The following is a 905884-nucleotide window of genomic DNA, read 5'->3' on the forward strand; positions in this document are numbered from 1 at the left end:
CGAGCGCACGGCGGATGGCGGCTGGGCCTCCGCCGAGTGAACCAGGACCAAGTCCGTACCAACCCTGCTGCAGGAACGTCGCACAACTCTCGGGGGTAAGAAGTTCGCTGAAGCCGTTCTCGCCGACAACAAGGAGCGGCTTGGCAAACGCAATGCCTCTCAGCGCCGAACCGCCCTGGCCGACGATCACATCGGCAGCCGCATAGGCGGGGCGAGGGTTTGAGAGTTCCCCGGTCAACATAATGAGTTCGCGACCGACCGACGAATTGATGTTGGCCGCTCGCTGGTCGACTTCAGCCCTTGCTCTGCCATCCCCAACGATGAGAAGCCGTACAGGTTTCCCTGCCCGGCAAAGTTCGCCCACAGCATCGCAGGTCGACAAGATGCCTTCTAGTTTGAGATCGGGAACGAGGCGGCAAATGATCGCGATCAAAATCTCGCTTGGCTGGATACCGGACTGCTCGCGAAAACCGTGTCCATCTACGAATGGGCTATCCGCGCTGGTATCCACGGGCGGCTCCAGGAGAAAGACCTGTTTGTGACCCGCGGCCAGGGCCGACTGACGGATCAGTTCGGTGCCGACCGTCAGAGGCACTTTCTTCGGGATGAAGGGCGCAACCGACATCGACATCACCGTCCCGATCACCGGACATCCGCTCAGGCCAGGTCCGGCAAAGGCCTCCAAGATTGGGGGCCATTCATGGCCATGAACGACGTCGATCTCTCGCTCCCGCACGAGTCGGCTAAGCATCCGGGCTACGGTGAAATCGGGACGACGCCGATGGGATGGAATTCCGACGTGCTCCAGTCCCAATGCCCTCACGTGCGCAACCAGCGGACCTGGCTCCGCGACGACCGTCAATTGGTGTCCGCGGTCCCGTAGCGCGCCCGCCAACTGAATCGCATTGAGCTGCGACCCGCCCAGCTCCATCGAATGTGGATATAAAGCAATTCGCAGCACTGGTTAATCCTCTACATTATGAAAAAGCTAAGGAAAACAGCTGACTCTTGCGCAAATGCTCGATGTTGCCATTCAATTTCATCCGCTTGATTAAATTATCGCTTTTCACGCCCGATTAATAGCTTTAATAATCTAGTTAATTGGTGAGACGAACGAGTGGTTCCGGGGATGGCTGTTTCCTCAAGGGTGATGACTGCCGGCGCCTGGCCTGATCTGGCGCGATCAATCCGTATGCTTGTCGCTGTCGCAAGCTATGGGACCGGCAATGACCAATATCTTCAGAAACTGATATCGACCTATCGCTCGATGACGATCGACGTCGATATTGTTGTGCTCTCGAACGTTAGCAAGAACGCTGGTGATGGCGTCCGTTGTCTGGTGGGGCTGCCGACCAAGAACCCGTGGTCATTGCCTTTCGGGCACAAGAAGCTGTTTGCTGAGAATGTCGACCGATATGATCTTTTCCTGTATTCTGAGGATGACATTCTCGTTACGGAACGGAATATCCGCGCGTTCCTCGAAGTATCCCAGGCGCTGCCTCCGGACGAGATCCCCGGCTTTCTGCGCATTGAGCAAGATGCGGATGGCCATGTGAACTACCCCGATTGGCAGGGGTATTTCCATTGGGATTGTGCGTCCGTTCGATCACGGGGAGAGTATGTCCTCGCGCACTTCACCAATGAACATGCCGCTTGCTACGTTCTCACACGATCGCAGTTGAAGGCGGCAATAGGTTCTGGCGGTTATTTGGTCGCGCCGCATGAAGGGAGATATGATCTTCTTTGTACTGCTGCGACGGACCCATACACCCAGTGCGGGATGAAAAAATTCATTCCCGTGTCGCATGTCGATGATTTCATTGTCCATCACATGTCAAACAGGTATTTGAACCTCATTGGCATCGGATCGGTTGAGTTCAAACGTCAACTGACCGCGCTATTGACGATTGAGCGCGACCGAAAACGCTCCGTTTCGCTTGTCAACACTGATACCAAGCTTACCAATGGATTGTATTCAAAAGGTTACTACGAGCCCCGGAGCAGCGATGTTCTCTCCGCAGTCCCGCCGTCGGTGAAACGCGTCTTGTCGGTGGGCTATTGTTCGGGGGGTAACGAACTTGCGCTGACCGAGCGAGGCGTAGATGTCACGGCCATTCCTCTTGATGCGGTTTGTGCGGCAAACGCTGTCGCAAACGGTGTGCGCGTAGTCGAGGGAAGTTTGGAAGAAGCATGCTCTAGCCTTGGCTCCGAAAAATTCGATTGCGTACTGTATCTCAACGTGCTCCATCTCGCGGAGAATCCACCTCAGATCATCTCGCTCCTTCGATCTGTGTGCGATCCGGGCGCGTCCATCGTCGTGCAATGCCCGAATATGCTAAGCGCTCAAGCGCTTCGACGGAATCTTCGCGATCGGCATTTGTTCAGCTCGCCTGACTTTGCCACGTCGCGCGCTCACAGAACGTCGGCCGCTATAGTCCACGACTGGTGTCGATCGGCGGGCTATGCGGTGGAGCGAACAAAGGGAGTGAACGGTAGGCCATTCGCTGGGCTTCGCGGGAGGGCCGGCAGCTTTTCTGATCTATTGATGTCGCCAGAGTTCGTCATCACGGCGAGGCAAATCGGAGGCGGGAATCCGTGAGCCCGGTGATGATATCGCGATTGGTGGGAACGGAGTGGTCATGATCGCACAACGCTCCCACTCGGTCGGGCTTCATCTGAACCATCCGCGATGTCGCTCGGGGGGGTTCGACATCGCTCGGATGTCAAACGTGAGAGGCATGACGTTGCGATCTGGCTCCTGCTGATAGGAATGATCCTGCCTGCTTGGGAAATGCAGGTTCAGATTGCCGGAGGAAAGTTTACGGTTGGAAGGGCAGGAGTCGCAATTCTCCTCATTCCCGCGCTTTTCCTGTTGTTGCGGCGTAACCGCCGCTTCCTGGTGGCAGACTGGTTCGCCGCCATGACTGCTGCCTGGGGTATCGCAGTCTCCGTCTATTCCCACGGTTTCACCTATTTGGCGACGGCCGGGGCCGTGAGCCTGGAATTCTTTGGAGGGTATGTTGCGGGCCGCGCATATTTGACCAATGTGCGCTCACTCGCGACGTTCATTCGGATCCTCAAGATCCTGATGCTGGCGGCGTTGGTCTTGGCGCTCGGGGACAATGTTACCAATAGCTGGATAACCCATGATATCGCGGGCAAGGTATTCGGGATGCCCGCGCTGCAACCCGTCTTCCGTGGCGGCATGATCAGGGCGACGGCGAGCTTCGACCATCCCATTCTGTTCGGAGTCTTCTGCTCGATCGTCGCCGGCATCTTGCTGTTCTGGGAGAAGACGTCGGCGCGGCGAATCATGTGGGTAAGCCTCTGCTTGGCTGGGTGCGTGCTATCGCAGTCATCGGCGTCTTTCATGTGCCTCATGCTGATCATTGCGGCTTATTCGTACGATCAGGTCATGGGTCATGTACCCGCACGGTGGACCGCATTCTGGTTGTTTGTGTTCGCGTTGTTCGTTGCCGTGATCGTCGTGACGGATAGTCCTCTGGGCTGGATCATCTCCCATCTGACACTGGATCCCGAGACAGGCTATTATCGTATTCTCATTTGGGAAAAGGCGTTCCAGTTCATCTCATACAACCCAATCACCGGCCATACCGGTCCGTTTGGCGATCAGATTCTGGACGCGACGATCGACTCGATCTGGTTGGTCTTTTCATTGGGGTATGGCGTACCGATGGTCGTCCTCCTGTTCCTGACCAATGTCGCGTCCATTGCCGCGGGCGGGAAGCATACCGCGAAGACGGGTCCACTTCAGGCTCGCATGCGTCTGGCGTTTAGCATCGTGCTCATCATATTTATGTTTGCGGGGCTGACTGTCTACTTCTGGAACTATATCTGGATATTCTGGGGAGTCTGCCTGGGCATCCGAACGTCGCTGGGCGAGTGGGCCGACCATGTCGAGGCAGGTGAGCCTTGGCGAGACCGACGTGAAACGCCTCTACGGGTGGGATCGGCGCTAACATGATAGTTTGTATCGCAGAGGACCGTGCTGCTTCGGAGGTAGCCGTAAAATTGCTGATACGCAGCATGGCGGAGCACTGCGGCGCGCTACCGACTGTATTGTTCTATCCACCCGCGGACGACTGCATCAAGGATTGGCTGAAAGACTTTCCGAACGTGCAATTGGAGACCAGGAGTCTCAGCCAGCGCGGTGGCTGGAACATAAAGCCGGACGCCCTGCTTGATTTGCTCAACAGAGGACATCAGGACGTCCTGTGGGTCGACTCTGACATCATCGTGACGCGTAACTTCCTTGACTTCTTCGATCACCTTGAGCCAGAGACATTGGTCGCGACTGAAGAGGCGCTCTGGGGGAGCTATTTGGACAGCGACGCCAGACGCGCTAGGGCGTGGGGATTCGAGGTCGGAAGAAATCTGCCTTTCACGGTAAATACAGCGGTCCTGCGCACGACTCCCGCCCATATTCCCCTGTTGGAGCGCTGGCGTTCGCTGCTTGCTGACGATGTTTATCATCAGGCGCAACAGCTAAAGCCGGCCGATCGGCCGGATCACTTGTTTGGAGACCAAGACGTATTGTCTGCTCTTCTGACCAGCGCCGAATTTTCACATATCAAGCTGAAGTTTCTAATGCGTGGCACCGACATTTTGCAGTATTTCGGTCCCAGTGGGTATACCTGTGCGGAAAGGGCGCGGAACATCCTTCGCGGTCCTCCTCGCTTCGTTCACTCCCAAGTGTTTAAGCCGTGGATCAAATTCCAAAGCTCCGAGAAGCCGTATGACTGGCGGACGTCGATGGATCTCCTGTATCTCGATCTATCGCCGTATACGCTCGCCGCAGCTCGCTATCAGCACGAAATAAAGCAGATGCGCGCATGGGCCCGGCCGCATTCCATATTGGCGCGTGTGCTGAGGTTCGCGGGGCTCTTCTATCCGCCATTGGTCGGCTTTCCCATCGCGTTCATCGCCGATGTGATCCGGCTCGCGGATCTGAAAGTCGCGAAACAGCTATATTTCCGAGCGACCGCGCCAAAAGCTACACGGGACGAACGAGCGTGTCACGTTGACGAACGTTCAAAAACCACGTGAAGGTCATGGGCCGCTTTGCCTCGCCGGGGCGAAACGCTCCATTGATGAAAGTAAAGGGCGCATAGCCCTGTTCTGAAAGGAGTTTGGTGACTTCATGCGACGGGAAAGCGCACAGCAATGCTGGATTGCATGCCTGTAAAGTGTGCCGGGCACCTCTCAGAATATCGAGTTCAGCGCCCTGCGCGTGAATCTTGATGAGACTCGGAGCGAATTCGTATGAATCAAGAGTGTCGCACCTTACGGAATATTCTTCTACCGACAGCTTTCCAGCGTCGAACTTATACATGCGACCTGGGTCGTCCAGCCAGTCGGTCGCCATTTTCAGACTTGTCGCAGCCATTCCGTCGCAATTCCATCTACCGTATCTGGGCGAAAAAAATGTAATGCTCGAGCTTTTGCTGCCAAGGGCGCGGTCGAAAAATGTAACGGATGGGTCGTTGCGGTAGCGCTGACTGAGCCTCTGCGCGCAGTTCGGATCTGGCTCAAACGCGACAATCCTGCTCTTCGGTGCCCATTTTCTTAGAGCGGAGATACTTTGTCCGCGATTGGCGCCGACGTCGATGATCAGACCCGTATCGATCCGGAGGTGGGCGGCGCCGGCATATTCGGGCTTCGCAAAGGCCGATGCAGTCACATCCATTGCACCGAAGCGCAGCCGAGCCAATCCCGGGACATGGGCATATAGGTAACGTGCGAGAGCCTTGGTACTCATGCAATTGGCCCTGTATTGCGGCGGCGCGCGTCGCGGAATTCGTCGAGCGCGCCAATATTAATATACGAAAATTAATGTGAATAAATATTTAATTTACGGTATCATACACATCGCTCCGGAGTTTGAGCGGGGGGACAGCGTCGTTCGCGCTGACGCATCGGTTTCGAAGCTTCGCGGGTGGAAGGTGAAATCATGTGCCCAGATGTGGCGGAAGTCGCCATCCTCGTCGTCGGCTACCGTAATGCAGCGGATATTGTCGGCTGCCTGGCCGCGCTGTCCGAAGCGGCGATCTCTCCACGGTTCGATGTTTTCATTTGCGAGAACGGAGGTCGAGACCCCTTTCTGCGGCTGGTCGAACAACTGACCGCGGCGCGGATATGTGAACGGTCTTCGCAGCCGTGCGACCTGAATCACGAGTTCGCAGAGGTCGAGTGTCTCAGACTGCGGGCACGTGCGGCCAAGGTTTGGGTGGCCCGTGCGCATTCAAACCTTGGCTACGCTGGCGGGATCAATGCCTGGCTGCGCCCATTGACCTTAGTTGCGGGTTGGAACGGAATATGGGTGCTGAATCCCGACACTGTGCCACAGCCGAATGCCCTGGCGGAACTCGTCGAACGCGCCGAGGGTGGAGGCAAAGCGATGGTAGGCAGCACGATTCTGGAAGCTGGAGAGGACAGCCGCGTTCGCTTCAGAGGAGGGCTCCGCTGGCAGACGTCATTGGCAAGGGTAGTGGCGATTGGATTGGGTGACTCGCTGTCCGCGGCACACGATCCTTCGGCTATCGAAGCGGTGATGGACAGCCCGTCAGGCGCGTCGATGTATGTGACACGATCATGTGTCGAGCACATCGGGCTGATGGATGACGCGTACTTTCTCTTCTATGAGGACATCGATTGGGGTGTCAGGGCCAAACCGCTTGGACTGGGATACGCGAGCAACTCTGTTGTCGGCCACAAGCGCGGTACGACGACAGGATCTTCTGGAACGCTGAAATCGGTTTCGGGGCTTTCGGTCTATCTAGAGCATCGTAATGGGATTCGCTTCGTGCGGCGGCATTTCCCGCACACGGTTTGGTTGAGGCTTGCGATTTCCTGTTGCTATGCGCTCAGATTTCTTCTGGCGGGATCGCCACGTAATTTCGGATTTGTAATTTCGGGATTGGTCGCGGGTTTACGCGGCGAAACCGGTCGGCCAAAATGGCACAGCGAGCCAGGATGAGAGGTGCGGCGATGGGCTCCGGCCCGAGGGATCCCCTTAAGTCCAATCGAATAGTGAGCCCTGGTCGAATGGTTGCTGCACTCGATGTATTTCTGCCGCTACCTCTGACGAAGCGTGGTCCCGCATATACATGCGGAATGTTGGCGCGTGAGATGGCCGGAGATGACCTTCAGATTCGAATTGTTACTCCACGCGCCCGGTCTCTTCCGGTGTATCCTGCAACGATATCGCAGACCCTACCCCTATGGGCGAGGTGCGTTCCATATCGGTGGGTTAAGCAGCGCGCCATCGATGAGTTCGACAGCCGGTTTCTTTCGCAGTTTGATATGCGTGAACATGACACGCAGGGAGTTTACGTGTGGCCCGACGCCAAATTGGAGACAGTTACCAAATTGCGCGATGCCGGCTTGAAGATTTTTCGTGAGATGATCAATTGTCATCGAGGAACCGCAAAGCAGGTACTCGACGACGCGTATCGCCGCATTGGTATTACTCCCAGTCATGGCATTTCCGGATTTTCAGTAGATCGCGAGCAGGAATTGCTGGAAGCGGCGGATTATATTTTTTGCTCGAACGTTATGGCCGAGCAGTCGATGGTCGACCACGGAATCGAAGGCAAGAAGATACTTAGCGCCAGCTACGGCTGGGATCCGCAGAGGTTCTCGGGTCAACATCGTCTGCTGCCGCCATCTGATGGAATAACATTCGTCTTTGTCGGATCGATTTGCGTACGGAAAGGGTGCCACCTTCTGCTGGAATATTGGACGCGGAGTAAAGTGAAGGGGCAATTGGTCCTGGCTGGCGAGATCGAGCCAGTAATCCGAACTAGATTTTCGACCTTGCTGGATCGCGAGGATGTCATCGTACTCGATTTTGTGGATGATATCGGCGCGCTTTATCGTTCAGCAGACGTGTTCGTCTTTGCCTCACTGGAGGAGGGGGGCCTCAGGTCACCTATGAAGCATGTGGCTGTGGATTACCTACGATCACGACCCCGATGGGCGCGGGCAGGGTTGTTCGCCACGGCATTGAGGGATTTGTTCTCGATCCATATGATCGGTCCGGCTGGGTGGCAGCCCTCGATGCCTTGGCCAGTGATGCAGATCTCCGCACGCGGATGGGGCGATCTGCCGAACAGCGTGCGCAGCCGTTTTGCTGGGATGCGGTCGCCGAGCGACGGAAGTGCCAGATCCTGCAATGCCTTGCGCGAGAAGTGAGCTAACGTTACGGGGGCATGGTTGATAAAAATCCTAGGAGACGATCGCTATGAGTGGTCCGATTCAAGCGGCTTTGCGCTGGTTGACCATTGGTATTGTCGCCGTGGTTGCTACGGTCGTCGAAGCAGGCCAGGAACGCGATCATGAGGGCGCAATCGAGGCGCGGAACTTTCCCGACGCGACGAGTGCCGGTGTACCTGCTGGCATATCGCTCAGGCAGTCAGGCGGACTAACGGTCACAACGGCTGGTGCGATGATCGAGGGACTCAACATTGTCGGGCAGGTCGTTATCAATGCGCCCAATGTGACGCTGCGCAACTGCAAAGTCACATCGAATTCGTTCGCCGTGATCCTCATCAAGGATGAGATCAGCGGGACGCTGATCAAGAATTGCGAGATCGATGGTCAGGGCGCTGGTGGTCAGGGGATTGCGGGGCAGGGAACATTTGTTGCCAATAATATTCACGACTGCGCAGATGGTATCGATGTTCGCGGCAACCATACGCGCATCCAGGATAACTTCATCCATAGTATGCGCGGAACGGAGAACTCGCATTTTGATGGCATTCAAGCAGATGGAAAAATTTCGGATCTGATCATAGAACACAACACTGTCATCAACGAGTTCGCGCAAACCTCTGCGTTGATGCTCGACAATTATTGGGGGCCGATTGATAATGTCAGGATTGAGAACAACCTTCTGATTGGGGGCGGGTATACTGTGTATTTGAACGAGGTAGGGAAGGGGCAACCGGGTGGCGGCCCGATGACGAATGTCGTTTTTGTCAATAACGTCCTCGGGAAGGGTCGCTGGGGATATTGGGATCTGAGATCTCAGCTCGGCAACAGGCCGACTTTGTCAGGAAATCTGGATAGGGTATCCGGTCGGCTACTGCCCGGTCAGGTACGGTTTGCTCGATGAACCTCGTGTGAGCAACTCTGCAAGCACTACCGGGGCATTTGCAATGGGACGGCGCGCGGAGTGTGGCGTTGAGGGGCATCCGCGATCTTACGGTGCGTATTTCAAACCGGCGGGACAGTGGTTTCGCAAATCGACGGACAGCACCTTCGCTAGAGTCCGATTTCCGTTCTATTGAAACGTTTAGAATTCAGGGCGAGGTCTTATTCGAGTGGTGGCTATTTGGGGGCTAGCATGGATGCCAAGGCTTATTCGCATGATCCGAATGACCCGCCCCTGAACTTTCATCCAGCGGCGATTAGAGTCTCGGCGGGATTGAAGTGCTCCCCAAAACTAGGCCAGCCGGAGCTGGAATTTTCCGGGGTTAGGCTCATGCCGGCGGGGGCGCCGATGAGCCATTCAACAGCGATATCGGCGCCTTGTTACCGATCCCGCTATGTGGCCGGACTTCGTTGTAGTCTCTACGCCAATCCTCCATTTTCTGCCGTGCGTCGTCAAGGCTCGGGAACCAGTGCGTGTTCAGGCATTCGCTTCTGAACTTGCCGTTGAAGGATTCGATGAAGCTGTTGTCCGTCGGCTTGCCTGGCCGCGAGAAGTCCAGCACGACGCCCTTCTGGTAAGCCCAGATATCGAGATCGCGAGAGATGAACTCTGATCCCTGGTCGACACGGATGGTCTTGGGGTAGCCAACGGTCTTGCAGATGCGTTCCAGCGTCAGCACAACGTCCTCGCCACGATAACTGAAACGCGGATCGACGGCGGGCGAAAAACGACTGAAGGTATCGACGATCGTCAGCACGCGGATCTTGCGGCCAGTGGCGAGCTGGTCGTGAACGAAGTCCATTGCCCAGCTCTCGTTGACCTGGACAGCATCTGTTCGATCCTCACGCAGCTTGGCCTTCACGCGACGCTTCGGCGTTTTGTTGCGCAATTGCAGGCTTAACTCCCTATAAAGGCGGTAGACAGTAAGCGTCGTCCCGGCCCCACCTTTCGGTTGACGTGCTGATCTGCGACGTTTCGGTTCGTTCGAACCGCTAGGCTTAGAATGGACACAGTGGATAGTGCTATCACCAAGCCGGTTCGGCGGCTGGAGGTGTTCACCGGTGCGGGGCGCCGGCGGACGTGGAGCGACGAGGACAAGGCGCGGGTCGTCGCGGAGATCGAAGCCAGTGGCGACTCTGTTTCTGGCGTGGCACGGCGGCACGGATTGTCGCCGCAGCAATTGTTTGGCTGGCGCCGGCGAGTCAGGGAAGCTCAGGCGGTCGTTTCCAAGGATGATGAACCACGGTTCGTCCCGGCGGTGGTTACCGCGGCACTGTGCGAGACTGCGGGATCTCGACAGCGCAAGGCGCGGCGGCAGCAGCGGGACGAACCGCTTGGCGGAACGATCGAGGTTGCGATCGACGGCGTGACGGTGCGCATCGGCGCGGGCGCTCCGTCGGACACCATCGCCGCGGTGTTGCGGGCGCTGAAAGCCGGAGCGTGATCGGCCCGACGGGCGCGGTCCGGGTGATGGTGGCGACCAGGCCTGTGGACTTCCGCAAGGGCGCCGATGGGTTGGCGGCCCTGGTGCGGGAGAGCATGGCGGCGGATCCGTTCTCGGGCGCGGTCTACGTGTTCCGTGCCAAGCGCGCGGATCGGATCAAGCTGGTGTATTGGGATGGCACGGGTCTGTGCCTGTTCGCCAAGCGGCTGGAGGACGACATCTTCCGCTGGCCGAAGATCGAAGATGGCGTGATCCATTTGTCGGCCGCGCAATTGTCGGCGCTGCTCGAAGGGTTGGATTGGCGGCGTGTCCACGCGGCGCGCGAGACGGTGACGCCGGCACAGCCCGGCTAACGCCTGGACGTTTGTTGCTGTGGCAAAGTGAATCAGCAGCATCGAGCACGTCGCAAAATGCCGGTAAATATGATCTAATGCGGTCATGCAGCGCGATGCATTGCCCGATGATTCCGAGACCTTGAAAGCGATGCTGCTCGCCGAGCGGGTGCAGAACGAACGGCTGCGTCAGATCATCAGGGACCTGCAGCGCCACCAGTTTGGCCGCCGGGCGGAGACGCTGCCCGAGGACCAGATGCAGCTCGGCCTGGAAGACTTCGAGCAGGCGGCGGCGCGTGACGCCGCGGAAGCTGAGCAGGCGACACCGGCAGCACGACAGGCCGGAGCTGCGAAGCGTCGGGCCAATCGCGGCGCGCTGCCGGCGCATCTGCCGCGGATCGAGACCACCATCGATATCGACGACAAGACCTGCCGCTGCTGCCAGGGCGCGTTGCACCGGATCGGCGAAGACAAGAGCGAGCGGCTGGATATCGTGCCGGCGCAGTTCCGGGTGCTGGTCACGATCCGGCCGAAATACGCTTGTCGCCAATGTGAGGATGGCGTCGTGCAGGCCCCAGCGCCGGCGCGGCTGATCGAGGGTGGGCTTCCGACCGAAGCCACCATCGCCCAGGTGCTGGTGTCCAAATATGCGGATCATCTGCCGCTGTATCGGCAGGCCCAGATCTATGGCCGCCAGGGCGTCAACCTAGACCGCTCGACGCTGGCAGACTGGGTGGGCCATGCCGCCTGGCATCTGCGTCCGCTGCACCAACGCCTGCTCGACAAGCTCAGAGAGCGGCCAAAACTGTTTGCCGATGAGACGACGTTGCCGGTGCTGGATCCTGGTCGTGGTCGCACCAAAACCGGCCAGTTGTGGGCCTATGCCGCCGACGACCGGCCATGGAACGGATCCGATCCGCCAGGCGTGGCCTATGTCTACGCCCCGGACCGCAAGGCCGAGCGGCCGATCGCCCATCTCGACAGCTTCAGGGGCATCTTGCAGGTCGATGGCTATGCCGGCTACCGCCGGCTGGCCGAGCGCGGCGACGTGCAGCCGGCGTTCTGCTGGGTCCATGTGCGGCGCAACTTCTACAAGCTCGCCACACCCGGACCTGCGCCGATCGCCAGCGAAGCGCTGCAGCGCATCGCCGCGCTCTATGCGATCGAGAACGACATCCGCGGCCGCACCGCCGAGGAGCGTCGGACCGTGCGGCAGCAGAAAAGCCGCTCGCTGGTCGACGCATTGGAGAGTTGGCTGCGCGCAAAACTCGGGCTGATCAGCCAGAAGGGCAAGCTCGCCGAGGCAATCCGCTATGCGCTGTCGCGCTGGGAGGGCCTCACCCGCTTCCTCGACGATGGCCGCATCGAACTCGACAACAACGCCGTCGAGCGTTCTATCCGACCGATCACACTGAACCGGAAAAACGCCTTGTTCGCGGGCTCCGACGGAGGTGCCGAGCACTGGGCCACCATCGCCTCGCTGATCGAGACCTGTAAACTCAATGATATCGATCCGCTCGGCTACCTGACAGACGTCCTTACCAGGATCGCCAGCGGTCATCCCAACCGCGACATCGACGCGCTCTTGCCGTGGGCCTACCAAAAGCAAGACCTCAGAGCCGTGGCCTGAGAACGACGCTTACGGTAGACACGCTTGACGTTGACGTCCCAGCCCTCAGGCAGCAGGAGGACATGGACCCGGCGATAGCCGTATCGCACCCGCGTCTCGCAGATCTCCCTGATCCGGCTCTTGAGAGCGGCCTGGTCGCCGCGCTTCGATTTGCAGACGTAAAGTGCGCGATCGATCCGGAGCGTCGAACAGCCTCGCCTGATCGAGACCTTCCAGTCGCCTCGCACCTTGTCGACAAGCTCACGCTTGCGGCCAGGCTTCAGAGCTTTTTTGAGAGCACATCCTGCAGCATGGCTTTGTCCAACGACAGATCGGCGACAATCCGCTTCAGCTTGCTGTTCTCCTCCTCAAGCTGACGCAGTCGCTTCATCTCTGAGGGCATCAGGCCCGCATACTTCTTCCGCCAGTTGTAAAACGTCGCCTCGCTGATCCCGGCCTTGCGGCAGACCTCTGCAACTGCCGAGCCGTCTTCCGCCTGCTTCAAAACGAATACGATCTGTGCCTCTGAAAATTTCGATGCCTTCATGGGACTCTCCTCGTCCCCGGTCAGGGGATCATAAATGGAAAATTCCAGTTCAGACTGGCCTAATTTGGCGGGGGCAGGTCACCCTGAAAAAATGTCGAAGGTGAATAAAATACGACCTAGATGACGAATTGAATTTAAAGTGCAAGTAAGAAGTGTCTGCCATACTAAGTTGAGCCGGTTAAAGTTTAAGCTCTTATAAAAGAGAAGCCGCTAGTCTGACCGTCGCAATCCGTTTGTCCCAAGTATTTGGACCGGCTTTTTTGTGAGATATCATGAAATAATCGGGCGCATTATAAAATTGAAATATCGTTTAATTCCGACGTGGTCTAAACACTCGATAGTTCTAAAATGACCCTTCTGAGGCCGTTCTGTGGTCCCAAAAAAGCCGCCGCTGCTCGGTCACTTCGACCAAGCTATCCGATCGAGCCGCGTAGGGACTGGTTGCACATTCATCGTATGCCCGGAGGGACCCGGGTAAATAAATACGAAAAGGGAATGTAGTCCCTCTTTTACCAAGTGCAGACATATGGAGAATTGTCTTGGCTTTATTTCCTGATGCAACGAATACCGGCGTTCCGGCGGGTGTGACGCTGACGCCGTCTGGGGACCTCATCATCAACACGCCGGGTGCTGTGATCCAGAACCTGGATATCAAGGGTCAGGTGATCATCAACGCCGCGAACGTCACCCTTCTGAATTGTAAGATCGCTTCTAACGCCTTTGATGTCGTGCTGATCAAGGAAGGTGTCACCGGCGCAGTTATCAAGAACTGCGACATTGACGGTCTTGGATCCGGCGGGCAGGGAATTGGCGGCCAGGGGACATTTGTCGCTAACAATATCCATGATTGTGCGGATGGCATTGACGTTCGCGGCGATAACACGGTCATCCAGGACAACTTCATCCACAATATGCGAGGCACGCCGGATTCTCATTTCGATGGTATTCAGGCTGATGGTGGCTTTTCGAACCTCGTTATCCAGCACAACACCGTGATCAACGAGGAAGGCCAGACCTCAGCGATCATGTTGGACAATTATTGGGGGGCGATCAACAACGTCCTTATCGATAATAACCTCCTGATTGGCGGCGGCTACACAGTTTATATCAACGAAATGCTCAATCAGGGCGGTGCCGTAACCAATGTCACGTATAGCAACAATCATGTAGGCAATGGCTATTGGGGTGATCTAAATCTCGTTACCCAACTTGGCAATCAGCCAAAGATGAGCGGAAACGTGAGTGACGGTGCGACAATCGTCGCCGGGTTGACAATGGACGGCCAGCCACCGGCCTCGACAGGCCAAACACCGGGTACGCCGGTCATTTCGTCGTTCTCGAATGACAGCGGAGTGCAGGGTGACGGGATCACCAACGACAATACCGTCACTCTGAACGGCACGGCGGTTCCAAACAGCACGATCAAGATACTCGACAGCACCAAGCAAATCGGCACCTCCACTGCTGACGCCAGCGGGAATTGGACGTTCAGCAGTTCCGCATTGACCGACGGGAGCCATAAATTCTCGGCAACCGCGACGACTTCCGCAGGAACGAGCGCCTCATCGGTTGCGCGTACTGTGGTGATAGATACAGCCGCTCCGGTCGCGCCGACGATGGCCGTGTCCACTTCGGCCGCGGCGCTCGCCTCCTCCCATGTGGCAGTGCTCACCGGCAATGCGGAAGCCAACAGCACTGTGAAGGTGTTCGACGGCGCCACGCAGATCGGCACTGCGACGGTGGGCAGCAACGGTGCTTGGACCTTCACCACGGGGAATCTTGCCACGGGCAGCCACAGTTTCATTGCCAGGGCGATGGATGCGGCCGGCAATACCGGAAACGCCTCGGCGGCTGTCCCCGTGACCATTTCGACCCCGACGACACCGAAGCCGGACGCTCCGACGGTCACCTCCTTCTCCAACGATAGCGGTACGAAGGGAGATGGCATCACCAACGACAATACGATCACGCTGACCGGGACCGCCGCAGCTAACAGCACGGTGAAAATCTCCGACGGTTCCACCCAGATGGGCAGTGTAAAGGCAGATTCCAGTGGATCCTGGAGCTATATCACGTCGGTCTTGACCGATGCGAAGCATACATTGACCGCGACGGCGACGAACAGCTCGGGACAGACCAGTGCCGCGTCTTCGGCCGTCGCGATTACAATCGATACCAAGGCTCCAGGCGCTCCGACGATCGCCGCAGTCGGATCGGTGAGCGCGGCGACTGCGGCCAGCGCGCAATCAACGTCCATTGCCAGCGGGACGACCGTGAACCTGAAAGGCACGGCGGAAGCCAAGAGCTCGGTCGCCATCTATGAGGGCGCTACTAAGATCGGTAACGTTACGGCCGGCACGGATGGCGTCTGGAGTTTTTCCACCGATAGCCTTTCCGCCGGCCAGCATACGCTGACGGCAAAGGCGACCGACGTCGCCGGCAATGCCGGGGCGACGTCTGCCGCAGTGAAGGTCAGCGTCAGCGCGCCGACCCCAACTCCGCCAGCGGCGCCCAAGATCGCGTCCTTTTCGAATGATACTGGCAAAGCGGGCGATGGCATCACCAGCGACAATACTCTGAAGCTGGATGGCACCGCGGCTGGCAACGTCAAGGTCACGATCTACGACGGCGTGCAGAAGCTCGGTACGGTCATGTCCGACGGCAGCGGCGCGTGGAGCTTCACGACTGCCGCAGTGAGCGACGGCTCGCATAACCTGACCGCCAAGGCAACCGATAGCGCAGGCCAGACCGGCGCGGCATCGTCGGTGACCAAAGTCACGATCGATACTCATGCGCCTAACGCGCCGACGCTGGGAGTCTTCTCGTCGGACGGCAAGGCGCTCAGCGGTTCGACGACGGTGGACGACTTCCTGCTGAAGGGCACGGCCGAGGCGAACAGCCTCGTCAAGCTCTACGATGCAGGCAAGCTGGTCGGTTCAGCGAATACCAAGAGCGACGGCACTTGGAGCTTCGATACGGGGCATTTGTCGGACGGCGATCACAAATATGCGGCGATCGCCTCGGATCTCGCTGGCAATGCAAGCGCGGCATCGGCGACGAAAGCGATCTCCGTGATCGATCCTCCGGCATCCTCGGAAGGGATCGACTTGACCAAAGTGTATCAAGGGTCGAATAACTCTTTTGTTATCAAGGGAACGGCCGATGCCTACAGTCAGATCAAGATCTTCGACGCGTCCAAGGAAATAGGCACGGTGAAGGCGCATGCGGACGGTAATTGGTGTTTCGGTACCGGTGCGGTGTCACCGAGCTACGTGCACACGTTCTCGGCCAAGGAGCTTGATAATTCCGGACATGTGGTTTCAACTTCGGGAAGTGCAATTGTCGGAACTTACGGCGCAAATACGCTCAAGGGGACGTCGGGCGACGATATTTTCACCGGCAACGGACATCCCGATACATTCGTTTTCACGCCGAATTTTGGGAACGATACTATCAAGGATTTCCAGGCGAGCGGTTCGGCGCATGACGTCGTGCAATTCAGCAAGAGCATGTTCGACAACTTCGCCGATATTTTGTCTCATGCTACGCAAAGCGCCCAGGATGTCGTTATCACGTCGGGCCACGACACGCTTACGCTGAAGAACACGCAGCTAGGGGCGCTGGATAGGTCGGACTTCCACTTCGCTTGATTATCTTGGGCGCTCGTTTTGCCCGATAGACTAGCTGACGCTTCGATCTGAGGGGCTCTGGATCGATCTATCGTGAGGGGGACCATGATGACCACCTTTGGAAGGCGGGGGGAGATGCCCCCGCCGGAGCGGGCACGATTTAGAAAGGCTCCTCGCTTTGCAGAGTTCTCGCGATTTTTCGGCGCGGGTAACAACGCGAAAGCGAAGCAGCCAGCCGATCGGAAGTCGCCGATGCCTTCGAATGGGGCAATCCCCAAGCCGTCTTCGAAGCGCAAGACATTCCTGAATGTGATCGAAATGGCCCGGCTGAAAATATTCTCGGGCAAAGCCCGGCCGGGGGACGACTATGCCGTGCCAAGGTCGGAGCTCGCGGGCTTTCTGAGCTCGTGCCGCCAGATTTTCTGGGCCCTGACGATATTCAGCGGCGTCAGCAATATCTTGATGCTGACAGGCTCGTTTTTCATGCTGCAGGTCTATGATCGTGTCCTGCCCAGCCGGAGCGTGCCGACGCTGATCGCCCTGCTCGCGCTCGCGATCCTGCTCTATCTTTTCCAGAGCGGGCTTGATCTCATTCGCGCCCGCATCAGCGCGCGCATGGGGCGCCACCTCGACGAGATGCTCAGCGGCCGCATATTCGATGCCGTTATTCGTCTCCCGCTGAAGACGCGGGGGGATGGCGATGGCCTGCAGCCTGTCCGTGATCTCGATCAGGTGCGGAGCTTCCTGGCGAGCGGCGGTCCATCTGCGCTGTTCGACATGCCATGGATGCCGGTTTATCTCGGGATCTGTTTCCTATTCCATTTCTGGATCGGCGTGACCGCATCGGTCGGCGCTCTGGTTCTTGTCGCCATCACGATACTGACCGAAATTCGCTCCCAGGAGCCCGCCAAGGCCTCGGCGCGGTTCGCCGTCGTGCGCAACTCGCTGGCGACCGAGGGGCGGCGCAATGCCGAGGCCCTTCACGCCATGGGTATGCGCCGGCTGGCTGCTGCACGCTGGCGTGAGGCTAATCAGAGATATCTTGCGGCCAACGAAGCTGCGAGCGACGTCGCCAGTGGGCTGGGCGGTACGTCGAAGGCGTTTAGGGCGATCTTGCAGTCCGCCGTTCTGGCGGTCGGAGCGTATCTCGTCATTAATCAAGAATCGACGGCAGGCATCATCATCGCCGGCTCGATCCTGACATCGCGAGCTTTGGCGCCCGTCGAATTAGCGATCGCCAATTGGAAGGGATTTGTGAGCGCGCGGCAATCGGGACAGCGGCTCGAACAGCTTCTGACGCTGTTGCCGAAGGAGGAGGAGCCGCTGGCGTTGCCGGCCCCCGTCGAGGCGATTGCAATGGAACACGTCTATGTCAACGCGCCGGCGTCTGATCGGGCCCTGCTCCACGACGTCTCTTTCAGCCTGAAAAGGGGCGAGGGCCTCGGCATCATCGGCCCGAGCGGATCCGGCAAGTCGTCACTGGCACGAGCGCTCGTCGGCGTGTGGCCGCAGATGCGGGGCAAGATCACCTTGGACAATGCCGCCCTGGGGCAGTGGTCCTCGGAAGCGCTGGGCAAGCATATCGGTTATCTGCCGCAGGATGTGGAGCTGTTCGACGGCAGTATCGCCGTCAATATCGCGCGCTTCGATCCCAATGCCAATCCCAAGGCCGTCCTCGCCGCAGCGCGCGCCGCAGGCGCGCATGAGCTGATCCTTTCATTCCCTGAGGGCTATGGCACGAAGATCGGGGAGAACGGTATGGCGCTCTCGGCTGGCCAGCGACAGCGCATCGGGCTCGCGCGCGCGTTCTACGGCGACCCGTTCCTCGTCGTTCTAGATGAGCCGACGTCCAATCTGGACGCCGATGGCGAAGCCGCATTGACCGAGGCCATCCTGAACGTGCGTCGTCGCAACGGCATCGTCGTGGTGATTGCGCATCGGCCGAAGGCGCTGGATGGCGTCGACCACGTTCTGGTGATTGCAGCGGGCAAAGTGCAGTCCTTTGGCAGCAAGGATGACGTGCTGACGAAGGTACTTCGGGGGGCACCTCCGTTGAAGGTGGTGGGAGATCGCGGATGACTAATGCGGGTACTCCGGCGCTGCATTCGATCCAGCGTTACATCATCGGCGGCGCGATCTTGGTCGTCCTGGTCACCTTCGGGATCGGCGGATGGGCCTCTACCACCGAGCTGTCGGGTGCGGTCGTCGCGCAGGGCGTGATCGTCGTCGATTCGAGCGTGAAGAAGGTCCAACATCCGACGGGCGGCATCGTCAGCGAATTGCGTGTAAAGGAAGGCGGCCGGGTCAAGGCCGGCGATATCCTAGTGCGCCTCGACGAGACCCAGACTCTTGCCAATGCGACTATCATCATCAAGAACTTCGATGAATTGCAGGCGCGGCAGGCCCGTCTGGAAGCGGAGCGCGATGGCGCAGACCAGATCATTTTCCCGGGTGTGCTCGTCGAACGCGCAAAGGATCCGGCATCTGAGGCAGCGCGCGCGATCGCTGCCGAGCGGAGCCTGTTCGATCTGCGGCGGCTGGCGCGTAGCGGACAGAAGGCCCAGCTCAAGGAACGCAGCTCCCAGCTCCAGAACGAAATTTCAGGTTATACGGGTCAGCTCGAGGCCAAGCAGAGGGAAGTGAACTTCGTCTATCAGGAGCTTGAGGGCGTTCGCACGCTCTGGCAGAAAAGTCTGGTGCCGATTACACGCTTGACCGCACTCGAGCGAGATACCGCACGCATTGAAGGCGAACGCAGCCAGTTGTCCGGAATGATCGCGCAGGCGAAGGGCAAGATCTCGGAGATCGGACTCCAGACCATTCAGATCGATCAGGATCTCCGCACCGAAGTCGGCAAGGACCTGATCGAGACACGCTCCAAGATCTCGGAGCTCTCCGAGCGGAGGACCGCCGCAGTGGATCAGCCGAATCGCATCGACATTAGGGCGCCTCAGAACGGACGTGTTCACCAGTTGACGGTCCATACGGTAGGTGGCGTCATCTCGCCCGGCGAGCAGATCATGCTCATAGTGCCCGACAACGACACGCTGGCGGTCGAGGTGAAGATTACGCCGCGCGATATCGACCAGCTCTATATCGGGCAATCGGCGTTCCTGCGTTTTGCCGCCCTCAATCAGAGGACCACGCCGGAGATCGAAGGCGATGTCGTCCTGGTTTCGGCGGATCTCACTCAGGATCAGCGCACCGGCACGAGCTACTATACTGCGCGCGTCTCGCTCAAACCCGATCAGGTCGCACGGTTGGGAGAGGCCAAGCTGGTGCCGGGCATGCCGGTCGACGTCTTCATCCAGACGCCCGGCCGGACTGCGTTCGCCTATCTGATCAAACCGCTCAAGGAGCAGGCCGAGCGCGCGCTCAAGGAACGATGATGCTGGGGCGGCGCCTCCGGCCCCCGACCGCAGCCGTAGCTAGAGGTGACGCATCGTTCCCTGGCGCATGGCTCCTTGCGGAGCCTGCGGGCTACGGTGCCTCCAAGGCATCGCTGCGATACCGTCGTCATGCTTTGCTTGCACGTCCTTGACTCGCGTTCTGCTGCCTGCAGTCCAGTCGCGGATATCGACTAGCGGCACGATATCCGGCCCTTCGATCATGACGCAGCTCAAGCGTCCCGTGGCGAAGGCTCCGGTATCGATGTTCACCCGATTTGACCGGACGTCGGGTTCGTTGACCGGCGTATGTCCATGGACGACGAATTTCTCGAACGGCGAGCCGTGATGCAGGAAGTCTTCGCGAATCCAAAGCAGGTCGTCCTCGGTCTGCTTGCGCAATGCGATTTCCGGACGAATTCCCGCATGGACGAAAAAGAAATCGCCACAGGTGAAGGACAGGGGCAGCGAATCGAAGAAAGAGAGATGCTGCGGTGGTAATGCAGCCAGCAGTTCCTGCGACAGTCGCTTATGGTCGCCACTGCGCTGACTAAGGGAAGGTCTCAGCCCGTATGATACCAGCGTCTCGAGACCGCCCAGAGATCGCCAGTCGCTCAAAGACTCAGGCACGTCGAGGAAGCGCCGGATGAAGGTCTCGTGATTACCCTTCAGGAACACGACTTCTCGCAACCGCGCACAGGCCAGTAGCAGATCGATTGTCCCCCGGGAGTCCGGTCCGCGGTCGATATAGTCACCGAGGAAGACGATGATCGAACGAGCGCACAGATAAAGCGAAGCATCGGCTTCGATCTGCGCGAGTTGAAGTGTGAGAAGGTCGGTGCGCCCGTGGATGTCGCCGATCGCGTAGACGCGAATACCGTCCGGCAGGCTTGCTTTCCTCGAAATTTTCGTTTCGCGGGAACGTTTCCACACGGTCGGTTCCTGTCGGCATGGGGGCGTTCAGCCCGATATCGGCAACAAATCAAATCTAACGGATCATATGTCAATATAATATCAAATAAGCCGAGCTCAAGAATTTAAATGATGAGCCTGAATAAGTGGCGTCCTTGGTGCGAATGCGCCGTTTAAATTTCGGTTAAGGGTTAATGGCCATACTCGGTGCGTCGCAACTTGGTCACTTGGTACTGGTATGACAATGTCGACAGCATCTGACGCGCAGCATCAGGGGTTCCTTGCGATCGAAGCCGCCGTGAAGGAAACAGCGCGGGGCCGCGCGTTTCTTGCCAATTTTGCGCGGCGCGTGCAGCAGTCCGATGCGCTGACCGCACTTGCAATGCTCGGCCGGCTGGAGCGGCTGTCCGATGAACTGGCGTCGCGCCTGGTTGAACTAGAGGCGGGCAAGGTCTTTCGTGCAAGCCAGCCAGCCCCCTCTAGCGCGAGCCGTTTGCAGCAGCGGCCAGCGCCGGCTCCAGCCCCGGAAGCGATATCCATGGCGGGGATGGACGATCGCCATCCCTTGAGTGATCGGGCTGCGGAAGTCCAATCCCATGCGTATCTGAACGGGCGCGATGGCGAGACGACGCAGCGCATCCACGAGCTTGCCCTGGTACTCGGCAGCCTGCACCGTCATGCGGTTCAACTAGCCTCTCACGGCGATGATGCCGACGCGGGAAGCGGTTTGGCATCGTCCATAGAGATCGACGCGCGCGCATTCGCCCCTCCAGATCCGGCCCCAGCGTCGTTCCGACCTGCACTGAATCAGGATCGCGAGGATGAAAAAGTGCTCGACAAAATCGCGCTGGCGCTTGCGCCGGCGCCCTAGCATTTCGCCTGCCGCGACCTTGCTGTATCCGATCGCGCCTGAGATCGCCGCTTAGTTCGCAGACCTCCGACATCTGCAGCCGACATCTCCCAACTGGATCGCTTTAGGCCGCCAATTGGGGCCGGAACAGCACGTCCACACCGTAACTCGTGGAATTGTAGGTGTTGGACGGGAAGAGCGAATTGGTCCCGTATGCATATACGCCGTTGCCGCCGATTAACGACGTCGAAGGAGCGGTAAGGGGTCCATTAGCGACCGAGTTGGCGAAAAGTCCCGGATCAGCAGAGTAATTGCCGGACGTATGATACGACGCGATGTATGTGGAGCCCGGCGCAATCGACACTGGCGTTGCGAAATCCACCTGTTGCCAGCCGCTCGCGGTTTCGTTGGTAAATGTCGCTGTGGCGAGCAGCGTGCCGGTGGCGGTCCAAAGATCGGCCATGTGAGTGCCGGTATTGAGCTCGCTTTTGTAGAAGCGGATGCCGGTGATGTCCCCGTTCGTCGATGCCTGGAATTTCAGTCCGAGCTCGACCGGGTTAGGATCGTTGACGGAGACTATGCTGGGTGCCGAGTTGGCGCTGAATAGGCTCACGGTGGTCGACGGATCGGTGACGTTCAACGTCACGCCAGCGCCAGCGGTGCCGCCCTGGCCGTCCGAGATCGTATAGCTGAAGCCGGCCGCTCCCACATATCCCGTGGTGGGAACGAAAGTGATGATGTGGGTCTGCGCATCGAAAGCCGCCGAGCCGTTCACCACGTCGCTGATGCCCGTAATCGCGAGGCTGTCATTGTTCGGATCGCTATCGTTCGCAAGCAATGCGGAAGCATTGATGGAGAGAGTCGCATTCTTTGCAATCGTAAATCCGCCGTCATTGATCGCGATGGGCGACTGGTTGGCGCCACCGCTCGCGGCGCTGAACAGGACGTCGACCCAGTAATTCGTTGCGCCGTAAGTGGAGGTCGGAAACAGGTTACCGTTGCCATAGGAGTAGAGGCCATTTCCGGAAGCCGGCGCTGTCAGAGGACCGGTGGTATGCGCAGCGGCGAAGTAACCGCTGGTCGATGCGTAATGCCCGTTGCTGTGATAGCTGGCCAAATAGGTGGTGCCAGCCGTCACCGTGACTGGACTGCTGAATGTGACTGTCTGCCAGCCACTGGACGTTTCGTTGGTGAAGGTGGCGGTCGCCAGCAGCGTGCCAGTGCTCGTCCATAGCGAACCGGTATGCGTTCCGGTATCGCCAGCACCCTTGTAGTATCGAATTCCCGTGATGGTGCCGGACTGTGACGTCACGAATTGCATGCCCAGATTGACCTGAACCGGATCCGGATCGGACAGGTTTGCGGGCGTATCCGAACTGGAGAACAGGCTCACGCCGGTTGCGGGCGGAATGACGTTCAAGCTCACACTCGCGGTCGCCGAGCCGCCATTTCCGTCGGACACGCTGTAGCTGAAGCTTGCGAGGCCAACATATCCCGCGGTCGGAACAAAGGTGATCGAGTTAGTTAGGGCATTGAAGGTCGCGATACCATTCGTCCCGCTCCCGGACACGATGCCGGTAATCGTCAGCGCATCACCATCCGCATCGGTGTCATTGGCCAGGAGGCTGGCTGCCTGGATGTTGAGGGCACCGTCCTGAACGGTAGCGAAACCGTTGTCAGTGTTTGCCACCGGGGCATGGTTCGGAGGCGCCGTGATGTTGAGGCTGACCGTACCGCTTGCGATGCCGCCATTTCCGTCGGAAATGGTGTAGATGAATGACGCAAGACCGGTATATCCTGCTGTGGGCGCGAAGGTCACGGTGTTGGTCTGCGCATCAAAGCTTGCAGTGCCATGAACGCCACCGCTGACGCTGGCAATGGTCACCGTGTCGCCATCGAGGTCGGTGTCGTTCGCAAGCAACGCGGAAGCGGCGATGCTCACGACTGTGTCCCGGACCGTGCTGAAGCCGTTGTCGTTGGTTGCAACCGGGGGATTGTTGGACGAAGCGGTGACAGTAAGATTCACGGTGCCGTTCGCCACGCCGCCTTGACCATCCGAGACGGCATAGGTGAAGGAGGCGGGGCCAGCATAGCCTGGTGTCGGCGTGAACGTGACCGAATTCGTGTTCGAGATCCAGGCTGCCGTGCCGTTGACGCCGAGGCCCGCGCCAGTGATCGTCAGGGTGTCGCCATCGGCGTCGGTATCATTAGCGAGCAGGTTGACGGCAGCGATGGTAAGCTGCGTGCCCTGCGGCGTGGTGAAGCCGCTGTCGTTCGTCGCAACAGGTGTATGGTTCGTCGTTGTAGTCGACCCCGAATTCAGGATGACGTCGACCCAGTAATTCGTCGAGCCATAGGTGCTGGTGGGGAACAGATTGTCGTTGCCATAGGCATAGACACCGTTCGCGCCGCCGGTTGCCGTCAACACGCCGCTGACATGATCGGACGTGAAGTAGTTACTGGTGGACACATAGTGACCATTGCTGTGGAAGCTAGCGACATAGGTCGTCTGCGCCGTGATCTCCACGGGACTGGAAAACGTCACCGTCTGCCAGCCGCTCGCGGTTTCGTTCGTGAATGTCGCGGTGGCGAGCAGGGTGCCGTTGATGCTCCAGAGGGAGCCTGTATGAGTGCCGGTGTCGTTGACGCCTTTATAATACTTGATCCCGGTGATGAAGCCCGATGACGACGACATAACCCGGACGCCGAGATTGACCTGGGACGTGTCGGTATCGCCGAGCGTCGCCGGCGTGTCGGATGCGCTGAACAGCGTGGCGTTGTTCGACGGCGCAGCGACGGACATGTTGACGATCGCCGAGCCTGTGCCGCCCCGACCGTCGGAAATGGCATAGCCGAACATGGCCGAACCGGTATAGCCGGCGTTAGGCGTGAAGGTGATGATGTTGGTCTGGCTGTCGAAACTGACCGTTCCGCCCGAGGCCGAGCCGACGCCGGTGATCGTCAGGATATCGCCATTCGGATCGGTATCGTTCGCAAGGAGCTGCGCGGCGGAGAAAGTCGTCGCAGTGTCGCGCGTGACGGTAAAGCCATTGTCATTCGTGCCGATAGGCGCCTGATTGACGGTGTTGATGGGGCTGAAGACGACGTCGATCCAGTAATTGGCACCGCCGGATGCCTGTGTCGGGTAGAGGGTGTCCTCACTATAGGTGTAATAGCCGTTGCCCGCGGCCGCCGTCAGCGGGCCATTCGTGTGCGCCGACGTGAAATAGTCAAGCGAGTCAGCATAGTGGCCGTTGCTGTGGTAGCTCGCGGTATAGGTCGTTCCGGCGGCAATCGATACCGGATTCGCAAATGTCACGGTCTGCCAACCGCTCGCGGTTTCTTGGGTGAAAGTGGCGGTGGCAAGCAGTAGGCCTGAGCTGCTCCAGAGCGAGCCGGTATGAGTGCCACCATCGCCGACGCTCTTGTAATATTTAAGCCCGACGATGGTGCCCGCCTGAGATGACGTGAAGCGAACGCCGAGATTGACGAAGCCGACGTCGCTGTCGGTCAGGATGGCCGGCACGTCAGAGGGAGCGAAAAGCGAGGTTGTCGGGGCTGCGGCGACGGTTATCGTCGTTCCAGCACCGTAGTGTTCCATATTCACGCTGTCGTCGACGGCGCGAGACAGGATGTTGTAAGTACCGCCGGCGAGCGGGGTCCAACTGTAGGTCCAGTTTTCGATGCCGGTGGCGCGGTGCCACGACACGCCGCTATCCGTCGAGACTTCGACGACCGCAAGGATGCCACCGCCGTTGTCAACGGCGGTACCGGTGATCGTAATCGGCTGGGCCGCGGTGTATGACCCGCTCGCAAGAGGCGACGTGATGGTCGACGTCGGAGCGGAGTGGTCCGTCGTCTGCGAGGCGATGGCGAGACTTGCCATCAGCGTTTGCGGCTGAATGCCCATGTCGGCAAAGAGATTGACCATTGCCTGCTGGACGTTCGGATCGGCCGGCGTCGCCTCGTTGTCGTGATGCGAATCCAGACCCCACGTCCAGTAAACGGTGCCGGCACCAAAGACCAGCGCGCCGCTGGTGGGATCGCGATACAGGGTGAGGCTGTGGGTGGCCGTTCCGGGTCCGGTCGTGTTGCCGTTGTCCAGCAGCAACGTGTTGACGTCGACAGTGGTTGACGACAGCGCGATGAGGCCGGCGGGGCGGAAGCCGTTGTCGACGTCCGAATCCCACTCGTAACCGAGAAGGTTCGGCACAAGCGAATAGGTCTGCCCGGACTGGATATTACCTACCGCCGTGTTGTTCCAGAAGCGAAATTGCGACAGATCGTAGGGGATTTGGATGGTGTCGAGACGATAGGAGTCCACCGTGAAGATAGTTCCCGTCAGGGCATTCTCAGGCATACCGGCGCCGTATTGCGGATCGCGCCAGGTGCCGGTAGTGTAGCCGGGATCGGTGTCGTCGTTGGACCACGTCTCCTTGTAGGAGACGAGCGTCTTGTAGGGCGTCCCGGAGCCATCGATGCTGTTTTCCCACCGGAACTCCCAATAGACTTCATTGCCGCTCAGAAACGCGAGGTTGACGCCGGAATCGCGGGCGGCTTCGACATTGGCGCGCTGGTCGGCTGACCAGTATTCGTCGTGCCCGACAGACAGAAACACTTTGCTGTTGAGCAGTTGCGCGCCATCGCGCGCGGTGTCGATGCCGGAAATGTAATTGATGTCGTATCCGTTCTGCTCGAGCCAGCGGATGGCCGGATATTCAGCGCCGAAGATAAAGTCCTGCGGCCCGGCCGAATAGCCGCCGTCGCGCGTGATGATTGGCCGGTTGTAGCTTACCGCGCTCGCGCGGCCCGCATGGCCGGCTGCATCGATGCCGCCGTAGAGATTGTAGCCGCCCCACCAATTATATGCTTGCCAGGTCGTATCGGAGGTCTGGAATGTGATGTCGCTGGCGACCTCATCGTCTCTGACGATGAACGGGATGATGTTCTGTCCGCCAGTATCTAGACGAGTGAGCTCGGCAAAATAGACGCCGGACACGGCATCGGCGGGGATGTCCCAAGAGGCCGACACGGACCAGTTCCCGGCATCGACGAGCTTCGTGGCCGGGTCGAACAAAGGCACAGGCTGAACCTGGGCCGTCGTGAGGTTGCTTGTGAAGCTGGTCATGAGGCGAGCGCCGTCGCCGCTATAGTAGCCTAGCCTGTAGATATCGACTCGATAGTTGGTGGCGTCCGTGTTAATCTTGAAATCTACCCGCTGGCCGTGGTCGATCGTGAATTGGGCGGCAAATCCCTCGATGCTTGAGTCGGCTTGGTCGATGAGCCAAACGCTCTCTGGCGTGCCGGGCTTCATGTTTTCGAGGACGATGGAATTTAGTGCTGCGGTCTGCACGGCCGTCTGGACCGCCGCCGGCGCGGCCAGCGTGGGGGCGCCGCTATCAGCAGCAAAGGACGGCTCCGGGGGTGGCGTAGCGGGTCCGCTTTGTGTCGATGCATCGGTCGAGCGCCCCTGCAGAGTCATGGCCGTCAGGTCGACGACGAGGGGCGCGATATCAGCAGGCACGCTGCTCGCTGTGTTGTAGTATTCGAGGATCTTGGGCGCATACCCGGAAGGCGTGCCGTCGGCCTTTGTCGATCCGCCGACCCGGATCGAGCACACTGTGCAAGCCCGTCCGGTACATGAACCGCAAGGCGTCTGCAGGGAGTCCTGCTGCCACTGCGTCATCCACGTATCGACGCTTGTGCTCGCGGAGCTTGCGTCAACGGAAACCGCCATCTTCATCTCCTCGCGTCGAGAGGCTAAGTTAATTTTTTATAAATCTAACATTATTAGAAATATTAAATATGTCACGCGACAAATTAAAAGAAGTCCACATTTTCGGTCTGTCTGTGGAGTTTTGTGCAGTACGGTACAATCGCTGCGCTAAGGCCTATTTTCGGGGATCTCGTGCACGCCGAGTGGTCGAAGTGGCGATAAACGCGAAGTTTTCATTTATTGACATATTTAAAATTAAATGACTTGATGTAACGACGGTGCCGGCTTCCGGGCCAACGTGGGCATTTTTGGGCGGGATGCGGCGCTGCGTCGCTGAACCACCGTCGGCAAGAACGCTGCAGCGTAGGTGGAAAGGATTGGGAGCAGGTGGCTGCCGATCGGCCGAAGCTGATTTTTCGAGAACGATTGAGATGCGACAAGATCACCAACCACGCCAAGAGCCGGGGCCCAACCATGTTGGGGGCGTGGTTGCCTTGCCGGAGAGCGGCCGTCAGCCCGTCGCCGGGCGAGTGCCCGAGCCGTCGCTCGGCGGCCCGAACGATCAACTGGATCTGAGCGTTGCCCAGATCGCGGTGATGTGGATTTTGCATTACGGGACGTCGCCGCCAAAGCCGCAGCGAACTCTGACGCGGGATATCGTCGAGTTCTATCCGGTCGCTCTCGATGTGATCTTGCGGGCGGAAATCATGCGGGGTGCCAAGCAGTCCGACCTGCGACTGATTTATTTCAAGGGATTGATCGTGGCTCAGACGCATCCGAAGCCGCAGATGGTCGATGCCATCCGGCGCGCGGACCGCGCGTTGGAGAGCGTCAGCACATCAGTTGAACAACCCGACGCATCCGCGCGGCGATCCCCTGGGGGCCAGCCATCGGAGGATCAGGACACCCTGGCCCATATCTCGGATGCGCTGGGACGTCCCTCCCGGTCTTCGTATTGAATGGCGAGCGCCCGGCTTGCGAGCGGCCTCCAGACTAACGACGATGGCTATACAAGTGCGGACGAGTTCGGCCGGGGCTGCCCGCGGTGAAATGCGGTCCGGTCTGAGTTTCGTGGAGCGCCGCCCTAGCGGCGGGCCGATTTAATGCTGGCCGTGAGCCGGTTGCCCGGCGCGTGCGGAGGAGCTGTTCGGATGAACGCCGACTTTAACAATCGTCGCGAAATTGCTGAAGAGAAAGAGGCCGATGAGTGGTTGATACGTGTGCGGCGCTATCTGCGGGTGCTGTCAATCCGCAAGAAGCAGCAGTTCAACCGCCGGGTGTCCATTGGCGATCTGTTGAGCGAACGCGCGGAGAACGCCGCGGCCTATGGCTTCGGCGAGGGGACTACGATGTACGACAACGTCCTTGTTCTCGGCCGGGTGGAGGTCGGCTGTCATACCTGGATAGGGCCTGGATGCATTCTCGACGGCTCGGGCGGCGGCCTCCGCATCGGCGATCACTGCTCAATATCGGCGGGCGTCCAGATCTATACACATCATACCGTTCAACGATCGCTGTCGATGGGTGTCGAGCCGATCGGATATGCGCCGACGAGGATCGGAGACGGGGTCTATCTCGGGCCGAACGTCGTGGTTCAGATGGGTATCACGATCGGCGACCGAACCGTTGTCGGCGCAAACTCGTTCGTGAACCGTGACATTGGCGACGGACTGAAAGCGTTTGGTACACCGGCTCGCATCAGGGGGCCGGTCGATTGACGAATTGCAATCATTGGTTTTATTTCAGTATGCGTATTTTTTCCTAAGGTAAGCCGTAATGTTCGAGGAAGTTTCGGGCTGTCGCATCGATGGAAGCAGGCTGTTGCTCTCGGGTGATCACCACCATTGGGGGAACCTGGAGCTTGACGGCGCTATGCTGTATCTGCGCGGAACGAGCAACGATTTGGTGGTGCGAACCATCACCGAGTTCGAAAATGTCTGGCTCGCCGGGGGCGAGAGGATCAGCGCCGAGATCTACGTCCGTCACACCCGTTATATCGACATGCCGACGCTGAGGCCTGTGAGTTTGGCGGAGAAATCGGCGACCAGATTTGCTATCTCGGCAGAGATCTCACTCGGAAGGCAGCATGTGTATGGATTCCAGGGCGAGGTATTTCTCGGGCGCGCCCAGCGAGTATTCCTGTATGTCGTATCTGCCGACAAGACGCGGGCGGCGGTCGAGTTTCATGGCGGCAACGACGCCAGCGGCGCTGCGCCCTTCGTCAACATTTCCGTCCAGCTTTCCTATGAAGTCTTCCAAACGACCTTCAGGCCATTGTGGCTGGGCGCGCCTCGCGCCGCCATCGACATAACCGTCGGGGTGTGCGGGTTCAGACAGGGAGGATCGTCGCCCGAGGACGAGGACGCGCGCGACTTCGTGATGGCGAGCGGAGCGTGGTCGGCAGAGCTGAAGTCGCTGAGCCTTGCCCTCAACGGCGCACCGTCCTGATCGCGGCCGTTGGCTGCCTGACTAAACCGTTAGTGGTGACGCGATGATCAGGACCGTCGGTCGACTACTTTATCGGTAGCGCGATCTTCCTACGCTGCATCTGCGGCACACCGACGTACCATATATTCCGTTCGCATCATTTGTCGCGGGAATATGCGTATCGTGTTGGACTGAGGCGCTTGACCTGATCGAGTTTGGGTGTGCGGTATCATGATATTGAACTGCAATACTTTAGCTTCGCGTCGTAAAAATGCGCAATGGAAAGCTCCAAAAATCAAAGCTGCCTTGGCAGATGCAGCTACCTATCCGGCATTTTTTGGTCTGCCGCGGCCTATCTGCTACGCCTTCTCCACGACGAGGAAACGGAAGCGGATCGACGTCGCATCAGAAATCGTGCCTCCGCTTGTTCCACGAGGCGCCGCATTTCCCAGAGCTGCGTGAGCTCGCGGCGGATCGTCGCGCGGTGCTCGATCAGGATCTTCAGTCGTTGATCGCATTCCTGGGCTCGGGAGATCATTTGGGTGACCGTGTTTCCGCCGCGTCTCCAAATATCGAATACGGATTTTCAGGAGCCGTCAAAGGTAGCTCGGCTTCAACCCTATTTTTTAATCTTAATATGTGAGGTAATCAGTCAGCGAGCGAACGGCGTACTTAGAATTGAGGCCACGATTCTGCTTCAATTCACCAGGCATCTATTTGCTGTCAGCCACGAGCAGGACATCCATGTTGGAACATCCTGCGGCGACGGGACGACGCTAGACAGCAAGACTGGCATCGCCCTGACGTCATAGCGCACCAAGAATGTGAAAATCAGCTTGCCGCTGAGTACTCCGGCCGTGCAGCTGGCCGCTGGCCGCAAGATCCGCATGCTTACGATCGTCGATACTACCTGACATTCTCGGATTCCCCGCCGTTTTGGTGTGGTTCCCGTTGCCGGCGCGAATGACGCCGAACCGAGGTGTCTCTTTCAAATCCCTTCCGGAACGTCCGGAGCTCCCGGCAGCCCTGTCCGATAAGTTGTAAGTGATGTTTTCAGGCCACGGCTCTGAGGTCTTGCTTTTGTCCTTGGCAGCAGGGCATTGATGTCGCGGTTGGGATGAGCGTTGGGGCACGCGCGGCGTCATGCAAAAATCAGCGAACCATCGATTTCCGGATCGTTGTCCGAACTCGGGTGCCTCCAACCTCAAATACTCTAAGTCGATTTCGTTTGTCGCGGTCCCACGGTCCGCAGCCACAGCCGCGGGAACGTCAGCTCCCGGTGCTCCGGTGTGGTGATCGTCGCGGATATCGGTGTTAGCATCGTTATTCTCCCAGGTATTCCAGCTTTCGACCTCCCTTGGCACCGTCCCGACCTCGCCCCCGATCCGGCAGGGACGCCGGAGTTTGCGTCGGTGGTCGCGCATCGAGCAGCAGGTCGTTCTGCATCAGGAGCGCGAGGACTTTGGCCACGTCTTCGGCGCGATCGAGGTCGACGGTCACAGTGCGCGTGTTGGTGTTGAGCCAAGCGAGCACGCGCTCTCGCGGTGGCCGTCGCCATCGTCGACCATCCGCGGGAATTGCCGTGCCTCGTCGCGGCCAGGCGGTTCGATCCTGATGACCTTGGCACCGAAATCGGCGAACGGTTTTCCGCAGTAGCTCGCTGTCGCCGGATCCGATTTCCACGACGCGCAAGTCCGATAATGCAGTTTCATTTCCGCCCGATCTTGTCCTTGCTTGCTCGCATCAAGTCGAGGCGCGTGGCGGTGTCAAGTCATCCGGGTCTGGACGGCATTCCGCGGTGCGGATTTGCCGAGCGCCAGCGACATCGCTGCAATCAGCGGCTTCATGAAGAAGGCGTCGTTCGCCGGATAGATGCCGGTGTGTAGGCCGAAGGATTTCAACTCGTCGGACACGACCGGTCCGACCGACGCAATCGGCGTGCCGGCCAGCGCTGCGCGCAATTGTTGGTCGCGGCCATGCGCTGTCGCCGCCTCGACGAGCCGGCGCACCTGACCCGAACTGGTCAGCGCGATGGCATCGATGCGGCCCGCGGCCATCTCGTCGATCGCGGCGACTATGTTGGCCTCCGCCGCCTTGGAGTCATAGACGTAGGGCGACACCGTATCGACCTCGGCGCCCCAGGCCTTGATGGCGTCGGTCAGTACGCTATGGTCCTTTTCGGGATAAAGCTGCAGGCCAAGACGGTGGCCCTTGAGGTCGAGCCGGGACAGCATTTCGGCGATGCCCTCCGAGGTCGGCTTCTCCGTGGTGATGTCGGGCTCCAGCCCGATTTCGCGCAACGCCCGTCCGGGCTTGGGGCCGCGGGTGAATTTTCTGGACTTGCCGACCGCGGCGACAAATTCCGCCTCGAGGCCCAGCCGCCGCACTACCTTCATCAGCCGGCGGAGCCCTTCGCCGGTCATCAGGACGAGGTCATCGAACGGACGGTCGATGCAGCGGCGGATCCAGGCTTCCACCGGGGCGGGGTCGGGGGCGTCGTGGATGGTGAACATCGGACATTGCAGCACGTCGGCGCCCTGTTCGGCGAGCAGCCGGGAAAACTGCGCCTCCTCGCGGGTCTCGAGGATCAGGATGCGGTAGCCGTCGAGCTTGCCAGCCATGAGGAGAACCCGTTCTTTGCCTGCGGAATCAAGCGTTTGGACCAATCGCGGTGGGCGCCATCTTGCAGCGCGGGACGGCATTGGCGCAAGGCCCGGCCGGGTGATAGGGAAGGGCCCTGTCAACGCCTTTCCTCCGGCCGAAATCTCATCCCATGCCTCATCATCAGTTCGTCCTGACGCTGTCCTGCCCCGATCGCCCGGGCATCGTCGCCGCTGTCACCACCTTCCTGTTCGACAACGGCCAGAACATTCTCGACGCCGCACAGTTCAACGACGTCGAGACTGGCCAGTTCTTCATGCGCGTGGTGTTCACCGCCTCCGATGTTCCGGTGGAATTGCCGGTGCTGAAAGACGGTTTCCGCACCATCGCCGAGCGCTTCGCGATGGACTGGAAGATGCGCGACCGCAAGACGCTGCGCCGGGTGATGCTGCTGGTGTCGAAGTCCGACCACTGCCTGGTCGATATCCTGTATCGCTGGCGCACCGGCGAGCTGGAGATGATCCCCACCGCGATCGTCTCCAACCATCCGCGCGAGACCTACAAGGACCTCGATTTCGGCGACATCCCGTTCCACTACATGCCGGTCACCAGGGAGACCAAGCAGCAGCAGGAGCAGGCGATCTGGGATCTGGTCAACGCGACCAAGACCGACCTCGTGGTGCTGGCGCGCTACATGCAGATCCTGTCCGACGAGATGTCGGCGCGGCTGTCCGGCCACTGCATCAACATTCATCACTCGTTCCTGCCCGGCTTCAAGGGCGCGCGGCCCTATCACCAGGCCCATGCGCGCGGCGTCAAGCTGATCGGCGCCACCGCGCATTATGTCACCAGCGATCTCGACGAAGGCCCGATCATCGACCAGGACGTCGAGCGCATCAGCCACCGCGACACGCCGGAGGACTTGGTGCGCAAGGGCCGCGACATCGAGCGCCGCGTGCTGGCCCGCGCCATCCGCTATCACCTCGAGGACCGTACCGTCCTTAACGGCAGCAAGACCGTGGTGTTCGTGGACTAAAACGCCGGATGGCCGCGGCTACGCAGGCCCCGCGGCCTCTGTCGTCAACATTCCGAGCAGCCGCCGCACCGCGGCCGGGATCGGCGCGACAATCGGCGCGTCGAACAGCGGCGCCAGCGCCATAGCGGCCTGGCCGAGCGGCCCGCCGCCGATGATGACCGCCTCGGCGCGGTCCTTTTCGAGGCAGGCGCGGACGGCATCGGCGAGCGCCGCCTGCAGCCGCTCGGGATCCGCGGCCAGTTCAACCGGATCGCCGGGCGTGAGGCGGACGCCGCTGAAGAGATGGCTGAGGTTGAGGCGCCGCGCGGCGTCCTCGATCGAATCCACCAGGTCCGGCGTCACGGTGGCGACGCCAAAGCGGCGGCCGGCTTCAGACGCCTCCAGCATCGAAGCTTCGCAGATCCCGACCACCGGGATGATGACGCGATCCTGCAAGCTCTTGAGTCCCGGATCGCCATAGGCGCCAACGATGATGCCGGCAAACCCGGCAGCCTCGCGCACGCCGATGTCCACCACCTCATTGGCGGAAGCCGCGAGCTCCACGGCTGTGGTGATCATTGCGGGGCTGTTTTGCGCGGTGGCGCCGACGATCTGCACATCGTCGGGCAAGCCCGCGGCGGCGATGCGCACCATCATCTCCGTAGTCTTGCCGGAGCTGTTGGGATTGATCAGCAGGATTTGTCGCATGATCGCTCAGGTAGTTTCCGGCAATGCCGCCACGTTGATGTCTTCCATGGACTTTCCATAGGTTTCCGGACCGAACTGGATGCAGGCGGCGAAGATGCCGTACATCACGGCGATCATCGTGAATACGCCGGGCAGGCCGTAGCCGTCCAGCACGCGGCCGGAGATCAGCGGCATGATGGCGCCCGCCGCGGTGCCGCTGGCCAGGATGAAGGCGACGCCGAAGGCGCGCGACCTGGTCGGGTACAGTTCCGGCGCATAGATCCAGATGGTGGTGTTGAGCACCAGCACGAAGAACTGGAACAGCGCGCCGAAGAACAGCAGCAGATAGATGTTGGCGCCGAGGAAGCCGAAGCACAGGGAGGCCAGGCACGCGCAGATCGCGCCCATGGTCAGGATGCGTTTGCGCGGGAATTTGTAGCCCAGGGCGGACGCCGCCACGGTGCCGAGGAAACTGCCGAACTGGATCACCATCGTATAAAACAGGCTGGCCGACAGCGTGTAGCCCTGTGCCACCATCATCATCGGCAGCAGCGTCAGCACCGAGAGCTGTGCGCCGTAGCTCATCAGGATGGCGATGGTCACGGGAATCGTGCGCGACGCATAGGGCGCCTTGAAGATCCCGGTCCAGTCGATGTCGGCGACAGGGAGCGGGGCACCGCCTTCGCTGAGATACGGTGTGACTACGAGGTTCTTCGGATTGAGCCGGCCGGAGGCCAGGATCGACAGCACCTTGTTGGCTTCGGCGGTCCGGTTCTGCGACAGCAGGTAGCGCGGCGTTTCCGGAATGTAGCGCCGGTAGAACACGATCAGCAACGACGGCAGCGCGAGGCTGAGGAACAGCCAGCGCCAGCCGTTGTCGCCGGGAAACAGCGTGAAGATCAGCAGGCCGAAGGCCGGCGCCAGGAAGTTGCCGAGTCCACCGGCGCCGACATTGACAAGGCCGACGGCCGTGCCGCGGAATTTCGCCGACGAGATTTCAGCCAGGATGGTGACGGCGGTGGAGATCTCACCGCCCAGGCCGAAGCCGACAATGGCGCGCCCGACGCAGAGCAGCCCGAAGGATGGCGCGGCTGCGCACAGCAGCGAGCCGATGGTGAACAGCAGCAGGTTGATGCCGAGCATCACCCGCCGGCCATACTTGTCGGAGATGATCCCCGACGCCAGCCGTCCGGTGGCCGCTGCGCCGAAGGTGATGGTGTTGAGAAATCCGATGTCGGCGCCGGTCAGCCCCCATTGCGCGCGCAGCATGGGCGCGGTGATGCCGACCGTGTTCTGTTCGAAACTGTCGAACAGGCAGCCGATCAAAATCAGGAACACGATCTTCTTATGCGTGACGGTGGTGCCGATGGCGTTGAGCGCGCCCTCGAGTTCGCGGACCTTCGGTGTGTCGCCAACTGACGTCGTAAGTGGCCCCATCGCCATGCATAGTTCCCCCCGTAGGTCCTGCAGCATGCAGGACGTGCTCAACGGGAACAAGTTGCATGATCTGTGCCGTGCGAGCGGCCTCGTTGGTTTGGCGGGCAGGATTGAGCATCGCCCGTGGCGGGCGTCCCTCCCAACGTTGCAAGACCAATTGAGCCCCGCTCAAGAATCGGAGTGCTCAGGCAGAATGCCGCCGCCGCACAGAAATTGCGCAGGGGACGGACTGGCCTTGCCTCGGTCGTAGCTCCCGGGGCGGGCGATGAATACGTTCAGGCCGTGCTCAGTGAATCGCCGTCGCCGACGATGGCGCGACGCCATTGGCGGCGTCCTGCGCAGCCTGCGCGGCCTGTTGCTGTCTGAGCCACTCGTCGTATTTCTCGGTGCCGGGACGGGGCGGCGCATCGGCCGGCAGGCCACCGGCCCAGGCCGGGATCAGGTCGCCCATGCTGCCCGCAACAAAAGAGCTGATCGAGCCGCAGCCCCCAAGGCTCGCAGCCATCAGCGTGACAGCGGTCAAAATGGAGACGCGACGAACCAGGGCCATGGACAACCATCGCTGCTGCACCACCGGGCCAACTTTACCAGATCCGGACATGCTGTCAGGCGATTTGTGGGGCGGCCGTTCCAACCTAAGCACGCCATCGCCGCATTGTGCGAAAACTATCATTTGTTTCATATATCCGGCTTGCGCTAGGTGCCTGTGAAGACGCGGTAGGTCATCTATAACCCAAGTGGTGATGAAACACTTACCTGCAAGATGCGGGCCTTGGCCGGACCGGTTGGTCATGTCAAGGTATTGAAATACCTGATAAATTGATCCGCCCTTCCAGGCGGCCGGGCAACGGTCGTTGCCGGGGGCGTCGGTTGGCCGCGGCGGGCAGGAGAGATCGGGTCCAAAGTTGCGATTGACGCGGACACGCGCAACTGAGACGCATGCGGCGGCATGAGGTGCGGTGCACGTCGTGACGAGGAATTTTCAGCCAGGGTTGCAGCAAGAACCGGCTCGACGCGGTTCGGCGACCCAAATGGACAGGGGAGGAGCGGCAGATGTTTAATCGCACCAGGACGATGTTGCAGGGGATCGCCGGCATGGCGCTGATGGCGGCGTCCGCCGTCACCGCGGCGCAGGCCCAGGAGACCGTCAAGATCGGTCTCATTGTGCCGATGACCGGAGGACAGGCCTCCACGGGCCAGCAGATCAACAACGCCATCAAGCTGTACATGCAGAAGAACGGCGACACCGTTGCCGGCAAGAAGATCGAGGTTATCCTCAAGGACGACGCGGCGTTGCCCGACAACACCAAGCGCATCGCCCAGGAACTGATCGTCAACGACAAGGTCAATGTCATCGCCGGCTTCGGCGTGACCCCCGCCGCGCTGGCCGCAGCGCCGCTGGCGACCCAGGCCAAGGTGCCGGAAATCGTCATGGCCGCCGGCACCTCGATCATCACCGAGCGCTCGCCCTATATCGTGCGGACCTCCTTCACGCTGGCGCAGTCGTCCACCATCATCGGCGACTGGGCCGCCAAGAACGGCATCAAGAAGGTCGCCACGCTGACCTCCGACTATGCGCCGGGCAACGACGCACTGCAGTTCTTCAAGGAGCACTTCGTCGCCGGCGGCGGTCAGGTGGTCGAAGAGGTCAAGGTGCCGCTGGCCAATCCGGACTTCGCGCCGTTCCTGCAGCGCATGAAGGATTCCAAGCCCGACGCGGTGTTCGTGTTCGTGCCGGCCGGACAGGGCGGCAACTTCATGAAGCAGTATGCCGAGCGCGGCCTCGACAAGTCCGGCATCAAGGTGATCGGACCCGGCGACGTCACCGACGACGACCTGCTCAACGGCATGGGCGACGCAGTGCTGGGCACCGTCACCGCGCACATCTACTCGGCAGCGCATCCCTCGGCGATGAACAAGTCTTTTGTCGCAGACTACAAGAAGGCCTACGGCACCCGCCCGGGCTTCATGGCCGTGGGCGGCTGGGACGGCATCCACCTGGTCTATGAGGCGCTGAAGAAGACCGGCGGCAAGGTCGACGGCGATGCGCTGATCGCGGCCATGAAGGGCATGTCCTGGGAGAGCCCGCGCGGCCCGATCTCGATCGATCCGGACACCCGTGACATCGTCCAGAACGTCTATATCCGTGAAGTGAAGAAGGTCGACGGCGAACTCTACAACGTCGAATTCGCAACCTTCGACGCCGTCAAGGATCCCGGCAAGACGAAGAAGTAGTATTAAGCGCGACGGCTGATGGTTTTCCTCCCCATGCGCAGCGAAGCTGCGCGGGGTGGGGAGGGTCGGCCGAACGAGGCGATGCGAGAGCATCGCCGAAGTGGAGGCCGGGGTGGGCGCCCCACACGCCGATCTCCATGCTGCACCCCCCCACCCGACCGGGTTTCGCTACGCTCCGCCCGGCCACCCTCCCCACCGCGAAGACGCGGGGGGAGGGATAAGCAAGAAAGCTCCCGCGCGACATGACCCTTCTCACCATCCTGTTCGACGGCGTCGCCTACGGCATGTTGCTGTTCGTGCTGGCCTGCGGCCTGGCGGTGACCATGGGCCTGATGAATTTCGTCAACCTCGCCCACGGCGCCTTCGCCATGGCCGGCGGCTATGTCTGCGCTATTCTCGTCAACCGCTCCGGCCTGCCGTTCTTCGCCGCATTGCCGATCGCCTTCCTGGTCAGCGCCGCCCTCGGTGCGCTGTTGGAGCGCACGCTGTATCGCCACCTCTACGCCCGCAGCCACCTCGACCAAGTGCTGTTCACCATCGGCCTCGTCTTCATGTCGGTGACCGCCTGCGATTATTTCATGGGGTCGTCGCAGACCTTCATCCACCTGCCGGACTATCTGCAGGGCCAGATCGACATTTTCGGCCTTGGCGTCGGGCGCTACCGGCTGATGATCATTGTGATCTGCGGCCTGCTTACGGTGGCGCTGCAACTGATCCTGTCGAAGACCCGGTTCGGCAGCCGGCTGCGCGCTGCCGTCGATGATCCCCGCGCCGCAAGCGGCCTCGGCATCAACGTGCCGCAGGTCTTTGCGCTGACCTTTGCGTTCGGCTGCGGCCTGGCCGGCTTCGGTGGCGCGCTCGGCGCGGAGATCCTTGGGCTCGATCCGTACTTCCCGCTGAAGTTCATGATCTACTTTCTGATCGTGGTCACCGTCGGCGGCTCCTCCAGTATCACCGGGCCGTTCCTGGCCTCATTGCTGCTGGGCATCGGCGACGTCGCCGGCAAGTACTACGTGCCGAAACTCGGGGCCTTCGTGATCTACACCATGATGATCGTGATCCTGATCTGGCGCCCGAACGGCCTGTTCGGCCGCGCCAACGCGCGGTGAGGGCGTCATGACCGTCAACGACACGCTTCGTTCCCAGGTCGGCCACTCCGCCATGCAGCGCGGCCGCTGGCGCTGGCCGGAGCTGGTGTTCTGGCTGCTTGCCGCGAGTTGCGTGTTCCTGTTTCCCAACCGCTATCTGATCCTCACCGAGATCGCCTGGCTGGCGCTGTTCGCGCTGTCGCTCGACCTGATCCTCGGCTATGCCGGCATCGTCTCGCTCGGCCACGCCGCCTTCTTCGGCTTCGGCGGCTACGCCGCGGGTCTGCTGGCGTTGCACCACATCGTCGATGAGCCGGTGCTGGCGCTGCTAGTCGCCGGCTTTGCGGCGATGGCATTGGGCTTCGTCACCAGCTTCCTGGTGATGCGCGGATCGGACCTCACGCGGCTGATGGTGACCCTGGGCATCGCGCTGCTGCTGCGCGAACTTGCCAACAAGTTTTCCAACATCACCGGTGGCTCCGACGGGTTGCAGGGCATCGAGATGGCGCCGATCCTCGGCCTGTATTCCTTCGACATCTTCGGCAAGGTCGGCTTCATCTATTGCCTCTGCGTGCTGTTCGTCATGTTCCTGCTGGCGCGGCGGATCGTGAATTCGCCGTTCGGCCTGTCGCTGCGCGCGATCCGCAACAATCCGCTGCGTGCCTCCGCCATCGGCATTCCCGTCGATCGCCGCCTGATCGCGATCTATACCGTCGCGGCCTTCTTCGCCGGCGTCGCCGGCGCGCTGTCGACCCAGACCACGGCGCTGGCCTCGCTCGACGGCTTTGCCTTCGACCGCTCGGCCGACCTGATGCTGGTACTGATCATCGGCGGCACCGGCTATCTCTATGGCGGGCTGATCGGCGCGGTGATCTTCAAACTGCTGCAGGAGTTGTTCTCGACCCTGACGCCGCAATACTGGCAATTCTGGATCGGCCTGGTGCTGGTGGTGATCGTGCTGGTCGGCCGCGAGCGCATGCACCGCTGGGCGCTGTACCTGCCGAACCTGGTGATGCGCCGCTTCGGGGCGAAGGCGCCGATCATGCTGCCGGAAGGTGACGCGCCATGACCATCGCCCTGGAAACCGTCAATCTGGAAAAGACGTTCGGCGGGCTCAAGGTGACCCGCGACCTCTCGCTGAAGATCGAGGCCGGCGCGCGCCACGCGCTGATCGGCCCCAACGGCGCTGGCAAGACCACGGTGATCAACCTGCTGACCGGCGTGCTGGCGCCGAATTCCGGCCGCATCCTGCTGGAAGGCCAGGACATCACCGCGCTGCCGGTGCACAAGCGCGTGCTGCGCGGGCTGTCGCGCACTTTCCAGATCAACCAGCTGTATGCGGACCTGACGCCGCTGGAGACCATCGGTCTCGCCGCATCCGAACATCTCGGACATGGCAGCGACTGGTGGCGCCGCATGGGCACCCGCACCGACGTCAACGATGAGATCGCCGAAAACCTCGCGCGCTTCCATCTGCTCGACGTCATGAACGAGCGGACCGCCACGCTGCCCTACGGCAAGCAGCGGCTGCTGGAGATCGCGGTGGCGATCGCCACCAAGCCGCGCGTGCTGCTGCTCGACGAGCCTGCCGCTGGCGTGCCGGAGAGCGAACGGCACGATATCCTGTCCGCGGTGGCCAGCCTGCCGCGCGACGTCACGGTGCTCTTGATCGAGCACGACATGGACCTGGTGTTCTCCTTTGCCGACCGCATCTCGGTGCTGGTCGCCGGCGCCATGCTGGTGGAGGGACCGCCCGACGAAGTCGCGCGCGATCCGCGGGTCAAGGCCGTCTATCTCGGCGAGGGTGCCGATGCCTGAATTGCTTGAAATCGATCAGCTGTGCGCCGGCTACGGCCAGGCCGTGGTGATCCCGAAGATGACACTGCAGCTCGGCGAGGGCCAGGTGCTGGCGCTGCTCGGCCGCAACGGCACCGGCAAGACCACCCTGATCAACTCGATTGTCGGCGTCACCCGCCGCTTCAGCGGCACCGTGAGGCTCGGCGGTCGCGACGTCACGTCGCTGCGGCCGGACCAGCGTGCCCGCCTTGGCATCGGCTGGGTGCCGCAGGAGCGCAATATCTTCCGTTCGCTGACCGTGGAAGAGAACATGACCGCGGTGGCGAAGTCCGGCGAGTGGACCGTGAAGAAGGTCTACGAGATGTTTCCGCGGCTGGAAGAGCGCAAGGCGAATTTCGGCAACCAGTCTGTCCGGCGGCGAGCAGCAGATGCTGGCGGTCGGGCGCGCGCTGGTGCTCAATCCGCAGGTGCTGCTGCTCGACGAGCCGACCGAGGGCCTCGCCCCGATCATCGTCGACGAACTGCTGGCGGCGCTCGGCAAGATCACCCGGGCGGGCGGCATTTGCTCGATCATCGTCGAACAGAATGCGCGAAAGATTCTCGGGCTGGCCGATCGTGTCGTGATATTAGAACGCGGGGGGATCGTTCATGACGCCGCCAGCGCCGCACTCAAGGCCGATCCGGACGTGCTGGAACGGTTCCTCGGGGTCGCAGGCGCGGCGAAACACTAGGATTGGGATGACGCGAAATAGACACTTGTCCCGGGCGCGCTGCGGCATTCTTATGCCGCTGCGCAGAACCGGGACCGTCTCAAACGCCGTCGCCCGTCATGGTCCCGGACGCAAGTTTTAGCTGATACGACAAGATCATTGAGGGAGTACGAAGACATGCTGAGAACAACTGCCCCGTTCCGTGCCGACGAAGTCGGCAGCCTGCTGCGCCCGCAGTCCATCAAGGATGCCCGCGCCAAGCTCGAGAAGGGCGAGATCTCCGCCGACGATCTGCGCAAGGTCGAGGACATGGAGATCGAGAAGGTCGTTCACAAGCAGTCCTCGCTCGGCCTCAAGCTGGCGACCGACGGCGAATTCCGCCGCTCGTGGTGGCACTTCGACTTCCTCGCCAAGCTGACCGGCTGTGAACTGTATCATCCCGACACCGGCATCCAGTTCGCCGGCGTCGAAACCCGCCACGATTCGGTGCGGGTCATCGGCAAGCTGGATTTCCCCGACGATCATCCGATGCTGGCGCACTTCAAGTTTCTCAAGCGCCACGCCGACATTGCCGGCGTCACCGCCAAGATGACCATCCCGTCGCCGGCGGTGCTGCATTTCCGCGGCGGCCGCAAGGCGATCTCCAAGGAGGTCTATCCGGACATCGAAGTGTTCTTCGAGGACCTCGCCAAGACCTACCGCAAGGCGGTGAAGGCGTTCTACGACTCCGGCTGCCGCTACCTGCAGCTCGACGATACCGTCTGGGCCTATCTGTGCTCGGAAGCCGAGTTGCAGAAGGTGCGCGACCGCGGCGAGGACGCCGACAACCTGCAGCAGATCTATTCGCGGATCATCAATTACGCGATCGCCGAGCGCCCGGCCGATATGGTGATCACCACCCATGTCTGCCGCGGCAACTTCCGCTCCACCTGGATTTCGTCGGGCGGCTATGAGCCGGTGGCGGAAACCCTGCTGGCCGGCACCAACTACGATGGCTACTTCCTGGAATACGATTCGGACCGCGCCGGCGGCTTCGAACCGCTGCGCTTCCTGCCGAAGGGCAAGAAGATTGTCGTGGTCGGTGTCATCACCTCGAAGGTCGGCGAGCTCGAGAAGAAGGAAGACATCAAGGCGCGCTTGACGGAGGCCGCTAAGTTCGCGCCGCTCGAGCAGCTCGCGGTGTCGCCGCAGTGCGGCTTCGCCTCGACGGAAGAAGGCAACATCCTCAGCGAGGAAGAGCAGTGGGCCAAGCTGCGGCTTGCCGTCGACGTCGCCAACGAGGTTTGGGGCAAGTAGTCCGAACCGCGTGTCTTGCCTTCCCGGTGGGGAGGCAAGGCGGCGGGGCGCGGTGGATTCGTCGAATCAGCGGCTGCTGACGACGATCAGCGGCTCGGCCGACCGCAGGGTCAGGTTGGCGGACAGCTGTGCGGCCACCATGAACAAGGCCATTGTCGCCGGTATGGAAACGAGTCTGATCAGTTGAATTGCTGAAAGCACGGCGGTCTCTCCGAGTGTGGTTTACCCCCGGGGAGACCTTGCGGGATTATGGTTAACAAAGCGTTCATGCGTGCGGATGGCCGCAACGCAACTGTCGCGGGTGCCCCTGCCGCGGCCCATTTGCTCTGGCAATACACCGATAGGGCGTCGCCGGCCGACAGGTGATCGCGCGTCGCCTCATGCAATCCGCCACGGCGTTTTCGGCTGAAATCGCGCTTTCAGGCATTCGACAAAGTGTGACACCCGCGCCGAGACGCCGCGGCGCGCCGGCACCAGCGCCAGAATATCGGCACCTTCGAACTCGTGGCTGGGGAAGAGCCGACGCAATTCCCCGCGCTTGACGGAAGGTGCCACGTCCCATTCCGAGCGGAGTGCGATACCCAGGCCGGCTGCAGCCCACGCGCGAACGACCTCGCCATTGTTGCTGGTCAGCGTCGGGCTTATCCGGAGGGGCTCCCAGCGTCGGGACGACGCGTTGCGATCCTTGTAACGCCAGAGCGTCACGTCTTCTTCGTTTTCGCGAACCGACAGGCAGGCGTGCTGCTGGAGGTCGCGGGGATGCATCGGCGTTCCGCATCGCTTGAGATAGGCGGGACTGGCGCAGACCCAGCGTGCATTGCGCGCGAGGAGATGAGCGATCCATGAGGAGTCGCGGATCGCGCCGATATGGACCACGACGTCGGCTTCCACACTGCCATTCCATGGCGCTTCCGCAAGATCCAGCGTCGCGCGCACCTGCGGATAATCGCGGGCAAACGCCGCCATGACAGGAGCGACGTGGACCCGGCCGAAACCGAACGGCGCCACGACCCGCAGCGATCCGGCAAATGCGCCGCCGCGCAGGCTGTCGGCGAGACCTTCGACACGGGACAATATCGACCTGGCTTCCTCCACGAGTTGCTCGCCTTCCGGCGTGAAGCGGAGTCCGCGGGAGTTGCGCACCACGAGATTGGCTTCGAGGCTGGCTTCCAGCCGCTTCAGGCGCATGGACAACGCGGGCGGCGTGACGTCCAGCGCTCTTGCGGCCGCGCTCAGCGACCCGGTCCGGCTCAGCGCCGCCACGAAGCGCAGGTCATCGAGCGAGATCATTCAATTTTCCTGAACAGATGAGGTAGTTCCATTTAAACACAACTGATGATCGGGATGATAGAGGTTCGACATGACCATGCCCCGCGCCGTTCTTTTCGATCTCCTCACCGCGCTGCTCGATTCCTGGAGCGCCTGGAATGCCGCAGCCGGATCCGAAGCCGCAGGCCGGACCTGGCGCGCGGAGTACCTGCGTCTGACCTACGGCTGCGGGGCCTATGTGCCCTACGAGGATCTGGTCCGGCAGGCCGCGCGCACGACGGGCCTTCCGGTTTCGGTTGCCGACGCGCTTGAGGCCAGTTGGGGCTCGTTGCCGGTGTGGAGCGGGGCCCAGGCGGCGCTCGACCGACTGGCGGGGCGGACCCGTCTGGCCGTGGTCACGAACTGCTCGGCGCGCCTCGGACGCATGGCCGCCGCGCGGCTTCAAACGCCATGGGATGTGGTGGTCACGGCGGAGGAAGCCGGCTTCTACAAGCCTGACCCGCGCCCCTATCGTCTCGCTCTGGACAGGTTGGGCGTTTCGGCTGCGGACGCCGCCTTCGTCGCAGGCTCGGGCTACGACGTGTTCGGCACGTCGGCTGTGGGGCTGCGCACCTATTGGCACAACCGCGTCGGCCTGGCGCGGCCCGAGGGGCGCCGGCGGCCGAAAAAGAATCTGCAAACCTGGATGATCTCGTTCCGTGGCTGGAGGATTTTTCATGAAATCTCGCTTACTCGCGGCTGCCTTCATCGTTGGATTGAACATCTCTGCGGCGACGGCGCAGGTTTTCCCCGACAGGCAACTGACGTTGATCGTGCCGTTTCCCGCCGGTGGCCCGAGCGATGCGCTCGGACGAAGCGTGGCCCAGGCCATGGCCGCGCACCTCAAGCAATCCATCGTGGTGGAGAACATCGGTGGCGCCAGCGGCACCATCGGCCTGACCAAGCTGATGAAGGCCCCGGCGGATGGATACACGCTCGGCTTCGGGACCATCGGGACCCATGTGGCGAATGTCGCGCTGTTCAAGAAGCTGCCGTACGATCCGGTCGCCGACTTTGAACCTGTCGGTCTTGCGGGGATGGCGTCGACGCTTCTGGTGGCGCGAAAAGACCTGCCCGCGTCCAGCCTGCAGGAATTCGTCGCCTATGCCCGCGCCAATCGCGAGAAGCTCACTTATGGCAGTGCCGGCGTCGGATCGATTTCGCACTATGCCTGCGTCGTCCTGCTGTCGAGCCTGAAGCTGAACATCACCCACGTTCCCTATCGCGGCGTGGCGCCGGCGATGAACGATCTGATGGGCGGTCACGTCGACTTCATGTGCGACCAGACCACCACCGCGCTGCCGCAGGTGCTGGGCGGGACCATCAAGGCCATCGCCGTGCTCGGCGATCAGACCCTGCCTCAGGCGCCGCAGGTCGCCACTGCGGCGGCAGCGGGCTATCCCGACGTCAACCTGCGCTCGTGGAATGCGATCTTCGTGCGCAAGGGGACATCCGCACCCATCGTGCAAAAGTTGAACGAGGCGCTGCGTGCGGCCATTGCCGATCCGGATGTCGCCCGGCAAATGACCGCGGTCGGCGTCGAGCTGCCGCAGGGCGCCAATCTCGAACCCGGCGCGGTCACCGCATTGATCGCACGGGGCCTGCAGCAGGACGTGCCCGTGCTGCGCGCCAAGGGCGAATACCTGGATTGAGCATGACATTTCTCCTCGATATCGAAACGCCGGCCGCCATCGTCGACGTCGCCCGCATGCAGCGCAACATCGCCCGCATGCAGGACCGCATGAATGCTTTCGGCGTCAGCTTCCGTCCGCATGTGAAAACGACGAAATGCGTCGCCGTCGCCGACAGGCAGCGCGCCGCGGGCGCGACCGGCATCACCGTCTCGACCTTGCGCGAAGCCGAAGAGTTCTTTGCCGCCGGCCACGACGACATCCTCTATGCGGTGTGCATCGCGCCGCATAAACTCGAGCGGGCAGGGCGGTTGCGCCAGCAGGGGTGCCGTCTCACCATTCTCGTCGACTCGATCGCGATCGCTCGAGCCGTCGTCGAAGCGCAAACACGTTGCGGACCTTTTGACTTTTTGATCGAGGTCGACAGCGACGGGCACCGCTCCGGGGTCGGTCCGGAGGATGCCGATCTGATCGAGATCGCCCGCATCCTTGACACCGGCGGTGCCACGCTTCGCGGCGTGCTGACCCATGCCGGCAACTCCTACGATCTGCACGATCCCGCTTCTCTGCAGCAACTGGCGGAGCAGGAGCGCGCCTTGAGCGTTCGTGCGGCGGAGCGGCTTCGTGCCGCCGGTTTTCCCTGTCCCGTCGTCAGCGTCGGATCGACCCCGACCGCGCTGTCGGCCCGCGCGCTGGACGGCGTGACGGAAGTGCGCTGCGGCGTCTATGTGTTCTTCGACCTGTTCATGACGAATGTCGGCGTCTGCGCGATCGACGATATCGCTTTGTCCGTGCTGACGACGGTGATCGGCCATCAGCCGGACAAGGGCTGGGTCATCGTGGATGCCGGATGGATGGCCATGAGCCGGGACCGCGGCACGGCCCGCCAGTCGCAGGATTATGGATACGGACTCGTATGCGATGCGGCGGGCAAGCCGATCGAGGAACGCCTGGTGATGATCGCCGCGAACCAGGAACACGGGATCCTGGCCGCGCCGGATGCCGCCGCCATGTCCGTTGCCAATCGCTTTCCGATCGGCACGCGGCTTCGCATCCTTCCAAACCACGCCTGCGCCACCGGCGCGCAGTTCTCTCAGTACCATGCTGTCGGCGATGCCGCCCCGGCCACCTGGAAGCGCTTCAATGGCTGGTGATAGCAACGTGAGCACGCTTCACGGATTGGCGGCTCCTGGAGGGCACTATCGCCATGCCATGCGCGCCGGCGACCTGGTGTTCGTGTCCGGGCAATTGCCCATAGCATCCGACGGCACAAGGCTGTCGGACCGGGATTTCGAGACGCAGGCGCGTCAGGCGCTGGCCAATGTCGCAGCCGCGCTGGCATCGGCAGGCACCGGGATCGATGCGCTCGTTCAGGTTCGCGTTTACATCACCGACATCAACGACTGGCCCGCCTTCGACCGGATTTATGCCGGATGGGCCGGCGCGGTCAGGCCGGCCCGCGCGGTTGTTCCCGTGCCCGCGCTTCACTACGGTTTCCGGATCGAGATCGAAGCCGTGGCGAGCGTGGTGTTATTGCCGGATTGATCGCGGCTGCGGAGTTCACGTGAATGAGACGCGTGTGGCCGGAAGCCTCACGCCTTCCCGCGCCCGACGCCCTCATACACAAACCCCGCCGCCGCCATCTCTTCCGGCCGGTAGACGTTGCGCAAATCCACCATCACCGCCTGCTTCATCGCCGCCTTGAGCCGGTCGAGATCCAGTGCGCGGAACTGGACCCATTCGGTGACGATCACCAGCGCGTCGGCGCCGTCGGCGCAGTCATAGGCATCGGCGCAATAGGTTATGTCGGGGAGTTCGGCCTTGGCCGCCTCCATGCCGACCGGGTCGAAGGCGCGCACTTTGGCGCCCATGTCGAGCAGGCCGGTGACCAGCGGGATCGACGGCGCCTCGCGCATGTCGTCGGTGTCGGGCTTGAAGGTCAGGCCGAGCACGGCGATCGTCTTGCCCCGCAGGTTGCCCCCGAGCGCGTGTGACACCTTGCGCGCCATCGCGCGCTTGCGGTTGTCGTTGACGGACAGCACGGCCTCGACGATGCGCAGCGGCACATCCTGGTCGAGCGCGATCTTGACCAGCGCACGGGTGTCCTTGGGAAAGCACGAGCCGCCGAAGCCGGGGCCGGCATGCAGGAATTTGCTGCCGATGCGGTTGTCCATGCCGATGCCGCGCGCCACGTCCTGAACGTCGGCGCCGACCTTCTCGGCGAGATCGGCGATTTCGTTGATGAAGGTGATCTTGGTCGCCAGAAATGCGTTGGCTGCGTATTTGATCAGCTCGGCGGTGCGCCGTGCGGTGTACATCACCGGCGCCTGGTTGAGCGACAGCGGCCGGTAGATCTCGCCGATCGCTTTTCGCGCGCGTTCATCAGAAGTGCCGACCACGATGCGGTCGGGGAACTTGAAGTCGCGGATGGCCGCGCCCTCGCGCAGGAATTCCGGATTGGAGGCGACCGCCACATCGGCCGCCGGATTGGTTTCCAGGATCAGTCGCTCGACCTCGTCGCCGGTGCCGACCGGCACGGTGGATTTGGTGATTACCACGGTGAAGCCTGACAGCGCTGCGGCAATCTCGCGCGCGGCGGCATAGACGTAAGAGAGGTCGGCGTGCCCGTCGCCGCGCCGCGACGGCGTACCGACGGCGATGAACACCGCGTCGGCCTGGCCGACCGGGCCGGTGAGGTCGGTGGTGAAATCGAGCCGGCCGGCCTTCACATTGGTCGCCACCAGCGCGTCGAGGCCGGGTTCGAAGATCGGGATCTCTCCCCCGCGAAGCGCCGCGATCTTGTCGGCGTCTTTGTCGACGCAGGTCACGTGGTGACCGAAGTCGGCAAAACAGGCGCCGGAGACAAGGCCGACATAGCCGGTGCCGATCATGGCGATGCGCATGGAAAACCTGTGGCTGGGGTGAGGGGGAGGGGGAATCCTGCGGACGGGTCTTAGCAGAAGCAGACGACTTTCACACGACGCTGCAATGCAGCAACGGTCCATTTCCATTGTGGGCAGATGGTGCTAGGAAGTGGGCTAGACCATTTTCTGCCCACCGGCTTGGCCTGTCCCCGCTGATGAAAAACGACCAGATCCTCGACCAGATTTCGGACTATTGCCGCCAGGTCGACATGGCGGAGTCGACCTTCGGGCGCCGTGCCGTCAATGACGGCAAGCTGGTGCACCGGCTGCGCGAGGGCAAGCGCATCACCATCGATACGCTGGACCGGATCAAGGCCTTCATCACCCAGTCGCTGCCCGAAGGGGCGCCGCCGCCGCGCGGACTGGAACCGCCGATCGAGCGGCGCGACCCCCGCAGCAATTTCCGCTTCTTCGAAAACCGTCAGAAATACCTGCTTTTCGTGCACACCTGCTCGGAGAAGCGGGTGATTGCCGACCGGGTCGGGCTGGAACTGGCCAGCATCCATCCGCGGCCGCCGGCGCTGCGGGTGTTCGACGCCGGGGTCGGCGACGGCACCGTGCTGGCGCGGGTGATGCGGTCGATGCACGGCCGTTTTCCGCATATGCCGTTCTACATCGCCGGCAAGGAACTCAGCCTCGAGGACGTCCGCCTGACTCTCGACAAGGTGCCCGACCGGCTGTTCGAGCACCCCGCCACGGTGTTCGTGCTGACCAACATGCATTACGCGGAAGCGCCGACCCTGACGCCGCTGTCGCCGGCAGCCGCCGCCGGGATGATCTGGCACGAGGTGCCGTTGCGCGGGGCGTCGTCCGGCGAGTTCGAGGCGCAGATCGCCGGACTTGGACCTTTTCTTGAGGATAACTGGCGCGCCAGCATCAACCCGCGATCGGGCATGCCGACCTATGAACGGCCGGTGGCGCTGGTGGTCTATCGCGAGGATCACCGCTTCCTGCTCGACTCGATCATTCCGCGCGCCGGCCGCACCGAGGCCAATTTCGACCTGATTATCGCCTCGCAGCCCTACCGGGCCAAATCCTCGGTGAGTTTCCGCGCCAAACGGATCATCGCACCACTGGCCCGCGCCTTGCGCGCCGGCGGGCGGCTGATCGGCATCCATTCCCATGGGCAGGACCCTGGTATGGAGATCGTGCAAGCCGTCTGGCCCAAAGAAAACCCTTTCGCTGTCAGCCGTCATGAGCTATTGCGCGCAGTGAAATACGAACTGGGCTCAGCGGCTCGCGATCTGAACTTCAATGCCTATTCCGATCAACGGTCGATCTTTCGCTACGCCATGGAGGCGCTGCCGAACGAGGTCACCGGGACGATCGGAACCTCGACGGCTTTTGCAGCATGGAACGCGGCGGTCTATGTCGCCCAGATCGAAGACGACCGTTTGACGGAAGTGACCCAAAGCGGCCGCTACCTGGATGCCACCCGAGAGGTTCTGCGCAAGCACAACGGCCTCTGGTTCTATGACGAATCCTACGTCATCTCGCGGCGTCGCGACTGACAATCTTGGACATTTTGATGAAAGGACCGCCGAGGTCTGGCGGAAAAGGGGTTGATTGATGCGCGCGTCCTATCTGTTCACCAGTGAATCGGTTTCCGAAGGCCATCCCGACAAGGTCTGCGACCGGATTTCCGACGAGATCGTCGACCTGTTCTTCCGCGAAGGCGCCAAGGCCGGCATGGACCCCTGGTCGATCCGTGCCGCCTGCGAAACGCTGGCCACCACCAACAAGGTGGTGATCGCCGGTGAAACCCGCGGTCCCAAGTCCGTCACGAACGATCACATCGAGGCCGTTGTACGCGCCGCGATCAAGGATATCGGCTACGAGCAGGAAGGCTTCCACTGGAAGACCGCCGACATCGAGATCCTGCTGCATCCGCAGTCGGCCGACATTGCGCAGGGCGTCGACGCCCTGCAGCCCGGTACCAACAAGGAAGAGGGCGCCGGCGACCAGGGCATCATGTTCGGTTACGCCGTCAACGAGACCCCGGAATTGATGCCGGCCCCGATCTTCTACGCGCACAAGATCCTGCGCCTGATCTCGGAGGCCCGTCATGCCGGCATCGAGAAGGTGCTCGGACCGGATTCCAAGAGCCAGGTGACCGTGCAGTACGAGAACGGCAAGCCGGTCGGCGTGCGCGAGATCGTCGTCTCCCACCAGCATCTGGTCGAGGACATGACCTCGCAGCAGGTGCGTGACTGCGTCGAGCCCTACGTGCGCCAGGCGCTGCCGGATGGCTGGATCTCCGACAAGACCATCTGGCACATCAATCCGACCGGCAAGTTCTTCATCGGCGGCCCCGATGGCGACGCCGGCCTGACCGGCCGCAAGATCATCGTCGACACCTACGGCGGCGCAGCCCCGCACGGCGGCGGCGCCTTCTCCGGCAAGGATTCCACCAAGGTCGACCGCTCGGCCGCCTATGCCGCCCGCTACGTCGCCAAGAACGTCGTCGCGGCCGGCCTCGCCGACCGCTGCACGCTGCAGCTCGCTTACGCCATCGGCGTGGCGCGGCCGCTGTCGATCTACATCGATACCCACGGCACCGGTAAGGTCGGCGACGAGGTGATCGAGAAGGCCGTCGCCGCTTCGATGGACCTGACCCCGCGCGGCATCCGCAAGCATCTCGACCTCAACAAGCCGATCTACGCCCGCACCTCCGCCTACGGCCACTTCGGCCGGACCCCGGACGCGGACGGCGGCTTCTCCTGGGAGAAGACCGACCTCGCCGAGGTGTTGAAGAGCAACGTCTAGTTACTTCCCCTCTCCCCCAGCGCTGCGAAGCAGCGCGCCGCGGGCGAGGGTGCGTAGGCGGCCTTTCGGCCGCCGTTCTAAATGGACGCCGATGCGTAGCATCGGCTACGGCGTAGCGAAGGCGGGAGAGGGCCTTTTAGAAAGCCCCCTCTCCCAAACGAGTTTGTAGTGACCGCCTCCGCAGCCCTCTCCCGCCTAGCGAAGCTTCGCTTCGCCTGGGGGAGAGGGCGCCACTATTAGCGTCCGGGAGCAGCTCTCGGACAGGAACAAGGATTAACCCATGACCGCCCCCGCAGGCTTCACCGACTACATCGTCAAGGACATCTCGCTCGCGCCATACGGCCGCAAGGAACTCTCGATCGCCGAGACGGAAATGCCCGGCCTGATGGCCACCCGCGAGGAATACGGCCCGAAGCAGGTGCTGAAGGGCGCCCGCATCGCAGGCTCCTTGCACATGACCATCCAGACCGGCGTGCTGATCGAGACGCTGGTTGCGCTCGGCGCCGACGTGCGCTGGGTGTCGTGCAACATCTACTCGACCCAGGACCACGCGGCAGCCGCCATCGCGGCCGCGGGCGTTCCGGTGTTCGCCATCAAGGGCGAGAGCCTCGAGGACTACTGGGACTACACCGCCCGCATGTTCGACTGGCATGGCGGTGGCTATCCCAACATGATCCTCGATGACGGCGGCGACGCCACCATGTACGTGCATCTCGGCCTGCGCGCCGAGAACGGCGACACCGCCTTCCTCGACAAGCCGGCCTCTGATGAAGAAGTGATCTTCTTCGCGCTGCTGAAGAAGCAGCTCAAGGAAAAGCCGAAGGGCTACTTCAAGGCCATCGCCGACTCGATCATGGGCGTCTCGGAAGAGACCACCACGGGCGTGCATCGCCTCTACGACATGCAGAAGGCCGGCACGCTGCTGTGGCCCGCGATCAACGTCAACGACTCGGTCACCAAGTCGAAGTTCGACAACCTGTACGGCTGCCGTGAATCGCTGGTCGACGGCATCCGCCGCGGCACCGACGTCATGATGTCCGGCAAGGTCGCCATGGTCGCCGGCTTCGGCGATGTAGGCAAGGGTTCGGCAGCCTCATTGCGTCACGCCGGCTGCCGCGTGCTGGTCTCCGAAGTCGATCCGATCTGCGCGCTGCAGGCGGCGATGGAAGGCTACGAGGTTGTGACCATGGAAGACGCGGCGCCTCGCGCCGACATCTTCGTCACCGCCACCGGCAACAAGGACATCATCACCATCGAGCACATGCGCGCGATGAAGGATCGTGCCATCGTCTGCAACATCGGCCACTTCGACAACGAGATCCAGATCGCGCATCTGAAGAACCTGAAGTGGGACAACATCAAACCGCAGGTCGACGAGATCACCTTCCCGGACGGCAAGCGGATGATCCTGCTGTCGGAAGGCCGCCTGGTGAACCTCGGCAATGCCACCGGCCATCCGTCCTTCGTGATGTCGGCCTCCTTCACCAACCAGACGCTGGCGCAGATCGAACTCTACGCCAACAACAAGGACGGCAAGTACAAGAAGGAAGTCTACGTGCTGCCGAAAGCACTGGACGAGAAGGTCGCCCGCCTGCATCTCGCCAAGATTGGCGTTAAACTGTCGGAGCTCAGCCCCGAGCAGGCCGCCTATATCGGCGTCAAGCCCGAGGGTCCGTTCAAGAGCGATCACTACCGCTACTGAGCGTCCGATCCGGGCGCCACGCGCGACCCATGAGTGTCACAAAACGGGGCTGGAGCGCCCCGTTTTTGTTGAGACTTTCTTTCCTGGCACGACTGACAGCGAGGCCATTCGATGTTCCCCAAGCCGCAGCCCGTTCTTGTTCCCAACACCTACGCCTATGAATCCGAGCCGATGGTGAAGGCCACCGGCTTTCGCGAATATGACGCGCGCTGGCTGTTCGGCAAGGAGATCAACCTGATGGGCGTGCAGGCGCTGGGCATGGGGCTCGGCGTGCTGATCCGCGAACTCGGCCAGAAGCCGGAGATCGTCACCGGCCACGACTTCCGCGGTTACTCGGCCTCGATCAAATACGCGCTGATGACCGGACTGATGGCCGCCGGCTGCAAGGTCCACGACATTGGCCTGGCGGTGACGCCGATGGCCTATTTCGCCCAGTTCGATCTCGACGTGCCCTGCGTCGCGATGGTCACGGCGTCGCATAACGACAATGGCTGGACCGGCGTCAAGATGGGCATCAACCGCCCGATGACCTTCGGACCGGACGAGATGAACCGGCTGAAGGAGATCGTGCTGGGCGCCGAGTTCGACAACAAGCCCGGCGGCTCCTATCAATTCCATGAAAACTATCCGGCCCGCTACATCGCCGACCTGACCCGCCGCCCGAAGCTGAAGCGCAAGCTCAAGGTGGTCGTCGCCTGCGGCAACGGCACCGCCGGCGCCTTCGCGCCGCAGGTGATGGAAGCAATCGGCTGTGAGGTGATCCCGCTCGACACCGAGCTCGACCACACCTTTCCGAAATACAATCCGAATCCGGAAGACATGGAGATGCTGCACGCGATCCGCGATGCGGTGCTCGAGCACAAGGCCGATGTCGGCCTCGGCTTCGACGGCGACGGCGATCGTTGCGGGGTGGTCGACAACACCGGCGAGGAGATTTTTGCCGACAAGGTCGGCGTGATGCTGGCGCGCGACATGTCGGCTGTCATCAAGGACGCCACCTTCGTGGTCGACGTGAAGTCGACCGGACTTTTCGTCACCGATCCGGTGCTGCAGGCGCAGGGCGCCAAGACCACCTACTGGAAGACCGGCCATTCCTACATGAAGCGCCGCACCTTCGAGACGAAGGCGCTGGCAGGCTTCGAGAAGTCCGGCCACTTCTTCTTCAACGCGCCGGTCGGCCGGGGCTACGACGATGGCCTGGTGTCGGCCATCGCCATCTGCGAGATGCTCGACCGCGCCCCCGGCAAGACCATGGCCGACCTCAAGGACGCGCTGCCAAAAACCTGGTCGTCGCCGACCATGTCACCGCATTGCGCCGACGAGACCAAATACGGCGTTGTCGCCGCCGTGGTGAAGCACTTCGAGGATGCGCAGAAGAATGGCGCCCAGGTCGCAGGACAAGCGATCCGCGATCTCGTCACCGTCAACGGCGTGCGCGTCACCTGCGCCGACGGCAGCCGGGGCCTGGTGCGGGCGTCATCGAACAAGCCCGAGCTGGTGGTGGTGGTTGAGAGCCCGGTGTCGGAGCAGCGCATGCACGACATGTTCGAGGCGATGAACGTGGTGCTGCGCACCCATCCCGAAGTCGGCGCGTATAACCAGACGATCTGAGCCGGGAAGGTCCGCCTCCGCCGCGCAGTTTTTTTACCCTCCCCTCGAGGGGGAGGGGCGCTGCACAGCGCGCGAAGCGCGTGTGCGGCGGGGTGGGGTGACAGCGCTGCTGCAACTCTCCGTTTCCCGGGCGCGCTGCAGCACAGGCGATGCGCAGCATCGCCGGCAGTGCTGCTGCGCAGACCCGGGACCCAGCTTGCTTAATGTCAACAAGCTGTGGGCCGGATCTGCGGCGCACCACGCCGCGCAGGCGCGGCGCGCTGCGCCGCGTCCGGGGAACGAGAGCCGCAACGGCGTCGCTCTCCTCTTGGCACAGCCCTTGCTCACCTCTCAGCCATTGTCGTCACCTTCACCTCAAGGAATTCCCCGCCATGTCCATCAGCACCATCGCCCTGAACCGCCGCCACTTCCTGCATACCGCGCTGGCCGGCGCGTCGGCGGCGACGTTCGGGGTGCGCGAGGTGCATGCGCAAGCGCGCGCCGAGACGCTGCTGATCGTGCAGGAGCTCGGCCCCAACTCGCTGGACATGCAGGGCGTCGGCTCCAACCAGACCGTCAACGGCCTGTCGTGGAATTGCTACGACCGCCTGCTGAGCTACGCCGCCAAGACGCTGCCCGACGGCACGCCGTCCTACGACCGCGAGAAGCTGACGCCGGAGCTGGCGGAGAGCTGGGAGGTGGCGGCCGATGGCATGTCATGCACCTTCAAGCTGCGCCGCGACGCGAAATTCCATGACGGCACGCCGGTCACCGCGAAGGACGTCAAATGGTCGTTCGACCGCGCGGTCAAGGTCGGCGGCTTCCCGACCTTCCAGATGTCGGCGGGCTCGCTGGAGAAGCCCGAACAGTTCGTGGCCGTCGACGATCACACCTTCCGCATCGACTACATCCGCAAGGACAAGATGCTGCTGTTCAACGTCGCAGTGGTGGTGCCGTTCGTCATCAACTCCGAACTGGCGAAGAAGAACGCGACGGCGGAGGATCCGTGGGCGCTGGCGTGGCTGCGCAACAACGAGGCCGGCGGCGGCGCCTACCGGATCGAGAGCTGGAAGCCCGGCACCGAGACCATCTTCGCGCGCTTCGACGACTGGAAGAGCGGCCCGCTGCCGAAGATCAGGCGCATCATCGCCCGCGACGTGCCCTCGGCCGGCACCCGCCGCGCCATGCTCGAGCGCGGCGATGCCGATTTCTCCAGCGGCTTCGCGCCGCGCGATTTCGACCAGATCATCAAGGACGCCAAAGTCAAGGTGTCCGGCGTGCCGATTCCCAACGCGCTGTGGTACGTCGCGCTCAACACCGCGAAGCCGCCGTTCGACAATGTGAAGCTGCGCCAGGCGGTGGCCTGGGCGATGCCCTACGAGCAGATCCAGTCGAGCGCGTTCTTCAACCGCGCGGTGCCGATGCATGGCGGTCCGGCGGAGGTCACCAGACCGGTCTGGCCGCAGCCGTTTCCCTATGTCACCGACCTCGACAGAGCGAAGGCGCTGATGAAGGAGGCCGGACTGGAATCCGGTTTCGAAACGACTTTGTCGCTCGACACCGGCACCGCGACGGTCGGCGAGCCCACCGTGCTGCTGATCCAGGAGAGCCTCGCCAAGATCGGCATCAAGGCGGCGATCGAGAAGATCCCCGGCGCCAACTGGCGCACCACGCTCAACAAGAAGGAGCTGCCGATGGCGCTGAACCGCTTCAGCGGCTGGCTCGATTATCCGGAATACTACTTCTTCTGGAATTTCCACGGCAACAATTCGATCTTCAACATCTCCTCGTACCAGAACAAGGCGATGGACGCGCTGATCGACAGAGCCCGCTTCACGACCGATCCGGCGGAGTACGACAAGACCGTCAAGGAGTTCATCTCGCTGTGCATGCGCGACGTGCCGATGGTGCCGCTCAACCAGCCGATTCACGACGTCGCCATGCAGAAGAACGTCTCCGGCTACGAGTTCTGGTTTCACCGCGAGCCGGACTTCCGGCAGTTTACCAAGGGGTGAGCGAGGCCGTGCTACAGCAGCCCCGTATCTTCCTCCTCGACCTTCTCGATCAGTTCTTCCGTCGCCACCGCGCCGCCGCGCGGTACCAGAAGGACCATGCAGGCGGCGCAGCCGCAGGACAGCACCACCAAAGCGATGTTGAGCGGCACCGGCGTGGCGAAATTGCCGCCCAGCCAGGCGCCGAACTGTGAGCACAGCGCCCCCAGGCCCATCTGTAGGAAACCCATCATGCCGGACGCCGAGCCGGCCGATTGCGGACGAATGCTGAGCGCGCCGGCGGCCGAGTTCGACATCACGAAGGCATTGCCGAACATCACGATCATATGGGTGAGGAAGAGCCAGGCCGGCTGCTGGTTCAGGCCGGTGAGGCCCCAGACCACATTGAGCAGGGCGCCGCCGAGCTGCAGCGTCAGGCCGAACCAGATCAGGTGCTCGATGCTCCGCCGCGGCGCGAAGCGCACGCAGCACAGGTTGCCCAGGAGATAAGCGAGGCCCGATGTCGCAAACCACGCGCCGTATTCGGCGGAGGTGCGGCCCATCTGGGTGACGACGACATAAGGGCCTCCGCCGGCAAAGGTGAAGATGATCCACGAAGCGATCACGTAGCAGAGCAGGTAGCCGATGAAGGCGCGGCTCCCGGTCAGCACCTTGACGTCGGCGACGAAGCCCGCGCCCGACACGTTGTCGCTGACGCGCCGGGTTTCCGGCAGCAGCACGGCGATGCCGACGATGACGGCGAGCGATGCGGCGGTGATGACATAGAGGATCGCACGCCAGCCGAGCCCAGTCTCCAGCAGGCCGCCGGCCAGCGGGCTCAGCATTTGCGCGATCATCATCACCGCGATCACCAGGCTGATCATCGCGCCGACGCGGTCGCGCGGATAGAGATCGCGAATGATGGCGCGGCTCATCACCATGCCGGTGGCGCCGCCGAGCGCCTGGAAGAACCGCGCCGCGATCAGTTGCGGCAGCGTCTCGGCGAAGATGCTGCCGACGCCGGCCAGCACCATCAGGCAGAGGCCGGCGAGCAGCACCGGGCGGCGCCCGAAGCGGTCCGACAGCGGCCCCATGATCAGCTGAGAGAAGGCGAGGCCGACCATGTACAGCGACACGGTCATCTGCGCGATGGAGATGTCGCGGCCGAACACCCGCGCCAGTTCCGGCAGCGCCGGCACCAGCATGTACAGCGAGATCGGCGCCACGCCGGTCATCGCCACCAGCAACAGCAGCATCACCCGCGATCTGGAATGGTCGATCACCTCGACGATGGGAGCGGGCGGGGGCGGGCTGTAGTTCACGTGGGCAGAATTCTTTCGTGTTGGCTACTGCGGGAGCGGCTCTGTTGCCGCATCGAGCCAGACCCGTGTGGCCTCGTCGTCGAGCAGCGGGCGCACCTCGCGCTTGACCCGGGCGTGGTAGTCGTCGATCCAGGCGCGCTCGTCGGCATTGATCAAAGCGAGGTCGATCAGCCGGCGATCGATCGGCGCCAGCGTCAGCGTCGCAAAGGCGTTCATCGGCTGCTCGGCGCCGGGGATGGTCGCTTCGACCACCAGTTCAAGATTTTCGATGCGGATGCCGAAGCCGTCGGTCTTGTAGTAGCCGGGCTCGTTGGACAGGATCATGCCGCGCTTCAGCGGCACCGTGCCGAGCTTGGAGATCCGGCCCGGCCCCTCATGCACCGAGAGGTAGCTGCCGACGCCGTGGCCGGTGCCGTGGCCGAAATCGAGGCCGGCCTGCCACAGGAACTGGCGCGCGAAACTGTCGAGCTGCGCGCCGGAGGTGCCGTCGGGAAACACCGCGCGGGCAATGGCGATGTGGCCGCGCAGCACGCGGGTGAAGCGGTCGCGCATTTCCGCGGTCGGCTCGCCCACGGCGATGGTGCGGGTAACGTCGGTGGTGCCGTCCTCATACTGCGCGCCGGAATCGATCAGCAAGAGGTCGCCGACCGCGATGCGGCGGTTGCTCTTGCGGGTGACGCGGTAATGCACGATGGCGCCGTTCGGCCCGGTGCCGGAGATGGTCGGGAACGAGACATCCTTGAGCGCGCCGGTGTCGCGACGAAACGTCTCCAGCGCCTCGACGGCGTCGATCTCGGTCAGCGCGCCCTTGGGCGCCTCGCGGTCGACCCAGGCGAGAAACCGGACCAGCGCCACAGCGTCGCGGCGATGCGCAGTTTGCGTACCCTTGATCTCGATCGGATTCTTGCTGGCCTTCAGCAGCGCCACCGGATCGTTGCCGCGCAGTGGCCGTCCGCCATGGGAAGTGACCAGCCGGCTCAGCGCATCGGCGGCGGTGGCGCTGTCCAGCGCGATGGCCGCGCCGCGCTCGGCCAGCGTGGTGAGTGCCGCGGTCAGCGCCTCCGGCTCCTCCACCGTGGCATTGGCCTCCAGATGGGCGCGCGCGCTATTGGAGAGCTTTCGCGCATCGATGAAGATCGAGGGGCGGCCATCCTTCGGCACCAGCGCATAGGACAGCGGCAGCGGCGTGTGCGAGACGTCGGCGCCGCGGATGTTGAAGGTCCAGGCCACCGCATGGGAATCCGACAGCACCAGCGCATCGGCGCCAAGCCTGATGATCTCGGCGCGGATCCGGCCGAGCTTGTCGGATTCGGACTCGCCGGCGAATTCGAGGCCGTGGATCGTGACCGGTCCGATCGGCGGCGCCGGCCGCTCGGCCCACACCGAATCCACCGGGTTGCTGTCGACCGCGACCAGTTCGGCCCCGGCCTTGGCGCAGGCCGCCGCCAGCCGCTCGGCTGCCGCGGAAGTGTGCAGCCAGGGGTCAAATCCGAGGCGGTCGCCGGCTGCCAGATGCTCGCCGAGCCAGCTTTCCGGTGGCGGCTCGACCAGCGACTGCACGCTCCAGGCCTTGCCGTCGACTTGCTTGGCGGCCTGCAGGGTGTAGCGGCCGTCGACGAACACCGCGGCCTCATGGAGAAGCACCGCCGCCATGCCGGCCGAACCGGTAAAGCCGGTCAGCCACGCCAGCCGCTCTTCGGACGGCGCGACATATTCGTTCTGCTGCTGATCGGCGCGGGGGATCACGAAGCCCGTCAGCTTCCGGCGCAGCAATTCCTCGCGAAACGCGGCCAGCCGCGCGGTCAGCGCCACGCCGCCTTCGGGCTCCTCGAATGTCTGGAAATGAGCTTCGAACATCGCTGGTCATCCTATGGTCGCCTTGCAGACCCGGCAATCGAAGGGCAGGGTTGCACGAAGCTGGCATAACTTATGCTTGCAATATTGCACTAGCGTTCAACCGGATGGAACATCCCGCTCCGGCATGCGTTCACCATGCGGTCTGATTCCTGCCGAGTGTTTCAACTCAACGAAGAGGGGATACACGATGCCTGCTTTTACGTTCGAGAAAATCTCGCCGCCGGTGCGCCGCGGCCCCATCCCACCAGTCGAGCAGAAACAACGTGGCGTCATCGTGCGGGTGCTCGGCCGTTTTGTGGAGGCCCGCATCCAGCGCGCCGAACGGGTCGAGCAGCAGAGCCAGACCGGCTCGGCCTATAAGCCCCCTGAATAGCCCTCAGCCGGCCCGCTGCATCAGCAGGCTGCTCCAGCCCTCCACGCGCAGATGGCGCAACAGCACCAGTCCGCGCGCCCGGTAGGCGGCGATGACCCCTGTCGTATGCGGCAGCAGCAGCCCAGACAGGATCACCATCGCGTTCGGGGCCAGATGCGCCTCCAGCGGCGTTGCCATTTGACGCAACGGGTTGGCGAGGATGTTGGCCAGCACCAGGTCGAACGGCGCCCGCGCCGCAAACTGCGGCGCCGAAAAGCCGGTGGCGCAGATCGACTCCACGAGATTGCCGACGCCGTTGAGCCGGGCATTCTCCCGCGCGACGCGCGTGGCCATCGGATCGATGTCACTGGCCAGCACGCGACGCTGGGTGGCCTTGGCGGCGGCGATGGCGAGCACGCCGGTGCCCGACCCCAGATCGAGCATGCGGGCCGGCGCTTTCGACTTCAGCACATGATCGAGCAGGAGCAGGCAGCCGCGCGTGGTGCCGTGATGGCCGGTGCCGAACGCCAGCGCCGCCTCGATCTCGATGCCCAGCTTGTTCGGCGGCACGCTGGCGCGGTCATGGGCGCCATGGACGATGAAACGCCCGGCGCGCACCGGCACCAGTCCTTCGAGGCTGGCCTTGACCCAGTCCTTGGCCTCCACCGTGTCGAACACGATGCTCTCGACCACCGCGTCGCCGGCGGCCAGCCGAACGAGATCGCGGATGGCGTCCTGGTCCGGCGGCTCGGCAAAATGCACGCTGATGTCCCAGCGGCCGTCCGGCCGTTCGAACGCCGCGATCGCCGCCTGGCCCTCGAAAAAGCTCTCGGTGAGCAGGTCGACCACATGCTTGGCGCTGCGCTCGTCGCCGATGGCGAAAATGGCGCGGGTGGTCGCGGGGGTGATGGTGGCGGTCATGAGGTGGTCCGGCAGGTTGGGCGCGATGCCTGTGTTCACCGGTTATTCGCTGTTCATGCAAGGGTTTTCAACAGGGACGTACCGGGGTTCTCCCGGGGTTCTCCATCGGATACCCACAGGCTTTTCCACAGGGCTGTCCCCAGGCTGTCGTTCCGGGCCACGGACACTGTCAGCCGACCGAGAAACCGGAATAACCGCGCAGTCTTATGCGAACAGCGCCCGGTGATCGCGCAGGATGGTCCGGGCCGCGTTGTGCCCGGGCGCGCCGGTGACACCGCCGCCGGGATGGGCGCCCGAGCCGCAGTGATAGAGTCCCTTCAGCGGCCCGCGGTAGTCGGCGTGGCCGAGCATCGGCCGCGCCGAGAACAGCCGGTTGAGACTCAGCGCGCCGTGGAAGATGTCGCCGCCGAGCAGCCCGAAATCGCGCTCCAGGTCGAGCGGCGACAGCGCCTGCCGGCCGATCACGCTACCGGCGAAGCCAGGAGCATAGCTGTCCACGGTGGCGATCATCAGGTCAGCGACCTCCGCGCGATGATCGTCCCACGACGCGCCGTTCGGAAGCTCTGGCGCCACGTGCTGGCAGAACAGGCTGGCGACGTGCTGGCCGGGCGGACTCAGCGAGTCGTCGATGGTGGAGGGGATCAGCAGTTCGACCACCGGCTGCCTGCTCCAGCCATGCTGCTTCGCGTCGCTCCAGGCCCGGTCCATATAGGCCAGGCTCGGCGCCAGGATGATGCCGGCGCTGAGATGATCGCCTTTGCCGGGGAGCGCGGTGAAGGAAGGCAGGGCGCTCAGCGCCACATTCATGCGGAAGGTGCCGGAGCCGTTGCGCCAGTTCTTGATGCGCGCGAGGAAGGGCGGCGGCAGGGCGTCGGCCGATATCAACCGCGTGTAGAGCAGTTTTGGATTGACGTTCGACACCACGTATTTGGCACGAACGCTTTCGCCGTTGTCGAGGATGACGCCGACCGCGCGGTCGCCCTCGACCAGCACTTCGCGCACGCCGTTGATCGTCTCGATGGCCACGCCGTGGCTGCGCGCGGCAGCGGCCATGGCCTGGGTGATGGCACCCATGCCGCCGATGGCATGGCCCCACACGCCCTTCTTGCCGTTCACCTCGCCGAAGGCATGGTGCAGCATCACATAGGCCGAGCCGGCGGCGTAGGGGCTGGCATAGTTGCCGACGATGGCGTCGAAGCCGAACAGCGCCTTGATCAGCTCGCTCTCGAAGATGTCATCGAGCATCTCGCCGGCTGAGCAGGTGAACAGGTCGAGCAGGATGCGCTGCTGCTCCAGTGTCAGCCCGCGCAGCACGTTGGCGGTGCCGAGCGCGTTGATGACTTCATGGATGCTGCGGGCGCCAAAGCCCGCGACCAGGTTCGGCGGCGCGCGCAGCACGAAGGCGCGCAGCACGTCGGCGATGACTTCGAGTTCCCCGGTGAAGGCGTTAAGACGGCCGGCATCGCGGGCGCTGAGTTTGGCGAGCGACTGCTGGGTGCGGCCTTCGCCGGTCAGCAGATAGCTGCCGTCCGGTGCCGGCAGGAAATTCTGCGCCTTGCGCTCGACGATCCTGAGGCCGTGATCGTGCAGCCTGAGATCGGCAATGATCTGCGGATTGAGCAGGCTGACGGTGTAGGCGGCCACCGAATTGCGGAAGCCGGGATGAAACTCCTGGGTCACCGCGGCGCCGCCGACCACGGCGCGGCGTTCCACCACCTTCACCCGCAACCCGCTCATGGCGAGATAGGCCGCGCAGGTGAGGCCGTTATGGCCGGCACCGATGATCAGAACGTCGATGTCAGAGGCGTCAGACATTCGTTGGGAACTTCATCAAAGGTTCATCCTGCGGTCTTTATCGAAGACGGCGACGTTGCGCACAAGGGGGCCGGCATGTTTTCGGCTCCATCGGCGCCGCATTGCCGGATACGGTAACCTATGCTCCATTCCGGCGCCCGGCGTCCTGCCGGATTCTGAAGCCCTTACGCCCGCCGAATCCCAGCCGGAGCTTTCATGAATTCGTCGTTGCCCGCCGCCGCCGATCCGGCCTCCACGTCCCGCAACCGCCTGCTGCTGGTGGTCTATACTGCCGCCATCTTCACCAGCGCGCTGCTGCTGTTCTCGGTGCAGCCGCTGTTCACCAAAATGGTGCTGCCGCGGCTCGGCGGCTCGCCGGCGGTGTGGTCGGTGGCGATGGTGTTTTTCCAGTCGCTGCTGCTCGGTGGCTACGCCTATGCGCATTATCTGATGCAGCTTCGCAGCCGGATCTGGCCGGTGGCGATTCATCTGGCGTTGCTGGCATTGGCGCTGCTGACGTTGCCGCTGTCGATTGCCGCGGGCTGGGGCGAGCCGCCATCGAGCGGCTATGCGTTCTGGCTGCTCGGGCTGTTCGCGGTGTCGATCGGCCTGCCGTTCTTTGCGCTGGCTGCGAACAATCCGCTGCTGCAGGCTTGGTTCGTGCGCACCGGCCATCCTCAGGGCCATGATCCGTATTTCCTCTATGCCTCGTCGAACATCGGCAGCTTCCTGGCGCTGCTGTCCTATCCGGTGCTGCTGGAGCCGATGTTCTCGCTGCACACCCAGAACATGATCTGGACCGGCGGCTACGGCCTGCTGATCCTGCTGATCGCCGGCTGCGGCGTGTTGCTGCTGCGCTCGCCGGCTTTTGTCTTCGTCGCCGATGCGGCGGACGAGGTCGATGCGCCGGCGCCGACACGGGCCTTGGCCGCGCGCTGGATCTTTCTGGCGGCGGTGCCGTCCGGCCTGCTGATCGCGGTCACCGCGCACATCTCAACCGACGTGGCCGCCGCGCCGTTGTTGTGGGTGTTGCCGTTGTCGCTGTATCTGCTGACCTGGGTGCTGGTGTTCCAGTCGCGCCCGTTGCTGCCCCACAAATGGATGCTGTTGCTGCAGCCGCTGGCGATCGCCGGTGTCATCGTGCTGCTGGCGGTCGGCGGCGAGCAGAACCTGCTGCTGACGCTTGGCGGTCATCTGCTGTGCTTCTTCATCATCGCCATGGCCTGCCACGGCGAGTTGGCGCAAGCGCGCCCGGCGGCGAAGTATCTCACCGGCTACTATGTGGCGCTGTCGTTCGGCGGCATGGTCGGCGGCTTGTTCGCAGGCCTGATCGCGCCGTTCACGTTCTCATGGATCGCGGAATACCCGATCCTGGTCGCGCTGGCCGTGCTGTGCCGTCCGTCCAGCGAGGAGCGTCTGCACCACTGGAACCGATGGTACTGGCCGTTGCTGGCGATTGTCGCGTTCGTGTTGATCGCGATCTCCTATTCCAGCGGCAAGACGTTCACCTGGGTCGATGACAAGCGGGTCTATGTGATCAGCGTCATTGCGGTGCTCGGCATGATCCTCGCATTGCTGGCACGCGCCGATCGCTTGAAGCTGCTGGCCGTCACCTTATTGGCGCTGGCCCTGATCCGCTTCTATCCGTCCGACGATGGCCGCGTCGAGACGGTGCGCAGCTTCTTCGGCGTGCACAAGATCGTGGTGACGCCGAACGGCCAGTATCACGTGCTGATGCACGGCACCACGATCCACGGCGCCGAGAAATTTCTCAACGACGACGGCACGCCGGTGACCGGCCGGCCCGAGCCGATTTCCTACTATCACAAGGATGGCGGCATCGGTCAGGCGATCACCGCGCTGCGCGCGCGCAAGGGGGCGCTGCTGCGTGTCGCCGTGATCGGGCTGGGCTCGGGCACGCTGGCCTGCGCCTCGCAGCCCGGCGAGGATTGGAAATTCTTCGAGATCGACCAGTCGATGGTCGATACCGCGCGCGATCCGAAGTATTTCAACTTCATCCAGCGCTGCGAACCGGACATGAAGCCGGTGATCGGCGATGCGCGGCTGACCTTCGCCAGGGAGCCGGACGGCGTCTATGACCTGATCATCGTCGATGCCTATTCATCCGATGCGATTCCGATCCACCTCGCGACCGAGGAAGCGATGGAAATCTACAAGGAGAAGCTGGCGCCTCAGGGTGCGGTGGTGATGCATGTGTCGAACCGGCATCTCGAACTGGCCAGCGTCGTGGTCGGCATCGCCGACGCCAATGATCTCAAGAGCTGGGTGTTCAACGAGGATTCCGGTCGTGACAGTGAGTACATCTTCTCGACCAATGTCGTGATATCGGCGCGCGAGCCCGCCGATATCGGCACGCTGGCATCGTCGGACAAGTGGGCGCTGACCGAGGCCGCGGACAACCAGCGGGTCTGGACCGATGACTATTCCAACGTGCTCGGCGCGGTATGGCGCCGGCTGCGGGATGGGGAGAACTAGCCGAACCGGAAAAGCCCCCGGGGATTCTGCAGGATTGCCGCGCGATCCTCCGCGTTCCCCACCATGTCGGTGAAGAAGGCGAGGGTCTTGCCGTAATTCTGCGAGCCCTCGAACTGGGTGTGCGGCCAGTCGCTGCCCCATAGCAGGCGATCGCGCCCGAGCGCGTCGCGCAGCACCGGGTAGGCGGCGCGGGCAATGCGTTCGCCGTCGGCGCCGGTGCGATAGGGCGCGGAAATCTTGACCCAGAGCCGGCGCGTCGCACCGAGCTTTGTCAGCGCGACGAAACCGGGATCGGAAATGCCCGACTGTGAATCGGGCAGGCCGTAATGGTCGATCACCACATCGACGCCTGAATTGAGCAGTTGCGAGACCAGCGCGGGGAGATCGGCCGCGGCGCGCTGCACCTCGACCTGCCATTGCAGCTTGTGCGCCTTGTCCAGCAAGCCGCGCCACAGCGGAGTTTCCAAGTCGGGAAGCGGTTTCCCGACGAGGTTCAGGCGTAGCCCGACCACGCCGGACTCGTTCAGCAGCTTGAGGTCATTGGTGCTGGCCTCCGGATCGACCACGGCGATGCCCCGCAACCGTCCTTTCGCTGCCGTTAGGCAGTCGACGAGATACGAGTTGTCGGTGCCGAGGAAGCTTGGTTGCACCAGCACGCCGTTGGTGATGCCGTTGTCGTCGAGCTGACGAAGATAGAGATCCAGCGGGGCATCATAAGCGGGCGCATATCTGCGGGCGTCGGCGAGCTTCAGCCCACGGTGAAAGACATGGGAGTGTGTATCGATCATGATCGGTTTCGTTGGGGCGGCCCTGGCCGCCGGTGAGGTGGCAAGGGCTATGGCAGTCGTGGCAGCCGCTTTCAACAAAAGGCGCCGGTTGACCGTGCCATCGGGACAGATGTTCCTCATCGCGCACCTGCATTCAGCGGCCCGGCGGTCACCGGGGCGGTGTCGGACAGGGCCTTGCCGCGGGTCTCCGGCAACAGCAGGACGGCGATCAGAACGAGAGAGTAGGCAAAGGCGGCGTCGATACCAATCGCAGCCCCAAGTCCGACATGCTGGCTGAGATAGCCGACCATGATCGGAAATCCGGCGGAGACGATGCGACCGAAATTGTAGCAGAAGCCGACGCCGGTTCCGCGCACGCCGGCAGGGTATAGTTCGCTGAACAGCGCCGCCATGCTGGCGGGGATGCCAGCCGAAAAGAAACCGAGCGGGAAGCCGAGGATCAGCATTTCGGTGTTGGTCAGCGGCGCGAATACGTAGACCAGCACGGTCACCACGCAGGCGGCCGCGAAAAAGCTGACGTTGGTGCGGCGGCCGAGCCGGTCGCTGAGAATGCCGCTGGCGATGCAGCCGCAGAAGAAAGCCACGATGATGACCGCGAGATAGCCGCCGGTCCCCAGCACGGAGAGATGGCGTTCTTCGCGCAGAAACGTCGGCAGGAAGGTGGTCAAAGCGGCGTAGCCGCCGTGCGCGCCAATGCCGAACAGCCCGCCGATCATCGTTGCCCGCAACACCTCGGGCTTGAATATGCCGAACAGGATGGTCCACGTCGACGGACCTTGTCCGGCCGCAGGAATAGTCCGTACCGGCTCGGGCACGCCGCGGCGGACATAAAAGATCAGCAGCGCGGGCAGCAGCCCGGCAGCGAACATGGCGCGCCATGCGATGTCAGCCGGCAGATACATGAACACGAACGTGGCGAGGATCACTGCCGCTCCCCAGCCGACGGCCCAGGCGCTTTGCACCGAGGCCAGTGCCTTGCCGCGATGCTGCGGGCGGATGATTTCCGCCATCAGAACTGCGCCAGCGGCCCATTCGCCGCCGAAGCCGATTCCCTGGATCGTCTTGAGCACGAGCAGCCGCGTGTAGCTTTGCGCGAAGGCGCAGGCAAAGGTGGCAAGCGCAAACCACAGGATGGTGATTTGCAACGCTTTGACCCGGCCGTAGCGGTCCGCCAATGCGCCGGCGATCCAGCCGCCGAAGGCGCCCGCGAATAGTGTCACCGATCCCAGCAGACCGGCTTCGGTCTTGCTGATCGCAAAGCTGGCGATCAAGGCGGGAATGGCGAGGCTGAACATCTGGACGTCAAGCGCATCGAGCGCCCAGCCCATGAAACATGCCCAGAACGTCTTGCGTTCGGGGGGCGAGCTCTCTTGGTACCAGTTCGACACGGTTTTCTCACCAATTGACGCCGGCCGTTTTCGGCTCGGCGTGACGTTTCATCGAATCTCGATGTGATAGCGAAACTTGTTGGCGGCCCCGCGCGAGCGCCGCCACTCCAGCGGCCGGTGCGTCAGATCGAAGGCGAGGCGTTCGATGACGATCAGCGGTGCGTCGGGCTGGAGCTGCAGCAGGCGGGCCTTCAGCGGATCGGCGGTCTCGACGGTCAGCGTCTCTTCCGCCGTGGTTACCACCTCGCCGCAGCATTCCTCGTAGAGCGGATACAGCAGGTCACCGAAATCCGCTTCGGCAAGGCCAAGCAGCTTTTCAAAGCGCGCGCGGGGCAGCCAGATGTCCTCCGCCAGCAGCGGGGTGCCGTCGATCAGACGCAGGCGCGAAAGGTGAATGACCTCGTCGTTCGGCCCGATCCGCAGCGCCGAGGCGACGGCGGAGGGCGCCTGCAGAACTTCACGGCGCAGAATCCGGCTCTCCGGAATCCGGCGTTCGCCGGCCTCCGATTGAAAACGGAAGAAGCGGAACATCGAGGCATTGAAGCGCGTGCGTTTGACGAAGGTGCCACGGCCCTGCCGGCGATCCAGCACGCCTTCGGCGACCAGCTGGTCGATAGCCTTCCGGACAGTCCCGATCGCAACCGAATACAGCCGCGACAGTTCGCTCTCGGACGGAATGGCTTCGCCCGCGCGCCACTCGCCATTCGAAATCGCTGTGGCGAAGGCATCGCGCAGCTGCTGGTATAGTGGTAGTCGTTGATCCGAATTCATTTAGTCATATAGATGACTAAATGAATTCGGGTCAAGTCGACGCCGGCCTCAGTAGTCTGAGGAAAAGAAACCGCGAGGCTGGTACGGCCGCGGCGCATAGACCTGCGGCTGGTAGGGCTGGGCGTAGCCGCGGCTGGCGTAATATTGCTGGGTCTCGGCCTCGGTCATGCGGCGATAGCCGCGAGGGGCTGGAAAACGCTGGCCATTGTCGTTGCCGTCGGCCGGATAGATGTAGCCGTCATCAGCCATTTGCGGTGCCGGACGCACGATGCGACGGTTTGGCATCACGGGCTGCGGCACCAGTTCGACCGGATTGCCGGCGGCATCGAACGACGGCTCGACCGGCGCGACGTTGCGGCGCGCGACGGCGGACGGCTTGGCCGGTCGCGGGTTGCGCGCCATCGCCACCTGCGCCGAGCCGGTCAGGGTGACGGTGGTGTTCAATACGCCGTCGGCTTTGACCATCGCGAACAGCGTCGCGGCGTTCTCGCGCGACAGGCGCACGCAGCCATGGGACGCCGGGGTGCCGAGCCGGCTCACCGAGTCGGTGCCGTGGATGGCGTGGCCCTGCTTGGTGAAAAAGATGGAATTCGGCATCGGCGCGTCGTCGAATTCCTTGGAGTAGTGGTCTTCCTCCATGCGGAAGGTGCGGAAGCTGCCGTTCGGCGTTTCGTGCGCGACGTCGCCCGACGAGACCGGCCAGCGATATTTTTCGACGCCGTCGACGGCGACGGTCATCTGCTGGACATCCTTGTCGATGGTGATCGCGATTTTGGCTTCAGCAGTGGTCGCGGCAGCAAAACAGGCCAGGCCGACCAGAGCGGCAAACATCGAACGCATTGTATTTCGGCCTCCGGCCATTCTGCACTGCAATATCACCCCGCCATTATATGCATGTCGGCGCGATCAAGTTCCAGTGACAGTTTCGTGCATCGTTAATGTCCCGGACGGCTTTCCTATGGCGCCGCGGGGGCAGAAAACCGGTCCGGCCTAGCGTCGTAAAATTGATCTGCGTCAGTGCAACTAATCAGTCACTTTGCCGTTATTGAGTTCCACGCGGTGATTGAACGAACGTGGTCATCCAGAGGAATTCAACATGAAGACCAAGACATCGATCCTGTCCGCCAGCCCGGTCGTGGCTAAACTCGCAATGCTGGCGGGCGTGCTCGCGGTGCTGGCAATTCCCCATGTGGCGCAGGCACAAGGCGTCATTCGCGGAGCCGATCAAGGCGCTCGTCAGGGCGTTCGTGAGGGCAACCGGGCGGCCGGTCCGGTTGGCGGGGTGGTCGGCGGCGCGCTCGGCTTGGGGGTCGGTGCAGCTGTGGGCGGCGTCAAGGGTGTGCTCGGCATTCCCGAAGGGCGTAGCCGCGAGTGCCGCGGCTACTACGACAGGCGTCATCGTTTCCACTGCTATCGTCGTTAATCTTTAAGCTGATTTAAAGCAAAACGGCCCGGATGATCCGGGCCGTTTTTATATCGCCGGCTGCTCGGTCTCAGTTCTTCAGCTTGTAGCCGGTCTTGAAGATCCACCACACGGCGATCATACAGGCCGCCAGGAAGAACAGCGTCACCGAAACGCTAAGCACCACGCTGACATCGGAAATCTCGTAGAAGCTCCAGCGGAAGCCGCTGATCAGGTAGACCACCGGATTGAGCAGCGTGATGGTGCGCCAGCCCGACGGCAGCATGCTCACCGAATAGAAGCTGCCGCCGAGAAACGTCAGCGGCGTCACCACCAGTAGCGGGATCGCCTGCAGCTTCTCGAAGCCGTCGGCCCAGATGCCGATGATGAAGCCGAACAGGCTGAATGTCACCGCGGTCAGCACCAGGAAAGTCAGCATCCACCACGGATGCAGAATGTGCAGCGGCACGAACAGCCCGGCAGTGGCCAGAATGATCAGACCGAGCAGGATCGACTTGGTGGCGGCTGCGCCGACATAGCCCAGTACGACCTCGACATAGGACACCGGCGCCGACAGCAGCTCATAGATGGTGCCGGTGAACTTCGGGAAATAGATTCCGAACGAGGCGTTGGAGATGCTCTGCGTCAGCACCGACAGCATCACCAGCCCGGGCACGATGAAGGTGCCGTAGCTGACGCCTTCGATGGAGGTGATGCGCGAGCCGATGGCGGCGCCAAACACCACGAAATACAGCGATGTCGAAATCACCGGCGAGACGATGCTTTGCAGCACGGTGCGCCAGGTGCGCGCCATTTCGAACAGATAGATGGCTTTGACGGCCCGGAAGTTCATGCTCATTTTTTCACCAGGCTAACAAAGATATCTTCCAGCGAACTCTGTGTGGTGTCGAGATCGAAAAACCGGATGCCGGCTTCGCGCAGGTCGCTCAGCAGGCTGGTAATCCCGGTGCGCTCGCTCTTGGTATCGTAGGTGTAGATCAGCTGTTCGCCGTCAGCGGCAAGCTCGAGATGATACGCCGAAAGACTCGCCGGAATCGCCGTGACCTTGCCCTGCAGGTGCAGCTTCAGGCGCTTCTTGCCGAGCTGCTGCATCAGTGCGTTCTTCTCCTCGACCAGGATGATCTCACCCTTGTTGATGACACCGATGCGGTCGGCCATCTCCTCGGCCTCTTCGATGTAGTGCGTGGTCAGGATCACCGTGACGCCGGCGGCGCGCAGCGTGCGCACCACCTCCCACATGCCCTTGCGCAGTTCGACATCGACGCCTGCGGTGGGCTCATCGAGAAACAGGATCTGCGGTTCGTGCGACAGTGCCTTGGCGATCATCACCCGGCGCTTCATGCCGCCGGACAGAGTGACGATCTTGCTGTCCTTCTTGTCCCACAGCGACAGGTCCTTGAGCACCTTCTCGATATGAGCGGGGTTCTTCGGCTTGCCGAACAGGCCGCGGCTGAAGGAGACCGTGGCCCACACCGTCTCGAAGGCGTCGGTGTGCAGTTCCTGCGGCACCAGGCCGATCGGCTGGCGCGCGGCGCGGAACGAGCCGACATTGTCGTGGCCGTCGACAACCACCTTGCCGGACGTCGCATTGGCGATGCCGCAGATGATGCTGATCAGCGTCGTCTTGCCGGCGCCGTTCGGCCCCAGCAGCGCGAAGATCTCGCCGCGGTTGATGTCGAGATCGATGCCTTTCAGGGCGGTGAAGCCCGAGGCATAGCTCTTGGTTAGGCTGGATATGGAGATGATGGGGGGCATGGGGTGCTTGTCGATTTGAATCGGGACGCGCCGGGCACGGTGTCAGTACATAGGAACGCGAAAGGGGGCGCGCAATCGCAGACATGGCAGATTTGCAGTTATTCTGCGGCGTCGTAGTCAATTTCGACGATCGTGCCGCCATCTGCTGCATCCGAAAATTGCGGATCGTTCTGCAACTGTTCAATGGTGCGCGGTATGGGAAGATCGGTAGTGCCGTCCGGATTTGTCCAGTCCCCTGCCACGGATTCAAGAGTCTCTTCGGCCTCTTCGATCGCTTCATCGAGACTGTCGCCAGCGGTGACAAGGCTTGGAAAATCGGGAAACGACACGCGAAAAGTGCCGCCGGAGTCCTTTTGAATCAACGCGATGTAGACCCGCACGTCACACCCGCTCGACAAAACTGTCGACGACCTTCTTCTCGCCGGCTTTCTCGAACGCAATCGTCAGCTTGTTGCCGTCGATTTTGGTCACCGCGCCGTAACCGAACTTCTGGTGGAAGACGCGATCCTGCAGCGTGAATGCCGACTCGGTGCCGGTCGATTTCGCGATCAGTTCGCCCTCGATGGTCATCGGGCCGTTCCTGCCGCGGGAGAAACCGCTGCCCGGCGCGTCGCTGCGTGACGACGAGAACGGCGACTGGCTTTCGTTGAAGCCGCCGCCGGCCTGTCCGCCGCCTTTGTTGCGCGACTTGTTGGCCTGGGCGCGCTGCCAGCCGGGCGTCGAATAGGTGGAGCCGAAGGATTCCACATTGTCGAAGCGCGACGGGCCGTAGCCGCTGTTGCCGCCCCAATTGTTGCCGCCCTTGGACTCGGTGATCTCGACATTGTCGGCCGGCAATTCGTCGAGGAAGCGCGACGGCAGCGTCGTGTTCCAGGTGCCATGGATGCGCCGGTTGGTGGCGAAATAGAGCTTGGCGCGTTTTCGGGCGCGGGTGATCCCCACATGAGCCAGCCGGCGCTCTTCTTCCAGTCCGGCGCGGCCCTGGTCGTCGAGCGCGCGCTGGTGCGGAAACAGGCCTTCTTCCCAGCCCGGCAGGAACACGTTGTCGAATTCCAGCCCCTTGGCCGAGTGCAGCGTCATGATCGACACCGCGTCCTCGTCGGCGCCGCCCTCGCGATCCATCACCAGCGATATATGTTCGAGAAACCCTTGCAGGTTCTCGAATTCTTCCATCGAGCGGACGAGTTCCTTGAGGTTCTCGAGCCGGCCGGCTGCGTCGGCGGAACGGTCCTTCTGCCACATCTCGGTGTAGCCGCTCTCGTCGAGCACGATCTCGGCGAGCTGGGTGTGGGTGATGGTATCGCGCTGCGTGCGCCAGCGCTCGAAGTTCATCATCAATTCGCGCAGGCTGCCGCGCGCCTTCGGCTTCATCTCGTCGGTGTCGACCACGAGACGGGCAGCTTCGGACAGCGGGATCTTCCGCTTGCGGGCGTGGTCGTGCAGCATCTGCACGGTGGCGTCGCCGAGCCCGCGCTTCGGCGTGTTGACGATGCGCTCGAAAGCCAGATCGTCGGCGGGCGAATTGATCACCCGCAGATAGGCCAGCGCATCGCGGATCTCGGCGCGCTCATAGAAGCGCGGGCCGCCGATCACGCGATAGGGCAGGCCGAGGGTGACGAAGCGATCTTCGAATTCGCGCATCTGGAACGAGGCGCGCACCAGGATGGCGATGTCGTTGAGCTTGTGGCCGCCGCGCTGCAGATCCTCGATTTCCTCGCCGATGGTGCGGGCTTCCTCTTCGGAATCCCAGCAGCCGGTGACGGTGACCTTTTCGCCGGCGACATCCTCGGTGCGCAGCGTCTTGCCGAGCCGGCCTTCGTTATGCGCGATCAGATGTGAGGCGGCGGCCAGGATATGGCCGGTGGAGCGATAGTTGCGCTCCAGCCGGATCACCTTGGCGCCGGGGAAATCGTGGTCGAAGCGCAGGATGTTGTCGACCTCGGCGCCGCGCCAGCCGTAGATCGACTGATCGTCGTCGCCGACGCAGCAGATGTTCTTGAGCCGCGCCGTCGATGGCGTCATCTCATCCTTCGAGACGCGCGAGCCTCGCCCGCGCTCCTCAGGGTGAGGGGACAACTCGGTGTGTGTGTCGGCAACGGTCTCTGCGCCCTCATCCTGAGGAGCCGCGCGAAGCGCGGCGTCTCGAAGGATGGGGGCATGGCTTTGCGAACCCGGTGTCTGCGACAGCAGCCGCAGCCACAGATATTGCGCGACGTTGGTGTCCTGATATTCGTCGACCAGGATGTATTTGAAGCGCTGCTGGTACTGCCGGAGCACGTCGGGATGTTCGCGGAACAGCCGGATGCCCTCGAGCAGCAGATCGCCGAAATCGGCCGCATTGAGGGTTTTGAGCCGGGCCTGATAGGCGGCGTAGAGCTTGCCGCCTTTGCCGTTGCCGAACACGGCGGCCTCGCCGGCCGGCACCTGCGACGGCGTCAGGCCGCGGTTCTTCCAGCCGTCGATCAGCCCTGCCAGCATCCGCGCCGGCCAGCGCTTGTCGTCGATGTTGTCGGCCGCCAGCAACTGCTTGAGCAGCCGGATCTGGTCGTCGGTGTCGAGCACGGTGAAATTCGAGGTCAGTTGCACCAGTTCGGCATGGATGCGCAGGATGCGGCCACCGATCGAGTGGAAGGTGCCGAGCCACGGCATGCCTTCGACGGCCTGGCCGAGCATCAGGCCGAGGCGGTGCTTCATCTCGCGCGCCGCCTTGTTAGTGAAGGTCACCGACAGGATCTCGGCGGGCCGGGCGCGGCCGGTGGTCAGGATATGCGCGATCCGCGAGGTCAGCACCTTGGTCTTGCCGGTGCCGGCGCCTGCCAGAACGAGAACCGGACCATCGAGGGTCTCGACGGCATCACGCTGCTCGGGGTTGAGGCCGGCCAGGTACTGGGCCGGCGCCGCCTGGGCGCGTGCACGCGCGCCAATGCCGCCCGCCGCCGGCTGGTAGGCAGGGAGATCGTTGGAGGGCGTCTTGTAGGGCTCGGTCATGCGAGATCGTCTTGTTCCCACGATGGCACCGCGGGGCCGTGAAGGGGAGCCTTCATAGCAGGGGTCACAGGCATATAGGGGGCGAAGCGGCGAGTTGACAGAGTTTTCCCGCGTCGGGGCAGGGCCAGATGCGGTTGAGCCGGCTGCCGGCGCTTGCGCTCGGCCCATCGGCCTACCACAGGCAGGGAACTTTCGTTCCCGTTGCGGCTTGTTTTCACGATCGACGCGCGGCGCTCAGGCCGCGTTCAACAGAACGAAAATTCGAGGTTGTGCCATGTTCGGCTGGGTTGTCACGTTTCTGATCGTCGCCCTGATCGCCGGTGTTCTGGGCTTTGGCGGCGTCGCCGGAGCCTCCATCGAGATCGCCAAGATCATCTTCTTCGTCGCGATCGTGCTGTTTCTGGTTTCGGCCGTTGTCGGTCTGGTCCGCGGTCGAACCCGGGCCTAGCGGTCGCTACTTCTTCGCGGGCATCCCGATGCTGCGGCCGATTCCCTCGGGCCGCGGCGCCGCCTGATGGGCGTTCGCCAGCGCCGCAATGTTGGCGCGGATATCCGACGGGAATGGCGCGACTTTTCGGGCATTCATGTCCATGTGGATGGACATGTTTTCCGAGGTCGCCGACACCCATCCTTCGGTGGCGTGGCGCAATTCCTCGAACGTGTGCAGCCGCTTGTCGTCAGCCGCGACCAGCAGGATCGACACCTGCGCGGGATCGCCGAGATGGATCTCACGCAGGTAGCGGACATGGCATTCCGCGGTGAATGTCGAGCCGCCGCGTGCTTTCATGTAAGCGGGGCCGATCCCGAGCTTGAGCCAGAGTTCGTCGATCGCGCGGTCGAACAGCACGTTGTAATAGGCCATGTTGAGATGGCCATTATAGTCGATCCATTGCGGTTCAATGGCCATCACCGACGACAGGAAGGCCACCGGCTGTAGCAGCAGGTCGTCAGGCATTGTCGCGTTCGTCATCGGCTATCCCCACTCCGGCAATTCATCATCACTTGACCCCATATACATCCTTTGTCACGGTCCCGCGCGCCGGAGGGACGGGCGTCCCCGGAGGGGCTGACGTGGGTACAATGAACAATAATCAGAAACGACCTGAGCCGGCGGCGCTGGCCACCACCATCGAAGCGCTTGCCGCGCGGTTCGGCAACCGGCTGGTGACCTCGCAGGCGGTGCGCGAACAGCACGGCCACACCACCACGTGGCTGCCAAACCAGCCGCCGGATGCGGTGGTGATGGCGCAGGAAACCGCCGATATCCAGGACGTGGTGCGGATTTGTGCGGCCAACGGCGTGCCGGTGATCGCGTTCGGGACCGGCACCTCGCTGGAAGGCCAGGTCAACGCGGCGGCCGGCGGTGTATGCATCGACCTGCGCGACATGAACCGTATCCTTGAAGTCCATGCCGAGGATCTGGATTGCGTGATCCAGCCCGGCGTCACCCGCAAGGCATTGAACGAGAATCTGCGCGATCAGGGGCTGTTCTTTCCGATCGACCCGGGCGCCGATGCCTCGCTTGGCGGCATGGCCTCGACCCGCGCTTCCGGCACCAATGCAGTGCGTTACGGCACCATGCGCGACAACGTGCTGGCGCTGAAGGTGGTGCGCGGCGACGGCGAGATCATCAAAACCGGCACGCGCGCCAAGAAATCCTCCGCCGGCTACGACCTGACCCATCTGTTCGTCGGCGCCGAAGGCACGCTGGGCATCATCAGCGAACTGACCATCAAGCTGCGCGGCATTCCGGACACCATTGCCGCAGCGTCCTGTTCGTTCGCGACGGTGGCGGGCGCCTGCCAGGCCACCATCCTGGCGGTGCAGACCGGCATTCCCCTGGCCCGGATCGAACTGCTCAACGAGGCGCAGGTCCGCTGCTGCAATGCCTACTCCAAACTGACGCTGCCGGAGACGCCGCTGTTGCTGCTGGAATTCCACGGCAGCGAGGCGGAGGTCGCCGAGCAGTCGAAGAATTTTCGCGAGATCGCGCTGGAATGCGGCGGCGGTGATTTCACCTGGACCACGCGACCGGAAGACCGCACCAAGCTCTGGCAGGCCCGCCATGACGCCTACTGGTCGGTGAAAAGCCTGCGGCCGGGCTCCGATGTGGCGGCCACCGACGTCTGCGTGCCGATTTCCCGTCTTGCGGAATGCGTCACCGAGACCGAGGAAGATCTCGCGCGCATGAACCTGGTGGCGCCGATTGTTGGCCATGTGGGCGACGGCAACTTCCATTGCTCGATGCTGTGTGATCGCAACGATGCCGAAGAAGTGGCGCGCGCAGAGGCCTTTATGCATCGCCTGGTCGGGCGTGCCCAGGCGATGGGCGGCACCTGCACCGGCGAGCACGGCATCGGGCAGGGCAAGCAGAAATACCTCAAGGCCGAGTTGGGTGTGGAGGCACTGGACGCCATGCGTGCGATCAAGCTGGCGATGGATCCGCAGAACATCTTCAATCCCGGCAAGATCCTTCCGGCACGCTGAAGCGCGACGGGCGATCGACGGATGACTCTCGCCATCCGGCGCAACGAAGCGTCGGCAAGTTCAAGGTTCAGCGGTTCCTGACGCGACGCGTGCGTCCAATCCAAAGGCCCGACATGCGGCTTCCGTTCTTCTACGGCTGGATCGTCATCGCCGTCACCTTCGTCACCATGGCTATTGGCGTCAACGCGCGGACCTCGTTCTCGCTGTTCTTTCCGCCCATCATCGAGGAGTTCGGCTGGGAGCGCGGCGTCACCGCCGGCGCCTTCTCGTTCGGCTTTTTGATCTCGGCGATCATGAGCCCGCTGATGGGACGGCTGATGGATCGCGCCGGGCCGCGCGCGGTGATGGAACTCGGCGTGGCCTTGATGGCTGCCGGCCTGTTGCTGGCGCCGCTGACCACGCAGCCCTGGCACCTCTATCTGACCATCGGTGTGCTGGTCGGGGCCGGCAGCGTCTGCCTCGGCTATTCCGGCCAATCGCTGTTCCTGCCCAACTGGTTCATTCGCAAGCGCGGACTTGCCATCGGTGTTGCCTTTGCCGGCGTCGGCATCGGATCGATCACCGTGCTGCCGTGGGTGCAGCACATGATCGAACAAAGCGGCTGGCGCACCGCATGTACGACCATTGGCATTCTGGTCCTGGTCGTTCTGCTCCCCATCAACCTGCTGCTGCGCAAGCGGCCGCAGGATATGGGGCTGCAGCCCGATGGCGACGACGCGCCGACCGCGGCATTCAAGCCAGTCTCGAATGTGGTCGACCACGCCTGGGTCAGCGTCGACTGGACACTACGCCGCGCGATGCGGACGGCGCGGTTCTGGTGGCTGGCCCTCGGCCTGTTCGGTGGGCTCTATGCCTGGTACGCGGTCCAGGTCCACCAGACCAAATACCTGATCGATATCGGCTTCAGCCCCGGTGTGGCCGCCTGGGCGCTGGGCATGGTCAGCCTGTTCGGCGTCCCCGGCCAGATCCTGCTCGGCCATCTCTCCGACCGGATCGGCCGCGAATGGATCTGGACTGTCAGCAGCGTCGGCTTCGCCATCTGCTTTGCGGCGTTGATCGGCCTCGAATATGCGCCGAGCCTGCCGCTTGTCTATGTGATGGTGATCTCGCAGGGGCTGCTCGGCTACGGCGTGACGTCGATCATGGGGGCAGTGGTCGCCGAGATCTTTCATGGCGAGCATTTCGGCAGCATTTTCGGCACCCTTATGCTCGCTGCGCTGGCCGGCGGCGCTGCCGGTCCGCTGGTCACCGGCATCATCCACGATATCTGCGGCACCTATGCACCGGCTTTCGCCATCGGAATCGTGGTGAGCGCCGTGGCCACCACCGCGATCTGGATGGCCTCCCCAGGCAAGGTCCGCGCCGTTGCCGGACGGCTGCACCGCGCTGCTGCCGCGCCGAACGCGCCGGAGCGGGCCACGTCCGAATCGCTTTAGACGGCGATTTACCGCAGGCCAGCTTGCAGCCGCTCACGCATGCTGTGACTTCGCCACAGTTATCCGTATATATAGCGGACTTTCGGGTGTGAGTTCAGTGCGACCATCGCGACGTTTGCGGGCGGCATCGCGAATGTGGGCGCGTTGGAATAGGCTTTGCTATGTGAAGCGGGCCGCATGTTGCCGGAACATGCTTAAGGGGAGATACCGTGCAGACGACGCTGCTCGGCTTGGCGATTGCCTTTATCATAGCGCTGGTCGCCGCACTGGTCGGCCCGTATTTCGTCGACTGGAATCAATTTCGGCCGCAGTTCGAAGCCGAGGCATCGCGCGTGCTCGGCGCGCCGGTGCGCGTCGCCGGTGCCCTGGATGCGCGGCTGTTGCCGGCGCCGTCGCTGCGGCTGCGTTCGGTGATGGTCGGCGGCGCCAACGATCGCGGCCGGATACGCGCCGACAAGCTCGACGTCGAGTTCAGTCTGAGCTCACTGATGCGCGGCGAATGGCGCGCCACCGAATTGACGATCAACGGCGCCGCACTGGATCTCGGCCTCGACGCCCAGGGGCGCATCGACCTGCCTACCTCCACCGGCCGCTTCAACCTCGGCACTCTGGCGATCGACCGGCTGAACCTGACTGGGCGTATTGCGCTGCACGATGCGGCCAGCCGTAGCACGCTGGAATTGAATGACATTGCCTTTAGCGGCGACGTGCGCTCCCTGGCCGGGGCGATCCGCGGCGACGGCAACTTCTCGCTGAACGGCGCGCGCTATCCGTTCCGTGTGTCGTCGGGCCAGACTGTTGACGGGAACGGTACCCGCGTTCATCTCACCATCGATCCCGGCCAGCGGCCGCTCTCCGTCGATCTCGACGGCACCTTGTTTTTCGACGGCCGCGCGCCGCGGTTCGAGGGCGGGCTGATCCTGGCCAGACCTGCCGGCCCCAAGGCGGAGCCTGCCACCGACCGTGCGCCGTCGCCGTGGCGGCTGTCGGCGCGGCTCAAGGCCGATCCGGCCGCAGCAAAGCTCGAGCAGATCGAAATCAGCTATGGTCCCGAGGATATGGCGCTGAAGCTTGCCGGCCTCGCGGAGGTCCGCTTCGGTCCGTCGCCGCTGCTCCATGCCGTGCTGTCGGCGCGGCAACTGGACGCCGACCGGCTGCTCGCCAGGGACGTCGCTGCAGGGGCGCCAGGTCGTCTGCTGCCGCAGCTCCGCAAGCTGTTCGCGGAATTTCCGCAGCCGCCGCTTGCGACCCAGGTCGAGGTCAGCGCGGAACAGATCATGCTGGGCGGTCGTCCGGTGCAGAATCTCGCCGCCGATCTGCATGGCGATGCAACGGCCTGGACCATCGACAGGCTGGATTTCCGCGCCCCGGGCGCGACCCGCGTCACGCTGAGCGGGATCGCCCCGGGCGCTGCGTCGGGCAACTTCAAGGGCGCGGTGAGTCTCGACTCCAACGACCCCGATACGCTGGCTGCCTGGCTGCAGGGCCGCAGCGAGGTCACCTACCGCAGCCAGAAGCCGCTCCGCCTGCGCGGCGACGTGAGCGTGGCCGCGGATCGTTTCGCGATCGACGCGATCAAGGCCGAGATCGATGGCGGCACCGTCGAGGGGCGGGTCGCGCTCTCGAATCCGGCGGGTAGCGCTTCGCGCTTCGAGGCGGATGTGAAGGCGGACCGGCTGGATGTCGATGCCGCAGCAGCGCTGCTGCGTTCGCTCGCGGGGCCGCCCGGTGATTGGCCGGACGTGGCCCAGCTCTCGCTGAACATTGATCGCGCCGTATCGGCCGGTCAGGAAATGCACCCTTTCGTCGCGCAGTTCGGTTACGGGCCGGAGACAATATCGCTGGACCGTCTCACAATCGGCGAAGCCAGCACGCTGTTGCTGGAAGGCAGCGGCTCGTTCAACCGGACCGAGGCGACCGGAACACTGGCGCTCAGCGCCGCGTCGGCATCGCTGACGAAAATGACAGCGCTGCTGGCGCCCCTTGCGCCTGCGGTGGCGGCGCGGCTGAACACGCTGTCGCCTGCACCAGGTAGAACGAATATCAAGCTGACCTTCGACCTCGGCCGGGATAGCAGCCAGCCCGACCGCGCAAGCGCGCGTGCCGTGGTTGATATCGCCGCGCCGCAGGTCAGCGGTGTGACGACTTTCACGGCGACGCCGTCCGTTGCGGCCATGCGGAGCCTCGATATCGACGCGCTGTCGCGCAGTGAAATCACCGTCGAATCCCGGCTTGCCGCGGACCGTGGATCGCAGCTGCTGACACTGCTCGGTCTCAATGGCGTGCTGGCTGCGGGAGATGCGCCGCTGGGGTTCGAGGGCTCTGCGACCGGGACGTGGCGCGCGCCGCTGCGCGTCAAGGTCAGGCTTGCAGGTACAGAGCTCGACGCCGACGCGCAGGGGACGGCCGAACCGTGGGCTGAGCAGCCGAAAGCCGTGCTCGCGCTCGCGGTCCGCCGTGCCAATGTCGCGCCGCTGTTCGATCTCAAGGCGTCCGACGCGCTGGCGCAGACGATTGGTTTTTCGGCCCGCGCGACCCTGGCCGCCAGCAAGCTCACGCTCGACGACATCGACAGCACAGTGGCGGGCGCGCGGCTGCGCGGTCGCCTCGCGCTCACCTTCGGCACCGAAAAGACCATCGACGGTCAGCTCGGAATGGATGCCATCGAACTCGCTCCGGCGTTCGGTCTCGTGGTTGGCGCCCGGGGGCATGATGCGACGGAACCGCTCGGCCGCGGCTTGCTGCAGGGCTGGCGCGGCCAGCTGGCGTTTCAGTCGCTGAGCGGCGCGTTGCCGGGCGGCATCGAACTGCGGCCGCTCAGCGGTGTCATCAAGAGCGACGGGCAGTCGCTCAGCATCGAGAGCATCAAGGGCAATGTCGGCGGCGGCGACGTCACCGCCGATATCGACATCAAGCCAGGCCTGACCGGCCTGGCTCTGAATGCCCGCATCCAGATGGCCAACGTCGATGGCGCAGCATTGCGCTATCGTGCACTGGCGATGCCGTCCGGTCGCGTGTCGCTGCGCGCGACTCTTGCTACCCAGGGCCGTACTGCATTCGGACTGGAGGGGGCACTGTCCGGCAACGGCTTGCTCTCCATCGACGCGGCACGGATCGCCGGGCTGAACCCCGACGCTTTCGATATTGCGATCCGTGCCAGCGACAGCGGGCAGGCCACAGACGACAACCGGTTGCGGCAGATCGTCGAACGGTCACTGGCGACCGCAGCGCTTCCGGTGACGGCCGCGCAGATTCCCTTCCTCATCAAGGACGGTCGCTTGCGGGTCGGCGCCACCACGCTCGATGGGGGCAGTGCGCGCGCCATCGTCTCGGGCGGCTACGACCTTGCTGCCGACCAGACCGACGTTCGCGTTGCGCTGACGTCGATGGCCGGCGCATCGGGAACCGCACGTCCCGAGATACAATTGTTTATGGCGGGATCGCCGGACCGGCTCGAGCGCACCTTGGACATCGCGGCGCTGTCGTCGTGGCTGGCAGTGCGGGCCATCGATCGCGAAACGCGCCGGCTGGATCTCGCTCGAACGCGGTGAAGTTCCGCCGGCCACGCTGCCCGCAGCGGTCGCGCCAATCGCACCGATTGTTCCCGCGGAAAAACCGCCGGAGCCTTCGGCTTCGCAATTGCTGGCCTTACCGCCGGCCGCGGACGTGCCGATTCCCGGTCGCGATCCGCGCCGGACGCCATCGCGGCCAGCGCTTCCACGCCCTGCAGCGTTGCCGCAGGATTCGACTACGCCATCGGTCAGCCCGCAGCTTGCGCCGTTGCCTGCGCCGATTGAAATCAGACCTGCTCCCGGTGCTGCACGCTCGCCAAGGCCGCGGCCCGCGCCTCCGCTTGTGCTGACGCCGCCGGCGAACTCAGCGCGACAGTAACTCGAGCTGGTCCCGGCGGCCTTGAGAGCGCACCGACGATGAACGCCTGCATCGGATCAGTTGAAGCAGGCGCCCGTTGCGCTCACATGGTGAGGCTGTGTTCCTGGGGGCGATGCGGAACAGCGCGCGTACGGAAGTAGTCCAGCACGAACAGTCGAATTGCAGAGGACAAATTGCCCTGCTGCCGATTCGTATCGATCTCGCCGACGAGCTCCGAGAGTGTCATGTCCCGAAGGTTCGAGATTTCCTTCATGCCGTTCCAGAACGCCTCTTCGAGGCTGACGCTGGTCTTGTGACCTGCGACGACGATTGAACGTTTAACTACGGGCGATTTCATGATGCGTCCTCGCCATCAATGTGATGCTGATCCAGCAAATTATTCGCACGGATTGTGCGTTGCTCTTGCAAATTACGCTCGGCTTTGGTCCGGCCGAACTGCGCACGATTTACCTCGGCTTGCTTGGCCGCTTCGTCTCGCGCGCTACGTTTCTTAAATCGGTTCAGATTGATCAGGTCGCCCATGATCTCTCCTGTCATTCAATAAAAATTCTTGAGCGATAACTTTCAGCTCACCATCCGGTAGTTGTACGTTCGAGCAGTAAATCTGGTTTCAAACACCAAATAATACTCCGTTATTCCACTCGACGTCACAAAATATATACCGTTGCGAATCCTTTCGCTGTCGTCTTCTGCTCTATCACGGTGAAAACCATCGACGATAGAGGTTCGGTCTAAGCACTTAGCCCTTATAAATTATAACTATTTCGGCGCCAGCGCATCCTCAATAAGAAGTTACTGTCGATTGCGCGTCTAGCCAGGGTGTATCATTTTGATCGGCTGAACGAGCCGGTCAAATTCTATGGGCGTTACGAAGCCCAGCCGGACAGCCTCTTCCTTCAACGTGGTTCCACTGTTGTGTGCAATTTTGGCCACCTTGGCGGCGTTATCATATCCGATCTTCGGCGCGAGGGCAGTGACGAGCATCAGCGATCGCTCCATCAGATCCTGTATTCTTTTCTCGTCGGCACGAATCCCGCTTACGCAGTTTTCCGTGAAGGAACGCGACACATCCGCCAGCAATTGGATGGACTGCATCATGCAATGCGCCATCACCGGCTTGTACACGTTAAGCTCGAAATGACCCTGGCTGCCGGCCACCGTGATGGCCGTGTGGTTCCCGAATACCTGGCAGCATACCATTGTCATCGCTTCACATTGTGTCGGATTTACCTTCCCCGGCATGATTGATGAGCCTGGCTCATTCTCCGGAAGGATCAGTTCGCCGAGCCCGGAACGGGGACCCGATCCGAGCAGGCGGATGTCGTTGGCGATCTTGAACAGGCCGGTCGCGACGGCGTTGATGGCGCCGTGCACGAAGACATATGCGTCGTTGGATGCAAGCGCCTCGAACTTGTTCGGCGCGCTGACGAAGGGAAGCTTGGTCAGCGCGGCCGCATGTTTGGCAAACAGCTTGGCGAACCGTGGTTTTGAATTGAGGCCGGTGCCGACTGCGGTGCCTCCCTGCGCCAGAGGGTAAAGATCCTTCACCGCGCTGCGCAGGCGCGCGATGCCGCTCTCGACTTGCGCCGCATAGCCGGAGAATTCCTGTCCCAATGTCAGGGGTGTCGCATCCTGCGTATGGGTGCGCCCGATCTTGACGATGGTCGCGAACGCCTTCTCCTTCTTGCGCAACGCAACTGATAGTTCATCCAAAGCGGGAATGAGTTGCTTCAATATACCTTCGGTTGCCGCGATGTGCATCGCTGTCGGAAACGAGTCATTCGACGACTGACTCATGTTGACGTGATCGTTGGGATGCACGGGCTTCTTGCTGCCGCGCTCGCCGCCGAGCAATTCGTTGGCGCGGTTGGCGATGACCTCGTTGAGGTTCATGTTGGTCTGCGTGCCAGAACCAGTCTGCCACACTACCAGGGGGAACTCTTCGTCGAGCTTGCCGTCGATCACCTCGCGTGCGGCGCGGACGATGGCGCGGGTACGCCGCTGGTCGAGCAGGCCGAGTTCGAGATTGGTTTGCGCTGCGGCGAGCTTGACGATGCCGAGGGCGCGGATGATCGGCATCGGCATCCGGTCATGGCCGATGCGGAAGTTCTGGCGCGATCGTTCGGTCTGCGCGCCCCAGTAGCGGTCGGCCGCCACCTCGATAGGACCGAAACTGTCAGTCTCGGTGCGGGTAGAGCCGGTGGTCTTCGAGGCGTGGGGCATGGGTTGCTGTCCGTTGCGGTGCCACACCAACGCCGGAGCGGCGCATAAGTTTAGTGCCGCTGCGCGGCGCGCGCATCCTTGATGGCCGGAAGGCTTATTTCTTGCGGAAACGATCTAGGCGAACGACCTCGGCGCCTTCGCTCGGCTTTGGAGACTCGTCGTCGCCCGGCGCCGGGGGAGCAGGGGGCGCTGGGTCCGCAGCCAAGCTGGCACTGGCCGTTTCTGCCGCGGTCTCGGACGGTTCGAACTGCAGGCCGAACTGCACGGACGGGTCGAAGAAGCTCTTGATCGAGTTGAACGGCACCACCAGGCGTTCCGGAATGCCGTTGAACGACAGCCCGACCTCGAAGCGGTCCTCGGTCACCACCAGATCCCAGAACTGGTGTTGCAGGATCACCGTCATTTCTTCCGGATACTGCGCCAGCAGCCTGGGCGACAGTTTCACGCCGTCGGCGGTGGAAACAAAGGTGATGAAGAAATGGTGCTCGCCCGGCAGGCCGTGTTCGGCGGCGTCGGTCAGCACGCGGCGCAGCACGCTGCGCAACGCGTCACGGGCCAAGACGTCGTATCGGATATGATCGGTAGCCATCAGGTCGGTCCCGTCGTTCAAAAGCCACACGCGGGCCGGCGGCGATACCGTGGCCGACTCGCGCCGTCTGTTTCATTCTATCCCGGCTTAAGCCCGAGGTCAGCACGCCAGGCAAGCCTGCAGCCCCAATATAGGACGGAAATAGAGGGGGATAAAGCCGCGCTGCCGTTGGACTCCGGCTTCTTCCCGCTGGCGCCTTGACGGCGGGCTGGCCTCCGGTTGATCGGAGGGGCCAGTCCTGGGGGCAGGTTTTGGTCTGTCCAGCGGCGATCGCGATCGGCCGTTGCCGCCGTTTTGTCGGTTGCCACGCGGCTCAACCCGCTATGGTTGTTGTGTGATGGCGTGGTGGGGACAGTTTTGGTTTCGCTGGCATTCTCCAATGAAAATCGCTAGGCAGGCTTGGTCTGGAGGCTGAATGAAGCCAACCAGAAGACGTGGGCGACAGGCTCGTTACAAGGGGGAACCGACCGATGAGTGATATGCCGAGCCATGTGCCGGAGGATTCAGTTCTGCCGAACTGGATCAAGGCACCGCAGGATTTTTTTGGCGGTCTCGCCCTGGTCGCGATTGCGGCGTTCGCACTTTGGGCTTCCAGCGACCTGCAGGGCATGCGGGGCTTCTCCTTTGGTGCCGGTACCGCGCCGCGGATGTTCGGCATCCTGCTGCTCGGGCTTGGCTTCGCCATCATGCTGGTCGGCGTGCTGACCGAAGGGCCGAGGCTCGCGGTTTATGCATGGCGCGGACCGCTGTTCGTCTCGCTGGCGATCCTGAGCTTCGCCGTCAGCATTCGCCCGATGGGCATGATCTTCGCCGCGATGGCGAGCTTCATGATCGCTGCGCTCGGCACCCATGAGACGCGGTGGAAGGAAACCTTCATCGTCGGCGTCTGCCTCACCGCGTTCTGCGCGATTCTGTTTCCCTATGGGCTGGGTCTGCCGATGCAGATGCTGCCGACGTTTCTGAACCGCTGAGGGCATCATGGGCGATCTTTTCTCCAATCTCGGCCTCGGCTTCGGCGTCGTTTTCCAGTTCGTGCAGTGGTCGCCGGCGTTCCTGCACGGCCTGTCGATTCCCGTTCCCATGAACATCCTGCTCTGCCTGATCGGCGCGCTGGTCGGCACGCTGGTCGGCGTGCTGCCGGGCATCGGCACCATCGCCACGGTGGCCATGCTGCTGCCGATCACCTTCGGCCTGCCGCCCGTCGGCGCGCTGATCATGCTCGCCGGCATCTATTACGGCGCGCAGTATGGCGGTTCCACCACCTCGATCCTGGTCAATATTCCCGGCGAGGCAGGCTCGGTCGTGACCGCGCTCGACGGTTTCCAGATGGCCAAGCAGGGCCGAGCCGGTCCGGCGCTGGCGATTGCGGCGATCGGCTCGTTCTTCGCCGGCTGCGTTGCGACCGTGCTGATCGCGGTGCTCGGCGCGCCGCTCACCAAGCTGGCGCTGGCGTTCGGACCTGCGGAATATTTCTCGCTGATGGTCCTCGGCCTGATCTTCGCGGTGGTGCTGGCCAAGGGCTCGGTGCTGAAGGCGATCGCGATGATCGTGTTCGGCCTGCTGCTGTCCATGGTCGGCTCCGACATCGAGACCGGCGCGTCGCGGATGTCGTTCAACATCCCCGAACTCGCCGACGGCCTTGGCTTTGCCACGGTGGCGATGGGCCTGTTCGGCTTTGCCGAGATCATCCGCAACCTCGATGCGGGCGGCGAGGGCGATCGCGAACTGGTTCAGCAGAAGGTCACCGGCCTGATGCCGACCCGCAAGGACATGAAGGATTCTGCCCCGGCGATCCTGCGCGGTACGGTGTTGGGCTCGATCCTCGGCATTCTGCCGGGCGGCGGCGCGGTGATCGCGTCGTTCGCTGCCTACACGCTGGAGAAAAAGCTCGCCAAGGATCCGTCGCGGTTCGGCCGCGGCGCGATCGAAGGTGTCGCGGCGCCTGAAAGCGCCAACAACGCCGCGGCGCAGACCTCGTTCATTCCGCTGCTGACGTTGGGCATTCCGCCCAACGCCGTCATGGCGCTGATGGTCGGCGCGATGACCATCCATGGCATCGTGCCCGGCCCGCAGGTCATGCAGAAGCAGCCCGAACTGGTCTGGGGCATGATCGCCTCGATGTGGGTCGGCAACCTGATGCTGCTGGTGATCAACCTGCCGCTGGTCGGAATCTGGGTCCGCCTGTTGCGCGTGCCCTACCGCCTGATGTTCCCGTCGATCGTGGTGTTCTGCTGCATCGGCATCTATTCGGTGAACAACGCGCCGATGGACGTGGTACTGGCCGGCATCTTCGGTCTGCTCGGCTACTGGCTGATCAAGCACGATTTCGAGCCGGCGCCGTTGCTGCTCGGCATGGTGCTGGGACCGCTGATGGAAGAGAACCTGCGCCGCGCCCTGCTGATCTCGCGCGGCGATGCGACGGTATTCTTCACCCGTCCGCTGTCGGCGAGCCTGATGGCGATCTCGGCCTTCCTGCTGGTGCTGGCGCTGCTTCCCTCCTTGCGGAAGAAGCGCGACGAGGTGTTCGTCGAATCCGAAAACTGACCTGCGGCGTTGCGCCGCGGCCCGAAGTCGAATGGACTTCGGGCCGCGGCGTGTATTCAGTTGCCCGGAATGTGTCGCGCTGGCGATGACATAAAATTTCGGGGAGAACGCCATGAACTACCTTCGTCGCACACTTGCGACCGCCGGTCTCGCGCTGGCCGGCCTCGGATCGATTGCCGCTTCCGCCCAGGCCCAGGACTATCCGACCCGCTCGATCACCATGATTGTGCCGTTCGCCGCCGGCGGACCGACCGACATCATTGCCCGCATCGTCACTGCCGAGATGGCCAAGACGCTGGGCCAGAGCATCATCATCGAGAACGTGGTGGGTGCAGGCGGCACCACCGCGACCACGCGCGCGGCGCGCGCCAATCCGGATGGCTACACGCTGATCACCGGCCACATGGGCACCCATGCCGCCGCGGTGCCGCTTTATCCGAAGCTGGCCTATCATCCCGAGAAGGATTTCGAGCCCGTCGCGCTGCTCGCCGGCACGCCGATCCTGATCCTTGCCAAGAAGGATTTTCCGGCCAAGGACCTCAAGGAATTCGTGGCTTACGTGAAGGCCAACACCGACAAGATGAACATGGCCCATGCCGGCATCGGCTCGGTCTCCTACTCGTCCTGCGAGTTGCTCAACTCGGTACTTGAGATCAAGCCGACCGGGGTTCCGTTCAACGGCACCGGGCCCGCAATGAACGCGCTGGTCGGCGGCCAGGTCGATTACATGTGCGACCAGATCGTCAACGCCGTGCCGCAGATCAATGGCGGCACCATCAAGGCCTATGCGGTGGCGACACCGGAGCGCAACCCGTCACTGCCGGACCTGCCGACCACCACCGAAGCCGGCCTGCCCAAGTATCAGGTGTCGGCCTGGAACGCGATCTTCGCCCCCAAGGGGACGCCCGCGCCGATCCTCGCCAAGCTGAACGCCGCCGCCGCCAAGGCACTGGACGACGAGAACGTCCGCAAGCGGCTGCTCGATCTGGGATCGGATATCCCGAAGGCGGAAGGCCGCACCCAGGCCGCGCTGGCAACCCTGGTGAAGAGCGAAGTCGCCAAATGGTCGGCGGTGCTCAAACCCACGATGTGACCACGCGCCAGATTGTGGCGTGATTTCAAGGGCCGGATCCCAGGATCCGGCCCTTGCCGTTTGCGGGGCAGGGGGCCATTTTCCAGGGTATAATTCGGTGTCAGCGTCGAATCGTGGCTGTCCAGTCGGCGATTGGGCGCTAGGTTCGCCGGCTCCCACGCCACTCCAAGGCTCGCAGTTGCCGACATGAATCAATATCACGACCTGCTTGAGCGGATCCTCGCCGACGGCGCGGAAAAACACGACCGCACCGGCACCGGCACGTTGTCGGTGTTCGGGCACCAGACGCGCTTCAACCTGGCGGCGGGCTTCCCGATGCTGACCACCAAGAAGCTGCCGCTAAAGGCGATCATCCACGAACTGCTGTGGTTTCTGGCCGGCGACACCAACATCAAGTATCTCAAGGATAACGGCGTCTCGATCTGGGACGAATGGGCCGATGCCAATGGCGATCTCGGCCCGGTCTACGGTTCGCAGTGGCGCTCGTGGCCGGCGGCCGACGGCCGGGCGATCGACCAGATCGCCAACGTGGTCGAAATGATCAAGCGCAATCCGGATTCGCGCCGGCTGATCGTGACGGCGTGGAATCCTGCCGACGTCGACAAGATGGCACTGCCGCCGTGCCACTGCCTGTTTCAGTTCTACGTGGCGAACGGCAAGCTGTCCTGCCAGTTGTACCAGCGCTCGGCCGACGTGTTTCTCGGCGTGCCCTTCAACATCGCCTCCTACGCGTTGCTGACGATGATGGTGGCGCAGGTCACCGGGCTGAAGCCTGGCGACTTCATCCACACGCTCGGTGACGCGCATCTGTATTCCAATCACCTCGAACAGGCGCGGCTGCAACTGACCCGCCCGGCGCGGCCGCTGCCGGTGATGACCATCAATCCCGAGGTGAAGGACATTTTTGCCTTCCGCTATGAGGACTTCACGTTGGAGGGGTACGACCCGCACCCGCATATCAAGGCCGAGGTCGCGGTTTGAACGCGACTAACAAGTCCAGCATCGCGATCGTCTTCGTCGTTGCTGTCGCCGAGAACGGCGTGATCGGGCAGGGCAACGCGATCCCGTGGCGGCTGAAGTCCGACATGCAGCGCTTCAAGGCGCTGACCATGAGCAAGCCCATCGTCATGGGCCGCAAAACCTTCGAGTCGCTGCCTCGGCTGCTGCCCGGGAGAACCCACATCGTCATCACGCGCGACGCGCAGTACCAGGCTGCGGGCGCTGTGGTCACGACCTCGATGGAAGCTGCCCGCATGGTGGCGCAGGGCGATGCGCTGCGGCGTTTAGCCACTGAGATTGCGGTGATCGGCGGCGCCGACATTTATGCGCAATGGATGGGGATCGCCGATCGGCTCGAAATCACCGAGGTTCATGCCAGGCCCGATGGCGACACCGTGTTTCCTGCCATTGATGCCGCGGAATGGGACGAAGTGGCGCGCATCAAGCATCCTGCCGGCCCGGATGACAGCGCCGATTTCTCCTATGTGACATATGAGCGGCATAAGAGCGGCCCCCGCGCCATATAGTCGCCCCGCCGGCATTAACCGCATCCGGCGATGTTCTGCATTGACAATCAGGGGGTTAAGCATAGCTCCTGCACGTAACGACCTGCGTTGTAAGGTGCCGGACGGTCCCCTATAAAGCCGTGCTGACCATGCGAGGCTGGACTTCGGTCCGGCGCCCGCGCCGAGGAGATTTGAATGCCGTGGAAGAATCAAGGCGGAGGCCCGTGGAGCTCTGGTCCGAAAGGACCCTGGGGTTCGGGTCCGCAATCGTCCGGCCCGAGGCCGCCTGATCTCGAGGATCTGCTGCGCCGCGGACAGGATCGTCTGCAGTCGCTGCTGCCCGGCGGCTTCGTCAGCGGCATGGGCATCCTGCTGGTGCTCGTCGCTGCGGTGGCGATCTGGGGCCTGTCCGGCTTCTTCCGCGTGCAGTCGGAAGAACTCGGCGTTGTCCTGCGCTTCGGCAAGCATGTGCGCACCGTGCAGCCCGGTCTGAACTATCATCTGCCTTATCCGATCGAGACCGTGCTGTTGCCGAAGGCGCTGCGCGTCTCGACGCTGAGCATCGGCATGACGCTGGGCGACGATCCCGGCCGGCGCGGACGCACCATGCGCGACGTGCCCGAGGAAAGCCTGATGCTGACCGGCGACGAGAACATCGTCGACGTCGATTTCACGGTGCTGTGGCGCATCAAGCCGGACGGCGTCGGCAACTTCCTGTTCAACATCCAGAACCCCGAAGGCACCGTGAAAGCGGTCGCCGAAAGCGCCATGCGTGAAGTGGTCGGTCGCGCCAACATCCAGCCGATCCTCACCGGCGCCCGTACCACCACCGAGGCCAACGTTCAGGAGCTGATGCAGAAGACGCTCGACAGCTATGGCGCCGGCATCCTGGTCCAGCAGGTGCAGATGCAGAAGGTCGATCCGCCGGCCCAGGTCATCGACGCGTTCCGCGACGTGCAGGCGGCGCGTGCCGATCTCGAGCGCCTGCAGAACGAAGCGCAGACCTACGCCAACCGTGTCGTTCCCGATGCGCGCGGTCGTGGCTCGCAAATCCTCCAGGTCGCCGAAGGCTACAAGGAGCAGGCGGTCGCCGAGGCCAAGGGCCAGAGCGCGCGCTTCCTGAAAGTCTACGACGAATACAAGAAGGCGCCCGAAGTGACCCGCCAGCGCATCTATCTCGAAACCATGGAGCGGATTCTCGGCGGCGCCGAGAAGCTGGTCTATGACGGCGGTGCCAACGCGCAGGGCGTTCTGCCCTATCTTCCCCTGAATGAACTGTCGCCGCGGCGGCAGCCCCCGGCGACACCTGTGCAGCCGCAACAGCAGAGCGGGAGCACCCGATGAAGTCCGGAATTTCAGGTATCGTTGCGCTCGTCGTCGCGCTGTTCGTCGTCGTCATCGGCTTCAGCTCGCTGTTCACCGTCAGCCAGACCGAACAGGTTCTGGTGGTTCGGCTCGGCGAGCCGGTCCGTGTCGTCACCGAGCCCGGCCTCAACTTCAAGGTGCCGTTCATCGACAGCGTGATCTCCATCGACAAGCGGATTCTCGATCTCGAGAATCCGGCGCAGGAAGTGATCGCCTCCGACCAGAAGCGCCTCGTGGTGGATGCGTTCGCGCGCTATCGCATCAAGAACGCGCTGCGTTTCTACCAGAGCATCGGGTCGATCCAGGCCGCCAACATCCAGCTGACGACGCTGCTCAACGCGTCGCTGCGCCGGGTGCTCGGCGAGGTCACCTTCATCCAGGTCGTGCGTGACGAACGCGAAGGCCTGATGAACAAGATCCGCGACCAGCTCGACAAGGAGGCCGACGGTTACGGCATTTCCGTCGTCGACGTCCGGATCCGTCGCGCCGATCTGCCCGAGCAGAACAGCCAGGCGGTCTATCAGCGGATGCAGACCGAGCGGCAGCGCGAGGCCGCCGAGTTCCGCGCCCAGGGTGGTCAGAAGGCCCAGGAGATCCGTTCCAAGGCGGATCGCGAAGCCACGGTGATCATCGCCGAGGCCAACTCGAAGGCGGAGCAGGTGCGCGGCGAGGGCGACGGCGAGCGCAACCGTCTGTTCGCCGAATCCTATGGCAAGGACGCCGACTTCTTCGCGTTCTACCGCTCCATGACCGCCTATGAGAACGGGCTCAAGAACAACGACACCCGCTTCCTGCTGCGGCCGGATTCGGAGTTCTTCCGCTTCTTTGCCCATCCGTCGGGCAAGCCGGCGGAGCCCGTCGCAGCCAAGCCGTAAGGCGCAAACATCGGCGTTTGTTCAGCATACGCCGATACCTGTTTTGCGTTCGACCGCACTCTGCTCTAAAGGATGGGGCGCGCCGCGGGCGATCCGGAGCCAACTCCGGATCGCTCCCGGCGCGTCGCACATATAAAAGCGTCCAGGGCGTGAACGGTCGGGAGTTGAAGTCGGATGAGGTCCATAGCGTTTGCCGACTTCCTCATCGGCCTCGGAATCCTGTTTGTGCTTGAAGGTATTCTCTTCCTGGCCATCCCCGGCTGGATGCGGCGCGCCATGAAGAGCGCACTGGCAACCCCGGATAACATGCTGCGGCTCGCCGGAATCGGCTCCGCGGTCGGCGGCCTGATCCTGATCTGGTACGTCCGGCGCTGACCGGGCTGCCCCTGAAAACCACTGCCTGATCAACGCGATCGTGCACCGCCGCTCTGCTTTTCGCCGCAATCGGCGACGCTGATGGTGGCCTGCCGCAGCCGCGCGATGCTTGCGCCAATGCTGCAAACGGGCGCAATCTGCCTTCAAATTCCCGAATCCCTTCAGGAGACGCTCCGCTCATGTCCATCGCGATTCCAGCCCTGAGCCGCCGCCTGCGCCCGCTGCTGACGGCGCTGTGCCTTGGCACGTCCGTCGCGGCGTTCACCGCACCGGCCTTTGCGCGCGGTCCTGACGGGATCGCCGACGTCGCCGAGAAGGTGATCGATGCGGTCGTCAATATCTCCACTACCCAGACCATCGAGGCCAAGGGCGGCGGCGACAAGAGCGACAGCGGTCGCGGTGCGATGCCGCAATTGCCGCCCGGTTCGCCGTTCGAGGAGTTCTTCGACGATTTCTTCAAGAACCGTCGCGGCGGTCCCGGCGGCGACAAGAATGGCGGCATGCAGCCGCGCAAGACCAATTCGCTCGGCTCCGGCTTCATCATCGACACCTCCGGCGTCGTGGTCACCAACAACCACGTCATCGCCGATGCCGACGAGATCAACGTCATCCTCAACGACGGCACCAAGATCAAGGCGACGCTGGTCGGCGTCGACAAGAAGACCGACCTTGCGGTGCTGAAGTTCACGCCGCCCAAGCCGCTGACCGCGGTGAAGTTCGGCGATTCCGAAAAACTGCGGCTCGGCGAATGGGTGATCGCCATCGGCAACCCGTTCTCGCTCGGCGGCACCGTCACCGCGGGCATCGTTTCGGCGCGCAACCGCGACATCAATTCCGGGCCCTATGACAGCTACATCCAGACCGACGCCTCGATCAACCGCGGCAATTCCGGCGGCCCGCTGTTCAACCTCGACGGCGAAGTCATTGGCGTCAACACACTGATCATCTCGCCGTCCGGCGGCTCCATCGGCATCGGCTTCGCCGTGCCGTCGAAGACCGTGGTCGGTGTGGTCGACTCGTTGCGCCAGTTCGGCGAGCTGCGTCGCGGCTGGCTCGGCGTCCGCATCCAGCAGGTCACCGACGAGATCGCCGAAAGCCTGAACATCAAGCCGGCGCGCGGTGCGCTGATCGCCGGCGTTGAGGACAAGGGGCCGGCAAAACCCGCCGGCATCGAGCCCGGCGATGTGGTGATCAAGTTCGACGGCAAGGACATCAAGGAGCCCAAGGACCTGTCGCGCGTGGTGGCTGACACCGCGGTCGGCAAGGCTGTCGATGTGGTGATCATCCGCAAGGGCAAGGAAGAGACCAAGCAGGTCACGCTGGGCCGTCTCGACGACGGCGAGAAGGCGCAGCCGGCCTCGGTGAAATCCGCACCGGAAGCCGAGAAGCCCGCGACCCAGAAGGCGCTCGGCCTCGACATCACCGGCCTCAGCAAGGACATGCGCGCCAAGTACAAGATCAAGGACAGTGTCAAGGGCGTGGTGGTCACCTCGGTGGATGCCGGCTCCGACGCCGCCGAGAAGCGCCTGGCCGCCGGCGACGTCATCGTCGAGGTCGCGCAGGAGGCGGTCAGCAATCCCGCCGACGTCAAGAAGCGCGTCGATGCGCTCAAGAAGGACGGCAAGAAGTCGGTGCTGCTGCTGGTGTCGAACGCCGAAGGTGAGCTGCGCTTTGTCGCGCTGAGCGTGCAGTAGGGGCCGTGCGCGCGTTGGCTCTTCTTACCCTCCCCCTCAAGGGGAGGGTAAAGATGCGCGTGCTGTCGCGCAGAACTGATTCAATTGTCAAACAGCCAAGTGCTCTCGTTCTCGCGGCGCATGATGCGTCCGAGGTGTGAGCAGTCCTCCCCTCCGGACATGAGGGGAGCGGCGCGCCGGCAGGCGCGGTTGTGGTGGTTGGGCGCGATCCGCACCGCCGTCGCAACGGCGAAGCAGGTCGCGGCGCCTGCGGGCGCGCCACCGCGGGGTTTATGGCAAGGGGACCGTGCTTCCGGGCTGGCACGTGAACTCCCTTTGGGAGCCACTCCGGCGGGATTTCGCCCGCCTTTCGCCATCCGCGTCCAGCCACTCAAGGCAGAGCCCCCGTAGTAGGGCCCGGACGGTGACCCCAGCCTCCCGGGATGCGCTTGCGAGGCGCATGCGCGGGACACCGCATCCTCCTCCACTCTCAAGGCGCCTCATGACAGCGCCCCTCGTTGAGCAGGGCGGAGGGATTATTAGTCCAAATTAGGATAATAGTCAATAGCGCTAATGAAGAGATTTGCCTTGTTCGCGCGTCCCAGCTTCCGTTTCCCGGACGCGCTGCGGCATGGCGATGCGCAGCATCGCATGCTGCTGCGCAGATCCGGGATCGTACCAGGGCGCCGATTGGGACGGCCCCGGATCTGCGAAGCACCACGCCGCAAGGCGGCGTAGTGCATCGCGTCCGGGGAACGGGCCAGCGCATTGCAATCGACGTGGTGCACCGCGTCCGGGGAACGAAGCCGTGCTCAGCGTTACCCGCCGACGAACTCGCTGCGCTTAAAACCCTGCGCATAAAGCAGCGCGCTGAGGTCGCCGAAATCGATGCGGCCGTGGGCGGCGGCGGCGACCGCCGGCTTGGCGTGGTAGGCGATGCCGAGGCCGGCCGACTGGATCATCGCCAGATCGTTGGCGCCGTCGCCGACCACCAGCGTGTCGATGTCGTCGACATCGAAGGATTCGCGCAGGTCAACCAGCGTGGCGAGTTTTGCGGCGCGGCCGAGGATCGGTTCGGCCACTTCGCCGGTCAGCTTGCCGTCGTTGACCAGCAATTCATTGGCGCGGTTTTCCTGAAACCCGATCAGTTCGGCAATCTTGCGCGAGAACAGGGTGAAGCCGCCGGAGACGAGGCAGGTATAGGCACCGTGCGCGCGCATGGTCTGCACCAGTTCGCGGCCGCCGGAATTCAGCGTGATGCGGCTGGCCAGCACCTCGTCGACGACGCCGACCGGCAGGCCCTTGAGCAGCGCCACGCGCTCGCGCAGCGCCGGTTCGAATTCGATCTCGCCGCGCATCGCGCGTTCGGTGATGGCCGCGACATGGGCCTTGAGCCCGGCGAAGTCGGCGAGCTCGTCGATGCATTCCTGGCCGATCATGGTGGAGTCCATGTCGGCCAGAAAAAGCTTCTTGCGCCGCGAGGCGGCAGGCTGCACGACGATGTCGATGGGCTGGTCGCCGCGCGACGCGCGCAGCCGCTCGGCGATCGCCAGCATGTCGTCGTCGCTGGCAAAGAAGATGTCGGCGGCGACGCCGTCGAACAGCCACTCGGCGTGGTTCGGACCCGGCAGCGCCGCGCGCGCGCCGTCCAGCACCGTGCTATCGAGGGCGGGATTGGCGGGATGGCAGATGAGCGTCGCAACGAGAGACATGGTGAATTCCGGGAGTGAGCGCAGAGCGCTGCTTATCGCAGGGCCGACCGCCAGCGGCAAGTCGGCGCTGGCGCTGCGCCTCGCGCAGGCGCACGATGGCGTGATCATCAATACCGACTCCATGCAGATCTATCGCGACCTGCGCATACTCACCGCCCGTCCGACGGCTGACGAGGAGGCGATGGCGCCGCATCGGCTTTATGGCACCGTCGACGCCGCGGTGAACTTTTCGGCCGGCGCATGGGTCGCCGAGGCCGCGCAGGTTTTGGCCGAGGTGCGCGCGCAAAATCGGCTGCCGATCTTCACCGGTGGCTCCGGGCTTTACTTCAAGGCGCTCACCGTCGGGCTGTCCGACGTGCCGCCGATTGCGGCGGAGGTCCGCGAGGACGTTCGCATGCGGCTCGAGCGCGACGGGCCGGAGGCGCTGCACATGGCGCTCAGCTTGCGCGATCCCGCATCGGCACAACGCCTCAATCCGCGCGACCGCAGCCGCGTGGCGCGGGCGCTGGAAGTGGTGGAGGCCACCGGGCGTTCGCTCACCGATTGGCATGCCGATGCGATGCCGCCGCTGCTGCCGCCGGATAGTTTTACGGCGGTGTTCCTGACGCCGGAGCGCGATGAGCTCTATGCGCGGATCGATGCGCGCTTTGATGTGATGCTGAGGGCAGGGGCGCTCGATGAAGTCGCCGCGCTGGCTGCGCGAAACCTCGATCCGCTGCTGCCGGCGATGAAGGCCCACGGCGTGCCGGCGCTGATCAGACATCTGCGCGGAGAACTCCCGCTGGAAGAAGCAGCCGTGATCGGCCGCGCCGATACCAGGCACTACGCCAAGCGGCAGTTCACCTGGTTCCGGCACCAACTGCCGCAGTTCGAATGGGTGACGCCGGAGGAGGCGGTGGGGAAGCTGGCGGGACCGTTGCACGAAGACCCATAGAGTGGTACATTAGCTCATCCGGGAGGTCCGGAATGATCGTGGGTTTTCGCGACGCATGGCTGCGGGCTTTCTTCGTAGACGATGTCCGCTTCCGGAATATTCCGGCAGACATCGAAAGCCGGCTGTTTCGTAAATTGCAGATGATCGATGACGCGACGACCGATCAGGATTTGCGCGTTCCGCCCAGCAATCATTTCGAGAAGCTGCGGGGCAGGCTGAGCGGCTTTCATTCGATTCGCATCAACGACCAATGGCGGCTGATCTTCCGGTGGGGCGGCCAGGGTGAAGCGTCGGACATCTATCTGGACGATCACAGCTACCGATGAGGCGACACATGGTGATGACCAAGCGCAAGCCGGCGACGGTCGGCGAAATACTGGTAGAGGAATTCATGCAACCCCTTGGGCTGACGCAGGCGGCGTTGGCCAAGGCGATGGGCGTCCAGCGCAAGCATGTGAACGAACTGTGCAACAACCGTCGCAATGTGACAGCGGCGACGGCGCTCATTCTGGCGCGCGTTTTCGGCAATGGCCCGGACTTCTGGCTGAACGTGCAGCGCCGCAACGACCTCTGGGAGGCGATGCACTCGCCGCAAGACCTTGCGCGGATCGAACGTGCGACGCCGTTGGTGAACGCGGCGTAGCGTTATGCGTGCGTTGCTGCGCGACCTGGGCAGGCTCGTGGTTCGAGACGGCGCTTCGCGCCCTCTCACCATAAGGGCGGCGATGGTCGGGCCGCGTTGCCGGCCCTACCGGGCGCAGGGCTGCCCGCCCCATTTTGCGCTCGCCGAACCCAAAAGACCCGGCTACGCTGCCAATTGGCGCGATATTGGCAACTTCGCTTGACTTCCGGCTTTGGCCAGCTATGTATTGCGCAACCTTTGGGATGCTGTGACGACAATATGCGCAACAAAATTACCAATCTTCTTATTCTCGTCGTAGCCAGGCGCACCGCCGGGGCTGGCTGAGGCCATCCCGCTACGGACGGTGCGCTGAGGGCCTTCACGGGGCCCTTTTTTATTTCCGAAACGATCTGCCAAAACGATCTGCCAAGCCGCGCCACAAGGCGCATCCGGAGCCAGCCAATGACCACCGCGAGCGATAACAAGCCTCACGATCCCAACCAGATGACCGGCGCCGCGATGATCGTCCGCGCGCTCGCCGACCACGGCGTCAAGCACATCTTCGGCTATCCCGGCGGTGCGGTGCTGCCGATCTATGACGAGATCTTCCAGCAGAGCGAGGTCGAGCACATCCTGGTGCGCCACGAGCAGGGCGCCGGACACGCCGCCGAGGGCTATGCGCGTTCCACCGGCCTGCCGGGCGTGGTGCTGGTGACCTCGGGGCCGGGCGCCACCAACATGGTGACACCGCTGGCCGACGCGCTGATGGATTCTATCCCGATGGTGTGCATCACCGGGCAGGTGCCGACGCATCTGATCGGCAACGACGCGTTCCAGGAATGCGACACCGTCGGCATCACGCGCCCCTGCACCAAGCACAACTGGCTGGTGCGCGACGTCAAGGACCTCGCCAAGGTGCTGCACGAGGCGTTCTACGTCGCCACCACCGGCCGGCCAGGTCCGGTCGTGGTCGATGTGCCCAAGGACGTTCAGTTCGCCACCGGCACCTATCACCCGCCGCGCAAGTCCGACGTGCACATCTCCTATTCGCCGCGGGTCAAGGGCGACGCCACGCAGATCCGCAAGGCGGTGGCGCTGCTGGCCGGTGCCAAGCGGCCGGTGATCTATTCCGGCGGCGGCGTGATCAATTCGGGCCTCTCGGCCTCGAAGCTGCTGCGCGAACTGGTGGAGGTCACCGGCTTTCCGATTACCTCGACGCTGATGGGGCTCGGCGCCTATCCGGCGTCGGGGCCGAACTGGCTCGGCATGCTCGGCATGCACGGCACCTACGAGGCCAACATGGCGATGCATGACTGCGACGTCATGCTGTGCGTCGGTGCGCGCTTCGATGACCGCATCACCGGCCGCACCGATGCGTTCTCGCCGAACTCCAAGAAGATCCACATCGACATCGATCCGTCGTCGATCAACAAGAACATCCGCGTCGACGTGCCGATCATCGGCGACTGCGGCAATGTGCTGGGCGACATCCTGCAGGTGTTCAAGGCCGAGGCGAAGAAGCCGGACACCAGGGCGTGGTGGAAGGACATCGCCGGCTGGCGGGCGCGCAATTCGCTGGCCTACAAGAAGAACAACGACGTGATCCTGCCGCAGTTCGCGATCCAGCGGCTGTTCGAGGCGACCAAGAATCTCGACACCTACATCACCACCGAGGTCGGTCAGCACCAGATGTGGGCGGCGCAGTTCTACGGCTTCGAGGAGCCGCATCGCTGGATGACCTCCGGCGGGTTGGGCACCATGGGCTACGGCCTGCCGGCGGCGCTCGGCGTGCAGGTCGCGCATCCGGATTCGCTGGTGATCGATATCGCCGGCGACGCCTCGGTGCAGATGACCATGCAGGAAATGTCGGCGGCGGTGCAGCACCGGCTGCCGATCAAGATCTTCATCCTGAACAACCAGTACATGGGCATGGTGCGGCAGTGGCAGCAGCTGCTGCACGGCAACCGGCTGTCGCATTCCTACTCCGAGGCACTGCCGGACTTCGTCAAGCTGGCGGAGGCCTATGGCGGCGTCGGCTTCCAGTGCAGCAAGCCGGGCGATCTCGACGGCGCCATCCACGAGATGATCAAGGTGAAGAAGCCGGTGCTGTTCGACTGCCGCGTGGCCAACCTGGAAAACTGCTTCCCGATGATCCCGTCGGGCAAGGCGCACAACGAGATGCTGTTGCCCGCCGAAGCCAACGACGAAGCCACCGCACTCGCCTTCGCCGGCGGCGGCGCGCTGGTGTGATATTCCACGGCTGTCGTCGCCCGGCCTGCGCGCAATTGCGCGCCTGGACCGGGCGACCCAGTAATCTCCGACGGTGGTGTCTATCATCGGCAGCGTCGGTTACTGGATCCCCGCTTTCGCGGGGATGACGAGACTGAGATGAGTTGAACTGATTGAGATCGACGAGGACGACAATGGAACAGCCCGCCTCCGCCTACTTCATGGAAGAGCGCCAAGACCCCAACGAGACCCACACGCTGTCCGTGCTGGTGCAGAACGAACCCGGAGTGCTGGCGCGGGTCATCGGCCTGTTCTCCGGCCGCGGCTACAACATCGAGAGCCTTACGGTCTCGGAGACAGAGAGCCAGAAGCACGTCTCGCGCATCACCATCGTCACCACGGGCACGCCGATGGTGATCCAGCAGATCAAGCACCAGCTCGACCGCATGATCCCGGTCTACCGCGTGGTCGACATGACCACCTCGGGCCGCTCAATCGAGCGCGAACTGGCGATGGTCAAGTTGCGCGGCACCGGCGATCACCGCGTCGAGGCGCTGCGGCTGGCGGAAGCGTTTCGCGCCCGGGTGATCGACGCGACCATCGAGAGCTTTGTGTTCGAGATCACCGGCAATTCGCAGAAGATCACCCAGTTCATCGATCTGATGCGGCCGCTCGGCCTGGTCGAGGTGGCCCGCACCGGCGTCGCCGCCATCGGCCGCGGCCCCGAGGGGATGTGACACTCGGCCCAACAGCAACATCATGAAACCGCTGGACATCGCCCTCGCCACCCTGGTGGCCGTGATCTGGGGTGTTGGCTTCGTGCTGACACGGCTGGCGCTCGACGAGATGTCGTCGACGTTGCTGACCGTGTTGCGCTTTGCCATCACCGCGCTGCCGTGCCTGGTGCTGCCGCGGCCCCGGATGTCGTGGCAGCCGGTGGTGGCGATCAGCTGGCTCCTGGTGAGCCAGTTCCTGGCGCAGACCTATGGCATCGCCCACGGCGTGCCGGCCGGGCTGACCGCGGTGATCGTGCAGAGCCAGGCGCTGTTCACGGTGGCCCTCGCCGCGCTGTTCCTGCGCGAACTGCCGACGCGCTGGCAGGTGGCCGGCATCGGCATCGCAAGTTGCGGCCTGCTGCTGATCTGTTTCACCGTCGGTTACGATTTCAGCGTGTTCGCCTTCGCGGTGCTGATGACCGCGCCGCTCAGCTTCGCCCTGTCCAATCTGCTGCTGCGCCGCGCCCGCGGCGTGCCGATGCTCGACCTGTTCGCCTGGATCGGCCTCGCGGGGCTGGCGCCGCTGTTGACCGTGCTGCTGTTCGTCGACGGTCCGCGCGTCACCTGGCTGGCCCTGACGCATATCTCGCTCGGCGGTGCCGCCTGCGTGCTGGCGCTGGCGGTGATCGGCAGCACGCTGGGCTACTGGATCTGGGGCCGGCTGTTGCACGACTACTCCGCGGCGCAGGTGGTGCCGTTCGCGCTGCTGGTGCCGTTCGTCGGCGCCGGCGCGTCGGCGCTGGTGTTCGGCGAGCAGTTCGGTCCGTTGCGGCTGGCCGGCATGATCGTCGTGGTGTGCGGCATCGCGGTGATGCTGCTGTCGCCGCGGCCGCCGGTTCTCGTGGAAGTGAGCTAATGGCCGTGTCCCAGCCATTGCTGATCGCCTTCGTGGTGTTCGCCGCCGTGATGTTCTTCACGCCGGGCCCGAACAACATCATGCTGCTGGCGTCGGGCTTGAATTTCGGCTTCCGCCGTACGCTGCCGCACATGGCCGGCGTGACCTTCGGCTTCGCCTTCATGATCGCGGTCACCGGGCTCGGACTTGGCGCGGTGTTCACCACTTACCCATGGCTACAGACGGTGCTGAAATATGCCGGCGCGGCCTATCTGGTCTATCTCGCAGTTGCGATAGGAATGGCCGGCCCGCCCGATCCCGGCGCGGTCGAGCAGCGCCGGCCGATGACGTTCTTCGGCGCGGCGCTGTTTCAATGGATCAACATCAAGGGCTGGGTGATGGCGATCGGCACCATCACCGCCTATGCGGCAATTGCCCGCTATCCGTGGAACGTGGTGGTGCAGGTGGCGCTGTCGCTGCTGCTCGGCCTCGGCTCCACGGTGAGCTGGGCGCTGGCCGGCACTGCGCTGCAATCGCTGGTAAAATCGCCCGCCGCCGTGCGCGTCTTCAACGTCACCATGGCCGTGCTGCTGCTGGCCTCGCTGTATCCGGTGCTGCACGAGCCATGAGCCGGATACATCGCACAAATCACCGTCGCGGGCTTGTCTCGCGGCTTTCGTCGCCCTAGAAACCGGCGGCAATTCATGGTCAGCGGCCGTTCGGCCTCTGACCGCTTCGAGCAGGCAACGCGACAGATAGTTGCCGAATAAAGGAACGACCCATGCGAGTTTATTACGATCGCGACGCCGACCTGAACCTGATCAAGGGCAAGAAGGTCTGCATCGTCGGCTACGGCAGCCAGGGCCACGCCCACGCGCTGAACCTGAAGGATTCCGGCGTCAAGGACGTGGCGATCGCGCTGCGCAAGGGCTCGACCTCGGCGCAGAAGGCCGAGGCCGCCGGCTTCAAGGTGATGGAAGTCGCCGAGGCCGCCAAGTGGGCCGACATCATGATGATGCTGACCCCCGACGAATTGCAGGGCGACATCTATCGCGAGCACATGCACGACAACATGAAGAACGGCGCGGCGCTGGTGTTCGCCCACGGTCTCAACGTGCACTTCAACCTGCTCGATCCGCGCGCCGATCTCGACGTGCTGATGATCGCGCCGAAGGGCCCGGGCCACACCGTGCGTTCGGAATATCAGCGCGGCGGCGGCGTGCCCTGCCTGATCGCGATCCACAAGGATGCCTCGGGCAACGCCCATGACCTTGGCCTGTCCTACGCTTCCGCCATCGGCGGCGGTCGTGCGGGCATCATCGAGACCTCGTTCAAGGAGGAATGCGAGACCGACCTGTTCGGCGAGCAGGTGGTTCTGTGCGGCGGCCTGGTCGAACTGATCAAAGGCGGCTTCGAAACGCTGGTGGAAGCCGGCTACGCGCCGGAGATGGCGTACTTCGAGTGCCTGCACGAAGTGAAGCTGATCGTCGACCTGATCTATGAAGGCGGCATCGCCAACATGAACTACTCGATCTCCAACACCGCGGAATACGGCGAATACGTCACCGGCCCGCGCATCGTCACCTCGGAGACCAAGGCCGAGATGAAGCGCGTGCTCGAGGACATCCAGGCCGGCAAGTTCGCCCGCGACTGGATGCTCGAGAACAAGGTCAACCAGACCTCGTTCAAGGCGACCCGCGCCAAGATGGCCAGCCACCAGATCGAGGAAGTCGGCGCCAAGCTGCGCGACATGATGCCCTGGATCAAGAAGGGCGCTCTGGTCGACAAGACCAAGAACTAAGATTTACAGCAACGGCTTGGTCGCCAGATAGCAACCGAGCAGCAAGAGCCCACCAAAGAAGGCCCGGCGGAACACTGCCGGGCCTATTTTGTTGCGCAACGCCTGGCCGAGAAACATGCCGCCGAGCGCGGGCGCCAAAGCGATCAGCGATGCGCCTGCTATCTCGGGCGACATGTCGCCGGTGGCGGCGATCGCCGGCGCCAGCGCGATGGTCGAGGTCAGGAACGACAGGCCCAGCGCCTGCACCAGCATGGCGCGCGACAGACCGAGGGCCTGCAGATAGGGCACTGCGGGGACCACGAAGACGCCGGTGCCCACCGTGACCAGCCCGGTCAGCACGCCGACCAGGGGGCCGGCCCAGCGCTCCGCGACAGGCGACACCTGCAGGTGCACGGCCGACAGGCCGATCAGCGCATAGACCGCCAGGATGATGCCGAGCGCGATGACGGCCCAGCGCGAGGTCCCGGCGGGCAGTGCCAGCGCGCCGAACAGCGTTCCCAGCACAATGCCGGCGAGCGTCGGCCACAGACGCCTGACCAGGGCCATCACCGGCTCGCCGATGGCCAGCTGCCAGATGTTGGTGACGAGGTTCGGGATCACCAGCAACGCTGCGGCCTGCAACGGCGTCATGATGAGGCCGAGCAGCCCGACCGAGATCGTCGGCAATCCAAGTCCGATCACGCCCTTGACGAAGCCGGCGAGGAGCAACACGGCGCCGCAGATGATCCAGATGCTGATGTCGAAGGTCATGGCGGGGTCTCCCGATGCGATTTGGAGACCCTTAATAGGGGGCGGGCTGCCGGGATGCTTCGGCCGCGGACGAAGCATGGGGCTGCACCGGCCGGGGCGACAAAGCGGGCGCCGCCCGGTCAGGAACGGCCGGACCGGAAGCCGTATTTGATCCAGATCCGCGATATCGCCAGATTCCGGCGCGACCGGTCGTCCGACCATGGCCGCCAATGGGTGGGCGCGATGTCCAGTCTCTTCCGGGTCGATACGCCGGTCCAAGCCTCGCCGTTCCAGCGGCAGGCCACGACCAGGGTCCGAACTCCACTGTCGTCGATGACCGACACTTCCACCGGCAGTCCCACGGGAGCAATGGAGACGGGAAGCCACCTGTCGGGACCATGCATGGAATGAAGCGTTGCCATGTCGCTTCAATAGAGTTGGGCTATCTGCGGGCTTTGATCTGGATCAATCCAGAGGCAGGCAGCGACCCGGTGCCGATGCGTGGCTTGTGCAGCGGCTGCGGACCACGGCAGAATACGGGGCAGGGCGTGTTGCCCGGCAAGCGACATAGCGGGGACCCATGCGATCTGTCGTCATCACCGGCGCTTCCACCGGCATCGGCCATGCCAGCGCGAAGCTGCTCATCGAACGCGGGTTTCGGGTGTTCGGCAGCGTCCGCAAGCCGACCGATGCCGCGCGGCTGCAGGCCGAGTTCGGCGCCAATTTCGTGCCGCTGCTGTTCGATGTCACCGACGAGGCGGCGGTGAATGCCGCCGCCGCCGTGGTGCGCGCCGAACTGGAGGGCACGACGCTAGCCGGCCTCGTCAACAATGCCGGCATCGCGGTGTCCGGCCCCTTGCTCGAACTGCCGGTGGCCGACTTCCGCCGCCAGATCGAGGTCAATGTGATGGGCCCGGTGATATCAACCAAGGCGTTCGCGCCGCTGCTCGGCGCCGATCCCGCCCTGACCGGGCCGCGCGGCCGCATCGTAATGATCAGTTCGGTGGCCGGCACCAACGGCAATCCGCTGATGTCGCCCTACAGCACCTCGAAACACGCGCTGGAGGGCCTGTCGGAAAGCCTGCGCCGGGAATTCATGCTGTTCGGCATCGACGTCATTGTCATCGCGCCCGGGGCGGTGAAGACGCCGATCTGGGACAAGGCCGAGGACATCGACATGGCCCGCTGGGCAAAATCGCCGTTCCTCCCCGTGCTGGAGCGGCTGCGCGGCGCCATGAAGACGCTGGCGGCCACTGGCCTGCCTGCCGAGACCATCGCCACGCTTGTGTACGACGCGCTGACGCTGCCGAAGCCGCCCGTGCGCACCCAGATCTCGCCGGAGCCGTTCCGCATGCTGATGATGCGGATCCTGCCGAAGCGGCTGCTCGACGGCATCATCGCCAAGCGGCTGGGACTGCTTCCCCGGGCTGAGGGCTAGTCGGACGTGCGGCTTGCAGCTGCCGTATCGTTGGGAACGCGCAGGCGCCGCGATTGCAGAGTCGCGGCAATCCTCAGTGTCATCACCGCTAGCAGCGGCAGCAGGAACCAGACGTAGTTCGGCATTTGCGGAACGCGCATGCCGAAGCTGATCATGAACTGGACCCAGAGATAGTAGATGCCGGATGTGTGCAGGATGCGCCAGGCGCGTGGACCCAGAATCGTCGCGGTCCGGTCGAAAGACGTGATCGTCATGGCGATGATGAAAGCGTAGCCGATGCTGCCGAAAATCAACGAGGCCGGCGAGGTGGCCTCCATGAACAGGGGCGGCGCCATGACCGCGAAGCAGATGATCGCAACGGCGTGAATGCCGTGCGAGATGGCGAAACTCACCCCGATATAGCGCCGATTGCGTCGCAGCCAGTGCGTGCCCGCCGCCGGCCACAGCCGCGCCAGGGATGAGGTAGCAAAGGCCAGACAGAACAGCAGCAGCGAGCTGCGTGCGGTGAACCGGACCACCATCCGGACGCCCTCGACCTCGAACTGCTGCATGGCGCCGATCCACAGGCTGAGGCCGGCGAGTACCAGCGCCAGCAGGCTGACCAGCCGCCATCCCTCAACCCAGTTGTGACGACGCTCGGCCATGGCAGACTCCTCGTTGCGGAACCAATGTAATCGGCAGTTACATATCGGTGGGGCGTCGTCGTCAATTGTGTATGCAGTGCTTACATTCACGTTCAGGTGATGGTAGAAACTGGCATGATCAAGAATGCGAAGCCAGCGTCGCGCAAGCCGGCCGTGCGAAAGGCGCCCGCCAAGCCCCGCCGCGCGGCGGAGCCTGCCGTCCTGTCACCGAAGGCCTATCACCACGGCGACCTCCGGCGCGTGCTGATCGAGGCGGCGTTGCGGCTGGTCGAGGAGGGGGGCCCCGACGCGGTGAGCGTGCGCGAGGCCGCCCGCCGCTCGGGGGTGTCGCCGGGCGCGCCGTTCCGCCACTTCCCCACCCGCAATGCCTTGATGACGGCCGTCGCCGAGGAGGCGCAGCGGCTGTTCCGCGCAGAACTCGCGGAGGCGATCGCCGATACCCCCACCACCGATCCGCTGGCGCGGTTTCGTGCCCTCGGCCTGGCTTACCTGCGTTGGGCGATCCAAAATCCCGCGCACTTCGAGGTCATCTCCAGCGGCAAGTATTTCACCCACGACCAATCTGCGGAGGTCAGCGCCGACAACGGCGAACTGGTCGGCATGACCGGCCGTCTGCTGGCGGAGGCGGCGGGGCAGGGCCAGCTTCGCGACGCCGATCTGCGGGCGATCGAGATCGCCGGTCGGGCCATGGTGTACGGTTTCGCCCGCATGAATATCGATGGTCATTTTCCGCGCTGGGGCATCGCCGAGGCCGAAGCCGGGGCGATGGCGGAGGCCATTCTCGCGGTGTTCATCGATGGCATCGCCAAGCGGGAGGCGGCGGGCGGGCCCATTCCGCAATAATTATCCGGGGAGTCCCGGGGTGCCCAAGTTCATTGCCTGTTCATGTCTATTCCATTACATTTTTATGACACGTCGCAGTGTCCGGCTGCGCCGTTCGCCTTCTGGCCGCCGCCAGCCGAGGCCGCCTCGCCGGTGGTGTTGCGTCCCGCCATGGCGGCTCCGCTCAATCCAGTGCCCTCCACGACCACAGCCGCCGCCGCCTCTATGGGGGTGTGGCGCCCGCTTGCCGTGGCAGTGCCGCATCTCGGCGCGATGCTGGTCATGTTCCAGACCGAGACCGATCTCGGCTCGCGGCTCGGCTTCGTGCTGGGCTGGGGCATCCTCAACTTCTTCTGGATCGCGCTGCTGCGCCGCCCGGCGCTGTCCGGCGCGCTGTCGCTGACGCTGGTGGTCATCCTGGTGCTGCTGTCGCGGCTGAAGCACGACGTGGTGCAGATGACCGCCAACTTCGTCGACCTGATGGTGATCGACCGCGACACCGCGGCCTTCCTGTTCACCATCTTCCCGAACCTGCGCTGGTCGGCCATCGGGGCGGCGGCACTGACCCTGCCGCTGATGTATGCGCTGTGGTGGCTGGATCCGTTCCGCATCCGCCGGCTGCCGGCGGTGGCGGCGATGCTGACCTGCCTGGCCGCCATGGTCGGCTATGCCTTCGTCTGGCCCGACGAAGCCTGGCGCGGTTATTACGACGATGGCTATCTCTCGAAGTTCGCCCGCTCCGGCGTCACTGCGGTGTCCGACTTCGTCAGTTACGGTTTCATGGAATCCGACGCCGTCGCCACCGACCGGCTGAAAATGCCGCTGGTGGATGCCTGCCATCCCGCGGCGCGGCGGCCGCACATCATCATGATCCATGACGAGTCGTCGTTCGACATTCGCGACGCGGCCGAGGTGAAGACCCCGGCCGGCTACGGCAATCACTTCAAGTCGTTCGACGGCAAGGCGCGCAAGTTCCTTGCCGAGAGCAATGGCGGACCGAGTTGGTACACCGAGTACAACGTGCTGGCCGGCCTGTCGGCGCGGTCGTTCGGCCGCTTCTCCTATTTCGTCACGCGGATCGCATCGGGGCGCGTCGAGCGCGGCCTGCCGCTGGCGCTGCGCCGCTGCGGCTACAACACCACGGCGCTGTATCCGGCGATCGGCGGCTTCATGAGCGCGCGCAATTTCCAGCTCACCACCGGCATGCAGAATTTCTTCGATGCCGACGATCTCGGCGCCAAGGCGGTGGAGCCCGACAGCTTCTTCTACGACAAGGCGGTGCAGAAGCTGGCGCAGCAGGATCCGGCGACGCCGCAATTCATGTTCGTCTATCTCGCCGCCAATCACTTTCCGTGGGAGACGAAGTTTCGGCCGGACCTGACGCCGGGCTGGCGCGCGCCCGGCAACGAGCCGGTGGTGGATGAATATCTGCGCCGCCAGGCCATGAGCGCGGACAATTACGGCGCCTTCATCACGCGGCTGAAGAAGCAGTTTCCGGCGCAGCCGTTCCTGATCGTGCGCTACGGCGACCACCAGCCGGAATTCTCGCCGCATGTGCTGGACCCCAAGCTCGACGAGGCCGGCGTGGGCAAGAAGCTGATGGCCTACGATCCGCGCTACTACGCGACCTACTACGCCATCGACGCCGTGAATTTCGAGCCGGTGAAGAGCCCGACCGCCATGGACACCGTCGACGGTCCCTATCTGCCGCTGGTGATCCAGGAAGCCGCCGGCATCCCGCTCGATCCGTCGTTCGAAGAGCAGAAGAAGATCATGTTGCGCTGTGGCGGCATGTTCTATGCGTGCCGCGACGGCGCCGAGGCGCGGCGCTTCAACCGCTTGCTGATCGACGCCGGGATGATCAAGAATTTGTAGGTCGCCGCTCTTTCTTCCCTTCGCCCCCGCGCGCAGCGAAGCTGCGCGAAGGCGGGAGAGGGTGGCTTGAACACGCGAAGCGGGTTCGAGCCGGGAGAGGGGGCGGGCACTGCGCTCCATCGCAAGCGGCCCTCTCCCGGCCCGGACTTCGTCCGGTCCACCCTCTCCCGCCTGCGCAAAGCTTCGCTTTGCTTGTGGGAGAGGGGACGATGGAGCCGCTCGTACAGAGTTTGAAGCGCGCTACTTCTTTCCCACCTTCTCCCACAGCCACCTTGCCACTGCTTCCGGCGAACTGGCGCCATCACCGCCCGCCGCGCGCAGATTGGCTTCGCGCATGGTGGCGATGTCGATGCGGCCGAGCAGCGGCTGCAGCGCGGCCTTCAATCGTTCATCGCCGGCGCGTTTCGGCGACAGCAGCAGGATCGCGTCATAGGGCGGGATCGCGGCCTTGGGATCGTCGAGCACCACCAGATCGTATTTGGCGATCAGCCCGTCGCTGGTGTAGCCAGCGATGGCGTCGACCTCGCCGGAGGCAACGGCCGCATACATGAAATCGGGCTGCATGGTTCGCTGCGCCCGGAACGCCAAACCGTAGGCCTTCTGCAATCCCGCCCATTCCGGCCGCGAGAAGAATTCATAGTCGCCGGCGATGGTCATGGCCGATGACCGCGCGGCGAGATCGGCGACGGTCCTGATGCCCAGCGTCTCGGCCTTGCTGCGCGGCATCACCAGCGCATAGGCATTGGCGAAGCCGAGTTCGCCGAGCAAAGTGATGTTGCTCTTTGCCAGCGTGGCCTTCAGCTCGGCGAGCAGTTTGTCGCGCGGCAGAATCTCGGTGCGGTGAAACTGGTTGGCCCATAGCGTGCCGGAATAGTCGACGTAGACGTCGATGTCGTTTGAGGCCAGCGCGTCATAGATCACGTTGGAGCCGAGGCCCTGCCGCGTGCCCGAGGAGAGCCCGGCGGCCTGCAGCCGCTGCGCCATCAGCGCGCCCAGCACATATTGCTCGGTGAAGGTCTTGGCGCCGACAATGTAGGTGGATTGGGCGCGGCCCAGTGCAGGCGCCAGTGTGGCGGCCACGAGGGCTGCGATACCGATGGTGCCGAGCGCCGCGCGGACGCGGCTGCGCAGCCTGATGCCGGTCTCGATCAGCGACAGCAGTTGATCGACGGCCAGCGCCAGCAAGGCCGCGGCGAAGCAGCCGAACAGCACGAACACCCAGTTCTGCGTCTGGAGTCCGGCAAAGATGTAGTTGCCGAGGCTGGTCTGGCCGATCGGCGTCGACAAAGTCGCGGTGCCGATCACCCACACCGCGGAGGTGCGGATGCCGGCCATCATCACCGGCAACGCCAGCGGCAGTTCGACCATGAACAGCGATTGGCGCGGCGTCATGCCGACGCCCTCAGCGGCTTCGGTCAGGGCGGGATCGACGCCGTCGAGCCCGGTGATGGTGTTGCGCAGCACCGGCAGCATCGAATACAGCGCCAGCGCCAGTACCGAGGGCAGGAAGCCGAACGCCGAGAAGCCGGCTCCGAACCATTGCAGCGAGAGCGCCGCCAGCGCCAGCAGCAGTGGATAGAATAGCGCCAGCAGCGCCAGCCCCGGCACCGTCTGCACCACACTGGCGACGCCGAGCAGGGCGCCGCGCAAAAATGGCCGGTGGCGCGCGATGATCGCCAGCGGCAGGCTGACGAGGAGGCCGAGCGCCAGCGCGGTGACGCTGACGCGGACGTGGTTGCCGAGATAGTCTGGCAGATGGCCGAGCGCCTCGCTCCAGCGTGGATCGGTGAACAGGCTCATGCGGCGCCCGTTCCGAGCAGCGCCGCCAACCGTTCGGCCTGGCGGCGCGGCGTGCGCATCAGCTCGCCGACGTAAGCGTCGGTGCTGCCGGAGAGATCGGCTGGCGTGCCTTCGGCCAGCAGCTTGCCGCTGCGCATCACCGCGACGCGGTCAGCGAGCAGGATCGCCTCGGTCATGTCATGGGTGATCATGACGGTGGTGAGGCCGAGCTTGTCGTGCAGCGCGCGATAGTCATCGCCCAGCGCGTCGCGGGTCAGCGGATCGAGCGCGCCAAAGGGTTCGTCCATCAGCACGATCCGTGGGCGTGCGGCGAGCGCGCGGGCGACGCCGACGCGCTGACGCTGGCCGCCGGACAGTTCATGCGGGAAGCGGTCGCGATGTTGCGCGCGGTCGAGGCGCATCAGATCGAGCAGTTCGTCGACGCGTGCGGCGATCGCGTCGGCGGGCGTACCCAGCAGTCTTGGCGTGATGCCGATATTGCCGGCGACGCTCATATGCGGAAACAGCCCGCCGCTCTGGAACACGTAGCCGATGCGGCGACGCAGGCTGATCGGATCGACGGATGTGACGTCTTCTCCGGCAACGGTGACGCGGCCGCGGTCGGCGTCGATCAGCCGGTTGGCCAGCCGGAGCAGGGTGGTCTTGCCGGAGCCGGAGCCGCCGACGATCGCCAGGAACTCGCCCTCGGCGACATCCAGCGTGACGTTGTCGACGGCCTTGATGCGCCCGCCGTCGAAGCTTTTTTCCAAGGCGGTGAAGCTGATGAGGGGCGTCATACTCGGCTGTCGTCCCCGCCAAGCGCGCCAACGGCGCGCGCGGGGCGGGGACCCATAACCGCCGTCCGTGAAATTGGATATTGGTCGTACCCACAGCGCAAAATTGTAACTCCGGAGGCTATGGATCCCCGCCTTCGCGGGGACGACCCATAGAGAGGTCGGAACGAACGCTGCCCGGTCGCAAGGCTAACATAGCCCTTTCAACCGACCAACCCGGGCCGCAGCCCGTTGAAATCTCCGCCCTGCGCGGCTAAGCCATCGGACGAAACATAAATCGGGGAACGCACGTGCAGGCACTGGCAGCCGCAACAACACCGGCGGTTGCGCTGGACAATGCCACGGTAGCGTTCGGTCTGGCCGATGCGCGCGTCTATACGGCCGTCGACAAGGCGACGCTGTCCGTTGCCGACGGCGAATTCGTCGCCATCGTCGGGCCCACCGGCTGCGGCAAATCCACACTGCTGAACGTCGCGGCGGGGCTGCTGAAGCCCGCCGGGGGAAGTGTGCGCATCTTCGATCGGCCGCTCAGCGGCCTCAATCCGCAGGCCGGCTACCTGTTCCAGGCCGACGCGCTGTTCCCCTGGAAGACCGCGCTCGACAATGTCGCCATCGGCCTCGAGATTTCCGGCGTGGCGCGCGCGGAGGCGCTGGAACGCGCGCAGGCATGGCTCACCTCGGTCGGGCTCGGTGCCTTCGGCAATCGCTATCCGCACATGATGTCCGGCGGCCAGCGCAAGCGCGTCGGCCTGGCGCAGGTGCTGATCCGCAATCCCAAGATCCTGCTGATGGACGAGCCGTTCGGGCCGCTCGACGCGCAGACCCGGCAGATCATGGGCAACCTGCTGCTGGACCTGTGGAACAGGGATCGCAAGGCGGTGCTGTTCGTCACCCACGATCTGGAAGAAGCGATCGCGCTGGCCGACCGCGTCGTCATCATGTCGGCGGGGCCGGCCTCGCGGATCATCGGGGACTGGCGCGTGGCGCTACCGCGGCCGCGCGACATCTTCGAAGTGCGGCTGCAGCACGACTTTCACGCCCTGCATCGCGAAATCTGGAACGTGCTGAAGGACGAAGTGATGAAGGGCTACGCGCAATCGGCGGGAGCCTTGTCATGAGCCGTTCGATGCTGCTGCTATGCCAGCTTCTCGTCGCTGTGGTGTTCTTCGGCCTGTGGCAATTGCTGACCAGCGTGCCGGTGTTCGGTCGCGTGCTGCTGCCGCCGTTCTTCTTTTCCAACCCGGTGGATGTCTTCAACCAGATCGTCGCCTGGTTCGCCTCCGGCGTGATCTGGAAGCATCTCGGCATCACGCTGCTGGAATCGATGCTGGCGTTCGTGATCGGCTCGACGCTGGGCGTGCTGGTAGGCTTCTGGTTCGCGCGCCAGCCTCGGGTCGCCGCCATCTTCGATCCCTATGTGAAGATGGCCAATGCGCTGCCACGCGTGGTACTGGCGCCGATCTTCGCGCTGTGGCTCGGGCTCGGCATCTGGTCCAAGGTGGCGCTCGGGGTCACGCTGGTGTTCTTCATCGTGTTCTTCAATGTCTATCAGGGCGTCAAGGAAGTCAGCACCACCGTTCTCAACAACGGCCGCATGCTTGGCATGAGCGAGCGGCAGCCGATGAAGCATGTGTTCTGGCCGTCGGCGCTGTCGTGGATGTTCTCGTCACTGCATACGTCGGTCGGATTTGCCGTGGTCGGCGCTGTCGTCGGCGAGTATCTCGGCTCCGCTGCCGGCCTCGGCTACCTGATCCAGCAGGCCGAGGGGGTGTTCGACGTCGCCGGCGTGTTTGCCGGCATGTTCGTGCTGTCGGCTTTCGTCATCCTGATCGATCTCGGGGTGACGGTGGTGGAAAAGCGCCTGCTGGTGTGGAAGCCGGATGCTGCGGAGGGCCGCGGCTAGGGCTGGTCGAGGATCGCGGACACCGGCCGCAAGATGCCGCGCAACAACTCCGGGTCCGGCCGTGCCCTCGCCAGAACGCGTATGCCGAGCAGGGTGCTGAGCAGCAGCCTCGCCAGATCCTCGGCAGTCTGCGACTGGGTGACGGTGCCGTCGGCCTGACCGGCGCGGGCGCAACGCAGGAAGAACTGCTCGATCCGCACCAGCACGCCGGCAATCTCACGCCCCAGCGTCCGGTCGTGCGGCGCGATCTCGATGGCCGAATTGACCAGCATGCAGCCCTTGCGTTTGCGGTCGTCCAGCGATCGGGTGATGATCTCCTCGAAGAACGCGGCGATTGCCTGCCTGGGCGGCAGATGATGCTCAAATCGCGCGACGCGGTCGCCAAAACTCTGCGCGACATAGCGATCGAGCGACTTGCGATACAGCGCGCGCTTGTCGCCGAAGGCGTTGTAGAGGCTGGCGCCCGTCAGTCCCATCGATCCGGCCAGTTCGCGCACCGAGGTGGCCTCGTAGCCACGCGTCCAGAAACACTGGATCGCCGCGTCGAGCACGTCAGCTTCGTCAAACTCCCGTGGTCTCGCCATCCCCAACCTCACCTGCACCGGCATCATATCAGCCACGCCGCAGCGGACGCTTGCATTATATAACAGTCGATCTAAAACGCAATTGCGGGGCATTCGAGGCGCGGAAAAGGGGCCGGTGTTTCCGCTGGAGCGGGTCGCGGCATGAGTATCGACGTCCTACCGGCAGCGCCGCCGGAGCGCCCCGTCGTCTCCGAAAGCCGGCGGCGCTTCGCAGGATTTCTGTGGGCTGCATTGTCGGTGTGCATCTTCTCCGGGTGGTTCGTGGTGACGCGGTTCAGCGTGACCCATGAACTGCGGATCTGGGACATCATGGCGCTGCGGTTCGGAATCGGCGGCGTGCTGCTGCTGCCGTTTCTGGTCGGTCGAAAGGCTGCGTTGCCGCGGGGCGCATGGCGGGAAGGCCTGCTGTTCGCCGTGCTGTGGGGCGCGCCGTTTGTGTTCCTCGTCGGGCTCGGCCTGCAACTGACATCGGCGGCCCAGGCGTCGGCGATATCACCGGCGCTGATGCCGGTGTTTGCCGGATTGCTGGCATGGCCGGCGCTGCGGGAGGCGCCGGGCCGTTGGCGATTGACCGGCTATCTGGTGATCGTGATCGGGCTGGCCGCCTTGGTGATCGGCAATGCCCGCATTCACGGTTGGCCCGATCCCTATGGAATCGCGTTGCTGGTCGGCGCCGGGCTGACCTGGGCGATCTACACCTTGCTGTTTCGCAGCAGCGGTCTGACGTCGCTGCAGGCCGGCGCACTGATCTGCTTCTGGTCGGCGGTGATTTACGTACCGCTCTATCTGTGGTTCGGCCTGTCGCGACTTGGGAGCGCGTCGCTGCCTGAACTGGCGTTCCAACTCATCTATCAGGGCGTGCTGATGAGCGTCGTGGCGACTATTGCCTTCAACAGGGCCGTGACCCTGCTGGGAGCAGCCGCGGCCACCGCGATCATTGCCTTGCTGCCGGTGATCGTCACGACACTGGCGGTCCCGGTGCTCGGCGAAATCCCGTCGTGGTTAGGGGGCATTGCCGTCGTTGTCATCGCGGCCGGCGTGTTCATGGCCGCGCGTCCGGCACCGGCCGACCCGTCATCTTCGCGCAGCGCCATTCAAAGCGAGAACTGACATGATCCGCTTCTATTTCCATACGTCGCCGAACACCGCATAAGCGGATTGCCCGGGCCGCCGCAAAGGCCTCCCGGGCAATTGCTCAATTCAGCATCTTGGTGTCATCCGGCGCCTGCGGCGGCGTCTTGATGGCGATCGACTTGAAGGGGCGGCCGTCGGGCTTGGTGCCGGCATGGGCGGTGCCCTTGGGGATTATCACCAGGTCGCCGGCCTTGACCGTCACTTCCTTGTCGCCGAGCCAGATCGTGCCGGTGCCTTCGAGGATGTACTGGATCTCGTTGGTGTTGGGATGCATGTGCTTGGGCACGTTGCCGTCCTGGATCGAGATAGTGGCGCCGTCCGCAGCCATAAACGTCTTGGAGCGGAAGCCCGTCGGCGAGGCGGGGCCAAGCGCATCGCCTGTCATTTCGGGGACGTGGATGACCTGCGCCGTGATGTTCTCGGCAGCAAAGGCCGGCAGCACCAGTTGATCGACGGCAACGCCGGCTGCAAAGGCCGCGCCGATGGACAAGATGGCAACGATTCGCTTCATGGTGTTTCCCCTCTTTGATGCCTGCGTCGTGTTGCGCGCAGTGCGCGGATGCTATGTCGCCGAACCTTCGCTGGCCAGTGCGCTTTCCAAGGTCGGCGCACTGCTCTATCCTGTCCGCAACAAAATTCTGGAGGATACCATGAAGACCATTTTCGGCCGGCTGGCCGCGCCGCTGCTGGCGATTGCGTTGATGTGCGGTTCCGCGGCGGCGCAGACCAAGGTGACGATCGCCATCGGCGGCGGCGCCTGCCTGTGCTACCTGCCCACCGTGCTGGCCAAGCAGCTTGGCGAATTCGAGAAGGCGGGCCTCGCTGTCGAATTGGTCGATCTCAAGGGCGGCTCGGATGCATTGAAGGCGGTGCTCGGCGGCAGCGCCGACGTGGTGTCCGGCTATTTCGACCATTGCGTCAATCTCGCCGCCAAGAAGCAGGACCTGCAGTCCTTCGTGGTCTATGACCGCTATCCCGGCCTGGTGCTGGTGGTGTCGCCGAAGCACACGACCGAGATCAAGTCGATCCAGGATCTCGCCGGCAAGAAGATCGGCGTCAGCGCGCCGGGCTCGTCGACCGACTTCTTCCTCAAATATCTGATGAAGAAGAACGGCGTCGACTCGTCGGGCGTGGCGGTGATCGGCGTCGGCCTCGGCGCCACCGCGGTGGCGGCCATGGAGCAGGGCCAGATCGATGCCGCGGTGATGCTCGATCCCGCGGTCACCGTGCTGCAGGGGACGCACGCCGACCTGCGGATCCTCAGCGACACGCGCACGCAGAAGGATACGCTGGACGTGTTCGGCGGCGACTATCCCGGCGGCGCGCTGTATAGCACCGCCGCCTGGGTTGCCGGGCACGACAAGGAAGTGCAGGCGCTGACCAATGCTATCGTCAATACGCTGACCTGGATCCATAGCCATTCGGCGGAAGAGATCATGGCCAAGATGCCCGAAGGCATCGTCGGCAAGGACAAGGCGCTGTATCTTGCCGCGTTGAAGAACACGATTCCGATGTATTCGCTGGATGGCAAGATGGATCCGAAGGGCGCGGCCGCCGTGCTCGCCGTTTTCAGCGAGAGTTCGCCGGAGATCGCCAAGGCGAACATCGATGTGAGCAAGACCTGGACCAACAAATATGTCGACCAGGCCGGCAAGACGTCGGGGACCAATGCCAAGTAGACGCCTGCGATGACCGCGCCGGTCATCCACCGGGTCGGGACGCTCGACCTGACCCGCGGCGACTGGTCCTGGCCATTCGCCCATGACCGGCGCGCCGAGATCGATACGCACTTTGCGCTGAAGCAGGCCGAGAAGCCGCAGATGTTCAATGGTCGCGTGTTGCTCGGGCGCAACGCGCGCTTCACTCCGGACTGCTTCAGCGCCGATTGTTTCGAAACCGATTTCGCCAGCTTTCTCGCCTGGCGCGATTGGGGCTTTCCCGATCGCGACGTATTCAACGGTTTCGGCATGGGCGCGGTGCGCAGCCGCGACGGCGCCTTTGTGCTCGGCGAAATGGGCGCGCATACCTCCAATGCCGGCAGGATCTATTTTGCGTCCGGCACGCCGGACCTCAGCGATCTCAAGGGCAAGGTGGTCGATATCGCCGGCAGCGTGGTCCGCGAAGTTGAAGAGGAGATCGGCCTGACCGTGGCCGACTACCGTCAGGGCGACCACTGGGACTGCGTCGTGACGCCGTTTTCGGTGGCGATGATGCGCCTGCTCGACGTGGACATGACCGGCGACGCCTTGCAGGCGCGGCTGCAGGCCGAACTGGCGCGGCAGGAGATGCCCGAACTCTGCGCCATCCATCTGGTACGCGGCGTCGACGATTTCAGATCGACCATGCCGGCCTTCGTCACCGCGTTTCTCGCAGCCCAATGGGCGGCGGCCTGACGCAGGCCATCTGGCGCGGCGCTGCCGCGCGCGGTAGCGTTGCACCCAGCAGCCGGGAGTTCCATCGACCATGAACGACAAGACGTCCAAAGCCTCGTTGAAGGCCTATGTCGATCCATTCCGCATCGACGGAGCGAAGGAGTTTCACCTCAAGGCGCATAAGCCTGGCGAGAAGGGGGATCTCAGCAAGGACGAAGCGCAGAAATTGCTGGCGGCCAACCGCGGCCGGATGCGCGAGTTGCAGGAAAAACTCTACGCGCAGGACCGTTGGTCGCTGCTGCTGATCTTCCAGGGCATGGATGCCGCCGGCAAGGACAGCGCCATCGAGGCGGTGTTCGAAGGGATCAATCCGCAGGGCTGCGAGGTGACCTCCTTCAAGCAGCCGTCGAGCAACGAACTCGACCATGATTTCATGTGGCGACACACCATCGACCTCCCGCAGCGCGGGCGTATCGGCATCTTCAACCGCTCCTATTACGAGGAGTGCCTGGTGGTCCGGGTGCATCCCGAAATCCTGGCGAAGCAGAAGATCCCGCCGTCGCTGGTTACAAAGAACATCTGGCGCGAACGCTTCGAGGACATTTCGGCGTTCGAGCGCTACCTCGCCCGCAACGGCACCGTGGTGCTGAAGTTCTTTCTCAACGTGTCGAAAGAAGAGCAGCGCAAGCGCTTCCTCGATCGTCTCGACGAGCCGTCGAAGAACTGGAAGTTCTCCATGGCCGACGTCGCCGAACGCGCGCTGTGGGACAAGTACCAGGCGGCCTATCAGGACATGATCCGCCATACGTCGAGCCCGGCGGCGCCCTGGATCGTGGTGCCCGCGGACCACAAATGGTTCAGCCGGCTGGTGATCAGTTCGGCCATCGTCGCCGCGTTGGAGAAGCTCGATCTGCACTTTCCAAAGGTCGACAAGGCGTCGCAGGAGGAATTCAAGGTCGTTCGTGCGGCGCTGCAAAACGAGAGCAAGCGTGGCACCAGCGCCCGTTCCGAGATGAAGAAAGCGCTGGCGGACAAGGCGTCGACGAAATTGAAGACCTGAGCGGATTCAGCTCAGTTCCAAAGCTTCGAGCGTCTGCGCAATCTTGCGCTTCGCCGTGTCCGGCAGCGGCAGGATCGGGCGCGGCGGCGGTGCATCGCTGATGCCGATGATATCGGCTGCTGCATACATTGCACGCAGGCTGGAGAATTCCTTGAACAGCTCCCACAGCGGCTGCATGGCGGCATTGAGCCGGCGGGCTTCGGCGGCATCGCCGGCCTGCGCGGCGCGCACGATGGCCAGACACGGCCCGGGAAACAGGCCCGCGGCGACGCTGTACCAGGCGTCGCCGCCCGCGATCAGCGCTTCGGTCGCGTTCCAATCGCCGGCATAGCCGACCGAGAAACCTGACGGCACGGCAGCGCGCAATTGCTTCAGGTTATCGGCGACGAGATCGGGCGTCGGGGCCGTGGCTTTCACCGACACAACGTGGGGAATGCGCGCGATGCGGCCGATCAGTTCCGGCGTGAATCGGAAATGCGTGGTGCCGAAATTGTCGTAGATCACGATCGGCAGGCCGCTCGCGGCGGCGACGGCGGAGAAATGTTCATATACTTCCGTCTCGGTGAGCGGCGTGTAGGACACCGCCGCCAGCAGCCCGGCGGAGGCGCCAGCGGCCTTGGCGTCCTGCGCCAGCGCAATGGCCTCGTCGGTGCGCAGCGCGCCGATGCCGACCAGCACCGGGATAGTGCCGTTGATTTCTTCCAGCGCCGCATCCGTCGCGCGGCGGCGCTCGGCGCGGGACAGGAACGGGTAGGTGCCGGTCGAGCCGAGCAGCCCGATGGAATCGACCTTGGCCGCGACCAGCGGTGCCAGCAGCCGCGCGAGTGCCGAAAGATCGACCTTGCCGCTGGCATCGGCCGGGGTGATCGGGAAGGCCGACAGGCCTTTCAAGAAGCTGGTCATGGATGTCCTCGCGATGTGGCTTACCCTCTCCTGGAGGGGGAGGGTCGGTGTGCGGCATGCGCAGCATGACGCATACCGGGGTGGGGTGACACTGCAGATGTGGGTCTCATTGCCGAACCTCCGCGCCGCCACCCCACCCCGATCAGCACGCGCTCCGCGCCTGCCGATCGACCCTCCCCCTGCAGGGGAGGGTGAAGAAAGGTCAGTCTTCCTGCCCTTCTTTACCCGTTGCGGCCTGCCACATTTTGCGTTTACAACGGCATCAGACGCGCAATCGGCAACGAACTCTCAATGGTTTGGGTCGAGGATGCGGTCTGAAGGTGTGGCAATGCTGATTCGCAGCGAAAATGTTGGAGTTCACGGGACGGTGGCGATTGCCGCTGGTGCCGAAGCGATTCCGGCTGCGCTGCTGTCCACCCTTCTCGGCGGGCTGCTTCTTCTTATCTGCCCCTGAGCGCCGTCTGGGCCTTTTTGGCCTGGGCACTCAGGGGACCGTGAGATCAACCAGCTCCCTTCAGCGCCCTGACAGCGGCGCCCCGACCAAAGGATTTTCTCCATGACCAGCACCACAGTGTCCGACAAGGACCGCGTCATCATTTTCGACACCACCCTGCGCGACGGCGAGCAGTGCCCCGGCGCCACCATGACCTTCGAGGAAAAGCTCGACATCGCTGCGATGCTGGACGACATGGGCGTCGACGTCATCGAGGCCGGCTTCCCGATCGCCTCCGACGGCGACTTCGAGGCGGTCCACGAAATCGCCAAACGCAGCAAGAACTCGGTGATCTGCGGATTGTCGCGCGCCGGCGCCAAGGACATCGACCGCTGCGCCGAGGCGATCAAGCCGGCCAAGCGCGGCCGTATCCATTCCTTCCTGTCCACCTCGCCGGTGCACATGAAGTTCAAGCTGCAGATGGAGCCCGATGCGGTCCACGACCTGGTGATCTCGTCGGTGACGCGCGCGCGCAACCACACCGACGACGTGGAGTGGTCGTCCGAAGACGGCACCCGCACCGAATTCGATTTCCTGTGCCGCTGCGTCGAATCCGCCATCAAGGCCGGCGCCACCACCATCAACATTCCCGACACCGTCGGCTATTCGGTGCCGGAGGAATATTACGACCTGTTCAAGCGGGTGCGCGAGAACGTGCCGAATTCTGACAAGGCGGTGTTCTCGGTGCATTGCCACAACGACCTCGGCATGGCCGTCGCCAACTCCATGGCCGGCATCCGCGGCGGCGCGCGGCAGATCGAATGCACCATCAACGGCATCGGCGAGCGCGCCGGCAACGCCGCGCTGGAAGAAGTCGTGATGGCCATGCGGGTGCGCAATGACAAGCTGCCCTACTGGAACAAGATCGACACCACCATGCTGACACGTGCGTCGAAGGTGGTCTCGGCGGCGACCTCGTTCCCGGTGCAGTACAACAAGGCCATCGTCGGCCGCAACGCCTTCGCCCATGAGAGCGGCATCCATCAGGACGGCATGCTGAAGAACGCCCAGACCTACGAGATCATGCTGCCGGAGACGGTGGGCGTGAAGCAGACCTCGCTGGTGATGGGCAAGCATTCCGGCCGCCATGCCTTCATCCACAAGCTGGAGGAGATGGGCCACAAGCTCGGCGCCAACCAGCTGGAAGACGCCTTCATCCGCTTCAAGGCGCTGGCCGACCGCAAGAAGGACATCTACGACGAGGATCTGGAAGCGCTGGTCGACCAGGAAATGACCGCCGCGCACGACCGCATCAAGCTGGCGTCGCTGACGGTGATCGCCGGCACCCATGGCCCGCAGCGCGCCACGATGAAACTGAACATCGATGGCGTGATCAAGATCGAGGAAGCCGAGGGCAACGGTCCGGTGGACGCGGTGTTCAACTGCATCAAGGCGCTGGTGCCGCACGAGGCCAAGCTGGAGCTGTACCAGGTTCATGCCGTCACCCAGGGCACCGACGCGCAGGCAGAAGTCTCGGTGCGGCTGGCCCACGAGGGCCGCTCGATGACCGCGCGCGCTGCCGATCCCGATACGCTGGTGGCGTCGGCCAAGGCCTATCTTGGTGCGCTGAACAAGATCGTCATGAAGCACCAGCGCGACATGCCGCAGGTCACGGCGGCGGAGTGAGCTGAGGCGACTCTTGCTTGACCTCTCCCCGCTTGCGGGGAGAGGTCAACGCGAAGGCGCGAAGTGCATTCGAGTCGGGTGAGGGGAGTCCGAGAGCCTCTCCGGCTCCCCCTCACCCGAAGCCTCGCTCACGCTCGGCTCCGACCTCTCCCCGCATGCGGGGAGAGGTGAAGTCATACATTTCGGGAAATTTTTGAGAAGATCGAAAACGCGGCGCCCCGGCGCCGCGTTTTGCGTTGCAGCAAGAATTTGCGCGGACCCCTGCGAACGGGCAATGGCATTTGCGGTCGCTTCTCTGTATTGCTGCAACTGGCATACAAGCGTGGGACCGTTCAATGAGTCCCGCTACGTCATTGGGAGAGAAACATGCGCAAGTTGATCCTGGCAGCGGCGTCGGTCGCGGCGCTCGCATTGATTGCACCGGCTGCGGCGCAGGCGCCGATCGTCATCAAGTTCAGCCACGTGGTGGCGCCGAACACGCCGAAGGGCCTGGCGGCGGAAAAATTCAAGGAACTCGCCGAGAAATACACCGACGGCAAGGTCAAGGTCGAGGTCTATCCGAACTCCCAGCTCTACAAGGACAAGGAAGAGCTCGAGGCGCTGCAGCTCGGTGCCGTGCAGATGCTGGCGCCCTCGAATTCCAAGTTCGGCCCGATCGGCATCAAGGAATTCGAGGTGTTCGATCTGCCCTACATCCTTCCGGACCTCGCCACCCTGCGCAAGGTCACCGACGGCCCGCTCGGCGCGCGGCTGCTCAAGCTGCTGGATGCCAAGGGCATGACGGGCCTGGCCTATTGGGACAACGGCTTCAAGCAGATGAGCGCCAACAAGAAGCTGCTGGCGCCGGCCGACTATCGCGGCATGAAGTTCCGCATCCAGTCGTCCAAGGTGCTGGAAGCCCAGTTCCGCGCGCTCGGCGCGATCCCGCAGGTGATGGCGTTCTCGGAAGTGTACCAGGCGCTGCAGACCGGCGTGGTCGATGGCCAGGAAAACACGGCCTCCAACATGTACACCCAGAAGATGCACGAGGTGCAGAAGTACACCATGCTGACCAATCACGGCTACATCGGCTACGTGGTGGTGGTGAACAAGAAGTTCTGGGACGGCATCCCCGCCGATACCCGAGCCCAGCTCGAGAAGGCGATGAAGGAAGCCACCGCCTATGGCAACGGCCAGTCGGCCAAGGAAAACGACGACGCGCTGGCCGAGATGAAGAAGTCCGGCAAGACCGAACTGGTGACGCTGACGCCGGAGCAGGACGCGGCCATGCGCAAGGCCGTGGAGCCGGTCTACAACGACGTCGCCGGCCGCGTCGGCAAGCCGCTGATCGAGGAATTCCTCAAGGAAACCCGCGGCACCACGAACTGAGGGCCGTTCCCCGGATGCTGCGCAGCGCGCTGCTCTTGCAGCGTGGTGCGCTGCAGATCCGGGGTCCCGGTTGTTGCCAAGAAGCCCGGATCCCGGATCTGCGCAGCAGCGTGAAGAACGCTGCAGCGCGTCCGGGAAGACCATCCTTCGTGATCGCTCTGCGTTTTTCTACTGGGGGAATTGATGTTTCTGCGCATCCTCGACCGGCTTGAGGAAACCCTGATCACCTGTCTGATCGGCGCCGCCACGGTGATCATCTTCATCGCGGTGGTGCACCGCTATCTGGTCGGCATTCCGTTCTTCTATCCCTTCCTGTTTCCCATCAACCTGTCCTGGGCGCAGGAGCTGTGCATCTACATGTTCGTGTGGATGGCCAAGTTCGGTGCGGCCTATGGCGTGCGCACCGGAATCCATGTGGGCGTCGACGTGCTGGTCAACCAGCTCGACGCGCGCTGGCGCAAGGCCACCATCCTGTTCGGCCTGTTCTGCGGCGCGTTCTTCACCGCGGTGATCGGCTCGATGGGCGCCAAATTCGTCTACGGCCTGATGCAGACCGACCAGGTCACCCCCGACATGGAGCTGCCGAGCTGGATCGTCTACCTCTGCATTCCCCTCGGCTCCTACCTGATGTGCTTCCGCTTCCTGCAGGTCGCCTGGCACTACTGGCGCGACAACGAACTGCCGCACCATGACCACGCTTACGTGGAGGGCATCGAGGTCGAAGCGCCCGTTGTCGGCAACGCGGGAGCCGTCCGATGAGCAGCGCCATGATCTTCGCGCTGCTGGTCGCGCTGATGCTGACCGGCATGCCGATCTCCATCGCGCTGGGCCTCACCGTGCTGTCGTTCATCTTCCTGATGACTTCGGTGCCGATCGAGTCGGTGGCGCTGAAGCTGTTCACCGGCATCGAGAACTTCGAGATCATGGCGATCCCGTTCTTCATCCTCGCCGGCAATTTCCTGACCCATGGCGGCGTCGCCCGCCGCATGATCAATTTTGCCACCTCGATGGTTGGGCACTGGTATGGCGGCCTCGGCCTCGCCGCGGTGATGGCCTGCGCGCTGTTCGCCGCGGTGTCCGGCTCGTCGCCGGCCACGGTGATCGCCATCGGCTCGATCATGATGCCGGCCATGGTGCGGCAGGGATTTCCAAAACAGTTCGGCGCCGGCGTCATCACCACTTCGGGCGCATTGGGCATCCTGATCCCGCCGTCCATCGTCATGGTGGTGTATTCGGTGGCCACCGGCGGCAGCGTGGCGCTCGACCCGTCGGGCGCACGGGTGTCGTCGGCCTCGGTCGGGCAGTTGTTCATGGCCGGCGTGATCCCCGGCATCATGCTGGCGACGCTGCTCGGCTTCACCACCTTCTATCGCGCCTGGAAGAACGACTATCCGCGGCTGCCGCGCGCCAGCTGGGCGCAGCGCTGGGTCGCGTTCCGCCGCTGCATCTGGGGCCTGCTGCTGATCCTGGTGGTGCTGGGCGGCATCTATGCCGGCTGGTTCACGCCGACCGAGGCCGCTGCGGTCAGCGCGGTCTATGCCTTCGTCATCGCGGTGTTCGTCTACAGGGACATGTCGCTGAAGGACGTGCCCAAGGTGCTGCTGTCCTCCGCCAACATGAGCGCGATGATTCTCTACATCATCACCAATGCGGTGCTGTTCTCGTTCCTGATGGCCAACGAGAATATCCCGCAGCAGATCGCCAACTGGATCACCAGCATCGGCGTCAACTGGGTGATCTTCCTGCTGATCGTCAACGTGCTGCTGCTGGTGGCCGGCAATGTGATGGAGGCGACGTCGATCGTGCTGATCATGGCGCCGATCCTGTTTCCGGTGGCGGTCAAGCTCGGCATCCATCCGGTGCATCTGGGTATCCTGATGGTGGTCAACATGGAGGTCGGCATGTGCCATCCCCCGGTCGGCCTCAATCTCTACGTGGCCTCCGGCATCGCCAAGATGGGCATCACCGAACTGACCATCGCGGTGCTGCCGTGGCTGATCACCATGATCGCCTTCCTCGGTGTCGTGACCTATGTGCCCGAACTGTCGCTGTGGCTGCCGCGAACCCTCGGCATGCTGTGAGCGGTGGCGCAGCATTACATCTTGGTAACAGAGCGCTTTCTGTCCAAAGCTTAAGTTGAAGGCGCGGGCAGGGGCGCTCATCCTCAGGCAACTTTCCATGGAGGTTCGCATGAAGAAGATTTTGCTCGCCAGCGCCGCCGTTCTCGTGCTTGCCGGCTCCACCGCCGTCTATGCCCAGCACCGTCCGTGGCATCACCACCACGCCCGGATGAATCCGGAAGATCGCGCCGCCTTCGCCGACGCGCGCATCGCCGCGGTGCATGCCGGGCTGAAGCTGACCCCGGACCAGGAAAAATTGTGGCCGCCGGTGGAAGCCGCCGCGAAGGACTTCGCCAAGCTGCGGATCGACCGCGCCAATGCCCGGATGGCCGAGCGCCAGGACGAATCGAAGGGCCCGCAGACCCCGGACAATCCGGTGGTCCGGCTGCAGCAGCGCGCCGACACCATGGCCGCCACGGCAGCCGCACTGAAGAAGATCGCCGAGACCGCCGATCCGCTCTACAAGACCCTCGATGACGGCCAGAAGCGCCGGCTGGCCATCCTGACCCACATGGACGGAGGCCGCTCCGGCGGCCGCGAGGGCATGCGCCACCGGGGCTTCGAGCATCGCATGGACCGCATGGGCGACCGCGACGACGAGCGCGGCGGCATGGATCGCGACCGGCCGGGCCGCGGCATGGACCATGATCGCGGTCCCGGCCCCGAGCGCATGTAAAGGCGCTCTTCCATCGACTTTTCCACACGACGAAGCCGCTGATTTTCAGCGGCTTTTTCGTTTTCGTGCAGTTTTTGTGACGACGCCGGATAATCTTCACCAGCTTGCTGGACATCCTGGAATCGCTTTGCTAAACGACGCCGTCCCCAAGGGGATGTGGACTTCCGGACTGGTTCCGGGCGCATAGCTCAGTTGGTAGAGCAGATGACTCTTAATCATCGGGTCCCAGGTTCGAGCCCTGGTGCGCCCACCACCCCTAAAGTGCTGATGCACAAGGGGTTTTAAGAAAACGCCTCCAAGTCAAAACGAGAACAAACCGCTCTATGCGACACCGTGCGACAAAATCTGTCGCACGCCATGCGACATTTGACAGATGTTCTCTAATTGTTCTTCATGCCCGCCGACAGGAGGCGAGCATGGTTTCGAAGTGGTCCCAGGAAGAACGGCGACGACGCAAGGCGGCGGCGGCGGCGCAAATCAGCACCGCCGACCTCGATATGCTGGAGCAGCTGCGGACCGTGCGGCGCTATGTCGGAGGTTCCCAACTGATCGATACGCCGCGCGCGATCGCTAGCTATGAACTCTGGTTAGCGATCGAGAAGTGGGCCGAGGTCGTCACCGGCCAGCCGCAGTATTTCTGGGACGTGCGAAATGGCTAGGGAGGAGCACCATCGAGCTAATTGCTGATCAACTTGAGCTTACGTTCGTTGATCCACTCCTCTAACACATTCGGTCCCCAACCAGACCACTGGTAAGGATCGAATGCCGTGACGAGGAAATTGTTTCGGGCGTCGAGCGCAGTGCGCAGCGCTCCGTAAAGAGCTTGAGGACCTACATCGGTCCAGCAGAGCCAAGTCGAGGCGCTAAAGCGAAACCAATCCCCGAAACGCTGAATGCAAAGCTCAACTGCTTCAACGTCAGTGAGATTTGCAGGACCAGGAACCCAGGAAACGCTAATTACATAAAATTGGTTCATGTTTTCTCGCCCTCAGCTTTGCCGATGGGCTGGGGCGGTGCGGTGTGGTCAATACTGATACCTTTCGCGGCCATGTCGATTGTCCGCCAGCGAACAAGCTCGGCGCCTTCTAACAGGGCTAGGTCTGGATGCGTGTGGGCGAACCAGAGAGATCCTAAGAAGAAGATGGCAAATAGGAGCAGGGTAATGCCGGCGACGAGCAGTAGGGCGTTAGTGTCTCGAAGCGAAAAGGCAACCATCAACAATACTAAAAATGCTGCACCTGCCACTGCGCTAGCTTTGCCGACGAAGCCTTGCGCAAGTCGAATTCGATCAAGTGATGATTCGCTGACGCCTGCGGCCTCAAGTGCCCTTTTTATTGGTTCAGGAAACATGCTGCAGTGTACCTGCAATTGAACAAAGAAAAAGCCCCTTGGAGAAAATCATCCCGTCATCCCTTCCTTGGTCATGAACGCCACCAGCCGGTCGATCGCGGCGTCGGCGCGGGCGGCGTTGCGGGCGCGGTAGTGCTTCATGATGGTCTGCGCCGACTGGTAGCTGTGGCCGGTGACGTCGCAGATCGACAGGAGGTCGTTGCCGGCGCGGTCGAGCAGCATGACGCAGGTGTCGCGCAGATCCTGATCGTGCTTGAAGTCCACCGCGCCGGAGTTCTCGTTGGTGAACGCCAGCGTCGGGCAGGGCGCCACGTCGCCGTGGCCCTTGATGGCGAGGTCGCGGATCTCTGCGAACAGATGTCGGTAGGTGTGCTCGTTGTAGGGCTTGCCGGTGTTCTCGTCGACGACGATGGTCTCCGGCATGTCGCGCAGGCCCAGCTTCATCTTGACCGCGGCGACGCGGATCTTTGCGGCGGCCATGCGGGCTGCGAGCTGTGGCGTCTCCTTGACCTCGACGATGGCGCCGGTCTTGCTCTGCACGAAGCGGCGCCGGCCCTCTGCTGTGAGCCCTGCATCCTTCAGGGCCAGCCGGTCAGTCTGACGCTGGCCGGTGAACAGGCCGAGATAGATGGCATCGCCGGCGGATGGGCGGTTGATCTCGGAACTGTCGGCGGCGGCGATCAGCGCCTGAAACTCCTCGAGCGAGATCAGCACCACGCGGCCGTCCGGCCGGTCGAATTGCATGTCGAGGCGCGGGTTGCGCAGCAGCCGCCATTTCGTGCTCTCGCGCCCCCACGTCATGGCGGCCGACAGCGCGGCAATCGCAGCCAGCGCCATGTGATGGCCGCGGGCGCCTTTCAGATAGTTGAAGAAGTCGCGCAGCTCCGGCGCGCCTATCGACGATGGCGGGGCCGAGGCGATCGGTTCGCGCGCGCGTTCGGGAATGGCGATGCCGAGCACCGCGGCGGCCCGCTCGCGCTCGCGGCGCTCCTTGGCCTCGGTGCGGCTCTCCGGCCGGAAGATCACCGCGCGCTTGGCCTTCTCATAGGATTTGATCGACGTCGGCTTGAGGGTCTGCACCTCGTCGGAGGCGAACCAGTCGTCGAGCAGGTCCTCGATCGTTGCCGGCCGAAGCGGCTTGGCTGGTTTCGCGGTGGCGCCTCCTGCGCGGGCGATCAGGATCTTGGCATGGTGCTCGGCCGATGCAGTTTCTGCCTCCTCATAGGTGAACCAGCGGCCGGCCGGCCCGTGGCGCAGGTCGCGATCGGCAAAGCCCAGCGCCCGTTCGCGGGGGCTGTGAGTAAGGCGCGGGCGGCCGTCGCGCCATTTGATCCAGGGAAGTTTGACGGTCATCGCAAAGGCTCCGGGTCGGGCGGAGGAGGATATGGCAGCGTCAGGCGCGATGGCGCGCCCTGTCAAGGGCTGGAACGGGCCTTACCGGGGCATAGGCGCGCGCCAGGCGCTGCCGGTGTTCGGCGTCGGTCGCCGCGTCCGGGGGCACCACAGGGTCGTTTGCGGGCGCCGGCGGGCGCATCGGGTGGTGACGCGTCAGCCAGGCGTCGAAGCCGGTGCGCTCGAATTTCAGCGGGCCGCGTTCGCAGATGGGGCGCGGCAGGCCGTCCCTGACGTGGCGGGTTTCGCGGGTGCGATAGAAGGTGTCGACGGAGAGGCCGAGCGCCTGGGCGACGTCGGCCGCGCTGTAGGGCTTAAGCATCGGCGCTGCTCCTAGCTGCAATTGTGCCGTAGACGTCATGGGCATGGATCCAGTAGCTGCGCTCGGTCTGCAGGTTCTTCACCCGGATCCGGTCGCGGTAGCCGTGCGCCAGCACGATGCCGAGGATCGGCTTGCCGCTTCCGCTGCGGCACCAGCGGATCTCGCTGCCCAGCGGAAACTGGACGCGCAGCAGGTCATTGATGCGGTAGTCCGCCGCCTCGCGCTCTTTCAGCAGCGCACGCAGCAGGGCGTATCGGTCGCTCATCAAAAACTCCCGTCGGCGCGAAAAGGGCGGTGCTGGACGTAGGTGACGACGGCGGCGCCGGCGTCGAGCAGGTAGGGATTGCCGTCGAGCATGACGACCTTGGGCATCTCGTCGGCGACCACCATGGTGATCTTCGCTTCGACTGTGCCGAGAATGTTGATCAGCACCGCGCGCACGGGACGGACGGCTGGCGCCTTGTCGGCGTGCGCGCGGGCCATCAGGCGGCCTCGCGACGCAGGATGACGCAGTCACCCGGCTGGTTCGGCCACAGTCGCGTCGCGCGCTGGGCGGCGATCAGGCGCTCGACGACGCTGTCGCCGACGCGGGTAGCGCCGAACCGCCATTCGCCGCTCCGGCGCACCAGCGCGCCGTGGCGCAGGAAGGCGAGCGCCTTGAAGTCGGTGCGGTTGAGCGGGGGCATCGGCGTCAGGCCAGCGCGGCAAGACGGTTCGCCATGGCACGCGCCGGCCGCACCAGCGCGCCGATCTGATCCGCGCTGTAGCCAAGCAGCTCCAGCCCTTCCTCTGTCAGCCCGCCCTCCCGGTAGACGGCCTCGCGCATGTCCTCGGCCATCCGCCGGGTGGCGGCGGCATCGCTCATGGCGGCCCGCGGGGCCACCAGGGAGCTGTCGATGATCGGTGAGATGGTGACGGTGGGGCGGATGGTGCTGATGCCGGGCAGCCGGCGGGTGCGTCGGATGGTTGCCATAGACTGTCTCCCGTGAGTGATTTCACGTGAAACAGTTTTTAACAGTTAAAACTGTTAAGTCAACAGGTGTACAATCCAGCCTGTTGCATCAGGAGGGGTCTTGTCGTCCGACAATGCGATGCGCCATCGCCCAGGTCTTTTTGGGCAGCGAAAAATCCGGCTTCTGGCCTGGAGGCGGATTGTGTTGCGTGACCTGCCAGGCGTCGCCGGTCGCGCGGCGCAGGCGTTTGACGGTCGCGCGGGCCTGCCCGGCCTCGTCCTGCGCATAGAAAATATAGGATTTGCCCCCAATGTGCGGGAGGTTCGGATTAACGACGGCGATCTGCCCGGCTTCGAACTCGGGGATCATGCTTTCGCCAACAATGTACATGCCGTAGGCGCCCTTGACGTGCTGAACCTCGATTGGACGAGGCCACCAGTCTACAGCATCAGGGGATCGGATAATCTCTCCAGGGCCGCCCTCGGCCGCCGAGTAGATCGGAAAATCGCGGGCGGCGTAGGGCGAGCCAACGGGGGCGGTCCCAGGCGGGTGGGAGGCCTCTGCAGGCAGGCCGATCGACTGCGGCGGTATTTCCAGTTCCTTGGCAATTTCCGGCAGGAACTTGCTGCGCTGGGTCTCGCCGCGCTCAATCGCGTCCAGCGACTGCTGCTTGACGCCGATCAGGCGGCCGAGTTGCGCCTGGGACAGGCCTTTAGCCTCCCGTGCAGCACGAACAATCTGGCCTAACTCTCTGGGATCCATGGGAGAAGTCTACAGGTTTACTTGTCAACAGAAATGACAAAAGAAACTGTTGCGAATCAACAAGCGCGCCTGTTACGGCTGGTGCATGGTTCGCGAACACATCCAAGAAGCTGTCCGGATCCTTGGCTCTCAGGCCAAGCTCGCCGCTGCCTGCGGCGTCACCCAGGCGTCCATCTGGCAGGCCATGCACGTGCAGCGATGCTCAGCTGAGCTGTCGATGGCGATCGAGCAGGCGACGGCCGGCGCAGTGAAGGCCAGAGCCATTCGGCCCGACCTTCCCTGGCCTGCTGCGAACCACCCGTCCTGCAACGGTGAATTTTCCGAGGTGAACTCATGAGCGGACCGGTAACGCGGCACCATGGTGCTGGCAAAAAGAGCGATTGCCGGATCCGGCAGTCAAAACCTCGCATCCGGCAGTCGATTTCGCCCGTCATGCAAAAAGTGAAGAGCTTACTGCCGTCGGCAAAAGCCGCGGCAACGCTACACATCCTGACGGATCAGCCGTTCTCGACATGCGAAAAAATGCTGTGCGGTGCGCGCCCCGAAAATGTCGAGCTGCTAACTGCGCTGCTGCGCTCCGACCTCGGCCGCGACGTGCTGTTCGCGCTGATGGGGGATGCCCGGCCGGAGTGGTTCAGCCGCTATCGCAAGCAGCTCGATGTCAACGCCGCCCGCCGGCAGCTGCTCGAAAGCCAGAAGCTCATCGAAAAACTGCAACAGGAGGCCGCCGATGAAGCGTGAGCGCATGCGTGCATTTGACCTTCCCGGCGCCGATCGCGCCGACCTCGGCCGCGCCGGGCTGCTGATCGGCTTGCTGCTGCTGGCCGGCATCGTCGCCAACGTCCTCGCCGCCGCAAGCTACGCCGGGATCTGACCATGACATCCTGTCCGCTCCCCAATCCACCTGTCGCCGCCGATACGCCGCACACGCGGCTGCCGGCCGACCTGCAACAGCAGCGCGCCGACATCAGCCGCGCCGGCTGCGTCGACTTCAAGGGCTGCAACGTCTCGACCGTGGTGCTGGCCTTCAACGAATACGATCACGCCAGGTTCGATGCGGGGCGCATCAGCCACAGCATCGAGACATGGCCCGACGATGCCAAGGCCAAGATGCGCAACGAGATCGACAGGTTTTCGGAGCGCAACGGCGGCGCAAAAATCATCGCCGTGACCATGGCAATCGCCCCGGATCCGCGCGGCTTCATCCTGGCGCTGCACTGGAGGCCGAAGGCATGAGCCAAACACCTCCCAGCGTCACCCGCGAACAGCTGAAGCGCTACCGCGATGTCATCGCCATGTGGATGGCACGCTTCGACACGCAATCGATCGCCGATCACACCGGCCTGCCGGAGCACCTGGTGGTGCGCTGGACGGCGAATTTTCAGGACCTCAAGCGCGAGGTTGCAGCATGAGCGACCATTGCACCGTGCTGCACAGGCTGATCATCGCCTCGGAGAATACGCTGCGGCTGCACGCACCCGGCACCGAGGAATTCCTGACGCAGCTGTCCGGCGACGTGGCGCGCGCCCTCGACCAGGCGGCCCCGGACGGCCGCGTCATCCACCCCTATGCCATGCTGCTGATGGGCGCGCTGGTGGAAGCCGGCGGCGCGATCCAGATCCACAACGCCGATGGCGCGCAAGTGTACTTCCGCATCATCGGCTGCCTGCTGCCCGACATCCGGGCCGACTTCGGCAGGGCGTTGGAACTGCGCAAGAGGCCGACGCCATGACGCAGATCGTCATCCTGCTCATCGCCCTGTTCGCCCTCGCTTTCAGCGGCGCCGGTCATTCTGGCGCGCCGGCCCGCACCGACATGGCCGGCTGCCTGGTGCGCGGCTGGGGCGGTCCGATCACTGCGCGCGAGGTCGCCGACTGCGCCGCTGACCGCGCCGCGTTCCGCCGCGAGGACGAAGAACAGCAGCCGATCAGCACTCACCGGCCGGAGGGCAAGCGATGAAGCTGCGCCCCATCAAGGCGATCAACTACGCGGACCTGAAACCAGCATCGTTCGACGGCGAGAAGCCGACGCTGCAATGGGTGGCGCCGACAGATCTGCTGGTCGATGCCACTTATCAGCGCGACCTGTCGGAGCGATCCGTGCGGCTGATCCGCAAGATGATCGAGAGCTTCGCCTGGAACAGGCTGAAGCCGCCTATCGTCGTCAAGGTCGGCGCCGGCCTGCACATCGTCGATGGCCAGCACACGGCGATCGTTGCGGCCTCGATCGGGATCCCGCAGATCCCGGTGTTCGTGGTCAAGGCGGAAGGCATCGACGAGCGCGCCCGCGCCTTTGTCGGCCATAACAGCGACCGGGTCGCGGTGTCGTCATTCGACATCTACCGGGCGCTGCTGGCTTCCGGAGACCCCGACGCGATCGACGTCGACAATGTCTGCCGGCGGGCCGGTGTGCGGATCCGCTACATCTCGCCATCGTCGGTGATCAGCGAAGGCGACACCGCGGCGATCGGGCGCGTGCGCAGCCTGGTCGCCCGCCGCGGCGTTATCCCGGCACGCAAGGTGCTGCAGTGCCTGGTCAAGGCAAAGCGCGCGCCGATCTCCGCCGTCGAGATCCAAGCCGTCGAGGAGCTGGTCTGCGTCGAGCAGCCCAACGTCGATCTCGACCTGCTCACGGCCGCGATCCGCATCGAGGGCGAAGCCGGTGTCACCAAGGCGCGCGCCAAGGCCAAGGCTGAACGCTCGCAGGCATGGCGGGCGCTGCTGCGACGATACGTCCTCCGCATGAACAGGAGCCCGGCATGACGTTTCGCGACGAATTCGTGGCGGCGCTCGAGGCGGAGATCGAGGCTCTGCAGGACAGGCTTGCTGCGCTCGAGGAGGTGATGGGCATGCGGATCGAAGTGCCCTTCATCCTGCAGCTCACGCGCCACGAGGCGCAACTGTTCGGCTTTCTATTGAAGCGCGACCTGATCACCAAAGAGCAGGGCATGACCGTGCTGTACGGCGATCGCGCCGGCGGCGAGGAAGTCGAGATAAAGATCATCGACGTGTTCGTCTGCAAAATCCGCAAGAAGCTGAAGCGTTTCGGCATCGAGATCGAGACGGTCTGGGGGCAGGGCTACCGCATGTCGGCCGCCTCAAAGGCGATCGTCGAAGATCTACTGCAGAAGGATCTAGCAGCATGAAGCAGCTATCAGCCTGTCAGCGGCCGGAGGGAACATGAGGACGCGCGATCGCCTGGCATCCGAACTCCGCAAGGTTGGCGCGCTGTCGACGCGGCATACCGCGACGTATGAGGCTTTCGCAAAGCGCGCCGAAACCGGCGAGTTCGACGACTACGCCGACACCTACGTCTGCCCGATCACCCAGCTCCACCAGGAGCTGACCGCCGCTGGTTTCGACAAGTTCGCGGCCCGCGTGGCCAACGGCGAATTCGATGCCACGAAGGAAGAGAGTGACGAGTGGGCACGTAGCCCATCGGGGCAAGAGGCCGCGCGCCAGCTTTCACCGGAGATGCGCAAAGTTCTTGGACTGGACCTACTCAACTAAGGAAATCGCGATGACCGAAGCTCAAATCAAATACCTCGTCGACCGCTTCCTGAATTGGCGCTTGCCGCGCGACTTCAACCCCGACGCCGGGATCAGCTATTCCCCGCCCTTGCGTGCCATCGCAGGGCCGTCGGACAGCGAAATGCCGAGCGGCACCAATCTGTTCGGTGCAAGCCAAGCGGATCAGATGGTGCGCCACATGATCGAGGGGATGCCAGTCGCGCCGGCTGAGCAAGCCATGAGCGACAAAGAGGCCGTCGACATGATGCGTCGTTGCAAAGAAGAGATCGTCAGCTTGCGGGCTACCATCGACCTCCTCAACCCGAAGGCAGACGCATACGACAAGCTGGCGATCGTGTTGGGTCTGCTGCCGCGCGCCAGCATGGGCATGGGCGAAAATATTGTCTGGACCATCGACAAGCGCATCCGGGAACTGACGCCAAAGACGGCCGCAGGGGTGTCGGAATGACCGATGAAACCCGACAGTCGCCGACGGAAAACGTGTCGCACACTGTCAAGGGCTGGGCTGTGTGGCACCCGGTGAAGGGCTTCGACGCCTACTGCTACGAGGGCGCAATCGCGTTCGCCGACGTCGGCGACGATCTCGTTGAGATGGTCAAGGATCTCAACGAGACCGACGGCACGAATAAGCGCAACGGCTGGCGAGCGGTTGCCGTGAACGTCACGCTGGCAGATCCCGCACCGGTAACCAGCTCTCAACGGCCGGAGCAGGGCTGATGGCGCTCACCATGCAAAAGCTGCTCGACGCCATGAAGCAGATCAAAGAGATCGATGTGTCGGCGCCGGGCGTGCCGTTCGGCGGCATGCAGGTGATCTGCGATCCCAATTGTCTGGAGACGACGACAGAGCGGCTGTTTCCGTATTCGCGACATCGATCGGCGCGGATCCGCAAGAAGCTGATCAGGCGGTTCGGTGGTGAGTTTCGTCAGCGGCCCGCGGTCTTCCAGGTCATGGGGAAGATCCACGCGCATCCGGTTCGCTATGCCGAACTGCAGCGTCAATTCAATGCCAACTGGCAGGGGGTCTGATCATGTACTGCGCAACCTGTGACCGATGGGAACATAGCGATCTAGGGCTCGACACCGAGACCTGCATGAAGTGCGGCGGCTATCTGTGCCAATCCGACGACGATGGTGATGACGAACCGCTATCCGTCGATCACCGGCCCGCGCCCGACGCGCCGCCGCAGCTCGGCGTCACGCCGGACAACTTCGATCAGCTGCTGTCCGACGTGCTCGCCGACATGAACGCCGACGATGAAGCGGCCGCCGCTTCAACTACACAAAAGGACGACAGCTTCTGATGGCTGACCAGCTCGACATCATTGCCGACACAGCGCTGCATGCAGACTACCTTGCTGGGGTCAAGGACAGTGCTTCGTCAAGCATTGCTATCAGCCGGGCAGGACAGTGCTTCGTCAAGCGTGACGCAAGGGCCGTCGAGGACAGTGCTTCGTCAAGCGTCAGCGGTCGCGTTGTGAAAATCAACCGGGCGCGCATTGCCGCGGGCATGTCGCACGAGGAACTCTGCCGCCGGGCGTGCGCGGGATCGCGCAACTGGTTTCGCATCCTTCGGGGCGAGCAGGCGGCCAGCAATGAATTGTTGAGCCGTTTTGAAGCGGCACTCGCAGAGCCGCGATCGACAAAGCCGGTGCAGGTTGTGGCCTCGTTCCATCGGCTGGTGATGCAGTTTCTAGCGATCCACCTCAGTTTCGACATTCCTACCTTGTTGGCCACTGACTTCACGGTGCAGCGGCCGTTCAACGCGCAATGGCTTGCGGCCGCGCGGATCCGGCAGATGGCGATCTACATCACCGCTGTCGAGCTGCAGGTCGGCAATGCCGAACTCGGCCGCGCGCTGGGGCTTACGCGCGCCAACATCAAATACGCCCGCGACGAGGTCGAGCAGCGCCGCGAGGACGGCAACGAGGTCGACCAGGCGCTGACCGCCGTGCTGCTGCAGGTGAAGGCGTGAGCATCGATCTGCGCACCAGGCAAGGCTTCGAGGACGTCAAGCGCCACCTCGACGATCGGCCGGACGAAGTGCTGGCCGTGTGCGGCATCACGCTGCCCGCCAGGCGCGGCGGCACAATCGTGATCGACGACCCGCGCGGGCAGGGGAAAAACAATTTCGCGCTGTGGCTGCGCGCCGACGGGCTGGCCTGGAAGAACTACACGACCGACGAAAAGGGCCGCTCGCTGGAGCTGATCGCCTATGTCAACGGCTGGTACCATCTCGACAAGCGGGGCGGCGTCGAGGCCGCGCGCTACGCTGTCGACCGTTTCGGTCTCGGCCGCATCAACAATGCGGATCTCGACCGCGATCGTGCGCTGGCGAAAGAGAAGGTCGAGCAGGCGCAGAAGGACGCCGGCGCCGAGCTGAAACGGGCGCAGGCCTGGGCGTTCAAGACGTTCATGGAAGCCCGGCCGATCCTCGACAGCGCCGGCGAGACCTATCTGCGCGAGGCGCGCGGCGTGGATCTGCGCGCCGCGCCCTTTATCGGCCCGCGCGGCGGCAATATCGCGCCGCACAGCCTGCGCTTCCTGCCGGAGCACCCTTACGTGCATCGCGACAAGGGGGGCAACATCACCGCCCGAACCAAGCCGCCGTGCATGATCGCCTGCTGCGTCGACAAGGACATGAAGATCGTGGCGCTGCACCAGACCTGGCTGCGCGCCGACGGCCGCGGCAAGGCTGTGTTCTCGCCCGCGCCCGACGGCACCGAGCAGCCCGCACGAAAAGTGTTTCCATCCTCCGCCGGCGCCGTGCTGCCGCTGTGGCGCGGCACGGGGCAGGGCGGTGTGGCGCAGGCGTTGGAGAGTTTCAAGACCGACGGCGTCGTCGAGACGCTGGTGCTGACCGAAGGCGTCGAGGATGGCCTGTCTGCCGTTCTGGCGCGGCCGCAATATCGCACCTGGGGAATGATCTCGCTGTCGAACATGGGCCACGTGGCCGGCCGGCTGCCGGAGTTCACCGACGCGGTGATCGTCCACCAGCAGAACGATTGGATGAAATCGGCCGCGGTCGCGCAATTCGAGCGCGGCATGTCGGCAATGCGGGCGACCGGGCGGATGGTCGCGACGGTGGCCGCCTATGGCGGCAAGGATCTGAACGACACCCTTCGAGGAGAAGACTGATGACGCCAGAAGAAATCGCAGCAAAATACCCGTCGAAGATTGCGCACGGGAAGGCCGTAACGATCGCCAAGGTCTGCCACCAGGCCAACAAAGCGCTGTGCGAGGCGTTCGGTGACTACTCGCAGCCTCATTGGGATGCCGCCCCCGACTGGCAGCGCCAGAGCGCCATCACTGGCGTCGAGTTCAATGTTGCCAATCCAACCGCGCCGGCCAGCGCGTCGCACGACAGCTGGCTCGAGGAAAAGCGCCGCACGGGCTGGCGATATGGCGACGTGAAGGACCCGGAGGCAAAAACGCATCCGTGCTTCGTCCCTTACGAGCAACTGCCGCGCGAGCAGCAGGCCAAGGATCACGTGTTCAAGGCTATCGTCGCAGCGATGGTCTGATCAACCGGCCGGGCATTGCGCCCGGCCATTTTCTCCCAGCCGCTGGAATGCACCTTGGCCGATACCACCAAAACAACTGCTGGCCAGCGCGCCAACGTCGTCGCCTTCGGCGCGGCCGAGCGCGAGATCAGGAAGCTGCGCGAGCAGCAGAGCCGCGATCCGCTGCCGTTCATTCCGCGCGGCAACGACGTGCATGCCGGACACTGGCAGCCGGATCTCTACGGCATGCCCAAGGATCCCGGCTGCGAAAGCCCGGTGGAGCCGATCGGCTATGAGGGCGACCTGTATTATTTCATCGACAGCCGCGGGCAGTTCCGCGCGCTGAAGGCGGAAAAGCTCAACCAGGTCGGCATCCAGGACCTGTTTTCAGCGACGCCGAACTACCCGAAGTTCATCCATCCGCGCTATTCCAAGCCGGTGTTCGCCAAGGACGGCAAGACCATCGTCAAGGAGAGCGAAATCGTCTCCTTCGAGGCTGATGACATCAAGGAAATGCTGTTTCTCGCCTGTTCGCGCAAAGGCTTCTTCTCGCCGGAAAACAGGATGCGCGGGCGCGGCAGCTGGACCTTCAAGTCCGGCAATCTCGTCTATCACGCCGGCGACTGCCTGTGGAAATGCGAGCGCGGCCGCTTCGTCGAGATGGCGACCGGCGTGCACGAAGGCAACCTTTATCCGCACCTGTCGCCGCTGCCCGCGCCCTGGACGGAAGAACTGACAGCCGAGGACAACCCGGCGCGCGCGCTGCTGGCCGGCTTCCGCAAGAGCAAGTGGCTGCGGCCCGACGTCGACCCGGTGCTGCTGCTCGGCTGGATCGGCGGCGCCTATCTCGGCGGCGCGTTGGACTGGCGCCCCTCGGCGCTGCTGCTCGGCGACAAGGGCACCGGCAAATCGACGCTGCAGAACACGCTCAAGGTGCTGTTCGGTGATGCGCTGTTTCATTCCAGCGACAGCACCGCGGCCGGCATCTACCAGGCCATGGGCCACGACAGCCGCGCCGTGGCGCTCGACGAAATGGAGCCAGGCATGGATGCCCGCAAGGCCAGCAACATCGCCGACCTGATGCGCTCCTCGGCGTCGGGCGCGATCGGCCGGCGCGGATCGTCGGACGGCACCGCCAACGCCTACCAGATGCGCTCGGCGTTCCTGTTCTCGGCGATCAACAACCCGCTGCACACCGCGGCGGACCTGTCGCGCGTCGCGGTGCTGCGGATGCTGCCGTTCGATAAGGACAGCGAGCGGCCGGAACCGATCAATGCCGAGACGGCAGGGCCGAAGGTGCTGGCCCAGATGATGCGCGCCTGGGGCGACAACGGGCAGGGCTTTCGCGACCAATATGAGCGCTTTGCCGAAGCGTTGAAGCAGGGCGGCCACGACAAGCGCGGCCAGGACACCTACGGCACGCTGCTGGCCTGCGCCGCCATGCTGCTGGGCGACGAGCTCGCCAGCGAGCTGGACGTGAAGGTGGGGCCGGAGGAGGAACGTTGGTGGACCGAGCACCTGTCGGTCGAGAACCTGCCGGAGACCGAGGACGCCACGCCGAACTACCGGCAGTGCCTCAACCGCATCCTGACCACCACGGTGCGGGACTGGCGCAACTCCGGCTACAACACCATCGGCCAGGTCATCCGCGCCTTGCGCACCACCGACGACGACGGCGCGACAATCCCTGAAGAAGCCCGCATGGACCGCGACAAGGCCAGGCAGGAGATCGACATCGCCGGCTTCGGCCTGCTCAACGTGCGCGAGGTGGTGGCGCCGGTGATCCGCAAGGCCGCCAAGAACGGCATCAACATCAAGATGGAAGCCGCGCTGCAGAAATACGGCCTGCCTGAGGCCGGCTGGGTGCTCGCGGTGCCCAACAAGTCGGTCAAGGTCTCCCGCCACCTCGAAGGCAGCGACTGGCACGCCGGCGGCTGGAACGACGCGCTGCGGCAATGCCCGGTGCCGGGCGTGATGATCGGCAACAGCGAAATCAACCGCGTGTGGATCTCCGGCGCCCAGGAGCGCTGCACGTTGATCGTTCTCGACCGCTACCACCTCGCCCCGGAGAAATAAGGATGAGCCTCATTGCGACGCTGCTGGATCCGCCATGGAAGGTTGCCACGCCGATCGGCGATGCTGAATGCCACGTCATCTATGACCACGGCATCGACCATCCTGCGCGCTATCACTGCTCGATCGACGCGACCGGCGAATTCTGGACCTTCACCCAGCCGGAGATCCGCCGCAACACCAACATCACCGAAGGCCGGACGCGGCTGACGCCGTTCTCTGCCGAGATCATGGCGCGGTTCGCGCCGATGCGCGCCGCGATCGAGCGACTGGAACGGCGGCGCCAGGCGCGGGAGAGGTGATGCAGGACGATCAACACCAACTCGGCTGGGGCAGGGTGTCCGAGCAGATGGCGCCGGCCGACTGGCGCGAGTGGCCAGAGCCCTATGCCAGCCACGCTCAGAAAACGCCTTGAGGAAGCGATGGCGGGCGCAGCAGCGCCCGCCATCGTCGCAACTAGAACGTCATGTTGCGCCAGGGCAGGCGGTTCACATCGACGCTGCCAAGCCACCCGACGATGTCCTTGCGTCCGTAAGTTCGATGCCGCTGCGCGCCCAAGAGCGCGACAGGAACACCGAGCTGGGCGGTCCAGATGCGAAGCTGATCTTCGCGCTGGTTCGGATGGTCGACGACGTGATCAGGAACGCACACAACGCCAAAGTTCACTCCTTGCTCTCTGATGAGAGCGATCTGACCGGTAGCCATTTTGGCTCCTTCAAATGCGGGGCTGACCTTGACGTCCTGGCAGATTCGGAGTCTAAACTTCGAAGCTCACTGCCAAGTGGCCCGCGATCAGCCCCTGTTGCTGGTTTGCGGGATCGGTGGCCGCCCTGGCGGGGGCGGCTGCCGACTCAACTTTCGATTAAGCATGATTCTGGGTTCCATAGCAATTTTGCCGCGACCGCAGCTCCCGCTTTTTTCAGCCAATATTAGCGATACTTAGCGTCGACCGTGGGCGGCTGAGCATTCACGGCTCTAGATCGTCTCGCCCTTCGGCTTCGGCTTTGGTCGTGGCATCGCTGGACGCGCCGAGTTGCGGCGGAAGGTGCGGACGGCCAGCACGAAGCCGGTCGCGGTCTGCAACGCGCGCTGCTCGATCTCCTGCTGCATCACCTGTTGCATCTCAGGACTTCCGGCGCTCATGGCGATCGCCAGCGGCCGCTGATGCACGCGGCAGAAAGCGACGACACCTATCGCGATGCTGCCAGCGTCCGATCGCCCGTCGTCCACCTTCTCAGCCGTGGCATGCATGCAGTCCATGTAGACTTTTGCGGCAGCCTGAGCGACCGGCGACAAACCCTGCTGCGCGCCCGCGCCCGATGCCATCAACGCCAGCGCCAGGCCGGCCACCACGCCTCGCATTGTCTGCCCTTCCTTGCTGCGCTTCCCGCGCCCTCGCCCATATCAGCCAAGGATCGGTCGCCTCGCAAGCCTTCCCGCGCCCTCGCCCCGTGACGTCAAAGAATGACTGCGCGAAATGCGCGATTGCATAGCTCGCGAATGCCGCACTTTCCGCGCCCCGCGCATCGCGCAGGCTCTCTTTGAAGAAGCGAGCAATGATCACAGCACGCTTGACGGCTTGCGAGGCGTGCCAGCGTCCTCCGGCGCTCGAAGCGAGGGCGACGGGCGCGGGTGGCAGACACCTAGCCGAGGTAGTGTCTGTTCAGGTGTCTGTTACCAAGCATCTGAACTATCAAAGCAATCTCCTGTGACAGACAAACAGACACCTAGACAGCCATAGCCCTAGCATATGCGCGCTCGCGCGCGCGCGCGTAAGGGGTGGTAGGTGTCTGTTTGTCTAGTTGTCTAGTAATAGAAAAAAGGAAGATGGAGCAAAGGTTTAGTAACAGACACTTCAACAGACACTCAACAGACACTTCGCCACGCTCTGCGCTGCTCGCATGACGACCGTCGCGTCGCCAATAAAATATGATCGTAAATTCAGGAGGTTCGGCGCGAATGACCAGAAGTCATGATGTTCGGGGAGAGATTGCGGCGGCGGCGGCGGCGGCGAAACCGGCCGAGGCCGAGCAGCTCGACCTGATGCCGCCGACCAGGTCGAACATGACGCCGGCCGAGATGGAGCGTGTCGAGCAGGCAGTGAAGCGCGATCGCGCCGGCCGGCCGCCAGGCGCGCAGAACAAGACCACGCGGGAAACACTGGATTTCATCCGCAAGGTCATCGGCTGCCCGATGATCGAGAGCGCGCGGCAGCTGATGCATACGCCAGAGACGCTGTCGATCGAGCTGGGCTGCACCAAGGGCGAGGCGTTCGACCGGCTGGAGAAGATCCGCACGGATCTCCGGCCGTATTTCTTCGCGAAACAGGCGCCTGTCGATACCGATGGCAAGCCGGTGCCTGGCTTGACGGTCGAGTTTCACGGGCAAGGTGCTGCTCGGATCGGGGCGGATGGCGCGCAGCTGCCGCCCTGGCTGTACCAGCAGGACGCGCCGACCGCCGATGCACCACATGAGCAAAATCAACGACTTATCGACGTCTCGCCAAGCGTGTCGCACGGCGTCATGTCGCACGATCCGAAGAAGTGAAACAACATCAGCGGCTTGTCCTCTCAGGGCCGCTGATCCCAAATCACCGGCCTGTGTCTCAAAGGGCAGGGCGGTGGTCGCGGCGCGGGGTCGGATCCGCTGCCGCACGGTCCGGATGCCGGCGCACGCTGCCGCCGGCATCCGGCCTTCGCGCAACAACGCAGGCCCACCCCCCGGCCTCGCCCGGACCCCGACCCCCAAAATCGCCAGCGCCCTCTCACCCCGGCTGCTCTCCTGAGATTTTTTCCGGCCATCGACCCAAGCCGCCTGTTGGCTAGACCGGCCATCAAAAAAAATCGCGACAGTTGTGAGGCGTCCACGGGGCGGGGGGAAGCCGCCCGATGACATCGAAGATCCCGCTAGCCGATACGTCGCTGGCCGATGCGCTGGGCAACGCCGACCCGTATCGGAACCAGATGAGCTACCTGGAAGCCGACGACGATTTCCGAAAACAGAACCCGGAGATCGTCGAGCAAATTCACAAGGGGGAGAAAACCGGGAAGATCAATCTGCTGCGCAGCGCCGGCCCGGTGTCCGACGCCTACATCCTCGGCACGCATCCCGTCAGCGTCATCTGCGGCCCGGTGGGCAGCGGCAAGACGATCGCCAGCGAGAAAAAGGGATTGGTCGAGGCTCAAAGGATCTATCCCGGGTCGGACGGGGTGCGCCGATACGTGCTCGGCAACTTCCGCCAAAAGTACGACGCGTTGTGGAAAGCCGCAATCCCCTCGCACTGGAAACTTTTCCCCAAGGACTTTGCCGGTTCGCACTGGCAAGGCGCCAGCCCGCGCGCGGCTCGTCACGACCTGTACTTCGACGACGCCTTCGGGCGCATCCACATGACGACGCAGTTTCTCGCCCATGGCGAGGACGCAGACCCTGAGGACCTGCGCGGCCTCGAATTCACCGATGTGCAGCTCGGCGAGATCGACACTCTGCCGGAGGAATTGCTGATCGGGCTCGGCCGTGCGGTCGGGCGCGAGCCGCCGCGCGAGGTGACCCGCCGCACCGGGCGCATCTTCGGCGACCTCAATGCGCCCGATGTCGAGAACTGGACCTATCCGACCTTCTGGGAAGATCCGCCGCCGGGCTTCATCCGCTACCAGCAGCCGGGCGGCATGGATGAAGGCGCGGAAAACCTGCAGGCGCACGGCGGCGACCGCGCCTATTACGAGCAGATCATCGCGGTCAACCACAAGAACCCCTGGTACGTCCGCCGCATGGTGGGCGCCAAGCCCGGCATCACGCGCGCGACGGATCTGGTCTACGACAAGTTCGACGAGGACCTGCACGTCTCCAAGGTCACGCTGCAGCCGGAGCCGGCGCTGCCGGTCATCGTCGGCTGCGACGGCGGGCTGACGCCGGCGGCGGTGTACGGGCAGGAGATGCCGGACGGCCGGCTGCGCGTGCTGCGCGAGATCGCGCTCGAGCGCGGCGGCATGGACGAACTGGCCAAGGCGATGCTGGTGCTCGAGGCGCGCGACTTTCGCGGCTGCGACTTCCACACTGTCTGCGATCCCGCGATGGTGGCGGGCGAGGACAAGGATCTGCAGGACAACGGCGACTGGGAAACCGAGCAGCAGGTCTCGAAGGGCTCCGATCGCCAGCGCCTGGCAAAGAAACTCGGCCGCAACGTCGAGCTGGCAGCCAGCAACGTCGCCAGCCGGCGCTGGGACGCGGTGCGCGACAAGATCGGCCCGCCCGGCCGGCAGTACCTGCTCGACCCGTCCTGCAAGGGCCTGCTGCGCGGCAAGCGCCAGACCTACCAGTTCCGCAAGCTGCAGGGCTCCAACGACCTGTCGTCGGTCAAGCCGTCCTTCGACACCCACGTCGCCGACGCCGAACAGTACATGGCGATGGAATGCGGCACCGATGCCGCCCGCAAGCGCAGGACCGACCGGCGCCAGGAACTGGCGAAGAAGCGCGAGGAGAACCGCGGCGCGAAGCGATACAACCCGGTGCGTCGCGCGCGCTGACCACGCTTGACGTCCGCCTGGCGGGTCTAGCTTCCGGCTCCTGATCTTCTCCGGAGCCGGATTATGGGTTTTTTCAGCTGGCTGATCGACGACGTGCTCGGCATCGACCTGCCGGATAGTTCCTCCAACGATGCGGCGGCAGCGGCGACGGCGCAACAGCAGCAGGACGCCAGGGACAGCGCGGCAGCGGCGTCAGCCAGTGCTGCGGCGACCCAGACCGCGCTGACCGAGCAAACCGCGGCACTCAAGTCTCAAACCGCGATCGCGCAGGCATCGTCCGACGCCGCGCTGGCCCAGCAGAAAAAGGCGCTGGCGGTCAGCGAGGCGGCGCTGATCCCGACAGTCGATAGCGAGAGCGCGCGCGTCGCCGGGGAGACCCGGCAGCGCAAGCTGACATCGACATCGCCGTTCGGTATCGGCCTGCAGAAGAAACTCGGCGCCGCGCCGACCGGCTTCCGCGTCCTGTCAGGCCAATAGCACATGACCGCCTGGAACGACGTCGAGCCAATCCAGTCGCAGATGGAAAGCGAGCGCCAGCGCGAGGAGGGCGCATGGCGCGATCTCGCGCGCTTCCTGCGGCCGGACAACCAGAGCTTCAACGCTACCGATCGCCGCGAGCGCGACGGCGCCGACGATCCGTTCGACAGTACGCCGCTCTATGCGCTGGACGATTTCGCCGGCGGTATGTTCGTCAAGTCGATCAATCCGGCGGAGCGCTGGTGCTCGCTGGGCATCGAGGACAGCGACCTCGCCGAATTCAAGCCGGTCAAGAAATGGCTGTGGGACTACACGAGCCAGATCTTCGCATCGCTCAATCCCGGTTACGATAATTTCTATCTGTCAGCGCCGGCCTGGTTCGCCGATATGGCGGCGTTCGGCAACGGCTTCCTGTGGCAGGAGGAGATGGTCGGCGCCGGCCGCATCATGTCGAATGCGCGGCCGATCGGCGAAATTTATAAGCTGGTCGACGCCAACGGTGAGACCATCGCGCTGCACCGCAAGTTCAAGCTCAACGGCCGTCAGGCGAAGATCGAGTTTCGCGGCAGCAACTCCCTGCAGATGCGCGACAACGAGGAAGCAGTGTTCATCCACTGCGTCTCGCGCAACGAGGACTATCAGCCGGGCATGCTCGGTCCGCGTGGCAAGCTGTGGAAAAGCTATGTGGTGTCGCCGGACAAGCGCGACTTTCATCAGCAGCGGCCGGGCTACAACGAGCTGCCGTGCCACGAGCTGCAGTGGAACATGCGCTCCGGCCGTTCCTGGGCAACCGGTCCCGGCCATAACGCGCTGGCCGACATGCGCGGCCTCGACGAGGCCGCGCGCTCCACCATCATCGGCATCCAGTTCGAGGCCGAGCCGATGATGTGGTCGGCCAACGAGGATATCATGACCGCCGCGGACATGATCCCCGGCAGCACGATCTATGGCGAGGCGCTGCAGGGCGGCAAGCCGCCGGTGGCACCGATCAAGCGCGGCGAAAACCCGCAGCTGGCGCTGGCCTATATCCAGCAGCCTGCGGCTGTCGGTGAAGAAGGCGTTTCGTTTCGGCCTGACCGACATCCTCGCGGCGCGTCCGCAGATGACCGCGGAAGAGGTGATGGGCTACAAATCCGACGAGCTGAAGCAGCTGGCGCCCAATCTTGTCCGCGTCTATCGCGGCATCGGCGGTTTCGTCGCGCGCCGCGCCAATATCATCGGCCGCATGCCGGGCATGATCGCGCCACCGCCGCCGGAGCTGCAGGGCCAGCCGATCTCGCCCAAATTTGTGTCGCCCTTCACCAAGGCGCAGAAATCGGAACGCGCCCAGGGTGTGCTCGGCTGGGTGCGGACGATCGAAGGCTTTGCCGCCAACTCGCAGGATCCCAGCTGGATGGACCATGTCGACGCCGACGGCGTTGTCAACGTGCTGCACGACGCCATGACCGGCGAACCCAACGTCAAACGCGATCCGCGCGAGGTCGAGCAGATCCGCAAGAGCCGCCAGGCCGCGCAGCAGCAGCAGGTCGAACTCTCCAACGCTGCGGCGCGATCCGAAGTTAACGCCAACAACGCCCATGCCGCCCAGGCGCAGACGCTGGCGCGCAGCAGGAAGGCCTCGTGATGCGCGGCGTCGCCTCGAAACTTTATGACCACGCCGTCAACTGGTTTGCCGCGACGTGGCCGGACGGCGGGCGCCGCCGCGTTGTGCTCGAGCAATACCGTGACCTCGGCAGCAAGCAAAAGCTGCTCGCCGACATCGCGCTGCGCGCCAACGTATTCGGCCCGATCAGGGCAGAGACCGACCGGCAGGCGTGGATCGAGGAAGGCCGCCGGCAGCTCGCGGTCGAGATTTTCAAGATGGCCAAAACCGACATCGACCTGCTGTGGGCGCAGATCGAGAAACGGCCATCCAAAGCAGGAGAGACGCGATGAATTTGTTGCAGAAGTACATGATGGGCGCGGCGTTTTTGCGCGCGCCGGAGGATGGCGGCGCAGGCGCTGGTGCAGCCGGCGGCGCCGGCGCGGCCGCCGCTGGATCCGGTACAGCGGGTGCAGCAGCTAGTGCCGGCGCGGGTGCAGGCGCAGGTGCAGGCGCAGGTGCAGGTGCAGGTGCCGGAGCCGGCGCGGGTCAGCAGCAGGCGCCCTGGTACGCCTCGCATAACTTCGACGCCGATACTACGGCGTGGATCGAGGAACGCAGGTTTCCGGATCTCAACGAAACTCTCAAGGCGGGTCGGGAAGGCTCGAAGCTGGCGCGCGACCGCAACGTCATCCCGAAGCCCGACCTGAAGAACGTCAAGGACTGGACCGGCTTTCAGGAACTCGGCTGGACCCCGGATCGTGAAAAATACGTCGTCAACAAACCGCAGATCGAACAGGGCGAGCAGTTCGACGACGGCTTCTTCAACAAGTTCACCGAGATCGCGCACGGCGCCAAGCTGCTGCCGTGGCAGGCCGAAGCGGTTTCCAATGCGCTCCACGCCGAGGAACGGCGGATCGCCAAGGAAGCCACGACGCGCGGCAACGCCGCCAAGCGCGAGCTTGAAGGCAAGCTGCGCACCGAATGGGGCGCCGACTACGACGCCAAGGTCGAGGGCGCCAAGCGCGCCTTCGCCTATCTCGGCGGCGAGGATTTCAAGCCGGAGGAAATCGAGGCCGCGATCGGTTCGCCGCGCACCGCCAAACTGTTCGCAAAGCTGCACGAGCTAATCGGCGAGGACAAGATGCCCGGCGCCGGTGCCGGATCCGATCTGCAGCGCGGCGAGACGGTCGGCGCGCTGTCGGCCGAACTCAACCGGCTCTGGGAGGATCCGGAGTGGAAGAAGGCCTTCAACGATCCGCGCAATGCGCGCCACGCCGACGTCAAGGCGCAGCGTGCCAACCTGCTGGAGCGCAAGGCCGCGCTCGAACTGAAAGCCCGCGGCAAATAAATAATTTGAACCTCGATGCAGCATAACTGGAGTGACCAGACATGACCGACAAGCAACTGAAGACGCTGCGCGAGCAGCTCGCCAAACTCGACGATGCCGGCCTGCGTAAATATGCGGAGGAAGCCCATGTCGACATCTCTGGCGCGACCACCCGCGACGACGTCGAGGCACTGATCGAGCGTGAGGCCGTCCGCAAGGCAGAGGCCGCCGCCGCCGCCAAATCGCCGCGGCAGCCGGTGAAGGCTGGCGGACGCGCCAAAACCGGTCGCCGCGCCATGGGTGAGGATCTGACCGACGAACATATCTCGGCGGTGCAGAAGGTCTGGGCGTGGTGGTCGCGCAACGTGCCGCAGACGGCGATGTCGCAGGGCGCGTGGACGCTCGATCGCGATGCACGCAAGGAGGCCACCGATCACGGCGTGCCCGATGGCGACTATCGCGTGCTCGGCGCCGACTGGATCCTGACCTTTGCCGGCGGTCGCTTCATCGAGGCCATCAAGGCGTCGCCGGAAACCCGCGCCGACAGCTACGCCAACGTGCCCGGTCAGGACGACAAGCTCTAACGCTTGACGGCGGCCAAGGCCGCCTATGGTCGCGTCCAGTTCATGAGTAAAACTGGTTGAGCCCCTCTTGGGTATTTCCTCCCCAGACTGGGCCGGCAGAAATGCCGGCCCCTTTGGAGCCCGCAACCCGGCGCAAGCCGGACCCGGCTGACCCGCGCGAAAGCCGCGCCGCTGACCCGAAGCGATACTCGGCAGGACGGACCCGCAGGCGACCCGCCTGCCGCAACCCGACCGAAGCAACCCTTTCCCCTTGTTTCGATCGGAGGCTGCAATGGCAGGCCCAGTTACCGATGCCCACCGCATCATCTACCGCGACCAGACGATCCTGGCGATCCAGGAGCACATGCGCCAGTTCGACGATAGCTTCAGCTATCTCGACGGCATGTCCGGCAAGCAGGTGACGATCACCGATATCATCGGCACCACCGATGCCCGCATCAACGCCCCGGAAGGCGGCGACACGCCGGACATCGAAAACACCCACGAACCGGTATGGGTCAAGCCGACCCGCATCGACTGGGGCAAGCTGATCAAGAAGGAAGATCAGATCAAGGCGCTGACCGACTTCAAGTCGGAATACGTTCAGTCCGGCGCCAATGCCTACATCCGCGCCCACAACGCCATCCTGGCCGCGGCGATCTTCGGTCCGCGGCTGATCGGCAACGAAGTGCCGTCGTCCTCGGCATGGGCCGGCCGCACCGTGCCCGTCGACCTGGTGGCGTCGGGCACGCCCGCCGGCATGTCGGTAAAGAAGATCCTCAACGCCATGCAGTTGATGGAGACCGACGACCTGACGCTGGAGGAGGAAAGCCTGACGCTGGCGATGACGGCCGTCGAGAACGAGCAGCTCTGGAACGATCTGACCCACATCTCGCGCGACTACCGCTCCAAGGCGCAGCTCGACGACATGAGCCAGCGGGTACGGACGATCTTCGATATCCCGGTGACCATCACCAAGCGGCTCGGCTCCTATGACGGGTCGACCTACCAGGCCGCTTTGTACTGCAAGAGCGCGATGCACTGGGGGCCGTTCATGCCGATGGATATCAAGTCGGCGCAGAACCCGTCGAAGCAGTTCCGCGAGCACGTCTACATCGAGGGCTGGGAAGCCGCGACGCGCTCCGAGGACTATAAGGTCGTCAAGATCCTCAACAAGAAATAACGCCAGCGCCGCGGGCAGCGATGCCCGCGGCTTCGCCATCTGCGCCATTCAATCACAGGAGGCCTTCATGGCCGTCGTCACCAAATATGCCGCCAGCGCCAACGATCCGTCTGCTTCTGCACTTCCCCCCGCCGTGCTCGCCGAGGCGCGCGATCGCACCATCCACGTCCCCGCCGTCGCCATCACGTCGGGCGACAGCATCGGTTCGAAATATGTTCTCGGCCGCATCGGCTCCGGCGATGTGCCGCGTGCTGGATCGGCCTCGCTGAAGCACGGCGCCGTCACCTCGGTGAACTCCGCTGATATCGGCCTGTACAAGGATGGCACGGTCGTCAACGCCAATCTGTTCGCTGCGGCGCTCGACATCTCGTCCGCCGGCACCAAGGATCCGTTTGCGGCCATCGTTGTCGGCACAGTCGGCAAGCGGATCTGGGAACTGCTCGGTCTCGCCAACGACCCCGGCAAGATCTACGACATCGTGCTGACCATCAACGTCGCGGCGACAGCAACGGCGAGCGTCGGCGGGCACATCAACTACAGCAAGAAGTAGTTCATGACCGCTCTCGGCGGCAGCGAGGAGTATGCGGCCAATCTCGCGATGGGTCATCTGGGCCAGCGCGAGATTGCCACGCTGACGGACAACAACACGCGCACGCGTGCGGTCCGGCAGTTCTTCGCCATCGCCCGCGATGCGACGCTGCGGCTGAAGTGGTGGAATTTTGCCACGGCCTGGGTGACGCCGGCGGCGGACGCCACAGCCTCCACGGGAACCCTGACCATCCGCCATCCCCTGCCGGCAGACTGCATCCGCGTCCGCTTCGTCGAGGGCGCCCATGACGACAGCCGGGCGATCGAGAGCGCCGCTATCACGGTCGGCGGCGTGCCGGTCGAGGCCTCCATCCTGGTGACGTCGATGGCGGCGCCGAATGTCTGCTACACCCGCCGCGTCGAGGCGCCGCGGCTGTGGGACGTGCTGTTCCTCGAACAGTTCGGCTATGAGCTGGCGGCCTGCTGCGCGCGCAAATGCGGCAAGTCCGCGGCCTATGCCTCGAACCTGCGCGCCATCGCGGCCGAAAAGCTGCGCATCGCCGGCGGCATCGACAGCAAGGAAAAGGCCCGCGAGACGCCGCGGCCCGAGACCGGCTGGGCCGCCGCCCGCCGCGGCCGCACGCGCGCGTACCGGTAGGGGCCACCATGGGCGGCCGCGGCCTCATCGATCGCATCACTTTCGCCGGCGGCGAGATGGGCCAGAAGCTCGTCGCGCGCGCCGACACGGCGAAATACCAGATCGCGTTCGAGAAGCAGGAGAACTTCGTCACTCTGGTCGAGGGCATCGTGACCCGCGCGCCGGGCACCCGCTTCGTGCTGGAGGTGAAGAACAACGACCAGCGCGGCCGGCTGCTGCCGTTTCGGGTGGCGTCGAACGATTACTACATGTTGGTGGTCAACGGCGGCGTCACGCGCCTAGTCCGGGAAGGCGGCTTCGTCCAGAACCCGAACACCTCGATCTTCGAATTCACCGTGCCGTGGGTCGAAGCCGACATGGCGAGCCTGCGGTCGGCGCCGGCGGGCAACCTGCTGTACGTCACCTCGCTGCAGCCGCCGCAGAAGCTGACGCGCAACGATCACACAGACTGGACCGTCGCGCTCTACGCGCCGGACAGCGGGCCGGTCGGGACCAAGAACCTCGATGTCGCCATCACGCTGCAGGCCAGTGCGGTGGCGCCCGGCGCGGTGACGCTCACCGGTATCGGATCGCCGCTCAAGGCCGAGTGGGTCGGCGGCGTGATCCGCATCGATGATCGCGACCTGTCGCTGACGCCGCAATGGAGTGCATCGGAAACGGCGATCGCGACCGGCCAGAAACGTCGCTGGAACGGCAACGTCTATGAGGCGGTTGCCGCCGCCAGCGATGCCGGCTCGAACGCGCCGGTTCACACCGAAGGCGACGTGTCGGCCGGCCAGGGCATGCAGACCTGGCGCTTCCTGCATAGCGGCTTCGGCTATATCCGCATCGGCGCCTTCACCAACGCCAACAGCGCGACCGGAACGATCCTGAGCCGGTTGCCCGACAGCGTCGCCTCGGCCGGCAGCTTCCGCTGGTATCCGCCGGCATGGAATTCGGCGGACGGCTGGCCGGAGCTGGTGACCTTCGTCAAATCGCGGCTCGGCTTTTTCCGCGGCGACAAGATCTGGCTATCGGCCGTCGACGATCCCGACGATCACGATCTCGGCCTGGCCGACGACGACAATGCGATCGCGCAGCGGCTGCGCGCGCCAGACGCGTCGCTGGTCGAGATCAAGTGGGCGCTGCCGTCCGGCGCGCTGATGCTCGGCACCGCCGACGGCGAGTGGGTGCTGCGGGGCCCCAACGTGTTCGATGCGCTGACGCCGAAGACTATCGACGCTTTCCCGGAGACCGGCGAAGGCTCGACGCCACATGTGCCGGTCCGTGTCGACGGCGGCGCGATGTTCGTCGGCAAGACCGGCAAGCGCATGCACTACGGCAAGTACGACCGCCAGAAGCAGCCGCTGGAAACCCAGGAGATTTCGGTGACGGCGCGCCACATCTTCGGCGAGGGCGTCGCCGAGATGGCCTGGCAGCGCGATCCGCACCGCATCCTGTGGATGGCGATGCAGGACGGCACGCTGGCCTCCGCCACCTTCATGCCGGAGCAGGAGATCATCGCCTTCGCGCGCCACCCGCGCACTAATTTCTTCGTCGAGAACATCGCTGCGATCCCCGGCGTCGCCAGTGGTGTCGATGAAGTTTACATGATCGTGCGCCGGACGATCGCCGGCGTCACCAAGCGCTATGTCGAGCAGCTCGCCGAATACTTCGAACCGGAGGATGCTGACGATGCTACGGCTATGGGCGCCTGGTTCGTCGATTGCGGGCTGCGCGCGACAGGCGCCAACCTGACCCAGATCTCGCAGCCGGTGCATCTCGAAGGGCAGGAGGTCGCGGTGTTCGCCGACGGCGCGATGCAGAACCGCAAGACCGTCACGCTGGGCACGATCCAGCTTGATCGACCGTCGAACGATGTCACGGTCGGCCTGCCCATCCGCGGCTATCTGCGCGACCTGCCGCGCAACCTGCAGGGCACATCCGCCAAACAGAAACGCATCGCCGAGGCCGACGTGCACATCCTGCATGCCGGCGGCGGCCAGATCCGCGCCTATGACCCGGAAAACCTCCTGCCATCGGACGCGACAGCCGCCCAGATCGCCGACGATCGCGACAGTTGGGAAGATCTCGTCGAGACCGGCGGCTACGATTACGACGCTGCCCCGCCGCTGATGACCGGCCAGTTCCGCATGAATGTCGAGGGCAGCGTGCGCGACGAAGCGCAGCTCGAGCTCGTCTGCGACGACGCCATGCCTTTTACCCTGCTCGGCCTCTCGCCGGTCATCGAGATCGAGGAGGACGACTGATGGATCCATTCACGATCGGCCTGGCGATGGCATCGACCGCGCTGTCGGCCTACGGCAAATTGTCCGGCGCGGCGTCGCAGGGCTTTGCCGACCAGGCGGAGGCGCAGAACACCGTCAGCGAAGGCAACATCACGCTGACCGAAGCGCAGCCGTCGCTGACGCAGGCGCAGCTTTACGGCATCAACGCCGAAACCGCCAAGAGCAATGTCGGGATCCTGACGACGCAGGCCGAGATAGCCGGCTTGGGCGAAGACTTCGCCTATGCCAAGGCGCGGCTGCAAAAGGGCCGCATCATCGAGCAGGGCCGGCAGACGCTGGCCACGCAACGCGCCACCTTCGCCGGCCGCAACCTCGATCCGGCATTCGGTTCGCCGCTGGTGACGCAGGCGCTCACCGCCGGCCGCATTGCGCAGGATCTTGACCTGACCGACGCCGGCGCCGCCGTCGAGGCCGCCGATGCGATCACCCGCAAATCGTCGATCATCAACCAGGCGGCCGGCGCGCAGGGCCAGGTGGTGTCGTCGATCGGTCAGCAGCTCGGATCGCAGCTCAAGGCCGGTTCGCAGTATGAGCGCGCCGGATCGCAATTCGGGAGGGCGCGGTCGCTGTTCTCGAAGTCGAATGACAGCGCCACGTCCGGCGTGATCGGCGCTGCGTCGGCCCTGCTGTCGGGTGCGTCCTCGATGGGCCGCGCCGGCGCGTTTGCCGGCGGATCAGGCGGCACCGCTGGAACGATGGACGTCGGCGGTAACAGCTACGTGGCTTTTGGGGCGTGACCGATGGCAAATGATCTCCCCGACTATCAGGACCGCGTCACGATCGGCAATGGTCCGACGCCCGGCATTTCGGCGATCCCGCTGGTCTCGGTGCCGGGCTCGCCCGGGCTGGTCGGTCCTGTGGCGCCCGTGCAATCGACGGCCGTGGCGTCCGCGCTGGGGGCGTTCGGCACCGAACTGGGGTCGATCGCGCAGAAGCTCAATGAGGGCATCCAGCACACCAAGGCGACGGAAGCCATGTCTGGCTTCCTCGACGACAATGACCGGCTGACGCAGCAATATCTGAAGGACCCGGACTACGCGACGTCCGAGGACAGGCTGCGCCAGGATCTCGAAGCCTCGAAGATGGCGCGGCTCGAAAACATCTCCGATCCGCAGCCGCGCTCGCGCACCGAACTGCAGATGAAGCGCGCCTCGATCGAGACCGCCGGCGCCATCCGCAACAACGTGGTGATCAAGCAAAAGGACATCACGGTCGCGGCGCTCGACACCTCCGCCGACAACGCGATGCGCCGGGCGATCAGCGCGCCGTCCGACGTCGCGCGCATGTCGGTCATTCAGGAATACGGGGCAGAGGTAAACCGGGCCGTCGAAGCCGGCTGGATCGACCAGCGCACCGCGGTGGCGCGAGGCAAGGCGTTCTCGACCCAGCTGCAGAACGCCGACGTCATGTCGGCGATCCAGAAGGACCCGGCATCCGCCCTTGTCCGCCTGCAGGATCCCGCGCAGTTTCCGGCGCTGGATCCGGTCACCCGGCAGTCTTACATCACCCATGCGATGGGGCAGGCCGACGTCAACCAGCAGACGACCCTCGTTGCCCGCGCTCCGTTTGATCCAGTCGGTACTGCGTTGACCGTCGGCCGGATCTCGACGCCGGATCAATCGCGAAAAATCTTCGATACCGGTATCCTCAAGATCGAGAACGCGACCGGGCAGGTCGATGCGGTCTCTGACAAGGGCGCGCTCGGCTTGGCGCAGCCGATGCCATCAACGGCGCGCGACGTCGCCCGTGCAACCGGCCGCGCCGATATCGCAGCGCTCTCCGATGAGGATCTGAAAGCGCGCCTTTTGAGCGACGGCGGGCTCAACGTGCAGCTCGGCCGCGCCTATTTCCAGCAGATGGCCGTTCGCTATGACGGCAATGTGGGGCTGGCTGCGGCCGCCTACAACGCCGGGCCCGGTAACGCTGATCGCTGGAAGGCGCTCGCGGAGCAGAAGTTCGGCTCGACCTTCAATGCGGCGCAGCTCGCCAGCGTCGTCGATTTCAAGGAAACGCGCGACTACATCGGCAAGCTCTACAAGAACGCCGGCGCGCCGATGGACGTCAATTTTGCGTCGCCGGCTTCGCTGCAGCGGACTGTCAACGGCATCGGCTCGGTGATCTCGCAGCAGCAGGCGCAGGAAGCGCATCTGCTGACCGCGCAGGCCTCGGCCGTCCGGCAGACCGAACCGGTGCTCGACCTGCTGCAGCAGGGGCTTAATGCCGATCCGGCGCGCATTGCCAGCTACCGCGCCACGCAACAGGCCGCGGCCGATAAGGGCGACGCGGCCGCCGCCGGCGCCGTGCGCTCGCTCGACCAGGCGCTGCAGATGCACCCCTATATCCAGCAGGCCTGGCGCACGGCCCCGGCGATGCTCGACGGGCTGATCGGCCGGCTGGAAACCGACGTCGCAAATTCGCCGAACGTGACGCCATCGCAGCAACAGCAGTTGCAGGCGTTCAAGGCGGTGCGTGACGAAGTCGTGAAGCGCCGCAACACCGACCCGATCTCGCTCGGCGAGCGCGGCGGCTACTATCCCGCGGTCGCGATCGACCCTTCGGCCAATCCGGAAGATCCGTCGTTCCGCGCCTCGCTGACGCAACGCGGCGTGCAGGCGGCGACCTCGGCCAAGGTCTATCTCGGCAGTGCTGCGGCGCTGAAGCCGGAAGAGGCGACGGCGCTGAAAGAGCGCTACGACAGCGCCGGCTCGGATGAGAAATTCCGCATCGTCCAGGCGCTCGCGGTGTCGCTGCCGGAAAACGTCTACACCGATACGCTGAAACAGGTCGCGGGCTCGGACGGCGGCACGCAATTCATCGGCCAGATCGCGCGGACGCGGCCGGAGCTGGCGCGCGAGATATTCAAGGGCCAGCAGCTCGGTCAGACCGAGGGCGTCAAGAACAAGATGGGCGACGTACGAACCGCGCTGTCGGCCAAGCTCGGCGGGCAACTCTACGTCAGCGCCGACCAGCAGGGCTCCGTGATCGATGCCGCGCTGGCTCTCTACACTGCGCGCCGCGGCGCATCTGGCCAGCTCTACGACGCGACCGACGGCGGCGCGATCGAGAAGGCGATCGAGGACGTCGCGGGACCCATCGTGAAGCGCAACGGCGGCAAGACCGCAGCGCCTCCCGGCATGACCGCGGGGCAGTTCACCGGGATCCTCGACAATCTCACCGACAGTTCATTCGACCAGTTCGGAGGCGCCTATGATCGCAACGGCAAGCCATACAGCGGAGCGTTTCTTTCGTCGCGGGCGCAGCTGCGCCAGCCGGAGCCGGGCGGTTCGCGCTATGTGGTGGTCCTGCCGCAGGGGCCGGGCGGTCGTGACGTTCCGGTGTGGCAATCGCCGGACCCGAACGTGCCGAACGCGCCGCTGGTCATCGACATGGCGACCCTGAAGAACGCGCCAACGGGGCAGCTATCTGCCTATCAGCGAGGCCGCGCCGGCTACCGCGCGGAGATCAATGACCGCATCCAGCAGACCCGCCGCGAAACCGACGGTATCGCGCCATGAGCTGGGAAAACGACGCCACGGGCTATCTCGCCGAACTGTCGCGCCAGACCGGCGGCCAGCAGCCGGCGACGATTGGCCAGGTGTGGGACAGCGAATGGAAACGCGGAGGCCTCGACACCATCGCCGGGGTTGGCCAGCCGTTCGGCGACGCGCGAGGCGAGCTCGTCACCGCGATCGAGACCGCGGCCGGCCGCCCGATCGAGGACTACGCAGCGCAGATGGGCGTCCGGCTCGGCAGCGGCGTGACGCAGGCCGAGGACATCCGGCTGCTCGGCGCACTGGCCGACACGCTGCCGGAGGACAAGCGCAAGTCGATTGAGCCGCTGAAGGATGTCCGGCTCAATGCCGCCCGGAAGGCCCAGAAGATCGAGGCGGATGCCGACGAGATCGGCAACGCCACCTATGGCCTGTCCGGCGTCGCCACGGCGTTCATCGCCGGCGTCGCGCGCCAGGCGGCGGATCCCGTCAACGTCGCCGCCATGGTGGCGACCGCGCCGCTCGGGGCCGCCCGCGGCGCATCGCTACTGATGACGGTCGGCCGCGAGGCCGGCGCCAATGCGGCGGCGCAAGCGGCGGTCGAGCCGATTGTCGAGCCCGCCCGCGAACGCCTGGGGCTGGACAGCGGCGTCGGCCGCGCCGTGGGCAATGTGCTGGAAGCCGGCATTGGCGGCGGCGTCCTGTCCGGCCTGTTTCACGTCGCCGGCCGCGGCCTGCGCACCCTGCGCGGGGAACGGCCTGCGGAGGCCGCTGGTACGTCGGCGCCGGCGGAGGGCGCCATCGTGTCGCCGGAGGGCGTTGCGCGCGCCAGTGACTCCGGCACCGCGCCCGTGGCCCGCCCCGCTCCGGCTCCGGCCGGACCGCTGGCGCCGGCCGGTCCGGCCGAACAATTCGCGCCGGACGATTTCCACGCTGCCGGCGATCTTGCCGAGCGCGACCACGTCATTGACGTCATGGCGCCGATTGATACGGCCGATGGCCGGTTAGATCATGCGGCAAAGGTAGATGCGGCTGCGGCCCGGATCGAAGTTGTCGGCGGCGTCAGCACTCCAGCTATGATCTACCGCGGCGAGGCACTGCCGAATGTCGGCGTCGTGCCGGCCAACATGGCTCCGGATGGCACGATTTACGTAGGCAAGAAAAATGGGCAGCACTTTCTAATCAGCGAAGAACATGGCGAGAGCGTGCGCCAGCAACTGGATTTGCAGCCCGGCCAATACACCTGGAAAGACACCGGCTTCGTCAATCCGCAAGGCGAATTTCTGAACCGCGCGCAGGCGCTGGAATGGGTGACTGCCAACGAGAAGAAGATCAGGCCATCCGAAAACATGGCGGGCGAGCTCGACGCGCTCGATTATCGAGATCAGGTACCAGAAGCGAAACGATCGAGCGGGGCGTCGTCGCTGGCAGCTCGTGCCAATGCGGCCGCCGCGGTCATGCAGATCGAGCCTCCCAAGAAGACCAATCGTGGCCGCAGCAATGCAGATCCGCAGAGCTGGTCGCTTAACGAATTCCTCGCCTCCAAGGGCGGGCTGAAGCCCGACCCGGAATTATCAGCCATCTTCGGCACGGAGAAAGGCCCGTTCGTGCCGGGCTTCGGACCGCTGGTGCGCAAGGGCGGCACGACGCTCGACGAGGCGTTGAAGGCTGCCAAGGAAGCCGGGTATCTGTTCGACGCCCGCGATCTCGACAGGCCGGACAACGGCACGCTCGGCCGCTCCGGCCGTACCGACATGGGACTGACGCCGAACGACCTGCTGGACCGGCTGGACGCCGAGAACCGCGGCCAGAAACTCTACCGTCACGACCGCGCGCCCGACCGCGCCATCGATGACGGCGAGGAAGCCCATGCCATCGTCGGCGCGCTGGAAAAGGAACTTTTCGACAGCGGCGGCGGCGACATTCGCGTCGACCAGGCCATTGCTGACCGGGTGGTGCAAATCGTCCGTCAGGAGAAAGAAACAGATCTGCTCGCCGCCTATGAACGTGCTATCATGGAGGACGCCGAGCGTTACGAGGGGCTGGCTGCGGCCAGAGCAAACGATGCCGAACTCGCAAAAATCCCCGGCTGGGACGCTGATGAACCCGGCGCAGCACCGCGCGATGGCGCGGCTGATCCTGCAAAACGCCGGCAAGCCGAACGCGCCGGACAAGGCGACGGCGGAAAAGATGGCGCAGAACCACGAGATGCTGGCCAAGGCGATCGAGCGCCGCGCCAGCTAGGCGATCCCGCACTCGCGGCCGATGCCGCCCGCGCGCTTGAGGACGCCGGCGGCGATTTCGAAATCACCCTGCAAAATCCTGACGGCACCACGCGTACATTGAAGGCGACCGACGCCCTGCGCGAGGTCGAGGACGATGTCCGCGCCGCCGATGAACTCAACGCCTGCATCGCGGGCGCAGCCGAGGAGGCTCCGTTTTGACCGCCCGTAAATGCTTTGTCCGCAAGATCTCCGCCGGCAAGGTGACGTCGGCCGCCGGCCGGCCGATCCTCGACATGCTCAACGCCTTCGAGGCCGAGCATCAAAAGACGCTGGGCGATGCCGCAGGCGCGCGCCAGGCCGCGCTTGATGCGGCCGAGATCGCGACAAGTGAAGCTGCCCGCAAGGCCGATCTGACGCGCGGCAGCATCATCGCGCAATCCGGCGTGCTGCGCGCTGCCGCCGCTTATGACGCAGAGGTCATACGCCTGCGCGAGACGCCGGGCGATCTTGGCTTCGGCAACAAGGCGCCGCCGACGCTCGGCAAGGAACAGTCGACGCTCGGTTTCGCCGTACGCTCGCTGCTGGCCCGCGACGCCTTCGAGATCTCCAGCCGGAACAACGTGCACTACCTCGCGCGCAACATCCGCGGGCAGGCGCATGCCGCCTTCGCCGACGCGATCGAATATCTGCGCCCGAAGAAACTCGGCTTCTCTCCGGAGGCAACGCGCGAGCTGGACGTGCTGCGCGCGGTCTATGGCGACGGGCAGGGCGCCAACATCCAGCCGGAGGCGGCGGCCGCGGCGAAGGCCTGGGGCGAAGTGGCCAAGAGCCTGGCCGATCAGTACCGCGCCGCCGGCGGCGCGCTGGGCGAGCGCCAGACATGGCGGCTGCCGAACCCGTCTATCGACCCGGCCAAGGCGCGCGCGCTCGGCGCCGATCGCTTCCGCCAGCCGGTGCGCGACAACGTCGACCGCAAGGACATGCTCGATTGGGACACCGGCAAGCCGATGAATGATGCGCGCTTCGCGCAACTGCTCGACAGCGTCACGGCTGACATCATCGACGGGCCACAGGGCGCCGTCACCGCCGCACGCTCCGGCCGACCGATGCTGGCTAACCAGCGCGACATGGCGCGGTTCTTTTCGTGGAAGGATGCGGAGAGCTGGCAGGCCGTGGCCGATGCGGTCGGCACGCATCAGAGCGTGTTCGAAACCATGACCAACCACATCAAGGGCATGGCCGACGACATCGCGGCATTGCGCGTGCTCGGCCCCAATCCGGAAGCTACCAAGACCTTTATCCACAACCTGTTCGACCGGGAGGCCGCGCGTCTGGCGCTGAAGGCCGCCGACGGCGCCACACCGAAGCAGATTGCCGACACCGTCAAGGCCAATAGATCCATCGAGAGCCGGGTGAAGCTGGAGAAGCGCCTGTTTGACGATCTCTATGCCGAGGTGACCGGCGCCAACCAGACGCCGGTCAACACGACGTTCGCGACCGCGATGGCCGACGCCCGGCACTGGTTGTCCGCCACTCAGCTCGGTAGCGCGATCATCTCATCGTTCACCGATCCCGGCTCGCTGGCCATGGTGGCGCGGTTCAACGGCCTGCCAGTGATGAACACGCTTAAGCGTGCGACCGACATGATGGTCGAGAAGGGCTCTGAGACCTTCATCGCGCAGCAGGGCCTGGTGATGGACAGCCTGGCGCATGCCGCCGGGCAGACCGACCGCATCATGGGTGAGGTGATCCGCACGGGCCTCGCGCAAAAACTCTCCAGCGCTAATATCCGCGCCTCCGGCCTGCGCCGCTGGACCGCGATGCTGCGCGGCGCCTTCGGGTTGGAGATGATGGCGCATGTGGCGCACGAACGCGGGCTGGCCTATGCCGGACTGTCCGACGAATTCCGCGGCGCGCTCGGCCGCTACGGCATTGCCGAGAGCGACTGGGATTTGATCCGCGCCACGCCTCCGCACGAGCCGCGGCCGAAGGCCACGCTGATCCGCCCGGTCGACATCCGCGAGGGCGCAACGCAGGCGCACGTCGCCGCGGCCGACAAGCTGCAGCGCATGATCGACACCGAAATGGACTATGCCGTGATCGAGGGCGATCCGGTGACGCGCGCCATGATGATCGGCGACAGCAAGCCCGGCTCGCTCGGCGGCGAAACCCGCCGCGCTGTCAGCATGTACCGATCTTTTCCCGCCACCTTCGTGATGATGCACTTTTCGCGGGCGACGGCGCGCGGCTGGGACGGCACGCGCCTCGGACATTCGGCGCTGGCCTTCGCCGTGATGACAGCCCTTGGCGTCGTCTCGATGCAAACCAAGGAACTGGCCAGCGGTCGCGATCCGCTGTCGCTGGATCCGACCACGGGCAACGGCCTGCGCGCATGGGGCAAGGCGACGCTGCAGGGCGGCGGCTTCGGCGTGTTCGGCGACATTCTTTTTCTGGACCAGACCAAGCAGGGCAACTCCTGGGCGGCGACCTTGGCCGGGCCGCTGGCGGCGTCCGCCGAAAGCATTCTGGGCGACTTTGTCATCAAGAACATCCAGCAGGCAGGCAAGGGGCAGGACACCCATTTCGCCGGCGACGCGCTCTATGCGCTGGGCCGCCATATCCCAGGCTCGTCGCTGTGGTTCACGCGGCTGGCTTTCCAGCGCGGCGTGCTCGACCAGCTCGCATTGATGGCCGATCCGCGTGCCCGCGAACGCTTCAGCCGGATCGAGCAGCAGGCGAAGAAAGATTGGGGCCAGAGCTACTGGCTGCCGCCGGGCCGGACTGAGGCCCGCCGCATGCCGGACTTCGGCGCTGTCATGGGCGCGCAGTAGGGCAGTAGGGCAGGCGCACGCTTGACGCCCGCCGGCTGCCGGTAGGTTGCTGGCATGACCGTGCCAACCGAAGCCGCTTATGCAGAACTGCTCTGGACCGGGGCCGAAACGGCGTTCACGCCGGGCTTCACGGCCGAGCGCACGGCCGATCTCGACGTCAGCTATCTCGACGCCGACGGCCTGCCGGTGCCGCTGACCGCTGGGGTGCACTATACCCCGTCGCTCGATGCCGCCTTCAACGTCACCGTCACGCCGCTCAGCCTCCCGGCAGCCTCGGTGGCGAGCCCAGTGACGCTGGTATTCGAGCGCGACACGCAGGCCGTCCAGGGCACCGACTTTGCCAACCTGCAGCGCTTCAACGCGACCGTGCACGGCGTATTGTTCGACCGCACCTTCCGCATCCTGGCCGAGCTGAAGTCGCGTGTGGTGCGCTCGGTCGGGCCGTTCTTCACGGCTGACGACGTGGTCGATTTTCGGCCGCGCCGCGTCATGGCGGCGGCGCCAGTCAACGATCAGGATCTCGCCACCAAGCTCTACGTGCTGACCGTCACCGGCATTATCAACCTGCAGAACTACGTGATCCAGTGCGCGGCCTCGGCCGTGGCCGCGGCTGCCTCGGCGCTGGAAGCGATGGGCTACAGTACGGCATCGGAAGCCGCGCGCGACAAGGCGCAGGCCTGGTCGGACATGGCCGAGAACACGCCAGTGCAAGCAGCAGAATATTCCGCCTATCACTGGTCGCGCAAGGCGCAGGCCTATGCCGCCTCCGTCGTCTACCTCCTCAACAACCCCGACGACGGCATCGCAGGTGATGCCGAGAGCGGGCCGATCGATGATGGGACCGCCTGATGTCCACCCGCCGACAGCATATCCGCAACACCCGCGCTTATCTCGATGCGTCGTTCACGCCGCTGCTGGCGGAATACCCCTATGACACCACGCTCAACACCATCCGCGTCGGCGACGGCGCCACGCTGGGCGGCTACCTGATCAAACGCTGGGGCCTAAGCTATCCGCTGGCGCCGGCGCAGATCACGGCCAACCAGAACGACTACAACCCGACCGACCTGTCGATCGCCGAGACCGTGCTGCTCAATTCCGACGCGGCACGCAACATCACCGGCCTGGCCGGCGGCAGCTTCGGCCGCAATATCAAGTTGATCAACCGCGGCAGCTTCGAGATCACGCTGAAGAATTCGGACGCCGGATCGACGGCGGCCAACCGCTTCCTGTTCGACGCCGACCTGGTGCTGCAGCCGCGCGGCTCGGTCGAACTGCAATGGTCCTCGACCGACAGCCGCTGGATGCGCACCTCCGGCGGCACAAAGTTCGCGACCGTGTCGCAGGAGCTGCTGCTGACCGGCGTCATCTCGCCGGCGCAGATCACCGCCAACCAGAACGACTATGCGCCGGCCGGCGTCGCCATCGCCACCACGCTGCGGCTGTCGACGGATGCGACGCGCAACCTGACCGGGCTTGTCGATGCCCGCGATGGCGCGATGAAGATGATCATCAATGTCGGCTCCAATTCGCTGGTGCTGAAGAACGCCGACGCCGGATCGACGGCCGCCAACCGCTTCGACTTCGGCGCCGATGTGACGCTGAACGGCAAGCAGGCGGCGCTCTTGCGCTATGACGGCACCGACAGCCGCTGGAAGCTGCTGTCGCAGACCGGCGGCAGCGCGGTCGCCGCCGGCGCCGTGACCGCGCAGACCGTGGGTGGCTCGGCGCTCGGCGCGCGCACAGGATTGATCAACGGCACGCTGGTGGAAAGCCGTTCGGCCGGCGCCGCCACCTTCGCCGTCAAGACGCTGGCCGGCGCAGACCCGTCGTCGGCCGATCCGGTGCTGGCGGTGTTCAACACCGGCGCCGGCGCCTATGCGGTGCGCACCATCAGCGCGGCGCTGTCGCTGACCATCTCGTCGGGATCGTCGATGGGTGTGGTGGCCAACAGCACGGCGTTCCGGCTGTGGCTGCTGCTGATCGACAATGCCGGCACGGCCGAGCTGGCCGCGGTCAACTGCACCGATGCCTCGGGCACCATGGCGCTGCATGACGGCATGACCGTCTCGACCACGGCGGAGGGCGGCGCCGGCGGCGCCGACAGCATCAAGACGATCTATTCGGCCGCGGCGCGCGCGTCGAAATATCCCTGCCTTGTCGGCCATGCCGACTATGACGGCGGCCTCGCCAGCGTCGGCGCCTGGTCGGTGGCGCCGAGCCGCATCATCCTTTACGGCCCCGGCGGCAAGAAGCCGGGCGAAGTCGTGCAGTCCGTCACAGCCACATTCGCCTCGTCGACGTCCACTGTGAGCAGCAGCTACGTCACCACGGGCCTGTCGGCCAGCATCACACCGACAGCCGCGCCCAACGTCATCCATGCCGAGGGTGGCGGCATCCTGCGCTCCTCCACGACCGGTATCCGCACAGCGCTGCGTTTCGCCCGCACCAGCAACGCCAACATGTTCGGCGAGGAGACGCTGTTCTACAACAATGCCAGCCTGCTCCAGATGGTACCGGCTCATGTTTGCGGCGACGACCTGCCGGGCACGGCCTCGGCGCTGACCTACTACCTGATGTTCAAGAGCGACGGCACCAACGCCTCGATCTTCGGGGACGGCGTCCTCAACACCCAGATGAAGCTGCAGGAGGTCATGGCATGAGCAGGATCGGTCCGACCTTTGCTGAGGAGATCGTCGCGGCCGGGCTGGCAAAACTGCCTATCTCCTGGACCGACGCGGGCGAGATCCACGGCTACGACGATCTCGACCCGGACGACCGCGCCGCGCTGGACGCGGTAATGGCCGCGCACGATCCCGACCGGTTGCTGCCTCAGCCTACGCCGCTGGAAAAACTCACGGCTGCCGGGCTGACGCCGGCCGACCTGCGCGCGGTGCTCGGATTTCCCCCACAATAGCACCGACGACACCCGTTGATGACGGCGGCGCCCCCTTTACACGCCGAGCGTGTGAGGGCTAGAATCTTCGTCGTTCGGAGGCCGCCTCATGCGATCGTTGCACGCTGAAGATTTTGCCGACGACGACGATGTGGCGGAGATGGACCGTCCCTTGTTCGATCCGCTGGTTGCGCTCAATAGCTGCGTTTATTTCGCCGCGTCGTTGCAGCTTGGCGCCGTCTGGTGGAAGGCCACGCTGATTGCCGTGATCATCGCCGTCCTGACCTGGCAGCATTACGGGCATCGCGCGCTAGCGCGGCTCGGGGTGCTCCTGCTGGTACTGACCCTTGCGCTGTGGTCCGACATCCTGCCGCCGGTGCAGCAATGGCAGGCGCTGATCGCGTCGATGACAGGCCGCACGGCCTGATCCTCCGTCACGCTTGACGGCAGGGATAAGGCCGCATTCTCGCTGATAGCGAGAGGGCCTGTCAGATGGAACCAGCATCGATCCGTTATAAAAATCCCGGCGCCATGTGGGGCAATGCCCTGGCGATCAAGTGGGGCGCCGCGCAGAAGGCCGTCACGCTCAATGACGGCAAGGGCCAGGGCAACAACATCGCCGTGTTCCCCACCTATGTGCAGGGCATCTGCGCGCAGCTCGACCTGTGGCGCACGTCGAAGAGCTATCGCAACAAGCGCTTCGCCGACGCCATCGCCACCTGGTCAGGGCACAATGAGGTGCCGTCCTACATCGCCTTCTGCAAGAAGCGTGTGCCGGGCCTGACCGAAAACACCATCATGAACGACACCTTCTGGAAGAGCCCGTCGGGCATCGCCTTCCTCAAGGCGCAGGCCTGGCACGAGGCCGGCAAGCCATATCCCGCCCCGGATGCCGACTGGATCGAGGCGCAGCGCCGCGTGTTCGCCGCCGCGCCGCCGGCCAAACCCGTCACGCCCGTGGCGGACACCACCAAGGCAGCCGGCGGCGCCGTCGTGGCCGTCACGGCAATGGCTGGCGTGCAGGCCGGCTGGCCGCTGTGGGTGTGGCTGGCACTGGCCGCTGCGGCGATCGCGCTCATCGTCGGTGGCTACTACGCCGTGCACTGGTGGCACAACCGCAAGGCCGCCGCGGTCATTGCCGCGCCGGTTGCGGAGCCATCTGCGGCGACCGCAGACGCGCTGCCGGCGCCGGCCGCGCTGTGGTCGACGCCGGAGGTGATGGCGACTGCGAAAGTCAAGGCCGTGCCGAAGCGCAAGGTATCGAAGAAAAAGACCACGAAAAAGCAGGCCGCCTGAGATGGCCGGCCTCGATCTCGGCAAGTGGTCATGGATCGCCGGCATGGCGGTCGACTTCGGCCTGCCGGTGCTCGGCACCGCGCTGGGCATTCCAGGCCCGGTGTCGGCCTTCGCCGTCAACGCCATCAAAAACGCGCTCAACCTGCCGAAGTCGGCCTCGGCCGATGACGTCAGCACGGCGATCGCCGCCGATCCCGACACGGCGCGCGCCGCGCTCGAGGCCGCGCAGTCAGACGTCGCGGCGAAGTACGCCTATCTGACGCGCCTGGCGGAAGTGAGGGGCGAGGTCGACAAGACCAACATCGCCGAAGTCAACGAAACCATGCGCCGGGAAATGGGCAGGGTGTCGTGGTGGCACTGGCGCCACCTGCTGGGCTACGTCATCGGCTTCCACATCCTCGCCTTTCCGGTGGCGACCTTCGCGGTGGTGATCTTCTCGTCGCCGGAAAAGACCAACGCCATCCTGAATTTTCCGCTCGTCGGCATTCTCGGCATCGGCGCCGGCCTGCTCGGCTTCGTGGCCAACGACACCACCAGGAAGGGGATGGCCGCGATGACCGGCGAGGCGCCCGAAGGCGTCGTCGCCTCGACGGTGCGTGCCGTGACCGGGCGGAAGAAGTAGCCGGTGGCGCGCGGAAAGCTGGACATCGCCGAGGTGACGCCGGAGCAGGAGGCCTTTTGGGTCGGCTTGACGTCGCAGCGCGTCGCCAACCTGTGGGCCGCTGCCGACGACTGGGCCGACCTGTCGCCGGAGGCCAAGGATTTCCTGCGCAAGGCGGATAAGGCCAAGATCAAGCAGCTCGACGCCACCATCAGCTTCATGAACGCCGCCGGCATCATCGGCAAGTTCCTGTGGATCGGCGCCGCCACCCTGTTCGGCCTGTTCATCGGCGTGTCGCAGCCGTGGAAGGCGTTCGGCGAGTTCTTCACGGTGAAGATCAAGTAAGCGCTGTGCCACAGCCGTGCGACAAACGCCGGAAATCGGCGGAAACGGCCCGCAATGCGACACGTAAGCCGTTGATGGATATGGCGAACAAGGTATCTCTTAATCATCGGGTCCCAGGTTCGAGCCCTGGTGCGCCCACCACCCCTAAAGTGCTGATGCACAAGGGGTTTTGAGAAACACCTCCAAGTCAAAACGAGAAAAAACGGCTCCGTGCCACGCGGTGCGACAGAATCTGTCGCAAGCCGTGCGACATGTGTTTCGACATAGAGTTCTCTTCAGTTCGGGTCGAAAGATCTGTCAGCGGCGGATGGTGCGCGTGCTCCGCGCTTTGCGGTCAAGCCCCGCAATAAAAAAGCCGGCATTGCTGCCGGCTTTTCGTCATTCGTGATCGCTGCGCCGTTCAATGCACGGCGTGCAAGGTTGCTTCTTCCTGCCGGGCGATGGTGCCCTTGACCGCGGTCTGCACCTTCTCGAAGGCGCGCACCTCGATCTGGCGGACGCGTTCGCGCGACACGCCGAACTCGGTGGCGAGGTCTTCCAGCGTCATCGGCTCGTCGGCGAGGCGACGCGCCTCGAAGATGCGCCGTTCGCGCGGGTTGAGCACGCCGATCGCGCCGTTCAGGGCCTGCCGGCGATGATCGAGCTCTTCGTGCTCGGCCATCACGGCCTCCTGGGTCGGGGTGTGATCGACCAGCCAGTCCTGCCATTCGCCGGCTTCGCCGTCGTCGCGGATCGGGGCGTTGAGCGACGCATCGCCGCCGAGGCGGCGGTTCATGTCGACCACGTCCTGCTCGGTGACGCCGAGTCGCTTGGCGATGATCTTGACCTGGTCGGGGCGCATATCGCCCTCATCCAGCGCCGAGATCTTGCTCTTCGCCTTGCGCAGGTTGAAGAACAGCTTCTTCTGGTTCGCGGTGGTTCCCATTTTGACAAGGGACCACGACCGCAAAATATACTCTTGAATAGAAGCCTTGATCCACCACATGGCGTAGGTGGCCAGACGGAAACCCTTCTCGGGCTCGAACCGCTTGACCGCCTGCATCAGACCGACGTTGCCTTCGGAGACGACTTCGGAAATCGGCAGGCCATAGCCGCGATAGCCCATGGCGATCTTCGCCACGAGTCGCAGATGGCTGGTCACCAGGTGATGCGCCGCGTCGCGATCGTCATGTTCGCGCCAGCGTTTGGCGAACATGTATTCCTGCTGGGGTTCCAGCATCGGAAACTTGCGGATCTCGGCGAGGTAGCGAGAAAGTCCGGATTCTCCGTTGAGAACCGGGAGTGTAGCTGTACGGGCCAATTTCGCGCCCTCCAGTGGTTCAGGCCCCCGATAGCGGCGGGCCAGGCAGACGGTCGCTTTGTTAAAGCCGCCCGCGCTGCGAAGTTCCGCGTTGGATATTCAACGCAGGTGCAACATACACTGAACTACGGGCGTAGTGGAAGTGAATTCCCTGTCACGTTCCGGTGTTGCCGCCATAAGCTTATGAATTGCCTAACTCTTTTTGATGCATCTGCGTCATTCCGTCGCCCTCAGGCGATCCCGCAATAATGCCAGATCGGCCGGCAGGTCGCTCAGCCACTCCAGAATCTCGCCGCTGCGGGGATGTTCGAGGGTCAGCATGTAGGCGTGCAGGGCCTGGCGGCCGAGGTCGGACAGCGCCGGCCGGCTGAGCGGGCCAAGCGCATTGGCCTTGGTCTTGAAGTGCGGGCCGTAGACGCTGTCGCCCATCAGGGGATGGCCGATATGGCCCATATGCACGCGGATCTGATGGGTGCGGCCGGTCTCCAGCCGACAGGCCAAAAGGCTCGCCACCGGCTTGCCGTGGCGGTCGTTGAAGGTTTCCGTCACCTCCCAGTGGGTCACGGCCTGCCGGCCGGTGTCGCGCACCGCCATCTTCTCGCGGGCATGGGGATGGCGGTCGATGGGGGCATCCACCGTGCCGGTCAGCCGCTTCGGCACGCCCCAGACGAAGGCCATGTAGCCGCGGCGCATCTCGTTGGTGCGGCCGTGGTCGGCAAACTGCTCGGTCAGCGATTTATGGGCAGCGTCGTTCTTGGCGACCACCATCAGCCCGGTGGTGTCCTTGTCCAGGCGGTGCACGATGCCCGGCCGGCGCACGCCGCCAATGCCCGACAGGGTGGCGCCGCAATGGGCGATCAGCGCATTGACCAGCGTGCCGGTCTCGTGGCCGGCGGCGGGATGCACCACCAGGCCCTTGGGCTTGTTGATGATGACGATGTCGTCGTCCTCGAACACGATATCGAGGGCGATATCCTCGCCTTCCGGCTCCGGTGCAACCGATGGCGGCACGTCGATTGTGATCGTATCGCCGGCATTCACATGATAAGCGGGGTCGCGAACGGGGGTATCGCCGATCGTGACCTGACCGGCGAGAATCAGCGCCTTCAGCCGCGAGCGCGACAGCTCCGGGCTGCGCACGGCGAGCACCCGATCGAGCCGGATCGAGCCTTCGTCGCCCAATACCGTGACGTCCAGCCGTCGATCGTTCATTCCCGCCGCTTCCTGAGTCAAAGAGTTTTGCATGACCGAACCTGTTACGCCGGATCCGCATCCCGAACAAACCGCAGCTCTGGTGGCACGGGTGCGGAAAATGATGCTGATTGCCGGCCTCACCACCGCCATCGGCGTCGGCGCGCTGCTCGTGGTCATCGGCTACAAGCTTTTCAAGGCCGAGGGAAGCACCACGGCCGCGGCGACCACCACGGCCACCTTGCCGAAAGGCACCAAAATCCTCTCCACCGCCGTGGCCGGGGACCGGCTGGTGCTGACGCTGGACGTGGCCGGTTCCATGGAAATCCGCACTTACGACGCCAAAACGCTGAAGCCGGCCGGCATCATGCGCTTCGCCAGCGAGCCCTAGGCGCGTGCCGGGGAAGCTCCCGGCATCGTTTCCGCCTTCCAGGGGTTTTAGCCGCCAATGGCATCTTGCAGAGGCGGTCTTTGCAAGGTATTGGCTACGCCCACGCTCCCTTCGTCTAGCGGTTAGGACGTCGCCCTCTCACGGCGAAAACAGCGGTTCGATTCCGCTAGGGAGCACCAATTATTTCAATGGCTTAGCAGCTGTCTCGAAATTTCGTCTAATATCCATCGAATGAACGCTGTGGGATCTGTGGGCCGCTTTGGTCGACCGCTCCTTGCCGATCGGCCGTCCTAATCTTGCAAAAGCCAGTATCTGCCCTTTGAAACGGGCGTGGTGGTCTGCCACAACCGGCTTTTAGTTACCTAAGGCCGGGGGGGTCATGGTGGAATTTCTCAAGAATCTACCTTGGTGGATTACTTATCGATTGCCCGGATCGATCTTCGAATTTCCCCGACAGAGCATGCCGGCCGGATACCTTCGCCGAGTGAAATGACAATGCAGTAGGAAAGAAGGTCAGTTTCCAGACCGCGCGTCATCCTGACCAAGTCCAAAGAAAAGTGCTAGGCATTTCCGTAGTCGGTTGATCGGCGGCTACGCTGCCTGCTCCATCGCCAGGGCGCTTGAAGCGGCGTCTTCATCGAGCAAAGCGTCCCAGTTGCCCGTCGCTAAATAAGCGACTGCGCGCGCCTTCATGTCAGCGCTGGCCTGCGTGCCCGAATCCATAAGGGAAACGTTGAAGGCAACCCGCTCGGCGCGATCCCGCAGCGGCTTAGTCGCGAGCATGAAATTATCGACGGTGGTATACTTCGATCTGTTGACCTTCCACTCCATCGAGATTTTGCGCACAGCGTCCCGAAGGATCTCAAATTTCGGAAGCATCCAGGCATCAAGCTCCGCATTGGTCATGGTGATCTACCGCCGTGCGACACAGCGCGACAATTCTTGGCGCATATCGTGATGGGTCATTGACGGAGGACGACGTCCGCAACCGATGCCGCCTAGTTCACGACGAGCCGCAATACGACCACTGCGATAACTCCAACGATGACGACCGCGATCAAAGGCAGTCGCCGCGCGGCGAGTATCGTTATCAAGGCAGCGACTGTTTCGGCCGGTCCGGTCGTGAGCACCGCTGGGGCGATGACGGATACGAGGACCGCCGCGGGGATCTCGTCGAATGCCACCTTGGCTCTGCCTTTGAGTTGAAGCTTGTCTGCAAAGAAAATCCCGCCGATCCGCGTGGCATATGTCACGATAGCCATGCCGACGATGGCAAGAATGGTCGACGCGGAGACGCTCATGGCGTCTGCTCGGGAGCGGCAACATAAACCGCCGCAATGCCTGCGATGGTCCCGATCAGGACGTGCCATGGCGCGCCGATGGTCACGAACGCGATCGCCGAGGCAACCGCACTGGAAACCACAGCACTTGCGGTGCTCTTTCCCTTCCAGAAGCCGGCGATAAGGCCGATGAAAAGCGCCGTAAACGCAAAATCGGCACCGAGGCGCCGAGGATCTCCCAAGAACGCGCCAGCAAGCGCACCAAGCGTGGTCCAGAAGACCCAATTTGTGTAGAGAACCCCGCCCATCGTGAGAAAATAGGCTGGGGTCAGTGGTTTCGCTCGGACGCGCCGTTCGCTCAGGGCCCAGTTCTCATCGGACAGGACGTAGAACCCGAGCAGCCGCTGCAAGGTTGTGAAAGAGGCAGTTTTCGGCGCCAGGGACGCGCTCATCAGCAGGTTGCGGAGGTTGACCAAAAGGGTGGAAAGCACGATCGCCGCGACGGGAACCGGCTGCCCCCAAATCTCGATTGAGGCAAACTGTGCGGCGCCGGCACAGACCGTGGCCGACATCAATGCGACTTCTATCGGCGAGAGTCCCTTTCCCACGCACAGTGCGCCAAACAACAGACCTATCGGGATCGCTGCGACGGCGGCCGGAAAAATATCGCGCAGGCCATCGCGGATTTCGTCGCGTGGACGAGTTGAAGCTACCGAGCCGGCTGTTGGCATTGCGGGCCTTTCTTCGCATCTCACGAAAGTTAGAATTCACGCAAGAAATCCGCAAGCACCGGTCTGCAAGCGTTCCTAGATCTTCATCTTCAGTCGATATGCATAGCTGTCGCCGCGGAACAGGCCCTCGACATATTCCAGCATCCGGTTGGTTGGATCATAGGTGCGGCGCTTGATCAGCAGTGAGGGCAGTGGCTCGGTGAAGCCGAATATCGAGCACTCCTCCTGATCGGGCGAAGTTGCTTCAATCGTCTGTTCGCAATGATCCGGCGGGGCGCCGTGCTCGGCGAGATAAGTATAAACCGAACCTGATAGGTCGGCATGTTCTAGGCTTTGGCAGGCATCAAGGCTGTACCACGCGACCTCGCGCGACAGGGGGATGCCATCTCCGAGACGCACGCGGACGAGCTTCAGAAACCGCGCTGTCGATGGTAGTCCGAAGATGGATGCGATCAATCGGTCGCTGACAGCCTGTCGCTCCAAAATCTTTGACGAGGGCGTGCGGCCGAGCTCTTTCATCTCCTGAGTAAAGCCCTTCAGGCGGTTCATGCCCGGCTCAAGAACGGTTTCCGGCTTCTGAACGATGTATCCGAGGCGACCGTGAGCGGCGAGCAGCCGCCGTTTGCGTAGCGCATCGTAGCAATGCTGCACTGTGGTCCGACTCAAGCGCAATTCAGCCGCCAGGTGGCGTTCTGCCGGCATCGTCGCGCCAGGAGCCAGCCGACCTTGCTCGATCATTGCTGCAAGTTGTTCTTCAAGCTGACGATAGAGCGGCATCGCCGTGTCTTCGCGGAGCTTGAGAACATCAATCAGGCTCTTGGGCTTTGGCTTGGAAATTTTGCTGCCGTTCAATTTTCTACATAACCGTTATAACATTGAAGGAAAAATAACCTGACAACGGGAGAGTTACACCAATTATCCTTGCCAAATCAATCTACGGACGGTCCATGCGAAGCAATATTCATCTCTTTGTCGTTGGTAGTTTTGTCGCTGCAAGTGCCGCCAAGGTCGAGAGACTTCCCAAACCCGGCGAATCCTTGACGGCGCACGCCTTTGCTCTGGAGCCTGGCGGCAAGGGTTTCAACCTTGCCGTTGCATGCAGGCGATTAGGCGCCAACGTGGACGGGGTCCTGCCGGTTGGCGACGATATGCTGTCCGGGCTTGCGGTGCCAGCGTTGGAACGCGCCAGGCTCCCTGGTGAGATGCTCCGCCGCCTTCCTGGTGCAACAGGCGCGGGCATCGGTTTCATCGATGCTCAAGGAGAGAATTGCCTGGCAGTTTTTCCGGGCGCGAATGGGCGCCTTGGCGCGGACGATGTGCGTGAAAAGCAAGCTGCCATCTCAAAGGCAAATATAACTCTGGCGCAGTTTGAGGTTGGTGATGAGCCAATCATCGCGGCTTTCGAGATCGCGCGCGAAGCGGGCAAAACGACGCTTCTCAATCCCTCTCCGTTTCGTAAACTGGACCATCGGCTTCTCGCGCTGACAACCATCCTGGTCCTCAACGCGAGTGAGGCTGCAGATATGGCTTCGGATCTGGCTGGAGCAAGCAGATCACCTTTTGATGCTCATGGGCTTACAGAGATCCAAACCTTCGCCGAAGCCGTGATGACGATGGGCCCCGCGATCGTCGTCGTGACACTGGGGCAGGGAGGCGCCGTCTTCTGCCGCAGCGGGGACCTGCCCCTCCACCAGCCGTGCTTTCCGGTTATCGCGATAGATACGTTGGGAGCGGGCGATGCTTTCGCAGCAGGGCTCGCGGTAAGCTTGGCTGAGGGGCAGCCCCGGGAAGAAGTCATGGCCTTTGCGAGCGCCTGTGGTGCCGTTCTCGCCAGCACCTGGGGTGTTTTCGATGCCTTCCCGGACCGGGCGATCGTCGATGCCTTCCTGCTCGACCATTGTTGACTAACGCGGCGACGCCCCACCAGCCCCAACGGGCTTCTCTTCCTCCTTATTCTCTCCACCGGCGGAAATTTAAAGACGTGGCTTGTTTTGGACCTCATTTGGATATTTAGTGGGTTCTTATCGAAGGGGCTGTTGTGAGTGCAGGTTCGGGCTTGGATACCTGAGCTGCTCGACGGATCATGGGAGGCAAAAGCATCCGAAATCCGAAATGAAGTGTTCGCACGCGCGATGTCTCCACCGAACGGTTGATGTGCTGTACTCGCGTTTTGAACGGCGTCGCGCCTGGTCCGGCTCTCCGTTTGGCTGCGGGAGCAACGTGGTGAAGTTGTAACTGATGTCTCGCGTCGCACGGCAACGGTTACAGACGAATTTCAGAACTGAACTGCAACAAGAATAGACATGGGGCTTTCTTCGGCCCCAATAATCTCAGTGCAAAAAACTGGATATGACATTGATCAGACCTGAACTTTTGTTCGGCGTTATAGACATGATTTACGCGGCAGCTTTCGAGCCGTCGCAGTGGCAGGTCGCTATCGATCAAGTTCGCGTCATGTTCCATGGCTCCGCGGCGTGCTTCGTCCGGAGCGGTCCGGACCTTGTGCCGACCGATGTCATCAACGCAAATCCTGATCCCACGTTCCAGCGTCGCTATATCGAGGAACATGCGGGGCGGTCCGACATCTATACCAGTGCGCTGGAGGCCGCTCCGGTCGGGTTGATTTACAGCGATAGCGAATTGATCGGCAATGACGTCTTGCGGCGCAGCCGCTTCTGGAATGAATGGATGGCGCCGCAGGATATGTATAGCGGTCTCGGTAGCAAATTGTTGGAATTTGGCCCGTCGTTCTGGTTCCTCGACGTTCAGCGCGGGCGCAACCAGCGGGCCTTTGACGCCGCTGATGCCGAATTGCTGCAATTCGTCGGGCAGCACGTCGCACGCGCGGCCGAGCTCGGCCGCAGATTTCAATCGGCGCAGATGTTGGCGTCAAGTTACGCGCACCTGCCGTTTGGCGTGCTGCTCGTCGATGCCCATCTGCGTATCGTGCATATGAACGAGGTAGCCGAGGATATCCTGATGCGCCAGGGAAGTCCGCTGCGGGCGAAATCTCGCGTGCTGGCAACAGCGGATGCCAGAAGCACGGTTACCCTGCAGAAGCTCGTCGCGGACACATGCGCTGTTCATAACGATGTCGCGCCCGGTCTTGGTGGTGATCTTCTGCTTCGCGCCGGCGAGGCCGACGATCCCGGCATCGATATTGTGCTGAGCGTCGGGCCGGCGGTGGGCAAAGGTGTATCCCGGGGCGGGCAGCCGCGGCACGCCGTCATCTATCTGCGCGAGATGTCGTTGGCGTTGCCCAGCGGCTTCGAAGATCACGCCCGCAAACTGTTCGAACTTACGCCCACTGAAGCCCGGCTTGCAGCGGGGCTTGCCAGAGGTCTGACGTTGAAGGATGCCGCGATCCATCAGGGCATTCGCTTCAGCACCGCACGTTTCTATCTCAATGACATCTTCCGCAAGACCCGTACCAATCAGCAAAGCCAGTTGGTCGCGCTGCTGAAGAGCACGCAGCCGCTGATCCGGCGCGGCTGAGTCTGCCGGCTGCGTGGCCGCTTTGTCACAGCCGATCGCAAAGTACCTCTGCCCCTAGCATATGTGAGGTGTTAGCGCCCGCCATCTTCGGAAACATTCGCTGCAGTCGCGCCGCTTGTCGGCGCCACGCAAAAAATGGGGTGAGGCGATAATGAAGAAGAGTCTGGTCACGGTTTTGGTACTTGGCATCGGTGCGGCCGGCGCTGCGCACGCAGCATCGAGTGACGACGTAGCGGCGCGGCTCACTGCGCTGGAGAAGGAAAATGCTACTATCCGCAAGGAAAACGCGGCGCTGCGCCAGAACAAGTCCCTGCGCGAGCAGAATGCAACGCTGAAGTCATCGACGGCGGCCACGCCTGTCGTGGCGGCGCAGCCGGGAGCCAAGCGCTCCGATCCGTTCGGCGCGTTCGCGGCCGATCTGCCGCTGGCCTACAAGGCGCGGCCGGTCGAATCGGCCGGTCAGTTCCGGGTATGGGGCGAAGGTGGCGCGATCTGGAGCGGCGGCGATCGGCTCGCGTCGGATTACAGCCTCCTCGATTTTAGCGGCTTGGGCGTCATAACCGGCGGCGTCAGTGTGCCTGGATCGTTCGATCTTACTCCCAAACTGGGCTGGGAGGCGGCGGCTGGCTTTGACTACCGCTTTGCTGCTTCGCCCTGGCATGTCAGCGGTCAGTTCCGTTACGGCGAAGGCAAGGCTTCCGGCTTCGCATCGTCCGCGGCTACGTTAGATGCGGCACAGCTTGCACAGCTTGCACAACAGCTTGGAGGGGGGGCTTGCTCTTGGTGGCGGCGCCAGCGCCAGCGCCAGTCAATCGTTCGGGGCGACGTACAAGGAAACGCACTGGCTGGCCGATATTGCTGTCGGGCGGGATATTCTCGGCGACGGCGCGTCCGCGATGCAGGTGAAATTCGGCCTGCGCCTGGCGGAATTCGTGGGCCAGACGAGCACAACGCAGAAGACCAATAACACTCAAAACTTCGGTAGGCCGGTTGCTTTTGGCGGCGGGGGGGGCTTATCAGTCAATTCTCAGTGAGTTCGACGGAAGCAACAGATCAGCGAAGCAGTTTTCTCGGCGCCGGTCCGCGTGTAGGCATTGAAGGCTCCATGCCCCTCGCGGGCAACTGGGCGTTCGACTACCTCGGCGATGCCGCCGTGCTGTTCGGAAACCAGAAGCTGGTGAGCACATCTACGAGCACGAGCGTCGTCGATCCGTCCTTTCTTGGTGGCGGCGGCAACTTTATGAACAGGTCGACCGACCAGCGTTTTGCCACCGTGTTTAACGCGGATATCCAAGTCGGCGTGTCCTACTGGATGACGCCAAACGTCAAGCTCAGCGCCAGCTACCGGCTGGATGCCTATTTCAATGTGCTGAACCAGAGCGTCGACCCGGACACCAAGCAGACCACCGATCGCTACATCCACGGTCCGCGCCTTGGCGTGAGTGCGACCTTCTAGGGAGTTTCCGGCGAAGGGGATGCCGGTTCGCGTGACGACGACGCGTCATAACGGGAATCCAGAGCTTCCGTTCGGACTTGATCGGAATGGAAGCTCTCGAGCCTGTCGCGGGCGGGAAGAGATGCATGTTCGCTCGATCCTGTTCTGCGGCAAGCTACAACTCTGATGCGTCCATTCGTACGGCAGCGATCTCAAGCGAGCGTCTTCGACCATCAAATCAAATGTAATCATCGACGGGAGTTACCCATGTTCAATGCAAGCCGGCGTCTTTTCATCGGAGCGTTCGCATTCGGGGCGACAAGTGTTGCAGCCAGCCGGTCGATGGCAGCACCCAGCGATGGGCATGCGGCTGGCTACGATGTGGCGCCTGCCTCGGACTTCGTGCGCACGATTCCGCGGAAACCCGGCGATCCCGTGATCTTCACCGCGTCTCTGGACAAGGCTCCGATCAAGGCGACGTCGGGCGGATGGGCGCGCGAGATCACGACGCGCGGATTGCCCATCGCGACCAATATCGCCGGGGCGCATCTGTTCATCAACGCGGGCGGCGCACGTGAGATGCATTGGCATAACTCCGCGGAGTGGGCCTACATTATCGACGGAAGCTGTCAGGTCACCGTCGTGGATCCGGAGGGCGTGACCGAGGTCGTGAATCTTGGGCAAGGTGATTTATGGTATTTCCCGCGGGGGCATAGCCATGCCATCCAGACGCTCGGCGCAAAACCCTGCCACGCGATCCTTGCGTTTGACGACGGCCTTTATTCCGAGCACGGAACTTTTGGAATCAGCGACTGGATGAGCCGCTACGATGCGGCCTCGCTCTCGCAGGCATTGGGTGTGTCTGCGAGCGCATTCACGACGGCTCCGAAGGCCGAGACCTACATCATGCAAGGCGAGGTGCTGGCTGTCGATGGACCGCAGGCGCGAATGGCGCGGTCGCTCGATCGCAATCGGAGCCACCGCTATGCGCTGATGGCACACAAGCCTAAAGTGGCCACCGCCGGTGGTGAACTCTACATCGCGTCGGAAAAAGAATTCCCACTCTCGACGACGCTGACGGGAATGGTTTTGAAGCTCAAAGCCGGAGCGATGCACGAACCTCACTGGCATCCTGATGCCAACGAGTGGCATTACGTGTTGAAGGGGCGAACTCAGGTCACACTTTTTGGAACCGACAAGCGTGTGGCCACTGCTGAATTGTCCGCAGGTGAGTGCGCCTATATTCCTCGCAACTGTGGTCACTCGATCAAGAATATCGGTACTGAGAACGCTGAGATGGTGGGTGTTCTCGATAGCGGAACCTATCGCGAGAGCAGTCTGGCCGATTGGGTGACCAAGGCACCGCGGCACCTGCTGGCGAACAATCTCGGTATTGCTGAAGCGGCTGTACCGTCGTTCCCGCGCTCAAGAATTATCGTGCCCGCGGCGGCGGGACCAAGCACCTGAAACGATCACATCAAATGCAATCTATCGACGTCGTGCTTCAGGCTCTGCAGATTTGTAGAAGCGCAGCTTGCGTTGGTATGATTTTGGATGCTTAATGGCTATTGTCGAGATTTGTCGTCGTCGATGGCCGGGCGTCATTGACGAACCTGGTGGCTGGTCGTTGGAGAAGACTGGTGGCGGTGATCTCCGGAGTTCAGGCAACGCCGAAAATTTCAACACCTTAGGGTGCTGATCGAGCCGGAGGCTTATCGACGACCTAAGCGGCTTTGACGATAGAAAGCGTAGCTGAAATGCCCAAGCCAGGCTCGACGAGCGCCGCCAGCGTAGCAGATGATCCGACAGAGCCCCAACTTATCTCCGATGCCATGGCGAGTCAGTTCACCGGCGTCGCGTCGAACCAATCATGGTCGCCATGAATGCGTGACTTGGGGATGAGCTTTGGAGACGTATGGTGTTGTTTGAGCCGTTTCGGATCAAGAATGTCGACTTCAGCAATCGCGTGCTTCGCTCATCAATGGGCGGACGAAACGCGTATTACGACGGGACCGTGTCTCCGGCCTGGACGCATTTCGAAAAACGATTTGCCGAAAGGGGCGTCGCCGGGATCATTTCGGCGACGATCAGCGTGAACGAAACGCGCATGTCGCCCCTCGAATATCCGGCGTTGCACAGCGACCGTTTCGTGCCGCCGCTGCGCAATGCGATCGGCGAGATTAGACAAGCGGGCAGTGTGTCCGGCGGGTGCAAATACATCATCCAGCTTGGCGATACCGGTGCGGCGACGCATACCAGCCTTCGGCCTCAGGATGGTGATCGGCTATCCGCCTCCTGGTTCTTCGATCTTCTGTACGGCTACCACAACAGCGCGTTGCCGATGAGTTCCGCACAGATCAAGGGGGCGATCCTGAATTTCAAGCAAGCCGCTCGGCGTGCTGCTGAGGCAGAGTGCGATGGCATCGAGATTACTGCGTCCAAGGGATATCTGATTCACCAGTTTCTCAACCCGGCAACCAATCGACGCAAGGACGCCTATGGCGGTTCGGTCGATAAGCGCTTCCGGCTGCTGCGGGATATTGTCGAAGCCGTGCGTGAGGCAATCGGCACGAATTTCCTTTTGGGCGTCCGCCTGTCGGCCAAGGACTTCAATTTCCTGCCGTTGAATCTGCGATTTCCTCCGGTGTGGCCGCTGCGGCAATACATCATGGGCAACGGACTGCCGGAAACCACATACTATGCACGGCAGCTGCAAGAGCTTGGCGTGGACTACCTGCACGTCGATAGTGGATTCGGCTTTCCCAATCCGATGGGAAGCCCGGGAGATTATCCCGACGAGGGCTTTCTGACCTTTGTTAATGCGACGCGCTATCTTAGTCGCAAGGCGAATGTTCGCGCCGGCATCTTCAATATCACGCCGGCCGCGATAAGAAAGAACCTGTTTGGTATCGGTTGGCGCTTTCGACCGGCGGCCAATGCCGATTTCGCCGCGGCCATTCGCGCCGAAGTCAGTATTCCCGTTATCACCAATGGCGGTTTTCAGGATCGCGATACGATCGATCGTACGCTTGCCGCAGGCAAATGTGACATGGTTGCGATTGCGCGCCCGCTGCTTGCGAATCCGGACTTGCTCGAGCAATTCGCACGCGGCGTGAAGCAACCGGATCGGCCTTGCTCCTTCTGCACGCTCTGTTGCGCCCAAACCGCCGTATTCCCCTTGGGTTGCTATGATCAGCGGCGCTTCGCTTCAACCGAAGCGATGATGGATCAGGTTCTGGCATGGAGCTCACCGAACGCGCCATTCTCGTTGCAGGGAACGCCGTTGACCGACGTATCGGAAAGCGCTGCGGGGAATTAGCAATGGACGGAACAGCATTTCGATCGGCAACCGAGCTGGCTGGTCTGATCAAGGCGAAAAAGATCAGCTCCGAGGAGTTGCTGGACCTCTATCTCGCGCGCATCGACAAGCACAACGCGCGCGTCAATGCGGTTGTCGCGACCGACATCCCGGGTGCGCGAAGGCGCGCAAGGGCCGCCGATACAGCACTGGCGAAGGGAGACGTCTGGGGCCCGTTGCACGGCGTTCCCGTCACGATCAAGGACAGCTTTGATCTCGCGGGCATGCCGGCAACCTGGGGGGTGCCGGAACTGAGGGATCATCGGCCGGCAACCAATGCACTGGCCGTGCAGAGATATATCGATGCCGGCGCCATTGCATTCGGGAAGACGAATGTCGCCGCCTATCTGGTCGGCTGGGCGACGCAAAATGAAATTTATGGCACGACAAGCAACCCTTGGGATCTTGACCGGTCACCGGGTGGCTCATCGGGCGGAGCGGCAGCGGCTCTGGCTGCAGGCCTCACCGGATTGGAGCTCGGTGTGGATTTCGGTGGCGGCGTTCGCAACGTCGCTCACTATTGTGGAATCTTCGGGCATAAATCGACCTATGGCATTACCAACTGGTCCGGTCACGTCATGCCCGGCATTGGCAGCAAGCCGGACCTCTGTGTCGCGGGGCCGTTGGCGCGGAGTGCCGACGATCTGAAGCTCGGCCTATCTCTGATCACGGGACCCATGCCCGAGGATGCTGTTGGCTGGAAGTTGAGCCTGCCGCCGCCGCGTATGAAAGATCTGAGCGAGCTACGTGTCGCGGTGATGCTGGACGACCCAAGCTTCCCCGTCGATCACGAGGTTCAGGAACGCCTCCAGGCCGTTGTCGATTTTCTTGTCAGTCGAAAAGCGAAGGTCAGCGAGCGCGCGCGTCCCGCGATCGATCCGGCGGTAGCGTTCCAGATCTTCGGTGGCCTGCTGATGGCCGGCCTCGCTACCCGGCAGCACGACGAAAAATTTTGGACCAGGCTGGCCCACTTGCGCGCGCGGTTCCTGACAATGGATGACGGCAAGGGCCCTGCAACCGAGAAGGTGTTCACCCACGCGGATTGGTCGGAGCTTGATACGGCGCGCAACCGGCTGCGTCAGGCTTGGCGTATGTTTTTCAACGATTGGGACGTGTTGTTGTGCCCGGCGGCGCCGACCGTCGCTGTTCCGCATGATCCGAAACACGCATGGCATGAGCGCAAGGTGATGGTGAAGGGGAAACCCACGTCTCCCGCCGACCCGACATTCTGGGGCGCCTATTTCACCGTCGCCCATTTGCCTGCGACGGTTGCGCCGGCAGGCCTGTCAAAAAGCGGGCTCCCAGTCGGCGTGCAAATCGTCGGTCCAGAATATGGCGATCTCACCTGCATCGAGGTGGCGCGGTTGCTCGAGCGGGAGTTTCAGGGCTTTGTGCCTCCCAAAGGATGGGATTAGCTTTGGTCGCCAAGATCACACGAACAGCAATGGTCCACTGACCCAGGCAGGCAATCAAATGCGACCCGAGACTCTCTCTGATATCATTGGCGCCGTTTACGACTGTGTGCTCGCGCCGGAGAACTGGTACCGCGCATTGCCACTGATCTCAACCTTTGGGGAAAGTGCTGCAAGCTCGATCGTGATCCAGGGCCGCAGTACGGTCGATGCTGCCAGTGTGTTTGAACATGGTGCCGAGCAATCATTCCTGCGGTTGTATTTCGAGAAGCTCGTCGCATCGCGATTGCCGGCGACGCATTCGACGACACTCGACAATGTCGGCGAAGTGGCCACCATGACGGTGCTGGCGGGCGAGCGCGAGCCGCTCAACAGCGATTTCTACATGAAATGGGTCAGGCCGCTCGGTCTGCGCGACGTCATCGGTGTGCTGGTCCTGAAATCTGGAAGGCGCGTGGCGTGGTTCTCAGTGACGAGATCCAGCGTGCAATCTCGTTTTACCGAGGAGGATCTGCAGCAGATGTCGCTGCTGTCGCCGCACATCTGCCGGGCGTTACTTATCTCGGATGCTTTGGATCTGCGCACCATCGCAGCCTCGCGCCTCGAACAGACCGTCGATCATCTCTCGACAGCCATTTTTCTCACCGAAGACGATGGTCGCATCTCCTATATGAACAGTTCTGCCGAGCGCATCCTGAAGGCGGGCGGCACCCTCAAGTCGACGAACGGCCGACTGATGGCCACGGATGCCGGGGCGCGGGATCGCCTCGCGCACGCCTTGGCGCAGAGCGTCGTCGGCAAGGCGCCGCGTTTCACAGGGAGGCATGCAGTTGCGCTGCCGGATGAGGAAGGCGGCGGTCTGATCGCTAACGTCCTGCCGCTGCGATGGCGAGACGGTCGCAACCCGCTGATGCCGTTGCCGGGGACCGCGGCTGTGTTCATCCAGGATCCCTCCGACGCGGCGCCACCGCTCACGCAAGCATTTGCCACGCTCTATGGACTGAGCGCGGCCGAAGAGCGCGTGCTCGAGAAAATTGTGAGAGGGCAAACACCTCAGGAGGCGGCGGATGACCTGGGCATCGGCTTCGCTACCGTAAAAACTCATCTGCTGAAAATCTTTGTCAAAACCAACACCGGACGCCAGTTGGAACTGGTTCACCTCTTCGAGAGATTGAAGCCACCGGTGCGAGCCAGACGGGAGTGACAGGATCTGGATTGTGATGGCGGCTGCCGACGCCGTTCGCGCTGCTGGGTGGTCGTGTTGCAGTGTGGCTGCATCATCGTTGGCCCAGCCAATGCGTCTTCGACCATGATGCGATGCCGTGCGAACTTACTAAAGACGAGTCGAAGCCTGAAGGTAAAGAACTCGCCACCGTGATTCCACCGAACGGTTGATGTGCCATCGGTTTATCTCCCCCAGTTTCTGATGCGGTTAATCGAAATGGGAGAGCGACAAATGCAGTCCGGAATTATTCGCCGAAACCAAACGACAGATACATGCGGGAGCGTGATTATCCACTCGCCCACTCTGGCCAAAACAGATTACTCGGACAGCGCACCGGCAAGCAGTGCCATCATTTTTGTCGCGCCGCTGCGTGCAATCTTGCGGCTTCCAGCGACATGGTGGCAACGCATCCGCTTCAGAGCGCAGTTGCGCGCGGATATGGTAGATGCAGCCGATTTTCTCCATGATATCGGTATCGATTTGTTCGATGCGCAAGTCGAAGCGATGCGTTTTTTCTGGGAACCGGTCACACTGATGCGCCCGCAATCGACCTCATCCGACATCGCACCTGGAGTTGGGATAGCACCTAGTCTTGGGATGGACAGCCTTAAGATGGACAGCCTTGGGATGAGCAATGAACAATGAACAATGAACAATGAACAATGAACAAGGATCTGCGATCGGGGAAGGGGCGCGCAAAGTTGATATCAAGGCGAATATTGCGCAGGCGTCGCGCTCCGAATCGAAGTCAGATCTTGAAGTAGGCTGATCGGTATTCAACGTGGACAATTCGGTATTCCGCGTCGATTGCCGAATTTGCCGTCTCGATCTTTCCGGCGCCATCGGCGATGGCGTCAGCCCGGAACCCGACTTGATCGCGTTATTCGTCATACGCATTCGAATGCGCAGCAGTCGGGTCGGTTGTACTTTGGCAACACACCGCAGAAAACGTTGGGCGGGAAGCTGATACCACCCTGGTCTCCACCAAACGGTTGATGCGCCACCGGCGTCTTGTCCGCAGTTTCGCTCCCGCATAACAAGGGGAGCGATGCGTTGTCACCCATACTCATTCATTCGACGACGATACGACGTCGTGGCCGCCAGACGAGGACCAACGGCCCGCATCTTGCCGTATTCTGTGGCGTTGTCCTTCGTGCCGGCGCGGGCGGCGACTGCGGCGCAGATATAACGGCTGTTCGGAATATACATTTTCGGCCGGCCAAGCTTGCAATCGGTGTCCTCGTATCCGCGGCGCTCTCCATGTTTGTCCTGGCGCTCGCTCCAGCGCCCGCTACCGCGCAATTCGTCTGCGGCCAGGCGGGCTCGGGCAGTTCCGCGGGCGCCACGGCAGGTAGCGCCGGCGATTCGGCCTGCGGCCCCAATGCACAAGCGCGTGGCATAGGCACGGCGACAGGCAATTCCGCCAACGCGACCGGCGGCAACGCCACGGCGACCGGCAACAACGCCACGGCGACCGGCGAATACAGTACGGCGACCGGCGATACCAGCAGTGCGACCGGCGTGTTCAGCACGGCAACCGGTCGGTCTAGTGCGGCACAGGGCGTGGGCAGCACCGCGACCGGTTCCAGCTCGAGGGCGACAGGCGACTACGGCACCGCGACCGGCTATGGCAGTTCAGCAAGCGGCGATTCCAGCACGGCAACTGGCCGCACGAGCAACGCAACCGGAACCAACAGCGTCGCCTATGGTGTGAGAGCCGCAGCGGGAGATAACTTCGTCGGCTCTGGGTTTCAGAATGCCGGGACGACGGCGATCGGCGGCGACTCACAGGCCGGCTCTACGGGCGCTGGACAAACCAACGCGACGGCGCTGGGTTACCAAGCAATGGCCAATGCAGTGAACGCTACCGCGCTTGGCAGTGGAACAACGGCGACCGGCGACAACAGCACAGCGGGTGGTGTCGGCAGTAGCGCGACCGGTGCCAACGCGAGCGCCTACGGACAGGGCAGCACTGCGAGCGGCGACTTCAGCACGGCGAGTGGAGCTTCCAGTACGGCGAGCGGCCTCAATAGCACGGCGACCGGCGTCCTCGGCACAGCGACCGGAGACTTCAGCACCGCTAACGGCATCCAGAGTACGGCGAGCGGAAATTCCAGCACCGCGAGCGGCGCGTTCAGTAGGGCGACGGGGTCCAGCAGTACAGCCTATGGGACGCAGAGCACGGCTTCAGGCGACTTCAGCACTGCGACCGGTAACGCCAGCACAGCTAGCGGAACGGCCGCGAGCGCTTATGGACTGAATAGTACGGCGAGCGCCGACCGCGCCACCGCAGTCGGCCAGGCGAGCGTGGCCAGCGCAGTGGGCGCGACGGCACTCGGCTCCAGCGCCCAGGCAACCGCAGCAGGCGCGGTCGCGGTGGGCCAGAATTCGGCGGCCACTGGTGTCGACGCCATCGCCATCGGTAACGGTGCCATTGCGACCGGATCGGTCGCGGTGGGCGCAGCCGCATCGGCCGCGAACGGGGGCGCCGCTTTCGGTGACGGTGCCGTCGCGACAGGTTCGCTCGCAACCGCGCTCGGGCCTAATTCCCGGGCACTTGCGGCCAATTCGGTCGCGATCGGATCCGGCTCGGTGGCGACGCTGGCCAATACGGTGTCGTTCGGCACCGCAGGCAATGAACGGCGGCTCACCAACGTCGCCGCCGGCATCAATCTAACCGACGCGGTCAATATGAGCCAGCTCTCGGGTCTGACTTCAGGATTCCAGTCGCAAATTTCCAGTTTGCAGTCGCAGATCGGGGACAACCGCACCGAAGCACGGCGCGGCATCGCCGCCGCCGTCGCAACGGCAAGCGCGCCGATGCCCTCCGCACCGGGCAAGACGACGTGGCAGGTGCGTGGTTCGGTGTTCCAGGGAGAAGGTGGATTCGGCTTCGGTGTTGCGCATCGTCTGAACATGGCTATCCCACTCAGCGTGGTTGCCGGCTACGGCAATGGAGGCGGCACTCAACACACGGCTTATGTCGGTCTTGGCGGCGAGTTTTGAGGCGCATACGGGGAGCGTGGTGCAAGGTCATGCGTGTCGTGCGCCTTGCTCTCGTTGCGATCGCGGTGGCATGCGCTCTGCCTTGCGGTCCAGCGCGAAGCCAGACGTCCAAGCCGGGCCAGCACGAGGCGACGGCAAAGCCGGCGCAGATTGACCGCAATGGCGTGCTGATCTTGATCCGGTCCTCGCTGCTGGCACTCGATCAGGCCAACAAGACCGGCAACTACACAGTGTTGCGCGACCTCGGCGCGCCTGGTTTTCAAACCAACACCGCCGCGCGGCTCGCCGAAATCTTTGTCAAGCAGCGCAACGACAATCTCGATCTGTCCGGCGTCGCGGCGATCGATCCGCAACTCACCTTGCTGCCGCAGATCGAACCGAACGGCCTGATGCGCATGGCCGGCCTGTTTCCTTCGGTGCCGTCGCAAGTCAATTTCGAACTCGCCTTTGCGCCGGTGAACGGGCAGTGGCGATTGTTCGGCATCTCGGTGTCGATCGGCCAGGCGGCGCCTGCCGCGCCGGGGCCACCCACGCCACAAGCACCACCAGGCGCCGCGATGCAGCCGGCCGCTCCGGCGGCGAAAAATCCTGCGCCAGCCGCCGCGCCCAAGGAGGCACCGAAGCGGCCGTGACAATGCTTGCCGATCCAACAGTGGCGGCTGTCGGAGATTCCTCGTCACTTGCTGCGCGTCTGGTGCCGGCGCTGCGACCGCACCGTCGAGATCCAGAAGTCCGACGCCGAGCGCTTGTACGACCCGCACGCTGCTTGAAAGGACCTCGGCCGCCAGGCTGAAGAACGAGCTGGCGCGTGCGCAGAGTTTTAATCGCTTCGCATTTGATAGTTTCTCATCCGTTTTTGCGATGCCGCCGTGACGCGCAATGAGATTCAAATTTTGATCTACGTTGTACGTCACACGCTGCATCACGCATCATCATCGAACTGTCATGCGATCACGCAAGGACGAAGCACTGCGGATAGAATGCGAGCGCAGTGTGCAGTAAAGACCGTTTTCCTGCTGCCGTGCTGATTTGCCCTGGCTGAACCCGGCGCATTTCCATTCCAACGCGAGCACCAATGATGAGCGGCACCCTTACTGGACTTCGCGACAAAACCGCATCGAAACCGATCGCGGTGAGCAAGCCTGGAAAAACGTGGAAACCGCTCCGGTTGGCTCCCCTCCATTTTCAGGCCAATCCCAATCCCATGAAGGGCAGGCGGCTCAGCCACAACCAGATTGAGCAGTTTGTCCAAGCGTCCGCAGTTGATCCGAGCATCATCGACTGCAAGATCGATTGGGACATCAACGGTTTCGTCGTGACCTTTCCGTCAATGAGCGATGAGCATCATGATGCGGATATTCGACTGGTAACACCGGTCAGAGCGCGAGGGACGGTTACTCCGACCGGCCCGTGCTGAAAAAGCCGTTCAAATATGAGGAACTCGCCGCGATACTTTCCCGCATCGAACTCGCACCGGTTGAGCGATAGTCGTTAAGGGACGGGCGGCATTGTTACGACCGGAGCATGGGGGTTCATGTTTCAATATGAGGAAGATTTCCACCTCGACTGCCTTTGATTCATGTCAACGCGGCGTTACCAAGAACGCGGAATAAAGTATCGCGGGATGCATCCAAGCCCTTTCCAAGCTTCGGAAGCTTCCGACGTCGTAGCCAATCGGCGATTGCGGCTGATCCGAATAAGGGAGATTCAGATATGTCACTTTGGACCATCATTCTGATTATTCTGGTGATCGCGCTGCTGGGCGGCTTCAGTGGAATCGGCGGCGGCCCTTTTTATGGTACAGGCTATTATGGGGGCGGCGGACTCGGACTCGTCATCGTCATCCTGGTGATATTGCTTTTGCTTGGCAAGCTTTAAACCGCGAAGATATCGCCATGGTGGACTGTGAGTTAGCGAGCAGGCTGATGGGCCTGCTCGAAACTAGTTATGAATTCGACTTCGCTTTTGCCCGGCTGAACAGCGCACGCGGCAAGACGGTCATTTTAGCTCATGAGGAGATTCGTGATGAAGGGATTTGTACAAAATATCGAGGCGCTGGCGACAAAGAACGCAAATTTTAGGCGCGTGCTCTATACAGCAAAAAGCTGCCAGCTTGTCGTAATGTCGCTAGATCCTGCTGAAGAGATTGGTATGGAGGTTCACAAGCTGGACCAGTTTTTTCGTGTGGAGGAAGGATCTGGAGAAGCTGTCCTCGATGGCGTCCGCAGTCCGATCAGCGCCGGCTTCGCTGTGCTCGTTCCTGCTGGAACCAAGCACAACATCGTCAATACGAGTGGAGCTCCACTGAAGCTTTACACGCTCTATGCTCCGCCAAACCACCGTGACGGCGTCGTTCATCGCACGCGCGCGGATGCCGAGAAGGACAACGAGCATTTCGATGGTAAGACGACGGAATAGGAGAAGTCTCCAGCATAATGCTCGACGTTCAGGTCAACAATCGGGCCGACGCTCGAGGGTCAATTCTCGCGCAGTTCCGACCGAGAGCGACGATTCTGGGAACGCGCGCCTCGGCCCGAGCAGGAGGTGAGGAAGCCCAAGTTGAAACCGGCGCGGATTCCGGCGCCAAGGCGTTTGTTGTCCCATCGGTCTTGCTGCAGCGGCTGCACGACGAGGCGCCGCGGGATCACGTTACCCTTGGCTGGCTAATGAGCCGCATGAACGGGCGCTCCTTCGGTCGAATCATGCTGCTGCTCGCTGTGGTCGCTATTGCACCGGTGTCTCGATCGTAGCCGGCCTGCCGCTCATGATCGCCGCGTTGTGCTGAGATTATCTCGGGAAGCTTGTCTATCCGCGCTGGCCCGCTCCGCTCGACGCCGTCCAAGTGTCTCGTCCGCACCGTCGTCGTGCTGTTCCTCTGAGCAACGTCGTCCCGCCCCCGTGATCGCGCTTATCCCGCTGGCCTAATTCGAGGAGGACGGGTTGTCCAGTGTCATCGTTCTGGCGGTCGAGTCTGCCGCAGTCTGGGAGACGATTATCGGCGCGGAAATGGATCTCCGGCTTGGTAGCTCATCGCGTCGTTTGGTCCTCAGATCCGCGGACTTTAATTGATCTCTGTCAAGAACCGTATGAGCGCAATCGGTCTTAGTGGGTAAGCCTCGTATTGAGGGCGCGTGTTCAATCTGAATATGGAGATACACCATGGACTGGAACCGAGTTGAAGGAAACTGGAAAGAGTTCCAAGGCAAAGTGAAGGAAAAATGGGGCAAGCTAACTGACGATGATCTCACCGCGATAAACGGCAAACGCGAGCAGCTTGAAGGCCGGCTTCAACAGCGATATGGGTTTGCAAAAGATCAGGTTCGCAAGGACATTGATAGTTGGTTCTCTTCCCTTAAGTAAGGTTGTTGATCGAGGCCGCTCATCGGCTTAGTCGATTTTCCCTTCAGCGGCCTCGCCTTCGCTTCACGATTCTTGCATTCGAAACCGTCAATTGGTGTCTTAGGTCGATGGCGCCATAAGCTAATTCGGCGAGCCGGTTTCCGGCACGCTGGGGTCGATGAGCCCGAATTGACGAGTGGTATCTGCATCGGCGTTGAGATGGATATAGATGCTTCACTTTCGCGCGCTGAACGCCCCGACGCCGTTTTTGTTTTTTACCGGCAAGGGCGGTGTCGGTAAGACCTCGCTTGCTTGCGCTACCGCCATCGCCCTCGCTGACCGCGGATTGCGGGTCTTGCTCGTTAGCACCGATCCTGCGTCAAACCTCGATGAGATGCTCGGGATTGCCCTGAGCGATAGCCCGACCCCGGTGCCGAGCGTCGCCGGGCTTTCGGCAATGAACATTGACCCGGAAGCTGCTGCCGAGAGTTATCGAACCCGTGTGCTTGAGCAACTTCGTCCCGAGACCACCGCTGGCGAGCGATCGACCGTGCGTGAGCAGCTCTCCGGCGCTTGCACCACCGAAATAGCCGCCTTCGACGAGTTCGTTGGACTTCTCGACGGCGATGAGGCGGGATTCGACCACATCATTTTCGATACCGCCCCGACCGGCCACACGCTGCGACTGCTTAGCCTGCCAAAGGCATGGACGGGCTTTCTAGCGGGCAATGACCGTGGTGCGTCCTGTCTCGGTCCGCATTCAGGTCTGCAGATGCAGGAGGACCGCTTTCGCCAGGCGCTTCAGGCGCTGGGCGATGCCAGGCGGACCACCATCATCCTGGTCACGCGCGCCGACCGGGGTGCGATCCGCGAGGCGGCCAGAACGTCCGGCGAGCTCGACGCGCTCGATCTCTCGAACCAGATAGTCGCCGTGAACGGACGCTTCCACGCCACGGACCCGACCGATGCCGTCGCAGTTGCGCTTGAGCGGGATCAGGACGAGGCCTTGGCCGACATGCCGGCGTCGCTGGCGAAACTGCCACGCGACGAAATCCCGCTGCTCGGTTTTGACATGGTCGGCCTTGCAGCGCTTAGGGCATTGTTGTCATCCTCCAATCCGCTGCCGCCGATCGCAAACGGGGAACAAACTGCCGGGCCGGTAGACCTGCCGGGCCTTGACCGGCTCGTCGACGACATCGCGCAAGGCGCCCATGGGCTCATCATGGTCATGGGCAAGGGCGGCGTCGGAAAGACGACGGTTGCCGCCGCCATTGCCGTTGGACTGGCCAAGCGGGGTCATGCCGTTCACCTCAGCACGACGGATCCGGCCGCTCATGTCGCTTTCGTCGTTGATGGCACAATGCCGAACCTGACGGTCGACCGGATCGATCCCCGGGTCGAGACGGAGCGGTATGTCGCAAAGATCATGGCGAGCCGCGGCCGTGACCTCGACGCGCAGGGCAGGGCGTTGCTGCTCGAGGATCTTGCTTCGCCATGCACCGAGGAAGTCGCCGTGTTCCATGCCTTTTCGCATGTTGTGGCGGAAGCGCGAAGCGCATTCGTGGTGCTTGACACGGCTCCTACCGGCCACACGCTGCTCCTGCTGGACGCGACCGGTGCCTATCATCGCCAGATGACGAGCCAGCTCGAACCGAGCGGAGCGGGTCGTATTGTTACCCCGCTGATGCGGCTACAGGATCCCACCCACACGAGGGTGATCTTGGTAACCCTGCCGGAGACAACGCCGGTTTCCGAGGCCGCTGATCTTCAGGAGGACCTGCGGCGGGCCGGTATCGAGCCGTTCGGTTGGATCATCAACAAATGCCTTGCCGCCTCGGGGACTCACGATCCGTTGCTGCGATTGCGTCTCGTTAGAGAGCGGACGCAGATCGCTCGCGTTCAGAACGGGCTGGCAAATCGAGCCTTCATGATCGGCTGGCGAACTAAGCCTCCGATAGGTGTTGGCGAACTTCAAACTTTGTCGTGAACGCTGAGGGACCGTTGGGTTGCCCATGGCCGCCTTTTGGCGGCGGCCGTTCGCCAGGGAGCGGCGTGGGGTCTGACGCTTGATCGGCGTCCACATCGACCCCCAGATGCGCGCCCAAAAGGGCCCCCTAATTGGACGACGGAGCAAGCCGCGAGCGAGCGAGCCATCCAATTGCGCTGTAGCGAGCGAGCGGCTTGCGGGCTTCAGGCGCGGCTCTTGAAACGCCAGCTGTCGTTGCCGGTCTCGACGATGTCGCAGTGATGGGTCAGCCGGTCGAGCAACGCGGTGGTCATCTTGGCGTCGCCGAACACGCTCGGCCATTCACCGAACGCCAGATTGGTGGTGACGACGATCGAGGTGCGCTCGTAGAGCCGGCTGACGAGGTGGAACAGGAGCTGGCCGCCGGCCTGGGCAAATGGCAGGTAGCCGAGTTCGTCGAGCACTATGAAGTCCATTCGGGTGAGATGCTCCGCGATCTGCCCTTTCCTGCCGTTGCGGGTCTCGGTCTCGAGCCGATTGACGAGGTCGACGACGTTGTAAAACCGGCCGCGAGCACCGGCGCGGATGCAGCTTCGCGCGACGGCGATGGCCAGACGCGTCTTGCCGGTCCCGGTGCCGCCGATCAGCACGACATTGCGCTGCTGTTCGATAAAGCCGCCGCCGCTGAGGTCGTGGACGAGCGTCTCGTTGATCGGCGTGCCGTCGAACTCGAAGCCGTCGAGATCCTTGGCAAGCGGCAATTTTGCGATAGTGAGCTGGTATTTGATCGAGCGCGCCTGCTTCTCGTTGATCTCGGCGCTGAGCAGATCGCCGACGATGCGCTGGGGCTCGTGCTGACGCTTGATTGCCGTGGCCATGATCTCGTCGTAGGAGGCCTTCATGTCATAGAGCTTGAGTTCGCCCATAAGCTCGAACAGTTGGGTGCGTTCCATCAGACGGTTCGGCACTGGCGCGGACCATGGCGAAGCTTCGAGGCCGTTGAGTTGGCTACCCGCGAACGGGTGGACTGATTCAACAACCGGCGGCCCTGGAACCCATCGGCAACATCCCGCCGGCCGAAGCCGAGCCGCGCTACTACGCTATGCGGAAAAAACCGGCCATCACTGCCTAACCTAAACCAAATGGCCTCCGAAAAAAACCGGGCGGTTCACAACTCCTCCGCCCTTACTCCAGCCAGGAACTCTGTTTTGAGCTCGCTCGAAGCGCTTTCGATTCGAGATCGCGGGGCTGTCGGCCGAATTGCCTCGATGAGTTGCTTGGCAATCTCCTGAAGGACACCGTCCGAAACGAGGCATGAAATCTGGAATGCCCGCCTCTTGAGTGAAGCTTCCCTACCCATTTCATCATCGTCGGGAAGCGCATCCGACCGCTTCTGGCGTCCATCGCCCAAGTTTCGTTGGGCTGGTCGCCGCTGTGCGATCGTCCCGTAGCTTGGCCTTCATCCGCAGACCGGCCGTATTCGGCAAGGGGCGTTGCCAACCCAGTGCACTCCGCTTTACACGGCGCAATAGCGATGTCGCAAATTCGGTAATGCGACCTCTGCCCTACCGGAGTGGTCAGCGCCGGTCGATGCGTTCACGATTGAAATGGGTCTCGTCGCTGCGAGCCAGGCGAGCGGAACTGCTCGTGCGCGATGCCGTCCGACAGGCGCATGCCATCGGTTTCGTGCACTAGCCGCTTGATCGAACTGTTGCCGTGGAACGAATTCGCCAGGATCTCTTCGACCAATCGGTCGATACCGGCTTCGAATTCGACGTCGGGTAGGCACTGGTTCGCCAGCCCGATGCGCTCGGCCTCGCGGCCGCCAATACGGCGACCGGTCGTCATCAGCTCAATCGCCTTGCTGGTGCCGACCCGGCGCGGCAGCCGTTGGGATCCGCCCCACATCGGGACCAACCCTAACCGGGCGTGAGTGTCGCCGAAGGTCGCCGACTCGCAGGTAACGATTAGATCGGCTGCCAGGGCAAGTTCGAGCCCGCCCGTGAAGCAGTAGCCATGTACTGCCGCGATCACGATCTGCGGAAGGCGTGAGAACAGCTCGAGGGTGCGAGACCCCTGGCGCAGCCAGGCCAGATCCACCGCGCCGACCACGTCGTGGAGATCGAGTCCCGCACAGAAGCTGCGGCCGGCCCCGCGCAGGATCACCACATGGATATGGTCCGCCTCGCCGGCTATCGCTTGCAGTTGAGCGCCGAACTGGTCGAACATCTCCGGTAGGATTGCATTGTGCTTCTCGGGTCTGTTGAGCGTAATCGTAGCGACGTGGCCGCGCGTTTCACGCAAAATCTGAGAGCCTGGGCTTGCGGAGTTCACTTCGCACCTTGGCAAGATGTGTAAAGTTCAGCCGCGAGGTGCTCGGCGTGCGCGTCGGCATCCCCGAACAGTTGATCGAGCACCTGGAGGCGCCGCAGGTAGTGTCCCACGGCGCACTCCTCAGTCACCCCCATGCCACCGTGGATCTGGACTGCGCCATGCATCACCTCGCGCGCGTTGCGCGCCACCGACAGCTTGGCGCGATGCAAGTCCGGCGCGGCCTCCTCACCATCCGGCTGGTCTACCGCAGAGGCGGCAGCCATAGCCATGCTACACGTCATCTCGAGGCATACGAGCATGTCGGCTGCGCGATGTCGAAGCGCCTGGTTCTCGCCGATTGCGCGGCCAAACTGCTTGCGCACACGCAGATAATCCATTGCGAGCTCGAAAGCACCTTGCGCGCCGCCGGCCATATCCGCGCAGGCGCCGGCTATACCGGCGGCGAGAGTGGCTTTCAGCGCTCTGAGCGCACGACTGCCGTCGTAGGGGTCGCCTAGTGGCTCGGCTACGGCGCCAAGCAGCGTCACCTCGCTGGCGCTGCTGTCGTCAACGAGTGTGAAATTACGCAGTTTCACGCCATCCTGCTTCGGATCCACGAGGAAAAGCGCCAGGCCTTCACTCTCGCTGCTGCTACCCGCTACTCGCGCGCTGACGACGAGTCGTCCGGCTAACGCCGCCGCCAGTACGGGCGACTTCAAGCCGCTCAGCACCCAGCGGCCATTCTTGCGCTCGGCGCGCGTTTCGATCCACACTGGCTCGTGACGCGCAGCCGGCTCATCATGGGCCCAGGCGAGGATGGTCTCGCCGGTTGCCACGCGAGGCAACACCCTCGCTTGCTGATCTTCGCGGCCCGCCAGACGTACGGCCGTAGCTCCCAGGACGCCGGTTGCCAGTACCGGTTCGAGCACGAGTGCACGCCCCAGAGATTGCATGACGGGCAGCAGATCGCGCGCGCCCCAATCGAAACCGCCGTGCGCCTGAGGCAAGGTTAGCGCGAGCACACCCATTTCCCCGAGTTTGGCCCACGTCTGAGTATCGTGCAATTGCCCAGCGGCCACCAGCGCCGCTCGAAAGAGTAGCGATCGACGAGCAGCCGCGACAGGCTGTCAGTTAATGCTGACTGTTGTTCGTTCAACTCGAAATTCACCTTCAGCCCTCTTTCATTCAACCCACGACCGTCTTCGCCAGGATGTCCTTCTGTATCTCGCTGCTGCCGCCATAGACCGAGGCCGCGCGGGAGTAGAAATAGCGCGCATTGACCGCGGCCAAGCTCGGTTCGGCCGGCGTCCGGCGCTCCAAACCGGCAGGGCCGGCGATCCGCGTCAACAACTGGTAGATTTCCTGCTGAATCTCGGTGCCCTTGAGTTTGAGAACGGAGGCGAAGGGCGGCAGCCGACGCTGCTCGCTTTCGGTGAGCAGGAATCTGGCGTTGGTGATCTCAAGCGCGCGGATTTCGGCATCCAGGACAGCGATCTCCCGGTGCAGCTTCACATCCTCAATGAGTGGCCGGCCGGCTTGAAGGGTATGAGAAGCGAGTTCGCGCGCATAGTCCAACCGTTCGCGGCAGAGGCCGACGTTGGCGATGCCTGTGCGCTCGTTGGCGAGCAAGAATTTCGCGCAATCCCAGCCCTTGTTCTCCTCGCCGACGAGATTGGTGACTGGTACCCGAACCTCGTCCAAGAACACCTCATTGAGATGATGGTCTCCGTCCAGCGTGATGATGGGCCGGACCGAAATGCCGCGCGTCTTCATATCGATCAACAGGAACGAGATCCCCAGCTGCTTTCGCGCTTCCGGATCTGTACGCACCAGTGCGAACATCCAGTCGGCGTAGTGCGCACTGCTGGTCCAGATCTTCTGGCCATTGATGACGTATTCGTCGCCCTCGCGCCGCGCGCTGGTGCGCAGGGAAGCCAGGTCCGAGCCGGCGCCAGGCTCAGAAAAACCCTGACAGAACCACAGATCCATGTTGAGCAGCTTGGGAAGGAAGAACTCTTTTTGAGCTTCCGTGCCATACTTCAGCAGCACCGGACCCAGCATGATGACGTTGAACACGGATGGGATAGGTGCCGGAGCACGGTAGATCTCGTCAAGCAGGATCAGCCGCTCCATTTGGCCAAGATCCGCTCCGCCGTAGCGCTTTGGCCAATGTGGCGCCGCCCAGCCGCGCTCGTTGAGGATGCGTTGCCACGTGACGATATCCTGCTTGCGCGGGAAGTTGCCGGCGCGCAGACGTTCGCGGATGTCGGCCGGCAGCCGGCTGCCAATGAAGGCGCGCACGTCGTCCCTGAAGGCGCGCTGGTCGGGGCTCAGGTTCAATTCCATGTTGCGAGTCCAATCCATCAGTTAGCTAACAGTATGGTTGAACCATTGATGTTTCAAGCTGATTCTCTCAGCGTGCCGGATCTGTCCGCGCGACTGGAGGGCTCGCGCCCCTCCGGTCCGAATTGGATCGCGTCTTGAGGGTGAAACGACTTATGCGGCGACGATGCTTATACTCTCACCACGACCTTGCCCAGCGCCTGGCGGCAGGCGAGCGTATTGAAGGCGTCACGGAAATCGACGAGGTCGAATACCTGTCCGACGGCGGGCTGCAGGCGTCGTTCGCTCAGGAGCCGGAATAAGTCGCTTGTGACGCGCAGATACGCTTCCGGCTCGCGCCGCGACACCTGCGCGAGATCTACGCCCATCAGCGTAGCCCCCTTCAGCAGCGGCAGGTTGAAAGGAAGCGCAGGAATGCTGCCGGAAGCGAACCCGATCACGAGGTGGCGCCCGTTCCAGGCGATAGATCTGAACGCCTCGAGCGAGACCGGACCGCCAACCGGATCGACGATCACATCGCATCCGTGGCCGCCGGTGAGGTCCTTGAGTTCGTTGCGCCAATCCGCGCGCGTGTAGTCGACCACCGCATCGGCTCCGAGCTCCAGGGCGAAGTGCCGCTTGTCTTCGGTGGAAGCCGCGGCGATGACGCGGGCGCCGAAAATCTTGCCGAGCTGGATGGCTGCCGTTCCGACGCCGCCGGCGGCGCCGAGCACGAGCAATTGCTCCCCGGCCCGCAGACAGGCTCGCTCGGTGAGCGAATAGTGCGCGGTGAGATAGTTCGCGCGGAAAGATGCGCCGGCTTCAGCCGACACGCCATCGGGCAGGCGGTGCAGGGCCTCGGGCGGAACCAAGACGTATTCGGCGAGCGCACCGGAGCGCATCATTCCCATCACCGGAGTGCCGGGCGGGTAGCCGGCAACGCCGTCTGCTGCCGCCTCTACTTCACCGGCGAATTCAGTGCCTGGAATGAACGGCAACGGATCCTTGGTCTGGTAGAGGCCCTGCACCTTTAGGCCATCGACGAAGCCGATACCGACTGCGCGTACGCGCACCCGCACCAAACCGGGGGAGAGATCGGGCATCGGGACCTCCTTCACCACGATCTGATCTATGGCCGTATAGTTCTCGACGACGACCGCTTTCATTGAGGTTCCCTCTATAACTCGCATGCCGTCGCACGATGTCCGACCTGGAATCCGTTGACTTGGTCTCACAACGGATAGATGGATTAAAGCTTGGCTTGATCAGTTGGTGTTGCTGCTTCCGACCTCGGCATCGACCAGCTCGTCGAGTGGCTGCCAGCGCTGGCCATCGAAGCGGATGAGTTGCATCTGCTCGACGGGGAAATAGTCTGTCGGGGACGTGTTGATCTTGATGCCAGGGAGCAGCATCGGAACGGTGAGATCCTTTATCGTCGTTGCCTGCCGCATCACGTTCTCGCGTGTAAGATCGTCGTTGCAGCGCTTGAGGATCTCGACCAGGGTCGCCGCTACGGCGTAACCGTAAACGGTGACCCGGTCCGCCTTGTCACCATCCGGGAGATACTTGTCCATGAAGGCGTTCCAGCTCCTAATTTCCGGATCATTCCTCCACGTCGGATCGGCAGGATCTTTCAAATAGGCGTTTGAGATGATGCCTTTAGCATTCTCCAGACCGGCCGGGCGTAGCACGCTTGCGACAGAGCTGGAGATCGACCCGAGAAAGAAGGTTGGCTTCCAGTCGAGCTCGGCGAGCTTGCGGATTGCCTGCGCGCTTGCCTTTGGCGTGCTCCAGGCCACGAAAATATCCGCGCCGGAGCTCTTCAGGCGGGCGAGGTGAGCGTCGATGGTTGGTTCGGACAATTCGAATGAGGCGTCGGCGACAATCATCGAGGCTCTGCTGCCGAGGCCATCGCGTAATCCCTTGAGCTGATCCTTTCCGCCATCGTCGTTCTGCCAGAGCACGGCGATCTTGCTGCTCGGATAGTTCTTCAAAATATACTTGGCGTAGGCGCGTCCCTCGCTTTGAAAGTTGGGTTGCCAGCCGATCGTCCACGGAAACCGTTCCGGATTGCCCCAGCGGGTCGCATTGCTGGCGACAAAGAGCTGCGGCACTTTGCGGGCATTTAGAAATTTCTGGATCGCCGCGTTCGAAGGAGTGCCGACAGACTGATAAATAAACAGGACCTCGTCGCTTTCAACCAGCTTGCGGACTTGCTCCACGGCTTTAGGAGGGCTGAAGCCATCGTCGTAGCTCACGAATTCGATCTTCCGGCCGTTGATACCGCCCTCATCGTTGACCATGCGAAAGTACGCCGCCGCGGTCCGGCCGCTAATGCCGTAGGCCGACGCCGGCCCGCTGTAGGGCGCGATGTTTCCGATCTTGATCTGGGTATCAGTCGCGCCGGGATCGTATTTCTTTTCTGCGGCGGGCGCCGAGGTCGCGATGAGAACGGCAGCCAAGGCGCCAGCGACAACGTGCGACAGGTGCTTCCTCGACATGAATCTTCCTCTGGCTCAATAATGCGGGAGATTTAAAAGGATTTGAGGCGATGGATGAACCGGGGCCTTTGGCTCAACCAACCGCGCCTACTTCCTTGAGGCGGGCGATATCGTCCGCGGAGTATCCGAGTTCTTCAAGGATCATCTGGCTATGCTGTCCCAGTTCGGGAGCGGGCCGCGGAGCTGTCTTGCTCACGCCTGAGATCCGGAACGGACTATCGATGGTCATACCGCGGCCCGGAATCCAGTCGGCGGCTACGAACGCACCTGCGTGGGTCATTTGCTCATCCTCGACGAGATCGCCGGCGCGCGCGACAACGGAAGCAGTAATATCTGCCGCCTGAAAGATGCGCTCCCATTCAGCGCTGTCGCGCCTGGCGAACACGTCGTCAAGTATGGCAACAAGCTGGGAGGCGTTACTGCGCCGGGGCGGCAGCGTCGCGAAACGAACGTCGTCGACGAGCTCTGGCACACCCATTGCTTCGCAGAACCGCGACCAGTCGCGCTCTTCCTGGACCAGGCTGATCATGAACCAGCGGTCGTCGGCACATCGATAGAAGCAGGTCAGCGCGTTGCGCGTTTCGGTCCGAGGCAGGCGATATTGGATTTCGCCGCCACAGAGCACGGCTTGAATCGAAGCCGCGTTGGCCCAGGCGCCGTTGGCGAGGAGCGAACTGGTGACGCAACTGCCGCGTCCGCTACGTTCGCGATGCAACAACGCCGTGACGATGGCGGCGTAGAGCGCGACTCCTGTCGGCTGGTCGCCCATGCCGAGGGTCGGGGCGGCGGGTGCACTGCGGACGTCGGGGCGAACGTTGTCGGCGAGACCCGAGCGCGCCCAGAACGCGTTGGCGTCGAAGCCGGGCCGCTCGGCGTCCGGGCCGGTCTCGCCGTAGCCTGTGAGCGCCGCGTAGACGAGCCGCGGGTTTAGGGCCGAAAGCTGCTCGTAGGTGATCCCAAGTCGCTCCCGCGAGGCAGGCGACTGGTTTGTAATGAACACGTCGGTGGTACGGACAAGCTGCGTCAAAATCGCGCGGCCGTTTTCCGTCTTCAGGTTCAACGCCATTCCTCGCTTGCTGCGCGCGGCGATGCTCCATGCGTAGTTGTGATCCGCCTTGGGGAGATTTGGCAGGTGTCCGAGCATCCGCTGCGGATCGCCTGGGGCGACGGGCTCAATCTTGATAACGTCCGCGCCAAAATCCGCAAAAATCACAGCTGCCGCAGGGCCGGCTACGAACGTCGCCGCATCGATGACTTTGAGACCTTGGAATATACCGGTCACTTCGTTTCTCCCTGGCGTCTGGCGCTTGCCCGCTTAGCAATGCCAGCATCGTTCTTTGGTTGGTCGTCACCTACCACACTTGACGCAAAGGTTCAACCATTAATAGGATGTGCATGGAAGCCGAAGGGCAACAATGGCATGTCGCCGATTTCTGCAGTGCACCGACGCTTCACGTCGGCGGAGGAATGGCACTCCGCTATCGAGCCGCACTTCGCGAGAAGCCGCTACACGAGGCGGGCGCATTCGTTCTCTGTGTGGGGACGACTTGAGCGACTGGGCGATGCACTGCTGGTTGACAACTATGTCGCCGCATCTGGACTGGGCCCCGCCAATGACACGTACGGATTTTCGATCGATCCGATTGAGACGGGAAGCTGCTTTATTTTGCTGCAGCGATTCGGAAGCGCATTCGTGAAGCAGTCTGATCGTTCGACGGAGCTCCGCGCAGGCGAATGGGCGATCTTTGACGCTTCCGTGCCGACTTCATTTCTGATTCCGGACGGAAGTCGGACGATCGGGGTGACCGTTAGTCACCGATATTGCGAGCATTGGCCGCGCCCTCAGCTTGGCGGAACCCGCCTGGCGAGGTCGGCCGAGAGCCGGGTTGCACTCTCAATGATTTCCGAGGCGTTGGGATCTGCCGACTGGCCGAATCTGCGCGTTCAGGCTTCGATGGAAGTTCTGTTTATGGACGCTGTGGAGGCAAGTCTGCCTGCGAGCGCCGCCGAACGGAGCACCTTCAACCCGAACGCTGCGAAAATAGAGCAGGTGAGACAGGCCATTGAGGTTCGGTTGAGTAATCCCGATCTCGGCCCTGACGAAATCGGCCGATTTGTCGGGCTCTCCCGCCGCTCCCTATACCGGCTAGTTCGCGAGATTGATCAGACCCCCATGAGTCTGGTTCAGGAGCTCCGCCTCGCGCGAGCTGCGCGATTGTTAAAAGACCGCGCGAAGGGGCATCGGAGCATCGCCGACGTGTCGTACCTCGTCGGCTTCGTCGACCCCGCGCATTTCAGCCGGGTGTTCCGGGCGCGGTACGGCCAATCGCCCAGGCAATGGACGTCGTCACCCACCGATGGGCATGCTCCTGCGAGTTAAACTTGGCACCGTACGTCAAGTGCTTGGCACTCAACGGCAGGTTTGACTTTGGTCTTGGTGTTAAGAAATTACAAAATAATCATAACATCTGGAGGAGACGATGGTCGAACGGATCGATGACCAGGTCGTAGACCCTGTCACGTACGGAACGCCCCACAAGTACGACGAAATCTTCGCCGAACTGCGGCGAAGCGACCCCGTGCGATGGACAGAACCTGCCGGCTATCGGCCGTTCTGGACCATCGCGAAGCACAGCGACATCCTCGAAATCGAGCGGCAGAACGACAAATTCATCAACGATCCGCGTACTAGCCTCGTGCCGATCGAGGAGGAAGAAAGACGAGTCCGCGCGGGGAACGCGAAATTAGTCAGGACGCTCATCACCATGGACGAGCCCGACCATCGTGCTTACCGAGGCATCACACAGGCGTGGTTCATGCCGGTGAACCTGCGCAAGATCGAGCATGAGATCAAGAATCTCGCCGGAGAGTTTGTCGCTTTGATGGACGAGCGCGGTGGCCGGTGCGATTTCGTCAACGACGTCGCGCTTTGGTACCCGCTGCGGATCATCATGACGATCCTCGGCGTTCCGCGCGAAGACGACGCCAAGCTGCTCAGGCTTACGCAAGCTCTGCTTGCTTCGTCGGACAAGGATTTGTCGGGAGGGAGCAACAATTTCCAAGGCCGCCAAGTCGCGGCTCAGGAGTTCTTTGCTTACTTCGGCGCTATCGCGGAGGACCGTCGCAGGAACCCGAAGGACGATCTCGCCTCGGTAATCGCCAATGCGTCGGTCGGCGGCAATCCGGCCGGAGTCTTCGAGAGCCTCTCGTACTACCTGGTGATTGCGACCGCGGGCCATGATACAACAAGTTCGGCAATGGCCGGTGGATTGCACGCGTTGATCGCGCATCCGGCGGAGTTCCGTCGGCTGCGCGAGTCGCCGGAGCTGCTGAATTCCGCAGTCGAAGAGATGTTGCGCTGGACCTCGCCGGTGAAGCACTTCTTCCGCACGGCGACTCAGGACTATCAACTTCGGGGCAAGCAGATCCGCGCCGGCGATTCGCTCATGATGTGCTTTCCCTCCGGTAATCGCGACGAGGAGGTTTTCGTCGATCCTTTCGCGTTCCGGGTCGATCGGACGCCCAACCGCCATATCGCTTTCGGCCACGGCGTGCACCAGTGCCTCGGCCTGAACCTTGCGCGGATGGAGATGAAGGCGCTGTTCACGGAAATTGTTGCTCGGGTGGACTCGATCGAACTGGCGGGGGAGCCTGCGTGGATTGAGGCCAATCTCGTTAGTGGCGCGAAACGGCTGCCGATCACGTACCGTATGAAGAGCTGCCCGGTGCAGTGATCGCGCCATCGCGTGCCGGATGGTCGGGGAGCCGTGCGTTGCCGCAGGCGCGCCCGGTCCTCTCTTTCAGACTGACAGCAGGAAACAGCGATGATTGAAGCGATTATCTTCGAGGCGATCCGCACGCCGCGAGGCAAGGGAAGGAGGGACGGCGCGCTGTACGAGGTTGGTCCCGTTCAACTGCTGGCCGGGCTGATGCAGGAGCTGGAGCGGCGGACTGCAATCGACACCGCGCTGATCAACGATGTTCTGATCGGCTGCGTGCAGCCGTATGGCGAGCAGGGCGGCGTGATTGCCAAGATCGCCTCGCTCGCCGCTGGATGGTCCTGGACGGGCCCGGGCCTTCAACTCAATCGCTATTGCGGCTCGGGCCTCGATGCCGTGAATCTGGCAGCGCAAAAGATCCGTTCCGGGTGGGACGAACTGATCGTCGCCGGCGGCGTGGAGTCAATGTCGCGCATGGGAATCGGCGCGGCGCCGAGTGTGCGCGATCATCAGCCGCGGCTGTCGTTCGAGCTGGGAATGATCCCGCAGGGCGTCAGTGCTGACTTGTTGGCGACGGTAGAGGGGCACGCGAGGGAGGAGGTCGACGACTATGCGCTGCGTTCGCAGCGCCTCGCGGCACAGTCGCGAGACGAGGGGCGTTTTGATCGTTCGCTGGTGCCGGTGCGCGATATCAACGGCGTCGTTTTGCTGGCTGCGGACGAGGCGATCCGGGCGGATGCGACCATGGAGGGATTGGCAAAGCTCGCGCCGTCCTTTGCCGACATGGGCGAATTCGGCGGCTTCGATGCGATCGCCCAATCGAAATATCCGCGGCTGGAAGAGATCAGGCACGTTCATACAGCCGGAAATTCCTCGGGCATCGTCGACGGGGCCGCACTGATGCTGATCGGCAGTCTCGAAAAAGGCCTCGAGCTGGGCCTGAAGCCGCGCGCGCGGATCGTTGCTACGGCGGCGCTGGGTGTCGAGCCGGCGATCATGCTCACCGGGCCTGCGCCCGTTACCGCTGCCGCGCTGCGCAAGGCCGGATTGAGCTTCGCAGACATCGATCTGTACGAGGTCAACGAAGCGTTTGCGAGTGTCGTGCTGCGCTTCATCGCGGAGACGCAAGTCCCGCTCGATAAGGTCAACGTTAATGGTGGCGCCATCGCGCTCGGTCATCCGCTCGGCGCCACCGGCTGCATGTTGCTCGGTACACTGCTCGACGAACTGGAACGGCGTGAACTGAACCGCGGCGTCGTCACGCTATGCGCTGCCGACGGTATGGGCGTCGCCACCGTCATCGAACGGATCTGATCGGGAGTTACCATGACCGCCATCGACTACGCCAAGGATGAGCAAGGCATCGTCACGCTGACGATGGACATGCCTGGTCAGGGCGCCAACACCATGAATCAGATATTCCGCGACGCTTACATTGCGGCCGCGGATCGGATCGAGCAGGAGCGCGATACGATTGCGGGGGTGGTCCTCACGTCTAACAAGCCGACTTTCTTCGCCGGCGGAGATCTCAAGGGACTGCTCGTCGCCGACGATGCCGCCGGGCTGTTTGCCCGCGCCGAAGCCATGAAGGCGACCATGCGCAGGTTCGAAAAACTCGGCAAGCCCGTGGTCGCGGCAATCAACGGCACGGCGCTTGGCGGCGGTTTTGAGCTTTGCCTCGCCTGTCATGCGCGCTTCGCTATCGACGACAAGTCCCTCGTGCTCGGCCTTCCGGAGACGGGGCTTGGGCTGATCCCGGGTGCCGGCGGCGTTGTACGTCTGGTCCGGATGCTCGGGCTCGAGACGGCGATGCCGCTGATTATCGAGGGCGCCGTGTTCGCCGCGCGGCGCGCACTCGACCTCAAGCTGCTGACCGGCGTTGCGCGTGACAAGGACGATCTGCTGGTGCAGGCGCGTGCCTGGATTCTCGACAATGCCGAGGCGGTGCAGCCGTGGGATCGCAAGGGGTTCTGCATCCCCGGCTCGACGCCGGTCGCGGCGGCGCCGCTCGCTTGGCTGCGAACCGCGCCGACGCTTCTGATGAAGAAGTCCCGCGCACGCTATCCTGCCTTGCAGGCCGCAATGTCGGCGGCAGTCGAAGGTGCTGCGGTCGACTTCGACACGGCTTGCCGGATTGAAAGCCGCTATCTGGCGCAAGTCGGGGTCGGGGGCGTCGCCAAGAACATGATCCACACGTTCTTCTTCCAGATGAACGAAATTAAGGCGCGCAAGAGCCGTCCGCAGGGTGTGCCGGATGCCAACTTCGCGCGGATCGGGATTCTTGGCGCTGGCCTGATGGGTCGCGGCATCGCACAAGTCGCCGCGCAGCGCGGCCTCGCCGTCGTGATGAAGGACGCGACGCAGGAGCAGGCCGACAGGGCCAAGTCGATGATCGCGAGCGGCTTGGGCAAGGAGGTCGAGAAAGGCCGGCTGGCGCCCGATCGCATGAATGCCGCGCTGGCCTTGATCAAGCCGACCGGGACGACGGCCGATCTCGCCGGCTCAGAACTAATCATCGAGGCGGTGTTCGAGGACCGCGATTTGAAACTAGGCATCACGCGGGAGGCGGAGCCGTATCTTTCGCCCGGCGGCATCTTCGCCTCCAACACGTCGACGCTGCCAATCACCAGCTTGGCGCAAGCCTCGGCCGCTCCGGCGAACTACATCGGGTTGCACTTCTTCTCGCCCGTCGATCGGATGCCGCTGGTTGAAGTCATCAAGGGCGCCTCTACATCACCGGAGACGCTGGCCCGAGCCTACGATTTCGTCTGCCAGATAGGCAAGACGCCGATCGTGGTGAACGATAGCCGCGGCTTTTTCACCAGCCGCGTGTTCGGGACGTTTACGCGCGAAGCGGGCGCCATGCTACTCAGTGGCGTCGACGCAGCGGAAATCGAAAGCGCCGCAATCTGGGCCGGCATGCCCGTCGGCCCCCTCGCGGTGATGGACGAGACGTCGCTGGCACTGGCCTGGAGCGTGCGGCAGCAGACAATCGCGGACTTCGAAGCCGTAGGCAAGACGGCGCCTCCGCATCCACATTGGGCTGTCGTCGACAGGATGGTCAACGCGCTGAAGCGCCCTGGCCGTGCCGGAGGCGGCGGCTTCTACGAGTATCCGCAAAGCGGCAAGAAGCGCATCTGGGCGGGGCTGCGCGAGGAATTTCCGCCGAGCGCGGAGCAGATCCCGCAAGACGAACTGTCCGAGCGCTTCCTCTACATCCAGGCGCTGGAGTCAGTGCGTTGCCTTGAGGAGAACGTTATCGAAAGTCCCAGAGACGCCAATATCGGTGCCGTGCTGGGCATCGGCTATCCGCGGTGGACCGGTGGTCCGCTGCAATACATCGATATGATCGGAAGCAGAGCGTTCGCGCGCCGGGCGTTGGAGCTGGCGGTCAAATACGGAGAGCGCTATGCGCCGCCGCCACTGTTACTGAAGACCGCGGAGCGCGACGGCCGCTTCTGCAGCTGATCAACGCCGCCGCGGAGCCTTTCTCCGATGGCGGGCAAGCGAGGCGCTTGATCGTCCTGGGTGTGCCGATCACTCGCGCGCACGTTGTTCTCGGCGCATCCGCCCCACCGATGCTGCGGTTGCTAACACCGCGAGACGGGTGAGGCGGACCGCGCTACGGCGTGTCGTGGTGCTGTACCGCCGATCGCGGCGCGTCAGGCCTGATCGATCCTGACCTGTGATGCGCACCGGGGCAGGCTTGCGGACGTCTCGAACATATTGTATCAATGGTACAACCAAAGCCAGGATTGGCATCAAAATCGCAGGGTGGAAACCGTGGCCAGATTGAGTTGGGCAGTTGCTTTCCTTGCCGGGTGGTCCGCTTCTGCAAGCGCAGAGCCGCTTAAGATCGGGGTGCTCACCGACATGTCGGGCGTAATAGCCGATACGGTGGGCAAGGGATCCGTGGTCGCCGCTGAGCTCGCCGTCGCCGATGCGGGTGGTTCAGTTCTAGGGCGTCCGATTCAGATCCTGTCCGCAGACCATCAATTCAAGCCGGATATCGGATTGACGATCGCGCGCCGGTGGTTCGACGAGGAACACGTCGAGGCGATTGCAGACGTGCCCGGATCAAATGTCGCCTTGGGAGTCCAAAATCTCGCCAAGTCGAAGGGCAAGATCGCTTTGATTTCCGGATCCGGCTCGCTCGATCTGTTCGGGAAGTCGTGTTCGCCGACCGGTTTCATCTGGAGCTTCGACACTACAGTGCTGCCCCGGGCGTCGGTGCTCAGCGGCGCGGCTGACGGCCTGAAGAAGTGGTTCGTCGTCGGTCCTGACTATGCATTCGGCCATCAGATGGAACGCGCGGTCACGGACACCGTGACGGAGATGGGTGGAACAGTCGTCGGCACCAGACGTTCGGCGATCGGAACCTCGGATTTTGCATCTCTGCTCCTCTCAGCGGCCGAGGCCAAGCCGCAGGTCATTGCATCGTCCTTCGCCGGTCACGACGGCGTATTGCTGATCGAAAATGCTTCCGAGTTCGGACTGCTGAAGGAGGGGATCAGGATTGCGAGCATGATGCTGTTCATCACTGACGTCCATAGTCTTGGTCTCGATCGCATGAAAGGTATCTACACCACGGCTGCGTTCTATTGGGATGACAACGACGACACCCGCGCTTTCAGCAAGCGGTTCGCGGAAAAGATGAAGCGCCCACCAACCTACCTTCAGGCTGGTGTCTACAGCTCGGTCAGCCACTACCTGAAGTCCGTCAAGGCCGCTGGTACCACGGAGGGCGTTGAGGTCGCAAAGAAGATGCGGGAGTTACCGGTTTCCGATTTAACGACGCCCTCGGCGACGATCCGAGCAGACGGTCGGGTGATGCGCGATATGCTGCTGGTACAGGTAAAATCGCCGGACGAGTCCCGTGGCCCGTGGGACTACTACAAAATCATCCGCCGGTTGAAGGCAAGCGAGCTGATGCCCGCGCAACCGAACCCCGACTGCGCTATTGAGCAACGTTAGCACCGTTTCGGAGGTGAAGCCGATATATCCGTGTTCGCCGGGTCGATCCATGCCTTGATCAAGGTTCATGCGTTGTTCAACGCCGGCTAATCATTCGTTTCAACTCAAAACAACGCCTGGATATGACAATGGGCTCGAAAACAATGTTCCTCGACAGGCGCGCCGTTCCGGTCGAAACAGTTCTGTCGAATGCGTCCAAAGCGGCGAGGGGGCTGCACATTCTCGGGGTGAGCGAGGGGGATACGGTCGCGCTGCTGCTCCGGAACGATTTCTCGTTCGTCGAAGCGACGCAAGCTGTCGCATTGCTGGGGGCCTATTGCGTGCCGATCAACTGGCACGGCAAGCCCAATGAGATTCAATATATCCTCAATGACGCAAAGCCCGTCGTGCTGGTGGCGCATGCGGATCTGCTGGCGCCGTCGCGCGACGCAATGCCTAGCGGCATGAGGGTGCTCAGCGTTCCGACCCCTCCGGAGATCTGCGCGCAATTCAACGTACCTGCCGATTTGGCGAGGCCCGCCCCGGGCGACGTATCGTGGCCTGACTGGCTAGCGCAGTTCGAGCCGTGGAGCGAACAGGCGAAGCGCAGCCGCGCAACTCTCATTTATACATCGGGAACGACGGGGCATCCGAAGGGTGTCAAACGCGAGCCTGCGACCGCGGAGCAGGCACAGGCCTATGCGGAACTGATGCGGAATGTGTATGGCGTTGTTCCAGGCGCTCGGGTTCTGATCGGCGGTCCACTCTATCATGCTTCGCCCAATGCATATTTGCGGCAGGCAGTCTCGCAAGCCGATGTCGTGTTACTGCAGTCGAAATTCGATCCTGAGGAGACGCTGGCCGCGATCGAACAACATGCCATTACCCATGCGGTAATGGTTCCGACGATGTTCGTGCGCCTGATGCGGCTGCCTGAGGCGGTTCGGGAGCGGTACAATATCAGTTCGCTGCGCTGGGTGATTCACACGGGTGCACCGTGTGCACCCGATATCAAGAAGGCTCTGATGCAATGGTGGGGGCCGGTGCTTTATGAAACGTATGGTGGCACCGAAGTCGGCGCGGTAATGATCTCCACCCCGCAGGATTGGCTGGATCATCCCGGTAGCGTCGGACAGCCCACGCCCGGGGCTCGGATCGCGATCTACGGGGATGATGGCAAGCAGGTGGCGCCCGGCGAGGTCGGGGAAATCTACATTCGCCAGCCGGCGCTTGCCGATTTCACATACCTTAATCAGGACGACAAGCGAAGGGCGATCGAGCGCGACGGACTTATCAGCGTCGGGGATATCGGGTATCTGAAAAATGGAAGGCTCTACCTCTGTGACCGTCGTTCCGACATGGTGATTTCCGCCGGCGTTAATATCTATCCGGCAGAAATCGAATCGGTTCTGATCCAGTGTCCCGGCGTTCGAGACTGCGCCGTCTTCGGCATTCCCGACGAAGAATTCGGCGAGACCCTGGTCGCTGCGGTGGAGCGTGCCTCGGATGAGGCGCCCTCGGCGCTGCAGGTGCGTGAATTCCTCGAGGCACGTATCGCCAAGTACAAGGTTCCGCGGCGGATTGACTTCCACGAAACACTACCTCGGGAGGAGAGCGGAAAGATATTCAAACGACGCTTGCGCGATCCGTTCTGGAATGCCGCCGGTCGGCAAATTTGATTGGGCTCAGGATCATTGACGATTGCTTGGCTGCCGGACGGAGAGCGCCGGCGTATGCGGAGAAAGTGACTATGGTTGAAGCGCACATGGTCTTCCGTCATTTTGCCAATTCGCGGATCCGCAGGCGAAATATCGCCAGGCCTGTCATCGTTGCGATCGGTCTGACGTTTCTCGCTTCCTCTGCTGCCATTGCCGACAAGAAATATGATTCGGGCGCTTCGGACGCTGAAATCAAGATTGGCCAGACCATGGCCTACAGCGGCCCTGCTTCAGCTTTTGCGCTGGTGGGACGGATAATGGTCGCCTACTTTAAGATGCTTAACCACGAGCACGGGGGCATCAACGGACGGAAGATCAATCTCATCTCGCTGGACGACGGCTACAGCCCGCCCAAGACGGTTGAGCAGACCCGCAGGCTAGTGGAGTCCGACGAGGTCCTGGCCATCACCTCGTCGATGGGCTCGCCCACGAATATCGCAGTTGCCAAGTATCTCAACGCCAAGAAGATCCCTCAGATCCTCGCACTGGCAGGAAATCCGAAGCTTGACGATCCCGTCGCGCTTCCGTGGACGACGACGTTTTACGCATCGGCTTACGTCGAGACGCAGATATATGCCCAATATATCTTGAAGAACAAGCCCGACGGCAGGATCGCAATCCTCTACCAGAACGACGATTTTGGTCGCAACTATCTGGTTGGCCTGAAGGCGGCACTTGGCAGCAGGGCATCGATGATTGTGAAGGAAATGAGTTACGATCTGACTGATCCGACAGCGGATTCGCAGATTTTGACACTGAAGTCGTCGGGAGCCGACATTTTCTTCATCGCTGCCACTCCGAAATTTTCGGCGCAGGCGATCCGTAAGACCTACGAGCTGGACTGGAAGGCCACGCGTATCGTCGTGACTGCGGGAAGCCAGATTCAGACAGTGCTGAAAGCTGCGGGTCTGGAGGCATCGAAAGATCTCCTGAGCTCGCAGTGGATCATGGCCGGCGGCGATCCCGCTTGGGAGAACGTGGCGGCCATGAAGGAGTTCGACGCCTTCATGGCGAAGTGGGTGCCAGATGCGCGCCCGGAGGATGCCAGCGCAACATACGCCTATTCAGGCGCACAACTACTCGCAGAAGTGCTCCGACGCTGCGGGGACGAATTGACACGAGAAAACCTGATCAGGCAAGCGACGACCATCAAGGACTATCGGCTGCCGTTGTTCATTCCTGGAGTCATGATCAATGTATCCCAAACAAGCCGGATAGGCTGGCGCCAGGGGCAGATGGAGCGATTCGATGGAAGGAATTGGGTGTTCTTTGGTGACATTATAACCGTGCCGGAAAGCGCTACAAAGATCGCGAACTGATGCACTTCGGCGGCGGTCGGACTTCGGCAAACGGGGGCTTTCCCCCGTGATATGTGAAGGCAGGGATGCACGATTGGTGTGCGTCACGCGTCCGGGAAGGCCTTATACCTCGCCGAAGGCACCACGTGCGGTGAGTTCCTCGATTTTGGATGAGGAATATCCGAGCATCTGTGTCAGCACCTCGTGGGTGTGCTGTCCAAGGGTGGGGGCTGCGACGGGGTCAGCGAGCGGCGTGTCCTTGAACTTCATGGGGGAGCCGATGTTCGGGATCTGTCCGGCCGTGGGATGCGGGATCGATGTCGCTAACGCACGTTCCGCCATATCGGATGATTGAAAAGCCCCCGCGACGGTGCGAACGGGCCCGGCGGGAACGCCTGCTCGCTGCATCTTGTCGGCCCAATACTCGCAGGAGTTTCCGGCGAGAATTCCCTCGATGACCTCCGTCAACTCTCCCCTGTTTGCGACACGTTCGGCATTTGTCGCAAATTGACTGTGCTCGACGAGATCCCGTCGCTCCAACACGTCCGTGACGAGGCGTCGATAGGTTCGATCGTTTGCGCAGGCGATGTATAGCGGCCCGTCCGCGGCATTAAAGACGCCAGTCGGGGCGCTATCCATGCTGCGATTGCCGAAACGCGTCGGATTCTGGCCAGTCGCAAGGTAGTTCATCGCGTGAAAGCCGAGCATGAGTGTCGCAGTATCGTGCAGCGACACTTCGACTTGCTGGCCGCGGCCGGTTCGCTCACGCGCAGCGATACCGCCCAGCACGGCGATCGCCGCAATCATGCCGGTCGATATGTCCATCACGGCCGGCCCGGTCCGGACCCCCGGCTGATCGGGATATCCGTTCAGGGACATGAAGCCGGTCTCTGCCTGAATCACCGGGTCGAAGCCCAGGCGATCGGCCAGGGCACCGTCGCGACCGTAGGCAGATACACTGCAATAGATCAGGCGCGGGTTGATTTCCTTGACCTGATCGAAGCCCAAACCAAAACGGTCCATGACTCCCTTGGAGAAGTTCTCGACCAGGACGTCGGCGCTGGCGATCAGATCTTTCGCGACGTCGCGCGCAGCATCCGTCGCCAAATCGAGTGCGATGCCTGACTTGTTTCTGTTAACCCAGAGGAATGGTACCGACTCGCCGCCGAGATAGGGCTGAAAGCGTCGAAAGTCGTCGCCCTTTGCTGCATTTTCGATCTTGATCACTTCCGCGCCCATGTCGCCGAGAAACAGGGTGCACATCGGTCCGGCAATAAAGTGCGAAAAATCGACCACGCGGAGGCCTTCGAGAGGCGTCGGCGCGCCGGCCACTCGGAGAAGCGGGGCCGGGAGATCCGGTCGTTCGTTCGCTGTTGCCATTATGGCATCCTTGCTAAGAGAATAGGACTGGAACAGATCAGCGCGGTAGGCCCAATCCGCGCTGCGCAATGATGCTGCGTTGAATTTCGTTGGTGCCGATACTGATGACCCACATGAGTGAATGGCGAAGGTTTTGCTCGATACGACCGCGCAAGATCGCGCCGGGGCTGCCTTCGGTCAGAGTTGCTTCGAGGCCCAGGATGTCGAGCGCAACTTCGCCGAAGCGTTCCATCAGTTCGCCCGAGTAGACCTTGCTTGCTGCGGCGTCGTGTGGCGGTGTCTCGCCGCTGTCGACTTGCTTGGCGCAATAAAGCATCATCTGCCGACCCGATTCGATCCGCGCCGCTAGATCCCCGATCTTTTGACGGACAATCGGGTCAAGCCGCATTGGCTTCCCGTCTGTCTCGACACCGCGCAGATAGGTGCACAACAGCTCAAACGCGTGCGCGACTTTGAGCACAATGCCGCCACCGATGAATCCGCGCTCCGTGGCCAGCGCTCCGGTCAGCACCTTCCAGCCGTTGCCCTCGTCGCCAACCATGTTCGCGGCTGGCACCTTTACGTTGTCGTAGAACACGTTGGCGAACGTGCCGCCATACATGGTCGTCGACGTCTGGATGGTGATGCCGGGGGTGTCCATCGGCACGATGAACATGCTGATGCCGGCATGAGCCGGTTTGGAGTCGGGATTTGTCCGCGCTGCGAGCAGCATATATTCGCCCCAATACGTCGTGGTCCAGATTTTCTGGCCATTGATGACGTAGTGGTCGCCGTCGCGGACCGCGCGGGTCCGCAGCGAGGCAAGATCGGAGCCGGAGTCGGGCTCGCTGTAGCCCATGCCGTAGATTGCTTTTCCGTTGAGGATCTCCGGCAAATATTTCCGCCGCTGCTCGGGGGTCCCATAGACTTGAAGCATTGCTGCCTGAACCGGGGCACCGGCACGCGGAGCTTCGGCCCGCTCCATCTCCTCCATAAGCGCCAGTTGCTCGAAAGCGCTGCGTTCTTGCCCGCCGAAATGCTTCCGCCATGCCAGGCCGATCCAGCCGGTTCGCCCCAGGTCGAGGGCAAAAGCGCGATCATATTCGCGTTCGGCGAATGGCGGCTGTTGATGTGCGGCGCGACGTTCGCCGCTCCAATGCTCCAGCAGCCACGCTCTAACCTCACCGCGGAACTCGTTAGCGGCGGGGCCGAGATCGTATTCAGGAAGGCGATCCGGGGTACCGCCGAGAAAGCGATCTGCCAGTTCGTCGCGGGCTGGACGCGCGCCGCCGTGACGCAGCACGTCGAGGTGTATCCGCTTGAAGTGTCGCGGCGCTTCGTGCTCCTCGCTGTAGCCGATCGCACCGAACGTGTGGTGGGTTTCCAACGAAACCTGGCGCAAAGCATCGCCGGCCAGTACGCATGCTGCTGCCGCGAACCAATGCCAGTCGCGCGCACCGGCGTCGTATTGCTTCGCCGCACTGCCGATTGTCAGCTCCACGCCCTGAAGGTCTATGTGGCAGTTCGCCAGTTTATGCTGGATCGCCTGAAAGCGGCCGATCGCCTGGCCAAATTGCTTGCGTTCCTTCGCATAAGCTACGGCGAGTTCGAATGCCCGTCTGGCCGCGCCATAGGCGCGCGCGGCATATCCCAATCGCGCGATAGCCACGAGATTGTCGACGCCGTCTTTGTTCAGCGGCACCCGCACAGTCGGTGCATCGGCGAACCGGACGCGCGACTGTCCGCCTAGGTGCATTGCTGTAGCCGCCTCGATCATGACGCCAGGTGCGTCGGCGTCGACGATGGTGAGGACCGGCCCCGCTGTGAAGACTGCGAAGTGGGTGGCGCCCTCCGCTCCTTCGACGAACGCGATATCGCCGGTCAGTCGGTCCGATCGCAGCGCCGGCCGGCCGGCGGAGCGGTCGCCGTCGAACTCGCCGAATGCCAGCGGGATGCAGTGGTCGCCGGTATGCATGCCGGCCAACACCGCCGCAACCCGCTCATCATTCGCTTGTTCCACGACACCAGAAAGGTTGAGGAGGGCGGCGGACAGCAGCGGTGATCCGCATCCCGCACGCCCCAGCTCCTCCTGTACGATCACGACTTCGCGTAAGCCGCCTTGGCCCGGATCGGTACCCAGGGCCGTCAACCCCAGGTTTGCCAACTGCTTCCAGAGCTGTCGTTCGGTCTGCCGGCCGGCGTCAACGGTTCGGGCGCCGGCGATGTGCTGACCGAGAAATCCGCGCACGGAACCACGCAGCATGTCGCGTTCCTCGTCGGTCGGTAGTTGGTCGTGGTTGGGCATGCTCGGATCCGGGGGAAGTCACCTGTAAAAGGTTGAACCATTGTAATAGGTGACTCTCTGACGCGTCAACCGACCGGTTCTTACGTGCTGCGCATCGGAACAATGCCTCTGTTTGATGGAACGATTAAGGTTGATCTGCTATGTTGGGCAAAAGGTCCGATCATTGTTACCCCGAGGTGCCATGACCATCGCTCGCCCGTCCGCAGGCCCCAAACCGGCTCAAGCTCCGTCCGCCACATTCCGGCGCATCCGCTCGGCCCGCGCTTTCGACGAAATCGCTGCCCAGATTCGCACCGAATTGGCTGAGGGGCGTCTCGCCGTCGGCACCCGATTGCCGTCCGAACGTGCTCTGTCCGAGCAGTTCGGTGTCTCGCGCAATACCCTGCGAGAGGCGCTACGTTCGTTGGAGCATGCGGGGCTGATCCGGTTGCAAAAGGGGGCGAGTGGCGGTGCGTTCATCAGCCAGCACAGCGACGAGGCCATCTCCACCGGGCTGATGGATATGTACCATGTCGGCTCGATCCAGCCTGCGCAGCTGACAGAAGCGCGAGATCTGGCTCGAATCGGTTGTCGTGCGGGAAGCGTGCCGGCGGGCAACGCCAGCGGACATCGATCTGCTCAACCGGACCATCGACGAAGCACAGGACGCGAAGGAGCGCGGAGACTTCGACGCGCGTGCAGAACGGCACATCGAGTTCCACCGCATCCTGGCGCGGATGACCAATAATCCGGTGATGGTCATCGTGATGAATGGCGTGCTGGACGTCTTGAGCCACTTCGTCCAGCGCATCGGTGAATACGACAACAATTTTGTTTTGCCGTCGCGCCGCCGCTTCATGAAACTCTTTTCCGAAGGGAATGCCGATGCAGCGGCTGCGGAGATGGAGACCTGCCTGAAGCGCTTGCAGCGCAGCTATTTGTCCCGAATTGAAGCCGACCGCGGTGAGGACACGGACGAGCCGATTTCGGCACCGAAACGCCGCGCCGTGGCCAAGACTCCACGCTAAGCCGTCTTCGCCCCTCACTATTTCCTCGAAACCGTCCGCCGTGCCCCTTTCAGCAGGGGGGCGCGGCTTGCGCGCGTCCATTCGATTGGGGACGGCGGCTCTACGCCCGCACCGTCCTCGACCGCAGGGTTTGACAGTCCGGACCATCGCGGTTAGGTTTTCCAATGGTTGAACCAAAAACGGATGGATGAGATGGACGCGGCGCCTTCCTTGGGTGAAAAACTGGCGGTGTTGTTGGCGCGGGACATGACTGACGGCGAAAAGGCCATCATCGGCACCAATTCCGATATCCAACTCGCGGCCTGCAATCTCGCGCGGAACATGCAGGCGCCACGGTTGTGGTGGATCTCCGGCCCCGGCGGAATGGTGAACCCGACCCGGGATCACCTTCTGTCCACGGCGGACTACGAGAACCTCGAGTCGGCAGAGGCGTGGATGGATCTGCCGAACATGATTGATTTCATTGACTGGCAGATCCACTTCTTCGATTTCGCCATCTTGTCGGCGTTGCAGGTCGATCGGTTCGGCAACATCAACACCGTGGTGGTGGGCGACCAACACAAGCCGCGTGTACGCGGTCCGGGTACTGTCGGTATCAGTGCCCTTTGTGGCCTCGCCAAGCGCTTTTATGTGTTTGTGACTCGCCATGACCGCAGTGCTTTCGTTCCTCGCGTCGACTTTCTGTGCGGCGCGGGGCACATGGAAGGCGGCAATTCCCGAGAACAGATGGGCCTGCCTCCAGGCGGTCCGAAGCTGGTACTGTCGCCGCTGGGCGTGTTCGATTTCGAGCCGCGCAGCAAGGCCATGCGTGTCCGGTCAGTCCATCCGGGGGTCACCCTGGAGCAGATCCACGAAGCAACCGCGTTTGATCTCATCGTCGATGGTACGCCTCCCGTTACGGACATGCCGACCGTCGAGGAATTACGCATTCTTCGGCAGGTCGTTGACCGCCGTGGCGATCTCCTCCGCAAGTTTCAATGATCGCTTCCTTCGTTGCCTTTGCAAGTTCCCGTTCAAAATAACCCGGTCAAAGCAAATATGAGCAAGAGCAAGATTATTTCCATCGACGAGGCGGTCGCCGATATTTCCGACGGCTCGAAAGTGGCTCTCGGTGGGTGGATATTCAACGCGCAGCCGATGGCACTGGTTCGCGCCCTGATACGCAAGGGCGCGCGGAATCTGGATTTGATCCCCGCACCCGGCTCGATCGCGCCGGATATGTTGATCGGCGCCGGTTGCGTACGCTCCACGGCTTGCGTTTTTATCAGTTTCGAGCACTTCGGTTTAGCGCCCCACTTCCGACGCCGGGCCGAGAGCGGTACGCTCAAAGTCTACGATCTCGACGGGCCTGCTATAGCCGGAGGATTGCGCGCCGGAATATGCGATCTTCCCTACATGCCGATTCCGGACCTCGGCACGGATTTACCGAAGCACGCGCCGGAACACTACTGGCCTTTGCCAACGGAGCCCGGGCAGCGGAAGTTACTGGCTGTCGCCGCGATCAAACCGGATGTATGCCTGATTCACGCGCAGCAGGCCGATGAGCACGGTAACGTGCAGCACCTTGGTCCGCCGTTCTTTGACGCCATGCTCGCTCAGGCATCGCGGCGGGTGATCGTCTCGGTGGACCGGATCGTCTCGACCGATACGATCCGGCGTGCCAATCATTTGACCAAGCTTCCAAGTGCAATGGTCGACGCGGTGGTCGAAGCGCCGTTCGGCGCTCATCCGACGGCTTCACCGTCGATCTATCGTTCCGATCAGGGACACCTCAAGGAATACGTCAAGAAAAGCGCGAACGACGATCTTTTCGCCGAATACCTGCGGCGCTATGTCCGCGATACACCGCGACATACGGACTATCTCGATGCCATCGGTGGCAGCCGCCTGGCTTCGCTCGCCGTGTCGGAAACCAATCTCGTTTGAAGCAGGTCCCTGATGAACATGTCCGCGCGTCCCGGAATTCTCGATGGTATTCGGGTTCTTGACTTTACCGCGGTAATGTCAGGACCTTACTGCACTCGGCTGCTGGCCGATCTTGGCGCGGAAGTGATCAAGGTGGAGCCTCCGGAAGGTGACCACATTCGCCTCCGGCCGCCGTTGCGCGACGGGCGTAGCGCTTATTTCGCGCAATTGAATGCCGGCAAGAACAGCATGGCGCTCAATCTCAAGAAGCCCGAGGCGCGCGCGTTGATTTGCGACCTGGTGCCGCAATGCGACGTCGTGGTTGAGAACTATCGGCCGGGGGTCATGAAGCGGCTCGGCCTCGACTACGAGGCGCTATCGAAGCTGAACCCGAAACTCGTGTATTGCTCGATCTCTGGATTTGGCCAGCAGGGCACGTGGTCCGGTCGGAGCGCCTACGCGCCGGTGCTGCATGCGACCAGCGGCTACGACATGGCCAATCTCGACTATCAGGAAGGCGACGTGGAGCGGCCATTGAAGAACGGGATCTTCGTGGCGGACGTCCTCGGCGGCTCGATGGCCTTCGGCGCTATCCAGGCCGCAATGTATCATGCGCTCAAGACCGGACAGGGAGAGCATATCGACGTGTCGCTGCTCGACGCGATGGTGGGACTGCTGGTCTATGAATGCCAGGAAGCCCAGTTTCCAGCGGAGCGACGCCGTCCGCTTTACCAGCCGACGCAAGCGAGGGACGGCTTCCTGCTGATCGCGCCGGTCAGCCAGAACAACTTCGAAGCGCTCGCGCAGGCCACCAACCATGCGGAATGGATTGTCGACGATCGCTTCGCGACTACCAGCAAGCGCGAACACAACTGGGGGGAGCTGATGCAACTGCTCGACCAGTGGGCGGGCTCGCGCACCGCGGCAGAGTGCGAGGCCATCCTGACAAAGGCCGGGGTGCCTTGTTCACAATATCTGGCGATTCGGGACACCATGAAGTTGCCACCAATCGTCGAACGCGGCGTGTTCGAGCCGATCGACGACGGTGCCGGTCCAATGCGGGTCCCGAATCCCGCTTTCAGGTTCGCGCGCAATGCCGCGCACGCCCGTAACAAGGTGCCGGCCCTGGGCGAGGACGGTGCGAGGCTGCTGCGGGATCTGCTGGGGCTCAGCGAGGCGCGGATTGCCGAGCTTGGCCGATGCGGAGCGCTCTGCCACACGCAGGAGTCGGCCGTCGCTGTCGCGACTTGATGCGGGCTGAATAGCCCGTGATCGGCTGCGGTTGCAGAAGTGCATATGGAGACCGGCTAAATGGCATCTGTCGACTTTCGAATTCCGCAAGAAATAGCTGCAAATCTCGTCGATCCCTCGGTCTACGGCGATCACCGACTTCATGAAACCTATCGCTGGTTACGTGCCAACCAGCCGTTAGGGGTTGCCGATGTCGACGGGTTTGCGCCGTTCTGGGTCGTGACCCGGCATGCCGATATTCAGTCCATCAGCCGTCAGAGTGAGCTGTTTCGCAGCAGCGACCGTCCGGTTGCGCTGTTGGGCGCGCGCGCCGAAGTCAAGCTGCGCGCGATGTCCGGTGGCCAGCCTGGTTTGCTGCGTGCGCTGGTGCAGATGGATGCTCCCGATCATCCGAAATACCGGGCGCTGAGCCAGAAGTGGTTTCTGCCGGGCAACCTCCGGCTGATTGAAGGGCGCATTCGGGCGACCGCACAGGAGTACGCGGAGCGTCTCGTCGCGCTTGGAGGTCGTTGCGATTTCGTCTCCGATGTTGCGCTCAGCTATCCCCTGCGCGTGGTGATGGGAATTCTTGGGGTTCCTCAAGAGGAGGAGCCGCGTATGCTGAGGCTGACGCAGGAATTCTTCGGGACAAAAGATCCTGACACTATCCGTGAGAAGGGGCGGGCGGACGTCGGCGCGCTGGCCGATGTGATCGACGAGTTCGGCAGATTCTTCGCGAAGATTGCACAGGACCGGCGAACGCATCCGCAGGACGATCTTGCCAGCGTTATCGCCAACGCGAGCGTGGACGGGGCACCAATTTCCGATCTCGATGTGCTTAGCTACTACGTCACGATTGCTACCGCCGGCCATGATACGACGTCGTCGTCGACGGCGGGGGGCATGTGGGCGCTGTGCGAAAATCAGGACCAGTTCCGGAGGCTGCAGCAGGATCCATCCCTGCTTGCCGGTTTCATTGACGAGGCGATCCGCTGGACGACGCCGGTCAAGCATTTCATGCGGAGTGCGGCCGCGGATACCGAGATCGACGGTCGCCCGATTCGTAAGGGCGACTGGTTGATGCTCTGCTATGCCTCCGGTAATCGCGACGAAGCAGTTTTTGACGATCCAGACACTTTCCGTATCGACCGTTCTCCGAACCGGCATCTCGCGTTTGGATACGGCGCACATCTGTGCCTCGGACAATACTTCGCAAAAATGGAAATGCGGATCTTGTTCGAGGAATTGATGCTGCGCCTGAAGTCGGTCGCGCTGGATGGTGAGCCGGCGATGTCCGTGTCTTGGTTCGTCAATGGCCCGAAGCGACTGCCTATCCGTTACGAATTGAATTGATCGCCGCAAACGCGACGTAAGAAAATTTCTAAGAAGCGGCGAGCAACGCCGACGTTGGTGTTTTGAATTGGGAGGACGAGCTTGACGCCGTCAATTTCGGAAACGCGCTGGATCCCGCAAGATCCGAGCGGGGTTCCGGTTCTCCTGGAGCCGGTCGAACCGCTTCCAATGCCGGCGGTGCTGGGCCGGGTCCCTGCGGATTCGGTGGTCTTCTGGCGTTGTCCTGCGGTGAACACTGCTGGAGCTACGCGGAGATGCGGATGCATGTCAGTCGCGCAGCGAGCAGGGGTGAGAGACAGATGAAAATCAAAGCCGCCGTTGCACGGGCTCCGGATCAACCGTTCGAGATCATCACGTGCGAGATCGGGGAACCGGGACCCGGGGAGGTGCTGGTGCGGGTCAAGGCCTGCGGCATCTGCCACACCGATCTCGCAGTCAAGCACCAGCATATTCCAGTGCCGTTGCCGAAGGTGCTCGGTCACGAAGGGGCCGGCATCATCGAGCGCGTCGGGATCGGCGTGGTCGAGCTTGCCGAGGGCGACGCCGTGCTGATGAGCTTCGGATCGTGCGGCGGGTGCCTGAATTGCCAGCAGGGAGCTCCATTCTATTGCGACGATTTCGGTACTATCAACATGTTCGGTCAGCGCAAAGGTGGATCGGCGCTTCGATACCGGGGGGCCGAGCTCAGCGGGCACTTTTTCGCGCAGTCGGCGTTCGCGACGCATGTCATCGCGACGACCCGCAATGTGGTGAAGATCGCTGCCGATCTGCCAATTGAGGTACTGGCCCCGCTCGGTTGCGGTATCCAGACCGGAGCTGGAGCGGTGTTGAATACACTCGCGCCGCGCGCCGGAACGTCGATTGCGGTGTTCGGTACGGGCGCGGTGGGCCTGGCTGCAATCATGGCTGCGAAGATCGTTGGCTGCACCACGATCATCGCAGTAGATATCAGGTCGGAACGCCTTGCGGCGGCGCGCGATGTGGGGGCGACCCACACCATCGACGGGCAATCTGGCGATGTCGCCAATCAGATCGTCAAGATCACTGGTCGCGGCACGCACTTTTCGCTGGATACCACGGGGCATCCTGCGGCGGTCGAGGCGTCGGTGAGTTGCCTGCGGCAGCGTGGATGCGCTGTGCAGGTTGCTGCACCCCCGCGGGGCACGCGCTATCCGGTCGAAGCGAGCGTAATCGTTGGCCGCGGCCTCACCATTCGCGGTGTCGTGGAAGGCGATGCGGTCCCGAATGTATTCATCCCGCAGCTGATCGACCTGTTCAGGAGCGGGCTTCTGCCGATCGATAGGCTCACGACGTTCTTTCCATTTGATGAGATCAATCGCGCAATTGACGAGATGGAAACCGGCGCTGTGATCAAGCCGGTCCTGGTGATGGAATAGGCGACAACAAGAAAGTTCGAGGGGAAACATCATGCGGGAATCAAACGTTGACGAAGCCATCGCCAATCACAAGACCTACGGCAGCCTGGAGCAACACCACGCGTTGTTTTCGATGCTGCGCAGCGAAGATCCTGTGCACTGGACCGAGCCAAATGGCTATCGTCCGTTCTGGACTATCTCGAAACATAAGGATGTGATCGAAGTCGAGCGGCAGAACGACAAGTTCATCAATGCGCCGCGGACCAAGCTGCTCTCGATCGAATTCAGAATCGAAGGTCAGGGAGGCCATGGGGGGGCGGCCGATGCTCGTCCGCGCCATTAACCAGATGGATAATCCCGACCACGCCAAGTACAAGAAGCTCACCCATGCCTGGTTCCAGCCTCGGCAGGTTCGCCTGCTCGAAGAGCGTATCAATCGGCTTGCGCGCGAAAGTGTCGATCGCATGCTCGCGCATGGCGGATCGTGCGACTTCTACAATGACGTCGTTGTTTGGTACCCGTTGAAGGTGATCATGCTGATCCTCGGCATCCCGGATAAGCATGGTCAGCATCTGCTCGACATTACACGGGCCTATTTCGGTGGCGGCGATCCTGAAATGCAGCGCGGCAGTGATTTGATCGATGCGACGCTCGCCTACATGGATTTCTTTCGCGGCGTCGCGCGGGAACGGCGCAACAATCCGACGGATGACGTTGCCACTCTGATTGCCACTGCCGAGGTCGATGGCACAGTTGTCGGCGAATTCGAGGCGTCGTCGTACTTCGTCGCTCTCGCCAGCGCCGGTCACGACACCACGAGTGCCACGCTTGCGGGTGGCCTGCTCGCGCTGATCCAGAACCCGCAGGAGATGCAAAAATTGAGGGCGAACCGGGCGCTAATTCCGGAGGCGGTCGACGAAATGGTGCGGTGGGTTTCACCGGTCAAACATTTCTTCCGCACGGCGACCGAGGAATACACATTGCGCGGCAAGACGATCAAGCCGGGCGATCACCTGATGATGGCCTATCCTTCGGCAAACCGGGATGAGGAGGCATTCGAACAGCCTTTCTCGTTCATCGCCGATCGCAGTCCAAATCGTCATGTCGGCTTCGGTTTTGGTATCCATGCCTGCATTGGCATGTACCTGGCGAAGATTGAGATGGTCGCGTTCTTCCGCGAGCTGCTGGCGCGGGTCGACACGATCGAGCTTGCCGGAGACCCGGCCTGGACTGAAACCTCATTTCTGGGCGGGCTGAAGCGGTTGCCCATCAGCTTCAAGATCTCTGAAACGGCGGCGGCATGACTGCTCGGCGAACCGTGACGGGGCGGGGTGCGTCCGACAGCATTTGCCGCGATTTAAATATCGCACGAGGCAATGTGACCCATGGACATCGTGGCGAAACTGGTACTGGGTCTCTGATGCGGCGCCGGTGCCTGAGGCGCACCGGAGCTTCCCACGATGATGTTGGTCGCCGCCGAGATCAGGGATGCGTGTCCTGATGCAGATCAGGGATGCTAGTCCTGAGGCAGGCGGGCAACCGCAGCCATATCGGGTGTTCCGCACGCAGCGACATATTCCGTGCGGAGGCGCCGGACAAGCGATTCGACGCTGGGCACATCGTTGATCAGGTCGATGCCCTGGCCCGCGCTCCAGATCGTTTTCCAGGGTTGCGCCGAACTCGGGAGGTGATCGTGCCGCATCCCCTTGCCGAGTGGCTCCGGCAGATTGTCCGGGTCAAGTCCGGCATTGCGAAGCGAGGGCGCGAGCCAGTTCGCGGGGACGCCCGCCACCTTGCCGGTGTAGATGAGATTCGATGACGTCTGCGATATGAGCATCCGCTTGTATTCGTCCGGAGCCATGGATTCGGCGGTAGCAATGAAACGTGTTCCGAGATAGGCGAGGTCGGCTCCTAGCACTTCGGCCGCCCGGATGGCAGCGCCATCCGAGATCGCGCCGGCCATGACGATCGTGCCGTCGAAGATCGATCGTACCTTGCGGATCAGGGCGAAATGGCTTGTCGTCCCCGAATGCCCGCCGCCGCCGGCACCGATGCAGATCAATCCGTCGACTCCGGCTGCTATGGCCTTCTCGGCGAAGCGGATGTCGGTGACGTCGTGGAAAAGTCTGACGCCTGCGTCGTGCGCATGACGGACCATGGTTGTAGGATCGCCACCGACGCTGATGATGATCTCGACCCCGTAACGGACGCAGAGCTCGAAATGTGCTCTCGCGTCCGCTTCGGCCATCCTGACGGCAAGATTGACTGCGACCGGCCCGGATCGCCTCCCGGTCTCCGCGGTATGCCGGTCCAGCGTTGTCCGAATTCGGTTAAGCCAGGCCTCGAATTCCGCGAACGTCCGCGCGTTTTGACGCGGCAGCGCCCCGATCAGCCCAGCCTTGCAGGCTTCCTCGACCAGTTCAGGGCCGCTGACGAGGAACATCGGGGCACAGATTGCCGGCAACACGAGTGAGTTCTTGATCCGTGCGTCCAGTGCCATCGTGGTACTTATCCTTAGGTTTGGGGCGCGGGCGCAGCGACAGCGTCCGCAGATAGATAGCGACTAATCGTTCGGCGTGAACATCGGTATCATCGCGCCGCCCTCTGCTGGCTTGAAAACGGCCTTGACCCGCTGTCCGATACGAAGGCTGTCCAAGTCGCAATCGACGATGTTGGTCAGCATCGTCACGCCTTCGTCGAGCCTGACATAGGCGATGGCGTAAGGAATTGGTCCGGCGCGCCGGGTCACGCTGACGCTGTAGATCGTGCCCTTGCCGGAGGCCTCGCGCCATTCGGTCTCGCCCAGGCAATAGGGACAAAGCAGGCGCGGATACCAATGCATCTTGTCGCAGCCGGTGCACCGCTTGAGGCGGAGCGACTGCTGCTGCGTCGCTTGCCAGAACGCGGAGGTCGCGGGATCGGACTCAGGCGCGGACAACGGCCGGTCTTGGGACATCGTGGTCATGATTTATGCTCGCTCCATGATCAAGGTCGCACTGCCGTGCCGGGAACCGAGCAGGCCGCCGGTGCCTTGGGCAAGCGCCAGCCTGCAATCGGGCACCTGGACCTTCGGATGGGCTTCGCCGCGCAACTGGCGCACGGCCTCGATCACCTTTGTGATGCCGCCGCGGTTCGCTGGATGATTGTTGCAGAGACCGCCGCCATCGGTATTGAAGGGCAGCTTGCCGATGCCGGAAATGAGATTGCCGTCGGCGACGAACCTGCCGCCCTGGCCTTTTGCGCAGAACCCCAGATCCTCGAGCTGCATCAGCACGGTAATGGTGAAGCTGTCGTAGATCGAGGCATACTGAATGTCCGCCGGCTTGACCGCGGCTTCCTCGAATGCGCGTGGTCCCGACAATGCGGCGCCGGACCAGGTGAGGTCGACCTGGCCGTTCTGCTGCCCCTTGATGGCCTCTCCGGTACCGAGCACGTTCACCACTGGCCGCTTCAGCGACCGCGCGATCTCGGGGCGCACCACTATCAGCGCGCCACCGCCGTCGCTGACGACACAGCAGTCGAGTCGGCGCAGTGGATCGGAGATCATCGGCGATTCGAGCACCTGCTCGACCGACACCGCTTCGCGCAGCATCGCGTTTGGATTGTGTTGTGCGTGGGCGGCGGCCGCGACCTTGATCCAGGCGAGTTGCTCGCTCGTTGTGCCATACTCGTACATGTGCCGGGCCGCCACCAGCGCATACATGTTCACGGTCAGCGGGCCGTAAGGCATTTCCCATGGGACATCGGGTGTGGCGGCCGTGACATTGCGCGGCGCGACGCCGCTGGAGCCGTCGCTGCGTGGGCGCCCGGCGAGGGTAATCAGGGCGACGTCACATTTGCCCAGCGTGATCGCCTGCGCGGCGTGGGCGACATGGATCAGGTAGGACGAGCCGCCCGTGTCGGTCGTGTCGATATGACGCGGCATCAGCCCGAGGTAGTCAGCCATGCTGTTGGCCCCGAGCCCGGGCGCGTCACCGGCGCAGAAGTAGCCGTCGACGTCGCGCAGCTCCAGGCCCGCATCTGCGAGCGCGCCCTTGGCGCATTCCGCGTGCAACTCGGCCACAGTCTTGTCCGGAGCCTTGCGGGTCGGATGTTCGAAAGCGCCTGCAATACAGGCCTTGCGTCGGATGCTCATCGGACAACTCCCCAATCGAATTCATAAAGCAGCTGGATCCATCCGTGACCCATCGGCCAGGAATCGTAGCGGCGCGTCCAGGTTGACCGGACCGTTTCAGGCTGTATATCATTGGTTCAACCAAAGACAACAGGCCCGCTGGCCCCCGGGGTGGTTTTTCCATGGTCGACTATCAGAAGACGCGGGCGTGGCGCTCGCCTGACGTGCCGCATCGTTACACGGCCAACGACACCATTCTTTATGCGCTCGGTGTGGGTGCGGGGGCCGATCCTTTGAGTGAAGACGTGCTCCGCCTGGTGTATGAGAGGAATCTCCTCGCGCTGCCCACCATGGCGTCGGTGCTGGCGTCGCCGGGGTTCTGGATGCGCGACAACAAGGAACTGGGGATCGACGCCCTCAAGCTCGTCCACGGCGAACAGTCGGTCCAGCTGCACGAGCCGTTGCCGGTGGCCACGACACTGATCGGCCAAAGTCGCGTCGTCCGCCTTGTCGACAAAGGGGAGGGCAAAGGCGCGATCATGCATGTTGAAAAGGTGCTACTCGACGAGACCGGCAAGCGAAAGATCGCGACCTGCGAACAAGTCCTCTTTTTGCGCGGCGACGGAGGTTTCTCCAGGCGGGGTGGTGGCGACGAGGCCGCTCCAGCCCCGCCAAATACGCCAGAGACCGCGCCCGAACGGGTCATCAGCTTGCCGACCCGAGCCGAGCAGGCTGTCCTCTATCGGCTGTCCGGAGATCTAAATCCACTCCACATCGATCCCTCGGTCGCGGCGAAGGCGGGCTTTCCGCGTCCGATACTGCATGGCCTTGCCACTTACGGCATCGCATGTCGCGGACTGGTAGAGGCATTCTGCAGCGGTGATGCAAACCGACTGACAGGCATCCGTGCGCGGTTGTCCGCGCCGGTTTACCCAGGCGAAACGATCAGCCTCGAATGCTGGCAGGTCGATGGCAACATCGCATTCCGGGGCCGCATCGTCGAACGCGACGCTCTGGTCCTGACCAATGGCTGGGCGACGATATGATTCCAGAATAGAGAAACGCTTTTATCGCGGCTTCCCCAAGTCGGATTGATCGGAAGCAGCCCGGCCAGCGCCCTCTAGTGATACTCCGCAACACTTTGCAACAGGATGAATACATGAACGATATGGTTACACTCGAAGGACGCACAGTGGTCGTCACCGGCGCGGCGCAGGGAATCGGCAAGGCGACCTCGGAGCTCGTGGTGGCGCTGGGCGGAAATGTTGTCGCGCTCGATCTGAACGGTACAGCGCTACGAGAGGCGCTTGCGCCGTTGCCGAGCGATCGCGTGATGGCCGTGACGGGAAGCGTCGTGGATGCCGATCTGGCCACGCGCACCGTTTCGGACGCAGTCTCGCGGTTCGGCGCGGTCCACGGGCTTGTCAACAATGCTGGCATCACCCGCCCCGCCATGATCGAGAAAATGTCCGCAGCTCAATGGCAGGACGTGATCGACGTTCACCTGACCGGCGCGTTCTACTGGACCCAGGCGGTGGGGCGTCACATGGTGCAGCGCGTCAAGGCCGGCGACCCGAGCGGCGGCTCGATTGTCAACATTTCGTCCGACGCCGGGCGCAAGGGCTCGATCGGGCAGATCAACTACGCTGCGGCCAAGGCCGGCCTGCTGGCGATGTCCATGACGGCGGCGCGCGAATGGGGCAAACACAACATCCGCGCCAATTCGCTATGCTTTGGTGTGGTCGAAACCCCCATGACCGAAGTCGTACGTGGAGACAAGTTCCGCAACGGAATACTGGCGCAGATTCCGCTCGGGCGGTGGGCGAAGCCGGAAGAGGTGGTCCGGACGATATGCTTCCTGCTGTCCGATGCGGCATCCTACGTCACGGGCCAGCACCTCGGCGTCAACGGCGGATTCCATATCAGTCTTTGATCGAGCATCTCAGATCTGACCGCCGCAAAAAAAATGCCGCGACGAGCGCCGCGGCAGTCTGGGAGAAAGAAGGCGCGCCGCGTGATCAGTAACCTGATCCGGCGCGCATCATTTCCCGCGCGATCACGATGCGCTGGATCTGATTGGTTCCCTCGAAGATCTGGTTGAGCTTGGCGTCGCGCATCATGCGCTCCACGGGATAATCCTTGACATAGCCGTAGCCGCCAAAGACCTGGACCGCGTCGGTGGTGACCTTCATCGCGACGTCGCTGGCGAAGCACTTGGCCATGCTGGCGTAGAGCGGGAGTCGATCGAAGTCGCCGGCATCGCCGATCCGCGCGCATTCGTAGACAAGCGCACGTGCAGCCTCGATCTGCATTTTCATATCAGCGAGCATGAACTGGATGCCCTGAAACTCAACGATCGGCCGCTTGAATTGGCGGCGCTGCTGGGCATAGGCAAAGGCTGCGTCGAGTGCGCCCTGGGCGAGGCCGACCGATGCGGCTGCGATCGCCGGTCGGTTAAGGTCGAGTGCTCGCATCGCTGAGCGAAATCCCTTGCCCTCCTGACCGAGCAGATTTTCGACGGGCACGCGAACGTTATCGAGATAGATCGGCACGTTGATCGTGCCTTTCATGCCCATCTTGCGCTCATTGCGGCCGAAGCTCAGGCCTGGGCTGTTCTTGACGTCGACGATGAAGGCGCTGATGTCGTTGGCGCCGCCGCCATCTCCGCTCTTGGCGAACATCATGATGTAGTCGGCGCGACTCCCGAAGGTACACCACTGTTTTTGTCCGTTGAGGACATAGCTGTCACCGTCGCGAACCGCACGCGTCCGCATGCCGCCGACATCCGAGCCACAATCGGGTTCGCTGATCGCGATCGCCGTCACGGTACGGCCCTTTGCCAGCAACGGCAGGAACCGGCGCTTCTGCTCATCGTTGCCGAAGTGCATCAGAGGAAGGGCGAACATGTTGTTCATACCTGCCATCAAGGCGCACGCTTCCGAAACCTTTGCGATTTCTTCGCGCGCCAGGCACACCATCGTAACGTTGCCGCCGGGACCGCCGTATTCCTCCGGTACCCACAACTGCAAAAGGCCCATGTCCCCGTAGATCGGGATCAGCTCCTCGGGAAACCGATCGGTTTCATCAATCTCGGCTGCGATCGGAACGACGTGCTGCTCGACCATGCGATGCACAGCGTCACGAAAGGCGTTCTGTTCTTCGGTGAGTTTCATTCGGGCGCTCCGTTGCCGAGTAAGACATCTGTCGCGCCGAGCATGAGGCGCAAGGGCGGAACCGCGAGGTACAAGGTTCGCCACTTGAGCCGGAAATTGACGGCGCGAAGCTTCACCTAATACAATGGTTGAACCAATGCAATAGTGAACGAGGCTGTGGAATTTGTATTGGGCCCCTCGTCGGAGCAAGACCCGTGACACCTTGCCGTGTTCCACGATGGGCGGGATTTCACGGAGAAAACTGTTGAATTCCAGCGAGTGTTAATGGTATGACCAATGCTGCGGCCACGGCCCTCAGCCTCTGGCTTGCTGGTCGGCGTAATTAAACAAAGAAACATTCAGCGGCGGGGAAAAGCTATCATGGGGGGCTGCTGGTTGATCTGGCTCGGCTGCGTGTCACGTTGATGGATATGCTTCCGCTATTGCCGCAGGCGGTGGCTGACGGGCTGCTAATGGGCTCTGTCTACGCGATTGTGTCAGTGGGTTTGACGCTCACATTTGGTGTGTTGCGGATCGTCAATTTCGCGCATGGCGACTTTCTGGCCATCGGATTGTATCTGACCTATCTCGGCGCAAAGCTTTTTGGGGTCGATCCGTATTGGTCGCTGGTGGCGGTCCTGCCGCTTGTCACGCTCGGAGCTGCGTTTACCTACAAAACGCTGATCGCCCCCGCCATGCATGCTCCGGAGCACAACCAGATTGTGGTTACGCTCGGCCTGTCGCTGATCCTGCAGAATGTGATGCTAGTGCTGTTTACCGCCGACGTTCATACTGTACCGTCGGTAATGTCGGCGCGGGTGGTGCAGGTCGGGGGTGTTTTCGTTCAAGTCGCCGCAATCCTTGCCAGCGTCGCCTCGGTGGTCGTTTGCCTTGCATTGTACTGGTTCCTGCATTCCACGGAAACTGGCCGGCGAATTCGCGCTGCGGCACAGGATCGCGATGCGGCGCTGATGTGCGGGGTCGATGTGGACCGCATGTATCTACTGGCATTCTGTATCGGGATCGGATCTCTCGGCCTGGTCGCACCGCTGATCGCTCCGTTCAATTATGTCAGCCCCGGAGTGGGCTCGAGCTTCACTTTGACGGCCTTCATCGTCGTCGTGCTCGGAAGTATGGGAAACTTTATGGGTGCTCTGGCCGGGGGATTCATCATCGGCGTAGTCGAGGCGGTGGGAGGCCTACTGACCGGCGGATCCATCAATTTTGTCATCACTTACGCGATCTTTATCCTGTTTTTGTTGTTCAAGCCGGAAGGCATGTTTGCAGTGCGGCGACTATGAAACCGGCGCTCGGTCTGATCGTTGCGGTTGCTGCGTTGGCTGCGCTCGTCCCGCTGCTTCCGATTTATGCGCAACATATCTTCATTCTGGTCGCACTTTACGGATCGATCGCACTCGCCTGGAATATTCTTGGTGGAATGGCCGGTCAGATGTCGCTGGGGCACTCACTGTTTGTTGGGGCGGGCGCGTATGTTGCGACGGCGCTCTATCTCAACCTCGGTGTCAACCCCTGGATCGGCCTTGTCTGCGCGGTACTCGTGGGCGCGGCGCTTGGAGCAATGCTGGGATACGTGGTGTTTCGGCGCAGGCTGTCGGGGGTCTATTTCGCGTTAGTGACTCTCGCCGTTGCGGAGATGGCAATGCACATCGTGAGTAATATACCGGCGCTCGGCGGAGCAAATGGCCTTGCGATTCCCTCACGACCGGACTTTTTCAATTTTCAGTTCGGTTCAAAGACCGGGTTCTGTTACGCGGCCCTTGGGGTTCTGGCGATCGTTTGCGCTGCGATCATCGCAATTCACCGGTCGCGTCTCGGTTATGTGTTCCTGTCGATCCGTGAGAATGAGCGGGCTGCCGCTGCACTTGGAATAGATGTGGTGCGAGGCAAGATCATTGCGGCGGCCCTGAGCGGGGGCTTGGCTGCGATGACGGGGCCGATCTACGCCAACTACGTGCTGTTCATCGACCCGGAATCGGTGCTCGGCGTTCCGGTGTCTATCGATGCTATTCTGTTTGCTTTTGTCGGCGGCCTGGGCTCGTTGTTCGGACCGCTGCTCGGTGCAGCGGTATTGGTGCCGCTGACGGAAGGCCTGCGCAACCTTCTGGGAGGGCAACTTGCTGGCGTGCATCTCATTGCTTATGGCGTAATCCTTATCCTGGTGATGCGTTTGGCTCCGAGAGGGCTCTGGGGTCTGCTCAGCGACGCGGTAGCGAGGACAGGAAAATGAGCGCGCCGTTGCTTCAAGTTCGCGGGGTTTCGCGTCGGTTCGGAGGGTTGCGCGCGGTCGACGACGTATCGTTCGATCTTCACAGCCATGAAATCCTCGGATTGATCGGTCCGAACGGAGCCGGCAAGACCACTTTGTTCGAGACGATTTCGGGGTTTCTTCAGCCGAGTGCGGGAAGCGTCACCTTCCATGGAAAAGATATCACCGGCCAGCCGGCCTATCGTCTCGCAAGGCTAGGAATTGGCCGGACCTTCCAGATTGTGCAGCCATTTCGAGACGTTTCCGTCCTTGAGAACGTCATCGCCGGTGTTTTGGGGCCGAACCGGCCTGTCGCAGATGCCCGGGGCGAGGCGCTTGCGGTGCTGGAAAAGGTCAAGCTCGATCACCGGTCGTCTGTGCTGGCGCGGAACCTGCCGCTACCCGAAAAAAAACGGCTCGAGGTGGCGCGCGCACTCGCAACCAAGCCACGGATTCTGTTGCTGGATGAGGTGATGGCCGGTCTCACGCCTGCCGAGATCGATGAGATCATGTTGATCCTGCAGGGGCTTCGTCGGGATGGAATTGCGTTGTTGATCGTCGAGCACGTGATGCGCGCGATCATGTCGCTGTCGGACCGACTGGTGGTGATGGCCAGCGGCAGGAAGATCGCCGAGGGGCCGCCGTCAGTCGTCGCGAACAACCCGGCCGTGATCGAGGCCTACTTAGGCAGGGGGCGACATGCCGCTGCTTGAAGTGAAGGGGCTTTTTGCCGGCTACGGTGACGTTCCCGTGCTGCGGGACGTCGAATTCGCGGTCGCCAGCGGCACGATCACCGCGTTGATCGGTGCCAACGGTGCAGGTAAGACCACGTTACTGCGGGCCATTTCCGGGATCAATCGTGCCAGCAGCGGGCAAATCCTTTTCGACGGTCGGGACATCGCGAGAATGCCGCCGCAGGATATTGTGGCGGCTGGCCTCGTCCAGGTGCCCGAAGGGCGGCGGCTGTTTCCCACGATGACGGTCCATGAGAACCTCTTGGTCGGATCCTCGTCTCCGACCGCTCACAGCAAGCGTGACCGAAACCTGGCGCTCGTGCTGGAGCTGTTCCCTAAGCTTCAGGAGCGGCGTTCCCAACTGGCCGGGACGCTCTCCGGCGGTGAACAGCAGATGGTTGCGATCGCACGTGCGCTGATGGCGTCGCCGCGCCTGCTATTGCTCGACGAGACCAGCCTCGGGCTCGCTCCGCGCGTTGTCGATGAAATTTTCGATGCGGTTCGCCTGCTTGCCGCGCAGGGGATGACCATCATGGTGGTCGAACAGAACACGGCGCTTGCGCTCGAAGTCGCGGACCGCGGTTACGTGCTGGAGCACGGGCATGTTGCGATCGACGGGCCGGCATCGGAATTGATGCGCGACCCCCGCGTTAAGCAGGCCTATCTCGGAATCTAGACAATGATCCAAAGGAGTAGAGCAATGGGACGGTCAATTAGTGCATTGCTGCTCGCGGCGCTTCTTGCACCAGGAACACAGGCGAATGCGGCGGAAACCGTCAAGATCGGCGCGGTTTACGCGTTGACCGGGCCGGGTGCTGTCGGTGGCGGTGACGGCATGCGAGGAACCGAGCTGGCGATCGCACAGATCAATGCCGCCGGCGGTCTGAAGAACCACGATGGAGCCCAGATCGAGCTGGTGAAGGGCGATTCGCAAAGCAAGCCGATCAACGCAGTTGGCGAGACCGAACGTCTGATCAATCAGGACAAGGTCGCCGTCATCATGGGGGCCGCGACATCCAACGAGACCGTTCCGCTGTCGCAAGTGGCCGAAAAATACGGCGTACCCCACATCAATACTATTCCGCAGCAAGAATCGCTCTCCAACGGCACGTTGAAGTGGACGTGGTCCACCACCTTGGTCGACAGCGACTACGTGACCGGTATCTTCCGTGCGCTGGAGATGATCCATCAGGCTGACCCGAAACTGACCAGGATCGCCGTGCTGTGTCCGGACAACGAATACGGCATCGAGATGGGCAAGCTGTTGAAGGCGGAACTATCAAAGCGCAAGGATCTCAGCCTCACCGCGTTCATCGAGTACGGCGCATCGGCACAGGAGCTGCTGCAGCCAGTGTTGAAGGTGAAGGCGTCGCGGCCAGACGTCGTCGTTCAGGTGGGGTATTTCCGCGCCGGCGTGCTGGCCGCGAAGGCCTACGAGCAGCTCGATTTCCATCCAGTGGTCATCGGGACCGGTGGAATGTCCGGCGACCCCAAGCTTCGCCCCGAGATCGGCAATCTGGTGCAGTGGCAATTCGCTGTGACGCCATTCTCCGAAGATCTGGCGGCGGCGAAACCGGTTGCCGAGGCCTTCAAGAAGAAGTTCGATCAGACGCTGACGCTGAATTCGGCCCTGGGGTATTTCGGCACGATGGTTGTCGTGAAGGCCATCGATGAAGCCAAAAGCTTCGCGGCGGCAGATATCGCCGACGCCTTGCGCAAGGTGAAGGTCAGGAAAGAAGACATGATCACCGCATCCGACTTTCTGGAATTCGATGCGAACGGCCGCAACAAGGGCCGCGATACCACTGTCACGCAGTTTCAGGGCGATCGACTCGTTACCGTTTGGCCTCCGGAGAAAGCCGCCGCGAAACCGGTCTTGAAGGGCTTCAATACGCCGTGAGCGCGAGGTGGCGCCGAACATGCAATGAGGGTGAAGATGGACAGAAGCGTCGCGATTGTCGGAGCCTCTGCCATTCCCGTCGGCAAATGGCAAAAGCCCAGGGATGCCGAAATCCAGGTGTTGGAGCATGAAGTTCTTGCCAAGGTGGTCCTTGCCGCAGTCGCTGAGGCGGGCGTAGACAAGCGCGAGATATCGACTCTCGCCTTCGCTCAGCCACGCCCTTACACGCAGCAGAAGTATTTCGCGACGTTCATTGCCAATTATTTGCGATTGCCATGCTCCGGCTCGGTTCTGGAATTGCTCGGCAATGGTATGACTGCGGCGCTTGCTTTCGAGGCCGCAGCGAATGATATCCGTCTGGGGCGCTCCAAAGTTGCGCTGGCGCTGGGCGTCAACTTCGAAACCGCGACGCCGGCTGTCGAGCACATGATGAACTCCATGCGTGCGACGGGCGATGTCGACTTCCACGCGCCGTTCGGCTTCACGCCGATCTCATGGTATGCGATGGACGCGGCGCGCTATATCCACGAGTTCGGTTCGTCGCGCAGGCAATTGGCAAGCGTGGCGGTCAAGAACCGCCGTCATGCGTCGCTGAATCCGCTCGCCCAGCTCCGTAAGCCAGTGACTCTCGACGAGATCCTCGCCCAGAAGCCGATCGTGGAGCCGTTGGGCCTCTACGAGGTTCCTCCACGTGGTGACGGTGCGGCTTGCATCGTGTTGGTCGACGAAGACATCGCAAAAGCGCTGGGAAAGCCTTACGTCCGCGTGCGCGGCAGAGGATTTTTTCACGAGGGGGCCCATCAGATCAACGAGGTCCCGAACGACATGATCGAACTGGTCGCCGCGCGGCGGGCCGGGGAGGCGGCCTATGCCGACGCAGGGATCACCGCCTCCGATGTCGACCTCGCTGAACTCTACGCGCCGTGCACCATCATCGAGGTGCTGGCCAGCGAATCTCTCGGGCTTCTGCCGCGAGGGCAAGGCGCGCTTCTTTGTGCTGAAGGCGTCACGTCGCTCGGCGGCCGCATCCCCATCTGCACATCGGGAGGACTGCAGTCGCGCGGCCATCCGGCACATGTGACGCCGTTCTACAGCTTTCTCGAGGTCCATGAGCAGCTGACCGGGCGAGCCGGAGAACGCCAGGTGACCGATGCCCGCCTTGCGATCACGAGTGCGGAACTCGGCAACTATAACGCGGCAATGGTGCATGTGCTGGAGGCGGTCCGATGATGTTACCGGTGCTGGCGGTCGACGGTGTCCGGGCGTTTCCACCGCGCGTCACCGAGTTCACCCTGCGGTTCTGGCAGGGCCTGGCATCCGGCCACTTCGAAACCACCCGCTGCGACGACTGCACCCGGCTGACATTCCCGCCGAAGCCATTTTGTCCGCATTGCTGGTCGGAGCGAATCGTCTGGGTGCCGCTCTGCGGTCGCGGAATACTTTATTCGCAGACCGTGGTGCACGCGGCACCGGCTGTGTTTCGCGATGAGGTCCCGTATCGCGTCGGCATCGTCGATCTCCACGAAGGGTTGCGCATCGCGACCCGCGTGTTGGCGAGCGACGAGCCACGACTTGATACTGCCGTTGAGATCGTCGTCCTCAGCTATCGCGACGGACCGATGTTCGTAGCGCGCCCGCTGTCCCGAGCAGGACTTACCTAAAGATCGAGAACCAGGATCGGAGATTTCGATCCGGAACAGCAGACCATGATCTGCCTGTTGTCAGCTTTTTCGTCATCGTTGAGAAAGGCATCGCGGTGATCCGGAATTCCGTCGATCACTTTGATTTCGCATGTTCCGCAGACGCCTTCGCTGCAGGCGTAGGAGACATTGACGCCGGCGTCGAGCAGGGCCTCGAGAATCGTCTTGCCCGGCGGTACGGGGACGTCACGTCCGCTGCGTTGCAGGTGGACGTCGAAACCGCCTTGCACGGCCGGTGCCTCCTTGGCGGAGAAATATTCGACATGGACGTTTCCTCGCGGGTGAGACTGGGCGGCGCGCTCGAATGCATCAAGCATCGGCAGCGGCCCGCAGCAATAGAGGTGGGCATCGGGCGCGGCGGCTTCGACGATCGCCGCGATGTCCAGCATATGGCTGCCGGGCTCCTGATCGAAGGTCAATTGCACGTCTGCATCGGATCCGGCATTGAGCGCCGCGAGTTGATCGAGGTAGGCGGCATCACGCCGGGTCCGCGCCGCGTAGTGAAGCCGCCACGGTTTCCGCAGCGCCGCGGCCCGCCGGATCATCGCCAGGATCGGCGTAATGCCGATCCCGCCGGCGACGAAGACCGAGCTCGGTGCATCTTCGTCGAATTCGAAATTGTTCGTCGGACGACTGATCGTAACCGTGTCGCCTGCGCGCAGCGTATCATGCACGAAACGTGAACCGCCTCGACCGCCGGCGTCGCGTTTGACCCCGATGACATATCGGCTGGTGTCGGAAGGATCGTTGAGCAGCGAATAACTGCGGATCATCCCGTTGCCGAGATGGAGATCGACGTGGGCTCCCGCGGTGAACGGCGGCAGCGCACCATCCACCGCCTGCAGCACGTACGAGTGAGTGTTCTCTGCCTCGAAGATGATGCTCTTGATACGGACGGAAATCGGTTCGCCTGTCACCGCGGTCATCCCGGCTACAACTGGTAGCCAAAGCCGGCACCGAGCGTTGCAGCCATATGCGGACGGCCGAATTCGATCCACGATGCCGTTTTCGGCAGGGTGAGGGACACCGCGCGAACCATGAATGCGTCGGGGTTCTCGACTCCGTTTGGCTTGGCGCCGCGGTCGCGGTAAGCGCCGGCTGCCTCCAGCAGCGTGCGTCGAGTCATGGCGATGCCGGTGTCGCTAGAACTCAGATGCTCCTTTGTGCGATCGAAGATCGGGCTGGTGCCACTCTGGCAGGCGCCGTCCTGCACCCAGAGGCCGGGTAGCCCGGAAAACCAGCTTTCGACCTGGCTCTGATAGTCGAACATGAAGCCGTTGTCGCGGGTGTATTTCGTCCAATAGTCGGCGTACGGTACCGTCGCATCACGCTTGACGAAGGAGTCCTGGCTGGCATGGGCCGACTCCCGTCCGTTGTGGCCGTGCTCGAACACCTCGCGCATTTTCGCCGGCAGCGGCTCCGCCGGATGGTAGGAGAACATCAGGCAAATCGTATGATTGTCGTCCATGGGGACCCAAGCGTGGCCGCTCAGCTCTGGAAACTTCGACTGCGGCGGCACCAGCGAATAGAATGGCAGCATGAACTGGTTGACGCGCCAGTAGTTGGTGTGTTCGTCGAGCTGCCGCTTTGCTGCGATGCTCATGCCGAAGTCCTGCCGGATGCATTCGAAGGTTGGGCGCAGGTCGCGCGTCGCGAGCCACTTGTTGATCGCGCCCTTGGAGTCTATGCGGCTGTGTAGGATCGGCGCATGGGCGGAGTCGATCTCCCCCTCCAGCGCCTGCAGCCAGTTGCACTCCTGAATTCTCATCGAGACATGGACGTTCTCTGCCGGCACCAGATTCCATTCGAGATTAGGTAGCGGCGGCAACTCGCCGGTTTGCGGTCCCATGTAGGTCCAGACGATGCCGTTGCGTTCCCGGCATGGATAGGCTGTGATCTTCACCTTATCCTTCAGCCGACTGTTGGCTGGTTCAGCCGGCATGTCCGTGGCGGCGCCGGTGACGTCGAACTTCCAACCGTGGTAGACGCAACGCAGACCGCAATCCTCATTGCGACCGAACATCATAGGCGCGCCGCGGTGAGCGCATGCATTGGCCATCAGGCCGACTCTTTGCTCTGAATCCCGGAATGCGACCAGGTCCTCTCCGAGAAGCATAATCCGCTTCGGCCGGTCGTTCGCGACAAGGTCCTTGGAGAAGAAGAAAGGGATCCAGTACAGCCTGAAGAGCGAGCCCATCGCGGTTTTTGGGCCGACCCGGACCAGGGTTTCATTGTCTTGGTGCGAAAGCATCGGCGTTCCTTTTCATATTTATTGATTTTGAGATGACGCTCAGCGCGCGGCGCCGGAGCTGGGTGCGTCCTGTGCGATCTGCGCAATGAGTTCTCGCTGCACGCCGGCTTCTGCCGCCACCCAGACGGGGTCGCAGTGCTGGAGAGGTGGGCGGGGAAGCGGTGGCATTTGTCCGCTGGCGACCATTGCGACGATGGTCTCGATTCGTAGCCGTTCGAGTTGCCGGAGAGCGTCTTCCACGACAAAGGCCTGGACGGCGCAACCTGGCAATTCCGGGTAGGAGACGTGGCTGCACCACAGGCCAGGAGAGACCTCGACCGTCTCGGCCTCCAGAATGTAAGGCACGGCGAGGTAATCCCTGATCCGCAAGACGCCCCCTTTGATGGTTATTCCAAATATAGTACGTATACGTAGTATCATTCCGAGCGGTGCAGAGCAAGGTGCTCGTCCTGCGCAACGCGCAGGTCGGTCCGGCGCCACGTGCGGGGGTCTAGGGAGTGTCGGCGTTCGAACCCGGCTCCGCCAAGAGCTTCATGCACTGCATGAAATGCGCCCGATCGGTGGGGGCGAGCGGGGCAAGCAGGGCACCTTGCAACTCGGCAACTGCAGCGACGATCTTCAGCAGCGCCGCTTTGCCGGCCGGTGCCAACAGTACCTCGGCGGAACGACGGTCGCTGCCGTTGCTGCGCCTCGTGACCAGGGACCGTTCGGCCATGCGGTTGATCATCTCCCCGAGTGTGCTGCGGTCGACGCGGATGTGCTTTGCGAGTTCCGTGAGGGTCAATGTTCCGCGCTGGTAGAGGGTCAGCAACGCGCCGAATTGCCTGGGTGTGATGTCACTCTGCGCGGTCAATTGCTCGTAGAGCAGGTTGACGCGCGTATCCAGCAGGCGAACAAGGAAGCCAAGCCCCTTATCCAGCTTGAGCGTTCGGGCAATGTCTTCAGGCGGTTGGTTGCCTTTGCCGGATTGCGCACTTGGCTTCGGCGAACTGGACTTCATAGACCCCTCTGGATGATAAAATAGGGTTCGCGACACGCTCCATTGATACTGGAGCACCTTCCGGAAACAAATGCTGTGTTTCTCCTAGCAAATTCCGTATTCATTTCGGGATTTTTCCCTGCCCCATCAAATCCATTCGGATCATTCAAGTCTGCGTCCTACCTCAGTGCTTGCCGACGAGAGGCAGTGCAGTCCATCAAACAGGCCGCAGCTTAAAGCGGGCTTCGAAAGACGAATTCGACCAGCGGGCTGTCGTCGCGGAGCAAAAAGCGGTCGATGCCCAAGGTATCGTACCCCGACCGCCTCAGCAAGTGCGCGGACGAGCACTGTCTTACCGACACCGCCTTTCTCCTGACCGACGAGCATAATCCGTGGCATCTTTACTTTCCCTTTCTGCAGAAACCGCGCCCGCAGGATCGCGTCGCGGCACCAGATTCTGAGTCACAACTCGCGGACTTTCCGTGAGTGTTTCAGAAGAAACGATACACCGCGCCTAGCAGTATTAGCTGCAGACTAATCGCAATCAGGGTGCCGGCGCGGGCATGGCAATGAGGGCATTCGCAGATCCCGAATTGGGGATGCGACTAGTCGGTGCGGCTGCCTGTAAATAAGCGCCCGAGAGTGACCCCTCGAACGTAAATTGTATCAATAGCTTATCGTGCCGATCGGCGTCGGATCCCAGCGCCGATTCACAGTTCGCAATTTGCGGTGGATGGCACGGCCCTCAACGCGTCGGCGGTACGTGCCTTGGACGAGGTTAAAACGGAAGAATAATTCATATCGTCCAACGTAGATCGGAGCCGTCAGCCCTTGCTGTCAGCCACTTTCTTCGCGACCACGAGGCTGATCCCGGGAGCGGAGCGAAGGGGTATGATCCGTTCTATGCCTAGCTGGGTTGGGGTAAGCCAGCCAGCGATCTGCTCCGCCGAAAAAGTGCCAGAGAGGCTGGTGATCGCAAAATAAAGATCGAGTAGAGCCCCTGTCTGACTGCCGACCTCCCGAGATGATTCCCGCAGTACATCGAGAATGACGATAAGGCCGTTCGGTCGAAGCGCATCCGCAGCTCGTTTAAGAAGGGAACGATTTTGGGCATCGCTGAAATGATGTACCAGATGGGAGACGAGAATGATGTCCCAAACGGCCCGGCCGAGATCCTCCGTCAATGCGTTTCCGGCCTTGTGAACGATCCGCTCTTCGAGGTCCTCCTCCGCCACAAGCGGGACGGCAACTTCAACTGCTTGGGGCAGGTCGAGGATGGTTGCCTTCAATTGAGGGTACCGGCGGCAGAAAGCCGCCGAATAAGCTCCATGCCCTCCCCCGACATCCAACATCGTCAGGGGATTTCCCAAGCAGGGTGTCCGAGCGGCGACCTCAGGTGCTGACAGGCGCGCCAGAGACCTCATGCCTCGCTGATAGACTGCCCACTGCTCGTCACGAATGAGGTCATGGACATCGAGAGCTTTGCCGGTACGCACGAATTCCTCGGTGGTTTCGATCGCCTGCCACTCAAGGAAGCGGAGAAGCATATTGTCGCGAATGGATCGCGGGCTGTCGCGCATCAACCATTTCCGGGCTAGGCGCGTCGGCGCAAAGCCCGCGGGCCCATTTTTCACGTAACCGATTGCGACGAGTACGTTTAGGAGCTTCTCGAGCGCAGCCGCATCCAGGCCGAGTTGCTTAGCAAGCTCAGTCGCGGAAAGCGGACGCGAGGCCAGCGAATCGAAGACATCGAGCTTGGTTGCGACCATCACGGCGCGGGCAACAATCACCGCGTTGAACGTGTCAATAAACGGAGTCGGTACGAGTCCGAACACCATGGCCAATCGTTCGAGCAGGTTTTCAGGGATGGCACCGATCTTCATGGAGCACCGTATGAACTGGCCACGCCGCCGCAAATCTGCGGCGATCCTCGACCTGTGAGGTAACTAGACGACTGTTAGATGGACGAAACCAAACATCATCCGTGCGCTTTCTGGAATGATGCACAGGATGCGTTGTCCTCGGTGGGCCTTGCCGGTCGACATCAGCTCATCGATCATGATGTACATCGCCGCGGAGCCGGTGTTTCCCTTGCTGCTAAGATTAGTGAACCATTTTTCTAAAGGAACTACAAAGCCGAGTTCCGCCAGCCCATTTTGGAGGGGTTGGCGGAACCATTGCGATGAATAGTGGGGGAGAATCCAATCGATATCGGCTGCGGCGAGCTTGTGTCGTTCGAGCAAACGGCCGAAGGCTACGCGCATGAGCTGCGGTAGACGTTCATTGAGGACTCTTATGTCCTGTGTAAGGCTCAAATAGCCTCCTCGAAAAAGATCGCCTTCATTGTCGACAGTTCTGAAACTTGAGGTCCTCCCGTCTGCATGCTTCTGCAAACCGAAATACATGCAGACGTCGGACTCGCTGGCGTAGGACGCGATGTCAACCCAGTCGATACGAAGGGACAGGGCGTCCGGCCTCGGCGTTGGGGTGATTAACAGGGCGCCAGCGCCATCGGAGAGCATCCAGCGCAGGAACTCGTTGCCGAAGGGTAGCCCGGGCTGGTCGGCCGAACCCTTGGTGTTCAATCTGATCTGGGGTTCGAAATGGGCTGACCGCAGGCTAGGCGAAGCCAACTCGGAGCCGGTAACGACGGCATTGTCGCAGGCTCCAGCAAGAACGTTGAGATAGCCGTATTTCAGAGCACTGACCCCCGAGCAGCAGACACCGCTAAGAGAGGCAATTTCACAGGGCGGAGAGCCGATCTCAGCATGCACCATGCTGGCATGGCTAGGGATGATCTGATCGGCACTGGAAGTGCCGCACGACAGGCATTGAATGTCCGCGGCTAAAAATCCTGAGGTTTGACAGAGATTCTTGATGGCCTCGGCGGTAAGACGGGCATTCGTGTGGGTAGCCGCGCCGGTCGCAGGGTCAATCGCATAGTAGCGGCGCGTGATACCGTTATTTATCAGAACACGGCGCTTTACCGCAGCCGACTGGGATTTCATGTGTCCCAGAACATCTTCGATCTGCTGATTTTCAATTGGAGCGTTGGGAAGGTACGCACCCCATCCACTGATATAGGCGCCGCGAGCCATATTTCTTCTCCACTTTGTCGAGAGTTCGCTTCGGCTCCCAGCCGCCATAAGCTTAATATGTGAAAAATTTGATCCGGTTCTATGAAGAATCCGATCCGACAGCTTTCTGATGACTAATTCCGGTCGGCTTTAACAGTTTCTTGACGTAAGCGTCCAGGTGTCGTCGCATGACTAACGAAGCGAGCGCCGTACCTGCGATCGCCAATGGGAGCCCGATCAGAATAAGCATGAGCAGAAAAATGGCGAACGCATAAACCCCCAATACCCGTAAAGCTGGATGGATACTCCCCAGCGCGCGAATTGCGACCGCCGAGCCATAGAAACAGTACGACGCCAACAGCTCCGGAACGACTAGCCAACGCGTGACCGAAAGCGCTGGTTCGCCACTTAGCAGCGACGCGCCGAAAGGTCGGTCGCTCTGGAGCCGCTGCCCCATGACCGCAGCCAGTCTGCGGATTCGAGCCCGCTCCGAATCTGCGACACCGGCCTTGGGGAAAACTCCAAGGAGGGAGTCCTTCCGACCGAACAACAGGGCACGGGGCGTACTGACGAGTGTGAGCAACGGCGATCCATGGTGAGTAACCACGACATTGTCGCAATGGACCGCTCCAGCGGTGGCGAGAAGGCCCTTAATTCGCTCAGAAGCCCTTTGCCACATGGCGCGACTGACGGTGATCGTCACGGTTTCGGTGCCACGCAAAACTTCGGCGTGCGGCAGGCGAAAGAAGGCCTGCACCGGTAACGCGGGAGACAAGAACCAGACGGGATAGACCAAAACCACCAGCCTAAAGCGGCTCGTCGGATCGTACCCTGGGAGCCGGATTGGCGGCGGTAGGCCAAGTACGCTCTCAGGCATGGCGTCGAAGAACCGGCGGATCGATCGCCAAGGGTAGGGGTAGGCGGTTTCTGGATCCAGCCGCTCGATCGTCACCTCGACTCCGGTCCCAGAGAGTTCAGTCGTAAACAGGCTTGCTATATCGGCTCCTTCGCCGGATTGTGAATAATAGAGGACGAGAACTCGGTCCACCTGACCTCCCAACGCGTCTGTCATGACGATGATCTATCACTTCGTTCCGAACTGCGGCAACTTTCCCGGTACGGCTCGGCACCGCATCGACTATCAACAGGCGAGATACTCATGGACAAGTCCTCTCCACGGGTCGTCGTTATCGGCGCCGGACCCACGGGTCTAACCTTGGCGCTCCTGCTTGCTCGAGCTGGCATCTCATCGACCTTAGTCGAAAAGAACGCCCGGCCTCAGGCACATCCTGCCGCCTGCATACTAAACACGCGTACGATGGAAGTCTTTCGCGAAATCGGCGTCGCTGACCTGATCATGCGCCAAGGCCAAAACGTCTTCGAGCGGGCTTACATCAGCTGGGTGACGTCGTTGGCGGGTCGCGAACTCGGCCGATGCTCTGCCATGCCGGAGGATCTCCCCTCGCTCCTGGCTCTTAGCCCCGTTCATGCGATGCAGTTCCCGCAGAACCGCCTTGAGCCGCTGCTTTGGCAAAAGGTGAGGGAGCACGAACTGATCCGCTTCCTTCCGGGGTGCGAATGTGTCTCCGTCGAACAGGACGGAGAAGCAGTCCATGCCTTACTCAAAGGCCCCGAAGCCGAACGTGTGTCGGGCGACTACCTCGTTGCCTGCGATGGGGCCTCCAGCCCGCTCCGGAGAGCAATGGACGTGAAGTGGGAGGGGCGATTGCTCCAGGACATGATCGGCGTTTACTTCACCGCAGACCTGACCGATCTGGTCGCGCACCGGAAAGGCATTCTGTACTGGATTATTAACCCCGCGGCGTTCGGCGTGCTTATCGCACATTGGATACCGCACGAATGGGTCCTGTTCACCCCCTATTTCCCTCCGCAGCAAGCGCCCGAGGACTTCACCGAAAAGAGGTGCCAAGCGCTGGTTGCGGCCGCAGTGGGCCGCCAACTGGCTGATTTAAGAATCAAGCTCATACGACCCTGGGCTGTGTCGGCCAAGCTCGCCTCGGCCTATCGCCGCGAGCGGATGTTCCTGGCCGGTGATGCGGCTCATAGCCTGCCGCCCACGGGCGGCCTTGGGCTCAACACAGGCGTTCAGGACGCCCATAATCTGGCATGGAAACTGTCTCACGCAATCCGCGGCTTGTCCGGTCCAAAGCTTCTCGACAGCTACGAGCGAGAACGGCGACCCGTAGCCCAAACCAACATTCGACATAGCGCGCAGAACTTTGATGAGATGAGCGATCTCCTAGAGGTCTGTGGGCTACATCTAAACGACCTCCGGCGGTTGCAAGCGCTTCAACGGTCAATCACCTTCCGCGTGCTGCCATTCGCTTGGCAGACTTCCCTGATCGACCGTCTCGTGAGCAAGGCGCTCAAGAAGACCGCTTTGCTTGACGCGGATGACAAGCGCGGCAAGCAGGCACGATCGGAGTTCATCCGAAGGATTCCTGGACAAACAAGGCACTATCATTTTCTCGGCCTCGATCTCGGTTTCATCTATCAGGATGGCGCCGTCATCGCCGAAGCTGGTCGTGTACCGCAGCCGATCGACCCCATTATCGACTATCAGCCGACAACATGGCCGGGAGCACGGCTTCCGCATTTCTGGATAAGGCGCGATGGGGTGATGCTTTCTATTCATGACGTGATCGCCGACGACAGCATGACGCTGCTGGTGAAGCCGGAGGCGAGGCGAGCTTGGCTTGACGCCGTTCAGAGCGTCGATAGTCATGGGCCGCTCGCTGTAAGGTGTCTGGTCATAGGTAGCGGACCAGATGCGGACTACGAAGATCCTCAACGCGCGTGGACTAATTTCTCCGGTACCGATGACTCCGGGGCGGTTCTTGTCCGACCCGATCGGCATGTTGCCTGGAGGAGCCGAACCTTGCCTCGCAACCCCGGCGAAGAACTCGACGTTGCGCTTCGCCAGATCCTCGACATGCATCCGTTAGGTGTGTGACCGGTTTGACCGAAGAACTGTCTGCTCGTCGTTCACGCCCATGTGCCCGAGGTCAAACCGATCCTTGCCTTCCCCGATGCAGTCTCCCGGATCATCTGCGCCACAACGCCGTTGAGGTTTCGAACAGATTGCGTCGGGCTCGCGCGCGAGCCAGACCATTGGCCGACGTAGAACTCGCATGTTGGGTGCCGCTGCGCTTGAGAACTCCGATCTGAATCGGCACCGAGTTCTCCGCCCATTACGTTATCGATCACGAAAACCCTCGTCGGCCTCAGTACCAGCGTTGAATTTATCCGCTTCATTCAGCGTGACGTCGCCTCGCGGGCCTAGCACCAACCCTCTGCTACAACACGCTCACAAATTTCAGAGAATAAGCCCATCGATGCCGAACCTTCTCCCGTCCACTAAAAGGTAATCCGCGACGATTCAGAAAAGAACGGAGAGAATCCGAGGACGGAATGTCACGAGCGCATAACACAACACGGCTACCCCGAAACAGCGCGAAACGGATTGACCCCGCGCCAGACCTCGTCGATCGCCCAAACGAAAAGACCGCCTTTGACAATAATTTCGAGGGGCAATCCTTAAGCGACCTAGGGGGTGCCAAACCCAGATCAAGACGCTCCCCACGATTACAACCCATAAAACGAAGTTCGGCGCCTGAGCAACCGTGATGGCGCCCGTCTTGCGATTTTGAAAGAACCAGAAAAAATCGGCGCATCATCGTAAACGCGTCTCCTTTGCCGGAGCTTAGAGTTTCGGCGCCCAGCGATGGCGTCCCGGTCAGATCCGTGTTGCGGGAATCACCCGACACCCATGGCAAAATCCCTGTCACTTATGTCACATCTCGGACGAGGGCGACGCTGCGGCGATCCAGTCCCCCAGATCCCGCTAATAATAATTGACCGTTACTACGAACAGGATACCTGTGGGCCGGCGGGCGTTGTATTGATGGCTTTTCTGCCATCGACCTTGCCCGCACCCGGATAGATGATCATTTTTCCTCCGAGGCTGCCGTCGAGGTGTTCGTCTGACAGAACGGATGCACCCACGCGCTTCGCGAAGTCGATAGTCGTCCGCTCACACCCGAGCCCCGGAGGAACAAACCGCGGGGTCCGCGGATTCACCGTCAAGAGAGGGGGCAAGATGCTGACGAGAGAACGGCCGGATTTCAGGACGGTGGACCGGTGGGCGATCGGCCTGCTGCTGGAGGCCGGCGCCATCCAAAAATGCGACCAGCACGGATGGGCGAAGGACCGGAGCGATCCCCACGCCCGGGAGGTGCTGGATTCGGTCGGGGCACCTGTCCCGAATGCAGGTGATGGAACCCCAGGCCGTCTGACCGATTGAATCGCCGTCTGGTGCAACGGAGTTCCAAGATGGCGCCGCGGGCGAACTGGAAGGGCTTTTTGCGGCTGTCGCTGGTGACCTGTCCGATCGCCTTGTTCTGGCGACCTCAGAGAGAGAAGGTCTCCTTCAATCAGATCAACAAGAACACCGGCCACCGCATCAAGTACGCGAAAGTAGATGCCGAGACCGGCGAAGAGGTGTCCAACGACGACAGAGCCCGTACCGATCCTGACCGTCGGCGACCTGAAATCCGAACTCAGCAAGCATGGCCGTGGAAACGGATGAGCCCGAAACAAAGCGGCGACTAAATCAACGATATCGGGCACAATGCGGTCACTTAATAGAGCATCACGTTCAGACGGAACGAAATTATTTAGATATTTCAATAACATAAGAGTTCGTAGTTTTATTCTGAATGGCGCACCATTCCTTTCCAGTTTTTATCCGCATCAGGATCGATGCAAACCGCTCACAACACGCGGAAGCCATGAGTGCCGTCGCGGGCAAGCTGTTCGACCAGGCCGAATTCCCAGTCGAGATAGGCCTGCATCGCCGCGGCGGCATTGTCGGTGCCCTCGTAGGGCCGCTTGTAGACGTCATCGACCTCCTCGAGGCTGTGCGGTACGCCGCGTTCGAGCGGCAGCCCTGCGGCCTTCCAGGCCTCCGTGCCGCCGGCGAGAACCGCGACCGCGCGGTCGGTGATGTCTGCGAGATCGGCGGCGGCGTAATGCGCCAGCGCGCCGTCGCAGGAGGTCAGCACCAGCCGGCCGGCCGGCAATCGCGGCAGCGCCTCCCTGAGTCGCGCGGGCACCACGAACCAGGCGCCGGGGACATGGCCGCTGGCATGGCGCGGACTGGTGGCGAGATCGATGACCACGGTCTGGTCGCGTTCTGCAGCAAGCGCTTGTGGCGTGATGGTTGCGATGGTGCCGGACGGCGAAGGCGGGTGGCGCGGTGCGCGCGGCCCGGTTTCGAGATGCCCGCCTTTGATGCCGCCATCGAGCACATGTACATCGCGCCATCCCATCTGGATCAGCCATGACGCGGCGAGGGTGGCACGGACGCCGTCATCATCGGCCAGCACGATGCGGCCATGGCGCACGCCGACCCATTCGTCGGTGGCCTGCACCAGTTGCCCGCCCGGCGCTGAGCGAAAGCCGGGCAGATGTCCGGCTTCGAATTCCGCTGGGGTGCGCACGTCGAGCAGATACAGCGTGACATCGCTCTGCTGCTGCCATTGCGAGACCGTTTCGGGACTGACGTTACGGACGCCGGCGCGTTCGGCGAGCGCTTGCGCGCGGGCCTGCGCGGCGGCCCGGGCGTCCGCCGACAGTTCAGGAAATCGCCGTTCGGCGCCACGGTCCAGTTCGAGTCCGGCCAGCGTCCAGCCGATGGTGCCGTTGCGCAGCGCAAACACCTTGTTGGGAATGCCGGCATTGATCAGCGACTGGGTGCCGATGATCGAGCGGGTGCGGCCGGCGCAGTTGACGATCACCGTGGTCTCGGGTCGCGGTGCCAGATCCTGCACGCGCAGCACCAGTTCGCCGCCGGGCACGCTGGTGCCTGATGGGATCGACATGGTGCGGTATTCCTCGAAGCGACGGGAATCCAGCACCACGATATCGGCCTTGTCGGCGATCAGGCGCTCGACTTCGTGTGCGGCCAGCGACGGCGTATGCCGCGTCGACTCCACCAGCTCGCCGAACGCCTTGCTGGGCACGTTGACGTCGATGAAGATCTCGCCGCCGGCGCGCCGCCAGCCATCGAGCCCGCCATCGAGCTGCGCGACGTTGCTGTAGCCGAGCTGCTGAAGCCGTGCTTCGGCGCGCGCCGCATATCCCTCGCCGTCATCATACACGACGATGGGCGCATCCCACCGGGGCACTAGATCAAGCACGCGGAGCTCGATCCGGCTCAGCGGCAGCGACACCGCAAACAAGGGATGGGCGCGCGAATAGGGGCCTTCCTCGCGCACGTCGAACAAGGCGATCTCGCGGCCTTCGATCAATGAGGCGCGAACCTCGGCGGTGGTGACGAGACGGGTCATGACGGGACTTTCTGGCAAGTGTCGCGGGATCGTTCAATCCCTGGAGCGATCCCACAGATTGGGGACGGTGGCGTTGGAGTAGCCCGAGATGAACGGCGTGGGCACGCCGCTTAGCGGATCGAACACCGAGCGCCTGACGGCGCCGATATTGCCACCATAGACGTGGATGGAGATCGACGGGCGGTCGTCATAGGCATTGGCGATGACATGAATATCGCCGATATCAGGCGAAACCGCCACCACTTCGCCACGCTCCAGGCGCTCCGCCGGACCGGTCTCGAAGCCGCCGCCGGGCTTTAGCGTATAGGCGACGCCGGTCTCGGCGCCGCGCAAAATGCCGACGATGCCCCACACGGTGTGGTCGTGGATCGGCGTCTTCTGCCCCGGTCCCCACACGAAGCTGACCACGGAGAAACGCTCCAGCGGGTCGGCGTGCAGCAGATACTGTTGATAGTGGTTTGCGCCCGGCTGCGAATAGGGCTCGGGCAGCCAGTCGTCGGTGGCAACAAGACGGGCCACCAGTTTGCGTCCTTCCACGAGAATCGCGGGTTCGTCGAGATGGCGGTCGATCAGCCGGGTGAAATCGATGACGAAGTCGCGGAGCCTGTGGCGTTCGGACATGGTGATTCTTCATTCGGGACGGGGATGTCTCCGCGGGCCTTGAGCGCCCGCGCGCAGAACGGCTTGCCTTGCGCTATCGCCGACCTGCACCGCAATGCTACGGCGCGGTGCGATGCAGTCAACAGAACCGGAGACTGTTGTTTGGTCGACGGCGGCAGAAGCGTGCTGCACGGCTGTTCGTCAACGAAAGAAATTTCTGGGGCGCCCGGTGCAGGGCAAGCCTGCGTCCGTGAGCCTTGTAGGGAGGCCTGGTGTCGGTGACCGTTGAAGTCCCCGACATCCTGGCCGGGCCGCTCCGGGATTTTGGGGACACGCCCCGCGAAAGGGCAATGGCGTGTCCCCGGGTCGCTTACTTGACGAAGGCCAGCAGCACGCCGTTGGCGGCGGCGGGCGGCACGCAAACGGCGCCGGCGCTGCGGACGCCGACTTTGCCTACCGCCTTTTCCGCTGTGGCGAGATCCGAGACGGCGATCACCAGCGCGGCGCCGCCGCGCTCGGGCAGGCCGTCCAGCGAAACGCCGGGATAGCGCGCGCCCAGCTGTTCCCTGGTGACGAATACGAAATCCGCGCGGTCGGATCCCGACGGCACCGCCACGGCGCCGTCCGGCTCAACCCTGACGTCGCGATCGATCATGCGCGACAGATGCGCGGCGTCCTTCGCCGCATCAGGCGACACGATCAGGGCCTGTCGCAGGCGCTGTGCGCCGTTGGCGTGCTTCATCAGTTCTGGGATCCAGACGGTTTCCCGCGTCTTGTGCTGGCAGGCGAAGATGCGCAGTCCACCCGGGGCCTCTTCGATCGGCCACTGGAAGACACGGAATTTTGCTGCCGACACGCTGCCGTCGGGCAGGGTGACCGGGCGCTCGAAATCGGTCGGGCCGAGCGGCTCGTAGCCACGGGCGCGGATCTCTTCGACACCGGCGGCGGAATCGACCGCCGTGAAGGCGATGCGTTCGATGCCTTCGCCGCGCTTGGCGAGGAACGCGCGGGTCGGCGTGTTGTGCTCGGTTTCGACGAGCACGCCGAGGAGTTCGATGTAATCCGGATCGAGCATGATGGTGTAATTGCCGGAGCCCATCTTGGCGCTGTGGGTGCCGCGCGGCGACACCGTGAAGCCAAGCTGCTTCCAGTTGGCGGCGGCCTTGTCGAGATCGCTGACCACGACGACGGCGTGGTCGATTCCGATGACATTCTTGAGTGACACTCTGTTATTTCCCCGGCGTGAATTGGCATCTAAGCTAAACAGATCGATCAGGCCCCGGCAACCCAACCTGCTGCAGGGGGCCCCGGCCCCAAAGGCCTTGATCGGCGGGAAAGGACGACGATGGATTCCGCAAATATGCGCTGGCCCGACTCGCTGTGGGCCGCGATGACACCGGCCGGGCCGCAATTGCCGCAATTTGCCGGCGATGTCTCTGCCGACGTGATCGTCATCGGTGCGGGCTTCACCGGCCTGTCCAGCGCGCTGCATCTGCGCGAGGCCGGCGTGGACGTTGCCGTGGTCGAGGCCGCGGAGCCGGGCTGGGGCGCGTCCGGCCGCAACAACGGCCAGGTGATCCCCACGCTGTCGCGACCCGATCCGGACGACATCATCGCCAGGCATGGCATCGTCGGCGAACGCTTCGTCGCGCTGTTGCGCGACAGCGCCTCGACGCTGTTCGACGTGGCGCGCCGTTACCAGATCCAGGCCGAGCAGGAGCAGGCCGGCTGGGTCCAGCCGGTGCATTCGCCCGGCCGCATGAAGATCGCCGAACGCCGCGTCCGGCAGTGGTCGAAATTTGGCGCGCCGGTGGAGATCCTGTCGCGCGACCAGACGCGGCAAATGCTCGGCTCCGATGCGTGGTATGGTGGTTTCTGGAACAGGACCGGTGGCCACATCAATCCGTTGGCGCTGGCGCGCGGTCTTGCGGCGGCACTGCTGCAGCGAGGCGGGCGCATTTTTGCCCGGTCGCCGGTGGTCAGCTTCGAACGCCTGAACAACCGCTGGGTCGTCAAGACGGCGAACGGGCAGATCAGCGGCCGCGCGCTGATCCTGGCCACCAACGCCTATACCGGCGAGTTCGCCAAAGCACTGGCGCCGGATATCGCCCATGAAGTGATGCCGATCCGTTCCTGGCAGATGGCAACGCAGCCGCTGTCCGACGCCGCCCGCAAGATCATCATTCCCGGCCGTCAGGCGATGTCCGATACCCATGGCGAGCTGTACTTCGCGCGTTACGATGCGCGCAATCGCCTGGTCACGGGCGGCGCGCTGATCAACACCAACGACGCGGTGGCGAAGCTGAAGTCCATGGTTGCCGAACGCCTGCAGCGGCTTTGGCCGGAGATCGGCGACGTCAAATTCGACTATGTCTGGAACGGCTATGTCGGCATGACCACGGACTTCCTGCCGCGCATCCACCGGCTCGGGCCGGACGCCTATGCCTGGGCCGGCTGCAACGGCCGCGCGGTGGCGCTGTCGATCGCGCTGGGCGACGAACTCTCCAAGGCGGTGCGTGGCGTGCCGGAGAGCGAGCTGGCGCTTCCGTTCTCCGAGCCGACACCGATCGTCGCGCATGGCTTGCTGCGCCATCTGGCGCCGCTGATGCTGGCGCTTTACCGCCGTCGCGATGCGCGGGAGATCTGACATGAACGAGCTGGAAAAGGCCGAGGCCGTGCTCGAAGCCCTGAAGGCCGCCGAGCAGGAGCTTCCGCAAGCCGCGTTGCCGATCCTCAACGGCATCGCCGGCCTCATCAAGGGTGACGGGGACGATACGCTCGAAGTCCAGGAGGCGCGCACCGACGCCTTCATGGCGATCTGTGAACTCGGCAAAGCGCTGCATCGCGGCCAGCCAGCCGATCAGCTGTGGGCGCCAGCATTCAGTGCGGCCCAGCGCTGGCGCGGGCTGGTCTAGCCGGCTACGGCCTCGCACGCTCGAAATTGCCGCCGGGGATCGAGGCGATCAGCGCCTTCGTGTAGGGATGCTGCGGCCGTCCAAGCACATCGCCAGCGAGGCCATGCTCCACCACTTCGCCGTCCTTCATCACCGCGACGAGATCGCAGATCTGCGCTGCGACGCGCAGGTCGTGGGTGATGAACACGATGGACAGGCCGAGGCGCTGGCGCAGTTCGGCCAGCAGCTTGAGCACCTGGGCCTGCACGGAGACGTCGAGCGCCGATACCGCTTCGTCAGCCACCAGAATTGCAGGTTGCAAGGCGAGCGCGCGGGCGAGGCCGATGCGCTGGCGCTGGCCGCCGGAGAACTCGTGCGGAAAACGATCGCTGGCGGCGGGATCGAGGCCGACCAGCGCGAACAGTTCGCGGGCGTCGGCCAGTGCCTTGGCGCGCGGCGTGCCGTGGATGATCGGCCCCTGCGCCACCAGCTCGCCGGCCTTGCGGCGCGGATTGAGCGAGGCGAACGGGTCCTGGAACACCATCTGGATGTGCCGCGTCTCGCGCCTCACGTTTTCCTTGGTCATCGTCGCCCAGTCCTTGCCGTCGGCCATGATCGATCCGGCATCGGGATCGATGAGGCGGACGAGGCAGCGGGCGAGGGTGGATTTGCCGGAGCCGGATTCGCCGACGATGCCCAGCGTGGCGCCGCGCGGCAGTTGCAGAGAGACGTTCTTCACCGCATGAGTCACGCGCGCGCCGCGGCCGAGAAAGCCGCCGGTGCGATAGGTTTTCGACACGTTGTCGATGGTCAGCACCATGTCCTCGGACAACGTCCGCGGCGGTGGCGCGGTCAGCGGCGGCACCGCGGCGAGCAGTTGCTTGGTATAGGCATGTTGCGGTTTCAGCAGGACGTCGCGGACGCTGCCCTGTTCGACGATCGACCCGTGCTGCATGACCGCCACGCGGTCGGCGATCTCCGCCACCACGCCGAAATCATGCGTGATGAACAGCACCGCGGTCCTGCGGCGTTGCTGCAATTCGCGGATCAGCTTGAGAATCTGCGCCTGCGTGGTGACGTCGAGCGCGGTGGTCGGCTCGTCGGCGATCAGCAGTTTCGGATCGAGCGCCAGCGCCATGGCGATCATGGCGCGCTGGCGTTGCCCGCCCGACAGCTCATGGGGATAGGCCCGCGCTGCCGCTTTGGGATCGGGAATGCGCACGTCTTCGAGCAGCGCCTGCACGCGGGCGCGAATGTCGGCCTTCGACAGGTCTGTGTGGATCGAGAACATCTCGCCGATCTGGTCGCCGATGGTGCGCAGCGGATTGAGCGCCGTCATCGGCTCCTGGAACACCATCGCGATGCCGGCGCCGCGCACCTTGCGCAGGTCGTTGATGCTCGCCGAAGCGAGGTCGATGCCCTCGAACAGCGCGCGGCCACCATCGATGCTGACGCCGCCGGGCAGCAGTCGCATGATGGCATTGGCCATCATCGATTTGCCGGAGCCGGACTCGCCGACCACGCAGAGAATCTCATCGGCGGCGATGGCCAGTGAGACGCCCGCCAGCGCGTGGGTCCGGTCCGCGCCATCGGGAAGTCTGACGCTCAGGTTATCGAGCCGCAGGACTGCGGTGGAAGTCTCGGTCATCGTCCCTTGAGCCTTGGATTAAGCGCGTCGTTGAGGCCCTGACCGACCAGCGACACCGCCAGCACGGTGACCAGGATGGCGATGCCGGGGATCGCCGAGACGTACCACTGCACGCGCAGCACGTCGCGGCCGAGCCCGATCAGGTTGCCCCAGGACGCAACGTTCGGATCGGACAGCCGCAGGAAGGCCAGCGCGCTTTCCAGCAGGATCGCCACAGCCATCACCACGCTGGCATAGACGATCACCGGCGGCAGCGCGTTGGGCAGGATCTCGCCGAGGATCAGCTGGATGTCCTTCATGCCGAGCGTGCGGCCGGCCTGGACGAATTCGCGGTTGCGCAGCGACAGGAATTCGGCCCGGGTCAGCCGCGCCGGCGCCGGCCACGACACGATGCCGACGGCGATGGTCACCGTGGTCAGCGTCGAGCCGAACACCGCGACCAGCACCAGCAGCAGCACGAAATTCGGCAGCGTCTGGAACGCCTCGGTGATGCGCATCAGAACGGTATCGACCCAGCCGCCGTAATAGCCGGCGAAGGCGCCGATCAGCACGCCGATGACCACCGCGATGGCGGTTGCGACCACGCCGATCAGCAACGAAATGCGCGCGCCGTAGAACAGCTGGGCCGCGATGTCGCGGCCGGAATTGTCGGTGCCGAGCAGGAAGCGCGGATTGGAGAACGGCCAGATCAGCGGCCGGCCGGCCAGCGCCAGCGGATCGCGCGGATACAGCCAGCCGGCGGAGATCGCCATGGCGATCACCAGCAGCAGCAGCACGAGGCCGACCAGAGCGGAGGGACTGCGGCAATAGCGTTTCACGGCGTCCATGGCTCAGCCCTCGGCCGTGATGCGCGGATCGAGCCGCGCATAGAGCAGATCGACGAAGAAGTTCACCACGATCACCAGCAGGGCTGAGACGAAGACAATGCCGAGCAGCGTGTTGAGGTCACGCTGCACGACGGATTCATAGGCGAGGCGACCGAGGCCCGGGAGCGAGAACACGCTTTCCACGACGACCGAGCCACCGAGCATGGTGCCGGCCTGGATGCCGATCAGGGTGACCATCGGGAGCAGGGCGTTGCGCAGCACGTGGCGGACCACCACACGGGTCTCGTCGAGGCCCTTGGCGCGCGCGGTGCGCACGAAGTCCAGGTTCAGCACCTCGAGCATGGAGGCCCGCATGATGCGCAGATAGATGGCGAGGAAGATCAGGCCCAGCGTCAGCGTCGGCAGCACCAGATGGCGGGCGATGTCGAGGGTACGCCACAGGCCGGTCTGCACCGCGCCGATATCCTCGAAGCCGCCGGCCGGCAGCCATTGCAGATAGATCGAAAACACCACGATGGCCATCAGCCCGAACCAGAACGACGGCGTCGCGTAGAAGATCAGGCCCAGCGTCGAGATCAGGGTGTCCGGCCATTTGTTGAAGCCGCGCGCGGCGATGACGCCCAGCACCAGTCCGAAGAAAAAGGCGAAGGACAGCGACGCCGTCATCAGCAGCAGCGTCGGCGGCAGACGTTCGAGAATGACGGTCGCGACCGGCTTGCCGTAGATCGAGGAGAAGCCGAGATCGAGGCGCACCAGCTTCCAGAGATAATTGCCGAGCTGCATGGGGATCGAGAGGTCGAGCCCATAGAATTTGCGCAACTCGCGCGCGGTGGCCGCGTCGCCGCCGCCCATCTGGGCCATCATCGCATCGACGGTGTCACCCGGCGCGAACTGCAGCAGCAGGAACACGCCGATCAGGATCAGGAACAGGGTCGGGATCGAGGCGGCGAGCCGCCGCCCCGCGAGAGTCAGAATACGCATCGGGCTATCCTGCCAGCCTTTGCGTCAGGCCGATAGCCACAGATCGTGCCAGCTCGAGGAGCCCCAGCGCGGCGTGTTGGAATGGTTGCGTGCCTTGGCGGTAATCACCGTGACGAAAATTTGTTCGATCGGCATCCACACCGGCAATGCGGTGTTCGCCTGCTTGACGAACTCGGCATACAGGGCCTTGCGCTTGGCCGGATCGATTTCGGTGGCGGCGTCGTCGATGACCTTGTCGATGGCTGCGTCTTCCCAACCCCACTGGTTGGTCCACGGTGCGCCCTTGGGCTGGCCGGAGCGATACCAGACGGTGGTCGAGACGGCAGGGTCGTTGCGGTACTGGTGCCAGCCGGTGGCAAGGTCGAAGGCATGGTCGTCATAGACCTGCTTGAGAAAGCCGCCGCCGTCGTTGCGCACGACCTCGACGGGGATGCCGACTTCGCCCAGCGACTGCTGGATGAAGGTGGCCCACAGCGAGATGTCCTCGCCCCACGGCGCCGGGAGCAGGCGCAGGCTGAAGCGGGTGCCGCCGGCGCCGGGCTTGAAGCCGGCCTCGTCGAGCAACGCGATCGCCTTCTTCTTGTCGTAGGGATATTGCGGCGTGTCGGCGCCGGGATAGAAGTCGGTGGACACTGACGGGATCGGCCCGGTGCCGAGCTTGGCGAAATCGCCCAAAAAATTCTCGATGAAGAACGGCACGTTGATCGCATGGGCGATGGCGCGGCGGACGCGGATGTCGGCCAGCTCCTTGCGGCGGAAGTTGAACTCGATGGTATTGGTACGGGCGTTGCCCTCGTTGCCCTTGGTGGACACGACGAAGCGCTTGTCCTTGCCGAGGCGCGCGGTGTCGGAAATCGTCAGGCCGGTGAACGGGCTGTAGTGCAGGTCGCCGGCCTCCATCTGCGCCGCGGCGGCCGCGCGGTCGGTGATGACGCGCCAGGTGATGCGGTCGAGATAGGGCGCGTTGGGCCGCCAGTAGTTCTCGTTGCGGTCGGCGATGATGTACTGGCCGCGCTCGTACTTGACGAACTTGAACGGCCCGGTGCCGACCGGTGCGAGGTTGGTCGGGTTCTGGCGGATGTCGCCGGACTCATAGAGGTGCTTGGCCGAGACGTAGCCAAGGTCAGGCAACGCGCGCAGCAGCAGGCCAAGCGGCATCGGCCGCTCGTATTTGAAGATGGCCGTGAGCGGGTCGGGGGTTTCGACGTCGGTCAGAAACAGTTGCAGCGTCGATCCGTAATTGAGGATCTTCTTCCACATGTTCATGGCAGTGAAGGCGACATCGGCCGAAGTGAACGGCTTGCCGTCGTGCCAGGTCACACCCTTGCGCAGCTTGAAGGTGATGGTCTTGCCGTCGGGCGTGGCTTCCCAGCTTTCCGCGAGAACGCCGACCGGCTGGCCGTTGGCGTCCAGATCGACCAGCGACTCCTGGATCTTGCCGCCGATGATGTAGACCCCGGTGGAGGCCTGGATGCTGGGATTGAGCTGGCGCTGCTCGGCCCCGTAATGGACGTTGAACACGCCACCCTTGCGTGGGGTCTCCTGGGCGAAGGCCCGCAAAGGATTGGCGACGTTGGCGGCAATGGCCGCCGATGTCAGCAGCGCGGTGCGGCGGGTGATCTCGAAACGCGAAAGTGTCATGTCTTCTCCAGGCGCATATCCGGTGCCGGCGGGACCTCGGCCGGCATGGAACCACGCTACGACGAACCCGACGGCCGAGTCATTTTCTATTTGTGTTTAGACCAGTTGGATTTGCCTACATGGGGCTGCCGACGTGCAATAGCGGCCGGTTGCATCTGCCGGTCCGCGCCCCGTCGTTCGACGTTTTGGAACCCAAAGAATCCAGGTTCCTCCCGCAACCAGCGAATTCCTTCGGCGTTATTCGGGGCAGGGAGAGAAAGGAAAATGTGATGAAGAAGACAGCAGTTATTTTGGCGACCGTCGCAGCGCTCGGCGCGGCGGCAGTGACGACGGCGCCCGCAGAGGCGCGCGGTCGCGGATGGGGCCCTGGCCCTGCCATCGGTCTGGGTCTGGCGGCGGGCGCGCTCGCCGCTGGCGCCTATGGTGCATACGGGCCCGGCTACGGCTACGGATACTACGGCCCCCGCTACTATCGTCCGCATTATTACGGCTATGGTTACGGCTACCGTCCGCGCTATGCCTATTACGGGCCGCGCTACTATCGTGGCTGGTAACCGCCCGCAGGACGAACCAGCCCGGAGCTTCGCTCCGGGCTTTTTCATAAGCGCTGCGCCATCGTGATCACCGGATTTGCGGCGGGAAACAATCGCTTCAATACGAAGTTAGCGATACGGCGGCTCGCTCGGGCCGTCGCCATGGAATCATCAAATGCACGTCGAACGGGTGTTACGCGAATACGGTCAGCTTCTGCGGCCGATGAACGAGGCCCCTCGCGACGGTAAGCGCATTCTTGGCCACCATCCCCGTACGCGGCGGTTGGTCCTCTGTTACTGGGAGACGGCCCCGGCCGCTCTGGTGGGTCCTGTCTGGATCGGTGAGCAGGACGGTCGTCGCGGCTATCTCGATCGCTATTTCGACGGCTGGCTCGATCCGCAGGACCTCCGGCTGCTCGACGCCGATGCGGTCAACCGGCTGCTGGTGGCCTATATCGATGACGCCCGTGCCGGCGATGACACTGCGGCGCTCAAGCTCCTGGAGCAAGCCTGAGCGGAGGCCAGCCGTGCTGCCATGAGGCCGAATCCGGCATTTCTGTCCCCTAGCGGAACAGCCTAGGAGGCGGTTGTGGTTTTCTTGGCGACGCCATTGAATTAGCTGGCAAAATCCGTAGGTTGCGCGGGTTCGCCGTCGTTGCGGACCAACAATCCTCACATCGCCGCCTTTCCATTCGCGCAGAACTGATCTCCTATGAACGCTCCCTTATCCAAGCCAACCGGAGCGCCCGTGCCCATCATCGACCCGCAGGGGCGCGCCATCATTTCCTTCGATGGCGTCAGCAAGATTTTCCCGGCGCGATCAGGCTCCGCCGAGGTGCGGGCGGTGGATAGCATCGACCTCAAGGTGCCCGAAGGCGCCATCGTCGGCGTGATCGGGCGCAGTGGCGCCGGCAAGTCGACGCTGATCCGGCTGATCAACGGCCTCGAACTGCCGACCTCCGGCAAGGTCAATGTCGACGGCCTCGACATCGGCGCGCTCGACGAGCGCAGCCTGCGCCAGGCGCGGCGTTCGATCGGCATGATTTTCCAGCATTTCAACCTGCTGTCGTCGCGCACCGCCTTCGACAATATCGCGCTGCCGCTGGAAATCGCCGGCGTGGCGCGTCGCGATATCCCGGGCATCGTCAATCCGCTGCTTGACATGGTCGGCCTCGCCGACAAGCGCGACCGCTATCCTGCCGAACTGTCCGGTGGCCAGAAGCAGCGCGTCGGCATTGCCCGCGCGCTGGCCACCAAGCCGAAAGTGCTTCTGTCCGACGAGGCCACGTCGGCGCTGGATCCGGAGACCACCAGCCAGATCCTGGCGCTGCTTAAGCAGATCAACGCCGACCTCAACCTCACCATCCTGTTCATCACTCACGAAATGTCGGTGGTGAAGAAGCTCGCCGACCATGTCGCCGTGATGGAAGGCGGTCGCATTGTCGAGCAGGGCACGACCTACGAGATCTTTGCCAACCCGCACCACGAGACCACCCGGCGTTTCGTCGGCGAGGTCACCGGCGGCAACGTGCCGGAATGGCTGCAGGCCAAGCTGAAGCCCGCTTACGCGCCCGGCATGCAGGCGGTGATCCGCATTGCCTTCACCGGCGCGGATGCCGACGAGCCGGTGCTGTCGCGGCTGACCCGCGCCTACAACGTCGATTTCAACATCATGCATGGCCAGATCGAATACGTCGCCGACCATCCGTCCGGCACGCTGATCGCATCCGTCGCCGCCGAGCCCGAATTGTTGGCGAAGCTGGTGGCCGAGCTGACCAGCACCCGCAACAAAGTGGAGCACCTTGGCTATGTCGCCTGAACTGTTGTCGCTGATTGCCTGGTCGACCCTGGACACGCTGACCATGGTGGCGCTGGCCGGCACCTTCGGCACGCTGGTCGGCCTGCCGCTCGGCATCTTTCTCGCCACCAGCCGCGCCAACGAACTATTCCCGGCGCCGATGGTCAATCGTCTGCTCGGCCTCGTAGTCAATGCCACGCGCTCGACGCCGTTCATCATCCTGGTGGTGGCCATCGTGCCGCTGACGCGGCTGATCGCCGGCACCTCGATTGGCACCAGCGCCGCGGTGGTGCCGTTGACCATCGCCGCAATTCCCTTCATTGCCCGCGTCATCGAGGGCGCGATCCGCGAAGTCGACCAGGGTCTGGTCGAAGCCGCGCGCGCCTTTGGCGCCAGCCCTCTGCAGATCGTGCAGAAGGTGCTGCTGCCGGAAGCCCTGCCGGCGGTGACGCTGGCGCTGACGCTGGCCACGGTCAGCCTGATTGGCTACTCCGCCATGGTCGGCGCGGTCGGCGGCGGCGGGCTTGGCGATCTCGGCATCCGCTACGGCTACCAGCGCTTCATGCCGGAGGTGATGGCCACCGTGGTCATCGTGCTGATCGTTCTGGTGCAGGGCGTGCAGACCATCGGCGACCGGCTCTCCCGCCGCCTCGACAAGCGCAACCGTCATTCGTGAGGTCACTTATGGGACGTGTCCCGGACGCAGTGCAGTGCGCCGCTTCTTAGCGGCATAGTGCACTGCTGAGCCGGGACCGTCAAAAACGCCGGCGATCGGTACGGTCCCGGATCTGCGAAGCAGCGTTGCACGCTGCGTCGCGTCCGGGACACGAACTGAACCGCTTCGATCAATCTTCAACACCACCACAGGAATCGAATATGTCGCTACGTTCTCTCGCTTTCTCCGCCGTTGCAGCCCTTGCGCTGACGGCCGCTGCTCATGCCGAGACCATCAAGGTCGGTGTCACCGCCGGGCCGCATGCCCAGATCATGGAGGCCGTGAAGGCGGTCGCCGCCAAGAAGGGCCTCGACATCCAGGTCGTCGAATTTTCCGACTATGTGGTGCCGAACGCGGCGCTGGAAGCCGGCGACCTGCAGGCCAATTCGTTCCAGCACCAGCCCTATCTCGATAACCAGATCGCCGACCGCAAGTACAAGATCGTATCCGTCGGCGGCACCGTTAACTTCCCGATGGGCATCTATTCGAAGAAGGTGAAGAGCTGGGACGAGATCAAGACCGGCGCCTCGTTGGCGATCCCCAATGACCCGACCAATGGCGGCCGCGTGCTGCTGCTGTTGCGCGACAAGGGCGTCATCAAGCTGAAGGACGGCGTCGGTTTCAAGCCGACCATGCTCGACATCACCGAGAACCCGAAGAAGCTGAAGATCATCGAGATCGATGCCGCGCAGACCCCGCGTACCCTCGACGACGTCGATGCCGCGGGCGTCAACACCAACTACGCCACCCAGTCCGGCCTCGACCCGGTCAGGGATGCGCTGCTGCGTGAAGATCCCAAGGGGCCCTACGCCAACGTCATCGCGGTGCGCATTGCCGACAAGGACAAGCCGTGGGTGAAGACGCTGGTGGAGAGCTATCAGTCGCCGGAGATCAAGGAATTTATCGCCACCAAGTTCAAGGGCGCGGTGCTGGCTACCTGGTAGGCTTCACCTCTCCCCGCTTGCGGGGAGAGGTCGTCTCGAAGGCGCGAAGCGCGTTCGAGGCGGGTGAGGGGAGCGTGCGTTTCACTCGCGGCTCCCCCTCACCCGAAGCCTTCGCTTCGCTCAGGCTCCGACCTCTCCCCGCAAGCGGGGAGAGGTAAGAAAGCGCGTCGCTCGTTGCCTAGTGTGTCAGGATCTTCGACAGGAACTGCTGCGCGCGGTCGCTGCGCGGGTGGCCGAAGAAGTCGTCTTTCTGGGCGTCTTCGACGATCTCGCCGGCATCCATGAAGATGACGCGGTTGGCGACCTTCTTGGCGAACCCCATTTCGTGGGTCACCACCATCATGGTCATGCCTTCCTTAGCGAGCTCGACCATGACGTCGAGCACCTCGTTGATCATTTCCGGATCCAGCGCCGAGGTCGGCTCGTCGAACAGCATGCAGATCGGGTCCATCACCAGCGCCCGCGCGATAGCGACGCGCTGCTGCTGACCGCCGGACAGCCGGCCGGGATATTTCTCGGCATGCGCGGTGAGGCCGACGCGCTCCAGCATCTTCATGGCCTTGGCGCGCGCGGCGTCCTCGGAGCGGCCGAGGACCTTGGTCTGGCCGAGGCACAGGTTCTCGACGATCCGCAGGTGGGGAAACAGTTCGAAGTGCTGGAACACCATGCCGACGCGCGAGCGCAGCTTCGGCAGGTCCTTTTTCATCGTGGTGACGTTGAGACCGTCGACCAGGATGGTGCCTTCCTGCACCGGCTCCAGCGCGTTCACGGTCTTGATCAGGGTCGATTTCCCCGAACCGGACGGACCGCAGACCACCACGACCTCGCCCTTGTCCACCGTGGTGCTGCAGTGCTTCAGCACCTGGAACGTGGGATTGTACCATTTGCTGACGTTGTCGATGGTGATCATGGGCATGGGGATCGACCGGATGTTGGAGGCACGGAAATGAAGGGCACGGCTATCGGATGATGCTGATGCGCTTTTGCAGGCGCTTGACGAAGAACGAGGCGGTGAAGCAGATCGCGAAATAGACCACCGCGGCGAACAGGTACATTTCGGTGAGGCGGCCGTCGCGCTGCGCCACCTTGGAGGCGGCGCCGAGGAAGTCGGTGATCGACAGCACGTAGACCAGCGACGTGTCCTGGAACAGCACGATGGTCTGGGTGAAGATCACCGGCAGCATGTTGCGGAAGGCCTGCGGCAGCACGACGTGCCGCATCACCTCGCGGTAGTTCAGGCCGATGGCGTAGCCGGCCATGACCTGGCCGCGCGGGATCGACTGGATGCCGGCGCGCATGATTTCGGAGAAATACGCCGCCTCGAACAGTGTGAAGGTGACGATGGTCGAGGTGTAGGCGCCGACCTGGACCGGCTGGTCGGCCCGCAATATCCACTGTCCGATATAGGGCATCAGGAAGTAGAACAGAAAGATCACCAGCACCAGCGGCAGCGAGCGCATCAGGTTGACGTAGCTCGCCGCAAAGGTCGACAGCGCGACGTTCGACGACAGTCGCATCAAGGCGACCAGCGTGCCGAGGATCAGTCCGCCGACGGTGGCTATCGCCGTCAGCGTCAGCGTGAAGGTCATGCCCTGCTCGAACAGGTAGGGCAGGCTGCGCCAGATGACGTTGAAATCGAAATCGCTGAACATTACGCCTTCCCCCCGTTAAAGCCGGGGATGACGAGGCGCTTCTCCGCATAGCGCATCCCGATTGTCACCACGGCGCTGAGGACAAGGTAGATCACGGTCGCGGCCGTGAAGGCCTCGAACACCTGGAACGAGAATTCCTGCATCGAGCGCGCCCGCGCGGTCAGTTCCATGACGCCGATGGTCAGTGCCACCGCGGTGTTCTTGATGGTGTTGAGAAACTCGGAGGTCAGCGGCGGGAAGATGATGCGATAGGCCAGCGGCAGCAGGATATAGCGATAGGTCTGCACGGTGGTGAGGCCGATCGCGGTGCCGGCCATGCGCTGGCCTTTTGGCAGCGAATTGATGCCGGCGCTGACCTGGGTGGCCACACGGGATGACATGTACAGGCCGATGCCGATGACCGCCGTATAGAACGGGCCGTTGCGCAACTGCTTGACCCAGGTGCCGAGATCCTTCGGCAGCAGTTCGGGAATGACGAAGAACCAGATGAAGAGCTGCACCAGCAGGGGGATATTGCGGAAGGTCTCGATATAGGCGTTGCCGAGCCGTTCCGACCATTTGGAGGGCAGGGTGCGGATGATGCCGATCAGCGAGCCGACCACGAAGGCGATCGTCCAGGCACACAGCGCAAGCAGGATTGTGACACCAAGCCCGCTCATCAGCGTGCTGAAGTAGGTGCCCGTCGCCTCCGGCGTCTGCTCCCAGAAGATGCCCCAATTCCAGTGATAGTTCACGAATTTACCCCCGCCCCACGCCTGTTGGCAAAAGGCTCATGCAATGGCCGGGCCATCGCATGAGCCTCGTGTCGTCCTTGCTTAGTTGGTGTAGGCGTCAGGATCGGCCGAATCCGACGGCTTCGCGAAGGCCTTGGCCTGCTCGGCGCCCATCGGCACGTTGAGGTTCAGGCCCTTCGGCGGGATCGCCGACATGAACCACTTGTCATACAGCTTCTTGCCGTCGGCGCTCTTGTAGAGAGCGGCGGTGGCGTCGTCGGCGACCTTCTTGAAAGCCGCGTCGTCCTTGCGCAGCATGATGCCGTAGGGCTCGGGCTTGGAGAACGCATCCTTGGAGATGACGTAGCCCGACGGATCCTTGGAGCCGGCGGCGAGGCTGGCGAGCAGGATGTCGTCCATGACGAAGGCGACGGCGCGGTCGGTCTCGACCATCAGGAACGCTTCGGCATGGTCCTTGGCGGCAATCACGTTGATGCCGAGGTTGCGCGCGGCGTTGGCTTCAGTGAGCTGCTTGATGTTGGTGGTGCCGGAGGTGGAGACCACCGACTTGCCCTTGAGATCGTCGATCGAGTTGATCTTGCTGGACTTCTTCGAGACGAAGCGGCTGGCGGTCAGGAAGTGGGTGTTGGTGAAGGAGACCTGCTTCTGGCGGTCGACGTTGTTGGTGGTCGAACCACATTCGAGGTCGACGGTACCGTTGGCGATCAGCGGAATGCGGGTGGCCGAGGTCACCGGGTTGAGCTTGACTTCGATCTTGTCGTTCTTCAGCTCTTTCTTCACGGCATCCACGATCTTGTAGCAGATGTCCATGGCGAAGCCGACCGGCTTCTGGTTGTCGTCCAGATAGGAGAACGGCACCGAGGAGTCACGGAACCCGATGGTGATCGCGCCACTGTCCTTGATTTTCTTCAATGTCCCGGTCAGCTCCTGCGCCGAAGCCGGTCCTGCGCAGAGCGCGGCGGCGATCAGAATGCCGGTCGCATGTTTATAGCCCATGGTGTTCTCCTTTGGATCACGCTGAATCTGAGATGTCCGCCATGAGCATGGCTGGCCTGCGCGGATCAATCAAGCCCGCATAAAGGTACATTTGATGCCGATCGGCCCCGGCGGGGTACGGTGCAACGCGCGAAGGCATCCCGAAAAATGCCCAGCAATTGTGAGGGTGCTGGTTAAACTATGGGCGTGCAATTTCGCAGCTTCGCCCAGGCCTGATCGGATGGCGCGCGCCGCTGGCCAAAAGGCAGGCGCTACCGGCTGAGGCCCGCCGGGGTTGGTGAGCGCGCTGGCCGGACGGCTCAGGCGATTTTTGTCGCGCCGAGCAGTCCGGCGAGACGTACGCCCACCGCCTGCGGCGTCACGCAGACGTGGGCGGCGCCGGCCCCGCGCAGTTCCTGCTCGTTGCCGTAACCATAGAGAACGCCGACCGGGGTCATGGCGTTGTTGCGGGCGCCGATCATGTCGAAGCTGCGGTCGCCGACCATGACTGCGCGATTCCCGGCGAGACCGCGCTGGTCGAGCGCGTAGTGCAGCAGCGCCGTCTTTTCGCCTCGGGTGCCGTCGAGCTCGGCGCCGTAGACATGCTCGAAATAGCCGGCCAGGCCGAAATGCTCGATGATGCGGCTGGCGAACACGTGGGCCTTGCTGGTGGCGACGAACAGCCGGGGCCCGGCCGCCTTCAGCCCTGTCAGCAGTTCGTGGATGCCGTCATAGAGCTTGTTTTCGTAGAGGCCGATGTCGGAGAACCGTTCGCGATACAGCGTCACCGCGCGTGCCGCACGGGCTTCGTCGCCGAGCATGGTGCGGAAACTGGTGATCAGCGGCGGGCCGATGCACCACAGCAGATCCTGCTCGGCGGGGACTGGTTGATCGAGGGCGGCGAGCGCGTGCTGGATGGAGCGGGTGATGCCGACTTTGGGGTCGGTCAGCGTGCCGTCGAGGTCGAGGAAGATGGCGTCCATGCCGGCTGGTCTAGAGGCATTTCCGGCAGCCCGCAACGGTCAGGCGCTCTCCGAGGACGGAGTCGACACTGCGGCCGTCGAGTGCCGCCTGCCTGTGTGCCGGGCCATTCGCATCCGGCATTGCGCCACTTGCCGCCCGCTGACGGCCGGCGCTCGGCCGACCCCGAGGGGCGATTCTCCGACGTCGCTCTAGCGTCCCGCGTCGGATCGGGCTTGTCGCAACTTTGTGAATGACTCCGCGCGCCGTTCTCGCGTGAAATACGCTTTTGCGCGCTAGAGGCGATTGCGAGACGCCGCGGGCGTCCGTATGATATTGTCTTCGTCATTCCATTCGCCCGGCTGTCGCGCCCCGACTGCCGGTAACTCCTTGCTGCGACCGCGAGTCGTGCGCCTGTGTCTGGAGATCGTCATGGCCTATAGTATCAATATCAATGGCGTGAGCCATTCGGTCGACGTCGACAGCGACACGCCTCTGCTCTGGGTGCTGCGCGACGTACTCGGCATGACCGGGACCAAGTTCGGCTGCGGTGAGGCCCTGTGCGGCGCCTGCACCGTGCACCAGGACGGCAGCGCCGTCCGCTCCTGCGTCACGCCGATCGACAGCGTCGGCGACTCCAGGATCACCACCATTGAGGCCATCGGCCAGACGCCGGCCGGCGCCCGGATCCAGAAGGCCTGGCTCGATCTTGAGGTGGTGCAATGCGGCTATTGCCAGTCCGGCCAGATCATGTCGGCAACGGCCTTGCTGGCGAGCAATCCCAGCCCGAAAGACAGCGATATCGACGATGCCATGGCGGGCAACATCTGTCGTTGCGGCACCTATGTCCGGATCCGCGAAGCCATCAAGCATGCCGCGGCGGCACCCGCGACCAACGGGCAGAAGGGCTGACACCATGTTCGACAAATTGATCGATCGCGACGCCATTTCTGAACCCAGGATGCCGCGCGTGCTGTCGCGCCGCACCGTGCTCACGGCGGGTGCGGCCGCCGGAGGCGGGCTGTTGCTCAGTATCAGCATGCCCGGATGGCCCGGCCGCGCCGATGCCGCCGACGCGGCCGCCTTCGCGCCCAATGCCTTCGTGCGGATCGACCGCGACGGCCAAGTCACGCTGGTGATGGCCCAGGTCGAGATGGGGCAGGGCACTTACACCTCGATGCCGATGCTGATTGCCGAAGAACTTGAAGTCGAACTGGCGAAGGTCAGGCTCGAGCACGCGCCGCCGGACGACAAACTGTACGTCAACCCCCTGATCGGCTTCCAGGTCACTGGCGGTTCGACCTCGGTACGGGGGTTCTGGAAGCCGCTGCGGATGGCCGGCGCTGCGGCGCGGACCATGCTGATCCAGGCCGCTGCGGCAGAGTGGAAGGTCGATCCTGCCACCTGTCGCGCCGTCAAGGGCGAGGTGATCCATACGCCCACCGGACGCAAGCTGGCCTATGGCAGGCTGGTCGATGCCGCCGCCAAGCTGCCGGTTCCTGCAGATGTCCCGCTGAAAACCCAAAAGGATTTTGCGCTGATCGGCACGCCGGCGAAGCGCCTCGACAGCGCCGGCAAGGTCAACGGTACCGCGGAATATGGCATCGATACCAAGGTGCCCGGGATGAAGGTCGCCACCGTGGCGGCGTGTCCGGTGATCGGTGGCAAACTCGGCAACGTCGACGACAGCAAGGCCACCGCGGTCAGGGGCGTGCGCCAGATCGTCAAGCTCGACAATGCCGTGGCGGTGATTGCCGATCACATGGGAGCGGCGAAGAAGGGACTCGAAGCGCTGGTGATCACCTGGGACGAGGGGGCTAGTGCACAGTTCTCCAGCGCCGACCTGGTGCAGCAGCTCAAGGATGCTTCGGACAGGGACGGCGTGGTGGCGGTGAAGCAGGGCGATGTCGCCAAGGCGATTGCCGGCGCCGCGACGAAAATGGACGCGGTCTACCAGATGCCGTTGCTGGCCCATGCGGCAATGGAGCCGATGAATTGCACCGTGCATGTGCGCAAGGATGGCTGCGACGTCTGGGTTGGCACCCAGGTGGTTTCGCGCGCGCAGGCGACGGCCGCTGCGGTCACCGGCCTGCCGCTCGACAAGGTCAAGGTACACAACCATCTGCTCGGCGGCGGTTTCGGGCGCCGTCTCGATGTCGACGGGATCACCCAGGCGGTGCAGATCGCCAAGCAGGTCGACTATCCCGTCAAGGTGATCTGGACCCGCGAGGAGGACATCCAGCACGACATCTACCGTCCCTACTACTACGACACGCTGAGCGCCGGTCTCGACGCCAGCGGCAGACCTGTGGCCTTCAACCATCGTGTCGTCGGCTCGTCGATCCTGGCGCGCTGGGCACCGCCCTTCTTCAAGGATGGTCTCGATTCCGATGCGGTGGAGGCCGGCTCCGGCCCCTACGGCTTCGATAACCTGCTGGTCGATTATGTCCGGCAGGAGCCGCCGGCCGGGCTCACAACCGGCTGGTGGCGCGGTGTCGGCACCACGCACAATGCCTTCATGGTTGAAGGCTTTGTCGATGAGCTGGCGGCGACCGCCAAACAGGATCCGGTCGCCTACCGCCGGGCGCTGCTCGACAAGGCCCCGCGCGCCAAAGCGGTGCTCGACCTCGCCGCCGACAAGGCGGGCTGGGGCAAGCCGATGCCGGCCGGCCGGGGCCGCGGCGTCAGCGTCGTGTTCGGCTTCGGCAGCTATATCGCCCAGGTCGCCGAGGTTTCGGTGGGGAAGGACGGTCAGGTCAGGGTCGAGCGCGTGGTCTGCGCCGTCGATTGCGGGCAGATGATCAACCCGGACACCATCAAGGCACAGATGGAGGGCGGCATCCTGTTCGGGTTGACCGCCGCGCTGTATGGCGAAATCACCCTGAAGAACGGTCGCGTCGAGCAGGGAAATTTCGACACCTATCAGGCGATGCGCATCAATGAAGTGCCGGTCATCGAAGTCCATCTAATCGACAGCCATGAGGAACCCGGCGGCATCGGCGAACCCGGCACCGCGACGATTGCGCCGGCCGTGGTCAATGCGATCTTCAACCTGACAGGCAAGCGCCTGCGTAAATTGCCGATTGATCCGGCGCAGCTGAAATCGGGGGCATAGGCGGCAGGAGCAACGACACGGCAACGTCGACGTCGCTGTTTCCTTCCAGCCCGGTTGCGGTCCGGCTCGCTGGCGCCAAAACCTGCGATACGAATCTTGCGAGAGGCCGGGGACAAAGGCAGTCTGCCTCCATCGATACGAGGACGGACCCGATGTCTCAGGCTGACCAAAACCAGAATCCGGCGTTAACGCCAGCGCAGCAGACCTGGCGCCGGCTGGCGATTCCGCTGGTGGCACTGGCGGCGGCGGTGACCTTCATCGTTGTCGCGACCCTGCGCTGGGATATCTGGATCGGCGGCATGGCGGTGCAGTCGACCAACGACGCCTATATCCGTGCCGAGACGACACGGCTGAGCAGCCGGGTGGCGGGCGCGGTGCTGGCGGTGCCCGTTCGGGATTTCCAGCGCGTCAAGGCCGGCGACCTGCTGGTGCAGATCGATCCCGCCGATTACGAGGCCCAGGTGGCGCAGGCGCAGGCCGCCGTCGCCGCCGCCCAGGCGGCGCTGGACAACCTCGCCAATCAGGTCGAGCTGCAATATGCCACCATCGCCCAGGCCGAGGCGCAGCGGGTGTCGGCGCAGGCGCTTGAGGTCGAGGCGCGGCAAGAGCAGGAGCGCCAGCAGTCGCTGACCCGGACCGAAGCCGGCACGCGGCAGAAGTTCGAGCAGGCGGTGGCCGCCTATGCCAAGGCGCAGGCCGATGTGAAGGCCAGTGCCGCGATCATCGCCGCGCAGCGCCATCAGCTCGAAGTGCTCGCCGGCACCAAGCAGCAGCGCGCCGCGGATCTGCTCGGCGCCAGGGCCGCGCTCGATGCCGCCAAATTGCGGCTCGGCTATACCAGGATCGTCGCGCCGTTCGACGGCGTCGTCGGGGAGCGTCAGGTGCAGGCGGGCGACTACGTCAATATCGGCTCGAGCCTGATCAGCGTGGTGCCGCTGCCGAACGTCTATGTGATCGCGAATTACAAGGAGACGCAGCCGACGCGGGTGCAGCCCGGCCAGCCGGTCGATATCATCGTCGATACCTTCTCCGACCAGCCGCTGCGCGGCCGGGTCGAGCGGATCTCGCCGGCCTCGGGATCGCAATTCGCGCTGTTGCCGCCGGACAACGCAACCGGCAACTTCACGAAAGTCGTGCAGCGCGTGCCGGTCCGCATCGAACTCGATCCCGGCCAGCGGCTGCAGCAACGGCTGCTCCCGGGCATGTCGGTCACCGCGCGCATCCACACCGACCAGCCCGCCGTTGCCACGCGCGGGGATGCGATCCATGGCACCAAGTAAGGTCATCGAGAGCGGCCCGGTCTCCACCGGCGGCGTCTCGCACCGCCCGATCTTCGCGGTAGGCGCGGTGTTGCTCGGCTCGTTCCTGGCCAACTTCGACACCCGCATCTTTTCGGTCGGGCTGCCGGACATCCGTGGCGCACTCTCGCTGAGCTTCGACGAGGGCGCCTGGCTCTCGACTGCGGCGACGGCGTCGCAGATCTTCATCGCCCCCGCGGTGGCCTGGATGGCCACGGTGTTCGGATTGCGCCGGGTGCTGGGCTTTCCGAGCTTGGTCTATGCGGTGATCTCGCTGCTGATCCCGCTCACGCACGACTACACCACGCTGCTGGTACTCAACGTCATCCATGGACTGCTGCTCGGCACCTTCGTGCCGGCCACCCTGCTGATCATCTTTCGCAACCTGCCGATGTTCTGGTGGCTGCCGGCGATCGCGATCTATTCGATCCGCGTCGGCTTCACGCTCAACTCCGGCATTTCGCTGGTCGGCTTCTATGTCGAGCACCTCGGCTGGCAATGGATGTTCTGGCAGGATGTCATCATCGCGCCGCTGATGGGCCTGTTCGTCTGGCTCGGCACGCCGCGCGAGCCGGTCAACACCTTCGTGCTGGATGAGGCCGACTGGGGCGGCATGCTGCTGCTCGGCGCGGGCATGGCAATGGTCTATGCCGGGCTTGACCAGGGCAACCGGCTGGACTGGCTCGGGTCAGGCACCGTCGTGGCGCTGCTGTTCGGCGGCGCGGCTCTGGTGGTCGGGTTCTTCATCAACGAGTCGCTGGTGCGGCGGCCCTGGGCCCATGCCGAGGTGATCCTGTCGCGCAACATCGGCCTCGCGCTGGCGACAATCCTTTTATACACGCTGACCAGCCTGTCGAATTCCTCGCTGGCGCCGAACTTTCTTGTCGTCATCGCGCAATTGCGGCCTGAGCAGTCGGGGATGTTGTTTCTCCTCTATGGCGTCGCGCCGATGATCGTGCTGCTGCCGCTTTCGATCACGCTGGTGCGATACTTCGACGTGCGCTGGCCGTTGATCATCGGCTTGTCGGCCTTCGCCATCGCCGGCCTCCTTGGGACCCGGCTCACTCATGACTGGGCGCTCGGCGACTTCATCCCGATAGTGCTGCTGCAGTCGCTCGGGCAATCCTTCACGCTGCTGCCCATCGTGATCATCGCGCTGTCGAATTCCGATCCGTCGCGCGCCACCGCCTTCGCCGCCTATATCCAGGTGATGCGCCTCGGCGGCGCCGAGATCGGCATCGCTCTGATGAGCACCTGGCTGCGGGTGCGGGAGCAGCTCTATTCTAACCTGCTGGGCCAGCACATCGCGACCGGCGACGCCGACGTCACCGGCATCCTCGCGCAACTGACCAGCCGCTTCGCGAGCCACGGCGCCGGCCTGGCGCAGGCGCGCAGCGTCGGCACGCTGGCGTCGCGGGTCGCCCGCGAGGCCAATACGCTGGCCTATATCGACGGCTTCTGGCTGACGGTGTGGTTCGCCATCGCGGCGCTGATCTGCGTTTCGCTGATGAGCGCCGCACCGCCGGGACCGTTCACGCCGAAGCCGCGCTCCTGACGTTTCCTCGCGACGAGCGCGGAGACGTCAAGACCAGGGGGCTACATCCCGCCGATAAATCCGCGGTTCCAGGTCGGGCTGATCAGCACTTCGTTGACGCAGACATGCGCAGGCATGCCGGCGATGAAGGCGATGGTCTTGCCGAGATCGGCAGGTTGCAGCATCCGCGCCATCACTTCTTCGCTGGGCGGCACCGGACGCTTCAGCATGATCGGTGTGGCGACCTCGCCGGGCGACAGGCAGCAGGCACGCAGCCCGTTGACGCATTCGTCCATGTTGAAGGAGTGGGTCAGCGCCAGCACCGCATGCTTGGTCGCGGTGTAGGCCGGCCCGGTCATCTTGGAGACGTGGCGGCCCGCCCACGAGGCGACGTTGATGATGCAGCCGTCCTTCTGCGCGCGCATCGCCGGCAACACCGCGCGCATGCAATACATGACGCCGTTGAGGTTGATGTCGACCAGCTGGTCCCAGCCGTCCAGCGAGAGGTCCTCCCAGCTACGCTTCGGCACGTTGACGCCGGCGCTATTGACCAGCAGATCGATGCGGCCGTGCCTGGCGAGAATTGCTTCCGCCACCTTTGTCACATCGGCCGATTTGCTGACGTCCAGCGCCATCGCCTCGATCGGCTTGCCGCCGGTGCCGAGTTCGTCGGTCACTTCCTTCAGCATTTCGGCGCGGCGGCCGGAAATAATCACCGTCCAGCCATCGGCGAGCAATGCCGCAGCACCTGCCTTGCCGATGCCGGTGCCGCCGCCGGTGACCCAGGCGATTTTCTTGTCTCCACTCACGATGCGCTCCCTTTTTTGATTGCAGGCGAACGTAGCGAAAGAACGCAGGTCTTCAAAGCCTTGATCCCGGCCAGGACCAGATCGCGCGCCCGTGGTGTTGTGGCATTCATCGGCATGCGGCGGTCTGCACAGCCCCGCTGGCGGGGCAGCCCGTGCTCAACCCATGCCTGCGCGATCCCGCCGTCGAGATGGACGTCAGCAAGGTGAAGAGTGACGTGCCGCCGTTATGCGCGGGCCATCGCCGCGGGAGCGGCGTTGTCGCTGGCGGCGAGATAAGCTTGCACCTTGCTGGCGGCCATCGGCCGGGCGAACAGGTAACCCTGCATGAAGCGGCAGCCTTCGTCGCGCAGCAACCGCATCTGCTGGGTCGTCTCGACACCTTCGACGACGCAATCGAGCTTCAGGTTGATGCACAGCCCTGCCAGGGTTCTCAGGATCATTTGCGATGCCGCGTCGGTCTCGACGTTCTGGACGAAGCTGCGGTCGATCTTGATCTTGTCGAGCGGCAGTTCGCGGATGCAGCTGAGGCTCGAATAGCCGGTGCCGAAATCGTCGAGCGAGATGCGTGCACCGAGCGCCTTCAGGGTCTTCAATGCTTCCGATGCCTGGGAACGGTTGCGCATCACCGCCGTCTCGGTGACCTCAAAATCGATCCTGTGGGCGTCGATGCCGCTCTGCTGCACGATGCCGATGATCTTCAGCACCGACAGGGGTGACGCCACGTCGAGTGCCGACAGGTTGAACGAGATGCGGACGTCGGCAGGCCATGATGCGGCGCCTTCCAGGGCCTTGCGCAGCAGGATCGGCGTAAGCTCACAGATCGAGCCGGAGCGTTCGGCGGCGGTGATGAAGCGCATCGGCGACACGTCGCCCAGCGTCGGGCTGCGCCATCGCGCCAGCGCCTCGAAGCAGACCGTGCGACCGCTATCGGTGTCGATAATGGGTTGATAGGCGATCCACAATTCGGTCTCAAGGTCCGCGTTGAGCAGCGCCTGGTCGATCAGGCTGGCCTCGCGGATGCTGGCCTGATGTTCCGCCGAGAAAATCACCGCACGGCCGCGATCGTGCTGCTTGACGAAATACAGCGCATAGTCGGCACATTCGAACAGGTCTTCGGCGGTGATGGCTACCGACGGGAAAGTGGCGAAGCCGATCGAAGAGCCGATGCGGATGGTGAGTTCGTCGATCTCGAACGGCGCCTGTAGCAGGTCGGCGATGGCCGTGCCGGCTTCGATGATACGCGCGCGACAGGTCTCGTTCTCATCGATGATGACGAACTCGTCGCCACCCAGCCGCGCCAGATAGATGGAAGGATCGAGTGCGGCGCGCAGCCGGAGGCTGGCGTCTATCAGCAGGCGATCGCCGGTCCGATGGCCGTGCACGTCGTTGATCGGCTTGAACCCGTCGAGATCGAGGATGCCGATGGTCAGGCTTCGGCCCTCTGCGGCGGCTTGCGCCATGCGTCGATCAAGTTCGGCAAAAAAATGACGCCGGTTCGGCAGGCCGGTGAGGCTGTCGATATTCGAATTCCTGAAATTGGTGTCGTTGAGCGCCTTCAGTTCTTCCTGCTTGATGAGCAGCGCCTTGGTCGAGTTGATGCTATTTTCGAAGTTCCGGTAGTTGATCAGCAGCACGTATCCGCAGGCAACGACTACCGTCACGAAGTTGATGGCGGTGGCGACGAACACCATGCTACCGGTAGATACGAAAAATATGGTGAAGGGGATCACCACCAGCGCCATGATCAGGAGCGCGGCGGAGCGCAGATGCATCAGGCAGAAGCCGATACCGATGGTGGTCGTCGCCAGGAAGAAAGCGACGTAGCTCTGGACATAGGCGTCGCCGTAGCGAAACAGGCTCAGGCTCCAGGCGCTGAAGCCGGCGCCGAGAATGCCGGCGGTGACGATGGTGCCGTGCAGTCGCGCGATGGCGTGCTCGGCGCTGAGAATCTTGCCGCGGGAGCGCCACCACAAGATCATGCGGAACAGGCAGACCGAGTTCAGGACCGACGGAATCACCACGGTCAACAGCCAAGGTGCGGAGCCATAATGCGTCACAGCGAGCGCCACGGTGTTAACCATCACGAGCGTGTACATGATCGGAATCTGTCGCGTGAATGCGGCCAGCTTGGCCTGGATCAGTTCGGGGTTCTCGCGTGGCAGACGCAGCACCGCCCGGACACGGGCTTGAAATGATTGAAGCTGACTGAGCATCGCGTCCTTCCTGGACATCGAAACGTTCGATCGGAGGAGGAGAGTTAGCCCAGATAGTTTAACAATGGCCTGCGAAAGAGCCGCCAGGCACAAGGACGTGTTCCATACAAGTTAAAGTAGTGTATGAATTTGCTGGGGAATTTGAGATTAATGTCCGGTTTCGGACGCTGGACGGTACTCTGCGGTGGTTGTCTGCCGCGCATCGGCGACGCCCTTTTTCAGGGGCTGTTTTACGTCTCAGAGTTCCCCCACCGCGGCACGGCGCCGCTTCTCTGATTCCTCGGCGTAGCGGCGCAAGGCGAAGGCCTCGGTGAGCACGCCGACGACGCGATTGCGGTCGTGGCTGTCGACCACTGCCAGCGATTCCGATTCCGCGCCGTCGAAGGCCGCCACCGCCTGCTGCACATTCATGTCCGGTGTGAGGGTGGCGCCACGGTTGCGCAGCATTCCCTGAAGACTGGTCTCGGGCTTGCGTTCGGGCTCATGGGCCTCGGCGACCAGCGCAATGCCGGCATAGCGACCGTGCTGGTCGATGGCGATCACCTGGGTCTTCGACCCCAGCGGAAACTGTTCGCGAAACGCGGCAATGCTGATGCCGGCATTTACCGTGACCATATCGGCGCGCATCATGCTGGCCACGGTGAGGTCGCGGATCCAGCCGACATCGGCGGCGCTGCGGATGGTCTCGCCGCGCAGGTGCAGTCGCCAGGTCGCGAAAGAATAGCCGAACAGCTCGCGCGTGGTCTGCGTCGAGACGATGACCGCGATCAGCACCGCGGTCGTCAGCCAAAGGTTGCCGGTGGCCTCCAGCGCGATGAAGGTCATGGTCAGCGGCCCGCCGATCACGGAGGCCGACAAAGCGCTCATACCGATCACCGCGTAGACGCTGGTGTCGAGCGCGAGCTGTGGAAGCAGCGCGGACGCGCCGGCGGCGAACAGGTGGCCGCCGAGCACGCCGAGCAGCAGGGAGGCGAAGAACAATCCGCCGCGGAAACCCGAGCCGAGCGACACCACCGAGGCCACCGTCTTCAGCGCGAAGACCATGGCGATCACCATGAGTGGCTCGCTGGTGTCGCCGCTGACATGCAGCGCGCCGTGACCCGACGACAGCACCTCCGGCGTTGCCAGCGCCAGCAGGCCGACCAGCAGCCCGCCGAGCATCGGCCGCAGCGGCGTCCACAGCCGGCTGCGCGTCAGCAGCGTCTCACACAGCGCCACGCCACGCATGATGGCGATGCCGAACAGCGCCGCCACCAGGCCGAGGAGGGCGGCCAACGCGAGGTCGGGGCCGCTGACCTCGCCGATCTGGTTGACGGAGATGCCGAGCGACAGCGGTGAAAATGCCCGCGTCGCGGCATAGCCGGCCACGGCGGCGACGCCGATCGGCGTCAGGCTCGCCGGTGTGTAGCCGCCGATGATCAGTTCGAAGGCGTAAAACGCGCCGGCCAATGGCGCGCCGAAGGCGCCGGCAATGGCCGCGGCGGCGCCGCAGCCGACCATGATGCGCTGGTCGGCGCGGCGCAGATGCAGCGCGCGACCGATCGAGGCGGCGACGCCGCTGGCGATCTGGGTGTAGCCGGCCTCGAGCCCGACCGAGCCGCCGACGCCGCTCGACCATACGGTCTGCAGCGCCACGATGATGCTGCCGCGGAACGACATCCTGCCGCCATGCAGCGCATTGGCCTCGATCGGATCGACCTCACGCCCCGGCCGCCAGCGCAGCAGCATCAGCAGTGCCACGCCGAGCACCAGCCCGCCCAGCGTCGGCACCAGGACGGCGCGAACCGGATCGATGGCAGTTTGGCTCGACAGGCGCTCGCCCAGCGCCAGATCGAACAGCGCTACGTGCATCAGGTTTACGGCGCCGCTCATCGCGGCCACCAGCAGACCGGCGATGCCCCCGATCAGTGCCGCCACCAATACGAGGCTGGTTTCGCGCGATCGGACGAAGGTACGCAGCGCGCGCGGAGCCTCGAGGAAATAGCCGGACGATGTCATGGCGGATATCTGCATGCGGAGGGGACGTCGGAGCGGGTTGTACGGTGCTTAGCCGGCGCAGGCCACTGGCAAATCCGATGAGCGGCGATGCCTGGTGCGGCCGGGTCAAGTTCCTTGTATGGTGGCCTCATGATCCACATCTGTTCTCTCGGCGGTCTCCATGCCGTCGCGGCCTCGCTCGACGACTTCGACCTGCTGACGCTGCTGTCGCCCACTCACGGTGCCGTCGACTGGAGCGGGCTGTCGCCAAACCGGCATCTGCACGTGTCGTTTCACGACATCGTCGAACCCGCGCCGGCGCTGGTCGCGCCCGACGCCAATGCCATGCGGCAGGTGCTTGCCTTTGGCGACGCCGCGCGCGGCCGTCCGTTGCTGGTTCATTGCTGGGCCGGCATCAGCCGTTCCAGCGCCGCGGCCTACGCGATCGCCTGCGCGCACAATCCCGGCTTCGAGCGCGAGATCGCCATGGAACTGCGCCACCGCGCGCCCGAAGCGACACCGAACCGGCTGATGGTGGCGCTGGCCGATGATTTGCTCGGCTGCAACGGTGTCATGGTCGATGCCGTCGCCAGCATCGGCCGCGGCGCCGAAGCCTTTGAGGGCAAGCCGTATCAGTTGCCGTTGCTGTGGCCACAAACTCCATCGTCATCCCAGCCGAAACGCAGTGCGTTTCGGCTGGGATGACGATGGTAGGAGGAGGGCGGATGAAGAAAGCGCCGTTTCGTCAGGCCAAAATTACCGCCGCGACGCCCAGCAGAAACCCGATCTCGAACACCTGCTCCACCGCGCCGAGCACGTCGCCGGTGTAGCCGCCGAGCAGGCGGCGCGACCATCTTGCCAGTAGCCAGGCCAGCAGCGCGCCACTACACCAGCCGGCCATCACCGCCCATAGCGAGATGAAGGCCAGCGGCAGCGCCGCCAGTGCTACAACGATGAGTGCAAAGCGCAATTCGTCGGATCGTACCGGCGCTTCGGCATAGGCGACCTTCATCGCCGCGGTGTCGCCGGCATAGGCCATGTTGTTCATGGCGAAGGCTGGCGCCGCGCGCGCCGCGGCATGGGTTGCGATCAGCGCGGCAGGGCCGGCCCACATCGGCAGGTCGGAAATCGCGGTGACCCGCAGCATCACGCCGAGGCCCAGCGCCAGCGCGCCATAGCTGCCGATGCGGCTGTCCTTCATGATGGCGAGGCGTTTTTCCACGCTCCAGCCGCCGCCGAAGGAATCCGCGGTGTCGGCGAGGCCGTCCTCGTGCAGCGCCGAGGTCAGCACAATGCTGGTCGTCACCGCCAGCAGCGCTGAGACCACCGGACTCCAGAACTCGTTGGCGAGCAGCAGCACCAGCGCCGATGCCGCGCCGATACCGGCGCCGATCACCGGAAAATACTTCATCGCCCGCGCGAGCCAGTCCGGCGCGCCAGCCGTTGCGGTGTCCGGCACCCGCACCACCGTGAGGAAGCGGATCGCATCATACAGGGCGCCCGGCAGTTGCATCAGATGTTTCCCGACAGCACGTCGCTGAGATCGGCGACATCGGTGAGCAGTCGCGCTGCGGCGCGGACCAGCGGCACCGCCAGCAGCGCTCCGGTGCCTTCCCCGAGCCGCAGCCCGAGATCGAGCAATGGCTTGGCATCGAGCGCCGCCAGCACCAGGTCGTGGCCCTTTTCCGCGGAGCGATGCGCGAACACGCAATAGCCGCGCGCCGCGGGCGCGAGACGGATCGCCAGCAGCGCCGCCGCCGTCGAGATGAAGCCATCGACAATCACCGGTCGTCGCTGCGATGCCGCGCCGAGAATCGCGCCGGCCATCATGGCGATCTCCAGTCCGCCGAATTCGCTGAGCACATCGAGCGGCGCGCTGGCGTCGCTGCGCGCGGCGGCCTTGTGAATCGCCGCGCGCTTTTTGGCCATGCCCGCATCGTCCTGCCCGGCGCCGACGCCGATGCAGTCGTCGAGCGGAGCCGGGGCGAGGCGATGTACCAGCAGCGCGGAGGAGGCGGTGTTGCCGATGCCCATCTCGCCGAGCGCGAGGATGTCGGCGCCGGCGCGAATTTCGCCGACGGCAATGCGGGCACCCGCTGCCAACGCGCCGGAGGCCTCATGAAATGTCATCGCCGGCTCGCGCGCGGCGTTGGCGGTGCCCATGCGGATCTTGGCGTCGAGCAGGCCGGGATGTACCGGCAGCTCAGCCGCGACGCCGGCATCGATGACGCGGACGGCGACGTTGTTGGCGGTGGCAAAGGCATTGGCGGTGGCGCGGCCGGCCAGATAGGTCATCACCATGGCCACGGTCACGGCCGAGGGATATTGCGACACGCCTTCCTCGACCAGCCCGTGATCGGCGGCGAACACCAGCAGCACGGCGTTCTCGCCGCGCGGTTCCCCGGGATGCCGGATCATGCCGAGCTGAACCGCAAGGTCCTCGATCCGGCCCAGCGAGCCCAGCGGTTTCGCCTTGCCGTCGATGCGGGCGCGCAGGGTCGCTTCCAGCGCGGGATCGAGGGGGACAATGGCGGGCGGCTGCCACAAAGGCGGGGTGTGGGCGGTCATGGTGGTCCTCTCGCGGTGGCGCGTACCTGACGCAACCGCCATCATCCGGTCAACAGCCTGCTTGCGCGGTTGACCCCGCAGCCCCCGGGGCTAGCGTCGTGCGCGATGGTCCTTCCGCGTGAAGGTGAATAGGGAAGCCGGTGCGAGCGGTCTCGATTGAGACTTCTCCAGGCCGGCGCTGCCCCCGCAACTGTAAGCGACGAGCCTGCACCGATGCCACTGGGAGATCCCGGGAAGGCGGCGCAGGCAGCGACTCGCGAGCCAGGAGACCTGCCATCACGAACTGTGCTTTGGAGGCGTCGTCGGGGCGGGGTGCACCGGACGGGAGCGAGCGCGACGGCCTGTGCCGTAGCGCGCGACCCAACAAAGCTCGCGGCCTTTCCAGGCCTTGATGTGAGCATGTGATGGATCGCGACAGCACGACCCTGCCGTCCGACGTAACGATGACCGAACCGCGGCGCAGCCATGCGCCAGCAGGTCCCGTCATCGTCAGCGTCTGCATCACCTGCAAATCCGCCGATGGCAGCGCCGTCGTGGGGCCGGAGATGTTCGACGCCGTGAAATCCGCGCTTGGCGTCAGCGACGTCATGGTGCGTCCGGTGCAGTGCCTTAGCGTCTGCAAGCGCCCGGCCACCGTCGCAGTCACCAGCCCCGACGGTTATACGTTCCTGTTCGGCGACCTGAAGACGGACAGCGGCAGCGCTGCGCTGGTGTCGTTCGTGCAGTCGTATCAGAAGTCGGACTATGGCTTGGTGCCGTGGCGCGAGCGCGCCGACGTGTTGCGAAAAGGCATGGTGGCGCGGGTGCCGCCGATGCGCTGGTCGCCCGACGACGGGCGCGCGCCGAAATGAAGATGCTGCAAACCACTCTGGTGCTCGGCGGCGCGCGCTCGGGCAAGTCGGTCTTCGCCGAGCAGCTGATCGATCACAGCGCGCTGCAGCGGATCTATCTCGCCACCGCCACCGCGGGGGAGGACGAGGAGATGAAGCAGCGTATCGCCCATCACCGCAATCGCCGCGCCGACGGCTGGACCACCGTCGAGGAGCCGCTGGCGCTGGTCGATGCGCTGACGCGCGAGGCGACGCGCGGCCGCGCCGTGCTGGTGGACTGCCTGACCCTGTGGCTGTCGAACGTGATGTTCGCCGGCCGCGATCCCGAGATCGAGGCGCGCCGGCTGACGCGCTTTCTCGGCGTCGCCAAATATCCCATCGTATTCGTCTCCAACGAGGTCGGCATGGGCCTGGTGCCGGAGACGCCGCTGGGCCGCGCCTTCCGCGATGCGCAGGGGCGCCTCAATCAGATTATCGCGGCCGCCGTGCCGCAAGTGGTTTTCATCGCCGCCGGGCTGCCGCTCTGGCTCAAACATTCGCCTGAGGAGTCGTAAATGTCCCGTGTTCCCGTCACCGTGCTCACCGGTTTCCTCGGCGCCGGCAAGACCACGCTGCTGCGCGCATTGCTGACCCAGGCCGACGGCCGCCGTATTGCTGTCATCGTCAACGAATTCGGCGATGCTGGTTTTGACGGCGGCCTGGTCCAGGAATGCGCCGCCAACGCCTGCGCGCCCGGCGACATAATCGAACTCACCAACGGCTGCATCTGCTGCACCGTGGCCGACGATTTTATCCCCACCATGGACAAGCTTCTGGCCCGCGATATTCCGCTCGACGCCATCGTCATCGAGACGTCGGGGCTCGCGCTGCCGCAGCCGTTGCTGAAAGCATTTGCGTGGCCAGCGGTCAAAACCCGCGCCACGGTCGACGGCGTCGTCACCGTGGTCGATGCGCTGGCGCTGTCGGAAGGCCGTGTCACGCTGGATGAGGACGCCGTCGCTGAACAGCGTGCGAAGGATGAGGGGATCGAACATGACGATCCGATCGAGGAAGTTTTCGAGGATCAGCTCGCCTGCGCCGATCTGGTGGTGCTGTCGAAGAGCGATCTGGTGACGGTTGCCCAGCTAGCGGAGATCGAAACGAAACTCAAAGCCATCCTGCGGCCGGGCGTACGTATCGTCCGCTCGAAGGGCGAGTTGGCGCCTGCCGTCCTGATCGGGATGAACGCCGAGGCCGAGAACGACATGAAAGCCCGTGCCGGCCATCATAGCGAGGAGGAAGAGCACGACCACGACGATTTCGACAGCATCGTAGTCTTGCCCTCGGCTTCCGTGACCGTGGAAGCCCTGCGCGCCCGTGTCAGCGATGCGTTGGGTCTGGAAGGCGTGTTGCGCGTCAAGGGGCACGCACGCATCAGCGACAAGGCCGCGCCGATCGTGGTGCAGGCGGTCGGCAGCCGCGTCGAACTGGCATTCGGCCGACCGGACGTCAAGCAGGCCGAGCATCTGGTGGTGATCGGGCTGAAGGGATTTGACGGCGACGCGGTGCGACGGGCGCTGCAGTAGCAATCTGGGCAAAGGCGGCGCCGTCTTTTCCCTCCCCCAAGCGCAGCGAAGCGGTGCGGGGTGGGGAGGGTGGCCGGGCGTAGCGCAGCGAAGCCCGGTCGGGTGGGGGGCGGTGCCACGGACTCTAAAGCGTGTGTGACGCCCCCACCCCGGCCTCCACTTCCGTCGATGCTATCGCATCGTCGTTCGTTCGGCCGACCCTCCCCACCGCAAAGACGCGGGGGAGGGATACCGCACCGTCATCGCGTTAACATGAAGGCTGCCAAACCCGCATGCATCTGAAGCTCGACACCTCCGGCACCATCGACGACGGCGACGTCGCCCGGGATCTCGGGCAGGACACCGCCGATATCGTCGTGCTGTCGGCGGCGGACAGCGATCTCGCTGCGTTCGGCGCTGCTCACAGAGCGTTGCCCAGCGACTTCCCCAGCGTGCGGCTGACCAACATGCTGGCACTCGGCCACAACGCGTCCGTCGATCTTTACGTCGAACGCACGCTACGCCATGCGAAGATCGTCGTGCTGCGCATGCTCGGCGGCGAGAGCTACTGGCCGCACGGCGTCGACAGCCTGCGCAGCGATGCGCTGCGTCGCGGCACGCAGTTCGTGTGTTTGCCCGGCGAAATGTACTGGAACGCCGACCTCGCGGCGCGCAGCACCGTCGGCGAAGAGGTCACGCAACAGTTCTGGCGCTATTGCAGCGAGGGTGGCGTCGACAATGCGCAATTGATGCTGCGCTACGCCGCGCATCTGATCGGCCAAGGCGATGCGCCGCCCTCGGCGCGGCCGATGCCCTCCGCCGGCTTCTGGCCCAGCGAACCCGCAATCTCCGAACGCCCCAACGCCATCGTTATCTTTTACCGCGCGTTGGTCGCCGGGGGCGACACCGCGGCGATCGCGGCGCTGCGCGTTGCGCTCAACGCCCGAGGCCTCAACGCCGTCTGCTTGTTCGTCACCAGCCTGAAGGACGAGCGCTCGGGCGCCTTTCTGCGCGCGGCATTGGCGGCGTATCCGCCGGATATCATCATCAACGCCACGGCCTTCGCCACGGCCACCGCCCATGACGATGCTGGGGTGCTGGCGGCGTCGGGCTGCCCGGTGCTGCAGGTGGCGCAGGCCGGCACCTCGCGCGAAAGCTGGGAGGCGTCATCGCGCGGGCTGACGCCGCGCGACCTCGCGATGCATGTGGTGCTGCCGGAAGTCGACGGCCGCATCTTCGCCAATGTCATCGCCTTCAAGGAGCGCGCCGACGGTGATGGCAGTTTCGAGCCGGTCACGTTCCAGCCGGTGCCGGATCGCGTCGATGCGACAGCCGATCTTGCGCGCGCCTGGGTCCGGTTGCGCCGCGCGAAGACGCCGGAGCGCCGCGTTGCCCTGATCCTCGCCAACTATCCCAACCGCGATGGCCGTCTCGCCAATGGCGTTGGCCTCGACACGCCGCAGAGTCTGATCGATGTGATGGCCGCGATGCGCGGCGCCGGTTATGCGATCGACGATGCGCCCGATGACGCCGCCGCGATGATGGCGCTGCTGCAACAGGGGCCGACCAACGCGCTGATCGATCGCGATGCGCGTCAAGGAGGTGCGACATGGCCGCTGGCGGACTATCAACTTGCCTTTGCCTCGCTACCGGTGAGCGTGCAGCGCGCAGTCGAGGCGCGTTGGGGCAAAGCGGCCGACGACGCGCATGTGCTCGACAGTAGCTTCCGCCTCGGCCTGCATCGCTACGGAAATGTGGTGGTTGGCGTGCAGCCGGCGCGCGGCTACAACATCGATCCCAAGGCGAGCTATCACGATCCTGATCTGGTGCCGCCGCATCATTATCTCGCCTTCTATCTCTGGCTGCGCCGCGAATTCGATACTCACGCCGTGGTGCATCTCGGCAAGCACGGCAATCTCGAATGGCTGCCGGGCAAGAGCACTGGCCTGTCCGCCGATTGCCTGCCCGATGCAGTGCTCGGACCGCTGCCGCATCTCTATCCGTTCATTGTCAACGATCCCGGCGAGGGCATCCAGGCCAAGCGCCGCGTCGCGGCCGTGATCGTCGATCACCTGACACCGCCTATGACCCGCGCCGAACTGCACGACGATCTGGCGCGGCTGGAGACGCTGGTCGACGAATACGCCGTCGCCGCCGATCTCGATCCGAGACGCGCCGCCGTCATTGCCGAGGACATTCTGTCGCTGGCCCGCGCGCAGCGTCTCGATGCCGACGTCAACATCGACCGGGACACGCCGGACCATGAAGCCCTGCGCGCGCTCGATGCGCATCTGTGCGATCTCAAGGAAATGCAGATCCGCGACGGCTTGCACATCTTCGGACGTACGCCGGAGGAGGCCCAGCGCAACGATCTGCTGGTCTCCATCGCGCGGCTGCCACGCTCGGAGACCAAGCCGCAGGATGCCTCGTTGCATCGGGCAATCGCTGCAGATCTGGCGCTCGATTTCGATCCGCTGACGCGGGAACTGGCAGATGACTATCTCGGCCCGCGGCCTGCGGTATTGGCTGATATCAGCGACGCGTTGTGGCGCACCACGGGCGATACGGTGGAGCGCATTGAAGCGCTAGCGCTGTGTCTGGTTGCCGAAGCAGCCGCCACAAACGCGGTGTCGTCCCCACCTAGTGCGCCTTCGGCGCACACGGGGCAGGGACCCATAGCCTCCGGCGAAGACACAGAAACACAGTCTTTGTCGTCGGGCGAACTTATCTCTACACGGTGTATGGGTCCCCGCCTTCGCGGGGACGACACGGAGTTTGCTGAAGCGCATTGGCCCGCCACCGCCGCTGTCCTCGCCTGGATCTCCGGCACCCTCCGTCCCGCCATCGATGTCTGCGGCGCCGCCGAGATGGCTGCGCTCCTGAAAGGCCTCGACGGCAACTTTATCCGCCCCGGCCCGTCCGGCGCGCCGACCCGTGGGCGGCCGGACGTGCTACCCACCGGTCGCAATTTCTTCGCGGTGGATGTCCGCGCGGTGCCGACGCCGTCGGCATGGCGGATCGGCCAGCTCGCCGCCGAGCGACTGGTGGAATCCTATTGGCAGGAGGCGGGCGAATGGCCGCGTTCGATCGCGCTGTCGGCCTGGGGCACCTCCAACATGCGCACCGGTGGCGACGACGTGGCGCAGGCGCTGGCCTTGATCGGCGCCCGGCCGTTGTGGGAGGAGACCTCCGGCCGCGTCACCGGCTTCGCCATCACGCCGCTGTCGGAGCTGAAGCGGCCGCGCGTCGATGTCACCTTTCGCGTGTCCGGCCTGTTTCGCGATGCCTTCCCGACGCAGATGGACATCATCGGCTCGGCGGTGGCGGCGATTGCCGCACTCGATGAGCCCGACGAGGCCAACCCCATCGCCGCGCATGTGCGCGCGCGTCGGCAGGCGCTGGAATCCGGCGGCATGACCTGCGAGGTGGCGCGCCGCCAGGCCATGCGTCGCGTGTTCGGCTCGAAGCCTGGCGCCTACGGGGCGGGGCTGCAGGCGTTGATGGACGAAGGCGGCTGGGGCGGTCGCGGCGATATCGCCGAGGTGTATCTCGACTGGGGCGGTTACGCCTATGGCAGCGGCATCGACGGCGAGGCGGCGCGCGACGAGTTTTCCGCGCAGCTCAAGGGCATCGATCTGGTGGCGCAAACCCAGGATAACCGCGAGCACGATATCCTCGACTCCGACGACTACTACCAGTTCATCGGCGGCCTCAGCGCCACCGTACAGTCTTTGCGCGGCGTGGCCCCCCGTATCGCGCATATCGACACCTCGCGGCCGGAGGTGCCGCTGGCGCGCCCGCTCAGCCATGAAATCTCCCGTGTGGTGCGCGGCCGTGCCGCCAATCCGAAATGGATCGCCGGCGTGATGCGCCATGGCTACAAGGGCGCCTTCGAGATCGCCGCCACGGTGGATTACCTGTTCGGCTTCGCCGCCTCGACAGAACGCGGTGGCGAACCATCATTTCGATCAGCTGTTCGCCTCCTATCTTGAGGACGACCGCGTGCGCGACTTCATGCACGAGGCCAATCCCGCCGCCCTGCGCGAGACCGCCGCGCGCTTTGCCGAAGCCATCCGCCGCGGCCTGTGGACGCCGCGCTCCAACCGCGCCGCCGACCTGATCGCCGAACTCCTGCCGATACGTGAGGAAACCGCATGACCGAGCTTTCGCCCGACGAGGAAAATGCCCGTCACAAGATCAAGGCCGCCAAGCACAAGGCCGCAAAAGACAAGATCATGGCCACCAAGATCGGCGAGAAGGGCCTCTTGATCGTCCATACCGGCACGGGCAAGGGCAAGACCTCCGCGGCGCTCGGCATGGTGTTCCGCCATATCGGCCACGGTTTTCCCGTCGGCATTGTGCAGTTCACCAAGTCGCCGGAATGGGACACCGGTGAAGCGCGCCTGTTGAAGACCTTTCCCGATCTCGTCACGCTGCACATCATGGGCGAGGGCTTTACCTGGATCACCCAGGACAGGGAACGCGACATCGCCGCCGCCACCGCCGGCTGGGAGCGCGCCAAGGAGATGATCCGTGACGACCGCCACCGCATGGTGCTGCTCGACGAACTCAACATCGTGCTGCGCTACGACTACCTGGATCTGGATGAGGTGCTGAAATTCCTGCGCGACGAGAAGCCGGCGGACAAGCACGTGGTGATCACTGGCAGGAATGCAAAACCGGAGCTGATCGAGATGGCCGATCTGGTCACCGAGATGACCTTGATCAAGCACCCGTTCCGCGCCGGCGTGAAGGGCCAGAAGGGCATCGAGTTTTGATGACGGTGCACTTTACCTCTCCCCGCTTGCGGGGAGAGGTCGGAGCCGAGCGATAGCTCGGCTCCGGGTGAGGGGGAGCCAATGTTTCACTCGCGGGCTGCCCCTCACCCGGCTCGAATGCGCTTCGCGCCTTCGAGCCACCCTCTCCCCGCAGGCGGGGAGAGGGAAGAGCGGCCGCATCGGAGTTGACGAATGACCACCACCCCCGCGCTCATGATCCAGGCCACCGGCTCCAATGCCGGCAAGTCGACTATTGTCGCGGGCCTTGCGCGCGCGCTGCTGCGCCGGGGCCTGAAGGTGGCGCCATTCAAGCCGCAGAACATGTCGAACAACGCCGCTGTCGCCGTCGACGGCGGCGAGATCGGGCGGGCACAGGCGGTGCAGGCGCGCGCCGCCAGAATGCCGCCGAGCGTGCACATGAACCCGGTGCTGCTAAAGCCGGAGACCGACACCGGCGCCCAGGTCATCGTGCAGGGCAAGCGCTGGGGCACCCTGCGCACGAAGAATTTTCTGGAGAAGAAAGCGGCGTTGATGCCAGCGGTGCTCGAGAGCTTCGCGCATATGTGCGATCGCGCCGACATCGTGCTGGTGGAGGGCGCGGGTTCGCCGGCGGAGATCAATCTGCGCGCCGGCGATATCGCCAATATGGGATTTGCGGCGGCTGCGAATGTGCCGGTGGTGCTGGTCGGCGACATCGACCGCGGCGGCGTCATTGCCAGCCTTGCCGGCACGCATCTCGTGCTCGCGCCCGAAGAACGCGCGCGCATCCATGGTTTCATCATCAACAAGTTTCGCGGCGATCCCGCGCTGTTCGACAGCGGCCTCACCGCCGTCACGCAGCTCACCGGCTGGCCGTCGCTCGGCGTGCTGCCGTGGCTACCGCAAGCAGCTCGGCTGCCGGCCGAAGACGCCGTCGATCTCGACCGTACGCATGCGTCGACATCGACGCGCATCGTCGCCGTGCCGGTGCTGGCGCGCATCGCCAATTTCGACGATCTCGATCCGCTTGGCATGGAGCCCGGCGTAAAACTGGTCTTCGTGCGGCCGGGCGAACCGATCCCGGGCGATGCAGATGTGGTCATCCTGCCGGGGTCGAAATCCACCATCGGCGATCTCGCCTTCCTGCGCGCGCAGGGCTGGGATATCGACATCAAGGCCCATGTGCGCCGTGGCGGCCATCTGCTCGGCATGTGCGGTGGCTATCAGATGCTCGGCCGGACCATTGCCGATCCCGATGGGGTCGACGGCGTGCCCGGCACGGTCGACGGTCTCGGCCTGCTGGCGATCGACACGCTGATGAGCGCGGACAAATCGACCACGCTAGTGCACGGCGAGCATTGTGCCACCGGTGCAGCCGTCGCCGGCTACGAGATCCATCTTGGCCGCAGCGAAGGCGCCGACTGCGCGCGGCCGTTGCTCATGATCGATGGCCGGCCCGATGGCGCCATCTCGCCGAGCGGTCGCGTCCAGGGCACCTATGTGCACGGCCTGTTCACCGGGGATGCCTTCCGCAAGGCCTGGCTGGCCAATCTCGGCATTGCCTCGTCACTGGCCTACGACGCACAGATCGAAGCCGCACTGGATGCGCTGGCCGATCATTTCGAACAGCATCTCGACATCGATGCGCTGCTCAAGATTGCGCGCAGCCGGTGAATGGCGATCTCGTCCCGGACGCGATGCAGCACGAAGTGCTGCCTCGCAGATCCGGGACCGCGCCGAACACTGGCGTTTTTGGCGGTTGCCGGCTCTGCAGCGCACTACGCCGCCTAACGGCGGCGCACTGCGCTGCGTCCGGGACAAGTATCCTTCGTCTAAAGCAGCACAGCCAACGCCGCATAGATCATCGCCTGCAGCGCGCAAGCGGCGACGAACAGCTGCAGGGCGCGGCCGATATCGGTGGGCGTGGCCGCCTTGCGTGCCTCGGCATTGAGGAAGGGGTCGTCGACCGCGCCTTCCGCATAGGCGCGGGGACCTGCCAGTGCGATGCCCAGTGCGCCCGCCATGGCGCTTTCCGGCCAGCCTGCATTGGGGGAGCGATGCTTCGACGCGTCGCGCAGCATGACATGGAACGCCGTCGCAAACGAGCCGCGGGCGATCGGCGCGACCAGCGCGATCAGCAGGCCGGATAGTCGTGCCGGCACGAGGTTGACGAGATCGTCGAGCCTTGCTGCCGCCCAGCCGAAGGATTCATAGCGTGGGCTGCGATGTCCGATCATGGAGTCGGCGGTGTTGATGGCCTTGTAGGCGATCAGGCCGGGCAGGCCGAGCAGCGCCAGCCAGAACACCGGCGCGACGATGCCATCGGAAAAATTCTCCGCAGTGGATTCGATGGCGGCGCGTGACACGCCGGCCGCGTCAAGGCGCTCCGGATCGCGGCCGACGATCCTTGCCACCGCCTGTCGTGCGCTGCCGAGGCCGCCGTCGGCGAACGCATCGCGGACGCGGGCGACGTGCTGATACAGGCTGCGCTGCGCCAGCAGCACCGAGGCCAGCAGGCCTTTGACCGCGGTGCCGATCCAGCCGTGCGGCAAAGCGATCTCAATCAGCAAGCCGATGAGCATGGCGCCGATCACCAGCCAGAGCACGGCGCCGATGCCGCCGATCTTGCGCTGTTGCGGCGACCACTCTGCCACGTTGAGGGCCTGTTCGAGGGCATCGATCGCCTTGCCGATCCACACCACCGGGTGCGGCACGCGCCGCCAGATCCAGTCGGGATCGCCGATCAGCGCGTCGAAGATGAGCGCCGCGACCACAATCGCAAGCGTATCGCTGGCGAACAGCATCAGCGATCCACCCGCACGAGTTCGGCGGCAAGCCGGTCCAGCGCTTCCGCCAGCGTCGGCCCGCCGCAGGTGGTGAGGCGTTCGGGCAGCACGATGCGCTTCGACGCCGGATAGAATCTTTCCAGCGCCGGATGCAGCAGGAAGGCGCGGCCTTCGTCCTCGGCGAAGCCGCTGTCGTCGGCGACCAGCAGGAAGTCCGGTCGTGCACTGACGATCGCCTCCAGCGAGGCATAACCGCCGGCCTTCAGCCCGAGCTCGCCGCCGGCATTGGCGAGGCCGACTGCCGCCAGCAGCGAGGTGTTGAGGTTGTCGCCGCCGGATACCCAGCCGCGTCGCGACACCGCCAGCACGCGCCGGGGTTTTTTCGCTGCCATCGTGCGGGCGCGGGCGATCGCATCATCGAGTTTGGCGATTTCTAGGACCGCGCGGTCGGGATGCCCGACCAATGCACCCATCTGGCGCAGCTGGTTCTTGACGTCGTCGAGCGAGCGCGCCGGGTTGAATTCGATCACGCGCAGGCCCTTGTCCTTGAGCAGTTCGCGCGTCGCCCGTTTGGTGAAGCGGCCGGCGACAACCGCGTCGGGCTTCAGCACTAGCACGTCCTCGGCCTCGCCCGATAGCTTCGGAAACTGCGCCGCCCTGACGGCGTCCCACGAACGGGCGGGATCGCGCGCATAGGGGCTGAGGCCGAGAATCTGGTCGGGATCGGCGAGGGTGACCAGCAGCCGATCGGTGCACAGGTTGATCGAGGCGAAGCGTGGCCCGGTGGCCTGCGCCTCTGAAACCGCGAACAGCAGCGTCAGCGCAGCCAAGCCCTGTCTTAACCCCTCGCACTTTGCGCGCGGTGATGGCATGAAGCGGCCATGAAACATGGTGGCGATCTGACCGAAGCAATGGCGCGCTATGGCGGCGATGCCGCCGACTGGCTCGACCTTTCGACCGGAATCAATCCCTGGGCCTATCCCGTCGGCGACATCCCCGATGTGGCCTGGCGCCGGCTGCCGTCTAAGGCCGATGCGAAGGCGCTGCTCGCTGCCGCGCGAACGGCCTATCGCGTGCCGGATGCTGTCGATGTTGTCGCCGCTCCCGGCACCCAGGCGCTGATCCAGTGGCTGCCGCATCTCGCAGCAAACGGGCCCGTTGCCATCGTCGGTCCGACCTATAACGAGCACGCACCGGCCTGGCAGAATGCCGGCCACCAGGTCATTGCGATTCCCGATCTCGCCGCGCTGCCCGACAACGCCGTGCATGCCGTGATCGTCAACCCCAATAATCCCGACGGCCGGATCGCTGACCATGCGACCCTCGCCGCCGTCGCCGCGAGGCTCCAGCAACGTGGCGGCTGGCTGCTGATCGACGAGGCCTTTGCCGATGTCGATCCGGCGATCGGCGCCGCTATGCTGTGCGAAAAACTGCCGGTGGTGATCCTGCGCTCGTTCGGGAAATTCTATGGCCTCGCGGGCCTCCGCCTCGGCTTCGCCATTGCCGCGCCAGAGACCATCAGGCGCATCGGCGCCGCGCTGGGTTCGTGGGGGGTGTCCGGCCCGGCCTTGCATGTCGGCGCGCGCGCGCTGGGCGATGCGGCGTGGGCCGACCGCATGCGCGAGCAACTTGCCGAGCACGCGACCCGGCTCGATTACATCCTGACGCAGGCCGGAGGCAAACTCATCGGAGGCACCTCGCTGTTTCGCTTCGTCCGCCATCCGGACGCCCGATACCTCCACGTCCAGCTCGCACGACAGCGCGTCTGGGTCCGCAAGTTCGACTGGGCCAGCGACCATTTGCGCTTCGGCCTGCCGCCCGACGATGTCGCACTGGGGCGGCTGGCAGATGCTCTGTTCTATGTGGACTAGCGCCATCGCTAGATGCCCGCCCAAGGCAGGATCACGGTCTCGTCGCGATGCGTGGCGCGGTAGGCTTTGACGCGGAACACATCGGCCATGATGGCGTCGGACAGCGCCTCGGCCGGCGGCGCCTGGGCCACCAGCCGGCCGTCCGCCATCACCAGCACGGTGTCGGCAAAACGCGCGGCCAGGCCGAGGTCGTGGGTCACCACGATCACCAGCACGTCGGCGTCGGCGACATCGCGCAAATTGGTCATGACGTCGAGCTGGTAGCGCGGATCGAGCGAGGCGGTCGGCTCATCCGCCAGCACGATCGGCGCTTCCACCGCCAGCACCCGTGCCAGTGCCACGCGGCTGCGCTCGCCGCCGGACAGTTCGGTCACGCGTCGCTCGGCGAAGCCGGTGACGTCGGTGGCCTGCATGGCGCGCCGCACCGCGGCTTCATCGTCCGGCGATAGCCGGCCGGGATCGGTGGCGCCATGCGGATAGCGGCCGAGCGCCACCACATCCTTCACATCGAGCGGCCAATGCACCACATGGCCCTGCGGCAGGTAGCCGAAACGTTTGGCGCGCTCGCGCAGCGATAGCGAGGACAGCGCGTCGCCGCCGACATGGATGGCGCCTGTGGATGGCAGCAGTCCCGCCAGCGCGCGCAGCAATGTGGTCTTGCCGGCGCCGTTCGGGCCGACCAGCGCCACCAGATGACCGGGCTGCAAGGCCAATGAGACGTCGTGCAGCACGGCGCGGCCCGACAGGGCAACGCCGAGGTGCTGCGCGGTGAGCAAAGCGGTTGCGCTCATGCCACGCCTCCGCCGAGCGCGCGGCGTTCGCGCACGATCAGATAGAGGAAGAACGGAACGCCAATGATCGAGGTCAGCACGCCGACCTTGATGTCGGTGTTGGACGGAATGATCCGCACGGCGATGTCGGCGGCGAGCAGCAGCGCCGCGCCGGTGAGCGCGCTGGGCACCAGCAGGCGCGCGGGATCGTGGCCGATCAACGGGCGCATCAGATGCGGTGCCACGAGGCCGATGAAGCCGATGGTGCCGGTGACGGCCACGGCACCGCCGACGCCCAGCGCCACGCCTGTTATCACCAGCAGCCGCAGGCGGCCGACATCGACACCGAGGCTCTGCGCAGTCTCTTCGCCGAGGCTGAGCGCGCGAAAGGCGCTACGCTGGCCCATCAGGATGACGGCGCCTGCGGCGATGAAGGGCAGCGCCAGTTCAACATGGCGGAAGCTGCGATCTTCCAGCGAGCCGAGCAGCCAGAAGGCGATCTCCAGCGCGGCGAACGGATTGGACGACAGGTTCATCACCAGCGCGGTGGCGGCGCCCGCGAGGCTGGAGATGGCGAGGCCGGCAAGGATCAGCAGCAGCAGTCCGGCATTGCGGCCGGCGATGCTGAGCAACACGAAGACCGACGCGAAGGCCATGCTGATGCCGGCGACCGGCAGCGCCCATGAGCGCACGTCGGCCCAGCCCAGTGCGATCATCAGCACCGCGCCGAAGGCGGCGGATTGCGGCGCGCCGAACAAAGACGGCGAAGCCAGGGGATTGCGCAGCAATCCCTGCAGCGCCGCGCCGGACAGGCCGAGAATGGCGCCGATGGCGAGGCCGAGGATGGCGCGGGGCAGGCGGATCTCGCGCACGATCACCTGCTGCACGTCGCTGCCGCCGCCCAACAATGCGTTGACCACGGTCAGCGGCGACATCCGCACTGGACCGGTGCCGAGCGAGCCCAGCGCCAGCAGCGCCACCAGCACGGCCAGTGCGGCCGTGACGATCAGCAGCCGTCGTGAGGGATTTGCGCTCACCATGTGGCGTTGAAACCGGCATAGGCCGCGGGGCCGGTGGTGCCGAAGTTCAGCGCCTCCTGATAGTGCGCGTTCAGGATATTCTCGCCTCGAGCAAAGACCTTCCAGTTGGCGTCGATCCTGTACTCGCTATAGAGGTCGACGCGGGTATAGGCGCCGAGCTCGCCGACCTGGTTGGCCTTGTCGAAGCGCTTGGACACCGTGGTGACGCGCGGCTCGATGGTCCAACGGTCGGTGGGCGTGATGGCCAGCGCAAAGCGTACCAGGTTCTTCGGGCGCCGCGCCAGGATCGATCCGTTGGCAAGATCGATGGCGTGCAGATAGGTGTAGGCGGCGTTGAATTTCAGCAGGCCTGGAACGATGTCGACGGTGCTGCCCACCTCGATGCCGCTGGTCTCGGCGCGGGCGACGTTGACGTAATAGCCGTTGGGGCGCGCGACATCGACGACGTAGTTGATCAGGTTGCTGAAGTCGTTGGCGAAGCCGGTCACCGAAAGCACCACGCGGCCGTTGAACAGCGACTGGTCGATGCCGGCGTCATAACCGAAGCTGGTCTCCGGGCTCAGTCCCGGGCTTGCCGTGAGCGGCGCGTAGAGCTGGTACAGGGTCGGCGCCTTGGCGCCGGTACCGGCACTGGCGCGGAGCTTGGTGCCGGTTTCCGCGATGCTGTAGGCGGCGGTGGCCCGCCAGGTTTCGAACCTTGCGACATCGGCGACATCGTCGACGCGCCCGCCGAGCGTGACGTTCAATCGCTCGCCGATCGGCACCTGCCACAGCGCAAAGATCGCGTTGGTGTCCTGCGATTTCGACAGGGCCGCCACCGGCGGGTTGGCGGCGGGCGCGCTGACTTGCCAGATGTCTGCTGTTTCGTGCTGGCTTTTGGCGCCGTAGACCAGCGATCCGAATGCGCCCAGTTTCAATGTGGCCTGATACTCGGCGGCGGCGCTGTTGGCCAAGTAGCTGGAGAAGGTGGTCGTCGTATTCTGCGGCAGGGTGTTTGTCTTGTAGGCGAACTCGTTAAACGAGCGTTCGACATGCGTCTCGGACAGCGTAACGCTGTGGGTGAGCAGGCCGTTCAGGCTGTCGAAGCTGGCTTTGCCCCACACCTGATCGAGCTGGCGCGTGGCGCTGTTTGGCGTATCCGGAAACTGGACGGTCTTCGAACTGGCATTGTATGCGGCGTCGTAGGCCGATCGCGTGAAGGTCGACAGGATGCCTGCTTCCAGCTTCAGGTCGCCGGCGTCATAGCTGATCCGCGCCGAGCCGCCGACGCGGTCGAAGCCGTCACGTTCCAGATTCGGGAACTTGGCCTCGAACGCCGGAATGCGATAGCCAAATCGCGAAAAGCCATTGCTGTGCTGGCCGCTTCCGGTGAAGGCATAGGACCAGGGGCCCTGCGAGCCGCTCAGGGAAGCGGCCGTGGAAGCGGTGCCATAGCTGCCACCCTCGCTGCGCACGTTGAACTGTGCCGGGCCTGTGCCGCTCCTGGTGATGATGTTGATCACCCCGGTCATGGCGTCGGAGCCGTAGAGTGCGCTCTGCGGGCCTTTCAGAACTTCGATGCGGTCGATGCTGCTCGGCGCAAACATGGCAAAGTCGTAGTCGCCAGACGCCGCGGTGGGATCGTTGATGCGGATGCCGTCGATCATCACCAGGGTCTGGCCGGTATTGCCGCCGCGCATGCGGATGTTGGTGGTGCCGCCCGGGCCGCCGCTCTCGGTGATGTCGAGGCCGGGCACGGTGCGCAACGCGTCGACCAGAGAGGTTGGATTGCTGGTGGCGATGGTATCGCTTTTCACGACGCTGATCGAACTTCCGGTGCGGCCAATCGGTTCTGCGCCTCTGTCCGCCGTGACCACCAGATCCGGCAATCGGTCCGGACTGGACTGCGCCCATACGGCGCCGTGATAACAGGACAACGCAACAACGGCTGCCGTACTGGCAGCAAGCTCCCGGATAGCCATCGATAACCCCTTCCGTCGACCCACCGTCGAACGAGTTGAAACTCGTCACCGGCCGGTCTCCTGGCTCGCGGTCGTCTTTCGATCCGCCTTCCCAAACCTGCGTACAGGTTCAGTGGCTTCATGGATCGAAAATGGCCGCTTACAGTTGCGGGGGCAGCCGCGGAATAGGGGAAAATCCCCGCACCGCATTCCCGTTTCACCTCCTTGCGGAGGCACCGATGACAAACCACAGGAAGCACAGCGCGGGGCAGCGTGCAACCGGAACCGGGTATCCTCAGCCCCGCAAGGCGGCGAGCACCTCGTCGGGCCGTTCCACCATCATCATGTGACCGGCGCCGGCCAGAATCACCGTGCGGGCATTGGGGAGTGCCGCCGCCAGCGCCTTGCCGGCTTTGGCAGGGGTCATCATGTCGCGCTCGCCGAGGATCAGGGTCACCGGAATCTTGATATCGGCGGCTGCGGCCAGGGCGTTCTGGTAGTTGTTGCAGGCGGTGAGGTCGGTAAACAACACGCCCGGTTTGCCGGCTTCGAGCACCCGTTGCGCGCCGCCATGCATCCACAGGCCCGGTGCCAGGCTGCCGCCCAGTTCGGCCTGATAGCCGAGGCCCCAGATCAACACCATGTCGATGGCGCCGTGGTCGTTGGCCTCGGCGTCCTTCAGCAGATCGGGACCGACCGTCATGGTGACCGCGGTGCCCATCAGGTCGAGCCGGGTGATTTTCTGCGGATGCCGCGCCGCGGTTTCCAGCGCGATGAGCGAGCCCATGGAATGGCCGATCAGGCGCGCGCTGGTGGCGCCGGCGGCGTCGATCAAAGCGGCGGTCCAGTCGGCGAGATCGGCGATCGTCGTGAGCGCCGTGCCCGCCGACCGGCCATGGCCGGGCAGGTCCGGCGCGAGCACGGAAAAGCCGTGATGCGCGAACCAGCGGTCGTGCAGCGCCCATGTCGAATGATCGAAGCCGGCGCCGTGGATCATCACCGCAGCCGGCAACGCCGGATCGAATCGACGTCCGCCGGTGCCGACGAAGGTATCAAAGCCGTTGACGGAGATCTGCATGGCTCAGGCCTTCTGCGAGGCGCGCAGCGCCTGGCCGAGATCGTCGATGATGTCTTGCGAGGCCTCGATGCCGACAGACAGCCGGATCAGTTCCTCGCCGATGCCCGATGCCTTGAGCTGTTCGGCATCCATCTGCTGGTGCGTCGTGCTGGCCGGATGGATGACCAGCGTCTTCGCGTCGCCGACATTGGCGAGGTGACTGACCAGTTTCAGCGCCTCGATGAATTTGCGGCCCGCGGTGCGACCGCCCTTGATGCCGAAGGAGATGATCGAGCCGGCGCCGTTGGGAAGCAGCTTTTTTGCGAGTTGGTGATCCGGATGGTTGTCGAGCGACGGGTGCAGCACCCAGTCCACAGCCTTGCTCGCGGTGAGAAAGGCCAGGACTGCATGGGTGTTGGCCATGTGGCGTTCCATGCGGATGCCGAGTGTCTCGACGCCCTGCAATAGCTGAAACGCATTGGTGGGCGACAGGCACGCGCCAAAATCGCGAAGACCTTCGGTGCGCGCCCGCATGATGAAGGCGGCGGGACCGAACTGCTCGTCAAAGACGATGCCGTGATAGCCGGCATAGGGTTCGGTCAGCACCGGAAACTTTCCGGAGCCGCGCCAGTCGAAACGGCCGCCATCGACCACCACGCCGCCGATGGCGATGCCGTGACCGCCGATCCATTTGGTGGCGGAGTTCATCACGATGTCGGCGCCGAGTTCGATCGGCCGGCTGAGATAGGGCGTGGCAAAGGTGTTGTCGATCAGCAGCGGGATCTTGGCGTCATGGGCGATGGCGGCAACCGCCGGAATGTCCAGCACCTCAAGGCCGGGATTGCCGATGGTCTCGCCGATCACCAGCCGCGTGTTCGGCTGGATGCTGCTGCGAAAGCCATCGAGGTCGCGCGGCCTGACGAAGGTGGTGGTGATGCCGAAGCGCGGCAGCGTGTGCGCCAGCAGGTTGATGGTGCCGCCATAGAGCGAGGAGGAGGCGACGATGTGGTCGCCGGCGCCGAGCAGAGTGGCGATGGCCAGATGCAGCGCCGCCATGCCGGACGCGGTGCACACCGCGCCGACGCCGCCTTCCAGCGCAGCGAGACGCTCCTCGAGCACCGCGGTCGTGGGATTGGAGATGCGGGTGTAGATGTGCCCGGCGCGCTCGAGATTGAACAGTGCCGCGGCGTGATCTGAATCCTGGAACACATACGAGGTGGTCTGATAGATCGGCACCGCGCGTGCGCCGGTCAGAGGATCCGGTCGCTGGCCGGCATGCAGGCTCAGGGTCTCGAAGGCAGGCGGCTTGGGGGCGGGCATGTGAGCGACATCCTGAACGCGAACGGGCGCCCTGTATGCCATGAATGATGCGGCGGCGTTAGCCGGCGCGGCGCGTATTCGTGCGGCTACAGCGGCGGCCAGTTGCGCAGCGCGAGGTCTGCGATCTTGCGCAGCTTGTCGCGCCCGGCGCCTCCGGCGGCCTGTACCGCCATGCCCTGCATGACCGCCGAGATATAGCAGGCCAGATCTGCGGCATCCGCGTCCGCCGGCAGATCGCCTTCGGCGATCGCACGCTCGAAGCGCTGGCGCAGATCGGCTTCGCCGGCAGCGCGTCGCGCCATCAGCTCCTGCTTGATGGTTTGCGCGGCCTCGCCGCAGCTCAGCGCGCCCTGCACCGCAAGGCAGCCCGGCGTGTCGGGATTGGTCAGGGCGTCAGCCGAATCGTAGAGCAGGCTGGACACAACTTCCTGCGCGGTCGGCTTCAGCAGCGCGGCTTGAAAATAGCCTCCGGGGCCATCGACATAGCGGTCGAGCGCCTTGCGGAACAATTCTTCCTTGTTGCCGAAGGCCGCGTAAAGACTGGGCTTGGTGATCCCCATGGCCTCCGTCAGGTCGGCCATCGACGCGCCCTCGTAGCCCTTGCGCCAGAAAACCTGCAGCGCGAGGTCGAGCACCTTCTCGCAATCGAATTCGCGCGGGCGGCCCATGATGGCCATGACGGCATGCCTCCTGAGTTTCGTACCTTTCGTTAGATAAGTCCCTTGACACCGGATGTCGATAGTCCATCTATACCGAACGTTACGGATGTGTGCGATGCAGCGCTTGCGCTGCAGCAACCGAAAGCGGCGATCGTCGCATCCAAGCTATTGAATTTATGGAACTTATCAAGTTCCGCGAGACGAACGGGGTTCGCTATGACCAACAATCTGCTTCGGAATGTCGCTTTGGGTGTGGGAATCGTGGTTGGGGCCACCGCAATCGGCGGCGGCGCAGCGCTGATGAACCTGTCCAGCTACGCCGCCCAGGCGGAGGCAGTCGCTGCGGTGCCGCCGGCGGTGCAGGCCTCGGTGGCCGTGGTGACGCCGCGCGAAACTGCGCCGTTCGACGAATTTTCCGGCCGGCTGGAGGCGGTCGAACGCGTCGAGATCCGTTCCCGGGTCGCCGGCGCGGTTCAGGAGATCCATTTTCGCGAGGGCGCGCTGGTGAAGAAGGGTGACCTGCTGGTGCTGATCGACCCGTCGCTTTATGCGGCGGAAGTCGATCGCGCGCAGGGCCAGGTGTCGGCGGCGCGGGCGCGGCTGATCCTGACCAAGGCCGATTTCGATCGCGGTCAGCAGCTCACCAGCTCCAGCATCACGCAGCGCGACCTCGACAGCCGCGTGAATGCATTCCGCGAGGCCGAAGCCAACCTCAAGGCCACCGAGGCGGCGCTGAAGACCGCGCAGCTCAATCTCAGCTACACCGAAGTCCGCGCGCCCGTCTCCGGCCGCGTCGGCAAGGTGGAGATCACCGTCGGCAATCTGATCGCCGCCGGTCCCGGTGCGCCGCTCCTGACCACTCTGGTCTCGGTCAATCCGATCTATGCCAGCTTCAACGCCGACGAGCAGGTGGTGACCCGCGCCCTGAAGACCCTCGTCGACGAGAAGACTCCGGCGGAGATCGACCGCATCCCGGTGCAGATGACCACCGGCGTCTCCACCGGCACGCCCTACAAGGGCAGGATGCAGTTCATCGACAACCAGGTCGACGCGAAGAGCGGCACGGTACGGGTGCGCGCGGAGTTCGACAATGCCGATGGCGGTCTCATGCCCGGCCAGTTCGTGCGGCTGCTGATGGGCCAGCCGAAGCCCGAGCGGACGCTGCTGATCAGCGAGCGCGCGGTCGGCACCGACCAGAACAAGAAATACGTCATGGTGGTCGGCGACAAGGACAAGGCGGAGTATCGCGAAGTCACGCTCGGCGTTTCCGTCGACGGCTTGCGCATCGTCACCGGCGGACTCAAGGCGGGCGAACGCATCGTCGTCAACGGCCTGCAGCGCGTTCGGCCGGGCGCCACCATCAAGCCCGAGATGGTGGCGATGGACGCCGCCTATGCCCAGGCGGCGACCAACGTCGCGGCGCGCTAGCGCGTTTTCACCCTCCCCTGGATGGGGAGGGTCGGTGCCCGGCATGCGAAGCATGATGGGCACCGGGGTGGGGTGACAGCGCCCCCGACTGACGCACCACTGCAACCAACTGCACCACCGTCACCCCACCCCGATCGCGCCTGACGGCGCGCTCGACCCTCCCCCTCCGGGGGAGGGTGAAGAAAGCTCCCGGCGGGGCGAACTGACAACCACGCCGCCCCATTGCGCTTGTAAGCGCTGCTTCTGAAAAGAAATCGCCATGAATTTCTCAAAATTCTTCATCGACCGGCCGATCTTCGCGGGCGTGCTGTCGACCGTCATCTTCCTCGCCGGCCTGCTGTCGCTGCCGGTGCTGCCGATCTCGGAATATCCGGAAGTGGCGCCGCCGACGGTGGTGGTGCGCGCGACCTATCCCGGCGCCAATCCCAAGGTGATCGCCGAAACGGTGGCGACGCCGATCGAGGAGCAGATCAACGGCGTCGAGGGCATGCTCTATATGAGCAGCCAAGCGACCACCGACGGCTTGATGACGCTCAACGTCACCTTCCGCCTCGGCACCGATCCCGACAAGGCGCAGCAGCCGGTGCAGAACCGGGTGTCGCAGGCCGAGCCGCGGCTGCCGCAGGAGGTCCGCACTTTGGGCGTGACCACCATCAAGAGCGCGCCCGATCTCACCATGGTCGTGCATCTGCTGTCGCCCAACGACCGCTACGACATGACCTATCTGCGTAACTACGCGGTGCTCAACGTCAAGGACCGGCTGGCGCGGATCGAGGGCGTCGGCCAGGTGCAGTTGTTCGGCTCCGGCGACTATTCCATGCGGGTCTGGCTCGATCCGCAGAAGGTCGCCGAGCGCGGCCTGTCGCCATCGGACGTGGTCAAGGAAATCCGCGCGCAGAACGTTCAGGCGGCAGCCGGCGTGGTCGGCGCGTCGCCGAGCGAAGCCGGCCTCGACCTGCAGCTCTCGATTAATGCCCAGGGCCGGCTGCAAACCGAGGAAGAATTCGGCGACATCATCGTCAAGAACGGCAGCAACGGCGAGGTGACGCGGCTGCGCGATATCGCGCGCATCGAACTCGGCGCTGCCGATTATTCATTGCGCTCGCTGCTGAACAACAAGTCGGCCGTCGCGGTTCCGATCTTCCAGTCGCCGGGCTCCAACGCCATCCAGATCTCCGACAACGTCCGCAAGACCATGGCCGAGCTGAAGCAGAACATGCCCGATGGCATGGACTACAGCATCGTCTACGATCCCACGCAGTTCGTCCGCGCCTCCATCGAGGCGGTGATCCACACCCTGCTGGAAGCCGTCGCGCTGGTGGTGCTGGTGGTGATCCTGTTCCTGCAGACCTGGCGCGCGTCGATCATCCCGCTGATCGCGGTGCCGGTGTCCATCGTCGGCACCTTCGCGGTGATGCATGTGTTCGGCTTCTCCATCAACGCACTGACCCTGTTCGGACTGGTGCTGGCGATCGGCATCGTGGTCGACGACGCCATCGTCGTGGTCGAGAATGTCGAGCGCAACATCGAGAAGGGCCTGTCGCCGAAGGACGCCGCCTATCAGGCGATGCGCGAGGTCACCGGTCCGATCATCGCCATCGCCCTGGTGCTGGTGGCAGTGTTCGTGCCGCTGGCCTTTATCACCGGCCTGACCGGGCAGTTCTATAAGCAGTTCGCGCTGACGGTGGCGATCTCCACGGTGATCTCTGCCTTCAACTCGCTGACCCTGTCGCCGGCGCTGGCGGCGCTGCTGCTGAAGGGCCATGACGCGCCAAAGGACGCGTTGACCCGCGGCATGGACTGGGTGCTCGGCGGCTTCTTCGCGCGCTTCAATCGCGCCTTCACCTGGAGCTCGAATGCCTATAGCGGCGGTGTCGGCCGTGTGATCTCGCGCCGCGGCATTGTCATGGTCGGCTATATCGCGTTGATCGGCGTCACCGCGTTGCTGTTCAAGGCAGTGCCCGGCGGCTTCGTGCCCGGTCAGGACAAGCAGTACCTGGTCGGTTTCGCGCAGCTGCCCGACGGCGCGACGCTGGACCGCACCGAAGAGGTGATCCGCCGCATGGGCGAGATCGCGCTGAAGACGCCGGGCGTCGAGGACGCGATCCAGTTTCCCGGCCTGTCGATCAACGGCTTCACCAACTCGTCCAATTCGGGAATCGTGTTCGTGTCGCTGAAGCCGTTCGAGGAGCGCAAGGACAAGTCGCTGTCCGGCGCGGCCATCGCCATGACGCTGAACGGCAAGTTCGCCGGTATCCAGGACGCCTTCATCGCCATGTTCCCGCCGCCACCGGTGTCCGGCCTCGGCACCATCGGCGGCTTCAAGCTGCAGATCGAGGATCGCGCCGGTCTCGGCTACGAAGCATTGTCCGAGGCGACCAAGGCATTTGTCGCCAAGGCCTCGCAGCAGAAGGAGCTGGCCGGGCTGTTCACCTCCTATCAGGTCAACGTGCCGCAGCTCTATGCGGACATCGACCGCACCAAGGCGCGGCAGCCGAGCGTGCCCGTCACCTCGGTGTTCGAGACCATGCAGATCTATCTGGGGTCGTTGTACGTCAACGACTTCAACAAGTTCGGCCGCACCTATTCGGTGCGGGTGCAGGCGGACGCAAAATATCGCGCCCGCGCCGATGATGTCGGCCTGCTCAAGGTGCGCTCCGACACCAACGAAATGGTGCCGCTGTCGACGCTGCTGAAGATCAAAGAGAGCTCGGGGCCGGAGCGCGCCATGCGCTACAATGGCTTCCTCACCGCCGATCTCAACGGCGGCGCCGCGCCGGGCTATTCCACCGGTCAGGCGCAGGCTGCCATTGCCCGCGTCGCCGCCGAGACCTTCCCGAAGGGCATCGGCTATGAATGGACCGAACTGACCTATCAGGAGATCATCGCCGGCAATTCGTCCTTCGTTGTGTTCCCGGTGGCGCTGCTGCTGGTGTTCCTGGTGCTCGCCGCGCAGTATGAGAGCCTGACGCTGCCGCTGTCGATCATCATGATCGTGCCGATGGGATTGCTGGCGGCGATGTTCGGTGTCTGGATCACCAAGGGCGACAACAACGTCTTCACCCAGATCGGTTTGATCGTGCTGGTGGGCCTGTCGGCGAAGAATGCCATCCTGATCGTCGAGTTTGCGCGCGAGCTTGAATTCGGCGGGCGCACGCCGATCCAGGCGGCCATCGAGGCCAGCCGTCTCAGGCTGCGGCCGATCCTGATGACCTCGCTGGCCTTCATCATGGGCGTGGTGCCGCTGGTGATCTCCACCGGCGCCGGCTCCGAGATGCGCCACGCCATGGGCGTCGCGGTGTTCTCCGGCATGATCGGCGTCACCGCCTTCGGCATCTTTTTCACGCCGATGTTCTACGTGCTGCTGCGCGCGCTGGCCGGCAACCGTCCGCTGACCCAGCACGGCGAGGCCACGGTGGATCATGTGGTGGTCAGCGCGCCGGTGGGGCATCACTGAGTGCGAGCAGGGCTCATGATGCGACGAACAGGACGCCCGCCGAAGCCTCAGCCGCCGGCGCCGATCTTTTCGGAGATCTGTCCGGCGGCGGTCAGCAGATGCTGCTTGATGCTCTCGGACTCGCTCGCCTGAATTTTCTCTTGCCGCAACAAAGGGACCGTCAAGGCCGCTACAGCGCGGCCCGACGCTTCGAGCACCGGGCAACTGAATGCGCGAAGCCGCGGACCAAGTCCTTCCTGCGGAAAGTCGCCACCGCGCGTGACAACTTTTGCCAGTTCGGCCACGACGCCCTTGATGGGTGAGCCGTCGTGTTTTGCTATCACCTCGGCCAATTCTCTGCGGCGGCCCTCATGCTGGAAAGCCGCCAAAACCTTGGCCGATGCATACTCCTGCGTCAGCGGAAAAACGGCTCCCAGCCTCACCGACCAGCCCATCTGCCACTCGGGGTCCATCTGCGCGATGACCATGAACTGGTGGCTGCTCAGCACGGCCATGTGGCACGATAGCCCGGTCTGGGACGTGAGCTTTTCCATCACCGGAAGGGCTGCCTGCTGCAGACGTTTTGTCGGAGGAAACTGCGCGGCGATCCGGAACAACTGCAGTGTCAGGGTATATTCCGCGGTGACGGGATCGCGCGAGACATAACCGCGCTCTTCGAGAACGCTGAGCATCCTGAAAATCTCGCCGACGGATCGGCCCACCCGCTCCGCAATCTGTTTCTGGCTCAATCCGCGGGACTCGGCGGCAAGAGCCTCGATAAGATCGAGGCCCTTCTCCAGTGCGGGCGCACCCGGTCGCACGATCTCGTCTTTTTCGGCCATTCGGCGTTCTAACAAGTTCCCCCTTGAAGCTCAACTTTCCAAGAGTGCCAGCCTGCTGCCGCCGCCGGGGAGTCCGGTCATGTCACGTTAGGCGACTGTCCCACCGGCATCGATGGTCCAGGCTGCCCCGTTGACATGAGATGCCTCGGCGGACAGCAGGAATGCGACGACGTTGGCGACGCTATCCGGCGATCCATAACTGGCGGCGCCAGCGCGCGCGAAGCCGTTCGATGCCTGGCTGTCGAGTGACTGTACCATCCGCGACTCGATCGGACCGGGCAGCACGGCATTGATCCGGATGGTCGTGCCGGCAACGTCGAGGGCCGCGACCCGCGTCAGGCCAAGCACAGCGTGCTTGCTGGCCACGTAGCCCGCGAGGCCGGCACGTCCACGGATCGCCGATGTGGACGCCGTATTGACGATGGCGCCTTTGCCGCGAACCATCATTTTCGCGATCACGTACTTCATCCCGAGAAACACGCCCTTGACGTTGACCTGCATCAGGCGATCGAACGCATCTTCCGGATAATCCTGAATGGGGGATACGACGCCTTCTATGCCGGCATTGTTGGCAAATGCACCGATCGGCCCAAGCAGGCGCTCGACCTGGTCGACATAGGTGGCTGTCGCCATCGCGTTTGACACGTCGGCGCGGATACAGACCGCATTGCACCCGATGTTGTTCAGGAGCCGGGCCGTCTCGGCACCGCTGGCCTCGTCGATATCCACGACTGCCACGCTCGCCCAGGTTTGTGCCAGCTTCAGTGCGATCGCTCGCCCGATATCGCCACCGCCGCCCGTGACCAGGGCGACGGCATTTTTCTTCGCAGTTTCCATCATGATTTCGAGAAGTCGCAACCACCCTCTGCCAAAGGTCTCCATGCCTCGTCCGGCGTAATGGTCTTGATGACCTTGTAGTAGTCCCACGGGTATTTAGACTCTTCGGGTTTCTTCACCTCGAACAGATACATGTTGTGCAGCTTGCGGCCGTCGCTGCGGATGCTGCCTTTGCCGAACAGCGGATCGTCGGTCGGCCGCTCCTTCATTTTGGCGATGACGGCTTTGCCGTCCGTTGAATTGTCGAGCGTATCGACCGTGCGCAGATAGTGAAGAACGGCGCTGTAGACTCCCGCATGGAGCGCGGTCGGATAGCGACCGTTGTTGCGTGGCGCGAAGCGCTTGCTCCAGGCGCGCGTTCCGTCGTTCAGATCCCAGTAGAACGACTCCGTGAACTGCAGCCCCTGCGCGACCGCCAGCCCAAGCGAGTGCACGTCGCTGAGGTACAGGACCGTTGCCACGACGCGCTGACCGCGGGCGCCGATCCCGAACTCGACGGACTGCTTGATCGAGTTGATGGTGTCGCCCCCGGCATTGATGAGGCCGACGACCTGGGCCTTCGAGGCCTGCGCCTGCAGGAGGAAGGACGAGAAGTCCTGTGTGTTGATCGGCGTTCGAACGCCGCCGACCACCGTTCCTCCGGTCTTCTGGATTGCGGTCTTGATGTCCTGCTCCATCGCGTGACCGAAAGCGTAGTCAGCCGTCAGTGTGAACCACGACTTTCCGCCGGACTCGACGACCGCACGCGCAACGCCGGTGGCCAGCGCATAGGTGTCGTAGGTCCAGTGGATGAGGTTGGGCGAGCAGGCCTTGCCGGTAAGGTCGGATGATGAGGCGCCGGTGACGAGCAGCGTGCGATTCTTGGTCTGCACGATGTTGCGAACCGCAAGGGCCACGGCCGAGTTCGGCGCATCGACGATGGCATCGACACCGTCGCGGTCCAGCCATTCGCGCGCAATGCCGGCGGCGACGTCGGCCTTGTTGAGATGATCCGCGCTGATCACCTCGACCGGGCGTGTCATGCGATGCGGCGACGCCAAAAATCCTCCACCGCCATCTTGGCGGCGATCACCGAGCCGGGGCCGGTGACATCGGCGTACAGGCTCGACATATCCGTGAGCACGCCAAGCTTGAGCGGTGGCTGCTGGGCATTGGCGCTGCTGCCAAGGGCCCACATCAAACAACCCAGGCTTCCTAGCAGCCGCATTCGGCCCGTCGACTTCCAGTTCAACATCTCATTTCCTCCCATGATGCGTGGTCTGATGCCACTGCTTGAGTTGTCAGGACGACTTGGCGTCAGACATCGAGACGCTTGATGAGCCGCCTGTCTTCGACGTCAAATCCGCCGCCGTAGACGCCGGAATACATGAAGCGCGCGCCGATGATTTCCGGATTGAGCTCGGTCAGAGGGTCGAATTCCGATGCGTGCAGTTTCATCTGGGCGCGGCCGGCCAGCGGTTGCGAATATTCCAGCGGGGTGCGTCGATAGACGACATCCGCATAGGCGGTGGCCAGGCGCTCCGGGTGCGGCAAGCGGCGCACGTGGATCTCGCCTGCCGGCTGCTCGTCACCGTCGACAAGACTCACCACCGGTGCCGCCGCATCGGGTACGAAGCTGAAGTCGGCAAGCGGCGTGTCCCGGCGCTTGACCCAGCCGACGATGGTATGGTCGGGCGCCTCCTCGAAGGCGTAGGTCGCGTCCTTCTTGGTGTAGCCGAAGACTTCGCGTCCCGCGCAGATGCCCATCGGGTCGCTGCAGTACATGTAGATGTGGGTATGCGTGAACAGACCCTCGCAGCGAACCGGCACCGTCACCATCAGATCGAACATCTGGCCGGCATGGACAGCGAGCGAGTGGCCCGGCGACACCATGTATTGGAAGGCGACGCGGTCGTTGACGAGTTCGAACGGCGTATCGGACAGCAGCGCGACAAGCTTCGCCTGATCGACGCGGGTGATGATCTGCAGCGTTCGCAACGTGCAGCCCCACTCCACCGGATAGGCCGGAGAGTAAGGTGGATTCACCCCGCTGTTGGGCTTGAGTTTATAATTCCCGAACATGTTCTGTCCTTTGGCTTCGCTGAAGCGATGACGAAAGCGCGACGCAGCGCGCGTGTCGGCGTCGTGGGGACCGACGGGCGTCTTGACGAGATCGGCTGCTCGCTGTGCTCGCAAGTTTCGAAGATTGTCGGTCCGTGATCGGATCGCGCCTTGCTTAGACAGGGCGCAACGCAATCCTCCTTGGTTCTCTCCCAATATTTTATTAGCGATATTCAGATTTCATCTATGAAATTACAGGCGGGGCTTGTCAAGCGGTGAAAATCCTGTCGAGTCCGCTTCCCGGTCGCCGTCGCAGAAGGCGCGAGGAGCCGTGGAACCAAACCCGTGGTTCGGCATTATGTTGCTGAAATTCATAGGAGATCGCCATGAATCGCATCGTCTTGGCCGCCGCCTTCATTGGGCTGTCGCTGTCGTTCGTCGCGGCCGAAGCGAAGGGCTGCATCAAGGGCGCCATCATCGGTGGCATTGCCGGGCATTATGCCGGACACGGCAAGGTGGGCGTCGTTGCCGGCTGCATCATTGGCCGGCACGAGGCCAACAAGGCCGATGCGGAGCGGGAGCGGGCGGCGACCCAGCGCTCGCGTCCGGGTCATACCGAGGACGACCGGATCTGACCGAAGCGGGACCGCTTGAACATCTTTAATTCGTCATTTTGATGTAACAGAATGTCAACCCTTGCGGGCTGGGGTTCTTTCTTTGGCGTGCAATCAACAACCTGGCGTCAAGCCGGAAACGGACATCTCTACGTGCTACATCGCGACATCTACTGGCTAGGTCGGCAATGGGCGGTCACCGGTTATGGCATCCAGGCCGTCAGCAACAAGCTCGAGATGAAATTCGACATCGAGGCGACGCGGATCTGGCAAGACGATCTGGACGCATCGATGCGGGGCGAGGCCTGGTTCGATGCGGCGGATTTTGCCGAGGCTCTCGCCGTCGCGCGCCGCCGCGCTCTGGAAAATCCCAAGACGTTCAGCACCCAGTTGACCGACGAGCGATAGCGCCCGGCGGTCGATGGTCGGGATGGCCGGCCGGCTGCCTGATAGCCAAGATATTTGCGATCCCCTAGGATGCTGTCGCGCGCCGTCGCACGTGCCGGCCAGTGGGGGATTCGAGCTTGGACTTCCGGCAACTGCGCTATGCGCTCTCGGTCTCGAAGGAACGCAGCTTCACCAAGGCGGCGAAGCGGTTGAACATCTCGCAATCGGCGGTCAGCGAGCAGGTCAAGCTGCTCGAGGAGGAGATCGGCTTCGAACTGTTCAGCCGGACCTCGCGCGGTATTGAATCCACCGACCGCGGCCGCACCTTCCTGTACGAATCCGAACGGGTGATGGGCGACCTGCTCAGCCTGACCGACACCGCGAAACGGCTGCGCGGCGCCATGCTGGACACCCTCACCATCGGCATGGGCTCGGGCATGGCCCAGTTGTTTATCCCCCGCCTGTTCGGCAACCTGAAAGCCGACTTGCCGGGCATTCGGCTGGAGATTTCGACGGCGCCGACCCGCAACATCTTCAGCGAGTTGCATGAGGAGCGCATCGATGCCGGCCTCGCCATCGAATCCGATCCCGACCGGCTGCCGGCCGGACTGGTGTTCGATCGCCTGGCCGATGCCGAGATGGCGTTGATCGTTCCGCCGAAACATCCGCTGGCGCGCGCCCGGCAGGCGGTGGACATCGGGCGGCTGGTGGCCGAGCCCTTCATCATGAGCGAGTTGACGGTCGGCTACGGCCAGGCGGTGTTCTCGCTGTTCACCGACCTCGGCATCCGGCCCAACGTTGTCGCTGTCGTCGACAACATCGAGACCATGAAGATCATCGTGCAGTCCGGCGGCGGCATCGCCGTCGTGCCGCGCGCCTGCGCGGAAAATGAGGTGGCGCTGGGCCTGTTGAAGGCACTCCCGATCGCGCCGGCGCGCAACGTCGCCTTCAGCCTGTTCCGCCGGCGGCAACCGCTGTCACGACGCAAGGAAGCCGCGCTGCTGAAGATCAGGGATCTGCTGAAGTGGTAGGGGCGACAAAATCCCGCCCCCTCGTTCCCGGACGCCGTGCAGCGTGAGGGACGATGCGCAGCATCGTCCGAAACACTGCTTCGCAGATCCGGGATCCCGGTTTGGGTGCGCGCCACGCGGGCCCCGGATCTGCGGCGCACCACGCCACTTCGTGGCGTATTGCGCCGCGTCCGGGGCACGCGGTGCCATCTGTTTTTCCGATAGCCGCATCAATAATCGGTTTTTGACTCCCGCCGCCGCTCCGACCCATCCTGCATGCGAACTCAGCAGGAACGGCGCGCATGACCCAGGTTTCTCCCCGCTTCCGGATCGGCATCGACACCGGCGGCACTTTTACCGACATCGTCGCGGTGGACGCGTCGACCGGCGCCATGTCGGTGACCAAGGTATCGAGCACGCCGTCGAACCCGGCGATCGGTCTGGTGCGCGGCGTCAACGACATCCTAGCCCAGGCCGGCGCCAGCCCCGCCGATGTCGCCGGTCTCGCCCATGGCACCACGGTGGCCACCAATGCGCTGCTGCAGGGCGGCATCTCCTCGCTCGGCCTGATCGTCACCGCGGGCTTCCGCCATCTGCTGGAGATCGCGCGGCAGTCGGTGCCCGACGGCTACGGCAATTCCTATTTCTGGGTGAAGCCGGAGCGGCTGGTGCCGCTGCAGTTCGTCCGTGAGGTCGCTGGACGCTTCGACTTCAAGGGCAAGGAACTGCGCCCGCTCGACGAGGACATGGTGCGCAACGCCGCACGTTATTTCAAAAGCTACAAGATCGAAGCCATCGGCATCTGCCTGATGCACTCTTACGCCAATGACAGCCATGAGCGCCGTGTCGCCGAGATCGTGGCCGAGGAGTATCCGGAGGCCACCCTGTCGCTGTCCTGCGTGGTGCTGCCGGAATACCGCGAATACGAGCGCGCGGTGACCACGCTGGTCGATGCCTTCGTGAAACCCTATCTCGATCGCTATCTCAAGCGCGTGCATGACGAGCTGGGTCCGCTGCAGAAGGTGCCGTTCCTGGTGATGCAGTCGAGCGGCGGCGTCGCCTCGTCCGAGCAGATCCTGCGAAAGCCCATCACCACGGCGTTGTCCGGGCCCGCCGCCGGCGCGCTCGGCAGCGCGGTGATTGCCGAAATCGCCGGCTTCCCCGATCTCGTCACGCTCGATGCCGGCGGCACCTCCACCGATTTCTGCCTGATCGAAGGCGCAAAACCGCAGCTCACCAATGGCGGCTCGGTCGGCGCCTTCCCGGTGCGGATTCCGATGATCGACATCACCACCATCGGCATTGGCGGCGGCTCGCTGGCCTGGATCAGCCGCGAGGGCCATCTCAAGGTCGGCCCGCGCAGCGCCGGCGCCGTGCCGGGGCCGATGTGCTATCCGAACGGCGGCGCAGAGCCGGCCATCACCGACGCCAATCTGGTGCTCGGGCGGCTGCCGCCGGCACTGATCGGCGGCGGCATTGCGCTGAATGTGGAGCGCGCCCGCGCCGGCATCGCTGCGCTGGCCGAAAAGCTGCCGGGCAACATGACAGCGGAGCAGCTTGCCGCGGGTATCATCGAGATCGCCAACTGGGCGCAGGCCAACGCGATCCGCCAGATGACCATCCAGCGCGGCATCGATCCCCGCGAATTCGCGCTGCTGTCGTTCGGCGGCGCGGGTCCCGTGCAGTCGCCGGCGGTGATGGACCTGTTGGGCATGAAGGCCTGCATCGTGCCGCCCAATCCCGGCAACCTCTCGGCCTTCGGCCTGCTTGCCGTGGACTGGCGCACCGATCACATCATCACCAAGGTGATGCATGAGGACGCCATCGATCTTGCCGATATCGCGTCACGCTATGCCGGGCTGGAGAAGGAAGCGGTCGCCAACCTCACGCGCGACGGCATCGCGGAATCGCAGATCCGCCTCGTGCGCGAAGCCGACCTACGTTACGCCGGACAGTCCATGGAGGTGCGGGTGACCGCGCCGTCGGGAGCGACCGATGCCACGTTCCTGGCCGGGCTGATCGGCGCCTTCCACGCCGCGCACAAAAAGACCTTCGGCTACGACTATGCGGGCCAGCAGAAGATCGAACTGGTCAATCTCTGCGTCTCCGGCTTCGGCGTGATCGAACGGCCGCAGATGCCGAAGCTCGACGCCGGCACCGGCCAGTTCGCGCCGAGCGGCACGCGGCCGGTGTATTTCGACGGCGGTTTTGTCGACACGCCGCTCTATGACCGCGCCATGCTGCCGCCGGGCGCGACGATTGTCGGCCCTGCGGTGGTCGAGGAATTCGGCTCCACCACCGTGGTGTTTCCGAACCAGCACCTCACCGTCGATCCGCACGGCATTCTCGTCATTCGCCCCGCAGCGCAGGAGTCCGCGCGATGAACATGCACAAGCCGCATCCCTGGCCGACCGCGCCCGTGCGCGAGGCCGCCCATGTCGATCCCATCGTGCTGCAGATCGTCGAGGGCACGCTGAATTCCATCGAGGCGGAAATCGAATACGCCATCGAGCGCACCGCGCGCTCGCCGATGATCCGCGAGGCCCATGACTTCCGTGTCGGGCTGTTCGACCGCTATTGCCGCAAGCTGACCGGGCGCTCCTATTCGGCGATGCCTAACGCCGTGGTGCGCGACTTTGCGCCGGAAACCATGAAGCCCGGCGACGTGTTCCTGATGAACGACACCTATCTCACCGAAGGCTCGATCGGCCATCTGCCGGATCTGTGCAGCACCGTGCCGGTGTTCTGCGACGGCATCGTGGTCGCCTATATCCAGGCCTTCGGCCATCACGACGACGTCGGCGGCAAGGTGCCGGGCTCGATGCCGGGCACCGCGGCTACGGTGTTCGAGGAAGGCATCGCGATCCCGCCGGTCAAGATCTACAGCGAGGGCGTCAAGAACGAGGCGGTGTTCACCATCATCAGGCGCAACACCCGCGTGCCCGAAATGCTGTCGGCCGATCTCGACAGCGAGGTGCAGGCCTGCCTGATGGGCGCGCGCCGCATGCAGGGGCTGTTCGAACGTTTCGGCAAGGATCAGGTCGAGGCCTGCTTCCAGGCCATCCTCGACAAGTGCCGCGACATCTACCGGAACGAACTGCTGAGCAAGATCGCCGACGGCGAATACGCCTGGGAGGATTACGTCGAGCACGACGGCATCACCGATCCCAAGTTGCACAAGATCGCGGTCAAGATGACCAAGACCGCGGGCAAGATTGTGCTGGATTTCAACGGCACCGATCCGCAGTCCACCGGCCCGATCAACTGGCCGACCGACTATGCCGACGGTGCCTTCCTGATCAAGTGGATTGCGCCGATCCTGCGCAACCTCGCCGACACGCCGGAGCGCGCCGCGGAGATCCATGTCAATGAAGGCGTCTGCGAGGTGTTCGAGATCGTGTTCCCGCCCAAGGGCACGCTGATCACGCCGGAATGGCCGGCGGCGACCAATGCCCGCTCCTTCGTGCTGCTGCGCAGCCTCGGCCTGCTGGCCGGCGTGGTGGCGAAGGCGGTGGACGGGCGGATGCCGGCGGACCAGGAGACCATCCGCTACACCGGCTTCTACGGCAATGACGCGGACGGCAAGCCGTTCCTGTCGCGCGAGGTGCTGGGCGGCGGCTCCGGCGGGCGCTATTACGCCGACGGCAACGATGCCATCCACATCGTGCCGGACTCCCGCAACCAGCCGGCGGAATTCACCGAGACTAGGTTTCCGGTGATGGTGGAAAAACTGGCGCTGTCGACGGATTCCGGCGGCGCCGGATTGCGCCGCGGCGGGCAGGGCTACGAGAAGCATTACCGCGCGCTGGTGGATTGCCGCACCATCGTCACCGCCGACCGCGTGCGGCTCGGCTGCTATGGCGTCAAGGGCGGCAAGGCCGGCGAACCGTTCTGCGTCACCGTGGATGCCGAGGGCGAGGCACGCAAGCTCGGCGGCCTGGTCGACGGTGCCAAGGTGCGGAAGGGGCAGGTGGTCAAGGTGGTCACCACCGGCGGCGGCGGTTGGGGCGATCCGCTGACCCGCGAACTGCCGCTGGTGCTGCGCGATGTCATCGAGGGCCGGGTCTCGGTCGCCGCGGCCATGCGCGACTATGGCGTGGTATTTTCTGCTGCAAGCACCGCTGAAGCGCCCGAGATCGACGAGGCCGCCACGCTGGCGCGCCGCGCCGAGCTGGCCGGCGCGCGCCCGGGCCCCCTGCCGATGATCGATCGCGGCGAGGGCTACGAAAAGATGCTGCGCGGCGAATTCAAGTCGCGGATGTGAGGGGGCGGCCGGTGACGGGCCACCGGCGGCGGTCGTAACCGGCACGAGTCTTGCTCTGAAAAAGGGCAGCCGCCGGTGACGGCGCGAGGGATTTTGCGGCGAGGGGGCTCGCCATCTGCATCACAGGAGCACGACGGATGAATTCGCTAAATCGACTGGTATTCGCTCTGGCAACCATCGCGGCCGTGGCCGGCTTGGCCACCGACCGGGCCTCGGCCCAGGACAAGGTCGCGGTCGGCGTGTTTCCGCTGAGCTCGTCGCTGCCGTATTTCGTCGCGCTCGAGAAGGGCTTCTTCAAGGAGCAGAACATCGAGCCGGAAATGACCAAGCTGATGAGCGGCCCGGCCAACGTCGCGGCGCTGATCACCGGCCAGATCGAGGTCGCGGCGGTGATGGTGACGCTCGACGGCATGAATGCCAACGTCAAGAAGCCGGGCGTCGCGATGTATATCGCGCTCAACAGCCAGACCCCGGTCTACAAGATGGAGCAGTTCGTCGTCCGCACCGGCGTCAAGGCCGACAAGATTTCCGACCTCAAAGGCATGAAGCTGATGTCGGCGCCGGGCCCCGCCAACATGAACGCCGCCAAGGGCGTCCTCGCCAAGAACGGCCTGAAGGAAGGCGACTATACGCTCGACCAGCTCGACATGAGCCAGCACGTCAATGTCATGACCGCCGGCACGTTCGACGGCGGCTATACGCTGGAGCCCAATGCCTCGATGATGATTAAGGCCGGCGTCGCCCGCACGCTGGAGGCCGGCGTGCTCTCGAAGTACATCCTCGGCGACGAGAAGGCCGACGCCTATGCCGCCGGCTGCGCCATCACCTCGGACTTCATCCAGAAGCGCCCGGACGTCGCCAAACGCTTTGCCATGGCTTGGTCGAAGGCGCTGGATTACATCAACAAGAACCCCGACGACGCACGAAAGTACCTCGCCAAGAACACCTTCACGCCGGACAACGTCGTCGACATGGTATCGATGCTTGGCTACGTGATGGCCAAGGACATGACGCCGAAGCAGCTCGGCGACCTGCAGAAGCTGGTGGATTTCGGCACGTCGATCGGCTCGATCCCGGAGAAGGTCGACGCCACCAAATTCCTGTACAAGTATTGAGGTCGGCGTGACCCTGCAGGGCGCAGCAACCAGGCCATTGTCAGACAACGCGCGGGCCGCAGCCGTGCGGACCGCGCCGCATGTGACGATCCGTGGCCTGTCGAAGAAATTCTCCGACGCCACGATCTACGATAACTTCGATTTCGACATCCCGCGCGGTAAGCTGATGTCGGTGTTCGGCCCCAACGGCTGCGGCAAGAGCACGCTGATCAACATGATCGCCGGGTTGTTTCCCGCCGACAGTGGCGAGATCCTGTTCGACGGCCAGCCGCTCAACAAGATCAAGTTTGGCTATGTGTTCCAGAACTATCGCGAGGCGGTGTTCCCCTGGCTCAATGCCTTCGACAACATCGCCTATCCCCTCAAGGTGATGGGCGTGCCGAAGGCCGACCGCAATCTCCGTGTCGAGAAGATCGTGGCTACGCTCAACGTCAAGATCGATCTGAAGCTGTATCCCTACCAGATGTCCGGTGGCCAGCAGCAGCCGGTGTCGATCATGCGGGCGCTGGTGGTCGATCCGGAAATCCTGTTCCTCGACGAGCCGTTCTCGGCGCTGGATTACGAGATGACCCTGTTCATGCGCGAGCAATTGCAGCGCGTGTTCCAGGAGACCCACACTACCACGGTGTTGGTGTCGCACGATCTGGAGGAGGCGGTGTACCTGTCCGACCGTATCCTGCTGCTGTCGCGGCATCCCGCGCGCGCTGTGGAATTCGTGCACTACGATGCGCCACGGCCGCGCACGGATAAGACCATGACGGAAGCGGATTTCATCCAGACCAAGGCGCATTGCCTGGAAATCTTCCAGCGCGAAGTGCGCAAGGGGTGATGCGATGAACTGGAAGCGTCTGGAAATCCTGTTGCCCTTCGTCGGCGTCATCGTGTTGCTGGTGGTGTGGTCGTTCACCGTGTGGATGCGCGTCGTCGATCCCGTGCTGCTGCCGTCGCCCGTCGCCACCTTCAAGGCGCTGTGGGCCGGCATGTTCCACGGCAAGCTTGGCGTCGATTTCCTCAAGACGGTGGAGCGCACCATCTACTCCACCGTCATCGCGGCGCTGATCGCCATTCCGCTCGGCATCCTGCTGGGCTCTTCCGAAAAGCTCTACCGTTCGGTGGAGTTCCTCATCGACTTCTTCCGTTCGACGCCGGCCTCCGCCATGTTTCCCCTGTTCCTGGTACTGTTCGGCGTCGGCGACCGCACCAAGATCTCCGTGGCCGCCTTCGGCGCCGCGCTGGTCATCCTGTTCAACGTCGCCTATGGCGTGATGAATGCGCGCAAGACCCGCCTGCTGGCCGCCAAGGTGATGGGCGCGTCGCGCGCCCGCGTGCTGTGGGACGTGATGCTCTGGGAATCCATGCCGGCGACTTTCGTCGGCCTGCGCAACGGCGTGTCGCTGGCGCTGGTCATTGTGGTGGTTGCCGAGATGTTCATCGGCTCCGTCGACGGCCTCGGCCAGCGCGTGTTCGAGGCGCAGCAGATGTTCGAGATGCCCGACATGTATGCCGCCATCTTCGCCGCCGGCGCGCTCGGCTACGGCCTCAACCTGCTGTTCCTGACCATCGAGCGCCGCTTCGTGCACTGGGCAGGGAAGTAGCATTCACCAACGCCCAGTTTCGTCATGGCCGGCGCATGCCGGCCATCCACGTCTGGCAGCGCAGAACATCGTGGATGGCCGGGACAAGCCCGGCCATGACGGGAGATCTCCATGTCCAACGATCTTTCAAGAAAATCCGCCTGTGAACTGGCGGCGTTGATCGCAAGCAGGGCCGTAAGTCCCGTCGAGGTGCTCGACGCGCATCTCGCTGTCATCGGCCGCATCAATCCGAAGCTCAATGCCATCGTCACGCTGGTCGCGGACAGCGCCAAGGTGCTGGCCAAGAAGGCTGAAGCTGCTGTGCTGCGCGGCGATCCACTCGGCGCGCTGCATGGCCTGCCTGTGGCTATCAAGGACATCACGCCGACGGCCGGTATCCGAACCACCTATGGCTCGCCGCGATTCAAGGATCATGTGCCGACCGAAGACGCCGAGGCGGTGCGCCGGCTGAAGGCCCATGGCGCCATCGTGCTGGGCAAGACCAACACCCCGGAATTCGCCGCCGGCGCCAACACTTTTAATGACGTGTTCGGCGTTACCCGCAATCCGTGGAATCCGGCGCTCAGCCCGTCAGGTTCGTCGGGCGGCTCGGCCGTGGCAGTGGCCACCGGCATGGTGCCGCTGGCGCAAGGTACCGACTTCGGCTGCTCGATCTCGTATGCCGGCGTCGTTCAACGGCATCTGCGGTATCCGCCCGACACCGGGGCTGACGCCCAATTATCCGATGCCGCTGGCCTGGGATCCCGGTCAGGTCCATGGGCCGCTGGCGCGCACGGCGGAAGACGCCGCTCTGATGCTCGACGCGCTGGTCGGCTACTCCCGGCGCTCGCCGATCTCCGTGGCGCCGCCCTGGGCCAGCGCCCGCGCTGTCGTGGCCGGGACGCATGACCTCAAGGGCCTGCGCATCGCCTATGTCTCGGATATCTCCGGCATCGGCGTAGATCCCGAGATCGACATGCTCTGCCGCGCCTGCGCGCTGTCGCTGGCGGATGCCGGCGCCAGCGTCGAGGAGATCGCCTTCGACATCTCCGATGGCAAGGCGCCGTATCAGGCTTGGCGCGGGCTGTGGATGGTCGGCCAGCAATATGAAAACCTCGATCACCTCGGCGAATTCGGCGTCAATCTCAAGGGCAATGTCGAGGCCGGTCTCAGGGTGACGGCGCTGGACTTCGCTGCGTCCGAGCAGAAACGTGCCGAACTGTTCCTGCGCTTCGCAAAATTCTTCGAGAGCTTCGATCTGCTGATCACCCCGCAATCGCCCGTCAAACAGTTCCCGGTGGAGATGAATTTTCCCACCGAAATCAACGGCAAAAAACTCGACAACTACACCGACTGGATCGCCGGCTCGTTCCTCATCACCCTGATGAGCCTGCCCGGCGGCGCGGTGCCGGCCGGCATGACGTCCGACGGCTTGCCGGTCGGCATCCAGATCGTCGGCCCGCGTTTCGAGGAGCCGCTGATTTTATCGGCGATGAAGATCGTGCAGCAGCCGCACCCCGTGGGCTGGCCGACGTTTGGGTGAGGCACGCTGCTCAAGTTTGTCATGGCCGGGCTTGACCCGGCCATCCACGACTTTCTCAGAATTCGACGACAACGAGCGACCTGCTCGCGACGAACGACGTGGATGGCCGGGTCAAGCCCGGCCATGACGTGGAGAGGTCATGCCTTTGGCTGGACGGCTACCCTTGCCGCAAACTCTGCCAGCGTCGTCGGTTTGCGCCCGAGCAGCCAGCCCAGCACGTTGGGATTGCCCTTCAGCCCGTCGCCGGCATAGGAAACGAACATCTTGGTCAGCACCGTCACCGTGTGCTCGTCCATGCCGTCGATGCGCGCGCGGGCCTGCCAGGCCTTGACCGATTCGGCTTCGGCACGCACCTCGCGGCCGAGCGCCGCCGCAAATGTTGCGGCGATCTCGTTCTGGTCGAGCGGCGCGGTGCCGACGAGTTCATAGGTGGCGAAGGCGTGGCCGTCCTCGGTCAGCACGCGGGCGGCGGCGGCGGCGACATCGTCGAGATCGACCAGGCTGAGCATGGTCTCCACCGGGTAGGGCACGCGGTAGAGTCCCTCGGTCGTCATGCGCTCACGCTCGCCGAGAATGTTCTGCATATAGGCGGTGGGCTGCAGGATGGTGAAGTTCAGCTCCGAGCTGAACAGCATTTCCTCGACGCGCATCTTGGCGAAATGATGCGGCATCGTTTCGATCTGCGGGTGCAGCACCGAGTGATAGACGAGCCGGGGCACTTCGGCGGCCTCCGCCGCGGCGATCACCGCGTCGGCATAGGCCACCTCGTGCGGGCTGGCATTGGGGCAGATATGATAGACCGCGTCGATGTCCTGCATCGCCCGCAGCAGCGCTGCGTCGTCGTCCAGCGCACCAATCGCCACATCGGCGGCGCCGATGCCTTTCAGCGCTTCGCTGTGTGCGGCGCTGCGTGCGAAGGCCCGCGCCGCGATACCGCGCGCCACCAGCGCAGCGATGACGGCGCGGCCGGTCTTGCCGCCGGCTGACGTAACCAGGATCATCAACGCACCTCTGTCGCCTTGCGGGTCAGTTCGAACAGCCGACTCGGGCTGAGCGGAATTTCCAGCAGTTCGACGCCTTTGGCGGCAAGGTCAAGCGCATCCTCGATGGCCTGCGCGAACAGGGCGCCGACCGGAATGGCACCGGCTTCGCCGGCGCCCTTGATGCCCATGGGATTGAGCGGCGACGGCGTCACCGTGTGGCTGAGTTCCATGCGCGGAACCTCCAGCGACGTCGGCAGCAGGTAGTCCGCCAGCGAGGCGTTGAGCAACTGGCCCTGATCGTCGAAGCAGAGTTTCTCATAGAAGGCGTTGCCGATGCCCTGGGCGACACCGCCCTGAATCTGGCCGGCCAGAATCAGCGGATTGAGCACGGTGCCGCAGTCATGCACCACGACGTATTTCAGGATCTTGAGGTCGAAGGTGCGCGGGTCCATCTCGACGATGATGGCTTGGACGCCGTTGGCGGTGGCGCCGCTTGGCGGGCCAAAGTACTGGGTCGATTCGAGGCCCGGCTCGGTGCCCGGCTTGACCGCGCCGCGCATGGGATTGGCCGATGCTGCAAGCTCGCCCATGGTGACGAACTGGCCGGGCACGCCGACCAGCGACACGCGGCCGTCGGCAATCACCAGATCGTCCTCGGAACATTCGAAGCGGTCGCTGGCCAGTTTCAGCGCCTTCTGCCGCACCACCTTGGCGGCTTCGTTCACCGCATTGCCGGCGACCACCGCGCCGCGGCTCGCGAATGTGCCGGCGCCCCAGTAGAACTGGTCGGTGTCGCCGGTGACTACGTCGATATCGCCGACCGCAATGCCGAGCTGATCGGCGGCGATCTGCGCGAACACCGTGAAATGGCCCTGGCCCTGGGTGCCGATGCCGGTGGCAATGGAGACGCGGCCGTTGGACTGCACCTGCACCTTGGCCCCTTCATAGGGGCCGATGCCGGTGCCTTCCACGTAGCAGGCGATGCCGAGGCCGATGTGCCGGCCCTGCGTACGCGCCGCAGCCTGTTCGTCCCGGAAGCCGGCATAGCCGATCGCCTCCAGCGCCATGTCCAGCACCGGCTCGTAATTGCCGCTGTCATAGCAGAGCGGCGCAAAATCCTGGTAGATGATCTCGTTGTTGTAGGGAAAGCCGTCGGCTGGAATGAGATTGATGCGGCGGATCTCGGCGCGGTCGATGCCGAGTTCGTTTGCGGCGAGATCGAGCAGCCGCTCCATCACGAACACGCCGTGCTGGCGGCCGGCGCCGCGATAGGGCGTCACGATCGGCAGGGTGGTGAACACCTGCGTAAACGTGCTGTCGTAGCTCGGCACCACATAGGGGCCGAGCAGGGTGCACTGGCTGTTGATCGGCACCGTCAGCCCGTAAGGATCGTAGGCGCCGCCGTCATGCAGGAACACATCCTTGACGCCGAGGATGCGGCCGTCTTTGCTCAGCGCCATTTCGGCATCGTGGATCTGGCCGCGCTCGTGCGTGGTGGCGAAGAAGTGCTCGAGCCGGTCCTCGATCCATTTGATGGGCCGGTTCAGCCGCATGGAGGCCCAGGGCAGCAGCAGTTCTTCCGGATAGAAGATCATGATCTTCGGGCCGAAGCCGCCGCCGACGAACGGCGCGATCACGCGGATGTTGCGTTCGTTGAGGCCGAGCATGGCGGCCAGCCCGTTGCGCATGAACACCGGCGCCTGCGTGGTGTCCCACACCGTCATCTGCCCGGCGCGGGCATCCCATTGCGCGACCACGCCGCGGGTCTCGATCGGCGACGAGATGCCGTGCTCGTAGTGAAAGCGCCGCTTGACGATGCAACCGGCCTTCGCGGCCGCTGCGGCGTAGTTGCCCTTGCTCTGCCGCACATGAGCGGCGACGTTGGAGTCGAGGTCGTCATGCACGCGCGCCGATCCCGGCGCCAGGGCGCGTTCGAGATCGACCACCGCGTCGAGCGTCTCGAGCTCGACGTCGATATCGTCGAGCGCGTCCTCGGCGATGTAGCGGCTTTCGGCGATCACGATCACCAGCGGCTCGCCGACATGGCGTACCTTGCCTTTGGCTAGCGGGCCGTGGGTGCGCGCATTGAAGACGGCGCCGGGGATCGGTGGCGGCGGCACCACCACCGCATTGGGCTTCCAGTAATCGCCGAGATCCTCCGCCGTATAGGCGGCGATCACGCCGGGCCGCTTCAGCGCCCGGGAGACGTCGATGCTGACGATGCGGGCATGCGCCACCTGGCTGCGCAGCAGCGCGGCGTGCAGCAGGCCGGGGAGTTCGACGTCGTCGACGAACAGCGCCTGGCCGGTCAGCAGCTTGCGGTCCTCGTTGCGCTTGACGGGTTCGCCGAGGGTGCGGGTGGACATGGCTCAGCCTCGCATCTTGTCGGCAGCATCCAGCACCGCATCGACGATGTGCTGATAGCCGGTGCAGCGGCACAGGTTGCCAGACAGCGCCTCGCGCGCCTCCTGTTCGCTGGGCGCGGGATGTTCGTCGAGAAACGCGGTCATGGTCATCAGGACGCCCGGCGTGCAGTAGCCGCATTGCAGGCCGTGATGGTCGTGCATGGCCTGCTGCAGCGGATGATAGGCGCCGTCGGGGCCGGCGAGCCCCTCGATGGTGGCGATGGCGCGGCCGTTGGCCTGCACCGCCAGCATCAGGCAGGCGCGCACCGGTTCGCCGTCGAGCTGGATGGTGCAGGCGCCACAGACGCCGTGTTCGCAGCCCACATGGGTGCCGGCCAGTCCGAGTTCGTGGCGCAGGAAGTCGCTGAGCAGCATCCGCGATTCCACGCGCTTGTTGTAGCTAATTCCGTTCACCGTGACGGTGATATCGTGAAAATCATTGTCCATGGCGGGCCCGCATGTGCGCCGTGGTCAGCGTCCGCTCCACCAGCACGCCGGCGATGTGGCGTTGATAGGCAGCGGTGGCGTGGACGCTGCCGGGTGGATCGAGCATGGCCTGCACCGCGGCGGCGACATCGCAGATAGCGGCGTCGGTGATGTCCGCTTGGCCGAGCAGCGCGTCCGCGGCGCCGCCGGCATCGACAGGCATCTCGCCGACGCCGCATAGCACCAGTCGCACGTTCGAACAGATGTAGTCGCCGTCCAGCGTCACCATGGCGGCCACGCCGGCAATGGCAAAATCGCCACGTCGACGTGCCACTTCCATGAAGCAGCCGCCGCTGCGCGCGGGCGCTGCCGGCAGTTCGATCTCCACCAGCATTTCGTCCGGCGCAAGCGCGGTGGTCAGGCCACCGAGAAAGAATTCGCTCGCCGGCAGCACGCGTTCGCCGTGCGCCGAGGCGATCCGCAGGCTGGCGCCGAGTGCCACCATGATGGCCGGCATTTCCGAGGCCGGATCGGCGTGGCACAGATTGCCGCCAAGCGTGCCGCGGTTGCGGATCTGCGGATGGGCGATTTCCGGCAGCGCTTCGCCGATCAGCGGAAAGCGCGCCTGGATCCCGGCGTCGCGCTCCAGCGCGCGGTAGCGCGTCAGCGCGCCGATCTGTGTGGCATGGTCGCTGCAGCGAACGCCGGCCAGCTCATTCACGCCGTTGATGTCGATCAGCACGGCCGGCCGCGCCAGCCGGAAATTCATGGTCGGCATCAGGCTCTGGCCGCCGGCGAGGAACTTGGCCTCATCGCCATGCTCCGCCTTCAGCGCCAGCGCGTGGCCGAGCGATGTCGCGGCGATGTATCGAAAGGCAGCCGGCTTCATGACGCTCGAAGGCAGGATTGCAGGACGGTCACGCAGCGTGACGCGCCCTGCGAAGTATGAGGTGGGCGCCGCGCCAAGTCAAAACAACACCGCGAATTCGACCCATCGGAAAAGCAGATAACGGCATGAACGACTCCGATAATGTATCTGCCCACGCGATGCACCTGCTGCGCAAACATTGAGCGCGCCGGTGCCGCGATAGTTTGACAGGATGCGTCGAGCTCGTCGCGCTTGCCGACCGCGTTGAAACGCGCCACCCTGAGCGCTACAGTGCAACCGGATGACGCCAATCATTCGCCAGCCATCCACCAATTGGGTCGAACCGTCGCGCATGAGCAACCTCGCCGAAGCAACGACCGTCCTCAACCCGCCGCCGCGGCGTCTGGCGGTCGATGTTTCCCATGTTTCATTGACGTTTCAGACCGCCGACGGCGCGGTCGATGCGCTATCCAATGTCAGCCTGGGGATCGCCGAGGGCGAGTTCGTGTCGTTCATCGGCCCCTCCGGCTGCGGCAAGACCACCATGCTGCGCGTCATCGCCGACCTGCAGCAGCCGACCTCCGGCGAACTCCGTGTCAACGGCATGAGCGCCGAGCAGGCGCGGCTGTCGCGCGCCTACGGTTACGTGTTCCAGGCGCCGGCCCTGTTTCCGTGGCGGACCATCGAGGCCAATCTGAAGCTGCCGCTCGAGATCATGGGTTTTTCCGATAGCGAGCAGACTGCACGCGCGGCGCGCTATCTGGCGCTGGTGAACCTCACCGGCTTCGAGCGCAAGTTTCCCTGGCAATTGTCCGGCGGCATGCAGCAGCGGGTGTCGATCGCCCGCGCGCTTTCGTTCGATCCGGCGCTGCTGCTGATGGACGAACCCTTCGGTGCGCTGGACGAGATCGTGCGCGATCATCTCAACGAGCAGCCGCTGCAATTGTGGGACAAGACCGGCAAGACCGTATTGTTCGTGACACATTCGATTCCGGAAGCGGTGTTCCTGTCGACCAAGATCGTGGTGATGTCGCCGCGGCCGGGCCGCATCACCGATATCATCGACTGCAATTTTCCGCGCGACCGCACCCTGGAGATCCGCGAGACGCCGGAATTCATCCGCATCGCGCAGCGCGTGCGCAACGGGTTGCGGGCAGGGCACTCCTATGACGAGTGACGCACTCGCCGTGCCTGTCGCTGTGCGCGGCCTGTCGCGCCATCCGCTGCTGCAGCGCGCGGCACCCATCGTCACGGTGGTCGCCGTTCTGATCGCCGTCTGGTACGTCGCTGCGGTGCTGATGAATCTCACGCTGGTGCGCGATGCCTTCGAGCGCGAGGAGACGCCCTATACGACGTCGGAACTGATTGCCGGCACCATGAGCGCCGAGCGGCCGTTGTTGCCGGCGCCGCATCAGGTGGTGGAAAGCTTTCTCGACGGCGTGTTCGGTTATGCGCCGAACGCGCCGCGCAGCCTCGTCTATCACTCGGCGGTGACATTGTCGGCGACCTTGCTCGGCTTCGTGCTCGGCGCGCTGCTCGGCGTCGCGCTGGCGCTGATGATCGTGCACAGCCGGGTGCTGGAGAAAAGCCTGCTGCCGTGGATCATCTGTTCGCAGATGGTGCCGATCCTGGCGCTGGCGCCGATCTTCATCGTGGTGCTCGGCGCCATCGGGCTGCAGGGCCTGCTGCCGAAATCGATCATCTCCGCCTATCTGAGCTTCTTCCCGGTCACCATCGGCATGGTCAAGGGCTTCACTGCGCCGGACCCGATGCAGATGGATCTGATGCGCACCTGGTCGGCCTCACAGCGACAGGTGCTGGCAAAGCTGCGCTGGCCCTCGGCGGTGCCGTATCTGTTCGCCAGCCTCAAGGTGGCGATCTCGATTTCGCTGATCGGCGCCATCGTCGCGGAATTGCCGACCGGCGGCGAGGCCGGCATCGGCGCGCGGCTGCTGGCCGGCTCCTATTACGGCCAGACCATCCAGATCTGGGCGGCGCTGCTGGCGGCGGCGGTGCTGGCCTCGGCGCTGATCGCGCTGGTCGGCCTCGCCGAGCGCATCACGGCACGCCGCATGGGAGTGCGGCCATGAACCCGCAAAAGCTTCGGCTCGGATTCATCGTCGCAACAGTCGCCGCGTTGCTGGGCTTCGTCCTGCCGCTGGCGTCAGACGCCGTGCCGCCGCTCGCAACGCGTCCACTGGCGATGTCGCTGGTGCTCGCCGCCGCCCTGCTGTTCGCCGTCGCGGCCGGCATCGGCGGCGTCATTGCCATCGTGCTCGGTCTCATGGGATCTGTCTGCGGTGCCGCCGCGACGATCACGCTGCTGCACGATGACGGCATCGCCGGCTCCGCGGCGACCGGCTTCTGGATGATCGTGCTTGCGGTGTGGCTCGGCGCCGCTCTGTGCGTGATGGCGCTGGCGGTGGTGCGTCCGGGCAGCAACGCGCGACGCAAATGGCTCGATCTTGCGGTCCCGCTGCTGTTCGGCGCGGTGGTGTTCTATCTGTGGGAAGTGCTGGTGCGCGGCTTCGGCGTGCCCAGCGTGTTGCTGCCGGCGCCGAGCGCGGCCGCTGCGAAATTCGCATCCTCGCTGCCGATCCTTGGCGCGGACTTCGTCCAGACTTTTGTGCGCGGCGTGCTGATCGGCTATGTCATCGGCTGTGGCGCCGGCCTCGCGGTGGCCATCGTCGCGCACCGCTTCGCCTTCCTCGGCCGCGGTCTGTTGCCGCTCGGCAATTTCTTCTCCGCGCTGCCGCTGGTTGGCGTCGCGCCGATCATGGTGATGTGGTTCGGCTTCGACTGGCCGTCCAAGGCCGCCGTGGTGGCGCTGGTGACGTTCTTCCCGATGCTGGTCAATGCGCTGGCCGGGCTCTCGGCGTCCGGCCATATCGAACGCGACCTGATGCGCTCCTATGGCGCCACCTATCGGCAGACCCTGACGCGATTGTATCTGCCGGCGGCGCTGCCGTTCATCTTTAACGCGCTGAAGATCAACGCGACGCTGGCGCTGATCGGCGCCATCGTCGCCGAATTCTTCGGCACGCCGACGCAGGGCATCGGCTTCCGGATTTCCACCGAGGCCGGGCGCATGGCGATCGACATGGTGTGGGCGGAGATCGCGCTGGCCGCGATCGCCGGCATGGCTTTCTACGGACTTGTCGCGCTGGCCGAACGCGCGACCACTTTCTGGCACCCATCCCATCGGACCTGATCGGCGGGTCCGCAGCCCCTGGAGTTATGCATGAAGAAAATTCTGGCACTGGCAACGACGGCGGCGATCGGGTTGTCGGCGGTTTCCGCTGAGGCGGCAGACAAGGTGACGATCCAGCTCAAATGGGTGGCGCAGGCACAGTTCGCCGGCTACTTCGTCGCCAAGGAGAAGGGGTTCTACAAGGACGCCGGTCTCGACGTCACCATCAAGCCGGGCGGCCCCGATGTCGCGCCGCCGCAGGTGATCGCCGGCGGCGGTGCCGACGTGGTGGTGGACTGGATGCCCTCGGCGCTGGCGTCGCGCGAGAAGGGCGTGCCGCTGGTCAACATCTCGCAGACCTTCAAGAAGTCCGGCCTGATGCTGACCTGCCGCGCCGAGACCGGCATCAAGAAGCCCGCGGACCTCAAGGGCCGGACCATCGGTGTCTGGTACGGCGGCAACGAATATCCGTTCCTGTCGTGGATGTCGAAGCTCGGCCTGAAGACCGACGGCTCCAAGGATGGCGTCAAGATCATCAAGCAGGGCTTTAACGTCGATCCGCTGTTGCAGAAGCAGGCCGACTGCGTCTCCACCATGACCTACAACGAATACTGGCAGGTGGTCGACGGCGGCTACAAGCCCAGCCAGCTGGTCGTGTTCAAGTATGAAGACGAAGGCGTCGCCACGCTGGAGGATGGTCTCTACGTGGTCGAGAAGAATTTGAAAGATCCCGTCTTCGTCGCCAAGATGGCGAAGTTCGTGAAGGCGTCGGAGAAGGGCTGGGACTACGCCAGGGCCAATCCCGACGAGGCCGTGAAGATCATCCTGGCCGGCGATTCCACCGGCGCCAAGACCGCCAAGGACCAGAAGCGCATGATGACCGAGGTGGCAAAGCTGCTCGGCCCCATGGACGGCAAGCTCGACCCCAAGGACTATGAGCGGACCGTTGCCACGTTGATGGCCGGCGGCTCCGATCCGGTGATCACGAAGAAGCCGGAAGGCGCGACCACGACGGCGGTGACCGACGCGATGAAGTAGGGTTCTTCATCGAAGATGCATAGGCAGCGGGGGCGACCGAGGCCGTCGCTCTCCTTGGCAGGGTGAGTCAAAAAGAGCCGTCACCCTGAGGAGTGCGCGCTTGCGCGCCTCGAAGGGCGGCGGCGGGAAGCTCGGCACTTGTGGCCTCATCCTTCGAGGCTCGCCCTGCGGGCGAGCGCCTCAGGATGACGGCTGTGGCGTTTATTCCGCCGCCTTCGCAGTCGTCGCCGTGAATACCCGTGTCGGCTCAGGAAATCCGCATGAGGTGCCGTCGGTGACCTTGACCTGGTCCTCCCACGGCAGCCGGTATGTCCCCGCCACCATGTCCTGCATGAAGGTGTAGGGGCAGTCCATCGCGCCGCCCTTCACCGCCACATAGCCGCGGTGCCAGAGCTGGTAGATGTTGTTCTCGACGCCCCAGTGGATGCGCGCCTCGCGCACCAGGTCGGGGCGCACCTCGGCGCTGATGATCTCGTCGGCGCGGCCGGTGGTGCCGTGAGCGATGACGCTGCCGTCGAAATTGACGATCATGCCTTCGCCCATGGAGTCGAACGAGCCGTCCGAGCCGCACATACAGACGTTCGCCGTCACCATCAGGTTCTGGAATGCGTTGGCCTGGTTGGTGAAGCGCCAGCCGTCGCGGATCGGCGCGGTGTAGCCGGCGGTGCGGATCATGATCTCGGCGCCCTTGTAGGCGCATTCCCGCGCCATCTCCGGGAACATGCCGTCGTGGCAGATGATCAGCGCCAGCTTCGCGCCGCGGGGGCCGTCGATCACGGGGATGCCGAGATTGCCGGGCTCCCACGGCTCCACCGGGATCCACGGATGCATCTTGCGGTAATACAGTTTGATGTCGCCATGGTCGTCGATGATCAGGCCGGAATTCCACGGATTGCCGTCCGGGTTGAACTCCATGATGGAGAAGCAGCCCCAGATCGCATTGTCGATGCAGGCCTGCTTGAACGCCGCCACTTCCGGCCCGTCCAGCCGGCACATGATGTCCGGATTGGTGTCCATGGACAGGCCGTGCAGCGCATATTCCGGAAATACCACCAGGTCCATGGTGCCGAGATTGCGCCGCGCCTTGCCGACCATATACACGATGCGGTCGGTCTGCCGCGCCAGGTCCTGCCGGGTTACCACCACCGGGAGCTGCAACTGCACCAGCCCGATCACCACGCCCTCAGGCGATTTGTTGAGGCCGCCCAATCCGTTCATGCCGGTGCTCCCTGTGCGTGCGTCTGGGCTGTGAACAAACCCGATTTGAGCGGCCCGCAACAGCGTATATTTCAGGCGGGGTTTTGCTGTTTTGCCGGGCAGGCGCTAGGGTCTGGACAAATCCCGTCGCGGGCGGGATTGTTCCCGCGTCAATCGACGGCTGCCCGCGGCCGCCATCTCCCCAGCATTCGAGACCCCCTTATGAGCCAGCTCATTGTCCATGTCGGCGACTTCTCCTTCAACGCGAAGTTCGAGGAGGAACTGGCGCCTAAGACCGTGGCTGCCTTCAAGAAGGCGATGCCGTTCGAGAGCCAGGCCATCCATGTGCGCTGGAGCGGCGAGGGCGTGTGGATGCCGCTCGGCGATCTCGATTTCGGCGTCGGCTACGAGAACCACACTTCCTATCCCGCGCCCGGCCACATCATCCTGTATCCCGGCGGCATCAGCGAGACCGAGATCCTGCTGGCCTATAGCGGCGTGCATTTCGCCAGCAAGATGGGCCAGCTCGCCGGCAACCATTTCATCACTTTGACCTCCGGCCTCGAGAACCTGCCGGCTATGGGCAAGACCGTGCTGTGGAAGGGCGCGCAAAAAGTCCGCTTCGAGATCGTCTGATGGCGGACGCCGCCTATCCCCGCGATCTGCGCGGCTACGGCCGCAATCCGCCCGATCCGCAATGGCCGGGCGGCGCCCGCATCGCGGTGCAGTTCGTGGTCAATTTCGAGGAAGGCGGCGAGAACAACATCTTGCACGGCGACCGCGCGTCGGAAGCCTTCCTGTCGGACGTGCTCGGCGCGCAGCCGTGGCCGGGCCAGCGCCACGCCAATATCGAATCGATGTTCGAATATGGCTCGCGCGCCGGGTTCTGGCGGCTGTGGCGGATGTTCACCGAACGCAGGATGCCGACCACGGTGTTCGGCGTCGCCACCGCGCTGAAGCGCAATCCGGAGATCGTCGCGGCCATGCAGGAGGCCGGCTGGGATATCGCCAGCCACAGCCTGAAATGGATCGAGCACAAGGACATGTCGGAGGTCGAGGAGCGCGCCGAAATCGCCGAGGCGATCCGCGTCCACACCGAGGCCACCGGTGCTCCGCCGCTCGGCTGGTACACCGGGCGCAGCTCCATCAACACCAACCGCCTGCTGATGGAAGCAGGCGGCCTGATGTATCTGTGCGACACCTATGCCGACGACCTGCCGTACTGGCTCAAGGGGCCGAACGGCCCGCAGCCGATGATCCCCTACAGTCTCGATGCCAACGACATGCGCTTCGTCAATCCGCAGGGATTTGGCGGCGGCGATGAGTTCTTCACCTATCTGAAGGACGCCTTCGACGTGCTCTATGCCGAAGGCGCGACGGCGCCGAAGATGATGACCGTCGGCCTGCATTGCCGCGTCGTCGGCCGTCCCGGCCGCGCCGCGTCGCTGATCCGCTTCCTCGACTACATCGGCAGCCACGACAAGGTCTGGGTGCCGACGCGGCTGCAGATCGCCGAACACTGGCACGCCCATCTCAAGCATCTCGCCGCCGACGCCCGCGAGGTCGGATAGGAATTTCGATGTCGCAGAAGTCGATCGCCGAACTGAACGCCTGCAGCAAGGACGATTTTGTCGCGGCGCTGGCCAACATCTTCGAATACTCGCCGTGGATCGCGGAAGCGGCCGCAGCGCAGCGGCCGTTCGCCGGCGTGACGGAGCTGTTCGCGGCGATGCGCAGCGTGGTCGAGGCGGCGGCGCCCGGTCAGCGGCTGGCGCTGATCCGGGTGCATCCCGATCTCGCCGACAAGACGAAAAAAGCCAGTGACCTCACGGCGGAATCCAACGCCGAGCAGGGGAGCCTCGGCCTCGACCGGCTGTCGGAAGCCGAATATGCCGCCTTCGATCGCGTCAACAGCGCCTACCGGGAAAAATTCGGCTTTCCCTATATCGTCTGCGCGCGGCGCCAGACCAAGGATCTCGGTGCTGCGCGATTTCGAGCGACGGCTGCCCAACGATGCCGCCACCGAGATGGCGGCGTCGCTCACTGAGATCTTCCGCATCGCGGCGTTGCGCACCGATCTGCTGGTCAGCGGCGATCATCCGCTGAAGGTGCACGGCCGGCTGTCGACCCATGTGCTCGATACCCATGGCGGCAGGCCGGCGGCCGGCATCGCGGTGGAGCTGATCGAACTGTCCGACCTCGGCGAAAACCGCATCATCGCCCGCACCATGACCAATGCCGACGGCCGCACCGATGCGCCGCTGATCGGCGGTCGCCCGGTGCCCATCGGCCGTTACGAGCTGCGCTTCCACACCGCCGCGCATTTCGTCGCCAACAATGTGCCGCTGTCCGACCCGCCGTTCCTCGACATCATCCCGCTGCGCTTCTCCGTGTTCGAGCCCGAAGGCCATCTCCACGTGCCGTTGCTGATGACGCCGTGGAGTTATGCGACGTATCGCGGAAGCTGAAGTTTTCACCCTCCCCCTCCAGGGGAGGGTGACGAGCGGCACTTGCACGCAACGTCATTTTAACTTCCAACAGACGGCCCTATGGCCTCTCTCCCCATCCTCATCTACCCTGCGACGCATCGCCACAGTGGCGGTGCCATCGTCGTCCGTCGCGGCGCGATGCAAGAAAAGCGGGAGAAACGTCATGCGTCGCATCACTCATGCGCTGCTGGGTGCAGCCATTTCATTCATCGGCGCCCAAGGCGCATTCGCCGCCGAGGTCCATGTGATGATCTCAGGCGGCTTCTCCGCGGCCTACAAGGAACTGGTGCCGGCGTTCGAGAAGGCCACCGGAAACACCGTGGTCACCGCCTACGGGCCGTCCATGGGCGAGACGCCGCAGGCGATTCCCATGCGGCTGTCGCGCGGTGAGCCCGCCGACGTGCTGATCATGGTCGGCTATGCGCTCGACGAGCTTGCCGCCAAGGGGAAGGTGGTCAGTGCCAGCCGCATGGCGCTGGCGGATTCGCTGATCGGCGTCGCGGTCAAGAGCGGAGCGCCGAAGCCCGACCTGTCGTCGCCGGAAACGCTGAAGGCGGCATTGCTGGCGAGCAAGACGATCGCCTATTCGGATTCCGCCAGCGGCGTCTATGTGAGCACCGAGATGTTCAAGAAGCTGGGCATCGCCGAGCAGATGAAGGACAAGGCGCGCAAGATTCCGGCGACGCCGGTCGGCGAGATCGTCGCCAGCGGCGCCGCCGAGATCGGCTTCCAGCAGATCAGCGAGCTGAAGCCTGTGCACGGTATCGACATCGTCGGCCCGCTGCCGCCGGCCCTGCAGCAGGTCACGGTATTCTCCGCCGGCCTCGCCAGCGCCGCGCCGCAGCCCGACGCCGGGAAGGAATTGATCGCCTTCCTGTCGTCGGCCCAGGCCGCGCCGGTGATCGCCAAGAGCGGGCTCGAGCCAAAGGTGAAGTAGGGCGCTTGCTTCCCTCGCCCCGCTTGCGGGGAGAGGGTGGCGCGACAAGCGATAGCTTGGCGCGTCGGGTGAGGGGGAGTCCGAGAGTCTCTCTGGCTCCCCCTCACCCGAAGGCTCCGCTTCGCTCGCCTTCGACCTCTCCCCGCAAGCGGGGAGAGGTTAGCCCTCAATGCGTCGCTGTCGCCGCCACGCCCGCAGCTTCCGCCTTGGCTTTCTCGGCGCTGCCGATGCCGTTGAAGAACGCATTCAGCAATACCGCCACCAGCGCGCACAGCAGGATGCCGGATTCCAGCAGCGGATGCAGGTCGTGCGGCAGCGCCTTGAAGAAGTTCGGCGACACCAGCGGGATCAGGCCGAAGCCGACCGAGATGGCGACGATGAACAGGTTGCGCTGGTTGGTCTTGAAATCCACCGCGGTGAGGATGCGCGCGCCGGTGGCCGCCACCATGCCGAACATCACGAGACCTGCGCCGCCGAGCACCACCTGCGGCACCGCCTCCACCAGCGCCGCCATCTTCGGCAACAACCCGAGCAGCAGCATGATGGCGCCGCCGGCGATGGTCACCCAGCGCGAGCGCACGCCGGTGACGCCGACCAGGCCGACATTCTGCGAGAACGACGTGTAAGGGAAGGTGTTGAAGACGCCGCCCAGCACGGTACCGACGCCGTCGGCGCGCAGGCCGCGGGTCAGCGCGTCACGGTCGACGGTTTTGCCGGTGATCTCGCCCAGCGCCAGGAACATGCCGAGGGATTCGATCATCACCACGATCATCACGATGCACATGGTGATGATCGGCACGAGATGGAATTGCGGCATGCCGAAGTGGAACGGGGTCACGATGTCGGCCCATGGCGCGCTGGCGACCTTCTCGAAGTGCATTACGCCGAGCACGCTGGCGAGAATGGCGCCGGCGATGATGCCGAGCAGCACCGAGATGTTGGCGACGAAGCCCTTTCCCCATTTGATCAGCGCGAGGATCACCAGCAGCACGAACAGCGCGATGCCGAGGCCCTGCAATTGCCCGTAGCCGGGATTGGGGAACGCACCGGGGACGCCGTCGACCACCTTGGTCAGGGTCGGCAATCCGCCACCGGCCCAGTTGATACCGACGCGCATCAGCGAGATGCCGATCACCATGATGATGGTGCCGGTTACCACCGGCGGAAACAGCGGCAGCATCCGGCTGATGAACGGCGCGACCAGGATGGCGAAGATGCCGGCTGATATCACCGAACCGTAGATGCCGAGCAGGCCGATTTCCGGCGACGCCGCCATCGACAGCATCGGGCCGACCGAGGCGAAGGTGACGCCCATCATGACAGGCAGGCGAATGCCGACGCCGGGAAAGCCGATGCACTGCACCAGAGTGGCGAGGCCGCAGGCGAACAGGTCGGCGGAGATCAGGAAGGCCACGTCCTGCGGCGGCAGTTTCAGCGCGCGCCCGATGATCAGCGGCACCGCCACCGCGCCGGCATACATCACCAGCACATGCTGCAGGCCGAGCGCGAGCAGGCGAGGGGTTGGCAGGATTTCATCGACCGGATGGACGGCTGTGGTCATGGGAGCCTCTTGGTGATGCAAATGCGATGTGGAATTGAATGCGAGTTCCCGGGTGGATACAAGCATCGTGCCACGGCAAGTCACCGGAATGTTGCGGTGGTCGCCGGTTTCCGGAGGTGCGGTATTGATGCGGAGCGCGCCGCTACTCTCCGTTTTCCCGGCGCGCGACAGTTTGCTCCGTGTCCCGGGCGCGCAGCAGCACCGGCGATGCGCAGCATCGCCGGTGCTGCTGCGCAGACCCAGGGACCCAGCTTGCTTGATGTCAACAAGCTGGGCCCCGGACGCGGTACACTGCGCCGCGCCTGCGCGGCGTGGTGCACCGCGTCCGGGGAACGGACCCCAACTCGAACTGCGATATTTTTTCCTAGCCCCATCTTGACGGAAATCGGTTTAGGTTTATAATCCATCGCATCCCGTCCCACCGAGAGGGGCGTATCGCGATCGTCAGGTTCGCGGGGCGGGGTGCGGTGGACGCGGCAGCGTCAGGCGCGGAATTCGGTTCAGGGCTCGCCAGAATGGCCAGTGAGAACTGAAGGAAGCGCAGACGACAGCGCTGCGCGGACGGCGAAGGCGTGTGGTCCTGGTGCCCCGCGTGAGCACCAAGCCCGGTGGAGAGTCCGCGGCAACCCGTCCGTGGAACACCCTCAACCGGAAGCGACGGCGACGAGAAACCGTGTCGGCCGCCGGGGAGAGCACGCAATAAGCCGTTAACACCACTGCGCGCGGAACGCCGGGCTGTTTCCCGGTGTGACCGTGGCAAGCCTTGTGCGCTTACTATACTTTGCGCACAAGCCCATGGGTGCATCGGGCACCCGGCGTTCCGCGCGACCTCTCGATTTCGAGGGGGCAAGGGAATGCAGCACAGCCCGGGCGCGCAAGCGTCGCGGGATTGTAGTTGCTTGGCTGTTTGACAATTGAATTAGGGAATCGAAACCACGCGTCGCATGCGGGCGGACTTCTCGTGTCCCGGACGCGCTGCAGCGCAGGCGATGCAGAGCATCGCCGCCACGCTGCTGCGCAGATCCGGCCACCTTGCTTGGTCCACAAGCTGGGCCGGATCTGCGGCGCACCACGCCGCGCAAGCGCGGCGCAGTGCACCGCGTCCGGGGAACAGAGAAAGCCTCGCTTACTTCGGCTGGCCGATGGCAAACTTCAGCGTGCCGATGCCGTCGACGCCGCATTCCACCTTGTCGCCGGGCTGCAACGCGGCGACGCCGGCCGGCGTGCCGGTGAGGATGACGTCGCCGGCGCCGAGTTCGACCTGGAGCGACAGTTTTGCGATGATCTCGGCGATGTTCCAGATCATCTCGGAGAGGTCGCCCTTCTGCCGTTCGGTGCCGTTGACCGACAGCCAGATCTTGCCTTTCGACGGATGGCCGACCTTGGCAGCCGGCACCAGCGCGCCTGATGGCGCCGACATGTCGAACGACTTGCCGATCTCCCAGGGCTGCTCTTTCTTGCGCGAGATGGTCTGCAGGTCGCGGCGGGTCAGGTCGACGCTGACGCCGTAGCCCCAGACATGGTCGAGCGCCTTGTCGGCGGGAATGTTGAGGCCGCCGCTCTTCAGCGCCACGATCAGTTCGACCTCGTGCTGCATGTCCTTGGTCAGCGTCGGGTAGGGGATCGTGGCGCCGTCCGGCGCGATCATGTCGGCATGCTTGGCGAAGAAGAAGGGAGGGTTGCGCTCGTCATTGCCGAGTTCGCGGATGTGCTCGAGATAGTTGCGGCCGACGCACCAGGTGCGGCGCACCGGAAACATCTTGTCGTCGCCCTGGACGGCGATGGCGGCCTGCGGCGGAGGGGCGATAACGAAGGATGCGGTCATGGACGGCTCTCGGGCTGGTGTGGAAGGCAGGATGCCGCTGTCAGGCGGCAGGAAGAGAAGGCACGGTGTTATGCCGGGGCATCGAGCGGCGCCAGCGGACTGGCATCGCGGTGCTGCAGCTTGAAGAACGAGGCGTAGCGGCCACTTTGCCGCAGCAGGTCGTCGTGGCGGCCGCGCTCGACGATCTCGCCGCCCTCGACCACCAGGATGGCGTCGGCATGCATGATGGTGTGCAGGCGATGGGCGATGACGATGGTGGTGCGGTTGCGGCACAGATGCTCGATGGCTTCCTGCACCGACTTCTCGGATTCGGAATCCAGCGCCGCGGTGGCTTCATCCAGCAGGATGATCGGCGCATTCCTGACCAGCGCGCGGGCAATGGCGACGCGCTGGCGCTGTCCGCCGGACAGCTGCGCGCCGTGCTCGCCGACCGGGGTGTCGTAACCCAGCGGAAAGCCCATGATGAAATCATGCGCGCAGGCCGCCTTGGCCGCCGCGACGATCTCGCTCTCGCTGGCGTTGACCTTGCCGAAGGCGATGTTCTCCCTGATGGTGCCGCGGAACAGATAGACGTCCTGGCCGACATAGGCGGTCTGCTGGCGCAGCGAGCGGCGCGAGACGCCCGATATCGACTGGCCGTCGATGACGATGTCGCCGTCGGTGACCTCGTAAAGCCGCAGCAGCAGCGCCAGCACCGTGGACTTGCCGCCGCCGGACGGGCCGACCAGCGCCGTCACCTTGCCGGGCTCGGCGACGAAGCTCATGCGGTTCAGCACCAGCTCGTTGGGCCGGTAGCGGAACGAGACGTCGCGCAGTTCGACGCGGGCGTCGGTGAGCGCCAGCGCCGGCTTGTCGTCGTCATTGGGTTCGGAGGCCGGGCTGTCGACGATCTCCAGCAGCATGCGGGCGCCGATCAGGCTGGAATGCAGGTCGATGTTGAGTCGCGCCAGCCGTTTGGCCGGCTCATAGGCCAGCAGGAAGGCGGTGACGAAGGAAAAGAACTGGCCGGGCTTGGCGCCCATCGCCACCACGGCATAGCCGCCATACATCAGCGAGCCGGCGATGGCCAGGCCGCCCAGCGTTTCCATGATCGGGCTGGAGCGGTTCGACACCCGCGCCATCTTGTTGGCGTTGCGCTCCACCGCGGCGATGCTGGCTTCCATGCGTTCCAGCATGGTCTGCTCGAGCGTGAACGCCTTGACGGTGCGGATGCCCTGCAGCGATTCCTGCATGGTCTCCATGATGTCGGCGGTGCCGGTGAACTGGTTGCGGGCGAGGCCCTTGATGCGCTTCACCAGCTTGCGCAGCATCAGCATCGCCGGCGGCGCGATCAGGAAGCCGAACAGCGCCATATAGGGATCCTGCATCAGCATGACGCCGATGAGGGCGATCAGCGTCAGCAGGTCGCGGCCGACCGCGTTGATCAGCAGGCTCAGCACCTGCGTCACCGAAGCGGCGCCGGCGTTGAGCCGGGCGAGGAATTCCGAGGAGTGCCGCGCCGAGAAGAAGCCGATCGATTCGCTCATCAGCTTGGCGAACAGCCGGCGCTGGTTGTTGGCGAGGATCGCATTGCTGATCTGCGACAGGATCACGGTCTGGCCGTAGGTCGCCACGCCCTTGACCAGGAAGATCAGCACCACGATGCCTGAGAACAGGGCGATGCGCGGGATGCTCTTGTCGATATAGGCCTGGTTGATGACCTCGCCGAGCATTTGCGCGGCGCCGGCGGTGGTGCCTGCGGAGATCGCCATCAGCGCGAACGCCATGACATAGCGGCGCCAGTGCACGGCGGCCTGTTCCATCAACAGGCGGCGGATGACCACCCAGGCGCCGGTGGGATCGTCGGTAATTTTACGAGGAATATCGGCCATCCGCGTTCCCCTGACGCCAAAGCAGGGATTGCCCGGCGTCAGTATTGGCTTGCGAAACAGCCGTCTCATTGCCCGCTATGGGCAGGTATTTCAAGCCAAAATCCGGTTTGCGGTCGGCTTTACTGGGGGGCCTTTCAGGCCGATCGGGCCAGCATGTCGCCGCCCGTCCGTTCGCGGGCCAGCTTCTCCTCCCAGGCCAGCGCATGCGCCGCTATGGTGTCGAGATCGTCGTAGCGCGGCGTCCAGTCCAGGGTCGAGCGAATCCGGGAGGTATCGGCAATCATGGTCACGATGTCGCCGGGCCGGCGCGGGCCCTCCTGAACCGCAAAATTGCGGCCGGAGACGCGCCGCACGGCTTCGATGGTCTCCAGCACCGAATAGCCGCGGCCATAGCCGCAATTCAGCGTGGTCGAGGGTCCGTCGCATTCGAGATAGGCCAACGCCGCGCGATGCGCCTGGGCGAGGTCGCTGACATGGATGAAGTCGCGGATGCAGCTGCCGTCCGGCGTCGGATAATCGGTGCCGAACACGTCGATCTTGGCACGCTGCCCGGTCGCCGCCTCGACGGCGATCTTCAGCAGATGCGTGGCCCCCATGGTGGCGAGCCCGGTGCGCGCCTGCGGATCGGCGCCGGCGACGTTGAAGTAGCGCAACACGACAAAGTCGAGGCCGTGAGCCCGGGCGGCATCGTGCAGCATGATCTCGCTCATCAGCTTCGACGAACCGTAGGGCGACAGGGGCCGTGTCGGCATCTCTTCGCTGACCGGCATCTGGTCGGGATTGCCGTAGACCGCCGCGGTCGACGAGAAGATGAAGCGCTTGACGCCGGATCTCACGGCAGCACTGAGCAGGCTGCGCGTGGTCATGGTGTTGTTGCGGTAATAGTCGAGCGGATCGCGCATCGAATCCGGCACCACCACCGAGCCGGCGAAATGGATGATGGCATCGACGCCATGTGCGGCGACGACGCCCATGACCAGGTTCTCGTCGGCTGCATCGCCGATGAACAACGGCACGCCCTCTGGCAGCGAGGTGGAGAAGCCGGTGGCCAGGTTGTCGATCACGACGACGTCTTCGCCGGCTTCCACCAGCGCGTAGACCATATGACTTCCAATGTAGCCGGCGCCGCCAGTCACGAGAATGGTCATCAACTCACCCACCTTTCGCTTGCAAAGCTATCCTCTCCGGGATGAAGAGTGGGTTTCCGTGCCGCCCAACTGGCGACTATGCTTAATGTTGCGTATAGGGACTGCATCAAAATGGAGCTGCGGGTGCCGATCGATCATCAATCAGGGCAGAAACTGCAGCCGATCGTCACCAATCTGCACTGGCGTTACTCCGGCGTGACCGCGACCAACCGCATGGTCGCTCCCAGGCTGGCCAGGATGTTTCGCGCCGCCTGGCTGGGTTCCGACGCGCCGGACGGCATTGAGCGGATGGGCGCGGCCGACCTTCTGAGGTTGTGGCGCCGCTCGACGCCGCTGATCTGGCACGCCCGACGCAACAACGAGATGATCGTCGGCGTGCTGCTGAAGGCGCTCGGCTGGCCACTGAAACTGGTGTTCACCTCGGCGGCGCAGCGCCATCACACCTGGATCACGCGCTGGCTGATCCGCCGGATGGACGCCATCATCGCAACCAGCACGGTCTCTGCCTCCTATCTGAAGGTGCCCTCGGTTGTCGTCACCCACGGCGTCGATGCGGAAACTTATGCGCCGCCCGCGGATCGCGCGGCAGCCTTCGCGGAAACCGGATTGCCGGGACGCCATGCGATCGGCTGCTTCGGACGGGTCCGCGCCCAGAAGGGAACCGATCTGTTTGTCGCGGCGATGTGCCGGCTACTGCCGCTCTATCCTGATTTCACCGCGGTCATCGTCGGTGAGATCAAGCCGGATCAGGCCGGCTTTGCCGATGAACTGCGCCGGCAGATCGCCGCAGCCGGACTGCAGTCGCGCATCGTCATCACCGGCGAATTGCCGATCGCGGAGGTGCAGCGCTGGTATCAGAGATTGACGATCTACGCCTTCACCTCGCGCAACGAGGGATTTGGGCTGACGCTGATCGAGGCCATGGCGGCCGGCGCTGCGCTGGTTGCGACGCGCGCCGGTGCGGCGGAACTGGTGGTCGATGACGGCGTCACCGGCGTGCTGGTGCCAATCGACGATGCCGATGCCCTGGCGGTCGCGCTGGGGCCGCTGCTGTGCGATCCCGCCAAGGCTGCAGCGATGGGCGCCCGCGGGCGTCAGCGCGTGCTGGACAAATTCAGTCTCGATGCCGAGGCCGCCGGGATTGCTGCGGTCTATCGCACGCTGACCTGACCCGTGAGAATGTCGGCGACAAATGCGTCGAGATCGCCGCCGGCAAACAGATAGCCCGGCAGGTCGACGGCGGTGGCGGCCTCGATATCGGTGGCGCGGTCGCCGATCACAAAACTGCCCGCGTGCTGCACCGGCCAGTGCTGCATCAAATCGAGGATCATGCCGGGGCTCGGTTTGCGCCAGTGGTGATCCTCGAGATAGCCGGCGACCGATCCCGCGGGGTGATGCGGGCAATAGCGGATGTCGTCGATGACCGCGCCCTGCGCCTTCAGTTCGGCGCGCATCCAGCCGAACAAGGTGAGCAACTCGTCCTCGGTGAAGTAGCCGCGCGCCACGCCGGACTGGTTGGAAAACAGGAAGACAAAATAGCCGGCGTCGTTGAGGCGTCGGATGGCCCTGGCCGCATTCGGCATCCAGCGGATGCGGTCCGCCGTGCCCATGTAGCCGTCGTCATGATTGATCACGCCGTCGCGGTCGAGGAAGGCGGCGGGCCGGGAGATGGCGCTGCCGCTCATGTCGCGTCGGTCCTGGCCACCAGCGCGCGCTCCACTTCGTCGCAGATACCGTGCGCGGCCGCGAGATGGATCTGCTGGACCACGGGCGTGTCGTCGCTCGGTGACACCAGCAGATGATCGCAGTCGGCGTGCATCGCATCGCCTTTGGTGCCGGTAAGGCCGACCGTGACGATTCCCATGGCGCGCGCCTTGCGCAGCGCGGCCAGAATGTTCGGCGACTTGCCGGACGTGGACAGGGCCAGCAGCACGTCGCCGCTTCGGCCGAGGCCTTCGACCTGGCGCGCGAAAACCTGTTCGAAGCCGTAGTCGTTGGCAATCGAGGTCAATGCCGACGTGTCGGTGGTCAGTGCGATCGCGGCCCAGCCGGGGCGATTCAGTTTGTAGCGGCCGACGATCTCGGCGGCGATGTGCTGGGCATCGGCGGCACTGCCGCCATTGCCGATCAGCAGCACCTTGTTGCCGGCGCGCAGCGCCGCGACGATCACGCCGGCAATGGTGTGGCATATTGCCAGCAAAGCGGGATCGCCGGCGGCGCGCTCCATCGCGGCGCGCGATTGTTCGAAATGAGCGGCGATCGGATCGTGGTTCACGGCAGTGTCCCGGTTGATTGCGAGGTTCTGGTAGCGGCCGGGCCGGATCGGCGCAAGCGCGACCGGCAGGATCAGTGCGCCAGTCGCGCGGTGGCTTCGGCCAGCACGCTGGCGGTGATGTCGGCCACCTCGATGGCTGGAATGTCGCGCATGCAGGCATGGTTGTTCATGGTGCAGACCGGCCTGTGGCAGGGCTGGCACGGCACCACGGTCTTGGTCTGGATGGTGGCGGCTAGGGGATTGAGCGGGCCCCACAGATGCGGGCTGGTCGGGCCGAAGATGCCGATCGTCGGCGTGCCCGCAGCGGCGGCGATATGCATCAGGCCGGAATCGTTGGTCGCCGCGACGCCCGCCGCGGCCATTGCCACCACGCCGTTGCGCAGGTCGGTCCCGGTCAGATCCCGCACCCTGGGGCCGCCGGTGGCAACGATCTCGTCCGCCAGCGCCTTTTCTCCGGGGCCGCCGATGACCCAGACGTCCAGCCCGCGCTCGGCCAGCAGTTTTGCCGCCTCGGCATACCAGCTCCAGCGCTTGGACGGGCCGACCGAGCCGGGCCCCAGCGCCACGGCAGGACCGTTGCCGAGGCCGTTGGCGAGGCGCCAGCGGGCGATCTCGTCGGCGGGTACCTGCAACTGCGGAACCGGCCATTCCGCGGGCGGGGTCGCCCCCTCCGGCAGTGCCAGCGCGCCCTTTTTGTCGATCATGCGGGGCAGGGCCTTCTCGCCCCAGCGCCAGCGGTTGAGCAGGCCGAAGCGGAACTCGCCGACAAAGCCGATCCGTTCCGGGATACCGGCCAGCGCCGGGGCGAGGGCGGACTTCCACGTCCGCGGCATCACCAGCACCGTCCGGTAGTGCCGGGCTCGCAGTTTCGCCGCCAGTTCCCACTGCTTGGCCAGCGCCAACCGGCGGCGCGGCAGGTCCCAGAGCACCCCGGCCCGCACCCCGGGCATATAATCGACCAGCGAGGCGACCTGGGAATTCACCAGGATGTCCACCGGGCGATTCGGCCAGCGCTGCTTGAGCAGCCGCACCACCGTGTGCCCGCGGACGAAGTCGCCGATCCACATATAGGGCACGATCAGAATCGGACTCGTGTCGTCCGCCTCGCCCCCCGCGGCGCCGTCATGTGTTGAATTTATATTCATAATTTAATGAATTCGCTGTTGGCAAACGACGTCTTGTCGGTACCTGCTCCCCGCAGGCGGGTAAAGTCACATCGAGACCAAGCCGTCGGCGGCGCAGGCCTCGCGGCGGTCCAAGTTGCCTGCCGGGCGCGACTGGGGCAAAGGTGGCGGCGCACAATCAGTTCGGGGATTCCATGCTGCTGGTGACCGGAGGAGCCGGTTTTATCGGATCGAATGTCGTGGCCGCGCTGAATGACGCCGGCCGCACGGACGTGGCCGTCTGTGACGTGCTCGGGCACGACGGCAAATGGCGCAATCTCGCCAAGCGCCAGCCGGCCGATATCGTGCCGCCGGCCGAACTGATGGGCTGGCTGCAGGGCCGCAAGCTCGATGCCGTGATCCACCTTGGTGCGATCTCGGAGACCACGGCGACCGATGGCGACTTAGTCATCGAGACCAATTTTCGCCTGTCGATGCGCCTGCTCGACTGGTGCACGGCCAGTGCGACGCCGCTGATCTACGCCTCGTCGGCCTCGACCTATGGCGACGGCGCCCAGGGATTTCGCGACGATGCGTCGTTGACCGCGCTGAAGGCGCTGCGGCCGATGAATCTCTATGGCTGGAGCAAGCATCTGTTCGACATGGCGGTGGCGGAGCGCGCGGCCCGCGGCGAAAAACTGCCGCCGCAATGGGCCGGCCTGAAATTCTTCAACGTGTTTGGTCCCAACGAGTATCACAAGGGCGGCATGATGAGCGTGCTGACCAAGCGCTTCGATGACATCAAGGCCGGCCGCACGATCGAGCTGTTCAAGTCGCATCGCGACGGCATCGCCGACGGCGACCAGCGCCGCGATTTCATCTATGTGGACGACGTGGTGCGGGTGATGACCTGGCTGCTGGCGACGCCGTCGGTAAGCGGGCTGTTCAATGTCGGCACCGGCACGGCGCGCAGCTTCAGGGACATGATGCTCGCCGCCTACAGCGCGCTCGGCAGCAAGCCGAACATCGCCTATGTCGACATGCCCGAGCAGATCCGCGGCAGTTACCAGTATTTCACGCAAAGCGATGGTGATCGCTTGCGCGGGGCCGGCTATAACGGCGGCTTCACCTCGCTGGAGGATGCGGTCGATCAATACGTCCGGGGCTTCCTCGACCAGCCCGATCGCTTCCGCTGAACGTGCCACAGGTAACAGCTTGATGTTCGATTTTGACGCCCTGTCGCATGCGATCGTCCGCCAGACCGTGCTGTGCGTCGGCGACCTCATGCTCGACGAATTCGTCTATGGCGAGGTCTCGCGGATCTCGCCGGAAGCGCCGGCGCCGGTGATCGCGGTCCAGCGCAGCGAGATCAATATCGGCGGCGCAGGCAATGTGGCGCGCAATATCGCGGCGCTCGGCGCGCGCTGCATCTTCGTCGGACTGGTCGGCGACGACCTTGCCGGCGCAACCCTCAAGGAGACACTGGCGCAGGAGAGCCTGATCGAGACGCTGCTGATCGTCGACCCTCAGCGGCCGACCACGCGCAAGGTGCGCTTCGTGTCGGAACATTTCTCGACCCATATGCTGCGCGCCGACTGGGAATTGGCGGCGCCGGCCGCCGCAGCCATCGAACAGCAACTGATCGATACGATCCTGCCGCAGCTTGCGCGCGCCGATATCGTGCTGCTGTCGGACTATGCCAAGGGCGTGCTGACGGCGCGGGTGATCCGCAACGTCATCGACGCCGCGAAGAAACTCGGCAAGCGGGTGATTGTCGATCCGAAGAGCGCCAATTTCGCGATCTATCGCGGCGCCACGCTGCTGACGCCGAACCGCAAGGAATTTTCTGAGGCCACCCGCAGCCGTGCCGGCAGCGAAGCAGGCATCGCGACGGCAGCTCAGGAGGCGATGCTGCTGGCGGACTGCGAAGCCATGCTGGTGACGCAGAGCGAGCATGGCATGACGCTGGTGCCGCGTGGCGGCGAGCCGATCCACGTGCCGGCGTTGCCGGCCAAGGTGCGCGACGTCTCCGGTGCCGGTGATACGGTGGCGGCGATGCTTGCGGTGACGCTGGCGGCTGGCGCCGACTGGGAGACCGCTTTGCGCACCGCGACGGCGGCGGCCGCGGTCGCGGTCAGCAAGAAGGGCACCGCGATCGTGACCCTTGCTGAACTGCGGCGCAGGATGCTGCCCGATGCGTTTCTCGCTGCCGAGGACAAGATCGCCATGGCGCCGGGCGATCTCGATGCAAGGCTGCAGGAATGGCGCAAGGCCGAGCTGCGCATCGGCTTCACCAATGGCTGTTTCGACATTCTACACCCCGGCCACGTCAAGGTGCTAACCGCCGCGCGGGCCACCTGCGACCGGCTGATCGTCGGTCTCAACAGCGACGCGTCGGTGAAGCGATTGAAGGGCCAGGACAGGCCCGTGCAGGACGAGCGTTCGCGTGCGGAGGTGCTGGCGGCGCTGGAGGCGGTCGATCTCGTCGTCATCTTCGAAGAGGATACCCCGCTGAAGTTGATCACGCAGATCCGGCCGAGCGTGCTGGTCAAGGGCGGCGACTACACCCGTGAGCAGGTGGTCGGGCACGAGGTCGTTGACGCCAACGGCGGGGAGGTTGTGCTGGTCGACATCCTGCAGGGCCACAGCACGACATCCCTGGTCAACCGCGCTCGCGGAGACCAAAGATGACACTCATCCCAATCTCACGATCGTTGGCACATTGATGGCCCGTATTTTTGCGTTTACCTGGCGAAACTGGCTGATTGCGATTCACGACGCAGGCGCGACCGCGGCGGCTGTGGTCCTGAGTTTCATGCTGCGTTTCGACGGCGAAAACCTGTGGGACCGGCTGCCGTTGCTGTTGACGATTCTGCCCTATTTCGTCGTCTTCAGTTTTTTCGTCTGCTACATGTTCCAGCTGACGACCACCAAGTGGCGCTTCATTTCGGTCCCCGACCTGTTCAATATCATCCGCGCCGCCACCGTGATGTCGGTCGCGCTGCTGGTGCTGGACTATATTTTCCTCGCCCCGAACGTCTACGGCACGTTCTTCTTGGGCAAGACGACGATCATCATCTACTGGTTCATCGAAATCTTCTTTCTCAGTGGATCGCGGCTGACCTATCGCTACTTTCGCTACACGCGCACGCGCAACCAGGCGCGCGCGATGGATGCCGCACCGACCTTGCTGATCGGCCGCGCTGCGGATGTTGAGGTCTTCCTGCGCGGCATCGAGAGCGGCGCGGTCAAGCGGCTGTGGCCGGTCGGGATTCTGTCGCCTGCGATGTCGGATCGCGGCCAGACCATCCGCGGCGTTCCCGTGCTGGGCGGGATCGACGACCTGCAGAATGTGGTCGAGGACTTTGCCAACCGCAGCCGACCGATCGAGCGCGTGGTGATGACGCCTTCGGCCTTCACGGATGAGGCCCATCCCGAAGCCGTCCTGATGCGGGCGCGGAAGCTTGGCCTCGTGGTTAGCCGGTTGCCGTCGCTGGAGGAAAGCCGGGACACGCCGCAACTCGCGCCAGTGGCCGTGGAAGACCTGCTGCTGCGTCCCAGCGTCAAGATCGACTACGCGCGGCTGGAAGCCTTCGTGCGCGGCAAGTCGGTTGTCGTGACCGGCGGCGGTGGCTCGATCGGCTATGAGATCTGCGACCGTGTCACCACCTTCGGCGCGGCGCGGCTGCTGATCATTGAAAACTCCGAGCCGGCACTTCATGCCGCTATGGAGAAGCTGTCGACCAAGGTCACCGGCGCGGTCGTTGACGGCCATATTGCCGATGTCCGCGATCGCGAGCGCATCCATCAGCCGATGATCGCATTCAAGCCGGACGTCGTGTTTCATGCGGCGGCGTTGAAGCATGTCCCGATTCTGGAGCGCGACTGGGGCGAGGGCGTCAAGACCAACATCTTCGGCTCGGTCAACGTCGCTGATGCGGCGCTGGCGTCGGGCGCGGATGCCATGGTGATGATCTCCACCGACAAGGCGATCGAGCCCGTGTCGATGCTCGGCCTCACCAAGCGCTTCGCCGAAATGTACTGCCAGGCACTCGACGGCGACGCCTCCAGCGGCTGTGACGCCAAGTCGCCGATGCGGCTGATCTCGGTGCGGTTCGGCAACGTGCTGGCGTCGAACGGCTCGGTGGTGCCGAAGTTCAAGGCGCAGATCGAGGCCGGCGGCCCGGTGACCGTGACCCATCCCGACATGGTGCGCTACTTCATGACCATCCGCGAGGCCTGCGATCTCGTGGTCACCGCTGCGACCCATGCGATGAATGCGCAGCACTCCGATGCTTCGGTCTACGTGCTGAGCATGGGGCAGCCGGTCAAGATCGTCGATCTCGCCGATCGCATGATCCGGCTGTCGGGACTGCAGCCGGGCTACGACATCGACATCGTTTTCACCGGCGTGCGTCCTGGCGAGCGGCTCAACGAGATTCTGTTTGCCAAGCAGGAGCCCACCAGCGAGATCGGCATTGCCGGCATTCTCGCGGCGCGGCCGCACGAACTGCCGCTGCCGACGCTCAAGTCGTGGCTGGCGGCCTTGCTCAGTGCCATCGCGGCCGATCAGCACGATGTGGTGGTGGCGATCCTGAAGGACGCCGTTCCGGAGTATCGGGCAGAGGCTGGCTGACGCAGGTTAGCGCTGTGGCGTGGAGAATTGCCGCAGCACGACCGCGACGATGACTGCACCCGCCGCAAGCAAGCCAAGATCCGCGCCGGTGGAATCGAGATAGATCGACAGGCCGGCCAGCATCGCCAGTCCGATGTTGAGGACGAATACCCGGCCGACGACCTGCAGGACCGTGAAGCCGTTGTCGGTCGCACGCTGGTAGAAATGCGAGCGGTGAGCGAGCCAGACAGCCTCGCGCTTCGCCAGCCTCCGCAGCAACGTGATCGTCGCATCGGCGAGATAATACAGCGGCAGAAGAATTGCAGCGGCCAGATGCTGCCGAAACGCCAGTTCCAGAAAGCACCAACCCAGCAGCAGGCCGATCGGCAGGCTGCCGACGTCGCCGAGAAAAACCCGGGCTACCGGGCGGTTGAACGGTGCGAAGCCTATCATTGCGCCACCCAATGCGGCGGCGACGAATGTGGCGGATGCAGGCAGTCCACCGAACAGACCGATCACGACCAGAGCGCCGGTGACCGGGACGACTTCGGCAACGGTCATCCAGTCCAGCCCGTCCATGAAGTTGACGAGGTTGACGAACCAGAGAGCGGCGAGCAACAGCACGCCGCGCTCGAGCCAGATTGGGAAATCATTGACGATCCGCAGATCGGCGGGGATGGCGAACAGGACGGCGCCAACGGCAATCGCCTGCATCGCCAAGCGTGGCGCCACCGATATCGGATGCAGATCGTCGGCGGCGCCAATGGCCGCGATCCCGACGGTCGCGCCAAACACCGTCCACAGCGCCAGCGGTTGAGCCCCCAATACCGACAGGATCGCGATCCCGGCGACCAGCAGCGTCGCGCCGATCACCGCGATCCCCGCGCCCTGTGGGGTGGGGACGACGTGCGACGACCGCGCATTGGGGCGTGCCAGTGCGTAGCGGACGAGCAGCGGTCGCAGGACTGGCGTCAGCGCAGCACAAAGCGCTGCAGCGGCTATTCCGACGGCCATGATCGCGAGTTCGAAATGTGACATTGAGATGATCAAACTTGATGTGGCGGGGGCATAACATAGCCGCGTTTCCGTTTCATATCCCAGTTTCAGGGAATCACCATCCAACTGGATGGCGACTTTTGAGCTGGATCTGCCCAATCTTGCGTTGAGGGGCTTCGCAGCATAAGGAGCGAGCTCCGGGTTGCTGCCGGTCAGGGCCGATGCTTGAATGCCACCGGAGGTCGAATGTCGGATGAACCAGTTCTGGTCACGGGCGCTGCGGGATTTATCGGATTTCACGTCGCGCAGCGATTGCTCGACGATGGTCGTCGCATCGTCGGGTTGGACAGCCTGAACGATTACTATGATCCGACCCTCAAACAAGCCCGGCTGGACATCCTGCAGAAACACCCCGGATTCGAGTTCGTGCACGCCAATCTGGCGGATCGAGCCGCCATCGCCGCGCTGTTTGCCAGGCATCGCTTCCCGGTTGTGATTCACCTCGCGGCGCAGGCGGGGGTGCGCTATTCGATCGAGCATCCGCATGCCTATGCCGACGCCAATCTGGAAGGCTTCCTCAACGTGCTGGAGGGTTGCCGTCACAACGATTGCCGGCATCTGCTCTATGCGTCATCATCATCGGTCTACGGCGCCAACAAGAAGATGCCGTTTTCGGTCGGCGACCGGGTCGACAACCCCATCAGCCTCTATGCCGCGACGAAGAAGGCCAATGAGCTGATGGCGCATTCCTATAGCCATCTCTATCGGCTTCCGACCACCGGGTTGCGGTTCTTCACCGTCTATGGGCCGTGGGGCCGGCCGGATATGGCGATTTTTCTGTTTACCAAGGCGATCGTCGAGGGCGTGCCGATCAAGCTTTTCAACCATGGGAAGATGCGCCGCGATTTCACCTATGTCGACGACGTCACGCGCGTGATCGATCGGCTGATTGACCATGTGCCCGAAGGCAGCGATGAACAGGCGCCCGCCAGGATCTACAATGTCGGCAACAACAAGCCGGAGGATCTGCTCGACGTGGTGACCGTGCTGGAAAAGGAACTCGGACGCGCGGCGCAGAAGACCATGCTGCCGATGCAGCCGGGCGATGTGCCGGAAACCTTCGCTGACGTGGATGATCTCATGCGGGATGTGGGCTTCAGGCCGGAAACCTCCATCGCGACCGGCATTCGCAACTTTGTCGCCTGGTATCGTCGGCACTACGACGTACGAGAAAATGCATAGCCAATCGATTTGAGGACCTTATGGACAAACGTATCATTCCACTGATCATGTGTGGTGGCGCCGGGACCCGGCTGTGGCCTTCGTCGCGCGAGGGGCGCCCGAAGCAATTCCTGCCGTTGTTCGGGCCGCGCTCGACGTTCCAGGACACCTTGCTGCGGGTCTCCGATCCCACATTGTTCGAACGGCCGATTGTCATCACCAACCAGGCCTACCGCTTCATGGTGCTGGAACAACTGGCGGACATCGGCGTCGAAGCGGATGTACTGCTGGAGCCCGCGCGGCGGGATTCCGGCCCGGCGATTGCTGCCGGCGCTGCGTTCGCATTGACGCGCGACGGCGAGGCCGTGGTGTTGGCGCTGGCTGCCGATCATGTGGTTGCAGATAACGCCGCCTTTATCGCCGCTTGCCGCCAGGGCTTGCCGGCCGCCAAGGCCGGACACGTCGTCACCTTCGGCGTCAAGCCGGAGCGGCCCGCGACGGAATATGGCTACATCTCTCCCGGCGCCCCCATTATGGGCGACGTCCAGGCTGTCGCGAAGTTTGTCGAGAAGCCCGACCCGGCGACGGCCGCCGATTACATCGAGGCGGGCTATCTCTGGAACAGCGGCAACTTCATGTTCAGCGCGGCCATGTTGCTCGACGAATACCGCCAGCTCGACGCAGCGAGTGTCGATGCCGTGACCGATGCCGTGGCCAAGGCGGGCCATGATCTTGGATTCGTGACGCTCGATCCGGAATCGTTCGGGGAGGCCAAGGCCATCTCGATCGACTACGCGGTGATGGAAAAGACGTCTCATGCTGCGGTCGTGCCGATGGCCTGCGGCTGGTCGGATGTCGGCTCATGGCATGCGGTGTGGGAACTGTCCGGCAAGGACGACCACGGCAATGCCGCGCAGGGCCTGGCGGTGTTCGAAGACTCCCGCAACTGCAATGTGTCCACCGACGGCGCAATCGTTGCGCTGGAAGGCGTCGACGATCTCGTCGTGGTGGCGACGCTCGATGCCGTGCTGGTGTCGCGCCAGAACGACGCCAACGGCATGAAGCGGCTGGTCGCCAAGCTCAGGGCCGTGGCGCCGAAGGTGACGGAGGATCACCTCAAGGTGCATCGCCCGTGGGGGTCCTACCAGTCGGTCGACAATGGCGAGCGTCACCAGGTCAAGCGCATCATCGTCAAGGCCGGCGGCCGGCTCTCCCTGCAGAAGCATCACCACCGCTCCGAGCACTGGATCGTGGTCCGCGGTGCAGCCCAGGTGACAGTCAACGAACTCGTCAAGGTCGTGCACGAGAACGAGTCGATCTACATCCCCATCGGTGCCACCCACCGTCTGGAAAACCCCGGCAAGATTCCGCTGGAACTGATCGAGGTCCAGACCGGCAGCTATCTCGGCGAGGACGACATCATCCGGATCGAGGATGACTATCAGCGGAAATAGTGACCGGGCGAGCGCCAACGGATAGCCAGAACCGCCTGTTCCTGCTCGTCGGGCGCAATGCGAGGCTGGCGTCCGTCGCCAACGCGCTACTTGGTCGGGGGCGTCGGTTTGACGTTCGGGAACCGGGTCAGCAGTGCCGTCTTCAGGAACTTGAAGTGCGGAATGCTGACGGCAAGCTCATCGAGCCGGCGCTGTCCGTTGGCGATCTCGCGCTCGAACAGGTCGAGATGCTCGCTGTCGATTTTTTCCCTTGTCAGGTACTCGTCGTTGCCGTTGCCGAACGAAACTGCCGCACGCGACAGCACGTCGTCGATACGTCGGGTCAGGCCGGCCTGTTCGACCTCGGCGCTGCGCACCGCCTCGTCGATGGATCGGATGACGGCCTCGATGCGCCCACGGTCCGTCTCGGCGTCGCGTTCCGCCGAGCGCGCCTTGAACTCGCGCTCGCCGATCATGCCGCGCAGAAAGGTGCTCGCCCGGGCCCGCCGGAACAGTTGGAACATGTGGCAACGTCCCATTGTAGGATCACCGAATAGACTGGCCTTCGGTTCTTGGCCCCTTCTTGGTTATCATCCGGTTAATGCCAGGTCGCGGCGACCGTAGCCGCCATGCGCTGGCTCAAGCCGTCGGCTTGACGTCAGGCATCCCGCTCAGCAGTGCCGCCTTCAGAAGCTTGTAGTGAACGATGCGGGCGGACAGGTCTTCGAGGCGGCGCTGGCTGTTCAGGACGTCGACTTCGATCAGGTCGGTGGATTGGCCGTGGCCGGCGACCTGGGCAACGGAATCGTTGCCGTCGTTGCCCAGCTTGAGCGCGGCTTGTGCCAGCACGTCGTCAATGCGTTTTCCAAGGCCGGCATATTCGGCCTCGGCGCCTCTCAGCGCGTCGTCGATCGCCCGCAAGATGGAATCATCGCGCAGCCGGTCGGTTTCAGAATCGCGATCGGCGGAGCGCGCCTTGAATTTAAGTCCCGCTGTGCGGGCCCGCAGCAGGCTTCGAATGCGCGCGCGCAAATACCATTGGGTCATGAAGGCGTCCCGTGCAGAGGATGACGATTCGCAGCAACGATCAGGTCGCAGCGCCTCTCTGAGAGATAGGTCAACTTCGCCGTTGCGGGAAGCCTCGGTTCGCCGGCAGGGAGCCAGGTCCCGGGCGTCGATTTGCGCAGGCGAGGCTGTGTGGACGGTTAAAATGCCTGTAATTCTTTGAATCAAAACGTGTTTGGGTATCTCGCTCCGCCATTCGCCACAATTGTGGCGGCATGCTAGGAGAACCAGCGCGCGGTTCATTCCATGAGCCGAACGTGTCATTTCGAGGTTTATTGATGGTTTCGAGAGAATCTGCAGCGGACGCGGGCCGCGTGCTTCGTGTCGGCGTCGTCGGCGCCGGCGTCATGGGCAGCAATCATGGGCGTGTGCTGGCCGGACTGCCCGGTATCGAGCTGATCGGCATCGTCGATCCCATGCTGGAACACCGCACCCGTGCGACCAAGCTGATCGGCTGCCCGACGTTTTCCGACCTGGAATCCCTGATCGCGGCAGGCGTCGATGCCGTCACCATTGCAGCACCGACCCATCTGCATCACCAGGTGGCGCTGGCCTGCATTGCCAAGGGCATCCACGTGCTGGTGGAGAAGCCGATCGCCTCCACCGTGGAGGAGGGTCGCGAGATCGTCGAGGCAGCCCGCAAGGCCGGCGTGACCCTGATGGTCGGCCATGTCGAACGCTTTAATCCGGCAGTCGCCGCCGTCAAGCAGGCCATCAAGGACGAGGATATCCTGTCCATCGCCATCACCCGCGTCGGCCCGTTTCCGCCGCGCATGTCCGATGTCGGCGTGGTCATCGATCTCGCGGTGCATGACATCGACCTGATCCGCTGGTTCACCGAATCAGACATCGTCGATGTGCAGTCGCGGCCGGCCAGCGCTGTCGCCGAGCGCGAGGACATTGCGCTGCTCCAGTTCCGCACCGAATCCGGCGTGCTCGCGCATATCAACACCAATTGGCTGACGCCGTTCAAGGCGCGCACCGTCACGGTGGCGACCCGCGGCAAATATGTGATGGGCGATCTCCTGACCCGCCAGGTCACCGAATGCTTCGGCTTCAAGACAGACGGCAGCTATTCCATGCGCCACCTGCCGGTTGGCCAGGACGAGCCGCTGCGCGCCGAACTGATGGCGTTCCTTTCCGCCGTACGCAGCGGCGGCGTGCCGGCCGTGACCGGCGAGGAGGGCGTCGCCTCGCTGGAGATCGCGATCCAGTGCCTGGACGCGCCGAAGAAGCCGGCCGCTACAGCGGCTCGCGCCGTACCGCGCCGCGTGGTCGGCTGACGCCGCCCGCCGCGCGACCACACCGCCATGACCAAGTCCGAGAGCCCAATGAACCAGCACACCCGCATTGATCCCGTTCCGTTCGTCGACATCGGCGCGCAGCGTCGCCGCCTCGGCCAGTCGATCGACGATGCGGTCGGCCGCGTGCTGACCCACTGCCAGTTCATCGGCGGGCCGGAAGTGGCCGAGCTTGAGGCCGCGCTGGCGGCCTATTGCGGCGCCAAGCATGTGATCGGCTGCGCCAGCGGCACCGACGCGCTGTTGATGGTGCTGATGGCCAAGAAGGTCGGCCCCGGCGACGCGGTGTTCTGTCCGTCCTTCACCTTCTGCGCCACCGGCGAGGCCGTGGCGCTGACCGGCGCCACGCCGGTGTTCGTCGACGTCGATGCGACCACGTTCAACATGGATACCGAATCGCTGAAGCGCGCGATCGGCACCGCGAAGAAGCTTGGCCTGACGCTCAAGGCGGTGATCCCGGTCGACCTGTTTGGCCAGCCCGCCGACCATGACGCCATCGGCGCCATCGCCGAGGCCGAAGGCATGTTCGTGCTCGACGACGCCGCGCAGGCGTTCGGCGCCACCATCCGGGGCAAGCGGCTCGGCACCGCGGCGCTGGCCACCGCCACCAGCTTCTTCCCGGCAAAGCCGCTCGGCTGCTACGGCGACGGCGGCGCCATCTTCACCGATGACGATCGGCTGGCCGCCGACCTGCGCAGCATCCGCGTCCACGGCCAGGGCTCCGACAAATACGACAATGTCCGCCTCGGACTCACCGGCCGGCTCGATACCATCCAGGCCGCGGTGCTGCTCGAGAAGCTGAAGATCTTTGACGACGAGATCGCCGCGCGCAACAAGGTGGCGGAGCGCTATGCGCGCAGCCTTGGCAACGTCGTCACCGTGCCGCGGGTCGCCGAAGGCAACACCTCGATCTGGGCCTGCTACACCATCCGCCTGCCCAAAGGCACCGACCGCGACGCTTTCGCCGCGGCGCTGAAGGCGCAAGGCGTGCCGACCGCTGTCTACTACGGCAAGTCCGTGCACATGCAGACCGCCTACGCAAACTATCCCGTCGCCGATGGCGGGCTGCCGGTGTGCGAAGCCATGTCCGCCGACGTCATCAGCCTGCCGGTGCACGCCTATCTCGACGAACCGACCCAGGACCGCGTCATCCAAGCCATCCGCGACGCGTTGGCGTAAGCTGTCACAATCACAACTGTCACCCACAAGTGTCATCGCCCGCGAAAGCGGGCGGTCCAGTATCCGGCATCGCCCGAGAGTATCGCCGGCAATGTCGTTTACTGGGTCACCCGGTCAAGCCGGGTGACGACAGCCCAGAGCTCATGCTGTAGAAGCGGCTGATGCTGAGACGTATTTTCACCGTCGGCGGATACACGCTGTTGTCGCGGATCACCGGATTCGCGCGCGACATCATGCTCGCCGCCATCCTTGGCGCGGGGCCCGTCGCCGACGCCTTCTTCGTGGCGCTGCGGCTGCCCAATCATTTCCGCGCCATCTTCGCAGAAGGCGCCTTCAACGCCGCCTTCGTGCCGGCCTATGCCCATGTCCACGGCGAGCATGGCGAAACCTCGGCGCGATTGTTCGCCGATCGCATCTTCACGCTGCTGTTCGCCTCGCAGGTGGTGCTGCTGGTGGCGGCCTGGCTGTTCATGCCGCAGGCCATGAGCATCCTGGCGCCCGGTTTCACCGATGACGCCGAGCAGCGCCGGCTGGCTATCGAGCTGACGCGCATCACCTTTCCCTACCTGCTGCTGATCACTTTGGTGACGCTGTACGGCGGCATCCTCAATGTGATGCAGCGCTTCGCCTCTGCTGCGGCGGCGTCGATCTTTCTCAACATTTCGATGATGGCCACGCTGGCTTTGGCGGCGTTCTTCCCCAGCGCCGGCCACGCCGCGGCATGGGGCGTGCTGATCTCCGGCTTCCTGCAATATTTCCTGCTGGCGGGCGATCTGGCCACGCATGGCGGGCTGCCGCGCTTTGCGCCGCTCCGGCTCGATGAGGACGTCCGCGCCTTCTTCCGCGCGCTCGGGCCGGCGACGCTGGGCTCTATGGGCACCCAGGTGGCGCTGTTCGCCGACACCATCATTGCCACGTTTCTTCCGGCCGGCGCGCTGTCGGCACTGTATTATGCCGACCGCCTCAACCGGCTGCCGATCGGCGTCATTGGCATCGCCATCGGCACCGTGCTGCTGCCGGAAATGTCGCGGCGGATCACCTCGGGCGACCATGCCGGCGCCATGGCGTCGCAGCGCCGCGCCTTCGAATTCACGCTGCTGTTTTCCGTGCCGTTCGTCGCCGCCTTCCTCAGCGTGTCCGACGTGATCATGCGCGCGATGTTCGCACGCGGCGCCTTCACCAAGGCCGACGCCGCCGCCGCCGGCGCGACGCTGGCCGCCTATGCGATCGCGCTGGTGCCGTTCGTGCTGATCCGCAGCGCCGTCGCCACGTTCTATGCGCGCAAGGACACTGCGACGCCGGTCAAGGCCGCATTGACCGGCATCGCCGTCAATGTGGTGCTGAAGATCCTGCTGGTGGGGGCATTGGCGCAGGTCGGCCTGGCGCTGGCCACGGCCATTGGCGCCTGGATCAATCTGCTGCTGGTGATCGGTTTCGCCGTGCGGTTCGGGTATCTGGAATTCGATCGTGCCTTCCTGCGCTCGCTGGCAAAATTCCTCGTCACCGGCCTGGTGCTGGCGGCGGCGCTTTGGCTGACAGCGCGGTTTGCTGCGGCGCAGTTCGCGCAACTGAGCGCCTTGCGCGACGAGATCGGCGCTGGCGGTGCTGATCGTGGTCGGCGCCGCGGTCTATGCGGCCTTGATTTTGCTGCTGTTCGGCCGCCGCTGGCTGGTGTCGCTGGTGCGCAGCTAGGCCGTTTGCGCTTCCCGCCGATCCGCTGCAATATGGAGCAAATCTAAACTGCAGACGGAAACACCATGGCTCCCATCAAATTCGGCGTCGGTCAAAGCGTGCTGCGCAAGGAAGACGATGCGCTGATCCGCGGCAAGGGCCGCTATACCGACGACCATGCGCCGGCCACGCTGCATGCGCTGGTACTGCGTTCGCCGCACGCCCATGCCACCTTCACCCTCGATGCCGGCCGCGCGCGCACCCTGCCGGGCGTTGCCACCATCCTGACGGCTGCGGACGTCAAGGATCTCGGCGGTCTGCCGTGCCTGTTCAATCTGCCGGACACGCCGTTCACCGGGCCGGACTATCCGATCCTCGCCGACAAGGAAGTGCGCCATGTCGGCGACGCCGTGGCCTTCGTGGTGGCCGAGACCATCGATCAGGCCCGCGATGCGGTCGAGGCCATTGAGGTCAACTGGACGCCGATGCCCGCCGTCATAGGCCTCGTCAATGCCGTCAAGAAGGACGCGCCGCAGGTCTGGGCGAAACACGCCGGCAACGTGCTGTTCGACGTGCCGATCGGCGACAAGAAGGCCGTCGACGCGGTGTTCGCCAAGGCGCACACGGTTGCCGAAGTGCAGATCGTCAATCCGCGCGTCATCATCAACTACATGGAGACCCGCGCGGCGATCTGCGAATACGACGCCAAGCGCGATCACATGACCCTGACCATCGGCAGCCAGGGCAGCCACCGGCTGCGCGATATCCTCTGCGACAACGTGCTGAAGATATCCAAGGACAAGATGCGGGTGATCTGCCCGGATGTCGGTGGTGGCTTCGGCACACGGCTGTTCCCGTACCGCGAATATGCGCTGGTGGCGGTGGCCGCGAAAAAGCTGCGCAAGAACGTCAAGTGGGCGGCCGACCGCGCCGATCATTTCGTCGGCGATGCGCAGGGCCGCGACAACGTCACCCACGCCCGCATGGCGCTGGCGGAAGACGGCAAGTTCCTCGCCATGGATGTCGACCTGATGGCCGACATGGGCGCCTATCTCTCGACCTTCGGCCCTTACATCCCCCATGGCGGCGCCGGCATGCTGCCCGGTCTCTACGACATCAAGGCGTTCCATTGCCGGGTGCGCACCGTGTTCACCAACACCGTGCCGGTGGACGCCTATCGCGGCGCCGGCCGGCCCGAGGCCGCCTATGTGGTGGAGCGTCTGGTCGACGCTTGCGCGCGCAAGCTCGGCATGACGCCGGATGCCATCCGCCGCAAGAATTTCGTGCCGCCGAAGGCAATGCCCTACACCACCGCGACGGGGAAGATTTACGATTCTGGCGACTTCGCCGCCCACATGAAGCGGGCGATGGAGGTCGGCGAGTGGAAGGAGTTTCCGAAGCGCGCCAAGGCTGCGAAGAAGCTCGGCCTGGTGCGCGGCATCGGTCTGGCGACCTATGTCGAGGTCTGCGGCACCATGGGCGAGGAGACCGCCAATGTGGCGCTGGGCGCTGACGGCGACATCACCATCCTGATCGGCACCCAGTCGACCGGGCAGGGCCACCACACCGCTTATGCGCAGATCGTCGCCGAACAGTTCGGGGTGGCGCCGGAGCGCGTCCACATCGTCCAGGGCGACACCGAGAAGGTGGCCACCGGCCTCGGCACCGGCGGCTCCGCCTCGATCCCCTCCGGCGGCGTCAGTGTGCAGCGCGCCACCCGCAAGCTCGGAGAGTATCTGAAGGAACTGGCCGCCGACGCGCTGGAAACCAGCATTGGCGATATCGAGATCAGCGATGGCGCGGCCCGCGTCGCCGGCACCGACCGCTCGGTATCCCTCGCCGATCTGGCGAAGAAGGCGGATCCGGCAAAACTCAACGCGTCGGAGACCTTCAGCAGCGCCGACGGCACCTTCCCGAACGGGACCCATCTGGTGGAAGTCGAGATCGATCCCGCCACCGGCAGGATCGAGATCGTCAACTATGTCATCGTCGACGACTTCGGCGTGACGCTCAATCCGCTGCTGCTGGCCGGCCAGGTCCATGGCGGCACCATGCAGGGCATCGGCCAGGCCTTGATGGAGCAGGCGGTGTACGATCCGAAGGACGGCCGGCTGGTGACCGGTACCTTCATGGATTACGCGCTGCCGCGCGCCGCCGATGGTGCGCCGATCACGTTCGAGACCCATAACATCCCCTGCACCACCAATCCGATGGGGGTGAAGGGCGCGGGCGAGGCGGGCGCGATCGGCTCCTGCCCGGCGGTTGTCAATGCCATCATCGAGGGCCTGCATCGCGAATATAGGATCGAGCACATCGACATGCCCGCCACGCCGGAGCGGGTGTGGATGGCGATCCGCGAACACGAGCGGCTGCACCGGCTGTAATGTGGCAGCCGCTGGAATAGACCTGCAGCAGCGGGGTTATGGGTTCGGGCGTGACAGGCGTCGCGTTCGTAGGGTCAGTGACGTATCTCGTCGCGCTGATCAGTCAACGAAACAGGGAATGAGCCAATGATACGCACTGTGGTTGTCGTGGGAGCCTTGATGCTTGGCGTGGGTGCTGTGGCGGCGCAGCAGGACGTCGTGAAGGAAGCCCAGAACATCATGAAGGCCAATGGCAAGAATCTCGGCGGCGTGCTCAGCGCCATGGCCAAGGGCGAGAAGCCCTACGATCAGGCCGCGGTCGACGCGGCGCTGGCCCAGCTCGACGACACTGCCAAGAAGCTGCCGACCCTGTTTCCGGAAAGCACCAAGGGCCTGAAGCCTGAGGGCGACTACAGCGCCTCGCCGAAGATCTGGGAAGACAAGGCCGGCTTCGACGCCAAGATCGCCAGCTTCGCCAAGGTGGTCACCGAGGCCAAGGCCAAGATCAAGGATCTCGACTCGCTGAAGGCCAATGTCGGCGGCATCGGCAAGGAATGCGGCGGCTGCCACGAGACCTACCGCGTGAAGATCTAGAGTCTGATCCATCAAGACTGAAGCGGCTCAATCTTGTCCCGGACGCGGTGCGGCGCGAAGTGCCGCTCTGCAGATCCGGGACCGTCCCGGGCGCCGGAGTTTTGGGCGGTCCCGGCTCTGCAGCGCACCACGCCTCCTGGCGGAGGCGCATTGCGCTGCGTCCGGGACACGCTTCCATTGAGCAGAATCCGGCCCCGGGACTGCGATCTACTCACGTTGAAGCGCAGCGCTGGATTCAAACTCGCGAATTAGAACTCTACCCCCGCGCCACCTTGTCCTTTTCATTCTGCGACTTGATGGCGTCGCGGGCCTGGGTCCAGTCTTCGTCCGACCGGCTGCGCAACTGATAGAAATTGCCGCCCATGGCGAGCGCCTGGCCGCCGTCCATGGCAATGGTCTCGCCATTGATCCAGTCGCAGCCGCCGGAGATGAGGAACACCGCGGTGTTCTGCAACTCTTCCATGGTGCCGACGCGTCCCATGGGATTCATCGCCTTGGTACGGGCGCCGGCCTCGTCGCCGGGCTTGATGCGCTTGCTCATGCCCTCGGTGGGAATTTCGCCAGGCGCAATTGTATTGAGCCGGATGCCATAGCGGCCCCATTCGGTGGCCAGCGACATGGTCATGGCGTGGATCGCCGACTTGCTCATGGATGAGGGCACCACATAGGGACTGCCGTTGCGCACCCAGGTCACGGTGATCGACACCACGTTGCCGGGCAACTTGGCGGCAATCCAGCGTTTACCGACCGCATGCGTGACGTAGAACGTCCCGTGCATCACGGTGTTGGCCACCGCATCGAAGCCGCGCGGCGACAGGTCCTCGGTGCGGGAGATGAAGTTGCCGGCGGCGTTGTTGATGAGGTCGGTGAGCGGGCGATCGGTGAAAATGTCCTCGATCATGGCATCCACCGCCGCGCAATCGCGGATGTCGACGCCGTGGCTGGTCACCTTGCCGCCGAACTCGGCCATCAGTTCGGTGGCGGTCTCGTCGCAGACTCCCTTGCGGCGGCCGCAGATGTGCACCTCGGCGCCGAGCGACAGGAATTTGGACGCCATCGATTTGCCGAGGCCGGTGCCGCCGCCGGTCACCAGTATGTTTCGACCTGCGAGAAGCTGCGGATTGAACATCGGATGGTCCTGTTCTAAGAGAATGTTGCCGGGTTAATTAGTTGATTGACTAAAACCGGTGGGCGCTTTCCTGTAAAGCGCAAAACAAAAACAAGTTTGGGGAGGAAACGCCCAGTGCAGGATGTGCAAGATCGCGTCTCGGTGTCCGTCACGGACGGTGTCGCCGATGTCAGGCTGGTTCGCGCCGACAAGATGAATGCGCTGGATGCGGCGATGTTCGAGGCGCTGGTGGCCACGTCGGATCGCCTGAGCCGTGAAAAGGGGCTCCGCGCGGTGGTGCTGTCCGGCGAGGGACGGGCGTTCTGCGCCGGGCTCGACATGGGACGATTTGCCGCCATGAACGACAGCGGCGGTGAAGGGCTCGGCGGCGGCCAGAAGCGCGACCTTGCGGCGCGCACCCATGGCCTCGCCAATCATTCCCAGCAGGCCGTGTGGGGCTGGCGGCAGTTGCCGGTGCCGGTGATCGCCGCGATCCAGGGCGTCGCCTTCGGCGGCGGTTTTCAGCTCGCGCTCGGTGCCGACATGCGTTTCCTGACGCCGGACGCGCGCATGTCGATCATGGAAATCAAATGGGGGCTGGTGCCGGACATGGCGGGGACGCCGATCCTGGCCTCCCTGGTCCGCGACGATATTTTGCGCGAGCTCACTTACACCGGTCGCATCTTCTCGGCGCAGGAGGCGCTGAGCTACGGCCTCGCCACCCGGATCTGCGACGACCCGCGCGCCGAGGCGCTGTCGCTGGCGCGGGAGATCGCCAACAAAAGCCCGGACGCGATCCGCGCCGCCAAGCGCATGCTCAACAAGCTGTCGGTCGATCCAGGCCCGGCCTTGCTCGCCGAATCCGTCGAGCAGATGAAGCTGATGGGCCAGCCGAACCAGCTTGAGGCGGTGCGCGCCAATATGGAAAAGCGCGCGCCGCGGTTCGTGGACTGAACGCATCATGGCGTCCTTATTCCACGGCATCATCAGCGGCGAGCGCCGCCGCAGCTTCGCCGACGTCACCGAGCGCGCCGGCCGCATGGCCGGCGGGTTGCAGCGTCTCGGTGTCAAGCAGGGCGACAGCGTCAGCATCCTGATGCGCAACGACATTGCGTTCATCGAAGCCGCCTATGCGGTGGCCCGGCTGGGCGCCTATGGCGTGCCGGTGAACTGGCACTTCAAGCCGGAGGAGATCACCTATGTGATCGCCGATTCCGGATCGAACATCCTGATCGCCCATGCCGACATGCTGCATCGGCTGCGCGATTCCATTCCGGCCGGCACCGTAACCCTCAGCGTGCCGCCGCCGCCGGAGATCCTGGCGAACTACAAGATCGATCCGGCGCATGTCGCAACGCCGGCCGGCGCCATCGATCTGGAAGCGTGGCTGGCGGAGCAGGCGCCCTATGACGGCCCCGTCGTGCCGCAACCCCACAACATGATCTATACGTCGGGTACCACCGGGCATCCTAAGGGCGTGCGTCGCTTTGCCCCGACGCCGGCGCAGGCTGCGTCGGCGGATCAGATGCGGGCGCGGGTCTATGGCCTCAAGGAAGGCGCGCGGGCCCTGTTGCCCGGGCCACTATATCATTCCGCACCCAATGCTTTTGCTTTGCGCGCCGGCCGTCTCGGCGGCGGGCTGGTGATGATGCCGCGCTTCGAGCCGGAGGAGTTCCTGCGCATCGTGCAGGATGAAAAGATCGATACCATCTTCATGGTGCCGACCATGTTCATTCGGCTGATGAAACTGCCGGCGGACGTGCGTGCCAGATACGATGTGTCGTCGCTGCGCCATGTCATCCATGCCGCGGCGCCGTGCCCGCCCGACGTTAAGAAGGCGATGATCGACTGGTGGGGACCGGTGATCTTCGAATTCTACGGCTCCACCGAATCCGGCGCGGTCACCTTCGCCAATTCCGAAGATGCGTTGAAGAAGCCGGGCACTGTGGGCAAGATCGCCCCCGGCGCCGAATTGCGGTTCCTCGGCGATGACGGGCAGATCCTGCCGCAAGGCGAGATCGGCGAAATCTATTCGCGGATCCCAGGCAATCCGGATTTCACCTATCACAACAAGCCTGAGAAGCGCGCCGAGATCGACCGCGAGGGTTTCATCACCTCGGGCGACGTCGGTTACATCGACGAAGACGGCTACGTCTTCATCTGCGACCGCAAGCGCGACATGGTGATCTCCGGCGGCGTCAATATCTATCCCGCCGAAATCGAAGCGGCCTTGCATGCTCTGCCCGGCGTGCACGACTGCGCCGTGTTCGGCATTCCCGACGAGGAATTCGGCGAGGCGCTGATGGCGGTGATCGAGCCGCAGCCGGGCGTCGTACTCGACCTCGCTTCGGTGCGCAGCGACCTCAGGCGGCAACTGGCGGACTACAAGGTGCCCCGCCAGATGGAGATCCAGTCGAACCTGCCCCGCGAGGATTCCGGCAAGATCTTCAAGCGCCGCCTGCGCGATCCCTATTGGGCGCGGGCCGGGCGGACCATCTAGGGGGCAGACGCCGCGGATCTGTCAGGCTAGAGCATTTTTATTTTGAATTGGTTTTAATTGATCCGCGTTCACTACAAGGATTCCTCACCATGAGGACGGTGGGTGGTTTCAATCCGAAAATGCTCTAGAAGTGGCGCAATGCGCCATCAGGTACTGAGGACCAAGACATGTTGACCCGCAAAATATTCATCGGCTGTGCGCTCGCGCTTGGCCTGTTTGGACATGGCAGCCAGCTCGCGCTGGCGGCCGACAACTGGCCGGCCAAGCCGGTGACGATCTTCGTGCCCTATGCGGCCGGGGGCGCCGTCGATGTGCTGGCGCGCACGGTCGGCCAGTCGCTGTCGAAGACCTGGGGCCAGCAGCCCGTGATCGAGAACCGGCCCGGCGCCGGCGGCACCATCGCCTCGCAGGCACTGGCCCAGGCCAAGCCCGATGGCTACACGCTCATCCTGGTCGCGTCAGGTCATCCGCTGAACCAGTTCTTCTATCCGAAACTGCCCTACGACACCTTCAAGGATTTTACCGCGATCAGCGAAGTCGCCTATTCGCCCTTGGCCATCGTGGTGGCCAAGGACAACCCGGCCAAGAACCTCGGGGAATTGCTGGCGCAGGCGAAAGCAAAACCGGACGCGCTGTCCTACGGCATGTCCGGCAACGGCACCTCGGCGCATCTGGCCGGCGAATTGCTGAACTACATGGCCGGCGTCAAGATCGTCTCGATCCCCTACAAGGGCGGTGCGCCGGCGCTGACCGCGGTGATGGCCGGCGACATTCCCATCAGCATCAATCCCTTGCCGGAGATCATGGGGCAGCTTGACGGCGGCGCAGTTCGCGCCATTGCGGTGACCACCGCGACGCGGTCTCCGATGCTGCCCAACGTGCCCACTGTGGCGGAGTCCGGCGTGGCCGGTTACGACACCGCGGTGTGGTGGGGCTTTCTCGGACCCGCCAACATGCCGCCGGAACTGGTGGCCAGGATTCACGCCGACATCGCGACGGCCTTGAAGGATCCGGCTGTGCTGGAAGCGCTGAAGAAGATCGGCGCCACGCCGGCCGACAGTTCGCCCAAGGAATTCGACGCCTTCATGCATGCCGAAGCCGACAAGTGGGGACCGATCCTGAAGCAGGCCAACATCAAGGTGCAGTAAGCGTCATGTCCAACGCCTCGAACCAGTGGCGCATCGGCGTCGTCGGCTATGGCGAAGTCGGGCGCATTCTTGCCGAGGACCTGCGCAAGCAGGACCTGCGCGTCAGCGCCTACGACACCAAGCTCGGCGGCTCGCAGGCCGCCGCCTTGCAGGACCACGCGGCGATGCATGGCGTTGTGCTTGCATCGTCGCACGCCGATCTCGCGGCAAACGCGGACTTCATCATCTCCGCGGTGACGGCGAGCCAGACCGTGCCGGCGGCGCAAGCCTGCGTGCCGGGCCTGCAGCCGCAGGCCTGGTTCCTCGACTTCAACTCCGCCTCGCCCGGCGCCAAGCAGCGCGCGGCGGCGCTGATCGACGGCGGCGGCGGACGCTATGTCGAGGGCGCGGTGATGACCTCGGTGCCGCCCTATCGCCTCAGGGTGCCGCTGCTGCTCGGCGGCCCCGCCGCGCGCGAACTGGCGCCATTGCTGAATGAGATCGGCTTCGACGCCAAGGTCTCCAGCGACCGGCTCGGCATCGCCTCGGCCACCAAGATGTGCCGCAGCATCATGATCAAGGGCATGGAGGCCATGGTGATCGAGAGCTTCACCACGGCGCGCGCCTACGGCGTCGAGGATGCGCTGCTCGCATCGCTCACCGAGACGTTTCCGAGCATCGACTGGGAAAAGCAGGGTGCCTATTTCTTCCAGCGGGTGATCGAGCACGGTCGTCGCCGCAGCGAGGAAGTCCGCGAGGTGGCCGAGACGGTACGCGAGATCGGTTTGACGCCGTGGTCCGCCGAGGGCACCGCCGAGCGCCAGGGCTGGGTCGCCGACCTCGCCGACGACGGTCTGTTCGGCACAAGAGGCACGCCGGAATTCGCGCGCAGCACTGACTGGCGCATGGAGGCCGATCGTATTCTCGCCGCGTTCAAGCCCAAGGTGTGAGACAGGGCGGGCTAACCGGCCTGGCCACGCGCGTTCGCGGCTTCGCCTGATGCAGCGGCGGGAGCGGGCGTCAGCGCAAGCCGCACCATGCGCGCCAGTTCGGACTTGCGATAGGGCTTCGGCAACAGCAGCACGTCGGCATCGAGACGGCCGTGATGCACGATGGCGTTCTCGGTATAGCCGGATGTGTAGAGAACCTTCATGTGCGGCCGGCGCTGCGTCACGGCATCGGCGAGCTGGCGGCCGTTCATGCCGCCCGGCATGATCACGTCGGTGAACAGCAGATCGAAAGCGGCGCCGCCATCGACCTGCGCAAGCGCCGCGGTGCCGCTGGACGCCATCAGCGTTCTGTAGCCAAGGCTGTGCAGTTGCGTGACGACGAAGCCGCTGACCAGCGGATCGTCCTCCACCACCAGGATGGTCTCGCTGCCGCCTTCGATGGGCGCGGCGATTTCGGCCGCCTGCGACTCCGTACTGGCACAGGGCAGGTATAGCTTGATGGTGGTGCCGTAGCCCTCCTCGCTGTAGATCTTGATGTGTCCATTGGATTGCTTGACGAAACCATACACCATGCTCAGGCCCAGCCCGGTTCCGCGGCCGACCTCCTTGGTGGTGAAAAACGGCTCGAACACCTTGTCGCGCAGGCTGGCCGGAATGCCGACGCCGGTATCGCTGACGGCGATCATGACGTAGGGGCCGGGGACCACCTCAACGTTATTCTGGGCATAGGAGTCGTCGAGCACGACATTGCCGGTCTCGAGCAGCAGCTTGCCGCCGTTCGGCATCGCGTCGCGTGCGTTGACCGCAAGATTGAGCAGGGCGGCGGAGAGCTGCGACGGATCGATAAGAGCCGGCTGGGCGTCCTGCTCCAGCGTCGTTTCAATCTCGATCTGCTCGCCGAGCGACGGCCGCAGCAGTTTCACGGTATCGAGGACCATCGTGTTGACGTCGATATTGCGTGGCTGCAGCGGCTGCTTGCGCGCGAAGGCAAGCAGATGCTTGGTCAGCTCAGCGCCGCGGTCGGCGGCCTCCACGATCATGCCGGCGATCGTCAGCAGGGTCGGCCTGTCGGTCAATTCTTCCAGCAGGATTTCCGATGATCCGGTGATCACCGTGAGCATATTGTTGAAATCATGCGCGATGCCGCCGGTCAGTTGGCCGATCGCATCGAGCTTCTGCGACTGGTGCAGTTGTCGCTCGGTCTCCTTGGCTTCGGTGACGTCGCGGAACACGACCACCGAGCCGGTCTGTTTGCCGGCGGCATTGCGAATGGGACGCGCGCCACATAACAGATGTTTGAGCTTGTCGACGCCGTGCGGGCGAAAGCAGACCTCGAATCCATCGACGGTTTCGCCGCGCAGGCTGCGTCGGCTTGGCCATTGCTCCGGCGGAAGCGGTGTCATCCCGTCGGGATAGAATGCCTCGAAGGCGGCGGTCCAGGACGGGCGTTCGCCGGGGATGGGCGATGTGAGAATGGCGGTTGCCGCAGTGTTCTCGTAGACCACCGTCCCGTCCATATCGACGAGCAGAACGGCCTCGGCCATGGTCGCCATGATGCTTTCGAACACTTCCCTGTCGTGTTGCATGGCTGAGGTCCGCTCGCGGACCTCGCGCGCCATTTTCTCGAATGCGCGTGCGAGTATCCCGATCTCGCCTTTGGCCTCCAGCGGAACCAGAAGTGGTGCACCCTGCGAGAACCCCGCCACCGCGGTGGTCATCTGGCTCAGGGGCCGGACCAGGCTGCGTGCGAATGCCACCGCCAGCAGTACGGCGCCGAGGACGGCGATCGCCCCGCCGATCAGGCTGGAGTCGCGTAGCGCGGTGAGCGCCGCGCCGACAATCTTGTCCTCCGGAATCGCTTCAGCTACCGAGACGCGCGGACCGTCGGCGAGGCGGACCGACACGAATGCCACCCCGAAGCGCTTTCCCTCGCGGCTCTCGAAGAGATCCGGCTGTTGTTCGCCGGTCGCGACTGCGCGCGCCAGCCCGGGATAGTCGTCCTGGATCCGATAGGATTTGCCGAACGCGAAACCGAATTCGCGGCTGTTGTCGGGATGGGACAGATAGTCGCCGCGCTCGTTCACGACATAGGTGGCGGCATCCAGGCTGGTCTCTTCGTCGAGCCGCTTGAAAGCAGACCGCATATCGACGTTGATGATGAGCATGCCGAACCGCGCACCGTCAGGTCCGAAAATCGGCGTTGACACCCTGACTACGGGCGCACGGGGTATTTCGATCGTGTCGTTTTCCTGGTTCAGCTCGACCGCCGATACCACGACCTCGCCGTCGCGTGCCGCCATGGTCCGCGCGAAATAAGGTCGATCCGCCTTTTGCTCCAGTTCGGCGTCCGGGACGATACGGGCCGCGCCACCCGCAGTCGGTCGTTGCGCCCGCACCAGTTCGCGCCCGCCATCGGCGAGTCCGATGATGCGGAACGCCAGGTATTGCTGCTTGGCGTCGAGTTCGGCAGCAAGTCGTTGCGCGATGCGGCCACGCCATTGGGCGAGAGAGAGGCCGGTCTGCCCGGCTGCGGGATCGCGACTGAGGGCGATCACCTCGTCGAGGCCGATGATGTGGCGAAACCCCTTGAGGTCGGCACGGGCATTTGCAACGAGATTGGACAGATCGACGGCGAGGGCGCGGGCGTTGGCATCCAGGCGCACCAATGCGCGGGGAACCGCGATAGCGGCAATGTTGCGGTAGCTCAGAAAGCCGACCGTTCCGGCCGTGGCAAGCACCAGCGCGACGATTGCGATCGTCAGTCGCGTCGATAGGCTCAGTCCCTGCTTCAACAAGCGCACCTCCAACTCCTGCTTACGCCAGATCGTCGTTGCACCGCAATGATTTAGCGCCCGCCTGCGCCATCGTTCCGTGAAGCGGCCGCGCGCTACCACGGGCCGTCGGCCAGAGGACGGTTGCCAATATAGCGCGGTGAACGGCGAGCGCGGACGCGAATGACAGTGGCGGCCAGCGATCGGCCCGTAGCTTGCATCTGATTCTGCACCACCGCTCTTGCACCGCCGCAAAAAACTTGCGACCAAAGCGGCCGGCAACCGTTGGAGCATGCGCGTGTCCAGAACCATGCCACTCGACCAGGATGTCCTTGCCAACCGCAGTGAGGACGTCGCCGCCCTCGAAGCCGATGCAAGGCTGCGCGACGATATCCGGTTGCTCGGCCGCATTCTCGGCGACACCGTTCGCGACCAGGAGGGGGAGGCGGTGTTCGATCTGGTCGAACGCATCCGCACCACCTCGATCCGCTTCCACCGCGACGAGGATCTGCCGGCGCGGCGCGAACTGGAAACCATTCTCGATGCTATGTCGACCCCCGAGACCGTGCGCATCGTGCGCGCCTTCAGCTATTTTTCGCATCTCGCCAACATCGCCGAGGACCAGAACAACATCCGGCGCATGCGGGCGCAGCGCGCCCATGACGGCGCGGCATCGGCGGGGACGCTGGCCGGCGCGATCGGCCGCGCCCACGCGGCGGGCATTGATGCTGCGGCGCTGCGGCGGTTCTTCGGCCAGGCGCTGATCAGCCCGGTGCTGACCGCGCATCCCACCGAGGTCAGGCGCAAGAGCACCATCGACCGCGAAATGGAGATCGCCGCACTGCTCGACAAGCGTGAGCGGATGCAGCTTACTCTCGAGGAGGACGACCTGCTGGAGGAGCAGCTACGTCGGGCGGTGTTGACGCTGTGGCAGACCAACCTGCTGCGCCGGACCAAGCTGACCGTGCTCGACGAGGTCACCAACGGCCTGTCATTTTACGACTACACCTTCCTGCGCGAGGTGCCGCGCCTGCACAATGCGCTGCAGGACCGGCTGGATGCAGATCTGCCCGCGGACGCTAGCGAGGCGGACGGTGAGCTGGGCCTCGTTCCTGCACATGGGAAGCTGGATCGGCGGCGACCGTGACGGCAACCCTTTCGTCACCGCCGATGTCATGCGCGGCACGCTGGCGCTGCAGAGCGCCCGCGCCCTGAACTTCTATCTCGACGAGTTGCATGTGCTGGGCTCCGAACTGTCGCTCGCGGCCCATCTTGCCGATATTTCCGACGAGTTGCGCGCGCTCGCCGAGCGTTCCCCGGATCGTTCGCCGCATCGCGTCGGCGAACCCTATCGCCTGGCGGTCTCCGGGATCTATGCGCGGCTGGCGACGACGGCGCATGCGCTCGGCGTCGAAGCCAGCCGCCATCCGGTCGGTGCCGCCGAGGCCTATGCCAGCGCGGGAGAATTCAAGGCCGATCTCGACGTGCTGCAGCGCTCGCTGATATCAAACAATTCCAGGGTGATCGCACGCGGCCGGCTGCGCGCGTTGCGCCGCGCGGTGGATTGCTTCGGCTTTCATCTTGCGAGCCTGGACATCCGGCAGAACTCAGCGGTGCACGAGCGCACCATCGCCGAGCTGATCGACGCCGCCATGCCCGGCACCTCCTATCTGGCGCTCGGCGAGGACGCGCGCATCGCGCTTTTGACCGGCGAACTGCGCAACACCCGGCCGCTGGCGTCGCCCTTCGTCAAGTATAGCGACGAGACGCTGGGCGAACTGGCGCTGTTCCGCGAAGCCGCCGCGTCGCATGCGCGCTACGGCGAAAGCGTGATTCCCCAATGCATCATCTCCATGTGCAAGGGCGTCTCCGACATGCTGGAGGTGGCGGTGCTGCTCAAGGAGGTCGGCCTCGTGGATTGCTCCGGCCGCAGCGGCATCAACATCGTGCCGCTGTTCGAGACCATCGAGGACCTGCAGGCCTCCGCCGCGATCATGGACCGGCTGTTTTCGCTGCACGACTATCGCCGCCTGGTCGACAGCCGCGGCGCCGTGCAGGAGGTCATGCTCGGCTACTCCGACAGCAACAAGGACGGCGGCTTCGTCACCTCGGGCTGGGAGCTCTACAAGGCCGAGATCGGGCTGATCGAGGTGTTCGAGCGCCACACTATCCGGCTGCGGCTGTTTCACGGCCGCGGCGGCTCGGTCGGCCGCGGCGGCGGCCCGAGCTACGACGCCATCCTGGCGCAGCCCGGCGGCGCTGTGGACGGACAGATCCGTATCACCGAGCAGGGCGAGATCATCTCGTCGAAATATTCCAACGCCGAGGTCGGCCGTAACAATCTGGAAATTCTCGCGGCGGCCACGCTGGAAGCCAGCCTGCTGGCGCCACGTCACAGCGCCCCGCGCGCCGAATATCTCGAGGCGATGGAAGAGCTTTCCGCGCTGGCCTTCAAGGCCTATCGCGGACTGGTCTACGAGACCGACGGCTTCGTCGACTACTTCTGGGAGTCGACCGTCATCACCGAGATCTCGACGCTCAACATCGGCAGCCGTCCAGCCTCACGCAAGAAGACGCGGGCCATCGAGGATCTCCGCGCCATCCCGTGGGTGTTCTCCTGGGCGCAATGCCGGCTGATGCTGCCGGGCTGGTACGGTTTCGGCAGCGCGGTGGAGGCGTGGCTCATCGCCCATCCCGACAAGGGCATGGCGTTCCTGCAGGAGATGCACCGCGAATGGCCGTTCTTCCGCACGCTGGCATCGAACATGGATATGGTGCTGGCCAAGAGCTCCATCGCCATCGCCTCGCGCTATGCCGAACTGGTGCCCGACGTCGCCTTGCGCGAAAAGATCTTCGGCCGTATCCGCCAGGAGTGGCACACCTCCATCGAGACATTGCTCGACATCATGGGCCACGATCGCCTGCTGCAAGACAACCCGCTGCTCGAACGCTCGATCCGCAACCGTTTTCCGTATCTCGATCCGCTCAACCATGTGCAGGTGGAGCTGCTGAAGGCCCATCGCGCGCACGATCCGGACGAGCAGGTGCTGCGCGGGATTCAACTGACCATCAACGGCATTTCGGCGGGATTGCGGAATAGCGGGTGATGTCGCGGTGGAATTGGAACGGCCGCTCACCAAACGCGGTGTCATCGCCCGGCCGGGCGACGACAGTTTTGGATGTGGCGAACATCGCCTCAACAGAAATGCGCGCCCTGCGTCTCCACATAGACCGCATACAATGACTGGCTCGCGGTCATGAACAGCCGGTTGCGCTTCTTGCCGCCGAAGCAGACGTTGGCGCAGATTTCCGGCAGCTTGATCTGGCCGATGCGGGCGCCGTCCGGCGCGAAGATGTGCACGCCGTCATAGCCTTCGCCGACCCAGCCGGCGCCGACCCAGAGATTGCCCTCGGTATCGACGCGCAGGCCATCGGGAAAGCCCGACTTGCCATCCAAGGTCATGTCGACCAACTGCTTGGCATTGCTGAGCTTGCCGCCGTCGACGTCGTACTGCCACACCACGTTTTTCGCATTCGGGTAGTGTGTGATGCCGGTGTCGCAGACATAGAGCTTCTTGTAGTCGGGGCTGAATGCGAGGCCGTTGGGCTTGAACGGCTCGTCGGCCACCTTGGTAACCTGGCCGGACTGGCCGTCGATGCGATACACCGCCTCCTTCTGATAGGGCGAGACCGAACCGGTATTGGCCAACTGGCCTTCATAGATGCTGATCGCTCCATAGCCGGGATCGGTGAACCAGATCGACTTGTCGTTGGGATGCACGACCATGTCGTTGGGGCCGTTCAAGGGCTTGTCGCCAGCTTTCTCGGCCAGCGTGGTGACGCTGCCGTTGTGCTCGAAGCGCACCAGCCGCGTGCGCTCGGCGGTGATCTGCCGGCCTTCGGTGTCGAAGGAATTGCCATTGCTCTCGTTGGACGGCTTGCGGAACTGCGGCGAGATATGGCCGTCGTCGTCGAGATAGCGCAGTTGCCGGTTGTTCGGAATGTCGCTCCACACCAGATACTGGCCCTGCGCATTCCACGCCGGTCCTTCCGCCCACAGGCAGCCCGTATAAAGCCGCTGGATCGCGGTGTTGCCGACCTTGGCCTTGAAACGTTTTGCGTCGATGACGACGATATCGGGATCGGGGTAACGCTGCGGCTCGGCGCCGCGGCCGAAATTGCGCGCCGATGCGTCGGTGGCGATCAGCGAAGTTGCGGCAAGGGTCGCAGCGCCACGCAACAGGGTTCGGCGGTCGAGGTGATTTGGCACGGCATCGCGCGTCTCAGACTGAGTCTGCATGATCGTCCTCCCGGTTATATTTTCCCCCAGCCTATGCAGCTATTAGAATACCGGTGTGACAGGGAGGCCAGCGAATTCGATGCTGCCGTGCGGCGAGCGCGATGCACAAGTCGGTGGAGGCACGTGCCCCGGACGCGATGCAACACGAAGTGTTGCTTCGCAGAGCCGGGGCCTTCCTAGGGGCGACGGCGCTTGGAACGGTCCCGGATCTGCGGAGCAGCGTCGTCGGCGACGCTTCGCATCGCCTGCGCTGCACCGCGTCCGGGAATCGAACCTCGGTTGTGCGTTACACCGGATCCCAGCTGAAAATATCCGCCGAGCGGTCCAGCTTGTAGAACGACGATTTCAGCGCGGGCATGCCGTGCTCGGCGAGGCTCTGCGGAGTCCAGCCCTCGCTGCGATGGATCGAACGCAGCGGGCGCGACTGGCCCATCAGGAAGATCTCGTTCATGCGCGCAGCGAAGATCTGCCCGGTGACGTCCTTGGCGGCATCGGAGAGCAGGAACGCCACCAGCGGCGCGATCTTTTCCGGACCCATGCGCTGCATGCGCTCGACGCGGGCCTTCTCGGCTTCGGTCTCGGTCGGGATCGAGCCGATCATGCGGCTCCAGGCGAACGGCGACACGCAGTTCGAATTGACGCCGAAGCGCTGCATGTCGAGCGCGATCGACTTCGACAGGCCGACGATGCCGAGCTTGGCCGCCGAATAGTTGGCCTGGCCGAAGTTGCCGATCAGGCCGGAGGTCGAGGTGAAGTGCACGAACGAGCCGGAGTTCTGCTCGCGGAAGAAACGCGCGGCGGCATGCGAGGTGTAGAACGAGCCCATCAGGTGCACCTTGATGACCATCTCGAAGGCGTCGATGGACATCTTGTGGAAGATCGCGTCGCGCAGGATGCCGGCGTTGTTCACGACGCCGTCGATGCGGCCATAGGTGTCCACCGCCTGCTGGATGATCTTGCTGGCGGGGATCGCCTCGGCGACGGATTCGAAGTTGGCGACGGCAGTGCCGCCGGCCTTGCGGATTTCCTCGACCACTTCCTCGGCCGGTGCGACGCTGGCGCCGCCCGATCCGTCGGTGCCGACGCCGGGATCGTTGACCACGACCTTGGCGCCTTCGGCGGCGCACAGAAGCGCAATGCCCCGCCCGATGCCGCGCCCGGCGCCGGTGACGACGATGACTTTTCCGTCGAGTGATTTTGTAGTGGCCATTCTTCTGTTTCCCTTGGTTGTCATTCCGGGGCGCGAGCAGCGCAAGCTGCGAGCGAACCCGGAATCTTGGAATGAGACGATGAACATATCGAGGTTCCGGGTTCGCGACCGCCTGGCGGCGTTCGCGCCCCGGAACGACAGTTACTTCTCGTTCGTAAAAATCACCGTGCCCGACGCCGCGAACATGCCGCCGACGCCGTGGCAGACGGAGATCTTCGCGCCCGGCACCTGTGCCGGCGCAATGCCGCGCATCTGTCGCACGCTCTCCTGCAGCGCGTACATGCCGTACATGCCGGAATGCATGTAGCTCAGCCCGCCGCCATTGGTGTTGAGCGGCAGCTTGCCGCCTGGCCTTGTATTGCCGTCGGCGATGAACTTGCCTGTCTCTTCATGCGGCATGAAGCCGAGATCGCCGAGGCCATACAATGGCAGATGCGCAAAGGCGTCGTAGATCATCAGGTGGTCGACATCCTCATGCGCGATGCCGGCTTCGCGGAACGCGGTCGGCCCCGCGACACGGAATGCCGCCGAACTGTCGAACGTCTTCATCTGGCTGACCATCGGCGTTTCCACGCTCTCACCGGTGCCGAGGATATAGACCGGCTTGTTCGGGAAATCCTTTGCCCGCTCCGCCGAGGTCAGGATCAGCGCGCCGCCGCCGTCGGTGACCAGGCAGCATTGCAGGATGCGGAACGGGTAGGCGATCATCTTCGAGTTCAGCACGTCCTCGACCGTGATCGGCGCCTTCATGGTGGCGCGCGGATTCTTCGCCGCCCATTCGCGCTGCACCACCGCCACCGAGGCGATCTGCTCGTGGGTGATGCCGTGGGTCTTCATGTAGCGCAGCACCGGGATCGGAAACATGCTGGGCGGCCCGTAGACGCCATAGGGCGCCTCGAACTGGCCATTCAGGCTGTCCGCCGGCGTCGAGCGCGGCTGCTTGCCGATCATCGACTTGCCTGACTCGGCGTGCGTAATCAGCACGGTCTTGCACAGCCCGGCCTCGATCGCCGCGGCGGCGTGGCGGACATGCAGCATGAAGGAGCAGCCGCCCACCGAGGTGCCGTCGACCCAAGTCGGCGTGATGCCGAGGTAGTGCGCGATCTGCTGCGGCGTCTCCACCGCGGTGGCGATGCCGTCGATATCCGACAGTTTCAGGCCGGCATCGGCGATCGCATTCAGTGCCGCATCGGCGTGCAACTGGATCTGTGACATGTTTGGGATGACGCCGAGCTCGGTGGTCTCGGCGGCGCCGACCACGGCGACTGCGTTTCTGCGCATGGTGTCAGCCTTTCGCCGGACGGAATACGGGGAGGGTGATCTGGTCGTCGAGCGTCTCGAACGCGACTTCGAGCTTCATGTCGAGTTCCAGAGCCTCCGGGGTCTGTGGGCAGTCGATGATGTTGCTCATCAGCCGCGGGCCTTCCTCCAGTTCGACCACAGCGATGGCGTAAGGCGGCGTAAAGCCAGGGGCGGCCGGCCGGTGGTTGATCACGTAGGAATACAGCGTGCCCTTGCCGGACGCCTTGAACACGCTGACCTTGCGCGAGGCGCAGGACGGGCAGAACGGGCGCGGCGGAAAATACACGTTGGCGCAGGCGTCGCAGCGCTGCAGCCGCAGCTCGCCGGCTTTGGCGCCATCCCAGTAGTGCTGGGTTTCCGGGGTCGGTTTGGGGCGTGCGCGTGCCGGTTCGGCCATGGCTTTCGTTCTCTCCCTGGGATCGGACCGCGGGGGTCCTGTTGTGTCTTGATGGACATTCCACATTCCGGGGGCAACGGTCCAGCGCGGTGGACGCATGGCCGCATCTGCTGGTCGCGTGGCGAGGCTTGTGCCGTCGCAACCTGCCGGGGTAGGTTCGCGTAAAATACATGCAGAAATTTGAGGGAGCCGACATGCCGGGGCGATCTTGCGCAGCATAAGAATCGGATCGGGCGCCGGCTATTCGGGCGATCGCATCGAGCCCGCTGTCGAACTCGCCGAAAAGGGCGACATCGACTATCTGGTGTTCGAATGCCTGGGCGAGCGCACGGTGGCGCTGGCGCAGCAGGCGCGGATGAAGAATCCCGACGGCGGGTTCGATCCGCTGCTCGAGGAGCGGATGCGCGCAGTGCTGCCGATCTGCGCCGCCAAGGGCATCAAGGTCGTCACCAACATGGGCGCGGCGAACCCCGAGGCGGCAGCGCGCCGTACCGCGGAGATTGCGCGCGCGCTCGGCCTGTCGCTGAAGATCGCCGCCGTCGTCGGCGACGACGTGCTGGAGGCCTGCAAGGACAGCGCGCTGCCGTTGCTGGAAATCGACGGCACGATGCGGCAGCTCGGCAACCGCGTCCTGTCCGCTAACGCCTATCTCGGTGCCGCGCCGATGGTGGAGGCGCTGAGCGCCGGCGCCGATGTGGTGATTACCGGCCGCGCCTCCGATCCTGCGCTGTTCATGGCACCGATGATCCACGCTTTCGGCTGGGCGCTGGACGACTGGAATCTGCTGGGGCAGGGCACCGTCGCCGGCCATCTGCTGGAATGCGCCGGCCAGGTCACCGGCGGCTATTTTGCGGACCCCGGCTTCAAGGATGTACCGGGTCTGGCGCGTCTTGGCTTTCCCATCGGCGAGGTCGGCGAGGATGGCTCGCTTGTCATCACCAAGGTGGCCGGCTCCGGCGGCGCCGTGACTGCGGCGACCTGCAAGGAGCAGCCGCTCTACGAGGTGCACGATCCCCAACGCTATATCCAGCCCGACGTGGTGGCGGATTTCTCCGGCGTCAGCGTCGAGCAGATCGGCCCCGACCGCGTCCGCATTGGCGGCGGTCGTGGCACGGCGCGCACCGATACGCTGAAGGTCTCGGTCGGCTATGTCGACGGCTTCATCGGCGAGGGCCAGATCTCCTATGCCGGCCCCGGCGCCGTGGCGCGCGGCAGGCTGGCGCTGGAGATCGTGCGCGAGCGCCTGAAGCTGACGGGCGTCGCCAGCAGCGAGCTGCGCTTCGATCTGATCGGCATCGATTCACTGCACGGCGAGGCGCTCAGCGCCGGCCGGGCCGAACCCTACGAGGTCCGCGTCCGCGTCACCGGGCGCACCGAAACCATGCGCGAGGCAGTTCGCATCGGCAACGAGGTGGAGACGCTGTACACCAACGGCCCGGCTGGCGGCGGCGGTGCCACCAAATCGGCGCGGGAGGTGGTGGCAGTCGCCTCGGTGCTGCTGCCGCGCGAGCAGGCGACGCCGTCGATCCGTTTCGTGGAGAGCTGAGATGAAGCTGCGCGAACTCGCCCATTCCCGCACCGGGGACAAGGGCAATATCTCGAATATCTCGGTGATCGCCTATGACGCGAAGCACTACCCGCTGTTGCTGGCGCAGGTCACCAGCGCGCGCGTGCGGGCGCATTTCGCCGGCATCGTTGCCGGCGATGTGGTGCGCTACGAATTGCCCGGCATCGCCGCGCTGAATTTCGTCATGGACCAGGCGCTGGGCGGCGGCGTGACGCGCTCGCTGGCGCTGGACGCGCATGGCAAATCGCTCAGCTCCGCGCTGCTCGATCTGGAAATCGACGGCGACTTGGGCGATACCTCTACCGCGCCGTGAGCGGTCATTCGCCACGGTCTGAAACGGGATATCCGACGCATGACAGACCAGCCCACTCTCGCCGGCCTGGCGGCCGATCTCGACTCCGGACGTACCACCTCGCGACAACTGGTCGAGGCCTGTCTGGCTGCCATCGCCGATCCCAAGGGCGAGGGCGAGCGGGTGTTCATCCATGTTGACAAGGCGGCAGCGCTGGCCGCCGCCGATGCCATGGATGCCCTGCGCAAGGTCAGAGCGGCGCCGTCGCCTTTTGCCGGCATCCCCGTCTCCATCAAGGACCTGTTCGACATCAGGGGCCAGGTGACCACCGCCGGCTCCCGCGTGCTGGAGGACTCTGCACCCGCCGAGGCAGATGCCCCCGCGGTGGCGCGGCTGCGCCGCGCCGGCTTCGTGGTGATCGGCCGCACCAACATGACCGAATTCGCCTATTCCGGCATTGGCATCAATCCGCATTACGGCACCCCGAAGGGCGCGTGGCAGCGCGACGTTGGCCATGTGCCCGGCGGCTCGTCGGCGGGCGCCGCGGTGTCCGTACTCGACGGCATGGCCCATGGCGCGCTGGGCACCGATACCGGCGGCTCGTGCCGGATTCCGGCGGCCTATAACGGCATTGTCGGTTATAAGCCGACCCAGCGCCGCGTGCCGCTCGACGGCGCCGTGCCGCTGTCGTCATCGCTGGACAGCATCGGCCCGCTGGCGCGCACCGTGGCGTGCTGCGCGGCGATGGACGCCGTGCTCGCCGATGAGAGCTTCACGCCGCTGGTGCCGCGCCCGATCAGGGGCATGCGGCTCGCGGTGCCGACCACCATTGCGCTCGACGATCTCGACGAGGCCGTCGCAAAGACCTTCGAGCGCGCGCTGGCGACGCTGGAGCAGCACGGCGCGATCATCGAACGCATCGCGGTGCCGGAATTCCTCGACATCGGTCCGATCAGTTCCAAGGGCGGCTTTGCTGCCGCGGAAAGCTATGCCTGGCATCGCTACCTGCTGACCAGCCGCGGCAGCGAATACGATCCGCGCGTGTCGGTGCGCATCATGCGCGGCGAAAGCCAGAGTGCGGCCGACTACATCGATCTGTTTGCCGCGCGTCGCTCGATGATCGAGCGTGCCGAGGCCCGCATCGCGCCCTATGACGCGCTGGTGTTGCCGACCACGGCGAACACGCCGCCGTCGATAGCGAACATGGCCGACGACAAGGCCTTCGCCAAGGCCAACATCCTGTCGCTGCGCAACTGCACCCTGATCAACATGATCGACGGCTGCGCCATCTCGCTGCCGGCGCATCGCCAGGGCGAGGTGCCGGTCGGGCTGATGCTGGCCGGTGCTGGCGGCTCCGATCGCCGCATCTTCGAACTCGCCGCCGGCATTGAAGGCGTCATCCGCGGGTAGGACACGCAGACCTCATCCTGAGGAGCGCGCCCTTCGCGCGCGTCTCGAAGGATGAGCCACGAACTGCCTCATGGTTCGAGACGGCGCTGAAGAAGCGCCTCCTCACCATGAGGCCCGGACCATCCGAGCCAATTGCACGAAGGACCATCCTATGACCACCACCATCGCGTTCACGCTGGACGCCAGGGGCACGCAATCGCCGCTGACGCTGTCCATCACCCAGGGCGTGATCGCTGGCTGGACCGGCCGCGATCCCGTGGCGCGCGATCACCATATTGCCGAACTCGCGGCCATCGGCATCGCGCCGCCGGCCTCCACGCCGATCTACTATCGCTGCTCCGCGCGCCGCTTCACCACCGACGGCGCCATCGAATGCACCGGCGGCGATTCCTCCGGCGAGGTCGAGTTCTGTCTGTTTGGCGGCGACGGCAAGACCTATGTCGGCGTCGGCTCCGACCATACCGACCGCAAGGTGGAGACCTACAACATCACCGTGTCCAAGCAGATGTGCGACAAGCCGGTTGCCGCCACGGTGTGGGATCTCGCCGAGGTCGAAGGCCACTGGGACCAGATCATCCTGCGCTCCTTCGCCACAATCGACGGCGTCCGCGTGCTGTACCAGGAAGGCACATTGAGCGGCATGCTGCCGGTGGCCGAACTGATCCGGCGTGGCTTCAACCGTGACACGCTGCCCGAGGGCACCGCCATGTTCGGCGGCACGTTTGCGGCCAAGGGCGGCATCCGCCCCGCCACGCGCTTCGATTATGAAATGGAAGACCCGGTGCTGAAGCGCAAGGTTGCATCGGGCTACGACATCGTGACGTTGCCTGTGGTGGGGTAGTTTCTTCCCTCGCCCCGCACTTGCGGGGAGAGGGTGCCTGAGCGCAGCGAAGGCGGGTGAGGGGCGGGGCAGGGCGCTCAATTCGTCACGGGATGCGAGATAATTTTGCCCGCCTTGTGCCCGGCCCCTCACCCGACCGACTTCGCTGCGCTACGCCGGTCGACCTCTCCCCGCGCAAGATGCGGGGAGAGGTTAGGTCCGCGCCCGACGTGTCGGAAATCGGGTGTCGCGACCCTCAGCGAAATCTCAATCTTGCCCAAAGGTCACGATATCCTCCACGTGATCGATGGAGACGATGGCATGGTTTCTCCCGCAAATGCGCGACGCGTCGACAGCGCTCCTGCGCAATCCTTGTTGCCGCGCCTTGCCACCATCGACTGGGCACATATCGCCGGGGAACTCGATGCCCGCGGCTGCGCCGTCATCGACAACCTGCTGTCCGCGGAGCAATGCGCCGAACTGGCGATGCTGTATCCCGACGACAGCCGGTTCCGCAGCCGCGTGGTGATGGGCCGCCACGGTTTCGGCCGCGGCGAGTACAAGTATTTTTCCTATCCGTTGCCCCAGCCGATCGCGGCCCTGCGGGCTTCGTTGTACGGCCCGCTCAGCGACGTCGCCAATCGCTGGAACGCGACGATGGGCATCGCCGTCCGCTTCCCCGGCGATCACGACACCTTCCTGCAGCGCTGCCACGCAGCCGGCCAGACCCGGCCGACGCCGCTGCTGCTGCAATATGGCGAGGGCGACTACAATTGCCTGCATCAGGACCTCTATGGCGAACATGTGTTCCCGCTGCAGGTGGCGATCCTGCTGTCGGAACCGGGCCGCGATTTCACCGGCGGCGAATTCGTGCTGACCGAGCAGCGGCCGCGCATGCAGTCGCGTGCCGAGGTGGTGCCGCTCGGCCGGGGCGACGCGGTGGTTTTCGCTGTGCATCACCGCCCGGTGCAGGGCACGCGCGGCGCCTATCGTGTTAACATGCGCCATGGCGTCAGCCGGATCCGCTCCGGCCACCGCCATACCGTTGGTGTGATCTTTCACGATGCCAAATGAGTGATGCGTGACTGACCTGTTTGCAGCTCTGGCCGATGACCACCGTCCGTCGCGCGAGGCGATGGCCGAGGGCGCGGTGTTGCTGCGCGGATTGTTCAGGGCGGACGAGCCGGAGATCATCTCCGCCTTGCGCGCGATCGTCGCGCAGGCGCCGTTCCGCCGCATGGTCACGCCGGGCGGCCACACCATGTCGGTGGCCATGACCAATTGCGGCAGCAAGGGCTGGGTCACCGATATCAGCGGCTATCGCTATGACGTCAACGATCCGGAGTCCGGCAGGCCCTGGCCGGCTCTTCCGCCTTCGTTTCTCGACCTTGCGCGTCGCGCCGCGGAGCAGGGCGGCTTCGCGGACTTCGTGCCCGACGCCTGCCTGATCAACCGCTACGTGCCGGGCGCGAAAATGTCGCTGCATCAGGACAAGGATGAGCTCGATCTCGGCGCGCCCATCGTCTCGGTCTCGCTCGGCCTGCCGGCGGTGTTCATGTTCGGCGGCCTCGCGCGCAGTGAAAAGGCAAAGCGCTATCGTCTCGAACACGGCGACATCGCGGTGTGGGGCGGCCCGGCGCGGCTGGCCTATCATGGCGTCGCGCCGCTCGCCGACGGCGAGCATCCCCTGATGGGCCGGCAGAGGATAAACCTGACGTTTCGGAAAGTGCAGTAGCAGGCGCATTCGCAGCGCAAAGTGCTCTTCTTCCCCTCTCCCACCGGCGAAGCGCAGCTTCGCTGGGCGGGGAGGGTGGATCGAACGCACGGAGTGCGTTCGAGGCGGGAGAGGGGGGGCGTGCCACATACTCCGACGTCAGCTAGCTGCCAAGGGCCCTCTCCCGCCTTCGCTTCGCTCAGGCACCCTCTCCCGCGGCGCGCCGCTGGGGGAGAGGGGAAGAAAGCCCGGCTTTCCTTTCTCGCTGTCGCTCCTTTATGCTTCCGCTCGGAGCAGCCCGATGACCGAAGTCGAACTCGCCGAAGATGCCGCAGCGACCAGCGCCAGCAATCGCGCCGGCGTCTATCTCGCGGTGCTGCAGCTGGCGTTCACGCTGATGTGGACCGTCTACGTCATCTTCCTGCCGAAGCTGGCCGCCAGCGTCGGCATCGCGCCGTCCGCGGTGATTGTCATCCTGATGATGGACCAGTTGATCTTCACCGTCACCGACACCGCGATGGGCATCGTCGCTGACCGCATTTCGCGTGTCGTCGGCCGGCTCGGGCTGATCGTCGGCCTGCTTACCGCGATTTCCTGCATCGCCTTTGTCGCGATGCCTTTCGTCGCCGGCAACGGTCCGAACGCCCAGGCCGCGCTGATCGCGCTGATCGCGATCTGGGCGGTGACCTCGTCGGCGCTGCGCGCCCCGCCGCTGACCATGCTCGGCAAATACGGCGCGCGGCCGAAGCTGCCGCTGCTCGCCGCGCTGGTGATGCTCGGCTACGGACTTGCAGGTGCGCTTTCGCCCTATCTCGGCGTCGCGCTGCGCGAAATCGATGCGCGGTTGCCGTTCATCCTGTCCAGCGTCGTGCTGCTGCTGGTGGCGCTGGCGCTGTCGCGGGTCGAGCGCGGCCTCGTCGCGGTGGCGGCCCGCGAGGGCCGCCCGAAGCTGGCGCCCGCCAAGCCGCTCGGCCGGGTGCCGCTGCTGTTCATCGCCTCGATGGTGATCCTGGCGCTGGGTTACCAGCTGCATTTCAGCATCAACAGCGCGCCGTTCTTCCTGCGCTTCGCCAAGCCGGCGGATCTGGAATGGCTGATGCCGGTGTTCTGGATTGGCTTCAACATCGCGATGTTCCCGGCCAGCATCGTCACCCGGCGCCGCGGCGGACTGGTGGTGATGGGCTTTGCCGGTCTGCTCGGTGCCGTTGCCGTGCTCGGCGCCGAACTGGCCGGCAGCCTCAACGTGCTGATCGTCGCGCAGTTCCTCGCCGGTGCGGCGTGGGGCTGCATGCTGATGAGCGCGGTGGCCGCGGCGCTGGCGATCGGCGAGACCGGCGCCGAGGGCAAGGTCACCGGCCTGGTGTTCTCGGCGCTGGCGCTGGCGACCTTTGCGCGCATGGCGGCGGTGGCCGGCGGCTTGCAGAAGCTGCCGGACTACGCGCCGCTGCTGTACTGGGCGCCGGTGGCGTGCTGGTCGGTGGCCGGCGCCGGCCTCCTGGTGCTGGCGGCATCGCGCGCGCAGCGGGGGAGTCCCGCGACCTCATCCTGAGGTGTGCGCCCTTGCGCGCGTCTCGAAGGATGGCCACACATCTCATGGTTCGAGACGCGCGAAGACGCGCTCCTCACCATGAGGGCATCGGCTACGGCTTCGCCGGATGAATGAACGCCCACGGGCTCACTTCGGAATCCCTGGGCACCTCGATCACGATAAGGCTTGGCCCGCCATGCGCCAGCGCCTTTTCAAGTGCAGCACGAAACTGATCCGGCGCGGTGACCCGCGCCGCGGCGACGCCGAACGAATCGGCAAGTTTGACGAAATCCGGATTGACGAGATCCGCGGCGGTGACGCGGCCGTCGAACACGGTGAGCTGGTCGCGCCGCACATTGCCATAGGCGTTGTTGTTGAACACCAGCGTGACCACGCCGATGTTGAACTGCACGGCGGTCGCCAGTTCCTGCACCGCGAACATGAATCCGCCATCGCCAGTGATGGCCACCACCGCGCGGTCCGGATGCGCGACCTTGGCGCCGAGCGCGGTGGGGAAGCCGGAGCCCAGGGTGCCCTGATAGCCCGAGGTGATGAAGGTGCGTGGCTGGTAGATCGGAAAGCCGTACCACGAGGCGAAGCCGACCTGCGACAGCTCGTCGGTGACGATGGCGTCGTCAGGCAGCACCTCGCGCAGAATGTTCAGATAGGCCATCTGCGGCTGCACGGCCTGGATCTCCTGCAGCGCTTTCGCGGAGGCGTCGCGGATCGCGTCGCGGCGGCCGGCGGTTTTGCCGAAGCCCGCTTTGCTGACCGCGGCGCGCAAGGCGGCCGTGCCGGCGCGAGCGTCGGCGACCACAGCGGCATCGGCCGCGAAGCGGCGCATCTCCACCGGATCGATGTCGATGCGCACCGACTTCTGCCCGGCCGGGCGGTACGGCCAGCGCCACGCCGGCAGCTCCAGCCGTGTGCCGATGCCGATGATCAGGTCGGTCTGCGGCCACAGATGATACGCCGCCGCCATGGTCAGCCCGAGTTCATGGGCATTGCTGACGATGCCGCGTCCGGAGCGGAACGCCACCACGGGCGCGTCGAGCATCTCCGCCAGTTCGAGAATCTCGTCGGCGGCATCAATGGCGCCGGAGCCGACGAAGATCATCGGATTCCTGCTGGCCTTGATCAGGGCCGCGGCCGCCTTGATGCGCTCGCTGTCCGGCAGCGGCGCGGCGAAGCGCGGCAGCGGCTGGGACGCGCCGACATCGGCGCGCTGGGTGAACACATCCCACGGCATTTCCAGCGCCGCCGGTCCGCGCCGTCCCGACATCATCTCCTGAAAGCCGCGCGCCACTTTGGTCGGCGCGGAATCGGGATAGTCGATGCGGTCGGCCCATTTGACAAAGCTGCGCAAGGTCGCGAGCTGGTCGGGCATCTCATGCAGATGGCCGCGGCCCTGGCCGAGAAACGCCGTCGGCACCTGGCCGGTCAGGCACAGCACCGGTTCGTTGGAGCCGAAGGCGGTGAGCATTGCCGCGCCGGCATTGAGCACGCCGGGGCCGGGCACCACACTGAACACGCCGGGCCTGCCCGAAGCGCGCGCATAGCCATAGGCCATGTAGCCGCAGGCCTGTTCGTGGCGCGCGCCGATCACGCGCAGCCGCGCCTGATGGAAGGCGTCGAACAGCCCGTAGATCTGCGCGCCCGGCAGGCCGAACACGGTGTCGACGCCTTCCGCCACAAGACCCTGGACGATGGCTTCGCCGCCGGTGATTGCAGTCATGATGTGAATCCGTTGTTTGCTTGCATGCTCATGCTTCATCCACCACGCCGTTGCGCAGGACGCCGATGCCGGTGGCCTCGACCTCGACGACGTCGCCGGGGATCAGAAAGCGCGGCGGATCGAAGCGCGCGCCGGCGCCGGTCGGCGTGCCCGTGACGATGACGTCGCCCGGCACCAGCGTTGTGAAGGTGGAGATATAGGCGAGCAGATATCGGAAGCTGAAGATCAGCCGCGACGTGCGGTCGTCCTGACGCAGCTCGCCATTGACGTGGGTGGTGAGCCGGATGTCGGCGATCTGCGCTTCGTTCGTATACGGCACCAGCCACGGGCCGAGGCTGCCGGAGGAATCGAAGTTCTTGCCCTGGGTGACGTTGAATTTGGCGTGGCGCACCCAGTCGCGGATGGTGCCTTCGTTGCACAGGGTGATCGCCGCGACGTGATCCAGCGCGTCGCGCTCGGCGATGTGCCGGCCGGTCTTGCCGATCACCAGCACCACCTCGCCCTCGTAGTCGAGCTGCGGCGAGACGTGCGGCCGCACCAGGGGCGCGCCGTGACCGACGAAGGAGCGCGGCGTCCGCATGAACATCGAGGGAAATTTTGGCGCGTCCTGGCCGTCCTTGTATTCGGCATTGCGGTCGGGATAGTTGACGCCGATGCAGATGATCTTTTCCGGTGCCGGGATCGGCGGCTGCAACGCGATAGCATCAAGCGCGAAGTCGGGCGCAAGATCTCGCCGCCGCATCCACCAGCCGCGGCAACGCGCCATGGGCAATCGCCTCGCGCAGCGTCGGATAGTGCCCGTAGCGCGCCGAGAGATCGACGACGCCCGCATCGGTCACGGCACCATATTTCAGCGCGCCGTTGACGGTGAAGGTGGCGAGGCGGGGAGGGGTCATGCTGTGCGATCCTTACACTCGGTTGTCGTCACCCGCGAAAGCGGGTGACCCAGTATCCGGCGTCGTCTGTGGCCAACGCAGAACCCTGCGCATATTGGGTCGCCCGGTCCAGGCGCGCAATTGCGCGCCGGCCGGGCGACGACAACATTTGCGTGGCTTCAATCCGCAATGGTCACATCCGCCGTGAACAGCGGCTCGCGCACGGCCTCACCGGGGAATGGCGAGCCCTGTTCGAACCACGAGCGCGGCGCCGGCGCGCCCCACAGGGTCTGGCGGCGCGGATCCTTCAGCGACCAGCGCAAGGGTTCGTGATCGTGATCCATGGTCTGGTAGTCGGAGGTGTAGAGTTCGAGGCGGTGGCCGTCGGGATCGCGGATGTAGAGGAAGAAGGCGTTGGAAATGCCGTGGCGGCCGGGGCCGCGCTCCATGTTCTTGAGGTATCCCGACGATGCCATCACGTCGCACAGATGCAGGATATTCATCGCGGTCGGCACCCAATAGGCAAAATGGTGCAGCCGCGGCCCGCGGCCGTTGGTGAAAGCGAGATCGTGGACGTTGCCCTTGCGATGCATCCACGCCGCGGCGATGCGGCCGTTCTCGCCGTCCTCCTCGGCATATTCGGTGAGGCGGAAGCCAAGTCGGGCATAGAACTCGACCGTATCCTGCAGTTCGGGCGCGAACACGTTGAAATGGTCGAGCCGCTGCGGATGGCAGCCCTTGTAGAGATCGAAGCGGCGCAGCAGATGCGGACGCTTGTCCATGCTGGCAACCAGTTCGATGCGATAGCCGAACGGATCGGTGAACTGCAGGGTGCGGCCCTGGAACGGGCGTGCGACAAAGGCGTAGACGATGCCGTTGGCGGCGAAGAACGACGCGGCCTTGTCGAGGTCGTTCTCGTCGCCGGCCCGAAAGCCGAGCCGGGCACAGGCGGCGTTGTCAGCCTTGCGCAGCACCAGCGAGTGATGCTGGTGCTCCTCGCTGCCGCGCAGATACACCGTATCCTCGTCGGCGTCCTCCACATGCAGCCCCACCGTGGTCTCGTAGAAAGCGCGGCTCGCCGCAAGATTGGTGACATCCAGCACCACGTGGCTGGCGCGCAGGATGTTGAAGGGGGATCGAAGACGTGCTGCGGGACCGGCATGGCGTTTCCTCATCGTCGTTTGTTGTTGTCCTCATGGTGAGGAGCGCGCGCTTGCGCGCGTCTCGAACCATGAGGCGCACCCCTCATCCTTCGAGACGCGGCCAAAAGGCCGCTCCTCAGGATGAGGGGATGCCCAGCTTCTGGATCTTGTGCGTACCCTTGGCGAGCGAAACGTGCTTGGTTTCCATGTAGAAGTCGAACGAGTAGTCGCCGCCGTCGCGGCCGATGCCCGACGACTTCATGCCGCCGAACGGCGTCGGCAGATGGCGGACGTTTTCCGAATTGAGCCAGATCATGCCGGCCTCCAGCGCGTCGGCGACGCGCAGGGCGCGGCCCACATCGCCGGTCCAGACATAGCCGGTGAGGCCATAGGGCACGGCATTGGCGATCTCGATGGCTTCGTCCTCGCCGCGGAACTGGATCACCGTCAGGAACGGGCCGAACACTTCCTCCTGCGCCACCCGCATGTCGCTGCGCGCGCCGGTGACCAGCGTCGGCTGCACATAGTGCCCTCCGCCGGGGCCGTCATGCGCCTTGCCGCCGGCGGCGATGGTGGCGCCGTCCTGCCGGGCGATGTCGAAATAGGAGCACACCTTGTCGAAATGCCGCGCATGAATCAGCGGCCCCACTTCGGTGGCCGGATCGAGTGGATGGCCGATGCGTAGCGCCTTCACCCGCGCGGTCAGCTTGGCGATGAAGGTGTCCGCGATGCTGTCCTGGACCAGCAGCCGGCTCGACGAGGTGCAGCGCTCGCCGTTCAGCGAGTAGATCATGAACACCACGGCATCGAGCGCGCGGTCGAGATCGGCGTCGTCGAACACGATCACCGGGTTCTTGCCGCCGAGTTCGAAATGCACGCGCTTCAGCGTCGGCGCGCCCTGCGCCATGATCGCCGCACCCGTGGACGTCTCGCCGACGAAGGCGATGGCCTTGATGGCCGGATGTTCGGTGAGGGCCTTGCCTGCCTCCTCGCCAAACCCATGCACGGTGTTGAGCACGCCGTCGGGCACGCCGGCCTGCTTGACGATCTGCGCGAGCAGATCGGCGGTGACCGGCGACCATTCCGCCGGCTTGTGCACGACCGTGCAGCCGGCGGCGAGGGCAGGGGCGATCTTCCAGGTGGAGAGCATGAACGGCGTGTTCCACGGGGTGATCACGCCGACCGGGCCGATCGGCACCCGGGTCGACACGTTCCAGTGTTCATCGGCCGGCATGTTCAGCCCGTCGCGGGCGTCGGTGCATTTATCGGCGAAGAAGCGGAAGTTTTCCGCGCCGCGTACCGCCGCTTTGGCCATGAATCTGTGAGCTTGCCCGGTGTCGATGCATTCCAGCACCGCGATGTCGTCGGCGCGGTCCTCGATGGCGTCGGCGACGCGGTGCAGCAGCTTCTTGCGCATGGCGGCCGGCATGTCGCGCCAGTCGCGAAATGCGCGCTGCGCCGCCTTGGCAGCGAGGTCGATATCCGCCGCATTGCCGCGCGCCACCTGCGCCAGCACGGCGCCATCGATGGGGGAGGTGGTCTCGAACACCTCGCCGGAGGCCGACGGCACGATCTGGCCATCTATGATGTGACCGATGCCGTCGCCGGTGAGTTTCTTCAGCAGAGGTGCGGCGCGGTCGCGGTTGGCCTGGAACACGGCGGCGGAATCGATGGGAGCTTTAGCCATGCCGGGCCTCGCCGATCAGCAGATCGTGGATGTTGTTGCGCTTCCAGCTGGTGGCCTTGTCGTTGATCTGCATGTCGAACGACAGCGCGAAGTTGCTGCTGGTGAAGACCGGGTCGAGATAATCGGACAATACCTGGAAGATATGCTCGCCGGCCTTGTGGCGGGTGGCGAGGTCGCGGCCTTCGCCGATCCGCAGCACCATGTCGAGAAAGCCGAGCCCCGGCCGGCCGTCGGCGATGGCGTAATGCGGGCAGCGGATGGCGCGCACGCGAATGCCGCCCAGCGGAAAAACCCCGGTCTCCACCGCCGCCTTGCGCACCAACTCGCACACCGCGCCGATATCGATCTGCGTGTCGAGATTGGCGGAATATTCGATGGTGAAATGCGGCATCTGGCGGCTCGCTTCCTGGGAATTGCCGTGCAAGTATCCTGCGCGAAACCGATTAACATGTTAAGTGTCTCCGATCAAACCGCTCCGGCGGATTTCCATTGTGCGATGCACGCGGCCGAATGCAGGATATCGATGACCTCCGCCAGCAAGGGCAGCACAGGATCCGGCACGCAAGTTCCGATGCGCGACTTTTCGCGTTCGCTGCCGATGGCGCTGCTGCGCGCCCGCGAATCCGTGATGCGGCATTTCCGCCCGTCGCTGCGCGCCCATGGGCTGACCGAGCAGCAGTGGCGCATCCTGCGCGCGCTGTCGGCGCACGGCGCGATCGAGGTCACGGAACTGGCCAATGTCGCCTGTCTGCTCGGCCCGAGCCTGTCGCGCATCCTGCGCGATCTGGAGGCGCGCCGGCTGATCAGGCGGCAATTGGTGAAGTCCGATTTGCGTCGCAGCATTGTGGCCATCACCAACAGCGGCGTGAAGCTGATCGCCGCAGTGGCGCCGTCGTCGGAGGCGATCTATGCCGAAATCGCCAGCCGGTTTGGCGCGCGCAAGCTGGCGGATCTGCAGGACATGCTGCATGCGCTGGAAGGCAGTCTCATGACAATGCCGGTGGCGGGCGACGATGCGGATGAATGATATGTCGTGCGCGGGCATGCATAACGTTTGTGCAGACACAGACTTGCCGAACGGAGAGTAGACACGCGCGGAATTTTTCGCTCAACTCTGACAATCAAAGAAGGCTGGCGCTCAAGTCCGGCCTCTTACGGGAGGATTCGATGAAGCTTACGAGACGTGATTTTACGGCTGGTCTCGCGGCCGGTATTGCCGCACCCGCTCTCATTGGCAGCGCGCGGGCGCAGGGTGCCACCATCAAGATCGGCATGTGTGCGCCCATCACAGGCCCGGCCGCCGAAGCCGGGAAATACGCCACTGGCGGTGCCAAGCTCGCGGTCGAGGCGATCAACAAGGCCGGCGGTGTGCTCGGCAAGCAGATCGAACTGATCATCGAGGACGACCAGACCACCAATCCCGGAATCGTGCTGGCGTTCTCCAAGCTCGCAGCGCAGTCCGATATTGTGGGTTTCCTCGGCTCGATCCGCTCCACCCAGGTGCACGCCATGGCGCCCGACGTGCTGAAGCTCGGCAAGCCGGTGATGTTCGGCGGCACCGATCCCAATCTCACCAAGCTTGGCAATCCCTGGCTGTTCCGCTTCCGGCCCAATGACAGCTATTCCGGCCGCGTCATCGCCGACTACGGCGTCAAGACGCTCGGCAAGAAGAAGTGGGCCGTGCTGCATTCCACCGACGCCTTCGGCACCGCCGGCGGCAAGGCGCTGACCGAGGCGCTCGGCAAGCTCGACGCCACCATCGCCATCGATCAGGGCTATGCCAACCAGAGCCAGGATTTCACCCCGGTCGTGCTGGCCATCAAGCAGTCCGGCGCCGACATCCTCGGCTCCTACTTCACCTTCGAAAACGACCTCGGCATTTTCGCCCGGCAGCCTGCGCCAGCTTGGCGTCAGTATTCCGTGGGTGGGCTCGCCCTCCATCGTCAACGTCACCGCCCTGAAACTCGCAGGCCCCGCACTGTACGGCACCTACGGCGTCGCCGATTATGCGGAAGAGTCCAGCGAGGGCTCGAAGAAGTTCGGCAAGGCCTATCGCGATGCCTACAAGGTGGCGCCGGACAACCAGAGCTCGTGGCCCTACGACGCGGTTACGGTGCTGGCTGCGGCCATCAACAAGGCTGGATCCACCGATCCGCAAAAGATCCGCGAGGCGATCATCGCCATCAAGAAGTTCCCCGGTGCCGAGGGCGAATACAACTTCGACGACAAGGGCGACGGTCTGCACGGCTACAACATCGTGAAGAACGACAAGGGCAACATCGTCTTCGACAAGCACATCGAGTTTGAGGACTGACGGCCGCAGGCCGTCATCCCGGTTCGCGCGCAGCGTGAGCTGCGCGCGAACCAGCCTAACACTGTCATTCCGGGGCGCGAGCGGCGCCAGCCGCGAGCGAACCCGGAATCCCGAAATGTTCAGCGCCCTTTTCCGCAAACGCCATTTCGGGATTCCGGGTTCGCCCGCCAGACGGCTTCGCCGCTGTCGTCCGCCCCGGAATGACATCTACTTTTCTCCCACCGAGCATCCCTGATGGATCTTGCGCTTCAACTTCTGTTTACCGGAATCGGCATCGGCGCCGTCTATGCGCTGGTGGCGCTGGGCTTCGTGCTGATCTTCCGGGCCACCAACGTGGTGAACTTCGCCCAGGGCGAGTTCTCCATGGTTGCCGCCTATCTGATGGTGGTGTTCGCCGTCGACCTGCAATGGCCGTACTGGATTTCATTTCTGGTGGCGCTGGCCGGCATGGCGCTGCTCGGCGCGGTGTTCAACCTCGGCGTCTACTATCCGCTGCGCCATCGCACCTATCTGCCTGTCATCATCGCCACCATCGGCGCCTCGATCCTACTGGCCAATTCGGTGCTGGCGCTGTACGGGCCGCAGCCGCAGGTGCTCGAGGGTTGGTTCGAGACCCCCGGAATCCAGGTCGGCCCGGTCTATCTCGACAGCCAGTATCTGCTGATCATGGCCGTGACCCTCGTGCTGGTGATCTTCAACTACTGGTTCTTCGAGAAGACCATGCTCGGCAAGAAGCTGCAGGCGACATCGCAGGACAAGGAGATGGCCTCGTTGCTCGGCATCTCCGTCTCCACCATGATCATGATCACCTTCATCTATTCGGCGATGCTCGGCGGCCTCGCCGGCATCCTGGTGGCGCCGATCCTGTTCGTCTCGATCCAGATGGGCTCGACAATCGCGCTGAAGGCCTTTGCCGCCACCATTATCGGCGGTTTCGGCGACGTCACCGGCGCCATCATCGGCGGCCTGTCGCTGGGTATCATCGAGACCTTCGGCGCCGCGTATATTTCGGTGCCGTACAAGGACGCCTTCGCCTTCATGGTGCTGGTTGCGTTCCTGGTGTTCCGCCCGCAGGGCATCTTCGGCGAACGCGTGGCGGAAAAAGCATGAGCGTCACCGAGAACGTCCAGCCCGTCGCCGTGCCGCGCACCACGCCGCTGCTGATCCGTCACGCGCCGTATTTCATCGGCGCCGCCGTCGTCGTGGCGCTTGCCGCGTCGATGAGCTTCGACGGCTACATCCTCAACATCCTGATGCAGGCCACCACCTTCGCCATCGCGGTGTTCGGCCTGTCGGTGGTGCTCGGCCTGTGCGGCCAGATCAACCTGGCGCAGGCGGCCTTCTTCGGCTTCGGCGCCTATGCCGTCGCCATCGGCACCGCCGACTACCAGATCAGCTACTGGCTGTGTCTCGCCGCCGGTTGCGTCATGGCGCTGCTGGCTGGCGCGGTGCTCGGCATGTCCACCCTGCGACTCGGCGGGCACTATCTCGCCATGGTGACGATCTCGTTCCAGCAGATCGTGACGCTGGTGATGATCAACGCCATATGGCTGACTCACGGCCCGGACGGCGTCGGCAAGATCGGGCGTCCGGCGCTGTTCCAGTCGTCGCAATCCTATCTGGCCTTCTGCGTGGCGATGCTGGCGCTGATCGGCTACTTCGTCTGGCATCTGCCGCAGACGCGGCTCGGCCGCGCCATGCGCGCGGTGCGCGACAACGAACTCGCCGCCGGCGTGGTCGGCATCGATGTGTTTCGCACCAAGGTCTATGCATTCGCCATCTGCGCCGTGCTCGGCGGGCTCGGCGGCGGGCTGTTCGCCGGCGGCTTCGCCTATGTCAGTCCCGACCAGTTCTCCTTCGCCGAATCCATCGTGTTCCTGACCATGTCGCTGCTCGGCGGCGTGGCCTCGCCGATCGGCTCGGCGATTGGCACCGGGCTCTTGATCCTGATCCCGGAGTGGCTGCGCTTCCTCAAGAGCGTGCCGGGTCTGTATCTGGCGATCTACGGCCTGTCGGTGATTCTGATCATCCGCTACATGCCCGACGGCATCTGGGGTTTTGTCACCGCCTTCCTCGACCGCTTCCGCGGCAAGGTCAAAATCCCCGATCCCGGCGTGCCGCTGCAACTGGCGCCCGCAAAGACCGGCGGCGAAATGGTGCTGGAAGTCACAGGCCTCGCCAAGCATTTCGGCGGGTTGAAAGCCGTCGACAATGTCGACATTGCCGTGCACCGCGGCGGCGTGCATGCGCTGATCGGGCCGAACGGTTCCGGCAAGACCACGACGCTGAACGTGCTGTCCGGCCTCTACAGCGCCACCGCCGGCAAGGTGTTGCTCGACGGCACCGACGTCACCACCATGCCGCCGCATCTGCGCGCGGCGGCGGGGCTCGGGCGCACCTTCCAGAACATCCGCCTGTTCCGCACCATGAGCGCGCTGGAGAACGTCATCATCGGCGCCGAGCGGCCCGGCAATACGCTGATCGGCAACGGCAACGATGCCCTGCTGACGGCGCGCGCCATGTCTGCGCTGACATTTGTCGGCCTCGGCCCGCGCGCCAACGAGCTGATCTCCAGCTTCTCCTACGGCCACCAGCGGCTGATCGAGATCGCCCGCGCATTGGCGGCAAACCCGACGCTGCTGCTGCTCGACGAGCCCGCCGCCGGCCTCAACTCCACCGAAAAGCTCGAACTGCACGAGCTGCTGAAGCGCATCGCGGCACAGGGCCTCACCATCCTGATCATCGATCACGACATGACGCTGGTGTCCGAAGCCGCGCAGCACATCACCGTGCTGAACTTCGGCCGCCGCATCGCGGACGGCGAATCCATGGCGGTACTGCGCCATCCGGATGTCGTCTCCGCCTATCTGGGAACGGAATGATGGCGCTGCTCGAAGTTCGCGATCTCAACGTCCGCTACGGCGAAATCGAGGCCCTGCGCGGCATCTCGTTCAGCGTCGAGGCGGGGCAGGTGGTGACGCTGCTCGGCGCCAACGGCGCCGGCAAGTCGACGACCTTGCGCGCCATCTCCGGCCTCGCCAAACCGGCGTCGGGCGATATCCTGTTCGACGGCAAGTCGATCGCCGGCCTCGGTCCGGAGCCGATCGTGCGCATGGGCATTTCGCACGTGCCGGAAGGACGGCGGGTGTTTCCCGGCCTGACGGTGAAGGAAAACATCATGCTCGGCGGCTCCAACCGCCGCGCCTCGAAGTCCGAACTGTCGCGGGAATCGGACGCCATGTTCGACCTGTTTCCGGACATCCGCAAATTCTCCGATGCGCTGGGCTGGACGCTGTCCGGCGGCCAGTTGCAGATGGTCGCCGTTGCCCGCGGGCTGATGGCCAAGCCGCGGCTGCTGCTGCTCGACGAGCCATCGCTGGGTCTCGCCCCGGTGATCGTGCAGGCGGTCTTCCGCATCATCACCGAGATCCGCCAGCACACCACCGTCTTGCTTGTGGAGCAAAACGCGCGCATGGGACTGTCCGTTGCCGACCATGGTTATGTTCTGGAAACCGGCCGCATCGTGCTCGGCGGCAAACCGGATGAATTGTGGGGCAACGAAGCCATCGCCGCCGCCTATCTCGGCGGCCACGCCAAGAAGCCGCTCGTCGCAGAACTGCACGCGCAAGAATAAGGGCAAAAGTCCAGACATGGTGACTATTCAAGTCGACAGACTGATCGATTTCGTGGGCGACATTTTTGCCCACGCGGACTCCGAACAGGCAGAAGCGACGCGCATCGCGACCTATCTCACCACAGCCAATCTCACCGGCCACGACAGCCACGGCGTGATCCGCGTGCCGGTCTATATGCGCTGGCGCAAGGCCGGCATGATCGTGCCGAACCAGACCATCGAGATCCCCGTGGACACGCCGTCGCTGGCGGTGGTCGACGGCAAGTTCGGCTATGGCCAGACCGTCGGTCCGCAGGCGGTCAAGCTCGGCATCGACAAGTGCAAGGCCGCCGGCCTCGCTGCCATCGCCACGCGCAACTCCGGCCATATCGGTCGCATCGGCGACTGGGCCGAGATGGCCGCGGCCGAGGGCCTCGTCTCGATCCATTTCGTCACCGCGGCGGGCTCGGTGCTGGTGGCGCCCTATGGCGGCGTCGAGCGGCGGCTGTCTACCGCGCCATATTGCGTCGGCATTCCCCGCCCGGGCCAGGCCCCGGTGGTGCTGGATTTTGCCACCTCGGTGGTGGCCGAGGGCAAGGTGCTGGTCGCCAGCCGCGGCGGCAAGAAGCTACCGAAGGGCGCGCTGATCGGCCTCGACGGCACGCTCAGCGAGGATCCGGCGCAGCCGTACGGACCCTATGCCGCCGACGGCCCGCGCGATCACTCCAAGGGCACCGGCGCGATCCGCGCCTTCGGCGATCACAAGGGCTCGGGCCTGGCGCTGATCTGCGAACTGCTCGGCGGCGCGCTGACCGGCAACGGCGCGACCAAATACGATCGCCCCTTCGCCAACGGCATGTTCTCGATCTACATCGATCCGAAGGTCATCGATCCCTCCAACTTCTTCGACGGTGAAGTGACGCGCTACATCGATTTTTTCAGGAGCACAAAACCCGCCGCCGGCGTCGATGCTGTGCTGGTGCCCGGCGATCCCGAAGCCGCGACCCGCGCGGAGCGCACCAAGAACGGCGTGCCGCTGCCCGACGAGACCTGGAGCGCCATCGTGCAGACCGCGCGCGAGGTCGGGGTCAGCGAGGCCGCCATTCAACACGCAGGAATCTAGAACGCCCGTCATTGCGAGTGCGGCAAGCAGTCCAGCGCAACAGGAAAGACTGGATCGCTTCGCAGCAAGTGCTGCTCGCAATGACGAATTCACTCGTCAAAAAGAAGGACCAAAATAATGGCAAACAAAGTCAAGGAAATCTGGAAGTCCGGCAAGGTCGCCGTCAACGGCTGGCTGGCGATTCCGTCGGGCTTCTCCGCCGAAGTGATGGCGCAGTGCGGCTTCGACAGCGTCACCGTGGACATCCAGCACGGCGTGCAGGACTACATGTCCATGGTCGAGTGCTTCCAGGCCATGGGTGCTCATCCGGTGACGCCGATGGTCCGCGTGCCATGGAACGAGCCCGGCATCATCGGCAAGGTGCTGGACGGCGGCGCCTATGGCGTGATCTGCCCGATGGTGAACACCAAGGAAGAAGCAGAGAACTTCGTGCAGTACTGCAAGTATCCGCCGCGCGGCACCCGCTCGAACGGCCCGATCCGCTCCGGCATGTATGGCGGCGCCGGCGACTACCAGAAGACGGCGAATGACGAGATCATCTGCCTGCCGATGCTGGAGACCAAGACCGCGGTCGACAACATGGAAGCCATCCTCGATGTCGAAGGCATCGACGGCGTCTATGTCGGCCCCTCCGACCTCGGCTTCTCCTACGGCCTGGTGCCGAAGCTGGATCGTGAAGAGCCGGAGATCCTCAAGATCTACGACAAGCTGATCAAGGAATGCGACAAGCGCGGCCTCAACCCCGGCATCCACTGCTCCGGCCCCGAAGGCGCGGCGAAGAACATCGCCATGGGCTTCAAGCTGGTGACCCTGCTCAACGACAGCGGCATCCTCGCCACCGGCGCCAAGAGCTGGGTCAACGACACCCGCAAGGGCTCCGGCGGCAAGGCGTAAGCGCGGAACACCTCGACTGTCATCGCCCGGCCGGGCGCGTGCTTACGCGCCTGGACCGGGCGACCCAGTCAACGCTGTCGTCTGCAGTCGACAGCAGACGTCTGCGTTGACTGGACCCCCGCTTTCGCGGGGGTGACAGACGGAGCGTAAAACGCGCACGCCGTCTGGGTGTCGCGCCGGCGCATCAAGAATCTGCCGGATGTCGCCACGTTCCGGCAGCTGGGCGCCACATCTCGCGCGCAGCGGCACGACAAAGAAAATAATCCGCAAGTCCATTGACGATCCTCTAATCTGGATTGTAATCCCCTGCATCCCGTCCCAAGGAGAGGGGCGTATCGCGATCGCCACGGCACGCGGGATGGGAGGCGGTGGACGCGGCAGCGTCAGGCGCGGAATTTTCGGGCAGGGCGGGCACCCACAAGGGTCCGTGAGACCGGGGAGGAAACGCTGGCGACGACGCTGCACGGACGGCGAAGACGTGTGGTCCCGATGCCCCGTGTGGCATCAAGTCGGGTGGAGAGCCGCATGCAACCGCAGGCGGACACCCTCAGCCCAGGACGACGGCGACGAAACAGCGTGTCGGCCGCCGGGGAGCAACGAGATAAGCCGTTAACACCACCGCGTGCGGAACGCCGGGTTGCTCCCGGTGTGACCGTGGCAAAGCCTCGTGTGCCTTACTACCCTACTGCACACGAGCCCATGGGTGCATCGGGCACCCGGCGTTCCGCACGCCCTCTCCATCGAGGGCGCAGCGAATGCAGCACACCCCGGGCGTAGCGCGCCGCGGGATCGCGATCACGTGAGTGATGGAACACTTGAGATCTGTAGGGTGGGCAAAGCCTCGGCCGCGCAAAGCGCGGCGAGGCGTGCCCACGATGAAGCCGCATCGATGGATGGTGGGCACGGCGCAAGAGCGCCTTTGCCCGCCCGAGTGTCGGCGGTCAAGGGCAGGGCGCCCCTGCATTGCGGGGCTAACGCGACCGCGATCTTTCCGTTAGACTCGTTCCAAAGGCCAGTGCCCAACAAGAACATCCGGAGAAAACCCCATGGCCCCATCCCCCGTCATTCGCCTGCATGAAGACGACGTCGTGCTGATCGCGCGCTCGAGCCTGCTGCCGGGCGTCGAGGTCGCGCCGGGCGTGGTGACGTCGGAGCGGATTCCGGCCGGTCACAAGGTGGCGATCCGGCCGATCGCCGTGGGCGAGGAAGTGCGCCGCTACGGCCAGATCATCGGTTTTGCGACGCAGTCGATCGCGCCCGGCCAGCACGTCCACACGCAGAACCTCGGCATGGGCGAATTTTCCCGCGATTACGCCTATGGCGTCGACGTCAAGCCGACGCCGAATTTCGATCTGCCGGCCACCTTCATGGGCATTCGCCGCGACGACGGCCGCATCGCCACGCGAAATTACATCGGCATTTTGACGAGCGTGAACTGCTCGGCGCATGTCGCCAGCATGGTCGCCGATGTGTTCAAGAAGAACCCGTTCACCGGCCACAATCCGTTGGCGGATTTTCCCAATGTCGACGGCGTGGTGGCGCTGACCCACAAGACCGGCTGCGGCATGACCCAGAGCGAGCCGCTCACACTTCTCCGCCGCACCCTCGGCGGCTATGCGCGGCACGTGAACTTCTCCGCCGTGGTCGTGCTGGGCCTCGGCTGCGAGATCAACCAGATCGGCGGGCTGATGCAGGAGCAGAAGCTGGCCGGGCGGCTGCGCGAGCTTGAAATCCAGGAACTCGGCGGCACCCGCAAGAGCACTGAGGCGGGTGTCGCCTTCGTGCGCGAGGCGCTGGTCGATGCGAATAGAGTGAAGCGCGAGGAAGTCTCCGCCAGCGAGTTGGCGGTGGCCCTGCAATGCGGCGGCTCCGACGGCTATTCCGGCATCTCGGCCAATCCCGCGCTGGGCGCGGCCAGCGATCTCTTGGTGCGTCACGGCGGCACGGTGATCCTGTCGGAAACGCCGGAGACCTACGGCGCCGAACATCTGCTGACGCGGCGCGCGGTGTCGCGCGAGGTCGGCGAGAAGCTGGTCGGGCTGATGCGCTGGTGGGAGGCCTATTGCGAGCGCGAGGGCGCCGAGATGAACGCCAATCCTTCCCCCGGCAACAAGGCCGGCGGCCTCACCACCATTCTGGAGAAGTCATTGGGTGCCATGGCCAAGGCCGGCTCGACCAATCTGGTCGACGTGCTGAACTACGCCGAGGCGGTGACGAAGAAGGGTTTTGTGTTCATGGACACGCCCGGCTACGACCCCGTCGCGGCGACCGGGCAGGTCGCCGGCGGCGCCAATCTCGTGTGCTTCACCACCGGCCGCGGTTCGGTGTTCGGCTGCAAGCCGGCGCCCTCCATCAAGCTCGCGACGAACACGCCGATGTTTAAACGCATGGAAGAGGACATGGACATCAACTGCGGCACCATCCTCGACGGCGACGAGTCCGTGCAGGCCTGCGGCCAGCGCATCTTCGAGAAGATGCTCAAGACCGCGTCCGGCGAGCCGACCAAGAGCGAGAGCTTCGATTTCGGCGGCGCCGAATTCGCGCCCTGGGTGCTTGGCGCGACGATGTAGAAGAGGCGAGGCGCAACGGCCGCCCCGCACGCGGTTGTCACCACCCGCGAAAGCGGGTGGCCCAGTAAACGCAGGCGCCGGCGCTTAGGCACGAATGCCGACGTTTACTGGGTCGCCCGGTCCAGACGCGTAAGTACGCGTCCGGCCGGGCGACGACAGCAGAGGGTGGTGCGGCATGCAGGCATCACAAACGCTGTTGTCACCACCCGCGAAAGCGGGTGGCCCAGTAAACGCAGGCGCTGGCGCTTAGGCACGAATGCCGGCATTTACTGCGTCGCCCGGTCCTGACGCGCAAGTGCGCGCCCGGCCGGGCGATGACAGCGGAGAGTGGGCCATTGCAAGCGCCACCCTTTCAGGCACATCGTGCCCGTTGTTAGGCCTTGATCCGCACCTCCCGCAGTGTTCTGCTCAAAAAAGCTGCTGGAGTTGCCCATTGTCGATCTTCGTCGCATTGCATCACGTCACCCATTACAAATACGATCGCCCGGTCGATCTCGGCCCGCAGACGATCCGGCTGCGGCCGGCACCGCATACCCGCACGCCGATTCTGAGCTATTCGCTCAAGGTGACGCCGACCAACCATTTCGTGAACTGGCAGCAGGATCCGCAGGGCAACTGGCTGGCGCGCTACGTGTTTCCGGAGAAGGCCACCGAGCTGAAGATCGAGGTCGACTTCACCGCGGAAATGACGGTGATCAATCCGTTCGACTTCTTCGTCGAGCCCTATGCGGAAAAATTCCCGTTTACCTATCCCGACGACCTCAAGACCGAGCTGGCGCCCTACATGGCGACCACGGAGCCGGGGCCGCTGTTCGAAAAATATCTCGCTGACATCGCGCGCGAGGCGCCGAGCACCGTTAACTTCCTGGTCGACCTCAATGCGCGGCTGCGCAACCAGGTCAACTATATCATCCGCATGGAGCCGGGCATCCAGACGCCCGAGGAGACGCTGGCCAATCGGTCCGGCTCGTGCCGCGATTCGGCGTGGCTGCTGATCCAGACGCTGCGCCACCTTGGCCTCGCAGCGCGCTTCGTGTCCGGCTACCTGATCCAGCTGCGGCCGGACATCGATCCGCTGGAAGGTCCGCGCGAGGTCGAGAACGATTTTACGGATCTGCACGCCTGGGCTGAAGCCTACATTCCCGGTGCCGGATGGATCGGTTTCGACGCCACCTCGGGCATGCTGACCGGCGAGGGCCACATCCCGGTCGCCGCCACGCCGCACTACCGTTCGGCCGCGCCGATCTCCGGCGCGGTCGGCTTTGCCGAGGTGGAATTCGGTTTCGAGATGGCGGTGAAGCGCGTGCGCGAGGCGCCGCGCATCACAAAACCGTTCTCCGACGCACAGTGGAAACTGCTCGACGACCTCGGCGACAAGGTGGATGCCGACCTCAAGGATGACGACGTCCGCCTCACCATGGGCGGCGAGCCGACCTTCGTGTCGATGGACGATCTGGAATCGCCGGAGTGGAACACCGCAGCCGTCGGCCCCACCAAGCGCGGCCTCGCCGACGACCTGATCCGCCGGCTGCGTACGCGCTTCGCGCCGGGCGGGTTGCTGCATTTCGGCCAGGGCAAATGGTATCCCGGCGAGAGTCTGCCGCGCTGGGCCTTCGGCCTGTACTGGCGCAAGGACGGCATTCCGATCTGGAAGAACGACGCGCTGATCGCCAGCATCGAAGGCAAGCATGATGCCGGCGTCGCGCAGGCCGAGCAATTCGCCGAAGGCGCCGCGAAGCGCCTCGGCGTGCCCAGCGAGTACATCATGCCGGCGTTCGAGGACCCCGCGCACTGGCTGCAGAAGGAAGCCGGGCTGCCGCCCAACGTCGATCCGAGCGACTCAAAACTGGCCGATCCCGAAGAGCGCTCGCGCATGGCAAAAGTGTTCGACCAGGGGCTGAACACGCCGAAGGGCTTTGTGCTGCCGATCCAGCGCTGGAACGCCGACGTCGGGCCCGACACGCGCTGGCGCTCCGAGCGCTGGAAGCTGCGCCGCGGCAACCTGTTTCTGACGCCTGGCGATTCGCCGCTCGGGCTGCGGCTGCCGATCGCCTCCTTGCCGCATATTCCGGAAGAGGAGTTTCCCTATATCGTCGAGCAGGATCCGCTGGAGCCGCGTGACGAACTGCCGGTGTTCGATTCCGAGCCGTCGCCGGAGAGTCTGGCCGCGGCGCAAAAGGTGCAGGAGCAGCAGCTGAAGCGCGGCCCGGTGCGCACCGCGATGTCCATCGAAGTCCGCGACGGCATTCTCTGCGCGTTCATGCCGCCGGTGGAGAAGCTCGAGGACTATCTCGAACTGGTCACGGCGCTGGAAGCCACCGCCGAGGAGATGCAGATCCAGGTCCACGTCGAGGGCTATCCGCCGCCGTTCGATCCGCGCGTCGAGGTCATCAAGGTGACGCCGGATCCCGGCGTGCTGGAGATCAACATCCATCCGGCGCAGACCTGGCGCGAGGCCGTGGACACCACGATGATCCTCTATGAGGAGGCCGCGCGCTCGCGCCTCGGCGCCAACCGCTTCCTGGTCGACGGCCGCCACACCGGCACCGGCGGCGGCAACCACGTGGTGGTCGGCGGCAGCAAGCCGGAGGATTCGCCGTTCCTGCGCCGCCCGGATCTGTTGAAGAGCCTCGTGCTGTACTGGCAGCGCCATCCGTCGCTGTCCTACATGTTCTCGGGCATGTTCATCGGGCCGACCAGCCAGGCGCCGCGCATTGACGAAGCCCGCCACGATGGGCTCTACGAGCTGGAGATCGCGCTGGCGCAGGTGCCGCCGCCCGGCGTCAAGGCACCTTTGTGGCTGGTCGACCGGCTGTTCCGGCATATCCTTGTGGATATCACCGGCAACACTCATCGCTCCGAGATCTGCATCGACAAGCTCTATTCGCCGGATGGCACCACCGGCCGGCTCGGCCTGGTCGAATTCCGCGCGCTGGAGATGCCGCCCGATCCGCGCATGAGCCTTGCCCAGCAATTGCTGGTCCGCGCGCTGATCGCAAAAATGTGGCGCGAGCCGCAGACGGGCAAGTTCGTGCGCTGGGGCACGACGCTCCATGATCGCTTCATGCTGCCGCACTATCTGTGGGAGGATTTCCAGGGCGTGCTCGCCGAGCTCGGCGACGCCGGCTATGCGTTCTCGCCGGAATGGTTCGAGGCGCAGCTCGAATTCCGCTTCCCGGTGTTCGGCCATGTCACCCATGGCGGCGTGACGCTGGAAGTGCGCCAGGCGCTGGAGCCATGGCATGTGCTGGGCGAAGAAAGCTCGGCCGGCGGCACCGTGCGCTACGTCGATTCGTCGGTGGAGCGACTGCAGCTCAAGGCCAATGGCTTCATCGCCGGGCGCCATCTGATCACCTGCAACGGCCGGGCCTTGCCGATGACCGCGACCGGCCGCTCCGGCGAGTTCGTCGCCGCGGTGCGCTTCAAGGCGTGGCAGCCGGCGTCCGGCCTGCATCCGACCATTCCGGTGCATGCGCCCTTGGTGTTCGACATCGTCGACACCTGGAATCGCAGGTCGCTGGGCGGCTGCGTCTATCACGTCGCCCATCCCGGCGGCCGCAGCTACGACACCAAGCCGGTGAATTCCTACGAGGCCGAGGCGCGCCGGCTGGCCCGATTCGAGGAAATCGGCCACACGCCGGGGACGATGGACGTGCCGCGCGAAGAACGCAGCCTGGAATTTCCTTTAACCCTCGACTTGCGGACGCCGCTCCTGCATTGAGAATGCTCAGGGTTTCGGCAGGAGAGTCGTATGACGGGTCAAGCCGGCCAGGGGAAGAAGCCCCGACCGGGAAGTCGCAGGGTCGCGCAGTGGACTCGCGATTACGAGCGGCTGCCCGGAATCCCAGACGAATTCATCGATCAGGACGGCAATGCGCGCGACGTATGGGCCCGGTTCTTCGACGCCTTCGGCGCGCTGGCCCCGGCTGACATCGAGCGCCGGTTCGGCTCCGCCGACCGGCATCTGCGCGAGGCCGGCGTCACCTACCGCGCCCCCGGCGAGATCGCCGACCGCGGCTGGCCGCTCAGCCATGTGCCGCTGCTGATCGACGAGAGCGAATGGCAGCAGATTTCTGCGGCGGTGACCCAGCGTGCGCAGTTGCTCGAACTTGTGCTGGCCGATCTCTATGGCGACGCGAGGCTGGTGGCCGAGGGTGCAGTGCCGGCAGCGGCGATCGCCGGCAGCGCCGAATATCTGCGCTCGGTGTGCGGCATCGCGCCGCCCGGCGGCAGGTATCTCAACGTCTACGCCGCCGATCTCGGCCGCGGCCCCGACGGCCGCTGGTGGGTGCTCGGCGATCGCACGCAGGCGCCGTCCGGCATGGGCTACGCGCTGGAAAACCGCCTGGTGCTGTCGCGCGCCTTCACCGACCTCTACAAGTCGATGAATGTCGAGCGCGTCGCGCCGTTCTTCGAAGCCTTCCGCGACTCTTTGCGCGCGTCCGCCGATCGCGACGAGCCGCGCATCGGCCTGCTGACGCCCGGTCCCTTCAGCGAAACCTATTTCGAACACGCCACGCTGGCGCGCTATCTCGGTTTCCTGCTGGTGGAGGGCGACGATCTCGCGGTCTCCGGCGACCGCGTCCACATACGCACCGTTGCCGGGCTGAAGCGGCTCGACGTGTTGCTGCGCCGGGTCGATTCCAACTCGCTCGACCCGCTTGAGCTCGATGCCTCGTCGCAGCTCGGCGTGCCCGGACTGATCGATGTGCTCAGAAAGAACGGTGTGGTGGTCGCCAACATGCCGGGCTCCGGCGTGATGGAGGCGCGCGCGCTGCTCGGCTTCCTGCCGAGCCTCAGCAAGCGGCTGCTCGGCGAAGAGCTGAAGCTGCCGCACATCGCCACTTGGTGGTGCGGTCAGAAGAAGGCGCGCGACGAGGTGTTGTCGCGACTGGATGATTTCGCCATCGAAGGTGCCTATGGCGCCTCGGTGCCGGGATTCCCCGGCAAGGGGCCGGTGCTGGCGGCCAACCTGTCGGCGCGCGAGCGCGACCGGCTGAAGGACGCCATCCACAATCGCGGCATCGACTATGTCGGCCAGGAAGTGGTGCGGCTGTCGACCACGCCGGTGTGGGACAACGGCAGGCTGGCGCCGCGGCCGTTCGTGCTGCGGGTATTCGCGGCGGCGACGCCGAATGGCTGGACGACGATGCCCGGCGGCTTCTGCCGTATCGCCGACCGGCCCGACGCTCGCGCGGTGTCGATGGGCGCCGGGGCGCGCGCTGCGGACGTCTGGGTGGTCGCCGACAAGGCGGTGGTGGCATCGACGCTGCTGCCGGCGGTGGAGACCGTGCGCATCAGGCGTATCGCGGGCTGGGTGCCGAGCCGCGCCGCCGACAATCTGTTCTGGCTCGGGCGCTATCTTGAACGCGCCGAATCGACCTTGCGGCTGGTGCGCGCGCTCAGCGTGCCGCAGCGCGATCCCGGCAAGGCGCAGAATGCACAGCAGTCGGTCGAACGCATCCAGCGTCTATTGCTGACCTGGGGCGCCACGTCGCTCGGCGCCCGCTCGCAGCCGTACAAGGTGGCCGCGCAGGCATTGCAGGACGAAGAGCGCTTCGGCTCAGCGCTGTCGCTGGTGCGGTCCGCGCAGCGCACCGCGACCTCGTTGCGCGAACGGCTGTCGCCGGACGCCTGGCAGGTCATCACCGAAATGGCCGAACGTCTGTCTCATGAAATCGAGGATGACGACGGCGTGGTCAGCGCTGCCGAACTGACGCTGCAGGAGCTGGCGAGCTTCGCCGGTCTGGCGCAGGAAAACATGAACCGCGCCGCCGGCTGGCGTTTCCTCGAGATGGGCCGCCGGGCCGAGCGCGCCATCAACATCACCCGCTTCGCCCGGCAGTTCGCCTATGACGAGGCCAGCAGCGACGATCTCGACATCCTGCTGACGCTGGTGGATTGCCAGATCACCTATCGCTCGCGCTATCTGGTCGGTCCATTGCTTGCGCCGGTACGCGATCTGGTGCTGCTCGACCCCTACAATCCGCGCTCGGTGGCGTTCCAGGTGTCGGCGCTCAACGAGCACATTGCGATGCTGCCGTCGCTCAAGGAGAACGGTCTGATCGAGCGTCCGCAGCGACTCGCGGTGGCACTGCAGGCTTCGTTGGTCACCGGCGAAGCCGATGAATTCCATACCAAGGCGCTGTTCGGTCTTGAGCAGGACCTACTGACGCTCGCCGATGCCATCGGCTCGCATTATTTCCCCCATGGCAGCAACGCCACGCGGCCGGAAAAGCTGACGGGGCTGGCGTGATCTACGATATCCGTCATGTCACCACCTACAGCTACGAGAGCCCGGTCAGCTTCGCGCGCTGCTCGCTGCGTCTCGAGCCAATCGGCGGCAACGGTCAGCAACTGGTATCGCACAGCGTCGAGATCAAGCCGGCGCCGGCGCTGCGCACCACGCGCACCGACTTCTTCGGCACCCGGACCGAGAGCGTGCTGATCGAGGCGCCGCACAAGGTGCTGCGCATCGACAGCCGCTCGCGCGTCTTCGTCTCGCGCCGGGCGCCGGGCCGTGGCGACCCAAGTGCCGCCTGGGAAAATGTGCGGCAGGCCTCGTTCAAGTCGAGCGACCTCAGCGCTGCGTCGCCGATCGGTTACGTGTTCGCGAGCCCGCTGGTGCCGATCCTCGATCCCGTCACCGCCTATGCGGCGGTCAGCTTCCCGGAGGGGCGCGGCATTCTCGAGGGCGCCGTCGACCTGATGCATCGCATCCGGACCGAGTTCAAATACGATCCGAAGGCGACGGTGATCTCGACGCCGCTCGCGGAGGTACTGGAAAAGCGCCACGGCGTTTGTCAGGATTTTGCCCACATCATGATCTCAGGCATGCGCGGTCTCGGTCTGCCGGTGGCCTATGTCTCCGGCTATCTGCGGACCATTCCACCTGAGGGCAAGGAGCGGCTGCAGGGCGCCGACGCCACCCACGCCTGGGCCACTGCGTGGTGCGGCGCCGAGCTCGGCTGGATCGGTTTCGATCCCACCAACGATATCCTGGTCGAGAACGATCACATCGTCCTGGCAGTCGGTCGCGATTTTTCCGACGTCTCGCCGGTGGATGGCATCATCGTCGGTTCGCGCAAGCAGAAGCTCGCCGTCGCCGTCGACGTGTTGCTGGTCGAATGAGCGCCCGTCCGCACAACAGCTATGACGTCATCATCCTCGGCGCGGGCGCGGCTGGCCTGATGTGTGCCGGTGTCGCCGGCCAGCGTGGCCGTTCGGTCATGGTGCTGGAACAGGCGAGGGCGCCCGGCGAAAAGATCCGCATCTCCGGCGGCGGCCGCTGCAACTTCACCAACCTGCATACCTCGCCGCAAAATTTCCTGTCGCAGAATCCGCAGTTCTGCAAATCGGCGCTGAAGGGGTTCACCCAGCGCGACTTCATCGCCATGGTCGACCGCTACGGGATAGCCTGGCACGAGAAGACCCGCGGCCAACTGTTCTGCGACGACTCCGCCCAGCAGATCATCGACATGCTGCTCGCGGAAGCTCGCCGCGGCGATGTGCAGATGCGGCTCGGCGCCGGCATCACCGGCGTGGCCAAAAGCGACAGCGGCTTTGTCGTGACCACCGACCAGGGCGAATATCGCAGTCCGTCGCTGGTGGTCGCCACTGGCGGGCCGTCGATTCCGAAAATGGGCGCCAGCCCTTTCGGCTACAAGCTCGCGCAGCAGTTCGGCCTGAAGATGGTGGCGCCGCGCGCCGGCCTGGTGCCGCTGACTTTCGACGTGGCCGCGCTGGCGCAGTTGAAGGAACTGTCGGGCATCGCCGTCGATGCGGTGGTCAGCGTCGGCAAGACCAGTTTCGACGAGGCGCTGCTGTTCACCCATCGCGGGCTCAGCGGCCCGGCCGTGCTGCAGATTTCGTCCTACTGGCGCGAGGGCCTCGATATTGTCATCGACCTGGCGCCCAACGTCGATCTGCTCGCCGTGCTGAAGCAGGCGCGCCGCGATCGCCCGCGGCAGGAACTCGCCACGGCGCTCGGCGAAGGGCTGCCGAAGCGGCTGGCGCAGATGATCGCGGAGCGGATCGATGGCCCGGCGCGGCTGGCGGATTTCTCCGACAAGCTGCTGCTCAACGTCGTTGCCGCGGTGAAACAGTGGCATCTTCGTCCCAATGGCACCGAAGGCTATCGCACGGCTGAAGTCACCCTCGGCGGCATTGATACCACCGAGCTGTCGTCGAAAACGTTCGAGGCGAATGCGGTCCCCGGACTCTACTTCATCGGCGAGGTCGTCGACGTCACCGGTCATCTTGGCGGCTTCAATTTCCAGTGGGCATGGTCGTCAGGCTTCGCGGCAGGACGATCACTGTAGCCATCGCGAGTCGGTGTGCCCTTTTGCTACTATCGCTGCGGCTGCGAATACCACCGCTGGAACCAGGCTCGTTCTAGTGCAGTGCAGCGCGGCCGGTTTAATGGTTGCTTTTCCTTTTTCTGCAATCCTGCCGATAGAAATTCCTATTATACCATCGCAGGAGAAAATTATGATCAAGTCCAGCTTGAAGCGGATTCTGCCACTGATCGCGGTCGTTGTCGCTGGCAGCGCTTTCGCAGCCGACGGTGCCGGCAAAGATGATGCCGTGAGCATGGTCAAGAAGGCGACCGCCTTCATCAAGGCGCAGGGCCCCGACAAGGCCTATGCCGAGATCAGCAACAAGGCCGGTCAGTTCATCGATCGCGATCTTTACGTCGTGGTCTATCAACTCGACGGCAAGGTGCTGGCACATGGATCGAATCAAAAGTTCGTCGGCAAGGACATGATCGACGCGCAGGACGTTGACGGAAAACTCTACGTCAAGGAACGCGTCGAACTCGCCGCGCAGCAGCCCTCGTTCTGGCAGGACTACAAGTTCGTCAATCCGGTGAGCAAGAAGGTCGAACCGAAGCAGATGTATTGCGAGAAGTTGGACAACACCGCGGTTTGCGCTGGTATTTACAAGTCCTGACAGGTCGCGCGCGCGAGGACTTCCTTGCGCGCGCGCCCACGACCTCCGTTCCCGGGACGAACCGGCGTCCGATCTCGCACAGTCGTGCCGGGTCGCTTTTCCCGGCGCGCTGTTTGATGGATTCAGAATATGTTCAAGCGAGCCAAGAATATCGGCCTAGCGTGGAAAGTCCAACTGGCCCCGGCCTTTCTGGTCATGGTTCTGATCGGCGTTGGCGCATATGCCCTGCAGAACCTGCGCATGAACCAGGCGAGCGTGGACGGTCTGATTTCCGGGCCGGTACGGCAATCCGAACTGGTGAACGAACTCAATACGGTGATCTGGACGGCGCACGCCAAGCTTTACCGACTCGCGGCGACTGCGGCCAACGAGCAGGACGAGAAGAAGATCCAGGGCGTCTCCAAGGAGGCGTCGGTCGCCTCGGCGAGGATCTCCGAGGCGCTGAAGGCGGTCGAAAGCGGGCATGATGGGGCGTCGGTCAAGCCGGCGGCCTTTGAAAAATTGAAGACGTCGGTCGCCGGCTATCTCAAGCAATCGAAGAATGCGATCGAGATGGCCGATGGCGATGCAGGATCGGCGCTGTTGTTCATCAAGGGGGCCGAGCGGCACTTCAAGGATATCGAGGCGCTGACCGACGATCTCATTCTGTCAAGCAATGACGGCAAGGATCGCGAGATCGCGCGCGCCGGCATGCGACTTGAGCAGCAGCAATGGACGCTGGGGGGAATTGTTCTGGCCATGGCCGTTGTCGGTGTGATCGTCTCGTTCCTGATCGGCCGGAGCATATCCCGCCCCGCGATCGTGATGTCCGCTGCGATGCGTGAACTGGCGCAGGGAAATTTTGGCGTTCAGTTGCCCGGTCTCGATCGCTTCGATGAAATCGGCCAGATGGCGCGGGCGGTGGAAGAGTTCAAAATTCAAGCGATAGCCAGGGCCGAACGGGAAACCAGCGGGCGCGAGGCGAGGAGCCGAGAGCTGGCCGAGACGCGACGCCGCGAACTGCACAATCTCGCCCGGAGTTTTGAGTCCGCGGTTGGAAACATCGTCGAGGCGGTCGGCACCGCATCGAGCGAACTTGAACATTCGGCGACCATTCTGACCAAAAGCAGCGCTGAAACCCAACAACTCGGTGGCGCAGTTGCGGTGGTCTCTGATGCGACCTCCGGCAATGTCCAGTCAGTCGTATCTGCGACCGAGGAGATGGCAGCATCGGTCGCGGAGATCGGCAGACAGGTGACGAATTCCAATGCGATCACCAACGAGGCGGTCGGTCAGGCGGAACGTGCGGACGCGCGTATTGCCAAGCTGTCGCTCGCGGCGAGCCGGATCGGTGACGTGACGAAACTGATCACGAGCATTGCAGCCCAGACCAACCTGCTGGCTCTCAATGCCACGATCGAGGCCGCACGCGCCGGCGAAGCGGGACGGGGGTTCGCGATCGTCGCCCAGGAGGTGAAGGCACTGGCGTCGCAGACAGCCAGCGCGACCAGCGAGATCAGCAACCAGATCGCCGAAATGCAGTTGGCCACGGAAGAATCGGTGGTGGCGATCAACGAGATCAGCGGGACGATTGGCAGGGTGTCGCAGATCGCGTCGACGATCGCTGCTGCGATCGAGCAGCAGGGTACGATGACACGGGAGATTTCCCGCAACGTTCAGCAGGCTGCGAACGGAACCGCGCAGGTCGCTGCCAGCATCGCTGAGGTCAATCGGGGCGCCGGCGATACCGGCACGGCATCGTCGCAAGTGCTGACGTCAGCGCAACTGCTGTCCGGGGAGAGTGCGCGGCTCAGGGGCGAGATGGAGAAGTTCCTCGCTACGGTCCGGGCCGCGTAGCATACGCTGCATCGAAGACGGCAACGTTGCCGCGGATGCCGGGCGGGCGGAGACGACCGAATTGTCTTTCGAAGCCTTCGATTCGCAATCGGTGTATGGAATGCACTTCATCGACAAAAGGCGCTGACGTCCGGCGGCTTCAATTCCCAAGGGGCGTGTCGTCCCGTTCGCCGCCGGTAACCAATTCCGGAAGACAGGGACGAGTTGCTTTTTGTTAAGCAAATCCCAGTAATTCTACGGTGCCGGGCACCCACCCCCAGTTAACCCTCTTGGCGCTATGTTTGATAGCGAGCTTAAGACGTCTGAAAGCATAAGCTTCGTGATGTCGAGGTCGCGCTTCCAGTGCGTATTGCGGTGGGCTGGTTCAGCCACGGGCGACATCTGTTGCCCATCAATTTTTCGAACACAGAATTCGAGCGGAGCATTCCCATGAGCAGCAACAATACGATTTCCGAGCGCCTGAAGTTCAATCTGATCGATCAAGAGACGATTGCAACCTTGCGCAACGGGAAATCATTCGTGCTCGCTGAGCTGCCGCAAATCATGGACCGGTTTTACGACCACATCTCCAAATTTTCCGAGACCGCCGCGTTCTTCAAAAGCCGCGAGCACATGATGCACGCCAAGAAGATGCAGATCCAGCATTGGACGGTGATCCTCGACGGCCGTTTCGACGATACCTACCAGGCGTCAGTGACGAAGATCGGCCAGGTGCACAACAAGCTCGGCCTGGAGCCGCGCTGGTACATCGGCGGTTACAACGCGCTGGTCACCGGGCTGGTTGACGCTATTGCGCAGCGGATGCCGTTCGGCCGGTTCGATTCCAGCGCCAAGACCAAGCGCGCCGCATTGCAGACCGCTATCATCAAGGCCGCCATGCTCGACATGGATCTGGCGATCTCGGTCTATATCGAGGAAGGCCGCCGCGATCGGCGGGCGACGCTGGACCGGCTGGCGGCGGATTTCGAGAAGACGGTCGGCGGCGTGGTCACCATCGTGGCCTCGGCCTCCAACGAATTGCAGACCTCGGCGCAGAGCCTGACTTCGTCGGCCAGCTCGGCCGCATCGCAGTCGCAAGTCGTCGACATGGCCTCGCGTGAAGCGACATCCAGTGTGCAGGCCGTCGCCGTGGCCACCGAAGAACTCACCAGCTCGATCAGCGAGATTTCGCGCCAGGTCAACGAATCCTCGCGGATCGCGAGTGCGGCCGTGCGCGACGCGGACGAAACCGCGGTGAAGATGAATCGTCTCGCGGAGGGTGCGCAGAAGATCGGCACGGTGGTCGAGCTGATCAACAACATCGCGGCGCAGACCAACCTGCTGGCGCTCAATGCCACCATTGAAGCGGCGCGCGCCGGCGAGGCCGGGCGCGGTTTCGCGGTGGTGGCGCAGGAGGTCAAGTCGCTAGCCGAGCAAACCGCCAAGGCGACTGCGGAGATCGCCGAGCAGGTGGGCGACATCCAGAGCTCGACCACCGAATCGGTGGCGGCGATCGGCACCATCACAAAGGTCATCAATGCGCTGAACGAGATCTCGACGGCGATTTCAGCGGCGGTCGAGGAGCAGGGCGCGGCAACCAACGAAATCTCGCGCAGCGTTCAGGAAGCATCGCGGGGCACCAGCGAAGTATCGTCCAACATCTCCGGCATCACGGCGACCGCCGGCGAAACCGGCGCGGCTGCCTCGCAAGTGCTGTCGGCGGCTTCGGAACTGTCGCGGCAATCGGAGCAGTTGCGCAGCGAGGTCGATAAATTCCTTGCCACCGTCAAGGCTGCGTAAGCTCCGTTTCGGTGTTAGCTTGCGACACGGCTGCCGGACCTGGACTTCTTCAGGCGCGGCAGCCGAGGGGCTGCAATGATCTATCGCCAGACCGTCGGTGCGCATTCATTCGTCTTTGACACTCTGCGCGACCTGCTCGCCAAAGCGACGCCACCGCGATCCGGCGACCGGCTGGCCGGCATCGCCGCCGCCACCGCCGAGCAGATGATCGCGGCGCGGATGGCCCTGGCCGATCTGCCGCTGACGCAGTTTCTGCAAGAGACCGTCATTCCCTACGAAGACGACGAGGTCACCCGGCTGATCGTCGACAGCCACGATGCCGTGGCGTTTGCGGCAGTATCGTCGCTGACGGTCGGCGGCTTGCGCGATTGGCTGCTGTCGGATGCCGCCACCCCTGCGGTGCTGCAAAAGCTCGCCACTGGCATCACCCCGGAAATGGCGGCCGCGGTGTCGAAGCTGATGCGCAACCAGGACCTCATCCTGGTGGCGAAGAAGTGCCAGGTCACCACCCGGTTCCGCAACACCATCGGTCTGCGCGGTCACATGAGTGCGCGGCTGCAACCCAATCATCCATTCGACGATGCCCGCGGCATCGCCGCGGCGATTCTCGACGGTCTCATGCTCGGCTCCGGCGACGCCTGCATCGGCATCAACCCGGCCAGCGACGATCCCGCCGTGCTGGGCTCCTTGGTGTGGCTGCTCGACGACGTCATCACCAGGTTGCAAATCCCCACGCAAAGCTGCGTCCTGACCCATGTCACCACCACCATCGACCTGATCGGGCAGGGCTTCCCGGTCGATCTGGTGTTCCAGTCGATCGCCGGCACCGAGGCCGCCAACAGCAGCTTCGGCATCGACCTTGCGCTGCTGAGAGAGGCGCATGCCGCCGGCCTGTCGCTGAAGCGCGGCAACATCGGCAATAATGTGATGTATTTCGAAACCGGACAGGGCTCGGCGCTGTCGGCCAATGCCCATCATGGCGTCGATCAGCAGACTTGCGAGGCCCGCGCCTATGCCGTGGCCCGCGCCTTCGATCCACTGCTGGTCAACAGCGTGGTCGGCTTCATCGGCCCGGAATATCTCTATGACGGCAAGGAGATCATCCGGGCCGGGCTCGAGGACCATTTCTGCGGCAAGCTGCTCGGCCTGCCTCTTGGCGTCGACGTCTGTTACACCAACCATGCCGAAGCCGATCAGGACGACATGGACAACCTGCTGACGCTGTTGGCGGCGGCCGGCGTCACCTTCATCATGGGGGTGCCGGGCGCTGACGACATCATGTTGAATTACCAGTCGACTTCGTTTCACGATGCGCTTTACGTCCGCGACCTGTTCAACCTCAAGCGGGCGCCGGAATTCGACGCCTGGCTCGTGCGCTCCGGCCTGGCCGGCGCCGATGGCCGGCTCACCGCGCAGGATGGCCTGCTGCCGGAACTCGCGGCGCGGCTGATCGCGTGATGATGCAGGCGCACGGTGGATCACGCCGGCCATAAATTCAGCCATCTGGCCGCTGCGAGCGAAGAGGAGATCGGCGCTGTATCCACAGGCCGTGTGGTGGTCCTCAGAAGGATAGGCCGAATCCGGCGAGCTGTGCGATCAACGGTTCCCGATGTTGTCGCGAGAGGGGAAGACATGAAGAACGTTGATCGAAAATGGTTTGTGCTGCTCGCCGTCGTGGTGATTGCCGCGGTCGCGGCAGGCACCTGGTATTACCGCAGCAAATGTCACGGCGTTGACGCGTGTGCCGCTGCGGAAGCGGAAAGTCATGAGCGGGACAGACCCAGCGAGCCTCAGTGAGCGCGGTTCCCTTCAGGCAAGGCCCTGCGGATTTCGTGCGACGGCTTCAGGCAGGCGAGACCTCTTTACAGTTCCGACAACGAATGTCTGAGGTGTCGGTGCGCGTTCGAGTTGGTCAGAAGCGTGGCGATGGCGCAGCAAATATAGGGCGCATGCATCGATGTGTGAATAAAACGCTCGTGCATATCGTCATCAGCTTTTTATCCATCGTCGGTGGTGAAAGGGCGCGTCTGTTGCGGGAGAGTGACAGTTATCTGTGCGCAATAGTCTAGGTTCACGGACGAACGCGATGGCCCATACGGGGCTGAAATTTAGGAACGACAATGAAAAAGCTTCTTCTGGCCTCGGCTGCCCTCTCCCTGATCGCAGTTGCCTCGCAGGCTTCGGCTGCCGACCTCGCCGCCCGTCCGTACACCAAGGCACCGGCCATGATGGCTGCGCCGATCTACAACTGGACCGGCTTCTACTTCGGCGGTCACGTCGGCGGCGCGTTCGCGGGCAGCAACAACACCGTTCTCGGAACCGGCAACGATGGCGTGTTCATGGGCGGCGCCCAGGTCGGTTACGACATGCAGTTCTCCCCGAACTGGGTGTTCGGCGTGGAAGCCAACTATAGCTGGCTGGACACCGCGAGCAGCTTCGCCAACCGCGGCCTCGGTTCGGTCACCGGCCGTCTCGGCTACACCTGGGGCAGCCCGGCCCTGCTGTACGTCAAGGGTGGTTACGCCTGGGCCGACACGCGCTTCAGCAACGGCTTCTCCGGCAACGGCGGCCGCGATGGCTACACCGTCGGTGGCGGTCTGGAATATCTGTTCACCGCGAACTGGTCGGGCAAGATCGAGTACCAGTACTATGACTTCGGTACCGCGAACTTCACCGTTCCTGTCGTTGGCAACATCAAGAACGACGAGCACACCATCAAGGCTGGCCTGAACTACCGCTTCAACCTCGGCAGCCTCGGCGGCGGCTTCTAAGCTTCCGCTCTGCTCCAGACAAACGAAGGCCCGCAGCGATGCGGGCCTTTTTGCTTTCGCATCGACGCCGACGCAGGGGCCGGCAGGTGTGCCGGAGTCTTTTCCGACCGCGCCCGCCGACCGAGCCGATCGCCGACGTCAAAAAGATGTCATCCCGGCTTCAAACAGGCGCGCTCGCCGGGATTGGCCGGGTCGGGTTCCGCCACAATCTTGAAGAATTTGTAGCCCAGCCTGTCCAGCAGTGATTAAATTGATTACTGTTACGTTTGACGGAACCGCTTGATATCCAAGGGATTAGACTGAGCGTTGCGCGACCAAGGGGCGGTGCGCGGACGACTTCACAGAGGACACTCGATGAGAGCTGAGGGCAGGCAGACGGCACGGCGCATTTTGTGCGTCTTTCCGCGATACACCTCTTCGTTTGGCACGTTCGAATACGCTTATCCTCTCACCGATGGTGTGCAGGCCTTCATGCCCCCGCAGGGCCTGCTGCTGATCGCGGCCTACCTGCCAGCGAACTGGCAGGTCCGCTTCATCGACGAAAATATCCGTCCGGCCACGCCTGAAGACTTCCTGTGGGCCGAGGCCGTGTTCGTCAGCGGCATGCATATCCAGCGCCCGCAGATGAACGAGATCTGTCACCGCGCCCACGGCTACGACCTGGCGGTGGCGATCGGCGGGCCGTCGGTGTCGTCATGTCCAGAATATTATCCGGCCTTCGACTATCTGCACTGCGGCGAACTTGGCGACGCCACCGACCGGCTGATCGACATTCTTGCGGCCGACACGAGGCGTCCGGCGCAGCAGGTTGTGCTGAAAACCGCTGACCGTCTGGATATGACCGAATTTCCAATCCCCGCCTACGAGCTGGCGGAGATTCCGCGCTATTTCCTGGGTTCGATCCAGTATTCCTCGGGCTGTCCGTATCAGTGCGAATTCTGCGACATTCCCGGCCTGTACGGTCGTAATCCGCGGCTGAAGTCGCCGGAGCAGATCACCGCCGAGCTCGACAAGCTGCTGGAATGCGGCATCATGGGCTCGGTCTATTTTGTCGACGACAATTTCATCGGCAACCGCAAGGCCGCGCTCGATCTGCTGCCGCATCTGGTGGAATGGCAGAAGAAGACCGGCTATGTGCTGCGTCTATCCTGCGAGGCCACGCTGAACATCGCCAAGCGCCCGGAAATCCTGGCCTTGATGCGCGATTCGCTGTTCGGGACGATCTTCTGCGGCATCGAGACGCCGGACCCGGTGGCCCTGAAGGCGATGAAAAAGGACCACAACATGGTCCTGCCCATCATGGAATCGATCGAGGTCCTGAACAGTTTTGGCATGGAGGTGGTGTCCGGCATTATCCTCGGTCTCGACACCGATAGGCCGGAAACCGGGCAGGCGCTGCTCGACTTTGTCGACGCGTCGCAGATCCCGCTGTTGACGATCAACCTGCTGCAAGCCTTGCCGCAGACTCCGTTGTGGGATCGCCTCAAGAAGGCCGACCGTCTCAACGAGGACGAGGGCCGCGATTCCAACGTCGAATTCCTGCTGCCGTATCACGACGTGGTCAATTCATGGCGCGCCTGCATGGGCGCGGCCTACCAGCCGCAAAAGTTGCTGGACCGCTACGAGTACCAGATCACCCATACCTATCCGAACCGCATCATGCCGCGCACCAAGCAGCAGATGTCCTGGAAGAACATCCGCATGGGATTGATCATGCTGCGCAACATCTTCTGGAAGGTCGGCGTCCTCGGCGATTACAAGGCGGTGTTCTGGAAGTTCGCACTGCGCCGCCTGGCCCGCGGCGAGATTGAATACCTGATCTCCTCGATCATGGTTGCGCAGCACCTGATCATGTTCTCGCGGGACGCTTCACAGGGCACGACCAGTGCTTCCTATTACTCGATGAAGATGCCGGACGCGGTGCCGGCGGAATAGGCCGGCGTGGCGCCGGCTTCACTGGGCGGGACGAAATGACTTTGCCATCGCGCCCGCCGCGGACGCTGGACGATCTCAAGGCGCTGACCCCGGCGCGGGTGGCGCTGGGCCGCGTTGGCGGCGGCCTTCCGACCCGTGCACTGCTGGATTTCACCCTCGATCACGCCCGCGCCCGCGACGCGGTGCATGCGCCGTTCGATGCGGAACGGCTCGCCTCCGATCTGGCCGGCCTCGGCCTCACACCGATCCTGGTGACCAGCCAGGTCGCCGACCGCGGCGATTATCTGAAACGCCCCGATCTCGGCCGGTTGCTCGATGCTGCCTCGGAGACGCGTTTGGCGGAGCGCCAGCAACCGCCCTGCGACATGGTGCTGGTGATCGGCGACGGGCTGTCGCCGGCCGCCGTCAACGCCCATGCCGCAGGCCTGGTGCGCGGGTTGCTGCCGCGGCTGGCGGAGGCGGGGATCGGCCTTGGGCCGGCGGTGGTGGCAGGCGGTGCCCGCGTTGCGCTTGGCGATCGCATCGGCGCCTTGCTGAATGTGCGAATGGTGGTGGTGCTGATCGGCGAGCGGCCCGGTCTGTCGGCGCCGCACAGTCTCGGCGCCTACCTGACCTTTGCGCCCAAGCCCGGCCTGACCGATGCCGAACGCAATTGCGTCTCCAACATCCATGCCGCCGGGCTGAGCTACGACGAGGCCGCCTTCAAGATCGCCTGGCTGGCGCGCGCGGGCCTCGCCCGCGGCGTCACCGGCGTGGCGCTGAAGGACGACAGCGGACGACCGTCGCAGATTGCCGGTCCTGGCCCGGTTGCGAGCTCAAGGGCCTGAACGAAAACATCGCGGGTGTTCGCGCCATTGTGACCGGGAACGCAATCGCCGCGCTGCCGCCGCCTTGCGAGTCGTCATGCGGACCTGCTACACCTCGCAACGCCAAATTTACTGCATGTTTTCAAGGGCCAATGCTGGTCGCTGCGGCGCTCTCAGCCTCATTCCTGCCCGGGACGCTAGCTAGGCAAACGACGCCGACGACAGGACTGGACGCACCATGCACGACAAGAATTCCCGCGACGCCGATCTCTCTCCATCGGGTCGCCGGTCGCTGAGCATCGCCTTCGGGCTGGAGCGCATCGGCCTGATTGCGGTCAAGGCGCCGGTGCTGTCCTGCATTATCCTGCTGGCGCTGGTGGTCGGCGCCATCTTCGGCATCCAGCGCATCAAGATCGACGATTCGCTGAGCCAGCTGTTCCGCTCCGACAGCAAGGAATATCGGCAGTACGAGGAAGTGACGAAGCGCTTTCCGTCCAGCGAGTTCGACGTGCTGGTGGTGGTCGAGGGCAAGACCCTGCTGGAACGGCAGAACCTCGAGAAGGTGCGCGACCTCGTCACCGATCTGCAGCCTGGTCGACGGCGTGCGCGGGCTGATCTCGCTGTTCTCGGCGCGCCAGGCGCCGGCGCCCGGCAAGCTGCCGGCGGCGCTGTTCCCGTCGGAATTGCCGGAAGGGGCCGCCTACGACAAATTCATCGAGACGGTGAAGAACAACGAGATCATCCGCGGCAAATTGCTGTCCGATGACGGCACGCTGGCCCTTGTGGTGCTGTCGCTCGATCCGGCGGTGGTCAGCAACAACAAGCTGAGCAAGGCCGTCGGCGAGATCCGCAAGATCATGAACGACGATCTGGCCGACAGTGGGCTGACCAAGCAGCTCTCCGGCGTGCCGGTGATGCAGCTCGAGATCCGCAACGCGGTCGAGCGCGACGGCCTGATCTACAACGTCGCCGGCATTCTCGCCGGCTGCCTGATCGCCATCATCTTCTTCCGCAAGGTGTCGTTCATGATCGTGGCGGCATTCCCGCCGCTCCTGGCGATCCTGCTGGCGCTGGGCGCGCTGGGCTGGGCCGGCTTCAGCCTCAACATGTTCCTCAACGTGATGACGCCGCTGATCATGGTGATCAGCTTCGCGGATTCCATGCAGCTGACCTTCGCGGCGCGCGACCGGCTGATTGCGGGCGAGGACAAGTATTCGGCGTTCAAGAACGCGGTCCTGGTGGTCGGCCCGGCCTGCGTGCTGACCCACGCCACCGCCGGCATTTCCTTTCTCGCCTTGCAGTTCTCCGATTCGGATCTGATCCGCGCCTTCGGCGAGGCGGGTCTCGCCGCCACCGTCATTGCGCTGCTGGCGGTGCTGTCGCTGGTGCCGGTGTTCGGCGTGCTGCTGGTACGCAACGAAAAGGTGTTTGCCGCCAAGTTCCAGACCGCCGACGCCGGCGTCAACGCGCTACGCTCCTTCTGTTACTGGATCGCGGTGCGTATGGTCGGCCGTCCGGGCCTGTTCAGCCTGATCTCGGTCGTTCTCGTCGGCGGCCTGGCTGTCATCTATGCCAATCTGGAACCGCGTTATCGCCTCGCTGACCAGGTGCCGGACAAGGAGCAGGCGGTGGCCGCCTCCGGTCGTCTCGATGCCAAGCTGACGGGCGCCAATCCGATCGACGTGTTGATCGAGTTCCCCAAGGGCGAGACGCTGTATTCGCCGCAGACCCTGCAGACCATCGCCGACGTGCATTCGATGGTGGAGAAGTCGGCTGGCGTCGGCAATGTCTGGTCGCTGGAAACGCTGCGCCGCTGGCTGGCTGAAAAGGCGGGCAGTAACGACGTGGCGACGCTGAAGGAATATGTCAGCCTGCTCCCCGAACATCTGGTGCGGCGCTTCATCTCCGCCGATCAGATGGCGGTGGTGGTGTCCGGCCGGGTACCGGACCTCGATTCAAGCGCGATCCTGCCGGTGGTCGACAAGCTCGACAGCCAGTTGAACGACATCCGCAAGAAGCATCCCGGCTACGAAATCGCGGTGACCGGCCTGTCGGCGATCGCGGCGCGCAATTCCGCTGGCATGATCGAGAAGCTCAACCACGGCCTGACCATCGAATTCGGGCTGGTGGCGATCTTCATCGGATTGGCGTTCCGCTCCTGGGTGGTCATGTTCGCCTGCATCCTGCCCGGCATCTTCCCGGTGGTGCTGTCGGGCACGGTGCTGTGGCTGCTCGGGGAGGGGCTGCAATTTGCCAGCGTGGTGGCCCTCACGGTGTCGTTCGGCCTCGGCCTCAGCGCCACCATCCACTTCCTCAACCGCCTGCGGTTGGAAGATACGCCCGGCACCGATCCCGCGATCGCGGTGGAGCGGGCCACCGTGCTGGTCGGGCCGGCGCTGATCCTGACCACGGTGGTGCTGGCCTGCGGCCTCGTCGTCACGGTGTTTTCGGATCTGCCGTCACTGCGGCTGTTCGGCTGGCTCTCGGCCTTCGCCATGGTCGCGGCCCTGTTCGCCGACCTTTTCATCCTGCGTCCGACCGCAATGTGGCTGATCAACCTGCAGCAGAAGATTTCCGGGACGTCCGTGCTGGCCAAGCCGGCGGAGTAGGGACTGGGGCACCACGCACGCGACTGTCATCCCCCGCGAAAGCGGCGGACCCGGTATACGCAGGCGCTTGTGATAAATCGCAACTGCCGGTGCTGCCGGGTCGCCGGGTCCTGGCGCGCAGTTGCGCGCAGGCCGGGCGACGGCAGGGAATGTACCTCAGCCCTTGACCATGCTGATCTGTACGCCGCGGATCTCGCCCTTCGAACTGATCGACACCGACTGCCGGTTGCCGCGGGTCGTCAGGGTGATGGTGGCTGCGAAACCGGCCGCTTCGACGAACACGTCAATCTGGCCGCCGCCAGCGCGGCCATTGAGGTTGCCGTAGACATTGCGGCTGGCCTCGCTCCAGCTTCCGGTCACCTGGTTGCCCTGGCTGGTGACGTCGCTCGAGAGGTCGAACTTGTAGCTGTCGCTGGCGCAGCGCAGGGTCTGCTTCAGCGCGTTACCGCCGTCGACCTTGTAGGTTGCCCGGCAGCGAATCCGCTCGGTGGTACCATCCGATAGCGAGACCGTGCCGTTGCCGCTCCACGAGCCGTCGAAGCCGGCAAACGGACCCGATTGCGCATGGCCGGCGGATACCGAGAACAGCAACGCGGCGCCGATGCTCGCCGCCTTGATCGCGCGCGCGGTGAAACTTTCAGCAAAGCTCTGCATATCGACTTTCCCCATCAAGATGACGATGCCGCGTCGAGATATACGTCGCGTCCTATCGAAGTTTAAGTGTCGCTGCGGTGCTTTTGGTTCAAGCGATGGTGTGCTCCGCGATGCGATGTTATTCCGCAGGAGGTGAAGCATTTATGTTGCCGGGTGGCTTGCGACCAAAAGTTCCCGCAGAGCCGAATGCCTGGATTGCGGGCGAGGCCACCTCCTCGGCGTAGCGTGGACACAAATTCGGCCTATCGCAATGTTTCCTGTGGCACGGCTGCATCGTTCGCCGCTAAACAGCGCGAGGGCCTGACGTTCAGGCCTTGCCAACGGTGCGAACCACGCTGGATATGCTATGCAGAATCCGGGCTGAATCCCCCTATATTGAAGGAAGACAATGCGTAAAATTTTCTTGGTACTGGCGGTGGTTTCTGTTTCTGCCTCGACGGGCGCATTGGCCCAGCAGCAACAGCGAAGCGGCACCGAGCAGGAACAAAAGGCCTGTACCCGCGACGTCCAGCGCTTTTGCCGCCCCCTGATGGATCAGGGTGACCTTGTCATTCTGTCCTGCCTCAAGGAAAACCGCCCCAAGCTGACCAAGGCCTGCAACGAGGTGTTGGTAAGCCACGGCCAGTAAGGCCTGGGCCGCGCGGAGGGCGGGCCAACTGCCCAGTCCGCCGCGGAAAGTTCCGGTCGGCAGATTGGCGTTGGTCTAGCCGGCGGATTTCCCCTATATGGGGGCGCGACCCGATCCGTCCATGGCCCTTTTCGGGCCCGGGCGGTACGCGGGTGACCATGTTCCAACCAACGTAGCCAGTTCCTGATGACCCCTGCGAGCGACCTGCGATCTGGGAAGACCCATCGCGACGAGAATTTCCCGGTGGCGTCGTGGATCATTCATCCGCGCCACCGTGCCCTGATTCTCGCCTTCTACAATTTCGTCCGTACCGCCGACGACATCGCCGATCACGCCGAGCTTGGCGATGCGGCCAAGCTGGCGTTGCTCGACGAGCTCGAGGCGGGGCTGCTCGGGCAGGGCGATGCCCAGCCCGAGGCGCTGGCGCTACGTTCGGCACTCGCGGAGCGGGCGATGCCGCCGCGCCACGCCTGTGACGTGCTGACGGCATTCCGCATGGACGTCACCAAGCGGCGCTACGCCAATTGGGATGAGCTGATTCATTATTGCTCGTTTTCCGCCATGCCGGTCGGCCGCTTCATGCTGGATGTGCACGGCGAGAGCACGGCCACCTGGCCGGCCTCTGACGCGCTGTGCGCGGCCTTGCAGATCAACAACCATCTGCAGGATTGCGCCGCCGACTATCGCGACCTCGATCGCGTCTACATTCCCGCCGAGACCTTTGCGCGCCACGGCGCCGGCATCGCGGATCTCGCCCAACCGAAGTCTTCGCCAGCGCTGCTGGCCGGTATCCGCGAACTGGCGGCCAAGACCGAGACCCTGATGGTGCAGAGCCAGACCCTGGCTGGGCACGTGACGGACATCCGGCTCGGCTGCGAGATCGCGGTGATCGAAACCTTCGCCTGGCAGATCCTGAACCTGTTGAAGGTGCGCGATCCGCTCAGCGACAATGTCCACCTGTCGAAGCCGGCGATGGCCGGTTTCGCCCTGAGCGGCATCGCCGGCTTCCTGTGGCGCCGCGCCACCGGCAGCGCGCCGTTGTCCCGATCGACGCCCCGCGCATGAACCAGCAGATGACGTCCGAAGTCGAACAGCCTCAGGGCATTGCGGCAGGCAGCTCGTTTTACGCGGCGATGCGGATCCTGCCGCGCGCCCAGCGCGAGGCCATGTTCCAGATCTACAGCTTCTGCCGTCAGGTCGACGATATCGCCGACTCCGATGGCCCGCGCGACGTCAGGCTTGCCGACATGGCGCAGTGGCGGCGCGATATCGATGCGCTCTATGACGGCCATCCGCCAGCCCGCGTGCGCGACTATGTCGGCCCGATCAAGCAGTTCGGCATGCGCAAGGAAGATTTCATCGCCGTCATCGACGGCATGGAAATGGATATTCCCGCCGACATCCGCGCGCCCGACGAGGCGACGCTGGATCTGTATTGCGACCGTGTCGCCAGCGCCGTCGGCCGGCTGTCGGTCAAGGTGTTCGGCCTGCCGGACGAGGACGGCATTCTGCTGGCGCATCACCTCGGCCGCGCGCTGCAATTGACGAACATTCTGCGCGACATCGACGAGGATGCCGGCATCGGGCGCCTGTATCTGCCGCGCGAGATGCTGTTTCACGCCGGCATCACGTCGAGCGATCCCCAGGTGGTGATCGCCAGCCCGGCGCTGCCGAAGGTCTGCGCGCCGCTGGTGCTGCGGGCACGGATGCATTTCAAGAAGGCCGACGAGATCATGAGCCGCAACAAGCGGCGTTTGGTGCGGGCGCCGCGCATCATGTCGAAATACTATCGCAAGATTCTCGAACTGCTGGTCAAGCGCGGCTTTGCGCTGCCGCGCGATCCGGTGCGCCTCGGCAAGGCGTCCAAGATTGCCATCCTGCTGCAATACGCGATCATCTGATGCCCAAAACAGTTCACATCATCGGTGCTGGAATTTCCGGCCTTTCCGCGGCGGTTCGCCTCGTCAATGCCGGCTGGCAGGTCGAGGTGCACGAGGCCACCCAGCAGGCCGGCGGTCGCTGCCGCTCCTATTTCGACGCAGCGACGCAGCTGACCATCGACAACGGCAACCACCTGCTGCTGTCGGGCAACAGCCACGCCGTCGCCTATGCCAGGTCGATCGGCACCGAGGCAGGCCTTGTCGGGCCGGCAACCGCGCAGTTTCCGTTCATCGACCTGGCGAGCGGAAAACGCTGGCTGCTCGATCTCGGCAACAGCAAAATTCCGACCTGGCTGTTCGACAAGTCCCGCCGTGTCCCGGACACCTCGGTGATGGATTATCTGCGGCTGATGCCGCTGGTCTGGTCGAAGCCGAGCCGGCTGGTCGGCGATGCCATCCCCTGCACGGGCACGCTTTACGACCGGCTGGTCCAGCCACTGCTGCTGGCGGCGCTCAATGTCGATCCGCCGGAAGGCTCGGCGGGGCTGGCCGGCGCCATCGTCCGCGAAACCCTGTTAGCCGGCGGGCGGTCCTGCCGCCCGCTGATTGCCCGCGACGGCCTGTCCGCGGTGCTGGTCGAGCCGGCCATCGAGCTGCTGCGGGCCGGGGGCGCCGGCGTGCATTTCGGCCACGAGCTGCGCGGCTGTGAGATGCAGGGCGACCGGGTCGGCGCGTTGAATTTCGGCGCCGGCGACAGCATTGCGATGGGCATCGACGATGTCGTCGTGATGGCGGCGCCGCCGCGGGCGGCCATGTCCATGCTGCCCGGACTGACCGCTCCGACCAAATTCCGCGCCATCGTCAACGCGCATTTCCGCTTCGATCCGCCACCGGGATTGCCGGACCTGACCGGCGTGGTCGGCGGGCTGGTCGAATGGCTGTTCGCGTTTCCGCAGCGGCTGTCGATCACCATCAGCAACGCCGACCGGCTCATCGACATGCCGCGCGAGGAACTGGCGCGCGCGCTCTGGCACGACATCTGCCGGACCGCCGGCATCGACGTCGCCACCGAGCTGCCGCCGTGGCAGATCGTGCGCGAGCGCCGCGCCACCTTTGAAGCCACGCCGGAGCAGAACGCGCTGCGGCCCGGTCCCGTCACCGCCTTCAAGAACCTGTTTCTCGCCGGTGACTGGACCGATACCGGGTTGCCGGCGACCATCGAGGGATCGGTGCGATCGGGCGATCGCGCCGCCGATCTCGTGCTGGCGATGCGCCGGGCCTGATCCCACAGGCGCGCGACCGGCTCGCGCGGCGACCACGGAGAAGTCGAGCAGGATGGATGTCATGAACGACCACGTCGAAGTTGAACGCGCCACGCTCGATGCGAGCATCGCATCGGCAAAGCACGGCCTGCTGAGTTTCCAGCAGCCCGACGGCCACTGGGTGTTCGAGCTCGAAGCCGATGTCACCATCCCCTCCGAATACGTTCTGCTGCGCCATTATCTCGCCGAGCCGGTCGATCACGAACTGCAGCGCAAGATCGGCAACTACATTCGCCGGACGCAGGGAACCCATGGCGGCTGGGCACTGGTGCAGGACGGTGCGTTCGACATGAGCGCCAGCGTGAAGGCCTATTTTGCGTTGAAGATGATGGGCGTCGATCCCAACGAGCCGTGCATGGCGAAGGCGCGCGAGGCGATCCGGTCGCGCGGCGGCGCCATCCACGTCAACGTGTTCACGCGTTTCATGCTGTCGATGTTCGGCGTGCTGACGTGGAAGAGCGTACCGGTGCTGCCGGTCGAGATCATGCTGCTGCCCTTCTGGTTTCCGTTTCACCTCAACAAGATTTCGTACTGGGCGCGCACCACCATCGTGCCGCTGATGGTGCTCGCCGCCCTGAAGCCGCGGGCGCAGAATCTCGGCGAGATCGATATCCGCGAACTGTTTCTGCAGGATCCCAAGCTGATCGGCCGAACGCCGCGGGCGCCGCATCAGAACCGCGCGCTGTTCGCGTTCTTCAGCGGCATCGACATCGTCCTGCGCGCCACCGAGCCGTATTTTCCCAAGCGGCTGCGGGCGCGTGCGATGGCCAAGGCGGTGGCCTTTGTCGAGGAGCGGCTGAACGGCGAGGACGGTCTTGGCGCGATCTATCCGCCGATGGCCAACACCGTGATGATGTATGAGGTGCTCGGCTTTCCCGCCGACTATCCGCCGCGGGCGGTGACCCGCGCGGGTATCGACAAGCTGCTGGTGATCGGCGAGGAGGAGGCCTACTGCCAGCCCTGCGTGTCGCCGGTGTGGGACACCGCGCTGACCGCGCATGCGCTGCTCGAGACCGGCGGTGACGACGCGGTGGCCGAGGCCAAGCAGGGGCTGGACTGGCTGCGGCCGAAGCAGGTGCTCGACGTCAAGGGCGACTGGGCGGTGAAGCGGCCGGAACTGCGGCCGGGCGGCTGGGCCTTCCAGTACAACAATGCGCATTACCCCGATCTCGACGATACCGCCGTGGTGATGATGGCGATGGATCGCGCGCGCCGGCGCAGCGGCACCAGCGACTATGACGTGGCCATCGACCGCGGCCGCGAATGGATCGAGGGCATGCAGAGCCGCGACGGCGGCTTCGCGGCGTTCGATGTCGACAACCTCGAATATTATCTCAACAACATCCCGTTCTCGGACCACGGCGCGCTGCTCGACCCGCCGACCGAGGACGTCACCGCGCGCTGCGTCTCGATGCTGGCCCAGCTCGGCGAGACCATCGGGTCCAGCAAGCCGATGGCCGACGGTGTCGACTATCTGCGCCGCACCCGGCTGCCGGAAGGATCCTGGTACGGCCGCTGGGGCCTGAATTACATCTATGGCACCTGGTCGGTGCTGTGCGCGCTGAACGCCGCCGGGGTGGACCATCAGGAACCGACGATGCGCAAGGCGGTGGGCTGGCTGCTGTCGATCCAGAACGCCGATGGCGGCTGGGGCGAGGACGCAGTCAGCTACCGGCTCGACTACAAGGGATATGAGCCAGCCCCGAGCACCTCATCGCAAACGGCATGGGCCTTGCTCGCGCTCATGGCTGCTGGTGAGGTCGAACATCCCGCCGTCGCCCGCGGAATGCGTTACCTGATTGACACACAAGGCGAAAAAGGCTGGTGGGACGAGGCGCGTTACACCGCAACAGGGTTTCCGCGGGTGTTTTATCTGCGCTACCATGGCTATGCAAAGTTCTTCCCGCTCTGGGCGCTGGCGCGGTTCCGGAATTTGAAAAGCACCAATAGCAGGGTGGTAGGGGTCGGAATGTGATTTTGGCGGCTGTGGATGCGTCGGCGGGCAATATGATGGACCCGCGGCCGGTGTTGATCGTGACTGGTCTGGTTCAGGAAGCCCGGATTGCCACCGGGCCCGGTATGACCGTCATCTGCAGCAGCAGCGACCCCATGCGGCTGCGCGCGCTGCTGGCGGAATTCGATCACAGCTCCATTCGCGGCGTCATCAGCTTCGGCGTCGCCGGTGGCCTCGATCCCGAGTTGAAATCAGGCGCCGTGGTCATTGCCACGGAAGTGATGGGCGGCGACCGCCGCTGGACGGCCGCCGAATCGCTCAGCGACGAACTGATCGCCGGTGCCGGCCTCGGACGCCAGACCGTGTTCCGCGGTGGCCTGGTCGGGGTCGAGAAAGTGGTGACGGGGCAGGCCGGCAAGGCCGCGTTGCGCTCGGAAACCGGCGCCGTCGCCGTCGACATGGAAAGCCACATCGCTGCCGATTTCGCCCATGCGGCGGGTCTGCCGTTTGCCGCCCTGCGGGTGGTCAGCGATCCCGCGCACCGTGCGCTGCCGGAACTGGCGACCACCGCGATCAAGCCGAATGGCGATGTCGACCTGCGCAAGGTGATGCGCGGCATCGCCCGCAATCCCATGGTGATCCGCGCGCTGGTGTCCACCGGCCGCGATTTCAACCGCGCCCTGCGCAGCCTGCGCGGCTGCCGCAGCTTCATGCTCGGCAGCAGCAGCCTCTCGGCCGCCGAGGTCTAGACGTTCCCGGATCGCGCCACCCCGCGGCCCTCTGGCGAGGACCGCGCTCCCCAAGATGAGAAGCGCTTGCCGGTCTTCAAAATGACGGCGGCGTGCACGCGCTGATGATTTCGCAAGGCGCGTCCCCGACGCAGCGGAATCGATGCGGGCGGCGGCTTTCGAAATAATAGGCATCGCCCGGGTTGAGAACGCGGCGCTCGTCGTCCACGGTCACTTCGAGCCGCCCACTCACCACGATGCCGCCTTCCTCACCCTCATGCACCAGCGGCACGCGGCCGGTGTCGCTGCCCGGCTCGTAGCGCTCTTTCAGGATCTGCAGGCTGCGACCGAAAAGATTGTCGCCGATCTGGCGGTAGGAAATCGGCTTCTTGCCGATCTCGGTCAGCTCATCGGACCGATAGAAGGCTTTTTGCCGCGTCTCCGGTTGCATGGCGAAGAATTCGGCCAGCCCCATCGGGATGCCGTCGAGAATGCGCTTGAGCGCGCCAACCGACGGATTCATCTGGTTGGACTCGATCAGCGAAATCGTCGAATTGGTCACGCCCGCGCGTTTGGCCAGTTCGCGCTGCGACAGCTTGTGATGCCCGCGAACAAACCGCAGCCGTTCGCCCAGATCGATGGTCATCCCGAATGCCTGTTGGAAGTGTTTCGGATCCGGCAAATATGCGCCGTCGTATACAGATAAATCAATGGCTTACCTGGACCAAGAAAAGGACTTGTTGTGCCTTGGGCGAACGTGATCTCGTGCAGACAGCCAGAGGAGCGCCCCGTGACCATTCATCAAATTCCGAACAGCCTGCAACTCGAATCGTTCTGGATGCCGTTTACCGCCAACCGGCAGTTCAAGTCGGCGCCGCGCATGTTCGCCTCCGCGCAGGGCATGCACTACATGACCGAAGACGGCCGCAAGGTGATCGACGGATCGGCGGGCCTGTGGTGCACCAACGCGGGCCACGGCCGCCGCGAGATCGCCACCGCCGTCGAGCGTCAGCTCACCACCCTCGACTTCGCGCCCGCGTTCCAGATGGGCCATCCGCTGGCTTTCGAGTTCGCCAACCGGTTGGCCGAGATTGCACCCGAAGGCCTCGACCGCATCTTCTTCACCAATTCCGGTTCGGAATCGATGGACACGGCGCTGAAGATCGCGCTGGCCTATCACCGGGCCAATGGCCAGGCCACGCGCACGCGCTTGATCGGCCGCGAGCGCGGCTATCACGGCGTCGGCTTCGGCGGCACGTCGGTGGGCGGCATGGTCAACAACCGCCGCGCCTTCTCATCCGCCCGGCTGCCGGGCGTCGATCACATCCGACATACCCATGACCTCGCGCGCAATGCGTTCGCGAAGGACCTGCCGGAGCATGGCGTCGAACTCGCCGACGACGTCGAACGGCTGGTCGCGCTGCATGGCGCCGAGACCATCGCAGCCGTCATCGTCGAACCGGTGCCGGGTTCGACCGGCGTGCTGCCGCCGCCGCAGGGCTATCTGAAGCGGCTGCGCGAATTGTGCACCAAGCACGGCATCCTGCTGATCTTCGACGAGGTCATCACCGGTTTCGGCCGGCTCGGCACACCGTTCGCGTCAAATTTCTTCGGCGTCACGCCGGACCTGATGACCACCGCCAAGGGCATCACCAACGGCACCGTGCCGTGCGGCGCGGTCTTCGCCAGCCGCAAGATCTACGACGGGCTGATGCACGGACCGGAAGGCCAGATCGAGCTGTTCCACGGCTACACCTATTCGGCGCACCCGGTGGCCTGCGCGGCCGGCATCGCGACGCTGGACATCTATAAGGCAGAGGGGTTGCTGACGCGTGGCGCCTCGATGGCCGAGTACTGGCGCGATGCCCTGCACCGGCTGCGGGATCTGCCCAACGTCATCGACATCCGCAATTGCGGCCTGATGGGCGCCGTCGAACTCGCCCCGCGCAAGGACGCCCCGGCCGCGCGCGGCTATGAAGTGATGGTCGACTGCTTCAACCACGGCCTGTATCTGCGCCAGAGCGGCGACGCGTTCGCCATGTCGCCGGCGTTGATCGTCGAGAAGAGCCACATCGACGATATCGTCTCGATCCTGGGCGATGCCATCAAGCGCGTCGCCTAAGTCTGATACCGCAGACTGCGACGCTGCTGTTTTCCCTGTCCCGCAAGCGGGGGAGGGGACGCACCGCCGGTCCCAGGTTTCTAAAAGTGCGAAACAAAAGGGGCGCGATTTGCATCGCGCCCTTTTTTTCGATTTCGTAGTTCGTTGCCTTACGCCGCGGTGGTGGCCTTCTGCTGCGCCTTTTGCGCGGCGGCTTCCGCCTCGTCCTTGCGGATGTCGGAAAGCCGCTTCTGGACTTCGGCGGAGAAGATGTACTGCGCCGGGCGCTGGTGATCGAGGTTGATCTCCGGCGCCATCGGGCCTGACGTCTTGACGCCGCGCAACGCGACCCACAAAGCCTTGAGCGGGTTGGTGATGGCGTTGTCCGCAGCGGTCGGCTCGTAACCGCAATGGGCCATGCAGTCGGCGCACTTTTCGTACTTGCCGGTGCCGTAGGTGTCCCAGTCGGTGGTGTCCATCAACTCCTTGAAGGTCTTGGTGTAGCCTTCGCCGAGGAGATAGCACGGCTTCTGCCAGCCGAAGATGTTGCGCGCGGGCATGCCCCACGGCTTGCATTCGTATTCCTGGTTGCCGGCGAGGAAGTCCAGGAACAGGCCGGAATGCATGATGTTCCACTTCTTGCCCTTGCCCAGCGCAAAGACGTCGCGGAACAGCTTCTTGGTCTTGGTGCGGTTGAGGAAGTGCTCCTGGTCCGGCGCGCGCTCATAGGCGTAGCCGGGCGACATGGAGACGCCGACACCGAGCTCCACAGTGTAGTCCAGGAACTTGGCGATATCCTCGGCCGAGTGACCGTCGAAGATCGTGGCATTGACGTTGACGGCAAAGCCCTTGGCCTTGGCGGCCTTGATGGCGGAGACGGCGCGGTCGAACACGCCCTTCTGCGACACGGCCTTGTCGTGATGGTCCTTGAGACCGTCGAGATGCACCGAGAAGAACAGGTAGGGCGACGGCGTGAACAGGTCGAGCTTCTTTTCCAGCAGCAGCGCGTTGGTGCACAGCGAGACGAACTTCTTGCGCTCCACCAGGCCGCGCACGATCTCGCCGATCTCCTTGTGGATCAGCGGCTCGCCGCCGGGGATTGCGACCATGGGCGCACCGCACTCGTCGGCGGCATCCCAGCACTCCTGCGCCGACATGCGGCGGTTGAGGATGGCGTCGGGATAATCGATCTTGCCGCAGCCGACGCAGGCCAGGTTGCAACGAAACAACGGCTCGAGCATGAGAACCAGCGGATAGCGTTTCCGGCCGAGCAGTTTCTGCTTCACCAGATAGCTGCCGATTTTGATCTCTTTGAAGAACGGAATTGCCATTACAGTTTTCTTTCTCGGCGTCGTGGATTCAATCAACCGCGGTCAGTTCGGCAGGCAGCCGGAATTCAATATTCTCTTCGCGTCCCGGCAACACCGACACGGCCACCGGCCCGATGCGCCTTAAAACCTCAATAACATCATCTACAAGCACTTCTGGCGCCGAAGCGCCAGCCGTGATGCCCACTGTGCGGGCGTCTTTCAACCAGTTCGGGTTGAGCTCGCTGCCGTCGGCGATCAGATAGCTCGGCACGCCGACTTCGGTTCCGATCTCCCTCAGCCTGTTGGAATTGGAGCTGTTGGTGGCGCCAACCACCAGGATCACGTCAACGAGCTTGCTGAGGTCTCTTACCGCAGATTGGCGGTTTTGTGTCGCATAGCAGATATCTCGGATGTCCGGGCCCTGAATGTCGGTAAACTTCTGTTCAAGCGCGACAATAATGTCCCGGGTGTCGTCGACGCTGAGGGTGGTCTGGGTGATATAGGCGATCGGTAAATCTACCGGAAGTTGCAGGGATGCCACGTCCTCAACGCTTTGTACCAGATGTATCGGTCCGGGAACCTGACCCATGGTACCGACCACTTCGGGGTGCCCGTCATGGCCGATCAGCACCAGCGTCCGGCCCTTCGACACGTAGCGCTTGCCCTGATTATGGACCTTGGTGACCAGCGGGCAGGTTGCATTCAAGACAGGCAGGCCGCGGCTTTCAGCCTCTTCCTCGACGCTCCTGGCCACGCCGTGGGCGCTGAACACCGTCACCGCCTGCGGCGGTACCTCGGACAGGTCCTCGACAAAAATCGCGCCCTTGGCCTTGAGGCTTTCGACCACGTGCTTGTTATGGACGATTTCGTGGCGGACATAGACCGGTGGGCCGTATTTCTCCAGCGCCCGTTCGACGATATCGATGGCGCGCACCACGCCGGCACAAAAGCCGCGGGGCTGCGCGAGAAGCACTTGCAGAGGATTCTTACTCAGCACAATTCACCACGTTCATGACTGATTCCGTTCAATTCCGGTCAGGCCGCTCGTCGATTGTTGCGTTACGGCCGAGGGCCGGTCTGTGTGACAAAAATCCCGCACCATGCAATCAAGATGTGGCAACGTGGGTTCCCCGGCGATGGCGGGTGGTAAAATTACTGCATTCTGCAAAATGGGCAAATCTGTCCGAGAACTAATCTGTTCGTCACTTTGCAGCCTTGACGTCCAACTATATCAGCCCTTAGGGCATGTTTTATGCCATTTTCCCGGTCGATTGAATAAAGTGTGTTCAACCGCAAAGAATGAGCCGTGCGCCTCGCAAGGTTATCCGCCTTCCTTGCAAGCCTACCCTGAAAAGAAAGAAAAAGTGTGCTGACAACTTTTGTCGTCTCCATTGTTAGAGCCTGCACTCGCTTTGCGATTCCTACGGTCGTCGTCTCCCTCATCCTGGCGATTGGCGCGGGCTTCTACACGGCCAAACATTTCAGCATCAACACCGACATCAACACGCTGATCTCGCCGGATCTCGACTGGCGCAAACGTGACATCGCCTTCGACAAGGCGTTCGACCAGGAGCGGCTGATTCTGGCCGTGGTGGAGGCGCCGACGCCGGAGTTCGCGAATGCCGCGACAGCCGCGATGGAAAAGAAATTACATAGTAATACCAGCAACTTCGACTCGGTTCGCCGGCTCGGCGCCGGGGATTTCTTCGAGAAGAACGGGCTGTTATTCCTGCCCACGGCCGAGGTCGCGGAAATGACCGGCCAGTTTCAGTCGGCGGCGCCGTTGATCGAAATCCTGGCTGGCGATCCGAGCCTGCGCGGCCTGACCGGCGCATTGGAAACCGGCCTGGTCGGTGTCCGGCGCGGCCGGCTGCCGCTGGACAATACGGCGAAGACATTTTCATCGGTCGCGCAGACCGTCGAAACGGTGCTGAAGGGCACCCCCACGGCCTTCTCGTGGCGCGAGCTGGTGAGCCCGGAGCCGCTGACCGACGCCGACAAGCGCGGTTTCATCGAAATCAAGCCGATCATGGATTTCCAGGCGCTGGAGCCGGGCAAGGCAGCCACCGACGCGATTCGCCAGGCGGCGGTCGATCTCAACATCGCCGGTGAGTATGGCGCGCGGGTCCGGCTGACCGGCCCGGTGCCGATCGCCAACGAGGAGTTCGCGACGGTGCAGGACGGCGCGGTGGTCAACGGCATCGGCACGATCCTGATCGTGCTGCTGATCCTGTGGATGGCCCTGCATTCGGTGAAGATCATCTTCGCGGTGTTCGTCACGCTGATCTCCGGACTGTTGATGACCACGGCCGTCGGCCTGATGATGGTCGGATCGATGAACCTGCTGTCGATCGCCTTCGCGGTGCTGTTCGTCGGCCTCGGTGTCGACTTCGGCATCCAGTTCAGCGTTCGCTATCGCTCGGAACGCTACAAGAGCGGCGACCTGCAGGGCGCCCTGATCAAGGCCGCGGAGTATTGCGCGATCCCGCTGTCGCTGGCTGCGTTGGCCACGGCCGCGGGCTTCCTGTCGTTCCTGCCGACCGACTACAAGGGCGTTTCCGAGCTTGGCAAGATCGCCGGCGCCGGCATGATGATCGCCTTCCTCACCAGCATCACCATCCTTCCGGCGTTGCTCGACCTGCTGAACCCGGCCGGCGAGAAGGAACCGCTGGGCTATGCGTTTCTGGCGCCGGTCGATCATTTCCTCGAGAAGCAGCGCTACTGGATCATCGGCGGCACCCTGCTGGTCGCCATCGCCGGGCTGCCGCTGCTGTACTTCCTGCAGTTCGACTTCAACCCCATCAACCTGCGCAATCCAAAGGTCGAATCGATCGCCACCTTCCTGGACCTGCGCAAGGATCCGAACACCGGTGCCAACGCCGTCAACATCATGGCGCCCAATGAAGCCGGCGCCCGGCAGGTCGAGCAACGCCTGAGCAAGGTGCCGGAAGTCAGCCGCACCATGTCGCTGGACAGCTTCGTGCCCGAGGACCAGCCGGCCAAACTGGCGCTGATCAAGGCGGGCGCCAAGATTCTCGAGCCGGCGCTCAATCCGGATTCGGTCGATGCGCCACCCACGGATGCCGAGAATGTCGCGGCCCTGAAGGAGTCGGCCGACAGCCTGCGCAAGGTGGCCGGTAACCAGACCGGGCCGGGTGCTGTCGCGGCTAAGCGTCTCGCCGACGCCTTGGCCAAGGTGGCCGAAGCCACGCCGGCGCTCCGCGACAAGGTGCAGGCCACATTCGTGGCGCCTCTGCAGATCGCCCTGGCGCAGTTGCGCGGGCTGATGCAGGCCGCACCGGTCAGCCTGGAGACCTTGCCGCCCGACCTCGTCGATGCCTGGAAAACCAAGGACGGTCAGATCCGCGTTCAGGCGCTGCCGGGCGGCGATCCGAACGACAACGACACACTGCGCAAGTTTGCGGGCGCCGTGCTGGCGTCCGAGCCGCTGGCGGTCGGCGGTCCGATCTCGATCCTGAAATCCGGCGACACCATCGTCAAGGCGTTCATCCATGCCGGCATCTGGGCGCTGCTGTCGATCTCGTTGCTGCTGTGGCTGGCGCTGCGCCGCATCACCGACGTGCTGCTGACGCTGGTGCCGCTGCTGGTCGCCGGCGCGGTCACGCTGGAGATCTGCGTGCTGATCGGGTTGCCGCTGAACTTCGCCAACATCATCGCGCTGCCGCTGCTGCTCGGCGTCGGCGTCGCGTTCAAGATCTACTATGTGACGGCATGGCGTGCCGGCCACACCAACCTGCTGCAGTCGGCGCTGACCCGGGCGATCTTCTTCAGTGCGCTGACCACGGCCACGGCCTTCGGCAGCCTGTGGCTGTCGAGCCATCCGGGTACCGCGAGCATGGGCAAGCTGCTCGCGCTGTCGTTCGTGGTGACGCTGGCGGCGGTGCTGTTGTTCCAGCCGGCGCTCATGGGCAAACCCCGCGAACCGGGCGAATAGGCCCGGTCAACGAAGGCTACCTGGCGCCGTGCTGCCGATCAGCGCGCGGGGCGGGCAATTTCCGGCAGCAGGCAGATATCGCCGATATCGGCGGGCTGCCCGGTCGCAGCCGTCGCGGCCGCGGTCTTCGGAGTAGGGGCCTTGGACCCGGCTGCTGCGGTGGTCGGCGCCGCCTTCGGGGCTGCAGCAGCAGCCGGGGCCTGACCCGCGGCGGGCGCTGCAGGCTTCGGCGCCGTGCCGGTGATCCGCGCTATGATGCCCGGCTTGGCAGGCGCCGGTGTTGCGGCGCCCTTGGGTGGGTTGGTGGGGCTGGAGGGAATCGGCGGGCTGACGCGGGTCCAGGTCTGGCTGCCGCACAGCGGCCACACCAGGCAGCCCTCGATCTCTAGTTCGTCCGGGCCCTTCGGGCGAATGGTCGCGTCATAAAGCTTGCCGGAGTCCTTGGCGTCGTAGACCTTGCCCTTCCACTCATCGGCCTTGGGATTCTTCTTCATGTCGATCAGCGTCACCATGCCCAGCGTGGGCCGATTCCGCTTCGATACGTCGGGATTGTTCTTGTCGATGCCCCCGACACGCTTTTCCCAGGACACTGCTCCCCACATACTGCCATTGCACTCGGCCACGCGGATGTTAGCTACACCGTCTTCGACCTGCCAATCTCCCGTCGGGTCGGTGGCGTGCGCCGGCGTCAGCCCGGCCGAGACAAGGCCTGCCGAGAAAAGAATTCCGCAGTAAATTGAGTGCCGCATGGTAAAGTTGAAGCGCTGCAACATGGTTAAGGCCTATGCATAAGTAGCTGTTTTCGGCAAAGTCAAATCGCCGCATTCAAGGTTTTCAGTTGACGAAACGATCTTCAACCGACGTAAGTATCTCATGCTATATCCGAATCTAGACGTTTCCGAGATGTTTGTTGACCGGCAGGCGCAGCGCAGCACGATGCATGCGCGTCACCTCAATGAACAACTGGTGCGAGTGCTCAAGACCATCGGCTATGATGTCGGCTTCCAGCGCGGAACCGGCCAGTACCTGTTTGATCGCGACGGTGCCCGCTACCTCGATCTATTGAGCGGTTTTGGCGTTTTTGCGATTGGTCGGAACCATCCCGTGTTGCGTCAGGCGCTGAAGAGCGTGCTCGACGCCGACATGCCCAATCTGGTGCAACTGGACCTGTCCACCCTCGCGGGTATTCTGGCTGAGCGCCTGCTGGAACATACGCCCTATCTTGACAAGGTATTTTTCGCCAATTCCGGCGCCGAAACCGTCGAAGCGGCAATGAAATTCGCGCGCAACGCGACCGGGCGAAATGATATTCTCTATTGCGACCACGCCTATCACGGCCTGTCCTATGGCGCGCTGTCGCTGACCGACGATTCGAATTTTCGCGGCGGCTTCGGCGCGTTGCTGCCGGGCTGCAGCTCGGTGCCGTTCAACGACCTCGAGGCGCTGGAAAAGGCGCTCTCGACCAAGCAGGTGGCAGCCTTCATCGTCGAGCCGATCCAGGGCAAGGGCGTCAACATACCCACCGACGAATTCCTGCCGGGCGCTGCCGCGCTGTGCCGCAAATATGGCACGCTGTTCATCGCGGACGAGATCCAGACTGGTCTGGGCCGCACCGGCAAGTTCCTGGCCATCGAGCACTGGAATGTCGAACCCGACATGGTGCTGCTCGCCAAGGCGCTGTCCGGCGGCCATGTGCCGATCGGCGCTCTGCTGACCCGCAAGAGCATCTTCGACAAGATCTTCAACCGGATGGACCGCGCCGTGGTGCATGGTTCGACCTTCGCCAAGAACGACCTGGCGATGGCCGCGGGCATCGCCACGCTCGAGGTCATGAAGCACGAGCGGCTGGTGGAGAATTCCGCCAAGCGCGGCGCCGAATTGCGCCTTGCGTTGCAGAACATGATCCCGGGCTTCGAACTGCTGAAGGAAGTGCGCGGCAAGGGCCTGATGATCGGCATCGAGTTCGGCCCGCCGAAGTCGCTGCGGCTGAAGGCCTCGTGGAATATCCTGGAATCCGCCAACAAGGGTCTGTTCTGCCAGCTCATCACGGTGCCGCTGTTCAAGGAACAGAAGATTCTCACCCAGGTTTCCGGGCACGGCAGTCACACTATCAAGTTGCTGCCGCCACTGACCATCACCGAAGCCGACAGCAAGTGGATCGAGACCTCGTTCGAGACCGTGATCGCCGACAGCCATCGCGTGCCCGGTGCGATCTGGTCGCTCGGCAAGACGCTTGTCGACAACGCTGTCCGCAAGTCCGCCTGATCGTCAGGTTGCGTGATCCGTCACGCCGCGTGCATCGCGCTTTCGAACTTCTGGCCGAAGTCCGATAGCTCCTCGACGCCGAGATCGCTGACCGCCCAATAGTTCAAACCGCGGTCGCTCCAGCGCCTGATATTGAATCCCTGCACCGTTTCGATCCGCGCCGCGTGCGGCTCCGCGCTGGCCGCCGGCGCCACGAACAGATTGATCACGTGGGTGCGCCGGCGATAGACGATGGCGCCGACGGCGCGGCCGTCAATGGTGTCGAGCCGGCCGCCGATCAGGGTGAAGCCCTGTGCCGTCAGATCGATCACCGGCGGCGCCACGTCGAGGCGACCGTTGAACCACGGCTTGACAGTGTGCTGGTCGCTCGACAGCACGTCGGTGAGATGCCCGGCCTGCAGCGAACGCAGATGCGCCGAGACCACGTCGGAGGCGATGCGCTGCTCGCCGTTGTCGCGCAGGACGATGGCAACGAGTCCGGTCGCAGCGAGCGCCGACACCGCCGATCCCATGGCAAAACCCTTCAGCACCGCGCGCCTGTCGCTGACGCGGGGCTGCGGCAGCGCGGCCTCGATCCGCTGCCGCAGCCGCGGCGACGCCGTGAAGCGCAGGTCGCCGGACGACAGGGCGTTCTTCATGTCGCGCGCCATGCGCAACTCCGCCTGACAGCGCGGGCAGCCGGCAATATGCGTCTCCACTGCGCTGGCGTGGACAGCGTCGAGTTCGCCGTCAACCAGCGCATGAATGAGGATCTCCGCCTCGTCGCAGGTCATGTCTTGGGCTCCTCTTCGGCGATCCAGGCGGCCCGCAGCAAAGCGCGGCCTCGGGCGAGGCGCGACATGACGGTGCCCACGGGGGCATCGACGATGTCCGCGATCTCGCGATAGGACAGGTTTTGGACCTCGCGCAGCACGAGAGTTTCGCGAAACGGTTCGGCGAGTGCGGCGACGAGGCGGCGGACGGTGGCGGCATTCCGGCGCCGCAGCAACTGGGTCTCCGGCGTGTCCTGCGCCTCATGCCACAACGGCGCGGCATCGCTCTGCTCGTCCGCGACGTCTTCGACCGCGGCCGGCGCGCTGGCACGACGGGCGAATTCGGCATTGCAGACATTGCGCAGGATCGCCAGCAGCCAGGGCCTGATCGCCGGCCCGCGAAAACTGTCAAAGTGCTTCAGCGCGCGCAGATAGCATTCCTGCACGGCGTCTTCGGCGGCATCGGCGTCGCGCATCAGGTAGCGCGCCAGCGTGTAGACGTCGTCGAGATGCGGCAGCGCGGCGTCGCGAAACCGCCGCGTCCGGTCCGGATCGTTGGCCTGTGCGTTCAGCGGCATCGTTCTGTCCGTGGCAGCCGGTGCCCGGCCGGTGGATGACCACCGTCCGGGCATCGTTTTGATGCCTTGCTTTGCACCGCTACTCAACCTTGATCGTCCCGGTCATGTGCGGATGCAGCGAGCAAAAATACGTGTAGTCGCCCGTGCTGGTGAAGGTGAACGAGAAGCTGTCGTCGGTATCCAACGCCTTCGACTTGAACTTGCCGGCCGAGACAACGGTATGCGGGATGTCGTCCTGGTTTTTCCAGGTCACGGTGGTGCCGACTTTCACGCTGAGCGCCGCTGGCGCAAAGGTGAAGTTGTCGATGGTGACCTGGACGGTTTCGCAGCGCGCCGCGCTGATCTGGGACGCCAGGACCGCGGCCACGGCGCCGCGGATCGCGAGAGTGCGCAAAGTCAGGAACGTCATGCTGTTGTCCTCAGCCTTGCAGCGGGGTGTCGATGATGGCGAGACGTTGGTCGCCGGGCTTGAAGATGACGCTGGCGATGCCGAGCAGGCCGCGCAGCTTTTCGTCCGCAACCTTCATCGGGCCGGGCGAGGGCGCGATGCCTGGCGTGCCCTGCGGAAAGGCCGTGGAGCGCGCGGTGTGGAAGGTGACGTTGCCCTCGACCTTCTGCATTACCTGATGGATGTGGCCGTTGAGCACGGTCACCGAGCCGAAGCCCTTGAGATAGTCGAGCGCGCGCGCGCCGTCCTCGGTGCCCCAGCCCCAGGTCGGATAGACCGCCCATAGCGGAATATGGGCGAATACCACGATCGGCGTCGATTTCGACTTTCCGCGCAGGTCGTCCTCGAGCCAGGCCTGTTGCTCGGCGCCGAGATTGCCGAGCCCGCCGGCCTTGAGGTCGACCACGTTGACGAGGCCGATGAAGTGCACGCCGTTGGCATCGAAGGAATACCAGCCGGCGCCCTTGCTGCCGCGGCCGTAGCGCTCCTTGTACAGCTTGACCTCCTCGTCGATGAAGTCGTGTTCGCCCGGCACATAATGCACGTCGAGCTTCGCCTGCGAGATGATGCGGTCGGCGTCGTCGAATTCCGACGCCTTCGACAGATGGGTGATGTCGCCGGTGTGGATCATGAACGACGGCTTCACCGGCATCGCTTTGATTTTGCCGATCGCCTCTTCGAGGGTGCCGATGGCGTTGGGATTGGCCGGTTTGTCGAAGCCGATATGGCTGTCGCTGATCTGCAGGAAAGTCAGGCCGGTGGGTTCTGCGGCCTGTGCCGAGTCGACCAGCCCGAGCGAGCGCGGCACGCCGCCGGAAATGGTCCACAGCACGCCGGTCCCGGCCCAGGTCATGCACTCCAGCACCTTGCGGCGGCTGAGGCGGGGGTCGTCATGGTCGTGATCGAAGGCGCTCATCGCAAATCTCCATCACCCTTGATTGGGTCACGGGGACTGGATCGGCCGGGCCGGCGGTTTATTCCCGGGCAGGGCCGCACGATGCGCGAAAACGCCGGCGCGCCGATGACGATCGCGTGAACGGTATCAGCCGGCCTCGGCCGCGAAAGCGTGTAGTGCGCGCAGCAGCAGTGCCGGCGCCTCCTGGGCGACGCAGTGGCCGACGCCTTCGAATGTGACGCGGCTGGCGCTCGGCATCAACCGGGCAGCGCGCGACGCCATGTCCTTGTAGACCGACCAGGAGGTCTCGGCGGTGGCGATGCGCACCGGGCAATCGATCTCGCCGAGCCAGCCGAATGGATTGCCGCTGTGGTCGCCGCGATAGACCTGCTCCATCGCCTCGAAGATCGGCAACAGTATCGCGGATTCGACCTCCGGCCTGCAGAGCAGTTGCACCCGACCGTCCGGAAGCCGCCGGAAGCCGTGCGCGATGTAGGCATGCAACGCCGGATCGGTCCATTGCGCGAAGGCGGGCGCCGCGCGATAGCGCTGAAAGGCGGCTGCGGTGCTCGCAAATTCGGACTGGCGGCGCAGCACGCCTTGCACTGAAGCCGCGCTCTGGTCGCTCAGCCGGGCATCGTCGCCGGGATAAGCGGTCGGATCCATGATGGTCGGCTCCATGACGAACAACCGCGTGAAGCGCCCGGGCAGCAACTTCGCGGCGAGCAGCAGGTCGGTGGCGCCGGCGCTGTGTCCGATGCCGTAGATGCCCGACAGGTCGAGCGCCTCGATCGTCGCGCAGACGTCGCGGGCAAAATCCACGAAGTGGTAGCGGCCGGGCTTGTCGCTGGCGCCGTGGCCGCGGCGGTCCAGCGCGTAGACCGTATAGCGCTCGGCAAGCCCGTGGGCGATCTCGTCCCATGTCTCGGCAACGAAGCTGGTGCCGTGCAACAGCAGCGCCGGCGGCTTGTCGGTGGCCTCGCCCCAGCGCAGCGCAGCGATGCGCACGCCTTCGCTATCGACCCACAGCCGATGCCGCTGCAGGCCGACGGTCATCGCGCATCCGCGACAATCATCGCCGCGCCCTTTTCGGCGATCATCGCGGTGGGCGTATTGGTATTGCCCGAGGTGATGGTCGGCATGATGGAGGCGTCGACCACGCGCAGCCCTTCGATCCCGTGGAGTCGCAACCGCGCGTCGACCACGGCCATCGGATCGGTGGCTGCGCCCATCTTGGCGGTGCCGACCGGGTGGAAGATGGTGGTGCCGATGTCGCCGGCGGCCTTGGCCAGCGACGCCGCGTCGTCGCCCACCGAGGGACCGGGCAGATATTCTTCCGGATGGTAGGCCGCCAGGGCCTGCTGCTTCATCAGCCGCCGTGTGGTGCGGATGGCATCGGCGGCGACCTCGCGGTCTTCGTCGGTGGACAGGTAATGCGGCGCGATTGCCGGCGCGTCGTCGGGCTTGCCGGAGCGCAGCCGAATGGTGCCGCGCGAGGTCGGCTGAAGGTTGCACGCGCTGACCGTGATCGCCGGAAAGCGATGCAGGGGATCGCCGAACTTGTCGAGCGACAGCGGCTGCACATGAAACTGGATGTTGGCGCGCTCGCGGTGCGGATCGGAGCGGGTGAAGATGCCGAGCTGCGACGGCGCCATGGTCAGCGGTCCGCGCCGGCGGAAGGCATAGTCGAGTCCCATCAACCCGCGCCGCATCAGGTTGTAGTAGGTCTCGTTCAGGGTGCGCACGCCGGAGACTTTGTAGATCGCGCGCTGCTGCAGATGGTCCTGCAGATTGCGGCCGACACCGGGACGGTCGAGCACGGTGTCGACGCCGGCGGCGGCCAGCCAGTCCGAGGGACCGATGCCCGAGCGTTGCAGCAGATGCGGCGAGCCCACCGCGCCGGCACACAGGATGACTTCGCCGCGGGTGCGGACCTCTTTTGTCACGCCGTCCTGGGTGAAGCGCACGCCGACCGCGCGGCCGTTCTCCAGGATCAGGCGATCGGCCATGACGCCGGTTTCGAGGCGCAGGTTCGGCCGGTGCAGCACCGGCTTCAGGAAACCGCGCGCCGACGACCAGCGCCGGCCGCGCTTCTGGTTGACGTGGAAATAGCCGATGCCTTCATTGTCGCCGGTGTTGAAATCGGAGGTTTTGCGGATGCCCATTTCGGCGGCGGCGTCGGCGACCGCGTCGAGCACCTTCCATGACAGCCGTGGCGCCTCGATGCGCCAGCCACCGCCGGTCGAATGATGTTCGCTGTTGCCGAGGAAGTGGTCCTCGAGGTTCTTGAACGCCGGCAGCACGTCGTCCCAGCCCCAGCCGTCGAGGCCGAGTTGGCGCCAGTGGTCGTAGTCGGCGGCCTGGCCGCGCATCGAGATCATCGCGTTGATGGCCGACGAGCCGCCGATCACCTTCCCGCGCGGATAGGCGAGGGAGCGGCCGTTGAGGCCCGCTTCCGGCTCGGTACGGAACATCCAGTCTGAGCGTGGATTGCCGATGGCGAAGAGGTAGCCGACCGGGATGTGGAACCAGATCCAGTTGTCGCGGCCGCCGGCTTCCAGAAGCAGAACCCGCTTGCCGGGGTCGGCCGACAGCCGGTTGGCGACGATGCAGCCGGCCGTGCCGGCACCGACGACGATATAGTCGAAATCACCTTCAAGCTGTGTCGTCATCGTCTCCATCCGCCCACGGTCGGATCGCCGGGTCGGAAGCCCATAGCCTTGTCGCGGCCGGCTGTACAGCGTCCCTGCCATGAGCGAGGCGGTTGGGCGGGTGGCACGTAACGTGCTAGACAGACGGGGTAATCCCGCAAATGTCCTTCGAGAACTGAATCATGCCCATCATCAATCGCCTCGCCGATCTGCAACCGGAAATCATGGCGTGGCGCCGCGACCTCCATGCCCACCCCGAACTGCTGTACGACGTCCACCGGACATCGGCCTTCGTCGCCGAGCGGCTCAAGGCGTTCGGCTGCGACGAGGTGGTGACCGGCATCGGACAGACCGGCGTGGTCGGCGTGATCAAGGGCCGCCGGCCGGCGAATGGCGGCGAGGTCAAGGTGATCGGGCTGCGCGCCGATATGGATGCGTTGCCGATCGAGGAAGAAACCGGGCTGGACTACGCATCCAAGACGCCGGGCAAGATGCACGCCTGCGGCCATGACGGCCACACCGCGATGCTGCTGGGCGCGGCGCAGTATCTCGCCGAGACCCGCAACTTTGCCGGCGACGCGGTGGTGATCTTCCAGCCGGCCGAGGAGGGCGGCGCGGGCGCCGCCGCCATGATCCGCGACGGGCTGATGGATCGATTCAAGATCGACCGTGTCTATGGCATGCACAACGGCCCGAACCTTCCGATCGGCTCGTTTGCATTGCGGCCCGGCCCCATCATGGCGGCGATGGACGTCATCACCATCGAGATCGAGGGCGTCGGCGGCCACGCCGCCTATCCGCACAACACCATCGATGCGGTGTCGGTCGGCGCGCAACTCGTGGTCGCCCTGCAAACCATCGTGTCGCGCAGCGTCAACCCGCTGGAATCCGCGGTGCTGTCCATGTGCGCATTCAATGCCGGCACGGCCCACAACGTCATCCCGGCCACGGCCACGCTGAAGGGCACTGTCCGCTCGCTCAAGCCACAGGTGCGGGACCTCATGGAGAAACGCATGAACGAGGTGGTGGCCGGCGTTGCGCTGCAGACCGGCGCCAAGATTGTGCTGCATTATGACCGCGGCTATCCGGTCGTGGTCAACCATCCCGCGGAAACCGAGATGGCCGTACAGGTCGCCAGCGAGGTGGCGGGCGCCGCCAACGTCAACGCCGACATGATCCCGATCATGGGGGCCGAGGACTTCGCCTATATGCTCGAAGCCCGACCCGGCGCCTTCATCTTCTGCGGCAACGGCCCCAGCGCCGGCCTGCATCACCCCGCCTACAATTTCAACGACGATGCCATCGTGTTCGGTACCTCGTACTGGGTGAAGCTGGTGGAGACCACGCTGGCCGCGTGATCCTGCTTTGTGCGGTGCCGTACATGAAAAGTGTCGAACTACACTTTTTTCGTCACGGCATCGCAGCCACAGGAACCAAAAACATAAAGTGCCGTTGGGGAGGCGGAGCAACCTGCTACCGCAACGGAGTAATGTCATGGCCGAGAAGAACAAGGACCTCAACGATCTCTTCCTCGATACGTTGAAGGATATCTATTTCGCCGAAAAACAGATCCTCAAGGCGCTGCCGAAGATGGCGAAGGCCGCCACGTCCGACAAGTTGACTGCGGCCTTCGAAAAGCACCATGACGAAACCGAAGGCCAGGTCGAGCGTCTCGAGCAGATCTTCGAGCTGCTGGGCAAGCCGGCGCGCGGCAAGACCTGCGACGCCATCATGGGCATCCTCGACGAGGGCAAGGAAATCATGGACGAGTACAAGGGCACCGAGGCGCTCGATGCCGGCCTGCTCGCCGCTGCGCAAGCCGTCGAACACTACGAGATTTCCCGCTACGGCACGCTGAAGCAGTGGGCCACCCAGCTCGGCATGAAGGATGCGGTACGTCTGCTCGACCAGACCCTGCAGCAGGAAAAGAAGACCGACGTTGCCCTGACCACGCTGGCCGAGGCTTCGGTGAACACGGCTGCGGCGGCTTAAGCCTACCTCAAACACAGTTGTCATCGCCCGCGAAAGCGGGCGATCCAGTAAACACGGCAGCCGCTGCTTCGGCACAGGCGGCGGTGTGTACTGGGTCGCCCGGTCCAAGCGCGCAGTTGCGCGCTAGGCCGGGCGATGACAGGCGTGTGTATGGTAAGTCACGCCGCCTGATTTTTCCTGAGATGCTCTGCGACGATGCGCAAGTCATCCACAAAGTGCGCATACTCCCGTGCCTTGGCCTCCTCATCGGGCAGCCGTAGCAAATAGGACGGATGCACCGTCACCAGCACGCGGGTGCCATCGTCAATTTCGATAATGCGACCGCGGCTCTTGTTGATCGGCGTGGCCTTGCCGAACACGCTGTGCGCCGCGGTGGCCCCCATGGCAACGACCAGTTCCGGCTTCACCGCAGCCTTCTCGCGCTCGTACCACGGCCGACAGGCCTTGATCTCTGCGGCGCTCGGCTTCTGGTGCAGGCGAAATTTGCCGCGCAGCACGAATTTGAAATGCTTGACCGCATTGGTGACATAGACCTTGCCGCGGTCGATGCCCGCTTCCTGCAGCGCGCGGTCGAGCATTTGCCCGGCCGGGCCTACAAAGGGTTTCCCCGCGAGGTCTTCCTTGTCGCCGGGCTGCTCGCCGACCATCATCACCGTGGCGTGCGGCGGGCCTTCGCCGAACACGGTCTGCGTGGCGTCTTTCCACAGATCGCAGGCGCGACAATGGCTGGCTTCATCGCGCAATGCGTCTACGCTGTCGCTGTTCGCATGGGCTGTTCTTGTCATTGGCGCCTCCCGACGCTGCAGTTTCTTCGGTTCGGTGGGGTCGGCTGCGATCATCGCACCGCTCAGCCGTTCGGCCTCCGCGATCAGCGGCTTGATGAGGACCGCTTCGGGCAGGTTCTTCCAGTATTTCTTCGGCATCTCCGACTGCATCGCCTTGGTCTTCAGCCGCGCCGGATTGAAGATGCTGGCGTAGTAGGTCAGCCATGTCTCCTCCAGGCGATCCTCCGATGGCGCGTCGCTCTTCGGCACGCCCGGCGTGATGGAGATGGCATGGCCATCCCAATGCGCGCAGACGTCCGGCGTCAGGATCGACCATGCCATGTCGGCGAAGCGTCGTGCAAAGAACGGCGCGGTGGCCGCGACGATGTGATGCGCCGGTTCGAACCAGGCGACGTAGCGCGATTTCGGCTCGCGACCGATCTCGCGAAACCGTACGAAGGCCTTCATCTTGTGCCGGTCGCGGTGCATCGCCTTTGCTAGGGCCTGCAGTTTTGCCACGTCCGGATCTGTCGCGACCTGCAACAGATCGTGGCTGGACCGCAGCCGCCACAGCACGCGGTAGAGCAAAGCGAAGCGTTCGGGATCGCGGTTGAGGATGACGGATTTTGCGAGGTCGACGAAAGCGGCCGGTACGCTGAAGGTGCCTTCACCCGCCTCGAGCGGAGCTTCATGGGACGCGAACAATTCCTGCTCGTCGTCGCGCACCGACCACGTCACATCGGCCGGCTTGATACCGTTGAAGATCAGCGCCCGCGCCGCGCTGCGCCAGCCGTCGAAATCGGTGTCGCTGTCGAGGGAAATGAAATGCATTGAAAACTCTCAACCATCAAAGCTGCCACAAACTCTCCGTCATCCTGAGGTGCCGTCGCGCAGCGGCGGCCTCGAGGATGGGCCGCAAGCGCTGAACACCCATCCTTCGAGGCTCGCCGTGGCGGCGGAGCAAGAGCTCCGCCGCCACGGCGAGCGCCTCAGGATGACGGGAGAATGTGCGGCGCTATTAGAATCCAAATCCCAGTTGCCTCGCCTTCGGCCTGAACCGCTCCGCTAGCCCTGCGCTGTCCAGCACGGATGTCGCCGGCCGGTGGTCGGGGAGAACGATGAACGGCAGCGCCTTGTTCCTGATAATGTGTAGTTTGGCGAGGTCGCCGATGCGGATCGACGAGAGCCGGCGTGTGGCAATGATGCGATCGACGGCCCTGGCGCCGAAGCCGGGCACGCGCAAAAGTTCTTCGCGACTGGCACGGTTGACGTCGAGCGGGAAGCGTTCGCGGTGGCGCAGCGCCCAGGCCAGCTTCGGGTCCATCTCCAGCGATAGCATGCCGTCATCGGCATCGACGATCTCGTCTGACGCAAAGCCGTAGAATCGCATCAGCCAGTCGGCCTGGTACAGCCGGTGTTCCCTGATCAGCGGCGGCGCGCGCAGCGGCAGCGAACGGCTGGCATCGGGAATCGGGCTGAAGGCGGAGTAATAGACGCGCTTCAGCCGATAGGAGCCGTACAAATTGGCCGAGGTCGAGATGATGGTCTGGTCGGTCGCGGCATCGGCACCGATAATCATCTGCGTGCTCTGGCCCGCAGGCGCAAAGCGCGGCGCGACGTTGCCCCTGGGCGTCACCTTGCGGCCTTCGCGGGCTTCGTCGAGTTTCAGGCGTAGCTGGCCCATGGTGCGGCGAATGGCGTGCACGTCCTTCTCCGGCGCCAGCCTGGCCATGCTGTCTTCCTCGGGCACCTCGATATTGATGCTGAGCCGATCGGCATACTTGCCGGCTTCGGTGATCAGCGCCTCGTCGGCCTCCGGAATGGTCTTGAGATGGATGTAGCCCTTGAAGTGATGCTCCTCGCGCAGTTTTCGCGCGACAGCGACGACCTGTTCCATCGTGTAGTCGGCGCTCCTGATGATGCCCGATGACAGGAACAGGCCTTCGATATAATTGCGCCGATAGAAGTCGAGCGTCAGCGTGACGACTTCATCGACGGTGAAGCGAGCGCGCGCCACGTTGCTGGAGGCGCGGTTGACACAATACAGGCAATCGTAGTTGCAGGCGTTGGTGAGCAGGATCTTCAGGAGCGAGATGCAACGGCCGTCCGGGGCATAAGAGTGGCATATTCCCATACCGGCATCCGTCGAGCCGATGCCACGGCCATCGCGGGAGTCCTTTTTCTCGCTGCCGCTTGAAGCGCAGGACGCGTCGTATTTTGCGGCGTCGGCCAGGATCGCCAGCTTGCGTTGCACGTCCATTGCAAAATCCCTTTGATTCCATTCGCGAAAAAATCTGCGTGCCGGAGGGCGGTCGATCCCGATTGACTCTGCCGGCCGTCTTAGCTTTATATTAGAACATATCATGAACAAATGAGCCAATCATTGGTTCTCCCGGAACCCGTGATGCCAACATCTGCAGAGGAGCGGCGCATGAGCGGCGCGCGCACGGACACGCTTGCGCATTTGCGCGGGCACATCGAGCGCATGGAGAGCCATGGCGATGCGCAGGCAAAGGATCGCCTGCCGCGCGTGGCGCTCGGCCATGCCGAGGCCGATGCAGCTTTGCAGGGGGGCCTCGCGCTCGGCGCGCTGCACGAGGTGTTCGCCGAGGGACGGCAGGGCGCCGCGGCGACAGGCTTCATCGCCGGCCTGGCGCGGCGGGTCTCGATGCTGCGACCGCTGCTGTGGGTGCGGCAGGATTTTGCGCAGATGGAAACCGGCGCGCTCGACATGAGCGGCTGGGCCGAACTCGGCCTCGATCCGCGCCTGGTGGTCACCGTGCGCGCGCCGGACGGCGACACCGCGCTGCGCATCGCCGCCGATGCGCTGGCCTGCGATGCGCTCGGCACCGTGGTGCTGGAAGTGTGGGGCGAGGCGCGGCAACTCGATCTCGTCGCCAGCCGGCGGCTGACGCTGGCGGCGCGTGCCTCGGGTGTCACCGGACTGCTGCTGCGCATGGCGGCGGTGCCGTCGCCGTCGACGGCGGAGACGCGGTGGATCGTGCGTTCCGCGCATTCGCCGCCGGCGTTGCCCTGGCAGGCATGGGGCGCGCCCGCGCTCGATGCCCAACTGGTTCGCAATCGTCATGGCCCCAACGGCCACTGGATCATGGAATGGAAGTGTGATGAGTGCCTTTTCCGTGAAGCGCCGCATTCTCAGCCTGTGGCTGCCGCGGCTGTCCACCGATCGCCTGCAGCGCGCCCGCGTGCGCAGCGGCGCGCCGGATAACGCCCAGCCGTGCCTCGTGGTGGCGAAGCACAGCAATGCGCTGCAGATTGTCGCGCTGGATGACGCTGCGGCGCGGCTCGGACTTGACGTCGGCTTGCCGCTGGCCAATGCCCGCGCGGTATGCCCGGAGGTTCAGGTCTACGACGCCGATCCCGCCGCCGACCGGCTGCTGCTCGATCACATCGCCGACTGGTGCGACCGCTTCACACCGCTGGTGGCGCTCGATGCGCCGGATGCGCTGTTCCTCGACATCACCGGCTGCGCCCATCTGTTCGGCGGCGAGGCGGCCTTGATGCAGATGCTGTGCGGCACGCTGATCGCACAGGGGTTTACGGTGAGCGCGGCGATCGCCGGGACCTCGGTGTGCGCGCGCACGCTCAGCCGCCATGGCCATGGCCGCATCGTTGCCGACGGCGAGGAGGCCAGGGCGGTCAAGCCGTTGCCGGTGTTCACCCTCGGCGCCGACGACGCCATCACACGCGGGCTGCGCCGCGCCGGTCTCAAGACGATCGGCGATGTCGCTGCGCGCGGCCGTCACGAGATTGCCGCGCGGTTCGGCGCCGGCTTCACCGCGCTGCTGGAGCAGGCGCTGGGACAATCGGATGCGCCGATATCCCCGCGAAAACCGCTGCCGGATTACATCGTCGAAAAACGCTTTCCCGAGCCGGTCGCCACCGACGGCGTGATCGCGGCGACGTTATCCGGCCTCGCCCGGATGCTGATCGACGCCATGGACAAGCAGGGCAAGGGCGCGCGGCGGCTGGAGGCCAGCTTCTTCCGCACAGACGGCGCGGTGCGCAGCATCACGGTGGAGACCGGGCAGGCCGTGACGAAAGTCGCGGTGATCGAGCGCCTGTTCCGCGAACGCATCGATGCCATCTCCGATCCGCTCGATCCCGGCTTCGGCTTCGATCTCATCCGCCTGTCTGCGGGCCGCACCGAGATCGTGGTGCAGCAGCAGCGCGATCTCGACGCCAACGTCCACGACAACGATGAGCTGGCGGCGCTGGTCGATCGCATCGCCGCGCGGGTCGGCCCCCGCCGCGTCATGGTGCACCTTCCGGTCGAGACCCACATTCCCGAACGCGCGGTGTGGGCGGCGCCGGCACAGCACCATCTCGCCGCGGCCTCGCAGGCGGTGTGGCCGGCCCGCACTCCGGACGAGCCGCCATTGCGGCCGCTGCGGCTGTTCGAGCGCCCAGAGCCGATTGATGTCGGACTCGTCGAAGCGCCCGACAAGCCGCCGAAACATTTCACTTGGCGGCGCGCCTTTCACCGGATCGTCCATGTGGAAGGGCCCGAGCGGGTCAGTATGGAATGGTGGCGTGCGCAGGACGCGATGCCGACCCGCGATTATTTCCGGATCGAGGATGAAGCCGGCCAGCGCTTCTGGCTGTTCCGCGATGGCCTGTATGGCGAAGTGACCGAACCGAAATGGTTCATGCACGGACTGTTCGCATGAAGATTCTGGAAGGCGGTGCTTCGTTTACCCTCCCCCTCCAGGGGAGGGTAGAAAAATGACCCCCGGCTATGCCGAGATCGGCGTCACCAGCAATTTCTCGTTTTTGCGCGGCGCCTCGCATCCGCAGGACTATGTGCACCAGGCCAGCGAATATCGGCTGCATGCCATCGGCATCGCCGACCGCAACACCTTGGCCGGCGTGGTGCGCGCCTATGCCGAGCTGGACAACAAGGACCTGGGCTACAAGCCGAAGCTGCTCATCGGATCGCGCTTGGTGTTTACCGATGGCACGCCGGATCTGCTGGCCTATCCGTGCGACCGCGAGGCCTATGGTCGGCTGTGCCGGTTGCTCAGCCAGGGCAAGTTGCGCGCCGGCAAGGGCGAATGCGATCTGCAGCTCGGCGATCTCGCCGAATTCAGTGAAGGGCTGCTGCTGGTGCTGATGCCGGCCTATCGCCTCGATGCAGAGGCGACGCAGCAGACGCTCGACGCCTTGTCGCGGCTGCCCGCGGATGGCGTCTGGCTCGGCGCCAGCCTGTTCCACCGCGGTGACGACAAGCGCCGGCTGGCCAAGCTGCATCGCATCGCATCGACCGCACGCGTGCCGGTTATTGCGACCAACGATGTGCTCTATCACGCCTCTGACCGCCGCATGTTGCAGGATGTGGTGAGCTGTATCCGCGAGAAGACCACCATCGAAACCGCCGGCCGGTTATTGGAGATGAATGCGGAACGGCATCTGAAACCGGCTGCGGAGATGGCTCGCTTGTTTCGCGATTATCCCGACGCGATCCACGAGACGGTGCGCTTTGCTGAGCGCATTTCGTTTTCGCTCGAGCAGTTGCAATACCAGTATCCCGACGAGCCCGTGCCAGCAGGAAAAACCGCGCAGCAGCATCTGGAGGATCTGACCTGGGCCGGCCTGAAAAGACGTTTTCCGAATGTGTATGACGAGAAGCTCGAAGCCACCTTGAAGAAGGAGCTTCGCCTCATCGCCGAGCTCGACTACGCCCATTACTTCCTGACGGTTCATGACATCGTACAATATGCGCGCGGCCAGAACATCCTGTGCCAGGGGCGGGGATCCGCGGCGAATTCGGCGGTCTGCTACATGCTGGACATCACCGCGGTCAATCCGGCCGAGGTGAATTTGCTGTTCGAGCGCTTCATCTCCAAGGAGCGGCTGGAGCCGCCGGATATCGACGTCGATTTCGAGCACATCCGGCGCGAGGAGGTGATGCAATACGTCTATCGCCGCTATGGCCGTCATCGTGCGGCGATCATCGCTACCGTCATTCACTACCGGCCGCGCTCGGCGATCCGCGATGTCGGAAAGGCATTGGGTCTGACCGAGGATGTCACCGCGGCGCTGGCCGATACCGTGTGGGGAAGCTGGGGAACGGGCCTTAACGAGATGCAGGTGAAACAGGCCGGGCTCGATCCGCACAATCCGATGATCGGGCGTGCCATTGCGCTGGCCACGGAGCTGATCGAGTTTCCCCGCCATCTGTCGCAGCATGTCGGCGGCTACGTGCTGACGCAGGACCGGCTCGACACCTATGTCCCGATCGGCAATGCCGCGATGGAGGACCGTACCTTCATCGAATGGGACAAGGACGACGTCGCGACCATGAAGATGATGAAGGTCGACGTGCTGGCGCTGGGCATGCTGACCTGCATCCGGAAATGTTTCGACCTGATCCAGCTGCACAAGAACCAGCGCTTCGAACTCAGGGACATCAAAGCCGAAGCCGAGGATGCCAGGCCGGTTTTCAAAATGCTTCAGCGCGGTGAATCGCTCGGCGTCTTCCAGGTCGAAAGCCGCGCGCAGATGAACATGCTGCCGCGGCTGAAGCCGAAGACGTTCTACGACCTGGTCATCGAGGTCGCCATCGTGCGGCCCGGCCCGATCCAGGGCGACATGGTGCATCCCTATCTCAAGCGACGCTCCATGAGGGAGGAGGATATCGAGTATCCTTTTCCCAAGGGCGGCAACAGGAACGAGCTGCGTGACGTTCTCTGCAAGACCCTTGGCGTGCCGCTGTTCCAGGAACAGGCGATGCGGATTGCCATCGAAGCCGCAAAGTTCACGCCGGAGGAGGCCAACGGACTGCGGCGTGCGATGGCGACATTCCGCAACATGGGCACGATCGGCACGTTCGAAGCCAAGATGGTCGGCAACATGATCGGGCGCGGTTACGATGAGGCGTTCGCCAGGAACTGTTTTGAACAGATCAAGGGCTTTGGCAGTTACGGTTTTCCGGAAAGCCATGCCGCCAGCTTTGCCCAGCTGGTCTATGTCTCGTCATGGCTGAAGCACTACCATCCGGACGTGTTCTGCTGCGGCCTGCTGAATTCGCAGCCGATGGGGTTCTACGCGCCGTCGCAGATCGTGCGCGATGCCCGCGAGAACGGTGTCGAGATCGGGGCTATCGATGTCTCCTTCAGCCACGGACAGAACACGCTGGAAGATCATGGCCGGAGATATCGCGACGTCCGCCTCGGCTTCCGCCAGATCGACGGTTTCAAATGGGCCGATCCCGACGAGGCGCGGGTACGGGAGGAGGCTGGCAAGCCTCCAGAAGAAGACTGGGCCAAGCGCATCGTCGATGCGCGCATGAAGAAGCTTTTCACCTCGCTGGAGGATTTTGCCCGCGACACCGCGCTGCCGAAGCGGGCGTTGATCCTGCTGGCGGACGCCGATGCATTCCGCTCCATCGGGCTGGATCGCCGCGCGGCGTTGTGGGCCGTCAGGCGGCTGCCCGATGACGTGGCGCTGCCGCTGTTCGAGATCGCCAGCGCGCGCGAGCAGCCCGACGAAAACGCGCAGCCGCTGCCGCAGATGCCGTTGCCCGAGCAGGTCGTGGCCGACTACCAGACCATTCGGCTGTCGCTGAAAGGCCATCCGCTGGAATTCCTGCGCGAGAGGCTGGCGGCCAAGGGGATTGTGACCTGCGCATCGATTGCTCACGTCAACGATAGAAAGCGGGTGCGTTGTGCCGGCGTGGTGCTGGTGCGGCAGCGGCCGGGCAGCGCCAACGGCGTGGTGTTCATGACGCTGGAGGACGAGACCGGCATCGCCAATGTGGTGGTGTGGCCGGCGATCATGGAGCAGTTCCGCAAGGAGGTGATGGGCGCGCGGCTGGTCATGGTCGAGGGGCGGATCCAGAGCAGTCCGGAAAAGGTGGTGCATCTCGTCGCCGAACGGCTGTTCGACTGCTCGGAGGATCTGAAGCAGTTGAGCAATGAAGCGCTGGGCCGAAATTCAGACTTGCTGACCGGTCCGCCCGCCGAGCCGCTCAACGACGACCGTCGCGAGCATCCCGACACCCCCGCGCAAAAAATCCGTCATCCCCGCGATGTCCGGATCCTGCCGCGGTCGCGGGATTTTCACTAAGGTCTGCTTCAGTCGTTGGACTCGTGTCCCGGACGCGGTGCAGCGCTCTTGCGCTGCTCCGCAGATCCGGGACCCATTGAAATGAAAAGAGTGGGCCCCGGATCTGCAACGCACCACGCTGCAAAGGCAGCGCGTTGCGCCGCGTCCGGGGCACGATCTACGCCGGATCGTTAAAAATCCAGCGGCCGGTTGTCGACGACTTCCTTCATCACGAAAAACGTCCGGGTCTGGCGCACGCCGGGCAATGCAATCAACTGCTCGCCGTGCAGCCGGTTGAAATCGGCGATGTCGCGCGCGCGGATCTTGAGGAAGAAGTCGAAGTCGCCCGCCACCAGATGGCAGTCGAGCACGAAGGGCAGCTTGGCGATGGCGGCCTCGAAGATGGCGAAGCTTTCCCGGGTCGAGCGGTCGAGCACCACGCCGACCATCACCAGCGTGCCGCGGCCGACTTTCTCCGGCGCGATCTCCGCCCTGACCGAGCGGATGACGCCGTTGTCGAACAGTCGCTGGGTGCGGCGGTGGCAGGTCGCGGCACTGGTGCTGGTGGCCTTGGCCAGATCGGCGTTGCTCAGCCGCCCGTCGCGCTGCAGCCGATGCAGGATCTTGCGGTCGATCCGGTCCAGCAAAATGTCGTCGGAAGAATCTTCCATATAATTCCATTTGATGGATGTTATTTATAGATATTCTTGCATCTGCGGACCAAGAAGTAAATCAGATCCAGTTATTCGAGAGCACCTTTCGCGGCCAATATGCTAATTTTCGGGCCTGCATCACCCCCGGAGATCGACATGCTGAGACTGGACAAGTTCGAACGCTACAAGCTGACCTACGGCCCCACCCCGATCGAACATTTGCCGCGGATGACCGAGGCACTGGGCGGCAAGGTGCAGATCTACGCCAAGCGCGACGACTGCAACTCCGGCCTGGCCATGGGCGGCAACAAGCTGCGCAAGCTCGAATACATCGTGCCGGACGCCATCGCGTCGAACGCCGACACGCTGGTCTCGATCGGCGGCGTGCAGTCCAACCACACCCGACTGGTAGCGGCGACCGCTGCCAAGATCGGCATGAAGTGCGTCGTCATCCAGGAGAGCTGGGTGCCCCACGAAGACGCCGTCTATGACCGCGTCGGCAACATCATGATGACGCGCCTGATGGGCGCCGACAGCCGCATTGTTGACGACGGTTTCGACATCGGCATCCGCAAGAGCTGGGAAGACGCCATCCAGTCGGTGAAGGATGCCGGCGGCAAGCCCTACGGCATTCCGGCCGGCGCGTCGGTGCACAAGCTCGGCGGCCTCGGCTATGTCGGCTTCGCCGAAGAGGTGCGTGCCCAGGAAGCGGAGATGGGCATCAAGTTCGACTACATCATCGTCTGCGTGGTCACGGGCTCGACCCAGGCCGGCATGATCGTCGGCTTCGCTGCCGACGGTCGCGCCGACCGCGTCATCGGCATCGATGCCTCCGGCACGCCGGAGCAGACACGCAAGCAGGTCCGCGAGATCGTCGACAACACCGCCGAACTGGTCGAACTCGGCCGCAAGGTGCGCGACGACGAGATCGTCATTCTGAATGACTACGCCTATCCGGCCTACGGCGTGCCGAGCCACGAGACCAGCGAGGCGATCCGCTTCGCCGCCAAGACCGAAGCCATGATCACCGACCCGGTCTATGAGGGAAAGTCGATGCAGGGCATGATGGATCTCGTCAAGAAGGGCTACTTTCCCGACGGCTCCAAGGTGCTCTACGCCCATCTCGGTGGCGCCCCCGCGTTGAACGGCTACAGCTACACCTACCGCAACGGGTGATCCGAGACGGGAGAGGGGGACTATCGCGTGAAACTCCGGCTCCCCCTCACTCGAAGCCTCGCTGGCGCTCGGCTTCACCTCTCTCCGCAAGCGGGGAGAGGTGAAGCCCAATCCCATCTTGAATCCTTATCCCGTTCAGCAATCGTTCAGCCAGGCTGCCGCCTGGAATATGGTTGCGCTGACGCTGAAGGGGATTCGATGCTCACGCCTGCCGAGTTGCTCTCCACTCTCTGGACAGACGCCGGCGGCGATGTCGCGGCGCTCGAGGCGGTCACGCTGACCGGTAGTGAGCCGCAATTGCCGTCGTCGTTTCGTGTCGGCGCCGCCGCGCAGGTCGGGATTGCGGCGGCCGGCCTGGCTGCAGCGGAAATCTGGCGATTGCGCAGCGGGCAGGCGCAGCGCGTCAGCGTCGATATGCGCCATGCCGTGGTGGAATGCCGCTCCGAACGCTACCTGCGTCGCGACCGCGCGCCGCCGCCGCCGGCCTGGGACGCCATCGCCGGGATCTACCGGACCGGTGACGGAAAATTCGTCCGGCTGCATACCAACTTCCCGCATCACCGCGACGCGGTCTGCGCGGTGCTGAACTGCTTGCCCGAGCGCGAGGCGGTGCAGGCCGCGCTGATGCACTGGGACGGCGAAGCCTTCGAGACCGCGGCCTATGCCGCAGGCGGCGTCGTCGCGCTGATGCGGTCATATGCGGAGTGGTCGGCGCTGCCGCAGGCCGCGGCCATCGCCGCATTGCCGTTGATCGAGATCACCAGGACCGGCGACGCCGCGCCAAAACCATGGCCGGTCGGCGATCGTCCGCTGTCGGGGCTGCGCGTGCTCGATCTGTCACGCGTCATTGCCGGGCCGGTCGCCGGCCGCACGCTGGCGGTGCATGGCGCCGACGTCATGCTGGTCTCAAGCCCCGAACTGCCGGCGATTCCGTGGCTGACCATCGACACCGGCCGGGGCAAGCTTTCCAGCTTCGCCGATATCGAGACGGAGCAGGGCCGCGCCACGCTGCGCACGTTGCTGGCAGATGCCGACATCTTCTCGCAGGGCTATCGTCCGCAGTCGCTGGCGGCGCGCGGCTTTTCGCCGGAGCAGGCTGCTGCGATCAGCCCGGGCCTCGTCTATGTCTCGTTGTCGGCCTATGGCCGGGCCGGACCGTGGGCCGGACGCCGCGGCTTCGACTCGCTGGTGCAGTGTGCCACCGGCTTCAATCACGCCGAGGGGCAGGCGGCCGGCGTCGACGGGCCGAAGGAGTTGCCGGCGCAGATACTCGACCATGCCACCGGTTACCTGATGGCGGCTGGCGCCATGCTGGCCCGTGCGCGGCAGGCGCGTGAGGGCGGCAGCTGGCACGTCCAGCTATCGCTTGCGCGCACCGGCAAGTGGCTGTGGGATATGGGCCGGCTCGCCGATGGCCTGCGGGCGGAGGATCTCGCGACAGAGGCCATCACGCCGTTTATCGAGCAGACGGCGTCCGGCTTCGGTTCGCTGTCGGCAGTTCGTCATGCCGCCATGCTATCGACCACGCCGGCCCGCTGGGCACGGCCGGCCGTGCCGCTTGGAAATGACGCGCCGACATGGCCGCGGTGTGACTGAGGCTCTCAAATTTTTAACTTAAAAAGCCGATGGGGCACGCGTTTTTAGATTGTTTGAACTGCAAATTGCGTACTACTAGCGCCCAGATGAGACAAATCGCCGCGGCCAGTCCGCGCCTCCGAGATAGGTTGTGGTGTGACGAATATTCGTGAGCAGTTTCAATCACTTGGAAGACGTCGCCTGATCCTGGGGGCAGCCCTTGTGGCAGTCGTTGCAGGGGCAGGGTTCGGCTGGACGCGGCGCGTCGAGCCTCCGCAGGGCCACTCTGACGTCTCCAGCCAGTCGCGCCGGCAGCCGCCGCGCTATGCCACCACGCCGGCCGAGTGGGCCAGCCTGACCATCGAGTCGGTGACCTCGCGCGCGTTTCGTGCCGAGCTGGTGACCGAAGGCAAGATCGCGGTGGACGAGGATCGCTCTACCCCGGTGTTCTCGCCCTATGCCGGTCGTGTGAAAAAGCTGCTGGTGCGGCCCGGCGACACTGTCGTCCAGGGCCAGCCGCTGTTCATCATCGAGGCCGCCGATACGGTGCAGGCGCAGAACGATTTCGTCACGGCCGCGACCGGCCTCAACAAGGCCAGGTCGCAGCTCGAACTGGCTGTCATCCAGGACAAGCGCGCCAAGGACCTGTTCGAGGGCCGGGCGGTGCCGTTGAAGGACTATCAGCAGAGCCAGGCCACCTTGCTGCAGGCGCAGAACGATCAACGCTCGGCCGAGACGGCACTGGAAGCGGCGCGTAACCGGCTGCGTATTCTCGGCCTGACCGAAGAGGCGATCACCGCCTTCCAGACCAAGGGCCAGATCGATCCGAACACCACCATCTACGCACCGATCGCGGGCACCGTGGTGCAACGCAAGATCGGGCCGGGGCAATATGTCTCCTCCGGCGCCGCCGATCCGGTGTTCGTCATCGGCGATCTCTCCACGGTCTGGCTCACCGGCTTCGTCCGTGAGACCGAGGCGGCCGCGGTGGCGGTCGGCCAGGAGATGACTTTCAACGTGCTGGCGCTGCCGGGCCGCGAATTGACGGGCCGCATCAACTATGTCGCCACCGCCATCGATCCGGCGACACGGCGACTGATGGTGCGCGCCACCATCGACAATCCCAATGGCGCGCTCAAGCCCGAGATGTTCGCCACCGTGACGATCTATTCGCCGGGCGACAAGATGTCGGTCGGCGTGCCCAAGCAGGCGCTGATCTATGAAGGCGACCAGGTCCGGGTCTGGGTCGCCCATGAGGACAAGTCCATCGAACTGCGCCAGATCAAGGTCGGGCTTGCTAACGGCAATCTGGTCGAGGTGCTGGGCAATCTGAAGCCCGGCGAGAAGATCGTCACCAAGGGCAGCCTGTTCATCGACCGTGCTGCTACAGGCAGCTAACTCCAGCTTCGGCTCGTCAACTAAGGTCCGATCTGGATGAATCGTCTCGTTGCCCTTGCCGTCAACCGCCGCTTTCTGATGGTGGCGATGTTCGTCGCCGTGCTGATCGGCGGCCTTATCGCCTTCAACCAGCTCAACATCGAGGCCTATCCCGATCCGACCCCGCCGATGGTCGACATCGTGACCCAATCGCCCGGACTGTCGTCGGAAGAGATCGAGCGCTACATCACCATTCCGATAGAGACCCAGGTCGCCGGCATCAAGAACCTGAAGACGATCCGCACCATCTCCCTGTACGGCCTCTCCGACGTCAAGCTGCAGTTCTCCTTCGACTACACCTATGACGAGGCACTGCAGCAAGTGCTGAACCGGCTGTCGCGGCTGTCGCCGCTGCCGGGCAATGTGCAGCCGGGCATCTCGCCGCTGTCGGCGATCGGCGAAATCTATCGCTATCGTCTGGTCGGGCCGCCGAACTACAGCGTGCTCGATCTCAAGACCCTGCAGGACTGGGTGCTGCAACGTCGCTTCCGCGCGGTGCCGGGCGTCATCGACGTCACCGGCTGGGGCGGCAAGACCAAGACCTACGAGTTGCAGGTCGACTTCAACAAGCTGGTCGCGTTCGGCCTGACGCTGCCGCAGGTGCTGACCGCGGTCGGCAACGCCAACATCAATGTCGGCGGCAACACCGTCAACATCGGTTCGCAATCCGCGGTGGTCCGCGGCGTCGGCCTGATCCGTTCCATCGACGATCTCGCCAGCACCATGATCACGCAGAGCAACGGCAATCCGGTGCTGGTCAAGGATGTCGCCACCGTCACCATCGGCGAGAAGCCGCGGCTCGGCATCGCCGGTATCGACCAGGCCGACGACATCGTGCAGGGCATCGTGCTGATGCGGCGCGGCGAGAAGAGCTCGCCGACCATCGAGCGCGTCCATGCGCTGGTCGCCTCCATCAACAACTCCTCGATCCTGCCGCCAGGGGTCAGGATCGAGCGCATCTACGATCGCAAGGACCTGATCGACCTGACCACCCACACCGTGCTGGAAAACATGGTGGTCGGCATCGGCCTGATCGTGCTGCTGCAGTGGCTGTTCCTCGGCAACCTCAGAAGCGCGCTGATCGTCGGCGCCACGATTCCGTTCGCGCTGTTTTTCGCGGTCATCATCCTGGTGCTGCGCGGCGAGTCCGCCAACCTGCTGTCGGTCGGCGCCATCGACTTCGGCCTGATCGTCGATGCCACGGTGATCATGGTGGAGGCGATCTTCCGCCGGCTGTCGCATACCACCGAACTGTCGGAAGCCGAGCGCAGCCACATTTCGCGCGACACCGTGATGGGCATGAAGAGCCATGCCATCCTCAGCGCGTCCGCCGACGTGTCGCGCTCGATCTTCTTCGCTGCTGCCATCATCATCGCCGCCTTCCTGCCGCTGTTCACCCTGTCGGGCGTCGAGGGCAACATCTTCGGGCCGATGGCGCGCACCTATGCCTATGCGCTGGCCGGCGGCCTGCTCGCGACCTTCACCGTGACGCCGGCCCTGAGCGCCCTCATCCTGCCGTCGCACATGCAGGAGACCGAGACCTGGATCGTGCGCCAGTTCCACAGGCTCTATATGCCGGCGCTGCACTGGGCGGTCGATCATCGCAAGCTGGTGATGGGCGCCGCCGCCGGCCTCGTGGTGCTCACGGTGATCTGCGCCCGGCTGCTGGGGCTGGAATTCCTGCCGAAGCTGGAAGAGGGCAATCTGTGGATCCGCGCCACATTGCCGCCGACGATCTCGCTGCAGGAGGGCAACACCTACGTCAACGAGATGCGCCGCATGATCCGCGCCCGGCCCGAAGTGGAGTCGGTGGTGTCGCAGCATGGCCGTCCCGATGACGGCACCGACGCGGCCGGCCTGTTCAATGCCGAATTTTTCGCGCCGCTGAAGCCCGTCAAGGATTGGCCGAACACCAAGGACAAGGACAGGCTGACCGCCGAATTGCTGACGGACCTGCAGACCAAATTCCCCGGCGTCGAATTCAACTTCTCGCAATATCTGCAGGACAACGTCTCGGAGGCGGTGTCCGGCGTGAAGGGCGAGAATTCCATCAAGCTGTACGGCAATGACCTGCAGGCGCTGACCGACACCGCCAACAAGATCAAGTCGGTGCTGGCCACCGTGCAGGGCGTCACCGATCTTGCGGTCTTCACCTCGCTCGGCCAGCCCACCATCCAGATCGATATCGATCGCGCCAAGGCCGCCCGTTACGGTCTGGCGCCCGGCGACATCAACGCCACCATCAAGGTGGCGATCGGCGGCGACACCGCCGGCGATCTCTACGAGCCGGGTAGCGACCGGCATTTCCCGATCATCGTCCGGCTGGCACCGGAATATCGCAAGAGCGCCGAGGCGATCCAGAACCTGCGCATCGGTGCCCCCGGTCCGAACGGCAGCATCACGCAGATTCCGCTCAGCGAGGTTGCCAATATCTCGCTGGTGTCGGGCGCGGCCTATATCTATCGCGAAGGCCAGGAACGCTATCTGCCGATCAAGTTCTCGGTGCGCGAGCGCGATCTCGGCAGCGCCATCCGCGAAGCCCAGGACAAGGTCGCCGCGCAGGTCCGGCTGCCGCCGGGATCGCGGGTCGAATGGGTCGGCGAGTTCGGCAACCTGCAGGATGCGATCAAGCGGCTGTCGATCGTGGTGCCGATCAGCCTCGCGCTGATCGGTGTGCTGCTGTTCTTCAACTTCGGATCGATGGTCGATACGATGCTGGCGATGAGCGTGATCCCGATGGCGATCTTCGGCGGCGTGCTCGGGCTGCTGATCTCCGGCATTCCCTTCAGCGTGTCGGCGGCGATCGGCTTCATCGCGCTGTTCGGTATCGCGGTGATGGACGGCATCATCATCCTGTCGCAGTATAACCGGCTGATCGACGAGGGACTCGACCGTATCAAGGCAGTGATCCGCACCGGCGAGCTGCAGTTGCGGCCGGTGCTGATGACCTGCATCGTGGCGGGTATCGGTCTGCTGCCGGCGGCCATGTCGTCGGGCATAGGCTCTCAGGTGCAGAAGCCGTTGGCGGTGGTGGTGGTGACCGGCATGATGCTGGCGCCGCTGGTGATCCTGATCACGCTGCCGGTGCTGATCTCGTTCTTCTCGCGGCGAACACGCTGATTCGGCGATCCCCATCGGGCGCTCGGGCGTTTTTCCAGTCCTCCGTGGATCCAAACCGGCCACTCTGCCGTTATGCTCTTCCCGCAGGATAGACCGGCGCTCCTCGCGTACCGGCGAATGGAAGGTGGCGGCATTTGCAATGCCGCGTCCAGAGATCAACATGCACGACATGCTCGATACCGCCGTCGATCTCTCCAATTGCGATCGCGAACCCATCCATGTGCCCGGCAGCGTGCAGGCCCATGGCTGCCTGCTGGCCTGCGACAGTTCGCTGGGGACGGTGCGGCGGCACTCGGTCAATGCCGGGCAGATGCTGGGTCTCGGCAGTTCCGAGATCAACGGACGCACGCTCGACGCGTTGATTGGCGCGACGGCGGCCCACGACATCGGCAATGCCATCGCGAAGTGGGGCAACATGACGCGTGCCGGCCTGTTGCTCGGCGTCAGCGTCGCGCATTCTCCGCTGATTTTCAACATCGCGGCGCACCGCCATCAGGGCGTCAACATCATCGAATTTGAACCAGTCGATGCGGCTGATGCCACGCCGCCGCTGGAACTGGCGCGGCTACTGATCGGACGGATCGGGCAGTGTTCGACGCTCGAAACGCTGTTTGCCACCGCGCCGCGGCTGCTGCGCGCAGCACTCGGCTATGACCGTGTGATGGTCTATCGTTTCGCCGAGGACGGTTCCGGCGAGGTGATCAGCGAGGCCAGGCGCGGCGATCTGGTGAGCTTTCTCGGCCAGCATTTTCCGGCCAGCGATATCCCGCAGCAGGCGCGGGTGCTGTACCTGCAGAACACGCTGCGCATCGTCGCGAACGCCAATGGCGAGCGCATCGCCATCGAGCCGGTGCTGGACCAGTCCGGAGAGCCGCTCGACCTGTCCTACGCGCACCTGCGCAGCGTCTCTTCCGTGCATTGCGAATACCTGCGCAACATGGGGGTCGGCGCCTCGATGTCGATCTCCATCGTCAGCGACGGCAGACTGTGGGGGCTGATCGCCTGCCACCACTACGAGCCGCGCACGCTGTCCATGGAAAAGCGCGTTGCCGCCGAGATGTTCGGCGAGTTCTTTTCGCTGCAATTGCAGGCGGTGGTGCAGAAGCGCAAGCTGGAAGCCAGCGAGCGGGCGCAACGCTATCTCGACCGGCTGCTGCACAGCGTCTCGCATCATGCCGATGCCGAGGATTTGCTGAAGAGCAGCATCGCCGATTTCGGCGAGCTGATGTCGTGCGACGGCGTCGGCCTGTTGTTCAACAAGAGCTGGACGTCTCACGGCAGCGCGCCGCCGCCCGGCGCGGTGCCCGGGCTGATGGCCTTCATCAGCTCGGTGGCGGAGGGGCGGGTCTGGGCGACCAGTGCGCTGTCGGAACGGTTGCCCAGCGCCGATGGCTATCGCGCGGAGGTGTCGGGTGTGCTCGCAGTTCCGCTGTCGCAACTGCCGCGCGACTATTTGCTATTTTTCCGCCGCGAGGTCGCGCAGACCGTCAACTGGGGCGGCGATCCCAACAAGACCTATGAGAGCGGTCCGCTCGGCGACCGGCTGACGCCGCGCAAGAGCTTCGCGATCTGGAAGCAGGAAGTGGAGCGACAGTCGCTGCCGTGGCTGCAGGGCGAGCGCGACAGCGCGGAAGCGGTCCGCGCCGCGCTGGTGGAGGTGGTGCTGCGGCACAACGAGGTGCTGGCGGATGAGCGGCACAAGGCCGACCTGCGCCAGAAGATGCTCAACGAGGAGCTCAACCATCGCGTCAAGAACATCCTCGCTCTGATCAAGTCGCTGGTGTCGCATCCGGTCGCCAACGGACGCAGCATTGCGGACTACGTGGTGTCGTTGAAGGGACGCATCCAGGCGCTGTCGCTGGCCCATGACCAGGTGATCCGCGGCGCCGGCGGCGGCGCATTGAAAGCGCTGCTCGATGCCGAACTGTCGCCGTACCGCGGTACGGTGGCAGAGATCGCCGTGGACGGCCCCGACGTGCAGCTCGACGCGCGCGCTTATTCGGTGCTGGCGCTGGTGCTGCACGAACTGGCCACCAATGCCGCCAAGTACGGCGCGCTGTCGTTCCACGGCGGACGGCTCTCGCTGCGCTGGGAGCGCACCGGGCAGGACGATTGCCACATCAATTGGATCGAGCGTGGCGGACCGGCGGTCGCGCCGCCGGAGCGGACAGGCTTCGGCTCGATGCTGATCGGCCGCAGCATCCCCTACGATCTCGGTGGCCAAAGCGACGTCGACTACGCGCCGGACGGCGTCAGCGTTCGGCTGCTGATCCCGGCGCGGTTTGTGACCTGGCCCGACGCGGCGCCTGTAGCGGTGGCCCCGCCGCGCGCGGTCGAGGACAAGCCGATGGCTTCGATGCGCGGCCTCAGCGTGCTGATGGTCGAGGACCAGCTGCTGATCGCCATGGATGTCCAGACCATGCTGGCCAACGAGGGCGCCTCGAATGTCGAGACGGCGTCGTCCGTCAAGGAAGCGCTGCACAGCCTGTCGATCATTCGGCCCGACGTCGCCATCCTCGATGTCAATCTCGGCAACGGCAGTTCGCTGCCGGTCGCGCATGCCTTGAAGGAGCAGGGCATCCCGTTCGTCTTCGCGACCGGCTACGGCGAAAGCAGCCTGATCCCGCCGTCGCTCGCCGAGGTGCCGATCGTGCGCAAGCCCTACGATATCGACGGGCTGATCGCGGCGCTGACCAGCGCCATGGCCAGGGCGAGGCGGCCCTGACCGCTGCGCGGTTGGTGGCGATCATGCCATCGTGGAGATCGCGTTCGCCGTCGTGGATACGGGTTGCCGGTGGCCCGTCCGGCATGCATCATGCATGAATAGTGCTGCCATCACGCCATGACCCCGCCCGAACTGGACCTTGCCACCGATGCTCTGGGAATCGATCCTCACCGAATGGGGCAGCTTGATCTTCCGCTGGCTGCACGTCGTTGCCGCCATGGCCTGGATCGGCAGTTCGTTCTACTTCATCCACCTCGACCTCAGCCTGAAGCCGGGCCGCGATCTGCCCGATGGCGTCAAGGGCGAGGCCTGGCAGGTCCATGGCGGCGGCTTCTACCGCATCGTCAAATACATGGTGGCGCCGAAGGCGATGCCGGACGAACTGACCTGGTTCAAGTGGGAGGCATATACCACCTGGCTGTCCGGCTTCGTGCTGATGCTGATCGTCTATTACCTCGAGGCCGACTTGTTTCTGGTGGACAAGTCGGTGCTCGACCTCACGGCGATCCAGGCCGGCCTGTTCAGTCTCGTCAGCCTGGCGCTGGCCTGGCTGCTGTATGAGGCGGCATGCCGCTCCGGCCTCGCCCGCAACGAACTGGCGTTCTCGATCGGCGGCTATGTCTTCCTGGTGGCGCTGACCTATGCCTTCACCCATGTGCTGAGCGGCCGCGGCGCCTTCAACCAGATCGGCGCCATCGTCGGCACCATCATGGTCGCCAACGTGTTCGCCACGATCATTCCGAACCAGAAGAAGATCGTCGCCGCCTTGCTCAAGGGCGAGACGCCCAATCCGGCCTGGGGCGAGGCCGGCAAGCTGCGCTCGGTGCACAACAACTACCTGACGCTGCCGGTGATCGTGTTGATGATCAGCAACCACTACCCGCTGCTCTACGCCACCCGCTACAACTGGCTGATCGTGGCCATCGTGCTGGCGCTCGGGCCGGTGATCCGCCACTTCTTCAACCAGCGCCACGCCGACAAGCCGTCGCCGTGGTGGGTGTGGGGCGTTGCCGCGGCCGGCATGATCGCCATCCTGCTGCTGTCCGGGACAGGGCCACGCATCGCGAGCGGGGCGGCCGCATCGGCGACGCCGACCTTCGCCATGGTGGAGGAGATCGTGTCGACCCGCTGCAGCATGTGCCATGCCGTCGAGCCGTCATGGTCGGGAATCGTCACCGCGCCGAAGAACGTACAGCTCGACGATGCCGCGCACATCAAGCGCTACGCCCGCCTGATCGGGCGCAACGCCGCCTGGTCGAGCGCCATGCCGCCCGGCAACGTCACCGAGATGACGCCCGAGGAGCGCGCCACCATCGCCGCCTGGCTGGCGGCGGGCACGCCGAACTGACGGCCCGCCGTCAGCACCTCATCAGCGGATCGCCACCGGGTTGATCATGCTCTGCACGCCGCCCTTGAAGCGCGGCTGGCCGAGCACGAACAGAAACTCGTAGGCCTTGTCCTTTGCCAGATCGGCCGTGTTCATGACTTCGAGAATGTAGGTGCCGTTCATCGCCAGCAGGATCTGGTGCACCTCGAACACGTTGTTGGTCTCGAAGGGCACCACCTCCACGCCCCAGGTATCGGCGCCGACGGCCACCACGCCCTTGCCTGTGAGGTATTTTGCGCCTTCGACGCCCAGTCCCGGTTCGCCGGCACCGAAGCGCGTATTGTCCTTGCCGATCAGGCCCGCCCAGCCGGTATGAAACAGCACCACGTCGCCTTCGCGGATCTCGACGCCCTGCTTTTTCGCCACCTCCTCGATTTCCTTGGTGTTGAAAGCGGTACCTTCCTTGACCACGTCGGTGCCGTAGTAAGCGGCCATATCGAGCAGCACGCCGCGGCTGACGAGCGGCGGCACCTTGTCGATACCGAGCTTCTTCAGCCCGGTGGGGTCGGCGAAATCGGCCAGTTTGTTGCCGTTGTAGTAGACGTGTTCGATGCCGAGATGGCCGAGGCCGTCCATCTGGCTGCCGACGCCGACCCAGCCCTGCAGCATGTCGTCATTGTAGGTCGCCTTGTTGGGGCCAATGCCGGGGATGCCGGCCTGGCCGGGCTGCACCACGGTGATCTTGAAGCCGCGCGGCGGATAGGCCGGCATCTCCGCGCCGACGGGAAAGCCCAGCGCATAGGCCTTTCCGGTCTTCACCAGTTGCGCCGCCTTCAGCACCAGTTCCGGCTTCATGTAGTTGGCGGCGCCGATCTCGTCGTCGGGGCCCCACTTGGATTTGGTCCAGTCTTGCGCGCCGGCGGTTGTGCAAGCGAGCAGCGCCATGGCGCAGCCGAGAGTCCATGTCTTCATCATGCGATCCTCACCTGATTCTCACTCCTGGTTATTCTCCGGGAGTGTCAGATTACCAGAGGGCGCATTTCCGCGGAAGCGCGATCAGGACTTGCGGTGCGCTTCCTTGAAGGTCTCGATCAACCTGGAGACGCCGCTACTTCCCCGACGGCGTGCGCAGGCCATGCCAGGCGTCGCGGACCTGATGGTAGTGCACTTCCGGCAGGTAGTCCGGCGTGTTGAGGCCGAGCGTCCGGACGTCAAGCTTTCCGACCGCCGCCAGCAACTGGTAGGAGGCGATGACGCGGTCGCGCTGCGCGCCGATCAGCCGCGCCTTGGCGGACACCAGGTCCTGTTGTGAGTTCAATACGTCGACGGTGGTACGCTGGCCGCCCTGGGCCTCGCGCTGCACGCCCTGCAACGCAACGCCGGCGGCGCGCACCTCAGCCTCAGCGGCAGCGACCGCGGCCTTGGCGCCCTCGTTGGACACCCAGGCGCCGATGGCGGCGGTGCGCGCCTGGTTGCGCACCTGTTCGAGCACCAGGCGGCTTTGCGCCGACAGTTCCTTGGCCTGACGGGTCTGCGCTGCGGCGAGGCCGCCGTCATAGATCGGCACCGTGGCCTGGCCGAGGATCGAGGCCTGGTCGGTGCGTTTGGTACCCAGCGTCTGGTCAGTATCGTTGGAGCGGCTGGCGCTCCCTTGCAGGGTGACGGTCGGATACAGGCTGCTCTCGGCAACGCTGATGGTGGTGGTGGCGACGTCGACGTCGTAGCCGGCAGCCAGCACCGCGGGATTGGCCTTGAAGGCCTGCGCGGTGGCCTCTTCGCGGCTGCGCGGCAGCAGCCGGTCGACCGGCTCGGCGGGGCTGAGGCGCGACGGAAGATTGCCGACAATCTGCGCATAGGTGGCCTGGCTGATCGCCAGGCTGACCTCGGCGGCGTTGAGGTCGGCCTGGCCGCGGGCAAACCGCGCGTCGGCCTGCGACAGGTCGGTGGGCGTCACGTCGCCGGCATTGAGCCGCTTCTGGGCGATGCCCTGGGTCTCGCGCAAGGAGGCGACGTTGGCGCGCTGCGCCTCCACCAGCGACTGGTTGGCGAGCACGTTGGTGTAGACGGTGACCGCATCGAGCAGCACACCCTGGCCGACGTTGCGCAGCGCCTCGCGGCCGGACTGCACCTGAAATTCGGCGACGCGCACGCTGTTGGCGGTCTTGAAGCCATTGAACAGGGTCTGCGTCACGGTGACGCCGATGGTCCACGGCTTCAGGGTGGCGCCCTGGATGGTGTTGTCGGGCAACAGGTTGCGCACCGCCTGCAGGCCGACGCCCAGGGTCGCGGCCACCTGCGGCCGGTAGCCGGCCATCGCCTGCGGCACGCCTTCATCGGTGGCGCGCTGGCGGGCTCGCTCGGCATTGAGCTGCGGGTTGGACTGGTAGGCCTTGGCCAGTGCTTCCGCCACGGTCTCGGCTTGTGCCGCGGTGGTGGCGGACATTGCGGCCAAAGCGGAGACGCCGAGCGTCAGTGCCCTGATGGTGATGCCCATTCGCGGCACGCGCCGTCCGGCGAGGCCTGATCTCTCGTGATGACGCACCATGTGATCCTGAACAATTCCGACATCTGCCCCCGCCGACGTCAATTGATGTTTAGAGGGCGTTGCCTTGTCAGGCAAACCATCCGGCGCACAAGCCGGGCTTCGCGTGCGGTTCCCCACAGGGCATTTCGCGGCTCCGATTTGCTTGATGAGTCAGGACCCTACGGCGAACGGCGGAGGCGGGGAATGCGACAATAAACCCGCACCGTTTCCTGCCGTGTGTGGCGTCGTCGCCACATCGTCGGGACCAGGCTTGGGGATGGTATCGACGTCTGCCGGCAACCGTTCGGGCGCCTCAGCCATGGCTGGCGTGTCTCTGCCAGACATTCATGACAGGGCGATTTTAGCGCAACAGCCGCGGGGTGGGTTCGCGCGAAGCGCGTAACCCGCCATCCGCGCGCGATGACAGCCAAAGCCACACCGGTGGGTTACGGCGCAAGCGCGCCTGACCCACCCTGCGGTTGCAGCAGAAGCTCAGCGGTTCTTGTTGACCGGCTTGCGCTTCTCGATGAACGCCGCCATGCCTTCTGAACGATCCTCCAGGGCGAAGGTGGCGTGGAACAGGTCGCGCTCGACCTTGAGGCCCTCGGTCAGCGGCGTTTCGAAGGCGCGGTTGACGGCGCTCTTGGCCATAGTCGCAACCGGCCGCGACATGCCGGCGATCTTCTCAGCCATCGCCATGACCTCTTCCATCAACTTGTCCGCCGGCACGATGCGGCTGACCAGCCCCGAACGTTCAGCTTCCGCGGCGTCCATCATGCGGCCGGTGAGGCACAGGTCCATGGCCTTGGACTTGCCGATGGCGCGGGTCAGGCGCTGGGTGCCGCCGATGCCGGGAATGGTGCCCAGCGTGATCTCCGGCTGGCCGAATTTCGCGGTGTCGGCGGCGATGATGATGTCGCACATCATCGCCAGTTCGCAGCCGCCGCCCAGCGCATAGCCGCTCACCGCGGCGATGGTCGGCTTGGTGCAGGTGGCGACGCGGTCGCCGCCGATCTGGGTGAAGTCGCTGCTGAACATGTCGATGAAGCTCTTCGGCTGCATCTCCTTGATGTCGGCGCCCGCGGCGAATGCCTTTTCGCTGCCGGTCAGCACGATGCAGCCGACGGCGTCATCGGCCTCGAGCGCGTCGATCGCGAGTTTGATTTCGGAGAATACGCCGAACGACAGGGCGTTGAGCATCTTCGGACGGTTGAGGCGCAGCACCGCGACGGCACCGGTACGTTCGACGATGATGTGTTCGAAGCTGCTCATGTTTCATCCCGCATTGTTCTGACGGCCGAGTGGCCGCGCGCAATGTGCCCGTTGGCGGGATGAGCTTCAAGGGGAGGGGACCCGGATGCGCCGCATCCGGGTCCCGAAAAATTCTAGGCGATGAACATCCGTGCCGCGGAGGCCAGCGTCAGCAGGCCGCCGAAGGCGATGAAGATCTTGCCGATCAGCGAGGTCTGCTCGAGCGTCGTGCTGTTCGATTGGCTCACCACCACGGGTGCATCGATGGTCGCGGAGGCGAGGGTCAAGGCCGGCTTGTCGCCCGCTAAAGCCGGCTTGTCGTCGGTGATGGCGCGATCGAGCTCGTTGAGCTGATCGGCTGCCACCACCTGCGCGCCCGGGTCGGCGGCAGGTTCTGTCACGGCGGGGGCGCCACCGATGCCCTTGAACACGCTGTCGGCCTTGGCCGATACGGACTGGGGCGTTTCGGCCGGTGCATCCGCGGGCAACTGAGCGTTGGCGTTGGCGACCGCGGGGGGCATCGGATTGGTGCTGTTGGTGTCGACGCTCTTGGCGTTCTCGACGTTCTTGGCGTCGGAATTCGTCGTCGCGGCGGCCTTCGCCGCCTTGTCGGGTTTCGCGGCCTTGGCGGTCTTGCGGGTGTGGTGCGGCTTGGCGAACTTGTTCAGCGCGATCGGCTTGCCCGTTGCACCATCGGCCTTCGCCGACGAATCGGCCGGGCTGGCATCGGATTCGGTCGCGTGCATCGGTCCGGCGACGCAGAGCCACAGTCCTGCTGCAAGAATCAGCGCCGAGCGCCCGCTGGTTGCGATGGTCATGGATGTCTCCCCAAAATGTCCGTCCCCAACGGCGCCAAGGGAGACTGCGGGCGTGTTCACAGCGGGGCAAAAAAGGGAATCTTCGGGAGAGTCCGGCAAAAACGCGGCAGCGAAACCGGGGCCGGCAAAATTCGGCTTTGGAATCAACGCGCGAGCAAGACGTGGGGAACAGTGCTAGGAGAACTGTCGTGCCCTTTTTCTTCATCGGGGGTGTAACAAATCGATGGCCGAGCCGAACAGTTTGTGAGGGCGCTTGCACGGACGCGACGACGAATGGACGGACCTGATGCTGGCGGCCAATGCAGGCGACAGCATCGCTTACCACCGTCTTCTCAAAGCCGTGACGCCGGTGCTGCGCGCGGGTGCGCGCCGCGGACTGGCGCGTGCCGGGCAACCTCCCGATCAGGCCGAGGACATCGTGCAGGAGATCTTGCTGGCAGTACATTTGAAGCGGCAGACGTGGAACGCCGAGGCGCCGTTCGCGCCGTGGTTGTTCGCCATCGCCCGCAACAAGCTGATCGATGCGCTGCGCCGCCGCGGCCGTCGGGTGTTCGTCAATATCGACGATTTCGCCGAAGTGCTGCCGAGCGAGCCGGTGGCCGAGACCTTGCCGGTGGGCGAGATCGCGGGGCATCTCGAGGCGCTGCCGGCGCGACAGCGCGATGTGCTGCAGTCGATCGCGGTGAACAGCGCCTCGATCCGGGAGACCGCTGCGAAGCTGACCATGAGCGAAGGCGCGGTGCGGGTGGCGCTGCATCGCGGGCTGGCCAGCCTCGCGGCGAAGTTGCGGAAGGAATGACGATGGATACCGATCGCCTGATCCAGACCCTGGCCGCGGACAACGAGTCCCGCGCCTTCCCCGTCGGCACCGTGCTGGCGATGGCCTTGCTGGTGGCGTTACCGGTCGCGGCGGCAATGCTGCTGGTCACCCTCGGCTTCCGTCCGAATTTCATGACCGCGATGCGCAATCCGTTCTTCGACCTCAAATTCGTGGTGACCTTGGCGCTGGCGATTCCGGCCATCGTGATCAGCCTGCATCTGTCGCGGCCGGAGGCGGTGCTGGGACGCTGGATCTGGTTGTTGCTGCTGTCGCCATTCATCCTGGTCATCGCGATTGTCGCCGAGATGATGTTGCCCCAGCGCATGCCGATGATGGCGCGGCTGGTGGGCCGCAATTCCATGCTGTGCCTCACCGCGATTCCCGTGCTGTCGCTGCCGATCCTCGCCGCGACGCTGCTGGCGCTGCGCCATGGCGCGCCGGCGCAGCCGGCGCTGGCCGGGGCGCTGGCCGGCCTGCTGTCGGCGGGGCTGGCGGCAACGCTCTATGCCGCGCATTGCGTCGACGACTCGCCGCTGTTCGTGGCCACCTGGTACACGCTGGCGACCGCATTGGTCACTGCGGTCGGCGCGCTCGCCGGCGCCAGATTGTTGAAATACTGAAGCTCCGGCGCAGCCCGGCGAGGGCATCCGGGCAGCCCATATCGATGGGCCGCCCCGATGTCGCAACAGCTCATCCGGGCTGCGGAATGGCCGCCTGCAACCGGCTGCCGCCATTGTTCAGAAAACATGTCTTGTCGAACAGCGTCAGGTCGAGCGGGTTGGGCAGCCGCACATCCTGCATGTCGGGATAGGGCTTCCTGGCGGGATCGTAGCTGCGATCGATCTGGGAGACGAAAACGACCATCAGTCCGCGCGCCCGCGCGAATGACCTTAGCGCGATCACTTGCTCGGCCAGAGGCCGGCTTTCGCGCCTTTGATCGAGCAGTTGCAGATAATCGATGACGACCAGCGTACCCGATGGTGCCGATTGCAGTATCTGAATGATGTGGTCGGCATTGATGGCGTCGGAGCAATCGAAGGTGAACTGGCTGGCAAATTGTGCAGGTTTGACGCCGAGCGCATCGAACCGATTCAGGATATCCTTCTCGGTATATTCCAGCGTGAAGAAGACACCTCGGTGGCCGGACTTCATCGCCTCAATGGCCAGTTCGAGCGCCATCAGCGTCTTGCCGTGGCCGGGCCGCGCGCCGACCAGCAGAAGATCGCCTTGCGCCAATTGCGCGAACAGCTTTGCAGCGGGGGAACCGGCGGCATGCCGGGCGGCAAGCAAACTCCAGCCGCCAAAGCCTTCCTGACTGGCTATGCGATCGAGCGCGTCGTGCAACGGAATGGCACGTTCGCGAGCCAGCAGCTTCGCCTTGCGCTTCAAGAAATAAATAGGCGCGGATAGTCTCATCGAAAACCTTCCATCGCGAGCGGTCTTCGCAATCCCCCCTTTGCTTTGGCTCGAACAGTCGGTTTGCGATCGATGTACCCTGTATGAATTCTACTTTCCCGAGCGGGGGGAGGGAGGCGTGGGCCGCGCCAGAATCAAATTCTAACCCAAACCCTGCGCGTTGAAAATCTCGCCAAGGGCGTTGGCGTAAAAATCTGCAGGTGGGCTCGCGCAGATAGGGAGGCCGCGGCGATCAGGCCGGGGTCTTCGATGCACTCTGCTGCATACGCTGGAAGCGCAGCACCTGCTGCGCGGTCGAGAGCCGCAGCCGTTCATAGGTCTCGCGGTCGTCTTCGTCCTCGTGCGGATCGGCACCGGCCAGGTGCTGCCGCATCCGGACGATGGCCTGCACTGTCGGCCAGGAAAAGCCCGCGACCTTGGACAGGATGAAGATCCCCTCGTTGCGGGACTCGATCATCATGGTTTCGGCTACGGCCACCGGCACATGGGCGAGGCAGGCGATGGCGGCATTGGTTTCGTCGAACTTGTTGGCTTCGGCAAAGGTCGCCACCTGGCATTCGTCGAGCCGGCCGTCCTCATACAGCGAACGCACCAGGCCGTGGGCAATGGTGGTCTCGCGGGGCAGCGCCGAGGGCGCCGAACGGGCGCGCCGCGCCACTTCATGCACCGCCTGCGATACGTCGGCGGACGACGATGGATTGGCCGCCTCGAGCCGCGCGCGCACCGAAGCGGAGGCCTTGGCAACCAGCTTCAGATAATGATGTCGCGGAATCTCGGTCTTCATGCTGATGCAGATGGCAAAGCCGTCCTCGCGTTCGGCGCGCGACAGCAGCGTCGTATAACCCTGTTCAGAGATTTGCGCGCCGGGATTGCCGACCGTGCTCTTGACCACTTCCTCGTTGCCGCGCGCGACCAGCACGTCGGTCACGGCGCCGCTCAACACCTTGCGTATCGAAATCGCCAGCAGGTGCTGCTGGCTCTTGGTGCGGGCGTTCTCGATCAGCGAACTCTCATCGAGCTGCACCGATTGCGAAAGCACCGGTGCGGCGACTTCGATCGCATCGTCGAAGGCCAGCGTGCGGATGGCCCGTGGTGGCGCGTCGGCGATCGGAGCCAGCCGCTCGGCCAGCAAGGTCCTGGCGCAGGCTTCCATATGTTCGAGCAGGCAGCCGAAGATGTCGTCGAAGACGGCGATCTGCTCAGGCGAGCATTCCACGGCGTGGTCGAGAAATAGGTCGGTGACCCGGCGCAACGTTTCGACCCGGCGCGCCACCGTGCCGTGGGCGAGCGTGTTCTGAAGCTCATCGAGCAGATTGGCGGCGGATTTCGACTTCATGACTCTGTCCTAGAGCTTTGCAATTGGCACCGGCGACGTTCCCTGCCGGCGATAGCGAAAAAAATAATCAGGCACTGGCAATACGATTTCGTCCCTGCTTCTTGGCTGCATAAAGGGCACGGTCGGCGCGTGCAAGCAACGTATCGGCGGTGTCGTCGGGGTCGAGTCTAGCAATCCCGGCCGAGATGGTGACGCTCATCCCGTCGGAAAACGCGCTCCAGTCCAGCACAGTAATGAGGGCGCGCAGGCGATCCAGTATCTGGACCGCCGTCTCGTGGGGCGTATCGGGAAGTACCAGCAGGAATTCCTCGCCGCCGTAACGGCCGAACCTGTCGGAGCTGCGAATGTTTGCGTAGACGGTGATGGCAAAGGTCCTGAGCACCTCGTCGCCGGTCGGATGTCCGTAGGTGTCGTTGATGCGCTTGAACCAGTCGAGGTCGATCAGCGCGACGCAGCACGGGACACCGATGCGCTGCGCGCGCCCGATCTCGTCGTCCAGCATGCGCATGATGCAGCGCCGGTTGAACGAACCGGTCAGTTCGTCGAGTTCGGCGAGCTCCTCGATTTTGCGGTTGGCGACGGTCAACTCCACGCCGCGTCGGTACAGCGAAGCTCTTTGCGAGCTGGCGAAAATCCCGATGAACATGCAGCGCCCGGTGGTGGTCGCCAGCATCAGCACCGTCACTAGGCGTTCGAACAGGGTGCCGTGCGGCAGCCCCACCCGCAGGTCGTCGATCAGAAACAGCGCCGCCAGACCTCCGCCGACCAGCGTCCACAACGCCGCGCTTTGCGGCAAGGTCGTCCGCAGCGAGCTGAAGCTGATGACGATGAACTGGGTGCAGATGAACAGTGCCCCCACCTCGGGCGCGAGATAGATGAAGGCCATGATCTGCAGCGAGCCGGCGATCGCCTGCGGGCAGACCAGATAATGGTCGCGGAAGCGGTCGTTGAATCCGGTTTCCGACATGGTGCCGAACACCGCGACGAAAGCCGCGCCGCACGCAGCATAGGCCGCGGCAACCGAAGCCGGCACGGTGCCGGCAGCGGCGTAGAGCAACAGCAGAACGACGTCGACCAGGTAGGAGGCGGCAATCATCTCCAGCAGGTGGCGTCGCCGATGCGTGCGCCGCCTGAGAACGTCGGGTGTCAAGACGGCTGGCGCCGTCTCGACACCGCCGTCCACCGCGTTCTGGAGGATGTGATGAGCCGTCGGCATGGTCTCGCCATTGAGGGATGCAATACCGTTACCGTAAACGGCAAGCCTTTAGGTTTGGTATCTTTGGCCGGCGCAGGACATTCGGCCCATCGCGGTTACCTCGTTTGTTTCAAAAGACATTTTCCGCTTTTTCAACTGTATGGGGGTAGAGGTCCACGACTGACGCAAGGTTTCAGGCCAAGGGCGTCGGCCAGCCGGTTGCGTCCCGACGGCCGCGCCGAAAGCATCCGGATGGAATTCCTTCGACGCTGAACCTTTTTCGGCCGGCGCAGACTACCCTTTGCTGGGGATTGCAGGGTCCAGAGTTGAAGCAGTGCCGCTGAGCATGAATTGCGCTTGGCGGCATTGTGCTTTTCGGCCCACAGAGCGCCATACCGCCCGTTGCGCGGGGCCGCGCCGCACGGCGGGCCAGGTTCGCCGGACGGTCCGCCGGATGGGGGGATCCAGGCCGGATGTGATAGCATGGCGAAATTCAAGGGCTGAAGCGCCCGACCAGGCGGCCTGTGTGCGCTGGGTCACAGACACCGCGGACGGTTCTTGTAATTTGAGAAGATTTTGCCTTGCTGTTCGAACCTTCGATGCTTTCATTCCGACCAACCTGACGAGACGGCCATTGACTGCGACACAGGCGACCTCGGATGACGTCCTGATCGCGCGGATCGCACAAGGCGACCGGCTTGCGATGCAGGTTCTTTATGGCCGGCATCATGTGCGGATTTTTCGTTTCGGGCTTCGGTTGGTCCGGAACGAGCAGATTGCGGAAGACTTGATCAGCGAGGTGTTTCTCGACGTGTGGCGTCAGGCCGGCAAATTCGAGGGCCGGTCCGCGGTGTCGACCTGGTTGCTGGCGATCACGCGGTTCAAGGCATTGTCGGCGCTGCGCAAGCGCAAGGATGCCGAACTGGACGACGAGACCGCCAACGCGATTGAGGATACCTCCGACGATCCGGAAGTGACGGTGCAGAAGAAGGATACCAGCGTTGCGTTGCGCAAGTGCCTGACCGCGCTTTCGCCGGACCATCGGGAGATCGTCGATCTCGTCTACTACCACGAGAAGTCGGTGGAAGAAGTCGCAGAGATCGTCGGAATTCCCGAAAATACTGTGAAGACGCGGTTGTTTTACGCGCGCAAGAAACTGGCCGATCTGCTCAAGGCAGCCGGCGTGGAGCGAGGCTGGCCATGATGGCGACGAACAAGAAGATCGAGGCCGAGACGGCACCCGGCGAGATCGAGGCGCTGCTGCCGTGGCATGCGGCCGGCACGCTGAATGCCCGCGATACGCGGCGCGTCGACGAGGCGCTGGCCCGCGATCCCGAACTGGCCCGGCAGTATGCGGCGATCCGGGAAGAATATGCCGAGACCATCCTGCTCAACGAAAGCCTCGGCGCACCGTCGTCGCGGGCGATGCAGAAGCTGTTCGCGGCGATCGATGCGGAGCCGGCGCGCGAGTCCTATGCGTCGTTCAACATTTCGGCGCGGGTCGCCGGCTTCTTTGCCCGGCTGTCGCCGCGCACGCTGGCGACTGCCGCCGCGGTCGGCGCGCTGGCGCTGCTGGTGCAGGCCGGCGTCATCGGCGCCGTACTGATGAAGCAGCAGGGCACGTTCCAGACCGCATCGGCCCCGAAGGCCGATCGCCAGCCGATCGATGCGCGACCCTATGCGCTGGTGCGCTTTGCCCCGGATGCCAAGGTGGCCGATATCACCGCCTTCCTCGACAGCTACCAGGCGTCGATCGTCGATGGCGCCAAGGGCGGCATGTTCCGGCTGCAGTTGGGCGACAAGGCGATGTCGAAGGACGAACTGGCCGCGCTGATGGGCCGGCTGCAGAACGAGAAGATCATCAGCCTGGCGGTTGCAGCGCAGTAAACCGGCGTCGGCGACCGACCCTGTCCGTCGGAAGGCGCGATGTGCGTGCGAGGAAGTCCCATGGCCGACCATCATGACACCGGCCGGCGCTTGCCGCTGCGTCGGATCTCCGTAGCGCTTGTCGCCGCCCTGCCGCTGCTGCTGGCCGGTAGCGCCGGACATGCGCAGGGCATGATGCGCTCGCCCACCATCAACATCGGCTCGCGGGTTCCCGGCATCGCGCCGAACGTCGCGGCGCGGGCCAATCCCAACATCGCCGGCGGTGGCGTGGCCAATATCGCCGGACGCGCAGGCGTCGGGATGGCCGCAACGCCAGGACGTATCGGCATCCCCTCGGTGGCGGTGAGGCCCACCATGCCGGGCCGGGTGCCGGTGGTGCTACCGAGGATCGCCCGGCCGTCCATCGGCGATGTGCGCTATTCGCCCAACACCTATCCTGGCTGTGCCGCCGCCAATCGCGACGCCAGCGGCGCGTGCCGGGACGGGCCCCTCGCCGCCGACCGCGGTGGCGCCGGCGGTCCGCCGCGGCGCAGCCAGAATGCCGGCGCCGCGCGCCGCAACGCCGGCGTCAGCGCCGTCAATTCGCGCAGCGTCCCCGGCCAGATCGTCGCCGAACTCGATGGCGCGCTCAGCGATGCACAGATCGACGCGCTGGCGCGGCGCTATCGCCTGACACGACTCGGCGCGCAGAATTTTCCGCTGATCGGCGCCACCGTCGGTCTGTTCCGCATCGCCGATGGACGATCCGTCGACGCGGTGCAGAGCCAGTTGCGCACCGACGCCGGCGTGCGCGCGGTGCAGCCGAATTTCCGCTACATGCTGCAGGATCAGGCCAGCGGCCCGGCGCCGGTTGAAGGCGATCCGGCGCAGTATGCGCTGGCCAAACTGCGGCTGCCCGAGGCGCATCGGCTGGCGCTCGGCGGCGACGTCACCGTCGCGGTGATCGATTCCGGGATTGACGTTGCCCATCCCGAACTGGTGGGCGCCATCGCCGGCACCTTCGATGCGCTCGGCAGCAAGGAAGGTGCTCACGTCCACGGCACCGGCATCGCCGGCGCCATCGTGGCCCATGGCCGCCTGATGGGCAGCGCGCCGCGCGCCCGCATCCTCGCCATCCGTGCCTTCGGCGGCGGGCAGGGCGCTACTGAGAAGTCAGGTGGCGCCGAGAGCACGTCGTTCGTCCTGGTCAAGGCGTTCGACCATGCTGCGTCCCACGGCGCGCGGGTGATCAATATGAGTTTCGCCGGTCCGCAGGATGCGCTGGTGGACCGCGCGGTGACTGCCGCGGCGGGCAGGGGCATTGTGCTGGTGGCTGCCTCCGGCAATGCCGGTCCGAAATCGCCGCCGCTGTATCCCGCCGCCAATGCCGGTGTCATCGCGGTGAGCGCCACCGACGCCTCTGACCGGCTGTTCGCGGCCTCGACCCGCGGCCGTCACATCGCCGTCGCAGCACCGGGCGTCGACATCTTTCTGCCGGCGCCCGACAACAAGTACCAGATGATCTCGGGCACCTCGTTCTCCGCGGCCTACATCAGCGGCCTCGCGGCGCTGATGCTGGAGCGCAACCCGGCGCTCAAGCCGGAGGAGCTGCGCGCCATCCTGATGCAGACCGCGCGCGATCTCGGCGCGCCCGGCCGCGACGACCTGTTCGGCGCCGGCATCGCCGACGCCTATGGCGCGGTATCGGCCGTGCCGTCCGCGACGCCGGTCGTTGCCGCAGCGCCGCCGTCACCGGCACCGGTGTCAGATCCACAGCCGGCGCCAGCCACCCGCGCGCTCGAGCAGGCCGCGCCGTCGATGGCCTCGGATGCGTCGGCTGCGCGATAATGCGCGGATGGCCGCAGGCCGAATTCGTTAAAATTATTCGCGCCGCTTTGAACGTGCCCAAGCGTGCGCGCGACTGATCTGTGTGGGAGCGGCAATCCCTCCCCAACGAGGCCGTATCCGGCGCGAGCGCCCATCCACCCCAGCGTCCGATACGGCTTGACCCGCCCGGTTGTCCCCCCGGGCGGGTCTTTCGTATTTGGCACTTGTGTCGCGGTTTCTTCTCGCCGTCGTGCCGGTGTCGCAAGGCCCGAATATCTCACCTGAACACTTGGCCGCTGCGTTAACGCCAAGTTAACCATGCTCTGGTCGGCTGCCATTCGGTCGGACGGGTTGACTGGCGAAGTGCCGGTGCCATCGAGACTTCAGGGCCCTTTCGTGTCGACACTGTGCAGAATTGAACACATTTTGCTGGACGCCGCGAACTTGTCCACAGAAACTCGCTCCATTCAGTTTGTTGATCTCGTCGTTGCTTTTGCGTCCATTTCCCTCTTTTCGAGCACTTTCATGACGCAACGACACGCGCCGGTTCACGGGCGCGAGATCATTGAACGCTGGCGCGCACTTGCCGAACGCCGGCTGGACTATCTCACCGATCTGTTCGAGAGCGGCCGCTGGCGGCGCTTCCACAGCGAAGCCGACTTTCTCGACAACATCCGGGAAGCCAAGGCGGCGGTAGAGACCTGGCGCGGCCTCGCTACCGCAGAAGCCGCCCGCAACACCCCGTCATGGCTGGATCGTCTCGGCAGCACTCCGGCCTATCACGGCACCGTGCTGTACGAGGAGCCGCGTCCGCGCGCTTTGCAGCCCTCCGAGCTCCGCAACGTCCCTCTGGTCGCGCGGGCCCCGTCGCCGCCGCTGCAGCCCGATGCGATCGCTTCCGCTGTCGAGCCGACCCGCGAGGCGCAGATCGCGCTCGCCCCGCTGGCCAGGGCTACTGTCGCCGACCAGGCGTCCGAGTCCGAGGCCGACTGGCAGAAGTTGCTCGAGCCGCTGGTGCTGCTTGAGCGCTACCCGATCCTGCGCAACGCCATTTAACGGCGGCGCGGTCCGTCAGCGGACCGCGTTGTTGCCCAGCGCCACCTGCGCATAGCGCTGCGCGCCGTCGGCGGTGAGGTCCGGCGTCACCGGCCGGGCATGGTCGAGGCCGACCACCGCGCCGCGCGGCGCGCCGGAGATCATGTTGCCGGTCACCAGCGTGGTGCCGGCCCCCTGGGCCACCGAGACGCCGATGCCGATGAAGGCGTTGCGGATCACGTTGCCGGAGATGGCGACGTCGCGCAGATACCTGCCCCAGCCGCTGACGATGCCGAACGACGGCGCGTTCTCGATCACATTGCCGGTCACCGAACTGTCGGCCTCGATATAGATGCCGATCCCGGCGTCGTCGTCGGGCTTGGTGCCGGCCGGCCGCTTCGGGATCAGGTTGCGGATGATGTTGCCCTGGACCACGGCAATGCGGCCGCCCTCGTTGAAGTTGCATACGGAGACGCCGACCGCCGCGCCGTCCACCGTATTTCCGGAGATCACCGCGCCCTCGAAGGCGAATTCGGAATACAGCGCGACCTCGCGAACGTCGCTGACGCTGTTGCCGGAGATGTGGATGTTCGACGCCGAATTGCCGCGCACTGCCGAGTAGTCGCAGTTGCGGATGCGGTTGCCCGACACGATCACATTGCCGGCGCGAAATGCGTTGATGGCGTTGCCGTACTGGCCGGAGCCGCCGGGCCCGGCCTTGATGTCCTCGATGCGGTTGTCGATCACCAGCGTGCCGTCGTCGCCGATGGCGGTGCGCAGGATCTCGATGCCGTTGTCGTTGGTGCCGAGGATGGTGTTTTGCGCCACGATCAGGCCGCGCGCGTCGAATGACACGATGGCGGTGCCGGCGATGTTGGTGAGGATATTGTTGCTGATGGCACCCGCGACGTTTTCCAACCAGATGCCGTTGCCGCCGCTGCCGGTGATCTCGCAGTCGCTGATGCGCAGGTCGCGCCCGCCGAGGCAGTGTAGCAGCCCGCGCCGCGCCGGCAGCTTGATGCTGCCGCCGTCGAACGTGATGCCGCTGATGCCGATGTGATCGGCGCCCTGGCTCTCCAGCAGCGACGCGCCGCCGTTGAACGCCAGTCTGGTCGCGCCGCGCACGCCGACCAGTTGCGATCCGTTCGAGAGTTTCAGCGACGTGGTGCGATAGATCCCGGGCGGCAGCGCCAGCGGCGCCTGCGCGCGCGCGGCGTCGTCGATGGCGCGCTGCAGGTTGCGCGTCTGGTCGTCGGGGCTGTTCGGCCGCACGCCGTATTGCGTGACGTCGCGGCCCATCGTCGAGGTCAGCGGCGCCGCGCGTGCAGCGTCGGTCGTTGCGGCGGCGAGCGCGCCCGCGGTCAACCCCGCGACGGAGGCATTGAGCAGATGGCGGCGGTTGACGTCCATGGCGTGGCTCCCGGCGGAAGCAGGATTTCCGCAAGCTGACCTAACCCAGAATGCAGCGGCGCGATCGCGCAGGCGAGGGCGCGCGCACGCGATTGTGACAGTAGGGTTAACCCTGCGATCGCCCTCAGCGGCGTGTTCCGCGATCCGCCGGTCGATGTCGTGATCCCTGAATGTTGATCTGGGACAACGACGGCCGCGAGCGCGCGGATTATCTGGACGCACGAGCTCCAGACAGAGCCATCAGAGGTTCAGCAAGCGTCCCCCAGCAATTCTCTCCCGGATAGCCAAGACAGTGTCGCGTGGTTCCCGCCGCGCAGGCGTCCCAGTCGCACGACAACAGTAACGAGAACAGCCATGGCCTATCAGAGTCTCAATCCCGCCACCGGAAAAGTCCTCAGGACATTCGAACCGCTGACGGACGCGCAGCTCGAGCAGAAACTGGCACAGGCCGCGCAGTGCTACGAGATGTGGCGGCGCAAGACCTATGCCGAGCGCGCGGTGATTGTCGCCAGGGCGGCCGAGCTGCTGCACGAGAAGGCCGACCTCTATGCACGCACGCTGACCCTGGAAATGGGCAAGCGCATCCATGAGGCGCGCGGCGAGGTCGAGTTCAGTTCGAGCATCCTGTCTTACTACGCAGAGAATGCCGAGCGCTTCCTGGCGCCGCAGCCGCTGCATCCGACCGCCGGCGAGGCCCATATGGAAAGCACGCCGATCGGCGTGATCTTCTGCGTGGAGCCGTGGAATTTCCCCTGCTATCAACTCGCTCGCGTCGCCGGTCCGCATCTGATGGCCGGCAATGTGCTGGTGGTGAAGCATGCGAGCAATGTCCCGCAATGCGCCATCGACTTCGAACAGTTGTGGATCGACGCCGGCGCGCCGGCCGGGCTCTACACCAACCTGTTCGTCACCCATGACCAGTCGGACCGCGTCATCGACGATCGCCGCATCAAGGGCGTGGCATTGACCGGCAGCGTGCCGGCCGGCCGCAGCATCGCCGCGCGCGCCGGGCAGAACCTCAAGCCGTCGTCGATGGAGCTCGGCGGCAGCGACGCCTTCATCGTGCTCGACGATGCCGACATGGAGCATACCGTCAAATGGGCGCTGTGGGGCCGCATGTACAACACCGGCCAGACCTGTTGTGCGGCCAAGCGCTTCATCGTCGTCGACAGCGTCGCCGATGCGTTTCTCGAAAAGTTCAAGCTGGCGCTGGGCGCGCTCGAGGCCGGCGATCCGCTGGATGAAAAGACCACGCTCGGCCCGATGTCGTCGGAAGGCGCACTGGTGGAGCTGCTCGGCCAAGTCGACGTTGCGGTCGCCAACGGCGCCAAGGTGGCGATGGGCGGCAAGCGCGTCGATCGCGTTGGCGCCTACATGCAGCCGACGATCCTGACCGATGTGGCGCCCGCCAATCCGGCCTTTCGCGATGAGTTCTTCGGTCCGGTGGCGATGTTCTTCCGGGTCAAGGATGAGGACGCGGCGATTGCGCTGGCCAACGATTCCGACTTCGGCCTCGGCGGGTCGGTCTTCACGGGGGATATCGAGCGCGGCAAGCGCGTCGCGAGCCGGGTCGAGACCGGGATGATGTTCATCAACAATATCTCCTGGTCGGACGCCGAACTGCCGTTCGGCGGCATCAAGAATTCCGGCTATGGCCGCGAACTGGGCGACATGGGCATCCAGGCCTTCGTCAACAAGAAGCTGGTTCGCATCAACATCGTTGACGCACCGCTGTAGCGCCGTTGCGCAAGGTTCCTTTCATCGGGCGATGCGCAGGCGTCGCATTGTCCATTCCGCTCACTCTCTGAACAGGACATCGTCATGGCACTTAAGATGCAATGCGCCGTCGTCGAAGAATTCGGCAAGCCTCTGCAACTGCGGGAGTGGGATGTGCCCACGCCCGGTCCGGGCCAGATTCTGGTGAAGACCGAGGCCTGCGGCGTTTGTCATACCGACCTGCATGCGGCGAGCGGCGACTGGCCGCTGAAGCCGAATCTGCCGTTCATTCCCGGCCATGAAGGCATCGGACGGGTAGCTGCGGTGGGCGCCGGCGTCACCATCGTCAAGGAGGGCGATCGCATCGGTGTGCCATGGCTGTATTCGGCCTGCGGTCACTGCGAGCATTGCCTGGCTGCCTGGGAAACCGTGTGCGGCGAAGCGGAGTTCGGCGGCTACACCAAGAACGGCGGCTTCGCCGACTACATCATCGCCGACCCCAACTATGTCGCGCACATTCCCGATGGGTTGACCCCGCAGCAGGCCGCGCCGCTGATCTGCGCCGGCATCACCACCTACAAGGGCATCAAGGTGGCCGACGTCCGGCCCGGCGAATGGATGGTGATTTCCGGCGCCGGCGGTCTCGGGCACCTCGCGATCCAGTACGCCAAGGCGATGGGCCTGCAGGTCTGCGCTGTCGACATCGACGACCGCAAGCTGGCCCACGCCACCAAGCTCGGCGCCGACCTGGTGGTCAACGCCAAATCGCCTGACGCGGTGGAAGCGGTGCGCAAGGGGACCAGCGGCGGCGCCCATGGCGTGCTGATCACGGCGCCATCGCTCGTCGCCTTCAAGCAGGGCATCGGCATGGCGCGCAAGCGCGGCACCTGCGTGCTGGTCGGTCTGCCGCCCGGCGATTTCCCGGTCCCGTTGTTCGACGTGGTGGCCAACTGCATCACCATCCGCGGTTCGTTCGTCGGCACCCGCGGCGACATGGCCGAGGCACTGGCGTTCGGCGCCGAGGGCAAGGTCAAGGCAGACATAGAGCTGCAGCCGCTGTCGGCGATCAACTCGGTGTTCGACCGCCTGAAAAGCGGCGACGTTCCGGCGCGAGTGGTGCTTGATATCAGCGCAAGCTGAGCCGGGATTGACACTCCTGTCCCGGATGTCCGCAAGAAACAAACCTCGCTGCGTTGGCAGCGAGGGGGATCAGGCCGAACGCTTCAGCGGGCTGAGATCTTCGTTCGGCTCGGACTTCGGCGATTTCAGCTCGAGCTGAAAGTCTTTTTCTTCGCGCGCGGCGACCTTGTTCTTTTCCGGGCATTCGCCGGGCTCGGCCTCGCATGGCCGGATTTCGTAGTCGTTGTCGAGCACGCGGCGCGGCGTCGGCTGTGCGGCCTTGGTTTCGATGTCGGTCACGAGTCCGCTGTCGCGCGCCAGTTTCCAGACGTCGGCTTCGGTGGGGTAGGACCTGCTCAACTTGGCATCGTCACAGAACAGCGCATAGGGCATCGGATCGCTCCGGTAAAAATGGACAACGTTCAAACGGGTTCCGGGTTCACCCGGGAGTCGCCAATAATGGCGACGGTCAGCACACCCTCTTGTGGGGTGCGAACAGGCGGCCCTTTTCCACCACCGCCACGACGGCCAGCGCCGCCAGGGTGCAGAGGAAGAAGCCGGTAGCGAACGGCAACAGCGTGCCGTTGTAGGCTTGGCCGATGGTGTAGCCGATGCCGATTCCCAGCAGGGTGGTCACGGTGCCGTACAGCGACGAGGCGGTCCCGGCAATGTGGCCCTGCGGCTCCATCGCCATGGCGGTGAAGTTGGCGAACATCAGGCCGAAGGTGAACATCATCGTCGCCGACAGCGCCATGAACAGCGCCAGCGGCAGGAAGTTGAGCTTCGCCGCTGCGAGCATGGCCGCGCCGACAGCGACATAGGCGACCAGCCCGCTATGGGACATCACCCGCATGCCGATCGTGCCGACGAAACGCGAATTGATGAAGCCCGCGATGGCGATGCCGAGGGCGACGCCGGCGAAGGCGAGCGGAAAGTAATGCCCGAGGTGATAGATCTCGGTGAAGATCTGCTCCGACATGAAGACATAGCCGAACAGCGAGCCCTGCACCGCGCCGGCCGCCAGGGCATAGCCCAGCGTCTGCCGGTTCGAGATGGTGGTCCAGTAGGCGCCGAGGACATCGCGAACTGCCAGCGATTTGCGCTCCGACAGCGGCAGGGTTTCCGGCATCCGCAGCGCGCTCCAGATCAGCGCCAGCACGCCATAGACCATCAGGACGATGAAGATGCCGCGCCACTGGGTCATCAGCATCACCGCTTGCCCGAATGACGGCGCGATGATGGGCACGGAGATGAACACCATCATCGCCAGCGACATCACGCTGGCCATGCGGCGGCCGGTGTAACAGTCGCGCACGATCGAGGTGGCGATGACGCGGGTGGCGGCGGTGCCCAGTCCCTGCAGCACGCGGGCCAGCAACAGGGTTTCGAATGACGGCGCCACGATCGCCAGCAGGCTGGCGATGCAATAGACGGTCATGCCGATGAGCAGGATCGACCGCCGGCCGAACCGGTCCGCCAGCGGGCCGATGGCGAACTGGGCGACCCCGAAGCCCACTAGGAACGCCGACAGCAACAGCTGCAGCCGGTTGCCGTCGCTGATGCGGAACGCCGCGCCGATCTCCGGCAGCGCCGGCAGCATGATGTCCATGGCCAGCGGGTTCAGCGCCATGATCGCGGCGATCATCAGCAGGAACTCGGGAAACCCCATGGGGCGGTGGGTGGAAGATACCCACGCGTCGGCATTGATGTCGGTCACGAACGGGCGTCCTTTCGAGAAGGCGCCACTTAGGCCATCCATGCTGCGGTGCACAAGCGAGCCATCTGCATGGCTGCCGCACGCAAACAAGGGCGCCTGTTCAGGTTCTTGGCAAGATTTAGGCAAATACCGGAGTGAGTCCCGGCAAGTTCCCTCCGCGGGCCTCCCGCAGCCGCGCCCGCGTCAGCCGGATCATTTCCAGCAGCAAGGCTTCGCCGGCGTCCACCAGCTGTTCCCCGGTCATCCGCCTGGAGGCGGCATCGCGCGCCGGCAGCGGCACGTGGATGAAGGCGGCGAGCCGCGGGCCGTCGGGCAGCCTTGTGGTCTCGATGCCGCGCCAGCTCAGATAGTTGCACAGATAGCGCCCGGCATCGCGCGAGGCGCGGACGTCGACGCCGCTGGCCAGCGCCGCGCGCAGCAGCCTGGCGGTGTGCGGACCGAAGTTTTGCGCGTCCTTGCCGGGCACGATGCAGGCCTGCCGCACCCGCGTATGCGCGGCGTCGGGCCACAGCATGGTGACGGCATTGCGGGCGCGGGTCTCGACGCGGATGAACGGCGTGCGCGCAGCGAGGCCGAACATCAGCAGCGCATGCGGCCGATGCTGGGCCAGCAGTTGCGGCAGGTCGCGATCGACCGCGCCATAACTCACCGGAAAGATGTGCGCGATGCGTTCCACCTCGGCGAACGCCGGCCGTCGCAGTCTTTGCAGCCGCGCCACAAGCGGCTGGGTCGGATTGACCGGCGCGCCGGGGAAGGGGCCGAAGCCGGTGATCAGGATGCGCAGGGGAGCGGTCATGTCACTCCTTCAGCAATGTGGCTATCTGCTCGGCGGCCAACGCCGGGGTGATGCGACCGTCGGCCACCTCATGCTCCACCTGTTTGACCCGCGCGCGGATGGCGGGATCGGCGCGCAGCCGCGCCATCATGCGCTGCTCCAGCATGGTCCACATCCACTTCACCTGCTGCTGGCGCCGTCGCGCTTCGAAATCGCCACAGGCCAGCATCGCGGTGCGATGCTCGCAGATCTTCTGCCAGAGTTCGGCGATCCCGGTGCCCGCCATCGCCGAATAGGTCAGCACCGGTGGGTGCCAGTGTTCGCTGCGCGGCGCCAGGATATGCAGCGCGCCGCGATAGTCGCCGGCAGTGATAGTGGCGCGCTTGAGGTTGTCGCCGTCGGCCTTGTTGATGGCGATCATGTCGGCGAGCTCGATCAGGCCCTTCTTGATGCCCTGCAACTCGTCGCCGCCGCCGGGCAGCATGAGAGCGAGAAAGAAGTCGGTCATGTCGCAGACCGCGGTTTCCGACTGGCCGATGCCGACGGTTTCCACCAGCACCACGTCGAAGCCCGCGGCCTCGCACAGCAGCATCGCCTCGCGGGTCTTCGCCGCGACGCCGCCCAGCGTGCCCGAGGACGGCGAAGGGCGGATATACGCCGCCTCGGACGCCGACAGCTGCGCCATTCGCGTCTTGTCGCCGAGGATCGAGCCGCCGGTGCGCGCCGAGGAGGGATCCACCGCTAGCACCGCGACCTTGTGGCCCTGCGCGATGAGATACATGCCGAGCACGTCGATCGTCGTCGATTTGCCGACGCCGGGCGAGCCGGTGATGCCAACGCGCATGGCGCGGCCGGTGTCGGGCAGCAGTGCCTGCACCAGTTCGCGCGCCTTGGCCTGATGATCGGCGCGGCGGCTTTCCACCAGCGTGATGGCGCGCGCCAGCGCCGCGCGCGAGCCCGCGCGCACGTCCGCCGCCAGCGCGATGATGTCGATGGGTCTAGGGCTCGTCATCGTCGCCCTTCGGCCGGTCGCCGCCGAAGATCGCGACGCCTTCCGCGCTCAGATAGGGCTTCAGCACCGGCCAGGGCACGAAGGCGACATAGCCGCCCTCCACATGTGAGCCTACGGCATCGGGCGGATAGTGGAACGTCAGCCCCGAACTCTTGCCGGCCTCGGTCGACGGCGCCAGCGTCACCGCGCCGAGCTTCAGCAGATTGGGCTCGATGCCCTTGGCCCAGTCGCTGTCGGCGCGCGGATCGATGCCGCGCTTCTTCTTCTCGGCGGTGAGCGCAGCGACGACAGCATTGCGGATCGCAGTCAGCGCCGGTCCGTTGTTGGCGGTCTCGGTGAAGAACGGCCGGATGCTGATGCGCTTGGCCGCTCGCCGGTCCCACAGGATGGTGTCGAGGTCGGTGTTGGGATGCGCGCCGCCGGTGTTGGTATAGTCGTTCCTGACAATGCTGACATAGCGGTCGGCGACCACCGAGCGGGTGTCGTAGCTGCGCTCGACGGTCCAGGCGCCGTTGCGGAACATGTCCGGCGTTGCCTTGCGCTCCTTGTCGGCATCGGCGCGGCTGGTTGCCACCCATTTCTTGCCCTCGGCAAGGCAGTTCGCCGCCAGCGCCGGATCGGCCTTGACGTTCTTGTCCAGAATGACCGACGCATCGAGCGATTTTGTTTTCAGCGCGAAATCCGGTTTCGGCTGGGCGGCGAAGGCGGGCGCGGCGAGCGCGAAACAGGCGAGCAGCAAGGAGGCGCGGACGAGGAAGGACATTTTAGTACCGGTGCAGTGGGAGGATACGGGCGCGGCATTAGCAACATGTCAGTTGCCGGATTCAGCGATGCGGCGTTCGACGAAGGATTTCAAGAATAGCAAGTGAACCTGCATAATATCCCAATCGTCACATGCTTCATCGCGCTACTCTGCCGCCTCGCTGTGCCCCAGTCGCGCATTGAGCTTGTGGATCAGTTCCTCTGCCGCATCCGCGATCACCGTGCCGGGCGGGAAGATCGCCTCGGCGCCGGCCTTGTAGAGTTCGGCGTAGTCCTGCGGCGGCACCACGCCGCCGATGATGATCATGATGTCGTCACGGCCGAGCTTTTTTAGCGCGGCCTTCAGCTCTGGCACCGCGGTAAGATGCGCTGCCGCCAGCGACGACAGGCCGAGGATGTGCACGTCGTTCTCCACCGCCTGGCGCGCCGCCTCGTCGGCGGTGGCGAATAGCGGCCCGATGTCGACGTCGAAGCCGATGTCTGCGAAGGCGGAGGCGATCACCTTCTGGCCGCGGTCGTGGCCGTCCTGGCCGATCTTGGCGACCAGGATGCGCGGGCGGCGGCCCTCGGCGTCTTCAAACGCATCGATCAGCGCCTGCACCTTCTCGACGCGATTGGACATGGTGGAGGCCTCCCGCTTGTAGACGCCGGTGATGGATTTGATCTCCGCGCGATGCCGGCCGTAGACCTTCTCCAGCGCATCGGAGATTTCGCCGACGGTGGCCTTGGCGCGCGCGGCATCGATGGCCACCGCCAGCAAATTGCCGTTGCCGTCTTGCGCGCTACGCGTCAGCGCGGTCAGCGCCACGTCGACGTCGGCCTGGCTACGCTCCTTCTTCAGTCGCGCCAGCTTGTCGATTTGCAGCCGGCGCACGGTGGAGTTCTCCACCTTGAGCACATCCAGCGGCGCCTCATCGACTGGCTTGTACTTGTTGACGCCGATCACCGACTGCCGGCCGGCATCGATCCGCGCTTGCGTCTTGGCGGAGGCTTCCTCGATGCGCAGCTTGGGCACGCCGGCCTCGATGGCCTTGGCCATGCCGCCCAGCGCTTCCACTTCCTGGATATGGCCCCAGGCCTTGGCGGCCAGCTCCTGCGTCAGCCGCTCGACGTAATACGAGCCGCCCCAGGGATCGATGATACGGTTGGTGCCGCTCTCCTGCTGCAGGAACGGCTGGGTGTTGCGGGCGATGCGCGCGGAGAAGTCGGTCGGCAAAGCGAGGGCCTCGTCGAGCGCATTGGTGTGCAGCGATTGGGTATGGCCCTGCGTCGCCGCCATCGCCTCGATGGTGGTGCGCGTGACGTTGTTGTAGACGTCCTGCGCGGTCAGCGACCAGCCGGAGGTCTGGCAGTGCGTGCGCAGGCTCAGCGACTTCGGGTCCTTCGGATTGAACTGGGTCAGCAGCTTGGCCCACAGCAGTCGCGCCGCGCGCAGTTTTGCGACTTCCATGAAGAAGTTCATGCCGACCGCCCAGAAGAACGACAGCCGCGGCGCAAAGCGGTCGACGTCGATGCCGGCGGCAAGACCCGCGCGCAGATATTCGACGCCGTCGGCCAGCGTATAGGCCAGCTCGAGGTCCTGCGTCGCGCCGGCTTCCTGCATGTGATAGCCGGATATCGAGATCGAATTGTATTTCGGCATCTTCTGCGAGGTGTAGGCGAAGATGTCGGAGATGATCCGCATCGACGGCGCCGGCGGATAGATGTAGGTGTTGCGCACCATGAACTCTTTCAGAATGTCGTTCTGAATCGTTCCGGTGAGCTTCTCCGGTGGCACGCCCTGTTCTTCGGCGGCGGCGACATAGAGCGCCAGGATCGGCAGCACCGCGCCGTTCATGGTCATCGACACGCTCATCTGGTCGAGCGGAATGCCGGAGAACAGCGTGCGCATGTCGTAGATGGAATCGATCGCCACGCCGGCCATGCCGACATCGCCCGATACCCGCGGATGATCGCTGTCATAGCCGCGATGGGTGGCGAGATCGAAGGCGACCGAAAGGCCCTTCTGGCCGGCTGCGAGATTGCGACGATAGAAGGCGTTGGAATCTTCCGCGGTGGAGAACCCCGCATATTGCCGGATGGTCCACGGCTGGTTGACATACATGGTCGGGTAGGGCCCGCGCAAAAACGGCGCGATGCCCGGCCAGGTCTCGAGAAAATCGATGCCGTCGAGATCGGCTTCGGAATAGCCGGGCTTGACCAGAATGCCTTCGGGCGTGAGCCACGGTTCGCCCAGCGATGGCGCAGCGGTTGCGGCTGATGTCGCGAAGGCGATGTGGGCAAAAACGGGGATCTTGCTCATTCTGATTTCTCAAGTCGTCGATTGCGTTCGATCAAGTCCTGAACGTTCTTTTTGTAAACGGGGTCATCCGGTCGCCCTTTGGACAGCACTTTCTTCATCACTTTCTCGAAAGGCCACATCAGGACATCGAAAAGCAGACCAATCATTTTGCTACGTCCTTGTGCCTCACTCATGATCCGGATGCTGGTAACTGGCAATACCGCCAAGCTTGTCGGCGCCGTAGTTCTGCAGCGTGCTCTTGCTGGGCATGTTGGTGATGGTGGCGACCCAGCCCAGCCGGGATTCGGTGCCGAACTGCTGTGATGGGATCACGCGATCCGGCCGGTCGAAGGCGCCGGTGGTAATCTCGATCTTGGGCCCGCCGGTCTCGCGATAGCTGAGCGGGGTGCCGCAGGCGGCGCAGAAATCGCGTTCGCCGATCGAGGACGAGCGAAATGTCTCGGGCGTGCCGCGTGTCCAGGTAAAATTCTCCAAGGGAATGTCGGCCAGGGAGGCGAACGGCGCGCCGGTTGCCTTCTGGCACATCCGGCAATGGCAGATGGCGACGCGGGTCGGCACGGCGTAGACGGCGAAGCGCACCGCGCCGCACTGGCAGCCACCGGTCAGGACGGGGTCGCGCGCCTCTGCCATGTTCAACCCATCAGTCTGTAAGCGGCATTCAGCATCGCCAGCGCGTCGCCGCCGGCGAACACAAAGTCCTGCACGCCGGCATCGCGCAGCGCGGCTTCCTGCTCGCCGGGCTTGCCTGCCAGATAGATATGCTTCGGCCCGGCGGCTTGAAGGGCCCGGGCAGCCGCGGCCGCATGGGCGGCGTAGACCTTGTCGGACGAGCACAGGCAGGCGAAGGACGCGCCGGACGCCTTGAACGCTTCGGCCAGCACCGCAGGATCGGTGAAGCCGTCGCTATCGATCGCCTCGATGCCGCCGGTCTCGAACAGGCTCTTGGCGAAGCCGGCGCGGGCGGTGAAGGCGGCTGGCGTGCCGAGATTGGCGAGAAACACTTTTGGCCGCGCGCCCTTGCGGGCGAGGATATGGTCGGACTTGTCGCGCAAGACTTCGAACGGCACGGCCAGCCGGATCGGCTCCAGCGGATTGAACTTGATCTTCTGCTTGCCGTAGGGCGCGGCCTCCACCGGCTTGGCCTTCAGCACGGTCGCGCGCGGCTCGTGCAAATTGGGAAATTCGCTGGCGCCGGTCAGCACTTCGCGTCGCCGGGCGATGCTGGCCTGCCGCGCCGCGCGGGTCGCCGCCACCTTGGGCTGGATCAGGTTGTTGCCGATTGCCTGAAACAGGCCACCGTTCTTCTCGATGTCCTGGAATTGCGCCCAGGCGGCGTTGCACAGCTCCTGGGTCAGCGCCTCGATGCCGCCGGCGCCGGCGGCCGGATCGGACACCTTGGCGAGGTTGGCTTCTTCCAGCAGCACCGGCTGGGTATTGCGCGCGGCGCGGCGGGCAAAGGCATCCGGCAGGCCGAGCGCAAGCGTATGCGGCAGCACGCAGATCGCGTTGGCGCCGCCGAGGCCGGCGGAGAACGTTGCCACCGTGGCGCGCAGCATGTTCACGTAAGGGTCGCGCTGGGTCAGCATCCGCCACGCGGTTTCGGCGGCGATGAACAACGGCTTCGGCTTGAGCCCGCAGCTTTCCTCGACCCGCGCCCACAGCAGCCGCAGCGCGCGGAATTTCGCCAGCGTCAGGAACTGGTCGGCATCGGCGGAGAGCCGCGCATAGATCATACGGCGGGCATCGTCGACCGCGACGTTGGCATCCTCCAGCGCGCGCAGATAGGAGACCATGGTCGCCAGCACGAAAGCCAGCTCCTGCACCTCGGAGCCACCGGCGTCGTGAATGACGCGGCCGTCGGCGACCACGAACGGTCCCTTGAAGCCGGCATCCGTGAGCTTCTTCACCGCGCCGGTCATGGCCGGCGCGATCTCCCACCAGTTATAGGCGCTGGAGCCCCAGACAGCGCAGGCGCCGAGCGGATCGAGGCCGAAGCGGATGTTGCATTTGGCGGGATCGATGTCTTTCGCCGTGATGTATTCGGCGAGATGGATCGCGGCCATCCGAGACTGCGGCCCGACATTGAGCTCGATACTGATGCCGGCATCGATGAAGATGCCGTCGAGAACCGTGGCGATGGTTTCGGCGGTCGGCTCCAGCCCGAAGCCACGCGCGCCGTTGGACGCGCCGAACACCAGCGTCAGGCCGGTGGCGCCGTTCTCCAGATCGTGCAGCGCCTGGACGTTGGCCTTCTTCGCGTCGGGATGGTCGATGCGCTGCATGATCTGCCATGGCGCGGCGACAGCGCGGCCGGCGATCGGTGCGGCGCCGTGGGCGCGCTCGTAGATCGGCGCGATCTTCAGGCCGTCATAGGTCTTGCTCACCAGCTTCTCGAACGGCGCGCCCTTGAGCACGCCGTCGACCAGCTTGCGCCAGTCATCATAGCTGGCCGGCGCGAAATCCGCGGCCAGCGTGAGGGCGTCAGTTGCAGTCGGCATCGCGGAATATCGCTCCCGGGGACATGTTCGTTGTTACCCGGAAAATGCCACGTGGCGGCGGCAAATCCAAATGGAAGTTTTGCCGTAAAATCAGGGCATTGCGAGAGGTTTGCAAAAGCGGGGTCGGCTGCCGCAAAACGGTCGCGGGTTTGCCGCATCGATTCCGCACCGAATCCGCGTCGTTCAGCGTTCCGGTTTCGGGGTCAGGCGAGGTCGGGCAGGCGCTCGATGCCGTCGGTCGACAGCCCCGCCAGCGCGGTGCGTGCGGTCTTGCCGGCGATGACACGGTCCGGCGCGATCTCCGCCAGCGGCACCAGCACGAAGGCGCGCTCGAACATGCGCGGATGCGGCAGCATCAGCTCCGGCTTGGCGATGCTGAAGTCGTCGTAGGCCAGCAGATCGAGGTCGAGCGGACGCGGTCCCCAGTGCCGCTCCTTGAGCCGGTCGCGGCCGAATTTGTGTTCGATCCGATGCAGCGTGAACAGCAAAGCGTGTGGGTCGAGTTCAGTCTCTATCTCGATGCAGGCATTGATGAAGCGCGCCTGCTGTTCGTCGCCCCACGGCGGCGTCGCGTAGTCGGCGGAGCGCGCCAGCAAGGCGGCTTGCGTCATGCCGCAGATATTGGCGATGGCTTTCTGGAAGGTGGCGCGGACGTCGCCGACATTGCCGCCGAGCGCGATCAGTACGCTGGCCACGGCTACGACCTGACGCGATTGATGACGACCCCGACATCATCGAAGATCGCAGCGATCGGCGCATGCGGCTTGTGCACGGTGACCTTGATGGCGGTGACCTTCGGGAATTGCGCCAGCACGGCATCGGCGACGGCACCGGCGGCGCGTTCGACCAGCTTGTAATTGACGTCCTTGAAGGCGGCGATCGCGGTCGCCACCACGTTGGCGTAGGAGACGGTGTCACTGAGGCGATCGCTGTGCGAGGCGACGGCGATGTCCGCGGTCAGTTCGATGTCGATGACGAAGCGCTGCCCGACCACGCCTTCGTAGTCGAGAATGCCGTGATGGGCATGGACCGAAACGCCCTTGATGAAGATGATGTCGCTCATCGGAACTCCTCGATTGCCGCAGCCACGCGCAGCGCCTGCACGGTTTCCGCCACGTCATGGGCGCGGATGATCCTGGCGCCGCGCTGCGTGGCGAGCAGGTGCGCCGCGATCGAACCGCCGAGCCGCTGCTGCGGTTCGGAAGGCGTCACGGTGCTGATGAATTTCTTGCGCGACGCGCCGACCAGCAGTGGCAGGCCGAAGCTCTGCAATTCGCCGAGGCGCGCCAGCACCGTCATGCTCTGCTCCGGCGTCTTGCCGAAGCCGATGCCGGGATCGAGCACGATATGCCCGCCGGGGATGCCGGCCTTTGCCGCGATCTCCAGCGAGCGTGCAAAAAACGCTAAGATATCCTTGATGATGTCGATGGTCGGGTCGACGGTGTCGCGGTTGTGCATCACCACTACCGGCGCGCCATGTTCGGCGACGACGCGCGCCATGTCGGGATCGCGGTGCAGGCCCCAGACATCGTTGGCAATGCTTGCGCCAGCGCCGAGCGCCCAGGCGATCACGCTGGCCTTCATGCTGTCGACGGAGACTGGCACACCGAGCGCAACGACATCGCCGAGCACCGGCCGCAGGCGCTGCAACTCTTCGTCCGCCGAAATCGGTTGTGACCCGTAGGGCCGCGTCGACTCCGCGCCGAGGTCGATGATCTCCGCACCCTCGGCGATCATCCGCCGGGCCTGCGCCAGCGCCTGTTCGGGCGCCGTAAAGTGACCGCCGTCGGAGAACGAATCCGGCGTCACGTTGAGCACACCCATCACCGCCGGGACCGCCTGCGACAGGAACGCCTGCAACGCGGAGTGGTGTTCTGGCAGGGCCGCGGGTCTTGAATGGGGCGCGATCATGCGGTGGCTTTGCGCGGTCCGATAGGCAGAGTCAAGCCGCAGAACAGGCGTCAACTGATGCCAATATAGCGGCCGGGGCGGTGGTTCATGCCGACGATGATGTTCAATACGGCGGCACCGATCGCTGACAAAATGACCTGCTGGAGATCGAGGATGAAAAGGGCCAGCAGCATGATCACGACATCGACGGCGAGCTGAAAATAGCCGGCCCGAATGCCATAGTGGTCCTGCAGGTAGAGCGCCAGGATATTCATGCCGCCGAGCCCGGTGCGATGGCGAAACAGGATCAGCATGCCGACGCCCATCAGCGCGCCGCCGATCACCGCAGCATAGAGCGGCTGCAGCATCGAATAGCCAATCCACAGCGGCGTCAGCCGCGAAAATACCGACACCAGCAGCACCGCGATGAAGGTCCTGATCGTGAAGGGCCAGCCCATGCGCTTGATGGCGAGATAATAGAAGGGAATGGTGACCGCGAAGAAGACCGTGCCGAACCCGAAGCCGGTCGCGTATTGCAGGAGCAAGGCGATGCCAGCCGAACTGCCCGTGATCAGCATGGCCTTCGAGTACAGGCTGATGCCGAGCGACACCAGCAGCGTGCCGGTCAGTAGCGCCAGCATGTCCTCGTAAAACCTGTGGCGTTGCGGCTGCATGCGTCAGGTCAGATGGATCTGGCTGGCGGACTTGAGGCCGCGGGGCCGCCACGCACGGGAAGATCGAGACGGGCTCAATAGGTGATCTTCAGCGGCAGGCTGCGTGCCTTCTCGATCGGCTGTCCGACTGACTTTTCCGACGGCATCACCTGGACGAGCTTGCGCTTGTCATTGGCCTCTTTCATGGCCTGGGCCAGGCGGACGGGATTGCGATGCGTGAGTTCGCGCACGGTATTGACGCCCGAGGCCCGCAACAATTCAGCCTTTGCCTTGCCCATCCCGGGAATCCGCAGGTAGTCCGCAAGGTTGGCCCATTCCAGCAACTGCTGCTCGCTGAATCCGGTCTTGGCCGAAAGCTCCTTTCGGCCTTTCGCGGTGTGGGCGGCCTCAAGCAGACCTTCCATGGTGCGAATGCCGGCGGATTTCAGTTTGGACGCTGCGAAGGCCGTCAGGCCGTCAATCTTGGAGATGGGATATGTCATGGTACTCAGAAAAATGAAGGTGCTTAAGCGAACTGGCTGAGACCGGGCGTCCCGGCGATGATCTCGCCCATCTGATCCGCCCCGATTTTGTCGCGACCGAATTTGAAAAGTTCACGGGCGACGCTCTGGATTTCGCCCATGCCGAGGCCGAGGCCCATCAGCTTGCTGCCAAGCGCCATCAGGCCGCCGCCCATCAATCCGCCGAGCCCGCCGGACGTGCCGGAGGATTCAATCGCCGCTTCCGCACCGGGGATCTTGTCGATCAGCGCCTGGACCTGAGTGGAAGGCCCTTCGTTGCGAAGGAAGCCCAGGATGATGCCGATGGTCTTCTCAGCCACAGCCTTGTCTATGCCGACCTTGGTGGCCAGCTGTTCGATCAACTCGTCCATTGCGCCCCGCCTCTGCCGGCTTTTCGCCGGTGTTTTTGAATTCCGGAATGATCTTGAGCCGCTGTGATCCGAATTACAAGCGTAGGCGGGTGGAAACGCCGACGCCGATTTCAATCACGCGATGAGTGTTGCATCAATGCAAGATCAAATATGAACGTCTCGTCAATTTTATTCTATCGCGCTACGTGGTCGGCCGTATTGACGTCCGTCAATGGGGCGCTCGATTTTTGTCTTGCGGTGCGGCAGCCGCGCGCTTTGAACGTTTCAATCGACCGTCAAGATGCCATAAGCTGTCGGGATTGCGACGATGAATCACATTGCGCGGTTGAGATATTCTCCTTCCTGCGCGTGAAGAGGCGATACCGACCATGGGAACCGGCACCGGGGATACTGACGACAAGATCTTCATCGGCAAGGGCGAGCAGCCGGCCTGGCTGACGCTTGGCCTCGCCAATCGCCATGGCCTCGTGACCGGTGCGACGGGAACGGGAAAAACCGTGTCGCTGCAGGTGATGGCTGAAGGATTTGCCCGCGCCGGCGTTCCTGTTTTTGCCGCCGACATCAAGGGCGACCTGTCCGGCATTGCCGAAGCGGGAGAGGGCAAGGATTTCATCCTCGCCCGCGCCAAGGAAATGGCGTTGACGTTCCAGCCGGACCAGTTCTCGACGATTTTCTGGGATGTCTTCGGCGAGCAGGGCCATCCGGTCCGCGCCACCGTTTCGGAAATGGGGCCGCTCTTGCTGAGCCGGATGATGGATCTCAACGAGGTCCAGGAAGGCGTATTGAACATCGCATTCCGGGTTGCCGACGAGCAGGGCCTGCTGCTGATGGACATGAAGGACCTGCGGGCGATCCTGTCATATGTGGCTGAACACGCATCCGAACTGACGACGCAGTATGGCAACGTCTCCAAGCAGACCATCGGGACGATCCAGCGCCAGGCTGCTGGTGCTGGAGAACCAGGGTGCGGACAAGTTCTTCGGAGAGCCGGCACTGCAGTTGAAGGACTTCATGCGTACCGACCGCGACGGGCGCGGCATGATCAATATCCTGGTCGCCGACAAGTTGATGCAGAGCCCGCAGCTCTACGCCACCTTCCTGCTGTGGATGCTGTCGGAGCTGTTCGAGGAATTGCCTGAAGCGGGTGACCCGCCGAAGCCGAAACTGGTGTTCTTCTTCGACGAGGCGCACCTGTTGTTCAACGATGCGCCCAAGGCGCTGATGGACAAGATCGAACAGGTGGTGCGGCTGATCCGCTCCAAGGGCGTCGGCGTCTACTTCGTGACGCAAAATCCGATCGACGTCCCCGACAAGGTGCTGGCGCAGCTCGGTAACCGGGTCCAGCACGCGCTGCGCGCCTTCACCCCGCGCGACCAGAAGGCGGTGCAAGCCGCAGCACAGACCTTCCGTCCCAATCCCAAGCTGGATACCGCTGCCGTCATTACCCAACTCGGCAAGGGCGAGGCGCTGGTGTCGTTCCTGGAAGGTAACGGCACGCCAGCCATGGTTGAGCGGGTGATGGTGCGGCCGCCTTCAGCACGGATCGGGCCGGTCACGCCGGAGGAGCGCAAGGCGATCATGGCGGCGAGCCCGGTGAAGGGCAAGTACGACACCACCATCGACTCCGAATCCGCCTATGAGGTTCTGCAAAAGCGCATCGCCGGTACCGCGGCGACCGCAGGCGCGTCAGGCGGTGGCATCCTCGGCCAGCTTGGCTCCATCGTCGGCAGCATTTTCGGCACCGGTGTTTCACGTGGCAAACTGTCGACCGGACAGGTGATTGCGCGCAATGTCGCGCGCTCCGTCAGCAACCAGGTTGTTGGCGGCATCGCAGCCAGCGTCGGCAAGTCGGTGGGCGGTTCGCTGGGCAGTTCGATCGGCCGCGAGATCGTGCGCGGCACACTCGGCGGGATCCTGAAGCGATAGGGTTCGTCCCTCCCGTCCCGAAGGCCGGGAACGCTCTCATTGGAAGCAATTGATGGATCGACAATCGAATTCGACGGCGCCGATCACCGACGTCGCCTATGGCTGGTTTCTCGCGCAAGTGGCGCGGCTGCGCAGCCTCGACATTCCGGGCTGGGTCTGGGTGGTATTGCTGTGGGCGGTGTTCGCTTTTCCTGCGGTGGCGCTGCGTGGCGCGCATTACGAGGAAGGCACGGTGATCGGGCTGGCGCGGGGCGCGTTCGAGGACGGCAACTGGCTGGCGCCGCATCTCTACGGCAACCGTTTCGTCGAGCGACCGGTGCTGCTGTCGTGGATCGCGGCGGCGCTGAGCTGGCCGTTCGGCGGCGTGACGCTGTGGAGCGCCCGCGTCCCGCATCTGCTGTTCCTGCTCGCGGGCGGGCTGATGGTGTTCAACCTGGTGCGCCCGCTGACGCGCACGCCGCCGGCGGTGTTCGGCGCGCTGTGCTGGTTCGCCTGTTCCATGGTCGGGCAGAAATTCGTCACCGCCGAGCCCGATGTCATGCTCTCGGCGCTGCTGTTCGCCGCTTTCCTCGTCTGGTGGAGAGGATCCGAGAGGGGAGCAGTCTCGTTCCCGCGCTGGCTGCTGGTCGGCCTGCTGCTCGCGGCCGCGGGGCTGACCAAGGGGCCGCAGCCGATCGCCTATTTCACGCTGGGCGTTGGTGCCTATCTGCTGATCCGGCGGCGCTGGCGCGACATGCCCGGCTTCATCATTGCCAATGCGGTGGCCGCGATTCTCGTCGGCGCCTGGTATTTTGCCGTGATGCAGCCCGGCGATCTCGCGGCCTGGCGCAATCATTCGCGGCTGGCCGAAGGCATGGGGATGGGGCGATGGCTGCGCGATCATCTCGACTTCATCGTCAGCATCTTCGTGGAATGGCTGCCGGGCTCGCTGCTGCTCGGCCCGGCGATCGTGGCGCTGGCGCGCAAGCAAGACCTTCGCGACAACGACCTTGTGCTAGCCGTCGTGCTGTATGCCGGCGTCGGCACGCTGGCACTGCTGGCGTGGCCGGGCGGGGTGGCGACACGCTATGCGATGCCGGCCAATCTGGCGCTCGCGGTACTCGGCGGCATCCTTTACGACAGGTGGTGGAGCAGCCATCCGCGGCTGATCGGTGCCGGCAATACGGTGGTGATCGCGATCTCCAGCTATCTGATCCTGCTTGGCTGGATCGCCATGCCGTTGGCGCCGGATGCGTTCCGGCAAGCCACGATCGCGGCGCAAACCATCGAGGCGGTGCGGACGCTGCGGCCCGGCACGCTTTACGTGAGCAGCGACGTAGCCAACGTCAATATCCTGGCCCATGTGGCGGCGCCGGTGCGGGTCGTCTCGCTGGCACAGATCGGCCAGCTGACGGCGCCGGCGCTCGCGCTGCTGACGCCGGCGGACGTGGCGGCGCTGTCGGCCGGCAGGCCGGATCTCCGCTTCGTCGCCCATGCCGCCATCAGGGACAAGAGCGGCGCCAATATCGTGGAAATCGTGCCCCATTGAGGGTGTGAAGCCCCGATAAGGTCGCGGCGCGGGCGCCGGCAGCGGTCAATTGCAGCCGATTTCCAATGCTGCTACCAAGCGCGAACCTGCTGCTGCCAAAACCGTGAGAACCGCTTGTGCTGAGATGGCCATCTTTGCGGCGTCCGCTGGATGTCCTGTTTTTGTTCACCTGCCTGCTGCTGACGGCAGACGTGTTGGTCCCGGAGATCTTCGGCGCCGGCAAGACCAAGGACTATTCGCTGTGGTTCTGGGCCGGCCAGCAGGTGCTGCACGGCGGCGATCTCTATACGCGGCTGACACGCGGTACGCTGGATTTCATCTATCCGCCGCCGCCCGCGATCATGCTGGCGATCCCGACCTTCTTCGGCAAGATTCCGTTCTATCTCGCGCTCTCGATTCTGAACTCGGTGGCCTGGGCCCTGACCAGCCAGCTCAGCAACGCGATGACCGGCTCCGAAAAATCCCGGGGCCATGGCTGATGGCGCTGCCGGGCTTCGCCACCATTACCTTCGTGTTCGATCAATACGATCTCGGCCAGCCCAACCTCGTGCTGCTGGCGCTGATGCTGCTCGGCTTCTGGCTGATGCAGAAGGGCCGGCCGGTGTGGGGCGGGGGCATGTTCGCGCTGGCCACCGCCATCAAGGTGTTTCCGGTCGCGGTGCTGCCCTATCTGCTGTGGCGTCGCCGATGGGCCGCGTCCGCGAGCATGATCGTCTGCACCTTGCTGCTCTTGTATGTGGTGCCGGCGCCGGTGCGCGGTTTCGAGCGCAACGCTGCCGAGCTCAAGACCTGGTTCTCCGCAATGGTCGGCTCCAGTTCCGAGAAGGGATTTGGCCAGCGCGACGAGCAGAACTGGTCGTGGGTCAACCAGTCGCTGATCGCGGTGACGCACCGTCTGGTGCGGCCGATCAACTATTACATGGACGAACCCCAGAAACAGCCCGGTTACATGAACGTGGTCTCGGTCGACTACAAGACCGCGAACTGGATCGTGCTGGCGGTGGCCGGACTGATCGGGCTTGGCTTCATCCTAGTCATCCCCGCGCGCAACAGAATGACGCCGCGATCGACGGCGGAAGAGCTCGGCATCCTGTTCTGCCTGATGACGGTGGCCTCGCCATTGTCGCGGCAATATTACTTCATCTGGCTGTTCCTGCCGCTGACGGTGCTGATGCATCGCGCCGCGTTCGACGCGCGGCCCGCGGTGCGCACGGGAACGTGGACACTGCTCGGTCTGGCGGGGGCGCTGATGGCGCTGTCGCTGCCGCTGTTCCCGACCATGCTGCAGGCGTGGGGTAACAACCTCGCCGCCACCGCGCTCATTGTTGCCGGATTGATCTGGCATATGCATCATGCGCCTGCGTCGACACTCGTCGATGCGTCAAAAGGTTCACGCCCCGCCTGAGGAAGATCTGATGTCCAGCACGTCGCAACTGCAGCCTGTCCTCGATCGCATCGATGCCGATTTCGACCAGAGCCTGGAGCGGCTGTTCGCGCTGCTGCGGATCAAGTCGATCTCGGCCGATCCTGCCTTCACCGACGACTGCAAGAAGGCGGCCGAACATCTCGCCGCGGACATCGCCTCGCTTGGCTTCGACGCCGAAGTGCGGCCGACCGCCGGACATCCGGCGATCGTCGCCACGGCCAAGGGGAACACCGGCACGCGGCCGCATATCCTGTTCTACGGCCATTACGACGTGCAGCCGGTCGACCCGTTGAATCTCTGGAACCGCCCGCCGTTCGAGCCGGTGGTGACCAAGCATGCCGACGGTCGCGACATCATCGTCGCGCGCGGCGCGCAGGACGACAAGGGGCAGCTCTCCACCTTCGTGGAAGCCTGCCGCGCCTGGGTGAAGGTGACTGGGGCGTTGCCGGTCGATCTCACCATCTGCATCGAGGGCGAGGAGGAAGTCGGCTCGAAGAATTTTGTGCCCTTCCTCGAGGGCAACAAGAAAGATCTTGCCGCCGATTTCGCCGTGGTCTGCGATACCGGCATGTGGGATTCCGACACGCCGGCGATCACCACGGCGCTGCGCGGCCTCGTCTATGAAGAAGTGAAGATCACCGCCGCCAACCGCGACCTGCATTCCGGCATCTATGGCGGCGGCGCGCAGAATCCGATCCGGGTGCTGACGCGGATTCTCGGCGGGCTGCACGACGACAACGGCCGCATCACCATCCCCGGCTACTACGATGGCGTGAAGGATCTGCCGCCGGAGATCCTGGCGCAGTGGAAGAAGCTGGGCCTCACCGCCGAGACATTCCTGAAGCCGATCGGGCTGTCGATCCCAGCCGGAGAAAAGGACCGCGAACTGATCGAGCAGATTTCGTCGCGGCCGACCTGCGACATCAACGGCATCGTCGGCGGCTACACCGGCGAGGGCTCCAAGACGGTGATCGCGTCGCACGCTTCAGCAAAAGTCTCGTTCCGCATCGTCGAGGGCCAGGATCCCGTCAAGGTCCGCGATGCATTCCGCGCCTATGTGCTGGCGCGTCTGCCGGGCGACTGCACCGCGGAATTTCTCGATCACTCCAACGCGCCGGCGATCGCGCTCGACTGGAACATGAAACCGCTCGCCGCGGCGAAGGCGGCGCTGACCGACGAGTGGGGCAAGGATGCACTGCTGATCGCCTCGGGCGCCTCGATCCCGATCGTCGCCGACTTCAAGCGCACGCTGGGCCTCGACACTGTGCTGGTCGGTTTCGGGCTCGACGACGACAACATCCATTCGCCGAACGAGAAGTACGACCTGAAAAGTTTCCACAAGGGCATCCGTTCGTGGGCGCGCATTCTCGCGGCGTTCGCGGAGGGAAAGAAGTAACGGCGTTCTTCAAGAAAGAGCGAGCAGTAATTGTTGCTGTTGTCGCCCGGCTTGACCGGGCGATCCAGTATACTCAGGCCGGCGTCTACTGGGTCACCCGGTCCTGGCGCGCAATTGCGCGCAGGCCGGGTGACGACAGTTGAGAAGTTTGCGCCTCCAGGCGCTCGGCGGATCATCTTGACTCAGATCAAGACATCTCCGCGCCTTCGTGACAGAAATGCAGCAGAGGAAGCCCGGATGACAGCAACCGAAATCGCAAAACTGCATTTTTTCGCGGCGATGAGCCAGGCACATGCGGAGGGCGTGGATTCCGACAGCACCTGCCGCGCGCTGCTGAGTCTGGTCGTCGGCAAGTACCTTGAGACCCGGCCGGTGCCCGACGTGCAGTCGGAGCTTCGTTTTGTCGCCGACAATTGCGACCCGGAAACCGACTTCATGTTCATGCGCCCGTAAAATCTCGTCCGCGGGAGCTCGTTCCAAAAATAAAAACGCCGTCCGGAATTGGACGGCGTTTTGATTCAGTGCAGAGGTTTGTGGGACCACTATAGCTGAAAAATCAGTTCTTGTAAGAGGGATCGAGGCGGTCGAGCTTGCGCAACAGCGGCGGCCAGACCAGCCGGGTGGACCGCAATTCGGCGCGGTCGGGATTCGACACCACCTGGGTGTTCTTGTCGATGACCGCCTGGTCGACCGGATAGGCGACCGGACCCAGCATCCGGGTGCGCACCTGCATGGTGCAGGCGCGTTCCAGATGGAACATGCGCTCGAATGCAGAGGCCACCGAGCGGCCGACGGTCAGGGTGCCGTGGTTGCGCAACAGCATGAAGTTGTGCTCGCCCAGATCCTTCTGCAGGCGCGGGCGTTCGTCATGGTCGAGCGCGATGCCTTCATAGTCGTGATAAGCGAGATCGTGGGTGACCAGCCGAGCGGTCTGGTTCAGCGGCTGCAGGCCTTCCAGGCAACTCGCGACCGCGGTGCCATCCGGCGTGTGCAGATGCATGACACAGCCGGCGTCCTCGCGGACCTCATGGATGGCCGAGTGGATGGTGAAGCCGGCCGGGTTGATGCTGTAGTCGCTCTCGGTCAGCTGGTTGCCGTGCAGGTCGATCTTGACCAGGCTGGAGGCGGTGATTTCGTCGAACATCAGGCCGTAGGGATTGATCAGGAAGTGATGCTCCGGGCCGGGGACGCGAGCCGAGATGTGGGTGTCGACCAAGTCGTCCCAGCCGTAATAGGCCACCAGCCGATACGCCGCGGCCAGATTGACGCGCTGGGTCCATTCGGCCTCGGTCATGTCGGATGGCACTTCCTTGAGGCGCGCTTCTGCTGGTGACATGCCGATTTCTCCCGATGATTGCTTGTGACCGTTGACCAAAGCCTAGTCCGGCTCCTGCGGGGCAGCAAGCCAGCCGCTTCGCGGGCCAGTCATGCTTTTCGTCGGCGTTTCCCCGCGGGTCCGCTCATGTCCCCGAGCACCCGGCCGATGGTCGCGGCGGCAGCGTCGATCTCCGGCTCGTTCCAGGCGGCAAAGCCGAGGAACAGACCCTGGCCGCCGATCGCACCCGTGAAGTGCGGCGACAGCGGCCGGGCGGTGACGCCGGCTGCGGCCAGGCGCGCGGCGACCGTGCGATCGTCGAGCCGGGCATCGAGATGCGCCAGCAACTGGACGCCCCCGGCCGGCGGCTCAAGGGTGAGATGCGCGCCGGCGGCGGCCGAGAGCGCCTGCACCAGCCGGTCGCGCCGGGCGCGGTAGATGCGCGTCATCTTGCGAATGTGCGCGGCGAAGTGACCGTCGTCGATGAACTCGGCCAAGGCATCCTGCACCGGCGCCGGCATGATCTGGCCGCTGTGGCGCTGCGCTGTCTCGAACAACTCGGCCAGATCGGGCGGCACGATCACATAGCCGCAGCGGATATCCGCAAAGGTCGATTTCGAGAAGGTGCCGACGTAGAACACGCGGCCGGTGGCGTCGAGGCCCTGAAGCGCCGCGACCGGCCGGCCGTCATAGTGGATCTCGCTGTCGTAGTCGTCCTCGATCACAGTAGCGCCGGCCTCATCGGCGAAGCGTAGCAGTTCGCGCCGACGGTTGATCGGCATCAGCCGACCGGTGGGATGCTGATGCGAAGGCGTGACGAAAATCAGCCGCGGCCGGTCGCGGCGGCCATTCCATGCGAGGCCGTTGCGATCCAGCGGCACGCCGCGCACCTCGGCGCCGGCAGCTTCCATTGCAGCGCGCGCGCCGCCATAGCCGGGGCTCTCCACCCAGGCGATGTCACCGGCATTGAGCAGCATCCGTGCCGTCAGTTCGATCGCAGACTGGGCGGATGGCAGGATGATGATCTGTCGCGCCTCGGCGTGCACCCCGCGATGCTCGACCAGATGGCGGAGCAGGGCGGCGCGCAGCGACATACGGTTGAGCGCCGCGGCGCCCCGCGGGGCATGCCGCGCGGCGCGGCGCAGGCAGCGCGCCCAGACATCGTGGGGAAACGTCCTTGCATCGGCGTGGGCCGGCGCCAGCGGTCGCGCCGGGCCTTCCTGGAACGGCCAGTCGGCCTTTCGCAGCCGCTCGGCCCATCGGGAGGTATACCGCGGCTTCCGGGCATGGCGCGCCACGGCGTTGCCGCCAACGAGCTTGGTAGCGGCGCTCGCGGCGACGGTGGGACGGCGGCCCTGCGCGACGTCGAGATAGCCTTCCATGGCCAGTTGGTCGATGACCCCCGACACGGTGTTGCGGGAGACGCCGAGCTGGCGTGCCAGGTCGCGGCTCGACGGCAGGCGATGGTCCGGTGGCCACGCGCCGCTCAGCATCGTCGCGCGCAACTGGTCGTAGAGCTGCCGGGTCAGCGTCACGCCGCCGTCCGTGCGTTCGACATCGACCAGCCCTGCGAGAACTTCGTTCATCCAACTGGCTCAGTCATATTTCGCAAAATGGATCTTTCGTGAAGGCCAGTAGATCCTAGGGTGGATCGCATGTCGAGTGCCGCGGGCACCAGAAAGCGATCGAACGATGACCTCACATTTTCTCTCGCGCCGAGCGGCGCTGCTGCTGTTCGCGTTCGTTGTCGTGGCGTGGGGGCTGAACTGGGTCGTGACGAAAGCCCTCGTGCAGAGCGTATCGCCGCTGTGGTCGGTCGCGATCCGCTCCGGGATCGCTACGGTGACATTGTTTGTCGTGCTGCTGCTGCGCGGCCAACTGATCGTCCCGCGCCGCGGCGACGTCCCGGTGATCGTCGCTGTCGCGGTCCTGCATATGGGCGCCTTCTCGGTGCTGGTCGGCTTCGGCCTGCAATCGGTGGCGGTCGGCCGCTCCATCGTGCTGGGCTACACCACGCCGCTGTGGGTCGCGCCCGCAGCATGGCTGCTTTTGCGCGAACCGACGACGCCGCAACGGCTGGTGGGGATAGCGCTGGGCATGGCGGGCATCGCCTGGATGTTCAATCCGCTGGCGTTCGACTGGCACGACCGCCGCGCGCTGCTCGGCAACGGGTTGTTGCTGCTCGCGGCATTGTGCTGGGCCGCCAACATCGTCTATGTGCGCAGCCATCGCTGGGTATCGACGCCGTTCCAGCTGGTCTTCTGGCAGGCATTGCTTGCCACTTTGCTGCTGGGGGCGATCGCGTGGCTGCAGGATGGCCCGCCGAGCGGCATCGTCTGGACCCGTGAGCTTGCCGGCCTGTTCCTGTTTGCCGGAATCGTCGGCACCGCGCTCGCGCACTGGGCCATGGTCTTGATCAACCGCAGCCTGCCGGCCACCGTCACGTCGCTGGGCCTGCTCGCCACGCCGGTCATGGGCGTCGCGGCGTCGGCGCTGCTGCTCGGTGAATCCGTCAGCCTTTCGCTGCTGTTGGCGATGGCGATGATTCTCTGCGGCATCGCGCTAGGTACGATGTCGAGCGGCCGCATGACCGAAGCGCGGACCGGCGTAGCCGATGTCGTTCGCACTTGATCCGTTGTGGCCGCCCGGCAACTTGGGCGGAGCGCTGAAGACGCGCGACGCCTGACGCACCGTGCAGACGATCGCAGGGTCGCCTACGGCGCCGGGATCGCCAGCAGGCTGGAAATGCTGCTGCCGCGGATGTCGTAGACGCGGGCGAACACCACGTCGTCGCGCTTGATCTCGGCGATCACCGGCGCGGTCAGGCCCTTGCAGTAGAATTCGCCGAGCGTCATGGCGAAGTCGGCGGCGTGGCTGTCCCAGCCGATGGTGAAGTCGGGACCGAGTGCGACCTGCGCCGGGCGCTGCGGGCCGCACACCGCGACTTTCCACTTGCGGCCGGCGGGCGGGTGTTCCTGCCGCTCGATGATCTCTTCCTTCAGCGCGTCGGACGCCTGCTTCAGAGCCAGGCCCCAGTAGTCCAGCATGAACAGCGAGTCGGCCTGGCGCACGGTGCCGGCGATGTAGTTGAAGTGGGTGTATTGGTAGGGATGCAGGCGGATCATCTCGGCCGCCGGCAACGCCAGACCGAACGCGAACACGGCGACGGCGGCGGCCTGTGCGCCGCGGTGGTTGATGCGCAGCCAGTCCATGCCCCAGGCGAAGGCGGCGCCGGCCAGCACGGTCATCGGCGGGATCACGAAGATGAAATGCCGAATGCCATTGTACAGGGCAGGGCGTTTCACCATCGCGATCAACAACGGCAGCATCGCGGCCATGGTCAGCATCAACAGAATGGTCTTGCGCCGCGCCGGCACGCTGTCGCGCGACAGCGACAGGATTGTCATCACCACGCCGCCGAGCGTCAGGAACAGCAGCACTTCGGGAAGCTGAAGCGCAAACAGGGTCGGCAGATACGACCACGGCATGTCCGGCACCGAGATCATCGCGCCGTCGAACATTTCCTTCCACGGCTTTTCGAAAAAGGCGGAGAAGTAGCTCAGGGCATGAAACGGATTGGCCGGCTCGAGGATCGACCACGGCCAGATCAGGCCCATCACCAGGTAGCCGAAGGCGAGGCCGGGCAACAGCACGTAAAGCATGTGAAGGAAGCGGCGCGCGGCGTTTCGCAGGCCGTGGCTGCGCAGTTCTTCCAGCAGCAGCGGAATGAAGCCGATCAGCGCGTAGACCAGCGCCAGCCCGCCGAGGATGCGACAGCCGATCGAGGCGCCGGCGCCGAGACCGACGATCAGGATCGTGCGCGGCGACGGCTTCGGATACTCTTCCGCCAGCCGGACAAGCCCGAGCATCAGGATGACCATCGCCACGGCGAAGGGCGCATCCTTGGGGTTCATGAACATGTGGCCGTAAAACGTCGGGCACAACGCGAGCAGCAAAAGCGTCGCCAGCCCGCCCGCCGCACCGCCGACGCGGCGGCCGAGGCGCCAGGTGACGGCGAGGCCGATGACGCCGACGATGGCGCCGAGCAGGCGCCTGGTCTCGAACAGCTCCAGCGGAATGATCTTGTGCAGCAGCGCCGCGGCCATGTCGAAACCGCCGCCGTACATGTAGAGGTTGGCGAACGAGAGCGCGCCGGTATCCCGGAAACCGGATCCGTACATCTTCAACAGCAGGTCGGCATATTCAGCGTGGGTATAATCGTCCCACCCGAGGCCATAGTCGCGGAAGGTAAAGCCCGCGATGATGCCGACAACGGCCAGCGTCAGCATGGCAAGGTCGTCGCAAGTCCGTTCCATCGAGCGCCGCAGCGGCGTGTCGATGGCCGAAGTCGTAATGGATGACATGGCTATTGGTAACCCGGCGTCCCCAGTGGCTCAGCTTCAGCGCTCTTTGAGCCTCGTTTCCCCGGCATCCATATAGCGCACTTCTCTTTTTAAGTAATTGAGAATTGTGGCTAAAAATTCTTAGTGCGTTGCACCAAAACGGACAAGGTCAAATCGTTGCTCGCGTGGCGTGCGGTTGGCGACATCAATCCGCACCACGGTCAGGAATAACGCATGATATTTGAACGATTGCTGAATGGCCGCAATAATTAACAAATGGCACCCGTACAAGTTGTGAACGCAAATTGCCGTTTGCTGCAGCAAGCCATATATGACGGTATAGTGGCGTCGGCGACAGACTCGTTCAGCCTGCCGCCGGGGGGATTCGGACGATGATTGTGCTCTTTTTTGCCGGGATGGGTGTCATTCTGGCCGGACTGCTGGCGATCGGCTTCGGAATTCCGGTCAAGGAGTTTGGCTTTGGCAATACGCTGATTCTGACCGGTACCGTTGGTGTTTGCACCGGCTTGATCATGCTCAGCCTGGCGGCGGTCATCCGGGAGTTGAAGACCCTGGCGCAGGGGCTTGTGCCCGCCGACCGGGCTGTTGGCCTGCGGTCAAAGCGGGAGGCTCCGGTTCGCGGGGCCGCCGGCGGGCCGGAAGCGGATACGGAAGAGCGGAGTTCCGAGGAGGGCCCGTTGTTCAGTCGCGACCAATCCGCCGTCGAGCGCGCTGCCACCGGGGATGCGGCGGCGCCGCCATGGCAGCAAGAAGTGCTGCGCGAGCGGTCGCGGGGCAGCAGTCCCCCGGTCGAGACCCCCGCCGAACCGGCCGAACCCAAACGGCGCAACCTGCTGTTTTCATCGTCGCGCCGCGAACGCGAGCGGGCGGCCTCGGAACGGGCGTCAGAGACATCCGATCGCGATCAGACGACCCTCGCCCCGGAGACGACTGCTGCCGACACCTCGCGACCGACGTTCGAGGATTCCTGGCCGCAAATCGACCGCACCAGGCCCGATTCTCCGCGGCGTACCACGTCCCGGAGCCCGTCTACCTTCCGGGATGCCGAGGCCGTACCGCCGCCCGAAAGTCCCGCGCCGCCGCGCCACGACGCTGCAGCCGAAGTGACGGTGCTGAAATCCGGCGTTGTCGATGGCATGGCCTATTCGCTGTATTCGGACGGCTCGATCGAGGCGCAAATGCCGGAGGGTATGATGCGGTTCGCGTCCATCGACGAACTGCGGGAGCATCTTGATCAGCGCGCCTGATGCGGTCGTTCGACCGTTGATCGTGACGACATCCGGCGCTGGATGAGACGCTGCGGTCGAAGCATTTGGTATCGCCATGCTGAGCGCGTTGCGCGCCTATTCGCCAAGAAGAGACGGCTGGTATATCAAGCCGTTCGTGCGGCTTGCACCGTCCCGACACCGCCCGGATCCGCGAAAGAGTTGATGCCATGACCGACCCTGCCGGCAAAACCTTCATCGATCTCACCGCAACGATCGTGTCGGCCTATGTCAGCAACAATCCGATGCCGGCCTCCGACCTACCGGCACTGATCGGTCAGATCCATGCCGCACTGTTGCGGGTCGCCAGCGGTCGCCCGGAAATCCCGCTCGAGCCGGCAAAGCCCGCGGTATCGCTGAAGAAATCGATGACCGCCGATTATCTGGTGTGTCTCGAGGACGGCAAGCGCTTCAAGTCGTTGAAGCGTCATTTGCGGACCCAGTACAACATGACCCCGGAACAGTATCGCGAGAAATGGAGCCTGCCGGCGGACTATCCGATGGTCGCTCCGAACTATGCGGTGGCCCGGTCGCAACTTGCCAAGAAGATGGGTCTTGGCCAGCAGAGGCGCCGACGGAAGTAACCGTTCGCTCGAGGTTCACGGCGCTGGTTCGAACGGATCGTGCGATTTAGGAAAATAAACAATAATAAGGATAGACATCCTTTCCGACTCGTGGGAATAATTTCTTCCACAGGAGGTCGGCGATGACAGTGAACGTACCCCCCCACATTGAAATGACCGGCAATGCCTTCAAAGGAGGGCGCCGATGACCGCTTCCGATCGCAACCGCGACAAGGCCGCCCTGCGGCGAGCGAAAAGCGGGACCGCCGAACCCATCGATGGGTTCCGCGCCCAGCATCTCAGCCTCGCGATGCGCCAGATCGCGACCGAGACCGGTTTCGACAGCGTCCTCGTTAACGACAGCGAAAGCCCGCTGGCCTGGCTGGCGCGCCGCAAGGGGCGCGACGGCCACGCGATGATCAGCCCGCACCAGTTCCTGGCGGGTGAACGCCTGCGCGCGGATTTCACCCTTGGCCACATGGCGCCGCGTGTCACCGCCAACTGGGCGGCGCCGACCGGCGGTCGTCCGAAAGGGGGCGGCAATAATGCGGCCGAGATGACCGAGCGCATGATGTCCGCGCGGCAGCGCGTCAAAATGGCAATGGAGGCGTGCGGCCCGGAATTTGCGGGGCTACTGATGGATGTCTGTTGTTTCCTGCGCGGCATCGAGGATGTCGAACGCGAGCGCGGCTGGCCGGCGCGATCGGCCAAGGTGGTGCTGCAACTGGCGCTGGATCGCCTGGCGCGGCACTACGGTTTCCTGCGCGAGGCGAGGGGGCGGGAGAAGGCTGACATCCGCACCTGGCTGGCGGAGGATGCGGCGTTCGAAAGCGGCTGAACGGGCGCTCAGGACGCTGCGGCGAGCGCCTCGCGGGCATCGGAGCGAATACGCTCGACCATGGCACGCAGGCCGTTGGAGCGCTGCGGCGTCAGGTGTTCGCGAAAGCCGAGCGCATCGAACTCCGCGAGCGGATCGGACGACAGGATCTGCTGCGGGGTGCGGTTGGAATACAGCGTCAGCAGGATCGCGATCAGGCCGCGCACGATGTGGGCGTCGCTGTCGCCGAGATAGGTCAGCACCGGCTCGCCGGCATCGGTACGCGCGAGCTGACGCGATAGCCAGACCTGGCTGGTGCAGCCGTTGACCTTGTTGGCGGCCGAGTGTTCCGCGTCGGGCATCGGATCGAGGGTGCGGCCGAGTTCGATGACGTAACGATAGCGGTCGTCCCAGTCGTCCAGCAGTGAGAAGTTCTCTTTGATTTCGTCAATCGTCATCGCGGCCTGCATCTGTTGCTGGCCCTATATAGGGGCGCGGCGGCGCGAAAGCGACCGCCGGACCGCGCTATTCCGGTAAATGTTCCGATTGACGACCGCTACGGTTCAGCCACTGGCTGGCGCCATTCCGCCTGCAGATCGGCCGGGATCAGGGTGTCCGGAACGGTCGATGTCGGATCCTGCTCGGCACCGTCCATGCCGCCGATCGAACCGGTATGGTCGGGCGGGCGTTTGTCGGTGATGATCTGGTAAAGCTTACGGGCACCCTCCTGGGCGCGCTGGCCAAGGACTGTCGCTGCCTGGCCGCCGACCTCGCAGGCTGCAGGCTGGCGCTTGCAGAACTGGCTCATATCGGACACCGCGGCAGATGCCGCCGACACCGCTTCGGACGCGCCGACCTGCGGCAGCTTCTCGGATTCCGGCGTCTTCTCTCTGGGCAACAGCACGAGCACCAGCCCGAGCCAGAACGCCATGCGAAGCAGGAAAAACATCGCGCAACCCCGTAAACTTCTCTTCGTCCGGTTGCGATTAGTTTCGCAATCTGGTCCTGACTAACAGGCGTCGATAAACCGCAAGTGTTTGAGGTGCGGTTAAAACGTCGAAAATTTGCGTAAAATCCCGATCAATGGATTCGCCGTAAATTTTTCATTGCCGGGCGTGCCAGCCGTCTGTGCGCGTCGCCGCGATATGCACCCTTTCGAAACCATAGCGAGAGGGCGCCGGAAACTTGTCGTTCACCATCTGCGCTGAATGAACGCGATGCAGCGCGCGAAACCGCCGTCAGCGGCGTTGGTTTCGGAATCGGGCGTCCGGCTTTAGCGTTAGCTTAATTTCGCTCTGACACGGTGAGGCAACGATAAGGAGGCGTTCCGGCACGTCTGACACGACGAGCAGGCCGAAGCGCGAGAACCGTGACCGTATTGAACATCTTCCGCGATTGTCTCGATGCATTAGTGCATCCGTCTGTGCGCTACGATGCGCTGACGAGTGCACGTCATCGTGCCTTTATGGCGCCGCGACTGCTCGGAAGCCTCGCGGCGTTCGCTGCGTTTCCGGTGTACCTGGCGCTGCGCGGTGCACCCAGCGCTTTCGAGGTCGCTGCCTTTGCGTGGCTGATCGCGCCGATCCTGCTATCCTATTTCCTGTCGCGCACCGGTCGCTATGAGAGCGCACAACTGTTGTCTTCGCTGGCTCTGGCCGGCCTGTTGATGATGATTGCCATCGCCACCGGTGGCATCGAATCTTTCGCGGCGATCTGGCTGGTGGTGGTGCCGCTGGAGGCTGCGCTGTCGGCGTCACGTCGTGTTGTCGCGTTTGCCTCCGCGTTGGCGTTGGCCTGCGTCTCTATCCTGATCGTGCTGAGCGGCTCGCATCTGCTGCCGGTGTCCGAGGCAGGCGCGGTCGCGCATGGCGTGTTCACCGCATTCGGTATCGCCTCCGCCACGTTGTATGCATCCGGTCTGGCTTTCGGCGCCGAGTCGCTGGCGCGCACCGGCGTATCTCTCCTCAATGTTGAGGAGGATCGCTATCGCTTGCTGGCGCGCAATATGAGCGACGTGATTTCACGTCACCGCCGCAACGGCGCCATTCAGTTTATTTCGCCGGCTGTCGAAGCCTTGATCGGCGAAGCGCCGGCGCGGCTGCTCGGGCATGGCCTGTTTGATCGCGTGCATGTGGCCGACCGTCCCGCCTATCTCACTGCGCTGTCCGACGCCGCGCGTGGCGGCGTGGCGCGCAGCGTCGAATTCCGGCTGCGGCGTGATAGTCGCGGCGGCGCCGACGGGCGTGTGGCGTCGGCCGAATTCATCTGGGTTGAAATGCGCTGCCGGCCGCTGGAGCAGGGGGCGGGACCGGTTGAGCCTCAGGACGTCGAAGTCGTCGCCGTGATGCGCGACGTAACCGACCGCAAGACCCAGGAAGAGGCGCTGGCGCTGGCGCGCACCGAGGCCGAACGCGCGGATGCTTCCAAAACCCGCTTCCTGGCTACGATGAGCCACGAACTCCGCACGCCGCTCAATGCCATCATCGGATTCTCCGAGATGATCGTGCAGGAAGACGTGCTGATGATCGATGCAGCCAGGCGCAAGGAATACGCGCAGCTGATCAACGATTCCGGCCAGCACCTGCTGTCGGTGGTCAACGGCATTCTCGATATGTCAAAGATGGAATCCGGGAGCTTCGAAATCACGCCGGAGCCGTTCGCCCCGCGTCCGGCGATCATCAATTGCTGCAATCTGCTGGCCCTCAAGGCGCGCGAGAACGGCATCGACCTGGTGACCGATGCGCCGCAGGATCTGCCGGAGCTGAACGGCGATCCGCGCGCGTTCAAGCAGATCCTGTTGAATATCGTGTCCAACGCCATCAAGTTCACCGAGCGCGGTGGAACCGTCAGCGTGACCGCTGCCGTGGAATCGTCGCGGCTGATCCTGCGCGTGACCGATACCGGGGTCGGCATCGGCGTCGAGGATCTCAAGCGCATCGGCGACCCGTTCTTCCAGGCCGGCAAGACCTATCAGCGGCGTCACGAAGGCACCGGCCTCGGCCTGTCGATCGTCAAGAGTTTGGTCGGCATGCACGGCGGTGATATGCAGGTGCATAGCCGCATCGACGAAGGCACCACCGTCGTCATCGCATTGCCGCTGGAATTCGCGCCGGCGGTTGAACCCGCGAGCAATATCGCAACGCTCACGCCCGCGGTTCGTCACGTGCCGTCCGACCACACCCGTCAGGTGAAGAAAAGTGCCTAAAGCAGCATCTCCCAAGCAAGCCAAGTCTCAGCGCGGTCGCGGATCGCTCGCGATCGAAGAACCGACGGAGCGCAGCATCTTCCTGCGCATGCTGCTCCACAGCCCCAAGGACATGGTGGCCGGAACGGTCGCTTTTGCTGCCGTCTCCGCCATCATTGGCAACGCGATCTTCCTGCAGGCCGGACGCCATCCGTCGCCGATGTTCGGCTCAAGCGTCACCGTTCCGCTGCCTGCGCCGTTGACGAGTCCGTTGCCCAAACCACGCCCGCTAGATGCCAGCGCGCAGCCAGATGCAAAGTCGCTCGACGCGCGTCTGCTCGATTCCCGATCGGTCGACGGCAAGGCGGTGCCCAAGGCCGTGGAGCCGCGCGCGACCGATCCGATAGCCAATGTGATGAAGCCCGCAACGCCGCCGCCGAGTTCGGTTGCGGTGGCGCGCCCGCCGGCACCGATTCCCAACGCCGCTCGCCACGATCCGCTCGGCGATCTGATCGTCAACTCGCGCCGCGTGGCGGCGGTGCAGCGGGCGCTGACGGAATATGGCTACGGCCAGTTGAAGGCAACCGGCACGGTCGGTTCGGATACCCAGGCCGCCATCCAGCGCTTCGAGCGCGAGCGCAAATTGCCGGTGACGGGCCAGATGTCCGACCGGCTGGTGCGCGAGCTCGGCACCGTGACAGGACGGCCGATCGACTAGCGTCGATCCGCTCGCTGGCCTATCGTCCCCGCCATGAGATTGAAATCGTCCATATGGGTGGCCGCGTATCTGCGCCGCTGCCAGTCCGAAGGTGTATTCGGTGCTGTGCGCCGGCGTGGCGCCGAAGAGGCGGGCGCCGTGTTCGTCAAGGTGGCGCTGATGAACGGCAACGCGATGCTGTACGCGCCCGCGCCGCAGACCGTCTATGACGACAGCCGTCCGATCGAACGCATCTTCATGCCGTCACCGCCACAGCCGGTGGAGGAGCGCAAGATCGAGGAGCGGCTGATGAAGGAGATGTCATTCGATCCCGACGTCTGGATCGTCGAGATCGAGGACAAGGCAGGCCGGCATTTCCTCGATCTGGCGAAGCCGTAGCGACCTTCCTTGCATTCGCCGACGGCGAGGCGGAAGTCGCCTCAGCCCGGCTATTTTCTGCCGTTGCGCACCCGGGTGATGTCCACGCCCGGCTGCACGGCGGGGCGCGCTTGGGCCGGTGCCGACCGCGCGCGCTGACGTTCATCGTCATAAAGCGCGGGGCGGTACTTCGTGCGGGTCGCGGCCATGTTGGCGCCGCGCCATGCCGCGACCATGATCAGCGCCGAGCGTTCGCTCAGGATATCGTAGAGCCGCGACAGCCGGTACACGTGGTGGACCGACGAGGCCGAGCTCGGGGTTGAGGAACATCAGCACGCGCTGATACATGTCGCTGGGCATCGCCAGCGCCTTGGCCATACAGGCCAGCGGCTCGCCGCCGGGATCGCTGACGACCCGATCGGCGACCTGCGACGGCAGCAGTAGCGCGTCGCCCAATTCGCGCGCAAAATTGTCGCGGTCCTCGGCAAAGGCGGCCATCTCCAGAATGTGCAGCGCGCGGGCTGCCCGGGCCGCGGGGATGCGTGCGGCCGGCTTCAGCGGCTTGTCTGACAGACTATACAGTATCTGCGCACGCTCACTGGCCGTACCTGCGAAAAACATGTCGCTGATTTCGGCGGCGTCGGTCGGCTGCATCGTCATGGTTGTCGACATGCGCGGCTGCGTTTCCGTCAGGGGCTTGGGTTCGACGGCCGGCGCAACCGGCTGCGCGATGCTGGCAGCGAGGGGGACGCGCTGCTCCGGTGCCGGGGCATGAAGCCGGAGCTGCTGCATGATGGCCACCGGCGTGCGCGGGTAGATCGCGAGCCGGGCACGGACCGCTGCGCGGGTGGCATCGTCGACCTGATCGATCAGACGCGACGCCAACTCCACGAATTGCCGTTCTTCATCGATGCTGTGCGTGTTGGCCTGGACGTAAAGGTCGGTCAAGACGCGCAGCAAGGTCGGGCGGATGTCGACACCCTCTCGCCGAGACAGTGTCATCAACCCGTCGAAACCCGGAAACATCGGAGGTGCGGTCATATGGCGATACGCTTACGGAGGGAAAACCTGACACGACTTTACGCCCCACCGCTTAAGACGCCGTTAACCATGCGCCTCGGCGTCAGGGGACAACGGCGAAGCCTGCTCGACATTGCAAACAGGGTGAGATTTCAGCAACGCGGGGAGGGTTACGGTATGGGCCGTTAAGACCGCATTAACCATGATCGCTCTTAGATGAAGTCGCGCCGGCCATTTTTGGCGAAGCGGCGCGGAGACAACGAATGAGCACGATCATCAAGTTCCCGGTGGATGCGGCAGCACGACGGCCGGGCATCAATGCGGGTGTCGGCTCGGCCCGCGAAGGCGGCGCGACCATCGTGATCCTTCCGGTCGTCCGCATCGAACGCGACACCGATGGCACCAACGGCAGCGGCCCGGAAGAGGGCACCGCACCGGGGCGCCGCCGTCGCCGCCGCGCACGTTCCTGACACCGGACCCTTTCAGATGCCGGATACGACGTCACCGATCCGGATACGGCCTCGGCTCATACCTGCACCACTTCTGTCTATTTCGCTTGTGCTGAGCGTCCTGCTCGCCGGCTGCAGCGGCGGTGATTTCGGCCGCGTGCGCCAGGACGCGCTCAGCGACAACATGCATCGCTGGATCGGCGAAGAGGCCACCGCAAGCGTCGGACTACGCTCCTCCGAATTCCAGTTGACCGACAACGAACGCCTGATGCGGGATCTGGCCTATCCGCTGATCGAGCCGCCGCATTCGCGACCGCTGTGGAAGAATGTCTTCGGCGAGTACAAGCCACTACCTTCACCATGGCGCCAGGCGCCGGTCTTCGATCGCACCGCCTATGGCCGGCTGCTGATCGACGAACCGCGTCGCTCGCCGACATCGCGCTACGCAACGCTGGCGGATGACGTCCGCAACGACATCGTGCGGTTCGAGCCGTTCTTCGCCAATGCGGCGCGCGTCATCGAATTGGACGGAAAACGCAATGCCAGCTTGAATCTGGTTTCCAGCCTGTCGCCCCGCGAACGCGCCGACGCGATCGCACGGATGGACGAAAACGCGCTGATCGTGCAGTGGGTCGAGCAATGCCTGCAGCGCCGGGTATCGTCCTATCGCTGGGCGCTGGAACGGCTGGTGATCCAGACGCCGGACAACATGGCAGCCAATGTCGACATGCTGATCGGCGAGTTGTCGTCGCAGACGGCGAGCGTGGCCATCGGGCGGTCGGGGCGGTCCGGCGTGGTGAGCAAGGGTTAGCGGGCGTCACACGCGGTCATTCCGGGGCGTGAGGCTGTGCTATCGCTTCCCCGGCACGGTCTTCGTCGGCGGTTCGGTCTGCACCCGGCAACTCGCCGCGGCCAGCGAGGCCTGCGCCTGTGCCATCAGCCCGGGTTCGGGCGCCAGCGCCTTCAGCACGATCAGGCCATCGGCCGTCGGTGCGTCGATGATCAGCCGGTCAGCCGCCGTCACGTCCTCATCCTCCGGCAACGCCGCGTGCTGCGCTTCGGTCATCAGATCGAGCTCGATGACGCGGCGGCCGGCCGAGCGATCGTTGATGGCGTAATAAGCGACGTCGCTGCGCGTATAGAATGACACCGAGGTGTAGGACTGGCTGACAGGCACCGCGAGCTTGATCGGACCGCTCGACAGGTCGTAGCGGCACACGGCAACCGCGAAGGCGGGATCCATGAAGGGCAGCAGCGTATTGCCCGGTTCGGTCGGCGGCAGCGGCGTCACTGCATTCAGCTTGGTGATGGTCGTCAGCCGCGAATAGGCGTCCTGCGTTGCGATCCGCGGCAATGCCAGCACGCTGACGAGGTGCACCACGCCGCCAAGCAGGATACCGCCGACGATGGCGAACAACAGCCGGATCATGGGCAGCCTACCGTGGCGATGGAGGGCATCGGCGCATCGCGCTGCGTGCGCGTCGCCACTCCGACCGGCGTATCGTAGAGCCGCAGCATCAGCACGTAGCGTTCCAGCGCGCCGGTCGGCAGCCAGTTGCCGGCGCGCGAGCGCGACGCGATGCGCACCTCGAAGCTCCCGTCGGCGCGGCGGACGATCTCCTGGCTGGTGAAGCCGTAGCGCTGCAGCGAGTTCGGCACCAGGCGTCCCTTGGTGTCGTACAGCGACAGCGTCCAGAATCGCGCGGGCGGCGTGACGCCGCCGACGACCACATCGCAACGGCCGTCCAGCGGGCGCTTGTTGTCGTCGGTGGTCGCGGTGAAGGCGATGCCGTCGCCGGTGCCAACCGGCAATTCGCCGGATCGCGCGATCGAAGCACGGGCATAGGGATCGATCTCGCTGGTACCGGTGCGCGGCCTTGCGGTCCACGCGCCAATGGTCAGCGTGCCTAGATCGGTGCCGCGCGTGGCGGTCATCCAGGTGAGGCCGAGGCCGACAACGGCGGCGACGATCAGGCCGAGCAGGGTGAAGAATATCAGCCGCACGTGTGCATCATTTTTTGCGCGGCGAGGGCGCCGTCGGTGTGGCCACGGCCAACGGCGCTTCGGGGGTGGCCGAGGCAAAGCTGTCCGGAAATGCCAGCGCGCTGGACGCGCGCGGCTTGGCCGGTTCGCTGGACGAAGTGGTGCCCGCGGTCTTGCCGGCTTCGTCGAGCAACTTTTCGACGCGCACGAGAATATCGGCGCCGCGCCGGGTCAGGATCGGTGGCGGGCCGGGCTTGGCATCGGGCGCGCTCGAGGCGACGTTGGCAGCGGCGGCAGTGGCGGGCAACTTGGTGCCGGCGCCGATGCCGGGAATTTCCTTGATCTCGACGCCCTGATGCGCGGCGACCATGATGTCGTGCCAGGTCTGCGCCGGCATGGCGCCGCCGGTCAGCCGGTTGGTCGAGGAATAGTCGTCGTTGCCGTACCACACCGCGCAGGTGAAGTTGCCGGTGTAGCCGACGAACCAGGCGTCTCGATACGCATTGGTGGTGCCGGTCTTGCCGGCGGTGGGAATGCCGTCAAGTGCCGCGCGACGCGCCGTGCCCTCGGAGACCACGTGACTCATCATGCCCGCCATGTCGGCGGCGACCGAAGCGGGAATCGCCTGCAGCGGCTTCTTGCCGTCGCGGTCGAAGCGCCAAACTGAATCGCCGGCACCGGTGCGCACTTCCAGCACCGCATGCGGCGTCACCGACTTGCCTTTGTTGGGGAAGGTGACATAGGCGACGGCGTGTTCGAGCACGCTGACCTCGGCCGAGCCGATCGGCAGCGACGGCGTGTCTAGCAGCGGCGCCGTGATGCCGAAGCGGCGCGCCACTTCGACGATCTTGGCGCGGCCGGCCTTGGCTGGATTTGGCGATTTGCCGCCGAGCGCGATCGACAGTTTCACTGGCACGACGTTGATCGAGTGGGTGATTGCCTGGGTCAGGGTCACAGCGCCGGAATAGGAATGGCCGTAGTTCTGTGGGCACCAGTTGCCGATGCATACCGGGCCGTCGACGACGATTGACGTCGGCTTGAAGCCGTTGAGCAGCGCGGTCGTGTAGACGTAGGGCTTGAACGACGAACCGGGTTGGCGCATCGCGTCGACCGCGCGGTTGAACTGGCTGGCGCCGTAGTCGCGGCCGCCGACCATGGCGCGCACGCCGCCGTCGAGATCGGATACCACGGTCGCCGCCTGCGTCGCATGATAGTCGCGGCCGAACTGGCGCGGCTGGTTTTCGATCGCGGCTTCCGCCGCGCGTTGCACGTTCATGTCGATCGCCGTGCGCACCACGAAGACGCGCTCGGTGTAGGATTTCGGAAACGTCTCGACCAGCCGGCGCATCTCGTCGAAAGCCCAGTCGAGATAATAGTTCGGCGACACTTCCTCGCGGCGATCGACGGCGGTGGCCGGGTTGCGGCGGGCGCCGAACACCTGGCCCTCGGTCATGAAGCCGGCATCGACGAGGTTATCGAGCACCTGGTTGGCGCGTGCGCGTGCGGCCGGCAGGTTGATATGCGGCGCGTACTTCGTCGGGGCCTTGAACAGGCCGGCGAGCATCGCGGACTCCGCGAGATTGACGTCGCGCGCCGACTTGTTGAAGTAGAAATGCGCCGCGCCGTCGACGCCGAAGGTGCCGCCGCCCATGTAAGCGCGATCGAGATAGAGTTTTAATATCTCGTTCTTGGTCAGGCGGGTCTCGAGCCAGATCGCCAGGAACGCTTCGTTGACCTTGCGTTCGATGGTCCGCTCGTTGGACAGGAACAGGTTCTTGGCGAGCTGCTGCGTGATCGAGGAGCCGCCCTGGCGCACGCCGCCGGCCTGGGCGTTGGTGACCAGCGCGCGCGCGGTGCCGGCCACGTCGATGCCGAAGTGGTCGTAGAAGCGGCGGTCTTCGGTGGCCAGCGTCGCCTTGATCAGGTTGTCCGGAAAATCTTCCAGCGGAATCGAGTCGTTGTGCTTGATGCCGCGGCTGCCGATCGGATTGCCGTAGCGATCGAGGAACGTCACCGCGAGATCGGATTTCTTGAGCCAGTCGTCATCGGCGGTTTCGCGGAACGCCGGCTGCGCGAGCGCCAGCATCAGCACCAGGCCGCCGAGGCCGATGGTAGCCATTTCCGACAGCGGCTCGATGAACACCCAGCGCTTCCAGCGACCGACATAGAAGCGGTCCATGAAGGTGGAGTAGCGCTCCCAGAGTTCGCGCAGCCCGACGCCGGAGGAAAACAGCGTCGAGTCGATACGCGCATCGAAGTCCAGCAGGAAATGCCGGAGCTTTGTCTTCCATGCGGATGGCACGATCTGGCGCACCGGGGCCCTTGGTCGGTTGGTCGGCAGGCCCCCCCATCGGGAACCGCGCTGCGACGTCTTGCGGAAGTGATGCGGCAAACCCAAGGCGCTTTTGCGACCGCGGGAGTGCCGCCCAACTTCTAGCCGAGGCCACCCGATAAACCAATGGCGCTGCAGGGATTTTGCGGGGCAAGACTAACGTCTCCCCGGCTTTTGCGGCGGCTGGCGCACCATCATGCTTGCGAAGTGCCTGTCACACCTCATAGAAGGGCGTTTCGCCCCCAGCACGGATCGTCGACACGGCATGACCACGCGGCCGCCAAAACCATCGCCCCAGGCAGAAATGTTCTGGAAAACCAAGACGTTGGAAGAGATGTCCGGCGCCGAGTGGGAGAGCCTGTGCGATGGCTGCGGACGCTGCTGCCTGGAAAAGCTCGAGGACGAGGATACCGGGAAGATCTATTTCACCCATGTGTCGTGCAAATTGCTCGATGCCGGGCTGTGCGCCTGCAAGGACTATGAGCATCGCTCGGCCCAGGTTCCGGATTGCGTGCGGCTGACGCCGGCGAATGTCCGCACCCTGAACTGGCTGCCGCCGAGCTGCGGCTACAAGCTGGTGGCCGAGGGGCGGGATTTGTACTGGTGGCATCCGCTGATCTCCGGCAGCCCGGCCACCGTGCATGAAGCCGGGGTGTCGGTGCGCGGCCGGGTGGTCGGCACCGAGGACACGATTCCGGATGCCGAGTTGCAGGACCACATCGTGTCCTGGCCGGCCTTGCTGCCACGGCTCGCAAAGCTGAAGAAGCGGCCGGCGTAGATCCGACGCCAAGACTTGATGCGGAGGTCTGATGCGGCGCGAGGTAACAGCGTCCCAGTCCACTTCACAGTCCGTCCATTGCCCTCTAACGTATCCGGCAGAAATACACCCTTAGGTCGAACGCGCGCGGCGCGCGGGCGATCGCGCCAGGGAGGTGTTCGATGTCCGATATTCCCGTTGCCGCAAATTCCCCCGTCAAGGAAATTCCCGGCGAGGTCAGGAAGCCGCTGGTGGACCTGCCGGGGTTGTGCCTGTCCGGCGGCGGCTACCGCGCCATGGTGTTTCACATCGGGGTGCTGTGGCGGCTGTACGAGGTCGGCATGTTCGGCAAGGACGGCATCGCGCGGATCTCCAGCGTGTCGGGCGGCTCGATCACCGCGGCGTTTCTCGGCCTTGTCTGGAACAAGCTCGCCGTTGCGGCACCCGATATCAAAGGCAAGTTCGTTCCGCATTTCGTCGACCCGCTGCGCGCGCTGGCCGGCGAGACCATCGACGAAGAATCGGTGATCTTCGGCGTGCTGCTGCCCGGCACCGTCAGCGACCGCATCGCCAGCGCCTATGACGACGCGCTGTTCAAGGGCGCGACATTGCAGGACCTGCCGGACGCGCCGCGCTTCGTCATCAATGCCACCAATGTGCAGTCCGGCGTGCTGTGGCGGTTTTCCAAACCGTTCATGCGCGACTATCGCGTCGGCGAGGTGAAGAACCCGACGGTGCCGCTGGCGCGGGCGGTGGCGGCGGCGTCGGCGTTTCCGCCGGTGCTGTCGCCATGCGACCTGCGGCTCAAGGACAGCGACTTCACGCCGAATTCCGGCATGGACCTGCAGCGTCCGCCGTTCACCACCAAGGTGGTGCTCACTGACGGCGGCGTCTACGACAATATGGGGCTGGAGACGGTGTGGAAGTCGTACAAGACAGTGCTGGTCTCCGATGCCGGCGGCAAGATGCAGGCCGAGGAGGAGCCCAAGCGCGACTGGGCGCAGCATGCCTATCGCGTGCTCAACATGATCGACAGCCAGGTCCGCGCGCTGCGCACCCGCCAGGTGATCGACTCCTTCACGCTGCAGGCTAGCAAGCCGGACAGCGACGAGGCGCGCAAGGGCGCCTATTGGGGCATCCGCACCGACATCGCAAACTACAAATTGCCAGACGCGCTGCCGTGTCCGCACGCGCGCACCATGGAACTGGCCGGCATCGCCACGCGGCTGAAGCGGCTCGACGACGAGACCCAGAACCGGCTGATCAACTGGGGCTATGCGGTGTGCGACGCGGCGTTGCGCGCGCACGTCAACGCGGCGTTGCCGCGGCCAGCGGGATTTCCTTATCCTGCGTCTGCGGTGTGATGGTACGGTTTCGTGACCTGCCATTGCATGCTGTGAGCGAGAATGCAGCGGACGCCGCGTAAAGGCGCGCACGTTGCATTTAGTACACTTGGTTGCCGAACCGTTTTGGTAGTATGGACGCCGGGAATCAACGAGACCACCGGGGACCATGTCGACGCGGCCGAAGTCAGTATCCAGCAACGCGCCGCGCTTTTCCGCTACCGTCGCAACCACAGCGTTCGTTGTGGTCGCATGCGTGGCGCTGGTGGCTATGCAGTTCTTCAACATTGCGCACTCTCGCGAAGAAACGCTCGCCACTGCGCGCAAGGAGACTGCCAACCTCACGATATCGCTGGTCCAGCACGCAGAGCTCACCTTTCGCACGGCCGATGCCTCGTTGGCTGCCATCACGTCGCAGATCGAGCGCAGTCCAGCCCCAACCGGCATCAGTCCCGGCCTCAGGGACTTCCTGGTTCGGCAGGTCAAACAGTCGTCGCTGTTCGCCAGCTTCGCCGTGGTCGGCCGCGACGGCAGGATGGTCGTGAATACGGGCGGCGAGAATTTAGTCGCGAATTTTTCAGACCGCGATTATTTCATCTATCATCAGGACCATGCCGACAAGGACATGCGCATCGGCAGCCCCATCGAGGGTCGCACGACGCCCGGCTGGCTGATCCCAGTGACCCGGCGCATCAACCGGCCGGACGGCAGTTTCGGCGGCGTGGCGATTGCGGCAATCAATCCGGCGTATTTTCAGGACTTTTACGACGGGCTGGAGATCGGAAAGAGCGGCGCCATTATGCTGGTGTCGGGCGACAAGCTCCTGGTGCGGCGGCCGTTCCTCGAATCCAATCCAGGACGCGACATGGCGGATAGCAACGTCGTCAGGTTGATGAGGAGCAAACCGTCCGGAAGCGCCGAATATTCTGCCGCGACCGACGGGGTCGAACGTCTGACCAGCTATCGGGTCGGGCAGACCTATCCCATCGTGATCGCCGTCGGCATCCAGATGGACGAGTTGCTGGCGCCGTGGCGGAGCGACACCGTGCGCCGCGTTGTGGAAACCGTCGTGATCGTTGCGATCCTTGCTTTGCTGGGCGTCATCGTCGGGCGGATGACGTTGCGGCTGGCGCAGGACGCCAGGAAACTTCGTCGCAGCAACGAACGCTTCGATGTGATGATGGACACCATGTCGCAAGGCGTCTGTCTTTTCGACCATGAGAAGCGGATCGTCATGGCAAACCGCAACTATGCGGAAATCTATCGTCTTGCGATCGAGGATGTGCGGCCGGGAACCCGGCTGGTGGACGTGTTGCGAAACCGGCAAGAGATAAGGCGTCGGCTTGCTGACGCCGGACGAATACTTCGCCGACGCCGCCGTCTCCGATGCCGCGGAGGACCACAATCTGTCCGACGGGCGCGTCATCTCGATCACCCGGCACGCCTTGGAGGATGGCGGATGGCTCGCCATCCATGAAGATATTACGGTTCGCGCCAGTGCCGAACGGCACAGCGCCTATCTGGCCGGGCACGACCAGCTCACCGGCCTGCCCAACAGATATCAGTTTTCCGCGTTTCTCGACGACATCGCCTGCAAGCGGAGACGGATCAGCGATCAGGTGGCGGTGTTCATGCTCGACCTCGACGGGTTCAAGAATGTCAACGACACGCTGGGGCACGGGGCAGGAGACCAGTTGCTCGCCACGGTGGCGCGCCGGCTGCAGGATTGCCTGCGCGAGACCGACCTCGTCGCCCGTCTCGGCGGCGACGAGTTTGCGATCGTCCAGATGCTGGACGGCGACGAACGTCCTGCTATCGAGGCGCTGGCATCGCGGATTGTTGCGGCCGTTGCCGCGCCGATCGCCATCGACGGCTATCCCATCGGCATCGGCGTGAGTATCGGCATCTCGCTGCTGCCGGGCGATGTGACGGATCCGCAGGAGCTGCTGCGCAAGGCCGATCTTGCGCTCTATGCGACGAAGGCCGCCGGCAAGAACGGCTTCCGGATCTTTCATCCGGACATGGCGGCCAACCACATTGAGCGGAGGTCACGCAAAAAGGATCTGCGCGAGGCGCTTCAAAAGTGAAAGCTGCGCGCGCACGTCAACCCGGCGTTGCTGCGGCCGGCGGGATTTCCGTATCCGGCGTCGGCGGTGTGAGGGCCATGTCCGCGCCGTGATAGGCAGGCGGGGACGGCGCACAAGCTGCCGCGGGCCGCGGCAGGCCGCGATACCACGCGCTGTCCCCTCTCGGAACTTGAATCATGTGCCGGGCAGCGCCATCAACCCGCCAAGCTGTGCAGCCGCTATGGAGTTGTTCCGCTTCCGGCGCAATACGGACGTCGCCAAACTTGTTGCCGATGCGAACCTGACGCGAATGACCCAAATCGGACCTGCATCACTTCGGGCTATCGGGGGATGAAGTCGAGCTAGAATGATCGATTGGAACAGTTGCCGATGCCGCGCGCAGGGCGTTTGACGAGTGCGAGTATATTGCGGCCGACATAATTGAACAGAGCACCAATGGGCCATAAAGCGAAGGCCTGCTCAGGCGGAGCGTCATTAGCAGCCACGATTCTTGGATGCTGAAGGGCAAGAGTGAAGAACCCACGCCCAACCACGCGACGATTTGCCATAGGAGTGGGACGTATAGATATTCTGTCTTAAATAGGGGCTTCGTCGGTTCAGGCGTCACGAGATGTCGGAAAGCAGGGTCAGGAAGCGTGTTCAAAGCCGCGTAACGGGCGATGAAGTAGCTGAATCCTATCATTGCGGTCAGAGCCACGAAGACAACAACTATTTCTGCTTTGGTTGCAGAGTTGTCGCTACTGGTGACACGTTCGTTCGGCATCCGTCCTCGCGTAAATCGTCTCGTTGGAAATAGTCATCCAAGATACCTTAATTGACGCTCATCGCACCTCTTCGGGCAATCTGCTTTTTGTCTCTTTTTGGCACAAGGCGTCGTTACTGCGCTGCAGCGGCTGTCCGGAGTTGAGGGTAGACTGGAAGTGATCGGCGCACAGCCAGAGTGACGCGATTGACCCGGTACGGACATCGCTAAATACTCGAGCTAGTCTTGAAAGCGACCGAATGGCGGAGAAAACATATGACGCGTATATTGTTCGTCGGCCAAAAGCCCGAAACCGTAGACTTCTCCGACCCGGCTTTGCCGCCAGGTTTCGATGCGGAGAAGATTAACGCTGGCATTGCCGTGGCCGTGGCGAAGATCGGAGAACGCGGATGGGAAGGCGACACTTGCATGATCACACCCGATGAAGCCGGGCGCGATATGCTTGAAAAAAAGCTGGAGGAGGCTGCCTATGACTGCGTCGTGATCGGTGGCGGCCTTAGGATTCCGCCAAAAAGCTTGGCCCTGTTCGAGATGGTGGTCAACTCCGTTCATAAAGCAGCACCCGGCGCAAAAATCGCATTCAACACGCGCCCAGAAGACACCGCTGAAGCGGCAGCACGCCAGCTCAATGCCGGCTAACGGCGTGCCCTAGTGAACCGCATATGCAGAAGGTCAGTAGCTAACTTGGTGCTGGGGTATCACTCGTTCTGTTCTGAGCTTATTTCTACCTTGTCTGTTCATTGCACTTTTGCGAAGTGCCAACCGGCCGTGGGAATGTCTGGTTATTGGGATAAGGCGGAAGTCATCGATACATTGCCAAATCGACGCGAATGACCCATTAGGGAACTCATCTCAGATGGCAATTGATGCCGGCGTACTCGCGCGGAGAATGGGTCATGCATGTATTGCCGCGTGAGCTGCACCGTTCTTCAGGTCGGCGCGAAGTCACCACGTGACGCGGAAGCCACCGTTGCCCTTATAGCTGTGGCTGTTCGCGCTGTCGTTCAGGCTCGCATTGTAGGACACTTCGCCGAACACGGCATAGCGGCCATCGGCCCAGCTGTAGGTACCGCCACCGCCGATGCTGCCCCACAGCCGGTCTTGCGCGCTGGCCAGGCCGGTGCCGGCAACATCGACGTTGGTGCCGTCAAGAAACTCGTAGCGCAGATTGCCGATGCCGTAAATATCCGAGCATACGATGCCCGCGCCGTCGTTCCAGGTCTTCTGGTGGTTGAGCGCAAGTCCGGCGCGACCGAGCAGGCTGTCGCCGCTGCGCAGCGACACCGTCGCGCCGAACCGGTCGGTGAAGCCGTCGAACTCTGCCTTCGAATAGGATAGTTGCGCCTGCGGTGTCAGCGACCAGCCGTTGCCGACGGCGTATCGCTTGCCGGCTTCGGCGCTGAACGCATAGCCGACGCCTTCGTTGCCGCGCGCCATGATTCCGGTCAGCACCGAGGACAGATCGCTGCGGTAGAACATCGATTGCGCCTGGCCGTCGACATAAAAGCCGTTGTCGCCGAACCAGGTCAGCGTGCCGCCGACACCGGAGCCTTCGACGCGGATCCGGCCATCACCGGAGACCGATGCGACGTTGGCGGTCGTCAGGCCATATTGCCCGGTGAGTCCGACGATCAACCGGCCGCGCTCGGTCTCCATCAGCAGACCGTCGAGGCCGGTCTGCACCTTCAGCTGGTCGGCCCGATAGGTTGCGCCCGTCGTACTGGACGGCTGCAGATTCGATTGGCCGCCTTCGATACGGCCCCAGAACGCCGTCGACGCGGCCGGTGCTGCGCCTGGCGCCGGCGCCTCGCCGATCCGCGCCATGGCATCGCTGCCACCCCAATAGCGGTTGCCGACGCGCTGCTGCATCGTCGGCAGTTCATTCATGCCCAGCAGCACCTGCGCATAGTTTTCGTAAAGCGGAACGCCGGGCTGGTAGAGCGGCCCCGCAGGCGCCGCCGGTGCCGAACCGGGCGCCGAAGGCGGATTGATCAGGCTGGAGCGCAGATACCAGTCGCCGTCGGTTGGCGTGCTGACGCCGTTCTTCTGCAGCGTATAGCCATAGGCACCGGCGACCACCGCCTGCTGGCCCCGGATCACGTAATCACCGAGCAGCGCGAACGCCCCGTTGGAGGCGCCGCCGACGTCGACGATCTTGATGCCTTCGACAGTCTGCGCGCCGGTGCCGCCGAGGTTGGTGACCCGCACATTGGTGCTGCCCGCCGTGTTGCCGGTGACGACAAGCCGGTCGGTCGGCGAAGCGTCGCCGCCCAGCACCGTCTCGATCTGCAGCGTTCCGCCGTTGCCGGTGTAGTTGCCGGCGACGGTGAGCGTGCCGATGGAATTGCCGGGCGCCACAATGCCGGCATTCGACGTGTCGCACACCGTGCCGGTGCCTTGCAGCGTGCCGCCGGCCAGAACGGTCATGGCGCCGCACACGCTGCCGTTAACGGCGAGCGCGCCGCCGCTCACCGTGGTGCCGCCGGTGTAGGTGTTGACGCCTGACAGGGTCTGCTTGCCGCCGCTAAGCGTCAGCCCGCCGGTGCCGGAGATCACGCCGGAAAACAGGTCGTTCGCGTTGGTCAGCGTCAGGTTCTTGGCGCCCAGCGCCACGGTGCCGCTTCCCGCCAGACTCTGGATACTGGTGCCGGCCGCAGTGATACCCGAGACATCGAAGGCGCCGTTCGCGATTACCTTGCTGGAACTCGCGATGGCGCCGACGCCCTCAAGCGCGAGGCCGCTGCCGGACTGGATCGAGGTTGCGCCGGAATAGGAGCTGCTCGCCAGCAGGTTGAAAGTGCCGCCGCCCGTCACGGTCAGGCCGCCGGTGCCGGTGAAAGCGGACGTCGCGTCGGTGCCGACGGTGAAGCTATTAGTATCGATTGTTACTCCACCCGCGAGAATATCGAGCTTGGTGCCGGAAAATCCATTGATGAAGGTCGCGTTGCTCGCTGTGGCCCGGAGAATACCATCGTCGAAACTGGCCTGGACCGTGCCGGTTCCACCCCGCAAGGACTGGGTTTGCAGCGTGCCGCCGCCACTGACGTTGAGCGTACCGGAAGAGGCGGCGCCGCTGCCTAGGGTCGTACTGGATCCTACTGTAACTTTCGCGCCGTTTTGAATGTTGAGCGTGCCGACACCGAGAAAGCCGACGAAGAAATTGCCGCCGGTGATGTTCCACAACGATCCCGGTCCGGTCACCGTCCCGGTTCCGATTCCTGTTGCGCTAATTCCGATCCGGGCTTGACCTGTACTTGTCAGCGTACTGCCATTCTGGATCGTAAGATTGCCGGCCGTTCCGCCGCTATTGCCAATGTTCGTCGTCCCCACCGAAACGCTGACCGGACCGCTGAGGCCGAGGACCGCGTCCCTGGTCGGCGGTGCTCCGAGAACACCAATGTTGACGGTTTGACCTGCGGCGGGAGGGCCGCCTGAGGCCCAGTTGGTCGCGAGCATCCAGTCAGTGCTGGTGTTTCCCGTCCAGTTCACCTGGGCCGACGCAGACCTCGCGGATAACGCCGTCAGCGCGATCGCCGACGCGCCGACTAGAAGTACTCGAAGCATTCGGGTTCCGTCGGGACTCGTGGGGCGCATGTCATCCGGCTGTCGCCGGCTCGTCGCATCCCCCATGCATTGGCGCATGATCGTCATCCTAATTTCGCATGGCCGCACGGTTCGAATGCGAATCTTTGATCGTGCAATCCGCAAATCATAGGTATGAAAGTAAGTGGGCTGAACCAGTCGGACAAGAACAGGATCTGCTCAGGCTGAATAAACAGGCGGCATGTGCCGTTTTCGCAACGAAAGACAGTTAATCAAGTCTTTCGAGATCAGATCTGGTTATCCGCCTCACCCGGTGGTCGGCAGGCGAAGACAGTTATGTCGCCTATTGGCACAAAGCGTCGGTTACTGCGGTGAAGCGGCATGTCCGTAGTTGAGGGTAGACTGGAAGTGATCGGCGTACAGCGAGAGTGACGCGATTGACTCAAGTCGGACATCGCTGGGAAGTAAGATCGGACTGCGCCCTTCACACCATAGCCTTCGATTTCGTTTTGCTCCCGATCTACGGAGAGGGCTTCTGCAGGAGACTGATTTAGCGACCGCGTTGATCCGTGAATGGACGCACATCGAACGCCTTAACAAATTTGACTAGGTCTTCCGCGCCTTCCGACACGAGCACCCGCCCATCCGCAAATTGCACGATCAGAAACTCTCGACCTGCTGTGCCGTCGCTGGCGGTTGCCAGCCAGAGTGATCGCCCAGAGGCTATGTCGCACAGCTTGATCGACATGTTCGAAGTTGAGCGCAAATCCGCACATGGGTCGACGCCGTAAGCTGGCTGAACGACCTCGAGCTTGGCTCTTGGAGATTCGTTCGATTGATATCCTCGGATGGCTTCATCGGGAGCGGAAGGAAGGACGAAAGAGGACAACTTGGTGTTGCTCGCTGCGTTCCAGGCCGACCAACCAGCATTCGTTCGTGCAAAGATCTTGCTTCCATCTTCGCCAAGACGAATCTCAAGAACCTCCTCATCCGTCCGGAAGAATAGCTTCTTGGCCGATCGGACGACCTCAACCCCGTATCCTTGCCGCTCCTTAGTCGTCCGCTGTTCATGAAATCCGACCGCGAACGTCGAGAGGTCGGTGGACCATGCGAGGACGTCGCTGTCGTATATATCCTCGAGATGCATAATGCGGCGTGCTGTCGCCGGGTCCCATATCGTAGCCTGATCTGGTGTTGCTCGAACGATGATCAGCCCACGAGAAAACGTAATGCCCGAAACCTGGGTGTCCTGACAGGGCCAGGTCCATTTGAGTGCCGGCGGCGTTGCGCTGACATCAACTAGCAACGCATTTACGTTGGAACTGCTGGCATCAAGTTCCGTTGGTGCAAGCAAAAGATGTTGTTCGTCGAATGCGAAAGCACCATGCGGACGACCGCAGAAGGTGCGTAGCGTCTTTCCGGAAACGTCGGCGACGATCTCCTTCCTGATCACGTCGATGAAATACACATGGTAGGACCAACCTGGTTCGGCGTTATTATCAAATGGGTCAAAACCATCCTGCCTCTCGCCTGCGGTCGTCACTTGAATGAAGTCTTGCCGATCGGTCGATTCGACGCTTTCGACCTTCTCTAGATCAATCAGGGAAGCCAATTTCTGATCTACGAGATATTGTTTCTCGGTCGCCGGATCGCGCGGCCCGTCCGGATCGCGCGGCCAAGACGACGGCCATTTGTGCTCGATCCATGTCCAGTTGTACGCTTCAAGAGGTGGGGCAAGCATCCCCGCATTCTCGATCCGCAGGCCAGTTGCTGGGGACCAAGCGGCGGTCTCCACTTCACCGGTGTCCCGCGCAACCCGTGCAAAAACAACACTCCCGTCACGCGAAATGGCCATGCGCGTAAACCGTGTGCCCCCGCTGGCCACCAGACTACGAAATATGATTCCGGTGTTCACGTCGCGGACAGTGACCTCGCGCTGGGTTCCCGTGAGAAACCATGTGCGGTCAGGGGCAATCTCAATGGCGGAGGTGCCCTGGGAACCGATCTGCAAGACGGCGTCAAAACCGAGCCGAGGTTCGGCCGCGCTGCCGATTTGTGGTGAAATTGCTGAGACGAGCCCAAGGACGGCAGCGGCAATAGACGATAGCGATAGCTCTGATCGTATGCTGCGTTTCATCGAGCACCTTCGGGGGTTAGAGCAGACAATCCTCGGCTGCATATATGAATAATGTTTTCTGCGGCAGGACTCAAATTCTCAGGATTCCGCTTGGTGGCCGCCGCATCGCGCCGCGACGTGCAGCGAGCCAGCTCGTTGAAGCACAAGTGGACTGGCCGGAACGAACATGTGCGGGTGATTGACAAGGCTATTCCCGCAATTGGCACAAATGCGAAGCGCCGACTGGCTCGGAAATTGTCTGCAGATGGGGATGGTCCGGAAGTCGTCGCGCACTGTCAAATCGACGCGAGTGACCCAGAGCGGTCATTTGTCCTCGATGCCCATCATGTCTTATGTTCGCCAGCAACCAAGCACTATCTAAGCTCAGCAGGCTGGAGGCCAGCAATGCTTCGACTTGTATCGTTCACGCTGTTTGCCGCACTGTTCGCGATTGATGAGCCAATCGCCGCTTCCGCGCGAGCCGCGGAATGCCTTCAGATGGACTGTCGTGCGATTTACCGCTTTACGACATGCGATAAACCGCGACCGGGGGCAAAGCTCTTATCAGGACGCGTCCTCGCTTTATCGCGCGAGTGCTCAGGCGAAATTATTCGGATGCAGGTGGAAAATTGGGAGGCGGAAAAGGTGCCGCCGGTAATTGACTTCGTCGTTCAGGCTTGCGGGCGCTTCGCGGGGAAGGCAGGTGATCTGACTGAGGTCGCTGTGATGGACCCCAGACCGGACGTTCGACGCTATAAGCGAGCTTGTTTGCTCTTCTGAGGCTGCACTGCTTCATTGGCTCGTAGAGCCATGATCGCGCCATCTGCTTCCGGATTTGACCCAGCCTGTGTGAAAACTCCTCCCATGCTATGATTCTCTTGCTGAATCGGGCGGGGGAAGTGATGCAGGGTTTCGTTCAAGGGGCGGATCGCCAGCAAACGACGCTGTTGCCGGAATGCCTTGATGATTGGGTCGATGAGAGCAATCCTGTTCGCGCGGTCGATGTGTTCGTCGATGCGCTGGATCTCCGCGAGCTCGGGTTCGATGGCGTCGATCCGGCAGTGACCGGCCGGCCCGCGTATCATCCTTCGCCGATGCTCAAGCTTTACATCTACGGCTATCTCAACCGAGTCCAATCGAGCCGGCGGCTGGAACGTGAGGCCGGCCGCAATCTGGAAGTGATGTGGCTGACGGGACGGCTCGTTCCGGATCACAAAACCATCGCCGATTTCCGCAAAGACAACGGCCCCGCCATCAAGAAGGTTTGTGCGCGGTTCGTCGAGTTGTGCCGCAAGATGGGCCTGCTGGCGAAGGCGAGCGTTGCTATCGACGGGAGCAAGTTCAAGGCCGTCAACAGTCGCGACAACAACTTCACGCAGGGCAAAATCAAACGCTGCCAGAAGCAGATCGAAGAGAGCGTGGCGCGCTACATGAGCCAACTCGACACCGCCGACCGCCGGACTGCCGCAGGAGAAGACCCGTCGGAAGCGGTGCTGCTGACCAAGACACGGCTTAAGGAAAAGCTGGCGAAGCTCGAAGAAGAGGTGAAACGGCTGGCCGCGATTGAAAAAGCATTGCTCGCCTCGCCCGACAAGCAGATATCGCTGACCGATCCCGATTGCCGCTCGATGGCAACGAGCGGGCGCGGCTCAGGCATGGTCGCCTACAATGTGCAAAGTGCGGTCGACACCACGAACCATCTGATTGTCGCACACGAGGTCACCAACGTCGGCACTGATAGATCGCAACTGGCATCGATGGCGCAGGCGGCGAAAGCCGCGCTGCGCAGCGATAACTTGGACGTCGTTGCGGATCGGGGCTACTTTAAAGGTGAGGAAATCCTGGCATGCGAACAGGCCGGGGTCGCGGTCACGCTGCCCAAGCCGCAAACCTCGGGCGCCAAGTCGGCAGGCCGCTTCGGGAAACCTGATTTTGTTTATTCGGCCAAGGACGATGTCTATCGCTGCCCGGCCGGCGAGAAGCTGAAGCACCACTTCACCGCTGATGAAGATGGCCAGAAAATGCGGATTTACTTGACCAAGGCGTGCCGCACATGCCCGCTCAAGGATCAGTGCACAACGGCCAACGAGCGCCGCATCAAACGCTGGGAACACGAACACGTTGTCGAGGCCGCGCAGACGCGGCTCGATCAGAACCCGCAAGCTATGCGTGTGCGCCGCGAAACCGTCGAGCATCCGTTCGCCACGCTGAAGATGCGGATGGGTGCGACGCACTTTCTGATGAAGACGCTGCCGAAGGTGGCGACCGAGATGGCGCTGCACGTCCTCGCCTACAACCTCACGCGCGTGATGAACATCGTCGGTATCAAACCACTTCTCGCGGCGGTCCGGGCGTGAGGAGCGTGTACTGCTGTGCGCGCCGTGTGACCGTTCAGGTCGCTCAGCACGGCCCGAGGTTGCGCCCGGATCGACTCCAGACTCGATACAGCCAAATATGCAAAAATGGTCGCGTCGACGTGGCTCACGCCCGGCTGCGTGCAATTTTTGGAGAATAAAAAACGTTTTCACACGGCCTGGACCCTTAGCGGACTTCGACTCGAATTATAAAATTGCGCCTTTCTCGAATTGGATAGGTTGATAAGTTTAAGGCATATAAATGCGAGCTTGCCCACTTTCAAAAAGAGTTGCGTTTCAACCATGTCCATCCCGCGTTTCACGAAGCTAGCATTGATCGGTACTCTCGCGCTTGTTGGCGCGCTGTACCTCGTATTTAATGCCTTATTGTGGATTGTTGTCCCGCGCGACACGGCTCCAAGTAGCGCCGAAGTTGTGAGCAGTATTCTCGCGCCCGATGGTCAACATAAGGCGGTAATCATTTTTCTGGGAGGACCCGGCTTTGCACCCGGATTGCACCAGTACGTCGGAGTTGTTGCAACGGCACAGGCTGACGGCACTGCTTGGGCGGCTCGCAACAGGGTTTTCCAATCCGACTGCGTTGCGCTGGGCGGGACCTCCGATGAAATGAAAGGGAATGTTGCGTGGAAATCAGCCCAAGCCCTGCAAATTACCTTCAATCCCAATCGAAGATGTTCGGTCGAACTACGAGATCACACTGAAGAGCAAGGGATGCGTATCGTATATGTCGTTCCGTCAACAGCTAACAGCCACGAATGATAGTCTGCGTTTGGCACGAAGTTATCCACTATTGGCACAAAGCGTCGGTTACTGCGGTGAAGCGGCATGTCCGTAGTTGGCCGAAACGCCAGTCAAACTACGCTTAATTCGCGCATTATCGTGCTACGATCGGATCCAGCCCGACCTCGCCGCGCCCGATGCTGCGCAGGATCTCGACCACGAGCGCGGGGACAACCCCGACGAACCGGACAACGTTCGCGATGTCGGCTTTTCCAGCGAACCAGAATGCAAGACCGGTGATCAGGCCGGTCGCGACCAGAAAAAGAATTGGGTCTTCAAGCGATCGGTTTTTCCTGATTCATGCGGGTCAACGGGCCTTGGTAGGGGTCAACGCCGCTGGCTCTTCTGGAAAGAGTCGCCCGACTCCCACGCCCCTGACGCTTTCGTGATCTTCGCGCAGGAGGAACAGGGCGTCGAGCCTTTGTTTTCTTGCGAATGCAGTTCCCCTTTCGGGGCCGAGCACCATGAGCGCTGTCGCCCAGGCATCAGCCTCGGCGCAGGTGCGGGCCACGACGGTTACGGAAGCGGGCGAAGCGAGCAGCGGCGCGCCACGGTTCGGGTCCATGGTATGCGACAGGCGCCGCCCCTGCACCTCGACCCAGTGGCGGTAGTCACCCGATGTCGCAACGGCAGCGTCTTGCAGCGCGAGGATGGAATGGGGCGTCCGGCGCTCGGCGTCCGGCGCCTCGAGCGCTATGGTCCATGCCTCTCCATCTGGCCGCAGCCCGAGCGCACGCATCTCACCGTCGATCCCAACGAGGGCGTCGACGAGCCCGTTTTTGCGGAGAATTTCGGCCAGCCGGTCGACCCCGTATCCCTTGGCGATTCCGTTGAGGTCGATCGCGATTGGCGCGGACTTGCGGATGTGCGTCTCGTAGATCTCCAGTGCTGCATGCGCGGGCCCGCGGGTCTTCGCCATCGCTGCCCGGACGCGGTCGGACCCTCCGGCGTCCGGTCCGAAGCCCCAGGCCGTCACGGCATCTCCCATACCGATATCGAAGGCCCCGCCTGAAGCGCGCCCGATTTCCAGACCAAGCCGCAGGATGTCCCTCAGGCGCTCGGGCACCGCGACCCAAGCGCCCACGGGCGCCGCATTGAGGCGCATCAGGTCGCTGTCGGGCTTCCAAGTGGACATCTGGGTGTCTACCTCGTCCACGGCCGCCTGCAGCGCAGAGCGGAGCGGGTCCGGGTCGAAGTTCTGCCCCGCGAAGAACAGCGCTGACCAGCGCGTGCCCATGGTCGGGCCATTCAGAGCGAAGCGCGCCTGCTCAGTAGACATCTTCGACATATCGTCCCTCCGCTTTCAGAGCAGCAGGCGTGAGCCCGATTGGCGCGAGGATCTCGGCCAGCGCGTCGGCCGCGCCAGCGGCCATATCGCGTCCGCCACAGACCATCACTCGGGCGCCATCGCGGATCAGTTTCGCCACCTGAGTGGCATCACCTCGCAGCGCATCCTGCACGTAGTGGGGCCGCGCTCCGCGCGAGGCAGCCGTGACCAGACGGGTCAGACGGCCGTCGTCCCGCCAGCCCGGCAACTCTTCGCCGTAGAAGAAGTCGCTGTCGGGATGACGCATACCGAAGAAGAGGTGGAGGGGCCGCCGGCGCGCGTTGCCGCGCGCGAAGCCCGCGAGCGGCCCGATGCCGGTTCCAGCGCCGATCAGGATCAAGGGCGCGCGACCTCGGCCGGGCTGGAAGACCGGATTGCGCTGCAGGAAGGCGGTCACCGTGTCGCCTGGTTCGAGCGCGGTCGGCTGCGACGACGCAAGGCCGCCGGGATGCTTCCTGACTACGATCTCGATGAAGCCGTCTCGGCGCGCGGAGGCGAGCGAGTAGAAGCGCGGCACGGGGCTGCCCTCGGGCAGGATCCCGATGAGGTCGCCCGCGTCGAAGCGCGCGAAGCCCGCCCCCACCAGCCGTTGCCAGAGCTTCGTGCACGGCAGGGCGAAGCGCAAGATCGCCGTCGGTGCTTGCACCTCAGCGCCGTAGTCGCGGCGCGAGACGAGCGTCAGCGTCTCCGTCACTGGAAGAACGGGCTGGTGCGACAGCTCAAGACGCATCCCCAGCGCCTGCCCAAGAGCGCGGCCCCATCGCGTGAAGTCCTGCGGAGACTGGCGGTCTATCGTGTCGAGGGGCAGGAGTTCTGGCCAGCCCTTGGCCTTGGCCGCGGCAGCGACAACCTTGGCGAAGGCGCAGTAGGCGGGAAAGCTCGGGTCGCCGAAGCCGAGAACGGCCAGGGGGGCTTTAGGCGCGCGATCGGCCGCGTTCAGCCGGTCGAGGAAACCCTTAGCCGAAGCAGGCGCCGCGCCGTCGCCGTACGTCGCGGCCAGCACAATGATCCGCTCGGCTCGGCCATAGCGGCCCGGCGCGAAGGCTGACATGGGAGCGACGTGCACGCTCTGCCCGGCTTGCTTCAGCGCAGAATGGAGTGTCGTGGCGAAGCCCCAGGTGCTGCCGCCCTCGCTGCCGACAAGCAAAATCGTCCCGGCCCGTCCGGCTGGTTGGTTGCCACGGATGCGGGGCCGCCCGCGCCGCCCAGCAAGCCAGATCAGCATGCCCGTCGCACCCATAGTGGGCACGCCAAGCGCCATCAGCCCCAGTACAAGGCCGAGTGTCGCGGCACCCTGTCCGGTATGCAGCATGTAGATGGTTTCCGAAACACGCTCCCACCCGGTCTGATCGGCCCAGCTTAGGAGCGTTCCCGTGCCCTGATCGAGATAGCCGGTTCCGCGGTCCGTCTTCAGCCTGAAAACGTCTGTCACATCGTCAGGATTGGGAAAGCTCAGTTCGCGCAGCTCGGCCACGGGCGTACTGCCGAGAACTGCTATACGGTGGAGCGCCACGCCCGTTTTCCCGCTCGTATCGACCGGGAGGACCGGTTTGATGCCACCATCGGGTAGCAGATCGAAGGTGGAGGCCGTCATCCACAACGCACTGGCCGACGAAAGGACAAGGCCGAAGACAGCGATGCGGGCAATCTCAACATGGAGGCGACCGGCCAATGGCCCGTGCAGTGGCGAGAACCAGCGCCGCCAGCCGCCCGCGCGCCGCGCGACCAGCGCCACACCGCTGAGCGACAGGATGAGCATCGCCGCCGCGCCGGCGGCCATAGCGATGCGCCCCCCGTCACCGAGGAACAGCGAGCGGTGAAGGTTTGTGAGCCAGCGTTCGGCTGGGTTTCGATCGGCTGAGGCCACTCCTTGACCGGTAGCGGGTTCGATCACGGCGGCACCTGGTACACCTTGATCGATCCGGTAGGCCGTGATCCGTCCCGAGGGCGACCGACGGATCTGCTCAACGCCCGGATAGACTGCCTGGACGCGCTGGGCCAGGATGGCGACCGTCAGGTCGGCCTCGGCCTGCGGCGCAGTCATTCGCTCAGCCGCAGGGAATATCGACAGGGCCGCACCGCTCAGACTGAGGATGGTCGTGAGAGCGAGGGCCAGAAGACCCGGCCAGCGATGGAACGCACGGATCATGGCCTCGTCTCCTCACATGCCGTAGGAGAAGTTGGCGACGTAGCGGCGCCCCTTCACAGGCTTGCCCGCGCCTGCCGTCGTCAGGGCCACCGCCACTTCGTTCGGACTTTCGCGCATGTTCTCGACAGCTGCGTCGATGTGCAGGGTGTAGCCGGCGTCAAAGAGCGCATCTGCAAGGTCGAGTGTGATCTTCAGCGTCCGGCCAGTCCCGATGCTGGCGCCGGTGATGCCGTTGACCTGCACATTATCGCCGTTGGTTGCACGGTACCAGTCGGTCAGGTGTTGGTAGTATTTCGACTTTCTGCCGGCCATCCAGAGGCTGCCGGCATACTTGCCGGACGAGTCCCTAACATAGAGCGCGAGATAGGCGCCATCGCCGCCATAGTTGTTGAGTGTCGTGGTCAGCGTGACCGGCCGCGCCATCGCGAGGCTAGGAACCGTCAGCGCCGTGGTCAGGGAGAGTGCTGCGAGCAGCGGCTTCATCGTTTTGATCCTTGTATGAGTGTTGCTTCGAAGAGGCTCAGTTCACCTGGACCTGCGGCGGAGCGCCGTTCCCGAAAAGCCCGTTCTGCGGAGGTGCGACTATGCCCGCGGGCGCAGGATTACCCGCCCCGCCGCGGCTGCTGCGGCCGTCATCGTCATCATCATCATGATCAACGTCGTCGTGACCGCGCTGGGAGCTTTTGCGGTAGCGGTGGTCGTCATCGCCGTCCTCGCCACTGACGAGGACGAGCGGCATCGCCTTCGCGCGATCTTCGAAGAGCGCGGCGATGGGCCTAAGGCTTCCGTCAACCGAGGGCTGCATCGCACTCCAGGCAGGGACGCCAATGGCAGCCGTCAGAGCCGTGGTGGCGACAAGAAGTGTCAGGGTCTTTCTCATGGCAGGGTCTCCTTTCGTCTACTGTGACCACTATGAAGAACCGACCTGAGGACTTACTGACGGCGGAGGGATTCCCGCTTCAGCTTGCCGTCAGGAAGAAAACGGCCCCGCCGGTGAGAGCGGGGCCAAAGGCGATAAGTCCCGATCAGCCTTGGGGCTCCGTTGATCAGGCGATGTCGCCAGGACCGGGTGCGCGCTTGTCGCCGGTGACCATTGCATGGGCGAGGTTCTCGCGATGCCGGAAGGACGCCAGCACCACGCCGCCGACATGCAGCGCTACGAGCAGAAGCATCGGGTTCGCCAGTGTCTCATGGACCTCCTTCAGCGATCCTTCCGCTTCGCCGCGATCGCCATCGTCGTCGGCCCATGCGGGCGCCACGATCATGGCGGCGCCGGCGGGATTGTGGCCGAGGTAGCGCCGTTCCTTTCCGCGCACCATGTCACCGAGATAGGATAGCGTTGTTCCCGGGCCTTTCAGGAACTGGACGAAGCGCGCGTAGCGGCTGCCGACCAGGCTCCAGATGAGGCGGAACGCGACCAGGCACGCGACCGCGTAGCCTCGATCTCGTGAACGGTGAAGAGCTCCTCAGCAGTCAGCCAGGCCACTGCAAACGCGACGACGAGGCCCCAATGAAATACGTACACCAACGGGTCCCAGACCCGCATCTTGCCGGACATCCCGTTGTCCACTTGGGCTGCGCCACGCGCCGAGGAATCAGTCATGGCCGCCCCCTTCGCGTTTCCGGCGAGGACGATCGCCCTCGTCCTCGTATTCGATCTTGATCACTTGAAGCGTTGCGGGATGCACTGTCACTTCGATGCGGCGCCCCTCCGCGTTACTGCCGTCGATCTCGTAACAGCCATCGTCGATTTTGATGCGGCGAACATTCCAGCCGTTTTGTTGTGCTAAGCGCTGCACGGCCTCTCGCGGCTGCCACTCTGTCATGGGCACAAAGCAGCGGTTGTCGGCTATTGCGGTCCCAGTCGGAAAAGCCGCGAGAAAGCCGAGAATTGTCAATGCCTTCTTCATGGCGCAAACTCCAGATGCTCATCTTGAGGCAAATCGTGCGAGGTGAAGCTGACAGGAGCCTGACGCGCAGCCTCTGACGGCGTCAGCGTTGCGTCAGTTAGACGGATCATGGAAGGCGATCGGGAAAGGAACGAGACGAGCGATGCGTATCCTGCTTATCGAGGACGACACGGTTCTGGGCGCGGCAGTGCGCGATCAGATTGCCGGTGAAGGACAGTCGGTGGACTGGGCAACGCGGTTGGACATGGCAGTCGACGCCATTCGCGGTGCGGCTTACGATCTGATCCTTCTCGATCTCATGCTGCCGGACGGCCGCGGAATCAGCTTTCTGAAGAGCCTACGTGCGGGAGGCGACGTGACGCCCGTAATCATCCTGACCGCGCTCGACCAAGTGTCGGACAGGATCGATGGGCTGAATGCGGGCGCTGACGACTACCTCGTGAAGCCATTCGATCTTGCCGAGCTTTCCGCCCGGATAGGATCGGTCGCCCGGCGATACAGCGGCAATCCAAACCCGATCCTCAGCCATGGATCCTTGGATATCGACCTTGCGGCGCGCAGCGTCCGCCTTGCTGGCAAGCCCGTCCAACTAACAGCGCGCGAATGGGCCCTGTTCGAAGCCTTCCTGTCGCGCCCCGGTCAGCTTCTGTCCAAAGCGCAGCTGGAGGAGAAGCTCTACGCCTTCGATACGGAGGTGGAGAGCAACGCCATCGAGGTCCATGTAAGCCGCCTCCGCAAGAAACTCGGGCCGCAGGTCATCGAGACCGAGCGCGGTCTGGGATACAGGCTTGGAAAGTCATGAGGCTGCCCCGAAGCCTCCAGACCAGATTGGGGCTATCCATCGGCCTGGTGCTGTCGATCCTGTGGCTGCTCGCCGCGGCGATCACGGCCGTTATCGTGCGGGCCGAGATGGACGAGGTGTTCGACTCCTCCTTACGGGAAACCGCGGAGCGCATTCTGCCGCTAGCCGTAACCGACATCATCGCGCGCGATGATGAGGGGGTGACCCAAAGACTCGCGCCGATCCGCGAGCATGACGAACTCTTTACCTATGTCGTGCGCGATCCCGAGGATCGCATCCTACTGCAATCCCACGCGGCTGATCCGGCGGTGTTCCCGACCTGGGACGGCCCCGGCTTCCGGCAGACCGCAACTCATCGCCTCTACAATGATGCGGCGATCCAGGGGACGATCCGCATCACCGTCGCCGAACCGCTCGCCCATCGCGCGGCGGTCGCGCGGGAGATCCAGCTGGGCCTCGGCCTGCCGCTGCTGATCGTGCTGCCCGTCGCGCTGGCGGCAATCGCACTTGCGGTCCGGACGAGCCTCGGCTCGTTGCGACGCTTTCGGGCAGTCCTTGAGGCTCGAAGCGCCCGCGACCTTTCCTTGGTCCCCACAGACGAGCTGCCTTCGGAGATCGACCCACTGGCCGCGACACTAAACAGCCTGCTTGCGCGATTGCGTGAAGCCTTCGAGGCCGAGCGCAGTTTCGCAACCAATGCCGCGCATGAATTGCGCACGCCGCTTGCCGGCGCTATCGCGCAAGCGCAGCGCCTTCAGTCGGAAACCAGTGACTCGGCCGCAAGAGCAAGGGCGGCTGACATTGAGACTACGCTTAAGCGGCTCACGCGACTTGCTGAGCGTCTCATGCAGCTCGCACGGGCGGAAGGCGGACAGCTCCGCCTGAATCAAATTGTAGATCTTAGAATCGTCGCGCGGCTGGTGGTCGAGGACATCGCGCGAACAGGAGCGCCTGGCCGCATCGCGCTGACGCTGCCAGAGAAGCCGGTGATGTCAGACCTCGATCCTGACGCCTTCGGGATATTGTGTCGAAACCTGGTGGAGAACGCTGTGCGTCACGGCTCGGAAGCCTCCCCGGTCGAAGTGTCTCTTGCGCCGGATGGGAAATTGATCGTTGCGAACGAAGGGCCCGTCCTGCCGCGGGATGCTCTCGCTCATCTCACTGCCCGTTTCGAGCGAGCGGGCGCAACCACAGACGGCAGCGGATTGGGCCTCGCAATAGTCTCCGCCATCGCGGATCGAATCGAAAGCCCACTCATTTTAAGATCGCCACGTCCAGGCGCGTCCTCCGGCTTCGAGGCATCTGTTCATTTGCCAATAGCACGCGCGGACCAGCCGATGCTGCCTCTCGAAGCTCCTCGCTGATTAGTAGCTGCCGGCAGACAGATGAATGTGCCCGCCGTCATACTGCTCCGATCGTGGAACAGCGTATTGAAACCGTGGTGTGTTGGACCGGAGGAGCGTGAATAAGAGGCAGCCTTCTGAGCTGCTTCCGGTTCAGGGAACGCGACTGTGAATCGGCATGGCCTTTGACCCCCGATCGGCGCCCAAGGCTGCCCCTACCCGGAGCGACATAAGTGCTGCAAACTATTTCTGATTCCTGAGCTATGCGGGGGGCAGTGTTGGACGCCGACACGGGTGAACATTCGAAGCCGAGACACAGTCTCGATGGAATCGTGTCCGGACGCAGTGCACTGCGCCTCCGCAGGAGGCGTAGTGCACTGCAGACAGCATTTGGTGCGGTCCCGGATCTGCGGAGCGGCACTGCGGTGCGAAGCTTCGCTTCGCCAGGCCGCACCGCGTCCGGGACACGATACCAAATCGCTTCAATCGTAACGGATCACACGCTCGCTCCCACACGAACCCGCAATTGATGAGGACACGTGCTACCGCCAGCCCAGCGCCCGGCTGACCGATGCGGCGGTGGCGCGGACATCGTGGCTGAGCTCGTCCATGCGCTCCGGCTGCATGTACTGGGCGATGCTGGAGACGCTGATCGCGGCGACGATGGCGCCGCTGGCGTCGCGGATCGGGGCGGCCACGCAGCGCAGCTCCGGCGCGCTCTCTTCCAGGTCGAAGGCGGCGCCTCTCTGCGCATAGGTGCGCATGCGCGCCAGCGATTGCTGCCAGTCCTCCGCGGAGCGCCGCGCGCCGGCGGCCCTGTCGTAGAAGGCCTTCCAGTCCGCCTCGTTGCTGTCGAGCACCAGCGCCTTGCCGAGCCCCGTCGACCACACCGCGTGCCGGTCGCCGATGGTCGAGCGGATCTCGAAGCGGCGCTGGCCGGGCACCTTGTCGATATAGAGCACGACGTTCTCGTCGAGGATTCCGAGTTGCACGGTGTCCTGGGTGAGTGCGGCCAGTTCGACCAGATGGCCATGCGCCACCTGGCGCAGCGGCATGTCGCGTTGCGCCCGGAAGCCGAGTTCGAGCAGCTTGGGCCCGAGGCTGTAGCCGCCGCGCGGCGAGAAATTGAGATAGCGGCGATCGACCAGTGCGGAGGCGAGCCGATGGGTGGTGCTGCGGGTGGTGCCGAGCTTCGCCGACAGCGCGGCGAGATCCACGGTGCCTGCGGCGATCGCTTCCAGCACATCGAGCGCCCGCATCAGCGTCTGCGCGCCCTGGGGCGCCGGGCGCTCCGGCGGCGCGGCATTGGCCGTCAATGCTGCCGGAGATTCGCGCAAAACATCAGACATCGGCATTCCCTGTGATCGAGCGGCAGCAGCGCGCCATCCGCCTGTGATTACCATGACGGCCTCTTCGAGGACGCCATGGCATCGGTGCCCACGGTGATGCGCTGCCAAAGATCCTCTTGACAGCGCCACCGCCGATAAGTCTGATACCACATATCGTAACAAAGTCCCACATATTGGGATAATAATAATCGGCGGGAGGAAGTTGAAAGCGGCGCTGCCATTGCCGTGTGACTCACCATCCCCCGTCTGCCCAACCATGCGCGATGACCTGGCCGAACGCCGGGTGATCGCTCGTCCGTCCGTCCACCAACATCGGGATTCAATCCAGTGAAACTGCTGCGCTACGGCCCCGTGGGCCAGGAAAAACCAGGCCTGCTCGACGCCGATCAACGTCTCCGCGATCTGTCGGCCCATCTCACCGATATCAATGCGGCCGCGCTGGCGCCGGCGACGCTGGCTCGTCTCGGCGGGATCGATCCGCAATCGCTGCCGCTGGTCGAGGGCGCGCCGCGCCTCGGCGTGCCCATCGCCAATGTCGGCAAGTTCATCGCGATTGGACTCAACTATGCCGATCACGCCGCCGAATCCAATCTGCCGATCCCCGGCGAGCCGGTGGTGTTCACCAAGGCGATCAGTTCGCTGAGCGGGCCGAACGACGACGTGATGTTGCCGCAGGAGTCCGTCAAGAGCGACTGGGAGGTCGAACTCGGCATCGTCATCGGCCAGCGCGCCAGCTATGTCAGCGAAGCCGAGGCTCTCAATCACGTCGCCGGCTACTGCCTGGTCAACGACGTCAGCGAACGCGAGTATCAGATCGAGCGCGGCGGCACCTGGGACAAGGGCAAGGGATGCGACACCTTCGGTCCGGTCGGACCGTGGCTGGTGACATCGGACGAAGTCGGCGATCCCCAGGCCCTCGACATGTGGCTCGACGTCAACGGCACGCGCATGCAGACCGGCAGCACCCGCACCATGATCTTCAACTGCGCGGTGATCGTCAGCTATCTCAGCCGGTTCATGACGCTGATGCCCGGCGATATCATCACCACCGGCACGCCGCCCGGCGTCGGCATGGGCAAGAAGCCCAGTCCGATCTACCTCAAGCCCGGCGATGTGATGACGCTCGGGATCGCCAAGCTCGGCACCCAGCGCCAGCGCGTCATCGCCTTCTCCCGCAGCCGAAAGTCTGACCATGTTGTTCAAGGATCGTTTCAAGGGCCGCAAGGCCATCGTCACCGGCGGTGCCTCGGGTATCGGCCTCGATGTCGCCACGCGGCTCGCGGCCGAGGGCGCGCAGGTCAGCCTGTGGGATCTCACCGATGCGCTGCTGCAGCCCGCCCGGACCAGCAGCGGCGCCGTTGACGTCCAGGTCGTCGACATTGCCGACGCCGATGCGGTGGCCAGGGCCATGGATGCCAGCGTCAAGGCGCTCGGCGGCCTCGACGTGCTCGTCGCCAGCGCCGGCATCACCGGTCCCAACACTACCGTGCGCGACTATCCGGTCGATGCCTGGCGCCGCGTGGTCGATGTCAATCTCAACGGCATCTTCTACTGCAACCAGGCGGCCATCCGCGTCATGGAGACCAGCGGCTACGGCCGCATCGTCAATGTCGCATCGATCGCCGGCAAGGAAGGCAATCCGAACGCCTCGGCCTACAGCGCCTCCAAGGCCGGCGTGATCGGCTTCACCAAGTCGCTCGGCAAGGAAGTCTCCAAGACCGATATCCGCGTCAACTGCGTGACCCCTGCGGCGGTCCGCACCGCAATCTTCGATCAGATGACCCAGGAACACATCGACTTCATGCTGTCGAAGATTCCGATCGGGCGTTTCGGTGCCATCGCCGAAGTGGCGTCGCTGATCTGCTGGCTCGCCAGCGAGGAAGCCTCGTTCTCGACCGGCGGCGTGTTCGACGTCTCCGGCGGCCGCGCGACCTACTGATCGCGTGCCGATGACCTGGCGCCGGTCGTGGCCGGCGCCAGGTCAAATACCAATCAAGAAATGAGGAAATCCCATGTCGATGATCGCTACCCATCCTCCCGTCACGGTCGAGGATGACATCCGCAAAAGCGTGCTTGGCAAGCTGCGCTGGCGCATCGTGTTCTTCTGCTTCGTGCTGTTCATCATCAACTACCTCGATCGTGTGAATGTCGGCTTCGCGGCCATCCACATGAACAAGGATCTCGGCCTGTCGGCGACCGCCTACGGTCTCGGCGCCGGCATCTTCTTCCTCGGCTACATCGCATTCGAAATTCCCAGCAACATGATCATGCACAAGGTCGGTCCGCGCCGCTGGATCGCCCGCATCATGGTGAGCTGGGGCATCGTGTCCTGCTGCATGGCGTTCGTGAAGGGCGAGACCAGCTTCTACATCGTGCGCTTTCTGCTCGGCCTCGCCGAGGCCGGCTTCGTGCCGGGCGTGCTGCTGTATCTGACCTACTGGTTTCCGCAGCGCGACCGCGCCAAGGCGACCGCCGGCTTCATGACCGCGACGGTGCTGTCGACGGTGATCGGCGCGCCGCTGTCGGGATGGATCCTGTCCAGCAATCCGACCTGGTTCGGCCTCGCGGCCTGGCAATGGCTGTTCATCCTCGAGGCCGCGCCGGCCGTCATTCTCGGTGTCGTGACCTTCTTCTATCTCGTCGACCGACCGCAGACCGACACCCGCTGGCTCACCGCCACCGAGCGCAGCCGGCTGATCGCGGAGCTGGATCGCGAGGACCGTGCGGTCAAGGCCGTCGGCACCCATTCGTTCCGCGCCATCTTCAGCGATTACCGCGTCTGGCTGCTGACGCTGATCTATATGTTCAACGCCATGGCGGTTTACGGCGTGGTGCTGTGGCTGCCGCAGATCGTGCGCTCGATCGGCGGGCTCACCGACCTGCAGACCGGCTTCGTCACCGCGATCCCGTTCGTGTTCGCGACCCTCGGGCTGGTGTTCGTGGCCCGCAATTCCGACGCCACCGGCGAACGCAAATGGCACACCGCGCTGTCGGCGTTGCTCGGCGGCGTGTTCCTCGCTGCCAGCGCCTTTGCGCCGAGCCCGCTGGTCGGTCTGCTGCTGCTATGCGCCGCCGCAGCCGGCGTGTGGGCGGTGCTCGGCGTGTTCTGGAGCCTGCCGACGCTGTTCCTGACGGGACCCGCCGCCGCCGGCGGTCTCGCGGCGATCAACGGCTTCGCGCAGATCGGCGGCTTCGCCGGGCCCTATCTGGTCGGCTGGATCAAGGACACCACCCAGAGCTTCACGCCGGCGCTGCTGACCCTGGCCGCGGGCCCGATCATCGCCGCGATCCTCTGCCTGGCCGTCAAGGTGAAGAAGGTGCCCGCCGCGCAGCGCTAGCGGGTTGGGACGAGGGCAGGGCCGCCGGATGCGTGAGCGTCCGGCGGCTTTGTGCTGTCGGGAACCACGCGTTGCGGTATTGTCGCAGCACTTTTCGTGACGCTGGGGGGCCGAAGGCATCAGCATCATCAGCATGCCTTCGGCGAGCCGCAAAGAGAGGAGACTGATCGATGGCCAAAAAAGAATTCAAGCCGGGTCAGGGTTTCACCAAGGAGGAATGGGACGACACGGAGTTTCCTGAACTGACGGACGAGGAACTTGCCGAGATGCGCCCGTTCGCCGAAGTCTTGCCCGAACTCGCGGCCTCGATCCGCCGGGGGCGCGGTCCCAACAAGGCGCCGACCAAGCGGCTGATCTCGTTGCGGCTGTCGGGCGAGGTGATCGACAAGTACAAGGCCGGCGGCGATGGCTGGCAGTCGCGTATCGATGCCGACCTGCGCAAGCTCAACAAGATCAAATGAGCGTCAGCGCGCGACCCATGCCAGCACCAGCACGCGCAGCGGGTTGGCGGGGTCGAGCAGCAGCTTGGCGGTGACGCCGAGCGAGATGATCACCAGCAGCGGGCGGATCACCTTCGGCCCGAAGCGCATCGCGGTGCGCGAGCCGAGCCGGCCGCCAATGAAATTGCCGATGGCCAGGGTCGCACCTAGCATCCACAGCACCTGTCCGCCGGACGCCATCACCGCGATCGACACCAGGTTGCTCATCAGGTTGAGCACCTTGGTATGCGCGGTCGCCCGGGTCAGCCCCATGCCCATCAGGGCAACCAGGCTGAGCGCGTAGAACGAGCCGGCGCCGGGGCCGAAAAATCCATCATAGAAGCCGATGGCGGCGGCCACCGCCGCGTAGGCGAGCGGCGTCAGGCGGGCGCGGGAATCGATGTCGCCGGCGACCGGGGCCACCAGGAAAAACAAGGCGATGCCGACCAGCAGGATCGGCAGCACCACCATCAGCCATCGGGTGTCGACGGCCATCAGCGCCAGCGCGCCGCCGGCGCCGCCGGCCAGTGCTGCGACCAGCGGGATGCGCAGCAGCTTGAAGTCGATCCAGCCGCCGCGCCAGTACGTATAGGTCGCCGATGCGGTGCCGACGCAGCCCTGCACCTTGTTGGTGGCGATGGCCGCCACCGGGCTGACGCCGGCCGCCAGCAGCGCCGGGATCATGATCAGCCCGCCGCCGCCAGCAATGGCGTCGACGAAGCCGGCCGCCACGGCGGCGAGGCAGAGCAGGGCAATGATGTCGGGGGCAAGATCCATGACGGCGCGTTTAAACGATGGGAGCGCGTAATGCCACCGGAGACGGGAACCGGGTCGCGGTCGCCATCACGATCGCTGGCAGCGCATTGCCGCATAGTCGGCGATGACATTCCGCAGCTGCGACGTGAGCGTCGCGGGATGCTCCCATGCAAGCGAACACCTGTCATCCCATGCATTTGCATGATAATTTCCCGTCCATCGCAGCCCGCGCGGCCGTTTTGTCGCCCAGCCACTGAATTCATCGACATGAACAAGTTCGAGCCGAAGAGCCGCGCAGCGGCCGGTCAGCCGTTGTCAGACGAGGTTGTCGCGGAACTGTCGCACATTCCGACCGAGGTGATGGAGGTCAGCGACGCCCCGTCGATCGCGCCGAAGCCGCCGCTCACCAAGAGCGAGGTGCGCACCATTCTGGTGAGCCTGCTGCTGACGATGTTTCTGGCGGCGCTCGACCAGACCATCGTCGCAACGGCATTGCCGACCATCGGCCGCCAGTTCGGCGATGTCTCCAACCTGTCCTGGGTGATCACCGCCTATCTGCTGGCCTCGACTGCGGTGGCGCCGGTGTTCGGGACGCTGTCCGACATCTACGGCCGCCGTGCCACCATCATCGCCGCGCTGGCGCTGTTCATGGCGGGCTCGGTGATGTGCGCGCTGGCACCGAACATGCTGGTGCTGATCCTCGGCCGTGCGCTGCAGGGCCTCGGCGGCGGCGGCATCCTGCCGATCGTGCAGACGGTGATCTCTGACGTGGTGACGCCGCGCGAGCGCGGCCAGTACCAGGCCTATTTCAGCAGCGTCTGGGTGGCCGCCGGCATTGGCGGGCCGATCCTCGGCGGGCTGTTCGCCGAACACCTGCACTGGTCGATGATCTTCTGGATCAACATTCCGCTCGGCATTGCCGCGCTCGCCATGCTGCTGCCGAACATGAAGAAGATCCCGGTGTTCCACCGCATGCGCAAGGTCGACTGGCTCGGCGGTGTGCTGCTGATGGCCGCGGCGGTGACGGTCATGCTGGTGCTGACCTGGGGCGGCACGAAATTCTCATGGGCCTCGCCGACCATTCTGGCGATGCTCGGCGCGGCGGCGGCGATGGCGCTCGCCTTCATCTGGCACGCGCTGCGGACCTCCGAACCGTTCCTGCCGCTGCAACTGATGTCGGGCACGGTGGTGCCGTATGCGATGGCCGCCGGCGGCTGCGCCATGGGCGCGATGATCGGGCTCACGGTGCATCTGCCGCTTTACTACGAAGTGGTCTACGGCCTCACCGCCGGCGAGGCAGGGCTGGCGCTGATTCCAATTGCGGCGGTCTCGGTGGCCGGCGCCGCGATTGCCGGCCGCACCATGACGCGCGCCAAGCACTACAAGCGCGTGGCGATCGCCGGCACCGGCATGGCGGCGGTCATGGCGATGCTGATGGCGTTCGCCGCGCCGTTGCCGCTGTGGGCGCTGCTCACCATGCTCGGCGCGTTCGCCGTCGGCCTCGGCACCACCTTCCCGGTGTCGGTGGTGTCGATCCAGAACGCCGTGCCGCGGCCGCAGGTCGGCACCGCCACCGGCGCCATGAACTTCTTCCGTGCGCTGATGGCGTCGTTCACCGTCGCCGCCTTCACCACGATCCTGCTGATGGTGCTGGGCGCCGACATCACCATCTCCGGCGAGCATGCCGGCGCGGCACATCCCATTGCCGCCGCCGACATGGTGCATGCGTTCCGCTACGTGTTCGCCGCCGCCGCGGCGATGATGGCGGTGGGCGCATTTTTCCTGCTGCTGATGGAAGAGCGGGCGCTTGCGGGACCGGCCAAGGCCGCGGCGACGGAGTTGGTGGAGTAGGGGACAAAGCTGCTAGCGGACGATGCAACTTGTGGTTATGTCGTGGAGCGGGTAATGATGCCAATCTAGGGGGTGTAATGATTGCCATGACAGTTGAGTATCCTATTCAAAGTACCCAAGTTCGGCAGCTCAGCAAACTTGTCGAAGAATCAACCCGAGCGACTGGAGATAGCGTCAAGTATTTCATTGAGCCCACTCCAGGAGTTTTAGACAAAGCGAAAAATAAGCGTCATCACATCATTTTTGGCCGGCGCGGCTCTGGCAAATCGAGCCTGCTGCATAAGGTCGCCTCTGATTTGACTATCAGTCGAACGCCTATCGCATACGTTGATCTTGAGCAGTTTAAAGGACACAGCTACCCGGATGTCTTGATAAGTGTCTTGATCAGTACGCTGACGGAATTCAAGAAGTGGCTTGACACTGCCGCCACGAATCCAGCGACAAAGAAGACGTTCTGGATGAAATTCTTCGGATCGATCCCGTCAAAGGGCGCGTTCCCAAAAAGAAATACAGCAAGTCTGTCGGCCCAGTTCGAGGCGATGATTGAGCTGCACCCGGTTCTGTTGACACCGGCTTAAACTAATCCGGCCCTTTGCTCGAACTCCATAGGGCTTAGATATCCGATGGTCGAGTGACGACGCTTCGGATTGTAGAAGCGTTCGATGTAGTCGAACACATCGGCCTTGGCTTCGTTCCTTGTTCGGTAGATCTTGCGCGCGGTTCGCTCCGTCTTCAACGACGAGAAGAAGCTCTCCATAGCCGCGTTGTCCCAGACATTTCCAGACCGGCTCATTGAACAGACGACGCCGTGGTCGGCCATCAATCGCTGGAACTGCTCGCTGGTGTTGGCTGTCCCGGTCGGAATGGTGGAGCAGCGCATCAGGTTTGCCTCGTCGCCAGATTGCCATCACGAGGGCGTCGGTCACAAGTTGCGCCGTCATTGCGGTTTGCATCGACCAGCCAACTACGCGCCGAGAGAACAGGTCGACGACGGCCGCCACATAAATCCAGCCTTCCGCCGTCCAGACATAGGTGAAGTCGGCGATCCATTTGCGGTTGGGAGCCGCCGCCTCGAAGGCGCGGTCGAGCACGTTGGCAGCGACGGCGCTCGCCTGACGTTCACCCACATCAGGAGGAAGGCGGCGCTGTCGCGGCCGCGCCCTGAGAGCTTGTAGGCGCATCAATCGTTCGACCCGGTGTAGCCCACACGACACACCCTCTGCAAGCAGGTCGTGCCATACACGCCTGGCGCCGTAAGTGCGGTCGCTTGCGAGGAAGCTGGCTCGAACCTTCGCACCCAATTCCTCATCGCTTCGGCTCCGCCGACTGCGTGAACGCTCCAGCCAGGCATAGAACCCACCTCGCGAGACACCGAGCGCCTCGCACAACCACTCCGCCGGCCAGAGCCCCCGGTGCTTCGAAATGAAACCGAACTTCACATCGATTCCTTCGCGAAGTAGGCCGCGGCTTTTTTTAGGATGTCGCGCTCTGCCTTCAGTTTGGCAACCTCGCGCCTGAGGCGCGTGATCTCCTGCTGCTCCGGCTTCATCTGACCTTGCCCGGGAAAAGCATGTTGCGGGTCGTCGGCGAACTTCTTCACCCATTCACGCAGCTGCGTCGGATGAACGCCGAGGTCGTCGGCAGCCTGGGCGTAGGACACGCCCCGATCCTTGATCAGCTTGACCGCCCCAAGCTTGTACTCTCGCGTAAACTTCCGTCTCTCCATGACACACCTCCAGCTCCATAAAACACCTAACTTGGTGTCTTCGGAACCGGGTGCAGCTCAATCTGATGACGCGTTACGAAAGACCAATCTTGTTTATCTTGAGAAAGAGCAGGCTGGCGTATTCGGCTAGCAAAAGCCTGTCGCCTTTGTGATGATCCCCGCAGGCTACGCGCCTCTGCGGGGGAGGCTGCGACAGTAGACAGTGCGCCGCGGGGCGCTGGCTATCGCATCCGCCTGGTGCGTATCCGGTCCCTGCCATCCCATCGCGGTCAACGAACGGCGGATTGCCGCTTCCGTCCCATGCCCCAACGAGCCGCTCCCCGACGCAATCCCGTTGTAGTCGATGTCCGACGGTATTATGGAAGGTGAATTGGGTGGCTGTGTTGCCGCCGGTACCGCCCTCCTGACGAAGCGAAACGAACTGACATGAAAACACTGATTGCCATCGCCGTCGTGCTTTCTTCGACCACCGCCCTGGCGCAAAGCCCGCCGCCCACGGTCGGCGGCAAGCCGCTGGTGCAGGTGAAGCCGCGCAATGCCGGCAAGCAGCTGTCCAATGCCGAGAAATTGCTGGCCTGCCTCGAGATCGAGGATGGCTCGAAGCCGCGGCTGGACTGCTTCGATGCGGTGTTCCCGCCGAAGCCGCCGAAGGCGAAGCCGGTGCCCGCCAAGGGCGTGGCGGATTGCCGCTTCATCAAGGAAGAAGACGAGCGGCTGACCTGCTTCAACGGCTTTGCGGAGAGCATTCCGAAGTTTTCGGCGCGCTAGACCGGAATCGATTCTGGTTGAATCGGGTCCCCGACGCGATGCAGCGCGCGCCGCTTTGGCTCTGCGACGCAGAACCCTGCGAAGCTTCGCTTCGCTAGGCCGCATCGCATCCGGGACAAGCGCTCTTCTGTGACGATCACGCGCTAGCCGGTGCTGCCGGGGATCTCGACCGTGTGTGTGGCGAGCCAGACCTTGTTGCGGAACAAGTCGCGCAGCGACTGCGCGATCTGGCGGTGCTGGTTGCGTTCGGGGCCGACGGGAAACGACCGCGCATAGAGCAGGGTGCTGCGCTGCAACTCGAACAGTTCGGCGCGGCTGTAGCGGCGTTCAACAGTCGGAATACGGCTACCGGTTGCCATCGAACACTCCCCCCCGCTGCGGGAGGCATCGGCCTCCCTGTCACCGCGGAATGTCGTTGCCGCGGTGCTATGCCAGCCTAGACCCATTGCTGTCCGGAATAGGACTCAATTGCTCAACCCTGCTTGATCTAAGTCAAATATGAGAGTCGATTTTGGCACTTATGCAGGTGCGTGTAGATCATAGATGATCGCGGACTCGTCGATCAGGGTCCGGTAGCACTCGCAGGCCGCGGCTTCCAGGCCGGCGCGATCGATGATCTTGATGACGCCGCGGGAATAGGAGATGAAGCCGGCCGCCTGCAGTCTGCTGGCGACTTCGGTGACTGAGGTTCGGCGCACGCCGAGCATTTCGGCGAGGAATTCCTGGGTCAGTGCCACGGTGTCGTCGTTGGCGCGATCCGCAGACTGCAGCAGCCAGCGGCAGAACCGCGCTTCCACCGGATGCACCGCGTTGCAGGCGGCGGTAATGCGCGCCTGCGACAGCAGGATTTCATTGTAGCGGATGCACAGGTCGCGAATGGCGTCGCTCTGCGCCGCGGCCTTGCGGAACACCGCCGCCGAAATCCGCGACGCCGCCATGGGAAGCTGAATCACCGCGCGCACCAGCGACCTGTACAGGCCGAAGCCGGACATGGCGCCGACCACGCCTTCGCGGCCGACGGTGGCGATCTCGATCGATTTGCCGTCGCTCAGCACCACCAGCAGCGAGATCATGCCATTGTGCGGAAACCAGACATGGTCGAACTCATCGCCGGCCTCCAGCACCAGATGGCCCTGCGGCATCGGCTGGATGGTGAAATGCGGGAGCAGCAGCGCATTGAATTCACTGCGGGGCAGCGCCGACAACAGCGCGTTGTCGAGTGGGCTGCCGAGATTGGGGGCAAGCATGACGGTATCCTGCCCGATCGGTCGGGCCGATTCCGCAGGGGGTGGGAATGACGCTCCGAGAGCACGTTCCGCGCGGGGTGCCCTACATATAGGGTTCTCAAGTCCCTTTGTCGTGCGGCAACCGTCATAAGGCGCGCAGATGCCGGTCAAATATCCGGATAATCGCCGATTAGCTGAGGAATGCCAGCAGCTTGATTGATCACGCGCGTTAGTAAAATATTTGTCTGATAGGCAACTTAAGCGGCGCGCGGACTCCAATGTCGAGGCTTCCGTCATCGTTGCCGCGGCGTCGCAGCGCCCATGGCGAGGCGCTGCTGCGGCCGAATATCGGGGAACGCCGCAAAGAATTGTCGGAACCATCCTCAGTTGCTTTAGGGTAGTCAGGATTCGTCGCTCGGCTGATGTGCTGGACTGGCGTCAACAGTCAGCCCGGGGGCCGCGACGTGGAACATTTGCAGGTTTTGGTGCGCGACGAGACGACGCGCGCCGGCGCCGTTGTGACCTTGCAGGCATTCAGCCGCGGCGTTCTCCATCGCCTGCCGCAGAAACTGTCGGGCGCGGCCTTCGCAGCGCTGCTGCTCAACACCAGCCCGGTGCGCGCGGCTGGCGGAAACGGCGGCACCGGGCAGGGGCTGATCCCGCTGTTCGGCACCAGCAGCGGCGGCTATGGCGTGTCGAATTCCGGCAGGAACCCCGTCGGCGATTTCGGCCAGGCCGGAAGCCAGGTCTGCACCGCGGGCAGCGGCGGCGGCGGCGGCGGCGGTGCCGGCGGCGGGCTGGGCGGCCCTGGCGGCGGTCCGGTCAACGCCGCTGCCGGCGCGGCGGGCCGCGACAATGACGGCTGCTTCGGTGGCGGCGGTGGCGGCGGTGGCACCGGCGGTGCCCATGGCCAGATCGGCAGCGGATATCTCACGCTGGTCACGCCAGTCGCCGGTAGCACCGGCGGCACGGGCGGCGCCGGCGGCCAGGTCAACTATATTTTCAATCCCGGGGCCGGCCCCGGCGCCGCCGGCAATGGCGGGGGCGGCGGTGGCGGCGGCGAGGGCGGCTACGGCGTGTACATGATCGGCACCGGCGCGCGCACCGTCGACAACTACAACACCATCACGGGCGGCAGCGGCGGCACCGGCGGCAATGCCGGCTCCGCCATCATCCCGATGTTCCTGCCCGGCATCACCGGCAGCGGTGGCGGTAACGGTGGCGATGGCGGCACCGGAATCCATTTTGAATTTTCTCCGGCCGGCAACACGCTGCGCAATTATGGCACAGTGCAGGGCGGCAGCGGCGGCCTCGGCGGATCGGGCGGCGAGTTGTCCGGCGCTGTCGTGGGCTCCAAGGGTACTACGGGCAATGCCGGCGTCGGCGGCGTCGGCGTGGTCGGCGTCGATCTCACCGTCGTCAACGCGGGCAGCATCAGCGGCGGCCTGTCGGGCGACGGCTTCATCCGCGCCAACGCCATCAATTTCTATGGTACCAGCCAACTGACCACTCTGGCCGGCGGCACGCTGACCGGCAATATCAACATTGGCGGCGTGCTGACGCTGCTGCAGACCGGGGCGAGCGCGGCCTACGGCAACATCTTCACCGGCGACGGCGCACTGGCGATCACCACCGCAGGGGGCAACGTGGTGTCGCTGAGCGGCGCCAACACCTATGGCGGCGGCACCACCGTGACAACGGGCAGCACGCTGGCGATCAACAATTCGCAGTCCATCGGCAGCGGCGCGCTGAAGCTGCAGTCCGGCAGCACCTTGAACATGACGACGCCCGGACTGAGCCTCGGCAATGCGATCAGCGTCGCCGGCATCGCGGCCATCGCAACCGAGCAGGACGCCCGCATCACCGGCGCGATCGTCGACGGCGTGTCGCCCGGCGGCCTCATCAAGACCGGCCCGGGGTTGCTGATCCTGTCGGGCACCAGCAGCTACAGCAACCTGACGCAGGTCAAAAGCGGCATCCTGCAGGTCGATGGTTCGATCGCCGCTTCAAACCAGATCTCGGTGCTCAGCGGCGGCGTGCTGCGCGGCACCGGCACCGTGGGCAAGCTGCTGATCGACGATGGCGGGACCTTCGCGCCGGGCTCGACGCCCACGACGTCGATGACGGTCGCCGGCACGCTCGGCTTCCAGGCCGGTGCCACTTACCTCGTGCATGTCGGCTTGTCCGGGATGACGTCGGTCAATGTGTCGGGCACGGCGTTTCTGGGCGGCACGGTGGCGATACCCGCCTCGTCAGGCTGGCAGAACTGGACGGTGATCAAGAGCATCCTGCATGCCGGCGCGCTGAACGGCACGTTTGCCGGCGTCAGCGCGCCGCCGGGATACACCGGCAGCCTCAGCTACAGCCTCACCGACGTGACGTTGACCGCCACCGGCGGGTTTGCCAGCGACCTGGTGCTGTCGCGCAACCATGGCGCGTTGGTTGCCGCGCATGACGGCTACCTGTCCGGTGGCGCCACGGTGCCGGCGCGCTTCGACGCGGTGTTGGCCTTGAGCGGCAGTAACCTCACCAATGCGTTGACGCAGATCTCCGGCGAGACGCCGACCGCGACGCATCAGACCGGCCTCAATGCGGCGACGCAGTTCGTCGGGACCATGTCCGACCCGAACATCGCCGGCCGCGGCGGCGAGGCATCGTCGGCGACGGCTTATGCGGAGGAGGGCGATGCGATGAGCGCCTACGCCGCCACCGGCGACAAGCGCAGCGGCTCGGCGCGCGACGCCTTTGCGATGATCACCAAGGCGCCGCCGCGCGTCCCCGCGTTCCGGCCGTTCTGGAACGTGTGGGCGTCGGGCTTCGGCGGCACTCAGACCACCGACGGCAATGTGGCGGCCGGCTCCAACACGTCGACCAGCCGGATCGGCGGCGTCGCGTTCGGGGCCGACTATCATCTGTCGCCGCAGACCGTCGCCGGCTTTGCGCTGGCCGGCGGCGCTACCAACTTCAGTGTCGTCGGCGGCGGCAGCGGGCGTTCTGACCTGTTCCAGCTCGGCGGCTTCGTGCGCCACACGATCGGCGCCGCCTATGTCACCGCGTCGGCGGCCTATGGCTGGCAGGATGTGACGACCGACCGCATCGTCTCGGTGGGCGGGCTCGATCAGTTGCGCGCAAACTTCAACACCAACAGCCTGTCGGCGCGGCTCGAGGCCGGCAACCGCTTTGCGCTGCCGTGGTTCGGCGACGCCGGCGTCACGCCCTATGCAGCGACGCAGCTGACCTATCTCGACCTGCCGGCCTATGCGGAGACCACGTTGTCGGGGCCGACGACGTTTGCGCTGGCCTATGCCGCGAAGGGTATCACCGCGCCGCGCAGCGAGCTCGGCCTGCGCAGCGACAGGTCGTTTGCGGTGGGCGACAAGATGCTGACCCTGCGTGGCCGTGCCGCCTGGGCGCATGACTTCGATACCGACCGCTCGGCCACCGCGACCTTCCTGGCACTGCCGGGCGCCAGCTTCGTGGTCGGCGGCGCGTCGCCTGCGGCCAATGCGGCGCTGACCACGGCTGCGGCCGAACTGACCTTCATCAGCGGCATCAGCGTCGGCGCGACGTTTGAGGGCGAGTTCTCCGACGTCACCCGCAGCTACGCCGGCAAGGGCGTGGTGCGCTATGCGTGGTGAGCGATCTGCGCGGAATTGACACAGGGCGCGATGCCAGCCTAACAGCGGCCATCGAACGCGCCGCGAGGATCAGGCCATGAGCAAACCAACCGTCGAACAGACCAAGATGGGCACCGAAGCCATCGCCTTCTGCATTGCGCGCACGCTGATCGAGCGCGATCCGTCGCTGAAGGCGCCGATGCGCGCCAACCTGCGCAAGATGTGGGAGCTGCTGGAGGAGCGCGACGATTCCGCGGCAGCCGACATGGTCGACACCCTGATCAAGGCGCTCAACGATCCCGCTTTCTTCAAGCCATAGGTCGACCAGGGCAATTGCCGCCGGTTCATCCATTTTGATGGGGTTGGTGAAGATTGTGGCAACCATTTGCCGGTAGGGTTCCCACCGGTTGGCGCGGAAGAAACCGTGTCTGCCCGATGAGGAGGCCGCGGTGCTGGGTTTGATCTGGAAGTTCTGTCGCGATGAATCGGGCGCCACCGCCATCGAATACGCGCTGATCGCCGCCGGCATCTGCCTCGCCATCATCACCACCGTGCAGGGCATCGGCCCGACGCTGAGCGGCAAGTTCACCGAGGTGAACAGCTCGCTGAAATAGCGTCTGTCCCAATTCTTTCCCGATTCGGCGGGGCCGCCCCCGAACGCAATCGCGTGAACGGCCGTGGCGACCTTCGCCGCCTGCTATATATTCGGCCTCTGACGGAACGGCTGCTGACGGCCGCATTCAAAGAGGCGATCATGAGACTCACGCTGCGTACCGCGCTGGTGATGGCGGGCCTTGCATTGGCCGTGCCGCTGCTCCCACCCGTCGCCCCTGCCGCGCAGGCCGCGCCATTGCGCACATCGCAATCGCCGTTCTGCCTGCTGCCGGGGTCGACCAACGGTCCGGGCGGCGCGCCGCAAATCTGCGGCTACTACGACTGGCAGACCTGTCTGGAGGCCGCTGCCGTGCGGCGCGCCAATTGCGTGGTCAATATCGACTTTCCCGGCCAGGTCGTGGCGGCACCGAACGGCTGGCGCGCGGTCTATCCGGGCGGGCGCTGATCCGGCTGATGCGATCGGAACGACAGTTATAGTTTATGAAGGGATCGCTGATGACCTGCATTCGACGCGCAACGCTTGCCGCGCTGGTTCTGCTTGGCGGCGCGGCAGGGCAGGCGCTGCCGGCCGCCGCGGCCACATCGAACGTGCCGCCGTTCTGCGTCAAGCGCGGCGGTCCGCTCGGTCCGGACAGCGTACCGCGGCTGTGCCGGTTCTATGACTATCAGGGCTGCCTGCAGGCTGCCGCCGACCTCAACGGCAATTGCGTGATCAACATCGACTACAAGGGCGTGGTGTCGCTGTCCCCGCAGCGCGAGCGGCGGCAACGCTGACGCCGCTCAGTTCGAGCGGCCCTGCTGCTCGACCGGCGCACCGATCAGCAACGCCTTGTTGATGGCGTCGCGCAACTGGGTGGCGGCAGCGGTCGAGCAGCGCAAATGCGCCACGGCCACCGGCACCACGTCAGTGGCACTCGTGGCCGTAGGCATCACGATGCCGGCGGCCAGCATGATGTTGATCAGGCCCTGGTTGTTGCCCAGCGTCGGACAGAACTCGAAAAAAATAATCGGCGCTGCCGGCAGATCGCGGATGGGCACGAAGGTGTCGGGCGTATCGGTCATGGCGGATCCCTCAGGAATTTCAATTCGATGCAGTCCGCCGCGCGGGCAGGCACGGCAGGCGATCCGATGTAGGATTTAAACCCTTGACAGCGTCGCGCTGCCGGGGTAGCTTCACGGCATGCTCCACAATTGGGTTTCAGACAAGCGCCGCGTCAGCGGTGCGTGGTTGTGGATTGCCTCGCCGGTGGCCCGGCGATGAGGAACATCGCCCCATATAGTGCGTTGGCCTTCGACACTTCGTGCCTGCGGGTACGTCAGGGAAAGAAGGCACCATGGCAACCAAACAAAACGGTCAGATAGTGGAAACGCCAACCGAGGCGCGGCAGGGCGAACCCGGCCCCTCGGTACTCGCGCTGTTGGCCATCAGCACAGGCCTTGCGATTTTAATCCTTGGTGTCGTCTGGTTCGTATTCTTCCGCACCTGACGGGACGTCGCTTCCCGCGACGACGCCAGTTCCAGCGAGATCGAACCATGGCAACGATATCCGCAGCCCGGCCGGCCAGAAAGCCGGCGCGGGCTGAAGTTGTGAGTCGCGTCCGCAAGACCGCGGTGAAGAAGACGGCCGCAGCGAAACAGCCGGTGGCTAAGAAACCGGCGGCGAAGCAAGCGGTCAAGAAGACCGTCAAGAAAACACCGGTAAAGAAAGCCGCGGCTAAGAAGCCGGTTGCGCCGCGCACCGCCAGGCGGCTGCTCAAGGAGAAGCGCGATGCTGCCGTGCTCGCGCGCAAGCGGACCCAGGACGCGACATTACTGCGCGTCGACGAGACCGATGTAGTAATCGACCAGCACGACGAAGTCGCGCAGCAGAAACTGGCGCGGCTGCGGCGCACGGCCGTCGACAAGGCCGCCGATCCGCCGCCGGCCGCCGGGGTGGCGCTGGTCGAGCGCGTCACCCGCGCGGTCGAACGCGAGCTGATGCAGATCGAAACCATCGTCGGCGGCCACCATGTGAAACCGCAGCAGCGCAGCGAGGCGGAGCGCCGCGCCCGCACGCTGGCGTCATTGGCGCGCACGCTCACCGAGGTGCGGCGGCTGCGCGCAGCCGACGAGTTGCAGAGGCCTGCCCATGGACCAAGCGCTGCCCGAGACCTTGACGCGTTCCGCCGAATCCTTTGGCAACGACTGGAAGGAATGGTCGGAAGAGCAACGGCTGTACCTGCTGCAGACCATGAGCCAGGAGGAAATGGATGACCTCAATGCGCATTGGGATCTGTTCGCCCATGCTCATCAAACGCCGCCGCTGCTGGCGCCGAACGGAAAGCCTTGGCTGACCTGGCTGATGATCGGCGGCCGCGGCGCCGGCAGGACCCGCGCCGGTGCTGAATGGATCCGCGCCCAGGCGCTTGGCCTGCCGCCGTTCGCCAGCGAGGCGGCGTCGCGCATCGCGCTGGTCGGAGAGACCGAGCACGAGGTGCGCGAGGTGATGATCGAGGGCGTGTCCGGGCTGCTCGCGGTGCATCCGCCGCACGAACGGCCGCTCTGGCTGCCCTCGCGAAAGCGGCTGGAATGGCGCAACGGCGCGGTGGCGCAGGCGTTTCCGCGGAAGATCCGGAGAGCCTGCGCGGCCCGCAGTTCTGCGGCGCGTGGTCGGATGAACTGGCCAAATGGCGCCATGCCGAAGCCGCCTTCGACATGCTGCAATTCGGCCTGCGGCTGGGAAGCCAGCCGCGGCAGCCGATCACCACCACGCCGCGGCCGACTGCGTTGCTGAAACGGCTGATCGACGATCCCGCCAGCGTGGTGTCGCGCGCGGCGACCGCAGCCAACGCCCACAATCTGGCGCCGACGTTCTTGGAGGGCGTGATGGCGCGCTATGCCGGCACGCGCATCGGCCGCCAGGAACTCGACGGCGAGATCATCGAGGACCGGCCTGACGCGCTGTGGTCGCGCGCGCTGCTCGACGAATGCCGCGTGGCCGAGGCGCCGGACCTGCAGCGCATCGTGGTCGCCGTCGATCCGCCGGTGTCGTCGGGCAAGCGCGCCGATTGCTGCGGCATCGTCGCCGCCGGCATCGCCGAGAGCGGCACGGTCTATGTGCTCGCCGACGGCACCGTGTCCGCGGTGACGCCGGCCGCGTGGGCGATGAAGGCCATCGCGCTGTGGCGACGATTGCAGGCCGCCGCGCAGGTGGTGGAAGTCAACCAGGGCGGCGAGATGGTGCACGCGGTCATCAACGAGGTCGATGCCGCCGTGCCGGTCACCCCGGTGCGGGCGCTGCGCGGAAAATGGCTGCGCGCGGAGCCGGTGGCGACCCTGTACGAGCAGGGCCGGGTGAAACATGCCGGCGTGTTCGCCGCGCTGGAAGACGAGATGTGCGACTTCGCCGCCACCGGACTGTCCTCGGGCCGCTCGCCGGACCGCGTCGACGCGCTGGTCTGGGCGGTGGCGTCGCTGGCGCTGGTCCCGAAGCATGTCGGGCCGCGGATCAGGGTGTTGTAGCTCGACGCGCGCCTGCGCGGGCAACAATGCAAGCCTGTCATCGCCCGGCTCGACGGGGCGATCCAGTCAACGCGGGCCAAAGAAACTGAAGCGAAACGCCGCCGGATACTGGATCGCCCGCTTTCGCGGGCGATCCAGTCGGTGGCGTGGCGCGACTGCAAGTCATGGCATCGAGAGAACTGCGCATGTTCAACCGACTCAAAGCCTATCTCGCCCCTCCCGAAGCGAAAGCCAGCCGGACCGCGCGGCTGCTGGCCTATGAGAGCGGCGGGCGGGCGCGGTGGACGCCGCGCGACTATGCGGCACTGGCGCGCGAAGGGTTCGTCGGCAATGCCGTCGTGCATCGTGCGGTGCGCCTCATTGCCGAGAACGCCGCGGCGTGTCCGTTCCTGGTGTTCGACGGCGCCAGCGAGCGCGAGGCACATCCGCTGTGGCAATTGCTGACGCGGCCCAATCCGCGCCAGGACGGCGGCGTGTTCTTCGAGATGCTCTATGCGCATCTGCTGCTGGCCGGCAATGCCTACATCGAAGCGGTCTCGCCGAATGAGGCCGTGCGACAGCACGACGTGCGCGAGCTCTATGCGTTGCGGCCGGACCGCATGAAGGTGGTGCCCGGTCCTGACGGCTGGGCCGAGGCCTATGAGTACAGCGTCGGCGGTCGCAGCGTGCGGTTCGACCAGCTCGCATCAATGGTGCCGCCGATCCTGCATCTGACGTTCTTCCACCCGCTCGACGATCACTATGGGCTGGCGCCGATCGAGGCCGCCGCGGTGGCGCTCGACACCCACAATGCGGCGGCGAAATGGAACAAGGCGCTGCTCGACAATGCCGCAAGGCCGTCCGGCGCGCTGGTCTATGCGGGCCCCGAGGGGGCGGTGCTGAACGATCAACAGTTCGAACGGCTGAAGCGCGAACTCGAAGGCAATTATCAGGGCGCGGTCAATGCCGGCCGGCCGTTGCTGCTGGAAGGCGGACTCGACTGGAAGGCGATGTCGCTGACACCCAAGGACATGGACTTCCTCGAAGCCAAACACGCCGCGGCGCGCGAGATCGCGCTGGCGTTCGGCGTGCCGCCGATGCTGCTCGGGATTCCCGGCGACAACACCTATGCCAATTTCCAGGAGGCCAACCGGGTGTTCTTCCGCCAGACCGTGCTGCCGCTGGCATCAAGGGTCGGCCACGCCATCGCGCAATGGCTGGCGCCGCAATTCGGCGACGGCATCCGCGTGGTCATCGACACCGACCGCATCGACGCGCTGGCCGCGGACAGCGCGGCGCTGTGGGAGCGCGTCTCGGCTGCAGCGTTCCTGACGCTGAACGAAAAGCGCGAGGCGGTCGGCTACGCGCCGATCGAAGGCGGCGACCGGCTGTAGAGCAGCAGATTCAGGCGCGCCGACGTAGCGGTTGCCGGGACGCCTGCGGCGCAGACATCGTGTGGCGCGGCGCGGGCGCCGCTGACATCTCGACATGCAGCGGCTGCGGCCGGACGGCATCGATCGCCGGCAGGCGGCGCGGCTGCGCCGGCGTCGATCTATCGGCCGGCGTACCGAAGAACTGCATGATCTGCCGGCACGGCGTGCAGACGAACAGATTGTGCAGATCCGTCGCCGTCATGTCGTAGCGGCAGTTCGGGCATGGCGGACGCATGGTAAATTTCTCGGATAACATGATGGGCCGTCGGTCGCTGTATCGGTCGCAGGCTTATGGCTTGTTTCGCCCGTTTGCGGAAAGACCGGGGCACTACGGGGAAGTGCACGAATAATAGCCATGCCGCCGCGTCACGACCGTGCGGATTCCACAGATCGAGCGCGAATGTTGGATGGCGTTTGGCTACTTTGGAGAGGGCGCTGTGGAATGGTGGGTGGTTGAGCGGGAGATATAGGTGAAGAAGAGCATCTATTTTGATAGTTTCAGATGGTGCGATTGGCCTGATCCGAGCGCGCTTGCACGCTTCTTTCTTGCCCCGAAGGGGCAAGAGTAGTCTTACCTAGGTGGTAATGATAGCTGGGGAATGGATGTTAAAGGGCTCGACGGCACGGCTGCTTTGCCCGAGATCAATCAGGTCGGCGCCGCTCTGGCCATGGTCGGAAAACCTGAACTCGGCGTTTATCTCGCTTACGACAAATGGGACGGCCGGGAGCAGAAAAAGTTCAACTACAACGCCAGAGGAGATCTCAGCCGGCTCGGCGAATTCGTCAGATCGCTACACGATACACCGCTGTCGGTTGGTCTGTTCATCCCGTTTCCACTGGCTTGGAAGGCGGTGAAGGAGTTTATGGAAACCGACGGCGAGATACCGACCAGCATCGAATGGATTGCGAGCAAGGACCTGCCGCCCGAAGCGTTTCCGGTGCCGCGACCGCCAAACCGACGTTGATACTTAGATATCCGCCTCTTGGCGCGTCCTGTTCCTGTACGTCGGATCAGCGCGGTCGCGTTTGCCCCGCGGCGGGTCTGCGCGCGGCCGACGTTGAAACGCGGCCATTTTGCGTCGAATGCCCTGTAGATCCGCAGAGTTCCACTAACCCCGCGGGCGAAATGGCGCTGGACGCCCCCCTGCCGCTCTGCCAGGTAGTATCGACGCGCTGGCCGCGGACCGCGCGGCGCTGTGGGAGCGCGTCTCGGGCGCGGCGTTCCTGACCCTGAACGAAAAGCGCGAGGCGGTCGGCTACGCGCCGATCGAAGGCGGCGACCGGCTGTAGAGCAGCCGATTCAGGCGCGCCGACGTAGCGGATGTCGGACCGCAGCGCGGCCGGATGGGTAACAGAGACATACAAGTAGACGCGGCCGGCATCGAGCGTCGGTGCCAAAACAATGGTTATCCAGTTTGCGAAGGCCCTGACCGGTCTCCGCATAGGTGGTGCTGGCTTACGTCGTGATTTGCCCGACGTGTTGCCGTCGATAAAAACTTAATTCTGTTACGAAATCAGATTGAAAGCATTTAGAGGGCAGGCTGCAGGTTTATTGCTGGCAGGTCGGAATGTCTTACGCGCCTTTGAGCTTGGAGACTGTCGAGGCCCATATGGGCCTGCTGCGGAAACGTGTAGTCGCCTTTCCGCCTGAAATAGAGCGGCAGTTCGAGGCGGATACCAACGCAAATCGATGCCGGCGCCTGACTCTCTGAATTTTCGTCTCGGCAGTACTCTACAATTGCTTCTTGATAGCTGACTGGCTGCTCGTGCCCGATGTGCTGCGGTTGGCGGTGTGGCTTCATTGCGTTGTGGTAACGCCCTGGATGTTAATGGCCGCCTGGCTGATTTCCAGGAGACCGAGTGCTTTTGTGCGGGAGTGTCTGGCCGCGAGCGTGCCGGTCCTTATCATTCTGCAGATAGACACGGGTTTTGCATTAACGGTGAGCGAGGGCGCGGCTCACTATCAGTATGTGGTAATGCCGACGCTTCTCTATACAAATGTATCCCTGCATCGTCTGGTGTTCCGATTTGCCTGGTCGGTTACGGCGATCATCCTGGTATGCCATGTTGTGGTGGTCCTGTCGGCCAGCTATCTTTCGGGGCCGGTGGCAACGATGATCTTGGTGCAGGTTGGCATATGCGCCTACATCACGCTGGTCGCAAACTTTACAATGGAGCGCGATCTGAGAAGAGCCTACCTCTATTCATTGAGAGATCGCCTGCGTCATGCCCAGGCTGACGCGGCAGCGAGGCGTGATACACTAACTGGATTGGCGAACAGGCACCATCTGGACGAAGAATTGCTCAAGCTCTGGTCTGCGCCAAAACATGGAGCGTCGTTCGTATCCGTCGTGATGCTTGACGTCGACAACTTCAAGAACCTGAATGATAGGTACGGACACGGCGCCGGAGATCTCTGTCTGAAGCGTATTGCCGCGACCCTGATCGCAGAGTTGCGCGGCGCTGGAGACCATGCCATTCGCTACGGTGGAGAAGAATTCCTGCTGTTGCTGCCGCAGTTGCGGCTGGTCGATGCCGTACGCATTGCGGAGCGAATTCGCAGGGCAATTGAGCAGGCGGAGATCCCCAATGAAAGCTCTGACCAGGGTGGTGTCGTGACGGCGAGCTTTGGCGTTGCTGCCTGTAACGTCACGGCGCTGTCGGCTACTGAACTGATCGCTGCGGCTGATAGCGCACTCTATGTCGCCAAGATGAGGGGGCGAAATCAGGTCTGGCCGCCGCTCGCCGCCGCAGAGGAACGTTGTGCCTCGCTCCTGGCCGAAGTCGGCAGTGGACGTCAATGTTCTACCGCATTGCGTCAAATCTGCGCGGAAGTCGTAAATGCCCGGTAACCGTTGCCGGTAGTATAGGCTTCCGTCCCATGGCTTTCTCCGTGGTATTAAACTACGTTACGTTTTGAGCGTGTACGATTCGCGTATGCAGATCGACCGCGAGGAAAGTGCCGTGTCTGTCAGCCAGTTTCTCAAGCAGCGCGCTGTCAACATCGTCGTCGGTGGCAGTTACACGCTGTCCAACTGGCTTGATGCCAAGGGGAAGCCGCGCAGCTTTGCCTGCCGCACCAGCCGGGTGTCGCCGTTCCGCATGATCGTCGACGTGCCGGTGGTCGGCAGGATCGGCGAGTCCATTACCTCCTATTTCGGCGATTTCGGCACGCTGCAGGGCCGCATCAGCGACACCGTGGCCGGCGGCTTCCTGCTCGAGCTGGCGATGGACCAGGCGATGCGCGCCCGCATGTCGAACCAGCTCACCTGGCTGGAGAAGCGTCAGAAGGATGCCACCATCCAGGACGCCCGCAAGCAGGCGCGGATCGTGCCGTCGAGCCCGCATTCGATGCTGACCTTCGGCGATGGCAGCCTGCACAGCTGCTTTGTCATCGACATGTCGGTGTCGGGGGTGGCGGTGTCGGCCGACGTGCAGCCGGCGATCGGCACGCCGCTGGCGGTGGGTGCCTGCGTCGGCCGCGTGGTGCGGCATCTGCCGAGCGGCTTTGCCGTGCAGTTCGTCGCGCCGGTCAACCGCGGCGAGCTGGAGCGGCGCATCGCCCGCCCGGCGCCGCCGCGCAGCAGCGGCCCACGGAGCGCCGAAGCGCGGTTGGCGCACGCCGACGCGGCGCCGGTGGTCGACGAGATCTGGCCGGGAGCGGACGACGCCGCGGTCGCATCGTCGTCCTGAGCCGACTGTCGCCGCGCGCCGGCTGCGCCACGACTGATACTTCATCGCTATTCTGACTGCGGCATCCGCCGCGCGTTGCGCACCGGCCGCCGGGCGGCGCATCCGCATGGCCGCAGTCTGCGTGCCCGTCGCGCCGCCCGCGAGCCATCGCCATGTCGGACCTGATCCGCATCTTTGCCGAGCGCGGCGACCTCGCCCACGTGGCGCTGCTGCTGTGGGCGATCGCGGCGTCGGCTGCGGCGTGGTTCGCGCTGCGCGAGCTGGCGGCGGCCTCGAAACGCTTCGACGATTTCGTCCGCGAGCTGGAACGCTTCAACCGCCACAGCGGACGGCTGCACCGCGTCGACGACGCCCAGGATGATTGAAGGAGACCTGGTCATGGACCACCTGCACAGCATGCTCAGCGCGATCCGCACCGAGACCAAGGCACAGAAGCCGCATCTCAGCGTGTTCCGCGAATTCCTCGCCCATCTCGGCGAGCTGCAGCGCAAGGCCATCGAGAAGCCGCGCGTGAAGACGCCGCCGCGCAAGCCGCTGAAGCGCGCCAAGGGGTAGGGCGGCTCTTTCCCTCTCCCATCAAGCAAAGCGAAGCTTTGCGCAGGGCGGGAGAGGGTGGCTTCGCGCAGCGAAGACGGGAGAGGGGGCGCCCCCATCTCCGACACCCCCTCTCCCGTCTCGAACCCGCATCCGCCTTCGCTCTGCGAGCTTCGGCGGACAAGTCGCGGGCTTCGATCCACCCTCTCCCACCTCGCGCAGCTACGCTGCGCGGGGGGCGAGGGGAAAGCGCGCTAGCCGCCGCGCCACACCATCACACACGTCAGGTCCTTCCCCCGCATCCTGCGAGGCCGCCGATGCTTGCCCCTTTGCCGCCTTCCGCGCTGTCGCTTGCCGCCGACGGCACCATCGAGGGCTATGCCAGCCTGTTCGGCGCCATCGACCAGGCGCGCGACATGGTGATGCCCGGCGCCTTTCGCGAGACGCTGGCGCAGCGCGGCCTGCGCAAAATCCCGATGCTGTTCCAGCACGACCCGGCCGAGCCGGTCGGCGTCTGGCTCGAGCTATCAGAGGACCTGCGCGGGCTGTGGGCGCGGGGCCGGCTGATCCCCGACGTCAACCGCGCGCGCGAATTGCTGGCGCTGCTGCGCTCCGGCGCCGTCGACGGGCTGTCGATCGGCTATCGCACGCGGCGCGGCGTCATCGAGCCGCGCACGCGGGTGCGCAGACTGTACCAGGTCGACCTGTGGGAGATTTCCATCGTCACCTTCCCGCTGCTCGACGGCGCCCGTGTCGATGCGGTGAAGGCGCCGCTGTCGCGGCTGCGCGCCCAGGCCGAACGCGACTGGGCGCGGCTGCACGATCCCTCATCCCCCATGAGCGGCGCCGCGGAGGCACCGACGCCGCGCATCCGGCCCGGCCGCGCAGTGACATCGCTGCGCGGCCGCGCCGCGCGCAAGCACGCGCTCGGCAGCGTCGCGGCGCAAGCGAGGTTCGAGGGGCGGTGAGGGCGCGCCACACAGTGCACCGCGTCCTCGGCGATGCCTTCGCATCGCCTGACAGCACTTCTCCATCCACTCCCCCCGCCCGCAACCGCGCTCGGGGTTTTGTTCGTTCACCCGCAAACCACCCATGACCCAGGAGACCACCATGAGCTACGACCTCAGCGACGCCGCGCCGGAGCACAAGGCCGGCTTCGCCGCGCTGGCGCGCGACAGCCATGACGAGCTGCGCGCGACTTTCGAGGAGTTCAAGTCGACCAATGACGAACGCCTGGCGCGGCTGGAGCGCGGCCGCGGCGATGTGCCGCTGGAGGAGAAGGTGGCGCGCATCGACGCCGCGCTCGATTCCCCGCACCGCCGCATGGACGAGCTGACGCTGCGCCAGGCGCGGCCGGCGCTCGATGGCACCTGGCACGGGCCAAGCGATGCCGCGGCCCAGGATGCCATCGGCCGCGAGCACAAGAGCGCCTTCGATCTATACAACCGCTCCGGCGCGAGCGACGGCCTGCGGCAGATCGAGACCAAGGCGATGTCGATCGGCAGCAATGCCGACGGCGGCCATCTGGTGCCCGAGGAGCTGGAGCGCAGCATCGCCGAGCGGCTGACGGCGATCTCGCCGATCCGCGCCATCGCCGCAGTGCGCAACATCTCGTCCTCGGTCTACAAGAAGCCGTTCATGATCGCCGGCCCGGCCACCGGCTGGATCGGCGAGGCCGACCCGCGGCCGCAGACGTCGTCGCCGAACATCGATGCGCTTGGCTTTCCGGCGATGGAGCTCTATGCGATGCCGGCAGCCACCGCCAACCTGCTGGAGGATGCCGCGGTCAATCTCGACGAATGGCTGGCCGGCGAGATCGACCAGGTGTTCGCCGCGCAGGAGGGCACGGCCTTCGTCAGTGGCGACGGCGTCAACAAGCCGAAGGGCTTTCTCAGCTATACCAACGTGGCGCAGGCGTCGTGGAGCTGGGGCAATATCGGCACTATCGCCTCCGGCGCCGCCGGGGCCTTTGCGGCCTCGAACCCGTCCGACGTGCTGGTCGACCTGATCTATGCGTTGCGCGCCGGCTATCGCCTGAACGCGCATTTCGTCATGAACCGGCGCACCCAGAGCGCGATCCGCAAGTTCAAGGATTCCACCGGCGTCTATCTGTGTCAGCCGCCGGCCACCGCCTCGGGCCGCGCCAGCCTGATCGGCTTTCCGCTGGACGATGCCGAGGACATGCCGGATATCGCGGCGGGCTCGCTCTCCATCGCCTTCGGCGACTTCAGGCGCGGCTACCTGGTCGTCGACCGCCAGGGCGTCCGCGTGCTGCGCGATCCCTACAGCGCAAAGCCCTATGTGCTGTTCTACACCACCAAGCGCGTCGGCGGCGGCGTGCAGGATTTCGACGCCATCAAGCTCTTGAAGTTCGCGGCGAGTTGAGGCGGGGCAGCGTAGGGTGGGTTACGCGCTGCGCGCTAACCCACCCTACGGGCTACGTGGATCATTCAATCCTTCGCGCGACTAATTACCGGATTTGTCGTTGGAAGAACCGCTCCTGCTAAGCTGGGGCCAAGGTGTCCCGAGTAAGTTCATATAGTTCTCTTGAACGGTTCGGTGACATTCGCAAGCTAAGCGTCCTAACGATCTGGGGTCGACGATATGTAGTCGGCCGCGCGCGTAGCTATGGCGCCCGTTGCTTGCATGGCTCCCGCAATGTCGGTTACGCTCGATCGGCGCACGCCGATCATGGAGGCAAGATAGTCCTGTGTAAGCGGGAGATCATCCCCAACCAGATCTCGCATTCGCAAGATCCATCTCGCAGTCCTCGCTTCGGCGGAGTGCCTTGCATTACAGGCCGCCGTTTGCTGAATATCGGCGACGAGGAACTGCTCATGAGCAGCAAGAGTGCTTCTTATTTTAGGATAACGTTCGATGATTTCCCGGAGCGGATCGCGGTCGATCACGGAAGCCGTTCCGGAAACTTGGACCAGGATCTTGTTAACAGACGTCTTGGTGTCTAGCGCTTGCGCTGCTCCCACGACCCCGTCTCGACCTACCATGAACGTTTGCACCATTGATCCGTCGTCAAGACCCACCATGAACGATACAATGCCGAAATGCGGGAAGTATACGTTCCTGATCTCGTCGTCAGGCTCCGCGAGAACGGCACCCTCTGTCGGCTGAACCGTTTTGAACCGCGCTTCCAGTTCGCGAAGATCACCTGCCGGCAGCATCTTTAGAAGCTGATTAGAGTTTTTCATTCGACCAAGCCCAAGGTTTGAGATTTGAAGCTGAATTCGTGCGCGCTCGTTCAAACTGCCAGTCCCACTGGCCCCAGCGAGCGTGATGGGCTCACAAACCCCGCGTTAACAGTCAATCAAGTTCGGCATTCCGGCCCGACGCTTAATCTTTTTTCTTGATGCTGCTAGCGAATGCGCCCGGCGCGCGGGTGCTGGAATTCTTTCTGCTGGTCTTCGCTAGCCCGAACGCTGTGCACATACTCGACTTTTTTGCACCGCATGCATTTAAAGGCGTGCAAGGCAATCGCCGACATCCCTTGGATCAGACTTGCGGGCCTCATACGGTCCCCGCAATCTGGACATTGCGGCGCAAAAATACTCGTGTCGGATACTCTCATGGCGAGGGTTCCAAAACCTGATAGCGGACCAGACTAAGTTCGGTTCCGGACATCCTCTCTTGGCGCCGAGCTCTGCAGCCCGGGCGCGCCGCTCCGTGAGGGATCTGGATTGGATCCACAAGATCGACCTCGCCGGTAGGTGGCCGGTGCGAACTCTCAGCACACCGTCAATTCGCCGGTGCAATGCTTGACCTTGCTGCGGCGGAACCGGGCTTGCGGGCCGGCAGTCACATCAGAAAGCCGCCCGGCGCACGCCCGGCCAGCTTTTGCGTTCCGGAGATGAGCGCAGAACGTTGCATTCCGGCAGACGCCGTATGGTCGGGGGTCGCTCGGGCCAAGTTTAACACTACCCGTGAGGATCAATCGCCTCTGGCCGCTTCGGCGATACCGTCAAACTGAGCGACCTTACGCTCGTATTCCCAAAGCTCGATGTCCTCGGTGCCGAGCATCGATTGAGCTATCAGAGTCGCCAGAATGTCATCCCGGCAAATGACGTCCGTTTCTCTGGTCAGGTTCCCGTGTTCGTCGATGGAGCAAACCTTGTAATGCATGTCCGGTCCTTCAGGCGCTTAAAGTCAGCCGCATGCCTCGATCAGCCATGGGACGTCGCGGCGCAGGCGGGCTTCTTCGCCTCCCCTGCATCTCCCTCTTCGTTCACCAGAACGACGGCGGACGGAGCATTTCTTCTAAGACGAGCGGTTTATCCTCATGAGTAGGCTCGGCCATCATGCGATTGCAAGGAAGCACAGCGAGCCTGCGGTCGCGCTGCCACAGCTCGACGTCATGCCTGTTTACGAGCCTCTCCGCGATGGTGATCGCCGTCTCGTCGTCATCGGCGATGATGTCCTTGGACGAGTTGAAGTGCCCGTTATGTCCGACAATGTAGGCGCGATAGTACGGCATGGTCGCTTTCTGCGCAGGCCTAACTCCAAGAGCTCGCGGTCACCCGAGCCTGATTCGGACCGGCGATCCTGAATGGTAGGAGTTCCGCAGAATTCCCGCAGTACGCTGTCAGACATAGAGATCCGGCCACTTGGGCAATGAGCGAAATTGAACGCGAGGGAACGCGCAAAGCTTGGAGTTATTGAATGCGGATCGCATTGGAGGCGACATTGCTCGATCGCTTGTTTCAAGAGATCATGGAGGGGAAGGCTACCAGGCTGGAGGATGCGGCGCGTGTTGCCGACCTCTGGGTATTGTCGTCCCGCTTGGATCTCTGAGCAAAGTTCCATCATGTATCCACGCATCTGCAACTTGTCGCACCGAGAGACGATCGGCCTCCGCGGTACCGGCTCGGCGCTGGCGCTATCTTATCTCCGTTGGGGGCGGGCCTCCGCGCCGGCTGCGGGCGCGGTCGCCGTCTCAGCGCGCAGCCGGGGCGGCCGTGTGGCGATTGTCAGCCGCATCGAAGGCGGCGATCTACGTTTGGAATCCATCGCCACGCGGTCGCGGCTGGCAGGAGGCGGCCTACCGGCATCGCGCCGTCAGTATCCGGGTGCCGGGGCAGGATGGTCAATCGGCGCAGGCCACGACGAAGGCGAAAAATAAATCTGAACTTGTTAGCTTATAGCCCGTCTTCTGTCTGAGAGGTGACCTACATGATGCCAGATCAACTAGCCCGGCAGGAGGAGATCGCTCGCCGTTTGGAGCAATCCAAGCGGCTGTTGCGGGACACAAATGACGCCACCACCGTAGTTCGTATAGGCAGACTGATTGAAGACCTGGAGTTGGAGCGGGGAAAACCGATTAAGTAGTACGGCTGCTTCAGAAATGACGACGAGAACGCCGATCTTCCAAATGGGTACCTGCGTCCGGAATCTGGCTGACATTTAAAAACCGGCGATATAGATTGCGGTCATGGGCCAAGCCGAAAGACCGACCTGCCCCGGTTGCGGGGCATATCTGATCCTGACGCTGCCTCCCGGCGGCAAGGGGCCTCGCACGTTTCAGTGCTTCGATTGTGACAGGCCTGACCCTCTGAAGACAGAAAAGGTCAAGGGTTGGCTGAACAGCAGTCTACGGCCGCCAGAGTGAGCCGCTTCGGCGACGAACCCCATGTGGCCGCTCCGCGCGGCGGATCAAGGCCTCGCCCTGGCTGCGCAACTCCGCCGACTGGCGCGCCAGCATCACCGTGATGCCGTGGGACTGCGCCAGTTCCTTCTTCAAGGCGCTGCGAGCGCTGCCGGACAACGGGGTGGGGTGATGCTTCGGGGCCGGGGCCACCTAACGCGTCTCGAACGCCGGCCAGCAGCCGTCCTCCTCGTGGCGCCCGGTGCGCTGCTCACAGCCGTTGTCGAGCAGCTTGCGGCCGACGTCCTTCCAGATCGCGTGCGGGCCATACAGACGGATGGCGTCGGCGGTCTGGATCTCGACGGTGCGGTCGCAGCGCCGGCACCACACGCGCAGCAGGTGGCGCGGAATTTCCGACAGCCGGCGCTGCTGGATCGGCACGCCCTGGGCGCGGCCGCGCGGATCCTGCAGCACTGCGTCCCAATAGGCTTCGGGCAGGGGGTCGGCGGGGCCGGGCGTCGGCTCGGGCGTTACCGCCGCCCGCCGCGCCGCGTCGGCGGCGAGTTTGTCCATCTGTTTCGGTGTCGGCATGCGCCAGCTCGCGGGTCTGTCGGTCACGCCGGCGATTAGAACAAAGAGAGAACTAAGAGTCGAGTCTATATCCTCCGCTTTGTTGACAATCCTCTGAGCTCCGCAAGCTAAGCCCCATGCGCTACCGTTATGTGGAGACCGACGAGCCGGCCCAGTCCATCGCGGACTCCTGCACATCAATCGAGACACCATCACCCAGACCGCCAAGCGCTTCGGCTGGCCGTTGCGCCGCGACCGGCCGCGCGAACTGCCTGCGGCATTGCGCGCCGCTGCGCCGGTCGACGGTGCCGGCGGTGCCGCACCGGCCGCCGATGACGCCGCCGTCGAGCTCCCTGACGATGCAGTGCTTGCCGCGCTGCCGCTCATGCAGCGGCTGGAGCAGGCGGTGCTGCGCGAGTTGAGGAAGGTGGAGCGGCGGCGCAGCGCCGATGGCGGTGTGCGCCCCGCCGAGGCTGAGCGCGTGGCCCGCACGCTGTCGACCCTGACCCAGACCCTGGCCAAGGTGCGCGCGCTGCGCGACGGCGGCGCGGAGGGCGACGATCGTGACCACAGCGACGACATGCCCGCCGACATCGACGACTTCCGTCGCGAGCTTGCGCGCCGCATTGACGCGTATGTCGCAGGCAGGACTGACGCGGGAATGGCTGGCGCAGGGGAGCCTTCCGGCGCTGCGCCGCCTGCACCATGACTTTGCGGTGCTGGCGCATCGCCACCAGGAGCATGACGACGCCGGCAACGATGGCCGGCCATGGACCACCTGGCTGAATCTCGGCGGCCGCGGCGCCGGCAAGACGCGCTGCGGCGCCGAATGGGTGCGGGCGCTGGCGCTGGGCATTCCGCCCTTTGCCCGCCGCGCCCATCGCCGCATCGCGCTGGTGGGCGAAAGCTGGCAGGACGCCCGCGAGGTGATGGTGGAGGGCGAGTCCGGCATCCTCACGATCTCGCCGCGCGGCGAGCGGCTGGCGTGGATCGCCAGCCGCAAGCGGCTGGAATGGCCTAACGGCGCCATCGGTCAGGTGTTCTCCGCCGACGAGCCGGACACGCTCCGCGGCCCGCAATTCGAGGCGGCGTGGTGCGACGAGCTGGCGAAATGGCGCTATGCCGAACTGGCGTTCGACACCTTGCAATTCGGCCTGCGGCTGGGGCCGCGCCCGCGCCAGCTGGTCACCACCACGCCGCGGCCATTGCCCGTGATCAAGCGGCTGCTCGCCGATCCGCGCACGCGGGTGACGCGGGCGCCGACCTCGGCCAATGCCGCGCATCTGGCGCCGGCCTTTCTCGATGCCGTGGTCGGCCGCTATGCCGGCACGCGCATGGGCCGGCAGGAGCTCGACGGCGAGCTGATCGAGGACCGGCCGGACGCGCTGTGGTCGCGGGCGCGGATCGAGGCCTGCCGGGTCGTTGCTGCGCCGGAACTGCCGCGCATCGTGGTGGCGATCGATCCGCCGGGCACCTCGAAGCCGGGCGCCGATGCCTGCGGCATTGTCGCGGTCGGCCGCGCCGAGAGCGATATGTATTTCGTGCTGGAAGACGCCTCGGCCACGGGACTCTCGCCCGCCGCCTGGGCGCATCGCGCGGTGGCGCTGTATCGCCGGCTCCATGCCGACACGCTGGTGGCCGAGGTCAACATGGGCGGCGAGATGGTGCGCGGTGCTGCGCGAGGTCGACGGCACCATGCCGCTCAAGGAAGTGCACGCCACGCGCGGCAAATATCTGCGCGCCGAGCCGGTGGCGGCGTTGTACGAGCAGGGCAAGGTCAAGCATGTCGGCGCCTTCCCGCTGCTGGAGGACGAGATGTGCGACTTCGGCATCGGCGGCCTGTCGTCCGGCCGCTCGCCGGACAGACTCGACGCGCTGGTGTGGGCGATCACCGTGATAATGAGCGGGCGGACGTATGGCGGGCCAAGGATCAGGCTATTGTAGGGCGGGTTAGGCGCCCTTGCGCCGTAACCCACCGTTCTTCGATGCGACCAACGGGGATGGTGGGTTACGCGCTGCGCGCTAACCCACCCTACGGGCTTACGCCGTCTTCGCGAACATGGTGAGCACGCCGTCTTCGATGTTGATGGCGACGACCTGGGACGAGCTGAGGCCCTTGTCCTTGAGCGCCGAGGCGGCCTGCGGCAGTGCGTCGAGCGATTTGCGCAGCGCCTGCATCTCTTCCTGCTTGGTGCCGGCGACGAACTTCTCGACCTGCGCGCGCATCTCCGGCTGCAGTTCCTTGACGTCCACCACCTTGATGCTGCGGATCGCGGTGCTGGACTTCGCGGGCGGCGTCTGCGTCTCGGCCGGCGACGGCGCGGCCTGTGCCAGCACGAAAGCGGGGGTGCCGAGGGCCAGGGTGGCGGCGAGGACGGATGTGGTCAGGATGCGCATGATGATTCCTTTGCAATCTGGGACCGGCACGGCTTAGCGACACAATGCGGTGAGGGTCTGAACGCCATGTGTTCATTCGATGAAGCCGGGGACGGCGTGGCCTTGCGCGGCGACGTTATTGCTGCCGGCTCACCACAGCTCCACCGACTCCGAGATGTCGTTCCAGTTGGCGACGTTGTTGACGCGGCCCTTCCATTCGCCGCCGCGGCCGAGCCGGCGCAGCCGCGCCGAATCCAGCATGGCGCCGAGGAAGAACATCGCCACCAGCGGCATCAGCAGCGCGTGCCAGCCGGGCTGCCCGTAATGGCGCAGGGTCGGGCGGTAGCTGACCGCCATCGCCAGCCAGGCCATTGCGGCGGGCCAGCCCCACCAGGCGCCTGATAGCGCGCCGGCGATGGCCAGCAGCGGCGGCACCAGGAAGTTCAGCAGCATGGTCACCGTGACCGCGGCAAGTGCGAGGTAGGAGCCGTGCAGCTCGGTGAAGGCGCTGCGCGCCACCATCTGCCAGATCGGATGCCAGTCGGCGTAAGCGCGCAGCGAGATGGCCCCCTTGCTGGGATCGAGCCGGATCGCGCCGTGCGGCTTCAGCGCCGCCGCCAGCGCGCAATCGTCGATGATGGCGCTGTGGATGGCGTTGAGCTGTCCGATCGCATCCAGCGCGGCGCGGCGCACCAGCATGCAGGGGCCGGCGGCGGCCGCGGTGGCGCGGCGGGGATCGGCGACCCAGCGTGGTGGATAGAGCTGCGCGAAGAAATAGGCGAAGGCGGGCACCAGCCAGCGCTCGGCAGGCGACACCGCGCGCAGCCGGACCATTTCCGAGGCGAGGTCGAGGTGGCCGGCGACCGCGCGCGCCACCAGCGACGCCAGTTCGTCGGCGGGGTGATCGACATCGGCATCGGTGAGGAAGAGGAATTCGGCATGCGGGGCGATGGCCGCAGCGGCGGCGACGCCCTGCTGCTGCGCCCCCACCTTGCCGACCCAGTCCGCCGGCAGCGGCGGCGCCGGGATCACGATCAGCCGATGCGCGGCGCCGACCTCGCGCGCGACGGCTGCGGCAATGGATGCGGTGCCGTCGTCGCTGTGATCGTCGACCATGATCACCGTGAGCTCGCCGGCATAGGTCTGGGTCAGCAGCGAGCGCAGCGACGGGCCGATGCAACCGGCTTCGTTGCGCGCCGGCACGATGGCCACGACGCCCGGCCATTGCGCCGGCGCCGGCACCGCGGCCGGCCAGGCGATGCGCCAGAACCCGCCGCGACCGAACAGGAAGAACAGCCACACCAGCAGCGACAGACACGACAGGATTCCGACCACAAGCATTACGCGCCACCTGGCTGAACCGCGGAAGTGATGCTGTCGCGGAGTGCGCCGGCCCTGCGGTGCGCGCGCCTTGCGGGTCGCGCATCGCAGTTGAACGCGGGGCACGGGCGTGGCGTTGACGTGGGTCAATGTCGCGGCTTTGGCGCACTGCCGCTCCGGCGTGCGATCAGCGCAGCGGCGGGACGGTCATCGCCGGGCGCTAGCGGTCGTCGCGATCGCGGTCGCGGTCACGATTGCGATCCCGTTCGCGCTCGTCGTGCCGCTCGCGGTCGCCGCGCAACAGGATCTCGGCAAAGCGCCGTCTCTGCCGGTCGTCGAGGCTGGCGTAAAGCGGGCGCGCCGCTTCGGCGAGCTTCTTCCAGTCGTTGGCGCGCTCGATCTGCGCGTCGGCGTCGGCATTGATGCGGTCGAGCAGGCTGGGCGGCGCGGCGGTGGTGCCGTCCGTGGCCTTGCCGACGGTGGCATTGTCGCCCGCGGCCTTGCTATCCGTCGTTCGCGGGGCATCGCGCGTTGCCCTGTCGGCGTCGCGCGCGGCCTTCTCGGCGGCCTGCATGGCCATGGCGCGATCGGCGCGGCGCTTCGCGGCCTGGTGGCGGGCGTCCTCGAAGGCGGCCCAGTCCTTCTCTTGGGCGGGCGTCAGGCGCAGGTCGGCCTTCATTCGCGCGGTCTGCGCGTCGGCCTGGTTGATCGGCTGGTTGGCGGTGACCTCGCTGCGGTCCTCGCGGTCACGGTCGCGCGCCTGCGCTGGACTGGCCAGCGTGGAAACGGCGATCAACGCGGTACTGGCCAACAGAAGCATGGTCTTGCGCATGGCGTCCTCCTCTCGAGGATGATGGGGGAGCGTGCCGGTGCGCACGATGCTCGCGCGCCTGCCGGTCCGCGGTCCCGGCAAAGGAAGTCGCCGCCGGCCGAATGGTTCCGAAATCTTCGGGCACGGCTGACGGACTGAACCCGTCTGCTGCCTCCCAACGACCGCGGCGCGCTTCGGCGCGCCGTTCGCGTTTCAGCACCCTTCAATCAACAATCATTGGGACCGTCGCATGGCCCACCATGAGGATGCCTGGCTGCGCCACCGGCAGCAGCGTTTCATGCGGCCCGACGCCGCGCGCTACCTGTGCCCCGACGCCGCGCGATTTCTCAAGCCGGGGACGGATCCGGCGAGCGTCTATCCGGCGCTGGAGCGCAAGTATCCCGGGCAGCCAAGGTTACCCGGGGGAAACACAGGCGGGGGCCGATTCACTTTTGGCAGGAGGGCGGGTGACGGCAGGCCTGCATCTTCTGCGAGCGACCTGTCGTCGTCAGTGACACTGAACGGTGACGGCGAGGCCGCAACGGGTGGCGACGTCGGAGAGATGCTCCCGACCATCGATGTCGTTGCCGACTCCACGCCCTCATCCGGTCCGGATTTCTGGACGGGCTTTTGGTCGGATCTCGACAGCCTGATCGGAAGCATCGGCGACATCCAGGGCGGTCCTGATGATTCACCGCCGAAAATCCCTGCAAAGCGTTCTTCGCGCAGCTCGAAGAGAATAGGTGTTGTGCGCGCCGTGTCGAATTTTCTCGCAAGGACCGCGGGAATTTTGGCAGATGTTTTCCTCGGCATTGTGAGAGGCGTCGACTGGCTGCAGGACTATCAGGATGTCATCCGGAGCAACCAGGACCTGCCCAAGTCACTTCAGGAGCTGATGGACGGTGTCGGCAAACGTCGTCCCGGCTACGATGACCATCACATCATCGAGCAGACTGCCGCCGAATATTGGGGTCTGACGCGCAGCGAAATCGACGATCCGTCCAATCTTGTCCATTCCCCGACTGAAGCATTATCAAATTACGGGCTGGTATATGACGCGGAGTGACGAATTCAAAGGTTTGTCCCCCCGAGAATACTTAAGCAACCAAGGCCCGGAAGAGCGACGACGAATTGGGCTCTATGCGCTGGTCAAGTTCGGGGTGTTGAAGCCATGAAGAGAATTAGCCTCGATAAGATGACTACGTCCGAGCTCGTAGCGCGCTTTGCGCAGATCGCAGTGGCGCAGGACGAGGCACTTTTGGGTGGCGAGATTGCCAAATTCAATCGGCTGTTCGGTGTGATGGAGGAAGTTTCGAACGAACTTAAGTCACGTGAAGGCGACCAGCGGCGTGCGCTCATGTCCCTGTATCAATCTCCCAACATGCAGGTTCGCTTGAAAGCAGCGAAACATACCCTGGCGGTTTCCCCCGCTGAGGCTCGCATGCAGATTCAGGAGATTGCCGAGTCGCAGTGGTTTCCTCAGGCCGGCGACGCAGGCATGTGTCTCGTGCTGCTTGACGATGGAACCTTCAAGCCGAGCTGAGCGTCACCGTCACATCGCCACGCCCCAGGCCTTCGCGGTCTGCGCGATCCAGTCGCGGTACAAAGTCAGCGGCGTCACGCCGGTGAGGCCGCCGCAGCCGCTGGCATTGTTGGCGGCGGTGGACCATGAGATCACGCCGACGATGGTGGCGCGGCCGTCCTGATCCTCGAACGCCGGTCCGCCGGAATCGCCGGTGCAGGCACCGAGGCCGGGCGCGGTGTTGTTGGTGGCGGGATCGACCAGGCGGATCTGCAGACGGCCGGGATGGCCGGCCGCGACCAGCGACGCGACGCGCACGGTGCCGCCGGTGCGGCCGTCGCCGCGCGTGGCGACGCCGATGCCGGCCACGGTGAAGCTGTCGCCGGCATTGAGCGGCTCGCGCGGCACGCCGAGCGGCGCCGGCACGTGGCCCGGCAACGGCGCGGCCAGCAGCAGCAGCGCCACGTCGGCGCTGGCGCGATGGCTGGCGATGCCCTGCATGTTGAAGCGCGGATGCGCGGTGACGCGCACGGTGTCGACCAGTTCCGGCTGACGCTGCGCGTCGTAGCGCACGATCTTGTAGGTCGCGCCGGGGCGCACGCAATGCGCCGCCGACAGCACCAGCCGCGGCGCGATCAGTGCGCCGGAACAGAAATTGCCGCCGGACCCGACGATGGCGAGCACCGCGCGGCCGATGCCGTCGCGGCTCTCCGCCGCGCCACCGACCATGGCGTGCGCGGGCGATGTGACGATTGCTAACAGCGCGGCGGCGATGACGTGACTGCGATTGAGCTTCATGGCGCGATGTGAGCCCGCGCGCGCCCGCCATGTCAACCAGCCCCGCAACCATGGAGTTCCCCGATGTCCGCCATTTTGCTGGCCGGCCCGGCCGCCGAGCCGTTGTTGCTGCCTGAGGCCAAGGCGTTTTTGCGCATTGTGCATGATGACGACGACGCGCTGATCGCAGCATTGATTGCCGCGGCGCGCGGCCAGATCGAGGCGCTGACACGGCGCGCGCTCCTCTCGCAGACGTGGCGCATCGTGCTCGACCGCTGGCCGAAAGATGGCCGCATCACGCCGCGGATCGGGCCGCTGCGCAGCGTCATCGCGGCGCGGGTGTTCGTGAAGCTTCGGAGCTACCGTGCTCAGGTCGGAGCGCTGTTAGCGTCGGCGGGAATGCGCGTTTATCGTAAATGATTGGTTAGCGGGAACCTCACCTAAGTGAGTTCCTACGACATCTGACCGAATCGACTTAGTGCTTCGCGGCGGCTTTGGCCTCGCGATCTAGCCTGTTTAGTAGATCCGTCAGATCGTCGGCATCTTCCATGCTCATGCATGTCTGCCAGCGGGCCTCGACGATCGCGGGTGAAAATTCCATCAAGAGACATTCCAGCTTGATGGCACCATCCCGCCGCCCGCCATACGAAACATGAGCCGCACTTCGGACGCCGGCCGAGCTGCGCTGAACAGCCATCCCTGCATCTGGGTGCAGCCCAGCGCCCGCAGCTGATCGAGCTGCTGCTTGGTTTCCACGCCTTCCGCGGTAGTGACCATGTTGCGCGCATTGGCAATTGTCACTACGGCCTGAACAATCGACGAGCTCCCCCTCTCCGGCAGATCGGCGATGAAGGTTCGGTCGATCTTAATCTTGTCGAATGGGAAGCGCCGCAAATAGCTCAGGCTCGAATATCCGATGCCGAAGTCGTCCAGCGCGATGCGCACCCCGATGGCTCGCAGCCGATGCAGAGTCGCCAGCGCCGCTTCGTCGTCGCGGATCAGCACGGCCTCCGTGATCTCCAGCTCGAGGCGGGCTGCTGACAGGCCGGACACCGCCAATGCATTCATAACGCGCAATGACAAGCTCTGAGACTTGAACTGTACCGGCGACACGTTGACTGCGATTTTGATATGCTTAGGCCATGTGGAGGCTTCCGTACAGGCGGTCAGCAGCACCCACTCGCCTAACTCAGTGATTAGGCCCGTATCCTCGGCTACTGGAATAAAATCGGCTGGAGAAATAACGCCCTTGACCGGATGATTCCAGCGAAGAAGGGCCTCGCATCCACATATTTCATTGCTAAGTATATCAACTACCGGCTGGTAATACAGATCGAATGCAACGTCACGAATCGCTTCGCGCAAATCGATCTCTAGTTCGCGGTGCGCTCTCGCCTTCGCGTCCATCTGAGGTTCAAAAAAGCGATACATCCGACGTCCCGAAGACTTTGCTTCATACATCGCCAAATCTGCATTCTTTATCAGTTGGTCAATTTCGATCCCATTTGCGGGAGCCATGGCGATGCCAACGCTGGCATCAACCGAGATCTGGTGGACTCCGCAATTAAACGGATCTCTGATCGAGAGGTACATCCTTTTTACGAGATCCTCAACATCGGCGGGATCGGACACAGATCTCTGGATGATCGCAAATTCGTCGCCGCCAAGGCGGGCAACGAAATCAATCTCTCTAGTGCAAGCTTTCAAACGTTGCGCCAGCAATCTCAAAAACTCATCACCTACGGAATGACCTAATGAATCGTTGATCTCCTTAAATTGATCAATATCGATGTAGAGAAGCGCGAACAGACCGCCATGTTCTATCCGTTTGAGCTCCAACTCTAATCGCTCTCGGAAAAGAGCGCGGTTAGGAAGTTCTGTAAGCGAATCGTAGTGCGCAAGATGTTCGATCCGCTGTTCAGAGCGTTTTAGCTCTGTAATGTCCTCGTGTGTCGCGACCCACCCCCCAGAAGGTAGAGGTTGGTTGACAATCTGAACTGAGCGACCAGATTTGGTAGTCAAAATTGTGTGGGTTAGCCGTTTCTCACCAACGTTTTTCAGAACAGCATCGCAAAACTCATCTGGATTGCCCTCGAACGAGCCCGTCTCTTTTCGATGTTTCATAACGTCTCGGAAGAGGCGCCCGGGCCGAATTACCTCTAATGAGAGGCCATACATTTCGATATAGCGCCGATTGAAGAGTACGACCCTCGAAGAGGAATCATATAGCATCAGACCCTGTGTAATATTGTTGAGAGCTGTTTCGAGCTGTTGCTTGGCCACTTGATGTCGTCGCGCCAATTGCCTCAAAATTAGAAACAGCGTGAGCGCGACAACAAGAGCTGTAAGTATGGTCACGCCGGCCATGAGCTTCGTTTGATCTCGCCATTCAACGAGAGCTGAACTGTCGGTCATCAGCACAGTGCCCAACGCTATCGCCGCTATGAGCAGAAAGCCGCTAAGAACCAGCGATAGTATCGGACCCGTCCACGACGGCACGCTAGCTATAAAGCTAGCTTCAATTGGCCGTGGTTTGAATCCTCGCGAGCGCCGCATACCAGTTTCCCTCACAAACCATAAGGTGCTTTGATTGAGAGCCGATTAGCGTAAATGATTACCTAAAAATTAAGGATGGAGTGGGCCCCTCAGAGTAGACGGGATCAGACCTCTGGATTGACCGTCTGCCGGGTGTGTTGATTCTCGAACTGTACAGGGCTGATATAACTGAGGGCCGAGTGGAGCCTTCGGGTATTGTAGGCCACGTCGAAGAATTGGGAAAGAGTTTCGACGACGTCAGCGAACCTCTAGAACGCCATTGGGTAGCGCTATCGCGCGCCGGGACCAGGCATCAAGAATGATGGCGACATAGATGAAGCCACCGACGATGGTGAATGAACGGATAACAGCTTCATCGAATCCTTCAACGGCAAGTTCAGAAGCGAATGCCTGAACACGCACTGGTTCCTGAGCCTTGACGACGCACGGCAGAAAATGGAGGATTGGCGTAGAGACTACAACGAAGTCCGGCCACATAGCGCGATCGGTAACAAGGCGCCGATATCGCTGTTGAATGGCTCATCGGCGCCCCCGCCGGCATGAGCCTAACCCCGGAAAACTCCAGCTCCGGCTGGCCTAGTTTTGGGGGAGCACTTCATGTGCTCGGCGACAGGATCGCGGACTGGTCGGATCTGGGGGAGCGGCCGTTCTGGCGCAAGATGGAAAAGAATAGCTATTGCTGGCCGATTGACGCCGACGGCAACCGCAGGCCTTTCGCCGCCATTCCCCATCACGTCGGCGAGCTCAGCGACAACGTCTGGCGCTCGCTGGCTCGGCGGGTGCGTGGCGGCGCATTTGCGGACTAGGATACGCCGTTCCAGGAATTCATCTGGGGCGATTATTTCCGTACGTTCATGAGCCGCCGGCTGATCGAGCTGCAGTTCGATCGCGCAGTCGATCTGGCGAAAACGCTCGCGCGTCTGGCAGAAGCCGAGGACCTTCCAGGCTTCTTTCACATGGAGCCGCGCTCAAAGTGAATCCGTAGGCAGTCGCGACAGGCTATTGCTATCGCGCGGCATCGCCAAACCACTTTGCCTGAATGCGCTGATATTCACCGGTTTCCTTCAGATTCAGCAGCGCCTGGTCGATGGCGCGGCGCCGCGAAGAGGCCGGCAGGAAAGCAATGCCATAGTGCTGCGACTGGAATACCGGACCGGAAAGGCGAACGCGCCCTTTTCTCGTTCCGGCAGCAAAATAGGCCAACACCGGTTCATCGTAAACAATCGCATCCGCCTTGCCCGTCTCCACAGCATCTAGGGCAACATCCACATCGGAATATTCGGTCGCCGCTATACGTTGGGATTTCAACCACGTGGCTGCCGTGCTGCCGCTGACGGTCGCAATCCACCGGCCGCCAAGATCGTTCGGCCCTGTGGTGCTGTGTTCGATTTGCGTGATTGTCATTCGTGTGGTCACGGTCGCGGTGAAATAGGACGCGAACAACACTGCGAACAAGAGATAGGGCATCGCCACGATACGGCCAACGAGCCTGCTCGGCATGTCCTGAGCCTGACCGCTGAGCGCACTGATCGACCACCACAGAGCCTCTCCAAACTGACCGACCGTCGTCTTGGCCTGCAGCAGGCCTGTCGCTGCTTTGCGCTCGGATAACCAGAGGAACGGCACGGGTATGAGCACCAGCACCAAAATCACAGCGATGAGCTCGAGAAAGGCCTCGGACCCAATAAAGGAGAGGAGATTGTCGAGCGCCCGGGCCGCCAGCATCGGCTGCGACGCAACGGCGACACGGAGGCCGCTGTTGAACATAGGTTGTGAAAAATCGAACGTCTTCTCACGTTCCGCCGTAATCGAGATCGCGGCGATGCCGAGGTCCGCCTTTCCCGACGCGACATCGGACAAAATCCCCTGCACACTGTCGGTGACGACGAACTCGGTCGTCGCCCCTATGTCCCTCGCGATCGCATTCCAGAGATCGGCGCTGAATCCCGTGAGATTGCCGCGCTCATCCCGCATGATAAAAGGCCGGACGACGCGCGTGGAAACTTTGACCGGGGATTGCGCCACCGGCGTCTGAGCTTCCGCGGAGGGCACCGGAACGGCGAATACCGCAAGCAATAGCATGAACGTCAGCCGACTGAAGATCATGGATGCATTCCCGAGATTCAACTAACGCAGACAAAACAATGACACGAGGTCCGCAGTGCTCAATATCCCTCGCGCAAGCGTCGCTTTATCTTGCGCCACCGACGCGTCACGCAAGATGCCCACCCATTTTCAAATCATATTATTGAGAAAGCAGGTGCAAACGAACCCAACGCGCTCTGTCATCATTTCCGGAACATTCCCCCTGGAGCCCCTTCAAGGATTTCCTGTATTATTGAAGAGATAGCACCATTGCGTTTAAGTAAAACAATCGCATGATTTATGGACGAAACTGTTTCAGCTGAAAGCGTCGGAGAGACTGCAAATGCCTGCAGCTCCGGACGAATTCGCCTAATTGGAATCGAAACAACGGCCCATCTCGCATTCGCCCTGGCGGCCAGATATTTGAGCTGATTTTCATCCGCAAGGACAGCATCAATGTTTTCCTTTGCTAGAAACTCCAGCGCCGAATCGATATCGTTTAATTTTATGGCGGCTGCTTTTTTATCGCTAGAATTTGAATTTAGCTCCTCTAATAACGCCTCACTCACAGTTCCGGAAAGCACACCAACCCGAAGACCGACGAGGTCCTCAAGACGGTTCAGATTCCCTCCAACCGTACTTGTCGCTTCACTCACGGCACTAACCGCCAAGTATCCAACGAGTAGCGACGTGAAAACCGTTCGGCCTATAAAAGCTACGCTTACAACAAAAATCCCACCGACGCTCTCAACGACCTTATCACTTCCAACCCCAGTGAATAGATTCAAAAAAAGCTTTGCAAAACTCCGAACTCTCCCGATTCGCTGGGTGCTCGGTGCTGATACGTACCTCTCTATTATCCATACCCAAAAACACATCAGCATAACTAGGCTAATAAACGTTCCAAGAAGCAAAGCTAATGCGGGGGATGCAAGGCTTTTTATAAACGCGCGACCGTAGCGCAAACGGCTTATTTCCACCATAACCGCTTGGCCATCCTCTTGATAAGGAATTGTAAATTGAAACTGCCTGAAGCGATCGGGTGAAATACTTAAGCAGCCAACCGCAACATCAAGATCGTCACTGCGGGTCGCTTCCAGCATCGTATTTACCGACGACCACTCAGATACCGTGTAGGGAAGCTTTTCATGATCAGCTATTAGGCGCCATAGATCTATGGCAATGCCACGCCATTCGGAATGACTTAGATAAGTACAAGGAGCCGCCCCGCCTACAACTCCTACTCGCAGAGTATGCTCCGCTGCTACAAGATGGCAAATTGAGATAAAAAGAATAAATACAACCATCAATAATAACTGAATCCAACGAAACAGCGGCGAGCCGCATGCAAGGTGAGCACTATTTTTCGTCCCCCTTAAATTGCTTAGATGGTCGTTTAGACAAACAGGTCCTTGCAAAACAGGGCGACCCAATAGCAGTTCAACCCAGTTGCTCACGACGATAGAGATTCGAAACACGACGACTTGTCGCGGGTCGAATCCCTTTCCGGGCAATAGTCCGTTCAAATCCATTGGCCGTTCTATTCTGTTAGGTAGGCAAAGAAGCCCAGCATGCAGCGAGCACAACTACTCGCATTGATCTGGAGCAAGGCCGCGCCTTCATTCGCGAAGAACTGCTCGATGGGGTTCAGGTCCGGAGAGTATTTCGGTAGGAAGAACAGGCGAGCGCCGGCTGCGCGGATGGCATGGCGCACGGCGCGGCTCTTGTGCGAGCCGAAATTGTCCATGATGACGATGTCGCCCGGCCGCAGCGTGGGGACAAGAACGCTCTCGACGTAGACGCGGAATCTGTCGCCATTGATGGGCCCGTCGAGCAGCTACGGGACGGTGACGCGATCGTGGCGCAACGCCGCGAGGAAGGTCATGGTCTGCCAGTGGCCATGCGGCACGTGGGCTTTGATCCGCTGCCCGCGCGGCGCCCATCCCCGCAGCGGCGCCATGTCGGTTTTGGTCCAGGTCTCATCGATGAAGACCAGCCGGGCCGGATCGATGTGGCTGCGGTATTTGCGCCATTGTGCGCGACGGCGGACAACGTCGGGACGGCCTTCCGTTGGCTCATGTCGCTGACTGCGACATGAGCCGTTGGTTTAATCGTACCGCTGATAGATCGTTACCGATGCCTAAGAGATAGCCGTTCGCTTATTCGATAATCGGGCGAACAGCGCCGCTACCCCTTACGGCATGGAAAATCGGTCAAAAAACACAAAGTAAAACACTGCTTTTCGCTGCTTTAGAAGCTGGCACGTCTCCTGCATGACCGTTTTGACCGATTGTCCGGTTGGGAAACAGGAGATGGCTATGCCTACACAGTTTGACCGTCGCTACTTTCTGAAGGGAGCTGCCGGCGCTGCGGTTGCCACTGGCTATGCACAGATCGATCCGGGCTTCTTCATCTCAAGGGCTCATGCCCAAGCCGGCAAGACCATGAGCTTTCTGTCGGCCGAAAACATCACGGGCAATTGGGATCCGACCGCGCACACGACGCTGTCGCAGAAGAACATCGAAGGCTTCGTGATGGGCTTTCTCACCCGCACGCCAATGAAGCTCGATAATCCCGGCGAGGTGATCTACGAGCTCGCGACCGACATCAAGCTGCTCGATCCCAATCGCCTGCAGATCAAGCTGCGTCAGGGCGTGACTTTCCATGACGGCAAGCCGTTCAAGGCGGAAGACGTTAAGGCCACATTCGAATATGGCTCGCGCGCGGATCGCCCGGCGCAGTGGTATCCCGGCCCCACAGAAACGTTGAAGATCGAGACGCCGGACGACTACACAGTGATCGTCGATACGTCGAAGGGCGGCTATCCCGCGCATCTCTTCATGTTCCTGGCGGCGTTCCTGCCGATCATGTCGGCAAAGGACATCGCGGCCGGCTCCGGCGGCGTGCTGTCCCAGCGGCTTAACGGCACCGGACCGTTCCGATTCGTCGAACAGCGCGGCAACGACACCGTAATGAAGGCATATGACGGCTATTTCAAAGGCAAGCCTGCCATTGCCGGCATCAACTTCACTTTCACTGGCGATTCCACCACACGGATGCTCTCGCTGATGAACGGCCAGGCCTCGATCGTCGAGCGCCTCGAGCCCGAGCAGATCGATGCGGCCAAGGGCAATGCCAATATCCGCATCAATCGCGTGGTGTCGGTCGAGAACAAGTATCTGTGGTTCCGCTGCTCGAAGCCGCCGTTCAACGATCCGCGCATCCGCCTCGCTGCCTGTCACGCCATCAACCGCGACCTCATTCTCGAAGTGCTGGGATCGGCCGGCCATGCATCGTCGAACTTCGTGTCGCCCGTGAAGTTCGGCTACGTCGATCTCGAAAACTATCCGAAATTTGATCCGAAGAAATCCCAGGCGTTGCTTGCGGAGGCAGGCTTCCCGAACGGCAAGGGGTTGCCGGTGCTCGAATATATCACATCGGTCGGTTTCTATCCGAAGACCAAGGAATATGGCGAGGTAATCACCGCGATGCTCAACGAGCAGGGCTTCAATGTCAGCCTCACGGTGCTCGAGCCCGCCGCCTGGAACGAACGGCTCTATCATCGTCCGGGCGGCGGTCCCGGCCATATGGTGGATTGCGGCTGGTCGACTGGCTCGCCCGAGCCCGATCTGGTCCTGCGCACCCACTTCCATTCGTCGTCGCACCGCATCTGCGGCATCGAGGATCCTGCCATCGATGCAAGCCTCGACAAGGAACGCAGCGCGACGACTCTCGAAGAGCGCAAGAAGATCCTGCAAACCGAGACGATGCCCTTGCTCGCCTCGAAAATGCCGGCGCTCTCGCTGTTCACGTCGGTGATGATCCACGCGATGCAGAAAGACTTCGAAGGCCTGTACATTTATCCGGATGGATCGATGGACGCATCCAAGCCCGCTGCCTAATCGAGCGCGATCTCCGCGCGCCGCAATGATGCGGTGCGTGGAGACGCTTGTTCTCCACGGAGCTTCGGAATGTTCGTTCTGAATTTTCTCATACGGCGCCTTGCTCAGGGAGTCGTCATCATCTTGCTCGTCTCGCTGCTGATCTTCACATTGCTGAGGGTCGTGCCGGGCGATCCCGTACGGCTGATGGCGGGAGGCATGGCGCCCGAAGCGCTGATCGAGAAGATCGCAACCGATATGGGTTTGCGCGATCCGATTCTGGTGCAGTTCGGCCGCTACATGTATGGCGTCGTCCGCGGCGATCTCGGCCAGTCCTTCGTGCGGCCCGCGAACGGAGCCTCGACCGGTGGAGCGAGCTTCAACGACACGACGCGTGGCGAGCGGGCTTCTGTTCTCGGTCTCATTATGGAAGTTCTGCCCATGACACTGCAGCTCGCTGCGGTGACTCTGGTGATCGCGCTGGTGTTTTCGGGGATCGTGGGGATCGCCGGCGGCCTCGCCATCGGGCGATGGCCGGACAAGCTCGCATTCTACGTGTCGTCCGTCTTCGTTTCACTGCCGAATTTCTGGCTGGGCATCGTTCTGGCGCTGCTGTTCTCCGTCAAGCTCGGTTGGTTGCCGGCGATCGGCTATCGCGGCTTCGCCTATACGATCCTGCCGGCCATCGTGCTTGCTGTGGAATTGTCCCCGGTGCTGATCAGAACGCTGGTGAGTTCGGTGTCGGCGCAAATGACCGAGCCCTATGTGGCGGTCGGTTATGTGCGCGGCCTCAGCCGCAGCCGCATCATCGCCAACCATGTGCTGCGCAACGCGTCGGTGCCGCTGCTCAACCTGCTGGGAATCCAGTTCTCCAGCCTGCTCGGCGGCGTCATCATCGTCGAATACATTTTCGACTATCCCGGTCTCGGCCTGCTGACGATCAACGCGGTGCTGCAACGTGATTTCCCGCTGATCCAGGGCATCGCGATCGTGACCAGCGCCATCTTCGTGCTCATCAATATCATTGTCGATCTCGTTGCCACCGCCATGGATCCGAGGCTGGAATACTGATGTCCATCGTCCCCGCCACCGCAGCGCCCATTGTGCCCGTTACATCACAACGCTCCATTGCTCGCCGAATTTTCGGCAGGGCAGCGTCGATGCCCGGCTTTCGCGTGGGCCTGGGAATATTTCTCGTCCTCGCGCTGGCCGCGGCATTCTACCCCGAGCTAAGCGGCATCGACCCCACCAAGATAAATATCAAGGCACGGCTGCTGCCGCCGCTGTTCATCGGCAACAACTGGAGCTGGGCCTATCCGCTCGGAACGGACCAAATCGGCCGCGACATGCTGGTTCGTTCGCTGGTGGGCTTGCGCTATTCGTTCCTGATCGGCGTCGCGTCGGTCACCGTGATGCTGATCATAGGCTGTGCGCTCGGCACTATCGCGGGATATTTCGGCAACCGGACCGACGCCGTCATCATGCGGCTGACCGATGCTCAACTCTCTATTCCCATGATCATACTCGCCATCGCGGTTCTGGGCGTGTCACGGCCGACCATCCCGGCGATCATTCTGGTGCTCGGCGTCTCCAACTGGCCGGTCTATGCACGCATCATGCGCAGCATCGTCATGACCGAGCGGCAACGCGAATATGTTCGCGCCGCCAAGATCGGCGGATCAACGGATCTCCGCATCATCCTGACGCTGCTGCTGCCGCTTCTCTTGCCGCCGGTGCTGTTCACGTCGGTTCTCGACGTGGCCCGCATGATGATCTTCGAATCGACGCTTGGCTTTCTCGGCCTTGGCGTCCAGCCTCCGACGCCGACATTCGGCAACATCATCGCCGACGGCCGCAAATATCTGCTCAATGCCTGGTGGATCGCCACCATGCCGGGCCTTTTTCTCGGCCTGACGCTCACCAGCATCAATCTGATGGGCGCTTCCCTCGAACGCGCACGCAGCACCATTCATGGAGGTTCGGAGTGATGACAGAGCCGCTTCTCGAACTTAGGAATGTGACGGTCACCGCCGGCCGCAGCACCTCGAAGATCATTCTCGACGATGTATCACTGAGCCTCGCGCCACGCGAAATTGTCGGCGTGGTCGGCGCCAGCGGGTCCGGCAAGACCGTGCTCTCGAAGGCCGTCGTCAACTGGCTGGAGCCGCCGCTGGCGAAGCAATCCGGCGAGGTGCTGTTCGAAGGACGTGACCTCTACGCCATGCGCGGTTCCGACATGCGGCTGCTGCGCCAGCGAATTTCTTACGTGGGTGCGAACCCGCAGGGCGCGCTGGATCCGACGCTGTCGGTGGGTGCACAGATCGTGGAGAAGATGCGTGCCGTCGTCCCCAACGTTTCACGCCGGGAGGCGCAGGATCGGGTCGTCGAACTGCTCGACGCTGTCCGCATCCCCTCGGCACGCAGCCGCTTTCATGACTATCCGTCGCATTTTTCGGGCGGGATGATGCAGCGTGCGCTGATCGTAGACGCGCTGGTGACAAACCCGGCTTTGCTGGTCGCGGACAACGTCACGCAGCCGCTCGACGTCACCGTGGCCGCGCAGGTGATCAGGCTGATGAAGGAGCTGACGACTAATTTCGACACCGCCGTCCTGTTTGTGTCTTCCTCCTTGCCGGTCGCACGGGAAGCATGTTCTCGGATCCTGGTTATGGATAAGGGCCGGATCGTCGAGGAGCAGTCCACCGAGGATCTGATCGCAAAACCGATCTATTCATATACGCGCGATCTCGTCAGCCAGACGCCGAAAATCTGGATCGACGCGCCCGTGCCCGCGCCGCCCGACGATCGCCGGGATGTCGTGCTCAGCCTGCGTGATGCGTCGCAAAGTTATAAGGTGCGCAAGAAGACCGGTTTCGGCGGGGTTGATCTGGTACGCGCCGTGCGCAATGTCACATTCGACATCCGGCGCGGCGACAGCTTTGCCATCGTGGGCGAGTCCGGTTGCGGAAAATCCACGCTGATGCGGCTGCTGTGCCGGCTCGAACTGCCGAGTTCCGGCCAGATTCTGTGCAGCGAGGCCGATATCGCAAATCTGAAAGGCAAGCAGCTACTGGCATTCCGCGGGAAACTGCAGATGGTCCTGCAAGACCCGTTCGGATCGCTGCCGCCTCGCACCTCGGTCGGCAAGATACTGGAGGATCCGCTGCGAACGCACGGATGGCGTGACAAGGCAAAGATTCGAGCGCGTGTACTGAAGGTGATGGGAGAGGTCGGACTGCCGGTCGATCTCTATGAGGAGCTTCCGCTGGGACTGAGCGCCGGGCAGCGGCAGCGCATCAATGTTGCACGCGCGCTGGTTCTGGAGCCCGAGATCCTGATCATGGACGAAACCCTGTCGTCGCTCGACCAGGCCGAGCAGTTCAAGCTCTTGGATCTGTTCCAGAAGCTGCAGAAAGAATACGATCTCACCTACATCTACATCTCGCACGACCTCGCGATGGTGCGGAAGGCGTGCAACCGCGTCGCCGTGATGTATCTCGGCGAAGTGTTCGAACTGGCCGATAACGAACGCCTGTTCTTCGATCCGGGGCATCCCTATACGAGGGCGCTTCTCAGCGCGATGCCGACGCTCGAACAGCGGCGCTATCGGCCTGAGGATTGCTTGATGGAAGGCGAGCCGCCGAGCCCGCTCAACATTCCCGAAGGGTGCAGTTTCAGGTCGCGATGTCCGCAAGCGATGGACAAATGCAGCCAGTTGCAACCAAGCCTGACTGTGCGGGAACGGCAGGATTTTGCCGCGTGCCATCTTGTGGTGCCGCCGGCCGCAACGGGTCGTTTCAGCGAGACGGCCACCGGCAGTTCCCGAGGATGATCATGCATAATAATATGCGCCAAGAGCCTGCAAAAGCCGTTGAAGTCGAGGAACGTTCATGAGTTTCACGGAGCATCGCCTGGAATTGATCCGCGATATGCTGCGTCATACGCAACGGGTTCACGTCAAGGATCTCGTCGATCAGCTCGGCGTCAGCCATGAGTCGATCAGGCGGGATCTCAGGGAGCTCGAGACGCAGGGGTTTGCGCGCCGGGTTTACGGTGGCGCCGTCATCGATCGGCAGGAAAGCGACCAGCCGTTTGCGGAACGTCTGCGCGTCGGCGCCAAGGAAAAGGCGCGCATCGGCGAAGCCGCCGCGGCGCTGGTCGACCACGGCATGAAGGTCTTCATCGACGAGGGAACGACGGCGCTTGCCTGCTTGCGCTATATCGAGGGACGCAAGGATCTCACCATCGTGAGCAATTCACTGGCTGTCGCATCCCACTTCTACCGGGAGCCGGCGCCCAGTGTGCGCGTGCTCGGTGGCCGGCTGCGGCCTGAGTATCAGGCGACCTTCGGGCCGGAAACGGTTGCCGCGATGAAGGACCACTTCTTCGATCTCGCGATCATCGCCATTAGTGCTGTGCATGCCGAGCGCGGCTTCATGGACTATGGCGAGGACGAGGCGATCATACGCAGGATCGCACGAACACAGGCCAAGCGCGCCATCATTGTTGCCGACAGCTCGAAATTCGGGCGCATCGGTTCGATCCACACATTCGGCTTGCCTGATGTGCACGCCGTGGTCACCGGGGCGCCGCTGACCAAGGACTTCGCCAGCCAATTCCTGAAATCCAAAGTGGACATCATCTATGCCTGATACCCTCTCTGATCGCGCAACGATCGACGAAGCCCGTCTGCAGGCGATGATGGACGAACTGTCGGTCTTCGGCGGTGGACCCGACGGCGCCATGACGCGGCTGACATTGTCGAAAGAAGATGGCAAGGCGCGAGATTGGCTTGCGGGCTGGTTTGCCGCTCACGGCTTCACCCAGGATGTCGACGCGATCGGCAACCAGTTCGGCAGCATGGCGCTGGCTGGCGCCAACGCCCCGGTGGTCATGGTGGGGTCGCATATCGACAGCCAGCCCAATGGCGGTAGGTTCGACGGCGCACTCGGCGTAGTATCGGCCTGCGAGGCCGTTCTTGCTGTGTCACAGCGTCTCAAGGCCGAGAACAAGCCCTCGTTCTGCAATTTTCAGGTGGTGAACTGGACCAATGAAGAGGGCGCGCGATTCCAGCCGAGCCTGCTTGGCAGCAGCGTGTTCGCCGGGGCGGCCGAACTCGACTGGGCGCTCGACCGCGTCGATGGCGAGGGGATCTCGGTGCGGCAGTCGCTCGCGCAGATCGGATATGCGGGCACGAGCAAGGTTGCCGTGCCCAGCGCGTTGATCGAACTTCACATCGAGGGCGACAAGGCGTTATTCCAGTCCGGAGAGAAGTTCGGCGTCTTTACGCGGTTCTGGGGCGCCACAAAATATCGCCTCGCATTTCTCGGCCGGCAGGCTCACACGGGCGCGACGCCGATGGCGGAACGCAAGGACGCCGTGCTCGCCGCCGCCTATCTCATCTCCGACCTCAAGCAGATTTCGCGCGAGCACGGTCTTGATGTGCACACGTCCGTTGGGCGGCTCGAAGTATTCCCAAATTCACCGAACACCGTGCCTTCGGAGGCCGTTCTGTTCATCGAGCTGCGCTCTGGTTCGCCCGAGATTCTTGCCGAGGCCGAAGCCAAGATGCTGGTCCGGATCGAGGTGGCGGCAGCGAATGCCAGCGTCGCCTACGAAGTCCGCGCGATTGATCGTCGCAACGCCGGCCGTTTCGATCCGGGACTGATCGCGCTGGCCGAGCGAGCCGCCGCGACATACGGAGAGACTGCCCGCTCGCTGGATACGATCGGCGGTCACGATGCGGTCGCGCTGTCGGCGGTCTGCCCGTCCATCGTGATGGCCGTGCGCTCGCGCGATGGCGTTATTCATCATCCCACCGAATTCACCAGCGCCGCGGATCAAGCCTTCGGTACGCAGGTCCTGGCGGACATGCTCTACGAGGTAGCCTGCAAGGGTCTGCAAAGCTTCGGCAACACGGACGGGGCATAATATGAAGGCGCTTGGAAATCCCGCTTCACCAACCGAGCACCGCGCGGAGCGCGCGATCTTGAGCCTGCCGATGCTCGATGCATCGCGGGTGACTTATGCCGCCTGCACGTCGCCGGTGGCGTCGCCGTCCTACCAGGCCGTCGAATCGCAGTCGTTCGATGTTGCGATCGGCGGGGCAGAGCCGAGCTACTTCCTGCGCCTGGCAAATGACGAAGTGGCTGAGCTGGTCGATGACGATGTTTCGTTCGCCGCCGCCGGCAGGCTCAACGATCTCGCGTTCTCGCCGCGACCTGTGGGACGGGCAGCCGAGCAGCGCGCTGTGCTGTTCGCGCGGCTCGGAAACGGATGGCGTGGGGCCAAGATCGACGATTTGATGCAGCCGCCGATGGTGAGCCGGTTGATAGACATGCAGAAAACCATAGCGGCGGGCGCGCCGTTCGCGCGGTCGTGGTCGGTGTTCGACGGCATCGACGGGCTGAAGACGCTCGTCGCGCAGAGCGGTGAGACCCTGCCCGCGGACGCAGACTGGATGCTGGAATGGATGGCGGCGATGCGCGAGGCGATCTCCGCGGCGGGCGTCACCTACAAGCCCGCGCATGGCGATCCGCATTCCTCCAACGTGATGTTCGGACCGGAAGGGGCGGTCATGCTGGTGGATTTCGACATGGCGGCGGATATGGATCCCTACTATCAGCTTGGCGCTCAGATGAACGAACTCTATCAGTTCGAGAGCCAGATGAAGCCGCTGCTGGAAATGCATGATGGGCATTTCAGCGAAACAACCTTCAGCCGTTGCCGGATCTATGCTGCTGCCGACGACCTGTACTGGGCACTGCGCAGCCTGCTGCAGCATGCGCGATCGCCGCTGCGCAGCGTCGAATTCCTGAAATATGCGGGCTGGCGTTTTCTGCGCTGCCGGATGCTGCTGGGGAACCCCGGTTTCGAGCAGCGTCTGCGATCTCTCTAGGCGGGACGAATACTATGATGGACATAGGCAATGGCACGTCGGATGCCGAACGGTCGCTCGAAGCGGCCATCGTGCAGGTCGCGCCCTGGAAGGGGCGCCGCCTGTCCTATGCGCCGGTCTCCGGTGGCATCAGTAACACTAATTTCCGCGTCAGGGTCGAGGGCGATGCGGTCGGCTATTTCGTCAAGATTCCCGGCCGCGGCACGGAGATGTTCATAGATCGCAATGCCGCGCGGGCAGCGAGCAAGCAGGCGGAGGCGATCGATATCGGGCCGCGTACCTTCGGTTATCTCGATCATTTGGATATCGAAGTGTCGGAATTCCTCGATGATCGCCGCGCATCGACCCATCGCGATGCCGTAGATCAGGGTTTTCGCACCAACGTGGTGCAGATCTATCGCCGCTTCCATCAGGCTCAACCGCTCCCACTGACAAAGACCGTGTTCGACATGATCGACGAGCACTATGACCAGGTCAGGCCGCTCGGCGGCCACTGGCCGGAGGATCATGCCTGGCTGTATCGGCAGTATCGGCAGGCGCGCGCGGCATTGGAGGCGTCGGGGCTGGATCTCGTTCCGTGTTTCAACGACCCCATGCCAGGAAACTTCCTGGTGGGCGATGACAGCTCGGTGAAGCTCATCGACTTCGAATATGCCTCCAACAATGAACGGCTTTACGATCTTGCGATCTGGAGCAGCGAGCACTTCTTCCCGGAGAATATCGAACAGGAAATCATCGAAGCGTATTTTGGCCGTTTCGATCGGCAACTGCACGCACGCTTCATGATTCACAAGGCGCTCGCAGATATCAAATGGAGCACCTGGGCGATGGTGCAGAACAGGGTCTCGACGCTGGATTTCGATTTCTACAAGTACGGGATATGGAAGCATATGCGGGCCCGCTCCATCATCCAGGATCCACGATGGCCATCGTTTCTGAAGGCACTTTGATGTTCGAAGACGCTGTCCTAGCAGACGAGGCCGTCGCCTATCTCGTTTTTGCCGCCGAACTCGCGGATTCGGTGCGACCGCTCCTGCTGTCGCATTTTCGCAGCCCGCTGGATGTCATCTCCAAGCCCGATGACAGTCCGGTAACGGTCGCCGATCGCGCGGCGGAACTGCATCTGAAAGAAAGGATCCAGCAGCGCTTTCCGGATCACGGCATTATTGGCGAGGAAACCGGCGGCAAGCCGCGCGGCGCCTTCAACTGGATCATCGACCCGATCGACGGAACAAAGAGTTTTATCACCGGCTTCCCCCTGTTCGGCACGTTGATTGCGCTCTCCTATGAAGAGAAGCCGTTCTGCGGAGTGATCGATATTCCCTTTACGGGGGAGCGGTGGAGTGCCGGGCCGGGCCGCACCATGTACAAGAGCACGTTAGCACGGACGAGCGCCTGTGGGCGCGTCGCAGATGCGCGCTTCTACACCACGTCGCCGGACATGTTCATCGACGGGGAAGCCGAGACGTTCGAGCGGCTGTCGAGGAGTGCGAGACTTCGCCGCTTCGGCGGAGATTGTTACATCTATGGCCTGCTTGCCTCCGGGCATTGCGACATCGTTCTGGAAACGGGGTTGCACCCGTATGACTACATGGCGCTGGTTCCGGTGGTGCAGGGCGCTGGTGGTTGCATCAGCGATTGGGAAGGGCGTCCACTGTCGCTCCGTTCGGACGGACGCGTGCTGGCAAGTGCCACGCCCGCGCTGCATGCAGAAGCGCTGGCCTTCATCCAGCGGTAACGAGTGAAAATGCCTTACAAAACCACAATCGAAGGCACCGTCTTCTGCTTCGACGATCTGAAGGACCTGATGGCCAAGGCGACGCCCGAGCGATCGGGCGATCAGCTCGCCGGCATTGCCGCGGACGGGCCGGTGGAGCGGCTGGCGGCTCAGATCGCGCTGGCCGATCTGCCGCTCAAGACATTCCTGACCGAAGAGTTGATCCCGTCGGAAACCGATGAGGTGTCGCGCCTGATTCAGGACCGGCACGATCCGGCAGCCTTCGCGGCCGTATCGTCGCTCACCGTCGGCGAGTTCCGGGAGTGGTTGCTTGCCCCCGAGACGGCTCAGCACCAGCTCGAAGATCTGACGCCCGGACTGACGCCGGAAATGGTCGCGGCGGTGTCCAAGATCATGCGCCTGCAGGATCTGATTTCGGTCGCCTCGAAGCGCGAGGTCGTCACCAAATTCCGCTCGACCATCGGGTTGAAAGGGCGGCTGTCCACGCGCAATCAGCCCAACCATCCCGTCGATGACTCCTACGGCATCGCTGCATCGGCGCTTGACGGGCTGTTGATGGGATCAGGCGATGCCGTGATCGGGGTCAATCCGGCCACCGACACCGTAGATGACTATGTCCGCATCGTCGCGTTGCTGGACGAATTGCGCACGCGCTTGGCAATTCCGACGCAAACCTGCTGCCTTGGCCACGTGACGACGGCAATGAAGGCAATGGCCGTGAAGGCGCCGGTGGATCTCGTGTTTCAATCGGTCGCCGGTTCGCAAAAGGCGAACGACGGCTTCGGCGTGAGTCTGTCACTGTTGCGCGAAGCCCATGAGGCGGTTCGCGCCCTCAAACGCGGTCCGGCGGACGCTAACCTGATGTATTTCGAGACGGGGCAGGGCGCGGCCCTGTCGGCCGACGCGCATTTCAGTGTCGACCAGCAGACGATGGAGGTGCGCGCCTATGCCGTCGCGCGCGAATTCGATCCGCTGCTCGTCAACACTGTTGTCGGCTTCATCGGCCCGGAATATCTCTTCAATGGAAAGCAGATCATCCGCGCCGGGCTCGAGGATCATTTCTGCGGCAAGCTGCTGGGCCTGCCGATGGGCGTCGACGTCTGCTACACCAATCATGCGGATGCGGACCAGGAAGATATGGATGTGCTGCTGACGCTGCTCTGTGCCGCCAATGTCAATTTCGTCATCACAGTGCCCGGCGCCGACGATGTGATGCTGAACTATCAGTCGCTTGCGCATCACGACGCGGTCTATTGCCGCGAGACCTTAAAGCGTCCGCCAGCGCCGGAGTTCGAGCGGTGGCTTGTCGAGGTAGGCCTGACCGACGACAAGGGCCGTCTGCTCGACGCGCCACCGGAACTGACCGACTACATGGCGAATACCAGGTTGCTGGGGATCTGACATGACCAAGGGGCCGGAGCGAACCTCACCGCTGCCGCGCGATCTCAGCCAGATGACCGACGCACGGGTCATGCTCGGGAGATTCGGGGCGGGCATGCCGACCCGCGCGGCACAGTCTTTTCTGCTCGATCACGCGCGTGCGCGGCAGGCTGTGTGGTCGCGTGTCGATTGGGCGTCTGTCGAAGCCGGCCTCAACGATCTCGGACTAGGGATCGTCGAGGTCGCGAGCCAGGCGGGCGATCGTGCAACCTATGTCCGTCGTCCCGACCTCGGGCGGATGCTCGCAGCTGAGGCCGCGGAACGGCTGACGGGCATGAGGCCCGACTGCGATGTCGCGATCATCCTCGCCGACGGCCTGTCCGCCAGCGCGATCGATATCAATGCGGTGCCGCTGACGAAGGCGATCGTCGCACGTCTGTCGGAGCGTCAGCTCGCCATTGCCCCCATCGTTCTGGCATCGCAGGCGCGGGTGGCCATCGGCGATCCCATCGCGGCGACCATGAGGGCAAAGGTGTCAATCACGGTCATCGGTGAACGCCCCGGCCTTTCGGCGGCCGACAGCCTCGGCATCTACCTGACTCATGCGCCCAAATCCGGCACGCCGGATTCCAAGCGCAACTGTATCTCCAACGTCCGCGACGGTGGCCTTGCCATTGCAGATGCTGCCGATATGGCCACCTCGCTGGTCGTCAACATGCTGAAGGTAGGTATCAGCGGCGTTGGGTTGAAGGCGGCTCTCGACAGTCTGCCTCATCCGGGTAGCGACAACCGGTGATGCTGGTTGCCATCCAGTCGCGCTTACGACATCTTGCTTGTTTAGTTGAGATCCTATCCGGCTCAGGATGACCGCTTGTGGCGGATTGTGTTGAAAAACTCCGGTTGAAGTCGATCACGATCGTTGATTCATTGTCTTATCTGTGGATCGGCTCCGAACTTTGGCTCTGACGCATGTTTGATGACGGCATGCAGATCATGCTGCACCGAGCAATCGTGCTTCGAGAAGGTCAATTTTTGCGCGCCCATACATTTGTCGTTTGACAAGTTTAAGTTTCGTAATCTGTCCCTCGACTTGGCCGTTTGACCAAGGGTGCGTGATTGCAGCGCGCACGGCAGCGATATCCTTGAGGACGCCCGTCGCGAAGGATGAGACGAGGCCTGCTTTTGCGTTCGCGATCCAGGCATCGAGTTTGGCCTCGTCCTTTTTTCGGATCATATCGTGGAACTGGTCGATGAGCGTGCGGGCCTCAACAAGGGACGGCACGCCAGCCTCGATGGCGGCAATGACCAGAGCATCAGCCTTGGTCATGCAATCTCGCTTAATCGTCATAAGACCGGCGATAGTTCTGGCGGAGGGCACCCTTTGCGGCTGTTGTTTGCTGACCGCTTCCGACCGACGTCGACGTGTTGTCCACTCGCCAACCGTACGGAGGGATCCCCGGAACCCCTGCACTTGCAAGCGACGCCAGAGTTCGGCGCCGTTGCGACAGCCACTGCTCCACAGGCCCTCAAGGGACAGATAATACGCGTCGAGCGAACGCTCCCGTGTTTGGAACACGTCGGCTCGCCCACCCCGCAACGTCTGGCGAACGAGATTGCGACTATGACGGCGCAGACCAAGGCGCTGGCCAGCGGTGCAGCGACCTTCGCCAAGGCGATGACGCAGGCGTTCGCAACTTCAGTGATCTCAGGCAAGCAGTTCGACGACGTGCTGAAATCCTTGACGCTGAAGATGTCGGACCTGGCGCTGAAGGCGGCGTTCAAGCCGGTGGAGGGCGCATTGAACGGCCTGCTCTCGGGCCTGACGTCGTCCGGCAGCAGCGGCGCGCTGCAGCGGAATGCCCAGGGCGCGATCAAGCCGTTCGCGGCGGGCGGCGTGGTCGGCACGCCCAGCTATTTTCCGATGATGGACGGCGGCGTCGGCCTCGCCGGCGAGGCCGGGCCGGAGGCGATCATGCCGCTCAGGCGCGGCGCCCACGGACGGCTCGGCGTTGCCGGCGCAAGCGGCGGCAACAGCATCACGGTGCAGATCGCCACGCCGGACCCCGACAGCTTCCGCCGCTCCGAAAGCTACATCACCGGCCAGATCGCCCGCGCGGTGGCGCGGGGGCAGCGAAGTTTGTGAGCCAGCAGTCTGCGTGTCCCGGACGCAGCGCAGCGCGCCGCTCTTTGCGGCGTGGTGCGCTGCAGATCCGGGACCCTCGCGAACACTGGCGCGTGGTACGGCCCCCGGATCTGCGGTGCACCACGCTACTGCGTAGCGTAGTGCACCGCGTCCGGGGCACGCGACTTGAGTGTGGAAATCAGCGCATGACCGCCATTCACGACATCCTCTTTCCCCTCGACATCTCCATGCGCCGCTCCGGCGGGCCGGAGCGGCGCATGGAGATCGTGTCGTTCGGCTCCGGGCGCGAGCAGCGCAATGCGCGCTGGATCTAGTGTGGCGCGGACTTCGAGAGCAGGTTCATCACCAGTACGCCCGCAATAATAAGGCTCATCCCACCCACCGCGCCAGCATCCAACTTCTGTCCCTGGAAGATCCATGCGGCGAGAGTGATCAATACGATTCCGACACCGGACCAGATCGCGTATGCAATTCCTGTCGGGATGGATCTGAGGGCAATCGACAAGAAGTAGAACGATATTCCGTACCCGATCACCGACAGCACGGACGGCAGCGGCTTGGAAAAGCCGTCCGAAAGCTTCATGAAAGTCGTTGCAACAACTTCTGCGCAGATCGCGACAGCAAGATAAAAGTAGGTCATGGCGCGCGATAGCACAGACCAAAAAACGTTGTAAGTCTTGACTTCAACCTTCCTTTCAGAGCCGTCGGCCGTTCAGAGTTTCCCAACGATAGCTCTCCCCCGCATCGTAGGGAAGGAGTTCTCCATGACCGCCTTTCACGACATCCTCTTCCCGCTCGACATCTCCATGCGCAGCTCCGGCGGGCCGGAGCGGCGCACCGAGATCGTGTCGTTTGGCTCCGGGCGCGAGCAACGCAATGCGCGCTGGGCGCAGTCGCGGCGGCGCTATGATGCGGGCAACGGCGTCAAGACGCTGCAGGCCGTGGTGGCGTTCTTCGAGGAGCGGCGCGGCCGGCTGCACGGCTTTCGCTGGCGCGACCGGCTCGATCACGCCTCGGCGGCGCCCGGTCATGCGGTGGCGCCCCTCGACCAGGGCATCGGTATCGGCGACGGCGTCACCGCGTCGTTTCCGCTGGTGAAGACCTATGGCAGCGGCTTTGCGCCCTATGCGCGGCCGATCGCCAAGCCGGTGGCGGGCAGCGTGCGCGTGACGGTCGGCGGCGTCGAGGCGGACGCTGCCGCGTTCGGCTGCGATACGGCCACCGGCGTCGTGACGTTTGCGGGCGGCCACATTCCCGGCGCCGGGCAGGCGGTGACCGCGGGATTTTCCTTCGACGTGCCGGTGCGGTTCGACACCGACTATCTTGAAGTCGACCTGTCGGCATTTGCGGCCGGCGCGATCCCGAAAATTCCGCTGGTGGAGATCCGGCCATGACGGAGATGTGTCGCTGTCGGAAGTGCGGGCCCGGCGGCAATGCGTGGTGACGAAATCCGTTGCGAAGCGAGGCAATGCGCGCATCGGAGGCGTCACCGTTTGCGTCCCTTGCACCGCGCAAGACGATTCCGGTCTGATCGAAAGATTCCATTAAGCGTCTTTCGTTGCGGAAACGGCACATGCCGCGTGTTTGTTCAGCCTGAGCAGATCCTGTTCTTGTCCGACTGTTTCAGCTCATTTACCTTCACAGTTGTGATTTACGGATTGCACGATCAGAGATTCGCATCCCGAACCGTGCGGCCAAGCGAAAATAGGATGACGATCATGCGCCAATGCATGGGGGATGCGACGAGCCGGCGACAGCTGGATGACATGCGACACGAGCGTTCGAGCCGGACACAGCGATCGCCGGGCGGCAACAGAATGCGATGGCTTCGTTTGTTCATGGCTGGCGCGTCGGCGACGGCACTGATGGCCCTGTCCGTCGGTTCGGCCGCGGCCCAGACATGGACCGGCGCGACAAGCAATGACTGGACGGTCGGTTCGAACTGGAGCAGCGGAGTGGCGCCGACCGCCGTATCTTTTGCCGTCATTGATCCGTCATCGCCCCATCCAACGGTGCTCGGCGTCAATGGTCCGGCAAGCGGCACAACTCGTAATATCAACGTCGGCCAAGCTGGAACATGGGCCAATCTAACCATTCAGAATGGTAGTACACTTACCGGTGCCAGCGCTGCGACTATTTTTTCGATCGGTTCGACAGGAGGAAGCGTCGGTACCGTCACTGTTACCGGAGCCGGATCGAAATGGATTCTCTTGAGTACGACTACCACATTGTCCGTCGGCAATTCCGGGACAGGAACGCTCAATATTGAGAATGGCGCGCGGGTAACCGCCAACGCCGGGGTTGCTATCGGAAGGCTTACAGTTGGTTCTGGCACGCTCAACATCAATGGCGGCGGCACGCTGGAGACTCAATCCTTGCGGGGCGGCGCCGGCACGGCGCAGGTCAGTTTCGACAACGGCATCCTGCGGGCGACGGCCACCAACCCAACCTTCATCAATGGATTTTCGGGCACGAATCTCAATCTTCTCGCGGGTGGGGTAACGATCGATACGGCCAGCTTCACCGTCGGCGCCGACGCGACCTCCGTCTTCACCGGTGTCGGCGGCCTGACCGTAACCGGCGGTGGCGTCTTTAACCTGCTGGCGAACAGCCCCTATGCGGGCGCAACCTCGATCCAGGCCGGCAACACACTCTCCCTTCAGGGCGCCGGCGCCATCGCCAGTTCCAGCAGGGTTATCGCGGATGGCGCGTTCGATGTTTCGGGTATCACGGCGGCCGGCACCAGCATCCAGAGCCTGGCGGGAAGCGGCACCGTAGCGCTGGGTGCCAAGAACCTGACGCTGACCAATGCGAACGACCTGTTCTCCGGCATCATCTCCGGCACCGGCGGGTTGACCGTCAGCGGCGGCAAGCAGACCCTGTCAGGCGTCAACACCTATACCGGCGGCACCACGGTGAGCGGCGGCACACTCGCCGTCAACGGCAGCCTGTGCGGCGCCATGACCGTGCTGGCCGGCGGCACGCTGCAAGGCACCGGCACGGTCTGCGACACGTCGAATGCCGGCATCGTCGCGCCCGGCAATTCCATCGGCACGCTCACCGTCGCCGGTAACTACACCGGCAACGGCGGAACGCTGCAGATCGAGACGGTGCTTGGCGGCGATGCCTCGCCGACCGACCGGCTTGTCGTCACCGGCAACACCGCGGGCAGCACCAATGTGCGGGTCACCAACCTCGGCGGCACCGGCGCGCAGACTGTCGAAGGCATCAAGATCGTCGACGTCGGCGGCGCCTCCAACGGGGCGTTCGCGCTGCTCGGCGATTACGTGATCCGGGGCCAGCAGGCGGTGGTCGCCGGCGCCTATGGCTATACGCTGCAGAAGCACGGCGTCAGCACGCCGAACGACGGCGACTGGTATCTGCGCTCCAGCCTGATCAATCCGCCTTCGTCGCCCGGTTCGGCAGCGGCGCCTGCGGGGCCGCTCTACCAGCCCGGCGTTCCGCTTTACGAAAACTATGCGCAGGTGCTGCTCGGCATGAACGAACTGCCGACGATGCAGCAGCGCGTCGGTAACCGCTATTGGGGCGGCGGAGAGGCCATGGCGCGGATCGGCGAGGCGCCGGCGCCAGGCGCAGCACCGGCCGCGCCGACGGCGTTCTGGGGCCGTATCGAAGGCGGCCAATCGAATCTGCAGCCGTCCAGCACGACGGGCGCAACCTATCGGGCCGACAAGCTGAAGGTGCAGACCGGCCTCGACGGTCTGCTGATGGAGACCGAGCGCGGCCGGTTGATCGTCGGACTCACTGGGCAATATGGCCTGACCACCGCCAATGTCGCATCGGTCTCCGGTGATGGCCGGATCCGCGTCGAAGGCTCCGGTGTCGGCGGCACGCTGACCTGGTTCGGCGACAACGGCTTTTATGTCGACGGCCAGGCGCAATCGATGTTCTACCACAGCGATCTGTCCTCGGTGCTGACCGGAACCATGGCGCGCGGCAACGAAGGCGTCGGCTATGCGTTCGGCGCCGAAGCCGGCAAGCGGTTCGCCGTCGGCAACGGCTGGTCGCTGACACCGCAGGCGCAACTATCCTATTCGAAGGCGGAGTTCGACGGCTTCACCGACCGGTTCGGCGCGACGGTGTCGCTGCGCACCGGCGACAGCCTGCTCGGTCGCGCCGGACTTGCGCTCAACCACCAGAAGACCTGGAACGACGGCACGGGTATCGTACGCTCGGATATCTACGGCATCGGCAATCTGCGCTACGAATTCCTTGACGGCACCAACGTCGATGTTGCCGGCACCGGCCTCGCCAGCGCGCAGGACCGGCTGTGGGGCAGCATCGGCGGCGGCGGCACCTATAGCTGGGCCGATGGCCGCTATGCCGTGTTCGGCGAAGTGTCCTACAATGCGAGCCTGAACGACAGCGCGAACAGCCACAGTTACAAAGGCAACGGCGGCTTCCGCGTCACCTGGTGAGCGGACGCGAAATGGCGCACGGTCGAGATTGAAGTAACTGGCGCGGCCTTGATGCGACCGCCGGACGCCAGAATATCGCGCGCGACGCTCCGCGTGGACCAACATCAATCCATGATGGGATAGGCAAGAGCTGCCGTCGATGCCCGGCGGCAGAGCCCGCTGGCGTTGCGTCGCACGACTCTGAGCGCCCCGGCGATCGGCATACGTCCGGCCCATTCGTGTGATGGTCTGCCAGGCTCCACGGAGGGTGAAGAGGAGGTTCGCCATGCGCAACGTCCTCACTGTCCTGCAGGCTAAACTCGACTGATGCGACGATGTCGGAAGCCGATCTCGTCGCCGGACGCTTCGACGCGGCGAGCATCGTGCGCCGGCTGGTGGACTGGGGCGAGCCGCGCGGCCGGGGGCTTGTGATGGATCGCGCCCCCGGGGCAGCCTGGGTCGTGATTCACGGTGAACAACTCGTAAATGGCCGGATGCGCACCGATGGCCATCCGCGAATACTTCTCTGCGATGACTGTGATAGGCTGGCGTGTAACCTGAATGGATTGATGTGACACAGCATAGATCGCACCCGGTCCCCGCGATGTTTGACGCCATCGGCTTGCGCTGGCTATGGAGCTGGCTGGCCGAGCGACGCTTCCAGCGCATCGCCATGTCGCTCGGGGACGGGCTGGTCTGCGCCGATCGGGACTTCGCCATCACGCTCTGGAATCCCGGCGCGGAGGCGCTGTTCGGCTATCGCTCCGACGAGATCCTTGGCCGGCCGTTCGCCACCATCTGCGCGCGCGCGGGAGAGGGCAGCACGGTCACGGCATTCGCCGTCGCCGACATGCCGCGCGATCGGCTGATGGCGCCGGGCGGCCATGTGGTGGAATTCGAAGGCCGCCGCAGGAACGGCGATATCTTTCCGGTGGAGGCCTGTTTCTCCGGCTCGACGGGCATCGACGGATTCCAGTACGGCGCGATCCTGCGCGACATCTCGGCGCGCCACCGCGCGGTGGAACGGATCCGCTATCTCGCGGAATTCGACGCGCTGACGGGCCTGCCCAACCGCAATTCGCTGAAGGCGCATCTCGATGCGGTGTTCGCCGATGTGTCGCAGCCGCGCGCCGTCATGCTGCTGGCGATCAGCATCGACAAGTTTCAGGACATCAACGACCTGCTCGGCCATGAATGCGGCGACCAGGTGCTGCGGGCGGTCGGGCTGCGGCTAAGCGAGCGCATCGGCAATCGCGGTTTCGTCGCCCGGCTCAGCGGCGACGAATTCGGCCTCTATATCGACGGCGCCTCGGAGCAGGATGCGATGGCAGTGTGCGAGGACTGCGCGCTGGTTTTCGCCAGTCCGCTGCTGGCCGGCGCGCGCGCGTATCGCATCAGCCTGAGGATCGGCGTGGCCATGTTTCCGGGCGACGCCCGGTCGTTCGACGATCTGCTCGGCAACGCCCATCTTGCGCTGCACCGCGCCAAAGCGAGCGAGCGCAGGGGCCATGTGCTGTACCGGCGGGTGTTCCGCGACGAGCTGGAAGTCCGCCTCAGCATCGAGGCCGAACTGGTGCGCGCGGAGGCGCAAAGCGAGTTCGAACTGTTCTACCAGCCGCAGGTGATGCTGAACGATCGCCGGACGATCGGCGCCGAGGCGCTGATCCGCTGGCGTCATCCGCAGCGCGGTCTGATGTCGCCCGGTTGCTTCATGCCGGTGGTCAATACGTCGCCGCTGTCCAACCGGATCGCCGGCTGGGTGATGGACACCGCCTGCCGTCAGGCGCGGGCATGGGAGCTGATGGGGCATCGCATTCGCGTCAGCGTCAACCTGTCGCCGTCGCAATTCCAGTCCGACAATCTGGCGGAATCGGTGCGGCTGATCCTCGCCACCACCGGGCTGACGCCGTCGCTGCTCGAACTGGAAGTCACCGAGGATATCCTGCTGGACGGCGTCGACCGGCTGCTGGCGATCTTCGCCGAGATCCAGAGCCTCGGCGTGCGCATCGTGTTCGACGATTTCGGCACCGGCTATGCCGGTCTCAGCTATCTCAAGAAATTCCCGCTCGACGGGCTGAAGATCGACCAGTCCTTCGTGAGCGAATTGCGCACCAACCGCAACGCCGCGGCGATCGTGAGTTCGACCATCGATCTCGGCCGCAAGCTCGGCCTGTCGCTGATCGCCGAGGGCATCGAGGACGCCGCCACTGCCGACCTGTTGTCGGACATGGGCTGCGAACACGCCCAGGGTTATTTCTTCGGCCGGCCGATGCCCGCTGCGGATTTCGAGGCGATGCTGCTGGGTCAGCCCGCCGAGGCACTGCGGGACTGAGCGCGCCGAAACTGCCGATCGCACGATAGCAAAGCCCGACATCTCGCCTTCCGTCCGGGAAGGGGACACGAGGAGCTCATTCATGTGCACCATCCCCGCCGCCCTGCAGGCGAAACTCGACAGCGGCGTCACCACGCTGGCGCATTGCTGGACGCTACAGCGGCGCGACGGCGTGGCGCTCGGTTTCACCGATCACGACCGCGATCTGGTGGTGGACGGCGTGACCTGCCGCGCCGGGACCGGCTTTGCGGCATCCGAGGCCTCGGCCCGCTTCGACCTGTCGGTCGACGGCGCGGAGATTTCTGGCGCGCTTGACGATGCGACGCTGTCGGAAGCCGATCTCGGCGCCGAACGTTTCGATGCTGCCAGCATCGCAAGCTGGCTGGTGGACTGGAGCGAACCGTCGCTGTGCGTGCTGACCGCGCGCGGCCGGCTCGGCGAGGTCAGGCGTGAGGGCGCGGCCTTCACCGCCGAGTTGCGCGGGCTGGCCGACCTGCTGTCGCAGGAGAGCGGCCGGCTCTACACCGCCCGATGCTCGGCCGATCTCGGCGACACCAGGTGCCGCGCCGATCTCGGCAATCCCGCCTGGCGCGGCAACGGCAGCGTCGCCGCACTCAGGCGCACCTCGATATTTGTCGCGGCCGGGCTCGACGGTTTCGCCGATGGCCTGTTCAGCGGCGGCCGGCTCGGCTGGAGCAGTGGCGCCAATGCCGGCCTCGCCATCGAGATCAAGCAGCATCGCGCGGCGGAGGGCGAGGTGCGGCTGTCGCTGTGGCAGGCCATGGCCGCGCCGATCGCGGTGGGCGATACGTTCACGGTCACCGCCGGCTGCGACAAGCGTTTTGCCACCTGCCGCGACCGCTTCGGCAATGCCGACAATTTCCGCGGCTTCCCGCAGATTCCCGGCAATGACTTTGTCATGAGTTATCCGGTCCCCGGCACCGTCGGCGTCGGCGTCGGCGGCGCCGCGCCGGATGGCGGTGGAGTGGGTGGTGTCGGCGGCGGCTGAAGAGTGCTGCAATTTTCACCCTCCCCTGGAGGGGGAGGGTCGGCGAGCAGCACGCGCAGCGTGATGCGAGACGGGGTGGGGTGATTGTTCATCCCCGAACTTGACCGCTGTCACCCCACCCCGATGACCACCGTGCTTCGCGCGCTGTTCATCGACCCTCCCCCTCCAGGGGAGGGTGAAGAAGAGGGCATCCCTTCATGGCTCATCCCGTCACCCGCGACGCCATCGTCGCCGAGGCGCGTTCGTGGATCGGCACGCGCTATCTTCATCAGGCCTCAGTAAAGGGCGTCGGCTGCGATTGCCTCGGCCTGGTGCGCGGGGTGTGGCGCAACTGTATCGGCGACGAGCCGGAGGCGGCGCCGCCCTATGCGCCCGACTGGGCCGAAGCCACCGGCGCGGAAGCGCTGGCCGATGCGGCGCTGCGCCATCTGGTGCCGATCGGGTGCAGCGATTTCACTGCCGGCGACGTGCTGCTGTTCTGCTGGCGCGACGGATTTATTGCCAAGCATGCGGCCATCGCCACGGGGCGGGATCGCATGGTCCACGCCCATGACGGCGCCGCGGTGTGCGAGGTGGCGATCGTGCCATGGTGGCGACGGCGGCTGGCCTATGCGTTTCGTTTCCCCGGCGTGGATTGATGCCCACGCCGGGTGGAAGCCGCTACCGGTTCGCCGGAATGAAGTGATCGGTGGCGTGGGCGCTCAGGCCGGTGGCGATGTCGGTGGCGGTGATCTCGATATTGACGGACTCGCGCGGCAGCGCCTTGGCCGGCACCAGCAGCGAGACGCGCAACTCGCGGGTCTGGTCCGGTCCGACGTCGGCGGTCATCCTGCCGTCGGCGCCGCGCTCGATGCCGGCGATGCGCAACGTCGCGCCGGGCAGGCCGGAGACGTCGAGCGCGAAGGTGCGGTCGCCGCCCTTGTTGAGCAGGCGCACGGTGTAGTCGTTGCGGATGCTGCCGTCGGACAATGTGGTGAACAGCGGATTGCGGTCGTGCAGCACGTTGATGCCCAGCGAGCTACGGGTCGCCAGCGCATACAGCATGATGCCGCCGACGGCGGCGATGATCGCGGCATAGAGCAGGGTACGCGCACGGATCGGCCGATAGACCGGCGCCAGCCCGTCCTGGCGGCGTTGCGCGTTGATGTCGGTGTCGTAGGCGATCAGGCCGGTCGGCCGGCCGATCTGGCTCATCACGGTGTCGCAGGCGTCGATGCACAATCCGCACTGCACGCAGCCGAGCTGCAGGCCGCCGCGGATATCGACGCCGGTCGGGCAGACGTTGACGCACTGGTGGCAGTCGATGCAGTCGCCGGCGGGCGCCTGCATCAGGCGCGCGACCTCGGCCTTCTTCACCGACATGCGCGGCTCGCCGCGATCGCCGCGGTAGGTGACGTTGAGCGCCCACTCGTCGGTCAGCGCCGCCTGGATGCGCGGCCACGGGCACATGTAGACGCAGACCTGTTCGCGGGCGTGGCCGGCGAAGACGTAGGTGGTGGCGGTGAGGATGGCGATCCACAGATAGGCCGCGAACGGCGCCTGCAAGGTCGCCAGCTCCTTGACCAGCGTCGGCGCATCGGCGAAGTACAAAACCCAGGCGCCGCCGGTCCACCACGCGATCATGAGCCAGATCGCGTGCTTGGTCACCAACTGGCGAAAGTGGGTGAAGGTCATGCCGCGCTTGTCGCTCAGCATGCGCTCGCGGCGGTCACCCTCGACCAGGCGCTCCACCGCATAGAACAGGTCGGTCCAGACGGTCTGCGGGCACATGTAGCCGCACCACACCCGTCCGGCGACGGCATTCATCAGGAACAGCACCATGGCGGCGATGATCAGGAGGCCGGTGAAGTAGTAGACCTCCTGCGGCCACAGCTCGATGAAGAAGAAGTAGAAGCGGCGATGCGGGAAATCGACCAGCACCGCCTGGCTCGGCGCGCCCGGTCCGCGGTCCCAGCGCAGGAACGGCGTGAAGTAGTAGACCGCCAGCGTCAGGATCAGGACGGTCCACTTGATCCGCCGGAAGCGGCCGTGGACCGCCTGCGGATAGACCTTCTTGCGCGGCGCATAGAGCGGGCCTGTGATGATCGTGTCGTCCATGTCTGAGGTCCTGCGCTGGCGCCAACGTGCCGTGGTCTTATGCCCTGTCGAGCGGACAGGTGGAGAGCCCGACCAGCGAATAGAGCGGGCAGGTGCCCATCACGCCGGTGAGCAGGGGAATCGCGCCAAGCAGGCTGTAATATCGCCATGAGGCGTCGGGATAGAGGAAGAACAGGCTGAGGACGCCGAGGCCGACCACGATTCTCAAGACCCGATCGATGCTGCCGACATTGCTCTTGAACATCTGTATCTCCATGGCATCTGTTGCGTGAACATCGCTCTAGGCGAAACGCCGTGCCGTGTCGGTGACTTCGTCACCGTCGCGATCAGGTCAGGGCCGCATCGCCCCCGACCCGCGCCAGCGCCGGGCGATCGATCAGCGTGACCTTGCCGCGGGTAAGCTGGACCAGCCCGGCCTTCTGCAGGTCTTCGAGACGACGCGAGACAACTTCCCTGACCGATCCGATCGCGGTGGCCAGATCGCGATGCGTCGTCAGCGCGATATCGTCGCTGCCGGCGCGGCGCAGCAGTTCGGCAGCTAGCCGCGATTCCAGCCGGACGAACGACACCTTCTCCAGAACGGAGACGACATCCTTGAGGCGATCGCCGAAGGCGCCGAAGACGAAGCCGCGGAACGCCTGCGAGCTGTTCATCAGGCCGGCGAAGATATTCTTCGGAATCATCACGAACGACGTATCGGTTTGCGCGACCGCCTCGCCGGTATAGGAATGCTCGCCGAGCACGCACAACGTGGTCTGGATGCAGGTCTGCCCGGCAACGACATCATATAGCAGCATCTCGCGGCCCGACCGGCCGATCAGATAGACCTCGACACGGCCACTGAGCACCACCAGAAATCCCGGCGCCACGTCGCCAGGCCGGAACAGCACGGTGCCCTGGGGCACCTTGGCGGGGACAATGGCCGCCAGCGCCTTGCGCGTTGCCGGCTCGAGGCCGGCCAGCGGTTTGATGTCTTCGAGCCACGTTCGCATGTTCGCTGCGGTCCCTGCCGAGAGGCTGCGACCATCGGACGTTCGCCTGCCGGCCGACATGACGTGGATCAAAGGTCCGACCTTGCCGCGTCGATCGCTGCCAGAATGTTGCATCAGCGGCCATGGCGGCGTCATGCCGCGGTGGAGGTCTTCGATGGCGTGGTCTCTGACCGGCGCCCCGGTTCGAGAGCCGTCACGAACGACGCCAGTGCCGGCGCATAGCGGTCGGCGATCACGTCGGCCGCGTTGACCGCCAGGGTGGCACGCGGCGGTTTGCCGGCGATCTCCTGCATCTGGCCGAAGGCCTTGTCGCTGCCGGCGCCGCCGAGGGTGCAGAAGAACGCCACTGCCGGCAGGTGCTCCTTGTTCGCAGCCAGCCAGGCGCGGACCGGCGACGACAGCGACCATGCCCAGACGGGCGTGCCGACAATAACGAGATCGTAGGCCGATGGATCTTTCTTGACCGCAGCGATGGCGGAGGATGTTCGTCGGCGGGCTTCGATGACGGAACGAAGATAGCCGAAAACGCCTGCGTGATTTCCGGTCGCGACAATTTCCTCGGTGTCGGCATACAGCGCGTTGGCCAGCGCGTGGGCGATCTGCCGCGTCGTTCCTGTGCGCGAATAATAGACCACGAGTGTTTTTTGTTCGGCCATGTCCGTCTCTCCACGATCCCGACGATGACGCGGCCCCGCGATCCGACAGCGGAGCGATGACAGGGCAAACCTAGGCGTCCGCCCGGCCATCAACGTTGACGCAGATCAAGATGGATCGGCCGACCGGTCACGGCAGTCGCAGGACAATCGTGACGCGCTTCTGCCGCTTAAATTCCGGAGGAAGACGATGGCCGCACTTGTTCTCTCGGCCGCCGGCGGCGCGATCGGCGGCCTGTTCGGCCCGGTCGGCGCCATCGCCGGGCGGCTCGCCGGCGCGGTGGTCGGCAACATGCTCGACCACGCGCTGTTCGGCAGCGCCGGCAAGACGGTCGAGGGCCCGCGCCTGTCCGATCTCGACGTGATGGCCTCCAGCGAGGGCGCGCCGATCCCGCGGGTCTACGGCCGCGCACGGCTCGGCGGCCAGGTGATCTGGGCGACGCCGCTCGAGGAAGTCGTCACCAGCGAGAGCACATCGTCGGGCGGCGGCAAGGGGCTGCGCGCGGTAACGCTGATCCCCGGCAGTACCGAGTTCGGCTATGAGCCGGCCGCGGTGGTGCAGGTCCTCGGGCCCGGCCAGTCGGCGCCTGAAAATCGCCATGGGCAATCGAAGCGGCTCCGACGACGGCTGGAATTTTCGTGGCCGTGGCGCGGCGCAGACCACCGGGCGCGAGGGCTACCAGCGGCTGGCGAAGGCCACCGGGCTCGATGTCGTGGCGCAGCCGGAGCTGGTGATCGATCCGCGCCATTTCCTCGCCTGCGGCGTCGCCGATTTCATCAATTGCGGCTGCCTGCCATTCGCCTTGAAGGACGACGTGCTGGGCGTCACCCGCCGGCTCAACGGCGGCACCGTCGGTCTCGATCAGCGCAAAGCCTGGCTGGCGAAATGGAAGACCGCACTCGGCGACGCGCCGCTGGTGATCGCTTCGCCACCACTGGCGCCCGACCCGCCGGAGCCGCGGCTGACGACCTTGGCAACATTCATCGCCGCGCTCGTCGCGGCCTTCAGGAGGACATGACCATGGATTGGGGAGACCTCGGCAAACAGGTGATTGCGCTCGGCGCGCCGATGCTCGGCACTGCAGTGGGCGGGCCGCTCGGCGGCGTCGCCGGCGAAATCCTCGCCAAGGCGGTCGGCTCCGTCAATTTGACGCCGGCGGCGGTGCAGAGCGCGTTGCCGGCGGCAGACCCGACCAGACTGGCGGAGGCGGAGGCGCAGTGGGCGGAGATGATCCTCGCCGAGGCAGAGACCCAGCGCACGGCGATCGCGGAGACCCAGGCCACCATCCGCGCCGAAATCGCCAGCGACGATGTGGTGCAGCGCTGGTGGCGACCGCTCTATGCCTTCGAGCTGACCTTCGAATGCGCGGCGCTGTGGATCGTGCTGGTGCACGAGTTCTGGACCGGCGACATCCAGACCATCAACGCGCTGGTCGGCGCCACCGCGCTGCTGGTGACCTATTGGGGCTTCCGCTTCGGCGTGCTAGGCGTCTATGTCAGCGGCCGCACCCGCGAAAAGGTCAGCGCCGTCACCGGACAGGATGCGCCGGGCGCGGTCGAGCGGCTGGTGAAGGCGGTTGTGAAGAAAAAGTAAGCTTCGGACGATCGGCCGTTCATCCGGCATTCACCGCTGCGCGGTGCATGCTGATGCGGTTGGTTGATCCAGCCTGGAGAAGTCCCGTGCGTCTGCTCGTCGTCGAAGATGATCCCGATCTCAATCGCCAGCTCACCACAGCGCTGGTCGATGCCGGCTATGTCGTTGACCGCGCCTTCGATGGCGAGGAGGGGCATTTCCTCGGCGACAGCGAGCCCTATGACGCCGTGGTGCTGGACATCGGCCTGCCCAAGATGGACGGCATCTCGGTGCTGGAAGCCTGGCGCCGCAACGGTCGCGCCATGCCGGTGCTGATCCTCACCGCGCGCGATCGCTGGAGCGACAAGGTGCAGGGCTTCGATGCCGGCGCCGACGATTATGTGGCGAAGCCGTTTCACCTCGAGGAAGTGCTGGCACGGATCCGCGCGCTGCTGCGGCGCACGGCGGGGCACGCCCAGAGTGAACTGACCTGCGGTCCGGTGTCGCTGGACACCCGCACCGGGCGCGTCAGCGTCAACGGCAATCCGATCAAGATGACCTCCCACGAATATCGCCTGCTGGCCTATCTGATGCACCACACCGGCCGGGTGATCTCGCGCACCGAACTGGTCGAGCATCTCTACGACCAGGATTTCGATCGCGACAGCAATACCATCGAGGTGTTCGTCGGCCGCATCCGCAAGAAGCTGGACGTCGACATCATCCAGACCGTGCGCGGGCTGGGCTACCTGCTCACGCCACCCACCGATGCGCGCTAGCTCGTTATCGACACGACTGTTTATCTCGGCGACCGCCTGGGTGGTGGTGATCCTGGTGATCACCGGCATCGTGCTGTCGTCGGTCTATCGCCAGGCCACCGAGCGCGCCTTCGACCGCAGGCTCAATCTGTATTTGCGCACCCTGATAGCCGAAGTCGGCGCGCCCGACGATCCGCAGGACAAGGACCTGCAGTCGCTCGGCGAGCCGCTGTTCGAGCTGCCGTTGTCCGGCTGGTACTGGGAAATCGCCCGAACCGATTCCGACAAGACCGAGACCCGCGCCTCGCGCTCGCTGTGGGACAAGAAGCTGCCGCTGCTGGAGGACCAGGGCGTCGAGCTGACTCCGGCCGGCATCCGGCTGGGCTATGTCGAGGGACCGGAAGGCCAGAAGCTGCGCATGGTGGAACGGCCGGTGGATCTCGGCGCCGACGGCAAGTACCGGGTCAGCGTCGCCGGCGACGCCACCGAGATCGTCGAGGAAACCCGCACCTTCGACTATTACCTCGGCGGCACCTTCCTGGCGCTGGCGATCGTGCTCGGCCTCACCACCATCTTCCAGGTACGCTTCGGCCTGGCACCCTTGAAGCGCATTTCCGACGCTATCGCCGACATCCGTTCCGGCCGTGCCGAACGCCTTGAAGGCGAATTCCCGGTGGAGATCGCGCCACTGGCGCGCGAGACCAACGCGATGATCGACGCCAACCGCGCCATCGTCGAGCGCGCCCGCACCCATGTCGGCAATCTCGCCCACGCCATCAAGACGCCGCTGTCGGTGATCGTCAACGAGGCCAACAGTCATGGTCGCGATCCGTTCGCAGCCAAGGTGCTGGAGCAGGCCGACGTGATGCGTGACCAGGTGGCCCATCACCTGGAACGGGCCAGGATCGCCGCGCGCCTGACCATCGTCGGGACGATCACCGAGGTCGCGCCGGCGATCGAGGCGCTGTGCCGGACCATGGAAAAGATCCACCGCGACCGCGACATCGCCATCGACGTGCAAGCTGACGCCGCCGCGCAATTCCGCGGCGAAAAGCAGGATCTCGAGGAGATGGCCGGCAACCTCGTGGACAACGCCTGCAAATGGGCGGATTCCCGCGTCTTCATCGAAGTGCTGGTCGAGCGGCAGGGGGCCAGCGACGCCGCGCCAAAACTGCGCATCATCGTCGACGACGACGGCCGCGGCCTGTCCGCCGCCGAGCGCGCCACCGTGGCCCGGCGCGGCCAGCGCCTCGACGAGACCAAGCCCGGTTCCGGCCTCGGCCTGTCCATCGTCACCGACCTCGCCGCGCTCTATGGCGGCAGCCTGACGTTGGGCACCGCCCCGATCGGCGGGCTACGGGCGGAACTGGTGCTGCCGGGGGTGTGAGCAAGTAAATTGCGTAAAATACAAAAAATTTGTAACTTGCAGATTATTGGTATTTTGTGAATTATGGCTTTGTCTTCTAGGAGCCCGACATGCGCACGGTCACAGCCACCGCCTTTGCTCGCAATTTTGCAGAGATTCAGCACGAAGTGCATCGCGAAACGGTGGCTGTCACCAGCCATAATCGGGTGACTGGCTATTTTGTATCGCCGGAAGATTTCGCAGAATTCGAAGCCCTGAAAGAGAAGGCGCGCAAATCTCTGATCGTCGGAAAACTCCCGAGCGATAGAGTCGATGCGCTCAAGACCGCGCATATGGACGAACGTCACGATGCGTTGAATGCCCTGATGCAAGACTAGAAATCGAATGCCTCTCCCAAGCCCAGAAGCGGGTCTCGTCATCAGCTACAAGTTTCTTTGGAGTCGTGAATCCGAAGCAGGTTATGATGAGGGCGAAAAAATAAGGCCCTCTGTTGTGGTGCTCGCCATCAGGACTGAAAAAGGTCAGACCTCCGTCACTGTCGCCCCCATCACGCATAGCGAACCTCGGGCCGGCACGCATGCGGTGGAGATACCCGCAAGGGTCAAGCAACATCTCGGTCTCGATAGTCTGAGCTCGTGGGTCATTTGCGACGAGTTGAACGAATTCGTATGGCCCGGATTCGACCTTTATCCGGTGCCGAAGGGCCGGCCCGGTCAGTTCGATTACGGATTCATCCCGCCAGCCTTGTACGAAAAAATCCGCATCATGATCCTGGAGTTGGACGCGACGGCGAAGAACGTTATCGCACGCTGACGCACACCGCTTCGCCGTCCGGACCATCCTTCAGCCGCCGCGAGGCCTGCAAGAACGAGCTCTCCACTGCAGGCGCGATGCAGTCGCCCCGATCCCGCCCGAATTGTCCGCTTTGTCAGAGCTTGACGCTGCGATGGCCATCCTGCAGCACTAGGCGGATGTTCATGTTCAAGTTCAAGACTGCCCTGATCCTGGCCGCGGCGCTGGCGCTTGCCGGCTGCGACGTCACCTCCGGCGACGGTCCCGGCCCGATGGCGCGGGCGTTCACCGGCACCTCCACCTCCATCAAGTCGGCCATTGGCCTATCCGGGGAAAGCGCTTCGGCGGCGGTGAACAATGCCGCCATGGGCGGGCTGATCGGCGCCAAGCTCGGTCCGCTGCTCAATGAGGACGACCGCAAGCTGGCCTATGAGGCCGAGCTCGCGGCGCTGGACAATGGCGCCTCCGGCGCTCCGGTGCCGTGGCGGAATCCGGCGTCCGGGCGCTACGGCAACATCGTGCCGGGGCCGGCCTATGACCAGAAGGGCCGCCAATGCCGCGGCTTTTCCCACACCATCACCGTCAACGGCGCGCTCAGCACGGCGCGCGGCACTGCCTGCCGGGCTCCCGACGGCGGCTGGGCCGCGGTCGGCTGAGGCCATTCCTCAACCGCTTCTTAACGTCGGCCCTGCTATGAAATCCGTTGGCTGCGTCCGGTCTTGGGCCGACCGGAACGCGCGGACCTTGGGTGCATGAGCCAGACATCGATCGACCGTCTCCGGGACTATCTCGCGCAATTGCCGCCGCAATCGCAGGCGTTGCTGATGCGCGAGTATGAGCGGTCCATCGCGCGCAACGAAGACGTCAATGTCGCCAATTTCGTGCTCGATGTGCTGCGCTCGGTTGTGCGCGGCAACGTCGACGCGGTGCGCCCGCGGGTCGAGGATCCCGCCCGGCTGGTGTTCCGGTCGCTGGAGCCGTTCCTGGCGGAGGGCGTTGCCGCGGTCAGGCCCGGGCAGATCCGCCGTGCCTCGCTGCAGGCCACCTGGCAATGGCTGGAGCGCGAAGGCGCGGTCGAGGCGGTCAGCGAATTCGAGGCTGCGGTGGCCGGCAAGCCGGAGGCCAGCGCGGATGTCGAACGCGCGGTGAGGAAGTTCCAGCAGGCCGCCGCCGATGCCATTCTCAAGGTGGCCGGACCGGCAGCGGGCGGCGATCGCAACCGCGGCCTGGCCCGGGTCGGGGCGCCGCATGTGGTCGAGGATCTGCCCGGCATCGGCGCGGCACTGAAGGCGCGCGAGGCGCTGGACGGCCTCAGCCTCAAGATTCCCAGCCAGCTCAGGACGTTCGGCGACGCGCAGGTGGCCTCCGTCAACAGCGCCCTCAACGTGCCGGCGCTGGTGACGCCGCAGGTGCTGCCATTCGCGCTTTCGCTGGTGATGCAGCGGCTGCTGGCGCCCTGGCAGATCATCCGCCTGGCCATCAAGATTGCCGCCTCCGACGACGAGATCCGCGTCGCCGCCACCTCCTATGGCATCGCCGTGACCATGGCGATCCACGACCTCACCCGGGTCGCGGCCACCCTGCGCAGCGAGATCAAGCGCGGCAAGTTCGACAGCGTCGCCGACCATCTCAAGACTGTCCATGATGGCGTCCGCGGCCTGCGCACCGAGCTCGACATCCGCAACGACTCGACGTGGGGGCGCCAGCTTGCCTCGATCCGGGTGGATATTTCGACCACGCTGCAGTCGGAGATCGACAGCGTGCCCGGCCGCGTCCGCCGGCTGCTGCGCCAGCGTCCGGACAAGGACATCACCCCCACCGCGCAGATCGATCCGGCCGACGTCGAGGAGACCGCGGCGCTGATCGATTTCGTCGCGATCTGCCGCACCTATGCCAGCGAGCTGGCCATCAACGAGGTGACGCTGCGGACCTATTCCGACCTGCAGCAATATGTCGAGAAATCCACCGAGGCGCTGGTGCAGTCGCTGCGTAACGGCGACGCCAAGGTGAAGGCGTTCCGGCACATGCAGGCCAAGGCCGCGATCCGCTTCTGCGAGCTGCTGTTCGGCGCCGAATACGCCCAGCTGATGAGCCGCGCGGCGGAAAACGCCATGGTCGTGGTGGAGCGCAAACCGAAGAAGGCAGGCTGAGCTGCCGCATTGATTTAACGCAACTTTTCGCCGCACTGGTGCCGTAGAAGTCAATTGCGCGGCCGGTTTAGAAATGGTGTAACCCGGCCAGCCGATGCCGCCCGCCGGGCTGAATCGCCGTCACCGGAACCCTGTGCAATGACGTTGTGGTTTGTGTTCGCGCTGATGACTGCCGCAGCGATTTTCGCTGTGCTGTGGCCGCTTGGCCGCGCCACCGCGGGCAAGGCCGGCGGCAGCGAATCCGCCGTCTACAAGGATCAGCTCGTCGAGATCGGCCGCGACGCGGCCGCAGGCCTGATCGCGGCGCCGGAGGCCGAAGCCGCCCGGGTCGAGATCGGCCGCCGGTTGCTGGCTGCCACCGACGCCGAGCAGGATGTGCCGGCAAAGGCCAGCCCGCGGTTCCGCCGCGCCGTCGCGGTGCTGGCGCTGGTCGGCCTTCCGGCGCTGGCCATGGCCTTCTACCTGCCGCTCGGGTCGCCGCGCTTTCCCGATTTTCCGCTGGCCGAACGCGCCCGCGCGCCTAGCGCCTCGGACCCGATGGATAATCTGGTCGCGCAGGTGCAGAAGCATCTGGAGCAGAACCCCACCGATGGCCGCGGCTGGAACGTGCTGGCACCGGTGCTGGCCAAGCTCGGCCGCTTCGACGATGCGGTCGTCGCGTTCCGCAATGCCATCACCTATGGCGGCGACACCGCGGCGCGTCGCGCCGACCTCGGCGAGGCCATTGCCGCTGCGGCCAATGGTGTCATCACTGCGGATGCCAAGGCAGAGTTCGATCGCGCCGTGGCGCTCGATGCGAACGAGGCGAAGGCGCGCTTCTTCCTCGGCCTCGCCGCCGAGCAGGACGGCCGCATGGCGGATGCCGCGGCGGTCTGGCGCGACATGCTGGCCAAGGCGCCGGCCGACGCGCCGTGGCGCAGCGTGGTGCAGGCCGCGCTGGCCCGTGTCGGCGGTCCTGCGCTGCCGGCGCTGTCCGACGACACCATTGCTGCCGCGCAGGGCATGGGCGCGGGCGACCGCAACGCCATGGTGCAGAGCATGGTCGACCGCCTCGCGACGCGGTTGAAGAATGACGGCAACGATGTCGAGGGATGGTTGCGGCTGGTGCGTGCCTATATGGTGCTGGGCGACCGCGACAAGGCGAAGCAGGCGGTGGCGGATGCGCGGCAGGCGGTCGGTTCCGACTCCGAGCGGCTGCGGCAACTCAACGACGGCCTGAAAAGCGCCGGGCTGGACGGGTGAGCATGATGCCGAAAAGTGCGCAGCGGTTTTCGGACCACATCATGCTCCTTGGAGGAGTCATATGACACGCAAGCAGCGACGGTTGACGATGATTGGCGGCTCGCTGGCGGTGCTGGCGGTGGCGGCGGCATTGGTGCTGAACGCCATGCGCGACTCCATCGTGTTCTTCTCGACGCCGACCATGGCGGCCGAGAAGCACGTTCCCGTCGGCAAGCGTTTCCGGCTCGGCGGACTGGTGCAGCCGGGCTCGCTGGTGCGCGGCGACAATCTCGCGGTGACCTTCGAGGTCGCCGACGGCGGCGCCAAGCTGCCGGTGGCCTACAAGGGAATCCTGCCCGACCTGTTCCGCGAAGGGCAGGGCGTGGTCGCCGAGGGCGCGCTCGATGCCAACGGCGTGTTCAAGGCCGACACCGTGCTGGCCAAGCACGACGAGAACTACATGCCGAAGGAAGTCGCCGACTCCCTGAAGAAGCAGGGCCACTGGAAGGACGACTACGACAAGAAGCCGGGTGCGGCGGGCGCGCAGGGCGCGTCGAACACGCCGCAGAGTGTCACTGACGCAAAACAAGGAGTTTTGCGGTGATCGCCGAAGCCGGACATTACGCGCTGGTGCTGGCGCTGGCGCTGGCGCTGATCCAGTCGACCGTGCCGATCCTCGGCGCGCGGCTGCACGATCCCGCGCTGATGAACGTGGCGCGCTCCACCGCGCTGGCGCAGCCGCTGTTCGCGGCGCTGTCGTTCACGGCGCTGGTGATGCTGCACGTCAACTCGGACTTCTCGGTCGCCAACGTGTTCGAGAACTCGCATTCGATGAAGCCGCTGCTCTACAAGATCACCGGCGTCTGGGGCAATCACGAAGGCTCGATGCTGCTGTGGGTGTCGATCCTGGCGCTGTTTGGCGGGCTGGTCGCGGCATTCGGCAACAACCTGCCGCTGACCTTGCGCGCAAACGTGCTGGCGGTGCAGGGCTGGATCGCCACCGCGTTCTACCTGTTCATACTGATCACCTCGAACCCGTTCCTGCGCCTCGCCAATCCGCCGATCGAGGGCCGCGATCTCAATCCGGTGCTGCAGGACATCGGCCTCGCGGTGCATCCGCCGATGCTCTATCTCGGTTATGTCGGCTTCTCCATCTCGTTCTCCTTCGCCGTCGCTGCTCTGATCGAAGGCCGCATCGATGCCGCCTGGGCGCGCTGGGTGCGGCCGTGGACGCTGGTGGCGTGGATCTTCCTGACGCTGGGCATCGCGATGGGCTCGTACTGGGCGTATTACGAGCTCGGCTGGGGCGGCTGGTGGTTCTGGGACCCGGTGGAGAACGCCTCCCTGATGCCGTGGCTGGCCGGCACCGCGCTGCTGCATTCGGCCGTGGTGATGGAAAAGCGCAACGCGCTGAAGGTCTGGACCATCCTTCTCGCGATCCTGACCTTCTCGCTGTCGCTGCTCGGCACCTTCCTGGTGCGTTCCGGCGTGCTCACCTCGGTGCATGCCTTCGCCACTGATCCCACCCGCGGCGTGTTCATCCTGTTGATCCTGTGCATCTTCATCGGCGGCAGCCTGACGCTGTACATGTGGCGGGCCTCGGCGCTGAAGCAGGGCGGGCTGTTCGCGCCGATCTCGCGCGAGGGCGCGCTGGTGCTCAACAACCTGTTCCTCACCACCGCCTGCGCTACCGTCTTCGTCGGCACGCTGTATCCGCTGGCGCTCGAAGTGCTCACCGGCGACAAGATCTCGGTGGGTGCGCCGTTCTTCAACCTGACCTTCGGGCCGCTGTTCGTGCCCCTGCTGCTGGCGGTGCCGTTCGGGCCGCTGCTGGCATGGAAGCGCGGTGACATCAAAGGCGCGGCGCAGCGGTTGATGGCCGCCGGCGTCGCTGCCCTGGTCGCCGTCGCGCTGCTGTGGGCCTGGACCAAAGGCGGCGCGGCGCTGGCGCCGCTGGCCATCGGCCTTGCGGTGTTCGTCATCGGCGGCGCCATCACCGACCTTGTCGAGCGCACCCAACTGTTCCGCGCGCCGTTCGGTACCGCCATGCGCCGCGCCCGCGGCCTGCCGCGCTCGACCTGGGGCACTGCTTTCGCGCATGCCGGCGTCGGCGTGGCGCTGATCGGCATCGTCTGCGAGACCACCTGGAACAGCGAATATATCGGCACCATGAAGCCGAATGAGGTCGCCAAGATCGCGGGATACGAACTCAGGCTCGACGACGTCACGCAGCGCCAGGGGCCGAATTTCCGCGAGATGATCGCCACCTTCGGCGTCAGCCAAGGCGGCGACAAGCTCAGCGTGATGACGCCGTCGAAGCGCAACTTCACCACGCGGCAGTCGTCGACCACCGAAGCGGCCCTGCTGTCGCGCGGCTTCAGCCAGCTCTACATCTCGCTCGGCGACACCGCGCCGGATGGCGGCATCGCGGTGCGGATTTATCACAAGCCGATGGTGCTGCTGATCTGGTTCGGCCCGGTGCTGATGGCGTTCGGCGGGTTGCTGTCGCTGTCCGACCGACGTTTGCGCGTCGGCGCACCGAAGCCGGCCAAGGTCCCGCGCGCGCTGCAGGCAGCGGAATGATGCGCGTGAATGTCTTGCGCGCTGCATGCGTCGCCTTGGCGATGATCGTCGCATCGCCGGCCGCCCACGCCGTGCAGCCCGACGAGATCATGGCCGATCCCGCCAAGGAAGCCCGCGCCCGCGAGCTGTCGCGCGAGCTGCGCTGCATGGTCTGCCAGAACCAGTCGATCGACGATTCCGATGCGCCGCTGGCGCGCGACCTGCGGCTGCTGGTGCGCGAGCGGCTGGCCGGCGGCGACAGCGACAGTCAGGTGCTGGACTTCCTGGTCGCGCGCTACGGCGAATTCGTGCTGCTGAAGCCGCGGCTGGAGCGGCACACGCTGCTGCTCTGGCTGCTGACGCCGCTGGCGCTCGGCGGCGGCGGCCTCGCGCTGTGGTGGCACTACCGGCGGCGTGAAAAGGGGACGGCAGCGGACGGCACGCCGCCGACGCTGTCGGCCGAGGAAGAGGCCCGGGTGGAGAAGCTGCTCGCGGGCGAGACGGCAGAGACCAGACAGGCCTAGCCTGCGCAAATCCGGATGCCGGATCGTACGTTGTTCACGCCACCGACAATGCAGCCTGGATGTTGCGGCCGGTGCGCTCGATATGTTCGCGCAGGATCCGCGTGGCGTCGCGCGTGCGCCGCTCGATCATCGCATGGGCGATCGCGGTGTGTTCGGCCGGAACGTCGCGATCGGGCTGGTGCTTCTTCAGAAAGATGCGCCGATAGCGGTCGCTCTGGTCGTGCAGGGTGGCGCAGAACTGCATTAGCAACGGCATCTGGCACGCCGAGATCAGCTCGGCATGAAATGCGCGATGGGCGGTCTCCCAGGCTTCCTGCTCGTCGATGGAACGCGGCCCGCGCTTGCAGCGACTGAGTTGGTGCAATGTGCCGAGCACGCGACCTTCCCAGGCGACGTCGCCGTGCGCGATACTTTCCTTCACCGCGAGACCTTCGAGCTCGACGCGCAGCCGGATGATTTCCGCCAGATTGCCGGGCGAGACCGGCGTCACCCGGTAGCCGCGCTGGTCGATCAGCGCCACCAGGCCGTCATTCTCGAGTCGGCACAGCGCTTCGCGCAGCGGGCTGAGGCTGACGCCGAAGGCGGCCCGCAGACGGTCGAGATTGAGCTTGCTGCCGGGCAGCAGCTCGCCCCGCATGATGGAGTCGCGCAGGCGCGCGACCAGCGTGGTCGAGAGCGTGGTCGGCACGGAACCGGCGGTACGTGCGGCGTTCATCGATGCATCACCCGTTGCTGTCGAAACCATAGAGCGCGGCGGGATTGTCCACCAGGACGCGCTGTTGCGCAGCCTCGTCGGGAATCCACAGCGGGATCAGATCGACCAAGTCGCCGTCGTTGGGCATGGGCACGGGGCAGATGGGGTGCGGCCAGTTGCTGCCCCAGATGATCCGATCAGGCCGGGCCTCGATCACGCGGTGGATCATCGGCAGCATGTCGCGATGCGGATAGGGCTCGGCGGAGAGGCGGTAGAGACTGGCGAGCTTGATCCAGCATCGATCGGTATCGAGCAGCCGCAGCAGCGTCCGGAACGGTTCGGAATCGACGCCTTCCGCGGCGCTGATGCGCGCGAGGTGATCGAGCACGAACGGGCTGCGCACCGTCAACAGCTGCGGCGCCACGTCGACCAGTTCGGTCGCCTTGTTGAAATGCAGCACCAGATGCCAGCCGAGATCGAAGGTTTCCTCCGCCAGCCCGCGCAGATGCGCGAACGACGCACCCCCGCTCACCACTGTCGACATGCGACAGCCACGCATTCCGGCGCGGTGCAGGTCTTCCAGTTCGCCCGGCGAGAGGCCGGAGGCGATCACGGCGACGCCGCGCAGCCGGGTCGGATGGGAACGCAGCGCGGAGAGGGTTGCCCGATTGTCGGTGCCATGCGCGCCGCCATGCACGATGACCGCGCGGTCGATCCCCAGTGTCGCGTGGAGCTGCATCAGGTCGTCGCAGGTGCAGTCTTCCGGCGTGTAGCTGCGCTGGTCGCTGAAAGGGAAGGTTGCCTGTGGGCCGAACACGTGGACGTGGGTGTCGCAGGCGCCGGGCGGCATGACGAACGCCGGTCGTTTCGGATGGCGGTCCGGACCGGGGCAGGGCTTCGGCGACATGCCGGGCGTGGGTGACGTCATCTTTCGTGCATCCCGTTCATTCGGCTGCAGTGCGCCATCCGGCGTGCCGCTGTCCGGCCGATTTGACGGCAGCGGAAATGGCTGTCAACATAAAATCGACGATACAGAAAAAATCGATGATCTTGGAGGATCGCATGCGGCTCGTGGTTTCCGCCTTGGCGGCTTTGGTGATGATGGTCCAGATCGGCCAGCCGGCTGAAGCAGGGTTTCCCGATCGCGGCGTGCGCATCGTGGTGCCGTTTCCGGCCGGCGGTTCAAACGACGTGGTCGCGCGCATGCTCGGCGCCAAACTGCAGGAGCTGTGGGGCCAGCCGGTGGTGATCGACAATCGCGCGGGCGCCGGCGGCAATATCGGCGCCGAGTCCGTCGCCCGATCGCCTGCCGACGGTTACACATTGCTGCTGACCGCGCCGGGACCGCTCGCCGTCAATCAATCGCTCTACACGCAGCTTTCGTTCAACCCCATGAAGGATTTCACGCCCGTTGCGCTGATCGCATCGGTGCCGATCGTGCTCGCCGTGAACCCGAACGTGAAGGCAACGACCGTCGCCGAGTTGATCGCGCTCGCCAAGGCGTCGCCGGGCAAGCTCAATTTCGGTTCGTCCGGCCTTGGTTCGACCAACCATCTCGCCGGCGAACTTCTGAAGACGCGCGCCGGCATCGACATTGTCCATGTGCCGTATCGCGGCGCGGCCCCGGCCATGAACGACCTGATCGGCGGCCAGATCCCGATGATGTTCGACAACATGCCGGCGATCCGTCCGCAGGTCCAAGGCGGCACGATCCGCGCGATTGCGGTGGCCGGCGCCAAGCGTTCGCCGTTGTTCCCCGAATTGCCGACGATGGTCGAGGCGGGCGTCCCGAATTTCGAGGCATCGTCATGGTTCGGCCTCGTGGCACCGGCCGGGATGCCGCCGGATGTGATGAACACCCTGATCGACAGCGTCACGAAGCTGCTGAAGGACCCCGACATGGTGAAGCGACTGGCCGACGTGGGCGCCGAGCCCGGCACGTTGTCAGGCAATGCCTTCGCTGCATTTTTGCGCACGGAGTCCGATAAATGGGGCCAGGTGGTCAAGACAGCCGGCGCCAAGGTCGAGTAGGACCTGACAGCATGTCCGATTTGAAGATGAGAGCCCCATGACCGACAATCCAGTGCAGCTCGACGAACTGAAATCCCGTTACGAAGCGATGATCGGCTTCACGCCGCCGAAGATCGCAAAGCGGCTCGAACTCGGCATGCGTGTCGATCCCGCGCTGGTGACCGCGCTGGAAGACTGGCGAATCGCGGCCCTGACGCCGGCTGCGCTGGACCAGAAGACCGTGCAGCCGATGTCGTTTGCCATTCTGCTGGTGCAGACCTCGGAAGCTGCGGCCAATCACGCCAAGGCCGCGATCAAGGCCGGGGCCACGCTGGAAGAACTGCATGCCAGCGCCGGTATCGCGGCGCTGTTCCGCGGCGTCGCCGCCTTCAACATGGCCGGCGAAATTCTCGCCGGCCTGTTCCCGGAGCCGAAGGCATAGGCGTTCTCATAGCCCCGCAGCGTTCTGGATCACCGCTGTGAACGACCGGTCGACGATGGCGGCCGCGTCGAGCTTCTGCTTGATCAGGCCGGCACGCAGGTAGAGATCGATGGTCTTCTGCTCGTCGGCCACCACCGCGTCGTCGATCGGCGCGATGCGCACCTTGGCCCGCGCCAGCCAGTTCTGCGGCACCGCCGGCGGGATGTTCATGAGCTTGCCCCAGGTCTCCGCATAGGCGCTGACATTCGTGAGCGACCATGCCCGCGCCGCGGTGAGGCGTTTCACGAAGTCCTCCAGCTGGGCGCGCTTGTCCCTGATAGCGTCGGGCGTCGCCACCTGGAAGCTGAGGCCGGCCGTCAGGCCTTCGGCGGTGAGCACGCGGCGCGAGGCGAACAGCACTTCCTCCTGACTGACATAGGGCTCCCATGTCGACCATGCGTCGACCGAGCCGCGGGTATAGGCCACCTTGGCGTCGGACGGCGCCAGGAACACGATCTGCACGTCGGAGGTGGTCCAGCCCTTCGATTCCAGCGCGGCGAGAATCAACTGGTGGCCGATCGAACCGCGGCCGGTGGCGATCTTCTTGCCCTTGAGATCGTCGAAGTTCCTGATCGCGGAGTCCTTCGGGACAAGTACCGCGAGACCCTCGCCGGTCTGGCGGATCGCGGCGATCGCCTTCACCGGCACGTTGGCCGCAGCGGCGAAGGTGAACGGTGCATCGCCCACCAACCCGGTCTCGATGGCCCCGGCGCCGAGCGCTTCCAGCAGCGGTGCGGCGGCGGGAAACTCCTTCCATTCGATCCTATAGGGCACGTCCTTGAGCACGCCGGCGGCCTCCATCACCGCCTGCGCGTTGCCCTTCTGGTCGCCGACGCGCAGCGCGGTCTGCGCATCGGCGGATGACAGCGTCGCGGCGAACAGCGCGGCGGCGAGGATCAGGTGTTTCATTCTGCTGCGACTCCGCGGATCGACTGGCGCTCGGCGATCAGCTTTCGCGTCAGCGGGATTAGTTCGCGGCCGTATTCGATGGCATCGATCAGCGGATCGAAGCCGCGGATCAGGAAATGGCTGACGCCGAGGTCATAATAGTCGCCGAACGCCTCGGCGACCTGCTCGGGCGTGCCCACCAGCGCGGTGGTGTTGCTGTTGGCGCCGGTGAGTTTGGCGATTTCTGTCCACAGCCGCTTGTCGATGCGCGTGCCCTGTTCGGCCAGTGCGAGCAGGCGTTTTGCGCCGACGGTGGCGTGGCCGTCGGCCGGCTTGCGATAGCCGGTCTTGTCCTGCAGGGCGGTGGCGCGGGCAAGGATGTCCTCGGCCTTGGCCCACGCTTTCTCCTCGGTGTCGGCGATGATCGGCCGCACCGACAGGCTGAAGCGTGGCGTCGGCCGGCCGTGCCTGGCAGCGGCGGTGTGGACGCGCGCGGTGACGTCGCGCACCTGGGCATAGGATTCGCCCCACAGCGCGAAGGTGTCGGCATGCTTGCCGGCGACTTCGATGGCGGCATCCGACGCGCCGCCGAAGAACACCGGAATGCCGCCCGGCCGATACGGCTTGACCTGCGAGAAGCCGTTTTCGACCTGATAGTACTTGCCGTTGTAGGTGAACGGCTTGTCGCTGGTCCATTCGGCCTTGATCACATCCAGCCATTCGGCGGTTCGGGCGTAGCGCTCGTCCTTGTCGTCGACGGTGTTGCCGTCCTGCTTCAGCTCCGTCGCGTTGCCGCCGGTGATCACATGCACCGACACCCGGTCGTGCCAGAGCTGATCGATGGTGGCGAGCTGCCGCGCGATCAGCGTCGGCGCGGTGAAACCCGGTCGCTGCGCGATCATGACCTTGAGGCTTTCCGTGACGCCGAGCACGTGCTGCCCGATCTGCAGGCTGTCCGGGGTGGTGGAATGAAACGCCAGCAGCGCGCGGTCGAAGCCGGCATTCTCATGGGCCTTGGCGATGGTCTCGATGTGATGGCGGTCGATCACCGGCCCCTGACGGACGATGGTTTCGGACGAATTGTTGTTGCTGATAAATCCGATGAACTCGATGGACATGACGGGCTCCTGTTGGGTGTGAAAAGACTAGACGCCGAGCGCCAGTCGGCCGGCGGCGATGCGCGTGGCATCGTCCTGCGGGGTGTGAACGCGGCCGCACAGCGCGTCGCGGTGGTGCCGCTCCAGCGGATTGGCGCGGGTGAGGCCGTGATTGCCGCTCAGCGCCAGCGCCGCATGGGTGACGGCGATGGCGTTCTCGGTGACGGTGAGTTTCAGGATGTTGGAGTCCGAAGCGCCGATGGCGATGCCATCGTCGAAATCACCGGCGAAGCTGGCGATCAGTCGGGCGTTGACGGCGAGATGCGCTTCGATGCCGCCGACCGCTTCCTGCACCCGCGGCAGGGTTGCCAGCGATGCGCCGAGATTCGACGGCACGCGGCTGTTGAGGAAATGCACCAGCCAGTCGCGTGCGGCACGCGCCACGCCATCGTAGATCGCGGCGATGAACACGTTGTGCGCGCTGGCCTGGAGCGGGTCGGGCGCCCCCCATTGGTCCGGCCGGCGCACATCGATCTCGTGGTCGAGGGGAAACACCACATCGTCGAACACCACGTCATGGCTGCCCGATGCGCGCAGCCCGATATGGTCCCATGTTTCCACGATGCGCGTGCCGGGCAGGCCGGCGGGCACCAGGAACAGGCCGACGCGGAGCTCCGGCTCGTCAGTCTTCGCCCACACCGCATACCACTTCAAAATCGGCGACCCCGTCGAATAGATCTTTCGTCCGCTCAGCCGCCAGCCGGTTTCGGTGCGCCGTGCGGTCGTCGCCGGCAGGCCGCCACGCGACGGCGAGCCGAGGTCCGGTTCGACGCGCAGCGCATTGATCAGCGCCAGCCCATCGACAGTCTCCTTGGCCAGCCTGCGGGCCAGATGGGCCGGCCAGCGCGGGCTCCGCGCGATGATCAGATGCTGGATGTAGTGCATCGACAGCACCAGGGCGGTTGACGGATCGGCCCTGGCGATGATGCTGACCACGTCGGCCGCCTCGCGCAGGCCGGCGCCGCCGCCGCCCAGTGCTTCCGGCACCGTCAGCGCCAGCAGGCCCGCATCGGACAGTTCCTGGAAATTCGCGAACGGAAAACTGCCAGCGCGATCGTGTGCCGTCGCGCGCTCGGCGAAGCCAGCGGCGAGTTGGACGGCTTTCTCCCGGCTGCCCGACGCGGTGTCACCGTGCTGGTCGTCGTGTTTGAGAATGTTCAGCCGGCTCACCATGTCGCGTCCAATCCCAGCAGCCCGAGAATATGCTTTCGCAGTTCCGCCAGATGCGGATCGCCACGGTGGCGCGGGTAGGGACGGTCCACCGCGATGTCGGCCTTGATGGTTGCAGGGCGATCGCTGAACACGATGACGCGGTTGGCCAGGAACAGGGCTTCCTCCACATCATGGGTGACCAGCAGCGCCGTGAAGCCGCTGCGCTGCCACAGCGAAACCAGTTCGGCCTGCATGGTGATGCGCGTCAGCGAATCCAGCTTCCCCAGCGGCTCGTCGAGCACCAGGATCTTGGGGTCGTTGACCAGCGCGCGGGCCAATGCGACCCGTTGCGCCATGCCGCCGGAGAGCTGGTGCGGGTACGCGTTCCTGAACGTCGTCAGCCCCACCAGATCGATGGCGGCATCGACGCGGTGCCGTTGCGTCTTGAGAATGCCCTGGGCTTCCAGCCCGAGCGCGACATTGTTCCAGACGGTGCGCCATGGAAACAATGTCGGATCCTGGAACACCACCACCCGCGATGGATGCGGTTGCGTGATCAGTTCGCCGTCCTCACGCAAGGTGCCGGCGCGCGGCGGCTCGAGGCCGGCAACGAGACGCAGCAGCGTGGACTTGCCGCATCCGGACGGCCCGAGCAGCGCGACGAATTCGCCGGGCGCGGCGCTGAAACTGACATTGTCGAGCACCGGCAGCACATTGCCGTCGATGTCGAAGGCGTGGCTGACGCCGGCGATGTCCAGCGCGGCTCCGGCCGTGACGGGGATATGTTCGGCGCGTGCGAGGGCTACCATTTGACGACGCCTTTTTGCCAGACCAGCAGATGGTCACGAGTCCTGAACAACAGGGTGATGGCGCCGGAGCACAGCAGCGACATCACGATCAGCGCCGCATACATGTTGGCGTAGGCGGCCCAGCCCTGCGCCCATTGCAGGTACCAGCCGAGCCCGGCCTTGACGCCGATCATCTCGGCGACGACCAGCACCGCGAACGACGATCCCAATCCCATGAACAGGCCGACGAACACGTGCGGCAAAGCGGCGGGGATCGCCACCTTCAGCACCAGGAACGACGGCTTGGCGCCAAGCGTGCGCGCCACGTCGTAATAGGCGCTGCTGACGCTCGCCACGCCCGACCATGTGAGCACCGTCACCGGAAAGCCGGTGGCCAGCGCGATCAGGAAGGTCGAGGCGCTCCAGCTCGACGGGAAGGTGAAGAAGGCGATCGGCAGCCAGGCGGTGGCCGGCAGCGGACCGATGAAGCGCAGCACCGGATGCACCCAGTAGCCGACCGCGCGCGACCAGCCGATCGACACGCCGGTGAGGAAGCCGACGGTGGCGCCGATGAAGTAGCCGCCGAGCTGCAGTTTGACGGAGGCGAACACGCTGTCGAGCAGCTTGGGCAGATCGTCGGTGTAGACCTCGACAATGGACTGCGGCGGCGGAAAGAACGGCAGTGGCAGCCAGGCGAATTTCGCGGTGGTGACTTCCCACAGCGTCAGGAACAGGCCGAGCGCAAGAAACCACGGTGCGCGTTGCTGCAGGCCGGCGCCGAACTTGCCGAGCGCCCCGCGCGCCGCTGTCGCGACGACGATTGCCGCGGCGACGGCGAAGGCGGTGTAGGCCACCGCTTCGGTACGCGGCCAGTCACCGATATCGGGCCACCACAGGCATGACAGGCCGAAAGCCAGCCAGGCGAGCCCGGCCCCGATGCCGGAGATGCTGAGGCCTAGATGACTTGCGCGAAGCTTGCTCGCGATATGCAGGCCGCCGTCGCCGGCGACCAGCACCGTCTCACGATCCGCGCCGAACGGCGCGATGTCAGAACTCCGAATACGTCGACATAGATCTTCTCCGCAAATTTCGTCGTATCGGTGCTGGGCTTGAACACGGAGACCGTCTTCAGGTCGTCGGCATAGGCCTTGAGCTCGCGCTTCAGGGCCTCGCCCACCGGGTGATGATGATGGGTGTGGTAGCGCACCATGCCCTGCAGGTCGGCGATGCTGGCGTTCTTCGGCGCATAGGGCGCGAACGAGGCCGCGGCCTTGTCGGGATTCTGCGCGGTGAACATCGCCGCATCGAGCAGCGCCTGCGTGATCGCCCGCGCCACCTGCGGCTCCTCGCGCACCAGGCTGCCGCGCAGGCCGAGAATGCAGCAGGTCTTGTCCTTGTATTCACCGTCGAGATTGGACGCGACTTCCTTGTACGCGGTGTCCTTCAGCCAGAGATAGGCGATCGGGTCGGAGGCCAGGAATGCCTGCACTTCGCCCTTCTCGACGGCGAGCTGCAGCAGGCTGCCGGGGTAGGGGCGCCAGTCGACGTCCTTGTTGGGATCGATGCCCTGCTTGGCGAGCTGGATCGAGAAGAAGTTCTTGTCGGGGCCGGCGAGGTCGCCCACCGCGACCACCTTGCCCTTGAGGTCGGACAGTTTGTCGACGCCGGAATTCACCTTGCTCAGGACGCGCATGCAGCCGCCATGGGTGCCGGCAGCGATCTTGACGTCGAAGCCCTGTTCCAGCGGCTTCAGCCAGCGCAATGCCATGCCGAGACCGGCGTCGGACTTGCCGGTGGCGATGGCCTCCAGCAACTGGTCGGTGGAGCCGCTGTAGTTGATCAGCTCGACGTCGAGATTGTGCTTCTGGAAGAAGCCGTGGTCGATGGCGACCGGCACCGGCGCGAGGCACACCGCGCCAGCATTCCACGACAGTTTCAGCTTGCGCGGCGCGCCGCCTGGCGGCGGCGCATCGGACGCGGTCTTGCAGATCGGAAATTCGGAAAAGTCGATGCCGGACGTCGCAGCACGGAACGGAAAGGCCTGCGCGCCGAACACGCCGATGGGTGCTGCGAGCGCAGCGGCAGCACCGGCGCGCAGCAAGCCGCGGCGATCGAGCAGTGTTTTGCCCTTGCTAACGTTCGGATCGTTGTCGATGGACATGGTCTCTCCTGTCTGCAAACGGCAAGGCGCCGCCGTCGCCGCAACGCGCGGGCGTTGCTGCCTGATGCTTTCGAAGCTGACGCTCAGTGAAACCGGTTCAATTTCGCAGAGTTGTCGGCGCTCGCTACGGTGAAGCTGATGGTGCGATGATGCGCGGCAGCATCATGATCGTCAATGAAATGGAATTTTGAATGTGCTGCGGTTCGGAGAGTTTATCTCCACCCGCGATTTGTCTGGAGGCGAATTCGGTTCGTGTGCCGGTTACGACAGTTCTGCGGCTGGTATTGAACGTCGCATGGCGATTTCATTTCCGTGGATGAGTCCGACGACCACGTCATGCGGGTGGCGGCAAGGCAGGAGAGGTCCGCCTCGCCGCCTCAACCTGGCCGCGGCGTAGGTACTCCATGAGCGAGCGGCATGGGGCAGGATTCATGCGGGCCCCTGTTTTCACGGAATCTTGACCTTTGTCTGCAAAAACACGCTGCAATCAGCCAGTTTCGACCTGCCCGAGAGAGCCCATGTTCGCCAACAGCAATCTGACCATCCGCTTTCTGGTCGGGGGCGTTGTGGGAGCATTGCTGCTCCTGCTGGCCTTCGGCGGCGGCACCGGCTTTGTCGCGGTCCTGTATCTCAACAACCAGATCGTCAGCCTGTCGGCCGATTTCGGCGCGCTCAGCGGCGCCAGCCACGACCACGCCATGCAGACCTATCAGCAGGCGCATGCGGCGTTTTCCTACTTTCTGATGGCTTGCGTCGCCATCGCGATCTTTGCCCTGGTGGTTTGCCTGGCCACCTTCTTCGCGGTTCGCAACGGGATCATGGGGCCGCTGGCCGCCATCGTTCACGCCATGCGGGAGGTCGCCGACCAGAAGTACGACACCGCCATTCCCGGCCTGGGCAAGCCGAACGAGATCGGCCTTCTGGCCGGCGCGCTCGAGATATTCAAGACCAATGGCCTGGAACGGCAGCGCCTCACGCAACAGCAACTGCTGGAAGCCGCGCACCAGAGCGAGCGCTCGCGCTTTCTCGATGACAAGATCCGGGATTTCAACGGGCTGATCGCCAACGTGGTGGGCAGCGTCGCGTCGTCCGCGACCCGCTTGAAGAGCAATGCCGAAGCCCTGTCGCAGGCCGCCAACGAAACCACAGCCAAGGCCAACGCCGTCGCCAGCGCCGCGAGCCAGGCCAGCACCAGCGTCCAGACGGTCGCCAGCTCCGCAGAGGAGATGACGACCTCCATCGGCACCATCAGCCAGCGCGTCAGCAACGCCACCCACCGCGCCGAAGGCGCCGCCGCACAGGCCCGCAAGAGCCGTGATACCATCCACACGCTCTCGGAAGCCGCCGAGAAGATCGGCGCAGTCGTGCAACTGGTGCAGGCCATCGCATCGCAGACCAATCTGCTGGCACTGAACGCCACCATCGAGGCGGCCCGCGCCGGCGAATCCGGGAAGGGATTTGCCGTGGTCGCCACCGAGGTCAAGCATCTCGCGGACCAGACCAGCAAGGCCACCGAAGAAATCTCGCTGCAGGTCGCGAGCATTCAGGGCATCACCGGCGAGACCCGCGAGGCGATGGACGGCATCTCGAACACCATCGCGGAAATCAGCGAGATCATGACCGGCATCGAGGTCGACACGGCGCAGCAGCGCACTGCGACGCAGGACATCTCGAACAGCGTGCAGGACGCGGCGCGCGGCACCCTGGACGTCTCCAACCATATCGTCCAGATCACCTCGACCTCGTCGGAGACCGGGCGGATGGCGAGCGATGCGCGCGACTCCGCGGTCGATCTGTCGCGTCAGGCGGAAACCCTGAAGCGCGAAGTTGACGGCTTCATCGTCAGCGTCAAGGCGGCGTAAGCCTCTCGCCACGCAGTCCTACAAGTCATCGCAACAGCATTGCGTGATGGCGTCTTTCGTCGTTCTGGCAGGCTCAACGCTGTCTCATGTCGAAGTGCCGGTCAGCTCCGCTGCGAGTTCGCCTGCGACATCCCGCCACACACCCGCGCTGTCATATTACGAAACATTAATTCCCCCGCCAGCGCACGGTAAGGCGGGAAACCCCATCTTCAGTCCTGTCAGGTGCCTGCCCCCCGCACCGTTGATTCAGGTTCTGGAGAATTCGAATGACCGACCGCCCCACCGATTTCAATGAACTGCCGTCCTACAAGCCGGCTCGCCGCTCGCTGTTCTCTGCGCGCAAGTTTGCGCTGATGGCGTCGGTCGTCGCCGGCCTCGGCGTCGCCGCTTACGGCCTCAGCCCGTCGCCGCATTCGCTCGACATCTTCTCGACGCCGGCCCATGCGCAGGTCGACAGGCAGGTCAAGCAGGAAGCCCAGAAGCCGATCGGCTTTGCCGACATCGTCGAGCGTGTGAAGCCGTCGGTGATCTCGGTCAAGGTCAACATCAAGGAGAAGGTTGCAGCCCGTGACGACAGCGGCAGCAACGAGGATCCGCCGTTCCAGCCGGGCTCGCCGATGGAACGCTTCTTCAAGCGCTTCAACGGTCCGGATGGCCTGCCGCCCGGCATGCGCGGCGGTCCGCGCGGCGGACGCGGCGCGGTGACCGGGCAGGGCTCGGGCTTCTTCATCTCGGCCGACGGGTTTGCCGTGACCAACAACCATGTGGTCGATGGCGCCGACAAGGTGGAAGTGACCACCGATGATGGCACGACCTACAAGGCGAAGGTGATCGGCACCGATCCGCGCACCGACCTGGCCCTGATAAAGGTCGAGGGCGGCAGCAACTTCCCGTTCGCGAAGCTGGCTGACGGCAAGCCGAGGATCGGCGACTGGGTGCTCGCGGTCGGCAATCCGTTCGGCCTCGGCGGCACCGTGACCGCCGGCATCGTCTCGGCCAGCGGTCGCGACATCGGCAACGGCCCCTATGACGATTTCATCCAGATCGACGCGCCCGTGAACAAGGGCAACTCGGGTGGCCCGGCCTTCGACACCTCCGGCGAAGTGATGGGCGTCAACACCGCGATCTATTCGCCGTCCGGCGGCAGCGTCGGTATCGCGTTCTCGATCCCTGCCTCCACCGTGAAGACGGTGATCGCGCAGCTCAAGGACAAGGGCACCGTCAGCCGCGGCTGGATCGGTGTGCAGATCCAGCCGGTGACCCAGGACATCGCCGACAGCCTTGGCCTGAAGAAGGCGGAAGGCGCGCTGGTGGCTGAGCCGCAATCCGACGGTCCGGCGGCCAAGGCCGGCATCGAATCCGGCGATGTCATCACCGCGGTCAACGGCACAGTGGTCAAGGACGCCCGCGAACTGGCACGCACCATCGGCGGATTTGCCCCGGGCAACTCGGTCAAGCTCAACGTGATCCACAAGGGCAAGGACAAGGAACTGAGCCTGACGCTCGGCCAGTTGCCCAACTCGATCGAGGCCAAGGCCGACATCGACGGCGGCGACAAGGGCAGTTCGTCGCGCGGTTCCGACGTGCCGCGCCTTGGCCTGACGCTGGCACCGTCCAGCACGGTGGCGGGTGCCGGCAAGGACGGCGTGGTGGTCACCGAAGTCGATCCCAAGAGCCCCGCCGCCGAGCGTGGCTTCAAGGAAGGCGATGTGATCCTCGAAGTGGCCGGCAAGAACGTGGCCAGCCCCGGCGACGTGCGCGAGGCGATCGTCGCGGCGCGGACCGAGAACAAGAACAGCGTGCTGATCAGGGTTCGCAGTGGCGGTTCGTCGCGCTTCGTCGCGGTGCCGCTGGCCAAGGGCTGATCCCGCACACTTGAGCGAATGGGAAGTGCCGCTGGCATCGTCGCCCCCGCCGACGGCGCTTTCCTGGGGAGCGGGTGAAAACCCGCTCCCCGCCGTTACCTTCCGAAGGATAAGCCCCCTCCGTCGGAAGGCATGACGGGCGGTGAAGTCTCCCCCAGCTTCACCGCCCGTTTCATTTCCAGTCAAGGCGCATTCCGCCGCCTTGCATGAGAGGCCCGTGCGCGCCATGGTGATGGAAATTCACAACACCCGAACAGAACCCGTTCCCCAGATGCGCCTGCTGATCATCGAAGACGACCGCGAATCCGCCGACTATCTGGTCAAGGCGTTTCGCGAGGTCGGCTATGTCGCCGACCAGGCCAGCGATGGCGAAGAGGGATTGGCGCTCGCCGAGGACGGTGCCTACGACGTGCTGGTGGTCGACCGCATGCTGCCCAAGCGCGACGGCCTGAGCGTGATCGGCGCCCTGCGCGAGAAGGGCAACCGCACCCCGGCGCTGATCCTCTCCGCACTGGGCCAGGTCGACGACCGCATCAAGGGTCTTCGCGCCGGTGGCGATGACTATCTGCCGAAGCCCTACGCCTTCGCCGAACTGCTGGCGCGCGTCGAGGTGCTGTCCCGCCGCAATGGCGGACCGACAGAGGAGACCAGCTACAGGGTCGGCGACCTCGAACTCGACCGGCTGTCGCACCGCGTCGCCCGCGGCACCGAGGAACTGACGCTGCAGCCGCGCGAATTCCGGCTGCTCGAATATCTGATGAAGCATGCCGGGCAGGTGGTGACCCGCACCATGCTGCTGGAAAACGTCTGGGACTATCACTTCGATCCGCAGACCAACGTCATCGACGTCCACATCTCGCGCCTGCGCTCGAAGATCGACAAGGGTTTTGAGAAACCGCTGCTGCACACCATCCGCGGCGCCGGCTACATGATCCGCGACGGGATGAAGTAGCGTCGCGGAGTGTCCAGCGGATAGCCGCCGTCGTCCGGACTATTTCTCCTTTCGCCGCATCTCGTCGCGGCGCATCGGCATGGCGTCCACCTTGCCGAACAACTCGTTCGCGGCTAGCGGCCTGTCGGATGACACCGCGGCATTGCCATCTTTCCCCACCAGCACGACCTTGAACGCCCTGTCGCCGCCCGAAAACTGCCGGCGGAGCTCCCGGGAGCGGTCGTCGTCGTCGGCAGCTTCGATCAGCACGATCTGCCGCTCGGCCATGCCGCTGGCGTTCTGTTGGAAGATTCGGCGTTGCGCAGCCAGGCTTTCATCCTGCCGGCCCGGGGCCATCACCACCAGCACGCGGTTCTTCCATTGGAAGCTGGACAGCGACGTGCTCCTCGCCTCAGCGGACATGGCGACACCAATCATAGAACAAAGAACAAGTAATCCCGTCTTGCCTGCAAGTCTCATCGCGAGGTCCACCTGTTTCGCATCGCCGCTCTGTGCTCACCGTCATTGTCGGCGAGCCATCAGTTCTACCCCACCACGTCGTATTGGCCGCGCAACACATAGGCCATGGCGCGTACCCGCGCGCGCCATGCTGGAGCGTCCGTGACCGCGCCCGCTGCCGGTGTGATGCGCAGCATCGCATTCCACGGCCTTGAGCCGTACACGACCACCTCAAAGCCCTGTTTGGGACAGCCGTCGATGGCTCTGAGCGCGCGCAGAATGATCTCGGTCATTTCCTGCGGGCTGCAGGTGCGTGGGCCTTCGGCGGTGAGTTGAGGCTCCAGCAGGTCGGACGCGGCTTCGGCTTCGACGGGCGGGCCGAGCGCGTCCTCGGGGACGACCGTCGGCACGGGCACGGGTTTTTCCGGCTTCCGCAGAAGCCGGTCGACGAGGCCCAGCAATCCATGATCGTGTTCGGTCGGTTCTGTCATCGGCACAACGCGACTACATTTGCACAGCGCCATTTAAGCGGTATTTGCACGGCGTTGTCGATGGCCGCGAGCGCAGTCGCCCGCTCCTGACGCCGGGTCGGCAGGACCCAACGGCACATTACGAACGTCTCATGATCCAACGCTGTCGGCGCAGCGCCGCCGCTGATAGGATGCGGCATGATCTGCGCCGGACGGTCGCAGCGATCCATGAGAGTCCAATATTCGTGACGGCATTCGGCAAACTCATCCGTACCACCGCATTCCGGCTGACGCTGGCCTATCTGTTTATCTTCGCGCTGTTCGCGGCGTCGCTGCTGGGCTATTTCGCCTGGAATACGCGGCGGCTGATCAATGACCAGATCACCACCACGGTGGATGGCGAGATGGACGAGCTGAGCGAGCTGTTCGCCCGGCGCGGCCTGCGCGGCATCGTGTTCGCCATCGAGAACCGGGCGCTGCGGCCCGGTGCCAATCTCTATCTGATCACCACGCCGGCGGGGCAATCCATCGCCGGCAACGTGGCTTCGCTGGAGCCCGGCGTGATGGCCAGCAGCGGCTGGTCGGAAACCGCCTACCGCCGGCTCGACGATCCCGACTCCTCCGGGCACCGCGCGCTGGTTCGGGTGTCGCGGCTGTCCAGCGGCTTCCGCCTGCTGATCGGCCACGATCTCGAGGAGCGGCGGCGGCTGTTCGGCATCGTTGCCAATGCGGCACAATGGTCGGTGCTGATCGTGGTGGTGCTCGGCCTCGGCGGCGGCATCTTCGTGGCGCGGCGAGTGCTGCGCCGGATCGACGCCATGACCGGCACCACGCAACGCATCATGTCCGGCGATCTCTCCGGCCGGCTGCCGGTCGGACGCAGCGGCGACGAGCTCGATCGCCTCGCGGAAAACCTCAACGCCATGCTGGAGCGCATCGAGGCGCTGATGATGGGGCTGAAGGAAGTCTCCGACAACATCGCCCACGATCTCAAGACGCCGCTGACGCGGCTGCGCAACCGCGCCGAGGACGCGCTGGCGACCGCTGGCAACGAGGCCGAATACCGCGCCGCGCTGGAACGCACCATCGAGGAATCCGACGGCCTGATCCGGACGTTCAACGCGCTCTTGATGATCGCGCGCGCGGAATCCGGCCAGGCGCGCGACAACATGGCGGAGTTCGACGCCGCCGATGTGGCGCAGGGCATTCACGAACTCTACGAGCCGCTCGCTGAAGACAGTGGCCTGACGCTCGCCGTCAGTACGGATCATGCGCCGATGCATGGCAACCGCGAGCTGATCAGCCAGGCGCTGGCCAATCTGGTGGAGAACGCGATCAAATACGGCCAGCCGCCGCTGCTGCCGCAGCCCGCGAACGGCGGTGCTGCGGAGGGCAGGGACCTCCGGGAGATCCTGATCGAGGCGCGGCGTGACGGCGACCGGGTGCTGCTGAGTGTCACCGACCATGGCCCGGGCATTCCCGAGGCCGACCGCAAGCACGCCGTGGAGCGCTTCGTGCGGCTCGAGGCCAGCCGGACGCTGCCGGGTTCCGGGCTGGGGCTGAGCCTCGCTTCTGCGGTGGCGACGCTGCATGGCGGTGAACTCAGGCTCGGCGACGCCGCGCCCGGTCTGCGTGCGACACTGGCGCTGCCCGCGGGCACCGGTGAGGGTCTTGCGATTCAAACGTCGAATGTGCCACAGAAGACGGCATGACCTCATCCGCGAAGGGCGACGCGGACCAATTTCATCTGGCTGCCGCGTTCGTCAGCGGGCCCCAGGTGTTTGCACCCGCCGAAGCCGAGCAGCGCCTCACCGACTGGCTCATCGAGCTTGAGCCGGCCCAGTCCAGCGCCTTCCGCGCTGTCGCTGAGCAGTTTCCCCATGTCAAATCCACGCTGGTCGGCATTGCCGAAGCGTCACCGTACCTGTTCGACCTGATCCGCGGCGATCCCGCGCGCGCGTTGCGGTTGCTGCGCGGAGCGCCGGACAGCCATCTGGCAATGCTGATCGAACGCACCTCTGCGGCCGTGATCGCGGCCGGGAGCGAAGCCGAAGCCATGCGGCTGCTGCGCGCCATGAAGGCCGAAGCGGCATTGCTGATCGCACTGTGCGACATCGGCAGCGTCTGGCCGGTGATGCGGGTGACCGGCGCGCTGACCGACCTTGCCGTCGCCTCCGTGCAAGCGGCGCTGCGCTTCCTGCTGCGGCAGGAGGCGATGCGCGGCCGGCTTTTGCCCGTGGACAGCGATGCGCCCGAGGTCGGCAGCGGCCTTGTCGTGCTGGCGATGGGCAAGATGGGCGCCGGCGAGCTGAACTATTCCAGCGACATCGATCTGATCGTCTTCTTCGACGGCGATGCCACCGTGCTGGCCGACGGGCTCGAGCCGCAGCCGTTTTTCGTGCGCGTGGCGCAGGGGTTGTCGCGGTTGCTGCAGCAGCGCACCGGCGACGGCTATGTGTTCCGGGTCGACCTGCGGCTGCGGCCTGACCCGGCCTCGACACCGGTGGCGATCTCGGTCGCGTCGGCGCTGCATTACTACGAGCGCGAGGGCCGCACCTGGGAGCGCGCCGCCATGATCAAGGCGCGGCCCTGCGCCGGCGACGCCAAGGCGGGCGAGGCGCTGCTGGCGGAGATCGCGCCGTTTGTCTGGCGCAAGCATCTCGATTTTGCCGCGCTCGCCGATGTCCATGACATGAAGCGGCAGATGCAGAGCTTTCGCGGCCAGAGCGAGGTGATGGTCGAGGGCCACAACGTCAAGGTCGGCCGCGGCGGCATCCGCGAGATCGAGTTCTTCGCGCAGACCCAGCAGTTGATCGCCGGCGGACGGCATCCCGAACTGCGGGTGCGGCCGACGCTTGAAGCGTTGCAGGTGCTGGCGTCGAGCAACTGGATCACGCTGGAGGCGCGCGACGAACTGACCGCGGCCTATCTTTTCCTGCGCCGTGTCGAACACCGACTGCAGATGATCGCCGACGAGCAGACCCACAGCCTGCCGGACAGTGTCGAAGCGGTTGAACGCTTTTCACGCTTTCTCGGCTATGACGGCCGCGCGTCCTTTGTGGCCGAGCTGATGGCGCATCTGCACTGCGTGCAGGGGCACTACGGCCGGCTGTTCGAAGGCGACCCGACTGGCACCGTGCAGTTGCCGGCAATCGACTACAGCACCGGCCCCGGCGATCCGCGACTGCTCGAACATTACAGCAAGCTCGGCTTCCGCAAGCCGATCATGGTGGCGGAGACGGTGCAGCAATGGATGGCCGGGACCTACCGCGTGCTACGGATCGAGAGCACGCGGCAGGCCTTCGTCGAGTTCGTGCCGGCGCTGATCGCGGGGCTCGCCGATGCCGAGGAGCCGGACAATGCGGTGGCGGCGTTCGACCGCCTGCTGCAGGCGCTGCAGCGCGGCGGCCGGCTGATCTCGTTGCTCAGCCAGAACCGCGATCTGGTGGCGTTGGTGGCGCTCGTCCTCGGCGCGGCGCCACGACTCGGCGACATGCTGGCGCGGCAGCCGCAGATCATGGACGGGCTGATCGACCCGCGCTTCTTCGGCGCGATGCCGGACCAGCACGAGCTGTCGCTGCGGCTGGCGGCGACATTGCAGGACGCCAATTCCTACGAGGAATTTCTCGATCGCCTCCGGCTGTTCGGGCAGGAGAGCCTGTTCCTGATCGGCGCGCGCATCCTGTCCGGCACAGTGTCGGCGCAGCAGGCCGGGATTGCCTTTGCCGACGTCGCCGAAGGTATCACCCACACGCTGCACGGCCTGGTGATGGATCAGTTCGCCAGCCAGCATGGCCGCATCAAGGGCCAGCACACCGCGATCCTGGCGATGGGCAGGCTGGGCAGCCGGGAGATGACCGCATCGTCGGATCTCGATCTGATCCTGATCTATGACCACGACCTGGAAGAACCGGATTCCGACGGCGCGCGACCGCTGCATGGTGCGCAATATTTCGCGCGGCTGACGCAGCGGCTGATCAGCGCCTTCACCACCCGCACCAATTACGGCGTGCTCTACGATGTCGACATGCGGCTGCGGCCGTCGGGCAGGGCAGGGCCGCTGGCGTCGCGGATCGATTCATTCGCCGAATATCAGAACCATGAAGCCTGGACCTGGGAGCACATGGCGCTGTGCAAGGCGCGGGTGATCTCGGCACCGCCCGAGTTTCGTGCCCGTATCGATGACGTGATCCGCGCAGTGCTGATGCGGCCGCGCGACCGCGCCGTCATCGCAAGCGACGTCGCGGAAATGCGCCGCGCCATCGCGCTGGAAAAGGGCGAAAGCGACGGCTGGGATCTCAAATATGCCGCCGGCGGAATGGTCGATATCGAGTTCATCGCCCAGTACCTGCAGCTCGTTCACGCCGCGACCACACCTGAGATCCTCAGCGTCAATACGCTGCAGGTCCTCAACAACGCGGCCCGGCTCGGTCTGCTGCAATCCTCCGACGCGGAAATCCTGCGGCCGGCGGCACGGCTGTATCACGACCTCACGCAGATCCTGCGCCTGTGTGTCAGCAGCAAGTTCAAGCCGGACACCGCCGGCGAAGACCTGCTGCGCGTGCTGACCCGCGCCGGCGACGCACCGGATTTTTCGTCGCTGGAGGCGCGTGTGCGGGAAACCCAGCTCGACGTGCGCCGGGTGTTCCGAGCGCTGGTCGAGGGCGACAGCTCGGGGAGCTGAAAACGGCGCGAGCCGCGCGCGTTGCGCGGCGGAAAAGGCTATAAGTCGCTTCAGCATGACATGGATTTTGACGTGAGCGACGACGCCGACCTGGAGGTGCCGGACAAACCGCTGCGGCGTGGGTGGACCACGGGCGCCTGCGCCACGGCCGCGACGCGCGCGGCATGTCAGGCGCTGGTGAGCGGCGATTGCCCGGATATCGTCGAGATCGAATTGCCCGGCGGCAACCGCGTCAGTTTTGCGGTGGCTATGTCCGAGGTCGGTGCCGAGGCGGCGACTGCCGGCGTGGTGAAGGATGCCGGCGACGATCCGGATGTCACCCATGGCGCGCTGGTCAAGGCGACAGTGCGGCCGGGGCGGCCGGGATCGGGCGTGGTGTTCATGGCGGGCGAGGGGGTCGGGACCGTCACCAAGCCGGGGCTGCCGCTGCCGCCCGGCGAGCCGGCCATCAATCCGGTGCCGCGCGAGATGATGCGCGCCGCGGTCGGTGAGGTCATGGCAAGATACGGCGGCACGGGCGATGTGGTGGTGGAGATCGCGATCCCCGGCGGTGCCACGCTGGCCGAAAACACCCTGAACGGCCGCCTCGGCATTGTCGGCGGATTATCGATCCTCGGCACCACGGGAATCGTCGTGCCGTATTCCTGCGCAGCGTGGATCCACTCCATCTATCGCGGCATCGATGTCGCGCGCGCCTGCGACCTCCGCCATATCGCGGGAGCCACCGGATCGACATCGGAAGCGGCCGTGCAGGCGCTGCACGGCCTGTCCGGCTCGGCGCTGATCGACATGGGTGACTTCGTCGGCGGCATGCTGAAATACGCCAGGCGGCATCCGGTGCCGCGCATCACCATCGCCGGCGGCTTCGCCAAGATGACCAAGCTCGGCCAGGGGCTGCTCGATCTGCATTCGCGCGCCGGCAGCGTCGACATGAACTGGCTGTCGACACTGTTGTCCGAGCACGGGGCGCCCGACGACCTCGTGCAGTTGGGCCGCGATGCCAATACCGCGCTGCTGGTGCTGCGCGAGGCGGAACGGCGCAACGTTCCGGTCGGTGAGTTCGTCGCCAAGGCGGCGTGGAAAACTGCGGCCAAGGTGCTCGACGGATCGCAGATCGCGCTCGACGTCGCCGTGTTCGACCGCGATGGAAAGATCGTGGGGCGGGCAGGGTAAACGTAGCGGTGACCGCTCTTCCTTCACCTCTCCCCGCGTGCGGGGAGAGGTCGACATTCACGCGAAGCGTGGATGTCGGGCGAGGGGGACTATCGAGTGAAACACCGACTCCCCCTCACCCGGAGCCCTTCGCTCCGCTCAGGACTCCGACCTCTCCCCGCAAGCGGGGAGAGGTAAAGAGGCGCGCCCCGGAATGACAGCTACTCCACACCGCCGCGAAACCTCCGGCGATAGTCGGCGCTGTACAGCGCGCTGTCGCGGAAATCATCGGATCCCAGCGCCTTGCCGACCAGGATCAGCGCCGTGCGTTCGATGGTCGTGTCGGCAACGGCAGCAGCGATCGTGCCGATCGTGCCGCGCAGAATCTGCTCATCCGGCCGGCCGGCGCGGAACACCACCGCCACCGGACAATCGGCGCCATAGTCCGGCAGCAGGTCGGCGACGACCTTGTCGATGACATGGATCGACAGATGGATCGCCAGCGTCGCGCCGGTCGCGGCGAAGGTCGAGAGTTTTTCCGCCTCGGGCATCGCCGAGGCGCGCCCGGAGGTGCGCGTCAGCACCACCGATTGCGCGACTTCCGGAAGCGTCAACTCTTTCGCCAGCGCAGCGGCTGCGGCGGCGAAGGCGGGGACGCCGGGCGTGACGGTGTAGGGAATCTGCAGCGCATCGAGCCGGCGCAACTGTTCGCCGAGCGCGCTCCAGATCGACAGGTCGCCGGAGTGCAGCCGGGCTACGTCCTGTCCCGCCTCATGCGCGCGCGAAAATTCGGCGACGATGTCGTCGAGCGCCATGCCTGAGGTATCGCGGATGCGCGCGCCCGGCGGGCAATGGGCAAGCAGCGCCTGCGGCACCAGCGAGCCCGCATAGAGACACACCGGCGATGCCGCGATCAGGTCGCGACCGCGCAGGGTGATCAGATCGGGCGCGCCGGGGCCGGCGCCGATGAAATGGACCGTCATGAACCTTCACCTTCTGCGATGGCGCAGGTGACCCTGCCGGCCACGATGCGCGCGCCGAGCAGCCTTGCTTGGCGACCCGCGCCGACCAGTGCCGCAGCCTCGGCAATCGAAGCCGTGCCTTTGATGTCCAGCACGCGCTGCGAGCGCGTCAGCAATTTGTCGTCGACGGCATCGAGCTGCGCCAGCGAACAGCGCAGCAGCGGCAGCGCTAGCTGTCGCGCTGCTTCGATGATGCCGGGCTCGTCGGCTTTCGTGCTCTCGGTGGCGAGTGCGGCGAGATCGCCTTTCGCGATGTCGGACTGCTTCAACGCGATATCGATCAGCGCGACGATCTCTGCTGCTTTGGTATCGCGTCCGCATCCGATGCCGGCGACCATCACGACTTGATCACCCGCCATTGCGTGACCGGCATCGCCGGGCGCCAGCCATACATGCTGCCGACGCGATCGGCCCTGGCCACCTGCAGCCGTACCAGTTCGCCGCCGTGCGCGCGGAAATAGTCGCCGAGCCGGGACTCGGTCTCCAGCGACACCGCGTTGACGACCAGGCGCCCGCCGGGTTTCAGCGCGCCCCATACTGCTTCAAACACGCCGTCGTCGCCCATGCCGCCGCCGACGAACACCGCGTCGGGCGCAGCCAGACCCTGCAATGCCAGCGGCGCTGCGCCCTGCACGATGGTGAGTTCAGGCGTGCCGAGCGACGCCGCATTGCGCGCGGCACGATCGGCGCGATCGGCGCGCGACTCGATGCCGATCGCGCGCAGCGACGGATGTCGCAGCAGCCATTCGATGGCGACGGAGCCGGCGCCGAGGCCGACATCCCACAGCAACTCGCCATGGCGCGGCTCCAGCGCCGACAGGGTCACCGCGCGGATCTCGCGCTTTGTCAGCCTGGCCGTCATTCTCGAAGCAGGAGTCGTCGAGGCCGGGCGCGAACGGCAGCGTCATCGCGCCGGGCGCGCACAACACCTCGATGGCGATCGTGTTCAGGGGCGCGATGTCGTCAATATCAAAATGGTCCGCCCTGGCCTGGCGCAGTCTTTCGCGCGGGCCGCCCATCGCCTCGAGCACGGTGATGCGCGATGTCCCCATGCCGCGCGCGGCGAGCAAAGCGGCGATCCGGGCCGGCGTGGTGCCGTCCCATGACAGCGCGAGAATGCGTGCGCCGGGTTGCAGATAGCGGATCACGCCTTCCAGCGCGCGGCCGTGCAATGTCACCAAAGCGACCTCCTGCAGCGACCAGCCGAGCCGCGCCGCGGCGAGGCTGTAGGCGGAGGGCTGCGGCAGGCAGATGAACTCCTCCGGCCCGGCAATGGCGGCCAGTTGCTTGCCGATGCCGAAATGAAACGGATCGCCGCTCGCCAGCACGGCGACGGCGCGGCCGCGGTGCCGCGCTATCTCCTGCAGCGTGGCATCGAGCGGGCTCGACCAGGCGAGCCTGCGCCCGCCGATGAGTGCATCGGCCATTGCGAGGTGGCGGGCGCCGCCGACCACCAGCTCGGCCGCGGCAACGAGACGCTTGGCCACGGCGGACAGGCCATCGATGCCATCCTCGCCGATTCCGACGATAGACAGCCAGCGCGGCATTGTGCAGGTTGCGGCATCAGTTTTCATGCGGGATGTCCCGATGCGTGTTCTCGTTCTCGGCGGCTCCACCGAAGCGTCCGAATTGTCGCCGCTGCTCGCGGCCGACGGCCGCTTCGATGCGATCCTGTCGCTGGCAGGACGTACCCTGAATCCCCGGGCGCAGGCGGTGCCGCTGCGGAGCGGCGGCTTCGGCGGTGTCGATGGTCTCAAAGCTTGGCTGCGCGAGCATGGCACCGAGGCGGTGATCGACGCCACCCATCCCTTTGCCGCGCAGATGTCGGCCCATGCCGTGGCTGCCTGCGCGCAGCTCGGGATTCCGCTGACGTCGATCGACCGGCCGGCATGGCAGCCAGTGCCCGGCGATGACTGGCGCAGCGTCGACAGCGTCACGGACGCCGTGGGGGCGCTCGGAGCGGCGCCGCGCCGGGTGTTGCTGACGGTAGGGCGACTCGAACTCAGCGCCTTCGCGGCCGCGCCGCAGCACCACTACGTCGCCCGCATGGTCGATCCGCCTGGCGATATCGCGCTGCCGCCCGATCTCCATGTGCGGTTGGCGCGCGGGCCGTTCGATCTGGCGTCTGAGGCGGCGCTGCTCGACGACGAACAGGTCGAGGTGATCGTATCGAAAAATTCGGGTGGCGGTGCCGCCTATGCGAAAATCGTCGCGGCGCGCGAACGCGGGATTCCGGTGGTGATGATAGCGCGTCCGCACAAGCCGCGTGGCGATTGGCTTGCCAGTCCAGCCGCCGCAATTCCCTGGCTTGAGCAACGGCTGCATCACAGTCTGTCGCGTTCGGCGCGCGGCGTGTAGACCCACGGCGTCTTGCCGTCGCGCGCCAGCAGCCGGGTTGTGGAGGCGCCGACGATCACCAGCGTGCGCATGTCGACCAAGGCGGCATCGACCTCTGCCAGCGTGGTGACGACGACGCGGACATCGGGCATGGCGGCGTTACGGATCAGCAGCACCACGGTCTCCGGCGCCTTCCTGGCGCGCAACAGCTCGAAGGCGAGCCCGATCTGGTGCGGCCGTGCGGACGAGGCCGGGTTGTAGAACGCGATGACGAAGTCGCCATCGGCGGCTGCTGCGAGCCTTTTGGCGATGGTCTCCCAGGATTTCAGATTGTCGGACAGCGAGATGGCGCAGAAGTCGCCGCCGAGCGGCGCACCGACTTCGGCTGCCGCAGCGAGCATCGCGGTGATGCCCGGTTCGACCCGGATGTCGAGCTGCCGCCAGGCGGGATCGCCGGCCTCGATCGCCTCGAAGACCGCAGCGGCCATGGCGAACACGCCCGGATCGCCGCCCGACACCACGGCGACATGGCGGCCTCCGACCGCAAGCTCAAGCGCATGGCGCGCGCGATCGGCCTCGACGCGGTTGCCGGTGCCGTGACGCACCTGCGCGGGATCATTGACGGGAATGCGATCGATATAGACGCTGTAGCCGATCAGGTCGGTGGCGACAGCCAGCGCCCGCGCCGCCGACGGCGTGAGATAGTCGGGCGAGCCCGGGCCGAGGCCGATGATGACGAGGGAGCCGCTCACAGCCGTCGCCCCTGCCCGGGAATCAGCACCATGGAAAAATATGGCGCCGTGGCATCGTTGCAATCCGCCAGCGGCATGATGCGCTGTTCGGCCATGGTGCCGCGCACCACATAGATCGCGCGCTCCAGAAGCCCGGCGGCCGTGACGGCGCGGCGGATTTTTTCGAGGTTCTTGCCGACCTTCATGATCACGGCGGCGTCGGTGTCGCCGAGCCGCCGCGTCGGCTGCGCCTCGTCGAGCGTGCCGGGCAGCACGGTCAGCACATCGTCGCCCCAGGTGATCGGTGCATTGGCGCGGGTCCACGCGCCCGACATGCCGGTGACGCCGGGCACGACCTCGATCGGGAATAGCGTGTCGAGACGGCGCCACATATGCATGAACGAGCCGTAGAAGAACGGATCGCCCTCGGCCAGCAGCCCGACCGATTTGCCCTGCCGCGGCTGCGCGGCCAGCAGATCGCCGCTCTCTTCGTAGAAGCGGGCGATCGGCTCGCGATACGCGGCATCATGGGTGGGGACTTCGTCGGTCACCGGATATTCAAGTCGCAATTCGTGGCGCCCGGCGGCGATCAACGGCGCGACAATGCCGCGCGCATTGCCCTGCAGGCCGCGCTTGGCAAAGAATGCCACCACGTCGACGCTCTGCACCAGGGCTGCAGCGCGCAGCGTGATGTAGCGCAGGTCACCCGGTCCGACGCCGATGCCGTACAATGTCCCCGCAGCGGCGCGGCCCGCGAGGCTTTCGATGGTTGTCATTCGCGGTCGCTCGCCAGGGCATTGATGGCTGCCACGGCCATGGCGCTGCCGCCACGGCGGCCGTGGACCACAAGAAACGGCACATGGGCCTGCAGGGCCAACGCCTGCTTGGATTCGGCGGCGCCGACAAAGCCGACCGGTACGCCGATCACCGCAGCCGGCAGCGGCGCGCCGCGATCGAGCATCTCGAGCAGATAGAACAGGGCGGTCGGCGCATTGCCGATGGCCACCACCGCGCCGGCGAGACGCGGGCGCCATAGTTCCAGCGCCGCTGCGGAGCGCGTGTTGCCGAGTTGCGCGGCGAGGCCGGCAACCGAGGGGTCGGAGAGGGTACAGATCACCTCGTTGTCGCGCGGCAGCCGTTTGCGGGTGATGCCCTGCGCCACCATGTTGGCGTCGCACAGGATGGGCGCGCCGTCATGCAACGCGGCGCGGGCACGATCCGCGAAGGTTGCCGACATCTCGATGTCGTCGACGATATCGGGCATGCCGCAGGCATGGATGATACGCACCGCAACGCGCTCTTCCACGGCGTTGAACCGCGCCAGATCGGATTCGGTGCGGATGATGGCGAAGGAGTTGCGATAGATTTCCTCGCCATCGCGAATGTAGTTGTGCGGTTCAGTCATGCTGTTGCCATGGAGCGAAAGATCCGGTCGAGGAATGCCGCGAGTTCGGATGCCGATACGGACTCGGAGAACGGGTCGCGCGCCGTGCCGTTGCGCACGATGCCGAAGCGGTCGCCGGTGCCGACCAGAACCAGATCGGACGGCGCCGACCGGGCGCAGCCCTTGGCGCAGCCGGACACGTGGATGTTGCCGGTGAAGCCGCCAGGGAGATGCGGCGCCAGCCGGCGCGCGATGGCCCGGGTGTTGAGCGTCGTCGATGCGCAGGACGGCGCGCCGGGGCAGGCCTCGATGCGCAGCAGCGGATCGTCCGCCGCGACGATCCATCCGGCGGCGCTATCGAGCAGACGCCGCGCGGACGGCGCATCGGGGACTTGTGCGTAGAGGACGCGCCAGGGCGAGAGTCTGACCTCGCTGACGCCGGCCGATGTCAAAGCCGCCACAAGCGTCCGAATCTGGTTATGCTCGATGTGCCCGAACGGCATCGCCAAGCCGACGGCAAAGCGGCCGTTGCCGAAATCGAACGCACCGACGCGACGGGGCGCGATCGGTGCAGGGACTGGCGGCCGATCGGGCCGCGGACCAAGCCGCGCTGCTACAACCGAACGGATCGCGGCGACGTCGGTCTCGGATAGTTCGCGCATGCGCCGCCGCTGCGTGGGCTGGGTCACGTCGAGATAAGCGGTCGCGATTGCGATGCAGGCGTCCGCGGCGCTGTCCGGCGTCACCGTGCCGAGCCAGAGCGTGCCGCCGCGGCGGTCCAGGCCGACCGCGAGCATGGGCGCTGCATCCACCCGGACCGCAGCGAGGCGAATATCGGCGCGCTCGCCCGACAGGTCCAGCGCGCCGCCGCCATCCACGATGAAGCCAAACTTGCCCGGCAGCGACCACAGCGACGCGCGCGCCATGAGCGTTCTCGTGAGTGCAGCGGCAACCTCGCGCACGTCCAAAACTTCGCTCGGGTCGATGCCGGCAGTGGGATTGATCATGACGTTGCGCACCGATTCGCCGTCGGCATCGCTGTCGAGCAATCCCATGCGCCGGATCCCCTGCTGCAACGGCGCCAGCGCCGCCCTGCTGACGCCGCGGATCTGCAGGTTGGCGCGGCGCGTCAGATCGAGCTGGCCGTTGCCGAACCGCGCGGCGGCCTCGCCGAGCGCGGACAGGTCGTCCACGCCGAGCCGGCCGAACAGCGGCCGGACGCGCACGATCAGGCCGTCGCCGCTCGGCATCGGCCGCAAGGCGCCCGGGCACCAGCCCTTGATTTCGATCGCGTCCAAATTCCGCTCGTTTCTGTCCGTCTTCGCCGCTCGGCGGGTGAGCGACGCCCTGCGCCAGTGGCAAGGCCGCTCCAATTTGGCCGACAATTACGCTAACTGGCGCTGGCGGTCGAATCGAGCCGATAGAAGGGATGTCCGCGAGCAACCCTGCGGCGGGTTCCGAGGCGGCCGGGGCGTGCCGCTGGCGAGCCGGTCTTTAGGCGGCTTCGGAAATCGGGTTCGCCGCTGTCCGGCCTTCGCGCGGCAGGGTCACGCAGACCACCGTGCCGGTGCCGAGCTTGGAGCGCAGCCGCATCGAACCGCCATGCAGGTTGGTCAGCGACTTGGCAATGGCGAGGCCAAGCCCGGAGCCGTGATAGGTCTTGGTCGGCTGGCTCTCGACCTGCTCGAACGGTTTGCCGAGGCGCCGCAACGAATGCGGGGCAATGCCGATGCCGGTGTCGGCGATCATCAGCACCACGGAGTCGCGCAGCACGCGCGCGCGGACCTCGACCTTGCCGCCGTCCGGCGTGAACTTCACCGCATTCGACAGCAGGTTCACCAGGATCTGCTTGATGGCGCGGCGGTCGGCAACAACCGCGAGGTCGGCTTCGATGTCCGAGCGCAGCGTCAGTTGCTTGTCGTCGGCGCGGCCGGACACCACGCGCAGCGATTCCGAAAGGGTCTTGGCCAGATCTAGGCGCTCCAGGTCCAGCTTCATGCGGCCGGCCTCGATCTTCGACATGTCGAGAATGTCGTTGATGACTTCCAGCAGGTAGTGACCGCTGGTGAGAATGTCGTGGCAGTATTCCTGGTATTTTTCCGATCCGAGCGTGCCGAACATGCCGCTGCCCATGATTTCGGAGAAGCCGATGATGGCGTTGAGCGGGGTGCGCAGCTCATGACTCATATTGGCGAGAAACTTTGACTTGGTCTGGTTGGCTTCCTCGGCGCGGTTTTTCTCGTCCGAGTATTTCTGTGCGAGGTCGGCGAGTTCGAGCGCCTGCTGTTCCAGCGTGGTCTGCGAGTGCTTGAGATCGATGACCGTGGCGCGCAGCCGCAGATCGTTGTCGACCAGCTTCTGCTCGTGTTCCTTGATGCGGGTGATGTCGGTGCCGACCGACACATAGCCGCCGTCCTTGGTGCGGCGCTCGCTGATATGCAGCCAGCCGCCATTCTCGATCTGGGCCTCGAAGGTGCGCGCGCCGGGGGCGTGGGCGCTGGATTCGGCGAGGCGGGTGCGCACTTCCGGCATGCTGCCGACTTCAAGTACCGTCTCATACGAGGTGCCGGGCGTGACCGCGGAATCCGGCAGCTTGTGCAGCCGCTGGAAGTGCGAGTTGCAGAGAACCAGACGATCTTCGGCATCCCACAGCACGAAGGCTTCCGGAATGGTCTCGATGGCGTCGCGCAGCCGAAGGTCGGCCTCGACCGTCTTTTCGGCGAGGCTTTTCTGCTCAGTGATGTCGACAGCGATACCGATCAGGTGCTGGCCGTTGTCGCCGGGGCCCTGGCTGAGTTCGCAGCGCACCCGCAGCCAGATCCAGTGGCCGTTGCTGTGCTGCATGCGGAAGGTCTGGTCGATGTGGCTGAGCTGCGAGGAGATCAACTGGTCGGCGATCTCGAACAGGTCGATGTCGTCGGACTTCACCAGCGCGTTGACCTCGCCGAAGGTCAGCAGGTCGCTGCGGCTGTCCAGTCCGAGCATGGTGAACATCGACTGCGACCAGAAGATCCGTCCGCGCGACAGGTCCCAGTCCCACAATCCGCAGCGACCGCGGTTGAGCGCAGTGTCGATGCGGCCGCGCACGGCATCGTTGATGGCGTCGCCCTCGCGGGCGCGGGTCGATTGCCAGTGAAAGGCAAAGCCGAGGATCAGCACGACGAAGCCGGTGGTGGCCGACAGCGTGATGGCAAGCGCCGCATCGGAGCGCCAGATCGATTCGTTGTTTTCCTGCACAATGACTAGCCGGCCCGGCAGCGACTTGACGATGCGCTGGATGGCAAGCGCGTGGTTGCCGCCGGGAAGGGTGACTTCGACGGCGTCGGCGTGCTGGCTTTGCGGGGTGACCGACTGGGTCGCGCTCAGAGCGTCTAGGATGCGGCTGGTGTCGCCGAGCGGCACGTCGATCGGGACCCGGGCGAGGATGCGAAGATCGGCGCCGATGATGACGACGTGGCGACCTGCTGCGATGCCCCATGACGGAATGAGACCGGGCAGCGCGGCCTGCAGTCGTTCGCTCGATGCTGCACGGTCCAGCTGCGCGGCGCCGACGCGCTCAAGCCGCTCGCCGAGCAGGTCGGCCAGCGCAGCCATGTCGCGCTTGGTGGAAGCCTGCTTCTGGCGGCCCTGATCCAGGACCTGCACGAAGGCGCCAAAGAAAATGGTGATGAGAAATGCAATGATCAGTGTCGGCACTGCGCGGCGGAGCGCCGGCTCCGCAATCAATAGCCTATGATAGGCCGGTTTCGCGATCGACTGCGCCAATCCCTTGATCGAATCGGATTGGACGCACGCGCTCGCCGCGTGTGCGCGCGCCATAGCTTAGCCCCCTCGGCTTTGTCGCTGAACTCTGACCGAAAAGACTGCCCCGTCGCTTCGAATCAACGGATTCATTTGAATCCAGATTGCCCGGGCTGTCGAGAGTCAACGAAACGTTAACGTGAAATAAATTCTATCCAAGGGAAAATTTATGCGATCAGCTCGTGATCATACGGACGTTGATGAGTCCGAAACAGGAACGCCGCGTGTTCAGGCGTTGCGTTGCGGTTCGGCGTGACTGATCACGCGCTTCACGCTGGGGAATGCGCCGCGCAAAGCGCGCTCGATCTCGTCGACGCCATTGTGGACATCGATCACGCTCATGGTCGGCGCGGCCCGGCAATGGAAGTTCACGATCTCGCCGGCGTCGGTATCGCGCACCCGCACGTTGTGGATGTCGTTGATGGCGCCGCCGGCTGCGAACCGCGCCAGCGCCTGGCTGATCTGTTCGGCACGCGCCGGTGCCACGTCGGTGCCTAGCGGCAGATCCGGCTGCAGCGGTTCGATGTGGGTGTCGACCTCGGCGTCCGCGCCGAACTCGTCGCGGATATTGCGCTCCAGTTCATGGGCGATGTCGTGCGCCGCGTTGAGCGGCATCTCGCCGTCGACCTCGAGATCGATGCTGACCGTGAGCCGGCCGCCGAGGTCGTGAACGGTGACGTGATGAATTGCGACGCCCGAATTGCGTGCGATGACCATGATCCGCTCGCGAATGCTCTCGTTGTCGCCGGCGATCGGGACGGCGGTGAAAGTCAGGTCGGCATCGTCGAGCACGCGGCTGACGGCCTCCTGCGCCTTGCGCTTGATGTCCTCGATGCGGTCGATCGGATAGATCCGGGGCACGTGGACGATGGCATCGATGAAATGGATGGTCCCCACCATGCGGACGCGCAGCCGTTCGATGTCGACGACGCCAGGCACGGCGGCAATGGCCGCCGACGCCTTTTCGGCGGCGCCTTCCGGCGCACGGTCGAGCAGGGTCTCCACGGTCGAGCGCGCCAGCCGCAGGCCGAGCAGCGAGATCACGACGGCAACGCCGATGGCGGCCGCGGCGTCGCCCCATGCATAGCCGAAAGCGGACAGCGTCAGGCCGATGATCACGGCGCCGGAGCCGAGCACGTCGGAGGCAAAATGCAGGGCGTCGGCGGCCAGCGCCTGGCTCTTGGTGTCGCGCGCTGCGCTGTGCAGAGCGCGGGCGCGCCAGAAGTTCACCGCGATATCGACCAGCAGCACCACGAACGGCAGCGCCGACAATGTCGGCGGCGGAGCGCCTTCGCGCAGATGACTGAAGGCCTGCACCAGAATGCCGCCGGCCAGCACGTAGAGCATGGCAATGACGCCGAGCGCCGACAGGCTCTCGATCTTGCCGTGACCGTAATGATGCTCGTCGTCGGCGGGCCGATCGGACACACGCACCACCAGCCATGTGATGACCGTCGCCACGACATCGACAGCACTGTGCAGCGCTTCGGAGATCAGCGACAGACTCCCGATGGCAATGCCGACAATCAGCTTCGCCGCCGTCATGCTGGCGCTGGCAAAGATCGAGATGACGGCGACGCGCGTCTTGGTCTGGGTGATGGTGGGGGTGCTCATGGGCGCGGTTTATCAGCCCGTCGGCCGACGTCAACGCGCGTGTTCGCAACTGCAACTTAGTCGCAGTTGAGGTCCGATTCTTGCGAGCGCTCGAACCGTACGTTTTTCTTCAATGTGTTGTCACGAAGCTGACGTGGCCGATCAGAAACGTCCGGCAGCGAACGGAGCGGGATCGACGAACGGCGTTTCGTTGGTCATCATCTCGGCGATGAGACGACCCGTCACCGGTCCCAGCGTCAGCCCGTGATGCGCATGGCCGAACGCAAACCACAGCCCGGCATGCCGTGGCGCGGGCCCGATGATCGGCAACATGTCGGGCGTGCAGGGCCGCAGCCCCATCCACGGCTCCGGATCGACACGATCGGCCAGCGGAAACAGCGCGCGGGCCAGCGGCTCGACCACGCCGAGCTGAACCGGCGTGCGCGGCGCATTGGGCAGCGCGAACTCGATGCCGGTTGTGAGACGAATACCGCGCACATTGGGCGACAGCAGATAACCGCCCTCGGTGTCGAGCACCGGGCGGTTCAGCCTGGCGTCGCCGGCCGGGCTGTAGTGCATATGATAGCCGCGCTTCGCTGCCAGCGGCAGATTGTAGCCGAGCGCCATAGTGAGATCCGGCGCCCATGCGCCGAGCGCCACTACCGCGCTGCCGGCACGGACGACGCCATGGGCGGTCGTCACCTGCCAGCCCCCTCCGTCTGCCGCGAAGGTCCGGGCATCGCCCTGGACGAATTGTCCGCCCAGCTTCTGAAACAGCGCGAAGTACGCCATGGTCAGCGCATGCGGGCTCTCGATCCGGAACGGATCGGTCCAGTCGATGGCGCCGACCATCTCCGGCGCGAGATAGGGCTCCTCCTGCTGCAGGCCAACTGCGTCGAGGCTGCGATAGTTCAGGCCGAATTCGCTGCGCATGACCTCGGCCTGCTTCAGCCGGGTATCGCGGGCCTTGTGTGTGCGGAACGCCCGGAGCCATCCGCCGCTTTTGAGCAGATGCGAGGCGTCGGCGGCTGCGGCAAGCGCCTGATGCTCTGCCACGCTGTGCTCGATCAGCTTGGCGTATTGCCGGACCAGGCTCAGATATTTCTGCGGGCTCGAATTCTTCCAGTACGAAAACAGGAACGGCGCTACCTGCAGAAGTGCCAGGGGATGGTAGCGGACGTCGTTCTGCCGGTTCATGCCGTAGCGGAGGATATCCGGGATGCTGTGCGGAAATGCATGCGGGAAAACGCCTTCGCGCTGGATCAATCCGCCGTTGCCGAACGAGCATTCTTCACCCGGCAGGCGACGATCGACCAGCACCACCGAGCGGCCGCGTTTCGCCACATGTGCCGCCACCGAGACGCCGACAATGCCGGCGCCGAGCACGATCGTATCGACAGATGAATCCGGTCTGTCCGTGGTCATATGCAGAACCCTTGCTGAATCGGCGGTCGAGGCGGTGCCTCATGGCCGAATGCCGGCGAGAGAGCAGGCGGCGCAACGGCGCGCCGCTGCCCGCGGCTGATCCCGGGTTGTTTCAGGTTCGGCCCGGCTGAGTCAACGCGCTGCACTGCACAGGTGGGGTGCAGCAACGACGTGCGTTTCGGCAGATAGACTAGTTCGGGCAAGCGGCGCCAGTCTTGACCCAGGCCGTCACCAGCGCGCCGGCCCGTTCCTGCGTGCCCGGCGCCGGCGTGCGGCCGAAGCCCGGGTGCCAGGCCCAACCCACCAGCGTGTCCTTGCCGATATGATCGATCAGCGCTTCCACCGGACGGTTGCCGTTGCGGGCGGGATCTTTGATCTGCTGGCAGATCTCCGCCACGGTCTTGCCCTGCCAGGCCATTTCCAGCGGCGCGAGATGCCACTCCGGATGGCCCGGGGTGCGGGCGGGATCGAAATTCGCGGCGCGGTGGCAACTGGCGCAGCGCATGGTCTCGGTGCCGTGGCCATCGACGCCACGAACCACCGGCGGCTGATGCAGCTTGGCCTGATCGCCTTGATAGGGCCTGTCGCCGGCAGGATGGCAGTTGGTGCAGCGCGGATTGGTCAGCACCTTGCCAAGTTCGGTGAAGATCGCGGCGGAGCGCGCATTGACGTCTGCGATGCCGTCAAAGCTCTGCGGCGAGGCGAGCCCGTTCGATCCGGGTTCGGCCGCGGCAAAGCCGGTGAGCATGCCGATCGCGAGCGCGGCAATCATCGCGACGGTCTTGCCCGGCATCTCGGTCATATGGTCGCTCCTGATGCCGGTCATGCGGCCGTCGGTCTTGTCTAGACGAGATAGCGTTTCGGGTCGGCGAGGATCACGTCGCGCACGGCTTCATGGTACTTGATGTAACCGGTGCAGCGGCACAGGTGGCCGTCGAGCGCTTCGGTGATCAAGGCCTCCAGCCCGTCGCGCGCCACCGGGGTCTTCGCCAGGCGTTCGAGCAGCACCTGGCCCTCATTGAGGAAGCCGGCGGTGCAGTAGCCGCACTGGAACGCGAAGTGTTCGATGAAGGCCTTTTGCAGAACCGTCAGTTCGCCGTCCGTCGCATGACCCTCGACGGTGCGGATCGCCATGCCGTTGAAGCTCGCCGCGGAGACGACGCAGGTCGGGCTGGTGGAGCTGGTGCCGTCCGGCGCGTCGACGATGACTGCGCAACTCAGGCACTGCGCGGCACCGCAGCCGAACTTGGTGCCGGTCATGCCGAGATGCTCGCGCAGAAAATCGTTCATGCTGAGATCGTCGCGCACCTCGGTGGGACCATGCGCCTTGCCGTTGATGGTGATGCTCAGTGCTGTCACGCGAGCGCTCCCTTGAGCAGGCTTTGGGGCACCGGCAGCGACTGGAAGCGCCGGCCGGTGGCGTCATGGATGGCATTGAGCAGCGCCGGCACGACCGGGATCATGACGACTTCCGCAATGCCCTTTGGCTTTTCATCGGGCAGCGGCGGCAGCATCTCGATTTCCAGATCCTGCAGCGGCAGGTCGGAGCCGCGCGCGATCAGATATTGCCCGAGATTCCACTGTCCGTTGCCGGGGCCGCCCTCGAACGGCGGCAGCGTCTCCAGCAGCGCGTAGCCGACGCCCATGGCGAATCCGCCCTGCGCCTGTCCGAGCACCAACTCCGGCACCAGCGCCTGGCCGCATTCGAGCACGCTGTAGGCCTTGGCGATCCTCAGAATACCGGTGGCCTTCTCGATCTCCACGCGCACGGCAGTGCCGCACATCGACGTGTACGACGTGCCGATGCGGTTGTTGCCGGTCGGCGGAAACTTGACGCTGACGCGGTCGAGCCGTTGGAACGGCCCGTTGCCGCGGCGCACCGCCAGCGCGTCGATCTCGGCACGGTACGGCACGCCGCCCAGCTGGAAGCGCCCCCGCGACCATTCCCAGCGCGAGAAGCCGTGGGCCATGGCGCCGGTGACCAGGCCGCGCGCATGCGCGGTGGCAGCTAGCATTTTCAGCGGCAACGGCGGCAGCCCGGCAAACGTCAGCTCACCGTTCTTCCACTGCGACTTGGCGAACTCCTTCGCGCGTGGATCGGTCGGCGCGATCTTCCACAGCAGCAATGCTGCCGGCCACAGGCCGAACTGGAAGATCACCTTGGCGGCTTCCGCCGGTGCATGCGTGCCGACATGGGCGCCGATCGAGGCGGAAGTCGCCGAACTGATGGCCGGCACCCAGCACGGGTTCTTCTCCGCCGCGTCCTGCGTCTTCTGATCCATAGTGTAGGAATCGCCGGAGGTGATCATGCCGAGCGCATCGAACGCGCCGACCTGGGCGACCGCGACTTCATCGGAGGTGCCGCCGAGGTGCAGCGCCACGCGGTTGGCCAGCGCAGTGCCGACGCCGGTCCCCATCTCGGTGTGATCGTTCCAGATCGCGATGTGTCCGTCGGGCCCGAGTTCGACGCGCCCGTTGGAACAGTCGCCGCCGGTGCCGTAGTCCTTGGTGGCGACGGCGACGCCGGTGCCGACCAGGAAGCCGGGCTTGGCCTTTGATTTTTCGGCGACGCGGTTCTGCCAGATCGCGTGCTGCTCGAGCTTATCGAGAATTTCAGGCGTGCGCACCGAGACGATGTAGCGATTGCCGGCGAGGGTGCGGCCATCCTGCTTCAGCGCGTTGCGGCGGCGGAAATCGATCGGATCCAGTTTGAGTTCGGCGGCGGCTTCGTCGACCAGCACCTCGATGGCGCTCATGGTCTGCAGCGTGCCGTAGCCACGCATCGATCCGGCGGTCACGCCGCGGGAATGCAGTGCCACCGTGGTGACGTCGACCTTCGGCACGTCATAGATGCCGAGCGCGGCGTTGGCGGCGACGGTCGCGACGTTGGGCGAGAAGTTGGCGAGGCCGCCGCCATCGAGCACATGATCGGCGGCGAAAGCGAGGATCTTGCCGGTCTTGCGGTCGATGCCGATCCGCGAGTGCATCTTGATGGCGTGGCGCTTGATGCCGCCCTGAAACTGCTGGTAGCGATCATGGGCCAGCCGTACCGGGCGGCCCGGAAAGAACATGGCGGCGAGCGCGATGTAGAACACGAACGGCGTGTGGTCGCGACCGCCGAAGCCGCCGCCCATATGGGCGTAGTTCGAATGGATTTTTGCGGGCTTGAACGGCGCCTTTGCCTTGCCGAACAACTCGCCGAGCGATTCCGTGGTATCGTAGGGCGACTGCACGCCGAGCACCAGTTCGAGCTGCTTGCTGCCCGCATCGTACCAGCCGAGGGCGGCTTCGGGCTCCAGGAACATCGGATCGATCGACTGGGTATCGAACTGGCGATCCAGCACCAGCATGTCCGGATTGCTGGCGTCGAGGCCGGCGCGAATGGCCTCGCCATGGCGGGCGGCTTCGCCGTAGGGCTTCGTCGTTTCCTTGGCGAACGGTGCCCATACTGGCAGTTCGGTGTTCTGGATTTTGCCAGGGCTGACCCAGCCGGCCATGATCGGCGAATAGACGTCGGGCGCATCCGGCGTGGGGCCGGCGACCCGGGTGAAACGGAACGCGGCGAACGGCGGCTGCGATACCGGGCCCGTCTCCTCGCCGAATCTCACAAAGGTGTTGTCGCGCAGGGCAAGGCGCGCGCGGTCGAAAGCATCGAACGTGTCGAAGATCAGCAGCGCGACGGGCTGCCCCATATAGAGCGGCGTCTTGCCGAGCGGGCAGAACAGGTCGCCGGTGTAGAAAGCGGGGATGCTGAGGCCGATGCCGTCGATCTCGGCCGCGCTGACGACCACGGTCGGCTTCATCGCGCCGGTGAGGCGCGCCAGATCCATGCCGATATAGACGTGGGTCGCGTCAGGCGCGCGGATCAGGACCGCGTGGGACGTGGTGGAGGGCCAGCCCGGCATGTCCGCGGCGCGGAAATCGGATGCATAGAGTTTTGCACCGGTGACCTTGGCGACGCCATCGACGCGACCGGCGCCCTTGGCCGCCGGATTGAAGGCATTGCGCCCTGGCAGCGTCTCGCGCGTATCGAAGGCGATATCTTCGGCTTGGGCGAGCCGCGAGAGGCTGAGCGAAATGCCGCCCGCCGTCATCCACTTCACGAAGGCGCGTCGCGACGGGCGCATGCTTCTACCTTTGGCTCGGGAGGACACGATACGGAGCTTCGCAACGCGGCTTCGCAGCAGCACAATATGAAGTCGCTCGATTCGCACGTCACCATAGAACAGTGCACGCGGTGGCAACAGGGCGGGCAAGTTATCCCGATGGTGAATACCGGGTTACACATCTGCACGACAGTGTTGTGATTGGGGCGATGGTTGCGTAGCTTTTACGCGGTGCCTCCGCCGATGGAGTGCCGGGGAAACAAAAATGAAAAACTCAAATGCGCCCGGGTCCCCGGGAGCTTCTGCCGCTCATGTATTCGACTATGTTATCGTCGGTGCCGGTTCCGCGGGCTGTGTGCTCGCCAACCGCCTGACCGCATCCGGCAAGCATTCCGTGCTGCTGCTTGAGGCTGGCCCGAAGGACCGCAACATCTGGATCCACGTGCCGCTTGGCTACGGCAAGTTGTTCAAGGAAAAGACCGTCAACTGGATGTACGAGACCGAGCCGGAGCCGGGGCTGGATGGCCGCAAAGTGTTTCAGCCGCGCGGCAAGGTGCTCGGCGGTTCGAGTTCGATCAACGGGCTGCTCTATGTGCGCGGCCAGCATGAGGACTACGATCGCTGGCGCCAGCTCGGAAATGCCGGCTGGGGTTTTGACGACGTCCTGCCGTATTTCAAGAAGGCCGAGGACCAGCAGCGCGGCGGCGATCAATTCCATGGCACGGGAGGTCCTCTGCCGGTCTCCGATACACGGCATCCCGACCCGCTGTCCGACGCCTTCATCGCCGCGGCGGTCGAGACCGGCCTTCCGTTCAACCCCGACTTCAATGGCGTCACCCAGGAAGGTGCCGGCATGTTTCAAACCACGACGCGACGGGGCCGCCGGGCCAGCACCGCGGTGGCCTATCTGCGTCCGGCGCTGAAGTCAGGCAAACTGCGCGTCGAGACCGAGGCCCACGCCCAGCGTATTCTGTTCGAGGAGCGCCGCGCCGTCGGCGTCGCCTACAAGCAGAACGGCGTTGTTCATACCGTGCGCGCGGGCAAGGAAGTGCTGGTGTGCAGCGGCGCCTATAATTCGCCGCAACTGCTTCAGCTCTCCGGCATTGGTCCCGCCGACCTGCTGCGCCAGCATGGCATCGACGTGGTTCTGGACGCGCCGGGTGTCGGCCACGACTTGCAGGACCATATGCAGGTGCGCATGATCATGCGCGCCAAAAATGCCATCACGCTGAATGACGTGGTCAACAACCCGCTGCGCAAGATGATGACCGGGCTGCAATATGCGGCATTTCGGACCGGACCGCTGACCATTGCGGCCGGCACCGCCGCGGCCTTCTTCAAGACCGATCCCCGATTGGCGACGCCGGATATTCAGGTGCACTTCCTGCCGTTCTCGACCGACAAGATGGGCGAGAAGCTGCATCCGTACTCCGCTTTTTCGGCCTCGATCTGCCAGCTGCGCCCGGAGAGCCGCGGATCGTTGCGCATCAGAAGTGCCGATCCTGCCGTGCCGCCGGAGATCCGCATCAACTATCTCGCCACCGAGACCGACCGGACCGCCAATGTCGAGGGTTTGAAGATCCTGCGCAAAATCCTGCACGCGCCGGCGCTGAAGCCCTTCGTCGTCGCCGAGATCGATCCCGGCCGCGATGTGGCAAGCGACGACGAGCTGCTGGCCTATTGCCGGCAGCGCGGTAGCACGATCTATCATCCGACCTCGACGTGTCGCATGGGCAACGATCCGCTGGCGGTGGTCGATCAGCAGCTCCGGGTGCGCGGCATCGACGGCCTGCGCGTGATCGACGGATCGATCATGCCCGATCTGGTGTCGGGCAACACCAACGCGCCGATCATCATGATCGCCGAGAAGGCATCGGATATGATTTTGCGGGATGCGGGGTGATGTAGGGTGGGCAAAGCTTCACCGCGCGCAGTGCGGAGACGCGTGCTCACCATGCAAATCGCGGCGTAAGATGGTGGGCACGGCGCAAGGGCGCCTTTGCCCACCCTACGATCACTGCGATTACAGCGTCACCACGATCTTGCCGAGATGCGCATTGGCTTCCATGTGGTCGAACGCCTTGCCGATCTCGGCGAAGGGATAGACCCTGTCGATCGGCAGCTTGAGCTTGCCGGCTTCCACCGCCGGCCAGATATCGGCGCGGACGGCGCTGAAGATATCGCGGATTTCCTGTGCCGAGCGGGTGCGGAAGGTGACGCCGATGTAGTGGATGCGGCGCGCCGCGTGCAGGTCGAAGTTGAAGTCGCCATGGGTGCCGCCGAGCCGGCCGACATTGACGATGCGGCCGAGCACCTTGGTGGCCTTCAGGTTCTGGTTGGCGATCGGGCCCGAGATCTGGTCGATGATGAGGTCGACGCCTTCGCCGTCGGTGGCCTTCAGAACTTCGTCGACCCAACCGGCGTCTTTGGAGTCGACGGCGAGGTCGGCGCCGAACTCGTGCAGCCGGCTGCGTCGCTCCGCATTCGTCGAGGAGCCGATGACCGTCTTCGCGCCCTTGAGCTTTGCGATCTGCAGCGCCATCAGGCCGACGCCGGAGCTGGCGCCCTGGATCAGCACCGACTGGCCGGGCTGCAAGCCGCCGTTGGTCACCAGCGCGTTGTGCATGGTGGTAAGGGCGACGGGCAGGGTGGCGGCCTCTTCCAGGCTCATATTCGCGTTGGACGGGATGTGAAAGACACGACCGTGATCCGCCAGCGTATATTCGGCGAAGGCCGCGGCACCCGAGCCCATCACGCGGTCGCCGACCTTGACGCCTTTGGCGTCCGGGCCCAGCTCAGCCACTTCTCCCGCCCATTCCATGCCCAGCACGGTGCCGGCACCGCCGGCGCTGCCGTGGACATGGCCCTTGGTCATGCCGAGGTCGGCGCGGTTGAGCCCGCAGGCGCGCACACGGATCAGCACCTGGGTGCCCGATGGTGATGGTTGCGCAACGTCGGTGATCGCAGCGCCATCGGCGCCGTAGACAAAGGCTTTCATCGGATCGTGCTCGTTTCAGTGCTGGGTTGGTGACAGTTATTCCGCGGCTTGGCGCTGGCCGCCGGACAGCATGGACTCAAGTCGCGACCGGATGATGGCCTCGGCGTCGCGCACGATACGCGAGACCAGCTCCATGCAGCTCGGAATGTCGTGGATAAGGCCCTGCACCTGGCCGGCCGACCAGATGCCGTCCTCGGCGTCGCCGGTGGCGTAGACCATCTTGCCGCGGGCACCGGCAACCAGTTCGCGGACCTGCTCGAAGGTGGCGCCTTGCTTCTCCAGCGCCACCACCTGCTGGCTCACCGCGTTCTTCGCTACGCGCGAGGTGTTGCGCATGGTGCGGAAGATCAGCTCGGTCTCGCGCTCGTCATTGGCGACGATGCGCTCCTTCACGGCCTGATGGATCGGGCTCTCCTTGGTGCACATGAAGCGCGTGCCCATATTGATGCCTTCGGCGCCCAGCGCCAGGGCGGCGACGAGGCCGCGGCCGTCGCCGAACCCGCCGGATGCGATCATCGGAATTTTGATCTTGTCGGCGGCCGCAGGAATCAGGATCAGGCCCGGCGTGTCGTCCTCGCCGGGATGGCCTGCGCATTCAAAGCCGTCGATTGAGATCGCATCCACGCCCATGCGCTCGGCCGACAGGCCATGGCGCACGCTGGTGCATTTGTGGATCACCTTGACGCCGTGCTTCTTGAATTCGGTGACGTGCTCCTGCGGCTTGTTACCGGCGGTCTCGACGATCTTGATGCCGCTCTCGATGATCGCCGCGCGATATTCCGCATAGGGCGGCGGCTTGATCGAGGGCAGGATGGTCAGGTTCACGCCGAACGGTCGGTCGGTGAGATCGCGGCAACGCGCGATTTCTTTTGTGAGGTCCTCCGGAGTCGGCTGGGTCAGCGCGGTGATCATGCCGAGGGCGCCGGCATTGGCGACGGCGGCGACCAGTTCGGCGCGCCCCACCCATTGCATGCCGCCCTGTACGATCGGATGCTCAACGCCAACGAGTTCGGTGAAGCGGGTCTTGATCATGGGGTCTCCCCAAAATTCCGGCGCACGGAAGGCGCACGTTGTTTGCTGTTGGGGAGAGGATGCCGCCCGATGGAGGGAATGTCCATCGGGCGAGCGCCGGCACGCCATAACATATGGCGGTTGCCGCAGCCGTCATTTCGGTGTGCGAGCACGGCAGTTGCGAGCAGACCTCAGCCACTCCAACAGGGTTGCCGGGGAATCCCGAGATGTTCATCGTCTCATGTCGAGGTTCCCCGCCGCTCCAAGTAGAGCGGCTGAGGTTCGCTCGAGCTTCGCTCTCGCGCCCCCGGAACGACGTCGTGGGGCTATGCCACCGCGGCGTGCTTCTCATCCACGCCATCGTGCTCAAGCGCGGTCGAGATGTCGCGAATGCTGACGACGCCGATCAGCGTGTGGTCGTCGATGACCGGCACGTGGCGGATGTGGTTCTTGTTCATGAGGTGGCGGACATGCTCAAGCGTGTCGGTGGAGCGGCAGGAGATCAGCTGCTGTACCGAGATCAGGTTCGATACTTTGAGGTTGAGGCCGGCCGCGCCGTGTTCGGCGACGGCACGCACCACGTCGCGCTCGCTGAACATACCGACCGCGGTATTGCCTTCGGTGCGGCAGACATCCTTCACCACCAGCGCGCTGATGTTTCCGGCTCGCAACAGCTGGGCCGCAATGGCGACGGTCTCGTTCATCCGCACCGTGGCGATGCGCGTGCTCTTCTTGCGCAGGACGTCTCCGACTTTCATCGCATCCTCCTCAGGTCAGTTGTTGATCAGTTCTTGTATGCCACAAATTGGTATACATAATGCCAGATGTCAACACGAAACGCCTGCGGGTCAATTCGAATAAGCGTCAGTACCACTTACGTTTTTTCCCCTTTGGCCTTCGAGGCAAGCGGAGCTGAGCGTTCGTCTCTGCGCGTGCAAAGTCGGTTCAGCAAAAAGGCGCCCCGTGAGGAGCGCCTTTTCAACTCGGGCATTGGGAAGCGGCTAAGCCGTCTTGGCGTTCCGTGCCGCGGCGTCCGCCGTGGCGAACTCGTTGCCATTGATGAAGGCGCGCCGCATCGGCTTGATGACGAACAGGGCGAGCAGCGCTGCAGTGGCGTTCAGCGCCACGGCAATCACGAACACCGCCTGCCAGCCGTAGCGCGAGGCTACCAGGCTAGCCACCGGTACCAGCAGTGCGGCGGTGCCTTTGGCCGTGTACAGCATGCCGTTGTTGGTGGTGGCGAACTTGGCGCCGAAGGTGTCGCCCGAGGTGGCCGGGAACAGGCTGTAGATCTCGCCGAACACGCCGAAGTACACAGCGGTGGCAAGCACGAACACCATCGGAATGTGGCCGTAGGCCGATAGCGTCAGCAGCATCAGGGCCGCCGTCCCGAAGGCGATGAACATGGTGTGTTCACGGCCGATCGTGTCGGACACCCAGCCGAAGAACGGCCGGCCGAAGCCGTCGAAAATACGGTCGAGCGAGATCGCGAAGGTCAGCGCGGCCATCTGGAAGCCCGCCAGGCTGACCGGCGAGTTGGCGATCTTGAAGTCGTGAGCGATCGGTGCGATCTGCGCCGCCGTCATCAGGCCGCCAGCAGCAACCATCACGAAGACCAGATACATCACCCAGAAGATCGGGGTGCGCAGCACCTGCGGCGGGGTGAAGTCGATACGGCTTTGTGGCAGATGGAGCTGCTTCTTTTTGGCCGGCATGGCATGCAACGGTTTGCGCATGAAGAAGGCGAGGATGAACACGATCACGCCCTGGCCGATGCCGAAGGTGAAGAAGGCATGCTGATAGCCGCTGGCAGCGATCATGTTGGCGATCGGCACCACGGTGATGGCGGCACCGGCACCGAACCCGGCGGCGGTGGCGCCAGCTGCGAGTCCGCGACGGTCGGGAAACCATTTCAGCGCGTTCCCAACGCAGGTACCGTAGACCGAACCGGCGCCAATGCCGCCGAAGATGGCCGCGGCGTACAGCAGCACCAGCGAGTCGGCGTAGGAGTTCAGGATCCAGGCAAGGCTGATCATCACGCCGCCGAACATGATCACGGCGCGCGGGCCATACTTGTCGACGAACCATGCCTCGACCGGAACGAGCCAGGTCTCGACCACCACGAACAGGGTGAAGGCGAGCTGGATTGCGGCGCGGCCCCAGTGATACTTCGCATCGATCGGATCGACGAACAGCGTCCATCCGTATTGCAGGTTGGCGATCATCGCCATGCAGACGATGCCCATCGCGAGCTGAATCCAGCGGAAGTTGCCGGGGGCGGTGGCCTGCGTCGTCGCGTCTGTTTGTGGAATCATAAGACCTCCCGATGCGCGCTTCCTTTTGCGGCTTAATGCCGCAAGGTTTGTGACTTAATGTCGCAAGCGTCGATTTCGCCGGAAGTCTGGTATATTATATTCCAACTTGCAAGCCCGTCTTCGGAGCAGTTGTGCTGCAGTGCGAAGCCGGCCGGATCCCTCGGCACGGGAGTGCGCACAGGTCATCGTTCAGCTTTCTGCGAAGGAAAGCCGGCATTTGCATGACGACTACACGCAAAAAAAACGCGCCCGGCCGGAGCCGAGCGCGCTTGATGACGTCGTGAAGAAGGCTAGACGGCCAGCGCCTTGCTGACCACCGAACGTCGCCACGGCTTGAGCACCGCGATCGCCAGCAGCGAAGCCAGAATGTTGGCGCCCGCCGCAATCAGGAAGACGTTGTCCCAGCTACCGGATGACTGCTGCATGTAGTTGGCGACCGGGACCAGCAGAGCTGCCGTGCCCTTCGCCGTGTAGAGCAGGCCGGCATTGGTCGTTGCGAACTTCGAGCCGAATGTGTCGGTACAGGTGGAGGGAAACAGCGAGTAGATCTCACCCCAGGCGAAGAACACGAAGCCGGACAGCAGGACGAACCACAGCGGATCGTGGCCCCACAGATACAGGAGATAGATGCCGACGCCTTCCATGCCAAAGGCGATAAACATCGTATTCTCGCGGCCGATCTTATCGGAGATCCAGCCGAAGAACGGCCGGGTCAGGCCGTTGAGCACGCGGTCGATGGTGGCAGCGAAGGTGACGGCGGTCATCGTCATCGCCATCAAGGTCACCGGCACGTTGTCGATCTTCCAGTCTGCCGCGATAGGCTTCAGATTTGCCGTCACCATCAGGCCGCCGGCACCCACGATCACAAACATGAAATACATCAGCCAGAAGATCGGGTGGCGGATCACCTCGGTCGGCGCGTAGTTGCGCCGCGTCTGGATGACATTGGCATTCACCGTCACGGCCGGCACCTGGCCGGCCTTCGGCGCGTACAGGAAGAATGCGAGGATGACGATGATCAGGCCCTGGCCGAGACCGAAGTACAGGAAGGTCGTCTGGAAGCCGGAGCCGGCGATCATCGCCTGGATCGGCGCCACGGTCAGCGCGGAGCCGGCGCCGAAGCCGGCGGCAGTGATGCCCGCGGCAAGGCCGCGCTTGTCGGGAAACCACTTCAGCGCGTTGCCGACGCAGGTGCCGTAGACACCGCCGGCGCCGATGCCCGCCACGATCATGCCGAGATAGAAGCCGTTCAGCGTTTCAGCCTGCGCGTTGATCGCCCAGCCGATGCCGCACAGGATGCCGCCGACCAGCACGACGATACGCGGGCCGTATTTATCGACGAACCAGCCTTCGATCGGCACCAGCCAGGTTTCGAACAGCACGAACAGCGTAAATGCCCACTGGATCGAGGCGCGATCCCAGCCGAATTTTTTGTGGATGTCGGGGACGAAGAACGTCCAGCCGTATTGATAGTTGGCGATCATCACCATGGCGCCGACGCCAATGGCCAATTGCGTCCAGCGATACGCGTCGCTGACGCGTCCGATGGCTGGAGTCGCTCCGTGAACTGCATCCGTCATACGTTTCTCTCCCGAGGCGCCATTCTGTTTTTGTAGCGCTCTACCTCAGGCAGTTTGGTATATGATATGCCAGTAGACAAGGAAAATCTTGACGGCTTGTCGCCGTAAATTCTGCATTGCTGTGCTGCAGCACAAACGAGCAAGCCGGCGGTGGTCGGCCGCCGGCGGGAGGGTGAAGTAGCAGAAGCATGCAGCTATCGAAAGACGAAACCCCAGCACTGCGCGGGTGCGATAGTCCGTTCCCCGGACGCAGTGCAGTGCGTGCCCTGACAATGCGAAGCATCGTTAGGGAGCGTAATGCGCACAGCCGGGGCGGGGGCCCCGGTGGGGCGTGTGAAGCAGCCGGGATTCCGGATCTGCGCAGCGGCATGAAGAATGCCGCAGCGCGTCCGGGAAACGGAGTGCTATTGCGCAGCTTGCGGCCGCGGCGGGCGGAGGCGGGAGAGGCCGTTGGAGATCACCGACCAGAACAGCGCGATCAGTCCCAGGATCATGATCGTGCTGACCAGGCTGTTGGAGAAGAAGATTCCCAGCGCCCCCTGCGAGCCCAGCAGTGACTGCCGGAAGGCTTCTTCCGCCTTGTCGCCGAGCACGATCGCCAGCACCAAGGGTGCCAGCGGATAGTTGCACTTCTTCAGCGCGTAACCGATCACGCCGAACACCAGCATCATGACCACGTCGAAGGTGCTGTTGTGGACGGAATAGGCGCCGATCGCACACAGCACAAGGATCAGCGGTGCGATGATGCTGAACGGCACCCGCAGGATGGCGGCGAATACAGGCACGCAGGTCAGCACGATGATCAGCCCGACGAGATTGCCGAGATACATCGAGGCGATCAGGCCCCAGACGAATTCCTTCTGCTCGACGAACAGCATCGGGCCGGGCTGCAGGCCCCAGATCAGCAGTCCGCCAAGCAGCACGGCTGCGGTCGGCGAACCGGGAACGCCGAGCGACAGCATCGGCAGCAGCGCGGCGGTGCCGGCGGCGTGGGCAGCGGTTTCCGGCGCGATGACGCCCTCGATCTCGCCTTTGCCGAAATTCTTGCCGTTCTTCGAGACACGCTTGGCGATGCCGTAACTCATGAAGGAGGCCGGGGTGGCGCCGGCGGGGGTGATGCCCATCCAGCAGCCGATCACGCAGGAACGCAGCGACGTCATCCAGTAGCGCGGCAGCGACTTCCAGGTCTTGAGCACGATACGCAGGTCGATCTTAGCTTTACCGCCCTTGAAGTTAAGGCCTTCCTCCATCGTCAGGAAAATCTCGCCGAGGCCGAACAGGCCGATGACCGCGATCAGGAAGTCGAAGCCGTTGAGCAACTCCGTCGAACCAAACGTCAGGCGCAACTGGCCGGTTATGGAGTCGAGGCCCACGGCGGCGAGCGCGAAGCCGATCATCATCGAGGCGACGGTCTTGAACGGCGGTTCCTTGCTCAGTCCGACGAAACTGCAGAAGGCCAGGAAGTAGACCGCGAATTTTTCCGCCGGCCCGAACTGCAGCGCGAAGCTCGCCACCAGCGGTGCGACCAGCGTGATCATGATGACGGCGAACAGCGCGCCGACGAAGGACGATGTGAAGGCGGCAGTGAGGGCTTCCGCGGCCTTGCCCTGCTGCGCCATCGGGTAGCCGTCGAAGGTGGTGGCTACCGACCATGGTTCTCCGGGTATGTTGAACAGGATCGAGGTGATCGCGCCGCCGAACAGCGCTCCCCAGTAGATGCAGGACAGCATGATGATGGCGGATGTCGGCGGCATGCTGAAGGTCAGCGGCAGCAGAATGGCAACGCCGTTGGCGCCGCCCAGTCCCGGCAGCACGCCGATGATCACGCCCAGCACGATGCCGAGGACCATTACCGCGATATTGAAGGGCTGCAGGACAACGGCAAAGCCGTGAAAGAGATTGGCAATTTCTTCCATGTTCTCGGAGTCCTCAATACCTGCTGACGAATGCTACGAAACTACAGACCGAGCCATTCTTCGATCGGTCCCTTGGGCAGCGGGACCAAAAACCAGCGCTCGAATATGACGTAGGTGACGATGGGCATGCCGAGCGAAATGGCCGCGACAATCGGCCATTTGTAATTGCCCAGCCACCGCATGAACCAGGCGATAAAGATCATCGATGCCAGATAGAGTCCGGTGAACGGCATTGCGGCCACATAGATGGCCGTGGGAATGACGACGCTGAAGACCTGGCGAAGCTGGCTCCATTCCGCGAACAGGCCGCCGTGATCGTCGCGCAGCACGTTCCAGAGATTGATCGCACTGGAGACGATGATGATCAGCCCGACATAGAACGGGAAGAATCCGGCGCGCGGACCCTCGGCGCCCCAGTTGATGCCGGCCTTGATGCTGCCGAATACCACGATGGCACCGAAGACAGCGATCACCAGCGTGACCCCGGATTCCACCGCCCTGTGCGTGGGGCCGACATTGCGTGAACCATGCGCGGTCATGAAAACTCCATACGTGCCCGGGCCTGGCTGCGAGCCAAGCGCCGGTGAAGCGGATGCGGGCGATCGGTGGCCGTGCTGGTTCAGTTACCTTGCGCGAGGAAGCCGGCTTCCTTCATCAGGGTCTCGTGACGCTTCTCTTCCTTCTCGACCCAGCCGGCATAGTCGCTTCCGGTCATGAAGGTGGTGTTGAAGGCGCCGTTCTTCATGAGGTCCTGCCATTCCGGCGTAGCGCGAACTTTCTTGAACAGCTCGACATAATATTCGATCTGGTCCTTCGTCGCCTTGGGCGACATGAAGACGCCGCGCAGCATGACATATTCCATGTCGAGGCCTTGCGACTTGCAGGTCGGAATATCTTTCCAGGCCTTGCCATCGGCGACCTGCCCGTCATAGGCCATCTGCTTGCCGTCGAACACGCACAACGGACGCACCTTGCCGCCACGCCATTGCGCCACTGCCTCGATCGGATTGTTCACCGAGGAGTCGATATGGTTGCCGACGAGCTGCACCGCGACTTCGCCGCCGCCCTTGTAGGGAATGTAGGTGAACTTGGTGCCGGTGGCCTTCTCGACCGCGACGGTGATGATCTGGTCCTCCTGCTTCGAACCGGTGCCGCCCATCTTCATGGTGCCCGCGGGGGCGGCCTTTGCCGCATCGACGAACTCCTTGACGGTCTTGTACGGTTTGTCGGCATTGACCCACAGCACGAACTCATCGAGCGACAGCATCGCGACCGGTGTGAGGTCTTTCCAGTTGAAGGGAATGCCGGTGGCGAGCGGCGTGGTGAACAGGTTCGAGAGCGTGATGATGATCTTGTGCGGATTGTTGGCCGCGGATTTGACGTCGAGAAAACCTTCGCCTCCGGCGCCGCCGGACTTGTTAATCACCACCATCGGCTGCTTCATCAGATTATGCTTGGTGACGATGCCCTGGATGGTGCGGGCCATCTGGTCGGCACCGCCGCCGGTGCCGGCAGGCACGATGAATTCCACGGGCCTCATGGGCTCCCAGGCGGCAGACGCGGGGGCAAAGCCGCCGGCGAACAAGCACATAACCGTGCCGAGCGCGAAACAAGAGGCAGAACGCGTCATCGTTTTCTCTCCCATTGATCTTGATTGCGTCGATCGATCGTCGACTTGGAAATCAGAACTGGTTTAGCGGGACTCTTCCTTCAGCTTTTCGGATACAGATGACAGCATACAAAACCCCCGCAGGGTGCAGCAAAACTGTGCCAAACGGCCCCGGCACGCAAGCTGCGATCAGGCTTGGGTTTTCGAATCTGGATGCGGCGCGCATGCATGCGGCTCGTGCCTCATTACCGAGACGTCGCGAGCCTTGATCCCCTCCCAAAATGCTTTCATTCAGTCGAAGCATTGCCGGCCAGGCATTTTGGTATGCGATATGCCAGTGCGCAAGCGCTTATCCTGTGCGGGATCTGCCAAAACGTCGCAGGGGCCGGCGGCAGTCCATCTGTGGACGCAATGAAAAAAATGGCCCCGGAAACCGGGGCCAAGTCTGGGAGGAAGTCGGGGCAGGCGCGCGACGGCGCCGGCGAAACTCGTTGAAAAATAGGGTCTTACAGACCGAAGCGGGGCAAATCGCCGTTACGCACCGCAATGCGGGCGCTGGACATCAACCAACCGTCAACGGTGGCCATCAGGCGGCCGAACAAGGAGCTGGACGGGGCGAGGTCGAGAGAAGCGGTCTTGGACATGGATCTATCCCTTTCTGCGGCGCTTCGAAGCGCACCAATCATCTGGGGACAATCTACGTATACCAGATGCCAGAGACAATTCCTTTGTTTGCATAGCAGCAAGAACCATATTGCAGCGCAAAATTGGTCGATTTGAATTTCTTATCAAAGTTCCCGCAACAAAAAGGCCGCCGGAGTCCGGCGGCCTTTGAAATCATTGGCGGATTGAAGAGATTATTCGGCTGCCACCTTCCGCGGCGGGGCCAGGGCGCCGGAATCGTGGATCTCGGCGACCTGGTGGTCGCTGAAGCCGAGCACCTGGCGCAGGATCTCGTCGGTGTGCTCGCCGAGCAGCGGTGAGCGCTCGACCACGGTCGGGCTGTCCGACATCTTGATCGGGTTGCCGACCGACAGGTACTTGCCGCGCTCGGGGTGATCGACCTCGACCACCGTGCCGGTAGCGCGCAGCGACTGGTCCTCGGCGAGTTCTTTCATCGACAGGATCGGGCCGCAGGGGATGTCGTGCTCGTTCAGCTCGTCCATTGCCTCGAACTTGGTCTTGGTCATCGTCCACTGTTCGATGCGCGAAAAGATCTCGTTGAGCTTCGGCAAGCGAACCGCCGGCTTGGAATAGGCCGGGTCGGTCTTCCAGGTGGGCTCGCCGATCACGTCGCAGATCTTCTCCCACACCGGCGCCTGGGTGATGAAGTAGATGTAGGCGTTCGGATCGGTCTCCCAGCCCTTGCACTTCAGGATGCGGCCGGGCTGGCCGCCGCCGGAATCGTTGCCGGCGCGCGGCACCGCGTCGCCGAACGGAATGCCTTCGCCGAACTGGCTGTATTCCTTGAGCGGTCCGTGGGCGAGGCGCTGCTGGTCGCGCAGCTTGACGCGCGACAGGTTCAGCACGCCGTCCTGCATCGCGGCGGTGACCTTCTGGCCGCGGCCGGTGACGGTGCGCTGATAGAGCGCGGTGACGATGCCGAGCGCGAGATGCAGGCCAGTGCCGCTGTCGCCGATCTGCGCGCCGGTGACCAGCGGCAGGCCGTCGCGGAAGCCGGTGGTGGAGGCTGCTCCGCCGGTGCACTGGGCGACGTTCTCATAGACCTTGCAGTCCTCATAGGGGCCGGGACCGAAGCCCTTGATCGAGGCGACGATCATCTTCGGGTTGAGCTCCTGGATCTTCTCGAACGGGAAGCCCATGCGGTCGAGCACGCCCGGTCCGAAATTCTCCACCAGCACGTCGCAGGACTTGATAAGCGCGACCAGCACTTCCTTGCCCTTGGGGTTCTTGGTGTCGAGGGTGATCGAACGCTTGTTGTGGTTCAGCATGGTGAAATACAGGCTGTCGACGTTGGGGACGTCCTGCAACTGCCCGCGGGTGATGTCGCCGACGCCCGGCCGCTCCACCTTGATGACGTCGGCGCCAAACCAGGCCAGCAACTGCGTGCAGGTCGGTCCGGACTGGACGTGGGTGAAATCAAGAATGCGAACGCCCTTGAGCGCCTGAGTCATGGTCTTGCTCCCGTATCGTGTTGTGCCGCGTCGGCGGAGTGAGAAGAGGCGGGGGCCTTGCGACCCCGTCGAGATGCAGAGTTATTTCTTCTTCTTCAGCAGGCTCTGCGGATTGAGATTGCCGATGCGGCCGGATTCGCTACCGGCGGCCGGATCGATCACCGCATTGACCAGCGTCGGTCTGCCGGAATCCATGGCTTCGTTGACCGCGCGCTTGAGTTCGTCTGGCGAGGTCACGTTGACGCCGACGCCGCCGAAGGCTTCCATCATCTTGTCGTAGCGCGCGCCCTTGACGAACACGGTGGGCGCCACGTCGGCGCCGCCGGTCGGATTGACATCGGTGCCGCGATAGATGCCGTCATTGTTGAACACGACGATGCAGACCGGCAGATTGTAGCGGCAGATGGTCTCGACCTCCATGCCGGAGAAGCCGAACGCGCTGTCGCCCTCGATCGCCAGCACCGGCTTGCTGGTTTCGACGGCGGCGGCGATGCAGTAGCCCATGCCGATGCCCATGATGCCCCAGGTGCCGACGTCGATGCGCTTGCGCGGCTTGTACATGTCGACGATGCCGCGGGCGAGGTCGAGCGTGTTGGCGCCCTCGTTGACCAGCATGGCGTCCGGGCGCTCGGCGATGATGGTCCGCAGCACGCCGAGCGCGCCATGATAATCCATCGGCGAGTTGTTGTTCATCAGCCGCGGCGCCATCTTGGCGATGTTGTCGTCGCGCTTCTTGGTGATGGCACCGGTCCAGTCGGCCGACGGCTTGGTCCAGCCCTTGCCGATGCCTTCGAGCAGGGCAGCGACGCAGGAGCCGATGTCGCCGACGACGGGTGCGACGATCTCGACGTTGGAATCCATTTCCTTCGGCTCGATGTCGATCTGGATGAACTTCTTCGGCTGATCGCCCCAGCTCTTGCCCTTGCCGTGCGACAGCAGCCAGTTGAGGCGCGCGCCGATCAAGAGCACCACGTCGGAGTCTTTCAGTACGGTGGAGCGCGCGGCACCGGCGCACTGCGGATGGGTGTCCGGCAACAGGCCCTTGGCCATGCTCATGGGCAGGAAGGGGATGCCGGAGGTCTCGACCAGCGCCTTGATGGCATCGTCGGCCTGCGCGTAGGCGGCGCCCTTGCCGAGGATGATCAGCGGCTTCTTGGCGGACTTCAACACGTCGAGCGCGCGCTTGATCGAGTCGGGGCCGGGGATCTGCGCCGGTGCGGCGTCGATCACCTTGACCAGCGACTTCTCGCCGGCGGCGGCATCGATCACCTGGCCGAACAGCTTGGCGGGCAGATCGAGATAAACGCCGCCGGGGCGGCCGGACACCGCGGCGCGGATCGCGCGCGCCACGCCGATGCCGATGTCCGCGGCATGCAACACACGGAACGCGGCCTTGCACAGCGGCTTGGCGATGGCGAGCTGGTCCATCTCCTCATAGTCGCCCTGCTGAAGGTCGACGATCTCGCGCTCGGACGAGCCGGAGATCAGGATCATCGGGAAGCAGTTGGTGGTGGCATGGGCCAGCGCGGTGAGGCCGTTGAGGAAGCCGGGGGCCGACACCGTGAGGCAGACGCCGGGCTTCTTGGTGAGATAGCCGGCGATCGAGGCGGCGTAGCCGGCGGCCTGCTCGTGGCGGAACGACAGCACGCGGATGCCCTCGGCCTGCGCCATGCGGCCGAAGTCGGTGATCGGAATGCCCGGCACGCCGTAGATCGTTGTGAGGCCGTTGAGCTTCAACGCGTCGATGATCAGATGAAAGCCATCCGTCAGCTCCGGCTCGGCGTCTACTGCAGCGATATTCTGTGCCAGTGCGGTCATCCGCGATCTCCCTTTTCTATTCTTGTGACGCTGTTGCCTGCATGGGCGTTGGTATCAAATCGGCGAGCCGCTTTCCGTAAGCCGCATCTTAGGAAGCCTTTTCCTGCGCAGACTTGGTGAACAGCTCCTGGCCGTGCGCTTCGACATAGGCCGCGAGCCCAAGCGTGTGATCGCGCGCGCGCTTCTCCGCGAGTTCGGTGTTGCGTTCCTCGAGTGCCTCGATGATCGCCATATGCTCGGGCAGGGATGTCGCGGTGCGATCGGTACGTCCGATCGTCGGCTGCCGATAGCCGCGCACATGCAGCAGGATGTCGTTGGTCATGTCGACCAGCACCGGCGACTCGCTGAGCGAGATCAGCGCCTGGTGAAAAGCGATATTGGCCCTGGAATATTCCTCGACGTGATCCTGCGGCAGCCGGTCCTTGCCGAAATCCTTGAAGAAATCGCGCAGCGCCGAGATATCCTTCTTGCGCGCTGTGGTGGTGATCAGACGTGCAGCCATGCTTTCCAGCGCCGCCCAGGCGCGGATCATGTCGACGATCTCGGTCTTGGTCCGTTTGACAACGACGATACCGCGACGAGGCATGGTCTTGACGAAGCCGTCCTGCTCGAGCATCGCGATAGCCTCGCGGATCGGCGTACGGCTGACCCCGAGGCGTTCCGACAGCGCACGCTCGTCGAGCATCACCGGCTCGGCCGTGGTGTAGATGTCCATCTTGAGAATCGCTTCCTTCAAGGCCTCGTAGGCCTTGTTCTTGAAGCTGGTCTCCGGGGCGATCCGCATGATCGCAATATCTGCCTCAGCCATAGTCTGCGGCGCCTTGGTTGGTTTACTGCGAACGGCCATGAATCATCTCCTCCATGGGAGATGTCTTATCAGAATAATCTCCAGTAATTTTTGGCATACCAAATACCACGATGTCAAGTTGCCAGCGTTTTCAGCACTTCCGACCAGCGTGCTGCCTTGACAAGATTGTTTCTGGCATACCAAATGCCATCAACCGCAGCCTGGTTCAACAGACGTTCACGGAGGAAGCCATGTCATCCACAAATCTCGCTACCAAGGTCGCCGCGCCGTCCGCCAAGGATGCGGTCCGCAAAGTTCTCGATGCCGTCAGGGCTGACAAACGCACCAGCCTGACCGCGCCCGAGGGCAAGCTGGTCTGCGATGCCTATGGCATTCCGGTGCCGGGCGAAGGCGTGGCGACATCCGCTGCCGAGGCGGCGACGCTGGCGACGGGCATGGGCTTCCCGGTTGTGATGAAGATCGTCTCGCCGGACATTCTGCACAAGACCGAAGCCGGCGGCGTCATCGTCGGCGTCAAGACGGCGGACGACGCGCAGAAGGCCTATGACACCATTCTGGCCAATGCGAAGAAGTACAAGGCCGACGCCAAGATCGAAGGCGTGCAGGTGCAGCAGATGCTGATGGGCGGCACCGAGGTGATCATCGGCTCGATCACCGACGGCTCGTTCGGCAAGCTGGTGGCCTTCGGCCTCGGCGGCGTGCTGGTCGAAGTCTTGAAGGATGTCACCTTCCGTCTCGCACCGGCCACCAATGACGATGCGATGTCGATGCTCGACGGCATCCAGGCAGCCGAGATGCTCAAGGGCGTGCGCGGCGGCGATCCTGCCAACCGCGAGGCGCTGGCCGATATCATCGTCAAGGTGTCGCAGCTGGTCAGCGACTTCCCGGAAATGGTCGAGCTCGATCTCAATCCGGTGTTCGCCACCAAGAAGGACGCCATTGCCGCCGACGTGCGCATCGTCGTCGACTTCGACTACAAACCGCGCCCGGCGCCGCGCTCCAATGCCGAAATCGTCACTGCGATGAACCGCATCATGATGCCGAAGGCGGTCGCCGTGATCGGCGCTTCCGCCGAGGATGGCAAGATCGGCAACTCGGTGATGAAGAACCTGATCAACGGCGGCTACAAGGGCGAGATCTATCCGATCCATCCCAAGGCCACCGAGATCATGGGCCGCAAGGCCTACAAGAGCGTCAAGGACGTCGAGGGCGTGATCGACACCGCCGTGTTCGCGATCCCCGCAAAATTCGTGGCAGGCGCGCTGATCGAATGCGGGGAGAAGCAGATCCCCGGCGCCGTGCTGATCCCGTCCGGCTTTGCGGAGGCCAACGAGCCGGCACTGCAGGAAGAGATCGTCGAGATCGGCAAGAAGTACAATGTCCGCCTGATGGGGCCGAACATCTACGGCTTCTACTACACCCCCGCCAATCTCTGCGCGACGTTCTGCACCGCCTACGACGTCAAGGGCTCGGCGGCACTTTCGTCGCAGTCCGGCGGCATCGGCATGGCGATCATCGGCTTTTCGCGCTCGGCGAAGATGGGCGTCTCTGCCATCGTCGGGCTCGGCAACAAGAGCGACATCGATGAGGACGATCTGCTCGCCTTCTTCGAGCAGGATCCCAACACCAACATCATCGCCCAGCATTGCGAGGACCTGAAGGACGGTCGCGCCTTTGCGGAGGCTGCCAAGCGCGTCTCCAAGATCAAGCCCGTGGTCGTCCTGAAGGCCGGCCGCACCTCGGCGGGCGCCAAGGCGGCGTCGTCGCACACCGGCGCGCTCGCCGGCAACGACAAGATCTACGAGGACGTGCTGAAGCAGTCAGGCGTGATCCGCGCCCGCTCGCTGCGCCGGCTGCTGGAATTCGCCCGCGGCATTCCGGTGCTGCCGACGCCGAAAGGCGAGAACGTGCTGATCATCACCGGCGCCGGTGGTTCAGGCGTGCTGCTGTCGGATGCGGTGGTGGACAACGGCATGAGCCTGATGACCATGCCGCCGGATCTCGATGCCGCGTTCCGCAAGTTCATCCCGCCATTCGGCGCCGCCGGCAATCCGGTCGACATCACCGGCGGCGAACCGCCCATCACCTACGTCAACACGGTGAAGCTCGGCCTCACGGACGAGCGCGTGCATTCGCTGATCCTCGGCTACTGGCACACCATCGTCACCCCGCCCATGGTGTTCGCGCGCAACATGGTCGAGATCAAGAACGAGATGAAGGCCAAGGGCATCGAGAAGCCGATGGTCGCCTCGCTCGCCGGCGACGTCGAGGTCGAGGAGGCCGCGGAGTATCTCTACCAGAACGGCATCCCGGCCTATGCCTACTCGACCGAGCTGCCTGTGGAGGTGCTCGGCGCCAAGTACAAGTGGGCGAGGGGCGCGGGACTGCTGTAAGCGGCACTGGCTTTATCGCATCAAAGGAAACGCCGCCCGGGCAACCGGGCGGCGTTTTTTCTTTGTCACCTTTGCATGGCTGCCAAATGCTGTCGTCACCCGGCTTGACCGGGTGATCCAGTACATGCCGGCCGGAGTATACTGGGGCGCCCGGTCCAGGCGCGCAATTGCGCGCCAGGCCGGGCGATGACACCTGAGAGGGAGGCGAGCGCGAGGCCTTCACACGCCGCGAATGAAATCAGACCACCACCGCGTGTTTCTCAAAACCCTCCACGCCAAAAATTCGCGTGTAGCGTGCGATCTCTTCCGGGCTGCCGGTGGTCTTCGCCGGATTGTCCGACAGCTTCACGGCGGCACGGCCGTTGGCCGAGGTCACCTTGCAGACCAGGCTGATCGGATCGAGCGTGTCGAGGCCGCGCGGATGCGCGCCGCGGAAATCGTTGGTGGCCATAGTGCCCCAGCCAAAGCTCTCGCGGATTCGGCCGCGGAATTTCTGGTGCAAGTCGATCATCGAGTCGACCTCCAGCCCGTCGGAGAACATCGCGCGCTTCTTGCGCGGATCCTCGCCGCGCGCGGCGTACCAGGCGATGATCTCCTCGCCGGCGGCGACGGGCTCCTTGGAGTCCATGCGCATGCCGGTCCAATGCCCAGCCCACTCCGGCGCGTCGCGCAGAAACTGCGTCATGCCGAAGGTGTCGGGCAGGATGATCAGCAGCTCACCGTCATAGACTTCCTGCCATTTCGCCAGCACGTCGTATTGGGCGCGCTTCAGGTCCGCGTCGGTGTTGGCGAGGCAGGCCGCGACCATCGGCAGCTCGTGCGAATTGGTGCCGATCGCCTCGAACGAATGCTTGAAGGCGAGCAGGGCGTTGGAGGTGCCGACGAAGGTGCGGCCGAGCTCGTTGGCCATCACGTCGGTGACCCATTCCTGCCACAGGAAGCTGTGGCGGCGGCGAGTGCCAAACTCGGCCAGCCTGAGGTCTGGGTGTTCCTGCAGCCGCTGCACCTTGCCCCAGATCTTGGTCTTGGCCTGGGCGTAGAGGATATCCAGCTCGAACTTGTCGAGCGTTGACATCGCGCTGCGGGTGCGCAGCTCGCTGACGATCGCCAGTGCGTAGATCTCCCACATCGTGACCTCGGCCCAAGGGCCTTGGAAGGTCAGCACATACTGGCCGTCGATGGTTTCGAGGTGATAATCCGGCAACCGGAAGCTGCGCAGATATTCGATATATTCGGGGCGGAAAATGTCGCGGCGACCGTAGAAGCGGTTGCCGGCCAGCCAGATCAGCTCGTTCTCGCGGAACCGCAGCGTGCGCGCGTGGTCGAGCTGCGCGCGCAGCACGGCTTCCGGGATGATCTGGGCCAGCCGCACCTTCTTGGTGCGGTTGATCAGGCTGAAGGTGACCGGCACCTGTGCGTACAGCATCCAGATGAACTGGTGCATCAGTAACTTGTAGAAATCGGTGTCCAGCAGCGACCGGATGATCGGATCGAGCCGGTAATTGTGGTTGTGGACCCGGGTGGCGAAATCCATCATGGCGACGCCATTCCTGATGAGGTGCCGGCAGCAGGCACGGATCGACGCGGCGTTTCCGCAGCGGTGGCGCCGCATCGGCAGACCACGAAATTGAGGTATCTGCCGGGTTTGGCGATGTCAACGGAGGCTATACCCCCCGCAGCGCGGCGCAGCCGCGCGAGGCGGGGGAGGGACGTTCATTCGGCCCTACCGGAACATAGGTCTCGCTATCGCGCCAGCCCTGCATCCGGCGCGTTGGCCTGCAGCGTATTCTGGATCGCCTGGCGTAATCGCGGATAATCCACGATCGCCCAGTCGGACATCCGGATATCCGCCAGCAGTGCCGCCGACTTGCCGAACACAATGATACGGTCGCCGACGCTCATGGCTTCCTCGAGCTGGTGGGTGATCAGGATGGCGGTCGAATGGAACTCTCGCGCCAGCGCCACGAATGTCTCGCGCAGTTCGCCGGCGGTGACTTCGTCCAGCGCGCTGAAGGATTCATCGGCCAGCAGGATCTCCGGTTGAACTGCGAAGGCGCGCGCGATGGCGACGCGCTGGCGCATGCCGCCGGACAGTTCGCGCGGATAGGCGTTGGCGAACTTCTCCAAGCCGAGCCGCTTCAGCCAGTCCATCGCACGCTGCTGTTGCACGTCTTCACTGACGCCGATCAGTTCCAGCGGCAGCTTGACGTTGTCCAGCGCCGAGCGCCACGGCAACAGCCGGTCCTGCTGGAAGATGGTCGCGATCCTGCCGCGGAAATGGTTGAAGTCGTCATAGGGTGTCTTTCCGCCGATCGAGATGCTGCCGGCGGTCGGGTGTTCCAGGCCGATCAGCAGGTCGAACAGGGTCGACTTGCCGCAGCCGGTCTGGCCGACGATCGCGACCATCTCGCCGGGCTCGATGAGCAGCGTCAATTGATGGATCGCCACCACCGAGTGCCCGGAGGTGGTCTGGCGAAATACTTTGCGCAGGTTGGCGACTTCGATCGCCGCGGATGCGGTCATGCCCGCCACCGCAGCACGCGGGTCTCGAGCCGGACCAGCAGGGCCTCCAGAATGAACAGCAACACGACCAGCACCAGTGTCCAGGCGAACACATCCGCCACCGAAAACAACTCCTGCGCCACCGAGAGTTGATGACCGATCCCGGTGACGGCGCCAACCAGTTCGGCGATGGTCACGACGCGGATCGCCAGGCTGAGCGTAATCTTCCAACTGGTGATCAGGCCGGGGGTGATCGCCGGCAGCATCAGCTTATGAAAGAACTGCAACGGCGTCGGCCGAAACGACCGGATCATCTGCCGCAAGTCGTTGGACACCTCGCGCATGTTGTCTAGCGCGTCCACGGTGAAGACCGGCGCGCAGACCACTACCAGCACGAAGGCGATGCGGAATTCGACGCCCTTGAACCACAGCACCGCAAACAGGATCCACGACACTACTGGCACGGCCATCAGCACCCGCACCATCGGCCGCAGATAGCGCTCCAGGCTCTCGGAGAGATGCATCACGATCGCAAACGCCAGCCCGATGACGAAGGACAGCACCAGCGCCCCGAGCACGCGCGCAAGCGTCACCGCGACATCGAGCGGCGTGATCTTGGTCAGGCTCTGCGCGATGCGGCCGAGGCCGGGAATGGCGAACGCCGGAATTCCTAAAGTCGGCGCCAGATAGGACATGGCCTGCCACAGGCACAGGAAGATCGCGATCGACAAGATGGCTTCGCGCGGCAGGCTGTTGATCGCGAGCGAACGGCGCGGTTCCTCGAACGGCGCGGTCGCGTGATCCTGGTCAGGGGGCATATATGATCGCTTGGTCCGGCAGCTTGGGATGGAAGCCCGCCGCCACCGCGCGTTCAAAAGTGTCCCAGATGCCCTTGCGCTCGCCGCCCCACGCCGGCTGCGCGTCGAAATCCCAGCGCTTTGCCAGAACCGCTTCCTTCAGGATGCCCGGCGGCAGCTTGACGGTTTCGACCGCGATCTTGTCCGCGCCGTCGGGATCGCTCTTGAGAAAAGCGGTGACGTCCTGCAGCGCTGCGAGAAACATCTCGGGCGCCTTGGGTGCCTTCTTGATCGCGTCCTCGCGCATGGCATAGACCAGCTCCCAGCCGGGGAAGCCGGTGAGCTTCTTCCATTCGTCGTTGGCGTTGAAGATGATCTTCAGGGACGGATCTTCCTTGATCATCATGGTGGCGATCGGCTCGATGATCATGGCGGCGTCGACGCGGGCGGCGGCGAGCTGAGCGCGGGCGACAGCGAAATTGGCCGTGACCAGCGTCATGTCCTTGGCCATGTCGATGTTCTGCGATTTGGCGATGATCGACAGGATCTGGAACTGGCCGCTGCCCATGTCGGCGGCGAGCTGCTTGCCCTTGAGATCGGCCAAGCTCTTGATCGCCGGGTCCTTGCTGATGATAACGAGATCCGCCAGCGTCGCGCCGGTGGCGATGATCTGCAGCGGCACACCTTCGAGCCGCAGCTTCTGGAAATAGGTCGGGCCGCCGATCAGCGTATCGACCTCGCCGGTGGCGAGGCCCGCATAATAGGCGGCAAAGCCCGGATACACCGTGACGTCCGCCTCGAACCCGTTCTTGGTATCGAAGCCGCGCGCTTTCATGATGTTGACAATGATCGGTGCGAAGACGGGGAGGGTGAGGCTGCCGACCTTGATCTTCGGTTGGGCCTGCGCGCGTGACGGCGTCGCCGATGTTGCGCTTGCGAGCACCAAGGCACTGCCCATTGTAAATGCACGGCGTGATAAAATAGTCATCGACACTCTCTCCTGTTGCTGCAGTGCGGTGCAGCTGACGGCATTTTCACGGCTCAGTACACGCGGCTATATTTGTTTGTAAGCAATCGATATGCCAAAATATAACGCACTAAAAACTCTTGCAGTCAAAGAACAAGCCTACTAGCCTTTCGTATGTGCACATACGAAATTGCACCGAGCTGTCGACTGCCTGCAGGAGGCAATGATGCCGCATGTAACGACCCCCGACAGAATCAAACTCTATTACGAAGAGGTTGGATCAGGGAGTCCTGTGGTTTTCGTCCATGAGTATGCCGGCGACTATCGCACCTGGGAGCCGCAGCTGCGCTACTTCTCCCGCGCGCATCGCTGTATCACCTTCAGCCAGCGCGGCTATCCGCCGTCGGATGTGCCAACCGATCCGGCACGTTACGGTCAGGACATTGCGCGCGACGATGTCATTGCATTGATGGACGCGCTGAAGATCGACAAGGCGCATATCGTCGGGCATTCCATGGGCGCCTCGACCGCACTGCATGTCGGCATCAACTATCCCGGACGATGTTTGTCAGTGACTGCCGCCGGCTGCGGCTATGGCTCGAGCCCCGACCCGGCATTCGTCGAGCAGGGCCGCGCCGCTTCGCGTGAGACCGCGAAGATGTTCGAGACGGTGGATTTTCCGACCGCGGCGGCACGCTACGCCGACGGCGCCACGCGCCAGACCCAGAAAAACAAGGACCCGCGCGGCTTCGCGGAATTCGCCAAGATGCTGGCCGATCATTCTCCGGTCGGCCATGCGCTCACCATGCGCGAATTGCAGGCCAAGCGGCCGATGCTGTGGGAGATGGAGAAGCAGTTGAGCGCGTTCTCCGTGCCGCTGCTGATCATCGTCGGTGACGAAGACGACTGGTGCCTCGATCCCAGCGTCTTCCTGAAGCGTGCGGTGCCCACCGCGGGCCTTCTGGTGATCCCGCGATCGGGCCACACCATCACCTCGGAAGAGCCGGCAGCGTTCAATGTGGCGCTGTCCGAACTGTTCGCGGCTTCCGCCGCGGGCACCTGGATGTCGCACCGCAAGCAGGCCTGAGCGATGAAAACGCCCGGCGACATCCAAATCGATCTTGCGGACGGCATCGCGACGTTACGGATTGCCAATCCGGCGCGGCGCAACGCGGTGTCCTCCGCGATGTGGCACAAGATCGCGGCCTTTGCCGCCGAGCTGCCCGAGCGCAAGGACGTGCGCGTGATCATCATCCGCGGCGCCGGCGAGCAGATGTTTTCAGCCGGCGCGGATATTTCGGATTTTGCCACCGCGCGCTCGGGCGAGGGGCAGGCCCGCGCCTATGACGATCTGGTGGAGAGCACCTGCAAGGCGATCGAGGCGATTCCTCAGCCGACCATCGGCATGATCTTCGGCGGCTGCATGGGGGCGGGCTCGTCGGTCGCGGCAAGCTGCGACCTGCGCGTTGCGGCGGACGATGCCTTCTTCGCAGTGCCGGCCGCGAAACTCGGCCTAGGCTACGATCCGCGCGGCATTGCGCGTTTCATCCGCGTGTTCGGCGCGGGGGCCACACGCCAGGTGCTGTTCACCGCGGATCGGCTACCGGCGATGCGCGCGCACGCTCTGGGCGCGGTCCATGTGGTGGCGCCGGCCGGCGAGGTCGAAGCCCGCACGATGGCACTGGCGAAGCAGATCGCCGGCAATGCGCCGCTGACGATCAAGGCCGCGAAAGCGGCGATAGCGGCCATCACCACCGACGATTCCGATCTGCTGGCGCAAGCCGAGGCATTTTATGCCGCGGCCGACGCCAGCGCCGACTACGCCGAGGGCCGCAAGGCCTTTGCCGAGAAACGACCCCCGGTCTTCACCGGGAGCTAATCCGTCCGACCACGTTCCTCACCTCTGCAACTGAAGGAGTTCCACATGGATCTGCAACTCAAGGGCAAATGCGCGCTCGTCACCGGCGGCAGCGAAGGCATCGGCAGGGCAATTGCCATGACGCTGGCGAAAGAAGGCGTCAACGTCGCCATCTGCGCACGTCGCCTGGAGCCGCTGGAAAAGACCGCCGAAGAGATCCGCAACGCTTATGGCGTCACCGTGGTTGCGATCACCGCCGACCTGACCAAGGACGCGGAAGCCAAGAACTTCGTCGAGAAGGCCGCCAAGGAGCTCGGCAGCCTCGACCTGATGATCAACAATGCCGGTTCGGCTCCGGGCGGAGTCATCGAGACGCTCACGGAAGCCGACTGGGAGCAGGCCATGCAGCTCAAGTTCATGGGCTATGTGCGCTGCCTGCGTTACGCGCTGCCGATCATGGTGAAGCAGGGCGGCGGCCGCGTCGTCAATCTGATCGGCAATGACGGCGTCAAACCGTCATACTGGGAGATCGCGCCCGGTGCCGCCAATGCCGCCGGTCAGAACATGACCCTGTCGCTGGCCGGCCAGTACGGCCGCCACAACATCTCGTTCTGTGCGGTCAATCCGGGGCCGGTGCGCACCGAGCGCTGGGCCGGCCTCGTCGGCGCCATGTCGCGCGATATGGGCATTTCCTACGAGGAGGCCGACAAGCTGGCGCCGGCCTCGATCCCGCTCGGCCGCATTGCCGAGGTCGAGGAAGTTGCCAACCTCGTCGTCATGCTGGCATCGCCGCTGGTGCAGATGGCCAACGGCACGATGATCGAGATCGACGGCGGTCAGGACAAGGCGCTGATGGATCGCTTCCGCGACCGGTAGGCGTTAGTAGCGCGCTGTGCTTGTCTTCCCCTCTCCCCCAGCGCGGCGAAGCCGCGCGCAGTGGGAGAGGGTGCCTGAGCGCAGCGAAGGCGGGAGAGGGTTCTTTGTCTTTAAGGCTCCACCCCTTCTCCCGTCTCGAACCCGCTTCGCGGGCTTCGATCCACCCTCTCCCACCAACGCAGCTTCGCTGCGCCGGGGGAGAGGGGACGACCAGCGTTCGTGGCCAAGGGAAGACTCGTAACTGCACAGGTCGCCGCGCCATCGTCACCTGATCAAATCTTCAGCGATGTGCTCAGCACGTTGCACCACAACCAGTCTTGACAACAATGAGGGTGCACAAGACTATTTGCGTGCAAACTAATTCAGTCAGCAAATGCTGGCTTAACGCACTGCAAGCAAAGGCCTTCGCGCTTGGCTCTTGCTTGCGGGCGCGCCGCGACAGATAAGCTTCAGGCATATGTCGATCAACAGCGGAGTTCGATCATGATGACGGCTCGTTCCTTCAATTCTCTCGCTCTCGCCGGCGCGCTGGCGGTCTCGCTCGGCTTTGCTGCCTCTGCGCAGGAAACGATCAAGATCGGCGAGCTCAACAGCTACAAGACCCAGACCGCATTTCTCGACCCCTACAAGAAGGGGTGGGAATTGGCGATCGAGGAAATCAATGCTGCGGGCGGTGTGCTCGGCAAGAAGCTCGAAGTGATCTCGCGCGACGACGGCTCCAATCCTGGCGATGCCGTCCGCGTCGCCGATGAACTGGTGACGCGCGAAGGCGTCAACATTCTCGCCGGCACGTTTCTGTCGAACACCGGCCTTGCCGTGACGGAGTTCGCCGGCAAGAAGAAGGTGTTCTTCCTCGCCGCGGAGCCGCTGACTGACAAGATCACCTGGCAGAACGGCAACAAGTACACCTTCCGCCTGCGTACGCAGACTTATTCGCAGGTGGCGATGCTGCTGCCCGATGCGCTGACCGCCAAGAAGAAGCGCTGGGCGATCGTCTATCCGAACTACGAGTACGGCCAGACCGCGGTGGCGGCATTCAAGGAGTTGATGAAGGCCAAGCAGCCCGACATCGAGTTCGTCACCGAGCAGGCGCCGCCGCTCGGCAAGGTCGATGCCGGCGCCGTGGCGCAGGCGATCGATGACGCCAAGCCGGACGCGATCTTCAACGTGCTGTTCGGCGCCGACTTCGCCAAGCTGGTGCGCGAAGGCGGTACCCGCGGCACCTTCAAGGACCGCACCGTGGTGAGCGTGCTGTCCGGCGAGCCGGAATATCTCGATCCGGTGAAGGAAGAAGCTCCGGTCGGCTGGATCGTCACCGGCTATCCCTGGGACAAGATCAAGACCCCGGAACACGACGCCTTCCGCGCCGCCTACCAGAAGAAGTACAACGACTACCCGCGGCTCGGTTCGATCGTCGGCTACACCACCATGAAGTCGCTGGCCGCCGGCATTGCCAAGGCGGGCTCCACCGACACCGACAAATTGATCGCCGCCTTTGAAGGGCTGAAGGTCGACGGTCCGTTCGGTCCGTTCATCTACCGCGCCAGCGATCACCAGGCGACGATGGGGGCCTATGTCGGCAAGATCGCGCTGGAAAACGGCAAGGGCACCATGGTCGACTTCAAGTATGTCGACGGCGCCAGCGTGCTGCCGAGCGATGCCGACGTGAAGAAGCTGCGTCCAGCCACCGAGTGATGCGGAGCACTGCCATGATCGCCGCCCGTCCTCTCCCCGCCGCGTCGAAGCGGGGAGAGGCAGTCATCCGATGACATTCAGCTCGTTTCTGTTTCAGGCGGTCAACGGCCTGTCCGCGGCATCGGGCCTGTTCCTTGTGGCGGCCGGGCTGTCGCTGATCTTCGGCGTCACCCGGATCGTCAATATCGCGCACGGGTCCCTCTATATGGTCGGGACCTATATCGCCTACACCTTCGCCACCAGGATCGGCGGCGTCACCGGATTCTGGGGTGGCATCGTCGCCACCGCGCTGCTGGTCGGAATCCTCGGCGCCGTCATCGAGGTGCTGCTGCTCCGCCGGATCTATCGCGCGCCGGAGCTGTTTCAGTTGCTCGCCACCTTCGCCCTGGTGCTGGTCATCAATGACGCCACGCTGTGGATCTGGGGCCCGGAAGATCTGCTCGGCCCGCGTGCGCCGGGCCTCACCGGGTCCGTCGAACTGCTCGGCAGGCGGCTGCCGACCTACGACATTTTCCTGATCTTCGTCGGCCCGCTGGTGCTGTGGGCGCTGCATCTGGCACTGGCCAAGACGCGCTTCGGCCGGTTGATGCGCGCCGCCACCCAGGACCGTGAAATGGTCGGCGCTCTCGGCGTCAACCAGGCTATGCTGTTCACTGGTGTGTTTGCGCTCGGCGCCTTGCTGGCCGGCCTTGGCGGCGCGCTGCAGATCGCGCGCGAGCCGGCGACCCTTGCGACCGACCTGATCGTGATCGGCGACGCCTTCGTCGTGGTGGTGGTCGGCGGCATGGGGTCGATCTCCGGCGCCTATCTCGCCGCGGTGATCATCGCGGAAGTGAAAGCGCTGTGCATCGGGCTTGGCATCGTCCACTTCGGCGGCCTGTCGGTGAATTTCTCCAAGCTGACGCTGGTCGCTGAATTCCTGGTCATGGCGGCGGTGTTGATCATCCGGCCCTATGGCCTGCTCGGCCGCGAGCAGGTGGCGGTGCGCAGCGTCGCCGAGCCGGAGGAGCCGATGCGGCCGGCCACCCCGCTGGCGAAGATCGCCGGCCTCGTTTTGCTGGTGGTGCTGGTGTGTCTGCCGCTGATTGCGAAGAACTCCCCCTATACGCTGGTGCTCGGCATCGACGTGCTGATCGCCGTGCTGTTCGCCACCAGCCTGCATTTCATCATGGGGCCGGGCGGCATGCACTCGTTCGGCCATGCCGCTTACTTCGGCCTCGGCGCCTATGGCACGGCCCTGGCGGTGAAATGGCTCGCTGCGCCGATGGGTCTGGCATTGGCGGCCGCGCCGGTGCTGGCGCTGCTGGGGGCTCTGCTGTTCGGCTGGTTCGCAGTGCGGCTATCCGGCGTTTATCTGGCGATGCTGACGCTGGCTTTTGCGCAGATCGTCTGGGCCTCGGTGTTCCAGTGGGAAGAACTCACCGGCGGCTCCAACGGCATTCTCGGCATCTGGCCGTCGGCGCCGTTCGACAGCCGCGGGCCGTTCTACTTCCTCACGCTGGCGCTGGCTGCCGCCGGCGTGCTGCTGCTGCGCAAATTCCTGTTCGCGCCGTTCGGCTACGCGATGCGGGCGGGGCGGGATTCGCCATTGCGCGCGGAAGCCATCGGCCTCGACGTCAAGCGCGTGCAGTGGTTGGGCTTCGCCATTGCCGGCGCGGTGTGCGGCGTCGCCGGCGGGCTGTTCGCCTTCGCCAAGGGATCGATTTCGCCGGAGACCATCGGCATTGGCCGCTCGATCGACGGTCTCGTCATGGTGCTGCTCGGCGGCATCCAGACCCTGAGCGGACCGATCGTCGGCGCCTCGGTGTTCGCGATCCTGCAGGACACCATCATGCGCTCCACCGAGTACTGGCGGGCGCTGCTCGGCGGCATCATCCTGCTCCTGGTGCTGGCGTTCCCGAGCGGCATCGTCGGCGGATTCCTGAAATTGTTCTCACGCCGGAAGGTGGCGTCATGAGCGATCTTGCCATCCGGCAGCCGTCGAAATCATTCGGCGGCGTTCGTGCGGTCAACGAAGTCTCGTTCGACATCCAGCGCGGCGAATTCCTGGCGCTGATCGGTCCCAACGGCGCCGGCAAATCGACCTGCTTCAACATGATCAACGGTCAGCTGTCGCCGGATTCCGGCGAGATCCATTTCGAGGGCACGTCGCTGATAGGGAAGAAGCCGCGCGAGATCTGGCGACTCGGCATCGGCCGTACTTTCCAGGTCGCTGCCACGTTCAACTCGATGACGGTGATCGAGAACGTGCAGATGGCACTGATCTCGCACGCCCACCAGATCTACAAGCTCTGGAAGCCCGCATCCTCCCTGCATCGCGCGCGCGCGCTCGAACTGCTGGCGCAGGTCGGCATGGCGGACGCCGCCGACCGGCCGAGCCGCGAACTCGCCTATGGCGACGTCAAGCGCGTCGAACTGGCGATCGCGCTGGCCAACGATCCGCGTCTGCTGCTGATGGATGAGCCGACAGCCGGCATGGCGCCGAAGGAGCGCAACGACCTGATCGCGCTGGTCAAGCGGCTGGTGATCGAGCGCGGCATCTCGGTGCTGTTCACCGAACATTCGATGGATGTGGTGTTCGCCTTCGCCGACCGCATCATCGTGCTGGCTAGGGGGCGGCTGATTGCCGACGGCGATGCCAAAACCATCCGCGACAATCCGCAGGTCCGCGAAGTGTATTTCGGCACCGGAAAGACCTTCGCCAGATCGGAGGCCTCCTCATGAGCGTGCCGATGCTGACGGTCGACAATCTTGGTGCTTCCTACGGCGCGGCGCAGATCCTGTACGGGCTCAGTCTCGAGGTCGGGCGCGGCGAGGTGGTGGCGCTGATGGGCCGCAACGGCGCGGGCAAGACCACCACCATGAAGGCGATCATGGGCCTGATGGCGCAGTCGAGCGGCAGGGTCCAATTCAACGGCCACGACATCTCCGGCAAGCAGCCGTTCGAGATCGCGCGGTTGGGGCTCGGCTTCACCCCGGAAGACCGCCGCATCTTCTCCGATCTGACCGTAATGGAGAACCTCGACATCGGCCGCCAGCCGCCGCGCAGCTTTGCCGATGGCGTGCCGGCGCCGGTCTGGACCGAGGACAAGCTGCTCAAACTCTTTCCCAATCTCGGCGAGATGCCGAACCGGCCGGGCGGCCGGATGAGTGGCGGCGAGCAGCAGATGCTCACGGTGGCGCGGACGCTGATGGGCAATCCGCTGCTGATCCTGCTCGATGAACCTTCGGAGGGCGTGGCGCCGGTGATCGTTGACCAGATGGCCAATACGATTCTGGAGCTGAAGAGGGCAGGCGTTTCGATTTTGCTGTCGGAGCAGAACGTTCATTTCGCCGAACTGGTATCCGACAGGGCATATGTCCTCGAAAAGGGCCAGATCCAGTGGAATGGCAGCATGGCCGAGCTTGCCGTCAACATCGAAATCCAGCGCGCTTATTTGACTGTATGATGCTTCCGGTCACACTATGCTTGCAACTTACGGGGAATCCTGACGTTCAAGACAACCGGAATTCAAGTCGATGTTGAAACGCGGAAAACTCGAGGTTCTTCCCGGCGGTGCCGAACCGCCGCCGATTGACTATCATGTCGATTCCCAGGTCGGCTTCCTGATGCGCGTGGCGATGCAGCGGCACACCTCGATCTTCATGGCCAACATGATCGAGGATCTCACGCAGACGCAGTTTGCCGTGATGGCCAAGCTGCACGAGGTCGGGCCGTGCTCGCAGAACCATCTGGGCCGGCTGGTCTATCTCGACGCCGCGACCATCAAGGGCGTGGTCGACCGGCTCGGCCTGCGCGGCTTCGTCACCACCGGCTCCGACCCCACCGACCGGCGTCGTCGCGCGGTGTCGCTGACCGAGAAGGGCAGCAAGATCATGAAGGCCGCCATCAAGGTTGCCTCGGAGATAACAGCCAAGACGCTGCGGCCTTTGACGGCTGACGAACAGCGCACGCTGACCAAGCTGCTGAACAAGATTACGTAACGCGGAACCTCACAGCATGCGCTCCCCGCGAAGGCGGCCCATCCGTGCTGAACGTATAGACAAGCGGGACGGGGACGACAAACGGCTAGCTCCGTCTGTGTGACGTCGCCTTCACCATCTGCGGCATCGGGAAATCCCATTGAGGGGCTCCATGCATCCTGCCAGCATCACCAGCGGCCGTAGTGCGCGACGACGCCGCGAAAAAGCGCGTCCCGCTCGGCACCAAGATGTGTCCCGCTGGCGTCACCGGCCGCGTCCTTGCCAACGGCGGTGTGCACCATCACCAGCTTCAACGCCGGATCGACGTAGATCGCCTGTCCATAGACACCTTGCAGGACGAAGCGACGGTGGCTGCCGGGAAGCAACCAGACCTGAAAGCCGTAACCGTAATACGTGTTATCGTGCCAACGCATCTCGCCCGGACGAAATGCGGACGGCTGACGTGAGGCATCCGTCATATCAAGAAGATGCTCGGCCGATACGACGCGACGGCCAGACACCAGGCCATCATTGGCCAGCATCGATCCGAGACGGGCGTAGTCGCGCACGGTTGCGTTGAAATCACCTTGTGCAACCTCGGCTTGGTCGGCGGGATTCAGCATCCAGGTTGCCGTCGCCTGTGCGCCGATAGGCTGCCATATCTTTTCGTCGAGATAGTCGCACATCGTCCTGCGTGTTGCACCTCGCAGAACAAGACCGAGAACCTGGGTCTGGGCCCCGGCATAATTGAAGTGTGTGCCCTCCGGATCGATGCGCTCCGTAATGCTCTTGGCGGCAGCGATATTGCCCCGTCGACGCGTGATCCGGTTGTATTTTGCGCGGTCATCATCAGGGGTATAGTTCTCGACGTACTTGGCCCCCGACGCCATGCGCATCAGATTGACGATCTTCGTATTGCCAAACAACGTACCGGCGAGTTCGGGAACATATGTCGCGGCGGTATCGTCAAATGAGCGTATCAGCCCGTCTTCAAGTGCTTTGACCAACCCAAGCGCGGTGATCGTCTTGGCCATGGAATTCGACAGCATCCGCATGTCGGGCTTGCGATCGTAGTTATAGTTCTCGGCGACAATCTGTCCGTCGTGCAATACCAGCACCGCCGTGGCGCGTTGGCGGTGCATATAGTCGTCTAACGTAAATGCCGTGCCGCGAAAGCTGTAGCTGAAATTGATCGGCGTTCCCGTCGGGAACGGCAGGGGGACTTGCGCCGGAGCAAGCGTGCAGAATGGGCCGAGCGTGTCGAGCGCGCTGAAGGAGCCGACGCGGTACCGATCCTGACGGCTTTCATCGATGGCCGGAGCGACGGGATAACCCGCGGCCTTGCCCAGAATGCTCTCCTCGGGAGCGGCGATGGAGCAACGCACGCCTGAAAGCAAGAGGAGCGACGCCGTGGCAAACATGATCCGCATGCAGGCGGAAAAAGCCGACATCTGGCGGCACTTTTTGCTCCATGTCATGCGCCACTTTCTATTTTCGCTTTCAACAACGCCTTGATCGTCTGCGGCATCACCGGCAGCCGCGTGATGGCGCCGGGCATGCCCAGGGCGTTGTCGATGGCGGAGGCGATGGCGGCGCCCACCGCGTTGGCGCCACCTTCGCCGGCGCCTTTCAGGCCCATGGGATTGAGGGGGCTCGGCGCATCTTCGGTGATGATGACCTCCACATCGGGCACTTCGCGTGACGTCGGCATCAGGTAGTCGGCGAAGGTCACGGACAGTGGTTCGCCACGGTCGTCATAGGCGAATTCCTCATACAGCGCACCGCCGATGCCTTGCGCCACGCCGCCTACGATCTGCCCATTCACCAGCATGGGATTGACCGCCTTGCCGATGTCATAGGCGACCAGATAGCGCTCGATGGCGACGGCGCCGGTGTCGGCAGCGAGTTTCACCACTGCGATGTGAACGCCGTAGGGATAGGTCATGTGGCGGGACTCGAACGAGGCTTCGGCTGATAGGCCGGGCTCGTCGTCGCCGAGCAGCTTTGAGCCGGGCGCCAGTGCCGCCGCGATCTGCGCCAGCCTGATCGACGGACCGGCGCTGCCGCCGCTGCGCACGATCAGGCCATCGACGATGTCGAGATCGGCCGCCGGCGACTGCAGCAGTTCGGCGGCGATTGCCAAAATCCTGTCGCGCAATTTGATTGCGGCGAGGCGGGTGGCTTCGCCGGTCATCACGGTGACGCGCGAGGCAAAGGCGCCGAGTCCGCGCGCGATGCGGTTGGTCTGCCCGTGGATGACGTTGATGGCGTCATAACGAACGCCAAGCGTGTCGGCGCAGATCTGTGCCACCACGGTCTCGACGCCCTGGCCGACGGAGGCCGCACCGGTGACCACCTCAACCATGCCGCTGGTATTGACGGTGATGCGCACATCGTCGAACGGGCCAAGCCCGCTCTTCTCCACGAACATCGCCACGCCGGCGCCGATCAGTTCGCCATTGGCGCGACGCTGTTTCTGTTCGGTTTGCAGCGCCGGCCAGCCGATGCCCTCCAGTGCCTTGTCGAGCAGCAGGGGGTAATCGCCGGAGTCCAGCACGATGTCGGTGCCCAGAGTTTCCAGAGCACGCGTCACCGGCATCGCACTCTGTTGGATCAGGTTGCGGCGGCGCACCTCGACGCCGTCGATGCCGACCTTGGCGGCGACGGCATCGAGCAGGCGCTCGCGGACAAAGGTGCTTTCATAGCGGCCGGGTGCGCGATAGGTGCCGCCCGGCGTCTTGTTGGTGAGGCGGATATGGCCGACCGCGCGATAGGCCGGTATGCGATAGGGACCGGGCAGCATCGCCGCGGCAAGATCTGGAACGGTGGCGGCGTGCGTGCGCATGTAGCCGCCCTGGTCGTGGAAGAACTCGTCGTCGATCGCCAAAATGTTGCCGTCGGCATCGATGGCGGCGCGGACATGATGCGTCTGCTGGCGCGAATGGTTGGCCGCGATCAGATGCTCGCGGCGGTCCTCGATCCACTTCACGGGACGCCCGAGGCGCAGCGCCGCGAGGCACACCAGGACATCTTCCGGATAAAGCTCGCCGCGGATACCAAAACCGCCGCCGACGTGCCCCTCGAACAGGTTGACGCGCTCCGGCGCGCGCCCGAGCATCCGCGCGATCGAATCCCGGTTCCAGTGCGGCACTTTTGCTGCGCCGTACATTTCCAGCATGTCGGTGGACGCGACATAGCGGCCGAGCGCGCCGCGGGTTTCCAGCGGCACGCCGGAATGGCGGCCGATGTCCAGCGTCAGTTCGACGCTGGCATAGGCGTCGCGAAACGCGGCATCGACGTCGCCGTAGCCCTTGCGGATGATCGCCGGCTCCGTCGACAAGCCCTGTCGGAAATCGCCGATCGGCCCGTCGGCCTGCAGGATGACCGGCAGTTCCTCGAGCTCCACGACCACTTGCTCGGCGGCGTCCTCTGCCAGATAGGGATCGTCGGCGAACACCACGGCGACGGGATCGCCTACATAGCGCACGCGATCGTTGGCCAGAATGGTCTGGCGATAGGCTTTGAGGCTTTCGATTTTGGTCAGGCGGAAATCGATCGGCGGAATGTCGGCGACATCGGCAAAGACCCAGGCGGCGTGCACGCCGGGGATCGCCAGTGCCGCACTGAGGTCGACCGAGACGATGCGGCCATGGGCATAGGTCGAGCGCACCACGCGCATGTGCAGTTGGTTGGGGAAATTGACGTCGGCGGCGAACAGGCCCTGGCCACGCAGCAGCGGCCCGTCCTCCTTGCGGGCGATGGAGCGCCCGACCAGCTTTTGGCGTGGCGCGTCGGTCACGACTGGCGCATCTCGATGGCGGCGGCGCGCACGGCCTTGATGATGTTCTGATAGCCGGTGCAGCGGCACAGGTTGGATGACAGCACGTCGACAAGGTCGTCGTCGGAGATATCAGGCTCGCGCTCCAGCACGCCCACGGCCAGCATCAGGAAGCCCGGCGTGCAGAAGCCGCATTGCAGGCCATGGTTGTCCATGAAGGCCTTTTGCATCGGGTGCATGGCATCGCCCTTGGCGAGACCCTCGACGGTGCGGATCTCCTTGCCGGCGGCCTGCTCCGCAAACATCAAACAGGATCGCACGGGCTCGCCATTGACCAGCACGGTGCATGCGCCGCAGACGCCATGCTCGCAGCCGATATGGGTGCCGGTCTGGCCGCATTCCTCGCGGATGGCGTCCGCCAGCGTGCGCCGCGACGCCACCGAAATGGCGTGGTCGCGGCCGTTGATACGCAGGGTAATGCTGGATTTTTCGGTCATGGAAGTTTTCCGCTGCTGCGCAGGGCCGCCCGGATCCGTTGCGGCGTGGCCGGCATTTCGTCGATCGACACGCCGAACGGGGCCAGCGCGTCGTTGATGGCTGAGATCACCGCCGCCGGCGCACCGATGGCGCCGCCTTCGCCGAGGCCCTTGGCCTTGGTGATGGTTTCTCCGGTCAGGGTCTCGATGTGGTGCAATTCGATGTCGGGAATCTCATGGGACGTCGGCGGCAGGAAGTCCGCCAGCGTGCTGGTCAGGATGTTGCCGGTCTCGTCGTAGATGATCTCTTCCAGCAGTGCGTTGCCGATGCCCTGCGCCACGCCGCCCTGCACCTGGCCGTCGGCGATCATCGGATTGATGATCAGGCCGGCGTCTTCGGCGACGAGAAACTTCTTCATCTCGACCTTGCCGGTGGCGATATCGACCTCGACGATGGCGACGTGGCAGGCATTGGAGAAGGTACCGGGCGGATCATAGCTGGCGCTTTCGCTGAGGCCGGGTTCGATCTCGCCCTTGAACATGAAGGTCTGGTGATAGGCGGCGCGCGCCATGGCCGCGATGCTGATCGAGCGGTCGGTACCCGCCACCTGGGCCGCGCCGTCCTTCAGCACGATATCGTCGGGTGCAGCTTCCAGCATGTGGCTGGCGATCTTGATCAGCTTGGTGCGCACCTTTTGCGCTGCCAGCATACTGGCGCCCCCGGATAGCACCAGCGAGCGGCTGGCGAAAGTGCCCCAGCCATAGGCGATGCGGTCGGTGTCGCCGTGCACGATCTTGACGACCCCGGGATCGACGCCGATCTGGTCGGCAATGACCTGCGCCAGCGTGGTGCGCAGGCCCTGGCCGTGTGGCGACGAGCCGATCCGCGCCTCGACGAAGCCTGAGGGATCGACGGTGAGATGCACCGTCTCCCAGCCCGGCGAGATGTCCATGCCGCGGGCCGCGAAGGCGGGGCTGCCATAGCCGGTGCGCTCGGAAAAGGTGGCGATGCCGATGCCGAGATAGCGGCCGCTGTCGCGCGCCGCCTTTTGCCTGATACGGAAGCCCGCGAGGTCGATGGCCTTGATGGCCATCTCCATGGTCTCCTTGTAGGTGCCATCGTCGAAGACGAGACCGGTGGCGGAGGTGTAGGGGAACTTGTCGATCAGGTTGCGGCGGCGCAGTTCGGTGGGCTCACAGCCGAAGAAGGCTGCGGCCTTGTCCATCAGCCGTTCCAGCACGAAGGTGATCACCGGGCGCGACACGCCGCGATACGGCGCCATCGGGCAGGTGTGGGTCACGACGCCCCTGGCGCGGCAATCATAGGCGCGCACGTCATAGGGGCCTGGCAATTCGGCCAGCGCCATCAGCGGCTCGACGCCGCAAGTGGTGGGGAAGCAGGAATAGGCGCCGACATTGGCGACGATGTCACCTTTCAACGCCAGCAATTTGCCGTTGGCGTCGAAGGCGCCTTCGACCAGGGCATGCTGGTCGCGGCTGTGGAAGGAGGCGATCAGGTTTTCGCGGCGGTCTTCGGTCCACGCCACCGAGCTGCGCAGTTTGCGCGCCAGCCAGACCAGCAGCACATATTCCGGTCCCAGCGACATCTTCTGACCGAAGCCTCCGCCGACATCGGGCGCGATAACCCGCAGGTCGGATTCCGGCATGCCGAGGATATCGGCGATGGCCGTGCGCGTCATGTGCGGCATCTGCACGGTGCATGTCAGCGTCACCCGGCCGGTGGAGAGGTCATAAGCGGCGTGGCCGGCGCGAGCCTCCATCGGCGTGGCGTTCTGGCGGCGCGAGCGCGCGTCGACGCGGATGACGGTGTGCGCGGCCTTCCACACCTCGTCGAAACCAGGCGTGGCAATGCGGCCCTCGACAACGACGTTGCCTGCGGCCTCGGCATGGACTAGAGGCGCGCCGTCGCGCAACGCATCGATGCAATCGACCAGAGGGGCGGTCTCGGAGACGGCGACTTCGACCTGGTCGGCGAGATCCTCGGCGAGGTCCTTGCTGGCGGCATAGACGGCGGCCACCGGCTCGCCGGTGAAGCGCACCACGCCCTCGGCGAGGATCGGCTGTCCGACCGCCACGTAGTTGAATTTGCTGAGGCCGGGTCGGATCTGCTTCAGCGCGGTAAGGTCGGCAGCAGTGACAATCGTCGCGCCGTCGGGCGCGCTGATGCCGTCGATGCGGCCGGCAGCGACGCTGCTGCGGACGATACGCATCCAGTGAACCGCCGGCAGGTCGGCGGTGAAGCGGCCTTGCCCAGTGACGAGGGCGGGATCCTCGACCCGGCGGATCGAGCGCCCGACCCAGGTGGTGCCGGAGCCCTTCACCGGCGCGGTCATTGCGCGGATCGGTCCAGCGCGCGCCGGGTCACGGCAACGACGAGATCGCGGCGATACTCCGCTGACGTCTGGATATCCTCGAGCGGATCGACGGCGACGGCGGCGATTGAAGCGGCAGCGGCGAAGACGTCCGCGTCGGGCTTTTGTCCGTTCAGCGCGGCCTCGGCCTCGGGAATGCGGCGGGCGCGGTCCTCGGCGCCGCCGATGCCGACGCGCACATCGGCCATTACGCCGTCGACGATGCGATAGGTGACGAGTGCCGCGGCCATGGCAAAATCGCCGGCGCGGCGGTTGAATTCGTAGAACCCGAACCGGGTGTCGGCGGGCAGCAGCGGCAACCGCGCTTCGGCCAGAAACTCATCCTCGGCAAGCGATGTCGACATGATGCCTTCGAGGAAATTGACGACCTCGACGATGCGCTCGCCGCGCACGCTCTTGACCACGAGTTGCGCGCCGAGCGTCGCCGCCACCAGGCACCACTCGGAGGCCGGATCGGCATGCGCGAGGCTGCCGCAGAAAGTGCCGCGCATGCGAATCGGATAATGCGCGATGTGCTTGACCACATAGGCCAGCAGGTGGCCGAGCACTCCGTCGACCACCGGCTTGTGGAACGCGCCGTGGCGCACCCGCGCGCCGATCGACAGCATGTCGCCGTCGACCGCGAGACGATCGAGGCCTTCGACCTCGTTGATGTCGATCAGGTGGGCGGGCCGCGCCATCCGGAACGCCATGATCGGCACCAGGCTCTGGCCGCCGGCGAGAATGCGGCCATCGAGCGGGGCATACTCAGCCAGCGCCTGGACGACCTCGTCGACGGTGCGCGGAACGTGGCGGGTAAAGGCGGCCGGTTTCATCGGATAACCCAGGAGGAGGGAGGGTCAAATTCACTTGTATGCTAACAATCGGTCCGGCGATGTCAATCTGGCTGCTGGCGCAAAACCATGCCTTTGCTGCCTGCGTTGGCGGCGTTTCCGGCGCCGTTGGCAAGGCCGGTCCGATACGCCGACGCTGGTCAAGAAGCACGGCCTCCAGCGGAGGAGACCAATTCGAACTCTGCGATGGATCACAGCAACGCGCGCTATCCCTGAACGCGATGGGGCCGTTCGTCCCCGGCCAGTCCACTGTGGTTCAGGGCGCCATGATGCCAGCAGGGGGCCGATCTCGACGTCGTTGGCGGCGACCATATGGACGCCCGGGTTCAGGCAGGGGCGAACTTCCGGCCCGGAGGTCACGACCGCGTCCCTCAAGGCAACGCGTTGCACAGTGCCGGCCTGGCTGCGCTCATGCCAGCCCTTGATCTTTTGCAGATCGATGCGATGGCACGCAGAGACCTGCGGACAACGACGAACTTGTAGTTCGCTGGCCCCGGCCGCAATGCCGCCTTGGCTGTCCTCGCCGCCGTGCTGCCACGTCCCGGCAGTTCGCGATCGACGATCACCACGTCGAGCCCCTGGCGGGTGAGTTGCTCGGCCATCAAGGATCCCGTGATGCCGCAGCCGACGATGAGCACGTCGCATCGAATGTCCTCGGTCACTGGCCGCCGGATAGCGCGGGCACCCCCTGCAAACCACGGCGAGCATCCCCCGCGCAGGTCCGCCTGCTCGGTACTGTCGGAATCGAAGGTCTGAATGGGAGCACCTGAAGGCTCGAATGACAACGAGATGAATACGAACTGAACTAAAATTGAATTAGAAACCCACCGTTTCGCAAGGGCGGCCGCCCGTTGTGGCTTCATCGGCCGCATGGTTTCCGGCATTCGCATGCTGCGCGCCCATGTCTTCCGTCAACCAGCCACGCATCGATCCGCGGCGTCGCAGGTCCAATCCGACACCGCGGGGTAGCGAACGGGACGATAGTTTGCGCAGGCTGGTACGCTCGAACATGGGGCTTCTGCTCTGAATTCGCATGATAATTTCCAGCGTCGCCTTAGGTTCCGTGCAATGCTGCCGTCCGTCGCCTTAATGTCTCCGTTGATACACAAATCGCTGCGGCGCAGGCACAACATGGATGACTTGTGCACAACCTCCGTCGTTGCATCGCCGGCGAATGATGCAGATCAACGTCGCGATCCGTCGGCGTTGCTAAAGGGGCAGCGGTACTCTCCCAGAAACGGACCAAGATCATGAAAATGAAAGCAGCGGTTTTCGTTGAACCCGGACGTATCGTTCTCGAGGACAAGCCAATTCCCGATATCGGTCCGCTGGACGCGCTGGTGCGGATCACGACCACCACGATCTGCGGCACCGACATTCACATCCTGAAGGGCGAGTATCCGGTCGAACGCGGTCTCACCATCGGCCATGAACCGGTGGGCGTGATCGAGAAACTAGGCTCCGCCGTGCAGGGCTATCGTGAAGGCCAGCGGGTGATCGCTGGCGCTATCACGCCGAGCGGCTACAGCAATGCCTGCCTGTGCGGTTGCCTCAGCCAGGACGGTGCCGGCACCAAGCATGGCTTCAAGGCGATCGGAGGCTGGAAGTTCGGCAACACCATCGACGGCTGCCAGGCCGAATATGTCCGGGTGCCGGATGCCATGGCCAATCTGGCGGCTGTGCCCGACGGCCTGACCGACGAGCAGGTGCTGATGTGCCCGGACATCATGTCGACGGGCTTCAGCGGTGCAGAGAGCGGCAAAGTGCGTATTGGCGACACCGTTGCGATCTTCGCGCAGGGACCGATCGGACTCTGCGCCACCGCGGGCGCACGGCTGTCCGGCGCCACCACCATCATTTCGGTCGACGGACTGGCATCGCGCATGAGCGTCTCGCGCCTGCTCGGTGCCGATCACTGTGTGGATTTCACCAAGGTCGATCCGGTCGAGGAGATCATGCGCCTCACCGACGGGCGCGGCGTCGACGTGGCGATCGAGGCGCTCGGCACCCAGGCCACCTTCGCGGCGGCGCTGCGCGTGCTGCGGCCGGGGGGCACGCTGTCGAGTCTCGGTGTCTATTCCTCCGACCTGACGATTCCGCTGTCGGCCTTTGCCGCAGGCCTTGCAGACACCACCATCGTGACGACGCTGTGCCCCGGCGGCAAGGAGCGCATGCGCCGGCTGATGTCGGCGATCGAGATCCGGCCGCGTCGATCTCAAGCCGCTGGTCACCCACCGCTTCAAGCTCGACGACATCGAGGCCGCCTACGACCTGTTCGGCCACCAGCGCGATGGCGTGCTGAAGGTGGCGATTACGCCCTGAGGGTGCGCCATTCACCTCCGCGGTGAAATCGCAGATCCATCAATGGCGATCGATCGGCCTGGCGCGACCGGGCCGCTTGCGGCGACTTTCCAACGCCGCCGGTCCGCCTCCCGTCCCTCGAAAGCCGGACGAAATCCCCGTCATATCAGGGGCTTGTCTGGCGCGTGGACAGGTCGAGGCGCGGAGACTAAGAGAGGGCCAAATCGCTTGAGGGCAAGCTTCATGAGTCTGCCGGCGCCTGCCGGATTCCCGGGCTTGGCGCCTCATCACCCGCTCAAAGGACGTCGCGACGTGGACAACAAGACCGCAGCTTTACCCCAGCTCTCGCTGTCGAAAGACAAGATCCGCGTCCTGCTGCTCGAGGGGGTCAACGACAGTGCCGTGCAGATGATCGAGACCGCCGGCTATTCCAACCTGACGCGGTTGCCCAAGGCGCTGGATGGCGAAGCACTGAAGGAGGCCATCAAGGGCGTGCACCTCCTCGGCATCCGGTCGCGCACCCAGATCACCCCTGAGATTCTCGAAGCGGCGGACCGGCTGATCGCCATCGGCTGCTTCAGCGTCGGCACCAACCAGGTCGATCTCGACGCAACCCGCCAGAACGGCATTCCGGTTTTCAATGCGCCGTTTTCCAACACCCGCAGTGTGGCGGAACTGGTGATCGGCGAAATCGTCATGCTGTTCCGCCGAGTCATCGCGCGCTCCAATGCGGCGCATGAGGGGCGTTGGGACAAGTCCGCCAATGACAGCCTCGAAGTGCGAGGCAAGACGCTCGGCATCATCGGCTACGGCAATATCGGCTCGCAGCTGTCCAATCTCGCCGAAGCGCTGGGCATGCGAGTGATCTTCTACGATCACACCGACAAGCTGCGCCATGGCAACACCGAGCCGGTTGGCAGCCTGCAGGAGTTGCTGAGCCAGAGCGATGTGGTGACCCTGCATGTGCCGGAGACACCGGCCACCTACAACATGATCGGCCGCGATGAATTCGCGGCCATGAAGCAGGGCGCCTATTTCATCAACAACAGCCGCGGCACCGTGGTCGATCTCGACGCGCTGGCCGAGGCGTTGAAGGCGGACAAGCTGCGCGGAGCGGCGGTCGACGTGTTTCCGGTCGAGCCGGGCTCCAATGCCGAGCGCTTCGTCTCGCCGTTGCAGGGATTGTCGAACGTTATCCTGACGCCGCACATCGGCGGTTCGACCGAGGAAGCGCAGGAGCGCATCGGCGCTGAGGTCGCGCGCAAGCTGATCGACTACAGCGATTCCGGCTCGACCGTCGGCGCAGTGAATTTCCCGCAGGTGCAACTGCCGCCACGTCCGCAGGGCACCCGCTTCATCCAGGTCCAGCGCAACGTGCCCGGTATGCTCGGGCGCCTCAACGAGGTGCTGGCCCGCCACGCCGTCAATATCGCCGCGCAGTATTACGAAACCCACGCCGATGTCGGCTATGTCGTGCTTGATGCCGACACCTCGGCGGCGGACAGCCAGGGCGTACTGGAAGATATCCGGGAGCTGGAAGGTACTATCCGCGCGCGGCTGCTTTACGAATACAGAACCTGAGCGCCGCGCCGAACGTACGATTCGTGTGGTGTCGTGGGCGCTCGGCGCGTCAGGAAATGCCCTTGATCTTTCGGCAAGACGTCGCAGAACCCGATGTGGTTCGGATGATGTCGACCAAAGACTTCAACTGGGAAATTTCCTTGCGGTTCAGGAACCGCAACGTGGCTCGCGGGTAGCTGTTGCAAAATTGCGAGAGCGTCGCCGCTGTTGCCGAAATACTGTCTTTCTTCGGGGCTATGGCGATACCCCCATCCTTCAGGATGTAGGCGTCTTTGACATTCGCCATGGCCGACGTCGCCAGGCATGTCTTGAACAGGTCCTCATAGGCTTGCGGAGGCATGGGCAGGTCGCCGGCCATGCCGCCGAGCAGATATTCCCGGCTCTTGCCGCAGTTCTCGGCCTTGGCGCCGACCGTCGCAAGCGCCAGGAATAGCAGGATGAAAGTGGCGCATCTCATGCGGATATCGCCGCAGCGTCGAGTTGCTGTGCCGGCATACGAGTCCAGTTCCGTGCCTCGTTGTGTGCGAGCCCGTAGGTCTCGGCGGCGCAGCGCTCCCAGGAAAGCGTGCGCGCATGGGCGAGGGCGCCGGCCCCCAGCGCCGCCCGAATGCTGCCATCCTGCGCCAGCCACGCAATGGCGCCGGCAATCGCCATCACGTTCGGCGCGAGCAGCAGTCCGCTTTCGTCCGCGACAACCGCGTCGGACACGCCCCCGATCGCCGTTGCGACGCTCGGAAGCCCGCACGCGCCGGCCTCCAGATATACCAGGCCGAAGCCCTCCACGCGCCCGGACAGATCCAGGGCGCCTGTCAGGCAAAAAAGTCGGCCGCGTTGTAGATGTCCCGAATGGCCTCGTTCGGAAGTGCGCCGAGCATGCGAACGTCGCCATCCGATACGTCGATGATACGCCGCAATCCGTTGACGTAGTCGGATTCACCCTCCGGGCCGATCACCAGCCAAGTGATCCGTCGACGTAAATCGTCCGGAAGCGAATTCAACGCCGACAGCGTCAGATGGTGTCCTTTGCGGCGTGTGATCCGGGCCACGGTGACGATGACGATGCGATCTTCCGCGAGGCCGTACGCCTTGCGCGTGTCGGCGCGGCTCTTTCCCTGGCCAAACCAGAAATCGGATACGCCGAGCGGCACGTCCTTGACCTGGCGCGACTGCGCGGGGAACTTTTCCCTGAACAGATCCCGCGTGTAGCGGCTGTTGGCGACGATTTCGGTCCGCTGACCGAATGCGCGCGTGGTCCGAATTGCAAGGCGCTTGAGCGGCGTCTGGACTTCATTGATTTCGGTGCCGTGGACCGTCATCAGCAGCCGTGCCTTTGTCAGCCGTCGTGACAGGGCGACAGGGATGAAAAACGGCCAATCGGCGCCGTGAATGACGTCGTAATTCTCGCGGCGGACGAACTGCCGGGCCAGCCCTATTTTCGCGGTCAGGTCGCGCGACGAATGCAGGCCTCCCTGGAAGCGTTCAACCGCAAACGTCAGCGCCTCGTCTTCGTTGGCAGTGTTCTTGCCGTAGGCGGGCGCCACGACCGTGACCTGCGCACCAAGTGCGGTCGCGGCCGTGGCCATCTCGCGCGCATAAGTGCCGATCCCGCCCTGTGCGGGGGCGAACTCACTGGTGAGCATCAGAATGTTCAAGTGGTGACCTCTGCCGTTTACAACGCCGCTATCATGAAGCGCGAGTTCTGGATCTCCTTGTGATAGCGGTAGACGCGGGCCAGCTGCGTGTTCGGCGTGAAATCGGCGATCGACTCCGCGATGGTCGCCGGAGTCATGTGGCCTGCGTCGACAGCGTCGTGGATATCGACGAACCGTTGCGCGAGCGCTTCGGCCATGTCATCGGCTGTCCCGTGGCGGGGCACGAGATAGCCGCTCACGCCGTCGTGGATTACCGGTTCGAGCTGCGGCAGATGCACGGCGACCACCGGACGCCCGACGGCGAGGATCTCCAGGACGCACCTTGGCATTCCCTCGAACTCGGACGTCAGAATTCCGGCATGGGCAGATGCAAGCGTCGCCGCCATGCCTGCGGCGTCCTTGAAGCCGTGCCGCACGGTGATGTCTTCGATCGCCGCGAATTCAGCGAAGCGGTGAGGGTCGCTAGTGCCGATGTAGTGAAATTCCACACCGTCTTTCAAGCGCGATCGCAAGCGATCGATAGCCTTGAACATCAGCGGCGGATCCTTGAACTCGTCGAGACGCCCGGCAAAGACGATCCGAAACGGCGACGAGCTGGCGGGGAAGGGCTGTGGCTTGAAGATGTCGGTATTCACCCAGGTCCAGAGCGTGTCGATCTTCTGACGCCTGCTTGGATAGGTCTTCTGAAGGCGTTCGGTGATGAACGGGTTGACGCAGAGAAATCGCTCGCTCATCGTGACAGCGAAGCGCTCGCCCACGTTGTGGACGAACGAATACTTTCTCAACAGCGAATCCATCTGCATCTTCGGCGCGCCTTCGCCATGCAGCATCTGAACGAAAGGCCGGCGCAACAGCGTCGGCAGCCATGAGAATTCGACGCGGCGCAGATCGATCGAGCAGCGCCTTGCGCGAATGACCTTGGCGATGGTGCCGAAATGGCGAACCAACGCGACGAAAAACTGCCCGGTCAGGGATGAGCGAATGGTGCGCGCAGCCTCGCGCGCCTGATCGTCGGAATAGTGCAGGATCGGAAGAAAATCGAATGACCTGCCGCGGAAGGTGAGTTTATGAATCTCCCCGAGCTTCAGATCGCCGATCGAATCGACCCCGACGAACAGCAAGTCGGTGTCGGCCGGGTGGAAGGTGATGAAATCGCGGATGTAGGTCTCAAGTCCGCCGACTTTCTGACCGCGGGGATCGAACGGATGAATGAGACAGATCTGATAGCGCTCCGGCGTATGGCTCACATTTCGCGCCCGCTGTGCCAGCGTCAAAGTCGAAATCATGCTGCGTTCCTCATGCGTGCATTGAAAATCTGCGGAATGCTGCGCGCTACCAACTGCGGAACCGTCCCCAGGCAGCGGGCGTAGCGTGGTCCCAGGCGCCTGGGATTCTGCAGCATGCGCCATGCCCATTCGAGGCCGTACTTCTGGGAGAAGCCGGGCGCGCGGGTCTGCGTGCCCGCGATGAAGTCGAGCGCCGCGCCGATGCACAGCATGCCGGTGCCCGTCAGCTCGTCGAGACAGCGTGCCGCGAACAGCTCCTGTCGCGGAGCACCCAGGGCAACAAAACAGATCCTGGCGCCGGACCGGCGAATCCTGTCGATGGCGACGTCAGCCTCGCCCGAATAAGGGTCGAAGTTGTGACCGGGCGACAGGCATCCAACGACGTCGAGCCCCGGGTATCGTTCGCGCAGGCGTTGCGACGCAGTCGCGAGCGTCGACTCATTCGAGCCGAGCAGGAACACCGGAAGCCGTTTTCGTCCGGCTTCGCGGCAAACCGGCTCCACCAGATCGGCGCCAGTGGTCCGATCCGTGCGCGCGCCAACGAGGCGACTCAAGACAACGATGGGGAAGCCGTCGGCTGTGACAAAACGCGCGCGCCGATAGGCAGAGCGGAATCCCGAATGATGCTGCAGCTTGTCGACGTGATCCAGGTTGAGCGTGCAAACGCTGAAATTGTCGCCGTGTTGCGCTGCTGACACGATGGACGTCACGCCTTCTGGAAGCGAATGAACATTGATGGCGATGCCATCGACGGTGAGGTCGCGTGATTGCTGAGTCTGCTGTTCCACGATGTCGATCTCCGATGATCTGTGATCGATTGCTCGAATGAAAGCCAACACACCTCCGCTGTCGAGCGAAGGCGAACGATGATCGAAGACTCGCTTCGATGATCACGCCATCAAATCGATATATTGCGACGCAACGATGGTGATGCGCATCACAACCGCGCCGCAATGCGAATAGCTCGGGAGCTCACGATGAAAAAAATGTCACGACGACAGGCAATTGCAGTTTTTGCAGGCGCTGCAGCGGCGTCGGGAACACGCTCCGTCGCCGCGCCAGCACAAAGCCTCGGCGCGATAGCAGCTTCAAATGGTTTGGTTTTTGGTGCTGCGGCGGGCCCTGTGATCGACAAGGACGCCGCATATCGCGAACTATACACGACGCATGCACGAATTGTTACAACCGACGTTGCATTGAAAATCGGCACGATCGCCGGGCAACCCGGACCGAAGAGATTCGACAGTGCGGATCGGCTGCTGAAATTTTGCGCGAAAAATAAAATTCCCATGCGCGGTCATTGCCTGATCTGGAACGAGTGGGTTCCGCAATGGATCAGGAACATGAGTACATCGGAGAGACAGGTGTTCTTCGATAGCTATATTGAAGAAGTCGTCGGCCGCTACGCGGGGCAGCTGCAATCGTGGGACATTGTCAACGAGCCGTTCTGGCCGGGCCACAAGGCCCCGGGCGGCTATCGCCTCGGTCCATGGTACGACGCCTTCGGCACCGGTTATGTTCGCCGTGCGTTCGAGCGGGCCGCGATGGCGGACAAGAAGACAAAATTTGTTCTCAATGAAGCGCAGACGGAACGCGACGATGAGGTCGGGCTCGCCGTCCGCGCGGGATTGCTGCGATTGGTCGATGAGCTCAAGGAGGCCGGGGTGCCGTTGCATGCCGTCGGTTTGCAGGGACACCTGCAGCCGCGTTATCCGCATGATCCATCGCGCTTTTCGGATTTCGTTCACGCGCTGGCCGAGCGCAAGGTGGAGATCTACATCACCGAGTTCGACGTTCGTGACGATACGTTCCCGGACGATATCCCGACGCGCGACGCGAAGATCGCGGAGACTGCCGAAAAATTCCTCAACAATGTCTTGCGCGTTCCGGCGGTTAAGGCCGTGATCGCGTGGGAACTCGCCGATAACTATTCCTTCTACACGGATGCCGCGAAGAAGAAGGACCCGCTCGCGCAACGGCTTCCGCGGCCATTGCCCTTCGATTCGGCGATGCAGAAAAAGCCGCTTTGGTACGCAATGGCGCGGGCGTTCCAGAACGTGAAGAAGGCGTGAGGCGGGCCTTGCGTCAGGTGTGCGGCGTTGCTGCGCGTGAGCGCAGCAGCCGCGCCAGCGTGCGCGCGTAAAGCAGCGCCAGAACGACGATATAGATCGCAGCGCCGGCCGCAATATGCAGCGCCAGCATCCCGAAGGAACGCGCTTCCGGCATCCGGTCGAGCACAGCGGCCATTGCGATAGTGGCCGTTGCGATCCGCAGCAGATGCCCGATTGGCAGCGTCAGGCCGAATTTCACGAAGCCGATCGAAAAGCTGACGGTGGCTGCGGCGCTCGCGGCCACCACCGTCGCACCGGCGGCGCCGACGAGCCCCCAGTACCTGATGCAGACGACACTGGAAAAGACGGTCACGGCGGCATCGATCATAGCCACGATGATCATCAGGCGGGTGCGGCTGTGCAGCAGGAAAACCTGGTCGCCGAAGTGTGCGCGCAGATTGCGGATGGAGCCGGCCAGGACGGAGAGCGGGAGCACCGCCAGTGTCACTTGCTGGAATGGCGTGGCGATCAATAGGTGTACGATTTCGTTGCGCAGCATGAAGATGCCGCCGATGCTCGGCGCCAGAACGGCGATGAGCAGCGCACTGTTGTCCGCGAGCTGGCGCATCGCCGCTTTGCTGCCGCCTTGCTCCATGCTTTTGACGGCCAGCGGAAACGCGGCCGCCGTGACCAGCATGGCGGCCACTGCCGCGGCGCGCTGTCCGAGGCCATATCCGACGGCGAACAGGCCGGCTGCTGCCACGCCCCTGAGATCGTTGATGATGAAGCGTGATGCATTGAGGCCGACCCAGCCGAGCCCGCCGCCAATGACAAGCGGGATGCCATAACGCAGCGCGTGATCGATGATCTCCCGGTCGATCGGCCAGAACCGCCGGCCGTGGCCGATCACCGGCAGCACCACGACGGCGGCGATCAACTGCGCAATCGCATAGCCCGCCAGCGGCCATTCCGGAGACTGGCCGAATAGTCTGATCATGGCGAGGCCGACCAGAAAACCGATCACGGGCCCGACGATCTGCTGGATCGAATAGACGCCGATTTGTTGGCGAACGCGGGCGCGCTCGCCGATATAGAGATTGAGCGAACGGGTGATGACATAGGCGACGGTGGCGACGAGCAGCCATGCGGTCGCGTCTGGCGCAATCACCAGGCGGAGCACGCCGACCATGATGACGCTTTGCAGGATGGCCGAGATCAGCAGAATCGCGTTCTCGGTGCGGTAGAACCGCTCGGCGCGATGGGCGTCTTGATATCTTCCGAAGAACCGCAGCGCATATTGCGACCACCAGACGAGGAAGCCGATCTGCAGCAATTCATGGGTCGCGGTCACCAGCGTGACGACGCCCAGCGTGTGCTCGTCGACGACGTGGGTCCAGACGATCATCGCGACCAGCTGGAAGAGCGGTCCGATGATCTGCGCGGGCAGATAAAGCAGGGTCTGTCGCAGCAGCATGCTCAGGCCCCCAACCAATGAGCGAAACGCGACGGAATGAACCGCCGGACCGCAAGCAAGCCGATGACACTGAGGGCCGCCGTTGCGGTGAAGGTAACGGCCGTGTCCGCGACCGGTCCCAGCTGGCGCAGGCCCGTATGATCGCGCAGCAGCATCACGATGAAGATGTGCCAGAGATAGATGAAATAGCTGCCCGAGCCCAACGTCACGAGCTGACGATGCCTGATATTGAGTGCAAGCAGCACGATGCAGAGGAGCGCTGCATAGCCGAAGAACGCCACCGAATCATAGTCGGCGGCGTCGCCGATCTGGAACTGTCGGATCGCAGCATAGATCACGTACAGGACGAACGCGACGGCGATCAGAGGTCGCCGTATCTGCTGGACGTTCGTCCGGACGCCCGGCAGGCCCACCAGCGCACCGAGCGCGGCGAAGCAGAACCAGAATGGAATGTCACGCATGCGGAATTCTTCGACCAGCGAGGGCGACGCACCGAAGTGAAACAGCAGGGGATCGAGATAGCTGCCGGCGATCAGGCCGATTGCAATGGCCAGCAGCAGTATCACGGCCAGTTGCTGGTCGGTGCGAGGTTCATCTTCCGAGCGAGGGCGGAACACCAGCCAGAGCAGAACGGTGCAGCCGGCATACACGAAGACATAATAGTAGACGAAAACATAGGCGAGAAGAAATCGCGCGACAGTGGCAACCGGTCGATGGTCCATCGCCGGATTATGCAGCGCCATATAGAGGTACGCAGCGACGAAGGCGATGGCATAGGGGACCAAGATCGCCTTGAAGCGCCGCGCCAGCGGCACTCGGCCGGACTGCGCCGTCAGGTAGCCGGAGACAAACAGAAAGATCGGCACGCATGGTCGCAGCGCGGCATCAAGCCAAGTCTCCCACGCCGGCGTGAGCGGTTGATGCAGCGAATGGATGCCGATCACCATCAGAATGGCGATGCCACGCATGGTGTCTATTCCGCTGTCGCGGCCGGCGGCCTTGGCCGCTCGGTCGATGGCAAGCATCGCGGAAACCTGCGCCGTTGTCGTCATCGCCGGGTATCCGGGCGTGCGGCCACCGCGACCGGCCTTCGCGTCCCGATACGGCGATCGAAGGCGTCATTCAGGTATCGCCGCATTGGGTTTTCGAACCAGCGCAGCGAAGCAAGGCTGGCGATGGCCAGCACGACAATCGCGACGGGGATCAGCGTCAGCCTGCCGCCGGGCAGATGCGGCGCCAGATCACGCGCGCCAAATGTCAGGACGATGGTTGCGACCGGGATGTGCAGCATGTAACAGGAATAGGTCAGCGACGACCAGCGATCGAAGCCGAATGTCGTCAACAGGGTGTCGCGGCAGGTGCAGTCGCTCTGGATGGCAAGCGTGGCAATGGCATAGATGACAATGAGGTCGGCCATTTCCGGCAGCCAGGAGCCGGCCAGGATGAAGGCCGCGAGCAGCGCGGTCACCGCGCCGGGAATGACGGGCCAGCGTGCGATCTGGTCCCGGAACAGGTAGCAGGCGACACCGAGGTTGAAGGCCGGCAGTGCGCGAAAGGCGCCGCCTTTGTTGATCCAGTCGGCCCACGATCCGGTTCCGGTGGCCGCGGCGTAAGCGCTGTTCGCCAATGCCGGGAGGACGACGAGCGCGATGATCAGCGCCTTGTTCCGCGTTACGGTGATCGCGATGAGCGGAAACAGCACGTAGCAGAACATCTCCGCGGAGAGTGACCAGCTAGGAAAATTGAACGTCAGCCGTGCGCCGTCGATGGCGTGGAGCAACAGCGGCTGGGCCGGCAGGTCGGACAACGGATAACGGGCGGTGTTGTCCGTCCTGGCGATGCCGAAATGCAGCGCCAGCGCGAGGGCGACGTAGAATGCCAGCGTCGCCAGATGCAGCGGATAGATCCGTGCCAGGCGGCGCCACAGGAAACGTCCGATCGACATGGGATCGCCGACGCGGCCGAGATACTGGCTGGCAATGACGAAGCCGGAGACCACGAAGAACAGGTCGACGAACAGGTTGAAGTGCCAGGTGTGAGCGACCATGAACTGGCCGACCTGGGTGTCCTTCACATAGTCGGAGTAGTGCAGGATCACCACGGCGCATGCCGCGATGATCCGCAGCGCGTCAAGGTTTCGTGTGCTGTTGGTATTGTCTTGCAAACAACCGTCCCGGCTCAAATCGTTGAAAGAAGGCGCGATGCCCGTTACGGCGTTTCGCTGCGATAGGAAGGGGCCGCCGAGATCTGCCGCCCTGCGAGCCGGGCGATCATGTCGATCACCGCGTCCCGGTCCGACGCCGCGAGGGCATTCCAGCGCTGTAGGTTCTCACTGGCGAGCATCGCATGCTGCGTGCGCCAGGAAGCATGCGACATCGCGGCGGCGATCTGCGATGCCGCAGCGGCGGGATCGGACGGCGCAATGAAGATTCCGGAGGCGCCGAGGACCTCGCGAAAAACCGGGGCATCGGGCGCGATCACCGGCAGGCCGGCATATTGCGCTTCCAGCAGCGGCAGGCCGAGGCCTTCATCGTGTGACGTGCAGATAAACAGGTCCGCGGCATCGACGATCTCGCGGACGCGTTCGGTGGTCTGATAGCCATGCAGGGTCACGCCGGGACTGGCTTCAAGCATGCGCCAGTCGTCGCCCCATCCCGGCCGCCCGACAATATCCAGCGTCGTGCCGGGAAATCCTTGGGCCCGCAGCGCGCTGACGACTTTGGCTGCCGCGACGAAGTTCTTGCGCGGCTCGACGGTGCCCAGCGACACCAGCCGCAGCGGGCGTGGCTCTGCATCGCGGCCGGGGCGTGAGGCTGATCCGAGGTTGAAGACGTTGCGCACCGGCGGACGATACAACGTGATCTCGACATCCTGCCTGCAATGCGCGGTCAACTTGCGCCTGGTGTCGGCTGAATTGGTCAGGAACCGGGGATAGTGGCGGAGCGCGAGCTTGAATGGCGCCGCCATATAGAGCCGTGCGCGGGCGTTGAGGTCGGCGCGGCGCGACAGCAGGAAGTCGTCGTGGATGTAAGGCAGCACACGGGACGCAAACGGTAGCAGCAGCGGGCTTGGCGGAAAGCCCGGGCACAGCAGGATCGAGGACGACGTTGTCAGCCGCAACGGCAGGCCAAAGGTCTGCGTCGCGACCATTTGCGCCGTGCCGTGCGAGGTCACAGGCGCCACCGCTAGCGGCGCCAGCGCGTCACGACTGAACAGTTCCAGCGTGATGCGCTCGAGCCCGGTGACGTGACGTCCCAGATGGGTGTGGTCGACATAGATCGCCATGCTTGTCCTGATCTCGGCAATTAAGCCGGAATGTGCCGTTGTCCGGCGCGAGGGCGGGAATCTGCTGCGGCTGCGCCCGATCTCGCGCCGTTCGGCAGCAGAAGCGTGATCAGGGCGATGAACTGTGCGAGCTGAATGTTCTTCGACGAAAAGCTGACGGAACTTGCGGCGATCATCAGGATCAGCAGAACGATGGCCCAGGCCGCCGTGCCCGACCGCTTGAGGATCTCGACGAAGAAGCACACCAGGCCGACCGTCAACAAGGCGGTGTGAACGATGCCGAACTGCACGGTGCTGGAGACCCAGAAATTCTCGATGCCGTAGTTCAGGCCGAGCTGTGACTGCAAGGCATTCACCCGGACCGGACTCGGACCGAGGATCAACTCATGCCAGTCGAAGTGCGACAGCAGGTTGAATGTTGCGTAGCGCGCCAGCGTGCTGCCTTTGTCCGATGAGAATCGCAGCAGCATCTTGTCGAAGATGCCGAGATTGAGCGCAGCGAAGATGCCTGCGACGGCGACGAAGAGCAGACACAGTGCGGCAATGGCCCCGAGCAGCGATGTCCGTTTGCCGCGCAGCAGTTTGAAGATCTCGATCAGGGCAAGGCAGCCCAGAACCGCGAGGACCGTCATCAGCGCGGTCCGGCCGCCGAACGCCATCAGCGAGCCCAGGCTGACCGTGATCAGCGGCAGGCGAAGCGCGATCGGCCGACAAAGCGCCGGACGCAGCACCAGGGCCAGCACATAGGCAGCAACGACGCCCGACGCCGTGAGCGGATGGCCGAGAAACGCCGAGGCCCGCCACTCGCCGAGCACGACGACGCTGCCGAGCGTCAGGGGAATCAGCCGATGACCGGAGAAATATTCATAATAGCCAAGCGCGACGTTCAGCAGGATTGTGGCGTGGATCGCCCAGACCAGCAGGCGCTTTTGACGATCCGAGATGCGCCAGATCACAAGGCACAGGATGACGGGCAGCAAGAATGTGTCGATGATGATCGTGAACGGCCGCTCGAGCACGAACATCTGCACCAGCAAAGCGAGCCAGCTGAACAGATAGACCAGCACCAGCCGGGACTGCGACAATGTCCTGTTGATCTCGCCGACCGGATCGCCGTTGCGCACAAGCAGCAGGAGCGACGCCAACACCACGGCGTAGGTTGCAGGGTGCAGCTTCTCGTAGAAACCGCCCCCGTTGGTCAGGTAATGGATTTTCCAGTTGGTCAGCATCGCCGACGACATCGCGAACATGGACACGGCCGCGAGCAACATCAGTGCGGTCACCATCGCATCCACAAGCCGGGTCGCCGCAAACGGGGCGGCACGGGCAGCCGGATCCGGCCGCCGAGGCGCGGTCGCGAAGGGGGGCGGCGATAGACGGTGTTGCCTTGCCCGGCGAAATTGCCCAGGGACCTCACCGCGCGGCGCTCGCCGCGGCAGCCGTGCCATAGGGCTTGAGATAGGCCGAACTGCGATAATAGTCATAGAATTGCAGCTTGTTGAGATCGACCCGTGTCAGCACCGTGCCGAGGATGCGGTCATGAACCGGCGCAAGCAGGTTCATCGTATGCGCCACGACCTCGCGCGGGGTTTGATCCCACGCCATCGCGAGCACGATGCGATCGGCGAGTTCGGCCAGCGCACGGCCGTCCACGAGAGGTACCAGCGGGGGAGTCGATAATGATCAGTTCATAGCGCTGGCGAAGATGGTCCATCAGATCGGTGATGCGTTCCGAGAACATCAACTCGGTGATGGTATCGTCGTCCTTGACCATCGGCGACGGCAAGATCGAGAGGCCTGTGCTCCGATCCAGAAGCAGCGCCTGTTCCAGCGATGCCTCGCCCATGGCGACCTGCAGCAATCCCACGTCGGCATTGGGACAAAGTGCGCGCGTCAGGCCGGGATTGCGGAGATCGGCATCGATCAGCAGCGTCCTGATGCCGAGGGTGGCCAGCGACAGCGCCAGATTGGCGGCGAGCGTGGTCTTGCCTTCGCTTTCGAGAGCGGAGGTCACCACCACGATCTTGATGGGATCGACACGCAACGCCCGCTGAATGGCGAGCCGGACGGCGCGGATCGCCTCGGCGAAGAATGTGCCGGGCTCCTCGATGGCGTAGCGCATCAGGGGCGGCTGCAGCGATGGCGGCAGCAGCCGTACGATGCGCGGGTCGTGGGTGTCGAGCTCACTGCGTCCGCGCTTGGCGCGGCCGGCGAGTTCGCGCACCCCGATCAGCGGCAGGGCTGCCAGCGCCGGCAGCCCGGAGATCTGCTCTGCCTGCTCCAGCGTTTTCACACGCCCGTCGAGATAGTCGATGAGAAAGGCCAGCACGGTCCCGGCACCGAGGCCCATCATCAAGGCAAGCCCGAGGATCAGCGTCGTTTTCGGCGACGACGGCCGGATCGGAATGCTTGCCTTGGTGACGACGCGGGAGTCCGGCATTTCCAGACTTTCCTGCGCTGACGCCTCCTTGTAGCGGGCCAGATAGGATTCATAGAGCGTCCGGTTGGCCTCGGCCTCGCGTTGAAGTTCATGCAGGCGAACCTGGGCCTGGCCCGACTGGCTCGATACGCCCTGCAGCTTGTCAAAACTCTCCTTCAGCGAGTTCTCCCGGGACAAAGCGATGTCATAATCATGCTTCGTACTTTGCAGGATGCGCTGGATTTCCTCGTTGATCAGCCGCTGGGTATCGGACAACTGGGCACGCGCATTGGCGACGAGCGGATGACGCGGGCCGTATTTGCTGGAAAGATCGGCGCTGTTCTTGGCGATGTCGGCGTATTGGGTGCGCAGCTTGGAGATCATTTCCGAGGAGATCACCGCGTTGATGCCGCCGGGATCGCCACCGGACTTCGCCATCTGCTGCACTTGGTCGAATTTGGCGCGTGCTTCGGCCGTTTGAACGCGTGCGGAGATCAGTTTGTTGTTGAGGTCGGTGATTTGCTGATCGTTCACGGTAACGCCCTGCGACACCGCAAGGTTATTGGCCGTACGATAGTCCTCGACCGCCTGTTCCGATGTTCCCACGCGCGACTTCAAGGCTTCGATCTGGCCGTTCAGCCAGTTCGCCGCAATGCGCGTCGCATCGTATTTGGCGCGGACCTGCTCCTCGAAATATCCTTCGGCAATCGCGTTGGCGATGGCGGCGGATTTCTGCGGCACCTCCGTGCTGACGTTGATGTCGACCAGGAAGGTCGTTCCTTGACGTGTGACTTTCATGCGGCGCTGAAGAATCTCGACGGAGCGGGATCGGGCCGTATCGGCGGGATTGGAGCCAGTTGCGGGGGAGCTGGTGCTAAACAGGTTTTTGATGGGATCGAGCAGTCCGGCCCGTGGCATGAATTCCGGATCGGTGGCCAGCTTCAGCTTGTCGACGACCCGTTGCAGGATCGCAACCGATTGGATCAGCAAGGTCTGGCTCTCGATCGTCGCGTCGTCTGTGCCGAAATTGGACAGCACCGCCTGATTGGTCTCGACCACGTTGGCGCGGCGAGGGTCAACCAGCACGGTCGATGTCGCGGTGTAGAGCGTATCGACGCTCGTCAGATAGGCCAGCGCCAGCGCCACCAGCACCACCGGAACCAGCGCGACCGTTTTCCAGCGGCGACGCAGGATGCGGGTCATCTCGCGCAGATCGACGGTCGGATTGTTCCAATCCTGAACGACTGCCGTGACCGGTTCCTCCGGCGTTCGATATATGATGTCAGAACTGCGCGGTAACATTGAGCCCCACCTGGTGTTTGTCGTAGCTGAATGCCGGGTTGTCGCTGTTGCGGTCGGAGTATCGGTGGAACACGGAAACCGAACCAAACCGGTTCACGAGATATTTGACGCGGGCATCGGAGGTAATCACCGTGTCCTTGCGGGGTTGCCCGAAGAACCGGTCGGTCTCATAGGTTCCGGCAAGCGAGAGAATGACATTGCGGCGCAATTCGTAGTCGGCTCCCAGCTGGAACGCGTTGGCCTGCACGCCGGTCGAACTGGTCGCTGACGTCTCGGTCACGATCTGTTCGGCCCTGAAGTGGACGTCGAGCAACTTGGTTGGACGCCACGTCGGCTGTGCGCGATAGGCGGGCCCCTCGATCACGCCGATCGCAGGATCACTGAAATCCTGGCGCGCATAGCCGGCGCCGATTTCGCCGGTGACGAGGTGAGTCAATCCAAAGGTGACGCCGGACAACGCTCGATAGCCTTGCGAGATCCAGCGATTGCGCCGGGGTGCCGCGGATGTTTCGCTGGTTGCCCTCGACGCCGGCGAACCAGCCCAGCAGCGGCGAGAACGCATAGTCGAGCCGGCCGTGAAGCGCATAGATCTGGCCGTCGCGGCCATCCTGATTGATGATGCTGCCGTCCTGGGCCCGCGTCGTTCCGTAATCGTAGGAGTCGACGCTGATTCCGATCGACGCCGCGAGCCGGTTGAACTCCTTGCGTACGCTGACATCGCCCGATAGCAGGTTGTATGGCGTGGGCGAGATCGCGTTCGCCGGCGAACTCAGCGTCCCGACGCCCTCGTTCAGATGCGCGATCTGGAAGCTCGTCAGGATGGCAAGATCGTGAGAGACGTCGTACCAGGCGTTGCCCTTCAGGCTGGCGTTCGTCTGGTTGAGGCTCGAATTCTCGTTGTAGAGCGTTGTTGCCGTATCCAGCTTGATATCGATGCCGTGGCGCTCCCAAAGCGTATGTGCGCGCAATGACGGCGCGATGACGGCGGCGACGTCAGCGCGCTTGTAGGCGTTCGATGAGAAGACGTTGCTATCGTAGAAGGTCCCCGACATGAGCTGCGGGTTGAACATCCAGGAGCCGTAGCGAATGCCGACGGGCTCATATCCTGGCTGCTGTCGCTGCTTCACTGGCATATCCTCTGGCGGTACTTCATCACGCATATCCGGCGGTGTCAGATCGGGCAGGATGGCCGGCTCGAATACTTTTTGCGCATTCCAGGGAGCCGCAACGACTTCGAATGTGGATGGAATCACTTGGGCGCCTGCCGGCGAAGAAAGACCAAGCGCAAATGCTGCTAAGCCTGTAGCGATTCCGTGCTGGCGCCCGGACGAGACGGTCGGGCAGATCGATCTCTCGCGATCAAGCAAGGCGTCCGGGCACGTCAACGCGCGAGTCATCCATTGTCCCTGGTGAGGAAGCGATCAGGCCCACGGCCTGATCTCTTCGAAAACCCCGCGGCACCGCCAGCAGCAATGCGAGCCTGCACCGAATGCGGCGGTCAACGGAGCGATGGAATTTCTGTTCAACAGAAAGAGGCATCGTCTTGGGTAGGGTGCATCACGATCAGCGCTTCTGCGCTGCAACATCATGCACATCGTAAAGAGACGACACTATGGCAAGGTCCGCTGCCCGTCTTTGGCGGCGCTCGCGGAACTTGACGAATGCGATAGCAGATCGCCTAAAAATAGCGCTCGGGAATCCGTATGTTGTCGCCGGGGAACACGCGGACCGGCGCGTCGAGAGGGTAGACCTCTTCTGTCGCGCCGCCGGCGCGACGCAGGAACACCTTGTTTTCGTTGGCGCGATAGGTGAATCCGCCTGCGCTGGCCACAGCGTCGAGGATCGTCATGCCAATCCGATAAGGATATTCGCCACTCTTCTTGACCTCGCCGAGAATATAATAGGGACGATACAGCGCAATTTCGATGTTGACGCGCGGATCTCGCACGATCCCCTTTGCCAGCGCAGCCGCAACCGACTTCTCCGGCTGCCCGGTTGTGAGGCCCGCTGCACGAATCCGGCCTGCCAAAGGGATGGATGCGTAGCCGCTGCTATCGATCTCGTATTCGCCGGAAATGTCGGCTTCGCCATACACCTTCAGACGAATTCGGTCAGTCGGCCCAAGCCTGTAGCTGCCTGCTGCATCTCCGGATGCCTGCTTTGTCTGGGCAATGGCTGCTGTCGGGGAACTTGCGCCAGCCACAGCAAGCATGAAAAACAGGCACAAGCCCGCGACACTGAATGGCCGTTGCAACATCATGATGTCCTGCGCGAGTGATCGACCTGGATAAGGCGATTGACGAAAAGCGGATACTATTCTCGCAAAAGCGGCGAAAGCATGTGAGCGAGCGCGTCAAGCCGCTTCGGCGCTACAGGAACATGATGGCATCGCCTTCAATGGCGATGCACGTCAAGACGCCGGATCGCCATGCACCGGTATCTATGTTGATGCGGTTGCTGCGAATATCGGGATGCGGAACCGGTGTGTGACCATGCACGATATATTTGTCATGGCTGTGTGCGGCGCTGAGGAATTCATCGCGAATCCACATCATGTCGTGAGGGTCCTGCAGTTCGATCGGCACGTTGGGGCGAATGCCTGCGTGCACGAAGAAAAAGTCTCCGCAGCTGTAGCTGTTGCGGAGACACTGCAAAAACAGGTCATGCGCACGCGGAAAACGATCTTGGAACTGACGGTGCAGACTCTCCGGCCTCTGCTGATCAATTCCTGAGAGTCCGTACGAGGCGAGCGTCTGCCGAGCGCCGAGCGGCAGCCACTCCGCCAGGGCCGCGGGATCCCGCAGGAACGCTTCCAGCATGGCTTCATGATTGCCGCGAAGGCATACCGCGCGGTTTCCGACCAGTCGGGTTGCCAGCAGATCGATCACCCTGCTCGAATCCGGGCCACGGTCGATGTAATCGCCGAGATAAACCTCGGCTGAATACCGGATGGGTCTGCGGTCCAGGTCTTCATCTATCCGCGCAACGATCTCGGCGAGGAGGTCGGCGCGGCCATGAATATCACCGATGGCGTAGATGCGCGTCTGCGCCGGAAGCGAAGCGGGGAGGGGATGCGGGATTGTGGCCAAACGCTGTTTCATTGCCGGAGTGTCGTCACGGATCGCGCCTGCGGTCAATCATTCGCAGGCGGCCTCGAGTTCAATGTGCGGCCGCTGCGGTGGACGCGCAAGCAGCGAGCGGAATCAGATGTCGTTCGTTATTCGGATCTAGAAGAAGATCAGGCGGACGGCCACAATGATGACGATCCAGACGATGGCATTCGCCAGTATAAAGAGATTTCGCAGTCTGCGTCGCGAGATCTCGGATTCCGCAGGGCGGACAGGGGCCGGGCGATTCCCTGGAGGCCTAACGTCAAAAGGTTTTTTGTCCGTGAATGGCGCAATCACCACTGTGGCCGTGGTGAGGGGATCGGCCTGCTGCGTCGTCTGAGTCGTTTTAAGCTTGGCGATCATGGAGGAGCCGACGCGCGAGAGGCCTGATAAGACTAGCACAATAATTTGGAACGCTTAGCTTTTAATGAATGCCGAGGTGGAACCTGTATGGCGCCGGCGAAGCGCGTCCGCCGAGCGCAGAGGTGGCGCACGTGGGGCGCTATCGCGAATGTGCATGACTGGATCGATGTGAACGCAGCGCATTTTGCGGGCAGCAGCCGCTAAATGCTTCGACTTGCAAATCAATCATCTTATGCCGGCGTAGTTCGATGGCGCGTTGCAAACAATTAGGCAGCGACAATCGCTGCACCGCCGCAATTCGCTCATCAAGTTGCGAAACACTTCGCTAAGAATTGCTGCAGGCGTTCCAGCAGCGGTTTTGATGTTCGATCCCGTCGTCGGAATGTGGCGGCGGTCCCGCTAGACGATGGTGCGTGCTGCCGTTCTTGGCATTCCCGAGGTCCAACAGAAAGCGAGCGCAATGGTCTCCACATTCTCGATAGCCCGTTTGAATCAGGACAACACCACGCCGCGTTGGCAGCAGCGGCGTTCGATTTCGGTGCGTCCCGTTGCATACGCCGGTCATGTCAAGCATCGCATCCAGCGCCGTCTCGCGTCGGCCCGGGCGGAACCGTCCACCTCGATCGGGAAACGGGTTTTCGATGTGACGGCTGCAAGCGCTGCGCTGCTGTTCTTTGCGCCGTTGTGGATCGCGATCGCGATAGCCATCAAGGCGACGTCGCCGGGGCCTGTGCTGTTCCAGCAGTATCGTTACGGCTATCGGAACCGGTCGTTCAAGATCTACAAGTTCCGTTCCATGCGAAGCGATGCCTGCGATGCGGGAACGAAGCAGGCGGTGCAGGGCGATTCGCGGGTTACCCGCGTGGGAAAGATTCTGCGAATGACCAGCCTCGATGAAATTCCGCAGCTGATCAATGTCGTCAAGGGCGACATGTCGTTGGTCGGACCGCGGCCCCACGTTCCCGGAATGCTTGCCGCGGATGTGCCGTATGAAGATCTCGTGCCGTACTACTTCCAGCGGCATACGACGCGGCCGGGAATCACCGGTCTTGCACAGGTGAGCGGGTGCCGGGGCAGCACGGTAGAGCCAGAGCTTGCCATTGCGCGGATCGACTACGACCTCGACTACATCGAAAAATGGTCGTTGCGCATGGACATCGCCATTATCGCTCGCACCATTCGCCGCGAGTTTCTGTCGGGCAGCGCGTTCTGAACAACCGACCATGAATTCATCGTTCGCGCGCAGAGTACTCTGCGTCGCCTGAAATGACGCAGGTCAAGCGAGGGTTGGAGGCTGCCGAAAGCGCCTGCAAGCCGTTCGAATGTCTGGCAATACGAAGGGGACCAACTATGAATACCAAGCAACGAACGAAAGAATTTCTCAAGCAAAGCTTTCCGGCCGTTTGGCTGCAGTGGCATTTTGCCCGACGTCCAAAGACTGCGGAACGTGAATTGTCATACCTTGGAAAGATCGTGCCGCAGGGTGCCAGGACTGTCGACGTCGGGGCAAATTGTGGGCTTTATACACAACAGCTGGCGCGCCTTTCGAAGCAGGTCGACGCCTTCGAACCGTCGCACGACATGGCCGGACTGCTTCGCCGAACCTCGGCTGCCAATGTGACCATTCATGAAGTCGCTCTGTCGGATCAAAATGGCGAGGCGGAGTTATACATTCCGCAAGGTGAGAGAGGCTCGGTGCATGGCCTTGCGTCGCTAGAGCCGCAGCTGCAATCGTCGATCGCGCGGGTCATATCAATCAATGTGCCGAAAGCCCGCCTCGACACCGCCGTCGAAGGCGACGTCGCATTCGTGAAAATTGACGTGGAGGGCCACGAATTGAACGTGCTCCACGGCGCAACCGGCCTGATCGATCGCTGTCAGCCGGTGTTCCTCGTCGAGGCGGAGGACCGGCATCGCGCGAAGGCGACGAAATCGGTGTTCGAGTTCTTTCAGGACAGATCCTACCGAGGATTCTTTCTGAAGGACGACCAGATTATGTCGGTCGACCAGTTCAGCTCCGATCAATTGCAGGATCCGAGTGCGCTGTTGCCGAACGGCGGCCGCAAGGACGGCCGATCCTACGTCAACAATTTCTTCTTCTTCCCGCGCCATCTCGACGGCGAGTCGATCCTCGCCAGCTGATTCCGAGCCCGCCGGGTCTGCGACCATCGCCGGGCCAGACGATGAACCAACAATCAGACAGGACTTTGAATGCATATTGCCATAGTGGGCGCCGGCTATGTCGGGCTCGTCTCGGGGGCGTGCTTTGCCGACTTCGGACACAATGTCACTTGCGTCGATCATGACGAGCAGAAGATTGCCAAACTGAACGTCGGAGAGATTCCGATCCACGAGCCCGGACTGTCCGAGCTTGTCACCGCCAATATCAGGCAGGGGCGCCTGCACTTTGTCAGCGACATGAAGGCTGCCGTCGAGAATGCGGAGGTCGTGTTCATCGCCGTCGGAACGCCGTCGCGTCGCGGCGACGGCCATGCGGACCTGTCATATGTCTATGCGGCGACGCGGGAGATTGCGGGGTTTCTCTCCGACTCTGCGGTCGTGGTCACCAAGTCGACGGTGCCCGTTGGGACCGGCGATGAGGTCGAGCACATCATTCGCAGCGCGAATTCGAACAAGGATGTTGCGGTCGTCTCGAATCCCGAGTTCCTGCGGGAGGGCGCGGCCATCCGGGATTTCAAGCACCCCGATCGCATTGTCATCGGCACTGAAGACCTGCGCGCGCGAAAGGTCATGGCCGAGGTCTATCGGCCGCTTCATCTCAACGAGTCGCCGATTCTTTATACCGATCGGCGAACGGCGGAGTTGACCAAATATGCGGCCAACGCCTTTCTTGCCATGAAGGTCGCTTTCATCAACGAGATCGCCGACCTTGCGGAGAAGGTTGGCGCGAACGTGCAAGAGGTGGCGCGGGGCATCGGTCTGGACAATCGAATCGGCCTCAAGTTCCTTCATGCGGGACCCGGCTTTGGCGGATCGTGCTTTCCCAAGGATACGCTTGCACTCATCAAAACCGGGCAGGACAACGAGGCGCCGTTGCGCATCATCGAGACGGTGGTGGCGGTCAATGACCAGCGCAAGCGTGCGATGGCCCGGAAGGTGGCCGGTGCCTTCGGCGGCAACATCCGCGGCAAGTCGATCGCCGTGCTCGGTGTCACGTTCAAGCCCAATACCGATGACATGCGGGATGCACCGTCCATCCCGTTGATCACGGCGCTTCAGGATATGGGCGCGGATGTTCGCATCTACGATCCCGTCGGCATGGATGAGGCCAGGAAGGTCTTCGAGAATGTCGCCTTCTGTGACAGCGCCTATGAATGCGCCAAGGGCAGCCATGCACTGGTGATCGTGACGGAATGGGAACAGTTCAGGGCGCTCGACCTGAAAGAGCTTGCAGCGATCATGGCCTGTCCGGTCATTGTGGATCTCCGCAATATCTATTCACCCGATGAAGTTGCGCGAAACGGTTTCCTGTATTGCGGTGTCGGTCGACCGAGCCCGCTCGCCTATTGAAGCTCAACGTGTTGGGCGCGGGGACCGATTTCGGGCAGGCAGAGCAAATGTCGCAAGAGCGAGGACGACGAAACAGCCCGGTTCGTCGTCCTACGGCAGATTGTCTCTGACGAAAATCTCGATGCGGATCCGTTCCTGATCGGGAATGATCGGCTCACCCAGGCAATGGGCGAGTAGCACGCGCGCCGCGGAGCGGGCTTCGTGGCCGGGATCCTGGTTGATGATGGCGTCGATGGTGGCATTCAGCAGGAAACGCCGCGTGTCGGCCGTCAACTCATGGGCGATCCAGACGATGTCGCGGGCGCGGCCGGAGGTCTCCAGCACCGAGGCGATGCCCTCGTTGCCGGCGCCGGCATTGTAGAGGCCGACCAGGTCGGGGTGTTCGCGCAGCAAGGCCGCGGTGAGGGAGCTGTTCTGATTGCTGTCGTCGCGGCCCTCGCCGGCGGGCAACACCACCAGGTCGGGATATTCGCCGGACAATACCTGATGGAATCCGAAATGCCGCTCGGCGTGGTCGCGCAGCGCCATCGCCCCGACAATGATTCCGACCTTGCCTTTTCGGCCGCCGAGGAAGCGGCCCATCAGCGACGCTGCGGTGCGGCCGGCGGCGGGATTGTCGACGCCGACATAATGCGCGCGCCGCGAGGAGGGCGCGTCGGAGACCAGCGTGACGACATGGACGCCGCGCGCAACGAGGTCGTCGATCGCGGCCCTCACGCGGGTATGGTCGAGTGCGACGGTGGCAACACCCTGGTAGTCCGGCGACAGCCGGTCCAGCGCTTCGGCCAGCGCATTCGGATCGAAGACGTCGACATGCATCAAGTCGATATAGCCGTTCTGGCTCGCCAGCCAGCCGGACGCGCGCCCGACCTGCGCGGACAGGTTTGACATGAAGCTGTTGGCGTTGGATGGCAGCAGGAAGGCGAAGCGGTAGCTTTCATTGCGCGCGAGCCGCATCGCTGCGGCATTGGCGCGATAGCCGAGCCTGGCGACCGCCATTTCGACGCGGGCGATGGTCCGTCCGCGGACGCCGTCGCGCCGGTTGACGACGCGGTCGGCAGTGGCCAATGACACGCCGGCCTCGCGGGCGACGTCTTCGAGCGTTGCCCTGCGGCCGGACATGCGCTGATCTTCCACGTGCTGGCCCTCCGTCGTCATCGCGCGGCCCATAGCATGCCGCGCGTCATCAGCGTTCGGATTTCCGGGACATCGAGTTCATAGGCGCGGTGGCCCAGCGATGAATAGAACACCCGGCCCTCGCCGAAGCGCTTCTTCCACACCACCGGCATGACGACCCCCTCGATCCAGGGGGCGTGATCCGCGTTGAACGTCGTGGTCGCCAGCACGTCGATGGCCGGATCGATATGCATGTAATATTGCTCTGACCTGTGTTCGAAGCTGTCGATCCCGGTCATCACCGGATCGTCGGGGCGGGTGACGTCCACCTTGTAATCGATGATATTGCCGGGATGGGCAACCCATTGCCCCCCGCACATGAACTGGTAATCGACGGAATCGCGAAACGCATCGGCCATGCCGCCGTGGTGCCCGGCCAGTCCGACGCCGCCCTTGACCGCCTCGCACAAGGCCAGCGCCTCCGGCTTCTCGATCTTCGACATGGTGTAGATGGGAACGATCAAGGACAGGTCCGTGATCGCCGGGTCGAGGAACGCCTCCGTCGAGGTCTCGATCCTGACGCTGAAACCTTCCGCCTTCAGCCAGCCCCGTATCATCGAGGCGCACAGGTCCGGATCATGGCCGGACCAGCCGCCCCATACGATCATCGCTTCACGCATCTTTCCATCCTTGTCAGTCGATCTGTCCGGTCGGCAGTCCCGGCGGCAACATCGCCGGTCTTTCGACGGTGGTTTCGAGTTTGACGCGCCGTCCTTGGTCGGACGAGATCTGGAACGCCTCCATGGCTTCCAGCACGTGCAGCGCCAATGCGCCGCTGGCGCGGTGCGGCCGGTCGTTGACGATGGCGGCCGCCATGTCGGCGACGCCGATGGAGCGGAATTCGCCCTCGGTATTGCCGTGGCTATAAGGCTGCGTTTCCCACTCGCCGCCCGTCCTGGCGACGTTGACCTCGCCGCCGAAGCGGTTGGGATCGGGGACCAGAAGGCTGCCGGCAAAACCGTAGATTTCGATCGGTGCATGCTTGTGCTTGGGCACGTCGAAACTCATGGTGATGGAGATCACCGCGCCGGAGACGAATTCGAGCGTGCCGGTGACATGGGTCGCGACCTCGACGGGAATCAGCGTGCCATTGAGCGGCTGGCTGGTGATCAGCCGTTCGAGCCGCGGCTTGGACGCGCTGCCCATCACGGAAGCGATCGGGCCCAGCAGTTGCACCAGATCGGTGATGTAATACGGCCCCATGTCGAGCATCGGGCCGCCGCCGCGCAGATAATAGAAGCCGGGCGCCGGATGCCAGCGTTCGTGGCCGGGGCAGGCGAAAATGGCGGTGCCGGCCACCGGCGTGCCTATGGCGCCGTCGTCGATCAGTTTGCGCGCCGTCTGATGGCCGCCACCAAGGAATGTGTCGGGCGCGCAGCCGACGCGCAGATTCTTCCGCGCGGCGAGATCCATCACCTTGCGGGCCTCGACCATGTCGACGCCCAGCGGCTTTTCCGAATGCACGTGCTTGCCGGCATTGAGCACTGCGAGGCTGACATCGGTATGGGCCAGCGGCACCGTCAGATTCACGACGATCTCGATATCGTCGCGCTTGAGTAGCTGGTCGACCCGCATGCCGGGCACGCCGAATTCTTTCGCTCGTGCCTCGGCGGGAGCGGCGCGCATATCGGCGACCGCGCGCAGCTCGATGTTGGCGAACTGCTTCATCGCGGTCATGTAGGCCTTGCTGATGACGCCGCAGCCGATGACGCCGATGCCGACTTTTCTCATAAGAACTCCGCTTCGAGAGGTTCGATCTTGTTGTTGTCGTAAGGCTCAGCCCTTGACCGCCCCCGCAGTGAGGCCGGCGACGATGTGCTTCTGCGCGAACAGGAACAGCACGATGGTGGGAAGGATGGTCAGGGTGACGAAGGCCAGGATCAGGTGCCATTCCGAGGAATACTCGCCCTGATACACCATGATGCCCAGCGGCCACGGATAGAGCTCGTCGCTGTTCAGCATGATGAGCGGGATCAGGTATGAGTTCCGGCTGTTGACGAAAACGATGGTGCCGACGGTGGCCAGGATCGGACGCGACAGCGGCAGCGTCACGTAGCGGAAGAAGTCGATATAGCTGCAGCCGTCGACCAGTGCCGCCTCCAGCAGCTCATAGGGAATGTCCTTGAAGAAGCGCCGCAGCAGGAGAATGCTCATGGCCAGCGCAAAGGCCACCTGCGGCAGCACGACGCCGAAATAGGAATCGAGCAGGCCGAGATCGCGCACCTCGATGAATAGCGGCAGGATCGCGGTCGCCGCCGGGAACAGCAATCCCATGGTGATGTAGCTCATCAGCATGTTGCTGCCGAAAAACCTGATCTGCGCAAACACGAAGGCGGCCATCGAGGCTGCGATCAGCGTCAGGATCACCGTCAGCGTCGAGATGATCAGGGAGTTGCCGAGCGGCTGCCAGTAGCGTTTCGACAGCAGGATGCCGCCGTAGTTCTGCCATTCCCAGGCCTGAGGCAGGCCGAACGGGTTGGTGCGCAGCTCGCCGATCGACTTGAAGCCACCGAGCACGGTGGCGATCAGCGGCGTAGCGACGAAGACCGCCACCACGGTGAGGAACAGCACCTTGCCGAGTGCGACACGGTCGAACCGGCCGTCCGAGAATGCGACCTGGTCACTCATCGCGCATCATCCAGCGTTTATAGGTAAAGGCGAAGGTGACGCAGATCAAAAACAGAATCACGCCAACGGCGCTGCCGAAGCCGACGCGCATCCGCATGACGCCGAAGGTATAGAGGAAGCTCACCATGGTATGGGACGAATCCGCCGGCCCGCCGCGGGTCAGTGGCATGATCAGGTCGAACAGCTGCAGCGAGCCGACGATGGCAAAGAACGCCGAGAGCCGGATGGTCGGGTAGAGCAAGGGAAGGACGATGTAGCGCAGGTTCTGCCAGCGCGTGGTGCCGTCGATCTGGCCGGCTTCGACCAGATTGCGGTCCATGCCCTGCAAGGCGGCGATGAACAGCATCATGTGAAAGCCGAAATACTTCCAGACCACCACGATCAGGATCGCCAGCATCGAGGTCTGCGGACTGGCCAGCAGATGCGGCGCCTCCGCGCCGAACACCCGGAAGATGGCGGCGAGCAGGCCGTAGTCGCCGTCATAGACGAAGGAGAAGATGAGTCCGGTGGCGATCTCGGCCAGGATGTAGGGCATGAAGAACAGCATGCGCAGGGCCACCGCGCCGCGAAACCTGTTCGCCAGGATCAGGGCCAGCGACAGGGCGAGCGGCAGCTGGACCAGCAGCGAGACCACGATGATCAGGATGTTGTTGCGGAAGGCGAGGCCGAAGGCGCGGCTGTCGAACACGAAGCGATAATTGTCGAGCCCGATCCAGTTCTTCGGCGTGCCAAAACCGTTCCAGTTAAATCCCGAATACCACGCGGCCTCGACCACCGGCGTCACCACGAACAGCGTGAACAGCAGCAGCGCTGGCGGCAGGAACAGCAGCGCGGCCGTGAGCTTTCCGGAGCTGGACGGCCGGCGCATGGCGAACGGGCGCATCGACGGGCCGATGGCGTGGGGATTGAGCAGGGTCATGGGGCGGGCGAGGGGAGCGTTTGCCGCATGAACTGCTCGTCGTCGCCTTGCCGGGGAAGCGGAGGGAGAGCGCCGCGTTGATGAGCTTCCCTCATATCAATTGCCCTGCTTGAACGCATCCTGGATCGCCTTGGCGGCGGCCTCAGGCGTCATGCTGCCGCCGGCGATTTCGGCGGTGACGTCGTTGACGACGCGGCCCACGGAGGGGCCGAGGCTCTGGTCGTAGAAGTTCTGATGATATTTCGACTTCGCGAGATTCTGCGCGATGGTGCGCATCAACGTACTGGCGAGGCCTTCGTCGGCGCCCTTGTAGACCGGGATCAGGAAATTTCCTGCGGCGAGCTTTTTCTGAACGTCCTGTGAGACAAAGTATTTCAGGAACGTCACGGTCTCCTTCGGGGCGCCCTTGGTGACGAGCCAGCCATTGATCCCGCCCAGCGTATCGGTGGGGGCACCCTTGCCGCCTGCCACCATCGGGAAATCGAACCAGCCAAGGTTGTCGTCGGCGATGCCCTTCTTGTCGGCCGCCAGTGCGCGTTGCGTGTGATAGCTGGTGCTGATGGCCAGCGTCATCGCCGCCTTGCCGTCGCCGAAAGCGCCGATGGCCTGCGGATTCTTGAAGCCGAGAAATCCGTTCTGGAACGGCGCGAGGTCGATCAGTTGCTTGAACAACTGTCCTGACCTGACGAAAGTGTCGCCTGCGAAGCCGCCGTTTTCGCCGCGCAAGGCGGCCTCGAAGGCGGGCTTGCCGCCGATGCGGACGGCCAGATAGGTCCAGTAGAAATGGATCGGCCATTTGTCGGCTCCGCCGACCATCAACGGCGTGACCCCGGCGGCCTTCAGCTTCTTGACGGCACCGAGCAGGTCATCCCAGGTCTTGATGCTGGCGCCGTCGACGCCGCCCTTGGCCATCAGTTCCTTGTTGTAGAGAAATCCGACCTCGGACTGCGCGAAGGGAACGCCGTAGATCTTGCCGTCCTGGGTGAAGGCACTCACCGCCGCTGGCGCCAGCTGATCCCTGGTGTCGCCGAGCGGCGCGGCGATGTCCTCGAGCACGCCGGCCTCGATCTGCGACTTCAACACGCCGCCGGCCCAGCTGTAGATGATCTGCGGCCGGTCCTTCGACTGCAGCATGCTCGGCAGCTTGGCCTTGTAGGCCTCGTTCTCGAGGAACTGCATCTCGATCTTGACGCCGGGGTTCTTGCTCTCGAAGTCGCGGGCGACGTCCTCCCAGATCTTCACCTGGTTCGGGTTCACCTCGAGATGCAGCCATCGAATGGTGGTCTGTGCCGAGGCAACACTCGCCGTCAGCATCAACAACGCCGCCGCCATAGCGGCCCGTTTCAAGTGCCTCATGCCGTCCTCCCAGGTCGCTGTTTTTGAACCGTCCATCTTTTGATGGATCGTGTTTCCTCGACGTGCTTCAGCCTAGCCATGCGAATTGAGGTGCGCAACTCATCATTTGATGTGACCCATGAACGGGATGTGATAGAGAGAGTTCAAGGGCCCACGCGCCGCGACAGGGAGAAGACAATGACAAGCGTAACCTCGGCGGGAGCGATTTATCCGGATCTGGCCAGCAAGACCGTGCTGGTCTCCGGCGGCGGCAGCGGCATTGGCGAGGCCATTGTCCGGCGTTTTGCCGCGCAAGGTTCCAGGGTCGGCTTCATCGACATCAAGGACGCCGAGTCACGCGCACTGGCCAAGGAGTTATCGGAGCAAGGCCATCGGATTCACTTCGAACAGGCTGACTTGACCGACATCGCCGCGCTGCGCGCCGCGATCGCCGGGATCCGCAGCGCGCTCGGGCCGGTCCAGATCCTCATCAACAATGCAGCGCATGACCAGCGCCACGCCGCGCTCGAAGTGACGCCGGAATTCTGGGATGACCGGATTGCCGTCAATCTCAAGCATCAGTTCTTTGCTGCGCAAGCCGTGCTGCCCGACATGATCGAGGCCAAGGCCGGATCGATCATCAATTTCGGTTCGACCTCATGGATGGTCGGGCAGGGCGGCATGGCCGCCTATACGGCGGCGAAATCCGGCGTGCTCGGATTGACCCGGTCGCTGGCGCGGGATTTCGGCCCCTACAACATCCGCGTCAACGCCATCGCGCCCGGCTGGATCATGACGCAGCGGCAGATCGATCTGTGGCTCAATCCCGAAGCCGAAGCTGAGTTGATGCGGCGACAGTGCCTCAAGCGCAAGCTGGTGCCCGACGAAATCGCGCGCGCGACATTGTTCTTCGCCTCCGACGAAGCCAGTGCATGCACCAATCAGCAATATGTCGTTGACGGAGGATGGGTGTGAGGGCGTCGACCTCCAGCCGCGCCTAGGCTTGCGTGATCAGCCCGCGCAATGCGATCTCGGCATCGTCGATGTCGCGTGTCAGCGCTTCCCTTGCCGCAGCGCCATCCTTGCGGGCCAGCGCCGCGTGCATCGCCCGATGCTCGATATTGGCGGTGTGCCAGTTGTCGGTGGTCTTGAGCAGATTGAAGTAAGGGCCAATCTGCAGCCAAAGTGACTCGATCAGCGACAGCAGGGTGTCCGAACCCGCGGCGCGGTAGATCATGAAGTGGAAATCGCGATTGGCGGGGACATAAACCTCCCTGTTCTTCTCGGACTTGGCCGTCTCCATCTGGTCGATCAGGTCGCTGAGTTCGGCAAGATCGCCCGCCGTCAGGCGTTGCGCCGCCCATTCCGTCGCGGTGCCTTCCACGGCAACGCGCACACGGCGCAAGTCGTGCAGACGCTGCAGGGTCAGCAGCGGGATGCCCACCGAGCGTCCGGTCACGACGGTCAGGGCTTTTTCTGCCACCAGGCGGTGCAGCGCTTCGCGCACCGGCATGGCGCTGACGCCGAAGGCCTCGGACAGGCTGACCACCGTCACGGTGCGGCCCGGCTCGATCCCGCCATTGAGGATCAACTCGCGCAGCCGTCCATAGACATGCTCCTGCACCGTGACCCGCGACACCGGCGAATAGCTCAATTCCTGCAATTGTTTGCGCAATAGCGCCATCAGCCCGCTTCCATTGTTTCGCGCCAGTATGTGGGATTCGCCGTCGCCATGGCAGCCAAAGCGCTCGGGCAAACCAATCGCCCACGCTTGCATCTATATTTGATTTGTGATCTTTGATCAAAAGAAAAACAGGGCGCCGAAACTGGCGATCACCAAGCAATCGCATCAGGGGAGAGAACGATGTTCAAAAGGAAGTCGCTATTAGGTGCAGCCGCGCTCGGCTTGGCCGTCACCGCCGGTCTGCCGTCTTTGGCTCATGCCGAGAAATTCAAGGTCTATCTGTCGATGAGCTTCATCGGCAACGACTGGCAGGGCGAGGCCGCCAATATGATCAAGGCCATGGCATCCTCGAAGACCTTGGCCGACAAGGTCGATCTCCAGGTCCAGGTGGCCGGCCCGAACGCCCAGAAGCAGATCCAGCAGATCAATGCGATGGTGCAGGCCGGCGCCAGGGCCATCGTGGTGTTCCCGATCTCGCCGACGGCGCTCAACACCGCGGTCAAGAATGCCTGCGAGAAGGGCATTGTTGTGATCGCCTATGACGGCGAGATCACCGAACCCTGCGCTTACAATGTCGCCATCGACCAGGTCGAAGCTGGCCGCGTTACCGCCGAATGGCTGGTCAAGAAACTCAACGGCAAGGGCAATATCGTTGCCATCACCGGCGTGCCCGGTACCTCCGTCGATACGCTGCGCACCAAGGCGGCCAAGGAAGTGTTCGCGAAATACCCGGACATCAAGATCGTCAACGAGGCGGTCGGGATGTGGAGTCAGGCGGTCGCGCGCACCGAACTATCGAAGGTGCTGGCCACCCGCAAATGGGACCAGATCGACGGATTGTGGATGCAGGTCGGTTGCTACACCGCCAACACGATGCAGGTCGAGGCCGGGATCCCGATCGACAAGCTGAAGCCCTGCGCCGGTGAAGGCTCCAATGGCGGCCGGGTCCAGATGCTGCCGGTCAACACCGAGGTCGAAGGCGCCAACGGCACCTACAAGCCGATGAACGCGCCACGCATCTCCTATGCCTCGCCGCCCTATTCTGGCGCGCTGGCCTTGAAGCTGGCGGTCGCCAAGCTCGAAGGCAAGGACATCCCGAAGAAGACGGTGCTTCCGCTTCCGCTGGTGACCAACGAGACGATCAAGCTGTGCCAGGAAGGCAGCTGGAAGGAAATGAAGGACGGCTGCAATGCCTTCAAGGCATCGATCGTCTCCAACCCGGGCTGGTTCGCCTCGATCTTCTCCAACGAGACGCCGGAGATCGGTCTCGACGCGGCGCTGGTCGGCCAGCCGGAAAACTGATCGCCTGCGGGGGCGCCACGGCGCCCCCGTTCTGCCCGTCGACTCTGCGAGGACATCCTTTTGGCTCACGACCGCATCAAGGCCGGTAGCGTCAGCGATGCGTCGATCGCCATCGCGGCCCGTAACATACGCAAGATCTACGGTCCGACTATCGCATTGAACGATGTCGGATTCGATATCCGCACCGGCGACACCCACGCGCTGCTCGGAGAAAACGGTGCCGGCAAATCGACGATGGTCAAGCTGCTGTCGGGGCTGATCCTGCCGACCACCGGCGGCCTGGTCGTCCACGGTCAACCCGTGACGCTGCGCTCGCCGCGCGCCTCCCATGCGCAGGGCATCCAGACCGCGTTTCAGGAACTGAGCCTGGTTCGCGATCTCACGGTGCTCGACAACATGTTGTTGCCCGACCCGCCGGTTGGCGCGCTGGGCCTGATCCGGCGGCGCGCGGCGCTGCGCGATGTCTGCGCGCATCTCGACGCGCTCGGTCTCGGCGACATCGATCCATCCGCAGAAATCCGCGATCTCGATCTCAACGAGCGTCAGAAGATCGAGATCGCGCGCGCCATTTTCCGCAATCCCAAAATCCTGCTGCTCGACGAGCCGACCTCGACGCTGTCGGGGCGCGACATCGACTGGCTCGGCGATATCATCGCGCGCCAGAAGGCGAGGGGCACCACCATCGTGTTCATCTCGCACCGCATGCGCGAGGTGCGCGCGTTCTGCGATCGGGTCACCGTGCTGCGGGGCGGCAAGCACGTCGCCACCGAGGCGGTGTCCGACGTCACCGACGAGGATCTGATCGGGCTGATTGCCGGCAAGGCGGATGGCCATTCCTTTCCCGCCAAGCCGCCGCGCTCGATGCTGTCGGCTGCGCCGGTTCTGGCCGTGAAAAATCTCGCCACCGACAAGCGCCTCAGCGATGTCTCCTTCGCTCTGCGCCGCGGCGAGATCCTCGGCATCGCCGGTCTTCAGGGCATGGGCCAGCTCGAATTGTTCTCGGCCCTGTTCGGCATGACCGAGAGCCAGGGCGAGATCCGCGTGGACGACCGGCCGGTGACGCTCACGTCGCCGCGCGACGCCGTCGATGCACGGATCGGCATCGGTCTGGTCCCGGAAGATCGCAAGACCGAGGCGTTGTTCCTGAAGCTCGATGGCCAGCGCAACGTCTCGCTGCCGGTGATCGACCGCTACGCGCGGTTCGGCCTTGTCGATACCGCGCGCGAGGCGGTGGACGTGGCCCGGATCTTCGCCCGGCTCGAGGTGCAGACGCGCGCGTTGTGGACCAGCGTGAGGTCGTTCTCCGGCGGCAACCAGCAGAAGATCGCGGTCGCCAAGTGGCTGTTCGCCAATAGCCGCATCCTGCTGCTGTTCGATCCGACCCGCGGCATCGACGTCGGCACCAAGAACGAGATCTATGCCCTGATGCGCGAGTTTGCTGCGGCAGGTGGATCGATCCTGTTTCACTCCACCGAGATCCCGGAGCTCGATCATCTGTGCGACCGGGTTCTCGTGCTGTACGAAGGCCGGCTCGCCGCGGACCTTGAGGGGGATGCCATCAACGAAGGGGCCATCCTCCGCGCGACCCTGGGGAGCGGGCCTGCCAGCCTGAATCTGCAATGAGCACAATCACGACATTGGCGTCTCCCCGGCGCAGCGCATCGCCGGTCAAGCTCTGGATCGAGCGGCAGCGCGGCCCGCTGATCGCGGTGGTAGTGTTTGTCATCTGTCTTGCCATCGTCAAGCTGGTGAGCGGCAGCACGCTTGGCTACTACGAGATCGGCACGCTCGCTGCCGGCGGCGCCACCCTTGCCATCGCCGCGCTCGGCCAGACCCTCGTGGTGTTATCCGGCGGCTTCGACCTGTCCGCGGCCGCCGTGATCTCGCTCGTCAACGTGACGCTGGCCGGGCAGATGCAGGACAGCGTCGGGAGCATCCTGCTGTGGACCGCTGCGGGCATCGGCATCGGTGCGCTCACCGGCGCCTTCAATGGCTTCTTTATCGCGGTGCTCCGGCTGCAACCGATCGTGGTGACGCTCGCCACCATGTTCATCCTGCAGGGTGTGACTTTGCTGGTGATGGACAAGCCGGGCGGGCAGGTCCCGCCGGGCTTTGCGCAATTCCTCACCGGCGATGCCATCCCCGGTGTCCTGCCGATGCCGGTGCTGCTGCTGGCGCTGTTGATGGTGCTTTGGCTGGCACTGAAGAACACGCTGTTCGGCAAGGCCATTCGCGCCGTGGGATCGGACCGGGAAGCCGCGCGCGCGTCGGGCCTCAGCGTGCCGCTGCACGAGTTCTTCACCTATGTGCTGGCCGGCGGCCTCTATGGCCTCGCCGGCGTCTTCATCAGCGCGCAGACCGGCTCGGGCGACCCGCTGGTCGGCAATCCGATGCTGTTGCAGATGTTCACTGCGGTGGTGCTGGGCGGCACGTTGCTCGGTGGTGGCCGCGGCGGTCTGATTGGCACGGTGTTCGGTGCCTATGTGCTGATGCTGGTCGTGAACATCCTGCTCGTGCTCAACGTGCCGGCCTTCTATTCCTCCATCGTCGAGGGGACGATCCTGATCCTCGCCGTGCTGGCGTCCTCGTTCACACGGACGTCGGTGCTCGCCACCACGCTGCGCACCATCGTGCGGCGGTCGCGCGCTCGTCGCGCGGGAATGCTGCCGCGCCAGCTCGATCTGCCGTCGATGCGGCTGGCACTGCCGATGCCGCCTGCGGCTTTCGCGGCTCCCGCGTTCTGGCGCGCCAACGCCGAGGTGCTGCGCACCAGCCTGCCGGCCTATGTCTGTTTCATCATCGTTCTGGTCGTCACCCAGTTGGTGCTGGGGAATGCGGTGTTCTCCTGGGCGTTTTACGACTCGCTCATGGTGCTCGGCTGTTTCCTGGCGATCCTCGCACTTGGTCAGGGCACCGTGATCCTCACCGGCGGCCTCGATCTGTCGCTGCCATGGGCCATCGGCCTGTGCGGCATTCTCTGCGCCGGACTGCTGAAGGGGGCGGACGCCGCCTTGATCTACGCGGTGCCGGTTGTGCTCGGTGTCGGCGCGTTGATCGGACTCGTCAACGGACTGGGGATCGTCGCGCTCGGCCTGTCGCCGATCGTCATGACGCTGGCGATGAACGGCATCCTGCAGGGCATCGGGCTGGTCTATTCGGGCGGCACGCCGGACGGCTTTGCGTCGCCGGCCTTGCGCTGGTTCATGACCGGGCGGATCGCGGGTGTGACGCCCGTCGTGCCGTTCCTGATCCTCTTCGTCGCCGGCGCCGCCGTGCTGCTGGGCCGCACCGTGTTCGGTCGCCGCGTCTATGCGATCGGCAACGGCGAGCGTCCGGCAGAACTCTCCGGCGTGCCGGTCAAGGCGACCCTCGTCTGGGTCTACATTCTGTCCGGCGTGTGCTCAGCTTTGGTCGGTATCCTGCTGTCGGGCTTCTCCGGGCAGGGCAGCCTCGGCATGGGCGACGAATATCTGTTGCCGTCCATCGCCGTCGTGGTGGTCGGCGGCGCGCTGATCACCGGCGGGCGCGGCAGCTTTCTCGGCATGATCGGCGGCGTGGTTTTGCTCACGGCGCTGCAGACGCTGCTGTCCGGAACCACGCTGCCCTATGCGACCCGTGCGATACTCTATGGCGTGGTTGTGCTCGGCGCGGTCATCGCATTGCGGGAAAAATCGAGTTGAGAAAAGCGACAAGAAAGAACGGGAGGACGTGATGCGAATCGAAGTTCTGGTGGACGTCAAGACGACGCTCGGTGAAGGACCGCTCTGGGATGTCGAACAGCAGCGGCTGTACTGGATCGACTCCTTCGATGGCCGCGTGTTTCGCGCCACTGCGGACGGCCGCGAGTTGCGCGCCTGGGACGTGCCGCAGAAGATCGGCTCGATGGCGATCCGCAAGGACGGCAATAGTGCGGTGGTGTCGCTGCAGCGCGGCTTCCATCTGCTCGATTTCAAGACCGGAAACGTCACCCTGGTGCACGATCCGGAACCGGATCTGCCGTCCAACCGGCTCAATGACGGCAAGGTCGACAAGCGCGGCCGCTTCGTTGCCGGCTCGATGGACACCAGCGAGGAAGCTGCGCGTGGCAGCCTCTACAGCCTGTCTACCGACCTCAAGGTCACAAAGCTCGAAAGCAACATCATCTGCTCCAACGGGCCCTGCTGGAGTCCGGATGGGCGCATCTTCTATTTCCAGGATACATGGTCCGGCGAGATCTGGGCCTACGACTACGACCAGGAGACCGGCGCGGTGTCGAACCGGCGTACCTTCGCCAAGGTGGATACATCGAAGGGCGGCGCTGCGGACGGCTCCACCGTGGATGCCGAAGGCTATCTGTGGACCGCGCTGGTCTATGATGGCCGGCTGGTGCGCTATGCGCCGGACGGATCGATCGACCGCATCATCGATATGCCGGTGAAGAAGATCACCAGCGTGATGTTCGGCGGGCCGAATCTCGACATTCTGTTCGTGACATCGATGGCGCGGCAACCGCTGCCGCGCTTTCCGGGCGACGGCGTGCTGCGCGGCAGCCTGTTCGCGATCTACGATCTCGGCATCAAGGGCCTGCCTGAACCTCGTTTCGGCGGCTGAGTTGCTGTCGCATACCCGCTGCAGCCCCTTCAGGCTGCACGGGCGTTGTTGCCGACGATGACGCGGTCACGCACTGCGCTTCGCACCCGCCCCTGCGAACCAGCTGGTCCGCCAGGCCAGCTGGAGCGCAAGGCCAGCGATCGCGCCAAATGCGAATCCGGCCAGGTGGCCTGGCTTTATCGTGGCGTGGCCGCTGACCAGCAGGTCGAGGCCTGCGCCGATGGCAACCGCGACAACGGCGATCCACCACCACACTGAACGGACGGCGCCCGTCGCCAGGACCAGGCCGCACAGCGCCAGATAGGCCTGCGATGCACCCGAAATATAGGCATCCGGCAGCGCGTAAACGGTGACCAACTGGGCCAACGTACCGCCGGCCAGACCCAGCGATACCGCGGTCCACCGCCCGAAGCGGACCTCGGCGAACTGACCGACGCCGGCGATCACGAGCGCATTGAACAGCATATGCAGGAATTTGACGTGCAGCCATTGCGAGGCGACAAGCCGACACGCTTCGGATGCAGCAAAATCACCGCCCTTCAGTGTCCCGAACGCTACCAGAGCCTGCGACGTCTGCTGCGCCCATAGCGGTTGCTGCAAGCGGATGGAAACACAAATCCACACCAGCACAATACTGGCGGCCCAGATCCACGAGACGGGGATGCGCCGCAGTGCGAACTGCATGGTCGTTGAATTCTCCTACGTCCGTTCGATCGTTTCAATCGCCGGATGATTCATCGACAATCCCGATCACATCGCCGCATGAAATGTCCCGGCGTCCGCCAGGTGAAAACCTTCACTGTGGCAGGGCGCCGTCGGCATATTGCGCGGCAAATGCTGCACTCGGTGGAATGGGCTTGATGATGTCGATCAGCACGCCGTTGGGATCTTGCGTGATGAAGTGCCGCTGGCCGAAGTCTTCATCGCGAAGCGACAACAGGATGGGCAGCCCGTCCGCGACCGCCTGGGCATACATTGCGTCGACATCGTCGACTTCGAAGTTGAGCAGGACTCCCGCGGCGCGTCCGCGCGCCACTTCGGGAATCGTCCCATGATCGCCTTTCAGGATCGCCAGGTTTACGGCCGGATCGCTACTGAACTGGAGATGCACATACCAGTCAGCCGCGAAGGCGGCCCGGAACGACAGGTTCTTGATGTAGAAATCGGATGTCGCTGAGACGTCATCGACCATCAGCACGGGGTAGTAGCTCGTGATCTTCATGCCTTGTTTCCCTCCATGTCTGCTGACCTTGCAACGGTCGGATCCGGCTCCGCCGTTTGAATCGTTAGTCGATGATGGGTTGCGAGCCCTCACGCTCCAGGCGGGCCAGACCTTCCTTCATGAGCCGCAGTTGCTCAGGTGGATGGCTTTGCCAGCGATTCACTTCCGCGATGATTCTCAGTGGATCGCGCGAACGAAACGAGAGCGTTGGGTTACCGGGGAATTTTTTGTCCGTCAGATTGGGATCGTCGAAGATCGGCCCGGTCGGCTCGACCACGTAGATCCGTTCGGGCGCATCGCCCGCGGCAAGTTCGGCGCCCCAGATGGCGGCATCGAGCGTACCGGAGAAATAGACCCAAGATAGCGGCTGGGTCTTGGAGAAGTTCGATGCGTAGCCCACGAGGATGCCGTCGCCCGGTTGCAGATCGGCCCGGGTGCCGTGAAAGAACGACTGCGAAAACGTGCTTGCTGAAGCAGACATCGTGCGGGGCTCCTCGATCGGGCAACACGGGCAATTCAGATCGGACGCGGCTTGCAAACCGCCGATGGACGCCACGCGATTCAGCGTTCGCAGTTCTTGCGTGCTTCGCGTGAAACGCGTGGCTGCCGGAAGCCGCCCGCGACCGCTGACAATCGTTTCTGGCAAGATCCTCCTTGAGGCATGTCGTGGATATCGCTTGCTAATTCCTATAATAACCCATTAAAAGGTTACATGAAGAAGCTAGAAAAATCAAGCGCTGAGCCGCGCGCCTACTTTTCCGCCGTTGGACGACTACGGATGTTGGCGGGCGATCCCTCGCTCGACTTCGCCAACACGCTGCACTGGCGCGGCAGGCGTCTGGTCGACTTTCTTCCGGACTATCAGGCTCTGGTGGCGTGGTCGGTGCCCGCCGGACTGTTGAGCGAGCAGGAGATGGCCATGCTCATCGATCCCGCGCCGGCTTTGCGGAGCGAGGCCGAAGCAACGCATGCTGCAGCCATCGCGCTGCGCAGCGCCTGGCGCGACTGCCTTGATGTGCGAACCGGCGATCTAATGCTCGATGGGCGCAGTAGAACCGATGGCGTCCTTGAGCCACTGTTGGTTTCGGCACTTGCGGATCCCCGCCTGCTGATGTCGGCGGTCGATGCGCATCGCGCACACATCGTTCGTCTGCCGGTCGCCCGCATTGCCCTGGCTATCGCCAGTCTCACGCTTATCCCCGGTGATCGCCAAATAGGACGTTGCGAAGGCGATCCATGCGGCGGCTTTTTCCTGAACACCAGCCGCTCCAAGCCGAGGCGCTGGTGCTCGATGGAGAGTTGCGGCAACCGCGCCAAGGCGCGTGGCTTTCGCAGCCGGATGATAGCTGAGACGTGAGCTTGTCTAACGCGGTCACCAGTACAGTCCCGATGAACTGATTGCGCTTGCTTCGGCGCATGCAGGAATCTTCGAGTTCCCCGATCGCACCGCATTTTTGTTATTTTCGCAGCCTGCTGATATTATGAGGGCGACCGCATTACCTGCGTCCGCTGCCCATCGGCCTCTTTCCTTGGGGCAAAACCTGGTTTGACTCTCCGTTATGATGAATAAATTCTCCGTGGCGCCCATGATGGACTGGACCGACCGGCATTGCCGGGTGTTCCACCGTCTGCTGACGCGCCGTGCGCTGCTCTATACGGAGATGCTGACCACCGGCGCCATCATCCATGGCGATCGCCAGCGGTTGCTCGGCTATGACGCCAGCGAGCATCCGGTGGCGCTGCAGCTCGGCGGCTCCGATCCCGCCGATCTCGCGGAGGCCGCGCGGATCGGCGCGGATTTCGGCTATGACGAGATCAACATCAATGTCGGCTGCCCCTCCGACCGGGTGAAGGACGGCCGCTTTGGCGCCTGTCTGATGGCCGAGCCGGATCTGGTCGCCCGCGGCGTCGCCGCCATGAAGGCGGCGGTCAAGGTTCCGGTCACGGTCAAATGCCGCATCGGCATCGACGATCAGGATCCGGAAGTGGCGCTCGACGCGCTGGCCCGCGCGGTGGTGGCCGCCGGCGCCGACGGCCTCGTGGTGCATGCGCGAAAGGCCTGGCTCAACGGGCTGTCGCCGAAGCAGAACCGCGACGTGCCGCCGCTGGACTACGATCGCGTGTACCGGCTGAAGGCGGCAATGCCCGATGTGCCGATCAGCATCAACGGCGGCATCATGGGCATCGCCGAGGCCGCCGCGCATCTGGCTCATGTCGATGGCGTCATGCTCGGCCGCGCCGCCTATCAGGAGCCGTGGCGATTGCTGGCGGTCGATCCGGATATTTTCGGGGAGCCGGCGCAGCACGCGACGATGAAGGACGTGTTCGAGGCGATGATGCCGTACATCGCCGACCAGCTGGCGCAGGGCACGCGGCTGCATTCGATCACGCGGCATTTCGTCGGCGCGTTCCACGGCGTGCGCGGCGCCCGTGCGTTCCGCCGCTATCTCGCCGAGAACGGCACGCAGCACGGCGCGGGACTCGACGTGCTGCGCGCGGCGATCGCGCTGGTGGAGGTTGGCGAACCGGAGCAGGCGGCGGCGTAACGAATTCAACCCGCCCAGGGGCGTTCCCCGGACGCGGTGCACTGCGCCGCTTCTCAGCGGCGTGGTGCGCCGCAGATCCGGGGTCCTGGTTGGCGTGGAAGAAACCGGGATCCCGGATCTGCGGAGCGGCACTTCGCGCCGCACCGCGTCCGGGAAACGGTTCGCGTTTCAATTGGGCTTATCGGTCCTTACGGATATCCCCGCAGCATCAATTTGTCGGCGCGGACTTCCCAGCTTTCCAGGCGGTCGAGAAAACTCATGCCGAGCAGGTTGGATTTCATCTGGCCGCGCGGCACCACCAGCGCGGGGACCGAGCGCTCGACGAGTTTGCCGATGGCCAGGCGGTCCAGGGTGAGGCGCGCGGCGCGGGTATGGCCGGCGGCGGTCTCGACGTCGACGTTGTAGTCCAGCAGTTCCAGCGGCAGGCCGGCAGCTTTCGCGGTCTCCCAGGTCAGCACCACCGAGGTGGCGCCGGTGTCGATCACCATCGGGGTGGTGACGCCGTTGATCTGCGCGCGCAGGCCGAACTCGCCGCCCTGGCCGCGCGGGATCTCTACGGCACGCACCGGCTTGTCCGGTGCCTTGCGCAGCATGTCCGACACCAGCGCGCCGGCCTTGCTGCGGGCCTTGGCGATCTCGGCGGGATCGCCATAGGCCAGCGCCGCACCGATCGTGGCGGCGAGCACCGCGATCAGCAGCAGCAGCCGGCTCATGGCGCACCGGTCAGGTGAGGGAGGAGGCGGCTTTCTTGCGGGGAGCGGACATGATCTCCAGGCCGGCTTCGATCATGCGCGCGGGCAGGGCCGCCATGATGTCCAGCCGCTCGCTGCTCTCGATCCGGTGCCAGCGCGCAATTTCCGGCAGCGTTCGTCCGCAGCCGAGGCACAGCTTGGTTTTCGGGTCGATGATGCAGACTGCGATGCACGGCGTCTCGATGCTCATGAATGGAGTTTGAAGTGGATCGGCTCGCTTGCGCAAGCCTTTGCGCTCAAAATCTGGCTTAAAGACTGGTCCCCGCGCTCATGATCGGCTTGTTGCGGACCCGGCGCTTTTCGTCATTGCCGGTGGTGTAGGCTTCGGGCTGCAGCGGCGGGCCGTCCTCGGACATCGGCGCCAGCGCCGACATCACGCGCTCCGGCGGGAAAGTGACGATCACTTCGGTGCCGACGCGCAATTTCGAGCGCAGCGTGAAGGTGCCGCCGTGCATGTCGATCAGGCTCTTGGCGATCGGCAGGCCGAGACCCGCGCCCTGTTCGGCTGACTTGATCGAGTTGGAGCCCTGGCCGAACGAGGCCAGCACGATCGGGATCTCGTCTTCGGCAATGCCGGAGCCGGTGTCGCGGCAGCTTAGGTATTGCCCGCCGGAGGCGGTCCAGCCGACCTTGAGCCAGACCTCGCCGCCTTGCGGCGTGAACTTGATGGCGTTCGACAAGAGGTTGAGCACGATCTGGCGGCAGGCGCGCTCGTCGCCCCAGATCCGCGGCATGCCGTGTTCGAACACCTCATGGATGGTGATGCCGCGGCTCGAGGCGCGCAGCTTCAAGAGGTGATGGCAGTCGGCCACCACATGCTCCAGCGACACCGCTTCCTCGTTGAGCTCGTAGCGACCGGCCTCGATCCGGCTGAGGTCGAGGATCTCGTTGATCAGGTTCAAGAGGTGCACGCCGGAATTGTGGATGTCGGCGGAGTATTCCTTGTAGACCGGCACGGCATGGCCGCCGAAGATCTCGCTCTTCATCACTTCGGAAAAGCCGAGAATGGCGTTCAGCGGCGTGCGCAGCTCGTGGCTCATCTGGGCGAGAAAGCGCGACTTGGCGACATTGGCGGCCTCGGCGCGGTGGCGCGCCTCGTCGGAGATCGCCTTGGCCTGTTCCAGCTCGCCGATCAGCGCATCCTTTTCCGCGCGCGCCTCCAGCGCGGTCAGCGTGGTCGAATGCAGCCGGTGCGCCAGCAGGGCAAAGTAGCCCTCGGCCGACACCGCGAGCGCGGCCAGCACGTAGTTATCGAAGCCGCCATGGAGGATGAAATTCAGCGCGACGCCGGAGGTCACCGGCGCGGTGGCGGCGAAGGCGGCGATCGGCAGGCTGGCGGCCAGCATGCTGGAGACCGCCACCACCAGCAGCATCAGGAACATCATCATCGAGTTGGAGACGATGTCGATGTCGGCGGGGTGAACCAGGATCACGGTCCAGCACAGGCCATAGAGCAGGTCGAGCAGGACGAAACGGATGCGCCATTTGCGGCTATGCGCCGGCGAGGGCGGTTCGGCGAGATAGCGCTGGCAGGAGCGGATGATGACCGCATGGGTGCACAGCATCCCGCAGGTCCAGATCGCCGCCGACAGCGGCTGCATCCACAGTCCGAACAGCACGCCCGTGGCCACCACCAGCAGCACCACCACCAGCGAGGCCGACAGCCGGGTCTGGGCATATTGCCGGATCAGTTCTCGATCGAAGGCCGGCCTTGTGCCCGATGTCGAGGTCAGCCGGTCGCGTGCCTCGCGCACCCGCTGCGTGGCCGCACGGCGGCTGCGCGCCGTGGGAATCACGGTGGGTTCCGCCGGAAGCTGAACGACTTCGGGCCTATCGGCAGGCTTACTCATCAAACTGGACACAATCCTGCACGCATCCGTGCGCGGTTTACCACTCCGCCTATCTGTGCCGCACAATCCTTAAGAGGTGCCTTAAAAAACCGGATAATTCGGTTAAAAGCACATTAAGTCTGCGATCCGCGGCATTCGCCGCGGATCCCCGTTTCTTTCGTCAATCCGTTGATTTTACGACGTTTTATCGCTGCAGCCGGGCCAGCAGGCTGGAGGTATCCCAGCGTTTGCCGCCCATCGTCTCGACTTCCGCGTAGAACGCATCCACCAGCGCCGTGACCGGCAGGGTGGCACCGTTGCGGCGGGACTCGGCGAGGCAGATCGAGAGGTCCTTGCGCATCCATTCGACCGCAAAGCCGAAGTCGAACTTGCCGTCGTTCATGGTCTTGTAGCGGTTCTCCATCTGCCACGATTGCGCCGCGCCCTTGGAGATCACCTCGATCACCGCATTGACGTCGAGCCCGGCCTTCTTGGCGAAGTGAATGCCCTCGGACAAAGCCTCGACCAGGCCAGCGATGCAGATCTGGTTGACCATTTTTGTCGGCTGGCCGGAGCCGGCGGGGCCCAGCAGCTTCTGCATCTTGGCATAGGCTTCGATCACCGGCGCGGCCTTGGCATAGGCGGCCTCGGTGCCGCCGCACATCACGGTGAGTGCGCCGTTCTCGGCGCCGGCCTGGCCGCCGGACACCGGCGCGTCGATGAAGTGGAAGCCTGCCTTGTCGGCCGCGGCATTGAGTTCGCGCGCGACTTCCGCCGACGCCGTGGTGTGATCGACGAAGATCGCGTTCTTGGCCATGCCGGCGAATGCGCCGTTCTCGCCGGTGGTGACGGCGCGCAGATCGTCGTCATTGCCGACGCAGGCCATCACGAAATCCTGGCCCTCGGCGGCGGCCTGCGGCGTCGAGGCGGTGCGGCCGCCGAATTTTTCCGCCCAGGTCTTGGCCTTGGCCGGATTGCGGTTGAACACGGTCACCTCGTGCTTGCCCTTGACCACCAGGTGTCCGGCCATTGGGAAACCCATGACGCCGAGACCGATGAAAGCAACTTTGGCCATGTCCATACCCTTGTGTGCGACCGGCTTGAGCGCCGGCTGTGATTTGAAAAGAGGTGAGGGGGCCCGGAGCGATGCCGCGGGCAACGAGAGCGTTCGACGCCAGCATAAACGGGGAAGCCGGCGCGGCAAAGCCCCGCGAAAGCCGCCTATGGTCCTACGCTATTGCGACGCACAACGCGTTTGGTGCGCGTGACCCTCGCCGCATGGCTTACCTGCGCCGCCAATTTCGCCGTGGACTTGGGCTGGAAGTGCTCTATCTGTGCGGTCTGACTTGAGGCCGGCCGGGAGATCTCCATTGAGCGTGACAAAACAGCAGATTCTCGAAGCGCTGGCGGCGGTGAAATCGCCGCGCGGCGTCGCGCTGAGCCATGCGAATGTGCTGTCGGAGATCGCCGTCACCGACGGCCGCGTGCTGTTCTCGATCAATGTCGACGCCGCCGAGGCGCGCGCCTGGGAAAGCGTGCGCGCCGAAGCGGAAAAGGCCGTGCGCGCCGTTCCCGGCGTCACCGGTGCCATGGTTGCGCTGACCGCCGAGCGTAAGCCTGGTGCTGCGCCTGCGCCGCACAGCCACAAGCCGGGCGTGCAGCCGGTGTCGGCGCATCGCCCGCCGGCCAACCCGGCGGGCTCGCCGATGTCGAGGCAGGCCGAAATTCCCGGCATCGCCGCTGTGATCGCGGTGGCCTCCGGCAAGGGCGGCGTCGGCAAATCGACCACCGCGCTCAATCTGGCGCTGGGGCTGCGCGATCTCGGCCTGCGCGTCGGGTTGCTCGACGCCGATATCTACGGCCCGTCGGTGCCGCGCCTGACCGGTATCCGCGACAAGCCCGTCCTCGACGAAACCAAGAAGATGATCCCGATCGCCAAGTTCGGGCTGTCGATCATGTCGATCGGCTTCCTGGTCGAGGAAGAGACCGCGATGATCTGGCGCGGACCGATGGTGATGTCGGCGATCACCCAGATGCTGCGCGATGTCGCCTGGGGCACCCTTGACGTGCTCGTCGTCGACATGCCGCCCGGCACCGGGGACGCCCAGCTGACGCTGGCGCAGAACGTGCCCCTGAAGGGCGCCGTGATCGTCTCGACGCCGCAGGACCTCGCTCTGATCGATGCCCGCCGCGGTCTGGCCATGTTCACCAAGGTCAACGTGCCCGTGCTCGGCATCATCGAGAACATGAGCTATTTCCAGTGTCCGGAATGCGGCACCCGGTCGGACATCTTCGGCCATGGCGGCGCGCGCCACGAGGCCGAGCGTCTCGGCGTGCCGTTCCTCGGCGAGGTGCCGCTGCACATGTCGATCTCGCGCCATGTCCGACGCCGGCACGCCGGTGGTGGTGAGCGAACCGGACGGCCCGCATGCGGCAATCTACCGGTCGATCGCCGCCCAGGTCCGCGATCAGCTCCAGGTGGCCACCGCCGCGGCCTGAGCCCGCAGCAGGCGCTGCGGCTGTCATGTCGCATAGAACTTTCGTTTAATTGCAGCGACGAGGGGGCTCGCCGCGTTTTCAGCCGCGGACTATCCGTGTTAGAGAGCCGTCACGAGAGCGTCTCGGCGATGCCATTTTCATGTCGCTGTTGAACACGCTCACGGGGATTCTGGGAAACGCCCGCAACAAGGAGAGGCCATATGAAGCGTCGTGAATTTTTGAAGGTATCAACAGCCGGGGCCGCCGTGGCTGCGGTCGCTTCTCCGGCCATCGCGCAGTCGTCGCCCGAGATCAAGTGGCGTCTGGCCTCCAGCTTCCCGAAGTCGCTCGACACCATCTATGGCGGCGCCGAATACATGGCGAAGCAGGTCGCCGAGATGACCGACAACAAATTCCAGATCCAGGTGTTCGCCGCCGGCGAACTGGTGCCCGGACTGCAGGCGCTCGACGCCACCTCCAACGGCACCGTCGAGATGTGCCACACCGTGTCTTACTACTACGTCGGCAAGGATCCGACCTTCTCGATCTTCGCCTCGGTGCCGTTCGGCCTCAACGCCCGCCAGCAGAATTCCTGGCTGTTCCAGGGCGGCGGCAACGAACTCGCCAATGAGTTCTACAAGAAGTTCGGCGTGGTCGGCATGCCCTGCGGCAACACCGGCACCCAGATGGGCGGCTGGTTCCGCAAGGAGATCAAGACGGTGGCCGACCTGTCCGGCCTGAAGATGCGCATCGGCGGCATTGCCGGCCAGGTGCTGCAGAAGGTCGGCGTCGTGCCGCAGCAGCTCGCCGGCGGCGACATCTATCCGTCGCTGGAAAAGGGCACCATCGACGCAGCCGAGTGGGTCGGTCCCTACGACGACCAGAAGCTCGGCTTCCAGAAGGTCGCGAAGTACTACTACTATCCCGGCTTCTGGGAAGGCGGCCCGACCGTGCATGCCTTCACCAACCTCGACAAGTTCAATTCGCTGCCGAAGAACTATCAGGCGATCCTCGCCAATGCCTGCACCAATGCCAACACCTGGATGGCGGCGCGTTACGACATGCAGAACCCGCAGGCGCTCAAGCAGCTGGTGGCTGGCGGCACCCAGCTGCGTCCGTTCACCAACGAGGTGCTCGACGCCTGCCTCAAGGCGACCAACGAGCTGTGGGGCGAAATCTCCGCCAAGAACGCCGACTTCAAGAAGTCGATCGACGCCATGCAGGCCTATCGCTCGGATGAATATCTGTGGTGGCAGGTCGCCGAATATACCTATGACAGCTTCATGATCCGCTCGCGCACCCGCGGCTGATCGGCTCAACCAGCCGAACAGGAAAAAGCCTGGCCTTCGCGAGAAGGCCGGGTTTTTTGCGTCGCGATCATTCAGATCGCCGTAGATTCTCGTTGGAACCTGGACCATGCTGCGGCAACGCCCTCATCAAGAAGGGCGGCATGCACATTCACATCCAGGGAGGACATCATGAAGCGTCGTGAGTTCATCAAGGCTGCCGGCATGGGCGTCGCAGGCGCGGCTATCGCCGCACCGGCCATCGCGCAATCTTCGCCGGAGATCAAATGGCGGTTGACGTCGAGCTTTCCGAAATCGCTCGACACGATCTATGGAGCCAGCGAGGTGTTCGCCAAGGCCGTCGCCGAGGCCACCGACAACAGATTCCAGATCCAGGTCTTTGCCGCCGGGGAGATCGTTCCCGGTCTGCAGGCGTTGGATGCCGCGTCCAACGGCACCGTGGAGATGTGCCACACGGCGGCCTATTATTATGTCGGCAAGGATCCGACATTCGCCTTTGGTACTGCCGTCCCGTTCGGCCTCAACAGCCGGATGCAGACCTCGTGGCTGCAGGTCGGCGGCGGCGCCGAACTCTTCAATGAATTTCTCAAGGGCTACAATGTCATCGGCTTCGCCGCCGGCAACACCGGCTGCCAGATGGGCGGTTGGTTTCGCAAGGAAATCAAGGAACCGTCCGACTTCAGCGGTCTGAAAATGCGCATCGGCGGCTTCGCCGGGCGGGTGTTGACCAAGCTCGGCATGGTGCCGCAGCAGGTCGCCGCAGGTGATATCTATCCATCGCTGGAAAAGGGCACCATCGACGCCGCCGAATGGGTCGGACCTTACGATGACGAAAAGCTCGGCTTCCAGAAGGTCGCCAAATATTACTACTATCCCGGCTTCTGGGAGGGCGGTCCGACGCTGCACAACATGGTCAACCTCGCCAAGTGGGAGCAGCTTCCTGCCAGCTACAAGTCGATCATCAGGACCGCCTCGTCGCTGGCCAATGAAACGATGCAGGCGCGCTACGACGCCTACAATCCGCCGGCGCTGAAGCGGCTGGTGGCGGGTGGCACGCAGCTGCGTCCGTTCTCGGCGTCCATCATGGATGCGTCGCTGAAAGCGGCCAACGAAGTCTATGCGGAGACCTCGGCCAGCAACGCGATGTTCAAGAAAGTCTATGACAGCATGGTGGCCTTCCGCGGCGACCAGTACACTTGGTGGCAGGTCGCGGAATACAGCTTTGACAGCTTCATGATCCGTTCGCGCACGCGCGCCTGACTTGCGGCTATCGTCGGACAAAGCCCGGCCTTCGCGAGAAGGCCGGGCTTTCGCTTTTTGCGATCGGATAGGTCGGCGGTCTCGTCCTAGCGATCCTTGCCTTCGTACGGCATGATCTGCACCATCTTCAGATCGATCTCCGGCAGGCAGCGAAGGTTGATCGCGGCGGTCGCTTCACCCTTTGGGGAATTGCCCTCGCTAAAGGGCGCGATCCCGCATGTTGCGCAAAAATGGTGCTTCAGCAGGTGGTGGTTGAATGTATAGGTCGACAGATTTTCTTCCGGGGTTTTCAACGTCAGCCTGTGCGGGGGGACGAAGGCGAGCAGGCCGCCGCGTCGCCGGCACAGTGAGCAGTTGCAATCAATCGCTGAACTGAATTCGCCCTCGACGTCGAATGCGATTTTTCCGCAATGGCAGCTGCCTTCGTAGAGCATCCGTCTCTCCTCAAAGGGTAGGTCCGATCGGATGAAGCCGTGCATGGCTGCCGGACGACATGCCGCGAATCCGCTAATGCTAACCGATCGAACGAGGGCCCGATATGACCGAATCAGAGATCGAAACCGCTGCCGGGATACTTGCCGACGCGCGCCGCAACGGCGGGCTGATCGATGCGCTGCCGGCGGTGCCCGCCTCGGTGGCCGAAGCCCACGCCATCCAGGATCGCGTGGCAGCCTTGCTGGGCGACGCCGTCGGCGGCTTCAAGGCCAACGCGCCGCCGGACGGCGAGCCGACCCGCGGGCTGATCTATGCCCGCACGATCCGCGCCAGCCCGGTGCGGATGTCGCCCGCCGAAGTGCCGCATTGCGGCGTGGAAGGCGAGATTGCCTTTCGCTTCATCCGCGACCTGCCGCCGCGGGACACGCCCTATACGCGGGACGATGTGGCCCGGGCCGTCGCCGTGCTGCCGGTCATCGAGATCGTATCGGGCCGCTATCGCGATCCGCGCGGCCGGCCCAACCTGGAGCAGCTCGCGGACTGCACCATCAATGGCGGGCTGGTGTTCGGGCCGGAGACCGCGGACTGGTCGCACATCGACCTGCCGAATCTGCGCATCACCATGCTGGTGAACGGCACGGCGCTGCACGAGAAGCAGGGCAGTCATCCGTTCGGCGATCCGCTGGGAGGGGCCGTCGCACTCGCCAACATGATGGACGGCGCCGGCGGCGTGAAAGCAGGCCAGATTGTCACCACCGGCAGCTGGACCGGGGTGGATTTCCTCAAGCCCGGCGACCGCTGCGTGGTGCGGTTCGAGACCCTGGGTGACGCAGAGGTGGTATTCGACGCCTGAGGGTCGCGGAATGGGGCGGGCGGCAGGGAATCCCCTGATGGGACGGAAGCGCAGTTTTAGGCTGATCGGTGGCCGGCGCGACGGTTCCCCCGAACTCCTCTGCGGTGGTCGACCGATTGACGAAACCGTCTCAAAGGCGCATTTTTGGCGCAACCGATTGAGGGGAGTTCCGTTGGCGGCTGTTCGTGCAACCAGCGCTAAATCAAACCCGGTTCTGATGGGGTCGATCTGGTTCGCCGTGGCGCTCGCCGCGGCGGCGGGCGCTATTGTGGCTGGCTCCTACGCCGTCATCGCCCCGTCCCACCAGGCGACGGGCCAAAGCGCGGTGACGTTCGCCGAGCGCTTCCTCGAAAACACGCTTGTGGACATGCGGCCGACAGCCTCGAAGGCCCAGCTCGATCGGGCTAAGCAGGAACTGTCGCGGGCGATGCAGAGCGCCAGCACCGAGGCTCCCGTGGCCGATGGGGCTGAGGCACCTGTCCCCAAGATTCCCTTGCCGCGCGTGCGGCCTGCCGTGCCGAACATGACGGCAAGCCTGGCCCCGTCGATCAATACTGCGAAGCCGCCATCGTCCGATCCCCTGAGCGAGGTCAGCTCGGCGTTGCGCAAGGCCTTCGCCATGCTGCAGCCGCCCGGAACCACGCTGGCCTCCGCGTCCCCCGATGGCGGGATCGGCAATGATGGCTCGGACCGTCCTTCGGGGATGGTCGCGCCGGGCCACCAGACCGCGCTCTATGACATTTCGGCCCGCACGGTTTACATGCCCGACGGAACGCGGCTGGAGGCTCACTCCGGCTATCGCGAACTGCTCGACGACGTGCGTTACGTCGACGTGAAAGACCGCGGTCCGACGCCGCCGCAGGTCTATGAGCTCAAGCCGCGCGAGAAACTTTTCCACGGCGTTCAGGCGCTGCGGATGACGCCGATCGGCGAGGGCGATCTGTACGGCAGGACCGGCCTGCTCACCCACAGCTATCTGCTGGGTCCCAACGGCGACTCCAATGGGTGCGTGTCGTTCAAGGACTATGACGCCTTCCTGCGCGCGTTCCAGAACGGCAGCGTCAAACGGCTGGTAGTGGTCAAGTCGCTGGCGACTGAGGCGGTGGCGGACGCCGGCAAAACCTGACGCTCCGGTCGCGGGGGCCCGCCTAGACGGGTCCCGGCGAGAAAGGCACCAGCAATCGCATGGTGGCCCGGAACGCGACGCTGGCTTTGCCCACCAGCGCCGTACCATGGACGTCAGCCGTACCGTCGGCGTAGGTGCCTGAGAATCCGCAGCCGACTTCACGCCCGCCGAACAAGGGGCTTTTGCCCGGCGTGTCCGTATGCTGGTGCGTGATCAACTCGCCTTTCCATCTGCCGTTGTCTGCGCTGTAGATCCCCGTGTAGTAGAAAAAACTGTCGCCTCCGACGATCTGCCCGTCGCGCAGCCCGATGATGCCGGACGCCCGCCGCTCGCTCTCATCTTCCATGGTGATGTTGATCGCATAGAGCGCGTTGGGAATTGTCATGCGGCAGCCAGGATCCATTCACACGGAAGCGCTTGTATACCATAGCGCTTGCGCGATTTCGATTGCCGGCGCGGCATTTCAAACGGACCGCCCGGGTCCATTTTGCGCAGTGGAGGATGTCGCGCGATCGTGTGCGTGCGACGGTCGCGTTGCAGCGATAGCGCGTCGCACGGTGGATTCAAACTTCGTGAAGCCGCCTCTTGGCGCCGGCCTGTCGGCCTGAATGTCGCTCTGCCATGTACCTTCCCGGAGAGGTGCCGAGCGTCTTGCGGAACATCGTGACGAAGCTCGGCACGCTCTCATAGCCGAGGTCGCTGGCCACCTGTTGGATCGAAGCGCCGCCGGCCAACCATTGCACGGCGAGCATGACGCCGAGTTGCTGGCGCCAGCGTCCGAAGCTCATGCCGGTCTCGCGGCTGATCAGCCGCCCCAGCGTCCGCTCGCTCAGGCCGGCCCGCTTTGCCCAACCCTCGAGCGAGCCGCGCTCCGCAGGGGCGTCCATCATGAGGTCGACAAGGGTGCGCAGTCGCGGGTCAGCCGGCATCGGCAGATGCAGGTCTTCGACCTTGGCGGCCGCGATCTCGTCGAGCAGCACCGCGATCAACCGCGAATTCACGCCGCCCTCATCGTAGAACAACGGCAGGCTGGCGGCACGGAACAGCAGTTCGCGCAGCAGGGGCGTCACGGAGACGGTGCAGCAGCGTTGCGGCAGCCCCGCATCGAAGTCGGCGGCGACGAACGCACTATAGCCTTCGAGTTTGCCCGTCGCCTTGATGGCGTGCAGCGCGCCACTTGGTATCCAGACAGCGCTACGCGGCGGGACGATCCACAGTCCGCCTTCCACCCGGCAACTCAGCGCGCCGCGCTGCACGAGCATGATTTGCCCCTTCGCATGGCAGTGCATGTCGATCTCGAAAGAACCGATCATCTTCGACGCCATGCCGTAGGTGACGACCGGGCGCGCGACCTCGTCGGGCTCGATCCAGTCGGACGCAACGGAAGTGTCTGTCAGAATGGGCATGGCTCGATCTACCATGCCGTTGGCGCGAACGGATAAGAATTTGTCCAGACTTCGTAATGACGCCAAAGCGGCCGGACTTTATCCCACCCGCATGGAGCAGCCGGGGCCGGCCCGGTCTCGTCCATTTCGGAAAGGGACTTTCATGACATTGCTGAGCAGCAAGCGCGTCGCAGAGACGCTCGACAAGCTTCACGCAGATGCCGACGCCGCGGATCGCGACCTGATGGCCACGATGATGGCGCAGTCGGAGACGTCCGGTGAAACGTTGAACGATTTGGCCGCCAGGTTTGTTGACGAAGAACGGGTGAACTATCGAACCATGTATCGCGGTCACGCCGAACATTTCCTCGCGATTTCTCCGGCCTATGGCCGCTTCCTCTATGCCATCACGCGTGCGCGGAGGGCGACCCGGATCGTCGAGTTCGGGACCTCGATGGGGATCTCGACGATCTATCTTGCGGCCGCACTTTTCGACAATGGCGGCGGACAACTGATCGGCTCCGAGCTTGAGCCGACGAAGGTTGCGCGGGCGCGAACCCATCTCGAAGCGGCGGGCCTTGCCGATCTGGTGGAGATCCGCGAAGGCGACGCACTGGACACGCTCAAGGACATCGGGGGCGGGGTCGACGTCCTGCTGATCGACGGCGCCTTCTCGCTCTATCTGCCGGTGCTCAGGCTGATCGAGCCGCGGCTGGCGCCCGGAGCTGTGGTGCTTGGGGAGAACGCATTCGCGTCCGACTATCTCGATTACGTTCGCAACCCCGCCAACGGCTATATCTCACAGCCGCTTGCTGTCGACGAAGGTCGCTGCAATGAGTTCACCGTGCGGGTCGCTTAACGCAGGCGGGGCGGTGTGCCGCGTTTGATCTTTCCCTTGACTTAGAGTGCGCTCTAACTCGTATCTGTTTTTGCGTCGTGGCGAGAACAGGTGCTCATGAAGATTGGTGAACTGGCAAAGCGTTCGGGACTGTCGGCTCACACCATCCGCTACTACGAGCTGATCGGGCTGCTTCCCTATGCGGACCGGGACCGATCGAGCCAGCGGGACTACGACGCATCGATCCTGGTCTGGATCGGATTTCTTGGCCGTCTCAGGACGATCGGGATGCCGATCCGCGACATGCTGCGCTATGCGGCCTTGCGGGAGCGCGGCGTCGGCACGGAGGCGGAGCGGCGCGAACTGCTGGCGCAGCACCGCGATCGGGTCCGTGCGCATGTCGCTGAGCTGCAAGCCACTCTTCTCGTCCTCGATACCAAGATCGCCGGCTACGCCGGCGAGGAACAGAGGATGAAGGACTATGACGCAGCACCACCAGAACGCCGGCGAAAACCGGCTCGAACGCGGGCGGCGCGCGCTCGCTGAGATCGACGGCGAGGCCGGCGAGAAGGTCATCGCATCGCTCGCAGATATTGCGCCCGATTTCGCAACCTATGTGCTCGAGTTTCCGTTCGGCGACATCTATTCGCGGCCCGGCCTCGATCTGCGTGCCCGCGAGATCGCCACCATCGCGGCGTTGACGGCGATGGGCAACGCGGCGCCGCAACTGAAGGTGCACATCCAGGCCGGCCTCAATGTCGGGCTCTCCCAGGCTGAGATCGTGGAGATCGTCATGCAGATGGCGGTCTATGCGGGATTCCCGGCGGCGCTGAACGGCCTGTTCGCGGCAAGGGAAGTGTTCGCTGGGCAGCACCTGAAGGAAGAGCGGCCGGCATCGGCCTTCCCCACGCCAGCCGGCGGCTGATCGGGATCGTCGCAACGACCGGATCCTGACGTTCGCGCATATGTTTACAGCGGCGCTCACGCGCCGCCGTATTGCCTAACCATGAGATTAGACGTGAGCGTGTCCAGGAACCGCTCGATGAGAACAGGCCCGCTATTTCGGCGGCCCGAAATCCAGCGCCGGCATGTCCATTTGCGGAATGTCGATATTGATCTTGCTAGCGTCGATGTTCGACGCGGCGCCCTTGTAATGCATCACCATCGCCGGGAAGGCGATGACCAGGCCGACCATGATCACCTGGATGATGACGAACGGCACCGAGCCCCAGTAGATCTGGCCGGTGGTGACCGGCTCCATGCGTTTGCCGCTGACGCGGTCGATATAGGATTCCTTCGGCGCCACCGAGCGCAGATAGAACAGCGCAAATCCGAATGGCGGATGCATGAACGAGGTCTGCATGTTCACGCCCATCATGACGCCGAACCAGATCAGGTCGATGCCGAGCTTTTCCGCGGCCGGTCCCAGCAGCGGGATCACGATGAAGGCCAGTTCGAAGAAATCGAGGAAGAACGCCAGCACGAACACGAAGGCGTTGACGAAGATCAGGAAGCCGACCTGGCCGCCGGGCAGGCCGACCAGCAGTTCCTCGACCCAGCGATGGCCGTCGACGCCGTAAAAGGTCAGCGAGAAGACGCGGGCACCGACCAGGATCAGCACGACGAAGGCGGACAGTTTTGCAGTGGCTTCGGTGGCCTGGCGGGTGAGGTCGAAGGTGAGCCGGCCTTTCATCATCGCGAGGATGACCGCGCCGGCCGCTCCCATGGCGCCGCCTTCGGTCGGCGTGGCCACCCCGATGAAAATGGTGCCGAGCACCAGGAAGATCAGCCCGAGCGGCGGCACCATCACGAACACCACCTGCTGGGCCAGCTTCGACAGCAGCTTGAGGCGCAGCACGCGGTTGAGAATGGCGAGGATGAACGATACGCCGACGGTGATCGACATGGTCAGAACGACATAGTCGGCGCCGGATTTCACCTCGGTGAAGCCCATCGCGACAATGGCGATCGTGGTCGCGCTGACCAGCGTCAGATACAGCGACATGGTCATTGTTCTGACGATGCCGATGAATGGCTTGGTCAGGATGCCCGTGACGATGATGAACCAGAAGCCCTGCAGCACCTTGGCGCTCAGGCCGATCTTGTCGAACAGCGGCTGTGTCCAGTCGAACAGGCCGACGTGAACGACGAAGAAGTAAGCGGTCGCGGCAGCCGAGATGGCGGCGATCGGAAAGATCGAGGGATGCTTGGCGGTCTCCGGCTCGCGCAGGGTCTGCGCTTCCAGCGGCAGGCCGGGGGCCGCAGTCGGCGCGAACACCGTCACCAGGAAGATGTAGAACGCGTACATCAGCGCCAGCACGATGCCGGGGATGAAGGCGCCCTCATACATGTCGCCGACGGAGCGGCCGAGCTGGTCGGCCATCACGATCAGCACCAGTGAGGGCGGGATGATCTGTGCCAGCGTACCGGAGGCGGCGATCACCCCGGTGGCGACGCGGCGATCGTAGCCGTAGCGCAGCATGATCGGCAGCGAGATCAGGCCCATCGAAATCACCGACGCGGCGACCACGCCGGTGGTGGCGGCGAGCAGGGCGCCGACGAACACCACCGCATAGGCGATGCCGCCGCGGATGCTGCCGAACAACTGGCCGATGGTCTCCAGCAGATCCTCGGCCATGCCCGATCTTTCGAGCACCAGCCCCATGAAGGTAAAGAACGGGATCGCCAGCAGCGTCTCGTTGTTCATGACGCCGTAGACGCGTTCGGGCAGTGCTTGCATGAAGTCCGGCCGGAACAGGCCGAGTTCGATGCCGATGAAAGCGAAGATCAGTCCGTTGGCTGCGAGCGAGAACGCGACGGGGTATCCGAGCAGCAGGAACAGCACCAGCGACGCGAACATGATCGGCGCCATGTAGTGGATGAACATAGCGGTCATGCGAAAATCTTCCCGTGCCTGGAAACCATAGGTAAATTCAATGCTTCTCGCCGGCGATATGCATCACCAGCCGCTCAGCCTCGAGCTCCGCCGCGCGCTGGGCGCTGATGGCATTGGCGTTGGAATCCGGAATGATGCCCTGCATCATCGCGGCGCGCTTGATGATCTCGGAAATGCCCTGGATCAGCAGCAGCACGCAGGCGATCATGATCAGCGATTTGGCGGGCCATTGCGGCAGTCCGCCGGCGCTGAACGATTGTTCGTTCTGGTGGTATGACACCAGAAAGAAAGGCACCGACGTCCACAGCAGGATCAGGGTGAAAGGCAGTAGAAAAAACACGTGGCCGATCATGTCGATCCAGCCACGAACCTTGAGCGGCATCGCATGATTGATGATGTCGATGCGGATGTGTTCGTTGCTCAGCAGCGTCCATGGCGAGCACAGCAGGAAAACGATGCTGAACAGCACCCATTGCAATTCGAGAAAGGAATTCGAGGAGACGTCGAATACCTTGCGGATGATGGCATTGGCCGCCGAGATGATCACAGCGACAACAATCAGCCAGGATATCCAGCGACCGACCAGCGTATTGAACGCGTCGATCCTGCGGCTCACCCCAAGAAGTGTTTGCAACAATCCCTCCCGATCTCGCTCCCCATTCGCCCATGCGCGGCAGCACGGCGGCTCTTGTCAGCCCTTGGGACGTGAAGCGCCGGCACCATTTCAGCGCATTGTGCCGCCGTCAATTGGAAGTTGGTTGATATTCAAGGGGAATATCGCTCCGGCATGCGGTCGTGCGGCGCCCGGCACTGGCCGATGGCTACCCCTCGTCACGCTCATATGGCGGCTGACGCTCGGCCGGTTGGGGCGGCAGTCGATCCCTTGGTCGGGGGCCAGGCCGGTGAACATTTGCCCGATTCCGCAGCAGTCGGATCGCTGGCTGACATCAAGGATCAGGCTGGGGCGTGCGCCTGCCGATTGTACAGGCACGCGCCCCAGCGCTGGTTCGCTCAGGAGACCGTCAGAAGTCCCAGGAGATCGGCACCCAGCGGAAGGCGTCGCCGTCGATGGCCACCCGGCCCGTGGATGGGAACGGCAGGTGAGTGGCCACCAGCAACTCGCCGGTCGCCGCCAGATCCTTCAAGAGGCGGGTCCGCACGCGGGCGGCCTCTGCGGGGTCGTGTTCGAAGCCGTTATACCAGTCTGGCTCTTCGAACCCGACCGTGAATACGGCGTCGCCGGCGAAGGTCAGTGCGTCGTTACCGGACGCCAGGCGAACCACGCTGTGACCGGGCGTATGGCCACCGGTGCGGCGGACGGTGACGCCGGGGGCTAGCTCGTGCGCGTCCTTGAACGTACGGAAATGGCTCCGGTATTCGGCCATGAACCGCTTCGCGGTCGCCCGAAGCGCGGCCGGGAAGCCGTCCGGCATCCTGGTCTGGGAAAAATCGGGTGCCTCCCAGAATGCCACCTCGGCGGTGGCCACGTGGATCCGCAGGTCCCGACGCAGCTGCTCCTTCACTCCTTCGACAAGCAGCCCGCCGACGTGGTCCATATGCAAGTGGGTCAGCACCACATCGGTCACCGACGCGAGGTCGATGCCGGCGGCCGCCAGTCGCCTGACCAACTGGCCGGCCCGCGGCAAATGCAGGTCCGGATCCAGTCCCAGCCCGGCGTCGACCAGGATGGTCTGTTCGCCGGACCACGTTCAGCGGCCAGTCGGACGCGTCCAGCGGCAGGAACTGATCGTGCATCCAGGCTGCCCGCGCCGCCGGTTCGGTGTTGTGTCCCAGCATGGCGTTCGGGAGCGGCAGCACGCCGTCGCTGATGACAAGCACTTCGATGTCGCCGATCTGCACCGCATAGCGCGACGGGACCAGTTCGTTGGCGCCCGATTGAACGGACTGTGAGTTCATTTGAAAGTTCATGGGTCTCTCTTGCTTGATGATAAAGATGCCCGGCTGTTGATGAGCGAGCCAGCCGCGCAGCCAGGGAAGGCGCGGCCGTCGTTTGGATGTGTGGTTACAGTTCGATCACGCGCTCGGGATCGGCGGCTGCCAGAGCGGCGGCACGTTCCGCGCGGGGCGGATAGATCCAGGCCGTATTGATTTCCTGCTTGGTCTTCTTCGCCACGGCGCCGATCATTTCGACCTTGGGGTCCCAGCCGCGGGTGAAGATCGCGCCCGCTTCGCCGAGGTCGAGACAGGTGACATAGGCCTTCTGGTGATAGGTCTTGGTCGAAAGACCCAGCAATTCAGCCGCAGCATTGTGACCGGCAAAGGCGCCCATGCGGATCGCGTGCTGGCACGACATCAGCGCGTAGTGGCCGAGATCGTCGCATGCCGCCCTCGCTGCGTCGCCGGTGGCGAAGACCGCTGGAACGGCGGACACGCGCAAGGCCTGATCGACCAGAAGACGGCCAAAATTGTCACGCTCGGCAGCAATTTGCGCGGTCAGCGGCGCGGCGCGCATGCCGGCTGCCCAGATCAGCGTTGACGTTTCGATCCGTTCGCCGCTGGTGAGTGTAACGCCGGTCGCATCCAGCGATGCCACGCCGGCGCCAAATCGGGTTTCCACCCCAAGCTTGCGCAACGCTTCTTCGATGAGGGGCCGTGGCTCTGTGCCCATCGCAGGCGCAATCACCGCGCCGCGCTCCACGATGATGATACGAGTCTCGACATCGCTGCCGAAGATGTCGCGCAGCCGCGCGGGCATCTCCGTCGCGACCTCGATGCCGGTGAAGCCGCCGCCGGCAACGACGACCGTGTTACGTCCCTTGGTGGCCGGCGCCGTGGCCAGACTCTGGATGTGGCGATCGAGGGTTACCGCGTCGGCGAGCTGATCGGCGCTGTAGCCGTGCTCGGCAAGGCCGGGAATGTTGGGGCGGAACAAGCGGCTGCCGGTTGCAACAACCAAACGGTCGTAGCTCACGGTCTGTCGCGTGCCGTCCGCATCTGTCGTGTGAACCTTGCGGCCGGCGGTATCGATGGTCTCGGCGCTGCCTTTGACATAGACGACGTCGATCGCCGCAAACAGATCGAGCAACGGCGCCGTCAGTGTCTCCGGCTTCGGCTCATAGAGACGCGGACGGACGACCAGCGACGGCTCCGGCGCAATCAGGATGATCTCCAGCTCGTCGGGCGAAATGCCCTGAATGTCGCGCAATCGTGCAGACGACAGTGCGGCATACATGCCGGCGAAGCCAGCGCCGATGATGACAAGTTTCATGTGATGGACTCCTGAATGGATTTTGAATGCGGCGCGGCGTTGCTCACGGCGATCAGCGACGCGGTGCGGTGAAGCAATCGGTCTTGATATCGATAGGGGCGCTCAGGTCGGCAAAGCGGGCTCGCATCCCGCCTGGCAGCTTCGGCTCCGTGAGGAGCGTTGAAGGTCGACCATGCGGAAAGCGGGCGTTGCCGGCCTCTCGTTGAAAGGGGTGGAAGCGAAGGCGGCGCATTGCGCGGCCTGTACCGGGACACTCCCGTCCTCACCTGCTGCCGAGGTCAGACGAACGGTCAGGGAAAGGCCGTACATCAGAGCGGTAGCTATCAGTCTTCTTCGCGGTGCGATCGCAAAGCTCGTCCAGGTCATCGTTGTCTCCGTCAGTTCGTGGACACAATGATGGTTTAGCTGTCGGGGCTGACCGCCGCCCCAGAGCGATTGAGGGAGTTGTCGCGCAATTGCTGCTAACGCACGCGCCGGCGCCAGTCGGTCGGCGTTTCTCCGGTCAGTTTGCGGAATGCGGCGGCGAAAGCGGTTTGCGAGGCGTAGCCGAGCGCCGCGGCCACCGACACCACGGAGACATCCGAGTCGCGCAACATGTTCATCGCCTGTTCGAGCCTGTGCTGGCGCAGCCAGGCATGCGGCGAAAGACCGGTGCTTTCCTTGAACGCGCGGCAGAAGTGGAAGCGCGACAATCCCGCATCCGCCGCCAGCGCACCGAGCGAGACGTCCGAGTCACTGTCAGAGCGAAGCCGTTCGATGGCGCGCATCAATGCCGGCGGCGACAGGCCGCCGATCACCGGCTGGGTCGTGACGGGCGCGCCGGCGTGAGCCGCCAGCAAACGCGTTGCAAGAAGGTCCGTCAGTTGGTGACGGAACAGGGCGTCCAGCGCCGCGCTGCCATCCAGAGCGTCGGCCGCGCTCAGCAGCAATCGCGCGGTGATCAGATCGGGGTGCGCCGTGCGATCCAGCAGATTGCGAGGGCCGGCAGCATCCGCTTCGCTGGCGACGCGCGCGAGCGTTGCCTGCGGGAGATTGAGATGAACGACATCCACCGGCCGATGAATGTCCCATCGGGACGAAGAGCCGGCCGGGATGATCGTGATGACGCCCGGACGCAGCGTTCCGTGGACCACGGACCTGCCGGTGCGTCGCTCGAAGCGCTGCGATCCGGCGGGGAAGGTCATGACCACGTGATCCGCCATCGGCCCGACAACATCGTGCAGTGGATCGTGCCGCCAGTGCGCGATGACGCCGCTGGACTCCTCGGCGACCATGCGGACAGGCGCCATCTTGAGAACGCGCGCCATCTCCATCGTGGCAGGGCGTGGCGCGGCGGATGCCGCTTCGTTGCCAACTGCGGCAGTTGCCGGCGCGGAATCATCCGGGTGGTCGGAATCTCTGCTCATCTCAACACCGGACAAACAGAGGGATGAGGCGCAGGAAAATCGATCTCAAGATCATTGCAGTCACCTGGTGATCTCACCGGAGTCTCCGGCGGCAGGACCATGTCGCAGAGCCAGGCGATCTGGACGGTTGGATCAGCGTTGCGACGCTGCGTTTCGTCTTGCGTCATCCAGGGGGGCGATACGGCCGGCGAGGTCTGATCCTGCTGGTTTGAAGAGGCCGGATGCACCATGTCGCAGATCGGAGATCGAGACCTTGGGCAAACCTTGTAATTTCCGCGCCTTCAGCTTGTTTCTTTGGCCTGCGACCGACGATCCGAACTTGCTGGAAGGAATGCGCAGCGCTGGGGCCTCAGCCTTGCTTGCGTCGTGTCGGCTCGGAGGAATGCCGGATGCCCATCGTGCGACGGATCTGCATTGACCCAAGGCTGCGCCTCGGCGTCCGCTGTGACCGGCTGCTGGTTTGGCGACCGCAGGATTTCGCCATGGCTGGCGATGGTCTGTGACTGGCGGATGACCCGACCAGGTTTTGCCCGGTCCCGGCAAGACAGGTAAAATCAGCCGCCCGTCACGCTCATATGCCGGCTGACGCTGGGCCGGTTGTGGCGGCGGTCGATGATGAAGTCGTGGCCCTTGGGCTTGGTGCCGATGGCGCTGTCGATGGCCGCGTTGAGCAGGTCGTTGTCGGCAGATGCGCGCAACGGCCGGCGCAGGTCGGTGGCGTCCTCGTGGCCGAGGCAGGTGTGGATGGTGCCGGTGCAGGTGATGCGCACCCGGTTGCAGGATTCGCAGAAATTATGGGTCATCGGGGTGATCAGGCCGAGCTTGCCGCCGGTCTCGGCAACCCGGACGTAACGCGCCGGACCGCCGGTATTGTCGGGCAGGTCGGTGAGGGTGTATCTGGCGGCGAGCCGGGCCCGCAGCAGCGACAGCGGCACATACTGATCGATGCGGCCTTCGCCGATGTCGCCCATCGGCATCACCTCGATCAGCGTCAGCGCCATGTCCTTGCCATGCGCCCATTCCATAAGTGCGGGGATCTCGTCCTCGTTGAGGCCCTTCAGCGCCACCGCATTGATCTTGACCGCAAGGCCGGCCGCGCGCGCGGCCTCGATGCCGGCCAGCACCTTGTCGAGATCGCCCCAGCGAGTGATGGTGCGGAACTTGGCGGGGTCGAGCGTGTCCATCGACACGTTGATGCGGCGCACGCCGCAGTCCGCCAGCTCATCGGCATATTTCGCCAGCAGCGAGCCGTTGGTGGTCAGTGTCAGCTCATCGAGTGCGCCGGTCGCAAGGTGCCGCGACAGCGAGCGCACCAACCCCATCACATTGCGCCGAACCAGCGGTTCGCCGCCGGTGAGCCGCAGTTTGCGCACGCCCTTGGCGATGAAGGCCGTGCAGAGGCGGTCGAGTTCCTCGAGCGTGAGCAGGTCGGCCTTGGGCAGGAAGGTCATGTCCTCGGACATGCAATAGAAGCAGCGCAGGTCGCAGCGGTCGGTGACCGATACGCGCAGATAGCTGATGGAACGGCCGAACGGATCCGTCATCGCGGACGGATTCGTCGCCTTCAACTGCTGTCCCAAATCCGCCATCGGTTTGCCTCAACGCCGTCTCAAGCTCTATGGAGCCAATGTAGGCATGGCAAGCGCCCGGCACAATCGCGCAGGACGATGTGTCGGACGCGTGGCGATCAGCGGGTCGGTGCCGGGAAGGGCGTTTCGGCGGCCGGAGCAGCAGCCGGCGCGGCGGCGGCAGGCTTGCGCCTCACCATTTTCCGTGCGGCGCGACGCGGCGGGGTCATCGGCTGAAGCTCGCCAACCACCGGATTCGGCTCAATCACCGTGGTGCCGGCGGTGAACATGTCGCCGGGATTCTTGGTGACCGACACCGGAACCGTCAACGGCTGGAACTTGGGCAAGGTGAATGTCACGCTGAAACCGCCGTCGGCGGTGACCGGAAGCGAGCAGGGCGTCTTGCAGGTTGCGCCGAGCGAGGTGCGCGCTTCCGCGCCTGGCGGAACGGATTCAAACTGAACGTTCACGGGCGGCGGCGCCGACCGGAAGGAATCCATGGAGAATGACGCGCAACCAGCAAGACTCATGCTGGCAACTGCAATTACGATGACTCGACGCATGTGTGACCCGTCTCTTTTGCGGCTGGCCGCAGTCCCCAGGTAACCATAGGAGCCTAGGTATTTTCGCGCAACCGTGCGGACAGGTTTCGTTAATCGATGGTTAACGTCGCCGGCTCCATGCTGGGTATGTGTAACCTAAGCAATTGGTTAGGCTATGCTTTGCGCGCCGTCGCCAGTTCTGCCACGGCGCCCGGCAGTTCGCGCATATGACCGATCAGCAGGTCCGGTTTGAGGTCGGCGATGGGGACATCGGTATAGCCGAACTCGACGCCGATAACCGGCACGCCGGCGCGGCGGGCAACCCCGACATCGGGGCCGGCGTCGCCCACCATGATCGCCGACGCCATGCTTCCGCCGGCGCGGGCAACGGTCTGCTGCAGGATGACCGGATTGGGCTTCGACACGCCAAAGGTGTCGGCGCCGCAGATCGCGTCGAATCGGGCGGTGAGCTCCAGCCGGTCGAGCAGCAGCTTGGACAGCCATTCCAGCTTGTTGGTGCAGACAGCAAAGCGGTAATTTTGCTCGGACAGCGCATTCAGCGCCTCCTCGAGCCCTTCGAACGGGCGGGAGAAGTCGGCAATATGGGCGGCGTAATGGTCGATGAAATCGGCGGTCAGGCGGTCGATGCCGGCCACTGTGGTGGTGCGGCCCTCCAGCTCTAGCCCGCGCTCGATAAGCTTGCGGGCGCCGGCGCCGATCATGTTGCGCGCCAGATGCATAGGGACCGGTGCAAGGCCCTCGCGGTCCAGCACGTAATTCAGGGCGTTGATCAGGTCCGGCGCGGTGTCCACCAGCGTGCCGTCCAGATCGAATACGACGATCGGCGAATGGCTCATGGAAGATCGCTAGCCGCCCTTTCGCCATCTGGCAAGAGAGGGTGGCTTCGGCCGGCGTCGGCGGCCGCCGTCACGATGCCTTGTAAGGGCCTGTTCCTCTGCGGCAAACAGCGCTAGATAAGCCGCCGCGTCACAGCGGCTCTGGCAACGCAACCGAGGACTTCGGCCCTTCATGACCATCGATGAACTGAAACGGCAGGCAGCGGCAAAAGCACTCGAATACGTCCGCGACGGCATGAAGCTCGGCCTAGGCACCGGTTCGACCGCCAAGCATTTTGTCGAACTGCTCGGCGAACGGGTGGCCGGCGGATTGAAGGTGATCTGCGTGCCGACATCCGAGGCGACGCGCGCCCAGGCCGAGAGCTGCGGCATTGCGCTGACGACGCTGGACGATGTGGACCGGCTCGACCTGACGGTCGATGGCGCCGACGAAATCGATCCGCAGCCGAATCTCATCAAGGGCGGCGGCGGCGCTTTGCTGCGCGAAAAGATCGTCGCAACCGCATCCGACCGCATGATCGTCATCGCCGACGAGACGAAATGGGTCGCGATGCTCGGCCGCTTTCCGCTGCCGGTGGAGGTCATTCCGTTTGGACTCGCAGCGACGCGCCGGGCCATTGTCGAAGCGTTCGCCCAAAGCGGCGTATCGGGGCAGATGGCGGTCCGGAACGGCAGCGACGGCCATGCTTTCGTCACCGATGGGGGCCACTGGATCATCGATGCCCATCTCGGGCAGATCCCCGACGCCCCCCGTCTGGCCGGACTGCTCAGTTCGATACCGGGCGTCGTCGAACACGGTCTTTTCATCGGACAGGCCAGCATAGCCATGCTGGCGGGCTCCGATGGTATTCGCATTTTCGAGCGGCCGTAACGCCGCGATCAAGGAGAACAAGATGACGTATCGTTCGAACCTGCTGCTCGCCGCCGGCCTTGTCGCTGGCCTGGCCGGCGCCGCGCTTCCGGCCCATGCCCAGCAGCCGCCGCAGGCGGAGAGCCGACCGATCAAGCCGGCGTCGCCGGCGGCGATTGCCGCGGCCAAGGAAATCCTGACCCTGAAGAACGCCAGTGCCATGTACCAGGGCGCCGTCCCGAACATCGTGCAGCGTACCAAGGACACGTTGCTGCAGAACAATCTGAACTACCAGAAGGACCTCAACGAGGTTGCCGTGATCGTGGCGCAGACCCTGGCTGGCAAGGAAAAGGAGATCGGCGAGCAGATGGCGCGGATCTACGCCAGCGACTTCACCGAGCAGGAGTTGAAGGATCTCGTGACGTTCTACAAGTCCCCGCTCGGTCAGAAGCTGTTGGCGCAGGAGCCGCAGTCGATCGCCGCCAGCATGAACTACATGCAGCAGTGGGCGCAGCAGTTCTCGGAAGAGGTCAACGGCCAATTCCGCGCTGAAATGCGTAAGCGCGGCAAGGAAATCTGACGGGTAGCTGAATTTTCCGGAGCGGCACATGAGCGACTTCGACGTCGATTTATTCGTGATTGGCGGTGGCTCGGGCGGCGTGCGCGCCGCGCGGATCGCAGCGGGCTACGGCGCACGAGTCATGGTCGCTGAGGAATACAGGTTCGGCGGCACCTGCGTGATCCGCGGCTGCGTGCCGAAGAAGCTGATGGTCTATGCGTCGCATGTGAAGCATGAGGTCGAGGACGCCGCCGGCTTCGGTTGGACGATCCCGTCGGCGACCTTCGACTGGCCGACCTTCATCGCCAACAAGGACAAGGAGATCGCCCGGCTCGAGGGCATCTACACCGCCAATGTCGAGAAGTCCGGCGCGGCCATCGTCAAGGCGCGCGCCGTGTTCGAGGATCCGCACAGGCTGCGGCTGTCCACCGGCGAGACCGTACGTGCGCGCTACGTGCTGATCGCCACCGGCGGCGCGCCCAATCACGGGCGCGAAATTCCCGGCATCGAACATGTCATCTCGTCCAACGAGGTGTTTCATCTTCCGGAGCTTCCGAAGCGCATCCTGATCCAGGGCGGCGGCTATATCGCGCTGGAATTCGCCTGCATCTTCGCCGGCCTCGGATCCGACGTGACGGTGGTCTATCGCGGCGACAACATCCTGCGCGGCTTTGACGAGGATGTTCGCAGCCACGTGCGCGGCGAGATGGAAAAGGAAGGCATCACGATCCTGACCGGCTGTACCGTCGACAAGGTCGAGAAACACAGCCACGAATTCACGGCAACGCTGTCGAACGGGTCGAGCATTGCTGCCGATCAGGTTCTGTTCGCGATCGGCCGGCATCCCAACGTCGCCAACCTCGGGCTTGAGATAGCCGGGGTGGCGATCAACCCCGCCAATGGCGGAATCGCGGTCAACGAATTTTCGCAGACCAACGTGCCGCATATCTACGCGGTGGGCGATGTCACACATCGCACCAACCTGACGCCGGTGGCGATCCGCGAGGGCCATGCCTTCGCCGATACCGTGTTCGGCAAGCGCAGCGTGAAGGTCGATCACAGCAATATTCCGACCGCTGTCTTCACACAGCCGGAGGTTGGCACCGTCGGCATGACCGAAGCCGAAGCCCGCGCCGCATTCAGCCATGTCGACGTCTACAAGACCAACTTCAAGCCGATCAAGGCGACGTTGTCCGGCAGCGAAAGCCGCGTGTTGATGAAACTGATCGTTGTTGGCGTCACCGACGTGATCGTCGGCTGCCATATCGTCGGGCCGGAGGCCGCAGAGCTGATCCAGGTGCTGGGCATCTGCGTGAAGTTGAAGGCGACCAAAGCGGATTTTGACGCCACCATGGCGGTGCATCCGAGTGCGGCCGAAGAACTGGTGACCATGCGGACGCCGACCGCGCGGTACGTGCGCGAAGCGGCGGAGTAGTCACTCCGGCTCGCGTTGCAGCCACTCGGCCGCGCCGCGCCACAGCGTGTCGCGATGTTGCGGCCGGAAGAATCCGAAATGCCCGATCTTTGCTGCGCCGACGTCGGCCGGCGCGATGGTGGCGACCTCCGGCCGGATCGAGGTGAAGCCCGAGCACAGAAGGTCGACCGCCGGGCGGGTCGCCCAGGGGTCGTCGGAGAATGTCAGCGCGCGCAGCGCGCCGCGGTAGCGCGGGAAGTTCGACAGCGCACGCAGGCGGACGTCGTCGAACAGGTAGCGTTGGCTCATGACCCAGCGGACCCACTCCAGGAAGACGCCCTTCGGCAGATCCATGCCGAGCCCCGTTCGCGCCGGGGCATAGCCCATGAGCCGGGTCAGCGGGACGCCAACGAATTTCAGCAGGACATAGATGCGATAGCGCTCCGGTGCGGTCATCAGGCCCCAGTAGCCGGCCTGTGCGGCGACAAACAGCGCGCGCGCAACCTCGGTATTGTTGGGCAGCAAACCCAGCGCCTGGCCGCCGAAGGAGTGGCCGACATAGCCGAGCGGCATGGTGTGGTAGCGTTCGCGCATCCAGCCGACCGCTGCCGTTGCATCCAGTGCCGCCCAGTCGGACATCGAGGCCTTGAAGCCGACCAGGGATCTCGACCGGCTGTTGCTGGCCGGCGATGGCTGCCGGGAATCGCCGGTGCCGCGATAATCATAGGTCAGCACGGCGCAGCCGCGGCTGGCGAGGTAGCTGGCAAATCCCCGGTAGATGCGGCGCGGCACCGCGGTGGCGGAGTTGATCAGGACGGCATGGCTCCTGGCGCCGCGGGGCAGGTACAGGGTCGCGCCGAGCGGATATCCGTCGGTGGCGGGGAAGGTAATATCGTCGACGAAGACGTCGTCCAGCGCAGCCTCGACCACCTCGCATTCTCCCTGCGGCAGAAAGCCCAGCAAATGCGAATTTGGCATTGGCTGCAAGGGGTTGTCTCGCGGGACCGATTTCCAACTGGCGATCTCCGGCCAGCCTGTGTATAACGCGGCCTCCCGACGCCTGCCCAATGGCGCGGATTTCAGGAGTTGAAGCGATGGCTGAGCGGTGGACGCCCGATAGTTGGCGCAGCAAGCCCGTGCAGCAGATGCCGGTCTATCCGGATCTGAAGGCGCTGGGCGATGTCGAGGCGCAGCTTGCGACCTTTCCGCCGCTGGTATTTGCGGGTGAGGCGCGCAACCTGAAGAAGGCGCTGGCCCGAGTCGCAAAGGGCGAGGCTTTCCTGCTTCAGGGCGGCGATTGCGCCGAGAGCTTTGCCGAGCACGGCGCCAACAACATCCGCGATTTCTTCCGCGCCTTCCTACAGATGTCGGTGGTGCTGACCTATGCCGGCGCGGTGCCGGTGGTGAAGGTCGGCCGCATCGCCGGTCAGTTTGCCAAGCCGCGTTCGTCGCCGATGGAGAAACTCAACGGCGTCGAACTACCGAGCTATCGCGGCGACATTATCAACGACATCGCCTTCACGGCGGAATCGCGCACCCCGGATCCGCAGCGCCAGCTGAATGCCTATCGGCAGTCGGCGGCGACGCTCAACCTGCTGCGCGCTTTCGCCACCGGTGGCTTCGCCAATCTCGGCAGCGTGCATCAGTGGATGCTCGGCTTCCTGAAGGACTCGCAGCAGTCGCGCCGTTACAAGGAGTTGGCGGACCGGATTTCCGACGCGCTGAATTTCATGCGCGCCTGCGGCCTCAATCTGGAAAGCCACCCTGAGCTGCGCTCGACCGACTTCTACACCAGCCACGAAGCGCTGCTGCTCGGTTACGAGCAGGCCTTCACCCGCGTCGATTCCACCACCGGCGACTGGTACGCAACATCCGGGCACATGATCTGGGTCGGCGACCGTACCCGACAGCTCGACCATGCCCATATCGAATATTTCCGCGGCATCAAGAACCCGATTGGCCTGAAGTGCGGCCCGTCGCTGAAGCCGGACGAGTTGATCAAGCTGATTGACGTCCTCAATCCCGACAACGAACCGGGCCGTCTCACGCTGATCAATCGTTTCGGCGCGGACAAGGTCGGCGACCATCTGCCGGGGCTGATCCGCGCCGTGCAGCGGGAAGGCCGCAGCGTGGTGTGGTCGTGCGATCCGATGCATGGCAACACCATCACCTCGAACTCGGGCTACAAGACCCGGCCGTTCGATCGCATCCTGTCCGAGGTGAAGTCGTTCTTCACCATCCACCAGGCCGAAGGCACCCATGCCGGCGGTGTGCACCTGGAAATGACCGGCCAAAATGTCACCGAATGCACCGGCGGCGCGCGCTCGATCAGCGACGAGGACCTCAACGACCGCTATCACACGGTCTGCGATCCCCGCCTCAATGCCGAGCAGGCCATCGACATGGCGTTCCTGATCGCGGAGCTGCTCAAGCAGGACCGCGCCGGCAAGGACGAGCCGCTGCCGGTCGCGTCGGGGCTGTGATTTGACCCGACTCTGGCGGGCGCTGATCAACACCTGGAACGGGCTGACGTTCGCCACCCGTTCCGAGCAGGCGATTCGCGAGGAGCTGTTCGCGCTGCTCCTTGCGGTACCGCTGTCCCTGCTGATCGGCACGACCGCCGCCCGCCGCCTCGAACTGGTCGCGGTGGTGCTGCTGCTGCTGACCGTGGAGCTGCTCAATACCGCCATCGAGAAGCTGGCCGACCGCCTCACCACCGACCATGATCCGGCGATCGGCCGGGTCAAGGACATGGGCTCGGCGGCGGTTGGCGTCGCGCTGGTGATCGCCGGCCTGACCTGGCTGTTCGCGCTCGGCGAACGCATAGGCATCTTCTAGCGTCGGCAATTGTGCAAGGGGCGCCCGTCGGGCACCATATGGCCATGACAAATTCCGCCTCCTTCATCATCACGCTGGCCCAGCTCAATCCGACGGTCGGCGACATCACCGGCAATGCCGCTTTGGCGCGCAAGGCCCGCGCCCGCGCTAACGCCGATGGCGCCGCTCTGGTGGTGTTCTCCGAATTGTTCATCGCCGGCTACCCGCCGGAGGATCTGGTGCTGAAGCCGTCGTTCCAGGCGGCCTGCCGCGCCGCCATTGAGGAGTTGGCGCGCGAGACCGCCGATGGCGGCCCGGCCGTGCTGATCGGTTCACCCTGGGTCGAGGACGGCAAGCTCTACAACGCCGTCGCCTTGCTGGATGGCGGCCGCATCGTCACGTTGCGGTTCAAGTCCAACCTGCCCAACTACGGCGTGTTCGACGAGAAACGCGTGTTTTCCCGCGGTCCGGCGGCGGGGCCGATGACCGTTCGCGGCATCCGGGTCGGCGTGCCGATCTGCGAAGATACCTGGATGGAGGAGTCCACCGACTACGAGAACGTGGTCGAGTGTCTCGCCGAGACTGGGGCGGAAATCATTGTCGTTCCGAACGGCTCGCCCTATGCGCGCGGCAAGACCGATATCCGGCTGTCGATGGCGGTGGCGCGGGTCACCGAGAGCGGGCTGCCGCTGGTCTATCTCAACCAGGTCGGCGGCCAGGACGAGTTGGTGTTCGACGGCGCATCCTTCGTGCTGAATGCCGACTGCTCGCTGGCCGCACAGCCGCCGTCCTTTGCCGACAACATCACCACGCTGCAGTTCACGCGATCCGCAGAAGGCTGGCGCTGCGCGGGGCCTTTCGCGCCGGTCCCCGAGGGGGACGAGGGCGACTACGCCGCCTGCGTGCTGGGCCTGCGCGACTATGTGCAGAAGAACGGTTTTCCGGGCGTGCTGATGGGCGTCTCGGGCGGCATCGATTCTGCGCTATGCGCGGCGCTCGCTGTCGACGCGCTCGGCGCGGAGCGGGTGCGGGGGGTCATGCTCCCGTTCCGTTTCACGGCGCAGGTCTCGCTCGACGACGCCGCGCAACTGGCCGAGCGGCTCGGCATTCGCTACGAGGTGCTGCCGATCGCAGAGGCGGTCAACGGCTTCGAAAGCATCCTGTCCGGCACCTTTGCCGGTCTGCCGCGCGACATCACCGAAGAGAATCTGCAAGCCCGTACCCGCGGCACGCTGTTGATGGCGATTTCCAACAAGACCGGCGCCATGGTTGTGACCACCGGCAACAAGTCGGAAATGTCGGTGGGCTATGCCACGCTCTATGGCGACATGAATGGCGGCTTCAATCCGATCAAGGACATCTACAAGACCGAGGTGTTCCGGCTGTGCAGCCTGCGCAATCGCTGGAAGCCCGAAGCCGCGCTGGGTCCCACCGGCGAGGTCATTCCGGTGAACATCATCACCCGGCCGCCGACCGCGGAATTGCGCGAGAACCAGACCGATCAGGATTCGCTGCCGCCCTATGACGTGTTGGACGGCATCCTCGAGCGGTTGGTCGAGCACGAGGAGCCGCTGGCAGACATCATCGCCGCCGGTTTCGACCGCGATGTGGTGCTGCGCATCGACCGACTGCTCAACATCGCCGAATACAAGCGTCGCCAGGCAGCGCCCGGCGTGAAGGTGACGCGGAGGAATTTCGGCCGTGACCGGCGCTATCCGATCACGAACAAATTCCGGGATCTGGCGACGCCGCCCGCGAAGCCCGACGACTCGTTGGTATCACGGGCGAGCAAGGGATCTGCGGAAGCGTTCGAGGGGTAAGGCGCCTCACACTCCGCTGTCGTCGCACGGCCGGCGCGCAATTGCGCGCCGGCCGTGCGACCCAGTAAACGCCGTATTTTGTGATGAAGCCGCGAAAGTCGTGTTTACTGGGTCCCCGCATGCGCGGGGACGACAAGCCGCACGCGGGAAAACTTATCGCGTTGTCGGAATGAATGTCGGTCCCACCGAACGGATCGGCTTGTTGGGATCGGCGGGCGTCGCAGGCGCTGCTGCTGGGGTCTCAGCGGGCGCAGCGACCGGGGCAGGGGCGGCGCCCTTCTTCAGTGAGGCCGGCGTGCCTTTGGCCGGCGGCTGCGACATTTTCTTGGCGCGCTCTTCGGTGACGATAATGTCGCCGTTTTCCGCCGCGGATTTGTCGTCGATAGCTTTCAGCGCATCCGACCAGGTCTGCCCGGCCGCCTTGCAGGCGCAGGACGGATTGAATTCGGTGCGATATTTGAAGGCGTTCGGCGACGACGTGTAGGGCTGGCCGGTGATCGATACCGCCGCGTTCATATCCTCGCCGGGATTGCGATAGCTGAACAGGTTGGCGTCGGAGGCGGGGCACAGCGCCTTGCAGGTCTTCTCGTCGTCTGCGAAGCGGCTCTGTACGGTGGCGAAGGAAATCGGGAAATAGAAGCCGTCGCAGGTGCGCACGCAGACGGTGCGATAGGTGCCGGACGGCGCGCCGGCAACGGGTCCCAGCGGCGCAGCGTCGGGACTGGGCTCGTTGTTGCCGAACAGGTTGTTGAGGAAGTTGCCCGGACCGGAGTTCGGCTGCGGCGCGCGCGCGGCCGCGGCGTATTGAGGACCGCAATTGTTCTGCGCCAACGCCAGCAGCACCGAACGGCGCTGGCTGTCGCGGTCGGAACTGCCGGGGGTGCCGACGCGCAGCCGCTCGAGATTGCCGGTGATCTGATCCAGATTTCCGCGCATCTGCTGAATCTGGTTGTTGACCGGCCCGCACTGCGCCGACTGGCCGTTGAACAGCGAGAAGAAGCCGGAGCTGTCGCAGCCCATGCGCTTGGCCTGTGCGGTCACGCGGTCTAGTTCGTTCTGCTGCTTGGAGGCGGCATCCTCGTAACGGCGGATCTGGTCGGCCTTGGCGGGATCGCCGCCGCCGCGGTCGATGGTGGCCAACTGGCCCTCAAGCCGCTGGCACATCGGATTGGCGCCGGGCGCGGCGGCCTGCGGCGGCGGTCCCGGTGGGGGCAGCCCCTGCGCGGTCGCCGCAACGTTCAACGTCGCCCCGCCGATCAGCACGGTGGCAGCGAAAATCCAGCGGGAAAGGGAGAGGTTAAAGGTGTCAGACATGTCCGGCCAATGCAACGAGTCAGAGACAATGCGGCGCGGAGAAAGCTTCACACAACCCACACCCGGCAGCGGATAAACGCAACAAAACCGCAGCGACGCGGCTCCCACATAGCCGCTTCTCGCGGCAGCGTCACGTCGTTTCCGGGGCTTCACTGTGGCGGGGACAGGCTCGTCCACCGCCACATGGTTGATGCTCAGCGCTGGCAGGTAATCGCGACGTACTCGTTGCATCCGCCGCGGCCGCAATTGCCGCCGATGGGCTGCGGAATCGATCCGGTCACCTCATCGGGATCGACCCTGCGGAATGCCGTGGCCTGGGCGAATTCGCGCGACTGGCAATAGGATCGCGCGGCAGACGCACCGCATTTCTCACCATTGGCCAGGCACTGGTCGATACCGTAGCCGTCCGCCTGGTTGGCGATGATGAAGACACGGGAATCGGCAAAGGCTGCGGACGCGGTCAAAACGAAAGTGGCCGTTAAAAATGCGGAAATCGAGTTCATGACACACCAAATGAATGAGAGAATAACCCTCACCGGATAGACGAAAAAGGTTAAAAATCATTAACCATGGCGGGGCGTAGGTCCCAATCGTGGCCAAAATCTGCCCGCGGCTGTGCGGTTGTCAGGTATTGACGGCCGGGCCCCGGCTGCCGCATGGTGCCGGCATGAACGGTTCTCTCGCCATTTGTGGCATTTGCCGCGAGATTACGAGCTAGCGATTCGCTGGCTGAGGCCGTCTTTTCTCACACGAGATCATTGGACGCCCGGCCTCAAGGGACGGGAATTCCATGGATTTGCGACTTTATGATACCTTGTCTGGAGAGAAGCGCGTCTTCGCGCCGATCGATGCTGACAACGTCAGAATGTATGTCTGCGGGCCGACGGTCTATGACTTCGCCCACATCGGCAATGCGCGCCCCGTTATCGTGTTCGACCTGCTGTTCCGGATGCTGCGTTACATCTATGGCCCGGACCAGGTCACCTATGTCCGCAACATCACCGACGTCGATGACAAGATCAACGATCGCGCGACCCGGGACTTTCCCGGGCTGCCGCTGAACGAGGCGATCCGCAAGGTCACCGAGAAAACCCTTGTGCAGTTTCACGCCGACGTCGATGCGCTCGGCGCATTGCGGCCGACCTTCGAGCCGCGCGCCACCGACTTCGTGCTGCCGCGCGCCGATGGCAAGACCGACATGGTGACGCTGATCAAGGAGTTGATCGCGCGCGGCCATGCCTACGAGGCCGGCGGCGAAGTGCTGTTCGATACCCAATCGATGCCCGACTACGGGCGGCTGTCGGGCCGCAAGCTCGACGAGCAGCAGGCCGGCGCGCGCATCGCGGTGGACGCCCACAAGAAGCATCCCACGGATTTCGTGCTGTGGAAGCAGTCATCGGCCGACGAGCCTGGCTGGGAGAGCCCGTGGGGCAGGGGCCGTCCCGGCTGGCACATCGAATGCTCGGCCATGTCAGCGGCCTATCTCGGCGACGTCTTCGATATCCATGGCGGCGGGCTCGATCTGATCTTCCCGCACCACGAGAACGAGATTGCCCAGTCGCGTTGCGCCCACGGCACGCAGGCGATGGCGAACTACTGGATGCACAACGGCTTCCTGCAGGTCGAAGGCGAGAAGATGTCGAAGTCGACCGGCAATTTCGTCACCATCCGGGAGTTGCTCAACGACTGGCCCGGCGAGGTAGTTCGCCTCAACATGCTGAAGACGCACTATCGTTCGCCGATGGACTGGACGCTGAAGGGCATGGAGGAGAGCGCCAAGACCCTCGACGATTGGTACTGGGTCGCGGCCGACGACAGGGGCGGCCACCCGTCGACCAAGGTGATGGAAGCGCTGTCCGACGACCTGAATACGCCGCAGACCATCGCGGCGCTGCATGGCCTGCGCAACCTGGCGGCGGCCGGCGACGACAAGGCGCGTGGCAAGTTCGCGGCATCGCTGCGCATGCTCGGTTTTCTCAACGAGAGCGCGGCGGACTGGAGCGCGCGTAAGCAGCAATCCAGCGGCATCGACGCGGCGCGGATCGACGCGCTGATCGCAGACCGTACCGCTGCGCGCGCGCGAAAAGATTTCAAGGAATCCGACCGCATCCGTGACGAACTGGCGGCGATGGGCGTGACCATCAAGGATTCCAAGGACGGCACCACCTGGGAGATCGCGCGATGAGCAAGCCGGACACGCCGTTTCCCCGCCACTGGCGTTACTACATCGCGATCAAATGGCTGCTGATCGCCGGCGCTGTCGCGCTGGCGCTCAAGCTCGTGGGATACTGGTGAGCGGGATGGGACAGGCAATGCCACAACCGGGGCTGCGGCCGTTCCTGCCGGCGGATACGCCGATCCTGGCTGCGATCTTCGTGGCCAGCATCGGCGAGTTGACGGGCGACGATTACAGCGAGACGCAGCAGGCCGCCTGGGCCAGCGCCGTCGACGACGAAGCCGCATTCGGCAAGCGGCTGGGCTCACAGCCGACGTTGATCGCAACGCTGCAGAACTCGCCGGTTGGCTTTGCTTCGCTGAAGGGCGCCGATCACATCGATCTGCTCTATGTCCACCCCAGCGCCGTGCTGCGCGGCGTGGGCGCCATGCTGTGCGACGCGCTGGAAAAACTCGCCGGCGCCCGCGGCGCCAAGAGTCTGACCGTCGATGCCAGCGACAATGCGCAGGAGTTCTTCCTCAAGCGCGGCTATGTCGCGACCCGCCGCAGCACGATCACCATGGGCGATGAATGGCTCGCTAACACCGCCATGACCAAGACGCTGGCCGGAGCCGGAGCGTCGGGAGCGGCGACGTGAGCCGCGAACGCCTCTATCTGTTCGACACCACGCTGCGCGACGGTGCGCAGACCAATGGCGTCGATTTCTCGCTGCACGACAAGCGGCTGATCGCCGACATGCTGGACGAGCTCGGCATCGACTATGTCGAAGGCGGCTATCCCGGCGCCAATCCCACCGATACCGAATTCTTCGCCACCAAATCCCCCCTGACGAACGCCACGTTCACTGCCTTCGGCATGACGCGGCGACCCGGTCGTTCGGCGTCGAACGATCCCGGCCTGGCCCTGCTGCTGGAAGCCAAGGCCGACGCGATCTGCTTTGTCGCCAAGGCATCCGCCTATCAGGTGCGCGTGGCGCTGGAGACCACCAACGAGGAAAACCTCGCCTCGATCCGCGACAGCGTCAGCGCCGCGAAAGCGGCGGGCCGCGAAGTGCTGCTCGACTGCGAGCATTTCTTCGATGGCTACAAGGAGGATGCGTCGTTCGCGCTGGCCTGCGCCAAGGCAGCATATGACGCGGGCGCGCGCTGGGTGGTGCTGTGCGACACCAATGGCGGCGCCATGCCGCACGAAATATCCGAGATCGTCGGCGAAGTGGTGAAGATCATCCCCGGCAGCCATGTCGGCATCCACGCCCATAACGATACCGAACAGGCGGTCGCCAATTCGCTGGCCGCCGTGCGCGCCGGTGCGCGTCAGATCCAGGGCACGCTGAACGGGCTCGGCGAACGTTGCGGCAACGCCAACCTGTGTTCGCTGATCCCGACCCTGCGGCTGAAGCCGGAGTTCGCTGATGCTTTCGAGATCGGCGTATCGGCGGAGAAGATGGCGACGCTGATGCGGGTGTCGCGCACGCTGGACGACATGCTCAACCGCGCGCCGAACCGCCATGCGCCCTATGTCGGCGAAAGCGCCTTCGTCACCAAGACCGGTATTCACGCCTCCGCCGTGATGAAGGATCCGCACACCTACGAACATGTGGCGCCGGAGGCGGTGGGCAATCACCGCAAGGTGCTGGTGTCCGACCAGGCCGGGCGCTCCAACGTGATCGCCGAACTGGAGCGGGCCGGGATTCCGTTCAGCAAGGCCGATCCGAAACTGGCGCGGCTCGTCGAGGAGATGAAGGAGCGCGAGGCGGCGGGCTATGCCTATGAGTCGGCAAATGCCTCGTTCGATCTGCTGGCGCGGCGCACGCTCGGCAAGGTGCCGGAGTATTTTCGCGTCGAACAGTTCGACGTCAACACCGAGCAACGCTACAATTCCAATGGCCAGCGCGTCACGGTGGCCATGGCGGTGGTCAAGGTCGAGGTTGCCGGCGAGATACTGATCTCGGCGGCGGAGGGCAACGGCCCCGTCAATGCGCTCGACGTCGCACTGCGGAAAGATCTCGGCAAGTATCAGAAGTACATCGATGGGCTGAAGCTGATCGACTACCGCGTGCGGATCCTCAATGGCGGTACGGAGGCGGTGACCCGGGTGCTGATCGAGAGCGAGGACGAGCTGGGCGAGCGCTGGACCACTGTCGGCGTGTCGCCCAATATCATCGATGCCTCGTTCCAGGCGCTGATGGATTCCGTGGTCTACAAGCTCGTGAAGTCGAACGCGCCAGCCTGAGGATTTCAGCCATGATCGACCACGTCTCGCTCGCAGTCAGCAATCTCGAGCGGTCGATGCCGTTCTATGAGCAGGTCTTCGCCGCGCTCGGCATGACCAGGCTGGTGACGCGGCCGGGGATGGTCGGGTTCGGCAAGGCCTATCCGGAAGTGTGGATCAATCTGCGCGCCGGATTGAAGCCGCTATCGCCGGACAATGGCGTACACTTGTGCCTGCGGGCCAGGACAACGGCGGAGATCGATGCGTTTCATGCCGCGGCGGTGGCAGCAGGCGGCACCTCGGAAAGCGCGCCGTCGCTGCGACCGCATGACCGGGTGCGCTATTATGCGACCTTCGTGGCAGACCCCGACGGCAACCGCATCGAGGCGGTGACGTTTCCGAACGAATGACGTTGGCTGAGAGCTAAAGCCGGGTGGCGACTTCGGGCGCCAGCTCCTTGGCTTCTTCCGACGCCTTGGCCGCGGCGGCGCGAAGCCGGGGCAGGATGTCCTCGACCCGTTCGGCTTTCAGGACTTCGAGCGGCAGGGTGGGTCGGATGAAGGCCGTGCTGCGCATGTGGTCCAGCAATTCGAGCAGCGGTTCCCAGAAATTATCGATATTGGCGAGCAGGATTGGCTTGCTGTGCCTGCCTAGTTGCTGCCAGGTCGGCTGCTCGACCAGCTCTTCCAGAGTGCCGATACCGCCGGGCAGGGCGACGAAGGCGTCGGAGCGCTCGAACATCAGTCGCTTGCGCTCGTGCATGTCGTGGGTGACGATCATTTCCTGCGCCCGCGACAGCGCGTTTTCGCGCTTGGTCAGGAAGTCCGGGATGATGCCCGTCACGGTGCCGCCGTGATCCAGCACCGAGGTGGCCACCGCGCCCATCAGGCCGATCGAACCGCCGCCATACACCAGGCCGACGCCATTTTCGGCAAGCGACTTGCCGAGCGCGATGGCCGATTCGACGAAGCTGGGATTGGTGCCCGGGCCGGAGCCGCAATAGACACAGACGGTTTTGATAATGCTCATGGAATCCATGTGGCACTGCGGAATGACAGCGTCAAGACATGGAAAGCGCGGCCGGGAGCGATTTCGTGCTGGAAAGTGCGGCAAACCGGAAAATCCATGCCGTCCAAGGGGGTGCGGGAGGCGACCGGGCACGCTATATGTCGGCGATCATGACAGTGCCCAGAAATGCCAGACCACGGCCGCTCGCTGCCCTCCCTACTTGCGGGGCGGTGAATGTCTAATCCCCACCACGCCCGCCAGCCCGACCAGGTCGCGCAGGCGCCGGAAAATACCACCGAACGTGCAACGCTGCTCGGAACGCTTGCGCACCTGTGGCCGTATATCTGGCCCGGCGACCGCGCCGACCTGAAGATGCGGGTGCTGTGGTCGATGGTGCTGCTGGTGTTCGCCAAGCTGGCGACGCTGACCGTGCCGTTCACCTTCAAATGGGCCATTGACGCCCTGACCGGCGCGGATACCGCCCCGGTCCAGCCGTCGAGTTGGGCGCTCTGGCTGGTCGCCTCGCCGCTGCTCATGACCGGGAGCTACGGCCTGATCCGCGTGCTGATGGCGGTGCTGACGCAGTGGCGCGACGGCATCTTCGCCAAGGTGGCGATGCATGCGGTGCGCAAGCTGGCGTACCTGACCTTCGTGCACATGCATGAACTGTCGCTGCGGTTCCATCTGGAACGCAAGACCGGCGGCCTGACAAGGGTGCTGGAACGCGGCCGGCTCGGCATCGAAGTCATCGTCCGGATGGTGATCCTGCAACTCGTGCCGACCATCGTCGAGGTCACGCTGCTGATGGGCGTGCTGCTCTGGCAGTTCGACTGGCGCTACGTGCTGGTGACGCTGATCACCGTCGTGGTCTACATGTACTACACCTACATCGCCACCGAATGGCGGATCGAGATCCGCCGCCGGATGAACGATTCCGACACCGAGGCCAATACCAAGGCGATCGACTCGCTGCTGAATTACGAGACCGTCAAGTATTTCAGCGCCGAGCAACGCGAGGCGGAGCGCTACGACCGCTCGATGGAACGCTACGAGCGCGCCTCGGTGAAGACCTACACGTCGCTGGCGGTCCTCAACACTGGGCAGGCCATCATCTTCACCTGCGGTCTGACTGCGACCATGCTGATGTGCGCCGTAGGCGTGCGCAATGGCACCAATACGGTCGGCGATTTCGTCATGGTCAACGCCATGATGATCCAGCTCTACCAGCCGCTGAATTTCATGGGCATGGTGTATCGCGAGATCAAGCAGGCGGTGATCGACATCGAGAAGATGTTCGGCGTCCTGCAGCGCAATCCCGAGGTCAAGGATCTGCCCGGCGCCAAGCCGCTGGTGGTGACGTCAGGCAACGTGCGCTTCGACAACGTGCAGTTCTCCTACGATCCGGAGCGCCCGATCCTGAAGGGGCTGTCCTTCGAGGTGCCGGCTGGCAAGACCGTGGCGATCGTCGGGCCGTCCGGTGCCGGCAAGTCGACCATCTCGCGGCTGTTGTTCAGGCTCTATGACGTGTCCGGCGGCACGATTTCGATCGACGGCCAGAACATCCGCAATATCACGCAATCCTCGCTGCGCGCGGCCATCGGCATGGTGCCGCAGGACACGGTGCTGTTCAACGACACCATCCGCTACAACATCCGCTACGGCCGCTGGGATGCGACCGACGCGGAGGTGGAGGAGGCGGCGAAGATGGCGCAGATCGACGGCTTCATCCGCATGTCGCCCAAGGGCTACGAGACCGAGGTCGGCGAGCGCGGCCTGAAACTGTCGGGCGGCGAGAAGCAGCGCGTGGCCATCGCCCGCACTGTGCTCAAGGGCCCGCCGATCCTGCTGCTGGACGAAGCCACCTCGGCGCTCGACAGCCACACCGAACAGGAAATCCAGGACGCGCTGGAAAAGGTCTCACGCAACCGCACGTCGCTGGTGATCGCGCATCGGCTCTCCACCATTGTCGGCGCCGACGAGATCATCGTGCTGGATCAGGGCCGCATCGCCGAGCGCGGCACGCATGCGCAGTTGCTGGCAGCCCACGGTCTCTACGCCAGTATGTGGAACCGGCAGCGCGAGGCGCAGGAAGCCCGCGAGAAACTGGCGATGATCGCGGATGACGACAAGGCGCCGAACCGGGCGCCGCCGGCGGTCGATGACCTGCTGACGACGCCCGACGCCGCGGAGTAGCTTTCTTTTCTTCCCCTCGCCCCCGAGTGCAGCGAAGCTGCGCTTGGGGGAGAGGGTGGCTCGACCGCGCATTTGCGCGGGCGAGACGGGAGAGGGGGATGTCACGAGCGTTCGCCAAATCCTTGCGCGCGAATATGACGGACGCCGAACGGCGGCTTTGGTATCGGCTGCGCGCACACCGCCTGGAAGGCATCAAATTCAAGCGGCAGGTCCCAATCGGGAAGTACGTAGCCGATTTCGCCTGTATGGAGCGGAAGTTGCTGGTCGAAGTGGATGGCAGCCAGCACGCGGAAAGAGCTTCCGACGTCGAGCGGACGAAATGGCTAGAAGATCAAGGGTTTCGTATCCTGCGGTTCTGGAATAATGAAGTCCTGAACGAGACGAACGCGGTGCTGGAGATCATTCTGGCCACCGTGATCGCCGTCAGCCCCTCTCCCGGCGCGCCTGGCGGCGCGCCACCCTCTCCCCGACGGGGAGAGGGGAAAGAAGAATAGAGCGCAGCTTCCATGTCCATCGCCAATTCCATCCGCGCGCAAATCCCGCCGATCCACAAGGAAGGCCATCCGTTCATCGGCGCTTTCGCGCTGGCGACGCTGATCCTGTTCTGGATCTGGACGCCGCTCGGCTGGATCGGAACCGTGCTGACCGTGTGGTGTGCGCTGTTCTTCCGCGATCCGGTGCGGGTGACGCCGGTGCGGGAAGGCATCGTGGTGTCCCCGGCCGACGGGCGGGTGTCGTTGATCTCGATGGTCCTGCCGCCGGCCGAACTCGGTCTCGGCGACCAGCCGCTGCTGCGGATTTCGATCTTCATGAGCGTGTTCAATTGCCACGTGAACCGCAGTCCGGTGACCGGCCGGATCGATCGGATCGCCTATCGTCCGGGCAAATTCATCAATGCCGAACTCGACAAGGCCAGTGAGGACAACGAGCGAAATTCGCTGGTGATTTCGATCCCCGGCGGCCGCATCGGCGTGGTGCAGATTGCCGGCCTGGTGGCGCGGCGGATCGTCTCGTTCGTCCGCGAAGGCCAGACCCTGGGTGCCGGCGAGCGTTTCGGCCTGATCCGCTTCGGCTCGCGGCTCGACGTCTATCTGCCGGAGGGCACCAAATCGCTGGTTTCCGTGGGCCAGACCGCGGTGGCCGGCGAGACCGTGCTGGCCGATTTCCAGCTCGGCGATGGCGGACGCACTTTCCGGGTCGATTAACCGCGTCGCCCGCCGGTTTGTGTCTGTCGCCGCCACAATGGCGGAGCAGGGTGGCGTTTGCTATAGAGAGCCCCATGCAAATGCCCATCGATCCCAAATCGACCGAGATGCGTCGCCGCCGGTTCCACCCGATTCCGGTCCGGATGCTGGTACCCAACGTGATCACCCTGCTGGCGATCTGCGCCGGGTTGACGGCGATTCGGCTGTCCACCGAGGGGCGAATGGAGCTGGCGGTGGCCGCCATCGTCTTTGCCGCGGTGCTCGATGGCGTCGACGGGCGCGTCGCCCGCATGATCAAGGGGCAGTCGAAGTTCGGCGCGGAGCTCGACAGCTTGGCGGATTTCGTCAATTTCGGCGTTGCGCCGGGCCTCATCCTGTATTTCTGGCAGCTACGCATGACCTGAACAATGTTGGCTGGATCGCCGCCATGATCTTCGCCATCGGCGGCGGGCTGCGTCTGGCGCGCTTCAACGCGACCCTCGACGATCCCAACAAGCCGCCCTTCGCCGCCAATTTCTTCACCGGCGTGCCGGCGCCGCTTGGCGCGATCACGGTGCTGCTGCCGATTTACCTGTCGTTCCTGGGCATGCCGATGCCGCCGGCCGTGCTGACGGCGCTGTTCACGTTGCTGATCGGATTCTTGATGGTGTCCCGGCTGCCGGTATTTTCCGGCAAGGCCGTCAAGATGCGCGTGCCGCGTGAAATGGTGTTGCCCGTGGTCGTCGCGGCGGTGTTGTTCATCGCGCTGCTGATCAGCTACCCGTGGCACATCCTGTCGATTGTTTCCGTCGCCTATCTGCTGAGCCTGCCGTGGGGCTGGAAGTCCTACCGTGAGCAGGAACGCAACCTTGCGGCCCAGGCCGAGGCGGCTGTCGATCCTATGGCGCCTGCCGGTCCGGCGTCGCCCTATGCGCCGTCCACGCCCGAGCTTCCCCCCGCTGACCGGCCCGGCCGCCTGAACTGACCTGCCGATCCGCGCTTGAGACCGCTGTGCCGTCCCCACGGCGCAGCGATTTCGCATGGATCGCCGGCAGCCAATGGGATGGCCGTCGGAAGTCGGCTATATGCGAGGTGCGACCATCCGGCAAAGACCGGATGCATGACCCAGAAAAGCAGGAGAAACGCCTTGACAAACCCCGCGACCGGACCGCTGCCCGCGTCCACGCTCGAAGCGTTGGCGCGCTACGATACGCCGACGATCTGCAACGCCATGGAGGTCGTCGCGCCGGAACGCCGGCTGGTCGGTTACACCACCAAGCCGCTGGTTTGCCCGTTTCCCGATCTGCCGCCGATGGTTGGCTATGCCCGCACGGTCACGATCCGCTCCGTCCTGGCCTCGGGCCTGACGCCAGCCGAGCAATCGGCGCGGCGGATTGCCTATTATGAATATGTCGGCACCGGCGTGGGGCCGCGCATCAGCGTGATCCAGGATATCGACGGTGCCGATGTGGGCTATGGCGCATTCTGGGGCGAGGTCCAGAGCGCCGTGCACAAGGCGCTCGGTTGCCTCGGCGTCATTACCGACGGATCGATCCGCGACATTCCGCAATGGGCTCCGGGCTTCCAGGCGCTGGCAGGCTCGATCGGCCCGTCGCATGCGTACGTCCATGCCGAGAACTTCGGCGGCGAGGTGCGGGTCGCCGGGATGACGGTGCGCTGCGGCGATTTGATCCATGCCGACCGTCATGGCGCGGTGGTGATACCGATCGACCTCGCCGCAAAGCTTCCCGATGCCGCCGAACTTTGCGGCCGTCGCGAGACGCCCATTCTCGACATCGCCCGAAGTGCCGACTTCTCCCTCGCACGGCTCAAGGAAGCGCTGGCGAGGTCGGCGGAGATTCACTGACGCCGCAGTAGTGGTCTCATCCGTTTGTCCCGCGCGCCGCCCATTGCGGGACAAACGTGGTTAGCAAAGCGTGAAGGCGTGCGATCCGCGTGCTCAGCCGTGTGGTTAAGTACCACTTTGCAAGCACACGGCGGTTTTCGCGCGTGCTTCGGCCATTGAGTACAGTAAGCTTTACGGGTCTTTAATGGCGCTCCAGCTAGGTTGATGTTGCGCGGCTCAATTTGAGCGGCGCGCCGTCCAGCACGGACGATCGTTTGCGCATGCGTAGCGTCGGAGTTGACCATGGATATCATGACGAGTGCCGGCCTCATTGGCGGCATGGCCGTTATCACCTTGATGGTGTTCATGGGCGGCGATCTCCACATGTTCATTTCCGAGCATGCCATGATCATCATCTTCGGCGGATCGATCACCGCCACGATGATCCGCTTCCCGCTCGGCGTCATGATGCACGGCCTGCCGCTGGGCGCGAAGTTCGCGTTCACCATGAGCCGGCTGTCGGCCCGCGACCTGGTGGAAGAACTGGCGCGCATTGCCGAGATCGCCCGCAAGCAGGGGCCGGTCGGACTGGAAAAGGTGGAGACCGACGAACCCTTCCTCGCCAAGGGCATCCGCTTCGTCGCCGACGGTTACGACCTCGAATTCATCCGCGACAATCTTGAACGCGACCGCGACAATTTTCTGATGCACCTCGACGAGGGCAGCAAGATCTATCGCGCGATCGGCGACTGCGCGCCGGCCTTCGGCATGATCGGTACGCTGATCGGCATGGTGCAGATGTTCTCCAACATGTCGGATCCCTCCAAGCTCGGCCCGTTCATGGCGACGGCGCTGCTGGCGACCTTGTACGGCGCGCTGGTGGCCAACCTGTTCTGTCTGCCCATCGCCGACAAGCTGCACGGCAAGAAGATCGACGAAGACACCAACCGAACGCTGATCATCGACGGCATCCTGATGATCCGCGATTCCAAGAGTCCGACGCTGGTGCGCGAAATGCTGCTGGCCTATCTGCCCGAGAAGCATCGACACGAAGAAGGCGAGCCGGTCCCGGCATAGTCCGCGGCTGACGACGGACCGGAATTAGGGCAATGGCCAAGAAGAAAAAAGCTGAGGAGCATGCTGGCGGCCACGGCTGGTTCGTGACCTTCGCGGACCTGATGGGTCTGCTGATGAGCTTCTTCGTGATGCTTGTGTCCTATTCGACCCAGGATACTGCGAAGCTCAAGATCGTCGCCGGTTCGATGCGCGACGCGTTCGGCGTCCAGTCCGATGCACGCTATTCCGGCGTCATCGAATCCGACGGCTTGCCGACGCGCGGCCAGACCAAGAACAAGGCGCACGTTTCGCCCGAAGAAGCCTCCAACATCACCAGCCCCGACGAAACCGCAAGCGGTCGGCCCGCCGGCGCCAAGCTGAAGATGGACCGCGAGTTCGCGCTGGCATCGGCTTCGCTGCGACAGGCGCTGCAGGACATGCCGGAGATCAGCGAGATCTCGAAGAACATCATGTTCGAGGAAACCAGCCAAGGGCTCAACCTGGAGATCATCGACCAGAACGGCCGTTCAATGTTTGCCGACGGCTCCAAGGCACCCTACGAGCGCACCCGCATGCTGTTGCAGAAACTGGCCGTGCCGCTGAAGGCCACGCCGTTGCGGGTGGCGATCGTCGGCCATACCGCCGCGGGCTTCGTGCCGTCACGAAGCGAATATGACGCGTTTGACCTTTCCGCCGACCGCGCCAATGTGGTGCGCCAGATCCTGGAGCGGGAAGGGCTGCCGCCGGCCCACGTGTTCTCGGTGTCCGGCAAGGCCGACAGCCAGCCGCTGTTCCCTGACGATCCGTCAATGGCGGCCAACCGGCGGGTGACCATTACCCTGATGCGGGAACCGCCGCCGCTGCCGCCCAATCTGAAGCCATAACAGGGCGCGGATGGCTGTTTCGGCGCCTGGTTCCGGAAAACCCGGCTTCCGGCGGCACGAGCCAAGAAATATGCTATAATCTGTCGGTTGACTGGTCATGTCCGGCACGCCATAGCCGGGATCGAAATCACCGACAGGGCATCCCCTTCCCGCCATGGCAATCAGCGAAACATCAACCGAAGTCCCGACCGAGGCGCCGGTCACGACAGGATTTTGGCAGCTCACGCTCGGTGCCATCGGCGTGGTGTTCGGCGATATCGGCACATCGCCCCTTTACGCCTTTCGCGAGGCCGTCGGTGCCGCTGCGCATGGGGAACCGGTCACACGAGCCATCGTGCTCGGCGTGCTGTCACTGATCCTCTGGGCGCTGTTCATCGTCGTCACCGCCAAATACGTGCTGCTGCTGCTGCGGGCCGACAATAACGGCGAGGGCGGCACGCTCTCATTGATGGCGCTCGGGCAACGGGCCCTGGGGCGGCGGAGTTGGCCACTGCTGGCGCTAGGCGTGGTCGGCGCCTCGATGTTCATCGGCGATTCGATGATCACGCCGGCGATCTCCGTGCTGTCCGCAGTGGAAGGCCTCAAGCTCGCGGCGCCGGCGCTGGAGCACTACGTCGTGCCGCTCACGGTGGTCATTCTCGTCGTGCTGTTTTCTGTGCAGCGCATCGGAACGGCAAAGGTGGCCTCCGCCTTCGGGCCGGTCATGATCGCATGGTTCATCACGCTGGCACTGATGGGGCTGTATCACATCAGCGACGATCCCTCGGTGCTGGCTGCGATCAACCCATATTACGCCATCCAGTTTCTGTTTACGCATGGCGAAATCGGACTGGTGACGCTCGGTGCGGTGTTTCTCGCGGTCACCGGCGGCGAAGCGCTTTATGCCGATCTCGGCCATTTCGGCCGCAAGCCGATCCAGACCGGATGGTTCTACTTCGTGTTGCCGGCACTGCTGATCAACTATTTCGGACAGGGCGCGCTTGTGCTGTCCCATCCGGCGGCGATCGAGAATACCTTCTATCGCATGGTGCCCGAGGCCGTGCTGGTGCCGCTGATCATCCTGGCAACCGCGGCAACGGTGATCGCCAGCCAGGCGGTGATTACCGGTGCGTATTCGCTGGTCCGTCAGGCCGTTCAACTCGGCCTGCTGCCGCGTTTCGAAGTGCGCTACACGTCGGAAACCCATGCCGGCCAGATCTATCTGCCGCGGGTCAATCGACTGCTGCTGATCGGTGTGCTGCTGCTGGTGATGCTGTTCCGGACCTCCAGCGGACTGGCGTCGGCCTATGGTATTGCTGTCTCCACGACCATGGTGGCCGACGGCATCATGGGCTTTGTGGTGATCTGGAAACTGTGGAACTGGAAGGCGGCGACGGCTGCCGCCGTGATCGTGCCCTTCGTGGTGGTCGACATGACCTTCTTCAGCGCCAACTTCCTGAAGCTGCTGGAAGGCGCCTGGGTCCCGCTGATGTTCGGTCTGACCATGACCGTGGTGATCTGGACCTGGCGCCGGGGTGCGGCAATCCTTATCAACAAGACGCGGCGCATCGAGGTGCCGCTCGTCGATCTGATCAAGAGCCTGGAAAAGCGCCCGCCGCATATCGTCAAGGGTACCGCGGTGTTCCTGACAAGCGATCCCAATTTCGTGCCCACTGCGCTGCTCCACAATCTCAAGCACAACAAGGTTCTCCACGAACACAACGTGATCCTGACCATCGAGACCGGACAGACGCCGCGCGTCGACCCCGCCGAGCGGGTTCGCATGGAAAACATCAGCGACAAGTTTTCCACCGTCAGGCTGCGCTTCGGCTTCATGGAATCGCCGAACGTGCCCAAGGCGCTTGTGATCGCGCGGAAGCTCGGCTGGCAGTTCGACATCATGGCGACGTCGTTCTTTGTGTCGCGGCGCTCGCTGAAGCCGTCGGCGCAGTCCGGCATGCCGCTATGGCAGGATCACCTGTTCATTGCCCTGAGCCGTTCGGCCAACGACGCGACCGACTATTTCCAGATTCCGACCGGCAGGGTGGTCGAAGTCGGGACCCAGGTGACCATCTGATTTCCCACAATTCTGCATGGCTGTAGACTAAATTAGCGGTATGCTATGCCTTCTGCGCAGGGCTATAAGCCCGCTCGCTTTGCCCGGTTCAGTGAAGCCATTTTCGAGGCACATCCGATGACCACCGAGACTGCAGTGCCCGCCGCGGAAACGCCGGCGGAGAAGGGCCATGCGGACACCCATTCCACCGCTGGCTTCAAATCGCTGATGCTGGGCAGCATCGGCGTTGTGTACGGGGACATCGGCACCAGCCCGCTCTACGCCCTCAGGGAGGCCCTGGTGGCGGCCGGAGGGCATACCGCGGCCGGCGTGAGCAACGCGGCGGTCCTGGGCGTCCTGTCGTTGATCCTGTGGGCCCTGATCATCGTGGTGACGATGAAATATGTCGTGATCCTGCTGCGCGCCGACAATAACGGCGAGGGCGGTACCTTGGCACTGATGGCGCTCGCGCAGCGTGCGGTCGGCTCCGGCAGTGCCGTGATCATCCTGCTGGGGATCATCAGCGGCGCTCTGTTCTATGGCGACGCCGTGATTACGCCCGCACTGTCGGTACTCTCCGCCATCGAGGGCATGAAGCTGGTGACGTCGGCATTCGACGCCTACGTCGTGCCCTTGACCATCATCATCCTGCTGGTTCTTTTCGCGGTACAGTCGCGGGGCACGGCCCGGGTGGCCGCCTTTTTCGGGCCGGTCATGTGTGTCTGGTTCGCCGTGATTGCGATTGCCGCGATCCCGCCGATCTTCAAGCATCCCGAAGTGCTGTTTGCGCTGAACCCCATGCACGCTTTCTCATTCATGTTTCACCACGGCATCATCGGGTTTGTTACGCTCGGCGCGGTGTTTCTGGCGGTGACCGGCGCCGAGGCGCTGTATGCGGACCTCGGGCATTTCGGCAAACGTCCGATCCAGACCGCATGGCTGGCCATCGTGCTGCCGTCGCTGGCGCTGAACTATCTCGGGCAGGGCGCCCTGGTGATCGGCGACCCCACCGCGTTGGAAAACCCGTTCTTCCTGATGTTTCCGGACTGGGCGCTGCTGCCGATGGTCTTGCTCGCCACGGTGGCGACGGTCATCGCCAGCCAGGCGGTCATCACCGGCGCCTATTCGCTGACGCGACAAGCGATTCAGCTCGGTCTGCTGCCGCGCTTCGAGATCAAGCACACCTCGGAGTCGCACTCAGGCCAGATCTACATTCCCCGCGTCAACATGCTGCTGCTGATCAGCGTCGTGCTGCTGGTGCTGCTGTTCCGCTCGTCGAGCGCGCTGGCCTCGGCCTATGGCATCTCGGTGACCGGCACGATGGTGGTCACGGCGATGATGGGCTTCGTGGTCATCTGGCGCGTCTGGAAGTGGAAGCCGTGGGCGGCGGCCGCCCTGATCGTGCCGTTCCTGCTGCTCGATCTCACTTTCCTTGCTGCCAACCTGCTCAAGGTGTTCGAGGGCGGCTGGGTGCCGCTGGCGCTCGGCGGCGTGGTCATCATGCTGATGTATACGTGGCGGCGCGGAAGCCGGCTCTTGTTCGAGAAATCCCGCAAGCTGGAATTCCCGCTCAAAGATCTCGTCGCGATGCTGGAGAAGCGACCGCCGCAGCGCGTGTCGGGCACCGCCGTTTTCCTCACCAGCGATCCGGAAAGCGCGCCGACCGCACTGATGCATAGTCTGAAGCACTACAAGGTGCTTCACGAGAAGAATGTTATTCTTACCATCGAGACAGCGCCGACGCCGCGGATCGACCCCGCCGAACGGGTGCGCTTCGAGGAGATCAGCGCCACCTTTTCCAAGGTGACGCTGCGCTTTGGTTTCATGGAATCCCCTAACGTGCCGAAGGCGCTGGCGATCGCACGAAAACTCGGTTGGCAATTCGACATCATGTCGACGTCGTTCTTCCTGTCCCGCCGCGCGCTCAAGCCGGCGGCCCACTCCGGCATGCCGCGCTGGCAGGACCTTCTGTTCATAGCGCTCAGCCGCACCGCCAACGACGCCACCGACTATTTCCAGATTCCCACCGGGCGCGTGGTGGAAGTGGGTACACAGGTCACGATCTGACCGCGGGGTGCTTGATTTTCCGCGCGCCAAAGGCGAGTTTGGCGGGTCATCGCAGATACGATCGACGTGGCAATTCGTTCCGCAAGGCGGAGCGCGGGGAGGTTCTGGTGACAGGTAACAGTGTTGAGGATTTGGCGCCGGACGACGTCGCCAAGGGGATCGCCGACGGTCGCTATCTGCTGATCGACGTGCGCGAGCCCAACGAGGTCGCCGTCGAGGCCTATCCGGATGCCGTCGTGGTTCCGTTGTCGGGCTTCGATGCGAAGGACATTCCCGACCCCCAGGGCAAGCAGGTTGTGTTCGCCTGCCGTTCCGGCAAGCGCTCGGTGACTGCGTCGCTGGCGGCGCAGGCCGCCGGGTTCGCTTACGACAAGCATCTCGCCGGCGGCATGCTTGGCTGGAAAGCGGCAGGTCTGCCGTCCAAGACCGGCGGCTGATCCTCGATGAATCCAATCTTTGCGAACCTGCCCGTCACGGTGTTCGAGGCGATGTCGCAGCTTGCGCGCGACAACAACGCCATCAATCTCGGGCAGGGCTTTCCCGACGATCCCGGCCCCCTGGATATCCGCCAGGCCGCGGCCGATGCGGTGCTGAACGGCTACAACCAGTATCCCTCGATGATGGGTCTGCCGGAACTGCGCCAGGCCATCGCGACCCATTATGGGCACTGGCACGGCCTCAACCTGGATCCGACGACGGAGGTCATGGTGACGTCCGGCGGCACCGAGGCCCTGACCACGGCGATCCTCGCGGTGGTCGAGCCCGGCGACGAGGTCGTGTGTTTCCAGCCGGTCTATGATTCCTATCTGCCGGTGATCCGCCAGGCAGGCGGCATTCCGCGGCTGGTGCGTCTCAAGCCGCCGCACTGGCGCCTCACCGAAGAGGACCTGCGCGCGGTCTTCAATCACAAGACCAAGGCGGTGCTGTTCAACAATCCGCTCAATCCAGCGGCGGTGGTCTATCCGCGCGAGGACCTCGAACTGCTGGCAAAATTCTGTCAGGAGTTCGACACCATCGCGATCTGCGACGAGGTCTGGGAGCACGTGGTGTTCGAAGGCTTCAAGCATATTCCGCTGATGTCGATGCCCGGCATGCGCGATCGCACCATCAAGATCGGCTCCGCCGGCAAGATCTTCTCGTTGACCGGCTGGAAGATCGGCTTCGTCTGCGCCGCGCCGCCGTTGTTGCGGGTCTGCGCCAAGGTGCACCAGTTTCTCACCTTCACCACCGCGCCCAACCTGCAGGTCGCCGTCGCCTATGGACTCGGCAAGGCCGACGAATTCTTCAAGGAGATGCAGACCGATCTGGCGCGCAGCCGCGACCGCCTCGCAGCGGGGCTCGAGCGCATCGGCTTTCCCGTGATCCAGTCGCAGGGCACTTATTTCCTCACGGTGGATCTCTCGCCGCTCGGCCTCAACGAGACCGACGAGGCGTTCTGCAAGCGCATCGTCCATGACTACAAGGTCGCCGCGATCCCGGTGTCGGCATTCTACGAGGAAGATCCGGTGACATCGGTGGTGCGGTTCTGCTTCGCCAAGAAGGATGCGACGCTGGACACCGCGCTGGAGCGGCTGTCGGACGCGGTGCATCGACGCTAGGAGAAAGTCGTGGGCATCGGGATTTGCAAGATCACAAGTCTCATCGCCGCGCTGGCATTGTCGCTCCCGGCGCGGGCGCAGGAGCGGGTGGTCAATTTCTACAACTGGTCCAACTATATGGCTCCGGGAGTCCTCGATGACTTTACCCGGGAGACCGGCATCAAGGTCGTCTACGACACGTTCGACGCCAACGAGACGCTGGAGACCCGGCTGCTCGCCGGCAAGTCCGGCTACGACGTGGTCGTCCCTACGGCCTATTTTCTGCAGCGCCAGATCGCCGCAAAAATCTTCCAGAAGCTCGACAGGGCGAAGCTGCCCAATCTTGCCAACGCATGGGACGTTGTCACCAGTCGTCTCAATGTCTACGATCCCGGCAACCAGTTTGCCGCCAACTACATGTGGGGCACCACCGGCATCGGCTACAACGTCAAGGCGACGGAGAAAATCCTCGGACCCGGCGCCAGGATCGACAGCTGGGACATCGTGTTCAAGCCGGAGACCATCGCGAAATTCAAGGATTGCGGCATCCACATGCTGGATTCCGCTGACGACATCCTGCCGGCGGCGCTGAGCTATCTCGGTCTCGATCCCAATTCGACCAAGGCAGGCGATCTCGAAAAGGCGGCCGATCTCGTCAGCAGGATCAGGCCTTACGTGCGCAAATTTCATTCGTCTGAATATCTCAGCGCGCTGGCCACCGGTGAGATCTGCCTCGTGGTCGGCTGGTCCGGCGACATCAAGCAGGCGCAGCGTCGCGCCGCCGAGGCCAATAACGGCGTCGAGATCGGCTATGCCATCCCGAAGGAGGGCGCGCAGATGTTCCTGGACAATCTCGCGATCCCGGCGGACGCCAAGAACGTCGATGAGGCCTATGCGCTGATCAACTATCTCTACCGGCCGGAGGTCGCCGCCAAGAATTCGGATTACCTGTCATATGCCAACGGCAATCTCGCCAGCCAGAAGCTGATCGATCCGAAGATCCTTGATGACAAGACCGTCTACCCGGACGAAGCGACGCTGAAGAAGCTGTTCGTCATCACCGCGCGCGACCCGGCGACCCAGCGTGTGATCAATCGCCTGTGGACGAAAGTGAAGACGGGGAGGTAAGTCTCTGTCGTTGCTCCGATACGCAACTGTCGTCGCCCGGCCTGGCGCGCAATTGTGCGCCTGGACCGGGCGATCCAGTCATCGCGCGATCGTTAAAGCCGATCAGCCTGCGTTTACTGGATCCCCGCATGCGCGGGGATGACAAGCGCGTAGGCGCCGCCGCCGGTAGACTTCAGAACAAGCTTACCGCCAGCGGCGATGCAGCCACAGCCACTGGTCCGGATATTCGCGGATCCAGCCCTCCAGCACGGAGGTCACCGCCTGCATGGTGCCCTGCACGTCGACCTTGCCGTCGGCGGTGCGCACTGGCTTCACTTCCTCGGACAACTCGGCGCGAAAACGGTGGCCGGGCAGGCGGATGATGCGGACGCCATGGATCGGGCAATCGACCTGGCGCAGCAGCCGCGCCAGCATGGGATTGGCTTTTGTCTTGCGGCCGAAGAAATCGACCTCGACGCCATTGGTGAACCACTGGTCCACCAGCATGGCCACATGCTGGCCGTCGCTCAGGGCATGCGCCAGCTTCACCGGCGCGTCGTGGCTGGCCGCGACCATTGTCCCCATATTGACCGCACGGATCTGCTCGATGACGCGGTTGACGGCCTCGATGTTCGGTCGGCGATAGAGAACAGTGGCCTCGAGTCCGTGGGCTACGGCTGCGAGCGCCGGCAATTCCCAGTTGCCGATATGGGCGGCGAAGATCAGTGCGGGCTTGCCGTCGAGGCGGAGTTGCGCGAACAGCTCGTGGGTGCGCTCAGGGATTTCGATGCGGCTGAGTTCGGGATGCGCGGGGTCGTGCTCCCAGACGTGATCGAGATGCGCGAACTCGGCGGCGAACCGACCCATGTTGCCCCACACGCCGGCGAGAATTTTCTCGATCTCTTCCGGAGATTTTTCCGGGAAGGCCGCGGTGAGGTTGGCGCGGCCGATCTTGTCCTCGCGAAACAGCGGGCCGATCTTCTGCGTGATCTTCGCAAACAGGTCGGCGGTCTTGATCGGATCGAAATAGCGGGTGGTGCGGAGCAGCGCGATGGTCAGCGCCCCGACCACAGCCTCGCCCGCCGGCTTGATGGCGTCGCGGATGCGGGCGCGGGTGCGGAGGAACAGCCGCAGCATCAGAAGTGAACGATGATCTTGCCGAACACCTGACGGCTCTCCATGCGCTTCAGGGCCGGCTCGACGTCGTCCATCGAGACTTCGGTGTCGATCACCGGCAGCATGCCGTCGGCCATCTTGTCGAGGCTCTCCGCAATGTTCTTCATGGTGGCGCCGAACGAACCGAAGATGCGGTACTGCTGCTGGAACAGCTGCATCAGGTTGATGGTCGTGGTCGGGCCGGAGGTCGAGCCGCAGGTGACCAGACGGCCGCCGCGCTTCATCACCAGCAATGAGCCGTTGAACGTATCGGCACCGACGTGTTCGAACACGACGTCGACGCCCTTCTTCTTGGTGATCTTGCGCGTCTCGCCCTCAAAGCGATCCTTGCGGTAGTTGATCACATGGTCGGCGCCCAGCGCCTTGACGCCTTCGATCTTGGAATCGTCGCCCACCGTGGTGATCACCGTGCAGCCGATCTTCTTGGCCATCATGATGGCAGCGGTGCCGATGCCGGAGCCGCCGGCGTGCACCAGAATGGTTTCGCCGGGCTGCAGCTTGGCGTTGTCGAACAGCATGTGCTGCACGGTGGAGAATGCGATCGGCGCGCAGGCGGCGTCGCGCAGGCTCACATTGTCGGGGACGGGGATCACGAGCCGCGCCGGCATGTTCATCAGCTCGCGGGAAAAGCCGTCGAGGTGGAAGCCGTAAAGGCCGCCGACGTTTTCGCAGAAATTGTCGCGGCCTTCGATACAGGGCTTGCAGACGCCGCAGGTCTTGGCGCCGTACATCACGACCTTCTGGCCGGGCTTGAAGTTGGTCACGCCTTCGCCGACCGCAGCGATCTCGCCGGAAGCCTCGGCGCCGACGGCCAGCGGCAGCTTGCGCTTGGCGAAGGCCATGCCGCGAAAGCCCCAGACGTCGATGTGGTTCAGCGCCACCGCCTTGACGCGGATCTGTACCTCGCCGGCCTCCGGCGGCGGTGGGGCAGGCTGATCGACGACGACGAGCTCACGGTCGGCAACGAGATTGAGCGCACGCATGAACTGCGTCTCCGGCAATAAAGTGATTTCTGATGGTTGCGTATCGCCGGTTCACGCTATGGCGTCAACCGGCGCAGGGAGTTACGCGCGGGCTAAATCGGCTCGCGGGTCAGGATCAGCGAGGCGTTCTGGCCGCCGAAGCCGAACGAATTCGACATCACCGCGGTGACACGTGCGTCGCGTGCGGTATTGGGGACCACGTCGAACGGGATCGCCGGATCGGGAACATCGTAGTTGATGGTCGGCGGGATCCGCTGGTGCTCGAGCGTGAGCAGCGAGAACACCGCCTCCACCGCACCAGCGGCGGAGAGGGTGTGGCCGACCATGGACTTGTTCGATGAGACCGGGATCTGCTTGGCGCGCTCGCCGAACACCGTGGAGATGCCGAGATACTCCATCTTGTCGTTCTCCGGCGTGCCGGTGCCGTGAGCATTGATGTAGTCAATCTGGTCGGAGCTGAGGCCGGCATCGTCCAGCGCCTTGTGGACGCAGCCGACGATCGGCTTGCCGTCCGGGCTCGAGCGGGTGCGGTGGAAGGAGTCGGCGAGTTCGCCGCAGCCGGCGACAATGCCGAGAATCTTCGCGCCGCGCGCCTGCGCGGCTTCCAGGCTTTCCAGCACCAGCGCACCGGCGCCTTCCGCCATGACAAAACCATCGCGGTTCTTGGCGAATGGCCGCACCGCGGCCTGCGGCTGATCGTTGTGCGTGGAGAGCGCCGACAGCAGCGAGAAGCGGATCAGCGCTTCCGGATTGACCGAGCCGTCGGTGCCGACGCACAGCGCTGCATCGGCTTCCCCGCGGCGGATAGCTTCGACGCCGAGCTGGATCGCGGTGGCACCCGAGGCGCAGGCCGTCGAGGTGGAGATCGGCGAGCCCTTGGTGCCGAACGTCTCCGCGAGGTGATCAGCCACCGAGCCGAACATGAAACGGTTGTGATAGGCGGTGAACTTGCCGCCGGACGCGACGCGCAGCAGGGCATCATAGTCGATGTCGGTATTGGCGCCGGTGGCGCGCGCCACGGCCTGGCGCTGCGGCCATTCCACTTCGACGGGCGCCACGGCCAGAAACAGCGGGCCGGGGAAATCGCCTTTGCTGCCGAGGCCTGCCTGCGCCACGGCTTCCTCGGTCGCGATATCCGCGAGCTTCTCCGACAGGTCGGTCGACGAGAACGGATCGACGGGAACGAAGTCGACCGTCCCGGCCATCGTCGTCTTCATGCCATCGATGGGAAATCGCGTGATGGTGCGGATGCCGGATTCGCCGGCGGTCAGCTTGGCCCAGTTGTCGGACTTGCCCGCGCCGAGCGAGGTCACCACGCCCATGCCGGTTACGACGACGATCGGTCGGCCGAATTTATCGCGTGTTGCGCTCATGATCTCTCCGTCGCGGTTCAACGCGATTAATTGATGGCTTCGACCAGCGCCATGCCTTCGCCGCGCCAGTGGCCGGCGCCGATCACCACAATCTGGGTGGGCGGCTTCGACATTGCAATCTCGAGGCCGGTGGAATCGTTCGGTGGAAACAGCGCACCGCGCGAGATCGCCAGCGCCGCCAGCCCGAGCCCGAGCGGAAACTGCGTCTCCAGCGTATGGCCGAACAGCGTGCCGGTGCCGCGAACGGGAACGCCGGGATGCTCATGCAGGAAGTTGCGCTCTTCCGAGGTCACGGGCTCCGCGCCCGTTGCGCCGGTGATTATGGCGGCATCGTCCTTGATCGTGCCGAGCTTGCCCCACAGCGTCTCCAGCGAGGCCGTGACTTCGCCTGGATGCTTGCGGCGGGCATGATCGGCGACCACGTTGGTGAGCCGCGCAAACGGCTTCGCGCCGCGCGCCTCGGCGTGGGCCCTCGACTCGATCACCAGGAAGGCGCCGCCCGAGCCCAGCGCGAAGCCGCTGTTCTTCTCGCGCGCCCACACCGTCTCGAACTTGTTCTTCAGGTTGAAGTCGGCAAACTCGTACAGCAGCAGCAGATCCTTGCGCTCGCCGTTATGCGCCGCGCCGATCAGCGCGATGTCGCTCTGGCCGGCCGCGATGCGTGCCAGCGCAATGCGCACTGCGTCGACGCCGGCAGCTTCCTCGCCCATGAAGGTGCGCGACGAACCGGTGACGCCGTGCACGATGGCGATGTTACCGGCCAGCAGGTTCGACAACTGGGCGAGAAACAGCGTGGGGCGCAGGTCGTTCAGCAGCCGCTCGTTGAGAAAGCCCGGGGCTGAGGCGCCATGCGCCTCGGAATTGAGGATGCCGGAATCGACCGCGAGATCGCGTTCGCCGCCGCCGGCGGCGACGATCATGTCCATCTTCGACAGGATGTCCTTGTTGCCCTTGAGGCCAGCGGATTCCAGCGCGAGGCCGGCGGCATAGGTGCCGATGCGCTGCCAGGCTTCCATCTGCCGCTGATCGCCCTTCTTCGGGATCTGCGAGTCGAAGGACACCGGGGCCAGCGGATGGACGATGTAGGGCGCAAAGCCCGTCTCATCGACATTGATACGCTTGTCGTTGAGCGCGTCCCAATGGGCGTCCGGACCTTCGCCGAGCGAGGTCGCGAGGCCGATGCCGGTGATCCAGGCTTCCACCGGTGTGGAGGTTGCCGATTTCGTGTCAGCCATTAGCCATTGCCTCGTGAGGGAAGTTGATCCGCTTGGCCATGGTTTCCATATGCCCGCGCAGGTCCGGATGCGGGAAGGGGACGATTCGGAACGTCAGCGTGGCGTTGCAGGTAGTCTTGCCGGCGACAGTGATCTTCACATCGGTCATAGCGAAGCCGGAGCCGTCATGCGCCATCGTGGCGTCGATCTTCAGTGTCTCACCCGGCGTGATGAAACTCCGCATCTTGGCTTCCTTCACGGCGGCCAGGAACGGCATGCGCTCGAACTTGTTCAGCGCAATCAACAGCCAGCCGGAGGTCTGCGCCATCGCCTCGATCAGCAACACGCCGGGCATCAGCGGATAGCCCGGAAAGTGGCCCTCGAAGATCGTGCTGGTCTGCGGCACGATCGCTTCGACCGTAATCCGGCGCGCGCCTGTGTCGAGGTCGGTGATGCGGTCGATGAGGTGAAAATATTCGAGGTTCATGGCGGGGCGTTACGCGCCCTTGGCCGCGACCAATTCGTCGATGCGGGCGCTCAGGTTCTTCAGGACAAAATACTGCTCGGTGGTCGCCTTGCCGTCATTGACTTCCTGGGTCCATTTTTCCAGCGGCAGCTTGATGCCGAAGGCCTTGTCGATGGCAAAGGCAATATCGAGGAAGTCCAGGCTGTCGATGCCCAGATCGTCAATCGCATGGCTTTCCGGTGTGATCGTGTCGCGAGGGATGTCGCAGGTTTCAGCGATGATCGTGGCAACCTGCTCGAATGTGGAGGACATCGTTAAGCCTTTGATATATTGAAGATAAATGTCGGGGCGACGCGGAAAGAGGGGGCTCGGCCCCGAAACGCCCTGTCCGCCGTAAGGAGTCGTTTGCCCGTATAACGGAGGGACGCCCCCAGTTCAATGGCAGTTGAGCACCCGCTCACCAGCCAGTTCCACCCAGCGGACTATTATCCCGCACGTCTCACGGTGGCGTCGAGGCAATATGGGCGCAGTCCCGGCGTCCCATCAGCACGCAATCCTGGGTCTTGCGCAGGTCGGCGATACTGATGGCCAGCCAGATCCCGATGCCGGTGAGCGCCGCGGTCAGGGCGAACGCCGCCGTATTGGCCAGCATCCGGTGGCGAAAATCGTCCGGCTCGTCGCGATCCTGCCGATAGCGCGCAAGGTCGTCGTGCTCGGACGACAAAGGGGCGCGATGAGAATGACTGCTGGGAATCGGTGATGCATGCGCAGAGGATCGCGGCACAAATTTGAGCACGCGATGCTCGTCCTGCTCCCTGATGATCGGCTTCTGGGTCTTCATCATCGCCCGATGGCCTGCTCAGCCACTGTTATCTTCGAATTTTAGCACGCCGGCCCCGCGGGACACAAACAGAGTTCGCATGGCACGAATGCTCTACGGAAGTGGCTGCGGTCCGGCGTCCGGCGATGGGGCCGGCTGGTTGGTGGGGGCGCCTTGATCGGCTTTGCCGCCCAGCGCCCGGTGCAGCCACCGTTCGGTGGGGCCGCCGGCCACCAGAATGATGAAGGTGATGGCCAGGGCAATGGCGACGATGTGCCATTGGCCTGCGCCGCACAGGATGCCGACGCAGGCGGTCAGCCAGGTGCAGGCCGCACTGGTCAGCCCGCGAGATCCGGGCATGCGCGCCGGCGTGATAGATCACGCCGGCGCCGAGAAAGCCGATGCCAGTGAGAATGCCCTGGACGACGCGGCTGGTGGCATCGGTGAAGCGGCCGGGATCCCCGGTGGGATCCGACAGCATCACGATCATGGCGGTGGCGAGGCTGACCAGCGATAGCGTCCGCAGGCCAATCGGCTTGCCATGCAGATCGCGGTTGAGACCGATGGCGCCGCCTGCCAGCGCGGCGACGCCAAGACGCAGCATGATTTCCGGCCAGTCGTGCAATGCGATACTCCCCGGTGCGCGGCGCTACTTCGGCAGCCGGCCCATCATGTCAAATTCGACGTTCGGCTTCATGTCTATGACATTGGCCATCCGGTTGGACAGCGCGAAGAATGCGGCGATCGCGGTGATGTCCCAGATGTCGCCGGGCAGGGTGTCGAGTGCAGGGACAGGAAAGCGCGTGGGCAGTGTCATCGGCTGGGTCCGTCCGGCGCGCCGTGCGCAGGCGGCGAACATAGGCGATGAGCGCGCGGGGGAGAAGTAGCTGGGTGTACTTAGAGGCGGCGGCGCTCGTCGGGTGAGGGGACTATCGTGCAAAACACTGGCAGCCCCTCACCCGGAGCCGAGCTGACGCTCGGCTTCGACCTCTCCCCGCGAAAGGGCAGGGAGAGGTGAAGTCAGCGCAGCGGCTTCTTCAGCAGCGAGAAGCGGTCGGGGTCGAGGCCCAGCGACGGCTGCAGCATCGGTGCTTCGCCGGATCGTGCGACGGGACGCTCGGTGAAGCCCGGATCGTTCGGCACATCGCGATGCGATGTCGCTCCGCGCCAGCGCTCCAGCACGGCGCCGACGAAATGCATGTCGTGCCCAGCTGCGACGGACGGCACGGTCGAAATGGTTGCCTCCGATCGCGGCAACTGATGCGCCGGCACTTCCTTGAAGCGTAGTCGTGTCGGCAGGGCGACGCCTTCGCCGAATGCCAGCACTTCACGGGTGCCGAGCGAGGGCACGAAGGACAGCAAGTTGGCGGCAGCATCGGAGACGGCCGAGCGCAGCAGCGCCTGGTCGCGATCATTGGCAAGGCGCATGGCGAACAGGGTGTTGCACTGGGAAATGATGGTGGCGTCGAGTTCTGCTGGGCGCTGCGTCACGAGGCCGAGATAGACGCCGTATTTCCGGCCTTCCTTGGCGATGCGCGAGACCGCCTTGCGGGTGGGGCCAAAGCCGATGTTGCGGTCGGCAGAGGCGTAGCGATGCGCTTCTTCGCAGACGAACAGCAGCGGCGAGACGCCGTCGCTCCACAGCCCGAAATCGAACGCCATCCGGCACAGGACCGACACCACGGAGTCGACGACCTCGGCCGGGAAGCCGGCGAGCTGCATGATGGTCATCGGCTTGCCGTTGGCGGGCAGGCGGAATAGATAGGAGATCACCTCCGCCATGGTGTCGCCGCCGACGTTGGCGTTGTCGAACATGAAGGCGTAGCGCGGATCGTTGCGGACGGTCTCAATCCGCGAAATCAGCTTGTGATAGATGATGCGCGACGAGCGGTTTTCGAGCTTGCCCATGCGCTCGTCGATCAGCGAGATCAGGTCGACCAGCCGATAGGGGACCGGCGTGTCGACGGTATAGCCGATCGTCTTCGGATCGATGCGCTTCAATCCGATCCGGTCGGCGTTCTGGTACTGGGTATAGACCCCCTTGGCGATCGGGATCACCTCGCTGAGGATTTCCAGCTCTTCCGGCACGCCGGGGCGGCCGGCGAACAGTACGTCGACGATTTCCTCAAAATTGAACAGCCAGAACGGTAGCTTCAGGTTGCGCGGATTGAGCACCAGCGCGCGGTCGCCGAAGCAGCGGCCGTATTCGTTGTGGACGTCGAGCAGGAAGATGCGCAGGTTCGGGCGCACCTTGAGGATCTCATTGAGCAGCAGCGAGACGCCTGATGATTTGCCGACGCCGGTCGAGCCAAGCACGGCGAAATGCTTGCTGAGCATCTCCTCGACATCGATATAGGCGATGACCGAGCTGTCCTGTTGCAGCGTGCCGACATTGATCTGGTCGGAGCCGGTCGGCGCATAGACCGTGCGGAGTTCCTGGTTGGTGATCAACTCGACGGGATCGCCGATGGTCGGGTAATTGGTGACACCGCGCTGGAACTTGGGGCGCGCAGGCCCGCCGATGATTTCGCCGAGCAGGTCGACCGACGCGCTGGCGATATAGAGGTCGGAGGTCGGCAGGTTCTCGCACGAGACTTCGGTGATCATGGCGATGATCGTCGAATTGGCGCAGCGAATGCTGACGAAGCGGCCGACGGTGCCGCGGGCCTCCGCTGGCGCCAACTGGCTGGACGCCAACAGTCCGACCCGGGCGAGGGAACCACGGACTGAGATGATGCGTCCAAACGACGCCATGGAGTTCGTATCGGTCATGTCTGATTTGCTCGTCGCGTCCCGGGTGAGGAAGACTATGCAGGCGGGAATTGCACAAACAGTTAAGTCGGCATGCGTTCCCGAAGTCCGCTTCGCAGCGCTACGCCTGCAAAGCGGTATATCAGTGCCGATTTTTCGCGCGAACAACGTTTCGACGTCGGCCCATATGCCGGTGTTAATGTGCCGTTAACCGTCACGGCACGCGGCTTGTCTGCGTCCCCCTGGAATCCGGGCCGCGACGCACCCGGCCAGGCGCGGCGTCCTCTTGCTGCACGCAAAGACTTGGCGGGCCTCAGGAATGGTCTGTTTCCGCATCTTGCAACCCGGCGCGCCAAGGCGGTAACTGCAGGCAGGTGCAGCAGATCGGCACCGGTGGACAGGTCATGCGCATCGATTTTCTGGGGCTGCAGGCATTTCTGAGTATCGCCGAGCGCGGCAGCTTTTCCCGTGCTGCGGCGCATCTGAACCTGTCGCAGACAGCGCTCAGCCACCGCATCAAGAAGCTGGAAGAGGACCTCGGTCTTCAGTTGCTTGCCCGCACCACGCGCCAGGTCGCGCTGACTCCCGCCGGGCTCGACCTGCTGCCGACGGCGCGAAAGATCATCGGCGAGTTGTCCGATGCCGTGGACCTGCTGCGCGAGCGCGGCCGCGCGCGTCAGGAGCGCATCACGCTCGGCTGCCTGCCGACCATCGCCGCCCACCACCTGCCGCGCGTGTTGCGCGAGTTCAACGCGCTCCACCCCGGCATCTCGATCAAGGTCCACGACAATTCGGCATCGGAAATTGCGACGCTGGTGCAATCCGGCCAGGCCGAGTTCGGGGTCACGATCATCGCCATGAACATCTGGGATCTCGCGGTCACGCCGCTGATCAAGGAGCGCTTCGTGCTGCTGTGCACCAAAGACAGCGAATTTGCCAAACGGCGCTTCGTGGCGTGGTCGAACCTGCAGGAGACGCCGCTGATCCGGATCAGTCCGCAGGCCGGCAACCGCGCCTTGATCGATGACGCGCTCGGGCGCCGGCGCGACACGCTGAACTGGCGTTACGAGGTCCAGCACCTGCAAACCGCCGTCGGCATGGTGCTGGAGAAACTGGGCGTGGCCGTGGTGCCGAACATCGCCGTGGAGACCCAGGGCAAAGAGGGGCTGGTCGCGCTGCCGCTGCGCAATCCCAGCGTCAGCCGTACCGTCGGCATTGTCGTGAAGCGGGGATTGCCGGTCAGCAAACCGGCCCAGGCGTTGATCGACATGATCCGGAAGCACTTCCTGGCGCTGGGCTAGAGCAGGCCTGCGATATATGCAGTTCTTTGTCTGATTGTGCCAAAAGTCTCATTTGTTTCATATATCGGTATTGGGTAATTGCGGATCACGGTCGCCGGCGCCTGCTTTCGGGAGGGGCTTGGGTGTCCGTCAAAAATCAAGGGTCGACGCACAATGCGTCGTTGCAGGGCGGACAATATGCGAATGCAATTTCAGATCAGACAGAATGGACCAGGGCGCGGCTTCTGGCGCAACCTCGTTGTACTCGCGGTCGCCGTTCTTGGCTTTGCCGCCTCCGCGCAGGCGCAATCGCCCTATCCCTCCCGTCCCATTCGCGTGATCGTGCCGTTCGCCGCCGGCGGCGTCGCCGACATCACCATCCGGATCGTGACCGAGAGCCTCGGCACCAAGATGGGTCAGCGCTTCATCATCGAAAACATGGGCGGGGCAGGTGGCGTCGCAGCGGCCCGCGCGGTGCTGTCCAACGCCGCCGATGGTTACACGCTGGCGCTGCTCAGCAACGGCACGGCGGTCAGTGTGCCGCTGTTCAAGAGCCTGCCATTCGATCCGGTGAAGGATTTCGCGCCGATCTCCAGCATCGGCTTTTTCGACTTCGTCGTCGGCACCAATGCGGAGTCGCCGTACAAGACGCTTCCCGAAATGATCAAGTTCGCGCGGGACAATCCGGGCAAGCTCAATGTCGGCACCATCACCGTGGGCAGCACCCAGAACCTGTCCGCTGCCTTGCTGAAATCGGTGGCCGGCGTCGATTTCCAGATCGTGCCCTATCGCGGCACGCCCGAAGTGATCGTCGGGCTGCTGCGCAAGGATATCGATGTCATGATCGACAATTATGTCGGCATAAAATCGGCCCTGTCCGATCAGAAGATCAGCGCCATCGCCACCACCGGCGAGACGCGCTCGGTGATCCTCAAGGACGTCCCGACGGTCGCCGAGGGCGGCGTGAAGGGGTATGACGTGGTGTCGTGGAACGCACTGTTTGCGCCCGCCGGCACGCCGCCCGAGGTCATTGCCAGCCTCAATGCCGGCCTGCGCGAGGTGCTGGCACAGCCCGACGTCAAGCAGAAGCTGCTCGATCTCGGCATCGAGGCACGCGCCGGTTCTCCGGAAGAGCTGAAGGCCCGTCTCGTCGATGACATCGCCAAGTGGACCAAGGTGATCGACCAGGCCGGGATTCCCAAACAATAGCGCGGCCGCCACTTCCGACTTTCAAGCCGACAGGACATGATGACAAAACCAACCGTTCCCGGACCCGACCCCCACACCCGCACGCCAAAATTCAAGCTGCCGCCGCTGGCCTGCGACGCGCACACCCACATCTTCGGTCCCGGCAGCAAATATCCCTATGTCGGCTCCTACATTCCGCCGGACGCGCCGCTGGAGGACTTCGTCAAGCTGCACAAGGTGCTCGGCATCGGCCGCGCAGTGATCGTCAATGCCAGCGTGCACGGCACCGACAACAGCGTTGCGCTGGATGCGATCAAGGTCAGCGAAGGCCGTTTTCGCGCGGTCGCCAATCTCGATGGTGCCATCACTGAAAAAGGCCTTCAGGAGTTGCATGACGGCGGCTTCCGCGGCTGTCGCTTCAACTTCGTGCGGCACCTTGGCGGCACGCCGGATATGAAGGTGTTTCATCGCATCGTCGACATGGTCGCGGCGTTGAACTGGCACATTGATCTGCACTTCGATGCGATCGATCTGCCGGATTATGCCGACCTGCTCGCAAAACTGTCGGTGCGCTACACCATCGACCACATGGGCCGCGTCAAGGCTGCCGACGGGCTCGATCGGCTGCCGTTCCGGACCCTGATCGAGCTGATGCAGCGCGACGAGAAGTGCTGGGTCAAGGTGTCCGGCTGCGAGCGGGTGACGTCGATGGGGCCGCCCTTCACCGACGCCGTGCCCTTCGCGAAGAAGATCTGCGAGACCGCACCCGACCGCGTGATCTGGGGCACCGACTGGCCGCATCCCAATGTCAAGGCGATGCCCAATGACGGCGACCTGGTCGACCTGATCCCGCTGTTCGCGCCGGATCCCGCCATTCAACAGAAGATCCTTGTCGATAACCCCGCGCGGTTGTTCGACTTCGATAGCAAGTAAAGGACGACTCTCATGTCGAAGCCAAAAACAGGCCTGGTGGTCTCGGCGCATCCCGGCGATTTCGTCTGGCGCGCCGGTGGCGCCATCGCGCTGCATGCCAAGAAGGGTTACAAGGTCAAGATCGTCTGCCTCGCTTATGGCGAACGCGGCGAGTCGCAGTTTGCCTGGAAGCAGGAAGGCATGACGCTGGCCAAGGTCAAGGCCGGACGTCGCGACGAGGCCGAGCGCGCTGCGGCCTCGCTCGGCGCCGAGATCGAGTTCTTCGACGCCGGCGACTATCCCTTGCATCTGACGGAGGCGCACAAGGAGCGGCTGATCGATATCTACCGCGAATTGAACCCGAGCTTCGTGCTGACGCATTCGCTCGAAGATCCCTACAACGTCGATCACCCGGCTGCGACCGCGGCCGCCCAGGAAGCCCGCATCATCGCCCAGGCCATGGGCCACAAGCCGGAGGCCGAATACAGCTACTCGGCGCCGCCGGTATTCCTGTTCGAACCGCATCAGCCGGAGATGTGCAACTTCAAGCCGCAGGTGATCCTCAACATCGACGAGGTCTGGGACATCAAGCGCAAGACCTTTGAAATCCTCGCCGCGCAAAAACATCTGTGGGCCTATTACGAGCGCGTCGCGCTGCAGCGCGGCATGCAGGGCGGGCGCAACACCGGTGCGGCCATGACCTATGGCGAAGCCTATCAGCGCCTGTTCCCGATGACCCTGGAGGTGCTGGCATGAAACCCGTCGTCGTCCAGAACATCCAGCGGGCCGATGCCGATGTGGTCAAGCGCCTCGGCGCGCTCGGCGTCTCCACCTCCCACGAGGCCTATGGCCGCTTCGGCCTGATGAAGCCCTATATGCGCCCGGTGTGGTCCGGCGCGGAGGCTTCGGGCACCGCGGTGACCGTGCTGGCGCAGCCCGGCGACAACTGGATGCTGCATGTCGCCATCGAGCAGTGCCGCCCCGGCGACATGCTGGTCGTAGCCTGCACCACGGACAATACCGACGGCATGTTCGGCGACCTGCTGGCGACGTCGCTGAAGGCGCGCGGTGGCGTCGGCCTGATCATCGATGCCGGCTGCCGCGACATCAAGACCCTGCGCGAGATGGGCTTTCCGGTGTGGTCGAAGGCGATCTCCGCCAAGGGGACGGTGAAGGCCACGCTCGGCGCGGTCAATATTCCCGTGGTCTGCGCGGGCGCGCTGGTCAATCCCGGCGATGTCGTCGTCGCTGACGAGGACGGCGTGGTGGTGATCCCGCGCCAGGATGCCGCCGACGTTGCCGACAAGGCGGAAGCGCGCGCGGCGCTGGAGGAGGACAAGCGGCAGAAGCTGGCATCGGGCATTCTCGGCCTCGACATGTACAGCATGCGCGAGGGGCTCGCGAAGGCCGGCCTCGTCTATGTCGACAAACCGGAAGACGTGTAGGGCCATGCGATGATGAAGCTCCGCGTTCTGCTTGGGGACCACCCGCATACCGCGGCGCTGAAATCCGGCGCCATCGCATCCGATCTCGTCGAGATGGACTTCGCGCAATACACGCCGACCAACAAGGGCTTCAAGCCCATGGTCCGCGACGGCGCGTTCGACGTCTCCGAGCTGGCGATCGTCACCTTCCTGATGGCGAAAGCGCACAACAAGCCGATGGTGATGCTGCCGGATGTGATGATGGCGCGGTTTCAGCATTCCTATGCGGTGACCAACCCGGCGGCCGGCATCGCCACGCCCCGGGATCTCGAAGGCAAGCGCGTCGGCATCCGATCCTTCACCACCACGACCGGCGCCTGGCTGCGCGGCATCCTCGCCAACGACTATGGCGTCAACCTCGATGCCATCGACTGGATCACGTTCGAAGATCCCCATGTGGCCGAATATATCGACGCCACCACCAAGGCGCCGGCGGGCAAGCAGATCATGCAGATGCTGTTCGATGGCGAGCTCGATGCGGTGCTCGGCGAGAAGAGCGACGACCCACGGGTCAACCAGGCTGTTTCCCGACGTCGCAACCGAGGAGAAAGCCTGGTTCGCCAGGCACGGCGTGGTGCCGGTCAACCATGTCACGGTAGTCAGCAGGGAGCTGTCCGACAACCATCCCGATATCGTCCGCGAGGTGCATCGCATGCTGCAGGAGAGCAGGGCGTCGGCTGCCGGCAAGTCACCGTCGTTCAACGACGCCGAGCTGACGCGCTCGATCGAACTGATCACAGAATATTCCGCACAGCAGGGGCTGATCCCCCGTGCCTATGCGATCGATGAACTCTACGACCATGTGACGAACGCGTTGAGATAAACTCCGTCACCCCTCATCCCAGCCGAAACGCAATTGCGTTTCGGCTGGAGGAGCGGCCTTTTTGGCCGCGTCTCGAAGGACGAGGTCTGTTCAGCCTCATGGCTCGAGACGCGCGAAGACGCGCTCCTCACTATGAGAAGACCGAGCGAAATCTGGAGGAAAAACCATGACCCCCGAACCGATCTTCGATCTCGCCCATCTCGGCCATATGGAGATGCTGACGCCGAAGCCGGAGGAGAGCCTGAAGTTTTTCGTCGACGTGATGGGCATGACCGTGAGCGGCCAGAAGGGCGACTCGGTCTACCTGCGCGGCTGGGACGACTATGAGCGCTATTCGCTGAAGCTGACGGCATCGAAGACGTCGGGCATGGAGCATATGGCGCTGCGGGCGCGCAGCCCACAGGCGCTGGAACGCCGCGTGGCCGCGCTGAAGGGCTCGGAATTCGCCATCGGCTGGACCGACGGCGATCTCGGCCATGGCCCGGCCTATCGCTGCCGCGATCCCGATGGCCATATCGTCGAGTTGTACTACGAGACCGAATGGTACGAGGCGCCGCCGGAACTGAAGCCTGCGCTGAAGAACCAGGCGCAGCGGTTTCCGGCGCGTGGCTGCAATGTGCGGCGGCTCGACCATCTCAACTGCCTTGCCGTGGACATCAAGGCCAACCGGCTGTTCTTCGAAAACTATCTCGGCCTGCGGTTGACCGAGCAGATCGTGCTCAACGACGGCACCGAGGCGGCGATGTGGATGACCATGTCGAACAAGAGCTACGATTTTGCTTACTCGCGCGACCATCATGGCGTCCCGGGCCGATTTCACCACGTCACCTATGCGCTCGACAGCCGCGAAGACATTCTTCGCGCGGCAGATATCTTTCTTGAGGCCGGCGTGCACATCGAGACCGGCCCGCACAAGCACGCGATCCAGCAGACGTTCTTCCTCTATGTCTATGAACCCGGCGGCAACCGCGTCGAGGTCGCCAATGCCGGCGCGCGGCTGATCCTTGCGCCGGACTGGAAGCCGATCGTCTGGACCGAGGAAGAGCGCAAGAAGGGCCAGGCCTGGGGCCTCAAGACCATCGAGTCCTTCCACACCCACGGCACGCCGCCGGTGGAGCACAAGTAGCACTCTACGCCGTCGTTGCGCGATCGGGCTGTGTGACAGCCATGCAACTATCCGATGACAGCCCCCGCGGCAGACCGCCGGGCTGAAAATGTCTTCGCGCGCACTCGTCCTCGCAAAAATGCGCACAGATGCGCATCAGGCCGATTTGATCTGACAAGTCGCTAGGCAGGCGACAGCTTTTGATAGTATTCAGATTGCGCGCGATCAGAGGTTGGTGTCGAGCGAGGCAAGCCCATGCCGGAAACCAGGCAAGACGACTTCGATTTCTCCAGCCTGTCGCTGAAGGATCTCATCGAGGCCCGCGACCTCTATCACTTCCATCTCATGAGCAAGGTCAACGTCGTCGGCACAGCGGTGGGCCTGTATCTGATCCGGCGCGAGGAGGACTGGCCGAAGCCGCCACCGCCCGGGGAAGAAGGCAAGCCGTACCGCAAGCTGACCTATCCGCGGACGTTCGATAATTCCGAGGTGCGCGACTATTCGTGGCCATGCATCATCGTGCTGGTACGCGACTGGATCGATGAATCGGACTTCGGCAAGGGTCCGCACCGTCCGTGGCAGATCGTGCCGAAGAGTCTGTATCTGCCGGACGGCCGGGTCGTGCCGGTGTGCACGGTGCTGGCGCCACCGATGCCGCAGGACGCCGGTCCGCCGCGCGAGCCTGTCGCCTGGCCCCAGGCCACATTCGGTGGCGGATTGCCACTCTACGTCGAGGTACAGCATGAACGGCACATGGCGACCATCGGCTGCCTGATGTCCGACGGGCATACGTCCTACGCGCTGACGGCCCGCCACGCCTGCGGCGAACCGGACACCGAGATATCCGCGATGCTGCGCGGTGGCCTGTCGCGGATCGGCGTCAGCAGCAACAGGCAGATCGCGCGCAAGCTGTTCGCGGATGTGTATCCGGCGCTGCCGATGCGGCAGACCTGGCTTGGGCTGGACGTCGGTCTCGTCCGCATCGACGACGTCGGCCAGTGGACGCCGAACGTCTATGGTCTGCCGCCGATCAAGCCGTTGTTCGACATCTACGAACAGAACCTGTCGCTGCGCAAAATGGTGGACAAGCCGGTCATTGCCATGGGCGCGGCGTCGGGCCTGCTGCGGGGCAAGATCAAGGCGATGTTCTATCGCTACCGCTCGGTCGGCGGCTTCGACTATGTGTCGGATTTCCTGATCGCGCCGGCCAAGGGCGCGCGCGGCAGCCATCACGGCGATTCCGGCGCGCTCTGGCATTTGCAGATGCCCGGGCCGGACGGACGCGAAGACACAAGGCCGCTTCCGGAACGCGATCTCCGTCCGCTGGCGATCGAGTGGGGGGCGCAGGTGTTTGCCGAGAGCGACCAGCGCTCGACCTATTCGGTGGCTACCAGCCTGAGCAACATCTGCAAGCTGCTGGATGTCGAACTCGTGGTCGAGGGCAGCGACGGCGTATCGGGCACCTGGGGCGCGGTGGGCCATTATTCGATCGGGACGCTGGCGATCGGCCTGGTGAAAAACCGGACGCTCAAGGCCTTCCTCGCGGACAATGCGGACAGCCTCAGCCTGCCGCTGGACCGGTTGAACCAGCCGCCCAAGAACAAGGATCTGATCGACTCCGGATTCGTGGCGCTGGCGGATGTGCCTGACATCGTGTGGAAGCAATACCCGTCGCCGCACCTCAACCGCAAAGGCGAGGACATCGGCGTCGTGGGTGGCCGCGACACGCAATCCGGCGGCATGCGTTCGACCGGGCCGGAGCATCCGAACCACCATTGCGATGCCGACATGCCGTTTGCGGGCTCGGCGACATTGCCCGAGGCATGTATTGCAAATCCTTCGCTGCTGACCGCGGCGACCTGGAACGCCTACTTCGATACGTTCCCCGAAAAAGTCGACGTGTTGCACCGGGGCATTTTGCCGTTCCGGGTCTGGCAATATTTCGAGCGATTGAAGGATTTTGCGGCGACGGATCCCGGCAAGTTCATCGCCGCGGCCGGAACGCTGGCGCATTACGTCGGCGATTCCTGCCAACCGCTGCATGGCTCGACGCTCAGTGACGGTGTCGAAACGGAAGAGCCCGATATTCCGCGCGACAGCCCCGGCCGCAAGGACAAGACGGGCACGAAGCTACCGGCATTCCGCGGCGAAGGCATTCATTCCGCCTATGAAACGCAGATGATCGACATGGCGGCGAAGACCGGGGCGCTGTTCACGGAGATCCGCAAGAATCTCGGCACCAATCATAGCATGGCGCTGGTACCGGATGGCCGCGGCGCCGCCGTCGCCACGCTCACCACCATGCGCGACGTCGCAAAGATCCTGCCGCCGCGACATCTCATCGACGTCTACGAAGCGAGTTTTGCGCCCGGCTCGCTGCCGCACTCAAAAGCCCTGTGGGCCAGCGTCGGCAGCGAAACCGGGCAGGTGATGGCGCTCGGCGTGCGAACCCTGGCCATGATCTGGGACGCCGCATGGGCCGCCGGCGGCGGCGACACCAATCACGGTCGTATCGACCCCGCCGTCCTCCGCGGCCACTACGAGGATCCCAGTTTCGTGCGTTCGGTGGCGGTCGATGACATCGAGCAGGAAATCGCAAATCCGACGTCTGTCCGCCGCGTGGCCGCTGGCCGGCGCGTTGGCGCAAATGCAGCCGGCGCGAAGCAGCGCCAGCCCGCAAAGCGAGCCGTGCCCAAGAAGGCATCCAAGAAGGCGGCGAAAAAGTCTGCGAAAAAGTCTGCGAAAAAGGCCCCCGCCGCCGGCAGGAAGACAGCCAAGAAAGCCGCGAAGAAAGCGCCGAAGAAGAAGGCGGCGAAACGCTAAAGTCGGGGTGTGGTCGACCTCGGAGCAGGTCCAGATGCGGCGCCGTCCGTGCGGCCACTCGGGCGGTCATCGACGACGGAAAAGCTGCGACCGGATCGAAAATGCAAGTTGGCTGGGGAACTAGGATTCGAACCTAGACAAACAGAGTCAGAGTCTGTTGTGCTACCGTTACACCATTCCCCAAATGATTCAAGGACTTAGCGGGGTCCTGCCAGAATCATCGGAACCGGAAGCGCATCGCCCCGGTGCGGGCGGGTTCTAGCCCGACCGGAGCACCTCGTGCAAGCGCATCCTCGACCTGACCCACAATATCTCTATCCGGACCGGGGGCCGTGCCGAGCGCCTGCGCCGGTGCCCGGGCTGAAGATCCTGGCCGGTATGAGCGCATGTCGGCGTGCTTAGTCGGCACCGAGTGCCATGCCTCCGTTCTCAGGCGGCTCCGCGGACGTGCAGAGCTGCCGTTCCGGGGCGCATCGGTCCGTCGCAGGTTTTGTTGCTGCCGGACGCCCTCGTCGGAGACCAAACGTGCACTTCGAAGCGAGCATCTCCTTCGCCTGCTGAGCCTCGCATGATCGTCAGATCCAGGCCATGCGCGAGGCAGGATGACGACGGCTGAGCAGGGAGGCCTGAGCCTGTTCGTAGACTCTTAGTCAATTGATGCAACGGTGGCGTGAGCCCTACGCAACGTGCGCGTAGAAGAATACCGGGGCCGTCCCGGCGGTCGAATCCACGGCAACGTGTTGTGCAGTTTGCGTCCTAGAAAGAGACCATGACCCCTCTCGACTACGAGTATCTCCAGAAGATACTGAAGGACCGCTCCGGCCTGATGTTGTCGGCCGACAAGATGTATCTGCTCGAAAGCCGGCTGATGCCGCTTGCGCGCAAGGCCGGCGTTGCCGGCATCAGCGAGCTCGTGCAGAAAATGAAGGCCGGCTCGGAAAAGGTGATCGGCGACGTGGTCGAAGCCATGACCACCAACGAGACGTTCTTCTTCCGCGACAAGACGCCGTTCGATCATTTCAAGGACACGGTCATTCCCGAACTGGTCAAGGCGCGCGCCGGCAAGCGCAGCCTGCGCATCTGGTGCGCGGCCGCCTCGTCGGGGCAGGAGCCATATTCGCTGGCAATCATCCTCAAGGACCTCGCCGCGACGATCCTTTCGGGCTGGCGCATCGAGATCATTGCCACCGACCTGTCGCCGGAAGTTCTCGAGAAATCCAGATCGGGTCTCTACACACAGTTCGAAGTTCAGCGCGGCCTTCCGATTCAATCGCTGGTGAAGCATTTCACCCAGGTCGGAACGATGTGGCAGCTCAATGCCGATGTCCGCGCGATGGTGCAGTTTCGTCAGTTCAACCTGCTGCAGGACTACGCGCATCTCGGAAAGTTCGACGTGATCTTCTGCAGGAACGTGCTGATCTATTTCGATCAGCCGACCAAGAGCGGCATTTTCGCACGGCTGGCCAAGGCCAGCGAGCCGGACGGCTATCTGTTCCTCGGCGCCGCCGAGACCGTGATCGGTCTCACCGACAGCTACAAGGTTTGTCCGAACCGTCGCGGTGTCTACCTGCCCGTCGTCCGCGGGGCGCCATCGATCGCGCCGGGCACAGCCGTCGGCGACAGGAAGCCCTTGTCCGGCCGGATCGGCGCATAGGAGAGCGCCATGGCTGCGGAAAACACCGGGCCGGAACGCGTCACGTTCGGACGAGGTTACAGCGTCTGGATCATGGCGATCGACGGCACCTGGCGACGCAACTGCCTGCTCAAGGCGGTATCCGCCAGCGATGCCGATCTGACGCTGGAAGGATCGATCGAAGGTCTCAACCTGAAGGAATTCTTCCTGCTGCTGTCTTCCACCGGACTGGCCTATCGACGATGCGAACTCGTCAAGGTGAATGGCGCAGACATCGAGATCCGCTTTCTGAAGACGAAGGGCGGAAAAGGCAAGAAGGCGGCGGCCAGATCCGAAAGCAGCACCGTCGACGCGTAGCGCGCAGCGTCGGGGCGCCGTCGTTTGTCAGTTGGTCGACCCGCTGTCACCCACGAGTTCGCCATGCGACTCGACGGTATCTGCGAGGCAATCCTTGATGACCGCCAGCAGGGCGGCTGGCGTGAAGGGTTTGCGCAGGCAACGCGTGGCGCCAAGTTCGATGGCCATGCGCAGAAAATCCGGAGCGGGCGAGCTGTGGTGCGAAAACGCATAGCCTGAGATGGCGATCAGCGGTATTTTGGGGGCCCGCTGATGAAACAGCCGGATCGATTCAAAGCCGTGCATGTGCGGCATGAAGATATCGACGATCATCAGATCGAACGTGGAGCTGTCCAGCGCGTTCAGCCCGCTGATTCCGCCATCGGCAACGATGGTCGTGAAGCCGTCGCGCTCGAGCGCAACCTTGATGGACAGCGAAACCAGCGGGTCGTCGTCGACAATCAAGATGCGTGTCATGCTGGCGCCCCCGCGCGGGTTGTAGACGGTGCCTGATCCTGAACACTCAATTACCGACTGCGTCGCTGCGAATCAATTCTGTTACTAACAATGGAGTCATTGCTGCGGGAATGTCTGCACCGAAACGTGCATATGATAGTTCGACAAGGTTTTTTGCGAGCGGGTTTCAGTTGAGATATCATCGCGTTGTATGCAGCGCGCGACGGTCTGGTGGTCGAGCGCGTCCTGCGGCAGGGAGCCCGCTGTCATGCCGACACCGTCGAACTATCTGTTGGCGTCGTTGCCTGCGGCGGTCCTTGGGGTGCTGGCGCAACATCTGCATACCGTGACTCTTGCTCAGGATACCGTCCTGGCCGAAGCTGGCGATCTGATGACCCATGTGTACTTCCCGCATGGGGGAGTCATCTCGCTGGTGGTGAGCCTCGCCGGCGGTGAGACGATCGAGGTCGCCAAGATCGGGCGCAATGGCGTGCTGGGCGCCGCCGCCGCGTTCGAGGGCCGCCAGGCGCTGTCGCGTGCCATCGTGCAATTGCCGGGCATGGCCTCGGTGATCGACTTCGAGCAGTTCCGCCGGATCGCGGAGCAGAGCGCGGAACTCCGAAACGCTGTTGTGCGGCATGGGCAGTTCGTATTTGCGCAGGCCCAGCAATCCGCGGCTTGCAATGCGGCGCACGGCGTCGAGGCGCGGCTGGCGCGCTACCTTTTGCAGATGCGCGATTTGTCGGGCAGCGACAATCTGCTGCTGACGCAGGAGGTGTCGGCGCAGATGATCGGGGCCCGGCGAAACAGCGTGTCGCTGGTGTCCAACACGCTGCAGCATGCCGCGATCATTCGCTACAGCCGGGGCAACGTGGAGATCCTCGATCTCGACGGACTGCGGAAGGCAGCGTGCGAATGCTATGCGACGGTCAGGGCGCACGAGCAAAGGCTGCTGTACTGAGCCGTTCACCGGGTGGCCCTGCCGACGCTGAAACGACCGGGCGGGTCATTTCGCTGTTGTGGTGATGCCCGCCGCATGGTCATGCTCGCGGCATGAGCATCAATTTCGAAGAACTGGACTTTCGCCCGACGCCGATCGGCGTCCTCACTTTGCGGCGTCGCCGGCAACCCGGCACCGAGATCGACGTCTACGAGATCAAGCTCGGCGACGAGTTCCTGATGTCGAGCGCGTTCACCGCTGCGGAGATCGCGCTCGCCGATCTCGGGCTGGCGGCGCTGCCGGGCGGCGCGTGGGACGTTGTCGTGGGTGGGCTCGGGCTTGGCTATACCGCGCAGGCCGCTTTGACCAACCCGCAGGTGCGATCGCTGATCGTGGTCGATGCGCTGCCGGAGGTGATCGAATGGCACCAGGCTGGCCTGCTGCCGGTGGGCCGGCAATTAACGGCGGATCCACGCTGTCGGCTGGTGCATGGCGACTTCTTCGGCATGGCGGCGTCGCCGGCGTCCGGCTTCGATCCGCAGGCTCCGGGGCGTCGTTTCGACGCCATCCTGCTGGACGTCGACCATTCCCCCGACAACCTGCTGCACCCCAGCCATGCCTCGCTCTACGACGCCGCCGGACTGCGGCGGCTCGCCGAACACCTCAAGCCGGGCGGCGTGTTCGCGCTGTGGTCGAACGACCCGCCGGAAGCTCATTTCCAGGCGGCGCTGGCAGCGGCGTTTCCCGTCGCGCAGGCCCATGTGGTGGCGTTCGAGAATCTGCGCGGCGATGACGAGGTCAGCAACACGGTCTATGTCGGTGTGAAGGCCGAGGCGGCGCCGTAGCGTCTACTCTGCCGCCTGCTTGGCGGGCTCGGCCCCCGCGACGTCAATGTCGTCGTCGTCCAGGTTGCGCGCGCGGCCCCAGCTTGAAATCGCGTTGGAGAACCGGTCGAGATAGAGATAGATCACCGGCGTGGTGAACAGGGTCAGCGCCTGGCTGACGATCAGGCCGCCGACCATGGCGTAGCCGAGCGGCTGGCGGATCTCCGAGCCGGTGCCGGTGCCGAGCATCAGCGGCACGCCGCCGAGCAGGGCCGCCATCGTCGTCATCATGATCGGCCGGAACCGCATCAGGGCGGCCTTGCGGATCGCCTGCTCCGGCGGCAGATGCTCGTCGCGCTCGACCGCAATGGCGAAGTCGACCAGCATGATGCCGTTCTTCTTGACGATGCCGATCAGCAACACGATGCCAATCAGCGCGATCAGGCTGAAGTCGAACCCGAACAGCATCAGGATCGCCAGCGCGCCGACGCCAGCCGAGGGCAGGGTGGAGAGAATGGTCAGCGGGTGGATGTAGCTCTCATAGAGAATGCCGAGGATCAGGTAGACCACCACGAGCGCGGCCAGGATCAGCAGCGGCACGGTGGCCAGCGACTGCTGGAACGCCTGCGCGGTGCCCTGGAAGGTGCCGTTCAGCGTCGACGGCGCCCCGATCTCGCCCATGGCCTTCTGCACGGCATCGGTGGCCTGGCCGAGCGCCACGCCTTGCGCGAGGTTGAAGCTGATGGTCGTGGCCGGGAACTGGCCCTGGTGGCTGATCGACAGCGGCCGGACCGGCACCGTGGTCCATTTGGCGAAGGCCGATAGCGGGACCATGTCGCTGGTGGTCGGCGACTTGATGTAGATCCTGTCCAGCGTGTCCAGCTTGCCCTGCATCTCGGGCAGGATCTCCAGGATCACATGATAGCTGTTCGGCTGGGTGAAGTACTGCGCCACCTGCCGCTGGCCGAACGAGTCGTACAGCGTGTCGTCGATGAGCTGCGGCTGGATGCCGAACCGCGAGGCTGCGTCGCGGTCGACGGTGAGGGTCAGGGTGGTGCCGTTGGTCTGCTGGTCGGTGGCGACGTCGCGCAATTCCGGCAGCTTCTTCATCCGGTCGAGAATCTTCGGCGCCCATTCGTTGAGCTCCGTAAGATTGGCGTCCTGCAGGGTGTATTCGAACTGCGTGCGACTGGCGCGACCGCCGAGCCGGATGTCCTGCGCCGCCTGCATGAACAGCCGGGCACCCTGGACCTTTTCAAGCTGCGGACGCAGCCGGGCGATGATCTGCATGGCGTTGACGTCACGCTCGTCGCGCGGCTTCAGCGTGATGAACATGCGGCCGGTGTTCAGTGCGCCGCCGTTGCCCCCGATCGCCATCGCGACGCTGGCGACGGCCGGATCGGCCTGCACGATCTTGCCGAGCGCTTCCTGATGCAGCTTCATGTCGGCGAAGGAGATGTCCTGCGCGGCTTCCGACGTCGCAGTGATCAGGCCGGTGTCCTGCTGCGGGAAGAAGCCCTTGGGGATGATCATGAACAGGTAGACCGACAGGATCATGGTGGCGAAGAACACGCACAAAGTGGTCAGCCGCCAGCGCATCACCACGTCGAGGCCGCGCGCATAGGCGTTGAGCAGCGCGTCGAAACCGCGCTCGCTGAGCATGTACAGCCGGCCGTGGTGGGCGTGCTTTTCCTCGCGCAGGAACCGCGATGCCATCATCGGCGTCAGGGTCAGCGACACCACCAGCGAGACGAAGATGGTCATGGTCAGGGTCACAGCGAATTCGCGGAACAGCCGGCCGATGATGCCGCCCATCAGCAGCAGCGGGATCAGAACGGCCACCAGCGAGATACTGATGGAGACGATGGTGAAGCCGATCTCGCCGGCGCCCTTGAGCGCCGCGGCCATCGGCTTTTCGCCTTCCTCGATATAGCGGGTGATGTTTTCCAGCATGACGATGGCGTCGTCGACGACGAAGCCGACGGAGATCGTCAGCGCCATCAGCGACAGGTTGTCCAGCGTGTAGCCGAACGTCCACATCAGCGCGCAGGCGCCGAGCAGGGCCAGTGGCACGGTGATGCTGGGGATGATGGTGGCCCAGACGTTGCGCAGGAAAACGAAGATGACCATCACCACCAGCGCGATGGTCAGCAATAGCGTGAACTGCACGTCCTCGACGGCCGCGCGAATGGTCTGGGTGCGATCGCTGAGCACGTCGATCTTGACGGAGGGCGGGATCGCGGCCACCAGCCGCGGCAGCTGCGCCTTGATCTTGTCGACGGTGTCGATGACGTTGGCGCCGGGCTGCTTGAAGATCACCAGGAACACGCCGCGCTTGCCGTTGGCCCAGGCGGCCTGCTTGGCGTCTTCGGGACCGGTGACCGCCCGGCCGATGTCGCGGATCCGCAGCGGACCGCCATTGCGATAGGCGATGATGACGTCGTTCCAGTCCTTGGACGCAGTCAACTGGTCGTTGGCGTAGATGGTGTAGCTGCGGGTGTCGCCGTCGATATTGCCTTTCGGGCTGTCCACGGTGGTGATGGCGATCTGGCTGCGGACGTCTTCCATCGACAGGCCCTTGGCCACCAGCTTGGCCGGATCGATCTGGATGCGGATCGCCGGCTTCTGCTGGCCGCCGATCGAGACCTGGGCGACGCCGGAGATCTGGCTGATCTGCTGCGCCGGCTGCGCATCGACGCTGTCGCTGACCTCGGTGATCGGCAGCGTGTCGGAGGTGGCCGACAACAGCATGATCGGCGAGTCTGCCGGATTGACCTTGCGGTAGGTCGGCGGGCTCGGTAGGTTCTTCGGTAACGTGCCGCCGGCGGCGTTGATGGCGGCCTGCACGTCGTTCGACGCGCCGTCAATCGCGCGGTTAAGGTCGAACTGGATCGTGACCGCCGTGGTGCCGAGCGAACTCGTCGAGGTCATCTGCGCGACGCCCGGAATCTGCGCCAGTTGGCGCTCCAGCGGCTGCGCGACCGACGACGCCATCGTCTCCGGGCTGGCGCCGGGCAGGCTGGCGGCCACCTGGATGGTGGGAAAGTCGACCTGCGGCAGCGGCGCCACCGGCAGCAGCGGATAGGCGACAAGGCCGACAAACAGGATGCCCGCCATCAGCAGCGACGTCGCGATGGGATAGCGGATGAACGGGGACGAGATGCTGCCTTTCATCTTATCGGGCCTTGGCCGGCGTCGCGGGTTCCGTGCTTGCGACGGCGGTCGCCACCAGAGTGCCTGGCTGGACCTTGTATTGGCCGGCCACGATCACCTGCTGTCCGGGGGAAAGCCCGTCCTCGATCACGGTACGTCCATCGACCGAGCGACCGACCTTGATCTTGCGCATTTCCGCCTTGTTGTCGGGGCCGACCGCAAAGGCATACAGACCGTCGGCGCCGTGCTGGACGGCATCATCGGGAACCACGATGGCGTCCTTGAGCGTGGTGACCAGGAGCCGGGTGGAGACCGACAGCCCCGGCCACAATTTGTGGTCCTTGTTGTCGAAGGTCGCCTTGAGCCGGATCGTGTCGCTGGTGGTATCGACCTGGTTGTTGATGACCGCCAGCGTGCCTTCCGACAGCGTCCTTTTGCCATCGGTGGTCAAGGCGATCACCTTCAGCGGGTTCGCGGCCAGCGACTGGCTGATGTCGGGCAGCTGCGCCTCCGGTGCCGTGAAGATCACGGCGATGGGTTCGACCTGGGCGATGGTGACGATGCCGGTCTGGGTCGCGGCATTGACGATGTTGCCCTGGTCCACCTGGCGGAACCCGACCACCCCGGAGATCGGCGCCTTGATGGTGGTATAGTCGAGCTGGGTCTGCGCATTGGAGATGGCGGCATCGTCGGCTGCGATCTGCGCGGTCGGCTGCTGCACCGTCGAACGCTGGGTGTCCGTCTGCTGCTTGGTGGCGAACTCGCCGAGCTTGGTGAAGCGCTGCAGGTCGAGATTGGCATTGGCGATATTCGCCTCGTCCTGCGCCTTCTTGGCCTTGGCCTGGTCGAGCGAGGCCTGGAACGGACGCGGGTCGATCTGCGCCAGCAGATCGCCTTGCTGGACCATCTGGCCCTCCTTGAAGGCGATCTTGTCGATCTGACCGTCAACCCGGGTCCGGACCACCACAGTATTGAATCCCTGCACCGTGCCGAGGCCGTTCAGAAACACTGGGAAATCAATTTTCTCGACGGAGGCGATTTTTACCGGCACCGCCGGCGCAGATGCGCGACCGTTGGCGGCGCTGGCCTGTTGTGTGTGGCCCGCGGCAGCGTAGTAGCGCCACGCAGCGTAACCGCCCGCCAGCACCAGCGCTGCGACGATCATTGGCATCCAGCGGGTCCGTTTGGCTTGGGGCATAATGATCCGATGGGTTCGTACGGTTAATCGTTGCGGCGGCAGGCCGGCGTGTCGACGCCTGGCGCGGGCCGTATGGCTGCCAAAGCAGTTAAGAGAGCCGCAGAAGACTGTAAACACACTAATGATTGAAACTGCCCTTCATTGCCAAATCTTCATGTTTTGCAGGGGGATGCAGACTGCCGTGCGAAACGGCAGGGGGCGCTCACGGCGCATGCAGCATGCCCGCATGCTGCGCAGCGCCAGCGCGGATTGATGGGCCACAGCGGAGAGAAAAATCGCGATGCGATGGACAGGGCGCGTCTGCAAACCGAAAGCAAACTCCGCGCGAGTTGTAACCTGTCACCATCTCGGTCATAGCACCGTTCGATACTATCAAGTCTCGTGAGCGACGGAGCAGAAAATGGATGAACTCAACGGACGAATGATCGCCTGCCAGATTCTTCTCACCGGTCTGATCGCGCGGGTCGCGAACGAATCATCGGACCCTTTGCGTTTCCTGTCCGACTATCGCGACGAGATCAAAGCCGTGGTGCGGGGTATCAACATCGCCGGCATGGAGCACACCGACCGCGTGCGTCAGACCGCACTGCAGACTGTCGATGAGATGTTCTCGCTGATGAAGCCGCCGAGCGTCGATGAGTGACGGTGTTACTTCATTTTCTTTCCGAACTTAGAACCATTCAAACGTCCGATGCGTCTCTGATTAGAAGCGTTTTAAACTGTTAGTTTAGAACGATTTTGATCTGGATCTATTCAAACGTATTCAAGCTCCATTTGCGCCCAAACGGATTGACCCAAAAATTAGCGGTCGATACTCAACCCATGGGACAATTCAGCGCAGTCTGCTGCGTCACGAATTGAGTGCATCTGACAGGGGCGAGTTCATGAACCAGGCGAAGACACCGCGAACGTTGCGTTCGCACGCATACGGCGACAAATCCGAAAACCACTCAGGTCGCAAGGTGACGGCTGTTGCCGGTCTGATGGCCGTCGCTTCGTTCAGCGGTGCCGAAGCCCAGCAGTCCAACCTTCCGCCGGTGACGATCGATGCCCCGGTCGCTCGCCCGCGCCCCGCGACTTCGAGGCCGACGCCGGATCAGCTTCGCGCCCGCACAGCCCTGCGCCGCGCGGCGCGCCGCACACAGCCGGCGCAGGCCGCGCCGGTGCCGTTTCCCAACGCGGGAAGCCTTGGCGCACCGGATCGCAATCCCTATGCGGATGCTGCTGCGCCGTACAAGGTGGATCATCTGCAGGCCTCGGGCAAGTTCCCGGAACCGCTGCTGAATACGCCGAAAACCGTAACGGTCCTCAGCAAGGAACTGCTCCAGGACAAGAATGCTACCACGCTGAAGCAGGCTATTCTCAGCACGGCCGGCGTGACCCTCGGCACGGGTGAGGGCGGCAATGCGTTCGGCGATCGCTTCTTCATTCGCGGCTTCGATGCGCGCAACGACGTGTTCGTCGACGGTGTCCGTGACGCGGGCGTGAGCGTTCGTGAGAACTTCTTCACCGAGCAGGTTGAGATCCTGCGCGGGCCGGGATCGTCGTTTGCCGGACGCGGGACCTCGGGCGGGGCGATCAACATCGTCACCAAGCAGGCCACGACTGAAAAAAGCTTCTACAAGATGGATACGGCATTCGGGACCGACAGCACCAAGCGGGTCACCATCGACGTCAATCAGGTGCTGAGCCCGGCACTCGCCGTCCGCGTCGGCGGACTGTTTCAGGATGCCAATGTCGCCGGGCGCGATTCCGTTACGGACAATCGCAACGGCGCCTTCGCTGCGCTGACCTTCAAGCCGGTCGACGCCATCAAGGTCACCGCCAACTACATTCACACGGATCTGCACGGCATTCCGGATTTCGGCGTGCCGTATTATCGGCCCAGCACGGCCTCCACCGCGGGCGGGCCGTTCCCCGAATTCGGCGCCAACCGCAACAATTTCTATGGCTTCGTCAATCGCGATTTCTTCAAGGCCGGTCAGGACATCGGTACGATCAATGGCGAGGTTCAGATCACGCCGGACCTGGCGGTAAGCAACAAGTTCAGGCTGCAGCGGTCGTTCCAGAACTACGTCGGTACGCTCCCGGAAAGCCCCGTGATCAACGCCACCAGCCTCGCGGCGTCGACGCTGTCCGCCAATCCGCAGAGCCGCTATCAGGTCACCGATGCCCTGGCCAACCAGACCGAGGCAACCTACAAGTTCGATCTCGGGGGATGGAAGAACACCGCGCTCGGCGGCGTCGAGATCTCGCGCGAGCGATCGAGCATCGACAAATATGCGGGCCTCAGCTCGGAGGCCCTCGGCGGCTTCACCGGCTCGGGCAGCCTGAGCGGTGTGAGCGTGTTCAATCCGCAGTTCACCAACCTGCCGTTCAGCACCACGCCGACGCTGACGGGGCTGCCGACCAAGATCGCCATCGACACCAACAGCGGCTACATCATGGACACCGCCAACTACAATGACCTCGTCATTTTGAATGGCGGCATCCGGTACGACGACTACAACCTCCAAACCACCGGATATGGCACCGTCAATGGCACGGCCAACGTCTTTGGAAAGCAAAATGCCGAGTTCGGTCTGACGAACTACAATGGCGGCATCGTGGTCAAGCCGGCGCCGTGGTCGAGCGTCTATGTGTCTTATGCCACCTCGTCCAATCCCGTCGGCGCGGAGTTCGACGGCACCAGCACCGCCTATGGCGGCGTGACGCCGGTGCTCAACGGCAATTCCAACCAGATTTTTGGACCCGAGCGCAACAAGGCCGCCGAAGTGGGCACCAAGCTGGAGCTGTTCGACCGGCGCCTGCTGGTCACCGCGGCGCTGTTCCAGACCACCAAGGAAAATGCGCGTGAGTCGGTGAACACGACCGTTCCGGGCATTGCCGGCACTGTGCCTCTGATATCGGCGGGCGCCGCCTATCGAATCCAGGGATTCGATTTCAGCGTCGGCGGCAAGGTGACCGACAGGCTGAGCCTGTTCGGCGGTGTCGTGCTGATGCAATCGAAGGTGACGAAGTCGAATATTCCGCCTGCGAACGCGATCCTGTACACCACCAATGTCGGCCTGCAGCTGGCCAACATTGCGCACCAGTCTTTCAGCATGCTCGCCAAGTACAAGTTCACGGATGTCTGGGAGCTCGGCGGCCAGGCGGTCTATCGCTCGAAGATCTATGGCGGCACGTTCCTTGCCGCCAACCAGGGCACCTCGCTGCCGGACTACTGGAGGTTCGATGCTTTCGTGGAAGCCAAGATCGACAAGAACTGGACCGCGAAACTATTCGTGAACAACATCTTCAACAAGCTCTACTACGATGCCATGTACCAGAGCGCCGCGCCGTTCGTGCTTGAAGCGCCGGGCCGCACCGCGTCCCTGGTGATCAGCGGCAGGTTCTGACGGGATGCTGGTCTGCATCCCCGACGTTCTCAGCAAGGAGGAGGTGGCGGAGTTCCGCCGCCTCATGGACGCGGCCGAGTGGGAAGACGGTCGCTCTACCGCCGGGGCGCAGTCTGCGCTGGTGAAGCGCAACGAGCGGCTGCCGCCCGACAGCGAGCTGGCGCGAAAGCTCGGCAACCGTATCGTGTCGGCGCTGACTGCCAATCCGCGGTTCATTTCCGCGGCGATCCCGCTGCAGATCTTTCCGCCCCTGTTCAACCGCTACGTGGCGTCCGACGGTCATCACTTCGGCGTGCATGTCGACAATGCCGTGCGCGGCGATCATCTGACCGGATTGCGTATCCGCACCGACCTGTCGGTGACGCTGTTTCTGGCCGAGCCGGAGGACTATGACGGCGGCGAACTGGTCGTCGAGGACAATTACGGGTCTAACGAGGTCAAGCTGCCGGCGGGGCATCTGGTTCTTTATCCTGCGTCCAGTTTGCATCTGGTGACGCCGGTGACCCGCGGCGCGCGGGTTGCTTCTTTTTCTGGCTGCAGAGCATGGTACGGGATGCCCATGCGCGCAGCATGATCTTCGATCTTGACGGCGCGATTCAGAATCTTTGCGAACGCCTCGGCCGGGATGACCCTGAAACGGTCAAATTGACCGGCATCTATCACAATCTCATTCGCTACTGGGCCGAAGTATGATCGCATCATCGTTTGGAAAAACTCTCAAGTGGGCCGCCGTGCTTGCCGTCGTGGCGCTGGCGTCTCCCTTGCTCGCGCAACAGAAGGCAGCACCGGCCGCACCGGTGACGTCGCAACCGGCGGTCGCGCAGGCGCCCCCGGTGCAGCCGCAGGCACCCGCGGCCGAGACACGGCCGGCAGTGCCGCTGGCCCCCTCGGCCGAAGCGGCGCCCGACGCTTCCGGCAAGCCGGCCAAGGCCGTTGTCGCGAATGCGATTCACGAACTGTCGCCGTGGTCGATGTTCAGGAACGCCGACATCATCGTCCAGGCGATCATGGTCAGCCTGGCCTTTGCGTCGCTGGTGACCTGGACCGTCGGTATCGCCAAGATGCTGGAATTGTCGGTGGCCCAGCGCAAGCTACGCGGCGCACTGAAGCGCATCTCGGAGAAGCGCTCGCTGGCCGAAGCCCAGCTCGCGCTCGGCGGCAAGGAGAACGTGCTGTCATCGCTGCTGGCGGCAGCGATGCATGAGGGACGGATGTCCGCCGGCATTTCCAGCGACAGCGGCATCAAGGAGCGTGCAGCTTCCAGCTTCAGCGAGATCGTTCGCGCCGAGGCGCGGCGCGTGCGCTTCGGCATGGGCGCGCTGGCAACCATCGGCGCGACGTCGCCGTTCGTCGGCCTGTTCGGCACCGTGTGGGGCATCATGAACAGCTTTATCGGCATTTCGAAATCGCAGACCACCAATCTCGCGGTGGTGGCGCCCGGCATTGCCGAGGCGCTGCTGGCCACCGCCATCGGCCTGGTTGCGGCGATTCCCGCGGTGATCATCTACAATCACTTCGCGCGGGTGACGAAGGGCTACATGGAGCTGGTGAGCCGCGCCTCGGGCGCCGCCGGTCGTCTGCTGTCGCGCGACCTCGACCGCACCCATGGCGGCTCGCACGCCCGCGCGGCGGAGTAGCACATGGGCATGTCAATTTCCGAAGGTGCTGACGACGACGACGATTTCGCGGAATCCCACGAAATCAACGTCACGCCCTTCATCGACGTCATCCTTGTGCTGCTGATCATTTTCATGGTCGCGGCACCGCTGTCCACCGTCGACCTGCCGATCGACCTGCCATCGTCCACGGCCACGCCGACCAAGAAGCCGGACAAGCCGACCTATGTCAGCATCAAGTCCGATCTGGCGGTGGCGATCGGCGAGAACATGGTCAAGCGCGTCGATCTGGTGCGCACGCTCGACTCCATGGCCGAGGTCGGCAAGGATCGCATGGTGTTCCTGCGCGCCGATCGGGCCGTGCCCTATGGCGACATGATGGACGTGCTGGAGCTTCTCAACAGCGGTGGCTACAAGATCAAGCTGGTGACGCTGGAAGGCGTGCCGGCGGCCGCAGCACCTTCGCAGCCGGCGCCTGACGTGCCGAAGCCCTGAGCCAGGGAACGATGATGTCCGACCTTGATGCCAAACGGCCCTCGCGGCGGCTGTGGATGATCGCCGCACTTTGCGCGGTGCTGCTGCATGGCGGCGGCATTGCCGCGGCGGTGCTGCAGATGGACGCCGAGGACTCAGACGACGCCATGGGCGCGCCGGCCATCGAGGTCGGCATCGAGATGGCGGCGCCACGGCTCGAGGCCACCGACCTGCCGCCGGGGCCGGACACCGAGGCGTCCACCGCGTCGCCGGCCATCGCCGAGCAGAAGGCGGTGGAGAAGGAAACCGAACTGCCGCAGGCCAAGGTGATCGAGAGCGAGGAGCCGGATCGCGTGGTCACGGAAAACGAATCCAAGAAGCCGACCGAGGAGGAGCCGGACAAGGCCACGGTCAAGCAATCCGCCTCCACGGAGTCGGTGGCCGCCGAAGCGACCGCGATGCCGAGCTTCGAGGCGGTCAAGGAAGCCCCGCAGGCGGTGGCTCCGGCGCAGGGTTCGGGCGAGGCCGCCCGGCGCGCGCGCACCACCTGGCAGAAGGAGCTGGTGTCGCATCTCGACAAGCACAAGCGCTATCCGGCCGAGCGCCAGCAGAAGACCGCGGAGATCACCGTCAATTTCGAGATCGACCGGGTCGGCCATGTGCTGAAGGTGAGCATTGTCAAAGGCTCCGGTGACGCCGCCTTCGACGAGGCCGCGCTGGCCATGGTCCGCCGCTCCGACCCGGTGCCGCAACCGCCGCCGCTGGTCGCCGACGAGGGCCTGAGCTTTACTTTGCCGGTGATTTTTCGCGTCAAGGGCAAGGGGTAGGGCGCGCTCGCGTTCCGTACGCTGCAGCGCCAGGTGCCGCTCTGCAGATCCGGGGCTCGATACTCTACTCTCCTATGCATTGCTCGGCTTCCGCGGCTGTCAGTTCGGCTTCGGGGTTCGACCAATATGTCCGCCTCGGTAAGGGGAAGACGCGCCCGTCTCCGAGACCTGGCCTCGACTCGTCAAATCCTGCATGGTACGGGGGACCTTGGGTGGCTCGGTATTCATGCGACAGCGGCTGAAGACATATCTTTTTATCGGTTTGGTGGCGGTGTGGGCGCAGATCGTCGCTCCCCTCGTGCCATACTTCGCTGTCGCTGCGGCCGGCCCGATTTCCTCCATGGAAATCTGCTCGGGAATGACCGGGACCGATGGTCTGGACCACCAGTCCGATCAGAAGCGCGGCTCGCCAGCCTGTATTCTGCATTGCGCCCTCGCGCATGCCGGTGTTGCGCTGCTCGGCAATCTCGAACCGACGCCATCAGTTCTGGTCCGTTCTATCGCGCGAACTGTCTGGACCGAACCCCCGTCGCTTGACGGCGTCGATCGTCGCCACAGCCCCGCGCAGGCGCGCGCACCACCGCTTCTCTCCTGACTGAACCACATTCGTTTTTGCAGCGGTCTCCGCAGCAAACTCTGTGTCTAAGCAAGCCGGCGGCGATGCCGGTGTCAGGATATTTCTATGTTTCGTGCATCTGCCCTGTGCAGTGCGAGCGCCGGCGCGCTTGTGCTTGCCGTTTCCATTTCGGCTGAGCCAGCGTTTGCGCAATCGGCAAGCCAAAGCTTGCCGGCCGTTACTGTCGATGCGCCCGGCGCCGCGCCGAAGCGCGCGGTGCAAAAGCCGAAGGTCCGCTCATCGGCTGCCAGGTCACGCGCGCGGCCCGCCGCGGTCAGCGCCTCCGCAAATCCGTCGCAGGCCAGGCCGGCCACCGCCAGCGATGCGCGCGGAAGCCTGTCCAGTGTGCCGGCAGGACAGACCCAGACCACCATCGATCGCAGCCAGTTCGACAACCGGCCGGCGTTTTCGGTCGGCGACGTCCTGCGCGACAGCCCGGGCGTCTCGGTCAAGCAGGGCAACGGGCCACGCGATCTCGGCATTTCGATCCGCGGCTCCAACGCCCGCAACGGATTCGCGATCCGCAACCTGGTGATCTTCGACGACGGCTTTCCGGTCACGCAGCCCGACGGTCTGTCGCGCAGCGATCTGATTGATCCGCGCGCTTACGGAGCCATCGACGTCATCCGCGGGCCGTCGTCGGCGCTGTACGGCAACTATGCCACCGGCGGCGCGCTCAATTTCCGCACCCGACCGGGCGGCGAAATCAACGGCATCGAATACGGCGTCGATGGCGGTAGCTTCGGCTATCTCAACAACTACCTGGCGGCGGGCAAGAAGGTCGGAAACTTCGAGGGCTCGCTGTTTGCCAGCGACGCCCGCGGCGACGGCTTCATCGGCAACAGCTGGTTCAACACGCAGACCGTGAATTTTCTGGGGACCCTGAAGATCACGCCTGACGATCGGCTGACGCTGAAGGTGATCAACAACGATCTCGATACCCGCCTGCCGATCCGCTCCTCGCTTAATCAATACTATCAGAATCCATTCCAGCAGGGCTGCGCGACCGCCGCGGGCGCCGGCGCCGGCTGCGGAACGGTCACGCTGAACAACAACGGATTCAACAACGCGGCGGGAACCAGCGCGCGGACCGCGGAGCAGGCCGGGCTCGGACGTACCGACCGGCGCACCATTGTCGGCGGCCGGTGGGAGCACGATTTCGACAACCAGGCCACATGGCGCAACCAGTTCGTCTTCGATGACCGCAACATCAGCCAGCCGACCGGCACCACCAACGCCATCGGCGACTATCCGTCCTACAATTACTCCAGCGACATCACCCGTCGCGGCGAGATCCTCGGGATGGCGGCAACGACCTATTTCGGCGGCTTCTACAACACGCTGAGCTGGTCCGGCGATACCCGCATGCTGATGCCGGGCGGAAATGCTGCGCTCGGGCGGCTGTCCTCCAACGTGGTAGGCGAGCACACCAACTACGGCCTGCGTGCGCGCGAGGAGCTTGCCCTGACGTCGTCGCTGACGGCAATTGCCGGCATCGGCTGGGAAGTCACGAATCTGACCGGGAGGAACTCCGCCTACAGCTATACCGGAGCGTCCGGCGTCACCTCGACCTCTGTCATCAGCACCGACAGGCAGTTCGAGAACACCGCGCCGGAGCTGGCGCTGCTCTACAGGCTGAACAGCGAGTGGCTGTTCCGCGGTCGGGTGGCGACCGGATACGGCACGCCGCAGGTCGGCAATCTGTTCGTCCTCGCCAATGGCCAGTTGGGCAACAACACCCAGCTCGATACGCAGAAGAACCTCGGCTATGACCTCGGCTTCGACTGGACGCCGAACAATGCCGTGAAGTTCAGCGTGACCGGTTTCTACGAGTTCTTCCGCAACGAACTGGTTTCGCAGGCGACGCCGGTCGGGGCGCCCAATTCGAGCTATACGTTCAATGCGCCGCGCTCCGAACATCGCGGGGTCGAGCTCGCGGCCGACTGGCAGATCACGCCCGGCTGGCGGGCAACTGCGGCCTACACCTATCTCGACCAGATCTACACCGACTACACGGAAAACCTGACCAATGGACAGGTGTTCAGCTTCAACCGGGCAGGCAACAAGATCCCGGGCGTCTCCCCGAACGAACTGACCGCACGCCTGGGTTATGACGAACTGGCGGGACCGTTGCAGGGCCTCGGCGCGTTTGTCGAACTGCAGTGGAAGGACTCGTTCTATCTGGACAACGCCAACCTGCTGAAGGCGCCCGGCTACGAGCTGGTCAACCTTAATGTCCACTACAAGACCGATCTGGCGTCGAACTATCTCAAATCGCTCAGCCTGTATCTCGAGGTGAGGAACGTGTTCGACCGGACCTATATTGCTTCGGCGAACAACATCGGCAACTCGGTCACATCAGGCGGCGTCCAGAACCCTGCGACCGTCCTGGCGAACTCCACCGGATCTATTTACGCGGGCTCGCCGAGGACCTTCGTCGCCGGCATGAAGGTGGCGTTCCAATGAGCGGGGCGCGCCGGCAATTCGACAGAATGCCGGCGCGCTCTGTTCATGCATTGGGTAGCCGCGAATGATGAGGCAGCACAGTCGAGGGCAGATGCTTCGAACGGGGATCGTTGTGGCGTTGTCCGTCACGCTCTGGCGGGCGACTGCATCCGGGCAAATGTCCCATCAGCATGCGTCGGAAACCGCGTGCGAAGAGCAGATTCTGCGTTGCGCATCGAAGGTGACGCCGGCCTTCGGTCCGGACGGGACGCTTTGGCTGGCATGGATGGCGGGCGGGCAGGTTTCCGTCGCCAGCTCGAAAGATGTTGGGCAAAGCTTCTCGCCGCCGGTAGCGGTGTCGAAAGAGACCCTCAATCTCGACTGGGGACCTGACGCAAGGCCGAAAATTGCCGTGGATCGCGACGGCCGGATCGCGGTGGCGTTTTCGACGTTCCGGGACAAGGCGTTCAACGGTCAGGTATTCAACGCGCGTTCGGTGGATGGCGGCCAGAGCTTCACGGCGCTGCTGCCGATCACTGCGAATAACGAGAGCCAGCGCTTCGAGGCGCTGGCGATCGATGCCGACGGAACGGTGTTCGCCGCATGGCTCGACAAGCGCAATCGCGTTCCGGTGCAGCAGGCCGGCAAGAAGTATGACGGCGCCGCCCTCTATGTGGCGTCGTCGCGGGACGGCGGCGCCACCTATTCCGAGGCGCAGATGGTCAAGGACAATACCTGTGAATGCTGCCGGATCGGGCTGGCGTTCGTCGGGCCGGGGCGTCCGGTGGTGATCTTCAGGAACATCTTCGAAGGCGGCGTTCGCGACCACGCGATCGTCACCTTCTCCGATCTGGCGACGCCGGGTGATATCTTTCGGGTCAGCCAGGATGACTGGCAGATCGCCGCCTGTCCGCATCACGGGCCGAGCCTGACGATTTCGGCTGCAGGCACTTACCATGTGAATTGGTACACCAACGGCAAGAATCGCAAGGGCCTGTTCTATGCCCATTCGCACGATGGCGGGCGGACCTTCTCGGCGCCGCTTGCGCTCGGCCAGCCCGGACGCAGCCCATCGCGGCCATATGTCATCGCGGGCCCGCACGGCATCGAGCTCGTGTGGAAAGAGTTCGATGGCGAAAAGACCACGGTCAATCTCATGACGTCGCGGGACGATGGCAATAGCTGGTCGGCGCCGAGGGCTGTCGCGACGACACAGGATACATCCGACCATCCGTTGCTGGTGACGGACGGGCGCAGGACCTTCCTGTCATGGATGACCAAAGCCGACGGCTATCGCTTTCAATCGATCGAGGAAGAGCCATGAAGTCGAAGTGTCTGGCAGGCGCGATCCTGATGGTCCTGGTGCTGACGGCGCAGGCCGCCGGCATCCCGGAGCAGCTGAAGCCCTTCGAGCGCGGAAGCTGGCAGAAAATTCTGCACGCCCATGCGGGGCGGCCCACGCTGGTGCATTTCTGGGGCGTCACCTGCGGTCCGTGCAAGGTTGAATTGCCGTTGCTCGGCGCGTTCATGAAGGATCACCCGGCGATCGATGTCGTGACCATCAGTGCCGACCTGGTGCCGAATCTGCCCGATGCCACCCGCGCGATGCTGCAGAACGCCGGCCTGTCATCTGCAGAGAACTGGATTTTCGGCGATGGATTTGTCGAGCGGCTGAGGTTCGAGATCGATCCGGACTGGCAGGGCGACATCCCCCGCACCGTGTTGATCGCCCGCGACGGTCAGATCACCACCATGGAAGGCACTGCGGAAATGGCCGACGTCGAAAGCTGGTCAGATCGACAGTCCGCTGCGGTCCGCTGAACGCACATCCTCGCCCCGCGCTTCCGGGGGAGGGCAGGGTGAGGGGACTTCCAATCTGCGCGTACCATTCGCATGGCGATGGCCGTGCAGTCGCCGCTCACACGACTGGTGCAGCGGCGGCCGCCTCTCCCCGCAAGCGGGGAGAGGCGGAGGTCAAAGCGTCCAGCCGCCGTCGATGATGTGGGCGACGCCGGTGGTGAACGAGCTTTCGTCGCTGGCGAGATAGACCGCCAGCGAGGCGATCTCGTCGGCGGTGCCGAGCCTGCCCATCGGCTGCCGCGACACGAACAGTTCGCGTCCCTGCGGGCCGGCCGCCGCGGCGCGGTCGAGCATCGAGGGCGTCTCGATGGTGCCGGGGCAGATCGAGTTGCAGCGGATGCCCTTGGTGATGAAGTCGGCCGCCACCGCGCGGGTCAGCGCCGCGACAGCCGCTTTGGTGGCGCCGTAGACGTAGCGGTTCGGTGCGGCTTTGAACACGCCGGCGGCGGAGGCGATGTTGACGATGCTGCCGCCGCCGTTGGCCAGCATGCCCGGCAGGAAGGCGCGGATCGTGCGGTGCATCGACTTGACGTTGATGTCGAACGAGAAATCCCAGGCCGCGTCGTCGCAGTCGAGCACGGTGCCGTGATGCACGAAGCCGGCGGCGTTGAGCAGGATATCCACCGGCCCGACCTTCTTGGCCATGGCGTCGACCGCCGCGCTGTCGCGCACGTCGAGTTTAGCCACCTCCGCCACGCCGTCCTTGGTCAGGGTGGCGATGCCTTTCTCGTCGATGTCAGTGGCGAATACCGTGGCGCCCTCGCGTGCAAAGGCCAGCGCGCAGGCGCGGCCGATGCCGGCGGCCCCCGCAGTCACAAAGGCGCGTTTACCCTTCAGCCGATCAGACATGTGGTTCTCCCCATTTGTTATTATTCAAGTCTTCGAAGTTGAAGCGACGGCCCAGCGCTCCCTCGCCCCGTTTGCGGGGAGAGGGCTGGGGTGAGGGGGAGCCAGTGAGTCTCACGGGCTCCCCCTCACCCGAAGCCTCGCTATCGCTCGGCTCCGACCTCTCCCCGCCTAGCGAAGCTTCGCTTCGCGCGGCGGGAGAGGTGCTCGACTGCGCTGACGGATGTGCGCGGTAGGTGACGGTTAGTGGTTATGCCTTGCCGTGCCGATCGTGCCGGCAATGTCGTGATAGCGCGTTGCCAGTTCCAGGCAGGCGCCGGTGGCCTGCTGGCCGACGGTGGAGCGGTACAGTTCCTGCCACGGCGTCTGGTTGGCCGGATACTTGAACCCGCCCGCAGCCATCAGCTCGGCGCGTCGCCGTTTCAGCTCCTCGTCGGAGATCATGATGTTGGCTTCGCCCTTGTTGAGGTCGATGCGCACCATGTCGCCGGTCTTGAGGATCGCCAGGCCGCCATTGGCCGCGGCCTCCGGGGTGGCGTTGAGGATCGAGGGCGAGCCCGAGGTGCCGGACTGCCGGCCGTCGCCGATACAGGCCAGCGAGTGGATGCCGCGTTTGATCAGCGCCGCCGGCGGCTGCATGTTGACCACCTCGGCACCGCCGGGATAGCCGATCGGCCCGGTGCCGCGCACGAACAGGATGCAGTGCTCGTCGATGTTCAGGTCGGCGTCGTCGATGCGGTGGTGATAGTCCTCCGGCCCCTCGAACACGATGGCGCGGCCCTCGAAGGCGTTGGGGTCTTTCGGGTTGTTGAGGTAGCGCTCGAAGAACTCCTTGGAGATCACCGAGGTCTTCATGATCGCCGAGTCGAACAGGTTGCCGCGCAGCACCAGGAAGCCGGCATCCTTCACCATTGGCTTGTCGTAGGACCAGATCACGTCGTTGTCCGGCTTCGGTGCGGCCGCGCAATTCTCGCCCATGGTCTTGCCGTTGACGGTCATGGCGCCTTCGTGGATCTTCTTGTGCGTCATCAACTCGCGCACCACCGAGGGCACGCCGCCGGCGCGGTGATATTCTTCGCCGAGATAGAATCCCGCCGGCTGCATGTTGACCAGCAGCGGGACCTTGTGACCGACGCTCTGCCAGTCGTCGATATCCAGTTCGACGCCGATGTGGCGGGCCAGCGCGTTGATGTGGATCGGCGCATTGGTCGAGCCGCCGATCGCGGAATTGACGACGATGCAGTTCTCGAACGCCTCGCGGGTCAGGATGTCCGAGGGCTTGAGGTCCTCCCACACCATTTCCACGATGCGGCTGCCCGTCTCGTAGGCAATCTGGCCGCGTTCGCGGTAGGGCGCCGGGATGGCGGCGCAGCCGGGCAGGGACATGCCCAGGGCTTCGGCCAGCGAGTTCATCGTCGACGCCGTGCCCATGGTGTTGCAATGGCCGACCGAGGGCGCTGACGACGCCACGATGGACATGAATTCCTCATAGTCGATCTCGCCCGCGGCGAGCCGCTCGCGGGATTTCCAGACCACTGTTCCGGAGCCGGTGCGTTCGCCCTCGTGCCAGCCGTTGAGCATCGGCCCGCCGGACAGCACAATCGCCGGCAGGTTCACCGTCGCCGCCGCCATCAGGCAGGCCGGCGTGGTCTTGTCGCAGCCGGTGGTCAGCACGACGCCGTCGAGCGGATAGCCGAACAGCACCTCGACAAGGCCGAGATAGGCCAGGTTGCGGTCAAGTGCCGCGGTCGGGCGCTTGCCGGTCTCCTGGATCGGATGCACCGGAAATTCCATCGCCAGCCCGCCGGCGGCGGTGATTCCTCGCGGACGCGCTTGGCCAGTTCGAGGTGATGGCGGTTGCACGGCGACAGGTCGCTGCCGGTCTGGGCAATGCCGATGATCGGCTTGCCGGACTGCAGTTCGTGGCGGGTCAGGCCGTAATTCAGGTAGCGCTCAAGATAGAGAGCGGTCATCGCTGGATTGTGGGGGTCGTTGAACCACTCGCTGGAGCGGAGCTTGCGTCGGGTGATCCCGGTCATCGGCTTGTTCATTTTTTCTCCCGCACCGCACACATTTAATACGCTGTGCGTCATATTTGATTTGGCGCCGGATGTTCGCATGTCATCGCAGCGTTCGCAACGCTTGCAGCGACCGCTTGTCACTACGACTTTGATCCAACGACATTTCCAGAATATTCTGTTATGAGGGTGAAATCAAAACGCGCCGCGGCTGTGCCGGAGGACGCGGGTATTCGGGAGAAACTTGATGGCGTCAGTGCAAATTCACGACGTGCGTAAATCATTTGGTGGTTTTGAGGTGTTGCACGGCGTCTCCGTCCCGATCGAGGACGGCGCCTTCGTGGTGCTGGTCGGGCCGTCCGGCTGCGGCAAGTCGACCCTGCTGCGCATGTTGGCCGGACTGGAAAAAATAACCTCCGGCACCATTTCGATCGGCGATCGCGTGGTCAACGATGTCCAGCCGAAGGAGCGGGACATCGCCATGGTCTTCCAGAACTACGCACTGTACCCGCACATGACGGTGGCCCAGAATATGGGCTTTTCGCTCAAACTGCGCGGCGCCGCTCAGAGTGAGATCGACGAGAAGGTCAACCGCGCCGCCGACATTCTCGACCTGCGCCGCCTGCTCGATCGCTACCCCCGGCAGCTCTCCGGCGGCCAGCGCCAGCGCGTAGCCATGGGACGCGCCATCGTCCGCGATCCCCAAGTCTTTCTGTTCGACGAGCCGTTGTCCAACCTGGACGCCAAGCTGCGCGTCGCCATGCGCGCCGAGATCAAGGAGCTGCATCAGCGGCTCAAGACCACCACGGTCTACGTCACCCACGACCAGATCGAAGCCATGACCATGGCCGACAAGATCGTGGTGATGCAGGACGGCATCGTCGAGCAGATGGGCGCGCCGCTCGAGCTCTACGATCATCCGGACAACAAGTTCGTGGCCGGCTTCATCGGGTCGCCGGCCATGAATTTTCTCGAGGGCACGTTGAAGGTCAACGGCGGCCAGCCCTGGGTGGAGACCGCCAGCGGCGCCCGCCTGCCGGTGGCGGAAGCGCCGGCCTCTGCCAATGGTAAGGCGGTCACCTACGGCATCCGTCCGGAGCATCTCGAATTCGCCGATGACGGCATCGAGGCCGAGATCGTGGTGGTCGAGCCGACCGGTTCGGAAACCCAGATCGTGGCGCGCATCGGCACCCAGGACATCATCGCGATCTTCCGCGACCGCCGCCATGTCGAACCCGGCGACAAGATCCATCTGCGGCCGCGCGCGGCTTCGGCGCATCTGTTCGACAAGGACACGGGAAAGAGGATCTAGACGGCACTTACCTCTCCCCGCCGCGCGAAGCAAAGCTTCGCTAGGCGGGGAGAGGTCGGATTGCGAGCGAAGCGAGTAATCCGGGTGAGGGGGAGTTCGTGTTTTGCGCAACGCCCCTCACCCCAGCCCTCTCCCCGCAAGAGCGGGGAGAGGGGGCGCATGGTCGGTGCGTCGAGGTTGAAGAGAACGTTCAAAACATTGGTCGATCAACGAACCAATACAACAGGGAGAAGATGAAAGATGACTGGATTCACACCGGACCGCCGTTCCCTGATCAAGGGTGGCGCGCTGACGCTGGCCACCGCCGCCACCATGTCGGCCGACCAGTTGCTCGGCTATGCCAAGGCCTGGGCGCAGGCCTCGCCGTTCAAGCCGGAGGCCGGCGCCAAGATCAACCTGCTGCGCTGGAAGCGCTTCGTCGAGGCCGAAGACGTCGCCTTCATGAAGATCGTCGACGCCTTCCAGAAGGCCACCGGCGTCACCATCAACGTCTCCAACGAATCCTATGACGACATCCAGCCCAAGGCCTCGGTGGCCGCCAATACCGGGCAGGGCCTCGACATGGTCTGGGGCCTTTACTCGCTGCCGTTCCTGTTTCCGAGCAAGTGCCTGGATGTCACCGACGTTGCCGATTACCTCGGCAAGAAGAACGGCGGCTGGGCGGAGTCCGGCAAGAAGTACGGCATGCTGAACGGCAAGTGGATCGGCGTTCCCGTCGCCGCCACCGGCGGCCTGGTGAACTACCGCGTTGCCGCCGCCGAGAAGGCCGGCCACAAGACCTTCCCCAAGGACCTCGCTGGCTTCCTCGATCTGGTCAAGGGCATGAACAAGGTCGGCGCGCCCGCCGGCATGGCGCTCGGCCACGCGTCGGGCGACGCCAACGGCTGGGTGCACTGGGCGTTGTGGGCCCATGGCGGCAAGCTGATCGACAAGGGCAACAAGGTCACCATCAACTCGCCGGAGACCGCCAAGTCGCTGGAGTACGTCAAGGCGCTGTACGAGAACTTCATTCCCGGTACCGCGTCGTGGAACGACTCGTCCAACAACAAGGCCTTCCTCGCCGGCCAGCTGCATCTCACCACCAACGGCATCTCGATCTATGTCACGGCGAAGAAGGAAGCTCCGGACATCGCCGCCGACATGAACCATGCCCATCTGCCGGCGGGTCTCGACGGCAAGACCCGCGAGCTGCATCTCGGCTTCCCGATCCTGATCTTCACCTTCACCAAGTTCCCGCAGGCCTGCAAGGCGTTCACCGCGTTCCTGATGGAGCCCGAGCAGTTCAACCCGTGGGTCGAGGCGGCGCAGGGTTATCTGTCGCCGTTCCTCAACGACTTCCAGAAAAACCCGATCTGGACGGCGGATCCGAAGAACACCCCGTATCGCGACGTCGCCACCACCGCGTCCACCCCGGCAGGCGACGCCGAGATGAGCGAGAACGCGGCGGCGGCGATTGCCGATTTCGTGGTGGTCGACATGTACGCCAACTACTGCACCGGCCGCGAGGACGTGAAGACGGCAATGGCCTCGGCGGAACGCGCAGCCAAGCGCATCTTCCGCGGCTGACGTCGACCGTGTCCCGGATCTGCGATACGGCATGCTTATGCCGCTTCGCAGATCCGGGACCGTACCAAACGCCGGAGCCTCACGAGGCCCGGTTCTGCGGAGCAGCACGGCGCGAGGCCTGTGCTGCTCCGCGCCTGGGACACGAGCAGGAGCTGTTACTGTATGACGACCATCCCCACACCGCTCCCCACGCCGACCAGGCATTACGGGAAATCCTCCGCATGGGACCGGCTGCGCACCAACCGCAACTGGCTGGCGGTGTGGTTCATGCTGCCGGCTGCGGCGTTCCTGATCCTGTTCCTGGCCTATCCGCTGTTTCTCGGCGTCTGGATGAGCTTTACCGATGACCGCATCGGCCGCGCCGGCGTGTTCGTCGGCCTCGAAAACTACGAGTGGCTGAAGGACGATTCGATCTTCTGGCTGTCGGTGTTCAACACGCTGCTCTATACGATCGTCGCCTCCGCCATCAAATTCGCGGTCGGCCTGTATCTGGCGCTGCTCCTGAACCGCCACATGCCGTTCAAGGCGCTGATCCGCGCCGCGGTGCTGATCCCGTTCATCGTGCCCACCGTGCTGTCGGCCATTGCCTTCTGGTGGATCTACGATTCGCAGTTCTCGATCATCTCCTGGTCGTTGATCAAGATGGGGCTGATCGACCACAACATCAATTTCCTCGGCGATGGCAACATGGCGCGCGCCAGCGTGATCTTCGCCAATATCTGGCGCGGCGTGCCGTTCGTGGCCATTACCCTGCTGGCCGGGCTGCAGACGGTGTCGCCGTCGCTGTACGAGGCGGCGGTGCTGGATGGCGCGACGCCGTGGCAGCGCTTCCGCTTCATCACCTATCCCTTGCTGACGCCGATCATCGCCGTGGTCATGACCTTCTCGGTGCTGTTTACTTTCACCGACTTCCAGCTGATCTGGGCGCTGACCCGCGGCGGTCCGGTCAATGCGACGCATCTGATGGCAACGCTGAGCTATCAGCGCGGCATTCTCTCCGGCCGGCTCGGCGAAGGGGCCGCCATCGCCACCGCCATGATCCCGTTCCTGATGGCCGCCATCGCGATCTCCTGGTTCGGCATGCAACGCCGCAAGTGGCAGCAAGGCACTGACAATGACTGACGTACCCGCCAACACCCGCGTCGCTCCGGCGGCCACCGTCGAGCAGGACGACAACAGCGAGGGCATGACCTATCTGGAGTCGTTGCCCAGCCGCATCGTCACGCTCTACATCCCGCTGTTCATCATCGTGGTGATCCTGCTGTTCCCGTTCTACTGGATGGCGCTGACGTCCATCAAGCCGGACGAACAGCTCATCGACATGGAGAAGTTCAATCCGTTCTGGGTCATCAAGCCGACCCTGAAGCACATCAACAAGCTGCTGTTCGAGACCAACTATCCGCGCTGGCTGTGGAACACCATGTATGTGGCGGCGGCAGCTACCACGCTGTCGATCATCGCCTCGGTGCTGGCGGCCTATGCCATCGTCCGGCTGCGGTTTCGCGGCGCCGAAGTGGTCGGCGCGACGATCTTCATGGCCTATCTGGTGCCGCCGTCGATCCTGTTCATCCCGCTGGCCTCGGTGATCCAGGCCTATGGGCTGTTCGACTCGCCGCTGTCGCTGATCCTGATCTATCCGACGCTGCTGATCCCGTTCTCCACCTGGCTGCTGATGGGTTACTTCAAGACCATCCCGTTCGAACTCGAGGAATGCGCGCTGATCGACGGCGCGTCGCGCTGGCAGATCCTGGTCAAGATCATCGTGCCGCTGGCGGTGCCCGGACTGATCTCGGCCTTCATCTTCTCGTTCACTTTGTGCTGGAACGAGTTCATCTACGCGCTCACCTTCCTGCAATCGACCCAGAACAAGACCGTGCCGGTGGCCATCGTCAACGAGTTCGTCGACGGCGACATCTACAAATGGGGCTCGCTGATGGCCGGCGCGCTGGTCGGATCATTGCCGCTGGTGATCCTGTATGCGTTCTTCGTCGAGCATTATGTGTCGGCGATGACGGGCGCGGTGAAGGAGTAGGCGGCTTACGAAAACACCGCCCTCATCCTGAGGAGCGGTCGTCTTCGACCGCGTCTCGAAGGATGGCCAAACACTCCCCCATGGTTCGAGACGGCGCTGACGAAGCGCCTCCTCACCATGAGGGTCATGGTGCTTCAGTCGACTAGCAACAAGAAACGGAGTTTCCCTTGCATATCCTCATTCTCGGCGCCGCCGGCATGGTCGGCCGCAAGCTCACCGAAAAACTGCTGGCCGATGGCCGGCTCGGGAGCCGCGAGATCACGCGCATGACCTTGCAGGACGTGGTGGCGCCGATGAAGCCGGCCAACGCCACGATTCCCATCAGCTTGGTCACCTCGGATTTCGCCGATCCCGCCACCGCTGCGCCGCTGCTGACACATCGCCCCGAGGTGATCTTCCACCTCGCCGCCATCGTCTCCGGCGAGGCCGAGGCCGATTTCGACAAGGGCTACCGCATCAATCTCGACGGCACCCGCTTCCTGATCGACGCCATCCGCGCCGTCGGCGGCGGCTACAGACCGCGCCTGGTGTTCACCTCGTCGATCGCGGTGTTCGGCGCGCCGTTCCCGGACAAGATCGGCGACGAATTCTTCCATACGCCGCTGACCTCCTACGGCACGCAGAAGTCGATCTGCGAAATGCTGATCGCGGATTACAGCCGCAGGGGCTTTCTCGACGGCATCGGCATCCGCCTGCCGACCATCTGCGTTCGGCCGGGCAAGCCCAACAAGGCAGCGTCCGGCTTCTTCTCCAACATCATCCGCGAGCCGCTGGCCGGCCATGAGGCCGTGCTGCCGGTCTCGGAAGACGTCCGCCACTGGCACGCCTCGCCACGCTCGGCGGTGGGCTTCCTGGTTCACGCCGGCACCATGGACCTCGCCGCCATGGGCGCGCGGCGCAATCTCAGCATGCCCGGAATGTCGGTCACCGTGGGCGAACAGATCGCGGCGCTGGAGCGGGTCGCCGGCAAGAGCGTGGTGGCGCGGATCAGGCGCGAGACCGATCCGGTGATCACCGGCATCGTGTCCGGCTGGCCGCGCGACTTCACCACCGACCGCGCCCTCAAGCTCGGCTTCACCACGGCGGAAAAGACCTTTGACGACATCATCCGGATTCACATCGAGGATGAGCTGGGCGGAAAGTTCGTGGCGTAACGCAGCTCTCTCCCCGTCATGGCCGGGCTTGTCCCGGCCATCCACGATGTTCCGCACGAACGTGGATGCCCGGCACAAGGCCGGGCATGACGGAGTTCCGATCGCAAATGCAGAGCTGAAGCGCATCCTGCAATGACGGTTTGATCTGCCGGCTCCCGTGTCTATATTGACCCCAACAACTTCACCCGGGAGAAACCGCATGACCGCCAGCATCGTTGGATGGGCGCATACGCCGTTCGGCAAGTTCGACGCAGAGACCGTCGAGAGCCTGATCGTCAAGGTCGCCAATGAGGCGATGGCCGATGCGGGGATTTCCGCGGCCGACGTCGACGAAATCGTGCTCGGCCATTTCAACGCTGGTTTCTCGCCGCAGGACTTTACGGCCGCTTTGGTGCTGCAGGCCGATCCGGCGCTGCGCTTCAAGCCCGCCACCCGCGTCGAAAATGCCTGCGCCACCGGCTCGGCCGCGGTGCACCAGGGCGTGAAATCCATCGCCGCGGGCACGGCAAAAATCGTGCTGGTGGTCGGCGTCGAGCAGATGACGCGCACGCCCGGCCCGGAGATCGGCAAGAACCTGCTGCGCGCGTCCTACCTGCCGGAAGACGGCGAGACCCCCGCGGGTTTCGCCGGCGTATTCGGCGGCATCGCGCAAAAATACTTCCAGAAATACGGCGACCAGTCCGACGCGCTGGCGATGATCGCCGCCAAGAACCACGCCAATGGCGTGCACAATCCCTATGCGCAGATGCGCAAGGATTTCGGTTTTGAGTTCTGCCGCTCCGAGAGCGAGAAGAACCCGTTCGTCGCAGGTCCGCTGAAGCGCACCGACTGTTCGCTGGTGTCGGACGGCGCCGCGGCCCTGGTGCTCACGGACTCCGAGACCGCGAAGACCATGGGCAAGGCGGTGACCATCAAGGCCACCGCGCATGCCCAGGACTTCCTGCCGATGTCCAAGCGCGACATTCTCGCCTTCGAGGGCTGCACTGTGGCCTGGCAGCGCGCGCTGGAGGCGGCCGGCATCACCCTCGATGATCTCTCCTTCGTGGAAACCCACGACTGCTTCACCGTGGCCGAACTGATCGAATACGAAGCCATGGGCCTGACCGAACGCGGGCAGGGCGCCCGTGCCATCAAGGAAGGCTGGACCCAGAAGGACGGTAAACTGCCGATCAATCCGTCCGGCGGCCTCAAGGCCAAGGGCCATCCGATCGGCGCCACCGGCGTCTCCATGCATGTGCTGAGCGCGATGCAACTGCTCGGCCAGGCGCCGGAAGGCATGCAGATCAAGAACGCCAAGCTGGCCGGGATCTTCAACATGGGTGGCGCGGCGGTGGCCAACTACGTCTCCGTGCTGGAGCCCGCGAAATAGCCCGGCGCAGGCGAGGATAGCCCATGAACGTGGCCGACTGGCTGGCAGCGTCCGCGCGTCTGCATCCCCATGCGCCGGCGCTGCTGAGCGGCACGGCGGTCGAGGCGGACTACGCGACCTTTGCCCGGCGTGCCCGTGCGCTCGGCGCGGCGCTGATGCGCGATTATGGCGTGCAGCCGGGCGACCGCGTCGCGCTGTTCATGTCCAACTGCACCCAATATCTCGAATGCATGTATGCGGTGTGGTGGATCGGCGCCGCGGTGATCCCCATCAACGCCAAGCTGCACGGCCGCGAAGCCGCGTGGATCTGCGACAATGCTGGCGCCAGGCTCGCCTTCGTCGATGACGACAGCAGCAAGGCGCTGGCGCAGGTCATGGAAGACCTGCCGGCCGGCATGCAGATGCTGGCGGTGGAGTCGGCCGAGTATCGCAGCTTTCGCAACGACGACGGTGGCCTGCCGGCGCCGCTGCCGCGCGACGATCACGATCTGGCCTGGCTGTTCTACACCTCCGGCACCACCGGCCGGCCGAAGGGCGTGATGCTCAGCCACGGCAATCTGGTGGCGGCGTCGCTGTGCTATCTCGCCGATGTCGATACGGTCACCGGCCAGGACGCCGCACTCTACGCCGCGCCGATTTCCCACGGCGCCGGTCTGTACAACTTCATCCATGTCCGCATGGCCGCGCGCCATGTGGTGCCGGTCTCCGGCGGCTTCGATGCCGACGAGGTGCTGACGCTGGCAAAGCAGCTCGACCATGTCGCGATGTTTGCCGCGCCCACCATGGTGCGCCGCCTGGTCGATGCCGCCAAGAAGCGCGGCGAGCAGGGCGAGGGCATTCGCACCATCGTCTATGGCGGCGGTCCGATGTATCTCGCCGATATCCGCGACGCGCTCGCCACCATGGGCCAGCGTTTTGTGCAGATCTACGGGCAGGGCGAGTCGCCGATGACCATCACCTCGCTGCCGCGCGCCTGGCATGCGGACGTCGATCATCCCCGCTATCTACAGCGCCTCGCTTCGGTCGGGGTGGCGCAGAGCGTGATGTCGGTGCGCATCACCGATGCCGATGGCAAGCCGCTGCCGGCGGGCGAGACCGGCGAGATCGAGGCCAGGGGGCCGGCGGTGATGCTCGGCTACTGGAACAACGACAAGGCCAATGCCGAGACGCTGAAGGACGGCTGGCTGCGCACCGGCGACGTCGGCCGGCTCGACGAAGACGGCTTCCTCACATTGTCCGACCGCTCCAAGGACGTGATCATCTCCGGCGGGACCAACATCTATCCGCGCGAGGTCGAGGAGGCGCTGCTGACCCATCCCGATGTGCAGGAGGTGTCGAGCATCGGCGTGCCAGATCCCGAATGGGGTGAGATCGTCGTCGCCTGCGTGGTGCTCAAGCCCGGCGCCACGGCGGACGACGCGGCGCTGGACGCCCATTGCCTGCGCAGCATCGCCCGCTTCAAGCGGCCGAAGCGCTACGTGTTCATGGACGCATTGCCGAAGAACAATTACGGCAAGGTGCTGAAGACCGAATTGCGGCAGGTCATGGCGCAATCCGGCCCGCCGTCGTCATCCTGAGGTGCGCGCTCTTGCGCGCCTCGAAGGATGGGCTGCAAGCTGGTGGCCGCATCCTTCGAGGCTCGCCGTTGCGGCGGAGCAAGAGCTGCGCCTGAGGCGAGCGCCTCAGGATGACGATGTCCCTCCGTGCGGCAAAATATCGATAGGTCCGGCGCCGCGAACCGGCTAACCCTTGCGTAACTTCAAAGTCCCCCAGGAGACGACCTCATGGCCAACGACAATTCGCTTTCGCTTTCCGAACTCAACGACCGCATCGCCATCCTGCAGGATAATATCCGCCAACTGGTCGAGCAGGCCGCCGGCGCCTCGGGCGGCTCGACCGAAGAACGCACCGCCGATCGCCTCGAAGCGCAGAATGCCGAGCTGGACAAGCTGACCGCCGCGCGCGACGCGCTGTTGGGCAAGTAGGCGGCGAAGGTCCGTGCTCTCTTGTCCCGGACGCGGTGCAGCGCCCTTTGCGCTGCTCCGCAGATCCGGGACCCTGCCTTTCGCGGCATGAGCTGGACCCCGGATCAGCAGCGCACCACGTCGCAAGGGCGACGCGTTGCGCAGCATCCGGGGAACGCCGCACCGCCCCGTCCATTGCCCGACACCTTCATCCCACGCATGCGGCCCCGCGCCAGCCGGCCTTGATCTTGCCGATGCCATGCCGCTACTAGGCAGCAGCGAGACGGCGCCCGAGAGCGCCGCGCGATGCTGATCGGGAGCGGACGAAACCATGGGACCATTGCAAGGGGTCAGAGTCATCGACATGACGTCGGTGCTGATGGGCCCATACGCCACCCAGATGCTCGGTGATTACGGCGCCGACGTCGTCAAGGTCGAATCCCCCGATGGCGACGTCACCCGGCAGATCGGGCCGATGCGCCATCCCGGCATGGGACCGTTCTTTCTCAACACCAATCGCAGCAAGCGCAGCCTGTGCCTCGACCTCAAGAAACCCGCCGGCCGCGATGCGTTGCTGCGGCTGGTCAGGGACGCCGACGTTCTGATCTACAACATCCGCCCGCAGGCCATGGCGCGGCTCGATCTGAGCTACGAGGTCTGCGCGGCGATCAATCCCCGGCTGGTCTATGCCGGCGTGTTCGGCTTCGGGCAGGACGGCCCCTATGCGGCCAAGGCCGCCTATGACGACCTGATCCAGGGCGCCACGGCGCTGCCGCATCTGGTGGCGCGCGTCAGCGACGGCCCGCCGCGCTACGTGCCCAACGCGCTGGTCGACCGCATTGTCGGCCTCACGGCCGTCGGCGCCATTCTCGCCAGCGTGGTGCATCGCGACCGCACCGGGCAGGGCCAGCGGCTGGACATTCCCATGTTCGAAACCATGGCCAGCTTCGTGATGGGCGACCATCTCGGCGGCCTCACCTATGAGCCGCCGCTCGACAAGGGCGGCTACGCCCGCCATCTGTCGCCGGACCGTCGCCCGTACCAGACCAGCGACGGCTACATCTGCGCCATGGTCTACAACGACAAGCAGTGGCTGAGCTTCCTGCGTGCGGTCGGCCGCGACGACCTGCTGGCCGATCCGATGTATGCGAGCTTCCCGCAGCGCACGGCGCATATCGACGTGGTGCTGGCCGAACTGTCGAACATCTTCCTGACCAGAACGACCGCGGAATGGATCAGGCTGCTGGACGATGCCGACGTCCCGTCACTGCCGATGCACGACCTCGAGAGCATGCTGACCGATCCGCATCTGCTGGCGACGGATTTCTTCCCCGTGGTCGAGCATCCCACCGAAGGCGCGATCCGCAACATGAAGGTCTCCGCCACCTGGTCGCAGACCCCCGTGGAAACGCCGCGGCTTGCCGCCATGCTGGGCGAGCACAGCGCCGAGATCCTCGCCGAGGCCGGCTATTCCGCCGCCGAAATCGCGCAGCTCGCTGCCGACGGCGTCATTCGCACGCCGATCCTCGATACCGCACAGGTCTGATCCCATGGATTTCGCCACCGACGCCAACGAGGAGTCGATCCGCGACGCGATCGAAAAGATCTGCGCCCGCTTCGACGATGCCTACTGGCTGGGCAAGGACAAGGACGGCGGCTTCCCGCACGAATTCCACAAGGCGATGGCCGAGGCCGGCTGGCTCGGCATCTGCATTCCCGAAGCCTATGGCGGCTCCGGGCTGGGGATCAGCGAGGCCGCGATCATGATGCGGACCATTTCGGAATCCGGGGCAGGGATGTCCGGCGCCTCGGCGATCCATATGAATGTGTTCGGGCTCAATCCCGTGGTGGTGTTCGGCACGCCCGAACAATGCGCGCGCATGCTGCCCGGCATCGTGTCGGGGGCGGAAAAAGCCTGCTTCGCGGTCACCGAACCCAACACCGGCCTCAACACCACGCGGCTGAAAACCCGCGCGGTGCGCGACGGCGACAAATACGTGGTCAACGGCCAGAAGGTGTGGATCTCCACCGCCCAGGTGGCGGAAAAGATCCTGCTGCTGGCGCGCACCACGCCGCTCGAAGATGTGAAGAAGCCGACCCACGGCCTTAGCCTGTTCTACACCGATTTCGATCGCAGCAGGATCGCCGTGCACGAGATCGAGAAGATGGGCCGCAAGGCCGTCGACTCCAACGAGCTGTTCATCGCGGATTTCGAGATCCCCGTTGCCGACCGCATCGGCGAGGAGGGGCGCGGCTTCGACTACATCCTGCATGGCATGAATCCGGAGCGTATCCTGATCGCTGCCGAAGCCGTCGGTCTCGGCAAGCTGGCCCTGAAGCGCGCCGCCGACTACGCCAAGTCGCGCGTCGTGTTCAACCGCCCGATCGGCCAGAACCAGGCGATCCAGCATCCCCTGGCGAAGAACTGGATGGAGCTGGAAGCCGCCTGGCTGATGACCCTGTCGGCCGGCTGGCAATACGATCAGAACCTGCCGTGCGGCCCCGCCGCCAATGCCGCGAAATATCTCGCCGGCGAGGCCGGCTATCACGCCTGCGAGCAGGCGGTGATGACCCATGGCGGCTTCGGCTACGCCAAGGAATATCACGTCGAGCGCTATCTCAGGGAATCCCTGATCCCGCGTATCGCGCCGATCAGCCGCGAGCTGATCCTGTCCTTCATCGCCGAGCGCGTGCTCGGGCTGCCGAAGTCGTATTGATGATGGTGTCGCCATTGAGCAGCGCAGCGCGGTCCATCGTTGCGGTGGCAACTCTCCGCCCGTCGTCCCCGCGAAGGCGGGGACCCATACCCTCCGCTCCTCCAAACGGAGCGCCGTGGCTCCCGCAGCGCGCCACTCGGAATACGGTGGTTATGGGTCCCCGCCTTCGCGGGGACGACGACCGAGCTTGGCGCAACACATGAGCTACATCACCGGCGTCGGCCTCACCCCGTTCGGCAAGCATGAGGGCTCGTCCACCCTCGACCTGATGAGCACGGCCGCCGAAGCCGCGCTCGCCGATGCCGGCCTCAAGCGATCCGACATCGACGGTTTCCTGTGCGGCTATTCCACCACCATGCCGCATATCATGCTGGCCACCGTGTTCGCCGAGCATTTCGGCATCACCCCGTCCTATGCCCACGCCATCCAGGTCGGCGGCGCCACCGGCATGGCGATGGCCATGCTGGCGCATACGCTGGTGGATGCCGGTGTCGCAAAGCATGTGCTGGTGGTCGGCGGCGAAAACCGCCTGACCGGCCAGAGCCGCGACGCCTCGATCCAGGCGCTGGCGCAGGTCGGCCATCCCGTCTTTGAGGTGCCGCTTGGCCCGACCATCCCCGCTTACTACGGTCTCGTCGCCAATCGCTACATGCACGACTACGGCGTCACCGAGGAAGACCTCGCCGAATTCGCCGTGCTGATGCGGGCGCACGCGCTGACCCATCCCGGCGCGCAGTTTCATGACGCCATCACCGTGGCCGACGTCATGGAATCGAAGCCGATCGCCAGTCCGCTGAAGCTGCTGGATTGCTGCCCGGTGTCCGACGGCGGCGCCGCTTTCGTGGTCAGCCGCGAGCGCACCGGCGCCATCGGCGTCCGCGTTCTGGGTGCCGCGCAGGCGCATACCCATCAGCATGTCACCGCGGCGCCCGCGCTATCCGAGCTTGGCGCGGAAATCTCCATCGCCCGGCTCAAGGCTGCGACCGGCATCGCCATCGCCGATGTGCGCTACGCTGCCGTCTACGACAGCTTCACCATCACCCTTGCCATGCTGCTGGAAGACCTCGGCCTCGCCCGCCGCGGCGAAGCGGCGGCGCTGGTGCGCGCCGGGCATTTCGGACAACACGGCGCCATGCCGCTGAACACCCATGGCGGCTTGCTGAGCTATGGCCATTGCGGCGTCGGCGGCGCCATGGCGCATCTGGTCGAGACCCATCTGCAGATGACCGGCCGCGCCGCCAACCGCCAGGTGCGCGATGCCTCGCTGGCGCTGCTGCATGGCGACGGCGGCGTGCTGTCGTCCCATGTCAGCATGGTCCTGGAGCGGGTGCAATGAAGTCGCTCAAGCCAGTTGCCGACTGGACCACCGGCGTGGAAGCTATCAGCTATCAAACGTGCGCGTCGTGCCAAGCCGTGCAATATTTCCGCCGTGCCTTCTGCGCCGCTTGCGGCGCGCCCGACCCGGTCGACAAAATCGCCAGCGGGCAGGGCACCGTCTACGCGACATCGCTGGTGCTGCGCGCGGCGACGCCCGAGGCGCGCGCCCACGTGCCCTACAACATCGTTCTCATCGACACCGCCGAAGGTTTTCGCATGATGGCCCACGGGGCCAACGATCTCGTCATCGGCGACAAGGTGGCTGCCGGCTTCCGGCAATTCACCGGTCGCCTCGTACCCTATTTCGAAAGGACTCTTCCATGAGCCGTCTTCGCGCCGCCCTCGATCCCCGCTCGGTCGCCATCATCGGTGCCTCCGAAAATCCCAACAAGGTTGGCGGCCGGCCGGTTCATTACCTCAAGAAATTCGGCTTCAAGGGCAAGATCTATCCGATCAATCCGACCCGCACCGAGATCCAGGGCGAGCGCTGCTATCCGAGCCTGCGCGATCTGCCGGAGGCGCCGGAGATGGTGATCGTCGCGGTGGCCGGCGACAATGCCATTGCCGCGGTGGAAGATTGCGCCGCCTTCGGCGTCAAGATCGCCGTGGTGATGGCCTCGGGTTTCGGCGAGGTCGATGCCATCGCCGGCAAGGCCAAGGAGCGCCGCATGGTCGAGGTCGCTCACAAGGCCGGCATGCGCATTGTCGGGCCGAATTCGCAGGGCCTCGCCAATTTCGGCACCGGCGCCATCGCCTCGTTCTCCACCATGTTCATGGAGTTCGACCGCGTCGAGGGCCATGTCGCCATGCTCAGCCAGAGCGGCGCGCTGTCCACCGTGCCGGTCGGCTTCCTCAATCCGCGCGGCATCGGCGTGCGCCACAGCCATGCCACCGGCAACGATGCCGACATCACCGTGGGCGAACTGGCCATTGCGGTGGCCGAAGATCCCGAGGTCAAGCTGATGCTGCTCTATCTCGAGAGCATCCCGGACAAGAAGTATCTCGAAGAACTCGCGGCCATCGCGCTCGACCGCGACCTGCCGATTATCGCGCTGAAGTCGGGCCGCTCCGAGGCCGGCCGCCAGGCCGCGCAGTCGCACACCGGCGCGCTGGCCAACGAGGACCGCGTGGTCGATGCCTTCTTCGAGCATCATGGCATCTGGCGCGCGCCGGACATGCGCGGCCTGGTGGAGGCCACCGAGCTCTATCTCAAGGGCTGGAAGCCGCGGGGCAGGCGGCTGGTCGCCATCAGCAATTCCGGCGCGGTCTGCGTGATGACGGCGGACGCCGCCACCACCGTGGGCATGCCCATGGCCAAACTGTCTGACGATACGGACAGGAAACTGAAGGGCATCCTGCCGAGCTTTGCCACCACGACCAATCCCATCGATCTCACCGCGGCGCTGCTCTCCAACAGCCGGCTGTTCGGCGACATCCTGCCGGTAATTGCCGAGGACCCTGCCGCCGATGCCTTCGTGATCGGCGTGCCCGTCGCCGGTCCCGGCTATGACGTGGCGGCCTTTGCGCGGGACTCCGCAGCCTTCGCAGCGCAGACCGGCAAGCCGCTGGTGGTGGCGGCGACGCAGCCCAGCGTGGCCGTGGAATTCCAGGCCCAGGGCGTCTCGGTATTTCCTACCGAGGTGGAGGCGGTCACCGCGCTGCATCAGTTCCTCGCCCATCGCGAGTTGATGGCGCGCACGCTGGAGCGCCGCGCCAGCCGCGGAAAATCCGACGCGCTGATCGCGTCGGCCGGCGAGATGACCATGCTGAACGAGGCCGACAGTCTCGACCTGCTGGGCAAACGCGGCATTCCCGTGGTGCCGTACCGGCTGTGCCGCTCGCGCGCCGAAGCCGTTGCGGCCTTCGAGGCCATCGGCGGTCCTGTTGTCGTCAAGGGCTGCTCGGCCGATATCGCGCACAAGTCCGAACTCGGCCTGGTCAAGGTCGGCGTCAAGGCGCGCGAGGAGGCCGGCGAGATCTACGCCGTGATGGAGGACATCATCCGCAAGCACGGCGCGCGCTTCGACGGCGTCATCGTCGCCGCCATGGCCAGCGGCCGCCGCGAGATCATGATCGGCGCGCATCGCGATCCGGTGTTCGGCCCGGTGGTCGCGGTCGGCGACGGCGGCAAGTATGTCGAGGTGTTCAAGGACACGACGCTGCTGCTGCCGCCCTTCTCGACCGACGACGTCCGGGAAGCGCTCGGCAGGCTGCGCATCGCGCCGCTGTTCGCCGGCGTGCGCGGCGAACCGCCGATGGACGTCGCGGCGCTCTGCGACGCCGTGGTGAAGATCGGCGAACTGATGCGCGACGCGTCGGCCAAGGTGATGAGCATCGACCTCAACCCTGTCATGCTCGACAGCGCGGGCAAGGGCTGCGTGGTGGTCGATGCCGTGGTGTTTCAGGGGAGGTAGCCTTCGGTCCGGTTCCTCACCGTTTCCCGGGCGCGCTGCAGCACAGGCGATGCGCAGCATCGCCGAAAGTGCTGCTGCGCAGACCCGGGATCCAGCTTCTTGATGTCAACGAGCTGGGCCGGATCTGCGGTGCACCATGCCGCGCAAGCGCGGCGTGGTGCACCGCGTCCGGGGAACGGACCCAACTCGGATGGCGATATTTTTTCCTAGACTCTCTTGACGATCATTGGTTTAGGTTTATAATCCATGACATCCCGTCCCACCGAGAGGGGCGTATCGCGATCGTCAGGTTCGCGGGGCGGGGTGCGGTGGACGCGGCAGCGTCAGGCGCGGAATTCGGTTCAGGGCTCGCCAGAATGGCCAGTGAGAACTGAAGGAAGCGCAGACGACAGCGCTGCGCGGACGGCGAAGGCGTGTGGTCCTGGTGCCCCGCGTGAGCACCAAGCCCGGTGGAGAGTCCGCGGCAACCCGTCCGTGGAACACCCTCAACCGGAAGCGACGGCGACGAGAAACCGTGTCGGCCGCCGGGGAGAGCACGCAATAAGCCGTTAACACCACTGCGCGCGGAACGCCGGGCTGTTTCCCGGTGTGACCGTGGCAAGCCTTGTGCGCTTACTATACTTTGCGCACAAGCCCATGGGTGCATCGGGCACCCGGCGTTCCGCGCGACCTCTCGATTTCGAGGGGGCAAGGGAATGCAGCACAGCCCGGGCGCGCAAGCGTCGCGGGGATGCGATCGCATGGCTGTTTGACAATTGAATCAGATGTTCAGGCAAGGCGCCTGAAGAATCCCTCCCCCGGAGCGCGGCGCAGTCGCGCGAGGCGGGGAGGGTCGGCCGAACGAAGGCGATGCGCAGCATCGGCGAAGTGGAGGCCGGGCTGGGGGCGCGCCACGCGCTGTCGCGTATGCTGCGCGTCCCCCCACCCGACGCGTTGTTCGCTCCGCTCACACGCGCCACCCTCCCCACCGCGAAGACGCGTGGGGAGGGAAAAGGAAGAGCGCTGCGCAGCGCCCGCGCGCCTCACGTCTCGACAATCACCAGCAACTGACCTTCGGCCACCACGTCGTCGATCGCCACCAGGATCGACTTGATTCTCGCTGCCACAGGCGAGGCGACGGGAATCTCCATCTTCATGGCCTCGACGAAGGCGACCTCTTCGCCCGCGCCGACGCTTGCGCCGATGTCGAGCGGCAATGCGCAAATGCGCCCGGCGACTTCGCTGGTGATCTTGATCTCTGGCATGGCGTCCTCCGTCGATCGCACCGGCTGCTCGTTTGAGTGGCAGCGGTCGGATCGAACTGCGCAAAAGGTTGGAGAGAGAGAAATGGGATGGGGTGTTGTCGTGCAGGATTGCGTGATGTAGCTTGGACCGCAAGTGGAATTTAATTCCGCAGAACGAAATAGGCAGGCGCGCAGGGGAGGGTCACAATGACCGGATCCGAAGATGCGCCGTCGACAGGAAACGCATCATGGGACGACGCTCGGAGCGGCTTAGCAAAAACGGGATTCTGGCCAGCGATCTGGCAGGTGATGGCGACGTCATCCAGGTGGTGTCGCGGGCCTTCGATATCCTGCGTTGCTTCGAGGGCCACGACGCCCGGCTCGGCAATCTCGAAATCTCCAATCGCTGCGGCCTGCCGCGCTCCACGGTGTCGCGGCTGACGCATACGCTGACCCGCATGGGCCGGCTGGCCTATCTGCCCGCCGACCAGAAGTACCGCATCGGGCCGAGCGCGGTGGCCATGAGCACGTCGATGACCCGCGGTCTGCAGCTGCGCAACCTGATCCGCCTGCGGCTACAGGAGGTCGCCGACCAGATCCCCGGCACCATCGGCTTCCTGGTGCCCGACCGTTTCCATATGGTCTATCTGGAATATGCCCGCGCCGATCACGCGCTCGGCCTGCATTCCACCACCGGCAGCCGGATCGCCATGGGCCGCACCGCGGCGGGACACGCTTACACCGCCGCCCTCGACGACAACGTCGGCGACGCGCTGATCAACGATATCGCACGCGAAGTCCCCGAAGACGGCCGCGTGCTGCGCAGCCGGATCGAGGCCAATCGCCAGTCGCTGCGCGAGAACGGCTACGTCACCGCCACCGGGCTGTTCACGCCGCATATTAACGGCATCGCGACGCCCATGTGGTCGCCGCAATATCAGACCTATGTGGTGGTCACCATCGGCCTGTTGTCGTCCATGTATGACGAGAAGCGGATGCAGGACGAAGTGGCGCCGCTGCTGCTCGCGCTCAGCGGCACCATCGGCCAGATGGTCACCAACGCCGATAACGGCCTCTACAACGCGGCGACCGACGCGCCGCCTCCCTCAATCAACAAGAAGACCATCAAGGCGGAGGCCACGAATGAACTGGAAGCCGGAACTCGACTACCTCTCCCGGCGCGAAGCGTTCGCGCGGGAGATGGGCGGCGTTGACAAGGTCAAGCGACAGCATGACCAGGGCCGGCTGACGGTTCGCCAGCGCATCGACGGATTGATCGATGCCAACAGCTTTCACGAGGTCGGCGCCATCTCCGGCGTCGCCGAATATGACGAAGCGGGCACGCTCACCCAGCCGACGCCGGCGAACTGCGTGTTCGGCCGCGGCAAGATCGATGGCCATCCCGTCGTTGTGGTCGGCGACGACTTCACGGTGCGCGGCGGCTCGGCGGATGCGTCGATTTCTGCCAAGCCGCTGATGGCCGAGCAGATGGCCCATGATTTCCGGCTGCCCATCGTGCGGATCATCGAGGGCTCCGGCGGCGGCGGTTCGGTCAAGACCATCGAGACCAAGGGCGCGGCCAATCTGCCGGGCGGCGTCGGCGGCACGCAATGGTACTGGTACACGATCGCCAACATGGCGCAGGTGCCGGTGGTCGGCCTCGGCCTTGGTTCGGTCGCGGGACTCGGCGCCGCGCGACTGGCGGCGAGCCACTATTCGGTGATGACCAAGACTTCCGCCATGTTCGTGGCCGGACCGCCGGTGGTGAAACGGCTCGGCCAGGACCTGACCAAGTGGGAGCTCGGCGGCGCCGATATCCAGACCCGCGCCGGCGGCGTCGATCACGCGGTCGACACCGAGGAAGAGGCTTTTGCCTGCGCGCGAAGATTCCTGTCGTATCTGCCGTCGTCGGTCTACGGCCTGCCGCCGACCGTGGCCTGCAACGACGATCCGGAACGCGCCGAGGAATCGCTGATCTCTGCGGTGCCGCGCAATCGCCGGCAGGTCTACAAGATGCGCCCGATCATCGACGCCGTCGTCGACAAGGGCTCGTTCTTCGAGATGGCCGCGAATTTCGGCCGGCCGGTCATCGCCGGCTTTGCCCGGCTCGAGGGCCGTCCCGTGCTGCTGCTCGCCGGCGACTCCTATCACTATGGCGGCTCGTGGACCGCGGAGGCGTGCCAGAAGGTGGTGCGCTTCGTCGATCTCGCCGAGACCTTCCATCTGCCGGTGGTCTATCTGATGGACTGTCCGGGCTTCATGATCGGGCTCGAGGCGGAGAAGGCCGCCACCATCCGCCACGGCGTGCGCGCCATGGCCGCGGTCAACCAGACCACGGTGCCATGGTGCACGATCATCATCCGCAACGCCTTCGGCGTCGCCGGCGTGGTGCATCAGCCGGCCAACCGCTTCTCGATGCGCTATGCGTGGCCGTCGGCCTATTGGGGCTCGCTGCCGCTGGAGGGCGGCATCGAGGCCGCCTATCGCGCCGAGATCGACGCGGCCGCCGATCCCAAGGCCAAACAGCAGGAGATCGAGGACCGCCTCAACAAGCTGCGCTCGCCGTTCCGCTCGGCGGAGAAGTTCTGGGTCGAGGAGATCATCGATCCTCGCAAGACGCGTTCGCTGCTGTGCGAGTTCGCGCGCCTCGCGGAGCCGTTGCGAACGGCCGGACCGTCACGGCTGGCAATGCGGCCGTAACCCAATGTTGTCGTTCCGCGGCGCGGGCGGCGCAAGCCGACCGCGACCCCAGAACCTCGAGGTGTTTAGCACTGAACATGTCAGGATTCCGGGTTCGCTCGGGCTGCACCCTCGCGCCCCGGAATGACAGTGCTAGGCAGCCGCCACCTTCTTGTCGCGCGCGATCATCAACACGATGATCGCCGCGACGATGCACAGCGCGCCGGCGGCGAAGAACGCCGGCAGGTAGCTCAGCAGCACGGTGCGCGACAGGCCGGCGCCGAATGCCGCGGTGGCTGCCCCCAACTGGTGGCCGGCAAAAATCCAGCCGAACACCAGGCCGGCGCGCTCGGGCCCGAACTTGGCGGCGGTCAGCCGCACCGTCGGCGGCACGGTGGCGATCCAGTCGAGGCCATAGAACATGGCGAACAGCGACAGGCCGTAGAACGAGAAGTCGGTGAACGGCAGCGCCAGTAGTGACAGGCCGCGCAGCCCGTAATACCAGAACAGCAGATAGCGGTTGTCGTAGCGATCCGACAGCCAGCCCGAGGCGATGGTGCCGATGAAGTCGAACACGCCCATGGCCGCGAGAAGGCCGGCGGCCTGCATCTGCGGGATGCCGAAATCGAGGCACATGGGGATCAGATGCACCTGCACCAGCCCGTTGGTGCTGGCGCCGCAGATGAAGAAGGTGGCGAACAGAATCCAGAACACCCGCGTCCTGGCGGCATCGCGCAGCGCGCCGAGCGCGGCCGCCATGATCGGTGCGTTGCCGGGAGCAGGGGCCGGCAGCGGCGCGGTGCCGGTGTCGCCATAGGGACGCAGCCCGATATCGCCCGGACGGTCGCGCATCACCAGCAGCACGCCGAGCGCCGCCACCGCCAGCATCACGCACATCAGCGCCAGCGCCCAGCGCCAGTCGCTGCGTTCGGTGATGCTGGCCAGGATCGGCAGGAAGATCAGCTGGCCGGTTGCAGCACTCGCAGTGAGAATGCCGACCACCAGCCCGCGCCGCGCGCTGAACCAGCGCGCCGCGATGGTGGCGCCGAGCACCAGCGCAGTCATGCCGGTGCCGATGCCGACCGCGACGCCCCATAGCAAAACCGGCTGCCAGAGCTGCGTCATGGCCAGCGACAGCAGCAGGCTTGAGACCACCACCAGCAGCGCCGCCAGCGTGACGTTGCGCAGGCCGTAGCGGTTCATCAGTGCGGCGGCGAACGGCGCCATCAATCCGAACAGCACGAAGCGGATCGACATCGCCGAGGCGATTTCCGCGGTGCTCCAGCCGAATTCCTTCTGCAGCGGCACGATGAAGACGCCGGGCGCGCCGACCGCAGCGGCGCTGACCAGCGCCGTGAGGAATGTCACGGCGACCATCGCCCATCCGTAGTGGATGTTGCGGCGGGCGAGGGCAGTCGAGAGCCATCCGGAGATCATGGAGTTTCCTGTCGTATTGAATTATGAATATCATATAACGCGCCGCGCCATTTGCAATGCGATACGAGCTGAAACTCCTGTGTAGCTGTGACGGACTACCGCTTGCGGTTGATGAAGCCTTGCATTAGCCGTTGCGGCTCGCCGGTCAGATAGGCTTCGCCGAACACCCCGATGCTGAGGCTGACGGATTCCTTCAGCGGCAGTTCTTCCCATTGTTTCAATAGCGCTTTCTGCGCGCGCAGCGCTTGCGGGGCGCATTTCAGCAACATGGCGAGCGTGCTTTCGACGGCGGCATCGAGTCCGCCCTCCGGTGCCACCACATCGACCAGCCCCCAGTTCAGCGCGGTCGGCGCGTCGATGGTGGCTGCCGTCATGATCAGCCAGCGGGCGCGCCCCCAGCCGACCAGTCGCGGCAGCAGGGCGGCGTGGATCACCGAGGGGATGCCGACCCGCACCTCCGGCATGGCGAATTTCGCGTCGTGGGCGGCGACCCGGAAATCGCAGGCTGCCGCGAATTCCAGCCCGCCGCCGAGGCACCAGCCCGGGATTCGCGCGATCACCGGCGCCGGAAACGTCCGCGCCGCCTCGCAGAGGTCGCGCAGGCCGGTGATGAACCGCTCGGCCGAAGCCTGGTCGAGCGTGGCCATCTCCTTGATGTCGGCGCCGCCGATCATGCTCTTTTCACTCTGGCCGGCGATCACCAGGGCGCGAATATCGCCCTCCGACGCCAGAACATCGAGCCCTTCGCGGACGGCGTTGATCGCGGGCGAATCGAGGATGTTGAGCGGGCCCGCGTTGCAGATCGTCAGTTTCACGACGCCGCGTTGATCACGATCAATGCCGCAGTGGGAGTTGAGCATATGCATGGAGGCCTCGCAGGTCGGGCTGGCGTGAACCGCCGGTCTTGTCGTACCACTTCCGGGTCAAAGCTGGAACCTGTCAAGTTCCTGCAGCGATTTCCGTTTCGGTAGCGGGGGCTGCGTTGCACCGGGTGGCGCAGTGAAGTAAAATGATAGTCATCATTTATACGGCCGATCAGTGTCGGTTACCGTTTACTGGAATCGCTCAAAAATCCGCCTCGTTTCAGAGCTGCCGGGCTCTTCGACGCGATAGATGCCGTGGTACGGTTTGAGACATCGTATGGAGTCAGGATGCGCTATTCGAAGGAACACAAGCTCGAGACCCACGCGCGAATCGTGAAGAAGGCTTCGGTGCGGCTGCGTGAACGGGGCGCGCACGGCATTGGTGTGGCCGACCTGATGAAGGACGCCGGCCTGACCCACGGCGGCTTTTATGCGCATTTCGATTCTGCGCGAGGCGCTGGTCGTCGAAGCCTTCGCCTATGCCATGGATCGCTCGACCGATCGCTGGCGCCATCTTGCCGGCCAGACGTCGCCCGACGATCGGCTGGCCACCATTGTGGATGCGTACCTGTCGCCGCAGCATCGCGACAATCCCGGCCACGGTTGCGCGGTGCCGGCGCTTGGCGCGGAAATCGCCCGCGAGAGCCCGAAGACCCGAAAGGCCTTTGCGGCCAAGCTGGAACAGATGATCGGAATGCTGTCCGAGCAGATCGGGGATGCGACACCCAAAGTGGCGCGCAAGCGGGCCATGGCGTCGCTCGCGACCATGATGGGAACGCTGGTGCTGGCACGGATCGCCGGCTCCGGCGAGTTCTCCGAAGAGATCCTCGCCGCAGGCCGCGAGGCCGTGCTGGGCCCGTCGCCCGCAACGAAGGCTGCGTCGAAAAAGCCGGCGAAGAAGGCTGCAGCCAAGACGTCAGGCGCCGCGAAGCACTGAGCTTGCTGACGGCATCGCCTGCGACTTTGGTCGCAGATAGCCGTGTCGGTGCCGGCCCGGCATTTTCGCAAATCCGTCCCGCGCGGAGCCCCTTTCCAAAGCCGGCAAAGACTGCTCAACATGCGGAAAAGCCGTTGTTGGGAGGATTGCATGCGTTCGATTGGACATTTTATCGGGGGCCGCGAGGTCAAGGGCACATCTGGTCGTTTTGCCGACGTGTTTGAGCCTATGACCGGCGACGTTCAGGCCCAGGTGGCGCTGGCTTCCAAAGCGGAAATGCGCGCCGCGGTCGAGAACGCGATCGAAGCGCAGGTCGCCTGGGGCGCCACCAATCCGCAGCGCCGTGCCCGCGTGATGATGAAGTTCCTCGAACTGGCGCAACGCGACTACGACAAGATGGCGGATCTTCTGGCGCGCGAGCATGGCAAGACCGTGCCGGATGCCAAGGGCGACATTCAGCGCGGTCTTGAAGTGGTCGAGTTCGCCTGCGGCGTGCCGCATCTGATGAAGGGTGAATACACCGAGGGCGCAGGACCCGGCATCGACATCTATTCGATGCGCCAGCCGCTCGGCGTGGTCGCCGGCATCACCCCGTTCAACTTTCCGGCGATGATCCCGATGTGGAAATTCGCACCGGCCATCGCCTGCGGCAACGCCTTCATCCTCAAGCCGTCCGAGCGCGATCCCGGCGTGCCGATGATGCTGGCGGAGCTGATGATGGAGGCCGGCCTGCCGCCGGGGATTCTGAATGTCGTCAACGGCGACAAGGAAGCCGTCGACGCCATCCTCGACGACCCCGATATCAAGGCTGTCGGCTTCGTCGGTTCGTCACCGATCGCGCAATACATCTACGAGCGCGCCGCCGCGACAGGCAAGCGCGCGCAATGCTTCGGCGGTGCCAAGAACCACGCCATCATCATGCCCGACGCCGATATGGACCAGACCGTCGATGCGCTGATCGGCGCCGGCTATGGTTCGGCCGGCGAGCGCTGCATGGCGATCTCGGTGGCGGTGCCCGTCGGCAAGACGACCGCCGACCGGCTGATGGAAAAGCTGATCCCGCGCGTCGAGGCGCTGAAGATCGGCCCGTCCACCGATCCGTCGGCCGACTTCGGTCCCCTGGTGACCCGCGCCGCGCTGGAGCGCGTGAAGGACTATGTCGAGGTCGGCATCAAGGAAGGCGCCAAGCTGGCCGTCGACGGCCGCGGCTTCAAGATGCAGGGCTACGAGAACGGCTTCTACATGGGCGGTTGCCTGTTCGATAATGTGACCAAGGACATGCGGATCTACAAGGAAGAGATCTTTGGCCCGGTGCTGTCGGTGGTGCGTGCGCACGACTACGCCGAAGCTTTGGCGCTGCCATCCGACCACGATTACGGCAACGGCGTTGCCATCTTCACCCGCGACGGCGATGCTGCGCGCGATTTCGCCGCCAAGGTCAATGTCGGCATGGTCGGCATCAACGTGCCGATCCCGGTGCCGATTGCCTACTACACCTTCGGCGGCTGGAAGAAGTCCGGCTTCGGCGACCTCAACCAGCACGGCCCGGATTCGATCCGCTTCTACACCAAGACCAAGACCGTCACCGCGCGCTGGCCATCCGGCGTCAAGGAGGGCGCGGAGTTCTCGATCCCGACGATGAATTAGCGGCGGGATAGCGTCGTGAGTCAGTTTTCCCTGAACGAAGACCAACTCGCCGTTCGTGACATGGCGCGCGACTTTGCCGCCGACAGGATCGCGCCGCATGCGCTCAAATGGGACGAGGAAAAGTTCTTCCCCGTCGATGTGATGCGCGAGGCGGCTGCGCTCGGCATGGGCGGTATCTATATCCGCGAGGATGTCGGTGGCTCCGGCCTGAAACGCTTCGATGCGGCGTTGATCTTCGAAGCGCTGGCGCGGGGCTGTCCCACAGTGTCGGCCTTTATCTCGATCCACAACATGGCCTCGTGGATGATCGACGCCTATGGCAATGACGAGCAGCGCAAGAAGTGGCTTCCCCGGCTGTGCACCATGGAACTGCTGGCGAGCTACTGCCTGACCGAGCCGGGCTCCGGGTCGGACGCCGCGGCGCTGCGCACGCGCGCAGCGGTGGACGGCGACCACTACGTTCTCAATGGCCAGAAGCAGTTCATCTCGGGGGCAGGGCAGAGCGGGCTCTATGTGGTGATGGTGCGCACCGGCGAGGACGGTCCGCGCGGCATCTCCACGCTGGTCATCGAGGGCGACACGCCCGGACTGTCGTTCGGCGCCAACGAACGCAAGATGGGCTGGAACGCGCAGCCGACGCGCGCGGTGATCTTCGACAATGCACGGGTGCCGGTGGCCAACCGGCTTGGCGACGAAGGTGCGGGCTTCAAGATTGCCATGGCCGGGCTGGACGGCGGCCGTATCAATATCGCCGCGTGCTCGCTCGGAGGCGCGCAATCCGCGCTCGACAAGTCGTTGGCCTATATGCGCGAACGCAAGGCCTTCGGTAAGCGGCTCGATGAATTCCAGGCGCTGCAGTTCCGCCTCGCCGACATGGCGACCGAGCTTGAGGCGGCGCGGACGTTTGTATGGCGAGCGGCGGCGGCGCTGGATCGTCACGACGTCGACGCCACCATGCTGTGCGCCATGGCAAAACGCTTCGGCACCGATGTCGGTTTCGAGGTCGCCAACCAGGCGCTGCAACTGCATGGCGGCTACGGCTATCTCAGCGAATACGGCATCGAGAAGATCGTGCGCGATTTGCGCGTGCACCAGATCCTCGAAGGCACCAATGAAATCATGCGGCTGATCGTGGCGCGCAAACTGATCGAAGGCAATCGATGACGGCGTCCTCCCCCGCAGTTGCAATTGGTCCCGAGCCCGATCTGATCGTCAGGCGCGAAGGCAACGCCGGCGTGATCCGGTTGAACCGGCCGAAGGCTCTGAATGCACTGACGCTTGAGATGACCCGCGGCATCGTCGCCGCACTGGATGTCTTCGAGGCCGATCCGCAGGTGGCGCTGATCCTGCTGGAAGGGGCCGGCGAGCGCGGGCTGTGCGCCGGCGGTGACATTCGCGGCCTCTACGAGAGTGCGAAGGCAGGCGGCGACCTCGGCAAGATCTTCTGGCGCGAGGAATACATATTGAATGCGCGCATCGCGGCATTCTCCAAGCCCTATGTGGCCTATATGGACGGGCTGGTCATGGGCGGCGGCGTCGGGCTGGCGGCGCATGGCAGCCTGCGGATCGCGACTGACCGGACGAAGATGGGGATGCCCGAAGTCGGCATCGGTTTTTTCCCCGATGTCGGCGGGACCTGGCTTTTATCGCGCGCGCCAGGCGAGGTCGGCACCTATTTCGGCCTGACCGGCACCACCATGACCGGTGCGGACGCGGTCTATGCGCATCTCGCCGATGCCGTGGTGGCGTCGGAGAACTGGCCGGCGCTGCGTGAGGCGCTGACCAGGGCACCGGCCAAGGCCGACCGCAACGCTGTTCAGGCGATCATCGACGGTTTCGCCGTCGCCGATGCCATGGCGCCGATTGCGCAGCATCAGGCCTGGATCGATGCGGTGTTCGGCCACGACAGCGTCGAGGAGATCGTGACGGCGCTGGCGCACGAGATCTCGGACTTCGCGCAGGCGACGTTGCAGGCCATGCTCGAGAAGTCGCCGACCGGGCTGAAGCTGACGCTGAAGCTGCTGCGCGACGCGCGCGCCTCGTCATCGCTCGAGGAATGCCTGACGCGGGAATATCGCGCCGCGCTGGAGATCTTCGTCAATCATGACTTCCCCGAAGGCATTCGCGCCGCCGTCATCGACAAGGACCGCAATCCGCAATGGCAGCCGGCGCGGCTTGAGCAGGTGACACTGGACATCCTCGCGCGCTACTTCCAGTCGCGCGGCGCTGACGAACTGACGTTCCCGAACTGAAATCTCAAGACAGAAAATCGAGGGCAGGACATGACCAGCATTGCATTCATCGGGCTCGGCAACATGGGCGGCCCGATGGCCGCCAACCTCGTCAAGGCCGGCCACAGGGTGACTGGATTCGATCTGGTGCCGGCGTCGCTCGACGCTGCCCGGGCGGCCGGTGTCGCCATCGCGGCGTCGGCCGTCGCGGCAGTCAAGGATGCCGAGGTGGTCGTGACCATGCTGCCTGCGGGCAAGCATGTGGCGGCGGTGTGGAGCGAGATCATTCCTGCGGTCGCCAAGGGGGCGCTGATGATCGATTGCTCGACCATCGATGTGGAAAGCGCGCGGAAATCCCATGAACTGGCGGCGCAGGCGAAATTGCCATCGGTCGATGCGCCGGTCTCCGGCGGCACCGGCGGCGCCAGGGCGGGCACGCTGACCTTCATGGCCGGCGGCGAGGCTGCGGCCTTTGCTGCGGCAAAGCCCATCCTCGAGGGCATGGGCAAGAAGATCGTACATTGCGGCGACGCCGGCGCCGGGCAGGCCGCCAAGATCTGCAACAACATGATCCTCGGCATTTCCATGATCGCGGTCAGCGAAGCCTTTGCGCTGGCCGAAAAGCTCGGCCTGTCGCATCAGGCGCTGTTCGACGTGGCCTCCACCTCGTCGGGCCAGTGCTGGTCGCTGACGTCCTATTGCCCGGTGCCGGGCCCGGTGCCGGCGTCGCCCGCCAACAACGACTACAAGCCCGGCTTCGCCGCAGCCTTGATGCTGAAGGACCTGCGGTTGTCGCAGGAGGCTGCGAAAGCTGCGGGGGCGGCGACGCCGCTGGGGGCACACGCCGAGAGTATCTATGAGACCTACGAGAAGGCCGGCCATGGCGGTGAGGATTTTTCGGGGATTATTCATCAGATTCGGGATCTGGCGGGGAAGTAGCATCATGCTCGGTGCCGTCATCCTGAGGTGCTCGCCGTCTTCGGCGAGCCTCGAAGGATGACGGCGGTGTTTGTTGTGAAGTATAATTCAAGAGGCTCATGACATGACCACCTTCCAGCAAGCCCGCGCGTTTCTGCTCGAACACCGCACCGACTACGCCGCCGCGGTCGCATGCTTCCGCTGGCCCGATCCAGTTCCGTTCAACTGGGCGCTGGACTGGTTCGATGCGGAGCTGGCTGTCAATGCCGACAGCAAGGATCGGGCGGCGCTGTGGATCGTCGATGCCGGCGGCAACCGCGAGACAAAGCTGTCATTCGCCACGCTGTCGCGGCGCTCCAGCCAGGTCGCGAACTTCCTGCGCGGGCTCGGGCTGAAGCGCGGCGATCATCTGTTGCTTCTGCTCGGCAATGTGGTGCCGCTGTGGGAGACCATGCTGGCGGCGATGAAGCTCGGCGTCGTGGTGATCCCGGCGACCACGCTGCTGACGCCCGATGAGTTGCAGGATCGGCTCGACCGCGGGCAGGCGAAGGTCGTGGTGGCGTCGCCGGACCAGACCGCGAAATTTGTCGACCGCGGCGGCGAGAACCTCATCCGCATCGTTGCCGGTGCGTCGTCGCCTGTGGACGGCTGGCTGGCCTTCGAGCAAGCCGCGGAGTTTCCGGAGACGTTTGTGCCGGACGCCCCGACCGGGCCGGACGATCCGATGTTGCTGTATTTCACCTCCGGCACCACGGCGAAACCGAAACTGGTGCTGCACAGCCAGCGCAGCTATCCGGTCGGAGGGTTGTCAACCATGTACTGGCTCGGCCTGCAGCCGGGCGATGTTCATCTCAACATCTCCTCTCCGGGCTGGGCCAAGCATGCCTGGAGCTGCCTGTTTGCGCCGTGGAATGCCGGCGCCACGGTGTACGTGGTCAACCAGCCGCGCTTCGATGCGCGCGGACTGCTCGCCACCATCGGCCGCTGCGGCGTCACCACTTTGTGCGCGCCGCCGACCGTGTGGCGGCTGTTCATCCAGGAGAAGCTCGCCACCTTCAAGGTGTCGCTGCGCGAGGTCTGCGGCGCCGGCGAGCCGCTCAATCCGGAAGTGATCGATCAGGTGCGCGCGGCCTGGGGCCTGACCATCCGTGACGGTTACGGCCAGACCGAGACCACGGCGCTGGCCGGCAATTCGCCGGGCCAGCCGGTCAAGATCGGCTCCATGGGCCGGCCGCTGCCGGGCTATCGCATCGCCATCACCGACGTCGACGGCCAGCCGACGAAGGAGGGTGAGGTCAGCCTGCTGCTGGGGGCCGATCGGCCTGCCGGACTGATGCGCGGCTATCGCAACGACGACGGCAGCCTGAGCGGCGCCGACGGCGCGATCTATCGCAGCGGCGACGTGGTGTTCGCCGACGACGATGGCTATCTGACCTTTGTCGGACGCTCCGACGACGTGTTCAAATCTTCCGATTATCGCATCAGCCCGTTCGAGCTGGAGAGCATCTTGCTCGAGCACGATCTGGTGGCCGAGGCCGCCGTGGTGCCGAGCCCGGATCCGATCCGGCTGGCGATTCCGAAAGCCTATGTGCTGCTCACCGCGGGCGCCGAGCGCTCGGCGGCGACGGCCCTGTCGATCTTCCGGCACCTGCAAAATCGCCTTGCGCCGTTCAAGCGCATCCGCCGGATCGAACTCGTCAGCGAACTGCCGAAGACCATTTCCGGCAAGATCCGCCGCGTGCGGCTGCGCCGCCTCGAACATGACGACAATCGCGACGACGCGCTGCGCGGCCTTGAGTTCCGCGAGGAGGATTTTCCGGAACTGCAGGCGGCCCGTGCCACCGGCGCATCGGACGGCTGAGGGGGAAATCGGGGGCCATTGCATGGCCGCACCGCACAAATTTCGCTTGGCGAAGGCCGCTCCGCTGTGGAATGTGCGGCCTCAAACAAGCGAGGACGGCATGAATTCTACGATCGAGCGCGGCGCGTATCTGGACCTGGTCGGCAAGGAGGTTGGCGTTTCCGGATGGCATCTGGTGGATCAGAAGCGGATCGACGTCTTCGCCGACGCCACCGAGGATCACCAGTTCATCCATGTCGACCCGGCCCGTGCCAAGGCGACACCGTTCGGCTCGACCATCGCGCACGGCTTCCTCACGACCTCGCTGATCTCGGTATTTTCCTACGAGGCCCTGCCGAAATTGAGCGACGTGGCGATGGGCATCAATTACGGCTTCGACAAGCTGCGCTTCGTCTCTCCGGTCAAATCCGGCGTTCGCGTGCGCGGTCATTTCACGCTCAAGGAGGCGACCATGCGCAAGCCCAAGGAAATGTTCACCCGGGTCGGCGTCAGCGTCGAGATCGAAGGCGAGACCAAGCCGGCGCTGGTTGCCGACTGGCTGGCCCTGACGTACTTCGTGTAAGGAACGCTTTCATGACCATCAGATATGACGGCCGCGTCGCCATCGTCACCGGTGCGGGAAATGGACTGGGCCGGGCGCATGCGCTGGGCCTCGCAAGTCGTGGCGCCAAGGTCGTGGTCAACGATTTCGGCGGGGCGCGTGATGGCACCGGCGGTTCGATGACCGCGGCGGAGCGCGTCGTCGAGGAGATCCGCAGCCTCGGCGGCGTCGCCATTGCCGACGGCGCCGACGTCTCGAACTTCGAGCAGGTCACCGCCATGGTCGATCGGGCGACGGCCGATCTCGGCAGCGTCGATCTGCTGTGTGCCAACGCCGGCATCCTCCGCGACAAGTCGTTCGCCAAGATGGAGATCGCGGATTTCGCCAAAGTGCTCGATGTGCATCTCACCGGCACCTTCTACTGCTGCAAGGCGGTGTGGGACGGCATGCGCGCGCGCAACTACGGTCGCATCGTGCTGACCTCGTCGGCGTCGGGCTTGTACGGCAATTTCGGCCAGGCCAATTACGGGGCGGCCAAGACCGGCATGGTCGGGTTGATGAACGTGCTGGCCGAGGAGGGGCGCAAGACCGACATTCGCGTCAACATGATAGCGCCGACCGCGGCGACGCGGATGACCGAAGAGCTGCTGCCGCCGCAGGCGCTGGCGCTGATGAAGCCGGAGGCGATCACGCCGGCGGTGCAATACCTGCTGAGCGAGAACGCGCCGACCAAGACCATCATGGGCGCTGGCGCCGGCTCCTTCGCAGTGATCAAGCTGCTGGAAAGCGAAGGCGTCAATTTCGCCGAGGCCGACTGGTCGCCGGACACGATCGCTGCGCATTTCGCCGAGATCAGCGATATGTCCGGCGCCAAGGTCCTGGACGGCGCGTTCCAGCAGACCGCGAAATACTGCACGCAGGCCGAAGCGCGGATCAAGGCCAAGGCATAGATCGCCCTTTCTTACCTCTCCCCGCAAGCGGGGAGAGGTGAAGAAGCGGCGCGTCGAGGCGCTTTCGTCGATCGATTGGACTTGCGGCAATTGAACGGACAACCAGCGTGACGGAAGTTTCCACAAACGACGTCGCGGTGATCGGCGCAGGCCCGGGCGGGTTGATGGCCGCGGAAGTGATCGCGCAGGGCGGCGCGCGCGTCACCGTCTATGATGCGATGCCGTCGGCGGGCCGCAAGTTCCTGATGGCCGGGCGCGGCGGGCTCAATCTCACCCACAGCGAATTGCTGCCGGCGTTTCTGGCGCGCTACGGCGGCGCGATGCCGCGGCTGGCCGAAGCCATCGAGCGATTTCCGCCGGACATGCTGCGGGCATGGAGCGAGCTGCTGGGCGAGCCGACCTTCATCGGCTCCAGCGGCCGGGTATTTCCCAAGGCGTTCAAGGCGTCGCCGCTGCTGCGCGCGTGGCTGCGCCGGCTCGATAGGGCCGGCGTGCAGTTCGCGCTGCGCCATCGCTGGACCGGCTGGGACGACGACGGGCGCCTGATGTTTCAGACGCCGGAAGGTCCGCGCGCCGTTGCGGTGAAGGCGACGGTGCTGGCGCTCGGCGGCGCGAGCTGGCCGCGGCTTGGCTCCGACGGCGCATGGGTGCAAACGCTGGCAGCGAAAGGCATCGACGTCGCGCCGCTGCGGCCGGCCAATTGCGGTTTTGTAGTCGCCTGGTCGGATGTGTTCCGCAACCGCTTTGCCGGCTATCCGCTGAAAAGCGTGGCGCTGTCATTCGGCGGCAAGACGGTGCGCGGCGAGGCGATGATCACGCGGGCCGGCATCGAGGGCGGCGCGATCTACGCGCTGTCCGCGACACTGCGCGACGCCGTCGTGGCCAGTGGCAAGGCCACGCTCAATGTCGCGCTGCGGCCGGACATGGAGGCCGGCGAGTTGATCGCCAAACTGTCGGCATCGCGCGGCAAGCAATCGCTGTCGACCCTCCTGCGCAAGGCGGTGCATCTGTCGCCGGTCGGCATCGGACTGCTGCAAGAGGCGGCAATGGCGTCAGGCACGACGCTGGCGGCGCTGTCGACCGCCAGCCTTGCCGGGCTGATCAATGCGGTGCCGATCGCGCTCACCGGCATCGCGCCGATCGCGCGGGCGATCTCGTCGGCCGGCGGCATCGCGTTCGACGAGTTGGATGCCGACTACATGCTGACAAAACTGCCCGGCGTGTTCGCCGCCGGCGAGATGCTCGACTGGGAAGCGCCCACCGGCGGCTATCTGCTGCAGGCATCGTTCGCGACGGGCGCCGCCGCGGGCAGGGGCGCGCTGAAGTGGCTCGCGTAGGGTGGGTAGAGCAATGGTCGCGCAAAGCGCGACATTGCGAAACCCATCACCGCGTCGCTGGTTTGATGGGTTTCGCGGAGTTTATCATCGGGCGCGCCGTGCGCGACCCGGTGGCTCTACCCATCCTACGGCCTCGCTTCGCTGGGCGCCTCAGGTGTCATCGCCCGGCCAGGCGCGCAATCGCGCGCCAGGACCGGGCGACCCAGTAAACACAGGCGTCGCGGCGACGCACTGCCTGGAGACATCATGAACGTCGGCGACTACTGGATCGCCCGGTCAAGCCGGGCGACGACAGCCGGAGTGTCAGTCCGAACCGACGCACGAGCGTAGCCCGCGCCGTGTCGCGCGATGGAAGCTCTACTTCAGCCGTCCCCGCGCCGCGACCGGCAGCGTGCCGATCACCTCGTTGCCGCGCACCATTACCACCTCGTCGAACATGTTGACGACGACGCAGACGTGGTTGGGCACGATGCGCACGACGTCGCCGACACCCGGGCGGGTGTTGCTGCGGGTGAGGTCGAGGAAGCCGTGCTCCTCGGCGAATTTTTCGATCTTCGCTTCGGGATGTTCGAGGATCAGGCCGTAGCCATCGAGGCCGCCCGTGTCCGACGTCAGCGTCTTGGAGCCGGCGTCGAGAATGCCGCGGTCGGGACCGGCGCGGCTGACCACGGTGGAATAGACGTTGAGCGCGCAGTCGTCCCAGCTCGCCACGCCGGCCGCGACCTGCATGCGGTCGTTGTAGATCGAGGTGCCGAAGCGATGTTCGGTGGCGCCCTTGAGCGAGCCGACATTCTTCAGGTTGGGCGTGCCGCCGGTGGACACAATCGTCGGCTCGAGGCCGAGCGCGCGGACGCCGGCCAGGGCTTCATCAAAAAAGGCTTGCGCGGCGGGCCAGCCGGTTTCGGTCGGATACAGCATGAAGCCCGCAAAGACGAGGCCGTCGGAATCCCGGATCAGCCGTGCCAGTTCGATAGCTTCGGCAGGGGTCTCGACGCCGGCGCGCTTGCGGCCGGTGTCGCATTCGATGACGACATTGAGCGGCAGGCCGGAGATCGCGGCGGCCCTGGTCAGGCCCGCGATAACGACGGCGTTGTCGGCGGCCACGGTTACCTTCGCCCTGGCCTGCAGGGCCGCGAGGCGCGCCATCTTCTCGTCGCCGATCAGGTTGTAGCTGATCAGGATGTCGTCAATCCCGGCATCCGCCATGATCTCGGCCTCGCCGAGCTTCTGACAGGTGATGCCCTTGGCGCCGCCGGCGATCTGCATCTTCGCGATCACCGGGCTCTTGTGGGTCTTGATATGCGGCCGGTTGGCCACGCCGGCGGCATCGCACACCGCCTGGATGCGGGCGATGTTGGCCTCGACGCGGTCCATGTCGATGACGAGGGCCGGCGTGCTATAGTCGCGGGCGATGAGGGCGGCGAGGGGGGTGGTCATGGTGAACTCCGATCGATCAATTCTACTACAGCGCTTCGCCGTCGTCCTTCGAGGCGCGCAAGTGCGCGCACCTCAGGATGACGGCTTCTTTGAAGTTTGAGCGATCTTCATAAACGTCACCACAAACTCCCCGTCATCCTGAGGTGCTGATATGACAGCGCGTTAGCGCTGTCATATCAGCCTCGAAGGATGGGCAACAAGCTCACGCGTTTTCGATCTCCTCGCGCAGCGTTTCCAGCTCCAGCCATTTTTCCTCGGCTTCGGCCAGCCCCTTTTGCGCCGCGGCCAGCGCCGCCGACACGGTGTCGAACTTCTTGCGATCCTTCTTGTAGAGATTGGGATCGTCGAGATGGCGCTGCTGCTTGGCGATTTCCGCCTGGAAGCCGGAAATCGCCTTCGGCAGCGTATCGAGCAGGTGCTTGTCCTTGAAGTTCATCTTCTTCTTCGCCGCAGGCTTGGCCGCCGCGCCATTGGACTTGCCGCCGCCGCTCTTGGCCGACACCGCGTCTGCCGCCGTCTTGGCCTCGCGCTTCAGGTCGGCGCCGCGCTGGGTCAGCATGTCGGTGTAGCCGCCGGCATATTCCTGCCACTTGCCGTTGCCTTCCGGCACGATCACCGAAGTGACCACGCGGTCCAAGAAATCTCGGTCATGGCTGATCAGGATCACGGTGCCCTCGTAGTCGCCGAGCATGTCCTCGAGCACGTCGAGGGTTTCCAGATCGAGATCGTTGGTCGGCTCGTCCAGCACCAGCACGTTGGAGGGTTTTGCCAGCGCGCGCGCCAGCATCAGCCGGCCGCGTTCGCCGCCGGACAGCACTTCCAGCGGCGTGCGCATCTGCTCCTGCGAAAACAGGAAGTCCTTCATGTAGCTGACCACATGCTTCGGCGTGCCGTTGACCATGACATGGTCGCCGCGGCCGCCGGTCAGGGCTTCCGCCAGCGTCGTCTTCGGCGACAGGCTTTCGCGGTGCTGGTCCAGCGTCGCCATCTCGATATTGGCGCCGAAGCGGATGGTGCCCGAATCCGGCGGCTCGCCGCCGGTCAGCATGTTGATCATGGTGGTCTTGCCGGCGCCGTTGGGGCCGACCACGCCGATGCGGTCGCCGCGCTGGATGCGGATCGAGAAGTCGTCGACGATCTTGCGGTCGCCATAGGTGCGGCAGATGCCCTTGGCTTCGACGATCAGCTTGCCGGACTTGTCGGCCTCGGAGGCCGCGAGGTTGGCGCTGCCGGCGACGCCGCGATAGTCGCGGCGCTGTTCGCGCAGCGCATGCAGGTTGCCGAGCCGCTTGACGTTGCGTTTGCGGCGGCCGGAGACGCCGTGGCGCAGCCAGTGTTCCTCGTTGACGATCTTGCGGTCGAGCTTGTGCTGGTCGCGCTCTTCTTCGGCCAGGATGTCGTCGCGCCATTGTTCGAAGGCCGAGAAGCCGCGGTCGATCTGCTTGATCTGGCCGCGGTCGAGCCAGGCGGTGGCGCGCGAGAGGTTGCTGAGGAAGCGGCGGTCATGGCTGATGATCACCAGCGCGCAGCGCCGCGAGGCCAGTTCGCCTTCCAGCCATTCGATGGTGGTGAGGTCGAGATGGTTGGTCGGCTCGTCGAGGAGCAGGATGTCCGGCTCCGGCGCCAGCACGCGGGCCAGCGCGGTGCGGCGCGCTTCGCCGCCGGACAGGTTGCTGGGGTCCTCGTTGCCGGTGAGGCCGAGCTGCTCCAGCAGGTACAGTGCCTGGTAATGGTCGTCGCCGTCGCCCATGCCGGCTTCAACATAGGCCAAAGTGGTGGCGAAGCCCGAAAAATCCGGCTCCTGCGGCAGGTATTGCACCGTCGAGCCGGGCTGCACGAAGCGGCTGCCCTTGTCGCAGTCGATCTGGCCGGCGACGATCTTCAGCAGGGTCGACTTGCCGGAGCCGTTGCGGCCGATCAGGCAGACGCGCTCGCCCTGCGACACCGACAGTTCGACGCCGTTCAGGAGCGGCGTGCCGCCGAAGGTCAGCGTGATGTCTTTCAACTGGATCAGCGGAGGAGCCATGGAATTCGCTTCAATCTGGTTTCGGCGCGGGCGCGGAGGCCTGGGCGCGCTGGATACGGCGGATCGTCTGATCCAATGCCGAAAGGAACGCCGAGCGATCGCGCGGCGAGAATGATTTGGGTCCGCCCGTGACTTCGCCGGACGAGCGCAGGTCGGTCATCAGGTTGCGCACCGCCAGCGTCATGCCGATGGAGGCTTCCGAGAACGGCTTGCCGTTCGGCGCGATCACCTCGGCGCCGGCCTTCACGCAGCGGCTGGCCAGCGGCACGTCGGACGTGACCACGATATCGCCCTTTCCGGCGCGCTCCGCAATCCAGTCGTCGGCGGCGTCCATGCCGGACCCGGCGGCGATCCGCTCGATCGAGGGATCGGTCGGTATCCGGATGAACTGGCCGGCCACCACGCTCACCGGCAGACCGTGGCGTGCGGCAACCTTGTAGATCTCGTCCTTGACCGGGCAGGCGTCGGCATCGATGTAGATTCGGGTGCTCAAGGGATTGCTGTTGCTCAAAGGGGTCGGTCAGCCTGGTCAGGGGGCAGGCCGCACGGACAAACCCGCGGCTCCGGCGAGGCGTAGCATTTTGTGCGGCTGCGAACAAAAGATATTGCAGATTTCGGGAGGAAATGGGGCGAAAACCTCCGAATCTGCCTGATGGAGCCGCTGTAGGCTGCCAAACACCGCCAATAACCTCAGTCTCGTTCCCGGACGCGTCGCAATACGCCGCGCTGCGGCGTGGTGCGACGCAGATCCGGGGTCGTTACGGACGGCGGCGGTTGCCAGGGGGCGGAAAAGCGTCCAGCCACTGCCAAGCAAAAGCCAATTACGTCGGCGCCCCGCGGGGAGCCGCATCACTAGTCTAAAGCCTTGACGCAGCTGACGTAGCCAGATGAGCGAAGCGACATCCGGGATGATTAACTTGGGAGCCCCGGATGTCGCTGCTCTTCTCCCGCGCCCGCGTCACCTCCCGCTACGAGAAGAAGGGCCACCTTTTCGTCGAACTCGACGCTCTTATCTTCGCGAATGGCACGGCGCCTGTGACGCATTGCCAGCACGTGGCGATCTATCAACCGCGGGAAGCGGCGGTGTAGTCCCGGCAGGGGTAGCCCGGATGATCTCCCGCTATAAAACTCGTGGACACGCCGCTTTCTGCTTGTGACCCGTCCTCTGCGACAATCGGCTTCGGCGCCTCATCTGCGAGTGGTCATGTCGAGTTCAGGAGTGCTGGGTGGACATCTATTTTCCCATTGTAATCGATGAATCCCAATTTGCGGAATTTGTTCATGAAGAAGCTTACACGTGATCGCGTCGTGCCTATCATCTCCGCTAGAGTCTCCTGATTGATCACGATGGGAACGATAGGCGGACTTCCTTCTTTCCCGTAGTTTGCTAGAAGAAGCAGCAATCGGGCAAGCCGCTTTTCACTCGAATTGAGGAGTTGATCAACGACATCTTCCTGAATTCGACTGTTTCTAGTCAGCAGATGGTCCATGAACAGATTGAAAATTTGCGGCTGATCCCGCATGGCGGAAAGCATTGAATCTTTCGAAATTTCGGTCACGCGACAAACGCCAAGGGCTGTCGCTGTCACGGTCCTCGCCGACGTGCCCTGCAGACATCCCTCGCCAAAAAACTGCCCTTCGTCCAATATTCCAACGACAGCCTCTTTGCCTTGGCTGGACGTAACCGCAATTTTTACGCGACCCTTCTCAATGAACAGGAGCGTATCGGCATCCTCGCCCTGGACAAAGATATTCTGGTTTTTTTGATAATCCTTGGTGGTCTTCCCAACTCCCCATTTTATTAGCAATTTGCTTGACTCATTCGGCTGGGCCAAAAATGTTGGCTGAGCTACTTTCATGGCGCTCTCCTCCGTGGCGGGAGCACAATACTCTCAGTCACCGATATATTGCCAATGGCGGGACGGTGATAGTGAACCAATAGCCTAAACCGTATCCGGTTCCCGACAGAACTACACTTACCGCAATCGCTCCGGGCATTCCCGGTCTCGCGTCATGTCGATCTGTACGCTGGATGTGAGCTGCCAGGGCTCATGGGAACTGTGAAGCGCTCTCAGCCCATCCGGCCAGGTTTGCTCTTGCTTCGCCCCCTATTGTGGCCTTGTACGGCCGTCGATGGCGGGTTCAGAAAGGCATCGAAACGCTCCTTAACGATGGCGTAGCATTCGCAGGACGCCTCTTCCAGCGCCGCGCGGTCAAGCACCTGCATCCTGCCCCGGCGATAGCTGATAAGGCCGGCGTTCTGCATTGACTGCGCAGCGAGCGTCACAGACTTTCGGTTGGCACCGAGGATGTGCGACAGGAACTCGTGGGTATAGGGCAGCGCTTCATTTCCGGCCCGATCGTGCATCATCAGAAGCCACCGGCACATTCTTTCCTCCGTCGTATGCATGGCATTGCAGGCAACCGTCTGCTGGATCTGTGACAGCAGCGTTTCGGAATAGCTCACAAAGAGATCGCGGACGTGCTCGCTGTTCTTGAACTCATATTGCAGCGGCTGTATCGGACAACGAACAGTATGTCCGTCAAGCTGAACGATGCATCGATTGAACGAAACGCGACTGTACATCGCGGCAAACAGGCCGAAGGCACCTTCCCGCCCGATATTAGCGGTCTCAATCGCGGAGCCATTTTCCAGCACCGTCAACAGGGAGAGAACTGAACCTTGTGGAAAGTAAGCGTGCTTGAGATAGCCGCCGGCGTCGCAGACCATCTCGCCCAGCTTGAATTCGACCGGCTCCAGATGAGGGTCAATGCGTTTGCGGCTGTCCGGCTCCAGGGCGCCGAGCAATTGATTGGTCCACACTGACGGAAGCGTTTGCTCGTTATCCAATGATCCGGCCATTCGGTTTAGCGGTCGCCCACGCCGTTCTCATCGCCGAACAATCGACGCAGCCCTGGGTCGCTCTTGCTTACTTTAGACCGACAACCCAATCGCCTGTGAGCAAAACTGGTCATTGAACGGGTTCCATCGGGTTTCGCCAGATGAACGGTGCTCACAGCCAACAAGGGAATGCAGCTCTGCCACGGTTCTGCCGGTCGAGACGTCCAGCACGTCAATGCCACAAACGAGAGTGCGGTGCGGTTTCATTGACCGGCCCAAATGCGGCATGGTCATTCCAAACGCGCGCCATTCGAACGCAATGCGCCTTCAGATCCGGATTCAAAGTATCTCTCGACATTTGCATCAGGTCAGACGCCAAACGCAAGCACTCTAACGCACGTTTCCGCTTGGTATTCGAATCAGCCATGGCGCACCTCTCTTGCAGAGGCGTGATTGCATATGCTTGGGGGACCTGTCGGTGGTCCAGACCACGGAGCTGGGCTCAACGCCTAGAACAGCGTGGCGGAGACGATCTCGATTGGAAACGCGAGGCCACTCAGATGCAGGAGTGGGCGGCCGGCGAAAAAGCGCCGCCGATCCATTGCGGAACCGGCGGCAAGTCTGGGAGAAGGCATGCAAAGGCTGTGCACTCAGGTTTGAAGGATCGCTCGCAATCTTGTTCCGATCGGCCCTTGATTGCTCGAATAGAACCTGTTGTCAGAACCCATGCTCAGGAATCCGATTAACTGGCCTGTATTGACCGTCGTGCTTACGCATCGACGTGTACGATCGGGGCGAGCTTCGACAACTGAACTTTAAACAGTATGACAATCCGCATCGTCCCGGCCGGAAAGTACAGTGAAAAGGAACTGGCATCTCGTGTCGGTAAAACCGCCAGTGCCCGGCCGAAGGTGTTGAAGATGACCGCGACGCAGAAACGGCGTGCACTAAAGAATAGAAATGCCGGAACGCCAAAGTCTGATGAGACCTTACGGACAGATGGCCAACTCAAACGTTGCGACTAGTTTGGACGCGATTTTGCTCGTATCGTGGCTTTGAAACCGGACTATCGGCTCAAATTCCGGTGGAGGCGGGAGTCCGGTTTGTTAGCGTCGTCCTCTCCGCTTTCTCGCAGCCGCAACTCTTGCACTGATAGAGAACCGCGTCTTTTCCGCAGTAAAGCAACGGATGGATTCCGATGATGTCCATGAATTGACGCGAGTCACATCGCGGGCAAACGACGAGCACCGGCGAATCAGCGCTAGTCTGTGTCTGGTGCTTTGAAAAAAAGGGCGATACACGCGAAATCCTTTCTTAGAGGCGGAAGCGCGACACTCCCAGTCGCCAGCATTGTCAATAGTCCTCTGGGTAGCCGTTCGAAGTATGCAGGAACGGATTTTGATTCGCTGGTCTCAACTGACCAGTTTCCGCGCTCGCGTAAACAACCGTGCCGGTCCGACTATCCGAATCGTTCGGCCGCAGCCGGAGCAAATCGTTGCAATCGGCAAGTGCCGGTTGCGCTTGGCTGTGATGGCAAGTGCGTAGCAAGCGTAGCCCGGATGCGTGCAGCGATATCCGGGACTCTTGGGGCGGAAGCACCGCAACTCCCTGCGCTCACGCGGGCGACTTGCTACTTGCAGGCTTGTTCACGCAGCCGCGCGTCGCATCACTTCATCCGCCAGCCACGAACACACCGCCGCCGGAACGGCGCCCGCGATTGCCATGGGGATATCGAAGGCTGGCTGGCCGAGCATGGCTGCGACATATTCGACCAGGAATGCCGCCACCGGCATGGTCGCGATGAGCCGCAGATAGAGCGGCTGGCTGGACAGCGCCCAGTCCACGGCTGCGATCAGGCCTGCGGGAATGACGAGGAGCGAATAGGCGATCAGGAACAGCGACGCAAAAAACCCGAAGCCGGGGATGCCCTCGCGCCACATCTGGGTGGCCGTGATGGCTGCCAGCAGCACCAGCGGTGGAAACACCAGCGCGAAAATCAGCACTCGCTTCATGAAATCTCTCCAGGCCCCTTGGTCGGTCCGGTCAGGGATTTAGTTCAGCAGGCGTCGCTCGGATGAGCGACGCGCGATTCGGGATTCCCCGGTGCAGAAGTCCCGCATGTCGCTGCGCGCATGCGGGCTACTTGCTTGCTGCCGAAGCCCGGCATATCGCCGCGCTCATGCGGGCGAGTTGCTCTGGCCTTCTCGTGGTGGGGGCTGCGCCGCAGCCCGTCTTTGGGTACTTTGCAAGTTTGAACCGGTCGGGCCGCAGGGGCGACCCAACAGCATGAAAAACTGGATCTGCATACTCTGGAATAAAGTGGCCGACTGGATCGATGCCGCCATCGAGTTCTATGACTGGATGGATGACAAGCCCGGTCCGAACAACAGGTTCGCAAGACCGGATAAGATCCTGGCTTCACCGACAAAGCGGGATCGATGAGCTGCGCTCCTGCGCATGCCGTGGCGGCGCCGGGCTCGGTCGCGCAGGCGCGCGTCGCATGTGTTCATCCGACAGCCACGAACACACCGCGACCGGCATGGTCGCGATGAGCCGCAGATAGAGCGGCTGGGCGGACAGCTCCCAGTCCACGGCTGCGATCAGGCCTGCGGAATGACAAGGAGCGAATGGGCGATCAGCACCAATGATGCGAAGAACCCGACGCGCGTCTTGCGCTTGCTTCGGCGGTGCGTACGATTGGCGCAACGGCGACCAAAAAATGTCGCAGAGTCCGGAGGACGCATGACCGCACAGCTCGAAGCCTACCGCGTGGAGGCCTTCAACACCGCAAAAGCATCCGAAAACAAGATGCACGACGACAGCGTGGCCCAAAAGTTCGGCTTCAGCGGCGGGCTGGTGCCGGGCGTCGACGTGCTCGCTTACATGATCCATCCGCCGGTGGCGCAGTGGGGACGCGACTTTCTGGAGCGCGGGCTGATCGAAGCGCGCTTCACCAGGCCGGTCTATGACGGCGAGACCGTCGATGTGATCGCGGAGCCGATGGGCGAGGGGCTGTCCTTGCGCGTCGCCGGGCCGGGCGGCGATGTTCGCGCCACTGGCACGGCGTCGCTGACGGCCAAACTGCCGAAGGTCGTTCTGGCGAATTTTCCGGTAACGGCGCCGGTGGAAGCTCGGCTTCCGGTGCATCCCGGTTCCTTCGTGCAGGGCCACTGGCTCGGCACCATCCCGCGCAACTGGGCCGGGCAGGCCGGCCTCGATTATCTCGCGGAGGTCCGCGAGGCCGGTCCGATCTATGGCCGCGAGGGCCTCGTGCATCCCGGCGTGCTGCAGCGGATCATGAACAAGGTGCTGGTGGACAACGCCATCCTCGGCCCGTGGATTCACGTCGGCAGCACCATGCGGCTGCTGGCGGCCGCGCGCAGCGACGACGAACTGGTGGCGCGGGCGCGGGTCACCGCCAATTACGAGAAGAAGGGCCATCGCTTCGTCGAGCTCGACGCGCTGATCGTCGCCAATGGCATCACCCCGGTGGCGCATTGCCAGCACGTAGCGATCTATCAGCCGCGGGAGGTGGCGGCAGCGTAGGGAAGTGCCGTAGCGCGCGGCGCCTTCTTCACCCTCCCCCTCAAAAGGGGAGGGTGAAAAAGCGCGGCGTTGGCCGTTGCGCGCGAATGAGCCAGCGTGATTTCTGCCGAAGCATCCTCGTATGCAATGACGACCGGGCCTTGCCATCACTCCCGGCTGCGCCTTTCACCGACTTGACATATATCAAGCCAGCGCCTCCCAATCGCTGCAACTGTTCCGGTCGGAGCCGCACCGCACCGGCTTGCGCGACGGCGGCGCGCCGCGGAAGATACCTTGTCTTCTCATCTGCGCTTGCGTCGTTCGATCCATCTGCTGGTTCAGGGGTTTTATCATGCGAAGTCGAGCGCGACGATTGGCTCATGTCATGGAGCGCACCGGGCTCGCGATGGTCGGTGCCACCTGCGGATTGTTGGTGGCCGTTCACGTCGGTTCAAGCATTTCCATGCTCACCACGCAGGGCTTCATCCTGGTGATGCTGGTGGTGGGTGCGGTGGCGTTCTACCTGGGGATCGATACGCCGCCTCTGCCATTCCATGAAGCGCCGCCCGGTCTCCCCGCGGCGCGTGAAAAGATCGATGTCGCCGAATTTCTCAGTGCGGCAGGCACGTTCCTGGCGGCGCTGGCGGCCATTGCCTCGATGAGCGTGATCGCATTTCGCGAGGATACGCATCGCGCCGCGACCTTGCTCATCATGGGCGGCTGGGTGGTCGGCGTGACCATGCAGATCGTCGCCGGTGCCATCGCCCGCATCCGCTGACGAGCGCGAGGCGAGCGACATTCCGGCCGGACGCGCCTGCCAGCACGTGGCGATCTATCAGCCGCGAGAGCAGGCGGCGCAAGTAGCGGATTCCGTTCCCCGGACGCGGTGCACTGCGCCGCGCTTGCGCGGCGTGGTGCGCCGCAGATCCGGGGTCGTCGCGGACGCTGGCGCTTGGGACGATCCCGGGTCTGCGCAGCAGCGCAAGCCACGCGAAGCTTCGCTTCGCTAGGCTGCAGCGCGCCGGGGAAACGCCAGAACTCAGCGCGCCGGGAAGGTTGCGACAGCGAATGGGAGCGCCTACGCCGCCTTGGTCTTCTTCCCGTCCTGGATGGCGCGCCAGATGCGCTCCGAGGTCAGCGGCATGTCGATGTGTTCGACGCCGTGGTCGCTGAGGGCGTCGATCACCGCGTTGACCACCGTGGACAGGCTGCCGGCGCAGCCGGCCTCGCCGCAGCCCTTGGTGCCCAAGGGATTCGACTTGGCCGGCGACGGATGGTCGCCCACGGTCATTAGCGGAATGTCGCCGGCGCGTGGCAGCGCATAGTCCATGAACGAGCCGGTGATCGGCTGGCCGCTCTCGTCGTAGCTGACCTCTTCCATCAAGGCCTGGCCGATGCCCTGCGCCACGCCGCCATGCGGCTGGCCGGCGACGATCATCGGATTGACGATGGTGCCGAAGTCGCTGATCCCGGTGTAGTTGACGATTTGAACCACGCCGGTGTCCGGATCGATCTCGACCTCGGCGACGTGGCAGCCGTTGGGGAAGGTCGACTCCACATTGCCCGTGGTGTGGTCGACGTCCAGCGTGTCGGGCACGCCCTCAGGCATCTTGCCCTCGCGCATGCGCTTCGCCAGCTCCATGATGTCGATGCTGCGGTCGGTGCCCGCGATGGTGAAGCGGCCGGACTTGAACTCGATGTCGGCTTCCGAGGCTTCCAGCAGATGCGCGGCAGCGCGCTTGCCCTTGGCGACGATCAGCGCCGAGGTCTCGACGATGGCCTGGCCGGTGGCGGTGATCGAGCGCGATCCGCCGGTGCCGTTGCCGGCATGGACGATGTCGCTGTCGCCCTGTTCGAGGGTGATGGCCTCGAAGGGCACGCCGAGCTGCGCCGACAGCACCTGGGCGAACGGCGTGGCATGGCCCTGGCCATAGTCCAGCGTGCCGGTGATCAGCTTCACGGTGCCGTCGGCCTCGAACACGATCTTGCCGAGTTCGGGGTTGGGCGGCGCGGTGACTTCCAGATAGGAGCCGACCGCGATGCCGCGCAGCTTGCCGCGCTTGCGGCTGTCCTTCTTGCGCTTCGGATAGTTGGCGTGGTCCGACAGTTCCAGCGCCTTGGCGAACACGCCCTGGAAATCGCCGCTGTCATAGGTGACGCCGGAGGAGGCGGCGAACGGCATCTGCGACGACTTGATGAAGTTGCGCTTGCGCAAGGTCAGGCGGTCGATGCCCATCTCCTCGGCGGCGCGGTCGATCAGTCGCTCCATGAAGTAGTTGGCCTCGGGCCGGCCGGCGCCGCGATAGGCGCCCATCAGAGTGGTGTTGGTGACCACGCACTTGATGTCGACCGACAGCAGCGGCGTCTTGTAGACGCTGGCGAGGTTCTTGCCGGTGTTGAGCGACAGCGGGCTTGGCGACACGCCGGTGATGTAGGCGCCGAGATTGCCGAAACCCTTGACGCGCACCGCGAGGAACTTGCCGTCCTTGTCGAGCGCCAGTTCGGCGTGGACGTCCTGGGCACGGCCGTGGCTGTCGGACAGGAAGCTGGTGGAGCGCTCGTCGGTCCACTTCACCGGTCTGCCGAGCGCCTTGGCCGCGTGCAGCAGGCAGATATATTCGGGATAGTTGATGTTCTTCATGCCGAACGAGCCGCCGACATTGGCGGTCAGGAGATGCACCTTGTCGTTCGGCACCTTGAGGATTTTTGCGAGGCCGGCGCGGTTTCCGGCGACGCCCTGGGTCGGCACCTGGATGGTGAAGCGCTCGCTGGCCTTGTCATAGGACGCCAGCGCCACGCGCGGTTCCATGGACACCACGGCGACGCGGGTATTGGCGATGTCCAGCTTCGTGACATGCGCCGCGGAGGCAAAGGCGGCCTCGACCTTGGCGGCGTCGCCGAAATGGTAATCCAGCGCCACGTTGCCGGGGATGTGGTCGTAGAGCTGCGGCGCGCCGGGCTTGGTGGCCTGTTCGGGCGAGGTCACCGCCGGCAGCGCCTCGATGTCGAGTTCCACGGCCTCGGCGGCGTCGCGCGCCTGGGCCACGGTCTCGGCCACCACGAAGGCCACGGGATCGCCGACGAAGCGCACCTTGTCGGTCATCAATGGGGTGCGGTTGGTCTGCTTGAGGGCGGACCCGTCGCGGTTCTTCAGCGGCAGCCCGCAGGTGAAGGGGCCGTAATCGGCGGCGGCGAGGTCCTGCCCGGTCCACACCCCGACCACGCCGGGCATCGCCTTGGCGGCCGCGGTGTCGATGTTGCGGATCACGCCATGGGCATGCGGACTGCGCACCATCCAGGCATATAGCTGGCCCGGCAGGCTGATATCGTCGGTATAGGTGCCCTTGCCCCTCACCAAAGTGTCGTCTTCCTTGCGGCGGACCGGCTGGCCGACGCCGAATTTCTGCATGGCGATCGCGTTGTCGAGCGAGCTGCCGGTATGATCCTGCATGTGAAATCCACTAAATTGTCGGTTATCGCGCGGTTTGGAGCGGTTTTCGCGCTACCGCGGACCTTTCAGATACCGTAGGGCCAAGGGAACGACAATGTATGATTGGGCATGCGGCTACGCGCTGGCAGTTGCGCTGACCCCAAGCCCTGCTAAACTTTCCGTGAATGGATATTTCCACGCCGGCCCTGCGGGCCGCGGAAAGACGGAGCTGCATGGGCGATGACACGGGACTCCGCGCCGGCTTTGCGCCGCACGGGGATCTGCAGGGATTGGCTGCGGCGCTTGAGGCCGATCGCATGGGTGACGCCGGTTCCGGTGTCTATGCGGCGTTGGATCTCGGCACCAATAACTGCCGGCTGCTGATTGCGTGTCCCAGCGCGGATGGCTTTCGCGTGATCGATTCGTTTTCGCGCATCGTCCGGCTCGGGGAGGGCGTCTCCACCACCGGGGTGATCTCTGATGCTGCCATCGCCCGGGCCATCTCGGCGCTCAGCATCTGCCGCGACAAAATCCAGTCCAAGGACGCGCAGCGGCTGCGCCTGATCGCCACCGAGGCATGCCGTGCCGCCTCCAATGCCGATGATTTCCTTGCCCAGGTCGCCAGCGAAACCGGCATCACCCTGGAGATCATCGACCGCGAGACCGAGGCCGCGCTGGCGGTGACAGGCTGCTCGCCGCTGCTGGATCCGCATGGCCGCGGTGCCGTCCTGTTCGATATCGGCGGCGGTTCCAGCGAACTGGTGCGGATCGAGCGCGATCCCGGGGAGGCCGACGCCAAGCCGTTCATCAAGGCGTGGATGTCGATCCCGCTCGGCGTGGTGACGCTGGCGGAGCGCTTCGGCGGTCGCGACGTTACCGCCGAATCCTATGCCGCGATGGTCGACGCGGTGGCCGGGCACGTCGCGCCGTTCGCCGCCGAGAATGTTGCGGACCTTGCCGGCATGCACCTGCTGGGAACCTCGGGCACGGTGACCACTCTGGCCGGGGTGCATCTCAACCTGACGCGCTACGACCGCCGCCGCATCGACGGGGTCTGGATGTCCGCCTCGGATCTCGACGCCACCGTGGCGAAACTGCTGGCGATGACCTATGCGGAGCGCGCCGCCAACAATTGCATCGGGGTCGAGCGCGCCGACCTGGTGCTGGCCGGCTGCGCCATCCTCGATGCCATTCGCGCCGCGTTCCCGCTGCCGCGGCTCAGGGTGGCCGATCGCGGCCTGCGCGAGGGCATGCTGGTGGAAATGATGCGCCAGGACGGGGTGATCCAAGTCTCTTGAATGGCCTGTCTTAAATGCACCGATCGTGGCGCGGTGTGCTAGAGATCGCCTGAATCCTGAAGGCAAGCACGTTTATCATGGCCAAAGACACCACCGGGCGGCTCCACGTCACCGTCAAAAGCGCCGGCAGGCTGAAACTGTCGTCCAAGCTCTGGCTGGAGCGCCAGCTCAACGATCCCTATGTGCAGCAGGCCAAGCGCGACGGCCTGCGCTCGCGCGCCGCCTACAAGCTGATCGAGATCGACGACAAGCACCATTTCCTCAAGCCGGGCATTTCGGTGGTCGATCTCGGCGCTGCCCCCGGCGGCTGGAGCCAGATTGCCGCGAAACGGATCGGCATCGAAAAGGGCCGGGGCCAGATCGTGGCCATCGACCTCCTGGAAATGCCCGGCATTTCCGGCGTCACCTTCGCGCAGATGGACTTTCTCGCTGACGACGCCCCGGCAAAGCTGCAGGCGATGCTGGGCGGCAAGGCCGACGTGGTGATGTCCGACATGGCCGCCAACACCACCGGTCACCGCAAGACCGACCAGCTGCGCATCATGAACCTCGTGGAAGGCGCAGCGGCGTTTGCTGCCGAGGTGCTGAAGCCCGGCGGGACCTTCGTGGCAAAGGTGTTCCAGAGCGGCGCCGACGCCACCTTGCTGAGCGCGCTGAAGCGCGATTTCGCCACGGTGAAACACGTCAAGCCGGCGTCGAGCCGTGCGGATTCGTCGGAGCGTTATGTGCTGGCGATGGGCTTTCGCGGTACGGGCGAGAAGCGGGACGCGGAAGAAGCGTAGAGCGGCGGGGTACCAGCGTCACGCAGCTTCGTTTTTCTGTGTCGGTCGGATCAACACCTCGGCGGAAATCCCGAGTTCCTCGTGCAAGCGGCGGATCATGTCGATGGATAGGCTTCGCTTGCGGTTCATTACTTCCGCGACGCGGGCCCGCGTGCCGATCAGCGGCTCAAGGTCCTTGCGGCTCAGGCCCATCTGCTCCATCCGAAACTGGATTGCTTCGATCGGGTCGGGCGGATCCATCGGATAGATCCGCGTCTCGTAAGCGTCGATCAATGTCGCGAGAATGTCGAGGCGGTCACCGTCCGGCGTTCCGGTCCCGGCGCCCCACAGGCGCTCGACTTCCGCGAGCGCTGCCTCATGATCGGCTTCCGTGCGGATGGGCTTCAACTCATTTTTCATGCTGCACTTCCGTCACGTCGATCTTGTCATATGCCTTGTGGGTACCAATCCATTTCATCCAGATGATGGCCTTGTCGAAGTCGACGGCAACGACGAGACGATAATCGTTGCCCTTGATGTTGAAGACGATACGTTCGGCAGTAATAATGCTGGCCGTCGCATAGTGACGCTTTACGTCTGCAGCGTTCTTCCACATGGCCTGGCTGGCTTCGTTGAACCAGGCATCCAATGCCGCTTTCACGGCCGGCCGATCTTTGCTGGCCGAGAGGCTTTCAACGAACTGTCGCAACGTGCGGCGGGCGATGATCCTCATGCACGAAAGATAGCACGGTCCCATTATGGGAGCAAGGTCACCCCAGCTTCTGATCCCGTGCGTCCTCGGTGCCTTCGGAGGCGGCCTTGGCCGCGGCCTTCTCGACGCCCTTGCGGCTGGCGATGCTGATGACCTGGCCGGAAATCTCGTGGCCGGCATCGTTCGGCATCTGCCAGAAGAACCAGGCCGAGGTGGCCGACAGCAGCGAGACCACGATGAAAGCCGGCGCGAAGTCGTCGGCGGAGAGCTGCGTCATGCCGTGGATCAACATGGTGGATTCCACGCAGGCCGCGCCGACCGCCACGCCGGCGGAAATCGCCGGCTGCTGGTTGACGCTGACCAGCGTGGTGGCGCGGCTCATCTGCGGCGGCTCCACCTCGGCATAGGCCACGGTGTTGATGGCGGTGAATTCGAGCGAGCGGAAGAAGCCGCCGACCACCAGCAGGATCAGGATCAGCAGCAGCGGCGTGGTCACGGTGAACAGCGCGCAGGCGGCGAGAAACACCGTACTGACCAGCGCATTGATGGTGAGGACGTTGCGGAAGCCGAAGGTGCGGATCACCCGCGCCGCCAGCGCCTTCATGCCCATGGCGCCGACCGCGGAGCCGAAGGTGACGAGGCCGGAGCGGAACGGCGACAGGCCGAAGCCGACCTGCATCAAGAGCGGCAGCAGGAAGGGCAGCGCGCCGATTCCCAGCCGGAACAGGAACCCGCCGATGATTGCGGCGCGCAATGTCGCCAGTCGCAGCAGCGAGAAATCCAGCACCGGCGAGGCGGTGCGCCGGGCGTGGATCACATACAGGGTCATCGACACCGTGCCGATGGCGATCAGTGCAACGACCACCGGCCATGGCAGCAGGCCGAGGCCGGCGACGGAGGCGCCGAAGGCGATGCCGGCAAGGCCGATGCCGGCCAGCAGCAGGCCCCAGAGGTCGAAGCGCTCCGGGTCCTCGGCGCGGATCGGGTCGATGTAGCGTTGCGCCAGGAAAATGCCGAGCAGACCGATCGGAATGTTGATCAGGAAGATCCAGTGCCAGGAAAAATATGTGGTGATGAAACCGCCGAGCGGCGGTCCGATCACCGGCCCGACCAGCGCCGGCATGGTCATCCAGGCCATGGCATTGACCAGGCCCTTCTTGTCGATGGAGCGCAGCAGCACCAGCCGGCCGACCGGGGTCATCATGGCGCCGCCCATGCCTTGCAGGATGCGCGCGATGACGAAGTCGGTGACCGAGCCGGACAGCGCGCAGCCGATCGAGCCGACCATGAACACCGCGATGGCGACGGAGAACACTGCGCGGGCGCCGAAGCGGTCGGCGGTCCAGCCGGAGGCCGGAATGAACACCGCCAGCGACAACAGGTAAGACGTGATCGCCAGTTTCAGCGTCAGCGGCGAGGTACCGATATCGGCGGCAATCGCCGGCAGCGAGGTCGCGATCACCGTGGAATCCATGTTTTCCATGAACAGGGCAGCGGCGACGATGAGCGGGATCAGTCGTTCTTTGGTCATGAAATTGGGGGGTCCGGGAAATGGCGGTGCCGGGACGTCGCAGCGATTCTTCGCGAGGGCGCGTTGCGCTTTAACATCCCTCTTGGGGCCGGACCACCGGGGAGCCGTGCATGGCACCTAAACCTTCCGTGAGCGAGCCGCCAGCGGATGGCCTCTCTTATGCGACCCTTATGCCACCTCCTTCAGCACGTCGATGAAGGCGCGCAGGCCGGGCGGCACGTGGCGGTGGCCGGGATAGTACAGGAACAGGCCGGGGATTGTCGGGCACCAGTCGTCGAGCACGCTGACCAGCCGGCCGCTCTCGAGCAATGGCCGCACCGAGCGTTCCGGCGCGTAGGCGATGCCGAGACCGGCTTCGGCGGCTTCGATCATGAGTTCGACGTGGTCGAGGGTGAGGGCGCCGGGCACGTCGATGGCGATCTCTTGGCCATGCTTCTCGAACTCCCAGCGATACAGTTTGCCGCTCGGCAGCCGGAAGCGGATGCAAGCGTGATCCCCGAGGTCATCGGGGGTCTTCAGCACGCGGCCTTGCAGATAGGACGGCGCGGCTACGGCGAGGAAGCGCGCCGCGCCGCCGAAGCGCACGGCGACCATGTCCTGCGGCACTGCCTCGCCGAGCCTGACGCCCGCGTCGAAGCCGTCGGCGACGATGTCGATCAGGCGGCCGTCCGTGACGAGGTCGAGTGCCATTTCGGGATGGCGCGCGAGGAAGGTCGGCACTACAGCACGAACCAGAATGCGCGCGGCGGCTTCGTTGGCATTGATGCGCAACGTGCCGCTGGGCCGGCTGCGGAACGCATCGACCTCGGCCAGCGCAGAGTCCAGATCGCGTAGCAGCGGCTGCAGCCGCGCCATCAGGCGCTCGCCGGCCTCCGTGGGTGCCACGCTGCGCGTGGTGCGGTTGAGCAGCCTGACGCCGAGGTTCTGCTCCAGCACCCGCATCATATGGCTGAGGGTAGAGGGCGACAGGCCGAGTTCGTCGGCGGCTTTGCGAAAACTGCGATGCGCGATGATGGCCGCCAGCGCGGTGAAATCGCCCAGCGATGGCTTTGCATTCATGGGCTTTATTCACTAAGTTATGCAGAACAGGTGGTATATACGCATGAATTTGAAAGTCTAGCTTGAGGCCATGAAGCGCGCCCCGGCGGCGCGTCGAGCGAAAGGCTTCCAGCATGACGACCCCATCCAAGTCCTGGTTCATCACCGGCACTTCGTCCGGCTTCGGCCGTGCGATGACGGAAAAGCTGCTGCTGCGCGGCGACCGTGTCGCCGCGACCTTGCGCAGGGTGGAGGCGCTCGACGATCTGAAGGCCCAATACGGTGAACGGCTGTGGATCGCTGCGCTGGATGTGACGGACGCCGATGCGGTGCGCACGGTGATCGACCGTGCCTTTGCCGACATCGGCCGCATCGACGTCATGGTTAGCAACGCCGGCTACGGGTTGTTCGGCGCCGGTGAGGAAGCCAGCGACGCGCAGATCCGGCACCAGATTGACACCAACCTGATCGGCTCCATCCAGGTGATCCGCGCCGCGTTGCCGCATCTTCGCAAGCAGGGCGGCGGCCGCATCATTCAAGTGTCGTCGGAGGGTGGCCAGATCGCCTATCCGAATTTCAGCCTGTATCATGCCAGCAAATGGGGCATCGAGGGCTTCATTGAATCGGTGGCGCAGGAAGTGGCGCCGTTCGGCATCACCTTCACCATCGCCGAGCCAGGCGCGTCCAGAACGGATTTCGGTCGCGGCATGGTGCGGGCACCGTTGATGGATGTCTATGACGCGACGCCGGCCGGTGAGGTGCGCCGGGCCATCGCCTCGGGGGGCTTTGCGGTGAAGGGCGATCCCGACAAGATGGCGCAGGCAATGATCGGGTGCGTCGACATCAGCCCGGCGCCGCTCCGGCTGGTGATGGGCGGCGACAGTTACAGCCACATCCGCGCCGCGCTGCTGGCGCGGATCGCGGAGCTCGATGCGCAGAAGGAGATCGCGTTCTCGACGGACGCGGTTGACTGACCGCGTCGTTCGGGAGGGATCGGAGGCCGTGGCACCCGTTGCAGCGCCGCATGCCGAATTCGTCTTCAGTGATAGCCGACGTCGGCCCGCACCTTGCCGCGAAACACCCAGTAGGACCAACCCGTATACATCAGGATCACCGGCAGCAGCGTCAGTGTGCCCACCAGCAGAAAGGCCTGGGTGCGCTCCGAGGATGCGGCCTGCCACAGCGTCAGGTGATGCGGCACGATCATCGGATACAGGCTGATGGCGATGCCCGCATAGGACAGGACAAACAGCCCGATCGCGCCGGCGAACGGCCAGACCTCCGCGCGGCTGTACAGGGCACGCCAGGTGAACACGGCCACCGCTACCGTCGCGACGGGGACCAACCCGAGCAATGCGATGTTGGGCCAGGTGAACCAGCGTTTTGCGACCTCCGGACTCACCAGTGGCGTCCAGATGCTGGCCAGGGCGATCGCTACAAGCACGCCGACAAGACAGATCCGCCCCTGCCGTCGCGCGGCATCCTGCAGCGCGCCTTCAGTCTTCAGGATCAGCCAGCCGGCGCCGAGCAAGCCGTAGCCGAACAGCAGGGCGACGCCGGTGAGCAGCGAGAACGGTGTGAGAAAATCCAACGACGTGCCTGAAAATACCCGGCCGGTGACCTGAAAGCCCTGGATGAAAGAGCCGAGCACCACGCCCTGGGCAAAGGTGGCGATGCCCGAGCCATAGCAGAAGGCATGGTCCCAGAACGTCCGGTCCGCGGCGTCGCGAAAGCGGAATTCGAAGGCGACGCCGCGAAACACCAGCGCGAGCAGCATCACCAGGATGGGAAAGTAGGTCGCCGGAATGATGATCGCGAAGGCCAGCGGAAACGCGGCGAGCAGACCGATGCCGCCGAGCACCAGCCAGGTCTCGTTGCCGTCCCAGATCGGTGCGATCGAGTTCATCACCGTATTGCGCGATGCAGTGTCCGGCGCAAAGCCATAGAGGATTCCGACGCCCAGATCGAAACCATCGAGAAGGACGTAGAAGAACACGGCAAGGCCGATGATCAGCGTCCAGATCGGCACGAAGTCCATGACCTGGCTCATTGCGCGGCTCCTTCGGCAATACCCGCACCGGCGAGCACCGGCGCTTTCGGACGGCCCGCTTCGATCCTGTCGTCTTTTTCGGTCGCCGCATCGGGCCCCTTGCGCACCATGCGCAGCATCAACAGGAACCCCACCGGATACATGAAGAGATAGACGATGATATAGGCGATCAGCGAGATCAGCACATCGCTGCCGGTCAGCGATGGTGACACCGACTGTGCCGTCCGCAGCAGGCCGTAGACCGTCCAGGGTTGCCGGCCGACCTCGGTGGTAACCCAGCCGGCGATCACTGCAACGAAGCCGATCGGGAGGGCGAGTTGGCAGACACCGAGGAACCATGCGGTGTCATGGAGCCGGCCGCGCCAGCGCAGCCAGCCGCCCAGCACGACGATGCCAAGCATCAACAGGCCGCAGCCGACCATGATGCGGAAGGCGAAAAACGGAATGGCGACCGGCGGGCGCTGATCGGCAGGAAATTCCTTGAGACCCATGATCTCGCCATCGGTACTGTGCGTCAAAATCAGGCTGCCCAGCAACGGCACTTCGATGGCCGCCGCATTGCGCTCGGCCTTTTCGTCGGGCAGGGCGAACAGGGTCAGCGGCACGCGGCGGCCGGTTTCCCATATTGCCTCGATGGCCGCGAGCTTGGCGGGCTGGTGCTTGAGCGTATTGAGTCCGTGCTGGTCGCCGATGAAGATCTGCAGCGGCACCAGCACGGTCATCAGCCACAGTGTCATCGACAGCATGGTGCGGCCTTCCTCCACGAACCGCCCGCGCCGCATCAGGTAGGCGCCCACTCCGAGCACTACGAAGCCCGTGGTGCAGAAGAACGCCACCACCGTATGCGCGAGCCGCGGCAGGAAGGACGGATTGAAGATGACCTGGAACCAATCGGTCGGGAAGAACCGCCCGTCGACGATCTCGTAGCCGGCCGGCGTCTGCATCCAGCTGTTGGCCGACAGGATCCAGAACGACGAGAACAGGGTGCCCAGCGCCACCATCAGCGCGGCGACGAAGTGCGCCCACGGCGGCACCAGCTTGCGGCCGAACAGCAGCACGCCGAGAAAGGCGGCTTCGAGGAAAAACGCGGTGAGGCCTTCATAGGCGAACAATGGCGCGAGCACATTGGCGGTGGCATCCGAAAAGCGGCTCCAGTTGGTACCGAATTGGAACGGCATGACGATGCCGGTGACCACCCCCATGCCGAAGGCGACCGAGAAGATCTTGATCCAGAACATCGAGACGCGCAGATAGACTGCCCGTCCGGTCGCCAGATGGAAGCCTTCGAGGACTGCGATGAATGCGGCGGCGCCAACGGTGAAGGCCGGCAGCAGGATGTGCCACCCGATCACCCAGGCAAATTGCAGTCGCGACAGCAAGACCGGATCAAGATCCGTTGCAAACCCCCAGTATCAGCGGCCAAGGCGTGGCAGAAGTCACTCTGCGAACGGAGCAAGGCTTACGAAATCGACGGTGGACGGCGCTTTGTAGTTTGCCACAAAACGCTCGCCGAAATCTCTCACAAAATTATCGTAGGTCGTTTCAGGAGTCGTCCTGGCAATATGGCAAAGGCAGCTACTCATTCGCCGCTTCATGTCCAGCCGGGGAAAATTGTCCACGATCAGCGCGATCTCGCCGGACGGGATCGCGTTGTATTGCAGTCCGATGACGTCGAGGCAGATTCCGGCGGTGCATAGCGCCACCTCGCTCTCCTTGTATAGTCCGATCGATGGCGTCGAGTTGAGCGCGACGCTGTCCCAGATCAGTTGCGCGCGATGCGTGTCGAACCCGTGCGCGATGGCAAAGCATCGCGCCAGGTCGGCGCCCTCTACCTCGAAGCGGCGCGGACCGGCGAAGCTCTCGTTCAGTGTGATGTCGTGCAGCAGCGTGCCCACGGCCAGCACCTCGGCGTCGTGGTCGATGGCCTGCGGCTGTCCGAGTCGGACCGCGAACAGCCAGGAACGGACGACGTGGTTGAACAAATAGGGCTCGCAGTGATGCCGCGCATGATCGATGGTGGCATCGACGACAGGCGTGTCGGGAACGACGACGCCTGCGAGCGTCCGATTGACGGCTTTATCCACGTTGCCGACTCCATCAGCCCCTGATGAACTTGAGCAGTTCGGCGTTGACCTGGTCCTGATGGGTCGCGGTGATACCGTGGGGAGCGTCGGGATAGTAGACGTCCTTCGCACCCTTGATCAGCTTCGCCGATTTGCGCGCCGAATCCTTGACCGGGACAATCTGGTCATCCTCGCCGTGCAGCACCAAGGTTGGAATGTCGAACTTCTTGAGATCCTCGGTGAAGTCGGTCTCGGAGAACGCCTTGACGCTCTCATAGGCGTTCTTGGTGCCGGCCTGCATGCTCCATAGCCAGAACTGGTCGAGCGTGCCCTGCGAGACCTTGGCGCCCGGCCGGTTGGCCCCGTAGAAGGCAATGGCGAGGTCCTTGTAGTATTGCGAGCGGTCGCCGGCGACGCCGGCGCGGATGCCGTCGAACACTTCGATCGGCAGGCCTTCCGGATTGGCCTCGGTTTTCAACATGATCGGCGGCACCGCGGCGATCAGTACCGCCTTGGCGACGCGCTTGGTGCCATGGCGGCCGATGTAGCGGGCGACTTCACCACCGCCGGTGGAGTGACCGACGAGCGTGGCGTCCTTGAGATCCAGCGCTTCGATCACCGCCGCGAGATCGTCGGCATAGCCGTTCATGTCGTTGTGCTCGGAGGCCTGGCTGGAGCGGCCGTGGCCGCGGCGGTCATGAGCAACGACGCGAAAACCGTGCTGCGCCAGGAACAGCATCTGGCCGTCCCAGGCATCGGCATTGAGCGGCCGGCCATGGGAGAAGGTGACGACGGGACCCTTGCCCCAGTCCTTGTAATAGATCTCGGTGCCGTCCTTGGTGGTGATCGTGCTCATGGTTTTGCGTCCTTGATGGCTAGGGAGCGGATGCGGTGCTTGCTGGCTGAATGCCGGCGTTGACTCTGCGAGTTGAAGTCCGATGGTGGCGCCGGCGACCAGTCCGCCGAAGACGACGTCGCGGCGCGATGCAATGGCAGGAGCGGGGGTATGGTCGTTCATGGCGTGCTTCTTCATTTCGCGGGGTGGGCCGCGAGCCAGTCGGTGAAAAGGGTCGGCCCCAGCCGTGCGTGATCGCCGGGTGTGAGCGATTGATCGTTCAGCGCGAGGCCGAAGTAGCGGGCGTGGATGTCGGCGATGACACGGCGTGTATCGCCGCGGGCGGCGAGGAATTGCTGGGCAAACTGGTCAAGGCCGAGCCGCTCCGGTCCGGCCACCTCCACCATGCCGTTGAGCGGCGTGGCCAGCGCGAACTCCGCCACCGCGGCGGAGACATCGCCGGCCGCGACCGGCTGGAAATCGGCAGGCGACAGCCGCACGGTGCCGCCGTCGATGCTGCTCTGGATGATCGCTTCGATGAATTCGAAGAACTGGGTGGCCCGAACAATCGTGTACGGAATGCCCGACTGTTCGATCAATCGCTCCTGAGCCAGCTTGGCGCGGAAATAGCCGCTGTCCTGCAGGCGATCGGTGCCGACGACCGAGAGCGCGACATGCCTGCCGACGCCGGCCGCGGCCTCGGCGGCCAGCAGGTTGTGGCCCGAGGTTTCGAAAAACGCCATGGCGGCGTTGTCCTCGAACGAAGGCGAATTGGCGAGATCGATGACCGCCTCGGCGCCATCGAGCGCTGCGGCAAGGCCTTCGCGGGTGATCGTGTTGACGCCGCTCGACGGCGATGCCGCCGTGACCTCATGCCCCTGGCGCCTGAGCCGGGTCACGACGTTAGAACCGATCAGTCCGCTCCCGCCGATCACTACGATCTTCATAGGAAATGCTCCGTCTGATGACCGTTGCGATCATCGCTCCGGGAGAAGGATGACAGTCGGGGCGCAGGAAGACTTTGCCGCCATCCTGTTTTTTGTATGTGAAACCCTTGTGGCTGCGTCCAAAGGACCTTCAAAAAGAGGTAGCGCGGAACGCCGGCCATGTTAGGAAGATGCGGAGAACCGATGCCAGACCAAGCGGCGGCCAGGTTTTTTGGCGCGCCGGCATATGGATTCAGGGAGCACCGGCGTGGCATTCGCGTTCGAGGATTTTGTACTCAATCCCGACCTGCGGGAATTGGTGCGGGGAACGGAAGAAATTGCGCTGGCGCCGCAGGTCTTCGACCTGCTGCTGCACCTGGTCCGGAACCGCGAGCGCGTGGTCAGCAAGGACGATCTGCTGCAGGCGGTTTGGGGTGGTCGGATCGTCTCCGAATCCACCCTCACAAGTCATATCAATGCGGCGCGCAAGGCGCTCGGCGACAGCGGCGGCGAGCAACGCCTGATCCGCACCATCGCGCGCAAGGGCGTGCGCTTTGTCGGTGAGGTCAGGGATATCCAGGACCCGGTCGGCGTCATGACGATCGGTGCTGCGGCAGGCGATGCGCCAGCGCTTGCTCTTCCCGACAAGCCGTCCATTGCGGTGCTGCCGTTTCTGAACCTGAGCGGAGAGCCGGACCAGGACTATTTCACTGACGGGATGGTGGAGGACATCATCCTCGCTCTGTCGCGCATCCGCTGGCTGTTCGTCATCGCGCGCAATTCCAGCTTTACATACAAGGGCCGCGCCGTCGACCTGAAGCAGGTCGGCCGCGAACTCGGCGTGCGCTATGTGCTGGAAGGCAGCGTTCGCCGATCGGCGAGCCGAGTCCGCATCACCGGGCAACTCATCGACGCGACGACCGGCGCGCATCTGTGGGGGAGCGTTTCGAGAGCACCGTCGATGACATCTTCGATTTGCAGGAACAGGTCGCGGCAAGTGTGGTCAGCGCCATTGCGCCGCAGCTCGAGCTCGCGGAGATCGAGCGCGCCAAGCGCAAGCCGACCGAAAGCCTCGACGCCTACGATTATTACCTGCGCGGCCTGACCCGGTTTCATCTGGCGACCAAAGCCGGGCTCGATGAAGCCTTGCAGCTGTTCTACAAGGCAATCGAACTCGACCCCGAATATGCGTCTGCCTACGGGATGGCGGCGTGGTGCTATTACTGGCGCAAGATGAACCGCTGGATCACCGATCGCGCGGCGGAGGGGGAGGAGGCCGCGCGGTTGTGCCGAAGCGCGGTGACGCTGGGCAAGAACGATGCGGTGGCGCTCACCAGGGGCGGTCACACCTGGCCGCATTTCGGCGGCGATCTCCTTAGCTGTGTTGCCTATGTGGACAGGGCACGGGTGCTCAATCCCAACTTGTCCACGACCTGGTATCTCGGCGGCTTCCAGCGCATTTCGCTCGGCGAGCACGACGCTGCCATCGACCACTTCGAGCGCGCCATGCGGCTCAGCCCGCTGGATCCGGAGACGTTCCAGATGCAGACCGGCATCGCCATGGGCCATCTGTATTGCGGACGCTTCGACGCCGCCCTGGCATGCCTGGAAAAGGCATCGCACGAAATGCCCAATATTCTGCGGGTGGCGGCCTTCGTGGCAGCCGGCCACGCGCTGGCCGGCCGTAGTGATGATGCGCGCAATGCCATGGTGCATGTGCGCCGGCTTGATCCGACCCTGCGGCTCAGCAATCTCGATGACTGGCTGCTGGTCCGCCGCCCTCAGGATTTTGCCATGGCCTCGGAAGGCCTGCGCATGGCCGGATTGCCGGAATGAGCGGGGTCTGGGGTTGGGGGCGCCAGGGCAGCCGATGGGGGGCGCTCCGGCCGCCGCGCCCGCGTCGCCACCCATCTTGGTGCGATGCACTCAAAATCCCTGTGCATGGCTGCCAAACGCTTTGAATCGTCACGACAGCATGCTATCGACCACCGCCAACCCTCCCGATGGGCTTCGATTCGACGACGATGCACCGCATCGCCGGCAAATTGGCTCATCCTGCGGTTCGAACGCGGCAAATCAGCCGCTTATTGGAGTTGGCGATGGCGGTTATTCATAAGATTCGCGAAGCATTCACGTTCGACGACGTGCTGCTGAAGCCGGCTTTGTCCGACATTCTGCCCTCGGACGCCGACATCCGCTCCTTCGCCACCCGCGCCATTCCGCTCAACATTCCGATCATCGCTTCGGCGATGGATACCGTGACCGAAGCCCGCATGGCCATCGCCATGGCGCAGGCCGGCGGCATCGGCGTGATCCACCGCAATTTCGACGTCGAAGGCCAGGCCGCCCAGGTGCGGCAGGTGAAGAAGTATGAATCCGGCATGGTGGTCAATCCGCTGACCATCGGCCCCGACGCCATGCTCGCCGACGCGCTGGCGCTGATGAAGGAGCACGGCTTCTCCGGCATTCCGGTGGTCACCGGCGCGAGCAAGGGCGTCCCCGGCAAGCTGGTCGGTATCCTCACCAACCGCGACGTGCGCTTCGCCACCGACCCGCGGCAGAAGATTTCCGAACTGATGACCCACGAGAATCTCGTGACGGTGCGCGAGGGCGTCAGCCAGGACGAAGCCAAGCGCATGCTGCACCAGCATCGCATCGAGAAGCTGCTCGTCGTCGACGACCAGTATCGCTGCGTCGGCCTGATCACCGTCAAGGACATGGAGCACGCGGTCGCGCATCCGCTGGCCAGCAAGGATGCCCAGGGCCGGCTGCGCGTCGCCGCGGCAACCACCGTGGGCGAGGGTGGCTATGAGCGCACCGAACGGCTGATCGATGCCGGCGTCGATATCGTCGTGGTCGACACCGCGCACGGTCACTCGTCGCGCGTGCTCGACGCGGTGAATCGGATCAAGCGGCTGTCCAACGCCGTACAGGTGATCGCCGGCAACGTCGCCACCACCGAGGGCGCGCAGGCGCTGATCGATGCCGGCGCCGATGCCATCAAGGTCGGCATCGGTCCGGGCTCGATCTGCACCACGCGCATCGTCGCCGGCGTTGGCGTGCCGCAGCTCACCGCGATCATGGATGCGGTGGAAGCCGCCAAGAAGCACAACATTCCGGTGATCGCCGACGGCGGCATCAAGTTCTCCGGCGATCTCGCCAAGGCGCTGGCCGCCGGCGCGGACATCGCCATGGTCGGCTCATTGCTGGCCGGCACCGACGAGACCCCCGGCGAGGTGTTCCTGTGGCAGGGCCGCTCTTACAAAGCCTATCGCGGCATGGGCTCGGTGGGCGCCATGGCCCGCGGCTCGGCCGATCGGTACTTCCAGCAGGACATCAAGGACACGCTGAAGCTGGTGCCCGAGGGCATCGAGGGGCAGGTGGCCTACAAAGGCCCGGTCGCCAATGTGATGCATCAGCTGGCCGGTGGCCTGCGCGCGGCGATGGGCTATGTCGGGGCCAAGAACCTGACCGAGTTCCACGAAAAGGCGGAATTCGTGCGCATTACCAGCGCCGGCCTGCGCGAAAGCCACGTCCATGACGTGACCATCACCCGCGAAAGCCCGAATTACCCCGGCGGTGCTTGATTGCCGCGGGCGGCGCATAGCCGCTTTCCCCGCAAATTGAGCCCCACAGGGGCGCGAAAAGGCGCTAGGATGGCCTGCCACCTGACGCTGCCACGTGCAGCGGGCCCGTCTTCGGGCGTGTGGCGCGGTTTTCAGAGAATCATCTCACCGTAAATTCAGAAAAGAATGTTGAACGCTATGGTCGATTGGACAGACGACAGGATCTCCGCCCTTTCCACGCCGGACCTGAAGAACCTGCGGGTCAATGCGGAGCGCAAGTCCGTCGACGAGCTGATTGCCAAGTGCACCGCCGAACTGGAGAAGCGCCAGGCCAACAAGCCGCGCAGCGCCGGCGCCAAGCCGCGCAGCCCGTCGAAGGAGTTCGAGCACCAGATGGCCGGAGAGCTGGCTGTTGTCGGCAAGGAGATGGCGGCGAAATACGACCTCTCCGAGGAGACTGCCAAGGCCAATTCGGTCGGCGTCAAGGGCTTCAAGTCGCACAAGCTGCTCGATGCCAAGGGCTATGCCAAGCTCGGCGGCATGCAGCGCGACGGTTCGGTGGCGGTGGATCGCTACATCTCCTATCGCCGCGGCAAGGACATCGTGTCGCTCAGCGTGTTCCTGCTCAAGGACCAGCCGGTTGAGGAACATGAATTCCAGGTGATCGCGCCGCTGACCATGCTCGATGGCGGCAAGCCGGTAGCGGAGATCCGTCCGACCGCGACCGAAGCGCAGAAGCAGTCCGCCGATGGCGGGCTGGCCTTCAAAGACCTGCCGTCCGCCGCGGCCGCCTTCGACAAGGTGCTGGCGAAGATCACCGCCGCAGCCTGACGACTGACGACAGCATTGACGGATCTGACGCGGCGCGCGAGTTTTCGCGCGCCGCGTTTTTGCGAGGCCCCGTCAAGAAACGCCAACGAACCGAAACAGAGGAAAGATCCATGTCCGCATCAGCCAGGCGCATCGTCCTTGCCGCACGCCCCCACGGCGCGCCAAAACCCTCCGACTTTCGCAGCGAGGATTACACCGTGCCCACGCCGGGCGAGGGCGAGGTCCTGCTGCGCACGATCTGGCTGTCGCTCGATCCCTATATGCGCGGTCGCATGAGCGATGGACCGTCTTACGCGGCGCCGGTGCCGGTGGGCGGCACCATGGAAGGCGGCACGGTCTGCGAGGTGATCGCCTCCAACAATCCCGGCTTCGCCAAGGGCGATATCGTGCTGGCACATAGCGGCTGGCAGACCCATGCGGTCTCTGACGGCAAGATGCTGCGCAAGATCGATCCGGCGCTCGGCCCGGTGCAGACCGCGGTCGGCGTGCTCGGCATGCCCGGCATGACCGCCTATACCGGGCTGCTGGACATCGGCCAGCCCAAGGAAGGCGAGACCGTCGTGGTGGCGGCGGCCTCGGGCGCGGTGGGCTCGGCGGTGGGCCAGATCGCCATGGTCAAGGGTGCGCGGGCGGTCGGCATCGCCGGCGGCAAGGACAAGTGCGACTACGTGAAGAACGAGCTCGGTTTCGCCGACTGCATCGATCATCGCGATCCGGATTTTGCGGCGAAGCTGAAGGCGGCGTGTCCCGATGGCATCGACGTGTACTTCGAGAATGTCGGCGGCGCGGTGTTCGAGGCGGTGTTTCCGCTGTTCAATGCCTTTGCGCGCATGCCGGTGTGCGGGCTGATCGCGCAGTACAACGACACCGAGAGTTCGGTGCCGAAATGGGCCGGTGCCATGATGCGCAACGTGCTGACCAAGCGCCTCACCATTCGCGGCTTCATCGTCAGCGACTTCGCCGGGCGCCGTCAGGAGTTTCTGCGCGACATGTCGCAATGGGTGAAGGAGGGCAAGGTGAAGTACAAGGAGTTCGTCACCGAAGGCCTCGACAGCGCGCCGGAGGCCTTCATGGGCCTGCTGAAGGGCGCCAACTTCGGCAAGCAGCTGGTGCGCGTCGGGCCGGACAAGGCGTAAGCGTTCAGCCGTCAACGGCTCCGACCGGCGAGCAGGGCTGCGATCGCCAGTGCCTGGATGATCGCCGCCGTGACGAACAGCCAGGGCGCGGCGCCGGCTGCGCCTGCGCCGGGCGCCCATTCGCGGATCAATCCGAAGACCGCCGGCGCGAAGGCGTAGGTCGCCTGGCCGATGGCGACGATCAGCGGCACCACGCGCGGCACGTCCTCCCGGACGAATTCGACCTGCGCGATCAGCGGCGGCAGCGAGGTGGCATTGCCGATGCCGGCGCCGAACAGCACGATGCCGAGCAGCAGCAGCGGCACGCTGTCGCCGCCGGCGAGCAGGAAGGCGAGCGAGCCGGCGATCTGCACGCCATAGCTGGCGCAGGCGACCAGTCGGCGGTCGCAGCCTGCGGGCATCAGCCAGCCGACCAGCGACCGCCCGGCAATTGCCGCCGCGGTGGCCGCGCCGGCGGCAATGCCGGCGATCTGCGCGCCCATCACCGGGACCAGCAACGAGAACAGATGCGCCAGCAGGCCGATCTGCGCGAACAGGCCGAGCGCCATGCCGGCCGCGAGGGTGACGAAGCGAACGTTGCGCCACAGAAGGTTGCCGGCAAGCGGGCGCGCTGTAGGCGAAGCGCTGGAGATCGTTGGCGTTGCGATGAGATCCCCGTCCGGCGCCAGCCCCATCTGCTGCGGCGATCTGGCGAAGTACAGATCCGCCAGGATCCAGACCGCGACAACCATGACCGCGCCGATCAGCGCTGCCGCCAGCGGAAACCCCAGCCATCCGATCGCGGCGCCCCACAGCGGCGAGAACACCACGCCGCCGATGCTGGCACCGTTATAGGCCTGCGCCAGTGCCGCCGGACGCTTGCGGTCGAACCAGGGTGCCACGATCGCGTTGACCGCGGCGGCGCCGAGCGCCACCCAGCCGGCGCCGCTGAGCAGCGTCGCCGCGAACGGCTGCCATGGCTGTGCGGCCAGCGCCCAGCCGGTGACGCCGAGCGCCAGCGCGATGGCGCCCATCTTCGTAACGGTCGGGATGCCGAACCGCCGATACAGGCCGGGGAGGTTGGCGATCACCATCGCGCCGAACAGGTAGTGCGCAGTGACGGCCGAGGAAACCAGCGCCAGCGACCAGCCGCGTGCCTCGCGTACCGCATGCAGATAGATCGGCGGACCGTAGAAGCCGAGCCCCCAGCCGAACACCGCCAGCGTGAAGGCCGCGGCGACCACGCGCCAGCCATAAAACAGCGTCGTGCCGCCCATTGTTTTCGCCTGCCGCGCAGTTTCCGACTCGATGTCCATCTCCGACAGTCATGTGGGAAAAAACGAACGAATGCTTCGGCCGAGGCCGAAGCATTCGGCGCCGACCCGGCCTAGGATGCATGGGAATCGAAGAGGTCCACGCGATGCCCAGCCAAGCCATGTTCGCCGAGATCGCGGCGCTGTCGGGCGACCCGGCGCGCGCCAGCATGCTGCATGCGTTGATGGACGGCCGCGCGCTGACCGCGACCGAACTGGCGAGGGCCGCCGGCGTCACGCCGCAGACGGCGAGCGGGCATCTGAGCCGGATGACCGCGGTCGGACTGTTGAGCGTCGAGCGGCAGGGCCGGCATCGCTATCACCGGCTGGCGACGGCATCGGTGGCGCGGATGCTGGAGAGCATCATGCAGGTGGCCGCGGATCTCGCGCCCGATCGCTCGCATCTCTCGGTCGGGCCGCGCGACGCGGCGATGCGCAAGGCGCGCACCTGCTACGATCATCTGGCCGGACAACTCGGCGTGGCGCTCGCCGATTCCCTGATCGCGCGCGGCCATGTCGAACTGGCCGGCGACGCCGGCGTTCTGACCGACGCCGGCATGGCTTTCCTCGCCGGCATCGGGCTCGACACCGCGCCGTTGCTGGCGCGGCGAACGGCGCGCTCCGGCCGCGTGCTGTGCCGCCCGTGTCTGGACTGGAGCGAACGGCGGCCTCATCTGGCCGGTGCGCTGGGCGCCGCGATCTGCGCGCACAGCCTGGATCAGGGATGGACCAGGCGGCTGGACGCGACACGTGCTGTACTGATCACGCCGAAGGGCGCGCGCATCTTTCGCGACACGTTTGGCGCGACGATAGGCTAGATCCGTTGCGCTTCCGGCGTCAGATCACCCGGTAGCGGATGGCATAGACATCGTCGGCCCGCGTCGGCGCAGCGGAACGGGCGGTGGCGACCTCGTCGACCAGATGCCACGGGCCGAATTCGGCTGACTGGCTGGGGCTCGGCGCCAGCCGCAGCCGGAACAGCCGCTGTGCCTGGCCGGGCAGGTTGAGGATCACGGTGCGGTTGGCGGTGCGAAACACCAGCGGCACCGAGCCGCGCAGAATGCTCTCGCCGGCGCTGGTGAAGGTGGGGCCCTCGCGCAGGCTGGCCAGCGTCTGGTTACGGTCGGTATGCAGCTCGATCTGGGTGGCCGATGTGTCAACTTGGGCGGCCACCGCATCGGGCAGCCGGATCTCGAACTCGATCGCGGGTTTCGAGGCGATCATGCCGAGGTAGTTCAGCGCGGCGTGGCGGACATCGGAGACCGCGAAGGCGAGCAGCACCAGCGCCGCCACCGCGCCGACGCCATGGCGGACGAGATCGCGCGACGAACGGTATCCGCTGTGGAAATATAGCGACAGCGCGATGGCCACCGCCACCGCGGTGGCGGCGCCGGCAAGGCCCGACATCAGCAGGCCGCCCCATCCGTCCGGATTGTCGTCGGCGACCGCCATGAGGTGGTTGAGTTCGCTCGTTACGCCCGAGACGGCATGGCCGAATGTGCCGGCCAGCCCGGTCATGCCGTTGAAGAGTGTGTCCAGGTCGGTCATCGCGACATCTCGCTGGGCCGTATCGAACCCGGGCAGGGCATCCGCCTGGGAAGCGCGGTTCCCATCTTGGTCGTGGCGGCGCATGCTGCGGTTCATCGCGGCTTCAGGCCTTAATTGTCATGCGGTGGGGCGGCGGCTATAGCGTAGGCGTCAAGGGACACTGGGGGCGATTCATGTCGGTTCAAATGGTTTTGCTGCCGGTGTTCGTGCTGGTGGCGTTGACGCTGGGAGCGTGGTTCTGGACCGGCAGGCGCGGGGCGGCGACCGGCCGCAACGATGCCGCCGACGCGCCGTATACGGCGTCGCAGCTCGATCTGCTGTTCTACGCCCTGGTCGCGCTCGGCCTGCCCCTGCGAAAGATCGATCTGGCGCTGGTCTGCCTGTCCTGGGTGTTCGTCGTCACGCGCTTCCTCAGTGCCGGTATCTTCGGTGCTGGCAACGGCCGTTCGCAGGGCTTCCTGGCCGGCGCGCTGGTGCTGCTGGCGATGTGGTTCTACTTCGCGCTGCGCATGCTGCTGCTGCTCTGACGGCGCAAGCGCGCCCGAAGGCGTGACTGCGCCCGTTTCTCCGTTGAAAGATTGCTATGACTCCCGCCGCAAGACTGTCCGCCGCCATCGAGCTGATCGAGGCCATCGAGACCCAGCGCATTCCCGCCGCCAAGGCGCTGAAGGAATGGGGCACCGCGCACCGTTTCGCCGGCTCCGGCGATCGCGCAGGCATTGCCGGCCTGGTCTGGGACGTGCTGCGCCGCCGCGCCTCCAGCGCCTGGATCATGGACAGCGACACGCCGCGCGCCCGCGTGCTGGGCATGCTGAAGGCCGAACGCAAGATGGACGTCGACGCCATCGGCGCGCTGTGCGACGGCGGCCGTTTCGCGCCGTCGGCACTGACCGACACCGAACACGCCGCACTGGCGTCGCGCACCGTGGCCGACGCGCCGCCGCACATCGCCGGCGACTATCCGGAATGGCTCGACGGCCATCTCACACAGGTGTTCGGCGACGACCGCGTGGCCGAAGCCACCGCCATGGCCAGCCGCGCGCCGCTCGACCTGCGCGTCAACACGCTGAAGGCCAAGCGCGACAAGGTGCTGGCGTCGATGAAGCATCTCGGCGCCGTGGAGACGCCGTGGTCGCCGATCGGGCTGCGCATCGATCTCGGCGCCGACGCCCGCAATCCCGGCATCCATGCCGAGGAGGATTTCATCAAGGGCGCCGTCGAGGTGCAGGACGAGGGATCGCAGCCTGGCGGCGCTGCTGTCGGGCGCAAAACCCGGCGAGCAGGTGATCGACCTTTGCGCCGGCGCCGGCGGCAAGACCCTGGCGCTGGCGGCGATGATGCAGGGCAAGGGCCGGCTGATCGCCACCGACAGCGACAAGCGCCAGCTTGCGCCGATCTACGAGCGGCTGTCGCGCGCCGGCGTGCATAATTGCGACATCCGCACCCCCAAGGGGCCGGACGACACGCTCAGCGACATCCATGCCTCCGCCGACCTGGTGGTGATCGACGCGCCGTGCACCGGCACCGGCACCTGGCGCCGCAATCCCGACGCCAAATGGCGGATGCGCCCGGGCGCGCTTGAGGTCCGCATCAAGGACCAGGTCGAGGTGCTGGAGCGGGCGGTGCATCTGGTGAAGCCCGGCGGCCGCATCGCCTACATCACCTGTTCGGTGCTGCCGCAGGAAAACAACGAACAGATCCGCGGCTTTGTCGCCCGCCACCCGGATTTCTCGGTGGTACCGGTCGAGCAGGTCACCTCGGTGCTGTGGGACAAGGCCGAGGCTTTTGCGGCCGTCACCCTGCAGAGCCCCGAGGGCCTGCTGATGACCCCGCGGCGGACCGGGACTGACGGGTTTTTCGTCTCGGTGTTGGCGCGCAAGAAGGCGGAGTAGGGCTTTTTCTCCCTCTCCCGCTTGCGGGGGAGGGCCGGGTGGGGGCTGCCACTCATTCCGTCGTCGCGGCACCCCCTCCCTAACCCTCCCCGCAAGCGGGAGAGGGGACGATCGCGTTCCATGGCGACGCCTGCGGGGCTTGCGAGGCCCGCGGGAGTCGCGTAATTGCTCGCTATGACAGCTCCCAGCAAAACCTCCGTCCCGCCCGTCGATCCGTCGCCCCATGTGGCTGCGGAACATGACAAGATTCTGATCGTCGATTTCGGCTCCCAGGTGACCCAGCTGATCGCGCGCCGGGTCCGCGAGGAGGGCGTCTATTCCGAGATCGTGCCGTTCAACAAGGCTGCAGAAGCCTTTGCCGCGATGAAGCCCAAGGCGGTGATCCTGTCCGGGGGACCAGCCTCGGTGTTGGATCACGATGCGCCGTCGGCGCCGCTGTTGATCCTCAATGCCGGCGTGCCGGTGCTCGGCATCTGCTATGGCGAGCAAACCATGGCGCAGCAGCTCGGCGGCACCGTCGAAGCCGGCCACCACCGCGAATTTGGCCGCGCCAAAATCGAGATCACCGACAGCTGCGCGCTGTTCGACGGCGTCTGGGAGAAGGGCGGCCAGTACGACGTCTGGATGAGCCACGGCGACCGCGTCACCAAGCTGCCGGAAGGTTTTCGCGCCGTCGCCAAAGCGCCGGGCTCGCCGATCTCTATCATCGCCGACGATGTCCGCAAGTTCTACGCGATGCAGTTCCACCCCGAAGTGGTGCACACCCCCGACGGCGCCAAGCTGATCCGCAACTTCGTGCGCAAGGTCGCGGGCCTCACCGGCGACTGGACCATGCGCGCCTTCCGCGAGGAAGCGATCGAGAAGATCCGCGCCCAGGTCGGCTCCGGTCGCGTCATCTGCGGCCTAAGCGGCGGCGTCGATTCCGCGGTGGCCGCGGTGCTGATCCACGAGGCGATCGGCGACCAGCTCACCTGCGTGTTCGTCGACCACGGCATGCTGCGCAAGGACGAGGGCAAGACCGTCGTCGACCTGTTCCGCGGCCACTACAACATCCCGCTGGTCCATGTGCAGGCGGAAGAGCTGTTCCTCGGCAAGCTCAAGGGCGTTACCGACCCCGAGCAGAAGCGCAAGATTATCGGCGGGCTGTTCATCGACGTGTTCGATGCCGAGGCCAAGAAGATCGGCGGCGCGGACTTCCTCGCGCAGGGCACGCTGTATCCCGACGTGATCGAGAGCGTGTCGTTCACTGGCGGCCCCTCGGTGACCATCAAGTCGCACCACAATGTCGGCGGCCTGCCGGACTTTATGAAGATGAAGCTGGTCGAGCCGCTGCGCGAACTGTTCAAGGACGAGGTCCGCGTATTGGGGCGCGAACTCGGCCTGCCGGACATCTTTGTCGGCCGCCATCCGTTCCCCGGGCCGGGCCTCGCCATCCGCTGCCCCGGCGAGATCACCGCCGACAAGCTCGACATCCTGCGCAACGCCGACGCGGTCTATATCGACCAGATCCGCAAGGCCGGCCTGTACGACACTATCTGGCAGGCTTTTGCCGTGCTGCTGCCGGTCAAGACCGTCGGCGTGATGGGCGACGGCCGCACCTACGAATTCGTCGTCGGCCTGCGCGCCGTCACCTCCACCGACGGCATGACCGCCGACTTCTATCCGTTCGAGATGAAGTTCCTCGGCGAGACCGCAACGCGCATCATCAACGAGGTCAAGGGCGTCAACCGCGTGGTGTATGACATCACGTCGAAGCCGCCGGGGACGATTGAGTGGGAGTGAGGAGCGTCGTGATGGATACAGATACAAGGCCGGTCAGGCTAGCTTTGCCGTGATAGGCGTTGTCGCCGAACAGAATGAGTTTCGTTACACTTAGAACTCTTATCTCAGCTTCAACGTTCTTATCGTCGAAGTGTGACGGCCCAAGTTCAAGCCCGCTTCTTACCCTGCTGCGGTCCAGAAAGGGCGGCCTGCGCGACAAGATTTGCGATGCGTGCGGACAGCGCTGCATCGGATACGGCGCGGGATAGCGTGACGCCGCCACTAAGCATGGCAAGAAGCAGGATCGCTTGGTCCTCTCGTGAGGTGTCGGCTCGGCCCGGCGCTTCATTCTCCGGCAGGCCGGCGGCGACTTCCTCGATGAGGCGCTTCAATTCCGCGGTATAGGCGCCTCGCGTTTCGTTGTCAGCGCGCATCACGTCGGGGGACAGGCTCGGCAAGGCACAGCTCTCGCCAAGTTCGCAGGTTCGCTTGTAGCCGAGGTAATAGCCGACGAAAGCCTTCAGCCAATCTCCTGGCCGATCCGCCTTGAGTGCCGCGATCCCCAGTCGCAGCTCTTCCAGCCCCGACAGGACGGCGGTGCGGAAGGCGTCGCTCTTGGACTTGAAGTGTCCGTAGAAAGCGCCGTTGGTAACCCCAGCCGCCTTCGTCAGCGCATCGATACTGGCGCCTCCATAGCCTTCCTCTCGAAAAACCTGTCCGGCGGCTGCGACGACGCGCGCACGGGTCTCCTGTTTGTGTTCGGTGCTGTAACGCATGGTCATTTCCATAGAGAGTATTCGCTCTTTATCTCTTGCTAAGAGAGTGAGCGATGTGTATTGATAAAGAGTGACCAACGTATATGAGCCGCCGTCGCGATTCAAACAAGGAGAGACCCATGCCCATCACGCTCACAGTGCCCGTGGGCCTGCTTTCATCCGAGGAGCAGACACGCGCCTTTGACGGACTGACGGATGCCCTTCTGGAGGTCTCCGGCCTGACCGGCAATGCTTTCATGACTCCGAACGTCATCGGCTCGATCAACGTCCTCCCGAAGGAACATGTGCGTGCCGCTGGAAAGCCAATTGCGGCGGCGTTTGTCGAACTCAAGCTGCCAGAGATCGCGCTGGTAACGCCCGAGGCGAAGAAGGCCTTCATCGAAAAGGCGACAGATATCGTCGAAAAGGCCGCCGGAGGACGGCTCAAACGCGAGCACATCTGGTCAAACATCGTCTATGCCCCGGACGGGGCCTGGGGTATCGCCGGGCGAAGCTACAGCAATGCCGATCTCATTGGGGCCATCACAGGCACATCCGCGCAACGGAGTTGAACATGCGGCTTGCCAATTATCTGTTCTTCACTACGCAATGCGAAGAAGCGCTTGCCTTCTATACGGAATGTGGGCTCGGCCAAGTCACCGAACTAATGCGCCACGGCGCTCATGGTATACCCGTCGTCACCGACGTCATGCAGGGCAAGGTGATGCATGCGCGCTTCGAAGGGCCGGGTATACTGTTTTTCGCTTCGGACAATCACGATGCCGAGCCAATGCGAGGTTCTGCTCATATGCTGATCGTGGATGATCGCGACAGCACCGATAGGCTGTTTGTCTGTTTGGCTGATGGCGGCCGGATAACTACGCCGCTCGCAGATCAACCTTGGGGGAGCTACTTCGGCAAACTCACCGACCGGTTCGGCGTGCAATGGATGCTGGATTGCGTTGCGTGATGCTTTCAACATCAATAGTACGCAGGGCCGTAGGGCGGAATAGCGCAGCGTATTTCGCCGTCTCGCTGTTGGGTCGCGCGGTACGCTGCGCACTTGTGCGCTGTGACCATCTGTGATGATTGGCTTTGGGTTTTCCGATAGTTTTAGAGGCCAACGGAGACGACACGAATGGCACGGGTGCGTTGTATTACCGAGATGGGCATGGGCGTCGACGTCCATGGCCGCGATGCCACCAAGGCGGCGAAGCGCGCGGTCTCTGATGCGATCCGCCATTCCAGCGTCGGGTTCTTCCGGCTGCTCGGCAAGACGCCGCATGACATGCTCGTCGACGTCACCATTGCGGTGCCCAATCCCGAGGACGTCGATACAGCGGCCGTGGCGAAGGAACTTCCCTACGGCACGGTGACCGTCACGGCGGTCAAGGGCGGCCTGGACATTCCGGCCGAGAGCGGCGGCGACGGCATTCTCATTGCCAATGCGGCCGTGCTGGTGAGCCTCGATGATGGCAAGTGACGTCGCGCCTGGGGCTGTAGCGATGGATATCTTCGATCGGTTGAAAGCCGCGGCGGCGGACGACTGGGCCGCTTATGTCGATCACGACTTCGTCCGGCAGCTTGGGGCAGGCACGCTGCCGGAGGCGGCGTTTCGCACCTATCTGGTGCAGGACTATCTGTTCCTGATCCAGTTCGCGCGGGCCTATGCGCTGGCGACCTACAAGAGCCGCACGCTCGACGACATGAAGACGGCGCAGGCGGGACTGGCCGCGATCCTCGACGAGATGGCGCTGCACGTCCGGCTGTGCGGGCGCTGGGGGCTGTCGCCCGCCGAGATCGAGGCGGCGCCCGAACATCAGGCCACCGTCGCCTATACGCGCTTCGTGCTGGACTGCGGCGCGGCCGGCGATCTGCTCGAGCTGCATGTGGCGCTGGCGCCCTGTGTCATCGGCTACGCCGAGATCGGCCGCAGGCTCGCGCCGCACGGCGCCGAGGCGCTCGGCGATCATCCCTATCGGGAATGGATCGGCGAATACGCCGGCGACGCCTATCAGGACGTCGCCATCAAGGCGCGCCGACATCTCGACGATCTGGCGGCACGGGCGATGACCGGGCGACGCTTCAACGAACTGGCCGCGCTGTTCGGCCAGGCGTCGCGTCTGGAGGCAGATTTCTGGCAGATGGGACTTGGCCCGGAAATGCTTCCGCGCTGACCTGCATGGTCGGGGGCGCCTGCCTCACAGCCGAACCGACCTATGCAATCTTGGCACTTGCTGCGGGGGGCGCGAGCAGCGTGTCGTTTGGGACCCGCGCCAGTGTCTGGCGTATTCAGCGGTTCGAAGCATGACGACCGGCTTGACATTTGGTTGTATTAAATTAAAAGTAATCGCAGTAATTGCATTGCGTGTCGGGTGTCCCATGAGAGCAGGGTGCCCCCAATGTCTTTTCCGAGCCGTACTCGCCGCGGTCGTGCTGACCATGGTCCTTGCCGAGCCCGCCTTTGCCGCCACCGACCATCAGTTGCAGTTCACCTTCGGCGGCCGTGGGCGTAACCCGTCGGTGGCGACCATGAAGAACTACATTCTGGGATGCCTGCCGGCGGGCACCTGGACCTTCGGAGGCGATCCCGGCGACTCCGCAGGGCCCTGGGATGTCGAAGTGCCGGCGGTGAACGGCCATGAATACACCAACGCCGAGGTCCGCCGAACCTTGCTGAGCGCCGCCTGCTCAGGTGTGAGACCGGCCAAGGTGACCGGCGTGACGGTGACCGACGGCTGATCGAGTTCGCGCAGCGGTCGCTATGTGCGTCCGGGCGAGCGATGTTGCGATGACGGATGCCAAAGATCTTCTTTGAGACATCCGACGTCCTGCAACGGTGCGGCAGGGCAGGGCAGCGCGTTTGTCGGTGCAGGTCCGCGCTTGATGGCGATCATCGGATCAGCCATCCGAATGCCCGCCGCAGGAATGCCTGGCCGTTCGCGTTCACCGGCGTTCCATGAGCCATCAGCACCTTTTCAGCGGGCCACGCCAGGATGCGTTCAACGGAGGCGCGTGCCGCCCGGCGATCGGTAAAGGCGGCTCGAAATTTTCGCGGCACCGACGGCTCGGGGCCAAGCATCAGGTCCCATTTGGCAACGACGGCGCGCCAGCCGGAAAACCAGTTGGCGGGAAGCTGCTGAATGAGATCGGTGAAGATCACGGTGCGGTTGGTGCGATGAAAGAACACCGCCTCGCTGGTGATGGCGTTACCCTTCACGACCACATGTTCGATGTCCCCGGACCATTCGGGAACGGACGTGTCGCCGAGCTCGCCGTCGAAAGCGATATCTCTGCGCTTCTCGCGCAATCCGGGCGCGGCATAGATGCGTGCATCCGGATAGCTGCGCTTCCAGTCGGCGATGAACAGATGATGCAGCGCATTGGGCGCGATCAGATAGCCGACGTTCCCGAGCGCTTCGACCTCCGCCCGCAGGCCGTCTGTCGGCGCGATGGGCGACCAGACAAAGAGTTCGCTGCCGGCCAGTCTGATGACCGCCATGCGGGTCGGGTAGTGAAAGCCGAGCATAGCCACGACGTCGGATCCCTCGGCCGTCCAAATCTCGTCACCGAGTTTTTCCAGCAAGATTGATCCTCCACGCCGGCAGCAGCGGTGCGACGATTGCTCCCGCAATATCGCACCGCTTCGCTTACTTCAACGCCGGACAAACACTCTCCGTCAACGGCCGGAACGCCTCCTTGGCCGGAATCGTCGCCTGCAACTCGTAGAAGTCGAAAGGCTCCTTGCTCTCGGCGGGTGTTTTGACCCGGAACAGATAGGAGTCGTGCTCCATCCTGCCGTCGACGCGCAAGGTGGCGTTGCGCACGGTGGCATCGGAGATCGGGAGTTCATGCATCTTGGCCATCACCGCCGCGGTGTCGGTGGTGCCGGCGGCGGCGACGGACTTCAGATAGTGCAGCGTCACGGAATAGACGCCGGCCTGGATGGTCGATGGCATGCCCTGGTAGCGTTCGAAGAAGCGCTTGCCGAAGGCGCGGCTTTGCGCGTCCAGATTCCAGTAGAAGGCCTCGTTGACGGTGATGCCCTGGGTGATGTCGAGGCCGAGGGCCGCGACGTCGGGCAGAGTGAGCACGAAGCTGGCGACCTTCTGCTTGTCCTTGCCGAGCCCGAATTCCCGCGCCTGCTTGAGCATGTTGATGAGATCGCCGCCGGTCGAGCCGATGGCGACGATGCCGGCGCCCGAGGATTGCGCCTGCAGCAGGTAGGACGCAAAATCGCCGGTGGCGTTGAACGGGTGCTTGACCGAACCGACCACCTTGCCGCCGGCGCGCTGCACCAGACCGGTGGCATCGGCGATCAGCGAATTGCCGAAGGCATAGTCGGCGGCGACGAAGTACCAGGAGCTGTCGGGCTTCGCCAGCGGGCGGGTGATGCCGACGGCCTGGCCATAGGTGTCCCACATCCACAGCACGCTGGTCTTGGGCGCGCAGTCCTCATTGGCAAGCCGTGCCGTGCCGCCGGGGAACAAAGCGATGCGGTTCTTTTCCTTCATCAGGTTCTGAATCGCGAGCTGGACACCGGCCTGGATGATGTCGGTCACCGCATCGACGCCATCGACGTCGATCCATTTGCGGACGATGTTGACGGCGATGTCCGGCTTGTTCTGGTGATCGGCGGACAGCAGCTCGACTTTCATCCCCGCGCATTCCTTGGCGAGGCAGTCGTCGATCGCCATTTGTGCGGCAATCACCGAGCCGCGCCCGCTTTGCGCGGACAGGCTGCCGGTCATGTCGGTGATGACGCCGAGCTTCACCGGATTGGACGGCGGCGCGGCGTGGACGCTGGCGATGGTCGCGCTTGTGAGCAGGCCCGTGAGGGCCAGTCCGGAGAGCAGGCGTTTCATGACGCTTACCCCGCCATCGCGAGGATTTGCGACGGGTCGGCGCCGACGCGGCCGGTCTCGTCGTCCGAGGCCACGCCAAGGCGGAAGTCGTAGCGGATGGCCGGCAAGCCCTTGACCGGCGCGTCCGCATCGTTGTCGCGCGGCGTCACCACCAGCGAGCTCGACACGCCGAACACCGTATCGGAATCGATATGCGGATCGTTCGACAGGTAGATCGCCGTGACCAGCTCGCGGTAGCCGTCGGCGCCGATCAGGAAGTGGATATGCGCCGGCCGGCAGCCGTGGCGCTGCTGGGCGCGGATCAGCGCGCCCACCGGCCCGTCCATGGGAATGTAGTAGCCGAGCGGCATGACGGTGCGGAAATGGAAGCGCCCGTCGGCATCGGCGCGGAAGTTGCCGCGCATGTCCATGTGCTCGCCACGGTATTTCTGCAGGTCGTATTCGCCCTTGGCATCGGTCTGCCAGACCTGGATCTGGGCATGCGGCAACGGTTTGCCTTCCTTGTCGGTGACCTGGCCATACAGCAGCAGCTCCGGCGCTTCGTCGGCCTTGGCGGCGATCGAGTCGCCGAGAGCGAACGAAGGCGCGTTCTGCTGGTAGAACGGGCCGAGCAAGCTGCTTTCCGTCCCCAGTTCGATCGCCGTCTTGTCATGCAGCAGGTTGACCAGCGCACTGAGCCCGAGAACGTCGGACAGCAGGATGAATTCCTGGCGGGCGGGGGTGCAGGTTTGGCCGACCTTGGTGAGAAAGCCGATCGCCCTCAGCCATTCATCAGGCGTCAGGCTGACATCGCGGGCGAAGGCGTGCATGTGGCGCACCAGGCTTTCCATCACCTGCTTGAGCCGCGGATCTTGAGTTTCGCCCATCTGCTCCAGAACGGCGTCGGTGACGCTCTCGGTGGTCAGGTCCCGCATCGTTAGTCTCCCTTTGGTATTTTTGTTGGTTGCGATTGTCAGTCCAGATTGGAAACGTAGTCCGTCATGGGCAATATCACCTCGCCCCGCCGGATCGGCACGCAGTCCGGCGGAAAATCCTGGCGAAAGCGCGCGCCGGCTTCCGCTGCCGCATCGAGAAAACGCGGCAGGTGCCGCATGGCGCCGGTCGGCAGATCATGCAGCACCATCAGCGTCCATGCCTGGGTCCGGCATTGGTCAAGCGCGCGCTCGACCCAGTTTTCGGGATCGTTCCAGTCGCGCGGGATCGCGTTCCAGAGCACGCAGGTGTAGCGCTCCTGTTCGAGGTGTTTCACGACCGACGGTCGGAACAGGCCGTCATTCAGCTGGCCGCCACCGCCGAACGGCCGGAACAGGCGCTCGGGACGTGCCAGGTCGCCCAGCACGGCCTGCGTGCGCGTAATCTCGCTCTCGGCCATTGCGGCATCGGGCTGCCGCCCGAGCGGCAGCGAATGGGTGTAGGTGTGATTGCCGATCCAATGGCCTTCGGCCTGCGCGCGTTCGGCGAGCGTCCGGCGCGCGGGGTCCGCGATCTTTTCGCCGATGACGAAAAAAGTTGTGCTGATCCCGCGCCGGGCGAGGAGGTCGAGCACGCCGGGGGTGACGTCGGGCTCCGGTCCATTGTCAAAGCTGAGTGTCAGATCGAACATGAATTCTCCTGGAGCATCGCGCTTTGCGCGACGACGGCGGGGCGTCGATCGCTCCTTGCGATCGTTGCCGGCACGCAAGCCGCATCAACGGCGAGCGCAATGTCGCCGGCAGTCAACGCGCTGTCCAGCGTGGACAGTAGCGCCGTGACGTTTCCGTTGGGTGCCTTGTCGAGCATGCCCATGTCCTCCCATGTGCAGACGGAGCCTTGTGGCGCGCTTATCCGCGCTTCGCTGCGTTGCAGCGAAACGACCGACGGGCGATTTCACCTTGTCGGTTGGTCGATCCTGTCGCGCTGCGATGGTAACACTTTGTACTGGAGAGGCGAGACTGAAATGGACGTCGTCTGAAAACCAGCGACTGCGCTGCGGCGCGGCATGAAGATGGCTTACTCCGGCAGGCCTGCAGCCTTGAGCGCTTCCCTGTAATTCTTGGCCATCGATGCAAGAGGGACGGGGATGCGCGCGAAGAACTTGGCGATCGTCAGATCCGGCGCGATGCTCAATAATTCCCGTACCACTTGGGCGGCGCGCTCGCGCTGCCCGATCTTCACCAGTGCCACAGCCAGCGCACGCAGCGCTACCGCGTAGCGCCGGTTCTGCACCAGGGCCTTTTCCGCCCACGCCACAGCCTCCGGATAATTCTCGTCGATGATCGCGGCGATGGCCATGGCGCCCGAGACGAACCAGCCGCGCGGATCGAGCGGGCTGAGCCGGGCGGCGCGCTGCAGCATCTCGCGACCAGTGCCCTGGTTGCCGCGCATGGTTTCGATCCAGCCGCCCAGCGACAGTGCCATCGCGGAGTTCGGGTTGATCGCCAGCGAACGGCCGAACAGTTCGACGGCCGCATCCTTTGCGGTCTGCGTGTCGGCGAGATTCCAGATCGCAAATGCCGTCATCCACAGCACTTGCGGGTCGCTCGGCGCGAGCTCGATGGCGCACCAGGCCAGCTCCATGCCCGTGGCGCGATGCGTTCCGTCGGCCGCCACCCATCCCTGAAAGTGGCGCTGCGCATGACAATAGGCCGCCGCGGCCATGGCCGGCGCGTAGTTCGGCTCGACGGCCAGGGCCTGGTCGAGGCAGGCCAGCGCTTCGGTCAGGCTGTCCGCAGTGAATTCATGTTCCAGCGCGTAGGCCCGCAGCAGCAGGTCATAGGCGTCGAGCTTGCCGGGACGGTTGTGCTTGCGGCGTTCGATCTCGGCCAGCCGCAAGGTGGGCTCGATGGCCGCCACGACGTGCTCGGTGATGCGGTCCTGCAGGTCGAAGACGTCGCCCCGGTCGCCGTCGAAGCGGTCGGCCCACAGATGATTGCCGGACCGTGCGTCGATCAACTGGCCGATGATACGAAGCCGCTCGCCGCCGCGGCGGACGCTACCCTCGAGCACATAGCTGACGCCGAGTTCCTGGCCGACCCGGCGGATATCGATCGCTTCACCCTTGTAGGTGAACGAGGAATTGCGCGCGATCACGAACAGTCCGCTGCAGCGGGACAGCGCGGTGATGATCTCCTCCGCGATGCCGTCGGCAAAGTAGTCCTCCTCGGGATCGCCGCTCATATTGGTGAACGGCAGCACCGCAATCGACGGGCCGTCCGGGTCCGCGATGCCCGGCGCCTCGCTGTCCGGAATTGTTTTAACGACCGGCTCCGAGGAGGCCTCCTCCTCCCTGACATCGCCCACGAAACGCAGGCCCTTGCGCGGCAGGGTGCGGATCAGCCGCTGCTCCTCGCCGCTGTCGCCAATGGCGGCGCGCGCCGAATTGATGCGGCTGCTCAGCGTCGCTTCCGAGACGATGCGCCCGTGCCACACCGCGGCGAGCAGATCGTCACGGCTGACCACTCGGTCACGCGATCGGACAAGGAACTCCAGCACGTCGAAGACCTGTGGTTCGATCGCGATATGGTCTTCGCCGCGGCGCAATTCCCGGCGGCTGGGGTCGAGGGCAAAAACGTCGAAAAGGTAGCGCAAAATGAGGATCTCGCTGCGGTTGCCCCCGGCGGGCGAAACCGTTCTAACGGAAAAATCATCGCCGTCTGAAGCGAAAATCCTTTTCACCTGAAAGCGGCCGTCCGATCATTCGGGCATCGTGGGAACAACGGCAAAGTTCCCGCCGGGATTCAAGGAGATCACCATGAGCATCATCAGGACGCCTGACGATATCAACCCCCATCGCCGTCGTTTCCTGGGCACGGCCGTCCTGGGCATGGCAGCCGCCCAGTTCGGGCTGACGGTTTCAGCCCGCGGCCAGACCGGGCCAGTGCCAAAGACGCTGCCTGCCGGCTCTGCCCCAGCCAATGCCTCGTTCCGCGCGATGAAGCAGGTCGATGCCGGCGATTTGAGTGTCAGCTATGCCGAGGACGGTCCCGCTGATGGGCCGGTCGTCATTCTGGTGCACGGCTGGCCCTATGACATCCACACCTATGTGGATGTGGCGCCGTTGCTGGCTGCAACTGGCTACCGCGTGATCGTCCCCTCGCTGCGCGGCTACGGCGCCACGCGCTTCCGGTCGGCGGCAACGCCGCGCAATGGACAGCAGGCCGCGCTGGCCATTGATATCATTGCCCTGATGGATGCGCTCAAGATCGACAAGGCGACCCTCGGCGGCTGCGACTGGGGCGCGCGGACGGTGAACATCATCGCGGCGATCTGGCCGGAGCGCGTCAAGGCCATGGTCTCTGTCAGCGGCTACCTGATCGGCAGCCAGAAGGCCAACGAGATGCCGCTGCCACCGAAGGCCGAGCTGCAGTGGTGGTATCAATACTATTTCGCGACCGAGCGCGGCCGTGCGGGTTACGACAAGTATCGGCACGATTTTGCGAAACTGATCTGGCAGATCGCCTCGCCGAAATGGAATTTCGACGACGCCACCTTCGATCGCAGCGCGGCGTCGCTGAACAATCCGGATCATGTCGCGATCTCGATCCACAACTATCGCTGGCGTCTTGGCCTGGCCGAGGGCGAAGCGAGATATGACGATCTGGAAAAACGCCTCGCTCAGGCGCCCGATATCGCGGTGCCGACCATCACCATGGAAGGCGACGCCAATGGTGCGCCTCATCCGGAGGCCAGCGCCTATGCGAAGAAGTTCACGGGCAAGTATGAGCATCGCGCGATCACCGGCGGCATCGGGCACAATCTGCCACAGGAGGCGCCGCGCGCCTTCGCCGAGGCAGTGATCGACGCCGACCGCATGGCATCCGGGCGGGGGTGAGGGACATGAGCGTGAGGCACCTCGCCATTGGCATGG

791 protein-coding genes, 3 tRNA genes, 47 pseudogenes and 2 riboswitches (2 of these 843 running past the window's edge) are annotated in these 905884 nt (G+C 64.0%); of the genes and pseudogenes, 493 read left to right on the forward strand and 348 right to left on the reverse strand.

The features are described from left to right. A protein-coding gene (locus ACUXVA_RS15000) for a glycosyltransferase family 4 protein (protein ID WP_445492995.1) crosses the window boundary here: on the reverse strand, window positions 1-961 show its 5' portion. Its footprint begins 308 nt before the window's first position; only the first 961 of its 1269 coding nucleotides appear in the window; it begins with the start codon at window positions 959-961; the stop codon falls past the left edge of the window. 168 nt (window positions 962-1129) lie between these two features. Here ACUXVA_RS15000 and ACUXVA_RS15005 point away from each other — a divergent pair, with 168 nt between their 5' ends. From ACUXVA_RS15005 to ACUXVA_RS15015, 3 genes are all read left to right on the forward strand, one after another. After that, a complete protein-coding gene (locus ACUXVA_RS15005) occupies window positions 1130-2599 on the forward strand; it encodes a class I SAM-dependent methyltransferase (protein WP_445492997.1) in 1470 nt (489 codons plus the stop codon). A gap of 171 nt (window positions 2600-2770) precedes the next feature. Then, window positions 2771-3985 carry an O-antigen ligase family protein gene (locus tag ACUXVA_RS15010; protein WP_445492999.1) on the forward strand — a complete coding sequence of 405 codons (1215 nt, stop codon included), beginning with the start codon at window positions 2771-2773 and terminating at the stop codon, window positions 3983-3985. Between the two features lie 62 nt (window positions 3986-4047). Further along, window positions 4048-5067, forward strand: coding sequence for a hypothetical protein (locus ACUXVA_RS15015; protein WP_445493001.1), 1020 nt, complete (start codon window positions 4048-4050; stop codon window positions 5065-5067). On the opposite strand, the gene ACUXVA_RS15020 is transcribed toward ACUXVA_RS15015, so the two are convergent. Beyond that, window positions 5015-5779, reverse strand: coding sequence for an FkbM family methyltransferase (locus tag ACUXVA_RS15020; RefSeq protein WP_445493003.1), 765 nt, complete (start codon window positions 5777-5779; stop codon window positions 5015-5017). The two genes, ACUXVA_RS15015 and ACUXVA_RS15020, sit on opposite strands and share 53 nt — an antisense overlap. 177 nt (window positions 5780-5956) lie before the next feature. Between ACUXVA_RS15020 and ACUXVA_RS15025 the strand changes: the two genes are divergently transcribed. From ACUXVA_RS15025 to ACUXVA_RS15035, 3 genes and pseudogenes are all read left to right on the forward strand, one after another. Next, window positions 5957-6997: a glycosyltransferase family 2 protein gene (locus tag ACUXVA_RS15025; RefSeq protein ID WP_445493005.1), complete on the forward strand. Its 1041-nt coding sequence runs from the start codon at window positions 5957-5959 to the stop codon at window positions 6995-6997. 593 nt (window positions 6998-7590) lie between these two features. Next, window positions 7591-8219 (forward strand): annotated as a pseudogene (locus ACUXVA_RS15030) (glycosyltransferase family 4 protein). Between the two features lie 44 nt (window positions 8220-8263). Further along, window positions 8264-9136: a right-handed parallel beta-helix repeat-containing protein gene (locus tag ACUXVA_RS15035; protein WP_265079574.1), complete on the forward strand. Its 873-nt coding sequence runs from the start codon at window positions 8264-8266 to the stop codon at window positions 9134-9136. 367 nt (window positions 9137-9503) lie between these two features. Here the strand turns inward: ACUXVA_RS15035 and ACUXVA_RS15040 are convergent. Next, window positions 9504-10094 (reverse strand): annotated as a pseudogene (locus ACUXVA_RS15040) (IS3 family transposase); the annotation flags it as partial. A gap of 84 nt (window positions 10095-10178) precedes the next feature. On the opposite strand from ACUXVA_RS15040, the gene tnpA reads away from it, so the two are divergent. From tnpA to tnpC, 3 genes are all read left to right on the forward strand, one after another. Next, window positions 10179-10619, forward strand: a complete 441-nt coding sequence (gene tnpA, locus ACUXVA_RS15045) for an IS66-like element accessory protein TnpA (protein WP_265082600.1) — start codon at window positions 10179-10181, stop codon at window positions 10617-10619. Further along, entirely contained in the window at window positions 10616-10972 is a 357-nt protein-coding gene (tnpB, locus tag ACUXVA_RS15050) for an IS66 family insertion sequence element accessory protein TnpB (protein WP_445493008.1), read from the forward strand. Before tnpA ends, tnpB begins: the two co-directional genes overlap by 4 nt. A gap of 85 nt (window positions 10973-11057) precedes the next feature. After that, window positions 11058-12581 carry an IS66 family transposase gene (gene tnpC / locus ACUXVA_RS15055; RefSeq protein ID WP_445493010.1) on the forward strand — a complete coding sequence of 508 codons (1524 nt, stop codon included), beginning with the start codon at window positions 11058-11060 and terminating at the stop codon, window positions 12579-12581. On the opposite strand, the pseudogene ACUXVA_RS15060 reads toward tnpC, so the two are convergent. Continuing rightward, a pseudogene (locus tag ACUXVA_RS15060) lies at window positions 12560-13107 on the reverse strand (transposase); the annotation flags it as partial. The gene tnpC and the pseudogene ACUXVA_RS15060 overlap by 22 nt on opposite strands. A gap of 539 nt (window positions 13108-13646) precedes the next feature. On the opposite strand from ACUXVA_RS15060, the gene ACUXVA_RS15065 reads away from it, so the two are divergent. The 3 genes from ACUXVA_RS15065 (at window position 13647) to ACUXVA_RS15075 (ending at window position 20125) form a co-directional block, all read left to right on the forward strand. Continuing rightward, window positions 13647-16757 carry an Ig-like domain-containing protein gene (locus tag ACUXVA_RS15065; RefSeq protein ID WP_445493012.1) on the forward strand — a complete coding sequence of 1037 codons (3111 nt, stop codon included), beginning with the start codon at window positions 13647-13649 and terminating at the stop codon, window positions 16755-16757. A 297-nt stretch (window positions 16758-17054) separates the two neighbouring features. Next, entirely contained in the window at window positions 17055-18815 is a 1761-nt protein-coding gene (locus ACUXVA_RS15070; protein WP_445493298.1) for a type I secretion system permease/ATPase, read from the forward strand. After that, a complete protein-coding gene (locus ACUXVA_RS15075) occupies window positions 18812-20125 on the forward strand; it encodes an HlyD family type I secretion periplasmic adaptor subunit (RefSeq protein ID WP_445493014.1) in 1314 nt (437 codons plus the stop codon). Before ACUXVA_RS15070 ends, ACUXVA_RS15075 begins: the two co-directional genes overlap by 4 nt. Window positions 20126-20164: 39 nt before the next feature. On the opposite strand, the gene ACUXVA_RS15080 is transcribed toward ACUXVA_RS15075, so the two are convergent. Further along, the gene (locus tag ACUXVA_RS15080) at window positions 20165-21055 is read right to left on the reverse strand and encodes a metallophosphoesterase family protein (RefSeq protein ID WP_445493016.1); all 891 of its coding nucleotides are present in this window, start codon (window positions 21053-21055) and stop codon (window positions 20165-20167) included. Window positions 21056-21278: 223 nt separating this feature from the next. Here ACUXVA_RS15080 and ACUXVA_RS15085 point away from each other — a divergent pair, with 223 nt between their 5' ends. Beyond that, the gene (locus tag ACUXVA_RS15085; RefSeq protein ID WP_445493018.1) at window positions 21279-21905 is read left to right on the forward strand and encodes a hypothetical protein; all 627 of its coding nucleotides are present in this window, start codon (window positions 21279-21281) and stop codon (window positions 21903-21905) included. A gap of 103 nt (window positions 21906-22008) precedes the next feature. Here ACUXVA_RS15085 and ACUXVA_RS15090 read toward each other — a convergent pair whose 3' ends face one another. Next, on the reverse strand, window positions 22009-27621 hold the full coding sequence (locus tag ACUXVA_RS15090; protein WP_445493020.1) for a DUF4082 domain-containing protein: 5613 nt from the start codon (window positions 27619-27621) through the stop codon (window positions 22009-22011). 464 nt (window positions 27622-28085) lie between these two features. On the opposite strand from ACUXVA_RS15090, the gene ACUXVA_RS15095 reads away from it, so the two are divergent. The 4 genes from ACUXVA_RS15095 (at window position 28086) to ACUXVA_RS15110 (ending at window position 30670) form a co-directional block, all read left to right on the forward strand. Next, a complete protein-coding gene (locus ACUXVA_RS15095) occupies window positions 28086-28559 on the forward strand; it encodes a hypothetical protein (RefSeq protein ID WP_445493022.1) in 474 nt (157 codons plus the stop codon). A 192-nt stretch (window positions 28560-28751) separates the two neighbouring features. After that, complete coding sequence (locus tag ACUXVA_RS15100) at window positions 28752-29318, forward strand: acyltransferase (RefSeq protein WP_445493024.1); 567 nt, start codon at window positions 28752-28754, stop codon at window positions 29316-29318. A 58-nt stretch (window positions 29319-29376) separates the two neighbouring features. Next, window positions 29377-30048, forward strand: a complete 672-nt coding sequence (locus ACUXVA_RS15105; RefSeq protein ID WP_445493026.1) for a hypothetical protein — start codon at window positions 29377-29379, stop codon at window positions 30046-30048. 403 nt (window positions 30049-30451) lie between these two features. Beyond that, on the forward strand, window positions 30452-30670 hold the full coding sequence (locus ACUXVA_RS15110; RefSeq protein ID WP_445493028.1) for a hypothetical protein: 219 nt from the start codon (window positions 30452-30454) through the stop codon (window positions 30668-30670). A gap of 680 nt (window positions 30671-31350) precedes the next feature. On the opposite strand, the gene ACUXVA_RS15115 is transcribed toward ACUXVA_RS15110, so the two are convergent. Genes ACUXVA_RS15115 through ACUXVA_RS15125 form a run of 3 tightly spaced genes read right to left on the reverse strand, consistent with a single transcriptional unit; the run spans window position 31351 to window position 32648 of the window. Beyond that, window positions 31351-31560, reverse strand: a complete 210-nt coding sequence (locus ACUXVA_RS15115) for a hypothetical protein (protein WP_445493395.1) — start codon at window positions 31558-31560, stop codon at window positions 31351-31353. Further along, window positions 31524-31739: a CoA transferase gene (locus ACUXVA_RS15120; protein ID WP_445493030.1), complete on the reverse strand. Its 216-nt coding sequence runs from the start codon at window positions 31737-31739 to the stop codon at window positions 31524-31526. Before ACUXVA_RS15120 ends, ACUXVA_RS15115 begins: the two co-directional genes overlap by 37 nt. A gap of 54 nt (window positions 31740-31793) precedes the next feature. Continuing rightward, entirely contained in the window at window positions 31794-32648 is an 855-nt protein-coding gene (locus tag ACUXVA_RS15125) for a uroporphyrinogen-III synthase (protein ID WP_445493032.1), read from the reverse strand. Between the two features lie 152 nt (window positions 32649-32800). Between ACUXVA_RS15125 and purU the strand changes: the two genes are divergently transcribed. Beyond that, window positions 32801-33664 (forward strand): formyltetrahydrofolate deformylase, encoded by an 864-nt coding sequence (gene purU, locus ACUXVA_RS15130; RefSeq protein ID WP_445493034.1) that lies wholly within the window; start codon window positions 32801-32803, stop codon window positions 33662-33664. Window positions 33665-33682: 18 nt separating this feature from the next. Here purU and ACUXVA_RS15135 read toward each other — a convergent pair whose 3' ends face one another. The 3 genes from ACUXVA_RS15135 to ACUXVA_RS15145 all read right to left on the reverse strand — a co-directional run bounded on the left by ACUXVA_RS15135 (window position 33683) and on the right by ACUXVA_RS15145 (window position 36317). Continuing rightward, on the reverse strand, window positions 33683-34354 hold the full coding sequence (locus tag ACUXVA_RS15135) for an aspartate/glutamate racemase family protein (RefSeq protein WP_445493299.1): 672 nt from the start codon (window positions 34352-34354) through the stop codon (window positions 33683-33685). Window positions 34355-34357: 3 nt separating this feature from the next. Beyond that, window positions 34358-35773 (reverse strand): MFS transporter, encoded by a 1416-nt coding sequence (locus ACUXVA_RS15140; RefSeq protein ID WP_445493036.1) that lies wholly within the window; start codon window positions 35771-35773, stop codon window positions 34358-34360. A 280-nt stretch (window positions 35774-36053) separates the two neighbouring features. Then, window positions 36054-36317: a hypothetical protein gene (locus ACUXVA_RS15145; RefSeq protein ID WP_265079561.1), complete on the reverse strand. Its 264-nt coding sequence runs from the start codon at window positions 36315-36317 to the stop codon at window positions 36054-36056. A 503-nt stretch (window positions 36318-36820) separates the two neighbouring features. Here ACUXVA_RS15145 and ACUXVA_RS15150 point away from each other — a divergent pair. The 6 genes and pseudogenes from ACUXVA_RS15150 to ACUXVA_RS15175 all read left to right on the forward strand — a co-directional run bounded on the left by ACUXVA_RS15150 (window position 36821) and on the right by ACUXVA_RS15175 (window position 42893). After that, the gene (locus tag ACUXVA_RS15150; RefSeq protein ID WP_265079560.1) at window positions 36821-38002 is read left to right on the forward strand and encodes an ABC transporter substrate-binding protein; all 1182 of its coding nucleotides are present in this window, start codon (window positions 36821-36823) and stop codon (window positions 38000-38002) included. Window positions 38003-38244: 242 nt separating this feature from the next. Next, window positions 38245-39111 (forward strand): branched-chain amino acid ABC transporter permease, encoded by an 867-nt coding sequence (locus ACUXVA_RS15155; RefSeq protein ID WP_265079559.1) that lies wholly within the window; start codon window positions 38245-38247, stop codon window positions 39109-39111. Window positions 39112-39118: 7 nt separating this feature from the next. Further along, window positions 39119-40159: a branched-chain amino acid ABC transporter permease gene (locus tag ACUXVA_RS15160; RefSeq protein WP_265079558.1), complete on the forward strand. Its 1041-nt coding sequence runs from the start codon at window positions 39119-39121 to the stop codon at window positions 40157-40159. Then, complete coding sequence (locus tag ACUXVA_RS15165; protein WP_265079557.1) at window positions 40156-40908, forward strand: ABC transporter ATP-binding protein; 753 nt, start codon at window positions 40156-40158, stop codon at window positions 40906-40908. Before ACUXVA_RS15160 ends, ACUXVA_RS15165 begins: the two co-directional genes overlap by 4 nt. A gap of 58 nt (window positions 40909-40966) precedes the next feature. Further along, window positions 40967-41618 (forward strand): annotated as a pseudogene (locus ACUXVA_RS15170) (ABC transporter ATP-binding protein). Between the two features lie 156 nt (window positions 41619-41774). Next, entirely contained in the window at window positions 41775-42893 is a 1119-nt protein-coding gene (locus ACUXVA_RS15175; protein WP_445493039.1) for a cobalamin-independent methionine synthase II family protein, read from the forward strand. Between the two features lie 66 nt (window positions 42894-42959). On the opposite strand, the gene ACUXVA_RS15180 is transcribed toward ACUXVA_RS15175, so the two are convergent. Together ACUXVA_RS15180 and ACUXVA_RS15185 are read right to left on the reverse strand one after the other, a co-directional pair. Then, window positions 42960-43094 carry a hypothetical protein gene (locus tag ACUXVA_RS15180; RefSeq protein ID WP_445493041.1) on the reverse strand — a complete coding sequence of 45 codons (135 nt, stop codon included), beginning with the start codon at window positions 43092-43094 and terminating at the stop codon, window positions 42960-42962. Between the two features lie 177 nt (window positions 43095-43271). After that, window positions 43272-44183, reverse strand: a complete 912-nt coding sequence (locus ACUXVA_RS15185) for a LysR family transcriptional regulator (protein ID WP_445493043.1) — start codon at window positions 44181-44183, stop codon at window positions 43272-43274. Between the two features lie 76 nt (window positions 44184-44259). On the opposite strand from ACUXVA_RS15185, the pseudogene ACUXVA_RS15190 reads away from it, so the two are divergent. From ACUXVA_RS15190 to ACUXVA_RS15205, 4 genes and pseudogenes are all read left to right on the forward strand, one after another. Beyond that, window positions 44260-44766 (forward strand): annotated as a pseudogene (locus ACUXVA_RS15190) (HAD-IA family hydrolase); the annotation flags it as partial. Between the two features lie 112 nt (window positions 44767-44878). Then, complete coding sequence (locus ACUXVA_RS15195) at window positions 44879-45853, forward strand: tripartite tricarboxylate transporter substrate-binding protein (RefSeq protein ID WP_445493045.1); 975 nt, start codon at window positions 44879-44881, stop codon at window positions 45851-45853. Between the two features lie 2 nt (window positions 45854-45855). Further along, entirely contained in the window at window positions 45856-46986 is a 1131-nt protein-coding gene (locus ACUXVA_RS15200; RefSeq protein ID WP_265079551.1) for a DSD1 family PLP-dependent enzyme, read from the forward strand. Between the two features lie 7 nt (window positions 46987-46993). Continuing rightward, window positions 46994-47377 carry a RidA family protein gene (locus ACUXVA_RS15205; RefSeq protein ID WP_445493048.1) on the forward strand — a complete coding sequence of 128 codons (384 nt, stop codon included), beginning with the start codon at window positions 46994-46996 and terminating at the stop codon, window positions 47375-47377. 47 nt (window positions 47378-47424) lie between these two features. Here the strand turns inward: ACUXVA_RS15205 and ACUXVA_RS15210 are convergent, their stop codons facing one another. After that, window positions 47425-48735 carry a UDP-glucose dehydrogenase family protein gene (locus ACUXVA_RS15210; RefSeq protein WP_445493050.1) on the reverse strand — a complete coding sequence of 437 codons (1311 nt, stop codon included), beginning with the start codon at window positions 48733-48735 and terminating at the stop codon, window positions 47425-47427. Between the two features lie 176 nt (window positions 48736-48911). Between ACUXVA_RS15210 and ACUXVA_RS15215 the strand changes: the two genes are divergently transcribed. From ACUXVA_RS15215 to ACUXVA_RS15235, 5 genes are all read left to right on the forward strand, one after another. Continuing rightward, window positions 48912-50267 carry a hypothetical protein gene (locus ACUXVA_RS15215; protein WP_445493052.1) on the forward strand — a complete coding sequence of 452 codons (1356 nt, stop codon included), beginning with the start codon at window positions 48912-48914 and terminating at the stop codon, window positions 50265-50267. A gap of 58 nt (window positions 50268-50325) precedes the next feature. Then, on the forward strand, window positions 50326-51522 hold the full coding sequence (gene metK / locus ACUXVA_RS15220) for a methionine adenosyltransferase (protein WP_445493054.1): 1197 nt from the start codon (window positions 50326-50328) through the stop codon (window positions 51520-51522). A 280-nt stretch (window positions 51523-51802) separates the two neighbouring features. Next, a complete protein-coding gene (ahcY, locus tag ACUXVA_RS15225; protein ID WP_265079548.1) occupies window positions 51803-53224 on the forward strand; it encodes an adenosylhomocysteinase in 1422 nt (473 codons plus the stop codon). A gap of 111 nt (window positions 53225-53335) precedes the next feature. Continuing rightward, window positions 53336-54835, forward strand: coding sequence for a phosphomannomutase/phosphoglucomutase (locus ACUXVA_RS15230; RefSeq protein ID WP_445493056.1), 1500 nt, complete (start codon window positions 53336-53338; stop codon window positions 54833-54835). A gap of 371 nt (window positions 54836-55206) precedes the next feature. Continuing rightward, window positions 55207-56829 carry an ABC transporter substrate-binding protein gene (locus ACUXVA_RS15235; protein ID WP_265079546.1) on the forward strand — a complete coding sequence of 541 codons (1623 nt, stop codon included), beginning with the start codon at window positions 55207-55209 and terminating at the stop codon, window positions 56827-56829. Window positions 56830-56840: 11 nt separating this feature from the next. Here ACUXVA_RS15235 and ACUXVA_RS15240 read toward each other — a convergent pair whose 3' ends face one another. Continuing rightward, window positions 56841-58061 carry a multidrug effflux MFS transporter gene (locus tag ACUXVA_RS15240; protein ID WP_445493300.1) on the reverse strand — a complete coding sequence of 407 codons (1221 nt, stop codon included), beginning with the start codon at window positions 58059-58061 and terminating at the stop codon, window positions 56841-56843. A gap of 90 nt (window positions 58062-58151) precedes the next feature. After that, on the reverse strand, window positions 58152-59984 hold the full coding sequence (locus tag ACUXVA_RS15245) for an aminopeptidase P family protein (protein ID WP_445493059.1): 1833 nt from the start codon (window positions 59982-59984) through the stop codon (window positions 58152-58154). A gap of 187 nt (window positions 59985-60171) precedes the next feature. Here ACUXVA_RS15245 and ACUXVA_RS15250 point away from each other — a divergent pair, with 187 nt between their 5' ends. Continuing rightward, a complete protein-coding gene (locus ACUXVA_RS15250; protein WP_265079544.1) occupies window positions 60172-60357 on the forward strand; it encodes a hypothetical protein in 186 nt (61 codons plus the stop codon). A 3-nt stretch (window positions 60358-60360) separates the two neighbouring features. Here the strand turns inward: ACUXVA_RS15250 and ACUXVA_RS15255 are convergent, their stop codons facing one another. Together ACUXVA_RS15255 and ACUXVA_RS15260 are read right to left on the reverse strand one after the other, a co-directional pair. Continuing rightward, a complete protein-coding gene (locus tag ACUXVA_RS15255; RefSeq protein ID WP_445493301.1) occupies window positions 60361-61257 on the reverse strand; it encodes a 50S ribosomal protein L11 methyltransferase in 897 nt (298 codons plus the stop codon). Window positions 61258-61461: 204 nt separating this feature from the next. After that, on the reverse strand, window positions 61462-63072 hold the full coding sequence (locus tag ACUXVA_RS15260; protein ID WP_445493061.1) for a phytoene desaturase family protein: 1611 nt from the start codon (window positions 63070-63072) through the stop codon (window positions 61462-61464). Window positions 63073-63267: 195 nt separating this feature from the next. On the opposite strand from ACUXVA_RS15260, the gene ACUXVA_RS15265 reads away from it, so the two are divergent. Continuing rightward, on the forward strand, window positions 63268-65547 hold the full coding sequence (locus ACUXVA_RS15265; protein WP_445493063.1) for a spermidine synthase: 2280 nt from the start codon (window positions 63268-63270) through the stop codon (window positions 65545-65547). Here ACUXVA_RS15265 and ACUXVA_RS15270 read toward each other — a convergent pair. The 4 genes from ACUXVA_RS15270 to ACUXVA_RS15285 form a co-directional block, all read right to left on the reverse strand. Beyond that, complete coding sequence (locus ACUXVA_RS15270; RefSeq protein ID WP_445493065.1) at window positions 65544-66335, reverse strand: amidohydrolase family protein; 792 nt, start codon at window positions 66333-66335, stop codon at window positions 65544-65546. The genes ACUXVA_RS15265 and ACUXVA_RS15270 overlap by 4 nt on opposite strands. A gap of 116 nt (window positions 66336-66451) precedes the next feature. Further along, window positions 66452-67723, reverse strand: a complete 1272-nt coding sequence (locus ACUXVA_RS15275; protein WP_445493067.1) for an MFS transporter — start codon at window positions 67721-67723, stop codon at window positions 66452-66454. Between the two features lie 48 nt (window positions 67724-67771). Next, window positions 67772-68494 (reverse strand): GntR family transcriptional regulator, encoded by a 723-nt coding sequence (locus tag ACUXVA_RS15280; RefSeq protein ID WP_445493069.1) that lies wholly within the window; start codon window positions 68492-68494, stop codon window positions 67772-67774. A gap of 48 nt (window positions 68495-68542) precedes the next feature. Continuing rightward, entirely contained in the window at window positions 68543-69334 is a 792-nt protein-coding gene (locus ACUXVA_RS15285; RefSeq protein WP_445493071.1) for a L,D-transpeptidase, read from the reverse strand. Window positions 69335-69590: 256 nt separating this feature from the next. Between ACUXVA_RS15285 and ACUXVA_RS15290 the strand changes: the two genes are divergently transcribed. Then, window positions 69591-69917: a hypothetical protein gene (locus ACUXVA_RS15290; protein WP_265079540.1), complete on the forward strand. Its 327-nt coding sequence runs from the start codon at window positions 69591-69593 to the stop codon at window positions 69915-69917. A 70-nt stretch (window positions 69918-69987) separates the two neighbouring features. Here the strand turns inward: ACUXVA_RS15290 and ACUXVA_RS15295 are convergent, their stop codons facing one another. The 4 genes from ACUXVA_RS15295 to ACUXVA_RS15310 form a co-directional block, all read right to left on the reverse strand. Further along, a complete protein-coding gene (locus ACUXVA_RS15295; RefSeq protein WP_265083784.1) occupies window positions 69988-70749 on the reverse strand; it encodes an ABC transporter permease in 762 nt (253 codons plus the stop codon). Window positions 70750-70751: 2 nt separating this feature from the next. Next, complete coding sequence (locus tag ACUXVA_RS15300; RefSeq protein ID WP_445493073.1) at window positions 70752-71672, reverse strand: ABC transporter ATP-binding protein; 921 nt, start codon at window positions 71670-71672, stop codon at window positions 70752-70754. A 98-nt stretch (window positions 71673-71770) separates the two neighbouring features. After that, entirely contained in the window at window positions 71771-72052 is a 282-nt protein-coding gene (locus ACUXVA_RS15305; RefSeq protein WP_445493075.1) for a type II toxin-antitoxin system HicB family antitoxin, read from the reverse strand. Between the two features lies 1 nt (window position 72053). Further along, window positions 72054-74660 carry an ATP-dependent helicase gene (locus ACUXVA_RS15310; protein WP_445493077.1) on the reverse strand — a complete coding sequence of 869 codons (2607 nt, stop codon included), beginning with the start codon at window positions 74658-74660 and terminating at the stop codon, window positions 72054-72056. 274 nt (window positions 74661-74934) lie between these two features. Here ACUXVA_RS15310 and ACUXVA_RS15315 point away from each other — a divergent pair, with 274 nt between their 5' ends. Then, window positions 74935-75108, forward strand: a complete 174-nt coding sequence (locus ACUXVA_RS15315; RefSeq protein WP_265079536.1) for a DUF1328 domain-containing protein — start codon at window positions 74935-74937, stop codon at window positions 75106-75108. Window positions 75109-75114: 6 nt separating this feature from the next. Here the strand turns inward: ACUXVA_RS15315 and ACUXVA_RS15320 are convergent, their stop codons facing one another. Next, window positions 75115-75630 (reverse strand): thioesterase family protein, encoded by a 516-nt coding sequence (locus tag ACUXVA_RS15320; protein WP_445493079.1) that lies wholly within the window; start codon window positions 75628-75630, stop codon window positions 75115-75117. 110 nt (window positions 75631-75740) lie between these two features. Between ACUXVA_RS15320 and ACUXVA_RS15325 the strand changes: the two genes are divergently transcribed. From ACUXVA_RS15325 to ACUXVA_RS15335, 3 genes are all read left to right on the forward strand, one after another. Beyond that, window positions 75741-77147 (forward strand): FAD-binding oxidoreductase, encoded by a 1407-nt coding sequence (locus ACUXVA_RS15325; RefSeq protein ID WP_445493081.1) that lies wholly within the window; start codon window positions 75741-75743, stop codon window positions 77145-77147. A gap of 113 nt (window positions 77148-77260) precedes the next feature. Beyond that, window positions 77261-78583 carry an MFS transporter gene (locus ACUXVA_RS15330; protein WP_445493083.1) on the forward strand — a complete coding sequence of 441 codons (1323 nt, stop codon included), beginning with the start codon at window positions 77261-77263 and terminating at the stop codon, window positions 78581-78583. A gap of 209 nt (window positions 78584-78792) precedes the next feature. Then, a complete protein-coding gene (locus ACUXVA_RS15335) occupies window positions 78793-82134 on the forward strand; it encodes an AsmA family protein (RefSeq protein WP_445493085.1) in 3342 nt (1113 codons plus the stop codon). Between the two features lie 422 nt (window positions 82135-82556). Here ACUXVA_RS15335 and ACUXVA_RS15340 read toward each other — a convergent pair whose 3' ends face one another. The 4 genes from ACUXVA_RS15340 to ACUXVA_RS15355 form a co-directional block, all read right to left on the reverse strand. Further along, the gene (locus ACUXVA_RS15340; RefSeq protein WP_265079532.1) at window positions 82557-82811 is read right to left on the reverse strand and encodes a ribbon-helix-helix domain-containing protein; all 255 of its coding nucleotides are present in this window, start codon (window positions 82809-82811) and stop codon (window positions 82557-82559) included. Further along, window positions 82808-82996 carry a DUF4169 family protein gene (locus tag ACUXVA_RS15345; protein ID WP_265079531.1) on the reverse strand — a complete coding sequence of 63 codons (189 nt, stop codon included), beginning with the start codon at window positions 82994-82996 and terminating at the stop codon, window positions 82808-82810. Before ACUXVA_RS15345 ends, ACUXVA_RS15340 begins: the two co-directional genes overlap by 4 nt. Window positions 82997-83284: 288 nt before the next feature. Continuing rightward, window positions 83285-84697, reverse strand: coding sequence for a class II fumarate hydratase (gene fumC / locus ACUXVA_RS15350; protein ID WP_445493088.1), 1413 nt, complete (start codon window positions 84695-84697; stop codon window positions 83285-83287). Window positions 84698-84791: 94 nt separating this feature from the next. After that, the gene (locus ACUXVA_RS15355) at window positions 84792-85286 is read right to left on the reverse strand and encodes an SspB family protein (RefSeq protein ID WP_265079529.1); all 495 of its coding nucleotides are present in this window, start codon (window positions 85284-85286) and stop codon (window positions 84792-84794) included. A gap of 470 nt (window positions 85287-85756) precedes the next feature. Here ACUXVA_RS15355 and ACUXVA_RS15360 point away from each other — a divergent pair, with 470 nt between their 5' ends. From ACUXVA_RS15360 to ACUXVA_RS15400, 9 genes are all read left to right on the forward strand, one after another. Continuing rightward, the gene (locus tag ACUXVA_RS15360; protein WP_445493090.1) at window positions 85757-86257 is read left to right on the forward strand and encodes a tripartite tricarboxylate transporter TctB family protein; all 501 of its coding nucleotides are present in this window, start codon (window positions 85757-85759) and stop codon (window positions 86255-86257) included. A gap of 7 nt (window positions 86258-86264) precedes the next feature. Continuing rightward, window positions 86265-87830 (forward strand): tripartite tricarboxylate transporter permease, encoded by a 1566-nt coding sequence (locus ACUXVA_RS15365; RefSeq protein WP_265079527.1) that lies wholly within the window; start codon window positions 86265-86267, stop codon window positions 87828-87830. Window positions 87831-87942: 112 nt separating this feature from the next. Continuing rightward, complete coding sequence (locus ACUXVA_RS15370; RefSeq protein WP_265079526.1) at window positions 87943-88923, forward strand: tripartite tricarboxylate transporter substrate-binding protein; 981 nt, start codon at window positions 87943-87945, stop codon at window positions 88921-88923. 186 nt (window positions 88924-89109) lie between these two features. Further along, on the forward strand, window positions 89110-89904 hold the full coding sequence (locus ACUXVA_RS15375; RefSeq protein WP_445493093.1) for a thymidylate synthase: 795 nt from the start codon (window positions 89110-89112) through the stop codon (window positions 89902-89904). A gap of 20 nt (window positions 89905-89924) precedes the next feature. Beyond that, window positions 89925-90449 (forward strand): dihydrofolate reductase, encoded by a 525-nt coding sequence (locus ACUXVA_RS15380; protein ID WP_265083783.1) that lies wholly within the window; start codon window positions 89925-89927, stop codon window positions 90447-90449. 174 nt (window positions 90450-90623) lie between these two features. After that, a complete protein-coding gene (gene hflK / locus ACUXVA_RS15385) occupies window positions 90624-91772 on the forward strand; it encodes an FtsH protease activity modulator HflK (RefSeq protein ID WP_265079524.1) in 1149 nt (382 codons plus the stop codon). Beyond that, the gene (gene hflC, locus ACUXVA_RS15390; protein WP_445493096.1) at window positions 91769-92668 is read left to right on the forward strand and encodes a protease modulator HflC; all 900 of its coding nucleotides are present in this window, start codon (window positions 91769-91771) and stop codon (window positions 92666-92668) included. The genes hflK and hflC overlap by 4 nt, the downstream gene beginning before the upstream one ends. A gap of 174 nt (window positions 92669-92842) precedes the next feature. Further along, the gene (locus ACUXVA_RS15395) at window positions 92843-93043 is read left to right on the forward strand and encodes a DUF2065 domain-containing protein (protein WP_265079522.1); all 201 of its coding nucleotides are present in this window, start codon (window positions 92843-92845) and stop codon (window positions 93041-93043) included. Window positions 93044-93222: 179 nt separating this feature from the next. Beyond that, on the forward strand, window positions 93223-94737 hold the full coding sequence (locus ACUXVA_RS15400) for a Do family serine endopeptidase (RefSeq protein ID WP_445493098.1): 1515 nt from the start codon (window positions 93223-93225) through the stop codon (window positions 94735-94737). Window positions 94738-95534: 797 nt separating this feature from the next. Here ACUXVA_RS15400 and serB read toward each other — a convergent pair. Continuing rightward, a complete protein-coding gene (gene serB, locus ACUXVA_RS15405; RefSeq protein WP_445493100.1) occupies window positions 95535-96428 on the reverse strand; it encodes a phosphoserine phosphatase SerB in 894 nt (297 codons plus the stop codon). Here serB and miaA point away from each other — a divergent pair. The 8 genes from miaA (at window position 96406) to ilvC (ending at window position 103625) form a co-directional block, all read left to right on the forward strand. Further along, window positions 96406-97362 (forward strand): tRNA (adenosine(37)-N6)-dimethylallyltransferase MiaA, encoded by a 957-nt coding sequence (gene miaA, locus ACUXVA_RS15410; protein ID WP_265079520.1) that lies wholly within the window; start codon window positions 96406-96408, stop codon window positions 97360-97362. The genes serB and miaA overlap by 23 nt on opposite strands. A gap of 32 nt (window positions 97363-97394) precedes the next feature. Beyond that, entirely contained in the window at window positions 97395-97688 is a 294-nt protein-coding gene (locus tag ACUXVA_RS15415; protein ID WP_445493102.1) for a type II toxin-antitoxin system RelE/ParE family toxin, read from the forward strand. A gap of 8 nt (window positions 97689-97696) precedes the next feature. Beyond that, window positions 97697-98005 carry a HigA family addiction module antitoxin gene (locus tag ACUXVA_RS15420; protein ID WP_445493105.1) on the forward strand — a complete coding sequence of 103 codons (309 nt, stop codon included), beginning with the start codon at window positions 97697-97699 and terminating at the stop codon, window positions 98003-98005. Between the two features lie 441 nt (window positions 98006-98446). Then, on the forward strand, window positions 98447-100234 hold the full coding sequence (locus tag ACUXVA_RS15425; RefSeq protein WP_445493107.1) for an acetolactate synthase 3 large subunit: 1788 nt from the start codon (window positions 98447-98449) through the stop codon (window positions 100232-100234). A 173-nt stretch (window positions 100235-100407) separates the two neighbouring features. Beyond that, window positions 100408-100950, forward strand: coding sequence for an acetolactate synthase small subunit (gene ilvN / locus ACUXVA_RS15430; RefSeq protein WP_445493109.1), 543 nt, complete (start codon window positions 100408-100410; stop codon window positions 100948-100950). A 22-nt stretch (window positions 100951-100972) separates the two neighbouring features. After that, complete coding sequence (locus ACUXVA_RS15435) at window positions 100973-101845, forward strand: EamA family transporter (protein ID WP_445493111.1); 873 nt, start codon at window positions 100973-100975, stop codon at window positions 101843-101845. A 5-nt stretch (window positions 101846-101850) separates the two neighbouring features. Next, window positions 101851-102453: a LysE family translocator gene (locus ACUXVA_RS15440; protein ID WP_265083782.1), complete on the forward strand. Its 603-nt coding sequence runs from the start codon at window positions 101851-101853 to the stop codon at window positions 102451-102453. 152 nt (window positions 102454-102605) lie between these two features. Further along, the gene (gene ilvC, locus ACUXVA_RS15445; protein WP_265079515.1) at window positions 102606-103625 is read left to right on the forward strand and encodes a ketol-acid reductoisomerase; all 1020 of its coding nucleotides are present in this window, start codon (window positions 102606-102608) and stop codon (window positions 103623-103625) included. Window positions 103626-103628: 3 nt separating this feature from the next. Here ilvC and ACUXVA_RS15450 read toward each other — a convergent pair whose 3' ends face one another. Further along, window positions 103629-104375 (reverse strand): sulfite exporter TauE/SafE family protein, encoded by a 747-nt coding sequence (locus tag ACUXVA_RS15450; RefSeq protein WP_445493114.1) that lies wholly within the window; start codon window positions 104373-104375, stop codon window positions 103629-103631. A 559-nt stretch (window positions 104376-104934) separates the two neighbouring features. On the opposite strand from ACUXVA_RS15450, the gene ACUXVA_RS15455 reads away from it, so the two are divergent. Further along, window positions 104935-105792, forward strand: coding sequence for an SDR family NAD(P)-dependent oxidoreductase (locus tag ACUXVA_RS15455; RefSeq protein WP_265079514.1), 858 nt, complete (start codon window positions 104935-104937; stop codon window positions 105790-105792). Here ACUXVA_RS15455 and ACUXVA_RS15460 read toward each other — a convergent pair. Continuing rightward, the gene (locus ACUXVA_RS15460; protein WP_445493116.1) at window positions 105789-106436 is read right to left on the reverse strand and encodes a hypothetical protein; all 648 of its coding nucleotides are present in this window, start codon (window positions 106434-106436) and stop codon (window positions 105789-105791) included. The genes ACUXVA_RS15455 and ACUXVA_RS15460 overlap by 4 nt on opposite strands. Window positions 106437-106550: 114 nt before the next feature. Here ACUXVA_RS15460 and ACUXVA_RS15465 point away from each other — a divergent pair, with 114 nt between their 5' ends. Both ACUXVA_RS15465 and ACUXVA_RS15470 read left to right on the forward strand, forming a co-directional pair. After that, window positions 106551-107279 carry a TetR/AcrR family transcriptional regulator gene (locus ACUXVA_RS15465; protein ID WP_445493118.1) on the forward strand — a complete coding sequence of 243 codons (729 nt, stop codon included), beginning with the start codon at window positions 106551-106553 and terminating at the stop codon, window positions 107277-107279. 150 nt (window positions 107280-107429) lie between these two features. Then, the gene (locus ACUXVA_RS15470; RefSeq protein ID WP_265083781.1) at window positions 107430-109133 is read left to right on the forward strand and encodes a sulfatase-like hydrolase/transferase; all 1704 of its coding nucleotides are present in this window, start codon (window positions 107430-107432) and stop codon (window positions 109131-109133) included. Between the two features lie 240 nt (window positions 109134-109373). Here the strand turns inward: ACUXVA_RS15470 and ACUXVA_RS15475 are convergent, their stop codons facing one another. Both ACUXVA_RS15475 and ACUXVA_RS15480 read right to left on the reverse strand, forming a co-directional pair. Next, a complete protein-coding gene (locus ACUXVA_RS15475; protein WP_265079510.1) occupies window positions 109374-110933 on the reverse strand; it encodes an ABC transporter permease/substrate-binding protein in 1560 nt (519 codons plus the stop codon). Further along, window positions 110930-111709 (reverse strand): ATP-binding cassette domain-containing protein, encoded by a 780-nt coding sequence (locus tag ACUXVA_RS15480; protein WP_445493121.1) that lies wholly within the window; start codon window positions 111707-111709, stop codon window positions 110930-110932. The genes ACUXVA_RS15475 and ACUXVA_RS15480 overlap by 4 nt, the downstream gene beginning before the upstream one ends. Window positions 111710-112005: 296 nt before the next feature. Between ACUXVA_RS15480 and ACUXVA_RS15485 the strand changes: the two genes are divergently transcribed. Both ACUXVA_RS15485 and ACUXVA_RS15490 read left to right on the forward strand, forming a co-directional pair. After that, complete coding sequence (locus tag ACUXVA_RS15485; protein WP_445493302.1) at window positions 112006-112824, forward strand: ABC transporter ATP-binding protein; 819 nt, start codon at window positions 112006-112008, stop codon at window positions 112822-112824. After that, on the forward strand, window positions 112821-113609 hold the full coding sequence (locus tag ACUXVA_RS15490; protein WP_445493123.1) for an ABC transporter permease: 789 nt from the start codon (window positions 112821-112823) through the stop codon (window positions 113607-113609). The genes ACUXVA_RS15485 and ACUXVA_RS15490 overlap by 4 nt, the downstream gene beginning before the upstream one ends. Here ACUXVA_RS15490 and ACUXVA_RS15495 read toward each other — a convergent pair. Continuing rightward, on the reverse strand, window positions 113606-114193 hold the full coding sequence (locus ACUXVA_RS15495; protein ID WP_445493125.1) for a TetR/AcrR family transcriptional regulator: 588 nt from the start codon (window positions 114191-114193) through the stop codon (window positions 113606-113608). The two genes, ACUXVA_RS15490 and ACUXVA_RS15495, sit on opposite strands and share 4 nt — an antisense overlap. 141 nt (window positions 114194-114334) lie before the next feature. Here ACUXVA_RS15495 and ACUXVA_RS15500 point away from each other — a divergent pair, with 141 nt between their 5' ends. Beyond that, window positions 114335-115303, forward strand: coding sequence for a DMT family transporter (locus ACUXVA_RS15500; RefSeq protein WP_445493127.1), 969 nt, complete (start codon window positions 114335-114337; stop codon window positions 115301-115303). An 85-nt stretch (window positions 115304-115388) separates the two neighbouring features. Here ACUXVA_RS15500 and ACUXVA_RS15505 read toward each other — a convergent pair whose 3' ends face one another. Then, on the reverse strand, window positions 115389-115838 hold the full coding sequence (locus ACUXVA_RS15505; RefSeq protein ID WP_265079505.1) for a cupin domain-containing protein: 450 nt from the start codon (window positions 115836-115838) through the stop codon (window positions 115389-115391). Between the two features lie 139 nt (window positions 115839-115977). On the opposite strand from ACUXVA_RS15505, the gene ACUXVA_RS15510 reads away from it, so the two are divergent. The 3 genes from ACUXVA_RS15510 (at window position 115978) to ACUXVA_RS15520 (ending at window position 118759) form a co-directional block, all read left to right on the forward strand. After that, window positions 115978-117006 (forward strand): ABC transporter substrate-binding protein, encoded by a 1029-nt coding sequence (locus tag ACUXVA_RS15510; protein WP_265083780.1) that lies wholly within the window; start codon window positions 115978-115980, stop codon window positions 117004-117006. 9 nt (window positions 117007-117015) lie between these two features. Beyond that, entirely contained in the window at window positions 117016-117720 is a 705-nt protein-coding gene (locus ACUXVA_RS15515) for an NUDIX hydrolase (RefSeq protein ID WP_265079504.1), read from the forward strand. A gap of 70 nt (window positions 117721-117790) precedes the next feature. Further along, window positions 117791-118759, forward strand: coding sequence for a polyphosphate kinase 2 family protein (locus tag ACUXVA_RS15520; protein ID WP_265079503.1), 969 nt, complete (start codon window positions 117791-117793; stop codon window positions 118757-118759). A gap of 6 nt (window positions 118760-118765) precedes the next feature. On the opposite strand, the gene ACUXVA_RS15525 is transcribed toward ACUXVA_RS15520, so the two are convergent. Continuing rightward, complete coding sequence (locus ACUXVA_RS15525; RefSeq protein WP_265079502.1) at window positions 118766-119662, reverse strand: dihydrodipicolinate synthase family protein; 897 nt, start codon at window positions 119660-119662, stop codon at window positions 118766-118768. A 328-nt stretch (window positions 119663-119990) separates the two neighbouring features. On the opposite strand from ACUXVA_RS15525, the gene ACUXVA_RS15530 reads away from it, so the two are divergent. The 8 genes from ACUXVA_RS15530 to ACUXVA_RS15565 all read left to right on the forward strand — a co-directional run bounded on the left by ACUXVA_RS15530 (window position 119991) and on the right by ACUXVA_RS15565 (window position 126604). Next, the gene (locus ACUXVA_RS15530) at window positions 119991-120116 is read left to right on the forward strand and encodes a hypothetical protein (RefSeq protein WP_265079501.1); all 126 of its coding nucleotides are present in this window, start codon (window positions 119991-119993) and stop codon (window positions 120114-120116) included. Window positions 120117-120218: 102 nt separating this feature from the next. Then, complete coding sequence (locus tag ACUXVA_RS15535; protein WP_265079500.1) at window positions 120219-121781, forward strand: 2-isopropylmalate synthase; 1563 nt, start codon at window positions 120219-120221, stop codon at window positions 121779-121781. A gap of 366 nt (window positions 121782-122147) precedes the next feature. Beyond that, window positions 122148-123149: a TRAP transporter substrate-binding protein gene (locus tag ACUXVA_RS15540; RefSeq protein ID WP_265079499.1), complete on the forward strand. Its 1002-nt coding sequence runs from the start codon at window positions 122148-122150 to the stop codon at window positions 123147-123149. A gap of 183 nt (window positions 123150-123332) precedes the next feature. Further along, entirely contained in the window at window positions 123333-123908 is a 576-nt protein-coding gene (locus ACUXVA_RS15545) for a TRAP transporter small permease (RefSeq protein ID WP_265079498.1), read from the forward strand. After that, the gene (locus ACUXVA_RS15550) at window positions 123905-125230 is read left to right on the forward strand and encodes a TRAP transporter large permease (RefSeq protein ID WP_265079497.1); all 1326 of its coding nucleotides are present in this window, start codon (window positions 123905-123907) and stop codon (window positions 125228-125230) included. Before ACUXVA_RS15545 ends, ACUXVA_RS15550 begins: the two co-directional genes overlap by 4 nt. A 109-nt stretch (window positions 125231-125339) precedes the next feature. Further along, the gene (locus tag ACUXVA_RS15555) at window positions 125340-125945 is read left to right on the forward strand and encodes a Spy/CpxP family protein refolding chaperone (protein ID WP_265079496.1); all 606 of its coding nucleotides are present in this window, start codon (window positions 125340-125342) and stop codon (window positions 125943-125945) included. Window positions 125946-126122: 177 nt separating this feature from the next. After that, window positions 126123-126198 (forward strand) — tRNA-Lys (locus ACUXVA_RS15560). Window positions 126199-126361: 163 nt separating this feature from the next. Continuing rightward, window positions 126362-126604 carry a hypothetical protein gene (locus tag ACUXVA_RS15565; RefSeq protein ID WP_445493133.1) on the forward strand — a complete coding sequence of 81 codons (243 nt, stop codon included), beginning with the start codon at window positions 126362-126364 and terminating at the stop codon, window positions 126602-126604. Window positions 126605-126621: 17 nt separating this feature from the next. On the opposite strand, the gene ACUXVA_RS15570 is transcribed toward ACUXVA_RS15565, so the two are convergent. The 9 genes from ACUXVA_RS15570 to ACUXVA_RS15610 form a co-directional block, all read right to left on the reverse strand. Continuing rightward, window positions 126622-126921: a hypothetical protein gene (locus tag ACUXVA_RS15570; RefSeq protein ID WP_445493134.1), complete on the reverse strand. Its 300-nt coding sequence runs from the start codon at window positions 126919-126921 to the stop codon at window positions 126622-126624. Next, window positions 126918-127295, reverse strand: a complete 378-nt coding sequence (locus ACUXVA_RS15575; protein WP_445493136.1) for a hypothetical protein — start codon at window positions 127293-127295, stop codon at window positions 126918-126920. Before ACUXVA_RS15575 ends, ACUXVA_RS15570 begins: the two co-directional genes overlap by 4 nt. A gap of 48 nt (window positions 127296-127343) precedes the next feature. Continuing rightward, window positions 127344-128648 (reverse strand): hypothetical protein, encoded by a 1305-nt coding sequence (locus ACUXVA_RS15580; RefSeq protein WP_445493138.1) that lies wholly within the window; start codon window positions 128646-128648, stop codon window positions 127344-127346. Window positions 128649-128688: 40 nt separating this feature from the next. Beyond that, on the reverse strand, window positions 128689-129009 hold the full coding sequence (locus tag ACUXVA_RS15585; RefSeq protein WP_445493140.1) for a hypothetical protein: 321 nt from the start codon (window positions 129007-129009) through the stop codon (window positions 128689-128691). Beyond that, window positions 129002-129274, reverse strand: a complete 273-nt coding sequence (locus tag ACUXVA_RS15590; RefSeq protein ID WP_445493141.1) for a hypothetical protein — start codon at window positions 129272-129274, stop codon at window positions 129002-129004. Before ACUXVA_RS15590 ends, ACUXVA_RS15585 begins: the two co-directional genes overlap by 8 nt. Next, window positions 129274-129492, reverse strand: coding sequence for a hypothetical protein (locus tag ACUXVA_RS15595; protein ID WP_445493143.1), 219 nt, complete (start codon window positions 129490-129492; stop codon window positions 129274-129276). Before ACUXVA_RS15595 ends, ACUXVA_RS15590 begins: the two co-directional genes overlap by 1 nt. Continuing rightward, on the reverse strand, window positions 129492-129695 hold the full coding sequence (locus ACUXVA_RS15600) for a hypothetical protein (protein WP_445493145.1): 204 nt from the start codon (window positions 129693-129695) through the stop codon (window positions 129492-129494). The genes ACUXVA_RS15595 and ACUXVA_RS15600 overlap by 1 nt, the downstream gene beginning before the upstream one ends. A 5-nt stretch (window positions 129696-129700) precedes the next feature. Next, entirely contained in the window at window positions 129701-129982 is a 282-nt protein-coding gene (locus tag ACUXVA_RS15605) for a hypothetical protein (protein ID WP_445493147.1), read from the reverse strand. 88 nt (window positions 129983-130070) lie between these two features. After that, window positions 130071-130724 carry a helix-turn-helix domain-containing protein gene (locus ACUXVA_RS15610; RefSeq protein ID WP_445493149.1) on the reverse strand — a complete coding sequence of 218 codons (654 nt, stop codon included), beginning with the start codon at window positions 130722-130724 and terminating at the stop codon, window positions 130071-130073. 49 nt (window positions 130725-130773) lie between these two features. Between ACUXVA_RS15610 and ACUXVA_RS15615 the strand changes: the two genes are divergently transcribed. The 19 genes from ACUXVA_RS15615 to ACUXVA_RS15705 all read left to right on the forward strand — a co-directional run bounded on the left by ACUXVA_RS15615 (window position 130774) and on the right by ACUXVA_RS15705 (window position 140131). Next, entirely contained in the window at window positions 130774-131061 is a 288-nt protein-coding gene (locus ACUXVA_RS15615; protein WP_445493151.1) for a transcriptional regulator, read from the forward strand. Further along, complete coding sequence (locus ACUXVA_RS15620; protein ID WP_445493153.1) at window positions 131058-131465, forward strand: hypothetical protein; 408 nt, start codon at window positions 131058-131060, stop codon at window positions 131463-131465. Before ACUXVA_RS15615 ends, ACUXVA_RS15620 begins: the two co-directional genes overlap by 4 nt. Continuing rightward, on the forward strand, window positions 131455-131598 hold the full coding sequence (locus ACUXVA_RS15625) for a hypothetical protein (protein WP_445493155.1): 144 nt from the start codon (window positions 131455-131457) through the stop codon (window positions 131596-131598). The genes ACUXVA_RS15620 and ACUXVA_RS15625 overlap by 11 nt, the downstream gene beginning before the upstream one ends. 2 nt (window positions 131599-131600) lie before the next feature. Then, the gene (locus tag ACUXVA_RS15630; protein ID WP_445493157.1) at window positions 131601-131960 is read left to right on the forward strand and encodes a hypothetical protein; all 360 of its coding nucleotides are present in this window, start codon (window positions 131601-131603) and stop codon (window positions 131958-131960) included. After that, on the forward strand, window positions 131957-132136 hold the full coding sequence (locus tag ACUXVA_RS15635; protein WP_445493159.1) for a hypothetical protein: 180 nt from the start codon (window positions 131957-131959) through the stop codon (window positions 132134-132136). Before ACUXVA_RS15630 ends, ACUXVA_RS15635 begins: the two co-directional genes overlap by 4 nt. Further along, on the forward strand, window positions 132133-132456 hold the full coding sequence (locus tag ACUXVA_RS15640; RefSeq protein ID WP_445493161.1) for a hypothetical protein: 324 nt from the start codon (window positions 132133-132135) through the stop codon (window positions 132454-132456). The genes ACUXVA_RS15635 and ACUXVA_RS15640 overlap by 4 nt, the downstream gene beginning before the upstream one ends. After that, on the forward strand, window positions 132453-132683 hold the full coding sequence (locus ACUXVA_RS15645; protein ID WP_445493163.1) for a hypothetical protein: 231 nt from the start codon (window positions 132453-132455) through the stop codon (window positions 132681-132683). Before ACUXVA_RS15640 ends, ACUXVA_RS15645 begins: the two co-directional genes overlap by 4 nt. Next, window positions 132680-133486 carry a hypothetical protein gene (locus tag ACUXVA_RS15650; RefSeq protein WP_445493165.1) on the forward strand — a complete coding sequence of 269 codons (807 nt, stop codon included), beginning with the start codon at window positions 132680-132682 and terminating at the stop codon, window positions 133484-133486. The genes ACUXVA_RS15645 and ACUXVA_RS15650 overlap by 4 nt, the downstream gene beginning before the upstream one ends. Continuing rightward, window positions 133483-133869, forward strand: a complete 387-nt coding sequence (locus ACUXVA_RS15655) for a helix-turn-helix domain-containing protein (protein WP_445493167.1) — start codon at window positions 133483-133485, stop codon at window positions 133867-133869. Before ACUXVA_RS15650 ends, ACUXVA_RS15655 begins: the two co-directional genes overlap by 4 nt. A gap of 34 nt (window positions 133870-133903) precedes the next feature. Continuing rightward, window positions 133904-134233, forward strand: a complete 330-nt coding sequence (locus ACUXVA_RS15660) for a hypothetical protein (protein WP_445493169.1) — start codon at window positions 133904-133906, stop codon at window positions 134231-134233. A 10-nt stretch (window positions 134234-134243) separates the two neighbouring features. Then, on the forward strand, window positions 134244-134702 hold the full coding sequence (locus ACUXVA_RS15665; protein WP_445493171.1) for a hypothetical protein: 459 nt from the start codon (window positions 134244-134246) through the stop codon (window positions 134700-134702). Then, entirely contained in the window at window positions 134699-134971 is a 273-nt protein-coding gene (locus tag ACUXVA_RS15670; RefSeq protein WP_445493173.1) for a hypothetical protein, read from the forward strand. Before ACUXVA_RS15665 ends, ACUXVA_RS15670 begins: the two co-directional genes overlap by 4 nt. Beyond that, window positions 134971-135282 carry a hypothetical protein gene (locus ACUXVA_RS15675; protein ID WP_445493175.1) on the forward strand — a complete coding sequence of 104 codons (312 nt, stop codon included), beginning with the start codon at window positions 134971-134973 and terminating at the stop codon, window positions 135280-135282. Before ACUXVA_RS15670 ends, ACUXVA_RS15675 begins: the two co-directional genes overlap by 1 nt. 65 nt (window positions 135283-135347) lie before the next feature. Next, window positions 135348-135557 (forward strand): hypothetical protein, encoded by a 210-nt coding sequence (locus ACUXVA_RS15680; RefSeq protein ID WP_445493177.1) that lies wholly within the window; start codon window positions 135348-135350, stop codon window positions 135555-135557. Further along, the gene (locus ACUXVA_RS15685) at window positions 135557-136228 is read left to right on the forward strand and encodes a hypothetical protein (RefSeq protein ID WP_445493179.1); all 672 of its coding nucleotides are present in this window, start codon (window positions 135557-135559) and stop codon (window positions 136226-136228) included. The genes ACUXVA_RS15680 and ACUXVA_RS15685 overlap by 1 nt, the downstream gene beginning before the upstream one ends. Beyond that, a complete protein-coding gene (locus ACUXVA_RS15690; RefSeq protein ID WP_445493181.1) occupies window positions 136225-137391 on the forward strand; it encodes a DUF7146 domain-containing protein in 1167 nt (388 codons plus the stop codon). Before ACUXVA_RS15685 ends, ACUXVA_RS15690 begins: the two co-directional genes overlap by 4 nt. Next, window positions 137391-137777, forward strand: coding sequence for a RyR domain-containing protein (locus ACUXVA_RS15695; protein WP_445493183.1), 387 nt, complete (start codon window positions 137391-137393; stop codon window positions 137775-137777). The genes ACUXVA_RS15690 and ACUXVA_RS15695 overlap by 1 nt, the downstream gene beginning before the upstream one ends. A 54-nt stretch (window positions 137778-137831) precedes the next feature. Next, window positions 137832-139832, forward strand: coding sequence for a hypothetical protein (locus tag ACUXVA_RS15700; RefSeq protein ID WP_445493185.1), 2001 nt, complete (start codon window positions 137832-137834; stop codon window positions 139830-139832). Between the two features lie 2 nt (window positions 139833-139834). After that, window positions 139835-140131, forward strand: coding sequence for a hypothetical protein (locus ACUXVA_RS15705; RefSeq protein ID WP_445493187.1), 297 nt, complete (start codon window positions 139835-139837; stop codon window positions 140129-140131). Window positions 140132-140285: 154 nt separating this feature from the next. On the opposite strand, the gene ACUXVA_RS15710 is transcribed toward ACUXVA_RS15705, so the two are convergent. Beyond that, entirely contained in the window at window positions 140286-140534 is a 249-nt protein-coding gene (locus tag ACUXVA_RS15710; RefSeq protein WP_445493189.1) for a hypothetical protein, read from the reverse strand. Window positions 140535-140804: 270 nt separating this feature from the next. Further along, window positions 140805-141191 (reverse strand): hypothetical protein, encoded by a 387-nt coding sequence (locus ACUXVA_RS15715; RefSeq protein ID WP_445493191.1) that lies wholly within the window; start codon window positions 141189-141191, stop codon window positions 140805-140807. Window positions 141192-141788: 597 nt separating this feature from the next. Between ACUXVA_RS15715 and ACUXVA_RS15720 the strand changes: the two genes are divergently transcribed. From ACUXVA_RS15720 to ACUXVA_RS15830, 23 genes and pseudogenes are all read left to right on the forward strand, one after another. Then, window positions 141789-142376 carry a hypothetical protein gene (locus tag ACUXVA_RS15720; RefSeq protein ID WP_445493193.1) on the forward strand — a complete coding sequence of 196 codons (588 nt, stop codon included), beginning with the start codon at window positions 141789-141791 and terminating at the stop codon, window positions 142374-142376. Between the two features lie 341 nt (window positions 142377-142717). After that, entirely contained in the window at window positions 142718-144352 is a 1635-nt protein-coding gene (locus ACUXVA_RS15725; RefSeq protein WP_445493195.1) for a hypothetical protein, read from the forward strand. Between the two features lie 63 nt (window positions 144353-144415). Continuing rightward, window positions 144416-144829, forward strand: a complete 414-nt coding sequence (locus ACUXVA_RS15730; protein ID WP_445493197.1) for a hypothetical protein — start codon at window positions 144416-144418, stop codon at window positions 144827-144829. 42 nt (window positions 144830-144871) lie between these two features. Further along, window positions 144872-145744, forward strand: a pseudogene (locus ACUXVA_RS15735) (portal protein); the annotation flags it as partial. Window positions 145745-145877: 133 nt separating this feature from the next. After that, window positions 145878-146453, forward strand: coding sequence for a portal protein (locus tag ACUXVA_RS15740; protein ID WP_445493199.1), 576 nt, complete (start codon window positions 145878-145880; stop codon window positions 146451-146453). After that, window positions 146453-146764 (forward strand): hypothetical protein, encoded by a 312-nt coding sequence (locus ACUXVA_RS15745; RefSeq protein ID WP_445493201.1) that lies wholly within the window; start codon window positions 146453-146455, stop codon window positions 146762-146764. The genes ACUXVA_RS15740 and ACUXVA_RS15745 overlap by 1 nt, the downstream gene beginning before the upstream one ends. Continuing rightward, window positions 146761-147762: a hypothetical protein gene (locus ACUXVA_RS15750; RefSeq protein ID WP_445493203.1), complete on the forward strand. Its 1002-nt coding sequence runs from the start codon at window positions 146761-146763 to the stop codon at window positions 147760-147762. The genes ACUXVA_RS15745 and ACUXVA_RS15750 overlap by 4 nt, the downstream gene beginning before the upstream one ends. Before the next feature lie 41 nt (window positions 147763-147803). After that, entirely contained in the window at window positions 147804-148325 is a 522-nt protein-coding gene (locus ACUXVA_RS15755; RefSeq protein WP_445493205.1) for a hypothetical protein, read from the forward strand. Between the two features lie 271 nt (window positions 148326-148596). Beyond that, entirely contained in the window at window positions 148597-149487 is an 891-nt protein-coding gene (locus ACUXVA_RS15760; RefSeq protein ID WP_445493207.1) for a phage capsid protein, read from the forward strand. Window positions 149488-149554: 67 nt separating this feature from the next. Then, the gene (locus ACUXVA_RS15765; RefSeq protein ID WP_445493209.1) at window positions 149555-150037 is read left to right on the forward strand and encodes a hypothetical protein; all 483 of its coding nucleotides are present in this window, start codon (window positions 149555-149557) and stop codon (window positions 150035-150037) included. Window positions 150038-150040: 3 nt separating this feature from the next. Beyond that, window positions 150041-150673: a hypothetical protein gene (locus tag ACUXVA_RS15770; protein ID WP_445493210.1), complete on the forward strand. Its 633-nt coding sequence runs from the start codon at window positions 150041-150043 to the stop codon at window positions 150671-150673. 8 nt (window positions 150674-150681) lie between these two features. Next, on the forward strand, window positions 150682-152922 hold the full coding sequence (locus tag ACUXVA_RS15775) for a hypothetical protein (RefSeq protein ID WP_445493212.1): 2241 nt from the start codon (window positions 150682-150684) through the stop codon (window positions 152920-152922). Then, the gene (locus tag ACUXVA_RS15780; protein WP_445486904.1) at window positions 152922-153698 is read left to right on the forward strand and encodes a hypothetical protein; all 777 of its coding nucleotides are present in this window, start codon (window positions 152922-152924) and stop codon (window positions 153696-153698) included. Before ACUXVA_RS15775 ends, ACUXVA_RS15780 begins: the two co-directional genes overlap by 1 nt. Before the next feature lie 3 nt (window positions 153699-153701). Next, on the forward strand, window positions 153702-156476 hold the full coding sequence (locus ACUXVA_RS15785; protein WP_445486906.1) for a transglycosylase SLT domain-containing protein: 2775 nt from the start codon (window positions 153702-153704) through the stop codon (window positions 156474-156476). After that, entirely contained in the window at window positions 156473-158896 is a 2424-nt protein-coding gene (locus tag ACUXVA_RS15790) for a hypothetical protein (protein WP_445486908.1), read from the forward strand. Before ACUXVA_RS15785 ends, ACUXVA_RS15790 begins: the two co-directional genes overlap by 4 nt. Next, window positions 158893-161508, forward strand: a complete 2616-nt coding sequence (locus tag ACUXVA_RS15795; protein WP_445486910.1) for a hypothetical protein — start codon at window positions 158893-158895, stop codon at window positions 161506-161508. The genes ACUXVA_RS15790 and ACUXVA_RS15795 overlap by 4 nt, the downstream gene beginning before the upstream one ends. Before the next feature lie 54 nt (window positions 161509-161562). Further along, a complete protein-coding gene (locus ACUXVA_RS15800) occupies window positions 161563-162357 on the forward strand; it encodes a hypothetical protein (RefSeq protein WP_445486912.1) in 795 nt (264 codons plus the stop codon). Then, a complete protein-coding gene (locus ACUXVA_RS15805; RefSeq protein ID WP_445486914.1) occupies window positions 162357-164171 on the forward strand; it encodes a hypothetical protein in 1815 nt (604 codons plus the stop codon). The genes ACUXVA_RS15800 and ACUXVA_RS15805 overlap by 1 nt, the downstream gene beginning before the upstream one ends. Further along, entirely contained in the window at window positions 164168-164425 is a 258-nt protein-coding gene (locus ACUXVA_RS15810) for a hypothetical protein (RefSeq protein ID WP_445486916.1), read from the forward strand. Before ACUXVA_RS15805 ends, ACUXVA_RS15810 begins: the two co-directional genes overlap by 4 nt. A gap of 88 nt (window positions 164426-164513) precedes the next feature. Beyond that, entirely contained in the window at window positions 164514-164831 is a 318-nt protein-coding gene (locus ACUXVA_RS15815) for a hypothetical protein (RefSeq protein WP_445486918.1), read from the forward strand. A gap of 65 nt (window positions 164832-164896) precedes the next feature. Then, complete coding sequence (locus ACUXVA_RS15820; protein WP_445486920.1) at window positions 164897-165700, forward strand: hypothetical protein; 804 nt, start codon at window positions 164897-164899, stop codon at window positions 165698-165700. Window position 165701: 1 nt separating this feature from the next. Beyond that, window positions 165702-166322, forward strand: a complete 621-nt coding sequence (locus tag ACUXVA_RS15825; RefSeq protein WP_445486922.1) for a hypothetical protein — start codon at window positions 165702-165704, stop codon at window positions 166320-166322. Window positions 166323-166325: 3 nt separating this feature from the next. Further along, window positions 166326-166646: a hypothetical protein gene (locus ACUXVA_RS15830; protein WP_445486925.1), complete on the forward strand. Its 321-nt coding sequence runs from the start codon at window positions 166326-166328 to the stop codon at window positions 166644-166646. 400 nt (window positions 166647-167046) lie between these two features. Here ACUXVA_RS15830 and rpoH read toward each other — a convergent pair whose 3' ends face one another. Both rpoH and ACUXVA_RS15840 read right to left on the reverse strand, forming a co-directional pair. Beyond that, complete coding sequence (gene rpoH, locus ACUXVA_RS15835) at window positions 167047-167946, reverse strand: RNA polymerase sigma factor RpoH (protein WP_265079444.1); 900 nt, start codon at window positions 167944-167946, stop codon at window positions 167047-167049. Between the two features lie 216 nt (window positions 167947-168162). Beyond that, window positions 168163-169158, reverse strand: coding sequence for an RluA family pseudouridine synthase (locus ACUXVA_RS15840; RefSeq protein ID WP_445486928.1), 996 nt, complete (start codon window positions 169156-169158; stop codon window positions 168163-168165). Window positions 169159-169189: 31 nt separating this feature from the next. Here ACUXVA_RS15840 and ACUXVA_RS15845 point away from each other — a divergent pair, with 31 nt between their 5' ends. Further along, a complete protein-coding gene (locus ACUXVA_RS15845) occupies window positions 169190-169528 on the forward strand; it encodes a hypothetical protein (RefSeq protein WP_265079443.1) in 339 nt (112 codons plus the stop codon). 104 nt (window positions 169529-169632) lie between these two features. Continuing rightward, window positions 169633-169707: transfer RNA gene (locus ACUXVA_RS15850), tRNA-Glu, on the forward strand. Window positions 169708-170119: 412 nt separating this feature from the next. Here ACUXVA_RS15850 and ACUXVA_RS15855 read toward each other — a convergent pair. From ACUXVA_RS15855 to ACUXVA_RS15870, 4 genes are all read right to left on the reverse strand, one after another. After that, window positions 170120-170434, reverse strand: coding sequence for a hypothetical protein (locus ACUXVA_RS15855; RefSeq protein WP_265079442.1), 315 nt, complete (start codon window positions 170432-170434; stop codon window positions 170120-170122). Between the two features lie 92 nt (window positions 170435-170526). Next, complete coding sequence (locus ACUXVA_RS15860; RefSeq protein WP_265079441.1) at window positions 170527-170829, reverse strand: AzlD family protein; 303 nt, start codon at window positions 170827-170829, stop codon at window positions 170527-170529. Next, window positions 170826-171539 carry an AzlC family ABC transporter permease gene (locus tag ACUXVA_RS15865; RefSeq protein WP_445486931.1) on the reverse strand — a complete coding sequence of 238 codons (714 nt, stop codon included), beginning with the start codon at window positions 171537-171539 and terminating at the stop codon, window positions 170826-170828. Before ACUXVA_RS15865 ends, ACUXVA_RS15860 begins: the two co-directional genes overlap by 4 nt. 75 nt (window positions 171540-171614) lie before the next feature. Then, window positions 171615-172391, reverse strand: coding sequence for a GntR family transcriptional regulator (locus ACUXVA_RS15870; protein WP_320109648.1), 777 nt, complete (start codon window positions 172389-172391; stop codon window positions 171615-171617). A 95-nt stretch (window positions 172392-172486) separates the two neighbouring features. On the opposite strand from ACUXVA_RS15870, the gene ACUXVA_RS15875 reads away from it, so the two are divergent. From ACUXVA_RS15875 to arsA, 18 genes are all read left to right on the forward strand, one after another. Beyond that, the gene (locus ACUXVA_RS15875) at window positions 172487-173443 is read left to right on the forward strand and encodes a ribokinase (protein ID WP_445486933.1); all 957 of its coding nucleotides are present in this window, start codon (window positions 172487-172489) and stop codon (window positions 173441-173443) included. A 451-nt stretch (window positions 173444-173894) separates the two neighbouring features. After that, window positions 173895-175034, forward strand: a complete 1140-nt coding sequence (locus ACUXVA_RS15880) for a helix-turn-helix transcriptional regulator (protein WP_445486935.1) — start codon at window positions 173895-173897, stop codon at window positions 175032-175034. Window positions 175035-175185: 151 nt separating this feature from the next. Continuing rightward, a complete protein-coding gene (locus ACUXVA_RS15885) occupies window positions 175186-176001 on the forward strand; it encodes a hypothetical protein (protein WP_445486937.1) in 816 nt (271 codons plus the stop codon). Window positions 176002-176064: 63 nt separating this feature from the next. Further along, on the forward strand, window positions 176065-176490 hold the full coding sequence (locus tag ACUXVA_RS15890) for an Lpg1974 family pore-forming outer membrane protein (RefSeq protein ID WP_265079436.1): 426 nt from the start codon (window positions 176065-176067) through the stop codon (window positions 176488-176490). A gap of 246 nt (window positions 176491-176736) precedes the next feature. Then, entirely contained in the window at window positions 176737-177936 is a 1200-nt protein-coding gene (locus ACUXVA_RS15895) for a cupin domain-containing protein (RefSeq protein WP_265079435.1), read from the forward strand. Between the two features lie 448 nt (window positions 177937-178384). Further along, window positions 178385-179788 (forward strand): NADH:flavin oxidoreductase, encoded by a 1404-nt coding sequence (locus ACUXVA_RS15900; RefSeq protein WP_265079434.1) that lies wholly within the window; start codon window positions 178385-178387, stop codon window positions 179786-179788. A 2-nt stretch (window positions 179789-179790) separates the two neighbouring features. After that, complete coding sequence (locus ACUXVA_RS15905; protein WP_445486940.1) at window positions 179791-181242, forward strand: amidase; 1452 nt, start codon at window positions 179791-179793, stop codon at window positions 181240-181242. Window positions 181243-181300: 58 nt separating this feature from the next. After that, window positions 181301-182443, forward strand: a complete 1143-nt coding sequence (locus tag ACUXVA_RS15910; RefSeq protein ID WP_265079431.1) for a helix-turn-helix transcriptional regulator — start codon at window positions 181301-181303, stop codon at window positions 182441-182443. A gap of 252 nt (window positions 182444-182695) precedes the next feature. Beyond that, window positions 182696-183109, forward strand: coding sequence for a DUF1127 domain-containing protein (locus tag ACUXVA_RS15915; RefSeq protein WP_445486943.1), 414 nt, complete (start codon window positions 182696-182698; stop codon window positions 183107-183109). Between the two features lie 408 nt (window positions 183110-183517). Then, window positions 183518-185470, forward strand: coding sequence for a YadA family autotransporter adhesin (locus ACUXVA_RS15920; protein WP_445486945.1), 1953 nt, complete (start codon window positions 183518-183520; stop codon window positions 185468-185470). A 29-nt stretch (window positions 185471-185499) separates the two neighbouring features. After that, window positions 185500-186102, forward strand: coding sequence for a hypothetical protein (locus ACUXVA_RS15925; protein WP_265079428.1), 603 nt, complete (start codon window positions 185500-185502; stop codon window positions 186100-186102). A 446-nt stretch (window positions 186103-186548) separates the two neighbouring features. After that, the gene (locus ACUXVA_RS15930) at window positions 186549-186887 is read left to right on the forward strand and encodes a hypothetical protein (RefSeq protein WP_445486947.1); all 339 of its coding nucleotides are present in this window, start codon (window positions 186549-186551) and stop codon (window positions 186885-186887) included. A gap of 296 nt (window positions 186888-187183) precedes the next feature. Next, window positions 187184-187348: a DUF3309 family protein gene (locus ACUXVA_RS15935; RefSeq protein WP_445486949.1), complete on the forward strand. Its 165-nt coding sequence runs from the start codon at window positions 187184-187186 to the stop codon at window positions 187346-187348. A gap of 47 nt (window positions 187349-187395) precedes the next feature. Next, window positions 187396-187551 (forward strand): hypothetical protein, encoded by a 156-nt coding sequence (locus ACUXVA_RS15940; RefSeq protein WP_265079425.1) that lies wholly within the window; start codon window positions 187396-187398, stop codon window positions 187549-187551. Then, window positions 187496-187888, forward strand: a complete 393-nt coding sequence (locus tag ACUXVA_RS15945) for a cupin domain-containing protein (RefSeq protein ID WP_445486951.1) — start codon at window positions 187496-187498, stop codon at window positions 187886-187888. Before ACUXVA_RS15940 ends, ACUXVA_RS15945 begins: the two co-directional genes overlap by 56 nt. A 17-nt stretch (window positions 187889-187905) precedes the next feature. Further along, a complete protein-coding gene (locus tag ACUXVA_RS15950; RefSeq protein WP_445486953.1) occupies window positions 187906-188220 on the forward strand; it encodes an exopolysaccharide biosynthesis protein in 315 nt (104 codons plus the stop codon). Window positions 188221-188629: 409 nt separating this feature from the next. After that, complete coding sequence (locus ACUXVA_RS15955; protein WP_265079423.1) at window positions 188630-188830, forward strand: CsbD family protein; 201 nt, start codon at window positions 188630-188632, stop codon at window positions 188828-188830. Between the two features lie 208 nt (window positions 188831-189038). Further along, a complete protein-coding gene (arsA, locus tag ACUXVA_RS15960; RefSeq protein ID WP_445486955.1) occupies window positions 189039-190796 on the forward strand; it encodes an arsenical pump-driving ATPase in 1758 nt (585 codons plus the stop codon). A gap of 203 nt (window positions 190797-190999) precedes the next feature. Here the strand turns inward: arsA and istB are convergent, their stop codons facing one another. Beyond that, on the reverse strand, window positions 191000-191728 hold the full coding sequence (gene istB / locus ACUXVA_RS15965; protein WP_445486957.1) for an IS21-like element helper ATPase IstB: 729 nt from the start codon (window positions 191726-191728) through the stop codon (window positions 191000-191002). Here istB and ACUXVA_RS15970 point away from each other — a divergent pair. Then, window positions 191717-191907 (forward strand): annotated as a pseudogene (locus ACUXVA_RS15970) (IS3 family transposase); the annotation flags it as partial. The gene istB and the pseudogene ACUXVA_RS15970 overlap by 12 nt on opposite strands. A gap of 464 nt (window positions 191908-192371) precedes the next feature. On the opposite strand, the gene ACUXVA_RS15975 reads toward ACUXVA_RS15970, so the two are convergent. The 6 genes from ACUXVA_RS15975 to ACUXVA_RS16000 form a co-directional block, all read right to left on the reverse strand. Then, window positions 192372-193109: an enoyl-CoA hydratase/isomerase family protein gene (locus tag ACUXVA_RS15975; protein ID WP_265079421.1), complete on the reverse strand. Its 738-nt coding sequence runs from the start codon at window positions 193107-193109 to the stop codon at window positions 192372-192374. Next, window positions 193106-194167 carry an acyl-CoA dehydrogenase family protein gene (locus tag ACUXVA_RS15980; protein ID WP_445486960.1) on the reverse strand — a complete coding sequence of 354 codons (1062 nt, stop codon included), beginning with the start codon at window positions 194165-194167 and terminating at the stop codon, window positions 193106-193108. Before ACUXVA_RS15980 ends, ACUXVA_RS15975 begins: the two co-directional genes overlap by 4 nt. Window positions 194168-194273: 106 nt before the next feature. Then, complete coding sequence (locus ACUXVA_RS15985) at window positions 194274-195434, reverse strand: acyl-CoA dehydrogenase family protein (protein ID WP_445486962.1); 1161 nt, start codon at window positions 195432-195434, stop codon at window positions 194274-194276. Between the two features lie 167 nt (window positions 195435-195601). Further along, on the reverse strand, window positions 195602-196576 hold the full coding sequence (locus tag ACUXVA_RS15990; RefSeq protein WP_265079419.1) for an NADPH:quinone oxidoreductase family protein: 975 nt from the start codon (window positions 196574-196576) through the stop codon (window positions 195602-195604). Window positions 196577-196675: 99 nt separating this feature from the next. Continuing rightward, complete coding sequence (locus ACUXVA_RS15995) at window positions 196676-197911, reverse strand: ABC transporter substrate-binding protein (RefSeq protein WP_445486965.1); 1236 nt, start codon at window positions 197909-197911, stop codon at window positions 196676-196678. A gap of 73 nt (window positions 197912-197984) precedes the next feature. Next, the gene (locus tag ACUXVA_RS16000; protein WP_445486967.1) at window positions 197985-199124 is read right to left on the reverse strand and encodes a CaiB/BaiF CoA transferase family protein; all 1140 of its coding nucleotides are present in this window, start codon (window positions 199122-199124) and stop codon (window positions 197985-197987) included. Here ACUXVA_RS16000 and ACUXVA_RS16005 point away from each other — a divergent pair. From ACUXVA_RS16005 to ACUXVA_RS16035, 7 genes are all read left to right on the forward strand, one after another. After that, window positions 199044-200291: a helix-turn-helix domain-containing protein gene (locus ACUXVA_RS16005; RefSeq protein ID WP_445486969.1), complete on the forward strand. Its 1248-nt coding sequence runs from the start codon at window positions 199044-199046 to the stop codon at window positions 200289-200291. The genes ACUXVA_RS16000 and ACUXVA_RS16005 overlap by 81 nt on opposite strands. 100 nt (window positions 200292-200391) lie before the next feature. Then, window positions 200392-201645, forward strand: coding sequence for a cytochrome P450 (locus ACUXVA_RS16010; protein ID WP_445486971.1), 1254 nt, complete (start codon window positions 200392-200394; stop codon window positions 201643-201645). A gap of 90 nt (window positions 201646-201735) precedes the next feature. Then, a complete protein-coding gene (locus ACUXVA_RS16015; protein ID WP_265079415.1) occupies window positions 201736-202944 on the forward strand; it encodes an acetyl-CoA C-acetyltransferase in 1209 nt (402 codons plus the stop codon). Between the two features lie 12 nt (window positions 202945-202956). Next, complete coding sequence (locus tag ACUXVA_RS16020) at window positions 202957-205098, forward strand: 3-hydroxyacyl-CoA dehydrogenase NAD-binding domain-containing protein (RefSeq protein WP_445486974.1); 2142 nt, start codon at window positions 202957-202959, stop codon at window positions 205096-205098. A 315-nt stretch (window positions 205099-205413) separates the two neighbouring features. Continuing rightward, window positions 205414-206604, forward strand: a complete 1191-nt coding sequence (locus tag ACUXVA_RS16025; protein WP_445486976.1) for an ABC transporter substrate-binding protein — start codon at window positions 205414-205416, stop codon at window positions 206602-206604. A gap of 128 nt (window positions 206605-206732) precedes the next feature. Continuing rightward, a complete protein-coding gene (locus tag ACUXVA_RS16030; RefSeq protein WP_445486978.1) occupies window positions 206733-208262 on the forward strand; it encodes an acyl-CoA synthetase in 1530 nt (509 codons plus the stop codon). A gap of 71 nt (window positions 208263-208333) precedes the next feature. Further along, window positions 208334-209620 (forward strand): ABC transporter substrate-binding protein, encoded by a 1287-nt coding sequence (locus tag ACUXVA_RS16035; protein ID WP_445486980.1) that lies wholly within the window; start codon window positions 208334-208336, stop codon window positions 209618-209620. Window positions 209621-209722: 102 nt separating this feature from the next. Here the strand turns inward: ACUXVA_RS16035 and ACUXVA_RS16040 are convergent, their stop codons facing one another. Both ACUXVA_RS16040 and ACUXVA_RS16045 read right to left on the reverse strand, forming a co-directional pair. Continuing rightward, complete coding sequence (locus ACUXVA_RS16040; protein ID WP_265079410.1) at window positions 209723-210979, reverse strand: CaiB/BaiF CoA transferase family protein; 1257 nt, start codon at window positions 210977-210979, stop codon at window positions 209723-209725. 37 nt (window positions 210980-211016) lie between these two features. Then, entirely contained in the window at window positions 211017-213263 is a 2247-nt protein-coding gene (locus tag ACUXVA_RS16045; protein ID WP_445486983.1) for an acyl-CoA dehydrogenase, read from the reverse strand. A 181-nt stretch (window positions 213264-213444) separates the two neighbouring features. Here ACUXVA_RS16045 and ACUXVA_RS16050 point away from each other — a divergent pair. The 9 genes and pseudogenes from ACUXVA_RS16050 to ACUXVA_RS16090 all read left to right on the forward strand — a co-directional run. Continuing rightward, window positions 213445-213645 (forward strand): annotated as a pseudogene (locus ACUXVA_RS16050) (FadR/GntR family transcriptional regulator); the annotation flags it as partial. Window positions 213646-213835: 190 nt separating this feature from the next. Beyond that, entirely contained in the window at window positions 213836-214270 is a 435-nt protein-coding gene (locus ACUXVA_RS16055) for a FadR/GntR family transcriptional regulator (protein ID WP_265079408.1), read from the forward strand. 183 nt (window positions 214271-214453) lie between these two features. Then, complete coding sequence (locus ACUXVA_RS16060; RefSeq protein WP_445486985.1) at window positions 214454-215251, forward strand: CoA-transferase subunit beta; 798 nt, start codon at window positions 214454-214456, stop codon at window positions 215249-215251. A 57-nt stretch (window positions 215252-215308) separates the two neighbouring features. Continuing rightward, window positions 215309-216196 carry a CoA transferase subunit A gene (locus ACUXVA_RS16065; protein WP_265079406.1) on the forward strand — a complete coding sequence of 296 codons (888 nt, stop codon included), beginning with the start codon at window positions 215309-215311 and terminating at the stop codon, window positions 216194-216196. Window positions 216197-216214: 18 nt separating this feature from the next. Further along, complete coding sequence (locus ACUXVA_RS16070) at window positions 216215-217426, forward strand: CaiB/BaiF CoA transferase family protein (RefSeq protein WP_445493303.1); 1212 nt, start codon at window positions 216215-216217, stop codon at window positions 217424-217426. Window positions 217427-217486: 60 nt separating this feature from the next. Then, complete coding sequence (locus tag ACUXVA_RS16075; RefSeq protein WP_265079403.1) at window positions 217487-218758, forward strand: cytochrome P450; 1272 nt, start codon at window positions 217487-217489, stop codon at window positions 218756-218758. 299 nt (window positions 218759-219057) lie between these two features. Further along, complete coding sequence (locus ACUXVA_RS16080) at window positions 219058-220155, forward strand: NAD(P)-dependent alcohol dehydrogenase (protein WP_445486988.1); 1098 nt, start codon at window positions 219058-219060, stop codon at window positions 220153-220155. Window positions 220156-220186: 31 nt separating this feature from the next. Beyond that, window positions 220187-220477 carry a hypothetical protein gene (locus ACUXVA_RS16085; protein ID WP_445486990.1) on the forward strand — a complete coding sequence of 97 codons (291 nt, stop codon included), beginning with the start codon at window positions 220187-220189 and terminating at the stop codon, window positions 220475-220477. Beyond that, complete coding sequence (locus tag ACUXVA_RS16090) at window positions 220458-221438, forward strand: cytochrome P450 (protein WP_445486992.1); 981 nt, start codon at window positions 220458-220460, stop codon at window positions 221436-221438. The genes ACUXVA_RS16085 and ACUXVA_RS16090 overlap by 20 nt, the downstream gene beginning before the upstream one ends. Before the next feature lie 212 nt (window positions 221439-221650). Here the strand turns inward: ACUXVA_RS16090 and ACUXVA_RS16095 are convergent, their stop codons facing one another. The 3 genes from ACUXVA_RS16095 to ACUXVA_RS16105 all read right to left on the reverse strand — a co-directional run bounded on the left by ACUXVA_RS16095 (window position 221651) and on the right by ACUXVA_RS16105 (window position 224269). Continuing rightward, window positions 221651-222634: an NAD(P)H-dependent flavin oxidoreductase gene (locus ACUXVA_RS16095; protein ID WP_445486994.1), complete on the reverse strand. Its 984-nt coding sequence runs from the start codon at window positions 222632-222634 to the stop codon at window positions 221651-221653. 63 nt (window positions 222635-222697) lie between these two features. Further along, complete coding sequence (locus ACUXVA_RS16100) at window positions 222698-223090, reverse strand: Zn-ribbon domain-containing OB-fold protein (RefSeq protein ID WP_445493304.1); 393 nt, start codon at window positions 223088-223090, stop codon at window positions 222698-222700. A gap of 12 nt (window positions 223091-223102) precedes the next feature. Next, window positions 223103-224269: a thiolase domain-containing protein gene (locus tag ACUXVA_RS16105; RefSeq protein ID WP_445486996.1), complete on the reverse strand. Its 1167-nt coding sequence runs from the start codon at window positions 224267-224269 to the stop codon at window positions 223103-223105. Between the two features lie 161 nt (window positions 224270-224430). Between ACUXVA_RS16105 and ACUXVA_RS16110 the strand changes: the two genes are divergently transcribed. Then, window positions 224431-225294 carry a MaoC/PaaZ C-terminal domain-containing protein gene (locus tag ACUXVA_RS16110; RefSeq protein WP_265079396.1) on the forward strand — a complete coding sequence of 288 codons (864 nt, stop codon included), beginning with the start codon at window positions 224431-224433 and terminating at the stop codon, window positions 225292-225294. 146 nt (window positions 225295-225440) lie between these two features. Then, window positions 225441-226181: an SDR family NAD(P)-dependent oxidoreductase gene (locus ACUXVA_RS16115; protein WP_445486999.1), complete on the forward strand. Its 741-nt coding sequence runs from the start codon at window positions 225441-225443 to the stop codon at window positions 226179-226181. 85 nt (window positions 226182-226266) lie between these two features. Here the strand turns inward: ACUXVA_RS16115 and ACUXVA_RS16120 are convergent, their stop codons facing one another. Next, window positions 226267-227637: an acyl-CoA dehydrogenase family protein gene (locus tag ACUXVA_RS16120; RefSeq protein WP_445487001.1), complete on the reverse strand. Its 1371-nt coding sequence runs from the start codon at window positions 227635-227637 to the stop codon at window positions 226267-226269. A 188-nt stretch (window positions 227638-227825) separates the two neighbouring features. On the opposite strand from ACUXVA_RS16120, the gene ACUXVA_RS16125 reads away from it, so the two are divergent. The 7 genes from ACUXVA_RS16125 to ACUXVA_RS16155 are packed head-to-tail and all read left to right on the forward strand — an operon-like array spanning window position 227826 to window position 233961. Beyond that, window positions 227826-228701, forward strand: a complete 876-nt coding sequence (locus ACUXVA_RS16125; protein WP_445487003.1) for a branched-chain amino acid ABC transporter permease — start codon at window positions 227826-227828, stop codon at window positions 228699-228701. Then, window positions 228698-229648 carry a branched-chain amino acid ABC transporter permease gene (locus ACUXVA_RS16130; RefSeq protein WP_445487005.1) on the forward strand — a complete coding sequence of 317 codons (951 nt, stop codon included), beginning with the start codon at window positions 228698-228700 and terminating at the stop codon, window positions 229646-229648. The genes ACUXVA_RS16125 and ACUXVA_RS16130 overlap by 4 nt, the downstream gene beginning before the upstream one ends. Further along, a complete protein-coding gene (locus ACUXVA_RS16135; protein WP_445487007.1) occupies window positions 229645-230379 on the forward strand; it encodes an ABC transporter ATP-binding protein in 735 nt (244 codons plus the stop codon). The genes ACUXVA_RS16130 and ACUXVA_RS16135 overlap by 4 nt, the downstream gene beginning before the upstream one ends. Further along, a complete protein-coding gene (locus ACUXVA_RS16140; protein ID WP_445487009.1) occupies window positions 230366-231076 on the forward strand; it encodes an ABC transporter ATP-binding protein in 711 nt (236 codons plus the stop codon). The genes ACUXVA_RS16135 and ACUXVA_RS16140 overlap by 14 nt, the downstream gene beginning before the upstream one ends. A gap of 45 nt (window positions 231077-231121) precedes the next feature. Then, window positions 231122-232300, forward strand: a complete 1179-nt coding sequence (locus tag ACUXVA_RS16145) for an ABC transporter substrate-binding protein (protein ID WP_265079390.1) — start codon at window positions 231122-231124, stop codon at window positions 232298-232300. A gap of 36 nt (window positions 232301-232336) precedes the next feature. Next, window positions 232337-233530 carry a thiolase family protein gene (locus ACUXVA_RS16150; protein WP_445487012.1) on the forward strand — a complete coding sequence of 398 codons (1194 nt, stop codon included), beginning with the start codon at window positions 232337-232339 and terminating at the stop codon, window positions 233528-233530. Further along, the gene (locus tag ACUXVA_RS16155; protein WP_445487014.1) at window positions 233527-233961 is read left to right on the forward strand and encodes a Zn-ribbon domain-containing OB-fold protein; all 435 of its coding nucleotides are present in this window, start codon (window positions 233527-233529) and stop codon (window positions 233959-233961) included. Before ACUXVA_RS16150 ends, ACUXVA_RS16155 begins: the two co-directional genes overlap by 4 nt. Here the strand turns inward: ACUXVA_RS16155 and ACUXVA_RS16160 are convergent. The 7 genes from ACUXVA_RS16160 to ACUXVA_RS16190 all read right to left on the reverse strand — a co-directional run bounded on the left by ACUXVA_RS16160 (window position 233958) and on the right by ACUXVA_RS16190 (window position 241379). Then, the gene (locus ACUXVA_RS16160) at window positions 233958-234926 is read right to left on the reverse strand and encodes a PDR/VanB family oxidoreductase (RefSeq protein ID WP_265079387.1); all 969 of its coding nucleotides are present in this window, start codon (window positions 234924-234926) and stop codon (window positions 233958-233960) included. The genes ACUXVA_RS16155 and ACUXVA_RS16160 overlap by 4 nt on opposite strands. Before the next feature lie 5 nt (window positions 234927-234931). Further along, window positions 234932-236197 (reverse strand): Rieske 2Fe-2S domain-containing protein, encoded by a 1266-nt coding sequence (locus ACUXVA_RS16165; RefSeq protein WP_445487016.1) that lies wholly within the window; start codon window positions 236195-236197, stop codon window positions 234932-234934. A gap of 93 nt (window positions 236198-236290) precedes the next feature. Beyond that, window positions 236291-236596: a hypothetical protein gene (locus ACUXVA_RS16170; protein ID WP_265079384.1), complete on the reverse strand. Its 306-nt coding sequence runs from the start codon at window positions 236594-236596 to the stop codon at window positions 236291-236293. Window positions 236597-236741: 145 nt separating this feature from the next. Continuing rightward, window positions 236742-237251, reverse strand: a complete 510-nt coding sequence (locus ACUXVA_RS16175; RefSeq protein WP_265079383.1) for a MarR family winged helix-turn-helix transcriptional regulator — start codon at window positions 237249-237251, stop codon at window positions 236742-236744. An 803-nt stretch (window positions 237252-238054) separates the two neighbouring features. Beyond that, entirely contained in the window at window positions 238055-239113 is a 1059-nt protein-coding gene (locus tag ACUXVA_RS16180) for a methyltransferase (RefSeq protein ID WP_445487019.1), read from the reverse strand. Between the two features lie 63 nt (window positions 239114-239176). Further along, entirely contained in the window at window positions 239177-240328 is a 1152-nt protein-coding gene (locus ACUXVA_RS16185) for a StlD/DarB family beta-ketosynthase (protein WP_445487021.1), read from the reverse strand. 79 nt (window positions 240329-240407) lie between these two features. After that, window positions 240408-241379 (reverse strand): hypothetical protein, encoded by a 972-nt coding sequence (locus tag ACUXVA_RS16190; protein ID WP_445487023.1) that lies wholly within the window; start codon window positions 241377-241379, stop codon window positions 240408-240410. A gap of 87 nt (window positions 241380-241466) precedes the next feature. Here ACUXVA_RS16190 and ACUXVA_RS16195 point away from each other — a divergent pair, with 87 nt between their 5' ends. Then, the gene (locus tag ACUXVA_RS16195; RefSeq protein ID WP_445487025.1) at window positions 241467-243281 is read left to right on the forward strand and encodes an FAD-dependent monooxygenase; all 1815 of its coding nucleotides are present in this window, start codon (window positions 241467-241469) and stop codon (window positions 243279-243281) included. A gap of 1379 nt (window positions 243282-244660) precedes the next feature. Further along, a pseudogene (locus ACUXVA_RS16200) lies at window positions 244661-244843 on the forward strand (Ku protein); the annotation flags it as partial. 257 nt (window positions 244844-245100) lie between these two features. On the opposite strand, the gene ACUXVA_RS16205 reads toward ACUXVA_RS16200, so the two are convergent. The 3 genes from ACUXVA_RS16205 to ACUXVA_RS16215 all read right to left on the reverse strand — a co-directional run bounded on the left by ACUXVA_RS16205 (window position 245101) and on the right by ACUXVA_RS16215 (window position 248503). Continuing rightward, window positions 245101-246678, reverse strand: a complete 1578-nt coding sequence (locus ACUXVA_RS16205) for a rhodanese-like domain-containing protein (protein WP_445487027.1) — start codon at window positions 246676-246678, stop codon at window positions 245101-245103. Window positions 246679-246711: 33 nt separating this feature from the next. After that, complete coding sequence (locus ACUXVA_RS16210) at window positions 246712-247299, reverse strand: cysteine dioxygenase family protein (RefSeq protein ID WP_265079376.1); 588 nt, start codon at window positions 247297-247299, stop codon at window positions 246712-246714. A 349-nt stretch (window positions 247300-247648) separates the two neighbouring features. After that, window positions 247649-248503: a VOC family protein gene (locus ACUXVA_RS16215; protein ID WP_445487029.1), complete on the reverse strand. Its 855-nt coding sequence runs from the start codon at window positions 248501-248503 to the stop codon at window positions 247649-247651. Between the two features lie 120 nt (window positions 248504-248623). Between ACUXVA_RS16215 and ACUXVA_RS16220 the strand changes: the two genes are divergently transcribed. Both ACUXVA_RS16220 and ACUXVA_RS16225 read left to right on the forward strand, forming a co-directional pair. Further along, window positions 248624-249925 carry an NAD(P)/FAD-dependent oxidoreductase gene (locus tag ACUXVA_RS16220; RefSeq protein WP_445487031.1) on the forward strand — a complete coding sequence of 434 codons (1302 nt, stop codon included), beginning with the start codon at window positions 248624-248626 and terminating at the stop codon, window positions 249923-249925. A gap of 1 nt (window position 249926) precedes the next feature. Then, window positions 249927-250193 carry a hypothetical protein gene (locus ACUXVA_RS16225; RefSeq protein ID WP_445487033.1) on the forward strand — a complete coding sequence of 89 codons (267 nt, stop codon included), beginning with the start codon at window positions 249927-249929 and terminating at the stop codon, window positions 250191-250193. Between the two features lie 4 nt (window positions 250194-250197). Here the strand turns inward: ACUXVA_RS16225 and ACUXVA_RS16230 are convergent, their stop codons facing one another. The 4 genes from ACUXVA_RS16230 to ACUXVA_RS16245 are packed head-to-tail and all read right to left on the reverse strand — an operon-like array spanning window position 250198 to window position 255269. After that, window positions 250198-251820, reverse strand: coding sequence for an ABC transporter ATP-binding protein (locus ACUXVA_RS16230; RefSeq protein ID WP_445487035.1), 1623 nt, complete (start codon window positions 251818-251820; stop codon window positions 250198-250200). Continuing rightward, window positions 251817-252647 carry an ABC transporter permease gene (locus tag ACUXVA_RS16235; RefSeq protein WP_265079372.1) on the reverse strand — a complete coding sequence of 277 codons (831 nt, stop codon included), beginning with the start codon at window positions 252645-252647 and terminating at the stop codon, window positions 251817-251819. The genes ACUXVA_RS16230 and ACUXVA_RS16235 overlap by 4 nt, the downstream gene beginning before the upstream one ends. Before the next feature lie 3 nt (window positions 252648-252650). Then, complete coding sequence (locus ACUXVA_RS16240; RefSeq protein ID WP_445487038.1) at window positions 252651-253628, reverse strand: ABC transporter permease; 978 nt, start codon at window positions 253626-253628, stop codon at window positions 252651-252653. 24 nt (window positions 253629-253652) lie between these two features. Then, complete coding sequence (locus tag ACUXVA_RS16245; protein WP_445487040.1) at window positions 253653-255269, reverse strand: ABC transporter substrate-binding protein; 1617 nt, start codon at window positions 255267-255269, stop codon at window positions 253653-253655. A gap of 269 nt (window positions 255270-255538) precedes the next feature. On the opposite strand from ACUXVA_RS16245, the gene ACUXVA_RS16250 reads away from it, so the two are divergent. The 5 genes from ACUXVA_RS16250 to ACUXVA_RS16270 all read left to right on the forward strand — a co-directional run bounded on the left by ACUXVA_RS16250 (window position 255539) and on the right by ACUXVA_RS16270 (window position 259259). Then, window positions 255539-255823 (forward strand): hypothetical protein, encoded by a 285-nt coding sequence (locus ACUXVA_RS16250; protein ID WP_445487042.1) that lies wholly within the window; start codon window positions 255539-255541, stop codon window positions 255821-255823. A 154-nt stretch (window positions 255824-255977) separates the two neighbouring features. Further along, entirely contained in the window at window positions 255978-256316 is a 339-nt protein-coding gene (locus ACUXVA_RS16255; protein WP_445487044.1) for a hypothetical protein, read from the forward strand. A 198-nt stretch (window positions 256317-256514) separates the two neighbouring features. After that, window positions 256515-257621: a methionine ABC transporter ATP-binding protein gene (locus tag ACUXVA_RS16260; RefSeq protein WP_445487046.1), complete on the forward strand. Its 1107-nt coding sequence runs from the start codon at window positions 256515-256517 to the stop codon at window positions 257619-257621. Next, entirely contained in the window at window positions 257611-258276 is a 666-nt protein-coding gene (locus ACUXVA_RS16265; protein ID WP_265079366.1) for a methionine ABC transporter permease, read from the forward strand. The genes ACUXVA_RS16260 and ACUXVA_RS16265 overlap by 11 nt, the downstream gene beginning before the upstream one ends. A gap of 200 nt (window positions 258277-258476) precedes the next feature. Next, window positions 258477-259259 (forward strand): MetQ/NlpA family ABC transporter substrate-binding protein, encoded by a 783-nt coding sequence (locus ACUXVA_RS16270; RefSeq protein WP_445487048.1) that lies wholly within the window; start codon window positions 258477-258479, stop codon window positions 259257-259259. Between the two features lie 178 nt (window positions 259260-259437). On the opposite strand, the gene ACUXVA_RS16275 is transcribed toward ACUXVA_RS16270, so the two are convergent. The 5 genes from ACUXVA_RS16275 to ACUXVA_RS16295 all read right to left on the reverse strand — a co-directional run bounded on the left by ACUXVA_RS16275 (window position 259438) and on the right by ACUXVA_RS16295 (window position 263603). Then, window positions 259438-260169, reverse strand: coding sequence for an amino acid ABC transporter ATP-binding protein (locus tag ACUXVA_RS16275; protein WP_445493305.1), 732 nt, complete (start codon window positions 260167-260169; stop codon window positions 259438-259440). Window positions 260170-260218: 49 nt separating this feature from the next. Next, window positions 260219-260911, reverse strand: coding sequence for an amino acid ABC transporter permease (locus ACUXVA_RS16280; protein WP_265079364.1), 693 nt, complete (start codon window positions 260909-260911; stop codon window positions 260219-260221). Further along, the gene (locus ACUXVA_RS16285; protein ID WP_445487051.1) at window positions 260911-261645 is read right to left on the reverse strand and encodes an amino acid ABC transporter permease; all 735 of its coding nucleotides are present in this window, start codon (window positions 261643-261645) and stop codon (window positions 260911-260913) included. Before ACUXVA_RS16285 ends, ACUXVA_RS16280 begins: the two co-directional genes overlap by 1 nt. Window positions 261646-261726: 81 nt before the next feature. Beyond that, window positions 261727-262641 (reverse strand): amino acid ABC transporter substrate-binding protein, encoded by a 915-nt coding sequence (locus ACUXVA_RS16290; RefSeq protein WP_265079363.1) that lies wholly within the window; start codon window positions 262639-262641, stop codon window positions 261727-261729. Between the two features lie 299 nt (window positions 262642-262940). Beyond that, on the reverse strand, window positions 262941-263603 hold the full coding sequence (locus ACUXVA_RS16295) for an HAD family hydrolase (protein ID WP_265079362.1): 663 nt from the start codon (window positions 263601-263603) through the stop codon (window positions 262941-262943). Between the two features lie 409 nt (window positions 263604-264012). Between ACUXVA_RS16295 and ACUXVA_RS16300 the strand changes: the two genes are divergently transcribed. The 4 genes from ACUXVA_RS16300 to ACUXVA_RS16315 all read left to right on the forward strand — a co-directional run bounded on the left by ACUXVA_RS16300 (window position 264013) and on the right by ACUXVA_RS16315 (window position 269548). Next, window positions 264013-264492 (forward strand): (2Fe-2S)-binding protein, encoded by a 480-nt coding sequence (locus tag ACUXVA_RS16300; RefSeq protein WP_265079361.1) that lies wholly within the window; start codon window positions 264013-264015, stop codon window positions 264490-264492. A 4-nt stretch (window positions 264493-264496) separates the two neighbouring features. Continuing rightward, window positions 264497-266695 (forward strand): molybdopterin cofactor-binding domain-containing protein, encoded by a 2199-nt coding sequence (locus ACUXVA_RS16305; RefSeq protein WP_445487054.1) that lies wholly within the window; start codon window positions 264497-264499, stop codon window positions 266693-266695. Window positions 266696-266847: 152 nt separating this feature from the next. Beyond that, window positions 266848-267975 (forward strand): HlyD family secretion protein, encoded by a 1128-nt coding sequence (locus tag ACUXVA_RS16310; RefSeq protein WP_445487056.1) that lies wholly within the window; start codon window positions 266848-266850, stop codon window positions 267973-267975. Beyond that, complete coding sequence (locus tag ACUXVA_RS16315) at window positions 267962-269548, forward strand: MFS transporter (RefSeq protein ID WP_265079359.1); 1587 nt, start codon at window positions 267962-267964, stop codon at window positions 269546-269548. The genes ACUXVA_RS16310 and ACUXVA_RS16315 overlap by 14 nt, the downstream gene beginning before the upstream one ends. A gap of 41 nt (window positions 269549-269589) precedes the next feature. On the opposite strand, the gene ACUXVA_RS16320 is transcribed toward ACUXVA_RS16315, so the two are convergent. The 3 genes from ACUXVA_RS16320 to ACUXVA_RS16330 form a co-directional block, all read right to left on the reverse strand. Next, on the reverse strand, window positions 269590-270336 hold the full coding sequence (locus tag ACUXVA_RS16320; protein ID WP_265079358.1) for an SDR family oxidoreductase: 747 nt from the start codon (window positions 270334-270336) through the stop codon (window positions 269590-269592). 224 nt (window positions 270337-270560) lie between these two features. Beyond that, window positions 270561-272549, reverse strand: coding sequence for a putative bifunctional diguanylate cyclase/phosphodiesterase (locus tag ACUXVA_RS16325; protein ID WP_445487059.1), 1989 nt, complete (start codon window positions 272547-272549; stop codon window positions 270561-270563). Window positions 272550-272786: 237 nt separating this feature from the next. Then, complete coding sequence (locus ACUXVA_RS16330) at window positions 272787-274547, reverse strand: chloride channel protein (protein WP_265079356.1); 1761 nt, start codon at window positions 274545-274547, stop codon at window positions 272787-272789. Between the two features lie 129 nt (window positions 274548-274676). Here ACUXVA_RS16330 and ACUXVA_RS16335 point away from each other — a divergent pair, with 129 nt between their 5' ends. Continuing rightward, on the forward strand, window positions 274677-275231 hold the full coding sequence (locus ACUXVA_RS16335) for a tyrosine phosphatase family protein (protein WP_445487061.1): 555 nt from the start codon (window positions 274677-274679) through the stop codon (window positions 275229-275231). A 40-nt stretch (window positions 275232-275271) separates the two neighbouring features. Here ACUXVA_RS16335 and ACUXVA_RS16340 read toward each other — a convergent pair whose 3' ends face one another. Together ACUXVA_RS16340 and cobT are read right to left on the reverse strand one after the other, a co-directional pair. Next, window positions 275272-276039, reverse strand: coding sequence for an adenosylcobinamide-GDP ribazoletransferase (locus tag ACUXVA_RS16340; protein WP_265079354.1), 768 nt, complete (start codon window positions 276037-276039; stop codon window positions 275272-275274). Continuing rightward, window positions 276039-277094, reverse strand: a complete 1056-nt coding sequence (gene cobT / locus ACUXVA_RS16345) for a nicotinate-nucleotide--dimethylbenzimidazole phosphoribosyltransferase (protein WP_445487063.1) — start codon at window positions 277092-277094, stop codon at window positions 276039-276041. Before cobT ends, ACUXVA_RS16340 begins: the two co-directional genes overlap by 1 nt. An 89-nt stretch (window positions 277095-277183) precedes the next feature. Then, window positions 277184-277386: riboswitch (cobalamin riboswitch) on the forward strand. Window positions 277387-277498: 112 nt separating this feature from the next. On the opposite strand from cobT, the gene ACUXVA_RS16350 reads away from it, so the two are divergent. The 6 genes and pseudogenes from ACUXVA_RS16350 (at window position 277499) to ACUXVA_RS16375 (ending at window position 285899) form a co-directional block, all read left to right on the forward strand. Next, complete coding sequence (locus tag ACUXVA_RS16350; protein ID WP_445487064.1) at window positions 277499-277945, forward strand: DUF1636 family protein; 447 nt, start codon at window positions 277499-277501, stop codon at window positions 277943-277945. Next, the gene (cobU, locus tag ACUXVA_RS16355) at window positions 277942-278478 is read left to right on the forward strand and encodes a bifunctional adenosylcobinamide kinase/adenosylcobinamide-phosphate guanylyltransferase (protein WP_445487066.1); all 537 of its coding nucleotides are present in this window, start codon (window positions 277942-277944) and stop codon (window positions 278476-278478) included. The genes ACUXVA_RS16350 and cobU overlap by 4 nt, the downstream gene beginning before the upstream one ends. Next, on the forward strand, window positions 278479-279489 hold the full coding sequence (gene cobW, locus ACUXVA_RS16360; protein WP_265079351.1) for a cobalamin biosynthesis protein CobW: 1011 nt from the start codon (window positions 278479-278481) through the stop codon (window positions 279487-279489). Window positions 279490-279761: 272 nt separating this feature from the next. Beyond that, window positions 279762-283626: pseudogene (gene cobN, locus ACUXVA_RS16365) on the forward strand (cobaltochelatase subunit CobN). Then, window positions 283623-284246 carry a cob(I)yrinic acid a,c-diamide adenosyltransferase gene (gene cobO, locus ACUXVA_RS16370; protein WP_265079350.1) on the forward strand — a complete coding sequence of 208 codons (624 nt, stop codon included), beginning with the start codon at window positions 283623-283625 and terminating at the stop codon, window positions 284244-284246. Before cobN ends, cobO begins: the two are co-directional and overlap by 4 nt. Window positions 284247-284438: 192 nt before the next feature. Further along, window positions 284439-285899 (forward strand): cobyric acid synthase, encoded by a 1461-nt coding sequence (locus tag ACUXVA_RS16375; RefSeq protein ID WP_445487067.1) that lies wholly within the window; start codon window positions 284439-284441, stop codon window positions 285897-285899. 158 nt (window positions 285900-286057) lie between these two features. Here ACUXVA_RS16375 and cbiB read toward each other — a convergent pair whose 3' ends face one another. Together cbiB and ACUXVA_RS16385 are read right to left on the reverse strand one after the other, a co-directional pair. Beyond that, entirely contained in the window at window positions 286058-287029 is a 972-nt protein-coding gene (gene cbiB / locus ACUXVA_RS16380) for an adenosylcobinamide-phosphate synthase CbiB (RefSeq protein ID WP_265079348.1), read from the reverse strand. Continuing rightward, the gene (locus tag ACUXVA_RS16385; protein ID WP_445487069.1) at window positions 287029-287841 is read right to left on the reverse strand and encodes an ABC transporter substrate-binding protein; all 813 of its coding nucleotides are present in this window, start codon (window positions 287839-287841) and stop codon (window positions 287029-287031) included. The genes cbiB and ACUXVA_RS16385 overlap by 1 nt, the downstream gene beginning before the upstream one ends. Before the next feature lie 51 nt (window positions 287842-287892). Between ACUXVA_RS16385 and cobD the strand changes: the two genes are divergently transcribed. After that, window positions 287893-288882 carry a threonine-phosphate decarboxylase CobD gene (gene cobD / locus ACUXVA_RS16390; RefSeq protein WP_265079346.1) on the forward strand — a complete coding sequence of 330 codons (990 nt, stop codon included), beginning with the start codon at window positions 287893-287895 and terminating at the stop codon, window positions 288880-288882. Window positions 288883-288890: 8 nt separating this feature from the next. On the opposite strand, the gene ACUXVA_RS16395 is transcribed toward cobD, so the two are convergent. The 6 genes from ACUXVA_RS16395 to ACUXVA_RS16420 all read right to left on the reverse strand — a co-directional run bounded on the left by ACUXVA_RS16395 (window position 288891) and on the right by ACUXVA_RS16420 (window position 295677). Continuing rightward, window positions 288891-289673 carry an ABC transporter ATP-binding protein gene (locus ACUXVA_RS16395; protein WP_265079345.1) on the reverse strand — a complete coding sequence of 261 codons (783 nt, stop codon included), beginning with the start codon at window positions 289671-289673 and terminating at the stop codon, window positions 288891-288893. After that, window positions 289670-290692, reverse strand: coding sequence for a FecCD family ABC transporter permease (locus ACUXVA_RS16400; protein ID WP_265079344.1), 1023 nt, complete (start codon window positions 290690-290692; stop codon window positions 289670-289672). The genes ACUXVA_RS16395 and ACUXVA_RS16400 overlap by 4 nt, the downstream gene beginning before the upstream one ends. Next, window positions 290686-292653: a TonB-dependent receptor plug domain-containing protein gene (locus ACUXVA_RS16405; RefSeq protein WP_445487073.1), complete on the reverse strand. Its 1968-nt coding sequence runs from the start codon at window positions 292651-292653 to the stop codon at window positions 290686-290688. The genes ACUXVA_RS16400 and ACUXVA_RS16405 overlap by 7 nt, the downstream gene beginning before the upstream one ends. A 33-nt stretch (window positions 292654-292686) precedes the next feature. Continuing rightward, window positions 292687-292888, reverse strand: a riboswitch (cobalamin riboswitch). A gap of 39 nt (window positions 292889-292927) precedes the next feature. After that, window positions 292928-293710: an alpha/beta fold hydrolase gene (locus ACUXVA_RS16410; RefSeq protein WP_265079342.1), complete on the reverse strand. Its 783-nt coding sequence runs from the start codon at window positions 293708-293710 to the stop codon at window positions 292928-292930. Window positions 293711-293713: 3 nt separating this feature from the next. Then, window positions 293714-295009, reverse strand: coding sequence for an O-acetylhomoserine aminocarboxypropyltransferase (locus ACUXVA_RS16415; RefSeq protein ID WP_445487075.1), 1296 nt, complete (start codon window positions 295007-295009; stop codon window positions 293714-293716). An 86-nt stretch (window positions 295010-295095) separates the two neighbouring features. Next, window positions 295096-295677: a TetR/AcrR family transcriptional regulator gene (locus tag ACUXVA_RS16420; protein ID WP_413776535.1), complete on the reverse strand. Its 582-nt coding sequence runs from the start codon at window positions 295675-295677 to the stop codon at window positions 295096-295098. Window positions 295678-295884: 207 nt separating this feature from the next. Here ACUXVA_RS16420 and ACUXVA_RS16425 point away from each other — a divergent pair, with 207 nt between their 5' ends. Further along, window positions 295885-297096, forward strand: a complete 1212-nt coding sequence (locus ACUXVA_RS16425; RefSeq protein ID WP_265079339.1) for an efflux RND transporter periplasmic adaptor subunit — start codon at window positions 295885-295887, stop codon at window positions 297094-297096. 259 nt (window positions 297097-297355) lie between these two features. Then, window positions 297356-300553: an efflux RND transporter permease subunit gene (locus tag ACUXVA_RS16430; RefSeq protein WP_445487078.1), complete on the forward strand. Its 3198-nt coding sequence runs from the start codon at window positions 297356-297358 to the stop codon at window positions 300551-300553. A 47-nt stretch (window positions 300554-300600) separates the two neighbouring features. Here the strand turns inward: ACUXVA_RS16430 and ACUXVA_RS16435 are convergent, their stop codons facing one another. The 4 genes and pseudogenes from ACUXVA_RS16435 to ACUXVA_RS16450 form a co-directional block, all read right to left on the reverse strand. After that, window positions 300601-301374, reverse strand: coding sequence for an IclR family transcriptional regulator (locus ACUXVA_RS16435; RefSeq protein WP_445487080.1), 774 nt, complete (start codon window positions 301372-301374; stop codon window positions 300601-300603). An 87-nt stretch (window positions 301375-301461) separates the two neighbouring features. Continuing rightward, on the reverse strand, window positions 301462-302256 hold the full coding sequence (locus ACUXVA_RS16440) for an SDR family NAD(P)-dependent oxidoreductase (RefSeq protein WP_265079336.1): 795 nt from the start codon (window positions 302254-302256) through the stop codon (window positions 301462-301464). Beyond that, a pseudogene (locus ACUXVA_RS16445) lies at window positions 302211-303418 on the reverse strand (ABC transporter substrate-binding protein). Before ACUXVA_RS16445 ends, ACUXVA_RS16440 begins: the two are co-directional and overlap by 46 nt. 89 nt (window positions 303419-303507) lie before the next feature. After that, window positions 303508-304272: an acetoacetate decarboxylase family protein gene (locus ACUXVA_RS16450; protein ID WP_265079335.1), complete on the reverse strand. Its 765-nt coding sequence runs from the start codon at window positions 304270-304272 to the stop codon at window positions 303508-303510. A gap of 365 nt (window positions 304273-304637) precedes the next feature. Between ACUXVA_RS16450 and ACUXVA_RS16455 the strand changes: the two genes are divergently transcribed. The 10 genes and pseudogenes from ACUXVA_RS16455 (at window position 304638) to ACUXVA_RS16500 (ending at window position 314758) form a co-directional block, all read left to right on the forward strand. Next, window positions 304638-304886 (forward strand): hypothetical protein, encoded by a 249-nt coding sequence (locus ACUXVA_RS16455; protein ID WP_445487083.1) that lies wholly within the window; start codon window positions 304638-304640, stop codon window positions 304884-304886. A 51-nt stretch (window positions 304887-304937) separates the two neighbouring features. Next, window positions 304938-305273, forward strand: coding sequence for a hypothetical protein (locus ACUXVA_RS16460; RefSeq protein WP_265079333.1), 336 nt, complete (start codon window positions 304938-304940; stop codon window positions 305271-305273). 116 nt (window positions 305274-305389) lie between these two features. Beyond that, window positions 305390-306283: a LysR family transcriptional regulator gene (locus tag ACUXVA_RS16465; protein WP_445487085.1), complete on the forward strand. Its 894-nt coding sequence runs from the start codon at window positions 305390-305392 to the stop codon at window positions 306281-306283. Between the two features lie 281 nt (window positions 306284-306564). After that, window positions 306565-308646, forward strand: a complete 2082-nt coding sequence (locus tag ACUXVA_RS16470) for a hydantoinase/oxoprolinase family protein (protein WP_265079331.1) — start codon at window positions 306565-306567, stop codon at window positions 308644-308646. Continuing rightward, window positions 308643-310526, forward strand: a complete 1884-nt coding sequence (locus ACUXVA_RS16475) for a hydantoinase B/oxoprolinase family protein (protein WP_265079330.1) — start codon at window positions 308643-308645, stop codon at window positions 310524-310526. Before ACUXVA_RS16470 ends, ACUXVA_RS16475 begins: the two co-directional genes overlap by 4 nt. 137 nt (window positions 310527-310663) lie before the next feature. After that, window positions 310664-311641 (forward strand): ABC transporter substrate-binding protein, encoded by a 978-nt coding sequence (locus tag ACUXVA_RS16480; RefSeq protein ID WP_265079329.1) that lies wholly within the window; start codon window positions 310664-310666, stop codon window positions 311639-311641. Window positions 311642-311648: 7 nt separating this feature from the next. After that, window positions 311649-312470, forward strand: coding sequence for an ABC transporter ATP-binding protein (locus ACUXVA_RS16485; RefSeq protein WP_445487088.1), 822 nt, complete (start codon window positions 311649-311651; stop codon window positions 312468-312470). Window positions 312471-312474: 4 nt separating this feature from the next. Beyond that, window positions 312475-313236, forward strand: a complete 762-nt coding sequence (locus ACUXVA_RS16490) for an ABC transporter permease (protein ID WP_265079327.1) — start codon at window positions 312475-312477, stop codon at window positions 313234-313236. A 111-nt stretch (window positions 313237-313347) separates the two neighbouring features. After that, a pseudogene (locus ACUXVA_RS16495) lies at window positions 313348-313878 on the forward strand (amidase); the annotation flags it as partial. Between the two features lie 16 nt (window positions 313879-313894). After that, window positions 313895-314758 carry an amidase gene (locus tag ACUXVA_RS16500; RefSeq protein ID WP_445487091.1) on the forward strand — a complete coding sequence of 288 codons (864 nt, stop codon included), beginning with the start codon at window positions 313895-313897 and terminating at the stop codon, window positions 314756-314758. A 137-nt stretch (window positions 314759-314895) separates the two neighbouring features. Here the strand turns inward: ACUXVA_RS16500 and ACUXVA_RS16505 are convergent, their stop codons facing one another. Genes ACUXVA_RS16505 through ACUXVA_RS16520 form a run of 4 tightly spaced genes read right to left on the reverse strand, consistent with a single transcriptional unit; the run spans window position 314896 to window position 319461 of the window. Continuing rightward, window positions 314896-315759, reverse strand: coding sequence for an SDR family oxidoreductase (locus tag ACUXVA_RS16505; RefSeq protein ID WP_445487093.1), 864 nt, complete (start codon window positions 315757-315759; stop codon window positions 314896-314898). Further along, window positions 315759-318107 carry a xanthine dehydrogenase family protein molybdopterin-binding subunit gene (locus ACUXVA_RS16510; protein WP_265079324.1) on the reverse strand — a complete coding sequence of 783 codons (2349 nt, stop codon included), beginning with the start codon at window positions 318105-318107 and terminating at the stop codon, window positions 315759-315761. The genes ACUXVA_RS16505 and ACUXVA_RS16510 overlap by 1 nt, the downstream gene beginning before the upstream one ends. 3 nt (window positions 318108-318110) lie before the next feature. Beyond that, the gene (locus ACUXVA_RS16515) at window positions 318111-318593 is read right to left on the reverse strand and encodes a (2Fe-2S)-binding protein (protein ID WP_265079323.1); all 483 of its coding nucleotides are present in this window, start codon (window positions 318591-318593) and stop codon (window positions 318111-318113) included. After that, window positions 318583-319461 carry an FAD binding domain-containing protein gene (locus ACUXVA_RS16520; protein WP_445487096.1) on the reverse strand — a complete coding sequence of 293 codons (879 nt, stop codon included), beginning with the start codon at window positions 319459-319461 and terminating at the stop codon, window positions 318583-318585. The genes ACUXVA_RS16515 and ACUXVA_RS16520 overlap by 11 nt, the downstream gene beginning before the upstream one ends. Before the next feature lie 331 nt (window positions 319462-319792). Here ACUXVA_RS16520 and ACUXVA_RS16525 point away from each other — a divergent pair, with 331 nt between their 5' ends. The 4 genes from ACUXVA_RS16525 (at window position 319793) to ACUXVA_RS16540 (ending at window position 323668) form a co-directional block, all read left to right on the forward strand. Then, the gene (locus ACUXVA_RS16525) at window positions 319793-320617 is read left to right on the forward strand and encodes an ABC transporter ATP-binding protein (protein WP_445487098.1); all 825 of its coding nucleotides are present in this window, start codon (window positions 319793-319795) and stop codon (window positions 320615-320617) included. Next, on the forward strand, window positions 320607-321530 hold the full coding sequence (locus ACUXVA_RS16530; RefSeq protein WP_265079320.1) for an ABC transporter permease: 924 nt from the start codon (window positions 320607-320609) through the stop codon (window positions 321528-321530). The genes ACUXVA_RS16525 and ACUXVA_RS16530 overlap by 11 nt, the downstream gene beginning before the upstream one ends. A 194-nt stretch (window positions 321531-321724) precedes the next feature. Further along, a complete protein-coding gene (locus tag ACUXVA_RS16535; RefSeq protein ID WP_265083775.1) occupies window positions 321725-322651 on the forward strand; it encodes an ABC transporter permease in 927 nt (308 codons plus the stop codon). Between the two features lie 30 nt (window positions 322652-322681). Continuing rightward, window positions 322682-323668: an ABC transporter substrate-binding protein gene (locus ACUXVA_RS16540; protein ID WP_265079319.1), complete on the forward strand. Its 987-nt coding sequence runs from the start codon at window positions 322682-322684 to the stop codon at window positions 323666-323668. A 201-nt stretch (window positions 323669-323869) separates the two neighbouring features. Here ACUXVA_RS16540 and ACUXVA_RS16545 read toward each other — a convergent pair whose 3' ends face one another. Beyond that, window positions 323870-324886 (reverse strand): formamidase, encoded by a 1017-nt coding sequence (locus tag ACUXVA_RS16545; protein WP_445487101.1) that lies wholly within the window; start codon window positions 324884-324886, stop codon window positions 323870-323872. Window positions 324887-325087: 201 nt separating this feature from the next. On the opposite strand from ACUXVA_RS16545, the gene ACUXVA_RS16550 reads away from it, so the two are divergent. The 4 genes and pseudogenes from ACUXVA_RS16550 to ACUXVA_RS16565 all read left to right on the forward strand — a co-directional run bounded on the left by ACUXVA_RS16550 (window position 325088) and on the right by ACUXVA_RS16565 (window position 328291). Then, a complete protein-coding gene (locus ACUXVA_RS16550; RefSeq protein WP_265079317.1) occupies window positions 325088-325501 on the forward strand; it encodes a DUF3830 family protein in 414 nt (137 codons plus the stop codon). Then, window positions 325501-326436: an allantoinase PuuE gene (puuE, locus tag ACUXVA_RS16555; RefSeq protein WP_445487103.1), complete on the forward strand. Its 936-nt coding sequence runs from the start codon at window positions 325501-325503 to the stop codon at window positions 326434-326436. Before ACUXVA_RS16550 ends, puuE begins: the two co-directional genes overlap by 1 nt. 8 nt (window positions 326437-326444) lie before the next feature. Then, a pseudogene (uraD, locus tag ACUXVA_RS16560) lies at window positions 326445-327333 on the forward strand (2-oxo-4-hydroxy-4-carboxy-5-ureidoimidazoline decarboxylase). A 184-nt stretch (window positions 327334-327517) separates the two neighbouring features. Then, window positions 327518-328291, forward strand: coding sequence for a substrate-binding domain-containing protein (locus tag ACUXVA_RS16565; RefSeq protein WP_445487105.1), 774 nt, complete (start codon window positions 327518-327520; stop codon window positions 328289-328291). Between the two features lie 166 nt (window positions 328292-328457). On the opposite strand, the gene ACUXVA_RS16570 is transcribed toward ACUXVA_RS16565, so the two are convergent. The 4 genes from ACUXVA_RS16570 to galE form a co-directional block, all read right to left on the reverse strand. After that, window positions 328458-329852 (reverse strand): nucleobase:cation symporter-2 family protein, encoded by a 1395-nt coding sequence (locus ACUXVA_RS16570; RefSeq protein ID WP_265079315.1) that lies wholly within the window; start codon window positions 329850-329852, stop codon window positions 328458-328460. Between the two features lie 1126 nt (window positions 329853-330978). Then, window positions 330979-331677, reverse strand: coding sequence for a fumarylacetoacetate hydrolase family protein (locus ACUXVA_RS16575; protein WP_265079314.1), 699 nt, complete (start codon window positions 331675-331677; stop codon window positions 330979-330981). Window positions 331678-331745: 68 nt separating this feature from the next. Next, window positions 331746-333548 (reverse strand): ABC transporter ATP-binding protein, encoded by a 1803-nt coding sequence (locus ACUXVA_RS16580; RefSeq protein WP_265079313.1) that lies wholly within the window; start codon window positions 333546-333548, stop codon window positions 331746-331748. A gap of 134 nt (window positions 333549-333682) precedes the next feature. Further along, window positions 333683-334696 (reverse strand): UDP-glucose 4-epimerase GalE, encoded by a 1014-nt coding sequence (gene galE / locus ACUXVA_RS16585; protein ID WP_445487109.1) that lies wholly within the window; start codon window positions 334694-334696, stop codon window positions 333683-333685. A 111-nt stretch (window positions 334697-334807) separates the two neighbouring features. Here galE and ACUXVA_RS16590 point away from each other — a divergent pair, with 111 nt between their 5' ends. Next, complete coding sequence (locus ACUXVA_RS16590) at window positions 334808-335866, forward strand: glycosyltransferase family 4 protein (RefSeq protein WP_445487111.1); 1059 nt, start codon at window positions 334808-334810, stop codon at window positions 335864-335866. Here the strand turns inward: ACUXVA_RS16590 and ACUXVA_RS16595 are convergent. From ACUXVA_RS16595 to waaF, 3 genes are all read right to left on the reverse strand, one after another. Continuing rightward, complete coding sequence (locus ACUXVA_RS16595) at window positions 335848-336381, reverse strand: D-glycero-alpha-D-manno-heptose-1,7-bisphosphate 7-phosphatase (protein WP_265079311.1); 534 nt, start codon at window positions 336379-336381, stop codon at window positions 335848-335850. The two genes, ACUXVA_RS16590 and ACUXVA_RS16595, sit on opposite strands and share 19 nt — an antisense overlap. After that, entirely contained in the window at window positions 336378-336971 is a 594-nt protein-coding gene (locus ACUXVA_RS16600) for a D-sedoheptulose 7-phosphate isomerase (protein WP_265079310.1), read from the reverse strand. Before ACUXVA_RS16600 ends, ACUXVA_RS16595 begins: the two co-directional genes overlap by 4 nt. Before the next feature lie 71 nt (window positions 336972-337042). After that, entirely contained in the window at window positions 337043-338116 is a 1074-nt protein-coding gene (gene waaF, locus ACUXVA_RS16605) for a lipopolysaccharide heptosyltransferase II (protein WP_445487114.1), read from the reverse strand. Window positions 338117-338289: 173 nt separating this feature from the next. Here waaF and rfaD point away from each other — a divergent pair, with 173 nt between their 5' ends. From rfaD to ACUXVA_RS16620, 3 genes are read left to right on the forward strand one after another with little or no spacing between them, the layout of a single operon-like run. Continuing rightward, on the forward strand, window positions 338290-339270 hold the full coding sequence (rfaD, locus tag ACUXVA_RS16610) for an ADP-glyceromanno-heptose 6-epimerase (protein ID WP_445493306.1): 981 nt from the start codon (window positions 338290-338292) through the stop codon (window positions 339268-339270). A 22-nt stretch (window positions 339271-339292) separates the two neighbouring features. Further along, entirely contained in the window at window positions 339293-340765 is a 1473-nt protein-coding gene (rfaE1, locus tag ACUXVA_RS16615) for a D-glycero-beta-D-manno-heptose-7-phosphate kinase (protein ID WP_265079309.1), read from the forward strand. Window positions 340766-340799: 34 nt separating this feature from the next. Next, window positions 340800-342710: an SDR family NAD(P)-dependent oxidoreductase gene (locus ACUXVA_RS16620; protein ID WP_445487116.1), complete on the forward strand. Its 1911-nt coding sequence runs from the start codon at window positions 340800-340802 to the stop codon at window positions 342708-342710. Window positions 342711-342716: 6 nt separating this feature from the next. On the opposite strand, the gene ACUXVA_RS16625 is transcribed toward ACUXVA_RS16620, so the two are convergent. Then, the gene (locus tag ACUXVA_RS16625) at window positions 342717-343727 is read right to left on the reverse strand and encodes an MraY family glycosyltransferase (protein ID WP_265083773.1); all 1011 of its coding nucleotides are present in this window, start codon (window positions 343725-343727) and stop codon (window positions 342717-342719) included. Window positions 343728-343931: 204 nt separating this feature from the next. On the opposite strand from ACUXVA_RS16625, the gene ACUXVA_RS16630 reads away from it, so the two are divergent. Then, window positions 343932-344927, forward strand: a complete 996-nt coding sequence (locus tag ACUXVA_RS16630; RefSeq protein WP_265079307.1) for an NAD-dependent epimerase — start codon at window positions 343932-343934, stop codon at window positions 344925-344927. 20 nt (window positions 344928-344947) lie between these two features. Then, the gene (locus ACUXVA_RS16635; protein ID WP_265079306.1) at window positions 344948-346360 is read left to right on the forward strand and encodes a mannose-1-phosphate guanylyltransferase/mannose-6-phosphate isomerase; all 1413 of its coding nucleotides are present in this window, start codon (window positions 344948-344950) and stop codon (window positions 346358-346360) included. 86 nt (window positions 346361-346446) lie between these two features. On the opposite strand, the gene ACUXVA_RS16640 is transcribed toward ACUXVA_RS16635, so the two are convergent. Beyond that, window positions 346447-346863, reverse strand: a complete 417-nt coding sequence (locus tag ACUXVA_RS16640; RefSeq protein ID WP_265079305.1) for a hypothetical protein — start codon at window positions 346861-346863, stop codon at window positions 346447-346449. A gap of 115 nt (window positions 346864-346978) precedes the next feature. After that, entirely contained in the window at window positions 346979-347647 is a 669-nt protein-coding gene (locus tag ACUXVA_RS16645; RefSeq protein ID WP_265079304.1) for a hypothetical protein, read from the reverse strand. Between the two features lie 35 nt (window positions 347648-347682). Here ACUXVA_RS16645 and ACUXVA_RS16650 point away from each other — a divergent pair, with 35 nt between their 5' ends. The 5 genes and pseudogenes from ACUXVA_RS16650 to ACUXVA_RS16670 all read left to right on the forward strand — a co-directional run bounded on the left by ACUXVA_RS16650 (window position 347683) and on the right by ACUXVA_RS16670 (window position 354512). After that, window positions 347683-348687, forward strand: a complete 1005-nt coding sequence (locus tag ACUXVA_RS16650; RefSeq protein WP_445487120.1) for a Gfo/Idh/MocA family oxidoreductase — start codon at window positions 347683-347685, stop codon at window positions 348685-348687. A 48-nt stretch (window positions 348688-348735) separates the two neighbouring features. Further along, entirely contained in the window at window positions 348736-349884 is a 1149-nt protein-coding gene (locus tag ACUXVA_RS16655; RefSeq protein WP_445487122.1) for a DegT/DnrJ/EryC1/StrS family aminotransferase, read from the forward strand. 161 nt (window positions 349885-350045) lie between these two features. Next, window positions 350046-351576 (forward strand): annotated as a pseudogene (gene murJ, locus ACUXVA_RS16660) (murein biosynthesis integral membrane protein MurJ). A gap of 65 nt (window positions 351577-351641) precedes the next feature. Continuing rightward, entirely contained in the window at window positions 351642-353939 is a 2298-nt protein-coding gene (locus ACUXVA_RS16665; RefSeq protein ID WP_445487124.1) for a xanthine dehydrogenase family protein molybdopterin-binding subunit, read from the forward strand. Window positions 353940-354065: 126 nt separating this feature from the next. After that, window positions 354066-354512 carry a c-type cytochrome gene (locus tag ACUXVA_RS16670; RefSeq protein ID WP_265079299.1) on the forward strand — a complete coding sequence of 149 codons (447 nt, stop codon included), beginning with the start codon at window positions 354066-354068 and terminating at the stop codon, window positions 354510-354512. A 256-nt stretch (window positions 354513-354768) separates the two neighbouring features. Here ACUXVA_RS16670 and ACUXVA_RS16675 read toward each other — a convergent pair whose 3' ends face one another. After that, window positions 354769-355641: an SDR family oxidoreductase gene (locus ACUXVA_RS16675; RefSeq protein ID WP_445487127.1), complete on the reverse strand. Its 873-nt coding sequence runs from the start codon at window positions 355639-355641 to the stop codon at window positions 354769-354771. Between the two features lie 123 nt (window positions 355642-355764). Here ACUXVA_RS16675 and ACUXVA_RS16680 point away from each other — a divergent pair, with 123 nt between their 5' ends. The 4 genes from ACUXVA_RS16680 to ACUXVA_RS16695 all read left to right on the forward strand — a co-directional run bounded on the left by ACUXVA_RS16680 (window position 355765) and on the right by ACUXVA_RS16695 (window position 360197). Beyond that, window positions 355765-356574, forward strand: a complete 810-nt coding sequence (locus ACUXVA_RS16680; RefSeq protein ID WP_445493307.1) for a crotonase/enoyl-CoA hydratase family protein — start codon at window positions 355765-355767, stop codon at window positions 356572-356574. A gap of 7 nt (window positions 356575-356581) precedes the next feature. After that, window positions 356582-358120, forward strand: a complete 1539-nt coding sequence (locus ACUXVA_RS16685; protein ID WP_445487129.1) for an acyl-CoA synthetase — start codon at window positions 356582-356584, stop codon at window positions 358118-358120. 167 nt (window positions 358121-358287) lie between these two features. Then, entirely contained in the window at window positions 358288-359268 is a 981-nt protein-coding gene (locus ACUXVA_RS16690; protein WP_265079297.1) for a tripartite tricarboxylate transporter substrate binding protein, read from the forward strand. A gap of 5 nt (window positions 359269-359273) precedes the next feature. Beyond that, window positions 359274-360197 carry a DUF1932 domain-containing protein gene (locus tag ACUXVA_RS16695; RefSeq protein WP_265079296.1) on the forward strand — a complete coding sequence of 308 codons (924 nt, stop codon included), beginning with the start codon at window positions 359274-359276 and terminating at the stop codon, window positions 360195-360197. Window positions 360198-360208: 11 nt separating this feature from the next. Here ACUXVA_RS16695 and ACUXVA_RS16700 read toward each other — a convergent pair whose 3' ends face one another. Next, window positions 360209-362998, reverse strand: a complete 2790-nt coding sequence (locus ACUXVA_RS16700) for an ATP-binding protein (RefSeq protein ID WP_265079295.1) — start codon at window positions 362996-362998, stop codon at window positions 360209-360211. A gap of 280 nt (window positions 362999-363278) precedes the next feature. Between ACUXVA_RS16700 and ppc the strand changes: the two are divergent. Beyond that, window positions 363279-366075: pseudogene (gene ppc / locus ACUXVA_RS16705) on the forward strand (phosphoenolpyruvate carboxylase). Window positions 366076-366164: 89 nt separating this feature from the next. On the opposite strand, the gene ACUXVA_RS16710 reads toward ppc, so the two are convergent. The 4 genes from ACUXVA_RS16710 to ACUXVA_RS16725 all read right to left on the reverse strand — a co-directional run bounded on the left by ACUXVA_RS16710 (window position 366165) and on the right by ACUXVA_RS16725 (window position 370177). Beyond that, window positions 366165-367268: an SMP-30/gluconolactonase/LRE family protein gene (locus tag ACUXVA_RS16710; RefSeq protein WP_265079294.1), complete on the reverse strand. Its 1104-nt coding sequence runs from the start codon at window positions 367266-367268 to the stop codon at window positions 366165-366167. 286 nt (window positions 367269-367554) lie between these two features. After that, window positions 367555-368478 carry an SDR family oxidoreductase gene (locus ACUXVA_RS16715; protein ID WP_265079293.1) on the reverse strand — a complete coding sequence of 308 codons (924 nt, stop codon included), beginning with the start codon at window positions 368476-368478 and terminating at the stop codon, window positions 367555-367557. A gap of 141 nt (window positions 368479-368619) precedes the next feature. Beyond that, a complete protein-coding gene (locus tag ACUXVA_RS16720) occupies window positions 368620-369759 on the reverse strand; it encodes a thiolase C-terminal domain-containing protein (RefSeq protein ID WP_265079292.1) in 1140 nt (379 codons plus the stop codon). Window positions 369760-369763: 4 nt separating this feature from the next. After that, entirely contained in the window at window positions 369764-370177 is a 414-nt protein-coding gene (locus tag ACUXVA_RS16725; protein ID WP_265079291.1) for a Zn-ribbon domain-containing OB-fold protein, read from the reverse strand. Window positions 370178-370385: 208 nt separating this feature from the next. On the opposite strand from ACUXVA_RS16725, the gene ACUXVA_RS16730 reads away from it, so the two are divergent. The 7 genes from ACUXVA_RS16730 to ACUXVA_RS16760 all read left to right on the forward strand — a co-directional run bounded on the left by ACUXVA_RS16730 (window position 370386) and on the right by ACUXVA_RS16760 (window position 377529). Beyond that, on the forward strand, window positions 370386-371723 hold the full coding sequence (locus ACUXVA_RS16730) for an acyclic terpene utilization AtuA family protein (RefSeq protein WP_445487134.1): 1338 nt from the start codon (window positions 370386-370388) through the stop codon (window positions 371721-371723). A gap of 1 nt (window position 371724) precedes the next feature. Next, window positions 371725-372057, forward strand: coding sequence for an AtuA-related protein (locus tag ACUXVA_RS16735; protein WP_265079289.1), 333 nt, complete (start codon window positions 371725-371727; stop codon window positions 372055-372057). Window positions 372058-372096: 39 nt separating this feature from the next. Continuing rightward, complete coding sequence (locus ACUXVA_RS16740; protein ID WP_445487136.1) at window positions 372097-373446, forward strand: amidase; 1350 nt, start codon at window positions 372097-372099, stop codon at window positions 373444-373446. 151 nt (window positions 373447-373597) lie between these two features. After that, window positions 373598-374287, forward strand: a complete 690-nt coding sequence (locus ACUXVA_RS16745) for a DUF2848 domain-containing protein (RefSeq protein ID WP_445487138.1) — start codon at window positions 373598-373600, stop codon at window positions 374285-374287. A gap of 300 nt (window positions 374288-374587) precedes the next feature. Further along, on the forward strand, window positions 374588-375340 hold the full coding sequence (locus tag ACUXVA_RS16750; protein WP_265079286.1) for a 2OG-Fe(II) oxygenase: 753 nt from the start codon (window positions 374588-374590) through the stop codon (window positions 375338-375340). Window positions 375341-375347: 7 nt separating this feature from the next. After that, window positions 375348-376001 (forward strand): DNA oxidative demethylase AlkB, encoded by a 654-nt coding sequence (gene alkB / locus ACUXVA_RS16755; protein ID WP_445487140.1) that lies wholly within the window; start codon window positions 375348-375350, stop codon window positions 375999-376001. Between the two features lie 280 nt (window positions 376002-376281). Beyond that, window positions 376282-377529 carry an MFS transporter gene (locus tag ACUXVA_RS16760; RefSeq protein ID WP_445487142.1) on the forward strand — a complete coding sequence of 416 codons (1248 nt, stop codon included), beginning with the start codon at window positions 376282-376284 and terminating at the stop codon, window positions 377527-377529. A 91-nt stretch (window positions 377530-377620) separates the two neighbouring features. Here the strand turns inward: ACUXVA_RS16760 and ACUXVA_RS16765 are convergent, their stop codons facing one another. The 5 genes and pseudogenes from ACUXVA_RS16765 to ACUXVA_RS16785 all read right to left on the reverse strand — a co-directional run bounded on the left by ACUXVA_RS16765 (window position 377621) and on the right by ACUXVA_RS16785 (window position 383338). After that, on the reverse strand, window positions 377621-379243 hold the full coding sequence (locus ACUXVA_RS16765) for a thiamine pyrophosphate-dependent enzyme (RefSeq protein ID WP_445487144.1): 1623 nt from the start codon (window positions 379241-379243) through the stop codon (window positions 377621-377623). A 28-nt stretch (window positions 379244-379271) separates the two neighbouring features. Then, window positions 379272-380139 (reverse strand): annotated as a pseudogene (locus ACUXVA_RS16770) (fumarylacetoacetate hydrolase family protein). Window positions 380140-380297: 158 nt separating this feature from the next. After that, entirely contained in the window at window positions 380298-381293 is a 996-nt protein-coding gene (gene hpaD / locus ACUXVA_RS16775) for a 3,4-dihydroxyphenylacetate 2,3-dioxygenase (protein WP_265079282.1), read from the reverse strand. 103 nt (window positions 381294-381396) lie between these two features. Further along, window positions 381397-382947, reverse strand: a complete 1551-nt coding sequence (hpaE, locus tag ACUXVA_RS16780; RefSeq protein ID WP_265079281.1) for a 5-carboxymethyl-2-hydroxymuconate semialdehyde dehydrogenase — start codon at window positions 382945-382947, stop codon at window positions 381397-381399. Beyond that, window positions 382940-383338 carry a 5-carboxymethyl-2-hydroxymuconate Delta-isomerase gene (locus ACUXVA_RS16785; protein WP_265079280.1) on the reverse strand — a complete coding sequence of 133 codons (399 nt, stop codon included), beginning with the start codon at window positions 383336-383338 and terminating at the stop codon, window positions 382940-382942. Before ACUXVA_RS16785 ends, hpaE begins: the two co-directional genes overlap by 8 nt. Before the next feature lie 132 nt (window positions 383339-383470). Here ACUXVA_RS16785 and hpaR point away from each other — a divergent pair, with 132 nt between their 5' ends. From hpaR to ACUXVA_RS16890, 21 genes and pseudogenes are all read left to right on the forward strand, one after another. Then, window positions 383471-383974 carry a homoprotocatechuate degradation operon regulator HpaR gene (hpaR, locus tag ACUXVA_RS16790; RefSeq protein ID WP_265079279.1) on the forward strand — a complete coding sequence of 168 codons (504 nt, stop codon included), beginning with the start codon at window positions 383471-383473 and terminating at the stop codon, window positions 383972-383974. A 140-nt stretch (window positions 383975-384114) separates the two neighbouring features. Continuing rightward, a pseudogene (locus ACUXVA_RS16795) lies at window positions 384115-385261 on the forward strand (ABC transporter substrate-binding protein). Window positions 385262-385495: 234 nt separating this feature from the next. Then, window positions 385496-386371, forward strand: a complete 876-nt coding sequence (locus tag ACUXVA_RS16800; RefSeq protein ID WP_445487148.1) for a branched-chain amino acid ABC transporter permease — start codon at window positions 385496-385498, stop codon at window positions 386369-386371. Continuing rightward, window positions 386368-388143, forward strand: coding sequence for a branched-chain amino acid ABC transporter ATP-binding protein/permease (locus ACUXVA_RS16805; protein ID WP_265079276.1), 1776 nt, complete (start codon window positions 386368-386370; stop codon window positions 388141-388143). Before ACUXVA_RS16800 ends, ACUXVA_RS16805 begins: the two co-directional genes overlap by 4 nt. Then, window positions 388143-388895, forward strand: coding sequence for an ABC transporter ATP-binding protein (locus ACUXVA_RS16810; protein WP_265079275.1), 753 nt, complete (start codon window positions 388143-388145; stop codon window positions 388893-388895). Before ACUXVA_RS16805 ends, ACUXVA_RS16810 begins: the two co-directional genes overlap by 1 nt. A 16-nt stretch (window positions 388896-388911) precedes the next feature. After that, window positions 388912-389997 carry a malate/lactate/ureidoglycolate dehydrogenase gene (locus ACUXVA_RS16815; protein WP_445487151.1) on the forward strand — a complete coding sequence of 362 codons (1086 nt, stop codon included), beginning with the start codon at window positions 388912-388914 and terminating at the stop codon, window positions 389995-389997. A gap of 117 nt (window positions 389998-390114) precedes the next feature. Further along, entirely contained in the window at window positions 390115-390891 is a 777-nt protein-coding gene (locus ACUXVA_RS16820; protein WP_265079273.1) for an HpcH/HpaI aldolase family protein, read from the forward strand. A gap of 1046 nt (window positions 390892-391937) precedes the next feature. Then, complete coding sequence (locus tag ACUXVA_RS16825) at window positions 391938-393461, forward strand: UxaA family hydrolase (RefSeq protein WP_445487154.1); 1524 nt, start codon at window positions 391938-391940, stop codon at window positions 393459-393461. Between the two features lie 433 nt (window positions 393462-393894). Then, window positions 393895-397182: a transglutaminase family protein gene (locus ACUXVA_RS16830; protein ID WP_445487156.1), complete on the forward strand. Its 3288-nt coding sequence runs from the start codon at window positions 393895-393897 to the stop codon at window positions 397180-397182. Between the two features lie 30 nt (window positions 397183-397212). Further along, a complete protein-coding gene (locus ACUXVA_RS16835; protein WP_265079272.1) occupies window positions 397213-399717 on the forward strand; it encodes a circularly permuted type 2 ATP-grasp protein in 2505 nt (834 codons plus the stop codon). Continuing rightward, window positions 399714-400592 carry a transglutaminase family protein gene (locus tag ACUXVA_RS16840; protein ID WP_265079271.1) on the forward strand — a complete coding sequence of 293 codons (879 nt, stop codon included), beginning with the start codon at window positions 399714-399716 and terminating at the stop codon, window positions 400590-400592. Before ACUXVA_RS16835 ends, ACUXVA_RS16840 begins: the two co-directional genes overlap by 4 nt. Further along, window positions 400589-401782 carry a BaiN/RdsA family NAD(P)/FAD-dependent oxidoreductase gene (locus tag ACUXVA_RS16845; RefSeq protein WP_265079270.1) on the forward strand — a complete coding sequence of 398 codons (1194 nt, stop codon included), beginning with the start codon at window positions 400589-400591 and terminating at the stop codon, window positions 401780-401782. Before ACUXVA_RS16840 ends, ACUXVA_RS16845 begins: the two co-directional genes overlap by 4 nt. Before the next feature lie 169 nt (window positions 401783-401951). Next, complete coding sequence (locus ACUXVA_RS16850) at window positions 401952-402413, forward strand: cache domain-containing protein (protein WP_445487160.1); 462 nt, start codon at window positions 401952-401954, stop codon at window positions 402411-402413. Window positions 402414-402542: 129 nt separating this feature from the next. After that, window positions 402543-404249 (forward strand): methyl-accepting chemotaxis protein, encoded by a 1707-nt coding sequence (locus ACUXVA_RS16855; RefSeq protein ID WP_445487162.1) that lies wholly within the window; start codon window positions 402543-402545, stop codon window positions 404247-404249. A gap of 429 nt (window positions 404250-404678) precedes the next feature. Further along, window positions 404679-406028: a globin-coupled sensor protein gene (locus ACUXVA_RS16860; RefSeq protein ID WP_265079267.1), complete on the forward strand. Its 1350-nt coding sequence runs from the start codon at window positions 404679-404681 to the stop codon at window positions 406026-406028. 75 nt (window positions 406029-406103) lie between these two features. Then, window positions 406104-407486: an ethanolamine ammonia-lyase subunit EutB gene (locus tag ACUXVA_RS16865; RefSeq protein WP_445487164.1), complete on the forward strand. Its 1383-nt coding sequence runs from the start codon at window positions 406104-406106 to the stop codon at window positions 407484-407486. Window positions 407487-407660: 174 nt separating this feature from the next. Beyond that, window positions 407661-407825, forward strand: coding sequence for a hypothetical protein (locus ACUXVA_RS16870; RefSeq protein WP_265079266.1), 165 nt, complete (start codon window positions 407661-407663; stop codon window positions 407823-407825). Between the two features lie 323 nt (window positions 407826-408148). Continuing rightward, a complete protein-coding gene (locus tag ACUXVA_RS16875; protein WP_265079265.1) occupies window positions 408149-408799 on the forward strand; it encodes an outer membrane protein in 651 nt (216 codons plus the stop codon). A 354-nt stretch (window positions 408800-409153) separates the two neighbouring features. After that, on the forward strand, window positions 409154-410734 hold the full coding sequence (locus ACUXVA_RS16880) for a B12-binding domain-containing radical SAM protein (protein WP_265079264.1): 1581 nt from the start codon (window positions 409154-409156) through the stop codon (window positions 410732-410734). A gap of 35 nt (window positions 410735-410769) precedes the next feature. Further along, the gene (gene eutC / locus ACUXVA_RS16885) at window positions 410770-411561 is read left to right on the forward strand and encodes an ethanolamine ammonia-lyase subunit EutC (protein WP_265079263.1); all 792 of its coding nucleotides are present in this window, start codon (window positions 410770-410772) and stop codon (window positions 411559-411561) included. Between the two features lie 217 nt (window positions 411562-411778). Next, window positions 411779-414149: pseudogene (locus ACUXVA_RS16890) on the forward strand (efflux RND transporter permease subunit). A gap of 156 nt (window positions 414150-414305) precedes the next feature. Here ACUXVA_RS16890 and ACUXVA_RS16895 read toward each other — a convergent pair. After that, entirely contained in the window at window positions 414306-414803 is a 498-nt protein-coding gene (locus ACUXVA_RS16895) for a hypothetical protein (protein WP_265079261.1), read from the reverse strand. Between the two features lie 388 nt (window positions 414804-415191). Between ACUXVA_RS16895 and ACUXVA_RS16900 the strand changes: the two genes are divergently transcribed. From ACUXVA_RS16900 to ACUXVA_RS16925, 6 genes are all read left to right on the forward strand, one after another. Then, a complete protein-coding gene (locus ACUXVA_RS16900) occupies window positions 415192-415431 on the forward strand; it encodes a hypothetical protein (RefSeq protein WP_265079260.1) in 240 nt (79 codons plus the stop codon). 186 nt (window positions 415432-415617) lie between these two features. After that, complete coding sequence (gene hpnC / locus ACUXVA_RS16905; RefSeq protein WP_265079259.1) at window positions 415618-416496, forward strand: squalene synthase HpnC; 879 nt, start codon at window positions 415618-415620, stop codon at window positions 416494-416496. Then, on the forward strand, window positions 416493-417332 hold the full coding sequence (hpnD, locus tag ACUXVA_RS16910) for a presqualene diphosphate synthase HpnD (RefSeq protein WP_265079258.1): 840 nt from the start codon (window positions 416493-416495) through the stop codon (window positions 417330-417332). The genes hpnC and hpnD overlap by 4 nt, the downstream gene beginning before the upstream one ends. Then, window positions 417332-418594 (forward strand): hydroxysqualene dehydroxylase HpnE, encoded by a 1263-nt coding sequence (gene hpnE, locus ACUXVA_RS16915; RefSeq protein ID WP_265079257.1) that lies wholly within the window; start codon window positions 417332-417334, stop codon window positions 418592-418594. Before hpnD ends, hpnE begins: the two co-directional genes overlap by 1 nt. 61 nt (window positions 418595-418655) lie before the next feature. Beyond that, on the forward strand, window positions 418656-420608 hold the full coding sequence (gene shc / locus ACUXVA_RS16920) for a squalene--hopene cyclase (protein ID WP_445487170.1): 1953 nt from the start codon (window positions 418656-418658) through the stop codon (window positions 420606-420608). A 32-nt stretch (window positions 420609-420640) separates the two neighbouring features. Further along, a complete protein-coding gene (locus ACUXVA_RS16925) occupies window positions 420641-421336 on the forward strand; it encodes a phosphorylase (protein ID WP_445487172.1) in 696 nt (231 codons plus the stop codon). A gap of 76 nt (window positions 421337-421412) precedes the next feature. Here the strand turns inward: ACUXVA_RS16925 and ACUXVA_RS16930 are convergent, their stop codons facing one another. After that, entirely contained in the window at window positions 421413-421961 is a 549-nt protein-coding gene (locus ACUXVA_RS16930) for a cupin domain-containing protein (RefSeq protein ID WP_265079254.1), read from the reverse strand. A 144-nt stretch (window positions 421962-422105) separates the two neighbouring features. Here ACUXVA_RS16930 and ACUXVA_RS16935 point away from each other — a divergent pair, with 144 nt between their 5' ends. Continuing rightward, window positions 422106-423437, forward strand: coding sequence for an aspartate aminotransferase family protein (locus ACUXVA_RS16935; RefSeq protein WP_445487174.1), 1332 nt, complete (start codon window positions 422106-422108; stop codon window positions 423435-423437). Window positions 423438-423586: 149 nt separating this feature from the next. Here ACUXVA_RS16935 and hpnH read toward each other — a convergent pair whose 3' ends face one another. Both hpnH and ispH read right to left on the reverse strand, forming a co-directional pair. Next, entirely contained in the window at window positions 423587-424747 is a 1161-nt protein-coding gene (gene hpnH / locus ACUXVA_RS16940; RefSeq protein ID WP_265079252.1) for an adenosyl-hopene transferase HpnH, read from the reverse strand. A gap of 28 nt (window positions 424748-424775) precedes the next feature. Further along, window positions 424776-425705, reverse strand: a complete 930-nt coding sequence (gene ispH, locus ACUXVA_RS16945; protein ID WP_413776534.1) for a 4-hydroxy-3-methylbut-2-enyl diphosphate reductase — start codon at window positions 425703-425705, stop codon at window positions 424776-424778. 387 nt (window positions 425706-426092) lie between these two features. Between ispH and ACUXVA_RS16950 the strand changes: the two genes are divergently transcribed. Continuing rightward, window positions 426093-428681 carry an MMPL family transporter gene (locus ACUXVA_RS16950; protein ID WP_445487177.1) on the forward strand — a complete coding sequence of 863 codons (2589 nt, stop codon included), beginning with the start codon at window positions 426093-426095 and terminating at the stop codon, window positions 428679-428681. Window positions 428682-428719: 38 nt separating this feature from the next. Here ACUXVA_RS16950 and ACUXVA_RS16955 read toward each other — a convergent pair whose 3' ends face one another. Next, window positions 428720-429430: a DUF2147 domain-containing protein gene (locus ACUXVA_RS16955; RefSeq protein ID WP_265079249.1), complete on the reverse strand. Its 711-nt coding sequence runs from the start codon at window positions 429428-429430 to the stop codon at window positions 428720-428722. A 124-nt stretch (window positions 429431-429554) separates the two neighbouring features. Between ACUXVA_RS16955 and hpnO the strand changes: the two genes are divergently transcribed. Beyond that, on the forward strand, window positions 429555-430946 hold the full coding sequence (hpnO, locus tag ACUXVA_RS16960) for an aminobacteriohopanetriol synthase HpnO (RefSeq protein ID WP_265079248.1): 1392 nt from the start codon (window positions 429555-429557) through the stop codon (window positions 430944-430946). Between the two features lie 20 nt (window positions 430947-430966). Here hpnO and ACUXVA_RS16965 read toward each other — a convergent pair whose 3' ends face one another. From ACUXVA_RS16965 to ACUXVA_RS16990, 6 genes are all read right to left on the reverse strand, one after another. Then, a complete protein-coding gene (locus tag ACUXVA_RS16965) occupies window positions 430967-431719 on the reverse strand; it encodes an anti-sigma factor family protein (protein WP_265079247.1) in 753 nt (250 codons plus the stop codon). Beyond that, window positions 431716-432276, reverse strand: coding sequence for a sigma-70 family RNA polymerase sigma factor (locus ACUXVA_RS16970; protein WP_265079246.1), 561 nt, complete (start codon window positions 432274-432276; stop codon window positions 431716-431718). Before ACUXVA_RS16970 ends, ACUXVA_RS16965 begins: the two co-directional genes overlap by 4 nt. Window positions 432277-432355: 79 nt before the next feature. Continuing rightward, the gene (locus ACUXVA_RS16975; RefSeq protein ID WP_265079245.1) at window positions 432356-432685 is read right to left on the reverse strand and encodes a cupredoxin domain-containing protein; all 330 of its coding nucleotides are present in this window, start codon (window positions 432683-432685) and stop codon (window positions 432356-432358) included. A 10-nt stretch (window positions 432686-432695) separates the two neighbouring features. Beyond that, window positions 432696-433640, reverse strand: coding sequence for a metallophosphoesterase family protein (locus ACUXVA_RS16980; RefSeq protein WP_265079244.1), 945 nt, complete (start codon window positions 433638-433640; stop codon window positions 432696-432698). A gap of 126 nt (window positions 433641-433766) precedes the next feature. Further along, window positions 433767-434675 (reverse strand): alpha/beta fold hydrolase, encoded by a 909-nt coding sequence (locus tag ACUXVA_RS16985; RefSeq protein WP_265079243.1) that lies wholly within the window; start codon window positions 434673-434675, stop codon window positions 433767-433769. Then, a complete protein-coding gene (locus tag ACUXVA_RS16990; RefSeq protein WP_445487182.1) occupies window positions 434672-436291 on the reverse strand; it encodes a GMC family oxidoreductase in 1620 nt (539 codons plus the stop codon). The genes ACUXVA_RS16985 and ACUXVA_RS16990 overlap by 4 nt, the downstream gene beginning before the upstream one ends. Window positions 436292-436452: 161 nt before the next feature. Between ACUXVA_RS16990 and ACUXVA_RS16995 the strand changes: the two genes are divergently transcribed. Next, complete coding sequence (locus ACUXVA_RS16995) at window positions 436453-437628, forward strand: M20 aminoacylase family protein (protein ID WP_265079242.1); 1176 nt, start codon at window positions 436453-436455, stop codon at window positions 437626-437628. 136 nt (window positions 437629-437764) lie between these two features. Beyond that, the gene (locus ACUXVA_RS17000) at window positions 437765-438262 is read left to right on the forward strand and encodes a YciE/YciF ferroxidase family protein (protein WP_265079241.1); all 498 of its coding nucleotides are present in this window, start codon (window positions 437765-437767) and stop codon (window positions 438260-438262) included. A 158-nt stretch (window positions 438263-438420) separates the two neighbouring features. Here the strand turns inward: ACUXVA_RS17000 and ACUXVA_RS17005 are convergent, their stop codons facing one another. Beyond that, entirely contained in the window at window positions 438421-439857 is a 1437-nt protein-coding gene (locus ACUXVA_RS17005) for a UdgX family uracil-DNA binding protein (RefSeq protein WP_265079240.1), read from the reverse strand. Between the two features lie 187 nt (window positions 439858-440044). After that, window positions 440045-441286 (reverse strand): putative DNA modification/repair radical SAM protein, encoded by a 1242-nt coding sequence (locus ACUXVA_RS17010; protein ID WP_265079239.1) that lies wholly within the window; start codon window positions 441284-441286, stop codon window positions 440045-440047. 171 nt (window positions 441287-441457) lie between these two features. On the opposite strand from ACUXVA_RS17010, the gene ACUXVA_RS17015 reads away from it, so the two are divergent. Genes ACUXVA_RS17015 through ACUXVA_RS17025 form a run of 3 tightly spaced genes read left to right on the forward strand, consistent with a single transcriptional unit; the run spans window position 441458 to window position 447114 of the window. Next, a complete protein-coding gene (locus ACUXVA_RS17015; protein WP_445487185.1) occupies window positions 441458-442255 on the forward strand; it encodes an ImuA family protein in 798 nt (265 codons plus the stop codon). After that, on the forward strand, window positions 442152-443717 hold the full coding sequence (locus tag ACUXVA_RS17020) for a Y-family DNA polymerase (protein WP_265079238.1): 1566 nt from the start codon (window positions 442152-442154) through the stop codon (window positions 443715-443717). The genes ACUXVA_RS17015 and ACUXVA_RS17020 overlap by 104 nt, the downstream gene beginning before the upstream one ends. 55 nt (window positions 443718-443772) lie before the next feature. After that, window positions 443773-447114: an error-prone DNA polymerase gene (locus tag ACUXVA_RS17025; RefSeq protein WP_265079237.1), complete on the forward strand. Its 3342-nt coding sequence runs from the start codon at window positions 443773-443775 to the stop codon at window positions 447112-447114. Window positions 447115-447284: 170 nt separating this feature from the next. On the opposite strand, the gene ACUXVA_RS17030 is transcribed toward ACUXVA_RS17025, so the two are convergent. Further along, on the reverse strand, window positions 447285-447764 hold the full coding sequence (locus ACUXVA_RS17030; RefSeq protein WP_265079236.1) for an Lrp/AsnC family transcriptional regulator: 480 nt from the start codon (window positions 447762-447764) through the stop codon (window positions 447285-447287). A 138-nt stretch (window positions 447765-447902) separates the two neighbouring features. Between ACUXVA_RS17030 and ACUXVA_RS17035 the strand changes: the two genes are divergently transcribed. From ACUXVA_RS17035 to ACUXVA_RS17060, 6 genes are all read left to right on the forward strand, one after another. Next, complete coding sequence (locus ACUXVA_RS17035) at window positions 447903-448922, forward strand: 1-aminocyclopropane-1-carboxylate deaminase (RefSeq protein ID WP_265079235.1); 1020 nt, start codon at window positions 447903-447905, stop codon at window positions 448920-448922. Window positions 448923-449120: 198 nt separating this feature from the next. Continuing rightward, the gene (locus tag ACUXVA_RS17040; RefSeq protein ID WP_265079234.1) at window positions 449121-450518 is read left to right on the forward strand and encodes a CoA transferase; all 1398 of its coding nucleotides are present in this window, start codon (window positions 449121-449123) and stop codon (window positions 450516-450518) included. Between the two features lie 201 nt (window positions 450519-450719). After that, window positions 450720-451895, forward strand: a complete 1176-nt coding sequence (locus ACUXVA_RS17045) for an efflux RND transporter periplasmic adaptor subunit (protein WP_445487189.1) — start codon at window positions 450720-450722, stop codon at window positions 451893-451895. Between the two features lie 36 nt (window positions 451896-451931). Further along, a complete protein-coding gene (locus ACUXVA_RS17050) occupies window positions 451932-455054 on the forward strand; it encodes an efflux RND transporter permease subunit (protein ID WP_445487191.1) in 3123 nt (1040 codons plus the stop codon). A gap of 139 nt (window positions 455055-455193) precedes the next feature. Next, window positions 455194-457779 (forward strand): HWE histidine kinase domain-containing protein, encoded by a 2586-nt coding sequence (locus tag ACUXVA_RS17055; protein ID WP_445487193.1) that lies wholly within the window; start codon window positions 455194-455196, stop codon window positions 457777-457779. Between the two features lie 148 nt (window positions 457780-457927). Beyond that, on the forward strand, window positions 457928-459127 hold the full coding sequence (locus ACUXVA_RS17060; protein WP_265079231.1) for a urate hydroxylase PuuD: 1200 nt from the start codon (window positions 457928-457930) through the stop codon (window positions 459125-459127). A gap of 21 nt (window positions 459128-459148) precedes the next feature. Here ACUXVA_RS17060 and ACUXVA_RS17065 read toward each other — a convergent pair whose 3' ends face one another. From ACUXVA_RS17065 to ACUXVA_RS17080, 4 genes are all read right to left on the reverse strand, one after another. Continuing rightward, window positions 459149-460081 carry a cyclase family protein gene (locus tag ACUXVA_RS17065; protein WP_320109643.1) on the reverse strand — a complete coding sequence of 311 codons (933 nt, stop codon included), beginning with the start codon at window positions 460079-460081 and terminating at the stop codon, window positions 459149-459151. Window positions 460082-460214: 133 nt separating this feature from the next. Next, window positions 460215-461549 carry a TolC family outer membrane protein gene (locus ACUXVA_RS17070; protein WP_265083770.1) on the reverse strand — a complete coding sequence of 445 codons (1335 nt, stop codon included), beginning with the start codon at window positions 461547-461549 and terminating at the stop codon, window positions 460215-460217. A 573-nt stretch (window positions 461550-462122) separates the two neighbouring features. Beyond that, the gene (locus ACUXVA_RS17075; RefSeq protein ID WP_445487196.1) at window positions 462123-462902 is read right to left on the reverse strand and encodes an enoyl-CoA hydratase; all 780 of its coding nucleotides are present in this window, start codon (window positions 462900-462902) and stop codon (window positions 462123-462125) included. A gap of 113 nt (window positions 462903-463015) precedes the next feature. After that, a complete protein-coding gene (locus ACUXVA_RS17080; RefSeq protein ID WP_445487198.1) occupies window positions 463016-463699 on the reverse strand; it encodes a hypothetical protein in 684 nt (227 codons plus the stop codon). Between the two features lie 253 nt (window positions 463700-463952). On the opposite strand from ACUXVA_RS17080, the gene ACUXVA_RS17085 reads away from it, so the two are divergent. Then, complete coding sequence (locus ACUXVA_RS17085) at window positions 463953-464498, forward strand: sigma-70 family RNA polymerase sigma factor (RefSeq protein ID WP_265079227.1); 546 nt, start codon at window positions 463953-463955, stop codon at window positions 464496-464498. 2 nt (window positions 464499-464500) lie between these two features. After that, on the forward strand, window positions 464501-465139 hold the full coding sequence (locus tag ACUXVA_RS17090; protein ID WP_265079226.1) for a DUF1109 domain-containing protein: 639 nt from the start codon (window positions 464501-464503) through the stop codon (window positions 465137-465139). 70 nt (window positions 465140-465209) lie between these two features. Here ACUXVA_RS17090 and ACUXVA_RS17095 read toward each other — a convergent pair whose 3' ends face one another. From ACUXVA_RS17095 to ACUXVA_RS17105, 3 genes are all read right to left on the reverse strand, one after another. Next, the gene (locus ACUXVA_RS17095) at window positions 465210-465935 is read right to left on the reverse strand and encodes a DNA helicase (protein ID WP_265079225.1); all 726 of its coding nucleotides are present in this window, start codon (window positions 465933-465935) and stop codon (window positions 465210-465212) included. Window positions 465936-466167: 232 nt separating this feature from the next. Then, window positions 466168-467271 carry a DUF2336 domain-containing protein gene (locus ACUXVA_RS17100; protein WP_265079224.1) on the reverse strand — a complete coding sequence of 368 codons (1104 nt, stop codon included), beginning with the start codon at window positions 467269-467271 and terminating at the stop codon, window positions 466168-466170. Window positions 467272-467338: 67 nt separating this feature from the next. Then, window positions 467339-468487: a GGDEF domain-containing protein gene (locus ACUXVA_RS17105; protein ID WP_265079223.1), complete on the reverse strand. Its 1149-nt coding sequence runs from the start codon at window positions 468485-468487 to the stop codon at window positions 467339-467341. A gap of 613 nt (window positions 468488-469100) precedes the next feature. On the opposite strand from ACUXVA_RS17105, the gene ACUXVA_RS17110 reads away from it, so the two are divergent. The 4 genes from ACUXVA_RS17110 to ACUXVA_RS17125 all read left to right on the forward strand — a co-directional run bounded on the left by ACUXVA_RS17110 (window position 469101) and on the right by ACUXVA_RS17125 (window position 473215). After that, window positions 469101-469670 carry a sigma-70 family RNA polymerase sigma factor gene (locus ACUXVA_RS17110; RefSeq protein ID WP_265083769.1) on the forward strand — a complete coding sequence of 190 codons (570 nt, stop codon included), beginning with the start codon at window positions 469101-469103 and terminating at the stop codon, window positions 469668-469670. Continuing rightward, complete coding sequence (locus ACUXVA_RS17115) at window positions 469667-470353, forward strand: hypothetical protein (protein ID WP_265079222.1); 687 nt, start codon at window positions 469667-469669, stop codon at window positions 470351-470353. Before ACUXVA_RS17110 ends, ACUXVA_RS17115 begins: the two co-directional genes overlap by 4 nt. A gap of 171 nt (window positions 470354-470524) precedes the next feature. Next, a complete protein-coding gene (locus ACUXVA_RS17120) occupies window positions 470525-472180 on the forward strand; it encodes a S8 family serine peptidase (protein WP_445493308.1) in 1656 nt (551 codons plus the stop codon). 504 nt (window positions 472181-472684) lie between these two features. After that, the gene (locus ACUXVA_RS17125; RefSeq protein ID WP_265079221.1) at window positions 472685-473215 is read left to right on the forward strand and encodes a TIGR03809 family protein; all 531 of its coding nucleotides are present in this window, start codon (window positions 472685-472687) and stop codon (window positions 473213-473215) included. Window positions 473216-473230: 15 nt separating this feature from the next. On the opposite strand, the gene ACUXVA_RS17130 is transcribed toward ACUXVA_RS17125, so the two are convergent. Further along, window positions 473231-474604: a TIGR03808 family TAT-translocated repetitive protein gene (locus ACUXVA_RS17130; protein WP_445487202.1), complete on the reverse strand. Its 1374-nt coding sequence runs from the start codon at window positions 474602-474604 to the stop codon at window positions 473231-473233. A gap of 354 nt (window positions 474605-474958) precedes the next feature. Between ACUXVA_RS17130 and ACUXVA_RS17135 the strand changes: the two genes are divergently transcribed. Both ACUXVA_RS17135 and ACUXVA_RS17140 read left to right on the forward strand, forming a co-directional pair. Beyond that, window positions 474959-476341, forward strand: a complete 1383-nt coding sequence (locus ACUXVA_RS17135) for an NAD-dependent succinate-semialdehyde dehydrogenase (RefSeq protein WP_265079220.1) — start codon at window positions 474959-474961, stop codon at window positions 476339-476341. An 84-nt stretch (window positions 476342-476425) separates the two neighbouring features. Beyond that, window positions 476426-477460 (forward strand): zinc-dependent alcohol dehydrogenase, encoded by a 1035-nt coding sequence (locus tag ACUXVA_RS17140; RefSeq protein WP_265079219.1) that lies wholly within the window; start codon window positions 476426-476428, stop codon window positions 477458-477460. A gap of 69 nt (window positions 477461-477529) precedes the next feature. Here the strand turns inward: ACUXVA_RS17140 and ACUXVA_RS17145 are convergent, their stop codons facing one another. The 15 genes from ACUXVA_RS17145 to ACUXVA_RS17215 all read right to left on the reverse strand — a co-directional run bounded on the left by ACUXVA_RS17145 (window position 477530) and on the right by ACUXVA_RS17215 (window position 489940). Continuing rightward, window positions 477530-477832, reverse strand: coding sequence for a hypothetical protein (locus ACUXVA_RS17145; RefSeq protein WP_265079218.1), 303 nt, complete (start codon window positions 477830-477832; stop codon window positions 477530-477532). A gap of 76 nt (window positions 477833-477908) precedes the next feature. Further along, window positions 477909-479156: a multidrug effflux MFS transporter gene (locus tag ACUXVA_RS17150; protein WP_265079217.1), complete on the reverse strand. Its 1248-nt coding sequence runs from the start codon at window positions 479154-479156 to the stop codon at window positions 477909-477911. Window positions 479157-479274: 118 nt separating this feature from the next. Next, window positions 479275-479952, reverse strand: coding sequence for a pyroglutamyl-peptidase I (locus ACUXVA_RS17155; protein WP_265079216.1), 678 nt, complete (start codon window positions 479950-479952; stop codon window positions 479275-479277). Window position 479953: 1 nt separating this feature from the next. Next, window positions 479954-480943, reverse strand: a complete 990-nt coding sequence (meaB, locus tag ACUXVA_RS17160) for a methylmalonyl Co-A mutase-associated GTPase MeaB (protein WP_265079215.1) — start codon at window positions 480941-480943, stop codon at window positions 479954-479956. Next, complete coding sequence (locus tag ACUXVA_RS17165) at window positions 480930-481706, reverse strand: DUF3298 and DUF4163 domain-containing protein (RefSeq protein WP_265079214.1); 777 nt, start codon at window positions 481704-481706, stop codon at window positions 480930-480932. The genes meaB and ACUXVA_RS17165 overlap by 14 nt, the downstream gene beginning before the upstream one ends. Window positions 481707-481850: 144 nt before the next feature. Next, entirely contained in the window at window positions 481851-484007 is a 2157-nt protein-coding gene (gene scpA, locus ACUXVA_RS17170; RefSeq protein WP_445487207.1) for a methylmalonyl-CoA mutase, read from the reverse strand. Then, entirely contained in the window at window positions 484004-484180 is a 177-nt protein-coding gene (locus tag ACUXVA_RS17175; RefSeq protein ID WP_265079213.1) for a hypothetical protein, read from the reverse strand. The genes scpA and ACUXVA_RS17175 overlap by 4 nt, the downstream gene beginning before the upstream one ends. Next, window positions 484173-484637 carry a GFA family protein gene (locus ACUXVA_RS17180; RefSeq protein WP_265079212.1) on the reverse strand — a complete coding sequence of 155 codons (465 nt, stop codon included), beginning with the start codon at window positions 484635-484637 and terminating at the stop codon, window positions 484173-484175. Before ACUXVA_RS17180 ends, ACUXVA_RS17175 begins: the two co-directional genes overlap by 8 nt. A 2-nt stretch (window positions 484638-484639) precedes the next feature. After that, a complete protein-coding gene (locus ACUXVA_RS17185; RefSeq protein ID WP_445487209.1) occupies window positions 484640-486505 on the reverse strand; it encodes a methylmalonyl-CoA mutase family protein in 1866 nt (621 codons plus the stop codon). Between the two features lie 203 nt (window positions 486506-486708). After that, window positions 486709-487200: a 2-amino-4-hydroxy-6-hydroxymethyldihydropteridine diphosphokinase gene (gene folK / locus ACUXVA_RS17190; RefSeq protein ID WP_265079210.1), complete on the reverse strand. Its 492-nt coding sequence runs from the start codon at window positions 487198-487200 to the stop codon at window positions 486709-486711. Window positions 487201-487202: 2 nt separating this feature from the next. Continuing rightward, window positions 487203-487568 (reverse strand): dihydroneopterin aldolase, encoded by a 366-nt coding sequence (folB, locus tag ACUXVA_RS17195; protein ID WP_265079209.1) that lies wholly within the window; start codon window positions 487566-487568, stop codon window positions 487203-487205. Further along, entirely contained in the window at window positions 487565-488416 is an 852-nt protein-coding gene (gene folP, locus ACUXVA_RS17200) for a dihydropteroate synthase (RefSeq protein WP_445487212.1), read from the reverse strand. Before folP ends, folB begins: the two co-directional genes overlap by 4 nt. A 50-nt stretch (window positions 488417-488466) precedes the next feature. Then, the gene (locus ACUXVA_RS17205) at window positions 488467-489069 is read right to left on the reverse strand and encodes a YitT family protein (RefSeq protein WP_265079207.1); all 603 of its coding nucleotides are present in this window, start codon (window positions 489067-489069) and stop codon (window positions 488467-488469) included. 74 nt (window positions 489070-489143) lie between these two features. Then, complete coding sequence (locus tag ACUXVA_RS17210; protein WP_445487214.1) at window positions 489144-489551, reverse strand: DUF4332 domain-containing protein; 408 nt, start codon at window positions 489549-489551, stop codon at window positions 489144-489146. A gap of 23 nt (window positions 489552-489574) precedes the next feature. Next, window positions 489575-489940 carry a DUF2267 domain-containing protein gene (locus tag ACUXVA_RS17215; RefSeq protein ID WP_265079205.1) on the reverse strand — a complete coding sequence of 122 codons (366 nt, stop codon included), beginning with the start codon at window positions 489938-489940 and terminating at the stop codon, window positions 489575-489577. A gap of 368 nt (window positions 489941-490308) precedes the next feature. Between ACUXVA_RS17215 and ACUXVA_RS17220 the strand changes: the two are divergent. From ACUXVA_RS17220 to ACUXVA_RS17240, 5 genes and pseudogenes are all read left to right on the forward strand, one after another. Beyond that, window positions 490309-491866, forward strand: a pseudogene (locus tag ACUXVA_RS17220) (helicase HerA-like C-terminal domain-containing protein). A 52-nt stretch (window positions 491867-491918) separates the two neighbouring features. Continuing rightward, the gene (locus tag ACUXVA_RS17225) at window positions 491919-493394 is read left to right on the forward strand and encodes an ArnT family glycosyltransferase (protein WP_265079203.1); all 1476 of its coding nucleotides are present in this window, start codon (window positions 491919-491921) and stop codon (window positions 493392-493394) included. A gap of 116 nt (window positions 493395-493510) precedes the next feature. After that, window positions 493511-494799, forward strand: a pseudogene (locus ACUXVA_RS17230) (glycosyltransferase family 87 protein). Between the two features lie 10 nt (window positions 494800-494809). After that, window positions 494810-496216, forward strand: a complete 1407-nt coding sequence (locus tag ACUXVA_RS17235) for a M20/M25/M40 family metallo-hydrolase (protein ID WP_445487217.1) — start codon at window positions 494810-494812, stop codon at window positions 496214-496216. A gap of 237 nt (window positions 496217-496453) precedes the next feature. Next, the gene (locus ACUXVA_RS17240) at window positions 496454-496669 is read left to right on the forward strand and encodes a hypothetical protein (RefSeq protein WP_445487219.1); all 216 of its coding nucleotides are present in this window, start codon (window positions 496454-496456) and stop codon (window positions 496667-496669) included. Window positions 496670-496772: 103 nt separating this feature from the next. Here the strand turns inward: ACUXVA_RS17240 and ACUXVA_RS17245 are convergent, their stop codons facing one another. Then, window positions 496773-497552: a class II aldolase/adducin family protein gene (locus tag ACUXVA_RS17245; RefSeq protein ID WP_445487221.1), complete on the reverse strand. Its 780-nt coding sequence runs from the start codon at window positions 497550-497552 to the stop codon at window positions 496773-496775. 89 nt (window positions 497553-497641) lie between these two features. Further along, window positions 497642-499117 carry a MocR-like pyridoxine biosynthesis transcription factor PdxR gene (gene pdxR / locus ACUXVA_RS17250; protein WP_445487223.1) on the reverse strand — a complete coding sequence of 492 codons (1476 nt, stop codon included), beginning with the start codon at window positions 499115-499117 and terminating at the stop codon, window positions 497642-497644. 106 nt (window positions 499118-499223) lie between these two features. On the opposite strand from pdxR, the gene ACUXVA_RS17255 reads away from it, so the two are divergent. After that, window positions 499224-500162 carry a DMT family transporter gene (locus tag ACUXVA_RS17255; protein WP_445487225.1) on the forward strand — a complete coding sequence of 313 codons (939 nt, stop codon included), beginning with the start codon at window positions 499224-499226 and terminating at the stop codon, window positions 500160-500162. Between the two features lie 83 nt (window positions 500163-500245). On the opposite strand, the gene ACUXVA_RS17260 is transcribed toward ACUXVA_RS17255, so the two are convergent. After that, window positions 500246-501895: a glycosyltransferase family 39 protein gene (locus ACUXVA_RS17260; protein ID WP_265079198.1), complete on the reverse strand. Its 1650-nt coding sequence runs from the start codon at window positions 501893-501895 to the stop codon at window positions 500246-500248. A gap of 371 nt (window positions 501896-502266) precedes the next feature. Between ACUXVA_RS17260 and ACUXVA_RS17265 the strand changes: the two genes are divergently transcribed. The 3 genes from ACUXVA_RS17265 to ACUXVA_RS17275 all read left to right on the forward strand — a co-directional run bounded on the left by ACUXVA_RS17265 (window position 502267) and on the right by ACUXVA_RS17275 (window position 504561). Continuing rightward, entirely contained in the window at window positions 502267-503142 is an 876-nt protein-coding gene (locus ACUXVA_RS17265; RefSeq protein WP_265079197.1) for a DUF308 domain-containing protein, read from the forward strand. 188 nt (window positions 503143-503330) lie between these two features. After that, the gene (locus ACUXVA_RS17270; protein WP_265079196.1) at window positions 503331-503744 is read left to right on the forward strand and encodes a MucR family transcriptional regulator; all 414 of its coding nucleotides are present in this window, start codon (window positions 503331-503333) and stop codon (window positions 503742-503744) included. Window positions 503745-503928: 184 nt separating this feature from the next. Beyond that, a complete protein-coding gene (locus ACUXVA_RS17275) occupies window positions 503929-504561 on the forward strand; it encodes a DUF6456 domain-containing protein (RefSeq protein ID WP_445487228.1) in 633 nt (210 codons plus the stop codon). 8 nt (window positions 504562-504569) lie between these two features. Here ACUXVA_RS17275 and ACUXVA_RS17280 read toward each other — a convergent pair whose 3' ends face one another. Then, window positions 504570-504998: a SufE family protein gene (locus ACUXVA_RS17280; RefSeq protein ID WP_265079195.1), complete on the reverse strand. Its 429-nt coding sequence runs from the start codon at window positions 504996-504998 to the stop codon at window positions 504570-504572. Window positions 504999-505096: 98 nt separating this feature from the next. Further along, entirely contained in the window at window positions 505097-505489 is a 393-nt protein-coding gene (locus ACUXVA_RS17285) for a DUF5330 domain-containing protein (RefSeq protein WP_265079194.1), read from the reverse strand. Window positions 505490-505909: 420 nt separating this feature from the next. Here ACUXVA_RS17285 and ACUXVA_RS17290 point away from each other — a divergent pair, with 420 nt between their 5' ends. The 3 genes from ACUXVA_RS17290 to ACUXVA_RS17300 are packed head-to-tail and all read left to right on the forward strand — an operon-like array spanning window position 505910 to window position 508820. Then, window positions 505910-507745 (forward strand): PAS domain-containing sensor histidine kinase, encoded by a 1836-nt coding sequence (locus ACUXVA_RS17290; RefSeq protein WP_445487231.1) that lies wholly within the window; start codon window positions 505910-505912, stop codon window positions 507743-507745. Beyond that, window positions 507738-508442: a peptidoglycan-binding protein gene (locus tag ACUXVA_RS17295; RefSeq protein WP_265079193.1), complete on the forward strand. Its 705-nt coding sequence runs from the start codon at window positions 507738-507740 to the stop codon at window positions 508440-508442. Before ACUXVA_RS17290 ends, ACUXVA_RS17295 begins: the two co-directional genes overlap by 8 nt. Window positions 508443-508475: 33 nt before the next feature. Further along, the gene (locus ACUXVA_RS17300; RefSeq protein WP_265079192.1) at window positions 508476-508820 is read left to right on the forward strand and encodes a DUF1491 family protein; all 345 of its coding nucleotides are present in this window, start codon (window positions 508476-508478) and stop codon (window positions 508818-508820) included. 50 nt (window positions 508821-508870) lie between these two features. Here the strand turns inward: ACUXVA_RS17300 and ACUXVA_RS17305 are convergent. Then, a pseudogene (locus ACUXVA_RS17305) lies at window positions 508871-509840 on the reverse strand (DUF2336 domain-containing protein). Window positions 509841-510082: 242 nt separating this feature from the next. Between ACUXVA_RS17305 and ACUXVA_RS17310 the strand changes: the two are divergent. Both ACUXVA_RS17310 and ACUXVA_RS17315 read left to right on the forward strand, forming a co-directional pair. Next, on the forward strand, window positions 510083-510289 hold the full coding sequence (locus ACUXVA_RS17310) for a hypothetical protein (RefSeq protein WP_265079190.1): 207 nt from the start codon (window positions 510083-510085) through the stop codon (window positions 510287-510289). Window positions 510290-510305: 16 nt separating this feature from the next. After that, complete coding sequence (locus ACUXVA_RS17315) at window positions 510306-511079, forward strand: hypothetical protein (RefSeq protein WP_265079189.1); 774 nt, start codon at window positions 510306-510308, stop codon at window positions 511077-511079. Between the two features lie 39 nt (window positions 511080-511118). On the opposite strand, the gene ACUXVA_RS17320 is transcribed toward ACUXVA_RS17315, so the two are convergent. The 3 genes from ACUXVA_RS17320 to ACUXVA_RS17330 are packed head-to-tail and all read right to left on the reverse strand — an operon-like array spanning window position 511119 to window position 514565. After that, window positions 511119-511697, reverse strand: a complete 579-nt coding sequence (locus ACUXVA_RS17320; RefSeq protein ID WP_265079188.1) for a DUF1254 domain-containing protein — start codon at window positions 511695-511697, stop codon at window positions 511119-511121. Beyond that, a complete protein-coding gene (locus ACUXVA_RS17325) occupies window positions 511694-512272 on the reverse strand; it encodes a DUF1214 domain-containing protein (RefSeq protein WP_265079187.1) in 579 nt (192 codons plus the stop codon). The genes ACUXVA_RS17320 and ACUXVA_RS17325 overlap by 4 nt, the downstream gene beginning before the upstream one ends. A 7-nt stretch (window positions 512273-512279) precedes the next feature. Further along, the gene (locus ACUXVA_RS17330) at window positions 512280-514565 is read right to left on the reverse strand and encodes a transglycosylase domain-containing protein (RefSeq protein ID WP_445487235.1); all 2286 of its coding nucleotides are present in this window, start codon (window positions 514563-514565) and stop codon (window positions 512280-512282) included. Between the two features lie 283 nt (window positions 514566-514848). On the opposite strand from ACUXVA_RS17330, the gene ACUXVA_RS17335 reads away from it, so the two are divergent. The 4 genes and pseudogenes from ACUXVA_RS17335 (at window position 514849) to ACUXVA_RS17350 (ending at window position 520172) form a co-directional block, all read left to right on the forward strand. Next, the gene (locus ACUXVA_RS17335) at window positions 514849-515361 is read left to right on the forward strand and encodes a YcgN family cysteine cluster protein (RefSeq protein WP_265079186.1); all 513 of its coding nucleotides are present in this window, start codon (window positions 514849-514851) and stop codon (window positions 515359-515361) included. Window positions 515362-515522: 161 nt separating this feature from the next. Further along, window positions 515523-516704, forward strand: coding sequence for a patatin-like phospholipase family protein (locus ACUXVA_RS17340; protein ID WP_265079185.1), 1182 nt, complete (start codon window positions 515523-515525; stop codon window positions 516702-516704). Between the two features lie 707 nt (window positions 516705-517411). Further along, a pseudogene (locus ACUXVA_RS17345) lies at window positions 517412-518767 on the forward strand (PAS-domain containing protein); the annotation flags it as partial. A 1021-nt stretch (window positions 518768-519788) separates the two neighbouring features. After that, entirely contained in the window at window positions 519789-520172 is a 384-nt protein-coding gene (locus ACUXVA_RS17350) for a hypothetical protein (protein WP_445487238.1), read from the forward strand. A gap of 306 nt (window positions 520173-520478) precedes the next feature. Here ACUXVA_RS17350 and ACUXVA_RS17355 read toward each other — a convergent pair whose 3' ends face one another. Both ACUXVA_RS17355 and ACUXVA_RS17360 read right to left on the reverse strand, forming a co-directional pair. Continuing rightward, complete coding sequence (locus ACUXVA_RS17355) at window positions 520479-523127, reverse strand: autotransporter family protein (RefSeq protein WP_445487240.1); 2649 nt, start codon at window positions 523125-523127, stop codon at window positions 520479-520481. A 499-nt stretch (window positions 523128-523626) separates the two neighbouring features. Further along, on the reverse strand, window positions 523627-525213 hold the full coding sequence (locus ACUXVA_RS17360; protein WP_265079180.1) for a hypothetical protein: 1587 nt from the start codon (window positions 525211-525213) through the stop codon (window positions 523627-523629). 93 nt (window positions 525214-525306) lie between these two features. On the opposite strand from ACUXVA_RS17360, the gene ACUXVA_RS17365 reads away from it, so the two are divergent. From ACUXVA_RS17365 to ACUXVA_RS17375, 3 genes are all read left to right on the forward strand, one after another. Further along, window positions 525307-525972, forward strand: a complete 666-nt coding sequence (locus ACUXVA_RS17365; RefSeq protein ID WP_265079179.1) for a hypothetical protein — start codon at window positions 525307-525309, stop codon at window positions 525970-525972. A gap of 122 nt (window positions 525973-526094) precedes the next feature. Beyond that, a complete protein-coding gene (locus tag ACUXVA_RS17370) occupies window positions 526095-527549 on the forward strand; it encodes an IS1182 family transposase (protein ID WP_445487243.1) in 1455 nt (484 codons plus the stop codon). A 300-nt stretch (window positions 527550-527849) separates the two neighbouring features. After that, complete coding sequence (locus ACUXVA_RS17375; RefSeq protein ID WP_445487245.1) at window positions 527850-528326, forward strand: hypothetical protein; 477 nt, start codon at window positions 527850-527852, stop codon at window positions 528324-528326. Window positions 528327-528654: 328 nt separating this feature from the next. Here the strand turns inward: ACUXVA_RS17375 and ACUXVA_RS17380 are convergent, their stop codons facing one another. The 6 genes from ACUXVA_RS17380 to ACUXVA_RS17405 all read right to left on the reverse strand — a co-directional run bounded on the left by ACUXVA_RS17380 (window position 528655) and on the right by ACUXVA_RS17405 (window position 533733). Further along, window positions 528655-529635 carry an FAD:protein FMN transferase gene (locus tag ACUXVA_RS17380; RefSeq protein ID WP_265079177.1) on the reverse strand — a complete coding sequence of 327 codons (981 nt, stop codon included), beginning with the start codon at window positions 529633-529635 and terminating at the stop codon, window positions 528655-528657. Continuing rightward, window positions 529616-531823, reverse strand: coding sequence for a PepSY domain-containing protein (locus ACUXVA_RS17385; protein WP_445487247.1), 2208 nt, complete (start codon window positions 531821-531823; stop codon window positions 529616-529618). The genes ACUXVA_RS17380 and ACUXVA_RS17385 overlap by 20 nt, the downstream gene beginning before the upstream one ends. Before the next feature lie 12 nt (window positions 531824-531835). Continuing rightward, window positions 531836-532306, reverse strand: coding sequence for a DUF2271 domain-containing protein (locus ACUXVA_RS17390; protein ID WP_265079175.1), 471 nt, complete (start codon window positions 532304-532306; stop codon window positions 531836-531838). 37 nt (window positions 532307-532343) lie between these two features. Next, entirely contained in the window at window positions 532344-532703 is a 360-nt protein-coding gene (locus ACUXVA_RS17395; protein WP_265079174.1) for a hypothetical protein, read from the reverse strand. 166 nt (window positions 532704-532869) lie between these two features. Beyond that, window positions 532870-533139: a cytochrome b/b6 domain-containing protein gene (locus ACUXVA_RS17400; protein WP_445487250.1), complete on the reverse strand. Its 270-nt coding sequence runs from the start codon at window positions 533137-533139 to the stop codon at window positions 532870-532872. A gap of 279 nt (window positions 533140-533418) precedes the next feature. Further along, a complete protein-coding gene (locus ACUXVA_RS17405) occupies window positions 533419-533733 on the reverse strand; it encodes a PepSY domain-containing protein (RefSeq protein ID WP_265079172.1) in 315 nt (104 codons plus the stop codon). 142 nt (window positions 533734-533875) lie between these two features. On the opposite strand from ACUXVA_RS17405, the gene ACUXVA_RS17410 reads away from it, so the two are divergent. Continuing rightward, window positions 533876-534535, forward strand: coding sequence for a response regulator transcription factor (locus tag ACUXVA_RS17410; RefSeq protein WP_265079171.1), 660 nt, complete (start codon window positions 533876-533878; stop codon window positions 534533-534535). Then, on the forward strand, window positions 534532-535899 hold the full coding sequence (locus ACUXVA_RS17415) for an ATP-binding protein (RefSeq protein WP_445487253.1): 1368 nt from the start codon (window positions 534532-534534) through the stop codon (window positions 535897-535899). Before ACUXVA_RS17410 ends, ACUXVA_RS17415 begins: the two co-directional genes overlap by 4 nt. Before the next feature lie 521 nt (window positions 535900-536420). Here ACUXVA_RS17415 and ACUXVA_RS17420 read toward each other — a convergent pair. Beyond that, a complete protein-coding gene (locus tag ACUXVA_RS17420) occupies window positions 536421-537227 on the reverse strand; it encodes an IclR family transcriptional regulator (protein WP_265079168.1) in 807 nt (268 codons plus the stop codon). A 327-nt stretch (window positions 537228-537554) separates the two neighbouring features. Here ACUXVA_RS17420 and ACUXVA_RS17425 point away from each other — a divergent pair. The 4 genes and pseudogenes from ACUXVA_RS17425 to ACUXVA_RS17440 form a co-directional block, all read left to right on the forward strand. Continuing rightward, a pseudogene (locus tag ACUXVA_RS17425) lies at window positions 537555-538394 on the forward strand (fumarylacetoacetate hydrolase family protein); the annotation flags it as partial. Window positions 538395-538419: 25 nt separating this feature from the next. Next, complete coding sequence (locus ACUXVA_RS17430; protein WP_265079166.1) at window positions 538420-539166, forward strand: SDR family NAD(P)-dependent oxidoreductase; 747 nt, start codon at window positions 538420-538422, stop codon at window positions 539164-539166. 73 nt (window positions 539167-539239) lie between these two features. Beyond that, window positions 539240-540565, forward strand: a complete 1326-nt coding sequence (locus ACUXVA_RS17435; protein ID WP_445487256.1) for an MFS transporter — start codon at window positions 539240-539242, stop codon at window positions 540563-540565. A gap of 170 nt (window positions 540566-540735) precedes the next feature. Beyond that, window positions 540736-541026, forward strand: coding sequence for a BrnA antitoxin family protein (locus ACUXVA_RS17440; protein WP_445487258.1), 291 nt, complete (start codon window positions 540736-540738; stop codon window positions 541024-541026). A gap of 3 nt (window positions 541027-541029) precedes the next feature. Here ACUXVA_RS17440 and ACUXVA_RS17445 read toward each other — a convergent pair whose 3' ends face one another. Further along, a complete protein-coding gene (locus tag ACUXVA_RS17445) occupies window positions 541030-541821 on the reverse strand; it encodes a TSUP family transporter (protein WP_265079164.1) in 792 nt (263 codons plus the stop codon). Window positions 541822-542067: 246 nt separating this feature from the next. Between ACUXVA_RS17445 and ACUXVA_RS17450 the strand changes: the two genes are divergently transcribed. Together ACUXVA_RS17450 and ACUXVA_RS17455 are read left to right on the forward strand one after the other, a co-directional pair. Then, the gene (locus ACUXVA_RS17450) at window positions 542068-543651 is read left to right on the forward strand and encodes an MDR family MFS transporter (protein ID WP_265079163.1); all 1584 of its coding nucleotides are present in this window, start codon (window positions 542068-542070) and stop codon (window positions 543649-543651) included. 77 nt (window positions 543652-543728) lie between these two features. Then, complete coding sequence (locus ACUXVA_RS17455) at window positions 543729-544229, forward strand: ATP-binding protein (protein WP_265079162.1); 501 nt, start codon at window positions 543729-543731, stop codon at window positions 544227-544229. Here the strand turns inward: ACUXVA_RS17455 and ACUXVA_RS17460 are convergent. Then, a pseudogene (locus ACUXVA_RS17460) lies at window positions 544226-545377 on the reverse strand (IS3 family transposase). The gene ACUXVA_RS17455 and the pseudogene ACUXVA_RS17460 overlap by 4 nt on opposite strands. A gap of 426 nt (window positions 545378-545803) precedes the next feature. Here ACUXVA_RS17460 and ACUXVA_RS17465 point away from each other — a divergent pair. Beyond that, a complete protein-coding gene (locus tag ACUXVA_RS17465) occupies window positions 545804-546145 on the forward strand; it encodes a hypothetical protein (RefSeq protein WP_265079161.1) in 342 nt (113 codons plus the stop codon). Window positions 546146-546288: 143 nt separating this feature from the next. Here ACUXVA_RS17465 and ACUXVA_RS17470 read toward each other — a convergent pair whose 3' ends face one another. After that, window positions 546289-546504, reverse strand: a complete 216-nt coding sequence (locus ACUXVA_RS17470; RefSeq protein WP_265079160.1) for a hypothetical protein — start codon at window positions 546502-546504, stop codon at window positions 546289-546291. Between the two features lie 159 nt (window positions 546505-546663). Then, entirely contained in the window at window positions 546664-547392 is a 729-nt protein-coding gene (locus ACUXVA_RS17475; RefSeq protein ID WP_445487262.1) for a Crp/Fnr family transcriptional regulator, read from the reverse strand. 443 nt (window positions 547393-547835) lie between these two features. On the opposite strand from ACUXVA_RS17475, the gene ACUXVA_RS17480 reads away from it, so the two are divergent. From ACUXVA_RS17480 to ACUXVA_RS17500, 5 genes are all read left to right on the forward strand, one after another. Further along, window positions 547836-551009 carry an autotransporter family protein gene (locus ACUXVA_RS17480; RefSeq protein WP_265079158.1) on the forward strand — a complete coding sequence of 1058 codons (3174 nt, stop codon included), beginning with the start codon at window positions 547836-547838 and terminating at the stop codon, window positions 551007-551009. Window positions 551010-551085: 76 nt separating this feature from the next. After that, window positions 551086-551307 carry a hypothetical protein gene (locus tag ACUXVA_RS17485; RefSeq protein WP_265079157.1) on the forward strand — a complete coding sequence of 74 codons (222 nt, stop codon included), beginning with the start codon at window positions 551086-551088 and terminating at the stop codon, window positions 551305-551307. A gap of 139 nt (window positions 551308-551446) precedes the next feature. Next, on the forward strand, window positions 551447-551602 hold the full coding sequence (locus ACUXVA_RS17490; RefSeq protein WP_413776533.1) for a Flp family type IVb pilin: 156 nt from the start codon (window positions 551447-551449) through the stop codon (window positions 551600-551602). 140 nt (window positions 551603-551742) lie between these two features. Beyond that, entirely contained in the window at window positions 551743-552048 is a 306-nt protein-coding gene (locus tag ACUXVA_RS17495; RefSeq protein ID WP_265079155.1) for a DUF3551 domain-containing protein, read from the forward strand. Between the two features lie 50 nt (window positions 552049-552098). Beyond that, window positions 552099-552377, forward strand: a complete 279-nt coding sequence (locus ACUXVA_RS17500; RefSeq protein ID WP_445487265.1) for a DUF3551 domain-containing protein — start codon at window positions 552099-552101, stop codon at window positions 552375-552377. A gap of 6 nt (window positions 552378-552383) precedes the next feature. Here the strand turns inward: ACUXVA_RS17500 and ACUXVA_RS17505 are convergent, their stop codons facing one another. Next, a complete protein-coding gene (locus ACUXVA_RS17505; protein ID WP_445487267.1) occupies window positions 552384-552665 on the reverse strand; it encodes a hypothetical protein in 282 nt (93 codons plus the stop codon). 272 nt (window positions 552666-552937) lie between these two features. On the opposite strand from ACUXVA_RS17505, the gene ACUXVA_RS17510 reads away from it, so the two are divergent. The 4 genes and pseudogenes from ACUXVA_RS17510 (at window position 552938) to ACUXVA_RS17525 (ending at window position 556478) form a co-directional block, all read left to right on the forward strand. Further along, complete coding sequence (locus ACUXVA_RS17510; RefSeq protein WP_265079152.1) at window positions 552938-553090, forward strand: hypothetical protein; 153 nt, start codon at window positions 552938-552940, stop codon at window positions 553088-553090. A gap of 125 nt (window positions 553091-553215) precedes the next feature. Next, complete coding sequence (locus ACUXVA_RS17515) at window positions 553216-553857, forward strand: hypothetical protein (RefSeq protein WP_265079151.1); 642 nt, start codon at window positions 553216-553218, stop codon at window positions 553855-553857. After that, window positions 553835-555105: pseudogene (locus ACUXVA_RS17520) on the forward strand (DNA-packaging protein). The gene ACUXVA_RS17515 and the pseudogene ACUXVA_RS17520 overlap by 23 nt, the downstream one beginning before the upstream one ends. Window positions 555106-555290: 185 nt before the next feature. Beyond that, a complete protein-coding gene (locus tag ACUXVA_RS17525) occupies window positions 555291-556478 on the forward strand; it encodes a phage portal protein (protein ID WP_265079150.1) in 1188 nt (395 codons plus the stop codon). Window positions 556479-556488: 10 nt separating this feature from the next. On the opposite strand, the gene ACUXVA_RS17530 is transcribed toward ACUXVA_RS17525, so the two are convergent. Further along, on the reverse strand, window positions 556489-556752 hold the full coding sequence (locus tag ACUXVA_RS17530) for a hypothetical protein (RefSeq protein WP_265079149.1): 264 nt from the start codon (window positions 556750-556752) through the stop codon (window positions 556489-556491). A gap of 364 nt (window positions 556753-557116) precedes the next feature. Here ACUXVA_RS17530 and ACUXVA_RS17535 point away from each other — a divergent pair, with 364 nt between their 5' ends. The 8 genes and pseudogenes from ACUXVA_RS17535 (at window position 557117) to ACUXVA_RS17570 (ending at window position 563129) form a co-directional block, all read left to right on the forward strand. Then, window positions 557117-557482: an Imm1 family immunity protein gene (locus ACUXVA_RS17535; RefSeq protein WP_265079148.1), complete on the forward strand. Its 366-nt coding sequence runs from the start codon at window positions 557117-557119 to the stop codon at window positions 557480-557482. Between the two features lie 199 nt (window positions 557483-557681). Next, a pseudogene (locus ACUXVA_RS17540) lies at window positions 557682-557807 on the forward strand (phage portal protein); the annotation flags it as partial. 455 nt (window positions 557808-558262) lie between these two features. Continuing rightward, window positions 558263-559369, forward strand: coding sequence for a GGDEF domain-containing protein (locus tag ACUXVA_RS17545; RefSeq protein WP_445487271.1), 1107 nt, complete (start codon window positions 558263-558265; stop codon window positions 559367-559369). 112 nt (window positions 559370-559481) lie between these two features. Then, the gene (locus tag ACUXVA_RS17550) at window positions 559482-560210 is read left to right on the forward strand and encodes a PilZ domain-containing protein (RefSeq protein WP_445487273.1); all 729 of its coding nucleotides are present in this window, start codon (window positions 559482-559484) and stop codon (window positions 560208-560210) included. Window positions 560211-560362: 152 nt separating this feature from the next. After that, a complete protein-coding gene (locus ACUXVA_RS17555) occupies window positions 560363-560575 on the forward strand; it encodes a hypothetical protein (protein ID WP_265079146.1) in 213 nt (70 codons plus the stop codon). 13 nt (window positions 560576-560588) lie between these two features. After that, entirely contained in the window at window positions 560589-560765 is a 177-nt protein-coding gene (locus tag ACUXVA_RS17560; protein ID WP_265079145.1) for a hypothetical protein, read from the forward strand. A gap of 296 nt (window positions 560766-561061) precedes the next feature. Further along, window positions 561062-561712, forward strand: a complete 651-nt coding sequence (locus ACUXVA_RS17565) for an HK97 family phage prohead protease (RefSeq protein ID WP_265079144.1) — start codon at window positions 561062-561064, stop codon at window positions 561710-561712. A gap of 142 nt (window positions 561713-561854) precedes the next feature. Further along, window positions 561855-563129, forward strand: coding sequence for a phage major capsid protein (locus ACUXVA_RS17570; protein ID WP_265079143.1), 1275 nt, complete (start codon window positions 561855-561857; stop codon window positions 563127-563129). A 197-nt stretch (window positions 563130-563326) separates the two neighbouring features. Here ACUXVA_RS17570 and ACUXVA_RS17575 read toward each other — a convergent pair whose 3' ends face one another. The 3 genes from ACUXVA_RS17575 to ACUXVA_RS17585 form a co-directional block, all read right to left on the reverse strand. After that, entirely contained in the window at window positions 563327-563950 is a 624-nt protein-coding gene (locus tag ACUXVA_RS17575; protein ID WP_445487276.1) for a Crp/Fnr family transcriptional regulator, read from the reverse strand. Window positions 563951-564686: 736 nt separating this feature from the next. Further along, window positions 564687-564878, reverse strand: coding sequence for a hypothetical protein (locus ACUXVA_RS17580; protein WP_265079141.1), 192 nt, complete (start codon window positions 564876-564878; stop codon window positions 564687-564689). Between the two features lie 103 nt (window positions 564879-564981). Beyond that, complete coding sequence (locus ACUXVA_RS17585; RefSeq protein WP_265079140.1) at window positions 564982-565230, reverse strand: hypothetical protein; 249 nt, start codon at window positions 565228-565230, stop codon at window positions 564982-564984. A 185-nt stretch (window positions 565231-565415) separates the two neighbouring features. On the opposite strand from ACUXVA_RS17585, the gene ACUXVA_RS17590 reads away from it, so the two are divergent. Then, the gene (locus ACUXVA_RS17590) at window positions 565416-565547 is read left to right on the forward strand and encodes a hypothetical protein (RefSeq protein ID WP_265079139.1); all 132 of its coding nucleotides are present in this window, start codon (window positions 565416-565418) and stop codon (window positions 565545-565547) included. Window positions 565548-566343: 796 nt separating this feature from the next. On the opposite strand, the gene ACUXVA_RS17595 is transcribed toward ACUXVA_RS17590, so the two are convergent. Further along, complete coding sequence (locus tag ACUXVA_RS17595) at window positions 566344-566550, reverse strand: hypothetical protein (protein ID WP_265083924.1); 207 nt, start codon at window positions 566548-566550, stop codon at window positions 566344-566346. Next, window positions 566551-566928 carry a hypothetical protein gene (locus ACUXVA_RS17600; RefSeq protein ID WP_265079138.1) on the reverse strand — a complete coding sequence of 126 codons (378 nt, stop codon included), beginning with the start codon at window positions 566926-566928 and terminating at the stop codon, window positions 566551-566553. Between the two features lie 223 nt (window positions 566929-567151). On the opposite strand from ACUXVA_RS17600, the gene ACUXVA_RS17605 reads away from it, so the two are divergent. Both ACUXVA_RS17605 and ACUXVA_RS17610 read left to right on the forward strand, forming a co-directional pair. Continuing rightward, complete coding sequence (locus ACUXVA_RS17605) at window positions 567152-567616, forward strand: hypothetical protein (protein ID WP_265079137.1); 465 nt, start codon at window positions 567152-567154, stop codon at window positions 567614-567616. Further along, window positions 567543-568851 (forward strand): annotated as a pseudogene (locus ACUXVA_RS17610) (DNA-packaging protein). The gene ACUXVA_RS17605 and the pseudogene ACUXVA_RS17610 overlap by 74 nt, the downstream one beginning before the upstream one ends. Window positions 568852-568947: 96 nt before the next feature. Here the strand turns inward: ACUXVA_RS17610 and ACUXVA_RS17615 are convergent. The 3 genes from ACUXVA_RS17615 to ACUXVA_RS17625 all read right to left on the reverse strand — a co-directional run bounded on the left by ACUXVA_RS17615 (window position 568948) and on the right by ACUXVA_RS17625 (window position 571435). Next, complete coding sequence (locus tag ACUXVA_RS17615) at window positions 568948-569304, reverse strand: hypothetical protein (protein WP_265079136.1); 357 nt, start codon at window positions 569302-569304, stop codon at window positions 568948-568950. Between the two features lie 129 nt (window positions 569305-569433). Further along, entirely contained in the window at window positions 569434-570624 is a 1191-nt protein-coding gene (locus ACUXVA_RS17620) for a glycosyltransferase (RefSeq protein ID WP_265079135.1), read from the reverse strand. 199 nt (window positions 570625-570823) lie between these two features. Next, window positions 570824-571435, reverse strand: a complete 612-nt coding sequence (locus ACUXVA_RS17625; protein WP_445487281.1) for a Spy/CpxP family protein refolding chaperone — start codon at window positions 571433-571435, stop codon at window positions 570824-570826. 229 nt (window positions 571436-571664) lie between these two features. Between ACUXVA_RS17625 and ACUXVA_RS17630 the strand changes: the two genes are divergently transcribed. Then, window positions 571665-572480, forward strand: a complete 816-nt coding sequence (locus ACUXVA_RS17630; protein WP_265079133.1) for a hypothetical protein — start codon at window positions 571665-571667, stop codon at window positions 572478-572480. Between the two features lie 105 nt (window positions 572481-572585). After that, window positions 572586-572957 carry a DUF2019 domain-containing protein gene (locus ACUXVA_RS17635; protein ID WP_445487283.1) on the forward strand — a complete coding sequence of 124 codons (372 nt, stop codon included), beginning with the start codon at window positions 572586-572588 and terminating at the stop codon, window positions 572955-572957. 9 nt (window positions 572958-572966) lie between these two features. Here the strand turns inward: ACUXVA_RS17635 and ACUXVA_RS17640 are convergent, their stop codons facing one another. Next, complete coding sequence (locus tag ACUXVA_RS17640) at window positions 572967-573734, reverse strand: S1 family peptidase (RefSeq protein WP_265079132.1); 768 nt, start codon at window positions 573732-573734, stop codon at window positions 572967-572969. Window positions 573735-573797: 63 nt separating this feature from the next. On the opposite strand from ACUXVA_RS17640, the pseudogene ACUXVA_RS17645 reads away from it, so the two are divergent. Next, window positions 573798-574058: pseudogene (locus ACUXVA_RS17645) on the forward strand (head-tail connector protein); the annotation flags it as partial. A 255-nt stretch (window positions 574059-574313) separates the two neighbouring features. Here ACUXVA_RS17645 and ACUXVA_RS17650 read toward each other — a convergent pair. Continuing rightward, complete coding sequence (locus ACUXVA_RS17650; RefSeq protein WP_445487286.1) at window positions 574314-576128, reverse strand: putative bifunctional diguanylate cyclase/phosphodiesterase; 1815 nt, start codon at window positions 576126-576128, stop codon at window positions 574314-574316. Between the two features lie 245 nt (window positions 576129-576373). Then, window positions 576374-576475: an IS3 family transposase gene (locus tag ACUXVA_RS17655; RefSeq protein WP_413776377.1), complete on the reverse strand. Its 102-nt coding sequence runs from the start codon at window positions 576473-576475 to the stop codon at window positions 576374-576376. 133 nt (window positions 576476-576608) lie between these two features. Here ACUXVA_RS17655 and ACUXVA_RS17660 point away from each other — a divergent pair. The 3 genes and pseudogenes from ACUXVA_RS17660 to ACUXVA_RS17670 form a co-directional block, all read left to right on the forward strand. After that, window positions 576609-576812, forward strand: a pseudogene (locus tag ACUXVA_RS17660) (integrase core domain-containing protein); the annotation flags it as partial. Window positions 576813-576868: 56 nt separating this feature from the next. After that, window positions 576869-577075 carry a ParB/Srx family N-terminal domain-containing protein gene (locus tag ACUXVA_RS17665; protein ID WP_265079131.1) on the forward strand — a complete coding sequence of 69 codons (207 nt, stop codon included), beginning with the start codon at window positions 576869-576871 and terminating at the stop codon, window positions 577073-577075. A 48-nt stretch (window positions 577076-577123) separates the two neighbouring features. Further along, complete coding sequence (locus ACUXVA_RS17670) at window positions 577124-577246, forward strand: hypothetical protein (RefSeq protein WP_265079130.1); 123 nt, start codon at window positions 577124-577126, stop codon at window positions 577244-577246. Window positions 577247-577274: 28 nt separating this feature from the next. Here ACUXVA_RS17670 and ACUXVA_RS17675 read toward each other — a convergent pair whose 3' ends face one another. The 3 genes and pseudogenes from ACUXVA_RS17675 to ACUXVA_RS17685 all read right to left on the reverse strand — a co-directional run. Further along, window positions 577275-578375: a transporter substrate-binding domain-containing protein gene (locus tag ACUXVA_RS17675; RefSeq protein ID WP_265079129.1), complete on the reverse strand. Its 1101-nt coding sequence runs from the start codon at window positions 578373-578375 to the stop codon at window positions 577275-577277. 182 nt (window positions 578376-578557) lie between these two features. Next, entirely contained in the window at window positions 578558-579886 is a 1329-nt protein-coding gene (locus ACUXVA_RS17680; protein ID WP_445487289.1) for a substrate-binding periplasmic protein, read from the reverse strand. 92 nt (window positions 579887-579978) lie between these two features. Beyond that, a pseudogene (locus ACUXVA_RS17685) lies at window positions 579979-580422 on the reverse strand (IS630 family transposase); the annotation flags it as partial. Window positions 580423-580672: 250 nt separating this feature from the next. On the opposite strand from ACUXVA_RS17685, the gene ACUXVA_RS17690 reads away from it, so the two are divergent. The 11 genes from ACUXVA_RS17690 to eutC (ACUXVA_RS17740) all read left to right on the forward strand — a co-directional run bounded on the left by ACUXVA_RS17690 (window position 580673) and on the right by eutC (ACUXVA_RS17740) (window position 593047). Then, on the forward strand, window positions 580673-582256 hold the full coding sequence (locus ACUXVA_RS17690; RefSeq protein WP_265079127.1) for an ABC transporter substrate-binding protein: 1584 nt from the start codon (window positions 580673-580675) through the stop codon (window positions 582254-582256). Between the two features lie 69 nt (window positions 582257-582325). Beyond that, entirely contained in the window at window positions 582326-583306 is a 981-nt protein-coding gene (locus tag ACUXVA_RS17695; RefSeq protein WP_265079126.1) for an ABC transporter permease, read from the forward strand. Then, window positions 583306-584223 carry an ABC transporter permease gene (locus tag ACUXVA_RS17700; protein WP_265079125.1) on the forward strand — a complete coding sequence of 306 codons (918 nt, stop codon included), beginning with the start codon at window positions 583306-583308 and terminating at the stop codon, window positions 584221-584223. The genes ACUXVA_RS17695 and ACUXVA_RS17700 overlap by 1 nt, the downstream gene beginning before the upstream one ends. Continuing rightward, window positions 584223-586067 carry an ABC transporter ATP-binding protein gene (locus ACUXVA_RS17705; protein WP_265083765.1) on the forward strand — a complete coding sequence of 615 codons (1845 nt, stop codon included), beginning with the start codon at window positions 584223-584225 and terminating at the stop codon, window positions 586065-586067. Before ACUXVA_RS17700 ends, ACUXVA_RS17705 begins: the two co-directional genes overlap by 1 nt. A gap of 58 nt (window positions 586068-586125) precedes the next feature. Further along, window positions 586126-586887 carry a DeoR/GlpR family DNA-binding transcription regulator gene (locus tag ACUXVA_RS17710; RefSeq protein ID WP_265079124.1) on the forward strand — a complete coding sequence of 254 codons (762 nt, stop codon included), beginning with the start codon at window positions 586126-586128 and terminating at the stop codon, window positions 586885-586887. Then, the gene (locus tag ACUXVA_RS17715; RefSeq protein WP_265079123.1) at window positions 586880-588166 is read left to right on the forward strand and encodes a Zn-dependent hydrolase; all 1287 of its coding nucleotides are present in this window, start codon (window positions 586880-586882) and stop codon (window positions 588164-588166) included. The genes ACUXVA_RS17710 and ACUXVA_RS17715 overlap by 8 nt, the downstream gene beginning before the upstream one ends. 1 nt (window position 588167) lies before the next feature. After that, entirely contained in the window at window positions 588168-589133 is a 966-nt protein-coding gene (locus ACUXVA_RS17720) for a phosphotransferase (RefSeq protein ID WP_265079122.1), read from the forward strand. Between the two features lie 14 nt (window positions 589134-589147). Beyond that, window positions 589148-590083, forward strand: a complete 936-nt coding sequence (locus ACUXVA_RS17725) for a phosphotransferase (RefSeq protein ID WP_265079121.1) — start codon at window positions 589148-589150, stop codon at window positions 590081-590083. Beyond that, window positions 590083-590871: a histidinol-phosphatase gene (hisN, locus tag ACUXVA_RS17730; RefSeq protein WP_445493309.1), complete on the forward strand. Its 789-nt coding sequence runs from the start codon at window positions 590083-590085 to the stop codon at window positions 590869-590871. Before ACUXVA_RS17725 ends, hisN begins: the two co-directional genes overlap by 1 nt. A 9-nt stretch (window positions 590872-590880) precedes the next feature. After that, window positions 590881-592272 carry an ethanolamine ammonia-lyase subunit EutB gene (locus tag ACUXVA_RS17735; RefSeq protein WP_265079120.1) on the forward strand — a complete coding sequence of 464 codons (1392 nt, stop codon included), beginning with the start codon at window positions 590881-590883 and terminating at the stop codon, window positions 592270-592272. Window position 592273: 1 nt separating this feature from the next. Beyond that, window positions 592274-593047 carry an ethanolamine ammonia-lyase subunit EutC gene (eutC, locus tag ACUXVA_RS17740; RefSeq protein ID WP_445487295.1) on the forward strand — a complete coding sequence of 258 codons (774 nt, stop codon included), beginning with the start codon at window positions 592274-592276 and terminating at the stop codon, window positions 593045-593047. A gap of 195 nt (window positions 593048-593242) precedes the next feature. Here eutC (ACUXVA_RS17740) and ACUXVA_RS17745 read toward each other — a convergent pair. Next, a pseudogene (locus ACUXVA_RS17745) lies at window positions 593243-593875 on the reverse strand (transposase); the annotation flags it as partial. Here ACUXVA_RS17745 and ACUXVA_RS17750 point away from each other — a divergent pair. Continuing rightward, window positions 593873-594394: a phage tail tape measure protein gene (locus ACUXVA_RS17750; protein ID WP_445487297.1), complete on the forward strand. Its 522-nt coding sequence runs from the start codon at window positions 593873-593875 to the stop codon at window positions 594392-594394. The pseudogene ACUXVA_RS17745 and the gene ACUXVA_RS17750 sit on opposite strands and share 3 nt — an antisense overlap. A 185-nt stretch (window positions 594395-594579) precedes the next feature. Further along, window positions 594580-594702 (forward strand): annotated as a pseudogene (locus ACUXVA_RS17755) (DUF2460 domain-containing protein); the annotation flags it as partial. Window positions 594703-594704: 2 nt separating this feature from the next. Here the strand turns inward: ACUXVA_RS17755 and ACUXVA_RS17760 are convergent. Next, window positions 594705-595034, reverse strand: a complete 330-nt coding sequence (locus ACUXVA_RS17760; protein ID WP_265079119.1) for a DMT family transporter — start codon at window positions 595032-595034, stop codon at window positions 594705-594707. A gap of 124 nt (window positions 595035-595158) precedes the next feature. Here ACUXVA_RS17760 and ACUXVA_RS17765 point away from each other — a divergent pair, with 124 nt between their 5' ends. Next, the gene (locus tag ACUXVA_RS17765; RefSeq protein WP_445487300.1) at window positions 595159-595788 is read left to right on the forward strand and encodes a phage distal tail protein, Rcc01695 family; all 630 of its coding nucleotides are present in this window, start codon (window positions 595159-595161) and stop codon (window positions 595786-595788) included. 272 nt (window positions 595789-596060) lie between these two features. Here the strand turns inward: ACUXVA_RS17765 and ACUXVA_RS17770 are convergent, their stop codons facing one another. Beyond that, window positions 596061-596381, reverse strand: a complete 321-nt coding sequence (locus tag ACUXVA_RS17770; RefSeq protein ID WP_265083922.1) for a hypothetical protein — start codon at window positions 596379-596381, stop codon at window positions 596061-596063. Between the two features lie 25 nt (window positions 596382-596406). Here ACUXVA_RS17770 and ACUXVA_RS17775 point away from each other — a divergent pair, with 25 nt between their 5' ends. The 5 genes from ACUXVA_RS17775 to ACUXVA_RS17795 all read left to right on the forward strand — a co-directional run bounded on the left by ACUXVA_RS17775 (window position 596407) and on the right by ACUXVA_RS17795 (window position 602791). Further along, complete coding sequence (locus ACUXVA_RS17775; protein ID WP_265083763.1) at window positions 596407-598833, forward strand: autotransporter family protein; 2427 nt, start codon at window positions 596407-596409, stop codon at window positions 598831-598833. 314 nt (window positions 598834-599147) lie between these two features. Next, window positions 599148-599387, forward strand: a complete 240-nt coding sequence (locus ACUXVA_RS17780; RefSeq protein WP_265079117.1) for a hypothetical protein — start codon at window positions 599148-599150, stop codon at window positions 599385-599387. 29 nt (window positions 599388-599416) lie between these two features. Then, on the forward strand, window positions 599417-601144 hold the full coding sequence (locus ACUXVA_RS17785; RefSeq protein ID WP_445487303.1) for a putative bifunctional diguanylate cyclase/phosphodiesterase: 1728 nt from the start codon (window positions 599417-599419) through the stop codon (window positions 601142-601144). Between the two features lie 82 nt (window positions 601145-601226). Continuing rightward, a complete protein-coding gene (locus ACUXVA_RS17790; RefSeq protein WP_445487304.1) occupies window positions 601227-602153 on the forward strand; it encodes a DUF2163 domain-containing protein in 927 nt (308 codons plus the stop codon). 197 nt (window positions 602154-602350) lie between these two features. Next, the gene (locus tag ACUXVA_RS17795; protein ID WP_265079113.1) at window positions 602351-602791 is read left to right on the forward strand and encodes a peptidase P60; all 441 of its coding nucleotides are present in this window, start codon (window positions 602351-602353) and stop codon (window positions 602789-602791) included. Window positions 602792-602813: 22 nt separating this feature from the next. On the opposite strand, the gene ccoG is transcribed toward ACUXVA_RS17795, so the two are convergent. From ccoG to ACUXVA_RS17815, 4 genes are all read right to left on the reverse strand, one after another. Then, entirely contained in the window at window positions 602814-604250 is a 1437-nt protein-coding gene (ccoG, locus tag ACUXVA_RS17800) for a cytochrome c oxidase accessory protein CcoG (protein ID WP_265079112.1), read from the reverse strand. Between the two features lie 37 nt (window positions 604251-604287). After that, window positions 604288-604494 (reverse strand): YgaP family membrane protein, encoded by a 207-nt coding sequence (locus ACUXVA_RS17805; protein ID WP_265079111.1) that lies wholly within the window; start codon window positions 604492-604494, stop codon window positions 604288-604290. A gap of 82 nt (window positions 604495-604576) precedes the next feature. Then, window positions 604577-605242, reverse strand: coding sequence for a Crp/Fnr family transcriptional regulator (locus ACUXVA_RS17810; protein WP_265079110.1), 666 nt, complete (start codon window positions 605240-605242; stop codon window positions 604577-604579). A gap of 131 nt (window positions 605243-605373) precedes the next feature. Further along, complete coding sequence (locus ACUXVA_RS17815) at window positions 605374-605898, reverse strand: flavodoxin family protein (protein WP_445487306.1); 525 nt, start codon at window positions 605896-605898, stop codon at window positions 605374-605376. Window positions 605899-606085: 187 nt separating this feature from the next. Between ACUXVA_RS17815 and ACUXVA_RS17820 the strand changes: the two are divergent. The 13 genes and pseudogenes from ACUXVA_RS17820 to ACUXVA_RS17880 all read left to right on the forward strand — a co-directional run. Further along, window positions 606086-606496, forward strand: a pseudogene (locus tag ACUXVA_RS17820) (hypothetical protein); the annotation flags it as partial. After that, window positions 606495-606914: pseudogene (locus tag ACUXVA_RS17825) on the forward strand (glycoside hydrolase family 19 protein); the annotation flags it as partial. The pseudogenes ACUXVA_RS17820 and ACUXVA_RS17825, both read left to right, overlap by 2 nt. Before the next feature lie 2 nt (window positions 606915-606916). After that, complete coding sequence (locus tag ACUXVA_RS17830; RefSeq protein WP_265083762.1) at window positions 606917-607489, forward strand: 3TM-type holin; 573 nt, start codon at window positions 606917-606919, stop codon at window positions 607487-607489. Window positions 607490-607575: 86 nt separating this feature from the next. After that, window positions 607576-608247, forward strand: a complete 672-nt coding sequence (locus ACUXVA_RS17835) for a response regulator transcription factor (RefSeq protein ID WP_265079108.1) — start codon at window positions 607576-607578, stop codon at window positions 608245-608247. Beyond that, window positions 608237-609613 (forward strand): sensor histidine kinase, encoded by a 1377-nt coding sequence (locus ACUXVA_RS17840; RefSeq protein WP_265079107.1) that lies wholly within the window; start codon window positions 608237-608239, stop codon window positions 609611-609613. The genes ACUXVA_RS17835 and ACUXVA_RS17840 overlap by 11 nt, the downstream gene beginning before the upstream one ends. 89 nt (window positions 609614-609702) lie before the next feature. Beyond that, a complete protein-coding gene (locus tag ACUXVA_RS17845) occupies window positions 609703-609969 on the forward strand; it encodes a type II toxin-antitoxin system Phd/YefM family antitoxin (protein WP_265079106.1) in 267 nt (88 codons plus the stop codon). A gap of 7 nt (window positions 609970-609976) precedes the next feature. Next, window positions 609977-610405: a growth inhibitor PemK gene (locus tag ACUXVA_RS17850; RefSeq protein ID WP_445487310.1), complete on the forward strand. Its 429-nt coding sequence runs from the start codon at window positions 609977-609979 to the stop codon at window positions 610403-610405. A gap of 164 nt (window positions 610406-610569) precedes the next feature. After that, the gene (locus ACUXVA_RS17855; RefSeq protein WP_265079105.1) at window positions 610570-611040 is read left to right on the forward strand and encodes an RT0821/Lpp0805 family surface protein; all 471 of its coding nucleotides are present in this window, start codon (window positions 610570-610572) and stop codon (window positions 611038-611040) included. 96 nt (window positions 611041-611136) lie between these two features. Beyond that, window positions 611137-612534: a hypothetical protein gene (locus ACUXVA_RS17860; RefSeq protein ID WP_265079104.1), complete on the forward strand. Its 1398-nt coding sequence runs from the start codon at window positions 611137-611139 to the stop codon at window positions 612532-612534. A 138-nt stretch (window positions 612535-612672) separates the two neighbouring features. After that, window positions 612673-613776 (forward strand): c-type cytochrome biogenesis protein CcmI, encoded by a 1104-nt coding sequence (ccmI, locus tag ACUXVA_RS17865; protein ID WP_445487313.1) that lies wholly within the window; start codon window positions 612673-612675, stop codon window positions 613774-613776. 61 nt (window positions 613777-613837) lie between these two features. Then, complete coding sequence (gene ccmE / locus ACUXVA_RS17870) at window positions 613838-614359, forward strand: cytochrome c maturation protein CcmE (RefSeq protein ID WP_265079102.1); 522 nt, start codon at window positions 613838-613840, stop codon at window positions 614357-614359. Then, entirely contained in the window at window positions 614356-616338 is a 1983-nt protein-coding gene (locus ACUXVA_RS17875; RefSeq protein ID WP_445487315.1) for a heme lyase CcmF/NrfE family subunit, read from the forward strand. The genes ccmE and ACUXVA_RS17875 overlap by 4 nt, the downstream gene beginning before the upstream one ends. A gap of 5 nt (window positions 616339-616343) precedes the next feature. Further along, window positions 616344-616841, forward strand: a complete 498-nt coding sequence (locus ACUXVA_RS17880; RefSeq protein WP_265079100.1) for a cytochrome c-type biogenesis protein — start codon at window positions 616344-616346, stop codon at window positions 616839-616841. Between the two features lie 34 nt (window positions 616842-616875). On the opposite strand, the gene ACUXVA_RS17885 is transcribed toward ACUXVA_RS17880, so the two are convergent. Next, window positions 616876-617556 carry a GntR family transcriptional regulator gene (locus ACUXVA_RS17885; RefSeq protein ID WP_265079099.1) on the reverse strand — a complete coding sequence of 227 codons (681 nt, stop codon included), beginning with the start codon at window positions 617554-617556 and terminating at the stop codon, window positions 616876-616878. Window positions 617557-617563: 7 nt separating this feature from the next. Next, window positions 617564-618463, reverse strand: a complete 900-nt coding sequence (locus ACUXVA_RS17890; RefSeq protein ID WP_445487318.1) for an amidohydrolase family protein — start codon at window positions 618461-618463, stop codon at window positions 617564-617566. 134 nt (window positions 618464-618597) lie between these two features. Between ACUXVA_RS17890 and ACUXVA_RS17895 the strand changes: the two genes are divergently transcribed. Next, window positions 618598-619566: a Bug family tripartite tricarboxylate transporter substrate binding protein gene (locus tag ACUXVA_RS17895; RefSeq protein WP_265079097.1), complete on the forward strand. Its 969-nt coding sequence runs from the start codon at window positions 618598-618600 to the stop codon at window positions 619564-619566. Window positions 619567-619603: 37 nt separating this feature from the next. Continuing rightward, window positions 619604-619987, forward strand: a complete 384-nt coding sequence (locus ACUXVA_RS17900) for a carboxymuconolactone decarboxylase family protein (protein WP_445487321.1) — start codon at window positions 619604-619606, stop codon at window positions 619985-619987. Between the two features lie 6 nt (window positions 619988-619993). Here ACUXVA_RS17900 and ACUXVA_RS17905 read toward each other — a convergent pair whose 3' ends face one another. Genes ACUXVA_RS17905 through ACUXVA_RS17930 form a run of 6 tightly spaced genes read right to left on the reverse strand, consistent with a single transcriptional unit; the run spans window position 619994 to window position 626172 of the window. Then, the gene (locus tag ACUXVA_RS17905; RefSeq protein WP_265079095.1) at window positions 619994-620935 is read right to left on the reverse strand and encodes an ABC transporter substrate-binding protein; all 942 of its coding nucleotides are present in this window, start codon (window positions 620933-620935) and stop codon (window positions 619994-619996) included. Beyond that, a complete protein-coding gene (locus tag ACUXVA_RS17910) occupies window positions 620932-622032 on the reverse strand; it encodes an LLM class flavin-dependent oxidoreductase (protein WP_265079094.1) in 1101 nt (366 codons plus the stop codon). Before ACUXVA_RS17910 ends, ACUXVA_RS17905 begins: the two co-directional genes overlap by 4 nt. A 27-nt stretch (window positions 622033-622059) precedes the next feature. Then, entirely contained in the window at window positions 622060-623244 is a 1185-nt protein-coding gene (locus ACUXVA_RS17915) for an acyl-CoA dehydrogenase family protein (protein ID WP_445487324.1), read from the reverse strand. Continuing rightward, window positions 623238-624032 (reverse strand): ABC transporter ATP-binding protein, encoded by a 795-nt coding sequence (locus ACUXVA_RS17920; protein ID WP_265079093.1) that lies wholly within the window; start codon window positions 624030-624032, stop codon window positions 623238-623240. The genes ACUXVA_RS17915 and ACUXVA_RS17920 overlap by 7 nt, the downstream gene beginning before the upstream one ends. Beyond that, window positions 624026-625003, reverse strand: coding sequence for an ABC transporter permease (locus tag ACUXVA_RS17925; RefSeq protein ID WP_445493310.1), 978 nt, complete (start codon window positions 625001-625003; stop codon window positions 624026-624028). Before ACUXVA_RS17925 ends, ACUXVA_RS17920 begins: the two co-directional genes overlap by 7 nt. Continuing rightward, window positions 624967-626172 carry an ABC transporter substrate-binding protein gene (locus ACUXVA_RS17930; RefSeq protein WP_445487326.1) on the reverse strand — a complete coding sequence of 402 codons (1206 nt, stop codon included), beginning with the start codon at window positions 626170-626172 and terminating at the stop codon, window positions 624967-624969. The genes ACUXVA_RS17925 and ACUXVA_RS17930 overlap by 37 nt, the downstream gene beginning before the upstream one ends. Window positions 626173-626690: 518 nt before the next feature. On the opposite strand from ACUXVA_RS17930, the gene ACUXVA_RS17935 reads away from it, so the two are divergent. The 3 genes from ACUXVA_RS17935 to ACUXVA_RS17945 all read left to right on the forward strand — a co-directional run bounded on the left by ACUXVA_RS17935 (window position 626691) and on the right by ACUXVA_RS17945 (window position 630851). Next, window positions 626691-628034 carry a methyl-accepting chemotaxis protein gene (locus ACUXVA_RS17935; RefSeq protein ID WP_265079090.1) on the forward strand — a complete coding sequence of 448 codons (1344 nt, stop codon included), beginning with the start codon at window positions 626691-626693 and terminating at the stop codon, window positions 628032-628034. Between the two features lie 266 nt (window positions 628035-628300). Further along, window positions 628301-629899: a Do family serine endopeptidase gene (locus ACUXVA_RS17940; RefSeq protein WP_445487329.1), complete on the forward strand. Its 1599-nt coding sequence runs from the start codon at window positions 628301-628303 to the stop codon at window positions 629897-629899. A 271-nt stretch (window positions 629900-630170) separates the two neighbouring features. After that, window positions 630171-630851, forward strand: a complete 681-nt coding sequence (locus ACUXVA_RS17945; RefSeq protein WP_265083761.1) for a response regulator transcription factor — start codon at window positions 630171-630173, stop codon at window positions 630849-630851. A gap of 39 nt (window positions 630852-630890) precedes the next feature. Here the strand turns inward: ACUXVA_RS17945 and ACUXVA_RS17950 are convergent, their stop codons facing one another. Then, complete coding sequence (locus tag ACUXVA_RS17950) at window positions 630891-631310, reverse strand: DUF4174 domain-containing protein (protein WP_265079088.1); 420 nt, start codon at window positions 631308-631310, stop codon at window positions 630891-630893. A gap of 65 nt (window positions 631311-631375) precedes the next feature. Next, on the reverse strand, window positions 631376-631780 hold the full coding sequence (locus ACUXVA_RS17955; protein ID WP_265079087.1) for a hypothetical protein: 405 nt from the start codon (window positions 631778-631780) through the stop codon (window positions 631376-631378). 224 nt (window positions 631781-632004) lie between these two features. Here ACUXVA_RS17955 and ACUXVA_RS17960 point away from each other — a divergent pair, with 224 nt between their 5' ends. The 3 genes from ACUXVA_RS17960 to ACUXVA_RS17970 are packed head-to-tail and all read left to right on the forward strand — an operon-like array spanning window position 632005 to window position 637616. Next, window positions 632005-633471, forward strand: a complete 1467-nt coding sequence (locus tag ACUXVA_RS17960) for an ATP-binding protein (protein ID WP_445487332.1) — start codon at window positions 632005-632007, stop codon at window positions 633469-633471. After that, window positions 633468-636443 carry a bifunctional [glutamine synthetase] adenylyltransferase/[glutamine synthetase]-adenylyl-L-tyrosine phosphorylase gene (locus ACUXVA_RS17965; protein ID WP_445487334.1) on the forward strand — a complete coding sequence of 992 codons (2976 nt, stop codon included), beginning with the start codon at window positions 633468-633470 and terminating at the stop codon, window positions 636441-636443. Before ACUXVA_RS17960 ends, ACUXVA_RS17965 begins: the two co-directional genes overlap by 4 nt. A gap of 60 nt (window positions 636444-636503) precedes the next feature. Beyond that, window positions 636504-637616 (forward strand): cobalt-precorrin-5B (C(1))-methyltransferase, encoded by a 1113-nt coding sequence (locus tag ACUXVA_RS17970; RefSeq protein WP_445487336.1) that lies wholly within the window; start codon window positions 636504-636506, stop codon window positions 637614-637616. Window positions 637617-637816: 200 nt separating this feature from the next. On the opposite strand, the gene cobM is transcribed toward ACUXVA_RS17970, so the two are convergent. The 3 genes and pseudogenes from cobM to cbiE all read right to left on the reverse strand — a co-directional run bounded on the left by cobM (window position 637817) and on the right by cbiE (window position 640191). Beyond that, window positions 637817-638578, reverse strand: coding sequence for a precorrin-4 C(11)-methyltransferase (gene cobM, locus ACUXVA_RS17975; RefSeq protein WP_445487338.1), 762 nt, complete (start codon window positions 638576-638578; stop codon window positions 637817-637819). Then, window positions 638575-638976, reverse strand: a complete 402-nt coding sequence (locus ACUXVA_RS17980) for a cobalamin biosynthesis protein (protein WP_265079083.1) — start codon at window positions 638974-638976, stop codon at window positions 638575-638577. The genes cobM and ACUXVA_RS17980 overlap by 4 nt, the downstream gene beginning before the upstream one ends. Next, window positions 638955-640191 (reverse strand): annotated as a pseudogene (cbiE, locus tag ACUXVA_RS17985) (precorrin-6y C5,15-methyltransferase (decarboxylating) subunit CbiE). The gene ACUXVA_RS17980 and the pseudogene cbiE overlap by 22 nt, the downstream one beginning before the upstream one ends. A gap of 13 nt (window positions 640192-640204) precedes the next feature. Here cbiE and ACUXVA_RS17990 point away from each other — a divergent pair. After that, window positions 640205-640975, forward strand: a complete 771-nt coding sequence (locus ACUXVA_RS17990) for a cobalt-precorrin-6A reductase (protein WP_265079081.1) — start codon at window positions 640205-640207, stop codon at window positions 640973-640975. Here the strand turns inward: ACUXVA_RS17990 and cobJ are convergent. From cobJ to ACUXVA_RS18040, 10 genes are all read right to left on the reverse strand, one after another. Then, window positions 640942-641706: a precorrin-3B C(17)-methyltransferase gene (gene cobJ / locus ACUXVA_RS17995; protein WP_265079080.1), complete on the reverse strand. Its 765-nt coding sequence runs from the start codon at window positions 641704-641706 to the stop codon at window positions 640942-640944. The genes ACUXVA_RS17990 and cobJ overlap by 34 nt on opposite strands. Next, window positions 641703-642461 (reverse strand): precorrin-2 C(20)-methyltransferase, encoded by a 759-nt coding sequence (locus ACUXVA_RS18000; RefSeq protein ID WP_445487341.1) that lies wholly within the window; start codon window positions 642459-642461, stop codon window positions 641703-641705. The genes cobJ and ACUXVA_RS18000 overlap by 4 nt, the downstream gene beginning before the upstream one ends. After that, complete coding sequence (locus ACUXVA_RS18005) at window positions 642458-643090, reverse strand: precorrin-8X methylmutase (protein WP_265079079.1); 633 nt, start codon at window positions 643088-643090, stop codon at window positions 642458-642460. The genes ACUXVA_RS18000 and ACUXVA_RS18005 overlap by 4 nt, the downstream gene beginning before the upstream one ends. Beyond that, the gene (cobG, locus tag ACUXVA_RS18010) at window positions 643087-644367 is read right to left on the reverse strand and encodes a precorrin-3B synthase (RefSeq protein ID WP_445487344.1); all 1281 of its coding nucleotides are present in this window, start codon (window positions 644365-644367) and stop codon (window positions 643087-643089) included. The genes ACUXVA_RS18005 and cobG overlap by 4 nt, the downstream gene beginning before the upstream one ends. A gap of 196 nt (window positions 644368-644563) precedes the next feature. After that, window positions 644564-646888: a PAS domain-containing sensor histidine kinase gene (locus ACUXVA_RS18015; protein WP_445487346.1), complete on the reverse strand. Its 2325-nt coding sequence runs from the start codon at window positions 646886-646888 to the stop codon at window positions 644564-644566. Between the two features lie 210 nt (window positions 646889-647098). Beyond that, window positions 647099-648484, reverse strand: coding sequence for a cation-efflux pump (locus ACUXVA_RS18020; protein WP_265079076.1), 1386 nt, complete (start codon window positions 648482-648484; stop codon window positions 647099-647101). A gap of 141 nt (window positions 648485-648625) precedes the next feature. Then, window positions 648626-649888 (reverse strand): NAD(P)/FAD-dependent oxidoreductase, encoded by a 1263-nt coding sequence (locus tag ACUXVA_RS18025; RefSeq protein WP_445487349.1) that lies wholly within the window; start codon window positions 649886-649888, stop codon window positions 648626-648628. Between the two features lie 190 nt (window positions 649889-650078). Further along, on the reverse strand, window positions 650079-650690 hold the full coding sequence (locus ACUXVA_RS18030; RefSeq protein ID WP_265079074.1) for an Isoquinoline 1-oxidoreductase subunit: 612 nt from the start codon (window positions 650688-650690) through the stop codon (window positions 650079-650081). A gap of 41 nt (window positions 650691-650731) precedes the next feature. Further along, window positions 650732-651247 (reverse strand): (2Fe-2S)-binding protein, encoded by a 516-nt coding sequence (locus tag ACUXVA_RS18035; protein ID WP_445487351.1) that lies wholly within the window; start codon window positions 651245-651247, stop codon window positions 650732-650734. Further along, window positions 651244-654015 carry a xanthine dehydrogenase family protein molybdopterin-binding subunit gene (locus tag ACUXVA_RS18040; protein ID WP_265079073.1) on the reverse strand — a complete coding sequence of 924 codons (2772 nt, stop codon included), beginning with the start codon at window positions 654013-654015 and terminating at the stop codon, window positions 651244-651246. Before ACUXVA_RS18040 ends, ACUXVA_RS18035 begins: the two co-directional genes overlap by 4 nt. A gap of 244 nt (window positions 654016-654259) precedes the next feature. Here ACUXVA_RS18040 and ACUXVA_RS18045 point away from each other — a divergent pair, with 244 nt between their 5' ends. Then, complete coding sequence (locus tag ACUXVA_RS18045) at window positions 654260-655897, forward strand: GMC family oxidoreductase (RefSeq protein WP_265079072.1); 1638 nt, start codon at window positions 654260-654262, stop codon at window positions 655895-655897. A gap of 120 nt (window positions 655898-656017) precedes the next feature. Here ACUXVA_RS18045 and ACUXVA_RS18050 read toward each other — a convergent pair whose 3' ends face one another. The 12 genes from ACUXVA_RS18050 to ACUXVA_RS18105 form a co-directional block, all read right to left on the reverse strand. After that, window positions 656018-656992 carry a zinc-binding dehydrogenase gene (locus tag ACUXVA_RS18050; RefSeq protein WP_265079071.1) on the reverse strand — a complete coding sequence of 325 codons (975 nt, stop codon included), beginning with the start codon at window positions 656990-656992 and terminating at the stop codon, window positions 656018-656020. Window positions 656993-657028: 36 nt separating this feature from the next. Next, a complete protein-coding gene (locus tag ACUXVA_RS18055) occupies window positions 657029-658024 on the reverse strand; it encodes an NAD(P)H-dependent flavin oxidoreductase (protein WP_445487354.1) in 996 nt (331 codons plus the stop codon). A 305-nt stretch (window positions 658025-658329) separates the two neighbouring features. Beyond that, on the reverse strand, window positions 658330-658761 hold the full coding sequence (locus ACUXVA_RS18060; protein ID WP_265079070.1) for a CBS domain-containing protein: 432 nt from the start codon (window positions 658759-658761) through the stop codon (window positions 658330-658332). A 243-nt stretch (window positions 658762-659004) separates the two neighbouring features. Further along, window positions 659005-660318, reverse strand: a complete 1314-nt coding sequence (gene oxlT / locus ACUXVA_RS18065) for an oxalate/formate MFS antiporter (RefSeq protein WP_265079069.1) — start codon at window positions 660316-660318, stop codon at window positions 659005-659007. A 290-nt stretch (window positions 660319-660608) separates the two neighbouring features. Then, window positions 660609-661898: an oxalate/formate MFS antiporter gene (gene oxlT, locus ACUXVA_RS18070; protein ID WP_445487357.1), complete on the reverse strand. Its 1290-nt coding sequence runs from the start codon at window positions 661896-661898 to the stop codon at window positions 660609-660611. Between the two features lie 404 nt (window positions 661899-662302). Next, a complete protein-coding gene (locus tag ACUXVA_RS18075; protein WP_265079068.1) occupies window positions 662303-663814 on the reverse strand; it encodes a tripartite tricarboxylate transporter permease in 1512 nt (503 codons plus the stop codon). 41 nt (window positions 663815-663855) lie between these two features. After that, window positions 663856-664353: a tripartite tricarboxylate transporter TctB family protein gene (locus ACUXVA_RS18080; protein WP_265079067.1), complete on the reverse strand. Its 498-nt coding sequence runs from the start codon at window positions 664351-664353 to the stop codon at window positions 663856-663858. A gap of 80 nt (window positions 664354-664433) precedes the next feature. Further along, complete coding sequence (locus ACUXVA_RS18085) at window positions 664434-665444, reverse strand: Bug family tripartite tricarboxylate transporter substrate binding protein (protein ID WP_413776376.1); 1011 nt, start codon at window positions 665442-665444, stop codon at window positions 664434-664436. Window positions 665445-665929: 485 nt separating this feature from the next. After that, the gene (locus ACUXVA_RS18090; protein WP_265079066.1) at window positions 665930-666067 is read right to left on the reverse strand and encodes a hypothetical protein; all 138 of its coding nucleotides are present in this window, start codon (window positions 666065-666067) and stop codon (window positions 665930-665932) included. A gap of 213 nt (window positions 666068-666280) precedes the next feature. Further along, window positions 666281-667558, reverse strand: coding sequence for a formyl-CoA transferase (gene frc / locus ACUXVA_RS18095; protein ID WP_265079065.1), 1278 nt, complete (start codon window positions 667556-667558; stop codon window positions 666281-666283). A gap of 81 nt (window positions 667559-667639) precedes the next feature. After that, window positions 667640-669376 carry an oxalyl-CoA decarboxylase gene (gene oxc / locus ACUXVA_RS18100; protein ID WP_265079064.1) on the reverse strand — a complete coding sequence of 579 codons (1737 nt, stop codon included), beginning with the start codon at window positions 669374-669376 and terminating at the stop codon, window positions 667640-667642. An 88-nt stretch (window positions 669377-669464) separates the two neighbouring features. Further along, a complete protein-coding gene (locus tag ACUXVA_RS18105; RefSeq protein WP_445487361.1) occupies window positions 669465-670223 on the reverse strand; it encodes a GntR family transcriptional regulator in 759 nt (252 codons plus the stop codon). Between the two features lie 191 nt (window positions 670224-670414). On the opposite strand from ACUXVA_RS18105, the gene ACUXVA_RS18110 reads away from it, so the two are divergent. After that, the gene (locus ACUXVA_RS18110; protein ID WP_445487363.1) at window positions 670415-672577 is read left to right on the forward strand and encodes an acetate--CoA ligase family protein; all 2163 of its coding nucleotides are present in this window, start codon (window positions 670415-670417) and stop codon (window positions 672575-672577) included. A gap of 238 nt (window positions 672578-672815) precedes the next feature. On the opposite strand, the gene pncB is transcribed toward ACUXVA_RS18110, so the two are convergent. The 4 genes from pncB to ACUXVA_RS18130 form a co-directional block, all read right to left on the reverse strand. Further along, a complete protein-coding gene (gene pncB / locus ACUXVA_RS18115; RefSeq protein ID WP_265079062.1) occupies window positions 672816-674114 on the reverse strand; it encodes a nicotinate phosphoribosyltransferase in 1299 nt (432 codons plus the stop codon). Between the two features lie 206 nt (window positions 674115-674320). Then, window positions 674321-675100 (reverse strand): ABC transporter ATP-binding protein, encoded by a 780-nt coding sequence (locus ACUXVA_RS18120; RefSeq protein ID WP_265079061.1) that lies wholly within the window; start codon window positions 675098-675100, stop codon window positions 674321-674323. Then, complete coding sequence (locus ACUXVA_RS18125) at window positions 675097-675897, reverse strand: ABC transporter permease (protein WP_265079060.1); 801 nt, start codon at window positions 675895-675897, stop codon at window positions 675097-675099. Before ACUXVA_RS18125 ends, ACUXVA_RS18120 begins: the two co-directional genes overlap by 4 nt. Next, window positions 675887-676864, reverse strand: coding sequence for an ABC transporter substrate-binding protein (locus ACUXVA_RS18130; protein ID WP_265079059.1), 978 nt, complete (start codon window positions 676862-676864; stop codon window positions 675887-675889). Before ACUXVA_RS18130 ends, ACUXVA_RS18125 begins: the two co-directional genes overlap by 11 nt. Before the next feature lie 271 nt (window positions 676865-677135). Between ACUXVA_RS18130 and ACUXVA_RS18135 the strand changes: the two genes are divergently transcribed. From ACUXVA_RS18135 to ACUXVA_RS18170, 8 genes are all read left to right on the forward strand, one after another. Next, the gene (locus tag ACUXVA_RS18135; RefSeq protein ID WP_445487367.1) at window positions 677136-677930 is read left to right on the forward strand and encodes an alpha/beta fold hydrolase; all 795 of its coding nucleotides are present in this window, start codon (window positions 677136-677138) and stop codon (window positions 677928-677930) included. 3 nt (window positions 677931-677933) lie between these two features. Beyond that, a complete protein-coding gene (locus tag ACUXVA_RS18140) occupies window positions 677934-678722 on the forward strand; it encodes an enoyl-CoA hydratase-related protein (protein WP_445487369.1) in 789 nt (262 codons plus the stop codon). Between the two features lie 45 nt (window positions 678723-678767). Beyond that, window positions 678768-679577: an SDR family NAD(P)-dependent oxidoreductase gene (locus tag ACUXVA_RS18145; RefSeq protein WP_143573064.1), complete on the forward strand. Its 810-nt coding sequence runs from the start codon at window positions 678768-678770 to the stop codon at window positions 679575-679577. Between the two features lie 486 nt (window positions 679578-680063). Further along, window positions 680064-681272, forward strand: a complete 1209-nt coding sequence (locus ACUXVA_RS18150; protein WP_265083758.1) for an ABC transporter substrate-binding protein — start codon at window positions 680064-680066, stop codon at window positions 681270-681272. A gap of 70 nt (window positions 681273-681342) precedes the next feature. Further along, window positions 681343-683229: an ABC transporter permease gene (locus ACUXVA_RS18155; RefSeq protein ID WP_445487372.1), complete on the forward strand. Its 1887-nt coding sequence runs from the start codon at window positions 681343-681345 to the stop codon at window positions 683227-683229. Further along, a complete protein-coding gene (locus tag ACUXVA_RS18160; protein WP_445487374.1) occupies window positions 683226-683996 on the forward strand; it encodes an ABC transporter ATP-binding protein in 771 nt (256 codons plus the stop codon). The genes ACUXVA_RS18155 and ACUXVA_RS18160 overlap by 4 nt, the downstream gene beginning before the upstream one ends. Continuing rightward, a complete protein-coding gene (locus tag ACUXVA_RS18165) occupies window positions 683993-684721 on the forward strand; it encodes an ABC transporter ATP-binding protein (RefSeq protein ID WP_265079054.1) in 729 nt (242 codons plus the stop codon). The genes ACUXVA_RS18160 and ACUXVA_RS18165 overlap by 4 nt, the downstream gene beginning before the upstream one ends. Window positions 684722-684791: 70 nt before the next feature. Continuing rightward, entirely contained in the window at window positions 684792-685256 is a 465-nt protein-coding gene (locus ACUXVA_RS18170) for a MarR family winged helix-turn-helix transcriptional regulator (protein ID WP_265079053.1), read from the forward strand. A 167-nt stretch (window positions 685257-685423) separates the two neighbouring features. Here the strand turns inward: ACUXVA_RS18170 and ACUXVA_RS18175 are convergent, their stop codons facing one another. From ACUXVA_RS18175 to ACUXVA_RS18200, 6 genes are all read right to left on the reverse strand, one after another. After that, entirely contained in the window at window positions 685424-686713 is a 1290-nt protein-coding gene (locus tag ACUXVA_RS18175; RefSeq protein ID WP_265079052.1) for a serine hydrolase domain-containing protein, read from the reverse strand. After that, window positions 686710-689034 (reverse strand): xanthine dehydrogenase family protein molybdopterin-binding subunit, encoded by a 2325-nt coding sequence (locus ACUXVA_RS18180; RefSeq protein ID WP_445487377.1) that lies wholly within the window; start codon window positions 689032-689034, stop codon window positions 686710-686712. The genes ACUXVA_RS18175 and ACUXVA_RS18180 overlap by 4 nt, the downstream gene beginning before the upstream one ends. Further along, window positions 689031-689510 carry a (2Fe-2S)-binding protein gene (locus tag ACUXVA_RS18185; protein ID WP_445487379.1) on the reverse strand — a complete coding sequence of 160 codons (480 nt, stop codon included), beginning with the start codon at window positions 689508-689510 and terminating at the stop codon, window positions 689031-689033. Before ACUXVA_RS18185 ends, ACUXVA_RS18180 begins: the two co-directional genes overlap by 4 nt. Next, entirely contained in the window at window positions 689507-691843 is a 2337-nt protein-coding gene (locus tag ACUXVA_RS18190; RefSeq protein WP_445487381.1) for a xanthine dehydrogenase family protein molybdopterin-binding subunit, read from the reverse strand. Before ACUXVA_RS18190 ends, ACUXVA_RS18185 begins: the two co-directional genes overlap by 4 nt. Further along, window positions 691840-692697: an FAD binding domain-containing protein gene (locus tag ACUXVA_RS18195; protein WP_265079050.1), complete on the reverse strand. Its 858-nt coding sequence runs from the start codon at window positions 692695-692697 to the stop codon at window positions 691840-691842. The genes ACUXVA_RS18190 and ACUXVA_RS18195 overlap by 4 nt, the downstream gene beginning before the upstream one ends. Window positions 692698-693086: 389 nt before the next feature. Beyond that, complete coding sequence (locus ACUXVA_RS18200) at window positions 693087-693599, reverse strand: FAD-dependent oxidoreductase (RefSeq protein ID WP_265079049.1); 513 nt, start codon at window positions 693597-693599, stop codon at window positions 693087-693089. Between the two features lie 363 nt (window positions 693600-693962). On the opposite strand from ACUXVA_RS18200, the pseudogene ACUXVA_RS18205 reads away from it, so the two are divergent. Both ACUXVA_RS18205 and serA read left to right on the forward strand, forming a co-directional pair. Next, window positions 693963-695037, forward strand: a pseudogene (locus tag ACUXVA_RS18205) (NAD(P)-dependent alcohol dehydrogenase). 291 nt (window positions 695038-695328) lie between these two features. Continuing rightward, the gene (gene serA, locus ACUXVA_RS18210; RefSeq protein ID WP_265079048.1) at window positions 695329-696597 is read left to right on the forward strand and encodes a phosphoglycerate dehydrogenase; all 1269 of its coding nucleotides are present in this window, start codon (window positions 695329-695331) and stop codon (window positions 696595-696597) included. A gap of 49 nt (window positions 696598-696646) precedes the next feature. Here the strand turns inward: serA and ACUXVA_RS18215 are convergent, their stop codons facing one another. The 4 genes and pseudogenes from ACUXVA_RS18215 to ACUXVA_RS18230 form a co-directional block, all read right to left on the reverse strand. Next, entirely contained in the window at window positions 696647-697054 is a 408-nt protein-coding gene (locus ACUXVA_RS18215) for a hypothetical protein (protein ID WP_265079047.1), read from the reverse strand. Then, window positions 697051-698237: pseudogene (locus ACUXVA_RS18220) on the reverse strand (glycosyltransferase family 4 protein). The gene ACUXVA_RS18215 and the pseudogene ACUXVA_RS18220 overlap by 4 nt, the downstream one beginning before the upstream one ends. Window positions 698238-698266: 29 nt before the next feature. Then, entirely contained in the window at window positions 698267-699535 is a 1269-nt protein-coding gene (locus tag ACUXVA_RS18225; RefSeq protein WP_445493311.1) for a glycosyltransferase family 4 protein, read from the reverse strand. Further along, window positions 699532-700323 (reverse strand): WecB/TagA/CpsF family glycosyltransferase, encoded by a 792-nt coding sequence (locus tag ACUXVA_RS18230; RefSeq protein WP_265079044.1) that lies wholly within the window; start codon window positions 700321-700323, stop codon window positions 699532-699534. Before ACUXVA_RS18230 ends, ACUXVA_RS18225 begins: the two co-directional genes overlap by 4 nt. A 189-nt stretch (window positions 700324-700512) precedes the next feature. Here ACUXVA_RS18230 and ACUXVA_RS18235 point away from each other — a divergent pair, with 189 nt between their 5' ends. After that, window positions 700513-701607 (forward strand): endo-1,4-beta-xylanase, encoded by a 1095-nt coding sequence (locus ACUXVA_RS18235; protein ID WP_265079043.1) that lies wholly within the window; start codon window positions 700513-700515, stop codon window positions 701605-701607. A gap of 13 nt (window positions 701608-701620) precedes the next feature. Here ACUXVA_RS18235 and ACUXVA_RS18240 read toward each other — a convergent pair whose 3' ends face one another. The 12 genes from ACUXVA_RS18240 to ACUXVA_RS18295 form a co-directional block, all read right to left on the reverse strand. After that, complete coding sequence (locus ACUXVA_RS18240) at window positions 701621-703060, reverse strand: lipopolysaccharide biosynthesis protein (RefSeq protein ID WP_445487385.1); 1440 nt, start codon at window positions 703058-703060, stop codon at window positions 701621-701623. 2 nt (window positions 703061-703062) lie between these two features. After that, the gene (locus ACUXVA_RS18245; RefSeq protein WP_265079040.1) at window positions 703063-704112 is read right to left on the reverse strand and encodes an acyltransferase family protein; all 1050 of its coding nucleotides are present in this window, start codon (window positions 704110-704112) and stop codon (window positions 703063-703065) included. After that, the gene (locus ACUXVA_RS18250) at window positions 704109-705224 is read right to left on the reverse strand and encodes an acyltransferase family protein (protein ID WP_445487388.1); all 1116 of its coding nucleotides are present in this window, start codon (window positions 705222-705224) and stop codon (window positions 704109-704111) included. The genes ACUXVA_RS18245 and ACUXVA_RS18250 overlap by 4 nt, the downstream gene beginning before the upstream one ends. A gap of 44 nt (window positions 705225-705268) precedes the next feature. Beyond that, a complete protein-coding gene (locus ACUXVA_RS18255; RefSeq protein ID WP_265079038.1) occupies window positions 705269-706345 on the reverse strand; it encodes a glycosyltransferase in 1077 nt (358 codons plus the stop codon). A gap of 20 nt (window positions 706346-706365) precedes the next feature. Continuing rightward, window positions 706366-707631 carry a VpsF family polysaccharide biosynthesis protein gene (locus tag ACUXVA_RS18260; RefSeq protein ID WP_265079037.1) on the reverse strand — a complete coding sequence of 422 codons (1266 nt, stop codon included), beginning with the start codon at window positions 707629-707631 and terminating at the stop codon, window positions 706366-706368. Between the two features lie 127 nt (window positions 707632-707758). Beyond that, complete coding sequence (locus ACUXVA_RS18265) at window positions 707759-707908, reverse strand: hypothetical protein (protein WP_265079036.1); 150 nt, start codon at window positions 707906-707908, stop codon at window positions 707759-707761. After that, window positions 707883-709967, reverse strand: coding sequence for a GumC family protein (locus ACUXVA_RS18270; RefSeq protein ID WP_265079035.1), 2085 nt, complete (start codon window positions 709965-709967; stop codon window positions 707883-707885). Before ACUXVA_RS18270 ends, ACUXVA_RS18265 begins: the two co-directional genes overlap by 26 nt. A gap of 79 nt (window positions 709968-710046) precedes the next feature. After that, a complete protein-coding gene (locus tag ACUXVA_RS18275) occupies window positions 710047-710523 on the reverse strand; it encodes an outer membrane beta-barrel protein (protein WP_445487391.1) in 477 nt (158 codons plus the stop codon). Next, window positions 710444-711433 (reverse strand): outer membrane beta-barrel protein, encoded by a 990-nt coding sequence (locus ACUXVA_RS18280; RefSeq protein ID WP_445487393.1) that lies wholly within the window; start codon window positions 711431-711433, stop codon window positions 710444-710446. Before ACUXVA_RS18280 ends, ACUXVA_RS18275 begins: the two co-directional genes overlap by 80 nt. A 311-nt stretch (window positions 711434-711744) precedes the next feature. Next, entirely contained in the window at window positions 711745-712326 is a 582-nt protein-coding gene (locus ACUXVA_RS18285) for a polysaccharide biosynthesis/export family protein (RefSeq protein WP_445487395.1), read from the reverse strand. A gap of 109 nt (window positions 712327-712435) precedes the next feature. Further along, a complete protein-coding gene (locus ACUXVA_RS18290) occupies window positions 712436-713167 on the reverse strand; it encodes a metallophosphoesterase family protein (protein WP_265079032.1) in 732 nt (243 codons plus the stop codon). Window positions 713168-713293: 126 nt separating this feature from the next. Continuing rightward, complete coding sequence (locus ACUXVA_RS18295) at window positions 713294-713539, reverse strand: hypothetical protein (RefSeq protein WP_265079031.1); 246 nt, start codon at window positions 713537-713539, stop codon at window positions 713294-713296. 460 nt (window positions 713540-713999) lie between these two features. Here ACUXVA_RS18295 and ACUXVA_RS18300 point away from each other — a divergent pair, with 460 nt between their 5' ends. The 3 genes from ACUXVA_RS18300 (at window position 714000) to ACUXVA_RS18310 (ending at window position 717070) form a co-directional block, all read left to right on the forward strand. Beyond that, window positions 714000-714752, forward strand: coding sequence for a sugar transferase (locus ACUXVA_RS18300; protein ID WP_445487398.1), 753 nt, complete (start codon window positions 714000-714002; stop codon window positions 714750-714752). Between the two features lie 53 nt (window positions 714753-714805). After that, window positions 714806-715681: an FkbM family methyltransferase gene (locus ACUXVA_RS18305; protein WP_265079029.1), complete on the forward strand. Its 876-nt coding sequence runs from the start codon at window positions 714806-714808 to the stop codon at window positions 715679-715681. 69 nt (window positions 715682-715750) lie between these two features. Further along, complete coding sequence (locus ACUXVA_RS18310; RefSeq protein ID WP_445487400.1) at window positions 715751-717070, forward strand: UDP-glucose dehydrogenase family protein; 1320 nt, start codon at window positions 715751-715753, stop codon at window positions 717068-717070. A gap of 90 nt (window positions 717071-717160) precedes the next feature. Here ACUXVA_RS18310 and ACUXVA_RS18315 read toward each other — a convergent pair whose 3' ends face one another. The 6 genes from ACUXVA_RS18315 to ACUXVA_RS18340 all read right to left on the reverse strand — a co-directional run bounded on the left by ACUXVA_RS18315 (window position 717161) and on the right by ACUXVA_RS18340 (window position 723149). Continuing rightward, on the reverse strand, window positions 717161-718192 hold the full coding sequence (locus tag ACUXVA_RS18315) for a LacI family DNA-binding transcriptional regulator (RefSeq protein ID WP_445487402.1): 1032 nt from the start codon (window positions 718190-718192) through the stop codon (window positions 717161-717163). Window positions 718193-718224: 32 nt separating this feature from the next. Continuing rightward, a complete protein-coding gene (locus ACUXVA_RS18320) occupies window positions 718225-718866 on the reverse strand; it encodes a ThuA domain-containing protein (RefSeq protein WP_265079028.1) in 642 nt (213 codons plus the stop codon). A gap of 13 nt (window positions 718867-718879) precedes the next feature. Beyond that, window positions 718880-719977, reverse strand: coding sequence for a Gfo/Idh/MocA family protein (locus tag ACUXVA_RS18325; RefSeq protein WP_265079027.1), 1098 nt, complete (start codon window positions 719975-719977; stop codon window positions 718880-718882). A gap of 45 nt (window positions 719978-720022) precedes the next feature. Further along, window positions 720023-720874, reverse strand: a complete 852-nt coding sequence (locus tag ACUXVA_RS18330) for a carbohydrate ABC transporter permease (protein ID WP_445487405.1) — start codon at window positions 720872-720874, stop codon at window positions 720023-720025. After that, window positions 720867-721793, reverse strand: coding sequence for a carbohydrate ABC transporter permease (locus ACUXVA_RS18335; RefSeq protein ID WP_265079025.1), 927 nt, complete (start codon window positions 721791-721793; stop codon window positions 720867-720869). The genes ACUXVA_RS18330 and ACUXVA_RS18335 overlap by 8 nt, the downstream gene beginning before the upstream one ends. Window positions 721794-721889: 96 nt before the next feature. Then, on the reverse strand, window positions 721890-723149 hold the full coding sequence (locus ACUXVA_RS18340; protein WP_265079024.1) for an extracellular solute-binding protein: 1260 nt from the start codon (window positions 723147-723149) through the stop codon (window positions 721890-721892). Between the two features lie 177 nt (window positions 723150-723326). Here ACUXVA_RS18340 and ACUXVA_RS18345 point away from each other — a divergent pair, with 177 nt between their 5' ends. Then, window positions 723327-724103 carry an SDR family NAD(P)-dependent oxidoreductase gene (locus tag ACUXVA_RS18345; protein WP_265079023.1) on the forward strand — a complete coding sequence of 259 codons (777 nt, stop codon included), beginning with the start codon at window positions 723327-723329 and terminating at the stop codon, window positions 724101-724103. Between the two features lie 22 nt (window positions 724104-724125). Here the strand turns inward: ACUXVA_RS18345 and ACUXVA_RS18350 are convergent, their stop codons facing one another. Further along, window positions 724126-724812, reverse strand: a complete 687-nt coding sequence (locus ACUXVA_RS18350) for a GntR family transcriptional regulator (RefSeq protein ID WP_265079022.1) — start codon at window positions 724810-724812, stop codon at window positions 724126-724128. A gap of 180 nt (window positions 724813-724992) precedes the next feature. On the opposite strand from ACUXVA_RS18350, the gene ACUXVA_RS18355 reads away from it, so the two are divergent. From ACUXVA_RS18355 to ACUXVA_RS18370, 4 genes are read left to right on the forward strand one after another with little or no spacing between them, the layout of a single operon-like run. Further along, window positions 724993-726114 carry a sugar ABC transporter substrate-binding protein gene (locus ACUXVA_RS18355; RefSeq protein ID WP_265079021.1) on the forward strand — a complete coding sequence of 374 codons (1122 nt, stop codon included), beginning with the start codon at window positions 724993-724995 and terminating at the stop codon, window positions 726112-726114. Window positions 726115-726174: 60 nt separating this feature from the next. After that, window positions 726175-727737, forward strand: coding sequence for a sugar ABC transporter ATP-binding protein (locus tag ACUXVA_RS18360; RefSeq protein WP_445487409.1), 1563 nt, complete (start codon window positions 726175-726177; stop codon window positions 727735-727737). Beyond that, window positions 727734-729794 carry an ABC transporter permease gene (locus tag ACUXVA_RS18365; protein WP_265079019.1) on the forward strand — a complete coding sequence of 687 codons (2061 nt, stop codon included), beginning with the start codon at window positions 727734-727736 and terminating at the stop codon, window positions 729792-729794. The genes ACUXVA_RS18360 and ACUXVA_RS18365 overlap by 4 nt, the downstream gene beginning before the upstream one ends. A 31-nt stretch (window positions 729795-729825) precedes the next feature. Beyond that, a complete protein-coding gene (locus ACUXVA_RS18370; RefSeq protein WP_265079018.1) occupies window positions 729826-730704 on the forward strand; it encodes an SMP-30/gluconolactonase/LRE family protein in 879 nt (292 codons plus the stop codon). Window positions 730705-730770: 66 nt separating this feature from the next. On the opposite strand, the gene ACUXVA_RS18375 is transcribed toward ACUXVA_RS18370, so the two are convergent. The 3 genes from ACUXVA_RS18375 to arr form a co-directional block, all read right to left on the reverse strand. Next, complete coding sequence (locus ACUXVA_RS18375; RefSeq protein ID WP_265079017.1) at window positions 730771-731388, reverse strand: rhomboid family intramembrane serine protease; 618 nt, start codon at window positions 731386-731388, stop codon at window positions 730771-730773. A 112-nt stretch (window positions 731389-731500) separates the two neighbouring features. Then, complete coding sequence (locus ACUXVA_RS18380) at window positions 731501-731926, reverse strand: VOC family protein (protein WP_265079016.1); 426 nt, start codon at window positions 731924-731926, stop codon at window positions 731501-731503. A gap of 64 nt (window positions 731927-731990) precedes the next feature. Beyond that, window positions 731991-732407: an NAD(+)--rifampin ADP-ribosyltransferase gene (gene arr, locus ACUXVA_RS18385; RefSeq protein ID WP_265083756.1), complete on the reverse strand. Its 417-nt coding sequence runs from the start codon at window positions 732405-732407 to the stop codon at window positions 731991-731993. 231 nt (window positions 732408-732638) lie between these two features. Here arr and ACUXVA_RS18390 point away from each other — a divergent pair, with 231 nt between their 5' ends. Both ACUXVA_RS18390 and dusA read left to right on the forward strand, forming a co-directional pair. Then, on the forward strand, window positions 732639-733283 hold the full coding sequence (locus ACUXVA_RS18390) for a CGNR zinc finger domain-containing protein (RefSeq protein ID WP_265079015.1): 645 nt from the start codon (window positions 732639-732641) through the stop codon (window positions 733281-733283). A 205-nt stretch (window positions 733284-733488) separates the two neighbouring features. Then, a complete protein-coding gene (dusA, locus tag ACUXVA_RS18395; RefSeq protein ID WP_445487414.1) occupies window positions 733489-734472 on the forward strand; it encodes a tRNA dihydrouridine(20/20a) synthase DusA in 984 nt (327 codons plus the stop codon). Window positions 734473-734660: 188 nt separating this feature from the next. On the opposite strand, the gene ACUXVA_RS18400 is transcribed toward dusA, so the two are convergent. From ACUXVA_RS18400 to ACUXVA_RS18415, 4 genes are all read right to left on the reverse strand, one after another. Beyond that, window positions 734661-735185 carry a TIGR02281 family clan AA aspartic protease gene (locus ACUXVA_RS18400; protein WP_265079014.1) on the reverse strand — a complete coding sequence of 175 codons (525 nt, stop codon included), beginning with the start codon at window positions 735183-735185 and terminating at the stop codon, window positions 734661-734663. Window positions 735186-735195: 10 nt separating this feature from the next. Further along, window positions 735196-735414 carry a DUF1289 domain-containing protein gene (locus ACUXVA_RS18405; protein ID WP_265079013.1) on the reverse strand — a complete coding sequence of 73 codons (219 nt, stop codon included), beginning with the start codon at window positions 735412-735414 and terminating at the stop codon, window positions 735196-735198. Window positions 735415-735472: 58 nt separating this feature from the next. Next, complete coding sequence (locus ACUXVA_RS18410; protein WP_265079012.1) at window positions 735473-737074, reverse strand: sensor histidine kinase; 1602 nt, start codon at window positions 737072-737074, stop codon at window positions 735473-735475. Window positions 737075-737258: 184 nt separating this feature from the next. Then, window positions 737259-738128, reverse strand: coding sequence for an NAD(P)-dependent oxidoreductase (locus tag ACUXVA_RS18415; RefSeq protein WP_445487417.1), 870 nt, complete (start codon window positions 738126-738128; stop codon window positions 737259-737261). Between the two features lie 295 nt (window positions 738129-738423). Between ACUXVA_RS18415 and ACUXVA_RS18420 the strand changes: the two are divergent. The 3 genes and pseudogenes from ACUXVA_RS18420 to ACUXVA_RS18430 all read left to right on the forward strand — a co-directional run bounded on the left by ACUXVA_RS18420 (window position 738424) and on the right by ACUXVA_RS18430 (window position 742098). Continuing rightward, window positions 738424-739552: pseudogene (locus ACUXVA_RS18420) on the forward strand (Mrp/NBP35 family ATP-binding protein). 200 nt (window positions 739553-739752) lie between these two features. Next, window positions 739753-740841, forward strand: a complete 1089-nt coding sequence (locus tag ACUXVA_RS18425) for a TRAP transporter substrate-binding protein (protein WP_265079009.1) — start codon at window positions 739753-739755, stop codon at window positions 740839-740841. Window positions 740842-741009: 168 nt separating this feature from the next. Next, window positions 741010-742098, forward strand: a complete 1089-nt coding sequence (locus ACUXVA_RS18430; protein WP_265079008.1) for a TRAP transporter substrate-binding protein — start codon at window positions 741010-741012, stop codon at window positions 742096-742098. A gap of 86 nt (window positions 742099-742184) precedes the next feature. Here the strand turns inward: ACUXVA_RS18430 and ACUXVA_RS18435 are convergent, their stop codons facing one another. After that, the gene (locus ACUXVA_RS18435; RefSeq protein ID WP_445487420.1) at window positions 742185-742532 is read right to left on the reverse strand and encodes a GFA family protein; all 348 of its coding nucleotides are present in this window, start codon (window positions 742530-742532) and stop codon (window positions 742185-742187) included. Between the two features lie 104 nt (window positions 742533-742636). On the opposite strand from ACUXVA_RS18435, the gene ACUXVA_RS18440 reads away from it, so the two are divergent. Both ACUXVA_RS18440 and ACUXVA_RS18445 read left to right on the forward strand, forming a co-directional pair. Continuing rightward, entirely contained in the window at window positions 742637-743386 is a 750-nt protein-coding gene (locus ACUXVA_RS18440; protein WP_265079007.1) for a 2-keto-4-pentenoate hydratase, read from the forward strand. A 37-nt stretch (window positions 743387-743423) separates the two neighbouring features. After that, the gene (locus tag ACUXVA_RS18445) at window positions 743424-744512 is read left to right on the forward strand and encodes a DUF2778 domain-containing protein (RefSeq protein WP_445487422.1); all 1089 of its coding nucleotides are present in this window, start codon (window positions 743424-743426) and stop codon (window positions 744510-744512) included. A 22-nt stretch (window positions 744513-744534) separates the two neighbouring features. Here the strand turns inward: ACUXVA_RS18445 and ACUXVA_RS18450 are convergent, their stop codons facing one another. Together ACUXVA_RS18450 and ACUXVA_RS18455 are read right to left on the reverse strand one after the other, a co-directional pair. Continuing rightward, window positions 744535-744897 carry a hypothetical protein gene (locus tag ACUXVA_RS18450; protein WP_265079005.1) on the reverse strand — a complete coding sequence of 121 codons (363 nt, stop codon included), beginning with the start codon at window positions 744895-744897 and terminating at the stop codon, window positions 744535-744537. Window positions 744898-745075: 178 nt separating this feature from the next. Then, window positions 745076-745933, reverse strand: coding sequence for an AraC family transcriptional regulator (locus ACUXVA_RS18455; RefSeq protein WP_445487425.1), 858 nt, complete (start codon window positions 745931-745933; stop codon window positions 745076-745078). Between the two features lie 127 nt (window positions 745934-746060). Between ACUXVA_RS18455 and ACUXVA_RS18460 the strand changes: the two genes are divergently transcribed. The 3 genes from ACUXVA_RS18460 (at window position 746061) to ACUXVA_RS18470 (ending at window position 747660) form a co-directional block, all read left to right on the forward strand. Next, the gene (locus ACUXVA_RS18460; RefSeq protein WP_265083754.1) at window positions 746061-746756 is read left to right on the forward strand and encodes an O-methyltransferase; all 696 of its coding nucleotides are present in this window, start codon (window positions 746061-746063) and stop codon (window positions 746754-746756) included. Window positions 746757-746852: 96 nt separating this feature from the next. Continuing rightward, on the forward strand, window positions 746853-747281 hold the full coding sequence (locus ACUXVA_RS18465; RefSeq protein WP_265079004.1) for a MerR family transcriptional regulator: 429 nt from the start codon (window positions 746853-746855) through the stop codon (window positions 747279-747281). After that, entirely contained in the window at window positions 747217-747660 is a 444-nt protein-coding gene (locus ACUXVA_RS18470; RefSeq protein WP_265079003.1) for a carboxymuconolactone decarboxylase family protein, read from the forward strand. The genes ACUXVA_RS18465 and ACUXVA_RS18470 overlap by 65 nt, the downstream gene beginning before the upstream one ends. Window positions 747661-747792: 132 nt before the next feature. On the opposite strand, the gene ACUXVA_RS18475 is transcribed toward ACUXVA_RS18470, so the two are convergent. The 8 genes and pseudogenes from ACUXVA_RS18475 to ACUXVA_RS18510 form a co-directional block, all read right to left on the reverse strand. Beyond that, entirely contained in the window at window positions 747793-749631 is a 1839-nt protein-coding gene (locus ACUXVA_RS18475) for a TRAP transporter large permease (protein WP_265079002.1), read from the reverse strand. A 37-nt stretch (window positions 749632-749668) separates the two neighbouring features. Beyond that, window positions 749669-750265: a TRAP transporter small permease subunit gene (locus tag ACUXVA_RS18480; protein WP_265079001.1), complete on the reverse strand. Its 597-nt coding sequence runs from the start codon at window positions 750263-750265 to the stop codon at window positions 749669-749671. A 388-nt stretch (window positions 750266-750653) separates the two neighbouring features. After that, window positions 750654-751560 (reverse strand): annotated as a pseudogene (locus ACUXVA_RS18485) (MBL fold metallo-hydrolase). 94 nt (window positions 751561-751654) lie between these two features. Next, the gene (locus ACUXVA_RS18490) at window positions 751655-752860 is read right to left on the reverse strand and encodes an NAD(P)/FAD-dependent oxidoreductase (RefSeq protein WP_445487429.1); all 1206 of its coding nucleotides are present in this window, start codon (window positions 752858-752860) and stop codon (window positions 751655-751657) included. A gap of 461 nt (window positions 752861-753321) precedes the next feature. Next, a complete protein-coding gene (locus tag ACUXVA_RS18495) occupies window positions 753322-754266 on the reverse strand; it encodes a helix-turn-helix transcriptional regulator (RefSeq protein ID WP_265078999.1) in 945 nt (314 codons plus the stop codon). A gap of 554 nt (window positions 754267-754820) precedes the next feature. After that, entirely contained in the window at window positions 754821-755855 is a 1035-nt protein-coding gene (moaA, locus tag ACUXVA_RS18500; protein WP_265078998.1) for a GTP 3',8-cyclase MoaA, read from the reverse strand. Between the two features lie 98 nt (window positions 755856-755953). Continuing rightward, the gene (locus ACUXVA_RS18505; RefSeq protein ID WP_320109637.1) at window positions 755954-756304 is read right to left on the reverse strand and encodes a hypothetical protein; all 351 of its coding nucleotides are present in this window, start codon (window positions 756302-756304) and stop codon (window positions 755954-755956) included. A gap of 245 nt (window positions 756305-756549) precedes the next feature. Continuing rightward, window positions 756550-757233 carry an HAD-IA family hydrolase gene (locus ACUXVA_RS18510; RefSeq protein ID WP_265078996.1) on the reverse strand — a complete coding sequence of 228 codons (684 nt, stop codon included), beginning with the start codon at window positions 757231-757233 and terminating at the stop codon, window positions 756550-756552. A gap of 172 nt (window positions 757234-757405) precedes the next feature. Between ACUXVA_RS18510 and rpiA the strand changes: the two genes are divergently transcribed. Genes rpiA through gor form a run of 3 tightly spaced genes read left to right on the forward strand, consistent with a single transcriptional unit; the run spans window position 757406 to window position 760077 of the window. Beyond that, entirely contained in the window at window positions 757406-758104 is a 699-nt protein-coding gene (gene rpiA, locus ACUXVA_RS18515) for a ribose-5-phosphate isomerase RpiA (protein WP_445487432.1), read from the forward strand. Between the two features lie 22 nt (window positions 758105-758126). Beyond that, the gene (locus ACUXVA_RS18520) at window positions 758127-758663 is read left to right on the forward strand and encodes a DUF2059 domain-containing protein (protein WP_265078995.1); all 537 of its coding nucleotides are present in this window, start codon (window positions 758127-758129) and stop codon (window positions 758661-758663) included. 28 nt (window positions 758664-758691) lie between these two features. After that, window positions 758692-760077: a glutathione-disulfide reductase gene (gor, locus tag ACUXVA_RS18525; protein ID WP_265078994.1), complete on the forward strand. Its 1386-nt coding sequence runs from the start codon at window positions 758692-758694 to the stop codon at window positions 760075-760077. On the opposite strand, the gene ACUXVA_RS18530 is transcribed toward gor, so the two are convergent. Continuing rightward, window positions 760078-761034, reverse strand: a complete 957-nt coding sequence (locus tag ACUXVA_RS18530) for an alpha/beta hydrolase family protein (protein WP_413776531.1) — start codon at window positions 761032-761034, stop codon at window positions 760078-760080. It lies immediately after the preceding gene. Between the two features lie 116 nt (window positions 761035-761150). On the opposite strand from ACUXVA_RS18530, the gene ACUXVA_RS18535 reads away from it, so the two are divergent. Genes ACUXVA_RS18535 through ACUXVA_RS18545 form a run of 3 tightly spaced genes read left to right on the forward strand, consistent with a single transcriptional unit; the run spans window position 761151 to window position 764693 of the window. Then, window positions 761151-762539, forward strand: a complete 1389-nt coding sequence (locus ACUXVA_RS18535) for a class II 3-deoxy-7-phosphoheptulonate synthase (RefSeq protein ID WP_265078992.1) — start codon at window positions 761151-761153, stop codon at window positions 762537-762539. Window position 762540: 1 nt separating this feature from the next. Further along, complete coding sequence (locus ACUXVA_RS18540) at window positions 762541-762894, forward strand: diacylglycerol kinase (protein ID WP_265078991.1); 354 nt, start codon at window positions 762541-762543, stop codon at window positions 762892-762894. A gap of 44 nt (window positions 762895-762938) precedes the next feature. Further along, a complete protein-coding gene (locus ACUXVA_RS18545) occupies window positions 762939-764693 on the forward strand; it encodes an NAD+ synthase (protein WP_445487436.1) in 1755 nt (584 codons plus the stop codon). 153 nt (window positions 764694-764846) lie between these two features. On the opposite strand, the gene ACUXVA_RS18550 is transcribed toward ACUXVA_RS18545, so the two are convergent. Then, window positions 764847-766007 (reverse strand): DUF2865 domain-containing protein, encoded by a 1161-nt coding sequence (locus ACUXVA_RS18550; protein ID WP_265078990.1) that lies wholly within the window; start codon window positions 766005-766007, stop codon window positions 764847-764849. A 194-nt stretch (window positions 766008-766201) separates the two neighbouring features. Next, window positions 766202-766510 carry a hypothetical protein gene (locus ACUXVA_RS18555; protein WP_265078989.1) on the reverse strand — a complete coding sequence of 103 codons (309 nt, stop codon included), beginning with the start codon at window positions 766508-766510 and terminating at the stop codon, window positions 766202-766204. Between the two features lie 287 nt (window positions 766511-766797). On the opposite strand from ACUXVA_RS18555, the gene cysS reads away from it, so the two are divergent. The 4 genes from cysS (at window position 766798) to ACUXVA_RS18575 (ending at window position 770804) form a co-directional block, all read left to right on the forward strand. Further along, entirely contained in the window at window positions 766798-768192 is a 1395-nt protein-coding gene (gene cysS / locus ACUXVA_RS18560; RefSeq protein ID WP_445487438.1) for a cysteine--tRNA ligase, read from the forward strand. Window positions 768193-768307: 115 nt separating this feature from the next. Then, entirely contained in the window at window positions 768308-768820 is a 513-nt protein-coding gene (locus tag ACUXVA_RS18565) for a GNAT family N-acetyltransferase (RefSeq protein WP_445487440.1), read from the forward strand. Next, window positions 768817-770415, forward strand: a complete 1599-nt coding sequence (gene cimA, locus ACUXVA_RS18570) for a citramalate synthase (protein WP_445487442.1) — start codon at window positions 768817-768819, stop codon at window positions 770413-770415. Before ACUXVA_RS18565 ends, cimA begins: the two co-directional genes overlap by 4 nt. A gap of 11 nt (window positions 770416-770426) precedes the next feature. Then, window positions 770427-770804: a VOC family protein gene (locus ACUXVA_RS18575; RefSeq protein ID WP_265078986.1), complete on the forward strand. Its 378-nt coding sequence runs from the start codon at window positions 770427-770429 to the stop codon at window positions 770802-770804. A 13-nt stretch (window positions 770805-770817) separates the two neighbouring features. On the opposite strand, the gene ACUXVA_RS18580 is transcribed toward ACUXVA_RS18575, so the two are convergent. Then, window positions 770818-771423 (reverse strand): LOG family protein, encoded by a 606-nt coding sequence (locus tag ACUXVA_RS18580; protein WP_445487445.1) that lies wholly within the window; start codon window positions 771421-771423, stop codon window positions 770818-770820. A gap of 213 nt (window positions 771424-771636) precedes the next feature. Here ACUXVA_RS18580 and ACUXVA_RS18585 point away from each other — a divergent pair, with 213 nt between their 5' ends. From ACUXVA_RS18585 to ACUXVA_RS18640, 12 genes and pseudogenes are all read left to right on the forward strand, one after another. Beyond that, window positions 771637-773595 (forward strand): ABCB family ABC transporter ATP-binding protein/permease, encoded by a 1959-nt coding sequence (locus ACUXVA_RS18585; RefSeq protein ID WP_265078984.1) that lies wholly within the window; start codon window positions 771637-771639, stop codon window positions 773593-773595. Window positions 773596-773693: 98 nt separating this feature from the next. Next, window positions 773694-774089, forward strand: a complete 396-nt coding sequence (locus tag ACUXVA_RS18590; protein WP_445487448.1) for an endonuclease domain-containing protein — start codon at window positions 773694-773696, stop codon at window positions 774087-774089. A gap of 12 nt (window positions 774090-774101) precedes the next feature. Continuing rightward, window positions 774102-774800: a phosphatidylserine decarboxylase gene (locus ACUXVA_RS18595; RefSeq protein ID WP_265078982.1), complete on the forward strand. Its 699-nt coding sequence runs from the start codon at window positions 774102-774104 to the stop codon at window positions 774798-774800. Window positions 774801-774880: 80 nt separating this feature from the next. Then, window positions 774881-775764, forward strand: a pseudogene (gene pssA / locus ACUXVA_RS18600) (CDP-diacylglycerol--serine O-phosphatidyltransferase). Between the two features lie 162 nt (window positions 775765-775926). Continuing rightward, a complete protein-coding gene (locus ACUXVA_RS18605) occupies window positions 775927-776646 on the forward strand; it encodes an RraA family protein (protein ID WP_265078981.1) in 720 nt (239 codons plus the stop codon). Between the two features lie 282 nt (window positions 776647-776928). Further along, entirely contained in the window at window positions 776929-777702 is a 774-nt protein-coding gene (locus ACUXVA_RS18610) for a motility protein A (protein ID WP_265078980.1), read from the forward strand. A gap of 32 nt (window positions 777703-777734) precedes the next feature. Beyond that, a complete protein-coding gene (locus ACUXVA_RS18615) occupies window positions 777735-778565 on the forward strand; it encodes an OmpA/MotB family protein (RefSeq protein ID WP_445487451.1) in 831 nt (276 codons plus the stop codon). A 154-nt stretch (window positions 778566-778719) separates the two neighbouring features. Beyond that, complete coding sequence (locus tag ACUXVA_RS18620) at window positions 778720-780621, forward strand: potassium transporter Kup (protein ID WP_265078978.1); 1902 nt, start codon at window positions 778720-778722, stop codon at window positions 780619-780621. 117 nt (window positions 780622-780738) lie between these two features. Next, entirely contained in the window at window positions 780739-782667 is a 1929-nt protein-coding gene (locus ACUXVA_RS18625; RefSeq protein WP_265078977.1) for a potassium transporter Kup, read from the forward strand. 107 nt (window positions 782668-782774) lie between these two features. Then, window positions 782775-783104 (forward strand): rhodanese-like domain-containing protein, encoded by a 330-nt coding sequence (locus ACUXVA_RS18630; protein ID WP_265078976.1) that lies wholly within the window; start codon window positions 782775-782777, stop codon window positions 783102-783104. 6 nt (window positions 783105-783110) lie between these two features. Beyond that, window positions 783111-784265 carry an aminotransferase gene (locus tag ACUXVA_RS18635; protein WP_265078975.1) on the forward strand — a complete coding sequence of 385 codons (1155 nt, stop codon included), beginning with the start codon at window positions 783111-783113 and terminating at the stop codon, window positions 784263-784265. A gap of 9 nt (window positions 784266-784274) precedes the next feature. After that, window positions 784275-785372: a polyamine ABC transporter substrate-binding protein gene (locus tag ACUXVA_RS18640; RefSeq protein WP_265078974.1), complete on the forward strand. Its 1098-nt coding sequence runs from the start codon at window positions 784275-784277 to the stop codon at window positions 785370-785372. A 183-nt stretch (window positions 785373-785555) separates the two neighbouring features. Here ACUXVA_RS18640 and ACUXVA_RS18645 read toward each other — a convergent pair whose 3' ends face one another. From ACUXVA_RS18645 to ACUXVA_RS18690, 10 genes and pseudogenes are all read right to left on the reverse strand, one after another. Then, on the reverse strand, window positions 785556-786488 hold the full coding sequence (locus tag ACUXVA_RS18645; protein WP_265078973.1) for a lipid A biosynthesis lauroyl acyltransferase: 933 nt from the start codon (window positions 786486-786488) through the stop codon (window positions 785556-785558). Further along, window positions 786488-787510 carry a zinc-binding dehydrogenase gene (locus ACUXVA_RS18650; protein WP_265078972.1) on the reverse strand — a complete coding sequence of 341 codons (1023 nt, stop codon included), beginning with the start codon at window positions 787508-787510 and terminating at the stop codon, window positions 786488-786490. Before ACUXVA_RS18650 ends, ACUXVA_RS18645 begins: the two co-directional genes overlap by 1 nt. Before the next feature lie 92 nt (window positions 787511-787602). Further along, complete coding sequence (locus ACUXVA_RS18655) at window positions 787603-788883, reverse strand: beta-ketoacyl-ACP synthase (protein ID WP_265078971.1); 1281 nt, start codon at window positions 788881-788883, stop codon at window positions 787603-787605. Window positions 788884-788909: 26 nt separating this feature from the next. Next, a complete protein-coding gene (locus ACUXVA_RS18660; protein ID WP_265078970.1) occupies window positions 788910-790118 on the reverse strand; it encodes a beta-ketoacyl-ACP synthase in 1209 nt (402 codons plus the stop codon). Then, window positions 790111-790584, reverse strand: coding sequence for a 3-hydroxyacyl-ACP dehydratase FabZ family protein (locus ACUXVA_RS18665; protein WP_265078969.1), 474 nt, complete (start codon window positions 790582-790584; stop codon window positions 790111-790113). The genes ACUXVA_RS18660 and ACUXVA_RS18665 overlap by 8 nt, the downstream gene beginning before the upstream one ends. A gap of 9 nt (window positions 790585-790593) precedes the next feature. Next, on the reverse strand, window positions 790594-790875 hold the full coding sequence (locus tag ACUXVA_RS18670) for an acyl carrier protein (RefSeq protein ID WP_265078968.1): 282 nt from the start codon (window positions 790873-790875) through the stop codon (window positions 790594-790596). Between the two features lie 187 nt (window positions 790876-791062). Further along, the gene (locus ACUXVA_RS18675; protein ID WP_265083752.1) at window positions 791063-791404 is read right to left on the reverse strand and encodes a hypothetical protein; all 342 of its coding nucleotides are present in this window, start codon (window positions 791402-791404) and stop codon (window positions 791063-791065) included. Between the two features lie 93 nt (window positions 791405-791497). After that, a pseudogene (locus ACUXVA_RS18680) lies at window positions 791498-791987 on the reverse strand (MgtC/SapB family protein). Between the two features lie 45 nt (window positions 791988-792032). After that, window positions 792033-792149: pseudogene (locus tag ACUXVA_RS18685) on the reverse strand (peroxidase-related enzyme); the annotation flags it as partial. Between the two features lie 254 nt (window positions 792150-792403). Continuing rightward, the gene (locus tag ACUXVA_RS18690; RefSeq protein WP_413776530.1) at window positions 792404-794137 is read right to left on the reverse strand and encodes an ATP-binding protein; all 1734 of its coding nucleotides are present in this window, start codon (window positions 794135-794137) and stop codon (window positions 792404-792406) included. Between the two features lie 401 nt (window positions 794138-794538). Here ACUXVA_RS18690 and ACUXVA_RS18695 point away from each other — a divergent pair, with 401 nt between their 5' ends. The 8 genes from ACUXVA_RS18695 (at window position 794539) to ACUXVA_RS18730 (ending at window position 803749) form a co-directional block, all read left to right on the forward strand. Further along, window positions 794539-795435, forward strand: a complete 897-nt coding sequence (locus ACUXVA_RS18695) for a LysR family transcriptional regulator (RefSeq protein WP_265078966.1) — start codon at window positions 794539-794541, stop codon at window positions 795433-795435. Between the two features lie 183 nt (window positions 795436-795618). Continuing rightward, window positions 795619-796623, forward strand: a complete 1005-nt coding sequence (locus tag ACUXVA_RS18700) for a Bug family tripartite tricarboxylate transporter substrate binding protein (RefSeq protein WP_265078965.1) — start codon at window positions 795619-795621, stop codon at window positions 796621-796623. 36 nt (window positions 796624-796659) lie between these two features. Beyond that, complete coding sequence (locus ACUXVA_RS18705; RefSeq protein ID WP_445487459.1) at window positions 796660-797535, forward strand: amidohydrolase family protein; 876 nt, start codon at window positions 796660-796662, stop codon at window positions 797533-797535. Window positions 797536-797547: 12 nt separating this feature from the next. Further along, window positions 797548-798270, forward strand: coding sequence for a PIG-L deacetylase family protein (locus ACUXVA_RS18710; protein ID WP_265078963.1), 723 nt, complete (start codon window positions 797548-797550; stop codon window positions 798268-798270). Beyond that, window positions 798267-798959, forward strand: coding sequence for a 4-carboxy-4-hydroxy-2-oxoadipate aldolase/oxaloacetate decarboxylase (locus ACUXVA_RS18715; protein WP_265078962.1), 693 nt, complete (start codon window positions 798267-798269; stop codon window positions 798957-798959). The genes ACUXVA_RS18710 and ACUXVA_RS18715 overlap by 4 nt, the downstream gene beginning before the upstream one ends. 9 nt (window positions 798960-798968) lie before the next feature. Then, complete coding sequence (locus ACUXVA_RS18720) at window positions 798969-799787, forward strand: ABC transporter substrate-binding protein (RefSeq protein WP_445487462.1); 819 nt, start codon at window positions 798969-798971, stop codon at window positions 799785-799787. Window positions 799788-799987: 200 nt separating this feature from the next. After that, complete coding sequence (locus ACUXVA_RS18725) at window positions 799988-800947, forward strand: catechol 2,3-dioxygenase (RefSeq protein ID WP_265078960.1); 960 nt, start codon at window positions 799988-799990, stop codon at window positions 800945-800947. Window positions 800948-801181: 234 nt separating this feature from the next. Next, window positions 801182-803749, forward strand: coding sequence for a hypothetical protein (locus ACUXVA_RS18730; protein WP_445487465.1), 2568 nt, complete (start codon window positions 801182-801184; stop codon window positions 803747-803749). A 109-nt stretch (window positions 803750-803858) separates the two neighbouring features. On the opposite strand, the gene ACUXVA_RS18735 is transcribed toward ACUXVA_RS18730, so the two are convergent. Continuing rightward, window positions 803859-803932, reverse strand: a tRNA-Gln gene (locus ACUXVA_RS18735). A gap of 586 nt (window positions 803933-804518) precedes the next feature. Here ACUXVA_RS18735 and ACUXVA_RS18740 point away from each other — a divergent pair. Next, window positions 804519-805403 carry a CheR family methyltransferase gene (locus ACUXVA_RS18740; protein ID WP_265078957.1) on the forward strand — a complete coding sequence of 295 codons (885 nt, stop codon included), beginning with the start codon at window positions 804519-804521 and terminating at the stop codon, window positions 805401-805403. Between the two features lie 9 nt (window positions 805404-805412). After that, a complete protein-coding gene (locus ACUXVA_RS18745; RefSeq protein WP_265078956.1) occupies window positions 805413-805739 on the forward strand; it encodes a PilZ domain-containing protein in 327 nt (108 codons plus the stop codon). Between the two features lie 27 nt (window positions 805740-805766). Here the strand turns inward: ACUXVA_RS18745 and ACUXVA_RS18750 are convergent, their stop codons facing one another. Next, a complete protein-coding gene (locus tag ACUXVA_RS18750) occupies window positions 805767-806195 on the reverse strand; it encodes a response regulator (protein WP_265078955.1) in 429 nt (142 codons plus the stop codon). A gap of 190 nt (window positions 806196-806385) precedes the next feature. On the opposite strand from ACUXVA_RS18750, the gene ACUXVA_RS18755 reads away from it, so the two are divergent. Then, window positions 806386-807135, forward strand: a complete 750-nt coding sequence (locus ACUXVA_RS18755; protein ID WP_265078954.1) for a Crp/Fnr family transcriptional regulator — start codon at window positions 806386-806388, stop codon at window positions 807133-807135. Between the two features lie 92 nt (window positions 807136-807227). Further along, the gene (locus ACUXVA_RS18760; RefSeq protein ID WP_265078953.1) at window positions 807228-807959 is read left to right on the forward strand and encodes a spermidine synthase; all 732 of its coding nucleotides are present in this window, start codon (window positions 807228-807230) and stop codon (window positions 807957-807959) included. 3 nt (window positions 807960-807962) lie between these two features. On the opposite strand, the gene ACUXVA_RS18765 is transcribed toward ACUXVA_RS18760, so the two are convergent. Together ACUXVA_RS18765 and ACUXVA_RS18770 are read right to left on the reverse strand one after the other, a co-directional pair. Further along, window positions 807963-811112: a multidrug efflux RND transporter permease subunit gene (locus ACUXVA_RS18765; RefSeq protein WP_445487469.1), complete on the reverse strand. Its 3150-nt coding sequence runs from the start codon at window positions 811110-811112 to the stop codon at window positions 807963-807965. Between the two features lies 1 nt (window position 811113). Next, window positions 811114-812256 (reverse strand): efflux RND transporter periplasmic adaptor subunit, encoded by a 1143-nt coding sequence (locus ACUXVA_RS18770; protein WP_445493312.1) that lies wholly within the window; start codon window positions 812254-812256, stop codon window positions 811114-811116. Between the two features lie 433 nt (window positions 812257-812689). Between ACUXVA_RS18770 and ACUXVA_RS18775 the strand changes: the two genes are divergently transcribed. The 10 genes and pseudogenes from ACUXVA_RS18775 (at window position 812690) to ACUXVA_RS18820 (ending at window position 823486) form a co-directional block, all read left to right on the forward strand. Continuing rightward, complete coding sequence (locus ACUXVA_RS18775; protein WP_265078952.1) at window positions 812690-812932, forward strand: hypothetical protein; 243 nt, start codon at window positions 812690-812692, stop codon at window positions 812930-812932. Between the two features lie 241 nt (window positions 812933-813173). Further along, window positions 813174-815687 (forward strand): TonB-dependent receptor, encoded by a 2514-nt coding sequence (locus ACUXVA_RS18780; RefSeq protein ID WP_265078951.1) that lies wholly within the window; start codon window positions 813174-813176, stop codon window positions 815685-815687. 4 nt (window positions 815688-815691) lie between these two features. Beyond that, window positions 815692-816380 (forward strand): annotated as a pseudogene (locus ACUXVA_RS18785) (Fe2+-dependent dioxygenase). Continuing rightward, entirely contained in the window at window positions 816377-817324 is a 948-nt protein-coding gene (gene exbB, locus ACUXVA_RS18790; RefSeq protein ID WP_265078950.1) for a tonB-system energizer ExbB, read from the forward strand. Before ACUXVA_RS18785 ends, exbB begins: the two are co-directional and overlap by 4 nt. A gap of 3 nt (window positions 817325-817327) precedes the next feature. Next, on the forward strand, window positions 817328-817798 hold the full coding sequence (gene exbD / locus ACUXVA_RS18795; RefSeq protein ID WP_265078949.1) for a TonB system transport protein ExbD: 471 nt from the start codon (window positions 817328-817330) through the stop codon (window positions 817796-817798). Window positions 817799-817812: 14 nt separating this feature from the next. After that, window positions 817813-818604: a TonB family protein gene (locus ACUXVA_RS18800; RefSeq protein WP_445487473.1), complete on the forward strand. Its 792-nt coding sequence runs from the start codon at window positions 817813-817815 to the stop codon at window positions 818602-818604. A 226-nt stretch (window positions 818605-818830) separates the two neighbouring features. After that, entirely contained in the window at window positions 818831-819199 is a 369-nt protein-coding gene (locus tag ACUXVA_RS18805; RefSeq protein ID WP_265078948.1) for a DUF2946 family protein, read from the forward strand. 87 nt (window positions 819200-819286) lie between these two features. After that, entirely contained in the window at window positions 819287-821686 is a 2400-nt protein-coding gene (locus tag ACUXVA_RS18810; protein ID WP_445487476.1) for a TonB-dependent receptor family protein, read from the forward strand. A gap of 91 nt (window positions 821687-821777) precedes the next feature. Then, window positions 821778-822989, forward strand: coding sequence for a sialidase family protein (locus tag ACUXVA_RS18815; protein WP_265078946.1), 1212 nt, complete (start codon window positions 821778-821780; stop codon window positions 822987-822989). Beyond that, on the forward strand, window positions 822986-823486 hold the full coding sequence (locus ACUXVA_RS18820; protein ID WP_265078945.1) for a TlpA family protein disulfide reductase: 501 nt from the start codon (window positions 822986-822988) through the stop codon (window positions 823484-823486). Before ACUXVA_RS18815 ends, ACUXVA_RS18820 begins: the two co-directional genes overlap by 4 nt. A gap of 153 nt (window positions 823487-823639) precedes the next feature. On the opposite strand, the gene ACUXVA_RS18825 is transcribed toward ACUXVA_RS18820, so the two are convergent. After that, window positions 823640-824374 carry an SDR family oxidoreductase gene (locus ACUXVA_RS18825; protein ID WP_265078944.1) on the reverse strand — a complete coding sequence of 245 codons (735 nt, stop codon included), beginning with the start codon at window positions 824372-824374 and terminating at the stop codon, window positions 823640-823642. Window positions 824375-824614: 240 nt separating this feature from the next. After that, window positions 824615-826422 (reverse strand): annotated as a pseudogene (locus tag ACUXVA_RS18830) (IlvD/Edd family dehydratase). Between the two features lie 214 nt (window positions 826423-826636). Here ACUXVA_RS18830 and ACUXVA_RS18835 point away from each other — a divergent pair. The 13 genes from ACUXVA_RS18835 to ACUXVA_RS18895 all read left to right on the forward strand — a co-directional run bounded on the left by ACUXVA_RS18835 (window position 826637) and on the right by ACUXVA_RS18895 (window position 842294). Next, window positions 826637-827701, forward strand: a complete 1065-nt coding sequence (locus ACUXVA_RS18835; protein ID WP_445487479.1) for an ABC transporter ATP-binding protein — start codon at window positions 826637-826639, stop codon at window positions 827699-827701. Window positions 827702-827941: 240 nt separating this feature from the next. After that, window positions 827942-829267: an ABC transporter substrate-binding protein gene (locus ACUXVA_RS18840; RefSeq protein ID WP_265078942.1), complete on the forward strand. Its 1326-nt coding sequence runs from the start codon at window positions 827942-827944 to the stop codon at window positions 829265-829267. 162 nt (window positions 829268-829429) lie between these two features. After that, window positions 829430-830389 carry a carbohydrate ABC transporter permease gene (locus ACUXVA_RS18845; RefSeq protein ID WP_265078941.1) on the forward strand — a complete coding sequence of 320 codons (960 nt, stop codon included), beginning with the start codon at window positions 829430-829432 and terminating at the stop codon, window positions 830387-830389. Continuing rightward, window positions 830382-831299 carry a carbohydrate ABC transporter permease gene (locus ACUXVA_RS18850; RefSeq protein WP_265078940.1) on the forward strand — a complete coding sequence of 306 codons (918 nt, stop codon included), beginning with the start codon at window positions 830382-830384 and terminating at the stop codon, window positions 831297-831299. The genes ACUXVA_RS18845 and ACUXVA_RS18850 overlap by 8 nt, the downstream gene beginning before the upstream one ends. Window positions 831300-831466: 167 nt before the next feature. Beyond that, entirely contained in the window at window positions 831467-832453 is a 987-nt protein-coding gene (gene denD / locus ACUXVA_RS18855; RefSeq protein ID WP_265078939.1) for a D-erythronate dehydrogenase, read from the forward strand. A 199-nt stretch (window positions 832454-832652) separates the two neighbouring features. Then, the gene (locus tag ACUXVA_RS18860) at window positions 832653-833822 is read left to right on the forward strand and encodes an acetyl-CoA acetyltransferase (protein ID WP_265078938.1); all 1170 of its coding nucleotides are present in this window, start codon (window positions 832653-832655) and stop codon (window positions 833820-833822) included. A gap of 23 nt (window positions 833823-833845) precedes the next feature. After that, on the forward strand, window positions 833846-835399 hold the full coding sequence (locus ACUXVA_RS18865) for a class I adenylate-forming enzyme family protein (protein ID WP_265078937.1): 1554 nt from the start codon (window positions 833846-833848) through the stop codon (window positions 835397-835399). A gap of 207 nt (window positions 835400-835606) precedes the next feature. Beyond that, window positions 835607-835807: a hypothetical protein gene (locus ACUXVA_RS18870; RefSeq protein ID WP_265078936.1), complete on the forward strand. Its 201-nt coding sequence runs from the start codon at window positions 835607-835609 to the stop codon at window positions 835805-835807. A 310-nt stretch (window positions 835808-836117) separates the two neighbouring features. Beyond that, window positions 836118-837332: a CaiB/BaiF CoA transferase family protein gene (locus tag ACUXVA_RS18875; protein WP_265078935.1), complete on the forward strand. Its 1215-nt coding sequence runs from the start codon at window positions 836118-836120 to the stop codon at window positions 837330-837332. 4 nt (window positions 837333-837336) lie between these two features. After that, window positions 837337-838503 (forward strand): acyl-CoA dehydrogenase family protein, encoded by a 1167-nt coding sequence (locus ACUXVA_RS18880; protein ID WP_445487484.1) that lies wholly within the window; start codon window positions 837337-837339, stop codon window positions 838501-838503. A gap of 199 nt (window positions 838504-838702) precedes the next feature. Then, window positions 838703-839839, forward strand: coding sequence for a thiolase family protein (locus ACUXVA_RS18885; RefSeq protein ID WP_265078933.1), 1137 nt, complete (start codon window positions 838703-838705; stop codon window positions 839837-839839). Further along, a complete protein-coding gene (locus tag ACUXVA_RS18890; RefSeq protein WP_265078932.1) occupies window positions 839836-840204 on the forward strand; it encodes a Zn-ribbon domain-containing OB-fold protein in 369 nt (122 codons plus the stop codon). Before ACUXVA_RS18885 ends, ACUXVA_RS18890 begins: the two co-directional genes overlap by 4 nt. After that, entirely contained in the window at window positions 840201-842294 is a 2094-nt protein-coding gene (locus ACUXVA_RS18895; RefSeq protein WP_265078931.1) for an acetate--CoA ligase family protein, read from the forward strand. The genes ACUXVA_RS18890 and ACUXVA_RS18895 overlap by 4 nt, the downstream gene beginning before the upstream one ends. A 1022-nt stretch (window positions 842295-843316) precedes the next feature. On the opposite strand, the gene ACUXVA_RS18900 is transcribed toward ACUXVA_RS18895, so the two are convergent. Further along, window positions 843317-843538 (reverse strand): acetyl-CoA carboxylase biotin carboxyl carrier protein subunit, encoded by a 222-nt coding sequence (locus ACUXVA_RS18900; RefSeq protein WP_265078930.1) that lies wholly within the window; start codon window positions 843536-843538, stop codon window positions 843317-843319. A 227-nt stretch (window positions 843539-843765) separates the two neighbouring features. On the opposite strand from ACUXVA_RS18900, the gene ACUXVA_RS18905 reads away from it, so the two are divergent. Together ACUXVA_RS18905 and ACUXVA_RS18910 are read left to right on the forward strand one after the other, a co-directional pair. Then, window positions 843766-844731 carry an IclR family transcriptional regulator gene (locus ACUXVA_RS18905; RefSeq protein ID WP_445487488.1) on the forward strand — a complete coding sequence of 322 codons (966 nt, stop codon included), beginning with the start codon at window positions 843766-843768 and terminating at the stop codon, window positions 844729-844731. Beyond that, window positions 844661-846217 carry an acyl-CoA carboxylase subunit beta gene (locus ACUXVA_RS18910; RefSeq protein WP_445487490.1) on the forward strand — a complete coding sequence of 519 codons (1557 nt, stop codon included), beginning with the start codon at window positions 844661-844663 and terminating at the stop codon, window positions 846215-846217. The genes ACUXVA_RS18905 and ACUXVA_RS18910 overlap by 71 nt, the downstream gene beginning before the upstream one ends. Before the next feature lie 132 nt (window positions 846218-846349). Here the strand turns inward: ACUXVA_RS18910 and ACUXVA_RS18915 are convergent, their stop codons facing one another. Together ACUXVA_RS18915 and ACUXVA_RS18920 are read right to left on the reverse strand one after the other, a co-directional pair. After that, window positions 846350-847633 (reverse strand): MFS transporter, encoded by a 1284-nt coding sequence (locus tag ACUXVA_RS18915; RefSeq protein WP_445487492.1) that lies wholly within the window; start codon window positions 847631-847633, stop codon window positions 846350-846352. A gap of 95 nt (window positions 847634-847728) precedes the next feature. Beyond that, a complete protein-coding gene (locus tag ACUXVA_RS18920) occupies window positions 847729-848499 on the reverse strand; it encodes an enoyl-CoA hydratase (protein WP_445487494.1) in 771 nt (256 codons plus the stop codon). A 285-nt stretch (window positions 848500-848784) separates the two neighbouring features. Between ACUXVA_RS18920 and ACUXVA_RS18925 the strand changes: the two are divergent. The 9 genes and pseudogenes from ACUXVA_RS18925 to ACUXVA_RS18965 all read left to right on the forward strand — a co-directional run bounded on the left by ACUXVA_RS18925 (window position 848785) and on the right by ACUXVA_RS18965 (window position 858918). Continuing rightward, window positions 848785-849433 (forward strand): annotated as a pseudogene (locus tag ACUXVA_RS18925) (TetR/AcrR family transcriptional regulator). A gap of 150 nt (window positions 849434-849583) precedes the next feature. Then, entirely contained in the window at window positions 849584-851080 is a 1497-nt protein-coding gene (locus tag ACUXVA_RS18930) for a CoA-acylating methylmalonate-semialdehyde dehydrogenase (protein WP_445487496.1), read from the forward strand. Window positions 851081-851095: 15 nt separating this feature from the next. Further along, entirely contained in the window at window positions 851096-852244 is a 1149-nt protein-coding gene (locus tag ACUXVA_RS18935; RefSeq protein ID WP_445487498.1) for an isobutyryl-CoA dehydrogenase, read from the forward strand. After that, on the forward strand, window positions 852241-853332 hold the full coding sequence (locus ACUXVA_RS18940) for an enoyl-CoA hydratase/isomerase family protein (RefSeq protein WP_265078926.1): 1092 nt from the start codon (window positions 852241-852243) through the stop codon (window positions 853330-853332). Before ACUXVA_RS18935 ends, ACUXVA_RS18940 begins: the two co-directional genes overlap by 4 nt. A 30-nt stretch (window positions 853333-853362) precedes the next feature. Then, window positions 853363-854250 (forward strand): 3-hydroxyisobutyrate dehydrogenase, encoded by an 888-nt coding sequence (gene mmsB, locus ACUXVA_RS18945; protein ID WP_445487500.1) that lies wholly within the window; start codon window positions 853363-853365, stop codon window positions 854248-854250. 103 nt (window positions 854251-854353) lie between these two features. Further along, window positions 854354-856090 carry an AMP-binding protein gene (locus ACUXVA_RS18950; protein ID WP_445487502.1) on the forward strand — a complete coding sequence of 579 codons (1737 nt, stop codon included), beginning with the start codon at window positions 854354-854356 and terminating at the stop codon, window positions 856088-856090. Window positions 856091-856190: 100 nt separating this feature from the next. Beyond that, window positions 856191-856652 carry a MaoC family dehydratase gene (locus ACUXVA_RS18955; RefSeq protein WP_265078924.1) on the forward strand — a complete coding sequence of 154 codons (462 nt, stop codon included), beginning with the start codon at window positions 856191-856193 and terminating at the stop codon, window positions 856650-856652. Window positions 856653-856663: 11 nt separating this feature from the next. Then, window positions 856664-857581 (forward strand): SDR family NAD(P)-dependent oxidoreductase, encoded by a 918-nt coding sequence (locus ACUXVA_RS18960; protein WP_265078923.1) that lies wholly within the window; start codon window positions 856664-856666, stop codon window positions 857579-857581. A 107-nt stretch (window positions 857582-857688) separates the two neighbouring features. Beyond that, on the forward strand, window positions 857689-858918 hold the full coding sequence (locus ACUXVA_RS18965; RefSeq protein WP_445487505.1) for an NAD(P)/FAD-dependent oxidoreductase: 1230 nt from the start codon (window positions 857689-857691) through the stop codon (window positions 858916-858918). Between the two features lie 357 nt (window positions 858919-859275). Here ACUXVA_RS18965 and ACUXVA_RS18970 read toward each other — a convergent pair whose 3' ends face one another. The 3 genes from ACUXVA_RS18970 to ACUXVA_RS18980 all read right to left on the reverse strand — a co-directional run bounded on the left by ACUXVA_RS18970 (window position 859276) and on the right by ACUXVA_RS18980 (window position 862874). Continuing rightward, window positions 859276-860355: a D-TA family PLP-dependent enzyme gene (locus ACUXVA_RS18970; RefSeq protein WP_445487507.1), complete on the reverse strand. Its 1080-nt coding sequence runs from the start codon at window positions 860353-860355 to the stop codon at window positions 859276-859278. A 202-nt stretch (window positions 860356-860557) separates the two neighbouring features. After that, window positions 860558-862381: an ABC-F family ATP-binding cassette domain-containing protein gene (locus ACUXVA_RS18975; RefSeq protein WP_445487509.1), complete on the reverse strand. Its 1824-nt coding sequence runs from the start codon at window positions 862379-862381 to the stop codon at window positions 860558-860560. Between the two features lie 10 nt (window positions 862382-862391). Further along, on the reverse strand, window positions 862392-862874 hold the full coding sequence (locus tag ACUXVA_RS18980; protein WP_265078921.1) for a YaiI/YqxD family protein: 483 nt from the start codon (window positions 862872-862874) through the stop codon (window positions 862392-862394). Between the two features lie 437 nt (window positions 862875-863311). On the opposite strand from ACUXVA_RS18980, the gene ACUXVA_RS18985 reads away from it, so the two are divergent. Then, the gene (locus ACUXVA_RS18985) at window positions 863312-863470 is read left to right on the forward strand and encodes a hypothetical protein (RefSeq protein ID WP_265083921.1); all 159 of its coding nucleotides are present in this window, start codon (window positions 863312-863314) and stop codon (window positions 863468-863470) included. Window positions 863471-863583: 113 nt separating this feature from the next. On the opposite strand, the gene ACUXVA_RS18990 is transcribed toward ACUXVA_RS18985, so the two are convergent. The 3 genes from ACUXVA_RS18990 to ACUXVA_RS19000 all read right to left on the reverse strand — a co-directional run bounded on the left by ACUXVA_RS18990 (window position 863584) and on the right by ACUXVA_RS19000 (window position 867235). Further along, a complete protein-coding gene (locus tag ACUXVA_RS18990) occupies window positions 863584-864240 on the reverse strand; it encodes a Crp/Fnr family transcriptional regulator (protein WP_265078920.1) in 657 nt (218 codons plus the stop codon). A 212-nt stretch (window positions 864241-864452) separates the two neighbouring features. Next, window positions 864453-865244 carry a Crp/Fnr family transcriptional regulator gene (locus ACUXVA_RS18995; protein WP_445487512.1) on the reverse strand — a complete coding sequence of 264 codons (792 nt, stop codon included), beginning with the start codon at window positions 865242-865244 and terminating at the stop codon, window positions 864453-864455. A 1625-nt stretch (window positions 865245-866869) separates the two neighbouring features. After that, entirely contained in the window at window positions 866870-867235 is a 366-nt protein-coding gene (locus ACUXVA_RS19000) for a hypothetical protein (protein ID WP_265078918.1), read from the reverse strand. A gap of 106 nt (window positions 867236-867341) precedes the next feature. On the opposite strand from ACUXVA_RS19000, the gene ACUXVA_RS19005 reads away from it, so the two are divergent. The 3 genes from ACUXVA_RS19005 (at window position 867342) to ACUXVA_RS19015 (ending at window position 869526) form a co-directional block, all read left to right on the forward strand. Next, a complete protein-coding gene (locus tag ACUXVA_RS19005; protein WP_445487514.1) occupies window positions 867342-867665 on the forward strand; it encodes a hypothetical protein in 324 nt (107 codons plus the stop codon). A 300-nt stretch (window positions 867666-867965) separates the two neighbouring features. Continuing rightward, complete coding sequence (locus tag ACUXVA_RS19010) at window positions 867966-868769, forward strand: hypothetical protein (RefSeq protein WP_445487516.1); 804 nt, start codon at window positions 867966-867968, stop codon at window positions 868767-868769. A 331-nt stretch (window positions 868770-869100) separates the two neighbouring features. Beyond that, window positions 869101-869526, forward strand: a complete 426-nt coding sequence (locus tag ACUXVA_RS19015) for a hypothetical protein (RefSeq protein ID WP_265078915.1) — start codon at window positions 869101-869103, stop codon at window positions 869524-869526. A gap of 300 nt (window positions 869527-869826) precedes the next feature. On the opposite strand, the gene ACUXVA_RS19020 is transcribed toward ACUXVA_RS19015, so the two are convergent. Next, a complete protein-coding gene (locus ACUXVA_RS19020; protein ID WP_445487518.1) occupies window positions 869827-872199 on the reverse strand; it encodes a xanthine dehydrogenase family protein molybdopterin-binding subunit in 2373 nt (790 codons plus the stop codon). Between the two features lie 212 nt (window positions 872200-872411). Here ACUXVA_RS19020 and ACUXVA_RS19025 point away from each other — a divergent pair, with 212 nt between their 5' ends. Further along, a complete protein-coding gene (locus tag ACUXVA_RS19025) occupies window positions 872412-873476 on the forward strand; it encodes a Ppx/GppA phosphatase family protein (protein WP_265078913.1) in 1065 nt (354 codons plus the stop codon). Between the two features lie 77 nt (window positions 873477-873553). Beyond that, complete coding sequence (locus tag ACUXVA_RS19030) at window positions 873554-874258, forward strand: RlmE family RNA methyltransferase (RefSeq protein ID WP_265078912.1); 705 nt, start codon at window positions 873554-873556, stop codon at window positions 874256-874258. 18 nt (window positions 874259-874276) lie between these two features. Here ACUXVA_RS19030 and ACUXVA_RS19035 read toward each other — a convergent pair whose 3' ends face one another. The 4 genes from ACUXVA_RS19035 to ACUXVA_RS19050 form a co-directional block, all read right to left on the reverse strand. Further along, window positions 874277-874657 (reverse strand): helix-turn-helix domain-containing protein, encoded by a 381-nt coding sequence (locus tag ACUXVA_RS19035; protein WP_265078911.1) that lies wholly within the window; start codon window positions 874655-874657, stop codon window positions 874277-874279. Beyond that, entirely contained in the window at window positions 874647-874970 is a 324-nt protein-coding gene (locus ACUXVA_RS19040) for a type II toxin-antitoxin system HigB family toxin (protein WP_265078910.1), read from the reverse strand. The genes ACUXVA_RS19035 and ACUXVA_RS19040 overlap by 11 nt, the downstream gene beginning before the upstream one ends. 37 nt (window positions 874971-875007) lie before the next feature. Further along, window positions 875008-876480 carry an MFS transporter gene (locus ACUXVA_RS19045; RefSeq protein ID WP_445487522.1) on the reverse strand — a complete coding sequence of 491 codons (1473 nt, stop codon included), beginning with the start codon at window positions 876478-876480 and terminating at the stop codon, window positions 875008-875010. A 168-nt stretch (window positions 876481-876648) separates the two neighbouring features. Then, the gene (locus ACUXVA_RS19050) at window positions 876649-877539 is read right to left on the reverse strand and encodes a LysR family transcriptional regulator (RefSeq protein ID WP_265078908.1); all 891 of its coding nucleotides are present in this window, start codon (window positions 877537-877539) and stop codon (window positions 876649-876651) included. 113 nt (window positions 877540-877652) lie between these two features. On the opposite strand from ACUXVA_RS19050, the gene ACUXVA_RS19055 reads away from it, so the two are divergent. After that, on the forward strand, window positions 877653-878492 hold the full coding sequence (locus ACUXVA_RS19055) for an SDR family oxidoreductase (RefSeq protein WP_265078907.1): 840 nt from the start codon (window positions 877653-877655) through the stop codon (window positions 878490-878492). A 65-nt stretch (window positions 878493-878557) separates the two neighbouring features. Here ACUXVA_RS19055 and cydB read toward each other — a convergent pair whose 3' ends face one another. The 5 genes from cydB to ACUXVA_RS19080 are packed head-to-tail and all read right to left on the reverse strand — an operon-like array spanning window position 878558 to window position 883413. Beyond that, a complete protein-coding gene (gene cydB, locus ACUXVA_RS19060; protein WP_265078906.1) occupies window positions 878558-879568 on the reverse strand; it encodes a cytochrome d ubiquinol oxidase subunit II in 1011 nt (336 codons plus the stop codon). Then, window positions 879565-880947, reverse strand: coding sequence for a cytochrome ubiquinol oxidase subunit I (locus ACUXVA_RS19065; protein WP_265078905.1), 1383 nt, complete (start codon window positions 880945-880947; stop codon window positions 879565-879567). The genes cydB and ACUXVA_RS19065 overlap by 4 nt, the downstream gene beginning before the upstream one ends. Before the next feature lie 57 nt (window positions 880948-881004). Beyond that, complete coding sequence (locus tag ACUXVA_RS19070; RefSeq protein WP_445487525.1) at window positions 881005-881652, reverse strand: hypothetical protein; 648 nt, start codon at window positions 881650-881652, stop codon at window positions 881005-881007. Between the two features lie 13 nt (window positions 881653-881665). Further along, window positions 881666-882649 (reverse strand): alpha/beta fold hydrolase, encoded by a 984-nt coding sequence (locus ACUXVA_RS19075; RefSeq protein ID WP_445487526.1) that lies wholly within the window; start codon window positions 882647-882649, stop codon window positions 881666-881668. An 11-nt stretch (window positions 882650-882660) separates the two neighbouring features. Further along, window positions 882661-883413 carry an SDR family oxidoreductase gene (locus ACUXVA_RS19080; protein ID WP_265078902.1) on the reverse strand — a complete coding sequence of 251 codons (753 nt, stop codon included), beginning with the start codon at window positions 883411-883413 and terminating at the stop codon, window positions 882661-882663. Window positions 883414-883660: 247 nt separating this feature from the next. Here ACUXVA_RS19080 and ACUXVA_RS19085 point away from each other — a divergent pair. The 4 genes and pseudogenes from ACUXVA_RS19085 (at window position 883661) to ACUXVA_RS19100 (ending at window position 888925) form a co-directional block, all read left to right on the forward strand. Then, window positions 883661-885228 (forward strand): annotated as a pseudogene (locus ACUXVA_RS19085) (winged helix-turn-helix domain-containing tetratricopeptide repeat protein). Window positions 885229-885491: 263 nt separating this feature from the next. Further along, window positions 885492-886979, forward strand: a complete 1488-nt coding sequence (guaB, locus tag ACUXVA_RS19090) for an IMP dehydrogenase (protein ID WP_265078901.1) — start codon at window positions 885492-885494, stop codon at window positions 886977-886979. 177 nt (window positions 886980-887156) lie between these two features. Then, window positions 887157-887789 carry a hypothetical protein gene (locus tag ACUXVA_RS19095; protein WP_265078900.1) on the forward strand — a complete coding sequence of 211 codons (633 nt, stop codon included), beginning with the start codon at window positions 887157-887159 and terminating at the stop codon, window positions 887787-887789. 110 nt (window positions 887790-887899) lie between these two features. After that, window positions 887900-888925 carry an NADP-dependent oxidoreductase gene (locus tag ACUXVA_RS19100; RefSeq protein WP_265078899.1) on the forward strand — a complete coding sequence of 342 codons (1026 nt, stop codon included), beginning with the start codon at window positions 887900-887902 and terminating at the stop codon, window positions 888923-888925. A gap of 11 nt (window positions 888926-888936) precedes the next feature. Here ACUXVA_RS19100 and ACUXVA_RS19105 read toward each other — a convergent pair whose 3' ends face one another. Beyond that, window positions 888937-890220 carry an MFS transporter gene (locus ACUXVA_RS19105; RefSeq protein ID WP_445487530.1) on the reverse strand — a complete coding sequence of 428 codons (1284 nt, stop codon included), beginning with the start codon at window positions 890218-890220 and terminating at the stop codon, window positions 888937-888939. Window positions 890221-890324: 104 nt separating this feature from the next. On the opposite strand from ACUXVA_RS19105, the gene ACUXVA_RS19110 reads away from it, so the two are divergent. Beyond that, complete coding sequence (locus tag ACUXVA_RS19110) at window positions 890325-891035, forward strand: ArsR/SmtB family transcription factor (RefSeq protein ID WP_445487532.1); 711 nt, start codon at window positions 890325-890327, stop codon at window positions 891033-891035. Between the two features lie 19 nt (window positions 891036-891054). Here ACUXVA_RS19110 and ACUXVA_RS19115 read toward each other — a convergent pair whose 3' ends face one another. After that, window positions 891055-891765: an acriflavin resistance protein gene (locus ACUXVA_RS19115; protein WP_265078897.1), complete on the reverse strand. Its 711-nt coding sequence runs from the start codon at window positions 891763-891765 to the stop codon at window positions 891055-891057. Between the two features lie 173 nt (window positions 891766-891938). Here ACUXVA_RS19115 and ACUXVA_RS19120 point away from each other — a divergent pair, with 173 nt between their 5' ends. The 3 genes and pseudogenes from ACUXVA_RS19120 (at window position 891939) to guaA (ending at window position 895439) form a co-directional block, all read left to right on the forward strand. Continuing rightward, the gene (locus ACUXVA_RS19120) at window positions 891939-892292 is read left to right on the forward strand and encodes a hypothetical protein (protein WP_265078896.1); all 354 of its coding nucleotides are present in this window, start codon (window positions 891939-891941) and stop codon (window positions 892290-892292) included. 56 nt (window positions 892293-892348) lie between these two features. After that, a pseudogene (locus tag ACUXVA_RS19125) lies at window positions 892349-893657 on the forward strand (RsmB/NOP family class I SAM-dependent RNA methyltransferase). A gap of 174 nt (window positions 893658-893831) precedes the next feature. Then, complete coding sequence (gene guaA / locus ACUXVA_RS19130; RefSeq protein ID WP_445487535.1) at window positions 893832-895439, forward strand: glutamine-hydrolyzing GMP synthase; 1608 nt, start codon at window positions 893832-893834, stop codon at window positions 895437-895439. Window positions 895440-895585: 146 nt separating this feature from the next. Here the strand turns inward: guaA and ACUXVA_RS19135 are convergent, their stop codons facing one another. Next, window positions 895586-896194 (reverse strand): TetR/AcrR family transcriptional regulator, encoded by a 609-nt coding sequence (locus tag ACUXVA_RS19135; RefSeq protein ID WP_265078893.1) that lies wholly within the window; start codon window positions 896192-896194, stop codon window positions 895586-895588. 119 nt (window positions 896195-896313) lie between these two features. On the opposite strand from ACUXVA_RS19135, the gene ACUXVA_RS19140 reads away from it, so the two are divergent. The 5 genes from ACUXVA_RS19140 (at window position 896314) to ACUXVA_RS19160 (ending at window position 898915) form a co-directional block, all read left to right on the forward strand. After that, window positions 896314-896745, forward strand: a complete 432-nt coding sequence (locus ACUXVA_RS19140) for a tautomerase family protein (RefSeq protein ID WP_265078892.1) — start codon at window positions 896314-896316, stop codon at window positions 896743-896745. A gap of 2 nt (window positions 896746-896747) precedes the next feature. Beyond that, window positions 896748-897143, forward strand: a complete 396-nt coding sequence (locus tag ACUXVA_RS19145) for a VOC family protein (RefSeq protein WP_265078891.1) — start codon at window positions 896748-896750, stop codon at window positions 897141-897143. Window positions 897144-897311: 168 nt separating this feature from the next. Next, on the forward strand, window positions 897312-897656 hold the full coding sequence (locus tag ACUXVA_RS19150) for a Lin0512 family protein (RefSeq protein WP_265078890.1): 345 nt from the start codon (window positions 897312-897314) through the stop codon (window positions 897654-897656). Window positions 897657-897678: 22 nt separating this feature from the next. Beyond that, a complete protein-coding gene (locus ACUXVA_RS19155) occupies window positions 897679-898350 on the forward strand; it encodes a TenA family protein (RefSeq protein ID WP_265078889.1) in 672 nt (223 codons plus the stop codon). A gap of 256 nt (window positions 898351-898606) precedes the next feature. Continuing rightward, on the forward strand, window positions 898607-898915 hold the full coding sequence (locus ACUXVA_RS19160; RefSeq protein ID WP_265078888.1) for a hypothetical protein: 309 nt from the start codon (window positions 898607-898609) through the stop codon (window positions 898913-898915). A gap of 151 nt (window positions 898916-899066) precedes the next feature. On the opposite strand, the gene ACUXVA_RS19165 is transcribed toward ACUXVA_RS19160, so the two are convergent. From ACUXVA_RS19165 to ACUXVA_RS19190, 6 genes are all read right to left on the reverse strand, one after another. After that, on the reverse strand, window positions 899067-899759 hold the full coding sequence (locus tag ACUXVA_RS19165) for a DUF4336 domain-containing protein (protein ID WP_265078887.1): 693 nt from the start codon (window positions 899757-899759) through the stop codon (window positions 899067-899069). Window positions 899760-899823: 64 nt separating this feature from the next. Next, window positions 899824-901038, reverse strand: a complete 1215-nt coding sequence (locus tag ACUXVA_RS19170; RefSeq protein WP_265078886.1) for an ABC transporter substrate-binding protein — start codon at window positions 901036-901038, stop codon at window positions 899824-899826. Between the two features lie 5 nt (window positions 901039-901043). Further along, window positions 901044-901952, reverse strand: coding sequence for a dioxygenase family protein (locus tag ACUXVA_RS19175; protein ID WP_265078885.1), 909 nt, complete (start codon window positions 901950-901952; stop codon window positions 901044-901046). A 38-nt stretch (window positions 901953-901990) separates the two neighbouring features. After that, window positions 901991-902641, reverse strand: coding sequence for a polysaccharide deacetylase family protein (locus ACUXVA_RS19180; protein WP_445487540.1), 651 nt, complete (start codon window positions 902639-902641; stop codon window positions 901991-901993). Then, entirely contained in the window at window positions 902629-902817 is a 189-nt protein-coding gene (locus ACUXVA_RS19185; RefSeq protein WP_265078884.1) for a hypothetical protein, read from the reverse strand. The genes ACUXVA_RS19180 and ACUXVA_RS19185 overlap by 13 nt, the downstream gene beginning before the upstream one ends. A gap of 210 nt (window positions 902818-903027) precedes the next feature. Beyond that, window positions 903028-904605, reverse strand: a complete 1578-nt coding sequence (locus tag ACUXVA_RS19190; RefSeq protein WP_265083749.1) for a winged helix-turn-helix domain-containing protein — start codon at window positions 904603-904605, stop codon at window positions 903028-903030. A gap of 235 nt (window positions 904606-904840) precedes the next feature. Between ACUXVA_RS19190 and ACUXVA_RS19195 the strand changes: the two genes are divergently transcribed. Both ACUXVA_RS19195 and ACUXVA_RS19200 read left to right on the forward strand, forming a co-directional pair. Then, a complete protein-coding gene (locus tag ACUXVA_RS19195; protein WP_413776528.1) occupies window positions 904841-905848 on the forward strand; it encodes an alpha/beta fold hydrolase in 1008 nt (335 codons plus the stop codon). A gap of 32 nt (window positions 905849-905880) precedes the next feature. Beyond that, window positions 905881-905884, forward strand: the 5' end (the start) of a protein-coding gene (locus ACUXVA_RS19200) for a cytochrome P460 family protein (protein ID WP_445493313.1). It continues 476 nt past the right edge of the window; 4 of the gene's 480 nt are visible here — the first part of the coding sequence; it begins with the start codon at window positions 905881-905883; the stop codon falls past the right edge of the window.

This window comes from Rhodopseudomonas sp. RCAM05734, assembly GCF_052658035.1.

What these genes read in the sequence shown, in the direction of transcription:
- ACUXVA_RS16805 (WP_265079276.1), top strand. Translation starts at nt 386,368, where the DNA reads ATGAGCGTCACCGAGAACGTCCAGCCCGTCGCCGTGCCGCGCACCACG.
- ACUXVA_RS18445 (WP_445487422.1), top strand. Translation starts at nt 743,424, where the DNA reads ATGGGACGGAAGCGCAGTTTTAGGCTGATCGGTGGCCGGCGCGACGGT.
- ACUXVA_RS18440 (WP_265079007.1), top strand. Translation starts at nt 742,637, where the DNA reads ATGACCGAATCAGAGATCGAAACCGCTGCCGGGATACTTGCCGACGCG.
- ACUXVA_RS18660 (WP_265078970.1), bottom strand. Translation starts at nt 790,118, where the DNA reads ATGGCTGACACGAAATCGGCAACCTCCACACCGGTGGAAGCCTGGATC.
- ACUXVA_RS17225 (WP_265079203.1), top strand. Translation starts at nt 491,919, where the DNA reads ATGGATCGACAATCGAATTCGACGGCGCCGATCACCGACGTCGCCTAT.
- ACUXVA_RS18050 (WP_265079071.1), bottom strand. Translation starts at nt 656,992, where the DNA reads ATGAAAGCCTTTGTCTACGGCGCCGATGGCGCTGCGATCACCGACGTT.
- ACUXVA_RS17140 (WP_265079219.1), top strand. Translation starts at nt 476,426, where the DNA reads ATGGCACTTAAGATGCAATGCGCCGTCGTCGAAGAATTCGGCAAGCCT.
- ACUXVA_RS18145 (WP_143573064.1), top strand. Translation starts at nt 678,768, where the DNA reads ATGGATCTGCAACTCAAGGGCAAATGCGCGCTCGTCACCGGCGGCAGC.
- tnpC (WP_445493010.1), top strand. Translation starts at nt 11,058, where the DNA reads ATGCAGCGCGATGCATTGCCCGATGATTCCGAGACCTTGAAAGCGATG.
- ACUXVA_RS18960 (WP_265078923.1), top strand. Translation starts at nt 856,664, where the DNA reads ATGACCATCAGATATGACGGCCGCGTCGCCATCGTCACCGGTGCGGGA.
- eutC (WP_445487295.1), top strand. Translation starts at nt 592,274, where the DNA reads ATGACCAAGGGGCCGGAGCGAACCTCACCGCTGCCGCGCGATCTCAGC.
- ACUXVA_RS18255 (WP_265079038.1), bottom strand. Translation starts at nt 706,345, where the DNA reads ATGGCGATCTATGTCGACCACACCCATCTGGGACGTCACGTCACCGGG.
- ACUXVA_RS17760 (WP_265079119.1), bottom strand. Translation starts at nt 595,034, where the DNA reads ATGACCTACTTTTATCTTGCTGTCGCGATCTGCGCAGAAGTTGTTGCA.
- ACUXVA_RS17210 (WP_445487214.1), bottom strand. Translation starts at nt 489,551, where the DNA reads ATGACATATCCCATCTCCAAGATTGACGGCCTGACGGCCTTCGCAGCG.
- ACUXVA_RS16750 (WP_265079286.1), top strand. Translation starts at nt 374,588, where the DNA reads ATGGTTTCTCCCGCAAATGCGCGACGCGTCGACAGCGCTCCTGCGCAA.
- ACUXVA_RS18725 (WP_265078960.1), top strand. Translation starts at nt 799,988, where the DNA reads ATGACCCCCGAACCGATCTTCGATCTCGCCCATCTCGGCCATATGGAG.
- ACUXVA_RS15300 (WP_445493073.1), bottom strand. Translation starts at nt 71,672, where the DNA reads ATGCCCCCCATCATCTCCATATCCAGCCTAACCAAGAGCTATGCCTCG.
- ACUXVA_RS16865 (WP_445487164.1), top strand. Translation starts at nt 406,104, where the DNA reads ATGATCTATCGCCAGACCGTCGGTGCGCATTCATTCGTCTTTGACACT.
- ACUXVA_RS16520 (WP_445487096.1), bottom strand. Translation starts at nt 319,461, where the DNA reads ATGAAGCCGGCTGCCTTTCGATACATCGCCGCGACATCGCTCGGCCAC.
- ACUXVA_RS15325 (WP_445493081.1), top strand. Translation starts at nt 75,741, where the DNA reads ATGAACAATAATCAGAAACGACCTGAGCCGGCGGCGCTGGCCACCACC.
- ACUXVA_RS19095 (WP_265078900.1), top strand. Translation starts at nt 887,157, where the DNA reads ATGGTCGATTGGACAGACGACAGGATCTCCGCCCTTTCCACGCCGGAC.
- ACUXVA_RS17920 (WP_265079093.1), bottom strand. Translation starts at nt 624,032, where the DNA reads ATGGTAGCCCTCGCACGCGCCGAACATATCCCCGTCACGGCCGGAGCC.
- ACUXVA_RS18380 (WP_265079016.1), bottom strand. Translation starts at nt 731,926, where the DNA reads ATGAAGATCACGAGCTACTACCCCGTGCTGATGGTCGATGACGTCTCA.
- ACUXVA_RS16695 (WP_265079296.1), top strand. Translation starts at nt 359,274, where the DNA reads ATGTCCAACGCCTCGAACCAGTGGCGCATCGGCGTCGTCGGCTATGGC.
- ACUXVA_RS18350 (WP_265079022.1), bottom strand. Translation starts at nt 724,812, where the DNA reads ATGGCGCTATTGCGCAAACAATTGCAGGAATTGAGCTATTCGCCGGTG.
- ACUXVA_RS15330 (WP_445493083.1), top strand. Translation starts at nt 77,261, where the DNA reads ATGCGGCTTCCGTTCTTCTACGGCTGGATCGTCATCGCCGTCACCTTC.
- ACUXVA_RS16500 (WP_445487091.1), top strand. Translation starts at nt 313,895, where the DNA reads ATGCCGGCGTCGTTCAACGGCATCTGCGGTATCCGCCCGACACCGGGG.
- ACUXVA_RS18080 (WP_265079067.1), bottom strand. Translation starts at nt 664,353, where the DNA reads ATGACCGCGCATGGTTCACGCAATGTCGGCCCCACGCACAGGGCGGTG.
- ACUXVA_RS18295 (WP_265079031.1), bottom strand. Translation starts at nt 713,539, where the DNA reads ATGATCGCCAAGCTTAAAACGACTCAGACGACGCAGCAGGCCGATCCC.
- fumC (WP_445493088.1), bottom strand. Translation starts at nt 84,697, where the DNA reads ATGCCCCACGCCTCGAAGACCACCGGCTCTACCCGCACCGAGACTGAC.
- ACUXVA_RS17020 (WP_265079238.1), top strand. Translation starts at nt 442,152, where the DNA reads ATGAGTGCCTTTTCCGTGAAGCGCCGCATTCTCAGCCTGTGGCTGCCG.
- ACUXVA_RS15480 (WP_445493121.1), bottom strand. Translation starts at nt 111,709, where the DNA reads ATGACGCCCCTCATCAGCTTCACCGCCTTGGAAAAAAGCTTCGACGGC.
- ACUXVA_RS17555 (WP_265079146.1), top strand. Translation starts at nt 560,363, where the DNA reads ATGTCGGACCTGATCCGCATCTTTGCCGAGCGCGGCGACCTCGCCCAC.
- ACUXVA_RS19155 (WP_265078889.1), top strand. Translation starts at nt 897,679, where the DNA reads ATGGATATCTTCGATCGGTTGAAAGCCGCGGCGGCGGACGACTGGGCC.
- ACUXVA_RS16405 (WP_445487073.1), bottom strand. Translation starts at nt 292,653, where the DNA reads ATGGCTATCCGGGAGCTTGCTGCCAGTACGGCAGCCGTTGTTGCGTTG.
- exbD (WP_265078949.1), top strand. Translation starts at nt 817,328, where the DNA reads ATGGGCATGTCAATTTCCGAAGGTGCTGACGACGACGACGATTTCGCG.
- ACUXVA_RS18375 (WP_265079017.1), bottom strand. Translation starts at nt 731,388, where the DNA reads ATGCAGTTCGCACTGCGGCGCATCCCCGTCTCGTGGATCTGGGCCGCC.
- ACUXVA_RS16335 (WP_445487061.1), top strand. Translation starts at nt 274,677, where the DNA reads ATGATCCACATCTGTTCTCTCGGCGGTCTCCATGCCGTCGCGGCCTCG.
- ACUXVA_RS17080 (WP_445487198.1), bottom strand. Translation starts at nt 463,699, where the DNA reads ATGACCATCGCAACCAGCGGGCGCTCGGCGCTGATTCTTGCAGCAGGA.
- ACUXVA_RS19170 (WP_265078886.1), bottom strand. Translation starts at nt 901,038, where the DNA reads ATGAAACGCCTGCTCTCCGGACTGGCCCTCACGGGCCTGCTCACAAGC.
- ACUXVA_RS15780 (WP_445486904.1), top strand. Translation starts at nt 152,922, where the DNA reads ATGGATCCATTCACGATCGGCCTGGCGATGGCATCGACCGCGCTGTCG.
- ACUXVA_RS17580 (WP_265079141.1), bottom strand. Translation starts at nt 564,878, where the DNA reads ATGCATTACAAGGTTTGCTCCATCGACGAACACGGGAACCTGACCAGA.
- metK (WP_445493054.1), top strand. Translation starts at nt 50,326, where the DNA reads ATGCGCGCGTCCTATCTGTTCACCAGTGAATCGGTTTCCGAAGGCCAT.
- ACUXVA_RS18055 (WP_445487354.1), bottom strand. Translation starts at nt 658,024, where the DNA reads ATGATCAAGACCCGCTTCACCGAACTCGTTGGCGTTGAGCATCCGATC.
- ACUXVA_RS16740 (WP_445487136.1), top strand. Translation starts at nt 372,097, where the DNA reads ATGACAGACCAGCCCACTCTCGCCGGCCTGGCGGCCGATCTCGACTCC.
- ACUXVA_RS17935 (WP_265079090.1), top strand. Translation starts at nt 626,691, where the DNA reads ATGTTCGCCAACAGCAATCTGACCATCCGCTTTCTGGTCGGGGGCGTT.
- ACUXVA_RS18845 (WP_265078941.1), top strand. Translation starts at nt 829,430, where the DNA reads ATGACGACCATCCCCACACCGCTCCCCACGCCGACCAGGCATTACGGG.
- ACUXVA_RS15395 (WP_265079522.1), top strand. Translation starts at nt 92,843, where the DNA reads ATGAGGTCCATAGCGTTTGCCGACTTCCTCATCGGCCTCGGAATCCTG.
- shc (WP_445487170.1), top strand. Translation starts at nt 418,656, where the DNA reads ATGAACGACCACGTCGAAGTTGAACGCGCCACGCTCGATGCGAGCATC.
- ACUXVA_RS15155 (WP_265079559.1), top strand. Translation starts at nt 38,245, where the DNA reads ATGACCCTTCTCACCATCCTGTTCGACGGCGTCGCCTACGGCATGTTG.
- ACUXVA_RS17445 (WP_265079164.1), bottom strand. Translation starts at nt 541,821, where the DNA reads ATGGATCTTGCCCCCGACATCATTGCCCTGCTCTGCCTCGCCGCCGTG.
- ACUXVA_RS15665 (WP_445493171.1), top strand. Translation starts at nt 134,244, where the DNA reads ATGACCGAAGCTCAAATCAAATACCTCGTCGACCGCTTCCTGAATTGG.
- ACUXVA_RS16090 (WP_445486992.1), top strand. Translation starts at nt 220,458, where the DNA reads ATGCTCGTCCGCGCCATTAACCAGATGGATAATCCCGACCACGCCAAG.
- ACUXVA_RS17405 (WP_265079172.1), bottom strand. Translation starts at nt 533,733, where the DNA reads ATGAAGAAGGCATTGACAATTCTCGGCTTTCTCGCGGCTTTTCCGACT.
- rpiA (WP_445487432.1), top strand. Translation starts at nt 757,406, where the DNA reads ATGACCATCGATGAACTGAAACGGCAGGCAGCGGCAAAAGCACTCGAA.
- ACUXVA_RS18860 (WP_265078938.1), top strand. Translation starts at nt 832,653, where the DNA reads ATGACCGCCAGCATCGTTGGATGGGCGCATACGCCGTTCGGCAAGTTC.
- ACUXVA_RS17275 (WP_445487228.1), top strand. Translation starts at nt 503,929, where the DNA reads ATGACCGCTTCCGATCGCAACCGCGACAAGGCCGCCCTGCGGCGAGCG.
- ACUXVA_RS17455 (WP_265079162.1), top strand. Translation starts at nt 543,729, where the DNA reads ATGATTGCCATGACAGTTGAGTATCCTATTCAAAGTACCCAAGTTCGG.
- ACUXVA_RS15295 (WP_265083784.1), bottom strand. Translation starts at nt 70,749, where the DNA reads ATGAACTTCCGGGCCGTCAAAGCCATCTATCTGTTCGAAATGGCGCGC.
- ACUXVA_RS16270 (WP_445487048.1), top strand. Translation starts at nt 258,477, where the DNA reads ATGTCGCTACGTTCTCTCGCTTTCTCCGCCGTTGCAGCCCTTGCGCTG.
- ACUXVA_RS16290 (WP_265079363.1), bottom strand. Translation starts at nt 262,641, where the DNA reads ATGGGCTATAAACATGCGACCGGCATTCTGATCGCCGCCGCGCTCTGC.
- ACUXVA_RS18550 (WP_265078990.1), bottom strand. Translation starts at nt 766,007, where the DNA reads ATGTCTGACACCTTTAACCTCTCCCTTTCCCGCTGGATTTTCGCTGCC.
- ACUXVA_RS15355 (WP_265079529.1), bottom strand. Translation starts at nt 85,286, where the DNA reads ATGGCTACCGATCATATCCGATACGACGTCTTGGCCCGTGACGCGTTG.
- ACUXVA_RS18580 (WP_445487445.1), bottom strand. Translation starts at nt 771,423, where the DNA reads ATGAGCATTATCAAAACCGTCTGTGTCTATTGCGGCTCCGGCCCGGGC.
- cobD (WP_265079346.1), top strand. Translation starts at nt 287,893, where the DNA reads ATGAAACATGGTGGCGATCTGACCGAAGCAATGGCGCGCTATGGCGGC.
- ACUXVA_RS18770 (WP_445493312.1), bottom strand. Translation starts at nt 812,256, where the DNA reads ATGATCGTCGCAGCGCTGGTGCTGGCGGGCGGTTACGCTGCGTGGCGC.
- ACUXVA_RS15100 (WP_445493024.1), top strand. Translation starts at nt 28,752, where the DNA reads ATGAACGCCGACTTTAACAATCGTCGCGAAATTGCTGAAGAGAAAGAG.
- ACUXVA_RS16580 (WP_265079313.1), bottom strand. Translation starts at nt 333,548, where the DNA reads ATGGCCGATATTCCTCGTAAAATTACCGACGATCCCACCGGCGCCTGG.
- ACUXVA_RS17095 (WP_265079225.1), bottom strand. Translation starts at nt 465,935, where the DNA reads ATGAGACTATCCGCGCCTATTTATTTCTTGAAGCGCAAGGCGAAGCTG.
- ACUXVA_RS17435 (WP_445487256.1), top strand. Translation starts at nt 539,240, where the DNA reads ATGTCGATGATCGCTACCCATCCTCCCGTCACGGTCGAGGATGACATC.
- ACUXVA_RS16565 (WP_445487105.1), top strand. Translation starts at nt 327,518, where the DNA reads ATGCGTCGCATCACTCATGCGCTGCTGGGTGCAGCCATTTCATTCATC.
- ACUXVA_RS17910 (WP_265079094.1), bottom strand. Translation starts at nt 622,032, where the DNA reads ATGTCCATCGAGTTCATCGGATTTATCAGCAACAACAATTCGTCCGAA.
- ACUXVA_RS16855 (WP_445487162.1), top strand. Translation starts at nt 402,543, where the DNA reads ATGTTCAAGCGAGCCAAGAATATCGGCCTAGCGTGGAAAGTCCAACTG.
- ACUXVA_RS16820 (WP_265079273.1), top strand. Translation starts at nt 390,115, where the DNA reads ATGGCAAACAAAGTCAAGGAAATCTGGAAGTCCGGCAAGGTCGCCGTC.
- ACUXVA_RS16075 (WP_265079403.1), top strand. Translation starts at nt 217,487, where the DNA reads ATGGCATCTGTCGACTTTCGAATTCCGCAAGAAATAGCTGCAAATCTC.
- waaF (WP_445487114.1), bottom strand. Translation starts at nt 338,116, where the DNA reads ATGAATATAAATTCAACACATGACGGCGCCGCGGGGGGCGAGGCGGAC.
- ACUXVA_RS17640 (WP_265079132.1), bottom strand. Translation starts at nt 573,734, where the DNA reads ATGAAGCTCAATCGCAGTCACGTCATCGCCGCCGCGCTGTTAGCAATC.
- ACUXVA_RS16720 (WP_265079292.1), bottom strand. Translation starts at nt 369,759, where the DNA reads ATGCGCAGAAACGCAGTCGCCGTGGTCGGCGCCGCCGAGACCACCGAG.
- ACUXVA_RS16185 (WP_445487021.1), bottom strand. Translation starts at nt 240,328, where the DNA reads ATGGCTCGCGGCGCCTATATCAGTGGATGGGGTGCGTACCTTCCCAAC.
- ACUXVA_RS18520 (WP_265078995.1), top strand. Translation starts at nt 758,127, where the DNA reads ATGACGTATCGTTCGAACCTGCTGCTCGCCGCCGGCCTTGTCGCTGGC.
- ACUXVA_RS16990 (WP_445487182.1), bottom strand. Translation starts at nt 436,291, where the DNA reads ATGACGACACAGCTTGAAGGTGATTTCGACTATATCGTCGTCGGTGCC.
- ACUXVA_RS15470 (WP_265083781.1), top strand. Translation starts at nt 107,430, where the DNA reads ATGGCGGCTCCGCTCAATCCAGTGCCCTCCACGACCACAGCCGCCGCC.
- ACUXVA_RS16880 (WP_265079264.1), top strand. Translation starts at nt 409,154, where the DNA reads ATGAGAGCTGAGGGCAGGCAGACGGCACGGCGCATTTTGTGCGTCTTT.
- ACUXVA_RS16625 (WP_265083773.1), bottom strand. Translation starts at nt 343,727, where the DNA reads ATGTCACATTTCGAACTCGCGATCATGGCCGTCGGAATAGCCGCTGCA.
- ACUXVA_RS16530 (WP_265079320.1), top strand. Translation starts at nt 320,607, where the DNA reads ATGACGAGTGACGCACTCGCCGTGCCTGTCGCTGTGCGCGGCCTGTCG.
- ACUXVA_RS15290 (WP_265079540.1), top strand. Translation starts at nt 69,591, where the DNA reads ATGAAGACCAAGACATCGATCCTGTCCGCCAGCCCGGTCGTGGCTAAA.
- ACUXVA_RS17815 (WP_445487306.1), bottom strand. Translation starts at nt 605,898, where the DNA reads ATGGCCGAACAAAAAACACTCGTGGTCTATTATTCGCGCACAGGAACG.
- ACUXVA_RS17050 (WP_445487191.1), top strand. Translation starts at nt 451,932, where the DNA reads ATGAATCGTCTCGTTGCCCTTGCCGTCAACCGCCGCTTTCTGATGGTG.
- ACUXVA_RS15375 (WP_445493093.1), top strand. Translation starts at nt 89,110, where the DNA reads ATGAATCAATATCACGACCTGCTTGAGCGGATCCTCGCCGACGGCGCG.
- ACUXVA_RS18675 (WP_265083752.1), bottom strand. Translation starts at nt 791,404, where the DNA reads ATGAAGACCCAGAAGCCGATCATCAGGGAGCAGGACGAGCATCGCGTG.
- ACUXVA_RS18270 (WP_265079035.1), bottom strand. Translation starts at nt 709,967, where the DNA reads ATGACCCGCATCCTGCGTCGCCGCTGGAAAACGGTCGCGCTGGTTCCG.
- ACUXVA_RS16595 (WP_265079311.1), bottom strand. Translation starts at nt 336,381, where the DNA reads ATGAGCGGCAGCGCCATCTCCCGGCCCGCCGCCTTCCTCGACCGCGAC.
- ACUXVA_RS15845 (WP_265079443.1), top strand. Translation starts at nt 169,190, where the DNA reads ATGACCGAACCTGTTACGCCGGATCCGCATCCCGAACAAACCGCAGCT.
- ACUXVA_RS18820 (WP_265078945.1), top strand. Translation starts at nt 822,986, where the DNA reads ATGAAGTCGAAGTGTCTGGCAGGCGCGATCCTGATGGTCCTGGTGCTG.
- ACUXVA_RS16455 (WP_445487083.1), top strand. Translation starts at nt 304,638, where the DNA reads ATGAATCGCATCGTCTTGGCCGCCGCCTTCATTGGGCTGTCGCTGTCG.
- ACUXVA_RS18555 (WP_265078989.1), bottom strand. Translation starts at nt 766,510, where the DNA reads ATGAACTCGATTTCCGCATTTTTAACGGCCACTTTCGTTTTGACCGCG.
- scpA (WP_445487207.1), bottom strand. Translation starts at nt 484,007, where the DNA reads ATGAGCAAGATCCCCGTTTTTGCCCACATCGCCTTCGCGACATCAGCC.
- ACUXVA_RS18670 (WP_265078968.1), bottom strand. Translation starts at nt 790,875, where the DNA reads ATGTCCTCCACATTCGAGCAGGTTGCCACGATCATCGCTGAAACCTGC.
- ACUXVA_RS15540 (WP_265079499.1), top strand. Translation starts at nt 122,148, where the DNA reads ATGCGCAAGTTGATCCTGGCAGCGGCGTCGGTCGCGGCGCTCGCATTG.
- ACUXVA_RS18005 (WP_265079079.1), bottom strand. Translation starts at nt 643,090, where the DNA reads ATGACTGAACCGCACAACTACATTCGCGATGGCGAGGAAATCTATCGC.
- ACUXVA_RS19055 (WP_265078907.1), top strand. Translation starts at nt 877,653, where the DNA reads ATGACGACCCCATCCAAGTCCTGGTTCATCACCGGCACTTCGTCCGGC.
- ACUXVA_RS18060 (WP_265079070.1), bottom strand. Translation starts at nt 658,761, where the DNA reads ATGAAAGTCGGAGACGTCCTGCGCAAGAAGAGCACGCGCATCGCCACG.
- ACUXVA_RS19150 (WP_265078890.1), top strand. Translation starts at nt 897,312, where the DNA reads ATGGCACGGGTGCGTTGTATTACCGAGATGGGCATGGGCGTCGACGTC.
- ACUXVA_RS16760 (WP_445487142.1), top strand. Translation starts at nt 376,282, where the DNA reads ATGACCGAAGTCGAACTCGCCGAAGATGCCGCAGCGACCAGCGCCAGC.
- ACUXVA_RS18040 (WP_265079073.1), bottom strand. Translation starts at nt 654,015, where the DNA reads ATGCGCCCGTCGCGACGCGCCTTCGTGAAGTGGATGACGGCGGGCGGC.
- ACUXVA_RS18195 (WP_265079050.1), bottom strand. Translation starts at nt 692,697, where the DNA reads ATGAAACCGGCCGCCTTTACCCGCCACGTTCCGCGCACCGTCGACGAG.
- ACUXVA_RS17215 (WP_265079205.1), bottom strand. Translation starts at nt 489,940, where the DNA reads ATGGACGAGTTGATCGAACAGCTGGCCACCAAGGTCGGCATAGACAAG.
- frc (WP_265079065.1), bottom strand. Translation starts at nt 667,558, where the DNA reads ATGACTCAGGCGCTCAAGGGCGTTCGCATTCTTGATTTCACCCACGTC.
- ACUXVA_RS17010 (WP_265079239.1), bottom strand. Translation starts at nt 441,286, where the DNA reads ATGGACGTGCAACGCAAGCTGGCGATCCTGGCCGACGCCGCAAAATAC.
- ACUXVA_RS18130 (WP_265079059.1), bottom strand. Translation starts at nt 676,864, where the DNA reads ATGACTATTTTATCACGCCGTGCATTTACAATGGGCAGTGCCTTGGTG.
- ACUXVA_RS16125 (WP_445487003.1), top strand. Translation starts at nt 227,826, where the DNA reads ATGGATATGCTTCCGCTATTGCCGCAGGCGGTGGCTGACGGGCTGCTA.
- ACUXVA_RS15280 (WP_445493069.1), bottom strand. Translation starts at nt 68,494, where the DNA reads ATGAATTCGGATCAACGACTACCACTATACCAGCAGCTGCGCGATGCC.
- ACUXVA_RS17980 (WP_265079083.1), bottom strand. Translation starts at nt 638,976, where the DNA reads ATGGCGGGTGATCAAGTCGTGATGGTCGCCGGCATCGGATGCGGACGC.
- ACUXVA_RS18285 (WP_445487395.1), bottom strand. Translation starts at nt 712,326, where the DNA reads ATGATGTTGCAACGGCCATTCAGTGTCGCGGGCTTGTGCCTGTTTTTC.
- ACUXVA_RS17715 (WP_265079123.1), top strand. Translation starts at nt 586,880, where the DNA reads ATGCCTGATACCCTCTCTGATCGCGCAACGATCGACGAAGCCCGTCTG.
- ACUXVA_RS15240 (WP_445493300.1), bottom strand. Translation starts at nt 58,061, where the DNA reads ATGCTGCTGTTGCTGGTGGCGATGACCGGCGTGGCGCCGATCTCGCTG.
- ACUXVA_RS17470 (WP_265079160.1), bottom strand. Translation starts at nt 546,504, where the DNA reads ATGGCAACCGGTAGCCGTATTCCGACTGTTGAACGCCGCTACAGCCGC.
- ACUXVA_RS16965 (WP_265079247.1), bottom strand. Translation starts at nt 431,719, where the DNA reads ATGACCTGCGACGAGGCGGAGATCCTCATTCATGCGCTGGTTGACGGC.
- ACUXVA_RS15250 (WP_265079544.1), top strand. Translation starts at nt 60,172, where the DNA reads ATGCCTGCTTTTACGTTCGAGAAAATCTCGCCGCCGGTGCGCCGCGGC.
- ACUXVA_RS16815 (WP_445487151.1), top strand. Translation starts at nt 388,912, where the DNA reads ATGGTGACTATTCAAGTCGACAGACTGATCGATTTCGTGGGCGACATT.
- ACUXVA_RS15260 (WP_445493061.1), bottom strand. Translation starts at nt 63,072, where the DNA reads ATGTCTGACGCCTCTGACATCGACGTTCTGATCATCGGTGCCGGCCAT.
- ACUXVA_RS15175 (WP_445493039.1), top strand. Translation starts at nt 41,775, where the DNA reads ATGCTGAGAACAACTGCCCCGTTCCGTGCCGACGAAGTCGGCAGCCTG.
- ACUXVA_RS17300 (WP_265079192.1), top strand. Translation starts at nt 508,476, where the DNA reads ATGAGATTGAAATCGTCCATATGGGTGGCCGCGTATCTGCGCCGCTGC.
- ACUXVA_RS18085 (WP_413776376.1), bottom strand. Translation starts at nt 665,444, where the DNA reads ATGACGCGTTCTGCCTCTTGTTTCGCGCTCGGCACGGTTATGTGCTTG.
- ACUXVA_RS18140 (WP_445487369.1), top strand. Translation starts at nt 677,934, where the DNA reads ATGAAAACGCCCGGCGACATCCAAATCGATCTTGCGGACGGCATCGCG.
- ACUXVA_RS16230 (WP_445487035.1), bottom strand. Translation starts at nt 251,820, where the DNA reads ATGACCGAGACTTCCACCGCAGTCCTGCGGCTCGATAACCTGAGCGTC.
- ACUXVA_RS17240 (WP_445487219.1), top strand. Translation starts at nt 496,454, where the DNA reads ATGACAGCAACCGAAATCGCAAAACTGCATTTTTTCGCGGCGATGAGC.
- ACUXVA_RS17415 (WP_445487253.1), top strand. Translation starts at nt 534,532, where the DNA reads ATGAGGCTGCCCCGAAGCCTCCAGACCAGATTGGGGCTATCCATCGGC.
- ACUXVA_RS16010 (WP_445486971.1), top strand. Translation starts at nt 200,392, where the DNA reads ATGGTCGAACGGATCGATGACCAGGTCGTAGACCCTGTCACGTACGGA.
- ACUXVA_RS17285 (WP_265079194.1), bottom strand. Translation starts at nt 505,489, where the DNA reads ATGTTTTTCCTGCTTCGCATGGCGTTCTGGCTCGGGCTGGTGCTCGTG.
- ACUXVA_RS17450 (WP_265079163.1), top strand. Translation starts at nt 542,068, where the DNA reads ATGAACAAGTTCGAGCCGAAGAGCCGCGCAGCGGCCGGTCAGCCGTTG.
- ACUXVA_RS15345 (WP_265079531.1), bottom strand. Translation starts at nt 82,996, where the DNA reads ATGGGCGACCTGATCAATCTGAACCGATTTAAGAAACGTAGCGCGCGA.
- ACUXVA_RS17560 (WP_265079145.1), top strand. Translation starts at nt 560,589, where the DNA reads ATGGACCACCTGCACAGCATGCTCAGCGCGATCCGCACCGAGACCAAG.
- ACUXVA_RS16085 (WP_445486990.1), top strand. Translation starts at nt 220,187, where the DNA reads ATGCGGGAATCAAACGTTGACGAAGCCATCGCCAATCACAAGACCTAC.
- ACUXVA_RS18850 (WP_265078940.1), top strand. Translation starts at nt 830,382, where the DNA reads ATGACTGACGTACCCGCCAACACCCGCGTCGCTCCGGCGGCCACCGTC.
- ACUXVA_RS17795 (WP_265079113.1), top strand. Translation starts at nt 602,351, where the DNA reads ATGGCTCATCCCGTCACCCGCGACGCCATCGTCGCCGAGGCGCGTTCG.
- ACUXVA_RS15185 (WP_445493043.1), bottom strand. Translation starts at nt 44,183, where the DNA reads ATGATCTCGCTCGATGACCTGCGCTTCGTGGCGGCGCTGAGCCGGACC.
- ACUXVA_RS16645 (WP_265079304.1), bottom strand. Translation starts at nt 347,647, where the DNA reads ATGAACCGCGCGCTGGTTCTCCTAGCATGCCGCCACAATTGTGGCGAA.
- ACUXVA_RS18175 (WP_265079052.1), bottom strand. Translation starts at nt 686,713, where the DNA reads ATGACATGGAGCAAAAAGTGCCGCCAGATGTCGGCTTTTTCCGCCTGC.
- ACUXVA_RS18020 (WP_265079076.1), bottom strand. Translation starts at nt 648,484, where the DNA reads ATGAGCACCCCCACCATCACCCAGACCAAGACGCGCGTCGCCGTCATC.
- ACUXVA_RS16995 (WP_265079242.1), top strand. Translation starts at nt 436,453, where the DNA reads ATGCCCATCATCAATCGCCTCGCCGATCTGCAACCGGAAATCATGGCG.
- ACUXVA_RS17850 (WP_445487310.1), top strand. Translation starts at nt 609,977, where the DNA reads ATGCCTCTCCCAAGCCCAGAAGCGGGTCTCGTCATCAGCTACAAGTTT.
- ACUXVA_RS16675 (WP_445487127.1), bottom strand. Translation starts at nt 355,641, where the DNA reads ATGTTCAATCCGCAGCTTCTCGCAGGTCGAAACATACTGGTGACCGGC.
- ACUXVA_RS15020 (WP_445493003.1), bottom strand. Translation starts at nt 5,779, where the DNA reads ATGAGTACCAAGGCTCTCGCACGTTACCTATATGCCCATGTCCCGGGA.
- rfaE1 (WP_265079309.1), top strand. Translation starts at nt 339,293, where the DNA reads ATGTTCGATTTTGACGCCCTGTCGCATGCGATCGTCCGCCAGACCGTG.
- ACUXVA_RS17570 (WP_265079143.1), top strand. Translation starts at nt 561,855, where the DNA reads ATGAGCTACGACCTCAGCGACGCCGCGCCGGAGCACAAGGCCGGCTTC.
- ACUXVA_RS17155 (WP_265079216.1), bottom strand. Translation starts at nt 479,952, where the DNA reads ATGACCGCTCCCCTGCGCATCCTGATCACCGGCTTCGGCCCCTTCCCC.
- ccmE (WP_265079102.1), top strand. Translation starts at nt 613,838, where the DNA reads ATGACACGCAAGCAGCGACGGTTGACGATGATTGGCGGCTCGCTGGCG.
- ACUXVA_RS18495 (WP_265078999.1), bottom strand. Translation starts at nt 754,266, where the DNA reads ATGAGCAGAGATTCCGACCACCCGGATGATTCCGCGCCGGCAACTGCC.
- ACUXVA_RS15610 (WP_445493149.1), bottom strand. Translation starts at nt 130,724, where the DNA reads ATGGATCCCAGAGAGTTAGGCCAGATTGTTCGTGCTGCACGGGAGGCT.
- ACUXVA_RS17750 (WP_445487297.1), top strand. Translation starts at nt 593,873, where the DNA reads ATGACGGCGCAGACCAAGGCGCTGGCCAGCGGTGCAGCGACCTTCGCC.
- ACUXVA_RS18090 (WP_265079066.1), bottom strand. Translation starts at nt 666,067, where the DNA reads ATGTCCAAGACCGCTTCTCTCGACCTCGCCCCGTCCAGCTCCTTGTTC.
- ACUXVA_RS15720 (WP_445493193.1), top strand. Translation starts at nt 141,789, where the DNA reads ATGACCAGAAGTCATGATGTTCGGGGAGAGATTGCGGCGGCGGCGGCG.
- ACUXVA_RS17840 (WP_265079107.1), top strand. Translation starts at nt 608,237, where the DNA reads ATGCGCGCTAGCTCGTTATCGACACGACTGTTTATCTCGGCGACCGCC.
- oxlT (WP_445487357.1), bottom strand. Translation starts at nt 661,898, where the DNA reads ATGACGGATGCAGTTCACGGAGCGACTCCAGCCATCGGACGCGTCAGC.
- pdxR (WP_445487223.1), bottom strand. Translation starts at nt 499,117, where the DNA reads ATGAACGAAGTTCTCGCAGGGCTGGTCGATGTCGAACGCACGGACGGC.
- ACUXVA_RS16255 (WP_445487044.1), top strand. Translation starts at nt 255,978, where the DNA reads ATGCACGTCGAACGGGTGTTACGCGAATACGGTCAGCTTCTGCGGCCG.
- ACUXVA_RS15545 (WP_265079498.1), top strand. Translation starts at nt 123,333, where the DNA reads ATGTTTCTGCGCATCCTCGACCGGCTTGAGGAAACCCTGATCACCTGT.
- ACUXVA_RS15745 (WP_445493201.1), top strand. Translation starts at nt 146,453, where the DNA reads ATGCGCGGCGTCGCCTCGAAACTTTATGACCACGCCGTCAACTGGTTT.
- ACUXVA_RS15520 (WP_265079503.1), top strand. Translation starts at nt 117,791, where the DNA reads ATGAACGACAAGACGTCCAAAGCCTCGTTGAAGGCCTATGTCGATCCA.
- ACUXVA_RS15570 (WP_445493134.1), bottom strand. Translation starts at nt 126,921, where the DNA reads ATGAACCAATTTTATGTAATTAGCGTTTCCTGGGTTCCTGGTCCTGCA.
- ACUXVA_RS18885 (WP_265078933.1), top strand. Translation starts at nt 838,703, where the DNA reads ATGAGCTACATCACCGGCGTCGGCCTCACCCCGTTCGGCAAGCATGAG.
- ACUXVA_RS15525 (WP_265079502.1), bottom strand. Translation starts at nt 119,662, where the DNA reads ATGACCAGCTTCTTGAAAGGCCTGTCGGCCTTCCCGATCACCCCGGCC.
- ACUXVA_RS16800 (WP_445487148.1), top strand. Translation starts at nt 385,496, where the DNA reads ATGGATCTTGCGCTTCAACTTCTGTTTACCGGAATCGGCATCGGCGCC.
- ACUXVA_RS17575 (WP_445487276.1), bottom strand. Translation starts at nt 563,950, where the DNA reads ATGAAAAACTCTAATCAGCTTCTAAAGATGCTGCCGGCAGGTGATCTT.
- ACUXVA_RS17440 (WP_445487258.1), top strand. Translation starts at nt 540,736, where the DNA reads ATGGCCAAAAAAGAATTCAAGCCGGGTCAGGGTTTCACCAAGGAGGAA.
- ACUXVA_RS16280 (WP_265079364.1), bottom strand. Translation starts at nt 260,911, where the DNA reads ATGTTCAGCGATTTCGATTTCAACGTCATCTGGCGCAGCCTGCCCTAC.
- ACUXVA_RS16525 (WP_445487098.1), top strand. Translation starts at nt 319,793, where the DNA reads ATGAGCAACCTCGCCGAAGCAACGACCGTCCTCAACCCGCCGCCGCGG.
- ACUXVA_RS16640 (WP_265079305.1), bottom strand. Translation starts at nt 346,863, where the DNA reads ATGTTCCAACTGTTCCGGCGGGCCCGGGCGAGCACCTTTCTGCGCGGC.
- ACUXVA_RS15645 (WP_445493163.1), top strand. Translation starts at nt 132,453, where the DNA reads ATGACGCAGATCGTCATCCTGCTCATCGCCCTGTTCGCCCTCGCTTTC.
- ACUXVA_RS17055 (WP_445487193.1), top strand. Translation starts at nt 455,194, where the DNA reads ATGCCGCGTCCAGAGATCAACATGCACGACATGCTCGATACCGCCGTC.
- ACUXVA_RS19010 (WP_445487516.1), top strand. Translation starts at nt 867,966, where the DNA reads ATGACCGCACAGCTCGAAGCCTACCGCGTGGAGGCCTTCAACACCGCA.
- ACUXVA_RS15800 (WP_445486912.1), top strand. Translation starts at nt 161,563, where the DNA reads ATGACCGTGCCAACCGAAGCCGCTTATGCAGAACTGCTCTGGACCGGG.
- ACUXVA_RS19080 (WP_265078902.1), bottom strand. Translation starts at nt 883,413, where the DNA reads ATGAAGATCGTAGTGATCGGCGGGAGCGGACTGATCGGTTCTAACGTC.
- ilvC (WP_265079515.1), top strand. Translation starts at nt 102,606, where the DNA reads ATGCGAGTTTATTACGATCGCGACGCCGACCTGAACCTGATCAAGGGC.
- ACUXVA_RS17915 (WP_445487324.1), bottom strand. Translation starts at nt 623,244, where the DNA reads ATGGTGAGCCGGCTGAACATTCTCAAACACGACGACCAGCACGGTGAC.
- ACUXVA_RS18700 (WP_265078965.1), top strand. Translation starts at nt 795,619, where the DNA reads ATGCAATTTCAGATCAGACAGAATGGACCAGGGCGCGGCTTCTGGCGC.
- ACUXVA_RS17040 (WP_265079234.1), top strand. Translation starts at nt 449,121, where the DNA reads ATGCTCACGCCTGCCGAGTTGCTCTCCACTCTCTGGACAGACGCCGGC.
- ACUXVA_RS17125 (WP_265079221.1), top strand. Translation starts at nt 472,685, where the DNA reads ATGACGCAACGACACGCGCCGGTTCACGGGCGCGAGATCATTGAACGC.
- ACUXVA_RS16545 (WP_445487101.1), bottom strand. Translation starts at nt 324,886, where the DNA reads ATGAACGGATTGGGCGGCCTCAACAAATCGCCTGAGGGCGTGGTGATC.
- ACUXVA_RS15070 (WP_445493298.1), top strand. Translation starts at nt 17,055, where the DNA reads ATGGCCCGGCTGAAAATATTCTCGGGCAAAGCCCGGCCGGGGGACGAC.
- ACUXVA_RS17000 (WP_265079241.1), top strand. Translation starts at nt 437,765, where the DNA reads ATGGCCGAGAAGAACAAGGACCTCAACGATCTCTTCCTCGATACGTTG.
- ACUXVA_RS16925 (WP_445487172.1), top strand. Translation starts at nt 420,641, where the DNA reads ATGATGGACCCGCGGCCGGTGTTGATCGTGACTGGTCTGGTTCAGGAA.
- ACUXVA_RS15915 (WP_445486943.1), top strand. Translation starts at nt 182,696, where the DNA reads ATGCAGTCCGGAATTATTCGCCGAAACCAAACGACAGATACATGCGGG.
- ACUXVA_RS17205 (WP_265079207.1), bottom strand. Translation starts at nt 489,069, where the DNA reads ATGCAGCCGCAACGCCACAGGTTTTACGAGGACATGCTGGCGCTACTG.
- ACUXVA_RS17060 (WP_265079231.1), top strand. Translation starts at nt 457,928, where the DNA reads ATGCTCTGGGAATCGATCCTCACCGAATGGGGCAGCTTGATCTTCCGC.
- ACUXVA_RS17780 (WP_265079117.1), top strand. Translation starts at nt 599,148, where the DNA reads ATGTCGGAAGCCGATCTCGTCGCCGGACGCTTCGACGCGGCGAGCATC.
- ACUXVA_RS16845 (WP_265079270.1), top strand. Translation starts at nt 400,589, where the DNA reads ATGAGCGCCCGTCCGCACAACAGCTATGACGTCATCATCCTCGGCGCG.
- ACUXVA_RS17945 (WP_265083761.1), top strand. Translation starts at nt 630,171, where the DNA reads ATGCGCCTGCTGATCATCGAAGACGACCGCGAATCCGCCGACTATCTG.
- ACUXVA_RS15620 (WP_445493153.1), top strand. Translation starts at nt 131,058, where the DNA reads ATGAGCGGACCGGTAACGCGGCACCATGGTGCTGGCAAAAAGAGCGAT.
- tnpA (WP_265082600.1), top strand. Translation starts at nt 10,179, where the DNA reads ATGGACACAGTGGATAGTGCTATCACCAAGCCGGTTCGGCGGCTGGAG.
- ACUXVA_RS16325 (WP_445487059.1), bottom strand. Translation starts at nt 272,549, where the DNA reads ATGCTCAGTCAGCTTCAATCATTTCAAGCCCGTGTCCGGGCGGTGCTG.
- ACUXVA_RS17175 (WP_265079213.1), bottom strand. Translation starts at nt 484,180, where the DNA reads ATGAGTGAGGCACAAGGACGTAGCAAAATGATTGGTCTGCTTTTCGAT.
- ACUXVA_RS16240 (WP_445487038.1), bottom strand. Translation starts at nt 253,628, where the DNA reads ATGCGTATTCTGACTCTCGCGGGGCGGCGGCTCGCCGCCTCGATCCCG.
- ACUXVA_RS18460 (WP_265083754.1), top strand. Translation starts at nt 746,061, where the DNA reads ATGACATTGCTGAGCAGCAAGCGCGTCGCAGAGACGCTCGACAAGCTT.
- ACUXVA_RS16150 (WP_445487012.1), top strand. Translation starts at nt 232,337, where the DNA reads ATGGACAGAAGCGTCGCGATTGTCGGAGCCTCTGCCATTCCCGTCGGC.
- hpnC (WP_265079259.1), top strand. Translation starts at nt 415,618, where the DNA reads ATGACCCCTGCGAGCGACCTGCGATCTGGGAAGACCCATCGCGACGAG.
- ccmI (WP_445487313.1), top strand. Translation starts at nt 612,673, where the DNA reads ATGACGTTGTGGTTTGTGTTCGCGCTGATGACTGCCGCAGCGATTTTC.
- ACUXVA_RS18815 (WP_265078946.1), top strand. Translation starts at nt 821,778, where the DNA reads ATGCTTCGAACGGGGATCGTTGTGGCGTTGTCCGTCACGCTCTGGCGG.
- ACUXVA_RS18290 (WP_265079032.1), bottom strand. Translation starts at nt 713,167, where the DNA reads ATGAAACAGCGTTTGGCCACAATCCCGCATCCCCTCCCCGCTTCGCTT.
- ACUXVA_RS19030 (WP_265078912.1), top strand. Translation starts at nt 873,554, where the DNA reads ATGGCCAAAGACACCACCGGGCGGCTCCACGTCACCGTCAAAAGCGCC.
- ACUXVA_RS18530 (WP_413776531.1), bottom strand. Translation starts at nt 761,034, where the DNA reads ATGCCAAATTCGCATTTGCTGGGCTTTCTGCCGCAGGGAGAATGCGAG.
- ACUXVA_RS18215 (WP_265079047.1), bottom strand. Translation starts at nt 697,054, where the DNA reads ATGAGATGCGCCACTTTCATCCTGCTATTCCTGGCGCTTGCGACGGTC.
- ACUXVA_RS19020 (WP_445487518.1), bottom strand. Translation starts at nt 872,199, where the DNA reads ATGCAGGATCATACCGGCAGCTCGCTCGACAACGCGATCGCCATGCAG.
- ACUXVA_RS17535 (WP_265079148.1), top strand. Translation starts at nt 557,117, where the DNA reads ATGGATGTTAAAGGGCTCGACGGCACGGCTGCTTTGCCCGAGATCAAT.
- ACUXVA_RS17430 (WP_265079166.1), top strand. Translation starts at nt 538,420, where the DNA reads ATGTTGTTCAAGGATCGTTTCAAGGGCCGCAAGGCCATCGTCACCGGC.
- ACUXVA_RS17805 (WP_265079111.1), bottom strand. Translation starts at nt 604,494, where the DNA reads ATGTTCAAGAGCAATGTCGGCAGCATCGATCGGGTCTTGAGAATCGTG.
- ACUXVA_RS16650 (WP_445487120.1), top strand. Translation starts at nt 347,683, where the DNA reads ATGGTTTCGAGAGAATCTGCAGCGGACGCGGGCCGCGTGCTTCGTGTC.
- ACUXVA_RS19175 (WP_265078885.1), bottom strand. Translation starts at nt 901,952, where the DNA reads ATGCGGGACCTGACCACCGAGAGCGTCACCGACGCCGTTCTGGAGCAG.
- ACUXVA_RS17990 (WP_265079081.1), top strand. Translation starts at nt 640,205, where the DNA reads ATGCGTGTTCTCGTTCTCGGCGGCTCCACCGAAGCGTCCGAATTGTCG.
- ACUXVA_RS18895 (WP_265078931.1), top strand. Translation starts at nt 840,201, where the DNA reads ATGAGCCGTCTTCGCGCCGCCCTCGATCCCCGCTCGGTCGCCATCATC.
- ACUXVA_RS18315 (WP_445487402.1), bottom strand. Translation starts at nt 718,192, where the DNA reads ATGTCCGGCCGCAGGGCAACGCTCGAAGACGTCGCCCGCGAGGCCGGC.
- ACUXVA_RS15630 (WP_445493157.1), top strand. Translation starts at nt 131,601, where the DNA reads ATGACATCCTGTCCGCTCCCCAATCCACCTGTCGCCGCCGATACGCCG.
- ACUXVA_RS15320 (WP_445493079.1), bottom strand. Translation starts at nt 75,630, where the DNA reads ATGACGAACGCGACAATGCCTGACGACCTGCTGCTACAGCCGGTGGCC.
- ACUXVA_RS15900 (WP_265079434.1), top strand. Translation starts at nt 178,385, where the DNA reads ATGGTGTTGTTTGAGCCGTTTCGGATCAAGAATGTCGACTTCAGCAAT.
- serB (WP_445493100.1), bottom strand. Translation starts at nt 96,428, where the DNA reads ATGTCTCTCGTTGCGACGCTCATCTGCCATCCCGCCAATCCCGCCCTC.
- ACUXVA_RS17505 (WP_445487267.1), bottom strand. Translation starts at nt 552,665, where the DNA reads ATGACCGATACGCCCGACACCTTCGTGCCCATCCGCGATCTGCCGGCA.
- ACUXVA_RS17670 (WP_265079130.1), top strand. Translation starts at nt 577,124, where the DNA reads ATGAGCCGCCGGCTGATCGAGCTGCAGTTCGATCGCGCAGTCGATCTG.
- ACUXVA_RS16250 (WP_445487042.1), top strand. Translation starts at nt 255,539, where the DNA reads ATGAAGAAGACAGCAGTTATTTTGGCGACCGTCGCAGCGCTCGGCGCG.
- ACUXVA_RS15595 (WP_445493143.1), bottom strand. Translation starts at nt 129,492, where the DNA reads ATGGCCCGCGCGCACGCCGACAAGGCGCCAGCCGTCCGTCCCGTGCGC.
- ACUXVA_RS15265 (WP_445493063.1), top strand. Translation starts at nt 63,268, where the DNA reads ATGAATTCGTCGTTGCCCGCCGCCGCCGATCCGGCCTCCACGTCCCGC.
- cobU (WP_445487066.1), top strand. Translation starts at nt 277,942, where the DNA reads ATGAAGATGCTGCAAACCACTCTGGTGCTCGGCGGCGCGCGCTCGGGC.
- ACUXVA_RS16400 (WP_265079344.1), bottom strand. Translation starts at nt 290,692, where the DNA reads ATGGTGAGCGCAAATCCCTCACGACGGCTGCTGATCGTCACGGCCGCA.
- ACUXVA_RS15590 (WP_445493141.1), bottom strand. Translation starts at nt 129,274, where the DNA reads ATGAGCGACCGATACGCCCTGCTGCGTGCGCTGCTGAAAGAGCGCGAG.
- ACUXVA_RS15750 (WP_445493203.1), top strand. Translation starts at nt 146,761, where the DNA reads ATGAATTTGTTGCAGAAGTACATGATGGGCGCGGCGTTTTTGCGCGCG.
- ACUXVA_RS15765 (WP_445493209.1), top strand. Translation starts at nt 149,555, where the DNA reads ATGGCCGTCGTCACCAAATATGCCGCCAGCGCCAACGATCCGTCTGCT.
- ACUXVA_RS16510 (WP_265079324.1), bottom strand. Translation starts at nt 318,107, where the DNA reads ATGTCCACCCGCACCCTCGGCGAACCCGTCAAGCGCAACGAGGACCGC.
- ACUXVA_RS19075 (WP_445487526.1), bottom strand. Translation starts at nt 882,649, where the DNA reads ATGAACGACCATACCCCCGCTCCTGCCATTGCATCGCGCCGCGACGTC.
- ACUXVA_RS17710 (WP_265079124.1), top strand. Translation starts at nt 586,126, where the DNA reads ATGAGTTTCACGGAGCATCGCCTGGAATTGATCCGCGATATGCTGCGT.
- ACUXVA_RS17675 (WP_265079129.1), bottom strand. Translation starts at nt 578,375, where the DNA reads ATGATCTTCAGTCGGCTGACGTTCATGCTATTGCTTGCGGTATTCGCC.
- ACUXVA_RS19015 (WP_265078915.1), top strand. Translation starts at nt 869,101, where the DNA reads ATGCGAAGTCGAGCGCGACGATTGGCTCATGTCATGGAGCGCACCGGG.
- cysS (WP_445487438.1), top strand. Translation starts at nt 766,798, where the DNA reads ATGGATTTGCGACTTTATGATACCTTGTCTGGAGAGAAGCGCGTCTTC.
- ACUXVA_RS16235 (WP_265079372.1), bottom strand. Translation starts at nt 252,647, where the DNA reads ATGGACGCCGTGAAACGCTATTGCCGCAGTCCCTCCGCTCTGGTCGGC.
- cobO (WP_265079350.1), top strand. Translation starts at nt 283,623, where the DNA reads ATGACCGAGCTTTCGCCCGACGAGGAAAATGCCCGTCACAAGATCAAG.
- ACUXVA_RS17380 (WP_265079177.1), bottom strand. Translation starts at nt 529,635, where the DNA reads ATGTCGAAGATGTCTACTGAGCAGGCGCGCTTCGCTCTGAATGGCCCG.
- ACUXVA_RS15995 (WP_445486965.1), bottom strand. Translation starts at nt 197,911, where the DNA reads ATGTCGAGGAAGCACCTGTCGCACGTTGTCGCTGGCGCCTTGGCTGCC.
- ACUXVA_RS16175 (WP_265079383.1), bottom strand. Translation starts at nt 237,251, where the DNA reads ATGAAGTCCAGTTCGCCGAAGCCAAGTGCGCAATCCGGCAAAGGCAAC.
- ACUXVA_RS18490 (WP_445487429.1), bottom strand. Translation starts at nt 752,860, where the DNA reads ATGAAACTTGTCATCATCGGCGCTGGCTTCGCCGGCATGTATGCCGCA.
- ACUXVA_RS18225 (WP_445493311.1), bottom strand. Translation starts at nt 699,535, where the DNA reads ATGATTTCGACTTTGACGCTGGCACAGCGGGCGCGAAATGTGAGCCAT.
- ACUXVA_RS17860 (WP_265079104.1), top strand. Translation starts at nt 611,137, where the DNA reads ATGAGCCAGACATCGATCGACCGTCTCCGGGACTATCTCGCGCAATTG.
- ACUXVA_RS15005 (WP_445492997.1), top strand. Translation starts at nt 1,130, where the DNA reads ATGGCTGTTTCCTCAAGGGTGATGACTGCCGGCGCCTGGCCTGATCTG.
- ACUXVA_RS17310 (WP_265079190.1), top strand. Translation starts at nt 510,083, where the DNA reads ATGAGCACGATCATCAAGTTCCCGGTGGATGCGGCAGCACGACGGCCG.
- ACUXVA_RS19035 (WP_265078911.1), bottom strand. Translation starts at nt 874,657, where the DNA reads ATGAAAAATGAGTTGAAGCCCATCCGCACGGAAGCCGATCATGAGGCA.
- ACUXVA_RS15950 (WP_445486953.1), top strand. Translation starts at nt 187,906, where the DNA reads ATGCTCGACGTTCAGGTCAACAATCGGGCCGACGCTCGAGGGTCAATT.
- ACUXVA_RS15875 (WP_445486933.1), top strand. Translation starts at nt 172,487, where the DNA reads ATGCGAAGCAATATTCATCTCTTTGTCGTTGGTAGTTTTGTCGCTGCA.
- ACUXVA_RS19105 (WP_445487530.1), bottom strand. Translation starts at nt 890,220, where the DNA reads ATGGACATCGAGTCGGAAACTGCGCGGCAGGCGAAAACAATGGGCGGC.
- ACUXVA_RS15715 (WP_445493191.1), bottom strand. Translation starts at nt 141,191, where the DNA reads ATGCGAGGCGTGGTGGCCGGCCTGGCGCTGGCGTTGATGGCATCGGGC.
- ACUXVA_RS15505 (WP_265079505.1), bottom strand. Translation starts at nt 115,838, where the DNA reads ATGAAGCGAATCGTTGCCATCTTGTCCATCGGCGCGGCCTTTGCAGCC.
- ACUXVA_RS16435 (WP_445487080.1), bottom strand. Translation starts at nt 301,374, where the DNA reads ATGGCCGAAAAAGACGAGATCGTGCGACCGGGTGCGCCCGCACTGGAG.
- ACUXVA_RS17890 (WP_445487318.1), bottom strand. Translation starts at nt 618,463, where the DNA reads ATGACGTCACCCACGCCCGGCATGTCGCCGAAGCCCTGCCCCGGTCCG.
- ACUXVA_RS17370 (WP_445487243.1), top strand. Translation starts at nt 526,095, where the DNA reads ATGCAGGGTTTCGTTCAAGGGGCGGATCGCCAGCAAACGACGCTGTTG.
- ACUXVA_RS16040 (WP_265079410.1), bottom strand. Translation starts at nt 210,979, where the DNA reads ATGGCAACAGCGAACGAACGACCGGATCTCCCGGCCCCGCTTCTCCGA.
- ACUXVA_RS18755 (WP_265078954.1), top strand. Translation starts at nt 806,386, where the DNA reads ATGCAGCGCGCGACGGTCTGGTGGTCGAGCGCGTCCTGCGGCAGGGAG.
- ACUXVA_RS18720 (WP_445487462.1), top strand. Translation starts at nt 798,969, where the DNA reads ATGATGAAGCTCCGCGTTCTGCTTGGGGACCACCCGCATACCGCGGCG.
- ahcY (WP_265079548.1), top strand. Translation starts at nt 51,803, where the DNA reads ATGACCGCCCCCGCAGGCTTCACCGACTACATCGTCAAGGACATCTCG.
- ACUXVA_RS18825 (WP_265078944.1), bottom strand. Translation starts at nt 824,374, where the DNA reads ATGTCTGATCGGCTGAAGGGTAAACGCGCCTTTGTGACTGCGGGGGCC.
- ACUXVA_RS16440 (WP_265079336.1), bottom strand. Translation starts at nt 302,256, where the DNA reads ATGGAGACCTTTGGCAGAGGGTGGTTGCGACTTCTCGAAATCATGATG.
- ACUXVA_RS17255 (WP_445487225.1), top strand. Translation starts at nt 499,224, where the DNA reads ATGACCTCACATTTTCTCTCGCGCCGAGCGGCGCTGCTGCTGTTCGCG.
- mmsB (WP_445487500.1), top strand. Translation starts at nt 853,363, where the DNA reads ATGACCAGCATTGCATTCATCGGGCTCGGCAACATGGGCGGCCCGATG.
- ACUXVA_RS17465 (WP_265079161.1), top strand. Translation starts at nt 545,804, where the DNA reads ATGAAAACACTGATTGCCATCGCCGTCGTGCTTTCTTCGACCACCGCC.
- ACUXVA_RS18325 (WP_265079027.1), bottom strand. Translation starts at nt 719,977, where the DNA reads ATGAGAAAAGTCGGCATCGGCGTCATCGGCTGCGGCGTCATCAGCAAG.
- ACUXVA_RS18405 (WP_265079013.1), bottom strand. Translation starts at nt 735,414, where the DNA reads ATGAGCATCGAGACGCCGTGCATCGCAGTCTGCATCATCGACCCGAAA.
- ACUXVA_RS17030 (WP_265079236.1), bottom strand. Translation starts at nt 447,764, where the DNA reads ATGGAAGATTCTTCCGACGACATTTTGCTGGACCGGATCGACCGCAAG.
- ACUXVA_RS16785 (WP_265079280.1), bottom strand. Translation starts at nt 383,338, where the DNA reads ATGCCGCATTTCACCATCGAATATTCCGCCAATCTCGACACGCAGATC.
- ACUXVA_RS16975 (WP_265079245.1), bottom strand. Translation starts at nt 432,685, where the DNA reads ATGACGTTCCTGACTTTGCGCACTCTCGCGATCCGCGGCGCCGTGGCC.
- ACUXVA_RS18625 (WP_265078977.1), top strand. Translation starts at nt 780,739, where the DNA reads ATGACCACCGAGACTGCAGTGCCCGCCGCGGAAACGCCGGCGGAGAAG.
- ACUXVA_RS19140 (WP_265078892.1), top strand. Translation starts at nt 896,314, where the DNA reads ATGCCCATCACGCTCACAGTGCCCGTGGGCCTGCTTTCATCCGAGGAG.
- ACUXVA_RS18590 (WP_445487448.1), top strand. Translation starts at nt 773,694, where the DNA reads ATGTCACGAGCGTTCGCCAAATCCTTGCGCGCGAATATGACGGACGCC.
- ACUXVA_RS17810 (WP_265079110.1), bottom strand. Translation starts at nt 605,242, where the DNA reads ATGCGAACGTGGCTCGAAGACATCAAACCGCTGGCCGGCCTCGAGCCG.
- ACUXVA_RS18615 (WP_445487451.1), top strand. Translation starts at nt 777,735, where the DNA reads ATGGCCAAGAAGAAAAAAGCTGAGGAGCATGCTGGCGGCCACGGCTGG.
- ACUXVA_RS18805 (WP_265078948.1), top strand. Translation starts at nt 818,831, where the DNA reads ATGCGACAGCGGCTGAAGACATATCTTTTTATCGGTTTGGTGGCGGTG.
- ACUXVA_RS17120 (WP_445493308.1), top strand. Translation starts at nt 470,525, where the DNA reads ATGATGCGCTCGCCCACCATCAACATCGGCTCGCGGGTTCCCGGCATC.
- ACUXVA_RS17280 (WP_265079195.1), bottom strand. Translation starts at nt 504,998, where the DNA reads ATGACGATTGACGAAATCAAAGAGAACTTCTCACTGCTGGACGACTGG.
- ACUXVA_RS16310 (WP_445487056.1), top strand. Translation starts at nt 266,848, where the DNA reads ATGTCTCAGGCTGACCAAAACCAGAATCCGGCGTTAACGCCAGCGCAG.
- ACUXVA_RS16315 (WP_265079359.1), top strand. Translation starts at nt 267,962, where the DNA reads ATGGCACCAAGTAAGGTCATCGAGAGCGGCCCGGTCTCCACCGGCGGC.
- ACUXVA_RS17770 (WP_265083922.1), bottom strand. Translation starts at nt 596,381, where the DNA reads ATGACGGCAAAAGATACGGCGGTCGGCGCCACTCCGCTGCTCCAGTTC.
- ACUXVA_RS16460 (WP_265079333.1), top strand. Translation starts at nt 304,938, where the DNA reads ATGTCAACCCTTGCGGGCTGGGGTTCTTTCTTTGGCGTGCAATCAACA.
- oxlT (WP_265079069.1), bottom strand. Translation starts at nt 660,318, where the DNA reads ATGATTCCACAAACAGACGCGACGACGCAGGCCACCGCCCCCGGCAAC.
- ACUXVA_RS15075 (WP_445493014.1), top strand. Translation starts at nt 18,812, where the DNA reads ATGACTAATGCGGGTACTCCGGCGCTGCATTCGATCCAGCGTTACATC.
- ACUXVA_RS18810 (WP_445487476.1), top strand. Translation starts at nt 819,287, where the DNA reads ATGTTTCGTGCATCTGCCCTGTGCAGTGCGAGCGCCGGCGCGCTTGTG.
- ACUXVA_RS15660 (WP_445493169.1), top strand. Translation starts at nt 133,904, where the DNA reads ATGAGGACGCGCGATCGCCTGGCATCCGAACTCCGCAAGGTTGGCGCG.
- ACUXVA_RS19135 (WP_265078893.1), bottom strand. Translation starts at nt 896,194, where the DNA reads ATGCGTTACAGCACCGAACACAAACAGGAGACCCGTGCGCGCGTCGTC.
- ACUXVA_RS16065 (WP_265079406.1), top strand. Translation starts at nt 215,309, where the DNA reads ATGAGCAAGAGCAAGATTATTTCCATCGACGAGGCGGTCGCCGATATT.
- ACUXVA_RS16190 (WP_445487023.1), bottom strand. Translation starts at nt 241,379, where the DNA reads ATGACAGACGCGTTGGGAGGTCAGGTGGACCGAGTTCTCGTCCTCTAT.
- ACUXVA_RS15285 (WP_445493071.1), bottom strand. Translation starts at nt 69,334, where the DNA reads ATGCGTTCGATGTTTGCCGCTCTGGTCGGCCTGGCCTGTTTTGCTGCC.
- ACUXVA_RS15990 (WP_265079419.1), bottom strand. Translation starts at nt 196,576, where the DNA reads ATGAAAGCGGTCGTCGTCGAGAACTATACGGCCATAGATCAGATCGTG.
- ACUXVA_RS15085 (WP_445493018.1), top strand. Translation starts at nt 21,279, where the DNA reads ATGTCGACAGCATCTGACGCGCAGCATCAGGGGTTCCTTGCGATCGAA.
- ACUXVA_RS17565 (WP_265079144.1), top strand. Translation starts at nt 561,062, where the DNA reads ATGCTTGCCCCTTTGCCGCCTTCCGCGCTGTCGCTTGCCGCCGACGGC.
- ACUXVA_RS18305 (WP_265079029.1), top strand. Translation starts at nt 714,806, where the DNA reads ATGACGCAGGTCAAGCGAGGGTTGGAGGCTGCCGAAAGCGCCTGCAAG.
- ACUXVA_RS17650 (WP_445487286.1), bottom strand. Translation starts at nt 576,128, where the DNA reads ATGACCGACAGTTCAGCTCTCGTTGAATGGCGAGATCAAACGAAGCTC.
- ACUXVA_RS15140 (WP_445493036.1), bottom strand. Translation starts at nt 35,773, where the DNA reads ATGGCGATGGGGCCACTTACGACGTCAGTTGGCGACACACCGAAGGTC.
- ACUXVA_RS18545 (WP_445487436.1), top strand. Translation starts at nt 762,939, where the DNA reads ATGACAAATTCCGCCTCCTTCATCATCACGCTGGCCCAGCTCAATCCG.
- ACUXVA_RS17410 (WP_265079171.1), top strand. Translation starts at nt 533,876, where the DNA reads ATGCGTATCCTGCTTATCGAGGACGACACGGTTCTGGGCGCGGCAGTG.
- ACUXVA_RS18595 (WP_265078982.1), top strand. Translation starts at nt 774,102, where the DNA reads ATGTCCATCGCCAATTCCATCCGCGCGCAAATCCCGCCGATCCACAAG.
- ACUXVA_RS17355 (WP_445487240.1), bottom strand. Translation starts at nt 523,127, where the DNA reads ATGCGCCCCACGAGTCCCGACGGAACCCGAATGCTTCGAGTACTTCTA.
- purU (WP_445493034.1), top strand. Translation starts at nt 32,801, where the DNA reads ATGCCTCATCATCAGTTCGTCCTGACGCTGTCCTGCCCCGATCGCCCG.
- ACUXVA_RS16690 (WP_265079297.1), top strand. Translation starts at nt 358,288, where the DNA reads ATGTTGACCCGCAAAATATTCATCGGCTGTGCGCTCGCGCTTGGCCTG.
- ACUXVA_RS15230 (WP_445493056.1), top strand. Translation starts at nt 53,336, where the DNA reads ATGTTCCCCAAGCCGCAGCCCGTTCTTGTTCCCAACACCTACGCCTAT.
- ACUXVA_RS16340 (WP_265079354.1), bottom strand. Translation starts at nt 276,039, where the DNA reads ATGCAACTGCCGGGCGCCCTGTATGATGCGATCCGCTTCCTCACGGTG.
- ACUXVA_RS15985 (WP_445486962.1), bottom strand. Translation starts at nt 195,434, where the DNA reads ATGGAATTGAACCTGAGCCCCGACCAGCGCGCCTTCAGGGACGACGTG.
- ACUXVA_RS18235 (WP_265079043.1), top strand. Translation starts at nt 700,513, where the DNA reads ATGAAAAAAATGTCACGACGACAGGCAATTGCAGTTTTTGCAGGCGCT.
- ACUXVA_RS16245 (WP_445487040.1), bottom strand. Translation starts at nt 255,269, where the DNA reads ATGACACTTTCGCGTTTCGAGATCACCCGCCGCACCGCGCTGCTGACA.
- ACUXVA_RS17135 (WP_265079220.1), top strand. Translation starts at nt 474,959, where the DNA reads ATGGCCTATCAGAGTCTCAATCCCGCCACCGGAAAAGTCCTCAGGACA.
- ACUXVA_RS17315 (WP_265079189.1), top strand. Translation starts at nt 510,306, where the DNA reads ATGCCGGATACGACGTCACCGATCCGGATACGGCCTCGGCTCATACCT.
- ACUXVA_RS17830 (WP_265083762.1), top strand. Translation starts at nt 606,917, where the DNA reads ATGGATTGGGGAGACCTCGGCAAACAGGTGATTGCGCTCGGCGCGCCG.
- arr (WP_265083756.1), bottom strand. Translation starts at nt 732,407, where the DNA reads ATGTCTGCTTCAGCAAGCACGTTTTCGCAGTCGTTCTTTCACGGCACC.
- ACUXVA_RS15785 (WP_445486906.1), top strand. Translation starts at nt 153,702, where the DNA reads ATGGCAAATGATCTCCCCGACTATCAGGACCGCGTCACGATCGGCAAT.
- istB (WP_445486957.1), bottom strand. Translation starts at nt 191,728, where the DNA reads ATGGAACGCACCCAACTGTTCGAGCTTATGGGCGAACTCAAGCTCTAT.
- ACUXVA_RS15400 (WP_445493098.1), top strand. Translation starts at nt 93,223, where the DNA reads ATGTCCATCGCGATTCCAGCCCTGAGCCGCCGCCTGCGCCCGCTGCTG.
- hpaD (WP_265079282.1), bottom strand. Translation starts at nt 381,293, where the DNA reads ATGAGGAAACGCCATGCCGGTCCCGCAGCACGTCTTCGATCCCCCTTC.
- ACUXVA_RS15600 (WP_445493145.1), bottom strand. Translation starts at nt 129,695, where the DNA reads ATGCCCCCGCTCAACCGCACCGACTTCAAGGCGCTCGCCTTCCTGCGC.
- ACUXVA_RS16710 (WP_265079294.1), bottom strand. Translation starts at nt 367,268, where the DNA reads ATGCAGACTCAGTCTGAGACGCGCGATGCCGTGCCAAATCACCTCGAC.
- ACUXVA_RS16410 (WP_265079342.1), bottom strand. Translation starts at nt 293,710, where the DNA reads ATGCAGATCTCCGTCAACGGCTTTGATACCTTCGTCGGCACCGGCGGA.
- ACUXVA_RS15935 (WP_445486949.1), top strand. Translation starts at nt 187,184, where the DNA reads ATGTCACTTTGGACCATCATTCTGATTATTCTGGTGATCGCGCTGCTG.
- ACUXVA_RS17185 (WP_445487209.1), bottom strand. Translation starts at nt 486,505, where the DNA reads ATGCCGACTGCAACTGACGCCCTCACGCTGGCCGCGGATTTCGCGCCG.
- ACUXVA_RS16735 (WP_265079289.1), top strand. Translation starts at nt 371,725, where the DNA reads ATGAAGCTGCGCGAACTCGCCCATTCCCGCACCGGGGACAAGGGCAAT.
- ACUXVA_RS15585 (WP_445493140.1), bottom strand. Translation starts at nt 129,009, where the DNA reads ATGCTTAAGCCCTACAGCGCGGCCGACGTCGCCCAGGCGCTCGGCCTC.
- ACUXVA_RS16535 (WP_265083775.1), top strand. Translation starts at nt 321,725, where the DNA reads ATGGGATCTGTCTGCGGTGCCGCCGCGACGATCACGCTGCTGCACGAT.
- oxc (WP_265079064.1), bottom strand. Translation starts at nt 669,376, where the DNA reads ATGACCGCACTGGCACAGAATATCGCTGCAGTAGACGCCGAGCCGGAG.
- ACUXVA_RS16685 (WP_445487129.1), top strand. Translation starts at nt 356,582, where the DNA reads ATGGCGTCCTTATTCCACGGCATCATCAGCGGCGAGCGCCGCCGCAGC.
- ACUXVA_RS15655 (WP_445493167.1), top strand. Translation starts at nt 133,483, where the DNA reads ATGACGTTTCGCGACGAATTCGTGGCGGCGCTCGAGGCGGAGATCGAG.
- ACUXVA_RS18355 (WP_265079021.1), top strand. Translation starts at nt 724,993, where the DNA reads ATGTTCAAAAGGAAGTCGCTATTAGGTGCAGCCGCGCTCGGCTTGGCC.
- ACUXVA_RS15825 (WP_445486922.1), top strand. Translation starts at nt 165,702, where the DNA reads ATGGCCGGCCTCGATCTCGGCAAGTGGTCATGGATCGCCGGCATGGCG.
- ACUXVA_RS18730 (WP_445487465.1), top strand. Translation starts at nt 801,182, where the DNA reads ATGCCGGAAACCAGGCAAGACGACTTCGATTTCTCCAGCCTGTCGCTG.
- ACUXVA_RS15210 (WP_445493050.1), bottom strand. Translation starts at nt 48,735, where the DNA reads ATGCGCATCGCCATGATCGGCACCGGCTATGTCGGCCTTGTCTCCGGC.
- ACUXVA_RS18990 (WP_265078920.1), bottom strand. Translation starts at nt 864,240, where the DNA reads ATGAAAGTAGCTCAGCCAACATTTTTGGCCCAGCCGAATGAGTCAAGC.
- ACUXVA_RS18470 (WP_265079003.1), top strand. Translation starts at nt 747,217, where the DNA reads ATGACGCAGCACCACCAGAACGCCGGCGAAAACCGGCTCGAACGCGGG.
- pncB (WP_265079062.1), bottom strand. Translation starts at nt 674,114, where the DNA reads ATGATGGATTTCGCCACCCGGGTCCACAACCACAATTACCGGCTCGAT.
- ACUXVA_RS18410 (WP_265079012.1), bottom strand. Translation starts at nt 737,074, where the DNA reads ATGAGTAAGCCTGCCGATAGGCCCGAAGTCGTTCAGCTTCCGGCGGAA.
- ACUXVA_RS18155 (WP_445487372.1), top strand. Translation starts at nt 681,343, where the DNA reads ATGACATTCAGCTCGTTTCTGTTTCAGGCGGTCAACGGCCTGTCCGCG.
- ACUXVA_RS18300 (WP_445487398.1), top strand. Translation starts at nt 714,000, where the DNA reads ATGGTCTCCACATTCTCGATAGCCCGTTTGAATCAGGACAACACCACG.
- ACUXVA_RS18025 (WP_445487349.1), bottom strand. Translation starts at nt 649,888, where the DNA reads ATGACCACGGACAGACCGGATTCATCTGTCGATACGATCGTGCTCGGC.
- meaB (WP_265079215.1), bottom strand. Translation starts at nt 480,943, where the DNA reads ATGACGAGCCCTAGACCCATCGACATCATCGCGCTGGCGGCGGACGTG.
- ACUXVA_RS15925 (WP_265079428.1), top strand. Translation starts at nt 185,500, where the DNA reads ATGCGTGTCGTGCGCCTTGCTCTCGTTGCGATCGCGGTGGCATGCGCT.
- ACUXVA_RS17005 (WP_265079240.1), bottom strand. Translation starts at nt 439,857, where the DNA reads ATGCATTTCATTTCCCTCGACAGCGACACCGATTTCGACGGCTGGCGC.
- ACUXVA_RS19195 (WP_413776528.1), top strand. Translation starts at nt 904,841, where the DNA reads ATGGCAGCCGCCCAGTTCGGGCTGACGGTTTCAGCCCGCGGCCAGACC.
- ACUXVA_RS18455 (WP_445487425.1), bottom strand. Translation starts at nt 745,933, where the DNA reads ATGGTAGATCGAGCCATGCCCATTCTGACAGACACTTCCGTTGCGTCC.
- ACUXVA_RS19005 (WP_445487514.1), top strand. Translation starts at nt 867,342, where the DNA reads ATGTCGCTGCGCGCATGCGGGCTACTTGCTTGCTGCCGAAGCCCGGCA.
- ACUXVA_RS17620 (WP_265079135.1), bottom strand. Translation starts at nt 570,624, where the DNA reads ATGCTTGTGGTCGGAATCCTGTCGTGTCTGTCGCTGCTGGTGTGGCTG.
- ACUXVA_RS18200 (WP_265079049.1), bottom strand. Translation starts at nt 693,599, where the DNA reads ATGCCGGAAACCATGCGGCCGATGAAGCCACAACGGGCGGCCGCCCTT.
- ACUXVA_RS16875 (WP_265079265.1), top strand. Translation starts at nt 408,149, where the DNA reads ATGAAAAAGCTTCTTCTGGCCTCGGCTGCCCTCTCCCTGATCGCAGTT.
- ACUXVA_RS16635 (WP_265079306.1), top strand. Translation starts at nt 344,948, where the DNA reads ATGGACAAACGTATCATTCCACTGATCATGTGTGGTGGCGCCGGGACC.
- ACUXVA_RS16515 (WP_265079323.1), bottom strand. Translation starts at nt 318,593, where the DNA reads ATGGACAATGATTTTCACGATATCACCGTCACGGTGAACGGAATTAGC.
- ACUXVA_RS17105 (WP_265079223.1), bottom strand. Translation starts at nt 468,487, where the DNA reads ATGCCGACGGCTCATCACATCCTCCAGAACGCGGTGGACGGCGGTGTC.
- ACUXVA_RS17320 (WP_265079188.1), bottom strand. Translation starts at nt 511,697, where the DNA reads ATGATCCGGCTGTTGTTCGCCATCGTCGGCGGTATCCTGCTTGGCGGC.
- ACUXVA_RS18340 (WP_265079024.1), bottom strand. Translation starts at nt 723,149, where the DNA reads ATGAGGCACTTGAAACGGGCCGCTATGGCGGCGGCGTTGTTGATGCTG.
- ACUXVA_RS15105 (WP_445493026.1), top strand. Translation starts at nt 29,377, where the DNA reads ATGTTCGAGGAAGTTTCGGGCTGTCGCATCGATGGAAGCAGGCTGTTG.
- ACUXVA_RS15910 (WP_265079431.1), top strand. Translation starts at nt 181,301, where the DNA reads ATGCGACCCGAGACTCTCTCTGATATCATTGGCGCCGTTTACGACTGT.
- rfaD (WP_445493306.1), top strand. Translation starts at nt 338,290, where the DNA reads ATGCTGCTGGTGACCGGAGGAGCCGGTTTTATCGGATCGAATGTCGTG.
- ACUXVA_RS17525 (WP_265079150.1), top strand. Translation starts at nt 555,291, where the DNA reads ATGTTCAACCGACTCAAAGCCTATCTCGCCCCTCCCGAAGCGAAAGCC.
- ACUXVA_RS18620 (WP_265078978.1), top strand. Translation starts at nt 778,720, where the DNA reads ATGGCAATCAGCGAAACATCAACCGAAGTCCCGACCGAGGCGCCGGTC.
- ACUXVA_RS18265 (WP_265079036.1), bottom strand. Translation starts at nt 707,908, where the DNA reads ATGAACCTGCTTGCGCCGGTTCATGACCGCATCCTCGGCACGGTGCTG.
- ACUXVA_RS16895 (WP_265079261.1), bottom strand. Translation starts at nt 414,803, where the DNA reads ATGCAGAGCTTTGCTGAAAGTTTCACCGCGCGCGCGATCAAGGCGGCG.
- ACUXVA_RS18610 (WP_265078980.1), top strand. Translation starts at nt 776,929, where the DNA reads ATGGATATCATGACGAGTGCCGGCCTCATTGGCGGCATGGCCGTTATC.
- ACUXVA_RS15580 (WP_445493138.1), bottom strand. Translation starts at nt 128,648, where the DNA reads ATGACCGTCAAACTTCCCTGGATCAAATGGCGCGACGGCCGCCCGCGC.
- ACUXVA_RS16450 (WP_265079335.1), bottom strand. Translation starts at nt 304,272, where the DNA reads ATGTTCGGGAATTATAAACTCAAGCCCAACAGCGGGGTGAATCCACCT.
- ACUXVA_RS16835 (WP_265079272.1), top strand. Translation starts at nt 397,213, where the DNA reads ATGACGGGTCAAGCCGGCCAGGGGAAGAAGCCCCGACCGGGAAGTCGC.
- ACUXVA_RS18750 (WP_265078955.1), bottom strand. Translation starts at nt 806,195, where the DNA reads ATGACACGCATCTTGATTGTCGACGACGACCCGCTGGTTTCGCTGTCC.
- ACUXVA_RS17950 (WP_265079088.1), bottom strand. Translation starts at nt 631,310, where the DNA reads ATGAGACTTGCAGGCAAGACGGGATTACTTGTTCTTTGTTCTATGATT.
- ACUXVA_RS18585 (WP_265078984.1), top strand. Translation starts at nt 771,637, where the DNA reads ATGTCTAATCCCCACCACGCCCGCCAGCCCGACCAGGTCGCGCAGGCG.
- ACUXVA_RS15165 (WP_265079557.1), top strand. Translation starts at nt 40,156, where the DNA reads ATGACCATCGCCCTGGAAACCGTCAATCTGGAAAAGACGTTCGGCGGG.
- ccoG (WP_265079112.1), bottom strand. Translation starts at nt 604,250, where the DNA reads ATGGACGACACGATCATCACAGGCCCGCTCTATGCGCCGCGCAAGAAG.
- ACUXVA_RS18890 (WP_265078932.1), top strand. Translation starts at nt 839,836, where the DNA reads ATGAAGTCGCTCAAGCCAGTTGCCGACTGGACCACCGGCGTGGAAGCT.
- ACUXVA_RS15685 (WP_445493179.1), top strand. Translation starts at nt 135,557, where the DNA reads ATGGCTGACCAGCTCGACATCATTGCCGACACAGCGCTGCATGCAGAC.
- hpaE (WP_265079281.1), bottom strand. Translation starts at nt 382,947, where the DNA reads ATGGCTAAAGCTCCCATCGATTCCGCCGCCGTGTTCCAGGCCAACCGC.
- ACUXVA_RS17475 (WP_445487262.1), bottom strand. Translation starts at nt 547,392, where the DNA reads ATGCTTGCCCCCAATCTCGGCAGCCCACTCGACAACGCGCTGTTGTCG.
- ACUXVA_RS16715 (WP_265079293.1), bottom strand. Translation starts at nt 368,478, where the DNA reads ATGGCCACTACAAAATCACTCGACGGAAAAGTCATCGTCGTCACCGGC.
- ACUXVA_RS18345 (WP_265079023.1), top strand. Translation starts at nt 723,327, where the DNA reads ATGACAAGCGTAACCTCGGCGGGAGCGATTTATCCGGATCTGGCCAGC.
- ACUXVA_RS16135 (WP_445487007.1), top strand. Translation starts at nt 229,645, where the DNA reads ATGAGCGCGCCGTTGCTTCAAGTTCGCGGGGTTTCGCGTCGGTTCGGA.
- ACUXVA_RS18740 (WP_265078957.1), top strand. Translation starts at nt 804,519, where the DNA reads ATGACCCCTCTCGACTACGAGTATCTCCAGAAGATACTGAAGGACCGC.
- ACUXVA_RS18645 (WP_265078973.1), bottom strand. Translation starts at nt 786,488, where the DNA reads ATGCTGCGGCTGTTCCTCCGCACCCGCGCCCGCATCCGCGACGCCATC.
- ACUXVA_RS17035 (WP_265079235.1), top strand. Translation starts at nt 447,903, where the DNA reads ATGCTGAGACTGGACAAGTTCGAACGCTACAAGCTGACCTACGGCCCC.
- ACUXVA_RS18780 (WP_265078951.1), top strand. Translation starts at nt 813,174, where the DNA reads ATGAACCAGGCGAAGACACCGCGAACGTTGCGTTCGCACGCATACGGC.
- ACUXVA_RS18875 (WP_265078935.1), top strand. Translation starts at nt 836,118, where the DNA reads ATGGGACCATTGCAAGGGGTCAGAGTCATCGACATGACGTCGGTGCTG.
- ACUXVA_RS17065 (WP_320109643.1), bottom strand. Translation starts at nt 460,081, where the DNA reads ATGATGAAGACATGGACTCTCGGCTGCGCCATGGCGCTGCTCGCTTGC.
- ACUXVA_RS16220 (WP_445487031.1), top strand. Translation starts at nt 248,624, where the DNA reads ATGGATTCCGCAAATATGCGCTGGCCCGACTCGCTGTGGGCCGCGATG.
- ACUXVA_RS17600 (WP_265079138.1), bottom strand. Translation starts at nt 566,928, where the DNA reads ATGCCGACACCGAAACAGATGGACAAACTCGCCGCCGACGCGGCGCGG.
- ACUXVA_RS17855 (WP_265079105.1), top strand. Translation starts at nt 610,570, where the DNA reads ATGTTCAAGTTCAAGACTGCCCTGATCCTGGCCGCGGCGCTGGCGCTT.
- ACUXVA_RS15695 (WP_445493183.1), top strand. Translation starts at nt 137,391, where the DNA reads ATGACGCCAGAAGAAATCGCAGCAAAATACCCGTCGAAGATTGCGCAC.
- ACUXVA_RS17115 (WP_265079222.1), top strand. Translation starts at nt 469,667, where the DNA reads ATGATGGCGACGAACAAGAAGATCGAGGCCGAGACGGCACCCGGCGAG.
- hpaR (WP_265079279.1), top strand. Translation starts at nt 383,471, where the DNA reads ATGACCTCCGCCAGCAAGGGCAGCACAGGATCCGGCACGCAAGTTCCG.
- ACUXVA_RS16180 (WP_445487019.1), bottom strand. Translation starts at nt 239,113, where the DNA reads ATGAAGATCGGTGCCATCCCTGAAAACCTGCTCGAACGATTGGCCATG.
- ACUXVA_RS19045 (WP_445487522.1), bottom strand. Translation starts at nt 876,480, where the DNA reads ATGACCAAAGAACGACTGATCCCGCTCATCGTCGCCGCTGCCCTGTTC.
- cobT (WP_445487063.1), bottom strand. Translation starts at nt 277,094, where the DNA reads ATGACCGCCCACACCCCGCCTTTGTGGCAGCCGCCCGCCATTGTCCCC.
- dusA (WP_445487414.1), top strand. Translation starts at nt 733,489, where the DNA reads ATGAATAAATTCTCCGTGGCGCCCATGATGGACTGGACCGACCGGCAT.
- ACUXVA_RS17395 (WP_265079174.1), bottom strand. Translation starts at nt 532,703, where the DNA reads ATGAGAAAGACCCTGACACTTCTTGTCGCCACCACGGCTCTGACGGCT.
- ACUXVA_RS15535 (WP_265079500.1), top strand. Translation starts at nt 120,219, where the DNA reads ATGACCAGCACCACAGTGTCCGACAAGGACCGCGTCATCATTTTCGAC.
- ACUXVA_RS18655 (WP_265078971.1), bottom strand. Translation starts at nt 788,883, where the DNA reads ATGAGCGCAACACGCGATAAATTCGGCCGACCGATCGTCGTCGTAACC.
- ACUXVA_RS17495 (WP_265079155.1), top strand. Translation starts at nt 551,743, where the DNA reads ATGAGACTCACGCTGCGTACCGCGCTGGTGATGGCGGGCCTTGCATTG.
- ACUXVA_RS15755 (WP_445493205.1), top strand. Translation starts at nt 147,804, where the DNA reads ATGACCGACAAGCAACTGAAGACGCTGCGCGAGCAGCTCGCCAAACTC.
- ACUXVA_RS16225 (WP_445487033.1), top strand. Translation starts at nt 249,927, where the DNA reads ATGAACGAGCTGGAAAAGGCCGAGGCCGTGCTCGAAGCCCTGAAGGCC.
- ACUXVA_RS17895 (WP_265079097.1), top strand. Translation starts at nt 618,598, where the DNA reads ATGCGGCTCGTGGTTTCCGCCTTGGCGGCTTTGGTGATGATGGTCCAG.
- ACUXVA_RS18915 (WP_445487492.1), bottom strand. Translation starts at nt 847,633, where the DNA reads ATGATCTCCGGATGGCTCTCGACTGCCCTCGCCCGCCGCAACATCCAC.
- ACUXVA_RS15450 (WP_445493114.1), bottom strand. Translation starts at nt 104,375, where the DNA reads ATGACCTTCGACATCAGCATCTGGATCATCTGCGGCGCCGTGTTGCTC.
- ACUXVA_RS16375 (WP_445487067.1), top strand. Translation starts at nt 284,439, where the DNA reads ATGACCACCACCCCCGCGCTCATGATCCAGGCCACCGGCTCCAATGCC.
- ACUXVA_RS17700 (WP_265079125.1), top strand. Translation starts at nt 583,306, where the DNA reads ATGTCCATCGTCCCCGCCACCGCAGCGCCCATTGTGCCCGTTACATCA.
- exbB (WP_265078950.1), top strand. Translation starts at nt 816,377, where the DNA reads ATGATCGCATCATCGTTTGGAAAAACTCTCAAGTGGGCCGCCGTGCTT.
- ACUXVA_RS16130 (WP_445487005.1), top strand. Translation starts at nt 228,698, where the DNA reads ATGAAACCGGCGCTCGGTCTGATCGTTGCGGTTGCTGCGTTGGCTGCG.
- ACUXVA_RS16620 (WP_445487116.1), top strand. Translation starts at nt 340,800, where the DNA reads ATGGCCCGTATTTTTGCGTTTACCTGGCGAAACTGGCTGATTGCGATT.
- ACUXVA_RS15270 (WP_445493065.1), bottom strand. Translation starts at nt 66,335, where the DNA reads ATGATCGATACACACTCCCATGTCTTTCACCGTGGGCTGAAGCTCGCC.
- ACUXVA_RS17635 (WP_445487283.1), top strand. Translation starts at nt 572,586, where the DNA reads ATGAAGAGAATTAGCCTCGATAAGATGACTACGTCCGAGCTCGTAGCG.
- ACUXVA_RS15710 (WP_445493189.1), bottom strand. Translation starts at nt 140,534, where the DNA reads ATGGCTACCGGTCAGATCGCTCTCATCAGAGAGCAAGGAGTGAACTTT.
- ACUXVA_RS15090 (WP_445493020.1), bottom strand. Translation starts at nt 27,621, where the DNA reads ATGGCGGTTTCCGTTGACGCAAGCTCCGCGAGCACAAGCGTCGATACG.
- ACUXVA_RS17690 (WP_265079127.1), top strand. Translation starts at nt 580,673, where the DNA reads ATGCCTACACAGTTTGACCGTCGCTACTTTCTGAAGGGAGCTGCCGGC.
- ACUXVA_RS16265 (WP_265079366.1), top strand. Translation starts at nt 257,611, where the DNA reads ATGTCGCCTGAACTGTTGTCGCTGATTGCCTGGTCGACCCTGGACACG.
- ACUXVA_RS16100 (WP_445493304.1), bottom strand. Translation starts at nt 223,090, where the DNA reads ATGTCCCAAGACCGGCCGTTGTCCGCGCCTGAGTCCGATCCCGCGACC.
- ACUXVA_RS18950 (WP_445487502.1), top strand. Translation starts at nt 854,354, where the DNA reads ATGACCACCTTCCAGCAAGCCCGCGCGTTTCTGCTCGAACACCGCACC.
- ACUXVA_RS16045 (WP_445486983.1), bottom strand. Translation starts at nt 213,263, where the DNA reads ATGCCCAACCACGACCAACTACCGACCGACGAGGAACGCGACATGCTG.
- cobM (WP_445487338.1), bottom strand. Translation starts at nt 638,578, where the DNA reads ATGACGGTCCATTTCATCGGCGCCGGCCCCGGCGCGCCCGATCTGATC.
- ACUXVA_RS15885 (WP_445486937.1), top strand. Translation starts at nt 175,186, where the DNA reads ATGAAGAAGAGTCTGGTCACGGTTTTGGTACTTGGCATCGGTGCGGCC.
- ACUXVA_RS18390 (WP_265079015.1), top strand. Translation starts at nt 732,639, where the DNA reads ATGAAGAAGCTAGAAAAATCAAGCGCTGAGCCGCGCGCCTACTTTTCC.
- ACUXVA_RS18635 (WP_265078975.1), top strand. Translation starts at nt 783,111, where the DNA reads ATGAATCCAATCTTTGCGAACCTGCCCGTCACGGTGTTCGAGGCGATG.
- ACUXVA_RS16415 (WP_445487075.1), bottom strand. Translation starts at nt 295,009, where the DNA reads ATGCCCGCCCCCAAGCCGCCTGCCTTCGAGACCCTGAGCCTGCATGCC.
- ACUXVA_RS17500 (WP_445487265.1), top strand. Translation starts at nt 552,099, where the DNA reads ATGACCTGCATTCGACGCGCAACGCTTGCCGCGCTGGTTCTGCTTGGC.
- hflK (WP_265079524.1), top strand. Translation starts at nt 90,624, where the DNA reads ATGCCGTGGAAGAATCAAGGCGGAGGCCCGTGGAGCTCTGGTCCGAAA.
- ACUXVA_RS17015 (WP_445487185.1), top strand. Translation starts at nt 441,458, where the DNA reads ATGAGCGGCGCGCGCACGGACACGCTTGCGCATTTGCGCGGGCACATC.
- ACUXVA_RS15425 (WP_445493107.1), top strand. Translation starts at nt 98,447, where the DNA reads ATGACCACCGCGAGCGATAACAAGCCTCACGATCCCAACCAGATGACC.
- ACUXVA_RS16195 (WP_445487025.1), top strand. Translation starts at nt 241,467, where the DNA reads ATGGACAAGTCCTCTCCACGGGTCGTCGTTATCGGCGCCGGACCCACG.
- ACUXVA_RS15475 (WP_265079510.1), bottom strand. Translation starts at nt 110,933, where the DNA reads ATGAGCCTGTTCACCGATCCACGCTGGAGCGAGGCGCTCGGCCATCTG.
- ACUXVA_RS18170 (WP_265079053.1), top strand. Translation starts at nt 684,792, where the DNA reads ATGTTGAAACGCGGAAAACTCGAGGTTCTTCCCGGCGGTGCCGAACCG.
- ACUXVA_RS18995 (WP_445487512.1), bottom strand. Translation starts at nt 865,244, where the DNA reads ATGGCCGGATCATTGGATAACGAGCAAACGCTTCCGTCAGTGTGGACC.
- ACUXVA_RS17335 (WP_265079186.1), top strand. Translation starts at nt 514,849, where the DNA reads ATGACCACGCGGCCGCCAAAACCATCGCCCCAGGCAGAAATGTTCTGG.
- ACUXVA_RS18075 (WP_265079068.1), bottom strand. Translation starts at nt 663,814, where the DNA reads ATGGAAGAAATTGCCAATCTCTTTCACGGCTTTGCCGTTGTCCTGCAG.
- ACUXVA_RS16930 (WP_265079254.1), bottom strand. Translation starts at nt 421,961, where the DNA reads ATGACCATCGATCTGGGCGAACGGCTGCGGTTTGTTCGCGGGCATCAC.
- ACUXVA_RS15555 (WP_265079496.1), top strand. Translation starts at nt 125,340, where the DNA reads ATGAAGAAGATTTTGCTCGCCAGCGCCGCCGTTCTCGTGCTTGCCGGC.
- ACUXVA_RS18575 (WP_265078986.1), top strand. Translation starts at nt 770,427, where the DNA reads ATGATCGACCACGTCTCGCTCGCAGTCAGCAATCTCGAGCGGTCGATG.
- ACUXVA_RS16470 (WP_265079331.1), top strand. Translation starts at nt 306,565, where the DNA reads ATGACCCAGGTTTCTCCCCGCTTCCGGATCGGCATCGACACCGGCGGC.
- ACUXVA_RS15160 (WP_265079558.1), top strand. Translation starts at nt 39,119, where the DNA reads ATGACCGTCAACGACACGCTTCGTTCCCAGGTCGGCCACTCCGCCATG.
- ACUXVA_RS15420 (WP_445493105.1), top strand. Translation starts at nt 97,697, where the DNA reads ATGGTGATGACCAAGCGCAAGCCGGCGACGGTCGGCGAAATACTGGTA.
- ACUXVA_RS18760 (WP_265078953.1), top strand. Translation starts at nt 807,228, where the DNA reads ATGAGCATCAATTTCGAAGAACTGGACTTTCGCCCGACGCCGATCGGC.
- ACUXVA_RS17885 (WP_265079099.1), bottom strand. Translation starts at nt 617,556, where the DNA reads ATGAACGCCGCACGTACCGCCGGTTCCGTGCCGACCACGCTCTCGACC.
- ACUXVA_RS17245 (WP_445487221.1), bottom strand. Translation starts at nt 497,552, where the DNA reads ATGTCACCAGCAGAAGCGCGCCTCAAGGAAGTGCCATCCGACATGACC.
- ACUXVA_RS19100 (WP_265078899.1), top strand. Translation starts at nt 887,900, where the DNA reads ATGTCCGCATCAGCCAGGCGCATCGTCCTTGCCGCACGCCCCCACGGC.
- ACUXVA_RS16155 (WP_445487014.1), top strand. Translation starts at nt 233,527, where the DNA reads ATGATGTTACCGGTGCTGGCGGTCGACGGTGTCCGGGCGTTTCCACCG.
- ACUXVA_RS15905 (WP_445486940.1), top strand. Translation starts at nt 179,791, where the DNA reads ATGGACGGAACAGCATTTCGATCGGCAACCGAGCTGGCTGGTCTGATC.
- ACUXVA_RS17360 (WP_265079180.1), bottom strand. Translation starts at nt 525,213, where the DNA reads ATGAAACGCAGCATACGATCAGAGCTATCGCTATCGTCTATTGCCGCT.
- ACUXVA_RS16870 (WP_265079266.1), top strand. Translation starts at nt 407,661, where the DNA reads ATGAAGAACGTTGATCGAAAATGGTTTGTGCTGCTCGCCGTCGTGGTG.
- ACUXVA_RS15725 (WP_445493195.1), top strand. Translation starts at nt 142,718, where the DNA reads ATGACATCGAAGATCCCGCTAGCCGATACGTCGCTGGCCGATGCGCTG.
- ACUXVA_RS18510 (WP_265078996.1), bottom strand. Translation starts at nt 757,233, where the DNA reads ATGAGCCATTCGCCGATCGTCGTATTCGATCTGGACGGCACGCTGGTG.
- ACUXVA_RS15465 (WP_445493118.1), top strand. Translation starts at nt 106,551, where the DNA reads ATGATCAAGAATGCGAAGCCAGCGTCGCGCAAGCCGGCCGTGCGAAAG.
- cobW (WP_265079351.1), top strand. Translation starts at nt 278,479, where the DNA reads ATGTCCCGTGTTCCCGTCACCGTGCTCACCGGTTTCCTCGGCGCCGGC.
- ACUXVA_RS16160 (WP_265079387.1), bottom strand. Translation starts at nt 234,926, where the DNA reads ATGACCGCGGTGACAGGCGAACCGATTTCCGTCCGTATCAAGAGCATC.
- ACUXVA_RS16970 (WP_265079246.1), bottom strand. Translation starts at nt 432,276, where the DNA reads ATGCCGCTGAACGCACAGGCCAACGATCCGGACCGGACGCGGCGGTTT.
- ACUXVA_RS15810 (WP_445486916.1), top strand. Translation starts at nt 164,168, where the DNA reads ATGAGCAGGATCGGTCCGACCTTTGCTGAGGAGATCGTCGCGGCCGGG.
- ACUXVA_RS18910 (WP_445487490.1), top strand. Translation starts at nt 844,661, where the DNA reads ATGAACTGGAAGCCGGAACTCGACTACCTCTCCCGGCGCGAAGCGTTC.
- ACUXVA_RS15460 (WP_445493116.1), bottom strand. Translation starts at nt 106,436, where the DNA reads ATGGCCGAGCGTCGTCACAACTGGGTTGAGGGATGGCGGCTGGTCAGC.
- ACUXVA_RS15365 (WP_265079527.1), top strand. Translation starts at nt 86,265, where the DNA reads ATGGGCGATCTTTTCTCCAATCTCGGCCTCGGCTTCGGCGTCGTTTTC.
- miaA (WP_265079520.1), top strand. Translation starts at nt 96,406, where the DNA reads ATGAGCGTCGCAACGAGAGACATGGTGAATTCCGGGAGTGAGCGCAGA.
- ACUXVA_RS18190 (WP_445487381.1), bottom strand. Translation starts at nt 691,843, where the DNA reads ATGACCGCGCCGGTGAAGGGCTCCGGCACCACCTGGGTCGGGCGCTCG.
- ACUXVA_RS18985 (WP_265083921.1), top strand. Translation starts at nt 863,312, where the DNA reads ATGTCGCTGCTCTTCTCCCGCGCCCGCGTCACCTCCCGCTACGAGAAG.
- ACUXVA_RS16035 (WP_445486980.1), top strand. Translation starts at nt 208,334, where the DNA reads ATGGTTGAAGCGCACATGGTCTTCCGTCATTTTGCCAATTCGCGGATC.
- ACUXVA_RS18955 (WP_265078924.1), top strand. Translation starts at nt 856,191, where the DNA reads ATGAATTCTACGATCGAGCGCGGCGCGTATCTGGACCTGGTCGGCAAG.
- ACUXVA_RS16165 (WP_445487016.1), bottom strand. Translation starts at nt 236,197, where the DNA reads ATGGGCTCGCTCTTCAGGCTGTACTGGATCCCTTTCTTCTTCTCCAAG.
- ACUXVA_RS16070 (WP_445493303.1), top strand. Translation starts at nt 216,215, where the DNA reads ATGTCCGCGCGTCCCGGAATTCTCGATGGTATTCGGGTTCTTGACTTT.
- ACUXVA_RS15015 (WP_445493001.1), top strand. Translation starts at nt 4,048, where the DNA reads ATGGCGGAGCACTGCGGCGCGCTACCGACTGTATTGTTCTATCCACCC.
- ACUXVA_RS17680 (WP_445487289.1), bottom strand. Translation starts at nt 579,886, where the DNA reads ATGGATTTGAACGGACTATTGCCCGGAAAGGGATTCGACCCGCGACAA.
- ACUXVA_RS16985 (WP_265079243.1), bottom strand. Translation starts at nt 434,675, where the DNA reads ATGACCGTCGGCCTGCAGCGGCATCGGCTGTGGGTCGATAGCGAAGGC.
- ACUXVA_RS15500 (WP_445493127.1), top strand. Translation starts at nt 114,335, where the DNA reads ATGAGTATCGACGTCCTACCGGCAGCGCCGCCGGAGCGCCCCGTCGTC.
- ACUXVA_RS16080 (WP_445486988.1), top strand. Translation starts at nt 219,058, where the DNA reads ATGAAAATCAAAGCCGCCGTTGCACGGGCTCCGGATCAACCGTTCGAG.
- ACUXVA_RS16980 (WP_265079244.1), bottom strand. Translation starts at nt 433,640, where the DNA reads ATGAGCGCCTTCGATCACGACCATGACGACCCCCGCCTCAGCCGCCGC.
- ACUXVA_RS16275 (WP_445493305.1), bottom strand. Translation starts at nt 260,169, where the DNA reads ATGATCACCATCGACAACGTCAGCAAATGGTACAATCCCACGTTCCAG.
- ACUXVA_RS19025 (WP_265078913.1), top strand. Translation starts at nt 872,412, where the DNA reads ATGGGCGATGACACGGGACTCCGCGCCGGCTTTGCGCCGCACGGGGAT.
- ACUXVA_RS15495 (WP_445493125.1), bottom strand. Translation starts at nt 114,193, where the DNA reads ATGGCGAGACCACGGGAGTTTGACGAAGCTGACGTGCTCGACGCGGCG.
- ACUXVA_RS15790 (WP_445486908.1), top strand. Translation starts at nt 156,473, where the DNA reads ATGAGCTGGGAAAACGACGCCACGGGCTATCTCGCCGAACTGTCGCGC.
- ACUXVA_RS16540 (WP_265079319.1), top strand. Translation starts at nt 322,682, where the DNA reads ATGAAGAAAATTCTGGCACTGGCAACGACGGCGGCGATCGGGTTGTCG.
- ACUXVA_RS15575 (WP_445493136.1), bottom strand. Translation starts at nt 127,295, where the DNA reads ATGTTTCCTGAACCAATAAAAAGGGCACTTGAGGCCGCAGGCGTCAGC.
- ACUXVA_RS16430 (WP_445487078.1), top strand. Translation starts at nt 297,356, where the DNA reads ATGAATTTCTCAAAATTCTTCATCGACCGGCCGATCTTCGCGGGCGTG.
- ACUXVA_RS17705 (WP_265083765.1), top strand. Translation starts at nt 584,223, where the DNA reads ATGACAGAGCCGCTTCTCGAACTTAGGAATGTGACGGTCACCGCCGGC.
- ACUXVA_RS18120 (WP_265079061.1), bottom strand. Translation starts at nt 675,100, where the DNA reads ATGACCGCATCCGCGGCGATCGAAGTCGCCAACCTGCGCAAAGTATTT.
- ACUXVA_RS18435 (WP_445487420.1), bottom strand. Translation starts at nt 742,532, where the DNA reads ATGCTCTACGAAGGCAGCTGCCATTGCGGAAAAATCGCATTCGACGTC.
- ACUXVA_RS15490 (WP_445493123.1), top strand. Translation starts at nt 112,821, where the DNA reads ATGAGCCGTTCGATGCTGCTGCTATGCCAGCTTCTCGTCGCTGTGGTG.
- ACUXVA_RS18160 (WP_445487374.1), top strand. Translation starts at nt 683,226, where the DNA reads ATGAGCGATCTTGCCATCCGGCAGCCGTCGAAATCATTCGGCGGCGTT.
- ACUXVA_RS15815 (WP_445486918.1), top strand. Translation starts at nt 164,514, where the DNA reads ATGCGATCGTTGCACGCTGAAGATTTTGCCGACGACGACGATGTGGCG.
- ACUXVA_RS16105 (WP_445486996.1), bottom strand. Translation starts at nt 224,269, where the DNA reads ATGAGCATCCGACGCAAGGCCTGTATTGCAGGCGCTTTCGAACATCCG.
- ACUXVA_RS17075 (WP_445487196.1), bottom strand. Translation starts at nt 462,902, where the DNA reads ATGAGCAGCTTCGAACACATCATCGTCGAACGTACCGGTGCCGTCGCG.
- ilvN (WP_445493109.1), top strand. Translation starts at nt 100,408, where the DNA reads ATGGAACAGCCCGCCTCCGCCTACTTCATGGAAGAGCGCCAAGACCCC.
- ACUXVA_RS16810 (WP_265079275.1), top strand. Translation starts at nt 388,143, where the DNA reads ATGGCGCTGCTCGAAGTTCGCGATCTCAACGTCCGCTACGGCGAAATC.
- ACUXVA_RS15435 (WP_445493111.1), top strand. Translation starts at nt 100,973, where the DNA reads ATGAAACCGCTGGACATCGCCCTCGCCACCCTGGTGGCCGTGATCTGG.
- ACUXVA_RS18975 (WP_445487509.1), bottom strand. Translation starts at nt 862,381, where the DNA reads ATGGCTCCTCCGCTGATCCAGTTGAAAGACATCACGCTGACCTTCGGC.
- ACUXVA_RS16425 (WP_265079339.1), top strand. Translation starts at nt 295,885, where the DNA reads ATGACCAACAATCTGCTTCGGAATGTCGCTTTGGGTGTGGGAATCGTG.
- ACUXVA_RS16205 (WP_445487027.1), bottom strand. Translation starts at nt 246,678, where the DNA reads ATGACCCGTCTCGTCACCACCGCCGAGGTTCGCGCCTCATTGATCGAA.
- ACUXVA_RS15515 (WP_265079504.1), top strand. Translation starts at nt 117,016, where the DNA reads ATGACCGCGCCGGTCATCCACCGGGTCGGGACGCTCGACCTGACCCGC.
- ACUXVA_RS16350 (WP_445487064.1), top strand. Translation starts at nt 277,499, where the DNA reads ATGGATCGCGACAGCACGACCCTGCCGTCCGACGTAACGATGACCGAA.
- ACUXVA_RS18430 (WP_265079008.1), top strand. Translation starts at nt 741,010, where the DNA reads ATGAAGCGTCGTGAGTTCATCAAGGCTGCCGGCATGGGCGTCGCAGGC.
- ACUXVA_RS16490 (WP_265079327.1), top strand. Translation starts at nt 312,475, where the DNA reads ATGAACTGGAAGCGTCTGGAAATCCTGTTGCCCTTCGTCGGCGTCATC.
- ACUXVA_RS15940 (WP_265079425.1), top strand. Translation starts at nt 187,396, where the DNA reads ATGGGCCTGCTCGAAACTAGTTATGAATTCGACTTCGCTTTTGCCCGG.
- ACUXVA_RS16480 (WP_265079329.1), top strand. Translation starts at nt 310,664, where the DNA reads ATGAATTCGCTAAATCGACTGGTATTCGCTCTGGCAACCATCGCGGCC.
- ACUXVA_RS15195 (WP_445493045.1), top strand. Translation starts at nt 44,879, where the DNA reads ATGAAATCTCGCTTACTCGCGGCTGCCTTCATCGTTGGATTGAACATC.
- ACUXVA_RS17785 (WP_445487303.1), top strand. Translation starts at nt 599,417, where the DNA reads ATGTTTGACGCCATCGGCTTGCGCTGGCTATGGAGCTGGCTGGCCGAG.
- ACUXVA_RS18415 (WP_445487417.1), bottom strand. Translation starts at nt 738,128, where the DNA reads ATGGCCAAAGTTGCTTTCATCGGTCTCGGCGTCATGGGTTTCCCAATG.
- ACUXVA_RS16015 (WP_265079415.1), top strand. Translation starts at nt 201,736, where the DNA reads ATGATTGAAGCGATTATCTTCGAGGCGATCCGCACGCCGCGAGGCAAG.
- ACUXVA_RS16575 (WP_265079314.1), bottom strand. Translation starts at nt 331,677, where the DNA reads ATGACCGCATCCTTCGTTATCGCCCCTCCGCCGCAGGCCGCCATCGCC.
- ACUXVA_RS16655 (WP_445487122.1), top strand. Translation starts at nt 348,736, where the DNA reads ATGAACCAGCACACCCGCATTGATCCCGTTCCGTTCGTCGACATCGGC.
- ACUXVA_RS15145 (WP_265079561.1), bottom strand. Translation starts at nt 36,317, where the DNA reads ATGGCCCTGGTTCGTCGCGTCTCCATTTTGACCGCTGTCACGCTGATG.
- hpnH (WP_265079252.1), bottom strand. Translation starts at nt 424,747, where the DNA reads ATGGCAATTCCGTTCTTCAAAGAGATCAAAATCGGCAGCTATCTGGTG.
- ACUXVA_RS16305 (WP_445487054.1), top strand. Translation starts at nt 264,497, where the DNA reads ATGTTCGACAAATTGATCGATCGCGACGCCATTTCTGAACCCAGGATG.
- guaB (WP_265078901.1), top strand. Translation starts at nt 885,492, where the DNA reads ATGGCGGTTATTCATAAGATTCGCGAAGCATTCACGTTCGACGACGTG.
- ACUXVA_RS17630 (WP_265079133.1), top strand. Translation starts at nt 571,665, where the DNA reads ATGGCCCACCATGAGGATGCCTGGCTGCGCCACCGGCAGCAGCGTTTC.
- cydB (WP_265078906.1), bottom strand. Translation starts at nt 879,568, where the DNA reads ATGAGCCAGGTCATGGACTTCGTGCCGATCTGGACGCTGATCATCGGC.
- ACUXVA_RS15530 (WP_265079501.1), top strand. Translation starts at nt 119,991, where the DNA reads ATGCTGATTCGCAGCGAAAATGTTGGAGTTCACGGGACGGTGGCGATT.
- ACUXVA_RS17970 (WP_445487336.1), top strand. Translation starts at nt 636,504, where the DNA reads ATGGATTTTGACGTGAGCGACGACGCCGACCTGGAGGTGCCGGACAAA.
- ACUXVA_RS18125 (WP_265079060.1), bottom strand. Translation starts at nt 675,897, where the DNA reads ATGCCCCCTGACCAGGATCACGCGACCGCGCCGTTCGAGGAACCGCGC.
- ACUXVA_RS15235 (WP_265079546.1), top strand. Translation starts at nt 55,207, where the DNA reads ATGTCCATCAGCACCATCGCCCTGAACCGCCGCCACTTCCTGCATACC.
- ACUXVA_RS18665 (WP_265078969.1), bottom strand. Translation starts at nt 790,584, where the DNA reads ATGAACCTCGAATATTTTCACCTCATCGACCGCATCACCGACCTCGAC.
- ACUXVA_RS15605 (WP_445493147.1), bottom strand. Translation starts at nt 129,982, where the DNA reads ATGGCAACCATCCGACGCACCCGCCGGCTGCCCGGCATCAGCACCATC.
- ACUXVA_RS15860 (WP_265079441.1), bottom strand. Translation starts at nt 170,829, where the DNA reads ATGAGCGTCTCCGCGTCGACCATTCTTGCCATCGTCGGCATGGCTATC.
- ACUXVA_RS16420 (WP_413776535.1), bottom strand. Translation starts at nt 295,677, where the DNA reads ATGGGCCGCCCGCGCGAATTCGATTGCGAGAAGGTGCTCGACCTCGCG.
- ACUXVA_RS15865 (WP_445486931.1), bottom strand. Translation starts at nt 171,539, where the DNA reads ATGCCAACAGCCGGCTCGGTAGCTTCAACTCGTCCACGCGACGAAATC.
- ACUXVA_RS16505 (WP_445487093.1), bottom strand. Translation starts at nt 315,759, where the DNA reads ATGATCCTGGTTACGTCAGCCGGCGGCAAGACCGGCCGCGCCGTCATC.
- ACUXVA_RS17510 (WP_265079152.1), top strand. Translation starts at nt 552,938, where the DNA reads ATGGCAACCAAACAAAACGGTCAGATAGTGGAAACGCCAACCGAGGCG.
- ACUXVA_RS17955 (WP_265079087.1), bottom strand. Translation starts at nt 631,780, where the DNA reads ATGACAGAACCGACCGAACACGATCATGGATTGCTGGGCCTCGTCGAC.
- ACUXVA_RS18105 (WP_445487361.1), bottom strand. Translation starts at nt 670,223, where the DNA reads ATGGCCGTTCGCAGTAAACCAACCAAGGCGCCGCAGACTATGGCTGAG.
- moaA (WP_265078998.1), bottom strand. Translation starts at nt 755,855, where the DNA reads ATGGCGGATTTGGGACAGCAGTTGAAGGCGACGAATCCGTCCGCGATG.
- ACUXVA_RS17845 (WP_265079106.1), top strand. Translation starts at nt 609,703, where the DNA reads ATGCGCACGGTCACAGCCACCGCCTTTGCTCGCAATTTTGCAGAGATT.
- ACUXVA_RS16955 (WP_265079249.1), bottom strand. Translation starts at nt 429,430, where the DNA reads ATGCGGCACTCAATTTACTGCGGAATTCTTTTCTCGGCAGGCCTTGTC.
- ACUXVA_RS17340 (WP_265079185.1), top strand. Translation starts at nt 515,523, where the DNA reads ATGTCCGATATTCCCGTTGCCGCAAATTCCCCCGTCAAGGAAATTCCC.
- ACUXVA_RS18015 (WP_445487346.1), bottom strand. Translation starts at nt 646,888, where the DNA reads ATGGCGCGCGCACACGCGGCGAGCGCGTGCGTCCAATCCGATTCGATC.
- guaA (WP_445487535.1), top strand. Translation starts at nt 893,832, where the DNA reads ATGACAGCTCCCAGCAAAACCTCCGTCCCGCCCGTCGATCCGTCGCCC.
- ACUXVA_RS15120 (WP_445493030.1), bottom strand. Translation starts at nt 31,739, where the DNA reads ATGAAACTGCATTATCGGACTTGCGCGTCGTGGAAATCGGATCCGGCG.
- ACUXVA_RS17905 (WP_265079095.1), bottom strand. Translation starts at nt 620,935, where the DNA reads ATGAAACACCTGATCCTCGCCGCCGCGCTGTTCGCCGCGACGCTGTCA.
- hpnD (WP_265079258.1), top strand. Translation starts at nt 416,493, where the DNA reads ATGAACCAGCAGATGACGTCCGAAGTCGAACAGCCTCAGGGCATTGCG.
- ACUXVA_RS16300 (WP_265079361.1), top strand. Translation starts at nt 264,013, where the DNA reads ATGGCCTATAGTATCAATATCAATGGCGTGAGCCATTCGGTCGACGTC.
- ACUXVA_RS17130 (WP_445487202.1), bottom strand. Translation starts at nt 474,604, where the DNA reads ATGGACGTCAACCGCCGCCATCTGCTCAATGCCTCCGTCGCGGGGTTG.
- ACUXVA_RS18775 (WP_265078952.1), top strand. Translation starts at nt 812,690, where the DNA reads ATGGATGAACTCAACGGACGAATGATCGCCTGCCAGATTCTTCTCACC.
- ACUXVA_RS16825 (WP_445487154.1), top strand. Translation starts at nt 391,938, where the DNA reads ATGGCCCCATCCCCCGTCATTCGCCTGCATGAAGACGACGTCGTGCTG.
- ACUXVA_RS17965 (WP_445487334.1), top strand. Translation starts at nt 633,468, where the DNA reads ATGACCTCATCCGCGAAGGGCGACGCGGACCAATTTCATCTGGCTGCC.
- ACUXVA_RS16210 (WP_265079376.1), bottom strand. Translation starts at nt 247,299, where the DNA reads ATGTCCGAACGCCACAGGCTCCGCGACTTCGTCATCGATTTCACCCGG.
- ACUXVA_RS15200 (WP_265079551.1), top strand. Translation starts at nt 45,856, where the DNA reads ATGACATTTCTCCTCGATATCGAAACGCCGGCCGCCATCGTCGACGTC.
- ACUXVA_RS16020 (WP_445486974.1), top strand. Translation starts at nt 202,957, where the DNA reads ATGACCGCCATCGACTACGCCAAGGATGAGCAAGGCATCGTCACGCTG.
- ACUXVA_RS16295 (WP_265079362.1), bottom strand. Translation starts at nt 263,603, where the DNA reads ATGGACGCCATCTTCCTCGACCTCGACGGCACGCTGACCGACCCCAAA.
- ACUXVA_RS15340 (WP_265079532.1), bottom strand. Translation starts at nt 82,811, where the DNA reads ATGAAATCGCCCGTAGTTAAACGTTCAATCGTCGTCGCAGGTCACAAG.
- ACUXVA_RS18905 (WP_445487488.1), top strand. Translation starts at nt 843,766, where the DNA reads ATGGGACGACGCTCGGAGCGGCTTAGCAAAAACGGGATTCTGGCCAGC.
- ACUXVA_RS17260 (WP_265079198.1), bottom strand. Translation starts at nt 501,895, where the DNA reads ATGTCATCCATTACGACTTCGGCCATCGACACGCCGCTGCGGCGCTCG.
- ACUXVA_RS17350 (WP_445487238.1), top strand. Translation starts at nt 519,789, where the DNA reads ATGACGCGTATATTGTTCGTCGGCCAAAAGCCCGAAACCGTAGACTTC.
- ACUXVA_RS17270 (WP_265079196.1), top strand. Translation starts at nt 503,331, where the DNA reads ATGACCGACCCTGCCGGCAAAACCTTCATCGATCTCACCGCAACGATC.
- ACUXVA_RS17375 (WP_445487245.1), top strand. Translation starts at nt 527,850, where the DNA reads ATGTCCATCCCGCGTTTCACGAAGCTAGCATTGATCGGTACTCTCGCG.
- ACUXVA_RS15510 (WP_265083780.1), top strand. Translation starts at nt 115,978, where the DNA reads ATGAAGACCATTTTCGGCCGGCTGGCCGCGCCGCTGCTGGCGATTGCG.
- ACUXVA_RS15255 (WP_445493301.1), bottom strand. Translation starts at nt 61,257, where the DNA reads ATGACCGCCACCATCACCCCCGCGACCACCCGCGCCATTTTCGCCATC.
- ACUXVA_RS17265 (WP_265079197.1), top strand. Translation starts at nt 502,267, where the DNA reads ATGATTGTGCTCTTTTTTGCCGGGATGGGTGTCATTCTGGCCGGACTG.
- ACUXVA_RS18110 (WP_445487363.1), top strand. Translation starts at nt 670,415, where the DNA reads ATGTCATCCACAAATCTCGCTACCAAGGTCGCCGCGCCGTCCGCCAAG.
- ACUXVA_RS15705 (WP_445493187.1), top strand. Translation starts at nt 139,835, where the DNA reads ATGAGCCTCATTGCGACGCTGCTGGATCCGCCATGGAAGGTTGCCACG.
- ACUXVA_RS18930 (WP_445487496.1), top strand. Translation starts at nt 849,584, where the DNA reads ATGCGTTCGATTGGACATTTTATCGGGGGCCGCGAGGTCAAGGGCACA.
- ACUXVA_RS18765 (WP_445487469.1), bottom strand. Translation starts at nt 811,112, where the DNA reads ATGAAAGGCAGCATCTCGTCCCCGTTCATCCGCTATCCCATCGCGACG.
- ACUXVA_RS17530 (WP_265079149.1), bottom strand. Translation starts at nt 556,752, where the DNA reads ATGCGTCCGCCATGCCCGAACTGCCGCTACGACATGACGGCGACGGAT.
- hpnO (WP_265079248.1), top strand. Translation starts at nt 429,555, where the DNA reads ATGCTATATCCGAATCTAGACGTTTCCGAGATGTTTGTTGACCGGCAG.
- ACUXVA_RS18465 (WP_265079004.1), top strand. Translation starts at nt 746,853, where the DNA reads ATGAAGATTGGTGAACTGGCAAAGCGTTCGGGACTGTCGGCTCACACC.
- ACUXVA_RS18045 (WP_265079072.1), top strand. Translation starts at nt 654,260, where the DNA reads ATGAAAAACTCAAATGCGCCCGGGTCCCCGGGAGCTTCTGCCGCTCAT.
- ACUXVA_RS17590 (WP_265079139.1), top strand. Translation starts at nt 565,416, where the DNA reads ATGCGGATCGCATTGGAGGCGACATTGCTCGATCGCTTGTTTCAAGAG.
- ACUXVA_RS17695 (WP_265079126.1), top strand. Translation starts at nt 582,326, where the DNA reads ATGTTCGTTCTGAATTTTCTCATACGGCGCCTTGCTCAGGGAGTCGTC.
- ACUXVA_RS15680 (WP_445493177.1), top strand. Translation starts at nt 135,348, where the DNA reads ATGAAGTGCGGCGGCTATCTGTGCCAATCCGACGACGATGGTGATGAC.
- ACUXVA_RS17090 (WP_265079226.1), top strand. Translation starts at nt 464,501, where the DNA reads ATGGATACCGATCGCCTGATCCAGACCCTGGCCGCGGACAACGAGTCC.
- ACUXVA_RS17900 (WP_445487321.1), top strand. Translation starts at nt 619,604, where the DNA reads ATGACCGACAATCCAGTGCAGCTCGACGAACTGAAATCCCGTTACGAA.
- ACUXVA_RS18475 (WP_265079002.1), bottom strand. Translation starts at nt 749,631, where the DNA reads ATGACCGCTATGTTCATCCACTACATGGCGCCGATCATGTTCGCGTCG.
- ACUXVA_RS19180 (WP_445487540.1), bottom strand. Translation starts at nt 902,641, where the DNA reads ATGTTCGATCTGACACTCAGCTTTGACAATGGACCGGAGCCCGACGTC.
- ACUXVA_RS15565 (WP_445493133.1), top strand. Translation starts at nt 126,362, where the DNA reads ATGGTTTCGAAGTGGTCCCAGGAAGAACGGCGACGACGCAAGGCGGCG.
- ACUXVA_RS16670 (WP_265079299.1), top strand. Translation starts at nt 354,066, where the DNA reads ATGATACGCACTGTGGTTGTCGTGGGAGCCTTGATGCTTGGCGTGGGT.
- ACUXVA_RS17385 (WP_445487247.1), bottom strand. Translation starts at nt 531,823, where the DNA reads ATGATCCGTGCGTTCCATCGCTGGCCGGGTCTTCTGGCCCTCGCTCTC.
- ACUXVA_RS19115 (WP_265078897.1), bottom strand. Translation starts at nt 891,765, where the DNA reads ATGACCGACCTGGACACACTCTTCAACGGCATGACCGGGCTGGCCGGC.
- ACUXVA_RS15310 (WP_445493077.1), bottom strand. Translation starts at nt 74,660, where the DNA reads ATGACCGAGCCCTACAAGACGCCCTCCAACGATCTCCCTGCCTACCAG.
- ACUXVA_RS18695 (WP_265078966.1), top strand. Translation starts at nt 794,539, where the DNA reads ATGCGCATCGATTTTCTGGGGCTGCAGGCATTTCTGAGTATCGCCGAG.
- ACUXVA_RS18240 (WP_445487385.1), bottom strand. Translation starts at nt 703,060, where the DNA reads ATGCTGCTGCGACAGACCCTGCTTTATCTGCCCGCGCAGATCATCGGA.
- ACUXVA_RS16330 (WP_265079356.1), bottom strand. Translation starts at nt 274,547, where the DNA reads ATGACATCGTCCGGCTATTTCCTCGAGGCTCCGCGCGCGCTGCGTACC.
- ACUXVA_RS17025 (WP_265079237.1), top strand. Translation starts at nt 443,773, where the DNA reads ATGACCCCCGGCTATGCCGAGATCGGCGTCACCAGCAATTTCTCGTTT.
- ACUXVA_RS18940 (WP_265078926.1), top strand. Translation starts at nt 852,241, where the DNA reads ATGACGGCGTCCTCCCCCGCAGTTGCAATTGGTCCCGAGCCCGATCTG.
- ACUXVA_RS15215 (WP_445493052.1), top strand. Translation starts at nt 48,912, where the DNA reads ATGAAAAACGACCAGATCCTCGACCAGATTTCGGACTATTGCCGCCAG.
- ACUXVA_RS17735 (WP_265079120.1), top strand. Translation starts at nt 590,881, where the DNA reads ATGCCTTACAAAACCACAATCGAAGGCACCGTCTTCTGCTTCGACGAT.
- ACUXVA_RS16570 (WP_265079315.1), bottom strand. Translation starts at nt 329,852, where the DNA reads ATGACCACAGCCGTCCATCCGGTCGATGAAATCCTGCCAACCCCTCGC.
- ACUXVA_RS15640 (WP_445493161.1), top strand. Translation starts at nt 132,133, where the DNA reads ATGAGCGACCATTGCACCGTGCTGCACAGGCTGATCATCGCCTCGGAG.
- folB (WP_265079209.1), bottom strand. Translation starts at nt 487,568, where the DNA reads ATGAGCGACATCATCTTCATCAAGGGCGTTTCGGTCCATGCCCATCAC.
- ACUXVA_RS18920 (WP_445487494.1), bottom strand. Translation starts at nt 848,499, where the DNA reads ATGCATATGCTCAACTCCCACTGCGGCATTGATCGTGATCAACGCGGC.
- ACUXVA_RS19185 (WP_265078884.1), bottom strand. Translation starts at nt 902,817, where the DNA reads ATGCTCGACAAGGCACCCAACGGAAACGTCACGGCGCTACTGTCCACG.
- ACUXVA_RS16860 (WP_265079267.1), top strand. Translation starts at nt 404,679, where the DNA reads ATGAGCAGCAACAATACGATTTCCGAGCGCCTGAAGTTCAATCTGATC.
- ACUXVA_RS16745 (WP_445487138.1), top strand. Translation starts at nt 373,598, where the DNA reads ATGACCACCACCATCGCGTTCACGCTGGACGCCAGGGGCACGCAATCG.
- eutC (WP_265079263.1), top strand. Translation starts at nt 410,770, where the DNA reads ATGACTTTGCCATCGCGCCCGCCGCGGACGCTGGACGATCTCAAGGCG.
- ACUXVA_RS18840 (WP_265078942.1), top strand. Translation starts at nt 827,942, where the DNA reads ATGACTGGATTCACACCGGACCGCCGTTCCCTGATCAAGGGTGGCGCG.
- ACUXVA_RS19050 (WP_265078908.1), bottom strand. Translation starts at nt 877,539, where the DNA reads ATGAATGCAAAGCCATCGCTGGGCGATTTCACCGCGCTGGCGGCCATC.
- ACUXVA_RS19120 (WP_265078896.1), top strand. Translation starts at nt 891,939, where the DNA reads ATGTCGGTTCAAATGGTTTTGCTGCCGGTGTTCGTGCTGGTGGCGTTG.
- ACUXVA_RS18880 (WP_445487484.1), top strand. Translation starts at nt 837,337, where the DNA reads ATGGATTTCGCCACCGACGCCAACGAGGAGTCGATCCGCGACGCGATC.
- ACUXVA_RS17720 (WP_265079122.1), top strand. Translation starts at nt 588,168, where the DNA reads ATGAAGGCGCTTGGAAATCCCGCTTCACCAACCGAGCACCGCGCGGAG.
- ACUXVA_RS18535 (WP_265078992.1), top strand. Translation starts at nt 761,151, where the DNA reads ATGGCTGAGCGGTGGACGCCCGATAGTTGGCGCAGCAAGCCCGTGCAG.
- ACUXVA_RS17615 (WP_265079136.1), bottom strand. Translation starts at nt 569,304, where the DNA reads ATGCGCATCCTGACCACATCCGTCCTCGCCGCCACCCTGGCCCTCGGC.
- ACUXVA_RS16095 (WP_445486994.1), bottom strand. Translation starts at nt 222,634, where the DNA reads ATGGCACTGGACGCACGGATCAAGAACTCACTCGTGTTGCCGGCAATC.
- ACUXVA_RS15675 (WP_445493175.1), top strand. Translation starts at nt 134,971, where the DNA reads ATGGCGCTCACCATGCAAAAGCTGCTCGACGCCATGAAGCAGATCAAA.
- ACUXVA_RS18745 (WP_265078956.1), top strand. Translation starts at nt 805,413, where the DNA reads ATGGCTGCGGAAAACACCGGGCCGGAACGCGTCACGTTCGGACGAGGT.
- ACUXVA_RS15360 (WP_445493090.1), top strand. Translation starts at nt 85,757, where the DNA reads ATGAGTGATATGCCGAGCCATGTGCCGGAGGATTCAGTTCTGCCGAAC.
- ACUXVA_RS17420 (WP_265079168.1), bottom strand. Translation starts at nt 537,227, where the DNA reads ATGTCTGATGTTTTGCGCGAATCTCCGGCAGCATTGACGGCCAATGCC.
- ACUXVA_RS16765 (WP_445487144.1), bottom strand. Translation starts at nt 379,243, where the DNA reads ATGACTGCAATCACCGGCGGCGAAGCCATCGTCCAGGGTCTTGTGGCG.
- ACUXVA_RS17180 (WP_265079212.1), bottom strand. Translation starts at nt 484,637, where the DNA reads ATGGCAGAGGCGCGCGACCCCGTCCTGACCGGTGGCTGCCAGTGCGGC.
- ACUXVA_RS16260 (WP_445487046.1), top strand. Translation starts at nt 256,515, where the DNA reads ATGAACGCTCCCTTATCCAAGCCAACCGGAGCGCCCGTGCCCATCATC.
- ACUXVA_RS15010 (WP_445492999.1), top strand. Translation starts at nt 2,771, where the DNA reads ATGATCCTGCCTGCTTGGGAAATGCAGGTTCAGATTGCCGGAGGAAAG.
- ACUXVA_RS17070 (WP_265083770.1), bottom strand. Translation starts at nt 461,549, where the DNA reads ATGTCCGCCACCACCGCGGCACAAGCCGAGACCGTGGCGGAAGCACTG.
- ACUXVA_RS16110 (WP_265079396.1), top strand. Translation starts at nt 224,431, where the DNA reads ATGGTCGACTATCAGAAGACGCGGGCGTGGCGCTCGCCTGACGTGCCG.
- ACUXVA_RS16060 (WP_445486985.1), top strand. Translation starts at nt 214,454, where the DNA reads ATGGATGAGATGGACGCGGCGCCTTCCTTGGGTGAAAAACTGGCGGTG.
- ACUXVA_RS17485 (WP_265079157.1), top strand. Translation starts at nt 551,086, where the DNA reads ATGAGCAAACCAACCGTCGAACAGACCAAGATGGGCACCGAAGCCATC.
- ACUXVA_RS16550 (WP_265079317.1), top strand. Translation starts at nt 325,088, where the DNA reads ATGAGCCAGCTCATTGTCCATGTCGGCGACTTCTCCTTCAACGCGAAG.
- ACUXVA_RS19145 (WP_265078891.1), top strand. Translation starts at nt 896,748, where the DNA reads ATGCGGCTTGCCAATTATCTGTTCTTCACTACGCAATGCGAAGAAGCG.
- ACUXVA_RS16475 (WP_265079330.1), top strand. Translation starts at nt 308,643, where the DNA reads ATGAACATGCACAAGCCGCATCCCTGGCCGACCGCGCCCGTGCGCGAG.
- ACUXVA_RS18835 (WP_445487479.1), top strand. Translation starts at nt 826,637, where the DNA reads ATGGCGTCAGTGCAAATTCACGACGTGCGTAAATCATTTGGTGGTTTT.
- ACUXVA_RS15760 (WP_445493207.1), top strand. Translation starts at nt 148,597, where the DNA reads ATGGCAGGCCCAGTTACCGATGCCCACCGCATCATCTACCGCGACCAG.
- hisN (WP_445493309.1), top strand. Translation starts at nt 590,083, where the DNA reads ATGTTCGAAGACGCTGTCCTAGCAGACGAGGCCGTCGCCTATCTCGTT.
- ACUXVA_RS15945 (WP_445486951.1), top strand. Translation starts at nt 187,496, where the DNA reads ATGAAGGGATTTGTACAAAATATCGAGGCGCTGGCGACAAAGAACGCA.
- ACUXVA_RS16395 (WP_265079345.1), bottom strand. Translation starts at nt 289,673, where the DNA reads ATGAGCGCAACCGCTTTGCTCACCGCGCAGCACCTCGGCGTTGCCCTG.
- ACUXVA_RS15895 (WP_265079435.1), top strand. Translation starts at nt 176,737, where the DNA reads ATGTTCAATGCAAGCCGGCGTCTTTTCATCGGAGCGTTCGCATTCGGG.
- ACUXVA_RS17585 (WP_265079140.1), bottom strand. Translation starts at nt 565,230, where the DNA reads ATGCCGTACTATCGCGCCTACATTGTCGGACATAACGGGCACTTCAAC.
- ACUXVA_RS18320 (WP_265079028.1), bottom strand. Translation starts at nt 718,866, where the DNA reads ATGCGTGAAGCGATGATCGTATGGGGCGGCTGGTCCGGCCATGATCCG.
- ACUXVA_RS16900 (WP_265079260.1), top strand. Translation starts at nt 415,192, where the DNA reads ATGCGTAAAATTTTCTTGGTACTGGCGGTGGTTTCTGTTTCTGCCTCG.
- ACUXVA_RS16140 (WP_445487009.1), top strand. Translation starts at nt 230,366, where the DNA reads ATGCCGCTGCTTGAAGTGAAGGGGCTTTTTGCCGGCTACGGTGACGTT.
- galE (WP_445487109.1), bottom strand. Translation starts at nt 334,696, where the DNA reads ATGACCATTCTCGTGACTGGCGGCGCCGGCTACATTGGAAGTCATATG.
- arsA (WP_445486955.1), top strand. Translation starts at nt 189,039, where the DNA reads ATGCTTCACTTTCGCGCGCTGAACGCCCCGACGCCGTTTTTGTTTTTT.
- ACUXVA_RS15820 (WP_445486920.1), top strand. Translation starts at nt 164,897, where the DNA reads ATGGAACCAGCATCGATCCGTTATAAAAATCCCGGCGCCATGTGGGGC.
- hflC (WP_445493096.1), top strand. Translation starts at nt 91,769, where the DNA reads ATGAAGTCCGGAATTTCAGGTATCGTTGCGCTCGTCGTCGCGCTGTTC.
- ACUXVA_RS16665 (WP_445487124.1), top strand. Translation starts at nt 351,642, where the DNA reads ATGGCTCCCATCAAATTCGGCGTCGGTCAAAGCGTGCTGCGCAAGGAA.
- ACUXVA_RS18650 (WP_265078972.1), bottom strand. Translation starts at nt 787,510, where the DNA reads ATGCGTGCGCTCAATCTCGTTGCCGACCGTGAGCTCGTCGTCGTCGAT.
- cbiB (WP_265079348.1), bottom strand. Translation starts at nt 287,029, where the DNA reads ATGCTGTTCGCCAGCGATACGCTTGCGATTGTGGTCGCGGCGCTCATC.
- ACUXVA_RS17765 (WP_445487300.1), top strand. Translation starts at nt 595,159, where the DNA reads ATGACCGCCTTTCACGACATCCTCTTCCCGCTCGACATCTCCATGCGC.
- ACUXVA_RS18865 (WP_265078937.1), top strand. Translation starts at nt 833,846, where the DNA reads ATGAACGTGGCCGACTGGCTGGCAGCGTCCGCGCGTCTGCATCCCCAT.
- ACUXVA_RS15650 (WP_445493165.1), top strand. Translation starts at nt 132,680, where the DNA reads ATGAAGCTGCGCCCCATCAAGGCGATCAACTACGCGGACCTGAAACCA.
- ACUXVA_RS18400 (WP_265079014.1), bottom strand. Translation starts at nt 735,185, where the DNA reads ATGAGCCGGCTGCTGCTGCTGATCGCGGTGCTCGCCGCCACGATCGGT.
- ACUXVA_RS15855 (WP_265079442.1), bottom strand. Translation starts at nt 170,434, where the DNA reads ATGACCAATGCGGAGCTTGATGCCTGGATGCTTCCGAAATTTGAGATC.
- ACUXVA_RS18330 (WP_445487405.1), bottom strand. Translation starts at nt 720,874, where the DNA reads ATGAGTGACCAGGTCGCATTCTCGGACGGCCGGTTCGACCGTGTCGCA.
- ACUXVA_RS15455 (WP_265079514.1), top strand. Translation starts at nt 104,935, where the DNA reads ATGCGATCTGTCGTCATCACCGGCGCTTCCACCGGCATCGGCCATGCC.
- ACUXVA_RS15770 (WP_445493210.1), top strand. Translation starts at nt 150,041, where the DNA reads ATGACCGCTCTCGGCGGCAGCGAGGAGTATGCGGCCAATCTCGCGATG.
- ACUXVA_RS18310 (WP_445487400.1), top strand. Translation starts at nt 715,751, where the DNA reads ATGCATATTGCCATAGTGGGCGCCGGCTATGTCGGGCTCGTCTCGGGG.
- ACUXVA_RS18800 (WP_445487473.1), top strand. Translation starts at nt 817,813, where the DNA reads ATGTCCGACCTTGATGCCAAACGGCCCTCGCGGCGGCTGTGGATGATC.
- ACUXVA_RS15415 (WP_445493102.1), top strand. Translation starts at nt 97,395, where the DNA reads ATGATCGTGGGTTTTCGCGACGCATGGCTGCGGGCTTTCTTCGTAGAC.
- ACUXVA_RS18030 (WP_265079074.1), bottom strand. Translation starts at nt 650,690, where the DNA reads ATGACCGAGATGCCGGGCAAGACCGTCGCGATGATTGCCGCGCTCGCG.
- ACUXVA_RS15550 (WP_265079497.1), top strand. Translation starts at nt 123,905, where the DNA reads ATGAGCAGCGCCATGATCTTCGCGCTGCTGGTCGCGCTGATGCTGACC.
- ACUXVA_RS19040 (WP_265078910.1), bottom strand. Translation starts at nt 874,970, where the DNA reads ATGAGGATCATCGCCCGCCGCACGTTGCGACAGTTCGTTGAAAGCCTC.
- ACUXVA_RS16725 (WP_265079291.1), bottom strand. Translation starts at nt 370,177, where the DNA reads ATGGCCGAACCGGCACGCGCACGCCCCAAACCGACCCCGGAAACCCAG.
- ACUXVA_RS15625 (WP_445493155.1), top strand. Translation starts at nt 131,455, where the DNA reads ATGAAGCGTGAGCGCATGCGTGCATTTGACCTTCCCGGCGCCGATCGC.
- ACUXVA_RS16850 (WP_445487160.1), top strand. Translation starts at nt 401,952, where the DNA reads ATGATCAAGTCCAGCTTGAAGCGGATTCTGCCACTGATCGCGGTCGTT.
- ACUXVA_RS18260 (WP_265079037.1), bottom strand. Translation starts at nt 707,631, where the DNA reads ATGGTGACCGCACTGATGTTGCTCGCGGCCGTGTCCATGTTCGCGATG.
- ACUXVA_RS15125 (WP_445493032.1), bottom strand. Translation starts at nt 32,648, where the DNA reads ATGGCTGGCAAGCTCGACGGCTACCGCATCCTGATCCTCGAGACCCGC.
- ACUXVA_RS16590 (WP_445487111.1), top strand. Translation starts at nt 334,808, where the DNA reads ATGGAGCTGCGGGTGCCGATCGATCATCAATCAGGGCAGAAACTGCAG.
- ACUXVA_RS18450 (WP_265079005.1), bottom strand. Translation starts at nt 744,897, where the DNA reads ATGACAATTCCCAACGCGCTCTATGCGATCAACATCACCATGGAAGAT.
- ACUXVA_RS17790 (WP_445487304.1), top strand. Translation starts at nt 601,227, where the DNA reads ATGTGCACCATCCCCGCCGCCCTGCAGGCGAAACTCGACAGCGGCGTC.
- ACUXVA_RS19110 (WP_445487532.1), top strand. Translation starts at nt 890,325, where the DNA reads ATGCCCAGCCAAGCCATGTTCGCCGAGATCGCGGCGCTGTCGGGCGAC.
- ACUXVA_RS15635 (WP_445493159.1), top strand. Translation starts at nt 131,957, where the DNA reads ATGAGCCAAACACCTCCCAGCGTCACCCGCGAACAGCTGAAGCGCTAC.
- ACUXVA_RS16630 (WP_265079307.1), top strand. Translation starts at nt 343,932, where the DNA reads ATGTCGGATGAACCAGTTCTGGTCACGGGCGCTGCGGGATTTATCGGA.
- ACUXVA_RS15775 (WP_445493212.1), top strand. Translation starts at nt 150,682, where the DNA reads ATGGGCGGCCGCGGCCTCATCGATCGCATCACTTTCGCCGGCGGCGAG.
- ACUXVA_RS15150 (WP_265079560.1), top strand. Translation starts at nt 36,821, where the DNA reads ATGTTTAATCGCACCAGGACGATGTTGCAGGGGATCGCCGGCATGGCG.
- ACUXVA_RS15955 (WP_265079423.1), top strand. Translation starts at nt 188,630, where the DNA reads ATGGACTGGAACCGAGTTGAAGGAAACTGGAAAGAGTTCCAAGGCAAA.
- ACUXVA_RS17390 (WP_265079175.1), bottom strand. Translation starts at nt 532,306, where the DNA reads ATGAAGCCGCTGCTCGCAGCACTCTCCCTGACCACGGCGCTGACGGTT.
- ACUXVA_RS18425 (WP_265079009.1), top strand. Translation starts at nt 739,753, where the DNA reads ATGAAGCGTCGTGAATTTTTGAAGGTATCAACAGCCGGGGCCGCCGTG.
- ACUXVA_RS17725 (WP_265079121.1), top strand. Translation starts at nt 589,148, where the DNA reads ATGATGGACATAGGCAATGGCACGTCGGATGCCGAACGGTCGCTCGAA.
- ACUXVA_RS18705 (WP_445487459.1), top strand. Translation starts at nt 796,660, where the DNA reads ATGATGACAAAACCAACCGTTCCCGGACCCGACCCCCACACCCGCACG.
- ACUXVA_RS19000 (WP_265078918.1), bottom strand. Translation starts at nt 867,235, where the DNA reads ATGAAGCGAGTGCTGATTTTCGCGCTGGTGTTTCCACCGCTGGTGCTG.
- folP (WP_445487212.1), bottom strand. Translation starts at nt 488,416, where the DNA reads ATGATCGCGCCCCATTCAAGACCCGCGGCCCTGCCAGAACACCACTCC.
- ACUXVA_RS18970 (WP_445487507.1), bottom strand. Translation starts at nt 860,355, where the DNA reads ATGACCACCCCCCTCGCCGCCCTCATCGCCCGCGACTATAGCACGCCG.
- ACUXVA_RS17940 (WP_445487329.1), top strand. Translation starts at nt 628,301, where the DNA reads ATGACCGACCGCCCCACCGATTTCAATGAACTGCCGTCCTACAAGCCG.
- ACUXVA_RS17145 (WP_265079218.1), bottom strand. Translation starts at nt 477,832, where the DNA reads ATGCCCTATGCGCTGTTCTGTGACGATGCCAAGTTGAGCAGGTCCTAC.
- ACUXVA_RS18245 (WP_265079040.1), bottom strand. Translation starts at nt 704,112, where the DNA reads ATGACGACAACGGCGCAGGTTTCCGCGATGCTTGCCATCGACCGAGCG.
- ACUXVA_RS15840 (WP_445486928.1), bottom strand. Translation starts at nt 169,158, where the DNA reads ATGAACGATCGACGGCTGGACGTCACGGTATTGGGCGACGAAGGCTCG.
- ACUXVA_RS18335 (WP_265079025.1), bottom strand. Translation starts at nt 721,793, where the DNA reads ATGACCCTGCTCAATCCCCACGCCATCGGCCCGTCGATGCGCCCGTTC.
- puuE (WP_445487103.1), top strand. Translation starts at nt 325,501, where the DNA reads ATGGCGGACGCCGCCTATCCCCGCGATCTGCGCGGCTACGGCCGCAAT.
- ACUXVA_RS18185 (WP_445487379.1), bottom strand. Translation starts at nt 689,510, where the DNA reads ATGACCGAAAAATCCAGCATTACCCTGCGTATCAACGGCCGCGACCAC.
- ACUXVA_RS18715 (WP_265078962.1), top strand. Translation starts at nt 798,267, where the DNA reads ATGAAACCCGTCGTCGTCCAGAACATCCAGCGGGCCGATGCCGATGTG.
- ACUXVA_RS15245 (WP_445493059.1), bottom strand. Translation starts at nt 59,984, where the DNA reads ATGTTCGAAGCTCATTTCCAGACATTCGAGGAGCCCGAAGGCGGCGTG.
- ACUXVA_RS17930 (WP_445487326.1), bottom strand. Translation starts at nt 626,172, where the DNA reads ATGTCCATCGACAACGATCCGAACGTTAGCAAGGGCAAAACACTGCTC.
- ACUXVA_RS17165 (WP_265079214.1), bottom strand. Translation starts at nt 481,706, where the DNA reads ATGTCCTTCCTCGTCCGCGCCTCCTTGCTGCTCGCCTGTTTCGCGCTC.
- ACUXVA_RS18565 (WP_445487440.1), top strand. Translation starts at nt 768,308, where the DNA reads ATGGGACAGGCAATGCCACAACCGGGGCTGCGGCCGTTCCTGCCGGCG.
- ACUXVA_RS15805 (WP_445486914.1), top strand. Translation starts at nt 162,357, where the DNA reads ATGTCCACCCGCCGACAGCATATCCGCAACACCCGCGCTTATCTCGAT.
- ACUXVA_RS18365 (WP_265079019.1), top strand. Translation starts at nt 727,734, where the DNA reads ATGAGCACAATCACGACATTGGCGTCTCCCCGGCGCAGCGCATCGCCG.
- ACUXVA_RS15315 (WP_265079536.1), top strand. Translation starts at nt 74,935, where the DNA reads ATGTTCGGCTGGGTTGTCACGTTTCTGATCGTCGCCCTGATCGCCGGT.
- ACUXVA_RS15730 (WP_445493197.1), top strand. Translation starts at nt 144,416, where the DNA reads ATGGGTTTTTTCAGCTGGCTGATCGACGACGTGCTCGGCATCGACCTG.
- ACUXVA_RS18690 (WP_413776530.1), bottom strand. Translation starts at nt 794,137, where the DNA reads ATGGCGTCGTTTGGACGCATCATCTCAGTCCGTGGTTCCCTCGCCCGG.
- ACUXVA_RS15670 (WP_445493173.1), top strand. Translation starts at nt 134,699, where the DNA reads ATGACCGATGAAACCCGACAGTCGCCGACGGAAAACGTGTCGCACACT.
- ACUXVA_RS18710 (WP_265078963.1), top strand. Translation starts at nt 797,548, where the DNA reads ATGTCGAAGCCAAAAACAGGCCTGGTGGTCTCGGCGCATCCCGGCGAT.
- hpnE (WP_265079257.1), top strand. Translation starts at nt 417,332, where the DNA reads ATGCCCAAAACAGTTCACATCATCGGTGCTGGAATTTCCGGCCTTTCC.
- ACUXVA_RS17235 (WP_445487217.1), top strand. Translation starts at nt 494,810, where the DNA reads ATGTCCAGCACGTCGCAACTGCAGCCTGTCCTCGATCGCATCGATGCC.
- ACUXVA_RS18165 (WP_265079054.1), top strand. Translation starts at nt 683,993, where the DNA reads ATGAGCGTGCCGATGCTGACGGTCGACAATCTTGGTGCTTCCTACGGC.
- ACUXVA_RS16030 (WP_445486978.1), top strand. Translation starts at nt 206,733, where the DNA reads ATGGGCTCGAAAACAATGTTCCTCGACAGGCGCGCCGTTCCGGTCGAA.
- ACUXVA_RS15035 (WP_265079574.1), top strand. Translation starts at nt 8,264, where the DNA reads ATGAGTGGTCCGATTCAAGCGGCTTTGCGCTGGTTGACCATTGGTATT.
- ACUXVA_RS18870 (WP_265078936.1), top strand. Translation starts at nt 835,607, where the DNA reads ATGGCCAACGACAATTCGCTTTCGCTTTCCGAACTCAACGACCGCATC.
- ACUXVA_RS18370 (WP_265079018.1), top strand. Translation starts at nt 729,826, where the DNA reads ATGCGAATCGAAGTTCTGGTGGACGTCAAGACGACGCTCGGTGAAGGA.
- ACUXVA_RS18150 (WP_265083758.1), top strand. Translation starts at nt 680,064, where the DNA reads ATGACGGCTCGTTCCTTCAATTCTCTCGCTCTCGCCGGCGCGCTGGCG.
- ACUXVA_RS15370 (WP_265079526.1), top strand. Translation starts at nt 87,943, where the DNA reads ATGAACTACCTTCGTCGCACACTTGCGACCGCCGGTCTCGCGCTGGCC.
- ACUXVA_RS18000 (WP_445487341.1), bottom strand. Translation starts at nt 642,461, where the DNA reads ATGACAACCATCGAAAGCCTCGCGGGCCGCGCCGCTGCGGGGACATTG.
- ACUXVA_RS18900 (WP_265078930.1), bottom strand. Translation starts at nt 843,538, where the DNA reads ATGCCAGAGATCAAGATCACCAGCGAAGTCGCCGGGCGCATTTGCGCA.
- ACUXVA_RS17625 (WP_445487281.1), bottom strand. Translation starts at nt 571,435, where the DNA reads ATGCGCAAGACCATGCTTCTGTTGGCCAGTACCGCGTTGATCGCCGTT.
- gor (WP_265078994.1), top strand. Translation starts at nt 758,692, where the DNA reads ATGAGCGACTTCGACGTCGATTTATTCGTGATTGGCGGTGGCTCGGGC.
- ACUXVA_RS15930 (WP_445486947.1), top strand. Translation starts at nt 186,549, where the DNA reads ATGAGCGGCACCCTTACTGGACTTCGCGACAAAACCGCATCGAAACCG.
- ACUXVA_RS17100 (WP_265079224.1), bottom strand. Translation starts at nt 467,271, where the DNA reads ATGAAGTCGAAATCCGCCGCCAATCTGCTCGATGAGCTTCAGAACACG.